Source organism: Variovorax paradoxus EPS, assembly GCF_000184745.1.
In the GTDB taxonomy this organism is placed as follows: domain Bacteria; phylum Pseudomonadota; class Gammaproteobacteria; order Burkholderiales; family Burkholderiaceae_C; genus Variovorax; species Variovorax paradoxus_C.
The window spans coordinates 5857135-6550056 of record NC_014931.1; the positions used below are offsets into that span (position 1 = coordinate 5857135).

General features: G+C 66.4%; 636 protein-coding genes, 4 tRNA genes, 3 rRNA genes, 5 pseudogenes and 1 riboswitch (1 of these 649 only partly in view). Of the genes and pseudogenes, 266 read left to right on the plus strand and 382 right to left on the minus strand.

The genetic code is table 11. The features are described from left to right. Window positions 1-1792, minus strand: the 5' portion of a protein-coding gene (gene glyS / locus VARPA_RS26895) for a glycine--tRNA ligase subunit beta (protein WP_013543750.1). Its footprint begins 344 nt before the window's first position; 1792 of the gene's 2136 nt are visible here — the first part of the coding sequence; it begins with the start codon at window positions 1790-1792; its stop codon lies off the left edge, out of view. An 18-nt stretch (window positions 1793-1810) separates the two neighbouring features. Continuing rightward, window positions 1811-2719 carry a glycine--tRNA ligase subunit alpha gene (gene glyQ, locus VARPA_RS26900; RefSeq protein WP_013543751.1) on the minus strand — a complete coding sequence of 303 codons (909 nt, stop codon included), beginning with the start codon at window positions 2717-2719 and terminating at the stop codon, window positions 1811-1813. Window positions 2720-2933: 214 nt separating this feature from the next. Between glyQ and VARPA_RS26905 the strand changes: the two genes are divergently transcribed. Genes VARPA_RS26905 through VARPA_RS26915 form a run of 3 tightly spaced genes read left to right on the plus strand, consistent with a single transcriptional unit; the run spans window position 2934 to window position 5571 of the window. After that, window positions 2934-3902, plus strand: coding sequence for a diacylglycerol/lipid kinase family protein (locus VARPA_RS26905; RefSeq protein ID WP_013543752.1), 969 nt, complete (start codon window positions 2934-2936; stop codon window positions 3900-3902). Further along, the gene (locus VARPA_RS26910; RefSeq protein WP_013543753.1) at window positions 3899-4726 is read left to right on the plus strand and encodes a metallophosphoesterase family protein; all 828 of its coding nucleotides are present in this window, start codon (window positions 3899-3901) and stop codon (window positions 4724-4726) included. Before VARPA_RS26905 ends, VARPA_RS26910 begins: the two co-directional genes overlap by 4 nt. Window positions 4727-4737: 11 nt before the next feature. Then, the gene (locus tag VARPA_RS26915; protein ID WP_013543754.1) at window positions 4738-5571 is read left to right on the plus strand and encodes a phosphatase PAP2 family protein; all 834 of its coding nucleotides are present in this window, start codon (window positions 4738-4740) and stop codon (window positions 5569-5571) included. A gap of 113 nt (window positions 5572-5684) precedes the next feature. On the opposite strand, the gene VARPA_RS26920 is transcribed toward VARPA_RS26915, so the two are convergent. After that, entirely contained in the window at window positions 5685-6755 is a 1071-nt protein-coding gene (locus VARPA_RS26920; RefSeq protein ID WP_013543755.1) for an asparaginase, read from the minus strand. 153 nt (window positions 6756-6908) lie between these two features. On the opposite strand from VARPA_RS26920, the gene VARPA_RS26925 reads away from it, so the two are divergent. Next, window positions 6909-7595, plus strand: a complete 687-nt coding sequence (locus tag VARPA_RS26925; RefSeq protein ID WP_234974863.1) for a TetR family transcriptional regulator C-terminal domain-containing protein — start codon at window positions 6909-6911, stop codon at window positions 7593-7595. Here the strand turns inward: VARPA_RS26925 and VARPA_RS26930 are convergent. Then, a complete protein-coding gene (locus tag VARPA_RS26930) occupies window positions 7576-8523 on the minus strand; it encodes a LysR family transcriptional regulator (RefSeq protein ID WP_013543757.1) in 948 nt (315 codons plus the stop codon). The genes VARPA_RS26925 and VARPA_RS26930 overlap by 20 nt on opposite strands. 113 nt (window positions 8524-8636) lie before the next feature. On the opposite strand from VARPA_RS26930, the gene VARPA_RS26935 reads away from it, so the two are divergent. Next, entirely contained in the window at window positions 8637-9863 is a 1227-nt protein-coding gene (locus VARPA_RS26935) for an MFS transporter (protein WP_013543758.1), read from the plus strand. Between the two features lie 19 nt (window positions 9864-9882). Here VARPA_RS26935 and VARPA_RS26940 read toward each other — a convergent pair whose 3' ends face one another. The 9 genes from VARPA_RS26940 to VARPA_RS26980 all read right to left on the minus strand — a co-directional run bounded on the left by VARPA_RS26940 (window position 9883) and on the right by VARPA_RS26980 (window position 19626). After that, complete coding sequence (locus VARPA_RS26940; protein ID WP_013543759.1) at window positions 9883-11664, minus strand: tannase/feruloyl esterase family alpha/beta hydrolase; 1782 nt, start codon at window positions 11662-11664, stop codon at window positions 9883-9885. Window positions 11665-11833: 169 nt separating this feature from the next. Further along, on the minus strand, window positions 11834-12739 hold the full coding sequence (locus tag VARPA_RS26945) for an SDR family NAD(P)-dependent oxidoreductase (RefSeq protein ID WP_013543760.1): 906 nt from the start codon (window positions 12737-12739) through the stop codon (window positions 11834-11836). A 43-nt stretch (window positions 12740-12782) separates the two neighbouring features. After that, window positions 12783-13730, minus strand: coding sequence for a 3-keto-5-aminohexanoate cleavage protein (locus VARPA_RS26950; protein ID WP_013543761.1), 948 nt, complete (start codon window positions 13728-13730; stop codon window positions 12783-12785). 39 nt (window positions 13731-13769) lie between these two features. Continuing rightward, window positions 13770-14492: an ABC transporter ATP-binding protein gene (locus tag VARPA_RS26955; protein WP_013543762.1), complete on the minus strand. Its 723-nt coding sequence runs from the start codon at window positions 14490-14492 to the stop codon at window positions 13770-13772. After that, window positions 14489-15244, minus strand: a complete 756-nt coding sequence (locus tag VARPA_RS26960) for an ABC transporter ATP-binding protein (protein WP_013543763.1) — start codon at window positions 15242-15244, stop codon at window positions 14489-14491. Before VARPA_RS26960 ends, VARPA_RS26955 begins: the two co-directional genes overlap by 4 nt. Continuing rightward, entirely contained in the window at window positions 15241-16485 is a 1245-nt protein-coding gene (locus VARPA_RS26965) for a branched-chain amino acid ABC transporter permease (RefSeq protein WP_013543764.1), read from the minus strand. Before VARPA_RS26965 ends, VARPA_RS26960 begins: the two co-directional genes overlap by 4 nt. A 4-nt stretch (window positions 16486-16489) precedes the next feature. Beyond that, window positions 16490-17431 carry a branched-chain amino acid ABC transporter permease gene (locus VARPA_RS26970; protein ID WP_013543765.1) on the minus strand — a complete coding sequence of 314 codons (942 nt, stop codon included), beginning with the start codon at window positions 17429-17431 and terminating at the stop codon, window positions 16490-16492. An 84-nt stretch (window positions 17432-17515) separates the two neighbouring features. Then, window positions 17516-18769, minus strand: a complete 1254-nt coding sequence (locus VARPA_RS26975) for a branched-chain amino acid ABC transporter substrate-binding protein (RefSeq protein WP_013543766.1) — start codon at window positions 18767-18769, stop codon at window positions 17516-17518. A 65-nt stretch (window positions 18770-18834) separates the two neighbouring features. After that, window positions 18835-19626 carry an SDR family oxidoreductase gene (locus VARPA_RS26980; protein ID WP_013543767.1) on the minus strand — a complete coding sequence of 264 codons (792 nt, stop codon included), beginning with the start codon at window positions 19624-19626 and terminating at the stop codon, window positions 18835-18837. A gap of 195 nt (window positions 19627-19821) precedes the next feature. On the opposite strand from VARPA_RS26980, the gene VARPA_RS26985 reads away from it, so the two are divergent. The 8 genes from VARPA_RS26985 to VARPA_RS27020 all read left to right on the plus strand — a co-directional run bounded on the left by VARPA_RS26985 (window position 19822) and on the right by VARPA_RS27020 (window position 28783). Further along, on the plus strand, window positions 19822-21834 hold the full coding sequence (locus VARPA_RS26985) for a helix-turn-helix domain-containing protein (RefSeq protein WP_013543768.1): 2013 nt from the start codon (window positions 19822-19824) through the stop codon (window positions 21832-21834). Window positions 21835-21957: 123 nt separating this feature from the next. Then, the gene (locus tag VARPA_RS26990) at window positions 21958-22545 is read left to right on the plus strand and encodes an NAD(P)H-dependent oxidoreductase (RefSeq protein WP_013543769.1); all 588 of its coding nucleotides are present in this window, start codon (window positions 21958-21960) and stop codon (window positions 22543-22545) included. Further along, window positions 22542-23813: an amidohydrolase family protein gene (locus VARPA_RS26995; protein ID WP_013543770.1), complete on the plus strand. Its 1272-nt coding sequence runs from the start codon at window positions 22542-22544 to the stop codon at window positions 23811-23813. The genes VARPA_RS26990 and VARPA_RS26995 overlap by 4 nt, the downstream gene beginning before the upstream one ends. Window positions 23814-23836: 23 nt before the next feature. Beyond that, a complete protein-coding gene (locus VARPA_RS27000; protein WP_013543771.1) occupies window positions 23837-24700 on the plus strand; it encodes a creatininase family protein in 864 nt (287 codons plus the stop codon). Between the two features lie 58 nt (window positions 24701-24758). Beyond that, window positions 24759-25745 (plus strand): ABC transporter substrate-binding protein, encoded by a 987-nt coding sequence (locus tag VARPA_RS27005; protein ID WP_013543772.1) that lies wholly within the window; start codon window positions 24759-24761, stop codon window positions 25743-25745. A gap of 13 nt (window positions 25746-25758) precedes the next feature. Then, window positions 25759-26589, plus strand: a complete 831-nt coding sequence (locus VARPA_RS27010; RefSeq protein ID WP_013543773.1) for an ABC transporter ATP-binding protein — start codon at window positions 25759-25761, stop codon at window positions 26587-26589. Continuing rightward, window positions 26586-27392, plus strand: a complete 807-nt coding sequence (locus tag VARPA_RS27015; RefSeq protein ID WP_013543774.1) for an ABC transporter permease — start codon at window positions 26586-26588, stop codon at window positions 27390-27392. The genes VARPA_RS27010 and VARPA_RS27015 overlap by 4 nt, the downstream gene beginning before the upstream one ends. A 26-nt stretch (window positions 27393-27418) precedes the next feature. Continuing rightward, window positions 27419-28783, plus strand: coding sequence for an FAD-binding oxidoreductase (locus tag VARPA_RS27020; protein WP_013543775.1), 1365 nt, complete (start codon window positions 27419-27421; stop codon window positions 28781-28783). Between the two features lie 7 nt (window positions 28784-28790). Here the strand turns inward: VARPA_RS27020 and lnt are convergent, their stop codons facing one another. The 4 genes from lnt to VARPA_RS27040 form a co-directional block, all read right to left on the minus strand. Beyond that, complete coding sequence (gene lnt, locus VARPA_RS27025; protein ID WP_013543776.1) at window positions 28791-30362, minus strand: apolipoprotein N-acyltransferase; 1572 nt, start codon at window positions 30360-30362, stop codon at window positions 28791-28793. Continuing rightward, a complete protein-coding gene (locus tag VARPA_RS27030) occupies window positions 30362-31240 on the minus strand; it encodes an HlyC/CorC family transporter (protein WP_013543777.1) in 879 nt (292 codons plus the stop codon). Before VARPA_RS27030 ends, lnt begins: the two co-directional genes overlap by 1 nt. Window positions 31241-31340: 100 nt before the next feature. Continuing rightward, complete coding sequence (locus tag VARPA_RS27035; RefSeq protein WP_013543778.1) at window positions 31341-32069, minus strand: GNAT family N-acetyltransferase; 729 nt, start codon at window positions 32067-32069, stop codon at window positions 31341-31343. Between the two features lie 109 nt (window positions 32070-32178). Beyond that, entirely contained in the window at window positions 32179-32652 is a 474-nt protein-coding gene (locus VARPA_RS27040) for an Lrp/AsnC family transcriptional regulator (protein ID WP_013543779.1), read from the minus strand. Between the two features lie 151 nt (window positions 32653-32803). Here VARPA_RS27040 and hppD point away from each other — a divergent pair, with 151 nt between their 5' ends. The 5 genes from hppD (at window position 32804) to VARPA_RS27065 (ending at window position 38399) form a co-directional block, all read left to right on the plus strand. Next, complete coding sequence (gene hppD, locus VARPA_RS27045; RefSeq protein ID WP_013543780.1) at window positions 32804-33931, plus strand: 4-hydroxyphenylpyruvate dioxygenase; 1128 nt, start codon at window positions 32804-32806, stop codon at window positions 33929-33931. A 36-nt stretch (window positions 33932-33967) separates the two neighbouring features. Further along, on the plus strand, window positions 33968-34771 hold the full coding sequence (locus VARPA_RS27050; protein ID WP_013543781.1) for a transporter substrate-binding domain-containing protein: 804 nt from the start codon (window positions 33968-33970) through the stop codon (window positions 34769-34771). A gap of 24 nt (window positions 34772-34795) precedes the next feature. After that, the gene (gene phhA / locus VARPA_RS27055; RefSeq protein ID WP_013543782.1) at window positions 34796-35674 is read left to right on the plus strand and encodes a phenylalanine 4-monooxygenase; all 879 of its coding nucleotides are present in this window, start codon (window positions 34796-34798) and stop codon (window positions 35672-35674) included. 100 nt (window positions 35675-35774) lie between these two features. Beyond that, window positions 35775-37466, plus strand: a complete 1692-nt coding sequence (locus VARPA_RS27060; protein WP_013543783.1) for an AMP-binding protein — start codon at window positions 35775-35777, stop codon at window positions 37464-37466. Beyond that, window positions 37467-38399 carry an MBL fold metallo-hydrolase gene (locus VARPA_RS27065; RefSeq protein ID WP_013543784.1) on the plus strand — a complete coding sequence of 311 codons (933 nt, stop codon included), beginning with the start codon at window positions 37467-37469 and terminating at the stop codon, window positions 38397-38399. It abuts the gene before it with no gap. 176 nt (window positions 38400-38575) lie between these two features. Here VARPA_RS27065 and rrf read toward each other — a convergent pair. The 5 genes from rrf to VARPA_RS27090 form a co-directional block, all read right to left on the minus strand. Then, a 5S ribosomal RNA gene (gene rrf, locus VARPA_RS27070) occupies window positions 38576-38688 on the minus strand. A 144-nt stretch (window positions 38689-38832) separates the two neighbouring features. After that, a 23S ribosomal RNA gene (locus VARPA_RS27075) occupies window positions 38833-41706 on the minus strand. 325 nt (window positions 41707-42031) lie between these two features. Continuing rightward, a tRNA-Ala gene (locus VARPA_RS27080) sits at window positions 42032-42107 on the minus strand. 29 nt (window positions 42108-42136) lie between these two features. After that, window positions 42137-42213, minus strand: a tRNA-Ile gene (locus VARPA_RS27085). 79 nt (window positions 42214-42292) lie between these two features. After that, window positions 42293-43827: ribosomal RNA gene (locus VARPA_RS27090) — 16S ribosomal RNA — on the minus strand. The 16S, 23S and 5S rRNA genes sit together here with 2 tRNA genes alongside, the layout of an rRNA operon. Before the next feature lie 595 nt (window positions 43828-44422). On the opposite strand from VARPA_RS27090, the gene VARPA_RS27095 reads away from it, so the two are divergent. Together VARPA_RS27095 and VARPA_RS27100 are read left to right on the plus strand one after the other, a co-directional pair. Continuing rightward, window positions 44423-46321: an ATP-binding cassette domain-containing protein gene (locus VARPA_RS27095; protein ID WP_013543785.1), complete on the plus strand. Its 1899-nt coding sequence runs from the start codon at window positions 44423-44425 to the stop codon at window positions 46319-46321. Between the two features lie 106 nt (window positions 46322-46427). Next, window positions 46428-48227 carry a phospholipase D family protein gene (locus VARPA_RS27100; RefSeq protein ID WP_013543786.1) on the plus strand — a complete coding sequence of 600 codons (1800 nt, stop codon included), beginning with the start codon at window positions 46428-46430 and terminating at the stop codon, window positions 48225-48227. Window positions 48228-48236: 9 nt separating this feature from the next. On the opposite strand, the gene VARPA_RS27105 is transcribed toward VARPA_RS27100, so the two are convergent. From VARPA_RS27105 to VARPA_RS27120, 4 genes are all read right to left on the minus strand, one after another. After that, complete coding sequence (locus VARPA_RS27105; RefSeq protein ID WP_013543787.1) at window positions 48237-49142, minus strand: copper chaperone PCu(A)C; 906 nt, start codon at window positions 49140-49142, stop codon at window positions 48237-48239. Window positions 49143-49180: 38 nt separating this feature from the next. Further along, entirely contained in the window at window positions 49181-51469 is a 2289-nt protein-coding gene (locus VARPA_RS27110; RefSeq protein WP_013543788.1) for a TonB-dependent receptor, read from the minus strand. Window positions 51470-51587: 118 nt separating this feature from the next. Next, window positions 51588-51971: a DUF2946 family protein gene (locus tag VARPA_RS27115; RefSeq protein WP_013543789.1), complete on the minus strand. Its 384-nt coding sequence runs from the start codon at window positions 51969-51971 to the stop codon at window positions 51588-51590. Window positions 51972-51982: 11 nt separating this feature from the next. Beyond that, window positions 51983-53110, minus strand: a complete 1128-nt coding sequence (locus tag VARPA_RS27120; protein ID WP_234974865.1) for a TraB/GumN family protein — start codon at window positions 53108-53110, stop codon at window positions 51983-51985. Window positions 53111-53270: 160 nt separating this feature from the next. Between VARPA_RS27120 and VARPA_RS27125 the strand changes: the two genes are divergently transcribed. Genes VARPA_RS27125 through VARPA_RS27135 form a run of 3 tightly spaced genes read left to right on the plus strand, consistent with a single transcriptional unit; the run spans window position 53271 to window position 55516 of the window. Continuing rightward, entirely contained in the window at window positions 53271-53684 is a 414-nt protein-coding gene (locus tag VARPA_RS27125; RefSeq protein ID WP_013543791.1) for a VOC family protein, read from the plus strand. Between the two features lie 12 nt (window positions 53685-53696). After that, complete coding sequence (locus VARPA_RS27130) at window positions 53697-54302, plus strand: MarC family protein (RefSeq protein ID WP_013543792.1); 606 nt, start codon at window positions 53697-53699, stop codon at window positions 54300-54302. Window positions 54303-54310: 8 nt separating this feature from the next. Continuing rightward, complete coding sequence (locus VARPA_RS27135; RefSeq protein ID WP_013543793.1) at window positions 54311-55516, plus strand: toxin-antitoxin system YwqK family antitoxin; 1206 nt, start codon at window positions 54311-54313, stop codon at window positions 55514-55516. Between the two features lie 136 nt (window positions 55517-55652). On the opposite strand, the gene VARPA_RS27140 is transcribed toward VARPA_RS27135, so the two are convergent. From VARPA_RS27140 to VARPA_RS27150, 3 genes are read right to left on the minus strand one after another with little or no spacing between them, the layout of a single operon-like run. Continuing rightward, entirely contained in the window at window positions 55653-56627 is a 975-nt protein-coding gene (locus tag VARPA_RS27140) for a Bug family tripartite tricarboxylate transporter substrate binding protein (RefSeq protein WP_013543794.1), read from the minus strand. A gap of 3 nt (window positions 56628-56630) precedes the next feature. Continuing rightward, window positions 56631-56864 carry a hypothetical protein gene (locus VARPA_RS27145; RefSeq protein WP_013543795.1) on the minus strand — a complete coding sequence of 78 codons (234 nt, stop codon included), beginning with the start codon at window positions 56862-56864 and terminating at the stop codon, window positions 56631-56633. Then, complete coding sequence (locus VARPA_RS27150; RefSeq protein ID WP_013543796.1) at window positions 56861-58627, minus strand: FAD-dependent monooxygenase; 1767 nt, start codon at window positions 58625-58627, stop codon at window positions 56861-56863. Before VARPA_RS27150 ends, VARPA_RS27145 begins: the two co-directional genes overlap by 4 nt. A gap of 81 nt (window positions 58628-58708) precedes the next feature. On the opposite strand from VARPA_RS27150, the gene VARPA_RS31920 reads away from it, so the two are divergent. Further along, complete coding sequence (locus tag VARPA_RS31920) at window positions 58709-59491, plus strand: helix-turn-helix transcriptional regulator (protein WP_013543797.1); 783 nt, start codon at window positions 58709-58711, stop codon at window positions 59489-59491. Window positions 59492-59529: 38 nt separating this feature from the next. Here the strand turns inward: VARPA_RS31920 and VARPA_RS27160 are convergent, their stop codons facing one another. After that, window positions 59530-60291, minus strand: a complete 762-nt coding sequence (locus tag VARPA_RS27160; protein WP_013543798.1) for a M48 family metalloprotease — start codon at window positions 60289-60291, stop codon at window positions 59530-59532. A gap of 173 nt (window positions 60292-60464) precedes the next feature. Then, window positions 60465-61538 (minus strand): fumarylacetoacetate hydrolase family protein, encoded by a 1074-nt coding sequence (locus tag VARPA_RS27165; protein ID WP_013543799.1) that lies wholly within the window; start codon window positions 61536-61538, stop codon window positions 60465-60467. A gap of 133 nt (window positions 61539-61671) precedes the next feature. Between VARPA_RS27165 and VARPA_RS27170 the strand changes: the two genes are divergently transcribed. Together VARPA_RS27170 and VARPA_RS27175 are read left to right on the plus strand one after the other, a co-directional pair. Next, the gene (locus VARPA_RS27170) at window positions 61672-62874 is read left to right on the plus strand and encodes a DUF3108 domain-containing protein (protein ID WP_013543800.1); all 1203 of its coding nucleotides are present in this window, start codon (window positions 61672-61674) and stop codon (window positions 62872-62874) included. A gap of 110 nt (window positions 62875-62984) precedes the next feature. Continuing rightward, the gene (locus tag VARPA_RS27175; protein ID WP_041944045.1) at window positions 62985-63263 is read left to right on the plus strand and encodes a DUF3567 domain-containing protein; all 279 of its coding nucleotides are present in this window, start codon (window positions 62985-62987) and stop codon (window positions 63261-63263) included. Window positions 63264-63311: 48 nt separating this feature from the next. Here VARPA_RS27175 and VARPA_RS27180 read toward each other — a convergent pair whose 3' ends face one another. Continuing rightward, the gene (locus VARPA_RS27180; RefSeq protein ID WP_013543802.1) at window positions 63312-64388 is read right to left on the minus strand and encodes an AbrB family transcriptional regulator; all 1077 of its coding nucleotides are present in this window, start codon (window positions 64386-64388) and stop codon (window positions 63312-63314) included. 79 nt (window positions 64389-64467) lie between these two features. Here VARPA_RS27180 and VARPA_RS27185 point away from each other — a divergent pair, with 79 nt between their 5' ends. The 3 genes from VARPA_RS27185 (at window position 64468) to VARPA_RS27195 (ending at window position 67107) form a co-directional block, all read left to right on the plus strand. After that, window positions 64468-65322, plus strand: coding sequence for a ChaN family lipoprotein (locus VARPA_RS27185; protein ID WP_013543803.1), 855 nt, complete (start codon window positions 64468-64470; stop codon window positions 65320-65322). Window positions 65323-65358: 36 nt separating this feature from the next. After that, the gene (locus VARPA_RS27190) at window positions 65359-66312 is read left to right on the plus strand and encodes an alpha/beta hydrolase (protein WP_234974873.1); all 954 of its coding nucleotides are present in this window, start codon (window positions 65359-65361) and stop codon (window positions 66310-66312) included. A gap of 63 nt (window positions 66313-66375) precedes the next feature. Beyond that, window positions 66376-67107, plus strand: a complete 732-nt coding sequence (locus VARPA_RS27195; protein ID WP_013543805.1) for a hypothetical protein — start codon at window positions 66376-66378, stop codon at window positions 67105-67107. A gap of 19 nt (window positions 67108-67126) precedes the next feature. On the opposite strand, the gene VARPA_RS27200 is transcribed toward VARPA_RS27195, so the two are convergent. Next, window positions 67127-68461 (minus strand): aminotransferase class III-fold pyridoxal phosphate-dependent enzyme, encoded by a 1335-nt coding sequence (locus VARPA_RS27200; protein WP_013543806.1) that lies wholly within the window; start codon window positions 68459-68461, stop codon window positions 67127-67129. A 70-nt stretch (window positions 68462-68531) separates the two neighbouring features. Here VARPA_RS27200 and purU point away from each other — a divergent pair, with 70 nt between their 5' ends. The 3 genes from purU (at window position 68532) to VARPA_RS27215 (ending at window position 71411) form a co-directional block, all read left to right on the plus strand. After that, on the plus strand, window positions 68532-69407 hold the full coding sequence (gene purU, locus VARPA_RS27205) for a formyltetrahydrofolate deformylase (protein WP_013543807.1): 876 nt from the start codon (window positions 68532-68534) through the stop codon (window positions 69405-69407). Between the two features lie 64 nt (window positions 69408-69471). Further along, window positions 69472-70167, plus strand: a complete 696-nt coding sequence (locus VARPA_RS27210) for a DUF2846 domain-containing protein (RefSeq protein WP_013543808.1) — start codon at window positions 69472-69474, stop codon at window positions 70165-70167. Further along, complete coding sequence (locus tag VARPA_RS27215; RefSeq protein WP_013543809.1) at window positions 70164-71411, plus strand: S1 family peptidase; 1248 nt, start codon at window positions 70164-70166, stop codon at window positions 71409-71411. Before VARPA_RS27210 ends, VARPA_RS27215 begins: the two co-directional genes overlap by 4 nt. Before the next feature lie 38 nt (window positions 71412-71449). Here the strand turns inward: VARPA_RS27215 and VARPA_RS27220 are convergent, their stop codons facing one another. From VARPA_RS27220 to VARPA_RS27235, 4 genes are all read right to left on the minus strand, one after another. After that, a complete protein-coding gene (locus tag VARPA_RS27220; protein WP_013543810.1) occupies window positions 71450-71824 on the minus strand; it encodes a YXWGXW repeat-containing protein in 375 nt (124 codons plus the stop codon). A gap of 120 nt (window positions 71825-71944) precedes the next feature. Continuing rightward, window positions 71945-73264: a GDSL-type esterase/lipase family protein gene (locus VARPA_RS27225; RefSeq protein ID WP_013543811.1), complete on the minus strand. Its 1320-nt coding sequence runs from the start codon at window positions 73262-73264 to the stop codon at window positions 71945-71947. 65 nt (window positions 73265-73329) lie between these two features. Next, a complete protein-coding gene (locus VARPA_RS27230) occupies window positions 73330-76623 on the minus strand; it encodes a carboxyl transferase domain-containing protein (protein ID WP_013543812.1) in 3294 nt (1097 codons plus the stop codon). A gap of 10 nt (window positions 76624-76633) precedes the next feature. Continuing rightward, the gene (locus VARPA_RS27235; RefSeq protein ID WP_013543813.1) at window positions 76634-78265 is read right to left on the minus strand and encodes an AMP-binding protein; all 1632 of its coding nucleotides are present in this window, start codon (window positions 78263-78265) and stop codon (window positions 76634-76636) included. An 86-nt stretch (window positions 78266-78351) separates the two neighbouring features. Between VARPA_RS27235 and VARPA_RS27240 the strand changes: the two genes are divergently transcribed. Beyond that, the gene (locus tag VARPA_RS27240) at window positions 78352-79059 is read left to right on the plus strand and encodes a TetR/AcrR family transcriptional regulator (RefSeq protein ID WP_013543814.1); all 708 of its coding nucleotides are present in this window, start codon (window positions 78352-78354) and stop codon (window positions 79057-79059) included. 23 nt (window positions 79060-79082) lie between these two features. Beyond that, entirely contained in the window at window positions 79083-80339 is a 1257-nt protein-coding gene (locus VARPA_RS27245; RefSeq protein WP_013543815.1) for a branched-chain amino acid ABC transporter substrate-binding protein, read from the plus strand. A 429-nt stretch (window positions 80340-80768) separates the two neighbouring features. Here VARPA_RS27245 and VARPA_RS27250 read toward each other — a convergent pair whose 3' ends face one another. Beyond that, entirely contained in the window at window positions 80769-81845 is a 1077-nt protein-coding gene (locus tag VARPA_RS27250; protein ID WP_013538845.1) for an IS110 family transposase, read from the minus strand. Window positions 81846-82242: 397 nt separating this feature from the next. Here VARPA_RS27250 and VARPA_RS27255 point away from each other — a divergent pair, with 397 nt between their 5' ends. After that, window positions 82243-85461, plus strand: a complete 3219-nt coding sequence (locus tag VARPA_RS27255) for a bifunctional cytochrome P450/NADPH--P450 reductase (RefSeq protein WP_013543816.1) — start codon at window positions 82243-82245, stop codon at window positions 85459-85461. A gap of 68 nt (window positions 85462-85529) precedes the next feature. On the opposite strand, the gene VARPA_RS27260 is transcribed toward VARPA_RS27255, so the two are convergent. The 5 genes from VARPA_RS27260 to VARPA_RS27280 form a co-directional block, all read right to left on the minus strand. Then, window positions 85530-86303 carry an esterase/lipase family protein gene (locus VARPA_RS27260; protein WP_013543817.1) on the minus strand — a complete coding sequence of 258 codons (774 nt, stop codon included), beginning with the start codon at window positions 86301-86303 and terminating at the stop codon, window positions 85530-85532. A 94-nt stretch (window positions 86304-86397) separates the two neighbouring features. Then, window positions 86398-87033, minus strand: coding sequence for a TetR/AcrR family transcriptional regulator (locus tag VARPA_RS27265; protein ID WP_041943069.1), 636 nt, complete (start codon window positions 87031-87033; stop codon window positions 86398-86400). A 22-nt stretch (window positions 87034-87055) separates the two neighbouring features. Beyond that, window positions 87056-87586 carry a phasin family protein gene (locus tag VARPA_RS27270; protein ID WP_013543819.1) on the minus strand — a complete coding sequence of 177 codons (531 nt, stop codon included), beginning with the start codon at window positions 87584-87586 and terminating at the stop codon, window positions 87056-87058. Window positions 87587-87801: 215 nt separating this feature from the next. Continuing rightward, window positions 87802-88362 (minus strand): hypothetical protein, encoded by a 561-nt coding sequence (locus tag VARPA_RS27275; protein ID WP_013543820.1) that lies wholly within the window; start codon window positions 88360-88362, stop codon window positions 87802-87804. 146 nt (window positions 88363-88508) lie between these two features. After that, window positions 88509-90227, minus strand: a complete 1719-nt coding sequence (locus tag VARPA_RS27280) for a WS/DGAT/MGAT family O-acyltransferase (protein ID WP_013543821.1) — start codon at window positions 90225-90227, stop codon at window positions 88509-88511. Between the two features lie 178 nt (window positions 90228-90405). Here VARPA_RS27280 and VARPA_RS27285 point away from each other — a divergent pair, with 178 nt between their 5' ends. Both VARPA_RS27285 and rocF read left to right on the plus strand, forming a co-directional pair. After that, the gene (locus tag VARPA_RS27285; RefSeq protein ID WP_013543822.1) at window positions 90406-92460 is read left to right on the plus strand and encodes a prolyl oligopeptidase family serine peptidase; all 2055 of its coding nucleotides are present in this window, start codon (window positions 90406-90408) and stop codon (window positions 92458-92460) included. A gap of 47 nt (window positions 92461-92507) precedes the next feature. Next, window positions 92508-93419 (plus strand): arginase, encoded by a 912-nt coding sequence (gene rocF, locus VARPA_RS27290; protein ID WP_013543823.1) that lies wholly within the window; start codon window positions 92508-92510, stop codon window positions 93417-93419. 150 nt (window positions 93420-93569) lie between these two features. On the opposite strand, the gene VARPA_RS27295 is transcribed toward rocF, so the two are convergent. The 3 genes from VARPA_RS27295 to VARPA_RS27305 form a co-directional block, all read right to left on the minus strand. Then, entirely contained in the window at window positions 93570-94244 is a 675-nt protein-coding gene (locus VARPA_RS27295; RefSeq protein ID WP_013543824.1) for a DUF2242 domain-containing protein, read from the minus strand. Between the two features lie 83 nt (window positions 94245-94327). Continuing rightward, window positions 94328-94981 carry a nucleoside/nucleotide kinase family protein gene (locus tag VARPA_RS27300; RefSeq protein ID WP_041943071.1) on the minus strand — a complete coding sequence of 218 codons (654 nt, stop codon included), beginning with the start codon at window positions 94979-94981 and terminating at the stop codon, window positions 94328-94330. A 33-nt stretch (window positions 94982-95014) separates the two neighbouring features. Next, a complete protein-coding gene (locus tag VARPA_RS27305; RefSeq protein WP_013543826.1) occupies window positions 95015-96286 on the minus strand; it encodes a Glu/Leu/Phe/Val family dehydrogenase in 1272 nt (423 codons plus the stop codon). 237 nt (window positions 96287-96523) lie between these two features. Here VARPA_RS27305 and VARPA_RS27310 point away from each other — a divergent pair, with 237 nt between their 5' ends. Together VARPA_RS27310 and VARPA_RS27315 are read left to right on the plus strand one after the other, a co-directional pair. Beyond that, on the plus strand, window positions 96524-96979 hold the full coding sequence (locus tag VARPA_RS27310; RefSeq protein ID WP_013543827.1) for a hypothetical protein: 456 nt from the start codon (window positions 96524-96526) through the stop codon (window positions 96977-96979). A 142-nt stretch (window positions 96980-97121) separates the two neighbouring features. Beyond that, the gene (locus tag VARPA_RS27315; RefSeq protein WP_013543828.1) at window positions 97122-97589 is read left to right on the plus strand and encodes an Lrp/AsnC ligand binding domain-containing protein; all 468 of its coding nucleotides are present in this window, start codon (window positions 97122-97124) and stop codon (window positions 97587-97589) included. Window positions 97590-97599: 10 nt separating this feature from the next. Here the strand turns inward: VARPA_RS27315 and VARPA_RS27320 are convergent, their stop codons facing one another. After that, a complete protein-coding gene (locus VARPA_RS27320; protein WP_013543829.1) occupies window positions 97600-98301 on the minus strand; it encodes a YggS family pyridoxal phosphate-dependent enzyme in 702 nt (233 codons plus the stop codon). A gap of 51 nt (window positions 98302-98352) precedes the next feature. Between VARPA_RS27320 and VARPA_RS27325 the strand changes: the two genes are divergently transcribed. The 3 genes from VARPA_RS27325 to VARPA_RS27335 all read left to right on the plus strand — a co-directional run bounded on the left by VARPA_RS27325 (window position 98353) and on the right by VARPA_RS27335 (window position 101538). Then, window positions 98353-99396, plus strand: a complete 1044-nt coding sequence (locus VARPA_RS27325) for a type IV pilus twitching motility protein PilT (protein ID WP_013543830.1) — start codon at window positions 98353-98355, stop codon at window positions 99394-99396. Window positions 99397-99426: 30 nt separating this feature from the next. After that, a complete protein-coding gene (locus VARPA_RS27330; protein ID WP_013543831.1) occupies window positions 99427-100563 on the plus strand; it encodes a PilT/PilU family type 4a pilus ATPase in 1137 nt (378 codons plus the stop codon). Between the two features lie 66 nt (window positions 100564-100629). After that, window positions 100630-101538, plus strand: a complete 909-nt coding sequence (locus VARPA_RS27335; protein WP_013543832.1) for an NAD(P)-dependent oxidoreductase — start codon at window positions 100630-100632, stop codon at window positions 101536-101538. Between the two features lie 30 nt (window positions 101539-101568). On the opposite strand, the gene VARPA_RS27340 is transcribed toward VARPA_RS27335, so the two are convergent. The 3 genes from VARPA_RS27340 to VARPA_RS27350 all read right to left on the minus strand — a co-directional run bounded on the left by VARPA_RS27340 (window position 101569) and on the right by VARPA_RS27350 (window position 103483). Further along, window positions 101569-102381, minus strand: coding sequence for a BON domain-containing protein (locus VARPA_RS27340; RefSeq protein ID WP_013543833.1), 813 nt, complete (start codon window positions 102379-102381; stop codon window positions 101569-101571). Further along, complete coding sequence (locus VARPA_RS27345) at window positions 102378-103022, minus strand: SIS domain-containing protein (RefSeq protein ID WP_013543834.1); 645 nt, start codon at window positions 103020-103022, stop codon at window positions 102378-102380. The genes VARPA_RS27340 and VARPA_RS27345 overlap by 4 nt, the downstream gene beginning before the upstream one ends. Window positions 103023-103108: 86 nt before the next feature. After that, the gene (locus VARPA_RS27350; protein WP_013543835.1) at window positions 103109-103483 is read right to left on the minus strand and encodes a YraN family protein; all 375 of its coding nucleotides are present in this window, start codon (window positions 103481-103483) and stop codon (window positions 103109-103111) included. 51 nt (window positions 103484-103534) lie between these two features. Here VARPA_RS27350 and rsmI point away from each other — a divergent pair, with 51 nt between their 5' ends. Beyond that, complete coding sequence (rsmI, locus tag VARPA_RS27355) at window positions 103535-104491, plus strand: 16S rRNA (cytidine(1402)-2'-O)-methyltransferase (RefSeq protein ID WP_013543836.1); 957 nt, start codon at window positions 103535-103537, stop codon at window positions 104489-104491. On the opposite strand, the gene VARPA_RS27360 is transcribed toward rsmI, so the two are convergent. From VARPA_RS27360 to VARPA_RS27375, 4 genes are all read right to left on the minus strand, one after another. Further along, window positions 104488-105216 carry a glutathione S-transferase gene (locus tag VARPA_RS27360; protein ID WP_013543837.1) on the minus strand — a complete coding sequence of 243 codons (729 nt, stop codon included), beginning with the start codon at window positions 105214-105216 and terminating at the stop codon, window positions 104488-104490. The genes rsmI and VARPA_RS27360 overlap by 4 nt on opposite strands. Before the next feature lie 77 nt (window positions 105217-105293). Next, window positions 105294-105515 carry a hypothetical protein gene (locus VARPA_RS27365; RefSeq protein ID WP_041944048.1) on the minus strand — a complete coding sequence of 74 codons (222 nt, stop codon included), beginning with the start codon at window positions 105513-105515 and terminating at the stop codon, window positions 105294-105296. 124 nt (window positions 105516-105639) lie between these two features. Beyond that, window positions 105640-105714, minus strand: a tRNA-Arg gene (locus tag VARPA_RS27370). A 43-nt stretch (window positions 105715-105757) separates the two neighbouring features. Next, window positions 105758-106399, minus strand: a complete 642-nt coding sequence (locus VARPA_RS27375) for a TetR family transcriptional regulator (protein WP_234974874.1) — start codon at window positions 106397-106399, stop codon at window positions 105758-105760. Between the two features lie 206 nt (window positions 106400-106605). Between VARPA_RS27375 and VARPA_RS27380 the strand changes: the two genes are divergently transcribed. The 4 genes from VARPA_RS27380 (at window position 106606) to VARPA_RS27395 (ending at window position 113287) form a co-directional block, all read left to right on the plus strand. Further along, window positions 106606-107931: an efflux RND transporter periplasmic adaptor subunit gene (locus tag VARPA_RS27380; protein ID WP_013543840.1), complete on the plus strand. Its 1326-nt coding sequence runs from the start codon at window positions 106606-106608 to the stop codon at window positions 107929-107931. A gap of 16 nt (window positions 107932-107947) precedes the next feature. Beyond that, window positions 107948-111112 carry an efflux RND transporter permease subunit gene (locus VARPA_RS27385; protein WP_013543841.1) on the plus strand — a complete coding sequence of 1055 codons (3165 nt, stop codon included), beginning with the start codon at window positions 107948-107950 and terminating at the stop codon, window positions 111110-111112. Then, entirely contained in the window at window positions 111105-112526 is a 1422-nt protein-coding gene (locus tag VARPA_RS27390) for an efflux transporter outer membrane subunit (protein WP_013543842.1), read from the plus strand. Before VARPA_RS27385 ends, VARPA_RS27390 begins: the two co-directional genes overlap by 8 nt. A 116-nt stretch (window positions 112527-112642) precedes the next feature. Beyond that, window positions 112643-113287: a c-type cytochrome gene (locus tag VARPA_RS27395; RefSeq protein WP_013543843.1), complete on the plus strand. Its 645-nt coding sequence runs from the start codon at window positions 112643-112645 to the stop codon at window positions 113285-113287. Between the two features lie 66 nt (window positions 113288-113353). Here the strand turns inward: VARPA_RS27395 and VARPA_RS27400 are convergent, their stop codons facing one another. Genes VARPA_RS27400 through VARPA_RS27415 form a run of 4 tightly spaced genes read right to left on the minus strand, consistent with a single transcriptional unit; the run spans window position 113354 to window position 116282 of the window. Beyond that, window positions 113354-113917, minus strand: coding sequence for a DUF2946 family protein (locus VARPA_RS27400; protein ID WP_013543844.1), 564 nt, complete (start codon window positions 113915-113917; stop codon window positions 113354-113356). 19 nt (window positions 113918-113936) lie between these two features. After that, a complete protein-coding gene (locus tag VARPA_RS27405; RefSeq protein WP_013543845.1) occupies window positions 113937-114944 on the minus strand; it encodes a YheT family hydrolase in 1008 nt (335 codons plus the stop codon). 44 nt (window positions 114945-114988) lie between these two features. Next, a complete protein-coding gene (locus VARPA_RS27410) occupies window positions 114989-115441 on the minus strand; it encodes a YybH family protein (protein ID WP_013543846.1) in 453 nt (150 codons plus the stop codon). Between the two features lie 46 nt (window positions 115442-115487). Beyond that, window positions 115488-116282 carry a hypothetical protein gene (locus VARPA_RS27415; RefSeq protein WP_013543847.1) on the minus strand — a complete coding sequence of 265 codons (795 nt, stop codon included), beginning with the start codon at window positions 116280-116282 and terminating at the stop codon, window positions 115488-115490. Between the two features lie 47 nt (window positions 116283-116329). Here VARPA_RS27415 and VARPA_RS27420 point away from each other — a divergent pair, with 47 nt between their 5' ends. The 3 genes from VARPA_RS27420 (at window position 116330) to VARPA_RS27430 (ending at window position 118482) form a co-directional block, all read left to right on the plus strand. After that, a complete protein-coding gene (locus VARPA_RS27420; RefSeq protein WP_013543848.1) occupies window positions 116330-116929 on the plus strand; it encodes a LemA family protein in 600 nt (199 codons plus the stop codon). 141 nt (window positions 116930-117070) lie between these two features. Continuing rightward, entirely contained in the window at window positions 117071-117943 is an 873-nt protein-coding gene (locus VARPA_RS27425) for a TPM domain-containing protein (protein WP_049794561.1), read from the plus strand. Window positions 117944-117945: 2 nt separating this feature from the next. Next, window positions 117946-118482, plus strand: coding sequence for a TPM domain-containing protein (locus VARPA_RS27430; RefSeq protein WP_013543850.1), 537 nt, complete (start codon window positions 117946-117948; stop codon window positions 118480-118482). Window positions 118483-118602: 120 nt separating this feature from the next. On the opposite strand, the gene pdeM is transcribed toward VARPA_RS27430, so the two are convergent. Then, window positions 118603-119286, minus strand: a complete 684-nt coding sequence (gene pdeM, locus VARPA_RS27435) for a ligase-associated DNA damage response endonuclease PdeM (protein WP_013543851.1) — start codon at window positions 119284-119286, stop codon at window positions 118603-118605. A 77-nt stretch (window positions 119287-119363) separates the two neighbouring features. Between pdeM and trxC the strand changes: the two genes are divergently transcribed. After that, window positions 119364-119810: a thioredoxin TrxC gene (gene trxC / locus VARPA_RS27440; RefSeq protein WP_013543852.1), complete on the plus strand. Its 447-nt coding sequence runs from the start codon at window positions 119364-119366 to the stop codon at window positions 119808-119810. Window positions 119811-119819: 9 nt separating this feature from the next. Here the strand turns inward: trxC and VARPA_RS27445 are convergent, their stop codons facing one another. The 20 genes from VARPA_RS27445 to VARPA_RS27540 form a co-directional block, all read right to left on the minus strand. Beyond that, window positions 119820-122570 carry a ligase-associated DNA damage response DEXH box helicase gene (locus VARPA_RS27445; protein ID WP_013543853.1) on the minus strand — a complete coding sequence of 917 codons (2751 nt, stop codon included), beginning with the start codon at window positions 122568-122570 and terminating at the stop codon, window positions 119820-119822. Continuing rightward, window positions 122567-124222, minus strand: coding sequence for an ATP-dependent DNA ligase (locus VARPA_RS27450; protein ID WP_013543854.1), 1656 nt, complete (start codon window positions 124220-124222; stop codon window positions 122567-122569). Before VARPA_RS27450 ends, VARPA_RS27445 begins: the two co-directional genes overlap by 4 nt. After that, window positions 124219-125346, minus strand: coding sequence for a ligase-associated DNA damage response exonuclease (locus VARPA_RS27455; RefSeq protein ID WP_416367498.1), 1128 nt, complete (start codon window positions 125344-125346; stop codon window positions 124219-124221). Before VARPA_RS27455 ends, VARPA_RS27450 begins: the two co-directional genes overlap by 4 nt. Before the next feature lie 73 nt (window positions 125347-125419). After that, on the minus strand, window positions 125420-125941 hold the full coding sequence (locus VARPA_RS27460; RefSeq protein ID WP_013543856.1) for a DUF3617 domain-containing protein: 522 nt from the start codon (window positions 125939-125941) through the stop codon (window positions 125420-125422). Window positions 125942-126017: 76 nt separating this feature from the next. Beyond that, on the minus strand, window positions 126018-126710 hold the full coding sequence (locus tag VARPA_RS27465) for a phosphatase PAP2 family protein (RefSeq protein ID WP_013543857.1): 693 nt from the start codon (window positions 126708-126710) through the stop codon (window positions 126018-126020). A 49-nt stretch (window positions 126711-126759) separates the two neighbouring features. Continuing rightward, complete coding sequence (locus tag VARPA_RS27470; RefSeq protein WP_013543858.1) at window positions 126760-127926, minus strand: Gfo/Idh/MocA family protein; 1167 nt, start codon at window positions 127924-127926, stop codon at window positions 126760-126762. Between the two features lie 147 nt (window positions 127927-128073). Continuing rightward, window positions 128074-129036, minus strand: a complete 963-nt coding sequence (locus tag VARPA_RS27475) for a substrate-binding domain-containing protein (protein WP_013543859.1) — start codon at window positions 129034-129036, stop codon at window positions 128074-128076. A 134-nt stretch (window positions 129037-129170) separates the two neighbouring features. Then, a complete protein-coding gene (locus VARPA_RS27480) occupies window positions 129171-130208 on the minus strand; it encodes an ABC transporter permease (protein ID WP_013543860.1) in 1038 nt (345 codons plus the stop codon). Beyond that, complete coding sequence (locus VARPA_RS27485; protein WP_013543861.1) at window positions 130168-131709, minus strand: sugar ABC transporter ATP-binding protein; 1542 nt, start codon at window positions 131707-131709, stop codon at window positions 130168-130170. Before VARPA_RS27485 ends, VARPA_RS27480 begins: the two co-directional genes overlap by 41 nt. After that, entirely contained in the window at window positions 131706-132875 is a 1170-nt protein-coding gene (locus VARPA_RS27490; RefSeq protein WP_013543862.1) for an ROK family protein, read from the minus strand. Before VARPA_RS27490 ends, VARPA_RS27485 begins: the two co-directional genes overlap by 4 nt. A gap of 235 nt (window positions 132876-133110) precedes the next feature. Next, window positions 133111-133530 carry a F0F1 ATP synthase subunit epsilon gene (locus VARPA_RS27495; RefSeq protein ID WP_013543863.1) on the minus strand — a complete coding sequence of 140 codons (420 nt, stop codon included), beginning with the start codon at window positions 133528-133530 and terminating at the stop codon, window positions 133111-133113. 129 nt (window positions 133531-133659) lie between these two features. Then, window positions 133660-135060 carry a F0F1 ATP synthase subunit beta gene (gene atpD, locus VARPA_RS27500; protein ID WP_013543864.1) on the minus strand — a complete coding sequence of 467 codons (1401 nt, stop codon included), beginning with the start codon at window positions 135058-135060 and terminating at the stop codon, window positions 133660-133662. Window positions 135061-135189: 129 nt separating this feature from the next. Further along, window positions 135190-135579, minus strand: a complete 390-nt coding sequence (locus tag VARPA_RS27505) for a hypothetical protein (RefSeq protein ID WP_041943073.1) — start codon at window positions 135577-135579, stop codon at window positions 135190-135192. A gap of 88 nt (window positions 135580-135667) precedes the next feature. Beyond that, window positions 135668-136543, minus strand: a complete 876-nt coding sequence (atpG, locus tag VARPA_RS27510) for a F0F1 ATP synthase subunit gamma (RefSeq protein ID WP_013543865.1) — start codon at window positions 136541-136543, stop codon at window positions 135668-135670. A gap of 33 nt (window positions 136544-136576) precedes the next feature. Further along, a complete protein-coding gene (gene atpA, locus VARPA_RS27515; protein WP_013543866.1) occupies window positions 136577-138190 on the minus strand; it encodes a F0F1 ATP synthase subunit alpha in 1614 nt (537 codons plus the stop codon). Window positions 138191-138239: 49 nt separating this feature from the next. Next, window positions 138240-138770 carry a F0F1 ATP synthase subunit delta gene (locus VARPA_RS27520; protein WP_013543867.1) on the minus strand — a complete coding sequence of 177 codons (531 nt, stop codon included), beginning with the start codon at window positions 138768-138770 and terminating at the stop codon, window positions 138240-138242. A gap of 7 nt (window positions 138771-138777) precedes the next feature. Then, on the minus strand, window positions 138778-139248 hold the full coding sequence (locus VARPA_RS27525) for a F0F1 ATP synthase subunit B (protein WP_013543868.1): 471 nt from the start codon (window positions 139246-139248) through the stop codon (window positions 138778-138780). Window positions 139249-139281: 33 nt separating this feature from the next. After that, window positions 139282-139551, minus strand: a complete 270-nt coding sequence (gene atpE, locus VARPA_RS27530) for a F0F1 ATP synthase subunit C (protein WP_013543869.1) — start codon at window positions 139549-139551, stop codon at window positions 139282-139284. A 49-nt stretch (window positions 139552-139600) separates the two neighbouring features. Further along, window positions 139601-140479: a F0F1 ATP synthase subunit A gene (gene atpB / locus VARPA_RS27535; protein WP_013543870.1), complete on the minus strand. Its 879-nt coding sequence runs from the start codon at window positions 140477-140479 to the stop codon at window positions 139601-139603. Next, entirely contained in the window at window positions 140469-140975 is a 507-nt protein-coding gene (locus tag VARPA_RS27540; protein ID WP_013543871.1) for an ATP synthase subunit I, read from the minus strand. The genes atpB and VARPA_RS27540 overlap by 11 nt, the downstream gene beginning before the upstream one ends. 136 nt (window positions 140976-141111) lie before the next feature. Between VARPA_RS27540 and VARPA_RS27545 the strand changes: the two genes are divergently transcribed. Genes VARPA_RS27545 through lipA form a run of 4 tightly spaced genes read left to right on the plus strand, consistent with a single transcriptional unit; the run spans window position 141112 to window position 144021 of the window. Continuing rightward, window positions 141112-142005, plus strand: a complete 894-nt coding sequence (locus VARPA_RS27545; RefSeq protein WP_013543872.1) for a D-amino acid aminotransferase — start codon at window positions 141112-141114, stop codon at window positions 142003-142005. Beyond that, window positions 142002-142313, plus strand: a complete 312-nt coding sequence (locus VARPA_RS27550; protein ID WP_013543873.1) for a YbeD family protein — start codon at window positions 142002-142004, stop codon at window positions 142311-142313. Before VARPA_RS27545 ends, VARPA_RS27550 begins: the two co-directional genes overlap by 4 nt. Window positions 142314-142325: 12 nt before the next feature. Continuing rightward, a complete protein-coding gene (gene lipB / locus VARPA_RS27555) occupies window positions 142326-143030 on the plus strand; it encodes a lipoyl(octanoyl) transferase LipB (protein WP_013543874.1) in 705 nt (234 codons plus the stop codon). Between the two features lie 7 nt (window positions 143031-143037). Then, window positions 143038-144021, plus strand: a complete 984-nt coding sequence (gene lipA / locus VARPA_RS27560) for a lipoyl synthase (RefSeq protein ID WP_013543875.1) — start codon at window positions 143038-143040, stop codon at window positions 144019-144021. A gap of 115 nt (window positions 144022-144136) precedes the next feature. On the opposite strand, the gene VARPA_RS31775 is transcribed toward lipA, so the two are convergent. The 17 genes and pseudogenes from VARPA_RS31775 to VARPA_RS27640 all read right to left on the minus strand — a co-directional run bounded on the left by VARPA_RS31775 (window position 144137) and on the right by VARPA_RS27640 (window position 168445). Continuing rightward, on the minus strand, window positions 144137-144490 hold the full coding sequence (locus VARPA_RS31775) for a PoNe immunity protein domain-containing protein (protein WP_234975130.1): 354 nt from the start codon (window positions 144488-144490) through the stop codon (window positions 144137-144139). A 118-nt stretch (window positions 144491-144608) separates the two neighbouring features. Then, a pseudogene (locus VARPA_RS31780) lies at window positions 144609-144941 on the minus strand (PoNe immunity protein domain-containing protein); the annotation flags it as partial. 88 nt (window positions 144942-145029) lie between these two features. After that, complete coding sequence (locus VARPA_RS27570; RefSeq protein ID WP_013543877.1) at window positions 145030-146001, minus strand: PoNe immunity protein domain-containing protein; 972 nt, start codon at window positions 145999-146001, stop codon at window positions 145030-145032. A 16-nt stretch (window positions 146002-146017) separates the two neighbouring features. Continuing rightward, a complete protein-coding gene (locus VARPA_RS27575; RefSeq protein ID WP_013543878.1) occupies window positions 146018-147583 on the minus strand; it encodes a hypothetical protein in 1566 nt (521 codons plus the stop codon). Continuing rightward, complete coding sequence (locus VARPA_RS27580; protein ID WP_013543879.1) at window positions 147580-150501, minus strand: type VI secretion system Vgr family protein; 2922 nt, start codon at window positions 150499-150501, stop codon at window positions 147580-147582. Before VARPA_RS27580 ends, VARPA_RS27575 begins: the two co-directional genes overlap by 4 nt. A gap of 145 nt (window positions 150502-150646) precedes the next feature. After that, entirely contained in the window at window positions 150647-151564 is a 918-nt protein-coding gene (locus tag VARPA_RS31785; RefSeq protein WP_041943074.1) for a DUF6708 domain-containing protein, read from the minus strand. A gap of 5 nt (window positions 151565-151569) precedes the next feature. Next, window positions 151570-154881: a T6SS effector BTH_I2691 family protein gene (locus VARPA_RS30350; protein WP_013543881.1), complete on the minus strand. Its 3312-nt coding sequence runs from the start codon at window positions 154879-154881 to the stop codon at window positions 151570-151572. Window positions 154882-154885: 4 nt separating this feature from the next. After that, on the minus strand, window positions 154886-155833 hold the full coding sequence (locus VARPA_RS27595; RefSeq protein ID WP_013543882.1) for a DUF4123 domain-containing protein: 948 nt from the start codon (window positions 155831-155833) through the stop codon (window positions 154886-154888). 9 nt (window positions 155834-155842) lie between these two features. Next, the gene (locus VARPA_RS27600; RefSeq protein ID WP_013543883.1) at window positions 155843-158671 is read right to left on the minus strand and encodes a type VI secretion system Vgr family protein; all 2829 of its coding nucleotides are present in this window, start codon (window positions 158669-158671) and stop codon (window positions 155843-155845) included. A 37-nt stretch (window positions 158672-158708) separates the two neighbouring features. Continuing rightward, window positions 158709-161429 (minus strand): type VI secretion system ATPase TssH, encoded by a 2721-nt coding sequence (gene tssH / locus VARPA_RS27605; protein ID WP_013543884.1) that lies wholly within the window; start codon window positions 161427-161429, stop codon window positions 158709-158711. Between the two features lie 65 nt (window positions 161430-161494). After that, window positions 161495-162616: a type VI secretion system baseplate subunit TssG gene (tssG, locus tag VARPA_RS27610; RefSeq protein WP_013543885.1), complete on the minus strand. Its 1122-nt coding sequence runs from the start codon at window positions 162614-162616 to the stop codon at window positions 161495-161497. Continuing rightward, on the minus strand, window positions 162580-164430 hold the full coding sequence (gene tssF, locus VARPA_RS27615) for a type VI secretion system baseplate subunit TssF (RefSeq protein WP_013543886.1): 1851 nt from the start codon (window positions 164428-164430) through the stop codon (window positions 162580-162582). Before tssF ends, tssG begins: the two co-directional genes overlap by 37 nt. A gap of 11 nt (window positions 164431-164441) precedes the next feature. Then, window positions 164442-164933 carry a type VI secretion system baseplate subunit TssE gene (gene tssE / locus VARPA_RS27620; protein WP_013543887.1) on the minus strand — a complete coding sequence of 164 codons (492 nt, stop codon included), beginning with the start codon at window positions 164931-164933 and terminating at the stop codon, window positions 164442-164444. Window positions 164934-165042: 109 nt separating this feature from the next. After that, window positions 165043-165555 (minus strand): Hcp family type VI secretion system effector, encoded by a 513-nt coding sequence (locus tag VARPA_RS27625; protein ID WP_013543888.1) that lies wholly within the window; start codon window positions 165553-165555, stop codon window positions 165043-165045. A 91-nt stretch (window positions 165556-165646) separates the two neighbouring features. Further along, on the minus strand, window positions 165647-167137 hold the full coding sequence (tssC, locus tag VARPA_RS27630; RefSeq protein WP_013543889.1) for a type VI secretion system contractile sheath large subunit: 1491 nt from the start codon (window positions 167135-167137) through the stop codon (window positions 165647-165649). Between the two features lie 2 nt (window positions 167138-167139). After that, window positions 167140-167655 carry a type VI secretion system contractile sheath small subunit gene (gene tssB / locus VARPA_RS27635; RefSeq protein ID WP_013543890.1) on the minus strand — a complete coding sequence of 172 codons (516 nt, stop codon included), beginning with the start codon at window positions 167653-167655 and terminating at the stop codon, window positions 167140-167142. A gap of 124 nt (window positions 167656-167779) precedes the next feature. Next, the gene (locus tag VARPA_RS27640) at window positions 167780-168445 is read right to left on the minus strand and encodes a lipoprotein (protein ID WP_013543891.1); all 666 of its coding nucleotides are present in this window, start codon (window positions 168443-168445) and stop codon (window positions 167780-167782) included. A gap of 233 nt (window positions 168446-168678) precedes the next feature. Here VARPA_RS27640 and tssJ point away from each other — a divergent pair, with 233 nt between their 5' ends. The 4 genes from tssJ to tssA all read left to right on the plus strand — a co-directional run bounded on the left by tssJ (window position 168679) and on the right by tssA (window position 172656). Next, on the plus strand, window positions 168679-169302 hold the full coding sequence (tssJ, locus tag VARPA_RS27645; RefSeq protein ID WP_013543892.1) for a type VI secretion system lipoprotein TssJ: 624 nt from the start codon (window positions 168679-168681) through the stop codon (window positions 169300-169302). 72 nt (window positions 169303-169374) lie between these two features. Then, the gene (gene tssK / locus VARPA_RS27650; RefSeq protein WP_013543893.1) at window positions 169375-170721 is read left to right on the plus strand and encodes a type VI secretion system baseplate subunit TssK; all 1347 of its coding nucleotides are present in this window, start codon (window positions 169375-169377) and stop codon (window positions 170719-170721) included. Window positions 170722-170746: 25 nt separating this feature from the next. Continuing rightward, window positions 170747-171529, plus strand: coding sequence for a type IVB secretion system protein IcmH/DotU (gene icmH, locus VARPA_RS27655; RefSeq protein WP_041944055.1), 783 nt, complete (start codon window positions 170747-170749; stop codon window positions 171527-171529). Beyond that, on the plus strand, window positions 171526-172656 hold the full coding sequence (gene tssA / locus VARPA_RS27660) for a type VI secretion system protein TssA (RefSeq protein WP_013543895.1): 1131 nt from the start codon (window positions 171526-171528) through the stop codon (window positions 172654-172656). The genes icmH and tssA overlap by 4 nt, the downstream gene beginning before the upstream one ends. A 39-nt stretch (window positions 172657-172695) precedes the next feature. Here tssA and VARPA_RS27665 read toward each other — a convergent pair whose 3' ends face one another. The 6 genes from VARPA_RS27665 to VARPA_RS27690 all read right to left on the minus strand — a co-directional run bounded on the left by VARPA_RS27665 (window position 172696) and on the right by VARPA_RS27690 (window position 181166). Further along, complete coding sequence (locus VARPA_RS27665) at window positions 172696-173517, minus strand: OmpA family protein (RefSeq protein WP_013543896.1); 822 nt, start codon at window positions 173515-173517, stop codon at window positions 172696-172698. A gap of 7 nt (window positions 173518-173524) precedes the next feature. Beyond that, window positions 173525-174514: a type VI secretion system-associated protein TagF gene (tagF, locus tag VARPA_RS27670; protein ID WP_013543897.1), complete on the minus strand. Its 990-nt coding sequence runs from the start codon at window positions 174512-174514 to the stop codon at window positions 173525-173527. After that, window positions 174511-178356, minus strand: coding sequence for a type VI secretion system membrane subunit TssM (gene tssM / locus VARPA_RS27675; protein WP_013543898.1), 3846 nt, complete (start codon window positions 178354-178356; stop codon window positions 174511-174513). Before tssM ends, tagF begins: the two co-directional genes overlap by 4 nt. Window positions 178357-178380: 24 nt before the next feature. Further along, window positions 178381-179880: a hypothetical protein gene (locus VARPA_RS27680; RefSeq protein ID WP_013543899.1), complete on the minus strand. Its 1500-nt coding sequence runs from the start codon at window positions 179878-179880 to the stop codon at window positions 178381-178383. Window positions 179881-179967: 87 nt separating this feature from the next. Further along, a complete protein-coding gene (locus VARPA_RS27685) occupies window positions 179968-180261 on the minus strand; it encodes a PAAR domain-containing protein (RefSeq protein ID WP_013543900.1) in 294 nt (97 codons plus the stop codon). 59 nt (window positions 180262-180320) lie between these two features. After that, window positions 180321-181166, minus strand: coding sequence for a M15 family metallopeptidase (locus tag VARPA_RS27690; protein WP_013543901.1), 846 nt, complete (start codon window positions 181164-181166; stop codon window positions 180321-180323). A gap of 76 nt (window positions 181167-181242) precedes the next feature. Between VARPA_RS27690 and VARPA_RS31475 the strand changes: the two genes are divergently transcribed. The 8 genes from VARPA_RS31475 (at window position 181243) to VARPA_RS27725 (ending at window position 190076) form a co-directional block, all read left to right on the plus strand. Beyond that, the gene (locus VARPA_RS31475; protein WP_167330562.1) at window positions 181243-182142 is read left to right on the plus strand and encodes a hypothetical protein; all 900 of its coding nucleotides are present in this window, start codon (window positions 181243-181245) and stop codon (window positions 182140-182142) included. Between the two features lie 27 nt (window positions 182143-182169). After that, complete coding sequence (locus VARPA_RS27700) at window positions 182170-185304, plus strand: type VI secretion system Vgr family protein (RefSeq protein ID WP_013543903.1); 3135 nt, start codon at window positions 182170-182172, stop codon at window positions 185302-185304. Then, window positions 185301-187370, plus strand: a complete 2070-nt coding sequence (locus VARPA_RS27705; RefSeq protein WP_013543904.1) for a transmembrane protein — start codon at window positions 185301-185303, stop codon at window positions 187368-187370. Before VARPA_RS27700 ends, VARPA_RS27705 begins: the two co-directional genes overlap by 4 nt. Then, entirely contained in the window at window positions 187370-188617 is a 1248-nt protein-coding gene (locus VARPA_RS27710) for a hypothetical protein (protein WP_013543905.1), read from the plus strand. Before VARPA_RS27705 ends, VARPA_RS27710 begins: the two co-directional genes overlap by 1 nt. A 41-nt stretch (window positions 188618-188658) precedes the next feature. Then, window positions 188659-188949 carry a hypothetical protein gene (locus tag VARPA_RS27715; protein WP_144299054.1) on the plus strand — a complete coding sequence of 97 codons (291 nt, stop codon included), beginning with the start codon at window positions 188659-188661 and terminating at the stop codon, window positions 188947-188949. A gap of 70 nt (window positions 188950-189019) precedes the next feature. Beyond that, window positions 189020-189457, plus strand: coding sequence for a hypothetical protein (locus VARPA_RS31240; protein WP_049794478.1), 438 nt, complete (start codon window positions 189020-189022; stop codon window positions 189455-189457). After that, window positions 189445-189594, plus strand: a complete 150-nt coding sequence (locus VARPA_RS31480; RefSeq protein ID WP_167330563.1) for a hypothetical protein — start codon at window positions 189445-189447, stop codon at window positions 189592-189594. Before VARPA_RS31240 ends, VARPA_RS31480 begins: the two co-directional genes overlap by 13 nt. After that, complete coding sequence (locus VARPA_RS27725) at window positions 189591-190076, plus strand: DUF3304 domain-containing protein (RefSeq protein WP_013543907.1); 486 nt, start codon at window positions 189591-189593, stop codon at window positions 190074-190076. The genes VARPA_RS31480 and VARPA_RS27725 overlap by 4 nt, the downstream gene beginning before the upstream one ends. A 131-nt stretch (window positions 190077-190207) precedes the next feature. Here the strand turns inward: VARPA_RS27725 and VARPA_RS27730 are convergent, their stop codons facing one another. Further along, entirely contained in the window at window positions 190208-190657 is a 450-nt protein-coding gene (locus VARPA_RS27730) for a hypothetical protein (RefSeq protein WP_013543908.1), read from the minus strand. A gap of 204 nt (window positions 190658-190861) precedes the next feature. Here VARPA_RS27730 and VARPA_RS27735 point away from each other — a divergent pair, with 204 nt between their 5' ends. The 10 genes from VARPA_RS27735 to VARPA_RS27780 all read left to right on the plus strand — a co-directional run bounded on the left by VARPA_RS27735 (window position 190862) and on the right by VARPA_RS27780 (window position 201342). Further along, window positions 190862-192388 (plus strand): class I adenylate-forming enzyme family protein, encoded by a 1527-nt coding sequence (locus tag VARPA_RS27735; RefSeq protein ID WP_013543909.1) that lies wholly within the window; start codon window positions 190862-190864, stop codon window positions 192386-192388. A 62-nt stretch (window positions 192389-192450) separates the two neighbouring features. Next, window positions 192451-193911, plus strand: coding sequence for a sensor histidine kinase (locus tag VARPA_RS27740; protein ID WP_013543910.1), 1461 nt, complete (start codon window positions 192451-192453; stop codon window positions 193909-193911). Continuing rightward, window positions 193896-195251 carry a sigma-54-dependent transcriptional regulator gene (locus VARPA_RS27745; protein WP_013543911.1) on the plus strand — a complete coding sequence of 452 codons (1356 nt, stop codon included), beginning with the start codon at window positions 193896-193898 and terminating at the stop codon, window positions 195249-195251. The genes VARPA_RS27740 and VARPA_RS27745 overlap by 16 nt, the downstream gene beginning before the upstream one ends. Window positions 195252-195401: 150 nt before the next feature. Next, window positions 195402-196181 carry a hypothetical protein gene (locus VARPA_RS27750; protein WP_013543912.1) on the plus strand — a complete coding sequence of 260 codons (780 nt, stop codon included), beginning with the start codon at window positions 195402-195404 and terminating at the stop codon, window positions 196179-196181. Between the two features lie 19 nt (window positions 196182-196200). After that, window positions 196201-197481, plus strand: coding sequence for an MFS transporter (locus VARPA_RS27755; protein ID WP_013543913.1), 1281 nt, complete (start codon window positions 196201-196203; stop codon window positions 197479-197481). After that, on the plus strand, window positions 197478-198623 hold the full coding sequence (locus tag VARPA_RS27760) for an SLC13 family permease (protein WP_013543914.1): 1146 nt from the start codon (window positions 197478-197480) through the stop codon (window positions 198621-198623). The genes VARPA_RS27755 and VARPA_RS27760 overlap by 4 nt, the downstream gene beginning before the upstream one ends. A gap of 42 nt (window positions 198624-198665) precedes the next feature. Beyond that, a complete protein-coding gene (locus VARPA_RS27765; protein ID WP_013543915.1) occupies window positions 198666-199229 on the plus strand; it encodes a hypothetical protein in 564 nt (187 codons plus the stop codon). Window positions 199230-199282: 53 nt separating this feature from the next. Further along, window positions 199283-199984 carry an AraC family transcriptional regulator gene (locus VARPA_RS27770; RefSeq protein ID WP_013543916.1) on the plus strand — a complete coding sequence of 234 codons (702 nt, stop codon included), beginning with the start codon at window positions 199283-199285 and terminating at the stop codon, window positions 199982-199984. Between the two features lie 72 nt (window positions 199985-200056). Next, the gene (locus VARPA_RS27775; RefSeq protein ID WP_013543917.1) at window positions 200057-200902 is read left to right on the plus strand and encodes a DMT family transporter; all 846 of its coding nucleotides are present in this window, start codon (window positions 200057-200059) and stop codon (window positions 200900-200902) included. A gap of 119 nt (window positions 200903-201021) precedes the next feature. After that, entirely contained in the window at window positions 201022-201342 is a 321-nt protein-coding gene (locus VARPA_RS27780; RefSeq protein ID WP_013543918.1) for a hypothetical protein, read from the plus strand. Between the two features lie 10 nt (window positions 201343-201352). Here VARPA_RS27780 and VARPA_RS27785 read toward each other — a convergent pair whose 3' ends face one another. The 14 genes from VARPA_RS27785 to VARPA_RS27850 form a co-directional block, all read right to left on the minus strand. Beyond that, the gene (locus tag VARPA_RS27785; RefSeq protein ID WP_013543919.1) at window positions 201353-202366 is read right to left on the minus strand and encodes a fimbrial protein; all 1014 of its coding nucleotides are present in this window, start codon (window positions 202364-202366) and stop codon (window positions 201353-201355) included. Then, window positions 202363-205014, minus strand: coding sequence for a fimbria/pilus outer membrane usher protein (locus VARPA_RS27790; RefSeq protein WP_013543920.1), 2652 nt, complete (start codon window positions 205012-205014; stop codon window positions 202363-202365). The genes VARPA_RS27785 and VARPA_RS27790 overlap by 4 nt, the downstream gene beginning before the upstream one ends. A gap of 20 nt (window positions 205015-205034) precedes the next feature. Then, complete coding sequence (locus VARPA_RS27795; protein WP_013543921.1) at window positions 205035-205820, minus strand: molecular chaperone; 786 nt, start codon at window positions 205818-205820, stop codon at window positions 205035-205037. A 218-nt stretch (window positions 205821-206038) separates the two neighbouring features. Next, window positions 206039-206596 (minus strand): fimbrial protein, encoded by a 558-nt coding sequence (locus tag VARPA_RS27800; RefSeq protein ID WP_013543922.1) that lies wholly within the window; start codon window positions 206594-206596, stop codon window positions 206039-206041. Window positions 206597-206768: 172 nt separating this feature from the next. Beyond that, a complete protein-coding gene (locus tag VARPA_RS27805) occupies window positions 206769-207812 on the minus strand; it encodes an NADP-dependent oxidoreductase (RefSeq protein WP_013543923.1) in 1044 nt (347 codons plus the stop codon). 110 nt (window positions 207813-207922) lie between these two features. Further along, window positions 207923-209275, minus strand: coding sequence for a HAMP domain-containing sensor histidine kinase (locus tag VARPA_RS27810; RefSeq protein WP_144299166.1), 1353 nt, complete (start codon window positions 209273-209275; stop codon window positions 207923-207925). Between the two features lie 38 nt (window positions 209276-209313). Next, complete coding sequence (locus VARPA_RS27815) at window positions 209314-210021, minus strand: response regulator transcription factor (protein ID WP_041943078.1); 708 nt, start codon at window positions 210019-210021, stop codon at window positions 209314-209316. 145 nt (window positions 210022-210166) lie between these two features. Beyond that, window positions 210167-210559: a DUF4260 domain-containing protein gene (locus VARPA_RS27820; protein WP_234974876.1), complete on the minus strand. Its 393-nt coding sequence runs from the start codon at window positions 210557-210559 to the stop codon at window positions 210167-210169. Window positions 210560-210653: 94 nt separating this feature from the next. Then, entirely contained in the window at window positions 210654-211118 is a 465-nt protein-coding gene (locus VARPA_RS27825; protein ID WP_013543927.1) for a Spy/CpxP family protein refolding chaperone, read from the minus strand. A gap of 132 nt (window positions 211119-211250) precedes the next feature. Continuing rightward, window positions 211251-211625 carry a hypothetical protein gene (locus tag VARPA_RS27830; RefSeq protein WP_013543928.1) on the minus strand — a complete coding sequence of 125 codons (375 nt, stop codon included), beginning with the start codon at window positions 211623-211625 and terminating at the stop codon, window positions 211251-211253. Between the two features lie 196 nt (window positions 211626-211821). Beyond that, a complete protein-coding gene (gene ptsP, locus VARPA_RS27835) occupies window positions 211822-213621 on the minus strand; it encodes a phosphoenolpyruvate--protein phosphotransferase (RefSeq protein ID WP_013543929.1) in 1800 nt (599 codons plus the stop codon). 146 nt (window positions 213622-213767) lie between these two features. Continuing rightward, on the minus strand, window positions 213768-214037 hold the full coding sequence (locus VARPA_RS27840) for an HPr family phosphocarrier protein (protein ID WP_013543930.1): 270 nt from the start codon (window positions 214035-214037) through the stop codon (window positions 213768-213770). Continuing rightward, window positions 214006-214461 carry a PTS sugar transporter subunit IIA gene (locus tag VARPA_RS27845; RefSeq protein ID WP_013543931.1) on the minus strand — a complete coding sequence of 152 codons (456 nt, stop codon included), beginning with the start codon at window positions 214459-214461 and terminating at the stop codon, window positions 214006-214008. Before VARPA_RS27845 ends, VARPA_RS27840 begins: the two co-directional genes overlap by 32 nt. Before the next feature lie 100 nt (window positions 214462-214561). After that, entirely contained in the window at window positions 214562-215104 is a 543-nt protein-coding gene (locus tag VARPA_RS27850) for a hypothetical protein (protein WP_013543932.1), read from the minus strand. A gap of 106 nt (window positions 215105-215210) precedes the next feature. Here VARPA_RS27850 and VARPA_RS27855 point away from each other — a divergent pair, with 106 nt between their 5' ends. Beyond that, window positions 215211-215708 (plus strand): TlpA disulfide reductase family protein, encoded by a 498-nt coding sequence (locus tag VARPA_RS27855; RefSeq protein WP_013543933.1) that lies wholly within the window; start codon window positions 215211-215213, stop codon window positions 215706-215708. A 65-nt stretch (window positions 215709-215773) separates the two neighbouring features. Here the strand turns inward: VARPA_RS27855 and VARPA_RS27860 are convergent, their stop codons facing one another. Continuing rightward, a complete protein-coding gene (locus VARPA_RS27860) occupies window positions 215774-216220 on the minus strand; it encodes a c-type cytochrome (RefSeq protein ID WP_013543934.1) in 447 nt (148 codons plus the stop codon). Between the two features lie 160 nt (window positions 216221-216380). On the opposite strand from VARPA_RS27860, the gene VARPA_RS27865 reads away from it, so the two are divergent. Continuing rightward, window positions 216381-217091, plus strand: coding sequence for a cytochrome b/b6 domain-containing protein (locus VARPA_RS27865; RefSeq protein ID WP_013543935.1), 711 nt, complete (start codon window positions 216381-216383; stop codon window positions 217089-217091). Continuing rightward, the gene (locus VARPA_RS27870; protein WP_013543936.1) at window positions 217088-217675 is read left to right on the plus strand and encodes a GNAT family N-acetyltransferase; all 588 of its coding nucleotides are present in this window, start codon (window positions 217088-217090) and stop codon (window positions 217673-217675) included. The genes VARPA_RS27865 and VARPA_RS27870 overlap by 4 nt, the downstream gene beginning before the upstream one ends. A gap of 16 nt (window positions 217676-217691) precedes the next feature. Here VARPA_RS27870 and VARPA_RS27875 read toward each other — a convergent pair whose 3' ends face one another. From VARPA_RS27875 to VARPA_RS27985, 23 genes are all read right to left on the minus strand, one after another. Further along, a complete protein-coding gene (locus VARPA_RS27875) occupies window positions 217692-218198 on the minus strand; it encodes a peroxiredoxin (RefSeq protein ID WP_013543937.1) in 507 nt (168 codons plus the stop codon). 70 nt (window positions 218199-218268) lie between these two features. Beyond that, window positions 218269-218538, minus strand: a complete 270-nt coding sequence (rpsQ, locus tag VARPA_RS27880) for a 30S ribosomal protein S17 (RefSeq protein WP_013543938.1) — start codon at window positions 218536-218538, stop codon at window positions 218269-218271. A gap of 9 nt (window positions 218539-218547) precedes the next feature. Beyond that, complete coding sequence (gene rpmC, locus VARPA_RS27885; RefSeq protein ID WP_013543939.1) at window positions 218548-218799, minus strand: 50S ribosomal protein L29; 252 nt, start codon at window positions 218797-218799, stop codon at window positions 218548-218550. A 13-nt stretch (window positions 218800-218812) separates the two neighbouring features. Further along, window positions 218813-219229, minus strand: a complete 417-nt coding sequence (gene rplP / locus VARPA_RS27890) for a 50S ribosomal protein L16 (protein WP_007838137.1) — start codon at window positions 219227-219229, stop codon at window positions 218813-218815. A 28-nt stretch (window positions 219230-219257) separates the two neighbouring features. Beyond that, window positions 219258-220172, minus strand: a complete 915-nt coding sequence (gene rpsC / locus VARPA_RS27895) for a 30S ribosomal protein S3 (protein WP_013543940.1) — start codon at window positions 220170-220172, stop codon at window positions 219258-219260. A 17-nt stretch (window positions 220173-220189) separates the two neighbouring features. Next, on the minus strand, window positions 220190-220522 hold the full coding sequence (gene rplV / locus VARPA_RS27900; protein WP_007838134.1) for a 50S ribosomal protein L22: 333 nt from the start codon (window positions 220520-220522) through the stop codon (window positions 220190-220192). 9 nt (window positions 220523-220531) lie between these two features. Further along, the gene (rpsS, locus tag VARPA_RS27905) at window positions 220532-220810 is read right to left on the minus strand and encodes a 30S ribosomal protein S19 (RefSeq protein WP_007838132.1); all 279 of its coding nucleotides are present in this window, start codon (window positions 220808-220810) and stop codon (window positions 220532-220534) included. Window positions 220811-220821: 11 nt separating this feature from the next. Continuing rightward, on the minus strand, window positions 220822-221646 hold the full coding sequence (gene rplB / locus VARPA_RS27910) for a 50S ribosomal protein L2 (RefSeq protein ID WP_013543941.1): 825 nt from the start codon (window positions 221644-221646) through the stop codon (window positions 220822-220824). A gap of 2 nt (window positions 221647-221648) precedes the next feature. Further along, window positions 221649-221984 carry a 50S ribosomal protein L23 gene (gene rplW / locus VARPA_RS27915; protein WP_007838129.1) on the minus strand — a complete coding sequence of 112 codons (336 nt, stop codon included), beginning with the start codon at window positions 221982-221984 and terminating at the stop codon, window positions 221649-221651. Next, the gene (gene rplD, locus VARPA_RS27920) at window positions 221981-222601 is read right to left on the minus strand and encodes a 50S ribosomal protein L4 (protein WP_013543942.1); all 621 of its coding nucleotides are present in this window, start codon (window positions 222599-222601) and stop codon (window positions 221981-221983) included. Before rplD ends, rplW begins: the two co-directional genes overlap by 4 nt. Beyond that, window positions 222601-223281, minus strand: a complete 681-nt coding sequence (gene rplC, locus VARPA_RS27925; RefSeq protein ID WP_013543943.1) for a 50S ribosomal protein L3 — start codon at window positions 223279-223281, stop codon at window positions 222601-222603. The genes rplD and rplC overlap by 1 nt, the downstream gene beginning before the upstream one ends. Window positions 223282-223524: 243 nt before the next feature. Beyond that, a complete protein-coding gene (locus tag VARPA_RS27930) occupies window positions 223525-224055 on the minus strand; it encodes a hypothetical protein (protein ID WP_041943080.1) in 531 nt (176 codons plus the stop codon). An 11-nt stretch (window positions 224056-224066) separates the two neighbouring features. Further along, a complete protein-coding gene (locus tag VARPA_RS27935) occupies window positions 224067-225653 on the minus strand; it encodes a hypothetical protein (protein WP_013543945.1) in 1587 nt (528 codons plus the stop codon). A 148-nt stretch (window positions 225654-225801) separates the two neighbouring features. Continuing rightward, window positions 225802-226116, minus strand: a complete 315-nt coding sequence (rpsJ, locus tag VARPA_RS27940) for a 30S ribosomal protein S10 (protein WP_007838118.1) — start codon at window positions 226114-226116, stop codon at window positions 225802-225804. 24 nt (window positions 226117-226140) lie between these two features. Next, window positions 226141-227334 carry an elongation factor Tu gene (gene tuf, locus VARPA_RS27945; RefSeq protein WP_013539103.1) on the minus strand — a complete coding sequence of 398 codons (1194 nt, stop codon included), beginning with the start codon at window positions 227332-227334 and terminating at the stop codon, window positions 226141-226143. Window positions 227335-227476: 142 nt separating this feature from the next. Then, window positions 227477-229576, minus strand: a complete 2100-nt coding sequence (gene fusA, locus VARPA_RS27950; RefSeq protein ID WP_013543946.1) for an elongation factor G — start codon at window positions 229574-229576, stop codon at window positions 227477-227479. Window positions 229577-229671: 95 nt separating this feature from the next. Continuing rightward, window positions 229672-230145: a 30S ribosomal protein S7 gene (rpsG, locus tag VARPA_RS27955; protein ID WP_013543947.1), complete on the minus strand. Its 474-nt coding sequence runs from the start codon at window positions 230143-230145 to the stop codon at window positions 229672-229674. Between the two features lie 153 nt (window positions 230146-230298). Beyond that, complete coding sequence (gene rpsL, locus VARPA_RS27960) at window positions 230299-230676, minus strand: 30S ribosomal protein S12 (protein ID WP_013543948.1); 378 nt, start codon at window positions 230674-230676, stop codon at window positions 230299-230301. Window positions 230677-230863: 187 nt separating this feature from the next. Beyond that, window positions 230864-232033: a D-alanyl-D-alanine carboxypeptidase family protein gene (locus VARPA_RS27965; RefSeq protein ID WP_013543949.1), complete on the minus strand. Its 1170-nt coding sequence runs from the start codon at window positions 232031-232033 to the stop codon at window positions 230864-230866. Between the two features lie 40 nt (window positions 232034-232073). Next, complete coding sequence (locus tag VARPA_RS27970; protein WP_013543950.1) at window positions 232074-232706, minus strand: alpha/beta hydrolase; 633 nt, start codon at window positions 232704-232706, stop codon at window positions 232074-232076. A gap of 70 nt (window positions 232707-232776) precedes the next feature. Beyond that, window positions 232777-233130: a (2Fe-2S) ferredoxin domain-containing protein gene (locus VARPA_RS27975; RefSeq protein WP_013543951.1), complete on the minus strand. Its 354-nt coding sequence runs from the start codon at window positions 233128-233130 to the stop codon at window positions 232777-232779. 36 nt (window positions 233131-233166) lie between these two features. Next, on the minus strand, window positions 233167-234291 hold the full coding sequence (locus tag VARPA_RS27980; protein WP_013543952.1) for a VanZ family protein: 1125 nt from the start codon (window positions 234289-234291) through the stop codon (window positions 233167-233169). A 5-nt stretch (window positions 234292-234296) separates the two neighbouring features. Beyond that, window positions 234297-234725 (minus strand): CopD family protein, encoded by a 429-nt coding sequence (locus VARPA_RS27985; protein ID WP_013543953.1) that lies wholly within the window; start codon window positions 234723-234725, stop codon window positions 234297-234299. 383 nt (window positions 234726-235108) lie between these two features. Here VARPA_RS27985 and hemB point away from each other — a divergent pair, with 383 nt between their 5' ends. After that, on the plus strand, window positions 235109-236095 hold the full coding sequence (gene hemB / locus VARPA_RS27990) for a porphobilinogen synthase (protein ID WP_041943081.1): 987 nt from the start codon (window positions 235109-235111) through the stop codon (window positions 236093-236095). Between the two features lie 65 nt (window positions 236096-236160). Next, window positions 236161-237339, plus strand: coding sequence for a magnesium transporter CorA family protein (locus tag VARPA_RS27995; RefSeq protein ID WP_013543955.1), 1179 nt, complete (start codon window positions 236161-236163; stop codon window positions 237337-237339). 83 nt (window positions 237340-237422) lie between these two features. Here VARPA_RS27995 and VARPA_RS28000 read toward each other — a convergent pair whose 3' ends face one another. Then, entirely contained in the window at window positions 237423-237791 is a 369-nt protein-coding gene (locus VARPA_RS28000; protein ID WP_013543956.1) for a DUF4148 domain-containing protein, read from the minus strand. 216 nt (window positions 237792-238007) lie between these two features. Further along, entirely contained in the window at window positions 238008-238349 is a 342-nt protein-coding gene (locus VARPA_RS28005; RefSeq protein WP_013543957.1) for a hypothetical protein, read from the minus strand. A gap of 108 nt (window positions 238350-238457) precedes the next feature. On the opposite strand from VARPA_RS28005, the gene VARPA_RS28010 reads away from it, so the two are divergent. Then, window positions 238458-239360 (plus strand): LysR family transcriptional regulator, encoded by a 903-nt coding sequence (locus VARPA_RS28010; RefSeq protein ID WP_013543958.1) that lies wholly within the window; start codon window positions 238458-238460, stop codon window positions 239358-239360. Window positions 239361-239411: 51 nt separating this feature from the next. On the opposite strand, the gene VARPA_RS28015 is transcribed toward VARPA_RS28010, so the two are convergent. Further along, window positions 239412-240095: a dienelactone hydrolase family protein gene (locus VARPA_RS28015; protein ID WP_013543959.1), complete on the minus strand. Its 684-nt coding sequence runs from the start codon at window positions 240093-240095 to the stop codon at window positions 239412-239414. Between the two features lie 64 nt (window positions 240096-240159). Continuing rightward, window positions 240160-240762 (minus strand): 2-hydroxychromene-2-carboxylate isomerase, encoded by a 603-nt coding sequence (locus VARPA_RS28020; protein WP_013543960.1) that lies wholly within the window; start codon window positions 240760-240762, stop codon window positions 240160-240162. A gap of 74 nt (window positions 240763-240836) precedes the next feature. On the opposite strand from VARPA_RS28020, the gene VARPA_RS28025 reads away from it, so the two are divergent. Both VARPA_RS28025 and VARPA_RS28030 read left to right on the plus strand, forming a co-directional pair. Next, complete coding sequence (locus tag VARPA_RS28025; protein ID WP_013543961.1) at window positions 240837-241583, plus strand: SDR family oxidoreductase; 747 nt, start codon at window positions 240837-240839, stop codon at window positions 241581-241583. Window positions 241584-241588: 5 nt separating this feature from the next. Beyond that, window positions 241589-242242 (plus strand): MarC family protein, encoded by a 654-nt coding sequence (locus VARPA_RS28030; RefSeq protein WP_013543962.1) that lies wholly within the window; start codon window positions 241589-241591, stop codon window positions 242240-242242. A 10-nt stretch (window positions 242243-242252) separates the two neighbouring features. Here the strand turns inward: VARPA_RS28030 and VARPA_RS28035 are convergent, their stop codons facing one another. The 10 genes from VARPA_RS28035 to purT all read right to left on the minus strand — a co-directional run bounded on the left by VARPA_RS28035 (window position 242253) and on the right by purT (window position 253194). Further along, a complete protein-coding gene (locus VARPA_RS28035; protein ID WP_013543963.1) occupies window positions 242253-242714 on the minus strand; it encodes an EVE domain-containing protein in 462 nt (153 codons plus the stop codon). An 85-nt stretch (window positions 242715-242799) separates the two neighbouring features. Beyond that, window positions 242800-243966: an ABC transporter substrate-binding protein gene (locus tag VARPA_RS28040; protein WP_013543964.1), complete on the minus strand. Its 1167-nt coding sequence runs from the start codon at window positions 243964-243966 to the stop codon at window positions 242800-242802. A gap of 40 nt (window positions 243967-244006) precedes the next feature. Continuing rightward, on the minus strand, window positions 244007-245887 hold the full coding sequence (locus tag VARPA_RS28045; protein WP_013543965.1) for an AMP-dependent synthetase/ligase: 1881 nt from the start codon (window positions 245885-245887) through the stop codon (window positions 244007-244009). A gap of 66 nt (window positions 245888-245953) precedes the next feature. Further along, window positions 245954-246727, minus strand: a complete 774-nt coding sequence (locus tag VARPA_RS28050) for an ABC transporter ATP-binding protein (protein WP_013543966.1) — start codon at window positions 246725-246727, stop codon at window positions 245954-245956. Window positions 246728-246980: 253 nt separating this feature from the next. After that, entirely contained in the window at window positions 246981-247808 is an 828-nt protein-coding gene (locus tag VARPA_RS28055) for an ABC transporter ATP-binding protein (protein ID WP_013543967.1), read from the minus strand. Further along, complete coding sequence (locus VARPA_RS28060; protein ID WP_013543968.1) at window positions 247805-248881, minus strand: branched-chain amino acid ABC transporter permease; 1077 nt, start codon at window positions 248879-248881, stop codon at window positions 247805-247807. Before VARPA_RS28060 ends, VARPA_RS28055 begins: the two co-directional genes overlap by 4 nt. Window positions 248882-248887: 6 nt before the next feature. After that, a complete protein-coding gene (locus tag VARPA_RS28065) occupies window positions 248888-249763 on the minus strand; it encodes a branched-chain amino acid ABC transporter permease (protein WP_013543969.1) in 876 nt (291 codons plus the stop codon). Window positions 249764-249781: 18 nt separating this feature from the next. After that, window positions 249782-250612 (minus strand): helix-turn-helix domain-containing protein, encoded by an 831-nt coding sequence (locus tag VARPA_RS28070; protein ID WP_013543970.1) that lies wholly within the window; start codon window positions 250610-250612, stop codon window positions 249782-249784. Window positions 250613-250747: 135 nt separating this feature from the next. Next, window positions 250748-251689, minus strand: a complete 942-nt coding sequence (locus VARPA_RS28075) for an alpha/beta hydrolase (RefSeq protein WP_013543971.1) — start codon at window positions 251687-251689, stop codon at window positions 250748-250750. 305 nt (window positions 251690-251994) lie between these two features. Then, window positions 251995-253194 carry a formate-dependent phosphoribosylglycinamide formyltransferase gene (gene purT, locus VARPA_RS28080; RefSeq protein WP_013543972.1) on the minus strand — a complete coding sequence of 400 codons (1200 nt, stop codon included), beginning with the start codon at window positions 253192-253194 and terminating at the stop codon, window positions 251995-251997. A 188-nt stretch (window positions 253195-253382) separates the two neighbouring features. Between purT and VARPA_RS28085 the strand changes: the two genes are divergently transcribed. From VARPA_RS28085 to VARPA_RS28095, 3 genes and pseudogenes are all read left to right on the plus strand, one after another. Then, the gene (locus VARPA_RS28085) at window positions 253383-254231 is read left to right on the plus strand and encodes a 3-hydroxybutyryl-CoA dehydrogenase (protein WP_013543973.1); all 849 of its coding nucleotides are present in this window, start codon (window positions 253383-253385) and stop codon (window positions 254229-254231) included. Between the two features lie 34 nt (window positions 254232-254265). Continuing rightward, window positions 254266-255081, plus strand: coding sequence for a crotonase/enoyl-CoA hydratase family protein (locus VARPA_RS28090; protein WP_013543974.1), 816 nt, complete (start codon window positions 254266-254268; stop codon window positions 255079-255081). Between the two features lie 31 nt (window positions 255082-255112). Beyond that, a pseudogene (locus VARPA_RS28095) lies at window positions 255113-256451 on the plus strand (serine hydrolase domain-containing protein). Between the two features lie 15 nt (window positions 256452-256466). Here the strand turns inward: VARPA_RS28095 and VARPA_RS28100 are convergent. After that, window positions 256467-257243: a type III pantothenate kinase gene (locus VARPA_RS28100; protein WP_041943082.1), complete on the minus strand. Its 777-nt coding sequence runs from the start codon at window positions 257241-257243 to the stop codon at window positions 256467-256469. A gap of 134 nt (window positions 257244-257377) precedes the next feature. Between VARPA_RS28100 and lysM the strand changes: the two genes are divergently transcribed. The 3 genes from lysM (at window position 257378) to VARPA_RS30870 (ending at window position 258990) form a co-directional block, all read left to right on the plus strand. Beyond that, window positions 257378-257842: a peptidoglycan-binding protein LysM gene (lysM, locus tag VARPA_RS28105; RefSeq protein WP_013543976.1), complete on the plus strand. Its 465-nt coding sequence runs from the start codon at window positions 257378-257380 to the stop codon at window positions 257840-257842. Window positions 257843-257972: 130 nt separating this feature from the next. After that, window positions 257973-258602: a nucleotidyltransferase domain-containing protein gene (locus tag VARPA_RS28110; protein WP_013543977.1), complete on the plus strand. Its 630-nt coding sequence runs from the start codon at window positions 257973-257975 to the stop codon at window positions 258600-258602. Then, window positions 258550-258990 (plus strand): hypothetical protein, encoded by a 441-nt coding sequence (locus tag VARPA_RS30870; protein ID WP_013543978.1) that lies wholly within the window; start codon window positions 258550-258552, stop codon window positions 258988-258990. Before VARPA_RS28110 ends, VARPA_RS30870 begins: the two co-directional genes overlap by 53 nt. 92 nt (window positions 258991-259082) lie before the next feature. Here VARPA_RS30870 and VARPA_RS28115 read toward each other — a convergent pair whose 3' ends face one another. Then, a complete protein-coding gene (locus tag VARPA_RS28115; protein WP_013543979.1) occupies window positions 259083-259493 on the minus strand; it encodes a rhodanese-like domain-containing protein in 411 nt (136 codons plus the stop codon). Between the two features lie 220 nt (window positions 259494-259713). Between VARPA_RS28115 and VARPA_RS28120 the strand changes: the two genes are divergently transcribed. The 3 genes from VARPA_RS28120 (at window position 259714) to VARPA_RS28130 (ending at window position 263543) form a co-directional block, all read left to right on the plus strand. After that, the gene (locus tag VARPA_RS28120) at window positions 259714-260829 is read left to right on the plus strand and encodes a TRAP transporter substrate-binding protein (RefSeq protein WP_013543980.1); all 1116 of its coding nucleotides are present in this window, start codon (window positions 259714-259716) and stop codon (window positions 260827-260829) included. Window positions 260830-260922: 93 nt separating this feature from the next. Further along, the gene (locus VARPA_RS28125) at window positions 260923-261552 is read left to right on the plus strand and encodes a TRAP transporter small permease subunit (RefSeq protein ID WP_013543981.1); all 630 of its coding nucleotides are present in this window, start codon (window positions 260923-260925) and stop codon (window positions 261550-261552) included. Next, window positions 261549-263543: a TRAP transporter large permease subunit gene (locus VARPA_RS28130; protein ID WP_013543982.1), complete on the plus strand. Its 1995-nt coding sequence runs from the start codon at window positions 261549-261551 to the stop codon at window positions 263541-263543. The genes VARPA_RS28125 and VARPA_RS28130 overlap by 4 nt, the downstream gene beginning before the upstream one ends. Before the next feature lie 44 nt (window positions 263544-263587). On the opposite strand, the gene VARPA_RS28135 is transcribed toward VARPA_RS28130, so the two are convergent. Beyond that, complete coding sequence (locus tag VARPA_RS28135; RefSeq protein WP_013543983.1) at window positions 263588-265621, minus strand: PEP/pyruvate-binding domain-containing protein; 2034 nt, start codon at window positions 265619-265621, stop codon at window positions 263588-263590. A 125-nt stretch (window positions 265622-265746) separates the two neighbouring features. Between VARPA_RS28135 and gorA the strand changes: the two genes are divergently transcribed. Continuing rightward, on the plus strand, window positions 265747-267105 hold the full coding sequence (gene gorA / locus VARPA_RS28140; RefSeq protein WP_013543984.1) for a glutathione-disulfide reductase: 1359 nt from the start codon (window positions 265747-265749) through the stop codon (window positions 267103-267105). Here gorA and VARPA_RS28145 read toward each other — a convergent pair. After that, complete coding sequence (locus tag VARPA_RS28145) at window positions 267102-268007, minus strand: ketopantoate reductase family protein (RefSeq protein WP_013543985.1); 906 nt, start codon at window positions 268005-268007, stop codon at window positions 267102-267104. The two genes, gorA and VARPA_RS28145, sit on opposite strands and share 4 nt — an antisense overlap. A 61-nt stretch (window positions 268008-268068) precedes the next feature. Between VARPA_RS28145 and VARPA_RS28150 the strand changes: the two genes are divergently transcribed. Together VARPA_RS28150 and VARPA_RS28155 are read left to right on the plus strand one after the other, a co-directional pair. Continuing rightward, entirely contained in the window at window positions 268069-269586 is a 1518-nt protein-coding gene (locus VARPA_RS28150) for an AMP nucleosidase (RefSeq protein WP_013543986.1), read from the plus strand. 111 nt (window positions 269587-269697) lie between these two features. Next, window positions 269698-270711: a Bug family tripartite tricarboxylate transporter substrate binding protein gene (locus VARPA_RS28155; protein WP_013543987.1), complete on the plus strand. Its 1014-nt coding sequence runs from the start codon at window positions 269698-269700 to the stop codon at window positions 270709-270711. Window positions 270712-270720: 9 nt separating this feature from the next. On the opposite strand, the gene VARPA_RS28160 is transcribed toward VARPA_RS28155, so the two are convergent. Next, window positions 270721-271416: an ArsR/SmtB family transcription factor gene (locus tag VARPA_RS28160; protein ID WP_013543988.1), complete on the minus strand. Its 696-nt coding sequence runs from the start codon at window positions 271414-271416 to the stop codon at window positions 270721-270723. 83 nt (window positions 271417-271499) lie between these two features. Here VARPA_RS28160 and VARPA_RS28165 point away from each other — a divergent pair, with 83 nt between their 5' ends. Beyond that, window positions 271500-272672 (plus strand): cytochrome P450, encoded by a 1173-nt coding sequence (locus VARPA_RS28165; protein WP_144299056.1) that lies wholly within the window; start codon window positions 271500-271502, stop codon window positions 272670-272672. 5 nt (window positions 272673-272677) lie between these two features. On the opposite strand, the gene VARPA_RS28170 is transcribed toward VARPA_RS28165, so the two are convergent. After that, window positions 272678-273649, minus strand: coding sequence for a pyridoxamine 5'-phosphate oxidase family protein (locus tag VARPA_RS28170; RefSeq protein WP_013543990.1), 972 nt, complete (start codon window positions 273647-273649; stop codon window positions 272678-272680). Further along, entirely contained in the window at window positions 273646-274302 is a 657-nt protein-coding gene (locus tag VARPA_RS28175; protein ID WP_013543991.1) for a glutathione S-transferase family protein, read from the minus strand. The genes VARPA_RS28170 and VARPA_RS28175 overlap by 4 nt, the downstream gene beginning before the upstream one ends. A gap of 126 nt (window positions 274303-274428) precedes the next feature. On the opposite strand from VARPA_RS28175, the gene VARPA_RS28180 reads away from it, so the two are divergent. After that, a complete protein-coding gene (locus VARPA_RS28180) occupies window positions 274429-275319 on the plus strand; it encodes a LysR family transcriptional regulator (RefSeq protein ID WP_013543992.1) in 891 nt (296 codons plus the stop codon). A 3-nt stretch (window positions 275320-275322) separates the two neighbouring features. On the opposite strand, the gene VARPA_RS28185 is transcribed toward VARPA_RS28180, so the two are convergent. Together VARPA_RS28185 and VARPA_RS28190 are read right to left on the minus strand one after the other, a co-directional pair. Next, window positions 275323-276015 (minus strand): hypothetical protein, encoded by a 693-nt coding sequence (locus VARPA_RS28185; RefSeq protein WP_013543993.1) that lies wholly within the window; start codon window positions 276013-276015, stop codon window positions 275323-275325. After that, window positions 276012-276854 (minus strand): hypothetical protein, encoded by an 843-nt coding sequence (locus tag VARPA_RS28190; RefSeq protein WP_013543994.1) that lies wholly within the window; start codon window positions 276852-276854, stop codon window positions 276012-276014. Before VARPA_RS28190 ends, VARPA_RS28185 begins: the two co-directional genes overlap by 4 nt. A gap of 88 nt (window positions 276855-276942) precedes the next feature. Here VARPA_RS28190 and VARPA_RS28195 point away from each other — a divergent pair, with 88 nt between their 5' ends. From VARPA_RS28195 to VARPA_RS28220, 6 genes are all read left to right on the plus strand, one after another. Then, complete coding sequence (locus VARPA_RS28195; protein WP_013543995.1) at window positions 276943-277923, plus strand: ATP-binding cassette domain-containing protein; 981 nt, start codon at window positions 276943-276945, stop codon at window positions 277921-277923. Between the two features lie 3 nt (window positions 277924-277926). After that, window positions 277927-278766: an ABC transporter permease gene (locus VARPA_RS28200; RefSeq protein ID WP_013543996.1), complete on the plus strand. Its 840-nt coding sequence runs from the start codon at window positions 277927-277929 to the stop codon at window positions 278764-278766. 83 nt (window positions 278767-278849) lie between these two features. Next, a complete protein-coding gene (locus tag VARPA_RS28205) occupies window positions 278850-279305 on the plus strand; it encodes a MarR family winged helix-turn-helix transcriptional regulator (RefSeq protein WP_013543997.1) in 456 nt (151 codons plus the stop codon). A 92-nt stretch (window positions 279306-279397) separates the two neighbouring features. Then, window positions 279398-279823, plus strand: coding sequence for an organic hydroperoxide resistance protein (locus VARPA_RS28210; protein WP_013543998.1), 426 nt, complete (start codon window positions 279398-279400; stop codon window positions 279821-279823). 168 nt (window positions 279824-279991) lie between these two features. Next, the gene (locus VARPA_RS28215; RefSeq protein WP_013543999.1) at window positions 279992-281107 is read left to right on the plus strand and encodes a DUF2855 family protein; all 1116 of its coding nucleotides are present in this window, start codon (window positions 279992-279994) and stop codon (window positions 281105-281107) included. Between the two features lie 34 nt (window positions 281108-281141). Next, window positions 281142-282176 (plus strand): serine/threonine protein kinase, encoded by a 1035-nt coding sequence (locus VARPA_RS28220; protein WP_013544000.1) that lies wholly within the window; start codon window positions 281142-281144, stop codon window positions 282174-282176. Here VARPA_RS28220 and VARPA_RS28225 read toward each other — a convergent pair. Next, window positions 282167-283054, minus strand: a complete 888-nt coding sequence (locus tag VARPA_RS28225) for a LysR family transcriptional regulator (protein ID WP_013544001.1) — start codon at window positions 283052-283054, stop codon at window positions 282167-282169. The genes VARPA_RS28220 and VARPA_RS28225 overlap by 10 nt on opposite strands. A 92-nt stretch (window positions 283055-283146) precedes the next feature. Between VARPA_RS28225 and VARPA_RS28230 the strand changes: the two genes are divergently transcribed. The 3 genes from VARPA_RS28230 to VARPA_RS28240 are packed head-to-tail and all read left to right on the plus strand — an operon-like array spanning window position 283147 to window position 287054. After that, window positions 283147-284868, plus strand: coding sequence for an acyl-CoA dehydrogenase family protein (locus VARPA_RS28230; protein WP_013544002.1), 1722 nt, complete (start codon window positions 283147-283149; stop codon window positions 284866-284868). 22 nt (window positions 284869-284890) lie between these two features. Continuing rightward, a complete protein-coding gene (locus VARPA_RS28235; RefSeq protein ID WP_013544003.1) occupies window positions 284891-285886 on the plus strand; it encodes a Bug family tripartite tricarboxylate transporter substrate binding protein in 996 nt (331 codons plus the stop codon). Window positions 285887-285914: 28 nt separating this feature from the next. Beyond that, a complete protein-coding gene (locus tag VARPA_RS28240; RefSeq protein ID WP_013544004.1) occupies window positions 285915-287054 on the plus strand; it encodes a CaiB/BaiF CoA transferase family protein in 1140 nt (379 codons plus the stop codon). Here the strand turns inward: VARPA_RS28240 and VARPA_RS28245 are convergent. Beyond that, entirely contained in the window at window positions 287040-288380 is a 1341-nt protein-coding gene (locus VARPA_RS28245) for a UDP-glucose dehydrogenase family protein (RefSeq protein WP_013544005.1), read from the minus strand. The genes VARPA_RS28240 and VARPA_RS28245 overlap by 15 nt on opposite strands. 108 nt (window positions 288381-288488) lie before the next feature. Here VARPA_RS28245 and VARPA_RS28250 point away from each other — a divergent pair, with 108 nt between their 5' ends. Genes VARPA_RS28250 through VARPA_RS28265 form a run of 4 tightly spaced genes read left to right on the plus strand, consistent with a single transcriptional unit; the run spans window position 288489 to window position 292408 of the window. Continuing rightward, on the plus strand, window positions 288489-289520 hold the full coding sequence (locus tag VARPA_RS28250) for a glycosyltransferase (RefSeq protein WP_013544006.1): 1032 nt from the start codon (window positions 288489-288491) through the stop codon (window positions 289518-289520). Continuing rightward, window positions 289517-290515: a hypothetical protein gene (locus VARPA_RS28255; RefSeq protein WP_013544007.1), complete on the plus strand. Its 999-nt coding sequence runs from the start codon at window positions 289517-289519 to the stop codon at window positions 290513-290515. Before VARPA_RS28250 ends, VARPA_RS28255 begins: the two co-directional genes overlap by 4 nt. After that, entirely contained in the window at window positions 290505-291266 is a 762-nt protein-coding gene (locus VARPA_RS28260; protein WP_013544008.1) for a hypothetical protein, read from the plus strand. The genes VARPA_RS28255 and VARPA_RS28260 overlap by 11 nt, the downstream gene beginning before the upstream one ends. Before the next feature lie 8 nt (window positions 291267-291274). Further along, window positions 291275-292408 (plus strand): hypothetical protein, encoded by a 1134-nt coding sequence (locus VARPA_RS28265; RefSeq protein WP_013544009.1) that lies wholly within the window; start codon window positions 291275-291277, stop codon window positions 292406-292408. Here the strand turns inward: VARPA_RS28265 and VARPA_RS28270 are convergent, their stop codons facing one another. The 9 genes from VARPA_RS28270 to VARPA_RS31255 form a co-directional block, all read right to left on the minus strand. After that, complete coding sequence (locus tag VARPA_RS28270) at window positions 292409-293395, minus strand: Bug family tripartite tricarboxylate transporter substrate binding protein (RefSeq protein ID WP_013544010.1); 987 nt, start codon at window positions 293393-293395, stop codon at window positions 292409-292411. A gap of 4 nt (window positions 293396-293399) precedes the next feature. Next, window positions 293400-294620: a VWA domain-containing protein gene (locus tag VARPA_RS28275; RefSeq protein WP_013544011.1), complete on the minus strand. Its 1221-nt coding sequence runs from the start codon at window positions 294618-294620 to the stop codon at window positions 293400-293402. Between the two features lie 61 nt (window positions 294621-294681). Beyond that, complete coding sequence (locus VARPA_RS28280; protein ID WP_013544012.1) at window positions 294682-297024, minus strand: DUF5682 family protein; 2343 nt, start codon at window positions 297022-297024, stop codon at window positions 294682-294684. A 26-nt stretch (window positions 297025-297050) separates the two neighbouring features. Further along, entirely contained in the window at window positions 297051-298130 is a 1080-nt protein-coding gene (locus tag VARPA_RS28285; RefSeq protein ID WP_013544013.1) for an ATP-binding protein, read from the minus strand. After that, complete coding sequence (locus tag VARPA_RS28290) at window positions 298127-299683, minus strand: DUF5691 domain-containing protein (protein WP_013544014.1); 1557 nt, start codon at window positions 299681-299683, stop codon at window positions 298127-298129. The genes VARPA_RS28285 and VARPA_RS28290 overlap by 4 nt, the downstream gene beginning before the upstream one ends. 55 nt (window positions 299684-299738) lie before the next feature. Further along, window positions 299739-301088, minus strand: coding sequence for an SWIM zinc finger family protein (locus VARPA_RS28295; protein ID WP_013544015.1), 1350 nt, complete (start codon window positions 301086-301088; stop codon window positions 299739-299741). A gap of 52 nt (window positions 301089-301140) precedes the next feature. Next, window positions 301141-301764, minus strand: a complete 624-nt coding sequence (locus VARPA_RS28300) for a hypothetical protein (protein WP_041943084.1) — start codon at window positions 301762-301764, stop codon at window positions 301141-301143. After that, on the minus strand, window positions 301761-303797 hold the full coding sequence (gene htpG / locus VARPA_RS28305; RefSeq protein WP_013544017.1) for a molecular chaperone HtpG: 2037 nt from the start codon (window positions 303795-303797) through the stop codon (window positions 301761-301763). The genes VARPA_RS28300 and htpG overlap by 4 nt, the downstream gene beginning before the upstream one ends. A 31-nt stretch (window positions 303798-303828) precedes the next feature. Then, window positions 303829-304029, minus strand: coding sequence for a hypothetical protein (locus tag VARPA_RS31255; protein WP_144299057.1), 201 nt, complete (start codon window positions 304027-304029; stop codon window positions 303829-303831). A 5-nt stretch (window positions 304030-304034) separates the two neighbouring features. Here VARPA_RS31255 and VARPA_RS28310 point away from each other — a divergent pair, with 5 nt between their 5' ends. Further along, window positions 304035-304511 carry a hypothetical protein gene (locus VARPA_RS28310; protein ID WP_013544018.1) on the plus strand — a complete coding sequence of 159 codons (477 nt, stop codon included), beginning with the start codon at window positions 304035-304037 and terminating at the stop codon, window positions 304509-304511. A 31-nt stretch (window positions 304512-304542) separates the two neighbouring features. On the opposite strand, the gene VARPA_RS28315 is transcribed toward VARPA_RS28310, so the two are convergent. Further along, entirely contained in the window at window positions 304543-305595 is a 1053-nt protein-coding gene (locus VARPA_RS28315; RefSeq protein ID WP_013544019.1) for an ABC transporter substrate-binding protein, read from the minus strand. Between the two features lie 59 nt (window positions 305596-305654). After that, window positions 305655-306584, minus strand: a complete 930-nt coding sequence (locus VARPA_RS28320; protein ID WP_013544020.1) for a LysR family transcriptional regulator — start codon at window positions 306582-306584, stop codon at window positions 305655-305657. A 99-nt stretch (window positions 306585-306683) separates the two neighbouring features. Here VARPA_RS28320 and VARPA_RS28325 point away from each other — a divergent pair, with 99 nt between their 5' ends. Continuing rightward, window positions 306684-307694, plus strand: coding sequence for a zinc-dependent alcohol dehydrogenase family protein (locus VARPA_RS28325; RefSeq protein WP_013544021.1), 1011 nt, complete (start codon window positions 306684-306686; stop codon window positions 307692-307694). 179 nt (window positions 307695-307873) lie between these two features. Further along, entirely contained in the window at window positions 307874-308581 is a 708-nt protein-coding gene (gene aqpZ / locus VARPA_RS28330; RefSeq protein WP_013544022.1) for an aquaporin Z, read from the plus strand. 28 nt (window positions 308582-308609) lie between these two features. Here the strand turns inward: aqpZ and VARPA_RS28335 are convergent, their stop codons facing one another. The 5 genes from VARPA_RS28335 to VARPA_RS28355 form a co-directional block, all read right to left on the minus strand. Further along, window positions 308610-308948 (minus strand): hypothetical protein, encoded by a 339-nt coding sequence (locus VARPA_RS28335; RefSeq protein ID WP_013544023.1) that lies wholly within the window; start codon window positions 308946-308948, stop codon window positions 308610-308612. 115 nt (window positions 308949-309063) lie between these two features. After that, window positions 309064-310452: a sensor histidine kinase gene (locus tag VARPA_RS28340; protein WP_013544024.1), complete on the minus strand. Its 1389-nt coding sequence runs from the start codon at window positions 310450-310452 to the stop codon at window positions 309064-309066. Then, window positions 310449-311105 (minus strand): response regulator transcription factor, encoded by a 657-nt coding sequence (locus tag VARPA_RS28345; protein WP_013544025.1) that lies wholly within the window; start codon window positions 311103-311105, stop codon window positions 310449-310451. Before VARPA_RS28345 ends, VARPA_RS28340 begins: the two co-directional genes overlap by 4 nt. Window positions 311106-311226: 121 nt before the next feature. Next, entirely contained in the window at window positions 311227-312336 is a 1110-nt protein-coding gene (locus VARPA_RS28350) for a winged helix DNA-binding domain-containing protein (protein WP_013544026.1), read from the minus strand. Between the two features lie 13 nt (window positions 312337-312349). Then, complete coding sequence (locus VARPA_RS28355; protein ID WP_013544027.1) at window positions 312350-313183, minus strand: pseudouridine synthase; 834 nt, start codon at window positions 313181-313183, stop codon at window positions 312350-312352. Between the two features lie 83 nt (window positions 313184-313266). Between VARPA_RS28355 and VARPA_RS28360 the strand changes: the two genes are divergently transcribed. From VARPA_RS28360 to VARPA_RS28385, 6 genes are all read left to right on the plus strand, one after another. Further along, window positions 313267-314337, plus strand: coding sequence for a bifunctional nicotinamide-nucleotide adenylyltransferase/Nudix hydroxylase (locus VARPA_RS28360; protein ID WP_013544028.1), 1071 nt, complete (start codon window positions 313267-313269; stop codon window positions 314335-314337). Between the two features lie 65 nt (window positions 314338-314402). Then, the gene (locus VARPA_RS28365) at window positions 314403-315860 is read left to right on the plus strand and encodes a nicotinate phosphoribosyltransferase (RefSeq protein WP_013544029.1); all 1458 of its coding nucleotides are present in this window, start codon (window positions 314403-314405) and stop codon (window positions 315858-315860) included. Window positions 315861-316189: 329 nt separating this feature from the next. Beyond that, entirely contained in the window at window positions 316190-317332 is a 1143-nt protein-coding gene (locus VARPA_RS28370; RefSeq protein WP_013544030.1) for an MGDG synthase family glycosyltransferase, read from the plus strand. Beyond that, on the plus strand, window positions 317329-317823 hold the full coding sequence (locus VARPA_RS28375; protein WP_013544031.1) for a hypothetical protein: 495 nt from the start codon (window positions 317329-317331) through the stop codon (window positions 317821-317823). Before VARPA_RS28370 ends, VARPA_RS28375 begins: the two co-directional genes overlap by 4 nt. After that, a complete protein-coding gene (locus tag VARPA_RS28380) occupies window positions 317820-318362 on the plus strand; it encodes a dual specificity protein phosphatase family protein (protein WP_013544032.1) in 543 nt (180 codons plus the stop codon). The genes VARPA_RS28375 and VARPA_RS28380 overlap by 4 nt, the downstream gene beginning before the upstream one ends. 90 nt (window positions 318363-318452) lie before the next feature. Then, on the plus strand, window positions 318453-319583 hold the full coding sequence (locus tag VARPA_RS28385; RefSeq protein WP_013544033.1) for a zinc-binding dehydrogenase: 1131 nt from the start codon (window positions 318453-318455) through the stop codon (window positions 319581-319583). Window positions 319584-319629: 46 nt separating this feature from the next. On the opposite strand, the gene fusA (VARPA_RS28390) is transcribed toward VARPA_RS28385, so the two are convergent. Further along, window positions 319630-321648: an elongation factor G gene (gene fusA, locus VARPA_RS28390; RefSeq protein ID WP_013544034.1), complete on the minus strand. Its 2019-nt coding sequence runs from the start codon at window positions 321646-321648 to the stop codon at window positions 319630-319632. A gap of 297 nt (window positions 321649-321945) precedes the next feature. After that, a complete protein-coding gene (locus tag VARPA_RS28395; RefSeq protein WP_041943085.1) occupies window positions 321946-322203 on the minus strand; it encodes a hypothetical protein in 258 nt (85 codons plus the stop codon). A 41-nt stretch (window positions 322204-322244) separates the two neighbouring features. On the opposite strand from VARPA_RS28395, the gene VARPA_RS28400 reads away from it, so the two are divergent. Beyond that, entirely contained in the window at window positions 322245-322685 is a 441-nt protein-coding gene (locus tag VARPA_RS28400; protein ID WP_013544036.1) for a hypothetical protein, read from the plus strand. A gap of 51 nt (window positions 322686-322736) precedes the next feature. Here the strand turns inward: VARPA_RS28400 and kdpE are convergent, their stop codons facing one another. The 9 genes from kdpE to VARPA_RS31865 form a co-directional block, all read right to left on the minus strand. After that, on the minus strand, window positions 322737-323435 hold the full coding sequence (gene kdpE, locus VARPA_RS28405; protein ID WP_013544037.1) for a two-component system response regulator KdpE: 699 nt from the start codon (window positions 323433-323435) through the stop codon (window positions 322737-322739). A gap of 4 nt (window positions 323436-323439) precedes the next feature. Further along, window positions 323440-326187: a DUF4118 domain-containing protein gene (locus VARPA_RS28410; protein WP_013544038.1), complete on the minus strand. Its 2748-nt coding sequence runs from the start codon at window positions 326185-326187 to the stop codon at window positions 323440-323442. Between the two features lie 17 nt (window positions 326188-326204). Beyond that, the gene (locus VARPA_RS31860; protein ID WP_013544039.1) at window positions 326205-326339 is read right to left on the minus strand and encodes a hypothetical protein; all 135 of its coding nucleotides are present in this window, start codon (window positions 326337-326339) and stop codon (window positions 326205-326207) included. After that, window positions 326329-326631, minus strand: coding sequence for a hypothetical protein (locus tag VARPA_RS28415; protein WP_234974877.1), 303 nt, complete (start codon window positions 326629-326631; stop codon window positions 326329-326331). The genes VARPA_RS31860 and VARPA_RS28415 overlap by 11 nt, the downstream gene beginning before the upstream one ends. 64 nt (window positions 326632-326695) lie before the next feature. Next, window positions 326696-327280, minus strand: coding sequence for a potassium-transporting ATPase subunit KdpC (gene kdpC, locus VARPA_RS28420; RefSeq protein ID WP_013544041.1), 585 nt, complete (start codon window positions 327278-327280; stop codon window positions 326696-326698). 12 nt (window positions 327281-327292) lie between these two features. Next, complete coding sequence (kdpB, locus tag VARPA_RS28425) at window positions 327293-329401, minus strand: potassium-transporting ATPase subunit KdpB (RefSeq protein WP_013544042.1); 2109 nt, start codon at window positions 329399-329401, stop codon at window positions 327293-327295. Between the two features lie 13 nt (window positions 329402-329414). Beyond that, complete coding sequence (gene kdpA / locus VARPA_RS28430; protein ID WP_013544043.1) at window positions 329415-331223, minus strand: potassium-transporting ATPase subunit KdpA; 1809 nt, start codon at window positions 331221-331223, stop codon at window positions 329415-329417. Between the two features lies 1 nt (window position 331224). After that, window positions 331225-331323: a K(+)-transporting ATPase subunit F gene (kdpF, locus tag VARPA_RS28435; RefSeq protein ID WP_041943086.1), complete on the minus strand. Its 99-nt coding sequence runs from the start codon at window positions 331321-331323 to the stop codon at window positions 331225-331227. Then, on the minus strand, window positions 331320-331445 hold the full coding sequence (locus VARPA_RS31865) for a hypothetical protein (RefSeq protein ID WP_013544044.1): 126 nt from the start codon (window positions 331443-331445) through the stop codon (window positions 331320-331322). Before VARPA_RS31865 ends, kdpF begins: the two co-directional genes overlap by 4 nt. A 315-nt stretch (window positions 331446-331760) precedes the next feature. On the opposite strand from VARPA_RS31865, the gene VARPA_RS28440 reads away from it, so the two are divergent. Genes VARPA_RS28440 through VARPA_RS28460 form a run of 5 tightly spaced genes read left to right on the plus strand, consistent with a single transcriptional unit; the run spans window position 331761 to window position 338717 of the window. Beyond that, a complete protein-coding gene (locus VARPA_RS28440; RefSeq protein ID WP_013544045.1) occupies window positions 331761-332864 on the plus strand; it encodes an efflux RND transporter periplasmic adaptor subunit in 1104 nt (367 codons plus the stop codon). Next, complete coding sequence (locus VARPA_RS28445) at window positions 332861-335941, plus strand: MexW/MexI family multidrug efflux RND transporter permease subunit (RefSeq protein ID WP_013544046.1); 3081 nt, start codon at window positions 332861-332863, stop codon at window positions 335939-335941. Before VARPA_RS28440 ends, VARPA_RS28445 begins: the two co-directional genes overlap by 4 nt. A gap of 2 nt (window positions 335942-335943) precedes the next feature. Continuing rightward, on the plus strand, window positions 335944-337377 hold the full coding sequence (locus tag VARPA_RS28450) for an efflux transporter outer membrane subunit (RefSeq protein WP_013544047.1): 1434 nt from the start codon (window positions 335944-335946) through the stop codon (window positions 337375-337377). 43 nt (window positions 337378-337420) lie between these two features. Then, entirely contained in the window at window positions 337421-338086 is a 666-nt protein-coding gene (locus VARPA_RS28455; RefSeq protein WP_013544048.1) for a helix-turn-helix transcriptional regulator, read from the plus strand. A gap of 49 nt (window positions 338087-338135) precedes the next feature. Further along, the gene (locus tag VARPA_RS28460) at window positions 338136-338717 is read left to right on the plus strand and encodes a superoxide dismutase (RefSeq protein ID WP_013544049.1); all 582 of its coding nucleotides are present in this window, start codon (window positions 338136-338138) and stop codon (window positions 338715-338717) included. 16 nt (window positions 338718-338733) lie between these two features. On the opposite strand, the gene VARPA_RS28465 is transcribed toward VARPA_RS28460, so the two are convergent. Then, window positions 338734-339111, minus strand: a complete 378-nt coding sequence (locus tag VARPA_RS28465) for a VOC family protein (RefSeq protein WP_013544050.1) — start codon at window positions 339109-339111, stop codon at window positions 338734-338736. 211 nt (window positions 339112-339322) lie between these two features. On the opposite strand from VARPA_RS28465, the gene VARPA_RS28470 reads away from it, so the two are divergent. Together VARPA_RS28470 and VARPA_RS28475 are read left to right on the plus strand one after the other, a co-directional pair. After that, window positions 339323-340303: a Bug family tripartite tricarboxylate transporter substrate binding protein gene (locus VARPA_RS28470; protein ID WP_013544051.1), complete on the plus strand. Its 981-nt coding sequence runs from the start codon at window positions 339323-339325 to the stop codon at window positions 340301-340303. Window positions 340304-340363: 60 nt separating this feature from the next. Continuing rightward, a complete protein-coding gene (locus VARPA_RS28475; protein WP_013544052.1) occupies window positions 340364-341407 on the plus strand; it encodes an MBL fold metallo-hydrolase in 1044 nt (347 codons plus the stop codon). Between the two features lie 135 nt (window positions 341408-341542). On the opposite strand, the gene VARPA_RS28480 is transcribed toward VARPA_RS28475, so the two are convergent. From VARPA_RS28480 to VARPA_RS28495, 4 genes are all read right to left on the minus strand, one after another. Next, a complete protein-coding gene (locus tag VARPA_RS28480; RefSeq protein WP_013544053.1) occupies window positions 341543-341800 on the minus strand; it encodes a hypothetical protein in 258 nt (85 codons plus the stop codon). Window positions 341801-341832: 32 nt separating this feature from the next. Then, window positions 341833-342597, minus strand: a complete 765-nt coding sequence (locus VARPA_RS28485; RefSeq protein WP_013544054.1) for an SDR family NAD(P)-dependent oxidoreductase — start codon at window positions 342595-342597, stop codon at window positions 341833-341835. Between the two features lie 70 nt (window positions 342598-342667). Then, window positions 342668-343138: a hypothetical protein gene (locus VARPA_RS28490; protein ID WP_013544055.1), complete on the minus strand. Its 471-nt coding sequence runs from the start codon at window positions 343136-343138 to the stop codon at window positions 342668-342670. Further along, window positions 343135-343914: a Crp/Fnr family transcriptional regulator gene (locus VARPA_RS28495; protein WP_013544056.1), complete on the minus strand. Its 780-nt coding sequence runs from the start codon at window positions 343912-343914 to the stop codon at window positions 343135-343137. The genes VARPA_RS28490 and VARPA_RS28495 overlap by 4 nt, the downstream gene beginning before the upstream one ends. Window positions 343915-343998: 84 nt before the next feature. Between VARPA_RS28495 and VARPA_RS28500 the strand changes: the two genes are divergently transcribed. The 12 genes from VARPA_RS28500 to VARPA_RS28555 all read left to right on the plus strand — a co-directional run bounded on the left by VARPA_RS28500 (window position 343999) and on the right by VARPA_RS28555 (window position 359576). Then, window positions 343999-345954 (plus strand): AMP-binding protein, encoded by a 1956-nt coding sequence (locus VARPA_RS28500; RefSeq protein WP_013544057.1) that lies wholly within the window; start codon window positions 343999-344001, stop codon window positions 345952-345954. Continuing rightward, window positions 345951-346736 (plus strand): ABC transporter ATP-binding protein, encoded by a 786-nt coding sequence (locus VARPA_RS28505; RefSeq protein WP_013544058.1) that lies wholly within the window; start codon window positions 345951-345953, stop codon window positions 346734-346736. Before VARPA_RS28500 ends, VARPA_RS28505 begins: the two co-directional genes overlap by 4 nt. A 161-nt stretch (window positions 346737-346897) precedes the next feature. After that, a complete protein-coding gene (locus VARPA_RS28510) occupies window positions 346898-347827 on the plus strand; it encodes a branched-chain amino acid ABC transporter permease (RefSeq protein ID WP_013544060.1) in 930 nt (309 codons plus the stop codon). 3 nt (window positions 347828-347830) lie between these two features. Next, complete coding sequence (locus tag VARPA_RS28515) at window positions 347831-348895, plus strand: branched-chain amino acid ABC transporter permease (protein ID WP_013544061.1); 1065 nt, start codon at window positions 347831-347833, stop codon at window positions 348893-348895. A gap of 76 nt (window positions 348896-348971) precedes the next feature. After that, window positions 348972-350303, plus strand: a complete 1332-nt coding sequence (locus VARPA_RS28520; RefSeq protein ID WP_013544062.1) for an ABC transporter substrate-binding protein — start codon at window positions 348972-348974, stop codon at window positions 350301-350303. Window positions 350304-350402: 99 nt separating this feature from the next. After that, on the plus strand, window positions 350403-351215 hold the full coding sequence (locus VARPA_RS28525; RefSeq protein WP_013544063.1) for an ABC transporter ATP-binding protein: 813 nt from the start codon (window positions 350403-350405) through the stop codon (window positions 351213-351215). Between the two features lie 163 nt (window positions 351216-351378). Continuing rightward, on the plus strand, window positions 351379-352623 hold the full coding sequence (locus VARPA_RS28530; RefSeq protein ID WP_013544064.1) for a phenylacetate--CoA ligase family protein: 1245 nt from the start codon (window positions 351379-351381) through the stop codon (window positions 352621-352623). 267 nt (window positions 352624-352890) lie between these two features. After that, complete coding sequence (locus VARPA_RS28535; protein ID WP_234974879.1) at window positions 352891-355440, plus strand: type VI secretion system Vgr family protein; 2550 nt, start codon at window positions 352891-352893, stop codon at window positions 355438-355440. Beyond that, window positions 355440-356405 (plus strand): DUF4123 domain-containing protein, encoded by a 966-nt coding sequence (locus VARPA_RS28540; RefSeq protein ID WP_013544066.1) that lies wholly within the window; start codon window positions 355440-355442, stop codon window positions 356403-356405. The genes VARPA_RS28535 and VARPA_RS28540 overlap by 1 nt, the downstream gene beginning before the upstream one ends. After that, entirely contained in the window at window positions 356402-356989 is a 588-nt protein-coding gene (locus VARPA_RS28545; protein ID WP_013544067.1) for a DUF3304 domain-containing protein, read from the plus strand. Before VARPA_RS28540 ends, VARPA_RS28545 begins: the two co-directional genes overlap by 4 nt. 23 nt (window positions 356990-357012) lie before the next feature. Beyond that, window positions 357013-357597 carry a DUF3304 domain-containing protein gene (locus VARPA_RS30355; RefSeq protein WP_013544068.1) on the plus strand — a complete coding sequence of 195 codons (585 nt, stop codon included), beginning with the start codon at window positions 357013-357015 and terminating at the stop codon, window positions 357595-357597. Between the two features lie 74 nt (window positions 357598-357671). Continuing rightward, a complete protein-coding gene (locus VARPA_RS28555) occupies window positions 357672-359576 on the plus strand; it encodes a T6SS phospholipase effector Tle1-like catalytic domain-containing protein (RefSeq protein WP_167330564.1) in 1905 nt (634 codons plus the stop codon). Between the two features lie 626 nt (window positions 359577-360202). Here VARPA_RS28555 and VARPA_RS28560 read toward each other — a convergent pair. After that, window positions 360203-361195, minus strand: a complete 993-nt coding sequence (locus VARPA_RS28560) for a hypothetical protein (RefSeq protein WP_013544070.1) — start codon at window positions 361193-361195, stop codon at window positions 360203-360205. 121 nt (window positions 361196-361316) lie between these two features. After that, a complete protein-coding gene (locus VARPA_RS28565; protein WP_013544071.1) occupies window positions 361317-362441 on the minus strand; it encodes a citrate synthase/methylcitrate synthase in 1125 nt (374 codons plus the stop codon). An 81-nt stretch (window positions 362442-362522) separates the two neighbouring features. Between VARPA_RS28565 and VARPA_RS28570 the strand changes: the two genes are divergently transcribed. Then, window positions 362523-363692, plus strand: coding sequence for a citrate synthase (locus tag VARPA_RS28570; protein WP_013544072.1), 1170 nt, complete (start codon window positions 362523-362525; stop codon window positions 363690-363692). A 15-nt stretch (window positions 363693-363707) separates the two neighbouring features. On the opposite strand, the gene VARPA_RS28575 is transcribed toward VARPA_RS28570, so the two are convergent. After that, complete coding sequence (locus VARPA_RS28575; RefSeq protein ID WP_013544073.1) at window positions 363708-364280, minus strand: type 1 glutamine amidotransferase domain-containing protein; 573 nt, start codon at window positions 364278-364280, stop codon at window positions 363708-363710. Window positions 364281-364678: 398 nt separating this feature from the next. Here VARPA_RS28575 and VARPA_RS28580 point away from each other — a divergent pair, with 398 nt between their 5' ends. Continuing rightward, the gene (locus tag VARPA_RS28580; protein WP_013544074.1) at window positions 364679-365653 is read left to right on the plus strand and encodes a tripartite tricarboxylate transporter substrate-binding protein; all 975 of its coding nucleotides are present in this window, start codon (window positions 364679-364681) and stop codon (window positions 365651-365653) included. 82 nt (window positions 365654-365735) lie between these two features. On the opposite strand, the gene VARPA_RS28585 is transcribed toward VARPA_RS28580, so the two are convergent. After that, complete coding sequence (locus VARPA_RS28585; RefSeq protein WP_013544075.1) at window positions 365736-367865, minus strand: hypothetical protein; 2130 nt, start codon at window positions 367863-367865, stop codon at window positions 365736-365738. Between the two features lie 210 nt (window positions 367866-368075). Here VARPA_RS28585 and VARPA_RS28590 point away from each other — a divergent pair, with 210 nt between their 5' ends. Beyond that, window positions 368076-369053: a helix-turn-helix transcriptional regulator gene (locus tag VARPA_RS28590; RefSeq protein WP_013544076.1), complete on the plus strand. Its 978-nt coding sequence runs from the start codon at window positions 368076-368078 to the stop codon at window positions 369051-369053. A gap of 15 nt (window positions 369054-369068) precedes the next feature. Here the strand turns inward: VARPA_RS28590 and VARPA_RS28595 are convergent, their stop codons facing one another. Then, window positions 369069-371177: a PQQ-dependent dehydrogenase, methanol/ethanol family gene (locus VARPA_RS28595; RefSeq protein ID WP_013544077.1), complete on the minus strand. Its 2109-nt coding sequence runs from the start codon at window positions 371175-371177 to the stop codon at window positions 369069-369071. A gap of 133 nt (window positions 371178-371310) precedes the next feature. Here VARPA_RS28595 and VARPA_RS28600 point away from each other — a divergent pair, with 133 nt between their 5' ends. The 8 genes and pseudogenes from VARPA_RS28600 to VARPA_RS32010 all read left to right on the plus strand — a co-directional run bounded on the left by VARPA_RS28600 (window position 371311) and on the right by VARPA_RS32010 (window position 383158). Further along, the gene (locus VARPA_RS28600) at window positions 371311-372573 is read left to right on the plus strand and encodes a helix-turn-helix domain-containing protein (RefSeq protein WP_013544078.1); all 1263 of its coding nucleotides are present in this window, start codon (window positions 371311-371313) and stop codon (window positions 372571-372573) included. A gap of 291 nt (window positions 372574-372864) precedes the next feature. Continuing rightward, the gene (tssI, locus tag VARPA_RS28605; RefSeq protein WP_013544079.1) at window positions 372865-375777 is read left to right on the plus strand and encodes a type VI secretion system Vgr family protein; all 2913 of its coding nucleotides are present in this window, start codon (window positions 372865-372867) and stop codon (window positions 375775-375777) included. 83 nt (window positions 375778-375860) lie between these two features. Beyond that, the gene (locus VARPA_RS28610) at window positions 375861-380924 is read left to right on the plus strand and encodes an RHS repeat-associated core domain-containing protein (protein WP_013544080.1); all 5064 of its coding nucleotides are present in this window, start codon (window positions 375861-375863) and stop codon (window positions 380922-380924) included. Further along, window positions 380921-381316, plus strand: coding sequence for a hypothetical protein (locus VARPA_RS31260; protein WP_144299058.1), 396 nt, complete (start codon window positions 380921-380923; stop codon window positions 381314-381316). Before VARPA_RS28610 ends, VARPA_RS31260 begins: the two co-directional genes overlap by 4 nt. 33 nt (window positions 381317-381349) lie before the next feature. Beyond that, window positions 381350-381963 (plus strand): annotated as a pseudogene (locus VARPA_RS32005) (RHS repeat-associated core domain-containing protein); the annotation flags it as partial. Further along, the gene (locus VARPA_RS30880; RefSeq protein WP_080559432.1) at window positions 381960-382289 is read left to right on the plus strand and encodes a hypothetical protein; all 330 of its coding nucleotides are present in this window, start codon (window positions 381960-381962) and stop codon (window positions 382287-382289) included. The pseudogene VARPA_RS32005 and the gene VARPA_RS30880, both read left to right, overlap by 4 nt. A gap of 155 nt (window positions 382290-382444) precedes the next feature. Continuing rightward, on the plus strand, window positions 382445-382834 hold the full coding sequence (locus VARPA_RS31265; protein WP_144299059.1) for a hypothetical protein: 390 nt from the start codon (window positions 382445-382447) through the stop codon (window positions 382832-382834). Window positions 382835-382951: 117 nt separating this feature from the next. Then, the gene (locus VARPA_RS32010; RefSeq protein ID WP_013544081.1) at window positions 382952-383158 is read left to right on the plus strand and encodes a hypothetical protein; all 207 of its coding nucleotides are present in this window, start codon (window positions 382952-382954) and stop codon (window positions 383156-383158) included. A 366-nt stretch (window positions 383159-383524) separates the two neighbouring features. On the opposite strand, the gene VARPA_RS28620 is transcribed toward VARPA_RS32010, so the two are convergent. From VARPA_RS28620 to VARPA_RS28645, 6 genes are all read right to left on the minus strand, one after another. Beyond that, window positions 383525-386008 (minus strand): glucose/quinate/shikimate family membrane-bound PQQ-dependent dehydrogenase, encoded by a 2484-nt coding sequence (locus VARPA_RS28620; protein WP_013544082.1) that lies wholly within the window; start codon window positions 386006-386008, stop codon window positions 383525-383527. Window positions 386009-386079: 71 nt separating this feature from the next. Beyond that, window positions 386080-387237 (minus strand): ROK family transcriptional regulator, encoded by a 1158-nt coding sequence (locus VARPA_RS28625; protein ID WP_013544083.1) that lies wholly within the window; start codon window positions 387235-387237, stop codon window positions 386080-386082. A gap of 16 nt (window positions 387238-387253) precedes the next feature. Continuing rightward, the gene (locus tag VARPA_RS28630; protein WP_013544084.1) at window positions 387254-388060 is read right to left on the minus strand and encodes an ATP-binding cassette domain-containing protein; all 807 of its coding nucleotides are present in this window, start codon (window positions 388058-388060) and stop codon (window positions 387254-387256) included. A 144-nt stretch (window positions 388061-388204) separates the two neighbouring features. Further along, on the minus strand, window positions 388205-389395 hold the full coding sequence (locus VARPA_RS28635) for a sugar ABC transporter permease (protein ID WP_013544085.1): 1191 nt from the start codon (window positions 389393-389395) through the stop codon (window positions 388205-388207). A 113-nt stretch (window positions 389396-389508) separates the two neighbouring features. Next, on the minus strand, window positions 389509-390531 hold the full coding sequence (gene xylF, locus VARPA_RS28640) for a D-xylose ABC transporter substrate-binding protein (RefSeq protein WP_013544086.1): 1023 nt from the start codon (window positions 390529-390531) through the stop codon (window positions 389509-389511). 113 nt (window positions 390532-390644) lie between these two features. Continuing rightward, window positions 390645-391268 carry a CHAP domain-containing protein gene (locus VARPA_RS28645; protein WP_013544087.1) on the minus strand — a complete coding sequence of 208 codons (624 nt, stop codon included), beginning with the start codon at window positions 391266-391268 and terminating at the stop codon, window positions 390645-390647. Between the two features lie 133 nt (window positions 391269-391401). Between VARPA_RS28645 and VARPA_RS28650 the strand changes: the two genes are divergently transcribed. Beyond that, window positions 391402-392424: a thiamine pyrophosphate-dependent dehydrogenase E1 component subunit alpha gene (locus VARPA_RS28650; RefSeq protein WP_013544088.1), complete on the plus strand. Its 1023-nt coding sequence runs from the start codon at window positions 391402-391404 to the stop codon at window positions 392422-392424. Continuing rightward, complete coding sequence (locus VARPA_RS28655; protein ID WP_013544089.1) at window positions 392415-393383, plus strand: alpha-ketoacid dehydrogenase subunit beta; 969 nt, start codon at window positions 392415-392417, stop codon at window positions 393381-393383. Before VARPA_RS28650 ends, VARPA_RS28655 begins: the two co-directional genes overlap by 10 nt. Window positions 393384-393399: 16 nt before the next feature. On the opposite strand, the gene VARPA_RS28660 is transcribed toward VARPA_RS28655, so the two are convergent. Further along, window positions 393400-394167, minus strand: a complete 768-nt coding sequence (locus tag VARPA_RS28660; protein ID WP_013544090.1) for an SDR family oxidoreductase — start codon at window positions 394165-394167, stop codon at window positions 393400-393402. 123 nt (window positions 394168-394290) lie between these two features. On the opposite strand from VARPA_RS28660, the gene VARPA_RS28665 reads away from it, so the two are divergent. Both VARPA_RS28665 and VARPA_RS28670 read left to right on the plus strand, forming a co-directional pair. Further along, window positions 394291-395217 carry a LysR family transcriptional regulator gene (locus VARPA_RS28665; RefSeq protein ID WP_013544091.1) on the plus strand — a complete coding sequence of 309 codons (927 nt, stop codon included), beginning with the start codon at window positions 394291-394293 and terminating at the stop codon, window positions 395215-395217. Between the two features lie 64 nt (window positions 395218-395281). Further along, on the plus strand, window positions 395282-396301 hold the full coding sequence (locus tag VARPA_RS28670) for a Bug family tripartite tricarboxylate transporter substrate binding protein (protein WP_013544092.1): 1020 nt from the start codon (window positions 395282-395284) through the stop codon (window positions 396299-396301). A gap of 12 nt (window positions 396302-396313) precedes the next feature. On the opposite strand, the gene VARPA_RS28675 is transcribed toward VARPA_RS28670, so the two are convergent. Both VARPA_RS28675 and VARPA_RS28680 read right to left on the minus strand, forming a co-directional pair. Beyond that, window positions 396314-396637 (minus strand): DUF1840 domain-containing protein, encoded by a 324-nt coding sequence (locus VARPA_RS28675; protein ID WP_013544093.1) that lies wholly within the window; start codon window positions 396635-396637, stop codon window positions 396314-396316. Between the two features lie 12 nt (window positions 396638-396649). Then, a complete protein-coding gene (locus VARPA_RS28680) occupies window positions 396650-397924 on the minus strand; it encodes an SAM-dependent methyltransferase (RefSeq protein ID WP_013544094.1) in 1275 nt (424 codons plus the stop codon). Between the two features lie 124 nt (window positions 397925-398048). Between VARPA_RS28680 and VARPA_RS28685 the strand changes: the two genes are divergently transcribed. Genes VARPA_RS28685 through VARPA_RS28710 form a run of 6 tightly spaced genes read left to right on the plus strand, consistent with a single transcriptional unit; the run spans window position 398049 to window position 404986 of the window. Then, window positions 398049-400433, plus strand: a complete 2385-nt coding sequence (locus tag VARPA_RS28685; RefSeq protein ID WP_013544095.1) for a bifunctional salicylyl-CoA 5-hydroxylase/oxidoreductase — start codon at window positions 398049-398051, stop codon at window positions 400431-400433. A 1-nt stretch (window position 400434) separates the two neighbouring features. Further along, window positions 400435-400914 carry a MarR family winged helix-turn-helix transcriptional regulator gene (locus tag VARPA_RS28690; RefSeq protein WP_013544096.1) on the plus strand — a complete coding sequence of 160 codons (480 nt, stop codon included), beginning with the start codon at window positions 400435-400437 and terminating at the stop codon, window positions 400912-400914. Next, window positions 400911-401765: an enoyl-CoA hydratase family protein gene (locus tag VARPA_RS28695; RefSeq protein ID WP_013544097.1), complete on the plus strand. Its 855-nt coding sequence runs from the start codon at window positions 400911-400913 to the stop codon at window positions 401763-401765. Before VARPA_RS28690 ends, VARPA_RS28695 begins: the two co-directional genes overlap by 4 nt. Window positions 401766-401769: 4 nt before the next feature. Beyond that, window positions 401770-402963 carry an acyl-CoA dehydrogenase family protein gene (locus tag VARPA_RS28700; RefSeq protein WP_013544098.1) on the plus strand — a complete coding sequence of 398 codons (1194 nt, stop codon included), beginning with the start codon at window positions 401770-401772 and terminating at the stop codon, window positions 402961-402963. Window positions 402964-402968: 5 nt separating this feature from the next. Continuing rightward, window positions 402969-404591 (plus strand): AMP-binding protein, encoded by a 1623-nt coding sequence (locus VARPA_RS28705; RefSeq protein ID WP_013544099.1) that lies wholly within the window; start codon window positions 402969-402971, stop codon window positions 404589-404591. Then, entirely contained in the window at window positions 404588-404986 is a 399-nt protein-coding gene (locus tag VARPA_RS28710) for a RidA family protein (protein ID WP_013544100.1), read from the plus strand. Before VARPA_RS28705 ends, VARPA_RS28710 begins: the two co-directional genes overlap by 4 nt. 20 nt (window positions 404987-405006) lie before the next feature. On the opposite strand, the gene VARPA_RS28715 is transcribed toward VARPA_RS28710, so the two are convergent. Beyond that, the gene (locus VARPA_RS28715) at window positions 405007-405984 is read right to left on the minus strand and encodes a GlxA family transcriptional regulator (protein ID WP_013544101.1); all 978 of its coding nucleotides are present in this window, start codon (window positions 405982-405984) and stop codon (window positions 405007-405009) included. A gap of 115 nt (window positions 405985-406099) precedes the next feature. Between VARPA_RS28715 and VARPA_RS28720 the strand changes: the two genes are divergently transcribed. After that, complete coding sequence (locus tag VARPA_RS28720) at window positions 406100-406747, plus strand: HD domain-containing protein (protein WP_013544102.1); 648 nt, start codon at window positions 406100-406102, stop codon at window positions 406745-406747. 110 nt (window positions 406748-406857) lie between these two features. Here VARPA_RS28720 and VARPA_RS28725 read toward each other — a convergent pair. The 18 genes from VARPA_RS28725 to rplN form a co-directional block, all read right to left on the minus strand. Next, a tRNA-Met gene (locus VARPA_RS28725) sits at window positions 406858-406934 on the minus strand. 18 nt (window positions 406935-406952) lie between these two features. After that, window positions 406953-407351 (minus strand): 50S ribosomal protein L17, encoded by a 399-nt coding sequence (rplQ, locus tag VARPA_RS28730; protein WP_013544103.1) that lies wholly within the window; start codon window positions 407349-407351, stop codon window positions 406953-406955. A gap of 87 nt (window positions 407352-407438) precedes the next feature. Next, window positions 407439-408428: a DNA-directed RNA polymerase subunit alpha gene (locus tag VARPA_RS28735; protein ID WP_009124827.1), complete on the minus strand. Its 990-nt coding sequence runs from the start codon at window positions 408426-408428 to the stop codon at window positions 407439-407441. 139 nt (window positions 408429-408567) lie between these two features. Then, a complete protein-coding gene (gene rpsD, locus VARPA_RS28740) occupies window positions 408568-409191 on the minus strand; it encodes a 30S ribosomal protein S4 (RefSeq protein WP_013544104.1) in 624 nt (207 codons plus the stop codon). 128 nt (window positions 409192-409319) lie between these two features. Continuing rightward, window positions 409320-409724 (minus strand): 30S ribosomal protein S11, encoded by a 405-nt coding sequence (rpsK, locus tag VARPA_RS28745; protein ID WP_009124825.1) that lies wholly within the window; start codon window positions 409722-409724, stop codon window positions 409320-409322. A 12-nt stretch (window positions 409725-409736) separates the two neighbouring features. After that, window positions 409737-410102 (minus strand): 30S ribosomal protein S13, encoded by a 366-nt coding sequence (gene rpsM, locus VARPA_RS28750; protein ID WP_013544105.1) that lies wholly within the window; start codon window positions 410100-410102, stop codon window positions 409737-409739. Window positions 410103-410125: 23 nt separating this feature from the next. Continuing rightward, a complete protein-coding gene (rpmJ, locus tag VARPA_RS30885; protein ID WP_013544106.1) occupies window positions 410126-410239 on the minus strand; it encodes a 50S ribosomal protein L36 in 114 nt (37 codons plus the stop codon). Between the two features lie 75 nt (window positions 410240-410314). After that, on the minus strand, window positions 410315-411628 hold the full coding sequence (gene secY / locus VARPA_RS28755; protein ID WP_013544107.1) for a preprotein translocase subunit SecY: 1314 nt from the start codon (window positions 411626-411628) through the stop codon (window positions 410315-410317). 27 nt (window positions 411629-411655) lie between these two features. After that, complete coding sequence (gene rplO / locus VARPA_RS28760) at window positions 411656-412087, minus strand: 50S ribosomal protein L15 (protein ID WP_013544108.1); 432 nt, start codon at window positions 412085-412087, stop codon at window positions 411656-411658. An 11-nt stretch (window positions 412088-412098) separates the two neighbouring features. Further along, window positions 412099-412284 (minus strand): 50S ribosomal protein L30, encoded by a 186-nt coding sequence (gene rpmD / locus VARPA_RS28765; RefSeq protein WP_009124818.1) that lies wholly within the window; start codon window positions 412282-412284, stop codon window positions 412099-412101. Window positions 412285-412309: 25 nt separating this feature from the next. Continuing rightward, entirely contained in the window at window positions 412310-412828 is a 519-nt protein-coding gene (gene rpsE, locus VARPA_RS28770) for a 30S ribosomal protein S5 (protein WP_013544109.1), read from the minus strand. Window positions 412829-412846: 18 nt separating this feature from the next. Then, window positions 412847-413212, minus strand: a complete 366-nt coding sequence (gene rplR / locus VARPA_RS28775) for a 50S ribosomal protein L18 (protein ID WP_041944073.1) — start codon at window positions 413210-413212, stop codon at window positions 412847-412849. A gap of 14 nt (window positions 413213-413226) precedes the next feature. Then, a complete protein-coding gene (rplF, locus tag VARPA_RS28780; RefSeq protein ID WP_013544111.1) occupies window positions 413227-413760 on the minus strand; it encodes a 50S ribosomal protein L6 in 534 nt (177 codons plus the stop codon). Between the two features lie 24 nt (window positions 413761-413784). Further along, on the minus strand, window positions 413785-414180 hold the full coding sequence (gene rpsH, locus VARPA_RS28785; protein ID WP_013544112.1) for a 30S ribosomal protein S8: 396 nt from the start codon (window positions 414178-414180) through the stop codon (window positions 413785-413787). Between the two features lie 20 nt (window positions 414181-414200). Beyond that, window positions 414201-414506 (minus strand): 30S ribosomal protein S14, encoded by a 306-nt coding sequence (gene rpsN, locus VARPA_RS28790; protein ID WP_013544113.1) that lies wholly within the window; start codon window positions 414504-414506, stop codon window positions 414201-414203. Window positions 414507-414513: 7 nt separating this feature from the next. Further along, complete coding sequence (rplE, locus tag VARPA_RS28795; RefSeq protein ID WP_013544114.1) at window positions 414514-415053, minus strand: 50S ribosomal protein L5; 540 nt, start codon at window positions 415051-415053, stop codon at window positions 414514-414516. 11 nt (window positions 415054-415064) lie between these two features. Continuing rightward, window positions 415065-415397: a 50S ribosomal protein L24 gene (gene rplX / locus VARPA_RS28800; RefSeq protein ID WP_013544115.1), complete on the minus strand. Its 333-nt coding sequence runs from the start codon at window positions 415395-415397 to the stop codon at window positions 415065-415067. Window positions 415398-415410: 13 nt separating this feature from the next. Beyond that, window positions 415411-415779 (minus strand): 50S ribosomal protein L14, encoded by a 369-nt coding sequence (gene rplN / locus VARPA_RS28805; protein WP_013544116.1) that lies wholly within the window; start codon window positions 415777-415779, stop codon window positions 415411-415413. 272 nt (window positions 415780-416051) lie between these two features. On the opposite strand from rplN, the gene VARPA_RS28810 reads away from it, so the two are divergent. Together VARPA_RS28810 and proC are read left to right on the plus strand one after the other, a co-directional pair. Beyond that, window positions 416052-417164, plus strand: a complete 1113-nt coding sequence (locus VARPA_RS28810) for an esterase-like activity of phytase family protein (protein WP_013544117.1) — start codon at window positions 416052-416054, stop codon at window positions 417162-417164. Further along, window positions 417161-418018, plus strand: coding sequence for a pyrroline-5-carboxylate reductase (proC, locus tag VARPA_RS28815; RefSeq protein WP_013544118.1), 858 nt, complete (start codon window positions 417161-417163; stop codon window positions 418016-418018). The genes VARPA_RS28810 and proC overlap by 4 nt, the downstream gene beginning before the upstream one ends. A gap of 6 nt (window positions 418019-418024) precedes the next feature. Here proC and VARPA_RS28820 read toward each other — a convergent pair whose 3' ends face one another. The 5 genes from VARPA_RS28820 to VARPA_RS28840 all read right to left on the minus strand — a co-directional run bounded on the left by VARPA_RS28820 (window position 418025) and on the right by VARPA_RS28840 (window position 421835). Then, window positions 418025-418492 (minus strand): MaoC/PaaZ C-terminal domain-containing protein, encoded by a 468-nt coding sequence (locus VARPA_RS28820; protein WP_013544119.1) that lies wholly within the window; start codon window positions 418490-418492, stop codon window positions 418025-418027. A gap of 11 nt (window positions 418493-418503) precedes the next feature. Then, complete coding sequence (gene ubiA, locus VARPA_RS28825; RefSeq protein WP_013544120.1) at window positions 418504-419364, minus strand: 4-hydroxybenzoate octaprenyltransferase; 861 nt, start codon at window positions 419362-419364, stop codon at window positions 418504-418506. A gap of 81 nt (window positions 419365-419445) precedes the next feature. Then, complete coding sequence (locus VARPA_RS28830; protein ID WP_013544121.1) at window positions 419446-420039, minus strand: Dps family protein; 594 nt, start codon at window positions 420037-420039, stop codon at window positions 419446-419448. A 134-nt stretch (window positions 420040-420173) separates the two neighbouring features. Beyond that, the gene (locus VARPA_RS28835; RefSeq protein ID WP_013544122.1) at window positions 420174-421139 is read right to left on the minus strand and encodes a LysR substrate-binding domain-containing protein; all 966 of its coding nucleotides are present in this window, start codon (window positions 421137-421139) and stop codon (window positions 420174-420176) included. An 84-nt stretch (window positions 421140-421223) separates the two neighbouring features. Beyond that, window positions 421224-421835: a hypothetical protein gene (locus VARPA_RS28840; RefSeq protein ID WP_234974883.1), complete on the minus strand. Its 612-nt coding sequence runs from the start codon at window positions 421833-421835 to the stop codon at window positions 421224-421226. A gap of 169 nt (window positions 421836-422004) precedes the next feature. On the opposite strand from VARPA_RS28840, the gene VARPA_RS28845 reads away from it, so the two are divergent. Then, the gene (locus VARPA_RS28845; RefSeq protein WP_013544124.1) at window positions 422005-423372 is read left to right on the plus strand and encodes a chloride channel protein; all 1368 of its coding nucleotides are present in this window, start codon (window positions 422005-422007) and stop codon (window positions 423370-423372) included. 365 nt (window positions 423373-423737) lie between these two features. Here the strand turns inward: VARPA_RS28845 and VARPA_RS32015 are convergent, their stop codons facing one another. The 3 genes and pseudogenes from VARPA_RS32015 to VARPA_RS31805 form a co-directional block, all read right to left on the minus strand. Then, the gene (locus VARPA_RS32015) at window positions 423738-424142 is read right to left on the minus strand and encodes a YadA-like family protein (protein ID WP_416367513.1); all 405 of its coding nucleotides are present in this window, start codon (window positions 424140-424142) and stop codon (window positions 423738-423740) included. A gap of 6 nt (window positions 424143-424148) precedes the next feature. Further along, window positions 424149-427394: pseudogene (locus VARPA_RS32020) on the minus strand (hemagglutinin); the annotation flags it as partial. 449 nt (window positions 427395-427843) lie between these two features. Beyond that, window positions 427844-430210, minus strand: a complete 2367-nt coding sequence (locus VARPA_RS31805) for an ESPR-type extended signal peptide-containing protein (RefSeq protein WP_013544127.1) — start codon at window positions 430208-430210, stop codon at window positions 427844-427846. 569 nt (window positions 430211-430779) lie between these two features. On the opposite strand from VARPA_RS31805, the gene VARPA_RS31485 reads away from it, so the two are divergent. Beyond that, window positions 430780-430917: a hypothetical protein gene (locus VARPA_RS31485; RefSeq protein WP_167330565.1), complete on the plus strand. Its 138-nt coding sequence runs from the start codon at window positions 430780-430782 to the stop codon at window positions 430915-430917. Window positions 430918-430951: 34 nt separating this feature from the next. Here VARPA_RS31485 and VARPA_RS30370 read toward each other — a convergent pair whose 3' ends face one another. Continuing rightward, entirely contained in the window at window positions 430952-433996 is a 3045-nt protein-coding gene (locus tag VARPA_RS30370) for an autotransporter outer membrane beta-barrel domain-containing protein (protein WP_013544128.1), read from the minus strand. A gap of 334 nt (window positions 433997-434330) precedes the next feature. Between VARPA_RS30370 and VARPA_RS28865 the strand changes: the two genes are divergently transcribed. Further along, complete coding sequence (locus tag VARPA_RS28865) at window positions 434331-434963, plus strand: LysE family translocator (protein ID WP_013544129.1); 633 nt, start codon at window positions 434331-434333, stop codon at window positions 434961-434963. Window positions 434964-435067: 104 nt separating this feature from the next. On the opposite strand, the gene recG is transcribed toward VARPA_RS28865, so the two are convergent. Genes recG through VARPA_RS28880 form a run of 3 tightly spaced genes read right to left on the minus strand, consistent with a single transcriptional unit; the run spans window position 435068 to window position 439370 of the window. Beyond that, window positions 435068-437194, minus strand: coding sequence for an ATP-dependent DNA helicase RecG (gene recG, locus VARPA_RS28870; protein WP_013544130.1), 2127 nt, complete (start codon window positions 437192-437194; stop codon window positions 435068-435070). Window positions 437195-437205: 11 nt separating this feature from the next. Beyond that, entirely contained in the window at window positions 437206-438702 is a 1497-nt protein-coding gene (locus VARPA_RS28875) for a TIGR01777 family oxidoreductase (protein WP_013544131.1), read from the minus strand. Further along, window positions 438699-439370: a DUF4166 domain-containing protein gene (locus tag VARPA_RS28880; protein ID WP_013544132.1), complete on the minus strand. Its 672-nt coding sequence runs from the start codon at window positions 439368-439370 to the stop codon at window positions 438699-438701. The genes VARPA_RS28875 and VARPA_RS28880 overlap by 4 nt, the downstream gene beginning before the upstream one ends. Window positions 439371-439498: 128 nt before the next feature. Between VARPA_RS28880 and queA the strand changes: the two genes are divergently transcribed. Both queA and tgt read left to right on the plus strand, forming a co-directional pair. Continuing rightward, the gene (gene queA / locus VARPA_RS28885; RefSeq protein WP_013544133.1) at window positions 439499-440542 is read left to right on the plus strand and encodes a tRNA preQ1(34) S-adenosylmethionine ribosyltransferase-isomerase QueA; all 1044 of its coding nucleotides are present in this window, start codon (window positions 439499-439501) and stop codon (window positions 440540-440542) included. Between the two features lie 5 nt (window positions 440543-440547). Then, window positions 440548-441720: a tRNA guanosine(34) transglycosylase Tgt gene (gene tgt / locus VARPA_RS28890; protein ID WP_013544134.1), complete on the plus strand. Its 1173-nt coding sequence runs from the start codon at window positions 440548-440550 to the stop codon at window positions 441718-441720. 20 nt (window positions 441721-441740) lie between these two features. On the opposite strand, the gene VARPA_RS28895 is transcribed toward tgt, so the two are convergent. Next, entirely contained in the window at window positions 441741-442115 is a 375-nt protein-coding gene (locus tag VARPA_RS28895) for a hypothetical protein (RefSeq protein ID WP_041943090.1), read from the minus strand. A gap of 143 nt (window positions 442116-442258) precedes the next feature. Between VARPA_RS28895 and VARPA_RS28900 the strand changes: the two genes are divergently transcribed. Further along, window positions 442259-443041: an SDR family NAD(P)-dependent oxidoreductase gene (locus VARPA_RS28900; protein ID WP_013544136.1), complete on the plus strand. Its 783-nt coding sequence runs from the start codon at window positions 442259-442261 to the stop codon at window positions 443039-443041. A gap of 75 nt (window positions 443042-443116) precedes the next feature. Here the strand turns inward: VARPA_RS28900 and VARPA_RS28905 are convergent, their stop codons facing one another. The 7 genes from VARPA_RS28905 to VARPA_RS28935 all read right to left on the minus strand — a co-directional run bounded on the left by VARPA_RS28905 (window position 443117) and on the right by VARPA_RS28935 (window position 449495). Continuing rightward, a complete protein-coding gene (locus tag VARPA_RS28905) occupies window positions 443117-443494 on the minus strand; it encodes a DUF3597 domain-containing protein (protein ID WP_013544137.1) in 378 nt (125 codons plus the stop codon). Between the two features lie 186 nt (window positions 443495-443680). Further along, window positions 443681-444745, minus strand: coding sequence for a zinc ribbon domain-containing protein (locus tag VARPA_RS28910; protein ID WP_013544138.1), 1065 nt, complete (start codon window positions 444743-444745; stop codon window positions 443681-443683). 25 nt (window positions 444746-444770) lie between these two features. Continuing rightward, a complete protein-coding gene (locus tag VARPA_RS28915) occupies window positions 444771-445556 on the minus strand; it encodes a DUF2145 domain-containing protein (protein ID WP_013544139.1) in 786 nt (261 codons plus the stop codon). Next, window positions 445553-446011 (minus strand): hypothetical protein, encoded by a 459-nt coding sequence (locus VARPA_RS28920; protein ID WP_013544140.1) that lies wholly within the window; start codon window positions 446009-446011, stop codon window positions 445553-445555. Before VARPA_RS28920 ends, VARPA_RS28915 begins: the two co-directional genes overlap by 4 nt. A 41-nt stretch (window positions 446012-446052) precedes the next feature. After that, entirely contained in the window at window positions 446053-446550 is a 498-nt protein-coding gene (locus tag VARPA_RS28925; protein WP_013544141.1) for a YiaA/YiaB family inner membrane protein, read from the minus strand. Window positions 446551-446667: 117 nt separating this feature from the next. Beyond that, on the minus strand, window positions 446668-448623 hold the full coding sequence (locus tag VARPA_RS28930; protein WP_013544142.1) for an MFS transporter: 1956 nt from the start codon (window positions 448621-448623) through the stop codon (window positions 446668-446670). Window positions 448624-448637: 14 nt separating this feature from the next. Further along, window positions 448638-449495 (minus strand): hypothetical protein, encoded by an 858-nt coding sequence (locus VARPA_RS28935; RefSeq protein ID WP_013544143.1) that lies wholly within the window; start codon window positions 449493-449495, stop codon window positions 448638-448640. A gap of 138 nt (window positions 449496-449633) precedes the next feature. Between VARPA_RS28935 and VARPA_RS28940 the strand changes: the two genes are divergently transcribed. Then, window positions 449634-450368 (plus strand): helix-turn-helix domain-containing protein, encoded by a 735-nt coding sequence (locus VARPA_RS28940; protein WP_013544144.1) that lies wholly within the window; start codon window positions 449634-449636, stop codon window positions 450366-450368. Window positions 450369-450475: 107 nt separating this feature from the next. Here VARPA_RS28940 and pyrF read toward each other — a convergent pair whose 3' ends face one another. From pyrF to VARPA_RS28965, 5 genes are read right to left on the minus strand one after another with little or no spacing between them, the layout of a single operon-like run. Beyond that, window positions 450476-451300 (minus strand): orotidine-5'-phosphate decarboxylase, encoded by an 825-nt coding sequence (gene pyrF, locus VARPA_RS28945; protein WP_041943092.1) that lies wholly within the window; start codon window positions 451298-451300, stop codon window positions 450476-450478. A gap of 28 nt (window positions 451301-451328) precedes the next feature. Further along, a complete protein-coding gene (locus VARPA_RS28950) occupies window positions 451329-452129 on the minus strand; it encodes a uracil-DNA glycosylase family protein (protein ID WP_013544146.1) in 801 nt (266 codons plus the stop codon). Then, window positions 452129-452671, minus strand: coding sequence for a ribosomal protein S18-alanine N-acetyltransferase (gene rimI / locus VARPA_RS28955; protein WP_013544147.1), 543 nt, complete (start codon window positions 452669-452671; stop codon window positions 452129-452131). Before rimI ends, VARPA_RS28950 begins: the two co-directional genes overlap by 1 nt. After that, window positions 452668-453393: a tRNA (adenosine(37)-N6)-threonylcarbamoyltransferase complex dimerization subunit type 1 TsaB gene (gene tsaB / locus VARPA_RS28960; protein WP_013544148.1), complete on the minus strand. Its 726-nt coding sequence runs from the start codon at window positions 453391-453393 to the stop codon at window positions 452668-452670. Before tsaB ends, rimI begins: the two co-directional genes overlap by 4 nt. Before the next feature lie 48 nt (window positions 453394-453441). Then, window positions 453442-454215 carry a DeoR/GlpR family DNA-binding transcription regulator gene (locus VARPA_RS28965; protein WP_013544149.1) on the minus strand — a complete coding sequence of 258 codons (774 nt, stop codon included), beginning with the start codon at window positions 454213-454215 and terminating at the stop codon, window positions 453442-453444. Window positions 454216-454301: 86 nt separating this feature from the next. Between VARPA_RS28965 and VARPA_RS28970 the strand changes: the two genes are divergently transcribed. From VARPA_RS28970 to VARPA_RS28980, 3 genes are all read left to right on the plus strand, one after another. Further along, window positions 454302-454889, plus strand: coding sequence for an NUDIX hydrolase (locus VARPA_RS28970; RefSeq protein WP_013544150.1), 588 nt, complete (start codon window positions 454302-454304; stop codon window positions 454887-454889). 28 nt (window positions 454890-454917) lie between these two features. Continuing rightward, on the plus strand, window positions 454918-456342 hold the full coding sequence (gene dacB / locus VARPA_RS28975; RefSeq protein ID WP_013544151.1) for a D-alanyl-D-alanine carboxypeptidase/D-alanyl-D-alanine-endopeptidase: 1425 nt from the start codon (window positions 454918-454920) through the stop codon (window positions 456340-456342). Between the two features lie 164 nt (window positions 456343-456506). Then, window positions 456507-458090, plus strand: coding sequence for an alpha/beta hydrolase family protein (locus tag VARPA_RS28980; RefSeq protein ID WP_013544152.1), 1584 nt, complete (start codon window positions 456507-456509; stop codon window positions 458088-458090). A gap of 98 nt (window positions 458091-458188) precedes the next feature. Here VARPA_RS28980 and VARPA_RS28985 read toward each other — a convergent pair whose 3' ends face one another. Genes VARPA_RS28985 through purE form a run of 3 tightly spaced genes read right to left on the minus strand, consistent with a single transcriptional unit; the run spans window position 458189 to window position 460928 of the window. Continuing rightward, a complete protein-coding gene (locus VARPA_RS28985) occupies window positions 458189-459190 on the minus strand; it encodes an L-threonylcarbamoyladenylate synthase (RefSeq protein WP_013544153.1) in 1002 nt (333 codons plus the stop codon). Further along, complete coding sequence (locus VARPA_RS28990; RefSeq protein WP_013544154.1) at window positions 459187-460380, minus strand: 5-(carboxyamino)imidazole ribonucleotide synthase; 1194 nt, start codon at window positions 460378-460380, stop codon at window positions 459187-459189. The genes VARPA_RS28985 and VARPA_RS28990 overlap by 4 nt, the downstream gene beginning before the upstream one ends. Beyond that, window positions 460377-460928 (minus strand): 5-(carboxyamino)imidazole ribonucleotide mutase, encoded by a 552-nt coding sequence (gene purE / locus VARPA_RS28995; RefSeq protein WP_013544155.1) that lies wholly within the window; start codon window positions 460926-460928, stop codon window positions 460377-460379. The genes VARPA_RS28990 and purE overlap by 4 nt, the downstream gene beginning before the upstream one ends. A gap of 36 nt (window positions 460929-460964) precedes the next feature. On the opposite strand from purE, the gene VARPA_RS29000 reads away from it, so the two are divergent. From VARPA_RS29000 to VARPA_RS29015, 4 genes are all read left to right on the plus strand, one after another. Next, window positions 460965-461885 carry a tetratricopeptide repeat protein gene (locus tag VARPA_RS29000; protein WP_013544156.1) on the plus strand — a complete coding sequence of 307 codons (921 nt, stop codon included), beginning with the start codon at window positions 460965-460967 and terminating at the stop codon, window positions 461883-461885. A gap of 125 nt (window positions 461886-462010) precedes the next feature. Further along, window positions 462011-462319, plus strand: coding sequence for a helix-turn-helix domain-containing protein (locus tag VARPA_RS29005; RefSeq protein ID WP_013544157.1), 309 nt, complete (start codon window positions 462011-462013; stop codon window positions 462317-462319). Between the two features lie 41 nt (window positions 462320-462360). Continuing rightward, window positions 462361-463650, plus strand: a complete 1290-nt coding sequence (locus VARPA_RS29010; RefSeq protein WP_041944077.1) for a type II toxin-antitoxin system HipA family toxin — start codon at window positions 462361-462363, stop codon at window positions 463648-463650. 65 nt (window positions 463651-463715) lie between these two features. Beyond that, window positions 463716-464156 carry an META domain-containing protein gene (locus tag VARPA_RS29015; RefSeq protein WP_013544159.1) on the plus strand — a complete coding sequence of 147 codons (441 nt, stop codon included), beginning with the start codon at window positions 463716-463718 and terminating at the stop codon, window positions 464154-464156. A 105-nt stretch (window positions 464157-464261) separates the two neighbouring features. Here the strand turns inward: VARPA_RS29015 and VARPA_RS29020 are convergent, their stop codons facing one another. The 4 genes from VARPA_RS29020 to VARPA_RS29035 all read right to left on the minus strand — a co-directional run bounded on the left by VARPA_RS29020 (window position 464262) and on the right by VARPA_RS29035 (window position 467855). Then, window positions 464262-465167 carry a phosphoribosylaminoimidazolesuccinocarboxamide synthase gene (locus VARPA_RS29020; protein ID WP_013544160.1) on the minus strand — a complete coding sequence of 302 codons (906 nt, stop codon included), beginning with the start codon at window positions 465165-465167 and terminating at the stop codon, window positions 464262-464264. Between the two features lie 108 nt (window positions 465168-465275). Then, complete coding sequence (gene fba / locus VARPA_RS29025; RefSeq protein WP_013544161.1) at window positions 465276-466340, minus strand: class II fructose-bisphosphate aldolase; 1065 nt, start codon at window positions 466338-466340, stop codon at window positions 465276-465278. Window positions 466341-466404: 64 nt separating this feature from the next. Further along, window positions 466405-467334, minus strand: coding sequence for an alpha/beta hydrolase (locus tag VARPA_RS29030; RefSeq protein ID WP_013544162.1), 930 nt, complete (start codon window positions 467332-467334; stop codon window positions 466405-466407). A gap of 35 nt (window positions 467335-467369) precedes the next feature. Continuing rightward, the gene (locus VARPA_RS29035; protein WP_013544163.1) at window positions 467370-467855 is read right to left on the minus strand and encodes an Lrp/AsnC family transcriptional regulator; all 486 of its coding nucleotides are present in this window, start codon (window positions 467853-467855) and stop codon (window positions 467370-467372) included. A 137-nt stretch (window positions 467856-467992) separates the two neighbouring features. Between VARPA_RS29035 and VARPA_RS29040 the strand changes: the two genes are divergently transcribed. After that, a complete protein-coding gene (locus VARPA_RS29040) occupies window positions 467993-469009 on the plus strand; it encodes a 1-aminocyclopropane-1-carboxylate deaminase (RefSeq protein WP_013544164.1) in 1017 nt (338 codons plus the stop codon). A 72-nt stretch (window positions 469010-469081) separates the two neighbouring features. On the opposite strand, the gene pyk is transcribed toward VARPA_RS29040, so the two are convergent. The 3 genes from pyk to VARPA_RS29055 form a co-directional block, all read right to left on the minus strand. After that, a complete protein-coding gene (gene pyk / locus VARPA_RS29045) occupies window positions 469082-470530 on the minus strand; it encodes a pyruvate kinase (protein WP_013544165.1) in 1449 nt (482 codons plus the stop codon). An 87-nt stretch (window positions 470531-470617) separates the two neighbouring features. Then, window positions 470618-471811 carry a phosphoglycerate kinase gene (locus VARPA_RS29050; RefSeq protein ID WP_013544166.1) on the minus strand — a complete coding sequence of 398 codons (1194 nt, stop codon included), beginning with the start codon at window positions 471809-471811 and terminating at the stop codon, window positions 470618-470620. Window positions 471812-471904: 93 nt separating this feature from the next. After that, window positions 471905-472810, minus strand: a complete 906-nt coding sequence (locus tag VARPA_RS29055; protein WP_013544167.1) for a LysR family transcriptional regulator — start codon at window positions 472808-472810, stop codon at window positions 471905-471907. 84 nt (window positions 472811-472894) lie between these two features. On the opposite strand from VARPA_RS29055, the gene VARPA_RS29060 reads away from it, so the two are divergent. The 6 genes from VARPA_RS29060 to VARPA_RS29085 are packed head-to-tail and all read left to right on the plus strand — an operon-like array spanning window position 472895 to window position 478422. Beyond that, window positions 472895-473443, plus strand: a complete 549-nt coding sequence (locus VARPA_RS29060) for a VOC family protein (RefSeq protein ID WP_013544168.1) — start codon at window positions 472895-472897, stop codon at window positions 473441-473443. Next, window positions 473436-474557 (plus strand): alpha/beta hydrolase family protein, encoded by a 1122-nt coding sequence (locus tag VARPA_RS29065; RefSeq protein WP_013544169.1) that lies wholly within the window; start codon window positions 473436-473438, stop codon window positions 474555-474557. The genes VARPA_RS29060 and VARPA_RS29065 overlap by 8 nt, the downstream gene beginning before the upstream one ends. Before the next feature lie 7 nt (window positions 474558-474564). Beyond that, window positions 474565-476229: an FAD-dependent oxidoreductase gene (locus VARPA_RS29070; protein WP_013544170.1), complete on the plus strand. Its 1665-nt coding sequence runs from the start codon at window positions 474565-474567 to the stop codon at window positions 476227-476229. After that, window positions 476226-476435: a DUF2783 domain-containing protein gene (locus VARPA_RS29075; protein ID WP_013544171.1), complete on the plus strand. Its 210-nt coding sequence runs from the start codon at window positions 476226-476228 to the stop codon at window positions 476433-476435. The genes VARPA_RS29070 and VARPA_RS29075 overlap by 4 nt, the downstream gene beginning before the upstream one ends. Next, window positions 476432-477409, plus strand: coding sequence for an MBL fold metallo-hydrolase (locus tag VARPA_RS29080; protein WP_013544172.1), 978 nt, complete (start codon window positions 476432-476434; stop codon window positions 477407-477409). Before VARPA_RS29075 ends, VARPA_RS29080 begins: the two co-directional genes overlap by 4 nt. Before the next feature lie 41 nt (window positions 477410-477450). After that, entirely contained in the window at window positions 477451-478422 is a 972-nt protein-coding gene (locus VARPA_RS29085) for a Bug family tripartite tricarboxylate transporter substrate binding protein (protein ID WP_013544173.1), read from the plus strand. 42 nt (window positions 478423-478464) lie between these two features. On the opposite strand, the gene VARPA_RS29090 is transcribed toward VARPA_RS29085, so the two are convergent. From VARPA_RS29090 to def, 5 genes are read right to left on the minus strand one after another with little or no spacing between them, the layout of a single operon-like run. Further along, the gene (locus tag VARPA_RS29090) at window positions 478465-478800 is read right to left on the minus strand and encodes an AzlD domain-containing protein (RefSeq protein WP_013544174.1); all 336 of its coding nucleotides are present in this window, start codon (window positions 478798-478800) and stop codon (window positions 478465-478467) included. Next, window positions 478797-479537: an AzlC family ABC transporter permease gene (locus VARPA_RS29095; RefSeq protein WP_013544175.1), complete on the minus strand. Its 741-nt coding sequence runs from the start codon at window positions 479535-479537 to the stop codon at window positions 478797-478799. The genes VARPA_RS29090 and VARPA_RS29095 overlap by 4 nt, the downstream gene beginning before the upstream one ends. Further along, window positions 479537-480490, minus strand: a complete 954-nt coding sequence (gene fmt / locus VARPA_RS29100) for a methionyl-tRNA formyltransferase (RefSeq protein WP_013544176.1) — start codon at window positions 480488-480490, stop codon at window positions 479537-479539. The genes VARPA_RS29095 and fmt overlap by 1 nt, the downstream gene beginning before the upstream one ends. Then, window positions 480487-480984, minus strand: a complete 498-nt coding sequence (locus tag VARPA_RS29105; protein ID WP_013544177.1) for a hypothetical protein — start codon at window positions 480982-480984, stop codon at window positions 480487-480489. Before VARPA_RS29105 ends, fmt begins: the two co-directional genes overlap by 4 nt. Before the next feature lie 5 nt (window positions 480985-480989). Beyond that, window positions 480990-481508 (minus strand): peptide deformylase, encoded by a 519-nt coding sequence (gene def, locus VARPA_RS29110; RefSeq protein ID WP_013544178.1) that lies wholly within the window; start codon window positions 481506-481508, stop codon window positions 480990-480992. 160 nt (window positions 481509-481668) lie between these two features. Here def and VARPA_RS29115 point away from each other — a divergent pair, with 160 nt between their 5' ends. The 3 genes from VARPA_RS29115 (at window position 481669) to VARPA_RS29125 (ending at window position 484679) form a co-directional block, all read left to right on the plus strand. Beyond that, window positions 481669-482886 (plus strand): LysM peptidoglycan-binding domain-containing protein, encoded by a 1218-nt coding sequence (locus VARPA_RS29115; protein ID WP_013544179.1) that lies wholly within the window; start codon window positions 481669-481671, stop codon window positions 482884-482886. A gap of 37 nt (window positions 482887-482923) precedes the next feature. Next, window positions 482924-484075 carry a DNA-processing protein DprA gene (gene dprA / locus VARPA_RS29120; protein WP_013544180.1) on the plus strand — a complete coding sequence of 384 codons (1152 nt, stop codon included), beginning with the start codon at window positions 482924-482926 and terminating at the stop codon, window positions 484073-484075. 85 nt (window positions 484076-484160) lie between these two features. Continuing rightward, complete coding sequence (locus VARPA_RS29125; protein WP_013544181.1) at window positions 484161-484679, plus strand: DUF494 family protein; 519 nt, start codon at window positions 484161-484163, stop codon at window positions 484677-484679. A gap of 27 nt (window positions 484680-484706) precedes the next feature. Here VARPA_RS29125 and VARPA_RS29130 read toward each other — a convergent pair whose 3' ends face one another. The 5 genes from VARPA_RS29130 to VARPA_RS29150 all read right to left on the minus strand — a co-directional run bounded on the left by VARPA_RS29130 (window position 484707) and on the right by VARPA_RS29150 (window position 494486). Then, the gene (locus VARPA_RS29130) at window positions 484707-487160 is read right to left on the minus strand and encodes a DUF1631 family protein (RefSeq protein WP_013544182.1); all 2454 of its coding nucleotides are present in this window, start codon (window positions 487158-487160) and stop codon (window positions 484707-484709) included. 157 nt (window positions 487161-487317) lie between these two features. After that, window positions 487318-488277, minus strand: a complete 960-nt coding sequence (gene secF, locus VARPA_RS29135) for a protein translocase subunit SecF (RefSeq protein ID WP_013544183.1) — start codon at window positions 488275-488277, stop codon at window positions 487318-487320. Between the two features lie 9 nt (window positions 488278-488286). Next, window positions 488287-490179, minus strand: coding sequence for a protein translocase subunit SecD (gene secD / locus VARPA_RS29140; protein ID WP_041943093.1), 1893 nt, complete (start codon window positions 490177-490179; stop codon window positions 488287-488289). A 79-nt stretch (window positions 490180-490258) separates the two neighbouring features. Continuing rightward, window positions 490259-490591, minus strand: coding sequence for a preprotein translocase subunit YajC (gene yajC, locus VARPA_RS29145; protein ID WP_013544185.1), 333 nt, complete (start codon window positions 490589-490591; stop codon window positions 490259-490261). Between the two features lie 286 nt (window positions 490592-490877). Next, complete coding sequence (locus VARPA_RS29150) at window positions 490878-494486, minus strand: indolepyruvate ferredoxin oxidoreductase family protein (protein ID WP_013544186.1); 3609 nt, start codon at window positions 494484-494486, stop codon at window positions 490878-490880. 180 nt (window positions 494487-494666) lie between these two features. Between VARPA_RS29150 and VARPA_RS29155 the strand changes: the two genes are divergently transcribed. From VARPA_RS29155 to VARPA_RS29165, 4 genes are all read left to right on the plus strand, one after another. Next, a complete protein-coding gene (locus VARPA_RS29155) occupies window positions 494667-495143 on the plus strand; it encodes an Lrp/AsnC family transcriptional regulator (RefSeq protein ID WP_013544187.1) in 477 nt (158 codons plus the stop codon). Window positions 495144-495294: 151 nt separating this feature from the next. Beyond that, window positions 495295-497727 carry a M23 family metallopeptidase gene (locus tag VARPA_RS29160; RefSeq protein ID WP_013544188.1) on the plus strand — a complete coding sequence of 811 codons (2433 nt, stop codon included), beginning with the start codon at window positions 495295-495297 and terminating at the stop codon, window positions 497725-497727. 9 nt (window positions 497728-497736) lie between these two features. Beyond that, window positions 497737-498459, plus strand: a complete 723-nt coding sequence (locus VARPA_RS31270; protein ID WP_013544189.1) for a hypothetical protein — start codon at window positions 497737-497739, stop codon at window positions 498457-498459. A 102-nt stretch (window positions 498460-498561) separates the two neighbouring features. Beyond that, window positions 498562-499395 (plus strand): hypothetical protein, encoded by an 834-nt coding sequence (locus VARPA_RS29165; RefSeq protein ID WP_013544190.1) that lies wholly within the window; start codon window positions 498562-498564, stop codon window positions 499393-499395. Window positions 499396-499422: 27 nt separating this feature from the next. Here the strand turns inward: VARPA_RS29165 and VARPA_RS29170 are convergent, their stop codons facing one another. After that, on the minus strand, window positions 499423-501111 hold the full coding sequence (locus VARPA_RS29170; RefSeq protein ID WP_013544191.1) for a M28 family metallopeptidase: 1689 nt from the start codon (window positions 501109-501111) through the stop codon (window positions 499423-499425). 243 nt (window positions 501112-501354) lie between these two features. Between VARPA_RS29170 and VARPA_RS29175 the strand changes: the two genes are divergently transcribed. The 11 genes from VARPA_RS29175 (at window position 501355) to VARPA_RS29225 (ending at window position 512244) form a co-directional block, all read left to right on the plus strand. Continuing rightward, entirely contained in the window at window positions 501355-502128 is a 774-nt protein-coding gene (locus tag VARPA_RS29175) for a basic amino acid ABC transporter substrate-binding protein (protein WP_013544192.1), read from the plus strand. An 84-nt stretch (window positions 502129-502212) separates the two neighbouring features. Continuing rightward, the gene (locus VARPA_RS29180; RefSeq protein WP_013544193.1) at window positions 502213-502983 is read left to right on the plus strand and encodes an amino acid ABC transporter permease; all 771 of its coding nucleotides are present in this window, start codon (window positions 502213-502215) and stop codon (window positions 502981-502983) included. A 32-nt stretch (window positions 502984-503015) separates the two neighbouring features. Continuing rightward, the gene (locus VARPA_RS29185; RefSeq protein WP_013544194.1) at window positions 503016-504641 is read left to right on the plus strand and encodes an MFS transporter; all 1626 of its coding nucleotides are present in this window, start codon (window positions 503016-503018) and stop codon (window positions 504639-504641) included. Window positions 504642-504789: 148 nt separating this feature from the next. After that, on the plus strand, window positions 504790-505611 hold the full coding sequence (locus VARPA_RS29190) for a creatininase family protein (protein WP_013544195.1): 822 nt from the start codon (window positions 504790-504792) through the stop codon (window positions 505609-505611). 12 nt (window positions 505612-505623) lie between these two features. Then, the gene (locus VARPA_RS29195; protein ID WP_013544196.1) at window positions 505624-506427 is read left to right on the plus strand and encodes an ABC transporter ATP-binding protein; all 804 of its coding nucleotides are present in this window, start codon (window positions 505624-505626) and stop codon (window positions 506425-506427) included. Next, complete coding sequence (locus VARPA_RS29200) at window positions 506405-507286, plus strand: ABC transporter permease (RefSeq protein WP_013544197.1); 882 nt, start codon at window positions 506405-506407, stop codon at window positions 507284-507286. Before VARPA_RS29195 ends, VARPA_RS29200 begins: the two co-directional genes overlap by 23 nt. Before the next feature lie 4 nt (window positions 507287-507290). After that, window positions 507291-508655, plus strand: a complete 1365-nt coding sequence (locus tag VARPA_RS29205; RefSeq protein ID WP_013544198.1) for an FAD-binding oxidoreductase — start codon at window positions 507291-507293, stop codon at window positions 508653-508655. Between the two features lie 56 nt (window positions 508656-508711). After that, window positions 508712-509740 (plus strand): ABC transporter substrate-binding protein, encoded by a 1029-nt coding sequence (locus tag VARPA_RS29210; RefSeq protein WP_013544199.1) that lies wholly within the window; start codon window positions 508712-508714, stop codon window positions 509738-509740. A 144-nt stretch (window positions 509741-509884) separates the two neighbouring features. Next, complete coding sequence (locus tag VARPA_RS29215; protein ID WP_013544200.1) at window positions 509885-510475, plus strand: NAD(P)H-dependent oxidoreductase; 591 nt, start codon at window positions 509885-509887, stop codon at window positions 510473-510475. Between the two features lie 162 nt (window positions 510476-510637). Beyond that, window positions 510638-511597: a PDR/VanB family oxidoreductase gene (locus VARPA_RS29220; protein ID WP_013544201.1), complete on the plus strand. Its 960-nt coding sequence runs from the start codon at window positions 510638-510640 to the stop codon at window positions 511595-511597. Next, window positions 511594-512244 carry a TetR family transcriptional regulator C-terminal domain-containing protein gene (locus VARPA_RS29225; RefSeq protein WP_013544202.1) on the plus strand — a complete coding sequence of 217 codons (651 nt, stop codon included), beginning with the start codon at window positions 511594-511596 and terminating at the stop codon, window positions 512242-512244. The genes VARPA_RS29220 and VARPA_RS29225 overlap by 4 nt, the downstream gene beginning before the upstream one ends. A gap of 619 nt (window positions 512245-512863) precedes the next feature. Here VARPA_RS29225 and VARPA_RS29230 read toward each other — a convergent pair. The 7 genes from VARPA_RS29230 to mdeB all read right to left on the minus strand — a co-directional run bounded on the left by VARPA_RS29230 (window position 512864) and on the right by mdeB (window position 521076). Then, window positions 512864-513322: a RidA family protein gene (locus VARPA_RS29230; RefSeq protein ID WP_013544203.1), complete on the minus strand. Its 459-nt coding sequence runs from the start codon at window positions 513320-513322 to the stop codon at window positions 512864-512866. Further along, a complete protein-coding gene (locus tag VARPA_RS29235; protein WP_013544204.1) occupies window positions 513319-514515 on the minus strand; it encodes an amidohydrolase family protein in 1197 nt (398 codons plus the stop codon). Before VARPA_RS29235 ends, VARPA_RS29230 begins: the two co-directional genes overlap by 4 nt. Further along, window positions 514512-515333 carry a 2-oxo-tetronate isomerase gene (otnI, locus tag VARPA_RS29240; RefSeq protein ID WP_013544205.1) on the minus strand — a complete coding sequence of 274 codons (822 nt, stop codon included), beginning with the start codon at window positions 515331-515333 and terminating at the stop codon, window positions 514512-514514. The genes VARPA_RS29235 and otnI overlap by 4 nt, the downstream gene beginning before the upstream one ends. 12 nt (window positions 515334-515345) lie before the next feature. Then, on the minus strand, window positions 515346-516011 hold the full coding sequence (locus VARPA_RS29245) for an aldolase (protein ID WP_013544206.1): 666 nt from the start codon (window positions 516009-516011) through the stop codon (window positions 515346-515348). Further along, on the minus strand, window positions 516008-517288 hold the full coding sequence (gene otnK, locus VARPA_RS29250) for a 3-oxo-tetronate kinase (protein WP_013544207.1): 1281 nt from the start codon (window positions 517286-517288) through the stop codon (window positions 516008-516010). Before otnK ends, VARPA_RS29245 begins: the two co-directional genes overlap by 4 nt. Continuing rightward, window positions 517285-518208: an L-threonate dehydrogenase gene (ltnD, locus tag VARPA_RS29255; protein ID WP_013544208.1), complete on the minus strand. Its 924-nt coding sequence runs from the start codon at window positions 518206-518208 to the stop codon at window positions 517285-517287. The genes otnK and ltnD overlap by 4 nt, the downstream gene beginning before the upstream one ends. Window positions 518209-518412: 204 nt before the next feature. Next, window positions 518413-521076 (minus strand): alpha-ketoglutarate dehydrogenase, encoded by a 2664-nt coding sequence (mdeB, locus tag VARPA_RS29260; protein WP_013544209.1) that lies wholly within the window; start codon window positions 521074-521076, stop codon window positions 518413-518415. A gap of 105 nt (window positions 521077-521181) precedes the next feature. On the opposite strand from mdeB, the gene VARPA_RS29265 reads away from it, so the two are divergent. Continuing rightward, window positions 521182-521655 (plus strand): Lrp/AsnC family transcriptional regulator, encoded by a 474-nt coding sequence (locus tag VARPA_RS29265; RefSeq protein WP_013544210.1) that lies wholly within the window; start codon window positions 521182-521184, stop codon window positions 521653-521655. Between the two features lie 26 nt (window positions 521656-521681). Here VARPA_RS29265 and VARPA_RS29270 read toward each other — a convergent pair whose 3' ends face one another. The 3 genes from VARPA_RS29270 to VARPA_RS29280 form a co-directional block, all read right to left on the minus strand. Then, entirely contained in the window at window positions 521682-523715 is a 2034-nt protein-coding gene (locus VARPA_RS29270; RefSeq protein WP_013544211.1) for a PhoX family protein, read from the minus strand. Window positions 523716-523944: 229 nt separating this feature from the next. Beyond that, window positions 523945-526194 (minus strand): PhoX family protein, encoded by a 2250-nt coding sequence (locus VARPA_RS29275; RefSeq protein ID WP_013544212.1) that lies wholly within the window; start codon window positions 526192-526194, stop codon window positions 523945-523947. A gap of 270 nt (window positions 526195-526464) precedes the next feature. Continuing rightward, the gene (locus VARPA_RS29280; protein WP_013544213.1) at window positions 526465-527613 is read right to left on the minus strand and encodes a murein transglycosylase A; all 1149 of its coding nucleotides are present in this window, start codon (window positions 527611-527613) and stop codon (window positions 526465-526467) included. Here VARPA_RS29280 and VARPA_RS31490 point away from each other — a divergent pair. From VARPA_RS31490 to VARPA_RS29290, 3 genes are all read left to right on the plus strand, one after another. After that, window positions 527612-527773, plus strand: coding sequence for a hypothetical protein (locus VARPA_RS31490; protein ID WP_167330566.1), 162 nt, complete (start codon window positions 527612-527614; stop codon window positions 527771-527773). The two genes, VARPA_RS29280 and VARPA_RS31490, sit on opposite strands and share 2 nt — an antisense overlap. 198 nt (window positions 527774-527971) lie before the next feature. Continuing rightward, complete coding sequence (locus VARPA_RS29285) at window positions 527972-528631, plus strand: OmpA family protein (RefSeq protein WP_013544214.1); 660 nt, start codon at window positions 527972-527974, stop codon at window positions 528629-528631. An 84-nt stretch (window positions 528632-528715) separates the two neighbouring features. Next, entirely contained in the window at window positions 528716-529282 is a 567-nt protein-coding gene (locus VARPA_RS29290) for an OmpA family protein (protein WP_013544215.1), read from the plus strand. A 4-nt stretch (window positions 529283-529286) separates the two neighbouring features. On the opposite strand, the gene VARPA_RS29295 is transcribed toward VARPA_RS29290, so the two are convergent. From VARPA_RS29295 to VARPA_RS29310, 4 genes are read right to left on the minus strand one after another with little or no spacing between them, the layout of a single operon-like run. Then, complete coding sequence (locus VARPA_RS29295; RefSeq protein WP_013544216.1) at window positions 529287-529913, minus strand: response regulator transcription factor; 627 nt, start codon at window positions 529911-529913, stop codon at window positions 529287-529289. 37 nt (window positions 529914-529950) lie between these two features. Next, a complete protein-coding gene (locus VARPA_RS29300) occupies window positions 529951-532008 on the minus strand; it encodes a two-component system sensor histidine kinase NtrB (RefSeq protein ID WP_013544217.1) in 2058 nt (685 codons plus the stop codon). Window positions 532009-532013: 5 nt separating this feature from the next. Then, window positions 532014-532829 carry a carbon-nitrogen hydrolase family protein gene (locus VARPA_RS29305; protein WP_013544218.1) on the minus strand — a complete coding sequence of 272 codons (816 nt, stop codon included), beginning with the start codon at window positions 532827-532829 and terminating at the stop codon, window positions 532014-532016. Beyond that, window positions 532826-537007 carry a YhdP family protein gene (locus VARPA_RS29310; RefSeq protein WP_013544219.1) on the minus strand — a complete coding sequence of 1394 codons (4182 nt, stop codon included), beginning with the start codon at window positions 537005-537007 and terminating at the stop codon, window positions 532826-532828. The genes VARPA_RS29305 and VARPA_RS29310 overlap by 4 nt, the downstream gene beginning before the upstream one ends. Window positions 537008-537032: 25 nt before the next feature. On the opposite strand from VARPA_RS29310, the gene glnE reads away from it, so the two are divergent. Together glnE and VARPA_RS29320 are read left to right on the plus strand one after the other, a co-directional pair. Then, window positions 537033-539837 (plus strand): bifunctional [glutamate--ammonia ligase]-adenylyl-L-tyrosine phosphorylase/[glutamate--ammonia-ligase] adenylyltransferase, encoded by a 2805-nt coding sequence (glnE, locus tag VARPA_RS29315; protein WP_013544220.1) that lies wholly within the window; start codon window positions 537033-537035, stop codon window positions 539835-539837. Then, on the plus strand, window positions 539830-540987 hold the full coding sequence (locus tag VARPA_RS29320) for a septal ring lytic transglycosylase RlpA family protein (protein WP_013544221.1): 1158 nt from the start codon (window positions 539830-539832) through the stop codon (window positions 540985-540987). Before glnE ends, VARPA_RS29320 begins: the two co-directional genes overlap by 8 nt. Before the next feature lie 3 nt (window positions 540988-540990). Here the strand turns inward: VARPA_RS29320 and VARPA_RS29325 are convergent, their stop codons facing one another. The 3 genes from VARPA_RS29325 to VARPA_RS29335 all read right to left on the minus strand — a co-directional run bounded on the left by VARPA_RS29325 (window position 540991) and on the right by VARPA_RS29335 (window position 543370). Then, window positions 540991-541452: a carboxymuconolactone decarboxylase family protein gene (locus tag VARPA_RS29325; RefSeq protein ID WP_013544222.1), complete on the minus strand. Its 462-nt coding sequence runs from the start codon at window positions 541450-541452 to the stop codon at window positions 540991-540993. Between the two features lie 95 nt (window positions 541453-541547). After that, complete coding sequence (locus VARPA_RS29330; protein WP_013544223.1) at window positions 541548-542429, minus strand: RNA polymerase sigma-70 factor; 882 nt, start codon at window positions 542427-542429, stop codon at window positions 541548-541550. Between the two features lie 83 nt (window positions 542430-542512). Beyond that, window positions 542513-543370: a ferritin gene (locus tag VARPA_RS29335; RefSeq protein WP_041943094.1), complete on the minus strand. Its 858-nt coding sequence runs from the start codon at window positions 543368-543370 to the stop codon at window positions 542513-542515. A 130-nt stretch (window positions 543371-543500) separates the two neighbouring features. Between VARPA_RS29335 and VARPA_RS29340 the strand changes: the two genes are divergently transcribed. From VARPA_RS29340 to VARPA_RS29365, 6 genes are all read left to right on the plus strand, one after another. Further along, complete coding sequence (locus VARPA_RS29340) at window positions 543501-544115, plus strand: glutathione peroxidase (RefSeq protein WP_013544225.1); 615 nt, start codon at window positions 543501-543503, stop codon at window positions 544113-544115. Between the two features lie 293 nt (window positions 544116-544408). Continuing rightward, window positions 544409-545716 (plus strand): NAD(P)/FAD-dependent oxidoreductase, encoded by a 1308-nt coding sequence (locus VARPA_RS29345; protein ID WP_013544226.1) that lies wholly within the window; start codon window positions 544409-544411, stop codon window positions 545714-545716. Window positions 545717-545739: 23 nt separating this feature from the next. After that, complete coding sequence (locus tag VARPA_RS29350; RefSeq protein WP_049794483.1) at window positions 545740-546516, plus strand: DUF1365 domain-containing protein; 777 nt, start codon at window positions 545740-545742, stop codon at window positions 546514-546516. Next, window positions 546513-547739 (plus strand): SAM-dependent methyltransferase, encoded by a 1227-nt coding sequence (locus VARPA_RS29355; RefSeq protein ID WP_013544228.1) that lies wholly within the window; start codon window positions 546513-546515, stop codon window positions 547737-547739. The genes VARPA_RS29350 and VARPA_RS29355 overlap by 4 nt, the downstream gene beginning before the upstream one ends. 6 nt (window positions 547740-547745) lie before the next feature. Then, entirely contained in the window at window positions 547746-549035 is a 1290-nt protein-coding gene (locus VARPA_RS29360) for an MFS transporter (RefSeq protein ID WP_013544229.1), read from the plus strand. Continuing rightward, window positions 549032-549826, plus strand: coding sequence for an SDR family NAD(P)-dependent oxidoreductase (locus VARPA_RS29365; protein WP_013544230.1), 795 nt, complete (start codon window positions 549032-549034; stop codon window positions 549824-549826). Before VARPA_RS29360 ends, VARPA_RS29365 begins: the two co-directional genes overlap by 4 nt. Window positions 549827-549874: 48 nt before the next feature. Here the strand turns inward: VARPA_RS29365 and VARPA_RS29370 are convergent, their stop codons facing one another. Continuing rightward, window positions 549875-550486 carry a glutathione S-transferase N-terminal domain-containing protein gene (locus VARPA_RS29370; RefSeq protein ID WP_013544231.1) on the minus strand — a complete coding sequence of 204 codons (612 nt, stop codon included), beginning with the start codon at window positions 550484-550486 and terminating at the stop codon, window positions 549875-549877. 137 nt (window positions 550487-550623) lie between these two features. Between VARPA_RS29370 and purB the strand changes: the two genes are divergently transcribed. From purB to VARPA_RS29390, 4 genes are all read left to right on the plus strand, one after another. Next, window positions 550624-552003: an adenylosuccinate lyase gene (gene purB / locus VARPA_RS29375; RefSeq protein WP_013544232.1), complete on the plus strand. Its 1380-nt coding sequence runs from the start codon at window positions 550624-550626 to the stop codon at window positions 552001-552003. 140 nt (window positions 552004-552143) lie between these two features. Then, complete coding sequence (locus tag VARPA_RS29380) at window positions 552144-553286, plus strand: PepSY-associated TM helix domain-containing protein (RefSeq protein ID WP_013544233.1); 1143 nt, start codon at window positions 552144-552146, stop codon at window positions 553284-553286. An 88-nt stretch (window positions 553287-553374) separates the two neighbouring features. Continuing rightward, a complete protein-coding gene (locus VARPA_RS29385; protein WP_049794563.1) occupies window positions 553375-555507 on the plus strand; it encodes a TonB-dependent receptor family protein in 2133 nt (710 codons plus the stop codon). A 34-nt stretch (window positions 555508-555541) separates the two neighbouring features. Beyond that, entirely contained in the window at window positions 555542-556102 is a 561-nt protein-coding gene (locus VARPA_RS29390) for a YaeQ family protein (protein WP_013544235.1), read from the plus strand. A 19-nt stretch (window positions 556103-556121) separates the two neighbouring features. On the opposite strand, the gene VARPA_RS29395 is transcribed toward VARPA_RS29390, so the two are convergent. Continuing rightward, entirely contained in the window at window positions 556122-556427 is a 306-nt protein-coding gene (locus VARPA_RS29395) for a putative signal transducing protein (protein ID WP_013544236.1), read from the minus strand. 12 nt (window positions 556428-556439) lie between these two features. After that, window positions 556440-556913, minus strand: a complete 474-nt coding sequence (locus VARPA_RS29400) for a DUF3717 domain-containing protein (RefSeq protein WP_041943095.1) — start codon at window positions 556911-556913, stop codon at window positions 556440-556442. A 498-nt stretch (window positions 556914-557411) separates the two neighbouring features. Between VARPA_RS29400 and VARPA_RS29405 the strand changes: the two genes are divergently transcribed. The 3 genes from VARPA_RS29405 to VARPA_RS29415 all read left to right on the plus strand — a co-directional run bounded on the left by VARPA_RS29405 (window position 557412) and on the right by VARPA_RS29415 (window position 559159). After that, window positions 557412-558158 carry a TerC family protein gene (locus VARPA_RS29405; protein WP_013544238.1) on the plus strand — a complete coding sequence of 249 codons (747 nt, stop codon included), beginning with the start codon at window positions 557412-557414 and terminating at the stop codon, window positions 558156-558158. A gap of 94 nt (window positions 558159-558252) precedes the next feature. Further along, window positions 558253-558717: a hypothetical protein gene (locus tag VARPA_RS29410; protein ID WP_013544239.1), complete on the plus strand. Its 465-nt coding sequence runs from the start codon at window positions 558253-558255 to the stop codon at window positions 558715-558717. Between the two features lie 88 nt (window positions 558718-558805). Beyond that, a complete protein-coding gene (locus VARPA_RS29415) occupies window positions 558806-559159 on the plus strand; it encodes a phage holin family protein (protein WP_013544240.1) in 354 nt (117 codons plus the stop codon). Window positions 559160-559168: 9 nt separating this feature from the next. Here the strand turns inward: VARPA_RS29415 and VARPA_RS29420 are convergent, their stop codons facing one another. Continuing rightward, window positions 559169-560746, minus strand: coding sequence for a M48 family metalloprotease (locus VARPA_RS29420; protein WP_013544241.1), 1578 nt, complete (start codon window positions 560744-560746; stop codon window positions 559169-559171). A 119-nt stretch (window positions 560747-560865) separates the two neighbouring features. Here VARPA_RS29420 and moaC point away from each other — a divergent pair, with 119 nt between their 5' ends. Next, window positions 560866-561354: a cyclic pyranopterin monophosphate synthase MoaC gene (gene moaC / locus VARPA_RS29425; protein ID WP_013544242.1), complete on the plus strand. Its 489-nt coding sequence runs from the start codon at window positions 560866-560868 to the stop codon at window positions 561352-561354. 37 nt (window positions 561355-561391) lie between these two features. Here moaC and VARPA_RS29430 read toward each other — a convergent pair whose 3' ends face one another. The 17 genes and pseudogenes from VARPA_RS29430 to sucC form a co-directional block, all read right to left on the minus strand. Continuing rightward, window positions 561392-563122, minus strand: a complete 1731-nt coding sequence (locus VARPA_RS29430; RefSeq protein ID WP_049794484.1) for a PglL family O-oligosaccharyltransferase — start codon at window positions 563120-563122, stop codon at window positions 561392-561394. Window positions 563123-563253: 131 nt separating this feature from the next. Then, window positions 563254-567165, minus strand: coding sequence for a pilus assembly protein (locus tag VARPA_RS29435; RefSeq protein ID WP_234974889.1), 3912 nt, complete (start codon window positions 567163-567165; stop codon window positions 563254-563256). Between the two features lie 143 nt (window positions 567166-567308). Then, window positions 567309-567821 (minus strand): type IV pilin protein, encoded by a 513-nt coding sequence (locus VARPA_RS29440; protein WP_049794564.1) that lies wholly within the window; start codon window positions 567819-567821, stop codon window positions 567309-567311. A gap of 5 nt (window positions 567822-567826) precedes the next feature. Then, the gene (locus VARPA_RS29445; RefSeq protein ID WP_013544246.1) at window positions 567827-568468 is read right to left on the minus strand and encodes a PilX N-terminal domain-containing pilus assembly protein; all 642 of its coding nucleotides are present in this window, start codon (window positions 568466-568468) and stop codon (window positions 567827-567829) included. Next, window positions 568465-569472 carry a PilW family protein gene (locus VARPA_RS29450; RefSeq protein ID WP_013544247.1) on the minus strand — a complete coding sequence of 336 codons (1008 nt, stop codon included), beginning with the start codon at window positions 569470-569472 and terminating at the stop codon, window positions 568465-568467. Before VARPA_RS29450 ends, VARPA_RS29445 begins: the two co-directional genes overlap by 4 nt. Beyond that, window positions 569469-570068, minus strand: a complete 600-nt coding sequence (gene pilV / locus VARPA_RS29455) for a type IV pilus modification protein PilV (protein ID WP_234974894.1) — start codon at window positions 570066-570068, stop codon at window positions 569469-569471. The genes VARPA_RS29450 and pilV overlap by 4 nt, the downstream gene beginning before the upstream one ends. Window positions 570069-570121: 53 nt before the next feature. Then, window positions 570122-570775 (minus strand): GspH/FimT family pseudopilin, encoded by a 654-nt coding sequence (locus VARPA_RS29460; RefSeq protein ID WP_013544249.1) that lies wholly within the window; start codon window positions 570773-570775, stop codon window positions 570122-570124. Further along, a complete protein-coding gene (locus VARPA_RS31495) occupies window positions 570772-571110 on the minus strand; it encodes a hypothetical protein (RefSeq protein WP_167330567.1) in 339 nt (112 codons plus the stop codon). The genes VARPA_RS29460 and VARPA_RS31495 overlap by 4 nt, the downstream gene beginning before the upstream one ends. A 312-nt stretch (window positions 571111-571422) precedes the next feature. Further along, window positions 571423-572285: pseudogene (locus VARPA_RS31810) on the minus strand (IS3 family transposase); the annotation flags it as partial. A gap of 101 nt (window positions 572286-572386) precedes the next feature. Then, complete coding sequence (locus VARPA_RS29475) at window positions 572387-572908, minus strand: pilin (RefSeq protein ID WP_013544252.1); 522 nt, start codon at window positions 572906-572908, stop codon at window positions 572387-572389. Window positions 572909-573112: 204 nt separating this feature from the next. After that, window positions 573113-573916: a 3',5'-cyclic-nucleotide phosphodiesterase gene (locus tag VARPA_RS29480; RefSeq protein ID WP_041943096.1), complete on the minus strand. Its 804-nt coding sequence runs from the start codon at window positions 573914-573916 to the stop codon at window positions 573113-573115. A gap of 53 nt (window positions 573917-573969) precedes the next feature. Then, window positions 573970-576222, minus strand: a complete 2253-nt coding sequence (locus VARPA_RS29485) for a CHASE2 domain-containing protein (protein ID WP_013544254.1) — start codon at window positions 576220-576222, stop codon at window positions 573970-573972. A 54-nt stretch (window positions 576223-576276) separates the two neighbouring features. Next, a complete protein-coding gene (locus VARPA_RS29490) occupies window positions 576277-576930 on the minus strand; it encodes an FHA domain-containing protein (RefSeq protein WP_013544255.1) in 654 nt (217 codons plus the stop codon). Between the two features lie 70 nt (window positions 576931-577000). After that, the gene (locus VARPA_RS29495; RefSeq protein ID WP_013544256.1) at window positions 577001-577810 is read right to left on the minus strand and encodes a Stp1/IreP family PP2C-type Ser/Thr phosphatase; all 810 of its coding nucleotides are present in this window, start codon (window positions 577808-577810) and stop codon (window positions 577001-577003) included. A 28-nt stretch (window positions 577811-577838) separates the two neighbouring features. Further along, complete coding sequence (locus tag VARPA_RS29500; RefSeq protein WP_013544257.1) at window positions 577839-578522, minus strand: TerC family protein; 684 nt, start codon at window positions 578520-578522, stop codon at window positions 577839-577841. Window positions 578523-578640: 118 nt separating this feature from the next. After that, window positions 578641-579534 carry a succinate--CoA ligase subunit alpha gene (sucD, locus tag VARPA_RS29505; RefSeq protein ID WP_013544258.1) on the minus strand — a complete coding sequence of 298 codons (894 nt, stop codon included), beginning with the start codon at window positions 579532-579534 and terminating at the stop codon, window positions 578641-578643. A gap of 10 nt (window positions 579535-579544) precedes the next feature. Continuing rightward, window positions 579545-580711, minus strand: a complete 1167-nt coding sequence (gene sucC, locus VARPA_RS29510) for an ADP-forming succinate--CoA ligase subunit beta (protein ID WP_013544259.1) — start codon at window positions 580709-580711, stop codon at window positions 579545-579547. Window positions 580712-580917: 206 nt separating this feature from the next. Here sucC and argC point away from each other — a divergent pair, with 206 nt between their 5' ends. Continuing rightward, on the plus strand, window positions 580918-581841 hold the full coding sequence (argC, locus tag VARPA_RS29515) for an N-acetyl-gamma-glutamyl-phosphate reductase (RefSeq protein ID WP_013544260.1): 924 nt from the start codon (window positions 580918-580920) through the stop codon (window positions 581839-581841). A 24-nt stretch (window positions 581842-581865) separates the two neighbouring features. Here the strand turns inward: argC and VARPA_RS29520 are convergent, their stop codons facing one another. Continuing rightward, entirely contained in the window at window positions 581866-582594 is a 729-nt protein-coding gene (locus VARPA_RS29520) for a hypothetical protein (RefSeq protein WP_013544261.1), read from the minus strand. Between the two features lie 117 nt (window positions 582595-582711). On the opposite strand from VARPA_RS29520, the gene yiaA reads away from it, so the two are divergent. Then, window positions 582712-583152, plus strand: coding sequence for an inner membrane protein YiaA (yiaA, locus tag VARPA_RS29525; RefSeq protein ID WP_013544262.1), 441 nt, complete (start codon window positions 582712-582714; stop codon window positions 583150-583152). Window positions 583153-583162: 10 nt separating this feature from the next. Here the strand turns inward: yiaA and VARPA_RS29530 are convergent, their stop codons facing one another. The 3 genes from VARPA_RS29530 to recA are packed head-to-tail and all read right to left on the minus strand — an operon-like array spanning window position 583163 to window position 585202. Continuing rightward, window positions 583163-583594 (minus strand): hypothetical protein, encoded by a 432-nt coding sequence (locus VARPA_RS29530; protein WP_013544263.1) that lies wholly within the window; start codon window positions 583592-583594, stop codon window positions 583163-583165. Beyond that, complete coding sequence (gene recX / locus VARPA_RS29535) at window positions 583575-584036, minus strand: recombination regulator RecX (protein WP_013544264.1); 462 nt, start codon at window positions 584034-584036, stop codon at window positions 583575-583577. Before recX ends, VARPA_RS29530 begins: the two co-directional genes overlap by 20 nt. A gap of 53 nt (window positions 584037-584089) precedes the next feature. Next, complete coding sequence (recA, locus tag VARPA_RS29540) at window positions 584090-585202, minus strand: recombinase RecA (RefSeq protein WP_013544265.1); 1113 nt, start codon at window positions 585200-585202, stop codon at window positions 584090-584092. Window positions 585203-585349: 147 nt separating this feature from the next. Here recA and VARPA_RS29545 point away from each other — a divergent pair, with 147 nt between their 5' ends. Beyond that, window positions 585350-585835: a MarR family winged helix-turn-helix transcriptional regulator gene (locus tag VARPA_RS29545; RefSeq protein WP_013544266.1), complete on the plus strand. Its 486-nt coding sequence runs from the start codon at window positions 585350-585352 to the stop codon at window positions 585833-585835. Window positions 585836-585897: 62 nt separating this feature from the next. After that, window positions 585898-586572: a response regulator transcription factor gene (locus VARPA_RS29550; RefSeq protein ID WP_013544267.1), complete on the plus strand. Its 675-nt coding sequence runs from the start codon at window positions 585898-585900 to the stop codon at window positions 586570-586572. A gap of 27 nt (window positions 586573-586599) precedes the next feature. Here the strand turns inward: VARPA_RS29550 and VARPA_RS29555 are convergent, their stop codons facing one another. Further along, window positions 586600-587556, minus strand: a complete 957-nt coding sequence (locus VARPA_RS29555; protein WP_013544268.1) for a hypothetical protein — start codon at window positions 587554-587556, stop codon at window positions 586600-586602. A gap of 146 nt (window positions 587557-587702) precedes the next feature. On the opposite strand from VARPA_RS29555, the gene VARPA_RS29560 reads away from it, so the two are divergent. After that, window positions 587703-589145: a sensor histidine kinase gene (locus tag VARPA_RS29560; RefSeq protein WP_013544269.1), complete on the plus strand. Its 1443-nt coding sequence runs from the start codon at window positions 587703-587705 to the stop codon at window positions 589143-589145. Next, window positions 589142-589885 carry a HEAT repeat domain-containing protein gene (locus VARPA_RS29565; protein WP_013544270.1) on the plus strand — a complete coding sequence of 248 codons (744 nt, stop codon included), beginning with the start codon at window positions 589142-589144 and terminating at the stop codon, window positions 589883-589885. The genes VARPA_RS29560 and VARPA_RS29565 overlap by 4 nt, the downstream gene beginning before the upstream one ends. Window positions 589886-589900: 15 nt before the next feature. On the opposite strand, the gene VARPA_RS29570 is transcribed toward VARPA_RS29565, so the two are convergent. From VARPA_RS29570 to VARPA_RS29580, 3 genes are read right to left on the minus strand one after another with little or no spacing between them, the layout of a single operon-like run. Beyond that, window positions 589901-590098, minus strand: coding sequence for a hypothetical protein (locus tag VARPA_RS29570; protein WP_013544271.1), 198 nt, complete (start codon window positions 590096-590098; stop codon window positions 589901-589903). A gap of 11 nt (window positions 590099-590109) precedes the next feature. After that, window positions 590110-590922 (minus strand): biotin--[acetyl-CoA-carboxylase] ligase, encoded by an 813-nt coding sequence (locus tag VARPA_RS29575; protein WP_013544272.1) that lies wholly within the window; start codon window positions 590920-590922, stop codon window positions 590110-590112. A gap of 1 nt (window position 590923) precedes the next feature. After that, window positions 590924-591541, minus strand: coding sequence for an SET domain-containing protein (locus tag VARPA_RS29580; protein ID WP_013544273.1), 618 nt, complete (start codon window positions 591539-591541; stop codon window positions 590924-590926). An 89-nt stretch (window positions 591542-591630) separates the two neighbouring features. Between VARPA_RS29580 and VARPA_RS29585 the strand changes: the two genes are divergently transcribed. Together VARPA_RS29585 and VARPA_RS29590 are read left to right on the plus strand one after the other, a co-directional pair. Further along, complete coding sequence (locus tag VARPA_RS29585; protein WP_013544274.1) at window positions 591631-594600, plus strand: DNA topoisomerase III; 2970 nt, start codon at window positions 591631-591633, stop codon at window positions 594598-594600. Between the two features lie 246 nt (window positions 594601-594846). Further along, entirely contained in the window at window positions 594847-595032 is a 186-nt protein-coding gene (locus VARPA_RS29590) for a hypothetical protein (protein ID WP_013544275.1), read from the plus strand. A gap of 10 nt (window positions 595033-595042) precedes the next feature. Here VARPA_RS29590 and VARPA_RS29595 read toward each other — a convergent pair whose 3' ends face one another. After that, window positions 595043-595924 carry a gamma-glutamyl-gamma-aminobutyrate hydrolase family protein gene (locus VARPA_RS29595; RefSeq protein WP_013544276.1) on the minus strand — a complete coding sequence of 294 codons (882 nt, stop codon included), beginning with the start codon at window positions 595922-595924 and terminating at the stop codon, window positions 595043-595045. A gap of 213 nt (window positions 595925-596137) precedes the next feature. Here VARPA_RS29595 and VARPA_RS29600 point away from each other — a divergent pair, with 213 nt between their 5' ends. Next, window positions 596138-597193, plus strand: coding sequence for a sugar phosphate isomerase/epimerase family protein (locus tag VARPA_RS29600; protein WP_013544277.1), 1056 nt, complete (start codon window positions 596138-596140; stop codon window positions 597191-597193). 7 nt (window positions 597194-597200) lie between these two features. Here VARPA_RS29600 and VARPA_RS29605 read toward each other — a convergent pair whose 3' ends face one another. Together VARPA_RS29605 and VARPA_RS29610 are read right to left on the minus strand one after the other, a co-directional pair. Continuing rightward, complete coding sequence (locus VARPA_RS29605) at window positions 597201-598286, minus strand: catalase family protein (protein ID WP_013544278.1); 1086 nt, start codon at window positions 598284-598286, stop codon at window positions 597201-597203. Window positions 598287-598388: 102 nt separating this feature from the next. Then, window positions 598389-599846: a PLP-dependent aminotransferase family protein gene (locus VARPA_RS29610; protein WP_013544279.1), complete on the minus strand. Its 1458-nt coding sequence runs from the start codon at window positions 599844-599846 to the stop codon at window positions 598389-598391. 82 nt (window positions 599847-599928) lie between these two features. On the opposite strand from VARPA_RS29610, the gene VARPA_RS29615 reads away from it, so the two are divergent. From VARPA_RS29615 to dbpA, 4 genes are all read left to right on the plus strand, one after another. Continuing rightward, window positions 599929-601188 carry an MFS transporter gene (locus VARPA_RS29615; RefSeq protein ID WP_013544280.1) on the plus strand — a complete coding sequence of 420 codons (1260 nt, stop codon included), beginning with the start codon at window positions 599929-599931 and terminating at the stop codon, window positions 601186-601188. A 389-nt stretch (window positions 601189-601577) separates the two neighbouring features. Next, the gene (locus VARPA_RS29620; protein WP_013544281.1) at window positions 601578-601829 is read left to right on the plus strand and encodes a hypothetical protein; all 252 of its coding nucleotides are present in this window, start codon (window positions 601578-601580) and stop codon (window positions 601827-601829) included. A gap of 60 nt (window positions 601830-601889) precedes the next feature. Continuing rightward, on the plus strand, window positions 601890-602159 hold the full coding sequence (infA, locus tag VARPA_RS29625) for a translation initiation factor IF-1 (protein WP_013544282.1): 270 nt from the start codon (window positions 601890-601892) through the stop codon (window positions 602157-602159). An 85-nt stretch (window positions 602160-602244) separates the two neighbouring features. Next, the gene (gene dbpA / locus VARPA_RS29630) at window positions 602245-603696 is read left to right on the plus strand and encodes an ATP-dependent RNA helicase DbpA (RefSeq protein ID WP_013544283.1); all 1452 of its coding nucleotides are present in this window, start codon (window positions 602245-602247) and stop codon (window positions 603694-603696) included. Here the strand turns inward: dbpA and VARPA_RS29635 are convergent. Then, a complete protein-coding gene (locus VARPA_RS29635; protein WP_013544284.1) occupies window positions 603662-605158 on the minus strand; it encodes an MATE family efflux transporter in 1497 nt (498 codons plus the stop codon). The genes dbpA and VARPA_RS29635 overlap by 35 nt on opposite strands. 59 nt (window positions 605159-605217) lie before the next feature. Here VARPA_RS29635 and VARPA_RS31500 point away from each other — a divergent pair, with 59 nt between their 5' ends. The 3 genes from VARPA_RS31500 (at window position 605218) to VARPA_RS29645 (ending at window position 606769) form a co-directional block, all read left to right on the plus strand. After that, a complete protein-coding gene (locus VARPA_RS31500; RefSeq protein ID WP_013544285.1) occupies window positions 605218-605388 on the plus strand; it encodes a hypothetical protein in 171 nt (56 codons plus the stop codon). An 85-nt stretch (window positions 605389-605473) separates the two neighbouring features. Continuing rightward, on the plus strand, window positions 605474-605794 hold the full coding sequence (locus VARPA_RS29640; RefSeq protein ID WP_013544286.1) for a hypothetical protein: 321 nt from the start codon (window positions 605474-605476) through the stop codon (window positions 605792-605794). Window positions 605795-605878: 84 nt separating this feature from the next. Then, complete coding sequence (locus VARPA_RS29645; protein WP_013544287.1) at window positions 605879-606769, plus strand: EamA family transporter; 891 nt, start codon at window positions 605879-605881, stop codon at window positions 606767-606769. Between the two features lie 4 nt (window positions 606770-606773). Here VARPA_RS29645 and VARPA_RS29650 read toward each other — a convergent pair whose 3' ends face one another. From VARPA_RS29650 to VARPA_RS29715, 14 genes are all read right to left on the minus strand, one after another. Further along, window positions 606774-607709: a fatty acid desaturase family protein gene (locus VARPA_RS29650; RefSeq protein ID WP_013544288.1), complete on the minus strand. Its 936-nt coding sequence runs from the start codon at window positions 607707-607709 to the stop codon at window positions 606774-606776. Between the two features lie 61 nt (window positions 607710-607770). Further along, window positions 607771-608439: a GntR family transcriptional regulator gene (locus VARPA_RS29655; RefSeq protein ID WP_041943100.1), complete on the minus strand. Its 669-nt coding sequence runs from the start codon at window positions 608437-608439 to the stop codon at window positions 607771-607773. Between the two features lie 20 nt (window positions 608440-608459). Next, complete coding sequence (locus tag VARPA_RS29660) at window positions 608460-609743, minus strand: NAD(P)/FAD-dependent oxidoreductase (RefSeq protein ID WP_013544290.1); 1284 nt, start codon at window positions 609741-609743, stop codon at window positions 608460-608462. Then, window positions 609740-609988, minus strand: coding sequence for a (2Fe-2S)-binding protein (locus VARPA_RS29665; protein WP_013544291.1), 249 nt, complete (start codon window positions 609986-609988; stop codon window positions 609740-609742). Before VARPA_RS29665 ends, VARPA_RS29660 begins: the two co-directional genes overlap by 4 nt. Next, window positions 609985-611088, minus strand: coding sequence for an NAD(P)/FAD-dependent oxidoreductase (locus VARPA_RS29670; protein ID WP_013544292.1), 1104 nt, complete (start codon window positions 611086-611088; stop codon window positions 609985-609987). The genes VARPA_RS29665 and VARPA_RS29670 overlap by 4 nt, the downstream gene beginning before the upstream one ends. Window positions 611089-611237: 149 nt before the next feature. After that, window positions 611238-612173, minus strand: coding sequence for a 4-hydroxyproline epimerase (locus VARPA_RS29675; protein WP_013544293.1), 936 nt, complete (start codon window positions 612171-612173; stop codon window positions 611238-611240). A gap of 14 nt (window positions 612174-612187) precedes the next feature. Further along, window positions 612188-613330, minus strand: coding sequence for a branched-chain amino acid ABC transporter substrate-binding protein (locus VARPA_RS29680; protein WP_013544294.1), 1143 nt, complete (start codon window positions 613328-613330; stop codon window positions 612188-612190). Between the two features lie 37 nt (window positions 613331-613367). After that, the gene (locus tag VARPA_RS29685) at window positions 613368-614282 is read right to left on the minus strand and encodes a dihydrodipicolinate synthase family protein (protein WP_013544295.1); all 915 of its coding nucleotides are present in this window, start codon (window positions 614280-614282) and stop codon (window positions 613368-613370) included. Window positions 614283-614410: 128 nt separating this feature from the next. Then, window positions 614411-615739 (minus strand): type II toxin-antitoxin system HipA family toxin, encoded by a 1329-nt coding sequence (locus tag VARPA_RS29690; RefSeq protein WP_013544296.1) that lies wholly within the window; start codon window positions 615737-615739, stop codon window positions 614411-614413. Next, the gene (locus VARPA_RS29695) at window positions 615739-616266 is read right to left on the minus strand and encodes a helix-turn-helix domain-containing protein (RefSeq protein ID WP_013544297.1); all 528 of its coding nucleotides are present in this window, start codon (window positions 616264-616266) and stop codon (window positions 615739-615741) included. The genes VARPA_RS29690 and VARPA_RS29695 overlap by 1 nt, the downstream gene beginning before the upstream one ends. Before the next feature lie 120 nt (window positions 616267-616386). After that, window positions 616387-617364 carry a tripartite tricarboxylate transporter substrate-binding protein gene (locus VARPA_RS29700; RefSeq protein ID WP_041943104.1) on the minus strand — a complete coding sequence of 326 codons (978 nt, stop codon included), beginning with the start codon at window positions 617362-617364 and terminating at the stop codon, window positions 616387-616389. 41 nt (window positions 617365-617405) lie between these two features. After that, entirely contained in the window at window positions 617406-618611 is a 1206-nt protein-coding gene (locus VARPA_RS29705; RefSeq protein WP_013544299.1) for a M20 aminoacylase family protein, read from the minus strand. 96 nt (window positions 618612-618707) lie between these two features. Continuing rightward, the gene (locus VARPA_RS29710; RefSeq protein ID WP_013544300.1) at window positions 618708-619553 is read right to left on the minus strand and encodes a pirin family protein; all 846 of its coding nucleotides are present in this window, start codon (window positions 619551-619553) and stop codon (window positions 618708-618710) included. After that, window positions 619550-620137: an NADPH-dependent FMN reductase gene (locus VARPA_RS29715; protein ID WP_013544301.1), complete on the minus strand. Its 588-nt coding sequence runs from the start codon at window positions 620135-620137 to the stop codon at window positions 619550-619552. Before VARPA_RS29715 ends, VARPA_RS29710 begins: the two co-directional genes overlap by 4 nt. Before the next feature lie 126 nt (window positions 620138-620263). Here VARPA_RS29715 and VARPA_RS29720 point away from each other — a divergent pair, with 126 nt between their 5' ends. Together VARPA_RS29720 and VARPA_RS29725 are read left to right on the plus strand one after the other, a co-directional pair. Beyond that, window positions 620264-621193, plus strand: coding sequence for a LysR family transcriptional regulator (locus tag VARPA_RS29720; protein WP_013544302.1), 930 nt, complete (start codon window positions 620264-620266; stop codon window positions 621191-621193). Between the two features lie 37 nt (window positions 621194-621230). After that, window positions 621231-621707, plus strand: a complete 477-nt coding sequence (locus VARPA_RS29725) for an FKBP-type peptidyl-prolyl cis-trans isomerase (protein WP_013544303.1) — start codon at window positions 621231-621233, stop codon at window positions 621705-621707. Between the two features lie 9 nt (window positions 621708-621716). On the opposite strand, the gene VARPA_RS29730 is transcribed toward VARPA_RS29725, so the two are convergent. Continuing rightward, window positions 621717-623345 (minus strand): CYTH and CHAD domain-containing protein, encoded by a 1629-nt coding sequence (locus tag VARPA_RS29730; protein ID WP_013544304.1) that lies wholly within the window; start codon window positions 623343-623345, stop codon window positions 621717-621719. 172 nt (window positions 623346-623517) lie between these two features. Between VARPA_RS29730 and VARPA_RS29735 the strand changes: the two genes are divergently transcribed. Both VARPA_RS29735 and VARPA_RS29740 read left to right on the plus strand, forming a co-directional pair. After that, complete coding sequence (locus VARPA_RS29735) at window positions 623518-623940, plus strand: VOC family protein (RefSeq protein ID WP_013544305.1); 423 nt, start codon at window positions 623518-623520, stop codon at window positions 623938-623940. Window positions 623941-624094: 154 nt separating this feature from the next. Next, the gene (locus tag VARPA_RS29740; protein WP_013544306.1) at window positions 624095-625153 is read left to right on the plus strand and encodes a pirin family protein; all 1059 of its coding nucleotides are present in this window, start codon (window positions 624095-624097) and stop codon (window positions 625151-625153) included. A gap of 124 nt (window positions 625154-625277) precedes the next feature. On the opposite strand, the gene VARPA_RS29745 is transcribed toward VARPA_RS29740, so the two are convergent. From VARPA_RS29745 to VARPA_RS29755, 3 genes are all read right to left on the minus strand, one after another. Further along, window positions 625278-625568, minus strand: a complete 291-nt coding sequence (locus VARPA_RS29745) for a YciI family protein (protein WP_013544307.1) — start codon at window positions 625566-625568, stop codon at window positions 625278-625280. A 98-nt stretch (window positions 625569-625666) separates the two neighbouring features. After that, entirely contained in the window at window positions 625667-626614 is a 948-nt protein-coding gene (locus tag VARPA_RS29750) for a tripartite tricarboxylate transporter substrate binding protein (protein ID WP_049794565.1), read from the minus strand. A 148-nt stretch (window positions 626615-626762) separates the two neighbouring features. Continuing rightward, a complete protein-coding gene (locus VARPA_RS29755; protein WP_013544309.1) occupies window positions 626763-627854 on the minus strand; it encodes a tartrate dehydrogenase in 1092 nt (363 codons plus the stop codon). A 115-nt stretch (window positions 627855-627969) separates the two neighbouring features. Here VARPA_RS29755 and VARPA_RS29760 point away from each other — a divergent pair, with 115 nt between their 5' ends. The 3 genes from VARPA_RS29760 to VARPA_RS29770 all read left to right on the plus strand — a co-directional run bounded on the left by VARPA_RS29760 (window position 627970) and on the right by VARPA_RS29770 (window position 630376). Then, on the plus strand, window positions 627970-628890 hold the full coding sequence (locus VARPA_RS29760) for a LysR family transcriptional regulator (protein ID WP_013544310.1): 921 nt from the start codon (window positions 627970-627972) through the stop codon (window positions 628888-628890). A gap of 86 nt (window positions 628891-628976) precedes the next feature. Beyond that, a complete protein-coding gene (locus VARPA_RS29765; RefSeq protein ID WP_013544311.1) occupies window positions 628977-630044 on the plus strand; it encodes a M4 family metallopeptidase in 1068 nt (355 codons plus the stop codon). After that, entirely contained in the window at window positions 630041-630376 is a 336-nt protein-coding gene (locus tag VARPA_RS29770) for a protealysin inhibitor emfourin (protein ID WP_013544312.1), read from the plus strand. Before VARPA_RS29765 ends, VARPA_RS29770 begins: the two co-directional genes overlap by 4 nt. 3 nt (window positions 630377-630379) lie before the next feature. Here the strand turns inward: VARPA_RS29770 and VARPA_RS29775 are convergent, their stop codons facing one another. Beyond that, window positions 630380-631708: an Nramp family divalent metal transporter gene (locus VARPA_RS29775; protein ID WP_013544313.1), complete on the minus strand. Its 1329-nt coding sequence runs from the start codon at window positions 631706-631708 to the stop codon at window positions 630380-630382. A gap of 126 nt (window positions 631709-631834) precedes the next feature. Here VARPA_RS29775 and VARPA_RS29780 point away from each other — a divergent pair, with 126 nt between their 5' ends. The 3 genes from VARPA_RS29780 to VARPA_RS29790 all read left to right on the plus strand — a co-directional run bounded on the left by VARPA_RS29780 (window position 631835) and on the right by VARPA_RS29790 (window position 633456). Next, the gene (locus VARPA_RS29780; protein WP_013544314.1) at window positions 631835-632143 is read left to right on the plus strand and encodes a putative quinol monooxygenase; all 309 of its coding nucleotides are present in this window, start codon (window positions 631835-631837) and stop codon (window positions 632141-632143) included. Window positions 632144-632235: 92 nt separating this feature from the next. After that, the gene (locus VARPA_RS29785) at window positions 632236-632841 is read left to right on the plus strand and encodes a hypothetical protein (protein ID WP_013544315.1); all 606 of its coding nucleotides are present in this window, start codon (window positions 632236-632238) and stop codon (window positions 632839-632841) included. A gap of 15 nt (window positions 632842-632856) precedes the next feature. Next, window positions 632857-633456 (plus strand): hypothetical protein, encoded by a 600-nt coding sequence (locus tag VARPA_RS29790; protein ID WP_013544316.1) that lies wholly within the window; start codon window positions 632857-632859, stop codon window positions 633454-633456. 73 nt (window positions 633457-633529) lie between these two features. Here the strand turns inward: VARPA_RS29790 and gap are convergent, their stop codons facing one another. Further along, window positions 633530-634531 carry a type I glyceraldehyde-3-phosphate dehydrogenase gene (gene gap, locus VARPA_RS29795; RefSeq protein WP_013544317.1) on the minus strand — a complete coding sequence of 334 codons (1002 nt, stop codon included), beginning with the start codon at window positions 634529-634531 and terminating at the stop codon, window positions 633530-633532. A 60-nt stretch (window positions 634532-634591) separates the two neighbouring features. Next, window positions 634592-636706: a transketolase family protein gene (locus VARPA_RS29800; protein WP_013544318.1), complete on the minus strand. Its 2115-nt coding sequence runs from the start codon at window positions 636704-636706 to the stop codon at window positions 634592-634594. A 147-nt stretch (window positions 636707-636853) separates the two neighbouring features. Here VARPA_RS29800 and VARPA_RS29805 point away from each other — a divergent pair, with 147 nt between their 5' ends. From VARPA_RS29805 to VARPA_RS29815, 3 genes are read left to right on the plus strand one after another with little or no spacing between them, the layout of a single operon-like run. Then, window positions 636854-637234, plus strand: a complete 381-nt coding sequence (locus VARPA_RS29805; RefSeq protein ID WP_013544319.1) for an S-adenosylmethionine decarboxylase family protein — start codon at window positions 636854-636856, stop codon at window positions 637232-637234. Between the two features lie 23 nt (window positions 637235-637257). Further along, window positions 637258-637971: a nucleotidyltransferase family protein gene (locus VARPA_RS29810; protein WP_013544320.1), complete on the plus strand. Its 714-nt coding sequence runs from the start codon at window positions 637258-637260 to the stop codon at window positions 637969-637971. Continuing rightward, entirely contained in the window at window positions 637968-639365 is a 1398-nt protein-coding gene (locus VARPA_RS29815; RefSeq protein WP_013544321.1) for an aminopeptidase P N-terminal domain-containing protein, read from the plus strand. Before VARPA_RS29810 ends, VARPA_RS29815 begins: the two co-directional genes overlap by 4 nt. A 182-nt stretch (window positions 639366-639547) precedes the next feature. Here the strand turns inward: VARPA_RS29815 and VARPA_RS29820 are convergent, their stop codons facing one another. The 13 genes from VARPA_RS29820 to VARPA_RS29880 all read right to left on the minus strand — a co-directional run bounded on the left by VARPA_RS29820 (window position 639548) and on the right by VARPA_RS29880 (window position 658807). Beyond that, window positions 639548-640132 carry a zeta toxin family protein gene (locus tag VARPA_RS29820; RefSeq protein WP_013544322.1) on the minus strand — a complete coding sequence of 195 codons (585 nt, stop codon included), beginning with the start codon at window positions 640130-640132 and terminating at the stop codon, window positions 639548-639550. A gap of 22 nt (window positions 640133-640154) precedes the next feature. Then, on the minus strand, window positions 640155-640520 hold the full coding sequence (locus tag VARPA_RS29825) for a TA system antitoxin ParD family protein (protein WP_013544323.1): 366 nt from the start codon (window positions 640518-640520) through the stop codon (window positions 640155-640157). 59 nt (window positions 640521-640579) lie between these two features. Next, window positions 640580-641932 carry an esterase-like activity of phytase family protein gene (locus VARPA_RS29830; protein WP_013544324.1) on the minus strand — a complete coding sequence of 451 codons (1353 nt, stop codon included), beginning with the start codon at window positions 641930-641932 and terminating at the stop codon, window positions 640580-640582. Between the two features lie 195 nt (window positions 641933-642127). After that, the gene (pbpC, locus tag VARPA_RS29835; protein WP_013544325.1) at window positions 642128-644386 is read right to left on the minus strand and encodes a penicillin-binding protein 1C; all 2259 of its coding nucleotides are present in this window, start codon (window positions 644384-644386) and stop codon (window positions 642128-642130) included. A gap of 196 nt (window positions 644387-644582) precedes the next feature. Beyond that, entirely contained in the window at window positions 644583-650600 is a 6018-nt protein-coding gene (locus tag VARPA_RS29840) for an alpha-2-macroglobulin (protein ID WP_013544326.1), read from the minus strand. A gap of 121 nt (window positions 650601-650721) precedes the next feature. Continuing rightward, entirely contained in the window at window positions 650722-651198 is a 477-nt protein-coding gene (locus VARPA_RS29845) for a DUF2269 family protein (protein ID WP_013544327.1), read from the minus strand. After that, window positions 651195-651572, minus strand: coding sequence for a DoxX-like family protein (locus tag VARPA_RS29850; RefSeq protein WP_013544328.1), 378 nt, complete (start codon window positions 651570-651572; stop codon window positions 651195-651197). Before VARPA_RS29850 ends, VARPA_RS29845 begins: the two co-directional genes overlap by 4 nt. After that, the gene (locus tag VARPA_RS29855) at window positions 651569-652687 is read right to left on the minus strand and encodes a saccharopine dehydrogenase family protein (RefSeq protein WP_013544329.1); all 1119 of its coding nucleotides are present in this window, start codon (window positions 652685-652687) and stop codon (window positions 651569-651571) included. Before VARPA_RS29855 ends, VARPA_RS29850 begins: the two co-directional genes overlap by 4 nt. Beyond that, on the minus strand, window positions 652684-654315 hold the full coding sequence (locus VARPA_RS29860; RefSeq protein ID WP_013544330.1) for an FAD-dependent oxidoreductase: 1632 nt from the start codon (window positions 654313-654315) through the stop codon (window positions 652684-652686). Before VARPA_RS29860 ends, VARPA_RS29855 begins: the two co-directional genes overlap by 4 nt. Window positions 654316-654322: 7 nt before the next feature. Next, window positions 654323-655864 carry a polyamine aminopropyltransferase gene (locus VARPA_RS29865; RefSeq protein WP_041944088.1) on the minus strand — a complete coding sequence of 514 codons (1542 nt, stop codon included), beginning with the start codon at window positions 655862-655864 and terminating at the stop codon, window positions 654323-654325. 14 nt (window positions 655865-655878) lie between these two features. Continuing rightward, window positions 655879-656097, minus strand: coding sequence for a DUF350 domain-containing protein (locus tag VARPA_RS29870; protein WP_013544332.1), 219 nt, complete (start codon window positions 656095-656097; stop codon window positions 655879-655881). 45 nt (window positions 656098-656142) lie between these two features. Further along, window positions 656143-657630 (minus strand): DUF4178 domain-containing protein, encoded by a 1488-nt coding sequence (locus VARPA_RS29875; protein ID WP_013544333.1) that lies wholly within the window; start codon window positions 657628-657630, stop codon window positions 656143-656145. Window positions 657631-657757: 127 nt separating this feature from the next. Next, the gene (locus VARPA_RS29880) at window positions 657758-658807 is read right to left on the minus strand and encodes an SPFH domain-containing protein (RefSeq protein ID WP_013544334.1); all 1050 of its coding nucleotides are present in this window, start codon (window positions 658805-658807) and stop codon (window positions 657758-657760) included. A gap of 171 nt (window positions 658808-658978) precedes the next feature. On the opposite strand from VARPA_RS29880, the gene VARPA_RS29885 reads away from it, so the two are divergent. The 4 genes from VARPA_RS29885 (at window position 658979) to VARPA_RS31815 (ending at window position 662621) form a co-directional block, all read left to right on the plus strand. Next, the gene (locus VARPA_RS29885; protein ID WP_013544335.1) at window positions 658979-661327 is read left to right on the plus strand and encodes an NADP-dependent malic enzyme; all 2349 of its coding nucleotides are present in this window, start codon (window positions 658979-658981) and stop codon (window positions 661325-661327) included. Window positions 661328-661510: 183 nt separating this feature from the next. Then, complete coding sequence (locus tag VARPA_RS29890) at window positions 661511-661924, plus strand: ribonuclease domain-containing protein (protein ID WP_013544336.1); 414 nt, start codon at window positions 661511-661513, stop codon at window positions 661922-661924. A gap of 50 nt (window positions 661925-661974) precedes the next feature. Then, window positions 661975-662400 (plus strand): barstar family protein, encoded by a 426-nt coding sequence (locus VARPA_RS29895; protein ID WP_086011111.1) that lies wholly within the window; start codon window positions 661975-661977, stop codon window positions 662398-662400. Between the two features lie 77 nt (window positions 662401-662477). Continuing rightward, window positions 662478-662621 (plus strand): hypothetical protein, encoded by a 144-nt coding sequence (locus tag VARPA_RS31815; RefSeq protein ID WP_167330532.1) that lies wholly within the window; start codon window positions 662478-662480, stop codon window positions 662619-662621. 48 nt (window positions 662622-662669) lie between these two features. On the opposite strand, the gene rsmA is transcribed toward VARPA_RS31815, so the two are convergent. The 3 genes from rsmA to VARPA_RS29910 are packed head-to-tail and all read right to left on the minus strand — an operon-like array spanning window position 662670 to window position 667484. Further along, the gene (rsmA, locus tag VARPA_RS29900) at window positions 662670-663434 is read right to left on the minus strand and encodes a 16S rRNA (adenine(1518)-N(6)/adenine(1519)-N(6))-dimethyltransferase RsmA (RefSeq protein ID WP_013544338.1); all 765 of its coding nucleotides are present in this window, start codon (window positions 663432-663434) and stop codon (window positions 662670-662672) included. Window positions 663435-663437: 3 nt separating this feature from the next. Then, complete coding sequence (locus VARPA_RS29905; RefSeq protein ID WP_013544339.1) at window positions 663438-664847, minus strand: peptidylprolyl isomerase; 1410 nt, start codon at window positions 664845-664847, stop codon at window positions 663438-663440. A 21-nt stretch (window positions 664848-664868) separates the two neighbouring features. Then, entirely contained in the window at window positions 664869-667484 is a 2616-nt protein-coding gene (locus tag VARPA_RS29910; RefSeq protein WP_013544340.1) for an LPS-assembly protein LptD, read from the minus strand. A 237-nt stretch (window positions 667485-667721) separates the two neighbouring features. Between VARPA_RS29910 and VARPA_RS29915 the strand changes: the two genes are divergently transcribed. From VARPA_RS29915 to VARPA_RS29935, 5 genes are all read left to right on the plus strand, one after another. Beyond that, complete coding sequence (locus VARPA_RS29915; RefSeq protein WP_013544341.1) at window positions 667722-668819, plus strand: aminoglycoside phosphotransferase family protein; 1098 nt, start codon at window positions 667722-667724, stop codon at window positions 668817-668819. A 69-nt stretch (window positions 668820-668888) separates the two neighbouring features. Next, window positions 668889-669629 (plus strand): 16S rRNA (uracil(1498)-N(3))-methyltransferase, encoded by a 741-nt coding sequence (locus VARPA_RS29920; RefSeq protein WP_013544342.1) that lies wholly within the window; start codon window positions 668889-668891, stop codon window positions 669627-669629. A 96-nt stretch (window positions 669630-669725) separates the two neighbouring features. Beyond that, window positions 669726-671084 (plus strand): M20/M25/M40 family metallo-hydrolase, encoded by a 1359-nt coding sequence (locus VARPA_RS29925; RefSeq protein ID WP_013544343.1) that lies wholly within the window; start codon window positions 669726-669728, stop codon window positions 671082-671084. 98 nt (window positions 671085-671182) lie between these two features. Further along, window positions 671183-671644 carry a YidB family protein gene (locus VARPA_RS29930; protein ID WP_013544344.1) on the plus strand — a complete coding sequence of 154 codons (462 nt, stop codon included), beginning with the start codon at window positions 671183-671185 and terminating at the stop codon, window positions 671642-671644. 91 nt (window positions 671645-671735) lie between these two features. Then, the gene (locus VARPA_RS29935) at window positions 671736-672905 is read left to right on the plus strand and encodes an MFS transporter (RefSeq protein WP_013544345.1); all 1170 of its coding nucleotides are present in this window, start codon (window positions 671736-671738) and stop codon (window positions 672903-672905) included. Here VARPA_RS29935 and VARPA_RS29940 read toward each other — a convergent pair. Both VARPA_RS29940 and VARPA_RS29945 read right to left on the minus strand, forming a co-directional pair. Next, window positions 672891-673769 carry an alpha/beta hydrolase gene (locus VARPA_RS29940; protein ID WP_013544346.1) on the minus strand — a complete coding sequence of 293 codons (879 nt, stop codon included), beginning with the start codon at window positions 673767-673769 and terminating at the stop codon, window positions 672891-672893. The genes VARPA_RS29935 and VARPA_RS29940 overlap by 15 nt on opposite strands. Further along, window positions 673766-675277, minus strand: a complete 1512-nt coding sequence (locus VARPA_RS29945) for a M20 family metallopeptidase (RefSeq protein ID WP_041943108.1) — start codon at window positions 675275-675277, stop codon at window positions 673766-673768. The genes VARPA_RS29940 and VARPA_RS29945 overlap by 4 nt, the downstream gene beginning before the upstream one ends. 90 nt (window positions 675278-675367) lie before the next feature. Here VARPA_RS29945 and VARPA_RS29950 point away from each other — a divergent pair, with 90 nt between their 5' ends. Next, window positions 675368-676162, plus strand: a complete 795-nt coding sequence (locus VARPA_RS29950; RefSeq protein ID WP_013544348.1) for a DUF72 domain-containing protein — start codon at window positions 675368-675370, stop codon at window positions 676160-676162. Here the strand turns inward: VARPA_RS29950 and VARPA_RS29955 are convergent. Continuing rightward, complete coding sequence (locus VARPA_RS29955; RefSeq protein WP_013544349.1) at window positions 676159-676680, minus strand: bactofilin family protein; 522 nt, start codon at window positions 676678-676680, stop codon at window positions 676159-676161. The genes VARPA_RS29950 and VARPA_RS29955 overlap by 4 nt on opposite strands. A 134-nt stretch (window positions 676681-676814) precedes the next feature. Here VARPA_RS29955 and VARPA_RS29960 point away from each other — a divergent pair, with 134 nt between their 5' ends. Further along, window positions 676815-677741, plus strand: coding sequence for an ion transporter (locus VARPA_RS29960; RefSeq protein WP_013544350.1), 927 nt, complete (start codon window positions 676815-676817; stop codon window positions 677739-677741). Here VARPA_RS29960 and VARPA_RS29965 read toward each other — a convergent pair. The 4 genes from VARPA_RS29965 to VARPA_RS29980 form a co-directional block, all read right to left on the minus strand. Continuing rightward, window positions 677686-678273: an IMPACT family protein gene (locus tag VARPA_RS29965; protein WP_013544351.1), complete on the minus strand. Its 588-nt coding sequence runs from the start codon at window positions 678271-678273 to the stop codon at window positions 677686-677688. The two genes, VARPA_RS29960 and VARPA_RS29965, sit on opposite strands and share 56 nt — an antisense overlap. A 22-nt stretch (window positions 678274-678295) precedes the next feature. Beyond that, complete coding sequence (gene metW, locus VARPA_RS29970; protein WP_013544352.1) at window positions 678296-678883, minus strand: methionine biosynthesis protein MetW; 588 nt, start codon at window positions 678881-678883, stop codon at window positions 678296-678298. Further along, the gene (metX, locus tag VARPA_RS29975; protein ID WP_013544353.1) at window positions 678880-680037 is read right to left on the minus strand and encodes a homoserine O-succinyltransferase MetX; all 1158 of its coding nucleotides are present in this window, start codon (window positions 680035-680037) and stop codon (window positions 678880-678882) included. Before metX ends, metW begins: the two co-directional genes overlap by 4 nt. 121 nt (window positions 680038-680158) lie before the next feature. Then, window positions 680159-680722, minus strand: a complete 564-nt coding sequence (locus VARPA_RS29980) for a TMEM165/GDT1 family protein (RefSeq protein ID WP_013544354.1) — start codon at window positions 680720-680722, stop codon at window positions 680159-680161. Window positions 680723-680740: 18 nt separating this feature from the next. Then, window positions 680741-680918, minus strand: a riboswitch (yybP-ykoY riboswitch). A 260-nt stretch (window positions 680919-681178) separates the two neighbouring features. Here VARPA_RS29980 and VARPA_RS29985 point away from each other — a divergent pair. Next, window positions 681179-681748 (plus strand): RNA recognition motif domain-containing protein, encoded by a 570-nt coding sequence (locus tag VARPA_RS29985; RefSeq protein ID WP_013544355.1) that lies wholly within the window; start codon window positions 681179-681181, stop codon window positions 681746-681748. Between the two features lie 68 nt (window positions 681749-681816). Here the strand turns inward: VARPA_RS29985 and VARPA_RS29990 are convergent, their stop codons facing one another. Genes VARPA_RS29990 through VARPA_RS30005 form a run of 4 tightly spaced genes read right to left on the minus strand, consistent with a single transcriptional unit; the run spans window position 681817 to window position 684829 of the window. Continuing rightward, window positions 681817-682605, minus strand: a complete 789-nt coding sequence (locus tag VARPA_RS29990) for an SDR family oxidoreductase (RefSeq protein WP_013544356.1) — start codon at window positions 682603-682605, stop codon at window positions 681817-681819. A 24-nt stretch (window positions 682606-682629) separates the two neighbouring features. Next, a complete protein-coding gene (gene lptC / locus VARPA_RS29995) occupies window positions 682630-683283 on the minus strand; it encodes an LPS export ABC transporter periplasmic protein LptC (protein WP_013544357.1) in 654 nt (217 codons plus the stop codon). Further along, window positions 683280-683828 (minus strand): KdsC family phosphatase, encoded by a 549-nt coding sequence (locus VARPA_RS30000; protein ID WP_013544358.1) that lies wholly within the window; start codon window positions 683826-683828, stop codon window positions 683280-683282. Before VARPA_RS30000 ends, lptC begins: the two co-directional genes overlap by 4 nt. After that, the gene (locus VARPA_RS30005) at window positions 683828-684829 is read right to left on the minus strand and encodes a KpsF/GutQ family sugar-phosphate isomerase (RefSeq protein ID WP_013544359.1); all 1002 of its coding nucleotides are present in this window, start codon (window positions 684827-684829) and stop codon (window positions 683828-683830) included. Before VARPA_RS30005 ends, VARPA_RS30000 begins: the two co-directional genes overlap by 1 nt. Window positions 684830-684916: 87 nt before the next feature. Between VARPA_RS30005 and VARPA_RS30010 the strand changes: the two genes are divergently transcribed. Next, complete coding sequence (locus VARPA_RS30010) at window positions 684917-686908, plus strand: monovalent cation:proton antiporter family protein (RefSeq protein ID WP_013544360.1); 1992 nt, start codon at window positions 684917-684919, stop codon at window positions 686906-686908. A gap of 116 nt (window positions 686909-687024) precedes the next feature. Here the strand turns inward: VARPA_RS30010 and VARPA_RS30015 are convergent, their stop codons facing one another. The 7 genes from VARPA_RS30015 to rpmH all read right to left on the minus strand — a co-directional run bounded on the left by VARPA_RS30015 (window position 687025) and on the right by rpmH (window position 692722). Next, a complete protein-coding gene (locus VARPA_RS30015; RefSeq protein WP_013544361.1) occupies window positions 687025-687954 on the minus strand; it encodes a zinc-ribbon domain-containing protein in 930 nt (309 codons plus the stop codon). A gap of 105 nt (window positions 687955-688059) precedes the next feature. Further along, window positions 688060-688521, minus strand: coding sequence for a Crp/Fnr family transcriptional regulator (locus VARPA_RS30020; protein ID WP_013544362.1), 462 nt, complete (start codon window positions 688519-688521; stop codon window positions 688060-688062). A 101-nt stretch (window positions 688522-688622) separates the two neighbouring features. Then, window positions 688623-690032 carry a tRNA uridine-5-carboxymethylaminomethyl(34) synthesis GTPase MnmE gene (gene mnmE, locus VARPA_RS30025; RefSeq protein ID WP_013544363.1) on the minus strand — a complete coding sequence of 470 codons (1410 nt, stop codon included), beginning with the start codon at window positions 690030-690032 and terminating at the stop codon, window positions 688623-688625. Window positions 690033-690109: 77 nt separating this feature from the next. Beyond that, window positions 690110-691801, minus strand: a complete 1692-nt coding sequence (gene yidC / locus VARPA_RS30030; protein ID WP_013544364.1) for a membrane protein insertase YidC — start codon at window positions 691799-691801, stop codon at window positions 690110-690112. Beyond that, window positions 691798-692085 carry a membrane protein insertion efficiency factor YidD gene (yidD, locus tag VARPA_RS30035; RefSeq protein ID WP_013544365.1) on the minus strand — a complete coding sequence of 96 codons (288 nt, stop codon included), beginning with the start codon at window positions 692083-692085 and terminating at the stop codon, window positions 691798-691800. The genes yidC and yidD overlap by 4 nt, the downstream gene beginning before the upstream one ends. Beyond that, window positions 692082-692501 carry a ribonuclease P protein component gene (locus VARPA_RS30040; protein WP_013544366.1) on the minus strand — a complete coding sequence of 140 codons (420 nt, stop codon included), beginning with the start codon at window positions 692499-692501 and terminating at the stop codon, window positions 692082-692084. Before VARPA_RS30040 ends, yidD begins: the two co-directional genes overlap by 4 nt. Window positions 692502-692587: 86 nt before the next feature. Then, complete coding sequence (gene rpmH / locus VARPA_RS30045) at window positions 692588-692722, minus strand: 50S ribosomal protein L34 (protein ID WP_007834827.1); 135 nt, start codon at window positions 692720-692722, stop codon at window positions 692588-692590. Window positions 692723-692922 lie beyond the last annotated feature (200 nt).

Genomic DNA, 692922 nt, shown 5'->3' on the forward strand with positions numbered 1-692922 from the left:
CGGCGGGCAGTGCGGCGAAGGCGCGCACGGCAGCCAGCAGCTTGGGCACTTCGCCCAGGCGCTGCGGCAGCGGGGCCAGCACGGCGTCGACTTCCTGGGCGCTCGCGCCCTGCTCGCGCAGGCTGCCGGCGAGGCGGTCGAGAATGAAGTCGCGCAGCTCGACGGTGGCCTTGCTGCTGTCGAAACCGGCGATGTCCTTGAACTGTGCGGCAGCGTCCTGCAGCAGGGTGTCGAGCCCCAACGCAAGGTCTTTCTCGATCAGCATGCGGATCACGCCCAGCGCGTGGCGGCGCAGCGCGAACGGGTCGCGGTCGCCGGTGGGCAGGTTGCCGATGCCGAACATGCCGACCAGCGTTTCGAGCTTGTCGGCCAGCGCGACCACGAGGCCGACGCTGTTGCGCGGCAGTTCGTCGCCGGCGAAGCGCGGCTTGTAGTGGTCTTCGATCGCATCGGCCACCGCGGCGTCGAGGCCGTCGTGCAGCGCGTAGTAGCGGCCCATCGTGCCTTGCAGCTCGGGGAACTCGCCGACCATGTCGGTCACGAGATCGGCCTTGGCCAGTTGGGCGGCCTGCGTGGCCTGTGCGGCGACCTTCGCATCGCCCAGCTTCTCGGCGATGCCGCGTGCGATGTGCATTACGCGCTGCACGCGTTCGCCCTGCGTGCCGAGCTTGTTGTGATAGACCACCTTGCCCAGCGACTCGACGCGCGAGGCCAGCGATTTCTTGCGGTCCTGGTCGAAGAAGAACTTGGCGTCGGCCAGGCGCGGGCGCACGACGCGCTCATTGCCTTCGATGACCGCGCTCGCGTCGTCGGGGCTGATGTTGCTGACGACCAGGAACTTGTTGGTCAGCTTGCTCGACGCGTCGAGCAGCGGAAAGTACTTCTGGTTGGCCTTCATCGTGAGGATGAGGCATTCCTGCGGCACTTCGAGGAACTCGCGCTCGAAGCTGCAGACCAGCACGTTGGGGCGTTCGACCAGCGCGGTCACTTCGTCGAGCAGCGCGTCGTCGTGGATCGGCACCGAGCCGCCGCCGACCTTGACCGCGGCCGCCGCGAGCTGGCGCGCGATTTCGGCGCGGCGCGCCTCGAAGCTCGCGATGACCGCGCCATCGTCCTGCAGCTGCAGCGCGTAGCTGTTGGCATCGCGCAGCACGACCGGATCGACCGCCGCCTCGAAGCGGTGGCCATGCGTCTCGCGGCCGGCTTTGAGGCCCAACGCCTCGATGGGCACCACGGCATCGCCATGCAATGCCACGAGGCCGTGCGCGGGGCGCACAAAGCTCACACTGCTCCAGCCCGGCAGCTCGCAGCCGCTTTCAAGCTGGTAGCTCATCACCTTGGGAATCGGCAGCTTGGCAATCGCTTCGGCCAGCGCCTTCTGCAGGCCCTCGGCCAGCGTCGCGCCCTTGGCGGTGCTTTCGTAGAAGAGCGCTTCGGCCTTGCCGTCCATCGCGCGCTTCAAGCCGGGCACGGCCGAGGCGTCGGCGCCGAGCGCGCCCAGGCGCTTGAGCAGCGCGGGCGTCGGCTGACCCGAGGCATCGAGCCCCACGGCCACGGGCATTAGCTTTTGCGAGACGGCCTTGTCGGCGGCGCGCTCGGCCACGTGCGTGAGGTGCGCGGCCAGGCGGCGCGGCGAGGCATACGCGATCAGCACCGAGCCGGCTTCGGCCAGGCCCTGAGCCACGAGCTGGTCGCGCAGCACACCCGCGAAGGCGTCGCCGAGCTTCTTGAGGGCCTTGGGCGGCAGCTCTTCGACAAACAGTTCGACCAGCAGGGAGTTCTTGTTGTTCATGGGAGTCGTCGTCATCGCTCAGGCGGCTTTCTTCGGGGGAATCTGCGCGACCCATTCGCGCGGCGCCATCGGGAAGCCCAGTCGCTCGCGGCTGTCGTAATAGCTCTGCGCCACGCTGCGCGCGAGGTTGCGGATGCGGCCGATGTAGGCCGCGCGCTCGGTCACGCTGATCGCACCGCGCGCGTCGAGCAGGTTGAAGCTGTGCGCAGCTTTCAGCACCTGCTCGTAGGCCGGCAGCGCGAGCTGCTCGGTCATGAGGTGCTTGGCCTGCTTCTCGTGCGCGTTGAAGGCGGTGAAGAGGAACTCGGCGTCGCTGTGCTCGAAGTTGTAGGTCGACTGCTCGACCTCGTTCTGCTTGTAGACGTCGCCGTAGCTCAGGCCCTCGGTCCAGGTCAGGTTGTAGACGTTGTCCACGCCCTGCAGATACATGGCCAGGCGCTCGAGGCCGTAGGTGATCTCGCCGGTGATCGGCTTGCAATCGATGCCGCCGACCTGCTGGAAGTAGGTGAACTGGGTCACTTCCATGCCGTTGAGCCAGACCTCCCAGCCCAGGCCCCAGGCGCCGAGCGTGGGGTTCTCCCAGTCGTCCTCGACGAAGCGGATGTCGTTCTTCTTCAGGTCGAAGCCCAGGGCTTCCAGCGAACCGAGGTAGAGCTCCAGGATGTTGGCGGGCGCGGGCTTCAGCACGACCTGGTACTGGTAGTAGTGCTGCAGGCGATTGGGGTTCTCGCCGTAGCGGCCGTCCTTGGGGCGGCGGCTGGGCTGCACGTAGGCGGCCTTCCAGGGTTCTGGGCCGAGGGCCCGGAGGAAGGTGGCGGTGTGCGAGGTGCCCGCGCCGACCTCCATGTCGTACGGCTGCAGCAGTGCGCAGCCCTGGTCGGCCCAGTACGACTGCAGTTTGAGAATGATTTGCTGGAAGTTCAACATGAAGCTGGCCGGCACGAGCCGGACATTTGGACGGTAGCGCGGCGATGCGCCGCGAAAGCGGACGATTTTACGGGCGGAGGGCAACTCTCCCACAGCCGGGCGGGATGCCGGCCGCTCGCACGACCCGGCACGTCATGCGACAACCACCGGCCGGCCGCACGCGGCAGCCCTTCACACGGCCCTTCGGGGCCCGCCTTTCCCCATTCCCACAGACATGCAACCGCCCCACATCGGCCCGAATGCCCCGTTCTTCATCGTGCTCAACGCCAGCTCCGGCAGCGAGAGCACCGCCGAGGCCCGCCAGGTCATCGAGGAAGGCCTTGCCGCGGCCGACCGCAAGCACCGCATCTTCCTGGTCGACGGCCCCGGCCGGTTGCAGGCACTGGCGCGCGAAGCCGTGGAACGCGCCCGCGCCGTGGGCGGCGTGGTGGTGGCCGCGGGCGGCGACGGCACCATCAACGCGGTGGCGCAGGCCACGCTCGGCAGCGGCTGCGCCTTCGGCGTGCTGCCGCAGGGCACCTTCAACTACTTCAGCCGCACCCACGGCATTCCGCGCGACACGGCAGAGGCGCTGAAGATCCTGCTGGCCGAGCAGCCGCGCGCCGTGCAGGTCGGGCTGGTCAACGACCGGGTCTTCCTGGTGAACGCCAGCATGGGCCTGTACGCCGAGCTGCTGGAAGAGCGCGAGACCTACAAGGCGCGCTACGGCCGCAGCCGCTGGATCGCCTTCTTCGCGGGCCTCTTGACGGTGATGCGCGGCCGCCACCGGCACTGGAACCTGCGCATGGCCTGGCGCGGGCAGGAAAAGGACATCCGCACGCCGACGCTTTTCGTGGGCAACAACCCGTTGCAACTGCTGCAGGTGGGCATCGAGCATGCCGATGCGCCCGAGCAGGGGCAGTTGGCCGCCATCGCGCTCAAGCCGGTCGGGGTGCTCGCGATGCCCGGGCTGCTGGTGCGCGGCGCAATGGGACGGCTCGGCCGCGCCGACCAGGTGCTGAGCTTTCCCTTCGAATCGATGACGGTGAAGGCCGGCCCCCTGCGCGCGCCGCGCCGCGTGAAGGTGGCGACGGACGGCGAAATCGCCTGGACCGACATGCCCTTGCTGTTCCGCGTGTCGCCCGAGCCGCTCTGGCTGGTGCGGCCCGACGTCGCGCCCGAGCTGGAAGCGGCCAAGCAATGAGCGCTTGCCTGCTGCAGATTTCCGATCCGCATTTCGGCACCGAGCAGCCGGAGGTGCTGCGCGCGCTCGAGCGGTTCGCCGAGGCGCTGGCGCCGCAGGTGGTGGTGATGTCGGGCGACATCACGCAGCGCGCCACGCGCGTGCAGTTCGCGGCGGCGCGCGCCTTCGTCGACCGGCTCGCGGCGCCCGCGAAGCTCGTCGTTCCGGGCAATCACGACATCCCGCTGTTCCAGCTCGCCGCGCGCTGCTTCTCGCCCTACGGCCGGTACAGGGAAGCCTTCGGCGACGACCTGGAGCCGGCATTCGAATCGGAAGACTGGCTCGTCGTCACCGTGAACACCACGCGCTGGTACAGGCATTCGGACGGCGTGGTGTCGCCCGCGCAGGTCGAGCGGGTGGCCCAGCGCCTTGCGGCCGCATCGCCTTCCCAATTGCGCGTGGTGGTGACGCACCAGCCGGTGATGGTCACGCGCGAGGAAGACCTGTCGAACCGGCTGCACGGCCGCGAGCGGGCGGTCGCGCGCTGGTCCGAGGCGGGCGTCGACCTGATCCTGGGCGGCCACATCCACCTGCCCTACGTGCGCTCGCTGCACGACGCGTTCTCGGGCTGCAAGCGCACCGCGTTCGCCGTGCAGGCGGGCACCGCGGTGTCGCATCGCGTGCGCGCCGGCTTTGCGAATTCGGTGAACGTGGTGCGCCTCGCCATGTCGGGCGACACGCGCGCCTGCCGCGTCGAACGCTGGGACTACGCGGCCGCCGGCAAAGCCTTCGAGTGCGCCAAAGTATTCCCGCTTTCTCTTGCCAGCGGCACGGCGCCCCCTTAGGGTCCTGCCGCATGCCACTGGAAGCCTCCTCACTGACCCCGCCTCTCGTTCTCCTCGCCCAGCAACTCGGCGCCCATGCGCTTGGCTGGTTTCTCTCGATCTGGATTGCGTCCGTGCTCGGCGCCGGTGCCGTCTGCTGGACGCTTCAGCGCCGCCATTTCAGGGCCCGCGATGCCGAGGAGCCGAGCGAACCGCGCATCGCGATCGGGCTCGCGGCGGGTTTCCTGCTGATCCTCGCGGCCGCGAGCGTGTTCGCCTGGATCGCCTCGAACCTCTCGGACGGCCATTCGATGGGCCGGGCCGACCAGGCGCTGGCCGACGCCATCGGCACCCACGTGCCGTGGACGGCCCTGGTCGCATTCAGCTGGCTTACGCATCTGGGCGACTTCGCGTTTCTCGCGCCGGTGTGCCTCGTGGTCGCCGCCGTGCTGTGGCGCCATGCGCACCGCGGCCTTGCACTCGGCTGGGTGCTGGCGCTCGGCGGCATCGTGGTGCTGAACCCTGCGCTCAAGCACATCTTCGAGCGGGCCCGGCCGGTGCATGACCACGGGCTGGCGTTCGAGACGAGCTACAGCTTCCCGAGCGGACACAGCGCGGGCGCGATCGTGAGTTACGGAATGCTGCTGTACCTGGCGCTGCGCACGCTGCCGGCGCGCTGGCATGTGCCGGCGGCCATGGCAGCCGTGGGCGCCATCCTGACCATCGCGTGCAGCCGCATCTTCCTGCAGGTGCACTTTGCGAGCGATGTGGCGGCCGGCCTTTTGACCGGCTTCGCCTGGCTGCTCGTGTGCGTGAGCAGCCTCGAATACGCGCGGCACCGCAAAGGGCGACGCGCGCAGGCCTGAGCATCGCTTCGGCGTCTTCGCCAGAAACACCGCGGAACCGGCTTTGCCGGGCCGCAGGTGTTGCCCCCGGAAGGGGGTGGGAGGCTACGCGAAGCGAGCAAGCCTGGGGGAGATCAATATTCCCAGAAGATCCGCTGCAGTTCCTTGGTGTTGTTGGTCTTCGTGAGAGCCACCATCGCCAGGATGCGCGCCTTCTGCGGGCGCAGGTCGTGCGCCACCACCCAGTCGTACTTGTCGTCGGGCTGCTCGGCGTTGCGGATCACGAAGCCGTCGGGCACGCGCGAGCTGCGGATCACGATCACGCCGTCGGTGCGCGCCTTCTGCAGGTTCGGAACGATGCGGTCGGCCACCGAGCCGTTGCCCGTGCCGCCATGGATCAGCGCCTTGGCGCCGCTCTTGGCAATCGCGTCGATGGCCACCGACGACACGCCTTCGTAGCCCATCGCGATCTCGACCGGCGGCAGCGCGTTGATGCTGTCGATGTCGAACTCCGAGTTCATGGTGTGGCGCTTGACCGGTGCACGGAACCAGTAGTTCTTGCCCTCGACGATCATGCCGAGCGGACCCCACTGGCTGGAGAACGCGCTGGTCTTGATGTTGACGTTCTTGCTCACGTCGCGGCCGCTGTCGATGTTGTCGCCCATCGTCACCAGCACGCCCTTGCCCACGGCGTCCTTGCTGCCCGCCACGTTGACCGCGTCGTACAGGTTGAGCGCGCCGTCGGCCGAGAGGGCCGTGCCGGGACGCATCGAACCGACCACGACGATCGGCTTGTTGGTGTGCACGGTGAGCGTGAGGAAGTAGGCGGTTTCTTCCAGCGTGTCGGTGCCGTGGGTGATGACGATGCCGTCGACGTCCGACTGCTTCGAGAGCGCCGAGACGCGCTTGGCGAGCGTCAGCAGGTTGTCGTTGGTGAGGCTTTCCGATGCGACCTGGAACACCTGCTCGCCGCGCACGTTGGCGACCTTCGAGAGCTCGGGCAGGCCGGCGATGAGCTTGTCGACGCCGACCTTGGCGGCCGCGTAGGTGGCGCTGTTGACGGCCGAGGCGCCGGCACCGGCGATGGTGCCGCCGGTGGCGAGGATCACCACGTTGGGCAGCGCCTGCTGGGCCTGCGCGATGGCGCTGGCGGCAAGCAGGGCGGCGCCCGCGGCGAAGGCCCGGAAACGGGGGGAAAGGTACATGGAAGACTCCTTGGTCTGAGGTGAAATTCTGGAAGCGGCGAGGAAGATACATGAACCATGCCCGCCTGCGCTCCACCGCCATGCCGGCACGGCATGCGGCCATGCGCCATGGGATTACCATCGCCCGGGCGCCCCGCCGCCATCATCTCCAGCATGACCTCCGACACCGCCGCCCTGCCCTCCTCCACCGCCCAGGAAATGCCCGCCCCCGAGGGCCCGCTGTCGCGCGCACGCCCGGGGCGCGAGCGCATCATGGCCGCCATCCGCACCGCGGCGGTCGCCGAGTTCAGCCTGCATGGCCTCAAGGGCACCTCGACGCAGGCGATTGCCGCGCGGGCCGGCCTCACCAAGCCCCAACTGCACTACTACATCGCCGGCAAGGAAGAGCTCTACGAAGAGCTGCTGATGCAGGTGCTGCACGCCTGGAAGGTGGTGTTCTCGTTCGAGGATGCGAGCGACCCGGCCACCGTGCTGGGCGACTACATCCGCAAGAAACTCGACCACGCCATCGACAGCCCCGAGATGTCGCGCATCTTCACCCGCGAGATCCTCGACGGCGGCCGCAACCTCGACCGCTACTGGCCCAACGCCCGGGCTTGGACGCAGAAGAAGGTGGACATCATCAACGGCTGGATCGCGCGCGGGCAGATGCGCCCGCTCGATGCGCGCATCCTCCTCATGCACATCTGGGCCATGACCCAGAGCTATGCCGATTACGCGATCCAGACGCGCGTGATGCTCGGCCTGCCGCCCGACGCGCCCATCGACCGCGAACCGATCGCGCGCGAGCTGGTGGCCTTCGTGCTGGGCGGCTGCGGCATCAAGACGACGACGCCTTGACCTCCCAGGCGCGGCCCGTCGGGTCGGCCATCGCGAGCCGCACCATCTCGATGAAGCGCCGCAGCCGCGCAGGCTGGAAGCGCGCGGGCGAATAGGTCAGGTACACCGGCAGCGGCGCCGCATGCCACTGCGGCACGAGCTGCACCAGCCGACCGGCGGCGATGTCGTCGTTCATGAGCCAGGCCGAGCCGATGCAGGCGCCCAGCCCCATGGCCGCCGCGCTGTGCAGCGCATAGAGGCTGTCGGTGCTCAGGCAGGGTCGGATCGGCACCCGCGCGATCTCGCCGCTCGGCCGGTGCGTGAGCTGCACCTCGTTGCGATAGAAGGTGCGCAGCGCGAGCCACGGCAGCTCGGCCAGCTCCGACGCGTGCGTGGGCGGCTTGCGCCCTTCCAGCACCGACGGCGCGGCGACCACCACGCGCGGCACCTCCGAGAGCTTGATGGCCACGGCCATGGTGTCGGTCACCTCGCCGACCTGGATCGCGCAATCGACGCCCTCGGCGATGAAGTCGGGCCGGCGGTCGTGCAGCAGCCATTCGACGGACACCCGCGGATAGGCGCGCAGGTAATCGGCCAGCGGCCCGACCAGCAGCCGCTGCCCCAGCGCATGCGGCGCCACCACGCGCAGCGTGCCCTCGGGCTCGTCGCCCACGCCGCGCAGGTCCGCCTCGAAGGCGCGCCAGTTGGCGATCAGCTCCTTGGCGCGCTCGTAGCAGCGCTCGCCGTCCTCGGTGAGCTTCATGGCGTGCGTGGAGCGGCGCAGCAGCCGCACGCCCAGCGAGCGCTCCAGCGCCTGCAGCCGGCGGCTCACGGTGGGCTGGGTCGCGTCCATCCGCAGTGCGGCGGCCGAGAGGCTGCCGGCTTCGACGATGTGGATGAAGGTCTGCATCAGCTCGATGCGGTCGGCGGCGGGGGGTGAATGGGGCATTTCCTGGCTCTTTATGCGCGTCTCGTATAGACATTGTGCGACTCGCGGGGCTACCAAGTCACTCCTGAGAGGAGCACATTTCAGCCCTAGCCAGAAAACCAAGGGTTATCACCATGTCTTCCATTCAATCAATGCATGCCCCCGCAGGCACCGCAACAGACGGTCATGCGCTGCCGACCTCGCTGGTCCTGCTGCTGGCCACCGGCGCCGGCCTGTCGGTGGCGTCGCTCTACTACGCGCAGCCGATGCTCGGCGTGCTGGGCGCCGACATCGGCGCCTCCCCCCGCGCGGTCGGCTTCATTCCCACGCTGACGCAACTGGGCTACGCGCTCGGCATCTTGCTGCTGGCGCCGCTGGGCGACCGCTTCGACCGCCGCCGCATCGTGCTGATCAAGGCCGCCGCGCTCTGCGCCGCGTTGCTGGTGGCCGGCGCCGCACCGTCGATCGGGGTGCTGCTCGCGGCGAGCCTCGCCATCGGCCTCGCGGCGACGATGGCGCAGGACATCGTGCCCGCCGCAGCAGCGCTGGCACCCGAAGCCTCGCGCGGCAAGACCGTCGGCACGGTGATGACGGGGCTGCTGCTGGGCATCCTGCTGTCGCGGGTGGTGAGCGGCTTCGTGGCCGAGCATTTCGGCTGGCGCGCGATGTTCATCGCGGCGGCGGCCAGCATCGCGCTCATCGGCGCGGCCGCCTGGCGCGGGCTCCCGCGCTTCCGGGCGACCACGCACCTGGCCTACGGCGCGCTGCTCGGTTCGCTGGGCACGCTGTGGTCGCGCCATGGCGCGCTGCGCCGCGCCGCATTGGCGCAGGCGCTGCTGGCGGTGGGCTTCAGCGCGTTCTGGTCGACGCTGGCGGTGATGCTGCACGGCGCGCCCTTCCACCTCGGGAGCGCCGCGGCCGGCGCCTTCGGCCTGGCCGGCGCGGCGGGTGCGCTCGCGGCGCCGCTGGCCGGGCGCCTCGCCGACCGGCGCGGGCCTCAGTTGGTGACGCGCCTGGGCGCCGGGCTGGCCGTGGTGTCGTTCGCCGCGATGGGCCTCGCGCCGCTGATGACGCCGCATGCGCAGCTCTGGCTGCTGGCGCTGGCGGCCGTCGGCTTCGACCTCGGCATGCAGGCCACGCTGATCGCGCACCAGACCATCGTCTACAGCATCGAGCCCGGCGCGCGCAGCCGGCTGAACGCGGTGCTGTTCACCAGCATGTTCATCGGCATGGCGGCGGGCTCGGCGCTCGGTGCCCTTTCCCTAGCGCAATGGGGCTGGGCCGGCGTGACCTGGCTGGCGACCGGCACGGCGGCCGCGGCGCTGGCCGTGCGGCTGCTGCCCGCGCCCCGCAAGCCCTGAGCCGGCCCGCGCCGGTGCCTCAGTCGGCGCAGCGGAAGGAGGCCGCGAGGTTCACGTCGCCGGCCCCCTTGTACTGCGGCCACTTCGGGTAGTCGCACAGCGGCCGGGTGCGGCCGGGGACGCCCGCCGTGTCGGTCGTCACCTGCCCTGCGGGGGCTGCGCCCTTCTCGGCCCATTGCTCCAGCGCCGTGAGCGAATCCCAGGTCGCATTGAAGACGCTGCTCACCGCATGGCCGAGGCCCGCGACCTCGTAGTACCGAACGAAGGAATCGACCTCCGCAAGCCCCAGCCGCGACTGCAGCCGCTGGTAGTACTGCTCGGTGGCGCGCGTGCTCACCAGCACGTCGGCCAGGCCGTGGGCCAGCAGCAGCTTGCCGCCGCGCGCCTTGAACGCCGAGATGTCGGTGCTGACATCCAGTTGCGTGCTCAGCGCGCTGATGCGGTTGGCCCACGGGCCGGCGTTCTCCGGATCGAGCGAGAGCGAGTCGTAGAGCGGATCGCGCGTCACCGAGTACTTGATCCACTGATCGGTCAGCACGCTGACATAGGGCGCGGTCGCCGGCATCGGCCGCCCCGGCTGCGAGGTGCCGAACGCCAGGAAGGTCACCACAGGCTCGAGCGGCGAAGTCCAGGTGGTGATGCCCAGGTCCGCACCCCACACGTTGTAGCCCGGGTACTGCGTCTCCCCGCTCGCGAGCAGGTAGTTGAAGTTGGTCGGCGTGTCGATCGTCTTCAGTGCCGCGATCTGCGCATCCGAGAGGCAGGTGTTGCCGGTGTCGGCGCCGCCCGCGCAGCGCACCGGAACGCCCGCCAGCGTGGCCGTCGACGGATCGAAGCGCGCGTTGCAGAGGTTCTGGTTGCTGATGAGGCCGTCGGTGGCGCCGTCGAGCGCATCGCACGCCTCCATCGCGGCCTTGTAGAGCACCTCGCGCTTGGGCACGTTGGGGTAGGCGCCCGGCTGTGCGAGCGCGCGGCTCATGCGGTGCCCGGCCAGCAGCGCCGCTGCATCGTTCCACGCCGGGTACCACGCGATCGCGCCGTCCCAGTCCGCGGGCCAGCGCTGGATGGCCGTCAGCGCTTCGCGCCCGCCGGTCGAGCCGCCCGCGAAATACGCCTTCACCGGGCTCGCGGCGTAGCGTGCCTTCACCAGCGACAGCGCCACGTCGTGCACCTTCTTGAGCACGTCGCCGCCGAAGTTGCGCACGGCCTCGTCGTTCAGGCCGAAGGAGCCGTCCTGCGAACCGAGTGCGTTGGCCTGGTGGCCCGAGTCGCTCGCGAAGGTGGCGTAGCCGCGGCCGAGCGGCGTGGGCTGGTCGACGGGGCCGTTGGGCACATTGCCCTTCACGTTCGGGATCGTGCCGTTGAACCCGCCGCCGCCGAACATGACGACCTTCTGGTTCCAGCGCGTGGGCAGCGCCAACTGGAAGAGGATGTTGGGCGCAGCCGGATCGACCGGCGCGATCTTGCCCGCGACCTCGCAGTACTCGGGCACGGCGGCCGCGCCGCTTCCGCTCGCGGCCACGGTCTTGACGGACGTGACGGTGGCGCCGGAGGTGGGCAGGCCGATGGCCGATGCGGCAACGGCCATGCCCTGCAGCTGGTCGCAGGTGAGCGCCGCAGGCTGCGAAGGCGGCGGCGGAGAAGCCGGTGGCGGCGACGCGGGCGGTGGCGCGGCCGGGGGCAGGGTCACGAACGGGAAGCCGCCGCCGCCACTGCCGCCCCCACCGCAGCCGGCGAGCATGGCCGTCGCTGCGAGGCAGGCTGCGGCCATCAGGGCCAGGTCTCTGTTGCTGGATTTCATGGGTCTGTCTCCGATGCCTTTGTGAGTTGCGTACACGGCCTTCTTTCGAGGCCCGACAAAGTCTCGCGCGCGCCCCTCTCGAATCCAATGTGCGAACCCGACATCGGCGGGGCACATCCGATGTGGTGCCCCCATGCAGTGAAAACCCTCGCCGCGCGCTTTGTTCGGGTTACGCGCCGGGCAGCGCCATCTCGATGCCGGCCTTGGAAAGCTCCAGCTGGTATTGCTCGAACCCCGTGCCGGGCACGCGCTCGTCCTGGCGGTCGAGGATCTCGTCCATGCGCGAACGGATGTGCGCCACCGGGTCTTCCGCGTCGCCGATGAAGATGCCCTGCGTCATCGTGATGTTCGCGCTCTCGAAGCTGCCGGCGCCCGCGAGCAGGATGGTGCGTGTCGGCGCGTCCTCGCCGACGAGTGCGACGAGCCCCGGGCTCACGTTGTCCGGCGCGAGCCGGGCCAGCGCTTCGGGCGGCAGCACGCCTTCGGTCATGGCCGTCGCCGCCGTGGGCGCGAGGCAGTTCACGCGAATGTTCTGCTTCGCGCCTTCGAGCGCGAGCGTCTGCATGAGGCCCACGAGCGCCATCTTCGCGGCGCTGTAGTTCGACTGGCCGAAGTTGCCGTACAGGCCCGATGAAGAGGTCGTCATCACGATGCGCCCGTAGCGGCGCTCGCGCATGTGCTCCCACACCGCCTTCACGCAGTGGACGGTGCCCATCAGGTGCACGTCCATCACGCGCCGGAAATCGTCGAGCGACATCTTCGAGAAGGTCTTGTCGCGCAGCACGCCCGCGTTGTTCACGAGGATGTCGATGCGGCCCCATTCGCCGATGGCGCGCGCGGCCATCTGCTCCATCTGCGCGAAATCGGTGACGTCGCCGCCGTCGGCGATGGCCAAGCCGCCGGCCCGCACGATCTCGTCGGCGACTGCGCGCCCCGGCGAGCCTTCGTGCCGGCCCGCCACGTCGTTGACCACGACACGCGCGCCATGCCGGGCGAGCGCCAGCGCATGCGCCTTGCCCAGGCCGCTGCCGGCCCCGGTGACGATGGCCACGCGGCCGTCCAAGAACTTCTTCATTGCTACTCCTGATTGATATGAATGGCTTGTTTCGCCCGGGCGTTCAGAACGCGACCGCGTCGCGGCCCTTCAGGCCCAGCATGGCGCGCGCCTCGTCGGGGGTGGCGATCTCGAGCGAGAGCTCTTCGAGGATCCGGCGGATCTTTCTCACCTGCTCGGCGCACGACTTCGCGAGCTGCCCCTTGGCGAGGTAGAGGCTGTCCTCCAGACCCACGCGCACATTGCCGCCCATCACCGCGCCCATGGTCAACAGCGGCATCTGGTGGCGGCCCGCGCCGAGGATCGAGAAGCGGTAGCCGTCGCGCCCGAAGAGGCGGTCGGCGGTGGTGCGCATCACCACGAGGTTCTCCGGGTCCGGCCCGAGGCCGCCCAGGATGCCGTAGATGCTCTGGATGAAGAGCGGCCCCGTGATGAGTCCCTCGTCCACGAAGTGCGCGAGGTTGTAGAGATGGCCTACGTCGTAGCACTCGAACTCGAAGCGCGTGCCGCAGTCATCGCCCAGCACTTTCAGGATGTGCTTGATGTCGCGGAAGGTGTTGCGAAAGATCAAGTCCTCCATGCCTTCGACGTACGGCTTCTCCCACTCGTGCTTCCACTCGGCGATGCGCCGCGCGGCCGGGTGGATCGAGAAGTTCATCGAGCCCATGTTCAGCGAGCACATCTCGGGCTTGGCCTGCAGTGGATAAGCCAGCCGCTCCTCGAGCGTCATGCGCGTGCTGCCGCCGGTCGTGATGTTGATGACCGCGTCGGTGGCATCGCGGATGCGGGGCACGAACGCATCGAAGATCTTCGGGTCGGCCGAGGGCCGGCCGTCCTTCGGATCGCGCGCATGCAGGTGCAGGATGGCGGCGCCGGCCTCCGCGGCCTCGATGGCCTGCTCGGCGATCTGGTCGGGCGTGAGCGCCAGGTGCTCGGACATCGTCGGCGTGTGGACCGAGCCGGTGACCGCGCAGGAAATGATGACCTTGTCTTGGGTGGTTGTGGTTGCCATGTCGGGATTCGCAGCGGTGAATGGAAAAAGAGAAAGGCGTCAGACCGCGAGCCACTCGGCCACGAGCTTCTCGTCGGCCGCCAGCTCCTGCGGCGTGCCCTCGAAGACGATGCGCCCGTGTCCCATCACGCACACGCGCGTGGAGACCTTCAGCGCAATGGCCAGCTTCTGCTCGACCAGCACGACCGAGACGCCCTTGCGGTGCATGTCGCGGATGCATTCGGCGACCTGCGCGACGATCTTGGGCGCAAGGCCCTCGGTGGGTTCGTCGATCAGCAGCACCAGCGGATTGCCCAGCAGCGAGCGGCACATCGTGAGCATCTGCTGCTCGCCGCCGGACATGCTGCCGGCCTTGGTGTTGCGGCGCTCCTTGAGGCGCGGGAAGTAGTCGAACATCTCCTCGATGCGCCAGCGGTGCGCGCCGGGCACGGGCGTCTGCTCGCCCATGCGCAGGTTCTCGTCGACCGTGAGGTTGGCGAACACCTCGCGCTCTTCGGGCACGTAGCCGATGCCGGCGCGGCAGATGGCGTAGGGCCTTGCGCCCGCGAGTTCGCGGCCCTGCAGCCGGATGTGGCCGGAGGTCGGCGTGACCAGCCCCATCACGGCCTTCATCGTGGTCGAGCGCCCTGAGCCGTTGCGGCCGAGCAGGCTCACGACTTCGTTGCGCGCGACCTGCAGGTTCACGCCATGCAGGATGTGGCTCTTGCCGTAGTGGGCGTGCAGGTCTTCGACGTGCAGCAGGGTTTCGGCGGCGGCGCTCATGCGGCCACCTCCTCGCCCAGGTAGGCTTCCTTCACGCTCGCGTTGGCGCGGATCTCGTCGGGCGTGCCGGTCGCGATCACTTGGCCGTAGACCAGCACGCTGATGCGGTCGCTGAGCGAGAACACCACGTCCATGTCGTGCTCCACGAGCATCAGCGCGCGCCCTTTGGTCACTTCGAGGATCAGCTCGGCGGTGTAGTGCGTTTCCTCGTTCGACATTCCAGCCATCGGCTCGTCCAGGAGGATCACCTTCGGGTCGGAGGCGAGCGTCATCGCGATCTCGAGCGAACGCTGCTCGGAGTACGCCATCTCGCCGGCGATGGCGCCCGCCCGGCTTGTCAGCCGCACCAGTTCCAGCAAGCGGTACGTTTCTTCGCGGACGCGCCGGTCGCTATCGATGAATTTCCAGAACGCATACGCGAGCCCGTGCGGACGCATCACGGCGAGGCGGATGTTCTCGAACACGCTGAGCTTCGGAAAGATGTTGGTGATCTGGAACGAGCGCGCCAGGCCCAGCCGGTTGATCGCCTGCGGCGTGCGGCCGCCGATGGAATGCCCGTCGAAATGGACCGTGCCGGCGCTCGGCGCGAGGTGCCCCGAGATGAGATGGAAGAGCGTGGACTTGCCCGCGCCGTTCGGGCCGATGAGCGCGTGCCTTTCGGTGCCGAGCAGGTCGAGGTCCACGCCGCGCATGATTTCCGTTGGGCCGAAGGACTTGCGCAGCCCGCGGATGCTGAGGATCGGATCGCTCATGCGGCACCTCCCGCGCGCTCGGTGGCCTGCTTGAGGTGCCGCTGCCCGACCCACGCGAGCAAAGCGCCCGCACCGATGAGCACCACCGGCACCGCCCACGTCGCCACTGCCGTCGGCGACCAGGCGCGCGCGAGCAGCGTGACCGGCGGCCAAGCGCCGCCCGCGGCGAGCTTGGCCATTGCGCGGTAGTCCTGCGAGAAGATGCGCTGCAGCATCTCGACCGCGAACGCGCCGCCCATGCTCAGCAGCACCGCCGCGGCGATGGACAGCAGCACCAGTGGCACGAGGCGCGCGATGCCGATGCTTTGGCGCAGTCGCCCGGTGGTGCCGATGAGACCGGCGAGCCCCGAGGGCATGAACATCATCACGAGCACGAACAGGATTCCCTGGTAGAGCAGCCACGACTGCGTGAGGTCGGAGACGGCGTAGCCGAAGAAGGTCATGAGCGCCGCGCCGAACGCGGGACCGAGGAACACCTTCACGCCGCCGATGTATGTGTTGAGAACGACGGCGGCCGAAAGCGCCGGATCGAACACCACGTAGTTCGCCGATTCGTTCGACACCACCTGCAGGCCGCCCGCGATGCCCGAGAACATCGCCGAGATCGCGAACACCAGCATGCCCAGGCCGTGCACGTTGTAGCCGAGGAAGCGCAGCCGGTGGCTGTTTTCGCGGAGGCCGTAGGCGAGACGGCCCATGGGCGTGCGCGTGAACAGGTACAGCAGCAACACCGACAGCAGCACCCACGCGAGCGTGAGGTAGTACACCTGCGTGGTCGATCCGAAATCGAGGCCCCATGCCGGCATGCGCATGGTGGACACGCCGGCCTCGCCGCCGAAGAGGCCCTTGAGGTGTGGCGCGAGCGAGTGCACCAGCTCGGCGATGGCTAGCGTGATCATCGCGAAGTAGGTGCCGGTGCGCTTGGTCGCGAACCAGCCGGCGATGCCGCCGAAGACCAGGCCGCAGGCGGCGCCCGCGAGCGGCATCAGGGGCGTGGGCAGGAGGCCCGCGCCGCCGATGGCGTTCATCGCATGCACGGTGCCGAACGCGCCGACACCGAAATAGGCAGCGTGCCCGAAGGACAGCATGCCCGCCTGCCCGCACAGCAGGTTGTAGGCGCTCGCGAACAGCGCGGCGATGAGCATCTGGATGGCCGCGTTCAGCAGCCCCTGCGACAGCAGGAAAGGCAGCGCGGCGAGCGCCGCGACGCCCGCGAGGACGAGGAGAAGCGCCGTCTTCATCGCGTCACGCCTTCTCGCCCATGAGGCCGCTGGGCCGCACGAGCAGGATCAGCAGCATCAGCGCGAAGGGAATGGTCGCGGACAGGCTGGAGATCTTCAGCGTCATCAGGCCGCCCACGCTCGTGGCCCATTCGCCTGCGCCGAAGAGCGCAAACAGGTCGGCGAGGCTGCGGTCCACGCCGACGGCCAGCGAGGTGACGACGCCGATCAGCAGCGAAGCCAGCATCGCCCCGCCGAGCGAGCCCAGCCCACCGACCACGACCACCACGAACACCATCACGCCGAGTTCGAGCGCCATGTTGGGGTTCGTCGTGTAGAACGCGCCGGCCACCGCGCCCGCCAGGCCCGCGAGCGCAGCGCCCACGCCGAAGACACCCATGAAGACCAGCGGCACGTTGTGCCCCAGCGCCTCCGCCATGCGCGGCTTGTAGATGGCCGAGCGCACCACGATGCCCACGCGCGTGCGCGTCAGCAGCAGGTAGATGACCACGAACATCGCGATGGCGACGCCGCCCATCAGGAGGCGGTACACCGGGTACTGCGAGCCGCCGACCGTGAAGGCCGACACATCGAGCGCCGCGGGAATCCGGTAGTCGACCGGGTAGTTGCCGAAGAAGAGCTTGATCGATTCGGCAACGATGAACGAGAGGCCGAAGGTCAGGAGCAGCTCATGCGCATGCCCGTGGTGGTGCACCCGCCGCAGGAAGAAGCGCTCGACCACCACACCCACCAGTCCCACGAGCACCGGCGAGACAAGGAGCGCGAGCCAGAAGCCGATGGCGCCCTGCAGCGTGTACGCGAAGTACGCCCCGAGCATGTAGAACGAGGCGTGCGCGAAATTGAGCACGCCCATCATTCCGAAGATGAGCGTGAGCCCGGCCGACACCATGAACAGCAGCAAGCCGTAGATGACGCCGTTCATGAGGGAAACGATGATCTGGTCCATAGGTTTTCTTCAGCAGCCAAAGCTGCGCCACGCGGGACGCTCGCGTCCCGCCGGCGTGTTGAAAGTTCAGCGGGAAGCGCAGGCTCAGCCGGGCCGCTTCATGGCGCAGCTGGCCTGCGCGGGCGTCGATGCTTCCTGCGCGGTGAAGCGCTTGACCGGCTTGAAGCCCATGTCGGTGTCATCCACCTTGAACTTCGCATCCTTGGTGACGGTGGACACCACCATCGGCAGCTGCGCCTGGTGGTCGGCGGCGCGCATGCTCATGTCGCCCATCGGCGTCTTGATGGTGGTGGCCTCCAGCGCCTTCGCGAACGCGTTCACGTTGAGCGCGCCGCCTTCGGGCTTGGTGCGCTTCAATGCATCGGCCACCATGGCCATGCCGAAGACGGTCTGCGGCTCGATGAACACCGGCACGTGGCCGGTCTTGGCCTTGTAGTCGTTGACGAAGCGCTCGCCTTCGGCACCGCCCGCCTCGGGGTTGAAGGTCTGCACGACGAAGTGGCCGACGGCCAGGTCGCCGGCATTGGCGAGGTTGCCCGGCTGGTCGAGGTAGACCGTGCCGAAGCGTGCCTTCAGGCCCGCCGACTTCGAGGCCTTCATCAGCAGCAGCAGGTCGTTCGACCAGTTGCCCGTGAGCACCGAGTCGGCCTTCGACGCAGCGATCTTCGCGACGTAGGGCGCGAAGTCCTGCACCTTGTTGACGTCGTGCAGCGTCTTCTCGACCACCTGGTAGCCGCCCGCCGCCGCGTTGTCGGCGATGGCCTTCTCCATGTCCTGGCCCCAGGAGTAGTTCTGGTTGATCGAATAGACCTTGGTGCCCAGCGCATTGGCCTGCTTCATCGCGCTCACAAGCGCCTTGGTGCGCACCTGCGGATCGCCGCCGAAGCGGAAGTGGTGGAAGTTGCACTTCTCGCCGGTGAGCTCCAGCGCTTCGGCGCCGACATTGAGGTAGACCATCTCCTTGCCGGGATTGCGCAGGTTGTACTTGCGGATGTCTTCGGTGATCTGCCCGCCGATGGCCGACGAGGCGCCCTGCACGATGAGCTGCACGCCGTCCGCCGCGGCAGCCTTGAGCTTGTCGGCCGCGCCAGCGGGGCCGCCCTGGTTGTCGTACTCCAGAAGCTGCACCGGCTCGCCGTTCCAGCCGCCCGCGGCGTTGATCTGGTCGATGGCGTAGCGAACGGCCGCGCGATACGCCTGGCCCGACGAGGCCTGCGGACCCGAGAGCGTTTCGAGCACGCCGATCTTGACCGGTGCGGCCGATGCCGTCGATGCGGCGCCGCAAAGAAGACCCACCGCGGGAACGAGGGCGAAGGCGAGTGCGTTGAACTTGTGCATTGATGTCTCCATGCTTTTTATGAAAAGGAAATCGAAAGGGGATGCAGCGGTCGCGCCCGGAGCGCTCAGAGGTATTCCATGTTCCCGTCGACGCTGATCGCCTGGCCGGTCAGGTTGCGCGCCGCGGGCGAAGAGAGAAAAAGCGCCATGGCCGCCACGTCGTCCAGCGTGACCATGCGGCGCAGCGAGATCTTCTGCAGGTACTGCGCGCGCATCGCCTCCACCGACACGCCCGCGGTCGCCGCGCGCGCGCCGATCACGCTGTTCATGCGCTCGCCTTCCACCGTGCCCGGAAGGATCGCGTTGACGCGCACGCCGTGCGGGCCGAGCTCGATCGCCAGCGATTTCATGAGGCCCACGATGGCCCACTTGGTGGCGGCATACGGCGTGCGAAACGCATAGCCGAGCCGGCCCGCGACCGAGCTCATCGCAATGAGGCACGGGTTCTGCGCGGACTGCCGGAGCAAGGGCACGGCACGCTGGGCGAAATAGAACTGGCTGTTGAGGTTGACGGCCACCGTGCGTTCCCAGTCGCCGCGGCTCAGGTCCTGGATCGCGCCGGTCGGCCCGGCAATGCCGACGTTGCTGACCAGAACGTCGAGCCCGCCGAGCGCGCCCTGCACATCGTCGAAGACGAGGTCGACGTCGTCGGGCACCGAGGCATCCGCCATGCTCGAGGTGATCTCGGGCGCCTCGACGGCCAGGCGGTCGAGGGCGCCGCGGTCGATGTCGCACACATGCACGCGCGCGCCGGTTTCGCGGAAGGCGCGGGCAACGGCCGCGCCGATGCCGGAGCCGCCCGCGGTGACCAGCACGCGCAGGCCGGGCGCGGGCCGCAGTGAATCGATGATGCTCATGGGATGTGTCGTGATGTCTCGTGTGAACGGTTCGGCACGGCAAGTGTCCGGAAGCCCCTTGCCGAAACCTATGTGCGGCAGACACACATCCGACGCCCGTGCGATGTGATCCATGGCGCATGCGGCGCGCACCCACGCGAACTAGGGCTTGGGCCCATGCCCATGCGCGCGTCGTTCTGCTAGCCTTCGCGCCCTATGCCGGCACCGCCCCACGAACGAAAGCGAACGAACGGCCCGTCGCTGGGCCAGACAGGCGAAGAGATCGCACCCGAGCTCATCGGCCTCCTGCACCGGAACGCATCCGCGGAAGAGTTCGCCGCCTGCCTCGCGCATGTCGAGTCACTGCCCGATGCGCTGCAGCGCAAGCCCGGCTTGGTGGAACTGGTGCGCATGGCCATGGCGCTGCGCAACCGGCTCGAACTGCACGAGCAGCGCGAACGCGGCATGCTCGCGGTGATCGAATCCGCGCAGGACCTCTCGAGCCGCCTCGATCTCACGGGCCTGCTGAAAGCCATCGTGAGCCGCGCGCGCAAGCTGATGGGCGCGCACCTGTGCTGGCTCACGATCTACGACACGGCGAGCGGCGAGTTCCAGGTGGTCGTGGCCGACGGCGCCATCTCCGACCGCACCGGCAAGATGACCGCCGGCAGAAACCTGGGCGTGGCGGGTATCGTGATGTCCACGCGCCTGCCCTTCTTCACGCCCGACTACCTGCACGACAACCGCTTCGCGCACGACCCCGCGCTGGACGACACCTTCAGGGACGAAGGCGTCGCCGCGCTGGTCGGCGCGCCGCTCATGTGCGACGACAACGTGATCGGCCTGCTCTTCGTGGCCGACCGCTACCACCGCACGCACACGGCGCTGAACGTGTCGATCCTCTGCACGCTCGCCACGCACGCGGCCGTCGCCATCAACAACGCCAAGGCTTTTGCGGAAGCGAAGACGGCGCTGGACAACGCGGACCTCGCGCGCGCCGAACTCGAGCGGCATGCGCGCGATGTGCAGGAGGCGGCCGAGGCGCACGAGCAACTCACCTCGCTGCTCGCGAAGGGCGCGTCGCTCGGCGCGCTGTGCGAGTCGGTCGCGCAGCTTCTGAATGGCAGCGTGCTGGTGCTCGACGAAGCCAGCGAGGTGATCGGCCGCGCCACCGCACCGGGCTACACCGGCACGGCGGCCGATGCCTATGCGCCGCACGACGAGCACAGCGCCGCGCTGGCGCAGGCGCTGCGCGAGAGCCGCCAGGCCGGCCGCTCGGCGGTCGCCTACACACGCGGCGGCGAGCTTTGCCGCGCGATCGCGGTGATCGGCGGCAACGACGTGCTCGGCGCGGTGCTGCTCTTCCGGCACGAGGACCTGCGGGACATCTCGGTGCGCACCTTCGAACGGAGCTCGAGCGTCATCGGCGTCGTGCTGCTCTCGCAGGAGCGCGTGGAGGCGAGCAAGAGCCGCGATGTCTCGGCGCTGCTGCACACGCTCATCTCGCCGCGGCAGGACGAACCCGCCCTCACGCAGGACCGCGCCGAACGCTTCGGCCTCGACCTGTCGCAGCCGATCTCGCTGATGGTGGTCGAGATGGAGCAGCCGCGGCCGGGCTTCTGGGCGCGCCGCCTCAGGACCGGCGCACCGCTCTCGGACCTGGTGATGGACGAAGTCGACGGCGCGCTGGCCATCGTGTGCGGTGCGACGAAGGCGCAGGATGTCCTGGCGCAATTCACCGCATTCGCCAGCCGCGAGCTCGGCGATGCCTATCGGGGCGTGCTGTCGAGGCCGGTGAGAACGCCCGCGGAAATGCCGGCCCTGTATGCGACGCTGCGGCGCGCGCTCGCGGTGCTGGGCCGCCTGGGCATGCGCGGCCACATCGTCGGGCAGAACGAGATGGCGCTGTATTCGGTGCTCTTCGAGACGCACGACCAGGCGAGCCTGAACACCTTCCTGAATGCAGCCATCGGTGCCGTGATGGGTCATGACAGGAAGCGCGGCTCGGAACTCACGGCCACGCTGCTGGCGTATTTCGACAACAACCAGAACGCGAAGACGACCGCTGCGCGCATGGGCATCCACGTCAACACGGTGCGGCAGCGGCTTGCCAGCGTGGAAGAACTGCTGGGGCACTGGGGCAACGCGAGCCGGGCGCTGGAGATCCATGTGGCGCTGAGGCTCTGGAGCCTCGGCATGGCGGGCGACGCGCCGGCGCTCGAGGGCTGACCCGGCCGGGCCTGCGGGGCCCGACAGCGCAATCCAAGGAGAAATCACCACTCCGGTGCATCCGGACTGGCACGTCGCTTGCATAACCTGACCACTTGCTCTGATTAAGCGGTCAAACACACCATGCGCGTGCTCGTCGTCTACTGCCACCCGGTCGAAACCAGCTTCCATGCGGCCCTGCACCAGGAAGTGCTGAAGAACCTGCGCGCCGCCGGGCACGAGGTGGACGACTGCGACCTGTACGCCGAGGGCTTCGACCCGGTGCTCTCGCGCGAGGAGCGGCTCGGCTACCACGACGTGCCGGCCAACCAGCTGCCGCTCCGGCCGTATGTCGAGCGGCTGCAGTGGGCCGAGGGCATCGTGTTCTGCTTTCCGACCTGGTGCTTCGGACTGCCGGCGATGCTCAAGGGCTACTTCGACCGGCTCTTCATGCCGGGCGTCGCCTTCGACATCAGCGATCCCGCGAACGTGAAGCCGATGCTCACGCACATCCAGCGCATCAGCGCCGTGGTCACCTACGGCCGGCCGCGCTGGATGGCCTGGTACATGGGCGATCCGCCGCGCAAGATCGTCACGCGCTACATGAAGCGGCTCACCGGCCAACGCGCCAAGGTGGACTACCACGCCCACTACCACATGAACGTGGCGACCGAGCCCCAGCTCAAGCGCTTCATGGCGCGCGTGGGTCAAGCGATGGCGCGCTTCGCATGAACGCGCCCGTGTTGCTCGACAACGCGCGCCTGCCGCGCTGGCTGCTGCCGACGGACTGGCCGCAGCGCGATGGCGTTCCGGTGTTGGCGCGCGTTGCGCTCGACGCCGGGCGCGTGCAGTCGGTGCGCCCCGCCGACGACGCCGCGCCCTCTCCCCAAAGCTGGGACCTCGCCGGCACCCTCGTGCTGCCCGGCTTCGTCGACGCCCACACGCACCTGGACAAGGCCTTCACGCTCCCGCGCATGAAAGATGTGCAGCCGGGCCTGCTCGGCGCCATCGACGCGATGCTCGCCGACCGCGTGCACTGGAGCCCCGCCGACGTGCGCGAACGCGCCGCGCGCGGCCTGCAGTGGGCCTGGGAATGCGGCACCACGCATGTGCGCACGCACGTCGACTGGTGGGAGCCCGATGCGGTGCCACTGGCCTGGCCGGTGTTGGCCGAACTCGCAGAGGAATGGGCCGGCAAGGTGCGGCTGGAACAGGTGAGCCTGATCAAGTTGCCGCTGTTCGAAGACGCGGCGCAGGCGCTGCGCCTCGCGAAACAGGTGAAGGCCACGGGACCGCATGCGTTGCTCGGCGGCTTCGTGCATTCGACCAACTGGAGCGAGAACGCACTGCGCAACCTGCTGAACGCAGCGCAGGCCTGCGACCTCGACATCGACCTACATGTCGACGAAGAACTCAACGCCTCGGCGGTGGGCCTTCAGACCACCGCGCGCATCCTCCGCGAGATCGGCTTCGAAGGCCGCGTGGTCTGCGGCCATATCTGCGCGCTCTCGGTGCAGCCCGAGGCACAGGCCCTGGCCACGCTCGATGCGGTGGCGCGCGCGCCGATCACCGTGGTCTCGCTGCCCGCGACCAACCTGCTGCTGCAGGACGCGGTGACGGGCCGCACGCCGCGGCTGCGCGGCATCACGCTCGTGAAGGAAATACGCGAGCGCGGCATTCCACTGCTGTTCGCGAGCGACAACGTGCAGGACCCGTTCTGCCGGCTCGGCAGCTTCGACCCGGTCGAGGCGCTGGGCACGGCCGCGCTGGTCGCGCAGCTGGACGCCCCCTTCGACAACTGGTCGCAGGCGCTGTGCCGCGGCGACTGGCTGCAGCGCGCGCCCGCCACGACGGCGCCCACGCTGGTCGGTGCGAAAGCGGATCTCGTGCTCTTCACGCAGGCCGACCGCCACGGCTGGCCCTCGCGCACCGCCACCCGCGTGGTGCTGCGCGACGGCCATGTGACGCACGGCGACGCGACACCCTTCTTCCCCAAGTAAGCAAAGAACACGCAAGGATTCCCATGCTCCACGGCTACATCCCGCCCCACCGCTTCCTGCCCTACCTGAGCTGGACCGAAATCGCCGCGCTGCCCGACCGCGAGAACACCGTCATCGTGCTGCCCTGCGGCGCCATCGAGCAGCACGGCCCGCACCTGCCGTGCTCGGTCGACAGCGTGATCGCCTCGGGCGTGATGGGCCGGGCGCTCGAGAAGCTGCCCGCCGAGGTGCGCGCCTTCGCGCTGCCCACCATCACCTACGGCAAGTCGGAAGAGCACCTGCATTTCCCCGGCACGATGACGCTGACCGGCACCACGCTGCTTTCGACCGTGACCGAGATCGGGGAGTCGGTCTACCGCGCGGGTTTTCGCAAGCTCCTGTTCGCCAACGGCCACGGCGGCCAGCCGCAGGTGCTGGAGATGGCGGCGCGCGAGCTGCGGCTGCGGCACGGCGATTTCGTGATCGTGCCGCACGGCGTGTCGCGCCTGCCGAACGCATCGAGCAAGCAGATCAGCGAACAGGAAAAACGCCTGTCGATGCACGCCGGCCATTCCGAGACCGCGCTGATGCTCGCGCTCGCGCCCGACACGGTGCACATGGAGCGCGCGGCGGCCAACTTTCCGCCGCCCTTCCCGATCAAGCTGCTGTCGGCCGACGGCCGCCCCGCCTGCGCATGGACCGCGCGCGATTTCGGCCCGAGCGGCGTGATCGGCGATCCGACCAGCGCCACGCGCGAACAGGGCATCGAGATCCTGGAGACGCTCTCCGACAGCTGGGTGCAGGCGCTGACCGAGCTGCATGCGCTGCGCTGGGTGGTGCGCGAAGAGCCCACCTGGGAGCGCGGCCACCAGCAGGGTTTCATCCAGCAATCGTTCGTGCCGGCCTGAGGCGCGCTCCTTGCATCGGCTTCATTCTTTTTCATCCAGCCTTCGAGAGGTCCCCACCATGCGTTCCTTCGCTCTTTCCCTGGCCGGCGCCGCCGCGCTGTCGCTGTTCGCCGCGGTCGCACCCGCACATGCACAAGACAAGTTCACCTACATGACCAACTGGTACGCGCAGGCCGAGCACGGCGGCTTCTACCAGGCACTGGCGCAGGGCATCTACAAGAAGTACGGCCTGGACGTGACCATCAAGATGGGCGGCCCGCAGGTCAACATCACGCAGATGATGGCGGCCGGCCAGGCCGACTGCATCATGGGTTCGAGCGACATCCAGATGATGCAGGTGCGCGAAGGCGGCGTGCCGGTCGTCAACGTCGCGGCCTTCTTCCAGAAGGACCCGCAGGTGCTGATCGCGCACGACGACGTGAAGAAGTTCGAGGACCTGAAAGGCAAGACGCTCCTGATCGGCGCGCAGGCCAATCGCGGCTACTGGCCGTGGCTCAAGGCCAAGTTCGGCCTCGTCGACGAACAGACGCGCCCCTACACCTTCAACATCCAGCCCTTCGTGGCGGACAAGAACACCGCGCAGCAGGGCTACCTGACGTCGGAGCCCTACGCCATCCAGAAGGCCGGCGTGAAGAGCACCGTGCTGATGTTCAGCGACCACGGCTTCCCCGCGTACGCGACCACGGTGTCGTGCATGGAGAAGACGGTGAAGGACCGCAGCAAGCAGGTGGCTGCTTTCGTGAAGGCCTCGGCCGAGGGCTGGAAGAGCTACCTCGCCGACCCGGCGCCCGCCAATGCGCTCATCAAGAACGACAACCCCAACATGACCGACGACCAGCTGGCCTACAGCGTGGCCAAGCTCAAGGAGATGGGCATGGTCACCGGCGGCGACGCGGCCAAGCTGGGCATCGGCGTGATGACGGATGCGCGCTCGAAGGCGAGCTACGACTTTCTCGTGAGCGCGAAGCTGCTCGACCCGGCGAAGGTCGAACTGGCGAAGACCTACACGACGGAATTCGTGAAAGACGCCAAGGTCCTGCCCTGAATTTCGCCGCGCCATGAACCGCATCGAACCCCACACCCTCGCGCCACCGGTGGCGCCCGCCGTGCCCGCGGTGGAAGTGCTCTCGGCCGAGAAGACCTACCCCAACGGCACGCAGGCGCTGCTGCCGGTGGACCTGTCGATCGCCGAGGGCGAGTTCGTCACGCTGCTCGGCCCCTCGGGCTGCGGCAAGAGCACGCTGCTGAAGATGGTGGCGGGCATGCTGGAGCCGAGCGACGGGCGCCTCCTGGTGTGGCGCAAGCCCGTGAGCCAGTTGCACGACAGTGCGCGACGCATGTCGTTCGTGTTCCAGTCGCCCACGCTGATGCCGTGGGCGAGTGTGCAGACCAATGTGCGGCTGCCGCTGGATCTGGCCGGCGTGCCACGCAAGGAGGCCGATGCGCGGGTGATGGAATCGCTCGCGCTTGTGGGTCTCGAGAAATTCGCCGGCGCGCTGCCGCGCGCGCTGTCGGGTGGCATGCAGATGCGCGTGTCGATCGCGCGCGGGCTGGTCACGCAGCCCGACCTGCTCCTGATGGACGAGCCCTTCGGCGCGCTCGACGAGATCACGCGCCACAAGCTCGACGCCGACCTGCTGGAGCTCTGGCGCAAGAAGAAGCTCACGGTGATCTTCGTGACGCACTCGATCCACGAGGCGGTGTTCCTGTCGAGCCGCGTGGTGATGATGGCGGCGCGGCCGGGCCGCGTGGTGGAGCAGTTCCAGATCGACGAGCCCTATCCGCGCAGCGCCGACTTCATGGTGACGCCCGAATTCGCGAAATATGCAAAGCGCCTGCAGGACAGCCTGCTGCGCGCAAGCAATGCCGACGAGGAGCACGCGCGATGAAACAGCGCACTCCCCTCTTGAACCAACCGCGCGTGCAGCGCGTGCTGTACCCGGTGCTGATCGGCGTCGTGCTGGTCGCGCTGTGGCAGTGGATGGTGGTGGCGATGGAACTGCCGTCCTACCTCGTGCCCTCGCCGTATCTCATGATGCAGACGCTGGTGACCGACTGGGCGCCGCTGGGCAATGCGCTGTTGGTCACGCTCAAGATCACCGTGCTGTCGTTCGCGCTCGCGACGGTGGCAGGCGTGCTGATCTCGTTCCTCTTCGTGCAGAGCAAGCGCATCGAGACCGCGCTCTTTCCGTATGCGGTGCTCTTGCAGGTGACGCCCATCGTCGCGGTGGCGCCGCTGATCATCATCTGGGTGAAGAACCCGGTTGCGGCGATGACAGTGTGCGCGGCGCTGGTGGCGCTGTTCCCGATCATCAGCAACACGACGCTGGGGCTGCGCAGCATCGACCCCGACCTGCAGAGCTACTTCAAGCTGAACCGCGCGACGCGCTGGCAGCAATTGGTGCGCCTGCGCATCCCGAGCGCGCTGCCTTACTTCTTCGGCGGGCTTCGCATTTCGAGCGGTCTAGCGTTGATCGGCGCGGTCGTGGCGGAGTTCGTGGCCGGGACCGGCGGCTCGGGCGCGGGGCTGGCGTACCAGATCCTGCAGGCGGGCTTCCAGCTCAACATTCCGCGCATGTTCGCGGCCCTGTTGCTGATCTCGCTGACCGGCGTGGCGCTCTTCGTGCTGATGGCCTGGCTCACCAAGGTGGCGCTGGGCTCGTGGCATGCGAGCGAACTTTCCCAAGATTGAAATTGCTGACATCGACGACGACGACCATGAACGCTCCCGCCTCCTCCATCGAGCAGTTGCTGCTCGAACTGCCCGACCTCGACTGGATCACCGACGAAGGGCGCGTCACGCGGCTCTCGCAGGATTTCTCGTGGTTCAGCCCCGTGCTGAACCGCCAACTGAAAGACAAGCGCGCCGATGTGGTCGTGCGGCCGCGCAGCGAGGACGAGATTCGCGCCGTGGTGGGTGCGTGCGCGCGCCGCGGTGTGCCGATCGTCATTCGCGGCAGCGGTACCGGCAACTACGGGCAGACCACACCGCTCGCGGGTGGCGTGGTGCTCGACATGACGGGCTACAACGCCTGCCTCTGGGTGCAGCCCGGCGTGGCGCGCGCGCAGGCCGGCATACGGCTCGGCGAGTTGGAAAAACAGACGAAGCCCTCGGGACAGGAGATGCGCTGCGTGCCGTCCACCTACCGCAGCGCGACGCTCGGCGGACTTTTCGGCGGCGGCTTCGGCGGCGTGGGCTCGATCAACTACGGGCCGCTGGGCTCGCCGGGCAACGTGCTCGGCATCCGAGCGATGACGATCGAAGCGGAGCCGCAGGTGGTCGAGTTGCGCGGCGCCGAGGCGATGCGCATGCACCATCTGTGGGGCACCAACGGTCTTGTGCTGGAACTGGAGATTGCGCTGGCGCCCGCGCATCCGTGGCTGGAGACGCTGGTGACTTTCGACAGCTTCGAGAACGCGCTGCACTTCGCCGACAAGCTCGCGAACGGGCCGGGGATCGTGAAGCGGGAGATCGCGTTCTTCGCAGCGCCGATCTCCGATCACCTGGCGCAACTCTCGGCGCACCTACCCAAGGGCTGCCACACGGTGCTGTCGCTCGTCGCCGAATCGTGCGAACCGGCGCTGCTGCAACTGGCAGAAGCGCATGGCGGCACCGTGAGCTACCGCAAGACCGCGGCCGAGGTGCAGAAGAGCAACCGCACGCTGATGGAGTTCACCTGGAACCACACGACGCTGCATGCGCTCAAGGTCGACCCGACACTGACCTATCTGCAGAGCGGGTTCGTTCCCGGCAAGCATGTCGAACAGATCATCGAGATGGAACAGCTGCTGGGCGGCGAGGTGATGATGCACATCGAGTTCATCCGCAACGTGGCCGGGCTCATGACGTGCAGCGGACTTCAGCTGGTGCGCTTCAGCACCGAGGAGCGGCTCGCGGAAATCATCGACATCCATCGCGCGCACAACGTGCACATCAACAATCCGCACGTGAACATCGTGGAAGACGGCAAGGCCGGTGGGCCGCTGCCGGCCGAAGTGATCGCGGTGAAGAAGCGCTTCGATCCGATGGGCTTGTTGAACCCGGGCAAGCTGCGCGACTGGCCGGTGCAGCCAGCGGCCTGAAGCGGATTCAGCGCTGGCGGCGGCCCAGTGCGAAGGCGATGCCGACGATGGCGAGCATTGCGATCCACAGCGGCCACAAGCCGAATGGCGCCACCCAGCGCGCATAGGGCGTGAGCCCGGTGCGGCCTTCGACCGATGCTTCGAGCACGCCGCGCGTGAGGCGCGGCAGCTGGTGCGTCACGCGGCCTTCGGCGTCGATGACGACGGTGGCGCCGGTGTTCGTGGCGCGGACCATCGGCCGCGCGAATTCGAGCGAGCGCATGCGCGAGATGGACAGGTGCTCGTCGATAGCGACCGAATCGCCGAACCACGCGATGTTGCTCACGTTGAGCAGGATGGTCGGCGCGGTCGCCTCGTCGCGGAAATTCGCGCCGATCTCGTCGCCGAACAAATCTTCGTAGCAGATGTTCGGCGCGATGCGCTGGCCCTGCCAGACGAATGGCGCCTGTGCGAGGCCGCCGCGCTGGAAGTCGCCGAGCGGGATGTTCATCATCTGGATGAACCAGCGAAACCCCGGGGGAATGAATTCCCCGAAGGGCACGAGGTGATGCTTGCTGTACTGGTACGGCTGCACGGCGCCGGGCTGGAAGCCGAGCACCGCGTTGCTGTAGCCGGCGCGGCCGCCCAGCGGCAGGCCGACGATCGCCGCTTGCGTGCCGTTGCTGTAGCGCGCCTGGATCGCTTCGAGGTAACCGGCCGGCAACTGCTGCGGCAGCAGGGGCACGGCAGTTTCGGGGGTGACGACCAGCGAGGCCTTGGCGTCGCGCAATTGTTCGCCGTACCAGCGCAGGGCGGTTTCGATGCCGCCGCCGGGGATGAATTTCTCGTCCTGCGGGATGTTGCCTTGCAGGAGGGCGACCTGGAGGTTGCCGGTGCTGGCACCGCGCAATGACGGTGCGATGTGCGGGAATACGAACACGAGCGCGACGAGCACGAGTCCCGCGACGACGTCGGGCTTGCGAGCCAGCGTCCCCAGCACGAGGAGCGCCGTTGCGAGCGCCGCGACGGCGCCGATGCCGTAGACGCCGATCCACGGCGCCCACGCGGCGAGCGGACCTTCCACGTGCGCATAGCCGCCAGCGCCCCACGGAAAGCCCGTGAACCAGCTGCCGCGCACGAGCTCAGCGAGCGTCCAGAGCGCGGCGAAGACCAGCGCGCCAGTCACGCGCCCTTTAGGCCCGCGCACCACGAACCATGCGGCAGCCACGGCGTAATAGAGCCCCAGTGCGGCAGCGAGTGCCAGCACGGCGATGGCCGCCAACGGCGCCGGCAACCCGCCGTAGGTATGCATCGAAATGAAGAGCCACCAGAAGCTGCCGGTGAGCCAAGTCGTCGAGAAGAGCCAGGCGTGAAGCCCGGCGCGGCGCCAGCCGGCGCCCTCGGCGCGCAGGCTGCCAAGCAGCCAGACCAGCGCGCCCATCGAAAGAAGCTGCAGCCACCACAGCGGCTTTCCGCCGAGCGGCCAGGCGATCGACAGCGCCTGCGCGAGGCCAGCCAACCCGAACCCGAACAGCCGAAGCCAGGCCATCACGGGAGAAGCAGGCGAGATGCGCGCCGTCGCCGCCGCGGGCAACGGCATCAGTCGGCCGCGTCGCCGCCGCGCGCCGGCGACACCTTGAACCAGCGCACCGCGCCGCCCTTGGTGTGCAGCACCACGAAGTCGAAGCCGCCCATCGCATGGTGCTCGCCGCGCTTGGGCACATGGCCCATCTCGTGCGCGATGAGGCCGCCGATGGTGTCGAAGTCTTCGCTCAGCTGCTCTTCGTCGAAGGTGATGCCGAAGGCCTCGGCCACGCGCTCGATGGGCGTGTCGCCCGAGACGCGGTAGGTGTGGTCGGCAAGGCCGAAGATGTCGCCCTCGTCCTCGGCGATGTCGAATTCGTCCTCGATCTCGCCGACGATCTGCTCGAGCACGTCCTCGATGGTGATGAGGCCCGCCACACGGCCGAACTCGTCGATGACGATGGCCAGGTGGTTGCGGTTGCCGCGGAACTCGCGCAAGAGGTCGTTCAGGCCCTTGCTCTCGGGCACGAAGGTGGCCGGGCGCAGCAACGCGCGGATGTTCAGGCCCGGCGCGCGCTGCAGCTTGAGCAGGTCCTTCGCGAGCAGGATGCCGATGATGTTTTCTTTTTCGCCCTCGTACACCGGAAAGCGCGAGTGCGCGGTGTCGATGATGAGGTGCAGGAGCGCATCGAAGGGCGCATCGATGTTCACCAGGTCCATGCGCGGCGCGGCAACCATGACGTCGCCGGCGGTCATGTCGGCCATGCGCAGCACGCCTTCGAGCATCACGCGCGACTCGGCGCCGATCACCTCGTTGTCCTCGGCATCGGCCAGGGTTTCGATCAGCTCGTCGCGCGAGTCGGGACCGGGGTGGATGAATTCGGCAAGCTTCTGGAGGAAGCCGCGCTTGTCTTCCCGTTCTACGGGTGCGCGTTCAGGGTGAGGTTCGGCCACTGCGGGAGGGCGTAGTTGGGGAGGGGCAAGGATAACGGATTGCGTGTGACACGCTCTACCGTGCAGCCGGCATAGGCCGTTTCGAGGCCTTCCGGGCGGATCAGGGTGCGGATTTGCTGCGCGCGTCGCGCATGCCGCTGCGCACTTCCTGCAGGCTCGCGAGAAAAGCCCAGAACTGCTTGGCGCGGCTCTTGAGGGCGAAGTCGACCGCGGCGTAGTGCTCCAGCGAGATCTGGCTCATGCGGCTGTCGAACGTGGCCTCCGGCAGTTGCAGATGCGCTTCGGCTTCGGAGCCGCTGCGCACCACGGTCGCGCCGGCGTTGCGGGCGATCTTGAGCATGGCGGCGTTTTCGCTCAGCGCATGGATGAAGAGCATGCCCACGCCTTCGTTGCGGGCCACGACCACTGCCCGCTCGAAGAGGCGCGCACCGTAGCCGCGGCCGCGGGCATGCGCGGAGACCGAAACGCCGAATTCAGCGCAGTCGCTGTGCTGGTCGCCGGGCGCGAACGCCAGGTGCGACATCGCGATCAGTTCGAGGCGGCGGTTGTAGATGCCGAACAGCTCGTCGCGCTCGAAATCGAGGCTGTCGACGTAGCGCTGGACCTGCTCGTCGGCCGCGGCGTAACCGAAGCGCAGGTACCGGTCGTGGGGGGTGAGCGCCAGCAGGTGCTGCGCGATGCGCTCCCGTTCGCGCGGGCCGATCGAGCGGATCGGCACCATGACGGGCTGGGGCGAGGAGACAGCGCGTGGCTGGGTCTCAACCATCGGCGCCTTCAGGAAAGAGCCGAGGCCTAGAGACGCTTTGAGGAGGGTCTTGGCGGTAAGCATGGCTCGAATGTAAGGGTTTTCCCTTAATCAACAAGCCACCGAGGGCACTTCCAAGACACATTCGTGACCCATTACCAGAACGCGTGGCGCCCGAGCAACCACTTCGAGGTCAAACGGGGACGGCTGTTGTGGCTTTGACACGGTCCAGCACGAAGCTGGTCTTGCAGTCTTCCACGCTCGGGTGCTTGAGCAGGGTGTCCATGATGAAGCGGCTGTAGTGCGCCATGTCGGCCACCACGACGCGCAACAGGTAGTCCATGTCACCCGTGAGCGCGGCGCATTCGACCACCTCGGGCCAGGTCTGGACGCTGGCGCGGAACAGATCCATTGGGTTGCGCTTGTGGGTCTCGGTGTGCTTTTCAAGCCGCACGTTGAGGTAGGCCGTGAGGCCCAGGCCGATCACCTCGGGGCGCACGAGGGCGACGTAGCGGTCGATCACCTTGCTTTCTTCCAGGCGCTTGACCCGCCGCAACACGGCGCTGGGCGACAGGCTGACCTGCTCGGCGAGCTGGTCGTAGGTGGCGCGCCCATCTGCTTGCAGCGTGCGCAGAATGAGCCGATCAATCTTGTCGAGTGCTTCCATCAGTCCATTTTTGCAGTTTTACTGCGCATCCGCCACCCAACGCGCCCAACAACGCTGAAAACTTGAGCGGCATCCAACCTACATTGCAGCACTGGCGTTTTTCGCCTATCTCTTACCTATCGATCGATTCCCCACTTTCTGGAGACCGCACATGAGCCAAGCCGACGCACCCGCCTTCACGCCCTGGGAGAACCCCATGGGCACCGACGGCTTCGAATTCATCGAATACGCGGCACCGGACCCGGTTGCCATGGGCAAGGTGTTCGAGCGCATGGGCTTCACGGCCATTGCCAAGCACCGCCACAAGAACGTGCTGCTGTACCGCCAGGGCGATATCAACTTCATCCTGAATGCCGAACCCGATTCGTTCGCGCAGCGCTTCGCCCGCGAGCACGGCCCGAGCGTGTGCGCCATCGCCTTCCGCGTGCAGGACGCCAAGCAGGCCTACGAGCGCGCCACCTCGCTGGGCGCCTGGGGCTTTGCCGACAAGGCCGGCCCGGGCGAACTGAACATCCCCGCCATCAAGGGCGTGGGCGACAGCCTGATCTACCTGGTGGACCGCTGGCCCGGCAAGAACGGCGCGAAGCCGGGCGACATCGGCAACATCGGCTTCTACGACGTCGACTTCGAACCGTTGCCGGGCGTGTCCTCGCAGGACGGCCTGGCCACCAAGGGCAATGGCCTCACCTACGTCGACCACCTGACGCACAACGTGTACCGCGGCCGCATGGACGTGTGGGCCAACTTCTACGAAAAGCTCTTCAACTTCCGCGAAGTGAAGTACTTCGATATCGAGGGCCAGGTGACGGGCGTGAAGAGCAAGGCCATGACCAGCCCCTGCGGCAAGATCCGCATCCCGATCAACGAAGAGGGCAAGGAGCAGGCCGGCCAGATCCAGGAGTACCTGGACATGTACAAGGGCGAGGGCATCCAGCACATCGCGATGGGCTCGGACGACCTGTACGCCACCGTCGATGCGATGCGCGCCAAGGGCGTCGTGCTGCTCGACACCATCGACACGTACTACGAACTGGTCGACAAGCGCATTCCCGAGCACGGCGAGAGCGTGGCCGAGCTGAAGAAGCGAAAGATCCTGATCGACGGCAAGAAGGACGCGCTGCTGCTGCAGATCTTCAGCGAGAACCAGTTGGGCCCGATCTTCTTCGAGTTCATCCAGCGCAAGGGCGACGACGGTTTCGGCAACGGCAACTTCAAGGCGCTGTTCGAGAGCATCGAGCTCGACCAGATGCGCCGCGGCGTGCTGAGCGCCGCAAAATAAGGGCCCTTTCAACCGCCTTATGGCCCAGGAGCCCGTATGCGCAACAGCACGTCTTCGATCGGTTTGACTTTCATCGCGGCGGCTGCCGCCGTTCTCTCGGGTTGCGCGATGGCGCCGGCGGCAACGCCTGCGGCAACCTCGCACCTGGACGCGGTGCAGAAAGCCGCGGTGCTGCGCATCTGCACCCCGGGCGACTACAAGCCCTTCAGCTTCCAGAAGACCGATGCCTCGTTCGAAGGCATCGACGTCGACCTGATGACCGGCTTCAGCGCGAGCCTCGGCGCCAAGCCCGAGTGGGTCAAGACCACCTGGGCCAACCTGCTGCCCGACCTGGCCGCCGGCAAGTGCGACATCGCGGTGGGCGGCGTGTCGGTCACCACCGACCGGCAAAAGCGCGCCTTCTTCAGCACGCCCTACATGGTCAACGGCAAGACGCCGATCGCACGCTGCGCCGACGTGGCCAAGTACCAGAGCGTGGCGGCGATCGACCAGCCTTCGACGCGGGTCATCTTCAATCCGGGCGGCAGCAACGAACGCTTCGCCCGCGCCAATTTCAAACAGGCCAGGCTCACGCTGCACGGCGAGAACGTGACGATCTTCGACGAGATCCTCGCCAACCGCGCCGACGTGTTCGTGACCGAAGCGGCCGAGGCCATCACGCAGCAGAAGCTCAAACCGGGCCTGTGCGCGGTGAACCCCGACAAGCCGCTGCAGTACGGCGAAATGGCCTGGATGCTGCCGCGCGACGACGTGGCCTTCAAGTCGTACGTCGACCAGTGGCTGCACCTGCAGCAGGCCGGCGGCGACTTCCAGCGCACGATGGACCGCTGGCTCAAATAACCCGAGAGAGAAACAAGATTCCCCATGGATTCCCCTGCCGCCGCCGTCATTCCCGCCGTCTATGGCGCATCCGATCGTCCGCCGCGCGGCGACTACTCGCGCGGCGGCTCGGTGCAAGCCGACTACACCTGTCCGCAGGACTGGGCCAGCTACACGGCGGCCGACCACGACACCTACCGGCGGCTCTACGAGCGGCAGGCCGCGCAGTTGCCGGGCCTGGCCTGCGATGCGTTCATCAACGCGTTGCCATCGCTGGGCGTGAAAGACCGCATCCCGCACTTCGATGAAATCAACGAGCGGCTGCACAAGGCCACGGGCTGGGAAATCGTCGCGGTGCCGGGGCTCATTCCGGAGCTGCCCTTCTTCACGCTGCTCGCGAACCGCAAGTTCCCGGTGACCGACTGGATCCGCAAGCCCGAGGAGTTCAACTACATCGTCGAGCCCGATGTGTTCCACGATCTCTTCGGCCACGTGCCGATGCTGTTCGACCCGACCTTCGCCGACTACGTGCAGCGCTATGGCGCGGGCGGCATCAAGGCGCACGAACTGGGCGCCGGCGAAAAGCTCTCGCGGCTGTACTGGTACACAGTGGAGTTCGGCCTGATTCGCCAGCCCGACGGCCTGCGCGCCTATGGCGCCGGCATCCTGAGCTCGGTGGGCGAGCTCAAGCACGCCGTGCTCAGCGACGAGCCGCGCCGGCTGCCGCTCGATCTGCTGCGCGCCATGCGCACGCGCTACAAGATCGACACCTACCAGAGCAACTACTTCGTGATCGAAGACTTCGCGCAGCTCTTCGATCTCACGGCGCCGGACTTCACGCCGATCTACGAAGCGCTCGCAGTCGAGGCCGACATCGAGCCTGGCGTGCTGCTGCCAGGAGAAACAGGCAAGGCCTTATCGTGATGGATCTATCGCCTGCGTGACATCGTTCGCAGGAACCTAGGACAAGCCCGCTGGTGGCTGGGAGCACCTCGCTCCCACAATCCGCGCCAAAGGAGCTTGCATGCAGACATCCGCGCGACAAAACTATCCAGCCGGCGTGCCCGAGGAAATCAACCCCGAGCAATACCGGTCCCTGCCCCACATGTTCGAGGAGGCGTTCGGTCGCTACAAGGACCGGCCGTTCTCGGTTTGCATGGAGCGCTGGATGACTTACGGCGAGCTCGACGTGCTGTCGAAGGCGCTGGGCGCCTGGCTGCAGTCGAAGGGGCTCGAGCCGGGTGCGCGCGTGGCGATCATGCTGCCCAACATTCCGCAGTTCGCAGTCACCATGTGCGGCATCCTGCGCGCGGGCTACACCTGCGTGAACGTGAATCCGCTCTACACGGCGCGCGAACTGGAGCATCAGCTCAAGGACTCCGGCGCGACGGCGATCGTGATTCTCGAGAACTTCGCATCGACGCTCGAGCAGGTGATCGAGCGCACGCCAGTCAAGCATGTGGTCATGACCTCGATGGGCGACCTGCTCGGTGGTCTGTACGGCGCGTGGATCACGATTGCCGTGCGCCACCTGGCCAAGATGGTGCCGCCGTACAAGCTGCCGCTGAGCGACGGACGCACGGTCACGCCGTTCACGCAGGCCATCTCCGAAGGGCGTGGTCGCACGCTGGCGGCCGACCAGAGCACGCTCGACTCCATCGCCTTCCTTCAGTACACCGGCGGCACGACCGGCCTGTCGAAGGGCGCGGTGCTGACGCATCGGAACATCGTCGCGGCGACGCTGCAGGCCGAGGCCTGGTTCACCCCGGCGCTGTCGCGCGCCGGTGACCTCGCGAAGGTCAACAGCATCGCGGCGCTGCCGCTGTATCACATCTTCGCGCTGACGCTGTGCCTGCTGGTGATCCGCCAAGGCTCGCACATGACGCTGATTCCGAACCCGCGCGACTTCGACAAGTTCATCGCGGTGCTGAAGAAGCGGCCATTCCACATGCTGCCGGCGGTGAACACGCTGTTTAACGCGCTCCTGATGCATCCGCAGTTCAAGACGATCGATTTCTCGACGCTTTTTGTCTCGCAGGCCGGTGGCATGGCCGCGTCGGAAGGCACGGCGCGCAAGTGGTTCGAGGCGACCGGCTGCCCGATGATCGAAGGCTGGGGCATGAGCGAGACCTGCGCGATCGGCACCAACAACCCGGTGTCGAACACCAAGTTCACCGGCACCATCGGCCTGCCGCTGCCGAGCATCGAGATCGCGATCAAGGACGACGAGGGCAACTCGGTGCCGGTCGGGCAGTCGGGCGAACTCTGCATCAAGGGCCCCAATGTGATGACGGGCTACTACAACCAGCCCGCCGAGACCGCAGCCGCGTTCACCGCAGATGGCTTCATGCGGACCGGTGATATCGCCGTGATGCAGGAAGATGGCTACAGCCGCATCGTCGACCGCAAGAAGGACATGATCCTGGTGAGCGGCTTCAACGTGTTCCCGAACGAGCTGGAGAACGTGATTTCGCTGTGCCCGGGTGTCGTCGAATGTGCGGCGGTGGGCGTGCCTGACGAGAAGCAGGGCGAGGCGATCAAGGTCTTCGTGGTGCGCAGGGACCCGAATCTGACCGAGGACGCGGTGCTGCAGTATTGCAACGGGCAGCTCACTGGGTACAAACGGCCGAAGCACATCGAGTTTCGCGACTCGCTGCCGAAAACCAATGTGGGGAAGATCCTGCGGCGCGAGCTTCGCACCAGTGCGGGCGCCTGAGTGAGCAACGCGGCGGCGGGCGCTGGCTTGCCGGCGAATGTCGTTGTGTTCGAGCGGGGGTGGCTGTCGTCTAACAACATCCTGTTTGTCGGGGAGGACGAGACCGCGCTGGTCGACACCGGCTATGCCACGCATGCCGAGCAGACGTTGGCGCTGGTCGAGTCGGCACTGGGCTCCCGGCCGCTGGACCGCGTGCTGAATACGCATTTGCATAGCGACCATTGCGGCGGGAACGCCGCGTTGCAGCTGCGCTATCCAGCGCTTCGAACGGATATTCCCCCAGGGGAAGCGGCGTTGGTGGAGCGGTGGGACGAGCGCGGCCTGAGCTTTCTTGCAACGGGGCAGACTTGCCCTCGTTTTCGGTTCACAGGTTTACTGCAACCCGGAACCGAATGCCGGCTTGGCGACCGCGAATGGGAAGTTCACAGCGCGCCTGGCCACGATCCCCATTCGATCATCCTGTTCGATCCAGTTTCGCGAACGCTGATTTCTGCCGACGCGTTATGGGAGAACGGGTTTGGCATCGCATTTCCTGAGCTGGCGGGGGAGCCGTCTTTCGGCGAAATCGCCGCGACCTTGGACCGCATCGAGAAATTGGCACCGTTGCAGGTGATTCCTGGTCATGGCCGTGTGTTCAATGACGTCGACAGCGCATTGGCGACTGCACGCCGACGTCTAAGCGGGCTGCGGCGTGACCCGGCGAAGCACGCTCGACATGCGATCAAGGTGCTGATGAAGTTCAAGTTGCTGGAAATGCAGCACATCGCTCTCGAGGACTGGTCGATGTGGTTGCGAAGTACGCCGTATCTGGAGGCGATTCGTCTTCGCTTCTTTGCGGGTGAAGAGTTGGATCAATTGACCGGAGATATCTTGGCCGAGTTGATTGCCGCAGGTGCGGCTGAGAGGGATGCTGTGGGGATTCGAAATACCTGAATCCGGTCGCCTTGGAATAGCAAAAGCCCGGTGGAGCAATCCACCGGGCTTTTTCTTGGCCGCTGGTTTAGTCAAATATCAATTGCTCATCGATTCGATTTGGCGCTGCAATTAAATTGGTCGTACAAAGCAAAAAACCCCAGTCATTGCTGACTGGGGTTTTCTGGGCTGTAAGAGCCTGACGATGACCTACTTTCACACGGGAACCCGCACTATCATCGGCGCTGAGTCGTTTCACTGTCCTGTTCGGGATGGGAAGGAGTGGTACCAACTCGCTATGGTCATCAGGCATAAAGGGTTGCTTACCTGATCACGTGATCAGATAAACGAATTCATAGAGTTTGGAATCAGCACGCAACTGTCTTGCGCTTGCTTGAATGTATTTTGAATGCGTCAACTTGGCATAACACCTTGATCTGATGATCAAAATTATAGGGTCAAGCCGCACGAGCAATTAGTATCAGTTAGCTTAACGCATTACTGCGCTTCCACACCTGACCTATCAACGTCCTGGTCTTGAACGACTCTTTAGGGGGCTCAAGGCCCCGGCAGATCTCATCTTGAAACGAGTTTCCCGCTTAGATGCTTTCAGCGGTTATCTCTTCCACACTTAGCTACTCGGCAATGCCACTGGCGTGACAACCGATACACCAGAGGTGTGTCCACTCCGGTCCTCTCGTACTAGGAGCAGGCTTCCTCAAATCTGCAGCGCCCACGGAAGATAGGGACCAAACTGTCTCACGACGTTTTAAACCCAGCTCACGTACCTCTTTAAATGGCGAACAGCCATACCCTTGGGACCGGCTACAGCCCCAGGATGAGATGAGCCGACATCGAGGTGCCAAACACCGCCGTCGATATGAACTCTTGGGCGGTATCAGCCTGTTATCCCCAGAGTACCTTTTATCCGTTGAGCGATGGCCCTTCCATACAGAACCACCGGATCACTATGTCCTGCTTTCGCATCTGCTCGACTTGTCAGTCTCGCAGTTAAGCACGCTTATGCCATTGCACTATCGTCACGATGTCCGACCGTAACTAGCGTACCTTCGAACTCCTCCGTTACGCTTTGGGAGGAGACCGCCCCAGTCAAACTGCCTACCATGCACTGTCCCCGATCCAGATAATGGACCTAGGTTAGAACCTCAAACACACCAGGGTGGTATTTCAACGTTGGCTCCACAAGATCTAGCGACCCTGCTTCAAAGCCTCCCACCTATCCTACACAGATCTGTTCAAAGTCCAATACAAAGCTACAGTAAAGGTTCATGGGGTCTTTCCGTCTTTCCGCGGGGAGATTGCATCATCACAAACATTTCAACTTCGCTGAGTCTCAGGAGGAGACAGTGTGGCCATCGTTACGCCATTCGTGCAGGTCGGAACTTACCCGACAAGGAATTTCGCTACCTTAGGACCGTTATAGTTACGGCCGCCGTTTACTGGGACTTCAATCAAGAGCTTGCACCCCATCATTTAATCTTCCAGCACCGGGCAGGCGTCACACCCTATACGTCCACTTTCGTGTTTGCAGAGTGCTGTGTTTTTAATAAACAGTCGCAGCCACCGATTTTTTGCAACCCATTCATGCTTCGTTGTTCACTACACACTAATAGGGCACACCTTCTTCCGAAGTTACGGTGTCAATTTGCCGAGTTCCTTCTCCTGAGTTCTCTCAAGCGCCTTAGAATACTCATCTCGCGCACCAGTGTCGGTTTGCGGTACGGTCGTATATAGCTGAAGCTTAGTGGCTTTTCCTGGAACCTCGTTCAGTCACTTCACGGACAAGTCCGCTCGATCGTTGGCCTCGGTATATGTGCACCGGATTTGCCTAATGCACGCCTACATCCAACTAAACCAGAATAATCCAATAACTGGATGACCTATTAAGATCCGTCCCCACATCGCACTATATAACGGTACAGGAATATTGACCTGTTTCCCATCAGCTACGCATCTCTGCCTCGCCTTAGGGGCCGACTCACTCTACGCCGATGAACGTTGCGTAGAAAACCTTGCGCTTACGGCGAGGGGGCTTTTCACCCCCTTTAACGCTACTCATGTCAGCATTCGCACTTCTGATACCTCCAGCACGCTTTACAACGCACCTTCACAGGCTTACAGAACGCTCTCCTACCACTTGCAATAAATTGCAAATCCGCAGCTTCGGTAACTGGCTTAGCCCCGTTACATCTTCCGCGCAGGACGACTCGATCAGTGAGCTATTACGCTTTCTTTAAATGATGGCTGCTTCTAAGCCAACATCCTGACTGTTTTAGCCTTCCCACTTCGTTTCCCACTTAGCCAATTTTAGGGACCTTAGCTGGCGGTCTGGGTTGTTTCCCTCTTGAGTCCGGACGTTAGCACCCGGTGCTCTGTCTCCCAAGCTGTACTCATCGGTATTCGGAGTTTGCCTTGGTTTGGTAAGTCGCCATGACCCCCTAGCCAAAACAGTGCTCTACCCCCGATGGTAATACTTGAGGCACTACCTAAATAGTTTTCGGAGAGAACCAGCTATTTCCAAGTTTGTTTAGCCTTTCACCCCTATCCACAGCTCATCCGCTAGTTTTGCAACACTAGTCGGTTCGGACCTCCAGTACCTGTTACGGCACCTTCATCCTGGCCATGGATAGATCACTTGGTTTCGGGTCTACACCCAGCGACTGATCGCCCTATTCGGACTCGATTTCTCTACGGCTTCCCTATTCGGTTAACCTTGCCACTGAATGTAAGTCGCTGACCCATTATACAAAAGGTACGCAGTCACCCCTTACGAGGCTCCTACTTTTTGTAAGCACGCGGTTTCAGGATCTATTTCACTCCCCTCCCGGGGTTCTTTTCGCCTTTCCCTCACGGTACTAGTTCACTATCGGTCAATGATGAGTATTTAGCCTTGGAGGATGGTCCCCCCATATTCAGACAGGATTTCTCGTGTCCCGCCCTACTTGTCGTTAGCTCAGTACCACACAGGTCATTTCACGTACGGGGCTATCACCCGCTATGGCCAGTCTTTCCAAACTGTTCCGTTATGTCTTGTGCTATCACTAACAGGCTCTTCCGATTTCGCTCGCCACTACTTTCGGAATCTCGGTTGATGTCTTTTCCTCGAGCTACTGAGATGTTTCAGTTCACCCGGTTCGCCTCGCATGACTATGTATTCATCATGCGATACCTTTCGGTGGGTTTCCCCATTCGGAAATCTCCGGATCAAAGCTAATTTGCCAGCTCCCCGAAGCTTATCGCAGGCTATCACGTCCTTCGTCGCCTATCATTGCCAAGGCATCCACCACGTGCTCTTATTCACTTGACCCTATAACTTTGACGTTTCTTGCGAAACTACAAAATCATTTCAAGGAATATGTCAGGTCTCTCACCTGACGCGTTATGCCGTTACATTCAAAATTCGATTTGACTCGAAATTGAAGTTTCTTTTGACGCAATCAAAAATTCTATGTTGCTGATGGCACGGTCTGCACTAAACCTTTACGAATGTGCAGTTTCCATCAGCAACGCTGATTCGACTCTATGAATTTTTAAAGAACAGCCGATTGATCAAGAGATCTCGATCAACAACAAAGAAGCCTCATGCTCACGCACAAAGCCGCTTTGGTGTTGAATTTTAAGTATCGATTTATTGGTGGAGGATGACGGGATCGAACCGACGACCCCCTGCTTGCAAAGCAGGTGCTCTCCCAGCTGAGCTAATCCCCCAAAACTCTCACACGAGAAATCAGAAGATTTGGTGGGTCTAGTTGGGCTCGAACCAACGACCCCCGCCTTATCAAGACGGTGCTCTAACCAGCTGAGCTACAGACCCAATCGAGAATCAATAAAGATTTCGACTTCTTCCAACAACCGATAAGTGTGGGCGTTTAAATTAAATTGCTTGTTTCCAGAAAGGAGGTGATCCAGCCGCACCTTCCGATACGGCTACCTTGTTACGACTTCACCCCAGTCACGAACCCTGCCGTGGTAATCGCCCTCCTTGCGGTTAAGCTAACTACTTCTGGCAGAACCCGCTCCCATGGTGTGACGGGCGGTGTGTACAAGACCCGGGAACGTATTCACCGTGACATTCTGATCCACGATTACTAGCGATTCCGACTTCACGCAGTCGAGTTGCAGACTGCGATCCGGACTACGACTGGTTTTATGGGATTAGCTCCCCCTCGCGGGTTGGCAACCCTTTGTACCAGCCATTGTATGACGTGTGTAGCCCCACCTATAAGGGCCATGAGGACTTGACGTCATCCCCACCTTCCTCCGGTTTGTCACCGGCAGTCTCATTAGAGTGCCCAACTGAATGTAGCAACTAATGACAAGGGTTGCGCTCGTTGCGGGACTTAACCCAACATCTCACGACACGAGCTGACGACAGCCATGCAGCACCTGTGTTACGGTTCTCTTTCGAGCACTAAGCCATCTCTGGCGAATTCCGTACATGTCAAAGGTGGGTAAGGTTTTTCGCGTTGCATCGAATTAAACCACATCATCCACCGCTTGTGCGGGTCCCCGTCAATTCCTTTGAGTTTCAACCTTGCGGCCGTACTCCCCAGGCGGTCAACTTCACGCGTTAGCTTCGTTACTGAGTCAGTGAAGACCCAACAACCAGTTGACATCGTTTAGGGCGTGGACTACCAGGGTATCTAATCCTGTTTGCTCCCCACGCTTTCGTGCATGAGCGTCAGTACAGGTCCAGGGGATTGCCTTCGCCATCGGTGTTCCTCCGCATATCTACGCATTTCACTGCTACACGCGGAATTCCATCCCCCTCTACCGTACTCTAGCTATGCAGTCACAGATGCAGTTCCCAGGTTGAGCCCGGGGATTTCACAACTGTCTTACATAACCGCCTGCGCACGCTTTACGCCCAGTAATTCCGATTAACGCTTGCACCCTACGTATTACCGCGGCTGCTGGCACGTAGTTAGCCGGTGCTTATTCTTACGGTACCGTCATTAGCCCTCTTTATTAGAAAAGGCCGTTTCGTTCCGTACAAAAGCAGTTTACAACCCGAAGGCCTTCATCCTGCACGCGGCATGGCTGGATCAGGCTTTCGCCCATTGTCCAAAATTCCCCACTGCTGCCTCCCGTAGGAGTCTGGGCCGTGTCTCAGTCCCAGTGTGGCTGGTCGTCCTCTCAGACCAGCTACAGATCGAAGGCTTGGTGAGCCTTTACCTCACCAACTACCTAATCTGCCATCGGCCGCTCCATTCGCGCAAGGTCTTGCGATCCCCTGCTTTCATCCGTAGATCGTATGCGGTATTAGCACAGCTTTCGCTGCGTTATCCCCCACGATTGGGCACGTTCCGATGTATTACTCACCCGTTCGCCACTCGCCGCCAGGATTGCTCCCGCGCTGCCGTTCGACTTGCATGTGTAAGGCATGCCGCCAGCGTTCAATCTGAGCCAGGATCAAACTCTATAGTTCGATCTTGATTTTTGCGCCTGACCTCGCGGTCAAGCAAAACTCATAAAAAAAGAATTAAAGTGAACTTCACTTCTATCTCATGAGCGTTTTTAAGTCTTGCGACTTGTTCCGAAGAACTTACGCAATTACCTTCAAACGCCCACGCTTATCGGCTGTAAATTTTTAACGATCACCGAAGCAACTCATCGTTTACTTCGTCTTGCTTTGCTGCGATCAGCGAAGCCTTGTAGTCTATCACGGTTTTTACAGAACCGTCAAACTTTTTTCGCTTTCAACATCTTCTTATTTGCACCCCGCAACCTTCGCTGCGAGACGCTGAAGCTGTTTCAGCGGAGCCTTCGATTATGCACTGTTTTTTGCAATCCAGTCAACTTCGAAGAATCTTTTTCTCAGCCAACCCTCAGCAACCACCCCTTCCAGGGCAACCACCGAACAACACATCAATGCGTTGTCAGCCGAGCCCACGAGTATATGCCAAATCCATGGCCTCGCAAGACCTCGCTCAACAAAATCGACATCAGGACCTCTTCGTCCCGGGGCGGCGCTTCGCGCCGCCCCGGGACGAAGAGGAGGCTCCTCCGATAATCCCTGCCACATGGCACTCATCACACTCCTCGACGCCCAACTCGCGTTCGGTCACGTCCCGCTGCTCGATCATGCGGACTTCTCTCTTCTTGAATCGGAGCGCATTGGCCTGATCGGCCGAAATGGCGCGGGCAAGTCCTCGCTGCTCAAGATACTGGGCGGCCTGGAGAAAACCGACGACGGCACCCTGCAACTGCAGCAGAACCTGCGCGTTGCCTACGTCGCCCAGGAGCCTGTGCTCGATATGGATGCGGACGTATTCACCGCAGCCAGCCAGGGCCTGGGAAGCGTGATCGCCGTACGCGATCTCTATCTGTCAGGCGCCGAAGGCCTCGACCTCGACGCCCTCCAGTCCCAGATCGAAGCCTATGACGCCTGGAACTGGGAGCAGCGCGTCGAAGAGACGCTGCACCGCCTCCACCTCGACCGGAACGCCCGCGTCGGCTCCCTCTCCGGAGGCACCCGCAAGCGCGTGGCGCTGGCCCAGGCCCTGGTGGCCGCACCCGATGTCCTTCTATTAGATGAGCCCACCAACCACCTGGACCTCGACTCCATCGAATGGCTCGAACAGTTGCTGATCGACTTCAAGGGCAGCGTCGTCACCGTCACCCATGACCGCAGCTTCCTGAACCGCGTCGCCACCCGCATCATCGAACTCGACCGCGGCAAGCTGGGCTCCTACCCCGGCAATTTCGAGCAGTACCTATTACAGAAGGAAGAGCAGCTCGCCCAGGAAGCCGTCATCAGCGCGAAGGCCGACAAGCTCCTTGCGCAAGAAGAAATCTGGATCCGCAAGGGCGTCGAAGCCCGCCGCACCCGCAGCCAGAGCCGCATCACCCGCCTGCAGGAACTCCGTGCGAGCCGCACCGCCCGCCGCGAGGTGCAGGGCAGCGTCAACATGGACGTCGCCTCCGGCCAGTCGAGCGGCAAGATCGTGGCCGAACTCACCGAGGCGACCAAGTCCTTCGGCGAGAAGACCGTCATCCGCAATTTCAGCGGCACCATCCTGCGCGGCGACAAGGTCGGGCTGCTCGGCCCGAACGGCGCGGGCAAGACCACGCTGCTCAAGCTCATCCTCGGGGAGCTCGAACCCGACAGCGGCAAGATCCGCCGCGGCACCAACCTGCAGGTCGCATACTTCGACCAGATGCGCGACAAGCTCGACCTCGACGCCACGCTGGAAGACTTCATCAGCCCCGGCAGCGAGTGGATCGAGATCGGCTCGCAGAAGAAGCACGTCAAGAGCTATCTCTCCGACTTCCTGTTCTCCCCCGCCCGCGCCAACTCCCCCGTGCGCTCGCTCAGCGGCGGCGAGCGCAACCGCCTGCTGCTGGCGCGCCTCTTCGCCCGCCCTGCCAACGTGCTGGTGCTCGACGAGCCGACCAACGACCTGGACATCGACACGCTGGAGCTGCTCGAGAACCTGCTGCAGGACTACGACGGCACCGTGTTCCTCGTGAGCCATGACCGCACCTTCCTCGACAACGTGGTCACCAGCACCATCGCCTTCGAAGGCGACGGCCGCTGGCGCGAGTACGAGGGCAGCGTGCAGGATTGGCTGATCCAGTCCAAGCGCGCGCGCGAAATCGCCGCGCAGCGGCTCGCTGCGGCACCGCCGCCGCCTGTCGCCGCACCCGCCCCGGCGGCCGAGACGGCCCCCAAGGCAGCGACCGCGCCCCGCAAGAAGCTCTCATATAAGGAGCAGCGCGAACTCGAAGCCTTGCCCGTGCAGATCGAAGCCCTCGAAACCGAGCAGAAGCGCATCACCGAGATGCTGGAGCTCGACGGCGGCGCCATCTACGCCTCCGACGCCTCGCGCGCGGTCGAGCTCAGCGAACGCCACGCCCAGATCGACGAAGAGCTGCTCGCCGCCCTCGAGCGCCAGGAAGAGCTGGGCGCCGCGCGTTAGGCGAATCAGGCGCCGAAGCCCTCCCGGTTCGCGTCCGCCCGTCCCACGCCGGGCGGACGCCGACTAGGCTATATATGCGGCTACCCAATCCTCCGGGAATCGCCGCATGCCTTCACCCTTCACGTTCTTCGGCCGATATGCCGTGCTCATCGCGGCGTTGCTGCTGGGCGCCTGCGCCCAATTGCCGAAAGACGTCGACCGCCCCGTCTCGACCGCGCTCGCCTCGCCGAACGACACCGCGCTCGGCGCGCTGGTCCGCCAGCGCCGCCAAGCCGACAAAGCCCGTTTCGAGTCGGGCTTCCTGCTGCTGGGCGGCCCGCCCGCCGCGTACGGCAGCCGGCTTGCGTTGATCGAAGGCGCGCAGAAGACGCTCGATCTGCAGTACTACGCCATCCACGCCGACGCCAGCACCGGCCGTCTCGTGCGCGGCCTGCGAGCGGCGGCCGAACGCGGCGTGCGCGTGCGCATCCTGCTCGACGATTTCCACAGCACCGGCCGCGACGCGCTGGTGCTCGGCCTGGCTTTCGTGCCCAACATCGAGATGCGCCTGTTCAACCCGCTTGCGGGCGCGCGCGATTCCACTTTCAGCCGGCTCTTCAATTCGATCGGCGATGCTTCGCGCATCCAGCAGCGGATGCACAACAAGCTGTTCCTGGCCGACAACGTGCTCGGCGTCACCGGCGGACGCAACCTCGGCGACGCCTATTTCGGCAATGCGACCACCGGCAACTTCGTCGATCTCGACGTACTCGCGGCCGGCCCGATCGTGCAGGACCTCTCGCGCAGCTTCGACAGCTACTGGAACAACGAGCGCGCCTACCCCGTGCAGTCGCTGGTCTCGCGCGAAGAGTTCCAGGAGATGCGCGACCGCGCGCGGAAGGCCGACAAGGAACTGAGCGACGAAGCCGCAGCGGCGAAGAAGGACGATCCCGGCGCGCCCGAAAGCAAACCCGGGCCCGACGCCCCGCCCACCGCCGCCCAACGCGCCCGCGTCTGGGACGAGAAACCGTTGGACCTGCGCACCGCCACCTTCGTCTGGGCGCCGGCCGTGATGCTCGCCGACCAGCCCGGCAAGATCCCGGCCGACACCGGCCCCGGCGCCACGCGCGACCCGGGCCTCGTGGTAGGCCAGTCCGCCGATGCGGCGCGCGTCCCCAGAGCCTCCCGAACTCCGAACGCGCCGCAGCCCTCATCGCCCTCTCGCCGTACCGCATCGCTCGAAGCCGCATCGGACGCGGCCGCCAGCGGCGACACCGTGGTCGAGGGCCTGCTGCAGCTGATCGGCCAGGCACGCTCCGAACTCCTCATCATCTCGCCCTACTTCGTGCCCGGCCAGGACATGAAGCAGGCCTTTGCCGCGGCGCGCGTCCGCGGCGTGAAGATCCGCGTGCTGACCAACTCGCTGGCGTCGAACGACGCGCCGGTGGCGCATGTCGGCTACGCGCGGCACCGGGAAGAGCTTCTCAAGATGGGCGTCGAACTCTACGAGCTGCGAAGCGAGCAGACCACCTTCGGCACCGTCTTCGGCTCGGGCTCCTCGGGCGGCGGCGCTGGCGGCAGCAGTGCCACAGGCGAGTCGCGCGCGATGCTGCACTCCAAGGTGCTGGTGATGGATGGCCGGCTCCTGGTCGTCGGCTCGATGAACCTGGACCTGCGCTCCCAACTGCAGAACACCGAGATCGCACTGCTGATCCGCAGCGACGAACTCTCGCGCGTGGCCGGCGAACAGATCGAGCGCGGCATGCGCGAGCGCTCCTGGCATGTCGCGCAGGTGAACGGCGCGTTGGTGTGGCACGCGCCCGAAGGCAGCGGCCTCGCCGACACGACCACCGAACCCGATGCCAGCGCCACGCTGCGCCTGATGCTCAGGCTCTTCGGTCCGCTAGCGCCCGACCAGTTGCTGTAGCCGACCCGGTCAGTGCTTGTGCTGGTGGGTGCCACCGGCATCGGCGCCTTCGGGCGCGCCCACGGGCAGCGTCACGTCCAGCGCGGTCTTCACGCCCTTGGCGTCTTCGAACTTCAGGGTGAACGGCACGGTCGCGCCCTTGGCCAGCGCGCCCTTCAGGTCCATCATCATCACGTGATAGCCGCCGGGCTTGAGTTCGACGGTCTGGCCCGCGGGCAGGTCGAGGCCACCGGCGAGTTCGCGCATCTTCATGGTGTCGCCTTCCATCTTCATCTCGTGTACCTCGGCCACGCCGGCCGCGGGCGTCGAGATGCCGACCAGCTTCGCGCCGGTGGGCGCGGTGAGCTTCATGAAGGCGCCCGTGCCGCTCTGGCCCGGCACCGATTGACGCACCCAGCCGCCCTGCACATCGACCGTCGCCACGCCCTGTGCCACCACGTTGAGCTTCGCGGCCGGCGACTTGAGCCCCGCGGTCGAGTTGCCCGACGTCGGCACTTCGGCCCAGTCGGCGACGCCGACATCGCAGGTCTGCAGCACCTTGAACCACAGCGTGCCCGGCGTGCCCGGCACCTTGCCGCGCAGCACGAACTCGCTGCGCTCCTTGCCGGGCAGCGCGTCCTGCGGGGTTTCGGCGGTCCAGCGCACTTCGCCGTCGCCGGCGTTCTTCTGCACGTCGAGCTTCCAGCCCTTGCGCGCCTGGGCGTCGGTCAGCACGAAACCCTTGGGCAGGCGCACCGCCAGGCCGGTGGTGGCCGTGGCGCCTTCGCAGGCGTGGCCGACGCGGAAGGCGGCGTTGTAGTCGCTGCCGACGGTGGCGCTGCCCGGTGGCAGGGTGACGTGCGCCAGCGCGGCGGCCGCGCCGGCCAGCATGGCGCAGGCGGCCACGGTCTTGAGGATGAAGGCAGGGGTGTTCATGGCGTGTCCTCTGAAGGATGAATGAATGAATGAAAGCGTCACAGGTCGAACTTGAGTTCGGCCACGTAGGTGCGTTGCGGGTACGGGTGGAAGGCCCAGTACTTGTTGTTGTTCAGGTTGTCGATGCCGAAGGCCGCACTCCACTGCCGGTCGATCCGGTAGCGGATGCGCGCGTCGACCACGAAGAATTTCGAGAAGCCCATGTACGCGAAGCCGTTCGGGTCGCTGTTGTCGAGCGAGCCGAACTGCTTGCCGCTGTAGCGCATGCCGACGGTGTAGCTCCATTTGGCATCGGGCCGGTAGGTCGCGAGCAGCGAGGCGCGCACCTTGGGCACGCGCGGCTGCTCGCGGCCGACGCTCGCGGGGAAGCCGCTGTTGGCGGTGATCTTCGAGTTCGTCAGCGTGAGGCTGCCGCTCAGGTCGAATCCCTTCACGCCCACATCGACCGCGTTCAGCGCCACCTCGAGCCCGCGCGTGCGGATGGCATCGACGTTCTGCACCGTGCTCACCAGGTTGTTGAGCGCCTGGCTGTAGAGCGCGTCCTTCGTGTTCTCGAAGAAGAGCGTGGTGCGCAGCATGCCGTCCAGGCCCCAGCCCTTGAGGTCGCGTTCGGCGGTGAGCTCGGTGGTCCACGAGCGCTCGGGGCGCAGGTTCGGATTCGTGTTGACGATGCGGTTGCCGTCGATCGAGCCCTGGTAGAGCTCGCTCACCGTCGGCATGCGCACGGCGCGGCCGGTCGAGGCCTTGAAGAGCCAGTCGGGCGTGGCCTGCCAAGCAACGGCCGCCTTGGGCGAGTCGTAGCTGTTCTTGCGCGGCGTGAAGTCGAGCAACCGCGCCGCATTGCCGAGCTGGCCGCCGTAGGCCTCCCAGCGTTCGTGACGCAGGCCGAGCGTGGTCTTCCAGTCCTTGGCGAAACGCCAGGTGTCCTGCACGTAGAGCGACTGCAGCCGGGTGTTGCCGTTGAAGGCCGAGAACGGCGTGACGGGTGATCCGCTGATCCAGTCGAGCGTGTTGCCGACGCTGGTGCGAAGGCGCGCCGTGTCCTGCTGGAAGCCGAAGTCGACCACGTGCGCGCCCACGCCTTCGGCCGAGCCGGTGGGCCGCCAGGTGCCGGCCGCCTTGAAGGTGTTCCAGCCCGAGCCGCCCATGTCGGTGGTGCGGCCCGGGCCGCCGTTGAAGGCACCGGGCAGCGGGGTCGTCGGCGTGCGCGAGGTGTCGCTCGAATAGTCGAACAGGCTCGCCGCCACTTCCCAGTCGAACACGCCGCCGGTGTGGCTCTTCACCGAAAGGCCGTGCATGTAGTGGGTGAGCGCGGTCTCGGTCGGGGCCAGCACGGCGCTGGGCGCATCGAGGTTGTAGGTGCGTCCCGCGATGTTCACCCGCCCCGAATACACGGGCTGGCCGAACGCATTGCGCAGGTACGTATCGACGCCGCCGTGCGTCGTGTTGTTCCAGGCGCCCAGCGTGTAGGTGGCGCGGAGGGTGGGCGAGAAGTCGTAGGCCACCTTCAGCTTGGCCTGCTCCTGCGTGGTGTCGTAGATCGTGGAGCCGCCCACCAGCCACCACGGCTGGTTCGACGGATTCAGTCCGAGCACCGCACCGGTGACCGGCGTGCCCGCGTTGCCCACGGTGCTGGCGCTCAGAAGGCGGTTGCCGAACACCAGTGCCTGCCCCTTGCTGTGGGTGCGCGAGGCGCTGAGCCACCACGACCAGTCGCCGTTGCGGCTGCCGAGCGACAGGTCCAGCTGGTTGCCGGCGGGCGACGAATGGCTGCCGTACTGGTCGAAGTTCGAGGCGAAGCCGCTCAGCTTGACGTGCGCCTCCAGCTCTGTGGGCATGCGCGTCACGTAGTCGACGACAGCGCCCACCGAGTTGCCCGGGTACGCCGCCGAGAACGGCCCGTAGAGCACGTCGACCCGCTCGATTTCTTCGGGCGACACCATGCCCCAGCGCGGCGCATAGGTGGCGCCGTTGCCCAACGGGTTCGACAGCATGATGCCGTCCGCATAGACCATCGAGCGCGCACTGTTGCCCGTGCCCGAGGCGCGGGTGGCGAGCACCGCGTGATTGAAGTCGCCGATGTAGCGCTTGCGCACGACCAGGCTCGGCAGGTACTTGAGGGCGTCTTCCGCATCGGTCGCGTTGACAGTCTCGGCGATCTGCTCGCGCGTCACGCCCTCGATGGTGGTGGGAATCTGCGCTGGCAGCGAGGTCGGCTGGCCGCCGGTCACGGTGACGGTGCTCAGGGCGCGGCCGGTGCCGCCTTCAGGCGCATCGGCACCCGGTTGCTGCTGCGCCCACACCGGCGCGCTGAGGGGAAATGCCATGGCGATCGCCAAGGCGCGGGAATGCTTTTTCACTGGGAACCTGCTCCACGAACTTCAAGCCGGACAGGCCGCAGGCGCCCTCATCGATCGGGCGCACGCGGCTATGGGTTGGAAAGCGTCAGGAGCGGTTCGGAGGCCCGCGCGCCGGCAGCGGCGCAGCGGTGGCCGCGGCAAGGCGCGCGGCGGGAATCGGCTGGACCACGCGGCCCAGCGGGAGGGGAAGATCGAAAGAGGCGACGGCCAGGGCCGGCGGTGGTGCGCCGGTCAGCACGCACAGCGGGCAGTCCATGTGCGAGGCGCCCATTTCCTGCACGCCGTCCTCGGTGTGCACCACTACCTTGATGGAGCCGGCGCTGGAACACACCAGCTCCATGGCCTGCGGATGCACGAGCGGCGAGGCCACCGCCACGCCCAGCGACAGCATGAACCACAGCAGCACCCAACGGCCGACCTGGCCGATCTGGCCGAGGAAGCGGGGGTGGTGGGGGCGCTGCAGGTGCATGGCGGTCGCGATTATCTGCGCACTTTGCCCTTGGGCGCCGCCTTGGCCGGTGCCTTGGCGCCCTTGGAAGCCGGTGCGGCCTTCGAGGATTTCGCCCCCTTGGCTCCCTTGGCAGCGACCGCGCCCTTCTGGGCTTTCTGCCCCTTCTGTCCCTTCACGGCCTTGCCGCCACGCACGGCGCGCGGTGCCGGCTCGGGCGCCGACAGCGCCGGCATCGGCACCGCCGTCTGCGCCTGCGCGCTCGTGAGCACCGGTGTCACGGTGAAACCGCGCGTCGCCATCAGCGCCGGCAACCCCTGCGGGCCGATCATGTGCAGCGCGCCGACCGCGGCGAACACGCCCTTGCCGCTTGCATGCAGGCGCTCGATGCCGTTGGCCAGCCCCGGGTTGCGGTCGTCCAGCAGGCGCTTCATGAGCCGCTGCTCGGCGGGGGTGCGAAGGCAGTCGCACCAGTCGGCATAGCGGGCCAGCTTGTCGGCATCGCTGCGCGCCCAGACATCGGCCAGTTCCTTCATCTGTCCGCGCAACTGGCCCGACTCCAGCTCGTCGAGCGCCGCATCGACCTGCTCGGCCTCTTCCGCTTCGGAATCGCCGGTCAGCGCCTTGATCTGGTCGGCCGCGTTCTCCAGCGCGAAGATCGGCTTGTTGCCGTTGCGGGCGGACACCGCCATCGTCTCGTCGACGCCGAATTCCGGGTACAGCCCGTCGGCGCGCGCCACCAGGCCGGCGAGCGCCGACACCTGCAGGATCGGCTGCAGCTTGGCCGTGGCGCCCGGCGGCACGCAGGCCTCGGTGTTCTGGCGGTCCAGGCGCCGTGCGCGCTCGCCGCTGAGCATGCGAGAGAGCAGCGCCGGATCGGCCGGCTGGCCCATCACGCGGGTCGTGGCTTCGTCGCGCGAATCGATCTCCAGCGCGAGCGCATCGCTCTGCGCCAGCGCCTTCTGCACGGTGGGGCCGGGCCGCACCCATTCGGCGCGGCCGATGTGGATGGTTCCGTAGAGCCAGGAGGTACGCCCGTCGCGCTCGATGCGCCAGAGCACTCCGCGGTCGACGCCGTTGCGCACGCCCGGTCCGAGCTTGGCGAGGCTGGCGATGGCCGAAGGTGGGCAATCCGCCGCCTGTGCCGCGACCGCGAACACGCAGAGGACGCCCGCGACGACCTGGCGCGCCCGGCGCAGAGGTCCCGAAAAATCAGTGGTGCGCCTGAGCGCAGAGAGGATCCGGCGTATCCGCAAGGCCTGCTCCATGATGAAAGAAAGTCCGGCATTCTCACAGCACCGCTGCCCATAATCCGAAACCATGCAGCGCATCTTCCACCTTGCCTTTCACGTGCGCGACCTCGACGGTGCGCGCCGCTTCTACGGCGACGTCCTCGGTTGCGCCGAGGGCCGCAGCACCGACACCTGGGTCGATTTCGATTTCTTCGGCCACCAGATCTCGCTGCATCTGGGCGAGCCCTTCGCCACCGCGCGCACCGGCCGCGTCGGCGACGTGATGGTCCCGATGCCGCACTTCGGCCTCGCGCTGGCCCTGCCCGACTGGCAGGCACTGGCCGAACGGCTGGAAGCCGCGAACACCGATTTCGTGCTGAAGCCCCAGGTGCGCTTCGAGGGCCAGCCGGGCGAGCAGTGGACGATGTTCTTCTGCGATCCCTTCGGCAATCCGATCGAGGTCAAGGGCTTCCGCTCCCTGGCCACGATCTACGACAAGTAAAGCCGAAGCCACGTGGGATACACCTTCGCATCGGCCACCGTGTTGCTGCTGCTGATCACCGATCCGCTGGGCAATATCCCGATCTTTGCCAATGCGCTCAAGGGCGTGGCGCCCGAGCGGCGCACCTGGGTCATCATGCGCGAGGTACTGATCGCCTTTGCGCTGCTGCTGGTCTTCATGTTCGTGGGCGACGGCTTCCTGCGGGTGATGGGGCTGTCGGGCCTCTCGCTGCAGATCGCGGGCGGGGTGGTGATGTTCCTGATCGCTCTCCGCATGATCTTTCCGCCGGAGCACGGCGCCGTGCCCGTCGCGGCCCCGACCGAAGAGCCGCTGATCGTGCCGCTCGCCGTGCCCGCGCTGGCCGGCCCCTCGGCGCTGGCCACGGTCATGCTGCTGGTGTCGCAGGCGCCCGAGCGGCGCCTCGAATGGGTGGCCGCGCTCAGCGTCACCATGGCCGTGTGCGCCATCGTACTGGTGCTGGCCGAGCGCATCCAGCGGCTGGTCGGCGAGCGCCTTGTGCTTGCCTTCGAGCGGCTGATGGGCCTGATCCTGGTGGCCGTGTCGGTCGAGATGATGATCCGCGGCGTCAAGCTGCTGGCATCGGAAATGGGGAGGTAGCTGTCCACATGCCTTTCTTCGCAGAGCCCCATCTGACGGCACGGATCTTCCGGGTCACGCTGGCCACGCTGATTCCGCTGCCGCTTTTCTTCGGCGCGAGCGGCGCGCAGGCGGCGCAGGTCTGCGAACTCAACGGCCAGAGCGTGAGCCCTTCCAACGGCAGCACCACGGCCGGCAAGACCGGTCTCATGCGCTGCAAGGACGGCACCACCGGCGAAGTCCAGCGCGAGCAGCAGCTGCAGAACGGTGTCTTCATGGGCCTCGTGCGCTTCTACGAAAAGGGCAAGCTCGCGCGCGAACACACCACCAACGCCAAGGGCAACATGCAGGGCCGCGCCCGCGAGTTCTCGCCCGCTGGCCAGGTGCTGCGCGAGGCCGTGTACGACGACGGCCAGGAGCGCGGGCTGGTGCGCAGCTTCTACCCCGGTGGCCAGTTGCGGCGCGCCACCTTCTACCCCAACACCGGCGCCGGCCCCGAGCGCGCCGTCGTCGAATTCACCGAACGCGGCCAGATGTCGATGCTGCGCTGCGGCGAGGCGCCGGTGCTGGCGCCCGTGGCCGACGACGCCAAGCTGTGCGGCTTCACGAGCGGTGGCGCATCGCAGGTCGATCTGTTCGACGCGCGCGGCACGCTGCGTTCGCGGGTGTCGTACCTCGCGGGCAAGCGCGTGCGCAGCCAGGAGTTCTACGACAACGGCAAGCCCTCGACGCTCGACGAGACCACCGGCAACCAGCGCATCGAGCGCAGCTTTTCATCGGAAGGCGTCAAGCGCCGCGAGACCGTGTGGCTGCTGGCCGAGCGCAGCGCCATCCGGCAGCGCGAGCAGGAATTCTCCGAAAAAGGCACCGTGGTGCGCGACCAGCGCTGGACGCCCACGGGCGAGCCGCTGCGCGACGACAGCTTCTATCTCAACGGCCAGCCGCGCAGCAAGGCGGTGTACAGCGGCGCGGGCAACGCACGCACCGTCGAAGTCACCGAGTACTACGACAGCGGCCAGCGCGCCGCCCACGGCCGCTTTCTCGCGCCGAGCCGCAACCGGCAGTTGCCCATCGGCACGCACCAGCGTTTCAGCGAAAAGGGCACGCTGCTGGCCGAGTCGCACTTCGACCCCAAGGGACGCGTGACGCGCGAGCGTGCATGGGACGAGAACGGCGACTTGCAGCGCGACGACGAAGTCTTCGAAGACGGCTCCCGAAAAGCCTTCACCCAATAAACAGGCTCGCCCCCAGGCTTCGCGCACTTCGTGTCGCTTCTCCAACCCCCTACCGGGGGCAACACCAACGGCCCGGCAAAGCCGGTTCCGTGGTGTTCCCGAACAATCGGGGACCCAACCAGGAGCTGTTGCCGAATCAGTCCAGCTTGATGCCGGCCTGCTTGATGATCGGCCCCCAGCGCTTCGACTCCGCACGCGACAGCGCCGCGAACTGCGCCGGCGTGCCGGGCATCGCTTCCATCCCGAAATCGTCGAAGCGCTTCTGCACGGCGGGCGTGCCGAAGGCCTTGTTCAGGTCGCCGTTGAGCTTGCTCACTACCGCGGGCGGCAGGCCGGCCGGGCCGAGGATGCCCTGGAACGCGAACACCTCCGTGTTGGGCACGCCCACTTCGGCCAGCGTCGGCACGTTGGGCAGCGGCTTGCTGCGCGCGCCCGAGCCGATGGCGAGTACGCGCACCTTGTTGCTCTGCATGATCGGCAGGCCGGAGGCGAGGTCCAGGAACATGCAGGGCACCTGACCGCCCATCACGTCGGCCATCGCGGGCGCGGCGCCGCGGTAGGGGATGTGGGTGATGAAGGTGCCGGTGCGCACCTTGAACATTTCCATGGCCAGGTGGTGCGGCGAGCCGTTGCCGGGCGAGGCGTAGTTGACCTTGCCGGGGTTGGCCTTCACGTAGGCCAGGAACTCCTTGAAGTTCTTCGCCGGGAAGTCCGGATGCACCACCAGCGCGAGCGGAAACTTGCCGATGGCGCCGATGTAGGTGAAGTCCTTTTCAGGGCTGAACGGCAGCTTGCTGAACAGGTGCTCGTTGAAGGCCAGCACGGCGTTGTCGGCCGAGAGGATCGTGTAGCCGTCGGGCTTGCTCTTGGCGACGATGTCCGCGCCGATGTTGGTCGAGGCGCCGGGGCGGTTGTCCACCACGATCTGCTGGCCCAGCGTCTGGCGCATGGCTTCGGCCAGCACGCGCGCGATCACGTCGGTGCCGCCGCCCGCCGGGTACGGCACGACCCACTTGATGAGCTGCGCGGGGTACTCCTGCGCATGGGCAAAAGGCGAGGCGGCCACGGCGGCGCCGGATGCGAGCGTGGCGAGAAGGGTGCGGCGATCCATGGATCAGTCTCCTGGTTGTAATTGGGTTGCGGAAAGCGATGGTACGGGCAGCGCGCGCAGCGCATCGGCGAGCGCGGCACGGCAGCGCGCCTCGTCGCCGACCTGCTCGAACAGCAGCAGCGCGAGGCGTGCGAGGAACAGCGATTCGCGCTCGGCGCCCGCTTCGGTGATGGCGCGCGCGCACTCGGCGTAGAGGCGGTCGCGGGCGTCGGGATGGAGGAATGCGGTGTGGGTCATGCGGCGACGGGCTCCAGTGAAACGGCGGCGCGGGACAAAGCGCTCTGCAGAGCGCCGTGCGGCATGCGGTGCCAGCGCGCGGCCACGTGGCCGTCGGGGCGCAGCAGGTAGACAGCGCCGTCGCTCGCGCCGAGCGCTTCGAAAACGGCGGGGTTCGCGTGCGCATCGGCGCCGTCGATGCCCGGGGCGGCGATGGTGCGGATGGCGAAAGGCAAGGCGCCTTGCTGCGCCCGCGTCACATCCTCTTCGGGCAGTTGCGCGGCACTCGCAATCGGCCGCAAAGCCAGCAGCGTGAAGACCGGCGCGATCAGGTCGGTGAGATGGCCGCTTTCGAGTTGCTGCTCCGGCATCACCTCACCCGGCAGCGGACCTGCGGGCAGCGCATCGCCCTCGCTCGACAACGGCGATTCCGCATAGCGCACCGCCTGCGTCTGCCGCGGATTGATCAGTTGCGCGATGCCCCGGTGTTCCTCCGACAGCGACAGCGCCGCCTCGCGCAGCAGATCGAATCCGCGCGACGGCGGCGACATGAATTCCGTGCTGCGCATCGCGTTCTCGGCATTGACGTGGAAGGCTGCAATGCGCTCCTGCGAGTACGAATCCAGCAGCGCCGCATCCGACACGCCGCGCGCGACCAGCGCCAGCTTCCACGCGAGGTTGTCCGCATCGTCGAAGCCCGAGTTGAGCCCGCGCACGCCGAAGATCGGCATCGCATGCGCCGCGTTGCCCGCGAACACGACGCGGCCATGGCGGTAGCTCTCCAGCGTCATCGCGCCCGCGCGATATACGGACGTCCACACCGTCTTCCACGGCAGGTGCCCTTCGCCGATCGCATCGAGATGGCGCTGCACGAACTCGGCCACGGCCGCGGGCTGCAGCGCCTCTTCGGTGCTCTGGCCGGCGCGCAGCTGGTAGTCGATGCGCCAGATGTCGTCGGGCTGGCGGTGCATCAGCACGGTCGAGCCGGGATTCCACGGCGGATCGAACCATGCCCGGCGTTCGGTCGGGTGGTCGCTGTGCAGCTCGATGTCGATGATCACGTAGCGGCCTTCGTAGCCCGTGCCTTCGAGCGAGAGGCCGAGCGCCTTGCGCACGAAGCTCTGGCCGCCGTCGCAGGCGGCAAGCCATTGGCCCTGCAGGCGGTAGCTGCCCTCGGCGTTGCGCACGTCGAGCGTCACGCCGTCATCGTCCTGCGCGAGCCCCGTGAGCTCGGTGCCCCAGCGGATGTCGATGAGCCCCGGCGTCGCCTCGTTGCGGCGGAAGATTTCCTCCAGCAGGTAGTGCTCGGCGTAGTACTGCTCCAGGTTGATCATCGGCGGCAGTTTTTGCTGCGCGTCATGCGGCATCTCGAAGCGGAACACCTCGGCCGTCTTGTAGTAGCTGCGCCCGCCGGTCCACGGCAGGCCCTTGGCCATGAACGCCTGGCGCACGCCGAGCCGCTCCATGATTTCCAGGCTGCGCCGCGAGATGCAGGCCGCGCGGCTGCCGACGCACACCGTGTCGTCGGCTTCGAGGATCACGCAGCGCACGCCGTGGTTCGCGAGCCCCAGCGCAAGCGCCATGCCGACCGGCCCGCCGCCTGCGATCACGACCGGATGGCGGCCGGGTTCGATGCCACCCTGCTCCAACGGCGGCGTCCAGGCCTTGTAGCGCGTGTAGTCGAAGGCGCCGACCGACGGCGGCAGTTCGGTCGTGCTCAGGGTCGGCGGCACGGGGCCGCTCGCGGCATCGGCGGCGGCAACAACAACGGTGGGGTTCGTCATGCAACGGGATTGTCCCGATGCACAGCGGCTGCCAATGTCATAACTTCGTATGAAGTATTTACCCTCGATTCACCCGAACGCATGAGACGCTGGCGCATCCACCCCACCGACGCGGCCCTGGCCGCGGCCGTCGTCGGCGACGTGCTCTCCGGCGTGGGCACGCCGCATCTGGCCACGAGCTATCTACGGGCGATGCAGCGCGTGATGCCGGTCACCTTCTGCACCGTGTTCGCGGTGAGCAGCACGGGCCGCATCGAGGCGGTGTCGGCCGCCAGCAGCTACGGCAGCACGGCCGAGCGCACCACCGAGCGCTATGTGGAGCAGCGCTTCGACCTGCTCGACCCCAACATGGCCTGGCTCGCGGCCCGCAAGCTGCCGCAGCGCCCGCAGCTCTGGCTGGGCCATCAGCGCGCCGAAGAGGTGGCCGACCCGGCTTATCGCGCCGCCTGCTATGGCGACGTCGGCATCCGCGAACGGGCCTCGGTGCTGTTGCTGCTGCCGACCGGCCAGCGCGTGGCGGTGAGCTTCTACCGCAGCCTCGCGCAGCCGGAGTTCGATGCGACCGACTTCGCGCGGATCGAGGCGCATGCGACGCTGCTGGCCGACGCCACCGCGGCACATGGCCGCAGCGCAATGGCGGTGCGGGAGTCCGTGGTGCCTGCCCTCGCCTCGCGCCTCTTGACCTTGAGCCTGCGCGAGCGCGAAGTCATCGGCCACCTGATGGCGGGCAAGACCGCGAAGGAAGCGGCGCGCGAGCTTGGCGTCGAGCTGACCACCGTGCGCACCCACCAGTACCGGGCGTTCCGGCGGCTGGGCATCCGTTCGCAGAAGGAGCTGCTGCTGCGCGCCACGGCAGACGCGTAGCGCGCTTCCTTGCTCCCTCGCTCTCTCTGTCTCTCTGCTTACTTGGCGGCGTCCAGGCGCTTCTGCATGCGCGCCGAGCGGTCGGCCGACGGCGGATGCGAGCTCATGATCGAACTGCCGGTGGCGCCGCCGCTGAGCTTGGCCAGCTTGTCGAAGGCGGTGACCAGGCCCTTGCGCTCGAGCTTGCGCTCGGTCAGCAGGTCGAACGAATAGTTGTCGGCCGCGCTTTCGTTGGCTTGCGAGAACTGCGCATTGACGAACTTCTCGCCCAGGTCGCCGGCCTGCGACTGCGACAACTGCGCCGCGACTCCGCCGGCAGCGCCGGCCAGTCCACGCACGGCCGAGGCGGCGTAGGCGGTCTGCATGCGCGACTTCGAGTGGCCCAGTGCCACGTGGCCGATCTCGTGGCCGATCACGCCACGCAGTTCATCGTCGTTCATCAGGTCCATCAGGCCGCTGTAGACGCGGATGCAGCCGTTGGCCATGGCCCAGGCATTCACGTCCTTGGTCATGTAGACCTTGTAGTTGGCCGTCTTGCCGTTGACGGTGGTGGGCATCTGCTTGATGACCTGGGTAAGGCGCGTGGCGTAGCGGCTGCCGGCGGGCGCGATCTGGTTCTTCTGGTCCATGGCGGCGCACGACTGGTCGGACATCGTGCTGACCTCGGCGTCGCTCAGCGACATGGCCTTGAAGGCCGAACCGCCCGCCTGGGCGAGCGCGCCGGTATCGGCGTTCTTCATGGTTTCGCAACCGACAAGGGCGAAGGCCGCAACAGCGGCGGCAATAGGCAAATAACGCATGGAAATACTCCCGGTTTTTCTTGGTATGAATGGCGGCCGCGGAGCGCAGCCGCCGGACGCGCTGCCCCGCGCGCGGTGATGACGCGTCAGGGCAGCCGCTGGATCATAGCCATGGCAAAACGGTCCGAGCGGCACCGGCGAGCAGTGGCACGCGACGTACCGCCGCCCTGCCCTCAGTCTTCGGCCGCGTCCTCCGTCTGCGGCTTCACCAACGACACCGGCGCCTCCTTCGGCCGGCCATTCACCGACACGATCTCCTGATCGATCGCACCGAACAGCGAGCGCCCGTCCAGCCCCTTCATCTCGATGCGGATCGTGTCGCCGAACTTCATGAATTCGGTGACCGGCGCGCCGGTCTGGATGGTCTCGATGCAGCGCTTCTCGGCGATGCACGAATAGCCCTTGGGCCACTCCATCTGGCCGTCTTTCTTCTCGAGGCCCTTGTTGCTCACCGTGCCGCTGCCGACGATGCTGCCGGAACGCACGTTGCGGGTCTTGGCGATGTGGGCGATGAGCTGGCCGAAGTGGAATGTCATCTCCGGGCCGGCGTCGCACATGCCGACCTTGCGGCCGTTCCAGCTGCTTTGCAGCGCCAGGTGCACGCGGCCGTCCTGCCAGGCTTCGCCGATTTCGTCGAGCGTCACGGCCACGGGGCTGAAGGCGGTGGCGGGCTTGCTCTGGAAGAAGCCGAAGCCCTTGGCCAGCTCGGCCGGGATCAGGTTGCGCAGGCTCACGTCGTTGGCCAGCATCACGAGGCGGATGCCGTCGAGCGCCTGGTCGGGCGTGGCGCCCATCTTCACGTCGCCGGTGATGACGGCGATCTCGGCCTCGAAGTCGATGCCCATGTCCTCGCTGGGCACGACCACGTCGTCGACCGGACCGAGGAAGTCGTCGCTGCCGCCCTGGTACATCAGCGGATCGGTGTAAAAGCTCTCGGGCACTTCGGCGCCGCGGGCCTTGCGCACCAGCTCGACGTGGTTGATGTAGGCCGAGCCGTCGGCCCACTGGTAGGCGCGCGGCAGCGGCGCCATGCACATCGCGGGGTCGAACGGAAACGCGTGGCGCGCGCGGCCGGTGTTGACGGCGTCGTACAGGTCCTGCAGCTGCGGACTCATGAAGCCCCAGTCGTCCAGCACCTGCTGCAGCCGGCTCGCGATGCCGGTGGCGTAGTGGGCGAGCGTGAGGTCGCGCGAGACAACGACCAGTTGGCCGTCGCGCGAGCCGTCCTTCAGGGTGGCGAGTTTCATGATGCGGTGCGTGATGAAGGAGGCGGTGTGGACCCGAGGGGCCGGGCGCCGCTCCCACTAAACTGGTTGAACGGGCGGCAGTTTACCGAGGTGGTCTTCCTGAACCTCCTTGCAACCGCCCACTCCACACCTGATGTCGACGCTCGTCGCCCCCCCTTCGCGGTCTTTGCTGCCGGCCGGCCTGCCCGGGCGTCCGTCCTGGCGGGTGCTGATCGGGCTGACGCTGGTGGTCGCGCTGGTGCACCTGCTGATGCTCGGGGTCGCGCCGATGGCGGTCGGGCCGGAGCCTTCGCCGCTCGCGAACAAGTTCATCACCCGGACCATCGTGATCGCGCCGCCCGCGGCGGACAAGCCCGCGGCACCGGCCGCTGCCGCCGCGCCCGTCGAGGCCAAGCCGCCGCCTCCCGCCAAGCCCCGGCGCCCGCGGGCGCCGACGCCGCCCAAGCCGCAACCGAAGCCGTTTCCCGAACCGGACGCGTCGACGCAACCCGCCCCGGAAACGCCCGATCTGACGGCGCAGGCTGCTACCGATTCAGGAGCAACTTCGCCCGAAGCGCCCGCCAACGCACCGGCAGCCCCCGAACCCGCACCTGCCGCGGCTGCCGGCACTGGAAGCGGCACGCCGGGCGGCACAACGGCAGGCGGCAGCGAAGCCGCCGGCACCATCGCCGGCACCCAGGCGCTGCGGATTCCAGGCTCCGTCACGCTCGATTTCGAAGCCACGGGCCAGACCGGCGCCTCCCCGCAGCGCGGCGTGTTCGGCGAACTCGTCTGGCTGCAGGACGGCAGCCGCTACGACGGGCGGCTCACGCTCAAGGCGGTGTTCTTCACACTGTTGAACTGGCACAGCACCGGCAAGATCGGCCCCTCGGGCCTGGAGCCCGAGCGCTATTCGGAGAGCCGCAAGGCCGAGGTGGCCTCGCATTTCGTGCGCGACCAGGGGCAGATCGTGTTCAGCAACAACGCCCCGCCCGTGCCGCTGCAGCCCGGCGCACAGGACCGCATGAGCGTGATGATGCAGCTGGGCGGCCTGCTGGCGGCCAGCCCGGAGCGCTACCCGGCAGGCACCCGGATCTCGGTCCAGACCGTGGGTGTGCGCGACGGCGATGTCTGGGTCTTCGTGGTCGGCGACGAGGAAAAGCTGCAGCTTCCGGCCGGCGAATACACCGCGCGCAAGCTCACCCGCACGCCCCGCAAGGAATTCGACCGGAAACTGGAACTCTGGCTGGCGCCGAGGTACGGCTACCTGCCGGTCCGCATCAAGCAAACCGAGGCAAACGGCGACTTCGCTGACGCCCAATTGCGCAAACCCCTACCCGAGGCGCCCACCAATTGAGGCAAAAAGATTCACATGCCAAAACGTTCCGCGACAACGCTTCTTGAAACTGGCGCGTTGATTGCTATGTAAACACCATGAACGCCATCGACATCCTCACCGGTCCCGCCATGAACATGCTTTACGACTCGGAGTCCTTCGTCGTCGTGCACGTGCAGCCGAATGAAGGCGACGAGCCCGCGAAGCCCAATGTGCCGGTGCTGGAGCGCCACGGTTTCGAAATCGTGGACAAGCGCTCGGGCAAGGAGGTTTACCTCGACGGCTCCTGGGCCGAACTGTTCCAGCAGCAGATCGCCGCCTGGCAGCTCAACACCCCCACGCAGGAAGAGGTCGAGGACACCCTCGAGGGCTACGCCGAGCTGGCCCACACCCCTGTGCTGGTGCACTGAACGCCCGGCCACCCGCAGCAAGGAAAGCGCCCCCGCCGGGCGCTTTTTTCATGGGCGCGCGGTTTTGCTGCGCAGGTAGATCCACCGGAACATCGGCCCGACCAGCAGCAGCACCGCCACCAGCCGACACACCTGGAAGGCCGTCACCACCGGCACCCCGAGCTGCAGCACCTTGGCCGTGATCGCCATCTCGGCAATGCCGCCCGGCGAAGTGCTCAGCAACATCGTGGCCGGATGCAGCCCGGTCGCCCGCGCCAGCAACCACGCCACCCCGCCGCACAAGACCAGCATCGCGAAAGTGCCCAGTGCCACCGAGCCCAGCCAGCGCGGCGCCGTGTGCAGGAACTCCCGGCTGAAGCGCACGCCCAGGCTCACCACGATCACCAGCTGCGCAGCGTTCGACATCCACGTCGGCACCGCCGACAGCGACTGCCCGGCGATCGTGAACCCCATCGCCACCAGCAGCGGCCCGATGAACCACGGATTGGTGCGCCCAAGCGCCCGCATCACAAGACCGCCGATTCCGGTGGCCAGTGCGAGCAGCGCCAGCCCGCCCGCATTCACCTCGCGCACACCCGGCGGGTTGATCTCCAGGCCCTGCAGCCCGCTCCACTGCATCGCGAACGGGATCGTGACCGTCACTACCACCAGCCGCAGGCTGTGCGCCGCCGCCACGAGGTCGGTGCGGGCGCCGGCCGATTCGGCCAGCAGCGTCATCTCCGACGCGCCGCCGATGGCGCCGGCAAAGTAAGCAGTGGCTCTCATGGCGCGCTTCGGCACATGCGGCATCCGCGACGCATGCAGTCCGTACAGCCAGCGCCCGAAGCCCCAGCCGAGCAGCAGCGCCCATGCGATGGCCAGCGCAATCGCCCACCAGATGCCGGCCACCAGCCCCACCACATGCGGCGTGAAGTAGAGGCCGAGCGCGGTGCCGATGGTCCACTGCCCGGCGTTCCGCAGCGGCGTGGAACTGGCGGTCGGCGCACCCGCGATCGAGGCGAGCGACACCGCGAGCAGCGGGCCGATCATCCAGGGCAGCGGCGTGTGCAATGCGAGGCAAGCGCCCGCCGCGGCCAGTGCGAGCAGCAGCGTGGCCAGCACGCGAACGAGAAAGCGAAAAGGCACGGGGAACAGGGGAAAGGAGACAGGGAAAAGCGCAATTGGATGGCACGGCACGCATGCACCGCGCAGATAGTATGGCCCGATGCTTTTTCAACGCTGGCCCGCGCGGGCTCCACGTTTCCTGATCCCGCTCCTGGTCGCAGCCGCCCTCGCGGCGTGCTCCCCGTCCCGCCTCTTTCCGCCCGGTCCCGATGCGCCCGTCGCGAAGCGCGTCTCTGCGTTGCTGCCGGTCGATGCCCTGCTGCTCGGCGAGCAACACGATGCGCCCGAGCACCACGCGATCGAGCGCGAAACCGTCGAGGCGCTGGCCGCGCGCAATCAACTCGCCGCGCTCGCGCTCGAAATGGCCGAGGAAGGCCGCAGCACCGCGCAACTCGCGCCCACCGCAAGCGAGGCCCAAGTGCAGACCGCCTTGGGCTGGAGCGTCAAGGCCTGGCCCTGGACCAACTACGGCCCGGCGGTGATGGCAGCCGTGCGCGCCGGCGTGCCGGTGGTTGGCGCCAACCTGCCGCGCGTGCGCATGAAGGACGCGATGGCCGATGTGTCGCTCGACGTGCAGCTCAACGGCGAGGCCTACACCGCGCAGCAGGACGCCGTGCGCGAAGGCCACTGCAAGCTGCTGCCCGAGTCGCAGATCATCCCGATGACGCGCATCCAGGTGGGCCGCGACCGCGCGATGGCCCAGACGATCGTGAAATCCAGGCAGCCGGGCAAGACCGTGCTGCTGATCGCCGGCGCCGGCCACACGGTGCGCACGCTCGGCGTGCCGCAGCACCTGCCCGACGACGTCAAGGTGACCTCGGTGCGGTTGCTGGCCTCGGCGACGAACACCGTCGAAGCGGGCGATTACGACAAGACCTGGCTGACGCCGCCGCTGCCCGAGAAGGATTACTGCGCCGAGTTGCGCCGCCCCGCCAAGGCGCCAGCGGCCCCCTGAACGAAAGCGCGGCCCGTTCTGCCGTAGGCTGACACGATGGCGGTCTGGCTGACCTTGTCGGTGCTCGACTGGAACTGCCACGCATCGTTCTCACGGACGTTATTCGCGAAGGCCGCCGATATAGTGGTGCCGGCCACGGGCCGGCGCACCGCGCCGATTCAAACAACGAGGGGGAACTGCATGGTCTTCACGCGCGCACAAGGTGTCGTCGCCCGATGGGCCGCCGCCGGTCTCCTGGCACTGTCGGCGTCACACGCCGTCGCCAAGGAGAGCATCGTCGACCTTCCGACACGACCGGGCATCACGCAGCGCATGCTGTATGTCGAACCGGACATCAAGCCGCGCGCTGCTGCCGTGCTGATTGCGGGAGGCCACGGGTCGTTGAAGTTCTTTCCGAACGGCAGCATGGGCTGGGGCGACCAGGGCTTTCTCGTTCGCACGCGCGGCCTCTTTGCGCAGCGGGGCATTGCCGTCGTGGTGATCGATGCGCCCTTGGACAAGCGCTCGGGGCTCGGCGGTTTTCGCGACAGCGCCGAGCACGCCGCCGACATCGGCGCCACCGTCAAGTGGCTCCGGGAGCAGACTGGCGTGCCAGTCTGGCTCATCGGCCACAGCCGCGGAACGGAGTCGGCGGTTTCCGCCGCCTTGAAGCTGGGCGCAGCGCCCGCGGGACCCGACGGACTGGTACTCGCCTCCCCCATCTCCAGCGATTCCACCTTCACGCCAGGCAAAGCGGTGACGCACCTCCCGCTGGAAGACATCCGCGTCCCGGTACTGGTGCTGCAGCACGAAGAAGATGCCTGCTCGGTCACCGCGCCGCGCGACCTGCCGCTCGTCGTCGACCGGCTCACGAGTGCGCCGCGCAAGTCGGAGGTCAAACTGAGCGGCGGCAAACCGGTCGGGGACCTTTGCGGCCATCAGGCAACGCATGGCTTCGGTGGGCTGGATCAACCCGCGGTGCAGGCGATTGCCGACTTCGTGGGCTCGTAGCGGGCTGTGCACCGACCCATCCTTGCGAAAACCATGCGGCAAGACAAGGCAACAGGCGTTTTCATGCGCGCACGCATCGCTTTTCTCTTCGTGTCGCTGTTGAACCTGCTTTCGCCGTTGGCCCACGCACGCACGCCGGTCCGATGGCTCGGCGAGTCTTTGCCCACGGCGGCAGACCAACGCGCCATCGCGCGCATCGGCAAGCTCCCAGTGCTCGCCAACCTGTTCGGCCGCTGTGAGTACCAGACCTTGGTCTGGAAGAGCACAGCGCAAGGCGGCGAGCCCATCTACTTCATCTTCTGCGATCAACAAGCCGTTGCTTTCAACGCCCAAGGGGAGTCGATGATCGAGCAGTACATCCCTCTTGGCAGGGGATGCGATCCCGACAGCGCGGCATGCCAGTGGCAGATAGAGGCACTGCCCAGCGTTCGCGCCAACGCCTCGGACTTGCGGATACGCAGCCCTCAGGGATGCGCAGAATTGTCCTGGCGCATCGAGGGCCCGCGCATGTGGGCGGCAGCCACGGATTGCCGGGAGCCCGTGAGCGCGTTGGTGTCGCGCAAGGCCGACTGCGTGAGTAAGGCCGGCAGCTGGGAGATGCGTGGCTTGTCCAAGATGGCCCAATGCGTCACGCCGACCACCGACGGCGACAAGATCTGCATGGGCGACTGGGACTGCCAGAACAACTGCGAGAAACCGCCCCAGGCCCTTTCCTCCACCCCGGGCCGCTGCGCCGCGACGACGAGATCGGCCGGCTGCTACGAGAAGCAGCCCAACGTCCGCATCTGCGAATAAAGCGCCGGCCCGCCTCGCGTCAGGCGTGCTTCTTGATCGAATCCGCCAGCGTGTTCACCAGCGTGTCGATGTGCGACTTCTCCACGATGTAGGGCGGCGCCATCACCAGCACGTCGCCCGCGGGCCGCACCAGCGCGCCCTTGTGGAAGCAGTCCAGGAAGATGTCGAAGGCGCGCTTGCCCGGCTTGCCCGCGATGGGCGCGAGCTCCACCGCCGCGGCGAGACCGAGGCTGCGGATGCTGATCACGTTGGGCAGGCCCTTGAAGGCGCTGTGGAACGCATCGCCCAGCACCTTGCCCATTTCGCCGGCGCGGGCGAAGAGGTTTTCTTCCTTGAAGAGATCGAGCGTGGCGATGGCCGCGGCGCACGCAACCGGGTGGCCCGAGTAGGTGTAGCCGTGGAAGAACTCGACCACGTGCTCGGGCGCGTCGGTCGACATCATCGCGTCGTAGAGCTTGTCGCGGCAGATCACGCCGCCCAGCGGAATCACGCCGTTGGTCACGCACTTGGCGAAGTTCAGCATGTCGGGCACGACGCCGAAATAGTCCGACGCGAAGTTGGTGCCCATGCGGCCGAAGCCGGTGATGACCTCGTCGAAGATCAGCAGGATGCCGTGTTTGTCGCAGATCTCGCGCAGGCGCTTGAGGTAGCCCTTGGGCGGCAGGTACCAGCCGGCTGACCCCGCCACCGGCTCCACGATGATCGCGGCGATGTTGCTCGGGTCATGCAGCGGAAGGATGCGCGTCTCGAGCTCGACCAGCGGGTCTTCGGCCCACACCGGCTCCTCGTTGTGGATGTAGGCGTGGTTCACCGGATCGTGGATGAAGCGCATGTGGTCCACGCGCGGCAGGAAGGCCGAGCCGAACACCTTGCGGTTGCCCGGAATGCCGCCCACCGACATGCCGCCGAAGCCCACGCCGTGGTAGCCCTTCTCGCGGCCGATGAACACGTTGCGGTGGCCCTCGCCGCGTGCGCGGTGGTAGGCCAGTGCGACCTTCATCGAGGTATCGGCGGCTTCAGAACCTGAGTTGCAGAACAGCACCTTGTTGAGATCGCCCGGGGCGAGCGCGGCGATCATCTCGGCCGCGCGGAAGGCCTTGTCGTTGCTGACCTGGAAGGCGGTGGCGTAGTCGAGGGTGTCGAGCTGCGTCTTGATGGCCTCGTTGATGGGCTTGCGGTTATGGCCCGCGCCCACGCACCAGAGGGAGGAGACGCCATCGATCACCTTCTTGCCGTCGTGCGTGGTGAATTCCATGCCGTCGGCCGCCACGAAGACGCGCGGGTCTTTCTGGAAATGGCGGTTGGGGGTGAAGGGCAGCCACTGGTTGCCCATGTTGAAGTCCTGGTAGGCCATGTCTCGCTCCTGCGGTTATCTGTCGAGGGAAAATCGCGATTCTGGCACCCCTGCGACAATTGCGCCCCTCATGACGACCCCAACGCCCCCCGTGTCCGCCACGCCCGCCTACATCCTCAATCTCTCGTGCCCCGACCGCACGGGCATCGTGCATGCCGTCTCGGGCTTCCTGCTCGAGCGGGGCGCCAACATCGAAGAGGCCGCCCAGTACAACGACCACGGCACGGGCCTGTTCTTCATGCGCGTGCGCTTCGCCTGCAGCGACCACAGCGAAGCCGCATTGCGCGAGGAACTCAAGACCTTCGCCGCCGGCTTCGGCATGAACCTGCAGCTGCACGCCGCCGCCGAGCCGATGAAGACGGTGATCCTGGTCAGCAAGGAAGGCCACTGCCTCAACGACCTCTTGTTCCGCTGGAAAAGCGGCCTGCTGTCCATCGACGTGCGCGCGATCATCTCGAACCACCGCGATTTCTACCAGCTGGCCGCGAGCTACAACGTGCCGTTCCACCACATCCCGGTGACGGCCGCGACCAAGCCGCAAGCCGAGGCGAAGCAGCTGGAAATCATCGAGGCCGAAGGCGCCGAACTCGTGGTGCTCGCACGCTACATGCAGGTGCTCAGCAACGACCTGTGCAAGAGCCTGGCGGGCCGCGCGATCAACATCCATCACTCGTTCCTGCCGAGCTTCAAGGGTGCCAAGCCCTATTACCAGGCGCACGACCGCGGCGTGAAGCTGATCGGCGCCACCGCCCACTACGTGACGGCCGACCTCGACGAAGGCCCGATCATCGAGCAGGACGTGGCCCGCGCCGACCACACCGACACCGTCGAAGACCTCACGGCCCGCGGCCGCGACACCGAGAGCCAGGTGCTGGCCCGCGCGGTGAAATGGCACAGCGAGCACCGCGTGCTGTTGAACGGGCACCGGACGGTCGTGTTCCGCTGAAAACCCGCGGCATCCGCCGCTGCAGGCGGGTGTAGCATCCGGCGCCAAAAGAGGAGAAGGCGCAATGCGACGTTGGTTCGGTGGGTTTCTGCTGGCTGTTCTTTCAGCCTGCCTGTTCGGATGTTCGGCCACCGGGCCGCGTTTCTCGGAGCTTTCGCAAAGCCTCCCCTCGCTCGGCGAGAACGAGGGGCGCATCTACTTCTATCGCGACTCGATCGTGGGCATGGCGGTACAGCCCGAGGTCTCGGTCAACGGCCAGGTCGTCGGCAAGTCGCAGCCCAACAGCTTCTTCTTCATCGACAGGCCGGCCGGCACCTACCGGGCCACCGCCCAGACCGAGGCCGAGGGCAGCATCGACATCGTGCTGCGGCCCAAGCAGACCGCCTACGTGCGAATGAGCATCGGCATCGGCTTTCTCGTCGGCCGCCCAGCGTTCGCGCGGGTCGGCGAAACGGAAGGCCGCAGCGCATTGCCACCGCTGGCCTACGGCGGCACGGAGCCGGCCTCGGCCAAGGCGGCGAGCACGACGCCGGTTGCACCACCGCTCCCCGCAACGCCAACGCCCCCCGCCCCGACGCCAACCGCGACACCCGTCCGGCAAGCAGCAGTCACGCCGAATGCGCCAGCGCCAGCAAGCGTTGCCACCATCCAGCCGATGGCCGCACCCAGCCCGCCACCCGTACCTGCGACCTCCGAGGCCACGCCTTTCGCCAGGACGCCCGTCAACGATCTCCGACTGCTCCTGCAGCCCGCCCGATGAGACATCTGCTCGCCCCCTTTGCGCTGACCCTGGCTGTCTCGCTTCCCGCATCGGCCCAGACCCCGCTTGCACCCGATGCGCTCTTCGCGCGGGTGTCCCCTTCCGTCTGGGTGGTGCAGGCTAGCGATGCGCAAGGCAAGACCCTCGCCACCGGCAGCGCTGTAGCCACCGGACCGGGCACGGCCGTCACGAGCTGCCAGTTGCTCGCGAAAGCCAGTTCGGTAGCGCTGAAGCGCGACAACGTGAGCTACGGCGCGACGCTGGAATTTCCGGATGTCGAACGCGATCTGTGCCAGTTGCGCATCGCCAACTTCACGCCGCCAACCCCGGCGATTGCACCGGCAACGGCCTTGCAGGTCGGCATGCCGCTCTACATCGTCGGAGCGCCGAGAGGCAAGGAACTCACGCTCGGCATTGGCATGCTCGCCGGCATGCGGCGCAGCGGCGCAGGCGAACTCGAAGCGCTGCAACTCGCATCGCCCCCCGAGGCGGGGCTTGGCGGCGCCGGACTGTTCGACGCGCAGGGACGGCTGGTGGGCTTGCTGGGCACGACACCCATGGCCAATCTTGCGATGCCCTCTGCATGGATCGCCGAACTGCCGGCGCGCGGCCGCGTGGCCGTCGAACGCCTCGCTGCACTGCCTCCCATGGCGGCGACGGGCGGCACGGCCACGACGAGCGCGATCGCTGCAGCGGGCCGTCCGAGCGTCATCGAGTACCAATTGCACGACCGGCTGACCAACACCTACCGCAAGGTGATCTACCGCGCGGACCCGGCCACTGACGATCGCATCAGCTTCAACAACGGCGGATGGATCGAGAAGCCCGGCGGCGAGGTTGTGAGCGTCACGACCGCCATCGCGGGCGAGTTCGACTCGGCCATGCCGCCCGGCGGCTGGGGCAAGGCGAATCTCAAGGAGGAGGCCGCCTGGCGGACAAGCTATGGGTCTGTCTTCGGAGGCTCACGCATCAACATGGACCTCAACGCGACGGTGATGGAAGACACCGTGGTGACGGTCGGCGGCAAGGAGATGAAGGCGGTGCGTATCGAGTACCGGGGCTTCACGCAGCGCTTCGCGAACGCGGGCGCGGTGGTCGGCAACCAATACGGCGCCTACAAGGCCGACGTCTGGTACTCGTCCGAACTCGGACGCGTGATCCGTTTCGAAGCCCAGACGCGCGGCGGCACCAGCGGCGGTGCGTTCCAGGTGCGCGAGACCCTCGAGCTGATCAGCATCCGCTAGAGAGTCCCGCAGCCCCGGCATTGCGCCGGGGCTCCGCGTCAGTTGCGGTTCGGATTGTTCGGACGGTTGTCGTAGCGGTTCGGCACGCCATCGCCGTCACGGTCCCAGCGACCGCGGTTGTATTCCCAACGGCCATTGTTCTCACGCCATTCCGGCGCGCGGTACGCGTAGCCCGGACGGGCACGCACATAGGTGCCACGGACCCACACGTGGTGCCCACGCTTCCATTCGTAGTGCCCCGGCGCCCACACATAACCACGGCGCGGCGGCGGCACGCGTTCGGCGCGCGGCGGCGGCGGTGCGACCTGGATGACCACGGGCTGCGCTTGCGCGGTCGTGGGAATGGTCATTGCAGCGCCCATCGAGAGCAACGAGGCAGCGCCGACAGCGAAGGAGATTGCGAGTTTTTTCATGGGGTACCCCTCATGAGTTGTTGGTGAGCCTTCATGCTGCCGGGGCCGTGTGAACCGCCTGTAAGCGGCGCACGAAATCTTGTGTAGACCTGTTTCGTTACTTTTGGCTTTTGCGAGCGCTCACTCCTGCAATTCCTTCAGGTCGATGGCCGCGGCCATCGCCGCATGGCCGGCCTTGTTGGGGTGCAGATGGTCGCCGTTGTCGAACTGCGGATTCAACGCCCGCGGGTCCGCGGGGTCGCGCAGTGCGGCATCGAAATCGATCACGCCATCCACGTCGGTGCGGCTGCGGATCCAGCGGTTGACCGCGGTGCGCATCGCCTCGTTGTTTTCGTTCCAGTACGGCGTGTTCCGGAACGGCGGCACCGTGCCGAGCAGGATCTTCACGCCCTTGGCGCGCGCCTGCTTCACCAGTTGCTGCAGCCCATCTGTGATGCGCTCGGCGGTCGGCAGATCGTGCACCGTGTCCGGGTTCCCGGGCGCGCCCAGGAATACGCTGCGGCCGATGTCGTTGGTGCCCAGCAGCACGATCGCGTGCGTCACGCCGCTCTGCCCCAACGCATCGCGTGCAAAGCGAGAGAGCCCGTGGGGCCCGATGCCATCGACCAGCAGGCGATTGCCGCCGATGCCGGCATTGACCACCGACACCTCGTGCGCCGCCTGCGGGCTGTTGCGCAGCCGCGTGGCCAGCATGTCGGGGTACGCGCCATCACCGGACTCGCCGCCACCCGCGGTGATCGAATCGCCGAACGTGACCACGGTGCGCACCGACTTCGTGGTGAGTACGTCCAGGCCCGTCACGATGTGGTTCAGCGGCAGCGTCGTCGCGCCCTGCAATTTCGGCGCCGCCACCGCGTTGCCCGGCGCGACCCAGCTCGTGTCGACGGAGAGCAGGTGCACCGTGCCGTAGGGCGTCGCACGATCGAAGAAGGCGCTGACCGCCATCGTTTGACCGGCCTCGATCTTCAGGTCAACGCCATCGCTCCATGCCTCCGCGCCGGGCGCGAGGGTCAGGCTCGTGCGACCGCCGAAACGCAGCGCCCGCAACGTCGACGGAGAAATCGCATCGGCGCCTGTGCTGCGCGCCACGCTCGCCGCCGCGATGCGCAGCGGCGCCTTGCCGAAGCGGTTGGAAAAACGAATGCGGATGCGATCGCCGCCGAGCGTGGGCGCCAGTTGCTGGCGCAGCGTCTGCCCGCGGAATTGATCGCCGCCGGGTGCGGGCTTGTGCGCCACGGCCGGGTTCGCGGCCAGCTCGCGAAAGTCCAGCGGCGCCACAGCCCAGCTGCCGACCCAATGCGCGTCGGCGGGTTGCTTGGGACGATGGTCGGGCTGCACGGCCTGCACGCCGACTGCCAGCACGGCGAGACACAGCGCGGCGACCCAATGCGCCAGTGCCACTTCGCGAAGGCGGGACAGGCCGCGGGAAACGAGGTTCATGCGTGCAAAGCGGCTCAGTTTACGGAGCCGCCTTGCCCTCTGGCGCGACGGGGTCTAGCGCGTGGTTACCAAGTGTCTACATAGGAAGAAACAGGTGCTGCCGCACGCGTGGCGGAAGTCAAACCGCGCACCAGCCAGGTGCGGGTTTCCGCCGGATCGATGACTGCATCGATCTCCAGCGTTTGCGCCATGTGGATCGCCTCGCCGTTCGCATATTGCTGCGCCACGAGCTTCTTGAAGAGCGCATCGCGCTCGGCACCTTCAGGCACCGCCGCGAGCTCCTTGCGAAAGCCCAGCCGCACCGCGCCTTCGAGCCCCATCGCGCCGAACTCACCCGTAGGCCAGGCAACAGTGAACACCGGTGCATCGAAGCCGCCGGCCGTCATCGCCTGCGCACCGAGGCCGTAGCCCTTGCGCAGCACGACCGCGAAGAAAGGCACGCGCAGATGCGACGCCACCATGAACATGCGGCAGACATGACGCACCTGCGCCTGTGCCTCGATCTCGGGGCCGACCATGAAGCCCGGTGTGTCGCACAGAGAAACGATGGGCAGCCCGTGCGCATTGCACAGCTGCATGAAGCGCGCGGACTTGTCTGCAGCCTCCACGTCGATGGCGCCGCCGAGGTGGTGCGGGTTGTTGGCCATGAGGCCGACCGGCCTGCCCTCGATGCGCGCGAGTGCGGTGACGATGCCCGCGCCGAAACCCGCGCGCAGTTCGAGCAGCGAGCCCGTATCGGCCACGCCGCGCATCGCGGCGCGCACGTCGTACACGCGCAGGCGGTTCTCGGGCACCACGTGGCGCAGCGTGCGCGGGTCGGCGCATTGCCAGTCGGTCGTCGGGCCCTGGAAGTACGAGAGGTATTGCTTGGCCGCGGCGACCGCGGCGGCCTCGTCTTCCACGAGGATGTCGATCACGCCGTTGCGCGACTGCACGCTGCTCGGCCCGATCTGCTCGGGCGCGAAGGTACCGAGCCCGCCGCCTTCGATCATCGCGGGCCCGCTCATGCCGATGTTGCTGCCGCGCGTGGCGATGATCACGTCCGCGCAGCCCAGCAGCGCCGCATTTCCCGCGAAGCAGCGGCCATGCACGATGCCGACCACCGGCACCTTGCCCGAGAGCGCGGCGAACTGGCTGAAGGTGTGGTTGTTGAGGCCCGCGACGATCGGCATGTCGGTGTCGCCGGGACGGCCACCGCCGCCTTCGGCGAACAGCACCACAGGCAGTTGCAGTTGATGCGCCACCGCCAGCAGCCGATCGGTCTTGTGGTGGTTGCGCATGCCCTGCGTGCCGGCGAGCACCGTGTAGTCGTAAGCCAGCACGGCGCAGCGCGATTTCTCGGGGCCGAACTGCTTCGCGTTGATGCTGCCGAGGCCGGTGACCATGCCGTCGGCCGGTGTGTTGGCGATCAGGTCTTCGAGCGTGCGGCGACGCGTTTGCGCGGCGATGGCGAGCGCGCCGTATTCGATGAAGTTGCCCGGGTCGGCGGCGGTGTCGCAGAGGTCGGCGATGTTCTCGCGTGCGGTGCGGCCGCCTTGCGCGTGGCGTTTGTCGACGGCCGGCTTGCGGTTGGCATCGAGCGTCGGCGCGTGGCGGTCGATCACCTTCTGCAGATCGGGGCGGATCGCATCGAGGTCGTGCTCGGTGCGCGCCTCGGCTTCGACGGCTTGCGCATCGACGGCCTCCAGGCGCACCAGCGACTGGCCTTCGACGAGGTAGTCGCCGGGCTCCGCGAGCAGCGCGATGACGCGACCCGCAAAGGGCGCGTGCAACAGATGCTCCATCTTCATGGCTTCGAGCACGCCAAGTTGTGCGCCGGCAGGGAGCACATCGCCGACGGCCACTTCGAACTGCACGAGCTTTGCGGGCATCGGCGCCTTGACGGTGAGGTCGTCCGCTTCGTCGTCCGCTGAGGTCAGAGCCTCTGCAGCAACAGGAGCGATCTGCTTCGCATGCTTTTCAAGCGCTGCCGCGGCCGCCAGCAGATCGCCCAGATGCGCTTCGACGAAGCGCGTATGCACCGCCTGCGTCCCGAACTCGGGCCGCGCGGCGATGGCGCGCAGCAGCGAGAGATTCGTCGCGATGCCGTCGATGCGGCACTCGTCCAGCGCGCGCAGCGAGCGGCGCAGCGCATCGGCGAAGTTCGGCGACGGCGAATGCACGATCAGCTTGGCGAGCAGCGTGTCGTAGTGCGGCGACGGCGCGAGGCCCGCATAGCCGTGCGTATCGACACGCACACCCGGCCCGCTCGGCAGGTCGAAGCGCGCGAGCGTGCCGCCCGACGGCCGCGCGTTGCCCTGAGCATCGAGCGTCTCGGCGTTGATGCGCCACTGCACCGCGAAGCCGCGCTGCGGCGCGGTGCGGTCGTCATCGATGCCCAGCGCGCCGAGGGATTCGCCAGACGCGACGGCAATCTGCAACTGCACCAGGTCCAGTCCGGTGACGGCCTCGGTCACCGTGTGCTCGACCTGCAACCGCGGATTCGCCTCGATGAAAACGAACGGCAGCGTCGCCGATGCCACATCGACAAGAAATTCGAAAGTGCCGAGGCCGCGATACCCGACCGTCTTGGCCATGCGCAGCGCGGCCTGCGTGACCTGCGCGCGCAAAGCCTCCGGCAGCGAAGGGCTGGGCGCGATCTCCACCAGTTTCTGGAAGCGCCGCTGCAGGGTGCATTCACGTTCGCCGAGGCTCGCCACGGTTTGCCCGTCACCCAGCACCTGCACCTCGATGTGTCGGGCATTGCGCATCAGCCGCTCGACGTACACGCCCTCGATGCCGAAAGCCGCCTTGGCCTCGGACATGCAGCGCGCATGCGCCTCGGGCAGATCGGCCGCGTTCAGCACCGCGCGCATGCCGCGCCCACCGCCACCACCAATCGCTTTGACCATCACGCCCGCACCTTGCGCATGCTGCTCGGCGAAGAAGGCCTGTGCCTCTGCGAGCGTCACGGCGCCTGCACTGCCGGGCATCACGGGCACGTCGCATTGCGTGGCCAGTTCGCGTGCGCGCGCCTTGTCGCCGAAGAGGCCCAGTTGCTCGGGCGTCGGGCCGATGAAGGCCAGCCCCGCATCTGCGCACGCTTCGGCGAAATCCGCGCGCTCGCTCAGGAAGCCGTAGCCGGGATGCACTGCATCGCAGCCCTCCGCCTTCGCGACCGCGATCAGCGCGGCCACGTCGAGGTAAGAAGACGGCCCGGTTGCATCGAGTGCCACCGCCACATCGGCCAGTTGCACATGAAGCGCCGCAGCATCGTCGCGCGCATGCACCGCCACGCTGGCGATACCGAGATCGCGCAAGGCGCGCACCAGCCGCACGGCGATCTCGCCGCGGTTGGCAATCAAAACTTTGGAGAACACGCGATGTCTTTCAGTTCTTGTCTTTGAGCAGCCGGCGCAGCACCTTGCCGGCGCCGGTGGTGGGCAATGCGTCGATGAAGCTCACGGCGCGCGGTGCCTTGTAGCTCGCCATGTTCTCGCGCGACCAGGCGATGAGTGCATCGGCGTCGAGCTCGGCATTGGGCTTGCGCACGATGAACGCCTTCACCACCTCGCCCTTCTCGGCATCGGGCTGCGCGATCACCGCGGCTTGCGCCACCGCCGGATGCTTGATGAGGATGGTCTCGACCTCTTCCGGGAACACGCTGTAGCCCGAAACCTTGATCATTTCCTTGAAGCGGCCGATGAAGGTGAGGTAGCCGTCGGCATCGAGCTTGCCCATGTCGCCGGTGTGCACCCAGCCGCTTCGCAGCGTCGCCGCGGTGGCCTCGGGCTTGTTCCAGTAGCCCTTGAAGGAGCCCGGGCTGGTGAGCACGATCTCGCCGACCTCGCCGGTAGGCATGTCGGCGCCCGTATCGGTGTCGATGATGCGAATCGTCACGCCCGGCACCGCAATGCCCTGCGTACCCCAGCGCGGCGCATGGTGCGGCGTGTAGGTGTCGCAGGTGTGGGTTTCGCTCAGGCCGTAGGCGGCCTCGAACGAACTGCAGTTCGCGGCATGCGAGCGCCATTGAGCGGCCAGCGGTTCGGTGAAGGTGATGCCGAAGCTGGTCACCGGGTTCATCTTCAGGCTCGACAGGTCGAAGCCTGCGATGTCGGGCACCTGCATGCACGCCACGTTCATCGGCGCGATGCTGTACCACCAGCTCACCTTGTGCGCGGCAATGGCCTGCAGCACCGCGCGCGGATCGAAGCGGTGCAGCAGCACCGAGGCGGCACCGCTCAACACCGGCACGTTCACGCCCATCAGCATGCCGGCGATGTGATACAGCGGCGCGATGGAAAGCAGCACGTCGTCCGGACGCACGCCGTTGCAATCGACCACCGCGCGCGTCTTGAAGAGCGCGTTGCCGTAGCTCAGCATCGCGCCCTTGGGGAGACCCGTGGTGCCGGAGGTGTAGGTCATGAGCGCGACGTCGTCCATGTCGATGGCGACGGGCTCCGGCTTCGCACCAGACTTCATCACTGCGAGGAAGTCTACGCAATCGGACGGCACGCTGCGTTCGGCTTTCTGCTTCTGCTTCTGCTTCTGCTCGGCGGCGAGTTCCGCCGGCAGATCGAGTGCAGCCGGCGTGGGCAGCAGGTCGGCGTAGTGCACCACGAACACATGCGCAAGCGCACTCTCGGGCTGCACCTTGCGCACCACCGGCAACAGCGGCGCGGCCGCGACGATCACGCGCGCCTTCAGGTCGTTGACCTGGTAGGCGAGTTCATGCTCCTTGTTGAGCGGGCCGCTCGGGCAGACGATGGCACCGATCTTCTGGATGCCGAAGTGCGCGACCAGGTACTGCGGGCAGTTGTTGAGAAAGAGCAGCACCGGCTCGCCCTTCTTCACGCCGATGGCCTGCAATCGCGCGGCGAAGGCATCGCTTGCGCGGTCGAGTTCGGACCAGCTCATCGCATGGCCGTACCAGATACAGGCGGCGCGCTCGCCGCGCTCTCGCGCATGGGTGCGCAGGTACTCGTGCAGGGGTTGTTGCGGACGGTCGGGCAGTGTCTCCATGGCGTCTCTTTCTCAGGGTTATCGATAGCCGCCTGCACGGGGCAGGCGCTTGCCAATGGGTGCATCGTGCACGAACAATCCTACCCATGGGTATAACTTCCGCGACACGGCACAAACCCTCTGGGGCCGACAAAGCCGACGAGACAACCACCGCCACCACGGCACAGCCGCATCTGCCGCAAGGCACGGGCCGTCAGCGCGCGGCCACACAGAGCACCGACACGCAGCGCGAGCGCATCCTTCAGGCGGCCGCGCAGCTCTTCGCCGCGCAGGGCTACGCCAACACGACGATGGCGCAGATCGTTCGCGCGCTCGGCGTGACCAAGCCCTTCGTGTACTACTACTTCCGCGACAAGCAGGAGATCTTCGAGACGCTCTCGTGGCGCCCCGCGGTCGACTGCTTCACCGCGCTCGACTTCGCGGCCGACGACCCGCGCCGCGCGAGCGAGAAGGTGCTCGAAGGCATCGAGCGGCTGATTCGCGCGACCATCGCGCACCACCCGGTCGCCTTCTTTCCGTACCGCGAGCCGCAGGTGTACCGGCCCGAGTACATCGCGGCGCAGAAGAAGCTCGCGCATCACTTCTACGACCTGTTGTGCCCGCTGCTCGAAGAGGCGCGGCGCGACGGCGACCTCGACTTCGGCGAGACCAAGATCACCGCACTCGCGGCCTGCAGCCTGCCGGGCTTTCTCTACAGCTGGTACCGCCCCGGCGGCCGACTCTCGCCCGACGAGGTGGTGGCCGAACTGACGAAGCTCGCGAGCCGCGTGATCGGCCTCAGCGCCAAAGACTGACCAACAACCTCCGGAGACACACCATGAAGCTCAAGAAGGCGCCCTCGGCGCGGATCGCCCTTGCCTGCCTGCTTTGCATCGCAGGTGCCGCGAATGCCCAGCAGCCGACCTACAAGATCGCCTACATCGATCCGCTTTCCGGCCCGTTCGCCAATGTCGGCGAGCTGATGCTGATGCACACGCAATACGCCATCGAAGACATCAACGCCAAGGGCGGCGTGCTCGGCGGCACCAAGCTGCAGTTGCTGCAGTTCGACAGCAAGCTCTCGGCGCAGGAGAGCCAGAGCGCGCTGCAGGCGGCCATCGACCAGGGCGCGAAGGCCATCGTGACGGGCGGCTCGGGTTCCTCGGTGGTGACGGCGCTGGTGCAGTCGGTGGCGCGCTGGAACCAGCGCAACCCGGGCAAGGAGCTGATCGTGCTGAACCACTCCTCCATCGACCCCGAGATGACCGGCAAGGGCTGCAGCTTCTGGCACTTCCAGACCGAGGCCAACACCGCGATGAAGATGAAGGCGCTGGCCAACTACATCAAGAAGACGCCCGACGTGAAGAAGGTCTACCTGCTCAACCAGGACTACGCGCACGGCAAGCAGTGGGCGAGCTACGGCCGCCAGATGGTGGGCCTCGCGCGGCCCGACGTGCAGTTCGTGGGCGAGGCGCTGCATCCCATCGGTCGCGTGAAGGATTTCGCGCCCTACATCGCCAACATCCGCCAGAGCGGCGCCGATTCGGTCATCACCGGCAACTGGGGGCAGGACATGACGCTGCTGCTCAAGGCCGCGGGCGATGCAGGCTACAACCTGCGCTACTTCAACCACAGCGCGGGCTCGGTGCCGGGCACGGTCACCGCGGTGTCTCAGGCGAAGACGGGCCAGCTCACCTGGGTGGCCGAATGGCATCCGGGCCAGGCCGATACGCCGAAGGCCGATGCGCTCGCCAAGGCCTACAAGGCCAAGACCGGCAAGGACTTTCTTGCGCCGCGCATCGACATGACACCGAGGCTCCTGGCGCTGGCCATCAACAAGGCGGGGAGCGCCGACACCGTGAAGGTAGCGCGTGCACTCGAAGACCTGAGCTTCGATTCGGTGGTTGGCACGGTGCGCATGCGGGCCGAAGACCACCAACTGCTGCTGCCTCAGGTGGTGAACACCATCGCACCGGTGGACGGCAAGGCGGTGAAGGTGGGCTGGGAAGGGACGAACTACGGCTTTCGCACCGATGCGGTCTACAGCGGGAACGAGCTGGCACAGGGGACCGAGTGCAAGATGGTCCGGCCTTGAAGGCTTTTACTTGCGCTGATTGAGTTCTTTCGGGGTATGTGCGCAGGCCACCGGGTACTCCCCTCCGCGAATGTCCTCCGGCCTGCGGCCTCCCCCTTGTACCGGGACTTCTCGCGCGGTCAAGCACGGGTTCAGGGTTGTTTTCTTGCCATGCTGTATTGCCTGCAAGGCGGTGAGGATCGAGTCGCAACGAAACGAGGAACAGACTGCACATCTACCGACGGTCTTGTTGCACGGGCGTGTGGCCGTGCGGACCCAGATACGAACCGCTCAGCGGGGCTCCATTCATTTCTCGTGATGCCCACTTCAATTGGCATCACCAAGGGGGAGTCGAGCTTGCCCGCTGCCGGTCTGACCTGTTCATTGCATCTTGGAACTCACGTCTGGCAAACAAACAAACATCAACAAAGGCTCTTCGAACAGCTCGCGCTACACCGCGATGACCGCAGCGATGGCGCCTGGTGGTTTGGTACTGACGTGGTGCGCATCGAAGGCCCGCCCGCGTGCGAACACGGCCCACAGGATGCGCGCGTTCTTGTTGGCCAACGCCACCACGGCCTTCTGCCACCCGGAGCGCTCGCGCAAGGCCTGCACCCAGCGCGAGATCGGGTCGTCGCGTCTGTGCGCCGTCAGCACGATCGACTTGGCCCCCTGGATCAGCAGCGTGCGCAGGTACGCGTCGCCTCGCTTGGTGATGCGCCCCAGGTTGTTCTTGCCGCCGCTGGAGTTCTGTCGAGGCGTCAGACCCAGCCAGGCGCCGAACTGCGCACCGTTCTTGAATTGCTTGAAGTCGCCCACCGTGGCCACCACCGCGGATGCCGTGACCGGTCCCACGCCCAGCAACTGCTCGGCCTGGCGCACCTGATCGCTGGCCTTGCCGTGTGCAGCGATGCGCTCGTCGCACCATCGCAGGTGTGCATCGAGTTCTTGCCATTGCGCATAGGCCCGCTGCAGCGTCAACCGGGCCAGAGCGCCCAGTTCATTGCTGGCATCTTCCATCGCGTCGGGAAGCACCTGGCGCAGCGCCTCGGGGCTTTGGGCGAACACCAATCCGAACTCCGCCAACAGGCCCCGGATGCGGTTGATGCAGGCGGTGCGGTCTGCCTTGACGCCCTCTCGCAGGCGGTGAATGCACAGCATGCTTTGCTGCTCCACGCTCTTGATCGGCACGAAGTGCATGTGCGGGCGCGAGGCCGCCTCGCAGATCGCAGCGGCATCGTTGGCGTCGTTCTTGCCGCTCTTGCCTTGGAGGCGATAAGGCACGACGTGCGGGGCGGCAATGATGCGGGCATCCAGCCCCAGAGCAAGCAGCTTGCGCGCCCAGTAATGGGCGCTGGAGCTGGCCTCCATGGCAACCAGGCAGCCCGCGGGCAGTTGCGCGCACCAAGCCAGGAATTTATCGCGTGCCAAGGCGCGCCCGGTGACGCGCAAGCCCGCGGCATTGACCGCAAAGACCTGGATCACGCGCTTTGCCAAATCCACGCCGACTCGGGTAATCTCGTTCATGGGGCTTCTCCTTTCAAAGGTTTCAGATTGACTTCGCAAATCAATCTTGGCACTCGATGCCGTGACCAGAAAGCGAGAAGTCCCTTCGCATTCATTTCGCTGCGGGGAGCACCCGATGCCCTGCGCACCTGGACGCGCTGCCGGTGTATCGCTGATCAACCAGAGCTCTGAAAACGAGCACGCCGATGGGGTGCCTTGCGCAGCGAAATCAAGGAGGAGGCGAAGCCGGGGGACATTCGCGGAGCAAGGCACCCCGTCGGCGTGATCGCCGCCCCGAACTCCCAGGACTCCGCCTTAGGGAAACCCCGTCCCGCCCACCGCCGTGCCATCGGGATACTCCGGATTCGCATCCCGGACATCCGAAGCGGGTCCATACCGAAGGCACAACAAGGCACCCATGGCAGGAAAAAACTCGCTCTATCCGATCCCGCATCCGGCAAAGAAACCCTTCGTCGGCAACCTGCTGTCGATCGGCTCCGACTCTCCCGTGCTCGACATGTGGAAGATCGCGCAGGACCTGGGCGGCATCTACTGGCTCGACATGCCGGGCATGCCGGTGATCGTGGTGTCGTCGCCCGCGCTGGTCGACGAACTCTGCGAAGAGGCCCGCTTCGACAAAAGCACGCGCGGCGCATTGCGCCGGCTGCGCGCCGCATCGCACGGCCTCTTCACCTCCGACACGCACGAGGAGACGTGGTCCAAGCCCCACAACATCCTCCTGGCCAACTTCAGCCAACGCGCGATGCAGGCCTACCACCCGATGATGCTGGACATCGCGGGCCAACTGGTCACCAAGTGGGAGCGGCTCAATTTCGACGAAGAGGTGGACGTGGTGCGCGACATGACCGCGCTCACGCTGGACACCATCGGCCTGTGCGGTTTCGGCTACCGCTTCAACTCGTTCTACCGCGAGGGCTTCCACCCCTTCGTCGATGCGATGGTGCGCACGCTGGAGACGGTGCAGAACCGCCGCGGCCTGCCGCTCGAGGAGCTGATGCTCAAGAAGGAGCTTGCGCAGCAGCGCAAGGACATCCGCTACATGCACAAGATGGTGGAAGACATCATCGAAGAACGGCGCGCGAGCGGTGCCGACATCGCCACCAAGCCCGACCTGCTGAGCTACATGATCGCGGGCGTGGACAAGAAAAGCGGCGAGCAGCTCACCGACAAGATGATCCGCGACGAGTGCATCGAATTCCTCATCGCGGGCCACGAGACCACGAGCGGCCTGCTCTCCTTCGCGATCTACTTCCTCCTGAACAACCCCGAGGCAATGGCCAAGGCGCAGGCCGAGGTCGACAGCGTGTTCGGCGGCGACACCTCGCAGAAACCCACCTATGCGCAGGTCAATCGGCTGCAGTACGTGATGCAGGTATTGAAGGAGTCGCTTCGCATGTTCCCGACCGCGCCCGCGATCTCGATGCGCGCCAAGGAAGACACGACCATCGGCGGCCAGTACACGATCAAGAAGAACAACATGGTCATCATGCATGCGCTCGCGCTGCACCGTGACAAGGCCATCTGGGGCGAGAACGCCGACCAGTTCAACCCCGACAACTTCAGCCGCGAAGCCGAGCGGGAGCGGCCGGTGAATGCCTTCAAGCCCTTCGGCAACGGGCAGCGCGCCTGCATCGGGCGGCAGTTCGCATTGCAGGAAGCCGTGCTCACGCTGGGCATGATCCTGCAGCGCTTCAACCTGGTCGATCACACGGGCTACAAGCTCAAGATCAAGGAAGCGCTGACGATCAAGCCGGAGAACTTCAAGATCAAGGCGCTGCTGCGCGATCCGGCCTCACGTCCGCGCGGCAATGGCGAGACGACCGCCGCGCCGGATGCGCCCGCCAAGCCCGCTGCGCGCAAGCCCCAGGCGGCGCGCCACGGCACCTCGCTGCTGGTGCTGCAGGGCTCCAACCTCGGCACCGCCGAAGACCTCGCGCGGCAACTGGCCGAGGCCGGCGAGCTGCGCGGCTTCTCCACGCAGGTGGCTTCGCTCGACGACTACGCCGAGCGCCTGCCGGCCAATGGCGCGGTGGCCATCGTCTGCGCCTCGTACAACGGCGTTGCGCCCGACAACGCGGCCGAGTTCCATCGCTGGCTCGACAAGGCCGACGACGCGCTCAACGGCGTGCGCTTCAGCGTGTTCGGCTGCGGCAACACCGACTGGGCCGCCACCTACCAGGCGGTGCCGCGCCGCATCGACGAACGACTCGAAGCGCTGGGCGCCACGCGCGTGCATCCGCGCGGCGAAGGCGATGCGCGCGAAGACATGGACGGCGCGTTCCAGGACTGGAGCGATGCGCTCTGGCCCGAGCTGGTGAAGGCCTTCGGCATCAAGGCCGGCGCGGACACGCCGGCCGAGGCCGAGCCGCTCTACACGCTCGAGGAACTGCCGCCGCCGCAGAAGAACGCGTTGGTCGATGCGCTGGGCGCCGTCGCCTTGCGCGTCGTCGAGAACCGCGAACTGCAAAGCCCCGGTGGCGATGCCGGGACGAGCCGCTCCACGCGCCACGTCGAGCTGATGCTGCCCGAGGGCGTGAACTACGTGCCCGGCGACCACCTGAGCGTGGTGCCGCGCAACAGCCCGGCACAGGTCGAACGTGCGATGGCGCGCTTCGGCTTCGACCGCTCGGCGCATGTGCGCCTGTCGGCCGCGCCGGGCCGCAAGACCGCGCTGCCGGTGGACCAGGTGATCGCGGTCGACCGCCTGCTGGGCGACTACGTCGAGTTGCAGGACGTGGCCACGCGCAAGCAGATCGCCACGCTCGCGGCGTATACCGAATGCCCGTTCACCAAGCCGAAGCTGGTCGCGCTCTCGGGCAGCGACGAGGCCTCGCAGGCCGCGTACAAGGCCGAGGTGCTGCACAAGCGCAAGTCGCTGCTCGAATTGCTCGAAGAACACCGCGCCTGCCAGGTCCCGTTCGCGGTGTTCCTCGAAATGCTGTCGCCGCTGTCGCCGCGCTACTACTCGATCTCGTCGTCGCCCTCGATGACGCCGGGCCGCTGCAGCGTGACCGTGGGCGTGGTGAGCGAGCCTGCGCTCTCGGGCAACGGCATCTTCGAGGGCGTGTGCTCCAACTACCTGGCGCGCGCCGAAGCGGGCGACACGGTGCACGGCGTGATCCGCGAGACCACGGCCGAGGGCTTCCGGCTGCCGGAAGACGCGATGCGTCCGCTGATCATGGTCGGCCCCGGCACAGGCCTCGCGCCGTTCCGCGGCTTCCTGCAGGAGCGCGCGGCGCAGGTCGAGCGCGGCGAGGCGCTGGGCGAGGCGATGCTGTTCTTCGGCTGCCGCCACCCGGAGCAGGACTTCATCTACGCCGAGGAGCTGCAGGGCTGGTCGCACCGCGGCCTCATGAAGCTGCACACCGCGTTCTCGCGCTCGGGCGAACGCAAGGTGTATGTGCAGGACCTGATCCGCGAGCAGGCCGCGGCCGTGTGGAAATTGCTCGAAGCCGGCGGCGTGATCTACGTGTGCGGCGACGGCTCGCGCATGGAGCCCGACGTGCGGCGCACGCTGACCGACATCGCGCGCGAGCACGGGCACGACAGCAACGCCTGGATGGACAAGATGATTGCCGACCAGCGCTACGTGCTGGACGTGTGGGCCGGCACCTGAAGCCTGCGCGGCACCCAAGAAGAAAGCCGGCAGGTGCCGGCTTTTTTATGGAGCGCGCGATCGATCGATCACATGTCGCGGTCGGGATCGGGATACACCAGCGGCCCCAGCAAGCCGCGGTTGAAGGGCTTCCACTCGCCCTCGGGCTGAGCCAGCCGGTCGGCCACCGCATAGAGCACCGCGGGGTGCGCGCCGAGCCCCAAATGGCTCGCCATCACTTCGATGTTTTCCGACTGCGGGCCGGTCTTCTCGATGCTGCAGCGCCAGGCGACGACGCCATCGGTGCGGCTGAAGATCGAGGTGGTCGGCACCGGCGGCGTGGGCTGCACGAACTTCATGCGGCGCGGGTCGTGCGAGCTCTGGCCGCTCACGCCCTCGTACACGCGCCAGGCGTTGGTGGCGCGCGGGCTGCCGGAGAACGGGCTGCCCAGCGTGATGACGTTGCGGATCAGGCCCGAATGGGCCGAAGCCAGCAGCCGCGCATAGACGCCGCCGAGGCTCCAGCCGATCACGCTGACCTTCTGGCCGCTCTTGTCGTTCAGGGTCTTGAGCAGCTCGACCATGCCGTCTTCCACGCCTTCGCGCGGACCGAGGTTGCGGCCCAGGCCCCAGCCGTGGGCGTCGTAGCCGCGGCTCGCCAGGTAGCGGCGCAGCAGCAGCGTGGAAACGTCGCTCGCCACCAGGCCCGGCAGCACGAGCACCGGGTGCCCGTCGCCGCGCGGCGTGAGTTGCAGGAGCGGCCACATGGCGATGCCGGCGCCTGTTTCCCAGAGGGCGCGCGCTTCGGCCAGCAGCAGCAGGCGCGAGGGCGGTGCGATGTGATCGTGGATGGCGGTGGTCATGGGGGTGGCTTCCTTTCGGGTCTTGGGCGTTTTCTCTTTTGTAAGACGAGCATGAGGGGCCATGGTTGCACTCTCCCGTCGGACGACACGCCATTTATCCGAGGTATTTGCCCCTCAGGTAATCAAGGTAAGCCCTCGATTCGCTGGAAACATACGGAGAAACAAGGGTGAGCGTGTAGAAAGCCGCCAAACCGGGATCGGCCTGCGCCAGCGCGTCGCGCCCCGGCACCAGCCGCTCGAACGACAGCCAGCAAGTGGTGGTGAACACCATCTGCAGCGCGAGGATGCGCGCCTGCTCGGCGCTGGTCTCGATCACGCCCGAGGCAACGAGCCCTTCGCACAGCGTTTGCGCGGCCAGGAGGTTCTGCGCGGTGAGCGCCTGCGCGCGCTGGCCGAGGGCCGGGTATTCGCTGGCCAGGAAGGCCATGTCGCGGTAAATGAAGCGATATTCGTCGATGGCCTCGAAGCGCAGATGCAGCGCGAGCCAGAGGTCGTCGATGGCCGAGATCGATGTCGACGAACCGTTCAGGGCTTCGAGCCGCTGCTCGAAGCGCCGGAACAGCCATTCGACGATCAGCTGCTTGGCCTTGAAGTGGTAGTGCAGGTTGCCGGGGCTCATGCCGAGCTCGGCGGCGATCTTGTGCGTCGACACGGCCGCGAGGCCTTCCGCGTTGAACAGCGCAAGGCTGGTCTGCAGGATGCGATCGCGCGTGGTGTTGGAGCTGGCCACAACCGGGTTGCGTTGTCGTCGCTCAGCGTTTGCTGGTGCCGCCATTGCGGCGCGGGCCGGCCTTGCCTTCGCCACCTTCGCCACGTTCGAATCGCGCGAGGCGTTCGCGCAGGTGCGTCACCTCGTCGCGCAGCGCCTGCACTTCTTCCGCGCTCGGCATGCCCAGGCGCTGCAGGGCGGTGGCGACGCGCTGGTCGAACACATCCTCGAACTTGCGGATGCCGAAGCTGTCGAGGCTGGGAAAGCCGCGGGTGAGCGCGGCCTTGGCTCCGGCCGCCGCATCGGTCTTGCCCTGCCCGATGCCGAGCAGGCCTTCGATGACGTTGGCCTGGCGCTTGGCGACGTCGTTGCGCACGGTGTCCAGCGCCTTGAGGCCGGCACGCAGCAGGCCTTCGGCCTTGCCGGGTGCGGCGGCGGTGGTCTTCTTGGCCGCGGGCGCCGCCTTGCGGGGCGCCGCGGCTTTCTTCTTAGCAGCCGGCGCTTTGGCCGGAGCTTTTCTGGCAGGCGTCGCCTTCTTCTTCAACTTTGCAGTTTCGTCAGTGCGGGTCGCCATTCAGTGGTGCTCCAGATAGCAGAAAGAAAAAGAGGCGCAGAGCGCCTCGGGGGTCAGAAGGTGCGAATGAATTCGGCGTGCCCGAGCAGCCCGCCCAGGCGCACCCGATCAAGGCGCAAAGCGCAGCCATAGCTCGGGCTATGGCGAGCATTTGCAACGCCGAGCGGGTGTGTCTGGGCGGGATGAGCGGGCATGGCGGATTCGTTCACACCTTCTCAGGCCGCCTTGCGGGCAGCAGCGCGGCGAACCGGCTTCTTGGCAACGGCGGCCTTGGCCTTCACGGTGCGCACGGGCTTGGCGATGTCGCCGTCCACGCCGGCCACGCGGGTTTCGATTTGCTTGGCACCGGCAGCGATGCGGTCGGCGATCTGCACCGAGACGGTAGCGATCGGCTGGTTGATGGCGTTCAGCGTGTTCAGCACCGAGGTAGCGACCGGCGATTCGACGCGGGCCACGCGGCCGGCGACGGTTTCGATGCCGCTGGTGGTGCCGGCGGCAACGCGGTCCATCACGTTCACGATGCGGCTGGTGTCGATGTCCAGGCGGTTGGCCAGGAAGCCGTTGACCTTCTCTTGCGCGCCGATCAGGTTGGCCTTGATCTGTTCGCTCACCAGCGGAATCTGGCGGCTGCCCAGGAAGTTGCTGTAGCGCGTAGCGGCGCCGCCCAGGAGGCGATGCACGCCGGTGCGGTAGGCGCCGACCAGGGTCTTGCCCGCGTCGTTGTATTGGCCGACGACGTGGATGGCTGCGGAAGCGAGGGTGGTTTGCGTGGACATGATGAAGATTTCCTTGAAGTTGAATGGACCGCTGGATGCGATGGGCCCATCTTCTTCCGAAGGGCCTAGGCCTGCAAAACTAGAACGGTCGGAAAACTAGTCCAACTGCCCCAATTTTCTGGCCTGGCGCCCCTACTTCGCTTCGATCACGCCGCGGCCGCCCTGGGAGAGGCACTGGCCCGCTTGGCCGGTGCGGCCTTTCGGGCTACGGGCTTGGCGGTCGTCTTGATGGGTGCCGCCTTGCCCGTCTTCTTGGCGGGCGCCTTTTTCGCTGGCGCTTTGGCTGCGGCGGCCTTGACCGGCGCGGCCTTCTTGGCGGTTGCGCTCACAGCCGCCTTCTTGCGCGCTGCCGGCTTCTTCGCGGCGGCGGGCGCTGCCTCCTCCTCGACGTCCGGCGCATGGGCTGCAACGGGTGCGGGCTTGGGCGCCGTGACACCCGCGGCGGACGGGTGCTTCTGCGTCAGGTCCATCAGGAGCTTGTGCTCGGCCAGCATGTAGTCGCCGATCTCGGTGATGTCGGGCACGGCGCGGCGGCAGGCGATCAGGCCGTAGTCCATGCGGCCGTTGTAGCTCTGCACCGTGACGTTGAGCGCCGTGCCGTGGCTCGCGATCGACACCGGGTAGTAGCAGGTGACCAGCGCCCCCGCGAAGTACATCGGGAACGGCGCACCCGCCACGTTGGAAATCGCCACGTTGGCCGCCGGCGGCAAGAGGTTCACGATGCCCGAGCGGCCCACCATCGAGGCGATGCCCGACACCAGCCAGGGCGCGGCGAAGGTGGGGAAGTCATCGAGGACCACCGCCTTGAAGCGGTTCATCGTCGACTTGGAGCTGTTCGACGACGCATTGATCGCCTTCAGCCGCTGGATCGGGTCGGTGATGTCGGTCGCCAGGCTCACCAGGATCATGCTGGCCTGGTTGTTGGCCGTGTCGTCGCCCGCTTCGCGCAGGCTCACCGGCACGCCGGCCACCAGCGGCTTGGCGGGCAGCTCGTTGTTGTCGGCCAGGTAGTGGCGCAGCGCACCGGCCACGGTGGCCATGACCACGTCGTTCAGCGACACGCCGAAATGCTTGGCGATGTACTTGGTCTCGGCCAGCGAGATGGTGCGGCCGGCGAAGGTACGCTGGTTGGTGATCGACACGTTCAGCGAGGTGCGCGGCGCGAAAAGGTTGAACTTCTTCGGCGCGGTGGCGGTGGCCTTCTCGGCCGCTTTCTCGTCGGGTTTGGCGAGTCCGCTGATGGCCCGGGCGATGGCGGGCGCCATCTTGAAGAGCTTGACGTACTGCTGCGCCGTGTTGCGCAGCGCGGCGGTCGCGAGTTCGGCCATGCCGAGCTGGTAGCCGTTGCCGCGCGGGCGCGAGCGCGGCGGCTTCACCACGCGGCCGGTGGCTTCGAGGTCGAAGATGGCCTTGCCGACTTCCACGCCGGCCTGCCCGTCGATGCCCGCGTGGTGCACCTTGGTGTAGAGCGCCACCTGGCCGCTCTGCAGGCCGTCGATGATGAAGAACTCCCACATCGGGCGGCTGCGGTCGATGAGCGTGGAATGCAGCCGCGCCACGTACTGCTGCAGCTGGCGGTTGGTGCCGGGCTTGGGCAGCGTGATGTGGCGCACGTGGTAGTCGATGTCGATGTCTTCATCGTCCACCCACACGGGGTTGGACATGTCGAAGGGCATGAGCGCGAGCTTGCGCGTGAACACATCGGCCAGATGGATGCGGCTGGCCATGAACTGCTTGGCGTCCTCGTAGAAATCGCCCTTGTAGCCCTTGGGCAGGTCCAGCACGTTGAGCGAGCCGACATGCATCGGCATCTCGGGCGTTTCCAGGTGCAGGAAGGTGGCATCAAGTCCGCTCAGGTGTTTCATGTGTTGTGTCTCCTTGGTGGGGCATGCGCCGTCCGGCAGGATACCCCGCACATGGCGTTCGTGGGCCCCGCCTGCTTCAGTGTTTCCACCGAGGTTTTCCCGAGTAATGAAAAAGTGGCCGCGGCCGCAAGAACCGCTCGCAGCGCCTTTTTCACGGGGGCTTCGTACACTGCCATCCATGACATCCACCCCCTCCCTGACTCCGCAAGACGACCACCTCTGGTTCGAAGAGATCGACGGCGAGGCCCAGCTCGACTGGGCCCGCCAGGAGAACGCGAAGACCGTGCAGACGTATGCACAGTCGCCCGCCTTCAAGGCGCTGGAGGCGGGCATCCTCGAAGTGCTCGACTCGGACGAACGGATTCCGATGGTCCGCAAGATCGGCCCCTTCTTCTACAACTTCTGGCGCGACAAGGCGCACCCCAAGGGCCTCTGGCGCCGCACCACGCTCGCCGAGTACCGCAAGCCCCAGCCCGCCTGGGAAACCGTGATCGACATCGACGCCCTCGCCGCGGCCGACAAGGAGAACTGGGTCTGGCACGGCGCCGACTGCCTGGAGCCCGACTACAAGCGCTGCTTGATTTCGCTCTCGCGCGGCGGCGCCGATGCCGACGTGGTGCGCGAGTTCGACCTGCACAGCAAGACCTTCGTCGAAGGCGGCTTCACGCTTCCCGAAGCGAAGAACCACGTGGGCTGGAAAGACATCGACCACCTCTACGTGGCCACCGATTTCGGCCCCGGCTCGATGACCAGCTCGAGCTATCCGCGCATCGTGAAGGAATGGAAGCGCGGCACACCGCTCGAGACCGCCGTCACGGTGTACGAAGGCGCGCACGAGGACATGTCCGTGAGCGCCTACCGCGACAACACGCCCGGCTTCGAACGCGATTTCGTCTCGCGCCAGATCGACTTCTACGAAAGCGAGACCTGGCTGCGCGGCACGGGCGGCACGCTCACCAAGATCGATGTGCCCGACGACTCCAACACCGACATCTGCCGCGAGTGGATGCTGATCGAGCCGCGCGAAGACTGGACCGTGGGCGGCGCGACCTACAAGTCGGGCTCGCTGCTGGCCGCGAAGTTCGACGACTACATGGCCGGCAAGCGCGAGCTCACCGTGCTGTTCGCGCCCGACGACACGACCGCGCTCGACAGCCATTCGTGGACGCGCCACCACCTCATCCTCAACGTGATGCACGACGTGGTGAACAAGCTCGAAGTGCTCACGCCGCAGGACGGCGGCCCGTGGAAGCGCGAGAGCCTGGGCGGTGCGCCCGCGCTCTCCACCATCGCGGCCGGCGGCATCGACGAGGACGAGAACGACGACTACTTCCTCACCGTGAGCGGCTTCCTGCAGCCGACCACGCTCTACATCGGCACCATCGGCCAGGGCGAGCCCGAAGTGCTGAAGGACAGCCCCGGCTTCTTCGATGCCTCGCGCTACGCCGTGAGCCAGCATTTCGCGGTGTCCAAGGACGGCACGCGCGTGCCCTACTTCGAGATCGCGCCCAAGGACCTGAAGGCCGACGGCACCAATCCGACGCTGCAGTACGCCTACGGCGGCTTCGAGATCTCGCTGCAGCCGAGCTACAGCGGCAGCATCGGCCGCGCGTGGCTGGAGCAAGGCGGCGTCCATGTCATCGCCAACATCCGCGGCGGCGGCGAGTACGGCCCGCGCTGGCACCAGGCCGCGCTGCAGGAGAACCGGCTTCGCACCTGCGAGGACTTCGCGGCCGTGTCCGAAGACCTGATCGCGCGCGGGATCACATCGCCGAAACACCTGGGCGCCATGGGCGGCAGCAACGGCGGCCTCCTGATGGGCAACATGCTCACGCTCTACCCGCAGCTCTACGGCGCGATCGTGAGCGAGGTGGCGCTGCTCGACATGCAGCGCTACACGCACCTGTCGGCCGGCGCCTCGTGGATCGCGGAGTACGGCGACCCCGACCAGCCGGAGGAATGGGCCTTCATCCGCACCTTCTCGCCCTACGAGAACGCGAAGGCCGACGCGCACTATCCGCCCGCGCTCTTCACCACCTCGACCCGCGACGACCGCGTGGGCCCGGTGCATGCGCGCAAGATGCACGCGAAGCTGTCCGCGCAAGGCCACGACACCAGCTTCTACGAGAACATGGAAGGCGGGCACAGCGCGGCGACGGACAACAAGGAGTCCGCCTTCATGGATGCGTTGGGCTATGCGTATCTCTGGCAGCACATAGGCAAGACGGAGTGAGCCGCCGAGTCGGTTCGAACGCAGCACGCAGCACGGAGGTCACCTGAATGAACACCACCCTCGAACTGATCGGCGCACCGACCGACATCGGCGCCAGCGTGCGCGGCGCGGGCATGGGGCCCGATGCACTGCGCGTGGCGGGCGTGGCCGAGGCGCTCGCCGGGCAGGGCTTCACGGTCATCGACCGCGGCAATCTCGCCGGCCCGGCCACGCCCTGGGCACCGCCGGCCAACGGCCTGCGCCATCTCGCCGAGGTGATCGCGTGGAACCGCTCGGTCTACAACGCCGTCGACACCGCGCTGGGCCTGAACCACGTGCCGCTGATGCTGGGCGGCGACCACTGCCTGGCCATCGGCTCGATCAGCGCGGTGGCCTGGCATGCACGCAAGCGCGGCAAGAAGCTGCGGGTGCTGTGGCTCGATGCGCACTCCGACGTCAACACCGAGACGACGAGCCCCAGCGGCAACCTGCACGGCATGCCGGTCTCCTGCCTCTTGGGCCACGGCCCCGCGGAGCTGACCGGCTGGAGCGGCGAGCCCGCGGCGCTGGCGCACGAGGCGATCCGCTTCATCGGCATTCGCAGCGTCGACTCGGACGAGAAAGAGGCCATCCGCACGCTCGGCCTGAACGTGTTCGACATGCGCCACATCGACGAGCACGGCATGCGCACCACCATGACCGAGGCGCTGCAGGATGTCGACGACGACACCCACCTGCATGTGAGCTTCGACCTGGATTGCCTCGACCCCAACATCGCGCCCGGCGTGGGCACCGGCGTGCGCGGCGGCCCGACCTACCGCGAGATGCAGCTGTGCATGGAAATGATCTCCGACACCGGGCGGCTGTGCTCGCTCGATGTGGTGGAACTCAACCCCGCGCTCGATGTGCGCAACCAGACAGCGGAAATCGCCGTGGAACTGATCGAGAGCCTGTTCGGCAAGTCGACGCTGGTGCGGTAGACCGCGCGCTCATACGATCTTGCGTTCGATCAACAAGAACCGTTCGGGCTGAGCTTGTCGAAGCCTCGCGCGGCGCTTCGATCCTTCGACAGGCTCAGGACAGGCCAAGCTCAGCGTGAACGGATTTCTCTTTTCGAACGCAACTTGGTATCAGCCGCGGTTCGGCGAGGGGGCGACGGGGAAGCTGGTGGCGGGTGCGGGCGCTGCCGCCGGCGCTTCGGCCGGCATGTCGGGCGGCGCATCGGCACCGCCGCCCTCGAGGAAGCGGTCCAGCAGCGTGAAGAAGCGGTCGTAGAAACGTTCGTCGGTGAGCGTTTCGCTGGCCACCTTGACCATCGCGTCGTCGCTGCCGGCAAAGGGAAGCGACAGCGACCCGAAGGCGCCGACGCCCACGCTGGCCGAGTTGTTGACCTTCTTGATGCCGTAGCGGTCCTGCAGCGCGGTTGCGAAAGCCACGGTGCTCTGTTTGCCGGACCTGCCGCCCTTGCCGCCCTCCCGCGCGCAGACCACGCGGAACTCGACCTCGACATGCACCTCGGACGCCGGCTGGAAGCTCTTGCGCCCGGTCACCAGGTCGGCGTTGGCCGCGGTGACCATGTAGCCCTGGCTCAGCAAGGCGCGACGCGCGGCCTCGCAGGTCTGCGCCTCGGTGGCGGCGTAGTTGCGCGTGTGGGTGGTGGTGGAGTCGAACTCCTCCGGCTCGTACGACACGCGCCGCGAAGCGCTGCCGCAGCCGGCGAGCACGAGGGCGGACAGAAGGCTCAGGACGAGCACCGGCGTGCGGAAGGGAGAAGCTGAAGAAAAGGAATTGAAGTGGGACGGCATGGCGCGGCGAATGCTAACCGGCACCTCGCCGGCAAGGCTTCGAGCGCGGCGGCGTGCCGGCGTTCCCTGGCGGCGGATTATTTTCAGGACCACATCAGCACGTGATGCGCCCGCGCCTTGGTGGCGGCGATCAGCCGCGCATTGGGCGCATCGGTGCTGGCCACCCAGTCGCGCGCAGCCTCCGCGCTGCGGCCGAACTGCTGGTGGCGCGCGACGAGGCGCTGCTCGCGCACCGCGTCGTCGATGTCCACGTACCAGACCTCGTCGAGCATCGCCGCCGCACCGGCCCAGGGGCCGGCGTTGTGCAGCAGGTAGTTGCCTTCGGTGATGACGAGTTGCGTCGATGGCAGCACCGCGATGGCGCCGGCGATCGGCTCCTCGATCTCGCGGCGGAATTCGGGGGCGTAGACGATGTCGCCGTCAGGCTGCTGGTTGCGCAACCGCTGCAGCAGGGCCACGTAGCCGGCGCTGTCGAAGGTGTCGGGGGCGCCCTTGCGGTCGGCGCGGCCCAGGCGCTGGAGCTCGACGTTGGCGAGGTGGAAACCGTCCATCGGCACGACCTGCGCGCGGTCGGCGCCGGCCGCCTGGAGCAGCGCCGCCGCGAGCGTGGACTTGCCCGCGCCCGGCGCACCGACCAGCCCCAGCAGCTTGCGCTGCCCGCTGGCCATGAGCGCCCGCAGACGGGCGAGGCCGTCCGCGGGAATGGAGGGGAGGTTTTGCACGGGCATGGTGGTCATGTCCCGAGCGTACCGTCCCTTCCTGTCAAAAAATCATGGGTACAGGCCGCGTTCCTGGCGCGCCGTGAGAATCCGCTCGCAAGCCACCGCATAGGTCGCCGTGCGCAGCGTGATCTTGTGCTTGTCGGCCGTGTCCCAGATCTGGTTGAGCGCGTTCATCATGATGCGGTCCAGGCGCACGTTGATCTCGTCCTCGTCCCAGAAGAAGGACGAGAAGTCCTGCACCCATTCGAAGTAGCTCACCGTCACGCCGCCGGCGTTGCAGATGACGTCGGGCACCACCAGCACGCCGCGCTCGGCGAGGATGTCGTCGGCCGTGGGAACCGTGGGGCCGTTGGCGCCTTCGAGCACCAGCTTGGCGGTCGTTTTCTGCGCGCGTTCGGCGGTGATCTGGCCTTCGAGGGCGGCCGGGATCAGGATGTCGCAGGCCGTGTCCCAGAAGGCTTCGTTGGGCACCACGTCGCCGCCCTTGAAGGCGATGACGCCTTCCTTGTTGGCGATGGGAATGAGCGTCGCGAGGTCCAGGCCGTTGGTGTTGACGATGGTGCCGGTGTGGTCCTGCACCGCCACGATCTTGGCGCCCGCTTCGGCAAAGAGTTCGGCCGCGACCGAGCCCACGTTGCCGAAGCCCTGCACCGCGATGCGCGCGCCGCGCAGGTCCATGCCCAGGCGCCGGGCGGCTTCGCGGCCGGTGACGAACACGCCGCGGCCGGTGGCCTTCACGCGGCCGAGCGAACCGCCCAGGTGCAGCGGCTTGCCGGTGACGACGCCGGTGGCGGTGCCGCCGACGTTCATCGAATAGGTGTCCATCATCCACGCCATGATCTGGCCGTTGGTGTTGACGTCGGGCGCGGGAATGTCTGTGTGCGGGCCGATGATGATGCCGATCTCGCTGGTGTAGCGGCGGGTGATCTTTTCGAGCTCCTGCAGCGAGAGCTTCTTCGGATCGACGCGGATGCCGCCCTTGGCGCCGCCGTAGGGCAGGTTCACCGCGGCGGTCTTGATGGTCATCCAGGCCGAGAGGGCCATCACTTCTTCGAGCGTGACATCGGGGTGGAAGCGCACGCCGCCCTTGCCCGGGCCGCGGCTCATGTTGTGCTGCACGCGGTAGCCCTCAAAGTGGGCGATGGTGCCGTCGTCCATTTCGATGGGCACGTCCACGATCAGTGCGCGCTTGGGACGCTTCAGCGTTTCGACCCAGCGGGCCAGCGGGCCGAGGTACGGCACGACACGGTCGACCTGGGAGAGGTACGTTCCCCACGGGCTGTTGGCGGTGGGGGAGACGAAGGAGAGTTTTTCACTCATGAGAGATCCCTTGGGTTGGAACTGAGGTGGCCGCAACGATAGACCTCTCGCGCCCGTCGCGCCATGGCTTATGCGCGCCGCGCTGGCGGTTATGCAAGAGACGTTAGGCGGCGTTGTTCCGGGGGCAGATCGCAGCGGGCATCGGCAGATAACCAAACTGTCATCGACCGGTTATCGATCGCGCAGATGCCCTTCATAGAGTTGGCTTCACCAACCACCCACATCAAGGAGTCACGAATGAAGCCAGCTTCCACCACCCGCATCCTGGGCACCGCCACCGTCGCCGCACTGCTGGCCATCGCCTCGGCACCGAGCCTTGCAGGCAACTACGCCGAAGGCGATCCGCGACCGGTGCCGCTCGTCTCGTCCACGACGCGTGCCGCGGTGACGGCCGATGCGCAACAGTGGTTGAAGAGCGCGCCCACGCAGGGCTACACCGCCGGCTATGCGTCGCAGGCCGCCGTCGTTTCCGCGAACAGCCGCGCCGCCGTGGCGGCCGACACGCGGCTGTGGATCCAATCGGGCCTCGCCGCGCTGCAGAACGGCGAAGCCGGCGCCGACACGACGCGGCCTGCTTACCGCCAGGCCATGGCCGAATACACCAAGCTGCGTGCGAGCCCCGCCTACGGTGCGTTGGTCGATCAGCTCTCGAGCCAGCAGGCGGCCGCGCAGTCGCGTGCCACCGTTCGCTGAGCGGCAAGGCGCCGGGTAGGTACCGCGGGAAGGATCGACGCAGGGTAGGAACAGGGCATTTCCTTGGTTCTATCTCCTATGGCCAGCCACCATAGGCCGCATCTTCTGCAATGAATCGATGCACGGACCGGATAATTCTCCGATGCTCGACCTCGACCGCATCGACCTGCGCCTCTTGAAGATCCTTCAGGAGGACGGGCGCATCACCAACCTCAAGCTGGCCGAGGCGGTGGCGCTTTCGCCCACCGCGGTGCTGGCGCGCGTGCAGCGCCTGACGCGAGATGGCTTCATCCTCGGCTACGAGGCGCGCCTCGATCCCGAGAAGCTGGGCCGCGGCTTCACGGTGTTCGTCGAGGTGCTGCTCGACCGCACCACGCCCAATGTCTTCGACCAGTTCAAGGCCGCCGTGCAGGTGCGCGACGAGATCATGGAATGCCACATGGTCGCCGGCGGCTTCGACTACCTGCTCAAGACCCGCATGGCCGACATGGCCGCGTACCGCGAGTTCGCGGGCACGGTGCTGTGGCAACTGCCCGGCGTGCGCGAGACGCGGACCTATGCGGTGATGGAAGAGGTGAAGAGCAGCGCACGGCTGCCTCTGGGGATCTGAAGCTGGCCGTTCAGGCGGGCTTGCGGGCCCGGCCCCCGAAGATCGCGGTGCCGACCCGCACCATCGTGCTGCCAGCGCTGATCGCCGCTTCGAGGTCGGCGCTCATGCCGAGCGACAGCGTGTCGAGCGCGATGCCCGCCCCTTTGATCGATTCGAAAACCGCATGCGCGCGCAGGCACAGATCGCGCTGCGCCGCGAAATCGGGCGCCGGTTCGGGGATCGCCATGAGCCCGCGCAGCCGCAGATGTGGCAACGCCGCCACAGCGCGGGCGAGCGCGACGGCCTCTTCCGGTGGCACGCCGGACTTGTTCGCGCCGCCGTCCACGTTAACCTGAAGGCATACATTGAGCGGCGCCAAATGGGCCGGCCGCTGCGCCGACAGACGCTCGGCGATCTTGAGCCGGTCGATGCTGTGGACCCAGTCGAACTGCTCGGCCACCGGCCGCGTCTTGTTGCTTTGCAGAGGGCCGATGCAGTGCCATTCGAGGGAGGCGCGCAGATCGGCGAGCGCCTCGATCTTGTCCAGCCCTTCCTGCACGTAGTTCTCGCCGAAGGCCGTTTGGCCCGCCGCATGCGCATCGCGCACCGCGTCGGCCCCGAAGGTCTTGGACACCGCCAGCAGCCGGACCCCGGCCGGGTCGCGGCCGGCCGTTACACATGCCGCCTCGATCCGGTTCTTTACTTGCTGGAGGTCGTCGCCAATCATCGTCATAATCGTCCAAAATCGTATCAAAACGTCACCGAACTCGAGCCGAGGATCCCCGTGGACATCACCCAACTGCTGGCATTCAGCGTCAAGAACAAAGCCTCCGACCTGCACTTGTCGGCCGGGCTGCCGCCCATGATCCGCGTCAATGGCGACGTGCGCCGCATCAATGTCGATGCGCTCGATCACAAGGGCGTGCACGCGATGGTGTACGACATCATGAGCGACACGCACCGCAAGCACTACGAAGAGTTCCTGGAGGTCGACTTCTCGTTCGAGATCGACGGCCTCGCGCGCTTTCGCGTGAACGCCTTCAACCAGGCGCGCGGCGCGGCCGCGGTGTTCCGGACCATTCCTTCGAAGATCCTCACGCTCGAACAGCTGAACGCGCCGAAGATTTTCGGCGAACTGGCGCTCAAGCCGCGCGGGCTGGTGCTGGTGACGGGCCCCACGGGCTCGGGCAAGTCGACCACGCTGGCGGCGATGGTGAACTACCTCAACGAAAACGAGTACGGCCACATCCTCACGGTGGAAGACCCGATCGAATTCGTGCACGAATCCAAGAAGTGCCTCATCAACCAGCGCGAAGTGGGTCCGATGACGCTGTCGTTCTCGAACGCGCTGCGCTCGGCCCTCCGCGAAGACCCGGACGCCATTCTGGTGGGCGAACTGCGCGACCTCGAAACCATTCGCCTCGCGATGACCGCGGCCGAAACGGGCCACCTGGTGTTCGGCACGCTGCACACCTCGTCGGCCGCCAAGACCATCGACCGGATCATCGACGTGTTCCCGGGCGAAGAGAAAGAAATGATCCGCGCGATGCTCTCGGAGTCGCTGCAGGCGGTGATTTCGCAGACGCTGTGCAAGACCAAGGACGGCCAGAGCCGCGTGGCGGCGCACGAGATCATGCTGGGCACGCCGGCCATCCGGAACCTGATCCGCGAGGCCAAGGTCGCGCAGATGTACTCCACCATCCAGACCGGCCAGGGCTCCGGCATGCAGACGCTGGACCAGAACCTGATGGAACTGGTTCGCCGCAACACGATTTCCGCCGCCGAGGCGCGCGGAAAGGCAAAGATTCCCGAAAATTTCCCCGGCTGATCCACAACAGCCCATCGGAGCACCGACATCATGGAACGCGATCAAGCCAGCCAGTTCATCAACGACCTGCTCAAGCTCATGGTGAGCCGCAACGGCAGCGACCTGTTCATCACCGCCGACTTTCCGCCCGCGATCAAGGTCGACGGCAAGGTCACCAAGGTGTCGCAGCAAGCGCTGGGCGCGCAGCACACGCTGGCGCTCACGCGCTCGGTCATGAACGACCGGCAGGTGGCCGATTTCGAGCGCACCAAGGAGTGCAACTTCGCGATCTCGCCGACCGGCATCGGGCGCTTTCGCGTCAACGCCTTCGTGCAGCAGGGCAAGGTCGGCATGGTGCTGCGGACCATTCCGGCCAAGCTGCCGACCATCGACGGCCTGGGCATGCCGCAGATCCTGAAGGACGTGTCGATGACCAAGCGCGGCCTCACCATCCTGGTGGGCGCGACGGGCTCGGGCAAGTCGACCACGCTGGCCGCGATGATCGATTGGCGCAACGAAAACTCCTACGGCCACATCGTCACGGTGGAAGACCCGGTCGAGTTCGTGCACCCGCACAAGAACTGCGTGATCACGCAGCGCGAAGTGGGCATCGACACCGACAGCTGGGAAGCCGCGCTCAAGAACACGCTGCGCCAAGCGCCCGACGTGATCCTGATGGGCGAAATCCGCGACCGCGAAACCATGGAGCACGCGGTGGCCTTCGCCGAAACGGGCCACCTCTGCATGGCCACGCTGCACGCCAACAGCGCCAACCAGGCGCTGGACCGGATCATCAACTTCTTCCCCGAAGAGCGCCGCGCTCAACTGCTGATGGACCTCTCGCTGAACCTGCGCTCGCTGGTCTCGCAGCGGCTGGTGCCGACCGAAGACGGCCAGGGCCGCGTGGCCGCCGTCGAGGTGCTGCTGAACACGCCGCTGATTTCCGACCTGATCTTCAAGGGCGAGGTCGGCGAGATCAAGGAGATCATGCGCAAGAGCCGCAATCTGGGCATGCAGACCTTCGACCAGGCGCTGTTCGACCTGTTCGAGAGCCACTCGATCACCTTCGAAGACGCGATCCGCAACGCCGACTCGGCCAACGACCTGCGGCTGCAGATCAAGCTCAACAGCCAGCGTGCGCGCAGCACCGACCTGGCGGCCGGCACGGAGCATTTCGCGATCGTCTGACCGGCGCGCGGGGTGGCGCCGCGGCGGGCTGCGGCGCCCGGGCGAATGGCTTTAAGCTCTCGCCCCATGAGCAGCATCAACACCCGAACCTACGAATCCATCCCCTCCCAGACGGTGGCCTTTCTCGGCCTCGGCGTCATGGGCGGGCCGATGGCCGGCCACCTGGCCAAGGCCGGCCACAGCGTCACGGTCTACAACCGCACGGCCTCCAAGGCAGAAGCCTGGGCCGCCGAATTCGGCCCGTCGGGCCGCCATGCCGCGACCCCGCGCGAAGCCGCGGCGGGCGCCGACATCGTCTTCTGCTGCGTCGGCAACGACGACGACCTGCGCTCCGTCGTGCTGGGTGAAGACGGCGCCTTCGCCGGCATGAAGAAGGGCGCCGTGCTCGTCGACCACACGACCGCTTCGGCCGACGTGGCGCGCGAGCTCTCGAAGGCGGCCGAGGCGCTGGGCCTGCACTTCATCGACGCGCCGGTGTCCGGCGGCCAGGCCGGTGCGCAGAACGGCGCACTGACCGTGATGTGCGGCGGCGACGCGGCCGCGTTCGAACGCATCAAGCCGGTGGCCGCGGCGTTTTCGCGCGCGGTCACGCTGCTGGGCAAGAGCGGTGCGGGCCAGCTCGCGAAGATGGTGAACCAGATCGCCATCGCGGGCCTGGTGCAGGGGCTGTCTGAGGCCATCGCCTTCGGCCAGCGCGCCGGCCTCGACATGGAAGCCGTGCTCGGGGTCATCGGCAAGGGCGCGGCCCAGAGCTGGCAGATGGACAACCGCGGCAAGACCATGATCGACGGCAAGTTCGACTACGGTTTTGCGGTCGACTGGATGCGCAAGGATCTGGGCCTGGTGCTCGACGAGGCCAAGCGCAACGGCGCGCGCGTGCCGGTGACGGCGCTGGTCGACCAGTTCTATGCCGACGTGCAACAGGCCGGCGGCAGGCGCTGGGACACCTCGAGCCTGATCATCCGCCTCAAATGAAAAAGGCCCGCGGAAGCGGGCCTTCTTGTTTCAGCGAACCGGCGAGGTCGTCACCGCCGGCTGCGCGGGCGCCGAGCCCGGCGCGGGCAGCGGCTCCATCGGCGGCAGCGGCACGCGCGAGGAAGAGGATGAAGAAGAAGGCGCCGAAGGCGTCGCGTTGCTCACCGGCGCAGGGCCGGTGCCGCCGCGCTGTGCCGCGGACTGGTTCGCCGCCTGGCTCGCGGCGAGGTCGGCCTCGCTCACCACCTCGACCACGCGCACCACCTTCATCACACCGCCCACGCCGCGCGTGATCTCAGTGGCGCGATCGGTCTCGCGCCGCGTGGCGATGCCCATCAGGTAGACCACGCCGCGCTCGGTGATCACCTTGAACGAATTGGCGAAGATGTCCTTCGCATCGAGCAGCGAGGCCTTCACCTTGCCGGTGATGTAGAGGTCGTTCGAGCGGTCCTGGAAAGTGCTGGGCGCGCCGAGCGTGAGTTCGTTCACCACCGAGCGCACGTTGACCACGCGGCTCACTTCGTCCTCGACGCGGCGGCGGTCGGCCTCGTTGCCCACCGCGCCGGTCAGCAGCACCTGGCGGTTGAAGCTGGTGACGCTCACGTACATCTGGTCATTGGCGATGTCGCGCACGCGGGCGGCAGCGCGCAGTTCGATGCCCTGGTCGTCGAGCTGGGCGCCCGAACTGCGGCGATCGGTTGCCACCATGCCCACGCCCACCACAGCGGCACCACCCACCACGAGGGGCACGCAGGCCGAAAGGCCCGCGACCAGGGCGGCACCCAGGGTGAGTGCGAGGGCGAAACGCCGGGTCGACGTGGCCGTCATGGTCTTCATGGTCATGAGGAAGCTTCCTGTTCTCCGAGTAACTGGGCATCCACGCCGTCGCACAGGCAATGCAGCGCGAGCAGGTGGACTTCATGGATGCGCGCCGCACGCTCGTGCGGCACGCTGATCTGGACGTCGGTCTCGCGCAGCGCACGGCCGATGACGCCGCCGGTGCCGCTGCTGCCTGCACCGGGCGCCGCGGGCGGACCCGAGACGGCGTTGCCGAGCAGCGCGACCACGGTCATGTCGCGCTCGTGCGCCGCCAGCACGGCAGCAAGCACCGCTGCCGACTGGCCGCTGGCGCTCAACGCGAGCAGCACGTCGCCGGCCTGGCCCAGCGCGCGCACCTGGCGGGCGAAGCGGTCGGCATCGATCGCGTTCGCGCTGTCGGCATTCGGGTCTGTGGCGTCGCCGGGCAGTGCGATGGCGCCCAGTTCAGGGCGCTCGCGTTCGAAACGGCCAACGAACTGCGCGGCGAACTGCGTGGCCAGCAGGCCCGACACGCCGGCGCCGCAAGCCAGCACCTTGCCGCCACTGGTCACGCAGGCCAGGATGGCCTGCATCGCTTGAGAGATGGGTTTGCTGAGGACCGGTCCGGTCTGGTATTTGAGGTCGGCACTGTCGATGAAGTGCTGCTGAATCCGTTGCTCGAGCATGGGGCGGGATGATAACTGGGGGCTGTGAAACAAGACGTTTGAGTTGTGGAGCCTTCAGCAAGGCTTCAGTTCCCTCGTCCGGCGCATCAGGCCGCGTCGAACGCCGCCTGAAGCCAGGTGATTTTCTCCTCGACCAGCACCACGTCGAAGCGGCACGGCGGCACCGAGCGCAGCCGGCCGAGGTAGTGCTGCGCGGCGAACACGATGCGCCGCTGCTTCGTCCCGGTGATGCTGCCGCCCGCACCGCCGTGCGTGCCGGCACTGCGCTGGCGGACCTCGACGAACACCAGCGTGCCGCCGCCGGGACCCCGCGGATCGCGCATGATCAGGTCGATCTCGCCGCCGCCGCGGCCGGGCGTTCGATAATTGCGGGCGATCAGCGCGAGGCCGGCGTCCTGCAGATATTCGAGCGCGGCATCTTCCGCCGCATCGCCGCGACGCTTTGTTGTGGTGGTCTTCATGGCTCCCTGCCGTCTTCTCTTTTTTGTCGTTCGCTCTCACGGAGAAACCTCTTGGCTTCACTCGCCCCTGCTTCTTTCGGCGCCGCCCTTGCGGCCGCGCACGACGCCGCGGGTGCGCAGCATTATCCGCAGGCCACGCTCTATGTGGTCGCCACGCCGATCGGCAACCTGGCCGACATCACGCTGCGCGCGCTGCACGTGCTGCAGCTGGTCGACGTGATCGCCTGCGAGGACACGCGCCACACACAAAGCCTCTTGCGTGCCTACGGCATCGACCGCCCCGGCGCCCGGCTGCTGGCCGTGCACCAGCACAACGAAGCCGAGGCCGCGCAGGCCGTGGTCGCGCGGCTCGCGCAGGGCGAGCGCATCGCCTACGTGAGCGACGCCGGCACGCCCGGCGTGAGCGACCCCGGCGCGCGGCTCGTCGCGGCCGTGCGCGCGGCGGGCCAGCGCGTGCTGCCGCTGCCGGGCGCGAGCAGCGTCACGACGCTGATCGGCGCCGCCGGACTGGTGGCGGATGGCGCGGACGGCAACGCGAGCAGCGCCTTCGTCTTCGCGGGCTTCCTGCCGAGCAAGGCCGGCGAGCGCGACACCGCCGTGCAGGCGCTCTCGCAGGAGCCGCGCGCCGTGGTGCTGCTGGAAGCGCCGCACCGCATCGAAAGCCTCGCGCGCGCGCTGGCCGTGCTGGGCGAGCGCCGCATCACCGTGGGCCGCGAGCTCACCAAGCAGTTCGAGGAGATTGCGACGGTGGCGGCCAGCGCCCTGCCCGACTGGTTCGCCGCTGATCGCGACCGCGTGCGAGGCGAGTTCGCGCTGGTGCTGCATCCGGTCGCGGTGAGCGGCGATGGCGGCGCGGAAGGCGAGCGCGTGCTGCGGCTGCTTCTTGCTGAACTGCCTGTGAAGACCGCAGTGCGGCTGGCAGCAGAGATAAGCGGCGCGCCGCGCAATGCGCTGTATGAGACGGCGCTACGTATCCGCAATGACGGCAATGACGAGCCGGGCGACTAACCGTCCAGCTCCGCATACCGCCTGAAGATCCCATCCTCGTTGAACGCGATGCGGCGCGCGCTCTGCAGGTAGTCGTGCACGCGTTGGCGGCGCTTGACGTTGGCGTGCAGTTTCTCGACGGCCGGCGTGCGGGCCAGCGCCCGCGCGGTGGCCTTCGGAAATGCGTAGTGCAAGCCGTCGACAAGCTGAAACAGCGAGAGATCGGCGTAGGTCAGCATGTCGCCGACCAGATGCAGGTCGCCCGCAGGGTTGCGCTGGAGCACCTGCTCGAACCAGTTCAGGAATTTCGGAATCCGCTCTTCGCGAAAGGCCCGCGCACGCTGAACGGCGGCATCGCGCTGGTCTTCGTAGTACGCGCCGGTCGAGATCGGATGGTGCGTGTCGTGCGCCTCGGCCACCACGTCGGCGATGGTGAGCTGCAGTTGATGCGTCCAGAGGCCGTCGGACTCGCCGACGCCCGCGAGGCCCAGCCGCGGCCCGAGGTACAGCAGGATCGCGGCGGTCTGGCCCACCACGATGTCGCCGTCGACGAGGAAGGGCGGCGCAAAGGCGGCGCGGGCGTTGTTGGGATCGCCGAGCCGCTCGCCCAGTGCCGATTCGCCACCGCCTTTGGATTCAGGCAACCGCGCCACGTCGACGTAGTCGGCACCCGCTGCTTCGAGCGCGAGCCGCACGAATTCACCGCGGCCCTGGATCGTGGGCCAGTAATGGAGTTGGTAAGGCATGCGGCCATGGTGTCAGGGTCTGTACAGCCCTGCAACCGCCGCGGTCCTTCACGCGCCGCGGCGCTGAAGAAGACGGCTCACCAGAATTTCCACCAGGGCCGTGGCGCGAGGCGCAGCGCCTGCGGGCGGGTGTCCAGGTCGATGTTCTGGGTGACCGTGTCGCCGGAGCGGCGGCGCATTTCGGTTTCGAGGGCATGCGCGATGCCGCGCGCCTGTTTTTCGCCGCGCAGTGCGCGCCGGCGCCATTCCGCGGCGTGTTCCGCCAGGCTGGCCTCATCCAGATCAGTCAACTCCGTCATCGGTGGAAATCTTGCATGTGCGCGGTGGCGAGGAGACGCCAACGCGTGGTGAATGGTCGCGGGCGAGAAGGTCGGGGCCAAAGAAAAAAACCGGAAGCCCTTGAGAGGCTTCCGGTCTTGTATTTGGTCCCGCCGCCAGGAATCGAACCTGGATCTCAGCCTTCGGAGGGCCGAATTCTATCCGTTGAAATACAGCGAGAGGATAGGTCCGGAAAAGGTCCGGAGCCAGAGATTATCGCCTATCAGGCAACAGCGGTTTCGGCCTCGTGCGCAACCGCAGTGCCGATAGCCGGACGCTCGAACCCGAGCCCCGCCAGATAGACGCGGAAGGTGCGCCGCCCGGTAGGCACGAGGTCGAAGGCGGTCGGGTCGAGCAGCCAGTTCTGGATGAGGCCGCTGATCAGCGCATGCATGCCCTGCGCCGCCACGTGGCCGGGCACCGGCAGCTTGACGTGGGCGCGGCGCGCGGCCAGCCGCAGGGCTTTTTCGAAGTCGACCACGCAGGCGTTGCGCGCATCGAGGTGGCGCTGCTGCACCGAGGCCATGTCATGCGTGTACTCGACCTTGTGGGTGGCCACGTCGAACACGCGGCGCACCTGCGGGTCGGTGGTCATGAGGGTCAGCGCGTGGACCATGCCCTCCTCGATCTCGACCAGGGGATCGTCGCTGCCGGCGGCGGCGTCGCTCTTGGGCGCCGCCTCCAGGGGCAGGATGACGCGTTCCATCATGGCGTTGAAGAGGTCGGCCTTGTCCTTGAAGTGCCAATAGATGGCGCCGCGGGTCGCGCCGGCCTGCTGCGCGATCTGCTGCAGCGAGGTCTGCGAGACGCCTTGCGCCTGAAACAGCAGCTCCGCGGCATCGAGCAACCGATTCCGCGTAGCCATTGCCTCTTCCTTCGTACGACGTGCCACCAAGTCTCCTGATTTGTAAAGCGAACGCCCCTTGCGTATCGTGGGGCCATTTACGGAGTCACTATACATCCATGAATGTATGTAAACTACCGGGCTTCCCCGATGGCCCGGCTGTTTATGCTGTCTTCCTGTTCGCATTGCGAACACGCCATCTCCCGTCTTCGCTTCAAAGGAATCGCATGCCTCTCCTGCATGTCTCGCGCCCATCGTCCTTTTCGCCGCGTCTCGCGACCGTGGCCGCCGTTGTCCTGTTGGTCCTCGCGGGCTGCGGCAAGGGCGATGCGCCCGCCGGTCCGGGCGGCGCAGGAGGCGGAGGCCACCCGCCGGCGCCCGAAGTGGGCGTGGTCGTTGCCACCCCAACCGATGTCGGCCTCGTGACCGAACTGCCGGGCCGCCTGGAGGCCTCGCGCATCGCACAGGTCCGCGCCCGCGCCTCGGGCATCCTGCTCAAGCGCGAATTCCGCGAAGGCAGCGACGTGAAGGCCGGCCAGCTCCTGTTCCGCATCGACCCGGCGCCGCTGGTGGCCGCTTCGCAGAACGCCCAGGCCACGCTGGCCCGCGCCGAGGCCAACGCCGTGCAGGCCAAGGCCCTGGCCGACCGCTACAAGCCGCTGGTCGAAGCCAATGCGGTCAGCAAGCAGGAATACGCGAACGCCGTCGCCTCGCAAAAGACCGCCGAAGCCGACGTGGCCGCCGGCCGCGCCGCGGTGCAGACCGCCAAGATCAACCTCGGCTATGCCGACGTGACCTCGCCCATCGCCGGCCGCATCGGCCGCGCCCTCGTGACCGAAGGCGCGCTGGTGGGCCAGGGCGACGCCACCGAGCTGGCCGTCGTGCAGCAGATCAACCCGGTGTACGTGAACTTCACGCAGTCGGCTTCCGACGTGCTGAAGCTGCGCCGCGCGCTGGCCGCCGGCCAGTACAAGCGCGCCGGCGGCGAAGAAGCCGCCAGCGTGAGCGTCGTGCTGGAAGACGGCACCGACTACCCGCTGCCCGGCAAGCTGCTGTTCTCCGACCTCACGGTGGACTCGACCACCGGCCAGGTCACGCTGCGCGCCGAAGTGCCCAACCCCAAGGGCGAGCTGCTGCCCGGTCTCTATGTGCGCGTGAAGCTCGAGCAGGCGCAGGCCAGCAATGCGATCACGCTGCCGCAGCAGGCCGTCACCCGCACCCAGCAGGGCGACACCGTTTCGGTGGTCGACAAGGACGGCAAGATCGGCAAGCGCACCGTGAAGATCAGCGCCGCCAAGGACAACCAGTGGGTGGTGCTCGACGGCCTGAAGGCGGGCGAACAGGTGATGGTCGACGGCTTCCAGAAGCTGCAGATGATGCCGCCCGGAACGCCCGTGAAGGCCGTGCCCTGGAAGAAGCCGGACCCGAACGCAGCACCGGCCCCTGCGGCACCCGCGCCCGGCGCCGCCCCCGCAGCCGCACCGGCTGCCGCTGCGCCCGCGGCAGCCCCCGCCGCGAACGGCCAGGCTTCGGCCCCGGCCGAGAAGAAGTAATTAGGAGCGCGCCCGCATGGCCAAATTCTTTATCGACCGCCCGATCTTCGCCTGGGTGATCGCGCTGTTCATCCTGGTGATGGGCGGCGTGGCAATCACCCAGCTGCCGATCTCGCAGTACCCGCCGGTGGCCCCTCCGGCCATCGTGATCAACGTCGCCTACCCCGGTGCCTCGGCCCAGACGCTCGAGGACAGCGTGCTGTCCGTCATCGAGCGTGAAATGAACGGCTCGCCGGGCCTGATCTACATGGAATCGGTGGCCCAGGCCGACGGCACCGGCACCATCACGATCAGCTTCGAGGCCGGCACCAACGACGACCTTGCGCAGGTGGACGTGCAGAACCGGCTGTCGCGCGCGACGCCGCGCCTGCCGGCCGCCGTGACGCAGCAGGGCGTGCGCGTGGACAAGTCGCGCAACAACTTTCTGATGTTCGTGATGCTGTCCTCGGACAACCCGGACCTCGATCCGGTGGCGCTCGGCGACTACGCGGCACGCAACGTCGTGCCCGAGCTGCAGCGCGTCGTCGGCGTGGGCCAGGCCCAGCTGTTCGGCTCCGAGAACGCGATGCGCATCTGGATCGACCCGGCCAAGCTGCAGGGCTTCAACCTGTCGGCCACCGACGTCAACAACGCGATCCGCGCACAGAACGCCCAGGTGTCCTCCGGCACCATCGGCGACCTGCCCAACATTCCCGGCCAGGCCATCGCGGCCACCGTGGTCGTGAACGGCCAGCTCGCCAATGTGGAGCAATTCAAGAACATCGTGCTGCGCGCCAACACCGACGGTTCGACCGTGCGGCTGAAGGACGTGGCGCGTGTCGAACTCGGCGGCCAGTCTTACGCCACCTCGGCGCGCCTGAACGGCGTGCCGGCGGTCGGTATCGGCGTCCAGCCGACGCCGAACGGCAACGCGCTGCAGTCGGCCAAGGCGATCCGCGCCAAGATGACCGAACTCGCGCGCTTCTTCCCGCAGGGCGTGAAGTGGGACATTCCGTACGACAGCTCGCGCTTCGTGCAGATCTCGATCACCGAAGTGGTCAAGACGCTGCTGGAAGCCGTGGCGCTGGTGTTCGTGGTGATGTTCCTGTTCCTGCAGAACTGGCGCTACACGATCATCCCGACCATCGTGGTGCCGATCGCGCTGCTGGGCACGTTTGCCTCGCTGCTTGCGCTCGGTTTCTCGATCAACGTGCTGACCATGTTCGGCATGGTGCTGGTGATCGGCATCGTGGTGGACGATGCGATCGTGGTGGTCGAGAACGTCGAGCGCATCATGAGCGAAGAGGGACTCTCGCCGCTCGAAGCCACGCGCAAGGCCATGAAGCAGATTTCCGGCGCCATCATCGGCGTGACGGTGGTGCTGATCTCGGTGTTCGTGCCGCTCGCGTTCTTCGCGGGTTCGACCGGCAACATCTACCGCCAGTTCTCGGCGGTGATGGTGACCTCGATCGCCTTCTCGGCCTTCATGGCGCTGTCGCTCACGCCGGCCCTGTGCGCCACGCTGCTCAAGCCCGTGGAAGCCGGCCACCACCACGAGAAGCGCGGCTTCTTCGGCTGGTTCAACCGCGGCTTCTCGCGCACGGCCAAGGGCTACGAAAGCCTGGTCGCGCGCATCCTGCGCCGCGCGGCGCGCTACCTGATCATCTACGTGGCGATCATCGGCGCGGTGGCCTACACCTACACGCACCTGCCGAGCTCGTTCCTGCCGCAGGAAGACCAGGGCAACATCATCGTGAACGTGCAGCTGCCCCCAGGCGCTACACAGGAGCGTGCGCTGTCGGTCATGCAACAGGTCGAGGGCTTCATCCTCAAGCAGCCTGAAGTGCAGAGCATGGTCGGCGTGATGGGCTTCAGCTTCTCGGGCCAGGGCCAGAACGCGGGCCTCGCCTTCGTGACGCTGAAGGACTGGGAAGAACGCAAGGACCCGGCCCACTCGGCCAGCGCGCTGGCCGGCCGTGCCTTCGGTGCGCTCTCGGGCATCCGCGACGCCTTCATCTACCCGCTGAGCCCGCCGCCCATTCCCGAACTGGGCAACGCCAGCGGCTTCAGCTTCCGGCTGCAGGACCGCGCGGGCGCGGGCCACGAGGCGCTCATCAACGCACGCAACCAGCTCCTGGGCATGGCCGGGCAGAGCAAGATCCTCTCGCAGGTCCGCCCCGACGGCCTGGAAGACGCGCCGCAGTTGCAGATCGACATCGACCGCGACAAGGCCAACGCCTTGGGCGTGAGCTTCGACGCGATCAATGCGACGCTCTCGACGGGCCTGGGTTCGAGCTACATCAACGACTTCCCGAACCGCGGCCGCCTGCAGCGCGTGGTGGTGCAGGCCGATGCGCCGGCCCGCATGCAGCCGGACGACCTGCTCAAGCTGAACGCCAGCAACACGCAGGGCCAGCCGGTGCCGCTGTCGGCCTTCGCGACCACCAAGTGGGTCACGGGCGCCACGCAGACGGTGCGCTACAACGGCTACCCCGCGATCCGCATCAGCGGGGACGCCGCCGCCGGCTTCAGCACGGGTGCCGCGATGGCCGAGATGGAAAAGCTCGCCAGCCAGCTGCCGCAAGGCTTCGGCTTCGAATGGACCGGCCAGTCGCGTGAAGAAAAGCTCGCGGGTTCGCAGGCCATCATCCTGTACGGCTTCGCGATCCTGGCGGTGTTCCTCTGCCTGGCCGCGCTGTACGAGAGCTGGTCGATCCCGCTGGCGGTGATTCTGGTGGTGCCGCTGGGCGTGCTGGGCGTGCTGCTGGCAACGATGCTGCGCGCCTATTCGAACGACGTGTACTTCCAGGTGGGGCTGATCACGATCATCGGCCTCTCGGCGAAGAACGCGATTCTGATCATCGAGTTCGCAAAGGACCTGCAGGCGCAGGGCAAGGGCATCGTCGAATCGGCGCTGGCCGCGGCCCACCTGCGTTTCCGCCCGATCGTGATGACTTCGCTGGCCTTCGGCCTGGGCGTGGTGCCGCTGGTGATCGCCTCGGGCGCCGGTTCGGCCAGCCAGCGCGCCATCGGCACCGGTGTGCTCGGCGGCATGGTGACCGGTACCGCCCTCGCAGTGATTTTCGTGCCGGTGTTCTTCGTGGTCGTGCGCACCCTGTTCAAGGGCAGTGCGCGCCAGCGGGAAGCCGACAAGCGGCATGCGGAAGCCGCCGGCATCGTGGAGGAACCCAAGCATGACTAAGAAACTGATTCCCACGGCCCTGGCCGCAGCGATGCTGCTGGCGGGCTGCTCGCTGATCCCGACCTACGAGCGCCCCGCCGCCCCGGTGCCGACCACCTTCCCGGGTGACCCGTCGCAACCGGCCGGCCAGGCGGCCGCGGCCCTGCCGTGGCAGGACTTCTTCACCGACCCGCGCCTGGCGGGCCTGATCCAGACCGCCCTGGCGAACAACCGGGACCTGCGCGTTTCGGTGCTCAACATCGAACAGGCGCGCGCGCAGTTCCAGATCGAGCGCTCGGCGCTGTTCCCGGCACTGGGCCTCACGGGCAGCGGCTCGCGCTCGAGCCCGAACAGCTTCCAGGCATTCGACAGCAGCGTGGGCAGCGTGTCGTCGCAGTACAGCGTGAACTTCGGCTTCACCGCCTGGGAGCTCGACTTCTTCGGCCGCATCCGCGCGCTGAAGGACCAGGCGCTGGCGCAGTACCTTGCCACTGAAGAAACGCGCAAGGCCGCGCAGATCAGCCTGATCGCGTCGGTCGCCACCGGCTGGATCACGCTGATGGCCGACGACGAGCTGCTGGAGATCACGCGCCAGACGATGGTCACGCGCGAGGAGTCGGTGCGCCTTGCCAAGCTGCGCTTCGACAACGGCGTGTCGTCCGAAATCGACTTTCAGGCCGCCAACACGGCCGCGGAAAGTGCCCGCGCCACCTACGCGCAGCAGCAACGCGCGCGCATGCAGGACGAGAACGCACTCGCCCTGCTGCTGGGCGCGCCGGTGCCGGCGGACGCCCTCTCGGGCGGCGCCAAGGGCCTGGACGGCATCAAGCCGATGCCCGACGTGCCCGCGGGCCTGCCCTCGGACATGCTGATCGAGCGGCCCGACATCCGCGCGGCCGAGCAGCAATTGATTGCCGCCAACGCCAACATCGGCGCGGCGCGCGCGAACTTCTTCCCGCGCGTGTCGCTGACCAGTGGGATCGGCACCGCGAGCACCGAGTTCTCGGGCCTGTTCGACCGCGGCTCCAAGGCCTGGTCGTTCGCGCCCACGGTCACGTTGCCGATCTTCGATGCGGGCCGCAACTGGGCCACGCTGCAATCGTCCAAGGCCGGGCGCGAGATCGCGGTCGCGCAGTACGAGAAGTCGATCCAGACCGCGTTCCGCGAAGTGGCTGACGCGCTGGCCGGCCGCGCCACCCTGGGCGAAGAGGTGCGGGCACAGCGCGCGCAGGCCACGGCGGAAGCGGTGCGCTTCAAGCTCTCCGATCTGCGCTATCGCAACGGCATCGCCAGCGCGCTCGACCTGCTCGATGCGCAGCGCTCGCTGTTCACGGCGCAGCAACTGGCGGTCAACGCGCGGCTCCTGCAATTGCAGAACCAGGTCACGCTGTACAAAACGCTGGGTGGCGGCTGGGCAACGCGCGACAAGGGTTGAGGCGCCTGGGCGCCCGATATCGGGAGGCCAATCGCCCGCTGGGGCGAGGGGCCTCTCTATAATCGTCGGTTGATCTAGAAAAAGCCCCCCGACGAGCCCCCGTTATTGAGGACGCCATGAGCGCAGACCCGCACTACCAGGCCACAGAAGAAGCCCATACCGGCCCCATCAAGAACCCGAAGCAACTGCTGCTCGCGGTATTTTTCTCCTTCATTGCACCGATCCTGATCATCGTGGGACTTGTCTCCTACGTGGTCTCGGGCACCAAGCCCGCCGGCACCGCGGAGGGCGACAACATGGCGCTCTACGGCGTGTCGAAGGAATCGCGCGACAAGGAAGTGGCCGAGCGCCTCAAGAAGGTCGGCGCCATCGAGATCCGCGATGCCAACCGCCCGCTCACCGCTGGCGAGGCCGTGTTCAAGGCCCAATGCGTGGCCTGCCACGGCGCACCGGGCATCCCCGGCGCTCCTCACCTGAACGACGCTGCAGCCTGGGGCCCCCGCATCGGCCAGGGCTATGCAACGCTGCTGGAACATGCGCTCAAGGGCAAGGGCGCGATGCCTCCCCAGGGCGGCGGCGACTTCGAAGACCTCGAAATCGGCCGTGCGGTGGTCTACATGGCCAATGCTGGCGGCGCCAAGTTCCCGGTGCCCGAGCGCCCGGCGGCCGCGGCGCCTGCACAAGGTGCTTCGGGTGCGGCGCCTGCCGCGTCGGCACCTGCAGCCGCAGCTTCGACGGCTGCAGCAGCACCGGCCAAGTAATCGCCTTTGCTCCAAAGAAAAAGCCGGCTCGATGCCGGCTTTTTTGTGGGCGATTGGCGCCCTGGACTACTGTTTTGATAGCGCCGCAGCGGCTCCGGCATGGCGCTGCGCCGGGCTCATGACGTGGCCGAAGCGCTGCGCCAGTTCACTGGCCTGCACCGTCTCGGGCGTCCACAGGCCTTGCTCAATGGCTTCGGCCGCGATCCCCACGTCCTGCGTGTGCACCAGCCCGAGCCCGATCGGCGCGACCAGATAGAGCCGCCCGGCCTCGTCGAGCAGGCAGCCCGAGACGTCGACCGCCTGCCCGGTATGGGCAGTGACGGTGAATTTGCCGCCGCCCTCCTCCGCCACGCGCCACACCAGCGGTGCAGCCTCCAGTTCGACATACACACGCTGCGGCCCGTTCTGGAAGAACCACTGCCCTTCGTCGTCGTGCTCGTAGTTGCGATGGATGAAGTCGATCAGCTTGTCGTGCCGCAGCATCGAGCCCTTGGCCTGCACGAACGGCCCCTCGGCTTGCGTGCGGTCGTCGCGCATGTACCAGTTGCCGCGCGCATCGAGGCCCAGCCAACCGTAGCAGTGCGGCACGTTGGGCCATTTGGCGAGCGCTTGCTTGACGATGTCGTCCATGAATTCATTCTCCTGCCGGTTACGGCGTGGAAGCGTCAGCCAAAACGCCGCCGTGCAGTTGCAGCCAGCTGCCCACACGCTCCGGCATCCCCCGCACATGCCCAGGCGGCAGCCCCAGCGGAAAGCCGACGTGCCCGCCATGCGCCGGCTGCCACAGCGTCACATGCCGTCCGACCTCGCCCGGCCCCGGCAGGCTGCGCGCCGGAATGAACGGATCGTTGAGCGCGTTCACCACCAGCGTCGGCACGCGGATCTGGCCCAGGTGCGGCTTGGACGAACCCCGCGCCCAGTAGTCGTCGGTGTTGCGAAAGCCGTGCAGCGGCGCGGTGAACACGTCGTCGAAGGTGTAGAGGTCGCGCGCGGCCAGCAGCCGGTCGCGGTCGAACAGGCCCGGGAACTGCGCGAGCTTGGCCATCGCCTTGGGTTTCATGGTCGCGAGGAACATGCGCGTGTAGACCAGCTTGTTGAAGCCGCGGCCGATCGCCTCGCCGCCTGCAGCGAGGTCGAGCGGCGCGCAGACCGAAGCCACCGCGCTGACCGATTCACGCGCCGTGTCGCCCGCCTCGCAGGCCCAGCGCAGCAGCGCATTGCCGCCGAGCGAGACACCCGCGGCCAGCACCGGACCGCCGCCGCGCAAACGGTGCTGGTCGCGCATGCGCTTCAAGATCCAGCCGATCTCTTCGTAGTCACCGGAGTGATAAGCGCGCGGCGCGAGATTCAGCTCGCCGCTGCAGCCCCGGAAATGCGGCACCGCGAATGCCATGCCGTGATCGGCCGCGAATGCCGCGAAGGCCTCCGCATAGTGGCTGCGCGACGAGCCCTCCAGCCCGTGGAACAGCACCAGCAGCGGCCGCGGACCCGGCAACGGCGCATCGATGAAATCGACGTCGATGAAGTCCCCGTCAGGTGCGCTCCAGCGCTCGCGGCGGTACACGGGCGCCGTGCCGTCGAAGCGGCGTGCATAGAGCGCGGCCCAGATGGTCTGCAGATTGCCGCCGGGCAGCCAGCGCGGCGCCACGTAGTCCATCGACGATCGAAGCGTGGAAGAAGAAAAGGAATCGGCGGAAGACATCAATGCAGGGTCTGGGGCGGATCGTTCGCGTCGTCGGGCTCCCGCGCGCTGCCCGGGCTCGCATGGTGGGCCACCATGCGCCAGCCTTGCGCGGTCTTGTGATAGACGTTGGTGGCCAGCACGAACGCATGGCGCGGACCTTCGGCGGTGAGCACCTCGATGCGCTCGAGCACGTTGTGCACCGCGCTCGCGAGCGACTCGATCTTGCGCACCCGCGCCGGCATGGCGTGGATCGCGCCGTTGCCGAACATCTGTTCGAAAGCCGCGCGGATCGCCACGGCGCCCACCAGCCGCGGGCCGCCGGGGTGCACGCAGAACACCTCGTCCTCGTCGGCCCAGCAGGCCATCAGCGCGTCGATGTCGCCGCGCTGCAGCGCTTCGTAGAAAGCCGCTTCGACGTCATCGGCGGTGCCGCCGATGGCCGCGGCGGTGCGGTGTGGGGTCTTGGGCATGGCAGTGAATGACGGGAGAGGAACGCCGGATTTTGCCCTGCCCGATTCACGGCAATGTGGCAGTGATGTCTTTTTCCGCCAGCCCCAGCCAGCGCTCGGCCACCGCCTGCATCTGCTGGCCCTGCGAGGCCTCCCACACCATCTCGGGCGCGGCCACGTGCACGCCCGGCGGCGCGATGCGCAGCGAAACATCGACCAGCTCGGCCACCTTGGAGGCGCGCACCGGCTGCTCGCTGCTCGGCACCATCAAGCGCACGATCGACAGCATCCAGGCGGCGAGCCGCTCGGCGGGATTGGCGAACTTCGCGTTCAGCGGCTTGCGCGCCGAACGCACGAGGATCACGCGATCGAAGCCATTGGCGACGACGGCCTGTTCGTCCAGGCTCGCGAGGCCGCGCTTGAGCGCCTCGGGCAGCCTGCCCTGGTCGTGCGGCTGCACGATGGCCAGGGTCCGCACGCCGCTCGCGCGCAGCCAGCGCGACAGTTCGGGCAGATCGGCGGGCTGCGGCACCCACAGCGCACGCTCGCGATCGTGGTACAGCCGCGGCGAGTCGAAGGCGATGACCGCGGTGTCAGCCGAGGTCAGCGGCCATTGCGAAATCGGCAGGTCTGGACTCAGATAGGTTTCGACGCCGCGCAGCCCGTCGCGGATCGGTTCGCGTGCCAGCACGCGGGCATGGGCATACCGATGGCTGCCCGCCAGCCGCCTCAGCAACTCCTGCCCCAGTGCGCCCGTTGCCCCCGCAATCAGCAGGGTTCCGGTGGCCGACGCCGCCGCAGGGCGCACGGCACGGTTCGCGGCCTGCAGCGCCTGGAGAGGGTCTATGGAATCGGGGGGCATGGAGGCACCTATGCTACCTTCCGCTTCTTCTCGCGGAGGTAATGCAAATGATGATGAAGCGCTGGTTCCTGATCCTCGCCGCGGCCGTTTCCCTGAGCGGATGCGGCTACAACGATTTCCAATCCCTCGACGAGGCCAGCAAGTCGGCCTGGAGCGAGGTGCTCAACCAGTACCAGCGGCGCGCCGACCTCGTGCCCAACATCGTCGCCACCGTCAAGGGCGAGGCCAGCTTCGAGCAGGACACGCTCACCAAGGTGATCGAGGCACGCGCCAAGGCCACCTCGATCCAGGTGACGCCCGAGACGCTCAACAACCCCGAGGCCTTCAACAAGTTCCAGCAGGCGCAGGGCGAGCTCTCCTCGGCGCTGTCGCGGCTGATGGTGGTGTCGGAGCGCTATCCCGAGCTCAAGGCCAACCAGGCGTTCCGCGACCTGCGCGTGACGCTCGAAGGCACCGAGAACCGCATCACCGTGGCGCGCAACCGCTACATCGAGAGCGTGCAGGAGTACAACGTGCTCGCGCGCAGCTTCCCCACCAACATCACCGCCAAGATCTTCAGCTACGCGCCGAAGCCCAACTTCTCGGTGCAGAACGAAGCGCAGATCTCGACACCACCCACGGTCGACTTCAGCGCCCCGAAAAAATAGGCGCTCCCCCCAGTCTTCGTGCACTTCGTGTCACTTCGCCAACCCCCTCGCCGGGGGCAACACCAGCGGCCCGGCAAAGCCGGTTCCGCGGTGTTCCTGGAATGGTTCGCGCGCCTGAGGAGGCCGCTGTGGGTGGTCATCATGCTGATGACGCTGAGCATGGCTGGCGCCTTCGCGCAAGGCCTGCTGCCCGTGCCCGCGCTCACCGCGCGCGTCATCGACCAGACCGGCACGCTCGACGCCGCGCAGCGCTCGGGCCTCGAAACCAAGCTCGCCGCCTTCGAGCAGCGCAAAGGCTCGCAGATCGTGGTGCTGATGGTGCCGACCACGCAGCCCGAGGACATCGCCAGCTACGCGCAGCGCGTCGGCGACGCCTGGAAGATCGGCCGCAAGGACGTGGGCGACGGCCTCCTGGTGATCGTCGCCAAGGACGATCGCAAGATGCGCATCGCCACCGCCAAGGCGCTCGAAGGCGCGGTGCCCGACCTCGCGGCGGTTCGGATCATCGACGAGGAGATGAAGCCGCGCTTTCGCAACAACGACTTCGCGGGCGGACTGAATGCGGCGGTGGACCGGATCATCGGACTGGTCGATGGCGAGCCGCTGCCGGAGCCTTCGCGCAGCAACAGCGGCAGCAACGGTTCAGGCGGCGACTTCGACTGGGAGAACCTCGCGATCTTCCTGTTCGTCGGCGTCTTCGTCGGCGCGCCGATCGTGCGCGCCATCCTCGGCAAGACGCTGGGTTCGGTCGCCATGGGCGGCGGCATCGGCGTGGTCGCGTTCTTTCTCACGACCAGCATGGTCATCGCGGTGATTGCCGGAATGATCGCGCTCATGGTCTCGCTGTTCGCGGGCCTCGCCGGGTTCGGTGGTGGTCGCGGTGGCAGCGGCGGTGGTGGCTGGAGCAGCGGCGGGGGCGGCGGATGGGGTGGTGGCGGCGGAGGCGGGGGCGGTGGCTTCAGTTCCGGCGGCGGTGGCAATTTCGGCGGCGGCGGCGCTTCGGGAGACTGGTGAACATGGCAACGGCAACTGCAGAACCGGCGCTCTTCTCGAAGCTGGGCCGCATCTGGCGCCATCGGTGGACCGACGAAGCCGCGGTGCGCCGCGTGCTGCCGGCCGACGTGCTGCAGCGCCTGGCGGCACGCGTGGCCGCGAGCGAGCGGCGCCACAGCGGCGAGGTCCGCATCTGCGTCGAGGCGGGCCTGCCGATGTCGTACCTCTGGCGCCATGCGCCGCCCAGAGAGCGCGCCGTCACGCTGTTCGGCAAGCTGCGCGTGTGGGACACCGAGCACAACAACGGCGTGCTCATCTACCTGCTGCTGGCCGAGCACGCGATCGAGATCGTGGCCGACCGCGGCATCGACTCGCGCGTGGACGATGCCGAGTGGGCTGCGATGGCGCAGCGCATGGGCGCAGCGTTTCGTGAGGGTCGCTTCGAGGACGGGCTCACGCAGGCGCTGGAGGAAATGTCGGCGTTGCTGGTGGCGCACTTTCCGTTGGCCGAGGACGAGGCCGATACCAACGAATTGCCGGACGAGCCGGTCGTGCTCTGAATTTTTCTTTCTCCCTCCCCTTCCGGGGGAGGGCCGGGGTGGGGGCAAGCGGCGTATCCATCGGGCGCTCTGCCTGCCCCCATCCCAACCTTCCCCCGGAAGGGCAAGGAGCCAGATCCTTCAATCCGATGGCGGCAGTGCCCACACGGTCTCACCGCCCACTGCGTAGAAGCGCCGCTCCGGCGCGGTCTCCATCAACCACCCGCCCGTGAACTCGCCGAAGGCCGGCAGCACGACCTGCCGCGCATCGCTCACGAAACAGGGCAGCCGCACGCTGTCGCGCCCCCGTCCGTAGAGCCTGCACGCCGGATGCAGGTGTCCCGCGAGCACGAAGTGCGTGGCGTGCGATTGCGGATGGTGGCAGCAGGCGAAGGGACCGAGCAGGAACGGCTCGTCGACCACCTCGATGCCGAGCGCCGCCGGCGGATCGCCCGCCCGGCTGTCGTGGTTGCCGCGCACCAGCGTCATGGCAATGCCTGCGTGCGCGGCGCGCCAGGCTTCGAGCGCGGCCAGCACCTGCGGCGTGCGGGCCTGTGCCGCGTGCAGGAAATCGCCGAGAAAGACGATGTGCCCGGGCGCATGCGCGGCGATCAGGTCATCGACCCGCGCGAGGTTCTCCTGCGTGGTGCCGCCCGGCACCGGCTGCCCCAGCGCGCGATAGGTCGCCGCCTTGCCGATGTGCAGATCGGCGATGAACAGCACGCGTCCGCCGGGCCACCAGAGCGCACGTTCGGGCAGCAGGTGCAGCAGCTCGCCGGCCCATTGGACAGCGAGCGTAGAGGCGGTAAGGTGCGAAGAAGTCACGGCCAAGGAGTGTCGCAAAAGACGCGCGAACCGGCCGCCACCTTGCAATTCAACCGGACGAGCCCCAGTTTTTCCTCATGACCGAATCGCCCCCGAAGCTCATCGTCTGCCCGCACTGCCACACGACCAACCGCGTGCGCGCGGAGCAACTGGGCAGCGCACCCGACTGCGGCAGTTGCCACAAGGCGCTGTTCACCGGCCACTCCACCGCGCTCCCGGACGCGGCCACCTTCGACCGCCACATCGCACGCAACGAGATCCCTGTGCTGGTCGACTTCTGGGCGCCGTGGTGCGGCCCCTGCCGCCAGATGGCGCCGGGCTACGAACAGGCCGCGGCCCAGCTCGAACCGCACGTGCGCCTGGCCAAGGTCGACACCGAGGCCGTGCCCGCGCTCGGCGCTCGCTTCAACATCCGCAGCATCCCGACGCTGGCGTTGTTCCGCGGCGGCCGCGAAGTGGCACGGCAGGCCGGCGCGATGGGCGCGGCGGACATCGTGCGGTGGGTCAAGGCGCACGGCGGCTGATCGATCGGCTCACAACGGCGGCAGCGGCCTTGAGGGCCGCCTGCGCTCGCGCCGTGGCTTGGGCGGCGACTTGCCCGGCCCCTCCTGCCCGAACGCCAGCGTGCTCTTCACGCGCTCCACGCCACCGGCCGTGACCACGCCGCCCGCGGCCTTTTCGAGTTGCTCGACCATGCGTGCGATGCGGTCGGCCACGTTCTCGTTCGACAGCTTCTCGCGGAAAAGCTCGACCATCAGCGGAAACGAAAACGGCGTCGGCCGCTCGAGCGGCTTCAGCACGAGTTGCTGCGTGGCCATGCGCTCCAGGCTCGCGCGCAGGCGTCCGATTTCCAGCTCCTGCGACAGCAGTTCCTTCTCGGCCTGCAGCAGCAGCTTGTTCGACGGGTCGTACTTGCGAAACACCTCCCAGAACAACGACGACGACGCCTGCAGCTGCCGGCTGCTGCGCTTCTCGCCCGGATAGCCCTGGAAGATCAGCCCCGAGACGCGCGCAATCTCGCGAAATCGCCGCTGCGCGAGTTCGCCCGCGTTGAGCGAGGCCAGCACCTCGTGCAGCAGCGCCGTGTGGGCGTCCGTATCACCGTCGCCTTCCGGCAGGCGCAGCACCTGCGGCAGCAGTGCGGGCCAGTCGACCTCGGTCGCGCTCAGCAGCTCGAAGCCGTAGTCGTTGACCGCGATGGAGAAGGTGCGCGCCTCGTGCTGCGCGACGCGCCAGGCCAGCAGACTCGCGAGCCCCAGGTGCACGTGGCGGCCGGCAAACGGATAGAGAAAGAGATGCGAGCCCTCGCGCGTCTTCAGCGTCTCGGCGAGCAGCGTCTGCGGTGTCGGAAGCGCCGACCACTGCTGCTGGATTTCGAGCAGCGGCCGCACGCACTGCAGCTCGGGCGAGTCGTAGTGCGCCTCGCCCGCCCGCGCGAGCTGCTGCACCACCGCGTCGGCCAGCGTGTTCGACAGCGGCATGCGCCCACCGTTCCAGCGCGGCACCGCGGCGCGCTTGCCGGTGGCGCGCCGTACCCAGGCCGTCATGTCGTGGATGCGCACGAGTTCGAGCAGGCGGCCGCCGAACAGGAAGCAGTCGCCCGGCTTCATGCGCGCGACGAAACCTTCTTCGACGCTGCCGATCTTCGCGCCGCCGAGGTACTGCACCGCCATGCTCGCGTCGCTCACGATGGTGCCGATGTTCATGCGATGGCGCCGCGCGAGCCGCGCATCGGGGACACGCCATACGCCTTCCGCATCCGGCACGACGCGCTTGTAATCCGGGTACGCCGCAAGCGACGGTCCGCCCTGCGAGACGAAGTCGAGGCACCACTGCCAGCTCTCGCGCGAGAGCGAGGCGTAGGCGGCCGTTCCGCGCACCTCGTCGTAGAGATCGTCGGGTACGAAGCCGCCGCCGAGCGCCACCGTCACCAGGTGCTGCACCAGCACATCGAGCGGCTGGTCGGGCGAATGGCGCGCCTCGATGTGCCCTTCTGCAATCGCGGTGCGCGCCGCCGCGCCCTCCACCATCTCGATGCTGTGCGTGGGCACGAGCGTGATGCGCGACGGCCGCCCCGGCGCATGGCCCGAGCGGCCCGCGCGCTGCAGGAGGCGCGCGACGCCCTTGGGCGAGCCGATCTGCAGCACGCGCTCGACCGGCAGGAAATCCACGCCCAGGTCCAGGCTCGAAGTGCACACCACTGCCTTGAGCTCGCCGCTCTTCAAACCCAGCTCGACCCATTCGCGCACTGCGCGGTCTAGCGAGCCGTGGTGCAGCGCGATGGTGCCGGCCCACTCGGGCCTGGCTTCGAGCATCGCCTGGTACCAGATCTCGGCCTGTGAACGCGTGTTGGTGAAGACCAGCGTGGTGCTGCTCGCGGCGATCTCCTCGATCACCTGCGGCAGCATCGTGAGGCCGAGGTGACCGCCCCACGGAAAGCGTTCGGCGCGGCCGGGCAGGAGCGAATCGATGACGAGCTTCTTCGGCACCTGGCCCTGCACGAGCACGCCGTCTTCGTGGCCCAACAGCGAATGCATCGCCTCCTGCAGGTTGCCGAGTGTGGCCGACATGCCCCAGACCGCGAGGCCCGGGTTCCATCGCTTGAGCCGCGCGAGCGCGAGCTGCACCTGCACGCCGCGCTTGTTGCCGAGCAGTTCGTGCCACTCGTCGACCACGACCATCTTCACGCGGCCCAGCACAACGCTGGCATCGGCGCGTGCGAGCAACAGCGAGAGGCTTTCGGGCGTGGTGACGAGCACGGTCGGCAGCCGTTCGTTCTGCGCGCTGCGCTCGGCCGACGAGGTGTCGCCGCTGCGCGCGCCGGCGCTCCACGGATGCACCTCGGCGCCGAGTACTTCGAGCGGCTGCTTCAACGCACGCAGCGTGTCGGCGGCGAGCGCGCGCATGGGCGTGAGCCACAGCACGGTGAGCGGCGGAGCCGAAGGGCGAGCGGTTTCCTTGCGCGCCTGCGAGAAGACCTGCAGCGCACCGAGCCACACCGCATAGGTCTTGCCCGCGCCGGTGGTGGCATGCAGCATGCCGGACTTGCCTTCAGCAATGGCCTTCCACACGTCGCGTTGAAACTTGAACGGCGTCCACCCCCGCGCGACGAACCATGCATAGAGCGCAGCCTTGACGGTCTTGCTCCTTCCCCTCCCGGGGGAAGGTTGGGATGGGGGCACGCGGCCTTCGACCGGCAGCTGATCCTTGATACGCCGCTTGCCCCCACCCCGGCCCTCCCCCGGAAGGGGAGGGAGGAATTCGGGGTCCTTCTGCTCGGTCATGACGGCAGCAGCGCAGCCAGCGTCTGCAGCGTGTCGGCTTCCGCCACCGGCTTGTCTTCCCGCCAGCGCAGCATGCGCGGAAAGCGCACCGCGATGCCGCTCTTGTGCCGCGTGCTGCGCGCGATGCCTTCGAACCCCAGCTCGAACACCAGCGTCGGCTTCACGCTCTTCACCGGCCCGAAGCTCTCGACCGTGGTCTTGCGGATGATCGCGTCCACGCGCGCCATCTCCGCATCGGTGAGCCCCGAGTAGGCCTTGGCGAACGGCACGAGCTTGCGGTCCTCTTGTTCAGGCGGACCGTCCCACACCGCGAAGGTGTAGTCGCTGAAGAGGCTTGCGCGGCGGCCGTGCCCGCGCTGCGCGTAGATGAGCACGGCATCGATGCTGAGCGGATCGATCTTCCACTTCCACCACACGCCCACGTCCTTCGTGCGGCCCACGCCGTACTGCGAGTCACGGCGCTTGAGCATCATTCCTTCGACGCCCATGGTGCGCGCCGCTTCGCGCTGCCGCGCGAGATCGCTCCAGTCGAGGCCGGTGAGCATCGGGCTGGGCAGCAGCGACGGATGCTGCATGCGCGTGACGAGGTCGTCGAGCAGCATGCGGCGCGCCGACTGCGGCTCCGTGCGCAAATCACGCCCTTCCCATTCGAGGATGTCGTAGGCCAGCAGCACCACGGGAATGTCGCGCAGCAGCTTCGCGCCCAGCGTCTTGCGGCCGATGCGCTTCTGCAGTTCGGCGAAAGGCTGCACCTTGTCTTCACGCCAGACCGCGATCTCGCCATCGAGTACTGTGCCATCGGGCAGCGCCTCGCCGAGCACCGCGAGTTCGGGAAAGCGATCAGTCACGAGTTCTTCTCCACGCGACCACAGCCACACCACGCCCGCGCGCTTGACAAGCTGCGCGCGGATGCCATCCCACTTCCACTCCACGATCCAGTCGGCCGGCGGGCCCAGCACCGCATCGAACTGTTCTAGCGGAATGTTGAACGGGTGCGCGAGGAAGAACGGGTACGGCTGGCCGCTGGTCTTCTGCACCTGCTCCGAATCGGACTCCGGCGCAATCAGCGTGGCGTAGTCGCCCGCCCGCGGCCGTGCGCCGATGTGCGTGTAGCCCATGAGCCGCTGCGCGACGCGCTTGGCATCGATGCCGCCCACGGCCGCGAGCGCCTGCGTGACCTGCAGCTTCGACACACCGACGCGGAACGCGCCGGTGATGAGCTTGAAGTACACCAGCCGCTCCTCGGCCGCGAGCTGCCGCCACTGCGCGCGCAGCCGGTCCGCCAGTTCTTCCGGCGCGGTCTTCGCGGCCTCGCGCAGCGGCAGCAGATGCTGCTCGACCCAGGCCGCGAGCCCGAGGTCGTGCACTTCGCTCGGCGGCGGCAGCAGGAGCGCGATGGTCTCGGCAAGATCGCCGACCGCGTCGTAGCTCTCGTCGAACAGCCACTCGGGCAGGCCCGCGGCTTCCTGCGCGAGGAGGCGCAGCAGCTTGGTGGGCACGAGCTGGCGCGGCTTGCCGCCGGCGAGGAAGTAGACGGCCCACGCGGCATCGGCCGCGTCGGCGTTGCGCAGGTAGCGCTGTAGCGCGGCCTGCTTCACGAGGTTCGACGTGCTCGCGTCGAGTTCTCGGTAGAGCGCGGCGAAGTCCTTCATGTATCGGCTCCTTCCCCCTCCGGGGGAAGGTTGGGATGGGGGCTGGCAGCGTCCCCATCGAGCGCCGCAGGCCCCCTCCCCCGCCCTCCCCCGGAAGGGGAAGGAGTCTCTTGGTCATCTTCGTCGCCGTACTCGGTCTTGAAGCCCTGCGCATCGAGCCCGTTCTCCGTGAGCCACCGCACCATCACCTGCACGCTGCCGTGCGTGACGAACACGCGCTCGGCGCCGGTGCCCGCAATGGCCTGCTGCAGGCCGGGCCAGTCGGCGTGGTCGGACATGACGAAGCCGCGGTCCACACCGCGCCGGCGGCGCGTGCCGCGCAGTTGCATCCAGCCGCTCGCGAAGGCATCGGCGTAGTTGCCGAAGCGCTTCATCCACGGCGTGCCCTGCGCGGACGGCGGTGCGAGCACAAGGGAGCGCTTCAGCAGTGCCGCATCGACACCGGCATCGGTGACGCGCACCGTCTCCGGCAGCGCCACGCCCGCCGCCCGGTACACCGCGTTCAGCGGCTCGACCGCGCCATGCACGACGATCGGCCCGACCGACGCATCGACCCCGTGCACGATGCGCTGCGCCTTGCCGAAGGCATAGCAGAACAGCACCGAGGCGCGGCCGGCTTCCGCATTGGCGCGCCACCACGCGTCGATCTCAGCGAACAGCACGGCCTGCGTGGGCCAGCGGTAGATCGGCAGGCCGAAGGTCGATTCGGTGATGAAGGTGTCGCAGGGCACGGGTTCGAAGGGCGTACAGGTGCCGTCGGGCTCGGTCTTGTAGTCGCCCGAGGCCACCCACACGCGGCCGCCGTGTTCGAGCCGCACCTGCGCCGAGCCCAGCACATGGCCGGCCGGGTGCAGCGAGAGGCGCACGCCGTGGTGATCGATGACCTCGCCGTAAGGCAGCGTCTGAAGGTCGATGTCGGCACCCAACCGCGTGCGCAGCGTGCCGGCGCTGTCGGTGTGCGCGAGGTAATGCGCGTGCCCGATGCGGGCATGGTCGGAATGCGCGTGCGTGATGACCGCGCGCGCCACCGGCCGCCACGGGTCGATGTAGAAATCGCCGGGCGGGCAATACAGGCCCTCGGGCCGGGCGACGACGAGATCCACCTTGTCGGGCATAGCCGCCATCGTAGGCCGGGGCGGGCGGCCGCGCTGCCGAACGGCGACCGCGAAGCGGTGTGGGCCGGCGCCTACTTGCCTGCTACTTCTTGCCGCGCGCGCCCATCATGTCGTTCACGTTCATCTTCATGCCGTTCATCACCATGTCGCCTGGCTTCTGGTCGGGCTTGCAGGGGCCGACCCAGCGGGCCTCCACGACGGTGGTGGCACCGGCGCGGCCCATGAGCGGCGGGCTGTAGGTGGACTTGCTCTCCAGGCGGTAGGCCGTGCTGAGGTCACCGGTCATCACGGCCTGCGAGGTGGCCGTGGTCTGGCCGATCTTGCAGACCGAGTCGATCACCAGCTTGCCGCCTTCCATGCGCATGTCCTGCTTGGAGCACATGTCCTTGCCCATGCCCTGGCCCATGTCGCGCAGCATCTTGTCGGTGGCGGCGTCGATGCATTGCTGGATGGCCTGGGGGCTCCCCTTGCTGCCGGGGCCATCGCTGGTCTGCATTTCCCAGAGGCCCGGTTTGCGCGCGGGGTAGTCGAGGGCGAAGGCGGGGCCGGCGCCAAGGCCGGCGGCCACCATGCAGGCAGCGGCAACGGACGAACGGATCTTCATGAGGGCTCCTGCATCGGATGAAAGACGATGGCAGGTTGTACCGCAGGCGGCACGCCCGGCAAATACAACGGCCGGCCTACACCGCGCGCGCGCCCACGGGCTGCATGGCCGCGCCGCGCTCGCGCGAGACGAAGCCGAGGGCGAGGCCCAGTGCCAGCCCGCCGAGCACGTCGATCAGCACATGCTGGCGCACCGCCATCGTCGAATACACGATGGCCGCGGCCCATGCCACGTTGAAGAGGCGCAGCCATGCGGGCGCGCCGGCGTCGCGCAACTGGCGCGCGAGCACGATGCAGGTGAACACCGAGAACGACACATGCAGCGACGGGAAGGCGTTGCCGGCCGAGTCGACCGTCTTCAGGAAATGGAGCGATGTGCCCGGCGTGGCATCGATGGTGAAGTTCGGTATCGCCGTGGGCATGAACCAGAAGACGACCAGCGCAAGCGCTGTCATGGCCGCGCAGCCGAACGAGAAGCTCCACAGCTCGCGCTTGTCTTTGGCCAGCAGCACCGGCAGCGCGATGTAGCCCCAGAGCGAGAGATAGATGGGCAGCACCGCCGGCCAGAACGCGATCAGCCGGTCGAACGCGGTGAGCGGCAGCACCCACGCCTGGCCCGCGTTCTTCATGATCCAGAAGTACAGCGGAAAGAAGCCGATGGTGGCGACCGTGTTGCCGACCAGCTTCAGCGGCCACAGCGTCTTGCAGCGCAGCCACAGGGCGCGCAGCCATCGCGTTGAAGAGGATTCGTCGGAAGATGAATGCGTCATGGATGCCGATGGCAACGCGGCATGGCCTCGCGGGTGCGAGGCCGGCGCATCACCAGGGCGTCCACTTTAATTCGCTTTGGGCCGACGCCACCGTGCGCTCGATGAAGCGCACGCCGCGCGCGCCGTCTTCCACGCGCGGATAGTCCGCCGCGAGCGGGTCGGCCGGCTGACCCGCGAGCCGCGCGCGGATGTCCGCCGCCACGCCCGCGTAGATGTTGGCGAAAGCCTCGATGAAGCCTTCGGGATGGCCCGTCGGCAGCCGGCTCGCGCGCCGCGCCGCTTCGCACAGCCACGGCCCGCCGCGCGTGAAGATGCGCTTGGGCCCGTCGTGCGGCAGGTGCACCAACTGGCTCGGCTGCTCCTGGTGCCATTCGAGCGTGCCGAGCGCGCCCGAGATGCGCAGGCGCAGGTCGTTCTCGAGACCCGTGCTGATCTGCGAGGCGATCAGCACGCCGCGCGCGCCGCCCTTGAAGCGCAGCAGCAGGCTGCCGTCATCGTCGAGCATGCGGCCCGGCACATGCGCGGTGAGGTCGGCGCAGAGGCTTTCGATTTCGAGGCCCGTGATGCTCGCGACGAGGTTCTCGGCATGCGAGCCGATGTCGCCGATGGCACCAGCCGCGCCGCTGCGCGCGGGGTCGGTGCGCCAGTCGGCCTGCTTGTTGCTGCCGCTGCCCTCGACATGGCTCGCGAGCCAGCCCTGGTTGTATTCGACGACGATCTTGCGGATGTCGCCGAGCTGGCCCGAGCGCACCATCTCGCGCGCCTGCCGCACCATCGGGTAGCCGGTGTAGTTGTAGGTGACGCCGAACACCGTGCCCTGCTTCGCGACCGTGGCGACCAGCGCATCGGCCTGGTCGCGCGTATGCACCAGCGGCTTGTCGCACACGACGTGAAAGCCCGCATCGGCGAAAGCCTGCGCGACCGGAAAGTGCACATGGTTCGGCGTGACGATCGAGACGAAGTCGATGCGTTGGTCCGCCGGGCGTTTCAATTCATCGGCGAGCAGCGTCTGCCAGTCGCCATGGTTGCGGTCGTCGGCCAGGCCGAGGTCGCGGCCCGAGGCGCGCGCCTTGTCGGGGCTCGACGAAAGCGCGCCCGCGACGAATTCGATCTGGCCGTCCAGCGCCATGGCCTTGCGGTGCACGGCGCCGATGAAGGCGTCGCGGCCGCCGCCGACCATGGCGTAGCGGAGCTTGCGAAGAGGTATGGAGCTCATGGGTATTTGGCTTCCGAGTTGTCCCCTCTCCCCTTGGGGAGAGGGTTAGGGTGAGGGCTGGGGCGGTTGCAGGCGCACTGCCTTCGCAATTGCTGCCACCCTCACCCCCGCCCTCTCCCCAAGGGGAGAGGGAGCAAGACCACAGACTCAGAAAGGCGAGTTCGGGTGGTAGAAGTCCTTGGCGTTTTCCTTGGTGATCAACACCGAAGGAATGATCGTCGTCGCCGGCAGCTTCTCGCCCTTCAGGCGCGCTTCGGCCGTGAGCTTGATCGCGTCGTAGATGAACTTGGGCGAGTAGCTCACGTCGGCGCCGATGCGCTTGTCCTTGCCGTCCATGATGGTCTTGACCATGCCCTTGGCGCCCGCGCCGCCGAACACGATCTTGATGTCGTCGCGCTTGGCCTGCTCGATGGCCTTGAGCACGCCCACGGCCATGTCGTCGTCGGCCGCCCAGATCGCGTCGATCTGCTTGAAGCGCGTGAGGTAGTCTTGCGTGACCTTGAAGGCGTCGTCGCGGTTCCAGTTGGCGTACTTGGCATCGAGCAGCTTGATGTCGGGGCTGCCCTTCAACACCGCGTTGAAGGCGTCCATGCGCTCGTTGTCCAGCGTGGTGGCAATGCCGCGCAGCGCGACCACGTTGCCCTTGCCGCCGAGCGTCTTCACGATGTACTCGGCGGGAATCTTGCCGAAGGCGGTGTTGTCGCCGGCCACGTATGCATCCTGCGCACTGGTATCGGTAAGGCCGCGGTCGACCACGGTGACGTACGCGCCCTTGGCCTTGACCTGCGCGACCGGCTTGGTGAGCGCGGCGGATTCGAACGGGAACACGACGAGTGCGTTGATCTTGGTGACCGTCGAGAGGTCCTGCAACTGGTTGGCCTGCTCGGGCGCGTTGGCCGCGGTCTTGATCGTGATCTTCAGGTCCTTGTGTTCTTTCTCGAGGTCCTTCTTCGCCTGGTTGGCCCAGTAGTTGATGCCGCCCATGAAGCTGTGCGTCGCCGCGGGAATCGAAACGCCGAGGTTCACCTTTTCGGCGGCGAGCGCAGGCAGGCTCGCGAGCGCTGCGGCGGCGACCGCCGTGAATGCGATGCGACGGGTGAAAGTTGTCATGCTGGATGTCTCCTCTTGGTGGGTGAAATGAAACGGGAAAAACTTTTGCGGCCGAGCGCCGGGCCGCCCCAAGCCGGCCGCGCCTCCGGGGGGTGGAGTTACACGAGCGCAGCGAGTGAAAAGCCGGGGGGCCATCATCTGCGTCCGCGCTGCAGGAATGCGACGATGATGATCACGAAGCCCTGCACCGCAGCGTTCAGGTACACGCTGATGATGCTGGTGAGGTTCAGGATGTTGCTGATGACCGAGAGCAGGATCGCGCCCACCACGGTGCCGGTGATGCTGCCCGCGCCGCCCTTCAATGCGGTGCCGCCAACGATCACCGCGGCGATCGCCTCGAGCTCCCACAGGAGGCCGGTGGTCGGCGAGGCCGAGCCGAGGCGCGGCACGTACAGCAGCGTCGCGATGCCCACGCACACACCGAGCAGCACGTAGGTCATGATCTTCACGCGGTCCACATCGACCGCCGCGTAGCGCGCCACCTGCTCGTTCGATCCGATGGCCTGCACGTAGCGCCCATAGGCCGTGCGGTTGAGGATGACGCCGCCGATGATCGCAACGATCACGAACACCCACACCGGCACCGGAATGCCCGCAAGGCTCGCGTAGTACACCGGCGCATAGAGGTCCGACAGTTCGTTGTCGAGCGTGAGCGCGCCACCATCGGCAAAGTACGTGAGGTACGCGCGAAAGATGCCGAGCGTTCCGAGCGTCACGATGAAGGGCTCGATGCGCCCCTTGGTGATCAACAGGCCGTGCGCGAGGCCGAACACCGCGCCCAGCACGATGGCCAGCACCGCGCCCATCACCACCGCCAGCATCGGCGAGCCCGAGGCGGGGCCGGCCCAGTTGATGAACATGATCACGCTGCCCGCGATGAGCGCGGCCATCGAACCCACCGACAAGTCGATGCCGCCCGAGATGATCACGAAGCACATGCCCACCGCGATGATGCCGATGAAAGCCGTGCGCGTGAGCACGTTCATCGCGTTGTCGACTGTTGCGAAGTCGCTGTTGAGCAGCGTGCCCGCAATGCACAGCAGCACGAGGCCGATGACCGGGCCGAGGCCGTGCAGGCGCTCGGTCCAGCGCGGCTTGGCTTCGCTGCGGTGCGCGGCGGCTGCTGCCGCTTCAGGCTGCTGCGACGGGGGAGTTTGCTGTTCCGGTGGCATGAGCGATGAGCTCCTCTTCAGTCAAATGGTCCGCGTCGAGCGTGGCAACCAGCTTGCCCGCGCGCATCACCGCGACGCGATGGCACAGGCCGATCAGTTCCATCAGCTCCGACGAGACGACGATCACCGCGAGCCCTTCGCGGGCGAGTCGCTGGATCAGGAAATAGATGTCGCGCTTGGCGCCCACGTCCACGCCGCGCGTGGGCTCGTCGAGCACCACCACCTTGGGCTGCGGCTGCAGCACCTTGGCGAGCGCGAGCTTCTGCTGGTTGCCGCCCGAGAGCGACGACGCCTTCACATCGAGCGAGCCGGTTCGGATGCCGTAGTCCTTCACCGCTTCGGCCAATGCGCCGCGCTCGCCGTCGGGCTGCAGCCAGGGCTTGGCATAGCGCTCGAGCGCCATCAGCGTGAGGTTCTGGCGCAGGCCGAAGTCCACGTGCAGGCCCTTGCCCTTGCGGTCTTCGCTCAGGTACGTGAGGCCGTGCTTGGCGGCATCGCGCGGATTGCGCCAGCCCTTGTTGTGGGGCACGGGCTTGCCGAGCATCTCGACGCTGCCGCTCGCGGGGCGCAGGCCCAGCAGGCCTTCGAAGAGTTCGGTGCGGCCTGCGCCGACGAGGCCCGCGAAGCCGAGGATCTCGCCGGGGCGCACTTCGAAGCTCGCGTCCTGCGCCCAGCCGGGCACGGTGAAGTTGCGCACGCGCATGGCCGGCGCGTCGGCCGCGACGACGAGGTCGCGCGGCGGATAAAGGTCGGCCAGTTCGCGGCCCACCATCAGGTTGGCCATCTGGTGGCGCGTGACATCCGGCGTGAGCGCGCGGGCGACGAAGCGGCCGTCGCGCATCACAATCACCTCGTCGGTCACCTGCTCCACCTCGTCGAGCTTGTGCGAGATGTAGACGATGGTCACGCCATCGGCGCGCAGCTGCGCGATGAGCTTGAACAGGCGCTCGGTTTCGCCGGGCGTGAGCGTGGCGGTGGGCTCGTCCATGATGAGCAGACGCGCGCGCCGGGCGATGGCCTTGGCGATCTCGACGAGCTGCTTCTCGGCGACGATAAGCTTGCGCACCTTGGTGCGGGGATCGACCTGCAGACCGACGGCGGCGAGCGCGGCAGCGGCGTCGCGCTCCATCGAGGTGTCGTCCAGCAGCCAGCCTTTTTTCTTTTCGTGGCCGAGGAAGATGTTCTGCGCAACGCTCAGGTCTTCGGCGAGGTTGAACTCCTGGTGGATCAGCACGATGCCCAGCGCCTCGGCATCGCGCGAACTCGTGAACTGCTGCGGCTGGCCGTTGATGCGCAGCGTGCCGCCAGTGAGCTGTTCGTAGCCCGCGAGGATCTTCATCAGCGTGGACTTGCCCGCGCCGTTCTCACCGAGGAGGCCGTACACGCGGCCGGGCGCGAGCGCGAAGCTCACGCCGTGCAGCACCTGCACCGGGCCGAAGGCCTTCACCACGCCGTCGAACTCGACGGCGACGCTGCCCTTGGGGTTCTCTGTTCCACTCATGGCGCCACTCCGCGAACTTTCAGGGTCTCGTGCATCGCGAGCACGCCGGCGCCGACGAGGCCGCCTTGCGTGCCCAGCGGCGTGTACTGGATTTCCAGATGCCGCGTGGAAAGCGCGAGCGAGCGCTGATACACGCTCTGCCGCACGGCCGCGAGAAACAGCGGCCCGATGCGCGTGATGCCACCGCCGATGAACACGTGCGACGGATTGAAGAAATTGACGATCGACGCGAGCATCTGCCCGATCAGGCTGCCCGCTCGCTGGATGATGCCGTTGGCCGCGGTGTCGCCGCCGCGGCTGGCCTGACCGACGTCGATCGCGTCGATGCGGCCGTGCACGCGCAGGCACTCGGCCAGCACCTCGCTTCCGCCCGCCTCGGCCGCCTGCATCGCCATGCGGGTGATCGCGGGGCCGGCCGCCATCGCCTCGACGCAGCCGAGGTTGCCGCAGTGGCAGAGCGGGCCCGCCTGGTCGACGCAGATGTGGCCCACGTCACCGGCCGAGCCCGCGGCGCCGCGGTACACCTCGCCGTGGCAGACGATGCCGCAGCCGATGCCGGTGCCGACCTTGATGACGAGGAAATTGGTGAGCGAGCGCTTCAGGCGCCACAGTTCGCCGAGCGCCATGAGGTTCACGTCGTTGTCGACGAAGACGGGCGCCGCGTAGTCCTCGCGCAGGTAGTCGCGGATCGAGAAGCTGTCCCAGGCCGGCATGAGCGGCGGGTTCACGAGCTGGCCGATCTCGAAGTTGACGGGGCCGGGCACGCCGATGCCGATGCCCAGCACGCTCTTCGCGCTGTGGCCGCAGCGGGCCAGCAACTCGCGCATCAGCGTGCGCACGCGGGCCAGGACGACCGCGGGGCCGTCGCGCACGTCGGCGGGTTCGTCGTGCTGCGCGAGCACGGTGAGGTCGGGGCGCAGCACCGCGACGTCGAGGCTGGTGGCGCCGATGTCGATGCCGATGAGTACGCCGAGGCCGGCATGGAGCTGGAGGTTTTCGGCGCGGCGTCCGCCTGAAGAACGTTGCAGGCCGGCCTCGGCCAGCAGGCCCTGATCGACGAGCCCGGCGATCAGCGCATTGGCCTTGCTCTTGGAGAAGCCGAGCTGTTCGGCCATGGCATGGCGCGAGCCGCCGGCCGACCAGAAGGTCGTTTCCAGCAACTGCATCTCATGAGCAGTGATGCCACTCCAGGGTGCCACGCGCTTGTCTCCGTGTTCTTTTTGCCTGCTCCGCAGCCTGGGGCTGTCGGGCGAACGCGAATACTAGGGGCAGGTCTTCAGCCGGACAAGGCCGAACTTCGACCAAGTTCAGCTCGAAGATGGCTTGATGCACGCGTCCAGACGCAAAAAAGCCGCCCGAAGGCGGCTTTTCCTGGGAAGAAGCGCTGGCGCGCTTCCTTGCCTACTTCTTCTGGCGATACTTGCGCAGCGCAGCGATCTGCGCAGCCATCACGGCCAGTTCGGATTGCGCCATCGCGATGTCGATGTCGCTCTTCGCGTTCTTCAGCGCTTCCTCGGCGGCGGCCTTGGCCACGTTCGCCTTTTCGTCGTCGAGGTCCTTGCCGCGGATCGCGGTGTCGGACAGCACGGTGACGGCGTTCGGCTGCACTTCGAGAATGCCGCCGGCCACGAAGACGAACTCTTCGCCGCCGTCGGCCGTCTCGATGCGCACGGCGCCGGGACGGATGCGCGTGATCAGCGGGGTGTGGCGCGGATAGATGCCGAGCTCACCGGCTTCACCGGGCAGCGCGACGAACTTGGCTTCGCCCGAGAAGATCGACTCTTCCGCGCTGACCACGTCCACATGAATAGTGTTTGCCATCTGTTGTCCTTTGCCCTGTTTGAAGAAGGGTGCGGAAAGCAAGCAGTCGGCCGTCTGGTGAGGCGCCGCGCACAGCCGTACATCGGTACGGCGAGCCGGCAACGAAGCCAAGCGGTCGACTGCGCCGCTTTACGCGACCTTCTTGGCCTTTTCGAACGCTTCGTCGATTGTGCCCACCATGTAGAACGCTTGTTCCGGCAGGTGGTCGGCTTCGCCGTTCACGATCATCTTGAAACCACGGATGGTTTCGGACAGCGGCACGTACTTGCCGGGCGAGCCCGTGAACACTTCGGCCACGTGGAACGGCTGCGACAGGAAACGCTGGATCTTGCGGGCGCGGGCCACGGCGAGCTTGTCGTCGGGAGCCAGTTCGTCCATGCCCAGAATCGCGATGATGTCGCGCAGTTCCTTGTAGCGCTGCAGCGTGCCTTGCACGGCGCGGGCCACGTTGTAGTGCTCTTCGCCGACCACGTTCGGGTCGAGCTGGCGCGAGGTCGAGTCCAGCGGGTCCACGGCGGGGTAGATACCGAGCGAAGCGATGTCACGCGACAGCACCACGGTCGAGTCCAAGTGGGCGAAGGTGGTGGCTGGCGACGGATCGGTCAAGTCATCCGCTGGCACGTACACGGCCTGGATCGAGGTGATCGAGCCGACCTTGGTCGAGGTGATCCGCTCTTGCAGGCGGCCCATTTCCTCGGCCAGTGTGGGTTGGTAGCCCACGGCGGAAGGCATACGGCCCAGCAGCGCCGACACTTCGGTACCGGCCAGCGTGTAGCGGTAGATGTTGTCCACGAAGAACAGCACGTCACGGCCTTCGTCGCGGAACGACTCGGCAATGGTCAGGCCGGTCAGCGCCACGCGCAGACGGTTGCCCGGGGGTTCGTTCATCTGGCCGTAAACCATGGCCACCTTCGACTCGGGGAGGTTGTCCAGGTTCACCACGCCGGAGTCGGCCATCTCGTGATAGAAGTCGTTGCCTTCGCGGGTACGTTCACCCACACCGGCGAACACCGACAGACCCGAGTGAGCCTTGGCGATGTTGTTGATGAGTTCCATCATGTTCACGGTCTTGCCCACGCCGGCGCCGCCGAACAGGCCCACCTTGCCGCCCTTGGCGAACGGGCACACGAGGTCGATCACCTTGATGCCTGTTTCCAGCAGGTCCTGCGACGGCGACAGTTCGTCGTACGCGGGGGCCTTGCGGTGGATGGAGGCGGTGAGGTCCTGGCTCACATCGCCGCGCTCGTCGATCGGACGGCCGAGCACGTCCATGATGCGGCCGAGCGTGGCCTTGCCGACCGGCACCGTGATGGGTGCACCGGTGTTGGTGACGATCAGGCCGCGGCGCAGGCCGTCGGACGAACCCAGCGCGATGGTACGCACCACGCCGTCGCCCAGCTGCTGCTGAACTTCGAGGGTCAGTCCGCCGCCTTCGAATTTCAAGGCGTCGTACACCTTGGGCATCTGGTCACGCGGGAACTCCACGTCGACCACGGCGCCGATACATTGGACAATTTTTCCTTCAGCCATGGCGTTTCCTTCTGGATGGATCTCTATAAATTTGCGACAGGTTCTTGCAGAAGCGTCCTGATGCCAAAACGGGCCGCTTTTGCAAGAATGCCGGACGGGCCGGCACCCTTGAATTGCTACTTCTTCAGATCAGCACTTCATGGCCGTCGCTTGTGCAGCGAAAGCGTCCGAAGCAGCCTTGCAGGCCTGGCCCAAGGCTGCCTTGTCGGCGCCCATCGAAGCCCAGGTGGCCTTGGTCTGGTCGAGGCTGGCCTTCATCGCATCGGCGGCAGCGCCGCTTTGTGCGCCCACGCAGGTCTGGACCTTCGTCAGGTAGTCGTTGCACTCTTGCGGCAGGTCCGCGGCCGATGCCGTCGGGGCTGCAGCAGCAGGTGCTGCTGCGGCCGGCGCCGATGCCGGAGCGGCAGGAGCGGGCGCAGGTGCAGCGGCGGGAGCCGGAGCAGCAGCGGGCGCTTCTTCCTTCTTGGAACAAGCAGTCAGAGCGGCAGCAACAGCCACCAGAACGAGAAGTTTCTTCATGTGCGCAAAGTCCCCTAAAAAGTAGGCCTGTGTTATCGGACGCGCAGAGCGCGCCCGTTCGGCAATGTGGCCCGTTGCATTGCCTCGATCAAACGCCGGCGGCCGCTGCCGCACCCGACACGATTTCCGACAGCTCTTTCGTGATGCCGGCCTGGCGGGTCTTGTTGTAGACCAGCTTCAGCTCGCTGATCACGTTGCCTGCGTTGTCGGTGGCCGCCTTCATGGCCACCATCCGCGCCGAATGCTCGGACGCCATGTTTTCGGCCACGGCCTGGTAGACCAGCGACTCCGCATAGCGCACCAGCAATTCGTCGATCACGCTCGGCGCATCGGGCTCGTAGATGTAGTCCCACGAATGCTGGCCTTCCTCGACTTGCAGCGAGTCTGCGGCCAGCGGCAGCAGTTGCTCCACGAGCGGCTCCTGCTTGATCGTGTTGATGAACTTCGTGTAGCACAGGTACACGGCCGAGAGCTTGCCTTCCGCGTAAGCGTCCAGCAGCGTCTTGACCGGGCCGATGAGCTTGTCCAGATGGGGCGTGTCACCCAGGTGGGTGACATGCGCGACCACGCGGGCGCCGATGCGGTTCAGAAAGCCCAGGCCCTTGCTGCCGATGGCGACCGACTCGATGGCGACGCCGGCAGCCTGCGCCTCCCGCATCCTCACGGTCACGGCGCGCAGCAGGTTGGTGTTCAAGCCACCGCACAGTCCCTTGTCGCTCGTCACGATGATGAAGCCGATGGCCTTGGCCTCGTTCTTCTTCATGAAGGCGTGTGTGTACTCGGGATTGGCCTTGCCAAGGTTCGCAGCGATGTTGCGGATCTTCTCGCTGTAGGGGCGGGCGGCACGCATGCGCTCTTGCGCCTTGCGCATCTTGGAAACCGAGACCATTTCCATGGCCTTGGTGATCTTCTTGGTGTTTTCCACCGATTTGATCTTGCCGCGGATTTCCTTACCAGCTGCCATATGAACTCCTTCTTGCGTCGGTCAAGGGGTCGATCAGGCGAACGACTTCTTGAACGAGGTGGCGGCTGCCAGCAGTTCGGCTTCGGCGTCCTGGCAAACCTTCTTGAAGGCTTGCTTCTCGGCGCTGTCGTCCGGCTTGGCGGGCTTCACGTCCCACTTGGCGCCATTCTTTTCCATGGTTTCGAGCAGGGCAGCGTGGCTCGTCTTCAGCAGCTGGTGAAAGCCGTGTTCGAACGAAAGCACCTTCTTGACGTCGATGTCGTCCATGAAGCCCTTGTTCACTGCGAACAGCGTGGCATTCATGAGCGAGATCGGCAGCGGGCTGTACTGGGTCTGCTTGAGCAGTTCCGTCACGCGCGCGCCGCGGTCGAGCTGTTTGCGGGTCGCTTCGTCCAGGTCGGAAGCGAACTGCGCGAACGCAGCCAGTTCACGGTACTGGGCTAGGTCGGTACGGATACCGCCCGACTGGTTCTTGATCAGGTTGGTCTGCGCCGACGAACCCACGCGCGACACCGAGATACCGGCGTTGATGGCGGGGCGGATGCCGGCGTTGAACAGGCTGGTTTCCAGGAAGATCTGGCCGTCGGTGATCGAGATCACGTTGGTCGGAACGAAGGCGGACACGTCGCCGGCTTGCGTTTCGATGATCGGGAGGGCCGTCAGCGAACCGGTCTTGCCCTTGACTTCACCCTTGGTGAAGGCTTCGACGTAGTCGGCGTTCACACGGGCTGCGCGTTCGAGCAGGCGGCTGTGGAGATAGAACACGTCGCCGGGATAGGCTTCGCGGCCTGGCGGGCGGCGCAGCAGCAGCGACACCTGGCGGTAAGCCACGGCTTGCTTGGACAGGTCGTCATAGACGATCAGGGCGTCCTGGCCGCGGTCGCGGAAGTATTCGCCCATCGTGCAGCCCGAGTAGGCCGACACGTACTGCATGGCTGCCGATTCGGAGGCCGATGCGGCCACCACGATGGTGTAGTCCATCGCGCCGGCTTGTTCGAGGGAGCGCACCACGTTCTTGATCGACGAAGCCTTCTGGCCGATCGCAACGTAGACGCAGGTCATGTTCTGACCCTTCTGGTTGATGATCGCGTCGATCGCCACGGCGGTCTTGCCGGTCTGGCGGTCGCCGATGATCAGCTCGCGCTGGCCACGGCCGACGGGCACCATCGAGTCGATGGACTTCAGGCCGGTCTGCATCGGCTGATCCACCGACTTGCGGGCGATCACGCCGGGCGCGACCTTTTCGATCACGTCGGTCATGGCGGCGTTGATCGGGCCCTTGCCGTCGATCGGCTGGCCGAGCGCATTGACCACGCGCCCGATGAGTTCGGGACCCACAGGCACTTCCAGAATGCGGCCGGTGCACTTGACCGTGTCGCCTTCGGAGATGTGTTCGTATTCACCCAGAATCACGGCGCCGACAGAGTCGCGCTCCAGGTTCAGCGCCAGGCCGAACGAAGGCGTGCCATCGGCGCTCGGCGGGAATTCCAGCATTTCGCCCTGCATCGCGTCGGACAGGCCGTGCACGCGCACGATGCCGTCCGTCACGGACACCACGGTGCCTTCGTTGCGAATGTTGGCGCTGACGCCGAGTCCTTCGATACGGCTCTTGATCAGCTCGGAAATCTCTGCGGGATTGAGTTGCATGACTCTTTCCTTCTTTCTTTAAATGGGGCCAACCGGCTGCAGTCCGCCCTCAGGCGGTGAGCGCCGCTTTCATTTGATCCAGGCGTGCACGCACGGACGTATCGAGCACCTCGTCGCCGACCACGGCACGAATGCCGCCGATGAGGGTTTCATCGATTTCCAGACGCAGCTTCAGCTTGCGTCCGAAGCGCTTCTCGAGGGCTGCGCCCACGTCCTTCAGCGCTGCATCGTCGATGGGAAAGGCGCTGTAGACCATGGCATCGAACGCTCCGGCGCGCGCGTTGCAAAGAAGGCGGAACTGGGCCGCCACCTCGGGCAGTGCGGTCAGCCGGCCGTTTTCGATGATCGCGCGCAGGAAATTGCGTCCCGCCTCGGGCAGCGGTTGAGGCACAAGGCCTGCCGTCAGGTCGATGACCTGATCGTCAGGAACCTTCGGATTGGCCGCGAATGCGAGCAACTGGTCATTGGCCGCGATGGCCGCCAGCTGGTCCAACCAGCCGGCCGCGCCTTGAAGGTCCTTCGAAGAGGCCTTGAAGAGCGCTTCCGCATAAGGACGGGCGATGGTCGCTAGTTCGGCCATGTCGTCCTCAGAGCTCGGTCTTCAGGCGCTGGAGCAGATCGGCATGGACGCCGGCGTCGACTTCCTTGCGAAGAATCTGCTCGGCACCCTTGACGGCCAGCGCGGCCACCTGCTCGCGCAGGGCCTCGCGGGCATGCACGGACTGCTGCTCGGCTTCGGCGTGCGCGGCGGCCACGATCTTGTTGGCCTCCTCGGTTGCACGGCCCTTGGCCTCTTCGACGATTTGCTGGGCGCGGCGCTCGGCATCGGCCAGGCGGTTGGTGGTCTCGTTACGAGACTGCACCAATTCCTGCTCGACACGCTGGTTGGCGGAAGCGAGTTCAGCCTTGGCCTTCTCGGCGGCCGCCAGGCCCGCGGCGATCTTTTGTGCACGTTCGTCCAGCGCCTTGGCGATGGGCGGCCACACGAATTTCATCGTGAACAGCACCAGCAACAAGAAGACGATGGCCTGAACGAACAGGGTCGCGTTGATACTCACGGCAACACCTTTCTGGAGTGGCGTTGAACGGGCTTACTTGGGCAGGTTGGCCAGGAAGGTCGCGGCGAACGGATTGGCGAACGCGAACAGCAGAGCGATGGCCACGCCGATCAGGAATGCGGCGTCGATCAGACCGGCCAAGATGAACATCTTGGTTTGCAGGTCGTTCATGAGTTCGGGTTGACGGGCCGACGATTCCAGGAACTTGCCACCCATCAGGGCGATGCCGATGGACGCACCGATGGCGCCAAGACCGACGATCAGACCACAAGCGAGAGCGACGAGACCGAGAATGTTTTCCATGATGACTCCTTAGGACAGATTGAAAGCGAACGAAAAGAAAAAGGGAAACTCAATGCGCCTCATGCGCCTGACCCAGATAAATCAGGGTCAGCATCATGAAGATGAACGCCTGCAGCGTGATCACCAGAATATGGAAGATCGCCCAGACGAGCCCGGCAATCACGTGCCCGACGGGCAGCAGGACACCGGAGAACGAGGCCGCCATGGCGCCGCCCATGAGAGCGATGAGCATGAAGACCAGTTCGCCTGCATACATGTTGCCGAACAACCGCATGCCGTGCGAAACCGTCTTGGCCAAGTACTCGATGACCTGCATCAGCAGGTTGATGGGCCACAACACGGGATGGGCACCGAAAGGAGCAGTGATCAGCTCGTGGCCCCAGCCGCCCAGGCCCTTGACCTTGATGCTGTAGAAGAGGCACAGGAGCAGCACGGAAGTCGACAGACCCAGCGTGGTCGAGAGATCCGCCGTGGGCACGACGCGCATGTACGCGTGGTGCGGGTCGTGGCCCATGGCCTGGAACGCCGCAGCCCAGATGGAGGGCAGCAGGTCGACAGGCAGCATGTCCATCGCATTCAGGAGAAAGATCCAAACGAACACCGTGAGTGCGAGGGGCGCAATGAACTTGCGGCTTTGCGCGTTGTGGATGTTCGACTTGGCCTGGTTGTCGACCATTTCGACCAGCATCTCGACGGCAGCCTGGAAGCGGCCCGGCACACCGGGCGTGGCCTTGCGCGCCGCAAGCCACAACACGAAGCAGCCCAGCACGCCGCAAAGCAGCGCATAGAGGACCGAGTCGAGGTTGATGACGTTGAAGTCAACAATGGCGGTCTGGACCACGGGCTTGAAGCTCCAGTCCACTTGCCAGTGCTGGAGGTGGTGAACGATGTATTCACTCGCGGTCGGGGCGTGTCCTTCAGCGGCCATCTTTCAGCTTCTCTTTTCCAAACAGTCCATTCCGTTTCAACCAACCGGGCCGCACCATGAGTGCCACCCAGTACATTTTCATGGCGATCACCACGCCGGCCAGCAGCGCCAGCCATACGAGACCCCCGATCAGCCACGGTGCGGCCGCAAGCAGGGCCACAGTCAGCGCGATCTTGATCGACTCCCATACAAAGAACCTCAACATGGCAGCTTGCGTTGCCATGCCCGGCCTTTGACGAACCCCGCGTGCAAACAATGCCGCAGGAACCGCCACCGCCATCGCCCCGTAAAAGGCCGACACGGCAGCCACTGGCCGCCCAACCCACATCCAAGCCACACATGCGACAAGCAAACCCGCAGCCACCTGGGCACCAATGACCCACCAGGGCGACATCTCGGGGTTTTGCTTGCGCAACTGCGCGGCCTCTTCGGCCGTCAGCAGCTTGAAATCGATTTCTTCGGCATCAGTTGCGGGAACGTGGGCGTTTGTTGTCATTTGAGTTGCCGTCCACGCCGTCTCCGCAGAATTTCACAAAGCCATTGATTATAAGTAAAAACCCAGGCGATCCCAGCATCGCGGGGCACGCCGTGTGCGTCAGACGCCGAAAGTTCGCGCCGTCCATAATTTGCGGATGGACTATATCTCCCCCGCGCTGCCCGATTCGCAGTGCTATCTCGACGGCAATTTCGTCCCGTTGCGGGACGCCAAGGTCAGCGTGCTGGACCGCGGCTTCATCTTCGGCGACGGCATCTACGAGGTGATTCCCGTGTACGGCGGCCAGCCCTTCTGCTTCGAAGAGCACATGGCGCGTCTCGATCGCTCACTCGCCGAGCTGCAGATCGCCAACCCACTCTCCCTCGCACAGTGGCGCGACATCGCGATGCGCTTGATCGCGCCAGGCGGCAACGCACCGCAAGCCGTCTACTTCCAGATCACCCGCGGCGTCGCGCCGCGCGACCACGCCATGATCAAGGGCCTCACGCCCACCGTCTTCGTGATGGTGAACCCGCTGCCGCCCGTCTCCGACGCGGTGCGCGCCAAGGGCGTGACCTGCGTCACCGCAGACGACTTCCGCTGGCAGAAGGCCCACATCAAGAGCACCAGCCTGCTGGGCGCGGTGCTCTCGCGGCAGATCAGCGTGGAGGCCGGCGCGGCCGACACCGTCATGTTCCGCGGCGACTCGCTCAGTGAAGCGTCGTCGAGCAACGTGTGGATCGTGAAGGACGGCGTGCTCATCGGTCCGCCCAAGGACAACCTCGTGCTCACCGGCATCCGCTACGGCCTCCTTGAGCGCCTGTGCCGGGAAGGCGGCATTCCCTTCGCGCTGCGCCGCGTGTCGCGCGATGAAGTGTTCGGTGCCGACGAGCTCATCCTCTCCTCGGCCAGCAAGGAAGTGCTGCCCGTCGTCACCCTCGACGGCAAGACCATTGGCAACGGCCATCCCGGCCCCATCTACAAGAGCTTGTATGCCGCCTATCAACAGGCCAAGCAACGCAACGCTGAAAAGCAAGGAGCCACTGCATGACCGAGAACATCACCGACGACGCAGTCACCACGCCCATTCCCGATCCGCGCAAGGAATCGCTGATCGAATATCCCTCGCAGTTCCCGATCAAGGTCATGGGCGCCAAGACCGACGGCCTCGTGCACGCGATCACGCAGATCGCCGAGCAGTTCGATCCGACCTTCGACGCCACCACGGTCGAGCTGCGCGACAGCAAGGCGGGCAACTACCTGGGCGTGACGATCACCGTCACCGCCACCAGCCGCGAGCAGCTCGACGACCTCTATCGCGCGCTCTCGGGGCACCCGTCGGTCAAGGTCGTTCTTTGAGCTGAGCTTCGGATGACGACGGTCGCAGACCTCCCGGTGAATACGGCCATCGCCCCGCAATGGCTGGGCCGCATTGACTACGCCGAGACCTTCGCGGCGATGAAGCAGTTCACGCTGGAGCGCTCGGCCGAGACGACGGACACGCTGTGGATCTGCGAGCACACTCCCGTGTTCACGCAAGGTGTTGCCGGCAAGCAGGACCACATCCTGAACCCCGGCGACATCCCCGTGGTGCAGACCGACCGCGGCGGGCAGGTCACCTTCCACGGCCCGGGCCAGGTGGTTGCGTATCCGCTGATCGACCTGCGCCGCGCCGGCTACTTCGTCAAGGAATACGTCTACCGCATCGAGGAATCGGTGCTGCGCACGCTCGCGCATTTCGGTGTGACCGGCCACCGCGTGCCGGGCGCGCCGGGCATCTACGTGCGGCTCGACGACCCGTTCTCGCATGCGGCCTTGACCGGCCCGCGGCCCGCCAGCGACCCGTTCCGCGGCCTCGGCAAGATCGCCGCACTAGGCATCAAGGTGAGCCGCCACGCCACGTACCACGGCGTCGCGCTCAACGTCGACATGGACCTCGAACCCTTCTCGCGCATCAACCCTTGCGGCTACGCGGGGCTGCAAACGGTCGACCTTTCTACAATCGGCATCCAAACCACATGGGAAGAAGCTGCCCAGGTCCTGAGCCAAAAGCTCACCACCTACCTGGCGCCCTAGCAATCCAATGAGCACCACCGAAGTCGTCCGCGACGCCCAGAGCGCCGAAACCTACAACCCCCTGGCCAAGCAAAAAGCAGCGGCCAAGCTCTCGCGCATCCCCGTCAAGGTGGTGCAGACCGGCGAAGTGCTCAAGAAGCCCGAGTGGATTCGCGTGAAGGCCGGCAGCCCGACCACGCGCTTCTACGAGATCAAGCAGATCCTGCGCGAGAGCAACCTGCACACCGTCTGCGAAGAAGCCTCCTGCCCGAACATCGGCGAATGCTTCGGCAACGGCACGGCGACCTTCATGATCATGGGCGACAAGTGCACCCGCCGCTGCCCGTTCTGCGACGTGGGCCACGGCCGCCCCGACCCGCTGGACAAGGACGAGCCACTCAACCTCGCCAAGACCATCGCCAAGCTGCGCCTGAAGTACGTGGTGATCACCAGCGTCGACCGCGACGACCTGCGCGACGGCGGGAGCCAGCATTTCGTCGATTGCATCCAGAACATCCGCGAGCTCTCGCCGATGACGCAGATAGAGATCCTCGTGCCCGATTTCCGCGGCCGCGACGACCGCGCGCTCGATATCCTCAAGGCCGCGCCGCCCGACGTGATGAACCACAACCTGGAAACCGCGCCGCGCCTCTACAAGGAAGCGCGCCCCGGGAGCGACTACCAGTTCAGCTTGAATCTCTTGAAGAAGTTCAAGGCGCTGCACCCGGACGTGCCGACCAAGAGCGGCATCATGGTCGGCCTCGGCGAAACCGACGAAGAGATCCTGCAGGTGATGCGCGACATGCGCGCCCACGACATCGACATGCTGACCATCGGCCAGTACCTGTCACCGTCGGGCTCGCACCTGCCGGTGCGGCGCTATGTGCACCCGGACACGTTCAAGATGTTCGAGGAAGAGGCCTACAAGATGGGCTTCAGCCATGCGGCCGTGGGGGCGATGGTGCGGTCGAGTTATCACGCGGATCAGCAGGCGCACGCGGCTGGGGTCTAAGACGGCATCGTCCGCCGCTGGCGCGACCCGATCAAGCGCGCCGATAGCTCGGCCTGTGGCTTGACACGGCTCCAGGGCATTCAGACAGACGCCCGCCAGCCGAGCCTGCATCCGGTCACGCGCTCGTTTGATTCGCGCGCACCCAATCTGCCAGATCCTTCGGATAGACCAAGTGGTCCCGATAACTCTGGTCGTCGATGTCCCACAGCACTGTGACCAATGCGGCCTCGAAAGCCCAGTAGCCGAAGTACGACGACCCTTCTTGGTCGGTGTGCGTGTCGTGCCAGTAGCACCCCTTCAGTCCCTTGTACCAACCGTCCAAAAAACTCCTTGACCAAGGCGGGGCGGTCCTCCAGGACAGCAACGGTGGTCTTGGCCAGAGGTTTGTAGGGCACTGGGTGCAGCAACACGCGCTCAGTGGCTTCCCTAGGCTGGCCCAAGCGCTCGACCACCGACTCGAACAGGCCATCGCGGCCCCGGCTGAATTCACGGGAAATGTCCAGCCAACTCAGAACTTTGGGCACCAACTCGGCATGGCCCAGCAGCTTGCACAAGGCCAGCAGCCACATGACATAGACGTACGCCTCGAGCTGCGTAACGGTGAGGGTGCGAGCTTCGCTGGGACGCGGATTGTCGAAAGGGATGTATCGGTCGAAGGCTTCGATGACGGAAGGAAGCTCGCGCGACAGGTTCTCGATGGGACTGCCTGCGGTGTAGCGGAGGACGAGGAGTTCAAGGGTCTCACTTGCAACTTTCCACGCATAGCTCCCCCGCGCGCCCTCTCGCAAAGCAGTATTTGCGATCTCGGTCCGAAAGTCATTGATCCTGTCTTGCAAGTCCTCTTCTCGTTCCTTGGCGCGAGCCTCGTCAAGAAAACTCTGCCGTCGCACATCTTTGAATGCCATATCGTGTCCCAACATGCGTTGCCCTCAGCCATAGCCGATCCCTTGCGCAGCTTCGGCGTCATGCAACTCAAGCCTCGCCGTCCCCAGAGTGCAGAAATGAGCCTCAGAGCTTAGGTGCGGACTGGTTAACGTCCCATTGCCAGAACGTCGAACCGTAGTCAGTGCCATCAATGACCGGCATGACTTCACCGTGCTTGAAATAGCGCCGGCTTCCCTTCAATGCAGGCGTGAACCACCAGCCGGCCTGCGGGCACGCCTGCCCTCCCGGCGTACGACTCGGGCCTGACGGCACAGCTTCCGTTCGATGGTCGCGAGCCCAATCGACAAGGTCCTTCGGGTAGACCAAGTGGTCTCGATAGCTGCTGTCGTCGATATCCCAGAGCACCGTAACAAGCGCAGCTTCGAAGGCCCAGTAGCCGAAATAGCCAATTTGATCTGTGTGAGTGCCGTGCCAGTAGCACTCCTTCAGGCCCTTGTACCAACCGTCCAGGAATTCCTTGACCAATGCGGGGCGATCGTCGGCATGCTCTGCGATCACGGCCTTACCCAACGGGGCGTAAGGCGCAAGGTGCAGGATGTAGCGCCCCGGGTCTTCCATCGCGCCCGTAAGCTTGCCCACGATCTGTTCGAAGAGGGTGTCACGGCCCCGGCTGAATTCGCGGCCAATGTCCAGCCAAGCCAGCACCTTGGGAACCGACTCGGCATGGCCCAGCAGTTTGCACAGGGCCAGCAGCCACGTCACATAGACGTATGCCTCGATCTGGGTGATTTCGAGAGAGCGGGCTTCGTTGGGGCGCGGTTTGTTGAACGGTACGTAGCGGTCGAAAGCTTCGATGACGGAGGGGAGTTCACGCGACAACTCTTCGATAGGGCGGCCAGCGGTGTAGCGGAGGATAACGAGCTCGAGCGAATACGTTGCGGCCATCCAAGCGGATTTGCGTCGTGCCTCCTCGCGGAGATCCGGGTTGCCAACCCTTTCGGTATAGCGTCGAATTCCGAATGTCAGATCGTCATCCCGTTCATTTGCGTGCGACTCGCTCAGGAATTTTTGTCGTCGCATGTCCTTGAATGCCATGTTGTAGTGTGCCCTTTCAGATATTGCCGCCAGCGCTTCCTGGGCTTTTGCGCGGCTTTGGTCTCGTACTTTCCAAGTCCATCCCTGATGCGATCACATCAATGAGCACGTACAGCTTTGCGTTGCTCCCAACAGGGCCAGGCAAGCAGACGAAAATCCAACGGGCGTAACCTGCGTCCTCTATATGCTCAGCTTTCGCCTGCCGAAAGTCCCTGTTGGCGGCCTTTGGGTATTGCCTATTCAACGCCTGTGGAATGCGCGGCTCCGTCCAGTCGGCCCCCATCTGCCGCCCATCACAAGTATTCTTCAGCCGATTCTTCGTCTCATCCTTGATCCCTTCGATGTCCTTTTCATCGAACGCCTTAGCGATGTTCTTGGCCTCGAACACCACGAACTTCGGATAAGTGCTCCGCGGCGGCTTGCCCGCAAAGTCGTAGCTGGTCTGTGGCGGCTTGGCGTTTGGCGGGATGAAGACCAGCTTGCCCGGCTTGGGCTGCGTCACCTGTGTGGGCATCGGGTTGGGCTGGTCGCCGGGTTCGTGCTTCTCGAATAGCCCATCGAGCCCGCGCCCCTTGGGTGGATCGACCAAGCGCTTGTAAAGCAGCGCCTGCTCCATCAGCACGTAGCCGTCGTTCTCGCATTCAGCGCCGTTTTTCTGATTCTCTTCCTTCTGCGCCTTGCAGCGGTTGTTGGTTGTGTCGGTGTCGGCCAGTGGCTTGGGCTCGTCCGACGGCACAACGATCTGCGTGGGCGCGTCTTGCGGGGTGGGCTGGGGCGTGGCACCGCCTTGAGGATCCACCGGGGGTACTTCCGGCGCCGGGGCTGGCGAGCGTCTGGGTGTGTCACCGGGGATCATCAATGGGACCAGTACGATGAGCCAGGGGTAGCGCAGCAAGTAACGCAGCAAACTCTTTTCTGCCGTCTGCGCACCAGCCGGGGGTATGGGCGGCGGCACCAACCGCAGATTGGGCTTGGGCCGTGGAATGCGCGGATCATTGGCCGGCACGTCCGTGATCGGCCCGCCTGGCGGCGCAGGCATCGGGTTGGCCTGCGCCAGCAGCACCGGCTCGCCCCAGGCGGCTTCCTGCAACGCCTTGTCCTGCGCCTGCACGATGTCCACCCAGGCCTTTATCTCGCTTTGCGCCTTCGTCTTGGCGCCACCCCAGTCGAAGGACTCCACATAATGGCGCGCATCGCCATAGCTCTGACTGTGCATGAAGGCCTGCAACTCGCTCCAGGGTTGCCCTTGAGCGGCCATCTGCATCAATGTGCAGGCCGCGCCGTAGCTAGGCATGAAACCGCCGAAGTACCAGCCCAATTGATCGGCGACTTGCGAGCGTTCGCCGCCGCTCAGCATGTAGTTGAGAAAGTCACGCGTCAGATGCAGAAAGTCATCGTCGTTGTGAAAGCCCTTGACCCGCGACAGCCACTGCCCCGCAACTGCCTTGGCCGCATTCGTTTGCCGAATGGCCTCCGCGGGATAGAAAAGGCCGAGAAAGCGCTCGATCTCCCCCACCGCCATGCGAACGGCATCCGACAGGTTCGGCTTGACCTGCTGGATCGGAATGGTGCGTGGAATCACGACATCAACCCTTTCACCAGTGCAATGGCCGCATCGGCATCCGTGGCCGCACCGAAGCGGTCATTCGGTCGCTTCGATTCGCCGTCCCACTTGCGCTCGTCCTCGCCCCAGACGACTTTCGCCGATCCCGGCGGCACGCCGTCATGGCGCGCGAATCCGTTGTCATCGACCTTTCCGCGGATAACCGCGCCGTTGTCGAAGATCAGCTTGTAGGCCGCACCTTTGACGGGCTCCAGATCGTCATAGTGGTGATTCAACTCGATGAAATGCTGGGCTTCGTTGATTGCCCCGGTAGGCAAGAGTGGCAACTCCGCCGGGCTCCCCTTCGGCCCCACAAAACTCTTGCTCGCCCCCTTCACATCCAAGAGCCCCGGCATCTTCAACGTGATGTTCGCCCCATCCAGCTCGATGCTCGTCTGCCCGCCCTTGAGCGTGATCTTCTGCTTGGCCAGCACGTGGATCTCGTCGTTGCTGCTCGTGACCGTGAAGCCCTCCTTCGCGAGCCATTCGAGTTCATCGGTATGCGCCTGCACGCTCACCGGCCCCTCCTGCGCGATGACCTGGATGCCGCCTTCGTGGCTGTAGAGCCCCACCGACTTGCCCGCCGCAAAACTCACCGTCTTGCCCGCCGCCATGTGCGCCTGCTCCTGCGCGGTCCAGTGGATCGCCTCGCCCGCATACACCGTCGCGCTCGCGGGCGTGGCCATGTTCAGGCTCATGTTCGCGTCCAGCACCATGAGTGGCCGAGCGAAGGCTGGCACCGGGTCCTGACCTTGACGTGAATCTGCCCCCTCGCCGCCCTTTGGCTCCTTCGCGTCCTGACCATTGACGCTGCCGGGGTAGTGCCCGTTCTTCTGCGGATCGATGTCGTCGATGAGCGGCTGCAGCAATGCCGTCGCATTCAATGCCAGTGCCTTGGCGCCACCGGCGGCATCCGACAGGTTCTGCGCCTCGCGCAACGCACCGGCCAACTGACCGCGCACGCTCGCAGTGTCCTGCACGCTGCCAGCGGCCCGCTCCTGCGCCAGCGTCGAAATCAAGAGCCCTTCGCCAGCGCGCGTGACGACCCACGCATCCGAGCGCAGTTCGGCACCGCTGCCACGCCACGCACCGCGATTGCTCTCGTCGGGCGATTGCGCGTTGAGATGCCCCAGGTTCAGCTGGCTCGTCGCATGCGAACTGGCGAGGCGCGTGCGCACCTGCCCGGGCGCGTCGTCCGCGATCCATTGGTTGTAGCCGCTGCCGTCGAGCGCACGGCTGTGCCAGCCCGAGAGCACGCCCGCGTGGTTGGCCGACGAATCGGTGCCTGCGGACCATGGCGGCAGATCCTGTCCGTTGTAGAGCTGCTGGCTCACCACTGGCCGGTCGATGTCGCCTTCGATGAACGACACCAGCACCTCCGAGCCGACGCGCGGCAGATGGTGCGCGCCCCAGTTCGGCCCGGCCACCGGCGCGGCCACGCGCAGCCATACCGACTGGCGATTGCTCGCATGCCGGCCCGCCGCGACAAGACTGCCTTGCCCGCTCTGCCCCGACTGCTGTTGCGCTGCCGCCCGCTGCGCCTGCCAATGAAAGCGCACCTGCACGCGGTGATCGCGCTGCGTGTGAACCGCCGTCGGCACCTCGTCGTCATCAGCGCCGACCACGAGTGCGACCATCGCCTCGGGCGCCGTGGGCTTGGGCCGCCAGATCGGCGCGATCTGCGCTTCGGCTGGCTGCGCCTCGAAGCTGTTGCGATAGCTGCCCTTCTCGAGCTCGCCGGCCTCGAGCACCTGCGCGGCCTGCGCGCCGAGGTTGTTGGCGGCTTCGTGGCGCACGCGCAGCGTGACGAATTTCTGGCCCTCGTAGCGGTCGTGCTGCGTGAGCGTGAAGCGCTCGCCGGCGCCCAGCTGCCGCACGCTGCCCCCGGCGCTGTAGCGCTTGATGCGCGACTCGAACGCCACCAGCTGGTTCTCGGCGCGCCGCGCGGCGGCGGCGTTGTTGGCGTAGCGCTGGGAGCCCGCGCCGTCGTAGTGCTCCAGCACAGGCACGTCGCCCATGGCGAGCGCGCTCTGCGTCGAGCCGGTGGGCGCCTGCAGCACGCTGGCATCCCACGCGTTCAGCGTCACGGCGTTGCTGACGAGCTGGCGCTTGCTGCTCCATGCGGTGATCGCGTCCTGCTGCTCGGTGGCGTCGACGCGGTGGAAGCGGATCTCGGGCAGTGCGCAATCGGGCGACTTCGCTTCGCGATCAAAGATCACCAGGCGATGGTGCGATGGCGTCGTGTTGTTGTTGCCGTTGTTATTGGCGCCGCCGCTCTCGCCATCTTTCGTCTGCTCGTGCTCGAAGCGAAAGCTCAAACCCTCCTCCGTGAGCAGACGCATCACGAAGGCGAGGTCCGACTCGCGGTACTGCACGCAGGTCGGCCGCACGGGCAACTCTTGGGCGACTTCGAAGGTGAAGGTGGCGGTGGTGTGATCGGCGAACACCTCGCTCACGATGTCCTGCACGCTCTTGGCGGCGTACACGAAGCTGTCGCGACGCAGGCCGAGCGCGGCGAGCCAGGGCTGCAGGTGCAGCCGGTAGCGCGCGAGGCCGCCATCGCCGCCCAGCGCGTCGACCGCCGTGAGGTAGCCGTGCCAGGTGCGGAAGCTGCCGTTGGCGAGCAGCAGGCGCAGGCTCAGCTCCTCGCCGATCAGCGCGAAGGGATCGAACTCGCTCGACGTGGCGAGGGTGTCGATGGTGAAGGCGAAGAGTTCGTTGATGCCTTCGGTGGCGGTGAAGCGCTCGACGACGACGGCGTTCTGCGGTGCCGCTTGGGGCAATTGCAGCTTGATGAGCCGCGCCTGTTCGGAGAGGCGCGCAACGTTCAGGCCTTCGGACGTCCATGGCGTTGCGCCATAGGTCGGCATGAAGCTGTTTGATGTGTCTGATGACATGGATAACCACCTCCCTGGTGTCATTGCCGGCAAGGCCGGTCTTCGTTCGATTTCTTGCCTTGCATGATCTTTGTGTCCTGTTGGCTGAGAGCTCAGTTCGGAAAAGCTGCGTGGATCCGTTGGGTCTTCGACTGGCAGGAGTCCGTCATTCGCGAATGCTCGCCAACCGGCGCACCTCTTCTTCGCTCAAGGCCGGCCCTCCGGCAGCGGCGATGACCTCCGGCGGAAATTGCGGCAACTTGCCTGTTCCCGAGCGCCGCAAGCTCTCGCCCGGCTGGATCGGCGGGCCGCCTTCTTCCATGTAGCGTCGAATGTGCTCATACAGGCGCCAGAGCAATTCATCCTCCCACCAACCCTTGTAGCCAATGGTCACGATCTCCTTGCATTGCCTGGGTTGGCTGGGGTCGCCCCACAAAAGCGCCAGCAGATAGGTAGAGCGCGCCGCTTCGCCCGTCAATTCGGTGAGTTGATAGCTGCGCGCATAGGCGTCGTCCCATCGATAGGTCTTTATTTCGCCGACGCCGGCACGCTGCCAGAATTTCCAGAATTTCATCGGAATGACGGTAAAGAATGAAACCTCCCTGGTCTTTCGGTTGAAAAGAACCGGGAGATCGCGAGGAGTAAGAAATCCGATTCTGAAGAAAAAGGCTGCCGCAACAAGAAAGAAAATCGATGCAATTGTCAAAACAATTGCAATCGAAGAATTCAATAAATAACCCGACTTTTCCGGATCCAAATCCCTGATGGATTCAAAAGCCCCCCATCCAAACATGCAGGCAGCAAATCCAATGAGAATTGCATACAACCCCATCATGAAGGTAATTTCAGTCGTGCCCGCTGGAGCACCCACGACAATGGCATTCGAATGAATGTTCAACAAGGAATCGCACGAATCCGCCTTTCCATGCACAGGTTCTTTTTTTTCACGCAGAGAAATACGCCAGGGAGCTTTACCTCCCAACAGGGTTTTCTTTTGGAATTGCTCGCCAAATTCGAACTGCGGATCTGGCGCATTCCATTGCGGCAGCCGAATATCGTAGTCCGGATTATTTTCACGACTCATATCTGTTATTTGACGAGTGACTCATCGACAATGAGCTCGCCCTCTTCGGGGGCATCCCAAATCTTGACGTTGCCCTGGATACTGTTCAGCGCGTCGCGGGGCATTTCCACCCGGTGAGTGATCGATTCGTCATTGATTTCCAGCGGAAATAATGTCGTATTCGGTCCCTCGATGATCTTGCCCTCTGCGTTGAACTTCCACTTTTTTCGTTGATTTTCCGTACCGACCACTGAAAATCCGAGTTCGTATTTCACCAGCTCACGCAACTGAACCGGAATGAACAGGCGCGTCCACGCTTCGTATGTATTCGTGGGAACATTCATCATGATCGGGGCGCCCAGGCCAACGACGCCTCCTTGCAAAGTCGTTTTGATTCCCGCATAAAAATCAACTCGAACACCAAGCAATACCTTGTTGAGTTCATTTTGCTCCTTCTGCAAATTCCCCCATTTGTCGCTTGCATCGCCCCAGATGCTGCGCTTCACCCATTCGACAGTTGGAGCATCGTTCAGCAACATGGCTACATAACCGGCGATCAATCCGAGTCCGAGAAGCAACAACCCCCAACCCGTCCAGGACAGCCCCCACCCTGCCGCAATGGTTCCCGTGATCCAACCCGCAGTCGAAGCCACATACATTCCACCGGCGAATGCCGCACCGACGAAGAATAGACTTTGAACAAGATATGCGGCCGATGAATCAGAATCTCCTTTTTCCTTTTCATTTCTAAATCGCAAAAAGGCACCCACGGCGTCGAATAGAAGCGATATCGCCGATGCACTCCCCGCCACCAGCTTCAACCCCAGCGCCGACGCTGTTTTGCCTAGTTGCTTCGCATACGCCTCGCTGATTTCCAGCAGCGCTCCGGTCACCCCCAGCCCTGTCGTCAGCAAAGTGATGCTGGCGTAGGTGCGCTCTTCCTGCGTCCCCGTTTCAAGCGTGTGCCAGGTCTTGCTGATGGAAAACACCTGCAGCAGTGCGCCGGCCGCGGAAAACGTCGCACTGCCCTGCTTGAATACGGCGATGCTCTCGCGCATGACATCGGCGCCCGTCTTCCCGAAGCGACGAGCGAGATCTGCCACGGCGTCGGCCGACGCACCCACCGCTGCTCGCGCGTTAGAGCCGGCCTTGGCACCGGCCGCGGTGGCCGCATCCACCGCCCCCGGCACGGCGGCGGTACCCTGGCGCACGGCGACGTAGACGTCGATCAACGTGTTGGCCGTGCCGGGCTTGCCGCCGACGCTGAACCACATGGCACCGCCCAGGACGAGGCTCTTGACCTGCTTGCTGTCTGCCGCATCCGCGGCGCGCTGCGCCAGGCCCCGCACCATCCCCATCTGCTGGCGCCAGTAGGCGGCTGCCTTGTCCAGCGAGATGCTGACCTTGTGCACGGTCACGCCGACGGCCTTGCCCAGCGTGTTGGTGATCGATTCGGTCAGCGTTTGCAGTTTGTCGCGCACAGGCGCCGGCAGCTGCTGGAGCTTGTCCAGCGCCATGGAGGTTGCGCCAACGACGGTCAGGGTCAAATGGCCATAGGTGGATGCCAGGTTCTTCAGCAGCGGCAATTGCTGGGCGAGCCAGCGTATCTGGGGCAAGGCACGGAGCAGCGCCTTGTCGCCGGCCGGCAATGGCGTGCCTGCGGCGACGGCTTTCTCGATTTCCTCGATCAGCTTGAACAGGTTCTTGATTTCCTTGTGGACCTTGGTGGGCTTGAAGGCGTCATGGAAGCTCTCGAAGGCCGACTTCTGGTTGCCCAGCAACGACCGCACCAGCAATGTCTCCTTGTCATTGGGGTCGTTGAGCAGGAAATCCTTGAACCACTCGGTGCCCTTGTCCGTGATCGGCCCGCCATGGGTGCACATGCCTACCGCGACGGCATAGAAGATGCCGTCGCTGGGTGTCGTCTCGTCGAAGTCGAAGCTGGTGATCAGTTTCCGCTGCTCGGACTGCAGCCAGACCTGGTAGTCCAGTTCCAGACGTTCAAGGCGTTGCCGGTCTTCCTTGATCTTGGCCTTGTAGCTGTCCAGGAAGGTGCGGTGTGCGGGTCTGCGCTTGCCCCCAGTGACGCCGTCCAGAATGTCTTCCTTCAGGCTGGTGGCTTGCCGGTCGATCTGCGATGCGCTGGGAAAGGAAATGATGCCGCGCCCATACACGCGGGTGCGGCCGTCACCGTTGACGTCGTAGGGGTTGTATTCGTACTTGGGCTCCAGGGTTGCTTCGGGCGGCAGCTTTCCTGCCGCCGTCAAGTCCTTGAATTCCTTTTCACTGACCTCCTTGCCATTCAGGCCGGCGTACTGCGGATCGCTCAACGGCGCCTTGCGCGCCTGCGCCTGCTCGTCCGCACGCTTGAGAAGCCCTTCGATGGTCAGTCCCGTTTGCAGCTTCTGGTAGCCGGAAGCCTGCGTGACAACCCATTCGGCGGCATCGTTGCACAGCGTGATGCGGCGTTGGGCGGTTTCCGCTGTAGCTCCGATCGGGTCGATCAGCCCGACGAGCATGACGTCGTCGGGCGAGTAAGGCTTTTTCTTGCTTGCGTTGTTGCCGGCCTCCAGGATTCGCTGGGCCTCCGTATGCAGGTTGCCGGCCGTTTCAGGACGCGCGTGAGGCACGCCCGGCTTGGCAGAACCGGGCAGCGGTGCAAACGGGTTGCCGCGAAATGCCGATGCAGGGCGAGCGGGATCGTAGTCAGCCACCGCGGTCTGCACCAGTTTGCCGGTCAACGGCAGCGATTGACTGCACGATGCATCGGACGCATCGATCTTGGTCATTCGCTTGCGGCGCAGCGTCTTGTCGTTCCCGTACAGATGCCGGACCTCCGGACTCCAGAGATGGTCGCTATAGGCCACCCAGACCTTGCCGGCGTTCCTGGCGTCCTGGATCACGAACAGCATCGCGCTGGCGTACGCGGCGGTTCGCCTGCAGGAAAAAGCCTCTTCTTCCTTGCCCGAGGCCGAGCCTTCGAGAGGGTGCGGGGTGAGATAGCCGCCTTCATGCACCTTGAAGGCTTCCCAGCCGCGTTGGCTCTTCAGGGTGGGGGTGTGCGACTTCTCGTAGTAGGCAATGACATAGCCGGGGCGCAGCGTTCTGGCGACATGTCCAGACGTTGGCAGGTGCGGCGCGGGGACCTTGGATTCCATCAGCACCCGGGTCGCTGCGGTGCGCGCCGCGTCCTGTGCATATGACTTGTCGGCTACACCGGCACGCACCAGAAGCATCGGGAGGCCGACTTTTTCGCAGGCCGGGCAACCTCCTGAGACGCAGGCAGGCGTGTTGGCGGCAGCCTTGTTGGCCGCCGCCGAGTAGGAATTGAGGGCCATGGTGCTAGCCAAGGTGTTCTCCCTGTGCGGTCTGTTGAATGGTGGATGTCGGTCCGAACACCAGGTCGAGCTCGGCCCGGATGGCATCCCAGCCTTGAGGGTCGGGAATGTCATCGAGCGCCTCTGCGAGCGATGCATCGCCTTCGATGGCTCGCTCGATGGCCCTGCGCACGGTCGGGTGTGTCGTCAGGTCGGGGTGAACCTGCAGGACGTAGGCGCCCAGCAGAACCCGGTCCTGTCGATTGAGCACTCCCGCAGCAACAACCGCATCTGCCGCCCGTGACGCTTGCTGCAGGTGGTCGGCTGGCAACACATCGGCAAAGCGCTGCCAGCCGCGCAAGAGGTCATGCACCGTTTCGCTCTTGAGCGCATGCCTCCATTGGTCCGCGCTGAACCGGACCGCCTCCGGGTCCGGACTGGCAACGGACTGAAAAAGCACCAACTGCGCGCATCTGTCGAGGCTCCACCAATGTTGCACCGGGCCGAGAAGGCTCGCCTGCTGTGCTGGCGTGAGTACAGGCCACATCCACTGCATGACCCTGCGATCTGCCCAGCGGATGAGCTGCGAACTGGGTTGCCCCCAGAACCCACCTTGCATGACGCGTGCAAGGTGGCGGACAAGCGCATCCGCCGGCGCGGCAGTCAACAACCATCCGCCGAACGCGAATCCCTGCGTGCGCTCGGAATCTGGATCGGCTTGTTCGTCTACCGCCTGTGCCAGACTGGCTTCGAGCAATCGGGTGTCATGCGGATGCAGATGGATCAGGCGGGGGAGTTGCCCCTCCTTGAGCAGCGGATGGCGAACAGGGACAGGCCATGTGTGGCGCGACTCCGCCTCCAGCCAATCGTCGGTAAAGGGTTCGCGCAAGATCGGGTCGATCAGCACGTAGGCCGAGAGTGTCTCGTCCTGCTGCAATGATTCACCCAGTTGCCTGGCAAGGCGTTCGAGCATGGCGCTGTCTCAAAAGGCGACGGCGCCGCTGGCCGCGGCGTCGTCTTGTTTGGGGCAGGGTTGCTGGTCACTGCCGGAGAGCGCGTTGCTGCTGCTGTCCCCTTGCGGCCCGACGAAGTTGTGCATCCCCCTGAACGTCACCTTCCCCGGCGCATGGATCTTGATGCTCGAGCCCTCGAGCTTGATGTAGGCCCCGGCGCTTGTCAGCAGCACGTGTTTGGGCGCCTCCACATCGACGTTCTTCGTCGTGCTGGCGATCGTGACCTTCTTGTCGGCCGCGATCTTCGTGGCCCCCTTTTGGCTCTGCAGCGTCACGCTGCCGCTGGCTGCGTGCAGCGCGATGCCGCGCTCCTGATTCGGCTCGCCGCCTTCTCCGGCTTTCGCACCCACGGTGTACAGGCTCACCCCCTTGGCTACGCTCACCGCGATCTGCCCCTGCGCGGGCAAGTCGATGTCCTGGTTGGCGACGATGGCGGTGTTCTTGCCGCTCACCGCAATCGCCTCCTTCGGCGTGACGAAGCCGATGCCCATGGGCGCGCTGAACTGCAGGTGCGGCTCGCTGTATGCAGTGACGCTGCCCTGCCCGCCTTCGGTGGCTTTGATGTCGCCGCCGCTGCCGTTTACTCCGCTTGCTGACGCGCCCTCCTGCGTCGCCCCGAGCACCTCGGCCACGTGCTTCAGTGCCTCGATGGCCGGCAGCTTGTCCGGCGCCTCTTCACCTTTGAGCTGCGCCTTCTGCGTCTGCGCACTCTTCGCGAGTGAAGTGGCCAGCTCTTCGGCCTGCTTCGTCTGCTGCTGCGCCTCGCGACTGGCCATGAACGCACCCTTGGCGTTCTGCTGCGCATGCGCGCTCACGAGCAATCCAGATCCGGCCCGGATGGCACCCTGTGCGGTGGTCGCCAGCTCCGCTCCATGCCCCCGCGCCTTGCCGCGCGCGTTGTCGTCCTGCTGCTTGTGGTGCCCCAGGTGCAGCCGGCTCATGGCCTGCGTGGTCGCGAGGCTCGTGCTGCCCTGCCCAGGCGTGTCGTCGAAGACCAGCTGGTTGTAGCCGCCATCACCGCTCTGGCTGGCACTCAACTCCTGGGTCTTGATGCCCGAGAAGACGGCGTTGTGCGCGTGCTCCTTGGCTTCCTTGCCTTCACCCGCGAACCAGGCGGGGGCGTTGCCTGTGGACTGCGCCGCGCCTGCGGACTTCTCGTTGTGCTGGGCATCGATCTGCCCAGCACCGTTGTAGAGGGCCGCAACGACGACGGGGCGGTCGATGTCGCCATGGTGGAATTCGACCAGCACCTCCTGCCCCACACGCGGCAGCGTGACCTGGCCCCAGTTGTCGCCCGCAGCGCTGGCGGCCACGCGCACCCAGGCGCCCAATCGATCCGCGGCGGGCGCATTGTCCTGGCCGTCGGGGCGGGGTTGTCTTGCGCTGGAGCCGCTGCCACGCTGCCAGTGGAACTGCACCTTGACGCGGTGGTCGCGGTCGGTGTGCACGGGAGCGTTCTCACCCACGCCAATCACGATGGCGCTCTGGCTGCCGTGCACGCTGGGCTTGGGGTGAATGCGCTGGCCGTGGCCGTCCATGCTCAGCGGGCGATAGGGAATGGCCGCGCGCACTGTCGTGAAGTCGTTGCGGTAGTGAGTGACCGTGTCGGGCTTGGCTGCGGCATTGCCGCTGTCCTCCGATGCATCGAACACGGCGGCGATGTCGGGCAGTCCGAGGCGATCACCGACACCGGCCTTCAAGGCTTCGTCGAAGTTGTTGCGCGCGATGTGGCGCACGGCCAGCACAGCGAAGCGGCGGTCTTCTTCTCCGTCCTTGTCGTGCTGCTCGTGGCCGCTCAGCGTGAAGGTGGTGGCGGGTGCGAGGCTGCGCACGGCGCTCTGGCCTTCGAAGCGTTTGTTGCGCAGCTCCAAGGCTTGCAAGGCGTTGGACAACAGCCGTTCGCCTTGGGCGGAGGTCTCCCAACCGTAGGCACCGGGGTCGTCGCTCCACTGCAGGGTGCGGTGGCCTGCGCCGCGGCTTTGCTGCTGCACGGGCCTGGCGCTCACGCTCTTGTAGTCCCAGCTCTGCTGCGCGAGGCTGTTGGTCTGCAATTGGCGACTGCCGCGCCATTGCTGGATGGTGTCTTCGCGCTCGCTCGCGTCGGCGCGGTGAAAGCGGATGGTGGCTTGCGTGTTCGCGCGGAAGGCGCCGTTGTGGTCGGCGATGACGAGAGTGTGGCTGCCCAGGTCGCCGTCCTTGCCGGTGGCGTGTTCGAACCAGTAGCACAGGCCTTCTTCGGCGAGCAGCCGCGCAACGAAATCGAAATCGCTCTCGTGGTACTGGGTGGTGATGCCGCGCACGGGATAGATGTCCCGCTGGGCAATCTCCCAGCGCCATTGCACGGCCAGCTTGCCCTGGCTTTGGTACCGCGTGAACACGGCATCGACGATGTCGAACACGCTTTGGTGCTGGAAGAGGCAACTGTCCTGGCGTAGGCGCAGGAATGCGAGCCAGGGTTCGATGACGATGCGATAGCGGGCCATGCCGCCGTTGCTCGCAACACATTCGGCCTCGGTCACGTACCCGTGGAAGGGGCGCAGTTCGGTACGGCTTTGCGCGGTCTGCAGATCAAGACGCACGCCCTGCCCCATCAACGTCTTGAGTTCGATGTGCGCGTCGTCGCTCAACGCGGTGAGTTCGAAGCGGAAGCCGCCATCGTCCAAAGACTCCACGCCATCAAAGCGCTCGGCCAGCAGCTTGTTGGCACCCAGCGGCGTGTGCAGCACCAGCAGGCGATCCTGCTGCGTCGTGCGTGCACGCAGCAAGCCACCAAGCGAAGCCGTTGAGAAGGTCGTCATTGTTCTGTTCCCCCTTTGACCCGAACCGCCGCAGCGCCTAGCTGATCCTGTAGCGGAACTCGCCGCTCTTGGCGCAGCTCGCCTTGATCTTCGCGAGCGGCGTCTCGTCCGCCATGCGCGTGAGCACCGCTTCCGCGATCTCGGGCAGGAGCGTGCCGTTCAGGATGTGATCGACGTTGCGCGCGCCCGAATCGACCTCGGTGCAGCGCGCAAGCACGGCCTCCACCAGCGCGTCGTCCCACTCGAACACTGCCTTGTGGTTGGTCGCGATGCGGTCGCGGATGCGGCCCAGCTTGAGCGCGATGATCTGTTCGAGCACCGCATCGGTGATCGGATAGAACGGCGCCACTTTCATGCGGCCGAGAAAGGCCGGCTTGAAGGCCTTCATGAGCACGGGGCGCAGCGCATCGGCCAGCGCGTCGGGCGCGGGGCGCTCGTCGTCGGCCTTGTTCAGGCACGCCTGCATGATCTGCGACGAGCCGATGTTCGAGGTGAGGATGATCAGCGTGTTGCGAAAGTCGATCTCGCGGCCCTCGGCGTCGTCCATCATCCCTTTGTCGAACACCTGGAAGAACATCTCCAGCACATCGGGGTGCGCCTTCTCGACTTCGTCGAGCAGCACCACGCTGTAAGGCTGGCGGCGCACGGCTTCGGTGAGCACGCCGCCTTCGCCATAACCCACGTAGCCGGGCGGCGATCCCTTCAGGCCCGAGACGCTGTGCGCCTCCTGGTACTCGCTCATGTTGATGGTGATGAGCTTCTTCTCGCCGCCGTAGAGGATGTCGGCCAACGCGAGCGCGGTCTCGGTCTTGCCCACGCCCGAGGGGCCGACGAACATGAACACGCCGCGCGGCTTGTTGGGGTCTTCCAGGCGCGCGCTGGCGGTGCGCACGCGCTGGGCGACGGCGGCGAGCGCGTGGTCCTGGCCGATCACGCGTTCGGCCAGCAGCGTATCGAGGGCGCGCACGGTCTTGATTTCGTCCTTGACCATGCGGCCGAGCGGCACGCCGGTCCAGGCCGAGACGATCTCGGCGACGACGTGGCCGTCGACCTGCAGTGGAACCATCGGCGTGGTGCCTTGCAGCGCGCGCAGCTCGGCGAGCAGGGCATCGAGTTGGTCGCGTTCGGGGTCCGCACTGGTCGCGGATTTCTTGCGGCTCGCGGCACGTGCGGGGGCCTTCTCTGCGGGTGCAGCCTCGGGCTGTGCAGCCGACTCGTCGCGTTGCGCGCGCAGTGCACGGATGCGTTCGACCAGCGCGTTCTCTTCGGCAAGGCGCTGCTGGCTCGCAGCAAGCTCGGCCTGCAGCGCGCTCTTCTTTTCCGCCAGTTCGGCCAGCCGCACTTCATGGCGCCCGCCGGCCGCGGTGTCGCGCACCAGCGCGGCACTCTCGGCCTCGATACGTTCGAGGCCGCGATTCGCTTCCTCGATCAGCGCCGGCGTCGCGCTCTGGCCGAGCGCCACTTTCGCGCACGCGGTGTCGAGCACGCTCACCGCCTTGTCGGGCAGCTGGCGGCCGCTGATGTAGCGGTGCGACAGGCGCACCGCCTCGGTGATGGCTTCGTCGAGCACGCGGATGTTGAAGTGCTTTTCCATCAGCGGCACCATGCCGCGCAGCATGGCGGCAGCCAGCGTTTCGCTGGGCTCCTCGACCTTCACGACCTGGAAGCGCCGCGCGAGCGCCGCGTCCTTCTCGAAGTATTTCTTGTATTCGCCCCAGGTCGTGGCGGCGATGGTGCGCAGTTCGCCGCGCGCGAGCGCGGGCTTGAGCAGGTTGGCCGCATCGCTCTGCCCGGCCTGGCCGCCCGCGCCGATCATCGTGTGGGCCTCGTCGATGAAGAGCACGATCGGATGCGGGCTCTTCTTCACTTCGGCGATCACGTTCTTCAGGCGGTTCTCGAACTCGCCCTTCACGCTCGCGCCGGCCTGCAGAAGGCCCATGTCCAGCGTGTGCAGCGCCACGGCGCGCAGCGACTCGGGCACGTCCTCTGTCGCGATGCGCAACGCCAACCCCTCGACCACCGCCGTCTTGCCGACCCCGGCCTCGCCGGTGAGGATGGGGTTGTTCTGGCGCCGGCGCATCAGGATGTCGATGACCTGGCGGATCTCGGTGTCGCGGCCGATCACCGGGTCGAGCGCACCGTCTTTCGCGCGCTGCGTGAGGTTGGTGGTGAACTGGTCGAGCGCGGGCGTCTTGCCGGGCACGCCCGCGGCCAGCGCATCGGCCGGCGCTTGCTGCGCGTCGCCTTCCGTGGCCGCACCGCCCGAGGCGCCGGCTTCGGCCGCTTCGCTCGAACCGTCGGTGAGCTTGTCGAAGTCGTGCTTCAGGTCTTCGAGGCGGATCTTCGCGAACAGCGGCGAGCCGCGCTGCGCGAGTTGTGCGAGGTCGGGTTCGGTCAACAGCGCGAGCAGCAGGTGGCCCGAGCGGATCTGCGCCACGTGCGCATCGAGCGAGGCCAGGAGCCACGCCTGCTGAAACAACTGCTGCAGGTGCTGCGAGAACACCGGCGTGCGCGTGTTGCCGTTCTTGAAGGTCTGGATCTCGCGCTCCAGGTCCGACTGGATCGCGGTCGCGCTGATGCGGTTGGCGCGCAGCACGCGCGCGAGGTCGTTGTCGGTCTGCTCCAGCAGCGCCAGGAACAGGTGCTCCAGGTCCACTTCGTAGTGGCCGTTGGCCAGGCACAGATTGGCCGCGCGCTGCGTGGCCATGCGTGCGCTGGCGTTGAGCTTGGTGATCAGTGTTTTCAGCGATGTGCTCATGAACGGTGGTTGTCTTCTGTCGGTCTTCTTCGTTGAAAGGTCGCTGCCGGTTGCTGCTGCATTAATTACTGCAGGGGCTGGAGTTCGTACTGGGTGTCGCTGCGGTCGCTCTCGGCTTCGCCGGTGGCGATGAAGCTGTCCCAGCCGAGATGGCTGCCGCCACCGTCGCTCAGCTGCACGGCGGCGACTTCCTCGCGAGCCAGGATCAATCGCACCTCGTACTCGCAGGTCACGCCGGCGAGCAGCGCCAGCATTTTTTCGAGCGCCTTCGCATGCGCGCGGCCCGGGAAGAATTCGCGCAGTGCGCTGCGCTTGAGCGGGCCGATCCACAGGCGGATGCGCAGGTCGCGCTGCCAGATGCGTTCTCCCGCCATCGCGTTCTGCCCGAGGCTCACGTTGCCTTCCCCTAGGCGCGAGCGCTGCTGCTCGGGCATGTCGTACCACTTGCCCAGAAACTGCTCGATGCGGATGTTGCTGCGAAAGTAGTCGGACAGCACGCGCTGCAGATACGCAGCCGACATCGGCCGATGACGCACCGCGGCCGCATAGCCGGCCACGGTTTCGTCGAACACCGTACCGGTGCCGTCGGTGAGCGGATCGCGCTGGGCCGTGTGCTCCAGCCCCGCCATCGACAGCAGCACCGGCAGATAGGCGCGGCTGCGTTCGTGCTCGTAGTGCAGCGGCAGGCGGTACTTGCGCCAGGCCGCATAGAAGAGCGCGGTCGCGCGATTGGTGAACACGTCGAGAAACGCGCGCGCCGAGCTGTCGCGCAGGTGTTGCTCCCGGCGCATCAGCATCTCGGTGTAGACGATGGGCAAGGCACCCGACACGCCCAGCATGCCGAAGGAGGCGGGCGTGAGTTCGATGCGGCCGAGCCCATGCGCGTCTTCGCCCTGCACGGGCGGCTCGCACAGTTCAGCGCTCGACACCAGCTGGCCCACCGCATCGCGCACCGCCAGTGCCTCGATCTCGCTGGGCGGGAAGGCAAGGCTCGTCGAGCTGCGAAAGCGCAGCCAGCGCGGCACCATGCGCTCGCCGGGCACCAGGCGATGGTGCACGTCGCGCTCCTGCCGCTTGAGCAGCACGAGTTCGAGCAACCGCACCGCCTGGAAGAACTCGAAGCGGTACGGTTCGCGCAGCAGCCGGTCGGCTACAGCAGGATCGATTCGCCGCTGCGGGGTTTGCATCGCACCAGCTCCTCCTTGTCGCGCGCCGAAACGATCACCAGCTGGGTGAAGCTGTTCAGGTGCACATAGAGACCGAAGAAATGATCCATCACGCGCGCAAAAGCCTGCAGGCTGCTGCCGACGAAGCCGGCCTCGTCGACCGTGAGCTTGAGTTCGATGCCGCGCACGAAGGTGGCGAAGGGCTTGCCCGGCAGCCACTGCGTGGTGGCCTGCTGGTCGATGCCGGTGATGGCCTCGATCTGCCGCGCCGACACGGCGGATCGGCCGAGGTCGTACAGGCGCAGCATCTCCTTGAGTGCCGGCAATCCGCTGGTGGCCAGCGACAGGTGGTTGAGCGACAGGTGCGACACCAGCCGCCACTGCACGCCCTTGCCGCGCGGCATGCGCAGCGTCTGCGTGGGGCGGCGCAGCATGCGGATCGAGCGCGCCACCGAGTTGCCCTCGATGAACAGGTCGCCGCCCGGCAGGCCGAACGCCAGCGAATGCGGCAGGTCGCGGTTGGTGCAGGTGAGGTCGATGCTCAGCGTTTCCGTTTGCGGCAGCGAGGGCTGGAAGTCGATGTCGACGATCGAGAGCTCGGTCTCGTAGCCCGGGCTCTTCTGCGCCACCAGTTCGTTGCGCCGCGCGAACCAGTAGTGCTCGGCTTCCTTCGGATGCTCGCCGTGATGCAGCGAGTAGAAAGGGCGAAACTCGATGTAGGCGTCGCCCTCGGCGGTCTGCTTCACGAGCTTGACCGAGTCGATGCTGTAGACCTCGAAGCCGAAGGCCCGGCGCGCATCGGCCACCACCGGATATGCGGCCGCGGCGTGCGTCACGCGGATCGGATCGCTGCGCTGCTTGAAGAGGTTGATGACGGGCGTGCAGCCCAGGCGCAGGTTGCGGCTGGACACGCCTTCGAGCAAACGCGCCGTGGGCGAATCGGCGCGCACGCCGGTCATCACGAGGTGCAGCGTGATCGAGCGGCACGAGCCGATGTGGCGCAGCGCGTTCGCCAGGTCGATGTCGACGAAGTTGAACTTCTCGGGGAACGCAAAGTATTCGCTCAGCAGCCGGTAGGCGGGGTGCGAACGCGGCGGCAGCTCGATGAGCGCATCGGCCTCGTCGAAGCCGACCGGATGCAGCGCCTCGCCCTGCACCTGCGTCCATTTGCCGCTGCGCTCGGGCTCCACGAAAACGGCGGCCGTCTTCAGGAAGATCACATCGGCCAGCGCGGTGGCGAGCGAGGGCTCGGCGTCGATGAAGGTGCGCAAGCGCGCCATGGTGAGCGCGAGCGTGCCGAGCGACTTCTGCTCGCCGGTGGCTTCGAGCGTGATCGAGAGGCATCCCGTGGCGTTGCGCGGCAGCGAGGCATGCGCGGGCGCATTCACCACCGAATGGAACACCACGTTGGACACCTGCACGGCTGCCAGCGTCACGTCGTAGACGCTGCGAAAGCGGCACGCGCCGCCGCGCACCGGCTGCGAGGTGAGCTCGGTGCCGCGCGCGATGGTGACGGGCTTGCTCAGCTTCGCGAGCGCCGCGCCGCCGGCATCGAACTGCGCGATCGAGCACGAAGGAAACGGCCGCAGGTAGTGCGGGTACAGCACCTCGAGCAGCGCCTCGGTGAGCTCGGGGTAGTCGTCGTCGAGCTTCTTGCTGATGCGCGCGGTGAGCAGCGCGAACGACTGGATCATCCGCTCGACGTGCGGGTCCTCGCTGCTGTCGGCGGAGATGGCCAGGCGCGCCGCGATCTTGGGGTAGCCCTTGGCGAACTCTTGCGAGTAGCCGCGCAGGAACGCAAGCTCTCGTTCGTAGAAGGGCAGCAATTCATCCATGGCGTGGCGCTTCAGGCAGAGCGGCTCTTGCCGGTGCCGCGTGTGATCGAGTACTGCAGCGTCGTGGGCTGCAGCATCGCGTCGAAGTTCACCGGCTCGGCGAGCTCGGGCAGCACGAGCAGGGCGGTGATTCCGAAATAGAGCATGTTGGTGCTGGTCTGGCCGTCGACCTCGAGCGTCACGACGACGTCGCGCAGCCGCGACTCGTGGCGGGCAATGGCCTGCTCCAGCGAGCGGCAGATGAACGAGCGGTCGTAGTGGCTCGCAAGGCTCAGGCCCGAGAAATCGCTCAGGCCGTAGGTCATGACGGAACGCCGACACTCGGGAAACGACTCGAGCTTCGCGTCGTTGAAGACCATGCGCGTGTTGAGCAGCGATTCGAGGTCGCGCGCGACCATGTTCTTGACCTCTTCGAGCGACAGGTGCCTGAGCACCGGCGAAGCCGGCCCGCGCCAGTCGTCATCGAAGAGTTTGTCGAGCAAGCCCGGTTCGAATCCATTCATGGGTCTCTCGCCTCGTGCTTTGGATATCGGGCATGGGCGCCGCGCGTGATGGGCGGCGCCAAAAAGAAACCGCGGCCCTCGCGCCGCGGTCGACATGGCCCGAAGGGCGTCAGACCGAGTAGGTCTTGTCGTTCTTGGTCAGGCTCCAGGCGCCTTGCGAATTGCCGCCCTGGTTGCCGCCGATTTTTTGCTGCGTGTACTTCCACTGCACGGCGGCGTACTTCAGCGAGAAGGTCTCGCTCGGCACGCTGGCCACGTCGTTGCTCACGACCTTCGGGTTCACGCTGGCGATCAGCACGTACTTGAGCTTGATCTCCATGTACTGCACGCGCTTGCCTTCGCCGTCGGCGCGGTAGAACTGCACGGTCACCTCGTCGAAGGTGGTGCCGCCCGAAGCGTGCTGATACAGCAGCGGGCTGACCACGTCCATGTCCTTGGTGAAGATCATTTCGCCGTGCTCGCAGCGCTCGGCGGTGTGGCCGCCGGCGGTCGATGCGGTGGCCGAACGCGGCTGCACGATGCTGTGCTGCCAGGAGCTGACCTCGACCCAGTCCTTGTGGTCCTTGTCCTGCGACTCGCCGTTGATGGCCGGGCTGCCGAACTTGACGTAGATATCCTTCATGTTTCTTCCCCTTCTTGATTGATTGACTGATTGACTGACAGTTAACGTGTTGATGCGCAGCCCCTCGGCCGCGCGTCCGATCCGCCTCTTCTTACTTATTCACTGACTTCGGCAGATCGGCGACCAAGCGCAGTGAAATCGACAGCTCATCCAGTTGAAAGTGGGGCCGCAGGAAAGCGACCGCACGGTAGACACCAGGCCGGCCGGGCACTTCGCCCACCTGGATGGACGCTTCCCGCAAGGGGAATTGCGCCTTCTGTTCCTGCGTCGCGTTGTCGTCGAGCAGCACGTACTGCGCGATCCAGCGATTGAGGAACTGTTCGACGTTGTGTGCCGAGGCAAAGCTGCCGATCTTGTCGCGCATCATGGCCTTGAGGTAGTGCGCGATGCGGGACACGGAGAAGATGTACTGCAGCTGCGCCGAGAGCACCGCGTTGGCGTTGGCGCTGTCGGTGTTGTACTTCTTGGGCTTCTGCAGCGACTGCGCACCGAAGAAGGCCGCGTAGTCGGAGTTCTTGCAGTGCACGAGCGGAATGAAGCCCAGGTCGCTCAGTTCCTTCTCGCGCCGATCGGTGATGGCGATCTCGGTCGGGCACTTCAGGGCGATCTCGCCCTCGTCGGTCTTGAAGGTGTGCGTGGGCAGGTCTTCGACCAGGCCGCCGCCTTCCACGCCGCGGATCGCGGCGCACCAGCCGAAGTCGTCGAACGCGGCCGTGAGGCGCGTGGCGAACGCCCAGGCGGCGTTGCACCAGAGGTACTTGGAATGGTCGGTGCCGTCGACGTCTTCCACGAAATTGAAGCTGTCGACCACCGTGCCTTCGCGCGGGTGATAGGGCAGCCGGCCGAGGAAGCGCGGCAGCGTGAGGCCCACGTAGCGCGAGTCTTCCGAATCGCGGAACGACTTCCACTTGGCGTATTCGACGGTGTCGAACACCTTGGCCATGTCGCGCGGCTTGCCCAGGTCGTCGAAGCTCTCCAGGCCCAGCAGCTCGGGCGACGCGGCGCCGATGAAGGGCGCGTGGGCGGCAGCGGCCACGTGCGCCATCTGGTCGAGGAAGTACATGTCTTCCGGCTGGCGCGTGACGGCGAAGTCGCCGACCAGTGCGCCGAAGGGCGCACCGCCGAAGGTGCCGAATTCTTCTTCGTAGACCTTCTTGAACATCGCGCTCTGGTCGAACTCGACGGCCGCCTTGAAGTCGCGGATCAGGTCGCGCTTGGTGGCGTTGATGACCTTGATCTTGAGCATCGTGCCGGTGGGCGTTTCCTTCACGAGGTACTCGAGGCCGCGCCAGGTGCTCTCGAGCTTCTGGAACTCGGGCGCGTGCATCACGGCGCTCAGCTGCGCGGAGATGAGCGCGTCCAGATCGGCCACGCGGGCGTCGATCATGGCCGAGACGTTGTCGGAGACGATCACCGAGCCTTCGAGCACCTGGCTGACCAGTTCGCCGATGAGGTCCTTGGCGCGGGTGTGCTCGGCGTCGGACTTGGCGACCTTGCTCTTCTCGACGATCTGGTCGAGCAGGTCGACCGAAGCTTCAGGCGAGGCGGCACCGCTGGATGCCGAAAGTGCTTGCGCAGTCATGTTCAGCTTCCGTCCTTCTTGCCGGCGCCCTGCCCCAGGCGCTGGAGTTGCTCGGTGTTGTTCAGCACGTCGGCCAGCAGGTCTTCGAGCTTGCTGTTGCCGGCCATCTTGTTGCGCAGGTCCGCCAGCTTGGTGCGCGCGTCGAGCAGGCGCTTGAGCGGCTCGATCTGGTCGACCACGGCCTCGGGCGAGAAGGCGTCCATCGAATTGAAGGTGAGGTCGACGCCGAAGGTGCCGCCGCGCTCGTCGAGCTTGTTCTCCACCTGGTAGGCCGCGCGCGGGGCCAGGCCCTTCATGACGTCGTCCAGGTTGTCGCGGTCGACATTGACGAACTTGCGGTCCTTCAGCTTGGGCTGCTCGACCTCGGACTGGCCAGCCAGGTCGGCGACCACGCCAACGACGAATGGCAATTCCTTTTTCTCGATGGCGTCACCGAGTTCCACGTCGTACGTGAGTTGCACGCGCGGCGGGCGCACTTTCTGCAGGCGCTTTTGCACACTCTGTCTTTTGGTCGCCATGACTTCAATACCTTCCGAATAGGACTGCGAGACGAATTACTACTTTTGTGCGTCTTATTGCGAGCACGCACGCAATTCAATTAATACTTTGGTTTAGAAAACCAATTCAATGTGCCAAAAAGATTTACTTGAGCGCATCGAACGGATTGGCGCTTCCACCCGCGCGCGGTGCGGCGGCAGGCGCCGGACGCGCCGCCGGTGCCGGCACCGGACGTGCGGCGGCAACCGGGGTGGGCGGCGAAGCAGGCGATGCCGAGGCCGACGGGGCGGGCGCGGGGGCCGGACTGCTGGCCACGGGACGGCGCACAGGCGGCTTGGCGTCGGCGCCGGTCGGCACCAGCACGGAAAGGCCGAGGGTTTCGCGCAGCAGCGCGGCGAGCCGGTAGGCGTCGGCGTTGACGTCGCCGCTCAGGGTGTTGTCCTTGCCCAGGTCCTCGATGGAACGGGCTGCCAGACGAAGCCCGCCCACGGCGGTGATGCTCTTGGCCTGGCGGCTGGTGGGGTCGCGGCGCAGCGTTTCCTCGGCGGACGAGATGGCGAGGCTGTAGCGGCCTTCGTTGAAGTAGATCTGCGCGATGCGCGACCACGGCTCGCCGCGGGTTGGGTTGTCGGTGGCGATCTTCTGGTACTGGCGGATGGCTGCGGACTTGTCGCCGGTGGCAGCGGCTGCGGCGGCGTCGGCTTCAGCCAGGCTCTTGTTGAAGGCCTCGGCGGACTGCGCGACCGCGGCGTCTGGTGTTGTGGTGCAGCCCGACAGGAAGCTGGTGGCTGCGATGGCACCAGCAATCATCGTGCAAGTCATGTACTTTCGAATCAACACAATCCCTCCGCTTGGATCTGACTTTTTTTGGCGGGCCGCAATGATTCAATACGTTGCGGCCAATGGACAATACACGATACTACATATTTGTTTCCACTTGAATAACTAAAGTCACGTAACCCAAACTGCTTAATTGCGAAACCAAAGGGCTAATTATTTAAGCCTAATGACATCAATTGATTGCAGTTACATCAGCAGTCCTAATGAAAATACCAGTCACGATTGGCGCGCTGCTGATGACGCTCCTGCTCGCCGGGTGCAGCTCTCCAGCCCTCACGATCGCCAACATCGCCCTGGAGGCGAGCGGCCTGAAAAAGCCCGAGTTGCCCGAGTCGCAGAAGCCGCCGCGCAAGGTGTCGATGTCGATCGCGGCGGGCAAGAACCTCAACGCCGACAGCCGCAACCGACCGCTCGCCGTGGTGGTGCGCATCTACAAGCTGAAGGAAACGACGGGCTTCTACCAGTCGTCGTTCGATGCCTTCGTCACCCCCGGACGCGACAAGACGCAACTGGGCGACGACCTCGTCGAGAGCCGCGAGATCACGCTCATTCCCGACCAGCAATACACATGGACCGAGACCGTGCCGCGCACCGCCAACGCGGTGGGCGTGGTGGTGCTGTTCCACTCGCCCGACGCCCAGCGCTGGCGCTTCGCCTTCAACGCCGCGGACGCGGAAAAGACCGGCATCGTGATGGGCGCGCATGCCTGCGCGCTGACGGTGACGCAGGGCGCGGTGGTCGGTCAGCAGAACGCGCAGGGCGGCGCCGCGACCGGCAACGCGCTCAACCTGCTGGGCCCGGTGACCTGCCGGCCCTCGCCGGCTTGATCCGCCCGACGTGCTTGTCCACCAGCAAACTACGATGCGATACTGCCGAAAAATTGAGGGAGCTGATCCGCCGTGAGCTATGCCGCCAAGGTCCTCTGGGGAGAGGGCTTGTTTCTACGCCCCCAGCATTTCCAGCGCCAGGACGCGTACCACGAGGCACGCTTGCGCGCCACGGCGCAGACGCTGCATCCGTACTTCTGGGGCGTGCGCTCCATCAGCTTCGACCTGGACGCGCTCGCGAGCGGCATGCTCCGCGCCTCGCAGCTGTCGCTGGTGTTCCCCGACGGCGAGCCTTACTCGGCACCGCAGGCCGACGCGCTGCCCCCGCCCATCTCGCTCGATACGCTCAACCCGGGCCAGAACGAGATCACCTTCTACCTGGTGCTGCACCCGGTGAAGGAGCTGGGCAAGAACTACACCGACCCGAACGAAGAAGGCTTCGCCGCGCGCTACACCAGCGACGCGACGCAATCGCTCGATCTCTTCACGAACGCAGTGAGCGCCGAGGTGGTGTTCCTGCGCAAGAGCGTGAAGCTCCTGGCCGACACCGAGCCGCGCGAGCAGTTCGTGTCGATCCCGGTGATCCGCATCCGCCGCACCGCCGCGGGCGGTTTCGAAATCGACCGCAGCTTCGTGCCGCCGTGCACCTCCATCGACGCCTCGGCCACGATCTTCCAGCAGCTGCGGCGGCTCCTGGACGTGCTGCAGGCCAAGGTCAACTCGCTCTATGGCATTCATCGCGAGCCGAGCAAGAACATCATCGAGTTCCGCTCGGGCGACATCGCCTCGTTCTGGCTGCTGCACACGGCCAACTCGGCATTCGCTTCGCTCTCGCACCTGTTCCATCACCCGTCGCTGCATCCGGAGCGGCTGTTCCAGGAACTGCTGAGCCTGGCCGGCGCGCTGATGACCTTTGCGAAGACCTATTCGCTCAACGACCTGCCGGTGTACGACCACGAGAAGCCGGGCCCTGCCTTCGCCGAACTCGACCGCATCGTGCGCGACCTGCTCGACACGGTGATCTCGACGCGCTACTTCGCGATCGCGCTCACCGAAACCCGCAACGCCTTCTACCTCGGGCGCCTGGATTCCGGAAAGATCGACGAGAAGACCGTGTTCTACATGTCGGTCACCGCGAGCATGCCGGCCGCCGAGCTGGCCGAGGCGGTGCCGCAGCGCTTCAAGATCGGCGCGCCCGAAGACGTCGACAAGCTGGTGCTCTCGGCCATGCCGGGCGTGCGCATCGTCTACGCGCCGCAGGTGCCGCCGGCCATTCCGATCCGCGCGGGTGCCTGCTACTTCTCCATCGACAGCAAGAGCCAGCTGTACGACCGCATGCTTCAGGCGCAGAGCGTCACCATCTACGCGCCGGCCGGCATTCCCGACATGCAGCTCGAACTGATTGCCGTGACCGGCTGATCTTCTGATCGCAATGAACACCACCATCAACAAGGCCCCCTCCCTGCTCGGCGCCGACGCACCCGCCGCGTCGTTCACGCCCGCGGGCGCCGCCCCCGACGCGGGCGCAAGCCTGCTCGACCTGCTGTACGACGGCTTCGTGATGCTGTTCCTCTTGAAGAAGAAGCAGCAGCCCGCGACCACCGAGCAGTTCCTCACCGGCATCCGCAATTACCTGGGCGAGTTCGAGCGCAACGCGCGCAAGCTCGACGCGACGGCCGAGCAGATCCACGCGGCCAAGTACGCCTTTTGCGCGACCATCGACGAGTTCGTGCTCTCGGCACCCGAGTTCGCGATCCGCTCCGAGTGGGAGCGCCGGCCGCTGCAGCTCACACTGTTCGGCGACCAGCTGGCCGGCGAGAACTTCTTCCAGATGCTCGAGGTCGAGCGGGCGCACGGCGCCGCGCGCATCCAGACGCTCGAGGTGTTCTACATGTGCCTCTTGCTGGGCTTCCAGGGCAAGTACGCCATCGACGGCACCGAGAAGCTGGCTTATCTCACCGCGCGCGTGGGCGACGAGATCGCCAACGCCCGCGGCAAGCGCACGCCTTTCGCACCGCACTGGCCGCTGCCCGACCTGATCTCGCACTCGCTCAAGCGCGAGGCGCCGCAGTGGGTGGTGGCCGCACTGTTCGCGCTCATCGGACTGCTCGGCTTCATCGGCCTCTCGGCCCACATCGGCAGCACCACGCAGGGCACGCTCGCGAGCTACCAGGACATCGTGAAGCTCGGCCCGCGCCAGGCCAACCTGACGATCTCGCTGCCATGACGACGCGGCTCGACCTGCCGGCCCTGCTGGCCCCGATCTCGGAAGCCTCGCCCTGCGGCGAGGACATGCTGTTCTCGCGGCAGTTCGACGCCATTCAAGAGGCGCGCAAGCACGACGACCCGTCGCTCGAGCAGGGCGAGTGGGTCATCGAGCTGAAGGAAGCCAACTGGCCCTTCGTGATCTCCGAGTGCGAGAAGCTGCTGCGCGACTCCACCAAGGACCTGCGGCTTGCCGTGTGGCTCACCGACGCGCTGGCCAGCCAGCGCGGCTTCGAGGGCCTGGCCGATGGCTACCGCCTGCTCACCGGCCTCTGCCAGCAGTACTGGGACCAGCTGCATCCGCTGCCCGAGGGCGGCGACATCGAGATGCGCGTGGGCAACGTCACGTGGCTGATCGGGCGTTCCGTCGAACTGCTGCAGCGCGCGCCCATCGTGAGCGATGCCCACACCGGCTACGGCGCACTGGTCTGGGAGACCGCACTCGCGCTCGACCAGAGCATCCGCCGCACGCCCGCGCAGGCCGACGAGTTGCAGCGCAACAAGGTGACGGTCGAGCAATTCGACCGCATCCGCCGCGCAACGCCCGCCAAGTTCCTGCAGAAGACGCATCGCGACGTGCAGGCCTGCGAGCAGGCGCTGGCCGAGTTCGAGGCCGTGTTCGACGAACGCACCGCCTCCAACGGCCCGAGTTTCCGCGCCGCCAAGGATGCGGCCGCGGCCATCCGCCAGACGGTCGAGCGCTTCGCGCGCGAAGCAGGCGTGCCGATGGACAGCGGCGCGCCGACCGCGCCCGCAGCAGCGCCGGCCGCCGCCGGTACGCCCGCGCCCTCGCGCATCGAGCCGGTGTTCGATGCCGTGGTGCCGCATCACGCGCCGGCGGCGGCACCCGCCGCGCTGCCGCCCGGCATCCACAGCCGCGCACAGGCCATTGCCCAGCTCAAGGAAGTGGCGGCGTATTTCGAGAAGACCGAGCCTTCGAGCCCCGCTGCCTACATGGCGAACAAGGCCGCGCGTTGGGCCGACATGCCGCTGCACGCGTGGCTGCGCAACGTGATCAAGAACGAGCAGGAACTGGCCCAGTTGGTGGACCTGCTCGACCTGCCCAAGAACGACGACGAGTCGCGCTGAACGGCAACCCGCGAACGCAGGTCGCCGAGCGCCCGATCGTCAGGTCCGCCCGACCCGGAACTCGATGCGCCGGTTGCGTGAGCGGCCTTCGTCGGTCGCGTTGTTCGCCACCGGCTGATCCGGACCGACGCCCGAGGTCGTGAGCGTCATCGGATCGATCCCCTTGCCCACGAGATAACCCTTCACCGCCTCGGCGCGCGACTGGCTCAGCGCCAGGTTCGACGCCCGGCTGCCGGCGTTGTCGGTGTGGCCGATCACCGCCACCGACTTGTTCGTGAGCTTCTGCAGGATCGGCGCCATTTCGTCGAGGATGTCTCGGCCCTTGCGCGTGAGCGTGGCGCTGCCCAGTTCGAACTCGATGGTGCGGTTGGCCAGCGCCTGGTCGACCGTGATCTGCTCCGACACCGGCACGCGCAGGCTGTTCTTGATGGTGTAGGTCGGGTTGAGCGAATTGGCCATGTCGCTCACGATCTTCTGGCGCAGCGCTTCGTTGCCGACCTCGCCGCTCAACGCCATCTGCGTGCCCTCGATCTGGAACTGCCCGCGATGGATGTCCTTGAGCGCGGGCGTGATCAGCCGCTGCACATTGGCCGACCAGTTGGCGGGCATGCTCACGGTGTTCACCACCTCGATCTTGTCGACAACGCCGCTCGGCCCGTAGATGCGACGCAGCGCCTCGATGACGGCGACGCGCGTGGCCTCGTCGGGCACCTGCCCGCCGGCCACGACCTGCTCGCCCTTGGCGCTGGCCGCTGGCGTGGTTTCGACCCGGGCGCCGGGAGCGGCTGCCGTCTGGGCCTGCACGGCGCCGACCATTACGAGACCCAGGGTGAACGACAAAACGCGCAAATAACTTTTCATGACCGTGTCATTCCCCGATGAAGACTTCGCGAAAAGCCGCAAGCACGATGTCCAGCGGCAGCTGCGGCTGGTCCAGGTAGCTCACCAGCTTGAACATCGCGTAGTTGCTGTGGATGGTGTCCTCGACCCACTCCGGGTTGTCGATGTCGATGTTGTGCTCGGTGTAGACCTGCGGATGCAGCACGCTCTGCAGGCTGCGCGGCGACAGGCCGTTGAAACCGATCACGAGGCGCGAGCGGCCGTCGATTTCGGTGGCCATCAGCACCAGCTCGAAATCGGCCTTGGCGAGAAACTGCGACACCAGCTCGAGCCAGAACGTGGCGATAAGCGAGCGGTCGATCGGGTCGCGCGGCAGCGGCAGCGTGAGCCCTTTTTCCAGGTGCGACACCGCGCTCGCCATCACCGGCTGCAGCAGCAAGCCCAGCGCCAGGATGGCGCGGCGCAGCGACACCTTGTGGCCGTCGAAGTTGAGCATCTGCTCGATGCGCAGCAAACTCGTCTCGCGCGTGAAGGCCGCGTAGGTGGCACGTGAGGCCGACTTCTTGAAGCCCGTCTCGATGGCCGGATCGAGCGCCTCGAAGCGCTTCAATTCGCCGTCGAGGTCGGTGCCTTCGGCCAGCGCGTTGACCTGCACCGCCATGCGGTCCCAATAGGGGCCGACGAGCATCGGCGCACCGCGCATGAAGTCGAGCGACTCGTCGACTTCCACCGAGGTGGCGGCGAGGAACGGATAGCGGCGCGACGACTCGTCCCGGCTCGCTTTCAGATGCCCCGCGATGGCCACGCGGCTGCGCGAACCGAGGCAGACGAAATGGATCGGCGCCGCGTTGTCGTAGATGATCTTCCAGCGCGGGTCTTCCGACAGCATCTCCATGGTCTGCGACAGCCAGTTGTCGAACACCTTGATGAGCTGTGGGTTGTAGAGGCCTTTCACGAAGTCGCCGCGGCCGGGCAACTTGCCGAAGTAGCACAGCTGTTGTGCCTGCAGCGCGCTCATTTGCCAACTCCCTGTGCCGATGTCGCCGGTGCCCCCGGTGCCGTTGCCGCAGGCGTTGCGCGCGATTGCGCAGGCACGCCGATCTCCGCCACCGACGAAGGCAGCACGGTGCCGCGCAGCCCCTTGCCTTGCGGCGAATCGCCGCCCGTGCCGCCCGACTGCGTGTTCTGGATCACGCGCAGCTTGACGGTCACGCTCGCGTTGTCGCGCGCCCAGGTGAGCTCGAAGCTGCCGTCCGGCAACTTCGTGCGCTGGGCCGTGCTGAGCAGCCGCTCCAGCCCGAAATTACCCGGCTCGTTGATGAGCTCGACGGTGCGCCCGTCGAAGGTGACGGCGGTGATCCGCGCGCCCGGCGTGCCCTGCGCGTTGGGCCACACGAAGTTGGACCACTGCGGCGGCGTGTTGCGGTAGCGCAGCTGCTGGCCATCGATTTCGACCATGTATTCCGTCAGGCCCGAGACGGGCTGCGGCAGGATCTGGAACAGCGTCTGCGGCTGCGCGGCACCGGCGCCTCCGCCAGCCGCGGCGCCCGACAGCGGCGCGACCCATTGCGAGAAGCCGTTGACGAAATCGGGACTCAGCGTGAGGCCCTGGTCGCCCCAGGCGCGCGGCGAGAGCAGGTCACCGCGGCGGATGACCAGCGAGCCCAGCGTCGTCGTCACGAACTTGCCGATGGCGCCTTCGGGACCAAAGAACTGCGCGATCTCCGCCGGCGAAGCCTCGATCTTCGCGCCCGCGGCGAACGGGTACTTGGTCGCGAGCGACTGCTGGAACGGCTGATGCACCTGCGCGCTCCAGATCTTGTTGACCTCCACCGCCGTCGGCTGGATCGTCACCGCATAGGCCTGCAGCAGCGGCCGAACCAGCAAAGGCCGGAGGGCCTGGCGCTGCGACGCGTCCATGCCGGTGAGCATCTGCTCGTCGACGTACTTGAGCGCATCGGCCAGCTCGGAGCCATTGCCTTCCAGCGTCTGCTGCATCAGCTGGCGCGCGCCCGGTCCGGGGTCGCCCTGGTTCTTGATCTGGTTGAAGCGCCCGCGCAGCTTCGACAGCGTGCCGAGGTAGCCGCGCAGGAGCGAGGTGTTGTCGCGCTCGACCACCAGGCGCGCGACGCCCGCGAATTCCCGGCCGATCGGGCCCATCGGAATCTCGGTGCGGTTGCCGCTCGCGTCGATGTTCACGTTGACCTGCGAAGGCGTGGCGCGACTGAAGAGGTTCTTGAACCAGTTCAGCGCCCCGGTGCGTGCCTGCTGCAGGCCGGCATTGACCAGCGATGGGTTGTCCCACGAGGTCTGGTCGTAGACGGTGTCGAAGACCTTGCGGATCGGCGAGTTCTGCGGATCGCCCAGCAGGTTCATCGCCACCACGGCCTGCTCGAAGCTGCCCATGTCCTTGACCGCGATGCCCTGCAGGAAGCGCTGCCACTCCTTGGCGTACTCCAGCTTGTACATGGTGGCGAGCGTCTTGCGGATCTGCTCGGGGCTGCCTTCGAGCGTCAGGTCGTCGTTGCCCGCGACGTTGAGCACCCAGTCCTTGCTCGATGTTTCCTTGTTGGCGGCATCACGGATGGCGTCGTCCACGTACTGCTGCCAGGCCTCGCGCGTGAACGCGCCCGAGATGGCGACGCTGCCGGCGATGGTGCCCTCGCTCTCGGCGCCGGCCGTCGCGCCCAGGATGCGCGCCACCGTCATTGGAGCGAAGCGTGTGGAGGCACGCGCCTTGATCTCGGCATACACCCGCTCGCGCGCCGGCATGCCGCGCACCACGCGGCGCAGGTTGTCGCGCGTCTGCTCGACCAGTGCGAGGTTGGTGTCGGCCAGCGCGGGCCAGTTGTCGTCGCCCACGCGGCGCAGGTAGAAAGTGATCATGCGTTCGGCGTCGCGGATGACCGCGGCGCGCGGCATGTCGCCACGGTTGCTTTCGAGCCAGCCGCGCCAGAAGCGCGATATCTGGTCCGTGAGGTGCGCGGTCTCCACCTGACGCTTGTCGGACAGCATGAGATACGTCTTGAGCGCGTTGTAGGCGTCCTGCACATCGGCCGGCGACGAGCCCGCATACAGGCCGCCGCTCTCTGCAGCGGGCGGCGTTGCCGGCGTGGCGGCCGACACAGCGACCGGCGCGGCAGGGTTGCCCGCTGCATCGGCACGCCGGAGCCGTTCCGGATGCGCGTTGACCTCGCGAAGGAACGCCTGCAGGTTGTCGGACACCGGCGCGAGCATCAGCTGCTTGACGCCGCCGTAATACTCGGCGACGAGCTTGTCCTCGAGCTGGTTGCCCTGGTAGAGGCCGAGCGAGAGCGACAGCGGACGGTCGTTGCGAAATTTCTCGAGTTGCTCGATGCGGTCCTGCAGGATGCCCAGTGCCTCGAAGCGCGTGCGCAGCCCGTTGTCGCTGGCCTGCAGCTTGACCACTTTGTCGAGGTCGGCCTGCACGTTCTCCACCAGCTGCCGGTTGCCCAGGTACGACCAGGTCCATCCGCCGAGCAGCAGCCCCAGCACGGCGACGAAGGCAAAGAAGCTCACGTAGCGCACGCGGGCCTTCACCGGGCTGGAGAACTGCCGCACCGTCTTCTTGTCGGCAAAGATCACCTTGGAAAACAGGTCGCGCAGGAAGAATCCGTTCTGCGAATAGATTTCCTTGGACTTGCTGGCCGCGTTGTTCAGCGTGAGCCCGAAACGCTTGGCGATGCGCTCGGTCGACAGGCTGCGCATCGTGCCCTCTTGCAATGCGCTGGTGAAGTAGAAGCCGCGGAACACCGGCTTGTGCTGGAACGGATTGCTCTCGAACAGCGTGGCGAGGAAGGCGCGCAGCGCGGGCTTGATGGCTGCGAATTCGAGCGGAAAGATCAGGAGCTCGGGCGACGGATCGCTGCCGCGGTGGCTCGCGAAGTGCGAGACGCTGATTTCCTTCAGGCCCAGGTAGAGCTCGTCGAAGCGCTTGTCGAACAGGGCCACCGCGTCCTGCTTCTCGTCGCCGTCGTAGGGCAGCGATGCGCCCCACACGCGGTCGCGCTCCATCTTGTCGCTGTCGCCGAAGAACTCCGCAAAGCCGGTGATCAGGTCGGCCTTGGTGAACATCACGTAGACCGGTGCGAACACCTCGAGCCGCTCGGTCAGCTCCTGCATGCGCTGGCGCAGATTCTTCGCAAGCTGGATCGCGAAATCGGGCCGGCTGCCGATCAGCTCGGGAATGCTCGCCGTGATGATGATCCCGTTGATCGGCGCCTTCGGCCGGTACTTCTTGAGCAGGTCGAGAAAGCCGAACCACTCCTTGCGGTCTTCCTGGTGAATCGAATAGCGGCCCGCGGTATCGAGCACGATGCCTTCGGTGGTGAAGAACCAGTCGCAGTTGCGCGTGCCGCCGATGCCCTGGATCACCGCGTTGCCCTTGTCGGCGAACGGGAACTGCAGGCCCGAATTCAGGATGGCGCTGCTCTTGCCCGCCGCCGGGTTGCCGATGACCATGTACCAGGGCAGCTCGTACAGCGCCTCGCTGCCCGACATCTGCCCGATCTTGGACGTCTTGATGGTCTTGACCGCCTCGACCATGCGCCCGCGCAGCTCGTCGATCTCGGCCTTGCGCTCGGGATCGCTGTCGCGCACGGCGGCATCGGCCTGGTCTTCGAGCATGTCGCCGAGCTTGCGGTTGGCCGAGCGGGTGCGCATGCGCCGGATGAACCACACGAGCAGCCACAACAGCAGCAGCACGGCGAAGATGCCGACCGCCCAGATCGCGCCGATCTCGAGCGTCTGCGCGCCGATCAGGAGGAACGCGCCGAGCGCGATGGCGCCGATCACCGAGAGGGTGCGCGGATCGGCCAGGAAACTGAAGAATCGCCGCATAGATGTTTCTGGAATCGGTCCGGTTTAGGTGGCTTGTCGTACGGAGTTCGGAGGGGTCGGCGGGCTCGCGGGGCCGGCCAGCATGGCCGTCCGGGCGCGCGCGTCCTGCACGGACAGCGCGAGCACATGCCGTGAATCTCGCACGGCGAGGTGACACGCCAGTGCCACGGCGGTCATGTCGGCCGCGGCCCCCAGATGGCCCAGGCTCGCGCAGACGGAAAGGTTGTTTTCGAAGGGCACGTGCGGCAGCCGCTCCTGCACGAGCTTGGCGACTTCGGTGACGCGGCTTGTGCGGTGATCGGCATCGCTCACGACCCAGTCGACGGTGTCGGGCTGCACGGCCGAAGCGGAGAGCAGGCGCTGGGCGAAGAGATCGAGCAGGCTCGCGTCGGGCATGCGCGCGGTGTCGGCGGACTCGTCGCGCTGGCCGCTTGCGCTGCGCGAGAGCACCAAGCCGTGCGGCTGCGCGAACAGCCCATCGCCGGCGCGCGCGAGCAGCAGGCCCGCGGCTGCTTCGCCAGGCACGCGACCGTTGCGGCGCGCCGCGGAATGAAGCAGGCCTTCGGCCTCCCAACGGGCGATGCATTCGTTGGAAATCGCGGAGTCGGCGGCCAATGCGATCCACAGCGCGGGCCGCTGTTCTCGGTGAAGCGCGAGGTTGATGCGGTCGAGCAGCGCCATCGCGGAAACGCCGGCTTCGCTCTTGAAGCAGTCGACGGTCCAGTGCTGCGAGGGATCGGCCTCGCGTGCGAGTTGCTGCACCCATTGCGTGGCGATCGCGCGCTCGCTCTCGCTCCATGCGCCCGGCAACAGCAGCGAGATGCACAAGTACGGCGCGGCAGCCGGCCCGGGAATGACTTCGCCGCTCGACACGAAACGCCCGGGCGCTCGCACGGACAGGGCATCGCCGGCATTCAGGATCGCATCGGTGGCAGAAGCCAGCAGCTCCTGCAGCACGTCGGACATCAAGTGGATGGCACGCAGTCGGTCGTCGGTCAGCGCATCGGCATCGAAAGCTTCCGGTGCGGGCCGCAGGGTCTCGCGCAGGTGTTCGCGGAGTTCGTTCGCGTCGAGGCCGGCGACGCAGCCCGCGAGCATGGGAAAGCCTTCGCCGTCGCGCAGCTCAGGCACCAGCTCGGGCGCTTGCGCCTGGCCGACCGCGGTGGCTACCGCGTCGGCATCGTTGCCGCGCGGCGTGTGAAGAGCGAATGCGAGCACAGCCATCTGAAGACGCTCTTGCTGTTGCGCATCGGCCGTTGCCCCCGTCGACGCGGCGGCACCCGTTGCAGCGGATGCTCCGCGCGCCGTCGGAGGCAACGCAACGGCGGGCGGCGGGCTCGCGAAGATCCGCCGCAGCACAAGATAGAACACCACCAGCGCCAGCGGCAACACGACGAGATAGAGCGCGATGTCGCTCGTGCTCGGCATGCGCGCCGTGTAGTTCCAGTAGACGACCACGATCACCCACACCGTGATGAACACGGCGGAGAACATGAGGGTGGGCTTGACCAAGCGCGCCAGCATCAAGGACTCGTCGATGCCTCTGTCAGGCGGCGACGCACGCGGACGCGATGCCGCATGCCGTGCCTGCAGCCAACGAAGCGGCCTTTGTCATTCGGATGCGGAAGCGATCTGGCTGGAGAGCAACGTGCAGCCGCAGCGGGCCTTGTCGCCATGCCGCGCAACGTACCGGCCGTCGAGCATGACGTAGCGGCTGCCGGTCACGATGGGGTTGATGCCGTGGCCGGGCCGCGGACACGACACGAGGTCGCCGATGCGTGCGACGCGGCGCTCGTCGATGCTCGTGTTCTCGGACGCGGTGATCACGATGCCGCCGTGGTCGGTCTTGTCGTGCAGGACGATCCACGGACGATCGTTGTCCGCGGTGGGTTGATCCTCTTCCATTCGAACTCCCCCTTGCTTGCCTCGTTGGTTTGTCGATGCGACCGATGCCGTGCCGGCATTCAGTCGCGTGGCAATTTGAAACCGGGCTTGCGGTACTCCACGTGACCGTAGTCCTTGATTGAAGACCAGCGACCACCCCACACAAGCCCTACGGACTCGGCCACCTCGCCATAAAGACGGTAGCCCTCCATGGCCCACGGGTCTCTTTCCGAGATCACCAGCTTGCCATTGCGATAGAACGCATTGTCTGCCGCAAGTCCATATTGATGATAGCTTTGATTCGCCTTGGCGAGCGTCACCGTGTTGCCCAACGCAGCGAGTTTGGCCTGCCGTTCGGGACTGCGATAACCCTCGAGCAACGCGAGGTCGTAGCCGTGCTTCTCTTTCATGATCTTGTAGACCAGGAGCAGGCGATTGCGGAAGTCCGCATCGAGCACGGCCCAGTCGCGACTGCCTTCCTTGGTGAGCGGACGGACCTGTTCGACCTCTGCGGTTGCGAAGATTTCAGGTGGCAGCGCAGGCGGCGGCACGAGCTGCTCGCCCTTAAGAAGCGCCTCGATCTTCGGATCGCTTGTCGCCGTCGAGTCATCAAAAAACAGGACGCGTCCGGTTCCGAAGGCCACGCTCAACATCACCGGAATGACGAGCAAGCCCATGCCCGACAACAACAGATAACGATGACGTACGGCGAAAGTACGCACACCCAAACCGCCATCTCGCACCAACTGAAAACTTGCTTCGGACACAAGTCCGAATCGATGGCCTAACTTGATAAAAAAGACTGCAGTTGCAGTCGTCAAAGTGATCGTGGCTCGCAACACACGCTCACGAAAAGAAGGGAACAAGAAGATGGCAAGCGCAGCCACCATCAAGGCAAAATAACAAAAGAGAGCGAAGAAGATCAACGGTGTTCGAAGAGTGCAATTCATTGTATGAGTCGCACAACACTTCGAACCGCTCGCCGCAACAACTGCATCCAAGTTGCAACGTTGCGTCGGTCACACCATAAGCCGCGGGGAGAAAAAACATGCCTGCTTTCGGGACCACCCATCCATGATGGGCGCGCCAGACGACAACAAGGGACGGCCGAGCCTGCTCGGTTCCAGCACTTCCGCCGCGGACGCATCGTCTGCAACAGCACCCAATGCGGAATCCACGCGCGTGCTCGCGCAGCTCGGCGGCCGCGAGAGCGGTGAGAAGTCCTTCTTCAAGCGACCGAGCGTGTGGGCTTCACTCGCACTATTGATCGGCGTTGCAGGTGCCACGACCTATCAGCTGCAATCGAAACGCACCGATGCATCGGTGAACGTCGCAACCGCTACGCCAGTGAAACCCGCACCGGCAGCCGAGGCTTCACCCGTTGCGCGGCCAGCGCCCGAAACACCCGCTCCCGCCAGTACAACGACACCCGCTGCAGCGCCTGAACCGACAACCGCACGCATCGTCGAAGGCGACACGTCCTCACACTCTCAGCACCAACAGCAATCCACACCGTTCGCTGCGATCGGCGCGCAGCCCATGGTCGTTCCGCCTTCGGGCAAGTCGGCGCGCGCCGCGGCCACAACAAATCCGCCACGCGCAGAGAAGACGACGATGACTGCTGCAGCCGCAAAGAAGCCGACGCAAGTCGCTTCGTCGAAGCAACCTGTGCGCGCGGCCGACGGCAAGCCCGTCAAGACGGCAGCCAATGCATCGAAGACGCCGAAGCGCGCCAATAACAACGCCGCACAGACGGCATCGCGCCCCAGCAAGCCCGATCCCGACACCGACCTGCTGACCGCCCTCCTCAGGCGCAGCAAGGCACCAGACCCCGCGCCGCAGCCATCGGCGCTGGCCGAGGTCGCGGCGGATTGCAAGTCCGGCCAGCGATGCAAACCATGAGCCCCCGTGCCGACGTGAATCAAGACGATGCCATCCGCTGACCGCAGCGCGCTCTGGGCCGAGATCAGCCAGGCCAACCGGCTCTACCGTCTCGAGGTTCCAGGCGCTTCCACAACCAACGCCAGCATCGACGCCCTGCGCGTCGAAGGCTGGGTGCAGCGCGAGGCCGTGTCGCAGCCGTTCGAGATGCGCATCGTCTGCCTGAGCCTGCGCGCCGATCTCGCGCTCTCGTCGATGATCGATCAGCCCCTCACGCTGATCACCGTGCTGGCCAACGGCTCGACCGGCAAGCGTACCGGCCTCATCCGCGCGGTGGAATCGCTCGGCTCCGACGGCGGCCTCGCACGCTATCGCCTCACGCTCGTGCCATGGATCTGGCTGGCCACGCAGCAGGGGCGCAGCCAGGTGTTCCAGCAACGCTCGGTGGCCGACATCATCGAGCGTGTGCTCGCGCCGTATGCCGACGCGGGCAGTTGGGCCTTCTCTTCCGAGGTGAGCGGCTTCCTGGCCGATGCGCCCATTCGCACCTACTGCACGCAGTACCGCGAGAGCGACTTCGATTTCTTCTCGCGCCTGCTCACCGAAGAGGGCCTGGCCTGGCGCATCGAGGAAGACGAGAAAGCGCCCCTGGGGCACAAGCTCGTGATCTTCTCGGCGAACGATGCGCAGCCTGCGGACCCGGGCTCGCCCATCCGCTTTCATCGCAAGAGTTCGCAGGAGCGCAGCGATGCCGTGCAGGCGCTGGTGCGCCGCATGCGGCAGTCGGTGGCGCAGGTGCATTTGAGCGCATGGAACGTCGACGGCAAGCGCCAGTTGGCGGGCAGCGCCGCCGCGCGATTTGCGGTCGGCGGCAAGAACGCACCGCGCATCGAGTACGACGACGTGCTCGGCCTGAACGACCGCAGCCGCGGCTGGGACAGCAACCGCACGCTCGAACGCTATGCCGGCCTGATGATGGAAGCGGCCGAATGCCGCGCCGACGTGATGCTCGGCCACAGCACCGTGCGCACGCTGCGCGCGGGCACGCGCATCGAAGTCGACGATGCACCGGCGCTTGGATTGCAGGCGAAGCCCGCGCTGCTGTTGGACACCGTCGAGCATGTGGGCATCAACAATCTGCCGAAGGACACCGCGGCATCGATTGCTGCGCAGTTGGGCGATCTGTCGGAGCACCTTGTGTTCGACAGGCCCTGTGCATCCGTCACTGCCGAAGACGATGTGTTCGGGCTGGTGCCGACAGCCACGGGCAGCGCGCACGACGAGACGAACGATGTCCATCCGCAAGCGCAGAGCCTTGCCGCGGCGAAGACGCTTGGCTATGCCAACAGCTTCTCGGCGGTGCATCTGGATCGTCCGTGGCGGCCCGTGCTCGCGGCCGCCGACGGCGCGCGGCTGCATGCCAAGCCCACGGCCAGCGGCGTGCACAGCGCGATCGTCGTCGGGCCCTCGGGCGAGACCTCGCCGAACGGCGCGGACGAGCTGTATTGCAACGACCGCGGCGACGTGCGCGTGCGCTTCCATTGGCAGACCAACGATTCGGCCGGCGGCGATGCGCAGAACACCGGCGGCGGCGACGCCAAGGACAACCGCAGCACGCGATGGATTCGCGTGGCGCAGCGTCAGGCCGGTCCCGGCATGGGCTGGCAGTGGCTGCCGCGTATCGGACAGGAAGTGCTGGTGAAGTTCGTCGACCTCGATGTCGACCAGCCGGTGATCGTCGGTGCGCTGTACAACGGGCGCGGAGATGGCGGCATCGAGCCTACGCCTGGCGGTGCATCGCGCAATCAGGAAGGCTCAGCAAGCCAGGGCCAGCAGAGCGACGTCTTTGCGCAGGCCCGCAATGGATCGCCGAGCGCGCAGGCCAATCTCGCTGCTGGCCACGCGCCGGCCTGGCACGGTTCGAGCGCGGATGACAGGGGGCATCGCAACGCTGCGGCGCTGAGCGGCTTCAAGACGAAGGAGTTCGGCGGCGAGGGGTTCAGTCAGCTGGTATTCGACGATTCGAATCAGCAGTTGCGCGTGCAGCTGCATGCGAGCACGGCGCACAGCCAGTTGAACCTCGGACATCTGATTCATCAGGCAGACAACTTCCGCGGGAGCTTCCGCGGACAGGGGCTCGAGCTTCGCACCGATGGCTATGCAGCCTTGCGTGGTGGGAAGGGCGTGCTGTTGAGCACGTACCACGGGGCCGGTGGGAAGCAGCTTGAACCTGTTGGCGACTTTGCTGCGGGCATGGCGTTGCTCAAACAAGTGCAGCAGCTGGGGCAGGCGCTGAGCGAAGCCGCGATGAAGCACGAGACCGTGCAGCTCGCCGGGCATATCGGTTCCGACAAGGCCAACGCTTCACAGCTCGACAAGGAGCGCGCACCGTACGCGGCGATGGAGCATACGGCGAGCGGGATGGTGGCCGGCGATGCGCTGGAGACGGCGTATTCGGATGCGTCGGACAAATCCATAGCTACCGGCGATGGCAAGGTGCCGCACACGACCGATGCGGTTGTTGCGCTGGCTGCGCGCGGCGGCCTGGCGATGGTTGCGGGGCAGCAATTGCAGATCGTGGCGGGTGAGACTGCGACGTTGGCCAGCGGTGGGGATATCAACCTGGCGCTGGCGGATGTGCTGAGGGTGCATAGCGGGCAGGCTATTGGGCTGCTGGCTGGCGCGCAGAAGGCGGATGCCGAGTCGGGTCTGTCGATCATTGCGGGCAGCGACGACCTGGATTTTCAGGCGCAGCACGATGAATTGCGGGTGCAAGCCAAGGATGCGCTGAAGATCGCGAGTACCGACAAGACGGTGGAGTTCGCGGCGAAGAAGAAGATCCGCATTGCGACCGCGCAAGGCGCGTCGATCACGTTGCAGAACGGGGATATCACGTTTGAATGCCCGGGGAAGATTACCTATCACGCGGTGCAGCGGAAGCTGGCGGGGCCGACGAGCCTTCAACATCCCCTTCCCGCAAACCCCGACGCCGCGCCGTTCCAGCGCAAATACGTCATTCGACGTGCCACCGACAACCAACCGATTCCTCGCCAGAAGTATCGAATCACCATGGACGATGGCCGCACCATCGAAGGCGTCAGCGACGACAAGGGCGAAACGGAATTCGCCAAGTCCGACGGCATTCAAAACGTGGTGATTGAACTCTTGTACGACCGCGCATGACCAATCAGGAACTCGATACGCAAGCGCCCACGACATCTCCCGGGATGGACAAAAGCGATGTTCACGCCGGCTTCCTTCCCGGCCTCGTCATCTTCGTGCACGGCGTCAATTCGGACGGCGAGTGGTACGAGCAGTGCGAAGAGGGCCTGATTGATGGCCTCAATGAGCGTCTTGGTTATAGCCGGGCGTGGCTTTCGGATCGGGCAACGCTGCGCAAGGTGGAGTACAAGCCTGAACTCACCGCCGAAGGCGGCATAGATTTTGGGTTGGACGGCGACAGCTTCGTTGCCGATCCTGGCCGTTCCCCGGTGATCCGATTCCGCTGGGGCTACAAAGCAGCAGGGAAAGATGGCACAGACACCATCGACGAGAAAAAAGAATATGCCGGCAAGATTTACCTGAACGAGCTCGACGCATGGGGCGGCGGTCCGTTCCAGAATGGCACGTCGGCCTTGCCTTACATGTGGGGCAATGGCCTGGACGACCGCCTGTTCTGGTGGATCTACGCCAACATGCTGCCGGTCGAAGGACGCGACGTGTACGCCTGCCCGCCGCGCACCTACTACGCACACGGAGCGCATCGGCTCAAGGAACTCATCAAGGCCATCCGCAAGAAGCAGCCCGACTGCCCCATCACCGTGGTTTGCCACAGCCAGGGCAACATGGTCACGCTGGGCGCGGCGATGCTGGGTATTGCGGAGGGCGCGCTAGCCGACACCTACATCCTGGCCAACCCCCCTTACAACCTCGACTCCAGCACCATGGATGCGTTGTCGAACTCCGAGGGGTTCAATTTGGAGGGCGAAGCTGGTGGCGTCACCAGCGAGGCCCGCCAGGAAACGTTCAAGAACTTCTTGCAGGCAGTGGTGGAGCGCTTCAACAAGGCGCACCAGAAACTCGAAGACATCAACGACAGGCAACGCAGCCAGGATCCCGAGACGGGGGAGGATCTTTTTGTCTTGAACAATATGGGTGATGCGTCGGACACACCCTATCCCTATGTCCCGGGAGAGGACCGCGACAACCGTGGTCGCGTATTCCTCTACTGCAACCCGCACGATCAGGTTATTGGTGTCACACCGGTACAGGGCATGGGATGGCAGGGCGTGAGCAAAGCACAGCGCGATGCTCTCGACACCAACAACCGCTTTTATGTCCGCGTGTGGGCGCAACCCAAGACCGGCGGTCGCGCTGGCAGCGGCTTCCAGGTGGGCAGTCCTGACTGGAAGCAGTACAACTATCTGGAAGACAACCACAGCAAGCGTTTCTGGAATCCACCGGCGCCACTGGCTCGCTATCGACTGTCTTACAACGAGAAGCAGAGCTTCGTCTCCAAAGTGATCACAACGGTAGCCGCCCCGTTGCTGATCGTCGCCACGCGCCTAGTCAATGTGCGCATCAACGACGATCCGAAAAAAGGGTGGACGGTAAGCATCAATGCACCGGAGTTGCCGGACCCGTTCGTGCCCATGAGCCGTCGCACAGCCAATCCCAGCGTGGACGATGCGGCCGACTACAAAGGCCGTCGTGACAACGACTTCGACGAGGGCAAGGACCCAGCACGGGGCTATGTGAACAAGGATGGTGACTTCGGCAAGGCGTACGGTGTGGACGGCAGCGGCGATGCCAGCACCGAAGCGGGTCTGCGCTACGAGATCAACGCTCGCTTGAAAATGGAACAGGCGGCGGGACGGCTCGGAAAAGAAGAGAGCGACATGAAGACCCAAACCACCGCGTTTCTGAAAGAAAACCCCAACGCCACCGATCACTCGACCATCGTGGGGAACGCCATGCATGCGCGCAAGGCCATTGCCTATGACGTGGCTATTGGTTGGGTCAATCCGTCGGAGATCACAGCGGAAGATTTGAAAGACTTCAGACAGTTTGCCGACTGGCGATACCTGCACCGAAATCCGTTAGATACCCTGAACTTCAGAGAATACGATCAGAAGGGTTTTTTCAATGGCCACCAGCTCTTTCATACCTATGACATGCAGCACATGGCCGACAACGCTCCCAAGATAGTCGATAAACGCAAGAGCAACTTCATCGCCAAAATTCATTAATGAATGCACGCCGCACTTTGATGCTGGGAGCCATAGTGGCACTACTCGATTTTTTGGGGCTGAATAGACTGGCAAGCGCTCAGATCACCAAACCCACAAACACCACCAGCCCAGTGCCCCAACACAATTCCAGTTGGCCACAAGGGGCAGCAGCACAACTGATCGCAGGCAATGTCATCACGCCGCTACGGCACATCGCTTATTCAGCGGACTGGTTTCTTCGGGAGCTCATCGCTTTCAGTCCAGAAGACACACCTCCGAACTCATTTCGAGCGACCATCGTCAATAGTTCCGGAGCAGTGCCACTCGTCGGATACGTGGAAGGGTATATCTCCGATCTCGCGGAGAGCTACTCATTGCCCGTGAGCTACTTTGACCAGACGGTCGATGGCTACCACATGTTCTTGTGGAACGGCGTGAAGATGAAGGGATTGCAGATCGTCACTTCGTTGCCTGAAAGCCTGACGCAAGACGAGGTCCAGAAGCTATGGGACTACGCCTACTTGTCTTACGGCAACGTCTCCAAACCAACACTCACATCTATCCCGGGGCTGTCCGGCTGGAACGGCCTAGCGACTGCATGGAACTTAATCGCGACGCCCGAGGCCAAGGCCGTCTGGCTCACCAGTTCGGATGCACCCAGTCGCCCTAAGTACAAGCAATCCAATGAGTCTGGCGTTCAACTGATCGTGGGCCATCCAGCCTATGAAAGCGGACGCAAGCCGCTCGCCTATTTCACCGCCCCTGTGGTCGTCAGGAACAACGACGCCCAGCCCAGCTATCCCCAAGAGCGCAAGCGTGTTGCTGCTTTGCGCGAGTCGGTCGAGCAGGTCTGCGCGGCAGCGGGCCTGTCCCCCGCCGATGTCGGTACCGTCATGCGCGACAGCGGCCGGGGTTCGCGCGAGGCCGCCACGCGTCTGTCGGATACCGCAGCCGCGCTCTCCCCTTTGGCGCCCAAGCTCGATATGTTGAAGGACACGTTGGACATGACCTCGCTGCTGGGTGACCTCGGCGCATCGACGGTGAACTACTCACTTCTGATGGCCGCTTTTGCCTGCCATGAACGCAAGCACCCTGTGTTGTATCTGTCCAGCCGTGATCCCGAAGCGGGCCGGGCCATGCTGATCCTGCCATCACCGGACTATTCGGTCACGGATGAAGCTCGACGCGATCGAATGATCAAGTACGGCAAACAGACAAACCGTCCATGGTGGGGCGAGCGCAAAGACGGCAAGGCGGACTACTGATGAATATGAGCTTTGGCTCGGGCCCTCTCCGCGTTCTGACGATGAGCGTGCTGCTCGCCATCGCGTTGGGCGGTTGCACAACCTCCTTGCCGGAAAAGCAATACACCAACACAGGCTACGACGACGAGAACTACGACCTGCGGCTCTGCTGGAAGAAATTCGTTCTTCGACGTGCGACCGACAACCGCCCGATGCCCAGGGAAAAGTACGAGATTCGGGACATTCGCAATGTCCTGGTAAGTACCGGTGTCACGAACGAAAAAGGAGAGACCGTGCCCGTACGTTGTCACCCCGATGGTCCGCTGAAAATGACTCCCGTGTATCCGCGGTAGATGCCTGGGTCGGGGTCCGCCATGCCGTTCATGGACCTCATGCCACGCTGGTTTGAAGCTTCATTGCCGCATGGGCGATACGCGCGTTCTGCCATCACTTCTTGCAACGCTGTCCGACTCGCAAACGCGACGCGCGGCACAAGCCATCGGTCAATGGCAATGGTTCAACCGGGACGGCACCATCGGCAATTGGCTTGCGCCTGCACTGGACGACGGCGTCGCCGATACGGCCGACCATCTCGAACTGGATGCGCTGCAATTTGCATCGCTTCTCGATGCGGCGGAGGCGGAGGCGGAGGCGGAGGCGGAGGCGGAGGCGGAGGCGGAGGCGGAGGCGGAGGCGGAGGCGGACGGCATCTTCGCGCAATTGCTTGAAACGGTATCGCAGCTGGTGCCTCGAACTGGGAGAGCGCTGTTTCATCGACAGCTTCAACGCACCCTCGAAATCGCCACCGGCCTGCATGTTGCAGGCAACCCGATCGATTGCAGTTCGTCGTGCTCTCGCTGACCTGTGGCGAATATTTCTACAAGCACCCCGACCTTGCCGACACTTGGCAAGCGGTTGCGCAAGGAACCAGTCTTGCAGCCATGATGAAAAACTGGAGCGACGATCTGTGGAACGCACTGGAAAACCGCACTCAATGAAACGCCTCACTACCCTTACTCTTTGCGCGCTTGCGCTGCTGGTCTTGCCATTGGCGGCTTGCAGCGGCAAGGAGCGGGCGCGCGAGAGCTACAGCGCCAATATCAGCCCGTACAACCACACTGCGGACCATATCGAACTCTATGTGGATGGCACTTTCGGCGGCCATTCGAGCGCCTATGGCGGTGGTGGAAGTTTTGTTTGCTGTGTCTCCTACCCCGCCCAATGGCGTCCTGGCCTCAGTGCCAAGGTGAGGTGGGCCACCTCCAGCGGCATACCGGGCGACAGGCGGCCGGAAGCCTATGTTCAGACTTGGCACGAAAAAGTCGTTCCGATCGAAAAATACGACGTTCCGGGCGGCACGCTCAACGTCCACTTCCTTGCAGGGGGAGAAGTTCGACTGATCATCTCCAGCAAAGGCGCCGGCGCGAAAGACTATCCTGGGCCGGAGTACCCGGTGAAGCCGCCAAGCTGGAAATGGTGAATCAAGGCAAGCAAGAGATTTGAAGGATCTGGGAGGAACAACCATGGCCGAATTCCGCGAAGGCTGGTACGAAATCAGCTTTGATGCCAAGACCCGCGACCAGCGCTGCCGCTACTACAAGACCAGTTCGCTCACACCGCCCCACCCAGCGTCTTCACCAACCCCGAGTGCTGCGCATAGAACCGGCTCACCTCGTCGATCACCCCCGCGTGCTGCTCTTCGGCATGCGCTGCAATCTCCGTCACCTGCGCGGGTGACAGCTGCGAGGCCTGCTCCGGCGTGAGTTGCGTCTGCCCCGGCTGCAGCATCCGCCCCAACACGCCGCCCGCCAGCATCGACGCCGCGGCCGGACCCAGCGTCGCCAGTATCTGGTTGAGCACGCCGGCCTGCTGCATCGGCGAAGACTGGCCGAACAACCGACCCACCGTGTCGCCGAACGCAGGCGTCTGGTCCGAGCGCATCGCCGCTGCGAGCCCCGCGCCGATCGCGTCGGGCGAGGCGTGCTGGGTGATGACCTGGTCCACATGCGGACCACCGGTGTCGCTGCCGATGGCTTCTTGAAGAATGTCGAGCAATCCCATGTCGGCGCTCCTTCCTGGATGGAGAGAAGAGAAAGAAGCGTCGATCCTCGACCTGCACCCCTGAGCGGCGGCTGACCGACCGACCAATCGACCGTGCGCGGCCGTCGCGCACGGCTCACTGATTGCCGGCCTACTTCGCTATCCTGCCGGCTGGCCAAGACGAAGGATTCGATTTTGCAAACGCACCCCGCCATTCAAGCCGCCATGGAACGCGATTTCGGCGCCATTGCCGATCTGGTTCGCCTCCACGCCCAGCACACGCCCGACCATGCCGCGCTCGCGGACGCGCAGCACGCGCTGAACTACGGCGCACTCGACGCGCTGATGGACCGCATCGCCGCCAGCCTGCAGCGCGACGGCCTCAAGGCCGGCGACGCCGTCGCGGTCTGCGCCACGTCGTCGGTGAACTACGCGGCGGTGTTCCTCGGCGCATTGCGTGCAGGCATCGCCGTCGCCCCGCTCGCGCCCGGCTCCACGCCCACCAGCCTCGCCCGCATGATCGAAGACGCCGACGCGCGCATCCTCTTCACCGACGCCTCGGCCGCCGACGTGGTCGGCCCCGCGAAGGAAGGCGGCATTCCGCGTGTCGCGCTCGACGGCTCTTCGGCGGGACGCGATTTCGCCACCTGGCTCGCACCGGTCGGCGCCAGGCCCGAGGCCGTCGAGGTGCAGCCTTCGTGGGCCTTCAACATCATTTACTCCTCGGGCACCACCGGCGAGCCCAAGGGCATCGTGCAGGGGCACGGCATGCGCTGGGCGCACGTGCAGCGCGGCGCCAAGTACGAGTACAGCGCCGACACGGTCACGCTGCTGTCGACGCCGCTCTACTCCAACACCACGCTGGTGGTGTTCTTCCCTACCATCGCCTTCGGCGGCTGCGTGGTGCTGATGCCCAAGTTCGATGCCGGCGGCTACCTGCAGCTGGCCGAAGCGCGCCGCGTGACGCACACGATGCTGGTGCCGGTGCAGTACCAGCGGCTGATGGCGCACCCGCGCTTCGACGCGCACGACCTCTCGTCGTTCCAGTTCAAGTTCAGCACCAGCGCGCCCTTCAACGCCGCGCTCAAGGCCGACGTATTGAAGCGCTGGCCCGGCGGACTGATCGAGTTCTACGGCATGACCGAAGGCGGCGGCACCTGCATCCTCGAGGCGCACCTGCACCCGACCAAGCTGCACACGGTGGGCCAGCCGGCGACGGGCAGCGACATCCGGCTGATCGACGAGGAAGGCAACGAACTCCCGCAGGGCAACACCGAGGTCGCCGGCGAAGTGGTGGGCCACTCGGCCGGCATGATGACCGGCTACCACCGCCAGCCCGCGAAGACGCGCGAAGCTGAATGGTTCGACGCCACCGGCAAGCGCTTCATCCGCACGGGCGACGTGGGCCGCTTCGATGCCGACGGCTTTCTCACGCTATTCGATCGCAAGAAGGACATGATCATCAGCGGCGGCTTCAACATCTACCCGAGCGACCTCGAAGCCGTGCTGCGCGGCCATGCGGCGGTGGCCGACGTGGCGGTGGTGGGCATGCCTTCGGAGCAATGGGGCGAGACGCCGGTGGCCTTCGTGGTGCGCCGCGAGAACGACGCCACCACCGAAGACGCGCTGCTGCAATGGACGAACGACCAGCTCGGCAAGACGCAGCGCCTGGCGCGCCTGCACTTCATCGAGGAGCTGCCGCGCAGCGCGATCGGCAAGGTGCTCAAGCGCGAACTTCGGGAATTGCGGTAACGGCCGGACGCGCCTCCGGCTGACGCGCCGGGGCCTGGAGAAGAGGCACGATCGCGGCATCGATGAAATCTCTTCGCGGCCAGCTCGTCTTCTTCTGGGTGCTGCTGTTCAGCGTGTGCGCCGCGCTGGCCGTGGTGATGCTCACGCTCTACCGCAGCAGCGCGGGCGCGCAGGTCGAGGCGGGGCAGGCGGCCACCGAGCAATCGTGCCGCGCGATCGCGGCGCGCTACGCCAAGTCGGTGAGCGAGCCCTCGCCCCCGCAACCGCAGGTCGACCTGCTGCAGGTGCTGCTGCAACTGGTGCTGATCGAGGCGCCGCATGTCGAAGGCGGCGTGTGGCAAGGGGCCGGCGGGCTGCTGGCCTATGCCTACCCCACCTATGAAGGCAGCGGCGTCAAGCGGGACGTGCCCGCCGCCGAGCAGCCGCTGATCGTCGAACTCTCGCAACTCGCGGCGCGCACCCAGCAGCCGCAGACCGACGTGGTGCGCGGCAGCCGCGAGGCGCTGATCGTCTCGGCCTGCCCGCTCTCCGCGCCGGGCAAGGACCTCGCGGCCTGGACCATGACGCGCACCCACGCCGGTGCGCTGGCGGCGCAAGGGAGCCTGCGCGCCGGGCTGGCGGTGCTGCTGCTGGTCGTGCTGGCATCGGGGCTGTGGCTCGGCTTCATCCTGTTGCGCGGGCTGCGCCATGTGCAGCGCCTCGAAACCCGGTTGGCCGAGGCCGATGCAAGCGGCGACGCGATGCCCGAGCTGCCGCGCACCGGCGTGCAGGAGCTCGACCGCATCGTCGACGGCTTCAACCGCTACCGCCTGCGTTTCGAGGAAGCGCGTGCGAACCTGCGCGCGGCCGCACAGCAGCGCAGCCGCGACCAGCGGCTGGCAGCGCTCGGCCGCATGACGGGCGGCGTCGCGCACGAGATCCGCAACCCGATCGCGACGATGCGCCTCAAAGCCGAGAACGCGCTGGCCGCCACGCCCGAGCGGCAGGGCGAGGCGCTGCGCACCATCGTCGGCCAGATCGACCGGCTCGACGGCCTGGTGCAGAGCCTGCTCGCGCTGGTGCAGCCGGTCACGCTGGCGCCGCAGGAGGTCGACCTGCACCGCTGGCTCACGGACCGCACGGCTGCCGTCGCGGCGAAGGCAGCCATCGGCGACGTGCAGGTCGCGCTGCGGCACGAGGTCCCCGCGAAGGCGGTGTTCGACCCGGTACACCTGGCGCGCGCCATCGACAACCTGCTGGACAACGCCGTGCGCCACGCGCCGCGCGGCGGTCGCGTGACGCTGACCGCATTGCAGCCCGATGCGCGCAAGCTGGCGATGCGCGTGGACGACGACGGCCCCGGCGTGCCCGAGTCGCTGCAACCGCATCTCTTCGAGCCCTTCGCCACCGGCCGCGCCGACGGCACCGGGCTCGGGCTGGCGCTCGCGCGCGAGGTGGCGCTGGCGCACGGCGGCGAGCTGCACCATGTGCCGCTGGCGCAGGGCACCCGCTTCGAACTGGAGATTCCATGGCGCACCTGCTGATCGTCGATGACGACGATGCCTTTCGCGACACGCTGGCCGAGACGCTGCAGGGCCTCGGCCACGACGTGATCGCCGCGGCCGGCGGCGCCGAGGCGATGGAGACGCTGGCGCGCGGACGCTTCGACGCCGTGTTCCTCGACCACCGCATGCCCGGCATGGACGGCCTGCAGACGCTCGCCGCCATGCAGGCGCGGCTGGTGCACCTGCCGCCGGTGATCGTGCTCACCGCGTTCGCGAGCGCGGGCAACACCATCGAGGCGATGCGCCTGGGCGCCTTCGACCATCTGGCCAAGCCGATCAGCCGCGAGGCGGTGCGCGAAGTGCTGGAACGCGCGCTGCAGCAGCGGACGACCGCAACGCCGTCGAGCGCCCCGGCGGAAGAAGACGACAGTGGCGGCGACTTGATCGGCCCTGGCCACGCGATGCGCGAAGTGCACAAGCGCATCGGCCTGGCCGCGGCGAATTCGATGCCGGTGCTGGTGCTCGGCGAAACGGGCACCGGCAAGGAAATGGTAGCGCGCGCGCTGCACCGCCATTCGGCACGCGCCGACCGGCCCTTCGTGGCTATCAACTGCTCGGCCATTCCGAAGGAGCTGCTCGAAAGCGAACTCTTCGGCCATGTGCGCGGCGCGTTCACGGGTGCCACGGGCGAGCGCCCGGGATGCTTTCGCGCGGCCGACGGCGGCGTGCTGCTGCTCGACGAGATCGGCGACATGGCGCTGGACATGCAGGCCAAGATCCTGCGCGCACTGCAGGAGGGCGAGGTCACGCCGCTGGGCAGCCACAGAACGATCAAGGTCGACGTGCGCGTGATCGCCGCGACGCACCGCGACTTGGCCGCCGCAGTGCGCGAGGGGCGCTTTCGGGAAGACCTGCTCTACCGGCTCGATGTGCTCTCGATCCGCCTGCCGCCGCTGCGCGAGCGGCTGGCCGACATCATTCCGCTGGCCGAGCACTTCCTGCGTCGCGCGGCAACGCCAGAGGCACCGAAGGCGCTGTCCGCCGACGCCGCGCAGCGGCTGCTGAGCCACCCCTGGCCCGGCAACGTGCGCGAGCTGCGCAATGTGATGGAGCGTTGTCAGGCGCTGGTGCGCCACCGCGTGATCGGCGGCGCGGACTTGGCTGCAGCACTGGGCACAGCGCGCCCCGGCGAGACCGAGCAGACGCTCCCGGCCGGCTGGCTCGACGCCGAGCTGCCCGCCGCCGTGGAGCGGCTGGAGCGGCTGCTGATCGCGAACGCGCTCGCAGAGTCCGGGGGCAATCGCGCCGAGGCTGCACGCCGGCTGGGCATTCACCGGCAGTTGCTCTACCGCAAGCTCACCCAGCACGGCCTTGAGTAAGGCGTGGTGTCCGAAAACCGGACATTCGGTGTCCCGGGATCATCCGGGCACCGACCGCCCTGTGCGCGCAAGCTGTTGATTCCAAAGGGTTTCCTGGCTGGCACGTTGTGTGAGATGTCCTTGGGCATCCATCCACACAAGGAGCCCTCCATGACACCCCGCATCACTTTCATCGCCGCCGCCTGCCTGCTGGCCGGGGGCGTCGCCTTCGCGCAAATGCCGCCGCCACCGCCCGGCGGACCGGTGCCTCCTGCGCCCATCGCTGCAACGCCCGAGGCCGGCACCATCACCGTCAGCGGTCGCGCACAGCAGTGGCTGATCAACCCGAACGGCGAGGCCGACGGGCTGCTGCTCTCGGACGGCACGCAGGTCGCGTTTCCGCCGCATCTCTCCGCGGCCGTGATGCAGATGCTCAAGCCGGGTGACACGGTGCAGGTCAGCGGCTGGCGCGCGCCGAACGTGCCAGTGGTGCGCGCCCAGGCCATCTCCGCCAACGGCCGCAGCGTGACCGACCAGCCGCCGGCACCGGGCATGGCCCCGCCGCCACCGCGCGAATCGGGCGCGCTCAGCGCCATGACCGCGGGCGGCCGCATCGCGCGCCTGCTCTACACCGACCGCGGCGACGTCCATGGCGTGATGCTCGAAGACAAGACCATCGTGCGTTTCCCGCCGCACATCGGCGCCGCGTATGGCGCGCAGTTGCAGCCCGGTGCGCCGCTGCATGCGCGCGGCTGGGGAACCCGCGGCGCGCAGGGCGCGGCGCTGGAAGCGACGAGCCTGGGCCAGAGCGCCGACACCGTGCGCGAAGTGTTCAGCGGACCGGGTCTCGAGCCCGCACCGCCGGTCGGCGGCCCGCGTGGACCGCGCGGCCGGGGCCCTGTGCCGCCGGCCCCGGTGATGCCGCTGCCAGCGCCGGACCCGGCCTCCTGACCCTCGCGCGAAACCCGCCATGACCCGCCCCTCCGTGCCCATCACACCCGCGCGCCGCAGCCTGCGGGCGCTCGACGCGCTGGCCTTCCTCGCGCCCGACATCCAGGGCGGCGTCGGGCCGTTCCTGATCGTCTTCATGGCCGGCACGCTGGCCTGGGACCCGCAGCGCATCGGCACCGTGATGTTCGTCTCGGCACTGGTGGGGCTCGCGGTGCAGGCGCCGGCCGGCGCGCTGATCGACAGCGTGCGTCACAAGCCGCGCTGGATCGCGGGCGCGATCTCGCTGATCGCCGTGAGCCTGCTCGTCATGGCGAACTGGCCGAGCTATGGCGTGATCCTCGCCGGGCAGTCGCTCATCGGCGCGGCCGGCACGCTGGTCGCACCGGCGATCGCGGCGACCAGCCTCGGCATGGTGGGCCGCGCGGGCCTGGACGCGCGCATCGGCCGCAACGCCGCGATCACCGCGGCGGGCACGGTGCTGTGGGCGCTGGGCACGGGCTGGGTCGGCCATGCCTTCGGCCCGCACGCGATGTTCTTCTATGCCGTGGCCATGGCGCTGCCGACCATTGCGGCGGCGCTTCGCATCCGCCACCACGACATCGACCTGCAACTGGCGCGCGGCGCCGATGCCGAGCCGCCCACCGCGTGCTCGTCCGTGCCGGGTGCGCGCGCCGCACGCTGGTACGACCACCGGCTCCTCGTGCTGCTGGCCTGCGCCTTCCTGTTTCACCTGGCCAACGCAGCGATGCTCACGCTCGTTGCACAGAAGGTCGGCACGCGGGCCGGCACCTCGGCTGCGCTGTGGCTCTCGGGCGGCGTGATCGTCACGCAGCTGGTCACCATTCCGATCGGTCTGGCGGTCGGACGCTGGGCGCCGCGCTTGCCGCGCAAGCCGATCTTCCTCGTCGGTTTCGCGGTGCTGCCGGTGCGCGGGCTGCTCTACCTCCTGGCCGACAGCCCCGCCGCGCTGCTGGCGCTGCAACTGCTCGACGGCATCGGCGCGGGGATCTTCGGCGTGATGCTCACGCTGACGATCAGCGACCTCACGCGCGGCAGCGGCCACTTCAACTTCGCGCTCGGGCTCGGTGCGGCCTGCGTCGGGCTGGGCGCGGCGCTGAGCAACCTGGTGGCGGGCACGATCGCGCATGCGGCCGGCTACGGCGCTGCCTTTTCGGTGCTCGCCGGCATCGCGGCGGGTGCGCTGGCGTTGTTCGCGGTGGCAATGCCTGAAACTCGCGGCCGGGGCCGCTCGCCAGCCGGCGCGCCGGCCGCTTCCGCATTGACCTCCACCGCTTCATGACCAAAGACACCGCGCCCGCCCTGCCCGCCTCGTCATCCGACACCTCTTCGCCGCACGAAGGCGGCGGCAACGGCCTGCTCTGGGTGCTGGTCGTCGTGGCCGTCGCGTTCGCCTTCCTGCGCCCGCGTGCGCCGATGGACTGGCTGAAGCTGGTCGACTGGCAGACCGTGGGCGCGCTGGCCGGGCTGCTCGCCATCACGCAGGGCGTGGAGAAGAGCGGCATGCTGCAGGCCGCGGCCCAGCGGCTGCTCTCGCGCACCACCGACCTGCGCCAGCTCGCGCTGCTGCTCACCGCCGCCGCCGCGGTGCTCTCGGCGCTGGTCACCAACGACGTGAGCCTGTTCCTGCTGGTGCCGCTCACGCGCGTGCTCGCCAGCCAGGCGCACCTGCCGCTGGCCCGGCTGGTGGTGCTGGAGGCACTGGCTGTGAACGCGGGCTCGGCGCTCACGCCCATCGGCAATCCGCAGAACCTCTACCTCTGGCACCGCACCGGCGAAAGCTTTGCGGGCTTCATGGGAATGATGGCGCCCACGGTGCTGGTGATGCTGTTCTGGCTCTTCGTGGCCGTGTGGCTGCTGGTGCCGCGCACGCCCATCGCGCTCAAGCCGGCGACCGAGGCCGCGCCGGTGCAGCCGCGGCTGCTGGCGCTCTCGGGCGTGCTGTTCGTGGGCTTCGTCGTCGCGCTCGACCGCCACTGGCTCGTTGCCGGCCTGGCGGTGGTGTTCTGCGCTTATCTGGTGTTCCAGCGCCGGGTGCTGCGCGACATCGACTGGGCGCTGCTCGCGATCATCGCGCTGATGTTCGTCGACCTGCGCCAGCTCGCGGAGCTGCCGGCCATCGCATCGCTGATGGGCCAGTGGCCGATTGCCGAAGGCTGGCGCGCCTACCTCGCGGCCATCGTGACCTCGCAGTTCATCAGCAACGTGCCGGCGACCATCCTGCTCGACCGCTATGTGCATGACCTGCCGGCGCTCGCGGCAGGCGTGAGCGTCGGCGGCTTCGGCTGCGTGCTGGGCTCGCTCGCCAACCTGATCGCGCTGCGCCTGGCCAAGGTGCCGCACGGCCTGCGCGAATTTCACCGCATCAGCATTCCCTTTCTGCTCGTGTGCGCAGCGTCCGCGGTGCTGCTGCGGCTCGGCTGATTTTTTCTCTCGCTCCCCAACAACTCCGGCAAGGGAACTCCCATGCCGCACTCCATGCCGCACTCTCACGACACCATCGACATCTGGTCCGTCGAAGGCAGCTTCCAGCATCTCGTCTACAGCCCCAAGGGTGGCATCGAGGGCGTGCTCATCGACACCGACGGCATCGCCACGCAGTTCGTGTTCGATCGCCACGAACCCACGGCCGCCGCCGCCTTCGCCGGCCTCCGCCCGGGCCAGGCACTGGTGATCGAGGGCGCCGAACAGGGCCCGTCACCCAAGGGCGATGCAGCGCACAGCGTCTACCAGTTCGAACGGCTGGTTTCGGTCGATGGCCGGACGCGGCAGGATGCACCGGCCCATAAAGACATCGCCGGCACCGTGGTGCGCCTTAATTACGCACGGCACGGCGAAGCGAACGGCGTCGTGCTGGACACCGGCGACTTCATCCACACGAAGCCGGACGGCTTCGCGCGCCTGGGGCTGAAGGTCGGCGACACGGTGCGCGCCGAGGGCCGCGCGCAGCCGCTCGCGACGGGTGGCGGGCAGGTGGTCGAGGCGGTCCGGGTCAACGGCCGGTACGTCAAGGAAGCCGAAGAAGCCTGAGACACGGCTTGCGGCACCGCGAGGGCCGCGCGGACAATCCGCGGCAGCCACCCATGCACACGACACACGAACTCTCCCTGCGCACCTACGGCCCCTCGCACGGCAGCCATGCGCACGACCATTTCCAGGTGCTGATCGGCCTCGATGGCGTGCTGGAGATCGAAGTCGAGGGCCACGGCGCGGGCATCGGTGCCGGCGAGGCGCAGGTGGTCGCACCGGGTGACCGGCATGACTTCGAAGCCCGCGGCGAAGGCAGCGTTTGCCTCGTGCTCGACACCACGCACGCGCCGTGGGCCCGGTGTGCCGAGCGCGCACCGGCCGATGTGCCGCAGCTGCACGCACTCGCACGCTATCTGGCGCATTGCATGAAGCAGCCGCTGCACGCCGCGCTTGCGCTGCAGCATGGCCCCGCACTGTTGCTGGAAGCCTGGGGTCCTGTGCCTTCGCCTCTGCCGGACATGCGCCGCCGCCGCGGCATCGATTGGCAGTCGCTCGCGGCCTGGGCCCGGGCACGCTGGCACGAGCCCCTGACCGTTTCCGACCTCGCCGAGGTCGCCTGCCTGAGCCCCAGCCAGTTCGCGCAGCGCTGCCGCGAAGAGCAAGGCGTGAGCGCGATGCACTGGCTGCGCGGGCTGCGGCTGGCGCATGCGCGCGAACTGCGGCTGGACGGCATGGGCGTCGCGGAAACCGCGCGGCGCACGGGCTACCGTTCGCCATCGGCGCTCACCGCGGCACTGCGCCGCCGGGGCATCTGACGACAAGACCGTCGCCACGCGACGATCGACCGGCGTTGCGCGACGACCGCATCGCGTAGCCTCGCCGGTCTCATGTCTTCCACCGTCTACGCCCTGCTCGCCATCGCGCTCTGGACCAGCCTTGCCTCGCTCGGCACCGCCTTGTCGCACCTGCCGCCGTTCCTGCTGACGGGCCTTGCGCTCATGATCGGCAGCGTGCCGAGCTGGCCGCTGGTGCTGCGCGACCGCCGCGCCTGGAAGGTGCCGCCGCGCACGCTGGCGCTGGGCATCTATGGCCTCTTCGGCTATCACTTCCTGCTGTTCATCGCGCTGCGATATGCGCCGCCGGTCGAGGCCAATCTCGTCAACTACCTGTGGCCGCTGCTCATGGTGGTGCTGGCGCCGGTGCTGCTGCCGCGCATGTCGCTGCGGCCGTTGCACGTGATCGCGGCGCTGCTTGGGTTCGCAGGGGCGGCGGTGGCGATCCTCGGCACGCGCGGCGGCACAACTCCGGGTGCGGATGTCGGGTACTGGGGCTTTCTTCCCGCGCTGGGCTCGGCTTTCATCTGGGCGAGCTACTCGCTGTGGACGAAGCGGGTGGCGGCGTTTCCCACCTCGGCGATCGGATTGTTCGGGCTGGTGTCGGGCGCGCTGTCGCTGATCTGTCATGCGCTGCTGGAGCCCTCGGTCGCGCTGTCGGCTCGCGACTGGCTGCTGGTCGCGCTCTGCGGCCTCGGCCCGCTGGGCGCGGCTTTTTTCGTCTGGGACATGGCGCTCAAGCGCGGCGATGCGCGGCAGATCGGCATCCTGAGCTACATCACGCCGCTCGCCTCCACGTCGCTGCTGCTGGCCGTGACCGGCCGGCCGCTGACATGGAGCATCGCGCTTGCGGCGGCGCTGATCATCGCGGCCGCCGTCATGGGCACGCGCGCCCGCTGAATAAGCAACCGATAAACGAATGAACGAATGAACGAATGAACGAATCACGCCCGCGTCCGACGAACCAGGGCGCGTTTTCTGGCTAGAGTGGAGGCTCAGAAAAAACAAGGAGCCCACCCATGGACGGCAAGAACAAGAACGACGACTTCGAAATCACGCCCAAGCTGGTGTTCGACCTGAACCTGGCGCTGTACCTGGACCTGGTGGCCGCGCTCGAAGGCGCAGGCGCCATCACCTACCGCCAGATGGCAGCCCGGGTGCTCAATGTCAGCATGGACGCCCGCGCCGACGGGGAGGCTGGGTTGTCGACGGTGCTGGAAGGCGTCGCCAAGGGCTTTGCGGGCCAGGGCGATGGACTGTCGATCGAACTGTTGAAGGCCGCGCGCGGATTGCGGGAGGATGACGCGATGGGCGACATTCCGATGCGGCCGGCCGACTGACTGATCCCCGTTATTTGTAGTCGAGCGTGAAAGTGGCTGTGCCGTTGGCACGCCCTGGCGTCACCTTGTCGCCGGTCTGGAAATAGCGCGCTGTATAGGGCAGCACATAGGCGCCGTCCATCGACGGGCCCACCAGTGCGTCTTCACCGAATTTCACCGGCACGCTCTTGTCGTTCACCACCTGGATGCCCACACCGGTGGCGGTGCTGGCACCAGCCTGCGTGATCTTCAGCACCCCCTGCTCATTCGAGGGGTCCTGCGTGGCGTCCATGCGCAGGTAGACGGTGTTCTGCGCGTTCTGCCCGGCCTTGCAGTTGAGCTTGATGTTGAACTTGCGATCGCCCGTGGTGGTGCCCCTGCCCTTGAAGTTGTTCTGCGGCACCTTGCCGAATTCCACCAGGATGTTGCGCGAGCCCAGGTCCACCGAGCACGAGGGCGTGATGATGGTGATGCCCTCGCCCAGCAGGTTCGTGGTGAGCACCGATTTGTTGTCCGCCACGCTGTAGTACTGGGTGTAGGTGCCCTGCGCGAGCGGGCCGTTGCCCGTGACGGCGGCGATCTTGAAGAGCTCGACCTGGAAGCGCGATGCCGCGTCGAAGTTGCCGAAGTCACTGGTGGTCGTGCGGTCGTGCGGGTAGTAGCTGACTTCGGTTGCGCCGAAGTAGCGCGACAGGCGGATGCCCACGCCGGACACCGCAGTGGTGAACACATGGTCCAGGCCCGGCACCGCGATGCCCTGCAGCATCACACCCTTCACGCTGCCGCCGCCCACGCAGGTCCAGGGCTTGTTGATGGCGCTCGAAGGTAGCGGGAAGAGTTGCGACTTGAACATCGTGCCCACCGCCGCATCGTTCGGGATGACGACGCGGCCCATTGCCATGTTGACTGTCTTCTCGATATAGCCCGGCGTGACGGTGCACGCGGCCCATGCGCCCTGCGCACCGAGCAGCGCGAGGGCCGGCATGGCGAATCGCAAGAAACGGCGCGCGGTCTTCACTGCGCGGAATGGATGGCTGCGGTTCATTCCGCTCCCTTCGGTTGCGCGTCGATCGGCACGGCGGCGGCGCATTGGCCGTTCAGCTCGCGGATCGGCGGCGGGTTTTTTTCATCGGGCAGGCTGTACGGCACGACGCACTGGTCGGCCTTGCCCTGGCCCCATCGAACGGTGAGCTGTCCGCTGTTGCCGGCGCCGGTCACGAACGCCTGGCCGTCGGGGCCGACGATGCCGACCTCCTGGCCCGCCTCGTTCTCGATCTTCGAGCCCAGCGGCAGCATGCGGCCCTTCGCGTCCGTCAGCACCATCAGCAGGCGGAAGCCCACGGAAGTTTCGAATTTCGCGACCACGACAGCACCGCGCGTGGGCACCACTTCCGTGGCGGCGTTCTTCACCTCCACCGTGTCGCCCAGGTCGCCGGTGCGGATGGCCAAGCGGTTCAGCCGGTACGGCGTGAGGTTGGGAATGATCGCGTTGCCGGCCCAGTCGGTCGCCACGCCGGGTTGCGACTCGAAGCCCACGCCGGAGGCCTTGGGCGCCTGCACCAGCGCCACGGTCTCGCCCAGTGGCTGCGACATCGTGACGCCGCCGCCATGAATCAACACACCGCCCGACACGCCGAAGGTGCTCTGGCCATAACCGCGGCCCTGCGAATGGCCGACGTCGAAGCGACCGACCTGCGACAGGTAGCTCGCGCTCGCGCTGCCGCTGCTGCCGCCGTTCTGGTTCGCCGCGCCGGCGGTCACGTTGTAGGTCAGGCGGCTGTCGTCGAAGGCCGAGCCATACACGCTGGCCTGCTGGTTGACGCGTCCCGTGCTGTCACGGGTGACGGCGTACTGCGCGCTGGCGCGCGTGTCGCCGAGCGGAATGCTCAGCGTGAACATCACCTGGCGCACGGCCGGCCGGTTCAGGCTGGTGGTGTAGTTGTAGAAGACGCTGTAGCCGAACTGCTTGTAGTTGCCCGAGTAGCCCAGCTGCACCAGCCGGTCCTTCGCGCTGGTGCCCCAGTAGCTTTGCTGACGCGCCGACGCGAACACCGTGCCCAGGTCGCCGACTTGCTGCGAGACCTCGAAGCGCACTTCGTTGCGGCGGCTGTTGAACGACTCGAAGGGCCGCAGGTCCTGCATCTGCACCGCTTCCTGGAAAGTGCGGTAGCCGCTGGTCGAGTAGCGGTAGCCCGCCACGCGGAAGTTGGTGCCGGAGGTGAGGAATGCCTTCGAGTAGAGGAAGCGCACCGATTGGCCGTCGTATGTCTTCACGCCGTTGACCGGCGTGCGGTCGGTGGTGCGCGCGCTGGAGAGGTCGACCGACACAGCACCGAAATCGCGCAGGTTCTTGCCCACGCCCGCGAGCAGCGATTGGTACATGTTCGCCATCAGGATGCCGCCATAAAGCGAGAACTCGTTGCCGAGACCGCGTGCGAGCGTCGCCTGCATGAAGACGGGCTGCGAGAGCGAAGGCCGCACGCCCAACACGGTGCCGCCGTCGTAGCCGTTGCGGTACTTGCCGACAGTGGCCGAGTAGCGCCAGGTCCCTTCGCGCAGCAGTGTGGGCACGGCCGAGAACGCCTGCGTGTACTTGGTCTGGCGGCCATCGGCTTCGGCAATGGTCACCTCGAGGTCGCCGCTCGATGCCGTGGGGTACAGGTCGTCTATGACGAACGGCCCGGGCGCCACGAAGGTGCTGTAGATGACATAGCCGTTCTGGCGCACGGTGACGCGCGCGTTGGTCTGCGCCACGCCACGGATGGTGGGTGCGTAGCCTTGCTGGCTGTCGGGCAGCATCGCGTCGTCGGACGAGAGCTGCACGCCGCGGAACGGCAGGCTGTCGAAGAAGTTGCCCGGCGTGTTGCCGTCGCCGATCAGCAGACGTCCGTTGATCGAGGCGATGTCGCGCTGCATGTAGGTGTTGATGCCCTGCCAGCGGCTTTTGCCATCGATGCCTCGGTTGTAGGTCGAGAAGTGGCGAAAGCGCCAATCGCCGTAGTTGAAGCCGGCGCGAAGACCCGCGAACAGGGTGTTGCGCTGCAGGTTCTTGTCGCGCTCGGCGAAAGGGTTGCCGTCGAACACGTTCTGCGGGGGCGCAAAGGGGTTGGTGTCGTTGCGGTAGTTGTTGCCGCTGTAGCGCGCGAAATTGACTTGGTAGTCCAGCATGGCGGCGGTGATGCCCTTGTCCCACTTCTCGGGACCGACCGCGCCACGCGCCGAACGCTTGAGCGCCGCCTGCGGAATGCTCACGAACAGGCGCTGCTTGCCGGCGTCGTAGGTCACGGCGGCATCGGGGATCACCTTGATCAGTTCGACGCAGGCCTCGTCCGCGGACCCTGCAAGTTCAGGAAACACTGCCACGTTGACGCCCCATGCATCGAGCATGGCGCGCGTGAGGCAGGGTTCGGCATCGTTCTTGCCGTCTTTGGCGGCGAAGCGGATCTCGGTCTGCCCCGCACCGCGCTCGTTCAGCGACACGTCGACCATGTACTTGCCCGCGAGCACGCGGTTGCCGAAGGAGAAGAGCGAGAGATCCGCATGCGGCTGGTCGCCACCGATGCCGAGGAATTCCTCGTTGAAGCTGGAGCCGGCCAACTGCTCCTGCGCATGGCCGGGCGCGCCGAGTGCGCCCAGCAAGGCAGCGCACAGGGTCAGCCGGAACGGCGCGCGAGGAGCGGGTGAGCGGCGCATGGCGGTGTGTCTCCGGCGTCTCAGCGCTTGCCGCCGTCGGCGGAAGGCGCGGGCTGCGGGACCAACTCGGCCTTCACGGCGACTGGCTCGGCACCTGCGGGCACCTGCACGCGTTCTTCGGGCGTCTCGCCGCCGTAGTCGTTGAGGGTGGTGAAGTTGACCTGGATGGCCTGCGGCGCCTTCACAGCGGTCAGCGGGTACGTCATCTCGCCGAACGGCGGAACCATGTCCGCATTGATAAGTTGCTGGCCGCTGTTGATGTTCAGCGCAGTGAAGGTCACGTGATAGGCCGTCGGATTGCCGACCTTGAGCATGGCACCCTGCCCCTCGGTGCCGGCGCTCACCGCCCACTTGAGCTGGGCACGCGATTCATCGGACTTGCCCACGAGTTTCGAGGGCCGGTAGAACAGCTTGATGCGGCTGCGCACCGCGATCTGGAGCACGTTCTCTTCCTTCGACTTCTCGGGAATCTCCTTGACGTTGAGCCAGAAGACCGACTCACGGTCGGCTGGCAACTCGCCCTGCACACGCATGATGCGCAGGATGTTTTCCATGCCCGGGTCCAGCCGCGACAGTGGCGGCGTGACGAGCAGGGGTGTTTTGTTCTTGCCTTCGCCGGCGTCGATCCAGGCCTGGACCACATAGGGCGAGGTGCCGGTGTTCTTCACCGGAATGGAGGCTTCGCGGTCCCTCTCGCCCAAGATCACGCGGGTGCCGCCGAGCATCACGCCCGCGCCGGCCAACCCTTGGAGGCCCAGCATCAGCAGGATGGCGAAGGCCCAGCGGAAGCGATGGTTGTTGCACATAAAAAAGAAGTCCTTGGGCGCGGGCAAGCCGCACGGAGCACGCGCGCCCTGGCACGCCAGTGCGCATCGGGCACCGACGAAAAAATCGGAAAAAAGAAGGAGATGCCGGCGCCGGCGGGACATGAAGGTCCGGCCGCGGCGCAGGCTTGGGCGGCATTGCCGGCCAGCCTGAAGCGGCTATGCGCTCCGGCCGGCCGCGGCAATGCCGCAGACGCTACTTACTTGTAGGCAACCGTGAACTGCGCGACCGAGTTGGCCGGGCCGACCGTCACGGCCGTCTTGGTCGCCACGTAGGCGGCCTGGAAGTTCAGCGAGTTGTCGCCCAGACCCAGGGTGTAGACGCCGGACGGCGAACCGAGCGGAATCTTGGTCGCGGCGGAGTCACCGAGTTCGATGGCCACGCCCGAAGCCGCGCCCACACCGACCTGGCCTGCATTGGCCAGACGCAGGTTGGTGGCGTCGTCGAGGTCGGCGGTGCCCGAGAAGGTCACGGTCGCGCCCTTTGCGGTCGCGCCGCAGCCCAGCAGGTCGATCTTGAACTTGGCGGGGGTTGCCTTCTTGCCGACCAGCGCGGTGCCGGCGGTCGGGCCGTCGAATGCAGTGCGCGAAACCTTGCCGAGCGGCACGGTCATGTTCTGGCTGTTGGGCGAGATCGAGCAAGGTGCGTCGACGATTTCACCGGTGAAATTGATGGTGCCATCGGCGGCGAAAGCGCCTTGCGACAACACGCCGGCCACGGCCAGCGATGCGAATTTGACGAGTACAGACTTTTGCATTTTGCGTTCCCTGAGGAGATGAAATAACTGAATTGCAACCTGCCTTATGCAGGGCAGGCCGCAGTCTAGTTATCCGATGACGCAAGATGAACAACTGTTATCGTCAGTTCACCGTAGTTAACAGTTCCATCGAATCATCCGTGACATACACACGAACGTTAACAGTCTGAAACTATTCAGCGGCGACCTGCAAGACCAGCTTTCCGAAATTCTCGCCACTGAACAGCCGGTTGAGCGCTTCAGGGAAAGTGTCGATCCCCGAAACGACGTCTTCCTTGCTCTTCATGCGTCCATCTTTCAGGTATCCGGCGAGCTCTGCGATAGCAATGTGGTACCGATCGGCATAGTCGAACACCACGATGCCCTCCATCCGCGCCCGGTTCACCAAGAGGCTCAGATAATTTTTCGGACCTGCGCCCGGCATGCTGTTGGCGTTGTTGTATTGGCTGATCGCGCCGCAGATGATCACGCGGGCCTTGCGCGCGAGCCGAGCCAGCACCGCATCGAGAATTTCCCCGCCGACGTTGTCGAAGTAGATGTCCACGCCCTTCGGGCAATGTGTCTTGAGGCCTTCGCGCACCGCGCCGGGCCCGGCCTTGTAGTCGATGCAGGCATCGAAGCCCAGCTCCTTGACCACCCAGTCGCACTTGGCGGCACCGCCGGCGATGCCGACCACGCGGCAGCCCTTGATCTTGGCGAGCTGCCCCACCGTCTGCCCGACCGCTCCGGCCGCGCCGGAGATGACGACTGTTTCGCCCGCTTTGGGCTGGCCCACGTCCATCAGGCCGAAGTAGCCGGTCATGCCCGGCATGCCCAGCACGTTGAGCCATTGCGTGATCGTGCCCACGCTCAGGTCGAGCTTGACCAGCCCGTTGCGCTTGATCTGGTCTTCGGGGATCAGGATGTATTCCTGCACGCCCAGCGTGCCGTACACGGTGTCGCCCACCGTGAACTGCGGGTTCTTCGAGGCGATGACCCGGCCGACGCCGCCGGCGCGCATCACCTCGTCGATGGCCACGGGCGCGATGTAGCTCTTGGCGTCGTTGAGCCAGCCGCGCATCGCAGGGTCGAGCGACAGCGACAGCGTCTTGACCAGCACCCCGCCTTCGGCCGGCTCGCCGACCGGCTCGGTGGTGAACTTCCAGTTCTCGCGGGTGGCCGTGCCTTCGGGGCGTTTGGCGAGGCGGACCTGGTGGTTGGTGAGTGAGCTGCTCATGGGTGTCTCCTTGATTGACGGGCGGGCCGGACGCGGTTGGAGGCGCATCGTAGCCGCGCCCATCGCGCCCGCTGGTAGCGCAGGCGACAGGGCCGACACCGGGTAGAAACTCAGATCCGCACGACGATCTGCAGGCCCGGATTCGCGTTGCGCACGGTCAACGAACCGCCGTGCGCCTCGGCGACCAGCCGGCACAGGTACATGCCCAGCCCGACCCCGCCGGTCGCTCGCGCCCGCGCCCCATCGGTGCGATAGAAGGGCTCGGTCAGCCGCTCGAGCTGCGTCTCGTCGACACCCGGGCCGAAGTCGCGCACCTCGAGTTCGACGCCCTGCACCTGGCCATCCACCACCGCGCGCAGCGACACGCACGGCGGCCGGGGCGCTTCGGTGCTGTAGCGCATGGCGTTGTCCAGCAGGTTGCGCACCAGGAGGCGGAGGCGCATGCGGTCGATCGAATGCGGCGGCAGGCCTTCGGCCAGGTCGAGGTGCACGTTCTCGGCACCGGGCATCTCGGCCACGATCTGGCGCACGAGCACCGCGAGATCGACCGGCTCTCGCTGCAGCGCCGCATGCGGACTCGCGAGGCGCTCGCTTTCGAGCAGGTCGCTGATCAGATCGCGCATTTCGTTGAGGTCGCGCAGCAGCGCCTCGCGCTCGGCCTGGCCCTCGGGCGTGGCCGGCAGCAGTTCGGCATTGAGCCGGGCGCGCGTGAGCGGCGAACGCAGCTCGTGGCTCAACGCCAGCAGCAGTCCACGCTTGGCATCGAGCATGGCCTGGATGTCGTCGGCCATGGTGTTGATGCGCTGCGCGAGGTCGCCCAGGTCGTCGTTGCGGCGCACCGGAATCGGTTCAGTGAACTCGCCGCGGCCGAAGCGCTGCGCGCCTTCGCGGATGTCGATCAGCGGCCGCAGCAGCCGGCTCACGTAGGCATAGCCCAGCAGCACGCACGACAGCAGCAAGCCCAGCGTGGCCCAGCCGGTCGCGCGCGGCGCGAGCTGCCAGAGCTTGGGCGCCCAGCCGAAGATCACGCGGTGGCCGTCGGCCGTCGGGCGGATGAACCACTTGTCGCCGCCGAACATGTCTTCGCGATCGTGCATCCAGCCGCCGGGGCTGCTCGCGCCGCCCGGGTTGGAATCCCAGTTGACCGTGGGGCCGACGATGCGGATCGTGATCGGCAGCCGGGCCACCAGCGCCTCTGCGCGCATCACGTCGGGCGGCGTGCCGATCTCGGCGACGAGCCGGTCGGCGTAGTCCACCAGCATCGGCTTGGCAGCCTCGGCCCAGCCGGTTGAAAACGCCTTCTTCATGCCGCCCATGAAGACGCCGGCCATCACCAGTGCGAGCAGCACGAACATCATCACCAAGCGGATGCGCAGCGACCGGCGCCAACGGCGCTTGCCCTGCACTTTTTCGTGCCACTGGGCGTGCCACTGCTTGCGCATTTCGGCGCGGCGGCAGGCCATCTCGCGCCACGCTTCCCGGTGATCCCGTCCGCCGAACCTCATGCAGGCTCGCTGCGTGCGACGGCCAGCGCGTAGCCGGCGTTGCGCAGCGTCTTGATGCAGTCCAGTGGCTCCAGCTTCTTGCGCAGGCGGCTCACCACGATGTCGACCGCGCGGGTGTAGAGCTCGGCCTCGTGACCGCGCAGGCGGTTGAGGATGTCGTCGCGGCTGAAGACCTTGCCGGGCTCGGCGGCAAGCAGCGCAAGCAGTTCGAACTCGGTGCCGGTGAGCTCGACGCGCTCACCTTGGCGCAGCACCTGGCGCCGGTCAAGATCGATCGAGAGGCCGTCGAACACGCGCAGTTGCGTGCCGTTGTTGCCATGTCCGTTCGCCACCGCCGGCGTGCTGCGCTGACGCCGCAGGATGGTCTGCACACGCGCCACCAGTTCGCGCGGCTCGAAGGGCTTGGGCACGTAGTCGTCGGCGCCGAGCTCGAGGCCGACCACGCGGTCCGTCACCTCGCCGCGCGCGGTGAGCATCACGATGGGAATGTCGCTCTCCTTGCGGATCTCGCGGCACAGCGCAAAGCCGTCCATCTCGGGCAGCATCACATCGAGGATCGCCGCGTCGTACTGGCCTGCGCGCAGCTTGGCGAGGCCTTCGCTCGGGCGCACGGCGCTCTCGAGCGTGCAGCCGAAGCGTGCGAAGTAGGTGGTCAGCGGCGCGGCGAGGTGTTCGTCGTCGTCGATCAGCAGGATGCGCGGCATGGCGGGATTGTGCCTCCTGGCAAACATGTGGCGAATGACTTCGCTGGCCATCAGACCGGTCGGCATCGCAGTGTCACAGCCGGCTTCGGCGTAATTGCCCGGGCGCAGGCGGGCGCCTCGGGGGTGTCGTTGTTGGAGCGCATCTTCACCATGGATCGGCACGGCCGATGCGGCCCAAGTGCGTGAGGCCGAAGCCCGAGGCGTACTTCAGCCCGTAGCCGAGTGCGCGGTCGAGTCCGATGTGGGTGAACCAGATCAGCGCGCCGGCCACGGCCCACGGCATTGCCGCGAGCACACCGAGCACGAGCAGCGCGACAGGTCCGACGTACGAGTGCGCCGCGTTGTAGAACGCCGCGCCCACGCGCGGGCCCGCGAGGTAGCCGAGCAGCGACAGGTCGGGCACGAGCAGCCAGAGCGCGAACACGCCCCAGCCGAGGCCGAACTGCGTGTAGGCAGCCAACGCGGCGGCCAGCACGAACGCACCTTCGAGCCGCAGCAGGGTGCGCACGCCGCCTTCGACGGCCTGTTCGTGAGACACCGTGGAACCGGCTTCGCCGGGCCACTGGTGTCGCCCCCTCGAAGGGGGTTGGCGCAGCGACACGAAGTGCGCGAAGCCTGGGGGTGAGTCAAGTTCAGCCACGATGGCTCCAGCGGCGGCCGCCGCGGTCCATGAAATCACGGACCTTCTGTTGCTGGGCGGCGTTCAGGCTGTCGAAGAAGTCAGCAGCGGCGGCGATGATTTCGGGGCTGCCGCTCCGCACTGCGGCGGTCTTCTCGTCGATGAGCCGCGTGGCACCCGCCTGGTCGAGCTTGTTGCCCGCGAACAGCGCCTTGAACTGCGAGCGCGGATCGCCCGCGCCACCCGCGCCGCGCAAGGCTTCGCGCTGCGCCTGCAGCTTCTCGGCCAGCACGGTGAGCTTCTGCTTTTGCGTGGTGTCGAGCTCAAGCTTGCTGCCAACCCGCTCGACCATCTTGGTACGGAACTCGGCGCTGTCGCCGCCCCAGCCGTGGCGTTGACCCGCACAGCCGGCGATGCTGCCAGCCACCATCGCCGCGCCGGCGAAACCGAAGAGAGTGCGCTTGATCCAGTGTTTCATGAGACGTCCTTGTGTTGTCGGAAGAAGAGGAAGCTCGATGGTGCGATTGGCGCGCTCCGAAGTCCTCTCACCGCGGTTTCGGCGTGTTTCGTTTTATTGCGACGAGCGAGGCAACAGCGCGCCGAACGCGATTCAGAGCTTGCTGCTGTTGTTGCGCACGGCTTCGGCGCGTGCGTCGACGGGGTTCTGCATCGTCGAGATGACCTTGCTGTTCACGCGCGAACCCGAGGTCACGTTCTGGTCGGGCGCCGCGGCGGTGCGCACGGCTTCGGCCACGACGCGGGCGCGCTCGGTCGAGACCGCCACGGTTTCGGGGCCGCGCGAGCCGCGCACGATGTTCTGGTTGGGTGCCGATGCGGTGCGCACGGCTTCGGCGCTGACCTCAGCGCGGCTCATGGCCGACACGGCGGGCTGCACACCTTGGTAGCTCTCGGCCTTGGCGCCGGCTGCAGCGAGCATGGCGAACGAGCCGACGGTGACGATCTGGGTCAGGGAGAGGGACTTCATGATGCAAACCTTTCAGGGGTGTTGAGGAGCCCTGATCGTGCTTGCGCAGGCGCGGCAAGTCCTTTCGCCGCGGTTTCGGCGTGTTTCGTTTTATTGCGGCGCTATTGCTTTCGGATTCAACGGCGCAACGCCGCGGCCCGTGCGCATCGCTTCAAGATCGAATGGGCCGGCGAGCGGCCCCATCTGTCGACGCGCGTCAGCCCGTGAGCGCAGCCGAGGGGTCGTCGGACTCGAGCACGCCGCGAGCCCACGGCTCAAGCTTGCTGGTGTCCGCGCGCAGCACCTCCTGCTTCACGGCGAGGATGCGCGATGGGTGCATCGAGAAGCTGCGCAGGCCCAAGCCGAGCAACAAGCGGGTGAAAGCCACGTCACCCGCCATTTCGCCGCACACGGCCACGCCCTTGCCCTGGCGGCGGCACTCGGCAATGGTGTCGGCCACCAGCTTCAGCACCGCGGGGTGCGCGGGGTCGTAGAGATGCGCGACCGACTCGTCGGCACGGTCGATCGCCAGCGTGTACTGGATCAGGTCGTTGGTGCCGATCGACAGGAAATCGAAGTGCTTGAGAAAAGTCTTGAGCGTGAGCGCGGCGGCCGGGATTTCGATCATGGCGCCGAGTTTCACGGGGCCATGCACGGCGCCGCGGTTGTTCAGTTCGGTGCGTGCAAAGTCGATCAGCGAGAGCGTCTGGCGGATCTCGCTCGCGTGCGCGAGCATCGGAATCAGCAGGTGGATTTCGCCGTGCGCCGCAGCACGCAGGATCGCGCGTAACTGCGTGAGAAACATCGCAGGATCGGCCAGGCTCCAGCGAATGGCGCGCAGGCCGAGCGCGGGATTCAGGTGCTCCTGCTTGCTGCCGGACTTGTTCTCCAGCTGCTTGTCGGCGCCCACGTCGATGGTGCGGATCGTGACCGGCATGCCCTGCATGCCCTCGACCGCGCGCTTGTAGGCCTGGTACTGCTCTTCCTCGTCGGGCAGGCGCGTCTGGCGCGCCGACGATTCGCGGCCCATGAAGAGGAACTCGCTGCGAAAAAGACCCACGCCCACGGCACCGGCCTTGACGGCGCCCGCGGTGTCTTCGGGCATCTCGATGTTGGCGAGAAGTTCGACGCGCTGGCCATCGAGCGTGACGGCGGGCTTGTGGCGCAGCCGCGCGAGCCGGCCACGTTCGAGGTCGCCCTGGCGCTGCTTGAAACCGTACTCGGCCAGGATGATCGGCGAGGGGTCGATGATCATCACGCCGGCATCGCCGTCGATGATGACCCAGTCGTCCTGGCGCACCAACTGGCTCGCGGTGCGCGCGCCGACGATGGCCGGAATGTCCATGCTGCGCGCGACGATGGCGGTGTGCGAGGTGCGCCCGCCCACGTCGGTCACGAAGCCCGCGAACACGCTCTTCTTGAACTGGAGCATGTCGGCCGGCGAGAGGTCGTGCGCGATCAGCACCAGCGGCACGTCGATGCCGTCGCCCGCGGTGGGATCGTCGTCATCGTCGTGCGTCGCGGCGCGCTTGCGGCGCGGCGGACTCGGCGCGAGCACTGCGGCCGTGCCCTTCATGCGGTGCAAGAGGCGCTCGACCACCTGCTCGAGGTCGGCCTTGCGCTCGCGCAGGTACTCGTCCTCCATCTCGTCGAACTGGCGCGCGATGATTTCCAGCTGCGTGGTCAGCGCCCATTCGGCGTTGTAGAGCCGGTCGGTGATCCAGTGCTTGACGCCGCCGGTAAGGGCTTCGTCTTGCAGCAGCATCTGGTGCACCTCGAGTAGCGCGGCGAGCTCGTGCGGCGCATCGTTCGGGCCCATCTGCGCGACGCTGGTCTGCAGCTTGGCGAGCTCGTCGGCGACGGCGTTGCGCGCGGTGCGCACGCGGTCGATCTCGGTCTCGATTTCCGCGGGCTTGATGAAGTAGTGGGCGACGTCGATGCGGCTGGACACCACCAGCACCGCGCGGCCGATGGCAATGCCACGGGCGACAGGGAGGCCGTGGACTGCGAAAGTCATGGCTTCAGATCTCCCGTCCGCCGCGACCGCGAAGCGAAAGCGAATTCGGGGGACGCCGTCGAACCGGCTTTGCCGGGCGACTGGCATCTCCCCCTGGAAGGGGGTTGGCGTTTACACGAAGTGAAAAAGCCTGGGGGTAAGCCATTTCATTCGCCTTCGCCGAACTTGTCGTCCATGAGCTGGACGATGGCGTTCATCGCTTCTTCTTCCTGCTGACCGTTGGTCTCTAGCTCGACGGTGGAGCCGAGGCCGGCGGCCAGCATCATGACGCCCATGATGCTCTTGGCATTGATGCGGCGGTCGCCGCGCGAGAGCCACACTTCGCAGGGGTAGCTGCCTGCGAGTTTGGTCAGCTTGGCCGATGCGCGTGCGTGCAGGCCCAGCTTATTGCTGATGGTCACGGATTTCTTGATCACTGTGCTTTCTTTTTGCCTGGTTCTGGGGAGCCGCCACCGCCACCTGCATCACACCCGCGGTGCCACCCGCGATGGCGCGCTGCACCAGCGTGTCGAGCGGTTCGTGGCGGTAGGTCACGGCGCGCAGCAGCATCGGCAGGTTGACACCCGCCACCAGCCGCGACTGGACGCCGTCCACCAGCTTCTGCGCCACGTTGCAGGGCGTGGCGCCGAACACATCGGCCAGCACCAGCACCTGCGAGCGCGGGGCATGCAGCTGCTGCTGGAGCGTGATGCGGGCGGCGGCCAACGTTTCCTCGGGCGACACATTGGGCAGCACGTCGAGCGCGACGACGGCCTGCTCGCAGTCGGGAAACACATGCAGCGCGCACTGCCGCAGCGCCTGCGCGAACGGTGAGTGGGCAATGATGAGGATGCTGTTCATGCGGCTCAGGGGACGACGCGTCGATTATGCGGGGGCGCCCAGGGAAAGTAGAGATAAGACATAACGCATCAGCCCGCGAAAAAACGGACAGCGCCACCGCTCACGGAAGGCGCAGGCCCTCGAAGAAGGTCTTCGAGGCCTCGGGCGCGGATGGCTTGCCGAGCACGGTCGCCTGGTAAAGCGCCACGGTGCCGTTCTTCTGCGATTGGGCGAACCAAAGCACCTGAACGGGCGCGGCGCCCGGCCGGGCTGGTTGCGCATCGAGCCGCGCGGGTGCAGGCATCGCGGTTGCGCGCTGCAGGGCCGCCGGAGCTTCCGCCACCTTTGCCTCGCCCAACTGGCTGCGCGTGGCTGCGCGCCAGGCGTTGAGCCAGGCCTCGGCCTGCTCCGGGCTGCCGGCGGAAGCGTGGGCAATGGCGAAGGTCGCGCCGCCGGTTTCGCAGCCGGCCATGTCGACCTGCACGGACTCGGCGCCCAAGGGCAGCGCGCGGTTCGCGCGATCGGGCTTGCAGGGCAGGAGCGCGACCAGGCCGGCATCGGCGATCGGCACCTCGCGCCAGTTGAAGGTGGGACTGCAGGCGGCGATAAAGGCGGCTGTGACGGCAGTCAGCGCAAGCCAGGGGCGGGGGACGAATGACGGCATGGGGGAGCGATTATCGAACCACGCGATGCCGGATGGGCCCTCGCCAGCACGGCTGCACAGGCGGAACTAGAATCGCGCCGCCCCTCTCTTCCTCTCAGTCGCCGCCATGAAAAAATACATCGCTGCCGCCGCCGTCGCTCTTGCATTGGCCGTCGGCGTGGGCGTGTACCTCGGCTCCGGCAACACGGCAGCCCCGGCCTCCACCTTCGTGCTGCTGGACGGCAGCCAGAAGACCACAGCCGACCTGAAGGGCAAGGTCACCCTGGTCAACTTCTGGGCCACGAGCTGCGTGACCTGCGTCGGCGAGATGCCCAAGGTGATCGCGACCTACGACAAGTACAAGTCGCAGGGCTACGACACGCTGGCAGTGGCCATGAGCTACGACCCGCCGAGCTACGTCGTCAACTTCGCCGAAACCCGCAAGCTGCCGTTCAAGGTGGCGATCGACAACACCGGCAGCGTGGCGCAGGCCTGGGGCGATGTGAAGCTCACGCCGACCACTTACCTGGTCAACAAGCAGGGCGAGATCGTGAAGCGCTATGTCGGCGAGCCCGACTTCGCCGAGCTGCACAAGCTCATCGAGAAGCTGCTTGCCGAGGCCTGAAGCTTCTTCGTCCCCCCATAAAAAAGGCGCTACCCGGTAGCGCCTTTTGTTTTTTGCAACTGCTCTTACTGGTTGCGGAAGCTGTCGTGGCAAGCCTTGCAGCTCGCGCCGGTCGGACCGAACTGGGCCTTGAGCGCGTCAATGTTGCCGGCCTTGGCGGCAACGACCAGCTTGCCGGTTTCCTCGATCAGCTTCTGCTGGCGTTCCTTGAACTTGGCATCTTCCTTCCAGACTTCAGGCTTGGCCTTGCCGCCCTCGGTGCCGGCGCCGAAGCCCGCCCAGGGCAGCTTCGCCATGTCGGCCACGACTTCGGCATTGGCGGCGGCAGCCGCTGCATCGTAGGGAACCCGGCCGTTGGCCATGGCGCCCAGGCGGCCGAAATGCTGGCTCATCACGAACAGCGCGCTCTGGCGGTACTTGATGGCGTCCTCGGGCTTGGCGAACTGGGCGGCGGCGGGCAGGGACATCGCAGCGCAGACGGCTGCAAGGGCGAACGAGGCAAGTCGGGTCATCGTGGGTCCTTGTGTGGGGTGGCAACGCCGTCGAACGCAGCGCTGCGGCCGAGTGTAGGGGCAGGCCATGTCGGAGGCATAGCAACAACCCGAAGCAGCCATCTGCCCGGACTTTGCTAACCTCCGCCTTCCGCAGCCTCGCGCCACCGCGCCCCCATCGATGACCGATACCTCCGTGGCCGCCCTCCAGGCGACCGCCAGCACCGTGGCCCCCACGCGCGTCTGGGATCTGCCGACGCGTCTTTTCCACTGGGCACTGGCCGTCGCCGTGATCGGCCTGATCGGAACCGGCCTCAGCGGCATCATGGAATGGCACTTTCGGCTCGGGTACACAGTGCTTGCGCTGCTGCTGTTCCGGTTGCTCTGGGGCTTCGTGGGCGGGCGCTGGTCGCGCTTCGCGGCGTTCATCTACGCGCCAGGGTCGGTCATCAACTACCTGCGCGGGCGGGCGCATCCGGACCATCTGATCGGGCACACGCCGCTGGGCGCGCTGTCGGTGTTCGCGGTGCTGGCGATCCTGGCGTTCCAGGTCGCCACCGGGCTCATGGCCGACGACGAGATTTCGGCCTCCGGGCCGCTCACCCGCTTCGTCTCGGGTGCGGTCGTGAGCTTCGCCACCGGTTGGCACAAGGCGCAGGGCAAGTGGATCGTGATCGCGCTCGTCAGCCTGCATGTGCTGGCCGTGCTGTTCTATGTGCTGGTCAGGCGGCATCGCCTGGTGCGGCCGATGGTGTCGGGCGACAAACTCGTAGCGCGCGCCAACGGTGAGGTCGCCGGGAGCCGCGACGACGCGGCTTCGCGCGGGCTGGCGCTGGTGCTGTTCGCGCTGTGCGCTGGCGTGGCGTACTGGGTGGCGTCGCTGCGCGTATGAGCTCTTCGGTTTCGCGCCCCCTGCCGCTGGCGGACACGCCGATCGTCGTGCTCCTCACGCCCGATGAAGCCTATGAGATCGACGCCGCGCGCGCGATCTTTCGCGACTATGCCGCCTCGCTGGACATCGATCTGGACTTCCAGGATTTCGACAGCGAACTGGCTGACCTGCCGGGCGAATACGCCGAACCGCGCGGCACGCTGCTGCTGGCACTCGTGGATCCGGCGAACATCAAGGAAGAAGCCGGCCGGCAGGCCCCGATGCTGCGGCGTGCCGATGGCTCGCTCGCGCACGTGGCAGGCTGCTGCGCCCTGCGCCCGCTCGACAACGCGGACTATGCGAACGCGGCGGAAATGAAGCGGCTGTTCGTGCGCCCCGGCTTTCGGGGACTCGGCCTGGGCCGGCAGCTTGCCGAGGCGATCCTCGACGCGGCACGCGCCGCAGGCTACGGCTGCGTGCTGCTCGATACGCTCGACGACATGGAATCGGCGCGGGCACTCTACGAAGACCTGGGCTTCGAAGAAGTGCCGCCCTACTATCACAACCCCATCGCCGGGGCTCATTACCTCAAGGCCGATCTCTGATCGATCGGCCGATCAATCAGCCGCGGGCTTGCGCCAGCAGCGTGTCGGCGTCGCTGACTTCGAACTTGCCGGGTGCCTCGACGTTGAGCGTCGCGACCTTGCCGTCCTTCACGAGCATCGAGTAGCGATTGCTGCGCAGGCCCATGCCACGGCCCGTCAGGTCGAGCGTGAGACCAGTGGCCTTGGCGAAATCGGCACTGCCGTCCGCCAGCATGCGCACCTTGGCGCCGGTCTTCTGGTCGCGCGCCCAAGCGCCCATCACGAAGGCATCGTTCACGCTCACGCACCAGATCTCGTCCACGCCGGCGGCCTTGAAGTCGTCGAAGTGCTGCACGTAGCCCGGCACGTGCTTGGCCGAGCAGGTGGGCGTGAAGGCGCCCGGCAGTGCGAACAGCGCGATGGTCTTGCCGGCCGAAGCCTTGGCCACGTCCACCGCGTTCGGGCCGATGCTGCAGCCTTCGCCCTCGACTTCGGAATATTCCTGCAGGGTTGCCGAAGGAAGGGTGTCACCGACTTTGATCATTGAATGCTCCTGAAAAAGAAAAACGGCCCACATTGTGGGCCGTTTCCGGTTGAGTCGTTGAACTCGAAGATCAGACCAGCACGGCCTTCTCGACCAAGCGGGTCACAACCCAGTTCTTGGTCTTCGAGATCGGACGGCTTTCCGTGATCTCGATGGTGTCGCCGAGCTTGTATTCGCCATTTTCGTCATGGGCGTGGTACTTGCTCGTCTTGGCCACGATCTTGCCGTAGAGCTCGTGCTTCACACGGCGCTCGACCAGCACAGTCACGGTCTTGGCACGCTTGTCGCTGACCACCTTGCCGATCAAGGTGCGCTTGAGGGATTTTTTAGCTTCCGTCATGTTCACTCCTTACTTGGCGGCTTGGTTTTCTTGCTGCTTCTGCGCAAGAATGGTCTTGGCGCGCGCGATGTCGCGGCGCGTCACGCGCAGCGTCGAGGTGTTCGACAGCTGTTGCGTGGCTTTCTGCATGCGCAGACCGAAGTGGGCCTTCTGCAGGTCCTTGATTTCGGTTTCGAGGCCTGCGACGTCCTTCGTGCGAAGGGTTGCAGCCTTGGTGACCTTGGCCGGAGCCACGGTTTCTTTTTTCTTACGTGTTGCCATGGATGTTCTCCTCTCAGGCGCCGAGCTGGCGAGCGACGAACGTCGTGCGCAGCGGAAGCTTGGCGGCGGCCAGGCGGAACGCTTCGCGGGCGAGTTCTTCGGGCACGCCGACGATCTCGAACACGATCTTGCCAGGCTGGATTTCAGCGACGTAGTACTCGGGGTTGCCCTTACCGTTACCCATCCGAACTTCGGCGGGCTTGGTCGAGATTGGCTTGTCCGGGAACACGCGGATCCAGATACGGCCACCGCGCTTCACGTGACGCGAAATCGCGCGACGAGCGGCTTCGATCTGGCGCGCCGTGAGGCGGCCGCGGTCGGTGCATTTGAGACCGAAGTCACCGAACGCAACCGAGTTACCCGTGGTTGCGATGCCGGTGTTGCGGCCCTTTTGTTCCTTGCGGAACTTTCTGCGTGCAGGTTGCAGCATTTTTAATACTCCGTAGTTCTAAGACCGATCACTCGGTCTTGGCACCGTCAGCTGCTGCAGCTGGCGCGGCTTTGCGGACGCGCTTAACGGCGGGTTTCGAGTCTGCACCGGCACCGCCGGTTGCTTCGGCGGGCTTGTCGCTGCCATCGGCCGGTGCGGTGTTGCCACCGATCGGGCCGCGGGCGCCGGCACGGGGGCCGGGACCACGACGGTCCGAACCCGGACGGTCGCCACCAGGGCGGCCATCGCGGCGCGGACCACGCGGACGACGTTCTTCTTCAGGACGCGGCGTTTCGACGGCCGGCAGGTCGTTGCGACCCAGCGTGTCGCCCTTGTAGACCCAGACCTTGACGCCGATGACGCCGTAGGTGGTCTTGGCTTCCGAGGTGCCGTAGTCGATGTCGGCGCGCAGGGTGTGAAGCGGCACGCGACCTTCGCGGTACCACTCGCAACGAGCGATTTCGATGCCGTTCAGGCGGCCCGACGACATGATCTTGATGCCCAGGGCACCCAGGCGCATGGCGTTCTGCATGGCGCGCTTCATGGCACGGCGGAACATGATCCGCTTTTCGAGCTGTTGCGTGATGCTGTCGGCGATCAGCTGGGCATCGATTTCGGGCTTGCGCACTTCTTCGATGTTCACTGCCACCGGCACGCCGAGCTGCTTGCCCAGTTCGCGCTTGAGGTTCTCGATGTCTTCGCCCTTCTTGCCGATCACGACGCCCGGACGTGCCGAGTAGATCGTGATGCGTGCGTTCTTGGCGGGACGTTCGATCATGACGCGCGAGACCGAAGCGTTCTTCAGCTTCTTCTTCAGGTATTCGCGAACCTTGATGTCTTCGGCCAGCATGCCCGCGAAATCGCGGTCGCTTGCGTACCAGCGGCTGGACCAGTTACGGGTGACCGCAAGGCGGAACCCGGTTGGGTGGATTTTCTGTCCCATATTTCTTCCAGGCCTTCTTAGTTGCCGACCGTCACGTACACATGGCACGTGGGCTTGCTGATGCGATTGCCGCGACCCTTGGCCCGCGCCGTGAAGCGCTTGAGCGTTGCACCTTGCTCGACGTAGATGGTCTTGACCTTCAGCTCGTCGATGTCGGCACCGTCGTTGTGCTCGGCGTTGGCGATTGCCGACTCGAGCACCTTCTTGATGATCACAGCGGCCTTTTTCTGCGTGAACTGCAGAACGTTGAGCGCTTGATCGACCTTCTTGCCGCGGATGAGGTCCGCGACCAGACGGCCCTTGTCGACCGACAGGCGGACACCGCGGAGGACTGCACGTGTTTCAGACATGGTCGTTCCTTACTTCTTCTGGACTTTTTTGTCCGCGGGGTGCCCCTTGAACGTGCGCGTGAGCGCAAATTCGCCGAGCTTGTGGCCAACCATCTGGTCGGTGATGTACACAGGCACGTGTTGCTTGCCGTTGTGCACGGCGATGGTCAGACCGATGAACTCGGGCAGAACCATCGAACGACGCGACCAGGTCTTGATCGGCTTCTTGTCCTTGGTCGTCACGGCCTTGTCGGCCTTGGCCACCAGGTGGTGGTCGACGAAAGGACCCTTTTTGAGAGAGCGAGTCATGAGCTATCCCCTTACTTCTTGCGACGCGACACGATGAAGACCTGCGTGCGCTTGTTGTTACGGGTGCGATAGCCCTTGGTCAGGTTGCCCCATGGGTCGACAGGGTGGCGGCCTTCGCCAGTCTTGCCTTCGCCACCACCGTGCGGGTGGTCGACCGGGTTCATCACCACACCGCGAACGGTTGGGCGAATACCCATGTGACGCTTCGCGCCGGCCTTGCCGAGTTGGCGCAGGCTGTGCTCTTCGTTGGCCACTTCGCCGATGGTTGCGCGGCATTCGATGTGGATGCGGCGCACCTCACCCGAACGCATGCGGACCTGGGCGTAGACGCCTTCGCGAGCCAGCAGCGTGGCCGACGTACCGGCCGAACGCGCGATCTGCGCGCCCTTGCCGGGTTGCAGTTCGATGCAGTGGATCGTCGAGCCGACCGGGATATTGCGGATCGGCAGGGTGTTGCCAGCGCGGATCGGGGCTTCGGCGCCCGACAGCAGCGTTGCACCAGCTTCCAGACCGCGCGGGGCGATGATGTAGCGGCGCTCGCCGTCGGCGTAGCAGACCAGAGCGATGTGGGCGGTGCGGTTCGGGTCGTATTCGATGCGTTCGACCTTGGCCGGGATGCCGTCCTTGTTGCGCACGAAGTCGACAACGCGGTAGTGGTGCTTGGCACCGCCGCCACGATGACGGATCGTGATGTGGCCGTTGTTGTTACGGCCGGCCTTCTGGAACTGGGGCTCCAGCAGGGGAGCGTGAGGAGCACCCTTGAACAGGTGGTCACGCGAAATCTTCACCGCGCCGCGTTGGCCCGGCGAAGTGGGTTTCATCTTGATGACGGCCATGATTAAGCGCCTTCCCCGACGAGGTTGAGCTCTTGACCCGGCTTGAGCGTCACATAGGCCTTGCGAACGTTGTCGCGGCGGCCGATGGACTTGCCAAAGCGCTTGGTCTTGCCCTTGGTGTTGAGCACCGACACGCCCTGGACTTCGACCTTGAACATCAGTTCGACAGCGGCCTTGATCTCGGGCTTGGTGGCGTCTTGCAGCACCTTGAAAGTGACAGCGTTCGACTTTTCGCCGACCATCGTGGCCTTTTCGGACACGATCGGGGCGACCAGCACCGCCATCAGGCGGCCTTCTTCGAACGTACGTTCAGCGGCGGTAGGGTTCACGCGGCTCATGCGAACATCTCCTTGAGCTTGTCGACGGCACCCTTGGTGACCAGCACCTTCTTGTAGTGAACCAGCGACACCGGATCGGCGTAACGGGGTTCGACCACGAGGATGTTGACCAGATTGCGCGAGGCAAGGTACAGGTTTTCGTCGACTTCTTCGGCGATCACGAGCACGGACTCGAGATTCATTGCCTTGAAACGGGCTGCCAGCGGCTTCGTCTTGGGCGAATCCACGGTCAGCGAATCCACCACGGCCAGACGGCCTTCGCGAGCGAGCTGCGAGAAGATGGCGGCCATGCCGGCGCGGTACATCTTCTTGTTGATCTTCTGCGAGAAGTTTTCGTCAGGCATGTTCGGGAAAATCCGGCCACCCCCACGCCACAGCGGCGAGGACGTCATACCGGCACGGGCGCGGCCCGTTCCCTTTTGCTTGAAAGGCTTCTTGGTCGAGTGCTTGACCTGTTCGCGGTCCTTCTGGGCGCGCGTGCCTTGGCGGGCGTTGGCCTGGAACGCAACGACGATCTGGTGAACCAGGTCTTCGTTGTAGTCACGGCCGAACACGGTCTCGGGGGCGTCGTACTTCGACGCGGCCTGGCCTTGTTCGTTCAGGAGTTCGAGTTGCATTACTTCGCTCCTTCAGCCGCTTGCGGCTTGGCCTTGATGGCGGGACGCACGGTGACAAAGCCACCCTTCGAACCCGGGATCGCGCCCTTGATGAGCAGCAGTTGACGCGCTTCGTCGATGCGGAACACGTCGAGGTTTTGCGTGGTCTTGGTCACATCGCCGAGGTGGCCCGTCATGCGCTTGCCGGGGAACACGCGACCGGGGTCTTGTGCCATGCCGATCGAGCCGGGAACGTTGTGCGAACGGCTGTTACCGTGCGACGCGCGTTGCGAGCTCATGTTGTGGCGCTTGATCGTGCCTGCGAAGCCCTTGCCGATGGAAGTGCCTTGCACGTCCACCTTCTGGCCCACGGAAAACACGCTGCCCGCTGCGATCACGCCGCCAGCCTTGTGCTGACCTGCGGTTTCTGCGGTAACGCGGAATTCCTGGATGATTTCACCAGCTTCGACACCCGCCTTGGCGAGGTGGCCGGCTTCAGGCTTGGTCACGCGCGATGCTTTGCGCGAACCGAACGTCACCTGCAGGGCGACGTAGCCATCGGTCTCTTGGGACTTGATCTGGGTCACACGGTTGTTGGACACATCCACCACCGTGACAGGAACTGCGTCCCCGTCATCGGTGAAGAGACGCATCATCCCCACCTTGCGGCCCAGCAACCCGAGGGAGTTGCTCAGACTCATTTGTTTTCTCCAAAAATGGAAGCTCCCTTCGCCGCTGCCACTTCAATTGGCGACAGCGTTTGGCCGAATCCCTGAAGGTTTCCGGCCTGCGGAAGGAGGTTGATAAATCTCTGCTCGAACTACACCCCTACGGACGCACCAAGGGCAGAGCCAGCGATTATAGCCCGCGATGCGGGCACCGTGCAAGCGGTGTTGCGGGCGGGATTTTCGGGGGCAATCCGCCCCCTTTGCGCCCGTTTCTGCCTATTTGGCAGGCATCGTGATGATGTTTTCCCCGTCCGGCGTGGACTTCAGTTCGCCGGAGGACTTCAGGACCGGCGCCGCCGCACCGGTCTGGATGGGGATTGAAATGGCGCTCATGGCGCCCTTTTGCGTGATGAAGACGTTGAGGTAGGCGAGCCCTTCCTGTTCACTCACCACAGTGACAGTCGCGGTCGTGCGGCTGGCCATCGGCAGCGCCAGCGCGTCGCTGCCCGAAACCTTCAGGCCAGCGTCGGCGCTGAAGCGCACTGTCGCGCCGTCGGGGTCGGTCACGCCACCGAACTCCAACACGACGGGGGTACCGCGCCCCACTTGCGGTACAGCATCGAGCCGGAACCGCAGCGTCACGCCGGAGTCGTTCGGCTTGCGCGCCGCGGCTGTCATGGACGCCTCGCGATGTGAAGTGGACTTGGCATGGCGAGCACCCGGCACGCCGTCGGCCAGGGCCGGCATCGAAAAACCGGCCATTGCAAGACAAGCCAGGGAAATCATCGAACGTGATCGGATGCTCATGACGGCCTTCCCTACTGAATGGTGACGTTGAAGCATGTCGATGCCCCGGAATTGTTGAGATCGCTGACAGCCAGAACGTAGTCGCCCGCCCCCAGGCTGACCTTGCTGCCCGATCGGGCGATCAGGCCGCCGCGGAAGATGTCGAAGTCGGGGTTGGCCCCGATGGGACCGCCATTGACCGTGAACTGGTAGTCGCGATTGGCGGGCGCGTTGAACCGAAGGTACGCAAAGCTGCCGAGCTTGTTGCCTCGGCCGGCGACGTTGGAGACGCAGGCCTGGGTCGGCGCACCGCCCACGATTGCCGTCCGGTACATGGGCTGCACCACGTTCGGGACCATCGGCGACCCACCGTTGTTCGTCTCGGTGTCGCCATAAGGGTCATTGGCTGTGGTGCTGATGTTCTGGCTGGAGAGCAAACCAGCCAGTGCGGTCGCACTGCCGGGCGCGATCGTGTTGAACGCAGCGGTGAAGGGATGAATCGACGAGACCGGCGCGCCGCTCCTGAACAGGATGCCCGTCATCGCGTCATGGATGGGCTTGAAGCCGACCTGCTGATTCAGATTCCAGAAGATCGCTTGGATCGAGCCTTCCCGGTACCACCCCGGATTGGTCGCCGGTCCCACCGAGAGATTCACGTTGCCGCCCTTTGCCTGTTGGGCTTCCTTCGAATCCACATAGTTGTTCCGCCCGAGCGCAATGCCCGACCAGCCATTGCCCCATCCCTCGGAAAACGCGAGCCGCCTATCGACCCGATCGTCCAGCGAGTGGGACCCGCCTGGAGAGTCATCGCGGCTGAAGGCCGATTGATAGTAATGACCCCATTCATGGGCAATCACAGGTGCATCGAATTCATCGGTGTCCACATCCTCCCGGCCGAGGACGTAGATCTCGCGACCCGTGCTCCGGTTGATGAAGAAGGTGCTGCCGATGTCCCCGGCCGCCACACTCCCGCCAGCCGGCTTGTTGTTGGGACTCCAGAACACACGCAGCACCGGGAACGCCGTTGACGGCGCTACCGACAACACCTTTTGCATTGCCGTGTAGACCGTGTCGAGCACGGCAAACGGCGCAGCTACGCGCTGGCTCGCGTAGCTCGAGCCACCCCAGCCGGTGTCGGCGCGCAGATCGCGCGTCAGCGCGGTGGCGCCAGACGAAAACGCCGATGACTGCATGGAGTACAGGGCATTGCCCTGGGTGTTGTCGCGAACGCTCACGTCCCAACTCGGGAAGGAGCCGGTGCGGGTCAGTTGCGCTCGCACCCGCACGATGATCGCCGTGTTTGCCGGCACGGCCACCGAGTACGCCCCGCTGTCGTCGGTGGTGGTCACGGCGAGCTGCGCGGAAGAGGTTGCATCGAGCACCTCCAGCATTGCACCTCGCACTGGCTTGACCGAGGTCGAGGAATAGACAAGGGGCCCATTCGTATTCGGAACGGATTCATAGGTGGCCTTGCCGGTCAGGGCGACCGAATTGCCTATCGGAAGAATCGGGAATCCCCCACCGCCGCCTCCACCCCCACCCCCACCACCGCCGCAGCCCGCCAGCAGTACAGCGGCAACGCACGCCGCGCCCAACGCAAAAGAGAACTTGTGACTCATAGCTGTGCTGCCCTCGTTTCAGCCGCGGCCGATGCTTGAAAGAATTACCGGTGCGAGAGGATGCCATAGCCGCACCCTAAAAGACAAAGCCCGCCTGCATTTCTGCAGGCGGGCTTCGTCAAAACGCGACGCTGGGAGTTCTTGCTGCTTACTGCAGCTTGATCTCGACGTCCACGCCGGCCGGCAGGTCGAGCTTCATCAGCGCGTCCACGGTCTTGTCGGTCGGGTCGACGATGTCCATCAGGCGCTGGTGCGTGCGGATTTCGAGCTGGTCGCGCGACGTCTTGTTGACGTGCGGCGAACGCAGGATGTCGAAACGCTTCATGCGGGTCGGCAGGGGCACGGGGCCCTTGACGATCGCGCCGGTGCGCTTGGCGGTGTCAACGATTTCGGCAGCCGATTGGTCGATCAGCTTGTAGTCGAACGCCTTCAGGCGGATGCGGATTTTTTGCTTGGTAGCCATGGTGATGTTTCCTTTGCGTCCGGCTTAGATGTCGAGGATCTTTGCCACGACGCCCGAACCCACGGTACGGCCGCCTTCACGGATGGCGAAGCGCAGGCCTTCTTCCATCGCGATCGGGTTGATCAGCTTGACGGTGATGCTGACGTTGTCGCCAGGCATGACCATTTCCTTGTCCTTGGGCAACTCGATCGCGCCGGTCACGTCCGTCGTGCGGAAGTAGAACTGGGGACGGTAGTTGTTGAAGAACGGCGTGTGACGGCCACCTTCGTCCTTGGACAGCACATACACCTCGGCGGTGAAGTGCACGTGCGGCTTGATCGAGCCGGGCTTGCACAGCACTTGGCCGCGCTCGACTTCTTCGCGCTTGGTGCCGCGCAGCAGCACGCCGACGTTGTCGCCAGCCTGGCCTTGGTCCAGCAGCTTGCGGAACATTTCCACGCCGGTGCAGGTGGTCTTGACGGTCGGGCGGATGCCGACGATCTCGATTTCTTCACCGACCTTGATCACGCCGCGCTCGACGGCGCCGGTCACCACGGTGCCGCGACCCGAGATCGAGAACACGTCTTCCACAGGCATCAGGAACGTGCCGTCCACGGCGCGCTCAGGCGTCGGGATGTACGTGTCCAGCGCTTCAGCCAGCTTCATGATGGCTTCTTCGCCCAGCTTGCCCTTGTCGCCTTCCAGGGCGAGCTTGGCCGAGCCGTGGATGATGGGGGTGTCGTCGCCAGGGAATTCGTACTTGTCCAGCAGCTCGCGCACTTCCATTTCGACCAGCTCGAGCAGCTCGGCGTCGTCGACCATGTCGCACTTGTTCAGGAAAACGATGATGTAGCCCACGCCCACCTGGCGAGCCAGCAGGATGTGCTCGCGGGTCTGGGGCATCGGGCCGTCAGCGGCCGAGCACACCAGGATGGCGCCGTCCATTTGAGCGGCGCCGGTGATCATGTTCTTCACATAGTCGGCGTGGCCGGGGCAGTCGACGTGTGCGTAGTGGCGGTTGGCCGTTTCGTACTCGACGTGCGCGGTGTTGATCGTGATGCCGCGAGCCTTTTCTTCGGGCGCTGCGTCGATCTGGTCGTAAGCCTTGGCTTCGCCGCCGAACTTGGCCGACAGAACGGTTGCAATCGCAGCCGTCAGCGTCGTCTTGCCGTGGTCAACGTGACCGATCGTGCCCACGTTCACGTGCGGCTTGGTGCGGGTGAATTTACCTTTTGCCATTTTTCAATCCTTGAAAGAGCATTCCCGTGTATTGGTTTTATGTCTGCACCCGATTGCTGGTTCGCCTCGCACGGGAACGTGGCGGCACCGGATCGCAGACAACGAAGGCCACGCACTGCGTGGCCTTGCATTCTTCAAAAACTTACTTGGCGCGAGCAGCCACGATGGCTTCGGCAACGTTACGGGGAGCTTCAGCGTAGTGCTTGAACTCCATCGTGTACGTGGCACGGCCTTGCGACATCGAGCGCAGCGTGGTCGAGTAGCCGAACATTTCCGACAGCGGCACTTCGGCCTTGATGGACTTGCCGCCACCGATCATGTCGTCCATGCCCTGCACCATGCCACGACGTGAGGACAGGTCGCCCATCACGTTGCCGGCGTAGTCTTCAGGCGTTTCGACCTCCACGGCCATCATCGGCTCCAGGATCACGGGGCTGGCCTTGCGGGCGCCTTCCTTGAAACCGAAGATCGCGGCCATCTTGAACGCCATTTCGTTCGAGTCCACGTCGTGGTAGGAGCCGAAGTGCAGGGTGACCTTGACGTCCACGACGGGGTAGCCCGCCAGCACGCCTTGCGTCAGCGCTTCCACAACGCCCTTTTCCACTGCGGGGATGTATTCGCGAGGAACCACACCGCCCTTGATGGCGTCGACGAACTCGAAGCCCTTGCCCGCTTCCTGCGGCTCGAGCTTCAGAATGACGTGACCGTACTGGCCCTTGCCGCCCGACTGGCGAACGAACTTGCCTTCGGCATCTTCGACGGTCTTGCGGATCGTTTCGCGGTAGGCAACCTGGGGCTTGCCCACGTTGGCTTCCACGCCGAATTCGCGCTTCATGCGGTCCACGATGATTTCAAGGTGGAGCTCGCCCATGCCGGCGATGATGGTCTGGCCCGATTCTTCGTCGGTCTTGACGCGGAACGACGGATCTTCCTGAGCGAGACGCTGCAGGGCGATGCCCATCTTTTCCTGGTCGGCCTTGGTCTTGGGCTCAACGGCCTGCGAGATCACCGATTCCGGGAACACCATGCGCTCGAGCGTCACGACGGCTGCCGGGTCGCACAGGGTTTCGCCCGTGGTGACTTCCTTCAGGCCCACGCAGGCAGCGATGTCGCCGGCGCGGATTTCGTTGACTTCTTCGCGGTTGTTCGCGTGCATTTGCACGATACGGCCGATACGTTCCTTCTTGCCGCGCACCGGGTTGTAGACGCTGTCGCCCTTGGTCAGCACGCCTGAGTAGACGCGCACGAAGGTCAACTGACCCACGAACGGGTCGGTCATCAGCTTGAATGCCAGAGCCGAGAACTTCTCGCCGTCATCAGCCTTGCGGGTGACGGGTGCTTCGTCTTCATCGGTGCCGTTGACCGGGGGAATGTCGGTCGGTGCGGGCATGTATTCGACGACGGCGTCGAGCATGGCCTGCACGCCCTTGTTCTTGAAGGCCGAGCCGCACAGCATCGGCTGGATTTCGCCGGCGATGGTGCGCTGGCGGATGGCAGCCTTGATTTCTTCCTCGGAGAGCTCGCCGCCTTCGAGGTACTTGTTCATCAGTTCTTCGCTGGCTTCAGCAGCGGCTTCGACCAGCTTTTCGCGGTATTCGGCGCAAACGTCGGCCAGGTTCGCGGGGATTTCACCGTAGGTGAAGGTCACGCCCTTGTCTTCGTCCCAGATGATCGCCTTCATCTTCACGAGATCGACGATGCCCTGGAAGTGCTCTTCGGCACCGATCGGAATCTGGATCACGACGGGGTTGGCCTTCAGGCGGTCCACCATCATCTGGCGCACGCGCAGGAAGTCGGCGCCGGTGCGGTCCATCTTGTTGACGAACGCGAGACGCGGCACCTTGTACTTGTTGGCCTGGCGCCAGACGGTTTCGGACTGGGGCTGCACGCCGCCGACCGCGTCGTACACCATGACGGCGCCGTCCAGCACGCGCATCGAGCGCTCGACTTCAATGGTGAAGTCCACGTGGCCGGGGGTGTCGATGATGTTGATGCGGTGTTCTTCGAACTTGCCAGCCATGCCCTTCCAGAAGCAGGTGGTGGCAGCCGAGGTGATCGTGATGCCACGCTCTTGCTCTTGCTCCATCCAGTCCATCGTGGCGGCGCCATCGTGCACTTCACCGATCTTGTGGTTCACACCGGTGTAGAACAGGATGCGCTCGGTCGTCGTGGTCTTGCCGGCGTCGATGTGCGCGGAGATGCCGATGTTGCGGTAGCGCTCGATGGGGGTCTTGCGGGACATGATTTACTTTCGGTTAAATGCGTTGAGCGCTGGGCCTTGAGCACGGGCGACGTCGCCCGACACTCAATACCCAACGCCCAAGCGAAGTTTGATTTTTAGAAGCGGAAGTGGCTGAAAGCGCGGTTGGCTTCTGCCATGCGGTGCACTTCGTCGCGCTTCTTCATGGCGCCGCCACGGCCTTCCGTGGCTTCCATGAGTTCGTTGGCCAGACGCAGGGCCATCGACTTTTCGCCGCGCTTGCGAGCGGCTTCCTTGATCCAGCGCATCGACAGGGCGAGGCGACGGACAGGGCGGACTTCGACCGGCACCTGGTAGTTCGCGCCACCGACGCGGCGCGACTTCACTTCGACCATCGGCTTCACGTTGTTGATGGCAACGGTGAAAGCTTCGAGCGGGTCCTTGTCAGGGTTCTTCTTTTCGATGAAGTCGAGCGCGCCATAAATGATGCGCTCGGCGATCGCCTTCTTGCCGCCTTCCATGATCACGTTCATGAATTTCGACAGCTCGACATTGCCGTACTTGGGATCCGGCAGGATTTCACGTTTGGGGACTTCGCGACGACGTGGCATTTTTCTAACCTCTTTGCTTCAGTTGGCACCGTTTCCAGCACCGCGAGAGCCAGTCAGGACTCTCACTTACTCGACCCGGGATTGGGTCACTTCGCTCGATGTGCCCGCCAAGGCAACCGAACACCGTTTGTTTTTTGACGACAGGAAGAAGGCTTAAGCCTTCTTGGGACGCTTCGCGCCGTACTTGGAGCGCGACTGCTTGCGGTCTTTCACGCCTTGCAAGTCGAGCGAACCGCGCACGATGTGGTAGCGAACACCGGGCAAGTCCTTGACACGACCGCCGCGAACCAGCACGACGCTGTGTTCCTGCAGGTTGTGGCCTTCGCCGCCGATGTAGGAGATGACTTCGAAGCCATTGGTCAGACGGACCTTGGCAACCTTACGAAGCGCCGAGTTGGGCTTCTTAGGCGTCGTGGTGTAGACGCGGGTGCAGACACCGCGACGTTGCGGCGAGTTCTGCATGGCAGGGCTCTTCGAATTGATCTTTTCGACCGTTCGACCCTGACGCACCAGTTGATTGATGGTTGGCATGAATGAATTAGTCCCAAAACAACCCGGCCCTGGTGGTGAAACCGCCCCTGGTCGTGACTCAGAGAAGCCGGGAATAACGAAAACGTGAAACCCTTCGGAAAATTCCGAAAAGCCCACGAGTATAGCAGGCGGGCTTGAAACGGCAAGGTCAGCCGCAGCCGACGCCCGCCTTGCCTCGCCCGCCCTCTTACTTGATCCAGAGGCGGACGGCGTCCCAGGCGCGGCCGAAGATGCCCGCCTGCTCGACCGCTTCCAGGGCCACCAGCGGCACATCGGCCACCGGCTGGTCGTCCAGCGTCACCTTGAGGGAGCCCACGGCCTGGTACTTGGTGAACGGCGCCACCAGCGGGTCGGGACGCGCCACTTGGGTCTTGATCTTGCTGGCGGAGCCGGCGGGGACCGCGACGACGATGGCTTCCGGGCGACCCAGCTTCAGCACGTTTTCCTTGCCCTTCCAGACCGCGGGCGTGGCGGCCGGCTGGCCGGCGTCGAACAGGCGGACGGCGTCGTAGGCCGTGTAGCCCCAGTTCAGCAGCTTCTGCGATTCATTGGCGCGCACGGTCTCGCTCGAGGCACCCAGCACGATCGACAACAGGCGGCGCCCGCCGGTCAGGTTCGGGAAATCGCGCTTGGCGGTGGCGATCATGCAGTAGCCGGCAGCTTCGGTATGGCCGGTCTTCAGGCCGTCGACGGTCGGATCGCGGAACAGCAGCAGGTTGCGGTTCGTGTCGTTGGTCGACGGCGTGCCCGGGTAGCGGTACTTCTTGATGGCGTAGTACTTGGCTTCTTCGGGAAAGTCGCGCACCAGCCGGGTCGCCAGGATGCTCAGGTCGCGGGCCGTGGTGGTGTGGCCGGGCGCGGTGAGGCCTTCGGGATTCTTGTAGCTGGTGTTCTTCATGCCCAGCGCCTTGGCCTGGGCATTCATGAGCTCGACGAAATGCTCGACCGTCCCGCCCACACCTTCGGCCAACGCCACCGTGGCGTCGTTGCCCGATTGCACGATCAGGCCCTTGATCAGGTCTTCGACCGGCACCTGCATCTTCGGATCGATGAACATGCGGGAGCCGGGCATCTTCCAGGCGCGCGGGCTGACCGGGAAGGTCTGGGTCAGCGTGATCTTCTTGGCGCGCAGCGCGTCGAACACGATGTAGGCCGACATCAACTTGGTGAGCGAAGCGGGCTCCACCGGGCTGTCGATGTCCTTCTGCGCGAGGATTTGGTTGGCGGTCACGTCCAGCAGCAGGTAGCTGCGCGCGGCGACTTCGGGCGGCGCCGGCACCTGTGCGGCAGCAATCACGCCGACCGAGGCAGCGGCGGTCAGCACCAGTGCGCGGAGCGCGTTGAAAAAACGATTCATGGGGAGGATGAGAAGAGACGAAAACAAGCCCGTGAGGCTTTCATTCAATGCCCGCGCGGAGGTGGCGGGCAACCAGACTTTTGAGCAGCGGCAATTGTCCGTGAAAGAAATGGCCGCCCCCGGGAATAACCGTGACAGGAAGTGACTGCGGCCGCGCCCACTCCATCACGGCGGCCAACGGCACGGTGTCGTCGGCTTCGCCGTGGACCACCAGCATGCGATCGTGGGCTTCGACGGGGAGCGTGGCGACGGTGTTGCGCGCGGCGGCCGTGCCGACCAGAACGACTTGCCGGACGTCGCGCGCGGCCCAGAGCTTTTCGGCAGCGCCGCAGGCGACGAAAGCGCCGAACGAGAAACCGGCAATGGCCAGGAAACCTTCGGGCGCCAGCTGGCCGACGACATTCAGCATGTCTTCCAGCTCGCCGCGCCCTTCGTCGTGCACACCCTCGCTGGCACCGACGCCGCGAAAGTTGAAGCGCACCGTCGTCCAGCCGCGCGACACGAAAGCGCGCGCCAGGGTCTGCACGACCTTGTTGTCCATCGTGCCGCCGAACAGCGGGTGCGGATGGGAGATCACAGCGACGCCGCGCGGGGTGCCGGCAGGTTGGTCGCGCTGCACCTCGATTGCGCCGGCAGCGCCCTGGAGGCTGATCTTTTCGGTCTGGGAGTTCATGGCAAGGTGGGTGAGCGGGCCGGCAGCGCCGGTCGGGAGCACGGTACGAGCGAAGCGTCCGCGGGAAAGTTCAGCGTCCGACGTCGGCGGGCAGCAGGAGCCGCTCGACGACCTCGCCGTTCTTCAGGTGCGACTCGACGATCTCGTCGATGTCGTCGGCATCGACGAAGGTGTACCAGACGGCTTCGGGGTACACCACCGCCACGGGCCCGCCGGCGCAGCGATCCAGGCAACCCGCCTTGTTGACCCGCACCTTGCCGGGCCCGGAGAGCCCCGCTTCTTTCACCTTCGCCTTGCAGCGATCGAAGCCTTCCTGTGCGTTGTGCATGGCACAGGAGTCTTCGCCGTTCTTGCGTTCGTTGAGGCAGAAGAAGATGTGGCGGCCGTAGTAGCCGGACGGCGCGGCAGAAGTGGAACTGGGCATCGGTCGATTTTAGTGACCGCGACCTCGCGCCCGGGGCTACGCCGCGAGCCGCCCCCGGCGCGACAGGGCCGCCACCACGTATGCAAGCACCGCGAACGGCCAGATCCATCCCAGCCACTGGGCCAACCCATGGAAGCGGATGAAGCGCCCCTGCTCCCAGGTGGCCAGGGTCTGCGCGAAGTACGCGCTCTCGGGCGCCTGGTTCAACAGGCTCAACTGGAGCACGAGCCCCACCAGCAGCAGGGCCGCACACAGCCGGCGCGGCGCGGCCACAAGCAGCACGCCCGCAACGAGCGCAGCCGCCATGCCGACCTGGACGGGAAGATCCAGCCACGCCCAGGCGTGGGCGGGCCCGTAGCTCAGGGCCGCTGACAGCGCCGAGGCGGCAAAACCCGCCAGAAAGATCAGCGGGAGCAGCACCGCGCGCTGGACCACCGTGCGTGCCACCAGATAGCCCAACAGGCACGGCACCAGTGCGCCAAGCATCACGCACAGCAACTCCACCGCCGGCACCAGCGGCTCGAGCTCGAACTGGCGCACGGGCAACCAGTCGATGAAAGGCGTGTCGAGCAGCCATTCGGAAATCGCGACCTCCAGCCGCTCGAACACCTGGCCCAGCCCGAAGGTGACGGCGGCGGGGAACAGCAAGGCAAACGGCCAGAGCGCCAGCAGCACGAGGGCACCGCGCGAATCCTCGATGAACCATTGCGAGCGCGCCCTGCCCCAATGGGCCACCGCCCCCAGCCGCTCGAGCCCCACCGCCAGCACGGCACCGATAACCGCGCCGGCCGTGTTCAGTCCCAGGTCGACGTTGGAAGGAATGCGCGCGGGCAGGTAGCTCTGCAGCGTCTCCATTGCAAAAGAGATTGCCGCTCCGGCCACGGAGGCGCGCAGCACCGCGCCTCCGACACCTGCAGTTCGGCGCGTGCGCAGTACCGCCAGGGCGCACAGGAAGCCGAAGGGTACGTAGCCCCCGACATTGATCGCGAAGTCGAAACCCGTCCAGTACTTGGGCCACGGCGCAGATAGATAGGCCCAGGGCGCAATGCCCTGGTCGCGCCAGTCGGCAAAGGGATAGAGGCTGGCATAGACAATCAACGCCGCATAGGCGAGCGCGAGGGGAAGCGCGGCGGACTTGTGCGGCTTCTCCACCGTGTCCATCGGGCTCAGAACGGCTTGACGACGACCAGGATCACGATGCCGAGCAGCAGCAGCACCGGCAGCTCGTTGAACCAGCGGTACCAGTAATCGTTGCGCCGGTTGCCCCCCGCCACAAAACGGCGCAACAGCACTGCGCAGCCATGGTGATAGCCGATAGCTACCAGCACCAGGGCCAGCTTGGCATGCATCCATCCGTTGCCCGGCCCGCGGCCGATGCCGTAGCCCAGCCAGAGCCACAGGCCGAAGCCCAGCGCCGGAACGGCCAGGAAGGTGGTGAAGCGCAGCAGCTTGCGCGCCATGAGCAACAGGCGTTCCCGCTCTGCGACCGACTCAGGGGGCACCATCGCAAGGTTCACGAATATCCGCGGCAGATAGAAAAGCCCGGCAAACCAACTGGCGATGAAGACGATGTGGAGAGATTTGACCCAGAGCATGGCGGCAGTTTAGTGGCGCACCGCGCTGGCGCACCGCGCTGGCGCACCGGACCGTCACGTAACGCCCGGAAAGCCGCGGACAAAAAAAAGCCCGACGTCTTCACGTCGGGCTGGGAAGCCCTTTTGCTGTCACACATCAAGGCACCCGCTCAGGGAGGAAAAGCGGGGAGCGGCAAGCCGCCCGCTTCAGAATTTAACAAAGACGAAACAAGGTTTCAAGCGAATGCGCCATTTTCTTTGCAATTCATAACTAATTATTTAGAACTTTATAGCTACGAATTTCCGTAGTTGTCAGACAACTTGTCTCGCAGGCGACAACACGGCGATGGAAGGCTTCAGGCACAATTTTCGGGATTATGACGCGCCCTCACTCCCCCCTTGCCATGTTCCCCGCCGGCCGTCCAAGGCGCCTGCGCCGGGACGCCTTTACCCGCAACCTGGTGCGCGAGAACACGCTGACGGTCAACGACCTGATCTATCCGGTGTTCGTGCAGGAAGGCGAAAAGCGGCTCGATGCCGTCTCCTCCATGCCCGGCGTGGAGCGCCTGAGTCTCGACTTGCTTTTGCCGATTGCCGAGCAATGCGTGGCGGCGGGCATCCCGGTGATGGCGCTGTTTCCGGTGATCGACGCGAGCCTCAAGACACCGGCCGGCGACGAAGCGTTCAACCCCGACGGGCTGATTCCCCGGGTGGTCGCCGCCCTCAAGTCGCGCTTCCCCGAACTCGGCGTGATGACTGACGTGGCGCTCGACCCCTACACCAGCCACGGGCAGGACGGCCTCCTCGACGACAACGGCTACATCGTCAACGACGCAACCGTCGAAGTGCTGGTGAAGCAGGCACTCACACAATCGCAAGCTGGCGTGGACATTGTGGCGCCCAGCGACATGATGGACGGCCGTATCGGAGCCGTCCGCACCGCCCTGGAAGCCCGCGGCGACATTCACACGCGCATCATGGCCTACAGCGCCAAGTACGCCAGCGCCTTCTACGGCCCCTTCCGCGATGCCGTCGGCTCGGCCGCCACGCTCGGCAAGAGCAATAAAAAGGTCTACCAGATGGACCCGGGCAACAGCGACGAAGCGCTACGCGAGGTGGCTCTGGACATCGCCGAAGGCGCCGATATGGTGATGGTCAAGCCCGGCATGCCCTACCTGGACATCGTGCGCCGCGTGAAGGATGAGTTCCATGTGCCGACCTTCGCCTACCAGGTGAGCGGCGAGTACGCGATGCTCAAGGCCGCCGCACAGAACGGCTGGCTCGATCACGACGCCGTCGTGCTCGAAAGCCTGCTGGCCTTCAAGCGGGCCGGTGCCGATGGCGTGCTCACGTACTTTGCCCTTGACGCCGCGCGCCTGCTACAAAGTTAATAGCTGCCTGAGCCCATTGCATATGGGCGACCAAGGCAGATAGACAAGAAAACCAAGGCAGGGCGATGCGCATCTTCGAAATCAACCGTTCGCAGGTCGGCGAGCACCCGGCGCTCACGCCGCTGGCCGTGCCGGGTGCGTGCGCCGCAAGCGGGTATCTCTGGATTTCGCTCACGCGCGAGGAATTTCGCGCCTCCCTCGCCGAGGTCCAGCAGATCCTCCAGACGCTCTGCCAGACCCAGCTGGTGGACCTGCACGTGGCCGACCTGCTCAACGACCAGCTGCCCTCGCACTACGACTACACCTCGCAGTACGACGTGCTGGTGTTCCGGCGCCTCGCGACCAGCCAGGGGCAGGCCGCGCTAGGCAACGGCAAGGGAAATGGCAATGAAGCGCCGCCCATTTCCGCCGCCACCACCGCGGCGCCCAAATCCCGGGGCGGCCCGCCCGTGTTGCGCCGCGTCGATACCCGTCCAGTCGGCTTCGCGGTGTTCGACCGGGTGCTGCTTTCGGTGCATCCCGAGGATGGCGCGGTACGCGATGCCTTTGCCGCGCGGCTGCTGGCGGCCGGGTCGTCGGACGACCGCGGCGCCCCGGCGCTGGACGTGCGCGCGACCTCCACGCGCGTGCCCACGGGGCCTTCGGACCTGATGCTGCGCGTCATCAACCAGATCGTGGACGGCTATCTGGACCTGCGGCGCGAACTCACCAAGCAGCTCGACCATTGGCAGACCGAGCTGATCGATCCGCGCAGCCGCTTCACCAATTGGGGCGCGCTGATGGAGGCACGGCAGTCGCTGCACCACCTGGACGAGATCTGCGAAGACCAGCGCGCCGCCATGCAGGACTGGATCGACTCGCTCGAAACCCTGCCACCGCCCAAGGGCGAGGCCGAGCAGCGCGAGCGGGAGCTGATCATGATCAGGAGTCGCGACGTCCTGGAGCACATCGAGCGGGTGGTGCACCACGTGCACCGGCTCGAGCAGAACGCCGAGACGGCCGTGCAGATGCACTTCAGTGTCCAGGGCCACCGCGCCAACGACATCATGCGGGTGCTCACGGTGCTGACCGCCATCTTCCTGCCACTGAACCTGATCGCGGGGATCTTCGGCATGAACTTCGAGTTCATTCCGCTGGTGCACAAGGCCGACGGCTTCTGGATCGCGATGACCGCCATGCTGGTCATCGCGGTGCTGCTGGTGCTGGTCTTCTGGCGCAAGCGCTACCTCGCACGAACGCGCTGATAACCAACTGCCCGCCCAACGAAAAAAGGCCACGCTTTCGCGTGGCCTTTTTTTGCTGAACTGCCCCAAAGGGGGCGCGTTCTTTACTTGGCGGTAGCGCCCGTGCCTTGCTGGGCTTGAACGCGTGCGTCCATCGGGTGGGTCATGGTCGAGACGACCTTGCTGTTGACGCGCGAACCCGAGGTCACGTTCTGGTCGGGAGCGTAGGCGGTGCGAACAGCTTCGGCTTCGACGATGGCGCGGTCCTTCGACACGGCAACCGTTTCCGGGCCGCGCGAACCGCGGGTCACGTTCTGGTTCGGAGCCGCTGCGGCGCGCACGGCTTCAGCGTTGACTTCGTCGCGGCTCTTGGTCGAGACGGCGGTGTTCACGCCTTGGTAGGTTTCGGCTTGGGCGCCAGTAGCGGCCAGGAGGGTCAGAGCAGCGGCGGCGAGGATGTGCGAGGTCTTCATGTCAATTCCTTGTGTTCGTCGGATGGTTTGTCCACCAGGCTTGCTCGGTCGCTTGCCTGTGCGGCGAGTGTCAGACGAAATTCCCTAGATAAAACGCTCGGATCAGAGACACGGTGTTTCCTCTATTGAAACAATGTGGACACATAGGCATGCAAACGAGAAAGGCCGGGGTCGCACACGCGGCCCCGGCCTTTTTAGAAATCTGAATTCTTCGGTCTAGCGGCCCGGACGCGCGTCTTGCCGCCCTTGGAATTGCGGCGGCACTTCGCTGTTTGCGAAGGCGCGCCGGTCCAGGTTCTGGTTCGGTGCGTGGGCTGCGGCAATCGCTTCCGCACGGACCGAGGCGCGGTCGAGCTGGCTCGGGCGCGTGGTCAGCGGCGAGGCCACGACGTCGCCGTAGACATTGCCGCCCCGCGCAGCCGCTGCCCCTTCGGCTTCCAACTGGGCTCGGCTCCCGACGATCTTCAGCGGCTGCACCGGCTCGAAACCCTGTGCGTGTGCGCCGACGGCGGTCAGGATCGACAGGATGGCAACGGCGATGATGTTCGAGGTGTTCATGGTTCGGCTCCTTCGGCGCTTGGTGCGAGTGTGGCGCAGGTCGCCTGAGAAAAACGCCGGAGAATCGAACCACCGCGTTCCTCGAACGGAAACAATGGGCTCTTAGACATGGACAGTCTCGATCTGATCAGAACCTTTCGCGAAGTCGCCGCCCACGGCAGCTTCTCGCAGGCGGCCAAGAAGCTCGACATGTCGAAAGCCACCGTCAGCAAATACGTTGCCGAGCTCGAAACGCGTTTCGGTGTGCGGCTCCTGAACCGCTCCACCCGCTCCGTGAGCCTCACCGACGCCGGTCAGCTGCTGCTCGATCGCAGCACCCCGGTGCTCGAAATGGTGGAGCTCACCCAGGCCGAGCTGCAGGACCGTGCCAGCCAGCCCGCCGGCCGCCTCCGGATTTCGGCCCCCCACGGCATGGGCAACGGCGAGTTTCCCAACCTGCTGGCCGACTTCATGCGCTATTACCCCGACGTGAGCATCAGCCTGCAGCTGACCAATCGCACGGTCGACCTCGCGGAGGAAGGCATCGATGTCGACATCCGCAGCGGCCCGGTCGAAGACGCCAATCTCATCGTGCGCAAGCTGCGCCTCATGCAGATGGTGGTCTGCGCCTCCCCGGTCTACTGGAAGAAGCACGGCAAGCCCGAGCATCCGCGCGACTTGGCCGGGCACGAGGCCCTCACCCATTCCCTGCTGGGCGCGCAGCCGGTGTGGCGCTTCGACGATGGCGGGGAGCCGCTGGACGTGCACGTCAAGAGCCGCATGGACTGCACCGAGGGCGCACCGCTGATCCGCGTGGCGATGCGCGGCTTCGGCGTGATCTACCTGCCCTCGATCCTCGTGCAATCGCACATCGAGCACGGCGAGCTCGTACCAGTGCTGCAGGACTACACGCGCAAGGACATGTGGCTGTCGGCCGCCTACCTTCAGCGGCGCCACAACAGTGCGGCCCTGCGCGCGTTGCTCGACTTTCTTCAGACCCGCGTGGGCGACGCGCCGGGCCTCAAGAAGTAATAAAAAAAAGCCCGGCACAGACCGGGCTTTTTTATTGCGCCGACCCGCAGGTCAGCCGATGTACTTCGCGAAGAACGCCAGCGTGCGTTCGCGCGCCAGCTTGGCGGCCTCGGCGTTGTACGAGCCGCGCTGGTCGCAATTGAAACCGTGGCCCACCGGATAGACATGCACTTCCACCTCGGGGTGCGCCTTCTTGAAACTCTCGACGGTGTCCAGCGGAATCCAGTGGTCCTGGTTGCCGAAGTGCGCCAGCACCGGCACCTTGGGTTTCCGCGCGGCTTCTTCGGGCATGGTCATGCCGCCGCCGTAGTACGGCGCCGCGGCCGACAGGCCCGGCAACAGAGCGGCAGCGCGCCAGGTCAGCAAACCGCCCCAGCAGTAGCCCACGATGCCGACCTTGCCGGCCTTCGATGCATAGGCGATGGCTGCCTCGACATCCTGCAGCACGCCGGGCGCGGGCAGCGCCTCGACCGCCGCCTTCAGGGCGGAGCCCTCCTTCATGTCCTCGTCGCTGTAGCCCAGCTCGACGCCGGGCTTCACGCGCTGGAAAGTCGCCGGCGCCACAGCGAGATACCCCTCGGCCGCATAGCCGTCGGCCACCGAGCGGATGTGCGAGTTCACGCCGAAGATTTCCTGCACCACGACCACCGCGCCGCGCGGCTTGCCCGCAGGTTCGGCCACGTAGGCGGGAAAGCTGAAGCCGTCCTTGGCTGTGAGATCGATGAATTGACCCATGTTTGTCATGCTCCTGATGGCAATTGAATGAAGAAGAAAAAGAAGAGGGACGCTGTTGTCGCCGTCACTGGCGCAGCGCCCGCTCGACGAAATCGAGCCGATCCTGCCCCCAGAAAATCTCGCCATCGATCACGTAACTCGGCGCGCCGAACACCTGGATGTCGATGGCCTCCTGCGTGTAGGCCTCGTAGCGCTCCTGCACCGCCTGGCTTTGCGATTGCTCCGAGCGCTTGGCGGGCAGGCCGCATTCGACGACCAGCGCTTCGAGCACGTTCGGGTCGCCGATGTTCCGCTCCTGCACCCACACCGCAGCGAACACCGCCGCGCAGACGCGCATCGCAGCCTCGGTGCCGTCGTGGATATCGACCGCGATGATGATCCGCGCCGCATCATCGCCGGCCACCGGGAAGAACTTGGGCTTGGTGTTCATCGGCAGGCCGAGGTGCTGCGAGAACCGCGCCATCTCCACCAGCCGGTAGGCCTGCCGCTGCGGCGCCCGCTTGCCCAGAGGCAGCCCGCCGGACACCGGGAACACGCTCCCCATGTCGATGGGCCGCACGCGCACCGTGGCGCCCGCGGCGGCGGCGATCTCCGCGAACCGGGTATGACCCAGATAAGTCCACGGGCTCTGGGGCGCAAAGTAGTAGTCGACCGTTTTCGTGCTCATACGCCAGCCCTCGAATGATGTAATCCAAGCCGACGGTTTTAACTGACACGCAGTTTCTCTGCAGGAGGTAGGTTTTGAATCCAGTGCTACTCATCACCGGCGGCGGACGGGGCATCGGCGCCGCCACCGCCCTGCTCGCCGCACGGCGCGGCTACGCGGTGGCCGTCAACTACGCCAGCAACTCGCTGGCGGCCGACGAGGTGGTGCGCACCATCCGCGAGGGCGGCGGCACCGCCATCGCCGTGCAGGCCGATGTAGGCAATGAGGCGCAGGTGATCGCGATGTTCGAGAAGGTCGACGCCAAGCTCGGCCGGCTCACCGCGCTGGTCAACAACGCCGGCGTGGTGGACATGCAGGCGCGTGTCGACGAGATGAGCGTGGCGCGGCTGGAACGCATGTTCCGCATCAACGTGATCGGCAGTTTTGTCTGCGCGCGCGAAGCCGTTCGCCGCATGAGCACGAAGCACGGCGGCCAGGGCGGCGCCATCGTCAACATCTCCAGCGGCGCCGCGCGCCTGGGCTCGCCGGGCCAATACGTCGACTACGCCGCCAGCAAGGCCGCCATCGACACGCTCACCATCGGGCTGGCCAAGGAAGTGGGCGACGAGGGCATCCGCGTCAACGCGGTGCGCCCCGGCCTCATCGACACCGAGATCCACGCGTCGGGCGGCATGCCCGACCGCGCCCTCGAACTTGCGCCCACCGTCCCGATGAAGCGCACCGGCAGCCCCGAGGAAATCGCCGGCGCCATCCTGTGGCTGCTGTCCGACGAGGCGAGCTACACCACCATGGCCCTGCTCGACGTGACCGGCGGAAGGTAGCCCCCATGAGCACCTCGATGGACCTCATCAAGCCGCTGGTCACGCTGGTGGCCATCGTCAACCCACTGGCCATCGTGCCCTTCTTCATCCACTACACGCAGGGCTACAGCGACGCGCAGCGCCGACACACGGTGCGCATGTCGGCGTTCAGTGCGTTCGTGGTCATCGCGGTGAGTGCGCTGCTCGGGTTGCAGCTGCTGTCCTTCTTCGGCATTTCGATCGCGAGCTTCCAGGTCGGTGGCGGCCTGCTGCTGCTCATGAGTTCGCTCTCGATGCTGAACGCCAAGCCGGCCGAGAGCAAGACCAACGTCGAGGAACTGCGCGCCACCGAGGTGAAGGCCTCGATGGGCGCCTCCATCGCGGTGGTGCCGCTCACGATTCCGTTGCTGACAGGGCCGGCGACCATCTCCACCGTGGTGATCTATGCCGACAAGGCGCAGCACCTGTGGGAGCTCGCGGTGCTGGTGGGCTACGGCGTGGTGGTGGCGCTGGCCACGGCGCTGGCCTTCTCGCTCGCGCAGCCGATTGCGCGCGTGCTCGGCAAGACGGGCATCAACATCATGACGCGGCTGATGGGCCTGATCCTCGCGGCGCTGGCCGTCGAGGTGATGGCCGACGGGCTCGGCAAGCTGTTCCCGATCCTGTCGAAAGTCTCCTGACCGCGGAGGCTCAGGCCAGCATCTTCTCGATGACCTTCCAGTGCGCCGGCTCCACCGGCGTGATCGACAGCCGGTTGCCCTTGCGCAGGATGATCAGTTCGGCCAGCTCGGGCTTGGCGCGCAACTCGGGCAACGCCAGCAGCCGGGTCTTGCGCATCGCCTGCACGTCGACCAGCAGCCAGCGCGGGTCTTCCTTCTTCGAGGCCGCGTCGTAATACGGCGACTTCGCATCGAACTGCGTCGGATCGGGCTTGATGCCCGAGGCCACGCGCGCGATGCCGGCGATGCCCGGCTCCGGGCAGCTCGAGTGATAGAACAGCACGCCATCGCCGATCTTCATGCCGTCGCGCATGAAGTTGCGCGCCTGGTAGTTGCGAACGCCCGTCCACGCGACAGTGGCATCGGGCGCGGCGAGCGCATCGTCGATCGAGACTTCGTCGGGCTCGGATTTCATCAACCAGTACTGGGGCATGGCGTTCTCGCGAAGGTGTGTTTTCGCGGAATATAGCCGCTTGCCCCGGCACCGGCACCAGCGCCGGCAGTACCGGGGTTGCCGCTTACGGCGTCACGTAGTCAGACACGACGACCCACTTGCCATCCTTGATCTGCGACAGCCGCGATTGCTCGTTGCCGAGGCGCTTGGTGGCGGTGTAACTGCTCTTCGGGCTGCCGAACATGTCGGGCTCGAAGGTGATGCTGTCCATCGCCTTGATGAAGCTGTCGGTCGTGAGGTTCGGGCCCGCCTTGGTCGCCGCCTTGATGAACGAATCGATGATCACGTAGCCGTACACCGAGAACACCGTCGGGTCTTCGTTGAACTTGGTCTTGTACTTGTTGGCCCAGAAGCGCAGGGGTTGCGACTGCTCGTCGGTGTAGGGGTTCTGCACCGTCATCGTGGCGTAGACGCCGTCCATCGCCTTGCCACCCAGCTTGTGGATGAGGTCGGTATACGCCGCGCTCGAACCGAGGAATGTCGGGTTGAAACCCGTCTTGCGCGACTCCCCCACCGTGCCGATGGTCTCGCGAATGATCGTGCCCAGCACCACGAGGTCGCAGTTCGCCGCCTTCATCTTCGCGACCTGCGAGCTGAAGTCGGTGGCGCCGCGCTTGAACGAGGTCTTCTCGGCCAGTTCCATGTTCGCGGCCTTCAGGCCCGCCTCGGCGCCGCGCTGCACCTCGAGCCCGAACTCATCGTCCTGGTAGATCGTGCAGACCTTCTTGGCGCCCTTGTCCTTGATCATCTTGGGCAGTGCCAGGCGGATCTGGTCGTAGTAGGTGGCCGCGAACGAGTACTTCAGCCGGTTCAGCGGCTCGTACATTTCTCGCGCCGCGGTGATCGGCATGTAGTTGACGATGTTCTTGTCGAACTGCACCGGCATCGCCGCCATGTTCTGCGCCGTGCCGATGTGGCCGGCCATGATGAATATCTTTTCCTGGTTCACCAGCTTCTGCGCGGCCAGCACCGCCTTCTTCGGGTCATAGCCCGAGTCCTCGACAAAGAGCTTGAGCTTGCGGCCGTTGACGTTGCCCTGCTCGTTGAGTTCGTCCACGCGCAGCTGCATGCCGTTGCGCGCCTGCTTGCCGAAGCCCGCGAGCGGACCCGACAGGTCCTGGATCGTGCCGATCCGGATCTCGTCCTTGCTCACGCCCTGTTGCTGCTGCGCGGACGCGAGCGTCGCGATAAGGCCCAGCACGGCCAGAGTCGTCACTGTCTTGAGCTTCATTCGGTTGTCTCCTCGGGTTGACACTAAAAACGTTCGCCGATCAGCGGTACATCGCTTCGATGCGGTCTGCGTACTTCGTCTGCACCAGCTTGCGCTTGAGCTTCATCGTCGGCGTGAGCTCCTCGTCCTCGGCGCTCAGCTGCGTCTCGAGCAGGAAGAACTTCTTGATCTGCTCCACGCGCGCGAACTTCGCGTTGACGCGGTCGATCTCGCCCTGGATCAGGTCCAGCACCTCCTGCGCGCGCGTCAGGCTCTCGTAGTTGCTGAACGGCACGTCGTTGTCCTGCGCAAACTTCTCGACGTTCTCCTGATCGATCATCACGATCACCGTCAGGTAGGGTTTCTTGTCGCCGATCACCACCGCGTCGGTGACGTAGGGGCTGAACTTGAGTTCGTTCTCCAGCTCGCTCGGCGTGATGTTCTTTCCACCTGCCGTGATGATGATGTCCTTCATGCGGTCGGTGATGCGGAAATACCCTTCCGCGTCGACCAGCCCGACGTCGCCCGTGTGCAGCCAGCCGTCGGCGTCGATGGTCTCGGCCGTCTTCTCCGGCAGGTTGAGGTAACCCATGAAGACATTGGGGCCGCGCACCAGGATCTCGCCGGTTTCGGGATCGAGCCGCACCTCGTTGTAGCTGGTGGCCGGGCCGATCGAGCCCGGGGCGATGCGCGACGGCGGCACGCCGGTGGAGGCGCCGCACGACTCGGTCATGCCCCACACCTCCAGCATCGGCACGCCGAGCGCGAGGTACCAGCGCACGAGGTCGGGAGAAATCGGCGCCGCGCCGGTCACGAGGAACCGCGCGCGATGGATGCCGATGAGCTTGCGCACGTTGTTGAGCGCAAGCCAGCGCGCGATGCGGAACTTGAAGCGCAGCCCCGCGCCGATCGGCTTGCCCTGCAGCACGCGGTCGGCGATCTGCTGACCCACGCCGATGCTCCATCCGTAGGCAGCCTGCTGCAGGCGGCTCGCCTCCTTCAGCGCGATCATCACGCCCGAATAGAACTTCTCCCACACGCGCGGCACGGCCGTGAACACCGTGGGCGAAATCTCGCGCACGTTCTCGGGCACTGTCTCGGGGTTCTCGACGAAGTTGAGGATCGAGCCGGTGTACATCGCGAAGTATTCGCCGCCCATGCGCTCGGCGATGTGGCACAGCGGCAGGAAGCACATGCGCTCGTCCGTCTCGCCCTGCGCGAGCAGCGTGTTGTAGCCGCGCATGGTGTAGACCAGCCCGCGGTGGCTGTGCATCGCGCCCTTGGGCTTGCCGGTGGTGCCGGAGGTGTAGACGAGGATCGCGAGGTCTTCCGCGCGGCAGGCGGCGATGCGCTGTTCCAACGCTTGCGGGTTCGCCTTCAGGTGCTCGCGGCCAAGGGCGCGCAGCGCGTCGAGGCTGATGACGCCGGGATCGTCGAGGTCGCGCAGGCCTTCCATGTCGAGCACGATGATCTTGCGCAGCAGCGGCAACTGCGCGCGCACTTCGAGCGCCTTGTCCAGCTGCTCATCGTCTTCCACGAAGAGCACGGTGGTGCGCGAGTCTTCGCAGAGATAGTGAACTTGCGAAGCCGCATCGGTCGGGTAGATGCCGTTCGACACGCCGCCGCAACTGAGCACGGCCACATCGCACAGCACCCACTCGATGACGGTGTTGGAGAGGATCGACGCGCACTCGCCATGCCCGAACCCCAGCGCCAGCAGGCCTCCCGCGATCTCGCGCACGGCCTCGGCGGTCTGCCGCCAGGTCCAGGTGCGCCAGATGCCGAATTCCTTCTGACGCATCCAGACCTTGTCGCCGCGCAGTTCGACGGCCTTCCAGAACACAGCGGGAACGGTGTCACCAGGCACGACGACATCGAGCCGGGGCTGAAGATGCGCCAGGTCCCAGAGACCGGCAGGAGCGCGCAGGGCCAGTGTGCTCATTCAACAACCTTCGTGCTTCGCACTGCGGTGCGAGCTTGCTTGGGGCGGCCCGGCGCTGCGCTCATGTCATCTCCAGTTCTTCTTCTTTTTCCAGCGCCGCTCGCCGCGCACGCCGTCGTCCTTCACGCCGAGGTAGAACTCCTTGATGTCTTCCTTCTCGCGGAGGCGCTCGCAGGAGTCCTCCATGACGATGCGGCCGTTCTCCAGCACGTAGCCGTGGTCGGCGGCATTGAGCGCCATGTTGGCGTTCTGCTCGACCAAAAGGATCGTCGTGCCGCGCTCGCGGTTGATGCGCACGACGATCTCGAAGATCTCTTTCGTGAGCTTCGGACTCAGGCCGAGGCTGGGTTCATCGAGCAGGATCAGATGCGGCGCGGCCATGATGGCGCGCGAGATCGCGAGCATCTGCTGCTGACCACCGGAGAGCAGGCCGGCATCCTGCGTGGCGCGCTCGCGCAGGATGGGGAAGTAGGTGTAGACCGTCTCCATGTCCCGCGCCACGCCGTCGCGGTCCTTGCGGGTGTAGGCGCCCATCAGCAGGTTGTCTTTTACCGAGAGCAGCGGGAACACCTCGCGGCCCTCGGGCACGTGGCTCAGGCCCTGTTGCACGATGAAGGCGGGGTCCTTGGCGGTGATGTCCTTGCCCTCGAATTCGATGCTGCCTTTGCGCGGATCGATGATTCCCGAGATGGTCTTCAGGATCGTGGTCTTGCCGGCACCGTTGGAGCCGAGCACCGTGGCGATTTCGCCCTGCTTGACCTTCAGGCTCACCCCGCGAATGGCCTTGATCGGGCCGTAGGCGCTTTCGACGTTGAGCAGTTGCAGAACGACGTCGCTCATGCGTGTGCTCCTGAGGTCGGGCGATCACTACACCCCGGAGCCCGGGGTGCGGTGCGGGGCGGGCGCCCCCTCTGCGCCGCCGAGGAGCACAGGGTTTCGCGGATCAGGGCTCGCAGCTGTTTGAGCGAAGCGAGTTCTGCGAGACCCCGCGAAATGCGAGCACCGCAGGGGAGCCGCGAAGCGGCCGGCGCAGTGGGGGCGACCGCCCCGCACCGCATACCGGGCGCCTCTCCAAAGGTAGCGAACAAGACATTCATGCCGCCACCCTCCTCAAGCTGCTCACGTCATCCACGGTCCCGAGGTAAGCCTCGATCACGTGCGCATCCGCCTGCACCTCGCGCGGCGTCCCGGTGGCCAGCACCTCGCCCTGGTTCATCGCCAGCACGCGGTCCGACACTTTCGAGACCAGCGACATGTCGTGCTCCACCATCAGCACCGACACGCCCAGCTCATGCTGGATGTCTTGAATCCAGAACGCCATGTCCGCGGTCTCTTCGACATTGAGGCCCGACGATGGCTCGTCGAGCAGCAGCAGCTTGGGCTCGGTGCACAGCGCGCGCGCCAGTTCCACCACCTTGCGAACGCCGTAGGGCAGGCCGGCCACCATCGAGTCGCGGTGATGTTGCAGGTCAAGCAACTCGATCACCTGCTCCGCTTTTTCACGCGCGGCGATCTCGGCGCGCCGCGTGGCGGACGTGAAGAACACCTCGCTCCAGACACCCGTCTTCCGGTGCGTGTGGCGACCGATCAACAGGTTGTGCAGCACGGTTGCATGCTCGAAGAGTTCGATGTTCTGGAAGGTGCGCGCGATGCCGAGCGCGGCAATCGAATGCGGCGCCTGCTGCGTCAGCGCGAGCGGGCCCGAGGATTCGCCATGCCACGTGATCTCGCCGGTGGTCGGCGTGTAGATGCGGCTGATCAGGTTGAACACCGTCGTCTTGCCAGCACCGTTCGGTCCGATCAGCGTGAACACCTCGCCGCGCCGCACGTCGAAGCTCACCTTGTTGACCGCGAGCACGCCGCCGAAGCGCACGCTCAGGTCCTTGGCCGAAAGGAGGATGTCGCCGTTGCTCGTCGTCATCTCAGCCGGTCCGATTTGGTGAACGACTTCTGCCGCTTGAAAAGGCCCTTGCGGTAGAACGGGAAGAGTTGCAGGTACGTCCTGATCTTGAGCCAGCGGCCATAGAGCCCGAGCGGCTCGAACAGCACGAACGCGATCAGCACCACGCCGTACACCAGCCCCTGCAGGCCCGGCGCCTGGCCGATCACTGCGGGCAGCCAGTCCTTGCCCATCGAGATCAGCTGCGGCATCGCGATGAGGAAGATCGCGCCGAGGAACGCGCCGTGCACCGAGCCCAGGCCGCCGATCACCACCATCAGCAGCAGGTCGATCGACTGCAGGATGCTGAACTGGTCCGGCGAGATGAAGCTCAGCTTGTGCGCATACAGCGCGCCGCCCAGCCCCGCGAGCGCAGCCGAGATCGCGAACGACATCGTCTTGTAGCGCGCGAGATGGATGCCCATGCTCTGCGCCGAGATTTCCGAATCGCGGATGGCGACGAAGGCGCGGCCCGTCGGCGAGCGCAGCAGGTTCAGGATGCCCAGCGTGCTCAGCACCGCCACCACCAGGCACAAGAAATAGAAGCCATCGCCCGAACCCAGCGACCAGCCGAAGAGCTGCGGCGACTTCACATGCAGCCCGGCGTTGCCGCCCGTGACGCTCTCCCACCGCGCGAACACTTCCTCGACGATGAAGCCGAACGACAGCGTTGCGATGCCGAGATAGATGCCTTTCACGCGCAGTGCCGGCAAGGCGACGACCACGCCGACTGCGGCGGACAACGCCGCAGCGGCGATCAAGGCAATCGGAAACGGCACACCGAGATTCGTCAGCACGCCCTGCGTGTACGCGCCCGCGCCGAGGAACGCCGCGTGTCCGATGGAGAACTGGCCCGTGAAGCCGGCCAGCAGCATCAGCCCCAAGCCGACGATTCCGTAGATCAGCACGAAGGTCAGTTGTGCGAGCCAGTACTCCTCGATCACCCAGGGCGCGGCGATGAGGAACGCGATGAGCAGGCCGTACCAGAACACATGCCCGCCATGACGCGCGAGCCGGATGTCCTGGTCGTAGCTGGTCTTGAAGATGTAGCGCATGAACGTTCAGACTTTCTTGCGCAGCTTTTCGCCGAAGAGACCGTTGGGCTTGATCATGAGCATCAGCAGCACCACGATGTACGGCGCCGTGTCCTTGAAGCCATCGGGCAGGTAGAACCCCGCGAACGATTCGACGATGCCGATCACCAGCCCGCCGACGATCGCACCCGGCAGGCTGCCGAAGCCGCCCACCACTGCCGCCGGAAAAGCCTTGAGCCCGATGAAGCCCATGTTCGCGTGCACGAAGGTGATGGGTGCGAGCAGCATCCCGGCGATGGCCGCGACCGCTGCGGCCAGCCCCCACACCAGCCCGTTGAGCCGCTTCACCGGAATGCCCATGTAGTAGGCCGCGAGCTGGTTCTGCGACGAGGCCTGCATCGCGATGCCCAGCTTGCTGTAGCGGAACATCGCGAACAGCAGCGCGCACAGGATGGCCGTGGCGACGATGATCGCGAGCTGTTCGAGGTTGACCACCAGTTCGCCCAGCTTCCAGATCTGGTCCTTGTAGGGCACGGGCAGCGTGTGGGTCTCGGTGCCGATGCCCGGCACCATGGTGATGAGGCCGCGCGCCACGTACGCGATGCCGATGGTCAGCATCACGATGGAGAACTGCGGCTGCCCGAGGATCGGCCGGATCACCGCCAGCTCCAGCAGCACGCCGAAAGCGGCCATCGCCACCACCGCGAGGATCGCCGCGAGCCAGAACGGCATGCCGAAGATCGACATGCCCGCGAACGCGCCGAAGGCACCGAGCATCATCAGATCGCCTTGCGCGAAGCTCACGGTTTCGGTGGCCTTGTAGATCAGCACGAACCCGAGCGCGATCAGCCCATAGATGCAACCTTGCGCAATGCCCGACAGCAGGAGTTGGAGGATCTGCATGGGGCTCCCGTGTCTCGCCTACTGCCTGAAGCCGCCGGCCGCGTCGTGCAGCGCGAGGCGGCGGGAACCCGCCAGGATGTCGCTGGGTTTCAGGCCGTAGACCTGGCGGATCGAATGGCTGAAGTGCGTCGAATCGGGGTAGCCGGTATCGAGCGCGATGTCGGTCAGCGTGGTGGTCTGGCGCACGTAGCGCAGGAGGCTGCGCGCGCGCTTCCAGGCGCGGAAGGCGCGGAACGCCATGCCGGTTTCCTGCTTGAACAAATGCAGGAAGCGCGAGAACGACAAATGCACCGAGGCCGCGCAGTCTTCGGCCGAGGCGGATGCGGCCGGGTCGGCCACGAGCGCGTCGATGACCTTGCGGATGCGCGCATCGATCGCACGCGGCGCGAGCGCCTCGCCGAAGAAGAGCGCATCGAAATCGAAGCCGTCGAAATCCGTGCCGCGGCCCGACGCGGCCAACAGGTGCGCATGCGCATCGCGCACGCGCTTGACGAACGCCGGCGCATCGACCGGCCCGCAGTGCTGCATGAAGGCGGGCATGCGCGCGGGATCGACCGACTCCGATTCGATCAGCAGATTGAAGATGAGCGGATGCTGGCTCTCGACATGGTGCGGCACCTGCGGCGGCACCACGATGAGTTCGCCCGTCTGCCAGGCGCCGCCACCGATGCGGATGCGGATCGGCGGCACGCCCGCGGGCGACACGTACACGCCGTGCCCGCCCATCGTGCGCTCGGCCGCCGCGCCGAGCAGGCCGGCGTAGAACACGCGCTGCGGCGTGAGCCACATGAGGCGTTCGCCCTGCCGTACGCCGCCGTTTTCCAGGGGCGCATTACTCGCTCGCTGCATGGTGTTTGTCTCCTGCATCGGGTCTGGCCTGCCCTGCGGTGGGCGGCTTCGTGTTGGCTGGATCGTAGCGGCGCAACCCTGTGGCGCGGCATGCATTTGCGCGGGGACTTTCCCTAGTCCGCGCTCGTTTGCCTCTCACCTCATCGCGAACGCGCGATGCAACTCGGTGGCGCAAAGCGCAACGGCGGTGTTGGCCTCGTCGAGCACCTTTCCCATCGTGATGAAGCCGTGGATCTGACGCTCGAAGCACACGTAGTCCGCGCGGTTGCCGGCGGCGGTGAGCGCCTCCGCATACGCGAGTCCCTCGTCGCGCAGCGGGTCGTAGCCGGCGGTGATCACGAGCGCGGGCGGCAGCTTCGACAGGTCGGTGTGCAGCAACGGCGAGGCGCGCCAATCGAGGTCGTGCTTCGCATCGGTGATGTAGTGGTCGTGGAAGTACGTCATCGTCTCGCGGGTCAACAGGTAGCCCTGCCCGTTCGCCTGGTGCGACGGATGGCCGCGGCGCATGTCGGTGGCTGGGTAGATCAGCAGTTGGAAGGCGATCGGCAGGTCGTCTGCATCGCGTGCGGCAATCGCCACCACGGCCGCGAGATTGCCCCCCGCACTGTCGCCGCCCACGGCCATGCGATTCGCATCGAGCCCCAGCGCCGCGGCCTCGCGGCGCACCCAGCGCGTGGCGGCGAGAACATCGTCGACTGCGGCGGGAAAGCGGTGCTCCGGCCCCATGCGGTAGTCGACGGCAACCACTGCGCAGCCCGCACCGTTGGCCAGCTCGCGGCACAGCACGTCGTGCGTGTCGAGATCGCCAATCACCCAACCGCCACCGTGGTAGTACACCAGCACCGGCAGCGGACCGGCGCCCGAGCCCAGCGGCCGGTAGAGCCGCACCGGGATGGTGCCGTGCGGACCCTCGGCCGCGAGGTCGCGCACCTCGGCCACTTCAGCCGGCAGCGGCTGTGTGGCGGCGCGGCGTTCGCGGTAGAAGGCTCGCGCATCGGCGGGCGAGAGCGTGTGGGTCGGCGGAATGCCGCGCGCCTCGATGAAGTCGAGCAAGGCGCGCGCTTGGGGATGCAGCATGGTGTCTCCGGTGATCGAGCTGGCGGGCGCCCAGTGTGGAGCGCATCGCGCATGCGTGGTATCCGCATGCACCCGCCCTTCACCTCGGCCTTCCGGCAAGACCCGCACCATGCCCGCGCCCCTGCGGCACGGTCTTGCGAAAACTGGCTATCGCTGTCTCGGAGGCTGCATCACCCGCAAACGCATGAGACCGGCGCAGCCAAAGGCCAGAGACACCGTGGAACCGGCTTTGCCGGGCCACCGGTGTCGCCCCCGGTAGGGGGTTGGCGAAGCGACACGAAGTGCGCGAAGCCTGGGGGCGAGCCTTATCCGCGGGGCTTCACGCGCGAGGCGGCTTCCTTGGCGAGCTTGCGCGCGGTGTCGGTATCGGCCGCGTGCACCAGCGCCACGCCCATGCGGCGCTTGAGAAAGCTCTCGGGCTTGCCGAACAGGCGGATGTCGCTGCCGGGCACCTGCAGCGCCTCGGCCACGCCGTCGAAGGCGATGCCGGTGGCGTCGACGCCGCCGTAGATCACCGCGCTCGCGCCCGGGCTCTTGAGCGAGGTGTCGACCGGCAGGCCGAGGATGGCGCGCGCATGCAGCTCGAACTCGTTCTGCCATTGGGTGGCCATCGTGACCATGCCGGTGTCGTGCGGACGCGGGCTGACCTCGCTGAACCAGACCTCGTCGCCCTTCACGAACAGCTCGACGCCGAAGAGGCCCTGGCCGCCGAGGTCGGCCGTGACGGCCTGCGCGATCTGCTGCGCCTTCTGCAGCGCGGCCGGCGCCATGGGGTGCGGCTGCCAGCTTTCGACGTAGTCGCCGCTCACCTGCACATGGCCGATGGGGTCGCAGAACTTGGTTTCGACAGCGCCGACCGCGTCTTTCGCGCGCACGGTCAAGAGCGTGATCTCGTAGTCGAAGTCGATGAAGCCCTCGACGATCACGCGGCCATGACTGACACGTCCTCCGGCCATCGCGTAGTCCCAGGCCTTCTGCACGTCGGCGGGGCCGTCGATCTTGCTCTGGCCCTTGCCGGAGCTGCTCATCACGGGCTTGACGATGCAGGGGTAGCCGATGCCCTCGTCGATGGCGGCCTGCAGCTCGGCCAGCGAGTCGCAGAACTTGTAGGGGCTGGTGGGAACGCCCAGCGTCTCGGCGGCCAGGCGGCGGATGCCTTCGCGGTCCATCGTGAGGCGGGCGGCGCGGGCCGTGGGAATGACGCGGACCACGCCCGCGTCTTCGAGCTGCTGCAGCATCGGCGTGGCGATGGCTTCGATCTCGGGCACCACGAGCATGGGTTTCTCGGCCTCGATGAGCGCCTTCAACTGCGCGGGGTCGCTCATGGTGATGGTGCGCGCATGGTGAGCCACCTGCTGGCCCGGCGCGTTCTCGTAGCGGTCGACCGCGATGGTCTCGACGCCGAGGCGCTGCAGGGCGATCAGCACCTCCTTGCCGAGTTCGCCGGAGCCGAGCAGCATCACGCGGGTGGCGGAGGGGGAAAGGGGGGTGCCGAGGGTGGTCATGGTCGAAGTCGAAAAGAGAGAAGAAAAAGCAACCGCCGCACTGTAAGCCACCGGTGGGCGCCCGTGTCGCGTGCGGGAACGGCGGCGCTGCGAGGCTGCTTCACAATCGATGTCCTCTGTCGCGGCGGCGGCCCCGGCGTCCCGCCCGCCCCCCCTTTTCCAGTTTTTGTACTTCAAGGAGTTTTCTCATGACGATCCAGACCGTCGGCATCATCGGCGCCGGAACGATGGGCAATGGCATTGCGCAGGCTTGCGCGGTGTCCGGCGTCAACGTGGTGATGATCGACGTCGCCCAGGCGGCCGTCGACAAGGGCCTCGCCACCATCTCGGGCAGCCTCGACCGGCTCATCAAGAAGGAAAAGCTCACTGCCGAGCAGAAGGCCGCGGCGCTCGCGCTGATCAAGGGCTCGACCAACTACGACGACCTGAAGGGCGCGCAACTCGTCATCGAGGCGGCCACCGAGAATCACGCGCTCAAGCTCAAGATCCTCAAGCAAGTCGACGAGTTGGCGGGCTCCGAGGTGATCGTCGCCTCGAACACCTCGTCGATCTCGATCACGCAACTGGCGGCCGCCACCTCGCGCCCCGACCGCTTCATCGGCATGCACTTCTTCAACCCGGTGCCGATGATGGCGCTGGTGGAGCTGATCCGCGGCTATCTCACGAGCGACGCCACGCACGACGCGGTGAAGGCGCTGGCCGAGAAGCTGGGCAAGTCGCCGATCACGGTGAAGAACGCGCCGGGCTTCGTGGTCAACCGCATCCTGGTGCCGATGATCAACGAGGCTTTCTTCGTGCTGTCCGAAGGCATCGCGACGGCCGAGGACATCGACGCCGGCATGAAGCTGGGCTGCAACCAGCCCATCGGTCCGCTGGCACTGGCCGACATGATCGGCCTCGATGTGTGCCTGGCCGTGATGGAGGTGTACCTCGAGCAGTTCGGCGACTCCAAGTACCGTCCGTGCCCGCTGCTCAAGGAAATGGTCGCTGCCGGCCAACTGGGCCGCAAGACCGGGCGCGGCGTCTACACCTACTGAGCCACAGAACAAAAACAACTCGGAGACAAAACCAATGACCGCCACGCCCACCACGCCACCCGCCGAAGGCTGCATCGACACCCAGGTGCTCGGCCACGTACTGCTGATCGGCATCAACCGCCCGGCCAAGCGCAACGGCTGGACGCCGCCGATGTTCAAGCAGCTCGCCGAGGCCTACACGCGCCTGGACGACGACCCGGACCTGCGCGTCGGCGTCCTGCATGCCTTCGGCGACCACTTCACGGCGGGCCTGGACCTGCCCGCGGTCACCGAGTACATGAAGCGCGGCGAGAAGGCGATTCCCGCCGGCCTGGTGGAGCCGCACGACTTCGGCCTGCCCGACTATCGCCGCCGCACCAAGCCGATGGTGGTGGCCGTGAAGGGCATCTGCTTCACGGTCGGCATCGAACTGATGCTGGGCGCGGACATCGTGGTGGCCGCCGACAACTGCCGCTTCTCCCAGATGGAAGTGCAGCGCGGCATCATGGCCACGGGCGGTGCCACGCTGCGCATGGCCGAACGCGCGGGCGTGGGCAATGCGATGCTGCACCTGCTCACGGCCGACGAGTTCGACAGCGCCGAGGCCTATCGCCTCAACTTCGTGCAGAAGGTGGTGCCGGCCGGGCAGGAGCTCGATGCGGCGCTGGCCATTGCACAGCGCATCGCGGCACAAGCGCCGCTCGCGGTGGTGGCCACGCGGCTCAACGTGATCAAGGCCGTCGAACACGGGCCGCTCGCGGCGGTGTCGGAATTCATCGAGACGCAGAAGCGCCTGTCGAACAGCGAGGACGCGGCCGAAGGCGTGCGCTCCTTCGTCGAGCGGCGTCCCGCGCGCTTCAGCGGTCGTTGATGACGATGAATTCATCGGAGCCTTGAAGCCCATGCCCTTCTTCCAACGCGCGGCGCTCGCCGTCGCCTTCACCCTGCTCGCCGTGAACACTTCCAACGCCCAGACGCCCGTACCCGCCGCGCTGCCCGATCCCACGGCGACCTCGGTCGATGCGCTCGGCTGGATGAAGGGCTTTCCGCCGCCGCCCGACAAGCAGATCACCTTCGACAACCCCGCCGGCGGCGTGTTTCCGCGCACGCGCTGGAGCTTCTCGCATGTGCGCGAGACGGTGCCCACGACCAACGTGTGGCGCGGCAGCGGTGCGGCGAGTCCGCTGCCTTCCGCGCCGCGCAACGATATCGAAGCGGTCACGTTCAAGCCTCTTGGAAGTGCAGGCAGCGAAGAGACGGTGACCTTCGCGCAGATGATCCCGCGCACCTACACCGACGGCATCCTGGTGATGCACCGCGGCAAGGTGGTCTACGAGAAGTACTTCGGCGCGCTCACGCCCGAGCGTCCGCACATCGCGATGTCGGTGACCAAGTCTTTTGTCGGCACGCTCGCAGCGATCCTCGCGGACGAGGGCAAGCTCGATCCGTCGGCGCCCGTCACCAAATACCTGCCCGAGCTCAAGGACACGGCCTATGGCGACGCGACGGTGCGCCAGGTGATGGACATGACCATCGGCGTGCATTACTCGGAGAACTACGCCGACCCGAAGGCCGAAATCTGGGACTACGCGCGCGCCGGCGGCATGCTGACGCAAGGGCCGAACTACACGGGTCCCAAGTCGTTCTACGAATTCCTCGCAACGCTCAAGAAGGAAGGCGCGCACGACGCCGCCTTCGCCTACAAGACGGTGAACGCCGAGGTGCTCGCGTGGATCCTGCGGCGCGCGAGCAACCAGTCGCTGGCCGACCTCTTGAGCGAGAAGATCTGGCGCCGCATCGGCGCCGAGCAGGACGCGTACTTCATGGTCGACCGCATCGGCACCGAGTCGGGCGGCGGCGGCTTGAACACCGTCCTGCGCGACATCGCGCGCTTCGGCGAGACGATGCGCAACGGCGGCCGTGCGCCCAATGGGCAGCAGGTGATTCCGAAGGCCGTGGTCGATTGACATCCAGCGCGGCGGCGATCCCGCCAAGTTCGCGAAGGCCGGCTATGCGCTGCTGCCGGGCTGGTCGTATCGCAACATGTGGTGGGTTTCGCACAACCCGCACGGCGCGTACATGGCGCGCGGCATTCACGGCCAGAGCATCTACATCGATCCGAAGGCGGAGATGGTGATCGTGCGCTACGCCGCGCATCCGGTGGCGGCGAGCGCGGGGAACGATCCGCTCACGCTGCCGGCGTTCCAGGCGGTGGCCAAGGCGTTGATGGCGCGTCCCTGACGATTCTTCTTCAGTTCAGGCGGCGGCGCGTTCGCGGGCAATGACGAGCAGGCCGTCCATGATGAGGCTCTCGACCAGCTCGAAATGCCCGTTCATGACGGGCGCCATCTTCCAGCCCGCACCACCGGTCATGAAGCAGGCCGGCTCCTCGCCGCAATGCGAGCGCACGTGCTGCACCATGCGCTCGACCGCGCCCGCGATGGCGTAGGTGCCGCCGCTGGTGAGCGCATCGCTGGTGTTGGTGGGAAATTCGCGCACCTCGCCGGTCGGCACATGCAGGCCCGCGGTGCCCGATTCGAGCGCGCGCAGCATGATGCCGTGGCCCGGCAGGATCAATCCGCCGAGGAACTTGCCGCTGGCATCGATCGCCTCCACCGTGACGGCCGTGCCGATCAGCACCACCACCATCGGCCGCGCCGGCCCTTGCGCGAGCATGCGGTGGCGCGCACCGATCATCGCCACGAAGCGGTCGGCGCCCAGGCGCGTGGGATGGTCGTAGCCGTTGACGATGCCGGCCTCGCCGGCGCTCGACACCACCCAGCGCGGCGTGCAGTCGAAGCGCTCGACGATCTGCTCTTCGGCGCGGCGCCGCAAGGTGTCGCCGGCCACCACGCAGCCGAGCATGGAGCCGGGTGCGGGCAGGTCGGCCCAGGGGCCGTCGGCCAATCGTTCGATGTGGTCCAGGAATTCCGCGCCCGAGGCCTGCAACGCGGCGCCCGGATGCGCCCCGTCGTAGAGCGCCCATTTCAGGCGGGTGTTGCCGATGTCGATTGCGAGGAAGGGGGATGCCATGCGCGGGATTATTGCGACTTTGTTGTTATTCATGCTGGCACGTCGCCGACACACGCGGCATGGGACTACGCCCGGCCTCGGCGCTCCACCGCTACATTCGCAAATTCCATCCACCACGGCACAAGGAGAACACCATGGGATTGCTCAGTTTCATCAAGGAAGCCGGTGAAAAACTGTTCGGAGGATCGTCGGCCCAGGCGGCCACGCCCGACGCGAACACGGCGGCCGCAGCCGCCATCAAGACCTACATCGAGACACAGAACCTCGGCCTCACCGGGCTCGAAGTGACCTACGCCGCGAGCAGCGGCGTCGTCACCCTCGCGGGCCAGGCGCCCTCGCAGGAAGCCAGCGAGAAAGCCTCGCTCGCCGCGGGCAACGTGGCCAACGTCACGAGCGTGGAGAACAACCTTGTCGCCCCCGCCGCGCCGCCCGCGCAGTACCACGACGTGGTGAAGGGCGACACGCTTTCGGCCATCTCGAAGAAGTACTACGGCGACGCCAACAAGTACAACGCGATCTTCGAGGCGAACAAGCCGATGCTGTCGCATCCGGACAAGATCTATCCGGGGCAGAAGCTGCGGATTCCAGCGCTGAACTGATCTTTCAAGGCTCCCATGAGAAAAAGGCTCACGGCATGCCGTGGGCCTTTTGCTTTTGACAGGCCAGCGCAAAGCAATCGATGCCGAAGGCCTTGTCGAATGTCGCCTTATTGGCAACAATCGTCGCCTAATGAGCAACGACTCTTCCTTGATGGACCTGCTATTCCCCGCGGCGCGGCAACGCACGCTGGCGGTGTTATTGCTGCAGCCGCAGTCGGCCTTCCATCTGCGGGAGCTTGCACGCCTGACCGACAGCCATGCGGGCACGCTGGCGCGAGAGGTGGACAAGCTGGCGCGCACCGGCCTGCTGCTGCGCAGCGAACAAGGCAATCAGGTGCGCTACAACGCCAACACGAGCCATCCGCTGTTCGATGACCTGGCTGCAATGTTTCGCAAGACGCATGGCGTGGTGCCTGCCGTGCGCGAAGTGCTCGCGCCGCTGGATGCGCAGATCCGGTTGGCACTCGTGTTCGGCTCGGTAGCGCGCGGCACACCCTCGCCGGGCAGCGATGTGGATCTGCTGGTGCTGGGAAGCGTGGATTTCATGACGCTGGCACAAGCGGTGTTTCCTCTGCACGCGACGCTCGGCCGCGAGGTGAACACGGTGCTCTACACGCCCGAAGAATTTGCAGAACGCGCGCGCAGCGGCGATGCGTTCGCGCGCGACATACTGGCCAAACCAAAATTGCTTGTGAAGGGAGGAGCCGATGAGCTTGCAGAACTTGCTGGCGATCGGGCGGCTGCAGGCCCATCAGCCTGACGCCGCGGGCATTGCCAAACTGCTTCAGGCGGCGCGGCGAAATCTGGCCGACGCGCATGTTGCACAGGTCAGCACCGACAACCGATTCGATGCGGCCTACAAATGCATCATGCAATGCGCGATGCTGGGTTTGTGGGCCAACGGCTACCGCACATCCACCAGCCAGCCAGGTCACCACCAGACCGCCATCCAGAGCCTGGGCCTGACGATGGGCGTGGCACACAGCCGGACATCATCGTGCTCGATGCATTGCGTCGGCAACGCAATGCGAGCGACTATGAAGGTGACCCGGTTTCCACCGCCACGCTGCAGGCCTGCATCGAACAAGCCGCGCAATTGCTGGCCGGTTCCGAAAACTGGCTTCGTGCCAATCGCCCCGATCTCCTGACCTCGTCATAGAGAAACGCGTTCTCTTCTACAAGCGGCTTGTTCATCGCTGGACTTCGGCCGCGAAAGCGACATCGTGGACCTGACGCGGATTCAGTTCTGCTTCCAGGGCAGCCCGCGCTTGCGCCACCCGCCGATCTGCCCGCGATGGCCGCTTTCATCCGGATTCCCCTCGAAGCCTTCGAGGATGTTGTAAGCCTCCAGCCCCAATTCGGTGGCGCGCTTCGCGGCCGCAATGGAGCGCACGCCGCTGCGGCACAGCAGCACCAGCTTCTTGCCGCCTTCGCCGGCAGCGCGCACGCCCTCGTCGAACGCCGGGTTCAACGCCATGCCCGGCCATTGCTTCCACGCCAACGGCACGGCGCCGGGCACGTAGCCGACCCATTCGCGCTCGGCATCGGTGCGCACGTCGACCAGCACGGCTTCGCCGCTGGCCTGCCATTGCGCCGCCTGCTCGGGCGTCACGTCGCCGGCATAGCCTTTTTCACCAACGGGTTCAGTCATCTCTTTGCTTCCTTCCATTTCATTAGGGTTACCTCGCGGGCCGCCGCATCTTTACCTTGCCTGGGACCGGCCGGATGGTGGAATTTTTCACCAGTTCGTGAAAACCCTGTTTGTCGCGTTTTCGCGCGCGCCAAAGATCGGGCCTGGGCCTGTCAAACATAACTCCAAGAGCGGGCAGGATTTTTTCGGTCAGTTCAGAACTTGTATGGAGAGAGACAACATGACAGAGAGCAAGTCACCCCGCCGCCGCAACCTTCTGAAAGGTGCCGCCGTGGCCGCGGGCGCCATGTCGGCGCCGATGGTCAGCATGGCGCAGACCACGTCGCTGCGCTTCCAGAGCACCTGGCCCGCAAAGGACATCTTCCATGAGTACGCGCAGGACTACGCCAAGAAGGTGAACGACATGGCGGGCAGCCGCCTGAAGATCGAAGTGCTGCCGGCCGGCTCGGTCGTGCCCGCATTCCAGCTGCTCGACGCAGTGGCCAAGGGCACGCTGGACGGCGGCCACGGCGTGGTCGCGTACTGGTACGGCAAGAACTCGGCGCTGGCACTGTGGGGCTCGGGTCCGGGCTACGGCATGGACGCCAACATGGTGCTGGCCTGGCACACCTACGGCGGCGGCAAGGCGCTGATGGAGGAGATCTACAAGAGCCTGAACCTCGACGTGGCCTCCTACCTGTACGGCCCGATGCCGACGCAGCCGCTGGGCTGGTTCAAGAAGCCGGTGGCCAAGGCCGAGGACATGAAGGGCCTGAAGTTCCGCACCGTCGGCCTCGCCGTGGACGTGTTCACCGACATGGGCGCGGCCGTGAACCCGCTGCCCGGCGGCGAGATCGTGCCCGCGCTGGACCGCGGCCTGATCGATGCGGCCGAGTTCAACAACGCCTCCAGCGACAGGGTGCTGGGCTTTCCCGACGTGGCGAAGAACTGCATGCTGCAGAGCTTCCACCAGAGCGGCGAGCAGTTCGAGGTGCTCTGGAACGGCCCCAAGCTGCGCGCGCTGCCGGCCGAGCTCAAGGCGGTGATCGAGTACGCCACGCAGGCCGCGAGCGCCGACATGAGCTGGAAGGCGATCGACCGCAACTCCAAGGACTACGAGGAGTTGAAGAAGAGCGGCATCAAGTTCTACAAGACGCCCGATTCGGTGCTGCGCGCGCAGCTCGCCTCGTGGGACAAGACCATCGCCAAGAAGTCGGCCGAGAACGCGCTCTTCAAGAAGGTGCTCGATTCGCAGCGCGCCTTCGCCGAGCGCGCGGGCCAGTGGCAGAACGACTATTCGGTCGATTTCAAGATGGCCTACAACCACTACTTCGGACGGCAGGCCAAGAAGTCCTGATGCGCTTCCTGTGACGCGAGGGCACCCGCGGGGTGCCCTCTTTTCATGCCTGCACGCAAGCCGCGCCCGGAGCGCGGCGAGGAGCTCGTTCCGATGCAATCTTTCCTGTTGGCGGTCGACCGGTTCTCCACTTGGATCGGCAAGACCTTCGCCTGGTGCGCCCTGCTGCTCACGCTCCTGATCAGCTGGGAGGTGTTCTCGCGCTACGTGCTGAACCATCCGCATGCGTGGGTGCTCGACGCGCAGATCATGCTGTACGGCGCCATGTTCATGACCGCCGGGGCGTACACGCTTTCCAAGAACGGCCACGTGCGCGGCGACGTGCTCTACGGTTTCTTCCGGCCGCGCACGCAGGCGCTGGTCGACCTGGTGCTCTACATCGTCTTCTTCCTGCCCGGCATCGTCGCGCTGACCTGGGCCGGATGGATCTACGCCGGCGAATCGCTCGCGATCCGGGAGCAGACCTTCTCGGCCGAGCCGCTGCCGCTGTATCCGTTCAAGTTCATCATTCCGCTCGCGGGCTTCACGCTGCTCCTGCAGGGCATCGTGGAGATCATCCGCTGCGTGCAGTGCATCCGCGACGGCGCCTGGCCCTCGCGCGAGCAGGACGTCGAGGAAGTCGACGTCGAGAAGCTCAAGGAAATGGTGCACGTGAAGGACGCCGACATCGCCGCGCTCGACCGCGTGGTCGTCGCCAACGAGGCACGGGAGGGCTCGCGATGAAGATCCGCCGCGAACTCTGGTTCGGCCTCACCTTCATGGCGCTGATCGTGATCGGCGCCGCCACCGTGCTGCTGAGCGCCGAGACCATCACCAACGGCCACCTGGGCCTTTTGATGCTGTCGCTGGTGGTGGTGGCGATCATGCTGGGCTTTCCCACCGCCTTCACGCTGATGGGCATGGGCATGCTCTTCACCTTCATGGCCTACGACCGCGACTGGCACCGCACGCTCGACCTGATGGTGCAGTCGGCCTACAAGACGATGGCCAACGACGTGCTGATCGCGGTGCCGCTCTTCGTCTTCATGGGCTACCTGGTGGAGCGGGCGAACCTGATCGAGTCGCTCTTCAAGAGCCTGCACCTGGCGCTCGCGCGGCTGCCGGGCGCGCTGGCCGTGGCCACGCTCGTTACCTGCACGATCTTCGCCACGGCCACCGGCATCGTGGGCGCGGTCGTCACGCTGATGGGGCTGCTCGCGCTGCCCGCGATGCTGCGCGGCGGCTACAGCGTGCCGCTCGCGGCGGGCGCGATCACCGCGGGCGGGTGCCTGGGCATCCTGATTCCGCCCTCGGTGCTGCTGATCGTGTACGGCGCGACGGCCGGCGTGTCGGTGGTGCAGCTCTATGCGGGCGCGTTCTTTCCGGGCGTGATGCTGGCGGGCCTGTACATCCTGTACGTGATCCTGATCGCGAAGCTCAAGCCCCAGTGGGCGCCGCCGCTGTCGGCGGCCGATCGCGTGGTGCCGCTGCCGCCGATGTCGCAGCGGCTGGCCGAAAGCCCCACGGCGCACGCGCTGGTCGGACTGCTCAAGGGCCGGCGCAATGCAGAGGTGCCGTTCTCGCACGTGCTGCGTCAACTGACCATCGTGGCGTTGCCGGCCATCGTGTTCGCGCTGCTGGCCGGCTTCAGCTACCGCGCGGTGACCACCGTCGAGGCCGAGGCGCGCTACGACATCGAGGAGATCGGCGCCGCACGCGGAAGCAGCAGCAGTGGCGCGAGTTCGGGCGGCCTCGCGGAACCGCCGGCCGAAGGCGGGCTCCAGGAGCCGCCGTCGGAAGGCGGATTGCAGGAACCGCCAAGCGACGGTGGCTTGCAGGAGCCGCCGAGCGGCGAGGCTGCATCGCCGCCGCCCGCGGCATCGGATGCGTCCACGCTCGCCCCGCCACCCGGCGCGCAGCCATCGGCGGCCACTTCAGTTGCGCCCGCGGCGGCTGCAGCAGCCGAAGCACCGACCTACCGCGCCGCCCCCACCTGGTGGATCGCAACCTTCGCGGTATTCGGCGCGATCACCGCGCTCTTCTACCTGTTCCTGAGCTTCGCGCGGCTCGAGATCTTCAAGATGCTGCTGGCGTCGTTCTTCCCGCTGATGCTGCTGATCCTCTCGGTGCTCGGCTCGATCGTGCTGGGCCTGGCCACGCCGACCGAGGCCGCGGCCATGGGCGCGCTCGGCGGCATGCTGCTGGCCGCCGCCTACCGCCGGCTCAACCTCGCGGTGCTGAAGGAATCGGTCTTCCTCACGGCCAAGACCTCGGCCATGGTGTGCTGGCTCTTCGTGGGCTCGGCCATCTTCTCGGCGGCGTTCGCGCTGCTGGGCGGGCAGGCGCTGGTGGAAGAGTGGGTGCTCAGCATGAACCTCACGAAGGTGCAGTTCCTCGTGCTGAGCCAGGTGATCATCTTCTTGCTGGGCTGGCCGCTGGAGTGGACCGAGATCATCGTGATCTTCATGCCCATCTTCATTCCGCTGCTGGACAACTTCGGGGTCGATCCGCTGTTCTTCGGGCTCTTGGTGGCGATGAACCTGCAGACCGCGTTCCTCTCGCCGCCGGTGGCGATGGCGGCGTTCTACCTGAAGGGGGTGAGTCCACCGCACGTGACGCTCAACCAGATCTTCCTGGGCATGCTGCCGTTCATGGGCATCCAGGTGCTGGCGATCGTGCTGCTGTACATCTGGCCGCAGATCGGGTTGTGGCTGCCGCAGCTGCTGTACAAGTAGCCGTCAGCGGCGCTGAGAGAGAGCGCGGGAATGCGCGTCTCTTCTCAGCGCCGCCTCTCCACATACGGCCGCGCCTGCAGCAGCACGATCCTGTCGCCCACCGTTGCCCATTCGATGTCCTGATCGACCGCATTGAACGTGCGCTTCACGGCCGCGCCCACATTGGCAAGCCGCACGACGAGCTCATCGGTCAGCACGTTGCGCCCCTGCTCCACCGGCACTTCCTTCACGCCACCGTCCTTGTCGAGCTGCAGCGCCGTCTCTTCGGCCGAGCGGCTCAGCACCTGGATCGCCTTCGACCAGCTCGAATACATCACCTGCTCCGCCACGCGCTGCCCCTCGACCACGCGGATGCCGATGCCGCGCTTGGCCGAGATATAGGTGACGTGCGGGTGACCCGCGTCGAACGGGTCGCGGGTGATCATCACGCCGGCATTGGTCGAGTCGATGGCGGTCTGCACGAACACACCCATCAGCACCGATTCGGCGCCGAAGCCCGCGGCGCTGCGCGCCTCCCAGGCCTCGGGGTTGAACACCGAGGCCCAGACCTTCTTGACCGCGAGCTCGAGCGTGTCGCCGGTCTTTACGTTGGGCACCGTGGTGTAGAGCCCCGCGCCGCTGAAGCCCGGCAGGTCTTCGGAGTTGGACGAGCTGCGCACGAACACACCGACACCGCCCAATTGCGACTGCCATGCGGCGCGCCACGACGCCGCGGTGGCGGCATCGACGGGCCACTTCACGATCTCGTCGCGCAGTTGGGCGAGCGCTTTCTGCCGCTGCTGCGGATCGCTCGCGAAGCCGGGTTGTTGCTGCATGCGCGCAATGCGATCGGCCAGGCCATTTGTTCGCATGAAGCGGTCGTAGTGCGCGAACGGAATGCAGAACCCATCGGGCACGGTCGTCGATGGAATGCGCGCGGCCAGCGCCGCGCCGAGGTTCGCGGCCTTGGAGCCGCACTGCGCGCTGTTGCGCGCACGCAGTGAGGCGAGCGGCAGCAGGCGGGTTTCGCGCAGGTCGGGCTTCACGGCCCTGTCGCTGCCGGGCACCGCGCCTGTGGCCGCGGTGCGCACGGAACGCGGCGGAAGCGCGGCAATTTCTTCCGCCGTGAGACGGCGCAACTGATAGCCCGAGGCCGCGACCTTGAGCGCGACCCATTGGCCCGCATGCTCGCGCAGCACGGTGGCCGCATCGCGCACATAGGCATTCGGAATGCCCCAGCCCTTGGCCAGCAGGTTGACATGCGAGAGCGCGGTCGATGGCCGCTCGGTGAGCACGCCTGCGACCGGCGGCAGATTGATCGGCACCTGGCGCAGCACGGCGATGTCGTCGGGCAACAGCGCATTCAGGCCCGATGCGTCGTTCACGATGCGCACGCGTCCCGTCGCGGTGCCGAGGTTCATCGGCATGTAGGGCTGCTCGCGGATCAGCGCTTCCTGGCTCACGAAATCGATGCCCGCCTCCTTGGCCACACGCTCATGCAACGTGGAGTTGGTCTTGAACTTCACGGGCGCGAAGAAGCTGGCCTTCACCTGTGCGTCGGCCTGCTTGAGCAGCGGCGCGGTGAGCCGGTCGCCTTCCCAGAACTCGTAGGTGAAGGTGCCGATGTTCTGTTGCCAACTCAGCGTGCCGAACAGGAAGCGGCGATCTGGCACGAGGTAGTTGCGGTCGATCTCGCGCTTGCCCGCGCGCGGGGAGAGGCCGGTGTCGCGCACGAAACGCACATGCAGCTGGTAGCGCGGAGTGTCGATGTAGTGGGTGCGCACCGGCTTGGCCTGGCGGTCGATGACGAACAGCACATGGGCCAGTTGCATCGGCGTGCCGGGGTCGTAGACGCGTGCGAGCGCGTCGAAGTCGCCCTGGCTGTGCAATGCCGGCGACGATGCGGCCACTGCGGGGCGCGGCACGGGTTGTGCCGTCGGCCCTTCAGGCTGCGGCTCGATCTGACGCCGATAGAAGGAAGGCTTGGCCGCAAGTTGCGCATCGGCCGGCAAGGGTGCGATGGCCGCCGCGCTCAACGCCAGTGCCGATAGCCAGGCTGGCGCCTTGCGCGCGCGATGTGGGGTGCTGTTGTTCTTCATGGAGTGTCCCTCTCGTTGCAGTGCGAATTCTCGCTCGCGTTCCGGCAGGGCTGCACTGCGCCAAGTCCCGCCTGAAGCACTGCCATCGACCGGCCGCTACAGTCGCCCGAAAGGAGCTTCTTCTCATGCCCACATTCGACTTCGACCTCTTCGTCATCGGCGGCGGCAGCGGCGGCGTTCGCGCCGCGCGCATGGCGGCACAGACGGGCGCCCGCGTTGGCTTGGCCGAAGCCGCCGACCTTGGCGGCACCTGCGTCAACGTGGGCTGCATCCCGAAGAAGCTCTACAGCTATTCGGCCGGCTATGCCGAATCCTTCGAGGAAGCCGCGGGCTACGGCTGGAAGCTTCCCGCCGAGCCGCAGTTCGACTGGGCGCACCTCAAGTCGCAGCGCGCCAAGGAGATCGGCCGGCTCAACGGCATCTATGCCTCGCTGCTGAAGAACTCGGGCGTCACGCTCGTCACCGGATGGGCGCAGCTGGTCGACGGCCACACGGTGGAGATCGACGGCAAGCGCCACACTGCGCGCCACCTGCTCGTGGCCACCGGCGGCACGCCCTATGTGCCGGAGATCCCGGGGCGCGAGCACATCGTGACGTCCGATGCGATGTTCGATCTCGACCCGTTCCCCAAGCGCCTGTTGGTGGTGGGCGGCGGCTACATCGCCTGCGAGTTCGCATCGATCTTCAATGGCCTGGGTTCGAAGGTGACACAACTGCACCGCCGCGCTCACCTGCTCACCGGCTTCGACGACGACGTGCGCCAGTTCCTCGCGAACGAGATGGGCAAGGCGGGGGTCGACGTGCGCCTGAACTGCGAAGCCTCGCTGATCGCGCGCGGTTCGAACGGCCTCGTCGTGACGCTTGCACGCGGTCAACAGATCGAGGCCGACACGGTGCTCTTCGCCACCGGCCGCGTTCCCAACACAGAGGGCCTTGGCCTCGAAGCGGCGGGCGTGAAGCTCGATGAGAACGGCGCGATCGCGGTCGATGCGCACTATCGCACGTCGGTACAGTCGATCTACGCGGTGGGCGATGTCTCCACGCGCGTTCAGCTCACGCCGGTGGCGCTGGCCGAGGCGATGGTGGTGGTCGATGCGTTGTTCGGCAAGGGCAAGAGGCGCATGGACTACGAGTTCATCCCGACAGCCGTATTCACCCACCCGAACATCGGCACCTGCGGCTACACCGAGCTCGACGCGCGCGCGAAGTTCGGCGAAGTCACGGTGTTCTCGAGCGAGTTCAAGTCGCTGCGCCACACGCTCTCGGGTCGCAGCGAACGCACGTTCATGAAGCTGGTGGTCGACAAGAAGAGCGACCGCGTGGTGGGCCTGCACATGGTGGGCGCGGACGCGGGCGAAGTCGTGCAGGGCTTTGCGGTGGCGATGCGCGCGGGCGCGACAAAAGCGATCTTCGACAGCACCATCGGCATCCACCCGACGGGCGCCGAAGAGTTCGTGACGATGCGCGAACCGATGCCGGGCTAGACGCCGGCCTTCTGCTGCTTGCCTTCGAGCAGCTTCACCATCACGAACAGCACGCGGTTCGCGGGCGTGGGCACGCCGAGCGCTTCGCCGCGGCGCACGACCAGGCCATTGAGGTGGTCGATTTCGCTGAGCTTGCCGCGTGCGAGGTCCTGTGCGGTGGATGAGTACTGCGAGGGCATCGACTGCGCGATGCCGCGGATCGCCGCATCGGTGTCGCCCGGGATCACAACGCCTTCGGCTGCCGCCACGGCGAGGCATTCGGCGACCACGTCGCGGATCACGTCGTTCACGCCCACGCCCTTCACGAGTTCGCCATAGGGCAGCTGCGACACCGCCGAGAGCGCGTTGTAGGCGCAGTTCAGGATCAGCTTGGCCCACAGCGAGCCGCGCACGTTGTCGGATATCTGCGTAGGCACGCCGGCGGCGATCAGATGCTCTGCCACCCGCTCGCTCGCACGTGAAGGGGCGATCACCAACTCACCGCGACCGTGGTGCTTCACATGACCGGCGCCGGCCATCTCGGTGGCCACGTAGACCACGGCCGCCGCCACTTCATTCGACAGCACCGAACGCACGCGCTCGTCGTTGTCCACGCCGTTCTGCAGCGTGAGCACCAGCGCATCGGGCGAGAGATGCGGCTTGATCTGCGCGGCGGCTGATTCGCTGTCGGTGGACTTCACGCAGAACAGCACGAGATCAGCGCCTTGCACCGCGCTCGCCTCGGTGCTCGCATCGAGGCGCACCTGCTCGTCGAAGGTCTTTGTCTCGAGCCGCAGCCCGTTCGCCTTCACCGCCTCGACGTGCGAAGGCCGCCCGATCAGCACCACCTCATGGCCCGCACGCGCCAGCATGGCGCCGTAGTAGCAGCCGACTGCGCCGGCGCCCATGACTGCAACTTTCATCGGTTCGTTTCCTTGGTTGTCCGTCCGGCTAAAGGTTAACCGCCCATTGCACAATGCCGCCATGCCCTACATGCCCACATTCGTCGCCCCCGCCCGCTTCACCGACGCCGCCGCCGCACTCGAACAGGTCAAAGCCATCTACCAGGGCGGACTCGCCCATCTGCGCGAGTCGATGCTGCGCTTCGTGGCCGGGGAGGCGCTGCCGGGCCGGGTGCGGGCCTGCTATCCGTTCGTGCGGGTGCACACGCACACGGTTTCGCGTCACACGCCGCCAGCCAATGCGGGCCTGAGCTACGGCTTCGTCGCCGGGCCGGGCCGCTACGAGACCACGCTGACGCGGCCCGATCTCTTCTCGCGCTACTACCTCGACCAGTTCCGCCTGCTGCTGGAGAACCACCAGGTGGAGCTCGAGGTCGGCACCAGCACGCAGCCGATTCCGATTCACTTCTCGTTCGCCGAGAACGACCACATCGAAGGCACGATGAGCGAGGACCGCCGCGCGCTGATGCGCGACGTGTTCGACCTGCCCGACCTGGGCGTGATGGACGACGGCATCGCCAACGGCACCTACGAGGCGCGGGACGGCGAGGCGCAGCCGCTGTCGCTCTTCACGGCCGCGCGGGTCGACTACTCGCTGCACCGCCTGCGCCACTACACCGGCACCGCGCCCGAGTGGTTCCAGAACTTCGTGCTGTTCACCAACTACCAGTTCTACATCGACGAGTTCGTGCGCCTGGGCCACGAAGCGATGGCCGACGAGAACAGCGAATACATCGCCTTCATCGAACCGGGCAACGTGGTCACGCGCCGGCGCGGGCTGGATGCGGGCGCGAGCGCCACCTTCGGCCACCTGCTCGATGGCAGCCAGGGCACGGCACCGCCGCGGCTGCCGCAGATGCCGGCCTACCACCTGGTGCGCGAGGACTACAGCGGCATCACGATGACCAACATCGGCGTCGGCCCCGCCAATGCCAAGACCATCACCGACCACATCGCCGTGCTGCGCCCGCACGCCTGGATGATGCTGGGCCACTGCGCGGGGCTGCGCAACACGCAGCAATTGGGCGACTACGTGCTGGCGCATGCCTATGTGCGCGAGGACCATGTGCTCGATGAAGAGCTGCCGCTGTGGGTGCCGATTCCGGCGCTGTCGGAGATCCAGCTCGCGCTGGAGAAAGCCGTGGCCGACATCACGCGCTACGAAGGCCCGGACCTCAAGAAGATCATGCGCACCGGCACCGTGGCGAGCACCGACAACCGCAACTGGGAGCTTTTGCCCGGCAACCAGCCGCAGCGCCGCTTCAGCCAGAGCCGCGCGGTGGCGCTCGACATGGAGAGCGCGACCATCGCGGCCAACGGCTTCCGCTTCCGCGTGCCCTACGGCACTTTGTTGTGCGTGAGCGACAAACCACTGCACGGCGAGATCAAGCTGCCCGGCATGGCCAACCACTTCTATCGCGAGCGGGTGGAGCAGCATCTGCGCATCGGCATGCGGGCCATCGACATCCTTCGGGAAGAGGGCTCGAGCCGGCTGCACAGCCGCAAGCTGCGCAGCTTCGCGGAGGTCGCTTTCCAGTAATAGTTGGCAGCTGGAAGGCCCTTTTCAGGGTTTCTACCTAGGCGTTCATGCAGGTGTTTTGCACATTTTGCGGACATCATCCGGTTACTTTTGAGAACAATCGGAAACAAAATGCCTAGATCGTCACCTTCTGCCCTTTCCCGCCGCGATTTCAGCGCATGGGTGGCGGGCGGCGTCGCCGCTGCCTGCGCCGGCCAGGCCGCACTGCTGTGGCCCCGCTCGGCCGGTGCGGCCGAGCCGCAGCTGGTTGCCAAGTTGCGCATCGTCATTCCCGCCAACGAAGGCGGCGGCTGGGACCAGACCGGCCGCGCGCTCGGCGCGGCGCTGCTGGCCTCGGGCGCGGCGGGTGACGTGGTCTATGAAAACGTCGGCGGCAAGGGCGGCACCATCGGCCTTGCGAAGTACGTCGAGAAATACGATGCCGACCCCGACACCCTGCTGATGAGCGGCATGGTGATGGTCGGCGCGGTCGCGCTGCAGAAGCCCGCCGTCACCATGGCGCAGGTCGCCCCGGTCGCGCGACTCACCAGCGATTACGAAGTGGTAGCGGTGAAGGCCGATTCGCCCATCAAGACGCCCAAGGACCTGATCGCAGCCCTCCGCGCCGATGCGGCAAAGACCGTCATCGCGGGCGGCTCGGCCGGCGGTGTGGACCACATGTACGCCGGCATGCTGGCGCGCGTAGCCGGCAACACCGCGGGCCTCGTCTACCAGCCGTACCCCGGCGGCGCACAGGTGGTGGAGGCGCTGGAAACCGGCAAGGCGGTCGCCGGCATCTCGGGCTACAGCGAGTTCAGCGATGCGCTGGCCGGCGGCAAGCTGCGCGCGATCGGCGTGTCGTCCAAGCGTCCGTTCCTGGGCATTCCGTCGGTGCGCGAACAGGGCGTGGACGCCGACCTCGCGAACTGGCGCGGCGTGCTCACCGGCAAGAAGGTGCCCGCCGAACGGCGCGCCGTGCTGCTGGAAGCCGTGCGCCGCGCGACCGGTGCCGATGTCTGGCAGAAGACCATCAAGCGCAACAACTGGGATGCGTACTGGATGGCCGGCAAGGATTTCGAGAGCTTCCTCGAACTCGACCTGGCGATGGCCGGGCCGATGATCTACCTGTTGAAACTCAAGGCCTGAAGACAGCCCTCAGGCGAACAGCTCCGGCATCTCGCGCTGCGCCTTGGGCGTGAGCGCGAGTTCGCGCCCGTCGAGCTCTTGCCGCACCCAGCCGCGGCGCAGCGACAGCTGCAGCCACGCGGCACCCAGCGCACCGCCCAGATGCGGACGGCGCTCGCTCCAGTCGAGGCACGCGCAGGCAAAGCGCCGGCGCGAACGGCGCACCGCATCGACTTCGACCCCCAGGCTTTCGAGCGCGATCGCGCCTTCGGGCGTGAGTTCGTACGAGCCGCTCTGCAGCCCGCTGAGCCAGCCTTGCGCATGCAGCCGGTCGTGCAGCGCGACGCCGGCCGTGCCGGCCATGTGGTCGTAGCAGGTGCGCGCGGCGCGCAGGCGGCTCGGCGTGTTCGGTTTGAACTCGACCGTGCGGGGCGCGCCGGCCACGACCATCAGGCTTTCGAGCGCGGCTGCGACGTTGTCGTCCGCAAGCCTGAAGTAGCGGTGCTTGCCCTGCACGAGCACTTCGACCAATCGCTCTTCCTTCAGGCGTGCGAGGTGCGCGCTGGCGGTGGAGGCGGCCACCTCGGCGACGGTGGCGAGCTCGGTCGCGGTGCGCGCGTGGCCGTCCATCAGGCAGTTGAGCATGCGGGCGCGCGCCGGCTCGGCGATGGCGCCGGCGAGGCGGGCCAATTGGAGATCTGCGTTGGCGTTCGAGGTCGTGTCCATGCGGCCATCGTAAAACGCTGCGGCAATCCACACTTCGTTCGCGGGCGAAGTGTGGCGGCGGCGGCGATTGCACACTGCGCGCCATGAACACAAGCCCCACTTCTCTCGTCGACATGCCTGTCGATCCGGTCGCGGCCGTCATGCACGCGGACCCTTATCCCTTCTATGCGCAACTGCGCGCAGGCCCGCCGCTCATGTGGAACGAGAAGATGCGCGTGTGGGTCGCGAGCCGCGCGGACGTCATCGAATCGGTGCTGCTCGCGCACGGCGCGCTGCGTGTGCGGCCCGCCGCCGAACCGGTTCCACGCGCCATCGCCGGTAGTCCGGCCGGCGAGGTGTTCGGCCATCTGGTGCGCATGAACGATGGCGCTGCGCACCAGGGGCATCGACCCGCGTTGCAGCGCGCGCTGGCCGGGCTGGACCTGAATGCCGTGCACACAGCGGCCTTGCGGGTTGCGCGCGACGTGCCGATGGCGCCTTTGTCGGACGCGTTGTTTTCGATGCCCATGCAGGCGGTCGCGCAGTTACTCGGTTTTGCAGATGAAGCGCTGCCGCAGGTGGACCGCTGGATGCGCGATTTCGTCGCCTGCCTGTCGCCGCTGTCGACGGCGGACCAGTTGCAGGCGGCGAGCGCTGCCGCGGGCGAACTGATGACGCGCTTCGAGCTGCTGACCGCGAGTGCGCCTCCTCGCAACGGCACGCTGCTCGCGGCCGTGCTGGCCGAGAGCGGTGCCGGCACGCCGCTCTCGCGCTCCCTGCTCGCCAACCTCGTCGGCCTGCTCTCGCAGACCTGCGATGCGACGGCCGGCCTGCTGGGAAACAGCCTCATCGCACTGATGCGCGAACCTTCATTGCGCCAGGCTGCGTGCACCCGCGACGGACTGCAGGCCATCGTGGATGAGACGGCGCGGCACGATCCTTCGGTTCACAACACGCGCCGCTTCGCGATCGAGCCCATCACCATCGCAGGCACGCCGCTGGCGGCGGGCGATGCGGTGCTGCTGGTGCTGGCCGCTGCCAACCGCGACCCGGCTTTCAACCCCGAGCCGGACCGCTTCCAGCTGGTGCGCGAACGGCGCCGCATGCTCGGCTTCGGCCACGGCATGCACGCCTGCCCGGGCCAGGCGCTGGCCTGCACGCTGGCGGCTGCGGGGCTCGACGCGCTGCTGAACCGCCAGCCCGATCTCGACGCGATCCGCGCGCGCGGCTGGAGCTATCGCCCTTCGGCCAACGCGCGCATCCCGGTCTTCCACTGAGGGGTTCAGCCGCGCGCGGTGGCCCAGTGCCCCGTGCCCGCAAGGTGCGGCGACAGTTGCGCATCACCCCAGCGCAGCGGTAGCGCGGCCGGCCGGCGCAAGGCGTGCTCGACATGCAGGCGCAGCAGACGCTCGGCGCCTTCGAACTCGGCAAGCTCGGGACCGTCCAGCACGATCTCCGCGGTCGCCACCACATGGAGCAGCTCGCCGTTGTCGTAGTCGATGAACAGCAGGCCCGCGCGCGGATGAGCGAGCAGGTTGCCGAGCGTGTTGAAGAAACGGTTGCCGTTGAAATCGGGCACGGTCAGCACACCGCCTTCGTCGACGCGAACGAAGCCGGGCCGCCCGCCGCGGTGCGACACATCGACACCGTGCGACCTGGCATCGGCTTCGTCGCCCGCGGCTGCCGCCTCCGGGTAGGCCGTGGCGATGAACAGCGTGTCGGCGCTGCCGATGAGCCGCTCGGCAGCGAGGTCGAGCCTGTCGAGCCATTGCACCGGCGCGCTGTCCGTTCGCGCAGCCGCGAACACCGGCTCGCGCGCCTGGATGTACCGCGGGCAATTGCCGAAGCTCTGTTGCACCTCGAGCATGAAGCCCGTCGCATCGAGCGATTCGACCGTGCCGTTCATGCGGTTGCGCCGCCGCGTGTGCGGCTCGATGCCCAGCAGGCCGAGCGGAGCGCCTTGTGCAAGCTGGCCCGCGAGCGGATCGCCGGCCGCGGGCACCGCATCGACGCGCAGGTGGGTCGCATCGGGCGAATGCGCGAAGCCCGCGGGCGCTGCGAGCACGCTGGCCCAGGGCTGCAGGTTCGCATCGAGGCTGCCGACCACGACGAACGGCAGTTGCGCGAAGAATTCGCGGTGCTGGTCGGGCATGTAGTCGCGGATGACGCGCGGCCCTGCGAACGCCATCTGCTCGCGCGAGCCGGCCTGCATTTGCAAAGCGCGCTCGCCGGCGTGGAAAGGTGCCGAGATCATGCGACCCCCGCAAGCCCGACCTGCGTGCGCACCATCGGCACGAAACCGGGCAAGGCTTCAACGCGCGCGAGCCATTCGCGCACTTGTGGATAGGCTTCGAGCGACACGCGGCCTTCGGGTGCATGCGCCACGTAGGCGTAGTTCGAGATGTCGGCGAGCGTGGCTTCGGGGCCGGCGAGGAAGGGTTGGCGTTCGAGGTGAATTTCCATCACCGCGAGCAGCGCATGCGAACGCGTCACCGTCTCGGTCGGATCGACCGCAAGACCGAACAGCGCCATGACGCGCGCGGCCGCCGGGCCATAGGCCAGCGGACCCGCAGCCACCGAGAACCAGCGCTGCACCCGCGCCGCACCCACCGCGTCCTGCGGCATCCAGCGCGAAGGGTCGGCCGAATAGCGCGCATTGAGGTAGACGAGGATCGCGTTGGAATCGGCCAGCGTGACGTCACCGTCCTCGATCACCGGCACCTGGCCGAACGGGTTGCGCGCCAGGAATTCGGGCGTGCGGTTGTCGCGCTGCTTCAGGTCGAGCTCGATCACCTCGAAGGGCAGGCCGAGCATCGAGAGGAACAGGCGCACGCGGTGCACGTGGCCCGAGATGGCGCTGCCGTAGAGCTTGATGGGTTGCGCGGGGCGGGTGTCGATGGCGTTCATGAAAAGTCCTTTGCAGTGTCGAGACGAGGGCCGGGGTTGGCGTGTTCCCGATTCTTCTCTCTTGCATCCGATGAATGAATAGCCATTTTTGTATTTGACTGCTGCGTTTTCCGGTTTAATCGCGGCATGGACCGCTTCAAAGCCATGCAGACCTTCGTGCAGATTGCCGATCAAGGCAGCATGACCCGCGCCGCCGAGTCGCTGGGTACCTCGCTGCCCGCGGTGGTGCGTTCATTGGCCGCGCTCGAGGCGCACCTGGGCGTGCGCCTTTTTCATCGCACCACCCGCCGCCTGTCGCTCACCGAAGAGGGCCGCCACTACCTGCCGAGCGCGCGCGAGGTGCTGCTCGCGGCCGACGCCGCCGACCGCGCGCTCAACGCCGAGGCGCGCGAGCCGGCGGGCCAGCTCACCATCACCGCGCCGGTGCTGTTCGGCCACATGTACGTGGCGCCGGCCATCACCCGCTTCATGAAGCGCTACGACAAGGTGCGCTGCAGCGTGCTGCTGTACGACCGCGCGGTGAACCTGCTGGAGGAGAACATCGACGTCGGCATCCGCATCAGCCCGCTGGAAGATTCGTCGCTCGTGGCGCAGACGCTGGGCACCATCCGGCGCGTGGTGGCGGTGAGCCCCGACTACCTCGCGCGCCACGGCACGCCGCAGCATCCGCGCGAGCTGAACGGCGCACCGTGCGTGCGCGGCCGCATCGATGCGCCACCGCAATGGCAGTTCCACGAGGCCGGTAAGACGATCAGCGTGACGCCGAGCAACCGGCTGGAGTTCAACCACCTCGCGCCCGCTGTCGAGGCCTGCGCCGCGGGCATGGGCTTCGGCATCTTCTTCTCGTACCAGGTGCTGCCCTACGTGGCGCAGGGGCGCCTGGCGATCGTGCTCGAGGACTTCGAGCCCCCGCCGCGGCCGGTGAGCGTGATCTACCCGAATGCGCGGCTGCTGCCGGCCCGCACGCGGGCTTTCATCGACTGGATGAAGACGGAGTTCAGCGGCTTGCGGATGTAGCCGTCATTGCGCAACAGCGGGCGCGGGTGCCGGGAGCGGCTTGCCTTCGCACAGCGCCGCGGCATCGGTCGCCATGCTGCGCACCGCCTCTTCCATGCCGAGGTTCAGCACCGACATGAACTCGCCATTGCCGCTCGCCCAGTTGGTGCGCGTGCCCATGCCGTGATAGAGGCGCGTGACCACTTCGCCGCCGGGCAGCCGGTAGCTCACCTTCAGCACCACATGCGAGACGAGGTTGAGCCCCGCGGACCACGCATGGGCCAGACGCAACGCGACCACCGCCGAGACCTGCGGGGGACCGGTGGCCGCAGCGGGCGCGCCGACGATGGGCTGGTAGCCATAGCGCTGGGTCGACAGCAACGCATTGCGCGTCCACATGCCCGCATCGCCGCTGCGCAGCGACTCCACCGCCCTCGGCGTGGCATGCACCGTCGGCATCATCAAGGTGAGGTTGCCGACGTAGACCTGGTTGTTGCGGGCATCCTCGATGGCCGGCAGGTAGAGCTTGCAGCCCTGCGGCACACGAAGGGTTTCCACCGGCGGACCGTTGGGACGCTGCTCCGCCTCCGGCGCCTGCTGGTAGACCATGTCGAGCGGCTCCGTTTCGGTGACCGCCTGCGCGAGGCCGGGCATGGCGCAGAGCGCGAACAAGAAGGCCGCTGCCAGGCCAGTGCGAGGTTGCGAGGGTCGCTTCATGGCGCGGCCGTCCGGACCGAATACATCGCGTTGTCCTGGTCGCGAAATGCGACGCGGCCGGGCTGCTCGTCGAAGCCTTGTCCACCCAGCGTCAACCACGTGCCGTTGACGTTGAACCGCACCGTGCGGATCGCGCCGGAGCGCGCACCGGCGAGATCCAGCCCCACCACGTGCAGCGTCTGCCGGATCGAATCGCGCATCACGGCCTTGAGCTGCTGGCCGTCGTTGGCGCCCAGCCGCCGAACGACGGTGGCGCGCGCACCGCCGCTGACCGGTGTCTGGTAGATCGTCGCGGAACGGTACGAGGGCTCCTTGTTGCCGTCCTGCCAGAGCAGTGCCGTGGTGCGCGTGGTGAAGGCGCCCAGCCCGGGCTCCAGCATGTACTGCAGCAACAGCACGAGGTAGGCGGGGCCGGATTTGGTGGCTGCGATGCGGGCGTTCTGCTCGGCCTTCGGCGGCATGCCCGCAAGCACTTGCGAGGAGGCGATCTTCAGCGGGAATGCATTGGGCGTATTCAGCACCTCGCCGAGGGCGAGGCCGGCCTCGACCCGGTAGTCGTAGTCGAGCAGGGGGCCGACGATGGCACCGACCTCCGCGCTCATTTCCTTTTGCCGCACCTGCTGCACCGAAGAGTCGATCAGCGCGCCGATCAGGCCGCCGCCCGTGGCCTCGCTCAGGCCGGGCGCCTGCGCGGAGAACATGAAGCTCTCTTGCGCGACGACCACCCGCACATCGACCTCCTGGACCTTTGCCCGGTCCGCCGCCGCGAGCGGCCGGTGGAATTGCGCGCAGGCGCCGAGCAGCAGCACGACCGACAGCGCCAACAGAAAACGCAGCATCTTGGGATCTTTCCTGGCGGTATTCGCCGGGCGTCGATTGTGCCGGGAGTTGCGCCGAACCCGCGCCGCTTGTCCATCGGTTGAAGCGATGGCGGCGCGCGCCGCAGGCCTGCGCCAGAATGGCCGCGTGCCATCCTCTTCTTCCACCCCTCCCCTCTTCCACGCCAGCCACTTGCGCAAGCGCTACGGCGACACCACGGTCGTGGACGACCTGTCGTTCGAGATCGCGCCGGGTGAATGCCTCGGCGTGATCGGCCCCAACGGCGCCGGCAAGACCACCACCATCCGCATGTGCCTGGGCCTCACCGCGCCCGACGGCGGCGAGATCTCGGCGCTCGGTTTGCAGATGCCGCGAGACGCGCTCGCCATCAAGGCGCAGCTGGGCGTGGTCACGCAGTTCGACACGCTCGACCCCGACTTCAGCTGCGCCGAGAACCTCGTGGTGTACGGCCGCTACTTCGGATTCAGCAAGGCAGAGGTGCGCGCTCGCGTGCCGCAGTTGCTGGAGTTCGCGGCGCTCTCGCACAAGGCCGATGCGAAGCCGGGCGAGCTCTCGGGCGGCATGCGCCGGCGGCTGTCGCTGGCGCGTGCGCTGGTGAACGACCCCAGGTTGCTGCTGCTCGACGAACCGACCACCGGGCTCGACCCGCAGGCGCGCCACCTGATGTGGGAGCGGCTGCAGGTGCTGCTGCAGCAGGGCAAGTCGATCCTGTTGACGACGCACTTCATGGATGAGGCCGAGCGCCTGTGTTCGCGCCTTCTGGTGCTCGACCACGGCCGCAAGATCGCCGAAGGCAAGCCGCGCGACCTGATCGCCGAGCACCTGGAGCCCGATGTGGTCGAGGTGTATGGCAACGGTGCGCTGTCGCTGGCCGAGTCGCCCGAACTCAAGGCAATGGCGGCACGCGTCGAAGTGAGCGGGGAGACGGTGTTCTTCTACACGCAGGACGCGCGGCGGCTGCTCGACGCGCTCACGCGGCACGGCGGCCTGCGCACCTTCCATCGCCCCGCGAATCTCGAAGACCTTTTCCTGAAGCTCACCGGGCGGCAGATCCGCGAGGACAGCTAGACCATGAACACGACGACTGCAACGACAACGACAACGACGAACGTCACGACGCCCTCGCCCTGGCGCGCACCCGAGATCTCTCTGCGCTGGTGGCCCGTGTTCCTGCGCAACCTGCTCGTATGGCGCAAGCTCGCGATACCAAGCCTCATCGGCAACATCGCCGAGCCGCTGATCTGGCTCGTGGCCTTCGGCTACGGCATGGGTGCGCTGGTGGGACAGGTGGCGGTGGACGGCGTGAAGGTGCCCTACATCCTGTTCCTGGCCAGCGGCTCGATCTGCATGAGCGCGATGAATGCGGCGAGTTTCGAGGCGCTGTATTCGGCGTTCTCGCGCATGCATGTGCAGAAGACCTGGGACGGCATCATGAATGCGCCGGTCGGGCTCGATGACATCGTGATGGCCGAGATGCTGTGGGCCGCGTTCAAGTCGATCTTCACCGTGACTGCGATCCTGTTCGTGATGCTCGGCCTCGGCATCAGCCACAGCCCGAAGTTGATCGTCGCTTGGCTGGTGCTCATCGGCGCGGGCATCACCTTCTCGTCGATCGCGCTGATCTTCAATGCGCTCGCCAAGGGCTACGACTTCTTCACCTACTACTTCACGCTGTTCATGACGCCGATGATGTTCCTGAGCGGCGTGTTCTTTCCGCTGGAACAACTGCCCTCGGCGGTAAAGGCGGTGGCCGCATGGCTGCCGCTGACCAATGCAGTCGCATTGGTGCGGCCGCTCTTCATGGACCAGTGGCCGACTGACTGGTGGCTGCATGCGGGCGTGCTCGCGGTGTATGCGGTCGTGGCGTTCTGGATCGCGCTGGCACTGACGCGCAAGCGCTTCAAGGCCTGAAGCCTCCCGGCTGAATGCATCCTCGAAACGGATGCTTTCAAATTACATTGCACACAATTCAATTGCTCGCTAGAATTCGTGCCATGCGTTCCACCACCGTCTCCGCCGACGAAATGCTCAAGCTGGACAACCAGCTGTGTTTCGCCGTGTACTCCGCCTCGTTGGCGATGACCCGGCTCTACAAGCCGGTGCTGGAAAAGCTGCAGCTCACCTACCCCCAATACCTCGTCATGCTGGCCCTCTGGGAACAAGACGGATTGATGGTCTCCGAACTCGGCGAGCGCCTCTCGCTCGACTCCGGCACGCTCACCCCGCTGCTCAAGCGGCTCGAAGCCAACGGCTACGTGGCCCGGGTGCGCGACGTGGCCGACGAGCGCCGCGTGCACATCACGCTCACCGCCGCCGGCCGCAAGTTGAAGACCCGCGCCGCCAGCGTTCCCGGCTGCCTCATGGCCGCCACCGAATGCTCGGTGCCCGAACTCATCTCGCTCACTCAGCAGATCCAGACCCTGCGCGACCGCGTCAAGAAGGCGGCCTGACCGACAACGTTTTTTCTTTCTCCCCGCTTCGATCAAAGACGAGAGAAGCATTTTTTCACCTGTCCCCTCCCTCCATCATCAAAGGAATCACCATGACCACCAAGCTCGACAAAGTGCTCTACACCGCAGAAGCCCACACCGTCGGCGGCCGTGACGGCGCAGGCAAGTCCAGCGACGGCGCGATCGACGTCAAGCTCAGCTCGCCCGGTTCGGGCAAGCCCGGCACCAACCCCGAGCAGCTGTTCGCGGTCGGCTATGCCGCCTGCTTCATCGGTGCGATGAAGGCTGTCGGCCCGAAGATCAGCGTGAAGGTGCCTGACGACGTGTCCATCGACTCGAAGGTTTCCCTCGGCCCGACGAACGGCGGAGCTGCCTACGGCATCTCGGTGCAACTCGCGATCACGCTGCCCGGCCTTGACGCTGAACAGAAGCAGAAGCTGGTCGACACCGCTCACCAGGTCTGCCCGTACTCGAACGCTACCCGCGGCAACATCGACGTCGAATTGACGATCGTCTGATTTCGCCATCGGCGAAGCAACAAGGCGCCCCGGCCACAAGCCGGGGCGCTTTTTTCATGGCCGGCGTTGTCTCACGGGCGACGCGGAGAGGGACAACGCGATAGCGCCTTTCATCAAGCTTGGCTAACGTGGCCGCACGCCCTTCAACGCACCGTGGAGATCGACCCCATGAGCACCACCAGCCTTCTCGTCCGCAAGGACAACCTTCCCACCACGCGCCTGCACACCGCCACCGACCAGCCATTGGCCGACGGCCAGGTGCGCGTGCGCATCGACAGCTTTGCGCTCACCTCCAACAACATCACCTACGCCGCGTTCGGCGATGCAATGAGCTACTGGCAGTTCTTCCCCTCCGAGGAAGAAGGCTGGGGCTCGATCCCCGTGTGGGGTTTCGCGAGCGTCGTGCAATCGCTGCACCCCGGCGTGGCGGTGGGCGAGCGGCTCTACGGCTACTGGCCGATGGCATCGAGCGCGGTGCTGAGCCCCGACCGGCTCTCGCCCGGCCGCTTCACCGATGCGGCGGCGCACCGCGCCGAGCTGCCCGCGGTCTACAACCAGTACTTCCGCTGCAACGCCGATCCGCTCTACACCACCGACACCGAAGACCTGCAGGCTCTGCTGCGCCCGCTGTTCATCACCTCGTGGCTGATCGATGACTTCATGGCCGACAACGACTTCTTCGGCGCCACGACCATGCTGCTGTCGAGCGCATCGAGCAAGACGGCCTACGGCACCGCCTTCCAGCTGCACCAGCGCAAGGGCATCGAGGTGATCGGCCTCACCTCGCCCGGCAACGTGGCCTTCTGCGAGAGCCTGGGCTGCTACCACCGCGTGGTGACCTACGACGCGCTCGACAGCATCGCGGCCGACACGCCCAGCGTGTACGTTGACTTCGCGGGCAATGCGGGGCTGCGCAACGCCATCCACACGCGATTCGCGAACCTCAGGTACAGCTGCTCGATCGGCGGTACGCATGTGGAACAGCTCTCGGCCAAGGGCGCGGGCAAGGACCTGCCGGGTCCGCGCGCCACGCTGTTCTTCGCGCCGGCGCAAATCAAGAAACGCACCGCCGAGTGGGGCGCGGACGAATTCGGCCGGCGCATGGTTTCGGCCTGGCGCAGCTTCCTCGCCACGGTGACCGACGCCAGCAACCCCTGGCTGCACGCCGAGCAGCACCGCGGCGGCGAGGCGGTGCAGGCCGCATATGCGCAGGTGCTGGCCGGCAAGGGCGACCCGCGCACCGGGCATATCCTTTCGCTTTACAAACAACCCGGCGCTTTGTAATGGCGGCCTGAGCGGGGGTGGCGACAATCGCTGCATGACCCTTTCCCCCGCAGCGCCCGCCAACACCCATCCCTATGAGAGCCTCACGCCCGACGTGGTGCTCGACGCGCTCGCGACGCTCGGACTGCACGGCGACGGCCGGCTCACCGGCCTGAACTCCTATGAAAACCGGGTCTACCAAGTGTTCCTGGAAGACCGCAGTGCCGTGGTGGTGAAGTTCTACCGCCCCGAACGCTGGACCGAAGCCGAGATCCTCGAAGAGCACGGCTTCTCGCTCGAACTGGCCGCCGGCGAAGTGCCGGCCGTGCCGCCGCTGGTGTTCGACGGCAAGACCCTGCACCACCACGCGGGCTTCGCGTTCAGCGTGAGCCCCTACCGCGGCGGCCGCGCGCCCGAACTCGACAACTTCGAAGTGCTCGAATGGGTCGGCCGGTTCCTCGCGCGCATCCACACCGTGGGCAGCGCCAAGCCCTTCGAGGCCCGCCCCGCGCTCGACCTGCAGACCTTCGGCCTCGACTCGCGCGACTGGCTGCTGGAGAACGACAAGATCCCGCTCGACATGCAGCGCGACTGGGAAAAGATGTGCAACGAGGCGCTGGACATGGTCCGCGCGACCGCCCTCGCGCTGCAACCGCCGGCCTCCGACTTCAAGCCGCGCAAGCTGCGCCTGCACGGCGACGTGCACCCCGGCAACATCCTGTGGACGCCCACCGACCGCCCCGGCGGCGGCCCGCACTTCGTCGATCTGGACGACGCGCGCACCGGCTTTGCGGTCCAGGATTTGTGGATGCTGCTCTCGGGCGACCGCGCGCAGCGCACCTCGCAGCTGTCGGGCTTGCTCGACGGCTACGAGCAGTTCCGCGAATTCGACCGCCGCGAACTCGCGCTGATCGAACCGTTGCGCACGCTGCGGCTCATCCACTACAGCGCATGGCTCGCGCGGCGCTGGGAAGACCCGATCTTCCCGATCAACTTCCCGTGGTTCGGCTCGAGCGACTACTGGAAGGGTCAGATCCTCGTGCTGGAAGACCAGTGCGAGCAGATGGCCGAAGAACCCCTCTACGCCTGACCCGCGGTTTCCGCGACGCCCTGCAGCAGCCGCTCGACCAGCACATTGGGCGGCCCGCTGCGCCAGACACCGTAAGACTCCGACTGCACCACCGGCCGATCGAGCGGCCTGAAGACCGCGCCGCGCAGCGCCGAGTTGCGCATCGCCTGCGGCACCAGCGCGACGCCCATGCCTTGCGACACCAAGGACACGACGGCCAGCCAGTGACGCACTTCATGCCGCACCTCGGGCAGGAAGCCCGCATCCGCGCAGATCGACAGGATGCGCTCGTGATAGTCGGGTGAAGCCTCGCGCGAGAACAGCACGAAGGGCTGATCACGCAGGTCGCCCGGCGCCAGCACCTTCTTGCGTGCGAGCGGGTGCCCCACGGGCAGGCAGCACACGAAAGGCTCGGACAGCAGCAGGCGGTGATGCAGCTCGGGCGGCATGCGGCTCGCGTGGACGAAGCCCAGGTCGAGCCGGTCGTGCAGCAGTTCCGAGATCTGCACGCCCGAGTTGAGTTCGTTCAGCGTGATGCGAACCGCCGGGTGCTTCGCCTGGAATGCGCGCAGCGCGGGCGGCAATCCGCGATAGAGCATCGCTCCGACGAAGCCGATGCGCAGCCGCCCCGCCGAACCGCTTGCCACATCGCGCGCCTCGGTCGCCGCCTCTTCCGCCTGCTGCAGCAAGCGCCGCGCCGAAATGCGCAGTGCCTCGCCCGCGTGCGTGAGCCGCACCTCCTTGCTGTTGCGCTCGAAGAGCCGCGCGCCCACCGAGTCCTCGAGCTGGCGGATCGCGACGGACAGCGGCGGCTGCGAAATCGACAGGCGCCGCGCGGCGCGCCCGAAGTGCAGTTCCTCGGCCAGCACGGAAAAGTAGCGCAGGTGTCGCAGTTCCATGAATAGGCAAATCGAATCGAACAAGACCAATTCGATATTAGACACAGATCATCATGGGTTCAACAATGCGGCGAACCCAGGAGACAAAACGCATGCCTGAAAACGCCGCACCTGCCGCGCTGCCCACCGCGCACGCCCATCCGATTCCCGACCGCCACGGCCAGAACCTCTTCACCGCCGACACCGCGCTGCACGACCTGCTCGCGCTCTATCTGCCCGACGACCTGCGCGCCCACATGCAGCCGCATTTCGAACGCCTGGGCGGCCTCGCGGGCGGCCAGCTCGACGAGCTGGCTGGCACCGCCGACCGCAACCCGCCCACGCTGAAGCAGCGCACCCGCACTGGCCTGGACGAGCAGAAGGTCGTCAAGCACCCGGCGTATGTGGAGATGGAACGCCTCGCGCTCCGCGAGTTCGGCCTGGCTGCCATCTCGCACCGCGACGAAACGCTGGGCTGGAAAGGCAAGATGCCGCCGCTCGTCAAGTACGTGCTGACCTACCTCTTCGTGCAGGCCGAGTTCGGCCTGTGCTGCCCGGTCTCGATGACCGACTCGCTCACGCGCACGCTCAAGAAATTCGGCGACCCCGAACTGGTCGCGCGCTTCCTGCCACGCCTGACCTCGCTCGATTTCGACGAGCTCGCACAGGGCGCGATGTTCATGACCGAGCAGGCCGCGGGCTCCGACATCGCGGCCACCGCGACGATGGCCCGGCGCGAAGCCGACGGCAGCTGGCGCATCACGGGCGACAAGTGGTTCTGCTCGAACCCCGACGCCGATTTCGCGATGGTGCTCGCGCGCGCCGAAGACGGCGCGGCGGGCATGAAGGGCGTGTCGCTCTTCCTGCTTCCACGGCAGCTGGAGGACGGCAGCCTCAACCACTACCGGATCATTCGCCTGAAGGACAAGCTGGGCACGCGCTCGATGGCCAGCGGCGAGATCCGGCTCGAAGGCGCGGTCGCGTACCTCGTGGGCGAAGAAGGCCGCGGCTTCGTGCAGATGGCCGACATGGTGAACAACTCGCGCCTGTCGAACGGCGTGCGCGCCGCGGGCCTCATGCGCCGCGCGGTGGCCGAGGCCGAGTACATCGCCGCCGAGCGCCGCGCCTTCGGCCGCACGCTCGACCAGATGCCGCTGATGCAGCGCCAGCTCGACAAGCTGCGCCTGCCCGCGGAGCAGGCGCGCACGATGGTGTGCCAGACCGCGCTCGCGCTCGCGCGCTCCGACGCCGGCGAGCCCGATGCGTATGCGCTGCTGCGCATCCTCACGCCGCTCATCAAGTTCCGCGCCTGCCGCGATGCGCGAAAGGTGACGGGCGATGCGATGGAAGTGCGCGGCGGCTGCGGCTACATCGAGGAGTGGAGCGATCCGCGCCTCGTGCGCGATGCGCACCTGGGCTCGATCTGGGAAGGCACGAGCAACATCGTGGCGCTGGACGTGATCCGCGCGGTGAAGCGCGAAGGCTCGCTGCCGGTGCTGCGCGCGCACTGCGAGAAGCTGCTCGGAGATGCCGCGCTGGCGCCTGCGTTTGCGAAGGCCCTGCGCGATGCACTCGCACGCGCCGCGGCGCTGGCCGAGACCGCCGCGCGAGAAGGCGGCGACGTGCTCGCGCGCCAGGCCGCATCGGCGCTCTACCACTGCACGAGCAGCATCGCGATGGCATGGGAGGCATCTCACAGCGGTTCATCCCCGCGCCTGCGCTGGGCGCAACTGGTGCTGCTGCATCGCGTGCTGCCGCGCGATCCGCTCGCCCCCGATGCAATGCCCGCGGACTGGAACAGCACCGCGACGCGCACCGCAGAAATCACAGCTTGATTCAAAAGAACGGAGACATACCTTGCGACACCTCACCCACCTCACCCGCCTCTTCGCCGCGGCCACCGCCTGCACCGCACTGCTGAGCGCAGCACCCGCCGCCCAGGCCCAAGGCCCTTTCCCCTCCAAGCCATTGACGCTGGTCGTGCCCTTCCCACCGGGCGGCCCGACCGACGCCATGGCCCGCACGCTTGCCGCCGAGATGAAGGACCGCCTCGGCCAACCCATGATCGTGGAGAACCGCGCGGGCGCGGGCGGCAACATCGGCGCCGAATACGTGGCGCGCGCAGAAGCCGACGGCCACACGCTGCTGTTCGGCACCTCGGGGCCGCTCGCCATCAACGCGAGCCTCTACCGCAAGATCAACTACGACCCGGTCAAGAGCTACGCACCGGTGATCCAGGTCGGCTACCTGCCGAACATCCTGGTGGTGAACCCCGCGCTGCCGGTGAAGACCGTGCCCGAACTCGTCGCGTATGCCAAGGCCAACGCGGGCAAGCTGAGCTATGCGTCGTCGGGCAACGGCGCTTCGTCGCATCTTGCGGGCGTGCTCTTCAACTCGGTGGCCGGCACCGACCTGCAGCACATTCCCTACAAGGGCACGGGCCCGGCGCTCAACGACCTGTTGGGCAACCAAGTCAGCATGACCTTCACCGACATCCTCACCGCGCTGCCGTACGTGAAGGCCGGCAAGCTGCGCGCGCTGGGTGTGGCGACGGTCGCGCGCTCGCAGGCGCTGCCCGACGTGCCGACGATCTCGGAGCAGGGCTACAAGGGCTACGACGTGAGCGTGTTCTTCGGCATCGTCGCGCCGGCCGGCACGCCCGCGGACCGCGTCGCCAAGCTCAACCATGCGTTCGCCGAAGTGCTGAACTCGCCGAAGGTCAAGCAGATGTTCGCGGCGCAAGGGCTCGAAGCCTCGGCCGATACCTCGCCGCAGAAGCTCGGCCAGTTCATAGTGAGCGAATCGGCCAAGTGGAAGGACGTCGTGAAGAAGTCCGGCGCGCAGCTCGATTGATGATGGATGACGAAGGCACTGGACTGAAATGACATCACCCCAAGGCGCCCTCGCGGGCATCCGCGTCCTCGACATCTCGCGCATCCTCGGCGGCCCGTATTGCGGCCAGATCCTCGGCGACCACGGCGCCGACGTACTCAAGGTCGAGCCGCCGCAGGGCGACGACACGCGCACCTGGGGCCCGCCGTTCAAGGAAGGCGTGGCCTCGTACTACCACGGCCTCAACCGCAACAAGCGCGTGCAGCACCTGGACTTCTCGACCGTGGAAGGCCGCGAGGCGCTGCTCGCGCTGGTGGCCGAGGCCGACGTGCTGATCGAAAACTTCAAGACCGGGACGATGGAGCGCTGGGGCATCGGCTACGAGGCGCTGTCGCAGCGGTTTCCGCGCCTCGTGTGGTGCCGCGTTTCGGGCTTCGGCGCCGATGGTCCGCTGGGCGCGCTGCCCGGCTACGACGCGGCGGTGCAGGCGATGACCGGCATCATGAGCATCAATGGCGAAGCCGATGGCGGGCCGCTGCGCGTGGGCCTGCCGGTGGTCGACATGGTGACGGGCCTGAACGCCGTCATCGGCGTGCTGCTCGCGCTGCAGGAGCGCAACCGCAGTGGCCGTGGGCAATTCGTGGAAGCGGCGCTGTACGACAGCGGCCTCTCGCTGCTGCATCCGCATGCGGCCAACTGGTTCATGGACGGCACGGCGCCGCGCCGCACGGGCAACGCGCATCCCAACATCTATCCCTACGACGCGCTGGCCACGGGCACCGATCCGGTGTTCGTCGCGGTGGGCAACGACCGCCAGTTCGCAAGCCTGTGCCGCTGCATCGGCCTGCCCGAACTAGCGGACGATCCGCTCTATCGCACGGCCGGTGCGCGCTCGGTGCACCGCGATGGGCTCAAGCAGCGGCTCGAAGCGGCGATGGCGGCTTTCGACGGACGCGCGTTGGTCGACCAGTTGATGGCCGCTGGTGTGCCCGCCGCGCCCGTGCTGCCCGTGGCCGATGCGTTGCAGCATCCGCACACGCTGCACCGCGAGATGGTGGTGGAGATGCCCGGCGGCTACCGCGGCATCGGCGCGCCTGTGAAGCTGAGCCGCACGCCGGCGAGCTATCGCCATGCGCCGCTGACGCCGGGCGACGCGTTCCTGCCAACGGACGATTCAGCGCAGCACTGAACGCCCGCGGCCGATGCCGTAGTAGGCGATGCCGGCGGCTTCGACTTCGGCGGCGTCGTAGATGTTGCGGCCGTCGAAGATCGCGGGCGTCTTCAGCGTGCTCGCGATGCGCGCGAAATCGGGGCGACGGAACACCGGCCATTCGGTCACCAGCGCCAAAACGTCGGCGCCTTCCAGCGCGTCTTCGGGCGTGTCGCACCAGCGCACATCGCTGCGCTCGCCGACGATGGCGCGCGCATTCGGCATTGCCGCCGGGTCGTGCACCTGCACGCGTGCGCCCGCTGCCCACAAGCGCTCCAGCAGCACCAGGCTCGGCGCATCGCGCATGTCGTCGGTGTCGGGCTTGAAGGCCAGGCCCCAAAGCGCGATGGTCTTGTGCGCGATGTCGCCTTCGAAGTGGTGCGTCATCAGGTCGAACAGCCGGCCCTTCTGCTCATGGTTCGCCGCCTCGACAGCCGAGAGGATGCGCAACACCTGCCCATCGCGATCGGCTGCATGCCGAAGCGCCCGCACATCCTTCGCCAGGCACGAGCCGCCGTAGCCCGCGCCGGCCTGCAGGAAGTCGGGGCCGATGCGCCGGTCCGAACCGATGCCGCGCCGCACCATCTCGATGTCGGCCCCCGCATGCCCGGCCACGCGCGCCATTTCGTTCATGAAGCTGATGCGGGTGGCGAGCATCGCGTTGGCGGCGTACTTGGTGAGTTCGGCCGAACGCCGGTCCATCACCAGCAGTTGCTTCGCGGGGTCTGTGACGAAGGGCGCGTAGAGCTGCGTCAACAGGTCGATGGCCGCGGGATCGGCAGCACCGATCACGACGCGGTCGGGCTGCCGGCAGTCGCGCACGGCCGAGCCTTCGCGCAGGAACTCGGGGTTCACCGCCACCGCGATGCGATGCACCGCACCGCGTTGCGAAAGCTCGTCGCGCAGCACGGCCTCGACCTGCTCCGCGGTGCCGACCGGCGCGGTGGACTTGCAGACGACCACGGCGTCGCGATCGCGGTGTTGCCCGACGCTGCGCGCCACGGCCATCACGTGCTGCAGGTCGACCTCGCCCTCGGCATCGGCCGGTGTGTTGACCACGATGAAGAGCACGTCGCCATGCAGGCTCGCCGCGCACTCGTCGGCCGTGAAACGCAATCGTCCCGCGGCAAGCCCTTCTGCGACCAGCGCCTCCAAGCCCGGCTCGTGCAACGGCATCTGCCCCTGCTGCAAGCCTTCGATGCGGCTCGCATCGGCGTCTGCACACAGCACCTCGTGCCCGGCTTCGGCCATGCAGGCGGCGAAGCTGAGGCCCACATAACCGGCGCCGAAGATGGCGAGCTTCATGCGCAAACCCCTTCCCGTACCCCTTGCTTAAGGCACTGGCAGCAGCGGCGGTTGTGAGATAAAAGCAGGATGCAAGCCTTCAAAACAATGTCCGGACAGGAAAATTCGATGATGCCCGATCAAGTTGCCGCGCGTTGCGCACTGGTCCTGGAGACCAACAACCTGCGCGGCGGAGCGGATGCCGAAGCCGCCGCAAGCACCAGCCTGCAGCGCCTCGTCGCCCTGCTGGCGAAGCAGCAGGTGCCGCTCTCGGCCCTGGCCCAGGTGGTCATCACGCACGACGGGCTGAGCGCCGCATCGTGCGAAGCCGTCACTGCGCTGGCGGGCCGGCCCATCGACTTCGTGCGCATCGACGCCGCCACCGGCTACTACGACGCCAAGAACGTCGGCTTCGCGGCCACCGATGCGGCGCGCTGCGACCATGTGGTGTTCGCCGATGCCGACTGCCTGCCCGCCGACGACTGGCTGCTGCAGATGCTCATGCCCTTCACGCGCGGCGCCGATGCGCCCGCGGTGGTGGCCGGCCGCACGAGCTACGCGGCCAACATCGTCGGCACCGCGCTCACGACCATCGACTTCATGTACTTCCCCAACGCCGATCACGCGGGCGCCACGAGCAACTTCTACGCGAACAACGTGGCCTTCCGCCGCGAGGTGTTCGAGCAGCACAGCTACCAGGCGCTCGACGGCGTGTACCGCGCACACTGCCAGGTGCTGGGCATGCGCCTGAAGGCCGCCAACGTGCCCATCCACTACGCGGCCGCAGCGCACACCGAGCACCGCCTGCCCGACACGCGCGCCGAGGCGCTCAAGCTGCGATGGATGCGCGGGCAGGACACGTACTCGCTCACACCGCACCTCTTGCGCAGCTACGTCTCGGCGCGCTGGCAATGGCTGGCGAAGAGCGGGCCGATCGGGCCGCTGTGCGTGCTGTTCACGCGGCTCGGGTTCAGCGTGCGCGCGCTCAACCACCAAGACCTGCCTCCGCTGCGCGGCCTGCGCTGGCTCGCGGGCGTGGCGTTGATCGTGGGCTTCTCGGCCATCGACATGCTGGGCGCCTTCGCGCGCGGCATCGGCCTGCACACGACCGGCCGCACCAACGCGGATGCGCAAGCGCTTTCCTACCATCGCCCGACATGAACAAGAAAAACATCCTCAGCCTTCTCGTGCTGGCCAGCGCATGCGTCACAGCCGGTGCCGCCGACTTCACCGGCCGCGGCATCTTCAACTTCAAGTCCGACAGCGGCTGCCCCTTCTCCGCGCTCGCGGGCCCCGCCAACGAGTGCAACCGCCTTGCACTGGACGATGCAGACACGCGCGCCGCGCTCGACAGCGCCGCGCACACCATCCGCTTCGCCAACCCGCGCATCTACGGCGAGAAGACCATCGTGGGCGATGTGCTGCTGCAGGGCTCGGGGCAGTCGCGCAGCAATGGCCAGCGCGTGCCATTGACCTTCCATGCGCTCCTGAGCCGCTCGGGCAACGAGTGGTCGGTGAGCAGCCATGCGCACTCGCCCATCGGCGGCGAGTTCGGCGACATCAAGATCGATCCGTACCAGGTCGTGGTGATCGAGGGCACCGCCGAGCGCGTCGTGTTCACGCCGGCGCAAATCAGCGAGACGCTTTCCAAGCCTTCCATCGCCGCGCGCCTCGCCAACGAGATCGTGCAGGTGCAGGACAACCGCACGGGCGGCGCCACCGATGCGGACATCACCGTCGGCCTGGGCTTGAGCCGCGCCTCCAAGTCGGTGGCGCGTGCGCGTTTCCGCGCGCCATCGGCCAAGGGCAGCGAACTCTCCGAAGCGATGCGGCAAGGCAACTGGTCGCTCGAACTGCAGGCGCTGAGCGGGCAGATCCCGCGTCAGGTGGTGCAGCGCGACCTCTTCCTCTACGGCCTCGAATCGCAGTCGCTGCTGCAGCCGTTGATGCAGCGCGGCTTCAAGAAGAACGAGAAGCTGGTGCTCGGCGCCGCGGGCGGCAAGGGCTATGTGCGATACGACGGCCAGCAGCGCGAGTTCGCCGGTGCCGACGCAGCGGCGCGCGCGTTCCTTCAGGACAGCTTCATCGGGCTCGTGCTCGGTTGGCAGCAGCAGCAACCACAGCAGGCCCCGGTGGCCAAGGCCAATGGACGCTGACGCCGCATCGCCGAGCACTCCATTCGACTGCCTCGCGCCGCCGCAGTTGCGCGGCTGGCCGGCGCTGCAGGCGCGGCTGGTGCATCACATCAAGCGCGCCGCCTTGCGCCAGATGCATGCGAGCCGCGCCGGTGAAGTGATGTTGTTGCGTCTCTACCTCGTCGGCGAGGAATCGTCCGAGCAGGCGCTGCAGCGCGAGCTGCGCACGAGCGCCCCCGAATGGCTCACACGCCAGCTCGACCAGCATCTGGCCGACGAGCAGTTGCATGCGCGCCTCTTCGCCGATGCCATCGTCGAGCGCGGCGGCACCGCGCAGGCGGCTGCATCGCCCGAAGAAGCGCCGCAGCCCGACTGGCTGAGCCAGCGCAAGCTCGCACGCTGGCAGCGCCTCATCCAGCGCCATGCGCCGCACTTCGCGCACGGCGGTCTCGTGCCGGCCTATGCCATTGGCCTTGCCGCCGAGCAGATGGCCTCGCGCATCCTGCAGCGCCATTGCGCGCTGATCGGCCCGCAGCACGCGCTGCACCCCTTGCTCACGCGCGTGCTCGCCGATGAAGACCGCCACATCCGCCTGTGCAGCCACACGCTGCAGCGCTGCGTGGCGCCGCACGAAGAAGCCAGGCTCGCGCAGTTGATGCACGAGGTGCGTGACACCGAGCGCGGCTTCGGCATCACCAGCGCGCTGGGCATGTACGTCGCGGGTCTGGCCTTGCGCTTGCGCCCCGGCCGTGCGCGGCCGGTCGCAGCCTGAGTCCTTCGATGCCGCCGCGCATCGTCTACCTCGCGACCGCGGACGCGCGCGGCCACCTGATGCGCGCGCAGCTCATCGCGCATTCGCTGCGCGCCGCGAGCGCCAGCGTGCAGGTGCTCACCACCTCCGACGAAGGCGCGCGTTTTCTCGCCGGCTTCGGCATCGAGGCGCCGGTGCTCTCGCGCCACTACGCGGTGCAGTTCGACCGCGAGCAGAACATGCTGCGCCGCGAGACCGACCGCAACGTGGCGCACTACGTGTTCCGGCCGGGTCGCATGCTGCGCGACATCCTGCGGCTGCGCGCCTGGTTCCGCGATGCGGACCTGGTGGTGAACGATTCCTTCCACCCCGCGCTGCTCTTCATGGGCTGGATGCCGGGCTGGCGGCGCAAGGTCGTGCATGTGTACGGCGCGAGCCTGCGGCATGCGCTGGAGACCAATTTCAGCGGGCGCATGCCGGCGTGGATGGCGGGCATCTTCGCCCGCATCGTCGCCTGGCAGATCGACCGCAGCCGCGCGCGCATCGCGCACGATTTCGCCTACGGCGCGCCGCAGGACGACGGCCGCGGCGGTCACCGGCTCGCCACGCCGGTGGCGGTGATGGGCGCCGACACGGAAGCGCACGAAGACCTCGCACCGCAGGCCGCGGTCTACCTGAATCCACATTTCCGCGAGACCGCGCTGGCCGATGGACTGGAACGCGGACTGGCCGATGCGCGCGTGCCGGCGCACCTCGTCGGCGAGGGGTATGCGCAGCGCACGGGTTGGCACGCGCAGGACGAGCACTGGATCGAGATGGCCGCGCGCAGCGCCTTCATCGTCTCTGCGCCCGGCATGGCGGCGCTGTCGATTGCCGCGGTGTACCGCAAGCCGATCCTGCTTCTGTTGACCGACCAGCCCGAGCAGGCGATCAATGCGCAGCGTGCTGCGCAGCTGGGCCTGCACCATCGCATCGTGGTGTGGCAGGGCCGCACCGGCGACTTCGCGCGCGCGGTGACGACGGCCGCCGGCGAGTTGCTCGCGTTGGCCGACAACGGCGATGCCCACCAGGCCGCGCATAAAGGGCGTCAGGCGGCCATCGCACGGCTGGAGCACTGGACGGTGCTGCTCCACAGCCTGGCGGCGGCAACGCCGCCGGTTTGATCAGTCGAGCAACAAGCCGAGATCCTTGATCAGCGGATGCCAGCGCGCCGTTTCGTCGCCGATGAGCGCTTCGAACCGGGCCGGCGTGCTGCCCACCGGCTCCACGCCGAACTCGGCGAGCTTGCGCAGCACCACCGGGTTGTGGATCGCGCTGGCCACCGCTTGCTGCAGCCGCGCCACCAGCTCGGGTGGCGTGCCCGCGGGCACTGCCAGGCCCATGAGCGCGGCGGCCTCGACCCGCGGCAGGCCCAGCTCCGCGAAGGTGGGCACCGCGGGCAGTTGCGGCAGGCGCGTGGCGTTGGCGACGGCGAGTGCGCGCGCCTTGCCGCTCTGGATGAACCGGAAGGCTGCGGCCAGGTCGCTCATCATCGCGGGCAGCTGCCCGCCCGCGAGATCGGCCAGCGCGGGCGCGGCGCCGCGGTAGGGCACGTGCACCATGCGAAGGCCCGCCTGGCGCTGGAGCAGCTCCATCGCCAGGTGCTGCACGGTGCCGGTGCCCGCGGAGGCGAAGCTGACCTTGCCGGGAAAGGCCCGCGCATCCGCGATGAAAGCGCGCGCGTCCTTCACGCCGCTGGACGGACCGACCAGCAGCACCATCGGCAAGCGCCCCAGCAGCGTGACCGGCGCGAAGTCGCGCGCCGGGTCGTAGCTCAGGTTGCGGTAGAGCGCCGGGTTGAACACCAGCGTGCCGTTGTCGGTCGAAAGCACGGTGTAGCCATCGGCCGGCGCGCGGGCCGCCTCGATGGCGCCGAGCGCGGTGTTGCCGCCGGCGCGGTTCTCGATCTGCACCGGCTGGCCGGTGTCGATGGCCAGCTGGGTGCCGACGGTGCGCGCGACGATGTCGGCGATGGCGCCGGGCGGGTACGGCACGATCCAGCGGATCGGCCGGGACGGGAATTCGCGCTGCGCGTGCGCCGCCCGGGCCAACGAGCCCGACACGGCCGCGAGGGCCAGTGCCGCAAGCTTGCGTCGGGACAGGCCGAACATCAGCTCACGCAGCGCGGCTGGTCTTCAGGCCTTGGCCCGCGGCCCAGGTTGCGACGTCTTCGCGCTTGATCGCCGCGGCCATCAACCCCGGAAACGCATCGGGCGTGCATGCGAACGACGGCACGCCGAGCGCGGCCAGCTTGGAAGCCAGGTCGCGGTCGTAGGCGGGCGCGCCTTCGTCGCTGAGCGCCAGCAGCGCGATGAACTGCACGCCGGCCTCGACCAGCTCGTTGGCGCGGCGCAGCAGGTTGTCTTCCACGCCGCCTTCGTACAGGTCGGAGATGAGGATGAGGATGGTGTTGCGCGGCTCGCGCACCAGGCTCTGGCAGTACCCGACCGCGCCGTTGATGTCGGTGCCGCCGCCCAGCTGCACGCCGAACAGCAGGTCCACCGGGTCCTGCAGCTGCTCGGTCATGTCGACCACGGCGGTGTCGAACACCACCAGCTTGGTCGCCACCGCGGGCAGGCTCGCCATCACCGCGCCGAAGATGCTCGAGTAGACGACCGAGGCGGCCATCGAGCCGCTCTGGTCGATGCACAGGATCACCTCGCGCTGCGGCTGGCGCGCCTTGCGGCCGTAGCCGACCAGCGTCTGCGGCACCACGGTGCGGTATTCGGGCTGCCAGTGGCGCAGGTTGGCGCGGATGGTGCGGTTCCAGTCGATCTCCGAATGGCGCGGGCGGCGGTTGCGTTGGGTGCGGTTGAGCGCGCCGCTCACGGCGCTGCGCATCGGCTCCTCGAGCTTCTTCATGAGCTCGTCGACCACCTTGCGCACCACGGCGCGCGCGGTGTCCTTGGTGCCGGCCGGGATCACGCTCGCGAGTGCCACGAGGTTGGCGACCAGGTGCACATCGGGCTGCGCGTTCTCCAGCATCTCGGGCTGCAGCAGCATCTGGCGCAGGTTCAGGCGCTCCATCGCATCGCGCTGCATCACCTGCACCACCTGGCTCGGAAAGTACTTGCGGATGTCGCCGAGCCAGCGCGCCACGCTGGGCGCCGAATCGCCCCGGCCGCCACGCTGCCCGCCCTGGCCGAGGCCGCGCCGGCCATCGGCTTCGTAGAGCGCGGCGAGCGCCTGGTCGATCTCTCGCACGCGGCCCTCGACGGCGCCGCAGCTCGCGTTGGCTTCGCTGCCGAGCACGAGGCGCCAGCGCTGCAGGCGGTCGGTGGGCGGCAGTGGTGCTTCGCCTTCGGTGTCGGCGGTGCTTTGAAGATTCGCGCTCATTTGAATACCTCCGTGCTTCGCACTGCGGTGCGAGCTTGCTTGGGGCGGCCCGGCGCGGCGCTCATGCTTTCACTCCCAGCAGTTCCCGCAGCAGCGGCAGCGCGAGCACCGCGCGTGTTTCGTCCCAGTCAGCGGCGGCCACGGCGGCCGGCAGCGTGCCGCCGACCGCACCGCGTTTCGCACGCTCGCCGAGCGCCCGCCGGTCCGACCCCGAGAAGTCCGCGAAGCTGCGCCGCACCAGCGGCAGCACCTGCACGAAGTGTTCTTCGCCGAGCCCCGCAAGCCAACGGTCGACCAGCGACCAGACGGCTTCGTCGTGCAGCAGCACCATCGCGTTGCGGTTGAGAAAGCCTTCGAGCCACGCGGCCGCTTCGGTCGGCGGTGCGCCGGCCGAGAGGTTGCGCGCGAGTTGCTGCGAGGCGCCGTCGCTGTCGATCTGCGCATCGTCGAGCAGCAGCCGGCAGCTCACGCCGCGCAGCAGCGGCGCGCCGGTTTCGCCGAAAGCGATGGACCGCAAAGCGGCGCGCCAGGCGGCGGTGATTTCTTCACCGTCGCGCAGGCGCACCGCGTCGTGCGTGGCGATGAGCCGGGTGCGCAGCGCCTCGGCGGCTTCGGCATCGAGCGCGCCGCAGGCGATCGGCAGGCCGATGGCGCCGCGCACGATCAGGCCGTCGAGCACATGCGAGAGCAGCGCGCTGTCGGTCTGGCGCACGCTGCCGTAACGGAACACGTTGGCCAGCGGCGGCACCGCGCCGATGAGCTGTACCGCGTCGCCGGTGAGCGCGGCTCGGTCTTCGAGTGCGCGGGTCACGGCCTGCACGGCGACCGGCAGGTCGGCCAGCAGCACGATGTCGACCTGCTCGGCCAGCGCCGTGAGCGAAGTCTCCGCGGCCAGCCCTTCCATCACGCGCGCGCTCGCGGCATGCGCCACGGTCGCGCCGAAGCGGCTGGCTTCGATGATGCGCAGCGCGAACTCGGGCTGCCATTGCAGTTGCCACACCTCGTGGAAGGTGCCGCGGCTCGCGCGCTGGCCGGCGGTGATTTCGCCCCATGGCAAGTCGAGCAGCCGCAGCCGGTGCAGCAGGTGGCTGCGCGCGAGGTCGTTGGGCTGGCGCAGGTCGAGGTCGAGCGTCTTCGCGGTCGCCTCGGGCTTGAGGCGCAGGCTCTTTTGCGCCTGCTCGATGTCGCGCTGCAGCGGCACGGTCGGCACTTCGGCGGGCACCTGGCCCATGCGGTCGCCGACGGTGAGTCGCTGGTGGATCAGCGTGAGCGGCGCCTGCTCGCCCATGCAGATCACGCTGCGCACCGCCTCGTCGAGCTCGGGCAGGCCGGGCGCGGGGCGCTCGCGGAGCGCGGCGAGCGTTTCGGCGAGACGCGTGGCTTCGATCAGGTGGGCGGAGGAGCAATCGAGGTCGTGTTCGCGCAGCAACCTTGCCACGCGCGCAAGCCAACCGGTTGTGCGGCCCGCGACCTGCTGGCCTTGCTGCCACAGGTGTTCGTACCAGCCGGGCGAATCGATGCCCGCGCCGTAGCCGCTCGCGCTCGTGAGGTGGCGATAGGTCCACGGCACCCAGGTCGCGAGCACCTTGAGCTTGGGCAGGCCCTTGAGCAGCGCCGCATCGGCCTTGGCGGTGACCGTGCCCTGCAGCGCCGGCACGTGCCAGGCGCCGCAGACCACGGCGATGCGCTGGTGACCGGCCTTGACGGCTTCGCGGATCGACTGGCGCATGAAGGCTTCGCGCAGCTGCTCGCGCTCCATCGCGCGCTGGCCGCGGCGGTCTTCGGGCGTCTCGGCGCGCACGGCGGTCATGGCTTCGGCGATGGCGCCGAACAGGTCTTCGCCGTCGCCGCGCTCCTCGACCATGTGGTTCCACCAGCTCTCGCCATCGGCATAGCCGGCGGCATGGGCGAGCCAGTCGAAGGGATCGTCGGGCAGTGCGTTGGCAGCCTGCTCTTCCACGGGTTCTTCGACGGTTTCGGCGACCGGCAGCTTGTCGGTCTCGTCGTCGTCGAGCGGCGTTTCGACTGGTGCTTCTGCCTCGGCAGCCTTGGCCTCGTCGGCCGCGCGCGCCGCCTGCTCGATGGCCATGCGATGCGCCTGAGGCAGATCGATGAAGCGCGTGGGCAGCCCATGCTTCACGCCCCACTGCAGCGCCTGCCACTCGGGCGAGAACTCGGCGAAGGGGTAGAAGGCGGCCAGGCGCGTGTCGTCGTTCGCATGCACCAGCATCGCGACTGGCGGGCGGAGGTCCGCATGCGCCATGAAGGAAAGCAGGCCCTCGGCCTCGGGCGGGCCCTCGACCAGGATGCAGTCGGGCTGCAGCGACTCGAAAGCGCGCAGCAGACTGCGCGCACAGCCGGGGCCGTGGTGGCGGATGCCGAAGTAATGCAGCGGTGAAGCCATGTGCAGTCGCAGCGGTGGCGCGGGGCTCAGAGCTGTTCGCGGCAGGCGCGGTACAGGTCCTTCCAGTCGGCGCGCTCCTTCACCACGGTCTCCAGGTATTCCTTCCACACCACATGGTCCTGCACCGGGTCCTTGATGACCGCGCCGATGAGGCCCGAAGCCACGTCGGCCGAGCGCAGCACGCCGTCGCCGAAGTGGCCGGCCAGCGCCATGCCGCTGTTGATGACGGAGATGGCCTCGGCCGTCGAGAGCGTGGAGGTCGGTGACTTGATGCGCGTCTTGCCGTCTTCGGTCTGGCCGTTGCGCAGCTCGCGGAAGATCTGCACCACGCGGCGCACTTCCTGCAGCGCGGGCGGCTCGGCGGGCAGCGCGAGCGCACGGCCGAGTTCGGACACGCGCTTGACCACGATCTGCACCTCCTCGGCCTCGCTCGCGGGCACCGGCAGCACCACCGTGTTGAAGCGTCGCTTCAGCGCGCTCGAGAGTTCGTTCACGCCCTTGTCGCGGTTGTTCGCGGTGGCGATGACCGAGAAGCCGCGCACGGCCTGCACCTCGCTGCCGAGTTCGGGGATGGGCAGCGTCTTTTCCGACAGCACGGTGATCAGCGTGTCCTGCACGTCGGCCGGGATGCGGGTGAGTTCTTCGACGCGCGCGATCTTGCCGAGGCGCATCGCGTGCACCAGCGGGCTCGGCACCAGCGCCTTTTCCGACGGGCCATGGGCCAGCAGCTCGGCGTAGTTCCAGCCATAGCGCAGCTGCTCTTCGCTGGTGCCGGCGGTGCCCTGGATCAGCATGGTCGAGTCACCGCTCACGGCCGCGGCCAGGTGCTCCGACACCCACGACTTGGCCGTGCCCGGCACACCGTACAGCAGAAGCGCGCGGTCAGTGGCGAGCGTGGAAACGGCGATCTCCATCAGGCGCGAATTGCCGATGTACTTGGGGCTGACCTCGAAGCCGTTGGCCAACTTGCCGCCCATCAGGTAGGTAAGCACGGCCCAGGGCGAGAGTTTCCAGTTGCCCGGACGCTGGCGGTCGTCGACCTTCTGGAGCGCATCGAGTTCTTCGGCGAATTGATGTTCGGCATGCTGGCGCAGGACATTGCTCATGGACGGCCTTGGGATGAGGAAGAAGAAGTGGACGAAAGACGAAGGGTCGAAAACAGCTGGCGCGCGCGCACGATGCGCGCGGCGTCGCTCAATGCGCTCGCGAGGCCGGGGCTTTCCTCGGCGGCGCGCGGTAGGTCGGCCAAAAGGTGCAGCGCATCGGCATGCAGCAGCGCGGCCGCGTTGCCGAGCACCTGGCGCAGCACGTAGTCGTTGACAAGATCGCCGCGCTCGACGCGAGCGCGCAGTGCGGCCGCAAGCTGGAGCGAGAGTTCGGCCGACGGCGTTTCGCCGGGTGCGCAGGCCTGGTCGGCGAAGGCGATCACGTTCTGCACGCCGCTGTCCGCGAGGCCCAGTTCGATCACCCAGTGGCGCTCGCGCCGTTCGCGGGGCAGCAGCGCCAGCAACTGGCCGACCCAGGCGCGCTGGCTGTGTCGGGTGTGATGGTGGTCGAGCATCGCGTCGCCCCAGTGGACATCGGCCGTGGCGAGGATGGCTTCGTTCCAGCCGCGGAACAGGGCGTCCTTCCAGTCGCTCTTCTCGGCCCAGCCGAGCAGCGCGGCAGGCGTCATGCCGGTGTGCGTGGTCCACCATGACAACGGCGCTTGCCGCACCAACTGGTAGAGCCACCAGGCGCGCTCGCCGAGGCTGTCGTGGGTGGGGCGCACGGGGTCGATGGCGTCGTCTTTCCAGCGCGGGTCGGCGGCCTCGGGGGCGTTCAACTGCCATGCACCGCCCACTTGTGAGAGCAGCGGTGCGAGGAAGGCTTCGATGCGCTGAACGTGGGCGCTGGCGGGCAAACGCTGCAGCAACTCGACCGCGGCCTGGCGCACGTCGCGGGCGCGGTCCTTGAGCTGGGCGTCGATCAAGGCTTCGTCGTCGGGGCCGATGTTCTCGGCCAGCGCGCCGAGCAGCGCGGCGCGTTCCTTGGCGGGAAGCTGCGGCAGCTCCGCGGCGAGGCGTTCGCGTGCGGCGGCGGGGTCGCTGCGGCGCTGTTCGACCAGCACCGCGCGGCGTTGCTCGAGGCTGCCTTCGTCCCAACGCGTCTGCGCATCGGCCTGCTCGCTGGCGCCGACGGCGTAGCGCCAGTCGTCGTTGCGCGCGGCGAGCCAGAGGCCGCGCTCGCCGAGCGCGGGGATCACGGAAGGCCGCAGGTCGATCGCGCGGCGGCCGGCGTCGAGCGCGGTGGGCAGGAGGTTGTGGGGGAGGCGCAGGCCCGCGGCAGTGACCGCGGCGAGACCTTCGTGCTGCAGGCGGAGCGGACCGCTTGCCAGCGCATCGGCGATGGCGGCCTGCAGCGCGGGATCGTTCAGCACGGGGCGTTCATCCGCGGCGGCAATCGGCGCATCGGAGGGCGAGAGGCCCGGCGCCACGAAGCCCGCACGGCGCCCGATGGCGACGGCGCCTGCGACGCGCAGCAACTGGCCTTGCGCGTCGCCGGACTGGATCGCCTGCAGCAATCCGCCGAACTCGCCCGCCATTGCATCGGCCGCCGGCACGGGCTGGCGGGCGGTGCCGACCAGTGCGCTCTGCAGCAGCGTGTTCCAGTGACTCATTCGATGACCTCCGCGCTGCGCGCTGCGGTATTCGCCTTGGGAGCGGCCCGGCGGCTCATGCGCGCACTCCAGCCAAGGTCCAGACCGGCGCACTCCCGGCCGCTGCACCCGAAGCCCAGGCAGTGAGCGGCGCGAACTGCTCACCGTCCCATTCGCCGAAGACCCGCAGCGGCGCGCCGCCCGAGTGCGCGAGCAACTGCCAGGCCTCCTGCGTCGCCAGTTGCATCGGCAAGGCCTGCGGCGCGGCGTCGAGGCGCAGCCACCATTGGTCGCCGTGCCGCGCGGGCACGGCTTCGGCCCACACCATCGGCAGCAGCGGTTGCCAGGGATTGGCGGCGATCTGTTGCGCCATGCGTTGCCACTCGTCGGGCGTATCGGTGGCGGACGCGGTCGATGCGGGCGCGTCGGCCAGAAGCTCGGCCACCAGCGCGCGCTGCGACGCGTGGCCCGGATAGAAGCACAGCACCGCGGCGCGCTCGCTGCCGCTGACCCAGCCGGTTTCGAAACCACGCCCGCCATGCGAGTAGTCGAGCAGCAGCGCACGTCGCCCGCTCGCGCGGCCTTGCAGCCACACATGGCGCTCGACCAGCTTTGCATCGCGCTCGTCGATGCATTGGCCCAGCACGAGCCAGTGGTCGCTGATGCGTTCGCCGTCCGCGAGCAGGCCCTCGCGGTCCTGCGGCCAGCCGAGCGCGATGCGGAGGTCCGCCAGCGTGGCCGGCGAGAGCGATTCGCGGCGCGGCACCGCGTCGACGATCAGTTGAAGACGGCCCAGCCGGTCGAGCAGGCGCGCCGGCCAGGCTTCGCCCGCGCCGATGAGTTCGGCCGCCTGCGTGATGCGTTGCCCGAGCCCCGGTGCCTGCGCGTCGACCATGCGCGCGGCCATCGCGCCCCAGGCCTGCTGCTGTTCGCTGCCGAGCGCGGCGAGGCCGCGCTGGGTCTGGTCGTCGAGCCAGCGCGCGAGCTCTTGCACGCCGGCCTCGATGCGCTTCCAGCGCTGCGCGTCGCGCTTGGCGGCCGCGGCGGGATCGGGCGCGGCCGCGGGTTCGGCGGCGCGCGCTTCTTTCTTCTCGGCCTTGTCGCGGCGCGAGGCGATCCACTCGGCCACCCACGGCGGCGGCGCGGCGGCGGTGAAGCTGGCGCCGCTTTGCGCGCGCAGCAGCATCAACGCGAGGCCGTGCTTGCAGGGGAACTTGCGGCTGGGGCAGGAGCAGCGGAAAACGGGGCCGGAGAGATCGACCTGCGTCTGGTACGGCTTGCTGCCGCTGCCCTGGCATTCGCCCCAGACGGCTTCGTCGGAATACCCGAGCGTGGGCCACTTGGCCGGGGCGAGCAGGCCCTTGGCGGCCTTGGCCGACGCATCGTCGGGTGCGAGCGCCAAAACGGCTTCTGTACTGAGAGTCATCGGGGCACCCTCGCGCCGGTCCGCGGCGCGGATGAATGGAAAGACGCGGCCATCAGGGCGCGATGGGATTGCCCGGCGTGCCGAGGCTGCCCGCCGGAGCGGCGGCAGCGGCAGGGGCCGGTGTGCTGTAGGAAACGCGCACCGCGGGCGATTGCTGCTGAAGTGCGGGGTTGGCGACCGGCCGGGTCACACCGCCTTTGCTGACCGTGACCGGCGCAGCCGGCGAAACCAGCGCCACGGGCGTGGCCCCAGTAACGCCGGACGTCCCGGAAATCGGCACCGTGGCCCCGACCGCCGCCGTGGTGACCGGTGCGGCGCCGCCCGCGGGCGCGTACCCCGGCTTGCCCGCATTCGGGTCGTGCAGCACCACGCTCTTGCCCACGCCGACGCCGACGCCGGTGCCGATCGGCCCGATGCCGACGCCGACTCCCACGCCCGCGGTGCCGGCCACCACGCCGGTGTTGTTGACCGAAACGCCCGCACCGAGCGGGCCCCAGCCGGTGTTCAGGCCCACGGAGAAATTGCCGTCCTTGGTGGCACCGAGCCCGAGCGAGAGCCCGGGCACCAGCGGAATGCCGATGTGATAGTGCGAACAGCCGCTCACCAGGAGCATCGCCAGCAGCGCCGCCGGAACGACGGCTGCTGCACGAAAAGTGGTGCGCGGCCGGATCGTCACACCAACAGCGCGTTGACGCGCCTCACGTAGGCGGCGGGATCGGCCGGGAGGCCCCCTTCGGCGAGCAGTGCCTGGTCGAACAGGATGTTGGCGAGGTCCTCGAAGTGCTCGGAGCTCTCGAGCTTCTTCACCAGCGCGTGCTCGGCGTTGACTTCGAGCACCGGCTTCAGATCGGGCGCGGGCTGGCCGGCTTGCTTCAACATGCGCGCGAGCTGCGTGCTCATGCCGCCGTCCTGCACCACGAGGCAGGCGGGCGAGTCGACGAGGCGGGTGGTCACGCGCACGTCGTCGGCCTTGTCCTTGAGGGCTTCCTTCAGGCGCTCGAGCAGCGGCTTGAAGGATTCGGCGGCCTCTTCTGCCGCCTTCTTCTCGGCCTCGTCCTGCAGCTTGCCCAGGTCGACCGCGCCCTTGGCCACGCTCTGCAGCGGCGTGCCGTCGAACTCGGTGAGGTAGTTGAGCGCCCACTCGTCCACGCGGTCGGTCATGAGCAGCACCTCGATGCCCTTCTTCTTGAAGACCTCGAGCTGCGGGCTGTTCTTGGCGCCGGCCAGGGTGTCGGCCGTGATGTAGTAGATGGCGTCCTGGCCGTCCTTCATGCGCGCCTTGTAGTCGGCCAGACTCACGGTCACGGCGTCGCTGGTGCTCGAGGCGAAACGCAGCAGCTTGGCAATGCGGTCGCGGTTGCCCATGTCTTCGCCCAGGCCCTCTTTGAGCACCGCGCCGAACTCGGCGTAGAACTTGGCGTACTTGCCCGACTCATCCGCCGCAGCGGCAGCAGTTTCGGCGGCGGTGGGCGCATTCTTGTCGACCACGTCCGTCACCGCTTCGGTCGGCTCGGGAGCCGGCACCGATTCGCCCGAGCCCACGTCGATCTTGCCTTCGCCGCTCTCGGGCGAGGTCTTCTGCTTCTTCGCCAGGTCTTCCAGCATGGAGAGCACGCGCTTGGTGCTGCCCTCGCGGATCGCCTTCACGTCGCGGCTTTCCTGCAGCAGCTCGCGGCTCACGTTCAGCGGCAGGTCGGCCGAGTCGATCACGCCCTTCACGAAGCGCAGGTAGTTCGGCAGCAGCGCCTCGGCGTCGTCCATGATGAAGACGCGCTTGACGTAGAGCTTCACGCCCGCGCTCTTGTCGCGGTTCCACAGATCGAACGGCGCCTTGGCGGGGATGTAGAGCAGCTGCGTGTACTCGGTGCTGCCTTCCACGCGGTTGTGGCTCCAGGCGAGCGGCGCCTCGTAGTCGTGGCTGATGCTCTTGTAGAACTCCTCGTACTGCTCGGGCGTGATGTCCTTCTTGGGACGGCTCCAGAGGGCGTTGGCCTTGTTGACCGTTTCCCATTCGCCGGTCTTCACCATGTCGCCGGGCTGGTCGTTCTCGCCCTCCTTCCACTCTTCCTTTTCCATGAGGATCGGGAGCGAGATGTGGTCGGAATACTTGCCGACGATCTGCTTCAACTTCCAGGCGTTGAGGTATTCGTCGGCGTCGTCGCGCAGGTGCAGCGTGATGCTGGTGCCGCGCTCGGCGCGGGTGATGTCGGCCACCTCGAAATCGCCGGCGCCGCCGCTGATCCAGCGCACGCCCTGCTCGGCCGGGAGGCCGGCGCGGCGCGATTCCACCGAGATCTTGTCGGCCACGATGAAGCCCGAATAGAAGCCCACGCCGAACTGGCCGATGAGCTGCGCGTCGGCCTTCTGGTCGCCGCTCAGCTTGCTCATGAAGTCCTTGGTGCCGCTCTTGGCGATCGTGCCGAGGTTGTCGATGGCTTCCTGGCGCGACAGGCCGATGCCCTTGTCGGTGATGGTGAGAGTGCGGGCGGCCTTGTCGAACGAGAGGCGCACGTCCAGCTCGGGCTGGTCTTCGTACAGCTCGGGGTGGTCGAGCGCCTCGAAACGCAGCTTGTCGGACGCGTCGGACGCGTTCGAGATCAGCTCGCGCAGGAAGATTTCCTTGTTGGAGTAGAGCGCGTGCGTGACGAGGTGCAGCAGCTGCGCGACTTCGGCCTGGAAGGGGAGTTTGGTGTTGGAGGAATCAGCCATGAGAGAGGGAAATGTCGAAATCGAAAAAATTCTAAGTCGGCGCGGCGACCGAAAGACGACGCAGCGCCAACTTCTTCAACTGAGGGTGCAGTGTTTGAAAAACAACGATTGAGCGGGTGAACGCGCGCACGTTTCCGCGGTTGGCTCGGAACAATTTGGCATCGACCTCCAAAATGTGAACTTTTTTACTCACACGGGTTGCGGAAATCGACAAGTTCATCTTCTTTCGCATCAGCGATGGCGCCTGGCCGGGTCCAGAGCGGCACGATCACCACGGTGAGTTTTGCGCTCGCCACCTCGATCCCCGGCGGCGGTGCGCCGACCGCCGGCAACAACAGGGCCACGAGCAGGAACGGCACGGCGCCGATCTTCAGTGTCGGCGCCACGGGCAACGTGCTGCCGGTCGAGGTGCGCAGCAACGCGGGCCAGGTCACGCTGCGCGCCACCACGACCGGCCCGCTGACCAATACGGGCGGCAACACCATTCCGATCTCGGAGATCACCGTGGCATCGAGTGACAGTGCGCTGCCTGCGCCCACGATCCCGGCGACCGGCCTGGGGCCCACCATCAATGTATCGACCGGTGGCCCGGGGAGCGGCTTCACGCAGGTGACCCAGCGCGCGGCGGATTGGACCTTCTCGTACGCGAACACGGCGAATCGCCCGGCCGGCACCTACACCGGGCAGATCACTTTCACGGCCAGTTCGCCCTGAGTCTTTTCCAGAAAGCGCCTGGCAACCAGGATCAGCGCGGCTGCGATTCGACCTCCCGCGTCCACCGATCGATCAGCCGCTTGCGCTCGGCCGCCTGCCCGTACTTCTGGAAGTCGTACTTGATGAGCTTCACATCGGCCATCGACGGAATGCGCGCATCGGGTTTGAAGGTCTTGTTGGCCGGCGACTGCAGGCTGCCCACCGTGCCGCCGATGGCCTGGCCCTTCGGGCTCATGAGCCAGTCGTAGTAGCGCTTGGCGTTTTCCTTGTTGCGCGCGCCTTTCACGAGCGCGATGCCGCCGATCTCGTAGCCCGTGCCTTCGCACGGCGCGGCGGTCTTCACAGGAAATTTGTCATACCGCCAGCGCTCGAAGCCGAAGATGAAGCTCACGCCGATGGCCACTTCGCCCTTGGCAACGTTGGGCGCCTGCGCCTGGCCGCTGCGGGTGTAGCTGGTCACGTTCCTGTGCAGCTTCTTCAGGTAGTCGAAGGCCGCGTCCTCGCCCATCTGCTGCACGAGGCCCGCGATGATGGTGTAGGCGGTGCCGCTCGATGCAGGGTGCGAGATCTCGATCTCGCCCTTGTATTCGGGCTTGACCAGGTCGGCCCAGCACTTGGGTTCATGCAGCTTCTTTTTCTTGAGCACGTCGGTGTTGAAGCCGAAGCCGATCGCGCTCGTGTAGAAGCCACCCACCATGTTCTGCGACAGCGCGTACTGCCGCACCGCCCAGTCGTGCAGGTCGTTGATGTAGGCGGGCCGATAGGGCTCGAGCAGCCCCTGTTCGGCCGCCTGCAGGAACGGGTCGCCGGTGCCGCCCCACCAGATGTCGGTCTTGGGGTTCGCGGCTTCGGCGCGCAGCTGCGCACCGATCTCGCCGGTGCCCTTGTGCGCCTGCTGCACCTTGATGCCGGTCTCGCGCGTGAAGGCTGCCGCGGCGGCTTCGCACCAGCCGGCGTCGGTGCTGCACAGCGCGTTGACCGTGCCCTGCGCGGCCGCGTTCTGCGACGGCAGGTAGAAAGCCGCGAAGCCGGCGAAGGCGATGGCCATGACGGCCGCGATGTTCCGGTTGGCTGGGATGCGCATGTGCTTCTCCTCGGATCGGTGGGGGGTTCGAAGGCGCAGGATAGCGCCCGTCTTGCAGGTCACGGCACGGCCAGCAGCGGCGGCAGGTGCTCGGCCAGCCAGTCGATCACCACGCGCGTCTTGAACGGCAGGTAGCGGCTGCGCGAGCGGATCACATTCAGCTCGAAGCCGAAGGGTTTGGGCTCCTCGAACACGCGCACCAGCGTGCCGGCAGTCAGCGCATCCGCCGCGAGCCACGCGGGCAGGCGCGCCAGGCCCATGCCGCCGATGGCTGCTTCGAGCAGCACCTCGGCGCTGTCGCAGCGCAGGCGCGAAGGAAGCGTCACGTCGACGAGCCGGCCGTCGGCACCGTGGAAGTGCCAGGTCGAGACCTGTCCGTCGCGCGCATAGAGCACGGCTTCATGCGGCGTGTGCGACGTCTGCGACGCGGTGAGTGCCTCGATGCCGCGCGGATGCCCGCGCTCGGCCAGGTACGCGGGCGCGGCGCACAGCACCATCCACTGCACGCCGACCGGCCGCGCAACGAGCTCCGAGGTGTCCGCCAGCTCGCCGCTGCGGATCGCGAGATCGAGCCCCTCTTCGACCAGGTCCACACGCCGGTCGCTGAACGCGAGTTCGAGCGACAGCGCCGGATGCCGGCGCGCCAGTGCCAGCAGCAGCGGCCCGACCTTGAGCCGGCCGAACATGGCCGGCATGCTGATGCGCACGAGGCCCGCTACCGTGCTGCGCGCCGTGTCGGTCACGGCTTCGGCCGCGTCGAGCTCGGCCAGCGCGCGGCGGCAGCGCTCGTAGTAGCCATGGCCTTCCTCGGTGAGGCTCTGGCTGCGCGTGGTGCGAAGGAACAGCCGCGTGTTCAGCCGCGCCTCGAGCCGCGCGATGCTCTTGGCAACCGCAGAACGGGTGACATGCAGCCGCTGCGCCGCGAGGGCGAAGCTGCCCGCTTCCACTGCCGCGACGAACTCTTCGATGCCCTGCAGGCGCTGGCTCATTGGATACTTTCAGGCGTCGTGTTGAAGAAAATTATCCGCCACCGGATAGTTTTCATCATCAATAGCATCAAGGCTTCGCTGTTTCGTGGAGCCTTTTCGATGCAAGAACCTCAGACGCTGCGCCGCTGGCAGCTTCCCCAATTCGGCCGTGCCCATCTCGAACAGGCCGAGGCGCCGCTGCCCGTACCAGGCGCGGGCCAGATCCTCGTGCGGGTCGGCGCCGTGTCGCTCAACTACCGCGACCTCCTGATGATTCGCGACGGCATGGGCATGAAGCTCGACCTGCCCTTCACGCCCGGCTCCGACATGGCGGGCACGGTGGTGGCCGCGGGCCCTGGCGTGACGCGCTTCGCCGTGGGCGATCGCGTCGTCAGCACCTTCTGGGGCGGGTGGATCGACAGCCACTGGCACAGCGACGCCGTGCTCGCCGGCGGGCCTGGGCCGGGCATGCTCGCATCGCATGTGCTGATCGACGCGGCGTGGGCGGTGGCCGCGCCCGCCACGCTGAACCTGGCCGAAGCCAGCACGCTGCCTTGCGCAGGACTCACCGCATGGTTCGCGCTCGCCGAAACCGGCGCGTTGCGCGCGGGCGAAACCGTGCTGATCCACGGCACCGGCGGCGTCGCGCTGTTCGGCTTGCAAATCGCGCGGCTGCATGGCGCGCGAGCCATCGTGGTGACGGGGAGCGAGGACAAGCGCGAACAAACGCTCGCGCTCGGCGCCTCGCACGTGCTGATGCGCGACAGCGATTGGCCCGCGGAAGTGCGCAGGCTCACGAACGGACGCGGCGCGGACCATGTGCTCGAACTGTCGAGCGGCCCGAACCTCGATCGCTCGCTGCAGGCCGCCAAGCAAGGCGGGCGCGTGTCGATCATCGGCATGCTCGGCGGCGAGACCTTGAGCGCATCGTTCTATGCCATGGTGCTTGGCCGCGCGACGGTGCAAGGCATCGGCGTCGGGCATCGTCGCGCGCTCGAAGATCTGGTGCGCGCCATCGACATCAACGCGCTCAAGCCTGTGATCGCGGCGCAGTACGAATTCGATGCGCTGCCCTCCGCACTCGACCGCCTGGAACGCGGCGCATTCGGGAAGATCGTCATCACGCTTTGAAGTATTGAGGCCTTCCGTTCACATGCAACGCAGTTGCGGCAACGTACAAAACTTGCGCGATCCGTGAAGAGGTTCCGTTCGCTGCAACAAGGTGCTCGACGCCCCTGATTTCCCGACTCAGAATGCGCCCGCGCTCGGCCCTGGACCGGCGCGCTTTCTCAACTTCAGGATGGAGCGTTATGGAACACAGTACCTACAAAAAGTGGTCGGCCGAATTCATTGGTACTTTCTGGCTCACGCTCGGAGGCTGCGGAAGCGCGGTCCTGGCGGCGGCCTTTCCGGGTGTGGGCATCGGCCTGCTCGGGGTCTCGCTGGCCTTCGGTCTCACGGTGGTGACAGGCGCCTATGCGCTGGGGCCGATCTCGGGCGGCCACTTCAATCCGGCGGTGTCGATCGGCCTCGCAGCCGCGGGCCGTTTCAAGGCCTCGCAACTCGCGGGCTACATCGTGTCGCAGGTGCTCGGCGCGATTGCGGCGGCCGGCATTCTCTATCTCATTGCCACGGGCAAACCGGGTGCCGACATCGGCGGCTTCGCCACCAATGGCTATGGCGAACACTCGCCCGGCAAGTACGGCCTGTATGCCGCAGCGCTGTGCGAAGTGGTGATGACGGCCGTGTTCCTGATCGTGATCCTCGGCTCGACGGCCAAGCGCGCAGCGGGCGGCTTCGCGGGCATGGCCATTGGCCTGTGCCTCACATTGATCCACCTGATCTCGATCCCGGTGACCAACACCTCGGTGAACCCGGCGCGCAGCACAGGCCCGGCCCTCTTCGGGCCGTCCCATGCGGTGTCGGAACTGTGGCTCTTCTGGGTCGCGCCCATCGTGGGCGCGATCATCGGCGCAGTGATCTACCGCACCGTTCTCAGCAACGGCAACGACGACTGAGCGTCGTCGCCTCCGCCGTCGAGCGCAATCAGCTGCCGTTGGCCGACTTCACCAGCGGCAGCGAGGTCGACTGGCCAATCGATTCGGTGCCGGTGGGGTGCGAGGCGGCGAAAGCGCCGGCCTGAACTTCGGTGTCGGAGACGGTCGACAGCATCGCGGGGGCGCTGGTCGACTGGCCGATGGACTCGGTGCCGCTCGGATGCGCGGCGGCAATCGCACCGGCCTGAATATCGGGGTTTTCGGCGGAGTTCAACTGCAGCGGATGGAAGTCGGAGCCATCGGTCGTTTCGGCCGATGCATGGACGGTGCCCAGCGCTGCGAGCGCAGCGAAGGAACCAATGGCGAGAAGCTTGAGGGAAGTGCGCATGGTGTGTGCTCCTTGAGGGCAGGTTGTCTCCGGTCTCGTGCCATCGTGCGAACTGCGCGTGGCAGGACCTGCACGCACTCTAGGCAGCCCGACTGAGATGGGAGTGAGCGAAGAGTTAGCTGCGGCTTAGCGGGGATGCCCGCAGATGCACGCGCGCCATGAGCCCCGGACCGTCGTCGCGGTTGCGCAATTCGATGCGCATGCCGTTGCGCTCGGCGGCGGTTCGCGCAATCGCCAATCCGAGTCCGCTGCCGCCGGCGGCCGCGCCCGGCACGCGAAAGAAGCGATCGAACACGCGCCCCATGGCGCTCTCCGGAATGCCCGGACCGTTGTCCAGCACATCGACCACCGCATGGCCCTCGGCCTCGTGCAGCCGCACATCGACCACGCCACCTTCGGGCGCATAGCGCAGCGCGTTGTCGATCAGGTTGTCGAACACGCTGCGCAACTCGGGCGCTGGCGCGGACACCACCGGCGTGATGCTGCCTTCGAAGCCCACGTCCACGCGCCGCGCATCGGCCAGCACCATCAGTTGGCTCACGCTCTCGCGCAGCAGCACCTCGATGTCGATGGCCTCGCGCGCCATGGCGCGCTGCGGCGCGTCCTGCCGCGAGAGGCTCAGCAACTGCTCGATGAGGTGCTGCGCGCGCGTGACACCCGCTTCGAGCTGGTTGAAGCGGTCCGTGGCTTCGCCGGCCGGCACGTGCGCGCGCAGGTTCTCGATCTGCAGGCCGATGGCGGCCATGGGCGTGCGCAGCTCGTGCGCCGCGTCCTGCACGAAGCGCCGCTGGGTGGCGAAGGCATTGCGCACGCGGGCCAGCAGGTTGTTGAAAGCGCCCACTAGCGGCGCGATCTCGTCGGGCATGCGCGCCAGCGAGAGATCGGTGAGGCTGCGTTCGTCCTGCGATGCCACGTCGCGCGCCACGCCGCGCAGCGATCGCGAGGCCGCGGACACGATGAGCCACAGCATCAGCAGCGCCGCCGGCAGCAGCAGCGCAATCGGCAAGCCTTCGAGCAACGCACGGCGCAATGCGCGACGGCGACGGTAGTCCTCGTTCTGCAGCACCTGCACGCGCGGCTGGTCGGCTCGCGGGCCGGGCTCGGCGGTGAAGACGCGCCAACTCGCGCTCGCCTGCGTGCCGGTGCTCACGTTGCGGAAGCCGTTGCCGGGCTGCAGCGGCACCGTCAGCAGCGGCCATGAGCTCGCGCGCAGCGCGGTGCCGTCGGCGCTCCAGATCTGAACGACGAAGGCGCCGCGCGTGAACGCGGCTTCGCCATCGACCGCGCGCGGCATCTTGGGCGGATCGTTGCCCGCATACGACTCAGCCACCAGCCGCATCTGGTCGTCCAGCGCGTTGTGAACCAGGTTGCCGTACGCGAGAAAGGAAAACCATGCGGTTGCGACCGCGCCGACCAGGTGCAGCGTGATCAACCACAGCAGCAACTGCATGCGCAGCGAGCGCGGACGCCACCAGCGGCCGGACTGCGCAGCGCCATCCGTCATGCAGCCACGCGCCAGCCCAGTCCGCGCACATTGCGAATCGACTCGGCACCGAGCTTGCGGCGCATGCCGTGGATCAGCACGTCGATGGCGTTGCTGGTCACTTCTTCGCCCCAGCCGTAGATGCGGTTTTCGAGTTGCTCGCGGGAAAGGATGGCACCCGGCCGCTCCAGCAGCGCATGCAGGAGCGCGAATTCGCGCGCTGTCAGCGCCTCGCGCGCGCCATTCACCAGCACCTCGCGCGTCGTCAGGTCCAGCTGCAGGACACCGCTGCCCACCAGCGAATGCGCCGCGCCATCACGGCGGCGCACGATGGCCCGCATGCGCGCGAGCAGTTCGCGGAACTCGAAGGGCTTGAGCAGGTAGTCGTCCGCCCCGAGGTCCAGGCTGTTGATGCGGTCGTCGAGGCCGTCGCGGGCCGTGAGCACCAGCACCGGCGTTGCATCGCCGCGTTCGCGCGCGCGCCGCAGCACGTCGGTGCCGTCCTGCTTGGGCAGGCCCAGGTCGAGCAGCACGCAGGTGTAGCCGCCGTCGCCCAACGCGCTCTGCGCGAGCTCGCCGTCGCGCACCCAGTCGGCGGACCAGCCCGCGCCCTCGAGCGCCTGTTTCAGGCTGCGCCCGATCATTTCATCGTCTTCCACCAAAAGCACGCGCATTGCAGCGACTCCTTGGGCCGCAAGGTAGCACGCGACCGGGATGATCGATAGTGCCTTGCGCCGAGGCGCAGCGTAGAAGCGAAGTCTTAGGCGGCGCTTAGGCGCCGTGCGGGCGCAAGGGTCACAGCACGCGAACGTCGTGCTGCTCGCCTTCGCCCTCGGCGTCCGCGGCAAAGGCCAGCAGGCGCATCGCTTCTTCCTGTATGCCGAGCCGGTCGGCCTTCGACCAGCGCGTGAAAGGCTCAAGCACCGCAGTGGCCGTGTTCTTCGCCCGCTCGATCTTCCAGGTGCCCGCCACGAAGCCGTCGAGGAGCACCGTGCCGCGCACGATGCCGTTGACGGTGAACACGCGGGCACGGTGGGCCTCGCTCAGCACACGGCTGCGGTCGGCGTGCGAGAGCAGCAGGTTGTCCCATTCGGCGACGAGGCGCGGCGGTGCGGGCGTGTCGGGGTCGGGACGCGGTGCGCGTGGCAGGTCGAACAATTCCTGGCCCTCTTCACCAATGAACACGCGCAGTTGCGGACGCAGGCGCTCGGCCACGGCCTTCCAGCCGGTGAGGCCCGACCACGCGCCGGCATCGGCGAGCGTGGCGGGGCCGAAGGCGGCCAGGTAGCGCAGCAGCAGGTCGTCCTGGGTGGCGGGGGCGACATCGGCGGCGGATTCGCCGAGCCACTGGCCAATGGGCTGCAGCCGTGGGTTCTGGTGCGAGCCCCAACTGCCCGCGGGCGGCAGGTGCACCAGCGGCACGTTGTTGCGGATGAGTGCGGCGAGCGAGGCAGGCGCCCGGTCCTTCCAGTGCGCCGCGAGCCCTTGCCCGAGTTCGGTGCCGGTGAGCGGGCCTTCATCGAGCAGTGCTTTGCCGGCCTTCACCACGGCCGCGCGGTCGATGCCTTCGAGCGCCCGCGAATGCTCGCCCGACAGGCCACGCTGATGCACCGGCTCAAGCAGCGGCCGCCATGCCAGCGCATCCGATGCGGCCATCAGGTGCAGGGTCGCGCGCAACGTCGACATGCGCACGATGCGGCGCTTCTTCAACGCGTCGGTGAGTTGCTCGCGGCGAAAGCCTTCGAGCCGGCTCCAGAGGCCGATGTACGGCGGGTTCGGCGCCTGCGCCTGCAGCCCCGCCAGCTTCTCGATGGCCTGCACGACCGTCGCCTTTCGCCGCTCCAGCAGCATCTGCCGCGCCAGCGTGGCTCGGTTCAGTGCGCGCTGGCTCAGCACCACGGGCATGGCCTGCGAACGCTCAGAACTTCTCGTGCGGCCCGAGGTAGCGCCACTGGCCCACCGGCAGGTTGCCGAGCATCACCTTGCCGATGCGCACGCGCTTGAGGCCCACCACCTTGAGGCCCACCAGCTCGCACATGCGGCGGATCTGGCGCTTCTTGCCTTCGGTAAGCACGAAGCGCAGTTGCTCGGGGTTCTGCCACTCGACCCGCGCCGGCTTGAGCTGCTGGCCGTCGAGGCTGAGGCCATGCCGCAGCCTCGCGAGCATTGCCGGCGGAAAGACCGCCTGCACGTTCTGCGTGACCGGATCGTCGTCGTCCATGCGGATGAGCTGCCCCGTGGGCGCGGACTGGCCCGGGCCGTAATAGGCCACGCGCACCAGGTATTCCTTTTCCATCACCGAGTCTTCGCCGATCAACTGGCGCGCGACGCGGCCGTCCTGCGTCATCACCAGCAGGCCGATGGAGTCGATGTCGAGGCGCCCGCAGGGTGCGAGGCCGCGCAGTTGCTGCGGGCTGAAGAAGAAGCGGGCGTTGTCCTCGGCCCAGCGGTTCTGCGGCGTGAACAGCGTGACCGCCGGCTCATGGCCGTCTTCGGCCTGCCCGCTCACATAGCCGATGGGCTTGTTGATGAGGATGGTGACCTGGTTCGCCTGCTGGCCCTTGGCGGCCTTGTCGATCTCGATGCGGTCCGACGGCGTGACCTTCACGCCCATCTCGGCCGGCTTGCCGTTCACCTTCACCCAGCCATTGGCGATCCACTCGTCGGCCTCGCGGCGCGAGCACATCTTGAGTTCGGCCATGCGCTTGTTCAGGCGCACGGGGGCGTTGGGGGAGGTGGAGGGCTCGGTCATCGAAAGGCTTGATTCATGGGCGGCACCGATGCTATCCTGAACGCAAGCGCAAGTTGATTGCGCCAATTTTGGGGGATTCCCAAGTGAGCACACGCAAGTTCCAGTACGCCATCGTCATCGGGCGTTTCCAGCCCGTTCATTTCGGTCACCAGCGACTCATCGAAGAAGGCCTTCGCGCCGCCGATCGGGTCATCGTGGTGGTCGGCTCCGACCGCAAGCCCCGGAGCGTCAAGAACCCCTTCACCTTCGACGAACGCGAACGCATGGTGCGCGCCTGTTTGCGCGGCACGGAGCAGATGCGCGTGAGCGTCGTCGGCGTGGGCGACTCGCCCTACAACGACCAGATCTGGATCGCATCGATCCAGTCGGCCGTCGACCGGTTGATCCAGCAAGACGGCCACGCACCCGCCGACGCCAAGGTCGCGTTGGTGGGCCACCTGAAGGACGCCTCGAGCTACTACCTCAAGCTCTTCCCGCACTGGGAGTTCGTCGGCCAGCACAGCGTGGAAAGCCTGAACGCCACCGATGTGCGCAGCCTCTACTTCGACCCCGAGAACCGCGGCCAGCTCGCACGCGCCGACCTGCCCGACGGCACCGCGGCCTTTCTCGACAAGTTCACCGGCACCGCCGACTACGCCGAGCTCTGCGAGGAGCGCGCCTTCCTCGTCGACTACCGCGACAAGTACCGCTATGCGGGCAGCGCCTTTCCGCCGATCTACACCACGGTCGATGCCATCGTGGTCGAGGCAGGCCACATCCTGCTGGTGCAGCGCAAGTTCCACCCTGGCAAGGGCACCTGGGCACTGCCCGGCGGCTTCGTGGGCCAGCACGAGCGGCTGCAGGAAGCGGCCATCCGCGAGCTGAAGGAAGAAACGCGCCTGAAGGTGCCCGTGCCCGTGCTCAACGGCAGCATGAAGGCGAGCCACGTGTTCGATGCGCCCGACCGCTCGCAGCGCGGCCGCACGATCACGCACGGCTTCTTCTTCGAGCTGGCGCACAACCAGTGGACGGGGCTTTCAGACGTGCGCGCCGACGACGACGCGGCCGAGGTGCGCTGGGTGCCGATCGCCGAATTCCTCGGCATGCAGGACCGCATCTACGAAGACCACTACTTCATCGCGAATCATTTTTTGGGTGGCCTGGGCAAGAACTGAACGACCAGGCTTTGTCAGCAAGAACGGGCTCCGGTTGACGGAGCCCACGTGAAAGGAGCTTTCACATGAACCGCAACCTCACCTCTTCGCCTATTTCCACACGTTTGGGCAATAACCTCCTGCTGCGCACCGACTCCTACAAGGTGTCGCACTGGATGCAATATCCGCCCGGCACGCAGACGGTCCACAGCTACATCGAGTCGCGCGGCGGCATCTTCAGCCACTCGCTCTTCTTCGGCCTTCAGGCCTATCTGCGCGAATACCTGCAGACGCCGGTGACGCTCGCCGATGTCGACGAAGCCGCGGCGCTGATGGCCGTGCATGGCGAGCCCTTCAACCGCGAAGGATGGCTGCGGCTGATCGAGAAGCACGGCGGGTTCATGCCGGTGCGCATTCGCGCGGTGCCCGAGGGCAGCGTGCTGCCGGTGCACAACGTGCTCGCGACCATCGAGAACACGGACCCCGAATTCTTCTGGGTCACGAGCTTTCTCGAAACCGAATTGCTGCGCGCGATCTGGTATCCGACCACGGTGGCCACGCTCTCTGCGGCTGCGCGCACGACGCTGCTTCGATACCTAGAGGCAACCTGTGATGACCCTCAAGGCCAGATCGCCTTCAGGCTGCACGACTTCGGCGCGCGCGGCGTGTCGAGCCTCGAATCGGCGGCGCTCGGCGGCATGGCGCACCTGGTCAACTTCATGGGCACCGACACGCTGGCCGCACTGGTCGCGGCGCGCCGCTACTACGACTGCGACGTGGCGGGCTTCTCGATTCCGGCAGCCGAGCACAGCACCATCACGGGCTGGGGCCGCGACCACGAGTCCGATGCCTACAGCAACATGCTCGACCAGTTCGGCAAGCCCGGCGCGACCTTCGCGGTGGTGAGCGACAGCTACGACATCTTCAATGCCTGCGCCCGCATCTGGGGCGGCGAGCTCAAGGCGAAGGTGGTGGCCTCGGGCGCGACGCTGGTGGTGCGGCCCGACTCGGGCGACCCGGCCGAGACCACGCTCAAGGTGGCGCAGATCCTGGCCGACCGTTTCGGCACCACGACCAATGCCAAGGGATTTCGCGTGCTGAACAACGTGCGGATCATCCAGGGCGACGGCGTCAACCTCGACTCGCTGCGGCTGTGTCTGTCGAACTTCTTCCACAACGGTTTCTCGACGGAGAACATCTCCTTCGGCATGGGCGGCGGGCTGCTGCAGCAGGTCAATCGCGACACCATGCAGTGGGCGATGAAGTGCTCGGCCATGCAGGTGAACGGCGAGTGGCGCGATGTCTACAAGTCGCCGGTGGGCGATGTGAGCAAGGCGTCGAAGAAGGGGCGGCTCGCGCTGGTTCGGAATGCACGCGGCGAAGTGCAGACCTTGCGCGAAGAAGCGCTTGCGGATGGGCAGGTCGATCTGCTGCAGACGGTGTTCGAGAACGGGCGCATCGTTGCGAGCACCACGTTCGATGCGATCCGTGAGCGGGCGGCTGTGGGGGTCAATCAGTTTGTCACTTCGCGGGCGCCGCTTTGAAGCGGTGACCGTTTGGTTCAGGGCGGGTGCACAGGCCACCGGGTACTCCCCTCCGCGAATGTCCCCCGCCTTCGGCTCCTCCTTTATTTCGCTGCGTGGAGCACCCGATGCCCTGCGCACTTGGGCACGCTCTGGGTGAACTGCCGATCAACGACCGCTCTGAAGCGCTCGCGCTGATGGTGGGCTCTGTTTCGCGAAATCAAGGAGGAGGCGAAGCCGGGGGACATTCGCGAAACAGAGCCCACCGTCGGCGTGAGTGCCGTCCCGAACGGCAGGCCCGAAAGCAGTGCCACACGGCTTGTCCATAATCCGCGCAGACCGTCGAATACATGACCAAACTCCTGATCCTCAGCGTGAGCGCCGGCAACGGCCACGTGCGTGCAGCACAGGCGCTCGCCGCCACCGCCCAGTCCCTCGCCCCGCCCTGCACGGCGGTCCACACCGACGCCATGGCCCATGTGGCCGGGGGCTTTCGCAAGGTCTACACCGACTGGTACATCCAGCTCGTGAACCGCGCGCCCGAGCTGTGGTCGTACCTGCACCAGCGCACCGACACGACGCCGCATCACGCGCCCTCGCAGCGTCTGCGCCGGGGCATCGAGCGGTTGAGCACCGGCGCGCTGGTGCGCGAGATCCGGCGCGAGAAGCCCGATGCGGTGATCTGCACGCACTTCCTGCCCGCAGAGCTCTTGATGCGCGAACGCAACCGCGGGCGCATCGACTACCCGGTGTGGCTGCAGATCACCGACTACGACCTGCACAACATGTGGCTCGTACCTGGCATGGCCGGTTACCTGGCCGCGACGGAAGAGGTCGCCTTTCGCCTGCGCGCACGCGGCATTCCCGCGGACCGCATCCACGTGACGGGCATTCCCGTGATGCCGGCGTTCTCCGAGCCCGACGTGCCGGTGCTCGCGCGCAACACCTGCGCCGCGGAACTCGGGCTCGATCCGTCGCGGCCTGTGTTGCTGATGGCATCCGGCGGCGCCGGTGTGGGCGACCTCGCGAGCATGGTCGAGCGCGTGCTCGGCCTGGGCGGTGAAGGCAATTTCCAGGTCATTGCGGTCGCGGGCCGCAACGTCGAGGCGCACGGCAAGCTGCAAGCGCTGGCGGCGCGCCATCCGGGCCGCGTGGTGGCCGTGGGCTTCACCAATGAAATGCACAAGATGATGGCTGCGGCCGACCTTGTCGTAACCAAACCCGGCGGCCTCACCGTGTCCGAGTGCCTCGCGCTCGGCAAGCCGATGCTGCTCATCTCGCCGATTCCCGGACAGGAAGAACACAACGCCGGCTTCCTGATGGAGGAAGGCGCCGCCTGGCTCGCCTACGACGCCATCGGCCTCGACTACAAGGTGGCGCGCCTTATGGCCGACCCCGCCAAGCTCGCGAACATGGCCGCGCGCAGCCGGGCGCTCGGCAAGCCGCAGGCCGCGCGAGCCGTGCTGCAGCACGTGCTGGGTGCCGTAGCGTGAGCGGCGCGACCGAAAAGACCGGCGTGGGCCGGACGCTTGGCTACCTCGCGTGGGTGGTCGTCATGGCATTCTTCTTCGCCAACGCCGAGATCCAGATCGAAGGAGGCGCGGGCTGGGCTACGTCGCTGCCCACCTGGCGCATCGAGAACAGCATCTGGCTCGACCTCTTCTGGGGCGGCCGCGCGATGACCGGCTATCACGCCTGGGTCTTCACCTTCATGGCGCTGGTGTTCTTTGCGCCGCTGGCTTTCAACGGCCGATGGACCTGGCGCGATGCGGGGCTCGCCGGCGTGGGGCTGATCGTGTTCTGGGTCTGCGAAGACTTCCTGTGGTTCATCATCAATCCGGCCTTCGGCTGGGCGCGCTTCAACCCGGTCGATGCGTTCTGGCACAAGCACTGGCTCTGGGGTGCGCCGGTCGATTACTGGGGCGGGCTCGCGGTGGCGGCGCTGATCCTCACGGTGCGCCACTGGCGTCGGCGCGCGCGATGACGGCAACGAAGCTCGACGACCTGCGCCCCGGCCACTGGGCCGATCCGCTGGACGAACTGCAGGTCGAGAACCTGCACCGCATCACGCCCACGCTGTACCGCAGCGCGCAGCCGCGGCGCGCGAACGTGGCGGCGCTGCAGTCGCTGGGCATCCGCACCATCGTGAGCCTGCGGTCGTTCAACGACGACAGGAAGGTGTTCGCGGGCAGCGGCATCCGGCTGGTGCGCGTGCCGATCAACACCTGGTCCATCGACGATGCGAAGGTGCTGCGCGCGCTGGTCGCCATTCGCGAGGCCGAGAAGCAAGGGCCGGTGCTCATCCATTGCATGCACGGCGCCGATCGCACGGGCGTGGTGGCGGCGGTCTACCGCATGGCGGTGCAGGGCTGGGACAAGGAGAGCGCGCGCCACGAGATGCTGCGCGGCGGCTACGGTTATCACACGCTGTGGCGCAACATTCCGCGCTACATCGAGCGGCTCGATCCGCTCAAGATGGGCCATGCGCTGGCCCATGCCCCGGTGATTCCGGTGGTGTCCTGAAGGCGCCTGCAGCTTTCGCACCCCGCTCCTATACTGGCCGCCCCGTGGCCGATGGCCATCTCCGAACGACCTTTCACAGGGGCTTCTTCCATGGCACTCCAACTCCGTTCCCTCGTCCGCTCTAACGGCGAACTCGAACTCTCGCTGCACGACGAACCGATCCCCGAACCCAAGCCCGATGAAGTGATCGTGCGCGTCGAGGCCTCGCCGCTGAATCCGTCGGACCTGGGCCTTTTGTTCGGCGCGGCCGACATGAGCACCGCGAAGGTGTCGGGCACTGCGGATCGTCCCGTCGTCACCGCCATCGTTCCCGAACGCGCACGGCCTTCGATGGCGGGGCGCCTGGACCAATCGATGCCGGTCGGCAACGAAGGCGCTGGCGTCGTGGTCAAGGCCGGTTCGTCGCCCGCTGCGCAGGCACTGCTCGGCAAGACCGTCGCAGCCATTGGCGGCGCGATGTACTCGCAGTACCGCGTCTTCCCCGCCGCGCAGTGCCTCGAACTGCCAGCGGGCACGACACCGGCCGAAGGCGCTTCATGCTTCGTCAACCCGCTCACATCGTTGAGCATGGTCGAGACAATGCGGCTCGAAGGCCACAAGGCCCTGGTGCATACGGCCGCCGCATCGAACCTCGGGCAGATGCTCAACAAGATCTGCCAGAAGGACGGCATCGACCTCGTCAACATCGTGCGCAAGCCCGAGCAGGAGGCGCTCTTGCGCGGCATCGGCGCGAAGTACGTGTGCAATGCAACTTCGCCGACCTTTCTCGAAGACCTGACGCAAGCGCTGGTCGACACAGGCGCGACGCTCGCCTTCGACGCCACGGGCGGCGGCAAGCTCGCGGGCCAGATCCTCGGCTGCATGGAAGCGGCGCTGAACCGCACCGCCAAGGAATACAGCCGCTACGGCTCGACCACGCACAAGCAGGTCTACATCTACGGCGGCCTGGACCGCAGCCCGACCGAGTTCGTGCGCAACTTCGGCATGGCGTGGGGCATGGGCGGGTGGCTGCTGTTTCCGTTCCTGCAGAAGCTCGGCGCCGAAGGCACGCAGCGGCTGAAGGCGCGCGTGGTCGCCGAATTGAAGACGACGTTCGCGAGCCACTACACGCGGGAGATTTCGCTGCTCGAAGCGCTTCGGCTCGATGCGATCGGGGTGTATGGGAAGCAGGCGACGGGGGAGAAGTTCTTGCTGAACCCGAACAAGGGCATGGCGGCTTGACGTCATAAAAAAGGGGCGATCCTTTCGGGCCGCCCCTTCAAGCCCATCAGCTCTGGGCGAGCCGGGCCATCTCATCCGCAGGCGCCACTTCGTAGTGATCGAACTGCATCGAGTACTGCGCGCGGCCCGAAGACAACGCGCGCAGACTGCCGATGTAGCCGAACATTTCCTTCAGCGGCACATGCGCCTCGACGACGGCGGCGTTGCCGCGCATCGTCTGACCTCGGACGATGCCGCGGCGCCGATTCAGATCACCGATGCAATCACCCAAATGATCGGCCGGCGTGATGACTTCCACGGCCATCACCGGTTCAAGTACTTGCGGCCCCGCCTTCGCAGCCGCCTCGCGGAATGCTGCTGCAGCCGCCAATTCGAAAGCCATGGCTGACGAGTCACGCTCGTGGTGGCTGCCGTCTACCAGCGTGGCCACGAAGTCCACGCATGGATAGCCGGCGGCCACGCCCGATTGCGCGGCACGACGGATGCCAGCTTCCACCGCGGGAATGAACTCGCGCGGAATAGCGCCACCTACCACCTTGCTTTCGAACGCGATGCCTTCACCGCGCGCCATTGGCGCGAGACGAAGCTTCAGTTCCGCGAACTGACCGGGCCCTCCGGTCTGCTTCTTGTGAATATGGTTCACCTCCACTTCCTGTGAGATCGTTTCCCGGTAGGCAACCTGGGGTCGCCCCACCGATACTTCGACGCCGTACTTCGCACGCAGCTTCTCGATGGACACGTCGAGCTGCAGCTCGCCCATGCCCGAGAGGATCGTCTGCCCCGACTCGGCATCTTGCCGAAGCTGAAGGCTCGGGTCCTCCCGCAACATCGCCTGCAGCGCTTTCGACAGCCCCTGCTGATCGGCCCGCGCCTTCGGCTCGATCGCGACATGGATCACGGGCTCGGGCACGCTGATCTCCTCCAGATGCACCGGATGATTCCGGTCGCACAGCGTGTGACCGGTCAGCGTGTCCTTCAACCCGACGATGGCCGCGATATCGCCGGCCACGAGCTCGTCGCGTTCGATGCGGTCGTCCGCATTCACCTCGTACAGCCGCGCCGCACGTTCGCTGCGCCCAGTGCTCGCATTGAGCATCGTGTCGCCGCGCCGCAGCCGACCGCTGTAGACCCGCACGAACACCATCGCGCCGTGGTCATCGGTCACGACCTTGAACGCGAGGGCCGCGAACGGCGCCGCCGGGTCGCATGCCATCTCCACTTCGCCGGGCTTGGGCAGCCAGTCCACCACGGCATCGAGCAAAGGCTCCACGCCGCGATTGCGGAATGCCGAACCGGCGAGCACGGGCACGAAGGCACCGGCCAGTACACCCTTGCGGATGCACGCGCACAGCGCTTCGGGCGTCGGTTCTTCGCCATTCAGGTAGGCGTTCATCGATGCTTCGTCCTGTTCGACCGCAAGCTCCACGAGCCGTGCACGATGGTGCAACGCCAGCGCCAATGCATCGGCCGGTACGTCCGTCACGCGATACGGCTGGCTGGCATCGTCCTTGTCCCAGACAAGCGCGCGCATGCCGATCAGGTCGATCACACCGCGGAAGTCGCCTTCGGAGCCGATGGGCAACTGCACGGCAACCGCCGTCACGCCCAAGCGCTCTTCCATCATCGCGACCACGCGCAGGAAGTCCGCGCCGAGCCGGTCAAGCTTGTTGACGAAAGCGATGCGCGGCACGCGGTACTTGTCCGCGAGGCGCCAGTTCGTTTCGGTCTGTGGCTCCACACCAGAGACGCCGTCGAACACGACGACCGCACCGTCGAGCACACGCAGCGAACGGTTCACTTCGATGTTGAAGTCGATGTGGCCGGGCGTATCGATCAGGTTGATCTGCGTTGCGTTCCAGTGGACCGTGATGGCCGCGCTGCTGATGGTGATGCCGCGCGTCTGCTCTTGCGGCTCGAAGTCCATGCGGGCCGTGCCGCGGCTCACGTCACCGATGTGATGGCTCTCGCCGGCGTAGAACAGGATGCGTTCGGTGGTGGTGGTCTTGCCCGCGTCGACGTGGGCAATGATGCCGATGTTGCGGATGTTTCTGAGTTTCGGGTTCATGACGAATCTTTCTTGTCGAAGCGCGAAATGCGCTTCGGATGCCTGGTTGGCGGTGCGCCAGCCCAGGCGAGATTCGCCTGAAGGCTAGCGACGAGAGATGTGCAATCTGCTGATGCGGCGGCCGGAGCCCGGGCGCACGGTGTCCACGCTCCGGCGCAGGGGAATCGTGGCGATCAGCTTGTCGTAGGTACGCATGGTGTGAAGTGAACTCTGAAAAAACAAAACCCCGGAGGGACGAGCCTGCCGGGGTTGGAGACCGGAAGGCACAACGCCTTCCGAACGCGATCGAAGGCGGTGTTAGGTGGCGGTGATGCTCGCCTCGATGGCTTGGATGAATTTCATGGTGGGGCGCATTGTCTTTGTGCGCGGCACCGAAGACAAGCCGTGCGCCATGGTCATGTTGGCTGGGAGCCACAGTGCTTGTCCGCGCAAAAGCCTCGCAACGCGACAGGTGCGGAGGCATCGGCCGGCCTCGGTGGCCGTCATCGATCCGTAAAACTGACGATGCAGCGGGAGGATGTAATCGACATCAGGATCTGTGGCTTCGCAGACCATGCGCTTCGGCAGCCCTCCATTCAACTCTTGAGGAACAAAAGATGGGAATACTTTCGGATTTTTTCGCCGCCAACCCCACGGAGGCGTTGCGCTACGCCAACCGGATCGAAGAGCCCGATGAAGGCGACGAGATCGAGGAACTGCTGGACCCCGCGCAGCACAAGCGTTTTACGGATATCGAGATCACCACGCTCTGGGCCATCATGGAAGGCAAGGAATGGGATGTCGACAGGCACACCCTCGAGTACATCGAGATCGGCGAGGACAGCGATGCATGGCTCAACCGATTTCCCGATGAGCTGACGATCCTGTTGACGCGCCTGGATTCCGGGTCGCTCGGCCCCGTGCTTGAAAAATGGGCAAAGACGGAAGAGCTCGCGTGCGATCCCGCGGAATTGCATCCCGTTGTGGAAGATCTCCGAAGGCTTGCGAACGAGGCGGTCGCCAAGAAGAAATCGGTATATCTGTGGGGATGCCTCTGAGGCCAGAGCGGGCAGCGTCGAAGGCGGTGATGCCGTCGCACCTCCCGGCAGCTAGACCACCAACCGATACCCCACCGCCGTCTCCGTCAACAGATGCCGAGGCTGCGCCGGATCGGCTTCCAGCTTCTGCCGCAGGTGCCCCATGTAGATGCGCAGGTAGTGGCTCTGGTCCGTATGCGACGGCCCCCACACCTCGCGCAGCAACTGGCGCTGCGTAAGCACGCGGCCCGCATTCGCGACCAGCACGGAGAGCAGGCGGTATTCGGTCGGCGTCAGGTGCACCTCGGCGCCGGCGCGGCGCACGATGCGTGCGGCGCGGTCCAGTTCGATCTCGCCGAATCGGAAGACGGCTTCGGCAGGCTCATCGTTGCCGCCACCGGCGGCGCGCGGGCGGCGAAGGTTGGCGCGCACGCGGGCCAGCAGCTCGCCGGTGCCGAAGGGCTTGGTGAGGTAGTCGTCGGCGCCGGCATCGAGTGCTGCAATCTTGTCGGCCTCGTCGGTGCGTGCCGACAGCACGATGATCGGCACCGCGGACCAGCCGCGCACATCGCGGATCAATGAGACGCCATCGCCATCGGGCAGCCCCAGGTCGAGCACCAGCAGGTCGGGCTGCCGCGTGCCGGCCGCGGCAAGGCCGTCGCGCAGCGTGCCGGCCTCGTGCACCAGCCAGCCCTCGGCTTCGAGCGCGCCGCGCACGAAGCGGCGGATCTGCGGCTCGTCCTCGATCACGATGGCGGTGGGGGATGGCATGGGTTCAGAGTTGGGCTTCGGCCGGTTCGGGCGGCTCGCGGCGTGGCAGGGTGACGGTGAATTCTGCACCCCCGTCGCGCGCGTTGGCCGCCGTGATTTCGCCGCCGTGCGCGCTCACCACCGCGCGGCAGATCGCGAGCCCCAGGCCGACGCCCGGTGTGGCCGATTCGGCCTCGCCGCGGGTGAACTTGTCGAACAGCTTCTGTTCGTGGCCCAGCAGCGCGGCAGGCAGGCCCGGCCCGTGGTCGCGCACCGTGAGCACCAGCGTGCCGGGTTCGGCGCGTGCGCCCACCACGATGGGTGGCGCACCGTACTTGGTGGCGTTCTCCAGCAGGTTGACGAGCACGCGTTCGATCAGCACCGCATCGAATTCGACCAGCGGAAGGTCCGCATCGAGCGTGGTCTGCACGACGGCGTCGCCCAGCGACGTGTGCGCCGCGCGGATCGACGATCCCACGACCTCCTCGACCGATTGCCAGTCGCGCCGCAGGTTCACCGCGCCGCCCGCGATGCCGCTTTCGAGCCGCGCCATGTCGAGCAGGTTGTTGACCAGCGCGTGCAGCTCGTGCGCCTGCGCAACGATGGCGCGTGCCGCGTTGCCGTGTTCTTCGGCCGGCAGCGTCTGCAGCGATTCGGCCAGCGCGATCAGCGCGGTGAGCGGCGTGCGCACGTCGTGCGAGATCGCGCCGAGCAGGGCATTGCGCAGGCGCTCCGATTCCATCTCGACCACGGCCTGCTGCGCCACCTCGACGTAGTGCACGCGCTCCAGCGCGATCGCGATCTGCCGGGCCAGCGTGTCGAGCTGCTGCGCCTGCTCCGGAATCAGCAACCAGCGCGGCTGCGCGGGCGACAGTGCCAGCACCCCGCGCACACGCATCGGCGCCTTCAATGGCACGTAGTGCCAAGGCTGCGCAGCCAATGTGGCGGTCGCAAGGCCTGCAGGTTGACCGTGGCGGAAGGCCCAGTCGGCGACCTGCGCATCGAAGCCCTCGGGCGGCTCTGTCGGCAGCACGAGCTGATCGGCCGCATCGGTCACCAGCACCAGCGCATGGCCGCCGAAGTGGCCCTGCACCGCGGCGGCGCCGAGCGTGACGACCTGCGTGCTCTCCAGCGCCGCCGAGAGTTCGCGCGTGAGTTCGAACAGCGAGCGCGCACGCCGTTCGCGGCTGGTCGATACGCCGGCCGCAAAGCGCAGCCCCGCGGTGAGCTGCCCCACCAGCAGGCCGACGCCGAGCATGATCGCGAAGGTCAGCACGTACTGCACGTCGCTCACCGCGAACGACAGGCGCGGCGGCACGAAGAAGTAATCGAACGCGGCCACGTTGAGCAAGGCCGCGAGCGCCGAAGGCCCGCGCCCGAAGCGCATCGCGACACCGACCACGCCGAGCAGGAACAGCATCACGATGTTCGAGAGTTCGAGCACGTTGGCGAGCGGCGTGCAGAGCAGGGTGAGTGCCACGCTGGTGGCCGTCGCCCACGCGTAGCCGGGCCAGTGGATCGGCGCCTTCTCGTGATCGTCGTCGTCGGCGCGCGGCGTGTTGAGCGGCGTGCGCGCGAGGCGGCGCGCGCTGTCGGCACGACCGACTTCCAGGATATCGAGCGCGGGCGCGCGTTGCGCCAGCGCGCGCGGCAACGAGACCCGCGTGGCGGGCCACCAACGACGCCATCCGCCGACCGGCTCGGACCGCCCCATCACCAGCGTCGCGCAGTTGAGCCGGCGGGCCTGCTCGGACAGTTGCTCGGCCACATCGGAACCCGTGAGCACCGCGGTGGCAGCGCCCAGTTCCTCGGCGAGCTTGAGCACTGCGAGGATGCGGTCGCGCTCTGCGGCAGCGAGGCGCTGCAGCCGCGGCGTTTCGACGTACGCCGCATGCCATCGCACGTTGAGCTGGCCCGCGAGCCGCGCCGCGGTGCGCACCGTCTGTGCCGCGCCTTCGTGCGGACCGACGCAGGCGAGGATCGCGCCCGAGGTGTTCCAGGCCTGCAGCGAAGCGCCGCCCTGCCCGTTGCCGACCGCCCCGGACTGCTCGACCCGCCAGCCGCGCACATCGTCTTCCACATGCTCGGCGGTGCGGCGCAGCGCAATCTCGCGCAGCGCGATCAGGTTGCCCTTGCGAAAGAAATTCTGCGCGGCGCGCTCAGCCTGCTGCGGCAGATAAACCTTGCCGGCTGCGAGCCGCGCGGTGAGTTCGTCGGGCGTGACGTCGACCAGCACCACTTCGTCGGCCTCGTCCAGCACGGTGTCGGGCACCGTCTCGTGCACACGCACGCCGGTGATCGCGCCGACGGTGCCGTTGAGGCTTTCGAGGTGCTGCACATTGAGCGCCGACCACACCTCGATGCCTGCGGCCAGCAGCTCCTGCACGTCCTGCCAGCGCTTGGCGTGGCGCGATCCGGGGGCATTGGTGTGGGCCAGTTCGTCGACCAGCAGCACGGCGGGCTTGCGTGCGAGCGCGGCGTCGAGGTCGAACTCGGCGAGCGTGCGGCCGCGGTAGGCCAGCTCGCGCAGCGGCAGTGTATCGAGCCCCGCGAGCAGCGCGGCGGTTTCGCTGCGGCCGTGCGTCTCGACCACACCGATGAGTACATCGCGCCCCGCGGTGCGCTCGCGCTGGGCCGCACTCAGCATTGCCCAGGTCTTGCCGACACCGGCGCTGGCGCCGAAGTAGATGCGCAGCTTGCCGCGCAGTGCACGCGCCTCGTCGTTGCGCAGTTGCGCAATCAGGGCATCGGGGTCGGGGCGGGCGTCATGCATGGCGGTGGCTGCGCAGGTTATCGCATCGGGCCGCCCTTGCGGCGCTTGGCCTCGTGCCGCCGCGCGGTGCGCGAGAGCGCCCACCACGCAAAGCCGAGCGGCACGAACAGCGCCGCGAGCGCCAACAACGCATGAAAGAGATCAGTGACCATCGCGCAGCCCGCAGCGTGCCAGGTGCTCGCGCCAGCTCACGAGCCGGCCGATTTCGCCGGAGGGCACGCACTCGATCAGGCGGTGCAGCACCTCGGCGTAACTGGCGATAGGCAGGCGGATCATGAGCCGCACGCAAGGTGCGTCGCTCTCTTGCGAGCACAGGGCGTGCAACAGCGGCTCGCAGCGCACCACGCCCGCATCGGGGGAGCCCGCGATGCTGCGGCGCACGCGCAATGCGTCGGCGCAGCAGACGGTGACATCGAGCACATAGAACGGGCTCGTGGCGGTCATGGGAGCGTGCGTTCGCAGCACGCCGGGGTGTTCACGATAAGCGGCATAAGCCATGTTTTTCTCCTCAACGCACCGATGCATCGAGCGCGAGATTCAGTGCGAGAACGTTGACGCGCGATTCACCGAGCAGCCCCCAGAGCGCGCCCTGGGTGTGCTTCTCGATCAGCGCGTTGATCTGTTCGACCGGCACCCCGCGCACACGCGCAACGCGCCCCGCTTGGTAGTGCGCGGCGGCGGGGCTGATGTCCGGATCGAGCCCGCTGGCCGAGGCCGTGACGAGATCGACCGGCACCGGCGCGGTGTTGCCCGGGTCCGCGGCGCGCAGCGCTTCGACGCGAGCCTTGATCGCATCGGTCAGCGCCGGGTTGAGCGGCCCCTGGTTCGCGCCGCCCGAGGCGCTCGCGTTGTAGGGCTGCGGCGCGGTGGCCGACGGGCGCCCCCAGAAGTGCTTCGGATCGCTGAAGTTCTGCCCGATGAGTTTCGAGCCGACCGTCGTGCCGTCCAGCACGATCAGGCTGCCCGCGGCCTCCTTCGGAAACACCGCTTTCGCGGCGCCGGTGACGGCCATCGGATAGATGAGCCCGGTGAGTGCGCTCAGCAGTGCGAAGAGCACGATGGCGGGGCGAAGAATGCTGCTGTTGTTGTTCATGAGAAATGCTCCTCAGACCAGGTGGACTGCGACGAGCAGCCAGTCGATCAACTTGATGCCGATGAAGGGGACGACGAGGCCGCCCAGGCCGTAGATGGCCAGGTTGCGGCGCAGCAGTGCGGCAGCGCCCACCGGCCGGTAGCGCACGCCCTTGAGCGCGAGCGGAATCAGGAACACGATGACGAGCGCGTTGAAGATCACCGCCGAAAGAATCGCCGACGACGGGCTCGCGAGGCGCATCACATTGAGCGCGCCCAGTTGCGGATAGGTCGAGACGAAGATCGCGGGAATGATCGCGAAGTACTTCGCCACGTCGTTTGCGATCGAGAAGGTGGTGAGCGAGCCGCGCGTCATGAGCAGCGCCTTGCCGGTCTCCACCACTTCGAGCAGCTTGGTCGGGTTGGAGTCGAGGTCGACCATGTTGCCGGCCTCTTTCGCGGCCTGCGTGCCGCTGCCCATCGCCACCGCCACGTCGGCCTGCGCGAGCGCGGGCGCGTCGTTGGTGCCGTCGCCGGTCATCGCGACCAGGCGGCCTTCGGACTGGTACTTGCGGATGAGCGCGAGCTTGTCCTCGGGCGTGGCTTCGGCGAGGAAGTCGTCCACGCCGGCCTCGGCGGCGATGGCCGCGGCGGTGAGCTTGTTGTCGCCGGTGATCATCACCGTCTTGATGCCCATGCGGCGCAGTTCGGCGAAGCGCTCCTTGATGCCGGTCTTGACGATGTCCTTGAGCTCGACCACGCCGAGCACGCGATTGCCTTCCGACACGGCCAGCGGCGTGCTGCCGCGGCGCGCCGTCTCTTCGGCCGCGCGCAGCATCTCGGCGGGCATGCTGCCGCCCAACGCTTCGACGTGGCGGCGCACCGCTTCGACAGCGCCTTTGCGCAACAGGACGACATCGGTATCGAGGCTGTTGGGGGCGGCGGGCAGGTCGGCTCCGCTCATGCGCGTCTGCGCGGTGAACTGCACGAAGCGTGCGCCCTCCACGGCCGTGGCTTCGAGGCCGTCGCGGCGCGCCAGGTCGACGATGCTGCGGCCTTCGGGCGTTTCGTCGGCCAGCGATGCAACCATCGCGGCACGCGCCAAGCGCGCCTTGGTCACGCCGGGCGCTGGCAGGAAGGCGCTGGCCTGGCGGTTGCCGTGCGTGATGGTGCCGGTCTTGTCGAGCAGCAGCACGTCGACGTCGCCGGCCGCTTCGACCGCGCGGCCCGAGGTCGCGATCACGTTGGCCTGCATCATGCGGCTCATGCCGGCCACGCCGACGGCCGAGAGCAGGCCGCCGATGGTGGTCGGGATCAGGCACACCAGCAGCGCGACCAGCGCGGTGAGCGACACCACGGTGCCCGCACCCGCGGCCTCCACGCTGAACACCGAGAACGGCAGCAGCGTGACGGTGACCATCAGGAACACGAGCGTGAGCGCCACCAGCAGGATGGTGAGCGCGATCTCGTTGGGCGTCTTCTGGCGCTTGGCCGCTTCGACCATGCCGATCATGCGGTCCAGGAACGACTCGCCCGGGTTCACCGAGATGCGCACCACCAGCCAGTCCGACAGCACGCGGGTGCCGCCGGTCACTGCAGAGAAGTCGCCACCCGATTCGCGCACCACGGGCGCCGATTCGCCGGTGATGGCGCTTTCGTCGACCGAGGCCACGCCTTCGATGACTTCGCCGTCGAGCGGAATCACGTCGCCGGTCTCGACCAGCACGACGTCGCCCTTGCGCAGGTTGGGCGCCTGCTCCGGCAGCCACTGGCCGCCATGGTGCTGCTGTTGCGGCTCCGTCAACTTCTTGGCCCAGGTGTCCTTGCGCAAGCCGCGCAATGAAGCGGCCTGAGCCTTGCTGCGGCCTTCGGCCAGGGCCTCGGCAAAGTTCGCGAACAGCACGGTGAACCACAGCCACACGGTGATGGCGAGCACGAAGCCGGGCTTCATGCCGGTGTCGCCGGGAAAGCTCAGCGCATGCACCCAGAGCAGGCTGGTGAGGATGCTCCCGATATAGACGATGAACATCACAGGGTTGCGCCACTGGGTGCGCGGGTCCAGCTTGGCGAAGGCGCCCCAGAGGGCGGGCTTGACCAGCGCTGCGTCGAGCAGCGAGAGAGAGGTTTTGGTGTTGGCAGTCATGGTGGGCTCCTTCTTATTTCCAGAGCACCAGGTGTTCGACGATCGGCCCGAGGGCCAGCGCCGGCACGTAGTTGAGCAAGCCGACCAGCAGCACGGTGCCGATCAGCAAGGAGACGAACAGCGGGCCGTGCGTGGGCAGCGTGCCGCTGGTGACGGGCAGGCGCTTCTTGGCGGCCAGCGAGCCGGCAATGGCCAGCACCGGCACGATCATCGCGAAGCGGCCGAGCCACATGGCGAGGCCGAGCAGGCCGTTGTAGAACGGCGTGTTGGCCGAGAGGCCGGCGAAGGCGCTGCCGTTGTTGTTGGCGGCCGAGGTCAACGCATAGAGGATTTCCGAGAAGCCGTGCGCACCGGGGTTCGCGATGCCGGCCTTGCCGGCGCCTGCGATCACCGCCACCGCGGTGCCGGCCAGCACCAGGATCGGCGTGACCAGGATCGCGATGGAGATGAGCTTCATCTCGCGCACCTCGATCTTCTTGCCCAGGTACTCGGGCGTGCGGCCGATCATGAGACCCGCGATGAACACCGCGAGCATCGCGAAGATCAGCATGCCGTAGAGGCCGCTGCCGACGCCGCCGAACACCACTTCACCAAGCTGCATGAGCACCATCGGCACCATGCCGCCGAGCGGGGTGAGCGAGTCGTGCATCGCGTTCACCGCGCCGCACGAGGCCGCGGTCGTGATGGCGGCGAAGAGCGCCGAGGCGTCGATGCCGAAGCGCACTTCCTTGCCTTCCATGTTGCCGCCGCTCTGCAATGCGCTGGACACCTGGTCGACGCCGAGTGATGCGAACAACGGATTGCCGCCCTGCTCGGCCGGCGTGATCACCATCACCGCGACGACGAACATGACCGTCATCGCCGCGAGCACGGCCCAGCCCTGGCGCATGTCGCCGACGACACGGCCGAAGGCGAAGCACAGGGCCGCCGGAATCAGGAAGATCGCGATCATCTGCAGCAGGTTGCTGAGCGCGGTCGGGTTCTCGTAGGGGTGCGCCGAGTTGGCGTTGAAGAAGCCGCCACCGTTGGTGCCGATCATCTTGATCGCTTCCTGCGACGCGACCGGGCCCATGGCGAGGGTCTGCGTCCTGGTGGTGGCGTCTTCCATCACCGGGGCGCCCTTCTCGTCCTTGAGCGGCTGGCCGTCGGCGCCGTTCTTCGGCTGCTGGAAGGCGGTGGTCTCGACGGTGGCCACGTCCTTGTAGGCATCGAAGTTCTGGATCACGCCCTGGCCCACGAAGAAGACCGCGAGCACGAACGACAGCGGCACCAGCACCCACAGCGTGACGCGGGTGATGTCGGCCCAGAAGTTGCCGACCAGGCCCTTGCTTCCGGCGCCATCTCCGCGGCGCGCGAAGCCGCGCACCAGCGCGAAGGCAACCGCGATGCCGGTGGCGGCGGAGAAGAAGTTCTGCACCGTGAGACCGAGCATCTGCGTGAGATAGCTCATGGTCGATTCACCGGCGTAGCCCTGCCAGTTGGTGTTGCTGACGAAGCTCACCGCGGTGTTGAAGGCCGAGTCGGCCGACACCGCGCCCATGCCGGCCGGGTTGAGCGGCAGCACGCCCTGCAGGCGCTGCAGCGCATAGACGACAACGGCGCCCAAGAGGTTGAAGGCCAGGAGCGCCAGCGCATAGGTGCGCCAGTTCATCGAGCGCTCGGGGGCGGTGCCCGCGAGCTTGTAGAGCGGCGCCTCGACGCGCTGCATCCAGCGCGGCACGCGCTCGTTGCAGAGCGCGGCGAGGAATTTGCCAACGGGCCAGGCCAGCACGGCGAGCGCGGCGAGAAAGAGGGCCAGCAGGCCCCAGGCGGACGCGGTCATTTCAGAATTCCTCGGCGCAGATCAGCGCGAAGACGAGATAGGCGAACAGGACGACGGCGATGAGCGCGCCGAATCCGTAGAGGGCTTCGAGGCTGATCACGATGCGTCTCCGTTGCTGCTGCTTTTCGGCGAGTTCGATCCCTCGAGCCTGTTCAGCCCGACGACCATGGCCGCCACCACGGCCCACAGCGCCAGCAAGGCGCCCATCCAGACGATGTCCATTTCGATTGCTCCTGGAGCGATACACAAACAAGGGCTTCAGTCTCGGCAGGCGTCCGTAAAAACGGGGAACAGAGTCGGCGGGGCCGCATAAAGAAAGCGTAAAAACGCGCCGCTTCCGCGCCCGCCGCGCCTCTTTTTTCCAAGCCCCGGCTGTCACAAAGCCGCATGCCCGCACGTCTTCAGGACGGGCGCCGGACCGCAAGAACCTGCGGATAGCCCGGCCCTATCGGGGTCTTTGCGCTGTCTTGCTCGACAGCGCCTTCGACGGCATTCAATAATCAAAGCATCGACTTTGATAAATAACGGATCGAGATCATGGACACACGATCAAGGGCCTGGCTTGGTGCCGGCCTGGCGGTACTGGTGGTGGGAGCGGCCGGCTACGGGCTCGCCAGGCTGAGGCCGGCGCATGCGGAGGGCGGCGGTATGCCGCCGGCCAAGGTGGCGGTAGCGGCCGCGCGCCCGACGGAGATGGCGCGCTTCCTCAGCGGCATCGGCACGCTGGAGGCCAACCGGCAGGTCGAGGTGCCGGCCGAAGTGGAAGGGCGCGTCGCGAAGATCCTCTTCACGCCCGGCGCCGAAGTGCGCGCCGGCCAGTTGCTCGTCCAGCTCAACGACGCGCCCGAGCAAGGCGACCTGGAGCGCCTGACCGCCCAGCGCGCCAACGCCAAGGCGCTGCTCGACCGCACACGCCGCCTGCTGCCGCAACAGGCCGCCACGCAGGAGCAGATGGAACAGGCGCAAGCCGGCTTCGACCAGGCGAGCGGCGAGTTGCGCCGCGTGCAGGCGCTGGTCGAGCAGAAGCGCATCAAGGCACCGTTCGATGGCGTGCTGGGAATCCGCCGCGTCAACCTTGGCCAGTTCGTGCGGGCCGGCGACACGCTGGTGTCGCTCACCGACGGACGCACGCTGTTCGCCAATCTCACGCTGCCCGAGACGGCGCTGCCGGCGCTCAAGCGCAACCAGGCGGTGTCGCTCGCGGTCGATGCGTACCCGGGCCGTGTGTTCCAAGGCAAGCTGAGCGCCATCGAGCCGCAGATCGGCAGCGACACGCGCACCGTGCGGCTGCAGGCCACGGTGGACAACGCCGACGGCGCGCTCACGCCCGGCATGTACGTCAACGGCAAGGTCGCGCTGCCTTCGCGCACCGATGCGATCACCGTGCCCGAGACCGCCATCACCTACAGCACGCACGGCGATTCGGTCTTCGTCGTGCGGCCCGCCGAAAAAGGCGACGGCTTCACAGCACACCAGGTGTTCGTGAAAGCGGGCGACCGGCAGGACGGCCTCGTCGTCATCGAACAAGGCTTGAAGGCTGGCGAGAAGGTCGTCACCTCGGGCCAGCTGCGCCTGTACACCGGCGCCGCCGTCGCGCCGGCCGGGAAGGACACGCTCGCTCTCACGGAACGCAAGTCATGAAGTTCACCGACCTCTTCGTGCGCCGCCCCGTGCTGGCGCTGGTGGTGAGCACGCTGATCCTGCTGCTGGGCGCACGCGCGCTCGGCGACCTGCCGGTGCGCCAGTACCCGCTCACCGAGAGCACCACGCTCACCATCACCACGCAGTACCCCGGCGCCTCGCCCGAGCTGATGCAGGGCTTCGTCACCCAGCCGATCGCGCAGGCAGTGGCGACCATCGAGAACGTGGACTACCTCTCCTCGTCCTCCACGCTCGGGCGCAGCGTGATCAGCGTGCGCATGAAGCTCAACGCCGATGCCAACCAGGCGCTCACGCAGGCGATGGCGCAGGTGAGCCAGGTCAAGTACCGGCTGCCGGCCGAGGCCTTCGATCCGGTCATCCTCAAGTCGTCGGGCGAAGCCACCGCGGTGGCGTACGTCGGTTTCTCGAGCAAGACGATGCCGGTGCCCGCGCTCACCGACTACCTCTCGCGCGTGGTGCAGCCGCAGTTCGCATCGATCCCCGGCGTCTCGGGCGTCGAGGTGTCGGGCGGGCAGACGCTCGCGATGCGCGTGTGGCTCGACGCCAACCGCATGGCCGCGCGCGGCATCTCCGCCGGCGAGCTGGCCGACGCCTTGCGGCAGAACAACGTGCAGGCGGCGCCCGGGCAGGTGAAGGGCCTGTACGTCGTCTCGAACATCCGTGTGAACACCGACCTGGTGAACGTGGCCGAGTTCCGCGACATGGTCATCAAGCGCGAGGGCGACGCCCTCGTGCGCCTGGGCGACGTGGCCACCGTGGAACTGGGTGCAGCCAGCGCCGACAGCAGCGCGACGATGGACGGCGACAAGGCCATCTACCTCGGCCTGCAGGCGGCGCCCAACGGCAACCCGCTGGTGATCGTGAAGCGCATCCGTGACCTGTTGCCCGGCATCAAGCAGAACATGCCGCCCGGCGTGGAGGTGCAACTGCCCTTCGAGCTCGCGCGATTCATCGAGGCCTCGATCGACGAGGTGCAGAAGACGCTGCTCGAAGCCATCGCCATCGTGGTGCTGGTGATCTTTTTGTGCCTCGGTTCGCTGCGCGCGGTGCTGATTCCGGTGGTGACGATTCCCTTGTCGATGCTGGGTGCGGCTGCGCTGATGCTGCTGTTCGGCTTCAGCATCAACCTGCTCACGCTGCTGGCGATGGTGCTGGCCATCGGCCTCGTGGTGGACGACGCGATCGTGGTAGTGGAGAACGTGCACCGCCACATCGAGGAAGGCAAGTCGCGCGTGCAGGCCGCATTGATCGGCGCACGCGAAGTGGCCGGCCCGGTGATCGCGATGACGCTCACGCTGGCCGCGGTGTACGCACCCATCGGCCTCATGGGCGGGCTCACCGGCTCGCTCTTCAAGGAGTTCGCCTTCACGCTCGCGGGCGCGGTGGTGGTCTCGGGCGTGATCGCGCTCACGCTGTCGCCGGTGATGAGTTCGTTCCTGCTGCCGCAGGACGCCACGGGCAGCCGCATGGCGCGCTACGCCGAGTCGTTCTTCCACAAGCTCGCTACCGCCTACGGCCGGCTGCTCGACGTGTCGCTGCACCACCGCTGGGTGACGGGCCTCTTCGCGGCCGTGGTGCTGGTGAGCCTGCCCTTTCTCTACAACGCGTCGCAGCGCGAGCTCGCCCCGGGCGAAGACCAGGCGATGGTGCTCACTGTCATCAAGTCGCCGCAGCACGCCAACATCGACTACGTCGAGAAGTTCGGCCAGAAGTGGGACGACGTGTTCGCGGCGCTCCCCGAGAACACAGGCCGCTGGCTCATCAACGGCTCCGACGGCGTATCGAACAGCATCGGCGGCGTGCAGCTGTCGGACTGGAAGGACCGCAAGCGCAACGCCGACCAGATCCAGGGCGAGGTGCAGGCGAGCATGGGCGACGTGGAGGGCAGCAACATCTTCGCGTTCCAGCTGCCTTCGCTGCCGGGCTCCACCGGCGGGCTGCCGGTGCAGATGGTGATCCGCAGCGCCGGCGACCACCGCGCGGTGTTCGAGGCGATGGAAACGCTCAAGACGGCAGCGCGCGAGAGCGGCAAGTTCGCCGTGGTCGACAGCGACCTGGAGTTCAACAACCCAGTGACCGAAGTGCGCGTGGACCGCGCCAAGGCCAACAGCATGGGCGTGACGATGAAGGCCATCGGCGACACGCTCGCGGTGCTGGTGGGCGAGAACTACGTCAACCGCTTCGGCATGGACGGGCGTTCGTACGATGTGATCCCGCAGTCGCCGCGCGACCAGCGGCTGTCGGCCGAGGCCCTGTCACGCTACTTCGTGAAGAGCGCGAGCGGGCAGCCCGTGCCGCTCGCGAACCTGGTGACGCTTTCCACCAGCGTCGGTCCCAACAAGCTCACGCAGTTCAACCAGCTCAACGCCGCGACCTTCCAGGCCATTCCGATGCCGGGCGTGACGATGGGCGACGCTGTTGCGTTCCTGAGCGAAGAAGCGAAGAAGCTGCCCGCGGGCTTCAGCTACGACTGGCAATCGGATGCGCGCCAGTTCACGCAGGAAGGCTCGGCGCTGGTGGTGGCCTTCGTGTTCGCGATCGTCGTGATCTACCTGGTGCTGGCCGCGCAGTACGAGAGCCTGCGCGATCCGCTCATCATTCTGATCAGCGTGCCGATGTCGATCTGCGGTGCACTCGTGCCGCTGGCGCTGGGCTTCGCGACCATCAACATCTACACGCAGATCGGGCTGGTGACGCTCATCGGGCTCATCAGCAAGCACGGCATCCTGATGGTGGAGTTCGCCAACGAGATCCAGGCGCGCGACAACCTGGAGCGCCGCCCCGCCATCGAGCAGGCCGCGCGCATCCGGCTGCGCCCGATTTTGATGACCACCGCCGCGATGGTGGTGGGCCTGGTGCCGCTCTTGTTCGCGAGCGGCGCGGGTGCCAACAGCCGCTTCAGCATCGGTCTGGTGATCGTCGTGGGCATGCTGGTGGGCACGCTCTTCACGCTCTTCGTGCTGCCCACGATGTACACGCTGCTGGCGCGCGACCACCGCACGGTGGGACGCTCTGAGCGCACCGCTGAGCTCGACGCGCTGGTCGAAGGAGCATGACCATGACAAGACTTTTCCTCAACACCGCACCCTTCGTGCTCAGTGCGTTGGTGCTGGCAGGCTGCGCGGTCGGGCCGACCTACACCGCGCCGTCGGACGCGCCCGTCGCCATCTCGGCGCCCGAGCGCTCGCTGTTCGCCAACGACGCGGTGCAGCGCGACTGGTGGCGCCAGCTCGACGATCCACAGCTCGATGCGCTGGTCGAACGCGCGCTCGCCGCCAACCACGACATCCGCATCGCCGAGGCGCGGCTGCTGGAAGCCCGCGCCTCGCAGACCGAGGCCGAACTGGACCGCCTGCCCGTCGTGACGGTGGGCGCGAGCAAGACGCGCGGCATCGCGCAGGGCAACAGCGGCGCGCAGCCCGACGCACGCGCACTCGCCCAGAGCAGCCGCGCGGGCTTCGATGCCTCGTGGGAGATCGACCTGTTCGGGCGCCTCAAGCGCCTCAACGAAGCAGCCACCGCACGCACAGAAGCCAGCGCGGCCGACCTCGAACAGGTGCGCATCGTGGCCGTGGCCGAACTGGCGCGCAACTACTACGAAATGCGCGGTGCCGAGCAGCGCCTGGCGGTGACGCGCCGCACGCTCGAAAGCCTGCGCAGCAGCCTGCTCGTGACCGAGGCGCAGGTGCAGACCGGCCGCGGGCTCGAAGGCGATCTCGCGAGCGCACAGGCCAACCTCGCGACCACCGAGAGCCAGTTGCCCACTTTCGAGACCACGCGCCGCCAAGCCGCATACCGCGTGGCGGTGCTGGCGGGCCTGCGTCCTGCAGAGCTCGATCCGATGCTGCGGCCGCAGCAGTTGCGCGTGCTCGACAAGCGCCTGCCCATCGGCGACGTTGGCGATCTGCTGCGGCGCCGGCCCGACGTGCTGCGCGCCGAGCGCGGCCTCGCGGCCAGCACGGCCGATGTGGGCGCGACGACGGCCGAGCTGTATCCGCGCTTCGACATCGGCGGCTTCCTCGGCTTCATCGCGCTGCGCGGTTCGGACCTCGGCAGTTCGTCCAGCCGCGCCTTCAGCGTGACGCCGGGCGTGAGTTGGCCTGCGTTCCGGCTGGGCTCGGTCAAGGCCCGCGTGCGCGGCGCCGAGGCGCGTGCCGAGGGCGACCGCGCGCTCTACGAACAGACCGTGCTGCGCGCCATCGAGGACGTGGAAAGCGCCCTCACCGGCTACGGCCAGAACCAGCAGCGCCTGCAGTCGCTGGTGCAGGCCGCGGCCCGCAGCGGCCGCGCGGCCGAACTGGCCGAAGTCCGCTACCGCGAGGGCGCCGCGCCCTACCTGAGCGTGCTCGATGCGCAACGTACATTGCTGCGTGCGCAGGACGCGGTGGCCGAGGCCGAAACCGCCTCGTACACCAGCCTCGTCGCGCTCTACAAGGCGCTGGGCGGCGGGTGGCAAGCACCCTCGGATTCGAAGGGAGGGCCGGCCGCCTGACAATCGGCCTAGCAAGAGCCCCACAAGAACCCACGAAACGTCCATGTCCGCCCCCATCGACGCCAAGCCCACCTGGATGCCGCACCAGCCGGCAGACCGCATCCTCTCCACGCTCAAGACCCGTGGCGCACTCGGCATTCCCGACATCGCCAAGGTGCTGGGCGTCACGGTGGAAGCGGTACGCCAGCAGATGGCCAAGCTGGAGACCGAAGGCCTGGTCGACGCGGAAAGCCGTCCTAGCGGACGCGGGCGGCCGACGCAGATCTGGCGCCTCACGGGCGAAGGCCACAAGCGCTTTCCCGACACGCACGCCGAGATGACGGTGCAGATGATCAGCGCCGTGATCAGCGTGTTCGGCGAGAAGGGCATGGACCAGCTGATCGGCGCGCGCGAGAACGCGATGCGCGCCACCTACACCGAGGCGATGCGCGGCGCGCGCAGCCTCAAGACACGGCTGGAGCGGCTGGCCGAGATTCGCAGCCGCGAAGGCTACATGGCCGAGTTCCGGCCCGAGGGCGATGGTTTTCTCTTCATCGAGAACCACTGCCCCATCTGCACCGCGGCGCAGGCCTGCACCGGTTTTTGCCGCAGCGAACTGCAACTCTTCGACGAAGTGCTGGGGCCCGAGGTGACCGTCAGCCGCGTCGAGCATGTGCTCGCGGGTGCGCGGCGCTGCGCCTACCAAGTAAGCCCGAAGCCCCGCGACTGACTGAACACCGAACAACGATTTACCCACAACCGACCGAAAAGGAACCACGATGGAACACAAGCTCCCACCCCTGCCCTACGCCCTGGACGCGCTGGCACCCGAGTACTCGCAAGAGACGCTCGAATACCACTATGGCAAGCATCACAACGCCTACGTGGTGAACCTCAACAACCTGCAGAAGGGCACCGAGTTCGAAGCCCTCACGCTGGAAGAAATCATCAAGAAGGCCAGCGGCGGCATCTACAACAACGCTGCGCAGATCTGGAACCACACCTTCTTCTGGAACTGCATGAAGCCCCAAGGCGGCGGTGCCCCCACCGGCGCGCTGGCCAAGGCCATCGATGCGAAGTGGGGCAGCTACGACGCCTTCAAGGAAGCCTTCGTGAAGTCCGCCGTTGGCAACTTCGGTTCGGGCTGGACGTGGCTCGTGAAGAAGGCCGACGGTTCGGTGGACATCGTGAACACCGGCGCCGCCGGCACGCCGCTGACGACCGCTGACACGGCCCTGCTGACCGTGGACGTTTGGGAACACGCCTACTACATCGACTATCGCAACCTGCGCCCCAAGTTCGTCGAGACCTTCCTGGCCAAGCTCGTGAACTGGGACTTCGCGGCGAAGAACTTCGGTTGAGACTTCAGCTGATCGATCAGCCGTTGATCAGGTTCAGGATGTTCCCGTCCGGGTCCTTGAACCACGCGACCTTCATGCCGCCCATGACATGGAGGTCGCCTTCGAGCTTCGTATCGGGCATGTCGTAGTGCTCGAAGCGCACGCCCTTGGCCTTGAGCGCCGCGGCGAGGCGCTCGATGTCCGAGCCGACCTGCCAGGTCACGGCCGTCGCCTGGTTGGTGCCGGCGAATTCGGAGCGGTACACGTTGATGCGCGTGTTGCCGCTGCGGTAGACGACGACTTCGTCGCCCTCCGCGTCGACTTGCGAAAGGCCCAGCGTGTCTTCGTAGAAGCGGCGGGCCACCGCGAGGTCTTTCACCGCGAGGTTGGGCGCTGCATCGATGTTTCCGAGCATGGTTGTCTCTCCTTGGTATGGATCGACATGTCATGTTCGGCGCCGAAACTGCCCTGTCAAGTCGCCGCCGTCTGATACGGGGCCCATCGCAAACCACGAAAACACCATCGCGGCGCTTGCGGCACACTGCACCCTCGGTGCAGTGAGGCCAAAAGACCTCCATCGTCGCCACAGCTGCAACCCCGATCCGTCCAGACCAAGAGACAAACCCATGATCCGCAAACTCACCCGCACGCTGGCCCTTGCGCTGGCGCTTCCCCTGGCCTTTGCCGCCGTCGCCGTGCATGCGCAAAGCTACCCCGCCAAGCCCATCCGCATGATCGTGCCGTTCCCGCCCGGCGGCGGCACCGACATCCTGGCGCGCTTGGTCGCGCAGAAGCTCACCGAGGCCAACCACTGGACCGTGGTGCCCGACAACCGCGGCGGCGCCGGCGGCACCATCGGCATCGCCGAGGCCGCGCGCGCCGCGCCCACGGGCTACGACATCGTGATGGGCCAGAAGGACAACATGGTCGTGGCGCCCTGGCTCTACAAGAACCTGAGCTACAACCCGGTGAAGGACCTCACGGCCGTGGCCCATGTGGCCTACACGCCGGTGGTGATCGTCACGCAGGCCAACTCGAAGTTCAAGACGCTCGACGACGTGGTGAAGGCTGCGCGCGCCGCGCCCGACACCGTCACCTACGGCTCGCCCGGCAACGGCACCACCATCCACCTGGCCGGCGAGATCTTCAACAGCGCCGCCAAGATCAAGATGCGCCACGTGCCCTACAAGGGCTCCAACGCGGCCATGATGGATGTGCTCGCGGGCAACGTCGACCTGATGGTGTCGTCGGTGCCCTCGGCACTGGCGCAGATCAAGGCCGGCAAGCTGCGTCCGCTCGCCGTGACCTCGGCCAAGCGCAGCACCTCGCTGCCCGAGACGCCCACCGTCGCCGAGCTCGGCTACAAGGGCTTCGACGTGAGCACCTGGTATGGCGTCTTCGTGCCCGCCGGCACGCCCAAGGACATCGTCGCCACGCTCAACACCGAGATCAACAAGCTCCTGGCCACGCCCGAAATGAAGGCCGCGATCATCGCCCAGGGCGCGGAACCGGAAAGCATGACGCCCGACCACTTCGGCACGCTGCTGAAGACCGACTACGAGAAGTGGAAGGGCATCGTGCAAGCCTCGGGCGCGACCATCGAATAAGCCTCGCAGTCGCAGAATGGTGTCTCCACAACGGGCCGCGACGACGGCATGGAGACACCGATGGCATTTCTTCGCGAGAACTCACGCACCCTGCTGCTGAAGACAACCGCCCTGGCAGCGGTTGCCGCGTTCCTCCAGGGCTGCGCGCAAACACCGGCGCAGCAACAACAACCTCCTTCGGAAGCCACCGTGGCCGCGCACGTCGCCGCGGCCACGCGCACGGCCGGCACCGACCTCCTGCCGTTCCTGTCGCTGTGCAAACCCGCGCCCGCCGCACAGCCGCCGCAGGCCGAGCTCGACAAGGGCCTGAAGGCGCTCATCGACAAGCCTGCGCCGCCGCCGGGCAAGGCCTTCGACAACCTCTACTTCGTGGGTGCGGACTGGGTGAGCGCCTGGGCGATCAAGACCTCGGACGGCATCATCCTCATCGATGCGCTCAACAACCAGATGGAAGCCGCCGCGCTCATCGAGGGCGGCATGCGCCGGCTCGGCCTCGACCCGGCCCAGATCAAGTACGTGGTCGTCACGCACGGCCACGGCGACCACTACGGCGGCGCGCCCTACCTTGCGCAGAAGTACCGCGCCCGCGTGGTGATGAGCGAGGCCGACTGGACGATGACCGAGACGAAGCTCGAGTTCGCGACGCCGATCTGGGGCGCGCCGCCCAAGCGCGGCGCGGGCGACGTTTCGGTGAAAGACGGCGACCGCCTCACGCTGGGCGACACCACCCTCACGCTCTACATCACGCCGGGCCACACCATGGGCACGATCTCGCCGGTGTTCGACGTGACTTCAAATGGCCGGAAGCACCGCGCGATGCTCTGGGGCGGCACCGCCTTCAACTTCGGCAAGAACCTGCCGCGGCTGGAGAGCTACATCGGCGCCACGCGGCGCATGGACACCGTGGTGAAGGCGCAGAACGTCGATGTGCTGCTGTCGAACCACTCGGCCATGGACAGTTCGCAGACCCGCCTGGCGGCGCTGCGGCAGCAGCCGGCGAACGGGGCCAATCCGTTCGTGATCGGCACGCCCGCGGTGTCGCGCGCGTTGAACGTGATGGGGGAGTGCGCAGAGGCGCAGCGGGATCGGTTCGCGATGCAGTGATACTGTCTTGCTCCTTCCTCCTCTGGGGGAAGGTTGGGATGGGGGCATGCGGCGGTCAATGCGCCGTCGACGCTCGATGCGCCGCTTGCCTCCACCCCTGCCCTCCCCCAGCGGGGGAGGGCGAAATACCGGGGTTCAGTCCGGTACGAACTTGGTGTTGAAGATGTCCACGTCCGAAGCCAATTCGAACGTCGCCACCTGCCCCATCTTCCCGTCGCTCATCCTGCATGCCGAGAACAGGCTGTAGCGCCCTTTGAAGTAGAACTCGTCCATCACGATCAGCGCGTACGGGTACGGCACGAATACCTGGTGTTCGAAGACGATGCGGTGCACGTTCCTCGGCGAGGGAAAGAGCTTGTACTCGAGGGTGTCGATCGACTTTGCGGTGGCCATGGCGTGTTCGCTTTCTTCTTTCTTCCGGGCGTTCAGGTCGGGTCGCGCACGTCGGCCACGGGGTTCGCGCCGAAGTCTTCGCGCGCCAGGTACTTGAGCACCTTGGCGGCGGCGCTCGCGGGGCTGTCGAGGCGGCCTTCTTCCTTCATGCTCACGAAGCGCGTGCGGTCCGGAAAGTTCTCGGCCGATGCGCCGCGCAGTTGCACCTGCATGTCGGTATCGATGATGCCCGGCGCGAGCGAGACGATGCGCGCGCCGTTCGGTGTGCCCGCTTCCTCGAGCGCCACGGCCTGCGAGAAACGGTCCATGCCGGCCTTGGCTGCGCAGTAAGGCGCCTGGCTGCCCATCGCGTTGCGGCCGAGGCCAGACGAGATGTTCAGCACCTTGCGCGCGCCGCGCCATTCGCGCGTGGCACCGAGAAACGCGGCAGTCAGCAGCATCGGCGCTTCGAGGCCGATGCGCAGCGCCTGTGCCAGCTCGGCCGGCACGGCGCTCGCGAGCGGCGCCGGGTTGCCGACCGTGCCGGCGTTGTTGATGAGGGTCACGCTGTCGAAGCGCTGTGCATCCAAGGTCTTGAGCCAGGCCGACACGCGGGCCGATGCGGCGACCGGGTCGGACAGGTCCTGCTCCCATTGAACGAGTTCGGCGCCGGCGGCCTTGGCCACGTCGGCCAGTTGCGCATCTTGCTTGCGCGAAATGCCGAGCACCGTGTGGCCGGCCTGCAGCAACTGCTCGGCCATGGCACGGCCCAGGCCGCGCGAGGCGCCGGTGATCAGGGTGAGGTGAGAAGCAGTCATCGGGAAAGTCTTTCTTGAACGAAGGCGGGGAGAGGCCGGGAGGTTAAGGGGTATCGAGAGGCCTTGCGGCTCAACCGGTACGGAACTGTTTGCGCAGGAAGGCGCCGTGCCGCGCGATGTGCTGCAGTTGCGCGGGCGCGATGGTGCCGCCGAGGTCGACTTCATCCGCGCCGTTGAGCACCGCGTTGGCGTTCGTCATTGCACGCGCGACGACTTCTTCTTCGCTCACGCCGAGCTGCGCCGCGAGGTCGAGCGCCACGCGGCGGATCGCACGCTGCGAGAGCATCCACATCGCGCCGAAACGATCCCAGGCGAGCGCGGCTTCCTCGGCCTTCTCGCGGTCGCCGAGGATCTCGCTGAGCGGCTTGGCCAGGATCGCATCGAGCGCATCGATCTTCTCGGTCAGCGTCTCGTTGCGCGCGATGGCTTCTTCGAGCGTCGGGCCGGTGTCTGCGGCTTTCGCCTTCGTCGTTTCGGGCGGTGGAATGAAGGCCGCTTCCGCGTTCGCGGGCACGACCTGGAGCTGGTCTTTGAGGGTCATGAGGTTTCCGTTTCCGCCGAGGCGTTCTTCTTGTTCGACATCGCGGTCGCGCGCAGGCCCGGCAGATCGAGCACGCGCAACCCGCCGTATTCCACGCGGATCAGCCCCTGCGCCGAGAGCCCATTGAGCGCCTCGTTCACGCGCTGGCGCGACAAGCCGACGAGGTACGCGAGTTCCTGCTGGGTGATGCGCAACACCTCGCCCACGCCCGGATACAGCACCGGGTTGAACAGCGACACCAGGTTGCGCGCCACGCGGGCGTCGGGGTTGTTGAGCCGGTCGATCTCCAGTGCGGCAATGAACTGGCCGAGCCGTTCGTTGAGCTGGTTCATCACGAAGCGGTTGAAGCCGATCGAGTGATCGAGCAGCCAATGGAAGCTCTCGATCGGCAGGCCCGCCACCACGCTGCGGCGCAGCGCCTGGATGTTGTAGCGGTAGGGCTCGCGCTTCATCACCGTGCCTTCGCCGAACCAGCCGCCGGGCGGAACGCCCGTGTAGGTGACCGAGCCGCCGTCGGCGTTGTCGTTGCTCATCTTCAAGAGGCCTTCGACCACGCCGAACCAGTAGGTGGGTGAGCGGCCGACGCGGCAGACGAGGTCGCCGGGCTCGGCCTCGCCCACCACCAGCGCGGCCTCGGCGCGGCGGCGTTCGGCGGGCGTGAGCGTGGGCAGCCAGGGGATGCCGTCGAGCTCCGCGGCATTGGCGGGACGCACGCGATCCTTGATCGAGTTGCCGAGCGAGCCGAGCGGGCTCTGGTTGAGGTTGCCGTGAGGCATCGGGAAACTCCGGGGAGTAGTGTCCCTAGGATTGTCGTCGGAACGACAACCGGGCGTCAAAGTGAAGCCTACGATCCGCCCACTGTGCAAACAAACGACCCCACCTTCCCCCGGCTGCTGCTCGCGCATGCCCAGGCCCAACCCGAGTCGCCCGCCGTGCGCGAGAAAGACCTCGGCATCTGGCAGACCTGGAACTGGAACGCCGTGGCAGAGGAGGTGCGCGAGATGGCCTGCGGCCTCGCGAGCCTCGGCTTCAAGCCCTTCGACAACCTCGCCATCGTGGGCGCCAACCGGCCGCACCTGTACATGGCGGTGGTCGCCGCGCAGAGCCTGCGCGGCGTGCCGGTGCCGCTCTACCAGGACGCGGTGGCGAGCGAAATGGTCTTCATGCTGCAGGACGCAGCCATCGACTTCGTGATCGTCGAAGACCAGGAGCAGGTCGACAAGCTGCTCGAGTGCCGCGAGCTGCAGAAGGACCAGCAGCACGGCATCCGCCACATCATCTACGACGACCCCAAGGGCCTGCGCCACTACGACCAGCCCGGGCTCATGAGCTACGAGGAGCTGCGCGCGCTGGGCCGCGAGTTCGACAAGGCCAACGTCGGCTACTACGACCGCGCGGTGGCAAGCGGCGAAGCGACCGACGTCGGCGTGATCCTCTACACCTCGGGCACCACCGGCCGCCCCAAGGGCGTGTGCCAGACGCATGCGAGCTTCATCGCGGCGGGCCGCGGCGGCGTGGAGACCGACAGGCTCGGCCCCGGCGACAACATCATGAGCTACCTGCCGATGGCCTGGGTGGGCGACCACCTCTTCTCGGTGGCGCAGTGGCTGGTGGGCGGCTTCACGCTCAACTGCCCCGAGTCCGCCGAGACGGTGATGAACGACATGCGCGAGATCGGCCCGAGCTACTACTTCGGCCCGCCGCGCACCTTCGAAGGGCTGCTCACTGCAGTGTCGATCCGGATGGAAGATGCGGCCGCACCGAAGCGCTGGCTCTATGCGAAGTTCATGGCGCTCGCGCAGCGCGTGGGTGCAGACATCCTCAACGGTGCGCCGGTGAGCACGGGCGACCGGCTGATGTACGGCCTCGGCAACCTCTTGATCTACGGGCCGCTGCGCAATGTGCTGGGCATGAGCCGTATCCGCGTGGCGTACACGGCCGGCGCGGCCATCGGGCCCGACCTGTTCCGCTTCTACCGCTCCATCGGCGTGAACCTGAAGCAGTTCTACGGCCAGACCGAGACCTGCGCGTATGTGTGCCTGCAGCAGGACGGCAAAGTGAAGCTGCAGACCGTGGGCACCGCCGCACCGGGCATCGAACTGAAGATCGCCGAAGACGGCGAAGTGCTGGTGCGCGGCGTCTCGGTTCTCAAGGAGTACTACAAGCGCCCCGACGCCACCGCCGAGGTGCTCGATGCCAACGGCTACTTCCACACCGGCGATGCTGGCGTGCTCGACAGCGAAGGGCACCTGCGCATCATCGACCGCGCCAAGGATGTCGGCCGGCTCGTGAGCGGTGCGATCTTTGCGCCCAACTACATCGAGAACAAGCTCAAGTTCTTCCCGCAGATCAAGGAAGCCGTGTGCTTCGGCAATGGCCGCAACGAGGTCTGCGCGGCCATCAACATCGACTTCGAAGCGGTGGGCAACTGGGCCGAGCGCCGGGGCCTTGCCTATGGCGGCTACGTCGACCTGGCCGGCAAGCCCGAGGTGCTCGCGCTGATTGCCGAATGCATCGGCAAGGTCAACGCCGACCTCGCGAGCGAAGACGGCATGGGCGAGACGCAGATTGCGCGCTTCCTCGTGCTGCACAAGGAACTGGACCCCGACGACGACGAGCTGACCCGCACGCGCAAGGTGCGCCGCGGCTTCATCGCCGAGAAATACGCCGTGCTGGTCGATGCGCTCTATGGCGGCAAGACCGCGCAGTTCATCGAGACCCAGGTCAAGTTCGAGGACGGACGCACGGGGGTTGTCAGCGCCACGCTGAAGATCAACGAAGCCAAGACCTTCCCCATCGTGAAGGCCGCCGCATGAGCAACCGAAAGATCGGCGACGTCATCCTCGACGTCCAGAACATCAGCCTGAGCTTCGGCGGCGTGAAGGCGCTCACGGACATCAGCTTCAACGTGCGCGAGCACGAGGTGCGGGCCATCATCGGACCGAACGGCGCGGGCAAGAGCTCGATGCTGAACTGCATCAACGGCGTCTACTGGCCGCAGCAGGGCTCCATCACTTTCCGCGGCCAGACCTTCAAGCACATGAACTCGCGCCAGGTGGCCGAGATGGGCGTGGCGCGCACCTTCCAGAACCTGGCGCTCTTCAAGGGCATGAGCGTGCTCGACAACATCATGACGGGGCGCAACCTCAAGATGAAGAGCGGCCTGCTCGCACAGGCTTTCCGCTGGGGTCCGGCCGAACGCGAGGAGTTGCGGCACCGCGAGTTCGTCGAGCACATCATCGATTTCCTGGAGATCCAGGCGCACCGCAAGACGCCGGTGGGCCGCCTGCCCTACGGCCTGCAGAAGCGCGTGGACCTCGGCCGCGCGCTCGCGATGGAGCCGCAGGTGCTCTTGCTCGACGAGCCGATGGCGGGCATGAACGTCGAGGAGAAGCAGGACATGAGCCGCTTCATCCTCGATGTGAACGACGAGTTCGGCGCGACCATCGTCTTGATCGAGCACGACATGGGCGTGGTGATGGACATCTCCGACCGCGTGGTGGTGCTGGACTACGGCAAGAAGATCGGCGACGGCACGCCGGATGAAGTTCGGAACAACGAAGACGTGATTCGGGCGTACCTGGGTGTGGAGCACTGACATGACACCGCACGACGGCCTCCTGTCTTGCTCCCTCTCCCGCTTGCGGGAGAGGGCTGGGGTGAGGGCTGACGGCCTGACCACCCACAGCGGCCTTGCCAAGGCCGCTTACCCTCACCCCAACCCTTTCCCGCAGGCGGGAGAGGGAGAAAGAAACTGACATGGGCTTTTTCCTCGAAACCCTGTTCGGCGGCCTCATGGTCGGCATGCTCTATTCGCTGATCGCCATCGGCTTCGTGCTGATCTACAAGGCCTCGGGCGTCTTCAACTTCGCGCAGGGTGCGATGGTGCTGTTCGCGGCACTCGCCATGGCGCGGTTCTCCGAATGGTTCCCGCTGTGGTTCGGCTTCCAGAGCCTCATCCTCGCGAACATCCTGGCCTTCATCGCGGCAATGGCGGTGATGGTCGTGGTGGCCTGGCTCATCGAACGGCTCGCGCTCAGCAAGCTGGTGAACCAGGAGGGCATCACGCTCCTGATGGCCACGCTGGGCATCGCCTACTTCCTCGATGGCGTGGGCCAGACGATCTTCGGCAACGACATCTACAAGATCGACGTGGGCATGCCCAAGGAACCGCTGATGGTGCTCGAAGGCACCTTCCCCGGTGGCCTGCTGCTGAGCCAGGAAGACCTGGTGGCCGCAGCGGTGTCGGCAGCGCTCGTGGTGGTGCTGGCCATCTTCTTCCAGAAAACCGCCACCGGCCGGGCGCTGCGCGCAGTGGCCGACGACCACCAGGCCGCGCAGTCCATCGGCATTCCGCTCAAGCGCATCTGGGTGATCGTGTGGTCGGTGGCCGGCTTCTCGGCACTGGTGGCCGGGATCATCTGGGGCTCCAAGCTCGGCGTGCAGTTTTCCCTCTCGCTGGTGGCGCTGAAGGCGCTGCCGGTGGTGATCCTCGGCGGACTCACCTCGATTCCGGGCGCGATCATCGGCGGCCTCTTGATCGGCGTGGGCGAGAAGCTGTCTGAAATCTATCTCGGCCCCATGCTCGGTGGCGGCATCGAGATCTGGTTCGCCTACGTGTTGGCGTTGGTCTTCCTGCTGGTTCGGCCCCAGGGCTTGTTCGGCGAAAAAATCATTGATCGGGTCTGAGCCATGTTCTATAGAGAAAACGGCCAGTTCAAGTCGAGCTACAGGGCCGATCAACAGATCCTGCCCATCGCTCAGGACCGCATCGCGATGCTGGTGCTGCTGCTCGTGGCGTTCATCGTCGTGCCGCTGGGCGTGTCCGACTACTGGATGCGCGCCATCCTCACGCCCTTTTTGATCCTGTCGCTCGCAGCGCTCGGCCTCAACATCCTGGTCGGCTATTGCGGACAGATCTCGCTGGGCACCGGCGCCTTCATGGCAGTGGGGGCGTACGCGGCCTACAACTTCCAGGTGCGCATCGACGGCATGCCGCTCATCGCCTCGCTGCTGCTGGGGGGCCTCTGCGCGACGGTGATCGGCGTGCTGTTCGGCATTCCGAGCCTGCGCATCAAGGGCCTGTACCTCGCGGTGGCCACGCTGGCCGCGCAGTTCTTCACCGACTGGGCGTTCCTGCGCATCCAGTGGTTCACCAACAACTCGTCCTCGGGTTCGGTGAGCGTGGCGGGGCTCAACGTGTTCGGCGTGCCGATCGAGTCGCCGGTGCAGAAGTATTTGTTCTGCCTCATCTTCGTGGTGGTGTTCGCGCTGCTGGCAAAGAACCTGGTGCGCAGCGCCATCGGCCGCGAGTGGATGGCGATGCGCGACATGGACGTGGCCGCCGCGGTGATCGGCATCCGCCCGGTGTACGCCAAGCTCACGGCCTTTGCGGTGAGCAGCTTCATCGTCGGCGTGGCGGGCGCGCTGTGGGGCTTCATTCACCTGGGTGCGTGGGAACCGGCGGCGTTCAGCATCGACCGCTCGTTCCAGCTGCTGTTCATGGTGATCATCGGCGGGCTCGGCTCGATCATGGGCAGCTTCTTCGGCGCCGCATTCATCGTGCTCTTGCCGCTCTTTCTGAACCAGCTGCCCGCGTGGCTGGGCTTCTCGATTTCGACCGCGCTGGCCTCGCACCTGGAGACCATGATCTTCGGCGCGCTGATCGTGTTCTTCCTGATCGTCGAGCCGCACGGCCTCGCGCGGCTGTGGTCCACGGCCAAGGAGAAGTTGCGGCTCTGGCCCTTCCCGCACTGACAACGCATTTCGAGAGTTCCGTTCGTTCGTTCGTTCGTAAAAACCGGCACCGAGGTGCCCACAAAAGGAGACAGGCATGAAACTGAAATCGCTCGCTCTGACCGCCGCCCTGGTGGCCAGCACCCTCGGCGCCATGCTCGCGCCATCGCTCGCACAGGCGCAGGCCAAGGAGCAGTTCTTCCCGCTCCTGGTGTATCGCACCGGCCCCTATGCGCCCAACGGCACGCCATGGGCCAACGGCAAGCAGGACTACATCAAGTACGTCAACGCCACCGGCGGCATGAACGGCGTGAAGATCGCCTATGAAGAGTGCGAGACCGGCTACGCCACCGACAAGGGCGTGGAATGCTACGAACGCCTGAAGGGCCGCCCGGGCGTCGCGCTGTTCGATCCGCAAGCCACCGGCATCACCTTCGCGCTGACCGACAAGGTGCCCAACGACAAGATCCCGCTCATCACGCTGGGCTACGGCCTCTCGGCCTCGCAGGACGGCGGCGTGTTCAAGTGGAACTTCCCGCTGATGGGCAGCTACTGGACCGCGGCCGACATCCTGATCCAGCACATCGGCAAAAAAGAAGGCGGCATGGACAAGCTCAAGGGCAAGAAGATCGCCCTCGTCTATCACGACTCGCCGTTCGGCAAGGAGCCGATTCCGCTCCTGCAGGAACGCGCCAAGCAAAACGGCTTCGAGCTCTCGCTGATTCCGGTGACCGCGCCCGGCGTGGAACAGAAGTCGGCCTGGCTGCAGGTGCGCCAGTCGCGGCCCGACTTCGTGCTGCTGTGGGGCTGGGGCGTGATGAACTCCACCGCCCTGAAGGAAGCCGTGGCCACGGGTTACCCGCGCGAGAAGATGTACGGCGTGTGGTGGGCCGGCGCCGAACCCGACGTGAAGGACGTGGGCGCCAACGCCAAGGGCTACAACGCGCTCGCGCTCAACACCTCGGGCACGCAGCCCAAGGTGATCCAGGAGATCCTGAAGCAGGTGCACGACAAGGGCCAGGGCACGGGTCCGAAGGACGAAGTGGGCTCGGTGCTCTACACGCGCGGCGTGATCATCCAGATGCTGACCATCGAGGCCGTCAAGCGCGCACAGGAACGCTTCGGCAAGGGCAAGGTCATGACCGGCGAGCAAGTGCGCTGGGGCATGGAAAACCTCGCGCTCGACCAGAAGAAGCTCGACGCACTGGGCTTCTCGGGCGTGATGCGTCCGGTGAGCACCTCGTGCCAGGACCACATGGGCTCGACCTGGGCGCGCGTCCATACCTGGGACGGTGCCAAGTGGGGCGGCATGTCCGACTGGTATGAAGCCGACGAACAGATCATCAAGCCGATGGTGAAGGCCGCCGCCGACAAGTACGCCGGCGAGAAGAAGCTGACGCGCCGCGAAGCGGCCGACTGCCAGTCCTGATGCACTGACACCCAAAGAAAGTGCGGTGGCGGCTCGCAAGAGCCGCCATTCGCAAGGACGGCAGCCTCTGCTGTCCTTGCGAATGCTTCGGACCACACCATGAGCGAACCCAAAATCCTTCTCAACGTCAACGGCATCGAGGTTATCTACAACCACGTGATCCTCGTGCTCAAGGGCGTCTCGCTCACCGTGCCCGAAGGCGGCATCGTGGCGCTGCTCGGCGGCAACGGCGCGGGCAAGACGACCACGCTGCGCGCGGTGAGCAACCTGCTTGCGGGCGAGCGCGGCGCGGTGACCAAGGGCACGATCGAGCTGCGCGGCGACCGCATCGAGGCGCTGTCGCCGGCCGAGCTGGTCAAGCGCGGGCTCATCCAGGTGATGGAGGGCCGCCACTGCTTCGCGCACTTGACGATCGAAGAAAACCTGATGACCGGCGCCTACACGCGCACCGACGGCAAGGCCGCGGTGCAGCAGACGCTGGACAAGGTGTACGCGTATTTCCCGCGCCTGAAGACACGCCGCACCTCGCAGGCGGCCTACACCTCGGGCGGCGAGCAGCAGATGTGCGCCATCGGCCGCGCGCTGATGGCCAACCCGACGATGGTGCTGCTCGATGAACCTTCGATGGGCCTCGCGCCGCAGATCGTGGAAGAGGTGTTCGAGATCGTGAAAGACCTCAACACCAAGGAACACGTGACCTTCCTTTTGGCCGAGCAGAACACCAACATGGCGCTGCGCTACGCCGACTACGGCTACATCCTGGAGAACGGCCGCATCGTGATGGACGGCGAGGCGAAGAGCCTCCGCGAGAACGAGGACGTGAAGGAGTTCTACCTTGGCGTCGGCGGCGCGGACCGCAAGAGCTTTCGCGATGTGAAGAGCTACAAGCGGCGCAAAAGGTGGCTGGCTTGACGGTTTTGTCTTGTTCCCTCTCCCGCTTGCGGGAGAGGGTCAGGGTGAGGGCATCGGCCTTTGCACAGACACAGCCTCCGCCATCATCGCCGACCCTCACCCCAGCCCTCTCCCGCTTGCGGGAGAGGGAGCAAGACCGAACCGAAAGATAAAGGGTACGGACATGACCGACCACTACGACAAGCTAGAGATCCGTGACCCCGCCGAACGCGAGCGCGACCTGCTCGCCGCATTGCCGAAACAGATCGCGCAGGCGCAGACAGCCACGTCCGCGTTCAAGAAGATCCTCGACGGCGTGAAGCCCGCGGACATCACGACGCGCCAGGCGCTCGAGCAACTGCCGGTCACGCGCAAATCGGAATTGCTCGAGTTGCAGAAGCAACGCCGGGCCGACGATCCTTTCGGCGGCTTCGCATCGATCGTGCGCGGGCCTCGCATGCCGCGCGTGTTCGCGAGCCCCGGCACCATCTACGAACCCGAGGGCGAAGCGCGCGACTACTGGCGCACGGCGCGCGCGCTGCATGCGGCCGGCTTTCGGAGCGGCGACCTCATCCACAACAGCTTCAGCTATCACATGACGCCGGCCGGCTCCATCATGGAAACCGGCGCGCACGCCCTGGGCTGCACCGTGTTCGCGGGCGGCACCGGCCAGACCGAGCAGCAGCTCGAAGCCATTGCCGACCTGAAGCCTGAAGGCTATGCGGGCACGCCGAGCTTCCTGAAGATATTGCTGGAGAAGGCCGAGGAGAAAGGCCAGAAGCTGCCCTTCACCAAGGCGCTCGTGTCCGGCGAAGCCTTTCCGCCGAGCCTGCACGACTGGATCGCCGCGCACGGCGTGAAGGGCACGCAGTGCTACGCCACGGCCGACCTCGGCCTCATCGCGTACGAGACCAGCGCACGCGAAGGCCTGGTGATCGACGAGGGCGTGCTGGTGGAGATCGTGCGCCCCGGCACGGGCGACCCGGTACCCGATGGCGAGGTGGGCGAGATCGTCGTCACCAGCTTCAACCCCGACTACCCACTGGTGCGCTTCGGCACCGGCGACCTCTCGGCCGTGCTCGCGGGCACCTGCCCCACCGGCCGCACCAACAAGCGCATCAAGGGCTGGATGGGTCGCGCCGACCAGACGACCAAGGTGCGTGGCATGTTCGTGCACCCGTCGCAGGTGGCGGAGATCGCGCGGCGCTTTCCGGAGATCCAGCGCGCGCGCCTTGTGGTGTCGGGCGAGATGGGCGACGACCAGATGACGTTCAAGCTCGAATGCGCAGGCGCGCCGGACGGGCTCGATGCGCGCATTGCCGATGCGGTGCGCGAGGTGACCAAGCTGCGCGGCACCATCGAGCTGGTGGCACCGGGGACGCTGCCGAACGACGGCAAGGTGATCGAGGACGCGCGCAGCTACAAGTAGCTACTGCACACACGGCTTTATCGCAATCACTGACTTGAGATCTGGTTGTTAGATGGACGCTGCCTCCGTTGGGCGTCATTGATCGCCTCATATCGCCGCCAGCGCCACATGATTGTGCAGTCCGTCACATCACCCGCTCTGCAATAGTTGCCTGATTCTTTCCCTCCGTTTTTGGCGGCGGTGAGCTTCCCATAATCCGCGTCCCTGCATCTGATCGTGGGCGCGGGCTATGGGAGAGAACACATGTCCGCACACAGTGCTGCGCCAATGCGCACGCTCGACATCAGCAGCATCGCCATTCCGTTGATCCTGGGCCGTCCGGCATTGGAGCCGGTGCACCTTTCAGGGCACGAAGGGCTCAACAGCCTGTTCGAGTACGGGCTGCTGCTCAAGACGCCCGATGTCCTGAACCTTGGCGCCAGCGGTGCGATGGACTTCGATCTGGACAGCTTCATCGGGCGCGAGATCACTTGCTCGATCCAGCTCGACGGTGCGGGCCGGTTCCTTCCCGGCGCTTCGGGGGAGTCGGTCGACCACATCGGCGCAGGCGTGCGCCAGATCAACGCGCTCATCACAGACGCGGAAGTCTGGGGCGAAGAGGGACGGCACGTCCAGTACAGGCTCACGTTGCGCCCCTGGCTGTACCGCGCAACCCTCACCACCAATTGCAGGATCTTCCAGAACAAGAATGTTGTTCAGATCCTCGATGAGCTTCTTTCCGACTACACCTTTCCTGTCGACAAGCGCCTCATCGAGACCTATCCGGAGCGCGACTACCAAGTCCAGTACAACGAGAGCGACTTCGAATTCTTCGAGCGCCTGTGCCAGGAGGTTGGTGTCAGTTATTTTTTTCGGCACAGCGAAGGCAAGCACCACCTGGTTCTCATCGACAACATGGGTGCATACAAGAAGAACGACAGCACGGCCTACCAGGAAGTCGAGTACCACGCGCCCGGCTGGAAGGTGGATGCGGAGTACGTCAGCAGCTTTGTTCCGCACCACCACCTGACCAGCGGCAGGTACACCAGCCGCGAGTACGACTACACACGCCCCCGGGCCGACCTGAGCCAGAGCCGCAAAGACCCGAGAGCGACGGGCCAGGCCGACGGCGAGGTGTACCAATGGCATGAAGGCAGTGCCGCCGGCAGCCACTACGCACAGCCCAGAGCCGGCAGTGCCGAGGCGAACGATCCCCACGGCGAAGGCGACCAGTTGGCGCTTCTTCGCATGGAGGCCCTGCGCACCCATGGCGCCAGGGCGCGGGCCAGCGGTAATTTGCGCGGCATGGTGCCCGGTTGCAGTTTCGAGCTTCAGAAGCATCCACGCCGGAAAGCCAATGCCGAGTACCTGATCCTGGACACCCGCTTCCTGATCGAAGACGTCGCGCAGGACAGCCAGATCGGCGATGCGGCTCCCGATCGCAAGCAGCAATGGAAAGTGGAGGTCGACTTCACCGCGCATCCGATGATCGAGCCGCTGCGCCCAATCCCGAGCCGGGCAAAACCCTTCACCCGAGGCCCTCAATCCGCGCTGGTCGTGGGCCCCGCCGGCCAGAACATCTGGACCGATGCGTTGGGGCGCATCAAGGTGCAGTTCCCCTGGGACCGCATCGGCCAGAAGAACCAGCACAGCACCTGCTGGATTCGAATGTCCAGCCCGTGGGCGGGCAACCAGTTGGGCGGTATCCAGCTCCCGCGCATCGGCCAGGAGGTCATCATCGACTTCATCGGCGGGGACCCGGATCTGCCGATTTGCACGGGGCGGGCCTACAACCAAGCGAACCTGCCGCCGTGGGCGCTGCCGGGTCAGCAAGCGTTATCGGGTTTCAGGAGTCGCGAGCTGGCCGAGGAAGGTGGCAATAGCACAGCGGGGCGCAGCAACCACTTAGCGATGGACGACACGGCCGGAAAGATCCAGGTTCAGCTCAAGAGCGACCATCAGCACAGTCAGTTGAGCCTTGGGCACATCACGCGAATCGAAGACAACGCGGGGCGCAAGGACGATCGGGGCGAAGGGTTTGAACTGCGCACGGACGGGCACGGTGTTCTGCGGGCACAAAACGGAATGCTCATCACCACCGAAGCGCGTGGCAATGCCGTACGCCATGTCAAGGACATGGGGGAGACCGTGCAGCGCCTGACGCTCGCGCGCGAACAGCATGAGAACCTGGCAGAAGCGGCCCAGCAGGCCAAGGCCCAAGACGACGGCGTGGACCAAAGCGATGTGGCGAGCGCGCTCAAGACGCAGAACGACGTCATTCGTGGCCTCCACTCGGCAGACACCGGCACCTTTCCCGAATTGCAAGAGCCTCATCTGGTCTTGGCCAGTCCTGCAGGTATCGAAGTCACCACCGGCGGCAGCACCCACATTGCGAGCGAAGAACACATCGCGCTCACCAGCGGCAAGCACCTCAGCCTCAGCACCATGGGCAGCCTGTTGGCCAGCGCGAAGGAAGCCATTCGGCTGTTTGCCTTCAACGCGGGCATGCGGCTGGTGGCGGCCAATGCCGACATCGACATCACGGCACTGAAGAACAGCCTCAATCTGCTGGCCAAGCTCAACATCACACTGACTGCCAACAAGATCACCATCACCGCGAAAGAAGAGGTGCAGATCAACGGCGGCACCAGCTACAGCCGTTGGAGCAGCGCGGGCATCGAGCATGGCACGCAGGGGCTCTGGCGCGAACACGCCAGCATCCACAGCACGGTGGGCCCCAAGAGCCTGCCTCTGCCGGACATCAAATTTCCGGAGCCCATCTGCAAGGAATGCCTGCGCAAGGCTTTGGCTGCCGGCGTACCTTTTGGAAAGCGCTGATGAACCGCACCTACCTTCAAGACGATCTTCCCTCGGCCACTCTGACTGCAGTAACGGCGTGGAGCGATGGCCTGGATGCGCAGGGGCAGACTTCCGACACACTGCAGGTGCTGGTGGACGGCGCGATCCTGGAAAGCGACGGCCTCCAACAGATGCGCAGTGTCTATGGTCCCGCCGTCCATGCGTTCGATGGCACCCCACTGGCCGACTACGAAGAGCTGGGGCTTTTTCTGTGGCGCTGGCGTGAACTGCTCGCCATCGACGGACTCGAGACTTTGCGCAAAGCCGTGGCGGAAAAACCCTGCGTGAGCTTCGTGCGCAGTTCGACAACCTTGCCCACGCTATGCGCCACGCTTGCATGGCTGGCCGCCGCAGAAACGTCGGATGGCATGCCGCTCTACCTGCGCATCGGCGATACACGCGTACTCGGCAGCTTCTTGCCACATGTGCGGCCGGCACAGGAAGCGCGCTTGCACGCCGCGCTGCACGCGTGGGCCTGGCCCGGCCGGAACGGCCGCTTGCAAGGCATAGAGACAGAGGCTATGCCGACAGCGCAGTTAGCCGCGCCCACCCTGGTGCTGGACGACGCCCAATACGCGGCGCTGCTCGACGAGGCCGAAGCCGACATGCTGCACGCCGGCATGAAATCTGTGGAAGCTGGATGGACCGATGAGCGCAGCGGGTCTGAACTGCATCGATGGCTGAAGGCCATGTCGCAAAAAATGGGGGCACTGGGCATCCATCGTCAAAAAGACCAATGGGCCTTCGTCTCCCTCGCATTGCGCGCCCCGGACGGATTCGAGGCGCTGCCCGAGCTGGGAGAAAGCTGGTTGCGCGTGCGCAGCGGCACCGCAGCGCTGCACGATGAAATCTCTCGTTGGGATTCCGCCCAATGGCAAGCGCTCAAACGCCTTGCAACCGAGAAAGCGGCGGCGAGCGCGGCTCCATCCAAAGGATTCCGATGATTCACCTGTACCGCGTCTTCGCATCGGCCTGCATGCTTCCATCCGCCATTTCGAAATTCCGGGGGATAGGCATTCGCTTGTTGTACCGATGGCTCGGTGCGTCTGTCATGTTGGCGGTCGCATTGGGTCTCGCCGCCTGCGAACCTTCGGTTGCGAAACCGATGACTGTGGGTATCACGGGCTACAACTTCACGGCCGAGGGCGTGCAGGAGTACTACGTCAACGGCATGCGCGGCTCCAATCTGCCGCCGTATGGCGGTGGTGGATCGACGTCGTGCTGTGTATCGCTGCCCGCGAAGTGGACGCCGGAGCTCACGGTCAAGGTAAGTTGGACGATGGGCCATTGGACGACGCCCTACGAAAGTCGCAAGCATTTGTCCGTTGATGAGCAAATCAAATGCTGTTCCGCAGAACGCACTCTCAGCAAAGTTGTTCCCGTGGAACGCTATGAGGTGGGGGGAATCGCTCAAGTGTTTTTCCTTCCCCAAGACGACATCAAGGTATGGGTCAGCCAGTACGACCTGGGCCACGAGAAACATATTTCGGGGATGCGCTACCCCAAGAAGCCCGACACCACCGAATAACACCGCAACAGGGAGAACCAACCATGTCCGTCCAATCAATGCCCGTCGCCCTGCCCGGCGAGCGCCCCTTCGGGCCGATCAGGCAAGGGGGAGCGGTTCGTCTTTACCGATGGCTCGCCATGTGCATCCTGTTAGCCGCCGGCCTGAGTCTTGCGGCTTGCAAGCCCACGGCTGCGAAGCCGATGACAGTGGGCATCACCGGCTACAACTTCACGGCCGAGGGCGTGCAGGAGTACTACGTCAACGGCATGCGCGGCTCCAATCTGCCACCTTATGGCGGTGGTGGATCGACGTCGTGCTGCGTGTCGCTGCCGGCGAAGTGGACGCCGGGACTTACGGTCAAGGTGAGTTGGACTATTGGAGATTGGAAAGTGCCCTATACGCAAATTGCAACCTTGTCGACACAGGAACAAATTGCGTGCTGTTGGACTGAACGCACTCTCAGCAAAGTTATTCCCGTGAAGCCCTACGGCGAAAAAGGCGGCAGGCTTCAGGTGTTTTTTCTGCCCAAGGACGAGATGCAGATATGGGTATCGGAAATGGGTCTATTGAGTCCGGAACACCCCTCGCGCATGGGCTACCCGAAAAAACCCAATATCACTGAATAGCACAGCAATAGGGAGAACCAACTATGTCCGTCCAATCAATGCCCGCCGCTCTACCTAGCGCACGACCATTCAGTTTGATCGAGCAGATGCAGCGCATCGGCGCATCTGCTTGCGTCGACTACAAAGACAAGACAAACATGTGCTCTTCGATGATCCACGTGGGGATTTTTTTCGATGGCACAAACAACAACAAGAAGCGTGATCAGGAAAATGTCAAAGACCCCAACAAGCGCAGTCACAGCAATGTGGTGGTTCTGCACGATACCTTCAAGGATGCGCCTGACGAAGGCTACTACCGCTTCTACGTTCCGGGCGTTGGAACTCCTTTCGACGAGGTTGGCGAGAAGACCGAAACCCCTGACGGCAAGTCGATGGCCGCAGGGGGCGACGCACGCATCAACTGGGCCATGATTCAGTTGCTTAACGCGATGCACCAGGGGATTGTTCCCGGTAGATTGTTGATCGAGGACGCAACAGCAGGGCGTGACGCCACCACGGCCCCCCTGCACGCCAGCCTGACAACCGGCAACCGACTGGAAGGCAAACGCGGTTACTTCATCGGTGGCACGTTAGGCAAGGTCAATCAACTGGAGAGGTTGCTCGGCAGCAAGGCCGCTGCGACACCGTCCAGAAAGCTGCTGCAGGTCAACGTCTCGGTATTTGGCTTTTCGCGCGGTGCGGCGCAGGCGCGGGCCTTTTGCCATTTCGTGCATCACATCATGCTCAAGAAGGGGCCGGCTGGCGGCTACACGTTGGCGGGTGTGCCGTTTCGCTTTCAATTTCTCGGACTGTTCGACTCCGTCGCCTCCGTAGGCATGGCCGACTCCTCGCCCTTCTGGCGCGGCCTGGGCGGCTGGGCCAACGGCACACTGGACATCGTGCCCAGCGTGGAACGCACGGTGCACCTGTGCGCTGCGCATGAGATTCGCATCAACTTCCCGCTGTCGACCGGGCGCATCGGCGAGAAGCAGTACCCCGCCAACTGCATCGAGAAGGTCTACCCCGGCGCGCATTCGGATGTGGGCGGCGGCTATGACCCAGGATGCCAAGGCAAGGCAATCGACTCGCGCACCAAGCTGTTGTCGCAGATGCCGCTTCTGGACATGTACCGCGAGGCACAGCGCAGCATGGTGCCGCTGTTAAACATCGACGCGTTAAAAGCAAGTGGCAAAACTGCCCGGACGGCCGAAGATCTTGTGATCGACCCCACCTGCGAAAAACTCTTCAACGCCTACCGCGGATTCGCCACCGGTATCAACGGCACCGTCGAAGACCACTTGCACGGCCACGTCCAGCTGTATTGGCGCTGGCGTCTTCAGCACAAGGGCCAGATGCACAAGTTGCCTTCCTACGCGAAGGCCGTGCGGCAAGACCAGATCGACGTGTGGGAAAGCGACTCCGACTTTTCTTCGGACATTGCGAAGGCCCTTGAAATGAAGCAAGTCGCAGACCGACAGGCAAAGGCCAATCCGCACGGACCCGACACTTCACGTCTCGATCAAGCCCAGCGCGACTTCCTGCGCGTGCGCAAGGAATATCTCCACCCGCCATCGACCAGGATGCCGAAGCTGGTCGACGATTTCTTCGACCAGATGCTGCACGACTCGCACGCATCCTTCTACATGGTGGGGCCGGTGACCGATTTCGACCGCAAGGAAAAGATTGCGCAGATCCAGCGCAAGGTGGACCTGATCGCCGCGAACATGGAGTGGCTCCGCACAGGCAACGGCACGGTGCGTCCTCAGACGAGCTACAACGAAGCCAGACCCTTGGCGTCGCTGTCGGATCTGGAGCGCCGAATTCATGAGCACCAGACCTCGCATCAGGGCGGATTTCCCGAGCTCACCGACAAGGATCGCGAGCAGCTGCTGGCCATGGAAAACCTAACGACCAGCGTCGGAGTGCGGGTGGTGACCAACAAGACGCGTCGCGAACTTGGTGGCCATGTGCGCTACAGGCGTGTCTTCGACAAGAGTTGACGCAACACTGGCGGCGCACGCACGCTGTGACAGATCGCGGCGATGGAACCGACGCGCTGCCGAACGACGGCAAGGTGATCGAGGACACTCGCAGCTACAAGTAGCGGCGGTAGAAGCAGGTGAATCGCCGCCAGCGCCACGATGTGGTCGAGCATCTTGCCGCCACCGTGCAGCCCAACGTCGCCTGTTATCCACAGCACATCCAGTCGACGGCGATGCAGGTGAGCTGCAACAGCACGACGGCCGGCGCCGCCGCAGCCACGGCGCGGAAAGGATGTGCTTCAACCCGCGCGGCCCGTGACGCGGCACCAAGCCAGCCGCCAGCACGCCCGTCAGCAACGAAATAGCGACGAGCGCATGGCGCGCATGGCGCGCATGGCTCCAGGCCAGCGTGGCGGCCAGCAGCCAGCCCGGTTGTGCCGGCGTGGAAGAGCAATGGAATCCATACGCTCGCCCTTGCGTACTGGTTCCTCAAGTCTCGTGCCGATCAGAAGCGGCAGAGTTGCAGGAACGTGGTCGCGACGAAGAGCCCCGCATGAAGGCCCGCCGCAAGTCATGCAACGTCGCAAGGCAAGCGCTGTGCGCGCTCGACGGAAAGATTGGTCGCCATGGGAATGCTCACCCGATCACTGCGCAGGCGCAGCCTGGACGCGCCGATAGAGCCAGCCCACGGTCGAACGCGTCAGCATCACCATCAGGACCACGTAGATGACCGCCAGCCCTACCGCGGGGCCGACGATGTTGCCCACGTGGCCGGGGCGCAGGACCCACAGCATCCACGCGATGGCAATGGCGATGCAGACCAGCTGCAGCAGCACGAAAGCCAGCGCCGATGCGGCGATGGCGCGCAGCGGTCGCGGCTGCGCGGCCTCGCGCGCGCCCATCCAGGCGCCCCAGAACGTCAGTGCGAGGACCACCAGCGGCGCAACGATCCAACCCAACACGAGCGGGCCGGCGCCTGGAGCCTGCTGCATGCCGATCCAGCCCTGGAACAGGCTGCTCATCAACATCTGCAGGCACACGAAGAACACGCCGACGACCCAGGCGATCGCAGCACGCCGAGACGACGAGGAAGAAGCCGCGGGCGCCGAAGCATCCACACCGCCGGCGCTGCCGCCGGATCGACGCCGCAGCGCCAGCCAGCAGGCGAACCACGCAATCAGCGCCACCAGCACCAACTGCAACACCGAACTCAGCGCGAAGACAAAGCCCGCCGCGGCCATCGACCCCGCGGTGTTCTGGATATAGGACAGCGCCGCTTGGTGGACCAGCGGCGCCAGCACATAACCCTGCGCCAGCACCAGCAGCAAGAAGACGACCCCGAAGATGCCGCGGGCACCCCCCGGACGCGCCAGCCCGGCGGGGCCACGGCGATCGAGCGTATGGCGTGCGAAGCACCAGGTCAGAAGGGCGGCGAACGCCCAGTTCACGAAGGCCGACGACAGCATCGGCACCAGGGTTTGCGCCGTGGCGTAGACCCGACGCATGTCTTCGGCATAAGGCGACCAGATCAACTGCGAGCCGATCCCGGCCACAGCGACACCGGCCTGGATGGCCAGCGCGATGAGCGCGAAGTCTTTGGGCAGGCGCTGCACGCGCTCGATGGAGGATGTCGTCATTGGGGATACCTTCGCCCTACATGACACGCGGTGCGGCCGGCAAAGGCCCCAGTGCGCGAAAACGGCGAGGGTATCGGATTGCGACAGGTGCGCCCGAAAAGCAGTCGGCTCGGTGCGCGAGTCAGTGCGCGAGTTCGGTATCGGCGTCCTGCGGCATGGGGCCCACGTACACCGACTGCGGTCGGATCAGCCGCCCCTTCTTCACCTGCTCGCGCGCATGCGCCACCCATCCGCTCACGCGGCCCGCGGCGAACACGCAGGTGAAGCTCTCGCGGCCGAAACCCAGGGCTTCGAGCAGCAGCGCGGTGTAGAACTCGACGTTGGTTTCCAGCGCGCGGTCGGGCTTTTTTTCGCGCAGGATCGCCAGCGCGGCCTGCTCGGCGGCCTCGGCCAGTTCGAAGCGCGCGGCGTTGACGCTGCCCTCGACACTCAACCGGCGCAGCGCGCCCTTCAATGCATCGGCGCGCGGATCGCGCACGCGGTAGATGCGATGGCCGAAGCCCATCAGGCGCCGGCCGCTCGCCACCGCGCCTTCGAGCCAGTGGCGCGCGTTGGCCGCGGTGCCGATGGCATCGAGCGCATCGAGCACCGGGCCGGGCGCGCCGCCGTGCAGCGGACCCTTGAGTGCGCTGATGCCGGCGAGCACGGCCGATGCCAGGCCCGCCCCCGTGGATGCGACCACGCGCGCCGCGAAGGTCGAGGCGTTGAGGCCGTGGTCGCACACGGTGACGAGGTAGGTGTCGAGCGCGGCGGCCTGCGCGGCCGTGGGTGTGCGGCCGTGCAGCATGCGCAGCATGTCGGCCGCATAGGGCAGCGACTCGTCGGGCGCGAGGGCCTGCACGCCGAGGCGCCAGCGCATCACGGCCGCGGTGTAGACGGCGGGCGCCGCAACCAGCCGCAATGCGGTGGCGAGGTCGTCGCCATCGGGCAGCCGCGCGAGCAGCGCGCGCACCGCCTCGATGGGCGGCATCTTGCGCAGCACCGCGTCGTCGTTGGGCTGCAGGCGCTCGAAGGCTTCGCGGCGGGCGCGGCCGAGGGCGCCGCGCAGTGCGGCGGCATTCGGCACCGTGTCGAAGAAGCCCTGGAACAACAGCGCCACCACGTCTTCATAGCGCCAGCGCTGCGCGATCTCGTCGAGCTGGTGGCCGCGGATCACCAAGCGGCCGGCGGCGCCGTCCACTTCGGACAGCACGGTGTGCGCGGCCACGACACCTTCGAGCCCGCCAAGTCCATCTTCGTCATTCATCGCTTCGTACTCCTGGTTTTTCACGTGACGTTGATTCTGGCGAGGCTAATATTGACGTCAATCTTGATCTATTCCATCAACATGACCAAGCCTCCCCTCTGGCTCCCCGCCGCCGAAGCGCTCGAACTGATGCAGGTGCGCCCGCAGACGCTTTATGCGAGCGTGAGCCGCGGGCGCGTCCGCGCCAAGCCCGATGCGACGGACCCGCGCCGCAGCCTCTATCACCGCGACGACGTGCAGCGCATCGCGGCGCGCACGCGCGGCCGGCGCAGCAGCGAAACGGTGGCGAGCGAAGCCATCCAGTGGGGCGAGCCGGTGCTTCCCTCTGCGGTGTCGACGGTGGCTGACGGACGGCTCTGGTATCGCGGGCAGGACGCCTGCGAACTGGCGCAACACGCCACGCTCGAAGACATCGCGGGACTGCTGTGGGAAAGCGCGCCACCGCGTTTCGCGGCCGCGAGTTCCGGACCGGCGCATATCGACAAGGCCGCGACGCCGTTGCAGGCCGGCTTGCTCGCACTCGCCGCGCGCGCCGCCACCGACCCGCCTTCGCGCGGCCGTTCACGCAGCGTGCTGCAGGCCGAGGCCGCCGATGTGATCGGCACGCTCGCCGATGCGTTGCTCGGTCCGTCGACCTCTCCCAAAGCGGCGCACCTGCACGCGCGCCTCGCTGCTGCATGGCGCCGACCGCGCGCAGCCGACGTGCTGCGCCGCGCGCTGGTGTTGATGGCCGACCATGAACTCAACGCATCGACTTTCGCCGCGCGCGTGACGGCCTCCACGGGCGCATCGCTCGCGGCCTGCCTGCTCACGGGCTTGTCTACGCTGACCGGCCCCCTGCACGGTGGTGCGGCGGCCGCCGTGCAGGCCCTGATGCGCAGCGTGTCGACGCTCGGCAGCGAAGCCGCGGTGCGCGAATGGCTGGCACATGACCGGCCGCTCGCGGCCTTCGGGCATCCGCTCTATCCGGCGGGCGATGCGCGCTGCGCCGCGTTGCTCGAGGTCATCGACCTGCCGCCGGCTTTCGCCGAACTGCGCGCCACCGGCGAGAAGCTGCTGGGCGAAGCGGCGAACATCGATTTCGCACTGGCCGCCATGGCGACAGTGCACAAGCTGCCAGCCGATGCGCCGCTGATGCTGTTCGCGCTGGCGCGCACGGTCGGCTGGACGGCGCATGTGCTCGAGCAGCAGGCCACCGGGCAACTGATTCGGCCGCGCGCCCGCTACACGGGACCCGACATCGCGCGCTGAACCCGAGCATTGGCTCTAGTGCAGGGCGGCCTCGTACGCCAGCTCGAACATCTTCGTCATCTCGCGATTGAAGGCCGGCAGGTCGTCGGGCTTGCGGCTCGTGACGAGGTCGCGGTCGACCACCACTTCGGCGTCGCTCCACTTGGCGCCCGCATTGCTCAGGTCCGCGCGCAGCGAGGGCCACGAGGTCATCTTTCGGCCCTTGACGCCGCCGGCATCGATGAGGGTCCACGGGCCGTGGCAGATCGCGGCGATGGGCTTGCCAGCCTCGACGAAGGCGCGCACGAAGGCCACGGCCTGCTCGTGGATGCGCAAGGTGTCCGGGTTGACGACGCCGCCGGGCAGCAGCAGCGCATCGAAGTCCTCGGCCTTCGCGCCCTTGAGCGGCACATCGACCTCGAAGGTGTCGGCCGGATCGTGGTGGTTCCAGCCGCGCACGCTGCCGTCCATGGGGGATACGATCTGCGTGTGCGCGCCGGCACGGTCGAGCGCCTGGCGCGGCTCGGTCATCTCGACCTGCTCGAAGCCGTCCGCAACGAGGATGGCGACCTTCATTCCATCGAGGGACGAAGTGGTGATGGTGGGCATGGATGTGCTCCTTGTGAGTGAGTGAGTGAGTGGTGGGTGGATGAATTTCGGGGTCGACGAAACTTCACCCTAGGGCGCTCGCAGGTCCCACGCATCGGCATGCGCCGGGTCCGCCTGTCGGACAGTTCGACGGGCGGCAACCTTCTCTTACGACGCTTTACCGCACCCCCGCATTTGCGTCGCTGGCGCGCCGCGCCATCCAGGCGATGAAGCCGGCCGCCCATCGATGCGCGCGATGCCCCGGGAGCCGAGCGCCGGCAGCCCCGAAGAGGGGCGCCCACGCCGAACGCAAAGGGGCGGATTTCGTCACGGACCTAAGGGCTATTCGGTATAGGTCAGGCGGTGGTCAGCCTATAAGATCGCGGCCGATTTTCAAACTCAACCGCCCCGGAGACTTCATGAAGAAATTGCTTGCCCTTACCGCGATCGCCGCCGCCGCCGTCGGCGCTCACGCCCAGGATTTTCCCGCAGGCAAGACCGTCACGCTGGTGGTGCCTTTCGCAGCCGGCGGCCCGACCGACCGCGTCGCGCGCGACCTGGCCGAAGCCATGCAGAAGACGCTGGGCACCACCATCGTGGTGGACAACACCGCCGGTGCCGGCAGCTCCATCGGCACCGCCAAGGTGGCGCGCGCCAACCCCGACGGCTACACGCTGCTCTTGAACCACATCGGCATGTCCACGATGCCGGCGCTCTATCGCAAGCTGCCGTTCAATGTCGAGACCGATTTCGAATACCTCGGCATGGTCAACGAAGTGCCGATGACGCTGATCGGCAAGCCCGGCCTGCCCGCCAACAACTACAAGGAACTGACGGCCTGGATCGATGCCAACAAGGGCAAGATCAACCTGGGCAACGCCGGCCTGGGCGCCGCCTCGCACCTGTGCGGTCTCCTGTTCCAGAGCGCGATCAAGGTCGAGATGACGCCGGTTCCCTACAAGGGCACGGCCCCCGCCATCGCCGACCTGCTGGGCGGCCAGATCGACCTCTTGTGCGACCAGACCACCAACACCACCTCGCAGATCGAGGCCAAGAAGGTCAAGGCTTACGCCGTGACCACCGCCAAGCGCCTGACGACGCCGGCGCTGAAGGACCTGCCCACGCTGTCCGAATCGGGCCTGAAGGACTTCGAGGTGTCGATCTGGCACGGCGTGTACGCCCCCAAGGGCACGCCGGCACCGGTGCTCAAGAAGTTGAACGAAGCCATCACGGCCGCCATGAAGGACCCGGGCTTCATCAAGCGCGAAGAAGCGCTGGGCGCGGTGATCACCACCGACAAGCGCACGCAGCCGGCCGAGCACAAGAAGTTCGTCTCGGCTGAAATCGCCAAGTGGGGGCCGATCATCAAGGCGGCTGGCGTGTACGCCGACTGATCTTCTGTTCGATCTCTTCAAGGAAAAAGCCGCCGGCCCTCGGGACCGGCGGCTTTTTCATGGCGGTGACAGCAAAGGAAACTCAAGGCAGCGTGACGGTCCAGACTTCGAAGTTCTTGCGCACGTCGACCTGACGCGCGGTGCGGGCGGTGAAGACGAAGGTGCTGACCGAGGCGCCTTGGGCGTACTGGTAGATGTTGGGGGCCACCTGGGTGCAGTGGTTGTCGCTCTGCGTGTTCACCGGCTGGCAGTAGATGATCGCCTTGCGGGCGGTGGTGCGTACGGTGATCGAATCGGTAAAGCGGTTGTTGTTGGGACCGCGGCCGGAAACGAGGAACGTGGTGGGCGCGAGCGCGCCGCCCGGCACCACCCAGCCATCCAGGTTGCCGTCGGCGCTGAAGTCGATGTTGTTCGCATCGGGGTCCGACGGGATCGGTGCCGGAAACACGATACCCCGGGCAACGCCCTCGGTCTCCTGCAGCAACTCGGCACGCAGCGCCGGCGCAAGCTCCACCAAAGGTGTCTGCACGGCTTCGGCAACGGTGGGAGCGCGTGAGAAGGTGCGCACGTATTGAACCGTGTTCTCGCCGCCGGCCGCATGGAAGAACTCGAGCTTCCACACGGTCTGGTCGGCGATCTTGCCCAGCTGCTCGTCGGTGTACTGCGGCGCGGCGAAGAGGTTGCCGGTCTCGAACTGGCTCGGGTTGCCCGGCTGCGCCGGGTCCGCGTAGCGCGCCGCCATGCGCCAGACCGACGAGTTCAGTGGCGTGCCGTTCGCCGTGCCGTCGGAGGTGAGCACCAGCGTGGTGAGCCCGTCCCTGGGCACCAGCACCAGTTCCTTGCCCGGCAGCGATGCGGTGGTGGCTACCACCTTCGAGAAGATCGGGCTGCCCTGGCTGAGCACGTTGTCCACCGACAGGGCGTAGCCGGCCGAGTGATACACCAGGTTCGGATGCTTCAGGAAGTCCTTCTTCTCCAGCTGCGGCCGCACGAATGCGCGGTAGGCGTTGCTGTTGCCGGTGAGCTTGAGCGTGCCGTCCACCACCTTCGCATTGAACACGTCGTTGTCGGTGTTGCCCACCACGTCGGTCCAGCGGTAGGTGAGCGCGATGTCGCCGTTGGGATAGAAATACTCGAAGTTGCCGCGGTCGTGCTTCAGGTTGGTGGGGCCGAAGCGGAACAGGCTGTCGAACGGGCGCCGCGCGCCGCCGGCCGCGCGGCCGATGGAAATGCCCGCCGCCACGAAGTTCTCCGGGTTGTCGCCCACGAACAGCGTGCGGCATTCGGGCGCGACCACGTTGGCCGCTGTGCCGAACGCGTTGCCGTCCTGGTTGATGGGGCTGTCGACGCGCTGTTCGAGCGGCAGCGCATAGCAGGCGTTGATGCGCGCCAGCAGCGCCTGCACCATGGCCGGCGTGGGCGGCTGCACCAGCGCCGCCGCGTCCACCGCCGGCAGCGGGGCGATGGTGGCGTCGCCGCTGCGAAAGACGATGGACACCGGCGCGCTCTCTTCGCCCGCCGGCAGCGCCTTGACGGTGATCTCGATGTTGGAGGCCGTGCCGTCGGGACGTACCGACACGTTGATCGAATCGAGCACACGGTCCTGCCCCGAGCCGTTGGCCTGGAACTCGCCGCTCATCGGATCGATGCTGAGGTTCAGCGCGGTGAGCAGCGGCTGCAGGGCAGCGACGAGCTTGGCGACCTGGTCGCCGATCGAGCCGGCCGTCACGGCACCGGCATCGGCCTGGATCGCTGCGGCCAGCTTCGACGGGTCGCCGTTGGGTGCGAGCTGCGCCACGATGATCGTGGTCAGCGGCGTCACGTTGGTGGTGCCGGTGGCGGTGCTCGCCGTGGTGCTGTAGAGCGTGAGGTCGTCGCGCACGGCCTGGATCACCAGCGGCGCCTTGGTACCCGCGGGCAGCGAGCAGGTGTAGGTGCCCTCGGGCGTGGTGGTCACTTCGCAGACCTTGGCGCCGGTCTGGTCGAAGACCGTGAGCGCCGCACCGGCAAAGGCCGCACCGGTGGCGACCGTGCCGCTGAGCGTGGTGCTGGCCGCCGGGGGCGGATTGCCGCCGCCGTTGCCACCCGATGCCGGTGGGAGGAAGCCCAGGCCGCCGCTGCTCCCGCCTCCTCCACCCCCTCCGCATGCGGCGAGAAGCGCCAGGGTGACGACGGACAGCGCATGGGGAATCTTGCGGGTGAGATAGGGCATGTTTGGGCTCTTCGAAAGGGTTGAAAACTCCGGGCCTCCCGGCGTTCCGCAAACAATAGCTTTCACTTTTCGAAGAAAAAATGATGCAAATGCATCATTCTTGAAACGCAGCAACCTTCATTCCGTCCAGAAAGAGAATAGAAAAGTACGCGTTTGCAAATCACGGAAACATGGGATGCGGTACCCCGCCACTGCGGGAAGACTCGGCCCATGAATCGTCCGGAACTGCATGACTTCAGCATGCTGCTGGTGCAGCTCTACCGGCTCTCGCACGAATTGCCGATCGACGCTTTCCAGGATGCCGCGCTCGAACTGGTCAAGCCGGTGCTGCCCTTCGACGCCTCGATGTGGGGCACGGCCACCACTGCGGCCGAGGGAATCGACGTGCACACGCTGCACCTGTACCGCAAGACGCCCGAGATGATGATGGAGTACGACGACTTCAAGCACCTCGACTCCGCGGCGGCCAGCTTCTTCGGCAAGGGGCACGGCACGCGGGGCTTCCACTCGAAGAGCTGGTGGAGCGGGCCCGAGTACGCGCCGTTCCTGGACTACGTGCAGCGCTACGAACAGAACAACATCTTCATCACGATGGACAGCGATCCGCGGTCCAACTTCATGCACTGGTTCTCGTTGTTCCGCGCCGATCCGGACGCGCACTGCAAGCCGGAGGAGGTGGACCTCCTGGCGAGCCTCTCGCCGCACCTGATGCAGGCGCTGGCATTCAACCGCATCGTTCACCTGGACCGGCTGGAGTCCGGCACGCAGGCGGCGTCCGGCTCGGCCATCGGCGACCTGCGCGGCGTGCTCTATCACGCCGACAACTTCTTCGAGACGACGCTGAAGACGGAGTGGCCCTCATGGCGCGGGCGCACGCTGCCCGATGCGCTGCTCAAGCACTTTCTGCGTGGCGAAGCGCCTTACAGCGGGCATGCGATCGTGGTCACGCACCGGGTAGAGCAGCGCCTGCTGTTCCTGAAAAGCCGCATGCGCTGCCGCGCCGACAGCCTCACGCCGCGCGAGCGCACGATCGCCGAACTGCTGGCGCGCGGCGATACGCACAAGGACATCGCCGGCATCCTGAGCCGCTCGCCGGCCACGGTGCGCAACCACATCCAGTCGATCTACGACAAGCTGCAGGTGTGCAACGTGGCAGGGCTCATCCACGAGTTGCGGCTGGCGGGCTGACCCCGCCGCCTTTCTTCACTTCGGCCGGACCGCGTCCGCCGTCCCCTGAATGAACGCCTTGATGCTCTCGATGTCCTCCCCCGAGAGCTTGCCGGTGAAGTCGGGCATGCCGCGCGCCATGGCGGGACCCTTCAGGATGAACTTGTCCAGGTTCTCGATGTAGGCCGAATCCATGTAGCCGAGGTTCGGGATGTTGCCGCCGCGGTCCACGCCCGGCACGCCGTGGCAGAAGACGCAGTTGCTCACGTAGAGCATGGTGCCGGCCTGGACCTTGGCCGGGTCGTACTTCACGCCCTGCACCAGCTTGCTCATGCGGTACTGCACGAAGTCCGGCATCTTGGCGGTGCCGCCGACCGCGAAGGTGTAGACCGTGCCCGGCCCCTGCTTCTCGGTGGCGCGCTGCGCAAGGCCGTACACGCCGCCCCAGCCCACGGCCACCGACACGTACTGCTTGCCGTCCACCATGTACGTCGACGGTGCCGCGACCACGCCGGTGCCGGTGGGCGTTTCCCACAGCTTCTCGCCGGTCTTCGCGTTGTAGGCGAGAAGCCGCCCGTCGGCCGTGCCCTGGAACACGAGGTTGCCCGCGGTGGTGAGCGTGCCGCCGTTCCAGGGCGAGGCGTAGTCGACGCCCCATGCTTCCTTCTGCGCGACCGGGTCCCAGGCGACGAGGCGGCCGAAGGGCTTGCTCTTGGGCGGCTCGGCGTTGGCGAACATGCCGGTGTTCCAGCCCAGCGCCGCATGCGGACGGCCCGGGGCGTTTTGGTCGAACTTCCAGTCCTTGTCGTCCATGAGGTTGAGCGGCACATGCTGCGCCGGCAGGTAGGCCAGGCCAGTCTGCGGGTTGAACGACATCGGGTGCCAGTTGTGCGCACCGAAGGGGCCGGGGATGCTGTCGCCGGGCTTGGTGTTCTCGCGCGCGGCGGCGATCTCGATGGGCCGGCCGTTCTTGTCGTAGCCGGAGGCCCAGTTCACCTCGACGAAGTTCTTCGCCGAGATGAACTTGCCGTTGGTGCGGTCGATGACGAAGAAGAATCCGTTCTTCGGCGCATGCAGCAGCACCTTGCGCGACTTGCCGCCGAGCTTGACGTTGGCCAGGATCATCGACTGCGTGGAGGTGTAGTCCCAGTTGTCGCCGGGCGTCTCCTGGTAGTGCCACACGTACTTGCCGGTGTCGGGGTCGAGCGCAACCACCGAGCCGAGGTACAGGTTGTCGCCGCCCTTGGGGCTGCGCGCCTTGTGCGCCCAGGGCGATCCGTTGCCGGTGCCCACGTACATCAGGTTGAGTTCGGGGTCGAAGGCGAAGCTGTCCCACGCGGTGCCGCCGCCACCGGCCTCCCAGTACTTGCCGCTGGGGTCCCAGGTCTTGGCGGCGCGCGCCATGGATTCGTCTTCGAAGGGTTTGGCCGGATCGCCCGGCACCACGAACCAGCGCCACTTCTGGTCGCCGGTCTTCGCGTCGTAGGCGGTGACGTAGCCGCGCACGCCGTACTCCGCACCGCCGTTGCCGATGATGACCTTGCCCTTGAAGACGCGCGGCGCGCCGGTGATGGTGTAGCTGCCCTTCTGTCCATCGATGGTGTTCTTCTCCCACACCTTCTGGCCCGTGGCCGCGTCGAGCGCGATGAGCCGGCCGTCGTAGGCGGCCACGTAGACGCGGCCTTCGTGCAGCGCCACGCCGCGGTTCACCACGTCGCAGCAGCCCCTGAAGCCTTTGGATTTATCGACCTGCGGATCGAAGGTCCAGAGCTTCTGGCCGGTGCGCGTGTCGATCGCATGCACCACGCTCCACGAGGCGGTGACGTACATGATGCCGTCGACCACCAGCGGCGTGGCTTCCACCCCGCGCGTCGATTCGAGGTCGTACGACCAGACCAGCCCGAGCTGCTTCACGTTGCCCGCATTCACCTGGTCGAGCTTGCTGAAGCGCGACTCGGCGTAGTCGAGGCCGACGCTGGGCCAGTCGGGTGTTTTCTGCGCCGCGTTGGCACGCACGAAGTTGCCGTCGACCTTCTTCACCGCGGTGGCGGCACGGTCCTGCGGACTCTGGGCCGTCGCCATCGATGCGCCCAGGCACAACAATGCGCCGGCCAGCAGATGCAGCCCGGTGGTGGTTTTCTTCATCGTGAGTCTCCTTGTGCTGCAAGGATCGTTTGCGCGGCGCCGGCCTTCATCTTCGGGATTTCCCCAATCGAGCCTTGTTCCATTGCGGAACACATTCGCTGTGGTCCCCGAATCCAGGGAGGCATCGAGCACCATGGCTCACGACATGTTCGACAGGCTGGGCACCGCGGATGCGCCGCGCCAGCTCTTCACCAGCACGCCCGCGGAACGCGTGGCGCTCGCGCGGCGGCAGTTCTTCGAGGAAGGCGTGCGGCCCTCGGGCCTCATCGGCGAGGCGGTGCTGCAGTCGTGGATGCGCTGCACCCGCACCCATGCCGACCGCCAGCGCATCGTGCCCTTCGATGCCGTCACGCCCAGCCGCCTGCACGCCACGCTCGCGCGCAACCGCGAGCTGCTCGATGTGGCCCGGCAGGAGCTCGGGCAGATGGAGCACGCGCTCGCCGGCACCGACTGCCGCGTGATCCTCACCGACCGCGACGGCGTGGTGGTGCACGTCACGCACCAACCCGCCGCCGCGCACCAGCCGGTGCTGCGCAAGACCGCGCGCGTGGGCGTGAACATCTCCGAGCGCATCGTGGGCACCACCGCCCCAGGCATCGTCGCGAGCACCGGACAGGCCTGCACGGTCGATGGCGCGGAGCACTACTTCGACGTGCTGCGCGAGATGCAGTGCGCCGCCGCGCCGATCCGCGACGTGACGGGTCGCCTCGCCGGCGTGCTCGACCTCACGGTGGAGGCGCGGCGCTTCGGCTTCGATGCGGCATCGATGGTGTCGCTGTATGCGACGACGATCGAAAACCGCTTGCTGCAGGCGCAGTCGCGCGACCATCTCATCCTGCGTTTCCAGGCGAGCCCGACCCTGCTCGGCACGCCGCTGGAGGCGCTCGCCGGGATCGCGCCGGACGGCACGATCGCGTGGCTCAACAACGCGGGCGCGCGCTTGCTCGGGCGCTTGCCCGAAGCGGCGGACGAGCGCGATGTCGAATGCCTGCTGGGCCACGACCTCGCGAGCCTGCTGCGGCTGGGTCGCCGCGAATCCGCGCAGCCGTTGCGGCTTGCGAGCGGCCTGGGCGTGTGGGTGCAGGCGCATCTGAAGGGCGCGGACGGCGTGGACTTCAAGCATGCGGTGGCGATGCCCGCCCTGCATGCGTCGACGCCCATCGCACACACGGTCGATGCGGTCACCGCCGAAGAAGACTGCACGACTGCAGCCGACGACGAACAGACGCCGCATGCCGAGACCTTGCGCGAACACAGCCGCAAACTGATCGAGGAAACGCTCGCGGCGCACGGCGGCAATGTGTCGCAGGCTGCGCGTCAACTCAACGTGTCACGCGGCACGCTCTATCGACGCATGCGCGGCTGGCGAGAGAGCGAGCAGCCACAGGCCGAATGAAGTTCGGGGCATCGTCTGCTCGTTGCAGAGAAGCCGGGAACAAGATGGTCTGAATGATCGTGAGGTTATTCGGCCAGGCGGATGGGCCGTGGTGGCCGTGGAGACCGCCTTTCGCTGTATCACCGGGCGCGCAGTAGTGTGTCGAGCCGGGCATGGTCGAGCCCAGCGCCACAAATTTTTCACGTCTCGCTGTGCCAATTCCCGACGTGAGCCCCGGTTGACCATTGTTTGCAACGGTGCAGTTCCAGCTGCCAGAGACTGCCGGACCGTCGTTCACCCGAGGTCCAGCCGATGTCTCGAACCCTTGCCGTTGCTAGTTCCGCTATTCCCGATTCGCTGGAGCCCGTGCGGCTCTCGGGCCGCGAGGGCATCAACAGTCTGTTCGAGTATGAATTGCTGCTCAAGACCCCCGATGCGCTCAATTTCAGCTTTGGTGCTGCGGCGGATATCGATCTCGACAGCTTCGTCGGCCAGGAGATCAGTTGTCTGATTGAACTCGATGGCGCGGGCGAGCGGCAGATCAACGCGCTCATCACCGATGCGCAACTCTGGGGCGAGGAAGGCCGGCACGTTCAGTACAAGCTCACTCTGCGCCCCTGGCTGCACTTGGGCACGCTGACCAGCGACTGCAAGATCTACCAGAACAAGACGGTCGTCCAGATCCTGGATGAATTGCTGGCGGACTATGTGTTCCCCGTCGACAAGCACTTGAGCGATATCTACCCCGTCCGGGACTTCCAGACGCAATTCAACGAGAGCGATTTCGCGTTCTTCGAGCGCTTGTGCCAGGAGTGGGGTCTGAATTTCTACTTTGCGCACGGCGAAGGCAAGCACCGCCTCGTGCTCACCGACAACATGGGTGCGCACGTCCCCATGGACAGCGTTGCGTACCGACAGGTCGAGTACCACGCGCCCGGCTGGAAGCTCGATGCCGAATACATCAGCAGTCTCGTTCCACACCACCAACTCACCAGCGGGCGCTACGTCAGCCGCGACTACGACTACACCCGTCCCAAGGCCGACCTGAGCGTCAAGCGCGCCGATCCGCGCCCTACCCGGCAGGCCGATCAGGAGGTCTACCAATGGCACGACAGCCAAGCCGGCAGTCACTACGTGCAGCCTCGCGCTGGAGCAGGTACCAACGAGCCTCTTGCAGAGGGTGATCGCATTGCGCTGCTGCGCATGCAGGCATTGCGTACTCACGGTGCACGCGCCAAGGCCAGCGGGAATCTGCGCGGCATGGCCCCCGGCTTCACTTTTCAGTTGCAGAAGCACCCTCGCGGAGCGGCCAACATTCAGTACCTCGTTCTCGACAGCCAGTTTCTCATCGAGAACGTCGCGCAGGAGAGTCAGGGTGCAGGAGCCGCGGCTCACCGCAAACAGCAGTGGCGCGTCGAGGTCGACTTCATGGCCCACCCCATCACCGAGCCGCTGCGTCCTCGGCTGTCGCGACACAAGCCGCACGCGCAAGGCCCGCAGGTCGCACTGGTCGTTGGACCCGAGGGCGAGAACCTGTGGACCGACGAGTTGGGTCGAATCAAGGTCCAGTTCCCCTGGGACCGCCTGGGCCAGAAGAACCAGCATTCCACCTGCTGGCTGCGCGTGAGTTCGCCGTGGGCCGGCAACCAGTTGGGTGGCGTCCATGTGCCGCGTATCGGCCAGGAGGTGATCGTCGATTTCATCGGCGGCGACCCGGACCTGCCCCTGTGCACCGGGCGCGTGCACAACCAGATGAATCTGCCGCCCTGGGAGCTACCAGGTCAAGTCGCCTTGTCGGGCTTCAGAAGCAGGGAGCTCGTCAAGGAAGGCGGCAACGGTTCGGGCGGTCGCTCCAACCACCTGATCCTGGATGACACCGACCAGAAGATTCAGGCGCAACTCAAGAGCGACCACCAGAGCAGTTCGCTGAGCCTCGGCCACGTCACGCGCATCGACGGCAATGCAGGTCGCCAGGACGCACGGGGCGAAGGTTTTGAATTGCGCACCGATGCTCACGGCGCCATCCGGGCAACACAAGGCCTGCTCATCACCACTGAAGCGCGCCCCAACGCCAAGGCGCATTTGCTGGACAGTGGCGAGACACGTCAGCGTCTGGTCGAGGCCCATGACCTGCATGACGCCGGAGCGCAGGAGGCGCAGAAGAACAAAGCCCAGGAGGGCAACGACCAGACAGAAGTCGCCAAGGCACTCCAGGAGCAGAACGAGGCGGTCAGGGGCGAGGGCGCTGCCGACGTCGCGGCCGGCCGATTCCCCGAGTTGGCCCAGCCGCACCTGGTGCTGGCCAGCCCCGCCGGCATCGAGACCACCAGCCAGTTCAGCACGCACATCGCCAGCGTCGAGCACACGGCGATCACCAGCGGCAAGCACACCAGCATCACCAGCGGCGACAGCCTGCTGGGCGTGGCGCTGCAGGCCATCAAGCTCTTTGCGGCACAAAAGGGCATCAAGATCGTTGCCGCCCAGGCCGACATTGACATCCAGGCGCTGAAGACCTGCATCAACCTGCTAGCCAAGGACGAGATCACCATCCGAGCCGACAAGATCCGGATCGAGGCCAAGACGGAATTGCTGATCAGCGGTGGTGGCAGCTACACGCGCTACAAGGGCGGCGGCATCGAGAGCGGGACGGCTGGCTCGCACATCCAGCATGCCAGCGTGCATGGCATGGTCGGTCCGAGCAGCGGGAGCCGACCCAGCCTGCCCGACGGCTTGAAGCCGGGCAAGGGGCAGCTCGAACTCACGCACCGCTATGCCAACAACCACGGTTTGAAGGGTGCGGACTACAAGGTCACGGATTCGGCGGGACAGGTCAAGACCGGCAAGCTGGACGACAAGGGCTTTGCGGCTGTCTCGGGACTGGCACCGGGTGGTGCTCGCATTGAATTGGGCAAGGATCCGCGCAATCCGTGGGATCACTCCAGCTACTTTGGAATCCCTGCATGGCCGCCCAAGAAAACGGGCGGCCCAGTGGACGCGATAACCGCTCCTGCAAACGACATGCTCGCTGGCCTCATGAAGCAGGCCAGCGGCGCAGCCGGCATTGCCGGCATAGCCGATGTCGTCCGCGCCGCAAGCAGCGGCAACTTCGCCGGCATCGCCAAAACCGCTGCGACATCTGTTGCAAACAGCGTGGTTGGAGACATGGCCGGCAAGGCCGTGGCGCGATTGCCAGCGGGCGTGGTACTGCCTCACACCACGGTCTGAAGCCCCACGCCACGCGCGCGCATTGCGCGCATCCAGTGCATTCAAAAAATCGATAAGAGCCAAGCGGCTCAGGGAGTTCCAGCATGGCCGACATGTCGCAGGCGGAGATGACGAAGAAAGAGGACGAACAGGAGATGTTCGTCAAACCGCTGGACCAGATCGACCCTGCAGAGCTTCCGGGCGCCAAGAAGGTTGTCAACGACTGGCTCAAGAGCATCAGCGGCGACCACGTCACGGTGGACAGAGTCATGACAGTCGCCAGTGCCGTTCCAATACTCGGCAACATCCTGGCGGCCATCGATGCCGTGTGCGACATCATCGTTCTTGTCCAGAACAAAACCTCCAGCAGCATCGAGAAGGGGCTCAACTGGGTCAGCCTTGGCATCAACCTGATCGGCATCATTCCGTTCCCCCCGACCATGGCTGCGGCGCGGACCAGCCTGAGGCCTGCACTGCATCTTGTGCGAAGCAAGTTGCGCACAGTCGGCCACGGACTCGACGATGCCCTCGTCGTGCTGCTTGTTGACCATCTCAATGCCACCCTGGCTGGTGAGATCGACAAGTTCGTGAACGAGGCCATCCAGAAGCTCGAGAGCATTCTGGACGAAGCCGCCACCATGGCGCACGACCTGATCTCCGGATTGAGCAATGCCTTGCGCAAGCTCGCATCGGGCACGCCGTTCGATACCAGTGCACCAGCGCCAGCACTCCCCTTGAAGCGCGACCCAGAGACAACCTACGAGAGCGGCGTCTGGGGAGCCATCAAGGGGATTGCAGACGATGTCGGGGACGGAATCGCAGACGGCGCCGGTTATGTCGGCGGGAAAGTCGTGCAAGGCGCCAAGGTTGCGGGCAATGCCGGAGTCGGCCTGGTCATGCGCAACACCGAGGTCGGCGGCAAGGCTTCAAAGCTGATGAACACCTACGCCGACGCGTTGGACGGTTTGGCCAAAACGGCGAAGGCGCAGATCAAGGCGTTGGGCAATGCGGGAGCCGGCATGTCCATTGCCTGGCTTCTCGTGAGGCTCAAGGACGCCGTCTTGCGCTTTCGCACCAAGGGCAAGGGCAAAGCGGGAGGCTCCACTGTCAATGACAAGACCACCGCAAAGCACGATCAGAAAAAGCCGGAAGGGGAGCTGGACACGGGGCACTCAGAACGCACAAAGAAAGTGCGTGAAGCCAATGCTTGCAAGAATTGCGAAACGGGTGCCGCAACGCCCCGCTCCATCAGCTTTGCAACCGGCAGCGAGACTTTCGTTCATACCGACTTCACCTTGCCGGGCCACATGCCCATCGTCTGGAGTCGCACCTACTACTCGCGCCTGGCAGCCTACGACCACGCGCAGCATCACGCTGCACATGCCGACAGCAGCGCCTATCTTGGTGCTCGGTGGACCAGTCCCTACACCACCCGCATCGATCAGGCCGTAGATGGCAGCCTGAGCTACTTCGCGGCCGATGGCCGCGAGCATCGCTTCCCCAAGCTGGCCGAACCTGAAGATGGCAAGGCCGGCCAGACTCACCACAATGCCATTGAAGATCTCACCCTGGGGCGAGGCAATGCAGGCCTGCTCATCCTGAGCCATGGGCGCGACTACATCGAGACCTTCGAGCTCGCTCCCCAGTTCATGCGCGAGGGCAAGGCGCGCACCAAGAACAAGGCCGTGCATTACCGCCTGGCAAGCCAGCGCACCCGCGCCGGTCACACGACCGAGTTGGCCTATCGCCACGAAGGCGGGCAGCTCTCCGATGTGGTCAGCGGCCAGCTCCATGTGAGCACGGCCATCGACGCGCTTGGGCGCATCCAAAGCCTGTGGCTCGTGCAGGACGGACAGGCCGTGCGCCAACTCGCCGCCTACACCCATCGGACGCTGGCCGACGGCAGCAGTGACCTCATCGCCGCCCAGGATGAGAACCAGCAAAGCTGGCACTACGAATATCAGGCTGCGGGGGAGAAAGCCAGCACCCACCTGATCTCTGGCTATACAGACCGCACCGGCCGTGGCACCCATCTCCATTGGAAGCACGAAGACGGTTTCGACATCGGCCTGACCGCCGACAACAGCGCCGAGGCCAAGGCGTATCGCGAACACGCCGACGACGGCAGCTTCGACACCACCATCGTCTGGAACAAGCACATTCGCTTGGCCACCGTCATCGATGCCCTTGGCGCGCAGACACGCTACTACTTCGACTTCCTGGGCTACACCTACCGCATCATTCATCCGGAGGTGCGCAGTGCGGACGGCCTGCTCTATGCGCATGAAGAGTGGTTCTTCCGGGATGCGAACAAGAACATCACCAAGCATCTGCATCCTGATGGCAGCCAGGACCGCTACACCTACGACGCGCACAACAACCTCGTGAGTCACACCCGTGCCGACCACAGCACGGTGCACATCGCCCACGACGACATGGACAATCTCACCGGCATTCGCGATGCCGAAGGGCATGCGTGGAAGCGCACCTACGAGGGCGTCAATCTCATTGAGGAAATCGACCCGCTGGGCCACAAGACCGAGTACGCCTACAACGAGCACGGCCTGCCGGTGGAGATCACCGATGCCAAGGGCGGCAAGAAGCAGTTGGCTTATGACGATGCGGGCCAACTCGTTGCGTACACCGACTGCTCGGGCAAGACCAGCAGTTGGGCCTATGACGAGCGCGGCCGTCTGATCAAGCAGCGCAATGCGGCCGGCGAGATCACTCGGTACCGCTACGAGCGCGGCCAACTGACGCGCATCGTCAATCCCGACGGCACCGAGGAGCAGTTGGCGCACGATGCCGAAGGCCGCTTGCTCTCGCACCGCGATGCCCTGCAGCGCGAGACACGCTACGAATACAACGCTGTCGGCCTCATCACCCAGCGCCTGGACGCCAACCGCAACACCATCGACTACCAATGGGACCGCCTGGGCCGCCTGGCAGCGCTGCGCAACGAGAACGGCCGCACCCACAGCTTCAGCTACGACCCGCTGGGCAAGCTGCTGTCCGAAGTGCAGTTCGACGGCAGCAGAACCGTGTACGGCTACACCCCTGCCACGGGCGTGTTGCGCCAGGTCACCGAAGGCGATGCGGTCACCCAGCTCGACTTCGATCCCACGGGGCGCCTGACGAAGCGCACCGCGGGGCTGTATATCGAGCCCACGGACAGCCAGGGCCGGCCAACCGGGCGTACGCTGGATGCGAAGAGCATCCAGACCGATAGCTATGCCTACGACGGCAACGGGCAGCTCATCGATGCCCACAACCCGCATATTCACTTGCAGTGGTTCCCTGATGCTGCGGGTAACGTCAAGACCGAGCACCATCATTACCTGATCGACGAAGAAGGTAGGCCGAGCAGCCAGCCGATGACGGCAGTCTGGCAGCACCGCTACGACGAGTTGGGCAATCGCATCCAGACCACGCGCCCTGACGGCCACACCACCACCTGGCTGACATACGGCTCAGGTCACGTGCACGGCCTGATGCTCGATGGCATGGAGGCCGTGCAGATCGAGCGCGACGACCTGCACCGCGAGGTCAAGCGGATACAGGCCAACGAGGTGGCGCAGGAGCAGCAGTACGACCCGGCAGGGCGGCTGAAGGCTCAGGTGCTCAGCCGGGTGGAGAGGCTGAGCCAGAGCCGAGGTGGCTCTTCTACTTCCAACGCCAGCGCGCTCGGCATCCAGCGCAAGTACAGCTACGACCGAGCCGGCCAACTCACCGACATCGGCGACAGCCGCCGTGGCAGCCTGAGTTACCGCTACGACCCTGCGGGCCGTCTGCTGCAGGCGCAGAGCCAACTGGGCACCGAGACCTTTGCGTTCGATCCGGCCAGCAACATCCTGGACCCGATGGCGCCGGCGGCCAGGGAGGCCGGGACGATTCACAACATCCCGCCCATCCTGAACAACCTAGTGAAGGACTACGCGGGCACGCACTTCGAGTACGACGTCAGGGGCAATATGGTCCAGCGGCTGCACAACGGCCAGCGCACGCGCTTCGCTTGGGATGCGCTCGGGCGATTGACCGAGGCGCGCACGCAGGACACGCGAACTTCATTCCTGTATGACCCGCTGGGTCGGCGGATTGCCAAGCGCAGCGAGCCCATCGTCATCACCAGCTCGATGGATGGCAGCCATTACCACGCGGCCGAGTACCGGCGCCAGATCCACGAGCGCGGCCTGGGCGCGGTGCTCTTCGGTTGGGACGGTGACCAGATGGCCTGGGAGTGCGACTACGCGCGACAGCGGACGGTGCACTACGTGTTCGAGCCCGGCAGCTTCGTGCCGCTGCTGCAGGCCAAATCCAATGTAGACATGCGTCGGGCGATGCTGCAGCGACCGCAGGCGGTGACGCAAAGCTATGTCGATGCGCAAGGCAACTACGACCTGGATCAGGACCCGCTGTACAACGGGATGTACGAGGCGGGCATCGGCAGCGACGGGGAGCCACCGGAGCCGCTGACGGACATCCACTATTACCAGTGCGACCACCTCGGCACACCTATGGAGCTGACCGATGAGGGCGGCAATGTCGCGTGGGAGGCGAATTACAAGGCGTGGGGAGAAGCCAGGCTCACGATCAGCGAGGCGGCAAGGAAAGCGGGGCTGAAGAATCCGATTCGGTTCCAGGGGCAGTATCTGGACGAGGAGACCGGGCTGCACTACAACCGGTTCAGGTATTACGACCCGGTGATGGGAAGGTTTGTGAGCAAGGACCCGATTGGGCTGCAAGGTGGAATCAACCTTCATCACTATGCCCCGAATTCAACCGAGTGGATTGATCCCTTCGGGCTTATTCGAGGTCGGCCGAATATAGGAGACGCCGGTCGAAAACAAAAAACAGGGAAGCCAAATATCGATAATCGCTGCCTCTCATGTAAAAAATGGGAAATTAATCGCTTCGACAGGATATGCGAAGGGCAAATTCCAGGCGTAGGGGTCGCAAAGTATCTTAGAGATCCGAAAGATAAAAGATGGTATTCAGTCGATCAAACCGCACACGGTGGTAGTGCATTTAAACAATACAACCAAAAAGGCAATCTCCTAAATCATATTCGCGATCTGGATGAATTTGGAGACCAAATGGGGAAACACAAAGGCAACGCGGGAAAAATTGTTGATCTTAAGTCATTGAAATGCAAGGATGTTAATTCATGATTTCATCTGCCCGTGAATTCATGCTGTTGTGCGCCTCACAACGGGAGTCAGATATTGCCAAATCGCTTCAAGATGAGGCGCCTTTTAAAGTGTGGGAGGATCTAATCTTACATTATAAATCCTATCAAATAGATGTTGCGCAAAATCGCACAATTCCAGCGGAAATAATGAAAGCCTTGGCTAATCAAGGAGATGAGATTGTCCGATCAATTTTGGCAGAAAAAAGAAGATTGCCGACTGATCTTTTTCATTTTTTCTCCAGAGATTCCAGTCCGCTAATTCGAAAAATAATAGCGGCAAACCAAAAAACACCGATTGATATAGTGAAATACCTTACGGGCGATGAAGATGAAGATGTCGCTAGTGTTGCAAGATTTCGGTTAGGTGTCTGAAAAATCGAACCAAAATAATTAAGAGGTGGCCCCACAAATTCAGACGGCAACATCGCCTGGGAGGCGAACTACAAAGCGTCGGGTGAGGCCAGGCTCACGATCAGCGAGGCGGCAAGGAAAGCGGGGCTGAAGAATCCGATTCGGTTCCAGGGGCAGTATCTGGACGAAGAGACGGGGCTGCACTACAACCGGTTCAGGTATTACGACCCGGTGATGGGGCGGTTTGTATCGAAAGATCCAATTAGATTGCGAGGTGGAATTAATGTATTCCAATATGCCTCCAATCCGGTGAAATGGATTGATCCGACCGGACGTTCTGCAGCATCCGATTTACCTCGAATGAAAGGGCGAAGCGTGCCACGTGTCGGATCGATCCTGAGCAATGCGGGGCTTAATAAAACAAAAGGCAATGGCGCGAATGAAACTTGGAAGCACACGGATGGATCAGAGGTCAGAGTTCATAAATAAAGAAATAAATGCCTATGCCCTTATAAATCAGGAAATAACGCACATATTCATAAGGAAGATCCTGCAGGATGGCACTTAATGATCACGGGCGTGTATCAGTAGACCCGGTCGAAACCCACATTGGTATTCGTAACCCTATGGATCTGCCATTTTTTCGAGGAAGGTCGCACGGATCATGAGCTATGAATATAGATTGCTGCTCGATAGCACTATCTCGGCGCAGCATTTTATGAACTCATTAATGCTGAGTGAGGCATGCGTCAAGGCGCAAGCAAGAGAGGTCTATTTAAAAGACCAAGAGTTGCAGACTCCAGCTGAGTATGACGCCAGGTTAATTCAGGAGGGCAATCAGTCAATATGGATGGAAATCAATTTAAAGTCGGTGAATTTATATAGATTGATCCACTCATCACTGAGCGGCGGGGTTGTTCGATGTTATGTGGATGGAGATTTAGATGATGAGGTTTCTCTGAAAGAAGCATTTCGCATCAAAATCAAAAAATAAGCGAGCCATTCAATAAAGTCGAAGCGGCAACGTTCCGATTTGAGAAGAACTATTGGAGAAGGATACCGCAGTGGTGGAGGGTGTCGTGTCACCACTTCGCGGGTCACGGTTCGAAGAAATAAATCTGGCGGCGTTTATACCGCATACCCTCAATTATGAATTCAGTTAACCTCAATTATATACGCGGCCTCTACGATTTTTTATTTGGGAAAATCGATGAGGAATTAGAGGAATTTGACATTAATTTACCTGAGAATCAGAGAATTCTCTTTGAAGAGATGGCGCACACTTTTAAAAAATTCGGCCCGATTTCAAAGAGAAACATTCTTGATGGTCTGAACTTAATTTTTTATAATTCTTGCGATGAAGAATTATGGAGAAATGCTATTCCACATGACCTTCCTCTTAACCGCGTGGCGGACAGGCGAGGCTATTTGAAAGGAGTTATTTTTGCATTGACAAAAAATACCCCTGAATTGCTTGATAAACGTAAAATTCTATTAATTAATGAAATGGGAGCATATGGGTTGGATTTTTCAAAATGATTAGTTATTTTTAATGCAAACCAAATTTCATTAACCATCGGTGCGCACCTCGAACCAAAGATGAATAGCGCTCAAATTCAATGCAATTTTCTCGGTCACATTCATGGAATGCACTACATGCTCTCCATGAGCGATGGCGATCTCGATGATTTTTATATCAATAACAAGAGTGGCCGCACCAAGCTGTTTGATGCGATGAAAACTGACTTCAATATCTACGGGCCGGTCAGCAAGCAAAGGACTCTTGAAGTAATCAATGCCATTGGACTCGATAGCCCTGCTCGCGCGCGTACTGCGTACTGGCTCGGCGGCCATCCGACGTGACGGGTGGAGGCCACGCTGAACATGCTCGTGGAGCTGTAGTCGACGCGTTCGGCGATCTCGGCGACGCCGCCTTCGTTGGGCGGAGCAAACCCTTCGCGGGCGCGCCATGCGAGCAAGTACCCATCGGGGCCACTCCCACCTTGCGGCTGAGGCGATCAAACAACGTGCGCGTGCGCGTCGTGCTGCCCGGCTCCTAGGGCGAGACCAGTTTTCGGAACGCCGCGCGCCTGCACCGCATCGAGAACGAGGTCTGTAGCGACTTCATGAAAAAGACCATCGCCCGCATGCTCGCGTCCACCGGCCCCGGGGCACGCGCGCGAAGAACTCGGCCGAGGCCGTGCAGTGGGCGGCCGGTCGGTGCGTGTCTCAGCGCTTGGGCAACGCATAGGCGATCACATGGTCCCCGGTCCGCGTGCCGAGCGAGCCGTGTCCGCCGGCAGCCACCAGCACGAATTGCCGCCCATCGCTGCCGCGGTAAGTCATCGGCGTGGCCTGCCCGCCTGCGGGCAGCCGGCTGCGCCACAGCTCCTTGCCATTGCCGACGTCGTACCCGCGCACGTACTGGTCGAGCGTGCCCGAGAGGAAAGCCACGCCCCCCGCGGTCATCACCGGCCCGCCCAGGTTCGGCACCCCCATCGCAAAGGGCAGCGGCAACGGCGAGCTGTCGCGCACCGTGCCGTTCTTGTGCATCCAGATGACCTTGCCGCTGCGCAGGTCCGCGCCCGCCACATGCCCCCACGGCGGCGCCTGACACGGCAGCCCCAGCACCGAGGTGAACGCGCTGAGCTTGATCGCGAACGGCGCGCCGAAGTTCTCGTTCAGCGCGGGCAGGCTGTCGTTCGGCCGGCTCTTGCCCTGCACGTACAGCGTGGTGTCGTCCGCGCGCGGCACCAGCTGCGACACGAAGGCCAGCGACGCCGGCGTGGTGAAGGCGATCTGCCGCTGCGGATCGACCGCGATGCTCCCCCAGTTGAAGACGCCGAAGTTGCCGGGGTAGATGAGCGAACCCTGTGTTGACGGCGGCGTGAAGCGGCCCTCGTAGCGCAGCCGGTGAAACGCGATGCGGCAGGCGAGCTGGTCGAAGATCGTGCCGCCCCACATGTCGGACGGCTTCAGCGCGGGTGGATCGAACGAGAGCCCCGACACCGGCTGCGTCGGCGCGGTGCGGTCGCCGGTGGCGGCGCCCTGCGGCGCGGGCCGCTCGTTCACCGGCACGATGGGCCGGCCGTTGCGCCGGTCGAGCACGAAGAGCTCGCCCTGCTTGGTCGGCTGCACCAGCGCGGGAATGGTCTCGCTGCCCACGCGCAGATCGATGAGGCTGGGCTGCGAAGGCACGTCGTAGTCCCAGAGGTCGTGGTGCACCGTCTGGAAGCTCCAGCGCACGCGGCCGGTCGCGAGATCGAGCGCCACCACCGACGACGAATAACGCTCCGCGCCCTCGGTGCGCTTGCCGCCCCACTGGTCCGGCGGCTGGTTGCCCGTGGGCACGTAGACCAGCCCCAGCGCCTCGTCCACGCTGGAGATGGACCAGCTGTTGGGCGAGTTGACGGTGTAGGTGCGGTCGGCCGCGATGGGCGCTGTCTCGTCGGGGTTGCCCGAATCCCAGTTCCACACGAGCGCGCCGGTGTTCACGTCGAAGGCGCGGATCACGCCCGAGGTTTCCTTGGTCGAGACGTTGTCGAGCACCGTGCCGCCCACCACGATGAGCGAGCGCGTCACGACGACGGGCGAGGTCGAGTAGTAGGAGCCCGCCTTGACGTTGGGCATGTTCTTCCAGAGATCGATCTGGCCGCTGCCGCCGCCGAAGGCCATGCAGGGCTTGCCGCTTTCGGGGCTGAGCGCGATCACGCGGCCATCGGCGGTGGGCATGAAGAGCTTGGCGTCGCACTCGCCTGCCGGCGCTGAAGGCGAAGGCGAAGGCGACGGCGTCGGTGTGGCGCCCTGTGCCGTGCTGCCGGCGTAATACGAGAGGCCGCGGCAGGTCAGGTGCTGCAGCGCGAGCGATTTCTGGATGTCGGGCGTGTAGCGCCAGATCTGCTCGCCCGTGGTGGCGTTGAGCGCGATCACCGCCTGGTGCGGCGTGCAGAGAAAGAGCCGCTCGCCGATCTTGAGCGGCGTGACTTCGAAGGTCGTCTCTTCCGGATCACCGGGCTGGCCGCGCACATCGCCGGTGCGGAAGTGCCAGGCCTCTTCGAGCTGCCCGACGTTGGCCGGCGTGATCTGGTCGAGCGCCGAATAACGCTGGCCGAAGCCGGTGCCGCCGTAGGCGGTCCAGTCGTCCTTCGGCGGGGGCGGGCTGGCGAGCGCGGCAGCGGCAGTTGCACTGCTCGATGCATTCGATGCATTCGATGCATCGGGCAACGGCGCAATGCCTTCGATGCGGCCGGGCTCGCGCGTCCACGAGAACACCGCCGCAACGAGGAACGCTGCGAGCACCACGCCGAGCACGGCGCGCGTGCGGCCGATGCCCGTTGCATCGCGCCGCGCGAGCGCACGCGCCACCCACGGCGACAGCAGGAACAGGCCGACCACGAAGAACACATCGCCGCGCGCGGCCAGCGGCCACCAGTCGAAGCCCACTTCCCACAACGCCCACACCAACGTGAGCAGGACCACCGCCGCATAGAACATCAACCCGATGCCGCCGCCACGCCTGAGCAGCAATGCCGACGCGATGAGCCCGAGCCCCGCCACGAGGTAGTACCACGAGCCGCCGAGCGCGATGAGCCATGCGCCCGCGACCAAGAGCACGAGACCCGCAAGGCCGATGAGCACCGCGACCACGACAAGCAATGCGGAGGGCGACGAGGACTCGGCAGGCTGGGTGAACTGGGCGGAGGAACGCGTCATGGCTGGGACTCCTGGAGGCGGAATTCCCAAACGTTAGGGCATCGATCGCGCGATGCGCGTAGGCCGAAGGCTCAGGCAGTGGCGAGAACGCGTTCGGCGCGCGCGCGACGCGTTCTCGCATCGGGTTGCAGCGGCCTTAAGTATTCGTGCAACGCCAGCGCCGCGGCACCGACCGCGGGCGCGAGTTCTTCATAGCGCGCGATGCGCAGCCCGGGTGCCGGCATGCCCGCGCCATCGGCATGGCGCTTCACGGCCTCGAACGCGGCCTGCACGAAGCCGCGATGCGCCGCGCACGACTTGCCGCCCAACACGATCGCGCGCGGATTGAAGGTCACCCACAGGTTCTGCAGCAGCACGCCGAAGAAGGCCGCGGCGCGCTGCGTGTCCACGCCTTCGCGCTCCAGCGTTCGGGAACCGAAGAAGGCTTCGGCGCAGCCGCGCCGGCCGCACGAGCAGAGCGGCCCGTCGAGTTCGAGGATCGTGTGGCCGATCTCGCCGGCCATGCCCTGTGCGCCGGTGAAGAGGCGGTCGTTCAGCACGACGCCCGCGCCCACGCCGACGTCGCAGCTCACGAAGATGAGCGGGTCCTCGCCCTCGCCCGCGGCGAATTCGTATTCGCCGAGCACGGCCGCGTCGGCATCGTTCTGCAGTTGCACGGTGACGCCGGGCAGGCCCGCGGCGGCAAGCGATTTTTCGAGCGCGGGCAACAGGCTCACGTTGCGCCAGCCGAGGTTGGGCGCGAAGCGCACGACGCCGGTGCAATCGTCCACCGCGCCCGGCACGCACACGCCGATGCTCGAGAGGCTGAGGCCCAGCGCGTCGAGTTGCCTGTGCGCGGCCGAGGCCATGCGCGCGACCTGCGCGCACACGCCGGCGGGCGAGCCGTCGGTGAGCGCGTGGGTGTTGGAGTACAGCACCTCGCCCTGCAGCGAGACGCACACGAGCCGCACGGTCTCCACCGCGATTTCCACACCCATCAAGGCGCGCACGCCGACGTTGATCTGCAGCGGCGTCGAGGGCCGGCCGAGCCGGTCGTTCACGGCCGCATCGGACTCCTTGAGCCAGCCTTCGTCGAGCAGCTCGCGCACCAGCAGGCTCACGGTGGATTTCGTGAGGCCGCTCTCGATGGCCAGGCGCGCGCGCGACAACCCCGGCTGCGCGCGCAGCAACCGCAGCAGCACGCTGCGGTTCATGCGCTTGAGCAGTTGCTGGTCGCCGATGGTCTTCATGTCGCGAGGTGCGTCGTCAGGCGGTTGCCGCGGCGGCGGTCGCGGCGTGGTGGGCCTGCTCCCTGCCTTCGGGCCGCTTGCCCGCGATGATCATGCCGAGCACTTCGTCCTCGGTCACGTCCTGGGTGCGGTAGGTGCCCACGAGCTTGCCGTTCTTCATCACCGCGAGGCGGTCGCTCAGCGAGAACACGTCGGGCATGTCGTGCGTGATGAGGAAGATGCCCACGCCATCGGCCTTGAGCTGCTTCACCAGGCCGCCGACCATCGCTGTTTCTTCGGGGCCGAGCGCGGCGCAGGGCTCGTCCATGATGAGGATGCGCGCATTGAAGTACAGCGCGCGCGAGATCGCCACCACCTGCCGCTGGCCGCCCGAGAGGCGACGCACCGGCACGCGGATGTTGGTGAAGTTCCTGTTGAGGCGATGGAACACCTTGCGCGCCTGCACTTCCATGAAGTGGTCGTCCAGCGTGTTCCAGCGCGTCATCTTCTCGCGGCCGAGAAAGAGGTTGGAGACCGAGTCGAGGTTGTCGGCGAGCGCGAGCGTCTGGTAGATGGTCTCGATGCCTTGCGCCTGCGCTTCGGCGGGCGTGCGGATGTTGACCTTCTCGCCCGCGATCAGCGTATCGCCCGAGTCGATGGGGTAGGCGCCCGCGAGCATTTTCATGAGCGTCGATTTGCCCGCGCCGTTGTGGCCGAGCAGCGCGACCACTTCGCCGGGATAGAGGTTCACGCTCACGCCGTCCACGGCCTTCACGCCGCCGAAGGCCTTGCGGATCTCGCGCAGTTCGACAAGAGGTTTCGTCGTGTCCGGGGGGGTGCTCATTGCGACTCTTTCCTACGGTTGGCCTGCGCAGCGAGGCCTGTTCGGGGGCTCCCGCGGAACCGGCTTTGCCGGGCCGCAGGGTGCGCCCCCTTGAGGGGGGATGCGGCTACACGAAGTGAGCAAGAAACGGGGGTGGGCTTCACTTCAGTTCTCCCCGAACTTGCGGCGGTAGAGCACGTCGAACACCACGGCCACGATCAGCACCTGGCCGATGATGACCATGCGCTTGCCGATGGGCACATCGAGCAGCAGCATGCCGCTGTCGAGCGACTGCATGATGAGCGCGCCCAGCACCGAACCGAAGATCGAGCCGCTGCCGCCCGCGAGCGCCGTGCCGCCGATGACGGCCGCCGCGATCACGTAGAGCTCCATGCCGGTGCCCAATGAATTGGTGCCGGCGTTGAGCCGCGCGATCGACACGATGGCCGCGATGGTGACCAGCACCGCCAGCAGCGCGAACAGCATCAGCGTGACGCGCTTGACCGGAATGCCGACCAGCGCAGCCGCATCGGGATTGCCGCCCATCGCGAACACGTAGCGCCCGAAGCGCGTGCGGTGCACGATGAACGACAGCACGATGGCGACCACCGCCCAGATCAGCACCGGAATCGGAATGCCCTGCGGCTCCGACTTCGACGAGATCTGGTAGTTGTTCATGACCGCGGCGAAGCCGAAGACCACCGCCACCGGCACGGCCGTGATGAGCACGTCGAGCCACAGCGGCTCGGTCGGCATGTCGTAGCGCTGGCGCGCGCGGCGCTTCTGCACCATGCGGCCGAAGAGCACGAGCGCGACCAGCGCCGCGATCACCCAGCTCGCGGTGGTGCCGATGCCGCCGTCGTAGCCGCCGCCCAGGCGCTGGAAGAATTCGTCGTTCACCGGCTGCGTCTTGCCGTCGGCGACGAGAAAAGCCGCGCCGCGGAACGACATGAGACCGCCGAGCGTGACCACGAACGAGGGCACGCCGAGCACCGCGGTGAGCCAGCCTTGATAGATCGACACCAGGAGCGCCACGGCCAGGCCCGCGAGGCAGGCCGTGGGCCACGACCAGCCCGAGGTGTATTGCAGGTACGCGATGAGCACCCCCACGAAACCCATCACCGAACCGACCGACAGGTCGATGTGGCGCGCCACGATGATCAGCACCATCACGGTGGAGACGATGCCCACCACGGCAGTCTGCTGCGCGACGTTGTAGAGATTCTCGGGCGAGAGAAACACGCCGCCCGACATGACGCTGAAGGCCACCGCCATGACGACCAGCAGCACGCACATCAGGATCAGGCGCAGGTCGACGCCCGTGCGGCGCCACCATCCCGGAGTTTCATTGCTCATTTTTTGGGTACCCCCTCAAAGCGGATGCGCGACCGCGTCCCGGCCGGGCCTTGCGAGCCCGGCCTGACGCATGCATCGCGCGGATTGACTGACGACTGGCTGGCTTGGCTTGCTTACTTGCAGGCCGCGGGTGCGCTGGCGGCGGGGACGCCCTTGCAGAGCTCGTCCTTCTTGATCCAGCCGGCCTTCACGACGACATCGAGGTTGTCGCGCGTGACGGGCACCGGCGTGAGCAGGCGGGACGACAGTGCGACCTTCTTCGGGCCCGAGTTCCACTGCGCGGCCTTCTCGACCGGCTTGCCCTGCGACAGCGCGATGGCCGCTGAGGCGGCTTCGCGGCCGAGCTCGCGCGAGTCCTTGAAGATGGTGGCGGTCTGCGTGCCCAGCGCGATGCGGTTGAGCGCCGCGAAGTCCGCGTCCTGTCCCGACACCGGCACGCCGCGCAGGCCCTTGGCCGTGAGCGCCGCGACCGCGCCGCCGGCGGTCCCGTCGTTGGCAGCCACCACCGCGTCGACCTTGTTTGCGTTCTTGGTGAGGATCTGCTCCATGTTCTTCTGCGCGACCTCCGGCTTCCAGCCTTCGGTGTATTCGTCGCCGACGATCTTGATGTCGCCCTTCTTCACGGAGGGCTCCAGCACCTCCTGCTGGCCCGCGCGCAGGAAGTCGGCGTTCGGGTCGCTCGGCGAGCCCTTGATGATCACGTAGTTGCCCTTGGGCTTGACCTTGAGCACCTCGCGCGCTTCCATGCGGCCGACCTCGACGTTGTCGAAGGTGATGTAGAAGACGCCGGGCGCTTCGATCAGGCGGTCGTACGCGACCACGGGCACCTTCTGGCGCGTGGCCTTGGTGATGGCGGGCAGGATCGCGTCCTTGTCCATCGCCAGCACGATGAGCGCCTTGGCGCCCTTGGACATCAGGCCCTCGATGTCGCCCAGCTGCTTTTCGGGCGAGCCGCCCGCGTCGGCGCTGATGTACTTAGCGCCGAGCTTTTCGAGCTGCGCCTTGATGGCCGCCTCGTCGGTTTTCCAGCGCTCTTCCTGGAAGTTGGACCAGCTCACGCCGACCACGGTCTGGGCCAGTGCGCTCACGGCGGTGAGGCCGAAGGCCATGGCGGCCAAAGTTTGTTTGAGTTGCATCGGTGTCTCTCCTGCCGTGTAAGAAATTAGTTAGTTTGAAAGGCGAACTAACTATCCCATCGCAGCCGGAAGATTGGCATCGGGGAATTCCCCGAGCGCCGCAACGCAACGAATCAGAGCGGAACGGGCGCTGATGAAAGGGCTGCGGCCACCCGCAGCCAGCCCAGTGCGCTGCCCGCCACCGTCCAGCGGCCGTCGACGGCCTCCAGGGCAAAGCGGGCCCGGCTGCCGGAGAACGGGCCGGGGTTCTGCTGGACGATCTCGACCTCGCGTTCGGTCACGTTGGCAACGATCGCGACATGGCCGTACGGATTGAAGAGCGTGGGCGGGAACACGATGAGGTCGTCGACCTGCGGCTTCTCGGACCCGGCGTTGCGGTACTGCACGAGCGCCCGCTTCGGGTTCAGCGCGCCCTGCGCCGTGTTGGCATCGAAGAAGTCCTTGGCGTTGCCGAAGGCATCGGGCATGCGGTGATTGAAGCGCTCGAAGTAGTAGCGCTTCACGAACTCCACGCATTGGTACTTGATGCCCAGGTTGTAGCCGTCGCGCGAGAGCGTGCGGCCCTCGGAGTTGTTGACGCCGCCGTTGTAGTAGACCTTCACGCCGTTGAACTCGTCGACCACCGCGCCCACCTCCTGGCCGGGGTTGAGGTTGGTGTAGGTCACGACGCGGTAGCCGGCGGCGGCCAGCACGGCGGCACCGGCGAGGCAAAGAAGAAGGGTTCTCAGGCGAATCATGGGCTGGAGGTTAACGCCCGACGATAGGGGCGCCGCACCGGCGCGGCCAGTGCCGAAGGTCACCCCCTCGAATGCCTCGCCGCCTGTCCTCGGGCATGATCGCGGGCACAAAAAAACTGGAGACGAGACACCGATGGACCCGAGCATTCCCCCCGGCGCCGGCGAGGCGCTGTACCGCACCATGGTGCGCATCCGCGCCTTCGAAAACGCCGCCGAAACAGCAAGCCAGGGCGGCGTGAGCGCCTACGGCCAGCAGGCCGGAGCCGCCGCCAAGGTGCGCGGCCCGCTGCACCTGTCGACCGGGCAGGAGGCCGTGCCCGCGGGCGTGTGCGCGCACCTGCGCACGAGCGACTACCTCACCTCCACGCACCGCGGCCACGGCCACACGCTGGCCAAGGGCGCGGACCTCACGCGGATGATGTGCGAGCTCTTCGGCAAAGCCACGGGCTTCAACGGCGGCAAGGGCGGCTCGATGCACATCGCGGATTTCTCGGTCGGCATGCTGGGCGCCAACGGCGTGGTGGCGGCCGGGCTGCCGATCGCGGTCGGTGCGGCGCATGCGCAAAAGCTGCTGAAGAAAAGCGACGACATCACGGTCTGCTTCTTCGGCGATGGCGCCATCAACCGCGGTCCCTTTCTCGAAGCGCTGAACTGGGCGCGCGTGTACGAGCTGCCGGTGCTCTTCGTCTGCGAGGACAACCGCTGGAGCGCCACCACGGCGAGCGGGCCGATGACGGCGGGCGACGGCGCCTCGGCGCGCGCCATGTCGATGGACATCGCGGCCACGCAGGTCGATGGCAACGACGTGTTCGCGGTGCACGAGGCCGCCGCGCGGCTCGTGAAGGAAGTGCGCAGTGGCGCCGGGCCGCGCCTGCTGCATGCGCTGACGTATCGCGTAAAGGGCCACGTGTCGGTCGATCTCGCGGCTTATCGCGATCCGGCCGAACTGGCCGCGGCGCTCGAAACCGATCCGATCGCCCGCACGCGCGGCCACCTGCTCTCGGCCGGCGTGAGCGCGGCCACGCTCGATGAAATCGAGAACGCGGCGCGCGACGAAGTCGACACCGCGCTTGCCATCGCCGATGCCGCACCCTGGCCCGATGCCAGCGCCGCATTCACCGACGTGCAGACCATCGGAGCAGGCCAATGGCATTGAAGAAGAAGGAACTGAGTTACTCCGAAGCCGCCGTGCTTGCCGTGCAGCGCGAGATGGAAGCCGATGCGCGCGTGGTCGTGCTCGGCGAGGACGTGGGCCGCGGCGGCATCTTCGGCCAGTACAAGGGACTGCAGCAAACCTTCGGCGCCGAGCGCGTGATCGACACGCCGATCAGCGAAGCCGCGATCATGGGCGCCGGCGTGGGCATGGCGCTCGCGGGGCTGCGGCCCGTGGTCGAGATGCGCGTGGTCGATTTCGCGCTCTGCGGCATGGACGAGCTGGTGAACCAGGCCGCCAAGAACCGCTTCATGTTCGGCGGCCAGGGCCGCGTGCCGCTGGTGGCGCGCATGCCGGGCGGCATCTGGGACGCGTCGGCGGCGCAGCATTCGCAATCGCTCGAGGCGTGGTTCGCGCACCTGCCTGGCGTGGTGGTGGTGAGCCCGTCGACGCCGCAGGACAACTACGGGCTGCTGCGCGCGGCGCTGCAGTGCGGCGACCCGGTCGTGTACATCGAGCACAAGACGTTGTGGGGATTGCGCGGCGAAGTGGACGAAGACATCGCCGTGCCGCTCGGCAAGGCGGCGCGCGTGCGCGAGGGCAACGCGCTCACGCTCGTGAGCTGGAGCCGGCAGATGCAGGCCTGTGCCGCCGCGTGCGATGCGCTCGCGGCCGAGGGCATCGCGGTCGACCTGATCGACCTGCGCACGTTGTGGCCGTGGGATCGCGAGACGGTGCTTGCGTCGTGCGCGCGCACCGGGCGGTTGCTGGTCGTGCACGAAGCCGTGCAGGCCGCGGGCTTCGGCGCGGAGATCGCGGCCAGCGCCGCGGAGGCCACGGGCTGCCGCATCACACGGCTGGGCGCGCCGCGCATTCCGGTCGGCTATGCGCCGGTGCTGGAGGCGCAGTCGCGCATCGGCGCGGAGGCCGTCGTGGCCGCCGCGAAGAAGCTGCTGGGCTGAGCCTGCGGGTCCGGCGTCAGGCTGCGAAGCCGCCGTCGATGTTCAGGCTCGCACCGGTCACGAACGCCGCTTCGGGGCTGGCGAGGTACGCCACCATGCTCGCGATTTCATCGGGGTGGCCGTGGCGGGGCAGCGCCATCAGGCCGTGCATCGCGGCGGCGTTCGGGCCATCGACCGGGTTCATGTCGGTGTTGACCGGGCCGGGCTGCACGTTGTTGACGGTGATGCCGCGCGGGCCGAGGTCGCGTGAAAGCCCTTGCACCAGGCCCTTCAACGCCGACTTGCTCATGGCATAGGCCGCGCCGCCGGGCCAGGGCATGCGCTCGGCGTTGGTGCTGCCGATGTTGATGATGCGGCCGCCCTCGCCCATGTGGCGCGAGGCTGCCTTCGCTGCGACGAACACGGCGCGCACGTTGACGTCGAGCGTCTTGTCGAAGTCTTCGAGCGAGAAGTCGTCCAGGGCGCCGCCGAGGAACACGCCGGCGTTGTTCACCAGGATGTCGATCTTGCCGAGCGTGCGAGCCGCTTCGTCGATGCCGGCGGTGAGCGCCGCGGCGTCGGCACTGTCGATCTTCAGCGCTAGCGCGCGGCCGCCTTCGGACTGGATGCTGCGCACCAGTTCGTCGGCCGGTGCGGCCGAGCTCGCGTAACTGAAGGCCACGGCAGCGCCGTCGCGCACGAGGCGGCGCACGATGGCCGCGCCGATGCCGCGCGAACCGCCGGTGACGAAGGCAACCTTGCCGGCCAGGACAGAAGAAGAGGAAGAAGAAGTGGTGGAAGCCATGATTTTTCCGTTCGGTGAGTGGAGGAATGACTTCAGTGTCGGGATTCCACTCCTTCTCCGGTAGCCATCAATCGGCGCAATCAAATTCAACCCAAAGTTGAAGATGAGGTCGAAAATGAACGCATGGAACCGCTCAATCACCTCGAATCCTTCGTGCAAAGCGCCGAGAGCGGCAGCTTCTCGGCCGCCGCGCGGCGCCTCGGGCTCACGCCGGCGGCGGTCAGCAAGAACGTCGCGCGGCTCGAAGCGCGGCTGGGCGTGCGGCTGTTCCAGCGCAGCACGCGCCGGCTCACGTTGACCGAGGGCGGGGAGCGCTTCCTGGCGCAGATCGGCGGGCCGCTCGCGACGCTGCAGGAGGCGGTGGCGGGCTTGGCCAAGGACGACGGCCAGCCCGCCGGCACGCTGAAAGTGAGCATGGGCCAGGCCTTCGGGCGCGAGCATGTGCTGCCGATGATGGGCGACTTTCTCGCGCGCTATCCGTCGATCCTTCCCGACTGGCACTTCGACAACCAGCAGGTGGACCTGGTCGGCGAAGGCTTCGATGCGGCCATCGGCGGCGGCATCGATCTGTCGCCCGGCGTGGTGGCGCGCGAGCTGTCGCGCATCCACGTGGTCGCCGTGGCTTCGCCGGCCTACATGGCGGGACGCGCGCCGCCCGCGCAGCCCGCCGACCTGGCGGGCTTCGACGCGCTGCTGCGACGCTCCTCGCCCACCGGCCGGCTGCGCAGCTGGACGCTGCAGCACTCGGGCGGCCAGCAGGCCACGGTGGAGCTGCCGCGGCCGCGCGCGATCTTCAACGACCCCGAGGCCATCGCCCACGCCGCGCTGCTGGGACTGGGCGTGGCGATGCTGCCGATGCCTTTCGTCGAGCGGGGCCTTCGCAGCGGTGAGCTGGTGCGGCTGCTGCCCGAATGGCATTTCGACGCGGGCGTGGTGTGGCTCTACTACCCGAGCAAGAAGCTGTTGCCGCCCAAGACGCGCGTGTTCGTCGACTTCGTGCTGGAGCGCTTTCGCCGCGAGCGCTTCGCCGAGCGGATGCAGGTGGCCTGAACGCATCGATTCCCGGGGTTTTCACTCGCGGCGGCGGGGCCGGTTCGCCTGTAAAAAGACGCGCATGAACTTATCTTTCAAAACGAATCGCCGGGCCGCGCTGACGGCGTCGGCCGCGGCTGCCATTGCACTGATGGCGCCTGCCACTTCTTGGGCCCAAGGCACCTGGCCGACCAAGCCGGTGCGCATCGTCGTGCCCTTCGCGGCCGGCGGCACCACCGACATCCTGGCGCGCGCCGTCGCGCCCGAGCTCTCCAAGGCCTTCGGCCAGCAGTTCATCGTGGACAACCGCGCGGGCGCGGGCGGCAACGTGGGCGCCGAAATCGTGGCGCGTGCGCCGAACGACGGCTACACGCTGCTGATGGGCACGGTGGGCACGCACGGCATCAACCGGGCGCTATACCCCAAGCTGCCCTTCGATCCGATCAAGGACTTCGCGCCGATCACGCTGGTGGCGGCCGTGCCGAACGTGATGGAGATGAACGCCGACAAGGCCAAGGCACTGAACATCCACAACGTGCAGGACTTCATCAAGTACGCCAAGGCCAACCCCGGCAAGCTGAACATGGCATCGAGCGGCAGCGGCACCTCGATCCACCTGGCGGGCGAACTCTTCAAGAGCATGACGGGCACGTTCATGGCGCACATTCCGTACAAGGGTTCGGGCCCGGCGCTCTTGGACATGGTGGGCGGCAACGCCGACGTGATGTTCGACAACCTGCCTTCGTCGATGGCGCAGATCAAGGGCGGCAAGCTGACCGCGCTGGCGGTGACCAGCGCGCAGCGTTCGCCGGCGTTGCCCGACCTTCCGACGGTGGAGGAAGCGGGCGGCCCGACGCTCCAGGGATTCGAGGCGAGTTCATGGTTCGGCTTGCTGGCGCCGGCCGGCACCTCGCCCGAAATCGTGAACCGGATTCAGCAGGAAGTGGCCAAGTCGCTCGGCACGCCCGCCATCAAGGAAAAGATGCTCGCGCAGGGTGCGATCCCGAGCGGCAATTCGCCGGCCGACTTCACGAAGCTCATTGCGAGCGAGCACGTGAAGTGGGCGAAGGTCGTCAAGGACTCCGGCGCAAAGGTCGACTGACGACGACCTGCTTCAGGTGCTCCAGGTCACATCCTTGTTGTCGGCCTGCGAGTCCTTGAGCATGTGAAGCAGGGGGGCTGCACGCTGGTGCAGTCCGACATGCTGCTTCTCGGCCTCGCTGGTGTGGCCTTCGACGGCGTAGTCGTCGTTGTTGTGGCTGTTGCTGCCCTCGCGCGCCAGTGCGGCCTCGAGCGCGGCGATGGCCGCAGGAATCTGCTCGACCGTGATGATGCCTTGCGGCGCCGGGGACTTGCCGACGATGTCGAGCAGCTGGCGCGCATGGACTTCGAGCATCACGAAATCAGGAGCGGCCCGGGACTTGAAACGATAGAGCATGGTTGTGTTCACTCACTTGTTGTAGATGTAGTCACGGGCAAAAGGGTACACCGATTGCGCGCCGCGCAAGACGCCTGCGCGCCCTACATCGCCGTCAGGCTTTGTCGACAACATCTGGTGCAAGGAGATCCATCCCTGCTCGAAACTCATGGCCGAGCCTGCGAGGTACAGGCGGTAGGCGCGCAGCACGCGCTCGGCGTTCTCGGCCTGGCGGCCGCCGCTGCGCTGCAGCACCTCGCGCGCCGCATCGAGCTGCGCCTCGAGCGCGTCGGACCAGGCCCAGAGCGTGCGCGCATAGTGCGGGCGCAGGCTCTCGGTGTCGACCATCTCCAGGCCCGCGGCCGCCGTCTCGCGCAGCACATGCGTCACGTGCAGCAGCTCGCCGCCGGGGAAGATGTACTTCTCGATGAAATCGCCCATGCCCGCGCCGAGCTGGCGGTAGTTGAGTTCGCCCGAGGTGATGCCGTGGTTCATGACCATGCCGCCGGGCTTCAGGAGCGAATGGATCTTGCGGAAGTAGGTCGGCATGTTGGCCGCGCCCACATGTTCGAACATGCCGACCGAGGAAATCTTGTCGAAAGGCTGATCGGCCGAGAGTTCGCGGTAGTCGCGCAGCTCGACCCGCACACGGCCCTGCAGGCCCTTTTCTTCGATGAGGCGCTGCACATAGGCATGCTGGTTCTTCGACAGCGTGATGCCGGTCGCATCGACGCCGTAGTGCTCGGCCGCCCACAACAGGAGCGCGCCCCAGCCCGAGCCGATGTCCAGGTAGCGCTCGCCCGGCTGCAGCATGAGCTTCTTGCAGATGTGGTCGAGCTTGGCTTCCTGCGCTTCTGCCAACGTGAGCTCGGGCGTGCGGAAGTAGGCGCATGAATAGACGCGGCGCGCATCGAGCCAGAGCGCGTAGAAGTCGTCGGAGACGTCGTAGTGGAACTCGATCTGCGCCGCGTCCTTGCGCAGCGAATGCGAGCCATGCGACTTGGCCCGGTGCTGCAGGCGGCTCCACCAGCCGGTGTCGGTTTCGGCCGGGTTGCCGGGGAGCATGCCGACGGTGGCATCGATCAGGTCGCGCATGGCGCCTTCGATCTGCACCTTGCCCTCGACGTACGCCTCTCCGATGGCCCCCACCTGCCGGGCGGCCAGCTTGGCCAGCACCGTCCACTCCTTGAAGGCCAGCGTGACGCGGGCCCCCGCCTGGGCTACGCGCCGGCCATCCGGCAGTTCCAGCGCGATGGGGACAGGCAGCGAAGCCAGCTGCGACTCGATCTTGGGTATCAAGTGTTGCATGGGGCCGATGGTATTGATTTTTGCAAGTGTTTGCATCCCTGCCGCGCGGTCCCGCCGCGGGGCCATCGCGGGCGTTACCAAACCCGGATTGACAGCAAATCGTTTATGCCTAAACTATTCAATCATGAACAGCCTCAGCCCGCTTCAATCCGCTCCCGCCTCGGACCTCCAGCGCATCCTGTGCATCGGCGGCGGTCCGGCGGGCTTGTATTTCGCGCTGTTGATGAAGGCGCGCAACCCCGCGCTGCAGATCACGGTGGTGGAGCGCAACCGGCCCTTCGACACCTTCGGCTGGGGTGTGGTGCTGAGCGACCAGACGCTGGGCAACCTCAAGGCGGCCGATGCCGAGACCGCGGCGCTGATCGGCAACGAGTTCCATCACTGGGACGACATCCAGGTCTTCTTCAAGGGCCGCCAGGTGCGCTCGGGCGGCCACGGCTTCTGCGGCATCGGACGCAAGCGCCTGCTGAACATCCTTCAGGAACGCTGCCTCGCGCTGGGCGTGGATCTCGTGTTCGAGACCGACGCCACCGACGATCAAGCGATCGCCGCGCAATACAAGGCCGACCTCGTCATCGCAAGCGACGGCCTCAACAGCCGCATCCGCCAGCGCTACGCCGATGTGTTCAAGCCCGATGTCGACCTGCGAAATTGCCGCTTCGTGTGGCTCGGCACGCATCAGACCTTCGACGCTTTCACCTTCGCCTTCGAGGAAACCGAGCACGGCTGGTTCCAGGCGCATGCCTACCAGTTCGACGACAAGACCTCGACCTTCATCGTCGAGACGCCCGAAGCGGTGTGGAAGGCCCACGGCCTCGACCAGATGGAGCAGCCCGAGGCCGTCGCCTTCTGCGAGAAGCTCTTCGCCAAGTACCTGGGCGGCCACTCGCTCATCAGCAACGCCACGCACCTGCGCGGCTCGGCCAACTGGATCCGCTTTCCGCGCGTGGTGTGCGAACGCTGGACGCACCGCATCGACGTCGAAGGCCGCTCGGTCCCCGTGGTGCTGATGGGCGACGCGGCGCACACGGCGCACTTCTCGATCGGCTCGGGCACCAAGCTCGCGCTCGAAGATGCCATCGACCTCGCGAACGAATTCGAACAGGGCGGCACGCTCGACCATGTGCTCGAAGGCTACGAAGCACGCCGCAGCGTCGAAGTGCTGAAGATCCAGAACGCCGCGCGCAACTCGACCGAATGGTTCGAGAACGTGCCGCGCTACACCGGCATGCAAATCGAGCAGTTCGCCTACTCGCTGCTCACCCGCTCCCAGCGCATCAGCCACGAGAACCTGCGCGTGCGCGACACGCAATGGCTCGGCGGCTACGAGCAATGGCTCGCGGGCGGCAAGGCGATGGCGCCGATGCTCATGCCGTACAAGGTGCGCGGGCTCACGCTCAAGAACCGCATCCTGGTTTCGCCGATGGCCACTTACAGCGCGGTCGATGGCGTGCCGCAAGATTTCCTGCTGGTACACCTGGGCGCGCGCGCGCTCGGCGGCGCCGCGATGGTGTTCGTCGAAATGACGAGCCCGACGCCCGAGGGCCGCATCACGCCGGCCTGCACCGGCCTCTACAACGACACGCAACAAGCGGCCTTCAAGCGCATCGTCGATTTCGTGCACAGCCAGTCGAGCGCGAAGATCGCGATGCAGCTCGGCCACAGCGGCCCCAAGGGCTCGACGCGCGTCGGCTGGGAAGGCACCGACGAGCCGCTCGAAGACGGTAACTGGCCGGTGCTCGGCGCCAGCGCTCTGCCCTATGGCGAACAGAACCAGTTGCCCGCCGCCATCACGCGCGCCGAAATGGACACGCTGCGCGACCAGTTCGTCGATTCGACTCGCCGCGCCGTCGAATGCGGCTTCGACTGGCTCGAGCTGCACTGCGCGCACGGCTACCTGCTGTCGGCCTTCATCAGCCCGCTCACCAACCAGCGCACCGACGAGTACAACGGCGACGTCGAAGCGCGCTGCCGCTACCCGCTCGAAGTGTTTCGCGCGATGCGCGCCGTGTGGCCGGAAGACAAGCCGATGAGCGTGCGCATTTCCGCGCACGACTGGGTACCTGGCGGCAACACCGATGCGGATGCGGTCATCGTCGCGCGTCTCTTCAAGGAGGCCGGCGCCGATTTCATCGACGTGTCGTCGGGCCAGACCACGCGCGCCGCCAAGCCGGTCTACGGCCGCATGTACCAGACGCCGTTTTCAGACCGCATCCGCAACGAGGTCGGCATCGCAACCATCGCGGTGGGCGCGATCACCGATGCGGACCAGGCCAACAGCATCATTGCCGCCGGTCGCGCCGACTTGTGCGCCATCGCTCGTCCGCATCTGGCGGACCCGGCCTGGACGCTGCACGAAGCCGCCAAGCTGCAGAGCCGTGATGTCGATTGGCCCAAGCAGTACCTGAGCGGCCGCGACCAGATGTACCGCGAGATCGCGAAGCAACAGCAGATGGCCGCGGCCGCGAACGCTGCGGTGGCGGCGCAGAACACCGAGGAGACGCATTGACATGGACCTCGAAGCGCGCGCACACAGCGAACACCCGGAAGCCTTGCGGCTCTGGCTGCGGTTGCTCACCTGCACCCAGCTCATCGAGAAGCAGGTGCGCAACGAACTGCGCTCCCAGTTCGCGACCACGCTGCCGCGCTTCGACCTGATGTCGCAACTCGAGCGCTCGCCCGAGGGCCTCAAGATGAACGAACTCTCGCGCCGGATGATGGTGACCGGCGGCAACGTCACCGGCATCACCGACCAGCTCGTGACCGAGGGGCTGGTCGAGCGCATCAATGTCGAAGGCGACCGGCGCGCCTGGCGCGTGCGCCTCACCGCGCGCGGACGCAAGCTCTTCAACGACATGGCGCAACAGCACGAAGACTGGATCGTCGGGGCCTTCGCGGGCCTCAGCGGCAAAGAGATCACGCAACTGCACAAGCTGCTTGGCAAGGTCAAGCAGCACTCACACAACCAATCGATGGCGGAGACCGAATGAAGCATTACATCGGCGCAGGCAATCCCATGCGCGCGCAATTCGAAGCGAAGGCAGCCTACAAGGCAGAGCACTTCGCATGGAGCTACGAGGCCGGTGTCGGCACCGTCACGCTGAACCGCCCCGAGCGCAAGAACCCGCTCACCTTCGACTCGTACGCCGAGCTGCGCGACCTGTTCCGCGCGTTGAACTACGCGACCGACGTGAAGGCCATCGTCGTGACCGGCGCGGGCGGCAACTTCTGCTCGGGTGGCGACGTGCACGAGATCATCGGCCCGCTCACCGGCATGCGCATGCCCGAGCTGCTGGAGTTCACGCGCATGACGGGCGACCTGGTGAAGGCGATCCGTGCCTGCCCGCAACCCATCGTGGGCGCCATCGACGGCGTGTGCGCCGGTGCCGGCGCGATGATCGCGCTGGCCTGCGACCTGCGCTACGGCTCGCCCGCCACGCGCACCGCGTTCCTCTTCACCCGCGTGGGCCTTGCCGGCGCGGACATGGGCGCCTGCGCGCTGCTGCCGCGCGTGATCGGCCAGGGCCGTGCATCGGAACTGCTCTTCACCGGCCGCGCAATGACGGCGCAGGAAGGCCACGCCTGGGGCTTCTTCAATGCGCTGCACGAAAGCGATGCACTGCTCGAAGCCGCCGCCAAGATGGCGCGCGAGCTGGCCGAAGGCCCGAGCTTCGCGCACGGCATGACCAAGACGATGCTGGCGCAGGAATGGTCGATGACCATCGACCAGGCGATCGAGGCCGAAGCGCAGGCGCAGGCGATCTGCATGCAGACCGAAGACTTCAAGCGTGCCTACGAAGCCTTCGCGGCCAAGCGCAAGCCCGTGTTCGGTGGGGACTGAAGCCATGATGACGAAGATCCCCGCACCGCCTTCGACAGCGCACCTCGCGCTGCCCTTCTTCGATGAAGCCCATCGCGCACTCGCACGTGACCTGTTGCCTTGGTGCGCCGCGCAAGAGATCGATGAGCGCGATGACCGTGCGGCCTGCCGCGAATGGGTGCGCCGCCTCGGCGATGGCGGCTGGCTTCGCTATGCCGTGCCCGGCAGCGCGGGCGGTGCGCTGGAGCGCCTCGATTCACGTGCGCTGGTGCTGCTGCGCGAGACGCTCGGCTATCACTCGCCGCTGGCCGACTTCGCCTTTGCGATGCAGGGGCTGGGCAGCGGTGCGATCACGCTCGCTGGAACACCGGAGCAGCAATCGCAGTACCTCACCGCCGTTGGCAAAGGCGACAAGATTGCGGCATTCGCGCTGAGCGAACCAGATGCGGGCTCGGACGTGGCCGCGATGGCCATGCGCGCAGAACCCACGGCCGACGGCTGGCTGCTGAACGGCACGAAAACCTGGATCAGCAACGGCGGCATCGCCGACTTCTACTGCGTGTTCGCAAAGACCGATCCGACCGGCGGCACGCGCGGCATCACCGTCTTCATCGTCGACGCGACCACGCCCGGCCTCGACACCTCCGAGCACATCGATGTGATGGCGCCGCACCCGCTCGCCACGCTGCGTTTCGAGAACTGCGTCGTGCCGCGCACCGCGCAACTCGGCGAACTCAACGGCGGCTTCAAGCTCGCGATGCGCACGCTCGATATCTTCCGCGCATCGGTGGCGGCCGCAGCACTCGGCATGGGCCGCCGCGCGCTCGCCGAAGCCATCGCGCATGCGAAGGGCCGCCGCATGTTCGGCCAGACGCTCGCCGACTTCCAGCTCACGCAGGCCAAGCTCGGCGAGATGGCCGCGCTGATCGACAGCGCCGCACTGCTCACCTATCGCGCCGCATGGATGCGCGACGACGCCGAGCAACGCGGCGCAGCGGCAGTCGGCGATGTGTCGGCCGCGGCTGCGATGGCCAAGATGTGTGCCACCGAAAACGCGAGCCGCGTGATCGACATGGCATTGCAGATGCATGGCGGCCTCGGCGTGAAGGTTGGCACGAAGATTGAAAGCCTCTACCGCGACATCCGCTCGCTGCGCATCTATGAAGGCGCGACGGAAGTTCAACAACTGATCATTGGCAAATCCGTTCTGCGGGGATAAATACCGTGTCTGCCCAAGTCGACCGCTTCGTTCACGACCGCCTGCCGCCTGCCGAGCAGTTGCCGGTGTTTCGCTATGACCTGCCCGAGCTGCAGTTGCCCGACCAACTGAACCTCGTGGAGCAGTTGCTGGACAAGGCGGATGCCAAGGGCTTCGGCGACAAGCCGATGCTGCGCTCGCCGACCGGCACGCTCACGTACAAGCAGGCCGCGGTCGAAGTCAATCGCATCGCGCAGGTGCTGACCGAAGACCTCGGGCTCGTGCCCGGCAACCGCGTGCTGCTGCGCGGCGGCAACTCGGTGGCGATGGCGCTCGCGTGGCTCGCCGTGGTGAAGGCCGGCTTGATCGCGGTGGCGACGATGCCGTTGCTGCGCGCGAAGGAACTCGGCGAGATCATCGAGAAGGCGCGTCCCGTTGCAGCGCTGTGCGACGGCCGGCTACTCGACGAATTGATGACTGCGCAGAAGGAGCATCCGGTGCTCGCGACGGTGATCGCATTCAACAAGCCTGATGCGGCGGACTCGCTCTCCGCGCGCGCTGCCGGCAAGAGTGGCGTCTTCACGGCGTGTCCCACGGCGGCCGATGACATCGCATTGCTCGCGTTCACATCGGGCACCACGGGCAAGCCCAAGGCGCCCGTCACCACGCACCGCGATGTGCTCGCGATGTGCGAGACCTGGCCGCGACACGTGCTCAAGGCGCGCAGCGACGACATCGTGGTGGGTTCGCCGCCGCTGGCTTTCACCTTCGGACTCGGCGGCCTGCTCGTGTTCCCGATGTGGGCCGGCGCGTCGGTGTACTTCGCCGATGCGCCATTCACGCCCGAGGGCCTGGTGAAGCTCATCAACGAGATCGGCGCGACCATTTGCTACACGGCGCCCACGTTCTACCGCCAGATGGCGCCGTTCGTGAAGCAGCACGGCATGCCGAGCTTGCGCATCAGCGTGAGCGCGGGCGAGGCGCTGCCCGATGCGACGCGCCAGCTCTGGAAGGAAGCCACCGGCATCGAGATGCTCGACGGCATCGGCGGCACCGAGGTGTTCCACATCTACATCTCCGCGGCGGGCAGCGAGGTGCGTAAGGGCGCGGTCGGCAAGGCGGTCCCCGGCTTCACCGCGAAGGTGGTGGACGACAAGGGCAACGAAGTTCCGCATGGCACCGTCGGCAAGCTGGCGCTGCAAGGGCCGGTCGGCTGCCGGTACCTGGACGATCCGCGCCAGTCCGACTACGTGAAGAACGGCTGGAACTACCCCGGCGATTCGTTCGTGCAGGACGACGACGGCTACTTCTTCTACCAGGCGCGCGCCGACGACATGATCATCACGGCCGGCTACAACGTCGGCGGTCCAGAGGTCGAGGACGCGCTGCTCAAGCACCCCGCGGTGGCCGAGTGCGGCGTGATCGGCAAGCCCGATGCCGACCGCGGGATGATCGTTAAAGCCTTCTGCGTGCTCAAGCCCGGCAACGAAGGCGATGCGGCCCTCGTGAAGGCGCTGCAGGACCATGTGAAGGCCACCATCGCGCCTTTCAAATACCCGCGGGAAATCGAGTTCGTGACGGTGCTTCCGCGCACCGAGACCGGCAAGCTCCAGCGATTCAAACTGAGACAACTCAACAGCACACCATGATCAATAAACTCCTGCAGCCCGAGGGCTGGTTGCCTCCCAAGGGCTATGCGAACGGTGTCGCCGCGCGCGGCACCATGCTGTTCGTTGGTGGCCAGATCGGCTGGAATGCGCAGCAGCAATTCGAGTCGGACGACTTCATCGATCAGTGCGGCTTGGCGCTGCGCAACATCGCCGAGGTGCTGCGCGCGGGCGGCGCGGGTCCGGAGCACATGGTGCGCATGACCTGGTACGTGACGGACCGCGACGAATACAGCCGCCGGTTGGCCGAGCTGGGTCCGGTCTATCGCGATGCGATGGGGCGCAACTTTCCGGCGATGACCTGCGTGCAGGTGGCGGCGCTGGTCGAGCACCGCGCGAAGGTCGAGATCGAGGTCACTGCGGTCATTCCGGACTGATCGTTTCTTTCGCGATGCCGTCAGCCGACGGCGTGCGCGTAGCGCTTGCGGTACTCCGCCGGCGTGATGCCGATCTGGCGCTGGAACGCGCGCCGCAAGGTGTCGGCATCGGCAAATCCGCATTGGGCAGCCACCTGCTTCGATGCGGCGTCTCCGGCCTCGAGCAGCCGACGCGCGGCGGAGACGCGAATGCCCTCCACCCAGGCTGCGGGCGTGGCGCCGACCTCTTGCGTGAACAGCCGTGCGAAATGGCGCGGGCTCAGGCTCATGCGTCCGGCCAGGTGGGCAACGCTGTGGTCCTCAGCGGGGTTCGCCGCGATCCAGCGCTGCACTTCCTGCAAGGCCGATCGGCCGGTTGGCGCGGCTTCGCCCTTGCGGCTGAACTGCATCTGGCCGCCCGGGCGCTTGAAAAACATCACGAGCTGGGCAGCGACTTTCATGGCGATCTCACGGCCCAGATCCTCTTCAACGAGAGCGAGCGAGAGGTCGAGGCCCGCGGTCACGCCGGCGGCGGTGCGGAGGCGGCCGTCGCGCACATGGATGGCATCGGCATCGACTTGCACCGCTGGGAACGCTTGTGCGAGTTGGTCGGCCACCGCCCAGTGCGTCGTGACCCGCCTGCCATTGAGCAATCCCGCCTGCGCCAGCACGAAAGCACCGCTGCAGACAGAGCCGAAACGGCGCGCCTTGGGCGTGAGCTTGCGCAGCCATGCAGTGACGTCGAGATTGCTCGCCGCTGTCGCGGCATGCGGCGTGCCGGCCACCAGGAGCGTGTGGATTGGCTCGTCCCCCATGTCTTCGCCGATGACGGCATCAGGCATGAGTCGCACACCCGATGAACTGCGGATCGCACCTGGCTGGCTCGCGACGACGCGCAGTCGGTAGGTGTCGGCGCGCGCCTGCACGTTCGCCTCGGCGAACACATCGAGCGGGCCGGAGACATCCAGCAACTGGACGCCAGGCATGGCGAGGATCGCGATGGTCTTCGGGGTGCGCATGGTTGTTTTCTGTGTCTCTTTCGGCGCCGCAATGGCAGAAATTGCCGCCTCACGTCCGTTGAAGACACTGTAGCCGACTCCTAAAGTTGTTCTGACACTCACGGGAGAAATCCACATGGCTTTGACGACGACTATCGAAGGGGTCCGCATCCCCGACAGCAAGCTCGCACGCGAGATCACCGAGGTCGTCCGCGACACTGCGCCCTCGTTGCTGTTTCATCACTCCAGCCGGGTCTATTACTTCGGCGCGCTGGCCGGCAAGCGCCGCGGTCTCACCTTTGATCCGGAACTGCTTTATGCGGGCGCGATGTTCCATGACATGGGGCTGGTGCAGGCGCACAGCAGCGCGAACGAGCGCTTCGAAGTCGATGGGGCGAATGTGGCGCGGGATTTCCTGCGCGGGCACGGGATCTCGCATCAGGATGTTGACCTGGTCTGGATGGCGATCGCCCTACATACGACGCCAGGTATTCCGCAGCACATGCACCCGATCGTGGCGCTGGTGACGGCCGGTGTCGAAATGGACGTCCTCGGACTGACCTACCCGGAGTACAGCGAGGCCGAGCGTACACAGGTCGTGCATGCGCACCCACGCACCGAACACTTCAAGGAAGACATCATCCAGGCCTTCTACGACGGCATCAAACACAAGCCGGAGACCACGTTCGGCAACGTGAAGGCTGACGTGATCGCGGACAAGGAGCAGCACTTTCACCGCGGTAATTTCTGCAGCGCGATTCGATGCTCGGCCTGGCACGGATGAGAAATCGCGGAAATCCGAGAAATAAAAAAGCCCTCATTGCGAGGGCTTGATTCATTCAATTCACCGATCCAAGAAAAAAGGCCCTTTGAAATTCAAAGGGCCTTTTAAATTGGTTGCGCGAGCAAGATTTGAACTTGCGACCTTTGGGTTATGAGCCCAACGAGCTACCAGGCTGCTCCATCGCGCGGCAAGATGGAATTATACCTTATTCAGCAGCGCCTTGCTCGGCATCTGCTTCTTTAATTTCAGGACGATCGACCAGTTCGACCAGCGCCATCGGCGCGTTGTCGCCCACGCGGAAACCCATTTTCAGGATGCGCGTGTAGCCGCCCGGACGTGCCGCGAAACGCGGGCCCAGATCGGCGAAGAGCTTGACGACGCTGTCGCGGTCACGCAGGCGGTCGAAGGCCAGGCGCTTGTTGGCGAGCGTGGGCTTCTTGGCGAGCGTGATCATCGGTTCGATGACGCGGCGCAGTTCCTTGGCCTTGGGGACCGTGGTCTTGATGACTTCGTGCTCGATGAGCGAATTCATCATGTTCTGGAGCATCGCAAGGCGGTGCGAGCTGGTGCGGTTGAGTTTGCGAAGTCCGTGTCCGTGACGCATGGTGCTTTTCCTTTACTTTATTAAACAGGCAGCCGTATCAGGTACTGCCCGGGCACGAGCCCTCATGGGCTCAATTCAAAACAAAAATCAACGCTTGTCGAGACCGGCCGGCGGCCAGCTTTCAAGCTTCATACCCAAGGTCAGGCCGCGCGAAGCGAGGACTTCCTTGATCTCGTTGAGCGACTTGCGACCCAGGTTCGGGGTCTTGAGCAGCTCGTTTTCAGTGCGCTGGATCAGGTCACCGATGTAGTAGATGTTTTCGGCCTTCAGGCAGTTGGCCGAACGCACGGTGAGCTCGAGTTCGTCGACAGGGCGCAGCAGGATCGGATCGAATTGCTGCGCGCTGCGCGGTGCCGGTGCATCGAATGCAGCCAGTTCGCCGCCTTCGAGTTGTGCGAACACTGCGAGCTGCTCGACCAGGATTTTAGCCGAGGCGCGAACCGCATCTTCAGCGGTGATGGCGCCGTTGGTTTCGATCTCGACCAGGAGCTTGTCCAGATCGGTACGCTGTTCGACGCGGGCGCTTTCGACCGTGTAGCTCACGCGCTTGACGGGCGAGAAAGACGCGTCGAGAACGATGCGGCCAATCGACTTGGTCGGCTCGTCGGCGTAGCGGCGCATCGTGCCGGGCACGTAGCCGCGACCCTTTTCGACCTTGATCTGCATGTCGAGCTTGCCGCCTTGCGACAGGTGCGCGATCACGTGATCAGGGTTGATGATCTCGACATCGTGCGGAGTCTGGATGTCCGATGCGAGGACCGGGCCTTCGCCGTCCTTGCGCAGGCTCAGCGTGACTTCGTCGCGGTTGTGGAGTTTGAACACCACGCCCTTGAGATTCAGAAGGATGTTGACGACATCTTCCTGCACGCCGTCGATCGACGAGTACTCATGCAGAACGCCAGCGATCGTGACTTCGGTGGCCGAGTAGCCGACCATGGACGACAGCAGAACGCGACGCAGCGCGTTGCCGAGCGTGTGGCCGTAGCCGCGCTCGAAAGGCTCGAGCGTCACCTTGGCCTTGTTGGCGGCAAGTTGCTCGACCTGGATGGTCTTGGGTTTCAGCAGGGTGGTTTGCATGCAGACTTCCTCTCAATACCCCCGGCTCGTTACACCGGTAAGGCTGGTGAAGCACCTGACCCGCAGCAAAGCACGGGGCAGGAACGTGAACAACAAAAACTTGTTTCCCACACACGCCAGGTGTGCGGGAACAAAAAAATCAACGCGAATAGAGTTCGACGATCAGCGATTCGTTGATGTCGGCTGCGAATTCGTCGCGATCGGGCACCTTCTTGAAGGTACCTTCGGCCTTGTCGGCGTTCACTTCGACCCAAGCCGGAATACCGACTTGCTGGGCCAGTTGGAGCGCTTCGGCAATGCGGGTCTGCTTCTTCGACTTGTCGCGCACGGCGATCACGTCGCCGGTCTTGACGAGGTACGACGGGATGTTGACCGACTGGCCGTTCACCGTGATCGCCTTGTGCGACACAAGTTGACGTGCTTCAGCGCGGGTCGAGCCGAAGCCCATGCGGTAGACGACGTTGTCCAGGCGCGATTCGAGGATGAACAGCAGGTTGGCGCCGGTGTTGCCACGGCGGCGGTCGGCTTCTTCGAAGTAGCGGCGGAATTGCTTTTCCAGCACGCCGTACATGCGCTTGACCTTCTGCTTTTCACGCAGTTGCAGACCGTAGTCCGACGTGCGCTGACCCGAAGTGCGACCGTGCTGGCCGGGCTTGGAATCGAACTTGGCCTTGTCTTGAATGGAGCGGCGGGCGCTCTTCAGGAACAGGTCGGTGCCTTCACGGCGGGAAAGTTTGGCCTTGGGGCCGAGGTAGCGTGCCACGAGTATTCCTTTGTGTATCTGCCGCAGTTGCCTGCGGGAGCCATCGGCGAGACGCTGATGGCGGTGGGCTTAGTTAAAAAACAAATGCGCAGCCGCTCGAAAGCTGGCTGCGCCTTGCGGACTGACGATCAGATGCGGCGACGCTTCTGGGGACGGCAGCCGTTGTGCGGAACAGGCGTCACGTCAGCAATGGAATTGATCCGGATGCCGAGGGCAGCCAGTGCGCGCACCGACGATTCGCGACCGGGGCCGGGGCCCTTGATCTCGACGTCGAGGTTCTTGATACCTTGTTCGACAGCAGCACGGCCGGCCACTTCGGAAGCGACCTGCGCAGCGAACGGGGTCGACTTGCGCGAGCCCTTGAAGCCCTGGCCACCCGACGAAGCCCACGACAGGGCGTTGCCCTGGCGATCGGTGATCGTGATGATGGTGTTGTTGAACGAGGCATGCACGTGGGCGATACCGTCCGCAACGTTCTTGCGAACCTTCTTGCGAACGCGCTGTGCGGCGTTGTTTGCAGGTGCTTTAGCCATGCTGGTCTATCCTTATTTCTTCAGGGACTGCGCAGCCTTGCGCGGACCCTTGCGGGTGCGGGCATTGGTGCGCGTGCGCTGGCCGCGCATCGGCAGGCCGCGACGGTGACGGAAGCCGCGATAGCAGCCGATGTCCATCAAACGCTTGATGTTCATCGTCGTCTCGCGACGCAGATCGCCTTCGATCGTGAACAGAGCGATCTGATCGCGGATCTTCTCGAGATCGGCGTCGGTCAGATCCTTGATCTTCTTCGAATATTCGATGCCGCTCGCTTCGCAGATTTGACGGGCGCGGGTGCGACCGATACCGAAAATGGCGGTCAGGCCGATTTCAGCGTGCTTGTGCGGCGGAATGTTGATGCCAGCAATACGTGCCATGTGCGTCCTCTAATACTCTTCAATCAACCCTGGCGCTGCTTGTGGCGCGGGTCGGTGCAAATCACACGCACCACACCTTTACGGCGGATGACCTTGCAATTACGGCAGATGGTTTTGACCGAAGCCGAAACTCTCATTTCATTCTCCTAAAACTGTTTAACGTGGCGGTACACCGCCCACACCCAATATTCTCAATACTGAAACTCACGGCCCTACGATGTCTTGAAGTTCGCCTTCTTCAGCAGCGATTCGTACTGCTGGGACATCATGTAGTTTTGTACCTGGGCCATGAAGTCCATCGTGACGACCACGATGATCAGCAGGGAGGTACCACCGAAGTAGAACGGTACGTTGTACTTCAGGATCAGGAACTCGGGCAGCAGGCAGACGAAGGTGATGTACACCGCGCCGGCCAACGTCAGGCGAACCAGAATCTTGTCGATATAGCGAGCGGTCTGGTCACCCGGGCGAATGCCAGGAATGAATGCACCACTCTTCTTCAGGTTGTCGGCCGTTTCCTTGCTGTTGAACACGAGTGCCGTGTAGAAGAAGCAGAAGAAAACGATCGCGGCAGCGTACAGCAGCACGTAGATCGGCTCGCCCGGACGCAGTGCGTTGGCAATGTCCTTGATCCAGCGGAAGCCACCTTCACCGGTACTGAACCAGCCAACCACCGTTGCGGGCAGCAGGATGATCGACGAAGCGAAGATCGGCGGAATCACACCGGCCATGTTCAGCTTCAAGGGCAGGTGCGACGACTGGCCGCCATAGACCTTGTTGCCAACCTGGCGCCGCGCATAGTTCACGAGGATCTTGCGCTGGCCGCGTTCGACGAACACCACGAAGTAGGTCACGAGGACCACCACCGCGATGATGAAGAGCGCAACGATCGGGTTCATCGCACCGGTGGTCACCAGCGAACCCAGACCCGCCACGGCGCTCGGCAAACCTGCCGCGATACCCGCAAAGATCAGGATCGAGATGCCGTTGCCCAAGCCGCGTTCGGTGATCTGCTCGCCGAGCCACATCAGGAACATCGAACCTGCCGTCAGGCTCACCATGGCCGTCAGGCGGAAGCCAAAACCGGGGGCGATCACCAGACCAGCTGACGACTCGAGGGCCACTGCGATGCTGAACGACTGGAACAGAGCCAGACCGAGCGCGCCATAGCGCGTGTACTGCGTGATCTTGCGGCGGCCGGCCTCGCCTTCCTTCTTCAATTGCTCGAAGGTCGGAAGCACGTAGGTCATCAGCTGCATGATGATCGACGCCGAGATGTACGGCATGATCCCCAACGCGAACACGGTGAAGCGCGACAGCGCCCCGCCCGAGAACATGTTGAACAGGCTCAGAATGCCGCCCTGCTGGCCCTGGAACAACGCTGCCAACTGGTCCGGGTTGATACCCGGCACAGGAATGTGCGCGCCAATCCGGTAGACCACGAGCGCGAGCAGCAAAAAGACGAGCCGACGACGGAGGTCGCCGAACTTGCCTGTTTTTGCGATCGTTGCCGCGTTAGTTGCCACGAAGAACTTCTTTCAGTCCGAGGGTGATCAGGCGATGCTGCCGCCGGCTGCTTCGATCGCAGCCTTGGCGCCAGCCGTTGCACCCACGCCCGTCAGCTTGACGGCCTTGGTGAGTTCACCGGTCTTGATGATCTTGACGACCTTGGCGAGCTGGCCCACGAGGCCGGCTTGCTTCAGCGCCAGGACATCCACTTCGGCCAGGCCGAGCTGCTCGAGGGCAGTCAGCGTGACTTCGGCGTTGAACTTCAGCAGGTGCGACTTGAAACCACGCTTGGGCAGGCGACGTTGCAGCGGCATTTGGCCGCCTTCGAAACCAACCTTGTGGAAGCCACCAGCGCGCGACTTCTGGCCCTTGTGACCGCGACCTGCGGTCTTGCCGATGCCCGAGCCGATACCGCGGCCAACGCGGCGCTTGGCGTGCTTGGCGCCGGCTGCCGGCTTGATGCCATTGAGTTCCATATCAGTCTCTCTTACAGAACTTTGACCAGATAACTGATCTTGTTGATCATGCCGCGCACCGCCGGGGTGTCTTGCAGCTCGCTCACGCTGTTGAGCTTGCGCAGGCCGAGGCCACGCACGGTCGCGCGATGCGATTCCTTGGTGCCAATTGGGCTCTTGACCAATTGCACCTTGAGGGTTTGTTGTTGCGTCGTCATTTGAATGCTTCTTTCAGGCTTGCGCTTAAGCGAAGATTTCTTCGACGGTCAGGCCACGCTTGGCAGCCACTGCGGACGCGGTCGTCGAGTTCTTCAACCCATCGAGCGTGGCGCGAACCATGTTGTAGGGGTTCGACGAACCATGGCTCTTGGCCACGATGTCGGTGATGCCCATGACTTCGAACACGGCGCGCATCGGGCCACCGGCGATGATGCCGGTACCCTTCGGGGCGGGGATCATGACAACCGAAGCGGCGCCATGGTGACCCGTCACGCGGTGATGCAGCGTGCCGTTCTTGATCGAGATCTTGGCCAGGTTGCGACGGGCTTCTTCCATTGCCTTCTGCACTGCAGCAGGCACTTCCTTCGACTTGCCCTTGCCCATGCCGACGCGGCCTTCGCCGTCGCCCACCACGGTGAGTGCTGCGAAACCGAGGATACGACCACCCTTCACCACCTTGGTGACGCGGTTGATCGCGATCATCTTCTCGCGCAAACCGTCTTCAGGGCCTTCGTTCTGCGTTCTTGCTTGAATCTTTGCCATTTTGAATCTCGTGTCCGGTTAGAACTGCAGACCGGCTTCGCGAGCCGCCTCGGCCAGCGCCTTGACGCGGCCGTGGTACGCAAAACCTGCGCGGTCGAAGGCGACCTTCTCGACGCCGGCAGCCTTCGCCTTTTCAGCGATGCGCTTGCCGACGGCGGTGGCTGCAGCGGCGTTGCCGCCCTTGCCCGAACCGCCGAGCGAGGTACGCATTTCGGCTTCTGCCGTCGATGCGGTTGCAATCACCTTGGTGCCGTCGTCGGAGATGACGGTGGCATAGATGTGCAGGTTGGTGCGGTTCACCGTCAGACGGGCCACGCCCTGCGTCGCGATGCGGATGCGGGTCTGGCGCGAGCGGCGAAGACGCTGTGCTTTTTTGGTCAACATCATTTTGCTGCCCCTTACTTCTTCTTGGTCTCTTTGATCACGATCTTCTCGTCCGAATAACGGATGCCCTTGCCCTTGTAAGGCTCAGGCGGACGAACAGCGCGGATCTCAGCGGCGATTTGACCAACGCGCTGACGGTCAGCACCCTTGATCACGATTTCGGTCGGGGTCGCGGTGGCCACCGTGATGCCTTGCGGCATGTCGATGTTGACCGGGTGCGAATAACCGACCTGCAGGTTCAACTTGTTGTTGGACGCTGCGGCCTTGTAGCCGACGCCGACCAGGTTGAGCTTCTTCTCGAAGCCCTTGGTCACGCCAACCACCATGTTGTTCACCAGCTGACGGATCGTGCCGCTCATCGCATTCGCTTCACGCGATTCGTTGGCCGGTTCGAAGTTCAGCTTGCCGTCATTGCTGACGACCTTGACCAGGGGGTTGCGTGCAAGGTTGAGCGTGCCGCCCGTGCCCTTGACGCTGATCTGGTCTTCCTTGATCGACACATCCACGCCTGCGGGGATGGTGATCGGCATTTTTCCTACTCGGGACATTTCAGTGACTCCTCGATGTCTCGGTTAGGCGACGTAGCACAGAACTTCGCCGCCGACACCGGTGGCGCGAGCCTTGCGGTCGGTCATCACGCCCTGGGGGGTCGTGACGATCGCAACGCCGAGGCCGTTCTGGACTTGCGGAATGGAAGCACTGGCCTTGTAGACACGCAGGCCAGGACGGCTCACGCGCTCGATGCGCTCGATGACCGGACGGCCAGCGTAGTACTTCAGGACGATTTCAAGTTCGCTCTTGCCGGCTTCGGTCTTGACCTGGAAGCCGTCGATGTAGCCCTCGTCCTTCAGGACTTGTGCGATCGCGATCTTCACCTTGGAAGACGGGACCGACACGGTGGGCTTCGCCACCATCTGCGCGTTACGGATACGCGTCAGCAGGTCGGCAATGGGATCACTCATGCTCATGTTGTTTGCTCCTGCCTGGCTTACCAGCTGGCCTTGGTGACACCGGGGATGTCGCCATTGAAAGCCAGTTCGCGGATCTTGGCGCGGGCCAGACCGAATTGACGGAAGGTGCCACGCGGACGACCGGTGATGGCGCAACGGTTGCGCTGACGGGTCGGGTTCGCGTTGCGCGGAAGCTTTTGCAGGCCCAGGCGGGCAGCTGCGCGCTCTTCGTCGCTCTTCTTCAGGTCGTTGGAAGCTGCCTTCAGTTCTGCGTGCTTCGCAGCGAACTTGGCAACCAGCTTGTCACGCTTGAGTTCGCGTTGGATCAAAGATTGTTTAGCCATGTTCGCCTCAGTTCTTGAACGGGAAACGGAAGCCAGCGAGAAGCGCCTTGGCTTCTTCGTCGGTCTTGGCCGTCGTCGTGATGCTGATATTGAGACCGCGCAGGGCATCGACCTTGTCGTACTCGATCTCAGGGAAAATGATCTGTTCCTTGACGCCGATGTTGTAGTTGCCACGGCCATCGAACGCACGGCCGGAGATGCCGCGGAAGTCGCGAACACGCGGCAGCGCGATGGTCACGAAACGGTCCAGGAACTCATACATCTGCACGCCACGCAGCGTGACCATGCAGCCGATCGGCTGGTTTTCGCGGATCTTGAAACCCGCGATAGCCTTCTTCGACTTGGTGACCACGGGCTTCTGGCCGGCGATCTTGGTCAGGTCGGCGACAGCGTTGTCGAGAACCTTCTTGTCGGCGACTGCTTCACCCACACCCATGTTCAGGGTGATCTTGGTGAGACGGGGGACCTGCATCGGCGACTTGTAGCCGAACTTTTCCGTCAGGTCTTTCGCGATCTTTTCGCGATAGTGTTGTTGGAGACGTGCCATGTGAGTACCTCTTAGGCGAACTTGATTTCGTCGCCGCTGGACTTGAAGACGCGAACAGCCACGCGCTTGCCGTCAGCACCCTGGGTGACCTTGATGCCCACGCGATCGGCCTTGCCGGTCGCGGCATTGAAGATCGCCACGTTGGATTGGTGAATGGGCATGGACTTCTCGACGATGCCACCAGTCGTACCCTTGAGCGGGTTCGGCTTGGTGTGCTTCTTCACGAGGTTCAGGCCTTCGATGACGACGTGCGAGTCGTCCTTGCGAAGCGAGACGGTGCCGCGCTTGCCCTTGTCACGACCGGCCAACACGATGACCTGGTCGCCTTTGCGAATCTTGTTCATGGCGTTGTTGTCCTTACAGAACTTCAGGTGCCAGCGACACGATCTTCATGAACTTTTCGGTGCGCAGCTCGCGCGTCACCGGTCCGAAGATGCGGGTGCCGATAGGCTCCAGCTTGGCGTTGAGCAACACGGCTGCGTTGCTGTCGAATTTCACGAGCGAGCCGTCGGCGCGACGGATGCCCTTGGCGGTACGGACCACCACTGCACTGTAGATCTCGCCCTTCTTGACGCGACCACGTGGAGCAGCTTCCTTGATGCTGACCTTGATGACGTCGCCCACGCTGGCATAACGCCGCTTGGAGCCACCGAGCACCTTGATACACAGGACGGATTTCGCGCCCGTGTTGTCGGCCACTTCGAGCCGGGATTCAGTTTGGATCATTTCTTGATATTCCCAACTTGTACCGATGAGCCTCCAGGAGGGAGACACCGCGGTCAGTCTTGGGCCCGTCGTTGGCACCTCGAACCACTCGAGGCACTTCCGCTTTGGGCTGAAAGCTTCGCCTTTTGGAAGCGAAGCCCGCGATTATTGCAGGCACTTCTGCCGATGTCAACCGACTCATTACACCATCACGTGCTGGCACTAGACTTCGAGGCGTGCGCGCCACTGCCAAAATCCCTTTTTCGCCCCAGTTCCCCACCCGCCGCAGCCTCTTGGGAGGCGCGGTTGCCGCGCTGGCGCTGGGTCTCGCCGGATGCGGGAGCGCGACGCCTATTCCGGACACGGGGCGGCTCCGGCGAATCGCCGAGGCCCGCTGGGCGCACAGGCTGCATATAGAAGACACCACAGCGGGCGGCCTCTCGGGCATCGACTATGACGCCTCACGAGGTGAGTACATGCTTATCAGCGATGACCGGTCAGACCTGGCTCCCGTCCGCTACTACACGGCTCGCTGGCCCCAGCCGCAGGCCGCTCGGCCGGAGCCAGCGGGCGTTGTTCAACTGCAACGCCCTGGTGGCGGCCCTTGGCCTGACCGCCGCCACGCAATCAATGGGCTTGCTGTCCCCGACCCCGAAGCGATCCGCCTGCGCCCCTCCGCCGGCACTTTGCTCTGGACCAGTGAAGGCGATATCGCCCGCGGTTTCGGCCCCGCACTGTATGAATCGGCACGCGACGGCCGCTTCTTGCGCGAATTCGCCCTACCCGCCATGTTCACGCCCGATCCGGCCCAGCGCCGCGGTCCGCGCGACAACCTGACTTTCGAGGGCATCGCCCTCACGCCCGACGGCCGTTTTGCCTGGCTGTCGATGGAAAACGCCCTGATCCAGGACGGCCCCATCCCCACCACCCGCGCGCCCGGCGGCCCTTGCCGCTTCACCCAGGTCGACCTGGAGACCGGCCAGGCGGCGCGCCAGATCGCCTACGTCCCCGACGCCATCCCCCTGCGCCCCCTCGTCCCCGGCACCTATGCCGACAACGGCGTGAGCGAGGTGCTGATGCTCGATGCGCACCGTATGCTGGTGCTCGAACGCGCCTATGCCACCGGAACCGGCAATTCGCTGCGCCTCTATGAAATAGACACCCGCGCCGCCAGCGACGTGCTCCAGGTCGACGCATTCGCGCCAGGCAACCACAAGCCAGTCACCAAAACCCTGGTGGCCGACTTCGCCGCGCTCGGCCTGTCCCGCCTCGACAACACCGAGGGCATGTGCTGGGGCCCGCCGCTGCCCAACGGCAACCGCCTGCTGGTGGTCGTGAGCGACGACAATTTCAATCCGCTGCAAGTGACCCAGTTCGCCGCCTTCGAATACATCGACCGACCATGACCATCGCCGTGACCTTCCTGCCCCGCACCGCTCCCGCGCCGCTGCCGCCCATCGCCTTCATCGGCGGCGGCAATATGGCGAGCGCCATCATCGGCGGACTGATCCAGCAAGGCACCCCGGCCACCGCGTTCGAGGTGGTCGAACCCTTCGAGGCGGCACGCACGAAGCTCGCCCAGTCCTTCGGTATCACGGCACAGGCCGAGGCCAGCGAGGCGCTCTCGCGCTGCGCCGTCGTGGTGTGGGCCGTCAAGCCGCAGACCTTCGCCGACGCCGCCAAGCCGGTGCGCGCATTCGCCGAGGACGCGCTGCACCTGAGCGTGGCCGCGGGCATTCCGTCGGACAGCATCGCCCGCTGGCTGGGCACCGAACGCGTGGTGCGCGCCATGCCGAACACGCCCGCGCTGGTTGGCCAAGGCATGACCGGCCTGTTCGCGCGGCCGGATGTCACCGACGCCGATCGCGCCCTCGTCAGCCAGCTGCTGACGCCCACGGGCGAACTGCTCTGGGTCGATACCGAACCTGCGCTCGACGCGGTCACCGCCATGTCCGGCTCGGGTCCGGCCTACGTGTTCTATTTCATCGAGGCGATGACCGAGGCCGGCGTCGAGATGGGCCTCACGCCCGACCAGGCGCAGCGCCTGGCCATCGGCACCTTCACCGGCGCCTCGGCGCTGGCGCACAGCGCGACCGAGCCGCCTTCGGTGCTGCGCGAGCGCGTGACCTCCAAGGGCGGCACGACCTACGCGGCGATCACCTCGCTGGAAGGCGCGGACGTCAAGGCGCAGTTCAAGACCGCCATCCGGGCCGCACAGAAGCGGGCCGCCGAGCTGGGCGAGGAATTCGGGCGCGGTTGAAGCGGGTCAGCCGGGGAGCGCGCGCGGCCCGAGGAAGAACAGCCACTCGGCCGCCAGCGTGACGGTGCCGTCCTCGAGTTCGAGCAGCACCTCTTCCTTCAGCAGAAAACCGTCTTCGCCCTTGGGCGTCGCGCCGAGGATGCGCACCCGCGCCCGGAAGCGCGCGCCCACCGGCATCGGGCTGACGAACCGCAGGCGATCGAAGCCGTAGTTCAGCGCGTGGTTCGAATCGAAGGGCAGCAGCGTGCGCATCGCTTCGCCGGTCAGCCGGATCAGGTGCGCGACCTGGAAAAAGCCGGGAACGATCGTGCCGCCGTACTCCGTCTCGCGGGCCGCGCGCTCCGGATCGAGATGGATCCACTCACCTTCGCCATCGCCCGACAGCACCGCGTACCGGTCGACCATCTCCTGCGTGATGACGTGCCACTCGGACAGGCCTTCCTGGCCGATCTTCTGCGTCAGGCGATCGAGCATGCGCGGCTCCTTCAATGAATGGCGTAGCCGGCAACAACGCCGGCGAACACCGTGAAACCCAGCCAGTGGTTCAGCCGGAAGGCTTTGAAGCAGCCATCGCGTGTCCGGTCGCGAATCAGCCGCCAGTGCCAGAGCCCCTGCCCCGCGGCGATGGCGATGCCCGCGAAGAACAACACGCCCAGGGACCGGCTGGCACCGGCCCACGCCCAAACCGCCAGGAAGATCGCGTAGCTCAGCATCACCGCCGCCACGTCGAAGCGGCCGAAGGTGATGGCCGAGGTCTTCATGCCGATCTTCAGGTCGTCGTCACGATCGACCATCGCGTACTCGGTATCGTAGGCCAGCACCCAGAACAGGTTGCCGGCCAGCAGCCACGCGGCGAACACAGGCACCGTCGCCTGCACCGCGGCAAAGGCCATCGGGATGCCGAAGCTGAAGGCAATGCCCAGCACCGCCTGCGGGATCGACACGAAGCGCTTGGCAAAGGGATAGATCAGCGTGATGGCCAGCGCCGCGAACGACCACAGCACCGTCACCCGGTTCGTGGTGAGCACCAGCCCGAAGGCCATCAACGCCAGCACGGCGCCGAGCGCGAGCGCTTCCTTGACCGAGATGGCGCCGCTGGTCACGGGCCGCTGGGCGGTGCGCTTCACATGGCGGTCGAAGTCGCGGTCGGCCACGTCGTTGACGCAGCAGCCCGCGCTGCGCATGAGGAAGGTGCCGAGCGTGAACACCACGACCAGATGCCAACCCGGCCAGCCGTCGGCCGCGAACCAGAGCGCGCCCAGCGTGGGCCAGAGAAGCAACAGCCAGCCGGCAGGGCGGTTCCAGCGGATCAGGTCGAGGTAGAGCGCGAGACGGCGTGCGAGCATGCGACAAAAAGGCGGACGAAAAAAGAGCGGCCATTGTGCCGCTCCAGCTTTCGCTTCCCGGATTCCGGGATGCCTGCCGACTCAGTCCTCGAGCAGCGAGCGCAGCATCCAGGCAGTTTGATCGTGCACCGTGCAGCGCGCGGTCAGCATGTCGGCGGTCGGGTCATCGCCGGCCTCTTCCGCCACGGGAATGAATTCGCGCGCGATGCGCGAAACCGTCTCGTGGCCCTTGACCAGGATGCGCACCATCTCCATCGCCTTGGGCGGGGTCTGCGGCACGTCGGGCACGGTGGCGATCTTGCTGAACTCGGCGTACGAGCCCGGCGCGTAGTGGCCGAGGGCGCGGATGCGTTCGGCGAGCACGTCGGTCGCCGTCCAGAGTTCGGTGTACTGGCCCATGAACATCGCATGCAGCGAGTTGAAGTGCGGACCCGTCACATTCCAGTGGAAGTTGTGGGTCGTGAGGTACAGCGTGTAGGTGTCGGCCAGCACACGGCTCAGGCCTTCGGCGATGGCCGCGCGGTCCTGGCGCTCGATGCCGATGTTGATGATCGGCGCGTTGCGGCTGCCGGACTCCTGCGCGACGATCGCGCCGCCCTTCTTGGGCACCTTGCCCGAGGAGGAAGAAGGGGTGGGGGTCGATGCGGGCTTGGTTTTCTTCGGAGCTTTGGCCATGGCGAAAGGTCTTTCTTCAAGTTGACAGGAACGCTGCAATTCTCGAAGCCGTCGGGCGGCTTCGCAACAGCGTCACTCTATCCCAGCGATCAACGATTCAAAACAGCGGCCGCGTAGGCCAAGGCCGCCAATCGCTATGACAAACGCTTCACGCCCGGCAGTTCGCACGCATAGATCGCATTGCGCAACGCGGCAATGGCCTCGTAGCGTGTGAAGGTGCGCCGCCATGCGAGTACCACGCGGCGCGTGGGCGGATCACGGTCGTTCGCATCGCGCACCGGCAGGTAGCGCACCATCTGGTCGGACTCCTTCTTGCCCTTGCCCTTCGGCTTGAGCGCCTCGGCCGGCACCGACAGGCGCGGCACCAGCGTCACGCCCATGCCCGAGGCCACCATGTGCTTGATGGTTTCGAGCGACGAGCCCTCGAAGCTCTTGCGGATGCCTTCGGCGTTGCTGGAGAAGCGCGCGAACTCGGGGCACACCTCGAGCACGTGGTCGCGAAAGCAATGGCCGGTGCCCAGCAGCAGCATGGTCTCGCTCTGCAACTCTTCGGAGGTGATCGATTCGCGTCCGGCGAACTTGTGATTGACCGGCAGCGCGGCCATGAAGGGCTCGTCGTACAGCGGCGCCATCGCAAGGCCGGTGTCGGGAAAAGGCTCGGCCATCACGGCGCAGTCGATCTCGCCGGCGCGCAGCATTTCCAAGAGCTTGGCGGTGAAGTTCTCCTGCAGCACCAGCGGCATCTGCGGCGTGCGCGCGATCACCTGGCGCACCAGGTCGGGCAGCAGATACGGGCCGATGGTGTAGATCACGCCCAGGTTCAGCGGGCCGGCCAGCGGGTCCTTGCCGCGCTTGGCGATCTCCTTGATGCTGGCGGCCTGATCGAGCACGCTTTGCGCCTGCTGCACGATCTGCTCGCCGAGCGGCGTGACGGTCACTTCGCCGGCGCTGCGCTCGAAGAGCTTGACCTCGAGCTCGTCCTCGAGCTTCTTGATGGCCACCGAGAGGGTCGGTTGGGAGACGTAGCAGGCCTCGGCCGCCTTGCCGAAGTGCCGTTCGCGGGCTACTGCGACGATGTATTTGAGTTCGGTGAGAGTCATAGCTTGCGTCAATTATGCGCAAGCCTTCGTGACCCGGCGTTGTCAGGGGGTACGGCCCACCCCCGCATGCGAGCCGCCTCGATGCTAGGAGCGAGACAGCGCGGCCAGCTTCTTTTTCGCGCTTTGCAGCAGGCCGAGCCGCTCGACGGGCAACTGCGCCTTGGTGTCTTTCGGCGCAATGATCTCGAACGTCGAAGCAGCCGCCAGTTTCGCGGCGAGTGCGTCGCGACTTGTGAGGCCGTTGAACCTGGCCATCGAAATCACGTGCACCTGCAAATGCCGATGAAGGGTCTTGGAAAGCTTCTGGCAAGCGGCCGTCATCGCAGCCTGGTCGGGTACCACTGCGCCGTGCACGATCAGGACCTCGATGACGTTGTCCTCGTCCTCTCCCAGGATGAAGGCGCGCACGACCGAATCCTTGAACTTGCCGCGCAGCATGGCGCGGATCGGCTCGGCCGCGGCGAACGACTTCAGTGCGATGCTGCGCAATTCGCGGTAGAAGATGAACGACCGGTCCACCTTGACGGCTTCGGGCTCACCCGCCGGCACCTTTTGCCTTGCAAGAATCCCGCTCGTGACGAGATGCTGCAACGTCTGCTCGACCATGTCCGGCGCCTGCTTCGTGCGTTGCGCGAGCTCGCTCGCCGAGAACGGGCTATCGGGGTCTGCATAGACGACCCGCATGAGCTGTTGCACGGCGGGGGACAAGAGAAAATCTGCAGCACTCACGGGCGTTCCGATTCGTTTGGTTTTCAGGGAGGCCCGGATTATGAAGTTGGCGCACTGGAAGTGCCCCGTACCGGGCCTGTCAGCGAAGCCACCGCTCCCACCCCGAGGGCCATGCGTAAACTGATCGCGCACATATATGAATCGCGAACCGGACTTTCTTGAGCATCTGCGCGCCGAACTGTCGAGCGGGCGCATCTGGCTCGACCGAGCCATCGTGCTGGGCTACGCCATCGCAGCCGGGCTGTTCGTGGTGGGGTTCACGCTGGCCAGCGACTGGGTCTTCGGCGGCTTCCAGCGCTTCTACCGCGCGTGGCCCTGGGCGGTGCTGGTGACGACGCCGATGATCACGGCGGGCATCGTCTGGTTCACGCTGCGTTTCTTTCCCGGCGCGAGCGGCTCGGGCATTCCACAGATCAAGGCGGCGCTGCACCCCGCGCTGCCCGATGAACGGCGCTTCATGTTCGCCTCGCTGCGACTCACGGTCGCCAAGATCGGCCTCGGTGTGGCCGGCTTTGCGGCCGGGCTGTCGATTGGCCGCGAAGGCCCCTCGGTGCAAGTGGCGGCCGGTGTGATGCAGCATGCGCGCCGCTGGCTCTCGCCCAACACCACCATCGACGGCCGCGCGCTGCTGGTGGCGGGCGGTGCGGCCGGCATCGCGGCCGCCTTCAATGCACCGCTGGCGGGTGTGGTGTTCGCCATCGAGGAACTGTCGGGCCGGCTCGAAGCGCGCTCTTCCGGCCTCATCATCACGGCCATCGTGCTCGCGGGCCTGGTGGCCGTCTCGGCCTTCGGCAACACCAGCTACTTCGGCGTGATCCGCGTGCCGCGCCTGGGCTGGGACGCGCTGGGCCCCGGCCTGCTGGTCACGCTGCTGGCGGGCGCCGCGGGCGGCCTTTTCGCCCGGCTGCTGATTGCCTCGCTCACGCGCGCACCCGAGCGGCTCAATCGCTGGCGCGCCCGGTTTCCCGTGCGCTTCGCGGCGCTCGGCGGGCTCGCGGTGGCGGTGATCGGACTGGTCACGGGCGGCGTCACCTTCGGTGCCGGCTCGGAAGCCGTCAAGCAGATGCTGCAGGGCCACGACGAGCTCACGCCGCTGTACACAGTGCTCAAGTTCGTCGCCACCTGGCTCACCGCCTGGTGCGGCGTGCCGGGCGGCATCTTCGCGCCATCGCTGTCCATCGGCGCGGGCATCGGCGATGCCGTGGCGCACCTGGCCAGCAGCGACCTGGGCCCGGCGCTGATCGCGCTGGGCATGGCCGGCTTCCTGGCCGCGGTGACGCAGGCGCCGCTCACCGCCTTCATCATCGTGATGGAGATGGTCGACGGCCACGCGATGGTGCTGAGCCTGATGGCCGCGGCCATGTTAGCGAGCCTGATCTCCCGCATGATCAGCCGCCCGCTCTACGACACGCTGGCCGAGCACATGGTCGGCAAGGCCGTCGCTGCATCCGAGCCTGTGCAGGCGTCGTCATCGTCGCAGCCGGCCGGCCCTTCATCGTCTTGAAGATGCGAAGGCGTTTCGGGCTGCATCGATATGCGCGGAACCTCCGACCACTCTCTCGGTCGATGCATCCCTTCAAGCTGCGGCCCGAGGGCGAGCGCTTCGCGCTGATGCTCTCCGGGCCCGGCGACTTCTCTTGCATCAAACAAAACCAGACAAGCGTTATTGCCCGCGCTACACGGAAGCTACGACTACATCGCCGACAGCGACGTCATGTCGATCCACATGCCGATGACGCTGATCCTCGAGACGCTCGACAGAAAGCCAGGACCCTCTCCTTCTGTCCGTCCGAGGCAGAAAAGCACGCGGTTTGAATGGAGGGGCTTGTGTGCAGCGGTTCCACTGCCTTCAGCCGATCGTGAGGCGAGTTACCACTCATAGCCGACCCCCACGCCAAGATTGAATCGCTGGCCCGCATAGGCGCCATTGACCTTGTAGATCCACTTCCCGTCTTCGGAGCGAGCCGAATAGCCAAAGGCAACCGCGGCATAGCCCGAGTAGGTGCCCGTACCAAGGGAGACCAGACTCTTGCCCGGCGTCATCGCCTGCGGCAGGCTGCTCATTGCCGTCGCCATGGCAATCCCCGAGTACGCGATGCGCGCAACAGCGCCGACCTGGCTTCGCACCTGATTCAATTGCTCGACGTTGACCGCGTCGTTCGGCAGGATGCCCGGCGCCACGTTCGAGATGCGCGTGCCGCCCGGCGCCTGGCCGCCGCCCAGCGTGATCTGGTTGTAGTTGACCGACCCGTCCGGGTTGGTCTCGTACTGCACGCTGCTGGCCTTGGCTGCGCTCGATGCGGCCCTCAGCTGGGCGACGTTGGTCGCGTCGCTGTCGGCCGAGCCTGCCGCCACACCGGTGATCTGACGGAATTGGCCGTTGGCGGCATCGCCCACGGACACCGCGGCTTGCGTGCCGGTCGTGGCCTTGATGGCCGCTGCCTGCTGCGCATTCGCGTGGCCCGGAATGTAGCCCGCGACGCCTGCGCCCCGGGAAGCCACCGAGCCCGAACCCAGCGCCACGCCGCCGCTTTGCGTGACCACCGCCCCGAACCCGATGGCAGTGCCCTGCGCGGCAGTGGCCGATGCGCCGGCACCGATCGCGACGGCACCGTCGGCCGTCGCCTGCGCGCCGTTGCCGGCCGCAAAGGAGTTGGCACCGCTGGCCACGGACTTCGGCCCGATCGCCACGGCGTTCTGCCCGCTTGCATCCGCACCTGCGGCTGTCGAGTTGGCCTGGGAGTACTTGGTGCCCTTGTCGTTGATCGTGGTGACCGTCGTGCTCAGGCTGCTGATGCTGCTGGTGGTCGTACTCAGGCCGGTCGACAGGCTGCTCACGCTGCTGGCGGCCGTGCTCAAACCCGACGACGTCGAAGTCGACAGGCTGCTGACACTGCTAACGGCTGTGCTCAAACCAGACGATGTCGAGGTTGAAAGGCTGCTGATGCTGCTCTTGGCCGTGCTTAGGCCCGACGAAGTCGAAGTCGACAGGCTGCTCACGCTGCTAGTAGCCGTGCTCAGGCCAGACGACGTGGAAGTCGACAAGCTGCTGACGCTGCTAGCCGCAGTGCTCAGACCCGATGAAGTCGAAGTCGACAGGCTGCTGACGCTGCTGGCAGCCGTGCTCAGACCCGACGAGGTCGAGGTAGATAGGCTGCCGATACTGCTCGTGGCCGTGCTCAGACGGGACGAGGTGGAGGTCGACAGGCTGCCGATGCTGCTGGCAGCGGTGCTCAAGCCACTCGAAGTAGACGTCGACAGGCTCGAGATACCGCTGGTGGCAGTGCTCAGGCCGGACGAGGTCGAGGTCGACAGGCTGGAGACGCTGCTGGTCACTGTGCTCAGACCTGACGACGTCGAAGTCGAGAGGCTGCCGATGCTGCTCGTCGCAGTGCTTAGGCCAGACGACGTCGACGTCGACAGGCTAGCGATACCGCTGGTGGCCGTGCTCAGACCGGACGAGGTGGAAGTTGAGAGGCTGCCGATGCTGCTGGTGGCCGTGCTCAGGCCAGACGAGGTGGAGGTCGACAGGCTGCTCACGCTGCTGGCGGCCGTGCTCAAACCAGACGATGTCGAGGTTGAAAGGCTGCTGATGCTGCTCTTGGCCGTGCTCAGACCTGACGAAGTCGAAGTCGACAAGCTGCTGACGCTGCTGGCAGCCGTGCTCAGCCCAGACGACGTGGAAGTCGACAAGCTGCTGACGCTGCTAGCCGCAGTGCTCAGACCCGATGAAGTCGAAGTCGACAGGCTGCTGACGCTGCTGGCAGCCGTGCTCAGACCCGACGAGGTCGAGGTAGATAGGCTGCCGATACTGCTCGTGGCCGTGCTTAGACCGGACGATGTCGAAGTCGACAGACTGCTCACGCTGCTGGTAGCTGTGCTCAGGCCTGACAACATGGAAGTCGACAAGCTGCTCATACTGCTGGCGGCGGTACTCAGACCACTGGACGTCGAGGTCGACAGGCTGCTGATGCTGCTGGTGGCCGTACTCAGACCGGTCGACAGGCTGCTAACGCTGCTGGCGGCCGTGCTCAGACCCGACGACGTCGAAGTCGACAAGCTGCTGACACTACTGGCGGCTGTGCTCAAGCCGCTCGACGTCGAGGTGGAAAGGCGGTCAATGCTGCTTGTGGCGGTGCTCAGCCCCGACGACGTGGAAGTCGACAAGCTGCTGACGCTGCTGGTCGCGGTGCTCAGGCCAGACGAGGTGGAGGTCGACAGGCTGCTCACGCTGCTGGCGGCCGTGCTCAAACCAGACGATGTCGAGGTTGAAAGGCTGCTGATGCTGCTCTTGGCCGTGCTCAGACCTGACGAAGTCGAAGTCGACAGGCTGCTCACGCTGCTGGCAGCCGTGCTCAAGCCCGACGAGGTCGAAGTCGACAAGCTGCCGATGTTGCTGGTGGCCGTGCTCAGACCGGACGAGGTCGAGGTCGACAGGCTGCCGATGCTGCTGGTAGCGGTGCTCAAGCCACTCGAAGTAGACGTCGACAGGCTCGAGATACCGCTGGTGGCCGTGCTCAGGCCGGACGATGTGGAGGTCGACAGGCTACCGATGCTGCTGGTCGCGGTGCTCAGACCCGAGGAGGTCGATGTCGACAGGCTAGCGATGCCGCTGGTGGCCGTGCTCAGACCGGACGAGGTGGAGGTCGACAGGCTAGCGATGCCGCTGGTGGCCGTGCTCAGACCGGACGAGGTGGAGGTCGACAGGCTGCCGATGCTGCTCGTAGCAGTGCTCAGGCCAGACGACGTCGATGTCGACAGGCTAGCGATACCGCTGGTGGCCGTGCTCAGACCGGACGAGGTGGAGGTCGACAGGCTGCCGATGCTGCTGGTAGCGGTACTCAAGCCACTCGAAGTAGACGTCGACAGGCTCGAGATACCGCTGGTGGCCGTGCTCAGACCAGACGAGGTGGAGGTCGACAGGCTGCCGATGCTGCTCGTAGCAGTGCTCAGGCCAGACGACGTCGATGTCGACAGGCTAGCGATGCCGCTGGTGGCCGTGCTCAGACCGGACGAGGTGGAGGTCGACAGGCTGCCGATGCTGCTGGCAGCGGTGCTCAAGCCACTCGAAGTAGACGTCGACAGGCTACCGATGCTGCTGGTCGCGGTACTCAGACCAGAAGAGGTCGAGGTCGACAGGCTGCTGATGCTGCTCGTCGCAGTGCTCAGGCCGCTCGAGGTCGAAGTCGACAAGCTGCCAATGCTGCTGGTCGCGGTGCTCAGACCCGAGGAGGTCGATGTCGACAGGCTGCCGATGCTGCTGGTAGCAGTGCTCAAGCCACTCGAAGTAGACGTCGACAGGCTACCGATGCTGCTGGTCGCGGTACTCAGACCAGAAGAGGTCGAGGTCGACAGGCTGCTGATGCTGCTCGTCGCAGTGCTCAGGCCGCTCGAGGTCGAAGTCGACAAACTGCCAATGCTGCTGGTCGCGGTGCTCAGACCCGAGGAGGTCGATGTCGACAGGCTGCCGATGCTGCTGGTAGCAGTGCTCAAGCCACTCGAAGTAGACGTCGACAGGCTCGAGATACCGCTGGTGGCAGTGCTCAGGCCGGACGATGTGGAGGTCGACAGGCTGCCGATGCTGCTGGTTGCCGTGCTCAGGCCGCTCGAGGCCGAAGTCGACAAGCTGCCGATGCTGCTGGTCGCCGTGCTCAGACCACTCGAAGTCGAGGTCGACAGGCTGCCGATGCTGCTGGTAGCGGTGCTCAAGCCACTCGAAGTAGACGTCGACAGGCTCGAGATACCGCTGGTGGCAGTGCTCAGGCCGGACGATGTGGAGGTCGACAGGCTACCGATGCTGCTCGTAGCAGTGCTCAGGCCAGACGACGTCGATGTCGACAGGCTAGCGATACCGCTGGTGGCCGTGCTCAGACCGGACGAGGTGGAGGTCGACAGGCTGCCGATGCTGCTGGTAGCGGTACTCAAGCCACTCGAAGTAGACGTCGACAGGCTCGAGATACCGCTGGTGGCCGTGCTCAGACCGACGAGGTGGAGGTCGACAGGCTGCCGATGCTGCTCGTAGCAGTGCTCAGGCCAGACGACGTCGATGTCGACAGGCTAGCGATGCCGCTGGTGGCCGTGCTCAGACCGGACGAGGTGGAGGTCGACAGGCTGCCGATGCTGCTGGCAGCGGTGCTCAAGCCACTCGAAGTAGACGTCGACAGGCTACCGATGCTGCTGGTCGCGGTGCTCAGACCCGAGGAGGTCGATGTCGACAGGCTGTTGATGCTGCTTGTGGCCGTGCTCAACCCACTCGATGTCAAGGTCGACAGACTCGTGATGCTGGTCGAGAGGCTGGTGTTGCTGGTGCTCAGCTGCGCCACAGTCACCGCGTCCTGCTGTGCCGCGCCATCGGCCAGGTTGGTGATGCGTCGCGTCGGCGCGGCGCCGGACGCCCCCACCGAGACTTCCGACGCCGGAGCTGCCGCGCCGGTCATGAAGCCCTTGCCAGTCGGCGAAGTCGCGAAGGTGGTCGAGCCCGAACCCAGCGCCACCGAGTTGTCGGTCAGCACCAGCGCTCCAGCGCCCAGGGCGACGGCGTTCACGCCCGCGCCTTGAGCCCCCTGCCCCACCGCGATGGCACCCGACTGGGTCGCATTGGCATTGGTGCCAAAGGCGATTGCGCTGGTATTGCTGGCGTTGGCCTGGTCGCCCAATGCGACGCTGCGCAAGCCCGACGCCTTGCTCAGATTGCCCACAGCCACCGCAGCAAAATTCGACGCGACGTTGCCGACACCCAGTGCCAGGGAATTACCGCCGGTGGCATTGGCGGCATTGCCGAACGCGGAGCTAGAACCGCCAGTGGCTCTGGCGGTGACGCCAATCGCCGTGTCCTGCTTCCCCGATGCCAACGCGCCGTTGCCGAGGGCCGTCGCGTCGGTGTTGGCCGCATTGGCGTTGACGCCAATCGCCGTACTGGTCCCAACGCTCGCCTTGGCTCCATTGCCGATGGCGATGATGCCGCTGCCGCTGCCGGAGGCACTCGCCCCATCACCGATGGCGAGGCCAAAGATGCTGTTGACGACCGCACCACGACCGACCGCGATGCCGGAGGTTGCCGTCGCAGCTACGCTGGACTGTCCGCCAAGGGCAACCGAATTGGCCCCGAGCGCTGCCGCCCCGCCGGAAGCATTGGCGCCGATTGCGGTGGATCCGCTTCCGGCTGCATTCGACGTCCAGCCCAAAGCCGTGGAACGATCTCCTGCGGCCTTCGCTGCAGCGCCGATGGCAACGCCGCGATCTCCAGTGACAGACGCAATCGTGCCAATCGCGATGCCGTTTTTTCCATCAGGACCGGTATCGCTCTTTGCGCCTCCGCCGATGGCGATGGCGCCGTAGGAAATGGCCTGCGCACTGTCGCCGAATGCGGCGGTGACAACGCCCTTCGCCTGCGCCCTGTTACCAAATGCCGTCGCGGACTTCAAGCCCACGCTGTCGCCACTGGCAAGTGCATTGGTGCCGAAGGCCATGTCGTCGCCAAAGACTGCATTGGCGCCGTTGCCGAAAGCCGTCGCGCCACCACCGTCTGCCCTGGTGCCTACACCGATAGCCGTCGCATTGAAGCCGCTGGCGAAACTGTTCTGCCCGAAAGCCATTGCCCCCGCGCCTCCGGTGGCGTTGGCATTCTGGCCAATGGCAACACCCGACGGCGCCGCAGCGGACACCTTGGATTCAGCACCAATGGCAACCGAATTGGCCGCCAGCGATTGGGCGCCTCGAACTTCATTTGCGCCAATTGCAACGGAGCCGTCACCGGATGCCCGCGTGACGTCGGCAGGATTTTTGGACGTCGTCGAGCCGATCGACGTCGAATTATTCGCAGTTGCCTGCGCACCGCTACCGATTGCGGTCGTAAACGCACCGCTGGCGGCAGACGCCTGCCCGAAGGCCACCGTCGCGGCTCCCGATGCATTGGCTCCATTTCCAATCGCCACTGAATTTGAGCCCTGCGCAGCCGTACGAATGGTGCCTGCGGAGGCGCCGATCGCAACGCCTCCGTTGCCCGCAAGGGGGCCGGTTCCGGTGAATGCGTCGGCGAGGCTCGAACCGATGGCAATACTGCCGCCCTCCGCCCTGCCGCCCCCTCTCGCATAGTCAGCATGGACCACATTGCTCCCAGCCAACCCACCGGCCACCAGGATCAGCGCCATCGTCGCATGCGTCAAGGCTCCGATCGATCGCCCGTCGCCCTCCCCCATGCGCCCGGAAGATGCTTCCCGTGCCGCAGCCGCCACCACCGTGCTCTTGCTCTTCGACGGCTTGCCTCGTGCCGAAGTGAGTTCTGACGCGGCAACCCAGGCACCAAGCGGTTCGTTCCAGATAGTTTGAAAAGTCTTGTTCATTGAAATTCGATCCGAAGAAGAAACGGCATGCGCCGCAGCTGCATCGATCGCAAAAACGACAAGAAGAGTGCTGAGAGCGCATACGGATCAAACGTCTTGCTGCGCAGTGCCGGACTTCCGCAAACAACAGCTGGCTGCGCATCGTTCGATGCGTGCTTACGTCTGTTCTGGGGGGTGTTTCTCGCAACGGGTGCGAGGCCAAGATCCGCTTCAACCACTCGACTCGCTGATGAAAACCACGGAATCCGTGCCAGCGATCGAAGGGGGCGAATCTAAATTCGCGAACAGTTGGAGAGGTTCTTCAAATGTCTAGAGAATGACTTTCATATCCATCGCCGTTCTGAAAATGTGAACAAGTTCCGGATCAACCGAAAACGGGCGAGCACATGCATGAACGGTTGAATACACACGATAAATATGCGCTGGCGAATACCAGTTCGGCGCGACGACGTTGATGCGAGCCGTCGCCCCGCGTTGACCAGCGCGGAGTAATTTCTGGTTGCGCCAAGAGCGACTCGAACGCATCGAACAACGGCCCGGCATGCCCCAAAGGCGACCACGACATCGGCTTGGCCTTCGACCCGGCGCCTCATCCGCAGGTTCAGCGGCGCAAGCAGGTGTCGGTGTCCAGGGGGGCGGTGATGTTGCCCACGCACCCGCTCGCGAAGAAAAAGACAGTGCAGCTGGCCGACTCGGTGGGCGACTGACGGACGGAGAGCAGGCCCACGTGCCTGCCTCCGGTCACCACTTCACGCGCATGCCCACGCTGGCGTTGATGCCGCTCTTCACGCGCGCACTGCCACTCGATGCGAAGAACTTGCCCACTTCCGCGTACAGGCTGGTCCGCTCGCCGACGGCCAAGGTGGCACCGCCCGCGAGTTCGGTACTGGTGCCGCCGGTGCGCGTGCCGATGTCGGTCCAGCCCGCGGGGCCTATGAAGCGCGCCACGTCCGTACCGCTGGAGGTGCGGTACACGTTCAGCCGCGCATACGGCTGCAGCACGCCGGCGCCGGTGGCGATCTGTCCCTTGATCCGCACGCCTGCGCGAACCGTCCAGCCGCTGTCGGTGTCCTGCGAGACGCGGGCACCGGAGAGCGTCACGTCATCGAGGTTCAAGCGCTGGTGCACGAACTGCAACTGCGGCTCGATCTTCCAGTCACTGCCGAGCGCAACGCTCTGTCCCACCTCCAGCGACAGCAGCGTGCTCTTGCCCTTGCCGGAAGCCGAAGGCGAACTGTCCAGAGGCCCTGCCGTGTAGCGATGGCGGCCACCCTGCAGCACCGCATCGGCGTAGAAGCCCGCATCGCTCGTGAAGCCGCCATACAGGCCGAGGTAGTCGCTGCGCAGGTCGTTGCTGCCGACGGCGAGGTCGAACACGCCGCGCGCGAAGCCGCGGGTGCGGGCATCGCCTTCGAGCCGGCCGACGTACACGCCGGCGCGCCAGTTGCGGTCGGCCCACAGGTCGGTGCCGGCCTGCAGTCCGGTGAGCTGCCCCTCGCTCCTCGGGCTTGCGGTGCCTTGCTGGCTGATCTTCAGGTTCGTGCTGATGACGCGGCCCCAGGCGCTGCGCAGCGGCGCGCCGCTCTCGTCGCCCGCATCGTTGCGGCCGACCCGGGCGTCGTCGTCGCCCATGCGCGCGCGCACGTTGCCCAGCATGGCGAGGTTGCCCTGGCGCAGTTGCTCGGGCAGCGCGGCGAGCATCGGGACCTCGGTGCGGTAGGTGGGAATTTGCGATCCCAGAGACGGCGCTGACGAACGCAGATACCAGTTTTCACCCGCGCCGTTGACGTCGGCCGCATACAGCCGGTACTCGTAGGCGCCCGCATCCACATGGCCGCCTGCGACCGCGAAGGCGTCCTTGGTGGTCTGCGCCGTCGTCGTCGCGCCGTTGATCGCGCTGATGAGTTCGACGCCGTTGCCGATGGTCATGGCGCCGAGGCTGCCGAAGTTGGCAATCTGCACCGAGGTGCGGCCACTGGCGCTCGCACCCGCACCGTCGAGGACGAGCCGGTCGCTCGCAGGGCTGCCGAGTCCCGGGACGATGCCCATCCGCAACGTGCCGTTGTTGCCCACATACGCGCCGGTGATGGTGAGCGTCGTTCCCGGCGCTGCGCCGACCAGCGAGACCACGCCGCTGTTCGCCAGCGAGGGCAGCTTCTGGCTGAAGCCCGCGAGGTCGAGCGTGCCGCCCGCGCCCACGCTGTGCGCCGATGCACCGCTGAAGGCGTTGACCGCGCCGGCCCTGAGCGTGCCGCCGTTCACCGCGGTGCTGCCCGTGTAGCTGTTCTGGCCGCTCAGGGTCAGCGTGCCGGCGCCGAGCTTCTCCAGGCTGCCTTGGTAGACGCGCGTGCTGCGCGCGGCTTCGCGGGCCACGCCGGTGGCGTATTCGCTGCGGTCCGCATCGCTCGCGCCGCCGGGCAGGCCCGCGGTCCAGCCGCGCGTCTGCCTGGTCGTTTCCCAGGCGGCGGCCTCGGCAGTGTCTTCCGCGCGGCGCGCCCGGATCGCGACATCGGAGATGTCGTTCGACCAGGTGTCGTTCTGCCCCTGCGTGTTGACCGCGAACGGCCCGATGAACTGCCCCGGTCCGTTCATCGCGCGCCGCAGGCTCGGCGTGCCCCAGCCGTTGACCACGTCGGGCACCTTCACCTGCTGGCCCGCCTCGGGGTTGGCCATCGTGCCGGTGCCGGCCGCATCGACGATGGTCGCGTTCTGGGTCGCGGTGGTCTTCAGCACGGTGAGCACCTGCTCGTTGGTCATGTAGCTGAAGCGCTCCATGATGAGCGCGAGCGCGCCCGAGGCGTGCGGCGCGGCCATCGACGTGCCCGACAAGGAGGCGTAGCCGCCGGCCAGCACGGTGCCGTTGATCAGGTGGCCCGGCGCCGTGACGCAAGTCCACTTCGCCACACCGCATTTGTTGTAGCGCTGCGTGCCCGGCACGTTGATGGAGCCGTCGGCGTTGAAGCTCTGCCCGATGGCGCTCAGCGCGGAAACCCCGAGCCAGTTCTTTTCAAGCTCGGGATTGAAGTACGGCGCCGCCGCCCGCGGGCTCGGATTGAGCCAGCCGCCGTTGCCGGCGCTGAACACCATCAGCGTGCCGGTCTTCGCGGCATCGAACGCGCCCTGGATCCAGGTGTTGTTGGCCATGTAGTAGCCGTTGGCGGTGTGCATTTGCGCGAGGGTGTTGTACTGCTCGCCTGCCGGCGGACTGCCCCAGCTCGTGCTGATGATGCGCACGCCCTGCGCGTTGGCCGCGCGGTAGGCATCGGCGATGTGCTGGTTGTCGACGGTGATGAGCGCCGAGTCGCCGGGCAGCGGCCGCCCGAAGTTGGCGCCGTCGGTCTTGGCCGTGTTGGCCACGAAGAGGTCCGCGTTGAAGGCCACGCCATGCATGTTCTGCACGGCGGCGCCGCCATCACGGCTCGCGGCGATGGTGCCGCCGACGTGCGTGCCGTGGCGGTCGTTGTACGCACCGTCGTAGGCGCCGGGAATCGCGCCCACCAGCACGCCGTGATAGCGCGAGAACGGGAACTCGGGATGCGAGGCGTCGTATCCCGAATCGACCTCGCCGATCCTGATGCCCGTGCCGCTCACGCCCGCCGCGTACGCGTACTCGGTGCCCATCGCGACGAGGCCCCAGTCGCGCATGAATTCGGCGGTGCGCCAACTGGCCGGCGCACCGATCATTCCCGGATCTCCGGCATAGGTCTGGATGGCCCATGCCTGGTGCGTGGCCAAGCCGGCGAGCGCCATGGCGAGTGCGAGTCTGTTCATCCTCTTGGAAGTCATGGCGACTGTCCTCCGTGCAGTGTGTTGTTGGAATATTCAGCGTGCGAATCGCTCTTCGAAACGTGTGCATGACACGCGCAAGAACGTGTGCAAGACGCGGACCAGTAGCGAAAAAGTCTGAAGAAAAATGCGCCGTTGCACGGCCCACCAAAGCCGTGCGGAAATGCATCGCGGCGCAGTCTAGAAAACAAGTCGCGCGACAAGAACCCCACGTAAATACCGTGGCGCTAATGCAGCTTTGTTGCATCTGCAGGCTTTCGTCGTACACATCCGCGGGGCTGCGGATAATGGCGAACCTTCGTCATCGCAGTTATCTGCGTAGCAGGATGCAACCATGAGCTTGTCCACCTACCTGTTGTTCCTTCCGGCCTGCTTTGCCATCAACATGGCCTTCGGTCCCAACAACCTGCTGTCGGTCACCAACGGTGCGCGGCACGGCGTGTCGCCCGCGGTGATCGCGGCCAGCGGTCGCCTCGTGGCCTTCGCGCTCATGATCGCCGTCGCGGGCCTGGGCATGGGCGCGGTGCTGGTGGCATCGGAGCTGGCCTTCGATGTCATCAAGTACATCGGCGCGGCCTACCTCGTGTGGATCGGCATTCGCCTCTTGCGCGCACCGGCGCCCACGGCCGATGTGCAATCGCAGGGCACCGCCGCGCCGCCTTCGATGCGCGCGCTGGCACGGCAGGAGTTCACCGTGGCGGCCGGCAATCCGAAGGCCATCCTGGTGTTCACCGCGTTCTTTCCGCAGTTCGTTGTGCCCGGTGCCTACGCCTCCAGCTATGTGCTGCTGGGTGCGACCTTCCTGGTGTTCGAGCTGATCGCGATCGCGCTCTACGCGATGCTGGGCGCGCGCATGCGCCGGCTGGCGAACGGCAGCCGCGCGATGCGCTGGTTCAACAAGGTGAGCGGCAGCATGATGGTCGGCTTTGGGTTGATCCTCGCCTTCACGCGCCGACCCACCTCCTGATTTCACACGCCCGTTCGGGCTGAGCTTGTCGAAGCCTCGCGCAGCGCTTCGACAAGCTCAGCGTGAACGGATTCTTGTTGCTCGCCGACCTTGAGTTGGCTCGCTCAGGCTTTCAGGTACTCGGCCTTGGTGCCCAGCCAGCGGTCGATGTGCCGCTGGGCCAGGTCAGGGTGCTTCTCGAGCATCACCGGTGCGAGTTCACGGGCCCAGTCGAGCAGCAGCGTGTCGGTGGTCAGGTCGGCGAAGCGCAACAGCGGCGCCCCCGACTGGCGAGCGCCCAGGAATTCGCCAGGGCCGCGAATCTCCAGGTCGCGCCGCGCGATCTCGAAGCCGTCGCCCGTCTCGGCCATCGCCTTGAGCCGCGCGCGCGCCGCCTCGCCCACGCGGCCACTGTCGCCCGGCGCGTAGAGCAGCACGCAAGCCGAAGCCGCCGCGCCGCGCCCCACGCGCCCGCGCAACTGGTGCAACTGCGAAAGCCCGAAACGCTCCGCATGCTCGATCACCATCAACGAGGCGTTCGGCACATCGACGCCCACTTCGATCACCGTCGTGCTCACCAGCACCTGAATCTCGTTGGCGGTGAAGGCGGCCATCACCGCCTGCTTCTCGGCCGTGGGCATGCGCGAATGCAGCAGGCCGACATGGACGGCCTCGCCCAGCGTCCCGGCGAGTTCGTCGCGCGTTTCGGTGGCGTTGCGCAGGTCGACCGCCTCGCTTTCCTCGATCAGCGGACACACCCAGTAGACCTGCCGGCCCTGCGCGATCTGCGCCTGGATGCGGTCGATCACCTCGTCGCGCCGGTGGTCGGCCACCAGCTTGGTGACGATGGGCGTGCGGCCCGGCGGCAGCTCGTCGAGCGTGGAGACGTCCAGGTCGGCGTAGTAGCTCATCGCGAGCGTGCGCGGAATCGGGGTGGCGCTCATCATCAGCAGGTGCGGTTCGAGGTGGCCCACCGCCTTGCCGCGCAATGCAAGGCGCTGCGCCACGCCGAAGCGGTGCTGCTCGTCGATGATCGCGAGCGCGAGGTTCTTGAAGCGCACCTTCTCCGAGATGACCGCGTGCGTGCCGATGACCAGCGCGGCCTCGCCGCTCTCGACGGCGGCCGACATCGCGTCGCGCTCTTTCTTCTTCTGGCTGCCGGTGAGCCAGGCCACGCGCAGGCCGCGCTCGGCCAGCAGTGGATCGAGCCAGCCCACGAGCTTGCCGAAGTGCTGCGCCGCGAGGATTTCGGTCGGCGCCATCAGCGCGCACTGGAAGCCCGCGTCGATGGCTCGCGCCGCCGCCAGCGCCGCCACCACGGTCTTGCCCGAACCGACGTCGCCTTGCAGGAGCCGGTGCATCGGAATCTCGCGGCCGAGGTCGCGCGTGATCTCTTCGCCTACACGCTGCTGCGCACCGGTCAGGCCGAAGGGCAGCACCGCGAGCAGTTGCGCATGCAGCGACGTCGCCACGGGTTCCGGCGACGAAGGCAGCACCGGGGCACGTTGGGCGGCGCGTTCCATGCGGGCCTGCAATTGCGAGAGCTGCTGCGCGAGCAGCTCCTCGGCCTTGATGCGCTGCCAGGCCGGGTGGCTGTGATCTTCCAGCGTCGCCATCGCCACGTCGGGCGTGGGGTAGTGCAGGAAGGTGAGCGAACTGCGCAGGTCCCATGCGCCGCCCAGGCCGATCTGCACGGGAATCGTCTCGTCGAGCACCGCGCGTGCGAGGCCCGAACGCACCTCGCGTCGCAGCACCGGCTGTGCGAGGCCGGCCACGGTCGAATACACCGGCGTGAGCGCCTCCGGCAGCGAGGTGCCCGCGGCCTTGACCGTGGGATGCATGATCTGCCGCCCCACGAAGCCGCCGCGCATCTCGCCCCGCACGCGCACCCGCGCGCCGACCGCGAGCTGCTTCTGCTGCGACGGGTAGAAGTTGAAGAAGCGCAACTGGCAGGTGTCGCTGCCGTCGTCGATGGTGGCAATCAGCTGGCGGCGCGGGCGATACACCACCTCGCACTCGGTGACCACGCCCTCGACCTGCGCCATGTCGCCGTCGCGCGTGTCGGCGAGCTTGACGATGCGGGTCTCGTCCTCGTAGCGCATCGGGAGGTAGAGCGCGAAGTCGATGTCGCGCACGAGGCCGAGCTTGCGCAGGGCGCGCTGCACGAGGCTCAGGCCGGTGCCGGGCGGCTGCGGTGGCGACGGCGCGGTGGCGGCGTCCGCGGACTTGGAGGGAGCTTTCTTGGCGGGCACGGGCAAGGCTTCTATCGCGGCCGGCAGAGGTCCGTCAAGGCGCTGCGGGCGTCGGGGAATGCGAACCGGAACCCGGTCTGAAGCAGGCGGGCCGGCACCACGCGCTGGCCTTCGAGCAGCAGGTCGGCCTGTTCGCCGAGCAGCAGCTTGACCGGCGCTGCGGGCGTTGGCATCCAGAAGGGGCGATGCATGACGCTCGCGGCCACGCGCGTGAAGTCCTCCTGGCTGAGCGCGCCGGGTGCGGTGAAGTTGAAGGCCTGCGCGGTCGCAGGTCCGTCGGTTCCCGCCTGCTCGGCAGCGCTCCACACGTGGGCCATGGCACGGATGACGTCGTGCACGTGCACCCACGACAGCCATTGCCGCCCGCTCCCCAGCCGTCCGCCCATGCCCAGCGCGACGGGCAGCAGCAGTTGCGGCAGCGAGCCCTGGTGGCCCAGCACGAATCCGAAGCGCATGCAGGCGACGTGCACACCATGTGCGGTCGCGGCTCGCGCCGCGTTCTCCCATCTTTGGCACAGCGTCGACATGAAGATGTCCTGCGGCGGCGCGTCTTCGGTCAGCTCGGCGGCATCGCCTTGCGGCTGCACGCCGTAGTAGCCGATGGCCGAGCCCGACAGCAGCAGCCAGGGCTTGCGCGGTCGCGTGGCGATCCACGCGACCAGCGTGCGGGTGAGGCCCTCGCGGCTTTGCAGCAGCTGCTGCTGGCGCCGTTCGCTCCAGCGCTGGCCGAGGATGCGTGCGCCCGCGAGATTGATCACCACGTCGCACGGGTCGGTCTCGGGGATCTGGTCGAGCCGCTGCACGCAGCGCACCGCGCCGCCGAAGTTCCATGCGGCCGAGCGTGCGTCGCGAGTCCAGACCGTCACGGCATGGCCATCGGCCACGAGATGGCGCACCAGCGTCTGGCCGATGAAGCCGGTGCCGCCCGTGACCAGCACGCGCTGCGGCTTCGTGCCGAAACGCACCGGCGCCTTGATGGCTCGCGTCTCCTCCTGCGCCGTCCGGCGGAACAGCGCACGTGCCGCGAGTCCGTCGCGCAGCCCCGAGACGCCGACACCCACGCCGCACAGCGCCAGGAAGGCGCCCAGCCAGCCTTGCGGATGCCACGCCAGCGCCGTCGGCTGTGCGGCCCAGTCCACCGCATTCATCGCCAGCAGCGCGATGAATGCGCCGGCGTTGATGGCCAGCACGGTGTGCGTGACGCGCTCGGTCGGCGGCAGGAGACGACTGCCGTCTTCCACCACGAAGTCCCACAGCGTGAGCACGATCTCGACGCCGAACACCGCCAGCAGCACCCACGCCCATACGCCATGCCAGGCCCACGACGACAGCCCGATGAACATCGCGCAGTAGATCGACGAATGCACCGCATGGATCGCCAGCTCGCGCCGCGCCGTGTTGCGCTGCGCGAGGGCCTCGGTGCCTTCGTGGTGATAGAGCGTGTCGAACGCGCCCGTCAGCCCCTGCGCGGCCATGAGTTGCAGCGCCAGCAGGTGCGTGTCGATCATGCGGCGGCGCCCCCCGGGTCGGCCACTTCCTCGAACACGCCGACCTGCGTGAAGGTCGTGCCCATGAGCCAGTGGCGGATCTCGATGCGGATGTTGAAACGCTCGGGCGTTTCGTTGTGGTGCCAGAGGAAGGTCTTGCCGGGTGTGAAGACGCCGGGCAAGGGAATGCGCCAACCGAACACGTCCCAGAAATAGCCGTCGCTCTGGAAATGCAGGCTGCCGTTCTCCACGCTCAGCACCAGCTTCATGCCCAGGCCCATGCCCACGTACTCCAGCACCTCGCCGCGCGCGCTTTCGCGCATGAAGCTGGTGAACTGGATCGGCTCGCGGCCGTGCAGGCGATAGATGCGCTGCTTGTAGATGGCCGGGTCGTCGGGCTTGGCGTAGACCTGGATCTCGACCGGGAAGTGGCTGTCGCTGTAGGGGATCAGCGCGCCCTGGATGAGCGGCTGCGTGAGGTGCCCCAGCAGCTTGCCGAAGCGCGAGCAGCGCAGCTCGCTCAACGCGCCCAGGTAATGCAGCGCCTTGCCGGGCGAGGGGTTCTTGTCGAAGCGCCGGCGGATGTCCGGGTGCAGGCCCTGCCAGGCGCTTCCGAGGATCTTCTTGAAGAGCTCGCCTTCGGAGGGAGGGGGCGCCAGCGGAACGCGCGCGACGGATGAATCGACCATCCGTCGATTCTGCCTCGGCAACCCCGTGCCGGGCCCCGGAATCCGGGCATGGGACAATCGCCGCCTTCCCGCGATTTCCTCCCTTTCCCATGCCTCCTTGGCACGGGCCCGTCCGGCCCTCAAGCACCATGCGCGCCTTCACGCTTTCCGATTTCGATTTCGACCTGCCGCCCGAACTGGTGGCGCAACATCCGGCCTCCGAACGCACGTCTTCCCGTCTCCTCGACGGCACAGGCGACGCCCCGGTCGACCGCATTTTCAAGGACCTGCCCTCGCTGCTGCGCGAAGGCGACCTGCTGGTCTTCAACGACACGCGCGTGGTCAAGGCGCGCCTGTTCGGCGAAAAGCCGACCGGGGGCAAGCTCGAGCTGCTGGTCGAGCGCGTGCTGCAGGGCCAGGAGGTGGTCGCGCACATGAAGGTCAGCAAGAAGCCGCCGGTGGGCACGACGCTGGAAATGGTCGGCGGCTTTCGCGCCACGCTGCTGGGCCGCTGGCCCGAGGAAGACGGCGCGCTGTTCCGCTTCGCCTTCGAGAGCGACGCGGGCGAGAACCCCTACATGCTGATGGAGCGCTGCGGCCACGTGCCGCTGCCGCCCTACATCACGCACACCGATTCGGTCGACGACGAGAGCCGCTACCAGACCGTGTTCGCGCGCGTGCCCGGCGCCGTGGCCGCACCGACTGCCGCGCTGCATTTCGACGAAGGCCTGCTGGCTGCGCTGGAAGCGCGCGGTGTGCAGCGCGCGAACGTCACGCTGCACGTTGGCGCCGGCACCTTCCAGCCGGTGAAGACCGAGAACATCGCCGAGCACACGATGCATGCCGAGCGCTACGAGGTGCCCGAGGCCACGCGGCGCGCGATTGCCGAATGCAAGGCGCGCGGCGGCCGTGTGATCGCGGTCGGCACGACCACCGTGCGCACGCTCGAATCGTGGGCCAAGAGCGGCGAGGCCACGGGCGACACGCGCATCTTCATCACGCCGGGCTTCGCCTTCGCGCACGTCGATGTGCTGGTGACCAACTTCCATTTGCCCAAGAGCACGCTGATGATGCTGGTCTCGGCCTTTGCGGGCTACGAGCGGGTGATGGCGCTGTACGCCAACGCCATCGCCCATCAATACCGCTTCTTCAGCTACGGCGACGCCATGTTGCTTGCACGGACCCAGGACTGAACGACATGCTGAACTTCGAACTCCTCAAGACCGACCCCGACAGCCACGCGCGCCGCGCCACGCTCACGCTCAACCACGGCAAGGTGCAGACGCCGATCTTCATGCCCGTGGGCACCTACGGCACGGTCAAGGGCGTGATGCCGCGCAGTCTGGAAGAGATGGGCGCGCAGATCATCCTGGGCAACACCTTCCACCTCTGGATGCGCCCCGGCCTCGACGTGATGCAAAGCTTCGGCGGGCTGCACCAGTTCGAGAAGTGGAACAAGCCCATCCTCACCGACTCCGGCGGCTTCCAGGTGTGGTCGCTGGGTGCGATGCGCAAGATCAGCGAAGAGGGCGTGAAGTTCGCCTCGCCCGTCAACGGCGACAAGCTGTTCCTCACGCCCGAGGTCTCGATGCAGATCCAGACCACGCTCAACAGCGACATCGTGATGCAGTTCGACGAGTGCACGCCCTACGACACCAAGGGCCACATCACGACCGAGGCCGAGGCGCGTACCTCGATGGAGCTGAGCCTGCGCTGGGCCAAGCGCTGCCAGAGCGAATTCGCGCGGCTCGAGAACCCGAACGCGCTCTTCGGCATCGTGCAGGGCGGCATGTTCGAGAACCTGCGCGAGGAGTCGCTCGCGGCGCTGGTCGACATGGACTTCCCCGGCTACGCCATCGGCGGCGTGAGCGTGGGCGAGCCGAAGGAAGAAATGCTGCACATCATGGGCCACACGCCGCACCGGCTGCCCGCGAACAAGCCGCGCTACCTGATGGGCGTGGGCACGCCCGAAGACCTGGTGCAGGGCGTGGCCGACGGCGTGGACATGTTCGACTGCGTGATGCCCACGCGCAACGCGCGCAACGGCACCATGTTCACCCGCTTCGGCGACCTGAAGATGCGCAACGCCCGCCACAAAAGCGACCCGCAGCCGGTGGACCCGAGCTGCACCTGCCATGCCTGCGCGGGCACGTCAGGCGTGTCGTGGAACGACGGCGGGCGCGAAGGCTTCAGCCGCGCCTACCTGCACCACCTGGACCGCTGCGGCGAAATGCTCGGGCCGATGCTGTGCACCATCCACAACCTGCACTACTACCTGAACCTGATGACCGAGATTCGCGCGGCGCTCGACGCGGGCACGTTCACGGAATTCCGCGCACGGTTCAAGGCCGAGCGCGCGCGCGGCGTCTAGCCAGCGGGCCGGTCCGCGCCCTACTTCGCGGCGCCCGGCGGCTTGATCGCGAGCGGCGTGGTGTAGGGCTCGATGCGCAGCAGGTCGTTCTTGAAGACGACGATCTGCCGCAGCGGCGCCTGCACCAGCGCGCCGCCCTCGCCGTGCTGCGAGGCGTACTGCCACAGCGTGAGCTGGCCCTTGTCGGCCAGCATGGCGGCCAGGCGCTGCACCGGCGGTGTCGTGCCGGCGCCGAGCTGGGCCGCCTCGATGCCCACGACAACGTCGTCGCGCGGCGAGACCACCTTGAACAACAGCACCGGTGCCGTTCCCGCCTGGGCGCGCACCTGCCGCGCCACGATGAAGGCCGGCAGAAGCGCAAAGCTGACCAAGGCGCGGCGGTGGAAGGAGTTCATGTCGGCAAGCCTATCCACGCCACGCCCTCCTGCCCACAGGCCGGAAGCCATACGCCGGGCGGAAGCCCGCGTTTCCCCCATGGCGGCGGCATCCGGTACGCTCGTGGCCTGTTTCCATCTTCATCGCCGTCGTCTTCATTCCCATGACCACAGCCACCTCAACCTCTCCCTACACCGCTCGCTATCCGTCGCTCGCCGGGCGCACCGTCTTCATCTCGGGCGGCGCCAGCGGCATCGGCGAATCGCTGGTGCGGGCCTTCCACGCGCAGGGCGCCAAGGTCGGTTTCTGCGACCTCGACACGGCCGCCGGCACGGCGCTCGCCGCCGAGTTGCAGGGCGAGACGCCCGCGCTGTTCAGCGTCTGCGACGTGACCGACACGGCCGCGCTGGCCGCGACCATCGCTGGTGTTCGGGCGCGCTTCGGGCCCATCGGTGTGCTGCTGAACAACGCGGCCAACGACCGGCGCCACGAAATGGCCGATGTGACCAGCGAGGACTTCGACCGCCTCGTGGCCGTCAACATCAAGCACCAGTTCTTTGCCGCACAGGCCGTGGCCGAGGACATGCGCGCACTGGGCGGCGGCTCGATCATCAACTTCGGCTCGATCAGCTGGATGATGAAAGGGCGTGGCTACCCGGTCTATCAAGCCTGCAAGGCGGGTGTGCGCGGCCTCACGCGCTCGCTGGCGCGCGACCTCGGCAAGCAGAACATCCGGGTCAATACGATCATGCCGGGCTGGGTGATGACCGAGCGGCAGATCAAGCTGTGGGTGAAGCCCGAATCCGCCGCGGAAATCGATGCGGCCCAGTGCCTACCGGGGCGCGTGATGGCCGAGGACATCGCGGCGATGGCGCTGTTCCTCGCCGCCGACGATTCGCGGATGTGCACCGCGCAGGATTACGTGGTGGACGCCGGCTGGATCTGAAGCCTTTCGCCGCTCCCTTCAAAGCAAAAAGCCCGGCAGTGCCGGGCTTTTTTGGTTGAGCGAACCGAAGGGCGATCAGTCGCGCAGTTCAGCAGGCAGCGTGCCGCCATTGGCTGCGATGCGGGTCATCACCTGCTTGTGCAGGCCGATGTTCCATTCGGCCGAACCCGGCTCGCCGTCGCTGTAGAGAATTTCGCTGGCCAGCTCCTTGCGCGCGGCGAGGCTGCTGTCCAGGCCCAGCAACTTGAGCAGGTCGACGATCGAGGTGCGCCAGTTCAGGCTGGCGGCACCAGGCATTGCGTCGAGGATCGCTGGCACGTCGCCCAGCGGGATCGAGGGCGGCGGTGCCGCAACGGCCGGTGCGCCCGGTGCAGGCGCCGGCGGTGCGGCGACGACTTCAGCGGCGTTGGCCGACGGAAAAATCTTGGAAAAAATCTTGCCGAAAAAGCTCATGGAAGGAGGTCCTCGTCGTGTGTTGTGGAGGCCGGGCGACGCATGAAAGTGAACGCCGGCTGCGTGCGAAATGCAGCGCAGGCCAAGGTTCTAACACTTTGCGGCGACAGCTTCGCCAAAAAGGATGACCACGCAGCGTGCGGAATACCCGCTCGCAGTGGAAAGATTCCGTGCCTCCGCGCCCCCTCAAGCCGGCGCTGTGCCGCCACCGGCCACCGCATGCGCCGAGGTGCCGCAGGCGTGGCAAAACTTCGAGAACGCACTCTTGCGCGATTCGCATTGGCCGCAGTGATCGAACAGACCGATGCCGCAGTGCGGGCAGAAATCGATCTCGCCGTTCTTCAGGTCGACCGGCCGTTCGCAGCCTGGGCATACGCCCTTGCCGAGCCGCGCGAGCGCGACGTCGTAGCTCAACTCCTCGCGGCGCACCTGGTCGGGCTGCTGCTCGGCGAGCTTCTGGCGCGCGAGGTAGGCGTTGAGCGCAACGATCGCGTAGCGCCCCACGAGCACCGTGAGCAAGATGCCCACCACGTAGCGCACATAGCCGCCGTAGCTCGGCAGGTAGGGCACCAACTCCACGAAGAACGCGAACAGCGCAAAGAAGATGAAGCCCCAGACGAACGGCCAATAGGTGCTCTTGCGCTTTTTCGCGAACAGCCAGCCGGCCACGGCCAGCAGCGGCAGCGTGAGCGCGAGGCGGTAGGCGAACACCCGCAGCTCGATGCGCCGGTACTCGGCATCGAGCTTCACCTGCGCATCGCGCTCCAGTTCCGCGAGCGTCGTGCGGGCGCGCTGCTCGGCCTGGCGCGCATCGAGCATGATTTTTTGCTGCGCGTTGACCTGGCGCTGGACGGCGTCTTCCTTCTGCTTGAACGCGTCGAGCGCCTTGGTGCGCGCGATGAGTTCGGTGTCCTGGTCGGGCTGCGCGGTGGCGCGGCGGGTGGCGATCCAGTTGCCGAAGGTCTCGCGCGCATTGGCGCTGGCCTGCTGCGCGGCATTGAGCTGCAGGCGGATCTGGTCGAGGTCGCGTGAGGCCTGAAGCTCGGCGGCCTCGGAGGCCTTGATGGTGTCGCGCAGCGGCTCGGCCGCGGGCAGGTCGATGAAGTCGTCGATGCCGCGCACGCGCTCGACCTGCGGCAGGTCGCCGACGACCGTGCTGCCCAGGCCGATCAGGAAGCTCGCGAACACCAGCGCCACGAGCCAAAGGCCGCGGCGGAACCATTTTTCGGACAGGCGCAATGACTTGCTCATTCGTTTTCTTTCTGAAGATTTCTTCTTACTGCAGCTTGAACGCCACCGGCGCCGCACCCAGCCCCGCGCGCGGCATCCACGCGAAGACCGAGTCGACCGTCACCGTCTCGATGCGGTCCGAGAACCGCTTTTCGTTCGGGTGATCGTCGAAGGCGATGTTGGCCGAGCCCACGCGGCCGCCGAGGCGCGTCAGCGGACCGAGCTTCAGCGTGGTCGGCTCATAGCCCTTGAACTGCATCCACGCCTGCGCCTGCGCGCGGTTGTTGATGGTGGCGGGCTCCATGGCGGCGGCCAGCGTCTCGACAGCCCATTGGTTCGACTGCTGGTACTTCTGTCCCCATGCGTAGCTCACGATGCTGTAGGGCGCCACGTTGAGCCGCACGATGCGCGAAGGCGACTCGCCGAGCGCGGCCAGCAACTGCGTCTGCACCTGCGGCGTAGGAACCACCCAGGCGGCCTCGTAGCGCCACAGGTCGTCGAGGAAGAACTCGCCCAGCCCCTGCCGATAGACCGCCGCCACCGCCGTGCCGCACTGGTTGAGCTTGTGCACCACGCGCCACGGGCCCTCGTCGGTCTTGTAGGCGATGCCCAGGTGCGAGTAGCGCAGGCCGTACTTGCTCAGGTCCTGCCCCGCACGCGCCAGCAGCACGACACGGGCGCCGCTCGCGTCGAGCTGCTGCGAGGTGCGCTCGGCCAGTTGCATGCCCTTGACGATGAGCGCCGGGCTCGGCTTGACCTGCTCGCACGAGCGGCCGGCCTGCGCCTGGAGCGCCGCGAACGCAAGCAGGCACACCGCAAGCGCGCGCTTCATGACAGCCTCTCGTTGTGCAACAGCGCGCGGCCGATGGCGTTCGGAACGAAGGCCAGCACCTCGCCCGCGGCCGAGAGCACGACACCGCTGCCGATCACGCTGACCAGGACCGCCGTGCCGACCGATGCGCCCGCACCGTTGGCGGCGCGCCCCATCACCTTGACGCTGGCACGCGCGCCGTCCGACGCGCGTTCCAGCACATAGACGGTGCCGTCGGCCGACGCTTCGACGGCGACCACCGCGAGCGTCGAGCCGCCCACAGACAGCGCCGCGGGCACCGCGACTACCGCCGTGGCCGATGCGCCAACGACGGAGGCCGCGCCGATCACCGAGGCGACGGGCATCAGCGAGAGCGCGACCGAAGCATCGCTCTGGGCCTGTGCGTGAAGAGGAGCCGCGACACCCGCGAACGCGGTGCAGACAGCGAGAGCAAGCGTGGCAATCGACTTTTTCATGACGTTCTTTCGTTGGTTGACGGTGGGTGGAATACAGCGGCTCATTCGGCCGAGGCGGAAGCAGCAGCCTCCTGGCGGGCGGCGCGGCGGCCTTGCAGTCGCGCGTCGATCAGGTCGGCTTCATGGCGGTCGCGCAGCGTCTTGGCCAGCGTGAAAACCGAACTGATGAGGAACAGCCAGCTCACGCCCAGGAAGGCCTTGTAGGCGTCGTTGATCTCCATGCGGACCAGGCCCCAGCCGGTCAGGCCCATCGCGGTGAAGAAGCTGCCCCAGACCACGAGGCGCCACATCGGCACGTCGCGGCTGGTGGTGCCTTCGGCCTGCTGGTTGTCGCGGATGAACTTCGCCAGCATGAAGGCGGTGCTCAGGCAGAACACGTAGCCCATCACCATGAACGCCCGGTCCAGCGCCTCGCCCGGCAGCCAGCTCAAGCCGGTGGCGCAGAGGAAGACGGCGACGGCGAACGACGCCCAGACCTGGAACTGCCAGGCTCGCGTGTCACGCTGGATCGAAACGGTGGTGGATGAAAAGGGTTGCATGAGTGCCTCGCGGCGTTGTGAAGGTGGGCGAATGATGGTTCGCCACCGCACCGCGGGACTCGAATGCTTCGACCAGTGGCGGTTTGAGCCGCCACCGGTATCTCAACGGGATACTTTTCAGGCCGCGAGCAACCCGCTCACGCGCTGCTGCAGCGCCTCGGGCTGCACCTCGACCGGCGGCACCGGCAGGCCGACGTTGAGGCCCACGCGGCTGTAGAAGCCGCGGCGGAAAGGCTTGGCCATCGCCACCTGCTCGCCGCCGCGCAGCTCGATGCGGCTGAAGTACGAGCCCCAGAGGTTGGTCAGCGCCATCGGGATCACCGGCGGCTCGATGCCTTCGGCGCGCGCACTCTCCACGATCTTCATCACGCCGCCCTTGAAGGGCTGCAGCGTGCCGTCGCGGGTGATGGCGCCCTCGGGAAAGATCGCGAGCAGGTCGCCCTCGCGCAGCACGGCCAGCGCCTTGGCGAAGGCCGCTTCGTAGGCGGCCGGGTCTTCCTTCTGCGGCGCGATCGGGATCGCCTTGGCCAGCTTGAACAACCAGCCGAGCACCGGCACCTTGAAGATGCGGTGGTCCATGATGAAGCGGATGGGCCGCGGGCTCGCCGCCATCAGCAGCACCGCGTCGATGAAGCTCACGTGGTTGCACACCAGCACGGCCGCGCCCTCGGTGGGAATGTGCTCGTCGCCCTTGATCTCGAAGCGGTAGACAAAGCGCGACAGCACCCAGGCCACGAAGCGCAGCAGGTACTCGGGCACCAGCATGAAGATGTAGAACGCCACCACCGCGTTGGCGATGCCGGTGAACAAAAAGATCTGCGGAATCGTGAAGCCCGCGCCCAGCAGCGCGCCCGCAATGACCGAGCTGCCGATCATGAAGAGCGCATTGAGGATGTTGTTCGCCGCGATGATCCGCGCCCGGTGCGTGGGCTGGCTGCGCAGCTGGATCAGCGCGTACATCGGCACGCTGTAGAGCCCTGCGAACAGCGACAGCAGCCCCAGGTCGGCCATCACGCGCCAGTGCGCGGGCTGGTGCACGAAGGCGCCGAGGCCCATTTCGGCCACCTTCGGCAGCGCGCGCGAGGCAAAGTACAGGTCGATCGCGAACACGCTCATGCCGATGGCGCCCAGCGGCACGAGGCCGATTTCCACCTGCCGGCGGCTGAGCGTCTCGCACAGCAGCGAGCCGATGCCGATGCCGATGGAGAACACCACCAGCAGCAGCGACGCCACCTGCTCGTCGCCATGCAGCACCTCCTTGGCGAAGCTCGGGAACTGGCTCAGGAACACCGCGCCGAAGAACCACATCCACGAAATGCCCAAGAGCGAGCGGAACACCACCACGTTGCCGTGCGCGAGCTTCAGGTTGCGCCAGGTTTCGCTGAAGGGGTTCCAGTTGATGACCAGCCCGGGGTCGGTGGCCGGCGCCTGCGGAATGGCCTGTGCCACGCCTCGTCCGGCCAGTGCGAGCAGCACGCAGGCCACGGCCACGCTCGTGTGGCCGATCTGCGGCACCGCCACCAGGAGGCCGCCCGCCACTTGGCCCAGCAGGATGGCGACGAAGGTGCCCATCTCGACCATGCCGTTGCCGCCGGTGAGTTCGCGCGAATCGAGCACCTGCGGCAGGTAGGCGAACTTGACCGGTCCGAACAGCGTGGAGTGCAGCCCCATGAGGAACACGCAGCCCAGCAGCACCACCGCATTGGCGGTGACGAAGGCCCAGGCCGCGATCAGCATGATCGCGATCTCCAGGTTCTTGACGAAGCGGATCATCTTCGTCTTGTCGAACTTGTCGGTGAGCTGCCCGGCCGTGGCCGAGAACAGCAGGAAGGGCAGGATGAACAGCGCCCCGATCGCCAGGCCCGCCATGGCCGGCGGCATCCAGCTCAGCTGCAGCTGGTAGGTCACCATGACGGTGAAGGCGAACTTGAAGAGGTTGTCGTTCGCCGCGCCCGCGAACTGCGTCCAGAAGAAAGGTGCGAAGCGCCGCTGCTTGAGCAAGGCGAACTGGTTGGCGTGGGCGTTCGCTTCGTGAGGCGCCACGGACGTGGCGGCAGCGGCGGGGGTTGTCATTCGAAGAATTCTCCTCAGGCCGTCAGGGCGGCTGCGTCGGGATTGTGCCGCAGCAGGTCCGCCTGCCAGCCTTTCTCGAGCGACCTGAGCGCCAGCAGAACCGGCAGGCCGGCCAGCGCCGCCGTCAGGTGCTTGAGCGTGTGGCCGGAGACCAGGTGCTGCGTCGCCTCGTAGATCTGCCGGTCGCCCATCTCGAAGGCCTTGGCCAGTGCGTAGAAGAAGATCACCCAGCCCAGCTTGAGCCCCACCGCGCCGCGCATCGGCGCGGCCAGCGCCAGGGTGAGCACCAGCGCCATGCCGCCGAACTGCACCAGCGCCCAGGGCATGACGTTGCCGGTTTCCTGCGACACCTCGGCCGCCAGCAGGCCCGCCGTCAGGATGAACCAAGCGGCCGGCCAGCCGGCGCGCTGGCTCACCCGTTCGCACACCGCGATGCCGATCAGCCCGGCAAAGGCCACCGCCATGCCGGCGCGGTCCGCCGCGAGCCGGGGGGCGTCGGGCATCAGGTGATAGAAGGCCGAGCCGGCGGCGGTGGCGACGAGGCCGGCGAAGAAGAGCCAGGCGCAGTCCAGGGTGTTGTCCGGCGGATCGCTGGCGGGCGGCGCGAGCGGGAATTCGGCCAGCGCCTCCTGGTGCGAGCGGTCGATCCGGTTCAGGCGGTACAGCCCGAGGAAGCCGATGACCACGAACGGCAGGTTGCTCAGCACGTCCATCGCATTCGGCAGCCCGTGCCAAGCCCGGTTGTCCGCGAAGACCGAGGCGAACGCCACGTCGGCAGCCGGCAGCACAGGGCCGAAGAAGGCGAGCAGCGTAAGCAGCGCGAAGGTGAAGAGCAGGGCGCGTTCACGGCGGCTGAAAGTGGGCAGGAGCATGGCGGACCTCGGTGGGTGGGTAACGAGCCGCGGAATTTAGTTGCCAGCCTCTCCGGCGGCATCGAGAATCGATACGAGGCACTATTTCACACCCAACGGTATCCTTTTCTAATACCCACCCAGCGCCCCGCACCCCTCATGAGCACCACCGTCGACCTCGTACTCGCCCTCAAGAACGAACTCAAGAACGCCCGCATGACCTACGCCGACCTGGCCCGGTCGCTCGACATGGCCGAATCCAGCGTCAAGCGGATGCTGGCCAAGAGCGACATGCCGCTGTCGCGCGTCGATGCCATCTGCCGGGCCCTGAAGATCGATTTCGCCGAACTCGCCCGCCGCGTGGCCGACGCCCAGCCGCTGCTCAAGGAACTGACGCAGGAGCAGGAAAAGGCGGTGGTCAAGGACAAGAAACTGCTGCTGGTGGCCATCAGCGTGCTGAGCCAGTGGACGCTGGAGCAGATCGTGACGGCCTACCGGATCAGCGAGGCCGAGTGCATCGGCTGCCTCGCGCAGCTGGACCGCATCGGCATCATCGAGCTGCGCCCGCTCAACCGGTATCGCCTGAAGCTCGCCAAGACCTTCCGCTGGCGGCCGCACGGACCGGTGATGGAGTTCTTCCGCGAGAACGTGGTGCTCGACTACTACCGCGGCGGCTTCGACGGCCCGGCCGAGGGCCTGCTGCTGGTGCACGGCTCGATCAGCCGCTCGCTGGCGCCGGCCTTCCTGGAGCGCCTGCAGCGCGTGGCGCAAGACTTCGCGCAGCAGCACCAGACCGACCAGAAGCTGTCGGCCAAGGACCGCGAGGGCTACACGCTGCTGCTGGGGATGCGGAACTGGGAGTTCGAGCTCTTCACCCGCCTCCGCCGAGCCTGAAAACGATGTCCGGACGCGGAGGCACGCCCCCGCACCGTTCGGGCCGAGCTTGTCGAAGCCTTGCGCGGCGCTTCGACAGGCTCAGCGTGAACGGCTGATCGGCCGCCTCAGGGCTTGGCGGCTTCGAGCGCGTCGCGGGTGGCGCGCGCGGCGTTCTTCGCCGCATCGGCGAAGTCTTCGCCCGACGAGGCGTAGATGATCGCCCGCGACGAATTCACGATGATCGGCGCATCGGCCCGCCAGCCGGCGCGCACGGTGGCGACCGCATCGCCGCCCTGGGCGCCGACGCCCGGAATCAGCAGCGGCACCGTCGGCGCCAGCTCGCGCACACGCTCGATTTCCGCCGGATAGGTCGCGCCCACCACGAGGCCGAGCTGACCGTTGAGGTTCCACGGCCCTTGTGCCAGCTTGGCGACATGTTCGTAGAGGAAGGGCTGGCCTTCGATGTCCGCCAGCCGCTGGCCTTGAAGATCGGAGCCGCCCGGGTTGCTGGTGCGGCACAAGAGGAACGCGCCCTTGCCCTCGTGCTTGAGGTAGGGCGCCACCGAGTCGAAGCCCATGAAGGGCGAGAGCGTCACCGCGTCGGCGCCGTAGCGTTCGAAAGCCTCGATGGCGTATTGCTCGGCGGTCGATCCGATGTCGCCGCGCTTGGCGTCGAGGATCACCGGCACGTGGGGCGCGTTGCGGCGCATATGCTCCATGAGTTTTTCGAGCTGGGCTTCGGCGCGGTGCGCGGCGAAGTAGGCGATCTGCGGCTTGAAGGCGATGACCAGGTCGGCCGTCGCGTCGACGATGCGCGCGCAGAAGTCATAGATGCTGCCGGCGTCGTCCTTGTATCCCCCGGGAAACCTGGCTGGCTCGGGATCGAGCCCCACGCAGAGCAACGAACCGTTTTTTTGCTGTGCGGCGGCCAGCTTGTCGAGAAAAGTCATGGGGGCCGATTTTAAGGACCCCATTTCGTCAGCCCTGCTTCGAGGGCGTTTGCTGTTCCGCGGCAAGGCACAGGTCGGCCCAGGCGCGCGCCTTGTCGGCGGGATTCCGCAGCAGGTACGCCGGGTGGTAGGTCGCCACCACCGGCACGCCATTGATCGACGCCAGCGGCACCGCGCGGCCGCGCAGCTTGCCCAGCGGATCGCCGCTCTGCATCAGGCTTTGCGCGGCCAGCGGGCCCATCGCCAGCACGACGCTCGGCGCCAGCGCAGCGGCGTGCTCCGCGAAGGCTTCGTCCATCTGGCGCGGGCTGCCGGGCTGGCCGGCGGCCACGCCGCGGTGCGTGCGCATGAGGTGCACCGGCGTCTTGCCGTCGTGCAGCTTCAGGGCGCGCAGCATGTTGTCGAGCAGCCGGCCGGCATCGCCCGAGAAAGGCTCGCCGTGGCGGCCGTCGGCCTCGGGGGGCATGTCGGCCACGACGAGCCAGCCGCCTTGCGGGGAAGCCGGGGCTTCGGCCGCGTCGGCATAAAGGCGGCAGGGCGCTTCGACGAGCACGGCGGCGCCTTGCGTTGGCGTCACCGCAGGGCGTGCAACCGGCGCGGGTGCCGCCACGGGCCTTGCGACAGGCGCAGGCGCTGGCGCGGCAACCGGCGCTTCCGCCACGTACCGCTCGGCGACAGGTTCCGGCGCCGCCGCGACCGCTTCTTCGGCGACCGGCGCAGCCTCGACCACTTCGGCCGCCTGAGGAACGGGCCACCAGACCTTCACCCCCATCTCGTCGAGCATCGCGCGCTGACGCGCATCGAGCTTCAGTGTCTGCACGGCGGTCATTACTTCAGGGCTCCCCAGGCGGAGCCTGTTTCGTTCAAACGCAAACTCATCACGACCGCGTCTTCGCGCTTGCCTTCGAACGCCGGGTAGTAGCCCTTGCGCACGCCGACGCTGCGAAAACCCTGGCGCGCGTAGATCTCCAGCGCGCGCCGGTTGCTCTCGCGCACCTCCAGCCAGAGCCACTGCGCGCCCTCGGCGCGCGACCAGCCGGTCAGCGCCTCCAGCATCAGCGGCGCCCAGCCCTGGCGCTGGAAGGCCGGCGCCACGGTGATGTTGAGCAGATGCACCTCGTCGACACCCTTCATGGCGACGAAATAGCCGATGAGCGTTTCGCCCAGGCTGGTGACCGGCGAGGTCACGCCCTCTGCGAGGCCAGGCGCCAGCAGGCACTGGCAGTGATAGCCGACGGCCATCGAATCGGTGAAGTTCGCGCGCGTCCAGGGGTGCGTGTAGGCCGTCTGCTCGACCGCGCAGACGGCCTCGATCCGCTCGATGGTGAGCGGCTCGAGGCGGGCTTCGACGGGCTGGAGGACAGCGCTCATGCGGTGGTGGGTGGCGTCACAGCGGCAGCAGCAGCCGCCTTGATGGCGGCGCGCTCCTCGGTGGTTTGCGCCACTTTATCGCGAACATAGAGCGGCCAGGCCTGTGCGGCTGGCACGATCCGCCCGGCCGCGAGCAGCGCGGGCGCCAGCCGCAGCATCGCGGTGGCGGTCGGCAGCACTTCGTGGCGGGCAGTGGCCGGCGCCAGGCGCGGGCCGTAGGCGGCGAAGGCATTGCCGGCGAGCGACCAGCCGGCGGGCACTTCGAGCGCCTCGGGCGCCAGCAGCAGCGGCTCGTCGTCCCCGCCGAGCGGGCCGGCCGCATCGAAGTCGTAGCGGGCGGCGTAGAGCTGGTCCATGCGCGCGTCGAGCACGGCGACCACCTGCCGGGCGCCGAAGGCGTGGCGCGCCTCCTCGGCCACGGCCAGCAGCGTGTCGACCGGCAGCAGCGGCACGTTGGCGCCGAAGGCCAGGCCCTGCGCCACCGAGCAGGCTGTGCGAAGACCCGTGAAAGAACCCGGCCCGCGGCCGAAGACGATGGCATCGAGATCGCCCAGCGCCAGCCCGGCATCGGCCAGCAATTGCTGGATCAGCGGCAGCAGCGTGGTCGAAGCCTGCGCACCGCCGGCGCCGCTGTGCGCGAGCAGTTGCTCGCCGTTCTGCACGGCCACCGACAGGTGCTCGGTGCTGGTGTCGAAGGCGAGGAGGCGGGACGCAGTGGGCATCCCCCGATTATCGAGGGCGCCCCGAGGCGATGTCCGCGCGGGGATGTATCAGCCGGCACCCGGATCGTCGCTGCGCAGGATCGCGAGCCCGGCCTTGCGCAGCGGAGCCAACGCCTTGGCGGGCGCGTCCGGCGATACCAGCAAGCTCGTCGCCGCGGTGACGGGGTTGATCACCCAGGCCGACGCCACGCCAAGCTTTTCGGACGAGGCCAGCACCACCGTCTCGGCGGACGCGGCCATCAGCGCGCGCTTGATCTCGGCCTCCTCGATGTCGCCGGTGGTCAGCCCGGCCTCGGCGTGCACGCCCGCGACGCCCATGAAGTACGTGTCGGCGTGGACCCGCGCAATCGCGCCCATGGCCGCGGCACCCACCGCCACCAGCGAATGCTTGAACAGGCGCCCGCCGATCAGCACCACTTCGAGCTGCGTGTGCGACACCAGCTCGATCGCAACCGAGGTGCTGTGCGTCACCACCGTGGCCTGCAGGTTCTTCGGCAGATGGCGCGCGAGCTGCACGGCCGTGGTGCCGCCGTCGATGAACACCACCTGCCCCGGCTTCACCAGGCGCGCGGCGGCGCGGCCGATGGCCACCTTCTCGTCGGGCGCGAGCTGCTGGCGGCTGGCGAAATCAGTGTCGGCCGGCGCAATGGGCAGCGCGCCGCCGTGCACGCGCTGCAACAGCCCTTCGGCCGCCAGCTCGCGCAGGTCGCGCCGGATGGTGTCTTCGGAGAGCGCGAGTTCTTCGCTGAGCGACTTGGCGACGACATTGCCGTCGCGCTGCAGGACCGAGAGGATGTGTTGCTTGCGCTGGCGGGTGAGCATCGGCCGATGGTAGCCGGGCTGCACGATTTCTGCACGAGTTTTCTTGTTATTGCACGAATTTGCATTTACGCCTATGCTCGCCGCCCATGACCATTCATGACCGCGTCCGGGTGCACGAAGTCACCCTTCTTTCCGACAACTGGTACACGCTCAGGACCACCCGCTTCGAGTGGCGGCGCAACGACGGCCAATGGCAGCGCATGGACCGCGAGACCTACGACCGCGGCAACGGCGCGACGCTCCTGCCCTACAACCTCGCGCAGCGCACGGTGCTGCTGACGCGGCAGTTCCGCTACCCGGCCTTCGTCAACGGGCACGACGACCTGCTGATCGAGGCTGCCGCGGGCCTGCTCGACAACGCGGCGCCCGAAGAGCGCATCCGCGCCGAGGTCGAGGAAGAACTCGGCTACCGCCTCGGCACGGTGCAGAAGATCTTCGAGAGCTTCATGAGCCCGGGTTCGGTGACCGAGAAGCTGCACTTCTTCATTGCGCCCTACGAGCCCGCAATGCGCATCGGCAGCGGCGGCGGGCTGGCCGAGGAGGGCGAGGACATCGAGGTGCTCGAACTGGGCATCGACGAGGCGCTCGCGATGGTGGCGGACGGCCGCATCGCCGACGCCAAGACGGTGATGCTGCTGTATCACGCGAAGCTGCACGTCTTCGCCGCGGCGTAGCTGCAAACGTGATCGGGATAATCGCCCGATGCCTTTCGCCACCCGCCTGATCCCGTCCCTCTTCGTCTCCCTTGCCACGCTGGCCTCGGCCAGTGCCTTCGCCCAGCAGGCCCTTCCTACCGGCGTCGAAGCCGCCCTGGCACGCGCAAAGGTGTCGCGCGAGACGGTGACGATGCTGGTGGTCGATGCCGACGGCACCCGCCCGCCGCGCCTGGCCTGGCGCTCGCAGGTGCCGGTGAATCCGGCGTCGATGATGAAACTGGTCACCACCTACGCGGCGCTCGACCTGCTCGGCCCCGCCTACAGCTGGACCACGCCGGTGTACGTCGAGGGCACGGTGAGCAACGGCGTGCTCGACGGCAACCTCTACATCAAGGGCCAGGGCGATCCGAAGCTGGTGCTCGAACGCGTGTGGCTGATGCTGCGCCACGTGCAGGGCCTGGGCATCACCACGGTGAGCGGCGACATCGTGATCGACCGCAGCGCCTTCGAGAACACGGCCGAGAACGACCCGAGCGCCTTCGACGGCGAACCGCTGCGGCCCTACAACGCGTCGCCGGATGCGCTGCTCATCAACTTCAAGTCGGTCAACATGACCTTCGCGCCCGACCGCGCCGGGCAGATCGCGCGCGTGAGCTACGAGCCGCCGCTCGCGAGCGTGGCGATGCCGGCCACGGTGCCGCTCGCGCCCGGCGAATGCGGCGACTGGCGCACCGCGCTCAAGACCGATTTCAGCGACGTCAACCGCATCCGCTTCAACGGCGGCTTCCCGGCTTCCTGCGGCGAGAAGAGCTGGGCCGTGGCGTACGGCGATCCGCGCACCTACAGCCTGCGCGCGATCGGCGGCATGTGGGCCGAGATGGGCGGGCGCGTCGGCGGCCAGATGCGCGAAGGCCGCGTGCCCGCGAACCTGAAGCCGGCCTTCGAGTTCGGCTCGCCGCCGCTCGCCGAGGTGATCCGCGACATCAACAAGTACAGCAACAACGTGATGGCGCAGCAGGTGTTTCTGACCATCGGCCTCACGCAGAAGAACCGCGGCACCTTCGAGGCCTCGCGCAGCGCGCTGGGCCAGTGGTGGCGCGACCGCATCGGCACCGGCGAGGCACAGCCGGTGTTCGAGAACGGCTCGGGCCTGTCGCGCGATGAGCGCATCAGCGCGGCCGCGCTCGGCAAGATGCTGCAGGTGGCATGGCGCTCGCCGGTGATGCCGGAGCTGATGTCCTCGCTGCCCGCCTCGGGCGTCGATGGCACGCTGAAGAAGCGGGCGCTGCGCTCGGGCGGTGCCGCGCACCTGAAGACCGGCACGCTGCGCGACGCCTCGGGCGTGGCCGGCTACGTGCACGGCGCGAGCGGCCGTCGGTATGTGCTGGTGGCCATCGCGAACGGCGAGAACGCGGGCGCCACGCGCGCGGCGTTCGACGCGCTGGTCGACTGGGCTTCTCAGGACAACTGACCGACGACAAAGGGCTGCTTCGCCGCGACTTCGGCCACCCTTTGTACTGAAAACTTCTGTAGGTGTAGGCCGCTTGCGCGCGGCCATGGCGCTGCCCAGAATCGGACGCTCGTTCGGTTCAACACTCAGCGATACAGCCACAGCGACACAGCAGGAGACACGCCTTGAACAAGCCGCAACCACAACGACCCACCACCCCGCTGCACAGGACGGTGGCCCTTGCCGGCGTCACGCTGCTGCTCGCAGCCTGCGGAGGCGGCGGAGATGGAGGCGGCATCGGCGTCGGCTTCCCGCCGCCCGTCACCGACACCGGGCGCGGCTCGGTCATCACCAATCCGCCCGCGCAGGTCACGCGGCTGTCGGTCGACCAGTTCAAGACGCTGCTGGGCGCCGACGGCAAGGGGCGCGCGCTGCTGCAGGTCGCGGGCACGCCCAAGTGCGGCATCGACACGCGCTACCTCGAATACCGCACCGTCGGCGGCAAGGGCGAAGCCACCACCGCCACGGCCGCGATCATGGTGCCCTCGGGCACCGACGTGGCCTGCAATGGCGCGCGGCCGGTGGTGCTCTACGCGCACGGCACGAACGCCGCGCGCGACTACAACCTCGCCAAGTGGACCGACATCAAACAGGCCGCCGCCGGCGAGGGCGTAGTGATCGCCGCCATGCTCGCGGCCCAGGGCTACATCGTGGTGGCGCCCAACTACGCGGGCTACGACAAGTCGACCCTGGCCTACCACCCGTACCTGAACGGCGACCAACAGGGCAAGGACATGGTCGATGCGCTCACGGCAGCGCGCAAGACCTTCTCGGGCATCGACGCGAACGATGCGGGCTCGCTCTTCATCACCGGCTATTCGCAGGGCGGCTACGTCGCGATGGCCGCGCACCGCGAGATGCAGGCCACGGGCAAGACGGTGACGGCCTCGGCGCCGCTGTCGGCGCCCTCGGCCATCAGCCTCCTGACCGACTACACCTTCCAGGGCTGGCCGGCGCTGGGCGCGACGCTCTTCGTGCCGCTGCTCTCGACCAGCTGGCAGCAGCAGTTCGGCAACGTCTACAACGCCACCGACGACGTGTACGAAGCGCAATACGCCACCGGCATCGACACCCTGCTGCCGAGCGCGGCGCCCGACACGCTGTTCTCCGGCGGCAAGCTGCCGCAGCTCGCGCTGTTTCCGGCCAACGCGACGCCGGGGCCGGTGAGCCCCGACCTGTCGATCTTCTACGGCGCCAACAACCTGGTGCGCCAGAGCTACCTCACGCAGGCGGCCGGCGATGTCCAGTCCAACCCCTGCCCCGGCAACGCGCTGCCCGCGACGGCGGCATCGCTGAGCTCGACGTCGCCGCTCAATTGCAGCCCCTCGACGGGCTTTCGCAAGGCGGCGCTGGCCAACGATCTGCGCAACTGGGTGCCGACGCGGCCGGTGCTGATGTGCGGCGGCGCCAACGACCCGACGGTGAACTTCGTCAGCACCCGCGCCACCGCGGGCTACTTCCGCGCGAAGGGCATGCCGGCTTCGGCGTTGGCGGTGGTGGACCTGGAGGATTCGGGCGCGACCGACGCCTATTCGGCCGCCCGCGCCGGCTTCGCGCAGGCCAAGGACACGCTCGCGCAGAACACGCCGGGCAGCAACGCCGACAAGGCACGCGCGGTCACGGCCGCGTACCACGGCACACTGGCGCCGCCGTTCTGCCTGGCGGCAGCGCGCGGGTTCTTCCAGGGTGTGCTGGCCGCCGGGGGTTGAGCCTAGCCCTCAGGCTGCGCGCACTTCGTGTCGCGCGCCTTCCTCCTGCCGGGGGCAACACCTGAGGTCCGGCCAGGCCGGCTCCTCGGTGTTCCGGATCAGGCCGCCGAAGCGCGCTGGAGCCGGTCGCGCACGCCTTCCCACTCGGGCGTATCGGGCGGCGTCTCGACCCAGATCAGCTTGACGCCCTGCGCGTCGAACTCGCGCAGTACCGCGAAGAGCTGATGCGCGCTGGCCGCCGCGTCGTCGGGCATGCGCCGCTGCAGCACGCGCTGCGAACGGCAGCGCAGGCTGGTGCGCGACCAGACGGCGATGTGCGCGGCATTGGCGCCCAGCACATCCAGGCCGGTCTGCAGCGCCTTGGCATCCATCAATCGCACCTTGGCATTCGGCGCGTAGTGCGCCTCGAGCGTGCCCGAGGCGCGCGGGTCGGGGGTTTCGAGCACGTCGCGGTCGCTGAGCTTTTCGCCGCAGGCCGCTTCGATCTGGGCGCGCGTGATGAGGCCCGGGCGCAGCAGCACGGGCGCGCCGCGGCTGCAGTCGACGATGGTCGATTCGATCCCGACCTCGCAGGCGCCGCCATCTACCACTGGCACCGCCTCGCCGAACTCCTCGTACACATGCTGGGCCGTGGTCGGGCTCACGCGGCCGAAGCGGTTGGCGCTCGGCCCGGCGACGCCCGGCACGCCCTGCTCGGCGCAGGCTTCGAGCAGCGCCTGGGCCACGGGGTGCGAAGGGCAACGGAGGCCGATGGTGTCCTGCCCGCCCGCGGCCGCCGTGCCCACGCCCGGCTGGCGCGTGACGATCAGCGTGAGCGGACCGGGCCAGAAGGCCTGCACCAGCTTCTGCGCGAAGAGCGGCAGCGGCTGGGCGAAGCGCGAGAGCGCCTCGGTGCCCTTCATGCCGGCCGCAACGTGAACTATCAACGGGTGGTCGGCGGGCCGCCCCTTGGCCTTGAAGATCCCGGCCACGGCCATGTCGCTGCTCGCGTCGGCGCCCAGGCCGTAGACGGTCTCGGTCGGGAACGCGACCAACCCGCCCGCGCGCAACATGCGCACCGCCTCGGCGATGGCTTCAGGGGATTGGCCGTCGAGGATCATGCGAGGCCGGTCACTTCCACCGGCGGCAGTCCCAGCAGTTGGGCAGCCTGCGAGGCGTTGGCGCGCACGCTCTCCAGCGTGGCGCCGGTGAGGGTCAGGTGGCCCATCTTGCGGCCGGGCCGCGGCTCGATCTTTCCGTAGAGGTGCAGGTGCACGCCGGGCAGCGCGAGCACGTCGCTCCAGCGCGGCGAGACGGGTTTCTCTTCACCCGAGGTGAACCACAGGTCGCCCAGCAGGTTCAGCATGATCGCGGGGCTGTGCTGACGCGGCGGCGCGAGCGGCAGGCCGGCGAGGGTGCGCACCTGCAGCTCGAACTGCGACACGTCGCAGGCTTCCATCGTGTAGTGGCCGCTGTTGTGCGGACGCGGCGCCATTTCGTTGACCACCAGCGAGCCGTCGGCCAGCGCGAAGAACTCGACGCACAGCACGCCCACGTAGCCCAGGCCGTTGGCGATGCTTTTCGCGGAATTGACCGCGCCCTGCGCCACCGTCTTGGGCATGTTCAGCGCGTGCACTTCGGTGACGGCCAGGATGCCGTCGCGGTGCAGGTTGCGCTGGGCCGGGAAATGCACGATCTGCCCGTCGCGGCCGCGCGCGAGGATCACCGAGCATTCGAATTCGAGCGGCAGCAGCTTCTCGAGCACGCAGGGCACGCAGCCCGAGGCCTGCCAGGCTTCGACCAGCTCGGCGCGGGTCTTCACGCGCTGCTGGCCCTTGCCGTCGTAGCCCAGGCGCGCGGTCTTCAGGATGCCGGGCAAGAGGTGGTCTTCGATGGCGGCGAGCTGCGCGGCCGTCTCGATGACCGCGTAGGGTGCGCAGGGCACGCCGCAGCGGGTGAAGTGGGCCTTCTCGGCGATGCGGTCCTGCGCGATGGCGATGGCCGAGGCGGCGGGCGATACCGGTCGGGCGACCGCCAGATGCTCCAGCGAGGGCGCTGGCACGTTCTCGAACTCGGTCGTCACCGCATCGGCGAGGCCGGCGAGGCGGGCGAGGCCGTCGACATCGGCGTAGTCGCTGTGGATGTGGTGGTGGCTCACCCGGCCGGCGGGGCTGTCGGCATCGGGGTCGAGCACCGCCGTGAAGTAGCCCATGCGCTGGGCGGCATGCGCGAACATGCGGCCCAGCTGGCCGCCCCCGAGCACGCCGAGCGTGGCGCCCGGGAGGATGGGCAGGTCGGCGTTCTGGGTCACAGGGCACCTCCGCCTTGCGGCGAGAAAGGAGAAACGGCGGGCGCTTCGCCGGCAGGGGCCGGCGGCAGCGTCATGGCTTCGGCGGCGGCCGTCTGGGCCGTGCGGAAGGCGTCGAGCTTCGCGCGGAGCGCCGGGTTGTTCACCGCCAGCATCGCCACCGCGAACAGCGCCGCGTTGGCCGCGCCGGCATTGCCGATCGCGAAAGTGGCCACCGGCACGCCCTTGGGCATCTGCACGATGCTGTACAGGGAATCGACGCCCTGCAGGTGGCGGCTGGCCACCGGCACGCCGAGCACCGGCACCGTGGTTTTCGAGGCCAGCATGCCCGGCAGATGGGCCGCGCCGCCCGCGCCCGCGATGATCGCGGTGAGCCCGCGCCCGGCGGCGCCTTCGGCGTACGCGAACAGCGCATCGGGCATCCGGTGGGCCGAGACCACCTTTGCTTCGTGCCCGATTCCGAATTGCTGGAGAATCTCGACCGCGTTGCGCATCGTCTCCCAATCGGAGCTCGAGCCCATCACTACACCGACCTGAATGGTTTCGTTCATGGTTTCAATTTTACGTTTCACCCCCAGTTGGTTCCGATGATCGACATCACTCTCGAAAATTTCCAGGCCGAGCTGATCGAAGGCTCCGTCGCCGCGCCGGTGCTGCTGGACATCTGGGCCGAATGGTGCGGCCCCTGCAAACAGCTCGGACCGGTGCTCGAAAAGCTCGAGGTCGAGTACGCCGGCCGCTTCACGCTGGCCAAGCTCGATGCCGACAAGGTGCCGCAGATTTCTTCGCAACTGTCCGAGATGTTCGGCGTGCGCAGCATCCCGTTCTGCGTGATGTTCAAGGACGGCCAGCCGGTCGACGGCTTCGTCGGCGCCATTCCGGCCGAGAAGATCCGCGAATTCCTCGACAAGCACGTGCCCGGCGCCGACGAGGCCGAAGCCGCTTCGGAAGAAGCCGCCGCGCAGGAAGCGCTGGCCGAGGGCGACATGGAGGGCGCGCTGGAGAAGCTGCAGCACGCGGTGGCCACCGATCCGGCCAACGACGACGCCCGCTTCGACTACATCAAGCTCCTGCTGCAGGAAGGCCGCGTCGACGATGCCAAGGTCGCTTTTGCACCGGTGATCGCCAAGACCGCGCTCGTGCGCCGCTTCGACTCGCTGCAGCGCTGGATGGACGCCATCGACTTCGCGGCGCCCGTCACCGGAGCCGCGCCCGCGATCGCCGAGTTCGACGCGAAGATCGCCGCCAACAAGCGCGACTTCGAGGCCCGCTTCGGCCGAGCCCGCCTCCTGATGGCCGAACAGCGCTGGACCGACGCGATGGACGAACTGCTCGACATCCTGATGCGCGACAAGACCTGGAGCGAAGACCTCGCCCGCAAGACCTACATCGCGATCCTCGATGTGATCGAGCCGCCGAAGGTGAAGGTGGCCGACGGGCAGATTCCGCCGGACGATCCGGTCGTGGCCACCTACCGGCGTCGGCTCAGCAGCGTGGTACTGAGCTGAAAACTGAAAATGCGCAGCTTGATGCGCATTGAATTGAAAAAGCGACCCAGGGGTCGCTTTTTTATTGCTTGCTTATCCCTAAATAGATAGTATTGCTACTCAATTTGAAGGGAAAGCGTACGCCAATGCTCCAACTCACCGAAGAACTCGAAAAAGCCCGCAAGGCCGGCGGCCTGAGCCAGGAAGCACTGGCCACCCAGGCCGGCCTTTCGCGCATGACGGTGCAGCGCATCGAAAGCGGCCAGATCGATCCGCGGCTGTCGACGCTGCTCGAAATGGCGCGCGTGCTGGGGCTCGAGCTGATGCCCGTGCCCGCCACCCTGCGCCCGCAGCTCGAGGACTTCGTGCGCTCGGGCGGCCGCCTGCTCGGCCAGCCGGCGGGCGTGGGCGCACCGCCGTCCATTGCGCAGAGCCTGGCTGACGAGAGCCGGTGAGCACGAGCGCCGCGTTCAACACCGGCATCCGCTACCTGCGGATGCATCTGCATGCGCCAGACGGCGGGCGGCGCGCCATCGGCTATCTCTCGCAATACGGCGACATCCTTCGCGTGTCCTTCGACGAGGCGTATATCGCCGACCCCGGGCGCCCGACGCTGTCGCTGGCCTACCGCGGTGCGGATGAAGCCGCGACCCGCGCGATCCTGGCCTCGGCGCGCGACACCCGCGTCTCGCGCAGCGACGGCCACTGGCCGAGCTACTTCCAGAACCTGCTGCCCGAAGGCCACAACCGTGAGCGCCTCGCGCAGCAGCGCGGCTGCGCGGCCGACGACGAATTCGAGCTGCTGGCCGCAGCCGGTCACGACCTGATGGGCGCGCTCGAGGTGGAGCCGGTGCCCACGGCCGAAGGCATTCCCGACACCGTGCGCCACTGGCACACAGCGCTCGGCCTGGACGTGCTGGAGCCCGGCTTCGTCGAGATGCCGGTGGAAGACGCCGCCGCGATCCCCGGCGTGGTGACCAAGTTTTCAGCGGTGCAGGACGGGCGGCGCTACGTGGTGCGGCGTCACGGGGCCGCGGGCTCCTTCATCCTCAAGCTGCCGAGCACGCGGCATCCGGACCTGGTCGACAACGAGTTCACCGGCTATCGCCTCTGCGGCGCGTTGGGCCTGGATTGCGCCGAAGCCAGCGTGATCGGCCGCGCCGACGCCGACCTCCCCGAGCAGGTGCGCTTCGAGCAGATCCTCGCGGTGCGCCGCTTCGACCGCACGCCGGAAGGTGGGCGCATCCACATGGAAGAGTTCGCGCAGGTGCTGCAGTACGAGCCCCGGCAGAAATACGGCCGGGGCCTCGCGGTCGACTGGCCCGCGATGCTGCGCGTGCTCGACCGCCTCTCGCTCAACCCGGTAGCGGACGTGCGCGAGTGCGTGCGCCGAATCGTCGCGTTCATCCTGCTGGGCAACAGCGACGCCCACCTGAAGAACTGGGCGCTGCGCTATCCCGACGGCGTGGCGCCGGTGCTCGCGCCGCTCTACGACCCGGTGTGCGTGGCCGCCTTCTTCGAGGACGTGCCGGCCGGCGACTACGGCGTGAACCGCGCGATCGACGCCAAGCTGCGCGCCTTCGACTGGCCGGCGCTCGACGCCCTGCTGCGCTCGGCGGGCCTGCTGCGTCCGGCAAGGCTCATGGCCATTGCCCGCGACACGGTGCGCCAGGCGCAAGCCGAATGGCCCGCGCTGCTCGGCCAGGACGGCACGCCGGCCAGCGTGCGGCGCTGCGTGGAGGCCCGACTGGCGGGCGGCGTGGCGCTGGCGTCATTGGCGAGCTGAGCCACGTCGCATACGATGGCGCCCGATTTCATCTTGTTGCAGATTCTCAAAAGGAAAGACTGGCCATGCGTTCCTTCGCCCGCCATATCGCGCTCCCCGTGCTTGCCACGGCCGCGCTGCTGACCACCTTGACCGGCTGCGGGAGCGGCATCAGCCTGGACGAACCCATCGAAGGCCCGGTGTGGCGCCTCGCGCAGCTGGGCGACGAGCCCATCGCGCCGGGCGGCGATGCGCAGATCCAGTTCGATCGCAGCAGCGGGCGCGTGAGCGGATCGGGCGGATGCAACCGCGTGTCGGGTACGTTCACCCGCAGCGGCATCACGCTGAAGATCGGGCAGTTGGCCTCCACGCGCATGGCCTGCGCCGACCCGGTGCGCGGGGCCAACGAGGCGCAGTTCCTCTCGGCGCTGCAGAGCACGACGAGCTACAGCCTCGCGCCAGGGCGGCTGGCGCTGCTCGACGCCAGCGGGCGGACCGTCGCGACGTTGAGTTCAGGGAACCGCTGAAGGCGGCCGCCGCCGGGCCGCCCCAAGGCGAGCCGCGCCTCCCCCTCGGGGGGGTGGCGAATTACACGCAGCGAAGCGAAGTGAAAAGCCGGGGGGCTCTACAAATCAGCCGGTGAGACGCTCCAGCGCCTCACGGTACTTGGCAGCAGTCTTCTCGATCACCTCAGCCGGCAAACGTGGCGCCGGTGGCGTCTTGTCCCAGGGCTTGCCGTTGATCTTGGTGGCCTCGAGCCAGTCGCGCACGAACTGCTTGTCGTAGCTCGGCGGATTGGTGCCAGCGGCCAGCGCGGCCTCGTAGCCTTCCACGGGCCAGTAACGCGAGCTGTCGGGCGTGAGCACTTCGTCCATCAGCACCAGCGTGCCGGCTTCGTCCAGGCCGAACTCGAACTTGGTGTCGGCAATGATCATTCCCTTGGTGAGAGCGATCTGCGCGGCGGTTTCGTAGATGGCGATGCTGGTCTCGCGGATCTGCTGGGCCAGCTTGGGGCCGACGATCTCGACCACGCGGTCGTAGCTGATGTTCTCGTCGTGCTCGCCGGCCGCGGCCTTGGCGGCGGGCGTGAAGATCGGGCGCGGCAGCTTGCTCGCGTTGGTCAGGCCTTCGGGCAGCGGCACGCCGCAGACCGAGCGCGATTCCTGGTATTCCTTCCAACCGCTGCCGGCGAGGTAGCCGCGCACCACGGCCTCGACCGGAATCGGCGTCAGGCGCTTGACCAGCATCGAGCGCTGGGTGACTTGCGGTACTTCCTCGGCGGTGACCACGCTCTCCGGCGCATCGCCGGTCAGATGGTTCGGGCAGAGCTGGCCGAGCCGCTCGAACCACCACAGCGCCATCTGCGTGAGGATCTCGCCCTTGCCGGGAATCGGCTCGCCCATGATCACGTCGAAGGCGCTGAGCCGGTCGCTCGCGACCATCAGGATGCGGTCCTCGCCGACGGCGTAGTTGTCGCGCACCTTGCCGCGCGCAAGCAGGGGCAGGCTCTGGATGGAGGAGGTGTGGACGGTGGTCATGGGCGCAAAGAGGGGGAGATGCTGTGGGGAAACGGGTGACGGGAAAGCGGATTGTGCGCGCAGAAAAAAGCCACCGCGAACGGTGGCCTTCGAATCGCGGGGAAGTTTTTAGACGACTTCCTGGGCCAGTTCGCCCTTGGCGTACTTGGCGGCGACCACCTGCAGCGTGTCGCCCTTGATCTTGGCGCCCTGGCCTTCGCAGCCGAACTCGATGTAGCGCTGCTTGCAGATCAGCTTGGCGGCTTCGCGCGCGGGCTTGAGCCATTCGCGGGCGTCGAACTTCTCGGGGTTCTCGGCCAGGAACTTGCGCACCGCGCCGGTCATGGCCAGGCGGATGTCGGTGTCGATGTTGATCTTGCGCACGCCGTGCTTGATGGCTTCCTGGATTTCCTTGACGGGCACGCCGTAGGTTTCCTTCATGTTGCCGCCGTACTGGCGAATGATCGCCAGCAGCTCCTGCGGCACGCTCGACGAGCCGTGCATCACCAGGTGGGTGTTGGGAATGCGGCGGTGAATTTCCTTGATGCGGTCGATCGCCAGGATGTCGCCGGTGGGCTCGCGGGTGAACTTGTAGGCGCCGTGGCTGGTGCCGATGGCGATGGCCAGCGCGTCGATCTGGGTGCGCTTGACGAAGTCGGCGGCCTGCTCGGGGTCGGTGAGCAGCTGCTCGCGCGTCATGGTGTCGTCGGTGCCGTGGCCGTCTTCCTTGTCGCCCTTCATGGTCTCGAGCGAGCCGAGGCAGCCGAGCTCGCCTTCGACGGTCACGCCCAGGCGGTGGGCCATGTCGGACACCTTCTTGGTGACGTCCACGTTGTAGTCGTAGCTGGCGATGGTCTTGCCGTCGGCTTCGAGCGAGCCGTCCATCATGACCGAGCTGAAGCCCAGGTCGATGGCGCCCTTGCAGACGTCGGGGTTCTGGCCGTGGTCCTGGTGCATGACCAGCGGGATGTTCGGGTACTGCTCGATCGCGGCCTGGATCAGGTGCTTGATGAAGGCTTCGCCGGCGTATTTGCGGGCGCCTGCGCTGGCTTGCAGGATGACGGGGGCACCGGTTTCCTTGGCGGCCTCCATCACGGCCTGGACCTGTTCGAGATTGTTGACGTTGAAGGCCGGGATGCCGTAGCCATTGGCTGCGGCGTGGTCCAGCAGTTCGCGCATCGAGACGAGTGCCATGGGAAATACCTCGCGGGAATTAGGGGAAAAAGAAGGCTGAAAGACGAGAAAAACTGCCGTAATTCTACCGAGGCCCCTTGTGGGACAGGACTGACGCCAACCCGAGGAAGTCCATGACCGGCGGCAGCACCGGACCGCCCAGCCACTGGATCGGCTTGCCGAACGCGCCGATCAGTGTCACATGGCTCAGGTTGTCGAACAGCCGCACCTGCACCGGAACACCGGCGGCGCGAAGGGCCGCGGCCATTTGTCCGGTGTTGCGGTCGGGGTAGACGAGGTTGTCCTTCGATGCCGCCATCAGCAGCGCGCGGGGCGAGGCCGCGCTGGCATGCGCCAGCGGCTGGGAGTCGCGCGGCGTGTTCGGCCAGTTGAAGGCGGCCTGTGCCTGCGGGTCGCCGATGGGCAGGAAGTCGTAGGGGCCGGCCAGGCCGATCCAGCCCGCGAGCTGCCTCGGGCTGGCGCCGAGTTCGCCGAGCCAGCGATCGTCCAGCGCCACCATCGCGGCGTTGTAGCCGCCCGAGCTGTGGCCCATCACGTAGACCTGCTTCGGGTCGGCGCCGAGCTGCGCGGCGTTGTCGAGCGCCCATTTCACGGCCAGCGCGCTGTCGCGCACGAAGACCGGGTAGGTGTAGGCAGGCGAGAGGCCGTAGTCGGGAATCACGACCACCGCGCCCCGGGCGGCCAGCGCCTCGCCGACGAACTTGTAGCTCGCGCGGTCGCCGCTGGTCCAGGTGCCGCCGAAGAAGAACACCACCAGCGGCCGCGCACCCCGTGCCGGCGGCGTGGCGGGCAGCGGCTGGTACACATCGAGCTGCTGCCGTGGCGCGGCGCCATAGGCAATGCCGCCCTGGAACTGGTAAGTGTCTTCCGGCACCAGCCCGTTGAGCACCTTGATCGGCGAGCAGGCCGACAGCACGGCGGCTGCGGTCACGGTAGAGGCGGTGGTGATGGCGCTGCGGCGCCGGCGCAGGGACGCGAAGGTGGGAAAGCTCATCGCACCAGTACGCACGCGGGCGCGCCGCGGTTTCGTCAGATCGGAAGCTGCGTCGTCGACAGCACCTGCTTCAGGACCATGAAGGTGCGGATCTGCCGCACGCCCGGCAAGTACAGCAATTGCTCCGCGTGCAGGCGGTTGAAGCTGTCGTTGTCGCGGGTGCGCACGAGCATGAAATAGTCGAACTCGCCCGAGACCACGTGGCATTCGAGGCAGCCCGAGACCTTCTGCGCGGCCTTCTCGAAATCGGCAAAGGAGTCGGGCGTGGAGCGGTCGAGCACCACGCCGATCATCACCAGCATGCCGACCTCCAGCGCGTCCGGATCGAGCAGCGCGACGATGCCCTTGATGAACCCGGCCTCCTTCAGGCGCTCGACGCGGCGCAGGCATGCGGGGGCACTCAGATTGACCTTGGCGGCCAGCGCCACGTTCGATACCGAGGCATCGCGCTGCAGCGCGCGCAGGATGGCGCGATCGGTGCGATCAAGTTTCAATGAGGGACGCAACTTTGTTGTGCTCATGCAGCCATCCTTGAACTGAAAATCTTCGATCGACGAATCTTGCCTTCTTTTCTGCAGAAATCATTCAGAAATTCGCAAGCACGTTGCGGGCGCTTCTTTCTACGATCAATGGCTTCAACCCCCTCGGAGCCGCGTCGATGAACCTGAAGAAATTTCCCCGCCATGCCCTGACCTTCGGCCCCACGCCGATCCATCCGCTCAAGCGCCTGAGCGCCCACCTGGGCGGCAAGGTCGAGCTCTATGCCAAGCGCGAGGACTGCAACAGCGGCCTGGCCTTCGGCGGCAACAAGACCCGCAAGCTCGAATACCTGATCCCCGAGGCGCTCGAAGGCGGCTACGACACGCTGGTGTCCATCGGCGGCATCCAGTCGAACCAGACCCGCCAGGTCGCCGCAGTGGCTGCGCACCTGGGCCTCAAGTGCGTGCTGGTGCAGGAGAACTGGGTCAACTACTCCGACGCGGTGTACGACCGGGTCGGCAACATCGAGATGTCCCGCATCATGGGCGCCGACGTTCGGCTCGACGCCGCGGGCTTCGACATCGGCATCCGCAAGAGCTGGGAAGACGCGATGGAAAGCGTGCGCCAGGCCGGCGGCAAGCCTTTTCCGATTCCGGCGGGTTGCTCCGAGCATCCGAGGGGCGGCCTGGGCTTCGTGGCTTTCGCCGAAGAAGTGCGCCAGCAGGAAGCCGAACTGGGCTTCAAGTTCGACTACGTCGTGGTCTGCGCGGTGACCGGCAGCACGCAGGCCGGCATGGTTGTCGGCTTCGCAGCCGACGGCCGCGCCGACCGCGTGATCGGCATCGACGCCTCGGCCAAGCCGCAGCAGACCTTCGAGCAGATCCTGCGTATCGCGAAGAACACCGCCGAACTGGTCGAGCTGGGCCGCGACATCACCGAGAAGGACGTGGTGCTCGATCGCCGCTTCGGCGGGCCCGAGTACGGGCTGCCGAACGAAGGCACGCTGGAGGCGATTCGCCTCTGCGCCCGCTTCGAGGGGATGCTGACCGACCCCGTGTACGAGGGCAAGTCGATGCACGGGATGATCGAGAAGGTGCGGCTCGGAGAATTCCCGGCGGGATCGAAGGTGCTGTACGCGCACTTGGGCGGTGTGCCCGCGCTGAACGCCTACAGCTTCCTGTTCCGCAACGGCTGAACGGGCTGACGGGCTGAATCGCGCAACGAAAAAGGCCGGCATGCGCCGGCCTTTGCTTTGCTGGGCGCGTGCTCAGCTCGCGCGGCAGATCTTCAGCATGTTGGTGCCGCCCGGGGCGCCCATCGGCTCGCCGCAGGTGATGGCGTAGACATCGCCGCTTTGCACGATGCCGCGCTTCTTCAGGTGGTTCTCGGCCTGCTGCAGCGCGGTGTCGCGGTCGCTTTCCGAATCCATCAGGAGCGGACGCACGTTGCGGTACAGCGCGAGCTTGCGCTGCGTGGCCAGGCGCGAGGTCAACGCGTACATCGGGATGTGCGCGCGGTGGCGGCTCATCCAAAGGATGGTGGAGCCCGACTCGGTCAGCGCCACGATGGCCTTCGCGCCCAGGTGATGCGCAGTGAAGAGGGCGCCCATGGCAATCGACTGGTCGATGCGGCTGTAGGCCTTGCCGCTGAAATCGGCGTCGAGCGTCTTGTCTTCGGCCGCTTCGGCGGCTTCGCAGATGCGGCTCATCTCCTGCACGGTTTCCAGCGGGTAGCGGCCCGAGGCGGTTTCGGCGGAGAGCATCACGGCATCGGTGCCGTCGAGCACGGCGTTGGCCACGTCGCTCACCTCGGCGCGGGTGGGCACGGGGTTGGTGATCATCGACTCCATCATCTGGGTCGCGGTGATCACCACCTTGTCCATGTCGCGCGCCATGCGGATCATCTTTTTCTGCAGCGCGGGCACGGCCGCATTGCCGACTTCAACGGCGAGGTCGCCGCGGGCGACCATGATGCCGTCGCTGGCGCGCAGGATCTCTTCGAGCTTCGGAATGGCTTCGGCGCGCTCGATCTTGGCGATCATGCCGGGCTTGTGACCGTACTCGGCGGCCGCCACGTTGCACAGCTGGCGGGCCATTTCCATGTCGGTGGCGTTCTTCGGGAAGCTCACGGCCACGTAGTCGGCCTGGAAGCTCATCGCGGTCTTGATGTCTTCCATGTCCTTGGCGGTCAGCGCGGGCGCGGTGAGGCCGCCGCCCTGCTTGTTGATGCCCTTGTTGTTCGAGAGCTCGCCGCCCAGCTTGACGATGGTGTGCACCGCCTCGCCCTTGACGCCTTCGACCGTCAGCACGATGAGGCCATCGTTCAGCAGCAGCTTGTCGCCCGGCTTCACGTCGCGCGGCAGGTCCTTGTAGTCGAGGCCCACGGCGTCGATGTCGCCCAGTTCGGTGCGCGAGGCGTCGAGCACGAACTTCGCGCCCGCCTCGAGCATCACCTTGCCCTGCGCGAACCGGCCGACGCGGATCTTGGGTCCCTGCAGGTCGGCCATGATGGCCACTTCGCGGCCTGCCTTCCGGGCGGCTTCGCGCACCATGGTGGCGCGGTCGATGTGGTCCTGCGCGGTGCCGTGGCTGAAGTTCAGCCGCACCACGCTGACCTTGGCCTGGATCATCTTTTCCAGCAGTTCGGGGGTGCTGGACGCCGGGCCGAGCGTGGCAACGATCTTGGTGGCGTGGCGGGGGATGCGGTCCGTGCTCATGAAATGTGTCTCCGTTTTGTATTCGCTACTGTATACACTTTGTGTGTCTGACGGAAGTCACCCTCACGAGATTCCCCGCCGCCGAACTCAGCCGGCCGCGCGCTTGCTCAGGATTTCGAACGCCGGCAAGGTCTTGCCCTCCAGCACTTCGAGGAAGGCGCCGCCGCCGGTCGAGATGTAGCCGACCTGCTTTTCGATGCCGTACTTGGCGATGGCCGCGAGCGTGTCGCCGCCGCCGGCGATCGAGAACGCGCTGCTCTCGGCGATCGCCTGCGCGATGGCCTTGGTGCCGCCCGCGAAGGCATCGAACTCGAACACGCCGACCGGACCGTTCCAGACGATGGTGCCGGCTTCGCGCAGCTGCGCAGAAAGAATCGCGGCCGTCTTCGGACCGATGTCCAGGATCAGGTCGTCGTCGGCCACGTCGCTCGCGTCCTTGACGGTGGCGGGCGCGTCGGCCGCGAAGGTCTTCGCCGTGACAACGTCCACCGGGATCGGCACGTCGGCGCCGCGGGCGCGCATGGCCTCGATCACCGCCTTGGCCTGGTCGATGAGGTCGGGCTCGGCCAGCGACTTGCCGATCGAAAGGCCCGCGGCCAGCATGAAGGTGTTGGCAATGCCGCCGCCGACGATCAGCTGGTCCACATTGGCCGACAGGCTCTTCAAGATGGTGAGCTTGGTGCTGACCTTCGAACCCGCCACGATCGCCACCAGCGGCCGCTTGGGCTGCGCCAGCGCCTTGCTGATGGCATCCATTTCGGCGGCCAGCAGCGGGCCGGCCGCGGCGATCTTGGCGAACTGCGCAATGCCGTAGGTGGTGGCCTCGGCGCGATGAGCGGTACCGAAGGCGTCGTTCACGTAGATGTCGGTGAGCGCGGCGAGCTTGCGGGCCAGGCCTTCGTCGTTCTTCTTCTCGCCCTTGTTGACGCGGCAGTTCTCCAGCAGCACGACCTGCCCGGGCTTCACGTCGACGCCATCGACCCAATTGGCGACCAGCGGCACATCGCGGCCGAGCAGTTCGCCCAGGCGTTTGGCCACGGGGGCAAGCGAGTCTTCGGGCTTGAACTCACCCTCGGTCGGACGGCCCAGGTGCGAGGTGACCATCACGGCCGCGCCGGCGTCGAGCGCCAGCTGGATGCACGGCACCGAGGCGCGGATGCGCGTGTCTTCGGTGATGTTGCCTTGGTCGTCCTGCGGCACGTTGAGATCGGCACGGATGAAGACGCGCTGGCCGGCGGCCTTGCCCTCAGCGCAGAGGTCGGTGAATCGAATGACGTTCATGGGTCTCTGGAGATAGTGGAAAACAGGTCGTCTTGCATTGTAGGTATCGCCCCGCGGCCGCTCTATGCGCCTCTTGCAGCGTTCCGATGCTTTTCAACCCTTCGGCTGCGCCTTCGCAAAGCGCTCCAGCAACTCGACAAAGCTTGCCGCGGCCGGCGAGAGCGTGCGCCGCGCCGCGCTGTAGACGCACACCTCGCGATGAAAGTCGGGCGACTCGAGCCGCACCATCTGCAGCCCGTGGGCGCGCACCAGCGGCGCGGAATAGGTCGGGCACACGGTGAGCCCGAGCCCCGAGGCGACCATGCCAAGCGCAGTGGTCATGTACGAGACCTCCTGGGTGCCGGGACGCAGCATGTAATCGCGCTCGGCCGGGGCCAGCTCGGGCAGCACACGCTGGCGGAAGTCGCGGGTCGGCGCGATGAAGGTGTAGGGGCCAAGCTCGTGCCAGCGCACCTTGCGGCGTTTGGCAAAGGCGTGGTCCGGCGGGCAGATCAGCCAGTGGCGGTCGCGAAACAACGTACGGCGCTCGATGGCGCCATCGACCGCCACGTCCTGCCCCACGGCGAGTTCGACGTCGCCGGCCATCACGCCGGCCAGCAGGTGCTCGGGCAGCGTGTCGGCCAGGCGCACGTCGACGTCGGGATACGCCTCGCGATAGAGCGCGATCACGCGTGGCATCAGCGTGCAGGCCATGAGCTGCGGCGCCGCAAGACGCAACAGCCCTTTCTTCTTGTCACGCAGATCGGTCACGCCAGCCACGGCACTCGTCAGATCGCCGAGCAGCCGGTGCACCGAAGGCAGGAACTCGCGCCCCGCCTCCGAGAGCTGCACGCGACGGGTGTGGCGGTCGAGCAGTTGCACGCCCATCTCGCGTTCGAGTTCGCGCACCAGCACGCTGAGCGCCGACTGCGTGAGATGCAGCTGCTGCGCCGCGGCGGTGAAGCTGCCGGCTTCGGCGACGGCAGCGAAGGCGCGCAATTGGCGCAAGGTCAGATTCATATGGCTATTTCATCAATCGATGAATTAATTTCGATTGCATCATAGGACGCGGCATCGCCCAATCGCGGTTCATTGGAGACACGCATGCCGACGACCTTCCACACCGCGCCACCTGTCCGGGGGCTGCACCACTTCGCCTGGCGCTGCCGCGACAGCGAGGAAACCCGCCACTTCTACGAAGACCTCCTGGGCCTGCCGCTCGCGCACATCATCCAGAGCGACCACGTGCCCAGCACCGGCGAGTACTGTCCCTACGTGCATATCTTTTTCCAGATGCGCGACGGTTCGTACATCGCCTTCTTCGACCTGGGCGACGACACCGCCGCGCTGCCTTCGCCCAACACGCCCGCGTGGGTGAACCACATCGCGCTGCGCGTCGACTCGGTGGACGACTTGCTCGCCGCCAAGGCGCGGCTCGAAGGCGCGGGTGTCGAGGTGCTGGGCGTGACCGACCACCACATCATCGAATCGATCTACTTCTTCGACCCGAACGGCATTCGCCTCGAATTGACTACGCCGACCGTGCCGCAGGCCGAGATGGACGCGCATGCGCGGCGCGCCCGCGCCGACCTCGACGCATGGACCGCGCGCAAGGCAACCCTGCGCGCAGCGAAAGGCGCGACGCATGTCTGATCTGCAACTCGCCGTCATCGACGTGAAGCCCGGCGCGTCAATGGAAAGCCAGTCGGGCCTGCAGTTGCTGCGCCCGCGCATCTACGGCGCCTTCCGCGCCCCGCACGGCCCCAAGAAGGTTGCGGCCATCGTGATGCATCCGACCAGCAACTTCATGGGCCACTACCTGATCGGCCCGCTGGCCGAGCGCGGCATCTGCTGCATGGGGTTGAACTCGCGCTTCGTGGGCAACGACACGGTGCTGCTGATGGAGCGCGCCATTCAAGACCTGGGGGCCGGCGTGCAGTACTTGCGCGCGGCCGGCTACGAGAAGGTGCTCCTCGTCGGCAACTCGGGCGGCGCAGCGCTCGCGGCCTTCTACCAGGCGCAGGCCGAGAACCTCACCGCCACGCACTTGCCCGATGGCGACCCGACGCACCTGCACCCGAGCGACCTGCCGCCGGTGGACGGCATCGCGCTGTGCGCCGCGCACCTCGGCCGCACACGACTGATGCGCGACTGGATCGATCCCTCGGTCACCGACGAGCACGACCCGCTCTCTGTTAACCCCGACCTCGACATGTACGACCCGCGCCACCGCGTGCCCTACGACGCCGAATTCCTCGCCCGCTTCAGTTCGGCGCAAAAGGCGCGGCTGGACCGCATCGAGCAGTGGTGCATCGAGCGCCTCGCGCTGCTGCGCAGTACACCGGGCGCACCGCGCGACCAGACCTTCATCGTCTACCGCACGCATGCCGATCCGCGTTGCGTCGATCTGTCGCTCGATGCGAACGACCGCTTGCCGGGCAGCGTGTGGGGCGATGCGCGCCAGGTGAACTACTCGGCGAACGCGATGGGCCGCACCACATCGCTCACCGCATTCCTCTCGCAATGGTCGTCACGCTCGCAGGCTGACGGGCCAAGCAACCTCGCGCGCACCACCGTGCCCAAGCTGCTGCTGACCTACACGGGCGATCAGTCGACCTTTCCGAGCACGCGCGATGCGTGGATGGCTGCCGGCGGCGCGCGCATCCGCAACGTCGACATCGTCGGCGGCAACCACTACCTCGCGGGGCAACCCGAACTGATCCCGAAGGCGGCCGACGCCATCGCCGAATTCGCGCACGCCCTTTAGAAGAAACATGGAAACCTTTGCATTTGCGCCGGCCTACGAGCTGCCGGCCTGGCCTTTCACGCCGCCACCGGAGCTGGACAGCCCCAAGGTCGTGCGCCACCCGATCGTCATCGTCGGCGCCGGGCCTTCGGGGCTCACGCTGGCCTGCGACCTCGCGCAGCGCGGCGTGAGTGCCGTGCTGCTCGACGAGGACGACACCGTCGGCGTGCGCGGCGCCTCGTCGCGCGGCATCTGCTACGCGCAGAAGAGCCTGGAGATCTTCGAGCGCCTGGGCATCTACGAACGCATCGCGGCCAAGGGCATCACCTGGTCGTTCGGGCGCACCTTCTCGGGCGACGAGGAGGTCTACAACTTCAACCTGCAGGCGAACAGCGTCTCCAGGCAGCCGCCGTTCATCAACCTGCAGCAGTTCTACGTGGAGTGGTTCCTGGTCGAGCGCATCCTCGAACTCGGCGTGACGGACCTGCGCTGGAAGAGCCGCGTGACGCGCGTGCAGCAACTGGCCGACGGCGTGCGGCTCGACATCGAGACACCCGCTGGCAGCTACACGATCGAGGCCGACCGGCTCATCGACGCCACGGGCGCCAACAGCGCGATCCGCGCGCAGCTGGGCATCGAGGCGCACGCCTCGCGCAGCACCGACCGCTGGTGCATCAGCGACGTGCGCTTCAAGAAGCCGCTGCCCACCGAGCGCTGGACCTGGGTCGACGCGCCCTTCAACGAAGGCCGCGGCGTGTGGCAGCACCTGATGGCCGACGGCGTGTGGCGCATCGACTACCAGATGCCCGAAGACTGCGACACGGCCTACATCAGCCAGCCTGAAGTGGCCGGCGCGCGGCTGCGCGAACAGCTCGGGCCCGATGTGGAGTTCGAGTTCGTGTGGATCGGGCCCTACGGCTACCGCGACCACCTGCTCGACAGCTTTCGCCACGGCCGTGTGTTCTTCATCGGCGACGCCGCGCACGTGGTGAGCCCCTTCGGCGCGCGCGGCGGCAACAGCGGCATCCAGGACGCGGCCAACCTCGGCTGGAAGCTGGCGCTGGTCGCGCAGGGCCGGGCTGGCGACGCGCTGCTCGACAGCTACGACGCCGAGCGGCAACCCGCAGCCAGGGAGAACCTGCAGGTGACGAGCCGCTCGGCGCGCTTTCTCGCGCCACGCTCGCCCGCCGAACACACGCTGCGCCGCGCGGTGGTGGCGCTGGCGGCGCGGCATCCGTTCGCGCGGGCGCTGGTGAACACCGGGCGCATGTCGGTCGCGAACGCCTACCCGGTCGCGCCGCTGCTGCCCGAAGGCGGGCACACGGTGCAGAACCTGCCGCTGCGCTGGGCCGACGGACGCGAGACCACGCTGATGCAGTTGCTGGCCGACGGCACGCAATGCATCGGGCTGTGGTTCGCACCGACGCGCGAGCAGGCCGACGCGGCGTGCGAGGCCACGGCCTCGTTGCCGCTGCGCCTGGTGGCCGTGGGTGGCGAGAGCAACAACCACGGGCTGCTCACGCTGCAACCCGACGACACGCTGGCCGCGCATCTCGGCATCGGCATCGACGACCGGGGCAGCTTCGCGCTGGTGCGCCCCGACGCCTACCGCGCCGCCGTGCTGGCGAACGCCACGCCGACGACCATCGCCGCCGCCCTGCGCACGGCCCTCGCCCTGGACGCTGCCCCATGAACACGGCACCCCGCATCCCCGACCCCGACGGCTTCTACGCCGCCCTGCTCGCCGCGCACGAAGGCCGCAGCGAAGCGCAAAGCGCCGACCTCAACGCCCGCCTCGTGCTGCTGCTGGCCAACCAGTGCGCCGACCAGGCCGTGCTGCTCGCCTGCATCCACGCGGCAGCGGCCGCCGAAGACCCCACGACCACCCAAGCCCCATGACCACTTCCGTCTCTTTCGCATCCGCCTCCGACACCCGCGAGCAGAAGCCGCAACTGCGCGAGCTCGCGCCGGGCGCCTACGGTTACATCAGCGACTTCGATCCCAACTGCGGCTTCGTGGTCGGCGACGACCACGTGGTGCTGATCGACACGCGCCCCACGCCGCGCATGGCGCGCGACTTTCTCGCGGCCATCCGCACCGTGACGGACAAGCCCGTCAAGACCATCGTGCTCACGCACTACCACGCGGTGCGCGTGATGGGCGCGAGTGCGTTCGAGGAGGTGGCGCAGATCGTCGCGAGCAACGGCACGCTCGACTGGATCCGCACGCGCGGGCAGGCCGACTTCGACTCGGAAGTGGGCCGCTTTCCGCGCCTGTTCGCGGGCGTGGAGGAAATTCCGGGCCTGACTTTTCCGACGATGAGCTTTGCCGGCGAGATGAGCCTGTGGCTCGGCCCGCGGCCGGGCACGGGGCGCGAGCTGCGCCTGATGGCGCTGGGCCGCGGCCATTCGAGCGGCGACACGGTGGCCTGGCTCCCCGACTGCGGCGTGCTGTTCTCGGGCGACGTGGTGGAGAACCGCTGCGGCGTGTACGCGGGCGACGCCTACATCGGCGACTGGGCCGGCACGCTCGATGCGGTGGCGGCGCTGGAGCCGCGCGTGCTGGTGCCGGGACGCGGCGCGGTGCTGCAGGGCGAGGCCGCGTGCTCCGAGGCCATCGGCCTGACCAAGGCATTTCTCTCGACGCTGCTCGACAGCGTAAAGGCGGGCATTGCCGCGGGCGACACGCTCAAGGGCTGCTTCGCGCGCGCCGAGGCCGCCATGGCGCCGCGCTTCGGCGGCTGGCCGGTGTTCCAGCACGTGCTGCCCTTCGACGTGTCACGCGCCTACGACGAGCTGCGCGGCATCGAGCACCCGGTGGTGTGGACCGCCGAGCGCGACCGCGAGCTGTGGCAGGTGCTGCGCGGCGAGTGACCCGAACCGATTTCAAGACAAGCAAACGGAGACAAGAAACGATGAAGCGATTTTTTTCCCTGCTGGCCGCGACCCTCGCGCTGGCGACCACCTTCGCGTCGGCGCAGCCGGCGGCCTACCCGAACCAGCCGGTCAGGTGGATCGTGCCCTACTCGGCCGGCGGTGGCACCGACAACCTGGCGCGCACGCTGGCCGAGGCGATGCAGCCGACGCTCGGGCAGCCGCTGATCATCGACAACCGGCCCGGCGCCTCGACCAACATCGGCGTGTCCGTGATGATGCACGCCAAGCCCGACGGCTACACGGTGATGCAGGCCGAGAACGCGGCGCTGCTGTTCAACGAGCACATGTTCGTCAAGCTCCCGTACAAGCCCGCGAGCGACTTCACCTACATCGGCACCATCGGCCGCTTTCCGGTGGCACTGGTGGTGCACCCCGACTTTCCCGCGAAGAACGTGGCGGAGTTCGTGCGCTACGTGAAGGCCAACCCCGACAAGGTGAGCTACGCCTCGCCCGGCAACGGCTCGCCGCACCACATGGCGATGGAACTCTTCAAGCAGAAGGCGGGCCTGACGATCACGCACGTGCCGTACAAGGGCGCTGCGCCGGCCATGACCGACGTGATGGGCGGGCAGGTGCCGGTGATGATGCTGGACCTGGCCTCGGGGCTGCCGATCATCCGCTCGGGCAAGGTGCGGGTGCTGGCCATCGCGCTGCCGCAGCGCGCCAGTGCCCTGCCCGAGGTGCCGACCTTCGTGGAGGCTGGCTTCAGCGACGTGAATGCCTACGCTTTCCACGGCCTGATCGGCCCGGCCGGCATGGCGCCCGAGGCGGTGGCGCGGCTGAACGCCGAGCTGCAAAAGGCCATGAAGGCGCCGAAGGTGGTGAAGCTGTTCGCGGACTTCGGCTTCGAGGCGTTGCCGGGAACGCCGCAAGACTTCTACAAGCTCTCGCGCGCGGAAAGCGACCGCTGGGGAAAGATCATCGCGGCGGCCGGCGTGAAGCTGGACTGACCCGAGGGCCTTCCATCCCCCTTCCATCCGCCCTCTCTTCGCTCACCAGCCAAGGCCGAGATGCAAGGGCAGGTAGACGGCCATGCCGGCCAGCATCGTGCCGAGCACGCCGCGGCGCCAGAAGTAGTACGCGCCGCCAACCACGGCCGCGTACAGGCGCGCATCGTGCAGCGTGGTGATGAGGTGGCCCTGCGTCATCACGATCTCGGGCGCGATCACGCCGGCCAGCGCCGCGGCCGGCGCGTAGTGCAGCGCCCGGTGCGCCCAGTCCGGCAAGCCCCACGGGCGGTCGAGGATGAAGAAGAAGCAGCGCGTGAGCACCGTGACCAGGGCCAGGCCGACGATCACGCCCAGCGTCCAGAGATCGGTGCCCCTCACTTGTCGTCCTCCGCGTCGGGGTCGAGCCCGAACTGCTTCTCGAGCCAGAAGCACAGCAGCACCGCCGCGCCGATGGCCACGACGATGTTGAGCTTGAGCGGCAGCGCATAGGCCGCGACCGCGGTGGCGCCCGCGATCAGCGCGGCCAGGATGCGCAGCGGCGTCGTCGCCATCGAGCAGACGATCGCCACCAGGCTCAGCACGCCGGCAAAACCGAGGCCCCAGTTCTGCGGAATGAGGTTGGCGAGCGCGATGCCCAGGAGGCTCATGCCCATCCACGAGCACCAGGTCACGAAGTAGTTGCCGGTGAGATAGGCCTCCTGCGACTGCTGCTCGGCGAGGGTCACGGGCGGCGCCGGGTATTGTTTGGTGAAGAGCGCGTAGCTCAGGTCCGCCGTCAGGTAGCCGTGCGTCATGCGCCGCAAGCGCGGCATGTGCATGAGGTAGGGCCGCAGGTGCAAGCTGAAGACCACGAAACGCAGGTTGACGCAGAAGCCCGTCGCCAGGATCACCCAGGCCGGCGCGCCCGCGAACAGCAACGGAATGGCCGCGAGCTGGGAGCTGCCGGCATAGACGAACAGCGTCATCGCCACCGCCTCGACCACGCTCATGTTCGACTTGACCATGGCCACGCCGGTCATCAGGCCCCAGGCGCCGATGCCCAGCGCCGCCGAGGACATGTCGCGCATGCCCTTGCGGAATTCGGGACGCTGGCGGATGGCGGCCGAAAGAAACATCAGCCGAACGCCTGCCCGGGCTTCAGGTCGAAGCCGCGCAGGAAATCGGCCACGGGCAGGCGCTTGCCGCCCGGGCGCTGGAGCTCGGTGAGCATCACGCCCGCATCGCCGGCAGCCACCTCGACGCTGGCGTCCGATACGGCCAGGATCGTTCCAGGCGCGGCGGACGCGCTGGCGGGCACCGCATGCGCGGTCCAGAGCTTGACGGTCTCGCCGTCGAGCGGACTGTTGGCGCCCGGGAACGGATCGAAGGCCCGGATGCGCCGCACGATGGCATCGGCGGGCTGGGCCCAGTCGATCAGCGCTTCGTGTTTTTCGACCTTGTTGGCGTAGGTGACGCCTTCGGCCGGCTGCGGCGTGCGGGTGAGGCTGCCGATGTTCTCCAGGGCCTCGACGATCATCCGGCCGCCCAGTTCTGCCAGGCGGTCGTGCAGGCGGGCGGTGTTGTCGCTGCCGATGGCCACGGCTTCGCGCAGCAGCATGTCGCCGGTGTCCAGGCCCGCGTCCATCTGCATGATGGTGATGCCGGTTTCCGCGTCGCCGGCCTCGATCGCGCGGTGGATCGGCGCGGCGCCGCGCCAGCGCGGCAGGAGGCTCGCGTGGATGTTGAGGCAGCCGTGCGCCGGCAGGTCGAGCACCCACTGCGGCAGGATGAGTCCGTAGGCGGCGACCACCATCACGTCGGGTTGGGCCTTTTGCAGCGCGTCGCGGCCGATAGCGGCTTCGTCCGGGTACTTGCCATCGAGGCGCAGGCTGCGCGGCTGCGCCACCGGCCAGTTGTTGGCAACCGCGAACTGCTTGACGGGGGAAGCCTGCAGCTTCATGCCGCGTCCGGCGGGCCGGTCGGGCTGGCTCAGCACCAGCACGACGTCATGGCCGGCGGCGGCAATGGCCTCCAGGGCGACGCGCGCAAACTCGGGCGTGCCCGCAAAAGCGACCTTCCGCCGGCTCAATCGCGGACCCGTTCGAATTCGAGGTCATCCCCCGTGTGATAGCGACGGACCACGCCGGTGGGATCTATATAGATATAGAGCATGCGGCGCTCGTTCACGGCCTTGTAGCGCCAGGTCCAGACCGTGCCGTCGAAGGAGCTCACGCGGTCGATCTGATAGGGCCGGCCGTAGAAGGCCATGACGTCGTTCTGGCGCCACTGATCGACCTTGATGTCGTATCCGAAGCGCGCCTCGTTGAGCACCTGGGTCACCGAGACGACCTTGCCCGAGGCGTCCACGTCGATGTCGGTGACCTCGAAGCCGGCCGGCATGCGCGAATACTGGAGGCGCTCGCCGCCGTTGTTGAGCGGATAGCGGCCGGTCGGCGCGCCCAGCCGCTGCAGGGTTTCGGCGGCGGTGGTGCCGGGCTGGATGCGGGTGGGCTCGTTGGCGCAGCCGGCAATCGCCGCGAGAACCGCCAATGCCGCGAGGGAGCCGAGGCTGCGCAAGGTCATGGGATTCAGGCCCGTTCGCGCGTTTCTTCGCGCTGCTGCTTGAGCAGCTTGCTCTTGATGCGGTTGCGCTTCAGGGGCGAGAGGTATTCGACGAACACCTTGCCCAGCAGGTGGTCGAGTTCGTGCTGGATGCACACAGCGAGCAGGCCGTCGGCCTCGATGGTGCGCATTTCGCCGTTTTCGTCGAGCGCCTGGACCTTGACCGAGGTGGAGCGCATCACGCCGTCATAGATGCCCGGCACCGAGAGGCAGCCCTCTTCGTTGAGCACTTTTTCGTCGCTGGCCCAGGTGATTTCGGGGTTGATCAGCACGATCGGCTTGTTGCGCTCTTCAGACACATCGATGACGACGAGCCGCTCGTGCACGTCGATCTGCGTTGCCGCCAGGCCGATGCCTTCGGCGTCGTACATGGTCTCCAGCATGTCGGCGACCAAGGCCTTGATGCGTGCGTCGACGCCCTGCACCGGCTTGGCGACCGTGTGCAGGCGCTTGTCCGGGTAACTCAGAATGATTCGTTTGGCCATGAAATCGGGGGGAAGTTGTGGCTATTTTCGCCAATTCCGCGACGCGAGGCCGCCTCCGGACCCGAAAACGTTGCCCTCTCAAGGGCTTCGGGCGCAGAATTCGTAGCAAATTGTGAGATTCGTATGCGCAACGATACGTCGTGCGCTCACCCATCCAGACATGAAAAAGCTCAGATCCACCGAACGCCAGCGCCCCAATCTCTTCGCCACGCTGACCGCCCTGGCGGTAATCGGCAGTTGCGGCGCCACCACGGCCTGGGCTCAGAACTACCCCGTCACGCCGCAGCAACGCGCCACCGCCCAGCAGACCGCCCAGGCAGGGGTTCCGCTGAGCGAACTGTCGCTTAAGGCGCCCGACGAGTACACGGTCAAGCCCGGCGACACGCTCTGGGCCATCTCCCGCCTCTACCTGCTGCGCCCCTGGCGCTGGCCGGAGCTGTGGGGCATGAACATCAACGAGATCGCCAACCCCCACCGCATCTACCCCGGCCAGGTTCTCTATCTGGACAAGAGCGGCGGCCGGGCTCGCCTGACCACCCGCCGCGGCGGCGTGAGCGGCGACGGCGGCACCATCAAGCTGTCACCTCGCACCCGTTTCGACTCGCTGGCCGGCATGGCCCTGCCCACGCTCAACCCGAGCCTGATCGAGCCGTTCCTGAGCGAACCGATCGTCGTGGACGCCAACACGCTCGAAAGCGCGCCGCGCATCGTTGCCGGCAACGACAGCCGCGTGCTGCTGTCGCGCGGTGACCGGGCCTACGCCCGCGGCAACCCCGAGTCGCCGCTGGTCGAAGTGCCGGGGCCGATCCAGAACTTCCGGATCTTCCGCAACGCCACGCCGCTCAAGGATCCGGGCACGGGCGAAATCCTCGGCTACGAGGCACAGTACCTGGGCAAGGCCCAACTGCAGCGCGGCGAATCGACCACCATCGAGACGGTCGAGGACAAGGACATCATCACGGTCGTCCCGGCCAGCATCGACATCGTGGCATCGCGCGAGGAAATGCGCGCCGGCGACCGCCTGCTGCCCGAACCGCCGCGCCAGCTCTTGAGCTACGCGCCGCGCGCGCCTTCGACGCAAGTCGATGGCCGGATCATCTCGGTCTACGGCAACGCAGTGCAGTTCGCGGCCCAGAACCAGGTGGTCGCCATCAACAAGGGCACGCGCGACGGCATCGACAGCGGCCATGTGCTGGCCATCCTGAAGAACGGCGAAACCATCCTCGACCGCACCGGCGCGCGCAAGGAAACCATCAAGCTGCCGAACGAACGCATCGGCCTCTTGATGGTGTTCCGCACCTTCGAGAAGGTGTCCTACGCCCTGGTGCTCGAGATCAACGACACCCCGAAGGCGGGCGACTTCCTCGTCAACCCCTGATCGGCTTCACGGCGCCCACGTCCTCGCCCCTATCCGTTTGGAACGCGCAGAACTCGCAGGCTGGCTGCGGCTTTCACTGACGCCGGGCATCGGCGATGGCGCCGCGCGCAAGCTGCTCGCGGCCTTCGGTCTGCCCGAAGCAGTCTTCGCGCAGACCCATGCGGCACTGCGACAGGTCGTGAGCCATGCGCAGGCGGAGGCGCTGCAGCAGGCGCCCCAAGCCCTCCAGGCATCGATCGACCAGACCTGGCAATGGCTGCAAGCGGCCGAGGGCAACGGCGTCGCCCGCCGCCTCGTCACGCTGGGCGACGCCGGCTACCCGGCCTCGCTGCTCGAAATGGCCGATCCGCCGCTGATGCTCTACGTGCTCGGTGCCTCGGACTTCGACCTCACCCAACTGCAGAACAGCATCGCCGTTGTCGGCAGCCGCAATCCGACACCGCAAGGCGCCACCAATGCGCGCAGCTTTTCGCGGGCGCTGGGCGATGCGGGCCTGCCGGTGGTGTCCGGGCTCGCGCTGGGCGTCGATGGCGCAGCGCACCAGGGCGCCCTCGATGCAGCCGGCGATGCACCGCGACTCGCCACGGTCGCCGTGGTCGGCACCGGCTTGGACCGCGTGTACCCCGCGCGGCATCGCGACCTCGCGCACCGCATCACCTTGCAGGGGCTGATCGTGAGCGAGCTGCCGCTCGGCACGCCGCCCCTCACGCAGAATTTTCCGAAGCGCAACCGGCTCATCGCAGGGTTGGCGCGCGGCACGCTGGTGGTCGAAGCGGCCTTGGCGTCGGGATCGCTCATCACTGCGCGGCTCACCTCGGAGCAGGGCAAGGAAGTGTTCGCTATTCCAGGCTCGATCCACTCGCCGCAATCGCGCGGCTGCCATGCGCTGATCCGCCAGGGCGCGAAGCTGGTCGAGTCGGTGGCAGACATCCTCGAGGAGCTGCCGCCGCTGCGCACCGGCAATGCGGCCAGCGCCCAGTCTTCGAACGGCCACGCAGGCAACGAGGCAGCGGTTTCAGAAGACCCGCTGCTCGACGCTCTCGGCTTCGAGCCCGTGAGCCTCGATGCCCTCAGCGCCCGCACCGGGTGGAGCGCCGCGGCACTGCAGGCCAGGATGCTCGAGCTCGAACTGGACGGGCACATCTCGCGCCTGCCCGGCGGGCTCTTTCAACGGACCGCATCCGCTTGACGTGTTGCCACGCAAATAGCTGCGCGGACGAAATGCGGGGCAACACACTAGCCTGCCCTGCACATTCGTGGGCTATATTGGGCTCATGTTCGAAGTGCTTGTTTTTGTCTACGAAAACTATTGGCGCGGCGATGCCTGCCCCGAACCCGAACAACTGGGCCGCAAGCTCAGTGCCCACGGCTTCGAGGCAGACGAGATTCGCGATGCCCTGCACTGGCTCGACGGCCTGAGCCTCGCAACGCAGGGGATGCAGCTGGAGCTCGATGCCGACGACGACACCACCGCCACGGTCACCTTCCGCGGCGCGCCCGAATCCTCCCTGCCCCAATCGGACGACGCCATGCGCGTCTACTCCCAGGCCGAGCAGGAACACCTGGGTGCAGAGTGCCTCGGCTTCATCCGCTTTCTCGAATCGTCGAACGTACTGTCGTGTGGATTGCGCGAGATCGTGATCGAACGCGCGATGGCGGCACCGGGCGATCCGGTGGCGCTCGACGAACTCAAGATCATCGTGTTGATGGTGCACTGGAGCACCGGCATCGAACCCGATGCATTGGTGCTCGATGAGCTCTGCGAGAGCCGCGAAGGCCGCGTAGCGCACTGACCAAGCCGGCCGCGGCGGCCGGCCAGTTCAGTTCAGCAGCCGCTCCGGATTCGCATCGAGCTTCGCCAACGCCTCGCGCGTGGCGCGCACCGTGAGCGTCTCTTCCTCGGCCGGCACCAATAGACCGGCCTGCAGGTACGTCGCCAACCGACCCGCCTGAATCAGGAAGCTGCGGCCGTCCGCCGTAGCGAACAGGTGCAACTGCTTCCGATCGCTGCGCCAGACGAACTGCACCTGGCTCACGCGGTCGTTGTGGTCCAGCATGAACCAGTTGCCCACCTGCAGTTCGTGCGCCCAGGCCAGCATGTCCTCGGGCACCTGCACGCCGGCCGCATCGGGCACCACCTCGATCGAGGCGGCATCCACGCCCAGCAGCAGTTCGATGCTGTGCGCATCGAGCGGCAGGTCGGCGGTGCCGCCGATGTCGCTCACAAAATCTTCCAGGTGCGCCAGGCGCTCGGCCATGGCTTCGATCTTGGCCTGCGGGATCGCCTCGGTCTTCGACAGGAAGGCATCGGACAGCGTGGCGCCGATGGTCTTGATGTGCGCTTCCTGCGGCTCGTCGACGATGCCCAAGAGCGCCATGCCCTGGCGCAGGCGCTGCAGCAACTGCGGCAGGTCTTGAATGACGCGGGCGCGGTCGGTGCGGTTGGGCTTGGCGCTCGCAGCCCAGACCAGCTCGGAAGCCACGCGCTTCAGCATCACCGTCTGCTCGCCCTGCGCGCCGTAGCGCAGCGCGGCGATCGCCAGCACCTCGGCCCACACCTTGAACAGGAACTCGCGGATCTCGTCGCGCACCGGCATGTCGTTGAGCATCTTGCGCAACTCGATGGTGTACTGGATCGCCATCGTTTCCTTCTGCTCGACCTGCTGCGCGACGCTCATCACGCGCTGCGTGGTGTCGCTCTGCGTGAGATAGCGGTTGAGGAAAGCGACGAACTCGTCGAACACCAGCTTGAACACGCGCTGGCCGGTCTCCGGGTATTGCTCGATCACCTGCACCACGCGGCGGATCTCGCCTTCGAGCGCGCTGCCGGTGATGGCGGCTGCGTCGAAACCCATTACGCAGGAGCCCATGCGATCGATCAGCATGCGCGCGGGGTGCTGCAGCGTGCCGAAAAATTCAGGCTCGGCGATGGCCACGCGCAGCACCGGCATCTGCAGCCGCGCGAACCACACGCGCGCCGAGAACGGAATCCGCTCCTCGGCCAGGATGGCCTGGAACATGAGCGCGACGATTTCCACGGTGGCCTTGTCGGCCGTGGTGGGCGCGCGCTTCTTGAGTTCGGTGCTGCGCCGGCGCAGGTCGACTGCCGTTTGCTGGATGACGGTGGCCTGCTCGCCCGATGCGTCCATGTACTGCGTGGCGGCCATGCGGTAGGCCACCTCGGCCTCGGCGATGGCGCCGGCAAAGGTTCTGGAGAACTGCCGCGGGGCGGTGTTGCCGCCCGTGCCCGGCGTGCCGCCGCCGGGACCGGTCGTGCGGCCCGCCGGCGCGGTGCCGGTGATCGAATTCTGGGCGGGGACGGTGGTGGTGGTATCGCTGCCGATGCGCCCCGTGACGAATCGCTTGAGGCTCAGCAGCGCGGTCTGGGCACGCTGCCGCGCCATCATCAGCGGCGAGCCGCCGATCGTCGACGTGCCAGCGGGCATCGGTACGGAAGCTTGCGGTTGCGACTGGTGCGGGTGTTGAGGCGCCTGCGTGCCGTAGCCGGGACGCTGCTGCGAGCCGCCGCCGCCACCGCCGTCCATCGGCGCGGTCGCCGAAGCCACTCCGCCCGCAAAGGAGGTGTTGAAGCCCGCGCTGTTGCCAGCGCCTGCGGCATTGCCGGTGCGCCGCACGAAGCTCTTGAGATCGATCTCCTGCATCACGCCGTTGGCGATCAGGTAGGCATTGGCGCTCTCGTAGGCCTTGACGATCACATCGATCAGTTGCTGCTGCACCGTGTCCTGCACCCGGGCCCAGAGCTCGCGGCTCAGGCCGGCGGCCAGCCACTGCTCCACCAGCAGCCTGGCCAGCGTCTCGGGCTTGAGCACGTCCTTCGAATCGAGTTCGTTGGTGCCTTCGAGGTGCTGGATGCGCAGGCGCAAATCGCTGAGCTCGAAGCTCGCCTTGTCGTGGATCACCTGCGCGAGGCGCGAGGCGAGGATGTTGGTCTCGACCACCTCGTCGCCGATCAGCTCGAGCCGCAGCGCCGTGGGAAAGGTCGTCAATCCGCCGGTGGGCGCGGCGGCGCCGAGCGCCTTGCGCCAGCTCGCCTGCGAGAGCGTCACCCATTGGGTGGCCTGGCCCTGGAATGCCACGAAGTCGTCGCGGTGCTCCTGCATGGCGCGGGCGTTGCTCACCTCGGAGGCCAGCTGCGTCAGCCGGTCGCGGATCGCGCGGGCCAGCGGGACGATGGCCCCTTCCGTGGCCAATACGAAACGCTCACGCGTCTCGCGTGCGAGCTGCAGGGAAGAGGCGGACCGCGCAATGCTCATTGAAGGATCGGGAAGGCCAGGGGGAACTGTTCATCGGCAACAACAACCGCGAGCTTGCATCGGGAAGCGCCACCGCACAAGTGTGGACACTGCCCGGCGTTGCACGGGAACAGCGGTGCGGCTTTGCCGCCCGCTTTGTTGAACCCTGAAGTATCCGTCAGACCACGGCGCCGGCGTTCGGGTCTTCTTCCGTCTCGCCTTCGCGCTTGGTCGGCGGGCCGCCGCCCTTGATCAGGTCTTCGCGCTTCACGCCCAGCCACATCGCGATGGCCGCTGCCACGAAGCACGAGGAGTAGATGCCAAAGCAAATGCCGATGGTCAGCGCCAGGGCGAAGTAATGCAGCGTCGGGCCGCCGAAGAAGAACATCGACAGCACCACCAGCTGCGTGGAGCCGTGGGTGATGATCGTGCGGCTGATGGTCGAGGTGATCGCGCTGTCGATGACTTCGGCCGTCGTCATCTTGCGGTAGCGGCGGAAGTTCTCGCGCACCCGGTCGAAGATCACGACCGATTCGTTCACCGAGTAGCCCAGCACCGCCAGCACCGCCGCCAGCACCGCCAGCGAGAACTCCCACTGGAAGAAGGCGAAGAAGCCCAGGATGATCACCACGTCGTGCAGGTTGGCCAGAACGGTAGCCAGCGCAAACTTCCATTCGAAGCGAAACGCCAGGTAGATCATGATGCCCACGACCACCATGGCGAGCGCCTTCAGGCCGTTGCTGGTGAGCTCGTCGCCCACCTGCGGGCCGACGAATTCGTTGCTGCGCAGTTCCACCGTCGGCTCGATGGCCTTCAGGGCGCCCATCACCTGGTCGCTCTGCTGGGTCGAGGTCATGCCCTTGGCGACCGGCAGGCGGATCTGCACCGAGGTGCCGAAGCTCTGCACCTGCACCTCCTGGTAGCCCAGCTTGGCGACGACTTCGCGCACCTTGCCGACGTCGGCCGATTGCTTGTAGGCCACTTCCATCACCGTGCCGCCCGTGAACTCCACCGACAGGTGCAGCCCGCGGTGGAACAGGAAGAACACGGCCAGCGCGAAGGTGACGAAGGAAACGATGTTCAGCACCAGCGCGTGGCGCATGAACGGGATGGTCTTGTGGATCCGGAAGAATTCCATGGCGGTCTCTTATTTGGTTTCGGCCACGACCGCGGCATCGGTGCCATCGGTCTTTGGACGCCATACCGTGCCGATCGACACGCTCTTGAGCTTCTTCTTCTGTCCGTACCAGAAGTTCACCAGGCCGCGCGAGAAGAACACGGCCGAGAACATCGAGGTGACGATGCCGATGCAGTGCACCACCGCGAAGCCGCGCACCGGGCCCGAGCCGAAGGCCAGGAGCGCGATGCCCGCGATCAGCGTCGTGATGTTGGAGTCGAGAATCGTGCCCCAGGCGCGCTCGTAGCCCGCATGGATCGCCGCCTGCGGCGAGGCCCCGTTGCGCAACTCTTCCCGCACGCGCTCGTTGATCAGCACGTTGGAGTCGATGGCCACGCCGATCGCCAGCGCCATGGCGGCAATGCCGGGCAGCGTGAGCGTGGCCTGCAGGATCGAGAGGATCGCCACCAGCAGCATCAGGTTGACCGCCAGTGCAATCGACGAAAAGATGCCGAACAGCGCGTAGTAGAGGCACATGAACACCATGATCGCGGCGAAGCCGTACATCACGCTGTCGAAGCCCTTCTTGATGTTCTCGGCGCCCTGCGTCGGGCCGATCGTGCGTTCCTGGATGATTTCCATCGGCGCGGCCAGCGAGCCGGCGCGCAGCAGCAGCGCGAGGTCGTTCGCCTCACTCACGGTCATCGCGCCGGAGACCTGAAAGCGGTTGCCCAATTCGCCGTTGATCGAGGGAGCGGTGAGCACTTCGCCCTTGCCCTTCTCGAAGATCAGCATGGCCATGCGCTTCTTGTAGTTCTCGATGCTGACCTGCCGCATGATATTGCCGCCCTTCGAGTCCATCGTCAGGTCGACCTTGGGCTGGTTGGTCTGCTGCTCGAAGCCGGGCTGCGCGTCGGTGAGGTTCTCGCCGGTGACCAGCACCTGCTTCTTCACGATCACGGCGCGGCCGGAGCGGTCGAGGAATTTCTCGGAACCGAACGGCACCGGGCCCGTGCCTTGTTCGGCCGCGCGGCCTTCGGTGCTTTCGTCCACCAGGCGCATCTCGAGCGTGGCGGTGCGGCCGATGATGGTCTTGGCTTGCGCCGGGTCCTGCATGCCGGGCAGCTGCACGACGATGCGGTCGAGGCCCTGCTGCTGGATCACCGGTTCGGCCACGCCGAGTTCGTTGATTCGGTTGTGCAGCGTGGTCACGTTCTGCTTGAGCGCCGCGTCCTGGAAGCGGCGCGCGGCTTCGGGCTTGATGCTGGCCACGATGCGCGATTCGGTGCCCTGCTGGCTCTCGACGGTGCTGAGGTCCGGCATCTGGTCCTGCAGCATGCGCCGGGCGATCTCCAGGCTGGCGGCGTCGCGCAGCGTGATCTCCACCGTCTGGCCGTTGCGGTTCACCGCGCTGCCGCGCACCTTCTTGTCGCGCAGGCCCGCGCGGATGTCGCCGGCGAAGGACTCGGCCTTCTTGTCCAGCACGCCGCGCATGTCGACCTGCAGCAGGAAGTCGACCCCGCCGCGCAGGTCGAGGCCCAGGTACATCGGGAAGGCATGCAGCGCCGTCAGCCAATGGGGCGAGCGCGACACGAGGTTCAGCGCCACCACATAGGAGGCTTCGTCCGCATTCGGCACCAGCGCCTGCTGCAGCGCGTCGCGCGCCTTGATCTGGTCGTCCGTGGTGACGAAGCGCGCCCGCACCGCGGTCGGCTCCAGCGTCAGCAGGTCGGGGGTGAGACCGGCCGTCTTGAGCACCTCTTCGACCCTGGCCTGGGTCGAGGCATCGATCTTGACGGTGGACTTGGCCGCCGACACCTGCACCGCAGGCGACTCGCCGAAGAAATTGGGCAGGGCGTAGATGAGCCCCACGAGCAACACGATCACGATGATCGTGTACTTCCAGACCGGGTAACGGTTCATGAGAAAGCGCTTTTCAAGAAACGGGACACGGCGTGAATTGGGGCCCTGCGCCGCAAAGCGCAAGGATCAGCTCACGCTTTTATTTGACGGCGCCCTTGGGCAGGACCTGAACCACGGCGCTGCGCTGGATCTTGATTTCGATGCCGTTGGCGATTTCCAGGCCGAGGTACTGGTCGCCCAGCGAGGTGATCTTGCCGAGCACGCCGCCGGCCGTTGCGACTTCGTCACCCTTGGCCAGGGCCTCGATCATGGCGCGGGCTTCCTTCTGGCGCTTCATTTGCGGGCGGATCATGACGAAATACAGCACCACGAACATCAGCACCAGCGGCAGCATGCTGCCGAGGGAGGACAACATGTCGCCGCCGCCGGCGGCTGCGGGCGCGGTCTGGGCGAAAGCAGAGGAAATGAACAAGAGAGTCTCCAGCAGAGGGAAGAGAAGAAAGCGAGAGGAGTGCGGGCCGGGCCTGCCATTCCATCTCTGAGCGGTTGCGGGAAAAACCGGCCGCAAATCAAAGCTCGGCGGGGCTTGGCCACCGCACAGCACCGGGCATTGTATTCGGGGCACGGCGCCCTTCCAGCGGCTTATCCGGCGCGGTGGGGAGGGCTTTCCGGGTATCCGCCCCGGCCGTTCTTTGCTACGTTTTGAATAGCAAAAAGCGCCCGGCGGGCGCTCTTTGAAGACGGGAACGGCTGAAAGATCAGGCCGCCGCGCGCTGCCCCTGCGGGTTGCGCCACTTGGCCATCAGTTCGCTCCAGCGCGCACGGGCCGCCACGAGGTTGCGCTCCTTCACATGGCCGTAGCCGCGGATCTGCTCCGGCAGGCTCGCGATTTCCAGCGCCAGCGCGTGGTTGTCGGCACGCAGCGCGCCGATCACCTCTTCGATGCTCGCGCGGTACTCGGCGATCAGCGCGCGCTCGGTCTTGCGTTCTTCGGTGCGGCCGAAGATATCGAGCGCCGTGCCGCGCACACCCTTGAGCTTCGCGAGGAAGCGAAAGCCCGTGAGCATCCAGGGACCGAACTTCTGCTTCTGCAATTGGCCCTTGGCGTTCTTCTTGGCAATGATCGGCGGGGCCAGGTGGTAGTTGAGTTTGTAGTCGCCTTCGAACATGCCTTCGACACGGTCGAGGAACGTGCGATCTGTGTGCAGGCGCGCGACTTCGTACTCGTCCTTGTACGCCATCAACTTGAACAGGTAGCGTGCCACCGTCTCGGTGAGCGCCGTCTTGCCCAGCGGGGATTCCGACTGCTGCACCTTCGCGACGAACTGACTGTATTCCTCAGCGTAGGCGGCGTTCTGGTAGCCGGTCAGGAACTCGGCGCGGCGTGCCACCAGGGTCTCGACGGTCTCGCGCTTCTTGAACTCGATGACCTGGCCCGGGCGCACGCGCTTTTGCAGTTCCTCGGGGCGAACCGCGGCCTGGCGGCCCCATTCGAAGGCAGTCTTGTTGTTCTCGATGGCCACGGCATTGAGCTCGATGGCGCGCATCAGCGACTCGTGCGCCAGCGGCAACCAGCCCTTTTGCCAGGCGTAGCCCAGGATCATCGGGTTGACGTAGATGCTGTCGCCCATCAGCGTGGTCGCGGCCGCGTCGGCGTCGAAGGTGCCGATGCCGTCGAAGCCCACGGCGCGCGCGATTTCGGCGGCGCAGGCGTCTTCGGGGTTCTGCCAGTTGGCATTGCGCACGAAGGCGGCCGTCGGCGAGCTGTGGCTGTTGAGCGCCACGTGCGTGCGCCCTTCGCGCATCCGCGCCATGGTTTCGCCGTTGACCGTGACCAGCGGGTCGCAGGCCAGAATCAGGTCGGCGGCAGCGGTGCCGACGCGCGTGGTGCGGATGTCCTCCTGCGTGTCGCCGATGAGCACGTGGCTCCAGGTGGCACCGCCCTTTTGCGCCAGGCCCGCCGCATCCTGCGTGACGATGCCCTTGGCCTCGATGTGCGCGGCCATGCCGAGCAACTGGCCGATGGTGATGACGCCGGTGCCGCCGACGCCCGCCACCACCACGCCCCAGACCTTGCCGCCGGCCAGCGACGGAATCACGGGCTCCGGCAGCAGGCCGAACTCGGCCGGCGTCGCGCCCTTGCTCTTGCTCTTCTTCTTGAGCTGGCCGCCCTCGACGGTCACGAAGCTCGGGCAGAAGCCCTTCAGGCAGCTCATGTCCTTGTTGCAGCTGCTCTGGTTGATGGTGCGCTTGCGGCCGAATTCGGTTTCCAGCGGCTCCACCGAGAGGCAGTTGCTCTGCACGCTGCAGTCGCCGCAGCCTTCGCAGACCAGCTCGTTGATGACCACGCGCTTGGCCGGATCGACGGCCGTGCCCCGCTTGCGGCGGCGGCGCTTCTCGGTCGCGCAGGTCTGGTCGTAGATGATGGCCGTGGTGCCGGCCATCGCGCGGAACTCGCGCTGGATGTCGTCCAGCAGGTCGCGGTGCTTGACCTGCACGTGGTCGCCGGGAATCGAGACACCCTCGTACTTCTCGGGCTCGTCGGTGACGATCACGACCTTCTTCGCGCCCTCGGCATGCAGGCTCTCGGCGATCTGCAGCACCGAGTGGCCTTCGGGCCGCTCGCCGACCTGCTGGCCGCCGGTCATCGCGACCGCGTCGTTGTAGAGGATCTTGTAGGTGATGTTCACGCCCGCCGCGATGCTCTGGCGAATCGCCAACAGGCCGCTGTGGAAGTACGTGCCGTCGCCCAGGTTCGCGAAGATGTGCTGGTCGGTCGTGAAGGGCTGCTGGCCCACCCATGGCACGCCCTCGCCGCCCATCTGCGTGAAGCCGATGGTGGAGCGGTCCATCCAGGTCGCCATGAAGTGGCAGCCGATGCCGCCCATCGCGCGCGAACCTTCGGGCACCACCGTGCTGGTGTTGTGCGGGCAGCCCGAACAGAACCACGGCTGGCGCGTGGCGTCGGCCACGCTGGTGGAAGCCTGCTGCACCACCATCGAACGCTCCTTGGCTTCGAGGATGGCGAGTTGCGCGTCGATGCGCGCCGTCATGTCGGCGCCGGCCGCGGCCAGGAGGCCCGTCTTCTTCAGGCGCAGCGCGATCGCCTTGGCGATCAGCGCGGGGTTCAGGTCGGCGTTGGCGCGCAGGAGCGTGTGCGCGGTCGGGTTGGGCATCGACCATTCGCCGCCGGAGTAACCCTCGGCCGCATGCACTTCGCCTTCGTCGAACTTGCCGACCACGTTGGGACGCACGTCGGGGCGCCAGTTGTAGAGCTCTTCCTTGAGCTGGTATTCGATGACCTGGCGCTTCTCTTCGACGACCAGGATTTCCTGCAGGCCGGTGGCGAATTCGCGCGTGAGCTGCGCTTCGAGCGGCCACACCACGCCCACCTTGTGCAGGCGGATGCCGAGTTGGCGGCAGGCGGCGTCGTCGAGCCCCAGGTCCAGCAGCGCCTGGCGCGTGTCGTTGAAGGCCTTGCCGCTGGCCATGATGCCGAAGCGGTCGTTCGGGCCTTGAATGACGTTGTGGTTGAGGCGGTTGGCGCGGATGTAGGCGAGCGCGGCGTACCACTTGTAGTGCATGAGCCGGGCTTCCTGCTCCAGCGCATGGTCGGGCCAGCGGATGTGCAGGCCGCCGGGCGGCATATCGAAATCGGTGGGAATGACGATCTCGACGCGCTCGGGGTCGATCATGGCCGTGGCGCTCGACTCGACGATCTCCTGGATCGTCTTCATGCCCGACCACACGCCCGAGAAGCGGCTCATGGCGAAGGCGTGGATGCCCAGGTCCAGGATTTCCTGCACGCTGGTCGGAAAGAACACCGGCGTGCCGCAGGCCTTGAAGATGTGGTCGCTCTGGTGGGCGGCGGTGGAGCTCTTGGAGATGTGGTCGTCGCCCGCCACCGCGATCACGCCGCCGAATTCAGTAGTGCCCGCCATGTTGGCGTGCTTGAAGACGTCCGAGCAGCGATCCACGCCCGGGCCCTTGCCGTACCAGATGCCGAAGACGCCGTCGAACTTGTTGGTGCCTTGCGGCGAGAAGCCCAATTGCTGGGTGCCCCAGAGCGCGGTGGCCGCGAGCTCTTCGTTCACGCCCGGCTGGAAGACGATGTTCTGTTCCTTCAGGAACTTGCTGGCCTTCCACAGCGCCTGGTCGTAGCCGCCGAGCGGGGAGCCGCGGTAGCCGCTGATGAAACCGGCGGTGTTCTTGCCGGCCTGCTTGTCGCGCAACTGCTGAAGCATGGGCAGCTTCACGAGGGCTTGCACGCCGCTCATGAAAGCGCGGCCGTAATCGAGGGAGTACTTGTCGTCGAGCGTGACGGTTTCTAGCGCGCGGCGAATGTGCTCGGGCAGCGGGGCGTTCATGTTGTCTGTCTCCGTATTGGCAGGGCCTTGTGGGCCTGGCTGGATTGGCTGTGGGTCTGTGCCCGGTAGGGCGCGAGCCCATGATCACGCAAAGTGTATGCCGGGGTCCGCGACAGGTGTTTGCGTTCTTTGCCCCAAAAAACGCGCTTCCAGAAAGAATCTTGCTTAACATCGGCATCCATGGAAAGCATTGACAAGTTCGACCTCTCAATCCTGCAAGAACTGCAGGCCGATGGCCGCCTCACGAATGCCGAGCTTGCGCAGCGCGTCGGGCTCTCGGCGGCGCCCTGCTGGCGGCGGGTGCGGGCGCTGGAGGAAGCCGGCTTCATCAAGGGCTACCGCGCCGAGATCGACCGCCACAAGATAGGGCTGGGCGTGCTCGCCTTCGTGCGCGTGGACACCGAGCGCGTCACCAACGAAGCCACCCGCAAGCTGGAAGACGCGATCCGCAAGATGCCCGAAGTGGTGGCCTGCCACTACATCAGCGGCACCGGCACCTTCGAGCTGCAGGTGGTGGCGCAGGACCTGAACGGTTTTTCGGCCTTTGCGCGGCAGCACCTGATGAACCTGCCGAACGTGAAGGACCTGCACACGAGCTTCTCGCTGGGGGAGGTGAAGGCGAGCAGCGCGTTGCCGCTGGGGCATCTGGCGAAGTAGCGGCGCATGACATTTGCCCGCTTCGCGCGGGTTTTGTGCGCGCCCCGCATGCAGGGGTGACCATTGTTGGCATTGCGAAATCGGTGAGCCGACAAGACTGTGGAAACCAGACCGGGACGGGCCCGGCCTTCCACTTTCTTCTCACGGTCGCATGATCCTCAGCCCACCCTTTCTGCCTGCCCGCACGTCGCAATCCGAAGCCGCCTGGCTCGACGCCGCCATGGCGCAGCCCACCTCCCGGCTCTCCAACACCAATGCCGCCGAAGGCTCCTTTCCCCTCAGCCTCCGGCTGGGCTGGCACAACGGCATCCACATCCAGGCACCGCAGGCCGCGGGCGCGTACCTGCCGGTGCGCGCCGTTGCCGACGGGACCGTCGTCTTCGTGCATCCGCCGACCGCGCCCAACAACGACGTCAACCACGCGCTCAACTACAACCCGTTCAACGCGGGCACGCCCAGCCCCGCGTGGACCAGCGATGGCTTCGTCGTCATCGCGCACAAGGGCGAGATCGGGGCGGCGGGTGCGGTGGCGACCGAGTTCGTCTACTTCAGCGCGTGCATGCACCTGGGGAGCCTCGCCAACCACGCCAGGACGCGCCAGCCGCTGAAGGCCGGCGACGTCGTCTTTCGCAAGGAAGCGCTGGGCACGCCGGGACAGATCTACGGCCACGACGGGCAGGTCCATTTCGAGGTCTGCTGCGACGAGGCGAACCTCGAGAAGCTCACCACCCGCAAGCGGGACTGGGCCGATCCGCTGGCGCCCCAGCCGCCGACGGCCAACGGCCGCACCGACGCCGTCTTCGGGAGCCTCTACATCTACCTGCCCGCGGGCACGCCAACGCGCGCGAGCCAGCCGACCAGCCACTTGCGTTCGGCCGTCCACGCAGGCGGCGCAGCGAGCGCAGCCACCGACTTCTTCCTGCCCGACACCTTGCGCGCCGCGCAGTGGGTGCAGATCACTTATGAGCACGGCAGCGCGATCCTCGCCAGCTGCGACAGGCTGGGCGCGCCGATCGGCCAACCCCGCAACGACAGCCGCTACGACTACATCACCGTTGCCACCATGCGCCCCGGCGCCTCGCAGAGCTTCGAGTACGACCTGTCCGCCGTCGCCAACGACCGCCACGGCTCGCTCGATGCCGCCACCCAAGCCTTGAGCAGCCCGAGCGGCTGGTACGAACTGCTGCGCTTCGGCCGCAACCTGGGCCCCGACGCATTGCCCGCCAACGCCGCCCACTGGCGCAAGGTCGTCACGCCGGACGGCGGGCTCTGGGTCGATCTCAATGCGCCCGGCACCTTCAAGTTCAGCGACGCCGATTTCCTGGCGATCACGGGCTGGAACTGCTTCGACGACGACCCGACCCCGACCGACCAGCGTTGCGATTCACTGCGCATGAAGACGCTGATCCGCGATCCGGACCGGACCAATGAGGGGCGCATGGAACGGGCGCAGTTGGCCCGGCGATTGGGAGAACCCGAGGTGCGCAACAAGCTGCGCCGGACGATCTGCAAGTTTCCGAGCGAGTGGGACCAGAAGGATGTCGAGAAACGGTACGGCTGGCTGGAGACGGAGGACTTCAAGTCAACGGACGATGACGCGACGGGAGCGCAGAAATGGGAGCGGTTTGTGAAGCACGCGAAGGCGGTCACGTTTCTTGAATTACCGGAGGCGTTTCTGAAGGCGGATTGGCGGTTTCATCCGAGGGAATTCGTGGGGCATATGAGGAAATGCGGGTGGTTGAGTTGCAGTGAAATAGAGCAAATTTACAAAAGCCACGATCTCCGCAACAACAATCCCGCCAGATTCGATGCCATCAGGAAATATCAAATTTCACTGAATTTAATGACGCGCAAATATCTGCTGAATACATCAAAAAGATTGCCTCATATTTTGGGCCAAGGCGCGGAAGAATCCAGTTTTTTAACAGCAATGCAAGAAGACTCCATGACCGGCAGTGCGGTGAATGGAGAGGTTCACGGAAAGGTTGGTGGAAAAGACCCGCAATCCCTGCGCAACGAACTCGATTTCGGCCATTGGTGGGGCTTCAGCCCGAATGAAAGAGTGGATTGGTACGGATCAAAGAAATTCAATAGCAAGGGACTTCTGATTGCCAGCTCGTACAACTGGAGAATGGGCAACCTCGGAGATCCGGACGCTCAAAAATTTCGAGGCAGAGGATTCAAGCAATTAACGGGCAGGCTCAACTACGTTCAATATTGGGTATACCGCGGGTGGTTGACCAGAAGCAGTTTTGACAATCATTGGTGGACCGATCCGCAATATGTGGCAAGAAACGTCCGAGGAATGACCAAAACCCCAGGCGTTGTTGATAACCCCGAAGTCGTTGGAACATCAATTTACAACTGCATGGATGCCGGAGGCTGGTATATGACATTTCAGCGTCCTGACGTGCTCCGTGCAATGGACGGCGACATGGATTATTTGGCTGCCAGCATCAGCGAATTGGCGCAAGAAACGACGGCATCCAAAGCGGTCACGCTTGCCATCAATGGCGGAGAAATCGCTTGGGACAGGCGACTGAAAAACACAAGGGCCGCCAAGGAAATAATTCTCGACCAATGAGATCAAAAAATGCTGAAAAAAACAATCCTTGTCGCATCTTTTTTTATGGCGCATTCATTTTGCCTGTCGCAGGAAATAAGCGCATTAAAAATCGACCGGAAAATTTTGAAGCTGAGCAAAAATGCAGGATCTTTATCCTGCCAGGTCAATCTGGATTTCGATGGATTTCGATACTCAGGCGATCGCCAATTCTTGATTTTCAAACAGATCAAAAAGGGCTTTTACGCTCCTTTTTACACGGATTTCATCAAATTGACCGATGCGTACGATCAATGCAAAAAATCCTCGCGAATCCGAACATTGCACGATCCAGCCGGCGAAAATATTCTGGACATCAATGCAGCGGGCCAAATTTACATGACCTATTTGGAAGACATGCACCACATCGGCGGAGGCACATTGGCCACTCGGGTTTCTTATGCGGTCAGGCGCCTGCCTGGCTCAAAGGAAATCATGTTCCCATTCAGCGTCAGAAAAAATGAGTCCGATGAAAAGGCGATGCAAAGAATAGGTCGCACCGGAGGTATGTCATCTTATGAATTCGGAACTGCTCCAGATGGCATTCGCCTGATATCAAAAAATGGAAAATATATCGCGCCTGCCGGAATTCGGTGTGACGAAGAAAAGCCTTATGAAGATGTTTGGAACGTCGATACACGAAGAAAAATTTCCGCAAAAGAAATTGAAGCGCTGAAGCGCAAGAACATCCAATGTGAAGATCTTTTTGACTGACCGCCCATGGCCAGCAACGCGCCGACGCTCCTGCCAGCCTGAAATCTTCCTGAGCGGTATGCGAGCATTCGCCCCATCACCGACACAAGAAGAGGGAGCCGCATGAATCTCGACCCCAGCCGCCGCGCACTGGACCATCTGCAGCAAATCCGCCTGCTCACCGACGCCGAACACGCAGCCGCCGCCAACGATCCCGAGTTGCCCAACGCCCTGTTTCGCACGCCGGCCGAAGCGCTCGCCTGGGTCGTCGCCCGCGAAATCATTCCTCAGGCGCAACTCGCCGATCTACCCACCCGCGCCGCAGGCACAGGCCAGGAGAACGAAGCCCAGGCCATTGTTTCCGAGGCCACCGACCTCATCAGCGGCGAGTTCCCTCTGCCGCCGTGGGCGCAGTTGCACATCCGCCTGCTGGACCGCCGCGTGCACGACGGCGTCAGCGCCAACGCGCTCGACCAGTTGATGGCCCTGCAATTGATCGACGCGGCGCAGCACTCGCACAGCCTCTCGATGCTGCCCACCCACGAGGAAGCCTGGGCCGCGCCCGATTCGCCGTCCGCCACGCTCGCCTGGACGGTGCTCCGGGCGGGCGCGCTGAGCGCGGATGACCTGAAGGCGCTGGCCGGCCGTACGGCGCATGACGAGATCGTCGCGGACGCCATGGCCCGCGTGGCCGGCGCGCGGACGGAGATGCGAACGACGAAGACCACGACGACGTTCTCCGTCGATTCGATGGACTTCACCACCTCGTCGTCTTCGTCGACGTCTTCCTTGCCGTCCGTGCCGTTCGCGTTGCCGCCGTCTTCCAGCTCGCAGACGCGGACCTTCACCTGGACGTCGTCGTCGGCGCCAGGGCCTGCCACGAGCAGCTGGAAAAAGAAGGTGATCGGCGCCGTCGTGATCGCGCTGGTCGCGCTCTACTTTCTCTTCGTTCGCTGAAGAGAAAAAGGCGACCGGCGCGACCGGTCAGCGCCGCTCGGCGCGGCTCGCATCGCGCGTCGCGCGGAATTCCGATCCCTGTCCCCATTCCGGCCAGCGCTTGCTGTTGGCCAGCGTCTCTCCCACGCGATAAAGCAGCGGCAGGTCGTGCGCCATGCCGGTGAAGGACCAGTCGACCTTCCATTCGTCGGCCGGCTGGTGGTAGCGCTCGGCGGTGTAGGCCTTGGCGGACGCTTCGCCGGCCGCGAGGCCGCCTTCCACCCAGTCGTTGCCCGAGGCGAACGAGAGCGCCGGCACGCCGCGCTTGGCAAAGGAGAAATGGTCGGAGCGGAAGAAGTAGCCGGCCTCGGGGTGCGGGTCCGGCGCATAGGCCAAGCCGAAGCCCTTGGCCTGCTCGACCAGCAGGTCCTGCAGCTGCGAAACCGCACTGCCCGAGGTGCTGAAGTTGCGCGCCGGGCCTTCAGGGCTGAGCGCGTCCATGTTGATGACGGCGACGGTTTTAGCCAGCGGGTACAGCGGCTTGGCGCCGTAGAACTCGGAGCCCAGCAGGCCGCGCTCCTCGGCCGTCACGGCCAGGAAGACGACGGAGCGCTCGGGCTTCTTCGGCGCGCTGGCGAAGGCGCGGCCCATCTCGATGAGCGCGGCGAGGCCGGTGCCGTTGTCGACCGCGCCGTTGTAGATCCTGTCGCCCTTGGCATCGGGCGCGCCGACGCCCAGGTGGTCCCAATGGGCGCTGTAGATCACGGTTTCGCCGGGGCGCTGGCGGCCTTCGACGCGGCCGACCACGTTCTTCGAAACGATCACCTGCCGGTCGATCGCGTACTCGGCCGTGAGGCTCGCATCCTTCAGCACCTGCGACTGGAACTCGCGCGTCTGCGCGAGCTTCTTCTGCGCCTCGAAGTCCAGTCCCGCGCGGCGCAGCAGCTCCACGGCTACGTCGCGCTGGATCCACGCCTCCAGCTTCGGATGCACCGCGGCGGGCTGGTCGCGCTCGATGTCGAGCATGGTCGCGGTGTTGGAGTTCTTCACCGTGGCCCAGCCGTACGCGGCGGGCGCGGTCTCGTGCACGATCAGCACGCCCAGGGCGCCGCGGCGCGCGGCCTCCTCGAACTTGTAGGTCCAGCGGCCGTAGTAGGTCATGGCCTTGCCGCCGAAGTCGCCCGTGCCGTTTGCACCGGTTTCGAAATCGGGGTCGTTGACCAGCACCACGGCGATCTTGCCCTTGAGGTCGACGCCCTTGTAGTCGTCCCAGCGCCGCTCGGGCGCGCTCACGCCATAGCCCACGAAGACCAGCGGCGCCTGCTGGATCGAGACCGAGGTCGAGCCGTCCATCGCGGCGCGCACCGCGATCTGCTCGCCCTGCACCAGCGCATCGCGCTGCGTGCCTACCTGCAGCGAGAACTGCGGCGTGCCGCGGAAATCGGTCTTCACCAGCGGCACCGACTGCGTCCAGCCGCGCTTGCCGCCTTCGAGGTCGCCGCCGGGCACGAGGCCCGCGGCCTTGAACTGGGCCACGAGGTAGTCGACCGTCTTGGCCTCCGCCGGCGTGGCGGGCGCGCGGCCCTCGAAGTCGTCGCCGGAGATGGTCTTCACGATCTGCGACAGGCGCTGCGGATCGAAACGCGGCGCCGGGTCGCCGGCCGCCAGCGCGCTCGTGGCGCTCCATGCCAGGCCGATGCCGCAAAGAAGAAAGGCAGGTCCGAGTCGCCGGGTCATGCAGAGCTCCTGAAAGGGGAAGCTCCGGATACTAGACAGCGCGCCACGCCACCGGGCGATGCCCCCGGGCCCGCCCGGAGAACCTTAGTTAGCCCGCGGGCAGGCGTGGAGCGAGGACTCAGTCGAAGCACTCACATTCCGCTTTGCAGAGCGGTGCGGAAGGGCGGCCGATAGCGCCAGCCTAAAATCCTCGCCCACCACATACGCATACCGCCGCGCCCCGCGGACACAGAGGACCCTCCAATGAACCCCATCCGCCGCGCACTGGCCCTCGGAATTGCTGGTCTCGCAGCCGCCTCACTCACCTTCGGCGCCCAGGCCCAGACCCCGAACCGCGAACTGACCGTCGCCTCCAGCGCCACCTACGCACCCTTCGCGTTCGAGAACAAGGACAAGCAGATCGTCGGCTTCGACATCGACATCATCAACGCCATCGCCAAGCAGCAGGGCCTGAAGATCAAGGTCGTCAACACGCCGTTCACCGGCATCTTCGGCGCGCTGAACAACGGCGACGTCGACCTGGTGATCTCGGGCGTGACCATCAACGACAAGCGCAAGCAGAGCTACGACTTCACGCCGCCCTACTTCGCCGCGCGCCAACTGATCGCGTTGCCCAAGAACAGCACGGTCGCCTCGCTGAAGGACCTCGCGGGCAAGAAGATCGCCGTGGTGAGCGCCTCCACCGCCGACGACATCGCCTCGCGCGAATTCGGCAAGACCAGCCCCAACATCCGCCGCTTCGAGAGCACGCCGCTCATCATTTCGGAGCTGGCCGGCGGTGGCGTCGATGCGGCCATGGGCGACAACGGCGTCATCGCCTACCGCGTGGCGCAGCATGCGGACCTCAAGACACTGGACGACAAGTCCTTCCCCGAAGAGGGCTTCGGCATCGTGGTGAAGAAGGGCGACAAGGCGCTGCTCGACAAGCTCAGCGCGGGCCTGGCGGCCATTCGTGCGGACGGCAGCTACGCGACGATCTACAAGAAGTGGTTCAACAAGGACCCGAACGTGCGCTGAGCCGCACGGCACCTGTGACCCGATCACGGCCGCCCTCGAAGCGGCCGTTTGTTTTTTGAGAGTGATGACGCGAAGGCGATGAATATGGAACAACCGATCCTCCTGTTTGGATGGTTCCGCTGGGACATCCTGGTCGAATACAAGGACCTGTTCTGGCAAGGCGCATGGATGACGCTGCGCATGACGGTGGTGTGCGTGCTGCTGGGTTCGAGTTGGGGTCTCTGCCTTGCGCTCGCTCGCCTCGCGCAGCCTCGCCATGCGCCGTGGACCTGGATCGCGCGCTTCTTTTTGCGCTGGCCGGCCACGGTGTATGTGAGCTTCTTCCGGGGCACGCCGCTGTTCGTGCAGATCCTCTTGATCCACTTCGCGGTGATGCCGGTGTTCATCCATCCGACGAGCGGCATCCTGATCGACGGCGAACTCGCGCGCACCTTGAAGCAGGAGCACGGCGCGCTCATCTCGGGCGTGGTGGCGCTCACGCTCAACTCGGCGGCGTACATCTCGGAGGTGTTCCGCGCGGGCATCCAGTCGATCTCGCGCGGGCAGTTCGATGCGGGGCGCTCGATCGGTTTCTCGCCCGCGCAGGTGATGCGCTACGTGGTGCTGCCGCAGGCGTTTCGCCGCATGCTGCCGCCGCTGGGCAACAACGCGATCGCGCTCTTGAAAGATACATCGCTGGTCTCCGCCATCGGCCTGGCCGAGCTGGCGTATGCGGCGCGCACCGTGGCTGGCGCCTATGCGCGCTACTGGGAGCCGTACCTCGCGATCTCGGTCATCTACTGGGTGATGACGCTGGTGCTGACCACGATGCTCAGAAGGCTCGAACACCGCCTCGCGCGCAGCGACCGCGGTTGAAGCAAGAAAGCCGCGCGCCACAATAGCGCCACATGCCACCGATAACGACCGAAGAGACACCCCTGCCGCCCACGCGGCCGCAACCCTCGAAGTTCGCGGCCCTCGAGCCGCTGAAGCTCCCCGTGTTCCGCATGCTATGGAGCACCTGGCTCATCGCCAACATCTGCATGTGGATGAACGATGTGGCGGCGGCGTGGATGATGACCTCGCTGACCACCTCGCCGATCTGGGTCGCGCTGGTGCAGTCGGCCTCCACGCTGCCCGTCTTCCTGCTGGGCCTTCCGAGCGGCGCGCTGGCCGACATCCTCGATCGCCGGCGCTGGCTCGTGGCCACGCAGTTCTGGCTGGCCGGCACGGCCATCGTGCTGTGCGCGGCACTGGCGCTCGATTTGATGACCGCGCCGCTGCTGCTCGCGCTCACCTTCGCCAACGGCATCGGCCTGGCGCTGCGCTGGCCGGTGTTCTCGGCCATCGTGCCGGAGCTCGTCCCGCGCCCGCAGCTGCCGGCGGCGCTCGGCCTGAACGGCATCGCGATGAACGCCTCGCGCATCATCGGCCCGCTCACGGCCGGCATGCTGATCGCGAGCGCGGGGACCATCTGGGTGTTCGCGCTCAACGCGGTGCTGTCGGTGGCGTCGGGCTTCGTGGTGCTGCGCTGGCGACGCGAGCACACGCCCAATCCGCTGGGGCGCGAGAAGCTCATCAGCGCGATGCGCGTGGGCGTGCAGTTCGTGCGGCAGTCGCAGCGCATGCGCGCGGTGTTGACGCGCATCTCGATCTTCTTCTTCCACTCGACGGCGCTGCTCGCGCTGCTGCCGCTGCTCGCTCGCAACTTGAAAGGCGGCGATGCGGGCACCTTCACGCTGCTGCTGGCCGCGATGGGCTCGGGCGCGATCGTCGCGGTGCTGTTCCTGCCGCGGCTGCGCCAGGCGCTCGGGCGCGACCAGCTGGTGCTGCGCGGCACGCTGCTGCAGTCGGGCGCCACGGCGGTGATGGCCTTCGCGCCCAACGCCTGGGTCGCGGTGCCGGCGATGTTCTTCGGCGGCATGGCGTGGATCACGGTGGCCAATTCGCTCTCGGTGTCGGCGCAGCTCGCGCTGCCCGACTGGGTGCGGGCGCGCGGCATGTCGATGTACCAGATGGCGATCATGGGCGCGAGCGCGATCGGTGCGGCCATCTGGGGCCAGGTGGCGACCATGACGGCGCTGAACCTGAGCCTGGCGGTGGCCTCGGTGAGCGGCACGCTGCTGATGCTCATCGCCCTGCGCTTCGTGACCGACGTCACCGGTGAAGACGACACCAGCCCCGCCGAAGCCGGCTGGGCCGCGGGCCCGCCGGCCGAGGCGCCGCAGGAAGAAGGGCGCGTGGTGATCACGGTCGAGTACCTCATCGAGCCGGCGCGCGCCGCCGCCTTCCACATCGTCATGCAGCAGACGCGCCGCGCGCGCCTGAGCCAGGGCGCGATCGGCTGGGAGCTGCTGCACGACATCGCGCAGCCCAGCCGCTACGTGGAACAGATCGTCGACGAGTCGTGGACCGACCACCTGCGCCGCTTCAACCGTGCGACAGCCAGCGACATGGTGCTGCGGGAGCGGCGGCTGGCCTTTCACATCGGCGAAACCTCGCCGGTCGTCACGCGCTACATCGTGCGGCGATGAGAGTGCCTGAATTCATCCAGATCGTCTGATTTGGCGGTCAGGGCAGACCCCTTGCCTGCAAGGGGTGGGTAATTACGGGGGCTACTTTTTTTGACCGATCGGATGATTTAGGCCATCATCCGGCCGTCGCGTCACGAGGTACACCCCGATGAATCCGCCCACACTGCGCAGCCGCTTCTGGTCCGACCTGACCAGCGAAGAGTTCTCCCGCCTCGACCGCGAACGGCTCATCGCCGTGCTGCCGGTGGGCGCCACCGAGCAGCACGGTCCGCACCTGCCGATGTCGACCGACACCGCCACCATCGACGGCATGGTGCGCGCCACGCTCCCGCACCTGCCCGACGACCTGCCGGTGCTGTTTCTTCCCACCGTGCCCTACGGCAAGAGCAACGAGCATTCGCGCTACCCGGGCACGCTCACCGTGTCGGCCAACACGCTGATCTCGCTCTGGAAGGACATCGGCGCGTGCGTCGCCAAGGCCGGCGTGCGCAAGCTGGTGCTCTACAACAGCCACGGCGGCCAGATGAGCGTGATGGACATCGTGGCGCGCGACCTGCGCGAAGAGCACGACATGATGGTCGTCGCCGCCAACTGGTACACGCTGGGCCTGCCCGAGGGCCTGTTCACCGCGCACGAAGGCAAGCATGGCATCCACGCCGGCGACCTCGAAAGCTCGGTGATGCTGCACCTCACGCCCGACTACGTGCGAAAGGACCAGTTCCAGAACTTCAGCTCGATGACCGAGCAGCTGGCCGCAGAAAACAAGTTCCTCTCGATCACGCCCAGCGGCAAGCTCGGCTGGCAGATGCACGACATCAACCCTTCGGGCGCGGCCGGCGATGCCACGCGCGCAACGGCCGAGAAGGGCGCCGCGGTGCTCGACCACGTGGGCCGCCGCTTCGTCGAACTGCTGCACGAGGTGGACCGCTTCCCGCTCTCTCGCCTCGCCAACGAACCTGCCTGGCGCTAGGCTCGCCCCACCATGGAAAGCACCACGCCATCCACCACCCCGCCGCTGGTCAGCCTGCGCCACGTCAGCAAGCGTTTTGCCAACGGCACGCTCGCGCTGCAGGGCATGACGCTGGACATCGGCGAGCACGACTTCATCAGCTTTCTCGGCCCCTCGGGCTGCGGCAAGAGCACGGCGTTGCGCCTGATTGCCGGCCTCACGCGGCTCAGCTCAGGCGAGATGCAATGGTCCGGCGCCAATACCGGAAAGACGCAGAGCGACCGCGACCTGGGCTTCGTGTTCCAGGAGCCCACGCTCATGCCCTGGGCCAAGGTGTTCGACAACGTGTGGCTGCCGCTCAAGCTGGCCGGCCAGAGCCGCGATGCGGCGGCGCCGGTTGTGCAGCAGGTTCTGGAGATGGTCGGCCTCTCGCGCTTTGCCGACGTGTACCCGCGCGAGCTCTCGGGCGGCATGAAGATGCGCGTGTCGATCGCGCGTGCGCTGGTCACGCACCCGCGCCTGCTGCTGATGGACGAGCCCTTCGCCGCGCTCGATGAAATGACGCGCATCAAGCTCAACAACGACCTGCTCGCCATCTGGCGCGAGCACCGTTTCTCGGTGGTGTTCGTCACGCACAGCGTGTACGAGTCGGTGTATCTCTCGAACCGCATCGTGGTGATGGCCGCGCGCCCGGGCCGCGTCATTGACGAGATTCGCATCGAGGAGCCCTATCCGCGCGGCGAGGAATTCCGCACTTCGAGCCGCTACAACGCGCACTGCACGGCAGTGTCGCAATCCCTGCACGGAGCCCTGCATGGCGTCGACATCGATCACTGAACCCGTGGCCCTCGCGGACGTGGACACGGCGCCCTCCGAGGCCTCCCTGCGCGCGCATGAAGACAAGTTGCGCCGCCGCGAATCGCTGCTGCGCATCACCGTGCCCGCGGCCATCGTCGTGCTGCTGCTGCTCATCTGGGAATGGACGGTGCGCGCCAACAACATCCCGCACTACATCCTGCCCGCGCCCTCGCTCATTTTGAAGACGCTGTTCGATAACTGGGACACGCTCTCCAGCGCGCTGTGGTTCACGGTGAAGCTCACGCTCCTCGCACTGCTGGCGGCCATCGTGGGTGGCGTGCTGCTGGCGATTGCGTTCGCGCTCTTCAAGTGGGTGGAGATCGGCCTCTTCCCGATCGCGGTGATCCTGCAGGTGACACCGATCATCGCGATTGCGCCGCTGATCCTGATCTACGTCTCGAGCACCACCGCGGCGCTGCTGCTGTGCGCGTGGATCGTGGCGTTCTTCCCGATCCTGTCGAACACCGTCATCGGCCTCAAGAGCGCCGACAGCAATTTGCGCGACCTGTTCCAGCTCTACAAGGCCTCGCCCTGGCAGACCTTCCGCTACCTGCTTGCGCCGAGCGCGCTGCCGTACTTCATGGCGGGCCTGAAGATCGCGGGCGGGCTGAGCCTGATCGGCGCCGTGGTGGCGGAGTTCACTGCGGGCACGGCGGGCAAGGAGACGGGTCTCGCCTCGCGCATTCTCGAATCGAGCTTCCGCACCGAGATCCCGATGATGTTCGCGGCGCTGCTCCTGGTGTCGTTGCTGGGCATCGTGATCTTCATCGTGTTCGCCGCCCTCTCGCGCATGGTGCTTGGCCACTGGCATGAAAGCGAAATGCGCCGTGAACGCTAGGCCGATGCACACGGTCATCGACTGGGACGCGGTCCGCGAAGACCTGCGCGGACTGAACCTCGTCACCGCGCCGAGCCAGAGAAAGCAGCTGTCGAAAGACTTCTACTGGTACAGCCCCATCCTCACCGCACAGCTCGCGGGCTGCGTGGCCGACCTCGTGGTGAAGGTCAGCACCGAGGACGACGTGCGACAGGCAGCAGCAGTCGCCGCGAAGTGGAAGCTGCCGCTTACCGTGCGCGCGGGCGGCACCGGCAACTACGGCCAGTGCGTGCCGCTGGAGGGCGGCATCGTGCTCGACGTGACGCAGATGTGCCGCGTGCTCGACATCCAGGACGGTCGCATGCGCGTGGAAGCCGGCGCGCGCATGCACGACATCGACCTCGCCGCGCGCGAGACCGGGCAGGCGCTGCGCATGTGGCCCTCGACCTGGCATGTGGCCAGCATCGGCGGCTTCATCGCGGGCGGCTTCGGCGGCATCGGATCGTTTCGCCACGGCATCCTGCGCGACCCGGGCAACCTGCTGCGCGCGCGCGTGATGACGGTGGAGCGCGAGCCGCGCGTCATCGAACTCGTGGGCGACGAGATCCAGCAGGTGCATCACGCCTACGGAACCAACGGCGTGATCCTCGATGTCGAAGTGGCCCTGAGCCCGGCGGTCGAATGGGTGCACTGCACGGTGCTCTTCGAGACGTACCGCGGCGCGCTCGACTTCGGCATCGCAGCGCAAGCGCCGACGCTCGACATCTTTTTGCTCTCCACCGTGGAGGCCCGCTTCTCGCCGTACTACACGGCAATGCGCGACCGCTTCCCGATCGACCGGCATGCAGTCTTCACCATGGTCTCGCCCGAGTCGATGGCCGAGTTCCGCGCGCTCGCCGATGCGCACGGCGGCATGATCTCCGTCGCCGGCACCGAGGCCGAACTGCTCGCCGACGGCCTGCCGCCCGCCTACGAGTGCGCGTTCAACCACACGACGCTGCAAGCGCTGAAGGCCGACCGCGGCTGGACCTACCTGCAGGTCGCGTATGCGCAGCCCTTTGATCCTTCGGTGGTCGAACGACACCTGCAAATCTTCGGCGACGACGTGCTGCAGCACCAGGACTTCGCGCGCGCGGGCGGCGAGTGCGGCACCTTCGGCATCCTGCTCGTGCGCTGGAAGGGCGAGGCGCATCAGTACGAGGTGATCCGCGAGATCGAGTCGCAGGGCGGCTGCCAGATCTTCAACCCGCATGTGGTCACCATCGAAGACGGCGGCATGAAGACCATCGACACGCAGCAGATCGAATTCAAGAAGCGCAGCGACCCGATGGGTTTGATGAACCCCGGAAAAACGCGCGGCTGGACGCCCGAGATGGCCGTCGAACGCTGAAAAGATTTAGTCTCCGCATCCCGTACTTTCCAAAACCTCCACAGGAGTTCGTCCCCATGCGCATCCCCGCTTTCCACCTCCGCCCGCTGGCCTTCGGCCTGGCGCTGACAGCAGCCGCCTTCGCCGTGCAGGCGCAGGAAAAAGTGGTGTTCGCCACCAACTGGAAAGCGCAGGCCGGCCACGGCGGCTTCTACCAGGCGCTGGTGGATGGCACCTACAAGAAGTACGGCCTCGATGTCGACATCCAGCAGGGCGGCCCGATGGTCAACAACCGGCCGATGCTGCCGGCCGGCAAGGTCGATTTCCTCATGACCGGCAACCTGCTGCAGTCCTTCGACAACGTGAAGAACGGCGTGCCCACGGTGGTGGTCGCGGCCTTCTTCCAGAAGGACCCGCAGGCCATGTTCGCGCACCCGGGCCAGGGCTTCGACACCTTCAAGGACATGACCAAGGCGCCCGTCGCCTTCATCGGCAAGGACGGCCAGTTCAGCTTCTGGCAGTGGATGAAGTCGGAGCACGGCTTCAAGGATTCGCAGCTCAAGCCCTACACCTTCAACGTCGGCCCGTTCCTCGCGGACAAGAAGTCGATCCAGCAGGGCTATGCGATTTCGGAGCCGCTGTCGATCAAGGCGCAGGCCGGGTTCGATCCGGTGGTGCAACTGCTGGCGGACAACGGCTTCTCGACCTACTCGACCACCATCGAGACGCGCGCGGACCTCATCAAGACCAAGCCCGAGACGGTGCGCAAGTTCGTCGAGGCCTCGATCATCGGCTGGAACAACTACCTCTACGGCGACAACAAGGCCGCCAACGAGATGATCGCCAAGATCAACCCCGACTCGCCTGTGGCCGCGTTGCAGGGCTCCATCGAGCTGATCAAGAAGATGGGCATCGTGGACAGCGGCGAATCGCTCACCAAGGGCATCGGCACGATGGACGAAGCCCGCGTGAAGGACTTCTACGACAAGATGGTCAAGGCCGGTCTCTACAAGGCGGGCGAGGTGGATCTGTCGAAGGTCGTGACCACGCAGTTCGTGAACAAGGGCGTCGGTGTCGACGTTCGCAAGAAGCTCACCGGCAAGTAATTCGTTTCGTTGTTTTTTCCCGTGGGTCGCGCGGGGCTTGCGCCGGGGTCAGATGCCGGCGCCTGGGTTGCCATAAGGCACCGCGCGCCCTTTTGTTCCTTGGGCTCTGACCCCGTCTCGCCGACAGGCGATGCGGCCCTCCACATGAAAACGCTAGTCGTCCACTGCCATCCGAACCCTGACAGCTTCAACCACGCGCTCTACCGCACCGCGCTCGAAGCGCTCGAACAGCGGCATACCGTCCGAGCCATCGACCTCTACGCCGAGGGCTTCGACCCGACGCTCACCCGCGAAGAGCGCATCGCCTACATCGACAACCCCGACCTCATCCGCGAACGTGTGAAGCCACATGTCGAAGCGCTGCTGTGGGCCGAGCACCTGGTGTTCGTGTTCCCCATCTGGTTCTATGGGCCGCCGTCCATGCTCAAGGGCTGGCTGGAGCGGGTCTGGCTGCCGGGCGTGGCCTTCCTGCCGGCCGAGCGCAAGGGCCAGCTCACGAAGTCGGGCATGCGCCACATCCGGCGGCTCACGGTGGTGACCACGGGCGGCTCGCCGCGCTGGTTCCTGAAGGTGATCGGCGACCCCTGCCGGCGGCTGTTCACGCGGGGCCTGCGCGCGCTGTTCGCGTGGCGCTGCAAGGTGACGTGGCTGCAGCTGCACGACATGAACGCCGTCACCGAGCGCGACCGCACGCATTTCATCGAGCGCGTTTCGCGGACGTTGCAAGCGCTCTAGAAAAATTCGATCCGAGCGAGAGCAACAAATGCCAACCACCGTTCGGGCTGAGCTTGTCGAAGCCTGCGTCCATTGGGCACAACCCTTCGACAAGCTCAGGGCGAACGGCGGGAAGGTTCAGGGCGAGAGGAATCGCTCAATGAACATAGAAAGGAAAACACCATGAGCCTCGAACGCACGCTGACCGTCCGCGTCGAACGCATCTCGCGCGAGACACCGGAGATCCTGGCCTTCGAGCTGGCGCATCCGTGGGGACGCGCGCTGCCGGGGTACGAGGCCGGCGCGCACATCGATGTGCACATGCCGGGCGGGTTCTCGCGGCAGTACTCGCTGGCGCGGGCGCCTTCGAATGCGCCGTCTTATGTGATCGGGGTGAAGCGCGAGCTTGCGAGCCGCGGCGGATCGGCCTCGATGCACGAGCGCGTGCGCGAGGGCGACCTGATCGCGATCAGCACGCCGCGCAACACCTTCCCGCTGCGCGAAGAGGCCGCGCATCACCTGCTGATGGCCGGTGGCATCGGCATGACGCCGCTGCTCGCGATGGCGCAGGCGCTCGCGGCGCGCGGCGCATCGTTCACGCTGTGCGTGTTCGCGCGCAGCGAAGAGCACCTGGCGTTTTCCGATGCGCTGCGCGACCCCGCGCTCGCGCCGCATCTGCGCCTGCACCTCGACCAGGGCGATGCCTCGCAACGCATCGACCTGCAGGCATTGCTGGCCGATCGCGCGCCCGACACGCACCTCTACGTTTGCGGCCCCGGCGGCTTCATGAAGGCGGTGCGCGATGCGGCCGCGCACTGGCCCGAAGACGCGCTGCACACCGAGTACTTTGCCGCACCGACCGATGCCAACACCACCACCGGCCTGCCCTTTACGCTGAAGCTCGCGCAGCGCGGCATCACGGTGCCGGTCGCGGCGGACCAGACGGCCGTCGATGCGCTGCATGAAGTGGGCATCGACATCCCCGTGTCCTGCCAGCAGGGCCTGTGCGGCACCTGCGTGGTCGAGGGCGACGGAGAGGCCGCCGAGCACCGCGACTTCTGCCTCACCGGCACCGAGCGGCGCAGTAAGGTGGCGCTGTGCTGCTCGCGCGCCAAGGGCCTTGAACTGGTGTTGCAGTTGTGAGCGTTGAAGAAACCGAGAGCGACGCACCGGCCACGCGCGGCCGGTCGCGCAAGTACACGCAGGTGCTGGGCGTCATCTACCAGGCCGCCATCGACGTGTTCGCGAGCGAGGGCCTGGCCGGCGCAACGACGCAGGCCATCGCCGACAAGGCCGGGCTCTCGAAGGCGCAGCTGCACTACTACATCGAGAGCAAGGAAGCGCTCTACCGGCTGGTGCTGCAGGACATCCTGAACGACTGGATCGTGGTGTTCGGCTTCAGCGACGAGGCCTTCGGGCCGCGCAAGGTGCTGAGCGACCTGATCCATCGCAAGATGGTGTTCTCGTTCCAGCATCCGCTGCGCTCGCGCATCTTCACCGCCGAGATGATGCGCGGCGCGCCGGTGCTCAACACCATGATGGATACGAGCAAGGCGCGCACCGACCAGGCGGCCGCCGTGATCCAGAACTGGATGAACCAGGGGCTGATGGACACCGCCGACCCGATGCTGGTGCTGTTCCACATCTGGGCGGTGACGCAGTTCTATGCGGACCATGCGACGCAGGCCGCGTACTTCCGCAACGTCGCGCAGGACGGCGACGACAAGGACCGGCGCTACCTGATCGAGCATGTGACGGATTTCCTGCTGAAGGGGGCGGGGGTCAAGTAGCGGGCCGGGCCTTTCCGTCTCCCCATCCATTCACACGGAGCCCCATCCGTTCACACGGAGCCCCATCCGTTCACGCTGAGCCTGTCGAAGCGCCGCGCAAGACTTCGACAAGCTCAGTCCGAACGGGGAGGGAATCACATCCATCATCCGTTCACGCTGAGCCTGTCGACGCGCCGCGCAAGACTTCGACAAGCTCAGTCCGAACGGGGAGGGAATCACATCCATCATCCGTTCACGCTGAGCTTGTCGAAGCGCCGCACAAGACTTCGACAAGCTCAGTCCGAACGGGGAAGGGAATCACATCCATCATCCGTTCACGCTGAGCCTGTCGACGCGCCGCGCAAGACTTCGACAAGCTCGGTCCGAACGGGGGAGGGAATCACATCCATCATCCGTTCGCGCTGAGCCTGTCGAAGCGCGCGCAAGACTTCGACAAGCTCAGTCCGAACGGGGGAGGGAATCACATCCATCATCCGTTCACGCTGAGCCTGTCGAAGCGCCGCGCAAGACTTCGACAAGCTCAGTCCGAACGGGGGAGGGAATCACATCCATCATCCGTTCACGCTGAGCCTGTCGAAGCGCCGCGCAAGACTTCGACAAGCTCAGTCCGAACGGGGGGTCATTTCTGCGGCAAATACATCGTCGCTTCGACCTCGACCAGCACCTCGTCCCCCGGCAGGAAGCGCGACACCTCGACCACCGTGCTCACCGGCGGCTCGCCCGGATAGAAGAGGCCGCGCACGCGGTTGTAGAACGCGTAGTGCGGCAGGTGGCGGAAGTACTGCACCAGCTTGACCACATCGTCCATCGTGCCGCCATGCTCGGCCGCGATCTGGCGGATGCGCTCCAGCACGAACCAGCTCTGCGCGACGATGGCGGCCTCGAACACATCGACCGACATCTGGCCGGTGGCGTAGCCCACGCCTTGCAATGCGGTGCGGGCTTCCTCGGGGATGTCGTCGTAGCCCGCGACCGCGCGGCGCTTGGCCGGATCGACCGCGACCACGCCGCTCATGAAGACGAAATCGCCGACGCGTTTCGCGGCGGCGTAGTTGGCCATTGGCTTGCCCATGCTCATTGTGTTTTCTCCAGAATTCGACCGGCACGGATCACAGTGCGTTCGCGCCCGCGCGGCCCGATGAGATCATGCTCGTCGGTCGCTGCGAGCAGCACCAGGTCCGCGGGGCAGCCCGGTGCGATGCGGCCGTCCCACGCGAGGCCGAGCGCCTTCGCGGGGCTGACAGTGATCGCATCGAGCCAGTCGCTTGCGGGCGCGAGGTGCGCCATCTGCACGCCGAGGCCGAAGGTCTCCACGAGGTCGTAGCTGCCGTAGGGATAGAAGGCGTCCTGCACGTTGTCCGTGGCCAGGCTCGCACGCAAGCCCCGTGCCGCCGCCTCGTGGATGCGCGTGATGCCGCGCGGCACGGGCGTGCGGTCCCAGGCGCCTTGCAGGTAGAGGTTGGTGGTGGGCAGCGCGACGATGTGCAGGCCCGCGCCGGCGCACAGCGCGAGCGTCTCGTTGGCGACCGCGTCATCCTGCACCGAGAGCGAGCAGCAGTGGCCGCAGACGACGCCCTGCTTGAAGTCGCGCGCGCGTACCAGTTGGGCAATGCTGCGCAGGCCGGTGGCATCGGCATCGAGCCCTTCGTCGACATGGAAGTCGAGGCCGAGGCCATGCTGCTGCGCGAGATCGAACACGCGGCCCAGCTTGTGGACGATGCCTTCGTTGCGATAGACGAAGGCGCCGAGCACGCCGCCCGCGCGCTTCACTTCGCCGGCGATGCGCTCGCCCGCTGCGAGGTCCGCGAACACATCGAGCGGCGTGAGCGAGACGAACTGCAGCTCGATGCGGCCGTGCCATTCCTCGCGCAGTGCTTCGAACACGGCCAGAGCGGCCGGTGCTTCAGGCTGCACCCAATCGATATGCGTGCGCAGCGCGCGCGTACCCGACTGCAAGGCGTCATGCAGCGCGCGTTCCATGCGCAGGCGCAGCGTTTCGCCGGTCCAGCCGGCGCGGTGCTTTTCCATGCGCTCGATGGCCGTGAACAGGTTGCCCTGTGCCGCTCCCACTTCCTGCACGGTGTAGTTCTTGTCGATGTGCGCATGGGCTTCGACCAGCCCGCTCAGCAGCGTGCCGCGCGCTTGCGTCTGCGAGGCACTGGGCACGATGGCCGCGACCTTGTCGCCATCGAGCGTGATATCGAAGACCTGCGCACCGCCCGCCGCGAAGCCGCGCAGTGGCGCCGGAATGCGCAGCGACTCCAGCTTCATGCGCGCTGTTGTTGCAGTGCGCGCAGCCAGCCGAGGCCCGCCGACGTGCCGCCCGGCTCCGATCCACGCTTGGGCCGGTACTCGCAGCCGACCCAGCCTTGCCAGCCGCTTTGTCTCGACACCTCGTCGATCACGTCGAAGAGATAGCCGTAGTTCTGCTCGCCGATGTCGGGCTCGTGGCGCTCGGGCACGCCGGCGATCTGCAGGTGGCCGACGCGGCCGGTGGGCAGGTACTTGCGGATCTTCATCGCCACGTCGCCTTCGACGATCTGGCAGTGGTACAGGTCCATCTGCACCTTGAGGTTCGGTGCGCCGATGGTCTCGACGATGTCGTGCGCATCGTCCTGCCGGTTGAGGAAGAAGCCGGGGATATCCCGCGTGTTGATCGGCTCGATCAGCACGTCGCGGCCGGCCTTCGCGGCCTCTTCTGCCGCAAAGCGCAGGTTGTCGAGGTACACGGGCCGCACGGCATCGCGCTGCAGGTCTTGCGGCACGAGGCCGGCCATGACGTGGATGCGCGGGCAGTCAAGGGCCACGGCGTAGTCGATGGCTTTCGCGATGCCTTCGCGGAATTCGGCATCCCGGCCGGGCAGGCACGCGAGGCCGCGCTCGCCGCCCTCCCAGTTGCCGGGCGGGCCGTTGAAAAGCACCTGCTGCAGGCCGTTGTGCTTCAGGCGCGCGACGATGTCTTCCTTCGCGAACGCATAGGGGAAGAGGTACTCGACGGCCTTGAAGCCGTCTTTGGCGGCGGCATCGAAACGGTCGAGGAAATCGAGCTCGGGATAGAGCATCGAGAGGTTGGCGGCGAATTGGGGCATGGCTTGTCTTTACTACCAGCGCGCACCGAAGGTGGTGCGCAGTTCATCGATCTGAGAGACATCCAGCGGCGACGGCTTGGCGGCATTCGTGAGCATCTGGAGCCTGGCGGTTTCCTCGAGTTCCTCGAGCACCGCCATGGCGGCGGCCGGCGTCTCGTGCCACACGTTGGGGCCGAGGCGTTCGAGCATCACGGCGCGGATAGGCGTGCCCGCGGCGCCGAAGCGCTCGATGGCTTGCGCCACCTGCTCCGCCGCTTCCGGCGCGCCGGGACGGTGGTACGGAATGAGCGGCACATGGCCGACCTTCATCACGAAATACGGCGTGAGCGCGGGCAGCAGTTCGTCGCCCGTTGCGGTCAGTGTGAGCGCGACGCAATGCGTGCTGTGCGTGTGAATGACGCAGGCGGTCTCTGCATCGAACTTGCGCGCGGCGGCATAGATGCGCGTGTGCAGCGCGATGGTCTTGCTGGCGCGGTCACCACCGGTCTGCTTGCCATCCGCATCGAGCCGTGCGAGCCGCGCCGGATCGAGAAATCCGAGGCAGACATCGGTCGGCGTGATGAGAAAACCATCGTCCAGCCGAACGCTGATGTTGCCAGCCGTCGCATGCACGTACCCGCGCTCGAACAGGCTGCGGCCGACGCGGCAGATTTCTTCGCGTGCTTGGTTCTCGGTCATGCCAGCACTGTAAAGGCCTTGGTGAAGAAATCGTCGCCGCCGAAGTTGCCCGACTTGAGCGCGATGTGCACGCCTGCGCCATCCGCGGTTTTGGCGGCCTCGGCGCGCGCATAGCACCACGGCACGCCGGGGTCGATCTGCGGGCCGATCTGCATCTGCGCGATGCGCAGTGCCTGCACGCAGGCGCCCGAGGTCTCGCCACCCGCGACGACCAGTTGGCGCACGCCCTTGTCGACCAGCCCGCGTGCGATGGCGGCAATGGTGCGCTCGACCATCGCGCCCGCTTCCTCGACACCGAGCTTGCCCTGCACCGACTTCACGGCGCCGGCCTCGGCGGTGGAGTAGACCAGCACCGGTTGCCTGGCGACGAGCGGCGCGGCCCATGCCAACGCTTCAGCCGCGACATCCACGCCCGCCGCGATGCGCAGCGGATCGATCGCCAATGCCGCGCCGCCGCGCTGGATGAAGTCGAGCACCTGCCGGTTGGTCGCGAGCGAGCAGCTGCCCGACACGACGGCACGCAACCCGCCCGCTGCCGGCAATGCGCTGGCTTGCGAAGAAGGCGCAATCCCGAAGTTCGCAGGCAGCCCGATGGCCACGCCCGAGCCGGCGGTGACCAGCGGCATCTTCGCGAGCGCCGGGCCGAGGCGCAGCAGATCGTCGTTCGACACCGCATCGACGATCGCGATCGAGACGCCCTCGCTCTTCAGTTGCGCGATGCGTTCGGCGACGGCCGCATCACCGCGCGCCACCACCGTGTGATCGATCAGCCCCACCTTGCGCGTGCACTGCGCCTGCAGCACGCGCACGAGGTTCGCATCGGTCATCGGCGTGAGCGGATGGTTCTGCATGCCGCTCTCGTTGAGCAGCACGTCGCCCGCGAACAGGTAGCCCTTGAACACGGTGCGCTTGTTGTCCGGGAAGGCGGGCGTGGCGATGGTGAAGTCGCACTGCAACGCATCCATCAGCGCCTCGGTGACCGGGCCGATGTTGCCTTGCGGTGTGCTGTCGAAGGTGGAGCAGTACTTGAAGTAGATCTGCTGCGCCCCCTGCGCCTGCAGCCAGCGCAGCGCATCGAGCGATTGCGCAATGGCCTCGGCCGGCGCGATGGTGCGCGACTTGAGCGCGACCACCACCGCATCGACATCCGCATCGAGCGGCGTGGCTGGCACGCCAATGGCCTGCACCACGCGCATGCCCGCACGCACGAGGTTGTTGGCGAGGTCGGTCGCGCCGGTGAAATCGTCGGCGATGCAGCCGAGCAGCAACTTGCTCATGGCGCTTTTCCTTTGGCTCCCGGCAGTGCGATGCCGGGGAAGATCTTGATGACCGCGCTGTCGTCCTCGCGCGCGAAGCCCGCGGTCGATGCCTGCATGAACATCTGGTGTGCGGTGGACGAGAGCGGCAGCGGAAACTTGCTCGCGCGCGCCACGTCGAGCACGAGGCCCAGGTCCTTCACGAAGATATCGACGGCCGACAGCGGCGTGTAGTCGCCCGCGAGCACGTGGGCCATGCGGTTCTCGAACATCCAGCTGTTGCCCGCGCTGTGGGTGATGACTTCGTAGAGCGCGTCCGGGTCCACGCCTTCGCGCAGGCCCAGCGCCATCGCCTCGGCGGCGGCGGCGATGTGCACACCGGCCAGCAGCTGGTTGATGACCTTTACCTTGCTGCCAGCGCCAGCCGAATCGCCGAGGCGATAGACCTTGGCGGCCATCGCGTCGAGCGTGCCGCCGGCCTTGGCGTAGGCGGCAGGCGTGCCGGCGGTCATCATCGTCATCTGGCCGCTCGCGGCCTTGGCGGCGCCACCGGAGATCGGTGCGTCAAGGTACAGGATGCCCTGCGCGGCAAGGCGCGCTTCGAGCGCGACCGACCAGTTCGGATCGACAGTCGAACACATCACGAAGAGGCTGCCAGGCTTCATGGACGCCGCGCAACCGGGCGTGGTGCCGTCGCCGAACAGCACGGACTCGGTCTGCGCCGCGTTGACGACGACGCTGACCACGATGTCGCACTGCGCACCGAGCGCGGCCAGCGTGTCGCATGCCGTGCCGCCATCTCGCGCAAAGGCTTCGGCCACGCCGGGGCGCACGTCGAACACATGCGGCGCATGGCCCGCGCGGCGCAGCGATTGCGCCATGCCGCTGCCCATGGCGCCGAGGCCCACAAGGCCGACGATGGGGATGGTTTCAATGGTCATGGTTCGGGCTTTCGCTTGGTATCGGGTGCGCGCTCGCAGGATGCCGCCGATCCCACGATGAACGACGGCACTGCAAACGGAAAGACACCGCGCGCGGCGCGGCGTGCCTGTTTGTCAGGTCATCATACAAATCCCGGGCGGTGACTTGGCTCGGGTGAAACCCAGCCGATCGCAGGACCCCTGCAACAGGCGCGCGCCTTGAACTCAGCCGAGTGCGTAGCGCGCGGCACGCGCGATATTCGCCGCGTCCACCCCGAAGAATTGGCGCAATGCCGCGCGCGTGTCGCTGCGGCCGAACCCGTCGGTGCCGAGCGTGAGGTAGCGGCGGCCTTCGGGCAGGAAGGCGCGCACGCTCTCGGGCACGCTGCGCACGTAGTCGGTGGCGGCGACGATCGGGCCCTTGCCCTTGCCGAGTTGCTGGGCGATGAACGCTTCGCCGGCCTCTTCTTCGCCTGCAATCGCGCGCTGCTCGCACGCCAGGCCGTCGCGCGCAAGCTCGCTCCAGCTCGTGACGCTGAACACCTCGGCCTCGATGCCTTCGTCGGCCAGCAGTTGGGCGGCCTTCACGACCTCGGTGAGGATCGCGCCCGAGCCCATCAGCGTGACCTTCTTCCTGGCCTTGCCCGAAACCGATCCAGCCGGCGCGTACGTGCCGAAGCGATAGCACCCGCGCAGGATGTCGCCTTCCGCACCCGCGGGCACATCTGGCTGCGCGTAGTTCTCGTTCATGAGCGTGACGTAATAGAAAACGTCCTTCTGCTCGACCATCATTTCGCGGATGCCCGCATCGACGATCACCGCCATCTCGCCTGCGTAGGCCGGGTCGTAGGCCTTGCAGTTCGGAATCGTCGCGGCCACGAGGTGGCTGCTGCCGTCCTGGTGCTGCAGGCCTTCGCCGCCGAGCGTGGTGCGCCCCGACGTGGCGCCGAGCAAAAAGCCGCGCGCCCGCTGGTCGGCCGCGGCCCAGATCGCATCGCCCACGCGCTGGAAGCCGAACATCGAGTAGTAGATGTAGAACGGCAGCATCGCCAGGCCATGCACGCTGTAGCTGGTGGCCGCGGCCGTCCAGCTCGCGATGGCGCCGGCTTCGCTGATGCCCTCTTCGAGGATCTGCCCGTCGGTCGCTTCGCGATAGCTCAGCACCGAGCCGATGTCTTCGGGCGCATAGCGCTGGCCCACGCTCGAATAGATGCCCACCTGCTTGAAGAGATTCGCCATGCCGAAGGTGCGCGCCTCGTCGGCCACGATGGGCACGATGCGCGGGCCGAGGGCCTTGTCCTTCATGAGGTTGCCCAGCATGCGCACGAAGGCCATGGTGGTGCTCATCTCCTTGCCGGCGGCCGCGGTGGCGAACTGCGCGTAGCTCGCGATGTCCGGCTTGGGCACCACGTCGCACGCGGTCTCGCGGCGCGGCATCGCGCCGCCGAGCGATTCGCGGTGCTGGCGCAGATAGCGCATCTCGGCGCTGTCTTCGGCCGGGCGGTAGAAGTCCATCGCGGTGGCCTGCGCATCGGTGAGCGGCAGGTTGAAGCGGTCGCGGAATTCGATGAGGTCCACGTCGCCCATCTTCTTGTGCGAGTGCGTGGTCATCTTGCCCTGCGCGGCGCTGCCCATGCCGTAGCCCTTCTTGGTGTGGGCGAGGATCACGGTGGGCTGGCCCTTGTGCTTGGCCGCCGCGGCATACGCGGCATGGATCTTCACGAGGTCGTGGCCGCCGCGCTTGAGGCGATCGATCTGCTCGTCGGTCATGCCTTCGGCCAGGCGCGCGAGCTCGGGGTTCTGGCCGAAGAAGTTGTCGCGGTTGAAGCGGCCGTCCTTCGCGGCGAAGGTCTGCATCTGGCCGTCGACGGTGTTGGCGAACACGCGCGCGAGCGCGCCACTCACGTCCTGCGCGAAAAGGCCGTCCCAGTCGCTGCCCCACACGAGCTTGACGACGTTCCAGCCTGCGCCGGCGAAGAGCTTCTCGAGCTCGTCGATGATGCGGCCGTTGCCGCGCACCGGGCCATCGAGGCGCTGCAGGTTGCAGTTGACGACCCACACGAGGTTGTCGAGCTTCTCGCGCGCAGCGAGCGTCAGGGCGCTCATCGATTCGGGCTCGTCCATCTCGCCGTCGCCGAACACGCCCCAGACCTTGCGGCCTTCGCAGTTCAAGAGGTTGCGGTGCGTGAGATAGCGCATGAAGCGCGCGTGATAGATCGAGCTGATCGGACCGATGCCCATCGAGCCGGTGGGGAACTGCCAGAAGTCCGGCATCAGGTACGGATGCGGATAGCTGCTGAGGCCGCGCGCGCCGCTGCCTTCGGTGAAGGCCGGCGCGGTGAGTTCCTGGCGGTAGTGCTTGAGGTCTTCTTCGCTGAGGCGCCCTTCGAGGAAAGCACGCGCATAGACACCGGGCGCGCTGTGCGGCTGGAAGAACACGAGGTCGCCGCGATGCTGCTCGCTGCGCGCATGGAAGAAGTGGTTGAAGCCGGTCTCGAACAGGTCGGCCGCGCTCGCGTAGCTCGCGATGTGCCCGCCGAGTTCGCCGTACGCCTGGTTGGCCTTGGCCACCATCGCGAGCGCGTTCCAGCGCATCAGCGAAGCCAGGCGCTCTTCCACCGCGAGGTCGCCCGGAAACGGCGGCTGGTCTTCGGCGGCAATGGTGTTGACGTATGGCGTTGCCAGTTCAGGCTGCCAGCCGATGCGCTGCTGCCGCGCGAGGCGGGCCAGTTCGACCAGCATCTGGCGCGCGCGCTGCGGGCCCTGCGTTTGCGCGAGCGCCAGGAAGGCATCGCGCCATTCGGCGGTCTCCGCGGGATCGGGGTCGTTCGACATCGGGCTGTCGAGCAACAGGGCGCGCATCTGGTCGGCTGAAATCGGGGCGTTCATGACGGCACTTTAAGCCGGCACGCGGAAAATTAGCTACCGGCGCAGGCAATCCCACGCGCTCATCGCGGCATAAAATGCCGCCACTTCTTCATTTCGAAGCATTTCATGCAACTGGACGCCATCGACCTGCGCATTCTCGACGAGCTGCAACGCGACGGCGCGCTGTCGAACGTGGAGCTCGCGCGCCGCGTGCACCTCTCGCCCTCGCCCTGCCTCGCGCGCGTGAAGATGCTCGAAGCCAATGGCGTGATCGACCGCTACGTGGCGCTCGCAAGCGCGAAGGCGCTGGGCCTCGGGCTCAACGTGTTCATCTCGATCAGCCTCACGACGCAGAGCAAGCAGTCGCTCGCCGACTTCGAGCAGCGCATCGCCGAGCACGACGAGGTGATGGAGTGCTATCTCATGACCGGCGACAGCGACTACCTGATCCGCATCGCGGTGGCCGACATGGCGGCGCTGGAGCGGTTCATCATGGAGCAGCTCACGCCGATTCCGGGGATCGAGAAGATCCGCTCGAGCTTTGCGTTGAAGCAGGTCAGATACAAGACGGCGCTGCCGTTGCCGGCAGCGCCGTCCTGAATCGAATCCCGCTTTGAAAAGCAGGCTTACTTCGCGAGCTTCGGCTGGATCGGATCGGCCGTGAGGTAGCCGACGACGGCGCTGAAGCCGTCCTTGTAGTTGGTCTTGATCAGCGGGTCGAGCGTGGTGTAAACCTTGCCGTGCAGGCCGTCGGCGGGCGTCTTCGAAGGACCCGTGCCCCAGTCACCCGGGTGCTGGAAGTTGCTCATGATGTAGGTCCAGCCATTGATCTCGTCCACCGCGTGCAAGCCCGTGCATTCGGCACCGGCAGGGGTCGACAGGATGCGGCTGAGCTTCTTCGTGTCGATGTTGTAGGCCCACAGGAAGTTGTTGACGTGGTTGCCGCTGTCTTCGCCGATGAAGAGGGTGCGCATCTTCTCCGAGAACTTGATGTTGTCGGGGCTGGCGATCTTGTCGGGGTTGGCGTTGTTGCCCAACGCGTCGGCGGCGATGTCCTCCCCGACGATGAGCGCCTTGGTCTTCACGGGCACCCATTCGCTGTTGATCGCGGCGCCGCCGATGTCCTTCTGGCCGCCGGCCAGGTTGTGCGCCATCACGCCGCCAGCCACGAGGGCCGTGTCAACCGTGACGTTCAGGTCTGCGCGCCATGCGGCGTTGCCCTTGACCATGGACGACTGGATGTTGGCCAGCGCCGAGTACGCGACCTTGTCCTTGGCGTTGACGGTGGTGCCTTCCATCTTGGTGAAGGCCATGCTGGCGCCCACGAGGTTGGCGTAGCGGTGCGTCTCGAGGAACGCTGCCGCCTTCTCCATGCCGGGCACGAGCTTCACCCACTGCGCGACGCCGTCGGCAAAGATCTTCGTGTAGCTCGCATCGGCCGGGTCGGCGAACTTCACATCCATGATGTCGGTCGGCGCGACGGTGTTGGCCAGCGCCTCGATCTCGGCGCTGGTGGCGTGGCCCAGCTTGATCCAGGTCAGGTCGGCGCCGGCGGCGGCCGGGTCGATCGAGAAGCCAGCGCCCACCTTGGCGACGTACAGCGTGCCGGCGGACAGGTCCTTCTCCTTGTCGGCCACGAACATGAAGAGGCCGCCGTTGGTGTAGTCGTCGCCCATGAGCGCGGTGCGGTTGTCGGGCATGACCTGGATCAGCTCGTGCGAGATGCGGCCGAGGCAATAGTGCTTCTTCACGCTGCCGGTGCCGTCGGGGTTCACCGTGACTTCGGGCAGGTGGCCGTAGTGGTAGGCCTTGGCCGTGGTCTCGCTGCCGAACACGTTCTTGCTGTAGGCCTTGAACTGCGCGTTGCCCGAGGCGGTGAAGGCATCGGGTTCGTACTCTTCGCTCGAGAGGTGCGTGCCCCAGGGCGAGAGGCTCGCGCCGCAGGTGATCCACAGGCCGTGGGCGCTGGACATGTCCACGTTGTGGTACTTCACCAGGCTCAGCTTGCCGGTGGTCTGGTCCTGGTCGAGCGTGAGCACGGCGATCGGCGAGGGCAGCTGGCCGTAGGTGCTGGCACCAGCCTGGTTTTTCGTCGTGTATTCGAACTGGACCACCGCGAACACCGGCTTGCCCTTGACGCCGGGCACGCTGGCGTTGGGCACGGTCAGCAGCGAGCTGCCGTCGGGTGCGTCCGAGAAGAACTGGCGCTCCTTGCCGACCACCGAGGCGTCGACGATGGGCTTGTTGTTGATGTCGACGTAGCCGCCGGCGAGCACCTTGCCGCCCTTGCCGTCGGACACCATGTCGCCGGTCAGGAAGAAGGGCTGGTAGGCCAGCTTGTATTCGGTGGAGCTGCCGTTGTCGAACGACACCTTGAGCGTGGAGCCGACCGTGGTGGTGGCCATGGCGGCTGCGTCCGCGAGCGATGGTGCGGCCATGCTGCCGAACTCGGCCGAGACGAAGTTGGCGGCGGGAGCCGGTGCAGGTGCCGGCGAAGGAGCGGGCGCTGGGGGAATGAACGGGAAGCTGGCGCCGCCGTCACCACCGCCGCCGCAGGCAGTGAGGAAGGCAAGGCCGCCGAGCGGCAGCATCGGTGCGGCACCGAGCAATTTGAGGGCGTGACGGCGCGAGGCGCCAGACTGCGCCTTGGAATCGGACATGGAAATTCTCCCGAGTTATCGTGGGTGTTGCGGGTGGATGACCGTGCAGCCTCTCTCGCTGCCAGTCAGGCGTGAACCTTAGTTATCCACTGTGACGACGGCGTGCATCGCTCATGACAAAACGATGACGCCGCACGCACGCGAACACGACGACAGCCGCGTGTCGTCGTCCACATTCGGGAGCCGCACGCGTGGATCGGCGAGGCCGGTCCACGGTGCCTGGCTCACTTCAGAGGCCGATCAGGCCGCCGTCGTTCTTCGTGATCACCACCGTCGCCGAGCGCGGACGGGCATTGCCGCCTTCGGGCCAATGGCTGCCGAACTTCGTCGGATCGCCGATGTTCGCGGCCGCCGTCGTTTCACCCGGATGCTGGATGTTCACGAACAGCGCGCGGCCATCGCCCGATTCGGCGATACCGGTGATCTCGCAGTCCTTCGGGCCGACCAGGAAGCGGCGGAGGCCCTCAGTGCCGGGCGCCTTGCCGACGAAGGTCGCCTGCGTGCCGGTGGTGCCGCCGTCCACGTTGGTGATGGTCTTCGCCGCGCCGTCGCCGACCTTGCCGGGCAACGCCGCGAGCATCATGCAGTTGGTCACGTCGGTGTACTTGCCGTCGTCGGTCTGCAGCCACAACAGGCCGGGCGCCGCTTCGCTGAACCACAGACCGTCGGGGCTGGAGAAGTCGTTGTCCGCAGCGAGATTCGAGAGGTTCACGTCGGCCGATGCCGTCGAGCGTGCGCCGAAGAGATACACGTCCCACTTGAAGCTCACGGCAGCCGGGTCACCGCCCGCGTCGGCAAAACGCACGATGTGGCCGTTCGGATTGCCCGTCTGCGGGGCCTGCGCCACGCCCTTGGGGTCGTTGTAGTAACGCGGGTTGGCGGCGTCGGTGCCCTTGAGCGTGCGTGCTCCGTTGTTCGTGAGCGTGAGGTACACCTCGCCGTTCTTCGGGTTGACGGCCGTCCATTCGGGGCGGTCCATCTTCGTCGCGCCTGCGGCATCGGCGGCATGGCGTGCGTTGATCACCACGTCAGCCGCGTCGGCGAATGCATAGCCGGCGTAGCCCGACGTGATGTTGTTCACGCCCAGCTTCAGCTCGAGCCAATTGCCCGTGCCGTCGGCGTTGAACCTGGCGACGTAGAGCTTGCCGTCGTCCATGTACTTGTCGCCGGCCGCGATGCCGCCGCCGATGTCGGCCGCATCCCAGGCCTTGGTCGAGACGAACTTGTAGAGGTACTCGTTCTGCGAGTCGTCGCCCATGTACCAGACCAGCGGCTTGCCGACCACGACCGGGCCGAGGCAGGCGCCTTCATGGCCGAAGCGGCCGAGCGCGGTGCGCTTCTTGGGCGTGCTGGCGGGGGTGAACGGATCGATCTCGACCACCCAGCCGTAGGTGTTGTGCCCGTTGCGGAAGTCGTCGTTGGCGGTGGCGCCGATGGCTTCGGTGTTCCAGCGTCCGTAGAGGTTGTCGGCGGTGTCTGGCGTGACGGTGGCCCACCGTTCGCGGCCGAGGCCGTCACTGCCGGCGACGCCATAGCGGGCGAAGGAAGCTTTTTCCTTGTCGCTGCGTTTCAGGTTGTCGTTGGCTGCGATGCGCCGGAAGTAGCCGGCCCAGTTCTCTTCGCAGGTCAGATACGTGCCCCAGGGCGTGGTGCCGTTGGCGCAGTTGTTGAGCGTGCCGCGGGTCTTGCTGCCGTCGGTCGAGTACTTCGTCTTCAGGTAGTCGGTCTTGGCGGCCGGGCCCGAGAAGGCCATTTCGGTCAGCGTGTGAACGCGGCGGTTGAAGCTCGAGTCCTGCTTGTAGGTCCAGGTATTGCCGACCTTGTTGACCTCGATCACGCTCACGCCGTGCAGGTAGAACTCGCGCAGCACTTCGTCGGCGACGGTGCGCACGCCGCCCACGACCGTCTGGCCGGCGGGGTGCAGGAACAGCGGCGTGATGGCTTCGTGGTTCATCACGAGCAGGCCGCGCGATGCGCCGGCCGGGTCCCACTTGTTCGACGCATTGATGCCGAAGAAGGTCATGCCGTCGTGGTGGTCGCCGGCGCGGCGGTCGTAGGTGGACGGTGCGTCGGTGCCGTCGTTGGCATAGGCGGGCACGCCGGCGGCGATCGGGTCGCCGAGGCGGTAGAGCACGCTCGCGGTGTAGCCGGCGGGAACGCTCACCACGTCGTCCAGGCTCTTGGCCACGGCATTGAAATTGAGTTTGAGCGGCGCCTGCTGCGCGGGCGGTGCGGGCGTCGGTGCCGGCGGTGCGGGCGCGGGTGCCGGGGGCAGGATGGGGAACGACGTGCCGCCACCGCCACCACCGCCGCAAGCCTGCAGCAGCGCCGTGCCTGCAGTGCCGACACCCAGGCCGAACAGATGGCGGCGGCTCAGGCGCGAGGCGATCAGGTCGGTGAACGAGGGGTTGGCGGTGGGGTTGGTGCCGATATCGTCGAGATCGATCCCGGATTCGTCGGAACGGGTGTTTGCGGTCATGCGCAATTTCTTTCGTGGGTTGAAGAAGAAGACAACCCGCGAAGCTAGGCACTTCGTATGACACTCCCGTGAATTGATCAGGTTCCCGTCAGGTTGTTCTGAAAGGCGTGGCTCGCCCCCAGGCGGGACGTGGCTCGCCCCCAGGCTGCGCGCACTTCGTGTCGCTTCTCCTTCCCCCCTACCGGGGGCAACACCAGAGGCCTGGCAAAGCCGGTTCCTCGGTGTTTCTGGAAAGGGATCGGGAAAGGATCGGCCGATCCCGTTCTTCGGTCAGGGCGCGGGGAGCTGCCTTGGCCACAGGGCCCAGAGGCGCAGCGGCTGGTTCACGCTCGCAGCCAGCCGACCCGCATCGGGACCGGTGCCTGCGAAGTAATCGGCGCGCACCGCGCCGAGGATCGCGCTGCCGGTGTCCTGCGCCACCACCAGCTTCTGCAGTTGCGCCGCCGGCCCGCTCGAGGCGAGCCACACCGGCGTGCCGTAGGGAATGCTCTCTCGGTCGACCGCGATCGAGCGGCCCGCGGTGAGCGGCACGCCCTGCGCGCCGCGCGGGCCGAAGGCGGCATCGACCTCGCTCATCGTTTCCTCGCGGAAGAACACGTAGCGCGGATTGCTCCACAAAAGCTGCGACACGCGCTGCGGGTTCTGCACGGCCCAGGCCTTGGTGTCGTCGGGCCATTTGCCGACCTTGCTCACGCCTTGGCTCATGAGCCACTGCTGCACGCTGCGGTACGGCTGCTCGTTGGTGGCCGAGAAGGCCACGCGCACGGTGTGCTGGTAGCCGTTGGCCTCTGTGATGCGCAGGCGGCCCGAACCCTGGATGTGCAGCATCAGCGCATCGATGGGGTCGGCCATCCACGCAATCTCGCGGCCGCGCAGCGCGGCCTGGGCTTCGGGCAGGGTCTCGATTTCCTGGCGTGTGTACCAGGGGCGCTTGGGCACGAGGCCCTCGGGCGCCTGGTAGAGCGGCACGCTGAAGGCGGCGCTCGGCACGCGGGAGGCTTCGTACACCGGCTCGTAGTAGCTGGTGAGCTTGCCTTCGCTCTGGCCCGCGAGCGATTCGACGCGATAGGGCTGCAGCCGGTCGGTCATCCACTGGCGCTGCTCTTCGGGGGTGGCGATGGCCAGCTGGCGCACGTCGCGGCACAGCGGCGCGAAGGCGGCGTTGGGGCGCACGCAGTTGGCGAGCAGCGCGATCCAGGCTTCGTGCAGCGGGTCTTCGCTGAAGCCCGGCAGCTCCGCCCAGCCGACGGGCACCCAGCGGCTCTTGGGGTGCGCGAGCGATCCGGTCAGCGGACCGAGCTCGCGCGGCGGGGTGGCGGAAGGCCGGGTGGGGGCGTCGGGCACGCGGGGGCCGACGGAACAGCCGGCGAGCGTTGCTACGATCGCAAGCCCGACCAGCCACTGGAGTCCATTTCTCATGGGTTTGATTCTGCTTGAAGCCCTCGCCGCGGGACTCGTGTTCATCTTGATCATCTGGTGGACCATGTTTTCCGGCCGCAGCAAGGGTGAATTGCATGACGACACGGAGGCCGAAGCCGACCGCGCGCCCGACGATGGACGCCCGCCGCCGAAACCGTGAATTGCTTGCGTAGCCCGCCGCCGCGCACCCATGTCGGAGAAGCGCCTGGTCGCTATTACTTTAGTAGCAATCATCGCAGCATGCACGCGCAATGGCGAAGGTTTTCTTATTTTCCGTAGGGCCTTGAACCCGTACCATCGCGTACCCTCCCCAGCGCTAAGCTGTGCCCCGCTTGATTCAACATCGAAAGGGATCGCCATGAAAAAGTTCGTACTTGCCACCTGTGCCACCGCCATCGTCCTGTCCGGCTGCGCCGGCGGCATGACAGACACCCAACGCAACACCGGCATCGGTGCCGGCATCGGCGCACTGGGCGGCGCCGCCATCGGCTCGGCCACCGGCGGCAACCGCGGTGCCATCGGCACGGGCGCGGTGGTCGGCGCGGCAGCCGGCGCGCTCGGCGGCTACCTGTGGTCGCAGCGCATGGAAAACCAGAAGCGCCAGATGGAAGCCGCCACGCAGGGCACCGGCGTTGCCGTGACCCAGACCCAGAACAATGAGCTGAAGCTGGCCATTCCGAGCGACGTGTCGTTCGACGTGGGCCGCGCCAACATCAAGCCCAACTTCGCACCGGTGCTCGACCAGTTCGCCAGCGGCCTGCGGAACAACCCGAATGCCGAGGTGCGCATCATCGGCCACACCGACAGCACCGGCTCGGACGCCATCAACAACCCGCTGTCGGTCGACCGTGCCGCCAGCACGCGCGACTATCTGGTCGCACGCGGCGTGAATGCGGCGGCCTTCCGCATCGAAGGCCGCGGCTCGCACGAGCCGGTGGCCGACAACAACTCCGACGCCGGCCGCGCGCAGAATCGCCGCGTCGAAATCTACGTGGGTGAGCGCGGCCCGCGCGGCTAAGCAGCCACCCCCACCGGGAAACCGGCCGCATCGAACGGCCGGTTCCCGCCATCGTTTTCATTGGTCCATAAGAGGGAAAAACTCATGAGGAAGCTTCTTGTCTCGGGTGCAGCAGCAGCGGCTGCGTTGATGTTCATTGCAGGTTGCGCTTCGCAGTCCGCACCGCCGCCGGCGCCCGCGCCGGCCGCACAGCCGGCACCGCCCGCCAACAGCTGGACAGCGCGCCTGGCCGCACTGAAGACCGACCTGGAAGCCTCGACCAAGGGCACGGGCGTGGTGATCGAGCAGACCGCCGACAACCAGCTGCACGTGGTCATTCCGAATGAGCTGTCGTTCGACACGGGCCGCGCCAACGTCAAGCGCAACCTCGCGCAGGTGCTCGACAAGGTCGCCGAAGGCCTGAAGAGCGCCACCGCCGCCAGCGTGCGCGTGGTCGGCCACACCGATGCGACGGGCAGCGAGGAAGGCAACGAGCGCCTCTCGGTGAGCCGCGCCGACAGCGTGCGCAACCACCTGGTGGGCCGCGGCGTGTCGACCACCGCCATCACGACCGACGGCCGCGGCTCGCGCGAACCGCTGGCCGACAACGGCACCGCCGCTGGCCGTGCCCAGAACCGCCGCGTCGAGATCTTCGTCGCGGAAAAGGCCTGATCTCCTAAAGATCCCGAAGTCGGTTCGCCAATTCGACGGCCGACTTCACTTCCATCTTCTCGAACACGCGCGCCCGGTGGACCTCCACCGTGCGCACGCTGATGGCCAACTGATCGGCGATCAGCTTGTTCGGCAATCCTTCGACCACGAGCCGCATCACGTCGCGCTCGCGGTCCGTCAGTTCGGCGATGCGCCCGGCGAGGCTGTGGCGCACGCGCTGCACCTCGAGCGCGCGCAGCGACGCCCCGAGCGCCTGCTCGATGCGATCGACCAGCGCGTTGTCCGAGAACGGCTTCTCGCAGAAATCGAAGGCACCGCGCTTGACGGCATCCACCGCCGTCGGCACGTCCGCGTGGCCGGTGAGAAAGATCACCGGCATCGCGTCCAGCAGGCCGCGCTCGGCGAGCCGGTCGAACAGCACGAGCCCGCTGGTGCCGGGCATGCGCACATCGAGCAGCAGGCAGCGCGGCTGATCAGGCAGCGGGCCCTCGGCCAGCAACTGCTCGAAGGCCTCGGCGCTGCCGAAATGCTCGCTCGCCAGACGCCGCGAGCGCAGCAGCCAGGCCAGCGCCTCGCGCACGCTGGCATCGTCGTCGACGATATAGATGAGTCCATCGATCAGCGGTTGCATATCAACAATTCCAGGAAGAGCGAAGGCCGCAGGCGCGTCATGTGCTCGGAAGGGTAAAGCGGAACACGGTGCCGCGCGGCCGGTTGGGTTCGTGCATGAGCGCGCCGCCATGCTGCTCCACCACCGTGCGGCACAGGCTCAGGCCGAGGCCCATGCCGTCGGCGCGCGTGGTGAAGAAGGGCGTGAAGAGCCGCTCGGCCACGTCGTCGCTGATGCCGCAACCCAGGTCGGCCACCGAGAACTCGAGCCACCGGCGGGCGTCGTCGGCGGTGGTGCTCCCGCCCACCGCCACCGCGCGCGCCACGCGCAGCCGCAGCACGCGGCTGCCGACGTTGTCGGGGCTGTCCATCGCCTGCATCGCATTGCGCGCGAGGTTCAGCAGCACCTGCTCGACCAGCGTACGGTCGCACATGGCCGCGGGCAGCCGGTCTTCGAGCACCACCTCGATGATCACGCCGAGCTTGCGCGCCTGCAGCCGCACGAGCGGCAGCACCGCGTCGATGAGTGCCTGCGGCGCAACAGCTTCGCGCGTGCGGTCGCGCCGGCGCACGAAGTCGTGCACGCTGCGGATCACCTGGCCCGCGCGGTCGGCCTGCTCGGCGATGCGCTTGACCGCCATCGCGACTTCGCCTTGGTCGCCCTTGGCATGAGGCCCGAGCAGGTTGAGCGAGCCGCTGGCATAACTCGCGATCGCGGCCAGCGGCTGCGTGAGTTCATGGCTCAGCAGCGATGCCATCTCGCCGACCGTGGCGAGCCGCGCGCTCGCCTGCAGGCGCTCCTGGCTCGCGCGCGAAAGCTCCTCGATGCGGCGCTGCTCGCTCACGTCGATGAACGCGCTCATCCAGCCGGTCTGCACGCGGTGCGCGTTGATGAGCGGCGCCTCGAAGATCAGCACCGGAAAGCGCGTGCCGTCCTTGCGCATGAAGACCGATTCGAACCCCTCGCGCGGCGGCATGCCGCCGGCCAGCCGCCGCGCCTGGCGCTGCTGGTATTCGTGCGCCAGTTCGGTGGGCCAATAGGGCGCTTCGGGTGCATCGGCGCTGTCGGCCATGAGCTCCTCGGGGGTGAAGCCGACCATCTCGCAGAAAGCCGGATTCACGTAGGTGATGCGCCCCTGCAGGTCGCGTGCGCGCAGGCCGGTGATGACCGAGTCTTCCATCGCCTTGCGGAACGCGAGCGCATCGGCCAGGTCGCGCTCGGCGCGCAGCCGCATCCGCGTGTCGCGCGCGAGCAGCACCAGCACCGACACCAGCGCGATCGAGATCGCGGTGACCAGTGCCGTGAGCATGTTCGGGAACAGGTCGGGCGCGGCGCGCCAGCCATCGACGCGCAGCATCAACGCGGCGCCCGGCAGGTCGATCAGCTGCTGCGAGGTGAAGACGCGCGTGCCGACGCGGCGCGAACTGCCCAGCGCCACCAGCCGCGTGCCGTCGGTCTCGGTGAACGCCACTTCCTGCCCGCGCGTGAGCGTGGGGCCGACCAGCTCGATGAGCGCGTCGCGCAGCGAATAGCTCGCGACGAGAAAACCGCCGCCGTCGATCGGCACGCAGAACTCCATCACCTCGACACCGCCGCCGCCGGCAATCGGCACGTAGTGGCTTGGCGAGTACGCGCCCGCGCCGAGCTTGCGGGCGGCCGCGCAGGCCAGCATCACGTCGGACTGCTCGGGGCCGCGGCTCGCCTCGTCGAGAAGGCGCATGCGGTAGGGCGTGTTGATGGCCTCGACCGGCCGCAGCGCGGCATCGCGCCACTCGAGCCGCAGCCACTCGCGGTGCTCGCGCAGCAGAGCGGCCGCGGCATCGTTCCATTTCGCGCGGTCGGTGCCCGGCGTCTGCGTGGCGCGCAGGCTCTGCGCATTGCGCTGGAAGCCGCTGCGCAGATCGGCGACGGCGTCGGCGGTGTCGCGGTCGAGCTGGGCCTGCACCTGCTCGACCTCGTGCCGACCTGCCAGCCACACCACCGTGACCAGCAGCACCGACACCAGCACCGCGAGCAGCAGCCACAAGAACCAGCGCTGCCACAGCGAGCGCATCCGCACATAGACGGATCGCGCCCACCGCGGCGGTGCGACGGTCAGCAGCGCATCGGAGGACATCGCGGCTAAAGCACGCAGTGCGACAGCACGGGCAGCTGCGCGCGCGTGCGCTCGATCTGCTTCGCGTCGATGTCGAACAGCACCACGCCTTCATCGCTCGCCTGCTGCGCCACCACCGTGCCCCAGGGATCGATGACGAGCGACTGGCCCCAGGTCTGGCGGCCGTTCTCGTGCGTGCCGCCCTGCGCGGGCGCCACCACCCATGCGAGGTTCTCGATGGCGCGGGCGCGCAGCAGCACTTCCCAGTGGGCGGCGCCTGTCGTGCGAGTGAAGGCGCTGGGCACCAGCAGCAGGTCGGCGCCCTGCTTGGCGAGTGCGCGGTACAGCTCGGGAAAGCGCAGGTCATAGCAGACGCTCATGCCGATGCGCCAGTTGTGGCCGTCGCGCGAAGGCAGGTCGAACACGACGGGCTTGGCGCCCGGCGCGATGACGCGGCGCTCGTCGTAGCGCTCGGTGCCGTTGTCGAAGAAGAAGAGATGGATCTTGTCGTAGCGCGCCACGCACTGCCCGTCGGGCGCAAAGGCCAGCGAGCTGTTGAAGACGTGCTCGGCATCGGTGCTCTCGATGGGCAGCGTGCCGCCCACGATCCACAGGCCGAACTCGCGCGCCGCATCGGCCAGGAACCCCTGCACCGTGCCCGCGCCGGCCGTCTCGCGCAGGCCCAGCTTGTCGGTGTCGCGCGCGCCCATCATGCAGAAATACTCGGGCAGCACCGCGAGCTCGGCGCCCGCCGCGGCGGCCTCGGCGAGCAGGTCGTGGGCGCGCGCGAGGTTGGCTTCGCGGGCGATGGCCGACACCATCTGGATGGCTGCGACTTTCATTGCGTGGTCTCCGTTTTCTTGCCTTCTTCCGCGGCCGCGGAACCGGTCCGGCCCGGTGATCCCGGCAATCCCGGAAGGCTCGGCATTTGCAGCGAGCGCGGCACCTTGGCTATTTTGGGGTCGGCCCAGGTGCCTTCGATGTGGAACTCCTGCGTGGCGGCGGCGGCCAGCGGCTTGCTCAGCACCCATTGCGCGAGGAAGGTGCCGAGGCCGATGGCCGGGTTGATGGCCGTGGCCACCAGCGCGGCAGTGCCGGCGTTGATCTCGGGCACCACCACCACGCGCAGGTTCTGCGTCTCGCGCACGATGTCGGCCGAGCCGTCCATGAGCGCCGCGGCGTTGACGCCCTTCATCTGCAGGTTGTTGGTGCTCGCGATGCCTTTGTTGATCTTGGCGTCGCCACGGATGAAGTCGAAGGCGAAGCCCTCGCTGAACACATCGCGGAAGTCCAGCGTGAGGCGGCGGGGCAGCGCCTGCAGGCTCAGCACGCCCAGGAGCTTGGCCAGCCCGGGGTCGGCCTTGAGGAACTGGCCCGATTCCACATCGACCTGCAGGTTGCCGCCCAGGCTCGGGTAGTCGAGCGAGAACGGCGAGCCGCGCCAGTTGACATCGCCTTCCAGCCGCCCCTTGCCACGCCGCAGCACGCCGGACATGCCGAAGCGCGCGAGCAGGTCGCCGGCATCGGCGATGTCGAGGCGGAAGGTCATGGCCGTGCGGCGCTGGCCGGCGGTGGCGCCGGGAATGGCGGCCCAGGTGCCCTTGGCCGCGAAGCTCGCCTCGGGCATGGTGAAGGTCAGCTTGTTCAGCAACCACTCGCGGCCCGCGCCGCCGCGGTTGACCGCATCGATCTCGGCGCGGCCCAGGCGCTTGCCGAGCAGTTCGAAGTCGTCGATCACGATGTCCAGCGCGGGCAGAGTGCCGGGCTGCTCGTCGAGCAGGGCCTCGACCTGGGTCGCCTCGGACGGCGCGATCTTCAGGCGCGCGAGCCGCGCATAGAGCCGGCCGGCCTGCGCGTGGCGGTACTCCGCGTAGCCGCTCAGTTCGGTGGCGTCGATGTTGGCGCGCCAGAGCGCCCCTTCGCGCGTGCCGCCCAGCACCACGTTGTGCAGCGTGCGCCCGGCAACGCCCAGCTGCTGCGCGCGCACCGCGATGCGCGTGGGCATGTAGGCCTGCGCGGCGTCCTCGCCGGCGCCGGGGGCTTCGCTCGGGGTGCTGCTGCTCGCGGCGGCGCCCAGGAGGGCGTCCCATGCGGCGATGTCGAGCTTGTCCACATTGACGTTCGCGAACACGCCCTTGTCGGGCAGGCTCGCAGTCTCGCCCGCCGAGAGGCCGACGCCGATGCTGCCGCGCAGCACGCGCGCCTCGGCACCCGAGATGTCGCGCACGAACTGCACCGCGCCGACGCGGCCCAGTTCCAGCGAGAGCTGGTCCTGCGTGGCGACAGTGGTGCCGCCCTGGCGGCTGTCGCGGGTCTCGCGCAACAGCACCTTCTTCTCGATGCGCAGCGGCATCTGCTCCTCGGCCGTCTTCAACAGCGGCGCCGGCAGTTGCAGCGCGAGGCCCTGCAGGCTGCTCGTGAGCGAGAGCTCGGAGGCACCGTCGCGCACCGAGAACGTGGCCGCGTACGGCGTGCTGCCGGTGGCCTTCTCGGCGAGGCGCGCGAGCCAGTCGACCTCGCGCGCGCCGCGCAGGCCCTCGGCGGTGGCGGTGCCCTGCGCCTTCAGCGCGACCTCGCGGTTGGGGCCGGTGAAGCGGCCCTTGCCTTCGAGGCGGATGTCGCCGCCGAGCAGCTTCGCCTGCACGCCGGCCAGCGAGAAGCCGGTCTCGGTGAAATTGAGCGTGCCCTTGGCATGCGTGAGCGAGGGCGCATCGGGCACGACCTGCAGTTCGTTGTCGGCCAGCGCAACGCTGGCCTGCACCTTGGCGTTGTCCATCGCCGCGAGGGGCAGCTCCAGGTGCAGCTTGTAGTCGGCCGAGCCGGTGGCGCGCGCGGTGCGCATGATCTCGCCCGTCTCGCCGGCCAGCGGCGCGCCCACACGCAGCACCTCGCCGAGCGGGCCCTTGGCCTGCACATCGACGCGCAGCACCTGCGCGTGGTGCGACAGCTCGGGAATCTGCGCCTCGCCCTTGGTCACCTCGACACCGGTGGCGCCGACCAGGCGGCCGCGCGCATTGCGCACCAGCATGCTGTCGCGCTCGAACACCAGTTCGCCCGAGAGGCCGGTCAGCGCAGGCCACACCGGCGCGGGCGCCGCGCTGCGCGGAGACGTGGCGGCGAGCGAGGGCGGCACATAGGCGTAGTCGACATCCGCCACCTTGGCCGCGATGCGGAAGTCGCCCAGCTTCGGGTCCTTGAACGGCATGTCGTGCAGATCGCCGCGCACGCGGAAATCGACGGTGCTCGCGGTGCCCTTGGTGACGGCGTCGCGCACGTAGTCGCGGGTGTGCTGGGGAATGTCGAGCGGCAGGTAGCGGAAGACGCGCGTGCCGTCGGCGCGGGTGAGCTTGCCCTGCAGCTCGAGCACGCCCGGGAAACGGCCCTTGCTGCTGGAGACGGCCGGGTCGCTGGTGCGCCAGCTCGCCTCGGCATCGCCCTCGGCGTCGGTGTTGGCGAAGCGCAGCTTGGAAACCTGCAGCTGCGCGTTGCCGTTGTCCAGCTTCCACTGGAGCTGCGTGGAGAGCCGATCGATCGGGATCACGGGCTCTTCGAACACGCCCGGGAATTCGAGCGTGCCCTGCGCGATGGCCAGCGTGGCCGTGCCGCCGGCCTGCGTGGCGTCGAAGTCGACGGTGGTGCCGCTCAGGCCGGGCGTGCCGGGATGCGCGCGAGGAGGCGTGGCCGTGGCCGTTGCCGTGGCAGGCGTCGCAGGTGGAGCCGGCGTTGCCGGCGCCGGCTGCGAGGCCACGCGCAGGCCGCTCACGCGGCCGCGCGCCTGGTACTTGTCGGGCGCGCCCAGCGAACCCTGCCAGCTCAGGTCGATGTGCTCGACCAGCCCGCGCGGCGCGTAGCTGTCGAGCACGCGGTGCGTGGCATCGCCCAGCGGCAGCCGGTCGGCGATGAGCGCGAGCGCGGCCAGGTCGAGCCGGTCGGCACGCAACGCGCCCTTCTCGGGCGTTCGGCCCTTGGCCGGCGTGTGCTGCAGCCAGAGGTTGCCGCCGGGCCAGCGCATGCCGTCGGAGGTGTCGAACTGCAGCGCAGTGGTCGAGAACTCGAGGGTGTCGTCTTTCAGGTGCCCCGCGAGGCGGCCGGTGACCGAGCGCAGCACCAGCGGCTGCAGGCCCTTGCCCAGCGAGGCATCGACGCGGTCGAGCCCCAGGTCGGCCGCGCCGCCCACGAGCTGGCCGTCTTGCACGTCGGCCCAGAGGCGCACCGCACCGTTGCCTTCGCGGATGCGCGCATCGAGCGAAACGTATTGGCCGAGGCGCGTGACGTCGATGTAGGGCAGGTCGGCGTAGATCTGGCCGTCCCAGGTCTGCCAGCGGCCGGTGCGCACCGACAGGAGCGGCTGGCGGAACTGCCCGCGCAGCGTGAAACGCTGGCCCCAGCCGGCGGGCGGCGTGGCATCGAGCCGGAGGCCGTGGCGGCGGCCGCCGTTGCGCGCCACGAAGCGCACGTCGGTCAAAAGAAGCGGCTCGGCCTGGCGCTGCTCGTCGGTCCAGCGCACGGTGCCGCCTTCGATGACCAGCTCGCGCTGCGCGAAAAACCAGTCGGCGGCGCGGGTCTCTCCGGTCGTATCGGTGTCCATGTGCAATCCAGCCACATGGAGTTTTCCCTGAGCATCGCGGCGCACGTCGAGCTGCGGACCCTCGATGTAGAGCTGCTCGAAACTGAAGCGCCAGATCGATCGCGGCGACACGCTGGCCACCACGCGCACGAGGCGAAGTGCCTCGCGCTGGTCGGCATCCTGCAGCACCACGTCGCGCAGTTCGAAGGCCGGGAAAAGCCCCTCGGGACGGGCGGTGATAGACCCGATGCGAACCGGCACGCCGATGGCCTTGCTAGCCTGTGCCTCCAGAGCGCCGCGGAAATCACCGATTCGCGGCACAATCCACGCGTGTAGGACAACGACTGACAGCGCCAGCAGAAGCCATGCAGCGATCAGCAAACCCAACAGCCAGCGCGCCGTCACAGCGGTGATTTTGAGCAGACGTGAAGGGGTAGACGCCGTGTCGTTCATTGAGGATCGCGCTGTGTCGGGAATTATGACCGCCAGCATTCAGAGGGGTTCCACGGAAACCGATAGCAGTGTGAACCAGTTGCCAGCCAGTTCGACGCAGACCGCACAGGTCGCGTTCTCTTCCTACTCCCGTTTTGTCCAGCGCCTGCGTCGCAGGTATGCGGCCGAGCTTGCATTGCTTCCCCCGGGCGAGCCGCGGCGCGAATCGATGACCGTGGCCTTCGAGGCATTGCGCCAGCGCGGTGATGCGGTGGGCGATGCCTTGCGCATTGTCAGGCAGCTCGTGATGGAGCGGCTCGTTACGCTCGATTGCGACCAGCAAGCGCCTCTTGCCGTGGTGACCACCGCGGTCACCGAGCTCGCCGAATTCGCGCTCGATATCGCCTGCGCCGATGCCTGCCGCGAACTCGACGCGGTGCATGGCGCGCCGCTCGGCCCCGAGGGCCAGCGCGCGCAGCTCTGGGTGATCGGCATGGGCAAGCTCGGCGCGCGAGAGCTCAACGTGTCGAGCGACATCGATCTCATCTATCTCTACGACCTCGACGGCGAGACGAAAGGCGACGCCGACGGGCGCGGGCGCCTCGCCAACCAGGAGTATTTCTCGCGCGCCGTGAAGCGCATTTATGCGCTGGTGGGCGACACCACCGAGCACGGTTTCGTGTTCCGCGTCGACCTGGCGCTTCGGCCCAACGGCAACTCGGGGCCGAGCGTGGTCTCGCTCGATGCGCTCGAAGAGTATTTCCAGGTGCAGGGCCGCGAGTGGGAGCGCTTCGCGTGGCTGAAGAGCCGCGTGGTGGCGCCGCGCCACGTGGTGCTCGACGGCAACGCGCAGGGCCTGCGCGGTGCGGTGCTGCCCTTCGTGTTCCGCCGTTATCTCGACTACAGCGTGTTCGATTCGCTGCGCACGCTGCACCGGCAGATTCGCGAGCAGTCGGCACGCCGCAGCGCCGGCCGGCCCGAGCGTGCGAACGACGTCAAGCTCTCGCGCGGCGGCATCCGCGAGATCGAATTCACCGTGCAGCTCCTGCAGGTGGTGCGCGGCGGGCAGTTCCCCGAATTGCGCACGCGGCCCACGCTCGACGCGCTGCAGCGCCTCGCACGCGCCAACCTCATGCCGCAGGAAACCGCCGATGCGCTGGCCCTCGCCTACGAGTTCCTGCGCCGCGTGGAGCATCGCATCCAGTACCTGGACGACCAGCAGACCCATGTGCTGCCGGTGGCCGACGACGACCTGCGCTGGATCGCACAGTCGATGGGTTACGCCGACTGCTGCCCCTTTCTCGCGCAGCTCGACACCCACCGCGAGTTCGTCGCGCAGGAGTTCGACAAGCTGCTCGGCGGCGAGAAGCCATGCAGCGGCAAGTGCAACGGCAAGAAGGCCTCGGCCCCCACCGATCTGGCCGACCTGCTCGAAGACCTGCCCCCCGTTTTTGCCGAGCGCATCCGCGACTGGTGCGAAACGCCGCGCGTGCTCGCGCTGCGCGAAGAAACCCGCGGCCGGCTGCGCCAGCTGGTGCAGCGCACCGGCCAGTGGCTGAAGGAACCCGATGGCGATGGCCCCGGCCAGACGCCGCGCCACGTCGATGCCGCGATGCGCTGGGCCGACTGGATCGAACCGCTGATGCGCCGCGAGAGCTACCTCGCATTGCTGGTCGAACGGCCCGCCGTGCAAGAACGCCTGCTGCGCCTCTTGGGCGCCGCGAAATGGCCCGCGCGCTACCTGATGCAGCACCCCGGCGTGATCGACGAGCTCGCGAGCGACGAAATGCTGTCCGGCCGTTTCGTGGCCGACGAATTCGAGCGCGAGCTGGAGGCACGCCACGCCTCGCTCACCCGCACCGGCGAGGCCGACGAAGAGCGCCTCTTGAACCTGCTGCGCCATGCCCATCACGCCGAGGTGTTCCGCGCCCTGGCGCGCGACGTCGATGGCCGCATCACCGTCGAGCAGGTGGCCGACGACCTGAGCGCGCTGGCCGACACCACGCTGCGCGTGACCGCCCGCTGGTGCTGGCCCCATGTGCGGAACCGCCATCGCGAGGTGGCGCAGTTCGCCATCATTGGCTACGGCAAGCTGGGCGGCAAGGAGCTGGGCTACGGCAGCGACCTGGACATCGTGTTCGTCTACGACGATGACGACGAGCGCGCCGGCGAGGTCTATGCGGCCTACGTGCGCAAGCTCATCAACTGGCTCACGGTGAAGACGCGCGAGGGCGACCTGTTCGAGATCGACACCGCGCTGCGGCCCAACGGCAACTCGGGCCTCCTCACCACCAGCTTCGAGGCCTACGAGAAGTACCAACTCCGACGCGGCAGCAACACCGCATGGACCTGGGAGCACCAGGCCATGACGCGCGCGCGCTTCGTGCTCGGCAGCGCGGACCACGGCGCCGAGCTGGGCGCGCGTTTCGACCAGGTGCGCGAGGCCGTGCTGGTGTCGCCGCGCGACCGCGAGGCGCTCAAGGCCGAGATCATCGCGATGCGCGACAAGCTGCGCGGCGCCCGGCCGGTGAAGGCCGACCGCTTCGACGTGAAGCACAGCCCCGGCGGCATGGTCGATGCCGAGTTCGCGGTGCAGTTCCTGGTGCTGTCGTCGTCGGGCGAGCATCCGGAGCTGATTCCGAACGTGGGCAACATCGCGCTGCTGCTGCGCGCCGAACTGGCGGGGCTGCTGCCAGAAGGCATCGGGCGCAGTGCGGCACGGGCGTATCGCGAGCTGCGCCGCGTGCAGCATCGCGCGCGCCTGAACGAAGAGCCGACACAGGTCACTCCGCCTGCATTGGCCGCGGAACGCGACGCCATGCTGGCGCTCTGGAAGGCGGTATTTGGCTGACGGAGCCCGCGACCGCACGACCACCGCGCTGGCTGCGTGCGCGGTTGCCGTCGCCGTCTTCCTCGCCGGTTGCGCGAGCGGTCCGCGCAGCAGCAGCGGCGTAGCCAGCGGCCGCGACGGCCCGGGCACGAACATCCCCTCGGACCTGGACCGCGTGCCTGACGCCGAGCCGCGCATCGAACCCATCCGCAGCAGCGGCGGCACCAGCAAGCCCTACACGGTGCTGGGCCGCGGCTACCAACCGATCACCGACGACCGGCCGTTCCGGGAGTCGGGGCTGGCTTCCTGGTACGGCCGCAAGTTCCACGCCGCATCGACCTCCAGCGGCGAGCCCTACGACATGTACGCGATGACGGCCGCGCACAAGACGCTGCCGCTGCCCAGCTATGTGCGGGTGCGCAACCCGGCCAATGGGCGCGAGGTGATCGTGCGGGTGAATGACCGCGGGCCCTTCGTCGACGGACGCGTCATCGACCTGAGCTACACGGCTGCGCTCAAGCTCGACCTGCTGCGCGGCGTGGCGCCGGTGGAGATCGAGCGGATCACGAACGAGGACATCCGCACGGGCGCATGGCGGCGGGATTCGGGGACCGCGTATGCGGCAGCTTCGCCGGCCCCGCGCGCAACGGCCGCGTCGGTATCTGTGCCCTCAGCCTGGGTGGCGCCGGTGGCGATGATGAATGCGCCGGCGGCTTCCACGATGCCTGTCGCACCGCAGACACCGGTGATGGCGATGGCACCTTTGGAACAACAGCAGCCCGTGGCGCAAGCAGCGCCGCAGGCCGTCGAAGCAGATGTACCACCGCCACCGCGGCAGCCGATCGTGGTCACCGACCTTGCGCCGATGGCACCACTCGACGTACCGGCAAGGACGCCGTCGGCAGCATCAGCAGCCGCGCCGTCTGCCGCCGCGGCAACGGGTTTCTGGGTGCAGCTCGGTGCCTTCCGCGAACGCGACGGTGCGGAAACCCTGCTGAGCCAGGCCGCGCGCGGATTGCCTTCGCTGGCGCCGCAACTGCGCGTGTTCAGCGAGGCCGGCACGCACCGGCTCCAGGCCGGGCCGTTCGCCTCGCGCAACGCGGCCGGCGAAGCGGTCACGCAGTTGCGCGAAAGCCTGCGGATTGCGCCGATGGTGGTCGAGCGCCGCTGAAATTCAGTCCAGCGTCTTTGCTACGACCGGCACACGCATGCCGACGTTGATGCGGTTCCAGGTGTTGATCTGCGCAACCGCCACGGTGAGTTCGGCGATTTCGACGTCACTGAACTGCGCCTTCAAAGCTGCGAATTCGGCTTCGCGCTCGTCGTGGTGATCGGCCAGCCGAGTGAGCGATTCGGCCCAGGCCAGCGCCGCGCGCTCGCGCTCGTTGAAGAAGCTCACTTCGCGCCAGGTGGCCAGGCTGTTGATGCGCTGCCATCCCTCGCCCTGCTTGCGCAGATCGCGCACGTGCATGTCGAGGCAGTAGGCGCAGCCGTTGATCTGCGAGACGCGGGCGAAGACGAAGTCGAGCGTCGTCTTGCCGACGGTGCTCGCATCGATGCTGGCGCTGACGGCCAGGATCGCTTCGAAGGTCTTGGGGATGGTCTTGAACCAGTTCAGGCGAGGGGTCGTGTTCATGCGAAGGCTCCGGTGGATGGGTTGAAGAAAAAATCTGCTTCCTACCCACTAAAGACGGGCCAGCCTTCGGCCCTGTGACACGTCGCGCGAACTATTTATTTCGGCGCGAAGCGCTGCGCGATGCGGGCGAGCTTGTCGGGATTGCGCTGCACGCGGATGCGCGCGATGCGGTCGTCCTCGACCTCAAAGGTCTGCGCCGATTCGAGCTCGCCGTCGATGAAGCGCAGGAGGCCGGGCTCGCCGTTGATCTCCACCAGCTCCATGCGCACCACCGGGCCCATGCGGCGCCAGAGCGAGTAGTAGAGCTGCGCGAGGCGCTGGTTGCCGGTGAGCACCTTGCTGAAGGACTGCACCTTGCCGCCGCCGTCGCCGATGAGTTCGACGTCCTCGACCATCAGCGCCTTCAGGTCCTGCATGCTGCCGCGCGCGGCGGCATCGGCGAAGGCGCGCAGCAGGCGCTGATGGGTTTCGCGCGAGACCTGGTAGCGCGGGCGCGCGTCCTGCACCTGCGCCTTGGCGCGGTGCACCAGTTGGCGGCAGGCGGCCTCGCTCTTGCCGAGCGTGAGCGCCACTTCGTCGTAGTCGGCCTCGAACACCTCGCGCATCAGGAAGGCGGCGCGCGCCTCGGGGGCCAGCCGCTCGAGCACGGCGAGGAAAGCGACGGAGATGTTGTCGGCGCGCTCCAGCGATTCTTCGGGCGTGTCGGGCGATTCGGTCAGCGTGGGTTCGGGCATCCAGGCGCCGATGTAATGCTCGCGCTGGACCTTGGCGGCGCGCAGCCGGTCGATCGACAGCCGCGTGACGACGGTGACGAGCCAGGCTTCGGCGCTGTCGAAACTGGCCTTGTCGGCTTCGTGCCAGCGCAGCCACGCGTCCTGCACCACCTCTTCGGCCTCGGCAACGGACCCGAGCATGCGGTAGGCGATGCCCTGCAGGCGGCGACGGTAGCTGTCGAAGGTGAGGGTCGGGTCGTCCATGCCCGATTAGACGTTCGGTGCCCGCGGGTTGTGACACCGGCCGCCCAAAAAAATCGCCCCGGATTGCGGGGCGAAGTTTCTGGTTATGCGCCTTGGTACTCGGGCTTGGGCCCCAGGGTGGCGGCGACTTCCTTGCGGTACCGGTTCAGTTCCTGCACGGTCTTGAAGCTGCGGTTCATCAGGAGGCTCAGGTTGTGCAGGATGCGCTCGCCGACCTTGGTTTCCCAGACGGCATCGAACTTGATCTGCTTGTCGAGCCAGTGCTCGAGCCAGTCGGGGTCGGGCATGCGGCTCTGGATGGTGTCGTTCGGGAACAGCGCCTTGTTCACATGCAGGTTGGTCGGGTGCAGGGCCTGCGCGGTGCGGCGGGCGCTGGCCATCAGGACGCCGACCTTGGTGAACGCGGCACGGGCCTCGTCGCCGAACTTCTCGAGCGCGCGCTTCATGTAGCGCAGGTAGGCACCGCCATGGCGGGCTTCGTCCTGACTCAACGTGGTGTAGATGTGCTTGATGACCGGCTCGGTGTGCCACTGGGCGGCACGGCGGTACCAGTGGTTCAGGCGGATCTCGCCGCAGAAATGCAGCATGAGGGTTTCGAGCGGGGGGGCCGGGTCGAAATCGAAGCGCACTTCGTGCAGTTCGGCTTCGGTGGGCGCGTGCTTGGGGCTGAAGCGCTTGAGGTACTCCATCAGCACCAGGGAGTGCTTCTGCTCCTCGAAGAACCAGATCGACATGAAGGCGGAAAAATCGCTATCGTGGCGGTTGTCGCGCAGGAACATCTCGGTGGCCGGCAGCGCCGCCCACTCGGTGATGGCGTTCATCTTGATGGTCTGGGCCTGCTCTTCCGTCAGCAAGGAAGCGTCGAACGACTGCCAGGGAATGTCCTTGTCCATGTCCCAGCGGACGGATTCGAGTTGTCTGAAGAGTTCCGGATAGAGCATCAAAGTCTTTCTATGGCCGCCGATTTTAGTCGGCCCGTTTGGCGCGCCCATGACAGACGCGCGATGATGCGAATACGTGCGCCGTAGCGGCACGGATGCACACCCCCCACTTTTGAACCAGGAGCCCGCCATGCGAACCCTTTTCTTATTGTCGACGCTCTGGCGCTGCACACCGGCAGTTTCCCTCGTGGCGGCGCTGTTTACGGCGCTTCCGGCGAGTGCCCAGACACCGCCCGCCGCGCCCGCTCCGGCAGAGGCTGCAGGCTGCCCCGCCATCCTTCAACACACCTTCCCGCGGCTGCAGGACGAAAAGCCCCAGACTTTGTGCCAGTACTCCGGAAAGGTGGTCCTGGTGGTCAATACGGCGAGCTTCTGCGGCTTTACCCCGCAATACAAGGGCCTGGAAGCACTGGACCTGAAATACCGCAACCGCGGGCTGGTGGTTCTGGGCTTCCCGTCGAACGATTTCTCGCAGGAATCGGGCTCCAACAAGGAAATCGCCGACTTCTGCGAAAGCACCTTCGGCGTGAAGTTTCCGATGTTCGCCAAGTCGTCGGTGCGTGGAACGGACGCCAATCCGCTGTTCAAGCAACTCGCTCAAGCCTCGGGCACCACGCCGAAGTGGAATTTCTACAAGTACCTGATCGGGCGCGACGGCAAGGTCGTCCAGGCTTGGTCGAGCATGACGGCGCCGGATGAAAACGGCTTCGTGAACGTCATCGAGAAGCAGCTCGGGACAAATTAAGACTGACCAGTTCACAAAAATACGAATCGGTAATATTATTTACCGATGCGTCCAACCAATCGTGAACTGAACGTCACAAACGTTTACCACTGCACCGGGAACCGGGCCCCGGAAGCCGCACTCATAATTTGCGTGGGTGGTCAACGCCCACCAGTTTTCATGTTGCGAGGTCTTCCAGGCGCTTGCCGTCTGGTCGAAATCCCGAGGCGATTCTTCTCCTCCTCCCTCCCTCCCTCCTTCGCGTCGGGGCGCCTCGCAGCATTTTTATATTCCCGCCGGAACCGGGGCCCGCGATGACGCAGCCCCTTCGAGTCGCCGTCATCGGCGCCGGCATCTCGGGATTGGCCGCAGCACACGCCCTTCGCGATTCGGCCCGCATCACCCTCTTCGAAGCCAGTGACTACTTCGGTGGCCACGCCCACACGGCCACGATCGATTTACCGCGCTCCCCGACCGATTCGACCCTCGTCAGCCACGGCGTCGACACCGGCTTCCTGGTCTACAACGACCGCACCTATCCGAACCTGATCCGCCTGTTCGCCGAACTCGGCGTCGAGACCGCGCTTTCGGAGATGTCGTTCTCGGTCCAGGCCACCCGCGAGAACGGCGGCCACCTCGAGTGGAGCGGCAACAACCTCGCCACCGTCTTCGCCCAGCGGCGCAACCTCGCCGACCCGCGCTTCCTCGGCATGCTGGCCGACCTTTTGCGCTTCAACCGGCTGACCACGCGCATCGCCCAAGCCGGCACGGAGGGCGAACTGGCCCAGCCGCTCGGCGATTTCCTGGACGCCCACCGCTTCGGCGCCGCCTTCCGCGACTGGTACTTCCTGCCGATGATGGGCTGCATCTGGAGCTGCTCGACCGCGCAGATGCTGGCGTTCCCGGTCGCGACCATGATCCGGTTCTGCCACAACCACGGCCTGATCCAGATCGCCAATAGGCCGCAGTGGCGCACGGTGCGCGGCGGCTCGCGCCACTACGTCGAGAAGATCGTCGCGGGCCTGGAAGACAAGCGCCTGCGCACCCCGGTGCGCCGCGTCACTCGCACCGACGACGGCGGCGTGCTCGTCGCCACCGACGCCGGCACCGAGCGCTTCGACCACGCGATCCTCGCCACCCATTCCGACCAGTCGCTCGCCATGCTCGGCGACGCGAGCCCCGCCGAAGCCGCCGTGCTCGGCGCGATCCGCTACCAGCCCAACCACGCCGTGCTCCACACCGACGCCTCGGTGCTGCCGCAGCGCCGATCGGCTTGGGCAGCCTGGAACTACGAGCGCGCGGCGGCCAGCGAGCGCGAATCGGGCCGGGTCTGCCTGCACTACCTGCTGAACAAGCTGCAGCCGCTGCCGTGGGAGCAACCGGTGATCGTTTCGTTGAATCCGGTCCGCGAAATCCAGCGTAGTCAGGTCATGGCCGAATACGACTACGACCACCCGGTGCTCGACCTTGCCGCGATCCGCGCGCAAGCCGAGGTGCCCGCCCTGCAGGGCCAGCGCAACACCTGGTTCGCCGGTGCGTGGATGGGCTACGGCTTCCACGAAGACGGCCTGAAGGCCGGCCTGGCCGCAGCCGCCGGCCTGCGGGCGAGGTCTGCGGCGTGACCCAGGAGCGCCCGCTTCCGTTGATGGGCTTCGGCGAGGTGCGCCATGCGCGCCTGCGCCCCGCGCGCAACGCCTTCGTCTACCCGACCTATTTCCTGATGCTGCCGATGCGCACCCTCCGCGCGCACGGCAGCGACGCGCTCGCGCTCAACCGGCGGGCGGCGCTGTCCTTTCACGACGTCGACCACGGCGACGGTCGCATGCCCGCGCAAGGCGGCGCGCTGGCCTGGCTCGACGACCTGCTGGCCGCCCACCAGATCCACGACGCGACCGGCGAGGCCTGGCTGCACTGCTACCCGCGCGTGTTCGGCTACACCTTCAAGCCGGTGAGCTTCTGGTATTGCCACACGGCCGAAGGCGCGCTGCGCGCCATCGTGGTCGAGGTGAACAACACCTTTGGCGAGCGCCACTGCTACCTGCTCGACCGCCCGGTCTACGGCCAGGAGCTCAAGGCCACCAAGGCATTCCATGTGTCGCCGTTCTGCGAGGTCAGCGGCGGCTACCGCTTCCGCTTCTTCGTCGATGCCGAGTTCGCCCACACGGTGGTGCGCATCGACCACGACGACATCGACGGCCCCTTGCTGCAAACCAGCGTCGGCGGCGAACTCGCGACGCTGACCGCCGCCACCGTGCGCCGTGCGCTCTGGCGCTATCCCGCGATGACCTTCGGACTTATTGCGCGCATCCACTGGCAGGCCGCCAGGCTCTGGCTCAAGCGCGTTCCTTTCGTCGCCAAGCCGGCGCCGCCCCGCCATTTCGTATCCAGCGACCACCCGCACCAGCAGCAGGCGAACCCATGACTCCCACCACCACCGCTCCCCAGGTTTCGCGCTTTTCGCTGCCCCAGGATGCGCCCGGCGCCGCGCGCACCGTGCTCGGCCTGCTGCAGCGCCTGGCGCACGGCTCGCTCACGGTGCGCCTGCCCGACGATTCGGTGCGGCACTTCGGCGCCGCGCCCGGCAGCAGCGATCTCACGGCCTCGCTCACGCTGCGCAACTGGGAGGTCTGCAAGGCCGCGCTCAAGTCGGGCGACATCGGCTTTGCCGAGAGCTACATCGCGGGCGACTGGACCACGCCGAACCTGGTCGAGCTGATCAAGGTGTTCATTGCCAACCGCCGCGCCATCGAGGACGTGGTCTACGGGAGCTGGTTCGGCCGCCTCGTCTACCGCGTGCGCCACCTGATGCACCGCAACAGCAAGGCCGGCAGCTCGCGCAACATCCATGCGCACTACGACCTCGGCAATGCCTTCTACAAGCTCTGGCTCGACGAGACGATGAACTATTCGTCGGCCTGGTTCGAAGGCAACTTCGACAAGCCGATGCCCGAGGCACAACGCGCCAAGGTGCGCCGCGCGCTGGAGCTGGCGAACGTGAAGCCCGGCGACCGCGTGCTCGAGATCGGCTGCGGCTGGGGCGCGCTGGCCGAGATGGCCGCCTTCGATTTCGGCGCCTCGGTAACGGGCGTGACGCTCTCCACCGAACAGCTCGCCTTTGCCCGCCAGCGCACCGCCGGCCTCTCGGCCGACCTGCGCCTGCAGGACTACCGCGACATCGACGACGCCCCGTTCGACGCCATCTGCTCCATCGAAATGGTCGAAGCCGTGGGCCGTGAATACTGGCCGACCTACTTCCAGAGCGTGAGCCGGCTCCTGAAGCCCGGCGGCCGCGCCTGCGTGCAGAGCATCGTGATCGACGACCAGCTCTTCGACCGCTACATCGACTCGACCGACTTCATCCAGCAGTACATCTTCCCGGGCGGCTGCCTGCCCTGCCCGCGCGAGTTCCGGCGCGAGGCCGAGGCTGCGGGGCTGGCGGTGGTGGACGAGTTCGCCTTCGGCGCCGATTACGCCGAGACGCTGCGCCGCTGGCGCGAGCACTTCCTCGCGCAGCGCGGGCAGATCCTGCAGCTGGGCTTCGACGAGCGCTTCATGCGCATCTGGGAGTTCTATCTCGCGTACTGCGAGGCAGCGTTCTCGCAAGCCAACATCGACGTCGTCCAGTACACGCTGCAAAAGCGCTAGCCCTTCGTGTCCTCCTTCGGACCTCTGGCCGGCGTGCGCTATGGGCTGCTCGGCCTGCCGCTCGCCTTCGTCGCGCTGCCGCTCTATGTGCTGCTGCCGAACCACTACGCACGCGCCTTCGGCGTGCCGCTCGCCACGCTGGGCGCGGTGCTGCTGGGCGTGCGGCTGCTCGATGCGCTGATCGATCCGCTGCTCGGGCGACTCAGCGACCGGCTGCACGCGCGCTCGGCGCAGGCGGTACTCGGCTTCGGCGCGGTCGCCGCGGGTGTCCTGCTGCTGGGTTTCGGGCTGCTCTTCTTTCCGCAGTTGCTGGTCGACCCCGCGCGCCATGGCGCGCTGCTCGTGGTGGCCGCCGTGCTGCTCGCGCTGACCTACGCGGGCTACAGCATGCTGAGCATCGCGCACCAGTCGTGGGGCGCGATGCTGGGCGGCGATGCCGCGCAGCGCAGCCGCATCGTGGGCTGGCGCGAAGGCATGGGGCTCGTCGGCGTGGTGCTGGCCTCGGTCACGCCGACGCTGGCGGGATTGCCCGCGACCGTCGCGTTGTTCGGCGTGCTGCTGCTGGCCGGATGGTTCTTCTGGACGCGGGCGCCACGGCCGGCACGCAACGCCGCGCCGCATGTATCGGTCGACCTGCGGCTCCCGCTGCGCCGTGCGCCGTTTCGCCGCCTGCTCGCGGTGTTCGTGCTCAACGGCATCGCGAGCGCGGTGCCGGCCACGCTGGTGCTGTTCTTCGTGCAGGACCGGCTGCGCGCGCCGGCCGCGATGGAGCCCGCGTTCCTCGGTCTTTATTTCGTGGTGGCCGCCGCGTCGATCCCGGCGTGGCTGCGCATCGTGCGCCGCTGGGGGCTCGCCCGCAGTTGGCTCGGCGGCATGTGCATGTCGGTGGCGGTGTTCGCCTGGGCCGGTGCGATGGGCGCGGGCGATGCGGTGCCTTTTCTCGTCGTCTGCGCACTGTCGGGTTTCGCGATCGGCTCGGACCTCGTGCTGCCGAGCGCATTGCTGGCCGGGATCATTGCCGACGCAGGTGATCAACCGCATGCCGGCGCGTACTTCGGCTGGTGGAATTTCGCGACCAAGCTCAATCTCGCGCTCGCTGCCGGCCTCGCGCTGCCATTGCTCGGGCTGGCCGGCTACGTGCCCGGCGCGCGCGATGCGTCGGCGCTGCAGGCGCTGTCGCTCGCGTACTGCCTGCTGCCCTGCGTGTTGAAGGTGGCGGCCGGTGCGGCGCTGTGGGCGCTGGTGATTCGATCGCCCGCTTCCGCCCTTCCGCTTCCTGCGAAGGCTGCGCCGTGAAGCCCTTCAATCCGCCGCTCGCCGACTGGCAGGGCAAGACGGCTTGGATCGTCGGCGCCTCCTCGGGCATCGGCCGCGCGACGGCGCTGGCGCTGCTCGAAGGCGGCGCGCGGGTCGCGGTGTCGGCCCGCAACGGCGAGGCGCTGGACGAACTCGCGGCGCTGCACAACGATGCCGCGCTGCCGCCGCGGGTGATCGTTCTGCCACTGGACGTGTGCGATGCCGCCGCGGTCGCCGCCGCCTATGCGCAACTGCAGGCGATGGCCGGCACCGTCGACCTCGTGCTCTTCAACGCCGCCACGTATGGCGTGCTGCGCGCCGACGCCTTCGCGCTCGACGCGATGCTCGCGCACCAGCAGGTCAACTACGTCGGTGCACTGAACGTGCTTGCGGCCGTGCTGCCCGGCTTCGTGGCGCGCGGCGCGGGCCACATCTCGCTCACGGCGAGCGTCGCCGGCTTTCGCGGATTGCCGAAAAGCCTGGCCTACGGCCCGACCAAGGCCGCGCTGACCAATCTGGCCGAAGTGCTCTACATCGACCTGCACGCACGCGGGATCGGCGTGAGCGTGATCCAGCCGGGCTTCGTGGCCACCGCGCTCACCGCGAAGAACGACTTCACGATGCCGGCGCTGATCACGCCCGCGCAGGCGGCCGAGGCCATGCTCGACGGCTGGCGCCGGGGCGCATTCGAGATCCACTTTCCGCGGCGCTTCACCTTCTGGATGAAGCTGATGCGGCTGCTGCCGTACCGGCTCTACTTTCCCACCGTTGCCAGGTTCACCGGGCTCTGAAAAAGAAAAAGGCGCCGGGTGGGCGCCTTTGTCGTGGGTTGCGCCAGCTCAGGGCTGCGTATCGATGAAGCTCGGGCGGAGCATGAGCTTGTCGTACAGCTTGGCCAGGTTGGCGTGCTCGCCGCGCCAGTCGATGTCGGGAAAGCGCAGGCTCAGCCAGCCCAGCGCGCAGCCCACCGCGATGTCCGACAGGCTCAGGTGGATGCCGCTGCAGAAAGGCTTGTCGCCCAGGCCCTTGGACATGGCGGCCACGCCCTCCACGACCTTGGTGCGCTGGCGCTCGATCCAGGTCGTGCTGCGCTCGTGGTCGTTGCGGCCGGACCAGGTGGCTTCCAGGCGCCAGAGCACGCCGGCGTCCATGACGCCATCGGCCAGCGCTTCCCAGGTCTTGACCTCGGCGCGTTCGCGGCCCTGCTGCGGGATGAGCTTGCCTACCGGAGACAGCGTATCCAGATATTCCACGATCACGCGCGAATCGAACATCGCCTCCCCGCCTTCCATGATCAGGCAGGGCACCTTGCCCAGCGGATTGGAATTGGAGATGGTGGTGTCGGCGGACCAGACGTCCTCGAGCACGAACTGGTAATCGAGCCGCTTTTCGGCCAGCACCACGCGCACCTTGCGCACATAGGGGCTGGCGGCGGATCCGATCAGTTTCATGAAGGCTCTCTCCCTTTGTTCTTGGCTGGATGACACTTGCTAATAATCATTTTAGGTGAACGGGACCAGCGGAGCCCCGAATCCGGCCCGATGTGTCGGTACGGCCCCACGGACCGCCGGCCGCCTAAAATTCGGGCATGAGCTTTTCCACCGTCTCCGCCCTCTCCCCCCTTGACGGCCGCTATGCGGCCAAACTCGCGGCCTTGCGCCCGCTGATGAGCGAACAGGGCTACATGCACCGTCGCGTGCAGGTCGAGGTGGCGTGGTTCATTGCGCTGTCCGACTGCGGGTTCGCCGAATTCAAGCCCCTCACCGGCGGCGCCCGCAAGTACCTGCTGGGCTTGGTGTCCCACTTCTCCGAGGCCGATGCGCTGGCCATCAAGGAGATCGAAAAAACCACCAACCACGACGTGAAGGCCGTCGAGTACTGGATCAAGTCGAAGTTCGAAGCCCGGCCCGAGCTGCTCGCCGCCGCCGAGTTCGTGCACTTCGCCTGCACCAGCGAAGACATCAACAACACCAGCCACGCCCTGCAGATCCAGGCCGCGCGCGAAAAGGTGGTGCTTCCGGCCATCGACGGCCTGATCGCCAAGCTGCGCGAAATGGCGCACCAGTTCGCCGGCGTGTCGATGCTCTCGCGCACCCACGGCCAGACCGCCAGCCCGACCACCGTCGGCAAGGAAATCGCCAACGTGGCGGTGCGCCTGTCGAAGGCCCGCGCGCAGATCGCCTCGGTGCAGCTCCTGGGCAAGATGAACGGAGCCGTCGGCAACTACAACGCCCACCTGGCCGCCTGGCCCGACTTCGACTGGGAAGCCTTCAGCCGCAAGGTCATCGAGACGCCCGCGCCGCTGGGTCTCGGCCTGAGCTTCCAGCCGTACAGCATCCAGATCGAGCCGCACGACTACATGGCCGAACTCTTCGACGCGGTGGCGCGCGCCAACACGATCCTCATCGACTTCTCGCGCGACGTCTGGGGCTATGTGAGCCTGGGCTACTTCAAGCAGCGCCTGAAGAAGGGCGAGATCGGCTCCTCGACGATGCCGCACAAGGTCAACCCGATCGACTTCGAGAACGCCGAAGGCAATCTGGGCCTGGCCAACGCGGTGCTGCGCCACCTGAGCGAGAAACTCCCCATCAGCCGCTGGCAGCGCGACCTGACCGACAGCACGGTGCTGCGCAACATCGGCGTGGCTTTCGGCTACGCCACGCTGGCCTATGCGAGCCTGGCCACCGGCCTCGGCAAGCTCGAACTCAACGAAGAGGCGCTGGCCGAAGACCTGAATGCCTCGTGGGAAGTGCTGGCCGAGCCGATCCAGACCGTGATGCGCCGCTACGGCGTGCAGGGCGCCTACGAGCAGTTGAAGGAAGTGACGCGCGGCAAGACCGTCACGGCCGAGGCGCTGCATGGCTTGATCCGCTCATTGGCCATTCCGGATGAGGAAAAAGCCCGCCTTCTGGCCATGACACCTGCCAGCTACGTCGGCAAGGCCGCAGAGCTCGCCACTAGAATCTGAGCCCCCGTGCATCGATCCACCAACCGCCGCGAGCGGTTGGCCGGACTCGCACACAAACCCCGACTTTTCCAGCCAACGCGCCCTTTCAGGGACGCGCCAGCCGACAACCATGACGGGACTCCTCGAGGTCCCCGTGATTCATGCTGCGCGCTCCGCTGCGACGTCTCTGGCTGAAAATCCACCGCTGGACCGGGCTCACGCTCGGCCCGATCCTGGCCCTCACCGCGCTGCTCGGCGCGGTGCTGGTGGTGGCCCAGCCGATCGACCGCCAAGTCCATTCCGATCTTTTCGTCTCGCGCAGCGCGGGTGATGCCATCGCGGCCGCCGCCGCGCTGCCGCTCGAGCCGCTGCGCCAGCGCATCCTGGGCGAGTTCGGCCCCGACACCAACTTCACGCTGCGGCCGCCGCACCACGCCGACGAAACGCTCTGGGTGCTGGTGCGCGGCAAGTGGAGCGGCACGCTCTATCTCGACCCCGCCAGCGGTGCCGAGCAAGGCCGGCGCGGCACCGAGGAAGGTTTCTACAACCTCGCCTACAAGCTCCACAACAGCCTGCTGCTCGAGGGCACCGGAAAGGGCATCCTGGCTTTCGTGGCCCTGTCCTACCTGTTCCTGCTGGTGACGGGCCTGGTGCTGTGGTGGCCGGTGCGCTGGCCGCCGTCGCTGCGCATCGTGCTGAACCGCGGCCTCTTGCGCGGGTTGTTCGACCTGCACCGCACGGGCGGCGCGGTGCTCGGCCTCCTGATCGCAGTGTCAGTGGCCACGGGCGCCTACATGGCCTGGCGGCCGCTGGGCGATTTCATCTCCGCCGCCATGGGACAGAAGCCGGTCAAGGCGCCGGCCATCGCGAAGGGCAGCGCAAGCGGCCCGCGCATGCCGCTCGACGAGATCGTGGCGCGCGCCCAGAAAATCTACCCCGGCCAGCCGATCGGCTACGTGCTGGTGCCCGGCAAGGCGGACCGGCCGGTTCGCGTGCGCTTCCGCCTTGCGGACGATCCGCACCCGAACGGCATCAGCTCGGTGTGGCTCAACCCCGTCAGCGGCGAAGTGCTGGCCGCGCGCAAGTGGCAGGACCTCGACGCCGGCAACGGCGCGGTGGCGGTGATCTTTCCGCTGCACACGGGCGAGCTGGGCGGCGTGGCCCACCAGGTCGTCACAGCGCTGCTCGGCCTTGCGCTCGGCGGCCTGGGTTTCAGCGGCATCTGGCTCTGGTGGCGCCGACGCGCCATGGCCGCCGCGGCCCGCCGCAACAACAACGCGCTTTCCAGTCGAACGACGTCCTGAAGAAGAAGCCCCACGGCCCGCAACAGGTTTTTAGTTTTCACCCCGGAGGATTTCCCCCTTGTTCCCGCACAAACGCACCGCCATCGCGATGGCCCTGTTGCCCCTGAGCCTGCAGAGCTTCGCAGCCGACGCAGAACCTGCCGCCGACCCGTCGAAGTCGCTGGACACCATCACCGTCACCGGCGACTGGCTCGCCAGCCCCAACGAAACCAAGGTGCTCGAGCACGCCGGTGCGCGCAGCATCGTCGAGCGCAGGCAAATCCAGGAAAGCGGCGCCTCCAGCGTGCGCGACGTGCTGCGCCAGATTCCGGGCGTGCAGGTGCAGGAGAGCAACGGCACCGGCGGCAGCGACATCTCGCTGAACGTGGGCGTGCGCGGCCTGACCGCCCGGCTGTCGCCGCGCTCGACCATCCTGCTGGACGGCGTGCCGCTGGCCTATGCGCCCTACGGCCAGCCGCAACTGTCGCTGGCGCCGCTGTCGCTCGGCAGCATCGAGACGGTCGACGTGGTGCGCGGCGCGGGCTCGGTGCGCTATGGCCCCCAGAACGTGGGCGGCATCATCAACTTCGTGACGCGCGCGATCCCCAAGCAGTTCTCGGGTGAAGTCGGCGTGGGCATCGAAGGCGCCGGCCACGGCGGCGGCACCAAGACCACGCCCACGCTGTTCGTCGGGGGCACCAACGACAAGGGCCTGGGCCTCGCGCTCTTGTATTCGGGCACGCACGGCGACGGCTTTCGCCAGAGCAACGACCACACCAGCATCGACGACCTGATGCTCAAGGGCGCCTACCGCATCTCGAACACCGACGACATCGCCATTTCGCTGCACCACTTCGAAGGCAAGGGCCGCATGCCGGGCGGGCTGACCACCGCGCAATTCGCGGCGAACCCGTTCCAGTCGGCCCGCCCCTTCGACGAATTCACCGGCAGCCGCACCGACGGCTCGATCAAGTACACGCACAACGATGGCGTGAACAAGTTCGAGATGCTGGGCTACTACACCGACTCGTTCCGCAGCAGCTACCTGGAGCAGGAAGGCACCGGCACCAACGCCGGCAAGCGCCGCCTGACCAGCTCGCCGCGCAACTACAAGACCTTCGCCATCGAGCCCCGGTATTCGCGCCTCTTCGATTCGGGCAGCGTGGTGCAGGAAGTCAGCGTCGGTTTCCGGTACCTGCGCGAACAAGCCTCCGAGGTGGCAACGCGCACGGTCTACTACACGCCCTCGCCTCTGGAAAACGCCTACAACCGCACCCAGTCCCCCTTCCAGACCAGCAAGGGCGGCACCGTCGCCCACGCGTTCTACATCGACGACCGCATCGACTTCGGCAACTGGACGGTCACGCCCGGCGTGCGCTACGAATCCTTCAGCTCGCACAACGACGTGTTCACCGTGGCGAACAACCGCATCACGACCGCGATCTACCCGAAGATCGATTCCAACGAAGTGCTGCCGACGCTCTCGGTGCTCTACCGCGCGAGCGAGCGCTGGTCGCTGTTCGCGAATGCCGGCGTGTCGTTCGGCCCGCAGCAATACGCCCAGCTCGCGCAGTCCACCACCAGCTTGCATCCCGAGAAGGCCAAGACCTACGAAATCGGCACGAAGTACAAGGGCGAAGCCTGGAGCGGCGAGCTGACGCTGTTCAACATCAACTTCGACAAGGAGCTGCTGCTGGCGCGCTCCATCACCGGCGACGTCGGCCAGTGGACCGACCTGGGCGCCACGCGCCACCGCGGCCTGGAATCGGCGCTGCGCTACGACCTCGGCGACCTGAGCGCATCGCTCAAGGGCCTGTCGGTGTCGGGCACGTACACGTACACGCAGGCCACCTCCAAGGCCGGCAACTTCGCCGGCCGCGACCTGCCGTTCTACTCGCGCCAGATCCTGACGCTCGGCACGCGCTACGAGCGCGGGCCGTGGACCTTCAATGCCGACATCTACGCGCAGTCCAAGCAGCGCTCGCCGGGCTCGCCGGAAGACGGCAAGCCGTACATCACGCTCGAAGATTCGAACGGCCGCTTCGGCAACATCCCGGGCTACAGCACCGTGAACCTGCGCGCGGCCTACGACTTCGGCCCGTCGATGAGCAACCTGAAGCTGGCCGTCGGCATCAAGAACCTGTTCGATCGCCGCTACTACAACCGCTCGGTGGACAACAACGGCGGCAAGTACGTCGGCCAGCCGCGCACGCTGTACCTGCAGGCGTCGGTGGCGTTCTGAAGCCAGGGGAGCGCGGGCATACACTCGCGCACCCATGGCCCTCAAATCCACCATCTTCAAGGCCACCCTCGCGGTGGCCGACATCGACCACGGCTACTACGCCGACCATGCGCTGACCCTGGCGCGCCACCCGAGCGAGACCGACGAGCGGATGATGATCCGGCTCGTCGCGCTCGCACTCAACGCCCACCAGCTGCAGGACATCTGCCAGGGCGACGGCACGCTGGCCTTCGGCGCGGGCCTCTCGAACGTCGAGGAGCCCGACGTGTGGCTGCGCGACTTCACGGGCGAGGTCAAGATCTGGGTCGAGGTCGGCCAGCCCGAGGACAAGCCCATCATCAAGGCCTGCGGCAAGGCGGACGAGGTGATCGTCTACTGCTTCAACCACGCGGCCGAGATCTGGTGGCGCGGCATCGAGAACAAGCTCACGCGGCCGCAGAACCTGAAGGTCTATCGCGTGCCGACTGAAGCCTCGCAGGCACTGGCCGCGCTCGCGCAGCGCAGCATGCAGCTGCAGGCGACGATCCAGGAAAACACGCTCACTTTGGGCGACGGCACGAACAGCATCGACGTCGAACTGCTGCGCTGGAAGTAGCGCTTCGGCCTCCGCAGCGCTAGGCGGCCGGCATCATCTCGCCGCACTGCCAGCACTGCTCGAAACCACCCTCGATCCGCTCGCCGCACACGCACTGCCAGTCGTGCTGCGGCCGGTGCTGCACCGCATGCAGCAATTCCTTGGCGCGATCGAACTGGCTCTCGTCGTCGATCCAGATTTCCGGCAGGCACTGGTCGGGCGGCAATTGGCCCATGACGGCGCCGAGGAACTCGCGCTGCACCGTGGCTTCGACACCGTCCTCGCGCAGGGCGTGCACCCACAGGGTCGCGATGGCGAGATTGGGCGCTTGGGCAAGACGACGCACGGCGATGGCCTCTTAAGGCGTGTCGTCGGGACCGAGGGGTTCGGCGGGGTCGTCGGGCCCATCAGGCCACTTGGGCGGTTCTGCTTCGCGCGCCCGCTCGGCGTACTTGTTGAAGCGCCAGGCCGAGTCTTCCATCGTGATGCGGCGCCAGGTCACGCGCTTCTCGACCGGCGTCATCGCGGGCCAGTGCTGCACTTCGTCGAAGCTGCGGCCGCAGCCCTTGCATTCGTCGTCGCCCTGGCTGGTGGAGCAGATCGCGATGCAGGGCGTGTCGGGGGTGCTGTGGTACCAGTCGAGCCATGCGGCCCAGGCCTTGGGCGGAAAGCCGACCTCGTCGACCTCATCTTCGTGGTGGAACACCATGAGCGCGTAGACCTCTGCCAACGCGCGCAATTCGGGCGCCAGCGTGATGCCGTCGGGCGAGGGACTTTTCGCGCGCCAGTGGTTGATGGCGGCCTCGATGTCAGTGATGTGAATGGCGGCCATGGGGGAGTGAAAAAGCAGCGAGCGGCGATCATAGTCCGCCAATGTCCCGCAGCCTCGAAGGGGCATGGGCGCTACAAATCGAATAGCACGAGAGTCCCTGTTCATAGGCCCTCCTGGCCGGTTCTCTTCGGGTGGCTGAAAACTTTCGGTTGCCACGCCGCGAGCTTCGATGCTTTAATCCCGCCCACGAAGGGGAGTAGCTCCCGACCGCCGTGGACAACGGCGGACATCGACAGGTCGTCAATACGAAGCACAACACTTCCGGCCTTTCGGACAACGCATGCGCACTGGCGCAGGCGCTGTCGAGCAAGACCTTCGATTTGAACCTGCGCAGGTTTGGTCGAAGCGTTCGCAAGTCCCCGGAGTCCACACCCGGCGCCTTCGTTTCCTCGCTTTCGACCAGCCCCGTGCGGGATGAATCGAAACGCATCGATATGCGCCTGCCCGTCGCGATCCAATCAAGGAACGGCAGGAACGGCGCGAAGACAAGAGGAAGCTATGGAACAGTTCATGACCCCGGAATTCTGGGTCGCCGTCGGTCAGATCATCATGATCGACATCCTGCTGGGCGGCGACAACGCCGTCGTCATCGCGCTGGCGTGCCGCAAGTTGCCGCCCGCCCAACGCACCCAGGGCATCCTGTGGGGAACCGCCGGCGCCATCGTGCTGCGCGTGATCCTGATCTTCTTCGCGCTCACGCTGCTGGCCATTCCGTTCCTGAAGCTGGTGGGTGCCCTCCTGCTGTTGTGGATCGGCGTGAAGCTGCTCGCTCCCGAACATGACGACGCGCACGGCAACATCACCGGCAGCGACAAGCTGTGGGGCGCCGTCAAGACCGTGATCGTGGCGGACCTCGTGATGAGCGTGGACAACGTGATCGCCATCGCCGGCGCCGCACAGGGTGCGGGCGAAGGCCACCAGATGCCGCTCGTGATCTTCGGCCTCTTGGTGAGCATTCCGATCATCGTCTGGGGCAGCCAGCTGGTCATCAAGCTGATGGACCGCTTCCCGCTGATCATCACGCTGGGCGGCATGCTGCTCGGCTGGATCGCCGGCACGATGGCCGTGTCCGACCCGGCTCTGGCGAACCCCACCAACTGGACCTGGGTGCCGAAGGTGCCGCAGACCGACACCATCAAGTACGCAGCCGGCATCGGTGGCGCGCTGCTGGTGCTCGCGATCGGCAAGTGGGTGGCCATGCGCCAGGCCCGCAACAAGCCGGAAACGGCTGTGACGACCGGCTGAGCACTGGCATACCCCATTGATCGCCAGAAACTTCGCTGAGAAACTTTCCTGTCCAAACCAGTCTCTGCCACTCTAACTATCTGAAGGAGCACTCATGGAAAAGATCATTCTTTATGTCGACGACGCCGTGTATGCCAGCGAGCAGTTCGCCGAACTCGCGCCGGATGCCAACAGCGTCGTGGCGCGCCATTGGGTGCTCGTGGCCTGCGCGCCGCGCATGACGCATCGCATCAGCAAGTGGGTGAGCCACAGCGCACGCGAGAACTGGCGCGCCAAGTGGTTCAGCAAGGTGCAGGCGCAGTTGCTGCCCCTCCTCGAGCGCAACGGCGGCCAAGTGACGCCGGTGCTGGCCAAGGGTCCGCTTGCGGAACTGACGGTGCAACTCAAGCGCGAGCACGGTGCATCGCACGTGGTCGATGCGCGTCGCCCGAAGATCGGCGTCGACCTGGAACCGGTCACGCCCGACCAGACGCCCGCGCACCAGTCGGGCTGGGCCTTTCCCGGCGCCGTGATGGGCATGGGCGCATTGCTGGTGCTGGCGAACGAACTGGCCGAGTAAGCACAAGGCAGACACCCTTCTGACGAGCCCCGGTGCGGCAACGCACCGGGGCTCGTTGTTTTGGGGGCTCTGGGGTATCCTGCGCCGCATGCGCATCATCCTCAAATGGCTGCTCAGCGCCGTCGCGCTGCTGGCGGTGGCTTATCTCTACCCAGGTGTCCAGGTCGCGAGCTTCGGCTCCGCACTCATCGCAGCCGCGGTGATCGGGCTGCTCAACATGATCGTGCGGCCGGTGCTGGTGGTGCTGACATTGCCGGTCACCATCGTCACGCTCGGGCTCTTCCTGTTCGTGATCAATGCGCTGCTGTTCTGGGCCGCGTCGGGGCTTCTGGGCGGCTTTCACGTCAACGGCTTCGTGGCCGCGCTGATCGGCTCGCTGATCTACTCGCTGCTCGGCCTTCTCATCGAGACCGCGCTCGGCGGCCTTCTCTCCAAGCGCTGAGCGCAACGGTTACTTTAGCGGCGGCTCTTCCGCCTGCTGCTTGACCAGCACATCGACGGCGCGTGCGCGGGTGTCGATGATCGACGCCTCGTAGTGATCGATCGGCGCGCCCGAAGCGCCCGACTTGCGCACCAATTCCTGCGCCGCCTTGAAGCGATCGCGCGCCGCGGGGTAATCGAGGATCGCCACGTTGGCTTCGGCGTCGGCGCGCACCGCCCGCAGCGTGTCGTTCTGCGCGCCGTACAGGTTGCCCAGCACGCGCCACGCCGTGGCATCGCGCGGATTGGCGGCCACCCAGTCGCGCAGCACGGGAATCATCGGCTCGGGCTGGCGCGTGGCGGTCGCGGCTTCGGCCGCAAGGATCATCTCGGGACGCTCCTTCGACCTGGCATCGAGCAGCGCGGCCGCCTTGGCCGGGGCGCCGGCGGCCAGTTCGATCTCGGCACTGAGCCATCGCGCCTGCTTCGCCGCAGCCGGGTCTTCCGCCGTGCGCGCGACGAGCCGCTCGGCCAGTGCACGTGCCGACTTGTAGTCGCGCAACTCCTTGGCGGCCAGCGCCGCCGCGTAGAGTGTGCCGGCCTGCTGGGGCGGCGTGCTCTTGCCGAACTCGCCGCTGCCGGCCGACTGAACCCACAGGCGCAGCACATCGACGCCCGGCCGCGTCAGCACGCGGGCACGCGAGGCGATCATCGCGTGGTCCATCGCGAGCGGGAGCGCTGGGGCCGTGTCCATACGGAACTGGAACCGGCCCTGCATGTCGGAAATGCGCTCGGTCGTGAGCGGATGGCTGCGCAGGTACGGATAGGAGCCGTTGTCGTTCAGGCGCGAGGCGTACTGCAGCTTCTCGAACATGGCGGCAGCGCCCTGCGGCGCAAAGCCCGCCTGCGTCATCACGCCGAAGCCGATGCGGTCGGCCTCGCGCTCCATGTCGCGCGAGAAGCTCAGCTGGTTCTGCATGAAGAGCGCCTGGCTTCCCATGATCATGGCCTGGCCGGCGTCGCTGTTGCGGCTCTTGCTGGCAGCGATCATCCCGAGGATGAGGCCCGCGATCATCAGCGGCATCTGCTTGCCCTGCTTGCTCATCATCCGGGAGATGTGGCGCTGCGTGACGTGCGAGAGCTCGTGGCCGAGCACCGTTGCCAGTTCGTCGCGGCTGCCCACCGCGGCCACCAGCCCGAGGTTCAGGCCGAGATAGCCGCCCGGCAGCGCAAAGGCGTTGATGTTGCGGTCGCGGCCCAGCACGACGATCCAGGCGAAGCGCTCGTCCAGCTCGGGCGTGAGTTCGCCGCGCGCGCGGGCGGCGGTCAAGAGGCGCTGCCAGATCTCTTGCACGTAGGCGGCGATCACCGGATCGTCGATGTAGTCGGTGTCGCGATAAAGCTCGCGGGCGATCTGGTCGCCGAGGCTGCGCTCGGCGCTGGCGGTCATTTCGCCGCCGTCGCCAAGGCCGGGGAGGATCGACTGCATCTGCGCGCCGGCGGGTATCGGCAGCAACGCCTGGGCCGCTATCAAAACGGAAGCGCATAGCGCGCGCAGGGTGGGCGTTGCGGTGGTCTTTGGCTTTGCGGAGGGAGTCAAGCGCAGCATTCCTCGTCCATGGCTCGGGCTCGTATGATGCATCTTCAAATCGAACGTTCACCCATGAGCGCCGCGCCGGACGGCCGCAGCAAGCTCGACGCGGTGCGCAGCACGAAGGTACCCAATCCATGAACACCCTCACCCACTTCGACGCCCAAGGCCAGGCCCACATGGTCGACGTCGCCGCCAAGCCCGCCACCCACCGCGTGGCCGTGGCCACGGGACGCATCGAGATGCAGGCGGCGACGCTCGCGTTGATCGAATCCGGCACGGCGAAGAAGGGCGATGTGCTGGGCATCGCGCGGATCGCCGGGATCCAGGCGGCGAAGAAGACGAGCGATCTGATTCCGCTGTGCCATCCGCTGGCGCTGACACGGGTCGCCGTGGCGTTTGCGCTGGCGGATGCGGGCAGTGCGCCGCAAGTGGCTTGCACGGCGACCGTCGAAACCGTCGGGCCTACAGGCGTGGAGATGGAAGCGCTGACTGCGGTGCAGGTGGCGCTATTGACGATCTACGACATGTGCAAGGCGGTGGACCGGGGGATGCGGATCACCGATGTGCATGTGTTGGAGAAGCATGGGGGGAAGTCGGGGAGCTGGGTGGCGGCTGCCGACTGAGCGCCCCGCTGGCGCTTCGGCGAAAAAAGGAAGAAGCCTACGGCGCAGGCGCATCGCCCGGCTTTTCGTCCAGCCATCGGGCGAACGCGGCTGGAAATGCAATCCTGAAACGCGCGGCCTGAGCCCGGGCCTCGTCATCCAGCCCCAGCAATTCGGCGCTTTCGATCAGCTTGACGATGACGCGCGGCTCGGGCGAAAAATGCAATGTGCGTTCTGCCAGTGCATGCATCCTCGCCGCATTGGCTGGCGTCACGTCGGTCAGCGTGAGTTCTGCGAAGTCCACCTGACGCGCAAAAAGCCATGAGCCCTCGAGTTTGGAAAGCGTGTCGTCTGCGTAGGCAGGCAGGCGCTCGTCGCGCGGAAGGTAGATCTGGCTGATGCGGATGTAGTCCCAGCTGGCGTAGGCGACGATGGCCAGCAGGACTGCGGCCATCAACGAAGGCAACGCACGGGTTTCGCGCCATCTTGGCTTCGTGCCCGTCGGGACAGCGCGACTGCCCACGCCCACCGCGGGCCACAGGATTCCGAGGCACAACCCGAACACCAGCTGGAACGGTCCGTACCAGAGCGGGTACTCGAGCAGGCTGTGAAGAACGATCGCCCCGAGCATGCCCCACGCCATCAAGCGGGTGGGGTCTCGCTCTCGCCAGGGCTTTGCAGCGATCACCATCCAGATGAATCCTCCGCAGATCAGGACGGCCGCGGGGATGCCCAGCTCGACGGCGAGGTGCAGCGGCAGGTTGTGGGCGTTGTCCAGGATCTCGGTGAAGCGCGCGCCGGAATAGGAAGTGGTGAAGTGCGCAAAGCTCAGCTCGCCCCAGCCCCATCCTGTCCAGGGGCGCTCGGCGATCAGGGTGAGCACGTTGTGCCAGAGGACGAGCCGGCCGTGAACATCGGCCGTCCTGGTTTGCAGGCGTTGAAGCATGCCTTCGACGCCGCTGCCTAAGAAGTGCGGCAATGCCCAGGCGATGGCGAAGTAGAGCGGGATCATCGCCAGCAATGCGAGCGGCGATGGGAGGCTGAAGCTTGGGGCTGGAGCGCCAGGCGGCGCGGCGCGGCGCTCGCGATGGGCGATGAAGCTCGCTACGGCGACGATCGACAGAAGTTGCAACAGGCCCGTCCGCGAGGTCGATGCGGCGGCAGCGATCAGCAGCAACACGACGGCCGCCACCAGTGCACGCCGCGTGCGGGACGAGGCTGGTGCACGCGTGGCGTGGAGCCACAGGGCCGCAATGATCGCCATGCTGATCAGCGTGGCGAATTGGTTGCGCTGGCGGAGGTTGCCGTAGGCCCGTCCCAGCGGAGGCGAGGTGGTCCAAGGAACCAATGGCTCAGCCAGGCCGTAGTACTGAAGCAATCCAAGAACGGCGCTGAGCAGACCGGCAACGAGGAGGCCGCTCGCAAACATCGAAAGAAAAGACTCCCTGCAGCGCAACAGGCCGGCGCCCGGGCACGCGGCGACAGCAACGCCGGCCACCACAGCACAGGTCGGCAGCCAGAGGAACGCCAGTGCTCCGTTGCGCGGAAGAACGACGGCCATCGCGACGACCGCCAGCCATAGCCAGAGTTGGCGTGCGGGACGGGCCACAGGCCCCATCGCGAGCAGCCCGGCAACACATGCCCAAGTCGCAAGCAACTGCCAGACATTGACCGATGGGCCGGCGACGACTGGACAGAGAAAAGGGAATGCGAAAAGGCCTGCGCGCACCACATGGCCGGTATCTGCAAGAGAGGCGGGCGCCTCGAAGGGCGCGGCTCGAGGCGTCATTCAATCCATTGTGCCAACCCCGGCTTGCAGCGAGGGATGGACCAAGGCATGACATCGATGCCCGGGGGATCAACACTCACCCTATCGCCACGCCCCTGCGCGAATCGGGTGAGCGCGAAAGGCGGCCGGTCTCAGAAAGGTGGTGAGACCACCGAACGCCAGCTGCGGCGCCAGCCTTTGGCAGCACAGCCATCCCCGGCTTTCTGCGTACCGCCCACGCCCGTGAGGTAACCGGTCTCGTTGGTGCAATCGGCATCGGGCTTCAGGTCCGGCCGGCCTTCGTTGGGCTGGCCGATCAAATTGCGCGAACTCACGTTGCCGCGCGTGAAGCCGCCAGCGGGAATCGAAACGATCGAAAAGAGATCGAAACTGCCGTTCGAGTCCACGTCGAAGGAGTACTTGTTCTTGCCCGTCAGCGCATCCAGTACGTAGATGATGTTGGGCAGGCTGGCGGTGGCCGTGCAGGACTCGACGCTCAGGTTCTTGTCCTCCGGGAGGAAGGACGTGATCATGACGCTGCTGCCCAGGTTGGCCAAATCACCCACCACCCGCTCGCCGTCCGTCATGGTGCCTGGGTAGGGAATCACACCAAGATTCAGCAGCCAGCCCTTCTTCGTCTTCCAGTCGACAGGATTGGAGCTGACCTGGTAGAACTTCTTGCCGGCCTCGATGCCGGTCCCATCCTTCGCCGAGGTCAGGTCGATGGTTTGCGCCACCAGGTCCGTGAGCGCGACCTTGCCGAAGCCGGACTTGTCACCGCTCCCGATCGGTGTCTGGTCCCAGATGCCGTAGATGGCCTGCTTCGTAGCCGGCTTTGTCAGGTCGCCCTCGTCAAGGAGGATGCCGGTGCCCACCACCACGATGGCACCGCACTGGGAAGTGGTGCTGTACGTGCACGCAGTCGCATCGCCCGGGTGGGTCTGCCAGGTAGGCGTGGCGTAGATGGGCTGAGTCTTGCCGCCCGGGGTGGTGAAAAGCGGCCTGTTGTAGGACACCCCAAAGCTCGCGACGCGCAGGTCGAAGCGCCACAGGTTGCCGTTGGCGTCGCCTGCATAGGCAGCCACGATCTTGCGGTTGGTGTCGCGCACCGCAACCACACCGCCTAAGCCGCGATTGCCGCCGTCGGCAGCGTCGGAGCCATAGCCTGCCGGCAGCGGAATGAACGCCCTGCGTTTGCCGGTGATCGCCTCCACCACGTACAGCCCCACCTTCTTGGCGCTGCCCCCGTACTGCCCGCTCCCACTCAACACGACCCAGGTGCCGTCGTTCAATTGGCCGGCCGTAGGGTTGTTGGTCACGTTGGCCAGATCGCCGTAATCGGTCGTCTTGTCGCTGAGCTCCCAGAGAAAGTGATCCTTGGTCGGTATCCGGTCCGCCGCGTTCATGGGCGACTCCAGGCCATACATGAAGTTGCCCGCGCGTCCTCCGGTGCCCACCACGATCTGGCGCCAAGCGGCTGCCCCGCCAGCGGGAGTCCGGCTGTTTCCGTCGTACACGTCCTGCTCCACCAGCGGACCGTCCAGCGTGTAGCGGAAACGGAAGTTGGTGTTTGCCAGATCGATCTGCGAAGCCATGGAACCCTTGGGCATGAATTCGGCCAGTTCCGTGCCGACCGGGATTCCCCCCTGCGCGGTGTCGTTCTTGGCGGCGTTCAGCACATGCACCTTGCCGTTGTTGGTGGCGGCGAAGATGGTGGGCGGCAACGACGTCTTCTTCGCCTTGTAGGCGGCATACAGGTCCTTGCCGTCCACCGCGCCGTAGATGCTGTAGCCCATGTCGATGCGCCCGCCCACGAACACCGGTGGCGAATTGACCGAGGCGCCGATCGGCTGCCTGCGCGAGCGGTAGATGGTGCCGTTGATATCCGTCTGCGGGTCTTCGCCCAGCATGTAGCGGATGAAGCCGGTATCAAGCCGCTGCAGGCTGTCGGTGTTCAGCAATGCCCTGAGATCCGTTGGCAGGCCGTCGAGCCTCGTGCTGTAGGTCAGCGCCACACGCTTGTTCGCCGCCCAATCGGGCTGGCTGGCGTCATAGTTCGACAACGAAAAGATCTTCCGATTCGCCACAGTCGGCATCTTGGTGTTGGCAGACCAGGCTGGTATCGGCTTGCCGGTTTCCACGTTGAGGTAGCCGCCATTGGCGTTCAGCTGAAAAGCCTTGATGTCGCCGCTGTTGTCCGAGGTCTGGTATTCGGTCGTGTACTTGTATTGGTTTTCCAGCGTCTGGAATTCGCTGCTGTTGCCTGACACCGCCACGCCGGCGTCGTTGCCGGAACCCACCATGCCGCTCAATGCATTGTCGAGCGCCCGGCGAACGTCATCGCCCGAATAAACGCTGTAGGAACGACCGCCGCCGGTAAAGCCTGCGCGGATGAAATCGTTCACGCGCAAGGCATCGCTCGTATTTTCACTGTTCAGGTCGACACTTGATTTGCCGTCTGCCCAGCTGGGCTGTGTAGCTGCTCGTCCTGCAAGCCAGTCGTTGTTGTATTTGTTGATGCTGTCCCAAGTCAACCCGCCCGTTGTTCCCAAATCGCCGGATGGCGTCAATCCCCAACCAATGGTGTAGGTGGTCATGTTTTGCCAGAACGTCGGATTGTGCTGGCCTTCAATGCCAGGAACGTTGTCAAGCAGACTGGAAAAATCCGTATTCCAAAAATATCGAGCCGTCAAGTCCGCAAAACCTTTGCTGCTGGCCCCGCCATCGGAATAGGGAATATAAAGATTACGTGCAATCAGTTTTTTTGCGGAGTCGCTGCTGTCGTAGCCCGTAGCCCCCTTGGGGTTGTATTTGAGGGTAGCGGCATTTCCCGACGGATTGCCGCTGTAATTGAAAAGTCCATCGATGCTGGCATATTTGGAATCGGCATTTTTCGAGGTTGAGTTATTCCATGCGCCGTCGGACAAAACAATGGAATAAGCACGCCTACAGCTCAAATCGTTTTTGGTATCCGTATCCCCCGAACTCGTTGGATCGTTTTTCCACGGATTGCCGAAGGTAGACTTGTTACTGCCACTGCTGGAGTAATAATTGGCTGCAAGAGACAACGCATTGTGACTCGGCGTCGATCCTGCCGGGATGACGCCGTAGATCCAATCATAAAATTGCGTTTTCCAATTGTTGCCCGCGTTCTTTGCGTCGTCGTTGAAATACCGGACTCCCCGCACAATACTGTCTGCCGTGCCATTGCTTTGGTTGCGGGTGTCGGTGTAATTGTATTGGGTGTACCCTACCCGGAATTTGCTGTCGTAGCTTTGCATCGCCTGGCCCACCGCTGTTCCGACAGCAAGCACGCGATTGCGATACCACTGATACCAATTCAGAACATTCTGAAGTTCCAGCGCCGGCGTGCAGGTGGTCGTAGTCTTTCCACAATCCGTGCGCTTATGATCTGCTGGAAGATTAACGTTGCTGGCACTGAGGGGATTGGTCAACTCTACAGTTACGCGGCTTGAGCAATTACTATTGCTGCATTGCACATAAGTAAATTTGGCGCTTGATGGAACTGAATTTTTGTCTGTATAAGCAGTGTAGTAAGGAACATATACCCCGCTATTAGGCCTTCCAAATCGATCAAGCCCCCACGTGTAATCGACACTTGGGGTATTTATGAAAAACTGACCAGAAGTTTGATTGTCTACGAAGGCAATGGGATTAGTCAGCTCGACGCCTGTCGATGCAATTCTTTTGGGATACGTGGTTGAAGGGTTGTAATACTGCGTATTGACATCACTTGAGCGCATTCGATACCACGCGTAATTGCAGCTCGAGCCTTGGCAACTGTTGGGCATCGAATACCCTTCCTGAAATTCAAATCCCATTGAACCAGAGTTGTCCAGCACGAACATCAAATTGGGCTTGGCGCCCGGCACGGCGCTATACAGGGGCGCCTGACTCGGTGCGGTGGCAGCGAGCGCATCGCCAGCAGGCAGGGTCGCGGCCAGCCAGGTCGCAACGAGGCCAAGGGTCGTCAGCAGCAGGTTCACGCGCGCACGCGCTGCCTTGGCCGGTGCCGGAACAGGAAATTGAATCTTGGCAGTCATGCGGTCTTCCCTCTCGAATGGAGCTTCATGGGAGTTGTCGGGTGCGCTCGGCGGGCCCCTCGGGCCGTACCTTCCGCAAAAAATCTTCTCGGGACGCGGTTGTCTTGGCGGTTGCTCAGGCCAGTGGCGCAGGAGCTACGGCATTACTGTTTCCAGCAGTCGGCAACGTTCACGCCTGTCGTTTGGTCCACGATGGCTTTGGCGCCCTGACTGTTCAAGGTGAGCGTGCCGCACTTGTCGCTTGCCATGCTGCCCGCACGCGTAGCCCTGAGGGAGTAGCTGGGCGGCGTGTCGGCGGCGAAGACGACGATGTTGTAGTTGGCGGTGCCCGACTTGGGCGACTGGCGCAGAGCGGGAGGCAGCATGCTGTCGCTACCAACCTTTTGCTCGGCCGGTGTGGTGACGTTGCCCGCAGTGACGGTGTAGCGATCGTTGGCCGAGTAGTAGCGCTGCATGTACTGCGCGGCCTCCATCAGGACGCCTTGAGCCTCGGAGCGTTTGGACCGCCGCATGTACTCCTGGTAGCTGGGCATGGCGATCATCGCCAAGATGCCGATGATCGCGACGACGATCATGACTTCGATGAGGGTGAAGCCGCGGCCGGACCGGCGCGATTCGAAGGATTGACGTGTCATGGCTGCGATGGACTTGTGCATGGTGGTCAACTGGCGCTCGTCAACACGGACTGCATCCACGCCTCGGCGCCTTGGGTGGACTTCCCGGATTGAAACTTGGCGTTATTGCCGAAGCCCCGGGCAGTGATCAGGTAGCCGGTCAGCTTGGGTGTCGAGGTGCTGTTGATCTTCTGGATGAGGCAGAGCGGCGCATTTTTCAGCGGCGAAGTGCCACCGGTGTCGTTCTTGTAAAAAGCAGCCGGGACTTCGATGACGTTGGCAGTGCCGGTCCAGTTGGACTCGGTACGCCATGCGGCTGCGGGATCGGATTCCGAGGCGATGGTGGTCGCGACGATCTTGCCGCGCAGGCCGGTGGTGCTGTACTCGGTGTAGTCCTTGCCATCGGCATCGAAGATCGCAACCTGCTCGCAGAAGCGCAAGGCGGTCTCCGCGGCTTCGCGGGCCACTTCGGTCGAACGGACGCCGTTGATGCTGCGCTCGCTCTGGGTGGCGTTGCGAATGGCGAAGGTGCCCAGCAGCGAGAGGATCACGATCAGAATGAGGGTGATGACCAGCACGACGCCGCGCTCTCGTCCGCAGTGGCGGCCCAGCCGTGCGGCAGTGCGGCGATCGAAGGCGCGACGCGACGCGGCGCGTGAGCCCGGATTGGTGTGGAGGATTTTGCTCATTGGGCAATCACGCGATTTCTCAACAGAACCGTGGTGGTGTAGGTCCTGCGCAGATAACCATCGGTGCTGCTCGCATCGACGTTCTTGCAGTCCTTGTAGGCCATGCCACCCGTGGGCGCGTCTCTCACGGGTTGGCCGCTGCGCATGAGCAGGCACACCCGCACGCTCAGGACCCGGCCCCAGCGGTCTTCGGTGATGTTGGGCAACACGCCGGTGCTGGTCAACCCGTCGATATCGCCTGCACTCATGTAGCGCACGATCTGATGGCGCAGAAGGTCGTAGGTGCCCGCCAGTTCGGCACTGGGGCGGCTGGCCACACCGTAGAGGATCTGCATGTTTTCGACGTTGGCCAGCAACGGCTGCGAGGTGCCAATGACATTGTTGGTACCGCTCTTCTCCGATCCGAGGCACGACAGCATGGGCTGAGTGGTCGCATCGGTGACCAAGTAGCGGTTGTCGGCCAGGGCGTAGACGCCGGCCGCGCTCGCGGGCGTGGGCTGGGGACTCACCTGGGACGGGGTCACAGGATTGATAGGGTTGCCTACGCAATTCGTCGCCAAAGGAATGGTGTCGGTCGTGCGCATCGTGTTGTCGACAGTGGCCTCGTAGCGGATGGCAATCGCCGCACTGCCGGAGCCCGATGAGCTCGTGGCGCAAGCCAGGCTGGCAAAGGCGACGCTGGCATCGGTGAAGCCTGCGTCGCATCCGCGCACCGCGGGACCCGCGTAGTTCCCCATCACCGTGGCACCTGCGGCCGGGATGATCTGCCGGGAATAGCCGGCCTGCTTGAGCTGTTGCTGGATGAGGTTGATCGCGAGGATCCCGTCCTCGTTCATCTGCGTTTCGACCTGGGACATCTGGCTGCCACGACTGGACGCGACATAGAGCGACAGGCTGGATGCCAGGATCACCAGGCCGATCGTCACGGAGATCAGCAGTTCGAGCAGGGTAAAGCCCCCCGCGGCATGGCGCTGGCGTAGCGAAAGAAGGCGTGCCGTTCTCATAGCGTGACCCGGAAGTACATGCAGTTCACGGAAGTGCCCGTGGCGATGTTGGCTGCTACAGGACAGGGCTGCTGTTGCTGAAAAAAGCCCGTGCCCTCTTCGATGGCAGTCCAGATCAGCCAGATGTTCAGCACGCGCGTGGCCGGCAGGCCGTTCACGCCGGCCGTGGCCGGTGTCAGATCGGCTGTGACGTAGGCCGTACCACCCGGCAGCCGATTGGCAACATTGGTAAGCCATTGGGACTTGTCATAGTCCGCGATGGCTGTATCACAGGTGTTGACCGGGGCAGCGGGGTTGGAGGTGTCGACCTGGCAAGCCACGGGTGCCCGCGTGGGGTCCGAAGTGGCGGTCGAGCGCGAACTGGCGTTGTAGGCGTCGGTGTAGGCGTAGTTCGAAAAGCCCGCCAAGTTGGCGCGGGCGCGCTCCGTGTAGTCGGCCACCAGGCTCAGGCCGATGGCCCGCATGCGGGAGAACTGGTTGTACTTGGCCGCCGAGGAGGTCAACCCCGCCATGCCGAACAGTGCAACCGCCAGGATGACGATGGCCACCAGCACCTCGATGAGCGTGGCGCCTCGCTGCGTGTTGTGGGTTTTCATGTTCATGAAAAGAGGTCGGGGCTGCTGCGCCGAAGCGGCTGGGCGTGGCGATCTCATCCTTCGGTGGCGCTGTCGCAGCTGGCCGAATCCGCCACGGAGCGGACGCGGCCGGGTTTGGTGATGCAAAGGCCCTTGCGCGCCCAGGGCGTGGCGCTGGCGCTGCTGAATCCCGTTGCCTCGATGTTGATTGCAGTGGCCGTGCCGTTCAGCAGACCGTTGGGCAGGAACACGAAGCGGCTTGCATTCGTCGGGACGATCTTTGCGATGCCGGCGGGAGCCTCCTGCCGCAGCAGCAGTTCATCCGCCGTCGCGGAATAGTCGAAGCTGGCGTCGCGGTCGTTGTTGACGAAAACGATCCAGCCGCTGGCGAATCCGGTGGTGCTTGCCGTGGACAAACAGGTCGTGGAGGTATTGGAGGCCACGCGGCATACGACGACCGGACGCGCTCGGGCAATGGCTTCGGTGCGTGCGATGCGCAGGGAGCCGGTCAGTGCGTTGACGGTATTGGAGGCGCGCCACTGGACGATGAAGCGCGTCATCGAAGGCGCTGCAAGGCCGATCAGGATCGCCAGGATGGCGAGCGTGACGAGCAGCTCGATGGCCGTCAGGCCACGTTGGCGGCGCGGCTGTTGAAGATCGGAGTAGGTCATGCGCATAAATAAGACTGAGCCAGTCCCGTTGGCGTTTTCGCTGCTGGTCGCACTCATGCGATTCGACTTCTCTGCTGCAGCAAACCGTTTGCCGCAATGCTGGACATAGCAATGCTTTGCGACTCGACGCGTTTGAAGCTGCAAGCCATGGCGATCCATTTGGCAATTTGCACTTTTTTGAAAATGTTTCCTTGTGTGACTTTGAATGCTATTCGATGCGTGCATTCAATCGAAAACCGCTCGTCGCATAACAACTGCCGCTTGGCGACCTTGGTTGCTTGAGCAGCGGCGTCTCTGTGTTGATGCGCTAGCAGCTTCTTCCGTGCAACAGGCAAACTCCTTGGAGTGTGCGAGACGCGATCTTTGCTAGCAGTGATCACTGCCTCGAGCAACTGAGAGCCTCATTGGCCTTGTGAAGGCGGATGTCAAAGGCTTTGGCGCGCGAGGTTTCCGCGCTGTGGCGCGCTCGGCGGAAGATTTCTTCTGGCTGATTGGTTTGGCATGGGCGACATAGATGTCGTCAAGATGCAGCCCTGTGGTAGCCCAGAACTCAGTTGAGCGTTCTGGACGCCATAGCGCTGGTGCTCGGTAGCTGAATTTGCTTTTCTATCGATCGACCACCGCCCCTAAAGGCCGGCGCGTAGTCGCACCATGTGCGTTTGACGTCCTATCGATTCCAATGAGTTCAGATCAGGATGAGTCAGGCCCACGATCTTGCGTGACCACGCATCCGTCACCAGGCTGAGGTAGACGAACCCCTGATCGGTCGGCAGGTATGTGATGTCAGCCACCCACACTTGCTCGCTGCCGGTAGGGCGCACTTGGTTGGGCCCCTGCTTGAGAAGGTTGGGATGACGTCGGAAGCGGTGATGGCTGTCGGTGGTCTTGTGGTACGCCCGCCTGGGCTGAACCAGCATGTGAGCTTCGCGCAGCACGTCCAGCAATGCATCGCGTCCCAGACTCGCGTTGGCCTGCTGCAGCGGCTGCTTCAGCAGATGGTGCAGCTTGCGCGCGCCCAGCCGGGGCTGGCGCAGGCGCACCGAGCGAACGAGCTCGATCACCGTGTCAGAACGGGCACGGCATTGCTGCTGGTGCTCAAGCTGTTGGTAGTACGCCTGGCGGCTGACGCCCCAATGGCGGCAAGCCCTCGATACGCTCAGCCCCGGGAGGAGCTTTTGCGAGAGGACTTGCCCAAAGGCTTTTTTACGACACGCACCCCATAGTCCTTCTTCAGGACATCGAGTACGGCCTCGAACAGCTGAGCCTTCTCGTTGGCCTCCCGAAGCTGCACTTCGAGGGCCTTGATCTTCTGCTCGGGAGTCAGCGGTGCAGCAGGTGCAGAGGAGGATTTTTTGATCGGTGCTGGCATGGGAAGCCGAGATGATGCCGAACCCCAACTATGGCGGCCATGCTTGCGCAGCCACACCAGCACCGTCGAGCGGCCCTGGATGCCGTAGCGCTCCTGGGCCTGTTTGTAGGTGAGGTCGCCTTTTTCTACTTGATCGACCACCGACAGCTTAAAAGCCAGCGTGTAGTCCCGCTGGGTGCGTTTGACGCCCGATTCCATTGACTTGCCTTTTCTTGAAGGAAAAGGTGTCAACCCTTTTCAGGACGGGTCACCCAAATGCAAAAAAGCCGCCCGAGGGCGGCTTCTCAGGGCGAGATAGCTTACTTGCAGGAACCAGGCAAGTACTTCTGAATTGCAGCGGTGGAGCCAGCGCACTTCCATTCTTGGATGGCCTTGCCTTGGTCCGTGCTTGCGGTCGTCACATTAATAGCAGCGCCGGCAATCATCGGCGTCAAGGTCACGAAGTCTGCAGCAACAAACGCGGTCGGTTGGCCGAGAGCGCTTGAGTCAGGACGAACCGTCACAACGCCATCGGCACTGGTCGTGATCGAGAGAACCATTTTGGTTGGGCCAGAGCCCGCTGTAGCAGCAGTGTTCGCCTCGCAACCCCAGCCATTTGCGGTGCCAGTGCCCGTGGGGTTCATGCTTTGAACGCCTTCGGAAATCGTTGTGCGGCAAGCCGAGGCAGCAAGGACCACTTCCGACATGCGAGCCTTCACCGTGTATTGCTGGTATGCAGGCAGAGCCACAGCAGCCAAGATACCAATGATCGCCACAACGATCATCAATTCGATAAGGGTAAAGCCGGCCTGTGCGCGGCGGGCAATCTTGCGAACGTTCATGAGAAAAACTCCAGGTTGGTTGTAGAGCCCGGGAACCAGCCCGGAGCGCAGTACCTTCCGCAGCATCCGTGCCACCCGGTTTTCCCGCCCGCACCAACCAAAATCGTCAATTTTGTTCACATTGGCGTTACGCCATGTGACACAACTTGCTTCAAGATGCTACATGCAGTGACAAATTTGTCATGCCACGCAGCCAGCGAGTGATCAGAAAGTCAGGATCCCATCCGCCTTCAGCCAGCGAATATCCCGCTGCGCCAGCCCCGCCACCTGCCGCCCGGCCAGCGTCTCGATCTGGCTCATGATTTCTTCGGTTTCCGCCGGCTTGGTGTGCGTGATGTAGATCGGATAGCGCTTCCCCGGATCGATGTGCGACAGCTCATCGGCCAGCACCTCGGGCGACAGGTGCAGGCTGCGTTCCGCCAGCGCCTGCTCGCGGCTGCTGAAAGCCGTTTCGATGACCAGCATCGCCACGTCGAGCGCGTTGACGCGGTCCCAGAAGGGCGCGTTGCGCTCGGTGTCTCCGCTGAAAACCCAATGCGCGCCGCCGGTGGCGCGGCGCACGGCAAAGCCGCAGGCGGGCACGGTGTGGACGGCCGGCAGCACCTCGATGAGCTTGGGCGCGCTGGTGCCCAGTTGCAGCACCTGGCCGACCGAGATGTTGTGAAAGCTCACGAACGGCGCTTCGGGGCTGGGGATGCTCTCGAAATCGGGCCAGATGACGTTGTTGAACACATGCGCCCGCAGCGCCTCGATGGTGGCGCGCAGCGCATGGACGCGCAGCGGCTGGGTGCGGCGGCTGCCGACGGCGTCGAGCATCAACGGGAGCGCGGCGATGTGGTCGAGGTGGCTGTGGGTGAGCACGACATCGTCGATGCGCGCCATCTCGTCGAGGGTGAGGTCGCCGACGCCGGTGCCGGCATCGACGAGCAGGTCCGTGTCGACCAGGAACGAGGTCGTGCGGCAGTCTTTGGCGATGGCGCCTGAGCAACCCAGCACACGAACCTGCATTGTGAGAGACCCCTTGAAGGTGTTGGGCTGCGCGCATGCGCAGGTGTCTGTCGTCATTTGGTTTCGAACCGGGTTGCGCCGTCCCAGCCCGGGTCTTGCGGCCGCAACGCCATCGAGGCTAAACGCTGGGCGTAGAGCTGGTAAAGGACTTTTTTCGCATCGGCCGCGAGCAGGGGCGCGAGCAGGTTCCGGCCGGTGGCCCAGTCTTGGCGGCGGTAGGCCGCGAGCACCTGACTCCAGCGCTGCAACTGCCCCGTTCGCTGGGCCGCAATGGCGGCTTCGGTGGTGAGCGGCGTGAAGACGGCCACGGCCTGCGCCCGGCCCTTGACGAGCACGCTGTCCAGTTCCTGCCAGGTGCAGCAGTCGGGCGCGAGGTCGCGCGTTGTGCCGCTGGCCACGATCTCGACGCCGTAGTGCCCGCTCAGGCCTTCGAGCCGCGACGCGAGATTGACCGCGTCGCCGACCACGGTATAGCTGCGCCGCGCGGCCGAGCCCATGTCGCCGACGCTCATCACGCCGCTGTTGATGCCGATGCCCACGCTGATCTCGGGGCGGCCGCCCGCGCGGTGGATGCGGTTGATGTCGCGCACGGCGTCGGCCATGTCGAGCGCCGCGCGCACGGCCAGCGCGGCGTGGTCGGGCGTGTCGATCGGCGCGCCCCAGAAGGCCATGACGCAATCGCCCATGTACTTGTCGACGGTGCCGCGGTGCGCGCTGATGACGTTGGTGAGGCGGCTGAAAACGGTGTTCAGGAAGGCCTGGAGTTCGGCCGGCGCCATCTGCTCCGAGAGACGTGTGAAGTCGCGCATGTCGCAGAACAGGACGGTCATCTGCTTGCTCTCGGCGCGCATGCTGTAGCTGCCCGGGCGCACGAGCATTTCGTCGACCAGTTGCGGCGGCACGTAGGTGCCGAAGAGCCGCACCAGCCCACGCCGCGCACGCGATTCGACGAAGTAGCCCCAGCTCATGTTGAGCGCGAAGGCCAGCGCGGTCATGACGAGCGCCGACGCGAGCGGCAGCACGAGGCTGTGGCCGATGTAGAGCCAGGTGTTCAGGCCGATCAGCACCGCGGCCGTTCCCGCGCCCAGCAGCACGGCACGCGGCGCCGACAGCAGCGACAGTCCGAACGCCAGCACGAACCCCGCGACCAGCACCGTCAGCACCTCGTAGCCGGGCGCGTAGTCCGGCACGGCGAGCAGGCGCTGATCGAGCAGGCCCGAGACGATGTTGGCGTGCACCTCGACACCCGGAAACGCCGCACCGACGGGCGTCGCGCGCAGGTCCTGCAGGCCGGGCGCCGTCGCGCCCATGAGCACGATCTTGTCCTTCAACTCGCCGGGCGCGAGCCGGCCTTCGACCACATCGGCGGCCGCCACGTAGCGGAACGAGCCGCCGTCCGCGCCGCCGGGTCCGCGAAACGGCACCTGCATGCTGGCGTTCTGGTCGACGGGAATGCGCAGGCGTCCGAGCGCCAGCGAGTCGAGCCGCTGCATGGCGCCGCCCGGCGCGAGGAGCGGCCGCACCGGCGGCGATCCGTTCGCAAGCCGGTAGACGGCCAGGGCCAGCGACTCGTAGTAGCCGGGGTTCGCGTGCTCGCCTTCGTAGCGCGCGATGAGCGGCACGCTGCGAATGACGCCGTCGCCGGTCTCGCCGATCAGCGTGTTCAGGAAGCCCGCGACGGGCGCGGCTTCCGCCAGCATCGGCAGGCTGGCGCCGAAGCCGCTCCAGGCCGTGGCGTAGCAGGCGCCTTTCGGAAAGGTGTCGGGCGGCAGCAGCGGCGCGGACGGCAATTGCCCTTTGGCGCTCGGCACCGGCGTCCGGGTGAAGTAGTAGCCGAGTGCGACGCGCCGGTTGTGCAGTGCCGCGGCGAAGGTGATGTCGTGGTCGAGCGTGGGCGCGAGCCGTTCGATCTCAGCGGCGAGACCGGTCATGTTGCGCAGCGGCCCGCTCGCGATCTGGCGCAGCCTCTGGAGGCCCGAACTCCGGTCGGGCTCGAGGAACATGACGTCGAATCCGAGCACGGCCACCTGCTGGCGAACCAGGAGCTCGGTCGTCAGGCGCGCCATCGTGTCGCGCGCCCAGGGCCATTGCCCCTGGCGCGCGAGGCTCGCGTCGTCGACATCGACGATCACGACGCGCGTGTCCAGCGTCCGCGGCATGGTGGCGCGCAGGCGCATGTCGTAGATCAGGTGGTCGAGGCGTTCGAGGGTCGACAACTGCCAGAGGCCGGTGGCATGCGCCAGCGCCAGCAGCACCGGCAGCAGCGTGATGACAATGCGCGGCCAATGCCGCTGCAGCGCGTTCATGGCGCCTCGATCAGCCGGCCTGCGCCGCACCGTGAAATGAGAGGAAGAAGACGCTCAGACCCGCACGAACTGCATGCGCGTGGCGCCGCCGAGTTCGAGCACGTCGCGCTCCTGCAAGGCGACGGCATCGGTGCCGAGCACCGCGCCGTTGAGCGTGACATCGCCGATGACGCTGGCGGCCACGTAGCCCTGCCGACGGCGCGTGACGACCGCGACGGCCACGCCGGGCTTGCCGATGGTGGTGACCACTTTCTGCAGCGGCACATCGTGGTTGTCGCTGCCGCCTGAGAGCACGCGAAGCATCGGAACGCCCAGTTCGATGAGCGCACCGGATTCCGTGGGTGCCGAAGACAGCGGGATGGAAGTGGAGAACTCGCCCGGCGCCGTGCGTGTCGAGGAAGAAGCGCCGACGGCCAGGTTGCTGCGGGCGCGAAAGTGGATGCGGCAGCCGCCGACCTCGATGACGTCGTTGTCCTCGAGCGTCTGCTTCTGGACGGCCAGCGCATTGACGTACGTGCCGTTGGTGCTGTTGAGATCTTCAATTTGGACTTCGCCATCGCTCATGTGCAGCACGGCATGCTCGCCGCTGACCGCCAGGTTGTCGATCACGATGTCGTTGTAGGCGCGCCGACCCAGCGTCGTGCGGTCCTTGGCGAGCGCCACTTGCCCGATGACAACGCCATCGACCGAAATGATCATCTTCGGCATTGCCGGCTACCCCCCAAAGTGCAGAACTGTATCGACTGCAAGCGCGGCGGCTGGTTGCCGCCCAGGCCTGCTACCCGGCCATGCGGGACGTGTCGCCAACGTCCGCCCTTGCCAGAACAACCGAAATGTTGTCCCGGCCGCCATTGTCGTTTGCAATTGCAACCAAAAGTTGCGCTTTTTTCTGAAGGCCGGCATCGTGTTCTAAAAGCGTGAAGAGCTGCGCATCGGTCACCATCTCGCTGAGCCCGTCGGAGCAAAGCATATAGAGATCACCGGGTCTGGCGCTGTGTTCATGCATCTCCAGCAAGACCTGGGCCTCCACGCCGACCGCCCGTGTCACGAGGTTGCGGGTGGGCGAACTCAGGGCTTCCTCGGCGGTGATGGCGCCGGCATCGAGCTGCTGCTGGCGCAGCGAATGGTCGCGCGTGAGCAATTCCAGCTTGTTGTTGCGCAGGCGATAGCAGCGCGAATCGCCGATGTGGCCGACCAGCACGCGCTGCGTCTGGAAGGCCGCCAGCACCAGCGTCGTTCCCATGCCCTGCAGTGCTTCCTGGGTCGTGCCGGCATGGAGGATCGATGCATTCGCCTCGTCCGTGGCGGCCTGCAGCGCCCGGCGCACCACGCGCGCCGGCGCCTGCGGCCCGCCCTGGGCGAACCAGCGGCCGAAGCTGGCATGCACCAGCGACACGGCCATGGCGCTCGCGACCTCGCCGCCCTTGTAGCCGCCCATGCCGTCGGCCAGCACGGCCAGCCCGAGCGCGGGGTCGACGTGGACGGCATCCTCGTTGTGGGCGCGCACGCGGCCGGTGTCGGTCAGCGCGGCGTATTCCCAGCACAGCGCTGGCCGGTTCGAGAAAAGGGATGCGCCGAGGCTCGCCATGGTCTGCGTGCGTCGGCCGGCTAAAGGCTCAGTGTGCAGCGGCGTGGGCACGCCGTTGCAGCAAGCGGCCCGCGGCCACGACGAACACCGCACCGGCGGCAGCCGCCGCGTAGTGCAACCAGGGGTTGGCCACCAGCACGTCGCGCAGCGCGACGTCGCTCACGATGGTTTCGCCGCCGACCCAGCCGATCAGCGCGGCGCCCAGCATGACGATGATCGGGAAGCGCTCCATGAGCTTGATCATGAGCGTGCTGCCGAAAATGACCAGGGGAATGCTGATCGCCAGGCCCAGGACCAGCAGGACCATGCTGCCCTGCGCGGCCGCCGCGACGGCGATCACGTTGTCCAGGCTCATCACCAGGTCGGCCAGGAGGATGGTGCGCACCGCGACCATCATGCTGCCGTATTCCTTGGATTCGCCCTCGCCGTCGTCTTCTTCGCTCAGCAGTTGCAGGCCGATCCACAGCAGCAGCAGGCCGCCGACGATCTGCAGGTAAGGCAGCGCCAGCAGCTTGGCCGCCACCACCGTCAGCACGATCCGCAGCACCACGGCCGCGCCCGAGCCGAACAGCACGGCCTTTTTCTGCTGCGCAGGCGGCAGCGAGCGCGCCGCCATGGCGATCACCACGGCGTTGTCGCCCGAAAGAATGATGTTGATCCAGATGATCTTGACCAGACCGATCCAGAAATCTGTGCTTTGAAGGAGTTCCATGTCTCTGATCCCACTGTGTTTTATTTGAAAAAAGCGCCCGCAATCGAGTGCGGGCGCTTTTTTATTTCTGTGGTCCTCGCATGACCCGGCTCTGTGGCCGGTGTCCTGCACCCGTCTCTTACAGCTTGGCCTTGAGCAGCTTGGCCAACTCCGAGAAGTTGCGCGTCACGGTGAAGCCGCACTCTTCCATGATGGCGAGCTTGGCGTCCGCCGTGTCGGCACCGCCCGAGATCAGGGCGCCGGCGTGGCCCATGCGCTTGCCGGGAGGAGCGGTAACACCGGCGATGAAGCCGACGACCGGCTTCTTCATGTGTTCCTTGCACCAGCGGGCTGCGTCGGCTTCGTCGGGGCCGCCGATTTCGCCGATCATGATGACGGCGTCGGTGTCCGGATCGTCGTTGAAGGCCTTCATCACGTCGATGTGCTTCAGGCCATTGATCGGGTCGCCGCCAATGCCCACTGCCGACGATTGGCCGAGGCCGATTTCGGTCAGTTGCGCCACGGCTTCATACGTCAGCGTGCCCGAGCGCGAGACCACGCCGATGCGGCCCTTGCGGTGGATGTGGCCGGGCATGATGCCGATCTTGATTTCGTCGGGCGTGATGAGGCCGGGGCAGTTCGGGCCCAGCAGCAAGGTCTTCTTGCCGCCGGCCGCTTCCTTGGCCTTCATCTTGTTGCGCACTTCGAGCATGTCGCGAACCGGAATGCCTTCGGTGATGCAGATCGCCAGGTCGAGGTCGGCTTCGACAGCTTCCCAGATGGCGGCCGCGGCGCCTGCCGGCGGCACGTAGATCACCGACACGGTGGCGCCGGTTTGCGAAGCGGCTTCCTTCACCGAACCGAAGATCGGGATGTTGAAGATCGACTCGCCGGCCTTCTTCGGGTTCACGCCCGCCACGAAGGCGTTCTTGCCGTTCGCGTATTCCTGGCACTTCTCGGTGTGGAACTGGCCGGTCTTGCCGGTGATGCCTTGCGTGATGACTTTGGTGTCTTTGTTGATATAGATCGACATGACTTTTTCCTTAGGCCTTCTTGACTGCTGCGACGACCTTCTGGGCCGCGTCCGCCATGGTGTCGGCGCTGATGATCGGCAGGCCCGAATCGGCCAGCAGCTTCTTGCCTTCGACTTCGTTGGTGCCCTTCATGCGAACGACCAGCGGCACTTGCAGATTCACGGCCTTGCAGGCTGCGATCACGCCAGTGGCGATGGTGTCGCACTTCATGATGCCGCCGAAGATGTTCACGAGGATGGCTTCCACGTTCTTGTTCTTCAGCATGATCTTGAAGGCTTCGGTGACCTTCTCGGGGGTGGCGCCGCCGCCCACGTCCAGGAAGTTGGCCGGCTCGCCGCCGAACAGCTTGATGGTGTCCATGGTCGCCATGGCCAGGCCGGCACCGTTCACCAGGCAGCCGATGTTGCCGTCCAGCGAGATGTAGGCGAGGTCGAACTTCGAAGCCTCGACTTCGGCCGCGTCTTCTTCGTCGAGGTCGCGCAGGGCCACGATTTCGGGGTGGCGGAACAGCGCGTTGCTGTCGAAGTTGAACTTGGCGTCCAGCGCCATGACGTTGCCCTTGCTGTCACGGTTGAGCGGGTTGATCTCGACCAGCGAGGCGTCCGTCTCCATGTAGCAGGCGTAGAGCTTCTTGAGGATGTCGACCGTCTGCGCGGTCGAGTCGGCCGGCATGCCGATGCCGTCGGCAATCTGCTTGGCCTGTTCGTCGGTCAGGCCCTTTTCGGGGTCCGCGAACACGGTGATGATTTTCTCGGGCGAGGAGTGAGCCACTTCCTCGATGTCCATGCCGCCTTCGCTCGAAGCGATGAATGCGACCTTCTGGGTCGCGCGGTCGGTCACGGCCGAAACGTAGTATTCCTTGTTGATGTCGGCGCCATCTTCGATGTAGAGGCGGCGCACCTTCTGGCCTTCGGGGCCGGTCTGGTGGGTCTTGAGCTGCATGCCGAGGATTTCGCCGGCCAGCTTCTTGACGTCTTCGATCGACTTGGCGACCTTGACGCCGCCGCCCTTGCCGCGGCCACCCGCGTGGATCTGGGCCTTGACGACCCAGACCGGGCCTCCAAGCTTCTGGGCGGCTTCGACAGCCTCCTGAACCGTGTATGCCGGGATGCCGCGCGGCACCGGCACGCCGAACTTGGCAAGGATTTCCTTGCCTTGGTACTCGTGAATCTTCATGAGGGATGTCTCTCGGAAGGAGGAAGTTGAGAACGGGAGATCTGGGGTCTGAGGCTTCTTTGGCTCTGTTGCTCGCGGGCGACGGCAGCCTGACGGCTGGGGGCGACGAACAACCGCGGACTGTATCATGGTGCGCCGCACCAATACTCGACGTGCGGTTGCGGTCAATACGTACTTTCTTCTAGCCCCTCTACGCACACTCCGATATGGCCAAGGTTTTCATCGACGGCGAAGCCGGCACCACCGGCCTTCAGATTCGCGAGCGGCTGCAGACGATGCCGCAGATCGAGCTCGTGAGCATCGCGCCCGAGCTGCGCAAGGACGTGAACGCCAAGCGCGAACTCATGGCCGGCGTCGACCTCGTGGTGCTCTGCCTGCACGACGACGCAGCCCGCGAATCGGTCGCACTGATCGACCAGCTGCCGGCCAAGAAACCCAAGATCATCGACGCTTCCACCGCGCATCGCGTGGCGCCCGGCTGGGTGTTCGGCTTCCCTGAACTGGTCGAAGGCCACTGGCAGGCCGTGGCGAAGGCCGACCGCGTCGGCAACCCCGGCTGCTACGCGACCGGCGCCATCGCCATGGTGCGTCCGCTGGTCGATGCGGGCATCCTGCCGGTCGACTTCCCGCTGTCGCTGCCCTCGGTGAGCGGCTATTCGGGCGGCGGCCGGGCCATGATCGAGGAGTACGAGAGCGGCAAGGCGCCGCTGTTCGAGACCTACGCGCTGGGCCTGAAGCACAAGCACATCCCCGAAATCATGGCGTACACCGGCCTCACGCGCCGGCCAGTCTTCATTCCTTCGGTGGGCAATTTCAAGCAGGGCATGCTGGTTCAGTTGCCGCTGCACCTCGACCTGCTGCCCGGCAAGCCGAAGTCGGGCGACCTGCAAGCGGCGCTGGCCGCGCACTACGCGCGCAGCAACACGCCCGAGCAGTTCGTGAAGGTGCTGCCACCCACCGAGAGCGGCAAGCTCGACGCGTTGGCGCTCAACGACACCAACCAGCTCGAGATCCGCGTGTTCCCGAACGAAGACCACCGCCATGCCGTGGTGATCGCGCGCCTGGACAACCTCGGCAAGGGCGCCAGCGGCGCCGCGGTACAAAACCTGAAGCTGATGCTGGCGCTCTGAGCGCCACGCATCCCTCTTCTTCGGTTACCTGACGAGCCAGAGGCCCACGCCCAGCAGGACGGCGTGCGCGCCCAGCGCTATATAGAGCGGCTTGCGTGAAGGCGTCGACATCTCCTGCAGCGTCTCGTTGATGCCGCGCGTGAGCAGCGCGCGAAGCGCCGGGTCTTGCGCCGCGCCCTCCCCCTCCACCGGCTCCCCTTGCGCGGCGCGGCCTTGCTGCCACTCGGCCAGCATGTCGCTCAATGGCAGGCGGTTCAGCACGAAGGCCACCACCGATCGCACCGCCTTGCCCTCGCCCAGCACCGGCGCGAGTTGCTTGGTCAACGCATCGACCGACAGCCAGTCGGCCGTGCGTTGCAGCGCACCGTGCGTACGCGGCATCGCCTCGATGCGGCCCGCGACAGCGCCGGCCAGCCGCTGCGACACCGCCTCGCCACGCGCTGCGACCAGGTGCTGCATCGCCTTGGCGCGGCCCTGGTGCACGCCCAGCATCGTGTAGACGACCACGAACAGAAGCAGCAGCACCGCGACCAGCACCGGCGGCGAAGTGACGAGCGCCACGATGGCCCCGGCACCGCCGGCCCGCGCCGCTGTATTGCCCGGCCCGTTCAACTGGCTCAGGTAGAAAAAGAAGACACCGCCACCGAGCACCACGCCGAGCAGTCCGCCCTTGATGACCGATCCGGCGAAGGAAAGCCCGGCCTTGGCGCCGGTGCGGACGAGAGAGGGTTGGTTGACGGGTTCAGATGACACGGGAAGCTCCTCCGGTTTTTTTTCACGCCGCCTCGCACGAGGCCGGTCGCCGCAGATCATGCCATCGACATCCAACACCATAATCGCGCCCACATCACAACGAGGAGAGGGATCGCCATGGCAACAGTCAAATTTCAGAAACCGACCGGCGCATTTGTCGCCGCCTCCTGGGCCGCGCTGATCATCGGCGCCATCGTCTACCTGATCGGGCTCTGGAACGCCTCGATGCAGCTCAACGAGAAGGGCTACTACTTCACCATCCTCATGTACGGCCTCTTCTCCGCCGTGTCGCTGCAAAAGACCGTGCGCGACCGCATCGAGGGCATGACCGTGACCGGCATCTACTACGGCCTGTGCTGGATCTCGCTGCTGCTGTCGGTCGCCCTGCTTTCGGTCGGCCTCTTCAACGCCACGCTGGCGGCCAGCGAAAAAGGCTTCTACGCCATGGCCTTCCTGCTGAGCCTCTTCGGCGCGGTGGCGGTGCAGAAGAACGTGCGCGACATCGCGGCGCACAAGGGCGAGGCCCCGGCGTTCGACGACACGCCCGAGGCCAACTGAAGCCGCCGGCTCAGCCGGCTTCGAGCAACCGCTTCAGCGCCTGCAGGTCGCGCGCGATCCACGCGGCATCGCGCTCGAAGGCCGCGTCGTCCATGTGCGGCTGGCGCAGCAGCGTGAACTGCAGCTCGCAGGCATCCGGCGCCACGCCGATCACGCGAAACGGCAGGTAGACCTCGGGCACGCCTTCGGGCGCGACCCAGTGGTCGAGCACGCCGAAGTCGTTGGCGGGCGCGAAGCGCATGCGGGCATCGCCGCTCTCGGGCGTGCGCACGATCCAGTGGTCGCCCTGCGGCAGCAGCGCGCTCTTGGCGAGCCCGCTGGCCCAGTCGGGCAACCGCGTCGGGTCGGCGGCGACCCGGTAGGCGCGGCGCCATTCGCAAGCCACGCGCTGCACGATGACGCGCGACTGCGCGCCGCGATCTTCATTCGTCTGCTGATTCATCGAAATCGCTCCTGAGCACCTTGGACACGACGGCGCCCGAGAAACCGCGCGCCATCAGGAATCGCATCTGCTTCGCGCGCTCCTTCGCATCGGCCGGCGGCGCATCGAAACGGCGGCGCCACAGGGCCGTGGCGCGTTCGACCTCGGTGTCCTGCAGGCTGGCCACCGCCTCGGCGATGGCTTCGGGCGCAATGCCCTTGGCCTGCAGCTCCTGCCGCACCCGCAATGCGCCCGATCGGGCGGCCCGCTGGTTCAGCACCGAGGCCACCACGCGCGGCTCGCTGATGAAATCCTTGGCGACCAGTTCGTCGAGCGCCTTCGCCAGCGTGCCGGGCTCTTCTTCGTGCTTTGCCAGCTTGCGCTCCAGCTCCGCGCGCGAATGCTCGCGCTGGCTCAGGAGCCGCAGCGCGCGGCCTTTGAGAGAGGGGGCGCCGAAAGCCATCCGGGGTTCGCTCGCGCGGCCCGTGAAACTCGCGAAGGGCCGCCATCGAACTCTTACTCCGCCGCCGCCTTGTCGGCCTTGGGCGCCTTGGCAGGCTTCTCGGCCTTTTCCGGCTCCGACCCTGCATCGGCGGCCAGCAGCGGAATGCCCAGCGACTCGCGCACCTTGTTCTCGATCTCGCGCGACAGCTCGGGGTTCTCGCGCAGGAATTCGCGGGCGTTGTCACGGCCCTGGCCGATCTTCTCGCCGTTGTAGGCGTACCAGGCGCCCGACTTGTCGACGATCTTGGCGGTGACGCCCATGTCGATGACTTCGCCTTCGCGGCTGATGCCTTCGCCGAAGAGGATGTCGAACTCCGCCGTCTTGAACGGGGGCGAGACCTTGTTCTTCACCACCTTCACCTTGGTTTCGTTGCCGATGGCCTCGTCGCCCTTCTTGATGGTGCCGATGCGGCGGATGTCCAGGCGCACCGAGGCGTAGAACTTCAGCGCATTGCCGCCGGTGGTGGTTTCAGGCGAACCGAACATCACGCCGATCTTCATGCGGATCTGGTTGATGAAGATGACCATGCAGTTGGTCTTCTTGATCGTGGCGGTGAGCTTGCGCAGCGCCTGGCTCATCAGGCGAGCCTGCAGGCCGGGCAGCGAGTCGCCCATTTCGCCTTCGATTTCGGCCTTGGGCGTGAGCGCGGCGACCGAGTCGATGACGATCAGGTCCACGGCGCCCGAGCGCACCAGCGAGTCGACGATTTCGAGCGCCTGTTCACCGGTGTCGGGCTGGCTGATCAGCAGGTCGGACAGGTTCACGCCGAGCTTCTGGGCGTACTGCACGTCGAGCGCGTGTTCGGCGTCGACGAAAGCGCAGGTGCCGGCCTGCTTCTGCATGGCGGCGATGACCTGCAGCGTGAGCGTGGTCTTGCCCGACGATTCCGGGCCGTAGATCTCGATCACCCGGCCGCGCGGCAAGCCGCCGACGCCCAGGGCGATGTCCAGGCCGAGCGAGCCGGTGGAGACCACCTGGATGTCTTCCAGCGCCTCGCCTTCGCCCAGCCGCATGATCGTGCCCTTGCCGAACTGCTTTTCGATCTGGGCCAGCGCGGCTTGCAGGGCCTTGGCCTTTTCACTGTTGGCGACCGAGATGCTTGCGCCCTTGACGACTGCGTCCATGTGGAAATCTCCTTGAAAATCAACGGTTTGTGTCTGGTTTCCATCCATCTGCTTTTAACCACAGGCTGGATGCTTGAACAGTAGTGTAGAGGCTCATGGGTTTTCGTAAACCCATTTTTTGGTCAGTTTGCTTTACCATCTGGCGCCATGGCCGAAGCTGCTTTCCCGACCGATCCCGACGCCTGGCGACAGACCCACCTGGGCCGCCTGCTGGGCCATGCGATGCGCCGTTTCGACGAGCGCGTGCTGGAACTGATGGCGCACGACGTCGACGTGCCGCTCGCCCTTTCGAACCTCGCCGCGCGCGCCCAGGTGAGCGCCGCGCACATCCATATCACCCGGCATCTCGCGCGCGAGGGCTCGCGCCTCACCGAGCTGGCCGAGCGCGCCGGCATGACCAAGCAGGCGATGGGCGCGCTGGTGGATCAGTGCGAGGCCTGGGGTCTGGTCACGCGCGGCCCCGATCCGCTCGATGCGCGGGCGCGGCGCGTGCTCTTCACCGCCGACGGCCTCGCCTGGCTCGACGCCTTCCGCAGCGCGGTAACGCAGGCCGAGCGCGAGTTCCGCAGCAGCGTCGGCGACGAGATCGCCACCGTGGTAACCATCGGTCTCGAAGCCTATACGGCGGGCTAGACTCGGCCGAGAGACAAAGTGAATGGCGCCGGCATGGCGCCCGAACCGGCCGGAGGTGGCTCATGCGAATACTGATTGCCGAAGACGACCAGGTGCTCGCCGATGCCCTGCTGCGCAGCCTGCGCACCTCGGGTGCGGCGGTCGACCACGTGGCCAACGGCTCGCAGGCCGACACCGCGCTCATGACACACAGCGAGTTCGACCTGCTCATCCTCGACCTGGGCCTGCCCAGCCTGCACGGCATCGAGATCCTCAAGCGCCTGCGCGCCCGCGGCTCGCAACTGCCCGTGCTGGTGCTGACCGCCGCCGACAGCGTCGAGGAGCGCGTCAAGGGCCTGGACCACGGCGCCGACGACTACATGGCCAAGCCCTTCAGCCTGCAGGAACTCGAAGCGCGCGTGCGCGCCCTCACCCGCCGCGGCATGGGCGCCACCAGCAACGCGATCCGCCATGGCCCGCTGGTCTACGACCAGGCCGGCCGCGTGGCGACCATCGACGGCAAGATGATCGAGCTCTCGGCCCGCGAACTCGGCCTGCTCGAAGTGCTGCTGCAGCGCGCCGGCCGGCTGGTGAGCAAGGACCAGCTGGTCGACCGTCTGTGCGAATGGGGCGAAGAGGTGAGCCTCAACGCGATCGAGGTCTACATCCACCGTCTGCGCAAGAAGATCGAGAAGGGCCCGGTGCGCATCGCGACGGTTCGCGGACTGGGTTATTGCCTCGAAAAAATCCCGGGCTGACAAGCCCCCGATCCACGCCACACCTCGCTACGGCTGCTTGCGCAGACCCGCCGACAACGTCGCGCCGTCGCTGGTCCGAACCAGGAACATGATGTTGCGGAAGAAGCCATTGCTGTCGAAGAAGCCGGCAGGCGCAAGGCCGATCGCAGCGAACCCCTTGTAGGGGAAGTTGGGATTGGCGTTGAGCTTGCAGACGTCCTTGGCCTCGGCAGCGGCGTGGGCCGCGTTCAAGACGAGGCCGTACATGTTCTTGGCCGTGCCGGACTGAGCCTGTGTGATCGTGCCCGAGATACTGCAAGTGCCGATCTGCGAACCAGCCGTCTGGCCGGTAAATACGCCCTTGTCGTCTACCTCGATCGTGATGCTGATCCCGAAGCTCGTGTCCGTATTGGCCCACTTGCCGATCACGCTCTCCTGCGACACCGCCAGCGCGTTCTCCGCGGCATAGCCGAGGGGGCCGAAATCCGATGGCGCCCGCGAGCCGTAGGCATAGGTCCCCTTCATCGTCTTCTTCGGCACGAAAGTACCGGAGCCCGTGACCGGTGAGGCATCGATGAAGTAGTGCAGCGTGTCGGGGTTGAAGGTCCAATCAAGTCCCGTTACCTTGATCGACCCCCACAGCGTGCCGACGACGAACTTGGCGGCCACGCCGCCGTCAGCCCCGACGAAGCCGAGGTTGAGCAGCGAGCCGTAGATGCCTTCACTGTCGTTGCCCACCGCCGCGGTGGAACCGGGTTGGGGCGCGCTCAGCGACGGCAGTGGCTCACTGCCCGGCACGGGATCTCGGTTCGCTGCGGGCGCAGGTGCGGGGGCAGGCGACGGTGCGGGCGCCGGAGGGGTCGATGGCAGTAGCGGCAACAGCGGCATCCCTCCACCGCCACCGCCCCCACCACCACCGCACGCCGTAACACCAGCTCCCGCGGCCAGCACGACCGCAACGATCCAGAACGGCCGCGGGCAGCCGCCCAATGACTTGGTTTTCATGATTCACTCCCTGAGATTTTTCGAATTGCAGAAACTGCGCGCAGAGACTACAACCGGGCACCCGAGCAACAGGCGCAGCGCGGGTTGCGACAGCCGCACTAAGTCACACCCGCCAGCAATTTTTCGCCCCGCCAGGAACCTGTCCCTTGAAGCTTTTCCAGCGCGCCCAGCGCTCCCTCTTTGGCGAAATCCTCGACTGGATGCTCACGCCGCTGCTGCTGCTGGTGCCGGTGAGCATCGGCGTCACCTGGCTGGTGGCGCAGGGCATCGCCAACGCGCCCTTTGACCGCGCGCTCGAGCACAACGTGAAGGCCCTGGCCGAACTGGTGACGGTGAAGGAAGGGCACACGCAGTTCGTGCTCTCGCAATCGGCACGCGAGATCCTGCGGGCCGACGACACCGGCCACGTGTACTACCAACTGCTCGACGGCCACGACACGCTGCTCGGCGGCGAACGCGACCTTCCGATGCCGGGCCTCGACGAACCGCTGCCGCCCGGCCAAGTCTTCCTGCACAACAGCGCCCTGCACGGCAACGAGGTGCGCGTGGCCTCGCTGTGGATTCCCAGCGGCGTCGACGACGTGCCGCCCACGCTGCTGCAACTGGCCGAGACGCGCGAGAAGCAGTCGGTGCTCGCCCTCGAGATCATCAAGGGCGTGCTGCTGCCGCAGTTCGCGATCCTGCCGCTCGCGGTGCTCCTGATCTGGCTTGCGCTGGTGCGCGGCATCAAGCCGCTCTCGGTGGTCGAGGCGCGCATCCGCGAACGTCGGCCCGGCGACCTGAGTCCGCTCGACGAATCTTCGGTGCCGCTCGAAGTGGTGCCGCTGGTGTCGTCGGTCAACGAGCTCTTGAACAAGCTCAACGACTCCATCGACACGCAAAAGCGCTTTCTTGCCGATGCGGCGCACCAGCTCAAGACGCCGCTCGCGGGCCTGCGCATGCAGGCCGACCTCGCACAGCGCGAAGGCGCCAATGCCGATGAACTGAAGCAATCGCTCAAGCAGATCGGCCGCGCCAGCGTGCGCGCCACGCATACGGTGAACCAGCTGCTGTCGCTCGCGCGCGCCGAGGGCAACAGCGCCAACACGCACCGCCAGCCCTGCGACCTCGCACGGCTCACCATCGAAGTGGTTCGCGAGGCCGTGCCGCGTGCCATCGAGAAGCGCATCGACATCGGCTACGACGGCGCGGAGGCCGGCGCGCCCGGCGTGATGTTCGACGGCAACCCGACGCTCTTGAAAGAGCTGGTGCGCAACCTCGTGGACAACGCGCTCAACTACACGCCCTCCACGCCCGAGCACCCCGGCGTGATCACCGCGCGCGTGCTGGCCGATCCCTTCGGCCATGTGCTGCTGCTTCAGGTGGAAGACAACGGACCCGGCATCGCCGAGTCCGACCGCGAGCTGGTGTTCGAGCCCTTCTACCGCGTGCTCGGCAACGAGGCCGACGGCTCGGGGCTGGGCCTGCCGATCGTGCGGGAGATCGCGAACCAGCACAGCGCACAGGTGAAGCTGGAAGATGCGCATCCCGGCAAGCATCCGCCGGGTGCGCGCTTCACGGTGCGTTTCGAAGGGGAGCATCTGCAGTGAGCGCGTCCGCCAAGGAGAGCAAAGCCATCGAGGCGCTGCGCCGCCGTTTCGACACGATTCGCATCGACACCGACGTGTCGGACATGTTCGACTTCGGCGCCGACCTGCTGGCGCTTCAATCGGCCGAAGCGCTGGCTTTCCACTACGCGCTGTTGCACGACACCGGCATGGACAGCGAGTTGTACGACTGGCTTTGCCGCAAGTTCGGCGAACGCGGCGACGCAGCCGAAGACCATCTGCTCGCGTGTTTTGCAGAGGAGCACGACCCGGCGATGCAGGCGACAGTGCTTCAGATGCTCGGCACCTTCAAGTACCGCAAGGGCCGGCGACTGAAGGAAACAGCGGCACTGGCGCGCGCTGCACTTGCATCGCCCGAGGAAGACCTGCGCTGCAGGGGGCTGTGGGTGATCGGCTGGCTCGGCGGCACGGCCGACATAGCGAAGGTGGCACCCCTGCTCGCCAGCGACCCCATCGTTGCGAACCGCCAATGGGCCGCCAGTGCGCTGATGCAGATCGTGCTCAACCGTCGCAGCGCGGCGCCCAAGGCGCTCGAATGTCTGCGCACCGCCCTCGAGGCCGAGACCGATCCGGTGGCGCTTCGCGGCATCCTGGTCGCGGTGCAGGAAATTGCGGGCAAGAAGTTCGGCCTGAGTTCAAGTTCGCACGAGCCGCCATCCAAAGACAAGCTGCAGGCCGCGCTGACCAAGGCGCGCCGCATGTTCGCGCGCGCCGCCGCCTGATCCCCGTATCTCCAACTACGGCGCGGGCGCGCCCGCCTTCGCTTCCTTGCGCACCTGCACCCACTCGGGCTTGATCTGCCGAGACACCCGCTGCGGCTCGCGCTCGTTGAGGCTCGCCGGCGCGAGGCCGAAGCCCACCAGATCGCCGCGTGCCCACAAAAAGTAGCCGGCATTGGCCAGCAGCAGGACGATCAACGCCAGGCGCAGTTTCATTGGGATGATTTTCAGAACGCCATGCCGCGAGGGCGCACGCTCACTTCGTCGCTCGTGATGATCTGCAGGCCCGCGGCCGTGCGCACCTGCAGCTCGCCGCTCCAGGCCACGCCTTCGCAGACGCCTTCGGTGCCGTCGCTGAGCACCACCTCGCGGCCGCGCAGCACATCGCGTGCGGCAAAACGTTCGGCGAACTGCGCGAAGCCCTGCGCCTCGAAGGCGAGCACGTTGCGCACCAGCGGCTCGGCCACTTCGCGCAGCACCTCGGGCGCCGTCGCGTCGGGGCGCCATTGGTGCAGCCATGCGGGCGGCGTGCGCATGCCGTCGGCTTCGCGCGCGCCGATGTTGATGCCGATGCCGATCACCACGTAGCGCTGCGCACCGGGGCCGGCAGCATGCGGCAATGCGGTTTCGATGAGGATGCCGACCAGCTTGCTGTCGTTCACCCAGATGTCGTTGGGCCACTTGAGGCCGACCTTGTGTGCGCCCGTCGGATCGAGGCTTTCGGCCACGCTGACACCGGCGGCGAGCGAGAGGCCCGACCAGTCGGCCGGCGCAAGCGGCAGGCCCAGCGAGAACAGGAGCGAGCTCTGCGCCTGGCTCTGCGGTGCGCTTTGCCACGCGCGACCCAGGCGCCCACGGCCTGCGGTCTGGCGCTCCGCCACCAGCAGCACCGGCTCGACGCGACCGGCGCGCGCACGGCGCATGAGTTCGGTGCTGGTGGAATCGATCTCGGCCACGGCCTCGATCGCGAAGCCTGGCAACAGCGGCGCGACCGACGCGACGATCCTGTCTTCCTGCCAGGCGCCCGTGCTGCTGCTCATGTCAGTCCTTCTTGGACTTCTTCTTTTCGGTTTGCTTCTCAGCCTTTTTGTCGGCTTTCTTCTCGGCCTTCCTGGCCTCTTTTTTCTTCTCGGCCTTTTTCTTTTCGGCCTTCTTCTTGGCTTTCTTCTTCTTTTTCTTTTCTTCGTCCTCATCCTTGGGTGTCAGCAGCGTGCCGCGGCACTGCTCGGACCCGCACCAGCAAGGAAATTCGGACAGGAGCTTCGGCGTGTACGGCTCGTCGATGATCAGACCGTAGTCGTAGTTGAGCTCTTCTCCTGCAGCGATGTTGCGCAGCGCCTTGATATAAACGCGCCCATCGACTTCGTCGGCCTCGCAGTTCGGCTCGCACGAGTGGTTGATCCAGCGGGCGTCGTTGCCCTTGACGTTGCCGTCGATCACGCGACCGTCGTCGATGTGGAAGTAGAAGGTGTGATTCGGCTGGGCCGGGTCGTGCGGATGGCGGCGCAGCGCCTCTTTCCAGTTGATGACCTCGCCCTTGTATTCGATCAGCGTTTCGCCTTCGGCCAGGTCGTCCACCGCGAACACGCCGTTGCCATGGACATCCGAGCGCCGCATCTGAATGCGGCGGCCGGCGAGTTGTGGGGATTTGGAAGGCATCGCCGAAGTCTGTTAGTTTGAATATGCACACACATGCGCGTGTGCGCGTGCACACACGCGGGAAGCCGCAGAGTATAGAGAGCCCTTAGATGACAAAGACGTTGGTAATCGCAGAAAAGCCGTCGGTGGCACAGGACATCGTCCGTGCCCTCACGCCGGTGGCCGGCAAATTCGACAAACATGACGAGCATTTCGAGAACGACAGCTATGTCGTGACCAGCGCTGTCGGTCACCTGGTCGAGATCCAGGCGCCCGAGGAGTTCGACGTCAAGCGGGGCAAGTGGAGCTTTGCCAACCTGCCCGTGATCCCGCCGCACTTCGACCTGAAGCCCGTCGACAAGACAAAGACGCGCCTGAACGCGGTGGTCAAGCAGGCCAAGCGCAAGGACGTGACGCAGCTCATCAACGCCTGCGACGCGGGCCGCGAGGGCGAACTGATCTTCCGCCTCATCGAGCAGTACGCCGGCGGCAAGAGCCCGCTGGGCAAGCCGGTCAAGCGGCTGTGGCTGCAGTCGATGACACCGCAGGCGATTCGCGACGGCTTCGATGCGCTGCGCACCGAAAAGCAGATGCAGGGCCTGGCCGACGCGGCGCGCTCGCGCTCCGAGGCCGACTGGCTGGTGGGCATCAACGGCACGCGCGCCATGACCGCATTCAATTCGCGCGACGGCGGCTTCTTCCTCACGACCGTGGGCCGCGTGCAGACGCCGACGCTGTCGGTCGTCGTGGAGCGCGAAGAACAGATTCGCAAGTTCGTCTCGCGCGACTACTGGGAAATCCACGGCAGCTTCGCGGCCGAAGCCGGCCAGTACCCGGGCAAGTGGTTCAACCCTGATTGGAAGAAAGCGAACGCCCCGCTGCTGGCCAACGGTGAACCCGATGCCGAGCAGCGTGCCGACCGAGTCTGGAGCGAGCAGGAAGCCCGCGCCATCGCCGACGCTTCGCGCGGCAAACCCGCCACGGTCACCGAAGAGAGCAAGCCCACCACGCAGGCCTCGCCCGCGCTGTTCGACCTGACCTCGCTGCAGCGCGAGGCCAACGGCCGTTTCGGCTTCAGCGCCAAGACCACGCTCGCACTGGCCCAGAGCCTGTACGAACGCCACAAGGCGCTGACCTATCCGCGTACCGATTCGCGCGCGCTGCCGGAAGACTATCTGCCGGTGGTCAAGGACACCATGGAGATGCTCGCCAACAGCGGCATGAAACACCTGGCGCCGTTCGCCAAGCAGGCGGTCGACGGCAACTACGTCAAGCCCAACAAGCGCATCTTCGACAACGCCAAGGTGTCGGATCACTTCGCCATCATCCCGACGCTGCAGGCCCCGAGCGGCCTGAGCGAAGCCGAGCAGAAGCTGTACGACTTCGTGGTGCGCCGCTTTCTCTCGGTGTTCTTCCCGAGCGCCGAGCACCAGGTGACCACGCGCATCAGCACGGTGGAGCAGGGCGGCAAGAAGTACCCGTTCCGCACCGACGGCAAGGTGCTGGTGAAGCCGGGCTGGCTCGCCATCTACGGCAAGGAAGCGCAGGACGACGAGAAGGAAGACGACAAGGACGGCAAGCGCCTCGTGCCGGTGAAGCCGGGCGAGATCGTGCAGAACGAGTCGGCCGACCTCAAGGGCCTGAAGACGCGCCCGCCCGCACGCTATTCGGAAGCCACGCTGCTGGGCGCCATGGAAGGCGCCGGCAAGACCATCGACGACGACGAGCTGCGCGAGGCCATGCAGGAGAAGGGCCTGGGCACGCCAGCCACCCGCGCGGCCACCATCGAAGGGCTGATCGCCGAGAAGTACATGCTGCGCGAAGGCCGCGAACTCATCCCGACCGCGAAGGCCTTCCAGCTCATGACGCTGCTGCGCGGCCTGGGCGTGGAAGAACTCTCCAAGGCCGAGCTCACCGGCGAGTGGGAATACAAGCTCGCGCAGATGGAGAAGGGCGCCTTGAGCCGCGACGCCTTCATGCGCGAGATCGCCCAGATGACGGAGCACATCGTCAAGAAGGCCAAGGAGTACGACCGCGACACCGTGCCGGGCGACTACGCCACGCTCGCGACGCCGTGCCCCAACTGCGGCGGCATCGTGCGCGAAAACTACCGCCGCTACGGCTGCGTGGGCAAGAGCGGCACGGGCGAGGACGCCTGCGGCTTCTCGTTCGGCAAATCGCCGGCCGGGCGCACCTTCGAGGTGGCGGAGGCCGAGGCGCTCCTGCGCGACAAGCACATCGGCCCGCTGGAGGGCTTCCGCTCCAAGGCCGGCTGGCCCTTCACCGCCGAGATCATCCTCAAGTACGACGAGGAAGAATCGAAGAACTGGAAGCTGGAGTTCGACTTCGGCGACGACAAGAACGGCGACACCGGCGAGATCGTCGACTTCAGCGAGCAGGACACCGTGGGCCCGTGCCCGGTGTGCGGCGCGCCGGTGTTCGAGCACGGCAGCAACTACGTCTGCGAGAAGTCGGTGCCGACCAACGCGCAGCCGACGCCCAGCTGCACCTTCAAGACCGGCAAGATCATCCTGCAGCAGCCGGTGGAGCGCGCGCAGATGGAAAAGCTGCTCGCCACCGGCAAGACCGACCTGCTCGACAAGTTCGTGAGCATGCGCACCCGCCGCGCCTTCAAGGCCTTCCTCACGTGGAACGCCGAAGAAGGCAAGGTCACCTTCGAATTCGCGCCGCGCGAAGGCGGCAGCAAATTCCCGCCGCGCAAGACCTTCGGCAAGCCGGCGGCCAAGACCGCGGCTGCGAAGAAGGTGGCGGCGAAGAAGACGCCCGCTGCCAAGAAAGCGCCAGCGGCGAAGAAGGCCGCCGCGCCGCGCAAGCCGGGCGCGGGCCTCAAGCCCAGCGACTCGCTGGCCGCGGTGATCGGCACCGAACCGGTGGCGCGCACCGAGGTCATCAAGAAACTGTGGGACTACATCAAGGCCAACGGCCTGCAGGACGCGACCAACAAGCGCGCGATCAATGCCGATGCCAAGTTGAAGCCCGTGTTCGGCAAGGACCAGGTGACGATGTTCGAACTCGCGGGCATCGTGGGCAAGCACCTCTCGGCGCCCGACGCGGCCTGACGACACATGCGGCGGCGCGGCCTTCGCCCAAGCTGCCGCGTGGCCTGACAGGCCCATCAAGCTGGTCGTGCCTTTCCCGCCAGGGCAGGCCACCGAGATCGGCCTCTGGGGCGCGGCCGTCAAGCATCGGGCGCCAAGCCCGAATAACGGGGCGGACAAGCGCCCGGTGGCGGGTGGGTTGTTACAAGGCCGGTCGGGACGCGCGCCTATAGTGGTCCGCAGTCCCACCCATTCCTGGAGTTTTCCGTGAAGTCATTCATTGCAGCTGTGTTCGCCCTCGCGATGGGCGCCTTGGTGGCGGGCTGCGCCGGCACCGGTTCTGCGGGGCCGGCCAGCGGCGCCTCGAGTACCTCGTCCAGCAGCGGCGTCACGGTGTTCGGCACCATCGACGCCAGCGTCAGCGGCAGTTCGAACCGCTCCGACCGCCGCTGATCCTTCTTCTTCAGCGCCGCAGCAACGCCTGCCGCAGCACCCGCGCCGCGCGGTCGCGGATCTTGCCGGAGCCCGAACGCGGCGGCGTCTTCGGCGCGACCTTGGCGGTCGCGCAGGCCCAGAGGAAGTCATGCAGGATCGGCGTGTCGTCGACCGTCTCGGTGCTGCCGTACTTGTGGAATTCGGGGTGCCACTGGGTCGCGGCGATGTAGCTGCGGCCCTTGTCCGGCCGGCGGCGGATCGCCTCGGGCACCCGGTCGGGCAGGCTCCAGGCCTCGATCTCGAAACCCGGCGCGAGCCCCTTGATGCCCTGGTGGTGGATGCTGTTGACGCGCGCCATTTCCACCTGCGGATAGAGCTTCGAAAGACGCGTGCCCTGCACGATCTCGATCTGGTGGAAGTTCTGGTCGTAGGTCACCGGATCGCGGTGACGCAGGCCCCCTTCGTGCTGCGCCTCGATGTCCTGGTAGAGCGTGCCGCCGAAGGCCACGTTGATGAGCTGCAGCCCGCGGCACACGCCGAAGATGGGCTTGCCGGCCTGCTCGAAGGCTTCGACCAATGCCAGGTCGTAGAGGTCGCGGATCTGGTCGCCGATCCACGCGTCCTTGAGCGGCACCTCGCCGTAGCTGCCGGGCCAGACGTCGGCGCCGCCGTGCATCACCACGCCATCGAGCCACTCGGCGTAGTGCGAGAGCTTGGTGTCGCCGCGGGCGGTTTCGCCGGTGGGGCAGGGCACCATCACCACCATCGCGCCGGCCGACATGAGCCAGTGCGCGATCGATTGCTCGACGTATTGCAGCGTCTTGTTGGTGAAGAGCGAGCGGGCCGGGTCGGCGTGCGAGAAGCAGGCGGACAGGCCGATCTTGAGCCGGGCGGAAACGGGTTGCGTCATCGCGGGACTGTCAGCGCGAACTGATCGGGAGGTGCGAAAAGGAAAGTCCATTGTGGCTCGTTGGCCTCTCACACGGGGTCGGACGACACGCCAAACTATGCTCAAGCAAATGTGGCTTTGCCACTTTGCTTGATCCCCCTTGGGGGGCGGGCTGGGCATAGCCCAGCCCTGGGGGTTATTCAACGCCGCCACGACACATAAGGACGACAAGCCATGAAAACCATCAAGGGCCCCGCCATATTCCTGGCCCAGTTCGCGGGAGACACCGCCCCCTTCAACACGCTCGACGGCATCGCCGGATGGGCCGCGGGCCTGGGCTACAAGGGCGTGCAGATTCCAAGCTGGGACGCGCGCCTGTTCGACCTCCAGAAGGCCGCCGAGAGCAAGACCTACTGCGATGAAGTGAAGGGCACGCTTGCGAAACACGGGCTCGAGATCACCGAGCTCTCCACGCACCTGCAGGGCCAGCTGGTCGCGGTGCACCCGGCCTACCACGCGGGCTTCGACGGCTTCGCGGCGCCCGAGGTGCGCGGCGATCCGGTCAGGCGCCAGCAGTGGGCCGTGCAGCAGCTGCACTTTGCGGCGAAGGCGTCGGCCAACCTCGGGCTCACGGCGCACGCGACCTTCTCGGGCGCGCTGGCATGGCCGTACCTCTATTCGTGGCCGCCGCGCCCGCCGGGGCTCATCGAGGAAGCCTTCGACGAACTCGCGCGCCGCTGGCGACCGATCCTCGATGCCTTCGACGCCGCGGGTGTGGACGTGGGCTACGAAATCCACCCCGGCGAAGACCTGCACGACGGCGTGAGCTACGAGATGTTCTTGGAGCGCGTCGGCAACCATCCGCGCGCCTGCCTGCTGTACGACCCGAGCCACTTCATGCTGCAGCAGCTCGATTACCTCGCGTACATCGACCACTACCACGAGCGCATCAAGATCTTTCACGTGAAGGACGCCGAGTTCAATCCGACCGGCAAGCAGGGCGTGTACGGCGGCTTCCAGAGCTGGATCAACCGGGCCGGGCGCTTCCGCTCGCTGGGCGACGGGCAAGTGAACTTCAAGGCGATCTTCTCGAAGATGGCGCAGTACGACTTCCCGGGCTGGGCGGTGCTCGAATGGGAGTGCTGCATCAAGCACCCGGAAGACGGGGCGCGCGAGGGCGCGACATTCATTGCCGATCACATCATCCGCGTGGCCGACCGGGCCTTCGACGACTTCGCGGCGGGCGGCGTGGACGTGGCGTCGAACCGGAAGATGCTCGGACTGGGTTGAATTTCGATCAGCGGTGCAGCGGACACCCGTTGCGTTCGCTGCGGTAGTTCGACGAAGCGGCGTAGGCCGGCTTGCGTGCACGCATCACGTTGCCGAGTGGGCGGTGCGCGGCCAATGCGTGCCAGGGGTTGAAGGACATGCCGTCGTCTATCTCGCGTGACAGCGCGTCGCTCCAGCCGGCCTGCGGGGTGGTGGTGATGCGGGCCACGGGCAAGAAGGGGCTCAGGTCCTGCGGCCATTCGACCGAGGCGTCTTCGACTGGCATGCGCTCCAAATCGACGCACAGCTGCACGCGCAGCTCCCATTCGGCGGGCTCCTGCCGCACGACGTCCATGACCGCCTCGCGCGTGCCGTCCGGCTTGCCGTCGAGGTCGATGGGTTGGCCCTCGAGCGCGACGAGATTGGACGAGACCGGCACCAGCTGCAGCTTCGCGATGTAGTTGCCGTAGCGCAGCGGCACCTGCGTGAAGAAGGTGGCGCCCAGCGGATGCACCTCCGGGTGGCCGCCCATCGCGATCAGCGTTCCGCTCTGGCCGCCGACCGCCTCGACGGCCTTCTCCACGCCCTGCAGCACGCTCGAGAGCACGCGCTTGGCGTTGGGTGCCTTGTCGGTGGTGCCGGCGAGCAGCTTCAGGCTCTTGAGGAAACCCTTGGCGTCGGGCGCGGGAAACACGGGTCCATCGACGAACAGGAAATCCTGCGTGGTGTAGGCCTCCGAGCCTTCCACGCGCTCGCCTTCGACATCCATCACCTTGAGCGCCATGCCGCGCGGCAGCGAGACGCGGTCGTCCAGCATTTCGGCGGGCGGCGTGGAGAGGCGCATCACGACCGCATGGCGGCCCGGCGCGGCGAAGAGCCCCTGCGCGAGCGGCTCGGGCAGGCCGCCCTGCACGCGCAGTTCTCCGTGCAGCAGACCGTGGCTCTTGGCGTGCACGCTGCGCGCCGCATGGCCGGTGTGATCGGCCATGGTGCGGGACATGCCGAGCAGCGTGGCGACGAGTTCGGATTGGGTCTGGAGTTCGTCGTCGGCCACCGTCTCCACGGACGGTTCGAAGCGCACGGGCGCGGTAGTGGAAAGCGTGGCGGTGTTCATCGGCGGTCTTTCTTTTGCGTGGGACTTGCGCCCACGATCCAGCGCACCCGCAAGGCGCCGTGTAGGAGCGCAGCGCCAATGCGTGCGCGCGAAGGGGGCCGCTCAGAGCAGCGGGGCGAGGCGGCGGATCGCGCCGTCGATCTGCGATTCGTCGATGAGGCCGTAGCCGAAGGCGAGGCCGTTGGGTACATCGGGCGCCTGCGGGTCGAGGGCAAAGCGCGAGAGCGGCGGCAGCGTGATGCCTGCCGCGGCGGCGCGTTCGACCACGGCGTGGTCGCGGGTGTCGGTGCGCAGCCAGGCCGACAGGTGCAGGCCCGCATCGGACGGGATCACCTCGAGCCGTCCCGCTGTGTGCTTCGCCAACGCCTCGAGCAGCGCGGTGCGCCGCGCGCCGTAGACCTTGCGCATCTTGCGGATGTGGCGCGCGAGGTGCCCTTCGGCAATGAAGGCGGCCAGCGCCTCTTGGCCGAGCACCGGCCCATGCCAGTCGGCCAGCTCGCGCGCCCGCACCAGCGCCGCGCGTGCCCACGGCGGCGCGACCACGAAGCCCAGGCGCAGCGCGGGGAACAGGCTCTTGGAGAAAGTGCCGACGTAGCAGACCGACTCGGCGCGGTCGAGCGTCTGCAGCGCGTCGAGCGGGCGGCCGGCGAAGCGGAATTCGCTGTCGTAGTCGTCCTCGATGACGACCGCGTTGCGCGCCCGGGCAAAGGCCAGCAGCGCCGCGCGGCGCTGCGGCGACATCGCGACGCCGGTCGGGAACTGGTGCGAGGGCGTCACGCAGATCACGCGCGCCTCGGGTGGCAGCCGATCGACGCACAGGCCTTCGATGTCGGTCGGCACGGTGACCACCTTCGCGCCCGCTGCCGTCATGGCCTCGCGCAGCGACGGATAGAAAAGCTGCTCCACCGCGACCACGGTGCGCCCCGGCACGACGAGGATGCGCGCGAGCAATCCGAACGCCTGCTGTGCACCGGCGGTGACCACGATGTCGTCGGCCGTGCAGCCGACCGCGCGGGTGAACGACACGTGCTTGGCGATGGCCTCGCGCAGCGCCGCCTGGCCCTGCGGCTCGGCGTAGTCGGCGGGCTCACGCGCGATGCGGCGCAGCGCGCGGTCGGAGAGGCGGCGCCAGATATCGAACGGGAAAGCGCTGGTGTCGGGCAAGCCGACGCGGAAGTCGTCGCGCGCGCGTTGCGGCTGCAGCGTGGGCGCGAGATCGGCGCCCGGCACGTTCAGCGGCACCAGGCGCGGATCGCGTCGCACGGATGCGCTCCTGGAAATGCGACCGCGGCGCGACTGCGGCAGCGTGTCGGCCACATAGGTGCCTGCGCCGGGGCGCGCGAGCAGGTAGCCCTCGCTCAGCAGCAGGTCGTACGCCGCGAGCATGGTGTTGCGCGACACGCCCAGCCGCTCCGCGAGGGCTCGTGTGGCGGGCAAGCGCGCGCCGGGCTGCAGCCGGCCATCGAGGATGGCGTCGCGCAGCTGCCGGTGCACCTCGCGCAGCAGGTCGCGCGAGCCGGTGCCCGGCAGGCGGATGGCGAGTTCGAAAAGTGGCTCCATGAAGTTCGTGGATTGTGGTTCTTTTGAAGAGCCAATCGCAAGCCTATTCTGAAGTCCTCAGAACGCTCACCGGAGTCTCGCCATGAACACCGAACCCGTCGCAAACCCACAAGCGCAACCCGCCGAACGCCTGCCTGAACGCCTCCCTTTGGGCTTGGCGTGGCTCGCGCTCGGCGCCTTCGCCATCGGCACCGAAAGCTTCATGGTCGCGGGCCTGCTGCCGGTGCTGGCGGCCGACCTGCAGGTGAGCGCCACGCGCGCCGGGCAGCTGGTGCTGCTGTTCGCGCTGAGCTACGCGATCGGCTCGCCGCTGATGGCCGCGCTGTTCGCGCGCTTCGGCCGGCGCCCGTTGCTGATTGCCAGCCTTGCGGCGTTTTCGGGCCTCACGCTGGCGGCGTCGATGGCGCACGGCTTCGCGCAACTGGCGCTGGCGCGGGTCGCGCTGGGGTTGGTGGCCGGCGTGTTCCTGCCGACCGCGAGCGCGGTGGCGGCATCGATGGTGTCGCCCGCGCTGCGCGGCCGGGCGCTCGCCATCGTGTCGGGCGGCGGCACGGTGGCGGTCGCGCTCGGCGTGCCGCTGGGCGCGTGGATCGCCGGTTGGGGCGGCTGGCGCACGGCCTACCTGCTGATCGCCGCGGTGGCGGCACTGGCCACCTGGGGCCTGGCCGCCGGTTTGCCGCGCGGACTGGCGTCGGCACCGGCCGTAGCCGCGCGCACGCCGTCGTTCTCGGTGGCACGCGAACCCGGCGTGCTGCCGGCGCTGCTGACCACCATGCTGTGGGCGACAGGCGGCTTCAGCTTCTATACGTACATCGCGCCGTTCTTGTCCGGCACGCTGGATTTCGGCGTCGAGGGCGTGAGCGGCGTGTTCTTCGCGATCGGCATTGCGGCAGCCATCGGCACGGCGGCGGGAGGCTGGGCGACCGATCGCTTCGGCGCTGATCGCATGGCGCAGGGCTTCGCGCTGATGCTGGTGGTGATCCTGGGCGGCCTGTCGTTCTCCGCGCAGATGCTGCCGCGCGAACTGGCGCTGCCGCTGATCGTGGGACTGTCGGCGCTCTGGGGCTTTGCGGGCTGGGGCTTCGGCCCGGCGCAGGCGGTGCGGCTGATCCGTCTCGCACCGGAGCGCGCGCCGATGACGCTGTCGCTCAATGCCTCGGCGGTCTACCTTGGCATCGCGGTCGGATCGGGGCTGGGCGGCGTGGTGATCGAGTGGGTCGGCGTGGGTGCCGTGGGCTGGGCGGGCGCAGTCTGCCAACTCGCGGGGTTGGGCTTGATGTTGCGCGCCACCCACAAGTCGCGGACTGCGCTTTCCTCACCGACATCGCCGCTGGCCGCCTGATTGCGACGAGTTTCGCTATATTTTCAATAGCAAACTTCGCAAGAGCGACCGTCCTTCTCGGGGCCATTGAGGCCCCGCTTGCTTTGAAGGTGAGCAACTGTCATGCCCGTCAAGCTATAATGGCGGGTTCGTTTCGATACCACGACGAAGCACTTCGTCATATTGCCGGCTGACCTGCACTGTCCCTTGGATTCTTCAGGCCCCCACACTTTCAGCCGGCTCCCCAGTGTGTTGGAGCGCCAGACCGGGCGCCCATGATTGCCACCACTGCCTTCGTTCTTGTTGAAGCGAATAGCGCGTCCGCCGCGCCATTCCGGCCGGCCCACGCCCGTTTTCAATTATTTTTCAGGCACTTCGCGTTCAACATTCGCGCGCTGTGCCAAGGCTTCATGGACATCATTCAACACAGTATCGCGGTGGGCAAGTACCTTGTTTCTCCGCTCATTCGACACCAGGACGACGGCAACTACGCCGCCTCCGTCTCGATCCGCTCCGGCCACGGCAGCGGCATGCACGACCGCGTGATGCGTTTCACGCCGCGTTTTGCAAGCCACGCCGCCGCCGTCGGCTATGCCATCGACCAAGGCCTGGGCTGGGTGCGCGAGCGCAACGCGCCGCTCGCCTTGCCGTGCGCAGGCTGAAACAATCACGCCCATCTTCATATCCAACACACATCGAACGAGATTCAGAGGTAACCAAGCATGCCCAAGGAAGAACTGATCGAAATGAACGGCGCAGTGACCGAAGTCCTGCCCGACTCGCGCTACCGCGTCACGCTGGACAACGGCCATCAGCTGATCGCCTACAGCGGCGGCAAGATGCGCAAGCACCACATCCGCATCCTGGCGGGTGACAAGGTGTCGCTCGAGCTCTCGCCCTACGACCTGACCAAGGGTCGCATCACCTTCCGCCACCTGGAACGTCGCGGCCCGCCGCCGACCTCCGGCGGCAACAACTCTCCCCGCCGCTGATCCGCGACGGACAAGAGGCCTTGCGGCACCCCGCGAAGGGTGCCGGCAAGGCCTTTGTTTTTCCCGGGTCCCGGCTGCTGAAACGATGACTACGACCAATCCCACAGCCGACGGCTCCCAAGCCCAGGTTTCGACCGAAAACGGCTTTGCCACCCTGGCGCTCTCGCCCCAGATGCTGGCCAACCTCACCCAGCTCGGCTACACGCAGATGACGGCCATCCAGGCCGCCGCCCTGCCGCCGGCGCTGTTGGGCAAGGACCTGATCGCCCAGGCCAAGACCGGCAGCGGCAAGACCGCCGCCTTTGCCCTCGCGCTGCTCGCCAATCTCAACGCACGCCGCTTCGCCATCCAGGCGATGGTGCTGTGCCCGACGCGCGAGCTGGCCGACCAGGTCACGACCGAAATCCGGCGCCTGGCGCGCGCGGAAGAAAACATCAAGGTGGTCACGCTCTGCGGCGGCGTCGCGCTGCGCGGACAGATCGCCAGCCTGGAGCACGGCGCGCACATCGTCGTGGGCACGCCGGGCCGGATCATGGACCACCTGGAGCGCGGCAACCTCGACCTCTCGGCGCTCAACACGCTGGTGCTCGACGAAGCCGACCGCATGCTGGACATGGGCTTCTTCGAAGACATCGTGAAGGTCGCGCGCCAGTGCCCGAAGGAACGCCAGACGCTGCTGTTCTCGGCCACGTACCCTGAAGGCATCGCCAAGCTCGCGCAGCAGTTCATGAAGAGCCCGCAGCAGATCACGGTGCAGGCACAGCATGAAGGCAGCAAGATCCGCCAGCGCTGGTACCAGGTGAAGGACAGCGAGCGGCTGCACACCGTGAGCCTGCTGCTCGACCATTTCCGCCCCGTCAGCACACTGGCCTTCTGCAACACCAAGCAGCAGTGCCGCGACCTCGTCGAAGTGCTGCAGGCGCAGGGCTTCAGCGCGCTGGCGCTCTTCGGCGAGCTCGAACAGCGCGAGCGCGACCAGGTGCTGGTGCAGTTCGCCAACCGCAGTTGCTCCGTGCTCGTGGCCACCGACGTGGCGGCGCGCGGCCTGGACATCTCGCACCTCGAAGCGGTGATCAACGTCGACGTGACGCCTGATTCGGAAATCCACATCCACCGCGTCGGCCGCACCGGTCGCGTGGGCCAGTCGGGCGATGCCGAAGGGCTCGCGCTGAACCTGGCCAGCATGAACGAGATGGGCAGCGTCGGAAAGATCGAGCAACTGCAGGGCCGCGAGTCCGAATGGCACGAACTGGCCGAGCTCACGCCCGGCAAGGGCGCGCCGCTGCAACCACCGATGGCCACGCTGCAGATCGTCGGCGGGCGCAAGGAAAAGATCCGCGCCGGCGACGTGCTGGGTGCGCTCACCGGCGACTGCGGCTACACGAAGGACCAGGTCGGCAAGATCAACGTCAACGAGTTCTCGACGTATGTGGCGGTGGACCGCGCCATCGCCGCGGAAGCGGCGCACAAGCTCGGCAGCGGCCGGGTCAAGGGCAAGTCGGTCAAGGTGCGCCTGCTGACGCTGCAGGACCAGTAACCGCCGCCGGCTGCGGCGTGGCGAGCGCCGCAGCATCGCCATGCGCCGAGGTCGGCGCCACCGGTGCATCGAGCACCGGTGCAAGTGCAAGTGCAGGTGCCTTCATCGACGGTTCCTGCCGCGCCAGTTTCGCGGCCAGCCGGAACGCCACCACCACCGCCAGCAATCCGAAGATCGACGAGCCCACGGCCTGCCCGATCAGCACACCGGCCGCACCGTGGTGCGAGCCCCACCAGGCGAACGGTATCGTGCCCAGCGTGGCGCGCCCCCAGTTGAAAAAAGTCGACAGCAGCGGATGCCCGAGGTTGTTGAACGACGCGTTCGCCACGAACAGCCCGCCTGAAAAGAAGAAGCTGGCCGCGAGCCAGGTGCAGAACAGCGCGATCAGCTCGGCGGCCTGTCCTTCGGCCGAGAACGCGCGGATCAGCACGCCCTGTCCCAACGCCAGCACGAGCCAGGCGACGGCGACCGAGGCCACCATGAAGAGCAAGCTGTCGCGCAATCCTTCCTGCACGCGGCGGTACTGGCCGGCGCCGAGGTTCTGCGCGAGGATCGGCCCGACCGCGCCGCTCAGCGCGTAGACGAGCCCGAACGCCACGGGGCTCAAGCGGTCGATGGTCGCCGCGCCCGCCACCGCCGATGGGCCGAACTGCGCGATCGCATGCGTGACGAAGGCGGCACCCACGGGCGTAGCAAGGTTCGTCAGCACTGCCGGCCCTGCGACGCTCGCGAGGGCACGCGCGTCGCCGGCCAGCCGCGGCGCTTCGAAGCGCCCTAGCATCCGGTGCTTCACCATCACGCCGTGCAACCCGATGCCCGCGAGCACCATGCGTGAGACGACCGCGCTGATGGCAGCGCCGTCGAGCCCCAGGCCGAAACCGAAGATCAAGATCGGATCGAGCACCGCCGTCACGAAGGCCGCCGCGAGCGTGACCGTCATCGAGCGGCGCGCATCGCCGATGGAGCGCAAGAGCGCCGAGCACGCCATGCCCAGGCCCAACAGCGGCAGCGTGTGCACCGTCACCGCGAGGTAGCGCTGCGCGAGCCGCGCCGTCTCGCCCCCGGCGCCGAGCACGTGCAGGGCAGGGTGCAGGAAGAAGGCCGTGCCGCTGCCCACCACCACCGACGCGGCCGTCATCAACACGAGGCTCGAGGTGGCGATGCGACGCGCATCCACCGCGCGGCCGGCGCCCACGGTGCGCGACACCACGGCCGCGATGCCGATGGTGAGGCCGATGCACAGCGACGCATGAAAGAACCCCACCACGCCTGCGAAACCGACCGCCGCCGCCGTCTCTTTCTCCCCGAGCAGCGAGATGTAGAAGAGGTTGATCAGGTCGACCGCGAACACCGCGATCAGCCCGATGGCACCGGTGCCGGCCATCACGCAAACATGGCGCAAGAGCGACCCCGAAACGAAGCGCGGACGCTCGACGGCACCCGTCGTTTCGGTTATTGGCATATGAAATCCTCGATGTGGCCTAATTGCGGGTTCGAACATTACTTTTACCCGAGCTTTTCATGCCCAAGACATTCCGTACCGAAGCCGAACGCGTTGCCACCCCGAAGCCGACGCCGCTGCCCGGCTACACGCTGCCCAAGACCGGTGGCGGCCAGAAGGTCAGCCTGGAACGTGGCACCGCAACGCGCAGCAAGAAGAACCCCGGCAAGCGCGCCAAGAAGGGCGGCTGATCCAGCACCTCTGGCTCCCCGGGAGCCACGACGAACGCGCCCTCGGGCGCGTTTTGTCGTTGGGCCAGCTATAAACAACGCCGCGATGTCCGACGACAACCAGATCTTCATCCCGCCCTCGTTCTTCGCGGTCTACAGCGATGCGCGCCAGCGTTTGAGCGAGCCGATCGGTGTGGTGCGCGAGCGCTACGAGATCTGCGAAGACTTGGCCAACCACCTCGTAGGCCATGCGCAGATCCAGCATCACACCGAGGTGCCGGTCGAGGCCGAGATCCTGCGGCGCATCCACGCGGGGCTCGCGACGCCGGAATCCGGCGTGTCGCCCGCCGAGGCCGAGTGGATCGTGCAGCGGCTGGCCGAGCTCCTGGGCTGGCAAGGCCCCGAGCCGGCGGCCGCAGGTGACTGAGCCGCGGACGCCATCTGGCGGCCGATGCGCCGGCAAGGCGCCTCGGGCCTGGACACCAGGTCGACTCACCAGGAAGTCCGGGTCATGACCACCAGCCGAACCACCGACGTTCTCCTTACTGCCGCCGCGCCCGCCATCTGGGGCAGCACCTACATCGTCACCACGGAACTCCTGCCACCGAACTACCCGCTGACGGTCGCGCTGCTGCGCGCGTTGCCCGCGGGATTGCTGCTGCTGCTGATCGTCCGTCAACTGCCCGAGCGCGCGTGGTGGGGCCGCATCTTCGTGCTCGGCGCGCTGAACTTCTCGATCCTCTGGGCGATGCTGTTCGTCGCGGCCTACCGGCTGCCGGGCGGCGTTGCGGCGACGATCACTTCGGTGCAACCGCTCTTCGTTGTGTTCCTTGCAAGCGTGCTCCTCGGCTCGCCGATACGCGCGCTGTCGATCGCGGCGGCGGTGGTCGGCATCGGCGGCGTCGCGCTGCTGGTGCTCACGCCGAATGCAGCGCTCGATGCGCTCGGCATTGCCGCGGCGGTGGCAGGCGCGGTGTCGATGGCCTTCGGCACGGTGCTCGCCCGCCGCTGGCAGCCGCCGGTTTCAGCGCTGGTCTTCACCGCATGGCAGCTCACCGCGGGCGGGCTCCTGCTGCTGCCGTTCGCACTGCTGCTGGAGCCGCCGCTGCCCGCGCTTACCGCGCAAAACTGGATCGGCTTCGCATGGCTTGGCCTCGTGGGCGCCGCGCTCACCTACATCGTGTGGTTCCGCGGCGTGGCGCGGCTGGAGCCTTCGGCGGTAGCGCCGCTGGCCTTCCTGAGCCCGGTGACGGCGGTGATCCTGGGCTGGGCGCTGCTGGATCAGCGCCTCTCGGTGCCGCAGATCGCGGGCATCGGCATCGTGATCGCGAGCATCTGGATGAGCCAGCATGCACAGCGCGGCGCGCGGCCGACGGTGCTCGCGAAACCCGCGGCGCGCTAGCCGATCAAGCGACAGCCTGCACCGCTGTCGCCCGCTTCAGCAGGTGCAGGTAGCCAGGCTGCACTTCCATCCGATCGGTGATGCCCCGCCGCAGCAGCAGGCGGTGCGCCTTCGGCAGCGCCCAGCAGGGCAGGTTGGTGAACATGTGGTGTTCGCAGTGGTAGTTGACCCAGTAGGGCGCGATGAAGATGCGCTCGACCAGGTTCGCATGCGTGGTGCGCGCCTGGCGCAGCGGGTCGGCCTCGTTCTGCGCCACCAGCGCGTGCTCGGCGATGTTGCGCACGCGGCTCACGAGCGGCAGCCAGGTCGCCATCGGCAGCAGCCACATCAGCACCCAGGCCCACCAGTAGCCAGCCAATGCGAAGGCCAGCAGACCGAGACCGTTGCCGATGAGAAAGCGCCGGTCCTTCGCGATCTCGCGGCCGAACACCTTCAGCGCCGATTCGCCGGGCGCACGATTGCGGATGCCCTCCGCAATGTGGCCGAAGCGCTGCTTGTAGAAGGTCTGCCCGCTCAGGTCGCGCACGACCTTGCGCCACATCGATTCGCGCGTGATCGGGAAGGGCGCCGACAGCACGAGGTCCGGGTCTTCGGTCTGCTGCACGAAGCGGTGGTGCTGCAGGTGATAGGGCCGGTAGTCGCGCAGCGTCGACGAGCACAGCCAGTGGCCGACCCAGTCGTTGACCTTGCGGCTGCGGTGCAGGCCCGCATGCGCCGCGTCGTGCATGAGGATGAAGAGTCCCAGCTGCCGCGCGCCGACGATGGGCACCATGAGCGGAATGGTCCACGGCCACACGATGCCCGCGAGCATCGCGACGCCGATCACGCCCCAGCAATGCGCCACGAGCCACAGGCCTTTCCATGACGAACGGCGGGTGAGCGACTGCCACTCTTCGGGCGTGAAGAAGTCTTCGGGTTGGGCGCGGGGTGCGACGGCCATCGGGCCAGTATGCGCTGGGGGCCGCGGCAAATCACGCGTAGTTCCCCCGTAGTCCTTCGACCTATTTGTCGATGATCTTGCGAGCGAAAAGCTCCAGGTAATCCATGAGGCGCTCGGCGCCCGCAACCGCCGCGGCCTCGTCACCGGTCGCGATGCCCTGTGCGAGTTCTAGGTGCGCGTTCGCGCCTTCGACGATCTCGCCTTCGTGCTGGTAGGCGTACCAGAAGCGGCGGCATTGCACGATGGGCGGGATCACCGCCTTCACGGCTGAATCGTTGTGGCTCGCCTGATGGTTGACGAGGTCGAGCGCGTGGTCGGCGCGCATGTAGTCGGTCAGGTCGCCGCGGCCCGCGGCCTCGACCATTTCCTCGGCGCAGCGCACGATGTCCTTGCGCTGCAGCGCGGTCGCGCGGCGCGCCGAGCAGCCCGCGATCACACGTTCGAGCACGCGCCGGGTCTGGATCACATCGAGGTGGTCGGCCAGGTCGATGGCCGACACCAGCAAACCGCGGCGCGGCTGCTGCACGATGAGCCCGATCGACACCATGCGCATCAGCGCCTCGCGCACCGGCGTGCGGCCAAGGCCGGTGCGCTCGGCAAGGTCGGCCTCGACGATCTGGCTGCCGGGCCGCAGCTGCATGGTGGACAGCAGCGTCTCGATGGCGTCGTAGGCCACGTCGGCGGCGCGGCGCTTGGGCGGGGGGCGGGGAGTGGTCTTCGGGGGGGCCATGGTTGTCTTCGGATGCGGCCTCATTGTCGGGCGTCGCCTTCGCTGGCCAATCCAGCCAGTGTCGCGATGCGCACCGGCGACAGCGGCGGGCGCGGCGCGGGCGGCGTCCAGCCGAAGAGAAACTGCGCCGCATCGCCGCACACGCGGCCCTGGCAGGCGCCCATGCCACAGCGGCGATGGAGCTTGGCGTCGGTCCAGCCCGAGCAGTCCGCGAGCGCGGAGAAGGGCACGTCTTCGCAGCGGCACACGAGGGTGTCGGGCTGCGGCATCTGTTTGATCTCGGGGGCCAGCGCGAAGCTGCGGTGCAGTTGCGCGGCGAAAACGTCCCAGCGGGCGCGTTCGGCTTCGTGCTGCTTTGCGGCGCGTTCGTTGCCGACGGCTGCGTAGCCGGCGATGGTGCCCTGCGCGAGCGCGCGTTCGCTGCCGCCGAAGCCGGTGCATTCGCCGGCGGCGTAGACATTGGGCAGGCTGGTGAGTTGCCGCGTGTCGACGGCCAGTGCCTGCGCGCCAACGCCTTCGGTCGTGAGGTCGCAGCCGAGCAGGCGGCCGAGCTGCGTGTTGGGCGTGAGGCCGAAGCCGCAGGCCACGCGGTCGCAGGCGATTTCCACTTCGCGCCCGCCTTGAAGCAGCCGGACCGATTCGACCTGCGCGTTGCCTTGGGCGAACACGATGCGCGACGCAGTGCGGTACTGCGGATCGGCCAGCGTCACCGACTGCGCGGCCTTGCCCGGCCAGCGCCAGAGGTTCGCGGCGAAGCCCGCTACCGCCGTGAATGAAGCCTGCTCCGCAATGCGCACAACCTCCGCGCCGACAGCACGCGCAGTGGCGGCAGCGGCGAGCAGCAACGGCCCGCTGCCCGCGATCACGATGCGCTCGCCTTCGACCGGCAGGCCCGCCTTGATGAGCGCCTGCAATCCGCCAGCGCCCGTCACGCCGGGCAGCGTCCAGCCCGGAAAGGGAAGCAGCAGTTCGCGCGCGCCGGTGCAGAGGATCAGTTGCTTCCACTGCATGCGCCAGCCACGCTCGGCGTCTTCGAGCAGCAGTTCGTTCCGCGCAGGCGCGGCGATCACGCGCGTGCCGCTGCAGACGCGGATGTTGGCGTGGCGTTCGAGCGCATCGCGCCACTTGCGCGCGGCCGCGGGCAACGAGGCCCCGGGGCCGTCGCGCCAGATCTGTCCGCCGGGCGCGGGGTTGTCATCGATCACGACGATCGATGCGCCGCTCGGCGCGGCAGCGACTGCCGCCGCCATGCCGGCAGGACCTGCGCCGACGATCAGCACATCGCAGTGTTCGAGCGCGGTCATTCCGAGGTCTCCACGCGCATGCCTTCGCCGCAGACCGTCTGGCAGGCGAGCCGGCGGCGGCCATCGATCAGCACGCGGCATTCCTGGCACACGCCCATGCCGCAGAACGGCGCGCGCGGCTGGCCCGTGACGGAGGTTCGCGCCACGCCCATGCCGCCCGCGATGCGCAATGCGGCGGCGACCGAGCTGCCCGCCTTCACGCGCACGAGGTTGCCGTCGATGTGCAACAAGGTGTGGGCGCTCATGCCATCTCCAGCAAGCCGCGCGGCGCATAGGGCGCCGCATCGAATTCAGGGGCAGCGCCGGTCATCAGCGCCGCGAGCAGGTGCGCGCTGCCCGGCGCGGTGGTCACGCCCAGGCCTTCGTGGCCGACGGCGAGCCAGAGCTTTTCGCGCCACGGATGCTTGCCCAGCAGCGGCAGGCCATCGGGCGACGCGGCGCGCATGCCGGTCCACGAACGGACCGCGTTGAGGTTGGCGAGCCCCGGCAGGTAGTCGAGCGTGCGTTGCAGCATGCGCGCGAGCATCGGCGCTTCCACGGCCGGGTCGGTCGTGTCGAACTGGCGTGAGGAACCAACCAGCAACTGTCCCGTCGGCCGCGGCTGCACGTTGAACGCGACCGAGTCGCCATCGCTGTGGTGCGCGCTGGTCACGTAGCCGAGTTCGACGAGCTGGTGATGCACCGTGCCCGGATAGCGGTCGGTGATCAGCAGGTGGCCCTTCTTCGGGCGGATGGGGAGTTCGGGGCAGAGCGTCGTCGCCTCGATGCCGTTGGCCAGCACGATCTGCGGTGCGGTGCGGCGGGTGCCGTCGGCAAGGCGCAGCGTGCCATCGTCTTCGATGGCATCGACCTTCGCGTGTTCGATACGGATCGCGTCGCCGCCTTGCGCGAGCAGCCAGCGCGCGGCATTCGGCGCGTAGAGGATGCCGTCGCCCGGCACTTCGAGCGCGCCCGCGAGGCCTTTGCGCAGCGCGGGTTCGGCGCGCGCCAGTGCGGCGGCATCGAGCAGGCGGCTGTCGATGCCGTCCGCGCGCAGCCTTTGCTGCTTGCGCTCGGCCTCCGCCATTTCTTCTGCGTTGGCGGCGATCCAGAGGGTGCCGCAGGCGCTGTACGCGCAGTCTTCAGGCATGCGCGGCGCGAGGGCGCGCCATCGCGCTGTCGAATCGCGGCTCAACGCGAGTTCGGCCGGGTTGTCGTCCATCACTAGGAGGTGACCCATGCCGGCGCCGGTGGCACCGCCGATGCGCGCATCGAGCACCAGCACGTTGCGGCCGGCCTGCGCCAGCGCGTGCGCACAGGCGGCGCCGACGATGCCGGCGCCGATGACGATCACATCCGCGTTCATGCCGGCGGCGTCAGAAGGTGTGAATGAATCCGGCGTGCCCGATCAAGGCGCAAAGCACAGCCATAGCTCGGGCTATGGCGAGCATTTGCAACGCCGAGCGGGTGTGCTTGGGCGGGATGAGCGGGCATGGCGGGTTCGTTCACACCTTCTCAGAGCCGGATGCCCCATCCGAAAGGGTCTTCGTCGTCGACCAGCAGCGTGGCCTCGGCACTGATGTGCGCGCGGCCGCGCAGGGTCGGGATGACCTTGTCGCCGTCCATCGTGTAGCTCGCTTCGAAGCGGCTGCCGATCACGCTGGCCTGCGTCCACGTTTCGCCCGGCGCGAGCTTGCCGTCGGCGGCGAGGCAAGCGATCTTGGCGCTGGTGCCGGTGCCGCAGGGCGAGCGGTCGTAGGCGTTGCCGGGGCAGAGCACGAAGTTGCGGCTGTCCGCGCCATCGTCGTCGTTCGCAAAGAGTTCGATGTGATCGATCTCCGCGCCCTCGGCGCCGGTGATGCCTTGCGCTGCGAGCGCCTTGCGCAAGGCGGCTGTGTAGTCGGTCAGCGTGGCGAGGTTGTCGCTCGCCACGAGCTGGCCATGTTCGCTCACCAGGAAGAACCAGTTGCCGCCATACGCCACGTCGCCGCGCACGGTGCCGTGGCCCGGCAACTCGACCGCCACCTGGTGCAGGTGCCGGTATGCCGGCACGTTGCGCACGCTCACCGAGCCGTCGGCGTGCAGCGTGGTCGTGACCGTGCCGACCGGCGTCTCGATGCGGTGCTCGCCCACGCCGATGCGCCCCATGTGCGCGAGGCTCGCGACCAGCCCGATGGTGCCGTGGCCGCACATGCCGAGGTAGCCGGCGTTGTTGAAGAAGATCACGCCCGCCGCGGCGTCGGGCGACACCGGCTCGCACAAGAGCGCGCCGACCACCACGTCGCTGCCGCGCGGCTCGAGCACCGTGGCGGCGCGCCACTTGTCGTGCTGGTCGGCCAGCAGCGCGCGGCGCTCGGCCATGCTGCCGCCACCCAGGTCGGGAAAACCGCCGATCACAAGGCGCGTGGGCTCGCCGCCCGTGTGCGAGTCGACGATCTGGATGCGTTGCATGTTGGGCTGTCCGTTCAGTAGCTGGCGATGGGAACCGGGGCTGCGTTCTTGAAGGTGAACACCGTGATCGGCGCCTGCTTCATGTTGCCCTTGTCGTCGTAGGAATAGGTCGCGGCCACGCCCTTGTAGGTGTCCTTGTAGAGCTGCGCGCCCACCTTGTCGGGGTCGATCGAGTTGGCCTTCTTCATCGATTCGCCGATGAACAGCACCTGGTCGTAGTACGAGGCGGCGTACGCATCGGCATCGGCGTTGAAGCGCTTCTTGAACTTCTCCTTGAAAGCCGGGCCGCTTTGCGCCTTCTCGAGGATCGAGCCGCCCTGCGCGCAGTACACGAGGTCGTTGACCGCATCGCCGCCGAGCTTGCCGGTGGCGGGGCTGCAGACGGTGTCGCCGCCCAGCAGCTTGCCGGGCACGGCGAGCTGCTTCATCTGGCGAGCCATCGGTGCGGCCTGCGGTGCATAGCCGCCGAAGAAGATCGCCTCGGGCGCCTTGGCCTTCATGTTGGTGAGGATGGCGGTGAAGTCCACGGCCTTGTCGGTGGTGAATTCCTTGCCGACCACGGTGAGGCCCTGCTTCTGCGCTTCCTTGGTGAACTCTTCGGCGAGGCCCTGGCCGAAGGCGGTGCGGTCGTCGATGACGCCGACCTTCTTGACCTTCAGCTCCTTGGCTGCGTACACGGCCATGCTGGAGCCGATCTGGTTGTCGCTCGCGATGATGCGATAGAGGTTCTTGTAGCCGCCTTGCGTCACCTTCGGGTTGGTGCCCACGGTCGAGACCATGGTGCCGCCGTCGCTGTAGATGCGCGAAGCCGGAATCGCCACGCCCGAGCAGTACGGGCCCATGACGAACTTGACGCCGTCGTCCACGAACTTCTGCGCCACGCTCACGCCGGTCTTGGCGTCGCACTGGTCGTCTTCGGAGACCAGCTCGAACTTCAGCGTCTTGCCGCCGACGCTGAGCTTCTTGGCGTTGAGCTCCTCGATGGCCAGGCGCACGCCGTTTTCATTGTCCTTGCCCGCGAACGCGTTGGGACCCGAGAGGGGACCGCTGTGGCCGATCTTCACGACCTGCTCCTGCGCGCTGGCCTGGCCTGCGACGGCGAGTGCCACCAGGCCGATGCCGCCGATGAATGGAACCATGCTTGCTTTTGTCTTCATGCTTCTTCCTAGGTTGGGACAATGAAAAGGGCGGTTATTACACAACCGACTGATACTGCGCCGGCCGCGTCGCGAGCGCCTTCTTCACGATGTTCTCGATGAAGGCGCGTTCCTCGCCGATGAGCGGCAGACGCGGACGCCGCATGTGCTCCGTGCCCACGCCGACCAGCACGTCGATGAGCTTCAGGTTCTGCACGAGCTTGGTCGATACATCCAGGTGCAGCATCGGCGTCATCCACTGGTAGAGCTTGAGCGCTTCGGCGAACTTGCCGGCCTTCATCAGGTCGTAGAGCGCCACGGTCTCGCGCGGGAACGCGCAGCCCACGCCCGCGAGCAGGCCGTCGCAGCCGAGCGCCAGGCCTTCATAGGCGAGATCGTCCACACCGAGGAAGAGTTGGTAGCGGTCGCCCACCGTGTTGCGCAGGTCCGTGATGCGGCGGATGTTGTCGGTGCTCTCCTTGATGGCGGCGATCCATTCGCAATCGGCCAGCTCGACCATGTGCTCGGGCTTCAAGTCCACGCGGTAGGCCACCGGATTGTTGTAGACCATGATGGGTTTCTGCGCCGCGTTCGCGATGGTGCGCACGTTGAGCATCGCCTCGCGCGCGTCGGCCACGTAGATCACCGAGGGCATCACCATGAAGCCGGCCACGCCGAGCTTGTTGGCGCCGTCCACGTAGCGCAGGGCTTCGCGGGTGCTGGTCTCAGACACGTTGGCCAGCACCGGGATGCGGCCGTCGGCGGCTTCGAGCGCGATCTTGGCGACCTGCAGCTTTTCTTCGAGCGTCAGCGTGCTGGCTTCGCCGAGCGAACCGCAGGTGACGAGGCCGTGAATGCCGTTGCGGATCTGGAAGTCGATGTGGCGCGCGGTGCCCTCGGCATCGATGCTTTCGTCGGCGTGGAACTTGGTGGTGATGGCGGGAAAGATGCCTTGCCAGCGGGGATTGCTCACGGGTCGCTCCTTGGGTGTGCGGTGGAAATCAGGCGCACTTTAAATATATTAAGAACATATCGTCAAGATATTTTTCTGCGCCCAGCCGTCGGCCAACGTCGCGGCACCCGCGCCCTTTCCGGCCTGATTTATCCGACGCGCGGCGTGCCGACAGCGCCCGCAAGGAAGCGCGCAGCCTCGCTTCGCATTCCCCGCGAAATGGCTTCCCAGGTCGATGCGGGGAAATCGGCCGGCAGCAATGCCTCGACTTCGCCCAGCGCTTCCTCCAGCGACGCCACCATGTCCAGCATGGCGTTCCACACGTCGATGCCGCCGTTCTTCATCGCCAGCTGATGCCAATGGCGCGCCTGGATGGTGTGAAAAAGGTAGTGCTTGCTTTTGGAGCGAACCGCCATGGCCAGACCCGCCTTGCGCGGCTGGAACTGGTGGGATCCGTTGCCGAAGTAGGGCCACATCGAAATGATGTCGTAGAGCGGCGTCATGTCGTAGACGTCGCCCTGGTACAGGCGGACCGAGAAGTTCTTGGCGTGGCCGTCCGTCGCGGCGAGAAGAAAGAAGGCCAGCTGGGTCAGCAGGAATCGGGTGCGGTCGTCGGTGCTCCGGCTTCCTTGCAAAAGCTGCAGGCAATTGGGCATGCCAGGGCCTTCATCGTGCTCGTACTTCCGCGTCGACGGCAGCCCCATGGCCTGGCAGAAATCTTCTTGCGGCAGGCGTGCGATCCATGTGCCGCCGTCCATCCACTCGCGATCGAAACGCTCCACCACCAGGGCCGTCTGGCCCTCGAAGGTCGCCATGGATGTCGGCGCCACCAGCAGGCCGAGCGCCTCGACGATCTGTGCGCAAACCCATTCGTTCTGCACCGAGTCGGATGCGTCCACGCGCCGGGAGCCGCCGATGAGCCCGAGCGGCAATTTGATGATGTGGGTGGTGGGCGTGGCGCCGTGCGGGCGGCACCACGCGCCGTTCCAGCGGGTCAGGGCGGTCTTTTCCTGCGCACCGGCAAGCGAGATGCGAAACAGGTCTTCGTCGCGCATGCTTTCGGGGGTGGCGTCGGACGGAACGGCCCGCAGCAGCTCGGCGATTTCCTTGTCGCCGATGGGCTCGCAGTTCATCGCGTTCCAGCCTTCGGGCTCCGCGCCTTCAGGCAGCAATTGCACGGCGCCGACGCAGTCACGCCCGATGGCTTCGAGCAGGTCGAAGGTGTTGATGCCCTTGAGCCTGAAACGGTGGCCCAGGCGCACCCGGATCGCGATGTTGTCGGGCAGCAGGTTGTCGAAGTAGTTCCTGACAACGTCGCCCCGGACTTCGAGCGTGCTGTTGATCGGGATCGACAGCGACAACGAACGCCGTCGCGGCGAATCCAGCCATCCGGGGTGATACCTGAACGCGTGGGAATCGCGATCGACTGACCAGGTGCCGACCAGCTCCCCGTTCATCCACGCATTCAGCGCCTGCATCACCAGGAGTCCGTCTTAGGCCGGATGACGAAGCTGCGGCGCGATGTCGGCTTGACGTCCTTCCCCGGGTTCAGGGCTTGAAGTTGCCGGAGCAATGCACCCGGCGCGGTCGATCCGACCTGGGCTGCCCCGTCCTCGTCGGACGATTGAGCTGCCGCGGCGTCAGGCTCTTGCGCGGACAGCGTCACCAGCACGGACCCGCCGTTCATCTTTCGGGTCGTCCACCCCTCGGGGACCTTCACGTCCGTGTCCTGGGACGACGCGTATTCCGGGCCCTCTTCCATGGCGTACACGGGGCCGCTCGAAGGCGGCGCATCGTCCCGCAGGTAGAAGGACGCCCCCAGCGCCGACAGAAGCTTCGCCAGGTGCTCGAGACCGACGGCACCGGGATTCGCCTCGATCTCCGCGATCCGGGCCTGGCTGACGCCGACGAGCGCGCCCGCTTGCGCCTGCGTCAGGCCACGTTTTTTTCGCAGCGCCTTCAGGTGGGGCCGCAGTTGATCGACGAAGCGAAGGGGATAGTCCATCTTGCAAGCAAGATATCGGCCCTGGCTTATTTTGTCAACATACAAGCTTTGACTTATTTTTGCTGATTACAAGCTTTGGCTTGTAAGAGCCAAAAACAAGCTTAGGCTTGTAATTCACAGCTAGTCGATCTTTGCGCCCGACGCCTTCACCACCGCGCCCATCGCATCCCAGTCAGACCGCAGCAGCTTCTGGAACTCTTCCGCACTCTGGCTGCGCGGCTCCACGCCCAGGCGCTTGAAGCGCTCCTGGATCGCCGGATCGGCCAGCACCTTGTTGGCCGCGGCGTTGATGCGCTCGACCTCCGCCTTGGGGGTGCCGGCCGGCGCCAGCAGCCCGATCCACGAGTCGAAGGCGTAGCCCGGCAGGCCGCTCTCGGCCACGGTCGGCAGCTTCGGCAGGAAGGGGCTGCGCGACTGGCCGGTGGAGGCGAGCAGCTTCATGCGCGCGTCGTCCTGAAAGCCCATCACCCCGATGCTCGAGGAGATGACCGCCTGCACCCGCCCCGCGAGCACTTCGTTGACGGCTTCGCCGGTCGATTTGGTCGGGATGTGCGTCATCTGCAAGCCCGCCTTCGCGAGGAACGACGCCATCGCCAGATGCGTCGCGCTGCCGTTGCCCGCCGAGGCGTAGTTGTACTTGCCCGGGTTGGCCTTGACCTCCTTGATGAAGTCGGCCGTATTCGACACGTTCATCCCGCTCGCCACCGCCAGCACATAGCCCGCGTTGCCCACATTCGCCACGCCGACGAAATCCTTCAACGGGTCATAGGACAGCTTGCTGTACAGAAAGGCCGCGATGTTGTGGCTCGCAGCCGCGAGCACCAGCGTGCTGCCATCGGCCGGCGCCTTGGCCGCGACCGCCGCGCCCACGGTGCCGCCCGCGCCGGCGCGGTTCTCGACGATGGCGCTCGCATTGAGCGCCGCACCCAGCTCGTTGTTGAAGGCGCGCGCCACCGTGTCCTGCACGGCGCCGGTGCCGAAGGGCACGATGATGTGGATCACGCGCTGCTGTGCGTGGGCACCAAGGCCGAAGCTGCAGAGGGCCACGGCGGCTGCAACCGCAGCCATCGAACGTCGGGTGAACAAGGTGGAAGTCATCGTTGTGGCCGCTTTCATCATCGTCAACAGGAAAGAAAAATTCAGGTGCCCGACGGCAGCCAGCGCTGCACCAGCTTCACGAAGTAGCTGGCACCGATCGGAATGATCTCGTCGTTGAAATCGAACGAGGTGTTGTGAATGATGCAAGGGCCGGGCCCGTGGCCATCGAGCCGGTGGTCGCCGTCGCCATTGCCGAGAAACGCATAGCAGCCGGGCCGCGCGAGCAGCATGTGCGCGAAGTCTTCCGCGCCCATCACGGCGGGGAAGTTGTCGGTGACCATGTCGTCGCCCACCACCTCGCGCATCACGCCCGCGGCAAAACGCGCTTCGGCCGGATGGTTCACCGTCGGCGGCGAGGAGCGATTGAAATACACCTCGGCCGTGCAGCCATGCGCCGCCGCCACGCCGGCCGCCACTTCGCGCAGCCGCGCCTCGATCTTGTCGATGGCCTCGATGGAGAAGGTGCGGATCGTGCCGCCGACCGTCGCCACATCGGGAATCACATTCGGCGCATCCGAGCCCTGCAGTTGCGTGACCGCGAGCAGTGCGCGCTCGGTGCTGGGAATGGTGCGCGCCACGATGGTCTGCAGTTGCTGCGCGAGCGTGACCACCGCGGCCACCGGGTCGATGCCCGTGTGCGGCATCGAGGCGTGCGTGCCGCGCCCGCGCACGGTGATCTTGTAGGTGTTGCTCGACGCCATCAACGCGCCTTCGTTGAGCGCGAAGCGGCCCACGTCGCCGACCGGAAAGTTGTGCAGCCCGAAGACCGCATCGCACGGAAAGCGCTCGAAGAGCCCCTCGTCGATCATCTTCTTGGCGCCGGCCTTGCCCATCTCCTCGGCGGGCTGGAAGATGAAATGCACGGTGCCGTCGAAATCATCCGGCCCTTGCTGCGACAGATGCCAGGCGGCAGCCAGCAGCATCGTCGTGTGGCCGTCGTGGCCGCAGGCGTGCATGCGGCCGGGGTTGGTCGATTTGTGGGCGAAGTCGTTGGCTTCGTGCAGCGGCAGCGCGTCCATGTCGGCGCGCAGGCCGATGGTGCGCGAGCCCGTGCCCTTGCGCAGCACGCCGACGAGGCCCGTGCCCGCGATGCCGCGGTGCACCTCGATGCCCCATTCCGTGAGCAGGTTCGCGACCTTCTCGGAAGTGCGGTGTTCCTCGAAACCCAGTTCGGGATGCGCGTGGATGTCGCGTCGGATGTCTACGAAGCGGGCGGCGTTGCTGGCGAAAGCGTCGACGATGTTCATGGCGGGTGGAGCTGCGGGAGTCGTTCGAAGCGAACGATTCTGGCGCAGCCGCCCACCGGGCGCACGCTGGTTTGCTCTGGGTCTGCGGTGCCCGGATCAGCCCAGCCGGCCTTCCTGCCGCAGCGTCGCGCCGATGCGGCGGATCTCCGCCTCGCCCTGGTCCAGCGTCGCGCGGCTCGTGTGCACCGAGTAGTGGCCCATCACGAGTTCGTGTGGATGCTTCACCGCCGAGCCGAGCACGAACGACGTGTCGCCGCGCGCCACGAAATCGATGGCCTCACCGGACTCCTCGAACACCGCGAGTTCGCCGGTGTCGACGGGCCCACCCGCATCGAGCCGCCCCGCGTTCACCGCGACCCAGCCGATCGTGTGGCCAGCCGGCGGCGTGTAGCGCCAGCGTTCGCCGTCCTTCAATTCCACCGCCAGATAGTTCATCGGCGCCGGTGCGGGAATGGCGCTCTGCGCCGCGCCGTAGCGACCGAGCAGCACGCGCGCCGGACCCTCCTGCGGCACCTGCGAAGGCGCGAGATAGATGCTTTGCGCCGGCGCGTTTTCTTCCGACGCCGGCAGCGCCACCCAGAGCTGGAAGCCGCGCACGCGCTTCACGCCCGGCGCGGGCGCGCCCGTGTGCCACACGCCGTTGCCCGCGCGCATCCACTCGACGCCGCCGCCGCGCAGCACGCCCTGTTCGCCGGTCGTGTCTTCGTACAGCGTGTCGCCTTCGATCAGCCAGGTCAGCGTGGCAATGCCCGAGTGCGGGTGCATGCCGAAGCCCTTGTGGCCGCCGCCGACATCGAAGCCGAACAGGTCCAGGAACACGAAGGGTTTCAGGAATTCGCCCAGGTCGCCCGGGCTCATGAGCCGCGTGATCGGCCCGTGTTGCGCGCCGCGCGTGCGGTAGACGATGGCGCGGGCTTCGGTGGCAACAACAGCGGCGGTCATGCTGCCTCCCTCGCTGTCTTCAGCGCACGGGTCCACCACGCGAGGTCGTCCAGCATGCCGGTGGCGGCCTGCGCGAGGTGCGGGAAGTCGTCGAAGCTCTTGCCCTGCTGCCAGATGCCGAGGAACTCGACCATGCCGATGTGCACGGCATTGCGCACCGGCGCCATCTGCATCTCGACCGCGACCAGCCGCAGCTGCTCCACCGCGCGCGCCGCGCCCACGCCGCCGTAGCCGACGAAGCCGATCGGCTTGCGGATGAATTCCTTGTAGGCCCAGTCGATCGCGTTCTTCAGCACCGCGCTCGGGCCGTGGTTGTATTCGGGCGTGACGACGATGAGCCCGTCGAAGGTGGCGAGCTTGGCCTGCCAGCGCTGCGCGGCCTCGTTCTTCACCGGGCCCCAGGCGGGCGCGCCGGCTTCGTTGAAGAAGGGCAGCGGGTGGTCGCGCAGGTCGACCAACTCGAAGGCGAGGTCGGTGCGCTGTTTCGCGATGTCGTGGATCCACTGCGCGGGCTTCTCGCCGAAGCGGCCTTCGCGGGTCGAGCCGAGCACGATGCCGATCAGAGGTTTTTGCTGTGGGGTCATGGGGTACTCCTGAATGGGTGGGAAGGCGGCTGCAAGGCCATGACCTCAAGGTTAGGGTCGCCCCCATTGATCGACTAGACGGTAGAGTCGGATTGCACTCGTCCATCAATCGAAGGAATCAGCCACATGCTCGACCTCAACCACATCGCCATGTTTGTGCAGGTGGTGCGCCACGGCAGCTTTGCCGAAGCCGGCCGCCGGCTCGGCCTGCCGCCCAACACGGTGAGCCGGCGCATCCAGGAGCTCGAGGCGCAACTGGGCACTCGGCTGATGCAACGCTCGACCCGCAAGCTCACGCTCACGAGCGCCGGGCAGGCGTTTCACGAACGCTGCGCAGGGTCGGTCGATGGGCTCGTCGAAGCCGGGCAGGCGCTGATCACCGGCAGCCAAGAGCCCAGCGGGCTCGTGCGCGTGGCGGCGACGGCGGATTTCTTCGACTTCTTCCCGATGGAGTGGGTGGCGGAGTTCCTGGCGGCGAATCCGCTGGTGCGCGTCGATTTCGTGCTGAGCGACGCGAAGGCCGACCTGATCGCCGATCAGATCGACGTGGCGTTCCGCGGCGGCGAGCTGCCGGATACAGGCTATGTCGGCCGCAAGTTGTTGGGGCCACGCACGGACGGCTTGGTGGCGAGCCCCGCGTACATCGCCGCGCGCGGCGCGCCTGCGACGCTGCGGGATCTGACGGATCACGACTGCGTGACGGCGGCGCATCCGAGCGGGCGTGCGACGTGGCGGATGACGGGGCCGGACGGGGTGGAGGAGGAAGTGCAGGTCAGCGGGCGCTTCAGCGGGAATACGGCGCAGGCGCTGAGGAGGGCGGCGGTGGCCGGGCTTGGCATTGCGCTGTTGCCGCCGTCGATGGGACGGCTGGATGTGGAGGCCGGGCGGCTGGTGCCGGTGCTGCCGCAGTACCAGCGCACGGGGCAGGGGTTGAGCGTGCTGTATCCGAGTCGGAAGCATCTGCCGTTGGCGGTTTCGGCGTTTATCGGGATGGTGATGGAGAGGCTCAGTACCGAAGAGACGCTTCCGGCAGCGTTCAAGTCGTGGAAGACCTAGCTCCAACGGCGAATCGATTTCCACAGAAAATGCCCCGATGAAAATCGAAAAAGACACCGTCGTCACCCTCAAGTACAAAGTCTCCGACGCCCAGGGCAAGCTCATCGAGGCCAGCCCCGAGCCGATGGCCTACCTGCATGGCGGCTACGAGAACACCCTGCCCAAGATCGAGGAAGCGCTCGACGGCAAGGAAAAGGGTTATCAGACCGTTCTGAATCTCTCCCCCGAAGACGCCTTCGGCCAGCGCGACGAGGCGCTGGTGCGCACCATCCCCAAGACCGAATTTCCGCCGGGCGTGAAGGTGGGCGGGCAGCTTCAGGGCCGGCTCGACGACGGCACCGAGCACGTCTTCACCGTGACCAAGATCAAGGGCCCGGTCGTGCTGCTCGACGGCAACCATCCGTGGGCCGGCAAGGCGCTGAAGTTCAGCCTCCAGGTGACGGACGTGCGTGCGGCGCTGCCGGTGGAGATCGAGCACCGGCATGTGCACGGTGCGCACGGGCACCATCACTGAGATCGAAAGTCAGCGGGCGCCCGCCGCCTTCTTCCAAAACCGCGGCGCCTCTTCAATCCCGCCCAGCGCCTTGCGGCATGCCTTCGCATGGACCGCATGCCTCGCACTGAACCATCCCACCGCAAACCACGCGCGCCCATCGCGCGCCGTGGCTTCGCGATAGAGCGCGAGCGCGACGGCTTCGTCGTTGAATTCGCCCAGCGCGTCCTGCGCGGGGCGCAGGTGCTTCAGGTAGTGCTCGGCGGCTGATGACGACGTCGACTTTCCTTCCGCATCGAAAAGCGGCGCGACGAACTCGGCGAGGTAGCGCAGGCGCTTGAGCCGCTTGCGCACGCGGTGCTGGCTTTCGGTGTCGAGCGACTCGAAGCGCTTGCCGTCGCGCACCGCCTGTTTGTGCAGGTGCTGGAGGCGCTTGCGCAGGAGGCGGCGGGCGTCGTTCAAGCTCATCGAGGTCGGCGTCGGAGGAGTTGCGGCGTCTTCGGCCTTCGGCGCAATTTCTACTGGCGGCGCTGCCGCGGTGAACCCGATCAGCGAAACCAGCACCGATTGAAACGCCGGCGCACGCACGACATCGCCGGACGACCGCACATCGGCGGCCGCATCGTCACCGCCACCCGCCAGCGGATCGAACTCCGGCGCGCCCGCTTCGCGCAGTTGCGGCTGCGCCAGCTTCACCACCTGTTCGCGGTCGCGCAGATCGCCGAGCGCACGGAAGGCCTCGACCAGCGGCGGCTCCCATCCGGCCGCATCGAAAAGACCGCTGCCCGCATCGAGCCCCGCCAGTTCGCGCAGCGCGGTGCGCAGGCGCCGGATGCCGATGCGCAGCTGGTGGATCTGCTCTTCATCGGTGCTGCCCGCCGCGATCTCGCTCGCGTTGGGCAGCATCTGCGCGAGGCACGACGCGACGATGGCTTGCTGGATCGCGCGGCCGTCGAGCGTGTCCTTGCCTTCGGGAAAGCGCGGCGTCTCGGCCTTCACGGCCGGCACGACCTCGACCTTCGCCAGCAGCCGCGCGCCGCGCTCGGCCTTGGACACGGTGCTGAACCACAGCCCGTGCTGCTGCGACCACCGGCGCGCGAGCGCAACGAGCCCCTGCACGTCGCCGCGCTTGAGTTCGAGCTCCAGCTCGCACACGGGCGATTCGCACTGCTCGGGCGTGCCCGCGTAAGCCACGACCTTGCCGACATCGAGCGCCATCTCCACGACCGCGCCGCCGGGCCCGGTGACGCGCACGTCGCGCGTGAGCCGCACGATGTCGGTGGACTGCCGCTCGACCAGCGGCGCAGCACCGCTCGCGGCCAGCACCTTGGCGAGGCGGTCGCCCACGGGCGTGCCCTGGTGGCGCTGCGGGTCGATGGCCGGCAACGCACCGCTTGTGGCGGCGGTGCCGAGGTCGACGTTGTGCTCCAGCCGGTGCAGCGCGTTGTCGCCCGTCGCCTTGACGGTCTGCACCCAGCGCCGCCCCTCCTTGCGCAGCCGCAGCACGATGCCCTCGGCGGCGAGCGCCTGGTCAGCGGTGTCGAAATAGCGCGCCTGCAGGCGGGTGCGCACGACGGTGCCGCGCCGCAGCGCGGTCTCTACGGCCTTGAGCCGGTCGGGCGGGATCTGAAACTTGAACTCGATTTCCATGGCGGCCATGATGCCCCGCCTCCTTCGTCCCAAACGCAATCCCCCGGGGGCCGGATCGGACAAAAACAAAGATCCGAAAAATCATGTGGACACCGTCCATTTTCTTTGATATCTTTTGTGGACGGCGTACACAACACCGGCAAACCTCCAGATCCAACCCTTCATCGACACAGGAAACACCATGGCCAACAAGCAGATCTTCGTGAATCTCCCCGTCAAGAACCTCGAGAAGACCAAGGCGTTCTTTGCCGCACTGGGCTACACCTTCAACGCGCAGTTCACCGACGCCAACGCCGCCTGCATGGTGATCGAGAAGGACAGCATCTTCGCGATGCTGCTGGTCGAGGACTTCTTCAAGACCTTCACGACCAAGAGCATCACCGACACGAGCACGAGCACCGAGGTGCTGGTGTGCCTTTCGTGCGAGAGCCGCGCCGAGGTCGACGCGTTGGTCGCCAAGGCCGTTGCCGCCGGCGGCACCACGCCGCGCGAACCGCAGGACTACGGCTTCATGTACGGCCACGGCTTCCAGGACATCGACGGCCACCTCTGGGAGCTGATGTACATGGACCCCAACGCCGTCGTGACGCACCAGAACGCGTAACGCCGCGGGCGCAAGGACAAGCGCGATGCCCATCGTTCCATACGCGCTCTTCACTGTTGCAGGCAAGGCCCCTACCGGAAGACGGCGGCGGCCCGATATTCCTGGCACTGGCACGGCATCATCGGCCGAGCTCCCCATGAAAAGGAATTTCGACATGTCCGACAACAACAAGGGCCCCATCGTCCAGGTCCAGCCGCTCGGCTTCCCCTGGCAGACGATCGACCCGTTCCTGTTCTGCGTCTATCACGACGACGCCTACCCCAAAGCCAACGGCCGCATGGGCCCCGAGGCCTCGCTGGCCGGCCGGCAGATCGGCCAGGACTTCAGCCGCAAGGACGGCTGGAGCATGTACCACGGCGACACGGTGCCGGGCTTTCCCTCGCATCCGCACCGCGGCTTCGAGACGGTAACCATCGTGCGCAAGGGCCTGGTCGACCACTCCGACTCGCTGGGCGCCACCGCGCGCTTCGGCGGCGGCGACGTGCAGTGGCTCACCGCGGGCAAGGGCATCGTGCATTCCGAGATGTTCCCGCTGCTCGATGCGGCCGCGCCCAATCCGCTGGAGCTGTTCCAGATCTGGCTCAACCTGCCGGCCAAGAACAAGATGGCCGAGCCGCACTTCACGATGTTCTGGTCGGACGCGATTCCGCGCTTCGCCTCGGACGACGCGAAGGGCGGCCGCACCGAGGTCGCCGTCATCGCGGGCCGGCTCGGCGATGCGGCCAACGGCCAGGACCCGATCCAGCCGCTTGCGCCGCCGCCCGCGTCATGGGCCGCAGAGGCCGATGACGACGTGGCGATCTGGACGATCAAGATGACGCCCGGCGCGCAATGGACGCTGCCGGCTGCCACGGGCGAAGGCACGCGGCGGATGCTTTATTTCTTCAAGGGCGCGGCCGCGCAGATCGGCGATGAGCGCATCGAAGGGCCAGTGGCGATCGAGCTGCGCGCGGATGCGGCCGTCGAGCTGGTCAACGGCGACGACGAGAGCGAATTCCTTGTGCTGCAAGGCCGCCCGATCGCCGAGCCGGTGGCGCAGTACGGTCCCTTCGTGATGAACACACAGGCCGAGATCAGCCAGACCATGGCCGACTACCGTCGCACGCAGTTCGGTGGCTGGCCGTGGGACGACTCGGCACCGGTGCATGACGCCAAGGCCGCGCGCTTTGCGCGGCATCCGGGTGGGCGCGAAGAAGTCCCGGCAGCGAAATAGAAGAACCAGTGGGTCTTTTCGCGGAACACCGCGGAACCGGCTTCGCCGGGCCGCTGGTGTTGCCCCCGGTAGGGGGTTGGCGAAGCGACACGAAGTGCGCGCAGACTGGGGGCGAGCCCTGAAATCAGAACGTCTTGAGTGCCTCGATGCTCGGGGCGGTCATGCTGGGGACGAACTCGGTCACGTCCACGTGCGCCACGCCGCCCTGCACGAACGGGTCGCGCGCCAGCACCGCCTGCAGCGCCTCGCGGTCACCCGACCGCGCGAAGATCACGCCACCCGTGCGCGGCACCTGCCGGCCCGAGGCCACGAACAGGCCGCTCTCGTAGTGCTTCTTGAGCCACACCATGTGCGGGTCCATCAGCGCATCGACTTCTGCGAGGGGACGGGTGTAGGTGAGGGTGACGATGAACATGTGCAGGATGGCGGGTGAGTACGGAAGCCCCGATCCTATGCCTCGGCGGGGTGTCCGAACCACCAGTGTGTGCGCGCGCGTAACGGCGCGCCGGCACCCTATTCGATGGCCACGCCACCTTCTTTCACCAACTTCGCGAATCTCGCGGTTTCCTCGCGGATCTGACGCGCCATGTCGTCCGGCGAGCCGCCCAATGGCTCCGCGCCGATGGCCTGCATGTGTTGCGCGAAGTCGGGCGACTTGATGATCTTCACCATCTCGGCGTTGAGCCGCGCCACGATGTCCTTGGGCGTCGCGGCCGGCGCGAGCACGCCGAACCAGGTGCCGATATCGAAGCCCTTGAGGCCCGCCTCTTCGAGCGTGGGCACATCGGGCAGCACCGACGAGCGGCGCGCCGTCGTCACGGCCAGCGCGCGCAGCTTGCCGCCCTTGATGTGCTGCAGCACCGGCGTGATGGTGTCGAACGACATCGCCACCTGCCCGCCGAGCAGGTCGGTGGTGAGCGGGCCGCTGCCCTTGTAGGGCACGTGCAGCAGCGTGGTGCCGGTGCTGGCCTGGAACTGCGTGCCGATCAGGTGCTGCGCGGTGCCGTTGCCGTTCGAGCCGTAGGCCAGCTTGTCGGGCGCGGCCTTGGCGAGCGCGACCAGCTCGGCCACGTTTTTCGCGGGCGTGTTGGCGGGGTTGATGACCAGCACGTTCGGCACCATCGCCACGACGGTGATCGGCGCCAGGTCTTTCTGGAAGTCGTAGGGCAGCTTCTTGTAGACGCTGGTGGCGATGGTGTGGTGCACGGCACCCATCAGCAGCGTGTAGCCGTCGGGCTTGGCCTTCGCGACGTAGTCGGCGCCGAGCGTGGCGCCCGCGCCGGGCTTGCTCTCGACCACCACGGGCTGGCCGAGCGACTGCGAGAGCTTGTCGGCCAGCGCGCGCGCCAGCACGTCGGTGGTGCCGCCGGCCGGGAACGGCACGACAAGGCTGATCGGCCGCGTGGGCCATGCGGCGGGTTGCGCGAAGGCCAGCGCGGCAACGCCGAGGCCGAGCGCCATCGCGCCGGCCTGCAGCACCGTGCGACGGCGCGGACTCTTCTGGGTGAAAGTGAAAGCTGCCATGTCTTGTCTCCGGCGCGTTGTGTCGTGATGTCCGCGCGCATCGAGGCGCGCTGTGACTGCGGTGAAGAAGAAGAAGAAGAAGAAATCAGGCCGCGAGGCGCTGCCGCGCGCCTGCGATGTGCTCGCACACGGCACGCGTCACCTGTTCGGTGGTCGCAGTGCCGCCAAGGTCGCGCGTGTGCAGCGAGGGGTTGGCGGTCACGTGCTCGACCGCCTCCATCACGCGGCGCGCCGCCTCCGCTTCGCCGAGATGCTCGAGCAGCATCACGACCGACCAGAAAGTGCCGACCGGGTTGGCCAGACCCTTTCCCATGATGTCGAAGGCCGAGCCGTGGATGGGTTCGAACATCGACGGGTAGCGGCGCTCCGGATCGATGTTGCCGGTGGGCGCGATGCCCAGGCTGCCGGCCAGCGCGGCAGCGAGGTCGCTCAGGATGTCGGCATGCAGGTTGGTCGCGACGATGGTGTCCAGCGACGCGGGCCGGTTGACCATGCGCGCGGTGCACGCGTCGACCAGTTCCTTGTCCCAGGTCACGTCCGGGAATTCCTTGGAGATCTGCAGCGCGATCTCGTCCCACATCACCATCGCGTGGCGCTGCGCATTGCTCTTGGTGACGACGGTGAGCAGCTTGCGCGGCCGCGAGCGTGCGAGCTTGAACGCGAACCGCATGATGCGTTCGACGCCCGCGCGGGTCATCATGCTCACGTCGGTCGCGGCCTCGATCGGATGCCCCTGGTGCACGCGGCCGCCGACGCCGGCGTATTCGCCTTCGGAGTTCTCGCGCACGATCACCCAGTCGAGCTGCCCCGGCGCGCAGCGCTTGAGCGGACCGTCGATGCCCGGCAGGATGCGCGTGGGCCGCACGTTGGCGTACTGGTCGAAGCCCTGGCAGATCTTCAGGCGCAGGCCCCACAGCGTGATGTGGTCGGGGATGTGCGGATCGCCCGCGGAGCCGAAGAGGATGGCGTCCTTGTTGCGCAGCGCATCGAGGCCGTCGGCCGGCATCATCTCGCCGTGCGCGCGGTACCAGTCGCCGCCCCAGCCGAAGTCTTCGAACGCGAAATGCAGCGCGCCGCCGGAGGCCGCGGCCAGCGCCTCCATCACTTCGCGTCCGGCCGGGATCACTTCCTTGCCGATGCCGTCGCCGGGAATGGTGGCAATGCTGTAGCTGCTCATCGTCGTCCTTCGATATGAATGCTTCTGGAAGCCGCCACTGTAGGATTCGATGCGCCGAACGATTCACGCCCGAAGTGAATCCATCCTTAACCTCAGTTCAACAATCGGATCGCCCATGGTTTCTCCGATCCAGCCTGCCGAACTCGGCTTCTTCTCCACGCTCGCGGCCTGCGGCAGTCTGAGCGCCGCGGCACGCGAACTCGGCATCAGCACGCCGGCCGTGAGCAAGCGGCTCGCGCAGATGGAGGCGCGCATCGGCGTCACGCTGCTGAACCGCACCACGCGGCGCATGAGCCTCACGCCCGAGGGCGAGCTCTATGTGGAACATGCGCGCGGCATCCTCGGCGCGATCGACGACATGGCGCAACTGCTGGGCGAGGCGAAGGCCGAACCGCGCGGCCTGCTGCGCGTGAACGCGACGCTGGGCTTCGGGCGCAGCCACGTGGCGGCGCTGATCTCGAAGTTCGCGCGCAAGCATCCGGAAGTCGAGGTGCAGCTGCAGTTGTCGGTCAACCCGCCGCCGCTCACCGACGATGCCTTCGACGTCTGCATCCGCTTCGGCGCGCCGCCCGAGTCGCGCGTGATCGCTCGGCGCATCGCGTCGAACCGGCGCCTCTTGTGCGCCTCGCCCGCATACCTCGCACGCGCGGGTCATCCCAAGGTGCCCAACGATCTCACACGCCATCGCTGCATCGGCATCCGGCAGGGCGACGAGGCTTACGGCGTGTGGCGCCTGAGCTCGGGCCGCGGTGCGGCGCAGCACACCGAGGCCATCAAGACGCGCGGCGCGCTCAGCACCAACGACGGCGAGATCGCGGTCAACTGGGCGCTCGACGGCCACGGCATCCTGATGCGCGCGGAGTGGGACATCGCGCGGTATCTGCGCAGCGGGCGGCTGGTGCAGGTGCTGGCCAACTACCGCACGCCCGATGCCGACATCTACGCGGTGTACCCCCAACGTCATCAGCTCTCGGCGCGCGTGAGAGCTTTCGTTGACTTCATCGCAACCGCGCTCGAAAACGGCAGCATCCGGTGACACCTGCAGAGGGACTGCAGCGACACGGATCAACGGCTTTCTGCTACCGTATTTTTCATCGCTGACAGCTCACCGGAGAACCGCTCATGCCGCTTCGCCCGCCACCGATCCTGCCACCCAGCTTCGTACCGCCGTACCTGCTGGACCGGCTCGCGGCGCATGCCGATGCGCCCGTCAGTGCGCGCGCGGCCAACACGCTGATGATCGACCGCGAGCATCGCGGACTGCGCGAATTTCTCGCGCCCCAGATCTCGTCGGCGCCCTCGCCGCCCTACGCGAAGCGCGGCTCGCCCGAACGCAAGATCCATGACGCGGGCAACACCACGCAACTGCCCGGCAAGCTGATCCGCACCGAAGGCCAGGCCGCGAGCAAGGACCTCGCGGTCGACGAGGCCTACGACGCGCTCGGTGCCACATGGCGCCTGTACCACGACATCTACGAGCGCAACTCCATCGACGGCGCGGGCATGTCGCTCACGGGCAGCGTGCACTACGGCAACGACTACGACAACGCTTTCTGGAATGGCACGCAGATGGTGTTCGGCGACGGCGATGGCGAGGTGTTCAACCGCTTCACCATCGCGGTGGACATCATCGGCCACGAGCTCACGCACGGCGTGATCGACCACGAGTCCGCGCTGGTCTACCAAGGCCAGTCGGGCGCGCTCAACGAATCGATCTGCGACGTGTTCGGCGCACTCGTGAAGCAGCACGTGCTCCAGCAGACCGCGCAGCAGGCCGACTGGCTGGTGGGCGCGGGGCTCTTCAAGGAGACGGTGAAGGCGCGCGCGCTGCGCTCGATGGCCGAGCCCGGCACCGCCTACGACGACCCGGTGCTCGGCAAGGACCCGCAGCCCGCGCACATGAAGGACATCGTCGTCACGCGGCAGGACAATGGCGGCGTGCACATCAATTCCGGCATTCCGAACCGCGCCTTCTACCTGGCCGCAACCGCCATCGACGGTCCGGCATGGGAGACGGCCGGGCGCATCTGGTACGACACCGTGTGCGACCGCCGGTTGAAGCAGGATGCGGATTTCGCCGCCTTCGCCGAACTGACCGGGAGCGCCGCCGCCAAGCGCTTCAGTGCCGGCAGCGCGGCGCACAAGGCGGTCATCGCCGCATGGAACACCGTGGGAGTCACCGCATCATGATCCAGCTGCCGCCGCTCAATGAAGCCACCATCGTGCGCGTGACGCGCGAGGGCGGTATCGCCTACATGCCGGGCCTTGCGCGTCCGCGCAGCTTTCAACTGGGCGACTGCACCGAAGAGTTGCGCCAGCAGATCGACGACGCGCTGCAAAGCGCCGTGCCGCATGCCGAGGAAAGCAGCGCCACGTCGCCGGGCGGCGACCAGCGCGTCTACCGCGTGGAAGTGGTGATGGAGAACACGGCCACCGCGAACTCGGTCAGTTTCGACGTGCCCGAGACCGAGGCGCCCGCGGCGCTGGTGCATCTTTGGAAGGACGCGGGCAAGCGCCGCTGACCTTCATCCTTTGCCGAGGATCACGGAGCCGATCAGCCACACATTCGCCGCGCTGATCACGCCGAACAGGCCCCAGGCCAGGAGCTTCACCACAGTGCCGTTGGCAAAGCCGCCCATCATCTCGCGGCTGCTCGTGAAGCGAATCAACGGCCACATCGCAAAGGGCAACTGGAAGCTCAGCACCACCTGGCTCAGCACGAGCATCTTGCCGACGCCGCCATCGCCGAACCACCAGACGCCGAGGAACGCCGGCCCCAACGCGAGCGCGCGCGTGAGCAGGCGGCGCTGCCAGCAGGGGATCTTCAGGTCAAGAAAACCTTCCATGATGATCTGGCCCGCGATGGTGCCGGTGAAGGTCGAACTCTGGCCCGAAGCCAGCAGCGCAATGCCGAACAGCGTGGCCGCGAACGCACTGCCGACGATGGGCTCGATGAGCCGGTAGGCATCGTCGATCTCCGTCACCTCCTGGTGGCCGGTCGCGTGAAAGGCGCTGGCCGCGAGCACCATGATGGCCGCGTTGACCAGCAGCGCGAGCGACAGCGACACCACCGCATCGAGCGTGCAGAAGCGCACCGCCTCGCGGCGCGCCGCATCGGTGTCGGCGATGAGCCGCGTCTGCACGATGGACGAGTGCAGGTACAGGTTGTGCGGCATCACGGTGGCGCCGACCACGCCGATGGCGAGGTACAGCGCACCGGGCTGCTGCAGCCGCTCGAAGCTGGGCGCAAAGCCCATCGCCACGCCGAACCAGTTGGGCTGCGACATCGCGAGCTCGACGATGAAGCAGCCCGCGATGGTGCCGACCAGCCCGAGCACGATGGCTTCCACGCGCCGGAAGCCCGCGCCCTGCAGGCCGAGCACGAGCAGCGTGTCGAAGGCCGTGATCGCAATGCCCACCGGAATCGACACGCCGAACAGCAGGTGCAACGCGAGCGCGCTGCCCAGCACCTCGGCGAGATCGCAAGCGACGATGGCCAGCTCGGCGCCGAGCCACAGGAAGCGGTTCACGCGCGGCGAATAATGTTCGCGGCAGGCGCGCGCCAGATCCTTCTGCGCGACCAGCCCGAGGCGCACGCACAGCGTCTGCAGCAACATCGCCGCGAGGCTCGCGAGCAGCACCACGAAGAGCAGGCCGTAGCCGAAGCGCGAGCCCGCCTCGATATCGGTCGCCCAGTTGCCTGGGTCCATGTAGCCCACAGAGACCAGCAGGCCCGGGCCCGCGTAGCGCAGCAGTTTCTTGCCGAAGGGCAGATCTTGCGGAACCGCCACGCTGCCCTTGACCTCGGACGGGCAGAAGGGCGCGGTGGCCGTGCGGGGGAGCGGAAAGAACATGCGCGCGATGATAGGGTGGGGCACCGGGTCTCGTGCGAGACCTGCGCCGCGGCGCCGGATCTTTTAGATTCGACGCTCGCCATCCAATCAACGTCACCCCTTCACATCACCCCGGAGTTCATTCCAATGATTCACGTAGTTGCTGTCCTCACCGCCAAGCCCGGCCAACGCGCCAAGCTGCTCGAAGCCTTTGCCGAAAACCGCGCGGCCGTGCTGGCCGAAGAGGGCTGCATCGAGTACGGCGCAACGATCGATGCGCAAGGCGTTCCCACCTCGAAGGCGAGCTTCGGCCCCGACACCTTCGTGGTGATCGAGAAGTGGGAAACGCTCGCGCACCTGCAGGCCCACGCTGTCGCGCCGCACATGAAAGCGCATGGCGAGAAGACCAGGGAGCTGGTCGAGAGCAAGCTGATCCACGTGCTCGAACCGGTCTGAGGTTCTTCCCTTAGCAGCCTTCGCGCGCGGCGCGGGGCGTGCTACCTTCGCGACCGGGAGCAGAAGACATCTCGGACGAGGAGACTCAAGACATGGCGATCTTCTTCAGACCGCATGGTTTGCACTTGCACGCTTTCGCCGCAAGGCTCGGTGCGCTGGCCGCAGTGCTGCTTGCGGCCGGTTGCGCACAGCTCGGCGCGCCGCCTTACGCCGCCGACTACGAGGCGCTCGACCGCCTCGAGGCCAACAACCCCGGCAAGGTGGCGGTCGCCAAGGTGCAGCCCACCGACCCCAACGACAAGATCAACACCCTGAGCCTGCGCCGCGCCAAGCTGGTGTCGCCCAGCGGCACCTTCGCGCAGTACCTCGAAGACGCGCTGATGCGCGACCTGAGCGAGATCGCGGTCTATGACCCGAAGGCGCCGACCCGCATCGCGGCGCGCATCGTCGTCAACGAACTCGACCTCGGCGTGATCAATGGCACCGGCCGCATGGACGTGGAGGTCACCGTCACGCGCGATGCGGCGCAGAAGCTGCGCAAGACCTACCGCGGCGAGATCGCCTTCGATTCGAGCTACGCGAACATCGTGGCCGTGCCCGCGGGGCAAGCGGCCTATCCAAGGCTGGTTCGTGCGCTGCTTCGGCAGGTGTACGCCGATCCGCAATTCGTTGCGGCCATTGCCGCGTCTGCACCCTGAGGCCGGAGAAGCACCATGACGTTCGTTCTTTCTTCTCCCATGCCCCGACTGGCTGCCGCATTGGCTACCGCCGTACTTTTGGCCGGCTGCTCCCATCCGATCACGATGATCACGGAGACCGCACCGGCGCGATCGACAGCCCACCTCATCCCGAAGAAGGTCGCCTACGTGATGACCGATGCGCAGCGCGACCTGCAGGTCACGACCGCCGGCGGCAGCGGAGACCGCGTGAGCTACTACCCGTACCGCGACCTGGAGAAATCGATTCGCGATGCACTGCGCGGCGTCTACCGCAACGTGATCGTGCTGCGCACCGCCACCGATGCGAAGGCGAACGAAGCTGCGGGCGTGTCGCTGGTGTTCACGCCGCAGATCAAGACGGATTCGAGCTCGTCGTCATGGATCACCTGGCCACCCACCGCATTCACGGCCGAGGTGTCGTGCGTGGTGACGAACGCGGCAGGCGTCGAAGTCACGCGCGTGCGCGCTGTCGGCAACGGCGCGGCGGAGTTCGGGGAGTTCAATGGCGATTACGGCTTGGCCGCGCGGCGTGCGGCCCGGCAGATGACTTCGCAGCTCAGCAGCGAGATTCGCAGGAACGAGAAGCTGCAGTGAGCGGTGTCGCCGAGCTGGCGCGCCCATGAAAAAACGCGCCTTCCGGCGCGTTTTTCATTGAAGCCGCGAAGCCTTACTTCGACACGACCTTCACCATCTCCAGGCACTTGTTCGAGTAGCCCCATTCGTTGTCGTACCAGCTCACGAGCTTCACGAACGTGCCGTCCAGCGCAATACCGGCTTCGGCGTCGAAGATCGAGGTGCGCGGGTCGCCGCGGAAGTCGGTGGCGACCACCTTGTCTTCGGTGTAGCCCAGCACGCCCTTGAGCGCGCCTTCGCTCTGTGCCTTCATTTCGGCGCAGATTTCCTTGTACGAGGCTTCCTTCTCCAGCTCGACCACGAGGTCGACCACCGACACGTCGGAGGTCGGCACGCGGAAGCTCATGCCGGTGAGCTTCTTGTTGAGTTCGGGGATCACCACGCCCACGGCCTTGGCCGCGCCGGTGCTCGAGGGAATGATGTTTTCCAGGATGCCGCGGCCGCCGCGCCAGTCCTTGTTGCTCGGGCCGTCGACGGTCTTCTGCGTGGCGGTGGCGGCGTGCACGGTGGTCATCAGGCCGCGCTTGATGCCCCACTTGTCGTGCAGCACCTTGGCCAGCGGCGCCAGGCAGTTGGTGGTGCAGCTGGCGTTGCTGATGATGGCTTCGCCGGCGTACTTCTTGTCGTTCACGCCGTAGACGAACATGGGGGTGTCGTCCTTGGACGGAGCCGACAGGATCACCTTCTTCGCGCCCGCATCGATGTGCTTCTGCGCCGTTTCCTTCGTGAGGAAGAGGCCGGTCGATTCGAGCACGATGTCGGCGCCGACTTCGTTCCACTTGAGCTGCGACGGGTCGCGCTCTTGCGTGAGGCGGATCTTCTTGCCGGCGACGATCAGCGTGTTGCCTTCGACCGAGACTTCACCCTTGAAGCGGCCATGCACCGAGTCGTACTGGAGCATGTAGGCGAGGTAGTCGGGCTCGAGCAAGTCGTTGATGGCAACGATCTCGATGTCGTTCTTGAAGTTCTGCACCGCTGCGCGCAGCACGTTGCGACCGATGCGGCCGAAGCCGTTGATACCGAGTTTGATAGCCATCTGACTTGCTCCTAAGGTTGAAAAATTGGTGATCGGACGGGAAGAAGTACCGAGGGACGATCAGTCCCGCAGCGCCGCTTCCACGGTGGCGGCGACGTTCTCCGCCGTGAATCCGAAATGTTTGAACAGCTCCGGCGCCGGTGCCGATTCGCCGTACGTGTCGATGCCGACGACGGCCGCGCAGCCGTACTTCCACCAGCCGCCGGTGCAGCCCATCTCGACGGCGATGCGCGGAATCTTCTTTGGCAGCACGGCCTTCTTGTAGGCGACATCCTGGCGGTCGAAGGTGGTGGTCGAGGGCATCGACACCACGCGCACTGCGATCTTCTTGGCGGCCAGGAGCTTCTGGGCAGCCAGCGCGAGCGGCACTTCGGAACCGGTGGCGATGATGACGGCGGCCGTCTTCTTGCTCTTGAGGCCCACGGTCTCGGGCTCGGACAGCACGTAGGCGCCACGGCTGATGTCGCCGAGTTCGCTCTTCGGTGCGTAGGCGATGTTCTGGCGGCTCAGCAGCAGCGCGGTCGGGCGCGACTGGTTCTGCAGGGCCACGGCCCAGGCCACGGCGGTTTCGGCCGTGTCGCCCGGACGCCAGACGTCCAGGTTCGGAATCAGGCGCAGCGAGGCGGCGTGCTCGATCGACTGGTGCGTCGGGCCGTCTTCGCCGAGGCCGATGGAGTCGTGCGTGAACACGTGGATCACGCGGCGCTTCATGAGCGCGGCCATGCGGATGGCGTTGCGGCTGTAGTCGCTGAAGGTGAGGAAGGTGCCGCCGTAGGGGATGTAGCCGCCATGCAGCGCCACGCCGTTCATGATGGCCGCCATGCCGAACTCGCGCACGCCGTAGTTGATGTGGCGGCCGATGGTGCCGTGCGGCACTTCGGCCGGAGCTTCGGGCTTGGCTTCGTCTTCGGCGCCTTGCTTGGCCGGGACGGCCGGCACGTTCATGACCACGGCACCGGTCTTTGCGTCGAAGCGCAGGGCGGCGGTGCTCTTGGTGTTGGTGAGGTTCGAGCCGGTCAGGTCGGCGCTGCCGCCGAGCATTTCGGGCAGCGCGGCCGTGAAGGCTTCCAGCGCGAGCTGGCTGGCCTTGCGGCTGGCGACGGTCTCGCCCTTGGTGTGGGCGGCGACCACGGTGTCGAAGGCGACCTGGTGGAAGTTCTTGGGCAGCTCGCCCTTCATGCGGCGGGTGAACTCGCCGGCCAGGTCGGGGAAGGCCACGGCGTAGGCGGCGAACTTCTCGTTCCAGGCGGCTTCGGTCTTGGCGCCGGCGTCCTTGTGGTCCCAGTCGGCGTACACCTCGGCCGGGATTTCGAAGGCGGGGTAGGGCCAGCCGATGGCTTCGCGGGTGAGGGTGATTTCCTCGGCGCCGAGCGCCTCGCCGTGCGCCTTGGCGGTGCCCGCGCGGTTCGGGCTGCCCTTGCCGATGGTCGTCTTGCAGATGATCAGCGTGGGCTTGGATTCTTCCTTCTTCGCCTTGGCGATGGCCTTGGACACGTCCTTGGCGTCGTTGCCGTCGATCGGGCCGATGACGTTCCAGCCGTAGGCCTTGAAGCGCTCTTCGGTGTTGTCGATGAACCAGGGCTTCACCTGGCCGTCGATGCTGATGCCGTTGTCGTCGTACAGCGCGATCAGCTTGTTCAGGTGCCAGGCGCCGGCCAGGGCGCAGGCTTCGTGGCTGATGCCTTCCATCATGCAACCGTCGCCGAGGAAGGCGTAGGTGTGGTGGTCGACGATGTCGTGGTTCACCTTGCCATCTTGGCGGTTGAACTCGGCCGCGAGCAGCTTTTCAGCCAGTGCGAAGCCGACCGCGTTGGTGATGCCCTGGCCCAGCGGGCCGGTGGTGGTTTCCACGCCGGGGGTCACGTCGACTTCGGGGTGGCCGGCGGTCTTGCTGTGGAGCTTGCGGAAGTTCTTGATCTCGCCGATCGGGAGGTCGTAGCCCGTGAGGTGCAGCACCGAATACAGCAGCATCGAGGCGTGGCCGTTGGAGAGCACGAAGCGGTCGCGGTCGAACCAGTGCGGGTTGGCCGGGTTGTAGCGCAGGTGATCGCCCCAGAGTGCGACGGCCATGTCGGCCATGCCCATCGGTGCACCGGGATGGCCGGAATTTGCTTGTTGGACGGCATCCATAGCCAGAGCGCGGATTGCGTTGGCCATCAGGGCGTGGTTTGCCATGTGCGGTGGACTTTCGGAGGGAAAAGGAAAGGGTTGGGGTCGGGAGAACCCGCGATTTTACCGGGCGAGCCCCAACCCGCCTCGATACGGGCCGAACACCCGACTGATGTTCTCTTGTGCACCGGCCGGCTGCTAGAGTTGCCACCCATGCATGGGCTGCACCTCACCGCCGATCTCCACGACTGCCGATGCGGTCTTCAATGGCTCACCGACGGGCCCGCGCTGGGCGCGGTATGCATCAAGGCGGTGACAGCCGCGGGGCTGCAGGCGGTGGGCAAGATCGTCCATTCCTTTCCCGCCACGGCGCAAGGACCAGGCGGGGTGACGACGACAGTGCTGCTGGCCGAATCGCACCTGTGCATCCACACCTGGCCCGAGCAGCGCGGCGTGACGCTCGACGTGTACGTGTGCAATTTCGGCGGCGACCATTCGGCCAAGGCGCATGCGCTGATGGAGTGCCTCGTGTCGCTGTTCCAGCCAAGTCACAGCGAACGCAACGAGCTGCAACGCGGCCGCATCGCAGCGTGAGCACCCCGGCTTCCGTGCGGGCGATGATCCTGGCCGCCGGCCGCGGCGAGCGCATGCGGCCGCTGACCGACGCGACGCCCAAGCCCCTGCTCGAAGTGCGCGGCAAGCCGCTGATGCAGTGGCCCATGGAAGCGCTGGCCGCGGGCGGGTTCACCGAACTGGTGGTCAACACCGACTGGCTGGGTGCGCAGATCTCGTCCCGCTTCGGCGTGAATCCCTTGCTGGACGGGCACAGCGCGCTATCGATTTCATACTCCGACGAGGGCCGCGACTTCGGCGGCGCGCTGGAGACGGTCGGCGGCATCGTCCGCGCGCTGCCGCTCTTGGGCGAGGTGTTCTGGATCGCGGCAGGCGACGTTTTCGCACCCGATTTCCGCTTCACGCAAGCTTCGGTCGACCGTTTCCTGGACAGTGGCAAGCTGGCGCACCTGTGGCTGGTGCCGAACCCGGCGCACAACCTCAAGGGCGATTTCGGCCTCTCCGCCGAAGGCCTGGCGCTCAACACGGCCCCCGAGAAATACACCTTCTCGACCATCGGCCTCTACCGCGCTGCGCTGTTCGCGCCGCCGTACTGCGCCATCCCGCCCGGCAACCCGGCCGGCGTCAAAGCCCCATTGGCGCCGATCCTGCGGGCCGCCATGGACAATGAACTCGTGAGCGCCGAGCTCTACACCGGCCCCTGGACCGATGTGGGAACCCCCGAACGGCTTGCCCAACTGAACACCACGCCAAGATGACCTCCGCAGACACCACCACGATCTACGCCGAGCGCCGCGCGCGCCTCGCCTCGCACCTGGGCAAGGACGGCATCGCCATCATCCCGACCGCCCCCGAGCGCCCGCGCAACCGCGACACCGACTTCCTGTATCGCCACGACAGCTATTTCTATTACCTGACCGGCTTCACCGAGCCGAACGCCTGGCTGGTGCTGGCCGGCGACGGCCGCGCCACGCTGTTCTGCGCGCCGAAAGACATGGAGCGCGAGATCTGGGACGGCTACCGCCTCGGCCCCGAAGCGGCGCCCGCGGCGCTCGGCATCAACGAGGCCTTTTCCGCAGCCGATCTCGACGCGAAGCTGCCCAAGCTGCTGGAGAACCGCTCGACCGTGTGGTTTCCGTTCGCGATCCACAAGGGCCTGGAAACCCGCATCGACGGCTGGCTGCAGTCGGTGCGCGCGCGCGTGCGCTACGGCGCGCTGTGCCCCGAGGAACAGCGCGACCTGTGCGGACCGCTCGACGAGATGCGTTTGATCAAGGACGCGCACGAGCAGGACATCATGCGGCGCGCCGCGCAGATCAGCGCCCGCGCCCACGTGCGCGCGATGCAGCTGTCGTCCCGCATGCTGCGCGAGGGCAAGGACGTGCGCGAGTACCACCTCGATGCCGAGCTGCTGCACGAATTCCGCTTCGGCGGCTCGCAGTACCCGGCGTACTACTCCATCGTCGCGGCCGGCGCCAACGCCTGCGTGCTGCACTACCGCGCCGACGCGGCGCCGCTGCGCAAAGGCGAGCTGGTGCTCATCGACGCGGGCTGCGAGCTCGACGGCTACGCGAGCGACATCACCCGCACCTTCCCGGCCGACGGCAAGTTCACCGGCCCGCAGCGGGCGCTGTACGACCTGGTGCTCGCGAGCCAGGACGCTTCTGCCGCCGCCACCAAGGCCGGCAACCGCTTCACCGATCCGCACGACGCCGCGGTGCGCGTGCTCGCGCAGGGCATGCTCGACTTCGGCCTGCTCGACAAGAACAAGGTCGGCAGCCTCGACGACGTGATCGATTCGCGCGCCTACTTCCAGTTCTACATGCACCGCACCGGCCACTGGCTCGGCATGGACGTGCACGACTGCGGCAGCTACGTGGAGCCGACGCAAGTCGGCGAAGTGAGCGAGCGCAAGGATCCGCTGTCGAACGAAGTCATCAAGAACCGCCCGAGCCGCATCCTGCAGCCCGGCATGGTGCTGACGCTGGAGCCCGGCATCTATGTGCGGCCCGCCGAGGGCGTGCCCGAACAGTTCCACAACATCGGCATCCGCATCGAGGACGACGCGATCGTCACGGCCACGGGCTGCGAACTCATTTCGCGCGGCGTGCCGGTGAAGGCGGATGAGATCGAGGCGTTGATGCGGGCCTGACCCGCGGCGGCGACTTCGGTGTCGCGCACGCGGGCCCTCCTGTGCATGTTCGAGCGATAGAACCCAACCCGTGGCGAGGCGGTAGCTGGAGAAGCGACGGGGTCAGACAAGAAACATGCTCATCGAAGCCCGATGCCCGAGTCCATGGCGGCCTGCCGGGCTTTTCTCACCCCAAGCGACCGCTAGGCGCCCAAGACCTTCAACACCCAGGCCGGCTGCCGCGAAGCGTGCCTGTGGACCTGGCCGCCAACGACCGATGCAACCAGTTGCGGGCCGCCCAGTTCGACATCTGCGCCGTCGAACAACATCGCAAGCTGCACCTGTCGCACCGCCAACCGCAAGTGCTCGACGGTGCGCGGGTAGCGCGCCAGGATCCTGTCCACCGGAACGCTGTGGCCCCCTTCACTCACGCGTTGCTGGACTCGCGTGAGCAGCCGACGCGGCTCGTCGACGCACACCACGTACAGCACCAAGTCGAAGCCGCGCGCCTGCGCATCGGCAATGAGTTGCAGCTTGGAGGGATGCGAAAACACCGTCTCGCTCACGAACGAACGCTGTTCCTGCAGGCAAGCCTCGCGCGCGCCGTCGGCCCAGGCACGGGCGGCCTCGGAGCGCTTGAGCGCGTGGCGGATGTGGCCGAGCTGCTCGCGCTCGTGGACATCGGCATTGATGAACGGCAACTGCGGATAGCGCGGCTGGATCAGATAGCGATACAGCGTCGACTTGCCGGCTCCGTTGGGTCCGGCAATCAGATGAAACACCGGCATGCGGGGCGAGGCTCTCTGGCCCTCAGGCCGCCTTGCGCGACCGAGGGGCAGGGACGGCCTTGGCCCGGTTCTCGGCCACGGCGGCCTGGGCACGCTGGGCCAGCACGCCCGATTGCGCCAGCGCGAGCACATGGTCATGCAGCGCCCCGAGCTCGGGCGACAGGGCGGTGGGCGACGCCTCGGTCACGTAGGGAGGCGATTCCTCGCGTGCGATCAGCGCCTGGCTGTCCTGCACCGTCAGGCCCGCGCGTTCGAGCGCGCGCCCCAACGTTGCCCAGTATTCGATCTGGCTCGCGACAGAGCGGCGCATGGGCTGGGCGGCATCGCGCGCCTTGTCGACGAGCGATGCCGGCAGCTTGACGGAAGCGAAGGCAGTGGGTGCGGCCATGAAATATCTCCTGATTGGCGCATTTTGCGCCAGTCCGGAAAACCAGGCCGCCCGTGCGCCTACTTTGCCTGCAGCAGCGCGCCGGCTTCGAGCAGCACCAGTTCGTTGTCGTCCGCCTTGTTCGGTTCGCGGCTGCTGGAGAACGGCAGGTTGTTGTCGTTGCCGACCACGATGTGCGTGGCATCGACCACGTCGACGTTCTCGATGGTGAAGAACGGGAACTTGAGCACGCCATCGTTCAGCGGCTTGCGCGCGAGCTTGTCCGGATCGGCGATGTTCAGCAGGTCGATGTAGCCGATCTTGCGCACCGCGCCGCCCACGTTCGCGTCGCTCAGCTCGACCTTGTAGACACGCTTGAACTTCGCGATGTCGTGAAAGCAATCGGTGCGCTTCTGGCCTTCGGGGCAGGCCTTGTCGCTCGTGCCTTCGCCGTTGTCGCGTTCGATGATGAGGCCCGTGGTGCTGTCGATCATGTTGAAGTCGCCGATGGCGTTGCCGTTGGCTTCGAGCACGTACTTCCAATGGCGGCCCGTCCACTTTTCCGAAGCCACGTCGAACTCCAGAACGCGCAGCGCTTCCTTGCCATCGACGCGTTCGTAATCCTTGGCCTCGGCGTTCCACACCGGGCCTTCGAGCAACGCATAGAGCTTGCTGCCGTCCTTGGAAGACGCCATGCCTTCGAAGCCCTTGGAACGCTTGATCTGGAAATCGACCGCGCCGCCCGGCACGCCCGGCGTGGTGACTGCGGGGTGATCCGGCGATCGCACGGCCTTGCCGTCGACCTGCGTGTCGAACACCGCGAGCACCTTGCCCTTCAGGTCGGCCTTGATGAGAAACGGGCCGAACTCCTCGCCGATCCACAGCGCGCCGCCGGCGAACTGGAAGCTCTCGGGGTCGAAGTCCGAACCCGTCAGGTAGCGCTGCTTGGTGCCTTCGTGGACGATGCGGAACGGCACCTTCTTGTCGGGGTCGTGCAGGAAGATGGTGTTCAGTCGATTGAACTTGCCGCTCTTGAAGTCCACCTTGTAGTGGTTCAGGTAGAGCATGAAGTCGGGCGAGTTGGCCTTCGCGCCAGCGCCGTTGTCGGTGAGGATCCAGAACGAGCCGTCGTCCATCTTCTTGATGCCCGAGTGGCCCTGCAGCGGCTGGCCCTTGAAAGGCACCGAGACACCGGTGCCGCGGCCGCCCGAAAGCCCTTCGACCGTGCCCAGCGCCTCGACGCGCTTGCCCGAGGTGAACTTGCCGCTGACCTGCAGGTCGGCCGGTGCGTCCTTCGGTGCGGCGACGAAGCTCTGCGCGGGCAGCACGGCGTGGCCGGCGAGCGTGGCGGGGAAGGCGGTCTGTGCGGCCGCGCTGCCGCAAGCGAACGCGGTGGCAAGGGCGATGAAAGAGAGGGAGGCGATACGCGTCATGGGCAGAAGAAAGGTTTCAGTCGAAACGCGAGACCATGCCGACCATGCATGACGTGACAGTGACATCCGTGACGCCCGATGTGGGTCTGCGATCAACCACAAGCACCGTTCGGGCTGAGCTTGTCGAAGCCTCGCGCCGCGCTTCGACAAGCTCAGCGAGAACGGCTCTGTCGTCGAAGACCAGACATGCGAGAGCTACGGTGCGATGTCCACCGTCACTTCGCGCGATTCGGCGCGGCCCTGGTCATCGACTGCGCGCAGCACATAGCGCCGTCCTGAATCAGCCATGTCCGGCATCCAGGTGATGCCTTCGCCGGGCGATGCCTTGCCGATCAGCGCGTCGTCGGCAAACCAGTAGATCGTCTGCGTACCCGCCGCCGCTTCGGCGCGCAGCACGATCGGCTCCGGCTTCTTCACGCGCAGCGTGTGCCGCACGCCGCGCAGGGGCGAGGTGATGAGCGGCGCGGTTTCCGAGGCCTCGCCCTTCTCGCAGCCATCGGTCGGCAAGCTCGCGCGCGGCAGGCCGGCCTGGCGGAACAGCCGCCGCATGTCGCTGCCCCATTGCTCGACGACCTGCTGGCGCGCGTTGGGCTGCGGCCCGCACACCACCTTGCCTGTCGTCTCGTCGACCCACACGGCGCGGTGCAGGTTGCTCACCTGGATCGGCGACTTGCCCGCGATGAACCATGTCGTGGTGCGCACCGGGCACAGCGCATCGGGCAACCCTCCCGTCGCGGTGCACACCTCGATCTGCCGCAGATCGGCCGGCTGCCGCGTCGCGATCTCGCCGGGGTCCAGCCGCTCGGCGCGCAGCGCGTCGACCATGCGCAGGAACAGCGGCGCGGCCGCATCGACGCCCACCAGCGCAGGGTTGCTCGTGCCGTCGAAATTGCCGACCCACACCACGAGCACATGGCGGCCGAACACGCCCGCGGTCCACGCATCGCGAAAGCCCCACGACGTGCCCGTCTTCCATGCGATGGCAGGGCGCGCGGGCTGCGTGGTGTCGGGGCGCGGCGTGTGGCGCAGCATGTCCAGCGTGATGAAAGACGCCTCTTCGCTCAGCAGGCGCAGCGGCTGCGCGGGCCGCTCATCAGGCGCGGGCTGCGTGTAGCGAATCGGCTGCGAGATGCCGCCGTTCGCCAGCGTGGCGTAGAGGCCCGCAAGCTCCTCGGGCGTGACCTCGCCGCCGCCCAGCACCAGCGCGAGGCCGTAGTGCGATTCGCTTTGCAGCTTCTGCACGCCCGCGAGCCGCATGAAGTCGTAGAGACCCGGCTTCGACAGCTTCGCGGCGACGGCCACCGCCGGGATGTTGCGGCTGCGAATCAGCGCCTCTTGCGCGGGCAGGGGGCCCGCGAAGCGGTGGTCGAAGTTCTCGGGCGTGTAGGGGCCGAAGGAAGTCGGCGCGTCCTTCAGCATCGTCTTCGGGTGCAGCAGCCCCTGGTCGAGCGCGAGCGCGTAGATGAAGGGCTTGAGCGTGGACCCGGGCGAGCGCTTGGCCTGCGTGCCGTTGACCTGCCCCGCGATCGCGTCGTTATGCCAGTCGGCCGAGCCGATCAGCGCGCGCACCTGCATGGTCGAGGCATCGAGCAGCAGCGCGCTCGCGTTGGTCATGCCCACGTCGGCATGCGTGCGCAGGTACTGGCCCATCACGCGTTCGAGCGTGGCCTGCATGCGCAGGTCGATGGTGGTGCGCACTTCCTGCACGCCCCGCTCCTGCGCGAGCAGCATGTCGGTGGCGTGCGGCGCGAGAAAGGGGAGGCTGCCGCGCGACTGTGCCGAGAGCGCGAGCTGCGCATCGGGCGCATGCTGCTTCGCGGTCGGATCGCGATCGGCCCACAGCGCCCACAGGCGTTCGCGCGCCGATTGCAGCTCGGCATTGCGGCCGCGCTCGGCGATGCGCTTGACGGGGTTCTGCGGAATCACCGCGAGCGTCAGCGCTTCGGGCAGGCTGAGCTTGGCGGCGTCCTTGCGAAAGTAGATGAGGCTCGCGGCCTGCACGCCTTCGATGTTGCCGCCGTAGGGCGCCGTGTTGAGGTACGCCTCGAGGATCTCGCGCTTGCCGAAGCGTGCCTCCAGCCAGAGCGCCGCGCCGATCTGCGCGATCTTGCCCAGCGCCGTGCGGCTGTCGATGCCGTAGACGCGGCGCGCGAGCTGCATCGTGAGCGTCGAGCCGCCCTGCCTGCGCTCGCCGCTCGCGATGCGCCATGCGCTGCGTACCAGCGCGGCGGGGTTGACGCCGGGGTGCGCGTAGAAGCGGCGGTCTTCGTAGAGCAGGACGGCATCGACCAGCGTTGGTGAGATGCGGTCGAGCGGCACCCAGAGGCGGTATTGCTCGTCGCCCGCGAGCGTGAGGCGCAGCAACTCGCCACCTTGCGCGTACACCGCGCGCGAGCTGCCGACGGTTTCGCTCAGGGGCGCGTGCGGCCAGAAGCGCAGCAGGACCAACAGCATGGCCGCGACTGCCAAGACGACCAGCGACTTCCGCCCTCTCCCTGTCCTACTCCCTCTCCCTCTGGGAGAGGGGTGGGGTGAGGGCAGCGGCGATGAATCAAACGCAGTGGTCATGGTGGGGCCGAGCCCTCACCCTAACCCTCTCCCAGAGGGAGAGGGGACAAGAGAAGAGGGAGCGGGGCAGAGCTCTGCTTGGTCAATTGGCCACCACCTGGAAGCGCGCACCCGCCGAGCGCGAATACACGCGCCGGTCGTACATCGCTTCGCCGTACGCGGCCGGCACCACGAAGTCACCCACGTTGGTCGCGCGCGCCTTGTAGGTCACTTCGAGCAGGTTCTTGTCGACGGCACCGTAGAACACGACACGGTCTTCGCGGATGTCGGCGTACTGCACCTTCCACGAACCGCCGCCGCCCAGGCGCTTCTTCCAGATCGGCGCATCGGCATTGGCTTCCTCGTCGTCGCCCACGGCCTGCAGCACCGGCTCCAGGCCACCGGGCAGCAGGTCGACCAGCGCCACGTCGTTGAGCTGCGCGCGCTCCAGGCTGCGCACGCGCACCCGCACCGTGACCTCTTCGCCGAGCTTGGCCTTGGTGATCGGGTTGCCCTTGGCATCGAGCACTTCATGGAAGATCTCGAGGCCCTGGTTCACCGGCGTGGTGGGCACGTTGCGCTCGAAGCCCTGTTCGGCCCAGCTGTAGTACAGATTGAAGTCGCTGTCGTTCGACAGCTTGAGCTTCGCCGTGCCGGCCGGCACCGCGGCACGCGTGATCGGGTTCACCGAGCCAAGCGCCAGCGCCGCGACCTGCCCTTGCGCGTTGACGCTCTGCGCCGTCAGCTTGCCTTCGGCGTTCTGCGCCACCGCTTCGAAGTACGCATCGACCGCGAGCAGCATCGAGGCCGACGACAGACTGTTGTACCAACCGTCGCGCACCATCGCACCCATGCCTTCCCACACTTCCGGCTTCAGCGTCTTCAGGCGCGAAGGGAAGTGACGGCCCACCAGGTGCAGCGTCATGCTGTCGTGCACCAGCGGGTCGTAGTAGGCGCCCCAGACGTTGCGGCGCTGCTTCTTCTCGGTGCGCGCGAGCAGGTCGGACCACACCGGGTTCAGCAGCTCGTTGGCCACCTGCTCCTGCTTCACGAGCTGGTAGCTCGCGGCCAGGTACACGGCGCCGAGGTCGTCGCTCCAGCCTTGCGTCTGCTTGTTGCGCCAGGCTTCGCGCAGGTTGGCCAATGCGGCCGGCGCGATGATGCCCTGGCGTGTGAGCAGGTAGGCCGCCTGCGTGCGCTGGCGCCAGCCGTCCAGCGAGGTGTCGCCGCTGCCGAGCCAACCCTGCAGGTAGGTGTTGGCCTTCTGCAGCAGGTCTTGCGGCACGGGCAGCTTGTGGTCCTTGGCTTCGATGAGCAAGTGCACCGCATAGAGCGTCGCGAAGGGATCGGTGCCCGCGCCAGGCCACAGCGAGAAGCCGCCATCGGCCGTCTGCCGTGCGCGCAGTTGCACGAGGTAGCGCTCGAAGGTCTTGCGCGCCTCGGGCATCGGGCCCTGTTCCGGCGTGCGGCCGCGCGCCATTTCCTTCACCAGCTCGGGTCGACCCGACAGCAGCACGGCCGGGAAGGTCTGGCTCGTGATCTGCTCGGTGCAGCCGTGCGGGTAGACCTCCAGGTACTGCATGAGCCCGGTTGCGAAGGCCCACGGCGCAGCCGACACCGCGACATCGCTCTTGCGGAAGTTCGGATACAGGTCGGCCTTGCTGCTCAACTCGCCGGCGCGCTGGAAGCTGCCCGCCTGCACCATCGTGACGAACGGCGACGCAGGCCGCACGCTCACTTCGGTCGAGAGGCGCGCACTGAAGGTCTTGTGCGTGGAGGTGAACACCAGCGCCGACGAACCCAGCACCGCCTGCTCGCCCGGCTTGGCGCGCACGTTGAACTTGGTGCTGGCTTCGCCGCGCTCGTTGACCTTGAGCATCTGCGTCGCATCGCCCACCACTTCGAGCCCGCCCGAGGCGGTAAGCGTGAGCGCGATGGGCACGTCCTTGCCCGAACCCACGATGTTGTTCGCGAGGCCCACGCCCACTTCGACCGTGTCGCCGGGCGCCATTGCGAGCGGCGCGTTCGGCAGGATCACCATGTCGCCGCGCACCACGGTGCGGGTGCTCTTGGCGGCGGTGGTTTCGTCGTTCACCGCGACGGCCATCACGCGCAGGCTGCCGTTGAAGCTCTCGGGCACGGTGTAGCTGAACTCGCGGCTGCCGTTCACGTCGACCAGCCCTGACCAATAGGCCACCGGCTTGTCGCGCTTGCGCTTGAACGGATTCAGGTGCTTGCCGAGCTCGCCTTCGCCGTCGCCGCCGGGCGCTGCGCCCTGCATGAGCTTCTTGAACTCCGGCAGGATCAGGTCGAGGGTCTGCAAGGTGCCCACTTCGAGCGCGCGCTTCTGGAAGAAGTGCTTGAGCGGATCGGGCGTCTTGTAGCGCGCCACCTGCAGGATGCCTTCGTCCACCGCGAACAGCACGGCACGCGTGGGCTTGTCGCTGGTGAGCTTCATCTTCACCGTCTGGCCAGGCTTCACCAGTTCGCTGCTGGTGAGCTGCAGGTTGGCGGTGCGCTTGGCCAGGCTGGTGGCGAAGGGGATGACGCCGTACGACAGCGGGCTCATGTAGACCTCGTCCGAGGCCGGGTCGCGCACGAAGTGCACGTTGATGTAGCCGGTGCCTTCGAAGTCCTTGGGCAGCGTGATCTTCTGCACCGAGGCGGTCTTGTCGGTCTTGAACCACGCGTGGGCATAGACCTTGTCGCGCTCGATGGTGATGAGGCCCGCGCCCACATACGGCGCACGGATGCTCACCTCGATCTCCTGGCCCGGCTCGTAGTCCTTGCGGTCGAGCGTGAGCTGCAGTTCGGCGTTGCGGTCCAGCGAGCGCGAGACGTTCGCGTTGCCAGCGACGCTGTACTCGACCCGGTTCAGCTCCAGCCCGCCCGCATTGCGCACCACGTAGGCGAAGTTGCCGGGCGTGGCGGTGTTGAGCGCGATGGTGTTGCCCGCCGCGACGATGGCCAGCGGCTTCTCGTCGATCACGATTTCCTTCTTGCGCGATTCGTAGCGGTAGAGGCCGTTGTCCTGCTTCACGAGCACCGACAGCACCTTGCGCTCCACGCGCTCGATCTTCAGGTCGTCCACGGCCGTCTTCTTGGCCTGCGGGTCGATCGCGATCACGGTCGCGTTGCGCGCGGCGCCCTTGCTCACATAGCTGGTGTCGCCATCGACCTTCACGCCCACGAGGTACGGCATGTCGCTCACCAGCGTCTGGGCTTCCGCCGACACGCTGCGCCCGCCTTCGGGCTCGAATGCCTTGGCAAGCACGTGCACCTGGTAGGTGGCGGCGTCGAAGCGCGAGAGGCGCAGGTCGAACTCGGCCTTGCCCTCGGCGCTGGTCTGCACGCTGCCCAGGTCGTCGACCTGCTTCTCGGTGGCGCGCTGCGGATCGAAGAAAGCGTAGTCGGCAAACGCGCGGAACACCGGGAAAGCCGGGCTCAGCGTGAGCGTGCCTTCGACCTTGCGGTCGGGCGCGGGCGTGCCGAAGAGGTTCTGCACGTCGACGAGCGCCTTCAGGTCCTTGGGCTTGACCCAGCCTTCGGCGACTTCGCTGCTGAGCTTGGCGACGACCTTGGTGCGGTCGGGCAGGAACTCCTGCACCTTCACCGTGGTGCCGCCGATCAGCAGGCCCTCCACCTCGGGGTTGCCGGGCGACGACTCGCGCGGCAGGTAGAGGTTGACGGTGTAGTTGCCGGTGGGCGAGGTGTCCTGCGTGGTGTGGGCGATTTCCGCCGCGCCACCAGGGCCGAGCTTGAGCTTCTCGCGGCGCACGCTGAGGCCGCGCGCATCGATGATCTCGGCCTCGAGCGGCAGGTCGCGCAGCGACGTAGCCCAGTTGCCGGCCTTCACCATCATCGCGATGTGCATGGTGTCGCCCGGGCGGTAGATGCCGCGGTCGCTGAACACGTAGGCCGTCATCTGGTTTGGCACGCCGGCCGCGCGCAGGCCGCCGACGTCGAAGCGAGAGATGTCGAGCGTGCGGTCGGTGCGGTTGAAGGGCAGGAAGCTCAGGTCGCCGTCCTTGCGCACGACAAGCACCACCGGCGCCTTCTCGCGCTGGTAGCCCGCGAGGTTCGGCAGCTTGGCGGCGCCCGTTGCATCGGTGGATTGCGACGCGACGATCATGCCGTTGCGCCCCCACACCTCGACCAATGCGCCTGCCACCGGCTGGCCGTTGGCGATGCTCTGCACGAACACGTCGCGCGTGCCGTCGAGCGACTTCTTCGCGACGATGCCGAGATCCGTGACCAGCACCAGGCGCTGGTCCTTCTGGTCTTCGGGGTTGCCGCTTTCAGGATCGCCTTCGCCCTCGGACTGTTGCTCTTCCTGCTGTTCTTCCTCGGGCTGCGCCTGTGCAGCCTCACCCTCGCCCGCTTCCGGCTTCTTCTTGGCCTTGGGGTCGTAGCCCTGCACCTTGAGCAGGAACACGCCGCGGCGGTCGGCCACGTCGCTGCGCAGGTACTCGGCGAAGTCGACCGTCTCGTAATGCGCCTTGCCGGCGGGAATGCTGAGCGGAATCTCCTTCTGAAAGCGGTCCACGAGGTTGTCCGACTGCAGGCCACCGTAGAACTGCGGATGTGCGAAGTCGCCGTTGGTCTGCGTGACCAGATGCTGCAGTTGCTGCGGCAGCAGGCGGCCGATTTCCAGGCGGATGCCGGGCAGGTCGCGCACCAGGATCGGCAGCTTGCGTTCACCCGAAAGCGCGAGCAGCGAGCCCTGACTCATGATGGTGAGCTCGGGCGCGAAGGTCTTGAGCAATCGGATGTCCTGCCGCGCGGCGCCAAGCTGGTAGCCGCCCGGTGTCTTCAAGCCCTTGGCCACGCGCACCAAGAGGTAGCGGCCGCCCTCGGCTTGCGGAAGGCGGAAGCTGACCATCTCGGTCACTTCACGCTCGCTGGCGATGGGCTGCAAGGTGATCTTCTTCGCGCGGCGCAGCACGGCGTCGGTGACCTTCGCCGGATCGGCGGACCAATCGAACTTCTCGTCCGGGTCGCCCTTGGCTTCTTCCGTGACGGGCAAGAGCCAGGCCTGCACCACGCGCGCCATTTCGCGCTCGTGCACCGGCATCGATGCGGTGACGTGCATCACATGCTCCGGCTCGCCGTTCTCGCCGGTGACGATGGTCGGGTCGATGCTCGAGATGTCGAGGCTGAAGAGGCCGGGGATGTCGACCGCGCGCGAGATGTCGTTGCGCTGGGCCGGGCCGCCCTTCTGTGCAACGGCGCCGGCAGTGAGGCTCAGCACGACGGGGCGCGTCTTCTCGGGAATGGGCAGCGGCTCGGACTGCAAGGTGGCGGTGAGGCGCAGCTTGTCGTAGCTGACGGTGAACTTCTCGCTCGCGCACTTGCCCACGCTGAAGATCGAGGTGCCGCAGGCCTGGTCATAGGTCAGCACCAGGCGCTTTTCGAATTCGGCCGTGTTCACGGGGTGAGAGAAGCGCACCTGGAAGAGCGCACGCCGCACGTTGGCCTGCACCGGGTCTTGATAGAACTCCGCGCCCGCGATGCGCGCGTTGAATTCGGGCGAGGTGAACTCGTACTTGCGCTGTTCGATCTCGATGTGCGGCGCGAGGGCGTCTTTCCCAAGCTGCACTTTGTAGGGCTGGCCGACCGGCCAATCCTGCGTGGGCAGGAATTCGAGCTTCTTCTGGCTGCTCCACGTCCAGCGCCCGGCAATGGCGGGTTCGATGCTGACGCCGGCCGCCTCCTGGCCGATGCGCGCGATCGGCGCGACCGAGGCGGAGAAGTTGATGACGACCGGATTCGGCCCCTTGTCGTTTTCGATCTGCGTGCGCGGCGGCGGCACGATCTGCGCGGTGGAAACGACCGGCTCGACGCGGTCGGGCGTGAGGCCGTGCCACCACTTCATCACATGCGGGCTGGCGAACCAACCGGCGAGCACCAGAAGCGCCAGCACCAATACCCAAGCTAGTCGCTGCTGCAACCACTGCAGCCCGAGAAGAAGAAACGCCCCCACGATGCGCAGCCACCCCGGGGGTCGCCAGGAACCGACGATTCCGCGTGCCAGAGGACGCAGAAAACCGAGCGCACGGCTGAGGCCGGTGAAGAGCACGTCGCTCAGCGACGCGAGTTTTCGATTGGCAACTTGAAGCATGGAAGCTCCCCCGATGTTTTTGTTGGCGCCTGGCAGTCTCTTGCCGGCGTGTGAAACCACGGCGCTGTGTGTGAAGTCTGCGTGAAAACTGCACAGGGCCCGCGCACCGGCCCGGTTCCGATCAGAAAGAAAGAGCGGGCTTGTTCACCATCAGCCAGAACACGATGGCCATGGCGACGAAGGCCGGATAGCCGAGCCACTCCCAATAACGTTGATAACGCGCATACAGCGGCGGCAGCGGCGCGGCATCGCGATGCGCCTGCCCGGCCATCGCCGCCATGCGGATCTGCAGCCACACCACCGGCAACCAGCAGATGCCCGCGAACACGAAGAGCCCCAGCGACACCGAAAGCCATGGCGTCGAAAGCGGCCAGCCCGCCATGTGCGCCAGCGCGAAGCCGGTGGCCGGCTGCAGGATGACCGTGGGCGTGGTGAACCACCAGTCCGCGCGCACCACCAGCCGACTCACCACCGCCTGCGCCGGCACGCTGCCGCTGCGGTTGGCGAAGAACATGTAGAACGCCGACCCCAGCCCCGTGCCGACCATCAGCACGCTGGAGACGATGTGCAGCCACTTGAGGACGAGGTAGGTGTTCATGGCGTGGTGCGCCGGTGCAGGTACCAGAGCAGCGCGGCGATGGGCAGGTTCTTGAGCAATGGGCCGAGCGGGTGCAGCCACAGGCTGGGCTGCAGGAAGGTCGCAACGGCCGTCATGAACAGCATCAGGCCGAGGGCCGCGAGATAGCTGGCGCGACCGGGCCGCAGCCAGAGCGCGAGGCCGATGGCGAGGTCCGCAGCCGCGCCGCCAACGATCAGCAACTGCACCAGCCACGGCGGCGATGCGATGCCGGCCTCGGCCAGCACCTCGCGGCTCTGGCCGTTCAGCTCGACGATGCTGGCGAAGGCGGTGAACAGCCAGACCGTGACGAGGCTCAGGCGCAGCAGGCAGTCGTCGTCGGCCGGGCGGGTCATAGGGCGGGTGACGTCTCGTCGATCACATCGGTCACCATGCCCCAACGTGCAAATTCGGGCTCGAATTCCGGCAGCGTGAGCAGACCGGCGCAGGCGTGTGCGCCGACAGGAAGTGCGTCGCCGCGTGCGAGCCGGCGGGCCAACAGGATCGCTGCCATGCACGGAATCTCGGGGCCATGGTTATCGTCGGCTGCGATATGCCAGGCGCGGCGCGCTGCGACACCTTGCGCATCGATGCCCTCGACCCGCACCACCATGCCGCCCAGCGCGGTGCCGAGCGCATCGAACACGCCTCCCGTCGAATGCAACAACGGCGCAAGCTTCTGCGGCGCACGCAGCAGGCCCACGCGGTGCATGAACGCCATGAAGGCGAAGGCCTGCTGCGCGATGCCCACTTCGAGCGCCGCGCGGAACATGACCGACTGCACGCCGGCATAGCGCGCCGGAAAGAGTTCGAGATCGGGGATGTCGCACAGCGCGCCCCGGCGCGGCCGCATGCGCGCGAACTGCACCTTCACCGGGTTCGCCCAGCCGGGCTGCTCGGTCCATCGGCCGTGCTGCCAGACACGGATCGGCTCGCCGCAGTAGGCGAGCACGCCCGCGAGCGTGGCCTCGCCGCGCGGTGCGCCTTGCGCGGGCGCGATGCAGATGTCGATGCTGCGGATGCCTTGCCAGCCCGCCGCGAGATGGTCGACCACCGCCGACGAGAGCGCCGGCACGGTGCTGGCGCCTGCAACGGCAGTTCGGCCCGCACCGCGGAAGACAGCATCCATCGCGGCGGGAAAGTCGCAGACGAAACGGCGGCCATCGGCCAGGTCGATGTAGTGCGCGCCAGCCGCCGCCACGGCCTGCGGCACGCGATAGTCCTGGTTCTGGAACGGGCCTGCGGTGTGGATGACGAGATCGACACCCAGGTACCCCAAACCTTGCGCGAGATCTGGCGACTGTGCATCGACACGAACGCCGCGCCCCCCGCCGCCCAGCAATTGCGCAAACGTCGTCGCCCGCTCCAGGTCGCGTCCGCCGACCAGCAGCTCGATGCCCGCATCCGCAGCCAGCGCGCGGCAGATGCGCGCGCCGAAATTGCCGTAGCCACCGAGCACCAGCGTCTTCATGCGAGGCTCGCCCCCGCGACGTGCCCGCGCGTGAATGCTTCTTCAAAGATCGAGTAGCCCGACCAGTCCGCATGCGCGAACGACAGGCGCCCCGCAATGACGCTGCCGCGGTGCGCATCGTCCGGCGCCGTGCGCTGCGAGCCGATCTGCGCCATCAACCCGGGCCGCGGGATCGACATGGCGTGGCCGTAGCGCGTGATCTCGATGCGCGTGGCGAGCGCGGGCAAGTCTGGGTGCGGCACCGACAGCTCGGCGAGCAGGTCGTCGCGCCAGCCGGTCCAGGGGCGTTCCAGCAGCAGCTTGCGGCCGTCGGCGGTGTCGTAGCTGCTCGGACCCAGCGGGCGGTACCAGCTCAACACGGTGCCGCGCGGCGTGGGGTCGAGCGTCTGGTGACGCGCATCGACATAGCCGAGTCCGCGCGTGCCGTAGATCACGTTGTCCCAGCTCGGCGCGGCGCCCATGCGGTCGGCCAACGGGCCGCGCAGGTGCACGTTCGCCACCAGCCACGGTGCGTAGCGCACATGCGCGGCGGCGTGCTTCAGCACATCGGGCGCGTTCTCGACCACACGCGCGGCGATGAACACCGGCAGCGCGACGATGCAGCGCTCGGCTTGCCAGCGCACCAGCGATTTGGATGCGGCATCCCACGCATCGACCTCGACGCCGCCGCGCAACTCGGCGATGCGCGTGACGACCTGCCCGGTGCGCAGGCGCTCGCCGAGCGGTGCAGCCAGTTGCTTGGTAAGCCAGCCGTTGCCTTCGGGCCAGGTGAGCACGCCGTCGCGCTCGGGGTTCGCATCGTTGGCGCTGCCACTCGGATCGCCGGGCGCATGGAAGCCGTGCCGGCTCGCGAAGTAATGGATGCCGGCCCAGGCCGACACCTGTTCGATGCCCGCGCCGTAGTCGTCGCGGCAGCAGTAGTCGAGGTACCAGCGCAACTGCACGTCGCTGAAACCTTCGCTGTCGAGCCAGCGCGAAAAGGCGATGGCGTCGAGCGCCAGCAGTTCAGGCGTGACCGCCACCTTGAGCGTCGGAATGGCGAAGTGCGCCGCGTGCTGCAGCGCGTCGATGCGCTGCGCGAACTTGCGGTACTGCGCCAGGGTGTCGACGCTCGCGCCGTGCACGGGCAGCAGGCCGTCCTGCCATTCGCCGTGGAAGAACAGGCGCTCCTGCGGGCTGTGGCAAAGGGTGCGCTCGTCGTATTCCCAGCGGCCCGCCACGCGGCGGCGAAGGCCCAGTTCCTCCAGCAGGTCCTGCACCTCGCGCGCGTCGTCGCCGGGCACCGGCAGGTAGTGCGCGCCCAGCGGACAGGCGATGCCGTTGACCATGCCGCCGCGCGCGTTGCCGCCGGCACTGTCTTCGAGTTCGAGCACAGTGAAGTCTTCGATGCCCGCGAGCCGCAAGGCACGCGCGGCGGCAAGACCCGCGACACCGCCACCGGCGATCACCACCTGCGTCCGCTTCACGGTCGCGGGCGCCTGGCTCTTGAGTACGCCATCGCGCATGGCATGGCCGCGTGTGACGTCGATGCCGGTGAAGCCGCCTTCGATGGGCGGCGGCACCTCGCATCCGGCCAGCGCCAGGGCGCCCGCCGCACCTGCCACGCCGAGAAAGTCGCGCCGTTGCATGACAGGGCTAGTGCGCCATGACCTTGCCCCACTCTTGCTCATAGGTGGTGACCAAGGTTTGGTTCGACAGGCGATTCACCTCGGCCGGCACGCGCGCCATGTCGAGCGGAAAGTCGAACATCAGCGGCAGCGTCGAAGGCGAGAGGAAGCGCAGCCCCGCAGGCAGTGCATCGGGCATCCGATACGGCCGGCGGCTCGCGATGATGTAGCCCCATTCGCCGAAGCTGGGCACATGCGCGTGATAGGGCGTCGCGCGCAGGCCGACCGATTCGATGGTGGTCGCCACGGTCCAGTAGCTCTTGCGCGCCACCAGCGGCGAAGTGGTCTGGACCACCGCGTAGCCGCTGGCCGACAGTCGCTTTTCGAGCAGCGAATAAAAACTGTTGGTGTAGAGCTTGCCGATCGCGAAGTTGGTCGGATCGGGAAAGTCGACCACGATCACGTCGAACATGTCGCCGGGTTGCTGCAGCCACTGGAAGGCATCGGTATTGACGATCTTCACCTTGGGCGACGACAGCGAATGACCGTTGAGCGCGGCCAGCGTTTCGTGCTCGGTGAAGAGCTTCGTCATGTTCGGATCGAGCTCCACGAGAGTGACCGATTCGACCGAGGGGTACTTGAGTATTTCGCGCACCGCCATGCCGTCGCCGCCGCCGAGCACAGCGACTTTCTTGGGCGCGCCCTGCGCAGCCATCACCGGATGCACGAGCGCCTCGTGATAGCGGTACTCGTCGCGCTCGGCGAACTGCAGGTTGCCGTTCAGGAACAGGCGATGCCCGAGCTGCCCGCGCGTGACCACGATGCGCTGGTAGGGCGAGGTGGCGCTGAAGACGATGCGGTCCTGATAGAACTTGTCCTCGGCCAGCGTGGTGATGTGGTCGGCCCAGACGAAAGCTGCCAGCAGCGCAGCCAGCGAGAGAAAGCAGGCCATCGCGTGCGCGCCGAGGCGCCGCAGCTCATGGCGAAAGAGCCAGAGCGCCCACACCGCCACCGCGGCGTTCATGAAGCCGAACAGCAATCCGGTGCGGATCATGCCGAGCTGCGGCACGAGGATCAGCGGAAACGCCACCGACACCGCGAGTGCGCCGAGGTAGTCGAAGGTCAGCACCTGCGACACCAGGTCCTTGAGCACGATGTTGCGCTTCAAAATGCGCATGACCAACGGGATCTCGAGCCCGACCAGCGTGCCGACGACCATCACGAGGCCATAGAGCAGCAGGCGGAATGCGCCCGGCACGTAGGCGTTGGCCAGGAACAGGATCGCCGGCAGCGCGCCGCCGATCAGCGCCACCAGCAGTTCGATGCGAAGGAAGTGCGCCGGCAGCTGGCGGTCGAAATAGCGCGAGAGCCACGAGCCCACGCCCATCGCGAACAGGTAGGTGCCGATGATGGTGCTGAACTGCAGCACCGAGTCGCCGAGCAGGTAGGAGCTCAGCGCCGCCGCGCTCAGTTCGTAGACCAGCCCGCAGGCCGCGACCACGAACACACTGGCGAGCAGGGCGATCTCGACGGGCTGCGGCCCGCGCGCATCGGCTGGGCGCGCGGACAGTGCCGCCTCTTCGTTCAATGGATTGCTGCGGCGACGATGATGCAGATGCCGAGGCTCATCGCTGCGACCACGAGGCCCAGCGCCACGTTCTGCTTCTCGACGATCTCGCCCCACAGGTCATAGGGCGTGATCTTGTCGATGATGAGAAAGCACAGCCAGAAGATGATCACGCCGATGAGCGCGTACACGAGCGATCCGAGGACCACGCCCGGTTTCAGCCATTCAAATCCCATGGGGACCTCCAGTCGTAGTAATAAGAGACATCACGCGAAACTTCGTCATTTGTGGCCGCCGCCGCTCGAGGAGCCGCCATACGAGCCGCCCGAGCTGCGGTAACCGCTCGAGGAGCCACCGCGGCCGCTGCAGGTGCTCAGGATGATCAAGAGGATGATGATCACCACGATGATCAGGATGATCGTGCCGCAGCCCATGCCCGAGGCGGCGCTCACCGGCAGCGCGTCGCCGCGCTTGAACATGTCCTTCTTCGCGTCGAGCTTGAACGCGGTCGCGACCACGCCGCTGTCCAGCTTGATGCCCGACGACCAGGTGAGCTCGTTGGCCGAGCGCTCCATCGACAGCAGCGCGGGGCCGCTGGCGAAGTCGCGGTTGAAGGTTTTTTGCCCGCGCTCGACCTGCCAGTAGAACTCGCCCGCCACGTAGGTGGTCTCGGCGTTGTAGGCGTACTGCTGCTGGTAGCTCTTGCTGAGGTAGGTGGCGGTGCTGCCGTTCTCGGCCATCACCGGCGCGCCGGTGGTCGGCTTGACCATGCTCCAGCCGTCTTCGGCATCCACCAGGAAACTGAAGCCGCGCTTCTTGTTGTAGAGCAGGTACTCATCCCAACCGAAGTACTCGTCGTCGCCGGGCTCCACGCCCATGCGGTGCTGGAAGCCCACCACCTGCCACTGCGCACCCTGCAGCTGGCCCATGGTGCCGAGCGCGATGAGCGGACGCACCGGCTCGTCCTGAGCCGCATGCTTGAGCTCGCCGCCGATGCCCTGCGACAGATCGATGATGCTGTTGCACGAGCGGCAGGTGATGCTCTTGCTGCCCTCCAGGCTGACGGTGACCGGCGAGCCGCAGTTGGGGCAGTTGAAGCTGCGGCCCTTTTCGTCCTTGGCCGATTCCTCGCGCAGGCCGGAGAGCTGCAGGTCTTCGAGCTGCACCGAGCGGCCGAGGTACGCGCTGGGCCTGGCGGTGCCGTAGTCGATGCTGAGCACCAGCCCCTTGTCGTTGCGCAGCTCGACCATCGCGAACGGCCGGCCGAGATCGGGCAGGTGCGGCAGCTCGCCTTGTGCGGAAGTCAGCGCGACCTGCTCGTTCGAGGTGACGGTGTAGCTCTGGCCCGCGAACGCGCTGGTGGCGCCCACGCGCAGGTCGACCGGTGGCGGCGCGGTGCGCTGCAGGTCGAAGGGCAGCGCGAAGACGTAGGCGCCGTTGTCCTCGCTGAGGATCGCGGTGCGTTCGTCGTCGAGCGCGGCGATCCATTCGGTCCAGCGGCCGCCGGGGTAGGTGTATTGCAGCCGGCCGATCAGCGTGAAGGGCTTGTCCTGGATGCGGCCGGTGGCAAAGAGCTGCAGCGGGCTGAAGTCGTCGAAGAGCTCGGCCATCTTGCCGGTGCGCGCGAGCGTCTCGCCCTGGCGCACGACGGTGCTCTGGCAGTAGGGGCAGACCGCGTGCGTCGATTGCGCCGAGCGGAATTCGACCGGTGCGCCGCAGCCGGGGCAGGGCGCGCGGTAGTAGCGTTGGTTGCCGGTTTCCTCAGCCATGGCAAACCACGGCAACAGCGGCAGATGCAGCTATGGGACATGCCGTGGAACCGGCTTTGCCGGACCACAGGCATTGCCCCCTGCAAGGGGGGAGGAGAAACGACACGGAGTGCGCGAAGCCTGGGGGTTAGACCAGCTTCTTGAGCAGTTCGGCCTTCTTGGCGTCGAACTCTTCCTGCGTGAGGATGCCCTTGGTCTTGAGCTCGCCGAGCTTCTCGAGCGTGGTCATCACGTCGACGGGGCTCACCACGGCCACGGCGGGCTGCTGCTGCGTTGCCGCGGCCTGGGCGGCCGCGTTCGGGCTCAGGCCCTGCGCGAGGTTCTGTGCCAGCACCTGGCCGAGCGCCACGCCGGCACCGAGGCCCATTGCGTCGCCAGCGATGCCGCCACCGCCCGCCGCACCTTCGGCGAATTTCGGAATCGCCTGCGCCGTCTGGTACTGCATGAACTTGCCCATGTCGTTGCCGACCATGCCCATGCCGATCTTCTGGTCGAGGATCTTCTGCAGCTCTTCGGGCAGCGAGACGTTCTGCACCGTGATGTTCTCGAGCTTGATGCCGATCTTCTCGAACTCGGGCACGAGCTGCGCGGCGAGCGCCTGCGCAAACTGGATCTGGTTGGCCGCGAGGTCGAGGAACGGAACGCCGCTCGAAGCGATGGCGTTGCTGATGTTCTGCAGCACCAGGCCACGCAGCTGGCCGTCGAGATCGGCCACGCTGTAGATGTCGCGCGTGCCCGAAATTTCGGTGTGGAACAGCTTGGCATCGCCGATGCGGAAGCTGTAATTGCCGAAGGCCCGCAGGCGCACGGCGCCGAAGTCCTTGTCGCGAATCGTGATCGGCTGGGGCGTGCCCCACTTCTGGTCGACCTGCTGGCGCGTGCTGAAGAAGTAGACGTCGCTCTTGAAGGGGGACTCGAAGAGCTTGTCCCAGTTCTTCAAGTACGTGAGCACGGGCAGCGTCTGCGTCGTGAGCTTGTACATGCCGGGGCCGAACACGTCGGCCACCTTGCCTTCGTTGACGAACACTGCCACCTGGGATTCGCGAACGGTGAGCGAGGCGCCGTTCTGGATTTCCATCTCGGCCATCGGGAAGCGCCAGGCCAGCGTGCCATCGCCGGTCTCGGTCCACTGGATGATGTCGATGAACTGTTTCTTGATGAAATCCATCAGGGCCATGGTTGCTCCTCGTCTTCAGGTGTTTTGTCCGGACCGAGCATATTGCCACATCGTCTTGACAAAGCCCCGTGCTTTTGGTCATGCCGCGCCCTGGCCATGCGGCGTATGGCCCGCACGACCGAGGTCTACAATCGGCGCCCCCAGAAGAAGCGCCACCAGGAGCTACGGCACATGTCAGATTCGACCCCCTCGACCTCATCGACTCCCACGCCCGAAGACAAGCGCGCAGAACTGCGCCGTGCCGCCCTCGAGTACCACGAGTTTCCCGTTCCCGGCAAGATCGCCATCGCGGCGACCAAGCAGATGGTCAACCAGCGCGACCTGTCGCTGGCCTACTCGCCCGGCGTGGCCGCGCCCTGCGAGGAAATCGTCAAGGACCCGGCCAACGCATTCAAGTACACCTCGCGCGGCAATCTGGTGGGCGTCATCAGCAACGGCACCGCGGTGCTCGGCCTCGGCGACATCGGTCCGCTGGCCTCCAAGCCGGTGATGGAAGGCAAGGGCGTTCTCTTCAAGAAATTCGCGGGCGTCGATGTGTTCGACATCGAGATCGACGAGAAAGACCCGGTCAAGCTGGTCGAGATCATCGCCGCGCTGGAGCCGACCTTCGGCGCCATCAACCTGGAAGACATCAAGGCCCCGGACTGCTTCTACGTCGAGCGCGAACTGCGCAAGCGCATGAAGATCCCGGTGTTCCACGACGACCAGCACGGCACGGCCATCACGGTGGCGGCCGCCATGCTCAACGGCCTGAAGGTGGCGGGCAAGAACATCGCCGAGGTCAAGCTGGTCACCTCGGGCGCGGGCGCCGCGGCGCTGGCCTGCCTGAACCTGCTGCTCAAGGTGGGCCTCAAACGCGAGAACGTGTTCGTCACCGACCTGGCTGGCGTGGTCTACGAAGGCCGCGAAGAGCTGATGGACGACGACAAGCGCCAGTACATGCAGAAGACCGACATGCGCAAGCTGGCGGAAGTGATCGCCGGCGCCGACGTTTTCCTCGGCCTCTCGGCCGGCGGCGTGCTCAAGCCCGAGATGGTCGCCAAGATGGCGCCGCGCCCCGTGATCTTCGCGCTGGCCAACCCCAACCCCGAGATCAACCCCGAAGACGCCCGCGCGGTTCGCGACGATGTGATCATGGCCACGGGCCGCACCGATTACCCGAACCAGGTCAACAACGTCCTGTGCTTCCCGTACATCTTCCGCGGCGCGCTCGACTCGGGCGCGACCACGATCACCGACGAGATGGAAATCGCCGCGGTGCACGCCATCGCCGACCTGGCGCAGGCCGAGCAGAGCGAGCGCGTGGCTGCCGCCTACGTCGGTGAAAAGCTGTCCTTCGGCCCCGAATACCTGATTCCGAAGCCCTTCGATCCGCGTCTGATGATGAAGATCGCGCCGGCGGTGGCCAAGGCGGCCGAGGAAAGCGGCGTGGCGCTGCGTCCGATCAAGGACATGGATGCCTACCGCGACAAGCTGCAGAACTTCGTCTATGCCTCGGGCACGACGATGAAGCCGATCTTCGAAGCGGCCCGCCGCGCCTCGAAGAAACGCGTGGCGTACTGCGAAGGCGAGGAAGAACGCGTGCTGCGCGCCGCGCAGATCGTGGTCGACGAGGGCATCGCCCGCCCGACGCTGATCGGCCGTCCGGCCATCATCGCCCAGCGCATCGAGAAGTTCGGCCTGCGCCTGAAGGAAGAGCTCGACTACGACATCGTCAACGTCGAGCAGGACCACCGCTACCGCGACTTCTGGCAGACCTACCACCGCATGACCGAGCGCAAGGGTCAGACGGTGCAGACCGCCAAGATCGAGATGCGCCGCCGCCTCACGCTGATCGGCGCGATGCTGCTGCACAAGGACGAGGTCGACGGCATGATCTGCGGCACCTGGGGCACCACGCTGATCCACCTGCACTACATCGACCAGGTGATCGGCAAGCGCCCCGGCGGCTGCGAGAGCACCCCGCAGGACGTGCCGGTGTACGCCTGCATGAACGGCCTGCTGCTGCCCGACCGCCAGGTGTTCCTGGTCGACACGCACGTCAACTACGACCCCTCGCCCGAGGAACTGGCCGAGATCACGACGATGGCGGCCGAGGAAATGATGCGTTTCGGCCTGAAGCCGAAGGCAGCGCTGCTGTCGCATTCGAACTTCGGCACCAGCAACGAACCGAGCGCCATCAAGATGCGCAAGACGCTCGACCTCTTGCGCGTGCAGGCGCCCTGGCTCGAAGTGGACGGCGAAATGCACGGCGATGTGGCCCTGGACAGCAAGCAGCGCGCGGTCGTCATGCCACACAGCGCGCTGGCCGGTGACGCCAATCTGTTGGTTTTTCCGAACATCGACGCAGCCAATATTTCGTACAACCTGCTCAAGACAGCGGCGGGCGGCAACATCGCGATCGGGCCGGTGCTGCTCGGCGCGGCCAAACCTGTGCACATTCTCACGGCCAGCGCGACCGTTCGCCGCATCGTGAACATGACAGCCTTGACAGTGGCTGACGCAAACGCCGAGAGATAGGCTATTTGGCGAGAGTGGTCGCCAACTTAAGGCGCCGGTTTCGCCCCTTGCGACTGCTCAAACTTTGGGCAGTCGCTTGCTATTTCGGCCAGCGTGGTGCACACTCGCGGGCTTGAATTTGCGGGTTAACCCCAAGGTTGAGCGCAATTCGAAACCCCCCGCTCTTTTCTCCTGTGGTGTCCCATGGCGGCTTACGCCTCGATCACGTCCTCTACCTCAAAGTTTGCGCTCACCAGCCTGATGCTGTTGGCGTTGACGACCGGGGCCGAGGCCCGCGGATGGTTCGGCGCAGGAAAAACGTCCGCTGAGGAATCGATTGCACTGACCGATCTCCCGGTCCAGGGCCAGCGAACCTATCAGGCCATCTTGAACGGTGGCCCCTTCCGGTACGAAAAGGACGGCACTGTATTTGGCAACCGCGAGCGTCTCCTGCCGTCGGCACGGCGCGGCCACTACCGCGAGTACACGGTGACGACACCGGGTTCTCGCAACCGGGGTGCCCAGCGAATCGTCTGCGGTGGCGAGCAGCGCACGACGCCCGAGGCCTGCTGGTACACGGCAGACCACTATGCAAGTTTCAGACGGATTGCGCCATGAGCGATGAAAACGACCTGAGCGGCGCCCCGAAGCGCCCCGAAGAAATGATGATGACTATGGAAAGACCAGCGGAGATGACCTTATCCCTTCGTGCCGTACGCCCGAACATCGTGCAATCGATCCGCGCGTTCCGCGTGAACGACCTGCAGGACGCCGCCAACGCGGCCGGCCAGCACTTCCTGTACGCCAACCTGGGCAACGCCCAGACCAAGCAGGACGTGCTCGACCTGATCGCCCAGCAGTTCACCTTCCCGGCGCACTTCGGCAAGAACTTCGACGCGCTGTACGACTGCATGACCGACCCGTTGCATAAATCGGGCCCGCAGCCCGGTTTTGTCATCGTGCTCGAACAGATCCCGGCCAACGCCAAGTTCGACAAGGAAGCGCGCGAGCAGCTGCTCGACATCTTCCGGGACGCTTCGGATTACTGGGGCGACCGCAAGGTGCCCTTCCGGTGCTTCTATTCTTTTCTGTAGCCCGTTCTGCATCTACCAGCCAAGCAGAACGGGCGAACGAGGCTCAGCCGAACGCTGAAACCCTCGATGGCATCGAAGTGAATCCCAACGCAGCAGCGGCCGCCGCCAGCACCGAGCCGGCCGGCGAAAAAATGCCGACCGACAAACTGGTCGACGTGTCGCCCCTGGCGCTGCGCATGAGCAGCCCCTTCAACGCGGGGTACTGGTTGGCCGCCGCTTAACCGCAGCCTTCGGCTCCAACGAAAAAGCCCGTCGTCGACGGGCTTTTTTCATGGGGGAACGGCTTGGGCCAATGCGACGTATTCGGCCACCGGCACCTCCTCGGCGCGGCGCTGGGGATCGAACTCCCCTTCGAAGCCGTGTGTCTCCAGCCATTTGCCCAGCGTGTGGCGCAGTATCTTGCGGCGCTGACTGAAGGCCACCTGCACGATCTCGCCAAGCCGCGCGGCATCGACCACCGGCGGCTGCGCCAGCGGCACCATCCGCACCACGGCGCTGTCCACGCGGGGCGGCGGATCGAAGCTCTCGGGCGGCACGAACAACACGTTCTGCATGTCGTAGCGCCACTGCAGCATCACGCTCAGGCGGCTGTAGTCCGAGGTGGCGGGCCTGGCCACCATGCGGTCGATCACTTCTTTTTGCAGCATGAAGTGCTGATCGGTGATCAGGTGGGCAAAGCCCAGCAGGTGGAACAGGATCGGCGTGGAGATGTTGTAGGGCAGGTTGCCCACCACGCGCAGCGGCTTCGGTGCGGCCTTGGCCGCGAGCTCGGCGAAGTCCACCTTCAGCACATCGGACTCGATGACCTCCAGTTGCGGATGCTCACGCAGCCGCTTGGCCAGGTCGCGGTCGAGCTCGATGACCGTCAGGCGCCCGAGCCGCTCGACCAGCGGCTGCGTCAGCGCCGCGAGCCCCGGGCCGATCTCGACCATCGCATCGCCGGGCTGCGGCGCGATCTCATGCACGATCGCATCGATGATCCCGCCGTCGGACAGGAAGTGCTGCCCGAACCGCTTCCTGGCGATGTGTGCCATGGATCAGGACTGCGGCGGGTCGCGGTATTCGACGTAGGCGCGTGCACGCACTTCCTGCACCCACGTGGTGAAGGCTTCCTCGATGCGCTGTTCGCGCAGCACGTTGCGCGCGGCTTCACGCTGCTCCGACTGGGTCAGCTTGGAGTCGCGGCGGCCGACCACCTGGATCAGGTGCACGCCGAAGCGCGACACGACCGGGTCGCTGATCTGGCCTGGCGACAGCCGGTCCATGGCTTCCTCGAACTCGGGCACGAACTGGCCGGGGCGCGACCAGCCGAGGTCGCCGCCTTCCTTGGCGCTGGCGTCCTGCGAGTTGTCGCGCGCAAGGCCGGCGAAATCAGCCGTGCCGGCCTGCACGCGGCGCTTGAATTCAGCGAGCTGCGCCACCGCCTGCGCCGTGGTGCGCTTGGGGTCGTTGAGCAGCAGGATGTGGCGCACCTGGGTCTGCGTCACGGTCGCGTCGAGCGAGCCGATCTGCGCCTTCGCCAGGACCTTGAGCACATGGAAACCGGCGCTGGAGCGCACCGGGCCGGCAATGCCGTTCACCGCCGTCGATTGCACGGCGTCGACGAACAACGGCGGGTAGCGGTCGGCGCTGCGCATGCCAATGGCGCCGCCGTTGGCGCGATCGGGCGAATCGGAGTTCTCGCGCACCAGCTTCTCGAAGTCCTCACCAGCGCGGGCGCGCTCGGCGAGCCCCTGGGCCTTCTTCTGCGCCGCGGCCACCTGGGCGTCGGTGGCGTTCTCGGGCAGGACGACGAGCACTTGCGCGAGGTTGAGGTTCTGCAGGGCTGCATTCTTGGTGTTCGAGTTGCGCTGGTCGCGCAGGTACTCGTCGGCCTCGCTGTCGCTGATCTTGACCTTCGACTCGACTTCGCGATCGCGCAGGCGCGTGAGCAGCAGCTGGTCGCGCAGGTCCTTGCGGAAGTCCGCCAGCGCAATGCCTTCGGCGGCCACGCGGCGGCGCAGCTCGACCAGGCTGATCTCGTTCTGGCGGGCCACGGTCTGCTCGGCCTGGTCGATCGCCACGTCGTCGACCTTGATGCCGTTTTCCTTGGCGAGCTGAAGCTGCGCGCGCTCGACGATCAGGCGCTCGAGCACCAGGCGCGTGAGCTCGCCGCGCGGCACGCGTTCGGCGTCGGGGTTCTCCTTGATGAGGCGCGTCACCCGCGACTGCACGTCGGTGTTGGTGATCGGCTCGGAGTTGACCAGCGCGACGATGAATTCAGCCGCTCGCTGCACGGGCGCCGCCGACGGCGAGGCGGGAGCGCGCTGCACCGGCGGGGGGCCGAGGCGCGGACCGGCGCGCATGATGTCCGTGATGCCGCTGCCAGAGCGGAAGCCCTGCGCACCCGACGTTGCAGCCATTGCCGCGAGGCAGCCCAGGGTGATGATGGAACGGATGTGTTTCATGGCGGTGCTCAATCAGTCGTCTCAGTCGTAATTGGTGAAGCGGCTCGGCGCCTCGCCAGGTTGGCGCAGGGGTTCGTAGCGCTGGATGTTCTGCCGCAGGGCCTGCATCGGGCTGGAGCCGATGCTGGAGAAGCCGACGAATTCGAGCTGGAACATGATGCGGGTGTTCGCCGTCACCTGGCCGGTGGTGATGCGCTGCAGCACCACGCGTCCGATCCAGCAGCAGCCGTCGTACTCGAAGCCGAGCACGCCGTCCGTGAGTTTCTTGTCCTGCAGGTCGTAGTTGAGACGGCCCACTGCATACCAGCGGCCACCGCCCTGGCCCTTGCCGGGGCCGAGGTTCTTGCCCTTGTCGCCCCACAGGTCGTTCAGCGGCCACTGCCAGCCCACGTCGATCGACTTGTTGCCGTCGTTGGTTGCCGTGGTGTTCGGGTTGGCCAGCAATGCGGCCTGGTAAGCCGCGCTCGGTGCCTGGTAGCGGAACGCCACGCTGAGGTTGTGGTACGGCTCGGGGTTGTAGCGCGCGCTGAGCGCCGCCCGGGTCGACTTGCGCGTGTCGGGGTTGTACTGCACGAGCGCGTCGGTGCTCCACTTCGGTGTCCAGTTGATCTGGCCGCCAACGAGGAAGTCGCTCGCCCGGTCGGTCACCGGCAAGCCGCCGGGCAACACGACCTTCTGGTCGGCAAAGCGCAGCCGCTGCGCAATGCCGATGCGCGCCGCCTCGACGCCGGTGGCGGGGTCGATCAGGCGCGAACTCACGCCCAGCGTGAGCGCGTTGGTGTCGGAGATGCGGTCGCCGCCCGAGAACGCGTTCTCGGTGTAGATGGTCGCAAAGCTGAAGTCGTTGGCGGCCGAGTCGTAGTTCGGCAGCATGCTCTGGTTGCGGTACGGCGTGTAGACGTAGTAGGCGCGCGGCTCCAGGGTCTGGCGGAAGGCACGGCCGAAGTAGCTGGCGTCACGCTCGAAGATCAGGCCGCTGTCCAGGCTGAAGGTCGGCACGGTGCGGTTGGAAGACGTGCCGAAGAAGTACAGCGAACTCGCGTTGTAGGGCATGCCGTTGACGTACTGCACGCCGTTGAGCGTGAGCTTCGGAATGTCCGTCTGCGGCAGGTAGTAGTTGTACGACGCCGTGTTCAGCTGCACCTTGGGAATGACGAACAAACTCGGCGTGATGAACGGTCGGCTGATCGCGAGGTTCGCCATGGCGCGGTCGCCATCGGGCTGCGACTGCTGCACCGCGTCGAAGCCGGGCTGGCCGCTCAGGATGGTGTTGACCCGAAAGCGCGTGTAGTCGAGGTTCAGCGCAACGTCGAAGCCGTGCCAGTCGTACTTGTTGTAGTTGGCCGTGATCTGCGGCATGCGGTCGTACGACGGCACGATCGGCGACAGGTTGTACTGCAGCGTCTGGTAGCGCAGCGTGCGGATCGCGCCGCTCCAGTCGTCCTTGCTCCAGTTGAGCGAGGCCTCGTTCGGCAGCTGACGCTGCGCCAGCGTCGGCGTGCGGGTGAAATCGCGCCAGTAATCGTTGTCGCTGACGCGGTTGATGTTGATGTTGGCCGACAGCGAATCCAGGCCGAGCGCCTTGGCGTCGAAGTCCTGGTGGTGGTTCGCCCAGATGCCCCAGCGCTTGGTGCTGCCGGGCGGCGCGGTCAGGTCTTTCGCCTGGATTTCTCCATTGGCCAGTTGCTGCAGCTGCGAGGCGCGCAGCTCGTTGTAGCGCTGGCCCACCAGGCGGTCGGCACCCATCAGGTCCAGGCGGATGCTGCCGCTGTAGTCCTTCTCCAGGTACCGGAACTCGGTGCCCAGGTTGAGGCCCCGCTTGCTCATGATCGTCGGCGTGATCGTGGCGTCGCGGTTGGGCGCGATGTTCCAGTAGTACGGCTGCGAGATCTCGATGCCGTTGGTGTTGTCCACGCCGATGGTCGGCGGCAAAAGGCCACTCTTGCGCGCGTTCGACAGCGGGAAGCTCACGCTCGGGATCGGCGGCGTGCTGATGCCCATGAAGCTCAGGCGCGCGTTGGTGGCCACGCCCTCGTTTTCTTCGGTGTCGGTGGTGATCGTGGCCGCGGTCAGCAGCCACGCCGGCATCCAGCCTGGAAAGTCTTCGCGGCGGCAGGTGGTGTAGGTGGCGCGCCGCGCGACCGAGATGTTGGCGTCGACGAAATCGATGCGCTCCGCATCGCCGTGGCCGCCATTGGCCAGGAAGCGATAGCGCACGTTGTTGAAGAAGCCCTCGAAGGTCTCGAGCTTGAGCTCCAGCTCGGGCCCTTCGTACACGTTGCCGGACTGGTTGACCCGCACGTTGCCCGTGGCCTTCATCTTGTCGTCGGGCTGGTAGTACTCGAGCCGGTCGGCGGTGATGGCGACCGGCCCGCGCCGCAGCGTCGCATTGCCTTCGACCACGGTCTCCAGGTCGGGGCGGCCGGACATCCGGTCGCCGGTGACGAGACTGGGCAACTGGCCGCGCTCGGTGGGCGGCACGATTTCGGTGAGCAGCGGGGTGCGCTTGAGCGTGAGCGGGCCATCAAGACTGCCAGCGGACTGCGCGAAGGCGCCGTGCGCCTGGAACAGCGCCAGCGACAGCATGGCCAGCTTGAGCGGCGGGCCGGCGCGTCGCAGGGCAACACGTCGGCTCATCAAGCCTCCCGCCAGGCCGTTCCGAGGAAAGCCCGCGGCTCCCCCGAGGAGAGCAGCGAGCGCACAAGGTGCCAAGCGTGAGGGCTTTGGGTCGTAGGCATCGGTTCGGAACGAAAGATCGTCGGGGAGACGGCGCGGCAGGCCGGCGGGTTGCAGGGGCCGGCAGCAACCTTTGCTCGATCGGTGGCCGACCGGAGGGGGTTGCCGCGCCAGGCGGATTTGTAGAATCGATTATCCATGACAGCACCCCCGCCCCCGGCCGCATTGGCCCCAAGTCCCGCCGAGACCATTCTCTGGACAGATCCGCAACGGGCCGAAGTGTTCCGGGCCTGGCTGACCGGCATCGCCGCCGCGCAGCATCTCCTGCCCGACACCGTGCGCCTCGCCTCGGCCGATGCGAGCTTTCGCCGCTACTTCCGCGTCGACACGAGCATCCCCGGCACTCCGACGCGCATCGTGATGGACGCCCCGCCGGACAAGGAGAACAGCGATCCTTTCGTGCAGGTGGCCAAGCTCATGGCCGAGGCCGGCGTCACCGCGCCGCAGGTGCTCGAATGGGACCGCCCGAACGGCTTCCTGCTGTTGGACGACCTGGGCCGCCAGACCATGCTGGACGTGATCGACCCGGCCCAGCCCGACGCCAGCCGCCCGCTCTACGACCAGGCCATCGATGCGCTGATCCGCTGGCAGCTGGCCTCCCAACCCGGCGTGCTGCCGCCCTACGACCGGGCATTGCTCGAGCGTGAACTGGCGCTCTTTCCCGAGTGGTACATCGGCCGCCACCGCGGCGTCGCCATCGAGGGCAAGCTGAAGGAGCGGCTCGAACGCAGCTTCAAGCTGATCGTGGAGAGCAACCTGGCCTCGCCGAGCGTCTACGTGCACCGCGACTTCATGCCGCGCAACTTGATGGTCGGCAACGGGTCCACATTGGGCGTGCTCGACTTCCAGGACGCCGTCTACGGCCCCATCACCTACGACATCGCCAGCCTGATGCGCGACGCCTTCCTCAGCTGGGACGAGGAGTTCGTGCTCGACATCACCGTGCGCTACTGGCAGGCAGCGCGCAAGGCCGGGCTGCCGGTCGACGAGGACTTCGGCGCCTTCTACCGCGCGGTCGAGTGGATGGGCCTGCAGCGCCACCTGAAGGTCGCCGGTATCTTTGCGCGCCTCACGCTGCGCGACGGCAAGCCCCGCTACCTGGCCGACACGCCGCGCTTCATCGCCTACATCCGCGCCACCGCCAGCCGCTACATGGAACTCACGCCGCTCGTGCGGGTGATCGACGAGGTCGAGGGCACCTCCCCGCTCACGGGCTTTGCCTACGGCCGGGTCTGAAGCGAAATCTACAAAAACCGCCTGGGATGCCCGCGCCACGGCTGCATCCCTTGCTTCTTATTTCATAGCATGCCCCGTTTCCACTGTTCCGTGCCGTTGAGCCCCGGCGCCGCTTTCGCGCTGCCGCCCGGTGCTGCGCGCCACGTGCAGGTGCTGCGGATGCAGCCCGGCGACGCGCTGACCCTGTTCGATGGCGCGGGCGGCGAGTACGAGGCCACGATCGAGCGCATGGGCCGCAGCGACGTCTCGGTGACGGTCGGTGTCCACCACCCGGTCGAGCGCGAGGCGACGCGCGCGGTGCACCTGGCCGTCGGCATGCCGGCCAACGAGCGCATGGACTGGCTGGTCGAGAAGGCCACGGAGCTGGGCGTCGCGAGCATCCAGCCGCTGGCCACGGCGCACGGCGTGCTGCGGCTTTCGGGAGAGCGCGCCGAGAAGAAACGGGCGCACTGGGAGGCGATTGCCATCGCGGCGTGCGAGCAATGCGGCCGCAATCGCGTGCCGGTGATTCATCCGGTTCGGTCGTTTTCGGGCAATTCGGGGTGGATCGACGCGCAGCAGGACGAGGGCGCTACGGCGCGCTTCGTGCTGAGCCTGGCAGAGGGCACGCAAGGCATTGAGGCAGCCTCTGCGGCACACGCCCCCGACAACCGCGATGTGCGCGTGCTGAGCGGCCCCGAAGGCGGTCTCAGCGCCGCCGAGGAGCAGGAAGCCATCGCGCGCGGCTTCGCGCCGGTCACGCTCGGGCTGCGCGTACTGCGCGCAGAAACCGCCGCGCTCGTGGCCCTGGTGTCGCTCGGCGGCGCCTGAGAAGGTGGGTGTTTTCCGCGACGCGCGCGCGGAAAGGCTGCGGAAGAATGGGTACCTCATCACCCATTCATCACGACAAAGAAGGACCTTCCGCCCATGTCCCGTTCGCTCCGTCTCGCGCCCCTCGCTCTCGCTCTTGTTCTGGCCGCGCTGTGCGCCGCGCAAGGCGTCCACGCCCAGAGCAACGCCGTTGCCCCCACGCCGGCGCAGGTCAGCCCTGAAGTCGACAGGACCTACTCCCAGCTAATGGCCTCGCCCGCGATCCAGAAGCTGCTGGACGCGGTCAAGGCGGATCACGAGCGCGCGGTCGAAGACCTGAAGATGCTGACCGAGATCGAAGCGCCTCCATTCAAGGAACAGAAGCGGGCCGAGGCCTTCCTCGCACGCATGAAGGCCCTGGGCCTCACCGACGCGAAGATCGATGCCGAAGGCAACGTGGTCGGCCTGCGCAAGGGCGTGGGCAACGGCCCTAAGCTGTTGATCTCCGCGCACCTGGACACGGTCTTTCCCGCCGGCACCGATGTGAAGGTGAAGGAGCGCGACGGCCGGCTCCATGCGCCGGGCATCGGGGACGACACGCGCGGGCTCACGGTGCTGCTGTCGTGGCTCAAGGTGCTCAACGACAACAAGGTGCAGACGGCGGGCGACCTCCTGATCGTCGGCAACGTCGGCGAGGAAGAGTTGGGCAACCTGCGCGGCATCAAGGCGATCTTTCGCGACCACCTCGACATCGACGGGATGGTCGGACTGGAGCCCTCGCCTGACGGTCACGTGCTGGTGCTCGGCACCGCGAGCCATCGCTACGAGGTCACCTTCAAGGGACCGGGCGGCCACAGCTTCGGCGCGTTCGGCCAGGTGCCCAGCGCGATCCACGGCATGGGCCGCGCGATCGCCAAGATCGCCGACGTGCGCACGCCGAGCTTCCCCAAGACCACCTTCACCGTCGGCACGGTGGGCGGTGGCACCTCGGTCAACACCATCGCGCCCGATGCGCGCATGGCGATCGACATCCGCTCGGACGACATGGCCTCGCTGCTGGAGACCGAGAAGAAAATCCTCGCGGCCATCGACGAAGCGGTGGTCGAGGAGAACAAGCGCTGGAACGTGACGACGCTGAGCGCGAGCCACAAGCTGATCGGCGACCGGCCCGGCGGCCGCACCCCGACCGACTCGGTGATCGTGGAGGCAGCCACGCGCTCGAACACAGCCTTCGGCCAGAAAACGCTGCTGCGCGGCGGCAGCACCGATGCCAACGTGCCGATCTCGCTGGGCATCCCGGCCATCATCATCGGGGGCGGCGGCAAGTCCTCCGGCTCCCATGCGCTGAGCGAGTCGATCGACGTGACAGATGCATGGAAAGGCGCGCAGAATTCGCTGGTGACGGTGCTCGGCCTCGTCGGCGTGCAAGGGGTGACCCCCGCATTGCTGCCCAAACGCCCGGCACGCATCAAGTAATTTGTCACGTTGCAAGTTCGAAAAGTGGGGCTCCACTTACGGCTTGCGGTCCGTCGCACGGAAAATGCGTCGGTTCTGTCACACACCAAGGAAACGCCATGGGATTGCTCGATTCAGTACTCGGTCAAGTGCTCGGAGGCGCTGGCCAACAGCAGCAACCACAAGGCGGAGGCATCGGGGGATTGGGAGATCTCGGCGGCCTGGCTGGCGCACTGGGTGGCCTGCTCGCCAACAACGGCGGTCAAGGCGGCCTGGGCGGTCTGGTTTCCAAGTTCGAGCAGGCCGGCATGGGCGATGTCATCGGCTCGTGGATCGGCAAGGGAGACAACCAGCCGGTATCGGGCGACCAGCTGCAAAACGCACTCGGTGGCGACACCATCGCGAACATTGCAGCCAAGCTCGGCATCAACGCGCAAACGCTGCTGCCCATGCTCGCCACCATGCTGCCGGCGCTCATCGACCAGCTCACGCCCCGTGGCAAGGTGCCGGACCAAGGTCTCGGCAACCACGACGATCTGCTGGGTTCGCTCAGCGGCTTGCTGCAAGGCAAGCAGTCCTGAACGAGGCCTGCCTCATCAAGATTTCCGGCGCCCGCGAGGGCGCTTTTTTTTTGGCTGGCGCCAAGGCAACGAATCCCGTAGAACCCTCGCCATGAACCGCAACCTCTGGCTCCTGGCCATCTGTCAGGGCCTCTTTCTGACCAACAACGTCACCTTCATCGCCATCAACGGGTTGGTGGGCCTCGGCATCGCGCCGCGCGGCTGGATGGCGACGCTGCCGGTGATGGGCTATGTGGTCGGCGGTGCGCTCACCACCGGGCTGGTGGCGCGCACGCAGCAGCGCTTCGGCCGCCGCGGGTCGTTCCAGATCGGACTGGCCGTGGCACTGTGTTCGGCGCTGCTGTGCGCGTATGCCGCGATGACGAAGAACTTCTGGCTGCTGTGCTTCGCAACGGTGGTAGCCGGCTACTACAACGCCAACGCCAATCTCTACCGTTTTGCAGCCGCCGAGCTTGCGGCGCCGGAATGGCGCGAGAAGGCGGTGTCGCTGGTGATGGCCGGTGGGCTGATCGGCGCGGTGGCGGGCCCCAACCTGGCCTCCGCCACGCGCGAGCTCTTCGCCGTGCCTTTCGCCGGCGCCTACATTGCGCTCGCGGCGGTGGCGCTGCTCTCGATGGCGGTGATGCGCTTCATCGACTTCCCCGCCCCGCTCACCCGCCAGCAGGCTCTGGGCGGACGGCCACTCTCCGAAATCATGCGGCAGCCGGTGTTCATCGTGGCCGCGGCCGCGGGCGCGCTCGGCTTCGGCGTGATGAACCTGCTGATGGCCGCCACGCCGATCGCGATGCAGATCTGCAGCCTGCCGTTTTCCGACGCCGCGCTGGTGCTCGAATGGCATGTGATCGGCATGTTCGCGCCGGGCTTCTTCACCGGCCACCTGATCCGCCGCTTCGGCGCGCTGCCGGTGATGGGCGTGGGGCTTGCGCTCAACTTCGGCTGCATCGCCGTCGCCCTGTCGGGGGTCGAGCTGCACCACTTCCTCGTGGCGCTGTGCCTGCTGGGCGTGGGCTGGAATTTTTTGTTCACCGGGAGCACAACGCTTTCGCTCACCGCCTACACGGCCGAGGAGCGTGACCGGGCCCAGGGCGCGCTCAACTTCTGCGTGTTCGCGACGCTGGCGCTGACCTCGTTCGCCTCGGGCGTGCTGGTCACGACGCAAGGCTGGCAGCTGTTGAACTACGGTTCGCTGGTGCCGGTGGTGCTCACGGGCGCGGCGCTGCTGTGGCTGGCGCAGAGGCGGCGGCGCTCAGCCGCGGTTTGACGCGTTCGACCCGTTCGCCGGGAACCGCTTGTCGAGCCAGCGCTGCAGCGCGGCGAACACGGGCTCGGCGTCCAGCTCGTTGAATATCTCGTGGTACAGGGTCTCGAAGCACTGCGCTTCGACCTTGCCGCTGGGCGCGGCGGCCGCTGCGAATGCACGGCTCGCCTCGGGCCTCACGAGCCGGTCGTCGCCCGCATAGATCAGCAACGTGGAGACGGGCCATCGCGCCGCCGCCTGCTGCACCGTGGCGCCTTCGTAGGCGAGAAAACGCGCGAGCCGGCTGCCGATGCGATCGTGCGTGAGCGGATCGTCGCGGTAAGCCTGCACGACAGCGCGATCGTGCGAAAGAAAGTTGTCGTCGAGGCCATTGCCCACGCGCAGGTTCGGCGCGATGCGCGGCAGCACCGCGAGCAGCGCCTTCTGGAACCCGCTCAGGCCCGGATCGAGCCCCGGCGACGAGAGCACCAAGCCATCGACAGGCCGCACGCCGCGCGCCACCAGGCTCGCCGCGACCAGTCCACCGAGGCTGTGTCCCAGCAGCACGATCGGCACCCCGGGGGTTTCGCGGCGCGCATCGTCGATCACCAGCGCAAGGTCGTCGACCAGCCGCAGCTCGCTCGGCAGCCCGCCGCGCACGCCGGTCGATTCGCCATGGCCGAAATGGTCGTGCGCCCAGACCGCGAAGCCCCATTCATGCAGCCGCTTCGCGAGCCCGTGATAGCGCCCCGCATGCTCGCCGAGGCCGTGCACCACGACGATCACCGCGCGCGGCGTTCCGGCAACGGGCAGCCGGCGCAGCGCCAGCGTCTCGCCATCCGGCGTGGACAGCGGCACACGCTGCGGCAACGGCAGCGCGTCGCTCAAGCGCTCACCGGCTCCGCAGCGGCGGCGCGGTGCGCGACCGGCAGGGCGGCGATCACTTCGGCCACGGCGGCCGTCAGCTTCTTGGCGTAGGGCACATGCAGGAACTCGTTGGGCCCGTGGGCATTGCTCCTCGGGCCGAGCACGCCGCAGACCATCATCTGCGCCTTGGGGAAGCCGGCGCTCAGCATGTTCATCAACGGGATCGTGCCGCCCTGGCCGATGTAGCCGCAGGACGCGCCGAAGTGCGCCCGCGAGGCCTTGTTGAGCGCGTCCTCGAACCACGGCGTGATCGTCGGCGCGTTCCAGCCCGTGGCGCCGCCGTTGCTCTCGAAGGTGACGCGCGCCTGGTAGGGCGCGTTGTCTTCGAGCAGCTTCTTGAGGTTCTGCACCGCCTCGGCCGCATCGACCAGCGGCGGGAGGCGGAGCGAGAGCTTGAAGGCGGTGTAGGGGCGCAGCACGTTGCCCGCGTCCTTCAGCGCCGGAAAGCCTTCGGCACCGGTGACCGACAGCGTGGGCTTCCAGGTGCGGTTGAGCAGCGCCTCCACCGGGTCGGTGGTGGTGGGCAGCGCGAACATCGTCGAGCCGCCGCAGTCGTAGTGCGCCCACGGAAAGCGCTTGTAGACCTCTTCGCCAAGGATCGCGGCGGTGGCCTTGGCCTGCGCGAGGCGGTCGGCCGGCACTTCGCAGTGGAAGCTCGCGGGCAGCAGGCGGCCGGTGGCGCTGTCCTCGAGGCGATCAAGCACCTGCCGCATGATGCGGAAGCTCGAGGGCACGAGGCCGGATGCGTCGCCCGAGTGGATGCCTTCGGTCAGCACCTCGACCTTGAGCGTGCCGCTGGCCATGCCGCGCAGCGAGGTGGTGAGCCACAGCTGGTCGTAGTTGCCGGCGCCCGAATCCAGGCAGATCACCAGCTCGACATTGCCCAGGCGCGGACGCAGCGCATCGACATACGGCAGCAGGTCGTAGGAGCCGCTTTCCTCGCAGGTCTCGATCAGGCCGACGATGCGCGGATGCGCCACGCCCTGGGCCTTGAGTGCCTGCAGCGCGGCGACGCTCGCATACACCGCATAGCCGTCGTCAGCGCCGCCGCGGCCGTAGAGCAGGCCGTTCTCGTACTTGGGCGTCCAGGGGCCGAGGTCGTTGCGCCAGCCGGTGAATTCGGGTTGCTTGTCGAGGTGGCCGTACATCAGCACGGTTTCGCCCATGTCGGTACCGGTGGCCGGCACTTCGAAGAACAGCACCGGGGTGCGGCCTTCGAGGCGAACGATCTCCAGCTTCAGGCCTTCGACCTTCTGGGCCTCGACCCAGGCGGCCGCGTTGCGCAGCACGGTCTCCAGGTAGCCATTGGCCGACCAGTCCTTGTCGAAGCCGGGCGACTTGGCCGGAATGGCGATGTAGTCGGTGAGTTGCCTGACGATGTCGCCATCCCACTGGGCGGTGACATCGGAGAGGGCGCGTGTCGCGTCGAGCGTGCCGGCAGGCATTTCGCGGTGCAGGGGGGCATTCATCGGTGGGTTCTCCGCGGGGACGAAAAAACGCATTTTGCGCCTCGCCGCGACCGCGCGTAGAGTGCGGGCGATCTCAACCCGGAGCGCAATGTGAGCAAGGCAACATCGACTCGGAGCAAGACGAACATCAAGGTCGGCATCGGCGGCTGGACCTACGAACCCTGGCGCGACAACTTCTATCCCAAGGGCCTCGCGCAGGCCAAGGAGTTGAACTACGCGAGCCGCCACGTGAGCGCCATCGAGATCAACGGCACCTACTACAGCACCTTCAAGCCCGAGACCTTCCGCAAGTGGCACGACGACACGCCGGAGGACTTCATGTTCTCGATGAAGGCCTCGCGCTTCACCACCAACCGCAAGGTGCTCGCGACCGCGGGCGAATCGATCCAGCGCTTCATCGACAGCGGCGTGAGCGAACTGGGCGACAAGCTCGGGCCGATCGTCTGGCAGTTCATGCCGACCAAGCAGTTCGATGCGGAAGACTTCGAGGCGTTTCTCGAATTGCTGCCGAAGAAGGAAGGCAGCCGCGTGCTGCGCCACGTTATGGACGTGCGGCACGAGAGCTTCATCACACCCGCCTACAAGGCGCTCGCCAAGAAGCACAAGGTCTCGACCGTGTTCACCGACGCGGACAAGTTTCCGTCGTTCGAGGAGCCCGAGGGCGACGTCGCCTATGCGCGGCTCATGATGGCCGACGCGAAGCTCAAGACGGGGTATGGACCGAAGGCGCTCGATACCTGGGCCGAGCGTGCGCAGGGCTGGACCGGATCGCCCAAGAAGCGGGACGTGTTCGTCTACTTCATCAATGGCGCCAAAGAAAGAGCACCGGCCGCGGCCGGTGCTTTGCTGGAGCGCCTGGGGTGGGAGCCCCCCGAGGGGACTTAGGCCGCCGCTTGCAGGGCAGGCTTGGCGCCGAAGCTGATCTCGCCGGAAAGCTGGCCGCCTTCCTCGATCACGATCTTGCCGTAGCGGATCTTGCCGGTGACCTTGCCGGTCGAGTGAATGACGAGCTTCTCGCGCACCGTGAGGTTGCCGTCGAAGACGCCGCGGATTTCGGCGATGTCTATTTCGGCCGAGCCCTTGAATTCGCCTTGCTCGGCGATCTGCATCAGGCGCGAGTCCATGGTCGCTTCGACCAGGCCTTCGACCACGAGCGTGTCGCAATCGGTGATCTCGACGCCCTTCAGCTTGATGTTCGGGCCGACAGTGAGCTTGCTGCCGCCTTCCTTGGCCGCGGGTGCTGCCGCTGCGGCGGCGAGGCCGCCTTGCTGCGCGGTCAACGAGGAGGGATTGACGGGCGTGCCCGACAGATTGGTGCCCGAACCGACCAGCGGTGCGGGGCGGGATGTCAACGAGTCGGTGTCACGATCGCGCTTGCCGAAGAAGGGGGACTGTGTAGCCAATGGGGAGCTCCTCAAGAAAGGGACTATCGTAAGAACGCACTTACGGCTTACCGCACTTCATTGCGCAAGAGGCGTAACCGGATAAAACCACCCGCCTCGACAATGGCGCTCCAGTAGACCCGAAACAACGGAAGATGACGACCCCCTTGCAAAGCACCGCCGCATCCCCCGCCCCTTCGGTCGCTGACCTGGCCGTTGGCGACGCCCGCTTCGGCAAGCCCGACGGAGGCTGGCAGCGCGCGCTGTTCTCGGTGATCTTCGAATCCGAATCGCGCCTGGGCCGCCTGTTCGACCTGATCCTCATCGCCGTGATCGTGACCAGCGTGGCGGTGGTGATCCTCGACAGCGTGCAGGCGATCCACCTGCGCGCGGGCCATGTGTTCGGCGTGCTCGAATGGGTCTTCACCGGCCTCTTCACGCTCGAGTACATCGGGCGCCTCGCCTGCGTGAAGCGCCCCCTGCGCTATGCCACCAGCTTCTACGGCGTGATCGACCTGCTCGCGCTGCTGCCGACTTTTCTCGTCGCGCTCGCACCGGAGTTCGCCTACCTGATCGACGTGCGCATCCTGCGGCTTCTGCGCGTGTTCCGGATCTTCAAGCTGTCGCGTTATTCGGCGGAGTACCGCGCGCTGGTGTCGGCCGTCGCGGCGAGCCGCCGGAAAATCACCGTGTTCGTCGGCTTCGTGATGCTGGTGGTGCTGGTGATGGGCACGCTGATGTACGTGGTCGAAGGCCCGGTGCACGGCTTCACGAGCATTCCGGTCGCGATCTACTGGGCCATCTCGACGATGGCCACCGTGGGCTTCGGCGACCTCGTGCCCAAGACCGACCTGGGACGCGCGATTGCCTCGGTGATGATGCTGCTGGGCTGGGGCGTGCTGGCCGTGCCCACCGGCATCGTGACCGCCGAGATGGCGCGTCGCGGGCCCGACGATGAAGCCGTGCCGCTGACCGGACGCGGCATCCTCGCGATGACGCCGCCGCCTGCCGTACCGCCGCGGCGGCTTACGCCGGCTGCCAGACGACGCGCCCTTGCGCAGCATCGTCGAGGCGGGCGATGAAGGCGTTCGCCTCGGGTTCGGGAAGCGTGAAGGCGAAGTGCACGTCGTCGGCATGCTGCACGGCTTCGAGCACCGCACCGACAGCCGCCAACTCGCGCCGCACCAGTCCTTCGAGCGCATAGGGCACGGCACAACGCAGGCCGCGCTGCCGCACCAGCGGCACGAGCGTGGCGCCGAGCAGAGCCTGCGCGATGGAGTCGGTGTACGCGCGCACCAGGCCACCGGCGCCGAGCTTCACGCCGCCGAAGTAGCGCACCACGGTCGCGAGCGAGCCTTCGATCTGTTGATGGCGCAGCACTTCCAGCATGGGGCGGCCGGCGGTGCCGCCGGGTTCGCCGTCGTCGTTGGCGGCCGATTGGCCGCCGGCCATCAGGGCCCAGCACACATGCGCGGCCGCGGGGTGCTCGGCGCGCAGCGAGGCAACAATGGTCAATGCGGCCGTGCGATCCGCCACCGGCTGCACGCAGCCGATGAACCGGCTCTTCTTGATGATCAGTTCGCTGTGGACCGGCTGCGCCAGCATGAAGCTCATCCGGTGCGCTCCGGCGCGATGCTCAGCCGCCGCGCTCGAACTTGAAGACCGCCGTGCTGGCGCGCGCGTTGGGCAGCCAGCGCACGTCGCGCCCGTCCTGCAGGCCGAAGGCATCGAGCACGCGCAGGTTGTTCTTGCCGGCCAGCACCTCGAAGTCCTTGAAGGTGCCCACGCGGATGTTGGGCGTGTCGTACCACTGGTAGGGCAGGCGGCGCGTCACAGGCATGCGACCGCGTGCCACGCTCAGGCGGTTGGGCCAGTGCGCAAAATTGGGGAAGGCCACGATGCCGATGCGGCCGACGCGCGCGGTTTCGCGCAGCATCACCTCGGCATTGCGCAAGTGCTGCAAGGTGTCGATCTGCAGCACGACGTCGAAGGAGGCGTCGTCGAACATCGCGAGGCCTTCGTCGAGGTTCAGCTGGATCACGTCGACGCCGCGGCGGATGCACTGCAGCACGTTGCCGTCGGCGATCTCCACGCCGTAGCCGGTACAGCCGCGCTCGCGCTGCAAGAGGTCGAGCAGGGCGCCGTCGCCGCAGCCGAGGTCGAGCACGCGCGAACCTTGGGGCACGAGCTGTGCAATCAGTCGTTGATGTTCGAGGTCGCTCATTGCAATTCCTTCGCCACGCGTTCGAAGTACGAGCGCACCACGCCGATGTAGCGCACGTCGTCGAGCAGGAAGGCGTCGTGGCCGTGCGGCGCGTCGATCTCGGCGTAGCTCACGTTGCGGCGGTTGTCCAGCAGCGCCTTCACGAGCTCGCGGCTGCGCGCGGGCGAGAAGCGCCAGTCGGTCTTGAAGCTCACGAGCAGGAACTTGGCCGTGGCCTTTGAGAGCGCGGTGCTGAGTTGGCCGCCGTGGCTGCGCGCGGGGTCGAAGTAATCGAGCGCGCGGGTGATCAGCAGGTAGGTGTTGGCGTCGAAGTACTCGCTGAACTTGTCGCCCTGGTAGCGCAGGTAGCTCTCGATCTGGAACTCGACGTCCTGCGTGGAATAGCGGTAGTCGAGCCCCGCCGCCTCGCCTTCGACGGCGCTGCGCAGGATGCGTCCGAACTTCTCGTTCATCACGTCGTCGCTCAGGTACGTGATGTGGCCGATCATCCGCGCGATGCGCAGGCCCCGCTTGGGGATCACGCCGTGTTCGTAGAAGTGGCCGCCGTGGAAATCGGGGTCGGTCACGATGGCGCGGCGCGCGACTTCGTTGAAGGCGATGTTCTCGGCCGTGAGGTTGGGCGCGCTGGCCACCACCACGGCGTGGCGCACGCGATCGGGATACTGCAGCGTCCACGACAGCGCCTGCATGCCGCCGAGGCTGCCGCCCATCACGGCGGCCAGCGTCCGGATGCCCAAAGCATCGAGCAGCACGGCTTGCGCATCGACCCAGTCTTCGACGGTGACCACCGGGAAGTCGGCGCCATAGACGCGACCGGTGGCGGGGTTGACGTGCATCGGGCCGGTCGAGCCGAAGCAGGAGCCGAGGTTGTTGACGCCGATCACGAAGAAGCGGTCGGTGTCGACCGGCTTGCCGGGGCCGACCATGTTGTCCCACCAGCCCTCGGAACGGGCCTGGCCCTCGTAGACGCCCGCGACGTGGTGCGAGGCGTTCAGCGCATGGCAGACCAGCACCGCGTTGCTGCGGTCGGCATTGAGCGTGCCGTAGGTTTCGTAGGCGAGCGTGTAGTCGCTGATCGATGCGCCGCTGCGCAGGGCCAGCGGGCCTGCGAACTGCATCGACTGCGGACTGACGACCAAAGGAGGGGACGACATGAATGAAAAACCCGGCCTCGCCAAAAACGAGCCGGGTTCCGGTGCCGTCTTTAGCTGAATTTATAAAGCGCCCGCAAGCTGTAGCAAATCGGCGCGGGGGGCAGTATATCGCCCCGTCGAATTACCAGCCGACGATCATCACGATGCCCAGCACCAGGAAGATCGCCGCCGAAATACCGTGCACAAGCTTGATGGGCACGCGTCGCACGATCTTCTCGCCCAGCCACACCACCGGCGCATTGGCCAGCATCATCCCGAGCGTGGTGCCGGTGACGACCCAGAAGTAGTCCTGCGTGAAGCGGGCGGCGAGCATGACGGTGGCGATCTGGGTCTTGTCGCCCATCTCGGCGAGGAAGAAGGCAATCAGCGTGGTGCCGAAAACGCCGAAGTGCGAGGCGCCGGGGGCATCGTCATCGTCGAGCTTGTCGGGAATCAGCATCCAGACGGCCATCGCGATGAAGGAGCCGCCAAGAATCCAGCGCAGCACCTCGGGGCCGAGCCAGCGCGTGATGTAGTTGCCGACGGCGCCCGCCAGGGCATGGTTGACGATGGTGGCGGCAAAGATGCCGAGGACGATGGGCCAGGGTTTCCTGAAACGGGCCGCGAGAAGAAGGGCGAGGAGTTGGGTCTTGTCGCCCATTTCCGCGAGCGCGACGACGCCCGTTGCTACGAGAAAAGCTTCCATGATGAACGTGGGGTTCCTTGGGCCGAAGGACGCAATTGACCGTGCAACACCTTCGGCCATATTCCCGAAGTTGCACGGTCAAAGGTCTCGCCAGGTGTGTTCACTGCACGCGCCATGTCCTGTGTGGGGCAGGACAAGTCTGTTGACGCGGGCCCTTCTCGAAAACGGAAGGCGGCTACTCCCCAATGACGGGGCGGATTCTACCTGTAGCGCCAATCGCCTCATTCCGTTCGGTAAGCGTGCGCTAGCTTTCCAAGGTTTTGACAAGTGCTACTCCAAGAAGCAATTTCTCGCTTGCTTTTTGAATATTTCACCCATAATGCACGAGCCTCCCTCTTCATTTTGGTCGGGGGGTAGTTCGGTGATCGGTCAGTTTCGCGCGACTCGACGGCTCTCGTTTGAGTGATGCTTTCGGGACTCCATCGCTTTTCTTGATGTGTTTATAGGAGTCCCTCGATGGGCAACAAACTGTACGTCGGCAACCTGCCTTACTCGGTGCGCGACGGTGATCTCGAACAGGCATTCGGGCAGTTCGGCGCAGTGACCAGCGCCAAAGTCATGATGGAACGCGACACCGGTCGCTCGAAGGGCTTCGGCTTCGTCGAGATGGGCAGTGACGCCGAAGCGCAAGCTGCCATCAACGGCATGAACGGCCAACCCCTGGGCGGCCGCAGCGTCGTCGTCAACGAAGCACGTCCGATGGAAGCACGTCCCCCGCGCAGCGGTGGTGGCGGCTACGGCGGCGGCGGTGGTGGTTATGGCGGCGGTGGTGGCGGAGGCTACGGCGGCGGCGGTGGTGGTGGCGGCTACGGTGGTGGCGGCGGCGGCGATCGCAGCGGTGGCGGTGGTGGCCGTTCCGGTGGTGGCGGCTACGGCGGCGGTGGTGGCCGCAGCGGTGGCGGCGGCGGTGGTGGTGGTGATGGCGGTTTCCGCAGCCCCTACGGCGCAGGCCCTCGTGGCGGTGGCGGCGGTGGTCGCTCCGGCGGTGGTGGCGGCTACGGCGGCGGTGGCAACAGCGGCTACTGAACCCTGCGCACATAAAGACAAAGGCTCCTTCGGGAGCCTTTTTCATTGAGGAATCGCCGAACCTGGCTTCAGCTTTCGCCGCTGCGCTTCTTGCGCTCGCGGCCTTGCACGGCGCGATCGAGCAGGGCGTTCGGCAGCATGCGCATGATCTTGGCGATCACGCCCATCTGCCACGGAATCACGCGATAGCTCGTTCCGGCCTCGATGGCGCGCAGCGCCTGGTCGGCAAAGTCCTCGGCCTTCATGAGAAAGGGCATGCCGTAGCGGTTGCCCTGCGTGAGCGGCGTGTCGATGTAGCCCGGGCAGAGCGTGACGACCTTGACGCCGCTCTTGTGCAACTCGCCGCGCAGGCTCTCGCAGTAGGCGACGACACCGGCCTTGCTCGCGCAGTAAGCCCCGTGCCCTGGCAGTCCGCGGATGGCCGCGACGCTCGCGATGCCGACCAGCCGCCCGCTGCCGCGCTGCCGCATCGCCGCCACGAACGGATGGAAGGTGGCCATCAAGCCGACGTTGTTGGTCGCGAAGGTCCGCGTCATCACCTCGATGTCTTCGCGCTCCGTCGTGTCGATGCCGACGCTGATGCCGGCATTGGCGATCACCACGTCGGGCAGCCCCTGGCGTTCGATGCAGGCAGTGCCGGCGGCCACGATGCTGTCTGTCTGCGCCACGTCGGCGCTGTAGATCTGAAAACGGCTCGCGTCCAGTTGGCGCCCCGCTGCCCAGGCTTCGATCTCTCCGGTACGCCGTGCAACCAGCGCCAGGCGATAGCCCGCGTCGTAGAAACTCACCGCCAGCGCCTGGCCGATGCCGCTCGATGCGCCGGTGATGAAGACCAGCGGGGACGACGGAGTGTTCATGCGTGAGGTTTTTTCTTTTCTTCTTCAGCGCGGCTTGCCGCCCGGGGCGGCCGCCGACGGCACCAGCAGCCCGCGCACCCGGCCGGTCAGGTTGGCGACGCCGCTCAGGTTGTCGTAGTCGAGGTTGTCGGCGGTGAACTGGTCGGTGCCGCGGATCAGCGTGACCGGCTTGTTCGACGTCACCCGTTCGGTGTCGAGGAAGGCATGCAGGAATTCGCCGCGGAACTCCAGGCGCGGCGTCGGCTTGCCGTTCGCACCCACCGAAGGATCGCGAATGACGACTGCGTTGCCGAACAACTGGATCTCGCTGCCGTCCGAATTCGAGATCCCTCGATTGGCCGTCGAGCGCGTGGTGTAGCCCTGGGGCGAGACGGAACGCATGTTCACCTCGTCGACCTCGACCGTGTCGGTGTCCGGGTAGTGCCGGCCTTCCTTGCCGTGCAGTTCGCTGCGGAGGTCTCCGTTGGGCAGGAAGTTCTTGATCACGAAGTCGCGCATGAAGTAGTCGGGCTCGTGCGTGGGCGCCGCCTTGGCGGTGGGCTCCAGCAGTTTCGGCGCGTTACGCACCAGCCAGTAGGTGCCGAGCGCCACGGCCGCCGTCAGGATGATCGGCAGGTAGATCGTTGCGCGGTCGAGCACATCGCGCACCCGGCCCCATGCGCTTTTCAATTGGTTCATGGGTTCGGGCCTCGCGCGGCGTCGAGCAGGTGGCGGTACTGGCCGCAGGCCGTGAGCAGCAGGTCGCAGAATTCGCGCGCCGCACCTTCACCGCCGCGCGCCTGGGTGACGTAGCGCGCAATGCCGCGCACCTCGACGTGCGCGTTGGCCGGCGCCGCGGCAAAGCCCACGCGCGTGAGCACCGGCAGGTCGGGCCAGTCGTCGCCGATGGCCGCGGCCTGCGCCCAAGTAAAGCCGAGCTGTTCGAGCATCGCTTCGGCCGCGGGCAATTTGTCTTCGGTGCCGTAGCGCACGTGCTCGATGCCGAGCGCCTCGAGCCGCACGCGCAGCGGCTTGGAATCGCGGCCGGTGATCACGGCCGGCACGATGCCCGCCAGCTTCAGCAGCTTGAGGCCGTAGCCGTCCAGGATGCTGAATCGCTTGAGCGTTTCGCCGTGTTCGGTGAAATAGACGCCGCCGTCGGTCAGCACGCCGTCGATGTCGAAGAAGACGATGCGGACATCCTGAGCGGCAAGCAATGTTTCGGCCTGGAACGCGAGCGGCATCAGATGACTTTCGCGCGCATCAGGTCGTTGATGCTCAGCGCGCCGATCAAGAGGCCCGCCGCGTCGACCACCAGCACGCTGGTGATGCGGTGGTTTTCCATCAGATCGGCCGCCTCGACGGCCAGCGCATCGGCGCGCAGCGTGCGGGGACCCGGATGCATGACATCGGCTGCCGTCAGGGCGCGCAGGTCGGCGCCGGTCTCGACCTTCCGGCGCAGATCGCCGTCGGTGAAGATGCCGATCGCGCGGCCTTCGGCATCGACCACGGCGGTGGCGCCGAGGCCCTTGGAACTCATCTCGCGCATCAGCTCGCTCAAGGTGGCGGTGGGCGCGACGCGGGGCACTTCGGCGTCCGAGCGCATCACGTCGCTCACGTGGGTCAGGAGCTTGCGGCCCAACGCGCCACCGGGGTGCGAACGCGCGAAATCTTCCGACCCGAAGCCGCGCGCATCGAGCAGCGCCACGGCCAGCGCGTCGCCCATCGCCATCTGGGCGGTGGTGCTCGCGGTGGGGGCGAGGTTGAGGGGGCAGGCTTCCTTGGAGACGCCCGCGTCGAGCGTGATGTCGGCATGGCGCCCGAGCGTCGAATCGGCGCGGCCGGTGATGGCGATCAGCGGCACGCCCTGGCGCTTGACCACGGGCAGGATCACGGTCAATTCCTCGACCTCGCCGCTGTTGGAAATCGCCAGCACCAGGTCGACCGCCTTGATCATCCCGAGGTCGCCATGGCTGGCCTCGGCCGGGTGCACGAACATCGCGGGCGTGCCGGTGGAGGCGAGGGTGGCGGCGATCTTGCGGCCGACGTGGCCGCTCTTGCCCATGCCCATCACGACCACGCGGCCGCGCACTTCGAGGATCTTGCGCACCGCGTCGACGAAGCTGGGGCCGACGCGGGTCTTCAGACCGAGGACGGCTTCGGCTTCGATGTCGAAGGTCAGGCGTGCCCGAGCGAGGATGGCTTCGGGGTCGACCACGGGGGCCGGGGCGGGGCGGGAACTCATCGGCCGATTTTACGGGCGGGCCAGAGTCGACTGGCGGGTTGTCCCGGGGAAGCCCGGGGCACGGACATTGCTCTAGCATCGGCGCCCATGTCTTCCTTCGATCTCACGCTGTTGTACCTGCTGGCCGCGGTGATCGGCGTGGTGGTCTGCCGGTCGCTCAAGCTGCCGCCGATGCTGGGCTATCTCTCGGCGGGCGTGTTGATCGGGCCGCATGCGTTCGCATTGACGGGAAGCACAGAGACCGAAGGCATCCGGCACCTGGGCGAATTCGGCGTGGTGTTCCTCATGTTCGTGATCGGGCTGGAGTTCAGCCTGCCCAAGCTGCGGGCGATGCGCAAGCACGTGTTCGGGCTGGGCCTGCTGCAGGTGCTGCTCACCATGGCCCTCGCCACGGCCGGCGCCCTCGTCATCGCCACGCAGCTGCCGCCGGCCTGGCGCCTGGGCTGGCAGACGGCGCTGGCGCTGTCGGGCGCGCTCACCATGAGCAGCACCGCCATCGTGGTCAAGCTGATGGCCGAGCGGCTCGAGCTCGAGAGCGAGCACGGCAGGCGCGTGATGGGCGTGCTGCTGTTCCAGGACTTGGCGGTGGTGCCGCTGCTCGTGCTGATTCCCGCGCTCGGCGCACCGCCCGAGGCGCTGGCCAAGGCGCTCGGCTTCGCATTGTTGAAGGCTACCTTCCTGATCGGCCTCCTGCTCTACGGCGGCCCGCGCGTGATGCGCTGGTGGCTCACGCTCGTCGCGCGGCGACGCAGCGAAGAGCTCTTCATCCTGAACGTGCTGCTGATCACGCTGGGCCTGGCCTGGCTGACCGAGCTGGCCGGCCTCAGCCTCGCGCTGGGCGCCTTCATCGCCGGCATGCTGGTGTCGGAGACCGAATACAAGCACCAGGTCGAGACCGATATCCGCCCGTTCCACGACGTGCTGCTGGGGCTGTTCTTCATCACGGTCGGCATGTCGCTCGACTGGCACATCGTGGTCGACCGCTGGCTGCTGGTGGCCGTGCTGCTGCTGGTGCCGCTGTTCTTCAAGCTGGCGCTGGTGACGCTGCTGGCGCGGGTGCTGGGCGCGACCTCGGGCGTGTCGCTGCGCACCGGTCTTTATCTTGCGCAGGCCGGCGAGTTCGGTTTCGTGCTGCTGACGCTCGCGCAGGACAAGAGCCTCCTGCCGCCCTGGCTCGCGAACCCGGTGCTGGCGTCGATGGTGCTGTCGATGCTCGCGACCCCGTTCATCATCATGTACAGCAACGCCATCGTGCGAAAGCTGGTGGCCAGCGACTGGCTGCAGCAGTCGCTGCAGATGACGAGCATCGCGCGCAAGACCATCAACACCGCCCGGCACGTGATCATCTGCGGCTACGGGCGCTGCGGCCAGAACCTCGCGCGCATCCTGGAGCGCGAGGGCATTCCGTACATGGCGCTCGACCTCGACCCCGATCGCGTGCGCCAGGCCGCCGCCGCCGGCGACTCGGTGGTGTTCGGCGACGCGGCGCGGCTGCAGGCGCTGATGGCCGCGGGCCTCGCCCGCGCCAGCGCGGTGGTCGTCACTTACCTCGATGTGCCCGGCGCGATGAAGGTGCTGGCCAACACCCGCGCCCACGCAGCCCATGTGCCGGTGATCGTGCGCACCCAGGACGACCACGACCTCGAGAAGCTGCAGGCGGCAGGCGCGACCGAGGTGGTGCCCGAGGCCATCGAAGGTTCGCTGATGCTCGCAAGCCATGCGCTCGCATTGGTCGGCGTGCCGATGCGGCGCGTGATCCGCGTGGTGCAGGACCAGCGCGACGCGCGCTACAACCTGCTGCGCGGCTACTTTCACGGCGCCGACGACGACAACGCCGACGAGATCGACCACGAGCGGCTCAACAGCTTCACCCTGACCCCCGGCGCCCGCGCCATCGGCCACACCCTGGAGCAGCTGGCGCTGGACACGCTGGGCGTGCGCGTCGCCACCCTGCGTCGGCAGGACGGCCAAGCCCGCGTGCCTACCGGCGAGACCGTGCTGACCGATGGCGACACGCTGGTGCTGTCAGGCAAACCCACGGCTCTGGCCATCGCGATCGAGCGCCTCCAAAAAGGCTGACGTCCCCTTCAGGAAGACCGAGGAACCGTCCGGCGGGCCTTAGATATCGCACCCGGAGAGGGTAGGCGAAGCGGACGCGAAGTGCCGCGCAGCCTGGGGCCAGCTCCGTGCCCGCGCTAATTCACCAGGGTGGGATTGCGCTTTTCTTCTTCGATGCGCTGTTGGCGCCGCACCGCTTCGCACTGTGCGTGCGCCTTGAACTCGGGCTTGAGGCACTGCGTCGCCATGCACTGGGCCTTGGCGATGAAGTTGCGGTCGCCGCACAGGGCCTGCGGTTCGGACGGAGCGGAGGGGGCCGGTGGCGGCGGTGCCGCTGGCGCAGCAGGCGCAGGCGCTTCCGGAGTTGCGGCCTGGGGCGCAGCGGTCGCCTGCTTGCGTGGCTTGGCAGCCGGCTTGGGCGCGGCCACTGGCGCAGCAGCTTCTGCTGCGGGCGCTTCTGCGGCCGGCGCCTCCGACGTCACGGCGGGCTCGGCAGGCGGAGGCTCCGCGGCTGGCGGTGCGGCGACGACCGGCGCCGGTGCGGGCGCAGCAACGGGCGGCGGCGGGATTTCGACCGGCTCGGCCGTCTTGCGGCTGCCATAGCCATACCAGCCCGCAACGACCATCACCACCGCGAGCGCCAGCAGACCCAGCCACAGCGCGAGGCCGCGTCGGCGCAACGGCGGTTCGGGGGGCTCGGGCGGCCGGGGAACCTTGACCCGCGAGCGCTTCCGCTCTGACCGTCCGACAGAAGACGATGCCGACGCGGCCGGCTGGCCGGGCGCCAGGATCACAGTGCGCTCATCCCCCGGCGCAGCAGCGGGTGCCCTGCCGAAAAAGCTGCGTGAGGACGGCGCAGGCTCGGGCAGGTCGAACAGCGGCGCTGGAATCGTCGGAGCCCGCAACTGGGCGGGCGCGGTGGTGGCCCATTCGCGGTCGGCCTGGCTGTCCGGGCTGGGGGGAGGAGGAATACGGCTGGCCGTTGCGGACAGCGTCGTGCCACAGCTCTTGCAGAAATTCGCGCTCTCGCGGTTTTCCGTGCTGCAGACCGGACAGATCGAGGCCATGGCTTACTTACTGACTACTCTCGGGATCGAAAACAAGAACTTGCTGCGGGTGCGGCCTGCGGATCTGGGCTCGGGCTGTGCTGGCACCGAAGACGCCTCAGCCTCTCAGGTCACCGCCACACGCTTGGTGCGGTGCGCCATGCGCTTGGCGATCACGGCGCCGAGCGCCATCGCGATCTCCAGCGCCATGTTCGGCTGACGGTTCGACATTTCCGCAAAGCGGATCGCCGTGAGGCGCCAGACGCGTCCCGCGCCGGTCACGACCACGTTGGCCGCGTGCGGTTGGCGCGAGAAGAAAGCACCTTCACCCACCACCGAACCCGGCGAGAGCACGGCGAGGCGCATCTGTTCCTTGCTGCTGACGCGGTGCACGCTGATGGCGCCGCTCTCGACGAAGAACACGGAGCGGTCGGGCGTGTTCTGCTCGATGAGCACGTCGCCCACGCCGGTGTCGATGGGCTGCAGGTAACCGGCCACCGTGTCCCATTGCTGGACGGTGAACGTCAACGCAAAAGCGTCGGTGCTCGTGTTTTCCGCGATGGCGCGGCTCAGGTTCTGGATGGACATTTTTTCTTCGACCCCCGCATGTGGGTTGAAGTATCCGCGAAGGCCGCGAGTTTCGGCTACAAGTGTTTACGTTTCGCCGGGCGACGCATCGCCATGTGTCGCTATTTCCCGATACAGAAACGCGAAAAGATGACACCCAGCAGATCGTCGGCGCCGAACTCCCCGGTGATCTCGTTGAGCGCGTTCTGCGCCAGGCGCAGTTCCTCGGCCAACAGATCGAGCAGCTGGGCCTGGGCGGCGAGGTGGCTGGCGGCCAACGCCAGGTGCGTCTCGACCTTGCCCAATGCCTGCACATGGCGCGCCCGTGCGAGGTAGACGCCTTCGGGCACGGACTGCCAGCCGGCCATCGCCAGCAATTGATCGCGCAGGGCCTCGATGCCGAGACCGGTCTTCGCCGACAGCGCGATGCCCCGAGCGGGAGCGGCAGTTGGCGCGGCGTCCTGCTTGTTCCAGACATCGAGCACCGGCACGCTCGCGGGCAGCTTGCCCTGGAGCCCGCGCAGGATCTCGGCATCGGCGGCCGCGTAGTCCGGCTGGGCGGCGCGCGTCAGGTCGTGCAGGAACAGCACGGCATCGGCGCTTTCGATCTGGCCCCAGGCGCGCGCCACGCCGATCTGCTCGACCTCGTCGCTGCTTTCGCGCAGGCCCGCGGTGTCGGCCACGTGAAGCGGCACGCCGTGGATCTGGATCGTCTGCGAGACCACGTCGCGCGTGGTGCCCGCCACCGCACTCACGATGGCCAGTTCGGCGCCGGCCAGGGCGTTGAGCAGCGAACTCTTGCCCGCGTTCGGCTGGCCCGCGATGACGACCTTGATGCCTTCGCGAAGCAGGGCGCCCTGCTTGGCGCGCTGCTGAACGGCGGCGAGTTGCGTCTGCAGCCTGGCGAGTTGCCCTGTGGCATCGGCCTTCTGCAGAAAGTCGATTTCTTCCTCTGGAAAGTCGAGCGTCGCCTCGACCAGCATGCGCAGATGGATCAGCGCATCGCGCAGCGTGTGGATCTCGCGCGAGAAGGCGCCCGACAGCGAGCGCCCGGCGCTGCGTGCGGCCGCCTCGGTGCTGGCGTCGATCAGGTCGGCGATGGCCTCGGCCTGGGCCAGGTCGATCTTGCCGTTGAGAAAGGCACGCTGGCTGAATTCGCCCGGCTCCGCCACGCGCAGGCCGGGCAGGCGCGGGCGTCCGGTGACGGGATCGGCTTCCGCCGCCGCTTCGAGGCAACGCGCCAGCAGCAGTTGCAGCACGACCGTGCCGCCGTGGGCCTGCAGCTCCAGCACGTCTTCGCCGGTAAACGAATTCGGCGAAGGAAAGTGGATCGCCAGCCCGTGATCGACCGGCTCGTCGTCGGCGTCGCGAAACGGCAGGTACGTCGCCTCGCGCGGCTTGAGCGCTCGCCCGCAGATCGCCTCGATCAGCGGCGCCAGCCGCGCGCCGGACACCCGCACGATGCCCACCGCCCCGCGCCCCGAGGCGGTGGCGATGGCGACGATGGGATCGGTGGTGCGGGCGAAGGTCATGGCAAGAGCGCGATTCTTTCAGCAAAAAGGAAAAGGGCCGCGGATGCGGCCCTTTGCGGTCACGGTGGTGGTGCGGCTTACTTGCCCAGCACGCCCAGCCGCTTGTTAATGAACCACTGCTGCGCGATCGACAGCACGTTGTTCGTGATCCAGTACAGCACCAGGCCGGCCGGGAAGAAGATGAACATCACGCTGAACGCGAGCGGCATGATCCACATCAGCTTGGCTTGCATCGGATCGGGCGGCGTCGGGTTGAGCCAGGTCTGGAACAGCGACGTGGCGGTCATCACGACCGGCAGGATGTACCAGGGGTCCGGTGCCGAGAGGTCGGTGATCCAGCCGATCCACGGGGCGTGGCGCATTTCGACCGACGACAGCAGCACCCAGTAGAGGGCGATGAACACCGGGATCTGGATCACGATGGGGAAGCAGCCGCCCATCGGATTGACCTTCTCGGTCTTGTAGATCCGCATCATCTCTTGCTGCATCTCTTGCGGCTTGTCTTTGAGCCGCTCGCGCATTTCCATGATCTTGGGGTTGATGGCCTTCATCTTGGCCATGCTGGCGTAGGCCTTGGCGTTGAGCCAATAGAAGGCCGCCTTCAGCAGCACCACCAGCGCCACGATCGCCCAGCCCCAGTTCCCCAGGAAGCCGTGCAACTGGATCAGCAGCCAATACAGCGGCTTGGAGATGATCGCGAAGATGCCGTAGTCCTTCACCAGGTCCAGGCCCGGGGCGAGGGCTTCGAGCTTCTTTTCTTCCTGGGGACCGGCGAACAGCACGCTGCTCACGGTCTGCGTGGTACCCGGGGCGATCTTCGGCAGCGTGGCCACCATAGCGACGGTGAAGAGGTTGTCGCCCAGGTCCTTCACGCGGAATTCGCGGCGCAGTTGCTCGCTGGCGGGGTCGCCCTTGAGCAGCCAGGCCGACGCGAAGTAGTGCTGCACCATCGCGATCCAGCCGTCGTTGGCGGGCGGCGGCGGTTCGATCTTGCCCTTGGCGATGTCCTTGAAGTCGAGCTTATGGAACTTCTTCTCGTTGGTGTACGCGGCGGGACCGGTGAAGGTGTTGGTGCCGAACATCGTGCCGGCAGCCACCGTGCCGTGGCGCAGCAGTTGCATGTAGAGCTGCGCGTCGCGCGGCTGGTCGCTCACGTTGGCGACTTCGTGGCGCACGCCGATGGCGTAGTCGCCGCGATGGAACACGTAGGTCTTGGTGTACTTAAGGCCGCCGACGGGGGCGCTCTCGAAGCTCACTTCCAGCGTGTTCTGGCCGGCGGCCATTTCGCGCGGGCCGGCCTTCGGCGTCATCGGCGTCAGGTGGTTGGGGAAGCGGTCACCGGTATCGACCGTGTTCAGCAGGCCGGTCTGTGCCACGTAGCGGGTGGCGGGCGAGCCGTTTTCGAACAGCACGACGCGCTTGGTGCGGTCGGCTTCGTCGTACTTCTGCAGCTCGAGGTGGTTGACCGTGCCGCCTTCGCTGTCGATCGTGGCCTTGAACAGGTCGGTGGTCACGACGACCTGCTCGCGCGGCGCGGCGGCCGCAGCCTGCGTGGGCACGGCGCCCGCGTTGCCGCTGGTGCCGGATGCCGTCGGCACGCCGTTGCTGGAGGCAGGCGTGGTGCCGGCCGGGGCGGTGGCGACGGCGGCGGGCTTGCTCGACGGCAGGAAGGTCGGCTTGTTGCCGTTGAAGACCTGCCATTGGTCCCACAGCAACACCAGCGAGAACCCAAAAATCACCCACAGGATCGTGCGGCGGATATCGTTCATGACGAAGACTTCTTGTCGGAGGAGAGAAGAGACGAAAACAGCGAGCCTGACTTGTCAGTGCGACACGGTGATTTCGGTGGAACCGGATCGTGGCCGCCCTGGCACCAGGGCTGGCAGCGCGCGATGCGGTGCAGAGTGAGGTAGCTGCCCTTGAGCGCGCCGTGCACTTCCAGCGCCTCGATCGAATACACCGAGCAGGTCGGCGTGAAGCGGCACGACTGGCCGAGCCAGGGGCTCAGCAGCAGGCGGTAGCCCTTCACGAGGCCGATCAGCAGGCGTTTCATGAGGAGGAGGGGGAAGAAGGTGCAAGTGCCGGTGCGGGCGAACGCGCGGCACGCGCCAGCAACTGCTGGAGTTCGGCGCGCACGGCGCCCTTGAGCTTGTCCGAGGACGCGCTCACGAATTCCTTGCGGTCGAAACCCGCCCGCAGCCGCACCACGTGCGCAGCACGGGGCAGGGCGACGTCGGGTGCGGCGCTCACGGTGTAGATCTGGCGCTTGATGGCATTGCGCGTGACGGCACGGCGCGCCCAGCGCTTGGGCACCATGGCGCCCAGCCAGACATCGTCAGACGCGAACAGCGGAGCCGCGCTCGATGCGAGATCGAGCGCACAGCGATGCAATGCGAAATGAGCAGTGCGCGCCACGGTGGCACCTGCGAGGACGGCCTGGAATTGCGCGCGGGTCTTGAGCCGCTGCATGGAAACCGAGCCTGACACGCCGTGTGCGCTAGCTGAGGGAGCTGGCGCTGGCGGGTCGGCTGCTGGCAACGGCAGGTGGGTTGCCGTCAGACGGCCAGGCGCTTGCGGCCCTTGGCGCGGCGTGCGTTGATGACGGCACGGCCGCCGCGGGTCTTCATGCGGACCAGAAAGCCGTGGGTACGGGCGCGGCGGACTTTGGATGCTTGGTATGTGCGTTTCATGATGGTTCCTGATTCCCTGATTTCCGCATGCGAAAAGCAGCGGGCGCTGGGGAGCGTGTTTCGGATGGCCCCCGAAAGACGCAATGAGGTTTTCAGGGAAACCCGCAATTATCGCAAACATTCGGCCCGGGAACAATCTTCGACTGGATTTGCGGGCCTTTCGCAGCCGTCCACAGCGTGTGGATAAGGTTTTGACAAGT

Coding starts and splice junctions, on each gene's coding strand:
- glyQ (WP_013543751.1), bottom strand. CDS start 2,719: ATGTTGAACTTCCAGCAAATCATTCTCAAACTGCAGTCGTACTGGGCC.
- VARPA_RS26905 (WP_013543752.1), top strand. CDS start 2,934: ATGCAACCGCCCCACATCGGCCCGAATGCCCCGTTCTTCATCGTGCTC.
- VARPA_RS26910 (WP_013543753.1), top strand. CDS start 3,899: ATGAGCGCTTGCCTGCTGCAGATTTCCGATCCGCATTTCGGCACCGAG.
- VARPA_RS26915 (WP_013543754.1), top strand. CDS start 4,738: ATGCCACTGGAAGCCTCCTCACTGACCCCGCCTCTCGTTCTCCTCGCC.
- VARPA_RS26920 (WP_013543755.1), bottom strand. CDS start 6,755: ATGTACCTTTCCCCCCGTTTCCGGGCCTTCGCCGCGGGCGCCGCCCTG.
- VARPA_RS26925 (WP_234974863.1), top strand. CDS start 6,909: ATGACCTCCGACACCGCCGCCCTGCCCTCCTCCACCGCCCAGGAAATG.
- VARPA_RS26930 (WP_013543757.1), bottom strand. CDS start 8,523: ATGCCCCATTCACCCCCCGCCGCCGACCGCATCGAGCTGATGCAGACC.
- VARPA_RS26935 (WP_013543758.1), top strand. CDS start 8,637: ATGTCTTCCATTCAATCAATGCATGCCCCCGCAGGCACCGCAACAGAC.
- VARPA_RS26940 (WP_013543759.1), bottom strand. CDS start 11,664: ATGAAATCCAGCAACAGAGACCTGGCCCTGATGGCCGCAGCCTGCCTC.
- VARPA_RS26945 (WP_013543760.1), bottom strand. CDS start 12,739: ATGAAGAAGTTCTTGGACGGCCGCGTGGCCATCGTCACCGGGGCCGGC.
- VARPA_RS26950 (WP_013543761.1), bottom strand. CDS start 13,730: ATGGCAACCACAACCACCCAAGACAAGGTCATCATTTCCTGCGCGGTC.
- VARPA_RS26955 (WP_013543762.1), bottom strand. CDS start 14,492: ATGAGCGCCGCCGCCGAAACCCTGCTGCACGTCGAAGACCTGCACGCC.
- VARPA_RS26960 (WP_013543763.1), bottom strand. CDS start 15,244: ATGAGCGATCCGATCCTCAGCATCCGCGGGCTGCGCAAGTCCTTCGGC.
- VARPA_RS26965 (WP_013543764.1), bottom strand. CDS start 16,485: ATGAAGACGGCGCTTCTCCTCGTCCTCGCGGGCGTCGCGGCGCTCGCC.
- VARPA_RS26970 (WP_013543765.1), bottom strand. CDS start 17,431: ATGGACCAGATCATCGTTTCCCTCATGAACGGCGTCATCTACGGCTTG.
- VARPA_RS26975 (WP_013543766.1), bottom strand. CDS start 18,769: ATGCACAAGTTCAACGCACTCGCCTTCGCCCTCGTTCCCGCGGTGGGT.
- VARPA_RS26980 (WP_013543767.1), bottom strand. CDS start 19,626: ATGAGCATCATCGATTCACTGCGGCCCGCGCCCGGCCTGCGCGTGCTG.
- VARPA_RS26985 (WP_013543768.1), top strand. CDS start 19,822: ATGCCGGCACCGCCCCACGAACGAAAGCGAACGAACGGCCCGTCGCTG.
- VARPA_RS26990 (WP_013543769.1), top strand. CDS start 21,958: ATGCGCGTGCTCGTCGTCTACTGCCACCCGGTCGAAACCAGCTTCCAT.
- VARPA_RS26995 (WP_013543770.1), top strand. CDS start 22,542: ATGAACGCGCCCGTGTTGCTCGACAACGCGCGCCTGCCGCGCTGGCTG.
- VARPA_RS27000 (WP_013543771.1), top strand. CDS start 23,837: ATGCTCCACGGCTACATCCCGCCCCACCGCTTCCTGCCCTACCTGAGC.
- VARPA_RS27005 (WP_013543772.1), top strand. CDS start 24,759: ATGCGTTCCTTCGCTCTTTCCCTGGCCGGCGCCGCCGCGCTGTCGCTG.
- VARPA_RS27010 (WP_013543773.1), top strand. CDS start 25,759: ATGAACCGCATCGAACCCCACACCCTCGCGCCACCGGTGGCGCCCGCC.
- VARPA_RS27015 (WP_013543774.1), top strand. CDS start 26,586: ATGAAACAGCGCACTCCCCTCTTGAACCAACCGCGCGTGCAGCGCGTG.
- VARPA_RS27020 (WP_013543775.1), top strand. CDS start 27,419: ATGAACGCTCCCGCCTCCTCCATCGAGCAGTTGCTGCTCGAACTGCCC.
- lnt (WP_013543776.1), bottom strand. CDS start 30,362: ATGCCGTTGCCCGCGGCGGCGACGGCGCGCATCTCGCCTGCTTCTCCC.
- VARPA_RS27035 (WP_013543778.1), bottom strand. CDS start 32,069: ATGCTTACCGCCAAGACCCTCCTCAAAGCGTCTCTAGGCCTCGGCTCT.
- VARPA_RS27040 (WP_013543779.1), bottom strand. CDS start 32,652: ATGGAAGCACTCGACAAGATTGATCGGCTCATTCTGCGCACGCTGCAA.
- hppD (WP_013543780.1), top strand. CDS start 32,804: ATGAGCCAAGCCGACGCACCCGCCTTCACGCCCTGGGAGAACCCCATG.
- VARPA_RS27050 (WP_013543781.1), top strand. CDS start 33,968: ATGCGCAACAGCACGTCTTCGATCGGTTTGACTTTCATCGCGGCGGCT.
- phhA (WP_013543782.1), top strand. CDS start 34,796: ATGGATTCCCCTGCCGCCGCCGTCATTCCCGCCGTCTATGGCGCATCC.
- VARPA_RS27060 (WP_013543783.1), top strand. CDS start 35,775: ATGCAGACATCCGCGCGACAAAACTATCCAGCCGGCGTGCCCGAGGAA.
- VARPA_RS27095 (WP_013543785.1), top strand. CDS start 44,423: ATGGCACTCATCACACTCCTCGACGCCCAACTCGCGTTCGGTCACGTC.
- VARPA_RS27100 (WP_013543786.1), top strand. CDS start 46,428: ATGCCTTCACCCTTCACGTTCTTCGGCCGATATGCCGTGCTCATCGCG.
- VARPA_RS27105 (WP_013543787.1), bottom strand. CDS start 49,142: ATGAACACCCCTGCCTTCATCCTCAAGACCGTGGCCGCCTGCGCCATG.
- VARPA_RS27110 (WP_013543788.1), bottom strand. CDS start 51,469: ATGGCATTTCCCCTCAGCGCGCCGGTGTGGGCGCAGCAGCAACCGGGT.
- VARPA_RS27115 (WP_013543789.1), bottom strand. CDS start 51,971: ATGCACCTGCAGCGCCCCCACCACCCCCGCTTCCTCGGCCAGATCGGC.
- VARPA_RS27125 (WP_013543791.1), top strand. CDS start 53,271: ATGCAGCGCATCTTCCACCTTGCCTTTCACGTGCGCGACCTCGACGGT.
- VARPA_RS27135 (WP_013543793.1), top strand. CDS start 54,311: ATGCCTTTCTTCGCAGAGCCCCATCTGACGGCACGGATCTTCCGGGTC.
- VARPA_RS27140 (WP_013543794.1), bottom strand. CDS start 56,627: ATGGATCGCCGCACCCTTCTCGCCACGCTCGCATCCGGCGCCGCCGTG.
- VARPA_RS27145 (WP_013543795.1), bottom strand. CDS start 56,864: ATGACCCACACCGCATTCCTCCATCCCGACGCCCGCGACCGCCTCTAC.
- VARPA_RS27150 (WP_013543796.1), bottom strand. CDS start 58,627: ATGACGAACCCCACCGTTGTTGTTGCCGCCGCCGATGCCGCGAGCGGC.
- VARPA_RS31920 (WP_013543797.1), top strand. CDS start 58,709: ATGAGACGCTGGCGCATCCACCCCACCGACGCGGCCCTGGCCGCGGCC.
- VARPA_RS27160 (WP_013543798.1), bottom strand. CDS start 60,291: ATGCGTTATTTGCCTATTGCCGCCGCTGTTGCGGCCTTCGCCCTTGTC.
- VARPA_RS27165 (WP_013543799.1), bottom strand. CDS start 61,538: ATGAAACTCGCCACCCTGAAGGACGGCTCGCGCGACGGCCAACTGGTC.
- VARPA_RS27170 (WP_013543800.1), top strand. CDS start 61,672: ATGTCGACGCTCGTCGCCCCCCCTTCGCGGTCTTTGCTGCCGGCCGGC.
- VARPA_RS27175 (WP_041944045.1), top strand. CDS start 62,985: ATGAACATGCTTTACGACTCGGAGTCCTTCGTCGTCGTGCACGTGCAG.
- VARPA_RS27185 (WP_013543803.1), top strand. CDS start 64,468: ATGCTTTTTCAACGCTGGCCCGCGCGGGCTCCACGTTTCCTGATCCCG.
- VARPA_RS27190 (WP_234974873.1), top strand. CDS start 65,359: ATGGCGGTCTGGCTGACCTTGTCGGTGCTCGACTGGAACTGCCACGCA.
- VARPA_RS27195 (WP_013543805.1), top strand. CDS start 66,376: ATGCGCGCACGCATCGCTTTTCTCTTCGTGTCGCTGTTGAACCTGCTT.
- VARPA_RS27200 (WP_013543806.1), bottom strand. CDS start 68,461: ATGGCCTACCAGGACTTCAACATGGGCAACCAGTGGCTGCCCTTCACC.
- purU (WP_013543807.1), top strand. CDS start 68,532: ATGACGACCCCAACGCCCCCCGTGTCCGCCACGCCCGCCTACATCCTC.
- VARPA_RS27210 (WP_013543808.1), top strand. CDS start 69,472: ATGCGACGTTGGTTCGGTGGGTTTCTGCTGGCTGTTCTTTCAGCCTGC.
- VARPA_RS27215 (WP_013543809.1), top strand. CDS start 70,164: ATGAGACATCTGCTCGCCCCCTTTGCGCTGACCCTGGCTGTCTCGCTT.
- VARPA_RS27220 (WP_013543810.1), bottom strand. CDS start 71,824: ATGAAAAAACTCGCAATCTCCTTCGCTGTCGGCGCTGCCTCGTTGCTC.
- VARPA_RS27225 (WP_013543811.1), bottom strand. CDS start 73,264: ATGAACCTCGTTTCCCGCGGCCTGTCCCGCCTTCGCGAAGTGGCACTG.
- VARPA_RS27235 (WP_013543813.1), bottom strand. CDS start 78,265: ATGGAGACACTGCCCGACCGTCCGCAACAACCCCTGCACGAGTACCTG.
- VARPA_RS27240 (WP_013543814.1), top strand. CDS start 78,352: ATGGGTATAACTTCCGCGACACGGCACAAACCCTCTGGGGCCGACAAA.
- VARPA_RS27245 (WP_013543815.1), top strand. CDS start 79,083: ATGAAGCTCAAGAAGGCGCCCTCGGCGCGGATCGCCCTTGCCTGCCTG.
- VARPA_RS27250 (WP_013538845.1), bottom strand. CDS start 81,845: ATGAACGAGATTACCCGAGTCGGCGTGGATTTGGCAAAGCGCGTGATC.
- VARPA_RS27255 (WP_013543816.1), top strand. CDS start 82,243: ATGGCAGGAAAAAACTCGCTCTATCCGATCCCGCATCCGGCAAAGAAA.
- VARPA_RS27260 (WP_013543817.1), bottom strand. CDS start 86,303: ATGACCACCGCCATCCACGATCACATCGCACCGCCCTCGCGCCTGCTG.
- VARPA_RS27270 (WP_013543819.1), bottom strand. CDS start 87,586: ATGGCGACCCGCACTGACGAAACTGCAAAGTTGAAGAAGAAGGCGACG.
- VARPA_RS27275 (WP_013543820.1), bottom strand. CDS start 88,362: ATGTCCACGCAAACCACCCTCGCTTCCGCAGCCATCCACGTCGTCGGC.
- VARPA_RS27280 (WP_013543821.1), bottom strand. CDS start 90,227: ATGAAACACCTGAGCGGACTTGATGCCACCTTCCTGCACCTGGAAACG.
- VARPA_RS27285 (WP_013543822.1), top strand. CDS start 90,406: ATGACATCCACCCCCTCCCTGACTCCGCAAGACGACCACCTCTGGTTC.
- rocF (WP_013543823.1), top strand. CDS start 92,508: ATGAACACCACCCTCGAACTGATCGGCGCACCGACCGACATCGGCGCC.
- VARPA_RS27295 (WP_013543824.1), bottom strand. CDS start 94,244: ATGCCGTCCCACTTCAATTCCTTTTCTTCAGCTTCTCCCTTCCGCACG.
- VARPA_RS27300 (WP_041943071.1), bottom strand. CDS start 94,981: ATGACCACCATGCCCGTGCAAAACCTCCCCTCCATTCCCGCGGACGGC.
- VARPA_RS27305 (WP_013543826.1), bottom strand. CDS start 96,286: ATGAGTGAAAAACTCTCCTTCGTCTCCCCCACCGCCAACAGCCCGTGG.
- VARPA_RS27310 (WP_013543827.1), top strand. CDS start 96,524: ATGAAGCCAGCTTCCACCACCCGCATCCTGGGCACCGCCACCGTCGCC.
- VARPA_RS27315 (WP_013543828.1), top strand. CDS start 97,122: ATGCTCGACCTCGACCGCATCGACCTGCGCCTCTTGAAGATCCTTCAG.
- VARPA_RS27320 (WP_013543829.1), bottom strand. CDS start 98,301: ATGACGATGATTGGCGACGACCTCCAGCAAGTAAAGAACCGGATCGAG.
- VARPA_RS27330 (WP_013543831.1), top strand. CDS start 99,427: ATGGAACGCGATCAAGCCAGCCAGTTCATCAACGACCTGCTCAAGCTC.
- VARPA_RS27335 (WP_013543832.1), top strand. CDS start 100,630: ATGAGCAGCATCAACACCCGAACCTACGAATCCATCCCCTCCCAGACG.
- VARPA_RS27340 (WP_013543833.1), bottom strand. CDS start 102,381: ATGACCATGAAGACCATGACGGCCACGTCGACCCGGCGTTTCGCCCTC.
- VARPA_RS27345 (WP_013543834.1), bottom strand. CDS start 103,022: ATGCTCGAGCAACGGATTCAGCAGCACTTCATCGACAGTGCCGACCTC.
- VARPA_RS27350 (WP_013543835.1), bottom strand. CDS start 103,483: ATGAAGACCACCACAACAAAGCGTCGCGGCGATGCGGCGGAAGATGCC.
- VARPA_RS27360 (WP_013543837.1), bottom strand. CDS start 105,216: ATGCCTTACCAACTCCATTACTGGCCCACGATCCAGGGCCGCGGTGAA.
- VARPA_RS27365 (WP_041944048.1), bottom strand. CDS start 105,515: ATGACGGAGTTGACTGATCTGGATGAGGCCAGCCTGGCGGAACACGCC.
- VARPA_RS27375 (WP_234974874.1), bottom strand. CDS start 106,399: ATGGCTACGCGGAATCGGTTGCTCGATGCCGCGGAGCTGCTGTTTCAG.
- VARPA_RS27380 (WP_013543840.1), top strand. CDS start 106,606: ATGCCTCTCCTGCATGTCTCGCGCCCATCGTCCTTTTCGCCGCGTCTC.
- VARPA_RS27385 (WP_013543841.1), top strand. CDS start 107,948: ATGGCCAAATTCTTTATCGACCGCCCGATCTTCGCCTGGGTGATCGCG.
- VARPA_RS27390 (WP_013543842.1), top strand. CDS start 111,105: ATGACTAAGAAACTGATTCCCACGGCCCTGGCCGCAGCGATGCTGCTG.
- VARPA_RS27395 (WP_013543843.1), top strand. CDS start 112,643: ATGAGCGCAGACCCGCACTACCAGGCCACAGAAGAAGCCCATACCGGC.
- VARPA_RS27400 (WP_013543844.1), bottom strand. CDS start 113,917: ATGGACGACATCGTCAAGCAAGCGCTCGCCAAATGGCCCAACGTGCCG.
- VARPA_RS27405 (WP_013543845.1), bottom strand. CDS start 114,944: ATGGACTACGTGGCGCCGCGCTGGCTGCCCGGCGGCAATCTGCAGACC.
- VARPA_RS27410 (WP_013543846.1), bottom strand. CDS start 115,441: ATGCCCAAGACCCCACACCGCACCGCCGCGGCCATCGGCGGCACCGCC.
- VARPA_RS27415 (WP_013543847.1), bottom strand. CDS start 116,282: ATGCCCCCCGATTCCATAGACCCTCTCCAGGCGCTGCAGGCCGCGAAC.
- VARPA_RS27420 (WP_013543848.1), top strand. CDS start 116,330: ATGATGATGAAGCGCTGGTTCCTGATCCTCGCCGCGGCCGTTTCCCTG.
- VARPA_RS27425 (WP_049794561.1), top strand. CDS start 117,071: ATGCTGATGACGCTGAGCATGGCTGGCGCCTTCGCGCAAGGCCTGCTG.
- VARPA_RS27430 (WP_013543850.1), top strand. CDS start 117,946: ATGGCAACGGCAACTGCAGAACCGGCGCTCTTCTCGAAGCTGGGCCGC.
- trxC (WP_013543852.1), top strand. CDS start 119,364: ATGACCGAATCGCCCCCGAAGCTCATCGTCTGCCCGCACTGCCACACG.
- VARPA_RS27445 (WP_013543853.1), bottom strand. CDS start 122,570: ATGACCGAGCAGAAGGACCCCGAATTCCTCCCTCCCCTTCCGGGGGAG.
- VARPA_RS27450 (WP_013543854.1), bottom strand. CDS start 124,222: ATGAAGGACTTCGCCGCGCTCTACCGAGAACTCGACGCGAGCACGTCG.
- VARPA_RS27455 (WP_416367498.1), bottom strand. CDS start 125,346: ATGGCGGCTATGCCCGACAAGGTGGATCTCGTCGTCGCCCGGCCCGAG.
- VARPA_RS27460 (WP_013543856.1), bottom strand. CDS start 125,941: ATGAAGATCCGTTCGTCCGTTGCCGCTGCCTGCATGGTGGCCGCCGGC.
- VARPA_RS27465 (WP_013543857.1), bottom strand. CDS start 126,710: ATGACGCATTCATCTTCCGACGAATCCTCTTCAACGCGATGGCTGCGC.
- VARPA_RS27470 (WP_013543858.1), bottom strand. CDS start 127,926: ATGAGCTCCATACCTCTTCGCAAGCTCCGCTACGCCATGGTCGGCGGC.
- VARPA_RS27475 (WP_013543859.1), bottom strand. CDS start 129,036: ATGACAACTTTCACCCGTCGCATCGCATTCACGGCGGTCGCCGCCGCA.
- VARPA_RS27480 (WP_013543860.1), bottom strand. CDS start 130,208: ATGCCACCGGAACAGCAAACTCCCCCGTCGCAGCAGCCTGAAGCGGCA.
- VARPA_RS27485 (WP_013543861.1), bottom strand. CDS start 131,709: ATGAGTGGAACAGAGAACCCCAAGGGCAGCGTCGCCGTCGAGTTCGAC.
- VARPA_RS27490 (WP_013543862.1), bottom strand. CDS start 132,875: ATGCAGTTGCTGGAAACGACCTTCTGGTCGGCCGGCGGCTCGCGCCAT.
- VARPA_RS27495 (WP_013543863.1), bottom strand. CDS start 133,530: ATGGCAAACACTATTCATGTGGACGTGGTCAGCGCGGAAGAGTCGATC.
- atpD (WP_013543864.1), bottom strand. CDS start 135,060: ATGGCTGAAGGAAAAATTGTCCAATGTATCGGCGCCGTGGTCGACGTG.
- VARPA_RS27505 (WP_041943073.1), bottom strand. CDS start 135,579: ATGAAGAAACTTCTCGTTCTGGTGGCTGTTGCTGCCGCTCTGACTGCT.
- atpG (WP_013543865.1), bottom strand. CDS start 136,543: ATGGCAGCTGGTAAGGAAATCCGCGGCAAGATCAAATCGGTGGAAAAC.
- atpA (WP_013543866.1), bottom strand. CDS start 138,190: ATGCAACTCAATCCCGCAGAGATTTCCGAGCTGATCAAGAGCCGTATC.
- VARPA_RS27520 (WP_013543867.1), bottom strand. CDS start 138,770: ATGGCCGAACTAGCGACCATCGCCCGTCCTTATGCGGAAGCGCTCTTC.
- atpE (WP_013543869.1), bottom strand. CDS start 139,551: ATGGAAAACATTCTCGGTCTCGTCGCTCTCGCTTGTGGTCTGATCGTC.
- atpB (WP_013543870.1), bottom strand. CDS start 140,479: ATGGCCGCTGAAGGACACGCCCCGACCGCGAGTGAATACATCGTTCAC.
- VARPA_RS27540 (WP_013543871.1), bottom strand. CDS start 140,975: ATGACAACAAACGCCCACGTTCCCGCAACTGATGCCGAAGAAATCGAT.
- VARPA_RS27545 (WP_013543872.1), top strand. CDS start 141,112: ATGGACTATATCTCCCCCGCGCTGCCCGATTCGCAGTGCTATCTCGAC.
- VARPA_RS27550 (WP_013543873.1), top strand. CDS start 142,002: ATGACCGAGAACATCACCGACGACGCAGTCACCACGCCCATTCCCGAT.
- lipB (WP_013543874.1), top strand. CDS start 142,326: ATGACGACGGTCGCAGACCTCCCGGTGAATACGGCCATCGCCCCGCAA.
- lipA (WP_013543875.1), top strand. CDS start 143,038: ATGAGCACCACCGAAGTCGTCCGCGACGCCCAGAGCGCCGAAACCTAC.
- VARPA_RS31775 (WP_234975130.1), bottom strand. CDS start 144,490: ATGGCCTGTTCGAGTCGGTGGTCGAGCGCTTGGGCCAGCCTAGGGAAG.
- VARPA_RS27570 (WP_013543877.1), bottom strand. CDS start 146,001: ATGGCATTCAAGGACATGCGACGACAAAAATTCCTGAGCGAGTCGCAC.
- VARPA_RS27580 (WP_013543879.1), bottom strand. CDS start 150,501: ATGTCATCAGACACATCAAACAGCTTCATGCCGACCTATGGCGCAACG.
- VARPA_RS31785 (WP_041943074.1), bottom strand. CDS start 151,564: ATGAGTCGTGAAAATAATCCGGACTACGATATTCGGCTGCCGCAATGG.
- VARPA_RS30350 (WP_013543881.1), bottom strand. CDS start 154,881: ATGGCCCTCAATTCCTACTCGGCGGCGGCCAACAAGGCTGCCGCCAAC.
- VARPA_RS27595 (WP_013543882.1), bottom strand. CDS start 155,833: ATGCTCGAACGCCTTGCCAGGCAACTGGGTGAATCATTGCAGCAGGAC.
- VARPA_RS27600 (WP_013543883.1), bottom strand. CDS start 158,671: ATGACGACCTTCTCAACGGCTTCGCTTGGTGGCTTGCTGCGTGCACGC.
- tssH (WP_013543884.1), bottom strand. CDS start 161,429: ATGAGCACATCGCTGAAAACACTGATCACCAAGCTCAACGCCAGCGCA.
- tssG (WP_013543885.1), bottom strand. CDS start 162,616: ATGCAAACCCCGCAGCGGCGAATCGATCCTGCTGTAGCCGACCGGCTG.
- tssF (WP_013543886.1), bottom strand. CDS start 164,430: ATGGATGAATTGCTGCCCTTCTACGAACGAGAGCTTGCGTTCCTGCGC.
- tssE (WP_013543887.1), bottom strand. CDS start 164,933: ATGAATGGATTCGAACCGGGCTTGCTCGACAAACTCTTCGATGACGAC.
- VARPA_RS27625 (WP_013543888.1), bottom strand. CDS start 165,555: ATGAAGGATATCTACGTCAAGTTCGGCAGCCCGGCCATCAACGGCGAG.
- tssC (WP_013543889.1), bottom strand. CDS start 167,137: ATGACTGCGCAAGCACTTTCGGCATCCAGCGGTGCCGCCTCGCCTGAA.
- tssB (WP_013543890.1), bottom strand. CDS start 167,655: ATGGCGACCAAAAGACAGAGTGTGCAAAAGCGCCTGCAGAAAGTGCGC.
- VARPA_RS27640 (WP_013543891.1), bottom strand. CDS start 168,445: ATGATTGCTGGTGCCATCGCAGCCACCAGCTTCCTGTCGGGCTGCACC.
- tssJ (WP_013543892.1), top strand. CDS start 168,679: ATGAAAATACCAGTCACGATTGGCGCGCTGCTGATGACGCTCCTGCTC.
- tssA (WP_013543895.1), top strand. CDS start 171,526: ATGACGACGCGGCTCGACCTGCCGGCCCTGCTGGCCCCGATCTCGGAA.
- VARPA_RS27665 (WP_013543896.1), bottom strand. CDS start 173,517: ATGAAAAGTTATTTGCGCGTTTTGTCGTTCACCCTGGGTCTCGTAATG.
- tagF (WP_013543897.1), bottom strand. CDS start 174,514: ATGAGCGCGCTGCAGGCACAACAGCTGTGCTACTTCGGCAAGTTGCCC.
- tssM (WP_013543898.1), bottom strand. CDS start 178,356: ATGCGGCGATTCTTCAGTTTCCTGGCCGATCCGCGCACCCTCTCGGTG.
- VARPA_RS27680 (WP_013543899.1), bottom strand. CDS start 179,880: ATGCTGGCGCGCTTGGTCAAGCCCACCCTCATGTTCTCCGCCGTGTTC.
- VARPA_RS27685 (WP_013543900.1), bottom strand. CDS start 180,261: ATGGAAGAGGATCAACCCACCGCGGACAACGATCGTCCGTGGATCGTC.
- VARPA_RS27700 (WP_013543903.1), top strand. CDS start 182,170: ATGCCATCCGCTGACCGCAGCGCGCTCTGGGCCGAGATCAGCCAGGCC.
- VARPA_RS27705 (WP_013543904.1), top strand. CDS start 185,301: ATGACCAATCAGGAACTCGATACGCAAGCGCCCACGACATCTCCCGGG.
- VARPA_RS27710 (WP_013543905.1), top strand. CDS start 187,370: ATGAATGCACGCCGCACTTTGATGCTGGGAGCCATAGTGGCACTACTC.
- VARPA_RS27715 (WP_144299054.1), top strand. CDS start 188,659: ATGAGCGTGCTGCTCGCCATCGCGTTGGGCGGTTGCACAACCTCCTTG.
- VARPA_RS31240 (WP_049794478.1), top strand. CDS start 189,020: ATGGGCGATACGCGCGTTCTGCCATCACTTCTTGCAACGCTGTCCGAC.
- VARPA_RS27725 (WP_013543907.1), top strand. CDS start 189,591: ATGAAACGCCTCACTACCCTTACTCTTTGCGCGCTTGCGCTGCTGGTC.
- VARPA_RS27730 (WP_013543908.1), bottom strand. CDS start 190,657: ATGGGATTGCTCGACATTCTTCAAGAAGCCATCGGCAGCGACACCGGT.
- VARPA_RS27735 (WP_013543909.1), top strand. CDS start 190,862: ATGGAACGCGATTTCGGCGCCATTGCCGATCTGGTTCGCCTCCACGCC.
- VARPA_RS27740 (WP_013543910.1), top strand. CDS start 192,451: ATGAAATCTCTTCGCGGCCAGCTCGTCTTCTTCTGGGTGCTGCTGTTC.
- VARPA_RS27745 (WP_013543911.1), top strand. CDS start 193,896: ATGGCGCACCTGCTGATCGTCGATGACGACGATGCCTTTCGCGACACG.
- VARPA_RS27750 (WP_013543912.1), top strand. CDS start 195,402: ATGACACCCCGCATCACTTTCATCGCCGCCGCCTGCCTGCTGGCCGGG.
- VARPA_RS27755 (WP_013543913.1), top strand. CDS start 196,201: ATGACCCGCCCCTCCGTGCCCATCACACCCGCGCGCCGCAGCCTGCGG.
- VARPA_RS27760 (WP_013543914.1), top strand. CDS start 197,478: ATGACCAAAGACACCGCGCCCGCCCTGCCCGCCTCGTCATCCGACACC.
- VARPA_RS27765 (WP_013543915.1), top strand. CDS start 198,666: ATGCCGCACTCCATGCCGCACTCTCACGACACCATCGACATCTGGTCC.
- VARPA_RS27770 (WP_013543916.1), top strand. CDS start 199,283: ATGCACACGACACACGAACTCTCCCTGCGCACCTACGGCCCCTCGCAC.
- VARPA_RS27775 (WP_013543917.1), top strand. CDS start 200,057: ATGTCTTCCACCGTCTACGCCCTGCTCGCCATCGCGCTCTGGACCAGC.
- VARPA_RS27780 (WP_013543918.1), top strand. CDS start 201,022: ATGGACGGCAAGAACAAGAACGACGACTTCGAAATCACGCCCAAGCTG.
- VARPA_RS27785 (WP_013543919.1), bottom strand. CDS start 202,366: ATGAACCGCAGCCATCCATTCCGCGCAGTGAAGACCGCGCGCCGTTTC.
- VARPA_RS27790 (WP_013543920.1), bottom strand. CDS start 205,014: ATGCGCCGCTCACCCGCTCCTCGCGCGCCGTTCCGGCTGACCCTGTGC.
- VARPA_RS27795 (WP_013543921.1), bottom strand. CDS start 205,820: ATGTGCAACAACCATCGCTTCCGCTGGGCCTTCGCCATCCTGCTGATG.
- VARPA_RS27800 (WP_013543922.1), bottom strand. CDS start 206,596: ATGCAAAAGTCTGTACTCGTCAAATTCGCATCGCTGGCCGTGGCCGGC.
- VARPA_RS27805 (WP_013543923.1), bottom strand. CDS start 207,812: ATGAGCAGCTCACTCACCAACCACCAGGTCCGCCTCGCCAAACGCCCC.
- VARPA_RS27810 (WP_144299166.1), bottom strand. CDS start 209,275: ATGGCCTGCCGCCGCGCCGAAATGCGCAAGCAGTGGCACGCCCAGTGG.
- VARPA_RS27815 (WP_041943078.1), bottom strand. CDS start 210,021: ATGCCGCGCATCCTGCTGATCGACGACGACGAACACCTCGCCGCGCCG.
- VARPA_RS27825 (WP_013543927.1), bottom strand. CDS start 211,118: ATGAAACACTGGATCAAGCGCACTCTCTTCGGTTTCGCCGGCGCGGCG.
- VARPA_RS27830 (WP_013543928.1), bottom strand. CDS start 211,625: ATGAAGTCCCTCTCCCTGACCCAGATCGTCACCGTCGGCTCGTTCGCC.
- ptsP (WP_013543929.1), bottom strand. CDS start 213,621: ATGACTTTCGCAGTCCACGGCCTCCCTGTCGCCCGTGGCATTGCCATC.
- VARPA_RS27845 (WP_013543931.1), bottom strand. CDS start 214,461: ATGAACAGCATCCTCATCATTGCCCACTCACCGTTCGCGCAGGCGCTG.
- VARPA_RS27850 (WP_013543932.1), bottom strand. CDS start 215,104: ATGCCGTCATTCGTCCCCCGCCCCTGGCTTGCGCTGACTGCCGTCACA.
- VARPA_RS27855 (WP_013543933.1), top strand. CDS start 215,211: ATGAAAAAATACATCGCTGCCGCCGCCGTCGCTCTTGCATTGGCCGTC.
- VARPA_RS27860 (WP_013543934.1), bottom strand. CDS start 216,220: ATGACCCGACTTGCCTCGTTCGCCCTTGCAGCCGTCTGCGCTGCGATG.
- VARPA_RS27865 (WP_013543935.1), top strand. CDS start 216,381: ATGACCGATACCTCCGTGGCCGCCCTCCAGGCGACCGCCAGCACCGTG.
- VARPA_RS27870 (WP_013543936.1), top strand. CDS start 217,088: ATGAGCTCTTCGGTTTCGCGCCCCCTGCCGCTGGCGGACACGCCGATC.
- VARPA_RS27875 (WP_013543937.1), bottom strand. CDS start 218,198: ATGATCAAAGTCGGTGACACCCTTCCTTCGGCAACCCTGCAGGAATAT.
- rpsQ (WP_013543938.1), bottom strand. CDS start 218,538: ATGACGGAAGCTAAAAAATCCCTCAAGCGCACCTTGATCGGCAAGGTG.
- rpmC (WP_013543939.1), bottom strand. CDS start 218,799: ATGGCAACACGTAAGAAAAAAGAAACCGTGGCTCCGGCCAAGGTCACC.
- rplP (WP_007838137.1), bottom strand. CDS start 219,229: ATGCTGCAACCTGCACGCAGAAAGTTCCGCAAGGAACAAAAGGGCCGC.
- rpsC (WP_013543940.1), bottom strand. CDS start 220,172: ATGGGACAGAAAATCCACCCAACCGGGTTCCGCCTTGCGGTCACCCGT.
- rplV (WP_007838134.1), bottom strand. CDS start 220,522: ATGTCTGAAACACGTGCAGTCCTCCGCGGTGTCCGCCTGTCGGTCGAC.
- rpsS (WP_007838132.1), bottom strand. CDS start 220,810: ATGACTCGCTCTCTCAAAAAGGGTCCTTTCGTCGACCACCACCTGGTG.
- rplB (WP_013543941.1), bottom strand. CDS start 221,646: ATGGCCGTCATCAAGATGAAACCCACTTCGCCGGGCCAACGCGGCGCG.
- rplW (WP_007838129.1), bottom strand. CDS start 221,984: ATGAGCCGCGTGAACCCTACCGCCGCTGAACGTACGTTCGAAGAAGGC.
- rplD (WP_013543942.1), bottom strand. CDS start 222,601: ATGCAACTCGAACTCCTGAACGAACAAGGCCAGGCCGCGTCGAAGTAC.
- rplC (WP_013543943.1), bottom strand. CDS start 223,281: ATGAGTCTGAGCAACTCCCTCGGGTTGCTGGGCCGCAAGGTGGGGATG.
- VARPA_RS27930 (WP_041943080.1), bottom strand. CDS start 224,055: ATGAGCATCCGATCACGTTCGATGATTTCCCTGGCTTGTCTTGCAATG.
- VARPA_RS27935 (WP_013543945.1), bottom strand. CDS start 225,653: ATGAGTCACAAGTTCTCTTTTGCGTTGGGCGCGGCGTGCGTTGCCGCT.
- rpsJ (WP_007838118.1), bottom strand. CDS start 226,116: ATGGCTACCAAGCAAAAAATCCGCATCCGCCTGAAGGCGTTCGACTAC.
- tuf (WP_013539103.1), bottom strand. CDS start 227,334: ATGGCAAAAGGTAAATTCACCCGCACCAAGCCGCACGTGAACGTGGGC.
- fusA (WP_013543946.1), bottom strand. CDS start 229,576: ATGTCCCGCAAGACCCCCATCGAGCGCTACCGCAACATCGGCATCTCC.
- rpsG (WP_013543947.1), bottom strand. CDS start 230,145: ATGCCACGTCGTCGCGAAGTCCCCAAACGTGAAATCCTGCCGGATCCC.
- rpsL (WP_013543948.1), bottom strand. CDS start 230,676: ATGCCAACCATCAATCAACTGGTGCGTCAGGGTCGAACGGTCGAAAAG.
- VARPA_RS27965 (WP_013543949.1), bottom strand. CDS start 232,033: ATGAATCGTTTTTTCAACGCGCTCCGCGCACTGGTGCTGACCGCCGCT.
- VARPA_RS27970 (WP_013543950.1), bottom strand. CDS start 232,706: ATGAACTCCCAGACCGAAAAGATCAGCCTCCAGGGCGCTGCCGGCGCA.
- VARPA_RS27975 (WP_013543951.1), bottom strand. CDS start 233,130: ATGCCCAGTTCCACTTCTGCCGCGCCGTCCGGCTACTACGGCCGCCAC.
- VARPA_RS27980 (WP_013543952.1), bottom strand. CDS start 234,291: ATGGACACGGTGGAGAAGCCGCACAAGTCCGCCGCGCTTCCCCTCGCG.
- VARPA_RS27985 (WP_013543953.1), bottom strand. CDS start 234,725: ATGCTCTGGGTCAAATCTCTCCACATCGTCTTCATCGCCAGTTGGTTT.
- hemB (WP_041943081.1), top strand. CDS start 235,109: ATGTTCCCCGCCGGCCGTCCAAGGCGCCTGCGCCGGGACGCCTTTACC.
- VARPA_RS27995 (WP_013543955.1), top strand. CDS start 236,161: ATGCGCATCTTCGAAATCAACCGTTCGCAGGTCGGCGAGCACCCGGCG.
- VARPA_RS28000 (WP_013543956.1), bottom strand. CDS start 237,791: ATGAAGACCTCGCACATCCTCGCCGCCGCTGCTCTGACCCTCCTGGCC.
- VARPA_RS28005 (WP_013543957.1), bottom strand. CDS start 238,349: ATGAACACCTCGAACATCATCGCCGTTGCCATCCTGTCGATCCTGACC.
- VARPA_RS28010 (WP_013543958.1), top strand. CDS start 238,458: ATGGACAGTCTCGATCTGATCAGAACCTTTCGCGAAGTCGCCGCCCAC.
- VARPA_RS28015 (WP_013543959.1), bottom strand. CDS start 240,095: ATGGGTCAATTCATCGATCTCACAGCCAAGGACGGCTTCAGCTTTCCC.
- VARPA_RS28020 (WP_013543960.1), bottom strand. CDS start 240,762: ATGAGCACGAAAACGGTCGACTACTACTTTGCGCCCCAGAGCCCGTGG.
- VARPA_RS28030 (WP_013543962.1), top strand. CDS start 241,589: ATGAGCACCTCGATGGACCTCATCAAGCCGCTGGTCACGCTGGTGGCC.
- VARPA_RS28035 (WP_013543963.1), bottom strand. CDS start 242,714: ATGCCCCAGTACTGGTTGATGAAATCCGAGCCCGACGAAGTCTCGATC.
- VARPA_RS28040 (WP_013543964.1), bottom strand. CDS start 243,966: ATGAAGCTCAAGACAGTGACGACTCTGGCCGTGCTGGGCCTTATCGCG.
- VARPA_RS28045 (WP_013543965.1), bottom strand. CDS start 245,887: ATGAGCACACTGGCCCTGCGCGCTCCTGCCGGTCTCTGGGACCTGGCG.
- VARPA_RS28050 (WP_013543966.1), bottom strand. CDS start 246,727: ATGAGCGACGTCGTTCTGCAACTGCTCAACGTCGAAAGCGCCTACGGC.
- VARPA_RS28055 (WP_013543967.1), bottom strand. CDS start 247,808: ATGACGACGAGCAACGGCGACATCCTCCTTTCGGCCAAGGACCTGAGC.
- VARPA_RS28060 (WP_013543968.1), bottom strand. CDS start 248,881: ATGCGCTACATCTTCAAGACCAGCTACGACCAGGACATCCGGCTCGCG.
- VARPA_RS28065 (WP_013543969.1), bottom strand. CDS start 249,763: ATGCAGATCCTCCAACTCCTGCTGTCGGGCATTGCGCAAGGTTGCATC.
- VARPA_RS28070 (WP_013543970.1), bottom strand. CDS start 250,612: ATGCAGCGAGCGAGTAATGCGCCCCTGGAAAACGGCGGCGTACGGCAG.
- VARPA_RS28075 (WP_013543971.1), bottom strand. CDS start 251,689: ATGCTGCATCCCCAAGCGCGCGCCTTGCTCGACTTCATCGAGGCGCGC.
- purT (WP_013543972.1), bottom strand. CDS start 253,194: ATGACCACCCTCGGCACCCCCCTTTCCCCCTCCGCCACCCGCGTGATG.
- VARPA_RS28085 (WP_013543973.1), top strand. CDS start 253,383: ATGACGATCCAGACCGTCGGCATCATCGGCGCCGGAACGATGGGCAAT.
- VARPA_RS28090 (WP_013543974.1), top strand. CDS start 254,266: ATGACCGCCACGCCCACCACGCCACCCGCCGAAGGCTGCATCGACACC.
- VARPA_RS28100 (WP_041943082.1), bottom strand. CDS start 257,243: ATGGCATCCCCCTTCCTCGCAATCGACATCGGCAACACCCGCCTGAAA.
- lysM (WP_013543976.1), top strand. CDS start 257,378: ATGGGATTGCTCAGTTTCATCAAGGAAGCCGGTGAAAAACTGTTCGGA.
- VARPA_RS28110 (WP_013543977.1), top strand. CDS start 257,973: ATGAGCAACGACTCTTCCTTGATGGACCTGCTATTCCCCGCGGCGCGG.
- VARPA_RS30870 (WP_013543978.1), top strand. CDS start 258,550: ATGAGCTTGCAGAACTTGCTGGCGATCGGGCGGCTGCAGGCCCATCAG.
- VARPA_RS28115 (WP_013543979.1), bottom strand. CDS start 259,493: ATGACTGAACCCGTTGGTGAAAAAGGCTATGCCGGCGACGTGACGCCC.
- VARPA_RS28120 (WP_013543980.1), top strand. CDS start 259,714: ATGACAGAGAGCAAGTCACCCCGCCGCCGCAACCTTCTGAAAGGTGCC.
- VARPA_RS28125 (WP_013543981.1), top strand. CDS start 260,923: ATGCAATCTTTCCTGTTGGCGGTCGACCGGTTCTCCACTTGGATCGGC.
- VARPA_RS28130 (WP_013543982.1), top strand. CDS start 261,549: ATGAAGATCCGCCGCGAACTCTGGTTCGGCCTCACCTTCATGGCGCTG.
- VARPA_RS28135 (WP_013543983.1), bottom strand. CDS start 265,621: ATGAAGAACAACAGCACCCCACATCGCGCGCGCAAGGCGCCAGCCTGG.
- gorA (WP_013543984.1), top strand. CDS start 265,747: ATGCCCACATTCGACTTCGACCTCTTCGTCATCGGCGGCGGCAGCGGC.
- VARPA_RS28145 (WP_013543985.1), bottom strand. CDS start 268,007: ATGAAAGTTGCAGTCATGGGCGCCGGCGCAGTCGGCTGCTACTACGGC.
- VARPA_RS28150 (WP_013543986.1), top strand. CDS start 268,069: ATGCCCTACATGCCCACATTCGTCGCCCCCGCCCGCTTCACCGACGCC.
- VARPA_RS28155 (WP_013543987.1), top strand. CDS start 269,698: ATGCCTAGATCGTCACCTTCTGCCCTTTCCCGCCGCGATTTCAGCGCA.
- VARPA_RS28160 (WP_013543988.1), bottom strand. CDS start 271,416: ATGGACACGACCTCGAACGCCAACGCAGATCTCCAATTGGCCCGCCTC.
- VARPA_RS28165 (WP_144299056.1), top strand. CDS start 271,500: ATGAACACAAGCCCCACTTCTCTCGTCGACATGCCTGTCGATCCGGTC.
- VARPA_RS28170 (WP_013543990.1), bottom strand. CDS start 273,649: ATGATCTCGGCACCTTTCCACGCCGGCGAGCGCGCTTTGCAAATGCAG.
- VARPA_RS28175 (WP_013543991.1), bottom strand. CDS start 274,302: ATGAACGCCATCGACACCCGCCCCGCGCAACCCATCAAGCTCTACGGC.
- VARPA_RS28180 (WP_013543992.1), top strand. CDS start 274,429: ATGGACCGCTTCAAAGCCATGCAGACCTTCGTGCAGATTGCCGATCAA.
- VARPA_RS28185 (WP_013543993.1), bottom strand. CDS start 276,015: ATGAAGCGACCCTCGCAACCTCGCACTGGCCTGGCAGCGGCCTTCTTG.
- VARPA_RS28190 (WP_013543994.1), bottom strand. CDS start 276,854: ATGCTGCGTTTTCTGTTGGCGCTGTCGGTCGTGCTGCTGCTCGGCGCC.
- VARPA_RS28195 (WP_013543995.1), top strand. CDS start 276,943: ATGGCGGCGCGCGCCGCAGGCCTGCGCCAGAATGGCCGCGTGCCATCC.
- VARPA_RS28200 (WP_013543996.1), top strand. CDS start 277,927: ATGAACACGACGACTGCAACGACAACGACAACGACGAACGTCACGACG.
- VARPA_RS28205 (WP_013543997.1), top strand. CDS start 278,850: ATGCGTTCCACCACCGTCTCCGCCGACGAAATGCTCAAGCTGGACAAC.
- VARPA_RS28210 (WP_013543998.1), top strand. CDS start 279,398: ATGACCACCAAGCTCGACAAAGTGCTCTACACCGCAGAAGCCCACACC.
- VARPA_RS28215 (WP_013543999.1), top strand. CDS start 279,992: ATGAGCACCACCAGCCTTCTCGTCCGCAAGGACAACCTTCCCACCACG.
- VARPA_RS28220 (WP_013544000.1), top strand. CDS start 281,142: ATGACCCTTTCCCCCGCAGCGCCCGCCAACACCCATCCCTATGAGAGC.
- VARPA_RS28225 (WP_013544001.1), bottom strand. CDS start 283,054: ATGGAACTGCGACACCTGCGCTACTTTTCCGTGCTGGCCGAGGAACTG.
- VARPA_RS28230 (WP_013544002.1), top strand. CDS start 283,147: ATGCCTGAAAACGCCGCACCTGCCGCGCTGCCCACCGCGCACGCCCAT.
- VARPA_RS28240 (WP_013544004.1), top strand. CDS start 285,915: ATGACATCACCCCAAGGCGCCCTCGCGGGCATCCGCGTCCTCGACATC.
- VARPA_RS28245 (WP_013544005.1), bottom strand. CDS start 288,380: ATGAAGCTCGCCATCTTCGGCGCCGGTTATGTGGGCCTCAGCTTCGCC.
- VARPA_RS28250 (WP_013544006.1), top strand. CDS start 288,489: ATGATGCCCGATCAAGTTGCCGCGCGTTGCGCACTGGTCCTGGAGACC.
- VARPA_RS28255 (WP_013544007.1), top strand. CDS start 289,517: ATGAACAAGAAAAACATCCTCAGCCTTCTCGTGCTGGCCAGCGCATGC.
- VARPA_RS28260 (WP_013544008.1), top strand. CDS start 290,505: ATGGACGCTGACGCCGCATCGCCGAGCACTCCATTCGACTGCCTCGCG.
- VARPA_RS28265 (WP_013544009.1), top strand. CDS start 291,275: ATGCCGCCGCGCATCGTCTACCTCGCGACCGCGGACGCGCGCGGCCAC.
- VARPA_RS28270 (WP_013544010.1), bottom strand. CDS start 293,395: ATGTTCGGCCTGTCCCGACGCAAGCTTGCGGCACTGGCCCTCGCGGCC.
- VARPA_RS28275 (WP_013544011.1), bottom strand. CDS start 294,620: ATGAGCGCGAATCTTCAAAGCACCGCCGACACCGAAGGCGAAGCACCA.
- VARPA_RS28280 (WP_013544012.1), bottom strand. CDS start 297,024: ATGGCTTCACCGCTGCATTACTTCGGCATCCGCCACCACGGCCCCGGC.
- VARPA_RS28285 (WP_013544013.1), bottom strand. CDS start 298,130: ATGAGCAATGTCCTGCGCCAGCATGCCGAACATCAATTCGCCGAAGAA.
- VARPA_RS28290 (WP_013544014.1), bottom strand. CDS start 299,683: ATGAGTCACTGGAACACGCTGCTGCAGAGCGCACTGGTCGGCACCGCC.
- VARPA_RS28295 (WP_013544015.1), bottom strand. CDS start 301,088: ATGACTCTCAGTACAGAAGCCGTTTTGGCGCTCGCACCCGACGATGCG.
- htpG (WP_013544017.1), bottom strand. CDS start 303,797: ATGGCTGATTCCTCCAACACCAAACTCCCCTTCCAGGCCGAAGTCGCG.
- VARPA_RS31255 (WP_144299057.1), bottom strand. CDS start 304,029: ATGCGAAAGAAGATGAACTTGTCGATTTCCGCAACCCGTGTGAGTAAA.
- VARPA_RS28310 (WP_013544018.1), top strand. CDS start 304,035: ATGGCGCCTGGCCGGGTCCAGAGCGGCACGATCACCACGGTGAGTTTT.
- VARPA_RS28315 (WP_013544019.1), bottom strand. CDS start 305,595: ATGCGCATCCCAGCCAACCGGAACATCGCGGCCGTCATGGCCATCGCC.
- VARPA_RS28320 (WP_013544020.1), bottom strand. CDS start 306,584: ATGAGCCAGCGCCTGCAGGGCATCGAAGAGTTCGTCGCGGCAGTGGAA.
- VARPA_RS28325 (WP_013544021.1), top strand. CDS start 306,684: ATGCAAGAACCTCAGACGCTGCGCCGCTGGCAGCTTCCCCAATTCGGC.
- aqpZ (WP_013544022.1), top strand. CDS start 307,874: ATGGAACACAGTACCTACAAAAAGTGGTCGGCCGAATTCATTGGTACT.
- VARPA_RS28335 (WP_013544023.1), bottom strand. CDS start 308,948: ATGCGCACTTCCCTCAAGCTTCTCGCCATTGGTTCCTTCGCTGCGCTC.
- VARPA_RS28340 (WP_013544024.1), bottom strand. CDS start 310,452: ATGACGGATGGCGCTGCGCAGTCCGGCCGCTGGTGGCGTCCGCGCTCG.
- VARPA_RS28345 (WP_013544025.1), bottom strand. CDS start 311,105: ATGCGCGTGCTTTTGGTGGAAGACGATGAAATGATCGGGCGCAGCCTG.
- VARPA_RS28350 (WP_013544026.1), bottom strand. CDS start 312,336: ATGCCCGTGGTGCTGAGCCAGCGCGCACTGAACCGAGCCACGCTGGCG.
- VARPA_RS28355 (WP_013544027.1), bottom strand. CDS start 313,183: ATGACCGAGCCCTCCACCTCCCCCAACGCCCCCGTGCGCCTGAACAAG.
- VARPA_RS28365 (WP_013544029.1), top strand. CDS start 314,403: ATGAACCGCAACCTCACCTCTTCGCCTATTTCCACACGTTTGGGCAAT.
- VARPA_RS28370 (WP_013544030.1), top strand. CDS start 316,190: ATGACCAAACTCCTGATCCTCAGCGTGAGCGCCGGCAACGGCCACGTG.
- VARPA_RS28380 (WP_013544032.1), top strand. CDS start 317,820: ATGACGGCAACGAAGCTCGACGACCTGCGCCCCGGCCACTGGGCCGAT.
- VARPA_RS28385 (WP_013544033.1), top strand. CDS start 318,453: ATGGCACTCCAACTCCGTTCCCTCGTCCGCTCTAACGGCGAACTCGAA.
- fusA (WP_013544034.1), bottom strand. CDS start 321,648: ATGAACCCGAAACTCAGAAACATCCGCAACATCGGCATCATTGCCCAC.
- VARPA_RS28395 (WP_041943085.1), bottom strand. CDS start 322,203: ATGGTCTGCGAAGCCACAGATCCTGATGTCGATTACATCCTCCCGCTG.
- VARPA_RS28400 (WP_013544036.1), top strand. CDS start 322,245: ATGGGAATACTTTCGGATTTTTTCGCCGCCAACCCCACGGAGGCGTTG.
- kdpE (WP_013544037.1), bottom strand. CDS start 323,435: ATGCCATCCCCCACCGCCATCGTGATCGAGGACGAGCCGCAGATCCGC.
- VARPA_RS28410 (WP_013544038.1), bottom strand. CDS start 326,187: ATGCATGACGCCCGCCCCGACCCCGATGCCCTGATTGCGCAACTGCGC.
- VARPA_RS31860 (WP_013544039.1), bottom strand. CDS start 326,339: ATGGTCACTGATCTCTTTCATGCGTTGTTGGCGCTCGCGGCGCTGTTC.
- VARPA_RS28415 (WP_234974877.1), bottom strand. CDS start 326,631: ATGACCGCCACGAGCCCGTTCTATGTGCTCGATGTCACCGTCTGCTGC.
- kdpC (WP_013544041.1), bottom strand. CDS start 327,280: ATGAACAACAACAGCAGCATTCTTCGCCCCGCCATCGTGCTCTTCGCA.
- kdpB (WP_013544042.1), bottom strand. CDS start 329,401: ATGACTGCCAACACCAAAACCTCTCTCTCGCTGCTCGACGCAGCGCTG.
- kdpA (WP_013544043.1), bottom strand. CDS start 331,223: ATGACCGCGTCCGCCTGGGGCCTGCTGGCCCTCTTTCTCGCCGCGCTC.
- VARPA_RS31865 (WP_013544044.1), bottom strand. CDS start 331,445: ATGGACATCGTCTGGATGGGCGCCTTGCTGGCGCTGTGGGCCGTGGTG.
- VARPA_RS28440 (WP_013544045.1), top strand. CDS start 331,761: ATGGACACACGATCAAGGGCCTGGCTTGGTGCCGGCCTGGCGGTACTG.
- VARPA_RS28445 (WP_013544046.1), top strand. CDS start 332,861: ATGAAGTTCACCGACCTCTTCGTGCGCCGCCCCGTGCTGGCGCTGGTG.
- VARPA_RS28450 (WP_013544047.1), top strand. CDS start 335,944: ATGACAAGACTTTTCCTCAACACCGCACCCTTCGTGCTCAGTGCGTTG.
- VARPA_RS28455 (WP_013544048.1), top strand. CDS start 337,421: ATGTCCGCCCCCATCGACGCCAAGCCCACCTGGATGCCGCACCAGCCG.
- VARPA_RS28460 (WP_013544049.1), top strand. CDS start 338,136: ATGGAACACAAGCTCCCACCCCTGCCCTACGCCCTGGACGCGCTGGCA.
- VARPA_RS28465 (WP_013544050.1), bottom strand. CDS start 339,111: ATGCTCGGAAACATCGATGCAGCGCCCAACCTCGCGGTGAAAGACCTC.
- VARPA_RS28470 (WP_013544051.1), top strand. CDS start 339,323: ATGATCCGCAAACTCACCCGCACGCTGGCCCTTGCGCTGGCGCTTCCC.
- VARPA_RS28475 (WP_013544052.1), top strand. CDS start 340,364: ATGGCATTTCTTCGCGAGAACTCACGCACCCTGCTGCTGAAGACAACC.
- VARPA_RS28480 (WP_013544053.1), bottom strand. CDS start 341,800: ATGGCCACCGCAAAGTCGATCGACACCCTCGAGTACAAGCTCTTTCCC.
- VARPA_RS28485 (WP_013544054.1), bottom strand. CDS start 342,597: ATGACTGCTTCTCACCTCACCCTGATCACCGGCGCCTCGCGCGGCCTG.
- VARPA_RS28490 (WP_013544055.1), bottom strand. CDS start 343,138: ATGACCCTCAAAGACCAGCTCCAGGTCGTGCCCGCGAACGCGGAAGCG.
- VARPA_RS28495 (WP_013544056.1), bottom strand. CDS start 343,914: ATGCCTCACGGCAACCTCAACCAGAGCCCGCTCGGCTCGCTCGGCAAC.
- VARPA_RS28505 (WP_013544058.1), top strand. CDS start 345,951: ATGAGCAACCGAAAGATCGGCGACGTCATCCTCGACGTCCAGAACATC.
- VARPA_RS28510 (WP_013544060.1), top strand. CDS start 346,898: ATGGGCTTTTTCCTCGAAACCCTGTTCGGCGGCCTCATGGTCGGCATG.
- VARPA_RS28515 (WP_013544061.1), top strand. CDS start 347,831: ATGTTCTATAGAGAAAACGGCCAGTTCAAGTCGAGCTACAGGGCCGAT.
- VARPA_RS28520 (WP_013544062.1), top strand. CDS start 348,972: ATGAAACTGAAATCGCTCGCTCTGACCGCCGCCCTGGTGGCCAGCACC.
- VARPA_RS28525 (WP_013544063.1), top strand. CDS start 350,403: ATGAGCGAACCCAAAATCCTTCTCAACGTCAACGGCATCGAGGTTATC.
- VARPA_RS28530 (WP_013544064.1), top strand. CDS start 351,379: ATGACCGACCACTACGACAAGCTAGAGATCCGTGACCCCGCCGAACGC.
- VARPA_RS28535 (WP_234974879.1), top strand. CDS start 352,891: ATGCGCACGCTCGACATCAGCAGCATCGCCATTCCGTTGATCCTGGGC.
- VARPA_RS28540 (WP_013544066.1), top strand. CDS start 355,440: ATGAACCGCACCTACCTTCAAGACGATCTTCCCTCGGCCACTCTGACT.
- VARPA_RS28545 (WP_013544067.1), top strand. CDS start 356,402: ATGATTCACCTGTACCGCGTCTTCGCATCGGCCTGCATGCTTCCATCC.
- VARPA_RS30355 (WP_013544068.1), top strand. CDS start 357,013: ATGTCCGTCCAATCAATGCCCGTCGCCCTGCCCGGCGAGCGCCCCTTC.
- VARPA_RS28560 (WP_013544070.1), bottom strand. CDS start 361,195: ATGACGACATCCTCCATCGAGCGCGTGCAGCGCCTGCCCAAAGACTTC.
- VARPA_RS28565 (WP_013544071.1), bottom strand. CDS start 362,441: ATGAATGACGAAGATGGACTTGGCGGGCTCGAAGGTGTCGTGGCCGCG.
- VARPA_RS28570 (WP_013544072.1), top strand. CDS start 362,523: ATGACCAAGCCTCCCCTCTGGCTCCCCGCCGCCGAAGCGCTCGAACTG.
- VARPA_RS28575 (WP_013544073.1), bottom strand. CDS start 364,280: ATGCCCACCATCACCACTTCGTCCCTCGATGGAATGAAGGTCGCCATC.
- VARPA_RS28580 (WP_013544074.1), top strand. CDS start 364,679: ATGAAGAAATTGCTTGCCCTTACCGCGATCGCCGCCGCCGCCGTCGGC.
- VARPA_RS28585 (WP_013544075.1), bottom strand. CDS start 367,865: ATGCCCTATCTCACCCGCAAGATTCCCCATGCGCTGTCCGTCGTCACC.
- VARPA_RS28590 (WP_013544076.1), top strand. CDS start 368,076: ATGAATCGTCCGGAACTGCATGACTTCAGCATGCTGCTGGTGCAGCTC.
- VARPA_RS28595 (WP_013544077.1), bottom strand. CDS start 371,177: ATGAAGAAAACCACCACCGGGCTGCATCTGCTGGCCGGCGCATTGTTG.
- VARPA_RS28600 (WP_013544078.1), top strand. CDS start 371,311: ATGGCTCACGACATGTTCGACAGGCTGGGCACCGCGGATGCGCCGCGC.
- tssI (WP_013544079.1), top strand. CDS start 372,865: ATGTCTCGAACCCTTGCCGTTGCTAGTTCCGCTATTCCCGATTCGCTG.
- VARPA_RS28610 (WP_013544080.1), top strand. CDS start 375,861: ATGGCCGACATGTCGCAGGCGGAGATGACGAAGAAAGAGGACGAACAG.
- VARPA_RS31260 (WP_144299058.1), top strand. CDS start 380,921: ATGATTTCATCTGCCCGTGAATTCATGCTGTTGTGCGCCTCACAACGG.
- VARPA_RS30880 (WP_080559432.1), top strand. CDS start 381,960: ATGAGCTATGAATATAGATTGCTGCTCGATAGCACTATCTCGGCGCAG.
- VARPA_RS31265 (WP_144299059.1), top strand. CDS start 382,445: ATGAATTCAGTTAACCTCAATTATATACGCGGCCTCTACGATTTTTTA.
- VARPA_RS32010 (WP_013544081.1), top strand. CDS start 382,952: ATGCTCTCCATGAGCGATGGCGATCTCGATGATTTTTATATCAATAAC.
- VARPA_RS28620 (WP_013544082.1), bottom strand. CDS start 386,008: ATGACGCGTTCCTCCGCCCAGTTCACCCAGCCTGCCGAGTCCTCGTCG.
- VARPA_RS28625 (WP_013544083.1), bottom strand. CDS start 387,237: ATGAAGACCATCGGCGACCAGCAACTGCTCAAGCGCATGAACCGCAGC.
- VARPA_RS28630 (WP_013544084.1), bottom strand. CDS start 388,060: ATGAGCACCCCCCCGGACACGACGAAACCTCTTGTCGAACTGCGCGAG.
- VARPA_RS28635 (WP_013544085.1), bottom strand. CDS start 389,395: ATGAGCAATGAAACTCCGGGATGGTGGCGCCGCACGGGCGTCGACCTG.
- xylF (WP_013544086.1), bottom strand. CDS start 390,531: ATGCAACTCAAACAAACTTTGGCCGCCATGGCCTTCGGCCTCACCGCC.
- VARPA_RS28645 (WP_013544087.1), bottom strand. CDS start 391,268: ATGATTCGCCTGAGAACCCTTCTTCTTTGCCTCGCCGGTGCCGCCGTG.
- VARPA_RS28650 (WP_013544088.1), top strand. CDS start 391,402: ATGGACCCGAGCATTCCCCCCGGCGCCGGCGAGGCGCTGTACCGCACC.
- VARPA_RS28655 (WP_013544089.1), top strand. CDS start 392,415: ATGGCATTGAAGAAGAAGGAACTGAGTTACTCCGAAGCCGCCGTGCTT.
- VARPA_RS28660 (WP_013544090.1), bottom strand. CDS start 394,167: ATGGCTTCCACCACTTCTTCTTCCTCTTCTTCTGTCCTGGCCGGCAAG.
- VARPA_RS28665 (WP_013544091.1), top strand. CDS start 394,291: ATGGAACCGCTCAATCACCTCGAATCCTTCGTGCAAAGCGCCGAGAGC.
- VARPA_RS28670 (WP_013544092.1), top strand. CDS start 395,282: ATGAACTTATCTTTCAAAACGAATCGCCGGGCCGCGCTGACGGCGTCG.
- VARPA_RS28675 (WP_013544093.1), bottom strand. CDS start 396,637: ATGCTCTATCGTTTCAAGTCCCGGGCCGCTCCTGATTTCGTGATGCTC.
- VARPA_RS28680 (WP_013544094.1), bottom strand. CDS start 397,924: ATGCAACACTTGATACCCAAGATCGAGTCGCAGCTGGCTTCGCTGCCT.
- VARPA_RS28685 (WP_013544095.1), top strand. CDS start 398,049: ATGAACAGCCTCAGCCCGCTTCAATCCGCTCCCGCCTCGGACCTCCAG.
- VARPA_RS28690 (WP_013544096.1), top strand. CDS start 400,435: ATGGACCTCGAAGCGCGCGCACACAGCGAACACCCGGAAGCCTTGCGG.
- VARPA_RS28695 (WP_013544097.1), top strand. CDS start 400,911: ATGAAGCATTACATCGGCGCAGGCAATCCCATGCGCGCGCAATTCGAA.
- VARPA_RS28700 (WP_013544098.1), top strand. CDS start 401,770: ATGATGACGAAGATCCCCGCACCGCCTTCGACAGCGCACCTCGCGCTG.
- VARPA_RS28710 (WP_013544100.1), top strand. CDS start 404,588: ATGATCAATAAACTCCTGCAGCCCGAGGGCTGGTTGCCTCCCAAGGGC.
- VARPA_RS28715 (WP_013544101.1), bottom strand. CDS start 405,984: ATGCGCACCCCGAAGACCATCGCGATCCTCGCCATGCCTGGCGTCCAG.
- VARPA_RS28720 (WP_013544102.1), top strand. CDS start 406,100: ATGGCTTTGACGACGACTATCGAAGGGGTCCGCATCCCCGACAGCAAG.
- rplQ (WP_013544103.1), bottom strand. CDS start 407,351: ATGCGTCACGGACACGGACTTCGCAAACTCAACCGCACCAGCTCGCAC.
- VARPA_RS28735 (WP_009124827.1), bottom strand. CDS start 408,428: ATGCAAACCACCCTGCTGAAACCCAAGACCATCCAGGTCGAGCAACTT.
- rpsK (WP_009124825.1), bottom strand. CDS start 409,724: ATGGCTAAAGCACCTGCAAACAACGCCGCACAGCGCGTTCGCAAGAAG.
- rpsM (WP_013544105.1), bottom strand. CDS start 410,102: ATGGCACGTATTGCTGGCATCAACATTCCGCCGCACAAGCACGCTGAA.
- rpmJ (WP_013544106.1), bottom strand. CDS start 410,239: ATGAGAGTTTCGGCTTCGGTCAAAACCATCTGCCGTAATTGCAAGGTC.
- rplO (WP_013544108.1), bottom strand. CDS start 412,087: ATGGAACTCAATGGCATCAAGCCGGCAGCCGGCGCCAAGCACGCCAAG.
- rpmD (WP_009124818.1), bottom strand. CDS start 412,284: ATGACGACGCAACAACAAACCCTCAAGGTGCAATTGGTCAAGAGCCCA.
- rpsE (WP_013544109.1), bottom strand. CDS start 412,828: ATGGCAAAGATTCAAGCAAGAACGCAGAACGAAGGCCCTGAAGACGGT.
- rplR (WP_041944073.1), bottom strand. CDS start 413,212: ATGTTGACCAAAAAAGCACAGCGTCTTCGCCGCTCGCGCCAGACCCGC.
- rplF (WP_013544111.1), bottom strand. CDS start 413,760: ATGTCCCGAGTAGGAAAAATGCCGATCACCATCCCCGCAGGCGTGGAT.
- rpsH (WP_013544112.1), bottom strand. CDS start 414,180: ATGAGCATGAGTGATCCCATTGCCGACCTGCTGACGCGTATCCGTAAC.
- rpsN (WP_013544113.1), bottom strand. CDS start 414,506: ATGGCTAAACAATCTTTGATCCAACGCGAACTCAAGCGTGACAAGCTG.
- rplE (WP_013544114.1), bottom strand. CDS start 415,053: ATGGCACGTCTCCAACAACACTATCGCGAAAAGATCGCGAAAGACCTG.
- rplX (WP_013544115.1), bottom strand. CDS start 415,397: ATGAACAAGATTCGCAAAGGCGACCAGGTCATCGTGTTGGCCGGTCGT.
- rplN (WP_013544116.1), bottom strand. CDS start 415,779: ATGATCCAAACTGAATCCCGGCTCGAAGTGGCCGACAACACGGGCGCG.
- proC (WP_013544118.1), top strand. CDS start 417,161: ATGACCATCGCCGTGACCTTCCTGCCCCGCACCGCTCCCGCGCCGCTG.
- VARPA_RS28820 (WP_013544119.1), bottom strand. CDS start 418,492: ATGCTCGATCGCCTGACGCAGAAGATCGGCCAGGAAGGCCTGTCCGAG.
- ubiA (WP_013544120.1), bottom strand. CDS start 419,364: ATGCTCGCACGCCGTCTCGCGCTCTACCTCGACCTGATCCGCTGGAAC.
- VARPA_RS28830 (WP_013544121.1), bottom strand. CDS start 420,039: ATGGCCAAAGCTCCGAAGAAAACCAAGCCCGCATCGACCCCCACCCCT.
- VARPA_RS28835 (WP_013544122.1), bottom strand. CDS start 421,139: ATGACTCTCACCGAACTCAAATACATCGTCGCAGTAGCCCGCGAACGG.
- VARPA_RS28845 (WP_013544124.1), top strand. CDS start 422,005: ATGAATCGCGAACCGGACTTTCTTGAGCATCTGCGCGCCGAACTGTCG.
- VARPA_RS31805 (WP_013544127.1), bottom strand. CDS start 430,210: ATGAACAAGACTTTTCAAACTATCTGGAACGAACCGCTTGGTGCCTGG.
- VARPA_RS30370 (WP_013544128.1), bottom strand. CDS start 433,996: ATGACTTCCAAGAGGATGAACAGACTCGCACTCGCCATGGCGCTCGCC.
- VARPA_RS28865 (WP_013544129.1), top strand. CDS start 434,331: ATGAGCTTGTCCACCTACCTGTTGTTCCTTCCGGCCTGCTTTGCCATC.
- VARPA_RS28875 (WP_013544131.1), bottom strand. CDS start 438,702: ATGATCGACACGCACCTGCTGGCGCTGCAACTCATGGCCGCGCAGGGG.
- VARPA_RS28880 (WP_013544132.1), bottom strand. CDS start 439,370: ATGGTCGATTCATCCGTCGCGCGCGTTCCGCTGGCGCCCCCTCCCTCC.
- queA (WP_013544133.1), top strand. CDS start 439,499: ATGCGCGCCTTCACGCTTTCCGATTTCGATTTCGACCTGCCGCCCGAA.
- tgt (WP_013544134.1), top strand. CDS start 440,548: ATGCTGAACTTCGAACTCCTCAAGACCGACCCCGACAGCCACGCGCGC.
- VARPA_RS28895 (WP_041943090.1), bottom strand. CDS start 442,115: ATGAACTCCTTCCACCGCCGCGCCTTGGTCAGCTTTGCGCTTCTGCCG.
- VARPA_RS28900 (WP_013544136.1), top strand. CDS start 442,259: ATGACCACAGCCACCTCAACCTCTCCCTACACCGCTCGCTATCCGTCG.
- VARPA_RS28905 (WP_013544137.1), bottom strand. CDS start 443,494: ATGAGCTTTTTCGGCAAGATTTTTTCCAAGATTTTTCCGTCGGCCAAC.
- VARPA_RS28910 (WP_013544138.1), bottom strand. CDS start 444,745: ATGAGCAAGTCATTGCGCCTGTCCGAAAAATGGTTCCGCCGCGGCCTT.
- VARPA_RS28915 (WP_013544139.1), bottom strand. CDS start 445,556: ATGAAGCGCGCGCTTGCGGTGTGCCTGCTTGCGTTCGCGGCGCTCCAG.
- VARPA_RS28920 (WP_013544140.1), bottom strand. CDS start 446,011: ATGAAAAAGTCGATTGCCACGCTTGCTCTCGCTGTCTGCACCGCGTTC.
- VARPA_RS28925 (WP_013544141.1), bottom strand. CDS start 446,550: ATGCAACCCTTTTCATCCACCACCGTTTCGATCCAGCGTGACACGCGA.
- VARPA_RS28930 (WP_013544142.1), bottom strand. CDS start 448,623: ATGACAACCCCCGCCGCTGCCGCCACGTCCGTGGCGCCTCACGAAGCG.
- VARPA_RS28935 (WP_013544143.1), bottom strand. CDS start 449,495: ATGCTCCTGCCCACTTTCAGCCGCCGTGAACGCGCCCTGCTCTTCACC.
- VARPA_RS28940 (WP_013544144.1), top strand. CDS start 449,634: ATGAGCACCACCGTCGACCTCGTACTCGCCCTCAAGAACGAACTCAAG.
- pyrF (WP_041943092.1), bottom strand. CDS start 451,300: ATGACTTTTCTCGACAAGCTGGCCGCCGCACAGCAAAAAAACGGTTCG.
- VARPA_RS28950 (WP_013544146.1), bottom strand. CDS start 452,129: ATGACCGCCGTGCAGACACTGAAGCTCGATGCGCGTCAGCGCGCGATG.
- rimI (WP_013544147.1), bottom strand. CDS start 452,671: ATGAGCGCTGTCCTCCAGCCCGTCGAAGCCCGCCTCGAGCCGCTCACC.
- tsaB (WP_013544148.1), bottom strand. CDS start 453,393: ATGCCCACTGCGTCCCGCCTCCTCGCCTTCGACACCAGCACCGAGCAC.
- VARPA_RS28965 (WP_013544149.1), bottom strand. CDS start 454,215: ATGCTCACCCGCCAGCGCAAGCAACACATCCTCTCGGTCCTGCAGCGC.
- VARPA_RS28970 (WP_013544150.1), top strand. CDS start 454,302: ATGACCATTCATGACCGCGTCCGGGTGCACGAAGTCACCCTTCTTTCC.
- dacB (WP_013544151.1), top strand. CDS start 454,918: ATGCCTTTCGCCACCCGCCTGATCCCGTCCCTCTTCGTCTCCCTTGCC.
- VARPA_RS28985 (WP_013544153.1), bottom strand. CDS start 459,190: ATGATCCTCGACGGCCAATCCCCTGAAGCCATCGCCGAGGCGGTGCGC.
- purE (WP_013544155.1), bottom strand. CDS start 460,928: ATGAACGAAACCATTCAGGTCGGTGTAGTGATGGGCTCGAGCTCCGAT.
- VARPA_RS29000 (WP_013544156.1), top strand. CDS start 460,965: ATGATCGACATCACTCTCGAAAATTTCCAGGCCGAGCTGATCGAAGGC.
- VARPA_RS29005 (WP_013544157.1), top strand. CDS start 462,011: ATGCTCCAACTCACCGAAGAACTCGAAAAAGCCCGCAAGGCCGGCGGC.
- VARPA_RS29010 (WP_041944077.1), top strand. CDS start 462,361: ATGCATCTGCATGCGCCAGACGGCGGGCGGCGCGCCATCGGCTATCTC.
- VARPA_RS29015 (WP_013544159.1), top strand. CDS start 463,716: ATGCGTTCCTTCGCCCGCCATATCGCGCTCCCCGTGCTTGCCACGGCC.
- VARPA_RS29020 (WP_013544160.1), bottom strand. CDS start 465,167: ATGACCACCGTCCACACCTCCTCCATCCAGAGCCTGCCCCTGCTTGCG.
- fba (WP_013544161.1), bottom strand. CDS start 466,340: ATGGCACTCGTCTCGATGCGCGAACTGCTGGACCACGCCGCAGCCAAT.
- VARPA_RS29030 (WP_013544162.1), bottom strand. CDS start 467,334: ATGAGCTTTCCCACCTTCGCGTCCCTGCGCCGGCGCCGCAGCGCCATC.
- VARPA_RS29035 (WP_013544163.1), bottom strand. CDS start 467,855: ATGAGCACAACAAAGTTGCGTCCCTCATTGAAACTTGATCGCACCGAT.
- VARPA_RS29040 (WP_013544164.1), top strand. CDS start 467,993: ATGAACCTGAAGAAATTTCCCCGCCATGCCCTGACCTTCGGCCCCACG.
- pyk (WP_013544165.1), bottom strand. CDS start 470,530: ATGAGCACGGACCGCATCCCCCGCCACGCCACCAAGATCGTTGCCACG.
- VARPA_RS29050 (WP_013544166.1), bottom strand. CDS start 471,811: ATGAACGTCATTCGATTCACCGACCTCTGCGCTGAGGGCAAGGCCGCC.
- VARPA_RS29055 (WP_013544167.1), bottom strand. CDS start 472,810: ATGAATCTGACCTTGCGCCAATTGCGCGCCTTCGCTGCCGTCGCCGAA.
- VARPA_RS29060 (WP_013544168.1), top strand. CDS start 472,895: ATGCCGACGACCTTCCACACCGCGCCACCTGTCCGGGGGCTGCACCAC.
- VARPA_RS29065 (WP_013544169.1), top strand. CDS start 473,436: ATGTCTGATCTGCAACTCGCCGTCATCGACGTGAAGCCCGGCGCGTCA.
- VARPA_RS29070 (WP_013544170.1), top strand. CDS start 474,565: ATGGAAACCTTTGCATTTGCGCCGGCCTACGAGCTGCCGGCCTGGCCT.
- VARPA_RS29075 (WP_013544171.1), top strand. CDS start 476,226: ATGAACACGGCACCCCGCATCCCCGACCCCGACGGCTTCTACGCCGCC.
- VARPA_RS29080 (WP_013544172.1), top strand. CDS start 476,432: ATGACCACTTCCGTCTCTTTCGCATCCGCCTCCGACACCCGCGAGCAG.
- VARPA_RS29085 (WP_013544173.1), top strand. CDS start 477,451: ATGAAGCGATTTTTTTCCCTGCTGGCCGCGACCCTCGCGCTGGCGACC.
- VARPA_RS29095 (WP_013544175.1), bottom strand. CDS start 479,537: ATGTTTCTTTCGGCCGCCATCCGCCAGCGTCCCGAATTCCGCAAGGGC.
- VARPA_RS29105 (WP_013544177.1), bottom strand. CDS start 480,984: ATGACCTTGCGCAGCCTCGGCTCCCTCGCGGCATTGGCGGTTCTCGCG.
- def (WP_013544178.1), bottom strand. CDS start 481,508: ATGGCCAAACGAATCATTCTGAGTTACCCGGACAAGCGCCTGCACACG.
- VARPA_RS29115 (WP_013544179.1), top strand. CDS start 481,669: ATGAAAAAGCTCAGATCCACCGAACGCCAGCGCCCCAATCTCTTCGCC.
- VARPA_RS29125 (WP_013544181.1), top strand. CDS start 484,161: ATGTTCGAAGTGCTTGTTTTTGTCTACGAAAACTATTGGCGCGGCGAT.
- VARPA_RS29130 (WP_013544182.1), bottom strand. CDS start 487,160: ATGAGCATTGCGCGGTCCGCCTCTTCCCTGCAGCTCGCACGCGAGACG.
- secF (WP_013544183.1), bottom strand. CDS start 488,277: ATGGAATTCTTCCGGATCCACAAGACCATCCCGTTCATGCGCCACGCG.
- secD (WP_041943093.1), bottom strand. CDS start 490,179: ATGAACCGTTACCCGGTCTGGAAGTACACGATCATCGTGATCGTGTTG.
- VARPA_RS29150 (WP_013544186.1), bottom strand. CDS start 494,486: ATGAACGCCCCGCTGCCCGAGCACATTCGCCGCGCGCTAGAAACCGTC.
- VARPA_RS29155 (WP_013544187.1), top strand. CDS start 494,667: ATGGAAAGCATTGACAAGTTCGACCTCTCAATCCTGCAAGAACTGCAG.
- VARPA_RS29160 (WP_013544188.1), top strand. CDS start 495,295: ATGATCCTCAGCCCACCCTTTCTGCCTGCCCGCACGTCGCAATCCGAA.
- VARPA_RS31270 (WP_013544189.1), top strand. CDS start 497,737: ATGCTGAAAAAAACAATCCTTGTCGCATCTTTTTTTATGGCGCATTCA.
- VARPA_RS29165 (WP_013544190.1), top strand. CDS start 498,562: ATGAATCTCGACCCCAGCCGCCGCGCACTGGACCATCTGCAGCAAATC.
- VARPA_RS29170 (WP_013544191.1), bottom strand. CDS start 501,111: ATGACCCGGCGACTCGGACCTGCCTTTCTTCTTTGCGGCATCGGCCTG.
- VARPA_RS29175 (WP_013544192.1), top strand. CDS start 501,355: ATGAACCCCATCCGCCGCGCACTGGCCCTCGGAATTGCTGGTCTCGCA.
- VARPA_RS29180 (WP_013544193.1), top strand. CDS start 502,213: ATGGAACAACCGATCCTCCTGTTTGGATGGTTCCGCTGGGACATCCTG.
- VARPA_RS29185 (WP_013544194.1), top strand. CDS start 503,016: ATGCCACCGATAACGACCGAAGAGACACCCCTGCCGCCCACGCGGCCG.
- VARPA_RS29190 (WP_013544195.1), top strand. CDS start 504,790: ATGAATCCGCCCACACTGCGCAGCCGCTTCTGGTCCGACCTGACCAGC.
- VARPA_RS29195 (WP_013544196.1), top strand. CDS start 505,624: ATGGAAAGCACCACGCCATCCACCACCCCGCCGCTGGTCAGCCTGCGC.
- VARPA_RS29200 (WP_013544197.1), top strand. CDS start 506,405: ATGGCGTCGACATCGATCACTGAACCCGTGGCCCTCGCGGACGTGGAC.
- VARPA_RS29205 (WP_013544198.1), top strand. CDS start 507,291: ATGCACACGGTCATCGACTGGGACGCGGTCCGCGAAGACCTGCGCGGA.
- VARPA_RS29210 (WP_013544199.1), top strand. CDS start 508,712: ATGCGCATCCCCGCTTTCCACCTCCGCCCGCTGGCCTTCGGCCTGGCG.
- VARPA_RS29215 (WP_013544200.1), top strand. CDS start 509,885: ATGAAAACGCTAGTCGTCCACTGCCATCCGAACCCTGACAGCTTCAAC.
- VARPA_RS29220 (WP_013544201.1), top strand. CDS start 510,638: ATGAGCCTCGAACGCACGCTGACCGTCCGCGTCGAACGCATCTCGCGC.
- VARPA_RS29230 (WP_013544203.1), bottom strand. CDS start 513,322: ATGAGCATGGGCAAGCCAATGGCCAACTACGCCGCCGCGAAACGCGTC.
- VARPA_RS29235 (WP_013544204.1), bottom strand. CDS start 514,515: ATGAAGCTGGAGTCGCTGCGCATTCCGGCGCCACTGCGCGGCTTCGCG.
- otnI (WP_013544205.1), bottom strand. CDS start 515,333: ATGCCCCAATTCGCCGCCAACCTCTCGATGCTCTATCCCGAGCTCGAT.
- VARPA_RS29245 (WP_013544206.1), bottom strand. CDS start 516,011: ATGACCGAGAACCAAGCACGCGAAGAAATCTGCCGCGTCGGCCGCAGC.
- otnK (WP_013544207.1), bottom strand. CDS start 517,288: ATGAGCAAGTTGCTGCTCGGCTGCATCGCCGACGATTTCACCGGCGCG.
- ltnD (WP_013544208.1), bottom strand. CDS start 518,208: ATGACCATTGAAACCATCCCCATCGTCGGCCTTGTGGGCCTCGGCGCC.
- mdeB (WP_013544209.1), bottom strand. CDS start 521,076: ATGAACGCCCCGATTTCAGCCGACCAGATGCGCGCCCTGTTGCTCGAC.
- VARPA_RS29265 (WP_013544210.1), top strand. CDS start 521,182: ATGCAACTGGACGCCATCGACCTGCGCATTCTCGACGAGCTGCAACGC.
- VARPA_RS29270 (WP_013544211.1), bottom strand. CDS start 523,715: ATGTCCGATTCCAAGGCGCAGTCTGGCGCCTCGCGCCGTCACGCCCTC.
- VARPA_RS29275 (WP_013544212.1), bottom strand. CDS start 526,194: ATGACCGCAAACACCCGTTCCGACGAATCCGGGATCGATCTCGACGAT.
- VARPA_RS31490 (WP_167330566.1), top strand. CDS start 527,612: ATGGGTTTGATTCTGCTTGAAGCCCTCGCCGCGGGACTCGTGTTCATC.
- VARPA_RS29280 (WP_013544213.1), bottom strand. CDS start 527,613: ATGAGAAATGGACTCCAGTGGCTGGTCGGGCTTGCGATCGTAGCAACG.
- VARPA_RS29285 (WP_013544214.1), top strand. CDS start 527,972: ATGAAAAAGTTCGTACTTGCCACCTGTGCCACCGCCATCGTCCTGTCC.
- VARPA_RS29290 (WP_013544215.1), top strand. CDS start 528,716: ATGAGGAAGCTTCTTGTCTCGGGTGCAGCAGCAGCGGCTGCGTTGATG.
- VARPA_RS29295 (WP_013544216.1), bottom strand. CDS start 529,913: ATGCAACCGCTGATCGATGGACTCATCTATATCGTCGACGACGATGCC.
- VARPA_RS29300 (WP_013544217.1), bottom strand. CDS start 532,008: ATGTCCTCCGATGCGCTGCTGACCGTCGCACCGCCGCGGTGGGCGCGA.
- VARPA_RS29305 (WP_013544218.1), bottom strand. CDS start 532,829: ATGAAAGTCGCAGCCATCCAGATGGTGTCGGCCATCGCCCGCGAAGCC.
- VARPA_RS29310 (WP_013544219.1), bottom strand. CDS start 537,007: ATGAACGACACGGCGTCTACCCCTTCACGTCTGCTCAAAATCACCGCT.
- glnE (WP_013544220.1), top strand. CDS start 537,033: ATGACCGCCAGCATTCAGAGGGGTTCCACGGAAACCGATAGCAGTGTG.
- VARPA_RS29325 (WP_013544222.1), bottom strand. CDS start 541,452: ATGAACACGACCCCTCGCCTGAACTGGTTCAAGACCATCCCCAAGACC.
- VARPA_RS29330 (WP_013544223.1), bottom strand. CDS start 542,429: ATGGACGACCCGACCCTCACCTTCGACAGCTACCGTCGCCGCCTGCAG.
- VARPA_RS29335 (WP_041943094.1), bottom strand. CDS start 543,370: ATGCTCTATCCGGAACTCTTCAGACAACTCGAATCCGTCCGCTGGGAC.
- VARPA_RS29340 (WP_013544225.1), top strand. CDS start 543,501: ATGCGAACCCTTTTCTTATTGTCGACGCTCTGGCGCTGCACACCGGCA.
- VARPA_RS29345 (WP_013544226.1), top strand. CDS start 544,409: ATGACGCAGCCCCTTCGAGTCGCCGTCATCGGCGCCGGCATCTCGGGA.
- VARPA_RS29350 (WP_049794483.1), top strand. CDS start 545,740: ATGGGCTTCGGCGAGGTGCGCCATGCGCGCCTGCGCCCCGCGCGCAAC.
- VARPA_RS29355 (WP_013544228.1), top strand. CDS start 546,513: ATGACTCCCACCACCACCGCTCCCCAGGTTTCGCGCTTTTCGCTGCCC.
- VARPA_RS29370 (WP_013544231.1), bottom strand. CDS start 550,486: ATGAAACTGATCGGATCCGCCGCCAGCCCCTATGTGCGCAAGGTGCGC.
- purB (WP_013544232.1), top strand. CDS start 550,624: ATGAGCTTTTCCACCGTCTCCGCCCTCTCCCCCCTTGACGGCCGCTAT.
- VARPA_RS29380 (WP_013544233.1), top strand. CDS start 552,144: ATGCTGCGCGCTCCGCTGCGACGTCTCTGGCTGAAAATCCACCGCTGG.
- VARPA_RS29385 (WP_049794563.1), top strand. CDS start 553,375: ATGGCCCTGTTGCCCCTGAGCCTGCAGAGCTTCGCAGCCGACGCAGAA.
- VARPA_RS29390 (WP_013544235.1), top strand. CDS start 555,542: ATGGCCCTCAAATCCACCATCTTCAAGGCCACCCTCGCGGTGGCCGAC.
- VARPA_RS29400 (WP_041943095.1), bottom strand. CDS start 556,913: ATGGCCGCCATTCACATCACTGACATCGAGGCCGCCATCAACCACTGG.
- VARPA_RS29405 (WP_013544238.1), top strand. CDS start 557,412: ATGGAACAGTTCATGACCCCGGAATTCTGGGTCGCCGTCGGTCAGATC.
- VARPA_RS29410 (WP_013544239.1), top strand. CDS start 558,253: ATGGAAAAGATCATTCTTTATGTCGACGACGCCGTGTATGCCAGCGAG.
- VARPA_RS29415 (WP_013544240.1), top strand. CDS start 558,806: ATGCGCATCATCCTCAAATGGCTGCTCAGCGCCGTCGCGCTGCTGGCG.
- VARPA_RS29420 (WP_013544241.1), bottom strand. CDS start 560,746: ATGCTGCGCTTGACTCCCTCCGCAAAGCCAAAGACCACCGCAACGCCC.
- moaC (WP_013544242.1), top strand. CDS start 560,866: ATGAACACCCTCACCCACTTCGACGCCCAAGGCCAGGCCCACATGGTC.
- VARPA_RS29430 (WP_049794484.1), bottom strand. CDS start 563,122: ATGACGCCTCGAGCCGCGCCCTTCGAGGCGCCCGCCTCTCTTGCAGAT.
- VARPA_RS29435 (WP_234974889.1), bottom strand. CDS start 567,165: ATGACTGCCAAGATTCAATTTCCTGTTCCGGCACCGGCCAAGGCAGCG.
- VARPA_RS29440 (WP_049794564.1), bottom strand. CDS start 567,821: ATGCACAAGTCCATCGCAGCCATGACACGTCAATCCTTCGAATCGCGC.
- VARPA_RS29445 (WP_013544246.1), bottom strand. CDS start 568,468: ATGAGCAAAATCCTCCACACCAATCCGGGCTCACGCGCCGCGTCGCGT.
- VARPA_RS29450 (WP_013544247.1), bottom strand. CDS start 569,472: ATGAGAACGGCACGCCTTCTTTCGCTACGCCAGCGCCATGCCGCGGGG.
- pilV (WP_234974894.1), bottom strand. CDS start 570,068: ATGAAAACCCACAACACGCAGCGAGGCGCCACGCTCATCGAGGTGCTG.
- VARPA_RS29460 (WP_013544249.1), bottom strand. CDS start 570,775: ATGAGTGCGACCAGCAGCGAAAACGCCAACGGGACTGGCTCAGTCTTA.
- VARPA_RS29475 (WP_013544252.1), bottom strand. CDS start 572,908: ATGAACGTTCGCAAGATTGCCCGCCGCGCACAGGCCGGCTTTACCCTT.
- VARPA_RS29480 (WP_041943096.1), bottom strand. CDS start 573,916: ATGCAGGTTCGTGTGCTGGGTTGCTCAGGCGCCATCGCCAAAGACTGC.
- VARPA_RS29485 (WP_013544254.1), bottom strand. CDS start 576,222: ATGAACGCGCTGCAGCGGCATTGGCCGCGCATTGTCATCACGCTGCTG.
- VARPA_RS29490 (WP_013544255.1), bottom strand. CDS start 576,930: ATGCCGAAGATGATCATTTCGGTCGATGGCGTTGTCATCGGGCAAGTG.
- VARPA_RS29495 (WP_013544256.1), bottom strand. CDS start 577,810: ATGGCGAGCCTCGGCGCATCCCTTTTCTCGAACCGGCCAGCGCTGTGC.
- VARPA_RS29500 (WP_013544257.1), bottom strand. CDS start 578,522: ATGGAACTCCTTCAAAGCACAGATTTCTGGATCGGTCTGGTCAAGATC.
- sucD (WP_013544258.1), bottom strand. CDS start 579,534: ATGTCGATCTATATCAACAAAGACACCAAAGTCATCACGCAAGGCATC.
- sucC (WP_013544259.1), bottom strand. CDS start 580,711: ATGAAGATTCACGAGTACCAAGGCAAGGAAATCCTTGCCAAGTTCGGC.
- argC (WP_013544260.1), top strand. CDS start 580,918: ATGGCCAAGGTTTTCATCGACGGCGAAGCCGGCACCACCGGCCTTCAG.
- yiaA (WP_013544262.1), top strand. CDS start 582,712: ATGGCAACAGTCAAATTTCAGAAACCGACCGGCGCATTTGTCGCCGCC.
- VARPA_RS29530 (WP_013544263.1), bottom strand. CDS start 583,594: ATGAATCAGCAGACGAATGAAGATCGCGGCGCGCAGTCGCGCGTCATC.
- recX (WP_013544264.1), bottom strand. CDS start 584,036: ATGGCTTTCGGCGCCCCCTCTCTCAAAGGCCGCGCGCTGCGGCTCCTG.
- recA (WP_013544265.1), bottom strand. CDS start 585,202: ATGGACGCAGTCGTCAAGGGCGCAAGCATCTCGGTCGCCAACAGTGAA.
- VARPA_RS29545 (WP_013544266.1), top strand. CDS start 585,350: ATGGCCGAAGCTGCTTTCCCGACCGATCCCGACGCCTGGCGACAGACC.
- VARPA_RS29550 (WP_013544267.1), top strand. CDS start 585,898: ATGCGAATACTGATTGCCGAAGACGACCAGGTGCTCGCCGATGCCCTG.
- VARPA_RS29555 (WP_013544268.1), bottom strand. CDS start 587,556: ATGAAAACCAAGTCATTGGGCGGCTGCCCGCGGCCGTTCTGGATCGTT.
- VARPA_RS29570 (WP_013544271.1), bottom strand. CDS start 590,098: ATGAAACTGCGCCTGGCGTTGATCGTCCTGCTGCTGGCCAATGCCGGC.
- VARPA_RS29575 (WP_013544272.1), bottom strand. CDS start 590,922: ATGAGCAGCAGCACGGGCGCCTGGCAGGAAGACAGGATCGTCGCGTCG.
- VARPA_RS29580 (WP_013544273.1), bottom strand. CDS start 591,541: ATGCCTTCCAAATCCCCACAACTCGCCGGCCGCCGCATTCAGATGCGG.
- VARPA_RS29585 (WP_013544274.1), top strand. CDS start 591,631: ATGACAAAGACGTTGGTAATCGCAGAAAAGCCGTCGGTGGCACAGGAC.
- VARPA_RS29595 (WP_013544276.1), bottom strand. CDS start 595,924: ATGACGCAACCCGTTTCCGCCCGGCTCAAGATCGGCCTGTCCGCCTGC.
- VARPA_RS29600 (WP_013544277.1), top strand. CDS start 596,138: ATGAAAACCATCAAGGGCCCCGCCATATTCCTGGCCCAGTTCGCGGGA.
- VARPA_RS29605 (WP_013544278.1), bottom strand. CDS start 598,286: ATGAACACCGCCACGCTTTCCACTACCGCGCCCGTGCGCTTCGAACCG.
- VARPA_RS29610 (WP_013544279.1), bottom strand. CDS start 599,846: ATGGAGCCACTTTTCGAACTCGCCATCCGCCTGCCGGGCACCGGCTCG.
- VARPA_RS29615 (WP_013544280.1), top strand. CDS start 599,929: ATGAACACCGAACCCGTCGCAAACCCACAAGCGCAACCCGCCGAACGC.
- VARPA_RS29620 (WP_013544281.1), top strand. CDS start 601,578: ATGGACATCATTCAACACAGTATCGCGGTGGGCAAGTACCTTGTTTCT.
- infA (WP_013544282.1), top strand. CDS start 601,890: ATGCCCAAGGAAGAACTGATCGAAATGAACGGCGCAGTGACCGAAGTC.
- dbpA (WP_013544283.1), top strand. CDS start 602,245: ATGACTACGACCAATCCCACAGCCGACGGCTCCCAAGCCCAGGTTTCG.
- VARPA_RS29635 (WP_013544284.1), bottom strand. CDS start 605,158: ATGCCAATAACCGAAACGACGGGTGCCGTCGAGCGTCCGCGCTTCGTT.
- VARPA_RS31500 (WP_013544285.1), top strand. CDS start 605,218: ATGCCCAAGACATTCCGTACCGAAGCCGAACGCGTTGCCACCCCGAAG.
- VARPA_RS29640 (WP_013544286.1), top strand. CDS start 605,474: ATGTCCGACGACAACCAGATCTTCATCCCGCCCTCGTTCTTCGCGGTC.
- VARPA_RS29645 (WP_013544287.1), top strand. CDS start 605,879: ATGACCACCAGCCGAACCACCGACGTTCTCCTTACTGCCGCCGCGCCC.
- VARPA_RS29650 (WP_013544288.1), bottom strand. CDS start 607,709: ATGGCCGTCGCACCCCGCGCCCAACCCGAAGACTTCTTCACGCCCGAA.
- VARPA_RS29655 (WP_041943100.1), bottom strand. CDS start 608,439: ATGGCCCCCCCGAAGACCACTCCCCGCCCCCCGCCCAAGCGCCGCGCC.
- VARPA_RS29660 (WP_013544290.1), bottom strand. CDS start 609,743: ATGACCGCGCTCGAACACTGCGATGTGCTGATCGTCGGCGCAGGTCCT.
- VARPA_RS29665 (WP_013544291.1), bottom strand. CDS start 609,988: ATGAGCGCCCACACCTTGTTGCACATCGACGGCAACCTCGTGCGCGTG.
- VARPA_RS29670 (WP_013544292.1), bottom strand. CDS start 611,088: ATGAACGCGGATGTGATCGTCATCGGCGCCGGCATCGTCGGCGCCGCC.
- VARPA_RS29675 (WP_013544293.1), bottom strand. CDS start 612,173: ATGCAACGCATCCAGATCGTCGACTCGCACACGGGCGGCGAGCCCACG.
- VARPA_RS29680 (WP_013544294.1), bottom strand. CDS start 613,330: ATGAAGACAAAAGCAAGCATGGTTCCATTCATCGGCGGCATCGGCCTG.
- VARPA_RS29690 (WP_013544296.1), bottom strand. CDS start 615,739: ATGCAGGCGCTGAATGCGTGGATGAACGGGGAGCTGGTCGGCACCTGG.
- VARPA_RS29695 (WP_013544297.1), bottom strand. CDS start 616,266: ATGGACTATCCCCTTCGCTTCGTCGATCAACTGCGGCCCCACCTGAAG.
- VARPA_RS29700 (WP_041943104.1), bottom strand. CDS start 617,364: ATGACTTCCACCTTGTTCACCCGACGTTCGATGGCTGCGGTTGCAGCC.
- VARPA_RS29705 (WP_013544299.1), bottom strand. CDS start 618,611: ATGAACATCGTCGACGCTTTCGCCAGCAACGCCGCCCGCTTCGTAGAC.
- VARPA_RS29710 (WP_013544300.1), bottom strand. CDS start 619,553: ATGACCGCCGCTGTTGTTGCCACCGAAGCCCGCGCCATCGTCTACCGC.
- VARPA_RS29715 (WP_013544301.1), bottom strand. CDS start 620,137: ATGACCCCACAGCAAAAACCTCTGATCGGCATCGTGCTCGGCTCGACC.
- VARPA_RS29720 (WP_013544302.1), top strand. CDS start 620,264: ATGCTCGACCTCAACCACATCGCCATGTTTGTGCAGGTGGTGCGCCAC.
- VARPA_RS29725 (WP_013544303.1), top strand. CDS start 621,231: ATGAAAATCGAAAAAGACACCGTCGTCACCCTCAAGTACAAAGTCTCC.
- VARPA_RS29730 (WP_013544304.1), bottom strand. CDS start 623,345: ATGGCCGCCATGGAAATCGAGTTCAAGTTTCAGATCCCGCCCGACCGG.
- VARPA_RS29735 (WP_013544305.1), top strand. CDS start 623,518: ATGGCCAACAAGCAGATCTTCGTGAATCTCCCCGTCAAGAACCTCGAG.
- VARPA_RS29740 (WP_013544306.1), top strand. CDS start 624,095: ATGTCCGACAACAACAAGGGCCCCATCGTCCAGGTCCAGCCGCTCGGC.
- VARPA_RS29745 (WP_013544307.1), bottom strand. CDS start 625,568: ATGTTCATCGTCACCCTCACCTACACCCGTCCCCTCGCAGAAGTCGAT.
- VARPA_RS29750 (WP_049794565.1), bottom strand. CDS start 626,614: ATGGCGCTCGGCCTCGGCGTTGCCGCGCTGGCCTTCGCGCAACCCGCC.
- VARPA_RS29755 (WP_013544309.1), bottom strand. CDS start 627,854: ATGAGCAGCTACAGCATTGCCACCATTCCCGGCGACGGCATCGGCAAG.
- VARPA_RS29760 (WP_013544310.1), top strand. CDS start 627,970: ATGGTTTCTCCGATCCAGCCTGCCGAACTCGGCTTCTTCTCCACGCTC.
- VARPA_RS29765 (WP_013544311.1), top strand. CDS start 628,977: ATGCCGCTTCGCCCGCCACCGATCCTGCCACCCAGCTTCGTACCGCCG.
- VARPA_RS29770 (WP_013544312.1), top strand. CDS start 630,041: ATGATCCAGCTGCCGCCGCTCAATGAAGCCACCATCGTGCGCGTGACG.
- VARPA_RS29775 (WP_013544313.1), bottom strand. CDS start 631,708: ATGTTCTTTCCGCTCCCCCGCACGGCCACCGCGCCCTTCTGCCCGTCC.
- VARPA_RS29780 (WP_013544314.1), top strand. CDS start 631,835: ATGATTCACGTAGTTGCTGTCCTCACCGCCAAGCCCGGCCAACGCGCC.
- VARPA_RS29785 (WP_013544315.1), top strand. CDS start 632,236: ATGGCGATCTTCTTCAGACCGCATGGTTTGCACTTGCACGCTTTCGCC.
- VARPA_RS29790 (WP_013544316.1), top strand. CDS start 632,857: ATGACGTTCGTTCTTTCTTCTCCCATGCCCCGACTGGCTGCCGCATTG.
- gap (WP_013544317.1), bottom strand. CDS start 634,531: ATGGCTATCAAACTCGGTATCAACGGCTTCGGCCGCATCGGTCGCAAC.
- VARPA_RS29800 (WP_013544318.1), bottom strand. CDS start 636,706: ATGGCAAACCACGCCCTGATGGCCAACGCAATCCGCGCTCTGGCTATG.
- VARPA_RS29805 (WP_013544319.1), top strand. CDS start 636,854: ATGCATGGGCTGCACCTCACCGCCGATCTCCACGACTGCCGATGCGGT.
- VARPA_RS29810 (WP_013544320.1), top strand. CDS start 637,258: ATGATCCTGGCCGCCGGCCGCGGCGAGCGCATGCGGCCGCTGACCGAC.
- VARPA_RS29815 (WP_013544321.1), top strand. CDS start 637,968: ATGACCTCCGCAGACACCACCACGATCTACGCCGAGCGCCGCGCGCGC.
- VARPA_RS29820 (WP_013544322.1), bottom strand. CDS start 640,132: ATGCCGGTGTTTCATCTGATTGCCGGACCCAACGGAGCCGGCAAGTCG.
- VARPA_RS29825 (WP_013544323.1), bottom strand. CDS start 640,520: ATGGCCGCACCCACTGCCTTCGCTTCCGTCAAGCTGCCGGCATCGCTC.
- VARPA_RS29830 (WP_013544324.1), bottom strand. CDS start 641,932: ATGACGCGTATCGCCTCCCTCTCTTTCATCGCCCTTGCCACCGCGTTC.
- pbpC (WP_013544325.1), bottom strand. CDS start 644,386: ATGCTGTTGGTCCTGCTGCGCTTCTGGCCGCACGCGCCCCTGAGCGAA.
- VARPA_RS29840 (WP_013544326.1), bottom strand. CDS start 650,600: ATGCTTCAAGTTGCCAATCGAAAACTCGCGTCGCTGAGCGACGTGCTC.
- VARPA_RS29845 (WP_013544327.1), bottom strand. CDS start 651,198: ATGAACACCTACCTCGTCCTCAAGTGGCTGCACATCGTCTCCAGCGTG.
- VARPA_RS29850 (WP_013544328.1), bottom strand. CDS start 651,572: ATGACCCGCCCGGCCGACGACGACTGCCTGCTGCGCCTGAGCCTCGTC.
- VARPA_RS29855 (WP_013544329.1), bottom strand. CDS start 652,687: ATGAAGACGCTGGTGCTCGGTGGCTACGGCAATTTCGGCGCGCGCATC.
- VARPA_RS29860 (WP_013544330.1), bottom strand. CDS start 654,315: ATGCAACGGCGCGACTTTCTCGGCGTGGCAGGTGCGGCGGGCGCCCTG.
- VARPA_RS29870 (WP_013544332.1), bottom strand. CDS start 656,097: ATGGGATTTGAATGGCTGAAACCGGGCGTGGTCCTCGGATCGCTCGTG.
- VARPA_RS29875 (WP_013544333.1), bottom strand. CDS start 657,630: ATGGCTGAGGAAACCGGCAACCAACGCTACTACCGCGCGCCCTGCCCC.
- VARPA_RS29880 (WP_013544334.1), bottom strand. CDS start 658,807: ATGGCCCTGATGGATTTCATCAAGAAACAGTTCATCGACATCATCCAG.
- VARPA_RS29885 (WP_013544335.1), top strand. CDS start 658,979: ATGTCAGATTCGACCCCCTCGACCTCATCGACTCCCACGCCCGAAGAC.
- VARPA_RS29890 (WP_013544336.1), top strand. CDS start 661,511: ATGGCGGCTTACGCCTCGATCACGTCCTCTACCTCAAAGTTTGCGCTC.
- VARPA_RS29895 (WP_086011111.1), top strand. CDS start 661,975: ATGACTATGGAAAGACCAGCGGAGATGACCTTATCCCTTCGTGCCGTA.
- rsmA (WP_013544338.1), bottom strand. CDS start 663,434: ATGGCACACATCGCCAGGAAGCGGTTCGGGCAGCACTTCCTGTCCGAC.
- VARPA_RS29905 (WP_013544339.1), bottom strand. CDS start 664,847: ATGAAACACATCCGTTCCATCATCACCCTGGGCTGCCTCGCGGCAATG.
- VARPA_RS29910 (WP_013544340.1), bottom strand. CDS start 667,484: ATGAGCCGACGTGTTGCCCTGCGACGCGCCGGCCCGCCGCTCAAGCTG.
- VARPA_RS29915 (WP_013544341.1), top strand. CDS start 667,722: ATGACAGCACCCCCGCCCCCGGCCGCATTGGCCCCAAGTCCCGCCGAG.
- VARPA_RS29920 (WP_013544342.1), top strand. CDS start 668,889: ATGCCCCGTTTCCACTGTTCCGTGCCGTTGAGCCCCGGCGCCGCTTTC.
- VARPA_RS29925 (WP_013544343.1), top strand. CDS start 669,726: ATGTCCCGTTCGCTCCGTCTCGCGCCCCTCGCTCTCGCTCTTGTTCTG.
- VARPA_RS29930 (WP_013544344.1), top strand. CDS start 671,183: ATGGGATTGCTCGATTCAGTACTCGGTCAAGTGCTCGGAGGCGCTGGC.
- VARPA_RS29935 (WP_013544345.1), top strand. CDS start 671,736: ATGAACCGCAACCTCTGGCTCCTGGCCATCTGTCAGGGCCTCTTTCTG.
- VARPA_RS29945 (WP_041943108.1), bottom strand. CDS start 675,277: ATGAATGCCCCCCTGCACCGCGAAATGCCTGCCGGCACGCTCGACGCG.
- VARPA_RS29960 (WP_013544350.1), top strand. CDS start 676,815: ATGACGACCCCCTTGCAAAGCACCGCCGCATCCCCCGCCCCTTCGGTC.
- VARPA_RS29965 (WP_013544351.1), bottom strand. CDS start 678,273: ATGAGCTTCATGCTGGCGCAGCCGGTCCACAGCGAACTGATCATCAAG.
- metW (WP_013544352.1), bottom strand. CDS start 678,883: ATGAGCGACCTCGAACATCAACGACTGATTGCACAGCTCGTGCCCCAA.
- metX (WP_013544353.1), bottom strand. CDS start 680,037: ATGTCGTCCCCTCCTTTGGTCGTCAGTCCGCAGTCGATGCAGTTCGCA.
- VARPA_RS29980 (WP_013544354.1), bottom strand. CDS start 680,722: ATGGAAGCTTTTCTCGTAGCAACGGGCGTCGTCGCGCTCGCGGAAATG.
- VARPA_RS29985 (WP_013544355.1), top strand. CDS start 681,179: ATGGGCAACAAACTGTACGTCGGCAACCTGCCTTACTCGGTGCGCGAC.
- VARPA_RS29990 (WP_013544356.1), bottom strand. CDS start 682,605: ATGAACACTCCGTCGTCCCCGCTGGTCTTCATCACCGGCGCATCGAGC.
- lptC (WP_013544357.1), bottom strand. CDS start 683,283: ATGAACCAATTGAAAAGCGCATGGGGCCGGGTGCGCGATGTGCTCGAC.
- VARPA_RS30000 (WP_013544358.1), bottom strand. CDS start 683,828: ATGCCGCTCGCGTTCCAGGCCGAAACATTGCTTGCCGCTCAGGATGTC.
- VARPA_RS30005 (WP_013544359.1), bottom strand. CDS start 684,829: ATGAGTTCCCGCCCCGCCCCGGCCCCCGTGGTCGACCCCGAAGCCATC.
- VARPA_RS30010 (WP_013544360.1), top strand. CDS start 684,917: ATGTCTTCCTTCGATCTCACGCTGTTGTACCTGCTGGCCGCGGTGATC.
- VARPA_RS30015 (WP_013544361.1), bottom strand. CDS start 687,954: ATGGCCTCGATCTGTCCGGTCTGCAGCACGGAAAACCGCGAGAGCGCG.
- VARPA_RS30020 (WP_013544362.1), bottom strand. CDS start 688,521: ATGTCCATCCAGAACCTGAGCCGCGCCATCGCGGAAAACACGAGCACC.
- mnmE (WP_013544363.1), bottom strand. CDS start 690,032: ATGACCTTCGCCCGCACCACCGATCCCATCGTCGCCATCGCCACCGCC.
- yidC (WP_013544364.1), bottom strand. CDS start 691,801: ATGAACGATATCCGCCGCACGATCCTGTGGGTGATTTTTGGGTTCTCG.
- yidD (WP_013544365.1), bottom strand. CDS start 692,085: ATGAAACGCCTGCTGATCGGCCTCGTGAAGGGCTACCGCCTGCTGCTG.
- VARPA_RS30040 (WP_013544366.1), bottom strand. CDS start 692,501: ATGCAGCGGCTCAAGACCCGCGCGCAATTCCAGGCCGTCCTCGCAGGT.
- rpmH (WP_007834827.1), bottom strand. CDS start 692,722: ATGAAACGCACATACCAAGCATCCAAAGTCCGCCGCGCCCGTACCCAC.